796 protein-coding genes, 17 tRNA genes, 1 other RNA gene and 11 pseudogenes (3 of these 825 running past the window's edge) are annotated in these 913,930 nt (G+C 65.6%); 408 read left to right on the forward strand and 417 right to left on the reverse strand.

The annotated features are described in order from the left end of the window. Positions 1-85 carry the 3' portion of a translesion DNA synthesis-associated protein ImuA gene (imuA, locus tag E1956_RS08315; RefSeq protein WP_134748172.1) on the forward strand. 785 nt of this gene lie to the left of the window's left edge, so only the last 85 of its 870 coding nucleotides appear in the window; its start codon lies off the left edge, out of view; the stop codon is at positions 83-85. Then, positions 1-1,613 carry the 3' portion of a Y-family DNA polymerase gene (locus E1956_RS08320; protein ID WP_418789252.1) on the forward strand. The gene continues 31 nt to the left of window position 1, outside the view, so only the last 1,613 of its 1,644 coding nucleotides appear in the window; its start codon lies beyond the left edge, outside the window; the stop codon is at positions 1,611-1,613. Before imuA ends, E1956_RS08320 begins: the two co-directional genes overlap by 116 nt. A 90-nt stretch (positions 1,614-1,703) precedes the next feature. Next, entirely contained in the window at positions 1,704-5,375 is a 3,672-nt protein-coding gene (locus E1956_RS08325; protein WP_418789253.1) for an error-prone DNA polymerase, read from the forward strand. A gap of 67 nt (positions 5,376-5,442) precedes the next feature. Here the strand turns inward: E1956_RS08325 and E1956_RS08330 are convergent, their stop codons facing one another. Next, complete coding sequence (locus E1956_RS08330) at positions 5,443-6,360, reverse strand: dTDP-4-dehydrorhamnose reductase family protein (RefSeq protein WP_134748174.1); 918 nt, start codon at positions 6,358-6,360, stop codon at positions 5,443-5,445. Positions 6,361-6,373: 13 nt separating this feature from the next. After that, a complete protein-coding gene (locus E1956_RS08335) occupies positions 6,374-6,580 on the reverse strand; it encodes a heavy-metal-associated domain-containing protein (RefSeq protein WP_134748175.1) in 207 nt (68 codons plus the stop codon). Between the two features lie 154 nt (positions 6,581-6,734). Here E1956_RS08335 and cueR point away from each other — a divergent pair, with 154 nt between their 5' ends. The 3 genes from cueR (at position 6,735) to E1956_RS08350 (ending at position 8,179) form a co-directional block, all read left to right on the forward strand. Next, the gene (gene cueR, locus E1956_RS08340) at positions 6,735-7,151 is read left to right on the forward strand and encodes a Cu(I)-responsive transcriptional regulator (RefSeq protein ID WP_134748176.1); all 417 of its coding nucleotides are present in this window, start codon (positions 6,735-6,737) and stop codon (positions 7,149-7,151) included. A 337-nt stretch (positions 7,152-7,488) separates the two neighbouring features. Continuing rightward, positions 7,489-7,635 (forward strand): DUF3563 family protein, encoded by a 147-nt coding sequence (locus tag E1956_RS08345; protein WP_084688587.1) that lies wholly within the window; start codon positions 7,489-7,491, stop codon positions 7,633-7,635. A 238-nt stretch (positions 7,636-7,873) separates the two neighbouring features. Beyond that, positions 7,874-8,179 carry a hypothetical protein gene (locus E1956_RS08350; RefSeq protein ID WP_232071057.1) on the forward strand — a complete coding sequence of 102 codons (306 nt, stop codon included), beginning with the start codon at positions 7,874-7,876 and terminating at the stop codon, positions 8,177-8,179. A gap of 129 nt (positions 8,180-8,308) precedes the next feature. On the opposite strand, the gene E1956_RS08355 is transcribed toward E1956_RS08350, so the two are convergent. After that, the gene (locus tag E1956_RS08355) at positions 8,309-9,154 is read right to left on the reverse strand and encodes a 23S rRNA (adenine(2030)-N(6))-methyltransferase RlmJ (protein ID WP_134748178.1); all 846 of its coding nucleotides are present in this window, start codon (positions 9,152-9,154) and stop codon (positions 8,309-8,311) included. 356 nt (positions 9,155-9,510) lie between these two features. After that, positions 9,511-10,482, reverse strand: coding sequence for a potassium channel beta subunit family protein (locus E1956_RS08360; RefSeq protein WP_134748179.1), 972 nt, complete (start codon positions 10,480-10,482; stop codon positions 9,511-9,513). A gap of 319 nt (positions 10,483-10,801) precedes the next feature. Between E1956_RS08360 and E1956_RS08365 the strand changes: the two genes are divergently transcribed. Then, positions 10,802-11,605, forward strand: coding sequence for a 3-hydroxybutyrate dehydrogenase (locus E1956_RS08365; RefSeq protein ID WP_134748180.1), 804 nt, complete (start codon positions 10,802-10,804; stop codon positions 11,603-11,605). Positions 11,606-11,620: 15 nt separating this feature from the next. Further along, complete coding sequence (locus E1956_RS08370; RefSeq protein WP_134748181.1) at positions 11,621-12,916, forward strand: DUF3734 domain-containing protein; 1,296 nt, start codon at positions 11,621-11,623, stop codon at positions 12,914-12,916. Between the two features lie 171 nt (positions 12,917-13,087). Here the strand turns inward: E1956_RS08370 and E1956_RS08375 are convergent, their stop codons facing one another. Beyond that, positions 13,088-14,287 (reverse strand): amino acid aminotransferase, encoded by a 1,200-nt coding sequence (locus tag E1956_RS08375; protein ID WP_134748182.1) that lies wholly within the window; start codon positions 14,285-14,287, stop codon positions 13,088-13,090. Between the two features lie 373 nt (positions 14,288-14,660). On the opposite strand from E1956_RS08375, the gene uvrB reads away from it, so the two are divergent. The 6 genes from uvrB to E1956_RS08405 all read left to right on the forward strand — a co-directional run bounded on the left by uvrB (position 14,661) and on the right by E1956_RS08405 (position 21,028). Beyond that, positions 14,661-16,742 carry an excinuclease ABC subunit UvrB gene (gene uvrB, locus E1956_RS08380; RefSeq protein WP_134748183.1) on the forward strand — a complete coding sequence of 694 codons (2,082 nt, stop codon included), beginning with the start codon at positions 14,661-14,663 and terminating at the stop codon, positions 16,740-16,742. A gap of 363 nt (positions 16,743-17,105) precedes the next feature. Next, positions 17,106-17,654: an iron transporter gene (locus E1956_RS08385; RefSeq protein WP_134748184.1), complete on the forward strand. Its 549-nt coding sequence runs from the start codon at positions 17,106-17,108 to the stop codon at positions 17,652-17,654. A gap of 43 nt (positions 17,655-17,697) precedes the next feature. Then, positions 17,698-18,051 (forward strand): cupredoxin domain-containing protein, encoded by a 354-nt coding sequence (locus E1956_RS08390; RefSeq protein ID WP_028222206.1) that lies wholly within the window; start codon positions 17,698-17,700, stop codon positions 18,049-18,051. A 114-nt stretch (positions 18,052-18,165) separates the two neighbouring features. Then, positions 18,166-19,011 carry an FTR1 family iron permease gene (locus E1956_RS08395; RefSeq protein WP_134748185.1) on the forward strand — a complete coding sequence of 282 codons (846 nt, stop codon included), beginning with the start codon at positions 18,166-18,168 and terminating at the stop codon, positions 19,009-19,011. Further along, positions 19,008-20,447 carry a 4Fe-4S binding protein gene (locus E1956_RS08400; protein ID WP_134748186.1) on the forward strand — a complete coding sequence of 480 codons (1,440 nt, stop codon included), beginning with the start codon at positions 19,008-19,010 and terminating at the stop codon, positions 20,445-20,447. The genes E1956_RS08395 and E1956_RS08400 overlap by 4 nt, the downstream gene beginning before the upstream one ends. A 173-nt stretch (positions 20,448-20,620) precedes the next feature. Then, complete coding sequence (locus E1956_RS08405; protein WP_028222209.1) at positions 20,621-21,028, forward strand: GlcG/HbpS family heme-binding protein; 408 nt, start codon at positions 20,621-20,623, stop codon at positions 21,026-21,028. A 299-nt stretch (positions 21,029-21,327) separates the two neighbouring features. On the opposite strand, the gene hemP is transcribed toward E1956_RS08405, so the two are convergent. The 4 genes from hemP to E1956_RS08425 form a co-directional block, all read right to left on the reverse strand. Beyond that, positions 21,328-21,609: a hemin uptake protein HemP gene (gene hemP / locus E1956_RS08410; RefSeq protein ID WP_134748187.1), complete on the reverse strand. Its 282-nt coding sequence runs from the start codon at positions 21,607-21,609 to the stop codon at positions 21,328-21,330. A gap of 168 nt (positions 21,610-21,777) precedes the next feature. Continuing rightward, positions 21,778-22,263 carry an SRPBCC family protein gene (locus E1956_RS08415; protein WP_134748188.1) on the reverse strand — a complete coding sequence of 162 codons (486 nt, stop codon included), beginning with the start codon at positions 22,261-22,263 and terminating at the stop codon, positions 21,778-21,780. Between the two features lie 38 nt (positions 22,264-22,301). After that, positions 22,302-22,700 carry an OsmC family protein gene (locus tag E1956_RS08420; protein WP_134748189.1) on the reverse strand — a complete coding sequence of 133 codons (399 nt, stop codon included), beginning with the start codon at positions 22,698-22,700 and terminating at the stop codon, positions 22,302-22,304. Positions 22,701-22,948: 248 nt separating this feature from the next. Continuing rightward, a complete protein-coding gene (locus E1956_RS08425; protein ID WP_134748190.1) occupies positions 22,949-23,830 on the reverse strand; it encodes a pirin family protein in 882 nt (293 codons plus the stop codon). 121 nt (positions 23,831-23,951) lie between these two features. On the opposite strand from E1956_RS08425, the gene E1956_RS08430 reads away from it, so the two are divergent. Beyond that, positions 23,952-24,992, forward strand: coding sequence for a LysR family transcriptional regulator (locus E1956_RS08430; protein ID WP_134748191.1), 1,041 nt, complete (start codon positions 23,952-23,954; stop codon positions 24,990-24,992). A 442-nt stretch (positions 24,993-25,434) separates the two neighbouring features. Here the strand turns inward: E1956_RS08430 and E1956_RS08435 are convergent, their stop codons facing one another. From E1956_RS08435 to E1956_RS08475, 9 genes are all read right to left on the reverse strand, one after another. Next, a complete protein-coding gene (locus tag E1956_RS08435; RefSeq protein ID WP_134748192.1) occupies positions 25,435-25,854 on the reverse strand; it encodes an ExbD/TolR family protein in 420 nt (139 codons plus the stop codon). An 18-nt stretch (positions 25,855-25,872) separates the two neighbouring features. Further along, positions 25,873-26,598, reverse strand: a complete 726-nt coding sequence (locus E1956_RS08440) for a MotA/TolQ/ExbB proton channel family protein (protein ID WP_134748193.1) — start codon at positions 26,596-26,598, stop codon at positions 25,873-25,875. Between the two features lie 99 nt (positions 26,599-26,697). Then, a complete protein-coding gene (locus tag E1956_RS08445) occupies positions 26,698-27,444 on the reverse strand; it encodes an energy transducer TonB (RefSeq protein WP_134748194.1) in 747 nt (248 codons plus the stop codon). A gap of 276 nt (positions 27,445-27,720) precedes the next feature. Then, on the reverse strand, positions 27,721-27,972 hold the full coding sequence (locus E1956_RS08450; RefSeq protein WP_028222217.1) for a (2Fe-2S)-binding protein: 252 nt from the start codon (positions 27,970-27,972) through the stop codon (positions 27,721-27,723). A gap of 292 nt (positions 27,973-28,264) precedes the next feature. After that, entirely contained in the window at positions 28,265-29,137 is an 873-nt protein-coding gene (gene murI, locus E1956_RS08455) for a glutamate racemase (RefSeq protein ID WP_232071059.1), read from the reverse strand. Between the two features lie 134 nt (positions 29,138-29,271). Further along, positions 29,272-29,751: a bacterioferritin gene (bfr, locus tag E1956_RS08460; protein WP_134748195.1), complete on the reverse strand. Its 480-nt coding sequence runs from the start codon at positions 29,749-29,751 to the stop codon at positions 29,272-29,274. A 295-nt stretch (positions 29,752-30,046) separates the two neighbouring features. Further along, the gene (locus E1956_RS08465) at positions 30,047-31,570 is read right to left on the reverse strand and encodes a fumarate hydratase (protein ID WP_129562364.1); all 1,524 of its coding nucleotides are present in this window, start codon (positions 31,568-31,570) and stop codon (positions 30,047-30,049) included. A 55-nt stretch (positions 31,571-31,625) separates the two neighbouring features. Then, positions 31,626-32,243, reverse strand: coding sequence for a TIGR00645 family protein (locus E1956_RS08470; protein WP_134748196.1), 618 nt, complete (start codon positions 32,241-32,243; stop codon positions 31,626-31,628). 205 nt (positions 32,244-32,448) lie between these two features. Beyond that, complete coding sequence (locus E1956_RS08475) at positions 32,449-33,354, reverse strand: DMT family transporter (protein ID WP_134748197.1); 906 nt, start codon at positions 33,352-33,354, stop codon at positions 32,449-32,451. A 394-nt stretch (positions 33,355-33,748) separates the two neighbouring features. Here E1956_RS08475 and acs point away from each other — a divergent pair. The 3 genes and pseudogenes from acs (at position 33,749) to E1956_RS08490 (ending at position 38,246) form a co-directional block, all read left to right on the forward strand. Further along, a pseudogene (gene acs, locus E1956_RS08480) lies at positions 33,749-35,729 on the forward strand (acetate--CoA ligase). Positions 35,730-35,865: 136 nt separating this feature from the next. Next, on the forward strand, positions 35,866-36,231 hold the full coding sequence (locus tag E1956_RS08485; RefSeq protein WP_134748198.1) for a DUF4212 domain-containing protein: 366 nt from the start codon (positions 35,866-35,868) through the stop codon (positions 36,229-36,231). After that, positions 36,228-38,246: a sodium:solute symporter family protein gene (locus tag E1956_RS08490; protein ID WP_134748199.1), complete on the forward strand. Its 2,019-nt coding sequence runs from the start codon at positions 36,228-36,230 to the stop codon at positions 38,244-38,246. The genes E1956_RS08485 and E1956_RS08490 overlap by 4 nt, the downstream gene beginning before the upstream one ends. A gap of 162 nt (positions 38,247-38,408) precedes the next feature. Here E1956_RS08490 and E1956_RS08495 read toward each other — a convergent pair whose 3' ends face one another. Further along, positions 38,409-38,735 carry an FxLYD domain-containing protein gene (locus E1956_RS08495; protein ID WP_134748200.1) on the reverse strand — a complete coding sequence of 109 codons (327 nt, stop codon included), beginning with the start codon at positions 38,733-38,735 and terminating at the stop codon, positions 38,409-38,411. A gap of 335 nt (positions 38,736-39,070) precedes the next feature. Here E1956_RS08495 and E1956_RS08500 point away from each other — a divergent pair, with 335 nt between their 5' ends. Together E1956_RS08500 and E1956_RS08505 are read left to right on the forward strand one after the other, a co-directional pair. Beyond that, positions 39,071-39,253 (forward strand): type II toxin-antitoxin system HicA family toxin, encoded by a 183-nt coding sequence (locus tag E1956_RS08500; RefSeq protein WP_134750460.1) that lies wholly within the window; start codon positions 39,071-39,073, stop codon positions 39,251-39,253. Between the two features lie 73 nt (positions 39,254-39,326). Then, positions 39,327-39,728, forward strand: a complete 402-nt coding sequence (locus E1956_RS08505) for a type II toxin-antitoxin system HicB family antitoxin (protein ID WP_134748201.1) — start codon at positions 39,327-39,329, stop codon at positions 39,726-39,728. 174 nt (positions 39,729-39,902) lie between these two features. On the opposite strand, the gene E1956_RS08510 is transcribed toward E1956_RS08505, so the two are convergent. Next, positions 39,903-39,993: transfer RNA gene (locus E1956_RS08510), tRNA-Ser, on the reverse strand. A gap of 317 nt (positions 39,994-40,310) precedes the next feature. Between E1956_RS08510 and E1956_RS08515 the strand changes: the two are divergent. The 3 genes and pseudogenes from E1956_RS08515 to E1956_RS08525 form a co-directional block, all read left to right on the forward strand. Next, positions 40,311-40,514, forward strand: a pseudogene (locus E1956_RS08515) (porin); the annotation flags it as partial. Between the two features lie 80 nt (positions 40,515-40,594). Continuing rightward, positions 40,595-41,729, forward strand: a protein-coding gene (locus E1956_RS08520; RefSeq protein ID WP_134746994.1) for an IS3 family transposase whose coding sequence is annotated in 2 segments (ribosomal slippage) — positions 40,595-40,854 and positions 40,853-41,729 — 1,137 coding nt in all. Because the reading frame shifts where the segments join, the coding sequence is not laid out codon by codon here. A gap of 52 nt (positions 41,730-41,781) precedes the next feature. Then, positions 41,782-42,783: pseudogene (locus E1956_RS08525) on the forward strand (porin); the annotation flags it as partial. Between the two features lie 89 nt (positions 42,784-42,872). Here E1956_RS08525 and E1956_RS08530 read toward each other — a convergent pair. Further along, positions 42,873-43,289, reverse strand: coding sequence for an HIT family protein (locus tag E1956_RS08530; protein WP_028223084.1), 417 nt, complete (start codon positions 43,287-43,289; stop codon positions 42,873-42,875). A gap of 453 nt (positions 43,290-43,742) precedes the next feature. Here E1956_RS08530 and cfa point away from each other — a divergent pair, with 453 nt between their 5' ends. Continuing rightward, complete coding sequence (gene cfa, locus E1956_RS08535; RefSeq protein ID WP_134748204.1) at positions 43,743-44,909, forward strand: cyclopropane fatty acyl phospholipid synthase; 1,167 nt, start codon at positions 43,743-43,745, stop codon at positions 44,907-44,909. A 112-nt stretch (positions 44,910-45,021) separates the two neighbouring features. Here the strand turns inward: cfa and crcB are convergent, their stop codons facing one another. The 5 genes from crcB to E1956_RS08560 form a co-directional block, all read right to left on the reverse strand. Beyond that, positions 45,022-45,402 (reverse strand): fluoride efflux transporter CrcB, encoded by a 381-nt coding sequence (crcB, locus tag E1956_RS08540; protein ID WP_134748205.1) that lies wholly within the window; start codon positions 45,400-45,402, stop codon positions 45,022-45,024. 188 nt (positions 45,403-45,590) lie between these two features. Further along, the gene (locus E1956_RS08545) at positions 45,591-46,376 is read right to left on the reverse strand and encodes an SDR family oxidoreductase (RefSeq protein ID WP_134748206.1); all 786 of its coding nucleotides are present in this window, start codon (positions 46,374-46,376) and stop codon (positions 45,591-45,593) included. 125 nt (positions 46,377-46,501) lie between these two features. Next, positions 46,502-47,980, reverse strand: a complete 1,479-nt coding sequence (gene styD, locus E1956_RS08550) for a phenylacetaldehyde dehydrogenase StyD (RefSeq protein ID WP_134748207.1) — start codon at positions 47,978-47,980, stop codon at positions 46,502-46,504. A gap of 33 nt (positions 47,981-48,013) precedes the next feature. Next, on the reverse strand, positions 48,014-49,060 hold the full coding sequence (locus E1956_RS08555; RefSeq protein ID WP_134748208.1) for a hypothetical protein: 1,047 nt from the start codon (positions 49,058-49,060) through the stop codon (positions 48,014-48,016). A gap of 31 nt (positions 49,061-49,091) precedes the next feature. Continuing rightward, on the reverse strand, positions 49,092-51,077 hold the full coding sequence (locus tag E1956_RS08560) for a primary-amine oxidase (protein ID WP_134748209.1): 1,986 nt from the start codon (positions 51,075-51,077) through the stop codon (positions 49,092-49,094). Positions 51,078-51,313: 236 nt separating this feature from the next. Between E1956_RS08560 and E1956_RS08565 the strand changes: the two genes are divergently transcribed. From E1956_RS08565 to E1956_RS08605, 9 genes and pseudogenes are all read left to right on the forward strand, one after another. Beyond that, the gene (locus E1956_RS08565; RefSeq protein WP_134748210.1) at positions 51,314-52,315 is read left to right on the forward strand and encodes an AraC family transcriptional regulator; all 1,002 of its coding nucleotides are present in this window, start codon (positions 51,314-51,316) and stop codon (positions 52,313-52,315) included. 352 nt (positions 52,316-52,667) lie between these two features. Next, a complete protein-coding gene (locus E1956_RS08570; RefSeq protein WP_134748211.1) occupies positions 52,668-54,137 on the forward strand; it encodes an APC family permease in 1,470 nt (489 codons plus the stop codon). A gap of 245 nt (positions 54,138-54,382) precedes the next feature. Continuing rightward, on the forward strand, positions 54,383-55,606 hold the full coding sequence (locus E1956_RS08575; protein ID WP_134748212.1) for a porin: 1,224 nt from the start codon (positions 54,383-54,385) through the stop codon (positions 55,604-55,606). Between the two features lie 1,003 nt (positions 55,607-56,609). Continuing rightward, a complete protein-coding gene (locus E1956_RS08580) occupies positions 56,610-57,353 on the forward strand; it encodes a (Fe-S)-binding protein (protein ID WP_134748213.1) in 744 nt (247 codons plus the stop codon). Further along, complete coding sequence (locus E1956_RS08585) at positions 57,350-58,801, forward strand: lactate utilization protein B (RefSeq protein WP_134748214.1); 1,452 nt, start codon at positions 57,350-57,352, stop codon at positions 58,799-58,801. Before E1956_RS08580 ends, E1956_RS08585 begins: the two co-directional genes overlap by 4 nt. Continuing rightward, entirely contained in the window at positions 58,788-59,375 is a 588-nt protein-coding gene (locus E1956_RS08590) for a LutC/YkgG family protein (protein ID WP_134748215.1), read from the forward strand. The genes E1956_RS08585 and E1956_RS08590 overlap by 14 nt, the downstream gene beginning before the upstream one ends. A 19-nt stretch (positions 59,376-59,394) precedes the next feature. Beyond that, entirely contained in the window at positions 59,395-61,710 is a 2,316-nt protein-coding gene (locus E1956_RS08595) for a cation:proton antiporter (protein WP_134748216.1), read from the forward strand. Continuing rightward, on the forward strand, positions 61,707-62,531 hold the full coding sequence (locus E1956_RS08600) for a bestrophin-like domain (protein WP_134748217.1): 825 nt from the start codon (positions 61,707-61,709) through the stop codon (positions 62,529-62,531). Before E1956_RS08595 ends, E1956_RS08600 begins: the two co-directional genes overlap by 4 nt. Before the next feature lie 116 nt (positions 62,532-62,647). Then, a pseudogene (locus tag E1956_RS08605) lies at positions 62,648-62,881 on the forward strand (hypothetical protein); the annotation flags it as partial. Positions 62,882-63,200: 319 nt separating this feature from the next. On the opposite strand, the gene E1956_RS08610 reads toward E1956_RS08605, so the two are convergent. After that, complete coding sequence (locus tag E1956_RS08610; protein WP_134748218.1) at positions 63,201-64,736, reverse strand: NYN domain-containing protein; 1,536 nt, start codon at positions 64,734-64,736, stop codon at positions 63,201-63,203. Positions 64,737-65,057: 321 nt separating this feature from the next. Here E1956_RS08610 and E1956_RS08615 point away from each other — a divergent pair, with 321 nt between their 5' ends. Together E1956_RS08615 and E1956_RS08620 are read left to right on the forward strand one after the other, a co-directional pair. Beyond that, positions 65,058-66,344 (forward strand): alkaline phosphatase family protein, encoded by a 1,287-nt coding sequence (locus E1956_RS08615; RefSeq protein WP_134748219.1) that lies wholly within the window; start codon positions 65,058-65,060, stop codon positions 66,342-66,344. 115 nt (positions 66,345-66,459) lie between these two features. After that, the gene (locus E1956_RS08620; RefSeq protein ID WP_134750462.1) at positions 66,460-67,698 is read left to right on the forward strand and encodes a cytochrome-c peroxidase; all 1,239 of its coding nucleotides are present in this window, start codon (positions 66,460-66,462) and stop codon (positions 67,696-67,698) included. Positions 67,699-67,708: 10 nt separating this feature from the next. Here the strand turns inward: E1956_RS08620 and E1956_RS08625 are convergent, their stop codons facing one another. Continuing rightward, positions 67,709-68,602, reverse strand: a complete 894-nt coding sequence (locus tag E1956_RS08625) for an IclR family transcriptional regulator (protein WP_134748220.1) — start codon at positions 68,600-68,602, stop codon at positions 67,709-67,711. 134 nt (positions 68,603-68,736) lie between these two features. Between E1956_RS08625 and E1956_RS08630 the strand changes: the two genes are divergently transcribed. The 3 genes from E1956_RS08630 to E1956_RS08640 all read left to right on the forward strand — a co-directional run bounded on the left by E1956_RS08630 (position 68,737) and on the right by E1956_RS08640 (position 74,203). Continuing rightward, positions 68,737-71,166: a cytochrome P450/oxidoreductase gene (locus tag E1956_RS08630; RefSeq protein ID WP_134748221.1), complete on the forward strand. Its 2,430-nt coding sequence runs from the start codon at positions 68,737-68,739 to the stop codon at positions 71,164-71,166. A gap of 267 nt (positions 71,167-71,433) precedes the next feature. Next, positions 71,434-72,954: a class I adenylate-forming enzyme family protein gene (locus E1956_RS08635; protein ID WP_167760028.1), complete on the forward strand. Its 1,521-nt coding sequence runs from the start codon at positions 71,434-71,436 to the stop codon at positions 72,952-72,954. A 91-nt stretch (positions 72,955-73,045) separates the two neighbouring features. Next, positions 73,046-74,203, forward strand: a complete 1,158-nt coding sequence (locus E1956_RS08640) for an acyl-CoA dehydrogenase family protein (protein WP_134748222.1) — start codon at positions 73,046-73,048, stop codon at positions 74,201-74,203. A gap of 77 nt (positions 74,204-74,280) precedes the next feature. Here the strand turns inward: E1956_RS08640 and E1956_RS08645 are convergent, their stop codons facing one another. After that, on the reverse strand, positions 74,281-75,183 hold the full coding sequence (locus E1956_RS08645) for a LysR substrate-binding domain-containing protein (protein ID WP_028221765.1): 903 nt from the start codon (positions 75,181-75,183) through the stop codon (positions 74,281-74,283). A gap of 354 nt (positions 75,184-75,537) precedes the next feature. Between E1956_RS08645 and E1956_RS08650 the strand changes: the two genes are divergently transcribed. The 10 genes from E1956_RS08650 (at position 75,538) to E1956_RS08695 (ending at position 86,311) form a co-directional block, all read left to right on the forward strand. Further along, positions 75,538-76,443, forward strand: coding sequence for an SDR family NAD(P)-dependent oxidoreductase (locus E1956_RS08650; RefSeq protein WP_134750466.1), 906 nt, complete (start codon positions 75,538-75,540; stop codon positions 76,441-76,443). Continuing rightward, positions 76,443-77,753: an acetyl-CoA hydrolase/transferase family protein gene (locus tag E1956_RS08655; RefSeq protein ID WP_134748223.1), complete on the forward strand. Its 1,311-nt coding sequence runs from the start codon at positions 76,443-76,445 to the stop codon at positions 77,751-77,753. The genes E1956_RS08650 and E1956_RS08655 overlap by 1 nt, the downstream gene beginning before the upstream one ends. 60 nt (positions 77,754-77,813) lie before the next feature. After that, on the forward strand, positions 77,814-79,013 hold the full coding sequence (locus E1956_RS08660; RefSeq protein ID WP_134748224.1) for an acetyl-CoA C-acetyltransferase: 1,200 nt from the start codon (positions 77,814-77,816) through the stop codon (positions 79,011-79,013). Positions 79,014-79,115: 102 nt separating this feature from the next. Next, entirely contained in the window at positions 79,116-80,294 is a 1,179-nt protein-coding gene (locus E1956_RS08665; RefSeq protein WP_134748225.1) for a phenylacetate--CoA ligase family protein, read from the forward strand. Beyond that, a complete protein-coding gene (locus tag E1956_RS08670) occupies positions 80,291-81,427 on the forward strand; it encodes a lipoate--protein ligase family protein (protein WP_134748226.1) in 1,137 nt (378 codons plus the stop codon). Before E1956_RS08665 ends, E1956_RS08670 begins: the two co-directional genes overlap by 4 nt. Beyond that, positions 81,424-82,215, forward strand: coding sequence for an enoyl-CoA hydratase/isomerase family protein (locus E1956_RS08675; RefSeq protein WP_134748227.1), 792 nt, complete (start codon positions 81,424-81,426; stop codon positions 82,213-82,215). The genes E1956_RS08670 and E1956_RS08675 overlap by 4 nt, the downstream gene beginning before the upstream one ends. A 43-nt stretch (positions 82,216-82,258) precedes the next feature. Continuing rightward, positions 82,259-83,128 carry a MaoC/PaaZ C-terminal domain-containing protein gene (locus E1956_RS08680; RefSeq protein WP_134748228.1) on the forward strand — a complete coding sequence of 290 codons (870 nt, stop codon included), beginning with the start codon at positions 82,259-82,261 and terminating at the stop codon, positions 83,126-83,128. Between the two features lie 64 nt (positions 83,129-83,192). Further along, positions 83,193-83,981, forward strand: a complete 789-nt coding sequence (locus tag E1956_RS08685) for a citryl-CoA lyase (protein ID WP_134748229.1) — start codon at positions 83,193-83,195, stop codon at positions 83,979-83,981. Between the two features lie 31 nt (positions 83,982-84,012). Next, on the forward strand, positions 84,013-84,873 hold the full coding sequence (locus E1956_RS08690) for an HTD2 family dehydratase (RefSeq protein ID WP_134748230.1): 861 nt from the start codon (positions 84,013-84,015) through the stop codon (positions 84,871-84,873). A gap of 46 nt (positions 84,874-84,919) precedes the next feature. Beyond that, complete coding sequence (locus tag E1956_RS08695; RefSeq protein WP_134748231.1) at positions 84,920-86,311, forward strand: MmgE/PrpD family protein; 1,392 nt, start codon at positions 84,920-84,922, stop codon at positions 86,309-86,311. Positions 86,312-86,322: 11 nt separating this feature from the next. On the opposite strand, the gene E1956_RS08700 is transcribed toward E1956_RS08695, so the two are convergent. The 3 genes from E1956_RS08700 to E1956_RS08710 form a co-directional block, all read right to left on the reverse strand. Beyond that, positions 86,323-87,327 (reverse strand): ferritin-like domain-containing protein, encoded by a 1,005-nt coding sequence (locus E1956_RS08700; protein ID WP_134748232.1) that lies wholly within the window; start codon positions 87,325-87,327, stop codon positions 86,323-86,325. Positions 87,328-87,410: 83 nt separating this feature from the next. Then, complete coding sequence (locus E1956_RS08705) at positions 87,411-88,517, reverse strand: zinc ribbon domain-containing protein (RefSeq protein ID WP_134748233.1); 1,107 nt, start codon at positions 88,515-88,517, stop codon at positions 87,411-87,413. 371 nt (positions 88,518-88,888) lie between these two features. Next, positions 88,889-89,506 (reverse strand): LysE/ArgO family amino acid transporter, encoded by a 618-nt coding sequence (locus E1956_RS08710; protein WP_134748234.1) that lies wholly within the window; start codon positions 89,504-89,506, stop codon positions 88,889-88,891. A 172-nt stretch (positions 89,507-89,678) separates the two neighbouring features. On the opposite strand from E1956_RS08710, the gene E1956_RS08715 reads away from it, so the two are divergent. Then, positions 89,679-90,587 (forward strand): LysR family transcriptional regulator ArgP, encoded by a 909-nt coding sequence (locus tag E1956_RS08715; protein WP_134748235.1) that lies wholly within the window; start codon positions 89,679-89,681, stop codon positions 90,585-90,587. Between the two features lie 778 nt (positions 90,588-91,365). After that, positions 91,366-91,839 carry a DUF3331 domain-containing protein gene (locus E1956_RS08720; RefSeq protein ID WP_134748236.1) on the forward strand — a complete coding sequence of 158 codons (474 nt, stop codon included), beginning with the start codon at positions 91,366-91,368 and terminating at the stop codon, positions 91,837-91,839. Here E1956_RS08720 and E1956_RS46070 read toward each other — a convergent pair whose 3' ends face one another. The 3 genes from E1956_RS46070 to E1956_RS08730 all read right to left on the reverse strand — a co-directional run bounded on the left by E1956_RS46070 (position 91,840) and on the right by E1956_RS08730 (position 94,424). Continuing rightward, positions 91,840-92,001: a hypothetical protein gene (locus tag E1956_RS46070; RefSeq protein ID WP_167759987.1), complete on the reverse strand. Its 162-nt coding sequence runs from the start codon at positions 91,999-92,001 to the stop codon at positions 91,840-91,842. It abuts the gene before it with no gap. Positions 92,002-92,175: 174 nt separating this feature from the next. After that, positions 92,176-93,444, reverse strand: a complete 1,269-nt coding sequence (locus tag E1956_RS08725; RefSeq protein ID WP_134748237.1) for an MFS transporter — start codon at positions 93,442-93,444, stop codon at positions 92,176-92,178. Beyond that, entirely contained in the window at positions 93,441-94,424 is a 984-nt protein-coding gene (locus E1956_RS08730) for a PRC-barrel domain-containing protein (protein ID WP_134748238.1), read from the reverse strand. Before E1956_RS08730 ends, E1956_RS08725 begins: the two co-directional genes overlap by 4 nt. A 585-nt stretch (positions 94,425-95,009) precedes the next feature. Here E1956_RS08730 and E1956_RS08735 point away from each other — a divergent pair. Continuing rightward, positions 95,010-96,395 carry an NCS2 family permease gene (locus E1956_RS08735; RefSeq protein ID WP_418789254.1) on the forward strand — a complete coding sequence of 462 codons (1,386 nt, stop codon included), beginning with the start codon at positions 95,010-95,012 and terminating at the stop codon, positions 96,393-96,395. 152 nt (positions 96,396-96,547) lie between these two features. Here the strand turns inward: E1956_RS08735 and E1956_RS08740 are convergent, their stop codons facing one another. After that, positions 96,548-96,937: a hypothetical protein gene (locus tag E1956_RS08740; RefSeq protein WP_134748240.1), complete on the reverse strand. Its 390-nt coding sequence runs from the start codon at positions 96,935-96,937 to the stop codon at positions 96,548-96,550. Between the two features lie 124 nt (positions 96,938-97,061). On the opposite strand from E1956_RS08740, the gene E1956_RS08745 reads away from it, so the two are divergent. From E1956_RS08745 to E1956_RS08755, 3 genes are all read left to right on the forward strand, one after another. Then, the gene (locus E1956_RS08745; RefSeq protein WP_134748241.1) at positions 97,062-97,628 is read left to right on the forward strand and encodes an ArsR/SmtB family transcription factor; all 567 of its coding nucleotides are present in this window, start codon (positions 97,062-97,064) and stop codon (positions 97,626-97,628) included. Continuing rightward, complete coding sequence (locus tag E1956_RS08750) at positions 97,574-97,966, forward strand: SRPBCC family protein (RefSeq protein ID WP_134750468.1); 393 nt, start codon at positions 97,574-97,576, stop codon at positions 97,964-97,966. Before E1956_RS08745 ends, E1956_RS08750 begins: the two co-directional genes overlap by 55 nt. 65 nt (positions 97,967-98,031) lie before the next feature. Then, positions 98,032-98,796 (forward strand): DUF899 domain-containing protein, encoded by a 765-nt coding sequence (locus E1956_RS08755; protein ID WP_167759988.1) that lies wholly within the window; start codon positions 98,032-98,034, stop codon positions 98,794-98,796. A 53-nt stretch (positions 98,797-98,849) separates the two neighbouring features. Here the strand turns inward: E1956_RS08755 and E1956_RS08760 are convergent, their stop codons facing one another. Then, entirely contained in the window at positions 98,850-99,032 is a 183-nt protein-coding gene (locus tag E1956_RS08760; protein ID WP_028221745.1) for a hypothetical protein, read from the reverse strand. A gap of 162 nt (positions 99,033-99,194) precedes the next feature. After that, the gene (locus E1956_RS08765; RefSeq protein ID WP_134748242.1) at positions 99,195-100,100 is read right to left on the reverse strand and encodes an NAD-dependent epimerase/dehydratase family protein; all 906 of its coding nucleotides are present in this window, start codon (positions 100,098-100,100) and stop codon (positions 99,195-99,197) included. Between the two features lie 113 nt (positions 100,101-100,213). Here E1956_RS08765 and E1956_RS08770 point away from each other — a divergent pair, with 113 nt between their 5' ends. The 4 genes from E1956_RS08770 (at position 100,214) to E1956_RS08785 (ending at position 104,646) form a co-directional block, all read left to right on the forward strand. Further along, positions 100,214-101,176, forward strand: coding sequence for a LysR substrate-binding domain-containing protein (locus E1956_RS08770; protein ID WP_134748243.1), 963 nt, complete (start codon positions 100,214-100,216; stop codon positions 101,174-101,176). A gap of 137 nt (positions 101,177-101,313) precedes the next feature. Further along, positions 101,314-102,849: a histidine ammonia-lyase gene (gene hutH, locus E1956_RS08775; RefSeq protein ID WP_167759989.1), complete on the forward strand. Its 1,536-nt coding sequence runs from the start codon at positions 101,314-101,316 to the stop codon at positions 102,847-102,849. A gap of 70 nt (positions 102,850-102,919) precedes the next feature. Continuing rightward, positions 102,920-103,615 (forward strand): histidine utilization repressor, encoded by a 696-nt coding sequence (hutC, locus tag E1956_RS08780; RefSeq protein ID WP_134748245.1) that lies wholly within the window; start codon positions 102,920-102,922, stop codon positions 103,613-103,615. Between the two features lie 374 nt (positions 103,616-103,989). Further along, positions 103,990-104,646, forward strand: coding sequence for a hypothetical protein (locus E1956_RS08785; protein WP_134748246.1), 657 nt, complete (start codon positions 103,990-103,992; stop codon positions 104,644-104,646). 115 nt (positions 104,647-104,761) lie between these two features. Here E1956_RS08785 and E1956_RS08790 read toward each other — a convergent pair whose 3' ends face one another. Further along, positions 104,762-105,631: a LysR substrate-binding domain-containing protein gene (locus E1956_RS08790; protein WP_134748247.1), complete on the reverse strand. Its 870-nt coding sequence runs from the start codon at positions 105,629-105,631 to the stop codon at positions 104,762-104,764. Positions 105,632-105,799: 168 nt separating this feature from the next. Between E1956_RS08790 and E1956_RS08795 the strand changes: the two genes are divergently transcribed. The 3 genes from E1956_RS08795 (at position 105,800) to E1956_RS08805 (ending at position 110,466) form a co-directional block, all read left to right on the forward strand. Further along, positions 105,800-107,050, forward strand: coding sequence for an aspartate aminotransferase type Ic (locus E1956_RS08795; protein ID WP_134748248.1), 1,251 nt, complete (start codon positions 105,800-105,802; stop codon positions 107,048-107,050). A 126-nt stretch (positions 107,051-107,176) separates the two neighbouring features. After that, complete coding sequence (locus E1956_RS08800; RefSeq protein ID WP_134748249.1) at positions 107,177-108,370, forward strand: helix-turn-helix transcriptional regulator; 1,194 nt, start codon at positions 107,177-107,179, stop codon at positions 108,368-108,370. Between the two features lie 113 nt (positions 108,371-108,483). Beyond that, positions 108,484-110,466, forward strand: a complete 1,983-nt coding sequence (locus E1956_RS08805; RefSeq protein WP_134748250.1) for a DUF3857 domain-containing transglutaminase family protein — start codon at positions 108,484-108,486, stop codon at positions 110,464-110,466. Positions 110,467-110,520: 54 nt separating this feature from the next. Here E1956_RS08805 and E1956_RS08810 read toward each other — a convergent pair whose 3' ends face one another. From E1956_RS08810 to glgC, 5 genes are all read right to left on the reverse strand, one after another. Beyond that, complete coding sequence (locus tag E1956_RS08810) at positions 110,521-111,774, reverse strand: branched-chain amino acid ABC transporter substrate-binding protein (RefSeq protein WP_134748251.1); 1,254 nt, start codon at positions 111,772-111,774, stop codon at positions 110,521-110,523. Positions 111,775-111,907: 133 nt separating this feature from the next. Further along, on the reverse strand, positions 111,908-112,369 hold the full coding sequence (locus E1956_RS08815) for a hypothetical protein (protein ID WP_134748252.1): 462 nt from the start codon (positions 112,367-112,369) through the stop codon (positions 111,908-111,910). Between the two features lie 138 nt (positions 112,370-112,507). Beyond that, the gene (gene pdxY / locus E1956_RS08820; protein ID WP_134748253.1) at positions 112,508-113,383 is read right to left on the reverse strand and encodes a pyridoxal kinase PdxY; all 876 of its coding nucleotides are present in this window, start codon (positions 113,381-113,383) and stop codon (positions 112,508-112,510) included. Between the two features lie 193 nt (positions 113,384-113,576). After that, positions 113,577-115,070 (reverse strand): glycogen synthase GlgA, encoded by a 1,494-nt coding sequence (gene glgA, locus E1956_RS08825; RefSeq protein ID WP_134748254.1) that lies wholly within the window; start codon positions 115,068-115,070, stop codon positions 113,577-113,579. A 53-nt stretch (positions 115,071-115,123) separates the two neighbouring features. Next, a complete protein-coding gene (gene glgC, locus E1956_RS08830; RefSeq protein ID WP_134748255.1) occupies positions 115,124-116,395 on the reverse strand; it encodes a glucose-1-phosphate adenylyltransferase in 1,272 nt (423 codons plus the stop codon). A gap of 452 nt (positions 116,396-116,847) precedes the next feature. On the opposite strand from glgC, the gene E1956_RS08835 reads away from it, so the two are divergent. The 5 genes and pseudogenes from E1956_RS08835 to E1956_RS08855 all read left to right on the forward strand — a co-directional run bounded on the left by E1956_RS08835 (position 116,848) and on the right by E1956_RS08855 (position 121,998). After that, positions 116,848-117,954 (forward strand): alpha/beta fold hydrolase, encoded by a 1,107-nt coding sequence (locus E1956_RS08835; protein WP_134748256.1) that lies wholly within the window; start codon positions 116,848-116,850, stop codon positions 117,952-117,954. 118 nt (positions 117,955-118,072) lie between these two features. Continuing rightward, complete coding sequence (locus E1956_RS08840) at positions 118,073-119,104, forward strand: ParA family protein (RefSeq protein ID WP_134748257.1); 1,032 nt, start codon at positions 118,073-118,075, stop codon at positions 119,102-119,104. Positions 119,105-119,110: 6 nt separating this feature from the next. Continuing rightward, on the forward strand, positions 119,111-119,839 hold the full coding sequence (locus tag E1956_RS08845) for a hypothetical protein (RefSeq protein ID WP_134748258.1): 729 nt from the start codon (positions 119,111-119,113) through the stop codon (positions 119,837-119,839). A 179-nt stretch (positions 119,840-120,018) separates the two neighbouring features. Then, positions 120,019-120,274, forward strand: a pseudogene (locus tag E1956_RS08850) (alpha/beta fold hydrolase); the annotation flags it as partial. A 698-nt stretch (positions 120,275-120,972) separates the two neighbouring features. Further along, positions 120,973-121,998, forward strand: coding sequence for a VirK/YbjX family protein (locus E1956_RS08855; protein ID WP_134748259.1), 1,026 nt, complete (start codon positions 120,973-120,975; stop codon positions 121,996-121,998). An 86-nt stretch (positions 121,999-122,084) separates the two neighbouring features. Here the strand turns inward: E1956_RS08855 and E1956_RS08860 are convergent, their stop codons facing one another. Further along, positions 122,085-123,077, reverse strand: a complete 993-nt coding sequence (locus E1956_RS08860; RefSeq protein WP_134748260.1) for an LLM class flavin-dependent oxidoreductase — start codon at positions 123,075-123,077, stop codon at positions 122,085-122,087. A gap of 782 nt (positions 123,078-123,859) precedes the next feature. On the opposite strand from E1956_RS08860, the gene hpnI reads away from it, so the two are divergent. From hpnI to E1956_RS08890, 6 genes are all read left to right on the forward strand, one after another. Then, the gene (hpnI, locus tag E1956_RS08865; protein WP_134748261.1) at positions 123,860-125,170 is read left to right on the forward strand and encodes a bacteriohopanetetrol glucosamine biosynthesis glycosyltransferase HpnI; all 1,311 of its coding nucleotides are present in this window, start codon (positions 123,860-123,862) and stop codon (positions 125,168-125,170) included. Positions 125,171-125,319: 149 nt separating this feature from the next. Then, complete coding sequence (gene hpnJ, locus E1956_RS08870; RefSeq protein WP_134748262.1) at positions 125,320-126,741, forward strand: hopanoid biosynthesis associated radical SAM protein HpnJ; 1,422 nt, start codon at positions 125,320-125,322, stop codon at positions 126,739-126,741. Further along, positions 126,738-127,724: a hopanoid biosynthesis-associated protein HpnK gene (gene hpnK, locus E1956_RS08875; protein ID WP_232071061.1), complete on the forward strand. Its 987-nt coding sequence runs from the start codon at positions 126,738-126,740 to the stop codon at positions 127,722-127,724. Before hpnJ ends, hpnK begins: the two co-directional genes overlap by 4 nt. Beyond that, complete coding sequence (locus E1956_RS08880) at positions 127,718-128,824, forward strand: lysylphosphatidylglycerol synthase domain-containing protein (protein WP_134748263.1); 1,107 nt, start codon at positions 127,718-127,720, stop codon at positions 128,822-128,824. Before hpnK ends, E1956_RS08880 begins: the two co-directional genes overlap by 7 nt. 118 nt (positions 128,825-128,942) lie before the next feature. Further along, positions 128,943-129,524, forward strand: coding sequence for a hypothetical protein (locus E1956_RS08885; RefSeq protein ID WP_134748264.1), 582 nt, complete (start codon positions 128,943-128,945; stop codon positions 129,522-129,524). 146 nt (positions 129,525-129,670) lie between these two features. Beyond that, positions 129,671-130,735 (forward strand): patatin-like phospholipase family protein, encoded by a 1,065-nt coding sequence (locus E1956_RS08890; RefSeq protein ID WP_134750474.1) that lies wholly within the window; start codon positions 129,671-129,673, stop codon positions 130,733-130,735. A gap of 39 nt (positions 130,736-130,774) precedes the next feature. Here the strand turns inward: E1956_RS08890 and E1956_RS08895 are convergent, their stop codons facing one another. From E1956_RS08895 to E1956_RS08905, 3 genes are all read right to left on the reverse strand, one after another. Then, positions 130,775-131,113, reverse strand: coding sequence for a type II toxin-antitoxin system PemK/MazF family toxin (locus E1956_RS08895; RefSeq protein WP_134748265.1), 339 nt, complete (start codon positions 131,111-131,113; stop codon positions 130,775-130,777). Between the two features lie 6 nt (positions 131,114-131,119). Beyond that, a complete protein-coding gene (locus tag E1956_RS08900; protein WP_134748266.1) occupies positions 131,120-131,407 on the reverse strand; it encodes an AbrB/MazE/SpoVT family DNA-binding domain-containing protein in 288 nt (95 codons plus the stop codon). Between the two features lie 143 nt (positions 131,408-131,550). Continuing rightward, on the reverse strand, positions 131,551-132,165 hold the full coding sequence (locus E1956_RS08905) for a histidine phosphatase family protein (protein ID WP_134748267.1): 615 nt from the start codon (positions 132,163-132,165) through the stop codon (positions 131,551-131,553). A 281-nt stretch (positions 132,166-132,446) separates the two neighbouring features. Here E1956_RS08905 and E1956_RS08910 point away from each other — a divergent pair, with 281 nt between their 5' ends. The 14 genes from E1956_RS08910 (at position 132,447) to E1956_RS08975 (ending at position 147,393) form a co-directional block, all read left to right on the forward strand. Beyond that, positions 132,447-132,668 carry a CbtB domain-containing protein gene (locus E1956_RS08910; protein WP_134748268.1) on the forward strand — a complete coding sequence of 74 codons (222 nt, stop codon included), beginning with the start codon at positions 132,447-132,449 and terminating at the stop codon, positions 132,666-132,668. A gap of 12 nt (positions 132,669-132,680) precedes the next feature. Next, positions 132,681-133,433 (forward strand): CbtA family protein, encoded by a 753-nt coding sequence (locus E1956_RS08915; RefSeq protein WP_134748269.1) that lies wholly within the window; start codon positions 132,681-132,683, stop codon positions 133,431-133,433. 295 nt (positions 133,434-133,728) lie between these two features. Further along, positions 133,729-134,418 carry an ABC transporter permease gene (locus E1956_RS08920; protein WP_134748270.1) on the forward strand — a complete coding sequence of 230 codons (690 nt, stop codon included), beginning with the start codon at positions 133,729-133,731 and terminating at the stop codon, positions 134,416-134,418. A 19-nt stretch (positions 134,419-134,437) separates the two neighbouring features. After that, positions 134,438-135,151: an ABC transporter permease gene (locus E1956_RS08925; protein ID WP_134748271.1), complete on the forward strand. Its 714-nt coding sequence runs from the start codon at positions 134,438-134,440 to the stop codon at positions 135,149-135,151. Between the two features lie 28 nt (positions 135,152-135,179). Then, positions 135,180-135,992 (forward strand): ABC transporter ATP-binding protein, encoded by an 813-nt coding sequence (locus E1956_RS08930; RefSeq protein ID WP_134750476.1) that lies wholly within the window; start codon positions 135,180-135,182, stop codon positions 135,990-135,992. Between the two features lie 75 nt (positions 135,993-136,067). Beyond that, positions 136,068-137,048, forward strand: coding sequence for a GlxA family transcriptional regulator (locus E1956_RS08935; protein WP_084688067.1), 981 nt, complete (start codon positions 136,068-136,070; stop codon positions 137,046-137,048). Between the two features lie 267 nt (positions 137,049-137,315). Further along, a complete protein-coding gene (locus E1956_RS08940; protein ID WP_134748272.1) occupies positions 137,316-138,533 on the forward strand; it encodes an aspartate aminotransferase family protein in 1,218 nt (405 codons plus the stop codon). 35 nt (positions 138,534-138,568) lie between these two features. Continuing rightward, positions 138,569-139,669 (forward strand): arginine/ornithine succinyltransferase subunit alpha, encoded by a 1,101-nt coding sequence (gene aruF / locus E1956_RS08945; protein WP_134748273.1) that lies wholly within the window; start codon positions 138,569-138,571, stop codon positions 139,667-139,669. Beyond that, the gene (astA, locus tag E1956_RS08950; RefSeq protein ID WP_134748274.1) at positions 139,666-140,700 is read left to right on the forward strand and encodes an arginine N-succinyltransferase; all 1,035 of its coding nucleotides are present in this window, start codon (positions 139,666-139,668) and stop codon (positions 140,698-140,700) included. The genes aruF and astA overlap by 4 nt, the downstream gene beginning before the upstream one ends. Before the next feature lie 40 nt (positions 140,701-140,740). Then, positions 140,741-142,204, forward strand: coding sequence for a succinylglutamate-semialdehyde dehydrogenase (gene astD / locus E1956_RS08955; protein WP_134748275.1), 1,464 nt, complete (start codon positions 140,741-140,743; stop codon positions 142,202-142,204). 9 nt (positions 142,205-142,213) lie between these two features. Next, positions 142,214-143,590, forward strand: a complete 1,377-nt coding sequence (gene astB / locus E1956_RS08960; protein WP_134748276.1) for an N-succinylarginine dihydrolase — start codon at positions 142,214-142,216, stop codon at positions 143,588-143,590. A 34-nt stretch (positions 143,591-143,624) separates the two neighbouring features. Continuing rightward, on the forward strand, positions 143,625-144,668 hold the full coding sequence (gene astE, locus E1956_RS08965; protein ID WP_134750477.1) for a succinylglutamate desuccinylase: 1,044 nt from the start codon (positions 143,625-143,627) through the stop codon (positions 144,666-144,668). A 244-nt stretch (positions 144,669-144,912) separates the two neighbouring features. Continuing rightward, complete coding sequence (locus E1956_RS08970; protein WP_134748277.1) at positions 144,913-145,707, forward strand: ABC transporter substrate-binding protein; 795 nt, start codon at positions 144,913-144,915, stop codon at positions 145,705-145,707. 294 nt (positions 145,708-146,001) lie between these two features. Next, entirely contained in the window at positions 146,002-147,393 is a 1,392-nt protein-coding gene (locus E1956_RS08975; RefSeq protein WP_134748278.1) for an EAL and HDOD domain-containing protein, read from the forward strand. A gap of 117 nt (positions 147,394-147,510) precedes the next feature. Here the strand turns inward: E1956_RS08975 and E1956_RS08980 are convergent, their stop codons facing one another. Then, positions 147,511-148,953, reverse strand: coding sequence for an HDOD domain-containing protein (locus tag E1956_RS08980; RefSeq protein ID WP_134750479.1), 1,443 nt, complete (start codon positions 148,951-148,953; stop codon positions 147,511-147,513). 48 nt (positions 148,954-149,001) lie between these two features. Next, entirely contained in the window at positions 149,002-150,999 is a 1,998-nt protein-coding gene (locus E1956_RS08985) for a putative bifunctional diguanylate cyclase/phosphodiesterase (protein ID WP_134748279.1), read from the reverse strand. A gap of 342 nt (positions 151,000-151,341) precedes the next feature. On the opposite strand from E1956_RS08985, the gene E1956_RS08990 reads away from it, so the two are divergent. From E1956_RS08990 to E1956_RS09025, 8 genes and pseudogenes are all read left to right on the forward strand, one after another. Next, entirely contained in the window at positions 151,342-152,709 is a 1,368-nt protein-coding gene (locus E1956_RS08990; RefSeq protein WP_134748280.1) for an EAL and HDOD domain-containing protein, read from the forward strand. A gap of 205 nt (positions 152,710-152,914) precedes the next feature. Next, complete coding sequence (locus tag E1956_RS08995) at positions 152,915-153,478, forward strand: peroxiredoxin (protein ID WP_028219122.1); 564 nt, start codon at positions 152,915-152,917, stop codon at positions 153,476-153,478. 185 nt (positions 153,479-153,663) lie between these two features. After that, complete coding sequence (locus tag E1956_RS09000) at positions 153,664-154,131, forward strand: hypothetical protein (RefSeq protein WP_134748281.1); 468 nt, start codon at positions 153,664-153,666, stop codon at positions 154,129-154,131. A gap of 219 nt (positions 154,132-154,350) precedes the next feature. Continuing rightward, positions 154,351-155,943, forward strand: coding sequence for a methyltransferase domain-containing protein (locus tag E1956_RS09005; RefSeq protein ID WP_134748282.1), 1,593 nt, complete (start codon positions 154,351-154,353; stop codon positions 155,941-155,943). Between the two features lie 41 nt (positions 155,944-155,984). Beyond that, positions 155,985-156,497, forward strand: a pseudogene (locus tag E1956_RS47675) (hypothetical protein); the annotation flags it as partial. Between the two features lie 337 nt (positions 156,498-156,834). After that, on the forward strand, positions 156,835-157,086 hold the full coding sequence (locus E1956_RS09015; RefSeq protein ID WP_133193775.1) for a hypothetical protein: 252 nt from the start codon (positions 156,835-156,837) through the stop codon (positions 157,084-157,086). Positions 157,087-157,130: 44 nt separating this feature from the next. Then, complete coding sequence (locus tag E1956_RS09020; RefSeq protein WP_134748283.1) at positions 157,131-157,610, forward strand: helix-turn-helix domain-containing protein; 480 nt, start codon at positions 157,131-157,133, stop codon at positions 157,608-157,610. Positions 157,611-157,709: 99 nt separating this feature from the next. Then, the gene (locus E1956_RS09025; RefSeq protein WP_134748284.1) at positions 157,710-158,117 is read left to right on the forward strand and encodes a hypothetical protein; all 408 of its coding nucleotides are present in this window, start codon (positions 157,710-157,712) and stop codon (positions 158,115-158,117) included. A gap of 134 nt (positions 158,118-158,251) precedes the next feature. On the opposite strand, the gene E1956_RS09030 is transcribed toward E1956_RS09025, so the two are convergent. The 4 genes from E1956_RS09030 to E1956_RS09045 form a co-directional block, all read right to left on the reverse strand. Further along, complete coding sequence (locus E1956_RS09030) at positions 158,252-161,560, reverse strand: efflux RND transporter permease subunit (protein WP_134748285.1); 3,309 nt, start codon at positions 161,558-161,560, stop codon at positions 158,252-158,254. Positions 161,561-161,564: 4 nt separating this feature from the next. Next, complete coding sequence (locus E1956_RS09035) at positions 161,565-164,702, reverse strand: MdtB/MuxB family multidrug efflux RND transporter permease subunit (protein ID WP_134748286.1); 3,138 nt, start codon at positions 164,700-164,702, stop codon at positions 161,565-161,567. A gap of 5 nt (positions 164,703-164,707) precedes the next feature. Further along, positions 164,708-166,081 (reverse strand): MdtA/MuxA family multidrug efflux RND transporter periplasmic adaptor subunit, encoded by a 1,374-nt coding sequence (locus tag E1956_RS09040; RefSeq protein WP_134748287.1) that lies wholly within the window; start codon positions 166,079-166,081, stop codon positions 164,708-164,710. A gap of 855 nt (positions 166,082-166,936) precedes the next feature. Further along, a complete protein-coding gene (locus tag E1956_RS09045; protein ID WP_134748288.1) occupies positions 166,937-168,169 on the reverse strand; it encodes a glycosyltransferase in 1,233 nt (410 codons plus the stop codon). Positions 168,170-168,269: 100 nt separating this feature from the next. Between E1956_RS09045 and E1956_RS09050 the strand changes: the two genes are divergently transcribed. Continuing rightward, entirely contained in the window at positions 168,270-168,908 is a 639-nt protein-coding gene (locus E1956_RS09050; protein WP_134748289.1) for a TetR/AcrR family transcriptional regulator, read from the forward strand. 52 nt (positions 168,909-168,960) lie between these two features. On the opposite strand, the gene E1956_RS09055 is transcribed toward E1956_RS09050, so the two are convergent. Further along, entirely contained in the window at positions 168,961-170,163 is a 1,203-nt protein-coding gene (locus E1956_RS09055; RefSeq protein ID WP_134748290.1) for an ammonium transporter, read from the reverse strand. A gap of 434 nt (positions 170,164-170,597) precedes the next feature. On the opposite strand from E1956_RS09055, the gene E1956_RS09060 reads away from it, so the two are divergent. Continuing rightward, a complete protein-coding gene (locus tag E1956_RS09060) occupies positions 170,598-172,382 on the forward strand; it encodes a sensor histidine kinase (RefSeq protein WP_134748291.1) in 1,785 nt (594 codons plus the stop codon). A gap of 112 nt (positions 172,383-172,494) precedes the next feature. Here E1956_RS09060 and E1956_RS09065 read toward each other — a convergent pair whose 3' ends face one another. Further along, positions 172,495-172,818 (reverse strand): hypothetical protein, encoded by a 324-nt coding sequence (locus E1956_RS09065; RefSeq protein WP_134748292.1) that lies wholly within the window; start codon positions 172,816-172,818, stop codon positions 172,495-172,497. Between the two features lie 183 nt (positions 172,819-173,001). Continuing rightward, complete coding sequence (locus tag E1956_RS09070; RefSeq protein WP_134748293.1) at positions 173,002-173,583, reverse strand: DJ-1/PfpI family protein; 582 nt, start codon at positions 173,581-173,583, stop codon at positions 173,002-173,004. Positions 173,584-173,646: 63 nt separating this feature from the next. Here E1956_RS09070 and E1956_RS09075 point away from each other — a divergent pair, with 63 nt between their 5' ends. The 7 genes from E1956_RS09075 (at position 173,647) to E1956_RS09105 (ending at position 181,332) form a co-directional block, all read left to right on the forward strand. Beyond that, complete coding sequence (locus E1956_RS09075; RefSeq protein WP_134748294.1) at positions 173,647-174,195, forward strand: GNAT family N-acetyltransferase; 549 nt, start codon at positions 173,647-173,649, stop codon at positions 174,193-174,195. A 2-nt stretch (positions 174,196-174,197) separates the two neighbouring features. Further along, a complete protein-coding gene (locus tag E1956_RS09080) occupies positions 174,198-174,710 on the forward strand; it encodes a hypothetical protein (protein ID WP_167759990.1) in 513 nt (170 codons plus the stop codon). Positions 174,711-174,803: 93 nt separating this feature from the next. Next, a complete protein-coding gene (locus E1956_RS09085) occupies positions 174,804-175,271 on the forward strand; it encodes an Rrf2 family transcriptional regulator (RefSeq protein WP_134748296.1) in 468 nt (155 codons plus the stop codon). A gap of 119 nt (positions 175,272-175,390) precedes the next feature. Then, on the forward strand, positions 175,391-176,035 hold the full coding sequence (locus E1956_RS09090; RefSeq protein ID WP_134748297.1) for an NAD(P)-dependent oxidoreductase: 645 nt from the start codon (positions 175,391-175,393) through the stop codon (positions 176,033-176,035). A gap of 294 nt (positions 176,036-176,329) precedes the next feature. Beyond that, a complete protein-coding gene (locus E1956_RS09095; protein ID WP_232071401.1) occupies positions 176,330-178,813 on the forward strand; it encodes a mechanosensitive ion channel family protein in 2,484 nt (827 codons plus the stop codon). A 145-nt stretch (positions 178,814-178,958) separates the two neighbouring features. Further along, positions 178,959-179,954, forward strand: coding sequence for an acrylyl-CoA reductase family protein (locus tag E1956_RS09100; RefSeq protein WP_232071064.1), 996 nt, complete (start codon positions 178,959-178,961; stop codon positions 179,952-179,954). 130 nt (positions 179,955-180,084) lie between these two features. Then, positions 180,085-181,332, forward strand: a complete 1,248-nt coding sequence (locus E1956_RS09105; protein WP_134748300.1) for an acyl-CoA dehydrogenase family protein — start codon at positions 180,085-180,087, stop codon at positions 181,330-181,332. Positions 181,333-181,425: 93 nt separating this feature from the next. Here the strand turns inward: E1956_RS09105 and E1956_RS09110 are convergent, their stop codons facing one another. Next, a complete protein-coding gene (locus tag E1956_RS09110; protein ID WP_134748301.1) occupies positions 181,426-182,640 on the reverse strand; it encodes a CaiB/BaiF CoA transferase family protein in 1,215 nt (404 codons plus the stop codon). Between the two features lie 192 nt (positions 182,641-182,832). On the opposite strand from E1956_RS09110, the gene E1956_RS09115 reads away from it, so the two are divergent. The 4 genes from E1956_RS09115 to E1956_RS09130 all read left to right on the forward strand — a co-directional run bounded on the left by E1956_RS09115 (position 182,833) and on the right by E1956_RS09130 (position 187,671). After that, positions 182,833-183,795, forward strand: coding sequence for an IclR family transcriptional regulator (locus tag E1956_RS09115; RefSeq protein WP_134748302.1), 963 nt, complete (start codon positions 182,833-182,835; stop codon positions 183,793-183,795). A 64-nt stretch (positions 183,796-183,859) separates the two neighbouring features. Next, complete coding sequence (locus E1956_RS09120; RefSeq protein ID WP_134750481.1) at positions 183,860-185,050, forward strand: acyl-CoA dehydrogenase family protein; 1,191 nt, start codon at positions 183,860-183,862, stop codon at positions 185,048-185,050. Positions 185,051-185,107: 57 nt separating this feature from the next. Beyond that, complete coding sequence (locus E1956_RS09125) at positions 185,108-186,205, forward strand: NAD(P)H-dependent flavin oxidoreductase (RefSeq protein WP_134748303.1); 1,098 nt, start codon at positions 185,108-185,110, stop codon at positions 186,203-186,205. A 68-nt stretch (positions 186,206-186,273) separates the two neighbouring features. Continuing rightward, positions 186,274-187,671 carry an MFS transporter gene (locus E1956_RS09130; RefSeq protein WP_167759991.1) on the forward strand — a complete coding sequence of 466 codons (1,398 nt, stop codon included), beginning with the start codon at positions 186,274-186,276 and terminating at the stop codon, positions 187,669-187,671. 88 nt (positions 187,672-187,759) lie between these two features. Here the strand turns inward: E1956_RS09130 and E1956_RS09135 are convergent, their stop codons facing one another. Further along, positions 187,760-188,383, reverse strand: coding sequence for a cysteine dioxygenase family protein (locus tag E1956_RS09135; protein WP_418789213.1), 624 nt, complete (start codon positions 188,381-188,383; stop codon positions 187,760-187,762). A 131-nt stretch (positions 188,384-188,514) separates the two neighbouring features. On the opposite strand from E1956_RS09135, the gene E1956_RS09140 reads away from it, so the two are divergent. Then, positions 188,515-188,973, forward strand: coding sequence for an Lrp/AsnC family transcriptional regulator (locus E1956_RS09140; protein WP_134748305.1), 459 nt, complete (start codon positions 188,515-188,517; stop codon positions 188,971-188,973). A gap of 115 nt (positions 188,974-189,088) precedes the next feature. Further along, positions 189,089-189,292 carry a hypothetical protein gene (locus tag E1956_RS09145; RefSeq protein ID WP_134748306.1) on the forward strand — a complete coding sequence of 68 codons (204 nt, stop codon included), beginning with the start codon at positions 189,089-189,091 and terminating at the stop codon, positions 189,290-189,292. Positions 189,293-189,384: 92 nt separating this feature from the next. Here E1956_RS09145 and E1956_RS09150 read toward each other — a convergent pair whose 3' ends face one another. Next, positions 189,385-192,051: an FUSC family protein gene (locus E1956_RS09150; RefSeq protein WP_134748307.1), complete on the reverse strand. Its 2,667-nt coding sequence runs from the start codon at positions 192,049-192,051 to the stop codon at positions 189,385-189,387. A gap of 115 nt (positions 192,052-192,166) precedes the next feature. Next, positions 192,167-192,820: a VC0807 family protein gene (locus tag E1956_RS09155; protein WP_134748308.1), complete on the reverse strand. Its 654-nt coding sequence runs from the start codon at positions 192,818-192,820 to the stop codon at positions 192,167-192,169. A gap of 268 nt (positions 192,821-193,088) precedes the next feature. Between E1956_RS09155 and arfB the strand changes: the two genes are divergently transcribed. Continuing rightward, entirely contained in the window at positions 193,089-193,493 is a 405-nt protein-coding gene (gene arfB, locus E1956_RS09160; protein WP_134748309.1) for an alternative ribosome rescue aminoacyl-tRNA hydrolase ArfB, read from the forward strand. Positions 193,494-193,688: 195 nt separating this feature from the next. On the opposite strand, the gene E1956_RS09165 is transcribed toward arfB, so the two are convergent. The 4 genes from E1956_RS09165 to E1956_RS09180 all read right to left on the reverse strand — a co-directional run bounded on the left by E1956_RS09165 (position 193,689) and on the right by E1956_RS09180 (position 197,058). Then, positions 193,689-194,981, reverse strand: a complete 1,293-nt coding sequence (locus tag E1956_RS09165) for an EAL domain-containing protein (protein ID WP_134748310.1) — start codon at positions 194,979-194,981, stop codon at positions 193,689-193,691. A 367-nt stretch (positions 194,982-195,348) separates the two neighbouring features. Further along, complete coding sequence (locus tag E1956_RS09170; protein WP_133193810.1) at positions 195,349-195,609, reverse strand: DNA-binding protein; 261 nt, start codon at positions 195,607-195,609, stop codon at positions 195,349-195,351. A gap of 299 nt (positions 195,610-195,908) precedes the next feature. Then, the gene (locus E1956_RS09175; protein ID WP_134748311.1) at positions 195,909-196,157 is read right to left on the reverse strand and encodes a hypothetical protein; all 249 of its coding nucleotides are present in this window, start codon (positions 196,155-196,157) and stop codon (positions 195,909-195,911) included. Positions 196,158-196,359: 202 nt separating this feature from the next. Then, a complete protein-coding gene (locus E1956_RS09180) occupies positions 196,360-197,058 on the reverse strand; it encodes a YdcF family protein (protein ID WP_134748312.1) in 699 nt (232 codons plus the stop codon). A 254-nt stretch (positions 197,059-197,312) separates the two neighbouring features. Between E1956_RS09180 and E1956_RS09185 the strand changes: the two genes are divergently transcribed. Further along, the gene (locus tag E1956_RS09185; RefSeq protein ID WP_134748313.1) at positions 197,313-197,636 is read left to right on the forward strand and encodes a hypothetical protein; all 324 of its coding nucleotides are present in this window, start codon (positions 197,313-197,315) and stop codon (positions 197,634-197,636) included. Between the two features lie 214 nt (positions 197,637-197,850). On the opposite strand, the gene E1956_RS09190 is transcribed toward E1956_RS09185, so the two are convergent. Then, positions 197,851-198,168 (reverse strand): hypothetical protein, encoded by a 318-nt coding sequence (locus E1956_RS09190; RefSeq protein ID WP_134748314.1) that lies wholly within the window; start codon positions 198,166-198,168, stop codon positions 197,851-197,853. Positions 198,169-198,541: 373 nt separating this feature from the next. Continuing rightward, positions 198,542-198,937, reverse strand: a pseudogene (locus E1956_RS09195) (transposase); the annotation flags it as partial. Positions 198,938-199,375: 438 nt separating this feature from the next. On the opposite strand from E1956_RS09195, the gene E1956_RS09200 reads away from it, so the two are divergent. From E1956_RS09200 to truB, 9 genes are all read left to right on the forward strand, one after another. Further along, the gene (locus E1956_RS09200) at positions 199,376-200,293 is read left to right on the forward strand and encodes a LysR family transcriptional regulator (RefSeq protein ID WP_134748315.1); all 918 of its coding nucleotides are present in this window, start codon (positions 199,376-199,378) and stop codon (positions 200,291-200,293) included. A gap of 110 nt (positions 200,294-200,403) precedes the next feature. Next, the gene (locus tag E1956_RS09205) at positions 200,404-201,642 is read left to right on the forward strand and encodes a pyridoxal phosphate-dependent aminotransferase (RefSeq protein ID WP_134748316.1); all 1,239 of its coding nucleotides are present in this window, start codon (positions 200,404-200,406) and stop codon (positions 201,640-201,642) included. Positions 201,643-202,002: 360 nt separating this feature from the next. Then, positions 202,003-203,010, forward strand: coding sequence for an SMC-Scp complex subunit ScpB (gene scpB, locus E1956_RS09210; protein ID WP_134748317.1), 1,008 nt, complete (start codon positions 202,003-202,005; stop codon positions 203,008-203,010). 74 nt (positions 203,011-203,084) lie between these two features. After that, positions 203,085-204,899: a 23S rRNA pseudouridine(2605) synthase RluB gene (rluB, locus tag E1956_RS09215; protein WP_134748318.1), complete on the forward strand. Its 1,815-nt coding sequence runs from the start codon at positions 203,085-203,087 to the stop codon at positions 204,897-204,899. Between the two features lie 443 nt (positions 204,900-205,342). Further along, entirely contained in the window at positions 205,343-205,801 is a 459-nt protein-coding gene (gene rimP, locus E1956_RS09220) for a ribosome maturation factor RimP (protein ID WP_028216619.1), read from the forward strand. Further along, positions 205,798-207,273: a transcription termination factor NusA gene (nusA, locus tag E1956_RS09225; protein ID WP_028216620.1), complete on the forward strand. Its 1,476-nt coding sequence runs from the start codon at positions 205,798-205,800 to the stop codon at positions 207,271-207,273. Before rimP ends, nusA begins: the two co-directional genes overlap by 4 nt. Positions 207,274-207,437: 164 nt before the next feature. Then, positions 207,438-210,398: a translation initiation factor IF-2 gene (infB, locus tag E1956_RS09230; protein WP_134748319.1), complete on the forward strand. Its 2,961-nt coding sequence runs from the start codon at positions 207,438-207,440 to the stop codon at positions 210,396-210,398. Between the two features lie 172 nt (positions 210,399-210,570). Then, a complete protein-coding gene (gene rbfA / locus E1956_RS09235; RefSeq protein WP_028216622.1) occupies positions 210,571-210,960 on the forward strand; it encodes a 30S ribosome-binding factor RbfA in 390 nt (129 codons plus the stop codon). A 76-nt stretch (positions 210,961-211,036) separates the two neighbouring features. Next, complete coding sequence (gene truB / locus E1956_RS09240; protein ID WP_134748320.1) at positions 211,037-211,996, forward strand: tRNA pseudouridine(55) synthase TruB; 960 nt, start codon at positions 211,037-211,039, stop codon at positions 211,994-211,996. Between the two features lie 146 nt (positions 211,997-212,142). On the opposite strand, the gene E1956_RS09245 is transcribed toward truB, so the two are convergent. From E1956_RS09245 to E1956_RS09260, 4 genes are all read right to left on the reverse strand, one after another. Further along, positions 212,143-213,708 carry a DHA2 family efflux MFS transporter permease subunit gene (locus E1956_RS09245; RefSeq protein WP_134748321.1) on the reverse strand — a complete coding sequence of 522 codons (1,566 nt, stop codon included), beginning with the start codon at positions 213,706-213,708 and terminating at the stop codon, positions 212,143-212,145. A 40-nt stretch (positions 213,709-213,748) separates the two neighbouring features. Next, a complete protein-coding gene (locus E1956_RS09250) occupies positions 213,749-214,990 on the reverse strand; it encodes an EmrA/EmrK family multidrug efflux transporter periplasmic adaptor subunit (RefSeq protein WP_134748322.1) in 1,242 nt (413 codons plus the stop codon). 47 nt (positions 214,991-215,037) lie between these two features. Beyond that, the gene (locus E1956_RS09255) at positions 215,038-216,627 is read right to left on the reverse strand and encodes an efflux transporter outer membrane subunit (RefSeq protein ID WP_134748323.1); all 1,590 of its coding nucleotides are present in this window, start codon (positions 216,625-216,627) and stop codon (positions 215,038-215,040) included. 89 nt (positions 216,628-216,716) lie between these two features. After that, positions 216,717-217,232: a MarR family winged helix-turn-helix transcriptional regulator gene (locus E1956_RS09260; protein WP_134748324.1), complete on the reverse strand. Its 516-nt coding sequence runs from the start codon at positions 217,230-217,232 to the stop codon at positions 216,717-216,719. A gap of 417 nt (positions 217,233-217,649) precedes the next feature. Here E1956_RS09260 and typA point away from each other — a divergent pair, with 417 nt between their 5' ends. The 6 genes from typA (at position 217,650) to E1956_RS09290 (ending at position 227,460) form a co-directional block, all read left to right on the forward strand. Continuing rightward, positions 217,650-219,476, forward strand: coding sequence for a translational GTPase TypA (typA, locus tag E1956_RS09265; RefSeq protein WP_134748325.1), 1,827 nt, complete (start codon positions 217,650-217,652; stop codon positions 219,474-219,476). A 336-nt stretch (positions 219,477-219,812) separates the two neighbouring features. After that, positions 219,813-222,677, forward strand: coding sequence for a 2-oxoglutarate dehydrogenase E1 component (locus tag E1956_RS09270; protein ID WP_134748326.1), 2,865 nt, complete (start codon positions 219,813-219,815; stop codon positions 222,675-222,677). Between the two features lie 124 nt (positions 222,678-222,801). Further along, on the forward strand, positions 222,802-224,070 hold the full coding sequence (odhB, locus tag E1956_RS09275) for a 2-oxoglutarate dehydrogenase complex dihydrolipoyllysine-residue succinyltransferase (RefSeq protein WP_134748327.1): 1,269 nt from the start codon (positions 222,802-222,804) through the stop codon (positions 224,068-224,070). 125 nt (positions 224,071-224,195) lie between these two features. Further along, positions 224,196-225,626, forward strand: coding sequence for a dihydrolipoyl dehydrogenase (gene lpdA / locus E1956_RS09280; RefSeq protein ID WP_134748328.1), 1,431 nt, complete (start codon positions 224,196-224,198; stop codon positions 225,624-225,626). 111 nt (positions 225,627-225,737) lie between these two features. Further along, a complete protein-coding gene (gene zapE, locus E1956_RS09285) occupies positions 225,738-226,835 on the forward strand; it encodes a cell division protein ZapE (RefSeq protein WP_134748329.1) in 1,098 nt (365 codons plus the stop codon). Between the two features lie 163 nt (positions 226,836-226,998). After that, positions 226,999-227,460 (forward strand): transposase, encoded by a 462-nt coding sequence (locus E1956_RS09290; RefSeq protein ID WP_028216717.1) that lies wholly within the window; start codon positions 226,999-227,001, stop codon positions 227,458-227,460. A 95-nt stretch (positions 227,461-227,555) separates the two neighbouring features. Here the strand turns inward: E1956_RS09290 and E1956_RS09295 are convergent, their stop codons facing one another. The 4 genes from E1956_RS09295 to E1956_RS09310 form a co-directional block, all read right to left on the reverse strand. After that, positions 227,556-228,041 (reverse strand): DUF2147 domain-containing protein, encoded by a 486-nt coding sequence (locus tag E1956_RS09295; RefSeq protein ID WP_134748330.1) that lies wholly within the window; start codon positions 228,039-228,041, stop codon positions 227,556-227,558. A gap of 263 nt (positions 228,042-228,304) precedes the next feature. Beyond that, positions 228,305-230,020 carry a ShlB/FhaC/HecB family hemolysin secretion/activation protein gene (locus E1956_RS09300; RefSeq protein ID WP_134748331.1) on the reverse strand — a complete coding sequence of 572 codons (1,716 nt, stop codon included), beginning with the start codon at positions 230,018-230,020 and terminating at the stop codon, positions 228,305-228,307. A gap of 234 nt (positions 230,021-230,254) precedes the next feature. Further along, the gene (locus tag E1956_RS09305; protein ID WP_134748332.1) at positions 230,255-231,808 is read right to left on the reverse strand and encodes a collagen-like triple helix repeat-containing protein; all 1,554 of its coding nucleotides are present in this window, start codon (positions 231,806-231,808) and stop codon (positions 230,255-230,257) included. Positions 231,809-231,876: 68 nt separating this feature from the next. Further along, positions 231,877-233,544 carry a collagen-like triple helix repeat-containing protein gene (locus E1956_RS09310; protein WP_134748333.1) on the reverse strand — a complete coding sequence of 556 codons (1,668 nt, stop codon included), beginning with the start codon at positions 233,542-233,544 and terminating at the stop codon, positions 231,877-231,879. A gap of 688 nt (positions 233,545-234,232) precedes the next feature. Between E1956_RS09310 and E1956_RS09315 the strand changes: the two genes are divergently transcribed. The 14 genes from E1956_RS09315 (at position 234,233) to E1956_RS09380 (ending at position 248,648) form a co-directional block, all read left to right on the forward strand. After that, positions 234,233-234,433, forward strand: coding sequence for a Flp family type IVb pilin (locus tag E1956_RS09315; protein WP_134748334.1), 201 nt, complete (start codon positions 234,233-234,235; stop codon positions 234,431-234,433). 100 nt (positions 234,434-234,533) lie between these two features. Next, on the forward strand, positions 234,534-235,037 hold the full coding sequence (locus E1956_RS09320) for an A24 family peptidase (protein WP_134748335.1): 504 nt from the start codon (positions 234,534-234,536) through the stop codon (positions 235,035-235,037). After that, complete coding sequence (locus tag E1956_RS09325) at positions 235,034-235,534, forward strand: TadE/TadG family type IV pilus assembly protein (protein ID WP_232071066.1); 501 nt, start codon at positions 235,034-235,036, stop codon at positions 235,532-235,534. The genes E1956_RS09320 and E1956_RS09325 overlap by 4 nt, the downstream gene beginning before the upstream one ends. A 94-nt stretch (positions 235,535-235,628) precedes the next feature. Then, positions 235,629-236,570 carry a Flp pilus assembly protein CpaB gene (gene cpaB / locus E1956_RS09330; RefSeq protein ID WP_134748336.1) on the forward strand — a complete coding sequence of 314 codons (942 nt, stop codon included), beginning with the start codon at positions 235,629-235,631 and terminating at the stop codon, positions 236,568-236,570. A gap of 77 nt (positions 236,571-236,647) precedes the next feature. After that, entirely contained in the window at positions 236,648-238,111 is a 1,464-nt protein-coding gene (locus E1956_RS09335) for a type II and III secretion system protein family protein (RefSeq protein WP_134748337.1), read from the forward strand. Positions 238,112-238,195: 84 nt separating this feature from the next. Next, entirely contained in the window at positions 238,196-239,473 is a 1,278-nt protein-coding gene (locus E1956_RS09340; RefSeq protein WP_134748338.1) for a P-loop NTPase family protein, read from the forward strand. A gap of 3 nt (positions 239,474-239,476) precedes the next feature. Next, the gene (locus tag E1956_RS09345; RefSeq protein WP_134748339.1) at positions 239,477-240,817 is read left to right on the forward strand and encodes a CpaF family protein; all 1,341 of its coding nucleotides are present in this window, start codon (positions 239,477-239,479) and stop codon (positions 240,815-240,817) included. Then, positions 240,810-241,859, forward strand: coding sequence for a type II secretion system F family protein (locus tag E1956_RS09350; protein ID WP_134748340.1), 1,050 nt, complete (start codon positions 240,810-240,812; stop codon positions 241,857-241,859). The genes E1956_RS09345 and E1956_RS09350 overlap by 8 nt, the downstream gene beginning before the upstream one ends. Beyond that, positions 241,856-243,046, forward strand: coding sequence for a type II secretion system F family protein (locus tag E1956_RS09355; protein WP_232071068.1), 1,191 nt, complete (start codon positions 241,856-241,858; stop codon positions 243,044-243,046). The genes E1956_RS09350 and E1956_RS09355 overlap by 4 nt, the downstream gene beginning before the upstream one ends. Positions 243,047-243,078: 32 nt before the next feature. Further along, positions 243,079-243,999 carry a tetratricopeptide repeat protein gene (locus E1956_RS09360; RefSeq protein ID WP_232071070.1) on the forward strand — a complete coding sequence of 307 codons (921 nt, stop codon included), beginning with the start codon at positions 243,079-243,081 and terminating at the stop codon, positions 243,997-243,999. Between the two features lie 52 nt (positions 244,000-244,051). After that, positions 244,052-244,462: a DUF3613 domain-containing protein gene (locus E1956_RS09365; RefSeq protein ID WP_232071072.1), complete on the forward strand. Its 411-nt coding sequence runs from the start codon at positions 244,052-244,054 to the stop codon at positions 244,460-244,462. Between the two features lies 1 nt (position 244,463). After that, positions 244,464-246,392, forward strand: coding sequence for a TadG family pilus assembly protein (locus E1956_RS09370; RefSeq protein ID WP_134748341.1), 1,929 nt, complete (start codon positions 244,464-244,466; stop codon positions 246,390-246,392). 11 nt (positions 246,393-246,403) lie between these two features. Beyond that, positions 246,404-247,792 carry a sigma 54-interacting transcriptional regulator gene (locus E1956_RS09375; RefSeq protein ID WP_134748342.1) on the forward strand — a complete coding sequence of 463 codons (1,389 nt, stop codon included), beginning with the start codon at positions 246,404-246,406 and terminating at the stop codon, positions 247,790-247,792. Positions 247,793-247,847: 55 nt separating this feature from the next. Next, on the forward strand, positions 247,848-248,648 hold the full coding sequence (locus E1956_RS09380; protein ID WP_134748343.1) for a DUF2968 domain-containing protein: 801 nt from the start codon (positions 247,848-247,850) through the stop codon (positions 248,646-248,648). A gap of 145 nt (positions 248,649-248,793) precedes the next feature. On the opposite strand, the gene E1956_RS46075 is transcribed toward E1956_RS09380, so the two are convergent. Next, positions 248,794-248,970 carry a hypothetical protein gene (locus E1956_RS46075; RefSeq protein WP_167759946.1) on the reverse strand — a complete coding sequence of 59 codons (177 nt, stop codon included), beginning with the start codon at positions 248,968-248,970 and terminating at the stop codon, positions 248,794-248,796. 174 nt (positions 248,971-249,144) lie between these two features. Further along, positions 249,145-249,624: an RNA chaperone Hfq gene (hfq, locus tag E1956_RS09385; RefSeq protein WP_134748344.1), complete on the reverse strand. Its 480-nt coding sequence runs from the start codon at positions 249,622-249,624 to the stop codon at positions 249,145-249,147. 684 nt (positions 249,625-250,308) lie between these two features. Here hfq (E1956_RS09385) and E1956_RS46080 point away from each other — a divergent pair. The 4 genes from E1956_RS46080 to E1956_RS09400 are packed head-to-tail and all read left to right on the forward strand — an operon-like array spanning position 250,309 to position 253,653. After that, complete coding sequence (locus E1956_RS46080) at positions 250,309-250,464, forward strand: hypothetical protein (RefSeq protein ID WP_167759992.1); 156 nt, start codon at positions 250,309-250,311, stop codon at positions 250,462-250,464. Positions 250,465-250,513: 49 nt separating this feature from the next. Then, positions 250,514-251,065 (forward strand): sigma-70 family RNA polymerase sigma factor, encoded by a 552-nt coding sequence (locus E1956_RS09390; RefSeq protein WP_028216721.1) that lies wholly within the window; start codon positions 250,514-250,516, stop codon positions 251,063-251,065. Beyond that, the gene (locus E1956_RS09395) at positions 251,062-252,021 is read left to right on the forward strand and encodes an anti-sigma factor family protein (RefSeq protein WP_232071074.1); all 960 of its coding nucleotides are present in this window, start codon (positions 251,062-251,064) and stop codon (positions 252,019-252,021) included. Before E1956_RS09390 ends, E1956_RS09395 begins: the two co-directional genes overlap by 4 nt. A 6-nt stretch (positions 252,022-252,027) precedes the next feature. Next, a complete protein-coding gene (locus E1956_RS09400) occupies positions 252,028-253,653 on the forward strand; it encodes an FAD-binding oxidoreductase (RefSeq protein ID WP_232071076.1) in 1,626 nt (541 codons plus the stop codon). 495 nt (positions 253,654-254,148) lie between these two features. Here E1956_RS09400 and E1956_RS09405 read toward each other — a convergent pair whose 3' ends face one another. From E1956_RS09405 to E1956_RS09415, 3 genes are all read right to left on the reverse strand, one after another. After that, positions 254,149-255,972, reverse strand: a complete 1,824-nt coding sequence (locus tag E1956_RS09405) for an AMP-binding protein (protein WP_134748345.1) — start codon at positions 255,970-255,972, stop codon at positions 254,149-254,151. A gap of 302 nt (positions 255,973-256,274) precedes the next feature. Next, positions 256,275-257,489 (reverse strand): MFS transporter, encoded by a 1,215-nt coding sequence (locus E1956_RS09410; RefSeq protein ID WP_134748346.1) that lies wholly within the window; start codon positions 257,487-257,489, stop codon positions 256,275-256,277. Between the two features lie 414 nt (positions 257,490-257,903). Next, positions 257,904-259,313 carry a glycosyltransferase family 9 protein gene (locus tag E1956_RS09415; RefSeq protein WP_134748347.1) on the reverse strand — a complete coding sequence of 470 codons (1,410 nt, stop codon included), beginning with the start codon at positions 259,311-259,313 and terminating at the stop codon, positions 257,904-257,906. Between the two features lie 343 nt (positions 259,314-259,656). Between E1956_RS09415 and E1956_RS09420 the strand changes: the two genes are divergently transcribed. Then, entirely contained in the window at positions 259,657-260,430 is a 774-nt protein-coding gene (locus E1956_RS09420) for an SDR family oxidoreductase (protein ID WP_134748348.1), read from the forward strand. Positions 260,431-260,628: 198 nt separating this feature from the next. Further along, positions 260,629-262,320, forward strand: coding sequence for a long-chain fatty acid--CoA ligase (locus E1956_RS09425; RefSeq protein WP_134748349.1), 1,692 nt, complete (start codon positions 260,629-260,631; stop codon positions 262,318-262,320). Positions 262,321-262,395: 75 nt separating this feature from the next. Here the strand turns inward: E1956_RS09425 and E1956_RS09430 are convergent, their stop codons facing one another. Continuing rightward, positions 262,396-262,779, reverse strand: a complete 384-nt coding sequence (locus tag E1956_RS09430; RefSeq protein ID WP_197732780.1) for a hypothetical protein — start codon at positions 262,777-262,779, stop codon at positions 262,396-262,398. A gap of 241 nt (positions 262,780-263,020) precedes the next feature. Between E1956_RS09430 and E1956_RS09435 the strand changes: the two genes are divergently transcribed. The 8 genes from E1956_RS09435 to oxlT all read left to right on the forward strand — a co-directional run bounded on the left by E1956_RS09435 (position 263,021) and on the right by oxlT (position 272,676). Further along, the gene (locus E1956_RS09435) at positions 263,021-263,740 is read left to right on the forward strand and encodes a GntR family transcriptional regulator (protein WP_134748350.1); all 720 of its coding nucleotides are present in this window, start codon (positions 263,021-263,023) and stop codon (positions 263,738-263,740) included. 355 nt (positions 263,741-264,095) lie between these two features. Then, positions 264,096-265,841 carry an oxalyl-CoA decarboxylase gene (gene oxc / locus E1956_RS09440; protein ID WP_134748351.1) on the forward strand — a complete coding sequence of 582 codons (1,746 nt, stop codon included), beginning with the start codon at positions 264,096-264,098 and terminating at the stop codon, positions 265,839-265,841. A gap of 32 nt (positions 265,842-265,873) precedes the next feature. Continuing rightward, entirely contained in the window at positions 265,874-267,124 is a 1,251-nt protein-coding gene (gene frc, locus E1956_RS09445; protein ID WP_134748352.1) for a formyl-CoA transferase, read from the forward strand. Between the two features lie 96 nt (positions 267,125-267,220). Beyond that, positions 267,221-267,667, forward strand: coding sequence for a PAS domain-containing protein (locus E1956_RS09450; RefSeq protein ID WP_134748353.1), 447 nt, complete (start codon positions 267,221-267,223; stop codon positions 267,665-267,667). 71 nt (positions 267,668-267,738) lie between these two features. Next, the gene (locus tag E1956_RS09455; RefSeq protein WP_134748354.1) at positions 267,739-268,011 is read left to right on the forward strand and encodes a hypothetical protein; all 273 of its coding nucleotides are present in this window, start codon (positions 267,739-267,741) and stop codon (positions 268,009-268,011) included. A gap of 241 nt (positions 268,012-268,252) precedes the next feature. After that, positions 268,253-269,842: a Re/Si-specific NAD(P)(+) transhydrogenase subunit alpha gene (locus tag E1956_RS09460; protein ID WP_134748355.1), complete on the forward strand. Its 1,590-nt coding sequence runs from the start codon at positions 268,253-268,255 to the stop codon at positions 269,840-269,842. Between the two features lie 13 nt (positions 269,843-269,855). After that, positions 269,856-271,250: an NAD(P)(+) transhydrogenase (Re/Si-specific) subunit beta gene (locus E1956_RS09465; protein ID WP_134748356.1), complete on the forward strand. Its 1,395-nt coding sequence runs from the start codon at positions 269,856-269,858 to the stop codon at positions 271,248-271,250. A 100-nt stretch (positions 271,251-271,350) separates the two neighbouring features. Further along, positions 271,351-272,676 (forward strand): oxalate/formate MFS antiporter, encoded by a 1,326-nt coding sequence (gene oxlT / locus E1956_RS09470; RefSeq protein WP_232071078.1) that lies wholly within the window; start codon positions 271,351-271,353, stop codon positions 272,674-272,676. Between the two features lie 19 nt (positions 272,677-272,695). Here oxlT and E1956_RS09475 read toward each other — a convergent pair whose 3' ends face one another. From E1956_RS09475 to E1956_RS09485, 3 genes are all read right to left on the reverse strand, one after another. Further along, positions 272,696-272,953, reverse strand: coding sequence for a hypothetical protein (locus E1956_RS09475; RefSeq protein WP_134748357.1), 258 nt, complete (start codon positions 272,951-272,953; stop codon positions 272,696-272,698). A 185-nt stretch (positions 272,954-273,138) separates the two neighbouring features. After that, positions 273,139-273,225: transfer RNA gene (locus E1956_RS09480), tRNA-Leu, on the reverse strand. A 187-nt stretch (positions 273,226-273,412) separates the two neighbouring features. After that, positions 273,413-273,499, reverse strand: a tRNA-Leu gene (locus E1956_RS09485). A gap of 398 nt (positions 273,500-273,897) precedes the next feature. On the opposite strand from E1956_RS09485, the gene rnr reads away from it, so the two are divergent. The 3 genes from rnr (at position 273,898) to rpiA (ending at position 278,298) form a co-directional block, all read left to right on the forward strand. Continuing rightward, complete coding sequence (gene rnr / locus E1956_RS09490; RefSeq protein WP_134748358.1) at positions 273,898-276,396, forward strand: ribonuclease R; 2,499 nt, start codon at positions 273,898-273,900, stop codon at positions 276,394-276,396. A 246-nt stretch (positions 276,397-276,642) separates the two neighbouring features. Further along, entirely contained in the window at positions 276,643-277,386 is a 744-nt protein-coding gene (rlmB, locus tag E1956_RS09495) for a 23S rRNA (guanosine(2251)-2'-O)-methyltransferase RlmB (protein ID WP_134748359.1), read from the forward strand. Between the two features lie 216 nt (positions 277,387-277,602). After that, a complete protein-coding gene (gene rpiA / locus E1956_RS09500) occupies positions 277,603-278,298 on the forward strand; it encodes a ribose-5-phosphate isomerase RpiA (RefSeq protein WP_134748360.1) in 696 nt (231 codons plus the stop codon). Between the two features lie 289 nt (positions 278,299-278,587). On the opposite strand, the gene E1956_RS09505 is transcribed toward rpiA, so the two are convergent. After that, positions 278,588-279,322, reverse strand: coding sequence for a Crp/Fnr family transcriptional regulator (locus E1956_RS09505; RefSeq protein ID WP_028216738.1), 735 nt, complete (start codon positions 279,320-279,322; stop codon positions 278,588-278,590). Between the two features lie 792 nt (positions 279,323-280,114). Between E1956_RS09505 and E1956_RS09510 the strand changes: the two genes are divergently transcribed. From E1956_RS09510 to E1956_RS09520, 3 genes are all read left to right on the forward strand, one after another. Continuing rightward, positions 280,115-281,725 (forward strand): mannose-1-phosphate guanylyltransferase/mannose-6-phosphate isomerase, encoded by a 1,611-nt coding sequence (locus E1956_RS09510; RefSeq protein ID WP_134748361.1) that lies wholly within the window; start codon positions 280,115-280,117, stop codon positions 281,723-281,725. A gap of 349 nt (positions 281,726-282,074) precedes the next feature. Continuing rightward, entirely contained in the window at positions 282,075-282,794 is a 720-nt protein-coding gene (locus E1956_RS09515) for a FadR/GntR family transcriptional regulator (protein WP_134748362.1), read from the forward strand. Positions 282,795-283,017: 223 nt separating this feature from the next. Next, positions 283,018-284,028, forward strand: coding sequence for a Gfo/Idh/MocA family protein (locus tag E1956_RS09520; RefSeq protein WP_134748363.1), 1,011 nt, complete (start codon positions 283,018-283,020; stop codon positions 284,026-284,028). Between the two features lie 74 nt (positions 284,029-284,102). Here E1956_RS09520 and E1956_RS09525 read toward each other — a convergent pair whose 3' ends face one another. The 11 genes from E1956_RS09525 to E1956_RS09575 all read right to left on the reverse strand — a co-directional run bounded on the left by E1956_RS09525 (position 284,103) and on the right by E1956_RS09575 (position 292,476). After that, on the reverse strand, positions 284,103-284,819 hold the full coding sequence (locus E1956_RS09525) for a hypothetical protein (protein ID WP_134748364.1): 717 nt from the start codon (positions 284,817-284,819) through the stop codon (positions 284,103-284,105). After that, a complete protein-coding gene (locus tag E1956_RS09530; protein WP_134748365.1) occupies positions 284,816-285,430 on the reverse strand; it encodes a hypothetical protein in 615 nt (204 codons plus the stop codon). Before E1956_RS09530 ends, E1956_RS09525 begins: the two co-directional genes overlap by 4 nt. After that, positions 285,427-285,975 carry a PAAR domain-containing protein gene (locus E1956_RS09535; RefSeq protein WP_134748366.1) on the reverse strand — a complete coding sequence of 183 codons (549 nt, stop codon included), beginning with the start codon at positions 285,973-285,975 and terminating at the stop codon, positions 285,427-285,429. Before E1956_RS09535 ends, E1956_RS09530 begins: the two co-directional genes overlap by 4 nt. 567 nt (positions 285,976-286,542) lie before the next feature. Continuing rightward, positions 286,543-287,202, reverse strand: a complete 660-nt coding sequence (locus E1956_RS09540; protein ID WP_028216743.1) for an amino acid ABC transporter permease — start codon at positions 287,200-287,202, stop codon at positions 286,543-286,545. A gap of 162 nt (positions 287,203-287,364) precedes the next feature. Then, a complete protein-coding gene (locus tag E1956_RS09545) occupies positions 287,365-288,162 on the reverse strand; it encodes a transporter substrate-binding domain-containing protein (RefSeq protein ID WP_134748367.1) in 798 nt (265 codons plus the stop codon). A 126-nt stretch (positions 288,163-288,288) separates the two neighbouring features. Further along, positions 288,289-289,323, reverse strand: a complete 1,035-nt coding sequence (locus tag E1956_RS09550) for a quinone-dependent dihydroorotate dehydrogenase (RefSeq protein WP_134748368.1) — start codon at positions 289,321-289,323, stop codon at positions 288,289-288,291. A gap of 142 nt (positions 289,324-289,465) precedes the next feature. After that, positions 289,466-290,233, reverse strand: coding sequence for an arginyltransferase (locus E1956_RS09555; RefSeq protein ID WP_134748369.1), 768 nt, complete (start codon positions 290,231-290,233; stop codon positions 289,466-289,468). Positions 290,234-290,414: 181 nt separating this feature from the next. Continuing rightward, on the reverse strand, positions 290,415-291,179 hold the full coding sequence (gene aat, locus E1956_RS09560; protein WP_134748370.1) for a leucyl/phenylalanyl-tRNA--protein transferase: 765 nt from the start codon (positions 291,177-291,179) through the stop codon (positions 290,415-290,417). A 13-nt stretch (positions 291,180-291,192) separates the two neighbouring features. Beyond that, complete coding sequence (locus E1956_RS09565) at positions 291,193-291,738, reverse strand: NUDIX hydrolase (protein ID WP_028216747.1); 546 nt, start codon at positions 291,736-291,738, stop codon at positions 291,193-291,195. A gap of 247 nt (positions 291,739-291,985) precedes the next feature. Continuing rightward, the gene (locus tag E1956_RS09570) at positions 291,986-292,270 is read right to left on the reverse strand and encodes a hypothetical protein (protein WP_134748371.1); all 285 of its coding nucleotides are present in this window, start codon (positions 292,268-292,270) and stop codon (positions 291,986-291,988) included. Positions 292,271-292,399: 129 nt separating this feature from the next. Further along, positions 292,400-292,476: transfer RNA gene (locus E1956_RS09575), tRNA-Met, on the reverse strand. Between the two features lie 226 nt (positions 292,477-292,702). Here E1956_RS09575 and E1956_RS09580 point away from each other — a divergent pair. Together E1956_RS09580 and E1956_RS09585 are read left to right on the forward strand one after the other, a co-directional pair. Then, a complete protein-coding gene (locus E1956_RS09580; protein ID WP_134748372.1) occupies positions 292,703-293,200 on the forward strand; it encodes a heme-degrading domain-containing protein in 498 nt (165 codons plus the stop codon). 4 nt (positions 293,201-293,204) lie between these two features. Next, positions 293,205-293,543, forward strand: a complete 339-nt coding sequence (locus tag E1956_RS09585) for a DMT family transporter (RefSeq protein ID WP_134748373.1) — start codon at positions 293,205-293,207, stop codon at positions 293,541-293,543. Positions 293,544-293,588: 45 nt separating this feature from the next. Here E1956_RS09585 and E1956_RS09590 read toward each other — a convergent pair whose 3' ends face one another. Next, positions 293,589-293,801: a hypothetical protein gene (locus E1956_RS09590; protein ID WP_134748374.1), complete on the reverse strand. Its 213-nt coding sequence runs from the start codon at positions 293,799-293,801 to the stop codon at positions 293,589-293,591. Between the two features lie 239 nt (positions 293,802-294,040). Between E1956_RS09590 and E1956_RS09595 the strand changes: the two genes are divergently transcribed. From E1956_RS09595 to E1956_RS09605, 3 genes are all read left to right on the forward strand, one after another. Next, a complete protein-coding gene (locus E1956_RS09595) occupies positions 294,041-294,325 on the forward strand; it encodes a DUF1488 family protein (RefSeq protein ID WP_134748375.1) in 285 nt (94 codons plus the stop codon). Between the two features lie 59 nt (positions 294,326-294,384). Continuing rightward, positions 294,385-295,155: a TetR/AcrR family transcriptional regulator gene (locus tag E1956_RS09600; RefSeq protein ID WP_134748376.1), complete on the forward strand. Its 771-nt coding sequence runs from the start codon at positions 294,385-294,387 to the stop codon at positions 295,153-295,155. Positions 295,156-295,258: 103 nt separating this feature from the next. Continuing rightward, the gene (locus E1956_RS09605) at positions 295,259-296,416 is read left to right on the forward strand and encodes an enoyl-CoA hydratase/isomerase family protein (RefSeq protein WP_134748377.1); all 1,158 of its coding nucleotides are present in this window, start codon (positions 295,259-295,261) and stop codon (positions 296,414-296,416) included. Positions 296,417-296,475: 59 nt separating this feature from the next. Here E1956_RS09605 and E1956_RS09610 read toward each other — a convergent pair whose 3' ends face one another. Beyond that, positions 296,476-296,901: a hypothetical protein gene (locus E1956_RS09610; protein WP_028216753.1), complete on the reverse strand. Its 426-nt coding sequence runs from the start codon at positions 296,899-296,901 to the stop codon at positions 296,476-296,478. 379 nt (positions 296,902-297,280) lie between these two features. Here E1956_RS09610 and ssuD point away from each other — a divergent pair, with 379 nt between their 5' ends. The 5 genes from ssuD to E1956_RS09635 all read left to right on the forward strand — a co-directional run bounded on the left by ssuD (position 297,281) and on the right by E1956_RS09635 (position 301,014). Further along, a complete protein-coding gene (gene ssuD, locus E1956_RS09615; RefSeq protein ID WP_134748378.1) occupies positions 297,281-298,438 on the forward strand; it encodes an FMNH2-dependent alkanesulfonate monooxygenase in 1,158 nt (385 codons plus the stop codon). Between the two features lie 95 nt (positions 298,439-298,533). Further along, positions 298,534-299,391 (forward strand): aliphatic sulfonate ABC transporter permease SsuC, encoded by an 858-nt coding sequence (gene ssuC, locus E1956_RS09620; protein WP_134748379.1) that lies wholly within the window; start codon positions 298,534-298,536, stop codon positions 299,389-299,391. Further along, positions 299,388-300,380 (forward strand): ATP-binding cassette domain-containing protein, encoded by a 993-nt coding sequence (locus E1956_RS09625; RefSeq protein WP_134748380.1) that lies wholly within the window; start codon positions 299,388-299,390, stop codon positions 300,378-300,380. Before ssuC ends, E1956_RS09625 begins: the two co-directional genes overlap by 4 nt. A 60-nt stretch (positions 300,381-300,440) precedes the next feature. Beyond that, positions 300,441-300,656 carry a TOBE domain-containing protein gene (locus E1956_RS09630; RefSeq protein ID WP_028216757.1) on the forward strand — a complete coding sequence of 72 codons (216 nt, stop codon included), beginning with the start codon at positions 300,441-300,443 and terminating at the stop codon, positions 300,654-300,656. A 109-nt stretch (positions 300,657-300,765) separates the two neighbouring features. Continuing rightward, positions 300,766-301,014, forward strand: a complete 249-nt coding sequence (locus tag E1956_RS09635; RefSeq protein ID WP_134748381.1) for a DUF6566 family protein — start codon at positions 300,766-300,768, stop codon at positions 301,012-301,014. 58 nt (positions 301,015-301,072) lie between these two features. On the opposite strand, the gene E1956_RS09640 is transcribed toward E1956_RS09635, so the two are convergent. After that, the gene (locus E1956_RS09640; RefSeq protein ID WP_134748382.1) at positions 301,073-301,444 is read right to left on the reverse strand and encodes a DUF805 domain-containing protein; all 372 of its coding nucleotides are present in this window, start codon (positions 301,442-301,444) and stop codon (positions 301,073-301,075) included. Positions 301,445-301,745: 301 nt separating this feature from the next. Between E1956_RS09640 and E1956_RS09645 the strand changes: the two genes are divergently transcribed. After that, positions 301,746-302,438: an SOS response-associated peptidase gene (locus E1956_RS09645; RefSeq protein WP_134748383.1), complete on the forward strand. Its 693-nt coding sequence runs from the start codon at positions 301,746-301,748 to the stop codon at positions 302,436-302,438. A 181-nt stretch (positions 302,439-302,619) separates the two neighbouring features. Continuing rightward, positions 302,620-302,844 carry a hypothetical protein gene (locus E1956_RS09650; protein ID WP_134748384.1) on the forward strand — a complete coding sequence of 75 codons (225 nt, stop codon included), beginning with the start codon at positions 302,620-302,622 and terminating at the stop codon, positions 302,842-302,844. A gap of 281 nt (positions 302,845-303,125) precedes the next feature. Here E1956_RS09650 and E1956_RS09655 read toward each other — a convergent pair. Continuing rightward, a tRNA-His gene (locus E1956_RS09655) sits at positions 303,126-303,201 on the reverse strand. Between the two features lie 97 nt (positions 303,202-303,298). Continuing rightward, complete coding sequence (gene dusA / locus E1956_RS09660) at positions 303,299-304,324, reverse strand: tRNA dihydrouridine(20/20a) synthase DusA (RefSeq protein WP_134748385.1); 1,026 nt, start codon at positions 304,322-304,324, stop codon at positions 303,299-303,301. A 440-nt stretch (positions 304,325-304,764) separates the two neighbouring features. On the opposite strand from dusA, the gene E1956_RS09665 reads away from it, so the two are divergent. After that, positions 304,765-305,040 carry a hypothetical protein gene (locus E1956_RS09665; RefSeq protein ID WP_134748387.1) on the forward strand — a complete coding sequence of 92 codons (276 nt, stop codon included), beginning with the start codon at positions 304,765-304,767 and terminating at the stop codon, positions 305,038-305,040. 123 nt (positions 305,041-305,163) lie between these two features. On the opposite strand, the gene E1956_RS09670 is transcribed toward E1956_RS09665, so the two are convergent. After that, a complete protein-coding gene (locus E1956_RS09670) occupies positions 305,164-305,406 on the reverse strand; it encodes a hypothetical protein (protein ID WP_134748389.1) in 243 nt (80 codons plus the stop codon). 197 nt (positions 305,407-305,603) lie between these two features. Here E1956_RS09670 and E1956_RS09675 point away from each other — a divergent pair, with 197 nt between their 5' ends. The 4 genes from E1956_RS09675 to E1956_RS09690 all read left to right on the forward strand — a co-directional run bounded on the left by E1956_RS09675 (position 305,604) and on the right by E1956_RS09690 (position 309,017). Next, positions 305,604-305,933, forward strand: a complete 330-nt coding sequence (locus E1956_RS09675) for an RcnB family protein (protein WP_134748391.1) — start codon at positions 305,604-305,606, stop codon at positions 305,931-305,933. A 293-nt stretch (positions 305,934-306,226) separates the two neighbouring features. Beyond that, positions 306,227-307,279, forward strand: a complete 1,053-nt coding sequence (locus tag E1956_RS09680) for an NADP(H)-dependent aldo-keto reductase (protein ID WP_134748393.1) — start codon at positions 306,227-306,229, stop codon at positions 307,277-307,279. 132 nt (positions 307,280-307,411) lie between these two features. Next, positions 307,412-308,482 (forward strand): permease, encoded by a 1,071-nt coding sequence (locus tag E1956_RS09685; protein ID WP_134748395.1) that lies wholly within the window; start codon positions 307,412-307,414, stop codon positions 308,480-308,482. A gap of 112 nt (positions 308,483-308,594) precedes the next feature. After that, a complete protein-coding gene (locus E1956_RS09690) occupies positions 308,595-309,017 on the forward strand; it encodes a hypothetical protein (RefSeq protein WP_028216767.1) in 423 nt (140 codons plus the stop codon). Positions 309,018-309,142: 125 nt separating this feature from the next. On the opposite strand, the gene E1956_RS09695 is transcribed toward E1956_RS09690, so the two are convergent. Together E1956_RS09695 and nodI are read right to left on the reverse strand one after the other, a co-directional pair. Then, complete coding sequence (locus E1956_RS09695; RefSeq protein WP_028216768.1) at positions 309,143-309,979, reverse strand: ABC transporter permease; 837 nt, start codon at positions 309,977-309,979, stop codon at positions 309,143-309,145. Positions 309,980-310,040: 61 nt separating this feature from the next. Next, positions 310,041-310,967 (reverse strand): nodulation factor ABC transporter ATP-binding protein NodI, encoded by a 927-nt coding sequence (nodI, locus tag E1956_RS09700; protein ID WP_256377747.1) that lies wholly within the window; start codon positions 310,965-310,967, stop codon positions 310,041-310,043. Between the two features lie 274 nt (positions 310,968-311,241). On the opposite strand from nodI, the gene E1956_RS09705 reads away from it, so the two are divergent. Next, positions 311,242-311,712, forward strand: a complete 471-nt coding sequence (locus E1956_RS09705) for a universal stress protein (RefSeq protein WP_028216770.1) — start codon at positions 311,242-311,244, stop codon at positions 311,710-311,712. Positions 311,713-311,830: 118 nt separating this feature from the next. Here the strand turns inward: E1956_RS09705 and E1956_RS09710 are convergent, their stop codons facing one another. From E1956_RS09710 to lexA, 3 genes are all read right to left on the reverse strand, one after another. After that, positions 311,831-312,547: a DUF2939 domain-containing protein gene (locus tag E1956_RS09710; RefSeq protein ID WP_134748397.1), complete on the reverse strand. Its 717-nt coding sequence runs from the start codon at positions 312,545-312,547 to the stop codon at positions 311,831-311,833. Positions 312,548-312,676: 129 nt separating this feature from the next. Next, positions 312,677-313,051, reverse strand: coding sequence for a hypothetical protein (locus E1956_RS09715; RefSeq protein ID WP_134748399.1), 375 nt, complete (start codon positions 313,049-313,051; stop codon positions 312,677-312,679). Positions 313,052-313,072: 21 nt separating this feature from the next. Beyond that, positions 313,073-313,723, reverse strand: a complete 651-nt coding sequence (gene lexA, locus E1956_RS09720; protein WP_028216772.1) for a transcriptional repressor LexA — start codon at positions 313,721-313,723, stop codon at positions 313,073-313,075. A 294-nt stretch (positions 313,724-314,017) separates the two neighbouring features. Here lexA and E1956_RS09725 point away from each other — a divergent pair, with 294 nt between their 5' ends. From E1956_RS09725 to E1956_RS09750, 6 genes are all read left to right on the forward strand, one after another. Continuing rightward, entirely contained in the window at positions 314,018-315,061 is a 1,044-nt protein-coding gene (locus tag E1956_RS09725; protein ID WP_134748401.1) for a sulfate ABC transporter substrate-binding protein, read from the forward strand. Positions 315,062-315,216: 155 nt separating this feature from the next. After that, entirely contained in the window at positions 315,217-316,116 is a 900-nt protein-coding gene (gene cysT, locus E1956_RS09730; protein ID WP_134748403.1) for a sulfate ABC transporter permease subunit CysT, read from the forward strand. Further along, positions 316,113-317,099 carry a sulfate ABC transporter permease subunit CysW gene (cysW, locus tag E1956_RS09735; RefSeq protein WP_134748405.1) on the forward strand — a complete coding sequence of 329 codons (987 nt, stop codon included), beginning with the start codon at positions 316,113-316,115 and terminating at the stop codon, positions 317,097-317,099. The genes cysT and cysW overlap by 4 nt, the downstream gene beginning before the upstream one ends. A 2-nt stretch (positions 317,100-317,101) precedes the next feature. Next, positions 317,102-318,157 (forward strand): sulfate/molybdate ABC transporter ATP-binding protein, encoded by a 1,056-nt coding sequence (locus E1956_RS09740; RefSeq protein WP_134748407.1) that lies wholly within the window; start codon positions 317,102-317,104, stop codon positions 318,155-318,157. Between the two features lie 61 nt (positions 318,158-318,218). Further along, positions 318,219-319,145, forward strand: coding sequence for a CysB family HTH-type transcriptional regulator (locus E1956_RS09745; RefSeq protein WP_028216777.1), 927 nt, complete (start codon positions 318,219-318,221; stop codon positions 319,143-319,145). Positions 319,146-319,303: 158 nt separating this feature from the next. Then, entirely contained in the window at positions 319,304-320,335 is a 1,032-nt protein-coding gene (locus tag E1956_RS09750; RefSeq protein WP_134748409.1) for an asparaginase, read from the forward strand. Positions 320,336-320,478: 143 nt separating this feature from the next. Here the strand turns inward: E1956_RS09750 and lysM are convergent, their stop codons facing one another. From lysM to gcl, 4 genes are all read right to left on the reverse strand, one after another. Further along, positions 320,479-320,979 carry a peptidoglycan-binding protein LysM gene (lysM, locus tag E1956_RS09755; protein ID WP_028216779.1) on the reverse strand — a complete coding sequence of 167 codons (501 nt, stop codon included), beginning with the start codon at positions 320,977-320,979 and terminating at the stop codon, positions 320,479-320,481. 570 nt (positions 320,980-321,549) lie between these two features. Further along, on the reverse strand, positions 321,550-322,449 hold the full coding sequence (locus E1956_RS09760; protein WP_256377772.1) for a 2-hydroxy-3-oxopropionate reductase: 900 nt from the start codon (positions 322,447-322,449) through the stop codon (positions 321,550-321,552). Positions 322,450-322,571: 122 nt separating this feature from the next. Then, positions 322,572-323,369: a hydroxypyruvate isomerase gene (gene hyi, locus E1956_RS09765; protein WP_134748413.1), complete on the reverse strand. Its 798-nt coding sequence runs from the start codon at positions 323,367-323,369 to the stop codon at positions 322,572-322,574. 119 nt (positions 323,370-323,488) lie between these two features. Then, positions 323,489-325,273: a glyoxylate carboligase gene (gene gcl / locus E1956_RS09770; RefSeq protein WP_134748415.1), complete on the reverse strand. Its 1,785-nt coding sequence runs from the start codon at positions 325,271-325,273 to the stop codon at positions 323,489-323,491. A gap of 239 nt (positions 325,274-325,512) precedes the next feature. Between gcl and E1956_RS09775 the strand changes: the two genes are divergently transcribed. The 8 genes from E1956_RS09775 to E1956_RS09810 all read left to right on the forward strand — a co-directional run bounded on the left by E1956_RS09775 (position 325,513) and on the right by E1956_RS09810 (position 331,753). Continuing rightward, complete coding sequence (locus E1956_RS09775) at positions 325,513-326,424, forward strand: LysR family transcriptional regulator (protein ID WP_028216783.1); 912 nt, start codon at positions 325,513-325,515, stop codon at positions 326,422-326,424. Between the two features lie 302 nt (positions 326,425-326,726). Beyond that, a complete protein-coding gene (locus E1956_RS09780; RefSeq protein WP_134748417.1) occupies positions 326,727-327,542 on the forward strand; it encodes an RNA polymerase sigma factor in 816 nt (271 codons plus the stop codon). After that, a complete protein-coding gene (locus tag E1956_RS09785; RefSeq protein WP_134748419.1) occupies positions 327,532-328,476 on the forward strand; it encodes an anti-sigma factor family protein in 945 nt (314 codons plus the stop codon). The genes E1956_RS09780 and E1956_RS09785 overlap by 11 nt, the downstream gene beginning before the upstream one ends. Before the next feature lie 216 nt (positions 328,477-328,692). Further along, positions 328,693-329,064, forward strand: coding sequence for a 30S ribosomal protein S6 (gene rpsF, locus E1956_RS09790; RefSeq protein ID WP_028224726.1), 372 nt, complete (start codon positions 328,693-328,695; stop codon positions 329,062-329,064). A 46-nt stretch (positions 329,065-329,110) separates the two neighbouring features. After that, the gene (gene priB / locus E1956_RS09795; RefSeq protein ID WP_028216786.1) at positions 329,111-329,410 is read left to right on the forward strand and encodes a primosomal replication protein N; all 300 of its coding nucleotides are present in this window, start codon (positions 329,111-329,113) and stop codon (positions 329,408-329,410) included. A 2-nt stretch (positions 329,411-329,412) separates the two neighbouring features. After that, the gene (gene rpsR, locus E1956_RS09800; RefSeq protein ID WP_028216787.1) at positions 329,413-329,688 is read left to right on the forward strand and encodes a 30S ribosomal protein S18; all 276 of its coding nucleotides are present in this window, start codon (positions 329,413-329,415) and stop codon (positions 329,686-329,688) included. Positions 329,689-329,715: 27 nt separating this feature from the next. Continuing rightward, entirely contained in the window at positions 329,716-330,168 is a 453-nt protein-coding gene (rplI, locus tag E1956_RS09805; RefSeq protein WP_134748421.1) for a 50S ribosomal protein L9, read from the forward strand. 202 nt (positions 330,169-330,370) lie between these two features. Then, positions 330,371-331,753: a replicative DNA helicase gene (locus E1956_RS09810; RefSeq protein WP_134748423.1), complete on the forward strand. Its 1,383-nt coding sequence runs from the start codon at positions 330,371-330,373 to the stop codon at positions 331,751-331,753. A gap of 236 nt (positions 331,754-331,989) precedes the next feature. Here E1956_RS09810 and E1956_RS09815 read toward each other — a convergent pair whose 3' ends face one another. Next, positions 331,990-332,355 (reverse strand): DUF1493 family protein, encoded by a 366-nt coding sequence (locus E1956_RS09815; RefSeq protein ID WP_134748426.1) that lies wholly within the window; start codon positions 332,353-332,355, stop codon positions 331,990-331,992. A 471-nt stretch (positions 332,356-332,826) separates the two neighbouring features. Between E1956_RS09815 and E1956_RS09820 the strand changes: the two genes are divergently transcribed. Beyond that, a complete protein-coding gene (locus E1956_RS09820; RefSeq protein ID WP_134748428.1) occupies positions 332,827-333,453 on the forward strand; it encodes a DUF47 domain-containing protein in 627 nt (208 codons plus the stop codon). Positions 333,454-333,463: 10 nt separating this feature from the next. After that, a complete protein-coding gene (locus E1956_RS09825; RefSeq protein ID WP_134748430.1) occupies positions 333,464-334,474 on the forward strand; it encodes an inorganic phosphate transporter in 1,011 nt (336 codons plus the stop codon). 78 nt (positions 334,475-334,552) lie between these two features. Here E1956_RS09825 and E1956_RS09830 read toward each other — a convergent pair whose 3' ends face one another. The 13 genes from E1956_RS09830 to E1956_RS09895 form a co-directional block, all read right to left on the reverse strand. Beyond that, complete coding sequence (locus E1956_RS09830) at positions 334,553-335,359, reverse strand: SDR family oxidoreductase (RefSeq protein WP_134748432.1); 807 nt, start codon at positions 335,357-335,359, stop codon at positions 334,553-334,555. A 163-nt stretch (positions 335,360-335,522) separates the two neighbouring features. Further along, positions 335,523-336,692, reverse strand: a complete 1,170-nt coding sequence (locus E1956_RS09835; protein ID WP_134748434.1) for a C40 family peptidase — start codon at positions 336,690-336,692, stop codon at positions 335,523-335,525. Positions 336,693-336,947: 255 nt separating this feature from the next. Continuing rightward, on the reverse strand, positions 336,948-338,798 hold the full coding sequence (locus tag E1956_RS09840; protein ID WP_134748436.1) for a PhoH family protein: 1,851 nt from the start codon (positions 338,796-338,798) through the stop codon (positions 336,948-336,950). A gap of 115 nt (positions 338,799-338,913) precedes the next feature. Further along, positions 338,914-339,111, reverse strand: a complete 198-nt coding sequence (locus E1956_RS09850) for a hypothetical protein (protein WP_134748438.1) — start codon at positions 339,109-339,111, stop codon at positions 338,914-338,916. Positions 339,112-339,201: 90 nt separating this feature from the next. Continuing rightward, positions 339,202-339,663, reverse strand: coding sequence for a peroxiredoxin (locus E1956_RS09855; RefSeq protein WP_134750500.1), 462 nt, complete (start codon positions 339,661-339,663; stop codon positions 339,202-339,204). Positions 339,664-339,775: 112 nt separating this feature from the next. Next, positions 339,776-340,672 (reverse strand): polysaccharide deacetylase family protein, encoded by an 897-nt coding sequence (locus E1956_RS09860; protein ID WP_134748440.1) that lies wholly within the window; start codon positions 340,670-340,672, stop codon positions 339,776-339,778. Positions 340,673-340,691: 19 nt separating this feature from the next. Beyond that, a complete protein-coding gene (locus tag E1956_RS09865) occupies positions 340,692-341,756 on the reverse strand; it encodes a bifunctional UDP-4-keto-pentose/UDP-xylose synthase (RefSeq protein WP_134748442.1) in 1,065 nt (354 codons plus the stop codon). Beyond that, on the reverse strand, positions 341,753-342,697 hold the full coding sequence (locus E1956_RS09870; RefSeq protein WP_134748444.1) for a formyltransferase: 945 nt from the start codon (positions 342,695-342,697) through the stop codon (positions 341,753-341,755). The genes E1956_RS09865 and E1956_RS09870 overlap by 4 nt, the downstream gene beginning before the upstream one ends. After that, positions 342,694-343,788 (reverse strand): glycosyltransferase, encoded by a 1,095-nt coding sequence (locus E1956_RS09875; protein WP_232071080.1) that lies wholly within the window; start codon positions 343,786-343,788, stop codon positions 342,694-342,696. The genes E1956_RS09870 and E1956_RS09875 overlap by 4 nt, the downstream gene beginning before the upstream one ends. A gap of 123 nt (positions 343,789-343,911) precedes the next feature. Then, positions 343,912-345,087 (reverse strand): DegT/DnrJ/EryC1/StrS family aminotransferase, encoded by a 1,176-nt coding sequence (locus E1956_RS09880; protein ID WP_134748446.1) that lies wholly within the window; start codon positions 345,085-345,087, stop codon positions 343,912-343,914. A 114-nt stretch (positions 345,088-345,201) separates the two neighbouring features. Beyond that, positions 345,202-345,573, reverse strand: coding sequence for an SMR family transporter (locus E1956_RS09885; RefSeq protein ID WP_028219199.1), 372 nt, complete (start codon positions 345,571-345,573; stop codon positions 345,202-345,204). Between the two features lie 413 nt (positions 345,574-345,986). After that, on the reverse strand, positions 345,987-347,678 hold the full coding sequence (locus E1956_RS09890; RefSeq protein WP_134748448.1) for a glycosyltransferase family 39 protein: 1,692 nt from the start codon (positions 347,676-347,678) through the stop codon (positions 345,987-345,989). A 206-nt stretch (positions 347,679-347,884) separates the two neighbouring features. Continuing rightward, complete coding sequence (locus E1956_RS09895) at positions 347,885-348,259, reverse strand: Mth938-like domain-containing protein (protein ID WP_134748450.1); 375 nt, start codon at positions 348,257-348,259, stop codon at positions 347,885-347,887. Between the two features lie 559 nt (positions 348,260-348,818). Between E1956_RS09895 and E1956_RS09900 the strand changes: the two genes are divergently transcribed. The 6 genes from E1956_RS09900 to E1956_RS09925 all read left to right on the forward strand — a co-directional run bounded on the left by E1956_RS09900 (position 348,819) and on the right by E1956_RS09925 (position 355,290). Further along, positions 348,819-350,057, forward strand: coding sequence for a pyridoxal phosphate-dependent aminotransferase (locus E1956_RS09900; protein WP_167759993.1), 1,239 nt, complete (start codon positions 348,819-348,821; stop codon positions 350,055-350,057). 98 nt (positions 350,058-350,155) lie between these two features. Continuing rightward, a complete protein-coding gene (locus E1956_RS09905; protein WP_134748454.1) occupies positions 350,156-351,487 on the forward strand; it encodes a homoserine dehydrogenase in 1,332 nt (443 codons plus the stop codon). A gap of 16 nt (positions 351,488-351,503) precedes the next feature. Continuing rightward, complete coding sequence (gene thrC, locus E1956_RS09910; RefSeq protein ID WP_134748456.1) at positions 351,504-352,955, forward strand: threonine synthase; 1,452 nt, start codon at positions 351,504-351,506, stop codon at positions 352,953-352,955. Between the two features lie 294 nt (positions 352,956-353,249). Further along, positions 353,250-354,506, forward strand: a complete 1,257-nt coding sequence (locus E1956_RS09915; RefSeq protein ID WP_134750501.1) for a molybdopterin molybdotransferase MoeA — start codon at positions 353,250-353,252, stop codon at positions 354,504-354,506. A gap of 10 nt (positions 354,507-354,516) precedes the next feature. Continuing rightward, positions 354,517-354,774 (forward strand): molybdopterin converting factor subunit 1, encoded by a 258-nt coding sequence (moaD, locus tag E1956_RS09920; RefSeq protein ID WP_028219193.1) that lies wholly within the window; start codon positions 354,517-354,519, stop codon positions 354,772-354,774. 36 nt (positions 354,775-354,810) lie between these two features. Beyond that, on the forward strand, positions 354,811-355,290 hold the full coding sequence (locus tag E1956_RS09925; protein ID WP_134748458.1) for a molybdenum cofactor biosynthesis protein MoaE: 480 nt from the start codon (positions 354,811-354,813) through the stop codon (positions 355,288-355,290). A 169-nt stretch (positions 355,291-355,459) separates the two neighbouring features. Here the strand turns inward: E1956_RS09925 and E1956_RS09930 are convergent, their stop codons facing one another. Continuing rightward, a complete protein-coding gene (locus E1956_RS09930; protein ID WP_134748460.1) occupies positions 355,460-356,020 on the reverse strand; it encodes a group III truncated hemoglobin in 561 nt (186 codons plus the stop codon). 196 nt (positions 356,021-356,216) lie between these two features. On the opposite strand from E1956_RS09930, the gene E1956_RS09935 reads away from it, so the two are divergent. After that, positions 356,217-356,717 (forward strand): Rrf2 family transcriptional regulator, encoded by a 501-nt coding sequence (locus E1956_RS09935; protein ID WP_134748462.1) that lies wholly within the window; start codon positions 356,217-356,219, stop codon positions 356,715-356,717. 259 nt (positions 356,718-356,976) lie between these two features. Continuing rightward, a complete protein-coding gene (gene clpB, locus E1956_RS09940; protein ID WP_134748464.1) occupies positions 356,977-359,574 on the forward strand; it encodes an ATP-dependent chaperone ClpB in 2,598 nt (865 codons plus the stop codon). Between the two features lie 141 nt (positions 359,575-359,715). Here clpB and E1956_RS09945 read toward each other — a convergent pair whose 3' ends face one another. Then, on the reverse strand, positions 359,716-360,339 hold the full coding sequence (locus E1956_RS09945; RefSeq protein WP_134748466.1) for a GIY-YIG nuclease family protein: 624 nt from the start codon (positions 360,337-360,339) through the stop codon (positions 359,716-359,718). A gap of 250 nt (positions 360,340-360,589) precedes the next feature. Here E1956_RS09945 and E1956_RS09950 point away from each other — a divergent pair, with 250 nt between their 5' ends. Both E1956_RS09950 and E1956_RS09955 read left to right on the forward strand, forming a co-directional pair. Continuing rightward, positions 360,590-360,898 carry a type II toxin-antitoxin system RelB/DinJ family antitoxin gene (locus E1956_RS09950; RefSeq protein ID WP_134748468.1) on the forward strand — a complete coding sequence of 103 codons (309 nt, stop codon included), beginning with the start codon at positions 360,590-360,592 and terminating at the stop codon, positions 360,896-360,898. Continuing rightward, positions 360,895-361,134: a type II toxin-antitoxin system RelE/ParE family toxin gene (locus E1956_RS09955; RefSeq protein ID WP_232071082.1), complete on the forward strand. Its 240-nt coding sequence runs from the start codon at positions 360,895-360,897 to the stop codon at positions 361,132-361,134. Before E1956_RS09950 ends, E1956_RS09955 begins: the two co-directional genes overlap by 4 nt. Positions 361,135-361,295: 161 nt before the next feature. Here the strand turns inward: E1956_RS09955 and E1956_RS09960 are convergent, their stop codons facing one another. The 3 genes from E1956_RS09960 to E1956_RS09970 form a co-directional block, all read right to left on the reverse strand. Next, complete coding sequence (locus E1956_RS09960; protein WP_028219188.1) at positions 361,296-361,736, reverse strand: YidB family protein; 441 nt, start codon at positions 361,734-361,736, stop codon at positions 361,296-361,298. Positions 361,737-361,941: 205 nt separating this feature from the next. After that, a complete protein-coding gene (locus E1956_RS09965) occupies positions 361,942-362,544 on the reverse strand; it encodes a ComEA family DNA-binding protein (protein WP_134748470.1) in 603 nt (200 codons plus the stop codon). Between the two features lie 268 nt (positions 362,545-362,812). After that, the gene (locus tag E1956_RS09970; protein ID WP_134748472.1) at positions 362,813-364,825 is read right to left on the reverse strand and encodes a sigma-54-dependent Fis family transcriptional regulator; all 2,013 of its coding nucleotides are present in this window, start codon (positions 364,823-364,825) and stop codon (positions 362,813-362,815) included. 464 nt (positions 364,826-365,289) lie between these two features. Between E1956_RS09970 and E1956_RS09975 the strand changes: the two genes are divergently transcribed. The 5 genes from E1956_RS09975 (at position 365,290) to lipA (ending at position 370,655) form a co-directional block, all read left to right on the forward strand. Further along, a complete protein-coding gene (locus E1956_RS09975; RefSeq protein WP_134748474.1) occupies positions 365,290-366,360 on the forward strand; it encodes an ATP-NAD kinase family protein in 1,071 nt (356 codons plus the stop codon). A 109-nt stretch (positions 366,361-366,469) separates the two neighbouring features. Continuing rightward, the gene (locus tag E1956_RS09980) at positions 366,470-367,447 is read left to right on the forward strand and encodes a thiamine pyrophosphate-dependent dehydrogenase E1 component subunit alpha (RefSeq protein WP_134748476.1); all 978 of its coding nucleotides are present in this window, start codon (positions 366,470-366,472) and stop codon (positions 367,445-367,447) included. A gap of 46 nt (positions 367,448-367,493) precedes the next feature. Continuing rightward, positions 367,494-368,498 carry an alpha-ketoacid dehydrogenase subunit beta gene (locus E1956_RS09985; RefSeq protein WP_134748478.1) on the forward strand — a complete coding sequence of 335 codons (1,005 nt, stop codon included), beginning with the start codon at positions 367,494-367,496 and terminating at the stop codon, positions 368,496-368,498. Positions 368,499-368,502: 4 nt separating this feature from the next. Next, on the forward strand, positions 368,503-369,624 hold the full coding sequence (locus E1956_RS09990) for an acetoin dehydrogenase dihydrolipoyllysine-residue acetyltransferase subunit (protein ID WP_134748480.1): 1,122 nt from the start codon (positions 368,503-368,505) through the stop codon (positions 369,622-369,624). A 2-nt stretch (positions 369,625-369,626) separates the two neighbouring features. Beyond that, positions 369,627-370,655 (forward strand): lipoyl synthase, encoded by a 1,029-nt coding sequence (gene lipA / locus E1956_RS09995; protein ID WP_134748482.1) that lies wholly within the window; start codon positions 369,627-369,629, stop codon positions 370,653-370,655. Positions 370,656-370,725: 70 nt separating this feature from the next. Here lipA and E1956_RS10000 read toward each other — a convergent pair whose 3' ends face one another. From E1956_RS10000 to trxA, 8 genes and pseudogenes are all read right to left on the reverse strand, one after another. After that, the gene (locus E1956_RS10000; protein ID WP_232071084.1) at positions 370,726-372,093 is read right to left on the reverse strand and encodes an MATE family efflux transporter; all 1,368 of its coding nucleotides are present in this window, start codon (positions 372,091-372,093) and stop codon (positions 370,726-370,728) included. Positions 372,094-372,100: 7 nt separating this feature from the next. Then, positions 372,101-373,855, reverse strand: coding sequence for an ArnT family glycosyltransferase (locus E1956_RS10005; protein ID WP_134748486.1), 1,755 nt, complete (start codon positions 373,853-373,855; stop codon positions 372,101-372,103). A gap of 358 nt (positions 373,856-374,213) precedes the next feature. After that, positions 374,214-374,477, reverse strand: coding sequence for a type B 50S ribosomal protein L31 (locus tag E1956_RS10010; RefSeq protein WP_028219179.1), 264 nt, complete (start codon positions 374,475-374,477; stop codon positions 374,214-374,216). Positions 374,478-374,632: 155 nt separating this feature from the next. Further along, a complete protein-coding gene (locus E1956_RS10015) occupies positions 374,633-375,478 on the reverse strand; it encodes a M90 family metallopeptidase (RefSeq protein ID WP_134748488.1) in 846 nt (281 codons plus the stop codon). Between the two features lie 77 nt (positions 375,479-375,555). Further along, positions 375,556-377,112 carry an MFS transporter gene (locus E1956_RS10020; protein ID WP_134748490.1) on the reverse strand — a complete coding sequence of 519 codons (1,557 nt, stop codon included), beginning with the start codon at positions 377,110-377,112 and terminating at the stop codon, positions 375,556-375,558. A 170-nt stretch (positions 377,113-377,282) separates the two neighbouring features. Then, positions 377,283-377,765: pseudogene (locus E1956_RS10025) on the reverse strand (MerR family transcriptional regulator); the annotation flags it as partial. 212 nt (positions 377,766-377,977) lie between these two features. After that, positions 377,978-379,240, reverse strand: coding sequence for a transcription termination factor Rho (gene rho, locus E1956_RS10030; RefSeq protein ID WP_134748494.1), 1,263 nt, complete (start codon positions 379,238-379,240; stop codon positions 377,978-377,980). 292 nt (positions 379,241-379,532) lie between these two features. Further along, positions 379,533-379,859, reverse strand: a complete 327-nt coding sequence (gene trxA / locus E1956_RS10035) for a thioredoxin TrxA (RefSeq protein ID WP_027818380.1) — start codon at positions 379,857-379,859, stop codon at positions 379,533-379,535. A 514-nt stretch (positions 379,860-380,373) separates the two neighbouring features. On the opposite strand from trxA, the gene ffs reads away from it, so the two are divergent. The 5 genes from ffs to E1956_RS10060 all read left to right on the forward strand — a co-directional run bounded on the left by ffs (position 380,374) and on the right by E1956_RS10060 (position 385,841). Then, an RNA gene (ffs, locus tag E1956_RS10040) (signal recognition particle sRNA small type) lies at positions 380,374-380,472 on the forward strand. A gap of 297 nt (positions 380,473-380,769) precedes the next feature. Continuing rightward, a complete protein-coding gene (locus tag E1956_RS10045; RefSeq protein WP_134748496.1) occupies positions 380,770-383,274 on the forward strand; it encodes a DNA polymerase III subunit gamma/tau in 2,505 nt (834 codons plus the stop codon). 81 nt (positions 383,275-383,355) lie between these two features. Beyond that, positions 383,356-383,682 (forward strand): YbaB/EbfC family nucleoid-associated protein, encoded by a 327-nt coding sequence (locus tag E1956_RS10050; protein ID WP_028204938.1) that lies wholly within the window; start codon positions 383,356-383,358, stop codon positions 383,680-383,682. A gap of 200 nt (positions 383,683-383,882) precedes the next feature. Further along, the gene (gene recR, locus E1956_RS10055) at positions 383,883-384,479 is read left to right on the forward strand and encodes a recombination mediator RecR (protein WP_134748498.1); all 597 of its coding nucleotides are present in this window, start codon (positions 383,883-383,885) and stop codon (positions 384,477-384,479) included. Between the two features lie 102 nt (positions 384,480-384,581). Next, positions 384,582-385,841 carry a CaiB/BaiF CoA transferase family protein gene (locus tag E1956_RS10060; protein WP_134748500.1) on the forward strand — a complete coding sequence of 420 codons (1,260 nt, stop codon included), beginning with the start codon at positions 384,582-384,584 and terminating at the stop codon, positions 385,839-385,841. Positions 385,842-385,936: 95 nt separating this feature from the next. Here E1956_RS10060 and E1956_RS10065 read toward each other — a convergent pair whose 3' ends face one another. Then, positions 385,937-386,908 carry an NADPH:quinone oxidoreductase family protein gene (locus E1956_RS10065; protein WP_134748501.1) on the reverse strand — a complete coding sequence of 324 codons (972 nt, stop codon included), beginning with the start codon at positions 386,906-386,908 and terminating at the stop codon, positions 385,937-385,939. A 334-nt stretch (positions 386,909-387,242) separates the two neighbouring features. Here E1956_RS10065 and surE point away from each other — a divergent pair, with 334 nt between their 5' ends. The 5 genes from surE to E1956_RS10090 are packed head-to-tail and all read left to right on the forward strand — an operon-like array spanning position 387,243 to position 391,934. Further along, entirely contained in the window at positions 387,243-388,004 is a 762-nt protein-coding gene (gene surE / locus E1956_RS10070) for a 5'/3'-nucleotidase SurE (protein ID WP_134748503.1), read from the forward strand. Next, positions 388,001-389,131, forward strand: coding sequence for a protein-L-isoaspartate(D-aspartate) O-methyltransferase (locus E1956_RS10075; protein ID WP_134748505.1), 1,131 nt, complete (start codon positions 388,001-388,003; stop codon positions 389,129-389,131). Before surE ends, E1956_RS10075 begins: the two co-directional genes overlap by 4 nt. Positions 389,132-389,136: 5 nt before the next feature. Continuing rightward, entirely contained in the window at positions 389,137-390,033 is an 897-nt protein-coding gene (locus E1956_RS10080; protein ID WP_134748507.1) for a peptidoglycan DD-metalloendopeptidase family protein, read from the forward strand. 12 nt (positions 390,034-390,045) lie between these two features. Then, positions 390,046-391,122: an RNA polymerase sigma factor RpoS gene (gene rpoS / locus E1956_RS10085; protein ID WP_134748509.1), complete on the forward strand. Its 1,077-nt coding sequence runs from the start codon at positions 390,046-390,048 to the stop codon at positions 391,120-391,122. A gap of 32 nt (positions 391,123-391,154) precedes the next feature. Next, positions 391,155-391,934, forward strand: a complete 780-nt coding sequence (locus E1956_RS10090; RefSeq protein ID WP_134748511.1) for a 3'-5' exonuclease — start codon at positions 391,155-391,157, stop codon at positions 391,932-391,934. 48 nt (positions 391,935-391,982) lie between these two features. Here the strand turns inward: E1956_RS10090 and E1956_RS10095 are convergent, their stop codons facing one another. The 3 genes from E1956_RS10095 to E1956_RS10105 all read right to left on the reverse strand — a co-directional run bounded on the left by E1956_RS10095 (position 391,983) and on the right by E1956_RS10105 (position 393,702). Further along, complete coding sequence (locus E1956_RS10095; RefSeq protein ID WP_134748513.1) at positions 391,983-392,909, reverse strand: endonuclease/exonuclease/phosphatase family protein; 927 nt, start codon at positions 392,907-392,909, stop codon at positions 391,983-391,985. Between the two features lie 81 nt (positions 392,910-392,990). Continuing rightward, on the reverse strand, positions 392,991-393,338 hold the full coding sequence (locus E1956_RS10100) for a hypothetical protein (RefSeq protein WP_134748515.1): 348 nt from the start codon (positions 393,336-393,338) through the stop codon (positions 392,991-392,993). Between the two features lie 157 nt (positions 393,339-393,495). Continuing rightward, positions 393,496-393,702, reverse strand: a complete 207-nt coding sequence (locus tag E1956_RS10105) for a hypothetical protein (RefSeq protein WP_134748517.1) — start codon at positions 393,700-393,702, stop codon at positions 393,496-393,498. Between the two features lie 383 nt (positions 393,703-394,085). Between E1956_RS10105 and rlmD the strand changes: the two genes are divergently transcribed. Next, positions 394,086-395,441 (forward strand): 23S rRNA (uracil(1939)-C(5))-methyltransferase RlmD, encoded by a 1,356-nt coding sequence (rlmD, locus tag E1956_RS10110; RefSeq protein ID WP_134750502.1) that lies wholly within the window; start codon positions 394,086-394,088, stop codon positions 395,439-395,441. Positions 395,442-395,558: 117 nt separating this feature from the next. On the opposite strand, the gene E1956_RS10115 is transcribed toward rlmD, so the two are convergent. Beyond that, positions 395,559-396,398, reverse strand: coding sequence for an outer membrane protein assembly factor BamD (locus E1956_RS10115; RefSeq protein ID WP_335929915.1), 840 nt, complete (start codon positions 396,396-396,398; stop codon positions 395,559-395,561). A gap of 98 nt (positions 396,399-396,496) precedes the next feature. On the opposite strand from E1956_RS10115, the gene E1956_RS10120 reads away from it, so the two are divergent. From E1956_RS10120 to phaR, 6 genes are all read left to right on the forward strand, one after another. Then, complete coding sequence (locus E1956_RS10120) at positions 396,497-397,753, forward strand: RluA family pseudouridine synthase (RefSeq protein WP_134748521.1); 1,257 nt, start codon at positions 396,497-396,499, stop codon at positions 397,751-397,753. After that, positions 397,750-398,631: a peptidoglycan editing factor PgeF gene (gene pgeF / locus E1956_RS10125; RefSeq protein WP_134748523.1), complete on the forward strand. Its 882-nt coding sequence runs from the start codon at positions 397,750-397,752 to the stop codon at positions 398,629-398,631. Before E1956_RS10120 ends, pgeF begins: the two co-directional genes overlap by 4 nt. A 417-nt stretch (positions 398,632-399,048) precedes the next feature. After that, positions 399,049-400,986 carry a class I poly(R)-hydroxyalkanoic acid synthase gene (gene phaC / locus E1956_RS10130; protein ID WP_197732782.1) on the forward strand — a complete coding sequence of 646 codons (1,938 nt, stop codon included), beginning with the start codon at positions 399,049-399,051 and terminating at the stop codon, positions 400,984-400,986. A gap of 118 nt (positions 400,987-401,104) precedes the next feature. Then, a complete protein-coding gene (locus E1956_RS10135) occupies positions 401,105-402,286 on the forward strand; it encodes an acetyl-CoA C-acetyltransferase (protein WP_134748527.1) in 1,182 nt (393 codons plus the stop codon). Between the two features lie 214 nt (positions 402,287-402,500). Beyond that, entirely contained in the window at positions 402,501-403,241 is a 741-nt protein-coding gene (locus tag E1956_RS10140) for a 3-ketoacyl-ACP reductase (protein ID WP_134748529.1), read from the forward strand. A 156-nt stretch (positions 403,242-403,397) separates the two neighbouring features. After that, positions 403,398-404,009: a polyhydroxyalkanoate synthesis repressor PhaR gene (gene phaR, locus E1956_RS10145; RefSeq protein ID WP_232071086.1), complete on the forward strand. Its 612-nt coding sequence runs from the start codon at positions 403,398-403,400 to the stop codon at positions 404,007-404,009. 30 nt (positions 404,010-404,039) lie between these two features. Here the strand turns inward: phaR and E1956_RS10150 are convergent, their stop codons facing one another. Further along, positions 404,040-404,324 carry a helix-turn-helix domain-containing protein gene (locus tag E1956_RS10150; RefSeq protein ID WP_028216452.1) on the reverse strand — a complete coding sequence of 95 codons (285 nt, stop codon included), beginning with the start codon at positions 404,322-404,324 and terminating at the stop codon, positions 404,040-404,042. Then, positions 404,317-404,631: a hypothetical protein gene (locus tag E1956_RS10155; protein WP_028216451.1), complete on the reverse strand. Its 315-nt coding sequence runs from the start codon at positions 404,629-404,631 to the stop codon at positions 404,317-404,319. Before E1956_RS10155 ends, E1956_RS10150 begins: the two co-directional genes overlap by 8 nt. A gap of 270 nt (positions 404,632-404,901) precedes the next feature. On the opposite strand from E1956_RS10155, the gene rimO reads away from it, so the two are divergent. From rimO to E1956_RS10175, 4 genes are all read left to right on the forward strand, one after another. Beyond that, the gene (gene rimO / locus E1956_RS10160; protein WP_197732783.1) at positions 404,902-406,239 is read left to right on the forward strand and encodes a 30S ribosomal protein S12 methylthiotransferase RimO; all 1,338 of its coding nucleotides are present in this window, start codon (positions 404,902-404,904) and stop codon (positions 406,237-406,239) included. A gap of 5 nt (positions 406,240-406,244) precedes the next feature. Beyond that, the gene (locus E1956_RS10165) at positions 406,245-407,186 is read left to right on the forward strand and encodes a sugar kinase (protein ID WP_134748533.1); all 942 of its coding nucleotides are present in this window, start codon (positions 406,245-406,247) and stop codon (positions 407,184-407,186) included. Positions 407,187-407,191: 5 nt separating this feature from the next. Further along, positions 407,192-407,794: a hypothetical protein gene (locus tag E1956_RS10170; protein ID WP_134748535.1), complete on the forward strand. Its 603-nt coding sequence runs from the start codon at positions 407,192-407,194 to the stop codon at positions 407,792-407,794. Between the two features lie 206 nt (positions 407,795-408,000). Continuing rightward, entirely contained in the window at positions 408,001-409,215 is a 1,215-nt protein-coding gene (locus E1956_RS10175) for a cystathionine beta-lyase (protein WP_134748537.1), read from the forward strand. Between the two features lie 103 nt (positions 409,216-409,318). Here E1956_RS10175 and serB read toward each other — a convergent pair whose 3' ends face one another. After that, positions 409,319-410,158, reverse strand: a complete 840-nt coding sequence (serB, locus tag E1956_RS10180; protein WP_134748539.1) for a phosphoserine phosphatase SerB — start codon at positions 410,156-410,158, stop codon at positions 409,319-409,321. A 309-nt stretch (positions 410,159-410,467) separates the two neighbouring features. Here serB and ligD point away from each other — a divergent pair, with 309 nt between their 5' ends. Together ligD and E1956_RS10190 are read left to right on the forward strand one after the other, a co-directional pair. Then, a complete protein-coding gene (gene ligD, locus E1956_RS10185) occupies positions 410,468-411,544 on the forward strand; it encodes a non-homologous end-joining DNA ligase (RefSeq protein WP_418789215.1) in 1,077 nt (358 codons plus the stop codon). A gap of 243 nt (positions 411,545-411,787) precedes the next feature. After that, positions 411,788-412,345: a DUF6013 family protein gene (locus E1956_RS10190; RefSeq protein WP_232071088.1), complete on the forward strand. Its 558-nt coding sequence runs from the start codon at positions 411,788-411,790 to the stop codon at positions 412,343-412,345. A gap of 147 nt (positions 412,346-412,492) precedes the next feature. On the opposite strand, the gene E1956_RS10195 is transcribed toward E1956_RS10190, so the two are convergent. Further along, complete coding sequence (locus E1956_RS10195) at positions 412,493-413,317, reverse strand: ABC transporter permease (RefSeq protein ID WP_134748543.1); 825 nt, start codon at positions 413,315-413,317, stop codon at positions 412,493-412,495. Next, on the reverse strand, positions 413,314-414,066 hold the full coding sequence (locus E1956_RS10200; protein WP_134748545.1) for an ABC transporter ATP-binding protein: 753 nt from the start codon (positions 414,064-414,066) through the stop codon (positions 413,314-413,316). The genes E1956_RS10195 and E1956_RS10200 overlap by 4 nt, the downstream gene beginning before the upstream one ends. 128 nt (positions 414,067-414,194) lie before the next feature. Between E1956_RS10200 and E1956_RS10205 the strand changes: the two genes are divergently transcribed. Then, positions 414,195-416,705, forward strand: coding sequence for an AsmA family protein (locus tag E1956_RS10205; RefSeq protein WP_134748546.1), 2,511 nt, complete (start codon positions 414,195-414,197; stop codon positions 416,703-416,705). Positions 416,706-416,837: 132 nt separating this feature from the next. Here E1956_RS10205 and E1956_RS10210 read toward each other — a convergent pair whose 3' ends face one another. Further along, positions 416,838-417,341 (reverse strand): hypothetical protein, encoded by a 504-nt coding sequence (locus E1956_RS10210; RefSeq protein WP_134748548.1) that lies wholly within the window; start codon positions 417,339-417,341, stop codon positions 416,838-416,840. Positions 417,342-417,785: 444 nt separating this feature from the next. On the opposite strand from E1956_RS10210, the gene E1956_RS10215 reads away from it, so the two are divergent. The 3 genes from E1956_RS10215 (at position 417,786) to E1956_RS10225 (ending at position 422,331) form a co-directional block, all read left to right on the forward strand. After that, positions 417,786-419,510 (forward strand): sensor histidine kinase, encoded by a 1,725-nt coding sequence (locus E1956_RS10215; protein ID WP_134748550.1) that lies wholly within the window; start codon positions 417,786-417,788, stop codon positions 419,508-419,510. A 42-nt stretch (positions 419,511-419,552) separates the two neighbouring features. Beyond that, positions 419,553-420,149 (forward strand): response regulator, encoded by a 597-nt coding sequence (locus E1956_RS10220; RefSeq protein ID WP_134748552.1) that lies wholly within the window; start codon positions 419,553-419,555, stop codon positions 420,147-420,149. A gap of 187 nt (positions 420,150-420,336) precedes the next feature. Further along, positions 420,337-422,331 carry a hybrid sensor histidine kinase/response regulator gene (locus tag E1956_RS10225; protein ID WP_134750504.1) on the forward strand — a complete coding sequence of 665 codons (1,995 nt, stop codon included), beginning with the start codon at positions 420,337-420,339 and terminating at the stop codon, positions 422,329-422,331. A 170-nt stretch (positions 422,332-422,501) separates the two neighbouring features. Here E1956_RS10225 and mscL read toward each other — a convergent pair whose 3' ends face one another. The 4 genes from mscL to mfd all read right to left on the reverse strand — a co-directional run bounded on the left by mscL (position 422,502) and on the right by mfd (position 429,195). Then, complete coding sequence (mscL, locus tag E1956_RS10230) at positions 422,502-422,951, reverse strand: large conductance mechanosensitive channel protein MscL (RefSeq protein ID WP_134748554.1); 450 nt, start codon at positions 422,949-422,951, stop codon at positions 422,502-422,504. 204 nt (positions 422,952-423,155) lie between these two features. Next, a complete protein-coding gene (locus E1956_RS10235) occupies positions 423,156-424,190 on the reverse strand; it encodes a threonine/serine dehydratase (RefSeq protein ID WP_134748556.1) in 1,035 nt (344 codons plus the stop codon). A 64-nt stretch (positions 424,191-424,254) separates the two neighbouring features. After that, the gene (argE, locus tag E1956_RS10240) at positions 424,255-425,496 is read right to left on the reverse strand and encodes an acetylornithine deacetylase (RefSeq protein ID WP_134748558.1); all 1,242 of its coding nucleotides are present in this window, start codon (positions 425,494-425,496) and stop codon (positions 424,255-424,257) included. A 219-nt stretch (positions 425,497-425,715) separates the two neighbouring features. After that, positions 425,716-429,195: a transcription-repair coupling factor gene (gene mfd, locus E1956_RS10245; RefSeq protein WP_134748560.1), complete on the reverse strand. Its 3,480-nt coding sequence runs from the start codon at positions 429,193-429,195 to the stop codon at positions 425,716-425,718. Between the two features lie 343 nt (positions 429,196-429,538). Here mfd and ispD point away from each other — a divergent pair, with 343 nt between their 5' ends. The 3 genes from ispD to E1956_RS10260 all read left to right on the forward strand — a co-directional run bounded on the left by ispD (position 429,539) and on the right by E1956_RS10260 (position 432,198). Next, complete coding sequence (gene ispD, locus E1956_RS10250; protein ID WP_134748562.1) at positions 429,539-430,258, forward strand: 2-C-methyl-D-erythritol 4-phosphate cytidylyltransferase; 720 nt, start codon at positions 429,539-429,541, stop codon at positions 430,256-430,258. A gap of 81 nt (positions 430,259-430,339) precedes the next feature. After that, the gene (gene ispF / locus E1956_RS10255) at positions 430,340-430,819 is read left to right on the forward strand and encodes a 2-C-methyl-D-erythritol 2,4-cyclodiphosphate synthase (RefSeq protein WP_134748564.1); all 480 of its coding nucleotides are present in this window, start codon (positions 430,340-430,342) and stop codon (positions 430,817-430,819) included. Between the two features lie 230 nt (positions 430,820-431,049). Further along, entirely contained in the window at positions 431,050-432,198 is a 1,149-nt protein-coding gene (locus E1956_RS10260; RefSeq protein ID WP_134748567.1) for an acyltransferase family protein, read from the forward strand. 71 nt (positions 432,199-432,269) lie between these two features. Here the strand turns inward: E1956_RS10260 and E1956_RS10265 are convergent, their stop codons facing one another. The 3 genes from E1956_RS10265 to ompR form a co-directional block, all read right to left on the reverse strand. After that, the gene (locus tag E1956_RS10265; RefSeq protein WP_134748569.1) at positions 432,270-432,818 is read right to left on the reverse strand and encodes a peroxiredoxin; all 549 of its coding nucleotides are present in this window, start codon (positions 432,816-432,818) and stop codon (positions 432,270-432,272) included. Positions 432,819-433,010: 192 nt separating this feature from the next. Beyond that, complete coding sequence (locus E1956_RS10270) at positions 433,011-434,360, reverse strand: ATP-binding protein (RefSeq protein ID WP_028216430.1); 1,350 nt, start codon at positions 434,358-434,360, stop codon at positions 433,011-433,013. 53 nt (positions 434,361-434,413) lie between these two features. Next, on the reverse strand, positions 434,414-435,148 hold the full coding sequence (ompR, locus tag E1956_RS10275; RefSeq protein WP_027814652.1) for an osmolarity response regulator transcription factor OmpR: 735 nt from the start codon (positions 435,146-435,148) through the stop codon (positions 434,414-434,416). 263 nt (positions 435,149-435,411) lie between these two features. Between ompR and E1956_RS10280 the strand changes: the two genes are divergently transcribed. From E1956_RS10280 to E1956_RS10290, 3 genes are all read left to right on the forward strand, one after another. After that, complete coding sequence (locus E1956_RS10280) at positions 435,412-435,729, forward strand: hypothetical protein (RefSeq protein ID WP_232071092.1); 318 nt, start codon at positions 435,412-435,414, stop codon at positions 435,727-435,729. 287 nt (positions 435,730-436,016) lie between these two features. Beyond that, complete coding sequence (locus tag E1956_RS10285) at positions 436,017-437,429, forward strand: DUF1800 domain-containing protein (RefSeq protein WP_232071407.1); 1,413 nt, start codon at positions 436,017-436,019, stop codon at positions 437,427-437,429. A 117-nt stretch (positions 437,430-437,546) separates the two neighbouring features. After that, positions 437,547-438,788, forward strand: coding sequence for a DUF1501 domain-containing protein (locus tag E1956_RS10290; RefSeq protein WP_134748575.1), 1,242 nt, complete (start codon positions 437,547-437,549; stop codon positions 438,786-438,788). A 58-nt stretch (positions 438,789-438,846) separates the two neighbouring features. Here E1956_RS10290 and E1956_RS10295 read toward each other — a convergent pair whose 3' ends face one another. Continuing rightward, positions 438,847-439,689, reverse strand: coding sequence for a squalene/phytoene synthase family protein (locus tag E1956_RS10295; protein ID WP_134748577.1), 843 nt, complete (start codon positions 439,687-439,689; stop codon positions 438,847-438,849). Positions 439,690-440,018: 329 nt separating this feature from the next. Here E1956_RS10295 and E1956_RS10300 point away from each other — a divergent pair. Next, positions 440,019-440,105: transfer RNA gene (locus tag E1956_RS10300), tRNA-Leu, on the forward strand. 105 nt (positions 440,106-440,210) lie between these two features. Here the strand turns inward: E1956_RS10300 and E1956_RS10305 are convergent. Both E1956_RS10305 and E1956_RS10310 read right to left on the reverse strand, forming a co-directional pair. Next, positions 440,211-440,657, reverse strand: coding sequence for a MarR family winged helix-turn-helix transcriptional regulator (locus tag E1956_RS10305; RefSeq protein ID WP_028216422.1), 447 nt, complete (start codon positions 440,655-440,657; stop codon positions 440,211-440,213). Between the two features lie 198 nt (positions 440,658-440,855). Next, complete coding sequence (locus tag E1956_RS10310; protein WP_134748579.1) at positions 440,856-442,013, reverse strand: glycerate kinase; 1,158 nt, start codon at positions 442,011-442,013, stop codon at positions 440,856-440,858. Positions 442,014-442,494: 481 nt separating this feature from the next. On the opposite strand from E1956_RS10310, the gene tig reads away from it, so the two are divergent. The 8 genes from tig to E1956_RS10350 all read left to right on the forward strand — a co-directional run bounded on the left by tig (position 442,495) and on the right by E1956_RS10350 (position 451,785). Beyond that, entirely contained in the window at positions 442,495-443,841 is a 1,347-nt protein-coding gene (gene tig / locus E1956_RS10315) for a trigger factor (RefSeq protein WP_134748582.1), read from the forward strand. Positions 443,842-444,010: 169 nt separating this feature from the next. Beyond that, positions 444,011-444,664, forward strand: a complete 654-nt coding sequence (clpP, locus tag E1956_RS10320; RefSeq protein ID WP_028216419.1) for an ATP-dependent Clp endopeptidase proteolytic subunit ClpP — start codon at positions 444,011-444,013, stop codon at positions 444,662-444,664. A 256-nt stretch (positions 444,665-444,920) separates the two neighbouring features. After that, entirely contained in the window at positions 444,921-446,192 is a 1,272-nt protein-coding gene (gene clpX, locus E1956_RS10325) for an ATP-dependent Clp protease ATP-binding subunit ClpX (RefSeq protein ID WP_028216418.1), read from the forward strand. Positions 446,193-446,384: 192 nt separating this feature from the next. Continuing rightward, entirely contained in the window at positions 446,385-448,811 is a 2,427-nt protein-coding gene (gene lon, locus E1956_RS10330) for an endopeptidase La (protein WP_134748584.1), read from the forward strand. Between the two features lie 363 nt (positions 448,812-449,174). Next, entirely contained in the window at positions 449,175-449,447 is a 273-nt protein-coding gene (locus E1956_RS10335; protein ID WP_028216416.1) for an HU family DNA-binding protein, read from the forward strand. Between the two features lie 79 nt (positions 449,448-449,526). After that, positions 449,527-449,602: transfer RNA gene (locus E1956_RS10340), tRNA-Val, on the forward strand. A 63-nt stretch (positions 449,603-449,665) separates the two neighbouring features. Further along, positions 449,666-449,742 (forward strand) — tRNA-Asp (locus E1956_RS10345). 102 nt (positions 449,743-449,844) lie between these two features. After that, entirely contained in the window at positions 449,845-451,785 is a 1,941-nt protein-coding gene (locus E1956_RS10350) for a SurA N-terminal domain-containing protein (protein WP_134748585.1), read from the forward strand. Positions 451,786-451,901: 116 nt separating this feature from the next. Here E1956_RS10350 and E1956_RS10355 read toward each other — a convergent pair whose 3' ends face one another. Together E1956_RS10355 and E1956_RS10360 are read right to left on the reverse strand one after the other, a co-directional pair. Continuing rightward, a complete protein-coding gene (locus E1956_RS10355) occupies positions 451,902-452,249 on the reverse strand; it encodes a hypothetical protein (RefSeq protein WP_134748587.1) in 348 nt (115 codons plus the stop codon). A gap of 159 nt (positions 452,250-452,408) precedes the next feature. Then, positions 452,409-453,164 carry an arylesterase gene (locus tag E1956_RS10360; RefSeq protein WP_232071094.1) on the reverse strand — a complete coding sequence of 252 codons (756 nt, stop codon included), beginning with the start codon at positions 453,162-453,164 and terminating at the stop codon, positions 452,409-452,411. Between the two features lie 6 nt (positions 453,165-453,170). Between E1956_RS10360 and E1956_RS10365 the strand changes: the two genes are divergently transcribed. Next, positions 453,171-453,962 (forward strand): ABC transporter ATP-binding protein, encoded by a 792-nt coding sequence (locus E1956_RS10365; protein WP_418789216.1) that lies wholly within the window; start codon positions 453,171-453,173, stop codon positions 453,960-453,962. 85 nt (positions 453,963-454,047) lie between these two features. Here the strand turns inward: E1956_RS10365 and pgi are convergent, their stop codons facing one another. The 3 genes from pgi to E1956_RS10380 all read right to left on the reverse strand — a co-directional run bounded on the left by pgi (position 454,048) and on the right by E1956_RS10380 (position 459,012). Next, positions 454,048-455,667: a glucose-6-phosphate isomerase gene (gene pgi / locus E1956_RS10370; RefSeq protein WP_134748591.1), complete on the reverse strand. Its 1,620-nt coding sequence runs from the start codon at positions 455,665-455,667 to the stop codon at positions 454,048-454,050. 213 nt (positions 455,668-455,880) lie between these two features. Then, a complete protein-coding gene (locus E1956_RS10375; protein ID WP_134748593.1) occupies positions 455,881-457,545 on the reverse strand; it encodes an NAD(P)H-hydrate dehydratase in 1,665 nt (554 codons plus the stop codon). 171 nt (positions 457,546-457,716) lie between these two features. After that, positions 457,717-459,012, reverse strand: a complete 1,296-nt coding sequence (locus tag E1956_RS10380; protein WP_134748595.1) for an FAD-dependent oxidoreductase — start codon at positions 459,010-459,012, stop codon at positions 457,717-457,719. Between the two features lie 521 nt (positions 459,013-459,533). Between E1956_RS10380 and purL the strand changes: the two genes are divergently transcribed. Next, positions 459,534-463,610, forward strand: a complete 4,077-nt coding sequence (gene purL, locus E1956_RS10385; protein WP_134748597.1) for a phosphoribosylformylglycinamidine synthase — start codon at positions 459,534-459,536, stop codon at positions 463,608-463,610. A 224-nt stretch (positions 463,611-463,834) separates the two neighbouring features. Further along, positions 463,835-464,959: a Fic family protein gene (locus E1956_RS10390; RefSeq protein ID WP_134748599.1), complete on the forward strand. Its 1,125-nt coding sequence runs from the start codon at positions 463,835-463,837 to the stop codon at positions 464,957-464,959. Between the two features lie 119 nt (positions 464,960-465,078). Here the strand turns inward: E1956_RS10390 and E1956_RS10395 are convergent, their stop codons facing one another. From E1956_RS10395 to E1956_RS10415, 5 genes are all read right to left on the reverse strand, one after another. Then, positions 465,079-465,858, reverse strand: a complete 780-nt coding sequence (locus E1956_RS10395) for a peptidylprolyl isomerase (RefSeq protein ID WP_028216406.1) — start codon at positions 465,856-465,858, stop codon at positions 465,079-465,081. Positions 465,859-465,895: 37 nt separating this feature from the next. Continuing rightward, positions 465,896-466,207 carry a BolA family protein gene (locus tag E1956_RS10400; protein WP_134748601.1) on the reverse strand — a complete coding sequence of 104 codons (312 nt, stop codon included), beginning with the start codon at positions 466,205-466,207 and terminating at the stop codon, positions 465,896-465,898. Further along, positions 466,204-466,737, reverse strand: a complete 534-nt coding sequence (locus E1956_RS10405; protein WP_134748603.1) for a septation protein A — start codon at positions 466,735-466,737, stop codon at positions 466,204-466,206. The genes E1956_RS10400 and E1956_RS10405 overlap by 4 nt, the downstream gene beginning before the upstream one ends. Positions 466,738-466,837: 100 nt before the next feature. Continuing rightward, a complete protein-coding gene (msrB, locus tag E1956_RS10410) occupies positions 466,838-467,257 on the reverse strand; it encodes a peptide-methionine (R)-S-oxide reductase MsrB (protein WP_134748605.1) in 420 nt (139 codons plus the stop codon). A 59-nt stretch (positions 467,258-467,316) separates the two neighbouring features. Then, a complete protein-coding gene (locus tag E1956_RS10415) occupies positions 467,317-468,915 on the reverse strand; it encodes a protein adenylyltransferase SelO (protein ID WP_134748607.1) in 1,599 nt (532 codons plus the stop codon). 176 nt (positions 468,916-469,091) lie between these two features. Between E1956_RS10415 and E1956_RS10420 the strand changes: the two genes are divergently transcribed. The 9 genes from E1956_RS10420 (at position 469,092) to E1956_RS10460 (ending at position 479,270) form a co-directional block, all read left to right on the forward strand. After that, a complete protein-coding gene (locus E1956_RS10420) occupies positions 469,092-470,834 on the forward strand; it encodes a 3-(methylthio)propionyl-CoA ligase (protein ID WP_134748609.1) in 1,743 nt (580 codons plus the stop codon). A 245-nt stretch (positions 470,835-471,079) separates the two neighbouring features. Next, the gene (locus tag E1956_RS10425) at positions 471,080-473,161 is read left to right on the forward strand and encodes a 3-hydroxyacyl-CoA dehydrogenase NAD-binding domain-containing protein (RefSeq protein ID WP_134748611.1); all 2,082 of its coding nucleotides are present in this window, start codon (positions 471,080-471,082) and stop codon (positions 473,159-473,161) included. A 24-nt stretch (positions 473,162-473,185) separates the two neighbouring features. Then, positions 473,186-473,821, forward strand: coding sequence for a bifunctional nicotinamidase/pyrazinamidase (gene pncA, locus E1956_RS10430; RefSeq protein WP_134748613.1), 636 nt, complete (start codon positions 473,186-473,188; stop codon positions 473,819-473,821). Positions 473,822-473,916: 95 nt separating this feature from the next. Continuing rightward, positions 473,917-475,095 (forward strand): acetyl-CoA C-acyltransferase, encoded by a 1,179-nt coding sequence (locus tag E1956_RS10435; protein ID WP_134748615.1) that lies wholly within the window; start codon positions 473,917-473,919, stop codon positions 475,093-475,095. 229 nt (positions 475,096-475,324) lie between these two features. Further along, a complete protein-coding gene (locus E1956_RS10440; RefSeq protein WP_134748617.1) occupies positions 475,325-475,627 on the forward strand; it encodes a Dabb family protein in 303 nt (100 codons plus the stop codon). 17 nt (positions 475,628-475,644) lie between these two features. Further along, the gene (locus E1956_RS10445; RefSeq protein ID WP_043283672.1) at positions 475,645-476,142 is read left to right on the forward strand and encodes a PaaI family thioesterase; all 498 of its coding nucleotides are present in this window, start codon (positions 475,645-475,647) and stop codon (positions 476,140-476,142) included. Between the two features lie 130 nt (positions 476,143-476,272). Then, entirely contained in the window at positions 476,273-477,271 is a 999-nt protein-coding gene (locus tag E1956_RS10450) for an NADP-dependent oxidoreductase (RefSeq protein WP_134750507.1), read from the forward strand. An 85-nt stretch (positions 477,272-477,356) separates the two neighbouring features. Further along, the gene (locus tag E1956_RS10455) at positions 477,357-478,238 is read left to right on the forward strand and encodes an SDR family oxidoreductase (protein ID WP_134748618.1); all 882 of its coding nucleotides are present in this window, start codon (positions 477,357-477,359) and stop codon (positions 478,236-478,238) included. 69 nt (positions 478,239-478,307) lie between these two features. After that, positions 478,308-479,270 carry an alpha/beta hydrolase gene (locus E1956_RS10460; RefSeq protein ID WP_134748620.1) on the forward strand — a complete coding sequence of 321 codons (963 nt, stop codon included), beginning with the start codon at positions 478,308-478,310 and terminating at the stop codon, positions 479,268-479,270. 43 nt (positions 479,271-479,313) lie between these two features. On the opposite strand, the gene E1956_RS10465 is transcribed toward E1956_RS10460, so the two are convergent. Together E1956_RS10465 and ygfZ are read right to left on the reverse strand one after the other, a co-directional pair. Beyond that, the gene (locus E1956_RS10465) at positions 479,314-480,165 is read right to left on the reverse strand and encodes an NRDE family protein (protein WP_134748622.1); all 852 of its coding nucleotides are present in this window, start codon (positions 480,163-480,165) and stop codon (positions 479,314-479,316) included. A gap of 144 nt (positions 480,166-480,309) precedes the next feature. Next, positions 480,310-481,332: a CAF17-like 4Fe-4S cluster assembly/insertion protein YgfZ gene (gene ygfZ, locus E1956_RS10470; RefSeq protein ID WP_134748624.1), complete on the reverse strand. Its 1,023-nt coding sequence runs from the start codon at positions 481,330-481,332 to the stop codon at positions 480,310-480,312. A 78-nt stretch (positions 481,333-481,410) separates the two neighbouring features. On the opposite strand from ygfZ, the gene mltG reads away from it, so the two are divergent. The 9 genes from mltG (at position 481,411) to E1956_RS10520 (ending at position 491,034) form a co-directional block, all read left to right on the forward strand. Then, positions 481,411-482,421, forward strand: a complete 1,011-nt coding sequence (gene mltG / locus E1956_RS10475; RefSeq protein WP_134748627.1) for an endolytic transglycosylase MltG — start codon at positions 481,411-481,413, stop codon at positions 482,419-482,421. After that, the gene (gene tmk, locus E1956_RS10480) at positions 482,422-483,042 is read left to right on the forward strand and encodes a dTMP kinase (RefSeq protein WP_134748629.1); all 621 of its coding nucleotides are present in this window, start codon (positions 482,422-482,424) and stop codon (positions 483,040-483,042) included. It abuts the gene before it with no gap. Positions 483,043-483,129: 87 nt separating this feature from the next. Beyond that, a complete protein-coding gene (locus E1956_RS10485; protein ID WP_134748631.1) occupies positions 483,130-484,173 on the forward strand; it encodes a DNA polymerase III subunit delta' in 1,044 nt (347 codons plus the stop codon). A 176-nt stretch (positions 484,174-484,349) separates the two neighbouring features. After that, complete coding sequence (locus E1956_RS10490; protein ID WP_134748633.1) at positions 484,350-485,135, forward strand: TatD family hydrolase; 786 nt, start codon at positions 484,350-484,352, stop codon at positions 485,133-485,135. Positions 485,136-485,210: 75 nt separating this feature from the next. Beyond that, on the forward strand, positions 485,211-485,924 hold the full coding sequence (locus E1956_RS10495; protein ID WP_134748635.1) for an ankyrin repeat domain-containing protein: 714 nt from the start codon (positions 485,211-485,213) through the stop codon (positions 485,922-485,924). 159 nt (positions 485,925-486,083) lie between these two features. Continuing rightward, positions 486,084-486,440 (forward strand): Rap1a/Tai family immunity protein, encoded by a 357-nt coding sequence (locus tag E1956_RS10500; RefSeq protein WP_028216386.1) that lies wholly within the window; start codon positions 486,084-486,086, stop codon positions 486,438-486,440. 561 nt (positions 486,441-487,001) lie between these two features. Then, complete coding sequence (otsA, locus tag E1956_RS10510; RefSeq protein WP_134748637.1) at positions 487,002-488,408, forward strand: alpha,alpha-trehalose-phosphate synthase (UDP-forming); 1,407 nt, start codon at positions 487,002-487,004, stop codon at positions 488,406-488,408. A 127-nt stretch (positions 488,409-488,535) separates the two neighbouring features. After that, on the forward strand, positions 488,536-489,708 hold the full coding sequence (locus tag E1956_RS10515) for an AAA family ATPase (protein ID WP_134748639.1): 1,173 nt from the start codon (positions 488,536-488,538) through the stop codon (positions 489,706-489,708). A gap of 258 nt (positions 489,709-489,966) precedes the next feature. Beyond that, on the forward strand, positions 489,967-491,034 hold the full coding sequence (locus tag E1956_RS10520; RefSeq protein WP_134748641.1) for a glycosyltransferase family 4 protein: 1,068 nt from the start codon (positions 489,967-489,969) through the stop codon (positions 491,032-491,034). 94 nt (positions 491,035-491,128) lie between these two features. On the opposite strand, the gene E1956_RS10525 is transcribed toward E1956_RS10520, so the two are convergent. The 3 genes from E1956_RS10525 to E1956_RS10535 form a co-directional block, all read right to left on the reverse strand. Then, positions 491,129-491,719 (reverse strand): BPSL1445 family SYLF domain-containing lipoprotein, encoded by a 591-nt coding sequence (locus tag E1956_RS10525; protein WP_134748643.1) that lies wholly within the window; start codon positions 491,717-491,719, stop codon positions 491,129-491,131. Positions 491,720-491,857: 138 nt separating this feature from the next. Then, positions 491,858-492,304, reverse strand: a complete 447-nt coding sequence (locus tag E1956_RS10530) for a hypothetical protein (protein WP_134748645.1) — start codon at positions 492,302-492,304, stop codon at positions 491,858-491,860. Positions 492,305-492,613: 309 nt separating this feature from the next. Then, complete coding sequence (locus tag E1956_RS10535; protein ID WP_134748647.1) at positions 492,614-492,946, reverse strand: PsiF family protein; 333 nt, start codon at positions 492,944-492,946, stop codon at positions 492,614-492,616. A 231-nt stretch (positions 492,947-493,177) separates the two neighbouring features. On the opposite strand from E1956_RS10535, the gene E1956_RS10540 reads away from it, so the two are divergent. Further along, the gene (locus E1956_RS10540) at positions 493,178-493,474 is read left to right on the forward strand and encodes a YciI-like protein (protein WP_134748650.1); all 297 of its coding nucleotides are present in this window, start codon (positions 493,178-493,180) and stop codon (positions 493,472-493,474) included. A gap of 142 nt (positions 493,475-493,616) precedes the next feature. Here E1956_RS10540 and E1956_RS10545 read toward each other — a convergent pair whose 3' ends face one another. Continuing rightward, a complete protein-coding gene (locus E1956_RS10545) occupies positions 493,617-494,267 on the reverse strand; it encodes a phosphoribosyltransferase (protein ID WP_134748652.1) in 651 nt (216 codons plus the stop codon). Positions 494,268-494,497: 230 nt separating this feature from the next. Between E1956_RS10545 and E1956_RS10550 the strand changes: the two genes are divergently transcribed. After that, positions 494,498-494,755, forward strand: a complete 258-nt coding sequence (locus tag E1956_RS10550) for a hypothetical protein (protein ID WP_134748654.1) — start codon at positions 494,498-494,500, stop codon at positions 494,753-494,755. Between the two features lie 12 nt (positions 494,756-494,767). On the opposite strand, the gene E1956_RS10555 is transcribed toward E1956_RS10550, so the two are convergent. Continuing rightward, a complete protein-coding gene (locus E1956_RS10555; RefSeq protein WP_134748656.1) occupies positions 494,768-495,625 on the reverse strand; it encodes a LysR substrate-binding domain-containing protein in 858 nt (285 codons plus the stop codon). A 172-nt stretch (positions 495,626-495,797) separates the two neighbouring features. Between E1956_RS10555 and E1956_RS10560 the strand changes: the two genes are divergently transcribed. Then, positions 495,798-496,970 (forward strand): 2-aminoethylphosphonate--pyruvate transaminase, encoded by a 1,173-nt coding sequence (locus E1956_RS10560; RefSeq protein ID WP_134748658.1) that lies wholly within the window; start codon positions 495,798-495,800, stop codon positions 496,968-496,970. A gap of 110 nt (positions 496,971-497,080) precedes the next feature. Next, on the forward strand, positions 497,081-497,884 hold the full coding sequence (gene phnX, locus E1956_RS10565) for a phosphonoacetaldehyde hydrolase (protein ID WP_028216372.1): 804 nt from the start codon (positions 497,081-497,083) through the stop codon (positions 497,882-497,884). A 125-nt stretch (positions 497,885-498,009) separates the two neighbouring features. Here phnX and E1956_RS10570 read toward each other — a convergent pair whose 3' ends face one another. Continuing rightward, complete coding sequence (locus E1956_RS10570) at positions 498,010-499,116, reverse strand: asparaginase (RefSeq protein WP_134748660.1); 1,107 nt, start codon at positions 499,114-499,116, stop codon at positions 498,010-498,012. Between the two features lie 311 nt (positions 499,117-499,427). Here E1956_RS10570 and E1956_RS10575 point away from each other — a divergent pair, with 311 nt between their 5' ends. Beyond that, positions 499,428-499,745, forward strand: a complete 318-nt coding sequence (locus tag E1956_RS10575; RefSeq protein ID WP_134748662.1) for a YnfA family protein — start codon at positions 499,428-499,430, stop codon at positions 499,743-499,745. A 14-nt stretch (positions 499,746-499,759) separates the two neighbouring features. Here E1956_RS10575 and E1956_RS10580 read toward each other — a convergent pair whose 3' ends face one another. The 9 genes from E1956_RS10580 to E1956_RS10620 all read right to left on the reverse strand — a co-directional run bounded on the left by E1956_RS10580 (position 499,760) and on the right by E1956_RS10620 (position 509,222). Beyond that, the gene (locus tag E1956_RS10580; RefSeq protein ID WP_134748664.1) at positions 499,760-500,203 is read right to left on the reverse strand and encodes a thioesterase family protein; all 444 of its coding nucleotides are present in this window, start codon (positions 500,201-500,203) and stop codon (positions 499,760-499,762) included. Between the two features lie 205 nt (positions 500,204-500,408). Then, positions 500,409-502,403, reverse strand: coding sequence for a DUF5107 domain-containing protein (locus E1956_RS10585; protein WP_134748666.1), 1,995 nt, complete (start codon positions 502,401-502,403; stop codon positions 500,409-500,411). Positions 502,404-502,501: 98 nt separating this feature from the next. Continuing rightward, positions 502,502-502,810, reverse strand: coding sequence for a hypothetical protein (locus tag E1956_RS10590; RefSeq protein ID WP_028216367.1), 309 nt, complete (start codon positions 502,808-502,810; stop codon positions 502,502-502,504). A gap of 117 nt (positions 502,811-502,927) precedes the next feature. Then, the gene (locus E1956_RS10595; protein WP_134750509.1) at positions 502,928-503,359 is read right to left on the reverse strand and encodes a hypothetical protein; all 432 of its coding nucleotides are present in this window, start codon (positions 503,357-503,359) and stop codon (positions 502,928-502,930) included. A gap of 224 nt (positions 503,360-503,583) precedes the next feature. Further along, positions 503,584-505,302: a site-specific integrase gene (locus E1956_RS10600; protein WP_134750511.1), complete on the reverse strand. Its 1,719-nt coding sequence runs from the start codon at positions 505,300-505,302 to the stop codon at positions 503,584-503,586. Between the two features lie 129 nt (positions 505,303-505,431). Then, the gene (locus tag E1956_RS10605; RefSeq protein WP_134748668.1) at positions 505,432-506,415 is read right to left on the reverse strand and encodes an NAD(P)H-dependent flavin oxidoreductase; all 984 of its coding nucleotides are present in this window, start codon (positions 506,413-506,415) and stop codon (positions 505,432-505,434) included. A 136-nt stretch (positions 506,416-506,551) separates the two neighbouring features. Continuing rightward, a complete protein-coding gene (locus E1956_RS10610) occupies positions 506,552-507,181 on the reverse strand; it encodes a 2-hydroxychromene-2-carboxylate isomerase (RefSeq protein WP_134748670.1) in 630 nt (209 codons plus the stop codon). Positions 507,182-507,244: 63 nt separating this feature from the next. Next, the gene (locus E1956_RS10615) at positions 507,245-507,973 is read right to left on the reverse strand and encodes an SDR family oxidoreductase (protein ID WP_134750513.1); all 729 of its coding nucleotides are present in this window, start codon (positions 507,971-507,973) and stop codon (positions 507,245-507,247) included. A gap of 67 nt (positions 507,974-508,040) precedes the next feature. After that, positions 508,041-509,222 (reverse strand): acetyl-CoA C-acyltransferase, encoded by a 1,182-nt coding sequence (locus tag E1956_RS10620; RefSeq protein WP_134748672.1) that lies wholly within the window; start codon positions 509,220-509,222, stop codon positions 508,041-508,043. 260 nt (positions 509,223-509,482) lie between these two features. Between E1956_RS10620 and E1956_RS10625 the strand changes: the two genes are divergently transcribed. Further along, positions 509,483-511,039: a class I adenylate-forming enzyme family protein gene (locus E1956_RS10625; protein ID WP_134748674.1), complete on the forward strand. Its 1,557-nt coding sequence runs from the start codon at positions 509,483-509,485 to the stop codon at positions 511,037-511,039. Between the two features lie 216 nt (positions 511,040-511,255). Further along, positions 511,256-512,125, forward strand: coding sequence for an IclR family transcriptional regulator (locus tag E1956_RS10630; RefSeq protein ID WP_134748676.1), 870 nt, complete (start codon positions 511,256-511,258; stop codon positions 512,123-512,125). Between the two features lie 39 nt (positions 512,126-512,164). On the opposite strand, the gene E1956_RS10635 is transcribed toward E1956_RS10630, so the two are convergent. Both E1956_RS10635 and E1956_RS10640 read right to left on the reverse strand, forming a co-directional pair. Beyond that, complete coding sequence (locus E1956_RS10635; RefSeq protein ID WP_197732784.1) at positions 512,165-512,887, reverse strand: hypothetical protein; 723 nt, start codon at positions 512,885-512,887, stop codon at positions 512,165-512,167. 56 nt (positions 512,888-512,943) lie between these two features. Beyond that, positions 512,944-513,744 carry an SDR family NAD(P)-dependent oxidoreductase gene (locus tag E1956_RS10640; protein WP_134748678.1) on the reverse strand — a complete coding sequence of 267 codons (801 nt, stop codon included), beginning with the start codon at positions 513,742-513,744 and terminating at the stop codon, positions 512,944-512,946. Between the two features lie 119 nt (positions 513,745-513,863). Between E1956_RS10640 and E1956_RS10645 the strand changes: the two genes are divergently transcribed. Beyond that, on the forward strand, positions 513,864-514,811 hold the full coding sequence (locus tag E1956_RS10645) for a GlxA family transcriptional regulator (RefSeq protein WP_134748680.1): 948 nt from the start codon (positions 513,864-513,866) through the stop codon (positions 514,809-514,811). Positions 514,812-514,906: 95 nt separating this feature from the next. Here the strand turns inward: E1956_RS10645 and E1956_RS10650 are convergent, their stop codons facing one another. The 3 genes from E1956_RS10650 to E1956_RS10660 are packed head-to-tail and all read right to left on the reverse strand — an operon-like array spanning position 514,907 to position 516,966. Further along, positions 514,907-515,521: a hypothetical protein gene (locus tag E1956_RS10650; RefSeq protein WP_134748682.1), complete on the reverse strand. Its 615-nt coding sequence runs from the start codon at positions 515,519-515,521 to the stop codon at positions 514,907-514,909. A gap of 57 nt (positions 515,522-515,578) precedes the next feature. Then, positions 515,579-516,370, reverse strand: coding sequence for a molybdopterin-dependent oxidoreductase (locus tag E1956_RS10655; RefSeq protein ID WP_134748684.1), 792 nt, complete (start codon positions 516,368-516,370; stop codon positions 515,579-515,581). A gap of 2 nt (positions 516,371-516,372) precedes the next feature. Next, on the reverse strand, positions 516,373-516,966 hold the full coding sequence (locus E1956_RS10660; RefSeq protein WP_134748686.1) for a cytochrome b/b6 domain-containing protein: 594 nt from the start codon (positions 516,964-516,966) through the stop codon (positions 516,373-516,375). Positions 516,967-517,130: 164 nt separating this feature from the next. Between E1956_RS10660 and E1956_RS10665 the strand changes: the two genes are divergently transcribed. From E1956_RS10665 to E1956_RS10690, 6 genes are all read left to right on the forward strand, one after another. Then, positions 517,131-518,645, forward strand: a complete 1,515-nt coding sequence (locus E1956_RS10665; RefSeq protein WP_134748688.1) for an HD domain-containing phosphohydrolase — start codon at positions 517,131-517,133, stop codon at positions 518,643-518,645. Positions 518,646-518,797: 152 nt separating this feature from the next. Next, positions 518,798-519,919 carry an alkene reductase gene (locus E1956_RS10670; RefSeq protein WP_134748690.1) on the forward strand — a complete coding sequence of 374 codons (1,122 nt, stop codon included), beginning with the start codon at positions 518,798-518,800 and terminating at the stop codon, positions 519,917-519,919. A 37-nt stretch (positions 519,920-519,956) separates the two neighbouring features. Next, positions 519,957-520,922: a D-2-hydroxyacid dehydrogenase family protein gene (locus E1956_RS10675; protein WP_134748692.1), complete on the forward strand. Its 966-nt coding sequence runs from the start codon at positions 519,957-519,959 to the stop codon at positions 520,920-520,922. 48 nt (positions 520,923-520,970) lie between these two features. Further along, positions 520,971-521,855, forward strand: coding sequence for a LysR substrate-binding domain-containing protein (locus E1956_RS10680; RefSeq protein ID WP_134748694.1), 885 nt, complete (start codon positions 520,971-520,973; stop codon positions 521,853-521,855). Between the two features lie 126 nt (positions 521,856-521,981). Next, complete coding sequence (locus E1956_RS10685; protein WP_232071096.1) at positions 521,982-523,301, forward strand: MFS transporter; 1,320 nt, start codon at positions 521,982-521,984, stop codon at positions 523,299-523,301. Positions 523,302-523,327: 26 nt separating this feature from the next. Further along, positions 523,328-524,080, forward strand: a complete 753-nt coding sequence (locus tag E1956_RS10690) for a maleate cis-trans isomerase family protein (RefSeq protein ID WP_134748698.1) — start codon at positions 523,328-523,330, stop codon at positions 524,078-524,080. Positions 524,081-524,123: 43 nt separating this feature from the next. On the opposite strand, the gene E1956_RS10695 is transcribed toward E1956_RS10690, so the two are convergent. After that, positions 524,124-525,557, reverse strand: a complete 1,434-nt coding sequence (locus E1956_RS10695; protein WP_134748700.1) for an aminotransferase-like domain-containing protein — start codon at positions 525,555-525,557, stop codon at positions 524,124-524,126. Positions 525,558-525,653: 96 nt separating this feature from the next. Between E1956_RS10695 and E1956_RS10700 the strand changes: the two genes are divergently transcribed. Together E1956_RS10700 and E1956_RS10705 are read left to right on the forward strand one after the other, a co-directional pair. Further along, the gene (locus E1956_RS10700; RefSeq protein WP_232071098.1) at positions 525,654-526,955 is read left to right on the forward strand and encodes a pyridoxal phosphate-dependent aminotransferase; all 1,302 of its coding nucleotides are present in this window, start codon (positions 525,654-525,656) and stop codon (positions 526,953-526,955) included. A gap of 10 nt (positions 526,956-526,965) precedes the next feature. Beyond that, the gene (locus E1956_RS10705; protein WP_134748702.1) at positions 526,966-527,841 is read left to right on the forward strand and encodes a PhzF family phenazine biosynthesis protein; all 876 of its coding nucleotides are present in this window, start codon (positions 526,966-526,968) and stop codon (positions 527,839-527,841) included. Positions 527,842-527,884: 43 nt separating this feature from the next. On the opposite strand, the gene E1956_RS10710 is transcribed toward E1956_RS10705, so the two are convergent. From E1956_RS10710 to E1956_RS47530, 4 genes are all read right to left on the reverse strand, one after another. Then, a complete protein-coding gene (locus E1956_RS10710; RefSeq protein WP_472802076.1) occupies positions 527,885-528,217 on the reverse strand; it encodes a DUF1493 family protein in 333 nt (110 codons plus the stop codon). Continuing rightward, positions 528,217-528,345: an STM2901 family protein gene (locus E1956_RS47955; RefSeq protein ID WP_472802077.1), complete on the reverse strand. Its 129-nt coding sequence runs from the start codon at positions 528,343-528,345 to the stop codon at positions 528,217-528,219. Before E1956_RS47955 ends, E1956_RS10710 begins: the two co-directional genes overlap by 1 nt. A gap of 303 nt (positions 528,346-528,648) precedes the next feature. Then, a complete protein-coding gene (locus tag E1956_RS10715) occupies positions 528,649-529,125 on the reverse strand; it encodes a Fur family transcriptional regulator (RefSeq protein ID WP_134748706.1) in 477 nt (158 codons plus the stop codon). Between the two features lie 357 nt (positions 529,126-529,482). Further along, positions 529,483-530,022 (reverse strand): DUF6515 family protein, encoded by a 540-nt coding sequence (locus E1956_RS47530; protein ID WP_335929949.1) that lies wholly within the window; start codon positions 530,020-530,022, stop codon positions 529,483-529,485. On the opposite strand from E1956_RS47530, the gene E1956_RS46085 reads away from it, so the two are divergent. Then, on the forward strand, positions 529,930-530,130 hold the full coding sequence (locus tag E1956_RS46085; protein WP_167759947.1) for a hypothetical protein: 201 nt from the start codon (positions 529,930-529,932) through the stop codon (positions 530,128-530,130). The two genes, E1956_RS47530 and E1956_RS46085, sit on opposite strands and share 93 nt — an antisense overlap. On the opposite strand, the gene E1956_RS10730 is transcribed toward E1956_RS46085, so the two are convergent. After that, a complete protein-coding gene (locus tag E1956_RS10730) occupies positions 530,112-531,017 on the reverse strand; it encodes a DUF2092 domain-containing protein (RefSeq protein WP_167759995.1) in 906 nt (301 codons plus the stop codon). The two genes, E1956_RS46085 and E1956_RS10730, sit on opposite strands and share 19 nt — an antisense overlap. A 372-nt stretch (positions 531,018-531,389) precedes the next feature. On the opposite strand from E1956_RS10730, the gene E1956_RS10735 reads away from it, so the two are divergent. Together E1956_RS10735 and E1956_RS10740 are read left to right on the forward strand one after the other, a co-directional pair. Beyond that, the gene (locus E1956_RS10735) at positions 531,390-532,592 is read left to right on the forward strand and encodes a CaiB/BaiF CoA transferase family protein (protein ID WP_134748710.1); all 1,203 of its coding nucleotides are present in this window, start codon (positions 531,390-531,392) and stop codon (positions 532,590-532,592) included. 2 nt (positions 532,593-532,594) lie between these two features. After that, entirely contained in the window at positions 532,595-533,482 is an 888-nt protein-coding gene (locus tag E1956_RS10740; protein WP_134748712.1) for a citryl-CoA lyase, read from the forward strand. Positions 533,483-533,533: 51 nt separating this feature from the next. On the opposite strand, the gene E1956_RS10745 is transcribed toward E1956_RS10740, so the two are convergent. Beyond that, positions 533,534-534,289 (reverse strand): IclR family transcriptional regulator, encoded by a 756-nt coding sequence (locus E1956_RS10745; RefSeq protein WP_134748714.1) that lies wholly within the window; start codon positions 534,287-534,289, stop codon positions 533,534-533,536. Positions 534,290-534,548: 259 nt separating this feature from the next. Here E1956_RS10745 and E1956_RS10750 point away from each other — a divergent pair, with 259 nt between their 5' ends. Then, complete coding sequence (locus E1956_RS10750; protein WP_134748716.1) at positions 534,549-535,982, forward strand: cytochrome c peroxidase; 1,434 nt, start codon at positions 534,549-534,551, stop codon at positions 535,980-535,982. A gap of 67 nt (positions 535,983-536,049) precedes the next feature. Here the strand turns inward: E1956_RS10750 and E1956_RS10755 are convergent, their stop codons facing one another. The 19 genes from E1956_RS10755 to E1956_RS10845 all read right to left on the reverse strand — a co-directional run bounded on the left by E1956_RS10755 (position 536,050) and on the right by E1956_RS10845 (position 562,324). Then, positions 536,050-537,072 (reverse strand): LacI family DNA-binding transcriptional regulator, encoded by a 1,023-nt coding sequence (locus tag E1956_RS10755; protein ID WP_134748718.1) that lies wholly within the window; start codon positions 537,070-537,072, stop codon positions 536,050-536,052. Between the two features lie 96 nt (positions 537,073-537,168). Next, positions 537,169-538,272, reverse strand: coding sequence for an ABC transporter ATP-binding protein (locus tag E1956_RS10760; RefSeq protein ID WP_134748720.1), 1,104 nt, complete (start codon positions 538,270-538,272; stop codon positions 537,169-537,171). Between the two features lie 13 nt (positions 538,273-538,285). Further along, positions 538,286-539,218 (reverse strand): carbohydrate ABC transporter permease, encoded by a 933-nt coding sequence (locus tag E1956_RS10765; protein ID WP_134748723.1) that lies wholly within the window; start codon positions 539,216-539,218, stop codon positions 538,286-538,288. Then, positions 539,215-540,171, reverse strand: coding sequence for a carbohydrate ABC transporter permease (locus E1956_RS10770; RefSeq protein WP_134748725.1), 957 nt, complete (start codon positions 540,169-540,171; stop codon positions 539,215-539,217). Before E1956_RS10770 ends, E1956_RS10765 begins: the two co-directional genes overlap by 4 nt. A gap of 7 nt (positions 540,172-540,178) precedes the next feature. Continuing rightward, the gene (locus tag E1956_RS10775; RefSeq protein WP_134748727.1) at positions 540,179-541,420 is read right to left on the reverse strand and encodes an ABC transporter substrate-binding protein; all 1,242 of its coding nucleotides are present in this window, start codon (positions 541,418-541,420) and stop codon (positions 540,179-540,181) included. 80 nt (positions 541,421-541,500) lie between these two features. Further along, entirely contained in the window at positions 541,501-542,913 is a 1,413-nt protein-coding gene (locus E1956_RS10780; RefSeq protein ID WP_134748729.1) for a GH1 family beta-glucosidase, read from the reverse strand. 269 nt (positions 542,914-543,182) lie between these two features. Further along, on the reverse strand, positions 543,183-544,859 hold the full coding sequence (locus E1956_RS10785) for a SulP family inorganic anion transporter (protein ID WP_134748732.1): 1,677 nt from the start codon (positions 544,857-544,859) through the stop codon (positions 543,183-543,185). 219 nt (positions 544,860-545,078) lie between these two features. Continuing rightward, positions 545,079-546,809: a SpoVR family protein gene (locus tag E1956_RS10790; RefSeq protein WP_134748734.1), complete on the reverse strand. Its 1,731-nt coding sequence runs from the start codon at positions 546,807-546,809 to the stop codon at positions 545,079-545,081. Continuing rightward, positions 546,806-548,074 (reverse strand): YeaH/YhbH family protein, encoded by a 1,269-nt coding sequence (locus E1956_RS10795; RefSeq protein ID WP_028216314.1) that lies wholly within the window; start codon positions 548,072-548,074, stop codon positions 546,806-546,808. The genes E1956_RS10790 and E1956_RS10795 overlap by 4 nt, the downstream gene beginning before the upstream one ends. 158 nt (positions 548,075-548,232) lie before the next feature. Further along, positions 548,233-550,155 (reverse strand): PrkA family serine protein kinase, encoded by a 1,923-nt coding sequence (locus tag E1956_RS10800; protein WP_028216313.1) that lies wholly within the window; start codon positions 550,153-550,155, stop codon positions 548,233-548,235. Positions 550,156-550,908: 753 nt separating this feature from the next. Further along, on the reverse strand, positions 550,909-551,670 hold the full coding sequence (locus E1956_RS10805) for a 2-keto-4-pentenoate hydratase (protein ID WP_134748736.1): 762 nt from the start codon (positions 551,668-551,670) through the stop codon (positions 550,909-550,911). A 401-nt stretch (positions 551,671-552,071) separates the two neighbouring features. Further along, positions 552,072-553,907: a methyl-accepting chemotaxis protein gene (locus E1956_RS10810; protein ID WP_134748738.1), complete on the reverse strand. Its 1,836-nt coding sequence runs from the start codon at positions 553,905-553,907 to the stop codon at positions 552,072-552,074. 209 nt (positions 553,908-554,116) lie between these two features. Continuing rightward, positions 554,117-555,025, reverse strand: coding sequence for a ribokinase (gene rbsK / locus E1956_RS10815; RefSeq protein WP_256377773.1), 909 nt, complete (start codon positions 555,023-555,025; stop codon positions 554,117-554,119). A gap of 165 nt (positions 555,026-555,190) precedes the next feature. After that, positions 555,191-556,234: a LacI family DNA-binding transcriptional regulator gene (locus E1956_RS10820; RefSeq protein WP_134748740.1), complete on the reverse strand. Its 1,044-nt coding sequence runs from the start codon at positions 556,232-556,234 to the stop codon at positions 555,191-555,193. Positions 556,235-556,483: 249 nt separating this feature from the next. Beyond that, a complete protein-coding gene (locus E1956_RS10825; protein ID WP_134748742.1) occupies positions 556,484-557,551 on the reverse strand; it encodes an ABC transporter permease in 1,068 nt (355 codons plus the stop codon). After that, positions 557,548-559,305 carry a sugar ABC transporter ATP-binding protein gene (locus E1956_RS10830; RefSeq protein ID WP_134748744.1) on the reverse strand — a complete coding sequence of 586 codons (1,758 nt, stop codon included), beginning with the start codon at positions 559,303-559,305 and terminating at the stop codon, positions 557,548-557,550. Before E1956_RS10830 ends, E1956_RS10825 begins: the two co-directional genes overlap by 4 nt. Before the next feature lie 253 nt (positions 559,306-559,558). After that, positions 559,559-560,539 (reverse strand): sugar ABC transporter substrate-binding protein, encoded by a 981-nt coding sequence (locus tag E1956_RS10835; protein ID WP_134748746.1) that lies wholly within the window; start codon positions 560,537-560,539, stop codon positions 559,559-559,561. Positions 560,540-560,696: 157 nt separating this feature from the next. Next, positions 560,697-561,674, reverse strand: coding sequence for a magnesium/cobalt transporter CorA (gene corA, locus E1956_RS10840; protein ID WP_134748748.1), 978 nt, complete (start codon positions 561,672-561,674; stop codon positions 560,697-560,699). 185 nt (positions 561,675-561,859) lie between these two features. Next, entirely contained in the window at positions 561,860-562,324 is a 465-nt protein-coding gene (locus E1956_RS10845; RefSeq protein WP_134748750.1) for a hypothetical protein, read from the reverse strand. A 257-nt stretch (positions 562,325-562,581) separates the two neighbouring features. On the opposite strand from E1956_RS10845, the pseudogene cydX reads away from it, so the two are divergent. Both cydX and E1956_RS10855 read left to right on the forward strand, forming a co-directional pair. Further along, positions 562,582-562,659, forward strand: a pseudogene (gene cydX / locus E1956_RS10850) (cytochrome bd-I oxidase subunit CydX); the annotation flags it as partial. A gap of 131 nt (positions 562,660-562,790) precedes the next feature. After that, the gene (locus E1956_RS10855; RefSeq protein WP_134748752.1) at positions 562,791-563,381 is read left to right on the forward strand and encodes a P-loop nucleotide/nucleoside kinase family protein; all 591 of its coding nucleotides are present in this window, start codon (positions 562,791-562,793) and stop codon (positions 563,379-563,381) included. A gap of 63 nt (positions 563,382-563,444) precedes the next feature. Here E1956_RS10855 and E1956_RS10860 read toward each other — a convergent pair whose 3' ends face one another. Both E1956_RS10860 and E1956_RS10865 read right to left on the reverse strand, forming a co-directional pair. After that, positions 563,445-564,551: a saccharopine dehydrogenase family protein gene (locus E1956_RS10860; protein ID WP_134748754.1), complete on the reverse strand. Its 1,107-nt coding sequence runs from the start codon at positions 564,549-564,551 to the stop codon at positions 563,445-563,447. A gap of 209 nt (positions 564,552-564,760) precedes the next feature. Beyond that, positions 564,761-565,225: an Lrp/AsnC family transcriptional regulator gene (locus E1956_RS10865; protein ID WP_028216302.1), complete on the reverse strand. Its 465-nt coding sequence runs from the start codon at positions 565,223-565,225 to the stop codon at positions 564,761-564,763. Between the two features lie 276 nt (positions 565,226-565,501). On the opposite strand from E1956_RS10865, the gene E1956_RS10870 reads away from it, so the two are divergent. Both E1956_RS10870 and E1956_RS10875 read left to right on the forward strand, forming a co-directional pair. Further along, positions 565,502-566,065 (forward strand): Spy/CpxP family protein refolding chaperone, encoded by a 564-nt coding sequence (locus E1956_RS10870; RefSeq protein WP_134748756.1) that lies wholly within the window; start codon positions 565,502-565,504, stop codon positions 566,063-566,065. A 303-nt stretch (positions 566,066-566,368) separates the two neighbouring features. Continuing rightward, positions 566,369-566,803, forward strand: a complete 435-nt coding sequence (locus E1956_RS10875) for a PGDYG domain-containing protein (protein WP_134748758.1) — start codon at positions 566,369-566,371, stop codon at positions 566,801-566,803. Positions 566,804-566,846: 43 nt separating this feature from the next. Here E1956_RS10875 and E1956_RS10880 read toward each other — a convergent pair whose 3' ends face one another. The 8 genes from E1956_RS10880 to E1956_RS10915 form a co-directional block, all read right to left on the reverse strand. Next, on the reverse strand, positions 566,847-567,212 hold the full coding sequence (locus E1956_RS10880) for a DUF3022 domain-containing protein (RefSeq protein WP_028216299.1): 366 nt from the start codon (positions 567,210-567,212) through the stop codon (positions 566,847-566,849). A 74-nt stretch (positions 567,213-567,286) separates the two neighbouring features. After that, the gene (locus E1956_RS10885; RefSeq protein WP_134748760.1) at positions 567,287-568,105 is read right to left on the reverse strand and encodes a YhfC family intramembrane metalloprotease; all 819 of its coding nucleotides are present in this window, start codon (positions 568,103-568,105) and stop codon (positions 567,287-567,289) included. Between the two features lie 185 nt (positions 568,106-568,290). Further along, on the reverse strand, positions 568,291-569,430 hold the full coding sequence (locus E1956_RS10890) for a substrate-binding domain-containing protein (RefSeq protein WP_134748762.1): 1,140 nt from the start codon (positions 569,428-569,430) through the stop codon (positions 568,291-568,293). Beyond that, positions 569,427-570,392 carry a 2-hydroxyacid dehydrogenase gene (locus tag E1956_RS10895; protein WP_134748764.1) on the reverse strand — a complete coding sequence of 322 codons (966 nt, stop codon included), beginning with the start codon at positions 570,390-570,392 and terminating at the stop codon, positions 569,427-569,429. The genes E1956_RS10890 and E1956_RS10895 overlap by 4 nt, the downstream gene beginning before the upstream one ends. A gap of 97 nt (positions 570,393-570,489) precedes the next feature. After that, on the reverse strand, positions 570,490-571,773 hold the full coding sequence (locus tag E1956_RS10900) for an MFS transporter (RefSeq protein WP_134748766.1): 1,284 nt from the start codon (positions 571,771-571,773) through the stop codon (positions 570,490-570,492). Between the two features lie 135 nt (positions 571,774-571,908). Continuing rightward, complete coding sequence (locus E1956_RS10905) at positions 571,909-572,886, reverse strand: sugar kinase (RefSeq protein WP_134748768.1); 978 nt, start codon at positions 572,884-572,886, stop codon at positions 571,909-571,911. An 82-nt stretch (positions 572,887-572,968) separates the two neighbouring features. Continuing rightward, entirely contained in the window at positions 572,969-573,757 is a 789-nt protein-coding gene (locus E1956_RS10910; RefSeq protein WP_134748770.1) for a TIM barrel protein, read from the reverse strand. A 231-nt stretch (positions 573,758-573,988) separates the two neighbouring features. Next, positions 573,989-574,984 carry a LysR family transcriptional regulator gene (locus E1956_RS10915; protein WP_134748772.1) on the reverse strand — a complete coding sequence of 332 codons (996 nt, stop codon included), beginning with the start codon at positions 574,982-574,984 and terminating at the stop codon, positions 573,989-573,991. 117 nt (positions 574,985-575,101) lie between these two features. Here E1956_RS10915 and E1956_RS10920 point away from each other — a divergent pair, with 117 nt between their 5' ends. The 4 genes from E1956_RS10920 (at position 575,102) to E1956_RS10935 (ending at position 580,422) form a co-directional block, all read left to right on the forward strand. Continuing rightward, entirely contained in the window at positions 575,102-576,172 is a 1,071-nt protein-coding gene (locus tag E1956_RS10920) for a YeiH family protein (RefSeq protein WP_134748773.1), read from the forward strand. A 288-nt stretch (positions 576,173-576,460) separates the two neighbouring features. Then, entirely contained in the window at positions 576,461-577,195 is a 735-nt protein-coding gene (locus E1956_RS10925; protein WP_134748775.1) for a glutathione S-transferase, read from the forward strand. 40 nt (positions 577,196-577,235) lie between these two features. Beyond that, positions 577,236-578,984 (forward strand): ClcB-like voltage-gated chloride channel protein, encoded by a 1,749-nt coding sequence (locus E1956_RS10930; RefSeq protein ID WP_134748777.1) that lies wholly within the window; start codon positions 577,236-577,238, stop codon positions 578,982-578,984. Between the two features lie 94 nt (positions 578,985-579,078). After that, on the forward strand, positions 579,079-580,422 hold the full coding sequence (locus E1956_RS10935; protein ID WP_134748779.1) for a C45 family autoproteolytic acyltransferase/hydolase: 1,344 nt from the start codon (positions 579,079-579,081) through the stop codon (positions 580,420-580,422). Here E1956_RS10935 and E1956_RS10940 read toward each other — a convergent pair. Together E1956_RS10940 and E1956_RS10945 are read right to left on the reverse strand one after the other, a co-directional pair. Further along, positions 580,419-580,814 (reverse strand): type II toxin-antitoxin system VapC family toxin, encoded by a 396-nt coding sequence (locus E1956_RS10940; protein WP_134748781.1) that lies wholly within the window; start codon positions 580,812-580,814, stop codon positions 580,419-580,421. The two genes, E1956_RS10935 and E1956_RS10940, sit on opposite strands and share 4 nt — an antisense overlap. Further along, a complete protein-coding gene (locus E1956_RS10945; protein ID WP_134748783.1) occupies positions 580,811-581,077 on the reverse strand; it encodes an AbrB/MazE/SpoVT family DNA-binding domain-containing protein in 267 nt (88 codons plus the stop codon). The genes E1956_RS10940 and E1956_RS10945 overlap by 4 nt, the downstream gene beginning before the upstream one ends. Before the next feature lie 350 nt (positions 581,078-581,427). Here E1956_RS10945 and E1956_RS10950 point away from each other — a divergent pair, with 350 nt between their 5' ends. Together E1956_RS10950 and E1956_RS10955 are read left to right on the forward strand one after the other, a co-directional pair. Continuing rightward, the gene (locus tag E1956_RS10950) at positions 581,428-581,697 is read left to right on the forward strand and encodes a hypothetical protein (protein ID WP_134748785.1); all 270 of its coding nucleotides are present in this window, start codon (positions 581,428-581,430) and stop codon (positions 581,695-581,697) included. Positions 581,698-581,968: 271 nt separating this feature from the next. Further along, on the forward strand, positions 581,969-582,199 hold the full coding sequence (locus tag E1956_RS10955; protein WP_134748787.1) for a DUF2795 domain-containing protein: 231 nt from the start codon (positions 581,969-581,971) through the stop codon (positions 582,197-582,199). A 19-nt stretch (positions 582,200-582,218) separates the two neighbouring features. Here E1956_RS10955 and E1956_RS10960 read toward each other — a convergent pair whose 3' ends face one another. Beyond that, positions 582,219-582,851 (reverse strand): TetR/AcrR family transcriptional regulator, encoded by a 633-nt coding sequence (locus E1956_RS10960; protein ID WP_134748789.1) that lies wholly within the window; start codon positions 582,849-582,851, stop codon positions 582,219-582,221. Positions 582,852-583,264: 413 nt separating this feature from the next. On the opposite strand from E1956_RS10960, the gene E1956_RS10965 reads away from it, so the two are divergent. From E1956_RS10965 to E1956_RS10980, 4 genes are all read left to right on the forward strand, one after another. Beyond that, positions 583,265-584,386, forward strand: coding sequence for an efflux RND transporter periplasmic adaptor subunit (locus E1956_RS10965; protein ID WP_134748791.1), 1,122 nt, complete (start codon positions 583,265-583,267; stop codon positions 584,384-584,386). Next, positions 584,383-587,529: an efflux RND transporter permease subunit gene (locus E1956_RS10970; protein WP_134748793.1), complete on the forward strand. Its 3,147-nt coding sequence runs from the start codon at positions 584,383-584,385 to the stop codon at positions 587,527-587,529. The genes E1956_RS10965 and E1956_RS10970 overlap by 4 nt, the downstream gene beginning before the upstream one ends. Positions 587,530-587,543: 14 nt before the next feature. Beyond that, positions 587,544-589,091, forward strand: a complete 1,548-nt coding sequence (locus tag E1956_RS10975) for an efflux transporter outer membrane subunit (RefSeq protein ID WP_134750521.1) — start codon at positions 587,544-587,546, stop codon at positions 589,089-589,091. 308 nt (positions 589,092-589,399) lie between these two features. Next, positions 589,400-589,819 carry a YfiM family lipoprotein gene (locus E1956_RS10980; protein WP_134748795.1) on the forward strand — a complete coding sequence of 140 codons (420 nt, stop codon included), beginning with the start codon at positions 589,400-589,402 and terminating at the stop codon, positions 589,817-589,819. Positions 589,820-590,310: 491 nt separating this feature from the next. On the opposite strand, the gene E1956_RS10985 is transcribed toward E1956_RS10980, so the two are convergent. The 10 genes from E1956_RS10985 to E1956_RS11030 form a co-directional block, all read right to left on the reverse strand. Further along, positions 590,311-591,900, reverse strand: coding sequence for a T6SS phospholipase effector Tle1-like catalytic domain-containing protein (locus E1956_RS10985; protein ID WP_134748797.1), 1,590 nt, complete (start codon positions 591,898-591,900; stop codon positions 590,311-590,313). A gap of 2 nt (positions 591,901-591,902) precedes the next feature. Next, positions 591,903-592,427, reverse strand: a complete 525-nt coding sequence (locus tag E1956_RS10990; protein WP_134748799.1) for a DUF3304 domain-containing protein — start codon at positions 592,425-592,427, stop codon at positions 591,903-591,905. A 105-nt stretch (positions 592,428-592,532) separates the two neighbouring features. Further along, entirely contained in the window at positions 592,533-593,480 is a 948-nt protein-coding gene (locus tag E1956_RS10995; RefSeq protein ID WP_232071103.1) for a T6SS phospholipase effector Tle1-like catalytic domain-containing protein, read from the reverse strand. 2 nt (positions 593,481-593,482) lie between these two features. Then, the gene (locus E1956_RS47680; protein ID WP_134748801.1) at positions 593,483-593,983 is read right to left on the reverse strand and encodes a DUF3304 domain-containing protein; all 501 of its coding nucleotides are present in this window, start codon (positions 593,981-593,983) and stop codon (positions 593,483-593,485) included. A 2-nt stretch (positions 593,984-593,985) separates the two neighbouring features. Beyond that, complete coding sequence (locus E1956_RS11005; protein WP_134748804.1) at positions 593,986-594,459, reverse strand: DUF3304 domain-containing protein; 474 nt, start codon at positions 594,457-594,459, stop codon at positions 593,986-593,988. A 91-nt stretch (positions 594,460-594,550) separates the two neighbouring features. Next, entirely contained in the window at positions 594,551-595,090 is a 540-nt protein-coding gene (locus E1956_RS11010) for a DUF3304 domain-containing protein (RefSeq protein ID WP_134748806.1), read from the reverse strand. Beyond that, on the reverse strand, positions 595,060-596,475 hold the full coding sequence (locus E1956_RS11015) for a DUF4123 domain-containing protein (protein WP_134748809.1): 1,416 nt from the start codon (positions 596,473-596,475) through the stop codon (positions 595,060-595,062). Before E1956_RS11015 ends, E1956_RS11010 begins: the two co-directional genes overlap by 31 nt. Then, complete coding sequence (locus E1956_RS11020; RefSeq protein ID WP_134748811.1) at positions 596,475-598,805, reverse strand: type VI secretion system Vgr family protein; 2,331 nt, start codon at positions 598,803-598,805, stop codon at positions 596,475-596,477. Before E1956_RS11020 ends, E1956_RS11015 begins: the two co-directional genes overlap by 1 nt. A gap of 637 nt (positions 598,806-599,442) precedes the next feature. After that, positions 599,443-601,944, reverse strand: coding sequence for a penicillin-binding protein 1A (locus E1956_RS11025; protein WP_134748812.1), 2,502 nt, complete (start codon positions 601,942-601,944; stop codon positions 599,443-599,445). Between the two features lie 204 nt (positions 601,945-602,148). Next, on the reverse strand, positions 602,149-602,445 hold the full coding sequence (locus E1956_RS11030) for a hypothetical protein (protein ID WP_134748814.1): 297 nt from the start codon (positions 602,443-602,445) through the stop codon (positions 602,149-602,151). Positions 602,446-602,584: 139 nt separating this feature from the next. Here E1956_RS11030 and E1956_RS11035 point away from each other — a divergent pair, with 139 nt between their 5' ends. The 4 genes from E1956_RS11035 (at position 602,585) to E1956_RS11050 (ending at position 607,165) form a co-directional block, all read left to right on the forward strand. After that, positions 602,585-603,226, forward strand: coding sequence for a plasmid mobilization protein (locus E1956_RS11035; protein ID WP_134748816.1), 642 nt, complete (start codon positions 602,585-602,587; stop codon positions 603,224-603,226). A 354-nt stretch (positions 603,227-603,580) separates the two neighbouring features. Next, entirely contained in the window at positions 603,581-604,261 is a 681-nt protein-coding gene (locus E1956_RS11040) for a PspA/IM30 family protein (protein ID WP_028216281.1), read from the forward strand. A 111-nt stretch (positions 604,262-604,372) separates the two neighbouring features. Further along, a complete protein-coding gene (locus E1956_RS11045) occupies positions 604,373-605,545 on the forward strand; it encodes a tetratricopeptide repeat protein (RefSeq protein ID WP_134748818.1) in 1,173 nt (390 codons plus the stop codon). 114 nt (positions 605,546-605,659) lie between these two features. Continuing rightward, positions 605,660-607,165 (forward strand): flavin-containing monooxygenase, encoded by a 1,506-nt coding sequence (locus E1956_RS11050; protein WP_134748820.1) that lies wholly within the window; start codon positions 605,660-605,662, stop codon positions 607,163-607,165. Positions 607,166-607,186: 21 nt separating this feature from the next. Here the strand turns inward: E1956_RS11050 and E1956_RS11055 are convergent, their stop codons facing one another. Beyond that, the gene (locus E1956_RS11055) at positions 607,187-608,023 is read right to left on the reverse strand and encodes a class I SAM-dependent methyltransferase (RefSeq protein WP_232071105.1); all 837 of its coding nucleotides are present in this window, start codon (positions 608,021-608,023) and stop codon (positions 607,187-607,189) included. Positions 608,024-608,092: 69 nt separating this feature from the next. Beyond that, positions 608,093-608,221, reverse strand: coding sequence for a hypothetical protein (locus tag E1956_RS47370; RefSeq protein ID WP_256377750.1), 129 nt, complete (start codon positions 608,219-608,221; stop codon positions 608,093-608,095). A gap of 290 nt (positions 608,222-608,511) precedes the next feature. Between E1956_RS47370 and E1956_RS11060 the strand changes: the two genes are divergently transcribed. Continuing rightward, a complete protein-coding gene (locus E1956_RS11060) occupies positions 608,512-609,930 on the forward strand; it encodes a methyl-accepting chemotaxis protein (protein WP_232071107.1) in 1,419 nt (472 codons plus the stop codon). Between the two features lie 91 nt (positions 609,931-610,021). Here E1956_RS11060 and E1956_RS11065 read toward each other — a convergent pair whose 3' ends face one another. From E1956_RS11065 to E1956_RS11080, 4 genes are all read right to left on the reverse strand, one after another. Further along, positions 610,022-610,840, reverse strand: coding sequence for an ABC transporter permease subunit (locus E1956_RS11065; protein WP_134748822.1), 819 nt, complete (start codon positions 610,838-610,840; stop codon positions 610,022-610,024). Continuing rightward, on the reverse strand, positions 610,837-611,772 hold the full coding sequence (locus E1956_RS11070; protein ID WP_134748824.1) for an ABC transporter permease subunit: 936 nt from the start codon (positions 611,770-611,772) through the stop codon (positions 610,837-610,839). Before E1956_RS11070 ends, E1956_RS11065 begins: the two co-directional genes overlap by 4 nt. Next, positions 611,769-612,929: an ABC transporter ATP-binding protein gene (locus E1956_RS11075; protein ID WP_134748826.1), complete on the reverse strand. Its 1,161-nt coding sequence runs from the start codon at positions 612,927-612,929 to the stop codon at positions 611,769-611,771. The genes E1956_RS11070 and E1956_RS11075 overlap by 4 nt, the downstream gene beginning before the upstream one ends. 157 nt (positions 612,930-613,086) lie before the next feature. After that, positions 613,087-614,187, reverse strand: a complete 1,101-nt coding sequence (locus E1956_RS11080) for a polyamine ABC transporter substrate-binding protein (protein WP_134748828.1) — start codon at positions 614,185-614,187, stop codon at positions 613,087-613,089. A gap of 501 nt (positions 614,188-614,688) precedes the next feature. On the opposite strand from E1956_RS11080, the gene E1956_RS11085 reads away from it, so the two are divergent. After that, a complete protein-coding gene (locus E1956_RS11085; RefSeq protein WP_134748830.1) occupies positions 614,689-614,892 on the forward strand; it encodes a DUF1289 domain-containing protein in 204 nt (67 codons plus the stop codon). A gap of 130 nt (positions 614,893-615,022) precedes the next feature. Here the strand turns inward: E1956_RS11085 and E1956_RS11090 are convergent, their stop codons facing one another. The 3 genes from E1956_RS11090 to E1956_RS11100 all read right to left on the reverse strand — a co-directional run bounded on the left by E1956_RS11090 (position 615,023) and on the right by E1956_RS11100 (position 618,546). After that, entirely contained in the window at positions 615,023-615,667 is a 645-nt protein-coding gene (locus E1956_RS11090; protein ID WP_134748832.1) for an OmpW/AlkL family protein, read from the reverse strand. 84 nt (positions 615,668-615,751) lie between these two features. Next, entirely contained in the window at positions 615,752-616,942 is a 1,191-nt protein-coding gene (locus E1956_RS11095; protein WP_134748834.1) for an NAD(P)H-dependent flavin oxidoreductase, read from the reverse strand. A 170-nt stretch (positions 616,943-617,112) separates the two neighbouring features. After that, positions 617,113-618,546, reverse strand: a complete 1,434-nt coding sequence (locus tag E1956_RS11100; protein ID WP_134748836.1) for an aldehyde dehydrogenase family protein — start codon at positions 618,544-618,546, stop codon at positions 617,113-617,115. Positions 618,547-618,737: 191 nt separating this feature from the next. Between E1956_RS11100 and E1956_RS11105 the strand changes: the two genes are divergently transcribed. Then, positions 618,738-619,490 (forward strand): uracil-DNA glycosylase, encoded by a 753-nt coding sequence (locus E1956_RS11105; protein ID WP_167759997.1) that lies wholly within the window; start codon positions 618,738-618,740, stop codon positions 619,488-619,490. A gap of 142 nt (positions 619,491-619,632) precedes the next feature. On the opposite strand, the gene E1956_RS11110 is transcribed toward E1956_RS11105, so the two are convergent. Next, positions 619,633-621,225 carry an ABC-F family ATPase gene (locus tag E1956_RS11110; RefSeq protein ID WP_129561949.1) on the reverse strand — a complete coding sequence of 531 codons (1,593 nt, stop codon included), beginning with the start codon at positions 621,223-621,225 and terminating at the stop codon, positions 619,633-619,635. Between the two features lie 241 nt (positions 621,226-621,466). Continuing rightward, positions 621,467-622,369 (reverse strand): NAD(P)-dependent oxidoreductase, encoded by a 903-nt coding sequence (locus E1956_RS11115; RefSeq protein ID WP_134748838.1) that lies wholly within the window; start codon positions 622,367-622,369, stop codon positions 621,467-621,469. A gap of 231 nt (positions 622,370-622,600) precedes the next feature. Here E1956_RS11115 and E1956_RS11120 point away from each other — a divergent pair, with 231 nt between their 5' ends. Next, positions 622,601-622,810, forward strand: coding sequence for a dodecin (locus tag E1956_RS11120; RefSeq protein ID WP_028216265.1), 210 nt, complete (start codon positions 622,601-622,603; stop codon positions 622,808-622,810). Positions 622,811-623,014: 204 nt separating this feature from the next. Here E1956_RS11120 and E1956_RS11125 read toward each other — a convergent pair whose 3' ends face one another. From E1956_RS11125 to E1956_RS47685, 5 genes and pseudogenes are all read right to left on the reverse strand, one after another. Continuing rightward, the gene (locus tag E1956_RS11125) at positions 623,015-624,100 is read right to left on the reverse strand and encodes a BMP family ABC transporter substrate-binding protein (protein WP_134748840.1); all 1,086 of its coding nucleotides are present in this window, start codon (positions 624,098-624,100) and stop codon (positions 623,015-623,017) included. Positions 624,101-624,234: 134 nt separating this feature from the next. Next, positions 624,235-625,164, reverse strand: a complete 930-nt coding sequence (locus E1956_RS11130) for an ABC transporter permease (RefSeq protein ID WP_028216263.1) — start codon at positions 625,162-625,164, stop codon at positions 624,235-624,237. Positions 625,165-625,236: 72 nt separating this feature from the next. Further along, positions 625,237-626,343 (reverse strand): ABC transporter permease, encoded by a 1,107-nt coding sequence (locus E1956_RS11135; RefSeq protein WP_134748842.1) that lies wholly within the window; start codon positions 626,341-626,343, stop codon positions 625,237-625,239. A gap of 154 nt (positions 626,344-626,497) precedes the next feature. Next, positions 626,498-627,622, reverse strand: a complete 1,125-nt coding sequence (locus tag E1956_RS11140) for an ABC transporter ATP-binding protein (protein WP_418789257.1) — start codon at positions 627,620-627,622, stop codon at positions 626,498-626,500. Then, a pseudogene (locus E1956_RS47685) lies at positions 627,617-628,156 on the reverse strand (ATP-binding cassette domain-containing protein); the annotation flags it as partial. The pseudogene E1956_RS47685 and the gene E1956_RS11140, both read right to left, overlap by 6 nt. A gap of 279 nt (positions 628,157-628,435) precedes the next feature. On the opposite strand from E1956_RS47685, the gene E1956_RS11145 reads away from it, so the two are divergent. Beyond that, positions 628,436-629,368, forward strand: a complete 933-nt coding sequence (locus E1956_RS11145; RefSeq protein ID WP_028216261.1) for a LysR substrate-binding domain-containing protein — start codon at positions 628,436-628,438, stop codon at positions 629,366-629,368. 121 nt (positions 629,369-629,489) lie between these two features. Here the strand turns inward: E1956_RS11145 and E1956_RS11150 are convergent, their stop codons facing one another. After that, positions 629,490-630,887: an 8-oxoguanine deaminase gene (locus E1956_RS11150; RefSeq protein ID WP_134748846.1), complete on the reverse strand. Its 1,398-nt coding sequence runs from the start codon at positions 630,885-630,887 to the stop codon at positions 629,490-629,492. Positions 630,888-631,503: 616 nt separating this feature from the next. On the opposite strand from E1956_RS11150, the gene uraH reads away from it, so the two are divergent. Both uraH and E1956_RS11160 read left to right on the forward strand, forming a co-directional pair. Continuing rightward, positions 631,504-631,857, forward strand: a complete 354-nt coding sequence (uraH, locus tag E1956_RS11155; protein ID WP_134748848.1) for a hydroxyisourate hydrolase — start codon at positions 631,504-631,506, stop codon at positions 631,855-631,857. A 206-nt stretch (positions 631,858-632,063) separates the two neighbouring features. Next, positions 632,064-633,257, forward strand: coding sequence for a urate hydroxylase PuuD (locus E1956_RS11160; protein WP_134748850.1), 1,194 nt, complete (start codon positions 632,064-632,066; stop codon positions 633,255-633,257). Positions 633,258-633,364: 107 nt separating this feature from the next. Here E1956_RS11160 and E1956_RS11170 read toward each other — a convergent pair whose 3' ends face one another. The 4 genes from E1956_RS11170 to E1956_RS11185 form a co-directional block, all read right to left on the reverse strand. Next, entirely contained in the window at positions 633,365-635,251 is a 1,887-nt protein-coding gene (locus E1956_RS11170) for a TolC family outer membrane protein (RefSeq protein WP_197732785.1), read from the reverse strand. After that, positions 635,248-637,362, reverse strand: a complete 2,115-nt coding sequence (locus E1956_RS11175) for a peptidase domain-containing ABC transporter (protein WP_134748852.1) — start codon at positions 637,360-637,362, stop codon at positions 635,248-635,250. Before E1956_RS11175 ends, E1956_RS11170 begins: the two co-directional genes overlap by 4 nt. 1 nt (position 637,363) lies before the next feature. Next, complete coding sequence (locus tag E1956_RS11180; protein WP_134748854.1) at positions 637,364-638,584, reverse strand: HlyD family secretion protein; 1,221 nt, start codon at positions 638,582-638,584, stop codon at positions 637,364-637,366. Positions 638,585-638,693: 109 nt separating this feature from the next. After that, a complete protein-coding gene (locus E1956_RS11185) occupies positions 638,694-639,398 on the reverse strand; it encodes a hypothetical protein (RefSeq protein ID WP_232071110.1) in 705 nt (234 codons plus the stop codon). An 852-nt stretch (positions 639,399-640,250) separates the two neighbouring features. On the opposite strand from E1956_RS11185, the gene E1956_RS11190 reads away from it, so the two are divergent. Next, positions 640,251-645,431: an ESPR-type extended signal peptide-containing protein gene (locus tag E1956_RS11190; RefSeq protein WP_134748856.1), complete on the forward strand. Its 5,181-nt coding sequence runs from the start codon at positions 640,251-640,253 to the stop codon at positions 645,429-645,431. A 122-nt stretch (positions 645,432-645,553) separates the two neighbouring features. On the opposite strand, the gene E1956_RS11195 is transcribed toward E1956_RS11190, so the two are convergent. The 12 genes from E1956_RS11195 to E1956_RS11250 all read right to left on the reverse strand — a co-directional run bounded on the left by E1956_RS11195 (position 645,554) and on the right by E1956_RS11250 (position 658,076). After that, positions 645,554-646,090 (reverse strand): ureidoglycolate lyase, encoded by a 537-nt coding sequence (locus E1956_RS11195; RefSeq protein WP_134748858.1) that lies wholly within the window; start codon positions 646,088-646,090, stop codon positions 645,554-645,556. 19 nt (positions 646,091-646,109) lie between these two features. Beyond that, positions 646,110-647,120, reverse strand: coding sequence for an allantoicase (gene alc / locus E1956_RS11200; protein ID WP_134748860.1), 1,011 nt, complete (start codon positions 647,118-647,120; stop codon positions 646,110-646,112). 79 nt (positions 647,121-647,199) lie between these two features. Further along, complete coding sequence (uraD, locus tag E1956_RS11205; protein ID WP_134748862.1) at positions 647,200-647,721, reverse strand: 2-oxo-4-hydroxy-4-carboxy-5-ureidoimidazoline decarboxylase; 522 nt, start codon at positions 647,719-647,721, stop codon at positions 647,200-647,202. Further along, the gene (gene puuE, locus E1956_RS11210) at positions 647,718-648,677 is read right to left on the reverse strand and encodes an allantoinase PuuE (RefSeq protein WP_134748864.1); all 960 of its coding nucleotides are present in this window, start codon (positions 648,675-648,677) and stop codon (positions 647,718-647,720) included. Before puuE ends, uraD begins: the two co-directional genes overlap by 4 nt. A 255-nt stretch (positions 648,678-648,932) precedes the next feature. Further along, positions 648,933-649,721, reverse strand: coding sequence for an aspartate/glutamate racemase family protein (locus E1956_RS11215; protein ID WP_134748866.1), 789 nt, complete (start codon positions 649,719-649,721; stop codon positions 648,933-648,935). A gap of 45 nt (positions 649,722-649,766) precedes the next feature. Continuing rightward, on the reverse strand, positions 649,767-651,281 hold the full coding sequence (locus E1956_RS11220; protein ID WP_134748868.1) for an NCS1 family nucleobase:cation symporter-1: 1,515 nt from the start codon (positions 651,279-651,281) through the stop codon (positions 649,767-649,769). Between the two features lie 415 nt (positions 651,282-651,696). Then, on the reverse strand, positions 651,697-652,419 hold the full coding sequence (locus E1956_RS11225) for a GntR family transcriptional regulator (protein ID WP_134748870.1): 723 nt from the start codon (positions 652,417-652,419) through the stop codon (positions 651,697-651,699). A 315-nt stretch (positions 652,420-652,734) separates the two neighbouring features. Continuing rightward, positions 652,735-653,661 carry a muramoyltetrapeptide carboxypeptidase gene (gene ldcA, locus E1956_RS11230; RefSeq protein ID WP_134748872.1) on the reverse strand — a complete coding sequence of 309 codons (927 nt, stop codon included), beginning with the start codon at positions 653,659-653,661 and terminating at the stop codon, positions 652,735-652,737. 93 nt (positions 653,662-653,754) lie between these two features. After that, positions 653,755-654,309, reverse strand: coding sequence for a tRNA adenosine(34) deaminase TadA (gene tadA / locus E1956_RS11235; RefSeq protein WP_232071417.1), 555 nt, complete (start codon positions 654,307-654,309; stop codon positions 653,755-653,757). A gap of 95 nt (positions 654,310-654,404) precedes the next feature. After that, a complete protein-coding gene (locus E1956_RS11240; RefSeq protein ID WP_134748874.1) occupies positions 654,405-654,806 on the reverse strand; it encodes a DnaJ family domain-containing protein in 402 nt (133 codons plus the stop codon). Positions 654,807-655,380: 574 nt separating this feature from the next. Continuing rightward, positions 655,381-656,577: an amino acid aminotransferase gene (locus tag E1956_RS11245; RefSeq protein WP_134748876.1), complete on the reverse strand. Its 1,197-nt coding sequence runs from the start codon at positions 656,575-656,577 to the stop codon at positions 655,381-655,383. Between the two features lie 83 nt (positions 656,578-656,660). Next, positions 656,661-658,076 (reverse strand): amino acid permease, encoded by a 1,416-nt coding sequence (locus tag E1956_RS11250; RefSeq protein ID WP_134748878.1) that lies wholly within the window; start codon positions 658,074-658,076, stop codon positions 656,661-656,663. 254 nt (positions 658,077-658,330) lie between these two features. Between E1956_RS11250 and E1956_RS11255 the strand changes: the two genes are divergently transcribed. From E1956_RS11255 to E1956_RS11270, 4 genes are all read left to right on the forward strand, one after another. Then, positions 658,331-658,804, forward strand: a complete 474-nt coding sequence (locus E1956_RS11255; RefSeq protein WP_134748880.1) for an Lrp/AsnC family transcriptional regulator — start codon at positions 658,331-658,333, stop codon at positions 658,802-658,804. 315 nt (positions 658,805-659,119) lie between these two features. Continuing rightward, positions 659,120-659,860: an ATP-binding cassette domain-containing protein gene (locus E1956_RS11260; RefSeq protein WP_134748882.1), complete on the forward strand. Its 741-nt coding sequence runs from the start codon at positions 659,120-659,122 to the stop codon at positions 659,858-659,860. Positions 659,861-659,995: 135 nt separating this feature from the next. After that, a complete protein-coding gene (locus tag E1956_RS11265; RefSeq protein WP_134748884.1) occupies positions 659,996-660,991 on the forward strand; it encodes an ABC transporter permease in 996 nt (331 codons plus the stop codon). Positions 660,992-661,006: 15 nt separating this feature from the next. After that, entirely contained in the window at positions 661,007-661,999 is a 993-nt protein-coding gene (locus tag E1956_RS11270) for a sugar-binding protein (protein ID WP_167759998.1), read from the forward strand. 200 nt (positions 662,000-662,199) lie between these two features. On the opposite strand, the gene E1956_RS11275 is transcribed toward E1956_RS11270, so the two are convergent. Beyond that, positions 662,200-662,550: a HipA domain-containing protein gene (locus tag E1956_RS11275; RefSeq protein WP_335929950.1), complete on the reverse strand. Its 351-nt coding sequence runs from the start codon at positions 662,548-662,550 to the stop codon at positions 662,200-662,202. A 104-nt stretch (positions 662,551-662,654) separates the two neighbouring features. Here E1956_RS11275 and E1956_RS11280 point away from each other — a divergent pair, with 104 nt between their 5' ends. Together E1956_RS11280 and E1956_RS11285 are read left to right on the forward strand one after the other, a co-directional pair. Then, on the forward strand, positions 662,655-663,695 hold the full coding sequence (locus tag E1956_RS11280; protein WP_232071114.1) for a TIGR02677 family protein: 1,041 nt from the start codon (positions 662,655-662,657) through the stop codon (positions 663,693-663,695). Between the two features lie 70 nt (positions 663,696-663,765). Next, positions 663,766-664,191 carry a helix-turn-helix transcriptional regulator gene (locus E1956_RS11285; RefSeq protein ID WP_134748888.1) on the forward strand — a complete coding sequence of 142 codons (426 nt, stop codon included), beginning with the start codon at positions 663,766-663,768 and terminating at the stop codon, positions 664,189-664,191. Here the strand turns inward: E1956_RS11285 and E1956_RS46815 are convergent. Beyond that, positions 664,108-664,334 (reverse strand): annotated as a pseudogene (locus E1956_RS46815) (hypothetical protein); the annotation flags it as partial. The gene E1956_RS11285 and the pseudogene E1956_RS46815 sit on opposite strands and share 84 nt — an antisense overlap. 566 nt (positions 664,335-664,900) lie before the next feature. Between E1956_RS46815 and E1956_RS11290 the strand changes: the two are divergent. Continuing rightward, positions 664,901-666,280, forward strand: a complete 1,380-nt coding sequence (locus tag E1956_RS11290; protein WP_134748890.1) for an MATE family efflux transporter — start codon at positions 664,901-664,903, stop codon at positions 666,278-666,280. A gap of 3 nt (positions 666,281-666,283) precedes the next feature. On the opposite strand, the gene E1956_RS11295 is transcribed toward E1956_RS11290, so the two are convergent. The 4 genes from E1956_RS11295 to guaB all read right to left on the reverse strand — a co-directional run bounded on the left by E1956_RS11295 (position 666,284) and on the right by guaB (position 670,788). Then, positions 666,284-666,490 (reverse strand): hypothetical protein, encoded by a 207-nt coding sequence (locus E1956_RS11295; RefSeq protein WP_134748892.1) that lies wholly within the window; start codon positions 666,488-666,490, stop codon positions 666,284-666,286. A gap of 379 nt (positions 666,491-666,869) precedes the next feature. Next, complete coding sequence (gene guaA, locus E1956_RS11300) at positions 666,870-668,453, reverse strand: glutamine-hydrolyzing GMP synthase (RefSeq protein ID WP_134748894.1); 1,584 nt, start codon at positions 668,451-668,453, stop codon at positions 666,870-666,872. Between the two features lie 181 nt (positions 668,454-668,634). Next, positions 668,635-669,321, reverse strand: a complete 687-nt coding sequence (locus tag E1956_RS11305; RefSeq protein WP_134748896.1) for a hypothetical protein — start codon at positions 669,319-669,321, stop codon at positions 668,635-668,637. Between the two features lie 6 nt (positions 669,322-669,327). Then, positions 669,328-670,788, reverse strand: coding sequence for an IMP dehydrogenase (gene guaB, locus E1956_RS11310; protein WP_134748898.1), 1,461 nt, complete (start codon positions 670,786-670,788; stop codon positions 669,328-669,330). Between the two features lie 280 nt (positions 670,789-671,068). Between guaB and E1956_RS11315 the strand changes: the two genes are divergently transcribed. Next, entirely contained in the window at positions 671,069-672,115 is a 1,047-nt protein-coding gene (locus tag E1956_RS11315) for a DMT family transporter (protein WP_134750537.1), read from the forward strand. Between the two features lie 99 nt (positions 672,116-672,214). Here E1956_RS11315 and E1956_RS11320 read toward each other — a convergent pair whose 3' ends face one another. Together E1956_RS11320 and E1956_RS11325 are read right to left on the reverse strand one after the other, a co-directional pair. Continuing rightward, on the reverse strand, positions 672,215-672,547 hold the full coding sequence (locus tag E1956_RS11320; protein ID WP_134748900.1) for an RnfH family protein: 333 nt from the start codon (positions 672,545-672,547) through the stop codon (positions 672,215-672,217). Beyond that, entirely contained in the window at positions 672,544-672,987 is a 444-nt protein-coding gene (locus E1956_RS11325) for a type II toxin-antitoxin system RatA family toxin (RefSeq protein ID WP_028219509.1), read from the reverse strand. Before E1956_RS11325 ends, E1956_RS11320 begins: the two co-directional genes overlap by 4 nt. A gap of 102 nt (positions 672,988-673,089) precedes the next feature. On the opposite strand from E1956_RS11325, the gene smpB reads away from it, so the two are divergent. Next, on the forward strand, positions 673,090-673,536 hold the full coding sequence (gene smpB / locus E1956_RS11330) for an SsrA-binding protein SmpB (RefSeq protein WP_134748902.1): 447 nt from the start codon (positions 673,090-673,092) through the stop codon (positions 673,534-673,536). 123 nt (positions 673,537-673,659) lie between these two features. Here the strand turns inward: smpB and E1956_RS11335 are convergent, their stop codons facing one another. The 3 genes from E1956_RS11335 to ppsA all read right to left on the reverse strand — a co-directional run bounded on the left by E1956_RS11335 (position 673,660) and on the right by ppsA (position 677,749). Beyond that, on the reverse strand, positions 673,660-674,616 hold the full coding sequence (locus E1956_RS11335) for an SPFH domain-containing protein (protein ID WP_134748904.1): 957 nt from the start codon (positions 674,614-674,616) through the stop codon (positions 673,660-673,662). Between the two features lie 90 nt (positions 674,617-674,706). Continuing rightward, positions 674,707-675,132, reverse strand: a complete 426-nt coding sequence (locus E1956_RS11340) for an NfeD family protein (protein WP_197732839.1) — start codon at positions 675,130-675,132, stop codon at positions 674,707-674,709. A 214-nt stretch (positions 675,133-675,346) separates the two neighbouring features. Beyond that, positions 675,347-677,749 carry a phosphoenolpyruvate synthase gene (gene ppsA, locus E1956_RS11345; RefSeq protein ID WP_134748908.1) on the reverse strand — a complete coding sequence of 801 codons (2,403 nt, stop codon included), beginning with the start codon at positions 677,747-677,749 and terminating at the stop codon, positions 675,347-675,349. A gap of 413 nt (positions 677,750-678,162) precedes the next feature. On the opposite strand from ppsA, the gene ppsR reads away from it, so the two are divergent. Continuing rightward, the gene (gene ppsR, locus E1956_RS11350; protein WP_028219505.1) at positions 678,163-678,978 is read left to right on the forward strand and encodes a posphoenolpyruvate synthetase regulatory kinase/phosphorylase PpsR; all 816 of its coding nucleotides are present in this window, start codon (positions 678,163-678,165) and stop codon (positions 678,976-678,978) included. An 87-nt stretch (positions 678,979-679,065) separates the two neighbouring features. Here ppsR and E1956_RS11355 read toward each other — a convergent pair whose 3' ends face one another. The 16 genes from E1956_RS11355 to rpsB all read right to left on the reverse strand — a co-directional run bounded on the left by E1956_RS11355 (position 679,066) and on the right by rpsB (position 695,390). Continuing rightward, the gene (locus E1956_RS11355) at positions 679,066-679,851 is read right to left on the reverse strand and encodes a TrmH family RNA methyltransferase (protein ID WP_134748910.1); all 786 of its coding nucleotides are present in this window, start codon (positions 679,849-679,851) and stop codon (positions 679,066-679,068) included. A gap of 94 nt (positions 679,852-679,945) precedes the next feature. After that, positions 679,946-680,749 (reverse strand): ribonuclease HII, encoded by an 804-nt coding sequence (gene rnhB, locus E1956_RS11360; protein ID WP_134748912.1) that lies wholly within the window; start codon positions 680,747-680,749, stop codon positions 679,946-679,948. After that, entirely contained in the window at positions 680,746-681,915 is a 1,170-nt protein-coding gene (lpxB, locus tag E1956_RS11365; RefSeq protein ID WP_134748914.1) for a lipid-A-disaccharide synthase, read from the reverse strand. The genes rnhB and lpxB overlap by 4 nt, the downstream gene beginning before the upstream one ends. A gap of 3 nt (positions 681,916-681,918) precedes the next feature. After that, positions 681,919-682,707: an acyl-ACP--UDP-N-acetylglucosamine O-acyltransferase gene (gene lpxA, locus E1956_RS11370; RefSeq protein WP_134748916.1), complete on the reverse strand. Its 789-nt coding sequence runs from the start codon at positions 682,705-682,707 to the stop codon at positions 681,919-681,921. Between the two features lie 81 nt (positions 682,708-682,788). Next, complete coding sequence (gene fabZ, locus E1956_RS11375) at positions 682,789-683,253, reverse strand: 3-hydroxyacyl-ACP dehydratase FabZ (RefSeq protein WP_134748918.1); 465 nt, start codon at positions 683,251-683,253, stop codon at positions 682,789-682,791. A 188-nt stretch (positions 683,254-683,441) separates the two neighbouring features. Beyond that, the gene (lpxD, locus tag E1956_RS11380; RefSeq protein ID WP_134748920.1) at positions 683,442-684,512 is read right to left on the reverse strand and encodes a UDP-3-O-(3-hydroxymyristoyl)glucosamine N-acyltransferase; all 1,071 of its coding nucleotides are present in this window, start codon (positions 684,510-684,512) and stop codon (positions 683,442-683,444) included. An 18-nt stretch (positions 684,513-684,530) separates the two neighbouring features. Continuing rightward, positions 684,531-685,076, reverse strand: coding sequence for an OmpH/Skp family outer membrane protein (locus tag E1956_RS11385; protein WP_134748922.1), 546 nt, complete (start codon positions 685,074-685,076; stop codon positions 684,531-684,533). Between the two features lie 44 nt (positions 685,077-685,120). After that, positions 685,121-687,430: an outer membrane protein assembly factor BamA gene (bamA, locus tag E1956_RS11390; protein ID WP_134748924.1), complete on the reverse strand. Its 2,310-nt coding sequence runs from the start codon at positions 687,428-687,430 to the stop codon at positions 685,121-685,123. Between the two features lie 67 nt (positions 687,431-687,497). Then, a complete protein-coding gene (gene rseP / locus E1956_RS11395) occupies positions 687,498-688,919 on the reverse strand; it encodes an RIP metalloprotease RseP (protein ID WP_134748926.1) in 1,422 nt (473 codons plus the stop codon). A gap of 132 nt (positions 688,920-689,051) precedes the next feature. Continuing rightward, positions 689,052-690,233, reverse strand: coding sequence for a 1-deoxy-D-xylulose-5-phosphate reductoisomerase (locus E1956_RS11400; RefSeq protein ID WP_134748928.1), 1,182 nt, complete (start codon positions 690,231-690,233; stop codon positions 689,052-689,054). Positions 690,234-690,259: 26 nt separating this feature from the next. Continuing rightward, the gene (locus E1956_RS11405; RefSeq protein WP_028219495.1) at positions 690,260-691,069 is read right to left on the reverse strand and encodes a phosphatidate cytidylyltransferase; all 810 of its coding nucleotides are present in this window, start codon (positions 691,067-691,069) and stop codon (positions 690,260-690,262) included. Beyond that, positions 691,063-691,845 carry a polyprenyl diphosphate synthase gene (uppS, locus tag E1956_RS11410; RefSeq protein ID WP_028219494.1) on the reverse strand — a complete coding sequence of 261 codons (783 nt, stop codon included), beginning with the start codon at positions 691,843-691,845 and terminating at the stop codon, positions 691,063-691,065. Before uppS ends, E1956_RS11405 begins: the two co-directional genes overlap by 7 nt. A gap of 73 nt (positions 691,846-691,918) precedes the next feature. Continuing rightward, complete coding sequence (gene frr / locus E1956_RS11415; protein WP_028219493.1) at positions 691,919-692,479, reverse strand: ribosome recycling factor; 561 nt, start codon at positions 692,477-692,479, stop codon at positions 691,919-691,921. A 93-nt stretch (positions 692,480-692,572) separates the two neighbouring features. Beyond that, the gene (gene pyrH / locus E1956_RS11420; protein WP_028219492.1) at positions 692,573-693,289 is read right to left on the reverse strand and encodes a UMP kinase; all 717 of its coding nucleotides are present in this window, start codon (positions 693,287-693,289) and stop codon (positions 692,573-692,575) included. Between the two features lie 251 nt (positions 693,290-693,540). Continuing rightward, positions 693,541-694,422: a translation elongation factor Ts gene (gene tsf / locus E1956_RS11425; protein ID WP_134750539.1), complete on the reverse strand. Its 882-nt coding sequence runs from the start codon at positions 694,420-694,422 to the stop codon at positions 693,541-693,543. Positions 694,423-694,634: 212 nt separating this feature from the next. Continuing rightward, on the reverse strand, positions 694,635-695,390 hold the full coding sequence (gene rpsB, locus E1956_RS11430) for a 30S ribosomal protein S2 (RefSeq protein WP_112172807.1): 756 nt from the start codon (positions 695,388-695,390) through the stop codon (positions 694,635-694,637). A gap of 377 nt (positions 695,391-695,767) precedes the next feature. Here rpsB and map point away from each other — a divergent pair, with 377 nt between their 5' ends. The 3 genes from map to E1956_RS11445 all read left to right on the forward strand — a co-directional run bounded on the left by map (position 695,768) and on the right by E1956_RS11445 (position 701,652). After that, entirely contained in the window at positions 695,768-696,589 is an 822-nt protein-coding gene (map, locus tag E1956_RS11435) for a type I methionyl aminopeptidase (RefSeq protein ID WP_134748930.1), read from the forward strand. A gap of 244 nt (positions 696,590-696,833) precedes the next feature. Further along, entirely contained in the window at positions 696,834-699,413 is a 2,580-nt protein-coding gene (locus tag E1956_RS11440) for a [protein-PII] uridylyltransferase (RefSeq protein WP_134748932.1), read from the forward strand. A gap of 25 nt (positions 699,414-699,438) precedes the next feature. After that, on the forward strand, positions 699,439-701,652 hold the full coding sequence (locus tag E1956_RS11445; RefSeq protein ID WP_134748934.1) for a pseudouridine synthase: 2,214 nt from the start codon (positions 699,439-699,441) through the stop codon (positions 701,650-701,652). A 102-nt stretch (positions 701,653-701,754) separates the two neighbouring features. Here E1956_RS11445 and def read toward each other — a convergent pair whose 3' ends face one another. The 5 genes from def to E1956_RS11470 form a co-directional block, all read right to left on the reverse strand. Beyond that, positions 701,755-702,288 (reverse strand): peptide deformylase, encoded by a 534-nt coding sequence (gene def, locus E1956_RS11450; protein ID WP_134748936.1) that lies wholly within the window; start codon positions 702,286-702,288, stop codon positions 701,755-701,757. Then, positions 702,285-704,345 carry an NAD-dependent DNA ligase LigA gene (gene ligA, locus E1956_RS11455; protein ID WP_134748938.1) on the reverse strand — a complete coding sequence of 687 codons (2,061 nt, stop codon included), beginning with the start codon at positions 704,343-704,345 and terminating at the stop codon, positions 702,285-702,287. The genes def and ligA overlap by 4 nt, the downstream gene beginning before the upstream one ends. Before the next feature lie 322 nt (positions 704,346-704,667). Then, the gene (locus tag E1956_RS11460) at positions 704,668-705,969 is read right to left on the reverse strand and encodes a cell division protein ZipA C-terminal FtsZ-binding domain-containing protein (RefSeq protein WP_134748940.1); all 1,302 of its coding nucleotides are present in this window, start codon (positions 705,967-705,969) and stop codon (positions 704,668-704,670) included. Between the two features lie 178 nt (positions 705,970-706,147). Continuing rightward, positions 706,148-709,666: a chromosome segregation protein SMC gene (gene smc / locus E1956_RS11465; protein WP_134748942.1), complete on the reverse strand. Its 3,519-nt coding sequence runs from the start codon at positions 709,664-709,666 to the stop codon at positions 706,148-706,150. A 204-nt stretch (positions 709,667-709,870) separates the two neighbouring features. Beyond that, a complete protein-coding gene (locus E1956_RS11470) occupies positions 709,871-710,953 on the reverse strand; it encodes a DMT family transporter (protein ID WP_134748944.1) in 1,083 nt (360 codons plus the stop codon). A gap of 387 nt (positions 710,954-711,340) precedes the next feature. Here E1956_RS11470 and dapC point away from each other — a divergent pair, with 387 nt between their 5' ends. The 6 genes from dapC (at position 711,341) to cls (ending at position 717,864) form a co-directional block, all read left to right on the forward strand. After that, positions 711,341-712,630 (forward strand): succinyldiaminopimelate transaminase, encoded by a 1,290-nt coding sequence (dapC, locus tag E1956_RS11475; protein ID WP_134748946.1) that lies wholly within the window; start codon positions 711,341-711,343, stop codon positions 712,628-712,630. 72 nt (positions 712,631-712,702) lie between these two features. Next, positions 712,703-713,530 (forward strand): 2,3,4,5-tetrahydropyridine-2,6-dicarboxylate N-succinyltransferase, encoded by an 828-nt coding sequence (gene dapD / locus E1956_RS11480; RefSeq protein ID WP_028219481.1) that lies wholly within the window; start codon positions 712,703-712,705, stop codon positions 713,528-713,530. Further along, the gene (locus E1956_RS11485) at positions 713,530-713,898 is read left to right on the forward strand and encodes an ArsC family reductase (protein ID WP_028219480.1); all 369 of its coding nucleotides are present in this window, start codon (positions 713,530-713,532) and stop codon (positions 713,896-713,898) included. Before dapD ends, E1956_RS11485 begins: the two co-directional genes overlap by 1 nt. 180 nt (positions 713,899-714,078) lie before the next feature. Continuing rightward, complete coding sequence (gene dapE / locus E1956_RS11490) at positions 714,079-715,218, forward strand: succinyl-diaminopimelate desuccinylase (RefSeq protein WP_134748948.1); 1,140 nt, start codon at positions 714,079-714,081, stop codon at positions 715,216-715,218. 41 nt (positions 715,219-715,259) lie between these two features. Beyond that, positions 715,260-716,156 (forward strand): 50S ribosomal protein L3 N(5)-glutamine methyltransferase, encoded by an 897-nt coding sequence (gene prmB, locus E1956_RS11495; RefSeq protein WP_134748950.1) that lies wholly within the window; start codon positions 715,260-715,262, stop codon positions 716,154-716,156. A gap of 244 nt (positions 716,157-716,400) precedes the next feature. Continuing rightward, positions 716,401-717,864, forward strand: a complete 1,464-nt coding sequence (gene cls / locus E1956_RS11500) for a cardiolipin synthase (RefSeq protein WP_134748952.1) — start codon at positions 716,401-716,403, stop codon at positions 717,862-717,864. A gap of 18 nt (positions 717,865-717,882) precedes the next feature. Here cls and E1956_RS11505 read toward each other — a convergent pair whose 3' ends face one another. Next, a complete protein-coding gene (locus E1956_RS11505) occupies positions 717,883-718,365 on the reverse strand; it encodes a glutathione peroxidase (protein ID WP_134748954.1) in 483 nt (160 codons plus the stop codon). Between the two features lie 166 nt (positions 718,366-718,531). On the opposite strand from E1956_RS11505, the gene E1956_RS11510 reads away from it, so the two are divergent. Continuing rightward, a complete protein-coding gene (locus tag E1956_RS11510) occupies positions 718,532-720,472 on the forward strand; it encodes an ATP-binding cassette domain-containing protein (RefSeq protein WP_134748956.1) in 1,941 nt (646 codons plus the stop codon). 55 nt (positions 720,473-720,527) lie between these two features. Then, entirely contained in the window at positions 720,528-721,715 is a 1,188-nt protein-coding gene (locus E1956_RS11515) for a CaiB/BaiF CoA transferase family protein (RefSeq protein WP_232071118.1), read from the forward strand. Between the two features lie 99 nt (positions 721,716-721,814). Here E1956_RS11515 and E1956_RS11520 read toward each other — a convergent pair whose 3' ends face one another. The 3 genes from E1956_RS11520 to alr all read right to left on the reverse strand — a co-directional run bounded on the left by E1956_RS11520 (position 721,815) and on the right by alr (position 724,732). Continuing rightward, positions 721,815-722,078, reverse strand: a complete 264-nt coding sequence (locus tag E1956_RS11520) for a DUF2866 domain-containing protein (protein WP_232071120.1) — start codon at positions 722,076-722,078, stop codon at positions 721,815-721,817. A 133-nt stretch (positions 722,079-722,211) separates the two neighbouring features. Next, a complete protein-coding gene (gene radA / locus E1956_RS11525; RefSeq protein WP_028219473.1) occupies positions 722,212-723,588 on the reverse strand; it encodes a DNA repair protein RadA in 1,377 nt (458 codons plus the stop codon). A 73-nt stretch (positions 723,589-723,661) separates the two neighbouring features. After that, the gene (alr, locus tag E1956_RS11530; protein WP_134748960.1) at positions 723,662-724,732 is read right to left on the reverse strand and encodes an alanine racemase; all 1,071 of its coding nucleotides are present in this window, start codon (positions 724,730-724,732) and stop codon (positions 723,662-723,664) included. A gap of 218 nt (positions 724,733-724,950) precedes the next feature. On the opposite strand from alr, the gene lplT (E1956_RS11535) reads away from it, so the two are divergent. After that, positions 724,951-726,261, forward strand: coding sequence for a lysophospholipid transporter LplT (lplT, locus tag E1956_RS11535; protein WP_134748963.1), 1,311 nt, complete (start codon positions 724,951-724,953; stop codon positions 726,259-726,261). Positions 726,262-726,429: 168 nt separating this feature from the next. After that, on the forward strand, positions 726,430-727,236 hold the full coding sequence (gene thiD, locus E1956_RS11540) for a bifunctional hydroxymethylpyrimidine kinase/phosphomethylpyrimidine kinase (RefSeq protein ID WP_134748965.1): 807 nt from the start codon (positions 726,430-726,432) through the stop codon (positions 727,234-727,236). A 13-nt stretch (positions 727,237-727,249) separates the two neighbouring features. On the opposite strand, the gene E1956_RS11545 is transcribed toward thiD, so the two are convergent. The 4 genes from E1956_RS11545 to tsaB are packed head-to-tail and all read right to left on the reverse strand — an operon-like array spanning position 727,250 to position 730,746. Further along, positions 727,250-728,410, reverse strand: coding sequence for a DUF1853 family protein (locus E1956_RS11545; RefSeq protein ID WP_134748967.1), 1,161 nt, complete (start codon positions 728,408-728,410; stop codon positions 727,250-727,252). Then, the gene (locus E1956_RS11550) at positions 728,407-729,450 is read right to left on the reverse strand and encodes a uracil-DNA glycosylase (protein WP_134748969.1); all 1,044 of its coding nucleotides are present in this window, start codon (positions 729,448-729,450) and stop codon (positions 728,407-728,409) included. Before E1956_RS11550 ends, E1956_RS11545 begins: the two co-directional genes overlap by 4 nt. Beyond that, complete coding sequence (rimI, locus tag E1956_RS11555; RefSeq protein ID WP_134748971.1) at positions 729,437-729,931, reverse strand: ribosomal protein S18-alanine N-acetyltransferase; 495 nt, start codon at positions 729,929-729,931, stop codon at positions 729,437-729,439. Before rimI ends, E1956_RS11550 begins: the two co-directional genes overlap by 14 nt. Further along, positions 729,928-730,746: a tRNA (adenosine(37)-N6)-threonylcarbamoyltransferase complex dimerization subunit type 1 TsaB gene (tsaB, locus tag E1956_RS11560; protein WP_134748973.1), complete on the reverse strand. Its 819-nt coding sequence runs from the start codon at positions 730,744-730,746 to the stop codon at positions 729,928-729,930. Before tsaB ends, rimI begins: the two co-directional genes overlap by 4 nt. A gap of 163 nt (positions 730,747-730,909) precedes the next feature. Here tsaB and E1956_RS11565 point away from each other — a divergent pair, with 163 nt between their 5' ends. From E1956_RS11565 to aceA, 3 genes are all read left to right on the forward strand, one after another. Next, on the forward strand, positions 730,910-731,179 hold the full coding sequence (locus E1956_RS11565) for an acyl-CoA-binding protein (protein ID WP_134748975.1): 270 nt from the start codon (positions 730,910-730,912) through the stop codon (positions 731,177-731,179). Positions 731,180-731,714: 535 nt separating this feature from the next. After that, entirely contained in the window at positions 731,715-733,454 is a 1,740-nt protein-coding gene (locus tag E1956_RS11570) for a DEAD/DEAH box helicase (RefSeq protein ID WP_134748977.1), read from the forward strand. Between the two features lie 430 nt (positions 733,455-733,884). Continuing rightward, positions 733,885-735,192 (forward strand): isocitrate lyase, encoded by a 1,308-nt coding sequence (aceA, locus tag E1956_RS11575; RefSeq protein ID WP_134748979.1) that lies wholly within the window; start codon positions 733,885-733,887, stop codon positions 735,190-735,192. Positions 735,193-735,471: 279 nt separating this feature from the next. Here aceA and E1956_RS11580 read toward each other — a convergent pair whose 3' ends face one another. Together E1956_RS11580 and E1956_RS11585 are read right to left on the reverse strand one after the other, a co-directional pair. Continuing rightward, positions 735,472-735,906, reverse strand: coding sequence for a universal stress protein (locus E1956_RS11580; protein ID WP_028219463.1), 435 nt, complete (start codon positions 735,904-735,906; stop codon positions 735,472-735,474). A 223-nt stretch (positions 735,907-736,129) separates the two neighbouring features. Further along, entirely contained in the window at positions 736,130-737,041 is a 912-nt protein-coding gene (locus tag E1956_RS11585) for a LysR family transcriptional regulator (protein WP_028219462.1), read from the reverse strand. A gap of 168 nt (positions 737,042-737,209) precedes the next feature. On the opposite strand from E1956_RS11585, the gene E1956_RS11590 reads away from it, so the two are divergent. Both E1956_RS11590 and aceB read left to right on the forward strand, forming a co-directional pair. After that, positions 737,210-737,989 (forward strand): haloacid dehalogenase type II, encoded by a 780-nt coding sequence (locus E1956_RS11590; RefSeq protein WP_134748981.1) that lies wholly within the window; start codon positions 737,210-737,212, stop codon positions 737,987-737,989. A gap of 58 nt (positions 737,990-738,047) precedes the next feature. Continuing rightward, positions 738,048-739,640: a malate synthase A gene (gene aceB / locus E1956_RS11595; protein ID WP_134748983.1), complete on the forward strand. Its 1,593-nt coding sequence runs from the start codon at positions 738,048-738,050 to the stop codon at positions 739,638-739,640. 112 nt (positions 739,641-739,752) lie between these two features. On the opposite strand, the gene E1956_RS11600 is transcribed toward aceB, so the two are convergent. Further along, positions 739,753-740,154 (reverse strand): gamma-glutamylcyclotransferase family protein, encoded by a 402-nt coding sequence (locus tag E1956_RS11600; protein ID WP_134748985.1) that lies wholly within the window; start codon positions 740,152-740,154, stop codon positions 739,753-739,755. Positions 740,155-740,285: 131 nt separating this feature from the next. Between E1956_RS11600 and E1956_RS11605 the strand changes: the two genes are divergently transcribed. Beyond that, positions 740,286-741,197, forward strand: coding sequence for an AraC family transcriptional regulator (locus tag E1956_RS11605; protein ID WP_134748987.1), 912 nt, complete (start codon positions 740,286-740,288; stop codon positions 741,195-741,197). 66 nt (positions 741,198-741,263) lie between these two features. On the opposite strand, the gene E1956_RS11610 is transcribed toward E1956_RS11605, so the two are convergent. The 9 genes from E1956_RS11610 to gltX form a co-directional block, all read right to left on the reverse strand. Beyond that, entirely contained in the window at positions 741,264-741,728 is a 465-nt protein-coding gene (locus tag E1956_RS11610) for a GNAT family N-acetyltransferase (protein WP_028219457.1), read from the reverse strand. Between the two features lie 157 nt (positions 741,729-741,885). Then, positions 741,886-741,962, reverse strand: a tRNA-Asp gene (locus E1956_RS11615). A gap of 86 nt (positions 741,963-742,048) precedes the next feature. Further along, positions 742,049-742,124, reverse strand: a tRNA-Glu gene (locus tag E1956_RS11620). Between the two features lie 56 nt (positions 742,125-742,180). Further along, positions 742,181-742,257: transfer RNA gene (locus tag E1956_RS11625), tRNA-Asp, on the reverse strand. A gap of 86 nt (positions 742,258-742,343) precedes the next feature. Continuing rightward, positions 742,344-742,419, reverse strand: a tRNA-Glu gene (locus E1956_RS11630). 68 nt (positions 742,420-742,487) lie between these two features. Beyond that, positions 742,488-742,564: transfer RNA gene (locus E1956_RS11635), tRNA-Asp, on the reverse strand. An 86-nt stretch (positions 742,565-742,650) separates the two neighbouring features. Beyond that, positions 742,651-742,726, reverse strand: a tRNA-Glu gene (locus tag E1956_RS11640). Positions 742,727-742,781: 55 nt separating this feature from the next. Further along, a tRNA-Ala gene (locus E1956_RS11645) sits at positions 742,782-742,857 on the reverse strand. A gap of 252 nt (positions 742,858-743,109) precedes the next feature. Further along, a complete protein-coding gene (gltX, locus tag E1956_RS11650) occupies positions 743,110-744,531 on the reverse strand; it encodes a glutamate--tRNA ligase (protein ID WP_134748989.1) in 1,422 nt (473 codons plus the stop codon). Between the two features lie 653 nt (positions 744,532-745,184). On the opposite strand from gltX, the gene E1956_RS11655 reads away from it, so the two are divergent. Beyond that, positions 745,185-746,108 carry a patatin-like phospholipase family protein gene (locus tag E1956_RS11655; protein ID WP_232071419.1) on the forward strand — a complete coding sequence of 308 codons (924 nt, stop codon included), beginning with the start codon at positions 745,185-745,187 and terminating at the stop codon, positions 746,106-746,108. 85 nt (positions 746,109-746,193) lie between these two features. Here E1956_RS11655 and E1956_RS11660 read toward each other — a convergent pair whose 3' ends face one another. From E1956_RS11660 to E1956_RS11680, 5 genes are all read right to left on the reverse strand, one after another. Beyond that, entirely contained in the window at positions 746,194-746,886 is a 693-nt protein-coding gene (locus E1956_RS11660) for a C40 family peptidase (RefSeq protein ID WP_134748993.1), read from the reverse strand. Positions 746,887-747,046: 160 nt separating this feature from the next. Then, positions 747,047-748,681: an ABC transporter ATP-binding protein gene (locus E1956_RS11665; protein ID WP_197732786.1), complete on the reverse strand. Its 1,635-nt coding sequence runs from the start codon at positions 748,679-748,681 to the stop codon at positions 747,047-747,049. Then, positions 748,678-749,784, reverse strand: coding sequence for an ABC transporter permease (locus E1956_RS11670; RefSeq protein WP_134748995.1), 1,107 nt, complete (start codon positions 749,782-749,784; stop codon positions 748,678-748,680). Before E1956_RS11670 ends, E1956_RS11665 begins: the two co-directional genes overlap by 4 nt. 1 nt (position 749,785) lies before the next feature. Then, positions 749,786-750,823 carry a microcin C ABC transporter permease YejB gene (locus E1956_RS11675; RefSeq protein WP_134748997.1) on the reverse strand — a complete coding sequence of 346 codons (1,038 nt, stop codon included), beginning with the start codon at positions 750,821-750,823 and terminating at the stop codon, positions 749,786-749,788. A gap of 34 nt (positions 750,824-750,857) precedes the next feature. Beyond that, positions 750,858-752,804: an extracellular solute-binding protein gene (locus E1956_RS11680; RefSeq protein WP_134748999.1), complete on the reverse strand. Its 1,947-nt coding sequence runs from the start codon at positions 752,802-752,804 to the stop codon at positions 750,858-750,860. 109 nt (positions 752,805-752,913) lie between these two features. Between E1956_RS11680 and fabI the strand changes: the two genes are divergently transcribed. Then, positions 752,914-753,705 carry an enoyl-ACP reductase FabI gene (gene fabI, locus E1956_RS11685; RefSeq protein WP_134749001.1) on the forward strand — a complete coding sequence of 264 codons (792 nt, stop codon included), beginning with the start codon at positions 752,914-752,916 and terminating at the stop codon, positions 753,703-753,705. 137 nt (positions 753,706-753,842) lie between these two features. Here the strand turns inward: fabI and E1956_RS11690 are convergent, their stop codons facing one another. The 7 genes from E1956_RS11690 to cysS all read right to left on the reverse strand — a co-directional run bounded on the left by E1956_RS11690 (position 753,843) and on the right by cysS (position 761,695). Continuing rightward, a complete protein-coding gene (locus E1956_RS11690; protein WP_134749003.1) occupies positions 753,843-754,193 on the reverse strand; it encodes a hypothetical protein in 351 nt (116 codons plus the stop codon). Positions 754,194-754,661: 468 nt separating this feature from the next. Continuing rightward, positions 754,662-754,755: transfer RNA gene (locus tag E1956_RS11695), tRNA-Ser, on the reverse strand. Positions 754,756-754,891: 136 nt separating this feature from the next. Continuing rightward, positions 754,892-756,142, reverse strand: coding sequence for an aspartate kinase (locus E1956_RS11700; protein WP_028216947.1), 1,251 nt, complete (start codon positions 756,140-756,142; stop codon positions 754,892-754,894). A 510-nt stretch (positions 756,143-756,652) separates the two neighbouring features. Further along, the gene (tilS, locus tag E1956_RS11705) at positions 756,653-758,101 is read right to left on the reverse strand and encodes a tRNA lysidine(34) synthetase TilS (protein ID WP_134749005.1); all 1,449 of its coding nucleotides are present in this window, start codon (positions 758,099-758,101) and stop codon (positions 756,653-756,655) included. A gap of 48 nt (positions 758,102-758,149) precedes the next feature. After that, a complete protein-coding gene (locus E1956_RS11710) occupies positions 758,150-759,121 on the reverse strand; it encodes an acetyl-CoA carboxylase carboxyltransferase subunit alpha (RefSeq protein WP_028216945.1) in 972 nt (323 codons plus the stop codon). Between the two features lie 190 nt (positions 759,122-759,311). Beyond that, positions 759,312-760,250, reverse strand: a complete 939-nt coding sequence (locus E1956_RS11715) for a DNA-3-methyladenine glycosylase family protein (RefSeq protein WP_134749007.1) — start codon at positions 760,248-760,250, stop codon at positions 759,312-759,314. A 47-nt stretch (positions 760,251-760,297) separates the two neighbouring features. Further along, a complete protein-coding gene (cysS, locus tag E1956_RS11720; protein WP_134749009.1) occupies positions 760,298-761,695 on the reverse strand; it encodes a cysteine--tRNA ligase in 1,398 nt (465 codons plus the stop codon). A gap of 315 nt (positions 761,696-762,010) precedes the next feature. On the opposite strand from cysS, the gene E1956_RS11725 reads away from it, so the two are divergent. The 5 genes from E1956_RS11725 to E1956_RS11745 all read left to right on the forward strand — a co-directional run bounded on the left by E1956_RS11725 (position 762,011) and on the right by E1956_RS11745 (position 766,009). Further along, positions 762,011-762,721 (forward strand): tetratricopeptide repeat protein, encoded by a 711-nt coding sequence (locus E1956_RS11725; RefSeq protein WP_134749011.1) that lies wholly within the window; start codon positions 762,011-762,013, stop codon positions 762,719-762,721. 82 nt (positions 762,722-762,803) lie between these two features. Continuing rightward, positions 762,804-763,385 (forward strand): peptidylprolyl isomerase, encoded by a 582-nt coding sequence (locus E1956_RS11730; protein WP_134749013.1) that lies wholly within the window; start codon positions 762,804-762,806, stop codon positions 763,383-763,385. 140 nt (positions 763,386-763,525) lie between these two features. Then, positions 763,526-764,020 carry a peptidylprolyl isomerase gene (locus E1956_RS11735; protein ID WP_134749015.1) on the forward strand — a complete coding sequence of 165 codons (495 nt, stop codon included), beginning with the start codon at positions 763,526-763,528 and terminating at the stop codon, positions 764,018-764,020. A 24-nt stretch (positions 764,021-764,044) separates the two neighbouring features. Then, entirely contained in the window at positions 764,045-764,842 is a 798-nt protein-coding gene (locus E1956_RS11740; RefSeq protein WP_134749017.1) for a UDP-2,3-diacylglucosamine diphosphatase, read from the forward strand. Positions 764,843-765,067: 225 nt separating this feature from the next. After that, positions 765,068-766,009 carry a DUF3800 domain-containing protein gene (locus E1956_RS11745; protein WP_134749019.1) on the forward strand — a complete coding sequence of 314 codons (942 nt, stop codon included), beginning with the start codon at positions 765,068-765,070 and terminating at the stop codon, positions 766,007-766,009. 81 nt (positions 766,010-766,090) lie between these two features. On the opposite strand, the gene cysE is transcribed toward E1956_RS11745, so the two are convergent. Both cysE and E1956_RS11755 read right to left on the reverse strand, forming a co-directional pair. Next, positions 766,091-766,912: a serine O-acetyltransferase gene (gene cysE / locus E1956_RS11750; RefSeq protein WP_134749021.1), complete on the reverse strand. Its 822-nt coding sequence runs from the start codon at positions 766,910-766,912 to the stop codon at positions 766,091-766,093. A gap of 255 nt (positions 766,913-767,167) precedes the next feature. Next, on the reverse strand, positions 767,168-767,953 hold the full coding sequence (locus E1956_RS11755) for an RNA methyltransferase (protein ID WP_134750545.1): 786 nt from the start codon (positions 767,951-767,953) through the stop codon (positions 767,168-767,170). 560 nt (positions 767,954-768,513) lie between these two features. On the opposite strand from E1956_RS11755, the gene E1956_RS11760 reads away from it, so the two are divergent. From E1956_RS11760 to E1956_RS11775, 4 genes are all read left to right on the forward strand, one after another. Beyond that, complete coding sequence (locus E1956_RS11760; RefSeq protein ID WP_134749023.1) at positions 768,514-769,314, forward strand: inositol monophosphatase family protein; 801 nt, start codon at positions 768,514-768,516, stop codon at positions 769,312-769,314. 311 nt (positions 769,315-769,625) lie between these two features. Next, positions 769,626-770,924 carry a lysophospholipid transporter LplT gene (gene lplT, locus E1956_RS11765; RefSeq protein ID WP_134749025.1) on the forward strand — a complete coding sequence of 433 codons (1,299 nt, stop codon included), beginning with the start codon at positions 769,626-769,628 and terminating at the stop codon, positions 770,922-770,924. A 122-nt stretch (positions 770,925-771,046) separates the two neighbouring features. Further along, positions 771,047-773,746, forward strand: coding sequence for a DNA mismatch repair protein MutS (gene mutS, locus E1956_RS11770; RefSeq protein ID WP_134749027.1), 2,700 nt, complete (start codon positions 771,047-771,049; stop codon positions 773,744-773,746). A gap of 166 nt (positions 773,747-773,912) precedes the next feature. Then, positions 773,913-775,166, forward strand: coding sequence for a hypothetical protein (locus tag E1956_RS11775; RefSeq protein WP_232071122.1), 1,254 nt, complete (start codon positions 773,913-773,915; stop codon positions 775,164-775,166). A 218-nt stretch (positions 775,167-775,384) separates the two neighbouring features. Here E1956_RS11775 and E1956_RS11780 read toward each other — a convergent pair whose 3' ends face one another. Further along, positions 775,385-775,930 (reverse strand): FKBP-type peptidyl-prolyl cis-trans isomerase, encoded by a 546-nt coding sequence (locus E1956_RS11780; RefSeq protein WP_028216934.1) that lies wholly within the window; start codon positions 775,928-775,930, stop codon positions 775,385-775,387. Positions 775,931-775,962: 32 nt separating this feature from the next. Here E1956_RS11780 and E1956_RS11785 point away from each other — a divergent pair, with 32 nt between their 5' ends. Both E1956_RS11785 and E1956_RS46820 read left to right on the forward strand, forming a co-directional pair. After that, positions 775,963-777,207, forward strand: a complete 1,245-nt coding sequence (locus E1956_RS11785; RefSeq protein WP_134749029.1) for a cupin domain-containing protein — start codon at positions 775,963-775,965, stop codon at positions 777,205-777,207. 233 nt (positions 777,208-777,440) lie between these two features. Next, the gene (locus E1956_RS46820) at positions 777,441-777,722 is read left to right on the forward strand and encodes a hypothetical protein (protein WP_167759999.1); all 282 of its coding nucleotides are present in this window, start codon (positions 777,441-777,443) and stop codon (positions 777,720-777,722) included. A gap of 276 nt (positions 777,723-777,998) precedes the next feature. Here the strand turns inward: E1956_RS46820 and E1956_RS11800 are convergent, their stop codons facing one another. The 3 genes from E1956_RS11800 to E1956_RS11810 form a co-directional block, all read right to left on the reverse strand. Then, positions 777,999-780,200 (reverse strand): ATP-dependent DNA helicase, encoded by a 2,202-nt coding sequence (locus tag E1956_RS11800; protein WP_472802078.1) that lies wholly within the window; start codon positions 780,198-780,200, stop codon positions 777,999-778,001. 153 nt (positions 780,201-780,353) lie between these two features. After that, positions 780,354-780,587: a DUF465 domain-containing protein gene (locus E1956_RS11805; protein ID WP_133195236.1), complete on the reverse strand. Its 234-nt coding sequence runs from the start codon at positions 780,585-780,587 to the stop codon at positions 780,354-780,356. A gap of 82 nt (positions 780,588-780,669) precedes the next feature. After that, complete coding sequence (locus E1956_RS11810) at positions 780,670-781,584, reverse strand: colicin transporter (RefSeq protein WP_418789258.1); 915 nt, start codon at positions 781,582-781,584, stop codon at positions 780,670-780,672. A gap of 214 nt (positions 781,585-781,798) precedes the next feature. Here E1956_RS11810 and E1956_RS11815 point away from each other — a divergent pair, with 214 nt between their 5' ends. Then, a complete protein-coding gene (locus tag E1956_RS11815; protein ID WP_134749035.1) occupies positions 781,799-784,138 on the forward strand; it encodes a Tex family protein in 2,340 nt (779 codons plus the stop codon). A 108-nt stretch (positions 784,139-784,246) separates the two neighbouring features. On the opposite strand, the gene E1956_RS11820 is transcribed toward E1956_RS11815, so the two are convergent. The 17 genes from E1956_RS11820 to ndk all read right to left on the reverse strand — a co-directional run bounded on the left by E1956_RS11820 (position 784,247) and on the right by ndk (position 803,915). After that, the gene (locus E1956_RS11820) at positions 784,247-786,133 is read right to left on the reverse strand and encodes a potassium transporter Kup (protein WP_134749037.1); all 1,887 of its coding nucleotides are present in this window, start codon (positions 786,131-786,133) and stop codon (positions 784,247-784,249) included. Positions 786,134-786,441: 308 nt separating this feature from the next. Further along, positions 786,442-787,014: a phosphoribosyltransferase gene (locus tag E1956_RS11825; protein ID WP_134749039.1), complete on the reverse strand. Its 573-nt coding sequence runs from the start codon at positions 787,012-787,014 to the stop codon at positions 786,442-786,444. A gap of 23 nt (positions 787,015-787,037) precedes the next feature. Further along, positions 787,038-788,384 (reverse strand): adenylosuccinate synthase, encoded by a 1,347-nt coding sequence (locus E1956_RS11830; RefSeq protein WP_134749041.1) that lies wholly within the window; start codon positions 788,382-788,384, stop codon positions 787,038-787,040. A gap of 143 nt (positions 788,385-788,527) precedes the next feature. Further along, positions 788,528-789,679 carry an ATP phosphoribosyltransferase regulatory subunit gene (locus E1956_RS11835; RefSeq protein ID WP_134749043.1) on the reverse strand — a complete coding sequence of 384 codons (1,152 nt, stop codon included), beginning with the start codon at positions 789,677-789,679 and terminating at the stop codon, positions 788,528-788,530. 135 nt (positions 789,680-789,814) lie between these two features. Beyond that, entirely contained in the window at positions 789,815-790,006 is a 192-nt protein-coding gene (locus E1956_RS11840) for a DUF2065 domain-containing protein (protein WP_028216923.1), read from the reverse strand. 47 nt (positions 790,007-790,053) lie between these two features. Then, a complete protein-coding gene (hflC, locus tag E1956_RS11845) occupies positions 790,054-790,962 on the reverse strand; it encodes a protease modulator HflC (RefSeq protein WP_134749045.1) in 909 nt (302 codons plus the stop codon). A gap of 12 nt (positions 790,963-790,974) precedes the next feature. Continuing rightward, positions 790,975-792,438, reverse strand: coding sequence for an FtsH protease activity modulator HflK (gene hflK / locus E1956_RS11850; RefSeq protein WP_134749047.1), 1,464 nt, complete (start codon positions 792,436-792,438; stop codon positions 790,975-790,977). A gap of 108 nt (positions 792,439-792,546) precedes the next feature. Beyond that, on the reverse strand, positions 792,547-793,719 hold the full coding sequence (hflX, locus tag E1956_RS11855; RefSeq protein ID WP_028216920.1) for a GTPase HflX: 1,173 nt from the start codon (positions 793,717-793,719) through the stop codon (positions 792,547-792,549). A 74-nt stretch (positions 793,720-793,793) separates the two neighbouring features. Then, positions 793,794-794,030 carry an RNA chaperone Hfq gene (gene hfq, locus E1956_RS11860; protein ID WP_028210028.1) on the reverse strand — a complete coding sequence of 79 codons (237 nt, stop codon included), beginning with the start codon at positions 794,028-794,030 and terminating at the stop codon, positions 793,794-793,796. A 163-nt stretch (positions 794,031-794,193) separates the two neighbouring features. Next, entirely contained in the window at positions 794,194-795,531 is a 1,338-nt protein-coding gene (der, locus tag E1956_RS11865; protein WP_134750550.1) for a ribosome biogenesis GTPase Der, read from the reverse strand. Positions 795,532-795,999: 468 nt separating this feature from the next. Further along, positions 796,000-797,145: an outer membrane protein assembly factor BamB gene (bamB, locus tag E1956_RS11870; protein WP_134749051.1), complete on the reverse strand. Its 1,146-nt coding sequence runs from the start codon at positions 797,143-797,145 to the stop codon at positions 796,000-796,002. Positions 797,146-797,211: 66 nt separating this feature from the next. Continuing rightward, entirely contained in the window at positions 797,212-797,841 is a 630-nt protein-coding gene (locus tag E1956_RS11875) for a YfgM family protein (RefSeq protein ID WP_134749053.1), read from the reverse strand. A gap of 143 nt (positions 797,842-797,984) precedes the next feature. Next, on the reverse strand, positions 797,985-799,322 hold the full coding sequence (gene hisS / locus E1956_RS11880; protein WP_134749055.1) for a histidine--tRNA ligase: 1,338 nt from the start codon (positions 799,320-799,322) through the stop codon (positions 797,985-797,987). Between the two features lie 70 nt (positions 799,323-799,392). Then, the gene (gene ispG / locus E1956_RS11885; RefSeq protein WP_134750552.1) at positions 799,393-800,700 is read right to left on the reverse strand and encodes a flavodoxin-dependent (E)-4-hydroxy-3-methylbut-2-enyl-diphosphate synthase; all 1,308 of its coding nucleotides are present in this window, start codon (positions 800,698-800,700) and stop codon (positions 799,393-799,395) included. Between the two features lie 112 nt (positions 800,701-800,812). Next, on the reverse strand, positions 800,813-801,958 hold the full coding sequence (locus E1956_RS11890; RefSeq protein WP_134749057.1) for a helix-turn-helix domain-containing protein: 1,146 nt from the start codon (positions 801,956-801,958) through the stop codon (positions 800,813-800,815). Between the two features lie 248 nt (positions 801,959-802,206). Further along, positions 802,207-803,361, reverse strand: coding sequence for a dual-specificity RNA methyltransferase RlmN (gene rlmN / locus E1956_RS11895; RefSeq protein ID WP_134749059.1), 1,155 nt, complete (start codon positions 803,359-803,361; stop codon positions 802,207-802,209). Positions 803,362-803,489: 128 nt separating this feature from the next. After that, on the reverse strand, positions 803,490-803,915 hold the full coding sequence (gene ndk / locus E1956_RS11900) for a nucleoside-diphosphate kinase (RefSeq protein ID WP_028216912.1): 426 nt from the start codon (positions 803,913-803,915) through the stop codon (positions 803,490-803,492). Between the two features lie 293 nt (positions 803,916-804,208). Here ndk and E1956_RS11905 point away from each other — a divergent pair, with 293 nt between their 5' ends. After that, positions 804,209-804,907 carry a Bax inhibitor-1 family protein gene (locus tag E1956_RS11905; RefSeq protein ID WP_134749061.1) on the forward strand — a complete coding sequence of 233 codons (699 nt, stop codon included), beginning with the start codon at positions 804,209-804,211 and terminating at the stop codon, positions 804,905-804,907. 117 nt (positions 804,908-805,024) lie between these two features. Here E1956_RS11905 and E1956_RS11910 read toward each other — a convergent pair whose 3' ends face one another. The 10 genes from E1956_RS11910 to E1956_RS11955 form a co-directional block, all read right to left on the reverse strand. Then, the gene (locus E1956_RS11910; RefSeq protein WP_134749063.1) at positions 805,025-805,798 is read right to left on the reverse strand and encodes an MBL fold metallo-hydrolase; all 774 of its coding nucleotides are present in this window, start codon (positions 805,796-805,798) and stop codon (positions 805,025-805,027) included. Between the two features lie 7 nt (positions 805,799-805,805). Further along, the gene (gene bamC, locus E1956_RS11915) at positions 805,806-806,945 is read right to left on the reverse strand and encodes an outer membrane protein assembly factor BamC (RefSeq protein WP_134749065.1); all 1,140 of its coding nucleotides are present in this window, start codon (positions 806,943-806,945) and stop codon (positions 805,806-805,808) included. Positions 806,946-807,085: 140 nt separating this feature from the next. Then, positions 807,086-807,991: a 4-hydroxy-tetrahydrodipicolinate synthase gene (gene dapA / locus E1956_RS11920; RefSeq protein WP_134749067.1), complete on the reverse strand. Its 906-nt coding sequence runs from the start codon at positions 807,989-807,991 to the stop codon at positions 807,086-807,088. A gap of 44 nt (positions 807,992-808,035) precedes the next feature. Further along, complete coding sequence (locus E1956_RS11925; RefSeq protein WP_232071127.1) at positions 808,036-808,761, reverse strand: class I SAM-dependent methyltransferase; 726 nt, start codon at positions 808,759-808,761, stop codon at positions 808,036-808,038. Between the two features lie 12 nt (positions 808,762-808,773). Continuing rightward, positions 808,774-809,976, reverse strand: a complete 1,203-nt coding sequence (locus E1956_RS11930) for a tryptophan--tRNA ligase (RefSeq protein WP_028216907.1) — start codon at positions 809,974-809,976, stop codon at positions 808,774-808,776. Between the two features lie 4 nt (positions 809,977-809,980). Further along, a complete protein-coding gene (locus E1956_RS11935; RefSeq protein ID WP_134749069.1) occupies positions 809,981-810,646 on the reverse strand; it encodes a site-2 protease family protein in 666 nt (221 codons plus the stop codon). Between the two features lie 78 nt (positions 810,647-810,724). Continuing rightward, entirely contained in the window at positions 810,725-811,360 is a 636-nt protein-coding gene (locus tag E1956_RS11940; RefSeq protein ID WP_134749071.1) for an L-threonylcarbamoyladenylate synthase, read from the reverse strand. Positions 811,361-811,524: 164 nt separating this feature from the next. Continuing rightward, positions 811,525-812,355: a 3',5'-nucleoside bisphosphate phosphatase gene (locus E1956_RS11945; protein WP_134749073.1), complete on the reverse strand. Its 831-nt coding sequence runs from the start codon at positions 812,353-812,355 to the stop codon at positions 811,525-811,527. 103 nt (positions 812,356-812,458) lie between these two features. Next, positions 812,459-813,367: an alpha/beta fold hydrolase gene (locus E1956_RS11950; RefSeq protein ID WP_134749075.1), complete on the reverse strand. Its 909-nt coding sequence runs from the start codon at positions 813,365-813,367 to the stop codon at positions 812,459-812,461. 69 nt (positions 813,368-813,436) lie between these two features. Continuing rightward, entirely contained in the window at positions 813,437-814,381 is a 945-nt protein-coding gene (locus E1956_RS11955) for a ferritin-like domain-containing protein (protein WP_134749077.1), read from the reverse strand. A 215-nt stretch (positions 814,382-814,596) separates the two neighbouring features. Between E1956_RS11955 and E1956_RS11960 the strand changes: the two genes are divergently transcribed. From E1956_RS11960 to E1956_RS11970, 3 genes are all read left to right on the forward strand, one after another. Further along, positions 814,597-815,121, forward strand: coding sequence for a gamma carbonic anhydrase family protein (locus E1956_RS11960; protein ID WP_028216901.1), 525 nt, complete (start codon positions 814,597-814,599; stop codon positions 815,119-815,121). 66 nt (positions 815,122-815,187) lie between these two features. After that, on the forward strand, positions 815,188-816,150 hold the full coding sequence (gene hslO / locus E1956_RS11965; RefSeq protein ID WP_134750555.1) for an Hsp33 family molecular chaperone HslO: 963 nt from the start codon (positions 815,188-815,190) through the stop codon (positions 816,148-816,150). Between the two features lie 109 nt (positions 816,151-816,259). Then, positions 816,260-816,670, forward strand: coding sequence for a hypothetical protein (locus tag E1956_RS11970; RefSeq protein ID WP_418789218.1), 411 nt, complete (start codon positions 816,260-816,262; stop codon positions 816,668-816,670). A gap of 126 nt (positions 816,671-816,796) precedes the next feature. On the opposite strand, the gene ftsB is transcribed toward E1956_RS11970, so the two are convergent. The 9 genes from ftsB to E1956_RS12015 all read right to left on the reverse strand — a co-directional run bounded on the left by ftsB (position 816,797) and on the right by E1956_RS12015 (position 828,149). After that, positions 816,797-817,222 carry a cell division protein FtsB gene (gene ftsB, locus E1956_RS11975; RefSeq protein ID WP_134749079.1) on the reverse strand — a complete coding sequence of 142 codons (426 nt, stop codon included), beginning with the start codon at positions 817,220-817,222 and terminating at the stop codon, positions 816,797-816,799. Between the two features lie 101 nt (positions 817,223-817,323). Further along, the gene (eno, locus tag E1956_RS11980) at positions 817,324-818,607 is read right to left on the reverse strand and encodes a phosphopyruvate hydratase (RefSeq protein ID WP_028204155.1); all 1,284 of its coding nucleotides are present in this window, start codon (positions 818,605-818,607) and stop codon (positions 817,324-817,326) included. Between the two features lie 338 nt (positions 818,608-818,945). After that, on the reverse strand, positions 818,946-819,800 hold the full coding sequence (kdsA, locus tag E1956_RS11985) for a 3-deoxy-8-phosphooctulonate synthase (RefSeq protein WP_134749081.1): 855 nt from the start codon (positions 819,798-819,800) through the stop codon (positions 818,946-818,948). Further along, a complete protein-coding gene (locus E1956_RS11990; protein WP_134749083.1) occupies positions 819,797-821,458 on the reverse strand; it encodes a CTP synthase in 1,662 nt (553 codons plus the stop codon). Before E1956_RS11990 ends, kdsA begins: the two co-directional genes overlap by 4 nt. Positions 821,459-821,623: 165 nt before the next feature. Next, positions 821,624-822,427 (reverse strand): alpha/beta fold hydrolase, encoded by an 804-nt coding sequence (locus E1956_RS11995; protein WP_134749084.1) that lies wholly within the window; start codon positions 822,425-822,427, stop codon positions 821,624-821,626. 189 nt (positions 822,428-822,616) lie between these two features. Continuing rightward, the gene (locus E1956_RS12000) at positions 822,617-825,184 is read right to left on the reverse strand and encodes a DNA internalization-related competence protein ComEC/Rec2 (protein WP_134749086.1); all 2,568 of its coding nucleotides are present in this window, start codon (positions 825,182-825,184) and stop codon (positions 822,617-822,619) included. 109 nt (positions 825,185-825,293) lie between these two features. Then, entirely contained in the window at positions 825,294-826,082 is a 789-nt protein-coding gene (locus E1956_RS12005) for a TatD family hydrolase (protein ID WP_134749088.1), read from the reverse strand. An 89-nt stretch (positions 826,083-826,171) separates the two neighbouring features. Further along, positions 826,172-826,903, reverse strand: coding sequence for a lipoprotein-releasing ABC transporter ATP-binding protein LolD (gene lolD / locus E1956_RS12010; protein ID WP_134749090.1), 732 nt, complete (start codon positions 826,901-826,903; stop codon positions 826,172-826,174). Then, the gene (locus tag E1956_RS12015) at positions 826,896-828,149 is read right to left on the reverse strand and encodes a lipoprotein-releasing ABC transporter permease subunit (RefSeq protein WP_134749092.1); all 1,254 of its coding nucleotides are present in this window, start codon (positions 828,147-828,149) and stop codon (positions 826,896-826,898) included. The genes lolD and E1956_RS12015 overlap by 8 nt, the downstream gene beginning before the upstream one ends. Before the next feature lie 354 nt (positions 828,150-828,503). On the opposite strand from E1956_RS12015, the gene E1956_RS12020 reads away from it, so the two are divergent. The 5 genes from E1956_RS12020 (at position 828,504) to E1956_RS12040 (ending at position 835,549) form a co-directional block, all read left to right on the forward strand. Further along, positions 828,504-829,718 carry a regulator gene (locus E1956_RS12020; RefSeq protein WP_197732788.1) on the forward strand — a complete coding sequence of 405 codons (1,215 nt, stop codon included), beginning with the start codon at positions 828,504-828,506 and terminating at the stop codon, positions 829,716-829,718. A gap of 31 nt (positions 829,719-829,749) precedes the next feature. After that, on the forward strand, positions 829,750-831,456 hold the full coding sequence (gene recJ / locus E1956_RS12025) for a single-stranded-DNA-specific exonuclease RecJ (protein WP_134749096.1): 1,707 nt from the start codon (positions 829,750-829,752) through the stop codon (positions 831,454-831,456). 192 nt (positions 831,457-831,648) lie between these two features. Then, positions 831,649-832,677 carry a peptide chain release factor 2 gene (prfB, locus tag E1956_RS12030; protein ID WP_134749098.1) on the forward strand — a complete coding sequence of 343 codons (1,029 nt, stop codon included), beginning with the start codon at positions 831,649-831,651 and terminating at the stop codon, positions 832,675-832,677. A gap of 216 nt (positions 832,678-832,893) precedes the next feature. Next, positions 832,894-834,429, forward strand: a complete 1,536-nt coding sequence (gene lysS / locus E1956_RS12035) for a lysine--tRNA ligase (RefSeq protein WP_134749100.1) — start codon at positions 832,894-832,896, stop codon at positions 834,427-834,429. A 376-nt stretch (positions 834,430-834,805) separates the two neighbouring features. Further along, positions 834,806-835,549, forward strand: coding sequence for a glycine zipper 2TM domain-containing protein (locus tag E1956_RS12040; protein WP_134749102.1), 744 nt, complete (start codon positions 834,806-834,808; stop codon positions 835,547-835,549). Positions 835,550-835,731: 182 nt separating this feature from the next. Here E1956_RS12040 and iscX read toward each other — a convergent pair whose 3' ends face one another. From iscX to E1956_RS12100, 12 genes are all read right to left on the reverse strand, one after another. Next, the gene (iscX, locus tag E1956_RS12045; RefSeq protein WP_134749104.1) at positions 835,732-835,929 is read right to left on the reverse strand and encodes a Fe-S cluster assembly protein IscX; all 198 of its coding nucleotides are present in this window, start codon (positions 835,927-835,929) and stop codon (positions 835,732-835,734) included. 26 nt (positions 835,930-835,955) lie between these two features. Beyond that, positions 835,956-836,297 (reverse strand): ISC system 2Fe-2S type ferredoxin, encoded by a 342-nt coding sequence (gene fdx / locus E1956_RS12050; RefSeq protein ID WP_134749106.1) that lies wholly within the window; start codon positions 836,295-836,297, stop codon positions 835,956-835,958. Between the two features lie 191 nt (positions 836,298-836,488). Beyond that, the gene (gene hscA / locus E1956_RS12055; protein WP_134749108.1) at positions 836,489-838,360 is read right to left on the reverse strand and encodes a Fe-S protein assembly chaperone HscA; all 1,872 of its coding nucleotides are present in this window, start codon (positions 838,358-838,360) and stop codon (positions 836,489-836,491) included. A 141-nt stretch (positions 838,361-838,501) separates the two neighbouring features. Beyond that, positions 838,502-839,038: a Fe-S protein assembly co-chaperone HscB gene (hscB, locus tag E1956_RS12060; protein ID WP_134749109.1), complete on the reverse strand. Its 537-nt coding sequence runs from the start codon at positions 839,036-839,038 to the stop codon at positions 838,502-838,504. A 118-nt stretch (positions 839,039-839,156) separates the two neighbouring features. After that, complete coding sequence (gene iscA, locus E1956_RS12065; RefSeq protein WP_134749111.1) at positions 839,157-839,480, reverse strand: iron-sulfur cluster assembly protein IscA; 324 nt, start codon at positions 839,478-839,480, stop codon at positions 839,157-839,159. Between the two features lie 23 nt (positions 839,481-839,503). Beyond that, positions 839,504-839,908, reverse strand: coding sequence for a Fe-S cluster assembly scaffold IscU (iscU, locus tag E1956_RS12070; RefSeq protein WP_134749113.1), 405 nt, complete (start codon positions 839,906-839,908; stop codon positions 839,504-839,506). 91 nt (positions 839,909-839,999) lie between these two features. Next, positions 840,000-841,223 (reverse strand): IscS subfamily cysteine desulfurase, encoded by a 1,224-nt coding sequence (locus E1956_RS12075; protein WP_134749115.1) that lies wholly within the window; start codon positions 841,221-841,223, stop codon positions 840,000-840,002. Between the two features lie 77 nt (positions 841,224-841,300). After that, complete coding sequence (iscR, locus tag E1956_RS12080; RefSeq protein ID WP_134749117.1) at positions 841,301-841,834, reverse strand: Fe-S cluster assembly transcriptional regulator IscR; 534 nt, start codon at positions 841,832-841,834, stop codon at positions 841,301-841,303. Positions 841,835-841,988: 154 nt separating this feature from the next. Further along, complete coding sequence (locus E1956_RS12085; RefSeq protein ID WP_134749119.1) at positions 841,989-842,471, reverse strand: low molecular weight protein-tyrosine-phosphatase; 483 nt, start codon at positions 842,469-842,471, stop codon at positions 841,989-841,991. Positions 842,472-842,589: 118 nt separating this feature from the next. Then, a complete protein-coding gene (locus E1956_RS12090; RefSeq protein ID WP_134749121.1) occupies positions 842,590-842,829 on the reverse strand; it encodes a hypothetical protein in 240 nt (79 codons plus the stop codon). A gap of 159 nt (positions 842,830-842,988) precedes the next feature. Continuing rightward, positions 842,989-844,425, reverse strand: coding sequence for a lactate utilization protein B (locus E1956_RS12095; RefSeq protein ID WP_134749123.1), 1,437 nt, complete (start codon positions 844,423-844,425; stop codon positions 842,989-842,991). A gap of 137 nt (positions 844,426-844,562) precedes the next feature. Beyond that, complete coding sequence (locus E1956_RS12100) at positions 844,563-845,285, reverse strand: (Fe-S)-binding protein (RefSeq protein ID WP_028216873.1); 723 nt, start codon at positions 845,283-845,285, stop codon at positions 844,563-844,565. Positions 845,286-845,520: 235 nt separating this feature from the next. Here E1956_RS12100 and E1956_RS12105 point away from each other — a divergent pair, with 235 nt between their 5' ends. Next, complete coding sequence (locus tag E1956_RS12105; RefSeq protein ID WP_028216872.1) at positions 845,521-846,321, forward strand: IclR family transcriptional regulator; 801 nt, start codon at positions 845,521-845,523, stop codon at positions 846,319-846,321. Positions 846,322-846,407: 86 nt separating this feature from the next. Here E1956_RS12105 and E1956_RS12110 read toward each other — a convergent pair whose 3' ends face one another. The 3 genes from E1956_RS12110 to pbpG form a co-directional block, all read right to left on the reverse strand. Further along, positions 846,408-846,932 carry a helix-turn-helix transcriptional regulator gene (locus tag E1956_RS12110; protein ID WP_134749125.1) on the reverse strand — a complete coding sequence of 175 codons (525 nt, stop codon included), beginning with the start codon at positions 846,930-846,932 and terminating at the stop codon, positions 846,408-846,410. Between the two features lie 3 nt (positions 846,933-846,935). Next, on the reverse strand, positions 846,936-847,223 hold the full coding sequence (locus E1956_RS12115; protein WP_134749127.1) for a hypothetical protein: 288 nt from the start codon (positions 847,221-847,223) through the stop codon (positions 846,936-846,938). A 267-nt stretch (positions 847,224-847,490) separates the two neighbouring features. Continuing rightward, entirely contained in the window at positions 847,491-848,672 is a 1,182-nt protein-coding gene (gene pbpG / locus E1956_RS12120) for a D-alanyl-D-alanine endopeptidase (RefSeq protein WP_134749129.1), read from the reverse strand. 739 nt (positions 848,673-849,411) lie between these two features. Between pbpG and E1956_RS12125 the strand changes: the two genes are divergently transcribed. Continuing rightward, the gene (locus E1956_RS12125; RefSeq protein ID WP_028216869.1) at positions 849,412-849,987 is read left to right on the forward strand and encodes a phasin family protein; all 576 of its coding nucleotides are present in this window, start codon (positions 849,412-849,414) and stop codon (positions 849,985-849,987) included. A 217-nt stretch (positions 849,988-850,204) separates the two neighbouring features. Here the strand turns inward: E1956_RS12125 and lpdA (E1956_RS12130) are convergent, their stop codons facing one another. From lpdA (E1956_RS12130) to aceE, 3 genes are all read right to left on the reverse strand, one after another. Continuing rightward, the gene (gene lpdA, locus E1956_RS12130) at positions 850,205-851,968 is read right to left on the reverse strand and encodes a dihydrolipoyl dehydrogenase (protein WP_134749131.1); all 1,764 of its coding nucleotides are present in this window, start codon (positions 851,966-851,968) and stop codon (positions 850,205-850,207) included. An 87-nt stretch (positions 851,969-852,055) separates the two neighbouring features. Then, entirely contained in the window at positions 852,056-853,723 is a 1,668-nt protein-coding gene (gene aceF / locus E1956_RS12135; protein ID WP_134749133.1) for a dihydrolipoyllysine-residue acetyltransferase, read from the reverse strand. Between the two features lie 80 nt (positions 853,724-853,803). Continuing rightward, a complete protein-coding gene (gene aceE / locus E1956_RS12140) occupies positions 853,804-856,500 on the reverse strand; it encodes a pyruvate dehydrogenase (acetyl-transferring), homodimeric type (RefSeq protein ID WP_134749135.1) in 2,697 nt (898 codons plus the stop codon). Positions 856,501-856,796: 296 nt separating this feature from the next. Here aceE and fixL point away from each other — a divergent pair, with 296 nt between their 5' ends. From fixL to E1956_RS12160, 4 genes are all read left to right on the forward strand, one after another. Then, positions 856,797-859,313 carry an oxygen sensor histidine kinase FixL gene (gene fixL / locus E1956_RS12145; protein WP_134749137.1) on the forward strand — a complete coding sequence of 839 codons (2,517 nt, stop codon included), beginning with the start codon at positions 856,797-856,799 and terminating at the stop codon, positions 859,311-859,313. Continuing rightward, complete coding sequence (fixJ, locus tag E1956_RS12150; protein ID WP_028216864.1) at positions 859,310-859,963, forward strand: oxygen response regulator transcription factor FixJ; 654 nt, start codon at positions 859,310-859,312, stop codon at positions 859,961-859,963. The genes fixL and fixJ overlap by 4 nt, the downstream gene beginning before the upstream one ends. Before the next feature lie 288 nt (positions 859,964-860,251). After that, positions 860,252-861,106: a bifunctional methylenetetrahydrofolate dehydrogenase/methenyltetrahydrofolate cyclohydrolase FolD gene (gene folD / locus E1956_RS12155; RefSeq protein ID WP_134749139.1), complete on the forward strand. Its 855-nt coding sequence runs from the start codon at positions 860,252-860,254 to the stop codon at positions 861,104-861,106. A gap of 288 nt (positions 861,107-861,394) precedes the next feature. Beyond that, positions 861,395-863,494, forward strand: a complete 2,100-nt coding sequence (locus E1956_RS12160) for a M3 family metallopeptidase (protein ID WP_134749141.1) — start codon at positions 861,395-861,397, stop codon at positions 863,492-863,494. 92 nt (positions 863,495-863,586) lie between these two features. On the opposite strand, the gene E1956_RS12165 is transcribed toward E1956_RS12160, so the two are convergent. Continuing rightward, on the reverse strand, positions 863,587-864,873 hold the full coding sequence (locus E1956_RS12165; protein ID WP_134749143.1) for an amidohydrolase family protein: 1,287 nt from the start codon (positions 864,871-864,873) through the stop codon (positions 863,587-863,589). Between the two features lie 172 nt (positions 864,874-865,045). Then, on the reverse strand, positions 865,046-866,176 hold the full coding sequence (gene dinB, locus E1956_RS12170; protein WP_232071423.1) for a DNA polymerase IV: 1,131 nt from the start codon (positions 866,174-866,176) through the stop codon (positions 865,046-865,048). Between the two features lie 191 nt (positions 866,177-866,367). Between dinB and E1956_RS12175 the strand changes: the two genes are divergently transcribed. The 13 genes from E1956_RS12175 (at position 866,368) to E1956_RS12230 (ending at position 875,366) form a co-directional block, all read left to right on the forward strand. Continuing rightward, entirely contained in the window at positions 866,368-867,063 is a 696-nt protein-coding gene (locus E1956_RS12175; protein ID WP_134749147.1) for an aspartate/glutamate racemase family protein, read from the forward strand. Positions 867,064-867,334: 271 nt separating this feature from the next. Further along, the gene (locus tag E1956_RS12180) at positions 867,335-868,645 is read left to right on the forward strand and encodes a tyrosine-type recombinase/integrase (protein ID WP_167760003.1); all 1,311 of its coding nucleotides are present in this window, start codon (positions 867,335-867,337) and stop codon (positions 868,643-868,645) included. Between the two features lie 274 nt (positions 868,646-868,919). After that, entirely contained in the window at positions 868,920-869,153 is a 234-nt protein-coding gene (locus E1956_RS12185) for a helix-turn-helix domain-containing protein (RefSeq protein WP_134749151.1), read from the forward strand. 139 nt (positions 869,154-869,292) lie between these two features. Beyond that, the gene (locus E1956_RS12190; RefSeq protein WP_134749153.1) at positions 869,293-869,775 is read left to right on the forward strand and encodes a hypothetical protein; all 483 of its coding nucleotides are present in this window, start codon (positions 869,293-869,295) and stop codon (positions 869,773-869,775) included. Then, complete coding sequence (locus tag E1956_RS12195; protein ID WP_134749155.1) at positions 869,772-871,025, forward strand: hypothetical protein; 1,254 nt, start codon at positions 869,772-869,774, stop codon at positions 871,023-871,025. The genes E1956_RS12190 and E1956_RS12195 overlap by 4 nt, the downstream gene beginning before the upstream one ends. Before the next feature lie 22 nt (positions 871,026-871,047). Beyond that, on the forward strand, positions 871,048-871,299 hold the full coding sequence (locus tag E1956_RS12200) for a hypothetical protein (protein WP_134749157.1): 252 nt from the start codon (positions 871,048-871,050) through the stop codon (positions 871,297-871,299). Positions 871,300-871,475: 176 nt separating this feature from the next. Then, on the forward strand, positions 871,476-871,958 hold the full coding sequence (locus tag E1956_RS12205; protein ID WP_167760005.1) for a phage terminase small subunit P27 family: 483 nt from the start codon (positions 871,476-871,478) through the stop codon (positions 871,956-871,958). A 15-nt stretch (positions 871,959-871,973) separates the two neighbouring features. After that, positions 871,974-872,243, forward strand: a complete 270-nt coding sequence (locus E1956_RS12210; protein WP_134749161.1) for a hypothetical protein — start codon at positions 871,974-871,976, stop codon at positions 872,241-872,243. A gap of 13 nt (positions 872,244-872,256) precedes the next feature. Continuing rightward, entirely contained in the window at positions 872,257-872,994 is a 738-nt protein-coding gene (locus E1956_RS12215; RefSeq protein ID WP_134749163.1) for an HK97 family phage prohead protease, read from the forward strand. A 9-nt stretch (positions 872,995-873,003) separates the two neighbouring features. Beyond that, on the forward strand, positions 873,004-874,173 hold the full coding sequence (locus tag E1956_RS12220) for a phage major capsid protein (protein WP_134749165.1): 1,170 nt from the start codon (positions 873,004-873,006) through the stop codon (positions 874,171-874,173). Between the two features lie 147 nt (positions 874,174-874,320). Continuing rightward, complete coding sequence (locus E1956_RS46100) at positions 874,321-874,482, forward strand: hypothetical protein (RefSeq protein WP_167760006.1); 162 nt, start codon at positions 874,321-874,323, stop codon at positions 874,480-874,482. Between the two features lie 30 nt (positions 874,483-874,512). After that, complete coding sequence (locus E1956_RS12225; protein ID WP_134749167.1) at positions 874,513-874,938, forward strand: hypothetical protein; 426 nt, start codon at positions 874,513-874,515, stop codon at positions 874,936-874,938. A gap of 221 nt (positions 874,939-875,159) precedes the next feature. Further along, the gene (locus E1956_RS12230) at positions 875,160-875,366 is read left to right on the forward strand and encodes a hypothetical protein (RefSeq protein ID WP_134749169.1); all 207 of its coding nucleotides are present in this window, start codon (positions 875,160-875,162) and stop codon (positions 875,364-875,366) included. 4 nt (positions 875,367-875,370) lie between these two features. On the opposite strand, the gene E1956_RS12235 is transcribed toward E1956_RS12230, so the two are convergent. From E1956_RS12235 to E1956_RS12245, 3 genes are all read right to left on the reverse strand, one after another. Beyond that, positions 875,371-875,928, reverse strand: coding sequence for a hypothetical protein (locus tag E1956_RS12235; RefSeq protein ID WP_134749171.1), 558 nt, complete (start codon positions 875,926-875,928; stop codon positions 875,371-875,373). Between the two features lie 271 nt (positions 875,929-876,199). Next, positions 876,200-876,276 (reverse strand) — tRNA-Met (locus E1956_RS12240). Between the two features lie 182 nt (positions 876,277-876,458). Continuing rightward, positions 876,459-877,004 (reverse strand): PadR family transcriptional regulator, encoded by a 546-nt coding sequence (locus tag E1956_RS12245; RefSeq protein WP_134749173.1) that lies wholly within the window; start codon positions 877,002-877,004, stop codon positions 876,459-876,461. 262 nt (positions 877,005-877,266) lie between these two features. Here E1956_RS12245 and E1956_RS12250 point away from each other — a divergent pair, with 262 nt between their 5' ends. Next, a complete protein-coding gene (locus E1956_RS12250) occupies positions 877,267-878,253 on the forward strand; it encodes an NAD(P)H-dependent flavin oxidoreductase (RefSeq protein ID WP_134749175.1) in 987 nt (328 codons plus the stop codon). Between the two features lie 119 nt (positions 878,254-878,372). On the opposite strand, the gene E1956_RS12255 is transcribed toward E1956_RS12250, so the two are convergent. After that, entirely contained in the window at positions 878,373-879,002 is a 630-nt protein-coding gene (locus E1956_RS12255) for a 2-hydroxychromene-2-carboxylate isomerase (protein WP_134749177.1), read from the reverse strand. Between the two features lie 79 nt (positions 879,003-879,081). Here E1956_RS12255 and E1956_RS12260 point away from each other — a divergent pair, with 79 nt between their 5' ends. Both E1956_RS12260 and xth read left to right on the forward strand, forming a co-directional pair. Beyond that, a complete protein-coding gene (locus E1956_RS12260) occupies positions 879,082-879,810 on the forward strand; it encodes an SDR family oxidoreductase (protein ID WP_134749179.1) in 729 nt (242 codons plus the stop codon). Positions 879,811-879,899: 89 nt separating this feature from the next. Further along, complete coding sequence (gene xth, locus E1956_RS12265; RefSeq protein ID WP_028216853.1) at positions 879,900-880,685, forward strand: exodeoxyribonuclease III; 786 nt, start codon at positions 879,900-879,902, stop codon at positions 880,683-880,685. Positions 880,686-880,740: 55 nt separating this feature from the next. On the opposite strand, the gene E1956_RS12270 is transcribed toward xth, so the two are convergent. The 4 genes from E1956_RS12270 to glnA all read right to left on the reverse strand — a co-directional run bounded on the left by E1956_RS12270 (position 880,741) and on the right by glnA (position 887,315). Next, on the reverse strand, positions 880,741-882,822 hold the full coding sequence (locus E1956_RS12270) for a prolyl oligopeptidase family serine peptidase (protein WP_134749181.1): 2,082 nt from the start codon (positions 882,820-882,822) through the stop codon (positions 880,741-880,743). 130 nt (positions 882,823-882,952) lie between these two features. Next, the gene (gene ntrC / locus E1956_RS12275; RefSeq protein ID WP_134749183.1) at positions 882,953-884,533 is read right to left on the reverse strand and encodes a nitrogen regulation protein NR(I); all 1,581 of its coding nucleotides are present in this window, start codon (positions 884,531-884,533) and stop codon (positions 882,953-882,955) included. A gap of 47 nt (positions 884,534-884,580) precedes the next feature. Further along, positions 884,581-885,723 (reverse strand): nitrogen regulation protein NR(II), encoded by a 1,143-nt coding sequence (gene glnL / locus E1956_RS12280; protein WP_134750559.1) that lies wholly within the window; start codon positions 885,721-885,723, stop codon positions 884,581-884,583. Between the two features lie 176 nt (positions 885,724-885,899). Continuing rightward, a complete protein-coding gene (glnA, locus tag E1956_RS12285; protein ID WP_028216849.1) occupies positions 885,900-887,315 on the reverse strand; it encodes a type I glutamate--ammonia ligase in 1,416 nt (471 codons plus the stop codon). 507 nt (positions 887,316-887,822) lie between these two features. On the opposite strand from glnA, the gene E1956_RS12290 reads away from it, so the two are divergent. Continuing rightward, positions 887,823-888,287 carry a rhodanese-like domain-containing protein gene (locus tag E1956_RS12290; RefSeq protein ID WP_134749185.1) on the forward strand — a complete coding sequence of 155 codons (465 nt, stop codon included), beginning with the start codon at positions 887,823-887,825 and terminating at the stop codon, positions 888,285-888,287. Positions 888,288-888,473: 186 nt separating this feature from the next. Here the strand turns inward: E1956_RS12290 and E1956_RS12295 are convergent, their stop codons facing one another. The 5 genes from E1956_RS12295 to hrpA form a co-directional block, all read right to left on the reverse strand. Beyond that, positions 888,474-889,310, reverse strand: coding sequence for a competence/damage-inducible protein A (locus E1956_RS12295; RefSeq protein WP_134749187.1), 837 nt, complete (start codon positions 889,308-889,310; stop codon positions 888,474-888,476). 42 nt (positions 889,311-889,352) lie between these two features. Continuing rightward, on the reverse strand, positions 889,353-890,186 hold the full coding sequence (locus E1956_RS12300) for an EI24 domain-containing protein (protein WP_134749189.1): 834 nt from the start codon (positions 890,184-890,186) through the stop codon (positions 889,353-889,355). A 182-nt stretch (positions 890,187-890,368) separates the two neighbouring features. Then, a complete protein-coding gene (locus tag E1956_RS12305; RefSeq protein WP_134749191.1) occupies positions 890,369-891,397 on the reverse strand; it encodes a sterol desaturase family protein in 1,029 nt (342 codons plus the stop codon). Positions 891,398-891,442: 45 nt separating this feature from the next. Continuing rightward, on the reverse strand, positions 891,443-892,474 hold the full coding sequence (locus E1956_RS12310) for a YVTN family beta-propeller repeat protein (protein WP_134749193.1): 1,032 nt from the start codon (positions 892,472-892,474) through the stop codon (positions 891,443-891,445). Positions 892,475-892,684: 210 nt separating this feature from the next. Further along, the gene (gene hrpA, locus E1956_RS12315; RefSeq protein WP_232071132.1) at positions 892,685-897,532 is read right to left on the reverse strand and encodes an ATP-dependent RNA helicase HrpA; all 4,848 of its coding nucleotides are present in this window, start codon (positions 897,530-897,532) and stop codon (positions 892,685-892,687) included. Between the two features lie 23 nt (positions 897,533-897,555). Here hrpA and argA point away from each other — a divergent pair, with 23 nt between their 5' ends. The 3 genes from argA (at position 897,556) to proP (ending at position 901,414) form a co-directional block, all read left to right on the forward strand. Further along, a complete protein-coding gene (argA, locus tag E1956_RS12325) occupies positions 897,556-898,956 on the forward strand; it encodes an amino-acid N-acetyltransferase (protein WP_134749195.1) in 1,401 nt (466 codons plus the stop codon). A 70-nt stretch (positions 898,957-899,026) separates the two neighbouring features. Beyond that, on the forward strand, positions 899,027-899,302 hold the full coding sequence (locus E1956_RS12330) for an oxidative damage protection protein (RefSeq protein WP_027793465.1): 276 nt from the start codon (positions 899,027-899,029) through the stop codon (positions 899,300-899,302). Positions 899,303-899,944: 642 nt separating this feature from the next. Continuing rightward, positions 899,945-901,414: a glycine betaine/L-proline transporter ProP gene (gene proP, locus E1956_RS12335; RefSeq protein WP_134749197.1), complete on the forward strand. Its 1,470-nt coding sequence runs from the start codon at positions 899,945-899,947 to the stop codon at positions 901,412-901,414. 133 nt (positions 901,415-901,547) lie between these two features. Here proP and E1956_RS12340 read toward each other — a convergent pair whose 3' ends face one another. From E1956_RS12340 to E1956_RS12360, 5 genes are all read right to left on the reverse strand, one after another. After that, positions 901,548-902,027, reverse strand: a complete 480-nt coding sequence (locus E1956_RS12340) for a metallophosphoesterase family protein (RefSeq protein WP_134749199.1) — start codon at positions 902,025-902,027, stop codon at positions 901,548-901,550. Between the two features lie 155 nt (positions 902,028-902,182). After that, a complete protein-coding gene (locus E1956_RS47535; RefSeq protein ID WP_134749201.1) occupies positions 902,183-902,782 on the reverse strand; it encodes a cupin domain-containing protein in 600 nt (199 codons plus the stop codon). Then, entirely contained in the window at positions 902,779-904,281 is a 1,503-nt protein-coding gene (locus E1956_RS12350) for a mercuric reductase (RefSeq protein ID WP_134749203.1), read from the reverse strand. Before E1956_RS12350 ends, E1956_RS47535 begins: the two co-directional genes overlap by 4 nt. A gap of 313 nt (positions 904,282-904,594) precedes the next feature. Next, on the reverse strand, positions 904,595-904,804 hold the full coding sequence (locus tag E1956_RS12355; RefSeq protein ID WP_134750574.1) for a hypothetical protein: 210 nt from the start codon (positions 904,802-904,804) through the stop codon (positions 904,595-904,597). Between the two features lie 194 nt (positions 904,805-904,998). Further along, on the reverse strand, positions 904,999-905,613 hold the full coding sequence (locus E1956_RS12360; RefSeq protein WP_134749205.1) for a glutathione S-transferase family protein: 615 nt from the start codon (positions 905,611-905,613) through the stop codon (positions 904,999-905,001). Positions 905,614-906,165: 552 nt separating this feature from the next. On the opposite strand from E1956_RS12360, the gene E1956_RS12365 reads away from it, so the two are divergent. The 12 genes from E1956_RS12365 to E1956_RS12415 form a co-directional block, all read left to right on the forward strand. After that, the gene (locus E1956_RS12365; RefSeq protein WP_134749207.1) at positions 906,166-906,414 is read left to right on the forward strand and encodes a hypothetical protein; all 249 of its coding nucleotides are present in this window, start codon (positions 906,166-906,168) and stop codon (positions 906,412-906,414) included. A gap of 423 nt (positions 906,415-906,837) precedes the next feature. Then, the gene (locus tag E1956_RS12370; RefSeq protein ID WP_134749209.1) at positions 906,838-907,110 is read left to right on the forward strand and encodes a hypothetical protein; all 273 of its coding nucleotides are present in this window, start codon (positions 906,838-906,840) and stop codon (positions 907,108-907,110) included. Between the two features lie 1,092 nt (positions 907,111-908,202). After that, complete coding sequence (locus E1956_RS12375) at positions 908,203-909,216, forward strand: hypothetical protein (protein ID WP_134749211.1); 1,014 nt, start codon at positions 908,203-908,205, stop codon at positions 909,214-909,216. A gap of 11 nt (positions 909,217-909,227) precedes the next feature. Then, complete coding sequence (locus E1956_RS12380) at positions 909,228-910,100, forward strand: hypothetical protein (protein WP_134749213.1); 873 nt, start codon at positions 909,228-909,230, stop codon at positions 910,098-910,100. 105 nt (positions 910,101-910,205) lie between these two features. After that, positions 910,206-910,463 carry a helix-turn-helix transcriptional regulator gene (locus E1956_RS12385; RefSeq protein WP_134749215.1) on the forward strand — a complete coding sequence of 86 codons (258 nt, stop codon included), beginning with the start codon at positions 910,206-910,208 and terminating at the stop codon, positions 910,461-910,463. Positions 910,464-910,566: 103 nt separating this feature from the next. Further along, positions 910,567-910,815, forward strand: coding sequence for a helix-turn-helix domain-containing protein (locus tag E1956_RS12390; RefSeq protein WP_134749217.1), 249 nt, complete (start codon positions 910,567-910,569; stop codon positions 910,813-910,815). Further along, on the forward strand, positions 910,812-910,988 hold the full coding sequence (locus E1956_RS46105) for a hypothetical protein (protein WP_167760007.1): 177 nt from the start codon (positions 910,812-910,814) through the stop codon (positions 910,986-910,988). Before E1956_RS12390 ends, E1956_RS46105 begins: the two co-directional genes overlap by 4 nt. A 287-nt stretch (positions 910,989-911,275) precedes the next feature. Continuing rightward, complete coding sequence (locus E1956_RS12395; protein WP_134749219.1) at positions 911,276-911,692, forward strand: hypothetical protein; 417 nt, start codon at positions 911,276-911,278, stop codon at positions 911,690-911,692. Next, complete coding sequence (locus tag E1956_RS12400; protein WP_134749221.1) at positions 911,685-912,161, forward strand: hypothetical protein; 477 nt, start codon at positions 911,685-911,687, stop codon at positions 912,159-912,161. Before E1956_RS12395 ends, E1956_RS12400 begins: the two co-directional genes overlap by 8 nt. Then, a complete protein-coding gene (locus E1956_RS12405) occupies positions 912,154-912,420 on the forward strand; it encodes a hypothetical protein (protein WP_134749223.1) in 267 nt (88 codons plus the stop codon). The genes E1956_RS12400 and E1956_RS12405 overlap by 8 nt, the downstream gene beginning before the upstream one ends. Continuing rightward, positions 912,413-912,703 (forward strand): hypothetical protein, encoded by a 291-nt coding sequence (locus tag E1956_RS12410; protein WP_134749225.1) that lies wholly within the window; start codon positions 912,413-912,415, stop codon positions 912,701-912,703. Before E1956_RS12405 ends, E1956_RS12410 begins: the two co-directional genes overlap by 8 nt. A gap of 90 nt (positions 912,704-912,793) precedes the next feature. Next, on the forward strand, positions 912,794-913,930 hold the beginning of the coding sequence (locus E1956_RS12415; RefSeq protein WP_232071136.1) for a DUF3631 domain-containing protein. Its footprint extends 1,548 nt past the window's final position; only the first 1,137 of its 2,685 coding nucleotides appear in the window; it begins with the start codon at positions 912,794-912,796; its stop codon lies beyond the right edge, outside the window.

Here is a 913,930-nt window from a genome sequence, read left to right on the forward strand (position 1 = left end):
AGGCCGTGAGGCCACTCGTGCCGCTCACGTCACTCATGGCGCCAACGTCGCCGGTGTCGGCGTCCCTGCCGGCCAGTCGACCTGATGAGGCCGCGGGACAGGACGCGCGCTGCTTCGCGCTCGCCGATCACGCGCGCATCCTGATCGCCGATCTCGATGCGTTCCGTCTCGGCGTGCAGCCGGGCAGCACGCGCGCCCATGCGCTTGCGCTCGCGCCGGGGCTCGCGTTGCTCGAGCCCGACCCGGCGCGCGAGACGCGCGCGTTCGAGGCGCTCGCGCTCGCGCTGCTCGCCTACACGCCGAAGGTGTCGCTCGCGCAGTCGCATACGCTCCTGCTCGAGGTCGGTTCCGGGTTGCGTCTTTTCGGCGGCGTGCGCGCGCTGCTCGCCAAGGTGGCGGCCACGGTAGCCAGTTGCGGCCACGCCGCGCGCATCGCCTGCGCGCCCACGGCCTGGGGCGCGTGGACGCTCGCGCAGGCGCGCGCGAGCGCCGGGGCGCACGCGGCGCGCCGCTTTCGCGTGCTCAAGGAAGCCACGCTCGCGCGCGCGCTCGACGCGCTGCCGGTCGCGCTCGCGCCGTTCGCCGCGCAGCACGAGCAGGCGCTCACGCAAATCGGCTGCGCGACGCTCGGCGATTTGCGGCGGCTCCCGCGCGACGGCATCGTGCGCCGTTTCGGCGACGGCGTGCTCGCCTGGCTCGCGCAAGCGCGCGGCGAGGCGCCCGATCCGCGCGCCTGGTTCGCCGCGCCGCCGTCGTTTCACGCGTCGCTCGAATTGCAGGCGCGCGTGGAGAGCGCCGAGGCGCTGCTGTTCGCCGCGCGCCGTCTCGTGATGCAACTGGCCGGCTGGCTTGCCGCCCAGCACGGCGCGCTGAGCGGCTTCGAGCTGCGTCTCGAGCACGAGCTGGCGTCGCGCCACGCGCCGCGCACGTCGAGCCTCGCGCTCTCGTGGGCCGCGCCTTCGCGCGATGCCGAGCATCTGCTGTGGCTGTTGCGCGAGAAGCTCAATCAGACCGAGCTGGCCGCGCCCGTGATCGGCCTCGCGCTCGTCGCCGATCAGGTGAGCGCCTACGCGCCGCCCACGGACACGCTTTTTCCCACGCCCGAGGCGTCGGACGCGTCGCTCGCGCAGCTCTTCGAGCGCATCGGCGCGCGCATCGGCGAGCAGAACGTGCTGCAGCTATTCGTCGAGGACGATCACCGGCCCGAGCAGGCGATGTCGGCGCGCACGTATCGAGCGGGCGCGCGCCGGACGGCCGCGCGCAAGCCGCGCACGTCGCACGATTCGCGCAAGGCGAACGGTTCCTCCGATGCGCAGCAAGAAGCCGCGCCCGTGCAGACGGCCTTCGATCTGCCCGAGGTGCCGCTGCCGTCGCAGCCGCGCCCGGCATGGCTGCTCGAAAAGCCGCTCAAGCTGATGGTGCGCAACGACCGGCCGGTTTATCGGCGCCCGCTCAAGACGCTCACGCGCACCGAGCGCATCGAGGCGGGATGGTGGGACGGCGAGGGCGTCGGGCGCGACTACTATGTCGCCGCCGACGACCAGGGGCGCATGTTCTGGCTGTACCGCGAGCGCATTGGCGGGCAGTGGTATTTGCAAGGACTTTTCGGCTAACGCCGCTTCATCTTCAGCATCATGTCGAACAGCGGGACAGGCGCATCGTTGCCTGCGCAACCTTCTTCGCCGGGTTCGGGGTCCGGGCATCTGCCTGGGAATTTGCCTGCGCATTTGCCCGCGCATTTGCCCGATTACGCGGAGCTGCACTGCCTGACCAACTTCACGTTCCTGCGCGGCGCGTCGCGTCCGAGCGAGCTGGTCGAGCAGGCGATCCGTCACGGCTACCGCGCGCTCGCCATCACCGACGAATGCTCGTTCGCCGGCGTCGTGCGCGCGTATAGCGCGCTCAACGAATACGACGAGGCACGCAAGAAGGCGCACGACGAAGCCGTGCGTGAGGCACGCGCGCTGGGCGCGAAGCACGGCGCGTATCTGGACAAAGCGCTGGAAAAAGCGCCGGGTAAAGCGCCGGGTAAAGCGCCGGGTAAAGCGCGGGCCGAAGCACAGGCCGAAGCCGCCGTGGCGGCGCTCGGTCCGTTCGTGCCATCGTTGCATCTGCTGATCGGCAGCGAGCTGAATCTCGTCGATGAAAACGGCGCGCCGTTCTGCACGCTCGTGGCGATTGCGATGAACCGCGAGGGCTACGGCAATCTGTGCGAGCTGATCACGCTCGCGCGCTCGCGCGCGGATAAAGGCCAATATCGCGTGCGTCCGTCCGACTTCACCGATCCCGAGCCGGACTTCACGCATCTGTTGCACTTGCGCGATTGCGTGCTGCTGCTCGTGCCGCAGCGCGCGGCCACGCTCGCGCAGACGCTGCGCGCCGCGCACTGGCTCGCGGGCTTCGCAGCCGAGCGTGCATGGCTTGCGCTCGAGCTCTGGCAAACGGGCGGCGACGACACGCAGATCGAAGTGCTGCGCCACGTCTCGCAGGAAAGCGGTCTGCCGCTCGTCGCGGCGGGCGGCGTGCTGATGCATGCGCGCTCGCGCAAGCCGCTGCAGGACACGCTGAGCGCGGTGCGGATCGGCAAGCCGCTCGCCTCGTGCGGCCGCGCGCTGGAGCCGAATGCGGAGCGTCATTTGCGCTCGCGCGTGCGGCTCGGCGCGCTGTATCCGCGCGATGCGCTCGATGCCACGCTCGAGGTCGCGCGTCGCTGCACGTTTTGCCTGAGCGAGCTGGCCTACGAGTATCCCGAGGAACTCGTGCCCACGGGCGAGACGCCCACTTCGTGGCTCGAAACGCTCGTGATGAAAGGCGCCGCCGAGCGCTGGCCCGACGGCCTGAACGAGAAGCGCAGCAATCAGATCGAAGAAGAGCTCAGGCTGATTGGCGAGCTGAAGTACGAAAAGTATTTCCTGACCGTGCACGACATCGTCCGCTTTGCACGCTCGCAGAACATTCTGTGTCAGGGGCGCGGCTCGGCGGCGAACTCGGTGGTCTGCTACTGCCTCGGGATCACGGAGATCGATCCGGTGCGCATGAACATGCTCGTCGCGCGCTTTCTGTCCCGCGCGCGCAACGAGCCGCCCGATATTGATGTCGACTTCGAGCACCAGCGGCGCGAGGAGGTCATCCAGTACATCTACCGCAAATACGGCACGCGCCGCGCCGCGCTGGCCGCGACGCTCATCACGTATCGCTCGCGCAGCGCGCTGCGCGACGTGGGCAAGGCGCTGGGTCTCGACAACGCGCTCGTCGAAAAGCTCTCGGGCGCGCATCAGTGGTGGGACGGGCCGGATTCGATCGCGAATCATCTGGCGGAAGCGGGCTTTTCGCCCGACTCGCACGTCACGCAGCAACTGATCCGCCTCACGCGCGAGCTGCGCGGCTTTCCGCGTCATCTCTCGCAGCACGTGGGCGGCTTCGTGATCGCGCGCGACAAGCTCTCGCGCCTCGTGCCCATCGAAAACGCGGCGATGAAGGACCGCTACGTGATCGAATGGGACAAGGACGATATCGACGCGCTGCGTCTTCTGAAGGTGGACGTGCTCGCGCTCGGCATGCTTTCGGCGATCCGGCGCTCGCTCGAATTCGTCGCGTTGAGGCGCGGGCTGCCGGCGTATCGCGTGCAGGACATTCCGTCCGAGGATCGGGCAGTCTACGAGATGTGCTGTCACGCGGACACGGTCGGCGTGTTCCAGATCGAGTCGCGTGCGCAGCAGAGCATGTTGCCGCGTCTGCGTCCGCGCGAGTATTACGACCTCGTGATCCAGGTGGCGATCGTGCGGCCCGGGCCGATCCAGGGCGACATGGTGCATCCGTATCTGAAGCGCAGGCATGGCGAGGAGACGGTCGAGTACGCGAAGGAGGCGTTGCGCCCGGTGCTCGAGCGCACGCTGGGCGTGCCGATCTTCCAGGAGCAGGTGATGCACCTCGCGATGGTCGCCGCCGATTACACCGGCGAGGAAGCCGACAAGCTGCGCCGCGCGATGGCCGCGTGGCGGCGCGACGGCGATCTGCGGCCCTATCAGGACGACCTCAAGCGCCGGATGTTGAACAAGGGCTATACGGAGGAGTTCGCGAACCGCATCTGCAAGCAGATCGAGGGTTTCGGCGACTACGGCTTTCCGGAGAGCCATGCGGCGAGCTTTGCGCTGCTCGTCTACACGAGTTCGTGGCTCAAGCGCTACGAGCCGGCCGCGTTTCTGGCAGGACTGCTGAATAGTCAGCCGCTCGGGTTCTATTCGCCGTCGCAGCTCGTGCAGGATGCGAAGCGGCACGGCGTGAAGGTGCGCGCGCCCGATATCGCGCTGAGCGACTGGGCGTCCGTGCTGGAGGTGCGCGACCGGCCGGGCGTGCGGCTCGATGCCGGTGGCGCGCCCGAGCGTTGCGCCGAGGTGGCGCATTACCGCGCGCTCTTGAGGGCCGCCGCGTTCGCACTCGCGCGGGAGCGCAGCGGCGCGATGGACGGCGGAGCCGGGCGTGGGGGCCGGCGTGGGGACGGGCGTGGGGACGGGCGTGGGGGCGGGCGCGGCACAGAGCATGGCGATGGGCATGACGATCGGCGCGGACGCGATGGCGGGCGAAAGCGGCCTCGCCCATTCATGCACGGCCTCAAGCGCATCGTGCGCGCGGCGCTCGAACTCGCGCCCCGGCATTACGGACGCCGAGGCCCGGCGGTGCGCCTGGGCTTCAGCCTCATCAAGGGGTTTTCGGAGGCCGCCGCGCAGCGTGTGATGGCCGCGCGTGCGCAGGCGCCGTTCGTCGACGTCGACGATCTCGCGCGCCGTGCCGCGCTCACGCGCCGCGAGCTGGAGGCGCTCGCGGCGGCCAATGCGCTCGCGAGCATCGCCGGGCACCGGCGCGAGGCGTGGTGGGCCGTGACCGCGCAGCACGCGGTGCCCGCGCTATTGCGCGACGCGCCCGTGGCCGAGGCGCGGCTCGAATTGCCGCGCGCTTCGGAGGGCGCGGAGATCGTCGCCGATTACGCGAGCCTGCGTCTCACGCTCAACCGCCATCCGCTCGAACTGCTGCGGCCGGGGCTGGCGAAGCAGCGCTTTCGCAGCGCGGCGCAACTGACGCAATGCCGTCACGGCATGCTCGCGCGCGTGTGCGGCATCGTCACGGTGCGGCAGCGGCCCGGCACGGCGAAGGGCACGATCTTCGTCTCGCTAGAGGACGAGACCGGGTCGATCAACGTGATCGTGCACGCGGCGCTCGTGGAGTCGCAGCGCAAGGAGTTGCTCGGAGCGTCGCTGCTGGCGGTGGCGGGCGTCGTGCAGCGCGAGGGCGAGGTCGTGCATCTGGTCGCGCATCGGCTCGAGGATCACAGCCGGCTGCTCGGGCGGCTCGCGACCGAGAGCCGCGATTTTCATTGAAGCGGGGTGCGGGGCGGTGGGCACCGCCGTCATGCCGCGCACCCGGCGGTTGCTGCTTGCCTGACCCTTACGGCGCCGCGCTGTCGCGCGCGAACGCGTCGAGCACCGCGAGAATGCCCGCGTCGAAGGGCGTGCGCCGGCCGATCCCCAGCGCTTCGAGCCGCCCCGAGTCGAGATGGCAATCGCGCGGACGCGGCGTCGCGTCCGCGGGCGCCGTCTGCGCGACGAGTTGCGCCTCGATACCGAGCGCGCGCGCAATGCGCTGCGCGATGTCGTACTTGGTCATCGGCTCGTCGCCGGACCACTGCGCGATGCCGCGCACCGCGTTGCCGTCCGCGCAGCGCGTGAGCAGCTCGCGAATCACGAACGCGACGTCGGGCGTGAAGGTGGGGTAGCGCGTCGCCCAGGCGTCCATGACCGCGGGTGCGGCGGCCGCCTGCGCCGAAGCGCGGATCGCCGGCACGAGACTCGTCACCGCTGACTCCTGCCAGTCGACGATCGGCCCATACAGCAGCGGCAGGCGCAGCACGAGCGCGTCGTCGGTGGTGTCGAGCAGTGCGCGCTCGCCTTCGAGCTTGCTGCGGCCATAGGCGTTGAGCGGGTTCGGCGCGGCATCGGGCAGATAGGGCGGATGCGTGCCGTCGAACACATAGTCGGTGGAGATCGACAGCACCCACGCGCCGCGCGCCTTCGCCGCGGCGGCGACGCTGCGCACGGCATCGACATTGAGCGCGCGCGCCGCGGCCGGATCGTGCTCGCACACGTCGGGGCGGCGCTCGGCGGCGGCGATCACGATGGCGTCGGGCGCCTCGCTGGCAACGAATGCCTCGACCGCGCGCGCGTCGCGTATGTCTAGCGCCACTTGCCCGGCGGCCACACGGCTAAATCCGGTGGGCACCACCTGCCAGCCCGTCTCGACCGCAAGCTCGCGCCCGAGCGCGCGCCCGAGCAGCCCGGATGCACCTGCTACGACAACCTTGAACATGGCGCGCCTCGCGTCAGGCGCTGGCCGTGCCCGTGACGGTATAGCCCGCCTCGTCGATGGCGGCCTTGAGCACATCGGCGCTCTGCCGGGACTCGACGCTCACGCGGCCCGCGGCCAGATCGATCTCGACCTTCGCGGCGGCATCGTGCTCGTGGATCGCGCGCGTGACGGCGCCGACGCAGTGCTGGCAGCTCATGCCTTCGACGTTGAACTGGATCATGGTGGTTTCCTTTTTAAAGAGAACGAACGGAACGAATAAGGAGCAGATGAGGCCGTCGCCGGATTATGCCAGTGGGCATGCGGCGAGGGCGCTGGACCTTCCCATCATGGGAAGGTGTAGCATCGAAGAATCGAATGTAACGCAGGAGAGCAGCATGAATATCGGCGATGCGGCGCGCGAATCGGGCGTCACGGCGAAAATGATCCGCTACTACGAGAGCGTCGGCCTGCTTGCGCCTAAGGGGCGCACCGAGTCGGGCTACCGCATCTACGGCATGGAGGAGGTGCACGCGCTGCGCTTTATCCGTCAGGCGCGGCGCCTGGGCTTTCTCGTCGACGATATCCGGCGCCTGCTCGCGCTCTGGCACGACCGCTCGCGCGCCAGTGCCGAAGTCAAGGCCATTGCGCTCGAGCACGTGGCGGAACTCGACCAGCGCATTGCCGAGCTTACGCAGATGCGCGACACGCTCGGTCATCTGGCGGCCCACTGCCACGGCGACGAGCGGCCGGACTGCCCGATCATCGAGCGCCTCGCCGACCCGCAGCCGCTTGCCCACGACGCCCAAGCCTGAGCTTGAGCCCGCCGGCGATGCGAAGCCCGCGCGGAGCGAGGCAGGGCGGTGCAACCCGCGCTGGCAAATTGTCGCAACTTTTGCGAAGAGACGCACAATCCTGGTGCATTGTGACGCACGATATACGCAGGTTTGCAGAGGTTTCAGCGAAATATTCCAACAAATCATGATGTTGCCTGAAGCATCGACGATGCACCATTCCAGAATGGAATGCACACTATTCGATCAATTCACTAGCAAAGTTGGGTGCAACCGTTATAATGCGGGTTATCCCTTACGAGGGTAATCCCTGATGCAAATCCACCGGGGATACATCTGATCCTTGGAGAACATCATCATGTTTGCATACCTTCTTGAAAAGCTGAGCAACTGGTTCGAAACTGCAGAGCGTCGCCGCCGCGAAGCGTATCTCGCGACGTCGGCAGACCTCGTGCAACTCGAACAGCGTATCCGCACGATCGAATCGAACGGCTACTCGCGATAAGCAGTCCGCAGACCTCTGCACTGCCCCAAGCCCCGCATCTGGCGGGGCTTTGTCATTTCTGGGCCGGTTTTGAGCTGCCGCGATGCGCACGCCATGCAGTCTGAACCTTGCCATCGCGGTAAGGTAAAGTCTTTTTTGCGACAAGCCGATATAAGACTGGAGTCGCATTCATCGGGGGCCGTTCATGAAGTCAGATCGCTTATTCCGCCGCGCGGGTTCCGGATGGAGGCGTCACGCGGTGTTGGCTGGCAGCGTCATGGCGCTGGCGCTGGCGAGCGCTGGCGCGCACGCGTCCGGGCAGCCATTGATTCTGGATACGCAGCGAGGCATCAGCGATGGACAGTCAGGCACGGTGCTGCAAAACGCACCGCTTTCGCCCGAACCGATGGTGCAGATGAAGTCGTTGCCCACGCTGAACGGAACGGGCACGGACGGCTCGCAGGTGCCGATCATCGTCGAGCCGTATGTGCAAGTGCCCGGTGGGGGTGGACGGCCGCCGAGGCCGTCGCCGCAACCGCTGCAACATTCCGCGCCGCCGCAGTAATTGCGGCACCTGCGCGCCGCGGCCACGCTCGAGCCGGCGCCGTCAGGGCGGCGCGGTTAATGTGGCGCCGATAAGGTGGCGCTCATAAGGTGGCGCGGTTAAGGCCGCATTGCGCGGCCGCCGCGCGCTTCAGTCGCCGCGCGATTCGATCTTGAACTGCGCGCCCTCGCCCTGGCCGAGCGTCTTGACGAGCCAGGGCATGACTTCCTTGAGGGTGGCCGCGAGCGTGTAGGGCGGATTCAGGATGAACATGCCGCTGCCATACAGGCCGAAGCCGTCTTCCGGCGGCCGGCTGACCGAGAGCGTGACGTGCAGCCAGTTCTTTTCCTGGAGGCGCTTCAACTGCTCGGGAAAGCGCTGCGACTCGGGCCGCGTGACCTGCGGATACCAGACTGCGTACGTGCCGGTGGCGAAGCGCTCGAGACCGTCCTGCACGCACGCGATGGTGCGTGAGTAGTCGCGCTTGTCTTCGAACGAAGGGTCGATCAGCACGAGCGCGCGGCGCGGCGGCGGGGGCAGGAGCGCCTTGACGCCGTCGAAGCCGTCGCCCGCATAGATCATCACGCGGCGGCCCGCATCGCGAAAACGGTGGCGCAGCACGTCGATCTCCGTGCTGTGCAGTTCAAAGAGCCGCATGCGGTCCTGCTCGCGCATCAGCCGCCAGGCGAGATAGGGCGAGCCGGGATAGAAGCGCAGCTCGCCGTCGGGATTGAGCGCCGCGACTTCGTCGACGTACTCGGCGAGCATCGCCGGCAGGTCGGTGCGCCCCCACAGCTTGCCGATGCCGGTGTCGAACTCGGCGTTCTTCGTGGCGTAGCCTTCGCGCAGCGCGTAGGCGCCCGCGCCCGCATGGGTGTCGATGTACCAGTACGCCTTGTCCTTCTTGCCGAGGTAGTTCAGCAGTTGCACGGTGACGGCGTGCTTGAGGACATCGGCGTGATTGCCGGCGTGAAAGGCGTGACGGTAGCTCAGCATGATGGGGCGGACGCGAGGTCGGTGGCGATCGAAAATGCGGACAATGCGCGCAAGCGGGTATGAACGGTTACGAGCATGCCGCGCGATTGCAGATGATACGAAAACGGCGGCGCACCGAACCATTCGCGCGCCGCGTGCGAATCGCGCGGACGGCCCGATAAAGCATGCGGCGCGCCGGCGAGGCCGCGTATTGTACAGCGCCCCGGCGCCTGGGCTTCGCGCTCCGGTGCGGTTGGGCGTGATCCCGCGTGATTGAGCGCGAGTCGACACGCTCAAGTGCGCTTCGATGCGACCGGGCACGACCGCGCGAGCTTGCCGGCAGCGCCGCCCGGCCCGCGCCGTGCGTCTCAGTGCGCTCAGTCGTAGTTCTCGCCGACGATCGCCTCGATCTGCTCCTTCACCTCCGGCGTGATTTTTTCCGCCACGTCGCGCGCCACCATGTTTTCGCCGATCTGCTCGACGCGCGACGCGCCGGTGATCACCGTGCTCACATGCGGATTCTTGAGAATCCACGCGAGCGCGAGCTGGCCCACCGTGCAGTCCAACTCCTTCGCGAACTCTGCTAGCTTGCCGACGATCGCGTTCTTGTCCGCATCGGTGACTTCCTTGCGCAGCCAGTCGTAGCCCTGCAATTGGGCGCGGCTGTCGGATGGCACGCCGCCGCGGTATTTGCCCGTGAGCAGCCCCGAGGCGAGCGGGCTCCAGGTCGTGAGGCCGAGGCCGATGTCCTCGTAGAGCCGCCGGTATTCGTCTTCCACACGGCGGCGGTGGAACAGGTTGTACTGCGGCTGCTCCATCACGGGCTTGTGCAGATGATGGCGCTCCGCGATTTCCCACGCGGCGCGAATTTCGTCGGCGCTCCACTCCGAGGTGCCCCAATAGAGCGCCTTGCCGCGCGAGATTATGTCGCTCATCGCCCAGACGGTTTCCTCGACAGGCGTGTTCGGATCGGGGCGATGGCAGAACACCAGGTCGACGTAGTCGAGCTGCAGCCGCTTGAGCGAGCCGTCGATGGCGTTCATGAGGTATTTGCGGTTGAGCGTGTGATACTGGTTGGGCGCCTCGTTCAAGCCCCAGAAGAACTTGGTGGACACCACATAGCTCACGCGCGGCCAGGCCAGCTCCTTGAGCGCCTGGCCCATGATTTCTTCCGACTTGCCGCCCGCATAGGCTTCCGCGTTGTCGAAGAAGTTGACGCCCGCGTCGCGCGCCGCGGCGAGCGATTCGCGCGCGAGATTGCGATCGACCTGATTGCCATAGGTGACCCACGAGCCGATGGACAGTTCGCTGACTTGCAGGCCCGAGCGGCCCAGTCGCCGATAATTCATGAACGCCTCCTTGTAGAGCGGCCAAACTTAGCATGATCCGCGCGCGTGCGCCGAGCACTTGCGGCGCCGTACAAGCGGTTGTACAGCGGGTCGTACCGCGCGCGCCGATGCGCTGCGGCAATGGCGTGACAGCAGCCTGGAATCTGCGCGCCGCAGTGCCCGGCTCGATGTCCGTGGCGCGCGGCTTCATGCACAATAGCGCGGTTGGCCGCGGCGCAACATCCGGCCGAATGGCGTAGGCGAAGTCCTAAGCCATTTGACAGGTTTGACGGCGCCTGCGCGTCGAGGTCTCATTCCGTCTACTACCTGGAGGTGCTCGATGTCGTCTCTCACTCTGAATACGAAGCTCGATGGCAAGGTCGCAGTCGTTACCGGCGCGGCCAGCGGCATCGGCAAGCAGATCGCGCTCACGCTCGCGCAGGCGGGCGCGGCAGTCGCCATCGCCGACCTCAACCAGAGCGGCGCCGACGCCGTGGCCGAGGAGATCAAGGGCGCGGGCGGCAGGGCCATCGGCGTGGCCATGGACGTCACCAGCGAAGAGGCCGTGAATCAGGGCATCGACCGCGTGGCGGCCGAGCTCGGCCCGGTCGACATCCTCATCTCGAACGCCGGCATCCAGATCGTCAATCCGATCGAAAACTACGCGTTCTCCGACTGGAAGAAGATGCAGGCCATTCACGTGGACGGCGCTTTCCTCACCACCAAGGCGGTCCTCAAGCACATGTACAAGGACGATCGCGGCGGCGTCGTGATCTACATGGGCTCGGTGCACTCGCACGAGGCTTCGCCGCTGAAGTCGGCGTATGTCGCGGCCAAGCATGCGCTGCTCGGTCTCGCGCGCGTGCTCGCGAAGGAAGGCGGCAAGCACAACGTGCGCTCGCACGTGGTCTGCCCGGGCTTCGTGCGCACGCCGCTGGTGGAAAAGCAGATTCCCGAGCAGGCTAAGGAGTTGGGCATCTCGGAAGAGGAAGTGGTCAAGAAGGTGATGCTGGGCGGCACCGTCGACGGCATTTTCACGACGGTCGAAGACGTGGCGCAGACGGTGCTGTTCCTCTCCGCCTTCCCGAGCGCGGCCTTTACCGGCCAGTCGTTCGTGGTCAGCCACGGCTGGTTCATGCAATAACGCGGAGGGCCGGCCATGGCGCAACGCAAGAAGGGGCGGGTGGAGTCGAGCGCAGTCGGCGAAGAGGCCGGCGCGCGCACCGGAGCCGGGTTGCCGTCCGGCGGGGTGCAACCCGACAAGCAGCCGTTTGTCTCGAACTGCGCAAGCGAGTCCGCGCAGTGGGAGACCGTCGCGCTCACGCTGCAGGGCGGCGGCGCGCTGGGCGCCTACCAGGCGGGCGTCTACGAAGGCCTCTTCGAGGCCGGCATCGCGCCCAACTGGATCGCGGGCATCTCAATCGGCGCGCTCAATACGGCGCTGATCGCGGGCAATGCGCCCGAGCATCGCGTGGCGCGCCTGCGCGAGTTCTGGGAGACGATCTGCCAGCCAGCTTATTCGCCGCCGTTGCCGGCCTTCATCGAGCACGCGCTGTTCAACTCGGGCGAGGCCATCCGCAAAACCTTCACGGCAATACAGGCGGCGAGCGCGGTGGTCGAAGGGCAGCGGGGTTTCTTCGTGCCGCGCGTCCCGCCGCCGTTGCCGCAGGGCTCCGGTCACCCGGAAAGGGCGAGCTACTACGACACGAAGCCGCTCAAGGCCACGCTCGAGCGCTTGTGCGACTTCGATCGCATCAATTCGGGCGAGATCCGCGTGTCGCTAGGCGCCGTGAACGTGGCGAACGGCAACTTCGCGTACTTCGACAACACCACCACGAAGCTGCGGCCCGAGCATTTCATCGCGTCGGGCGCGTTGCCGCCCGGTTTCGCGGCGGTGGAGATCGATGGCGAGTACTACTGGGACGGCGGTTTGATGTCGAATACGCCGCTCTACGAGGTGATCCAGACCTCGCCGCGGCGCGACACGCTCGCGTTCCAGGTGGATCTCTGGAGCGCGCGCGGGCCGGTGCCCGACAACATCGCCGACGTCCAGGGCCGCGTGAAGGACATCCAGTATTCGAGCCGCACGCGTCTCGTCACCGACGTGCTGCAGCGCTCGCAGCGTTACCGGCACGTGTTGCGCGAGGTGCTGGACCGCGTGGCGCCCGAGCATCGCGAAGACAAGTGGGTCAAGCTGGCGGACGAGCTTTCATGCTCGAAGAAGTACAACGTGATCCATCTGATCTACCGTCAGAAGGAGTACGAGGGCCAGTTCAAGGACTACCAGTTCGGCATCTCGACGATGCGCGAGCACTGGGCGAGCGGTCTGCAGGACATTCGCGCATCGCTCGCGCAGCCGGGCTGGCTCGACAAGCCCGATAACGACTCCGGCTTCGTCACGCACGATATCCATCGCGACAGCCGCGGCCACGACAACGGCGAGCGCGGCGAGTAGGGGTGGGGGCTGCACGGCGCGCGCCGCAACCGGTGCGCGGCTAAAGCGCCGTGCCTGAAAACAAAAAGCGTCCGTTCTTTCGAACGGACGCTTTTTTTCGCGCTGTTTTCCGTTGCAGGAACGCGCGCCGTCTTGAGGCAGCGCGCTCCGCTAACGAAGAACGAAGGCGAATTACTTCAGCACTTGCGCCACGGCAGTGGCCACGGCGTCGAGGTTGCGCGTGTTCAGCGCGGCCACGCAGATGCGGCCCGTGCTCACGGCATAGATGCCGAACTCTTCGCGCAGGCGATCGACTTGCGCCGCGGTCAGGCCCGAGTACGAGAACATGCCGCGCTGCACGTTGATGAAGTTGAAGTCGCGGTCCACGCCGGCTGCCGTGAGGCGCTCGACGAGGCCCGTGCGCATCGCGCGGATGCGGTTGCGCATTTCGCCGAGCTCGGCTTCCCACATCGCGCGCAGTTCGGCCGAGCCGAGCACCGCTGCGACCACCGAGCCGCCGTGCGTCGGCGGGTTCGAGTAGTTCGTGCGGATCACGCGCTTGAGTTGCGAGAGCACGCGCGCCGACTCTTCCTTGCTGTTGGTGATGATCGACAGCGCGCCCACGCGCTCGCCGTACAGCGAGAACGACTTCGAGAACGACGACGAAACGAACACGTTGAGTTCCGAAGCAGCGAACAGACGCACGACTTCGCCGTCTTCGGCGATGCCGTCGCCGAAGCCCTGGTAGGCGATGTCGAGGAACGGCACGAGGTTGCGCGCCTTCACGGCCTCGATCACCTGCTTCCACTGGTCGATCGTGAGGTCCACGCCGGTCGGGTTGTGGCAGCACGCGTGCAGGACGACGACGGTGCCCGCGGCGTAGCTGTTGAGCGCGCTCAGCATGCCTTCGAAGTTCACGCCGTTGGTCTGCGCGTCGTAGTACGGGTAGGCGATCACTTCGAAGCCTGCGCTTTCGAAGAGGGCGCGGTGGTTTTCCCAGCTCGGGTCGCTGATCGCGACCTTGGCAGCCGGGTCCACGCGCTTGAGGAAGTCGGCGCCGATCTTCAGCGCGCCCGTGCCGCCCAGCGCCTGCGCCGTGACGACGCGGCCCGCTGCGATCAGCGGCGAGTCGTCGCCGAGCAGCAGCTTCTGCACGGCGGCGTCATAGGCGGCGAGGCCTTCGATGGGCAGATAGCCGCGCGGCAGACCGGCTTCCACGCGGGCCTTTTCCGCCTCGCGCACTGCGCGCAGCAGCGGAATCTTGCCTTCTTCGTTGGTGTACACGCCCACGCCGAGGTTCACCTTCGTCGCGCGCGCATCGGCGTTATAGGCTTCGTTCAGACCCAGGATCGGGTCGCGGGGGGCGAGTTCGACAGCGGAAAAGAGGGACATGATGGTTCGGCAATAGTGAAGGAAGAAGCTCGTTGGGCCGCGTGCTGCGGTGTTTCTGGTTGCTTCTGGTGCGCGCCGTTCCTGGTCGGAAGGCGCCGGGCAGCCGGCCACGCAACTCGCTATTGTAACGAATCCTCAGGCCAGTTTTTCGCCGACTGCGACACCAGCGGGGCCATTTTTACGGCACGAACGGACGATTCCGGGGGGAAGGCCATACGGCGTGCGTCGTTCGCGCGGCGCGTGGGCCCTTGCAGCGGCGGCCGTCACGCCCCATCTACGGCAAAAGCCCACTGCGGCTCGCCCAGGCTTGCCCGGTCTCGCCAATCGGCAAGACGCTAGAATAGTTGTTTGCTCCGCGCACAGGATGTCACCCATGTCCGACCACACCGTCGCCGACGCGCCCGCGCTCGACGAGTCGAAGTTCGTCCAGTACGACGGCTCGCCATTCCAGCTCTACCAGCCGTACCTGCCGGCCGGCGACCAGCCGACCGCCATCGAAACGCTCATCGAGGGCGTGGAGGACGGTCTCTCGTTTCAGACCCTGCTGGGCGTGACGGGCTCGGGCAAGACCTACACGATGGCCAACACCATCGCGCGGCTGGGCCGCCCGGCCATCGTATTCGCGCCGAACAAGACGCTCGCCGCGCAGCTTTACGCGGAATTCCGCGAGTTCTTTCCGCGCAATGCGGTCGAGTACTTCGTCTCGTACTACGACTACTACCAGCCGGAAGCGTACGTGCCGCAGCGCGATCTCTTCATCGAGAAGGATTCGTCGATCAACGAGCACATCGAGCAGATGCGGCTGTCGGCCACCAAGAGCCTGATGGAGCGCCGCGACGTGGTGATCGTCGCGACCGTCTCGGCGATCTACGGTATCGGCAATCCGTCCGAGTACCACCAGATGATCCTGACGCTGCGGCAGGGCGACCGCATCGGGCAGCGCGACGTCATCGCGCGCCTGATCGCGATGCAGTACACGCGCAACGAGCAGGATTTCCAGCGCGGCACCTTCCGCGTGCGCGGTGACACCATCGACATCTTCCCGGCCGAGCACGCCGAAATGGCCGTGCGCCTCGAGCTCTTCGATGACGAAATCGAGACGCTGCAGCTGTTCGATCCGCTCACGGGCCGCGTGCGCCAGAAGATTCCGCGCTTCACGGTCTATCCGTCGTCGCACTATGTGACGCCGCGCGAGACCGTGCTGCGCGCCGTCGAGACGATCAAGTCCGAATTGCGCGAGCGCCTCGAGTTCTTCCACACCGAGGGCAAGCTCGTCGAAGCGCAGCGCCTCGAGCAGCGCACGCGCTTCGACCTGGAAATGCTCCAGGAACTGGGCTTCTGCAAGGGCATCGAGAACTACTCGCGGCACTTCTCGGGCGCGCTGCCCGGCGAGCCGCCGCCCACGCTCGTCGATTACCTGCCCACCGACGCCATGATGTTCCTCGACGAATCGCACGTGCTGATCGGCCAGCTCAACGGCATGTACAACGGCGACCGCGCGCGCAAGGAAAACCTCGTCGACTACGGCTTCCGTCTGCCTTCCGCGCTCGATAACCGGCCGCTCAAGTTCAACGAGTTCGAGCGCAAGATGCGCCAGGTAGTGTTCGTCTCGGCTACGCCCGCCGACTACGAGAAAAAGGTCACGGGCCAGATCGCCGAGCAGGTGGTGCGCCCCACGGGCCTGGTCGACCCGGTGATCGAGGTCCGTCCGGCCGCCACCCAGGTCGACGACGTGCTCGGCGAGATCAACGAGCGCGTGGCCGTGGGCGAGCGCGTGCTGGTGACCACGCTCACCAAGCGCATGGCCGAGCAGCTCACCGAGTTCCTCGCCGATCACGGCGTGAAGGTGCGCTATCTGCATAGCGACATCGATACGGTCGAGCGCGTGGAGATCATCCGCGACCTGCGTCTTGGCACCTTCGACGTGCTCGTGGGCATCAACCTGCTGCGCGAGGGCCTCGACATTCCCGAGGTGTCGCTCGTGGCGATCCTCGACGCCGACAAGGAGGGTTTCCTGCGCGCCGAGCGCTCGCTGATTCAGACGATCGGCCGCGCGGCGCGCAACGTGAACGGCAAGGCGATTCTCTACGGCGACCGCATCACCGACTCGATGCGCCGCGCGATTGACGAAACCGAGCGCCGCCGGGCCAAGCAAATGGCGTTCAACGAGGAGCACGGCATCGTGCCGCGCGGCGTGGTCAAGCGCATCAAGGACATCATCGACGGCGTCTACAACGTGGACGATGCGCGCGCCGTGTTGCGCGAGGAGCAGGAGCGCGCGAAGTTCGAGGACATGAATGAAAAGCAGATCGCGAAGGAGATCAAGAAGCTCGAGAAGCAGATGATGGACTACGCGAAGAACCTCGAATTCGAGAAGGCCGCGCAGACGCGCGACCAGCTCGCGGTGCTGCGCCGGCGCGTGTTCGGGGCCAACGTGGACGACCATCCGGCCTGAGGGCGGGCGCGCGGCTCGTGTACGGTGCGGGCGCGGCGAATGTGAAAGGGCGTGCGGTTGGGGTTCAACCGCACGCCCTTTTTTGTTGGCGCATCTCGCCGCACGCAGGACGCAGACGCTCATTTGATCAGCTTTCGTTTCAGCGTCCACTGAATAAAAATTCGAGGCTCTGCGTAAGCAAACGTCAGGAAGGGCGAGGTAACACCCTCTCTGGCGTGGGGTTTTCCTTACACTCCAGTTTGTTCCCCTACAGCATCGGTGTTAAACTCCGCCATTATTGAGAATTGTTCGCATTAGCGTTATCGCGCTCATATGCCGGACCGTTCGACTGTCTTACCCCTCATAAGAACATCAGGAGTTTCGATGCGGATCCAGTCTCTCATGCGCGGCGCTATCGCCGTGGCAGCCGCGAGCGCGGCGTTCGCGGCCCAGGCCGCCGAATACCCGATCGGCAAGCAGCAAATCCAGGGCGGCATGGAAATCGGCGCGGTCTATCTGCAGCCGATCACGATGGAGCCGGAAGGCATGATGCGCAAGGCGTCGGATTCCGATATCCACCTGGAGTCGGACATCCACGCGGTCAAGAACAACCCGACGGGCTTCGCCGAAGGCGACTGGATGCCGTATCTGCAGGTCCGCTACGAGCTGACCAAGCCGGGTTCGAGCTACGTGCAAAAGGGCGACCTGATGCCGATGGTGGCCAACGACGGCCCGCACTACGGCGACAACGTCAAGCTGGCCGGCCCGGGCAAGTACCACCTGAAGCTGATCGTCGATGCGCCGATGCAGACGGGCCATATGGCGTTCGGCCGTCACGTCGACAAGGAAACGGGCGTGGGTCCGTGGTTCAAGCCCATCACGCTCGAATACGACTTCCCGTTCGCGGGCATCGGCAAGAAGGGCGGCTACTGAACGTAGCGGCTAATCGCAGGACACGAGGGAGCAGGTAAGACCGATGACTGGAATCCGGAAGTTTGCGGCGCTCGCGCTCAGCGCGTCTTTTGCAGCGTCGCTCGCGGGCGTGGCCAACGTGGCGCGCGCCGACGATCTGCCGACGTTCAAGCTGGAAATGGCCGACGGCAAGCTCAATCCCGCGCGCATCGAGGTGCCGGCGGGCAAGCGCATCAAGATCGAGGTGCGCAACACGGGCAAGGGCGCGGCCGAGTTTGAGAGCGTCCAGTTGCGCAAGGAGAAGGTGCTGGCGCCGGGCGCGGACTCGTTCGTCGTGATCGCGCCGCTGGATCCGGGCGAGTACAAGTTCTTCGACGATTTCCATCAGCAGGCGCAGGGCGTGATTGTTGCCAAATGAGCGTTGCCAACGGAGTGTCGGCAGATGAGCGTTGCCGCACAGGCATGACGCGCGGCGCTCGTGGCGAAGCAGGGAACGTGGCCGGCGCGTGAGCCGGCGGCAGGAGGTGTGTCTATGGGTCAGGTTTTGTTCATCGTCTGGCGGGAGAGCGTCGAGGCGCTGCTCGTCGTCGGCATTCTGTATGCGTGGCTGAAGAACGGCGACGCCGATGCAAGGCGCGGTCTGCCGTATCTGTGGGCCGGCGTGGGTGCCGGCGTGCTGGCGGCCGTCGCGCTGGGCGCGGCGCTCGTGGGCTTCACGGAAGTGCTCTCCGGCGACGCGCAGGACTACTTCCAGACCGCCATGGTGCTGGTCGCGTGCGTGCTGATCGTGCAGATGGTGCTGTGGATGAAGCAGCACGGGCGCACGCTCAAGCGCGAGATGGAGCAGTCGCTCGAGCAGACCACGCGCGACGCGAACTGGTGGGGCATCACGGTGCTCGTGGCGCTCGCCATCGCGCGCGAGGGCAGCGAGACGGTGATTTTCCTGTACGGCCTCGGTTTCGGCCAGTCGGGTCACGTGGACGCGAGCCAGTACCTGGCCGTGCTGCTGGGCCTCGGCCTAGCGTTCCTCACGTTCTACCTGCTGCAGCTGGGCGGCAAGGTGTTCTCGTGGCGCCAGTTCTTCCGCGTCACCGAGATCATGCTGCTGTTCCTCGGCGCGGGCCTGTTCCAGACCGGCGTCGACAAGCTCATCGACAAGGAAGTCCTGCCGACCCTCGTCGACCAGGTGTGGAACTCGTCGGCACTCCTCGACGATTCGAGCACCTTTGGCTCGCTCGTCGCGACGCTCACGGGCTACCGCGCCCATCCGGCGCTCATGAACCTGATCGCCTATGCGGCGTACTGGCTCGTGGTGTGGTGGCTCGCGCGCCGCGTGAGCGGCCGCGCCGCCGCCGTGACCAAAAGGAAGGCAGCATGAGTTGCGCTTCGGGCCAGGCACGGGCCCCACGCGCGCAGCGGCAGGGCTGGCTCGCCCAGGCGGGCCAATGGATGCAGCGGCACGGCGCGGCCATTCGCGCCGTGCAGTGGGTCGTCGTGGCGGTCTATGCGTTCCTGATCCTCGTGCCCGCGGTCATGCCGCTGCCCGACGACACGGCGCATCTGTGGAACAACCTCACGCTCGCGGCGCAGTTCGTGTTCTGGGGCATCTGGTGGCCGTTCGTGCTCCTTTCGATGGTGCTGCTCGGACGCGTGTGGTGCGGCGTGCTCTGCCCCGAAGGCGCGCTCAGCGAATTCGCGAGCAAGTTCGGGCGCGGCTGGGCCATCCCGCGCTGGATGCGCTGGGGCGGCTGGCCGTTCGTGGCGTTCGGCCTCACCACCATCTACGGACAGATGGTGAGCGTTTATCAGTACCCGAAGGCGGTGTTGCTGGTGCTGGGCGGCTCGACGCTCGGCGCGATGGTGATCGGCTTTCTGTACGGGCGCGAAAAGCGCGTCTGGTGCAAGTATCTGTGCCCCGTGAACGGGGTTTTTTCGCTTCTGGCGCGTCTCGCGCCGTTCCACTTCAAAGTCGACGAAGACGCGTGGCGCAACTCGTACACGCACGGCGAGCACGGCGGCCAACGCGTGATTCCCGTGAACTGCGCGCCGCTCGTGCCGCTGCGCAACATGAAGGGTGCGGCGTCTTGCCACATGTGCGGGCGCTGCAGTGGCCATCGCGACGCGATCACGCTCACGTGGCGCTCGCCTTCGGAAGAAGTGGTCGAGCTCGGCGACAAGCAGGCGAGCGGCTGGGACACCGCGCTCATTCTCTACGGACTGCTCGGCATCGCGATCGGCGCGTTCCACTGGACCGGCTCGCCGTGGTTCATCGACCTCAAGCAGTCGATCGCGGGCTGGCTCATCGACCAGGACATCACCTGGCCGCTCGAGACCAATGCGCCGTGGTTCCTGCTCACGCACTATCCGGCCCAAAACGACGTGTTTTCCTGGCTCGACGGCACCATGATCGTCGGCTACATCGTCGCGACGGGGCTCGTCTACGGCACCTCGCTGTTCGCGCTGCTCGCGCTTTCGAGCGCGCTGCTGGGGCGCATCGGACGCTTCGAGATGCGCCGGCTCCATCACTTCGCCCAGTCGCTGATTCCGCTCGCGGGCGCGGGCGTGTTCCTCGGCCTCTCGGCCACGACGCTCTCGCTGCTGCGCGCCGAGCACGTGCCGCTCGACTGGGCCGCGGACGTGCGCATCGCCATCCTCGTGATCACCAACGTCTGGAGCGCGTGGCTCGCGTGGCGTGTCACGGGCCGCTACAGCACGCGCTTCTTGCAGCGCGCGCTCGCGCTGGCGGGCTTTTGCGCGGCGCTCGCCGTGGTCGACAGCGCCTGGTGGCTCATGTTCTGGGGCTGGGCGCATTGAGCGTGCGGTGTTTGAAGCACATGCTGGAAACCGCGCGCAGCGGCCTCTGATTTGTCAATACCGAATGGCGGGTATACGCAAAGGGGGAGCGCAAAGGCCCGAGCGTGAGTGTTAATCTGAAATAACCGGGTCGGCAGGAGCGCCACCCGGTTTTTGACTTTTCGGAGAGACGTATGCGAACGCGAGCAGTACTGACCGACGAAGACGTGACGAAAGTGGCCGATGCGGCCATCGCGCACGCCCGTGCGAACGAATGGAATGTGACGATCGCGATCGTCGACGACGGCGGGCATCTACTGTATCTGCGCCGCCTCGACGGCGCGCCGGCCATCAGCAGTGAGGTGGCGCCGGGCAAGGCCCGTACGGCCGCGCTGGGACGCCGCGAAAGCCGCGTCTACGAAGAGGTGATCCGCCAGGGCCGCACGGCGTTCCTGAGCGTGCCGCTCACGGCCATGCTCGAAGGTGGCGTGCCGATCGTCGTGAACGGCGATGTCGTTGGCGCGGTGGGTGTCTCGGGCGTGAAGTCCGATCAGGACGCGGCCATTGCCCAGGCGGGCATCAAGGCGCTCAACCTCGACTAGGCGTTGGCGCTCACGGCACGCATCGGCGCGAACCGGCGCGCCGTGACGCGTGCGGTGGCAGGCAGCAAAAGCAAAAAGCCGCAGACGGTGCCGCGGCTTTTTGCTGTTTGCTTCGTCCGTCGGGCGCTACGCCTGGCGCGACGATGTTCAACGTGAGAACAAAAAAGTGGCCTGGCTGGCTGTGACGGCTGCTTGAAGGAATGTGTGCACGAAGGGGTCTAGACTCGCGTGCAAACCGTCGTTGCTGGCTACTGCCCAACGCCTCTTTGGGAGGCGGTCCCCACAATACCCGGTACGACCTACTTGGTCAGAATCAGCTTGCCGAGCCGCGTCGCACGCAGCTGGTAAGTCTCCCCGTTGTGGACGATGCTCACGTGGCTGCGGCCTTGCAGCAGCGCCGTGCTGTCGAGCGTGCGTTCGCTGGCTGCTTGCGCGCCGCTCGCTGTGCCACCCGTGGTGCCGGCCGGGCTGACGCCCTTGCGCGTGACGGCGGGCGCGACGGGTTTCGACGGATGCGAGCCGGTCAACGCGGAGCCGGTGTGGCGCAAGCTGAGTGTCGGTGAGCGGTTGAAATCGGTCATGAGCGTGACGGGGTTGGATCTCGATTCGATGGGTTGATATTAAATGATAATCGTTCCCATTTGCAATTACTCGAAATTCATCGAAATCGAATAGCGATAGCCTGACCCAAAAGCGACGACGCCCGGCATCGAGCCGGGCGCACGAGAGGAGAAGCCGCTCGAAGCGGCTTAGTGCAACGGCGCTTCGGGCTCGCCCGGACCTTGCACGTACTGGCGGATGAGCCGCACGGTGTCGATATCCGACTCGCGATACGCCGACTTCACGATCTCCGAAGTCTGACGGTCGTCTTCGGTATCGGCGGTTGGCAGCGTGGTGCGGTACTCGAAGCGCAGGAACAGCTGAAGCTCGTCGGGCTGCTCGATTGTCATCGTGAGCGAGCCGCCCACGTACTCGGCGGTCGCCATGATGTCGTAGCGCACGTTCTCGTTCGGCGTGAGCGTGACGCGGTCGCGCACCGTGGCGTGGCCGTAGTGCAGCTCGCGCTCGAGCGTGTTGCCCTCGCGCGAGAGGATCGTGCAGTCGTCGAGACCGATTACGAAAAGCTGCGGCTGCTCCGCCCGCAGCACGAGGCCTTCCCAAAGCTGCTCGCGCGTCATGGGCAGGACGAGCGGGTTCAGCGGGTCGTTGATCTGGATGAGATGTTCGAAATTCAAGGCGGCGCCTTCCTGTGTCTGTTTCCGTCCGCCGCCGCTCACGCGGCGACGAGCCCCGAGCGGATCGTGATCGCGTTCGTCAAGACCTTATGGACCGGGCAGGCGTTGGCGATCTGCAGCAGGCGTTCGCGCTGCTCGTCCGAGAGCGCGCCTTCGAGCACGATCTGGCGATCGATCGTCGTGCCTGCATTGCCGGTTTCCATCGAAAGCTTCACGCGCACGCCATCGAGCGGCCACTCCTTGCGCTGGGCATACATCTTCAGCGTGATCGACGTACAGGCGCCAAGGCTCGAGAGCAGCAGCGAATAGGGCGCGGGGCCAGTGTCGCCGCCTCCAAGGCTGGCCGGTTCGTCGGCCAACCAGGTGTGGGTGCCGTCGTCGAACTGGACCTGGTAGTTGGTCGAGCCAATATGTGCGGTGACTGCGGTTGCGGCCATGCGCTCCTCGCGGGCGGAACGGTTGAAAGGGAACACGCCGCGGCCGGTCGGGCCGGCCGGTTGGGCTGGCCCATTGGGCTGGCCCATCGGGCCGCGGCATGCAAAGCCTTATTGTGACGGAAAGCGGGTAAAGCTGTGGAGCTGTGGACGGTGCGCGCCAGGCCCACGCAGCTAGCCTGTGCGTCGGTGCGGCGAAGGCGCGCCACCGGCGCCACGCGCTTCAGTGCGCGCGGCGCATTCAAGCGAACTCAGTGCGTGATGCGCCCCATGCGCCCGGCCTGATAGTCGAGCACGGCCTCGCGAATCTCCTGCTCGGTGTTCATCACGAACGGGCCGTAGCGCACGACCGGCTCGTTCAGCGGCACGCCGCCGATCAGCAGGACTTCGACGGGCTCAGTCGCGTCGGCGGGCGCGGAAATCGTGACGGTGTCGCCATCGCCCGCGAACGCCACCATCTGCTGCGCAGCGATGGCCTCGTCATTCGCGCCATATTGCGCCGTGCCGGCAAGGCCGTAGGCGAACACATTCCAGTTGGCGGGCACCGTCTGCTCCACGCGTGCGCCGGGTGCCAGCGTGAAATGCAGGTAGAGGATGGGCGTGCGCGTCTCGATGGCCGCCTTCACGCCGAGCGACTCGCCCGCGATCACCTTGACCGTGGCCTTGCCGTCGGCCGAGCGCCCCTGCGGGATGCGCGTGTGCGAGATCTCCTGATAGCGCGGCGCGATCATCTTGTCGCGCGCGGGCAGGTTCACCCACAGTTGCAGGCCGTGCACGCGGCCGCCCGTGCGCGCGAATTCGGGGTCGGGCATCTCGCTGTGGACCACGCCGGCGCCGGCCGTCATCCACTGCACGTCGCCGGGGCCGAGCGTGCCGGAGTGGCCTGCCGAGTCCTTGTGGCCGAAGCGGCCCTCGAGCGCATAGGTGACCGTCTCGAAGCCGCGGTGCGGATGGTCGGGCGCGCCCATGGCCGCGCCGGGCGCGTAATCGACGGGCCCCATCTCGTCGAGCAGCAGGAACGGGTCGAAATCCATCAGCTGGCGTGTGGGGAAGGGGCGGTGGACGATGAATCCACCGCCTTCGGTGGTGCGAACCGCGGGAAAAACGTGGGCGATCGAACGGACGGCCGACATGGATATCACCTCAAAAAATGGGAATTACACGATCTGCGAAACAAAACGCTATTATAGGTAGCCGATTTGGCCTGTTTGACCGCCTGATCGCAATGGATTGTCCCATCGCTGGAACGACGACATGAAAATCGATTCGCACAACCTGAACGACCTGATGTACTTCTCGCAGGTGGTGGAGCACGGAGGATTCTCGGCGGCCGAACGCGTGCTCGGCATTTCGAAGTCGCGGCTCTCGCGGCGGGTGAGCGAGCTGGAGGCGTCGCTGGGCGTGCGCCTGTTGCAGCGCTCCACGCGCAAGCTCGCGCTCACCGAGGCCGGCGAGCTCTTCTACCAGCATTGCCGCGCGATGCTCTCGGAGGCCCAGGCCGCGGTGAATGTCGTTCAGTCCTTGCGTTCGTCGCCGCGAGGCACGGTGCGCGTGAGCGTGCCGGTCACGCTTTCGCAGACCATCTTTGCGCAGATCATTCCCGAATTCATGCATCGCTTCCCCGAGGTGCGGGTGGTGGTGCGCGTGACGAACCGCGTGATCGACCTGTTCGAGGATTCGGTCGATATCGCCTTGCGCGTGCGCTCGGAGCCGCCGGAGAACGCCAACATCGTGGTGCGGCCGCTGTGGCGCACCGAGCAGATGCTGGTGGGCGCGCCGAGCCTGCTCGCGCAGAATGCGCCACCGCTCACGCCCGAAGATCTCGAGCGCTTCGAGACGCTCGACACCCCCACGAGCGACGGGCGTCACGTGTTCCATCTGATCGCGCCGGACGGCCAGCATCACGCGCACGAGCACGAGCCGCGCCTGATCACCGCCGACCTCACGATGATTCGCGAGGCCGCGCTGCAGGGCCTCGGCATCGCCGCGCTGCCGGAGATGATGTATGGCGCCGCGCTGCGCTCGGGCAAGCTCTCGCCGGTGATGCCGGGCTGGACGCTGCCGGTGCCGCAGCTCTACGCGGTGTTCCTCTCGCGCCAGGGCATGGTTCCGGCGGTGCGCGCGTTCGTCGACTACCTGGTCGAGGTGCTCGATGCGGACAAGAGCTTGCAGCAGGAATGCCCGCTCAGGAGCGATGTCGTGGCGCTGATGGGCGAGGGCGGCGGGAAAGCTGCGCCAGGTGCCGAGAGCGGCTTGCCGCAAACGCAGAGCGTGCGCAACATCGAAACGGCTTGAAGCGCGCGCGACGCATCACAGGTAAAAGCTTTGCGAACGTGTACGGGCGTGCGCTTGTATGAAACTTGAGCCCATGCACATCGCGCGCAACACGCCATTTGCATTTAGGCATTTAAGCGTCGTCGGCAATCGTTACTTTCAATGGCCGAAGTATTGAACGTGTGCAGCGAGAGGAATATATTGAAGTCCTTCTCGCCAAGCACCGGTCTTGAGCGGGAATTGATGGCCGCTATCATAGTGGGCCTTCAGGGCTGAAAGCGCGGTCCGTGTAGAACACGGCGAGTCGCATGTGCCGACGTGAACCGAGCGATTGTCGGGGAGTGTCGCCACCGCCCGAATGCGCTGCGTGCGCTCGAAAAAAGGCCCTCATCTGACGATGAGGGCCTTTTACTTGGTACTTCGAAAAGCGTCGGACCGCTAACGCACGCTCAGTGACGTGCGCTCAATGACGGGCCGGATCGGTGACGAAGCCGAGCTTCGTGAGGCCGCCGCTCTGCGCCGCGGACATCACCTGTGCAACCTTCTCGTAGGCGACCTTGCGGTCCGCGTTCAGATGCAACTCGGGCTGCGGTTGCTGCTGCGCCGCTGCGGCAATCTTCGTCTTGAGCGCGTCGTCGTTGACGGCCGTGCCGTCCCACAGCACCGTGCCGTCCGCTTCGATCGCGATGTTGATCTGCGCGGGCTTGGTGTCTTCCTTCTGGCTGCTCGCATGCGGCAGATCGACCTTCACGGCGTGACGGATCACGGGAATCGTCACCATGAAGACGATCAGGAGAACCAACATGACGTCGACGAGCGGCGTCATGTTGATCTCGTTCATGAGGCCATCGTCGTCGTCGCTGGCAAAGGGGCTCATCGCCATGTTGCTTGCCTCCGCTCGTTAATGGTTGCGTGCGGCGACGCGCAGATTGCCGTTCTTCGCCGTCGACGAGATATGCGCGCCCGTCACGAAGAACGCATGCAGACCGTGCGCAAAGCGGTTGAGCTTTGTGACGACCGCCTTGTTGCCGCGCGTGAGCGCGTTGTAGCCGAGCACCGCCGGAATCGCGACGAAGAGGCCGAACGCCGTCATGATCAGCGCCTCGCCCACCGGACCCGCAACGGCGTCGATCGAGGTCTGGCCCGTCGCGCCAATGGTAAGCAGTGCGTGATAGATGCCCCACACCGTGCCGAACAGACCGACGAACGGCGCTGTGCTGCCGATCGAGGCGAGGATCGCGAGGCCTGACTGCATCTTCGCGACGGAGTCGTCCATGGTGTCTTTCAGGCAGCGCGTGACCCAGTCCGACACGTCCATGCGGTCGTGCAGATGCGGCTGCGTCTGGTGATGATGGTCGGCGGCTTCCTGGCCCGAGAGGGCGAGGGCGAGGAACGGGTTGTCCTCACGCGTGCCGCTGCCGAGCTTCTTCACGCCGTCGGCGAAGTCGTCCGAATGCCAGAACGCGGTCTCGGCGTTCTTCGTGAGACGCTTCAGGCGCGCGACGTTCCAGCCCTTCGCGACGATCACGCACCACGACAGCACCGACATGATCAACAGCGCGAGCGCGATGCCGCGCGTCACGAAATCCCCTTGCGCCCAGACGTGGGCAATACCGTAGTTCTGCATGGTTTTTCCTTTATTTCAATTCGTCTTAACTGTGCAATTCTCTGGTCAGTTCTCAGGCTGCCGCATCGCGTGCGCGCGGCAGCCGCAAGCCGGCAAGACTCAATCCTGCAGGCCGAAATCGAACGGCTGGGTGTAGGCCGCGCGCACGGGCTGGCCGTCTTCCATGTACGGCTTGCACGCGCTGCTGCGCATGGCGGCGAGTGCGGCGTCATCGAGGCGGCTGAAACCGCTGCTCTTCTTGAGCTCGATGTTTTCGAGCTTGCCGGTGAGCCCCACCACGAAGTGCACGTAGGCGACGCCGGTCTCGCCGCGGCGCCTCGAGAGCATCGGGTAGTCGGGCTGAACGATGTTGCAGTCGAGATGCGAGACGTTCTTCGGCGCGCTGAGCGCCATCGTCGGCTTGCCCTGCGCGGGAGCGGCGGCTTGCGCCGGCGCCGCAGTGGGCGGCGTGGGTGCGGGCGGCGCCGGTTCGGCGGGCGCGGGTGCCTCGGCCACCTGCTGCGAGGGCGCTTCGGCCACCGGCAGCGGTGTGGGCGTTGGCTTCGGTTTGGGCTGAACCTTGGGTTTTTCGCGGCTCACGTGCGGCACCGGCTTGGGCGGCGGCGTGGGTATCGACTGGATTGCCGCCGGCGCGGCCACCGGCTCCGGCTGGAGCAGCTCGGCCGTGATCGTGCGGGATTCGAGCGCAACGGGCGTCGCGACGTTGCGTTGAGTCAGGACGACGGCAATGAGCGTGACGTGCAGCGCGATGACGATCGCGACCGCGGTCACGGCGCGGCGATGCGTGCCTGACGTAAGAAAAGCGGGAAGCACTGGCGCGTTGGCGGTGATTTGGGAAGCCTGCATGTTAGCGTGGCCGTCCGAAAGACGACGGCGCGCTGGCAGGGCAACGCGTCGCGACGGGCGGCTTTATTTGCGAAAGATCAACAGCGAGATGCACACGGTGGTCACGAATCCGATCAGCAATTCCATCCCGGCAAACTCCTCTTGAGAAGGAAACGGGGGACTAGCTGGCTGGTCGTGAAACTGGCTTGCTGTCGGCAGTAAAGCGCCCGGGCGTAAAAGCGTGCGAGCGGTGCAGCTAAGGCGCGCGCCGCAATGGGCGAGGCGCGCCTTGGGTTCTCAGGCGGCCTTGCGCTCGTAGAACGTGAGGGGCACGGCCTGCGGCACGGCGACCGGGTGCGCATGGTGCACGCCGCAGCGGGTTGCGCAGGCGCCGCTTTGCGCCATCACTTCGCGAACGGATTCCTCGCACTTGCCGCAGCAGGTCGCGACGCCGAGTTCGAACTGCAGCTCGTCGAAAGAGTCCATGCCCTCCGCGATGGAGGCACGGATCGTCCGGTCGGAGACGGACTTGCAAACGCAGACAATCATGATGGACCGCAATAGATAGGGTTAATGCGAATTATTATCATTATGTTTGTCGACTTTGGCAAGCGTGCCGATGGATTTTTTGTAACAAAACCGGACCCTTAGCAGGGATTTTGCTGTGGATCAAAGCGGGCGGGGGATCCCGTGTGGTGGGGATAAAGCAGGGCCGGAAGGCAGAGTCCCGGCGGGCGCGGGAAGGGGGCGTTTGGGGCGGGATGCTGGGCGGCGAGCGGGAAACGGGGGCCGAATGAGGCCCGGGTCGCCGCTGGCGGAGCGGCCGTTGTGCGCTAGCGACTCAGGCGGCGTCGGCTTCGAGTTCTCGTGTGCGTCGCGAGGGAATGCTCACGCATTCGACTTGCGCGTCGATGCCAAGCAGCGCCGCCGCGAGCGTGCGCAAGTGGGCGCCGTCGCTCGTCGAGCAGAAGCGCGCCGACGCGCCCTCGGCCATGCGGCCGTCGCCAGGGCTGGCCGGTTGGGCGCGCAGGCCATGCTGATCGAGCACGCGTTCGAGCTGGCGCGCGATCGCCACGCTCGTATCCACGAGCGTCATGCGCTCGCCCACGATCGAGCGGATGGCCGTATCGAGAAAGGGGTAGTGCGTGCAGCCGAGCACGAGGGTGTCCGCGCCGGCGTCGAGCATCGGCTCCACATAGCCGCGCAGCAGCTCGACGAGCGCCGGCGAGCTTACGTCGCAGCGCTCGACCGCCTCCACGAGGCCGTGGCCCGGCTGGCACAGCACGCGCAAGTCCGCGGCGTGACGCTCGACCAGCGCCTGAAAGCGCGCGCTGCGCAGCGTCACCTGGGTGGCGAGCACGCCGGCCACGCGCGACTTCGAGATCAATGCGGCGGGCTTGATGCCGGGCTCCACGCCCACGAGCGGGATGGAGAGCCGCTCGCGCACGAGCGCGATGGACTGCGCGGTGGCGGTGTTGCAGGCCACGACCAGCGCCTTGGCGCCCTGCGCGACGAGCCATTCGCCGATGGCGAGCGTGCGGTCGGCGATGAAGTCGTCATCGCGCTGGCCGTAGGGCGCATAACGCGAGTCCGCCACATAGACGATCTGCTCGGCGGGCAAATGCGCGCGCACGGCGCGTAGCACCGAGAGGCCGCCGAGCCCCGAATCGAAGATGCCGATGGGCGCGGCGCAGGAGGAGGCCGTTGCGTTCAAGTGAGTCTGAATAGGGGGTGATAGCGGCGAGGGCCGCAAGCGCGGTCAAGCGCACCGCGAGCGCACGCGTTTTCAGGGGACGCACCCGCATTCGCTGCGGCGGCCGGTGCGTCCTGGCGCGTGCGCCGGCGCGATCAGGATTCTACCGAACCCATCGCCGATTGCTGGTAGTTCTGGATGCCGACCTTGTCGATGAGGTCGATCTGGGTTTCGAGCCAGTCGATGTGCTCTTCAGTGTCGTCGAGGATCTTCACGAAAATCTCGCGCGAGATGAAGTCGCGCACGGACTCGCAATAGACGATGGCTTCCTTGCAGGTGGACTGCGAAATCTGCTCGAGCTTCAGATCGCATTCGAGGACTTCCTTGGTTTCTTCGCCGATCAGCAGCTTGTGCAGGTCTTGCAGATTGGGCAGGCCGTCGAGCATGAAGATGCGCTCGATAAGCCAGTCGGCGTGCTTCATTTCGCCAATCGACTCGTCGTACTCGTGCTTGCCGAGCTTCTCGAGGCCCCAGTGCTTGTACATGCGGGCATGCAGGAAATACTGATTGATGGCGGTCAGTTCGTTCTTGAGCTGTGCGTTCAGGTATTCGATGACTTTTTTATCGCCTTGCATGATTTTTTTTCCTTCCCTGATGGGACAGTAGTTCGAAGACTGGTTTCAAACAATAAACGCTCGATCAGCAAAAGCCAAGACCGAATCTGCATTGAAATCCGGTTTGAATCAGGCATTTGTGCCGTCCTGCGAATTAATCTCAGTCCGTTTCGCGTTACTCAAGCATTACTCGAGCGCTATTCAAGCGCTACCCGAGCATTACTCAAGGGCTATTCAAAAAAAACCGGGGCGCTGGGCCCCGGTCTTTACATTGGCTGGATCGACAACTCGCCGATCAACAGGCATCCGTTGCGCATCAGGCCGTCGCGACCGGAATCTTGCCGATCTTCGCCTGCCATTCGGCGGGGCCGGTCTTGTGGACCGAGGTGCCCGACGAATCCACCGCGACCGTCACCGGCATGTCCTGCACGTCGAACTCGTAGATGGCTTCCATGCCGAGGTCTTCGAACGCGAGGACCTTCGAGCCGCGGATCGCCTTCGAGACGAGGTAGGCCGCGCCGCCCACTGCCATCAGGTAAGCCGCCTTGTGCTTCTTAATTGCCTCGATGGCGACCGGGCCGCGCTCGGCCTTGCCGACCATCGAGATGAGGCCGGTTTGCGAGAGCATCAGCTCCGTGAATTTGTCCATGCGCGTGGCCGTGGTGGGGCCTGCCGGGCCGACCACTTCGTCGCGCACCGGATCGACCGGGCCAACGTAGTAGATCACGCGGTTCTTGAAGTCCACGGGCAGCTTTTCGCCCTTGGCGAGCATGTCGGCGATGCGCTTGTGCGCGGCGTCGCGGCCCGTGAGCATCTTGCCCGAGAGCAGCAGCGTCTGGCCCGGCTTCCACGAAGCGACTTCTTCCGGCGTGAGCGTGTTCAGGTCGACGCGCTTGCTGGTTTCCGTGTTCGGCTCCCAGTTGACCTTCGGCCATGCGTCGAGCGAGGGCGCTTCGAGCTTCGCCGGGCCCGAGCCGTCGAGCACGAAGTGCGCGTGGCGCGTGGCCGCGCAGTTCGGGATCATCGCGACGGGCTTCGAAGCCGCGTGCGTGGCCGTGGCCATGATCTTCACGTCGAGCACCGTGGCGAGACCGCCCAGACCCTGTGCGCCGATGCCGAGCGCGTTGACCTTCTCGTGCAGTTCGACGCGCAGCTCTTCGACCCAGTCTTTCGGACCGCGCTTGATGATGTCCTGGATGTCGATGGACTCCATCAGCGATTCCTTCGCCATCAGCATCGCCTTCTCAGCGGTGCCGCCGATGCCGATGCCGAGCATGCCCGGCGGGCACCAGCCCGCGCCCATCGTCGGCACCGTCTTGAGCACCCAGTCGACGATCGAGTCGGACGGGTTGAGCATCACGAACTTCGACTTGTTCTCGGAGCCGCCGCCCTTGGCCGCCACCTGAACGTCCACCTTGTCGCCCGGCACGATCTCGTAGTGGATCACGGCCGGCGTGTTGTCCTTCGTGTTCTTGCGGCCGCCTTCGGGCGGGTTCACGATCGAGGCGCGCAGCACGTTGTCCGGGTTCAGATACCCGCGGCGCACGCCTTCGTTGATCATGTCAGTGACGCCCATCGTGGCGCCGTCCCAGCGCACGTCCATGCCGACCTTCACGAAGATCGTGACGATGCCGGTGTCCTGGCAGATCGGGCGCTTGCCTTCCGCGCACATGCGGCTGTTCGTGAGGATCTGCGCGATCGCGTCCTTCGCGGCCGGGCTCTCTTCGAGCTCGTACGCGCGGCCGAGCGCCTCGATGTAGTCCTGCGGATGGTAGTAGCTGATGTATTGCAGCGAATCCGCAATGCTCTGGATCAGGTCTTCCTGTTTGATGACGGTCATGGCTAGCTTCTGTGGGGACAGGGGTGTTTTAAATCGTGTGGGCGGCGCGCCGCTTTTATTCCGACGTTGCCGTGTCGCGCACGGCGGCGCTTGTCGGCACCGGATGGCGCGCGGCAAGGTCGTGGTAGTGCTCGGGGTGCGTATGCGTGGTGAGGCGGTCGATCCACGCCATCACCAGCGCGGAGAGCAGGAAGGCAACGTGAATGGCCACTTGCCAGATCACCGTGCGCTCGGAAACCGCGTCGGGATTGATGAAGGTTTTGAGCAGATGAATCGACGAAATGCTGATGAGCGCCATCGCGAGCTTCACCTTGAGCACGCCGGCGTTCACGTGATCGAGCCATTCGGGCTCGTCGGGGTGGCCTTCTAGTCCCATGCGCGAGACGAAGGTTTCATAGCCGCCCACGATCACCATGATGAGCAGGTTCGAGATCATCACCACGTCGATCAGGCCGAGCACGGCGAGCATGATGCTGGTCTCGTCGAGCGACATGGCGTGGGTGACGAGGTGCCAGACTTCCTTCACGAACAGCACGCAGTAGACGGTCTGCCCGACGATCAGCCCCAGATAGAGCGGCACCTGGAGCCAGCGGCTCATGAAGATGATGCTGGGCAGCAAGCGCATGCGGCGAGGGCGAGCGGCGGACGGCGGCTGGGGACGTGCAGCGGACATGGGCGTTTCACGAGTGACGGAAATCGGGCGCGGACCTGGGCACGGGCGGCATGGTGCGCGGAAGGGTCTGTTCGAGCCTCGTGGCGAGTCTCGAGCCCCGGTCGCGCTGCGCACGCCGCCTGGCCGCGAGGGCCGGGCGGGCGCTATTGTAACGCGTCGGCGCGCCGCTTCGCCGCGACGCCGACAGGTTGGAATTACAAAATAATTACGACGCCACGGGCGGCAGCCGCCTGGTCTTCAGGCTCGCGAGGGCGATGCCGCCGACCACGCAGGCAAGCGCGATGCCGTGCGCGGGCGTGGGCCGCTCGCCGAGGAAGGCGATGCCGTACAGCGCGGCGGCCACCGGCAGCACGGCCGTGAAGACCCCTGCGATGCTGCCCGGCACGTGGCGGATGCCCATCATCCAGAGGCAGAACGAGAACACGCTGGCCGAGAGCCCATACCAGAGCACGAGCGCCCAGACGCTTGCGGGCACGCTCGCATAGTCAGGCGACTGCACGAACGCCAGCGCGCCCGGCAACCCAACCGGCAGCATCAGCAGAAAGCCGAACAGGTGGGTGTATGCACAGATTTCGAGCGGTGCGAGCGTTTGCGTGAGCCGGCGCGAGAGGATCACATAGAACGATTCGCAGCACACCGCGCCCAGCACCATCAGGTTGCCCACGAACGACCCCGGATCCGCCTGTCCGCCATCGACATGCGCAAGATTGATGACGGCGATGCCCACGATGGCGAGCGCGATCGACACGAACGCTCGCGCGTCAGGCCGCTCGCGCAGGAACAGCCACGAGAACAGCGCAACCACGGCTGGGATCGTGCTCGTGATGACGCCCGCTGCGACGGCGCTCGTGCGATGCACGCCGCCGAGCATCAGCAGCGTAAACCCGAATGTACCGAAGAGGGCCTGAAGGAACAGATTGATCCATTCGCCGCGCTTTACGCGCCGCATGCGCGAGACGCGCAGCAGCGGCCAGAGCACGGCGAGGGCGATGACGAAGCGCAGCAGCGCAAACAGCGGAACGGGTAAAAACGCAACGATCGTTTTGCCGATGCCGACATTGCTGCCCACCAGCAGCATGGCGGCGACGAGGAAAAGGGAATAGCGGTTCAAGCTGGAATCCGGACACACAGATCAGTTAGCATTCTAAATGGTCGCTTAACTGACTGTCATCGCGTGGCGGTTTGCATACGGAATTGGCACGCTCGTTCGAAGACACGCCATGCGCGAAGTTGTGCGCCGCGTAAGTAGCGGGTAAGTTGCTACGCTTAATCTTGCGCGTGCGGGTCTGCGCGCGACCCCATACGATTGCGACTTCATGCAACTAGTTGCAACGCGAGGCGGGCCAGCCGGCCCGGCCGCAGGAATGAAAAATGCCGCATTCGCGCCGGGGCATCGGAACACCGAGGGCCAGGGCGTGGCGGCGCAAGGAGACGGCGCGCGCAGGGATCGAAGATCCTGTGCACGTCCACGAGTTTGACGTTTCATCTTCACCAAGGGGTTGTCGATGTCTGCGATTGAATCGGTTCTTCACGAAAACCGCGTGTTTGCGCCTTCCGCGCAAACGGTGGCGGACGCCACGGTGTCCGGCATGGACGCCTACAGGGCGCTCTGCGCCGAAGCCGAACGCGATTACGAAGGTTTCTGGGCGCGCCTTGCGCGCGAAACGCTGACGTGGCAAAAGCCCTTCACGAAGGTGCTCGACGAGTCGAAGGCGCCGTTCTACACCTGGTTCGAGGACGGCGAGCTCAATGCCTCGTACAACAGCCTCGACCGTCATGTGGAAGCGGGCAACGGCGAGCGCGTCGCGATCATCTTCGAAGCCGACGACGGCACCGTCACGAACATCACCTATAAGGACCTGCTCTCGCGCGTCTCGCGCTTCGCCAACGCGCTCAAGAAGCGCGGCGTGAAGAAGGGCGACCGCGTGGTCATCTACATGCCGATGTCGGTCGAAGGCGTGGTGGCGATGCAGGCCTGCGCGCGCATTGGCGCGACGCACTCGGTGGTGTTCGGCGGCTTCTCGTCGAAGTCGCTCAACGAGCGCATGGTGGACGTGGGCGCCGTCGCGCTCATCACCGCCGACGAGCAGATGCGCGGCGGCAAGGCGCTGCCGCTGAAGAACATCGCCGACGAAGCCATCGCCATGGGTGGCTGCGAGGCGGTGAAGAGCGTGATCGTCTACCAGCGCACGGGCGGCAAGACCGGCTGGACCGAAGGCCGAGATCACTGGATGCACGAAGTCTCGGCCGCCGAGAGCGACACCTGCGCGCCGGTACCAGTGGGCGCGGAACACCCGCTCTTCATCCTCTATACGTCGGGCTCGACGGGCAAGCCCAAGGGCGTGCAGCACAGCACGGGCGGCTACCTGCTGTGGGCCGCGCAGACCATGAAGTGGACCTTCGACTGGAAGCCCACCGACGTGTTCTGGTGCACGGCCGACATCGGCTGGGTCACAGGCCATAGCTATATCGCCTATGGGCCGCTCACGACCGGCGCGACGCAGGTGATGTTCGAGGGCATTCCCACGTACCCGAACGCGGGCCGTTTCTGGGAGATGATCCAGAAGCACAAGGTCACGGTGTTCTACACGGCCCCCACGGCCATCCGCTCGCTGATCAAGTCCGCGGAAGCCGATGCGAAGGTCCATCCGAAGAGCTACGACCTTTCCTCGCTGCGCATCCTCGGCACGGTGGGCGAGCCGATCAATCCCGAAGCGTGGATCTGGTACTACGAGAACGTGGGCGGCAAGCGCTGCCCGATCGTCGACACGGTGGCAGACCGAAACCGGCGGCCACATGATCACGCCGCTGCCGGGCGCGACGCCGCTCGTGCCGGGTTCGTGCACGCTGCCGCTGCCGGGCATCATGGCGGCGATCGTCGACGAAACCGGCGAGGACGTGCCCAACGGGCAGGGCGGCATTCTCGTCGTGAAGCGCCCGTGGCCCGCGATGATCCGCAACGTCTGGGGCCAACCCGAGCGCTACAAGTCGGGCTACTTCCCCGAGGAACTCGGCGGCAAGCTGTATCTGGCCGGCGACGGCAGCGTGCGCGACAAGGACACGGGCAACTTCACGATCATGGGCCGCATCGACGATGTCCTGAACGTCTCGGGCCACCGCCTGGGCACGATGGAGATCGAGTCGGCGCTGGTGGCGAACCCGCTCGTGGCCGAAGCCGCCGTGGTGGGCCGCCCCGACGACACCACCGGCGAAGCCGTGGTGGCGTTCGTGGTGCTCAAGGCGACGCGTCCGCAGGGCGAGGATGCCGTGAAGCTCGCCGCGGAACTGCGCGCGTGGGTGGGCAAGGAGATCGGTCCGATCGCCAAGCCCAAGGACATCCGCTTCGGCGAGAACCTGCCGAAGACGCGCTCGGGCAAGATCATGCGCCGCTTGCTGCGCTCGCTCGCGAAGGGCGAGGCGATCACGCAGGACACTTCCACGCTGGAGAACCCGGCGATTCTGGATCAGCTCGGCGAGTCGCTTTGATCGCTGCTTGATGGTTGTTTGATGGCCGGAGTGGGTGCTTCAACACCGACCCTGGCCACCGCGCGCCTCACCCCGGCCCCATGCAAGGCCGGATGTTCCCAATTGCCGGCCATGCGCGTTTTTGCTAAACAGGCGCATGGCCGCGCCACACCCCACACCCCAGAACAACCCCAATCCCTTGCCTGAGCCGCCCGCGGTGAGCGAGGCGATGGCGCTCGCGCATCGGCGCTACTGGCGCTTCAACGTCGCGCTGATCGCCGTGCTCATGAGCCTTGGCTTCGCCGTTTCGTTCATCGTGCCGCTGTTCGCGCGCGCGCTCGACGGCGTGCGTTTCGCCGGCTTCAGCCTGCCGTTCTATATCGGCGCACAAGGGGCGATCCTCATCTATATCGGGCTCGTGGTCGTCTACATCGTGCTGATGCAGCGCGCCGACCGCGAACTGCAAGCCGCGCGCGAAGCCGAAACGGCCATTCGCGACGCCAGCCAGGCACCGCAACGATGAAGCTCGCGCACCGGCTGATCCGCTCCTACGCGCTCTATACGCTCGGCTTTCTTGCCTTCGTTTTCGTGATGTGGCGCATCGAGCTCGCCACCGGCCCCGGCATGTGGATCGGCTACGTGTTCCTGTTCGTGCCGATCGCCGTCTATGCCGTGATCGGGCTGCTCTCGCGCACCTCGGACCTCGTCGAATACTACGTCGCGGGACGCCGCGTGCCCTCGTTCTTCAACGGCATGGCGACGGCCGCCGACTGGCTCTCGGCGGCCTCGTTCATCGGCCTCGCGGGCTCGCTCTACGCGAGCGGCTACGACGGCCTGGCCTATCTGATGGGCTGGACGGGTGGCTACTGCCTCGTCGCGTTCCTGCTCGCGCCCTACGTGCGCAAGCTCGCGCGCTACACCATCGCGGATTTTCTGGGCACGCGCTTCTCGAGCAACCTCGTGCGCGCGCTCGCCGTGCTGGCGACGATCATCTGCTCGTTCGTCTATCTCGTCGCGCAGATCCAGGGCGTGGGGCTGATCGCGGTGCGCTTTATCGGCGTGGATTTCGCCATCGGCATCTTTTGCGGGCTGGCCGGCATCCTCGTGTGCTCTTTTTTGGGCGGGATGCGGGCGGTCACATGGACCCAGGTCGCGCAATACATCATCCTGATCGCGGCGATGCTGATTCCGGTTTCGTTGATCGCGCATCGAAATGGCCTCGGCTGGCTGCCGCAGCTCGATTACGGCAAGGTGATGCAGCGCGTGGAGACGCTCGAGCGCGACGTGCGCGACACCAGCGCGGAGGCGAACGTGCGCGACGAGTACGCGCGCCGCGCGGCGCTCTGGCAAGCGCGGCTGGACGCGCTGCCGCAGTCGTATATCGAGGAGCAGACGCGCCTCGTCCTGGCGCTCGCGGACATGCGCCGCCACAACGGCCCGCTGCGCGACATCGATTCGCTCGAGCACGAGATCGCGCATTTCCCGCGCGACCCCGAAGCCGCACGCGTGGCATGGACGCAGCAGCGCGACGACCTGCTCGCGCGCGCCGCGCCGCCCGTGCCGATGCACGAACCGTTTCCCGCCGATAACGACGAAGCGCGGCGCATCCACGAGCGCAATTTTCTTTCGCTGCTGCTGTGCCTCTCGCTTGGCACGGCGAGCCTGCCGCATATCCTCACGCGCTACAACACGACGACGACGGTGGCGTCGGCGCGGCGCTCGGTGGGGTGGACGCTGTTCTTTGTCGCGTTGTTCTATTTGACGGTGCCGGTGCTCGCGGTGCTCATCAAGTTCGAGATCCTTTCGCACCTGGTGGGGCAGCACTTTGCCGATCTGCCGCATTGGGTGATGCAGTGGCGGCGCATGGAGCCGACCATGATCGGCGTAGCCGATATCAACAGCGACGGCATCGTGCACTGGAGCGATATCCAGATGCAGCCCGACATGGTGGTGCTCGCGGCGCCCGAGATCGCCGGGCTGCCGTATGTGATGTCGGGGCTCGTGGCCTCGGGCGCGCTCGCGGCGGCGCTTTCCACGGCGGACGGGCTGCTGCTCACGATCTCGAACGTGCTCTCGCACGACGTGTACTACCACATGGTGGACCCGAATGCGTCGAGCCAGCGGCGCGTGACCATGTCGAAGATTCTGCTGCTGGGCGTGGCGCTGTTTGCTTCGTGGGTGGCTTCGCTGAACGCGGGGAATATTTTATTTCTGGTGGGCGCGGCGTTTTCTCTGGCGGCGTCGAGTCTGTTTCCGGTGCTCGTGCTGGGCGTGTTCTGGAAGCGGACGACACGCCTTGGCGCGGTGGCGGGGATGGTGGCGGGGCTGGGCGTGTGCGTGTATTACATCGTATCGACGTATCCGTTCTTTACGCAGCTCACGGGATTTGCAGGCGCGCGCTGGTTTGGCATCGAGCCGATCAGCTCGGGCGTGTTCGGCGTGCCGGCGGGGTTTCTGGCGACGATCGTTGTTAGCCTGGTCGACCGGAAGCCGGATGAGTATTCGGTCGCGCTGGTGGATTATATTCGGCATCCTTAGTAAAGGTGCAGTCTTGGCGGGAGGTGCGGCGTAACGTGCGCTCAGGTCTGTATCGTCAATGGCAGGCGTTTCGCCACTGTGGCCGATCGGTGAGGGTGAGGGGAGATTGAGCGGTGCAGCGGCGGCACGGACAACGGCCGCCGCACGTGCGAGGCGATACTGCTACGAGGCGGTGACGGAGGCGACCGCAGCGCGGTTGTACGGTTGTGTGGTTGGCGCGCGGAATTTCCACTGTTGTCCCGGCTCGATGCCCGTGGCAGTCGCCGATGTGGTGCCAACGATCGCGCCGCTCGCATCGAGCAGGTTGATCGCGATCGTGGCGGTCTGGATCCTGGTTGTGGTCGTGTTGGTGGCCGTGCCGGTCACATAGCCATTGCCGCCGCCCCCATAGACGGTGGCACCCAGGTCGCTGATCTGCAACGCGTCGCCGGCATGCGCTGCCGCCGCCGCGATAGTCAGGATAGCTCCGAGTATGAGTTTCTTCATCATGTAGACCCCTCTCGATAGTTGTGGGTCGTGATATTGAAGCGCAGCGGCGTGGGATGTGGCTTGAGATGTATCAAGGTAAAGGGAAAGGGGCTTTAGGTCGCAGGTTGGTGGGGGGGATTTTCGGGAGCACCGGTGTTCGTCGGCCGGACTTGGGAGAACGGCACAACGTCGGCATGTTGATCTGGATGAGCCCGAACGTGATGGCTCGACGCGCTGTACGACGCTGGATACTGTATAAAAACACAGTATTTCAGTATTGTGCGTACACACGAACCCACATCGAATTTGGTGGCCGTGTGATTTTGTGTAAAAATACACACGAGTGCGTCGGTAATATGAACTCATCCAGGCTAATCCGGATGCTGGAGGGAGATGGTTGGCAACAGGTACGGGTTACCGGCAGCCATCATCACTTTAAGCACCCCGAAAAGGCAGGCCTCGTGACGGTGCCGCACCCGAAGAAGGATCTTCCTGTCGGAACGGTCATGAGCATCCTCAAAGCCGCAGGCCTTAGGTGACTGGCTGCGCGCCGGCCCTTAGTCGCGGAACGCGTGAAAAGCGGAAACGCTCAACTTTACAAGGAAGGGCAACATGGAATTTCCCGTCGCAGTTCATAAGGACGATGGGAGCGTCTATGGAGTGACTGTCCCGGACATCCCGGGTGTGCATTCCTGGGGCGACACCATCGATGATGCAATTAGAAACGCCAAAGAAGCGATTGCCGGTCACGTTTCTACGTTGGTTGAACTTGGTGAAGACGTTGGCTTCGCGTGTTCGACCATTGAAGAACTGGCGGCAAATCCAGAATACGCGGGTGCAATCTGGGCATTGGTTGAGGTCGACTTGAGCAGGCTGGACAACAAGCCGGAAAGGATCAACATTAGCCTTCCTCGGTTCGTTTTGCGCAAGATCGACTCCTACGTCGAGAAGCGGCACGAAACACGGAGTGGGTTTCTCGCGCGCGCGGCTTTAGAGGCACTTGCGCATGAATAGCCTGTACGAGTTGGCTGAAGCGATTGTCGATTGAGAAGGCTCGCTATCCATCCGGGCCTTTGTTTTTTCGACGCCGAGAGAACTCACGCTCGTTAAAGCGGGAATGGATCGCCTACGGGCGATTCAATCGCCCAAATGAAAAAGGCTTCCTTGCGGGAAGCCTTTTATATCCTTTGGCGGAGAGAGGGGGATTCGAACCCCCGATAGGCTATTAACCTATACACGCTTTCCAGGCGTGCGACTTAAACCGCTCATCCATCTCTCCGGCGGGAGGCGAATTATAGCAGACTCTTGACGGTATGGGAGAGGGCGCCAAGAGTCCGTCTCCAGATCGCCCATGTGGTCAACTGCCGCACGCGCTTCCGGGCCACCGTAACCGCGCGTCGCGCCGGGTCATCCACCCCCGGATCCGTCCCATCCGCCCCCTGCAAAGCATCGAAGAATTGCTTCGTTCACCGCTCGGCGGGCGTTCCGTATCGTTGCCGCCTGATCTTGCCGATTGGCTCCCAGCAAGCCGCAATCGCAAGGCAGCCCCACATCGGCAACCGATAACCCAAAACACAAACGCTACGGAACCCGCACATGAAACGCCTCTCTCCTCGCGCCAGCGCTTTCGCCATCGCCAGCATCCTCCTCGCAACGGCGTCAGCCACCGCCCACGCACAGGGCAGCGTGACGCTCTACGGCATCGTCGATGCCGGCATCGCCGTGGTTCACAACGCGCAGGGCGCAAACGGCCAGAACCAGAGCACGCTCGTGAAGTTCAGCAGCGGCAACAGAGGTGGCTTCGAGAATTCAGACAGTTCGTTGAGTGGAAAAGCTGGGGCGTGAGTCGGCCATAATGGTCGGCAACAAGGAACCAGAAGATGACGAAACGAAACCGACGGACTCACTCACCGGCGTTCAAGGCAAAGGTGGCCCTGGCGGCGCTCAAGGGCGACAAGACGCTGGCAGAGTTGGCCCAGCAATTTGATGTCCATCCGAACCAGATCACGGACTGGAAGAAGCAACTGCAGGAGCGGGTTGCCGATGTGTTCGAAGTGGGCAGCGCGGCGCCGTCGGCGCCGCCAGTCGACGTGAAGGTGCTGCACGCGAAGATCGGGCAATTGACGTTGGAGAATGATTTTTAGAAAGCGCGCTCAGCAAGGCGGGACTGCTGGGCGTAAGGCGATGATCGATCGTGATCACGCTCTGCCGGTGACACAGCAGGCCAAGCTGGTAGGCATCAGCCGGTCGAGTGCCTATTACCAATCGCGCGGGGTCAGCGAAGCGGATCTGAAATTGATGCGCCGGATTGACGAGCTTCACCTCGAGCATCCATTTGCAGGGGCACGAATGCTGGTACGGCTGCTGCGTCGCGAAGGCATCAAGGTCGGGCGCAGACACGTCAGCACCTTGATGAAGCGCATGGGCGTCGAGGCGTTGTATCGCAAGCCAAACACGAGCCGCAAGCATGCAGCCCACAGGATCTGGCCGTACCTGCTGCGCCACCGGAAGATCGACCGGGCCAATCAGGTCTGGGCGCTCGATACGAGCTATATCCCGATGGCGCGCGGCTTCGTATATCTGACGGCCGTGGTGGACTGGGCGAGCCGTCGGGTGCTGGCACACCGGGTGGCGATCACGCTGGAGAGCTGCCATGCCGTCGAGGCGCTGGAGGAAGCGTTTGCGAAATACGGCCTGCCTGAGATCGTCAACACGGATCAAGGCAGCCAGTTCACCGCAACCGAATTCACCGACGCGGTGCTCAGCCGGAACGTTCTTCTGTCCATGGATGGCAAGGGCGCATGGCGTGACAACGTGTTTGTTGAACGGGTGTGGCGCAGCGTCAAATATGAAGAGGTCTATCTGAAAGCCTACGACTCGGTCAGCCACGCCCGCCGCTCAATCGGCAACTACCTGAACTGGTATAACCAGAATCGGCCTCATTCCAGGCTGGCCGATCAGACACCGGATGAAGCATACTTCGCCACGCTGCCAGCGATAAAATCGGCAGCTTGATTGCCTCAGCAATTCCACTTAAAAACTTGCTGATCCTGTCCGAACGAACGAGGCCACCTCTAACCTCTCGGGCAGCCGCTGGGGCCTGCGCGGCACCGAGGATCTCGGCAGCGGTCTCGCGGCCATCTTCCAGCTCGAAAACGGCTTCAACGTGGGGACGGGCGTAGCGGGGCAGGGCCAGCGAGAGTTCGGACGCAAGGCGATCGTGGGGCTCGCGAGCAACACGTGGGGCACGCTCACGCTGGGCCGTCAGTACGATCCGCTCGTCGATCTCGTGCAGCCGCTCACGCAAGATGGTCCGTTCGGCGGCATATTCGGCACGCCCGGCGACCTCGACAACTACGACAACAGCCTGCGCGTAAGCAACTCGGTCAAGTACACGAGCCCGGTCTTCGCGGGCCTGCAGTTCGAGGCGCTCTACGGTCTCGGCGGCGTGGCAGGCGCGAGCGGCAGCGGACAGACCTACAGCTTCGGCGCGGCGTATGCGAACGGCCCGCTCGCGCTCGCGGCGGGCTATTTCTTCGCCAACGGCGGCAATACGGTGACGAACGGCGTGCGCACCTGGACGAGCAGCTCGGACAGCCTCTTCAACACGGTGATCAACCAGGGCTTCGCAAGCGCGAATTCCATTCAGATCGTGCGCGCCGGCGGCAGCTATGCGATTGGCGCGCTGAGCTTCGGTCTCGCGTACTCGAACACGCAGTACGGCAGCGATAGCTTTTCAACCTTCCATCAGACCGCGAAGTTCAACAACGGCTCGGCCTTCGTGAACTATCAGGTCACCTCCGCGTTGCGTGCGGGCGTGGGCTACAACTACACGTCGCTCACGGGGCCTGCCTCGGCGCACTACAACCAGGTAGACGTGGGCGGCGACTACGCGCTCTCGAAGCGCACGGAGCTTTATGCGCTGGCCGGCTGGCAGCAGGCCAGCGGCCACACGCTCAATGCGAAGGGCGCTGCCGTGGATGCGCAGGCGTCGATCGGCGACTTCGGCGTGAATTCGGGCACGGATACGCAGGCGCTTGCCGTGGTCGGCATCCGTCACAAGTTCTGAGCGGACGGCGCGCGCGTTCGGGCCGCGCGCGCCACGCGGGGCAAATGCGTCGCCACGTGCGTGCCCCGAGCCGTGACTTGCCGCGCGGCTTACAGCGCCGCGCGGATGCGCTGCGCGGTCGCTTCGAGCTCGGCCTTGTCGGCCATGTCGCGCGCGTGCATGCGCAGCTCTTCGCCCTTGCGGCGCGGGATGAGGTGGAAATGCACGTGCGGCACGGTCTGGCCCGCCGCTGCGCCGTTGAATTGCGCGATCATCAGGCCGTCGGGTGCGAGCGCCTTGCGCACGGCCGCGGCCACTTTCTGCACCATCGCCATCGCAGCGGACACCGCTTCGGGCGAGAGCTCGTAAATCTCTTCGGCCGGCTCCTTCGGCAGCACCAGCACGTGGCCTACGGATTGCGGCATCACGTCCATGATCGCCACCGCCGCGTCGTTCTCGCACAGCTTGATGGAGGGGATCTCGCCGCGCAGCAGTTTCGCGAAGATGTTGTTGTCGTCGTAAGCCATGGGTTCCTCGGTAGTGTCTCGGGCGCGGCGTTTGCTCGCCACGCGGATAAAACAGGCGCCGCCCCGCACGGCGCGCCCAACCCTTGCGGCCCAGCCTGCGCGGCCCGCGCGTCTTGTGTTGCGGTGCGCAACGCCGATTATCGCCCACGCCGGGGCGGCTGTCGGGCTTCCTGCAGATTTTTTGAAGTGGGTGCATCATAAGGTTTCTCGCAGCGAGCGCGACGACGAATGTCTTGATAGCAACCTCTTGCATCGGACCGGGGTAAGGAGCTCTGCACGAGACTGGAGGCAACGCTTTGCATGGGACCGGAGTCAGTGCCGAGGCACGCACCGCGGTCGACAGTTGAAGCATCCCATCTCCGGTCGAGCGCCAAAGCGCCAGCTCCGATCGACCGCGATGCATGGGGCCGGAATCAGTGCCGAAGCACTCACTCCGGCCGACACGGAGCACCTATGGCAACGCCTCATCTCGAAGCAACCCAACCCGCCCGCGAAGCCACCGGTTCAGGAGCGTGGCGGTTCGTAACACAGCTACTAGAGCGTGCCGATGTGAAGCTCAACGGCACCCGGCCGTGGGACATGCGCATACACGATTCGCAGGCGCTGGAGCGCGTAGTCGCACTGGGTAATCTGGGTCTCGGCGAGGCCTATATGGACGACCAGTGGGACTGCGAGCAGCTCGACGAATTCTTCGCCCATGTGTTGCGTGCGCATCTGGACGAGCAGATCGATCCCGCCCGGCTCGTCTTTCACGCGCTCAAGGCGCGCCTCATGAACCGCCAGACCATGCGCCGCGCGTGGAAGGTAGGGCAGCAGCACTACGATATCGGCAACGCTTTCTACGAGGCCATGCTCGACAAGCGCATGACCTACACCTGTGGCTACTGGTCGGGCGGCGCGAAGACGCTGGACGAAGCGCAGGAAGCCAAGCTCGACCTGATCTGCAAGAAGCTTGGCCTGAAGCCTGGCATGCGTCTGCTCGATATCGGCTGCGGCTGGGGCAGTCTCATGAAGTTCGCCGCGCAACATTACGGCGTGTCCTGCGTGGGCGTCACGATCTCGAAGGAGCAGGCCGCGTTGGGCGCCGGGCGTTGCGAAGGCCTGCCCGTGGAGTTCCGTCTCCAGGACTATCGCCTGCTCGACGAGCAGTTCGACCGCATCGCGAGCGTGGGCATGTTCGAGCACGTCGGGCCCAAGAACTACCGCACCTATATGGAAGTGGCGCATCGCTGCCTCGCCGACGAAGGCATCTTCGTGCTGCACACGATCGGCAAGAACCGCCGCGACACGACGCCCGACCCGTGGGTCGACAAGTACATCTTCCCCAACGGCGAGCTGCCTACCATCGGCCAGATCGCGGACGCTTCGGGCGGGCTTTTCGTCGTCGAGGACCTGCACAACTTCGGCGCTGACTACGACCGCACGCTGATGGCGTGGCACGCGAACTTCGAGGCCGCGTGGCCGCGTTTCGAGGCCGAGATGGGTCACCGTTTCTACCGCATGTGGCGCTACTATCTGCTGTCATGCGCCGGCGCGTTCCGCGCGCGCGACATCCAGTTGTGGCAATACGTGCTGACGAAGAACGGATTGGTCGGCGGCTATCGCCGTCCGCACGCATGATCGCTGCAAGCGCCACGATGCCCTGAAACCGGGCCGATCCGTCAAAAACAAAGGCCGCGTGCGCGAAGCGCCGCGGCCTTTCTCTTGTGCGCTTGCACCATGCGGTGCGGCTTCAGCGCATCACGGCGGCGACCGTCGCGATGCCGAGTATCGTCATCAGCAAGGACGAGCACACGTGAATGGCAATCTCGCCCGCGGCCCAGCCGAAGCGGCCGTTCTGCAGATGCGCGACGACTTCGGCGGAGAAGGTCGAGAACGTGGAGAGCCCGCCCATGCAGCCGGTGATGACGAACAGTCGCCACTGCGGCGAGACGTCGGGCAGTCGCGCGAACGCGGCGAGCGCCACGCCGATGATGTAGCCCGCGATGATGTTGGACGCGAGCGTGCCGAGCGGCAGAGTGGGGAAGATGGCGTTCAGGCGCAGGCCAAGCACCCAGCGCAGCAGCGAGCCGAGTGCGCCGCCAATGCCGACGGCGAGAATCGAGAGATACATGGTGTGGAGTCGTTGTAGGCGCAATGAAAGGCGATGCCGCATGGTGAGGCGTTGCCTGCCATTGCGTCCCGCTTTCGACCCCGGAGTTTAGCACCGCGGCGTGTGCCGGCTGGCGCGCCCGCGAGGTGCCGCTCGCACAAGGCGCACACGGCACGCATGCGGCCCGCGCCACAAGCGTGCCGCCGGCTTCAGGCGAGGCCGCCGTTGGCGCGCAGGGTCTGGCCGTCCACCCAGCCGCTATCCGGGCCCGCGAGGAACGAGACCACTGCGGCGATGTCGTCGGGCTCGCCGAGCCGCTCGAGCGGCGGCATGCTCGCGAAATGGCGGATCTGTTCTTCGGTTTTGCCTTCGAGGAAGAGGGCCGTGGCCACCGGCCCTGGCGCGACGGCGTTGACCGTGATGCCGCGTCCGCGCAATTCCTTCGCGAAGACGCGCGTGAGCGCCTCGACCGCGTTCTTGGTGGCGTTGTACAGGCCGTAGCCAGGCAGGTTCAGCGCGAGCGCCGTGGTCGAGAAGTTGATGACGCGCCCGCCATTGGCGAGCTTTGCCGCGGCCTCGCGCATCGTATTGAGCGTGCCGCGCACGTTGATGTCGAACATCTCGTCGTAGAGCGCATCGGTCGATTCGGCGATCGTCGTCACCTTCATGACGCCGGCATTGTTGACGAGCACGGCGGGCTGGCCGAGCTGAGCCGCCGTGGTCTCGAACAGGTGGCGCACCTCGTCGGCTTTGGCGATGTTGGCCTTCACGGCGATCGCGCGGCCACCCGCGGCGACGATCTGCGCGACGAGCGCTTCGGCCTCGCGCGCGCTCGCGGCGTAGTTGACGGCGACAGGGTGGCCGTCGCGCGCGAGCCTCAGCGCCACGGCGGCGCCGATGCCGCGCGAGGCGCCCGTGACGATGGCGACGCCGCGCGCGGCGTTTGCCGTGCTGTTTGCTGCGTTGTGTTCTGCGTGGTGGGTAGCGGTGTTCATGATCGAGCTCCTTTCGTTCGGGGTCGGGCATTGGGTGAAGCGGGAACGGAGTCGATCATGAAGGAATTCGGGCGCCCGATCATTGCCTGGCGCCTGGTTTCATTATTCCATTTCGATTAACAATGTCAGTACGCGATGCAGACCGACTTCGTCTCGGTGTACGCATCGATAATGGCGCGGCCGTGCTCGCGGCCGATGCCCGAGGCTTTGAAGCCGCCGAACGGCAGCGCGGGGTCCACCATGTTGTGCGTGTTGACCCAGACCGTGCCGACCTGCACGGCGTCCACCACGCGCAGTGCGCGGTCGAGCTGGTTGGTCCATACGCTCGCGCCAAGGCCGTACTCGGACGCGTTCGCGGCGGCAATGGCCTCATCGACGTCGTCATAGGGCATCACCACGAGCACCGGGCCGAAGACTTCTTCGCGCACCACGGTGAGCGGTTTGTTCTCGGCATTCGCGATCACGGTGGGCTCGACGAAGTAGCCCGCGCGGTTGCCGTCGCCGCCGCCCGCCACGATCTCGCCACCTTCCGCGCGGCCTTGCGCGATCATGCCGGCCACCTTGGCGCGATGGCGCGCGGAGACGAGCGGACCCATCTGCGTGGCCGCGTCGAAGCCGGAGCCGAGCACGGTGTTGCGCGCGACCTGGGCGATGCCTTCGACGATCTCGTCAAAGCGCGCGCGCGGCACATAGAGACGCGATCCGGCAGTGCAGACCTGGCCGTGGTTGAAGAAAATCGCGCCCGCCGCGCCTTCGATGGCGCGTTGCGGGTCGCAGTCGTCGAGCACGATCACGGGGCTCTTGCCGCCCAGCTCGAGCGAGACGCGCTTGAGATCGTTCGCGCACTGCTTGCCGATGATGCGGCCCACTTCGGTGGAGCCGGTGAAGGTGACTTTGTCCACGCCCGCATGACGCACGAGCGCTGCGCCAGCGGTTTCGCCCTGGCCGGTGACGACGTTGAACACGCCCGGCGGAAAGCCCGCTTCGTGCGCGAGCTCGGCCAGGCGAATGGCGGTGAGCGGCGTTTCCTCGGCGGGCTTGAGCACGACGGTGCAGCCGCAGGCGAGCGCGGGCGCGATCTTCCACACCGCCATCAGCAGCGGAAAATTCCACGGCACGATGGCGGCGACCACGCCCGCGGGCACGCGCCGCGTGGAGGCGTTGTAGCGCACGCCGGGCGGGAAGGCGAGCGAGAGGTCGAGCGTGCTGCCTTCGATCTTGGTGGCCCAGCCCGCCATATAGCGCAGCCATTGCACGCTGCCGCCCACTTCGAGCATCTTCGAGAAGCCGAGCAGCTTGCCCTGATTGAGGGTTTCGAGCGCGGCGAGCTCGTCGCCGTTGCGCTCGACGAGATCGGCGAGTTTCAGGAGCAGGCGCTCGCGCTCGGCGGGCGGCATGCGGCGCCACGTGTCGGCCTCGAAGGCGCGGCGCGCGGCGGTGACGGCTGCGTCGATGTCGGCGTCGCCGGCGTCCGGCACCTGGGCGATCTCGGTGCCCGTGGCGGGGTTGAATACGGCGAAGGTGCGGCCGTTGCCGCTGGCGCAAAAGCGGCCGTCGACGAACATCTGCGTGCGGATCGTGTGCGTAAAGTCCTGGCGGTCCATGTCGTTTCCTCGGTTCGGTCCTGTGCGTGGGTGTCAGCGAATGTCGATCCCGCCGCCCGATGCGAGGGCGGGCGATGCGGGACGGGATGTGTAGCGGGATGCGTAGTACTGCGTGGAATGCGGTTGATGCTGTATGGGCGTGTGCTTTGAGCGGCGTGCTGCGAGTGCGCATGCACACATGAAGTTAAGCGCAGCGCCCGCGAAAAAGAGCGCAGGGAAGCCCTGGCCGAAGCCCCACGACGTCGTGGCCAGCGCGGCGCCCGCAAGCATGCCCATGTGGTGCGCGACGCCGGGACAGCCGGCTTGCGTCGCGCGGCCGATGCGCAAAAGCGTGGGCAGCGTGAGCGCGTCGAGCACGGCAAACGCGGGCGCGGCGAATACCACCCAGGGCGCGAGCGCATCGAGGGTGAGCGCGGCAAGCAACGCGCCGCGCAGCGCGAAGAGCGCAAGCAATGCGTAACGATGATCGATGCGTTCCGCAAGCAGGCCGAAGCCAACCACCGCGCAGAGCGACACGGCCAGCTGCGCGAACGAGAAAGGCCCAGCGCCGCACACGGCGAAAAACTGGAAGCGCGCGAGCACGCCGCTCGAAAGCCCCGCGAGCATCGCGGGTGCGAGCAGGGAGACGCTGGCGGGCAGCGCGCCAATGAAACCTTGACGCGTGCGTTGAATCGGAGTCCTGCCGATCTGCCGGGGTGGCACTGAAGACTCCGTACGCGGAGCGTTCAGGTACGGCCTGACCGTTGCGAGCAGGGCGAGACCTGCCAACGCGAGCACGGCCGGCATGGCGCCGGTTGTCGATCCCACGCGTGCCTGTGCCGCGGCTGCCGTCATCGCCGCCATGGTGAGGATGAGCGAGGCGGCCACCGGCACGGTGGCCCGCGAGACGAAGCGGCGCGCGAGCGCCGCAGGCAGCAACGCCATCGCAGCAAGCGCAACCGCGCTTCCCGCGAATGCGGCGGTCGTCGCGTCGATCCGCATCGCACCCAGCATGACGCCCGCCGCGAGCGCCGCGGCGGCGCCGGTCACCGCACACCAGACGCAGGCGGCGGCAAGGGTATTGCGGGCTTTGGGCATCATGGCAAGGCGCGCGCGGGGCATCATCGCGGGCTTACTGCTTGCCGTGGCAGCACGAAGGCGCCGTGCCTGCATCGGGCGCACCGTCCTGCACGCTGTGCGGATCGCGCCCGCCCGGGAGGTCCATCGCCGGATTGCCGTAGAAGAAGTTGTTCGGCTTGAGCATGAAGCCGGCGTACTCCACGGGCATTACCGGGAAGTCCTCGGGCTTGCACACATGCGTGTGCCCGAAGCTGTGCCACAGCACGATGTCCTCGTTCTCGACGTTGCGGTTCGCCTCGATATAGCGCGGCAGGCCGTCGCCGCCCGCGTGCTGGTTCGGATAATCGCCGCTCGCGTAGCGCTGCGTCGTGTCGTAAGGCGTGACCCACACGTGGCGCGTCGCGAAGCCGCCGCGCTGGCGCACCTTCGAATGCGGATCGGCGAGCATCAGCGGCGAGTCGTTGATGATGAGCTTGTAGCCGGGATTCGCGCCCACGCGGTTCTTCACGTTCGGATTCACGACCTTCCAGAAGCGGCCGGTCTGGCCGTTCGCGTTGCGCGCCGCTTCCTGCTCGGTCTTGAGCACGCGCTTCGTGGTGTCGAAGACGTTGCCGTACGGATTCTCCGCGCCCATCGGACGCGGCACGAACTCGTGCTCGGTCACGGAGTTCTTCTCGCCGTCCACCATCATGTGCAGGCGCGCATTGAAGAAGTGCTGGTGCGTCGGGCCGCCGAGATTTTCGGTGACCATGCCGCCCCACGGGTAGGCGTCGCCATCGGCGACCGCCGAGGTCTGGACGATGCCCGTGAGCTTGCACTCGAGCTGGATCGTGCCGTCCTGATAGAAGTACCAGTAGAAGCCGTAGTCGTAGTTGCCCACCGTCGCGAAGAACGAGATCACGAGACGGCGCGAGCGGCGCATCTCGAACACGCCGGTGCGGAATTCATAGTGCTTCCAGAGCGTGCCGTAGTCTTCTTCGTGCAGGCACACCGCGTTCTTCATCGTGAAGCCGTTACCGAAATCGTCGGCGGACGGGATATCGAAATAGCGGATCGTGCCGAGACAATCGCAGCCGAGCTCGAGCTGGTTCGCAAGCTTGCCGAGACCATACTCGCCCGCGTCGAACGCGCTCTTCCAGTAGTGATTCGTGGTGGGGTCGGAGTAGGGCACGCACATCTCCGTCACGCTCGCGCGGTAGACGATGGGGCGCGGCGCGCTCTTGCCGTCGTCCCACGTGATCTGGTGCAGCACGAGGCCTTCGCGCGGCGTGAAGCCCACGCGGAATGTCCAGTTCTGCCAGGCAACCTGCCAGCCATCGATCGTGAAGCTCGGCCCTTCGGGCTGGCTGATGGACAGCGGCTTGACCGTGTCGCGCGGCTTGCCGATGCTCGGCGTGTCGTAGTTATGCTTGGCGCGCGGAATCGGAATGATGCGGCCGTCGTCCACGAGCTCGATCACCTTGTGCTCGAGCAGATCCACCACGGCCACCACGCCTTCGATCGGATGCGCGTAGCCGTTGTCGGTCAGGTTCTCGCGGTAGTAGCTCACGCAGCGCACGAGGCGGCGGCCGCCTTCGTTGGGACGGTCGAACGCGCCCGCCGAGAACGGGTCGACCTGCACGCGCTCGAGATCGTCTTCGCTGAGGCCGCGCTTCTTGACGGCCTCGCGCCACGCGGGATCGGCCTTCACGATGCGCTCGGCGTTCATGAAGTCCTCGATCATCACGGGCGGCTGGCCGAACGGCGCGCTGTGCAGCGCGAGCGCCTTGCGCGATTCCACTTTCTTTTCGCGCAGATCGACGACCAGTTCGAGCGTCTGGTTGCGCGTGCGATCGATGACGATCGTGAAGGCGCGGCGCGAATAGTAGTCGCCGGGTTGGTACGCGACGACTTCGGCCTTGGGCGGCTCGTGCAACTCGGTGACGGGAAAGCGCGCGTGTTCGTCGAGCTGTTCGGCGGCCTTCGCGATGTCACAGGCGAGCTGCATTTCGGTGAGGCTCAGCGGATCGAGCGGATGCGAGTTCGGATTCGTGTTCATAAGCGTTTCGTAAGGATGACGTTGGACCGCAACAGCGCATGCAGGGCGGCAGGCCGGCCTCGTTTTTAGGGGCACAGCGCGTGGCCGCAATGGCGATGTCGTGACGTCATCGTAGAAACGCCATATTTTTTTCGCGCTTGCAAAATGCGCCAAAGGGACGATAGAGTGCGCCAGAGACAGAGCGAATGAATCTGGGTGCGAACGCAATTGCGCGCCGCCGGAGAATGGAGCGAGACATGAAAAAAGTGCCTGTCAGCAACGGTTTTCCGATGATTCGCGGCGCGGTGATGGGCCCGATCGTGCGCGCGCTCGATGCAGCCGGCGCGGACTGCGATGCGTTGCTGGCCGAGTTTGGCCTGACCCGCAGACAACTTTCGGATCCTTATGAAATCCTGCCGCTCGGGCGCTACGTGGGCGCCTTCGAGCGCGCGGCGCAGGCGCTCGACGAGCCGTGGCTGGGCCTGCGCCTCGGCAACGAATTGCAGCTCACGGAGCTCGGGCCCGCGGGGCTCGTGTTCATGTCGTCGCCCACGCTGGGCTCGGCAATCCGCAAATTCACGGACGCGCTCGTCTCATGGCAGAGCGGCACGCTCGTCGATCTGGTGCGCGATAACGCGTGGCCGATGTGGAGCTATCGCATCGCGCATGCGGACATCTGGCCACGCCGGCAGGACGCCGAATACAGCGTGAGCGCGATGTGCCACATGATTCGCCTCGTGCGCGGCGCGACGTGGACGCCGGTCGAGATCCATTTCGAGCACGCGGCACCCGCGGATCTCAAGCCCTATTTGCGGATATTCCGCGTGCCGGTGCGCTTCCAGCAGCCGGCGAGCGGCGTGGTGATCCATCCGCACGATCTCGACGCGCCCCTCAAGAGCGCCGACACGCAGCTCGCGCGCATGATGGAACGCCACGCCACCGACCTCATTTCGCGCGATGCGATGCCCTACGATCTCGTCGATCAGGTGCGCGATCTGGTGACGCGCCGGCTCGCGCGCGAAAAGCTCGTGGTGGCCGATATCGCGCGCGATCTCGGGCTGTCGAACCGCTCGCTGCAACGCCATCTGACCGAGGCGGGGACGTCGGTGCGCGAGATTATTCGCGAGGAACGCCAGCGCAGCGTGGCGGTGTTGCGCGAGCAGGAGGGCATGACCAACGCGGCCGTCGCGCGCGCGGTGGGCTACGCGGATGCCACCGTGCTGTGGCGTGCGACGCGTAATTGGGGCCGGTCGGGATAGACCCGGTCGGGATAGACGCCGTCCAGTTAGCTTGTGGATGTAAGTATTTTGATAGCGTGTAGAAAGCATGTAGGCTGAAGAAAGTCTCCATCAATTTATTCGCCATCCGAATCGATTTTTCGTGCTACCCCCGGCCACCAAGGCGTTAAGTAAAAACCCGCAGGGACGTTGGCGCAATTTATCGAGAATTTGGCGCGGTCAGCCAGGTCGCCATAATTTTTAGCTGCCTACCATGCGCTCCTGTCGAGTCTCGCAATCGAGTGCGCGAGATTCGTTACCAAGAGCGCCAGGGGCACGCGGTCCTTCATCGTGTCGCATGGCGCGACCCCAATAGATACCAGCAGAGGCAACGATGAACGAATCGCAAATACCCGTCGCGCCAGCCGGACTCGTCGGCGGCGTCGAGGCAGACGATGCCGCCGTGCCGCAGCGCAGCCTGCTCGGCCTGTGGCAGATCGTGTTTCTCGTGATCTCCGCGGCCGCGCCGCTCACCGGCATGCTTGGCGCGGTGCCGCCCGCCATCAGCCTCGGCAACGGCGCCGGCATTCCAGGCGCCTTCGTGATCGCGGGCGTCGTGCTGCTCGTGTTCAGCGTCGGCTTCGCTTCGATGAGCCGGCATATCGTGCGCGCCGGCGCGTTCTACGCGTACATCACGGCGGGCTTCGGCCGGCCGCTTGGCATGGCGGGCGCGCTCGTCGCGCTGCTCTCGTACACCTGCATCCAGATCGCGCTGTATGGCCTGTTCGGTTTCTTCTGCACCGTCGTGCTCGGGCCGCTCTTGCATAGCACGATGCCGTGGTACGTGTATGCGCTCGCATGCATCGCCATCGTGCAGGTGACGGGTCTGCGCGGCATCGACCTGAACAGCCGCCTGCTCGGCGTGCTGATGAGCCTCGAGATGGGCATCCTGCTCGTGCTCTCGATCGCCATCGTGATTCATCACGGCGGCCCGGACGGCCTCACGCTCGCGCCGTTCGCACCGAAGCACGTGTTCAGCGGCCACATGGGCATTGCCGTGATGTTCGCGCTCGCGTCGTTCATCGGCTTCGAAGCCACGGCGATCTACGGCAAGGAGTGCCGCAATCCGAAGGTCACGGTGCCGCGCGCGACCTATGTGTCGGTCACGCTGATCCTCGTGTTCTTCGCGTTCGTCACGTGGGCCATCGTCTGCGCCTATGGCCTGAAGGACGTGGCCGAGGTGGCCACCAAGCAGCCGGGCGACTTCTGGTTCATCCAGTCGACGAAGTACCTGGGCGGCGCCATGACCACGACGATGAGCTTCCTGCTCCTCTCCAGCATTTTCGCGAGCCTGCTCTCGTTTCACAACACGATCGTGCGCTACATTCACGCGCTCTCGGTCGAAGGCATCCTGCCCGCGAAGCTCGACCGTCTGCATGTGAAGTACGGTTCGCCGTATCTCGCGAGCTATCTGCAGACGCTCACGGTGGCGGTGCCGGTGGGGCTCTTCGCGCTCGCGGGCGCCGACCCGTTCAACATCGTGTTCAGTTGCACGTCGGCGCTCGGCACCATCGGCATCGTGATGCTGCAGGCCGTGACGAGCTTCTCGGTGGCCGCTTACTTCCGTGCCACGAAAAAGGACACGCGGGTCTGGCACGCGCTCGTCGCACCGGTGCTGGGCGGGCTGGGCCTCTTGTGGATCGGCTTCGTGCTGATCGGCAACCTGGACGCGCTCTCCGGCTCCGATAGCCCGATCGTGCGCGCGTTCCCGTGGATCGTGCTCGCCGTCGCGCTCGTCGGCATCGCATTGGGCTTCATGTTCCGGCGCCACCGGCCCGACGTCTACAAGCGCTTCGGCCAGTAACGCGCGGCGCAGCCGGGCGGAGCAGGCCCGGCATCTCGCGCTGCGTTAGCCGGGCCGCCGTACTCCAGGCGCAGTTCTCCAGGCAGTCCCCACGCATTTCCCAGGCAGTCAAACCGCACGCGGTGCGCGCATTCGAGCCGCGCGCCGCGGCCTGGTCGCGCTCGCCCGTATTGACCCGGCCACGCCAGGCCGCGCCGGGTCACATCGCGTGCGCGATCGCTCACTTCTAGACAAAAGACATCGACATGGCAAACACACTCGTCACGCGCACGGCGCTGGCGCTGGCTTCGTGCGCCCTCGCCACCTTCGCGCAAGGGGCGTACGCCCAGTCCTCGGTCACGCTCTTCGGCACGGTGGACGCCGGCCTCGTCTATTCGACGAACCAGCAGACCACGCAGGCGGACGGCCGCACCGATGGGCATTCGAACTGGCAACTGGGCGGCGGCAATCTCGTGCCTTCGCGCTGGGGCCTGACCGGCAGCGAGGACATCGGCGGGGGCACCACGGTGAACTTCACGCTGGAGAACAGCATCTTTACGCAGAATGGCGCGCTGCTGCAGGGCGGTACGCTCTTCAACCGCAACGCGTGGGTGGGCGTGGCGAACGCGAACTACGGCACGCTCACGCTCGGCCGCCAGTACGACCCGTTCTCCGACAACATGGGCGCTTATGCGTCGAGCAACAACTGGGCGACGCTCTACGGCTCGCACTTCGGCGACGTCGACAACCTCAACGAAGCGTTCAACTTCAACAATTCGATCAAGTACGTGAGCCCGAGCTTTGGCGGCCTCACGGTGGGTGGCCTGTTCAGCCTTGGCGGCGTGGCGGGCAACTTCTCGGAGAATCGCGGCTGGTCGCTCGCGGCGAATTACACGCATGGGCCGCTTTCGCTCTCGGCGGGTTATCTGCAACTGCGCAATCCGCTTCAGGCGGCGCTGGGCGGGGAGAGCGGCTATATCGGCGATTTCAGCTGCAGCAACGCAGATGCTTCGTATTGCGAACTACAGAATGCGCAGAAGATCGACATCTACGGCGCGGGCGGTTCGTATGCGATCGACACGGTGACGATTGCGTTGAGCTATACGCATACGCGGCTTTCGCAGAGTCTGTATTTTGCGAGCACGGCGCAGCCGCAGGGTGCGGATATCTCGTTCGATATTGCCGAGCTCAATACGACTTGGCAGTTCTCGCCGGCGTTGCAATTTGGCTTTGCGTATATCTTTAATGACGCGCGTCCCGATCAGGGCTCGTCTACGCGTATCCATCAGATCAACCTGGGGGCTGTGTATAACCTCTCTAAGCGGACGGCGTTGTATGCCGTTGCGATCGGGCAGAAGTCGTCGGGCGCCGGGCTTGGGGTCGATGCCGCCGGCGGTGGCACGCAGAACCTCGCGCAGATTCCTAATCTTGTGAACTCGGATACGGATAAGCAGTTGGCGATTGTCGCCGGCATTCGGCATAACTTTTGAGTGAGTGTTTTGAAGTTGTGATTCGGGGGTTTTGGTGGAGCGCTTCGCGTGTTGGCCTTAACTTGGTTTCGCGGCGGCCCGCGGGCGTTGCCCCTGTGCGGGGCGGCACCTACTTTTCTTTGCAGCCGCAAAGAAAAGTAGGCAAAAGAAAGCGGCTCACACCGCCAGTGTGACGCCGTCCCCCAATGCCCTGTATAGCGGAGTGGCTCCGGGGCATCCGTCACCTCGCACATTCCGCGTTAGTGACAAGGGGCTCATCCTTCCCGCCGCGCGCTAAGCGCGGGCGGATGGGTATGCAAGGAAAACCGGGCGGGCAGGCGAATGCGCTGGGGTGCCGCCCGGTAAGTGCGCGAAGGTGCGGGCCGGTAAATGCGCGGGAGTGCTGATCGGTAGACGCGTTGGGGTTCTGCCGGTAAATGCGTTGGGGTGCTGACTAGTGAATGCACAGGCTTGCTGGCTGGCGAATGCGTGGGCGAGCGCCGATCGAATACGATGGAGTCCTACGAAAACGTGTAAATTCCACTGGTTTTGGCTATGCCCCACGGCGCGCGCAGCGCCGCCGGATGGATGAGTCCTTAGTCACTCCGGTTGACGGCGAGTGGTGACAGACGCTCCGGAGCCGCTCCGATATAAGGCGAGTGGTGGACTGCGTCACACTGGCGGTGTGAGCGGCTTTCTTTTGCCTACTTTTCTTTGCCGCGGCAAAGAAAAGTAGGTGCCGCCCCGCACAGGGGCAACGCCTGCGGCCCGCCGCGAAAACAAGTTAAGGCCAACGGCCCTGAGAACCACAAAAAAGCACATCTCAAAGACGCTTTAACGGGGGGAGGGGGCGCGCCCGCCACCGGACATTGAGCAAACGTCGGCACGACCACCTCGCTGCAGCGCAGTAAATCAGCAGACCCGGCCCGCGTGAAGCAGCAAGGGCGCCCCATCCCACCTGGCGCGCTTGCCGCGCCAATCAGCGCTAGAATGTTCCGGTCCACTTTCTCGCGCGAGCCCTGGCATGAAAGTCGCCCTTTTTGTTCCGTGCTTCATCGACGCGTTCTATCCCGAGGTCGGGATCGCCACGCTCGAATTGCTTGAGCGCCTCGGCTGCGAGGTCGACTATCCGCTCGATCAGACCTGCTGCGGCCAGCCCATGGCCAACAGCGGCGCACGGGCCGAAGCAGCCGGCGCGGAGCGGGTATTCGCGCGCGCCTTCGAAGGCTACGACTTTATCGTCGGCCCCTCGGCAAGCTGCGTGAACCACGTGCGCGACCATTTCACCGCCATCGAGCAGACCGAAGCCGTCCGCCACGTGCGCGCCCATACCTTCGAGCTCGTGGAGTTCCTGCACGACGTGCTGCGCGTGCGCGAATTTCCATGGGCCGAGTTTCCCTGGCGCGTGGGCCTGCACAACAGCTGCAGCGCGCTGCGCCATCTCCATGAGGCCTCGATTTCCGAGGTGCCAGGCAAGCCCTTTTCGAAGCCACTCGCGTTGCTGCAAGGCGTGAAGGGCATCGAATTCGTGCAGCCCAAGCGCCCCGACGAATGCTGCGGCTTCGGCGGCACGTTCGCGGTGACCGAAGAAGCGGTTTCCGTGCGCATGGGGCAGGACAAAGTCGTCGACCATGTCAGCGCAGGCGCGCAATACATCGTCTCGGGCGACATGTCGTGCCTCATGCATCAGCAGGGCTGCGCGGAGCGCATGCAGTCCGATGTGCGCTTCATCCATATTGCCCAGGTGCTCAACGGAGCGCGAGAATGAGTACGCCAAAGTCACCCGACGATCGCCCGAAGCGGGTCGAGCATGCAAAGCTCGCGGGCGCTTTTCTTTCGCATCCCGAGCATGTCGATTTCCACGACAAACGGCTCTGGGACCTGCGCATGAAGCGCGATGCGCAGGTGCATGCGATTGCCGAATGGGAGACGCTGCGCGAGCTCGCGTCGGCCATCAAGGCGCACACGCTCTCGCATCTGTCCGAGTATCTCGACCAGTTCTCGCGCGCCGCCGAGGCGAACGGCGTGCAGGTGCACTGGGCCGATACGGCGGGCGAGCACAACGAGACGGTCGCGCGCATCCTGAGCGAGCGCGGCATCACGGCGCTCGTGAAGAGCAAGTCGATGCTCACCGACGAGTGCGAGATGCGCGCATACCTCGAGCAGCACGGCATCGCGGTGATGGAAACCGACCTCGGCGAGCGCATCCAGCAACTCGACCGGCAGCCGCCGAGCCATATCGTCGTGCCCGCGGTGCACAAGCTGCGCGACGACGTGGCCGAAGTGTTCGGCCGCACGATAGGCACTGACCCGTCCAACAACGACATCCACTATCTCGCCGAGCGCCAGCGCATGAATACGCGCCCGTGGTTCGTGCGCGAGAAGACGGCGGGCATGACGGGTTGCAACTTCGCGGTGGCCGAGACCGGCACGGTGGTGGTCTGCACCAATGAAGGCAACGCGGATCTCTCGGCCAACGTGCCGCCCGTGCACATCGTCTCGATGGGCATCGAGAAGCTGATTCCGCGCATCTCCGATCTGGGCGTGTTCATCCGCATGCTCTCGCGCAGCGCGCTGGGCTCGCCGATCACGCAATACACCTCGCATTTCCGCGCCCCGCGCGAGGGCGCCGAGATGCACTTCATCCTCGTCGACAACGGCCGCAGCGCGCGGCTCGCGATGCCGGACTTCTGGTACTCGCTCAAGTGCATCCGCTGCGGCGCGTGCATGAATACCTGCCCGGTCTACCGGCGCAGCGGCGGCCTCTCGTACGGCAGCACCTATGCGGGGCCGATCGGCGCCATCATGAACCCGACCTTCGACTTGAAGCGCTTCAGCGCCTTGCCGTTCGCGTCCACGCTCAACGGCAGCTGCACGAACGTGTGCCCCGTGAAGATCAACATTCACGAGCAGATCTATCAGTGGCGCGAGGTGATCGCCGCGCAGCACGAAGTGCCGTTCGTGAAGCAGGAGGTGCTCAAGATGGCGGGGCGGCTGCTCGGGAGTCCGAAGATGTATCGGGCGGCCGTGGCATCGCTCGACGGCGCGCTGCGGCGCCTGCCCAATTTCGTGCTCTACAACCCGCTCAATATCTGGGGGCGGCAGCGTACGCTGCCGCCCGTGCCGTCCACGACCTTTCATGCGTGGTACCGCAAGAACCGTAAAGCCGGCAAAGGTGGCAAAGGCAGCAAGGGAGGCGGCGATGGCGAGTCGTGAAGCGTTTCTCGCACGCGTGCGTGCCGCGCAGCCCGCAGCCGAGGCGCTGCCCGAGGTGCCCCTGTTCGACACGCCGCCCGGCGACTTGCGTGCGCGCTTTGGCGCCGCGCTTGCGCTGATGGGCGGGAAAGAGGGGCTCGCCGATTCGGGCGAGGCCGTGCTCGCGCTGATACGCGAGCGCTTCGGCGCGCAGGTCTCGATCGCGTCGGCGGCGCCCGAGGTGCAGGGCACGCGTGCGCTCGACGCGGCCACGCCGCCCGTGTCGCTCGAAGACGTGGAGGTGGGCGTCGTGCGGGCGCGCTTCGGCGTGGCCGAGACGGGCTCGGTGTGGCTTTCCGAGCGCGAGTACGTGGTGAATGCGCTGGGCTATCTCGTGCAGCATCTCTACGTGCTGCTCGATCCCGGCGAACTTGTGGCGGGTCTTCAGGATGCCTACCGGCGCGACGATTTTCGGGGCGCGCGCTACGCGGCGCTGGTGACGGGGCCCTCCGCGACGGCCGATATCGAGGGCGTGCTCATACAGGGCGCGCAAGGGGTGAGATCGCTGACCGTGGTCTGGATGGCGGCGCGCTGAAATCGTCACGCGGATAACAATGATCATCCACGTTCTACTCCTGAGCGGCTTTTTGCTGGCGAGCATCGCCGTGGTGCAGGCCGTGAGCCTGCGCTTCGCGCTGTCCGAATCGGTGCTGCTGGCTGCGTGGGGCTTCGCGCTGGGCGGCATCTATCTCATGGGTGGCGAGGCCTGGCCGCAATTGGCCACGAGCGTCTTCACGCCGGCGCTCGCGCCGCGCTTGCCGCCCGAAGCCTATTTGTGGATCTTCCTGCCGCTCTTGCTGTTTCAGGCCGCGTTGAGCGTGAACGTGCGCGAAATGCTCGGTGATGCCGCGCCCATTCTGCTGCTTGCCGTGGTGGCTGTCTTCGTTGCCACGGCGATGGTGGGGGGCGCAATCGGCCTGACCGGCCTTGGCCCGCTCACCGATGGCCTGCTGCTGGGCGCGATGATCGCGACCACGGACCCGTCCGCCGTGCTCGCCGTGTTCCGCGAAGTGGGCGCGCCCGAGCGTCTCGTGCGCCTCGTGGAAGGCGAGAGTCTGCTCAACGACGCGGCCGCCATCGCCATTGCAACCGTGCTGATCGCGGCCATCACCGGCGATAGCGCCGCCGCAACGGGCAGCGCCGCGCTGCGCACGCTCGCCGTCGAATTGCTCGGCGGCCTCGCCGTGGGCGCGCTGGCCGGGCGCGCGTTCGCGTATCTGCTGCCGGCGCTCGGCGGCGAGGGCAAGGCCGAGATCTCGCTGAGCTTTGCGCTGCCGTATCCGCTCTATCTGTTCGCCGATCAAATGCTGCATGTCTCCGGGGTGGTTTCGGTGGTGGCGGCGGGGCTCGTCATCAGCGGGCTTGGACGCACGCGGCTTTCGCCCGTGAACTGGCAGCACCTGCAGTTGATCTGGGAGCAGGTGGCGGCTATGGCGGGCGCCGCCATCTTCTTGCTCGCGGCCATGCAGATTCCGGCCACGCTGCGCGATGCGCACTGGCTCGATCTCATCGCGCTCGCAGTCGTGGTGGTGACGGCGCTGGTGGCGCGCCTCGTCGTGGCGTTCGGCATGCTGCCGCTCTTGAGCCGCCTGAAGCTCACCGAGCCCGTGAGTGCCGCGTACAAGCTCGTGATCGCATGGGGCGGGCTGCGCGGCGCGGTTACGCTCGTGCTCGCGCTCGGCCTCGCGCACAACGAGGCGCTGCCCGAGACCACGCGCCGCTTCGTTGCCATCCTCGCCACCGGCTTCGTGCTCGTGAGCCTGATCGTGAACGGCTCGTCGCTGAAGCTGCTCATCAAGCGGCTCAAGCTCGACCTGCTTTCGCCGCAGGAAGAGGCACTGCAGCAGCAGGCGGTGCGGCTGTCGTCGTTGGCCGTGTCCGAGCAGGTGCATCTGGCGGCGCGCACCTTCCGCATACCCGAGGCGATCGCCGACGATGCCTGCAACAGCTTCCGGCACAGCATCGACCTGAGCGCGACGGCCTTCGATATCGAGGCGGCGCTCACCGAGCGCGAGCGCCTTGCCATCGGGCTCGCCACGCTCGCGAGCAAGGAGCGCGACCTGATTCCCCGCTACGGCAGCGGCATCATCACGATCCGCAATCTCGACGCGATGATGCGCAACACCGACGCGATGATCGAGGCGGCGCGCGAAAGCGGGCGCATCGGCTATCAGCGCGCGGCGGCAAAGATACTCGCCGAGACGCCGGGGCTGCGCATCGCGCGCTTCGTGGCGCGCTGGCTGCATATCAACCAGCCGTACGCGGATGCGCTCGCCGATCAGTTCGAACTCCTGATGTGTCGCCGCGTGGTGTTGCACGAGCTGCTGGTGTTCGCCGATGCGAGTCTCACGCCGCTCCTGGGTGAGCGGCTCGCCAGATTGCTCAGCACGATACTCAAGAGTCGCATCGAGAAGGCCGAGCGCGGGCTGGACAACGTGCGGCGCTGCTTTGGCGGGAACAGCGCGGACGTGCTCGAGCGCCGCATGATGCTGCTCTACGCGCTGCGCGAGGGACGCGCGCGCGTGGTGGCGATGTACGAGGATCGCTCGATTTCGAAGGAGATCTACGATTCGATCCGCCGCGAGCTGGACGCGGCATGGAAGCGGGCGGTGCCGCGCGCGCATCCGGACTTGCTGTTAGGCAAAGTTGCGGATGCGCACGCGGTGGATGCCGGCGAGCCGGACGTATTCGCTGAGACTGGCGCGGGCGCAAAAACCAACGCACACGTCAACGCCCGGACAAACGCACAAGCAGCGCCAACGCCCGAATTGCACGGCGCGGCTGCGCCGGTCTCTGCGGCAGCACGCGGCGACACTCCCGATACCGCCGAAAGCGCCCCAAACGACGCGCAGCGAGGCGCTGTGCCATGACCGAAATCGAGAGCGCACTGCTCGTGTTCGTGCTGCTGCTGGGCGGCACGGGGCTCGGCGTGCTGCTCAAGCCGTTGCTGCCCGAAGAGCATCGCAAGCATGAAACGGTGCAGCTCGTGCAGTTGGTGCTCGGCATGCTCGTGACGTTCGCGGCGCTGGTGCTGAGCTTGCTGATCGCGTCCGCGAAGACGAACTACGACACGGCCACCGACGACATGCGCGCCTACTCGGCAGATCTGATTCAGCTCGATGATCGCCTGCGCGACTACGGTCCCGACGCCGCCGCCGCGCGCGCCGCCCTGCGCAGCTACACCGCGGCGGCTGTTGCCTCCACGTGGCCGCAAGAGACCCCGCCGCCCGGCGACTACTATCCGCGCGTACAACCCGCGACCGACGGCGAGATCGAAAGCGTGACGCTCGGCGGGCTGCTCAACACGGTCGGCCAGCAGATCAGCCGCTTCGAGCCGCACGACCGCTATCAGGCTGCGGTCGCGGCGCGCCTGACCGATCTGTTCGGACGCGTGCGCGATGCGCGCTGGCGCCTGATCGAAGAGGCGCACGCCACCATCTCGCGCCCTTTCTTCGTGATGCTCACGTTGTGGCTCGTGCTGATCTTCCTGAGCTTCGGCCTGATCGCGCCGCATAACGCGCTCGCCCTGGTGATGATCGTGCTGGGCGCGGTGTCGATTTCGTCGACGGTGTATGTGATCGTCGATTTCGACACGCCGTTTACGGGGGAGATCGTGATCCCGAGCGAATCCATGCGCGACGCGCTCGCTCATATGAACCGTCCGCTCGTGCCGCAGGTGCAGCAGCCGTGACGAGCAGGCTGCCGCGGGCGCCATCGCGTGGCTTTGCATCCCGCCCTCACATCGTGTCGGTTCGAGCTATGCGCTAGACTCGCTCTTCGATTCGAGCATGGAAAAGGAGGTGCCCGATGCTGCGCAAGACCCTCAATGCGTCGCGGCTGCAGGAGGAAGTGAAGCGCCGGATCCACCGGCTGCAAGAAGTCGTGGACGACGGCGTGAAGATCGGCGTGCCGCGTCCGCAACTGCAGACTCCCGATCGCACGGGCTGCAACTGGACGATGCAAAATTTCGGCAACGCGGCGGGGTTCGAGGCGAGCATCGCCGGCGTGCTCGCGCAGGTGCAGGCGGAATACAGCCTCGCGGCATCTGGCGAAGAGGAGAGCGAGGCGCCGCGCGCTTCAGTTGACGATCCGTTCGGCGGCACGCATGCGCCGGCGAGCGTCGATCCGTTTGCTGGACCCAAGCCCGCGCCGGCAGCGAATCCGTTTGGCGAGGGGAGACCGTCCGACGCCTCGAAGGCGGGCGGCGATCCGTTCGGCACGGTTTCGTCTGCGAAGGAAGGCACCACTGAACCGGCACCGCGCAAGCGCCCGGCGAACCCGTTCGGCGACGACTGACGCCGCCTCACGTGCCGCTTTTGAAGCCATAGCTCAGGCTACCTGCTACCTGAGCTCGCGGCGTTCAGCTTTCCTCGGCCGCCTTGCGCGGGCGGCGTGCACGCGCCGTTGTCTTCTTCGGCGCTTTTGCTTTCTTCTTGGCGGGCTCGCGGTCCGCGTCGGCTTCGGGCGCGGGCTGCTCCGTCACCTCGCGCGGCTCCGCATGGGCCTCCTGCGCCGCCGGCTGGGCGGCCTTCTTGCGCGCGGTGCTCTTGCGCGATGCGGTCTTGCGTGCGCGCCGCGGCGCCGCGGGCGCTTCGGCTGCTTCGGGGGCATCAGGCGCTTGATGCGCCTCCGCCGGCGTCTCGACGGCCGTGCTTTCGTGCGCGCCGCGCGGCGGCTGGCCGAAGAGCGGCATGTCGTCTGCGTGGCGCGCGTCGTCGTGCCCGTGCGCGTGTTCACGCGCGCGCTCGCGTGCATGCGCGCCATGTGATCGCGTCTCGGCGGCCTCGGTGAAGAGGTCGCCGTTCGACATCGCAGCGCTGGCTTCGGACTCGCGCGTCTGTTCGAATTCGAACGACACATGCGCCTCGGCCGTTTCCTGCATCTCGCGCACGTCGCTCGTTTCGCGTGCCTGCTCGTGCCCATTGTCGCCCGCCGCCGCCGCGCCGCGCCCACCGCGCCGGCCTTTGCGTCGCGAGCGCGACTCGTCCGCACGCGGCGCCGGGGCTTCTTCCGCCGGGCTCGCGCTCGCCGTGCTCGCCGGCTGGCTCGTGCGCGTCACGTAGGTGCCCGACTTCTCGTCGCGGCCCACTTCGAGCAGGCCGCGCGCCTGCGCTTCGTCTAGCAGGTTGCCGAATGCGCGGAAGCCGTAGCGCGCCTCGTTGAAATCGGGGCGGCGCCGCTTGATGGCGCTCTTGAGCACCGAGGCCCAGATCTTGCCGCTGTCGCCGCGTTCGTAGCCGAGCGCGTCGAGCGTCTCGACCACTAGCGTGATCGCCTTGGACTTGCGTTCCTCGCCACGATCCTCGGCGCTCTCGGCGGCGCCTTCGGCCGCGTTGCGCCGCTCGTCGCCGGCCTGGCGCTTCGCGTTCGCGCCGCCTTCGCCGCGGGCCCTGGCGCGCTCCTTTTGCTCGCGCGCGAGCTCGCGCACGAGGTCGTCATAGAAGATGAACTCGTCGCAGTTCGCGACGAGCAGGTCCGAGGTCGAATGCTTGACGCCCACGCCGATCACCTTCTTGGCGTTCTCGCGCAGCTTCGAGACGAGCGGCGAGAAGTCGGAGTCGCCGCTCACGATCACGAAGGTGTCCACGTGCGACTTCGTATAGCAGAGATCGAGCGCGTCCACGACGAGGCGGATATCGGCGGAATTCTTGCCCGACTGGCGCACGTGCGGAATCTCGATGAGCTCGAAGCTCGCTTCGTGCATCGACGCCTTGAAGCCCTTGTACCGGTCCCAGTCGCAATAGGCCTTCTTCACGACAATGCTGCCCTTGAGCAAGAGCCGCTCGAGCACGGGCTTGATATCGAAGCGGTCGATCTTCGCGTCGCGCACGCCGAGCGCAACGTTCTCGAAGTCGCAGAACACCGCCATGCTGACGTTTTCCTGGGGGGAGGCCATGTGATTCGTTCGTTCCATCTACAGTTCGAACGCACATGATAGCCCCTCGCCGTGACACCGGCGGAAAACCCAGGCCGCCGCCATGCATCCGCACATAACGGCGCTCACATGCCGTCCATCTCTGGAGGGTGCTGGTCAGGCCAGGCGGTTGTGTGTGCGCACATAGTTCATTTGGACGATGCAGGTGTTTTAACGGGAGATCAGCATCGTTTTTCACGCGTTCGTCACATACGCTGCCTAATCTTCGCGGCTCCAAACCACGTGCATGCAGCGCGTACTCACAAAGAATCCCACAACAACTCCACAAAACAGAGGACATCCATGGCTTTGCGTTTCCGGGGTAAGCTCTGGGCGCTTTACGCGTCCGTCTTTGCTGCGCTTTTCGCGGTGCTCTTCGTGAGCGCCTGCGGTTCTTCTTCGACGCCGGCCGCGACCGGCCAGCAGCAAATCCGCCACGTATTCGTCATTACGCTCGAAAACGAGAACTACGCGAGCACCTTCGGCTCCAGCTCGAAGGCGCCGTATCTGGCCCAGACCCTGGCTTCGCAGGGGGCAGTCGTGCAGAACTACTACGGCACGGGCCACGTGAGCCTCGACAACTACATCGCCATGGTGAGCGGCCAGGCGCCCACGCCGCAAACCGATAACGACTGCACGGATTATGAGGACTACAACCTGACCGGGATGACCTCCGATGGGCAGGCGATCGGCACGGGCTGCGTGTTCCCGGCGAGCATCAAGACGCTGCCCGACCAGCTGAAAGCGGCGGGGTACACGTGGAAGGGCTACGCGGAGGACATGGGCAACGACCCGGCGCGTGAAGCCGCCACCTGCGGCCACCCGGCCCTGAACACCGCGGACCAGACCCAGCGTGCCGAAGCGCCGAGCGCCGCCGTGCCGGAGGGCGACCAGTACGCGACGCGCCACAATCCGTTCATGTATTTCCACTCGATCATCGACTCGTCCGACTGCGGGACGAACGTGGTGAACCTGAACCGGTTGCAGAACGACCTGCAATTGATCTCGACCACGGCCAACTTCAACTTCATCACGCCGAACCTGTGCGACGACGGCCACGACTCGCCGTGCGTGAACGGCCAGCCGGGCGGCCTCACGAGCGCCAACGCGTTCCTGGAAAAGTGGGTGCCCATTATTACGGCCTCGCCCGCGTTCAAGCAGGACGGACTCCTGATCATCAACTTCGACGAGAGCAGCTACGCGAGCCAGACGCTGAACACGAGCACGAAACCGGCCACGCTGACGCTGACCTATGCGGGCGGCACCTGCTGCAGCGAACAACCGGGGCCGAACCTCGCGGCGTTCCCGCAGTCGCAGGCGTACGGCACGGTGCCGGCCACCGCGATTCCGGGTCTGCCGGCGGCGCTCGGCAACATCTCGCTCGTCCTGGCGAAGTCGAACTACGGCGGCGACCAGACGGGTGCCGTGATGATCTCGAAGTTCATCAAGCCGGGCACGGTCTCGACGGTGCCGTACAACCACTACTCGATGCTCAAGAGCATCGAGGACATCTTCGGCCTCAGCCATCTCGGCTATGCGGGACAGACGGGGCTCGTGGGCTTCGGCAACGACATCTTCACGAACCTGTAAGGCTATGACCGTCCGTAGTTTCGTGACCGGGGCCGCGACCCGGACGGCGCGCCGCGTCGTCAAGGCCGCGCGCTCCGTACCGGCTAGCGCCGCCGTGGCGGCGCTAGCGGCCGGCATGGCCATCGTGGCAGCGAGCGCACCGGAGATGGCCGAGGCGCAGGCCACGCGCATCCCCGCTCCAGCGGCGGCCCCGCAGGCCGCGGCAAAGCCCGTCTTCAGCGACACGGCTGCGCTCGGCAAGCTGCTGTTCTACGATCCGTCGCTCTCGGCTTCGGGGCGCATGTCGTGCGCGAGCTGTCATAGCCCCGCGCATGCCTACGGGCCGCCGAATGGCCTCGCCGCGCAGCTCGGCGGCGCCGATCTGCGCTCGCAGGGCACGCGCGCCGTGCCGACGCTGCGCTACGTGCTCGACCGCACGCCCATCTGGACGCATGTGCAGGCGGCCAGCCTCGGCGAACGCTTCGAGGACGACAACTCGCCCGCGGGCGGTTTTGGCTGGGACGGGCGCTTTAACCGCCTGCGCGACCAGGCCACGTTTCCGCTCTTCAATCCCGGCGAGATGGCGAACGGCGATGCCGCTTCGGTCGTCGCGAAGCTCGCGCGCGCACCGTACGCGGCACGCTTCAAGCAGGTCTTCGGCGAGACGGTATTCGACTCGCCGCAAGTGGCGTTGCGCGAGGCAATGACGGCAATCGAGCGTTACGAGCTCGAAGAGCCCGACTTCCACCCGTACACGAGCAAGTTCGATTATTACCTCGACGGCAAGGCGCAACTCAGCGCGAGCGAGCGGCGCGGCAAGAAGCTCTTCGACGATCCGAACGGCGGCAATTGCGCGTCCTGCCATATCGACCAGCCCGGCGCGAACGGTGCGCATCCGCTCTTCACCGATTTCCAGTTCGAGGCGCTCGGCGTGCCGCGCAATCCCGAACTGCGGGTCAATCGCGATCCGGCGTACTACGACGAGGGGCTATGCGGGCCGTTGCGCCACGACCTCGCCAAGGACCAGACGATGTGCGGCCTCTTCAAGACGCCCACGCTGCGCAACGTGGCGACGCGCCAGGTGTTCTTTCACAACGGCCGCTTTCATACGCTGCGCGACGCGCTGCGCTTCTACGTCGAACGCGATACGAACCCGGAGAAGTGGTATCCGCGCGACGCCCACGGCCAGGTCGTGAAGTTCGACGACTTGCCGCCGGCCCTGCGCCGCAACGTCGACACCATCGATGCGCCGCTGACCAGCAAGCGCGGCGACAAGCCCGTCTGGAACGCACGCGACATCGACGATGTGATCGCCTTCCTGAAGACGCTCGACGACGGCTACCAGCCCGGCGCGCAACCGCCGCACGGGCCGTGATCGCGATGTTTCACGCCGCCCGTGTGACCGGCGGCGCGTAGCCGAGCAGGGCGCTCGCGGCCGCCGCTTCGCGGCGCAGCGCGTCGGCCACGGGGCCCTCGGGCGACGCGTCGAAGCCGCCCGTCGCGCCGAGCGCCGTGAGCACGGCGCAGAGCCGGCCCGTGTGATCGAACATCGGTGCGGACACCGCGCTGATGCCCTTGAGGTTCGTGTCCTTCACGCTCGCGCAGCGGTGTGATTCCACTTCGGCTTGCACCGCGCGGCGCAATCTTTCGACTGGGACGGGGGCGTGTGTTTCGTTATCCGTACGATCCCGCGCTTCATCCGGTTCGAGCAGGGCGCGCAGCGCCGGCGCCGCAAGCCTGAATTCTTCCTGCGCCAGCGCGAGCACGCGCGAGTCGTCGAGCAGCCCGAGAAAGACGCGGCCCGTGGACGACCACAGCAGCGACATCACCGACCCCACGCGCACGTTCACCGTGACCGGCAGACCCGGCTCCTCGAAGCGCACGATCGTGGGCCCCATATTGCCCATCACAGCGACGAACGAGGTCACCTCCAGCGCCTCGCGCAACCGCACGAGCGCGGGCTCGGCCGCACGCACGGGATCGGCCTGGCGCATGGCGGCCACACCGATCATCATGGCTTCGGCGCCGAGCAGATACTGCTGCGTTGCGCTGTCCTGAGCGACGAGTCCTTCCTCGATGAGGCTCACCAGATAGCGGTGCACCTTGGCGGGACTCTCGCCCACGTAGCCCGCGAGACCCGAGAGGCTCGCGCGCCCGCCCAGGCGCGCGAGGCCCTTGAGCACGGCCATGCCGGTCTGCGCGGACTGCACGCGCTGGCGGCGCTCGCGCGTCGCTGCGCCGGCGGGCGCGGGTGTGGCGGATGCGGCTTTTTTAATCATTCAGCGATCCTGGTGACGCCGCCCCGCCATGCGCGTGACGGCATGCGTGGAGGTTAACCCCTATCTTTGCGTTACGCAATGCGTACTAGAGTTACGCAAAACGATATCGGCGCAACATTGCAGGAGGCAGCACCATGAGCGAGACACCTGGCGATACCGCTGCGCAGCCCCCGGATTCCCGGCCCCAAAATGCGGCGGCAGGGCGTTGCCCCGTTCTCCACGAGGCTCACGCGGTTGTGGACGCTGCCGCGCGCTGCCCGGTGAGCGCGAACGCGGCGGCCTTCGACCCGTTCAGCGACGGCTACCAGCAGGACCCGCCCGACTACGTGCGCTGGGCGCGCGAGCAGGAGCCCGTGTTCTACAGCCCGCAACTCGGCTACTGGGTGGTCACGCGCTACGACGACATCAAGGCGATTTTCCGCGACAACCTCACGTTCTCGCCCTCCATCGCGCTCGAAAAGATCACGCCTACCGGGCCCGAGGCCAATGCTGTGCTCGAGTCGTACGGCTACGCCATGAACCGCACGCTCGTGAACGAAGACGAGCCCGCGCACATGCCACGCCGCCGCGTGCTGATGGAGCCGTTCACGCCCGAGCATCTGAAGCGCCACGAACCGATGGTGCGGCGCCTCACGCGCGACTACGTCGACCGTTTCATCGATTCGGGCCGCGCCGATCTCGTCGACGAAATCCTCTGGGAGGTGCCGCTCACGGTAGCGCTGCATTTTCTCGGTGTGCCCGAGGAAGACATGGACATGCTGCGCCGCTACTCGATCGCGCACACGGTCAACACCTGGGGCCGCCCGCGCCCCGAAGAGCAGGTGGCGGTGGCGCATGCGGTGGGCAATTTCTGGCAATTCGCGGGCAAGGTGCTCGAGAAGATGCGCCAGAATCCCGAGGGCTCCGGCTGGATGCAATACGGCATCCGCAAGCAGCAGGCGCATCCCGAAGTCGTCACGGACTCCTATCTGCATTCGATGATGATGGCGGGCATCGTGGCGGCGCACGAGACCACGGCGAACGCCACGGCGAACGCGATGAAGCTGCTGCTGCAGCATCCACGCGTGTGGCGCGAGCTCTGCGAAGACCCGAGCCTGATACCGAACGCCGTGGAGGAGTGCCTGCGCCACAATGGCTCGATCGCGGCGTGGCGGCGTTTGGCGACGAAGGACGTGCAGATCGGCGGCATCGACATTCCGGCGGGCTCGAAGCTCCTGATCGTGACGTCGTCGGCGAATCACGACGAGCAGCATTTCGCCGACGCCGACCTGTTCGATATCCGGCGCGAGAACGCGAGCGACCACGTCACGTTCGGCTATGGCGCGCACCAGTGCATGGGCAAGAACCTCGCGCGCATGGAGATGCAGATCTTCCTCGAGGAATTTACGCGCCGCCTGCCGCATATGCGTCTGGCCGATCAGCAATTCACCTATGTGCCCAATACGTCGTTTCGGGGTCCGGAGCATCTTTGGGTGGAATGGGACCCCGCGCAGAACCCCGAGCGCACGAATCGTGCGTTGCTGGGCGCGCGTTCGCCAGTGCGCATCGGCGAGCCTTCATCGCATGCGCTGAGCCGCCCGGTGGTGGTCGAGCGTGTGGAAACCGTGGCGGAGGGCATCGTGCGGCTGCGTCTGGCCGCGCCCGAGGGCGCGACGCTGCCGCGCTGGGCGCCCGGCGCGCATATCGACGTGGAATGCGGCGCGGAGTTCGGCACAGCCGCCGACGAGTTGGGCAATTGCGGCCATGACGCGCTGTCACGCCAGTACTCGCTGTGCGGCGACCCCGCCGACACGGGCGCGTTCGAAATCGCGGTGCTGCGCGAAACGCAGAGCCGCGGCGGCTCCGCGTGGATTCACGACGCGCTGCGTGAGGGCATGCGCCTGAGGATCCGCGGGCCGCGCAATCATTTCCGGCTCGACGAGACGCGCGAGGCGGGGCACCGGGCCATTTTCATCGCGGGCGGCATCGGCATTACGCCAATCAGCGCGATGGCGCGCCGCGCGCGCGAACTCGGCATCGACTATTTGTTGCACTACAGCGGCCGCTCGCGCCGGACCATGGCGTTCGTCGACGAATTGGCACAGCTGCATGGCGAACGGCTGCATCTCTACGCCTCCGATGAAGGCACGCGTAACGACTTCGGCGCGCTGCGCGTGGACGAGCACACGCGCGTTTATGCCTGTGGCCCGGCGCGCATGCTCGACGCGCTCGAGGCCGCGAGCGCCGCGTGGCCGGCAGATACCTTGCGCATGGAGCACTTCGCCGCGAGCGCCGGCAAGCTCGATCCGGCGAACGAGCACGCCTTCGAGGTCGAACTCAAGGATTCGGGCGTCGTGCTCGAGGTGGGCGCGGACCAGACCGTGCTCGACGCGCTGCGCCGCGCGAATATCGACGTGCAGAGCGACTGCGAGGAAGGCCTGTGCGGCTCGTGCGAAGTGCGCGTGCTGGCGGGCGAGGTCGATCATCGCGATGTCGTGCTCACGCGCGCCGAGCGCGACGCGCAGACCCGCATGATGACCTGCTGCTCCCGCGCACGCGGCAAACGGCTGATACTCGAGCTTTAGAGCATGAGCGTACCGGGGCCCGAACACGAATATTACGTTTTGCTGACGATTTCGCGGCTGCTGGCAGGCGTCGCAAGCGGGAGTAGCAGGCAGGACTAACATCGGGGCTATTGCCGACTTCCGGCCAGACGAATGCCGGCTTCTTTGAAAACGAATTGTTGGCTGCGCGCCGCTCCACCACACTGAGAACTGTCGCGAGGCGGCGCGTGCACACGTGCCGTGAGAGAACCGAAAGAGCAAAGACAGGAGGCGAAGGTGGTGACAGGCGTGGCGCGGGCGGCGCGCAAGATCAGCGACATCGCGCGGCACTGGGCGCAGGCGGCGCCCGAGGCCACGGCGATACGCGAAGAGGGCCGCGAGACCGGCTTCGGCCAGCTCTGGCGCAACGTGGAGGCCGCGCAGCGCTTTTTGCGCGCGCAGGGCGTGGGCACGGGCGACCGCGTGATGGTCGTGGCCGAGAACTGCTCGGCCGTGATCACCCTGCTGTTCGCGCTTTCGGAGATCGGCGCGTGGCCGGCCATCGTCAACGCGCGGCTCTCGGAGCGCGAGATCGAGGCGATCCGCGCGCATTGCGGGCCGCGTCTGATGCTCTTCACGCATGCGGCTTCGCCCGACGCGCTGCGTCACGGCGTGCGCCAGCGCGCGAAAGAAATCGCGCCAGAGGGGCTCGGCCCGCTGATGATGGCGGACCCCGACCCGCAAGCCGTGAGCGAGCCCGAAGCGCTGGCCCACGAAGTGGCGCTCCTCATCTACACCTCGGGCACGACGGGCCAGCCCAAGGGCGTGATGGCCACGCATCGCGGGCTGCTGCATTTCGCGCACGTGTCCGCCACTTCGCGCGACATGACGCCCGCCGACTGCGCCTACGCAGTCATGCCGATGTCGCACATCTTCGGCCTCGCCACGCTGCTGCTCGCCACCTTCGAAGCGGGCGCGAGCCTGTATCTGGCCACGCGCTTCTCGGCCGAAGAGGTGGTGAAGGCGTTGAGCGCTTCGGAAATCTCCATCCTGCAGGGCGTGCCCACGATGTTCACGCGCATCGTCGCGTGGGCGCGCGAGCATGGCGGCGCGGTGCAGGCGCCGCGCCTGCGCTATCTCTACACCGGCGGCGGCCCGCTCGATCCCACGCTCAAGCAGCAAGTGGAAGCGCTCTTCGGCATGCCGCTGCATCACGGCTACGGCATGACCGAGTACGCGGGCTCGCTCTTTATCACGCGCATGGACCGGCCGCGCAAGGACACGTCCTCGGGCGAGATCGTCGAAGGTGCGGAGCTGCGCATCGTGGGCCCCGACGGCCGCGAAGTCGCGCAGGGCGAGGCGGGCGAGCTATGGGTGCGCGGGCCGGGCGTCATGCATGGCTACTATCGCGAGCCCGCGCTCACGGCCGAAGCGATCGACGCCGATGGCTGGCTCAAGACCGGCGACCTGGGACGGCTCGAAGCCGATGGCGCGCTCTTTATCGTCGGGCGCTCGAAGGACCTCATCATCCGCTCGGGCTTCAACGTCTACCCGATCGAAGTGGAGTCGGTCATCAACACGTGGGAGGCCGTGCGCCTTTCAGCTGTGGTGGGCCGCACCGACGCCGAAGGCAACGAGGAAGTCGTGGCCTTCGTGGAGCCCAAAGAGGGCGCGACGCTCGATATCGAGGCGTTGCAGCGTTATATCGGCGAGCGGCTTTCGCCCTACAAGCGCCCCGTGCAGATCGTGCCCATCGACATGATTCCCACCACCGCGAGCGGCAAGCTGCAAAAGCAGCCGCTGCGCGAGCTGGCTGCGCGCCGCCGCTAGCGCGTCGTTCCAATTCGAAGCGGCGCGCTTTTGTCCGGTGCTTTGGACGGAGCAACGCGCCGCCGCACTCAACTCATAAGGAATGCAAATAATGATTCGCGACCAGGAAACGATGAACGTGCTGCTCGATAACGTCGCGCGCTTCGTGCGCGAGCGCCTCGTGCCGAACGAGGAGCGCGTGGCGGAAACCGACGAGATCCCCGCCGACATCGTGAACGACATGAAATCGATGGGCCTGTTCGGCCTCACGATTCCGGAGGCCTACGGCGGCCTCGACCTGACGATGGAAGAAGAAGTGCTCGTGATGTTCGAGCTCGGCAAGACCTCGCCCGCGTTTCGCTCGATCATCGGCACGACGGTGGGGATCGGCTCGCAGGGCATCGTGATCGACGGCACCGAGGAGCAAAAGTCAACGTGGCTGCCGAAGCTCGCAACCGGCGAGGTCATCGCGAGCTTCGCGCTCACGGAGCCGGGCTCGGGCTCCGACGCGGCCTCGCTCAAGACGCGCGCCGAGCGCCACGGCGACCACTATGTCGTGAACGGCACCAAGCGCTTCATCACGAATGCGCCACAGGCGGGCATGTTCACGCTGATGGCGCGCACCAATCCCGACGAACCGCGCGCGGGTGGCATCACGGCCTTCATCGTCGATGCGAAGACGCCCGGCATCAGCTTCGGCAAGCGTGACCGCAAGATGGGCCAGAAGGGCGCGCATACCTGCGACGTGATCTTCGAGGACGCGAAGGTGCCGGCCGAAAATATTATCGGCGGCAAGGAGGGCGTGGGCTTCAAGACCGCGATGAAGGTGCTCGACAAGGGCCGCATTCATATCGCCGCGATCTGCGTGGCCGTGGCGCAGCGTATGCTCGACGACGCCTTGCGCTATGCAATGGAGCGCGAGCAATTCGGCCAGCCGATCGGCGAATTCCAGCTCGTGCAGGCCATGCTCGCGGACAGCCAGGCCGAGCTCTATGCCGCGCGCTGCATGGTGCTCGACGCGGCGCGCCGCCGCGACGAAGGCAAGAGCGTGAGCACCGAGGCCGCATGCGCGAAGCTCTTCGCCTCGGAGATGTGCGGCCGCGTGGCCGATCGCGCGGTGCAGATTTTCGGCGGTGCGGGCTATATGGCCGACTATGGCATCGAGCGCTTCTATCGCGACGTGCGCCTGTTCCGCATCTACGAAGGCACGAGCCAGATTCAGCAGATCGTCATCGCGCGCAACATGATGCGCGACGCGCAGGCGCTTTGATTTGTGAGGCGGCGGCATCGGGGCCGCCGCCGCGCCTTTGCGCAATCAGCCCCGAAATCGCGGGCAAAACGGGACATTCATTCGAGCCGCCCGATGCCGTCGGCCACCAGCAGGTCGACGAGCTTGCGCGCGAAAAGGGGCAGCGCCTCGCGCTCGGCCACGCAGATCTGCAGCTTGCGCACGGCCCACTCGTTGGTGAACGGCACGATCTTGAGCGCCATGGTCTGCGCGTGGCGGCGCGCGGTGCCCTCGGGCAGCACGCCAATGCCGATGTTCGCTTCGATCATGCGGCACGCAGCCTCGAAGTTGCTGACCTGAATGCGCCAGCGAATGGTGCGCTGCAAGTCCGATGAGGCGCGCTTGAGAAAGGCGTAGATTGCGCTGTCGTCGGGCGGGCCCACGAAGTCATAGTCGAGCGTCTGGGCGAAGTCGATCTCGCTCGCCTGCGCGAGCGGGTGCGAGAGCGCGGTCGCGAGCACGAGACGGTCGCGCCGGTAGGGCATCACTTCGAGCCCCTCGGTACGCACATCGCCGGCCACGATGCCGATGTCGATGGTGCCGTCCTGCACGGCGCGCACGATGTCGGGGCTCAGCCGCTCGTGGATATCCACGTACACGTCCGGATGATTGATGAGGTAGGTGCGCAGCACGGCGGGCAGAAACTCGCTCATGGCCGTGGTGTTCGCGAACACGCGCACATGGCCCTTCACGCCCTGCGAGTACTCCTGCAGATCACCGCGCAATTGCTCCAGTTGCTTGAGCACGCGCCGCGCATGCGCGAGCAGTGTCTCGCCGGGCGCCGTGAGCGTCACGCCCTGGCTCGTGCGCGAGAGCAGTTTTACGCCGACTTGCTCTTCGAGATTCTTGATGCGCGTGCTGGCCGCCGGCAGCGAAAGATGCGCGCGTTCCGCGCCGCGCGTGAGGCTGCTGGCCTCCGCCACGTGCGTGAAGAGCTTCAGGTCGACAAGATCGAAATGCATGGTTTCGCCCAGTAGTGCCTTGGTGCTTGGGTGACCGCGGGGCCGGCGCTGCCACTGTCGACGTTCGTTCGAACGAGATTGTGCGAGCAGGACGCAAGCGGCAAGACTCCGCGGATCTTGCGCATTATTGCGTCGCAGCGCAACACGCGCCATTAGCGGAATTACGGGTTAATCCTGGACGAATCGGGCATTCGGCATATCCAAATTGTGCCCGCGCACGCGTTGCGTCAAGCTGCAAGCACGACAAACGGCGCGGCAAATCCGCAAGACGGTGCGCGCCGGAAAAGCAGATTCATTTGAACGGATGCCCGTGCGACGCGGGACGGAGGAGCACGAACGATGACGACGCAACGGATGCTGGAAGGCAAGGTAGTGGTGGTGACGGGCTCGGGCGGCGGCATTGGCCGCGACATCGCGTTGGCGATGGCGCGCCAGGGCGCCAAGGTCGTGGTCAACGACGTGGGCGCGTCGCTCTCGGGCGAGGGCCACAACGACGGCCCCGCGCAGGCCGTGGTCAACGAGATCAAGGCGTTCGACGGGCAGGCCACGGCAAACACGGACAGCGTGGCCGATGCGGCGGGCGCCGCACATATCGTACAAAACGCGCTCGACGTATTCGGCCGCGTCGACTGCGTGGTGAACAACGCGGGCATTTTGCGCGACCGCTTCTTCCACAAGATGAGCGAGGAGGAGTTCGACTCGGTCGTGAAGGTCCACCTGTACGGCTCTTACTACGTGTCGCGCGCCGCCGCCGACCACTTCAAGGACCAGCGCAGCGGCGCCTTCGTGCACATGACCTCGACCTCGGGCCTGATCGGCAATCTCGCGCAGGCCAACTACAGCGCGGCGAAGCTGGGCATTGCGGGGCTCTCGAAGTCCATCGCGCTCGATCTGCAGAAGTTCGGGGTGCGATCGAACTGTATCGCTCCGTTCGCGTGGAGCCGTATGATCAACTCGATCAAGATCGATTCGCCGGAGCAGGAAGCGCGCGTCGAAAAAATCAAGCAGATGACGCCCGCGAAGATTGCACCGCTCGCAGTGTTCCTCGCAAGCGAGCAGGCCGCCGACGTCACGGGGCAGATCTTTGCCGTGCGCAACAACGAGATCTTCCTGATGAGCCAGCCGCGCCCCGTGCGCTCCGTGCATCGCGGCGAGGGCTGGACGCCTGAAACGATCGCTCAGCACGCCATGCCGGCGCTGCGCGGCTCGTTCCATGCGCTCGACGTCTCCGCCGACGTCTTCAGCTGGGACCCGGTCTGATGTCGCGTGCCGCGCGTGTCGTTGAGGCTGATGCGCTCGATTTCACGCAATACGTGCGCTCCGGCGACCTCGTTGCGTGGGGGCAATGCGGCGCGGAGCCCTGCACGCTCACGGCGCGGCTGATGGCGCAGCGCAAGGCCATCGCCGCGCAAGGCGGCCAGGGTCGAGCCAGTGGGCGCTTTCGCGTGTTCATTGGCGCGTCGTGGTCCGAGACGCTCGAACCGGAACACGCGGACGTCGTGGACTTTCTCGCCTATGGCGCGGCGGGCACGAATCGTAGGCTCGAACGCGCGGGTGTCCTCGATATTCTCCCGTGCCACTACTCGCAGTTCCGCGAGGCCTTCACGCGCGGGCCGAACCGCGTGGACGTGCTGCTGCTGCAAGTCGCGCCCGCCGATGAGTCGGGCCGCTACAGCCTCTCGATCGCGCACGAGTATCTCGTGCCGCTCATTGAAACCGCGCGCGTCGTGATTGCCGAAGTGAACGCGGCGGCGCCGTGGACTTACGGCGAGCGCATGCTGCGCGCCGAAGACTTCGACGTGCTCGTGCACACCGAGCGCATGCCGCTCGAAGCGCCGGCGGCACAGGCCGGTGCAGTCGAAGCGCGCATCGCGGCGCACGTGGCGGGCCTCGTCGAGGATGGCTCGACGCTGCAGTTCGGGCTTGGCGTACTGCCCGAAGCGATTGCGCAGCGCCTCGACGACCGGCGCGATCTGGGTGTGCATACGGGCACCATCGGCGACGCGATCGCTGGCCTCGTGGAAGCGGGCGTGGTGACCAACGCGCGCAAGACGCGCGATGCGGGCGTGAGCATCGCGGGCACGATGATGGGCACGCGCCGTGTCTACGGCTTCGCGCATCGCAACGCCCAGGTGCAGTTCTGCTCCACGGCCTATACGCACGACATCGACGTGCTCGGCAGCATCGACCGGTTCGTCGCGATCAACTCCGCACTCGAAGTCGATCTGACCGGCCAGGTGAACGCGGAAGTGGCGGCGGGGCGCTACGTGGGCGCCGTGGGCGGTGCGCTCGATTTCATGCGCGGCGCGGCGCGCTCGCGCGGCGGCATGGCCATCGTTGCGCTCGCTTCGAGCACGCGTCACGGCAGCCGCATTGTCGCGCGCTTGGCCGGGCCGGTGAGCACACCGCGCGGCGATGCGGCCGTGATCGTGACCGAGCACGGCGTGGCTGACCTGCGTGGGCTGACGCTGGCGCAGCGCGTCGAGCGGATGCTGGCGATTGCGCCGCCCGAATGCCGCGAGGCGTTGGCGGCCGGGCATCACGCGCAGCGCGACACGCTAGCGGCCTGAACGAGCCAGCGTGAATGATCGATACAGAACGCTAATCGAACGAATACAGAGGATAACGAAATGAGAAGAGCAGCCATTGTTGCGCCGGTACGCACGCCGGTGGGCACCTTCGGCGGCAGTCTGCGCACCGTTGCGGTCGAGACGCTGGCCGCCACGGTGCTGCGCGAGACGATCGCGCGCAGCGGCATCGACGCGGCGCGCATCGAAGACGTCGTGTTCGCGCAGTCGTACGCCAATAGCGAGACGCCTTGCATCGGTCGCTGGGCTGCGCTCGAGGCGGGGTTGCCCGTGCAGGTGCCGGGCATGCAGCTCGATCGCCGCTGCGGCGGCGGCCTGCAAGCCGTGGTGACCGCGGCGATGATGGTGCAAAGCGGCGCCGCCGACGTGGTGGTAGCGGGCGGCGTGGAGAGCATGAGCAACATCGAGTACTACACCACGGACATGCGCTGGGGGGCACGCTCGGGCTCGGTGCGCATGCACGACCGGCTCGAGCGCGGCCGCGAGCGCTCGCAGCCCGAGGCGCGCTTCGGCTACATCTCGGGGATGATCGAAACGGCCGAGAACCTCGCGAAGGAATACGGGATCACGCGCGAAGAGGCGGACGCCTTTGCGGTGCGCAGCCACCAGCGCGCGGCGGCGGCGTGGGAGTCGGGCCGCTTCGCCGAGGAGGTGGTGCGGGTTTCGGTGCCGCAGCGCAAGGGCGAGCCCGTGCTGTTCGCGCACGACGAAGGCGTGCGCGCCGACGCGAGCGAGGCATCGCTCGCGAAGCTCAAGCCGCTCATCAAGGGCGGCACGGTGACGGCGGGCAATGCGAGCCAGCAGAACGACGCGGCGGCGGCGTGCCTGATCGTCGCCGAAGACCAGCTCGACAAGCTCGGCCTCACGCCGCTCGGCTATCTCACGGGCTGGGCCGCGGCGGGCTGCGAGCCCGCGACCATGGGCATCGGCCCCGTGCCCGCCGTGCACAAGCTCCTGCAGAAGACCGGTCTCACGTTCGACCAGCTCGATCTCGTCGAGCTGAACGAGGCGTTCGCATGCCAGGTGCTCGCGGTCCTCAAGGGCTGGGGCTGGCACGACGAGTCGCGCCTGAACGTGAACGGCTCGGGCATTTCGCTCGGCCATCCGATCGGTGCGACGGGCGTGCGCATGCTCACGACGCTGCTCTACGAGCTGCAGCGCCGCAAGGGCCGCTATGGCCTCGAAACGATGTGCGTGGGCGGCGGGCAGGGCATCGCGGCCATCTTCGAGCGCGCGGCGTAAGGCTGGCCGCATCAAGGGCGTCGCGCGCCAGTGTGCGAGCGCGGCGCATCGAACCTGAGGTCGGCGGCATCGCACCGCCGCTGCCTCTACCATGGAGGAGACATGCGCGATCCGCTCGATTCGCTCAATCTGCAACTCGAACGCCTGCACGCACATCCGTTCTACGCGGGACGGTTGCCGCGCAGTGTGGCAAGCGCGGCCGAATTCGCCGAACGCGTGCCGCTGATGTCGCGTGCGCAGCTCGTGGCTGAGATGGGCAAGCCGGGCTACGGTGCGTTCGCACCGCCTGTGCCGCCCGTGCGCGTGCATCTGACGCCCATGGGCGCGGCGCTCGTGCCCATCCTGCACAGCGCCGCCGATCTGCGCGCCATTGAGACGGCATGCGGCCAGCATCTCGACGCCTGCGGCATCGGCCCGGGCGACGTCTGCATGGTCACGTTCGGCTATCACCTGTTCGTGGCCGGGCTCTTCTACCAGAGCCAGATGGAGGCGCGTGGCGTCGCCTGCATCCCGCATGGCCCCGGCGAAACGGAACGTGCCGCGCAAGTGGCGCGCCAGTGCGGCGTGACGGTGCTCGCGGGCAATCCCACGCACGCGCTCAAGCTGATCGAGGCCGGGTGTCCCGTGCCGCGCGTGTTTTTCGCGGGCGGCGAGCCCTTTAGCGGCAACGAGGCGCTCTATACGCGCGTGCGGGCCGCCATGCCTGGCACGCTGCTCATCGACAGTTATTCGTTATCCGAATGTCTGCCGGTGGCGCGCACGTTCCCGGGTGGCGCAGGCGTGCATGTTTTCGACGAACTGCTCCATGCCGAAGTGATCGACCCCGACACGCTCGCGCCGCTGCCCGACGGCGAGCGCGGCGAGCTCGTGCTCACGCATCTGAAGAAGGAGCTGCAGCCGCTCGTGCGCTACCGCACCGGCGACCTCACCGTGCTCGAGCGCACGGCGAGCGTGCATGGCCGCACGGTGTCGCTGCCGCGCGTGGTGTTCGGGCGCGTCGATTCGATGGTGAAGATCAAGGGCGTGAAGGTTTATCCGTCCGAGATCAAGAGCGTATTGCTCGGCATTGCGGGTGCCACGGGAGCCTACCGTCTCGTGGTGGGCGCCAAGGCGCACGGCGGCGACCATCTCACCCTGCTCGTCGAGGGGGCGCCCGCCGAGCTGGACGCGATTGCCGAGCGCTTCAAGCGCCAGACGCTGATTCACGCCGACGCGATCGAGGTCGTCGCGAAGCTCGAAGGAACCGCGCTGGTGCAGGACCAAAGGAGAGAGAAAACATGAACAACGCAAAAGTAGCTCCGGCGCCATGGCGCTACGTCGTGGGCGACCACAACTACGCGGATTTTTCGACTTCGGTTTCGCCCGCTGTCGAGCGCGCGGTGGCCGAGGGTCTCGCGCCACCCACCGTACTCCTGAACGTCTTCAACGGTGACAGCATCACCGTGGGCGTGAACGAGGATCCGAACCAGGTGCTCGACCTGCCGTTCTGCCGCAGCAACAACGTGCTTGCACGGCGGCGCGTGAGCAGCGGCGGGGCCATCTATGCGGGCAGCGGCTCGGCCTTTCTCGCGCTGTATCTGCCGGTCGACCTGCCGGGCGTGCCGGACACGGCTGCGGCTGCCTTTCCGGCCATCCTCGGGCACGTGGCAGACGCGCTGCGCGAGGTGTTCGGGCTCGCCGCGTCGTACCGGCCGCTCAACGATGTCGAGATCGACGGCCGCAAGCTGGTGGCGACCTCGATGAAGATCGAGAGCGGCGTGCTCACGTTCCGCATCCTGCTGAACGTCAAGGCGATCGACACCGCTATCGCGGCGCGTGCCATGCCGATGGCGCCAGAGAAAGTGAAGGACAAGAAGCTCAAGGACCTCGGCTCGCGCTACACGTATCTGGAGCAAGAGCTGGGCCGCACGGTGAGCGAGGCGGAACTGCGCGCGTGGGTTCAGGCGTGCGTGCGCCGGGCATTCGGCGACGTCGCGCTCGCAGCAGGCGAGCTGGGCGAAGCGGAGCACGCCTACGCCCAGCAATATACGAGCGAGCTCGTCGACGATGCCTGGTTCCACGAAAAGAGCGAAGCAACGCGCTATGGGCCCATCGAGCAGGCCGGCGATCGCGTCGTGCGGGGCCGCGAGAAAGCGCCCGCCGGGCTGATCTGGCTGAGCCTGCTGGTGCGCGGCGGGGTGGTGCAGCGCGCGATCGTGAACGGCGACTGGCATCCGCGCCCGCTGCGCTCGGTGGCCTGGCTCGAAGAGGGCTTCGCGGGACTGGCGGCCACGCGCGAAGCGTGCGGCGCGCATGTCGAAGCGTTCCTCGCCCGCGCGGACGTGGAGTTCGCGGGCGTCGAGTCCGTGCATCTGCTCACGGCACTCGACAAGGCGCTCGCCGAGCTCACGCACGCGCAGGGAGCGGCCGCATGAGCGGCTCGACACTGCTCGTCGATATCGAGGACGGCATCGCCACGCTGTGCTTCAACCGCCCCGAAGCGAAGAACGCGATGAACGTGGCCATGCGTGCGGAGCTTCACGACGCGGTCGTGCGCATCCGCGCCGAGCGCAGCGTGCGCGCCGTGGTGCTGCGTGGCGCGGGCAGCGACTTCTGCTCGGGAGGCGACGTGCGCGGCATGAACGTGACGAGTGCCCAGGCCGGGCGCGAGCGCATCGACGATCTGCATGGCTGGGTGAGCATGCTGATCGACCTCGACCGCCCCGTGATCGCCGCGGTGGATGGCGTGTGCTACGGCGCGGGCTTCAGCTTCGCGCTCGCCGCCGATTTCGTGATCGCCAGCACGCGCGCGCGCTTTTGCATGCCGTTCATGAAGGTGGGGCTCGTGCCCGATTGCGGCGCGTTCTATACGCTGCCGCGCGTGGTTGGCCTTGCGTGTGCGAAGGATCTCGTGTTCACGGCGCGCGAGGTAGGCGCAGTAGAAGCGAAGGCGATGGGCGCCGTGCTCGAGATCGTCGAACCGGACCGGCTGCACGCGCGCGCGGCCCAGCTCGCGGCGAGCCTTGCCGCCGCGTCGCCGGTTGCGTTCGGCGTGGCCAAGCGCGCGTTGAATCAGTCGCTCGGCAGCGACTTGCGCACGATGCTGGAAATCGAGGCCGCGGCGCAGGGCATCGCATTCACGACCGAATACCACCAGGAGGCCGTGAGGCGCTTTCGCGAGAAGGCGGAGCCGCTCTTCAAGTGGCCCGCGCGCGAAACTTGAGCACCCGCTTCGCACTCCATAGTTCTTTATCTTCAGCACAGCTATGACAATCGATTACCACACCTTGCGCAACTGGCCGTTCGAGGGCGTCGAACAGACCTACACGGAGCGCGACGCGATGTTCTATAGCCTCGCGGTGGGCTATGGCGCGGATCCCGTAGACCCCGACGACCTCGCTTTCGTCTACGAGAAGGAGCTGCGCGTGGCGCCGACCTTCGCGGTGGTGCTCGGCTTTCCTGGCTTCTGGGCACGAGACCCGAAGAGCGGCATCGACTGGGTGCGGCTGCTGCACGGCGAGCAGGGCATCGAGATTCACAAGCCGCTGCCGCCCGCGGCTACGGTGATCGGCCGCTCGCGCATCACGCGCGTGGTCGACAAGGGCGAAGGCAAGGGCGCGCTGCTCGAAATTCAGCGTAGCATTACCGACAAGGCCACGGGCGAGCTTTACGCCACGCTCACGCAACTCACGTTTTGCCGCGGCGACGGCGGCTTCAGCGCGCACGGTGGCCCGAGCGACGAGGCGCCTGCCGCGCCGCCCGCAGTGCCCGAACGCGCGCCCGACCACGTCTGCACGCTGCCGACGCGGCCGGAGACGGCGCTGCTGTACCGCCTGTGCGGCGACGACAACGCGCTGCACGCCGACCCGCAGGTCGCGCGCGCGGCCGGCTTCGAGCGGCCCATCCTGCACGGCCTCGCCACCTGGGCGGTGGCCGCGCATGCGGTGCTCAAGACGCTGTGCGCGAGCGACCCGGCGCGGCTCGCGCGCTTTCACGCGCGCTTCACCGCGCCGGTCTATCCGGGCGAGACCATCCGCACGGAGATCTGGCGCGACGGCAACGCCGTGAGCTTGCGCGCGCGCGTGGTCGAGCGTGACGTCGTGGTCCTCAACAACGGCACCGCGACGCTGCGCTGAATCGCGCGCCCAGGATGACCGAAACCTCACCGCAATCGCATACACACACGAAGGAACCGCAGTCATGGCCCGTCAACCGAAACCGCTGGTGCGCTCCGATATTGCGTACAGCACGCCCGATCGCATCGTCGTGCGCGGCAAGAGCCTGCCCGACGAAGTGCTCGGCCACATGAATCTGGGCGACTTCGCGTATCTGCAGCTCACGGGCAAGGCCGCCACGCCGCAGCAATCCGCGATGTTCAATGCGATCGTCATCACGCTCGTCGAGCATGGCATGACGCCCAGCGCGATCGCCGCGCGCATGACCTACGCGGGCGCGCCCGAGTCGTTGCAGGCGGCCGTGGCGGCGGGGCTGTGCGGGCTCGGCTCGGTGTTCGTCGGCAGCATGGAAGGCGCGTGCCGTATGCTCTCCGAAGCATTGCCCTATGGCTCGCGCTGCGACGACCTCGAAAAGCTCGCGGTGGACACGGTGGCCGCATGGCGCGCACGCGGCACGCCGATCCCTGGCCTCGGCCATCCGTTGCACAAGCCCATCGACCCGCGCACGCCGCGGCTGTTCGAACTGGCCGCGCAAAACGGATTGTCGGGCGACTATGTGAAGCTCATGCAATTGATCGGCGCCGAGGCCGAACGCGTCTCGGGCAAGCCGCTGCCGATCAACGCCACGGGCGCGATCGGCGCGATCTGCTGCGAGTTCGGCTTTCCGTGGCGCATCGTGCGCGGCTTCGGCGTGATGGCGCGCGCGATCGGGCTGGTCGGACATCTGCTCGAGGAAGGCGAGCGGCCCATGTCGTTCGAACTGTGGCAACGTGTGGAGGACGAGGCGTCGGCGCATCTGCGCGGCGAGGCCTGATCCCGATCCATTGCCGCAACGGAGGATTGCAGTGTCCCAATCAGAACCGGAAGTCCCGCAAGCGTTGCCGCTCGAGGCGTGGCTCGACAAGACCGAAACGCTCAGCGACGAGATCACGTCGTTCCCGCTGCGCGCGCTCGCGGCGACGCTCGACCGCGACGCGCCCGGCAACATCGTGCCGCCGCTGTGGCACTGGCTCTATTTCCTGCCGGTGGCGCCGCTCGCGCAAGTGGGCCCGGATGGCCACCCGAAGCGCGGCGGCTTCCTGCCGCCCGTCGCGCTGCCGCGCCGCATGTGGGCGGGCGGCCGCCTCACGTTCCACGCGCCGCTGCGCGCGGGCGAGACGGTGCAGCGCACCTCGACGATCGCGAGCATCGAGGACAAGACCGGGCGCAGCGGCCGGCTCGTGTTCGTGACGGTGCAGCATCGCTACGAATCGGCGGGGGCGCTGTGCATCGAGGAAGAGCACGACATCGTCTATCGCGACGTCCCGCAGCCCGGCGCGAGTGCGCCGAAGCCCATCGTGGCGCCGCTGGGGCAGACGTGGTCGCGCACGCTCGTGGGTGACCCCGTCCTGCTGTTCCGCTATTCCGCGCTCACCTTCAACGGCCATCGCATTCACTACGATTTCCCGTACGTCACGAAGGAAGAGGGCTATCCGGGGCTCATCGTGCACGGGCCGCTGATTGCGACGCTGCTGCTCGATCTCGTGCATCGCGAGCGCCCGGACGCGAGCGTCGCTTCGTTCGCGTTTCGCGCGGTGCGTCCCACCTTCGGCGGCAACGCGTTCACGCTATGCGGCAGGCCAGCCGACGATGGCCGCTCGGTCGAGCTGTGGGCCAAGGACCACGAAGGCTATCTGACGATGCAGGCCACCGCGACGTTCTACTGAGTCTGATCACCCCGCGCATTTCGATTACGTTCCCATGAATCCAGTCATGACTGACCACCCCAGCCGCACGCTAGCTGCCTTTGCCGCCACGCTCGAGTTCGGCGCCATTCCCGCGCCGGTCGTCGAGCGTGCCGTCAATCTCTATGTGGACTGGCTCGGCTCCGCGCTCGGCGGCAGCGGCGCGCGCCCGGTCGAGACCATTGCGCGCTTCGCGCGCGCGGCGCGCGGCGCGCAGAGTCCTCAGGACGCGTGCGACGTCGTGATCGACCGCAGCCGCAGCACGCCGTATTTCGCGGCGATGACGAACGCCGCCGCTTCGCACTACGTCGAACAGGACGACGTGCACAACGGCTCTGTGTTCCATCCCGCGACCGTGGTGTTCCCGGTCACGCTGGCGCTCGCGCAGGCGCTCGGTGCTTCGGGGCGCGAGTTCATCGCGGCCTCGGTGGCGGGCTACGAAGTGGGCATTCGCGTCGGTGAATTCATGGGACGTTCGCACTACAAAGTATTCCATACGACCGGCACGGTCGGCGCGATTGCGGCGGCCGCGGCGGCGGGGCGCCTCTTGAAGCTCACGCCCGGGCAGATGCTCGACGCGTTCGGCTCGGCGGGCACGCAGGCGAGCGGCCTGTGGGAGTTCCTGCGCGACGCGGCCGATTCCAAGCAACTGCACACGGCCATGGCCGCCGCCAACGGGCTAATGGCGGCCCAGCTGGCCGCCGATGGCTTTCGCGGCGCGCAGCGCATTCTCGAAGGCGCGCAGGGCATGGCCGCGGGCATGTCGAGCGACGCGGACCCGGCGAAGCTCGTCGACCGTCTCGGCGAGCGCTGGGCGACGGTGGAGACCTCGTTCAAGTATCACGCGGCCTGCCGCCATACACATCCGGCTGCCGACGCCTTGCTCGCCGCGATGGCTGGGCACCGCCTCGCGCCCGACGATATCGCCGCGGTGACCGCGCACGTGCACCAGGGCGCCATCGACGTGCTGGGCAGCGTGACGGTGCCCAGCACGGTCCATCAGGCGAAGTTCAACATGGGCACGGTGCTGGGTTTGTGCGCGTATCGCGGCTATGCGGGCGTGAACGAATTCGAGCACGGCTACCGCGAAGCTGAGATTGCCGCGTTCCGCGAGCGTGTGACGATGGCGCTTGATGATGAGGTGGACCGCGCGTATCCGGCGCGCTGGATCGGCAAGGTGAGCGTGACCACACGTGACGGCCGCACGCTGCACGCGCGCGTGGACGAGCCGAAGGGCGACCCCGGCAACACGCTCTCGCGCGAAGAGCTGACGACGAAGTTCGTGCGCCTTGCGGCTTTCTCGCAAGCGGCGAGCGAAGCAGAGGCGCGCGCATTGCTGGACGACGCGTGGCGCATTGTAGACGCCGAGCGCGTGGGTGCGCTCTTCGAAGCGAGCGCTGTTGCCAATGCAGGCGCTTGAAGGCGGATGCGTCAGCTTGACTGCGTCGAGGGCTTCTTGCGCATGAAGCGCAGCGCGAAGCGCACGAGCTTGGGCATGGTCTCCGGGCGCAGCAGGCGCGTGTCGTAGCCCGCGAAGCGCCGGTCGTTTTCCGAGAGGCACAGGCGCATGAGCTCCGGCACGCTGATGTCCACGTCGGAGACCGACTGCGCGCCGTTCACCGTGAAGTTGTTGTCCTGCTGTTGCGCGTTGCCATCGGCGTCCATCGAACGCGCGAGGCCCATGCGCTCCCAGCCCAGAAACATCCACACGCGCACCACTTTCAGCTCGAACAGCATGCGCTGCCACCACGAGAGCCGCGCGCGGTGCCAGGCCACCCAGTTCGCGAACAGCAGGATATGGCGACACTCTTCCTGCATCACGGGCTCGAACGTGTCGATGAGCTCGGGCGGAAACAGACCCGAGCGCTTCGCGACTTCGAAGAGCCCGAATGCGAAGAAGCTGTCCACGCATTCGCTGTAGCCTGTCACGAGATAGGCCCACTCGGCGTCCTTGGGATACACATAGGGCGGCTCGCTCGCGAGCGCGATGCCGTAGGCCTCGACCATCCGCGAAAGCACTTCCTTATGGCGGTTTTCTTCCCAGGCGTTGAGCGCGAGCGCGGCGCGCATGTCCGGGTCGTCGACCGTCGCGGCGTAGGCCGCCATGCGCAGGCGCGCCTTGCCTTCGGTCTGCACCGCGATGTCCCAGATCGGCAGCTCGACGATGCGCTTGAGCGCTTCGGGCGCGAGTCTCGGCCATTCGAGCACGGAAGGCCGGTAGGGGTTGAAGGTCTCGCGGAACATGCGGCAGGTCTCGCTGCGGTGCGCGTCGGAGCCTGGCGTGAGCGGGCCGCTTTCGCGGCTCACCCAGTGGCGCGTATTGTGTTCGGCGGCGTCGAGCGTCGCGTGGTCGGGGCGCTCACTGGGCAGTTGCGGCGCATTGAAATCGGGGATCAGCTGCGCCGTATCGAAGGTGTCGAGTACCTGATCGTTCATCTGAAAGTATCTCCAGACAAGGCTTATAGCGGTGGTCCTGTTCTATGGTTGCTGCGGTGACTGCGTCGGGCGCAGCAATTTTGTCATCGATGCGCCGAATCTGCTGCCGGGCCGGCACGATCTGTGGCAACGCCTTCGTCATCGGCATGGGTCACATGCGTGCCGCATTGATTGCAAAACGGGAAGAAGGCGAAGTTGCGTGCGCCGCACGTGCAGACTTCGAAGAGCCGCAGCCCGCAGTGAATGCAGAACGACACCTGGTCGCCGCCCAGATGCCAGGGCTTGTCGCAAGACGGGCACAGCTTCTTCTGATAAGCGCTGATGGCCTTTTCGTAGGCCACGCCGCGTGCGCGCTCGCTCTGGCTCTGCTGCATTTCGGCGCGCTTGCGCTCGACGTAGCGCTGGAACGCGCGCAGCATGTAGAGCCCCGCGAACACCGTGAGCGCAATGCCCACGAGCACGCGCACATAGCCGCCGAAATCGGGCAGATACGGCACGAGCTCGACGAAGAACGCGCACAGCGCGAAGAGGCCGAAGCCATAGATGAAAGGCCAGTAACGGCTCTTGCGGTGGCGGATGAAAAGCCAGACGGCCACGAGCAGGATCGGCAGCGTGAGCGCGAGGCGCCAGCCGAACACCGTGAGCTCGTAGCGCCGCTGTGCGGCGGCGTAGCGCGCATCGGCCTCGGTCTGCAGGCGCGCGAGCTGGGTGTTCAGTTGCTCGCTGCGCGCATCGAGTGCGCGCTGCTGGTCGGCGAGCGCGTCGCGCTGGCGCTGCCAGTCGCTGGCGCTCGCCTGCAGCAAGTCGAGCTTGCGCGTGCGGGCGAGCAGTTCGATGTCGTTGCGGCTGTCGCCCGTTGCCGTGCGCGTGGCGAGCCAGTTGCGCAGGCTCTCCTGGGCTTCGCGATAGTCGGTGTTCGCACGGTCGTACGCGATGCGCAGCGTCTGCGCCTTGTCGTTGAGCGCGCCGCGCTGGCGCTCGAGATCGTGCGTTTGCGCCTCGAGCGGCGCAACGGCCGCGTTGTCGACGAATTGCTCGGCGCGCGGCGGTCCGCCCTGCGGCGCGAACATGAGGTCGCGGATCACGAGGCTGCCGAGCATGTCGAGGAACAACGCGAACACGATGGCGATGATCCACGAGGCAATCTGCAACAGGCGGGCGGGCCGCGAATAAGCCTGGCTGGTATTCATGGCGCAGTACGAGAGTGAAGGACCGATGCAGCCGGCATCAACATGCCGCGGCGATGCCACAGGGCGCGGATCGCATTGGGGGCATTGTAAAGGGCGCGGCGCTTCGGGCACGCCGTATGCGGCCAAGCGCCCCCCTTCGTCAGGCATGGGGCCGCGCGGCGCGGGTTTGGGGGGCCCGCCGCACGGCCAGGGACTCAGGGAATATTGGGGCGAGAAGAAGGCTCGAGTGGCCTTGAAGAGAGGGACAGACCGGCGCTTCGCGCTATGTGGCACGCGTGTAGCGGAGCGCCTTCGGGACCAGGCCGGCCAAAGATCGCTACACGAAGAGCACTGCAGGACGATGCGCCGCGTGCCTCACGCGGCGCCGCGCTTCAGCGCAACTGGGCGAACGCGATGAACAGCACCATGCCGCCGATCGCACCATCGAGCACGCGCCACGCAGCGGCGCGCCGGAACAGCGGGGCGAGCGCCCGCGCGCCGAAACCCAGGGCCACGAACCACACCGCGCTCACGCACATCGCGCCGATCGCAAACGCGAGCCGGCTGCCTTCTGGCTCGCGCGCGCCGGCCGTGCCGATCAGCAGGAACGTGTCGAGATAGACATGCGGATTGAGCCAGGTGAACGCGAGCGTCATCAGCATGATCGGCCAGGCGCGCTGCGCGGGGGTGTCCTGTGCGCTCGCCGTTTCGAGCACGGCGTGCGTGGGCTTGACCGCGCGCCGCAGCGCGCCGATGCCGAACCACACTAGCCACGCGAGCCCCACGTAGAGCACGAAATGCACGAAGGTGGGATAGCGCTCGACGAGCGCGGAGGCGCCGCCCACGCCCGCGCCGATCAGGATGAAATCGGAGAGCGTGCATAGCACGACGATCTTGCCCACATGCGAGCGCAGAATGCCCTGGCGCAGCACGAAGGCGTTCTGTGCGCCGATGGTGACGATCAGGGAGGCGCACAGTGCGGCGCCGTGCGAAAAAGCGAGCCAGTTCATGATGGTTGAGCGGTCGGTGGCTGAAATCGGGGTGCAAAGCGCAACATGCCGCAGTGAGCAAGCGGACGCGCGTTGCGGCAAGTGCCTCGACAGAGGAAGCAAACGGCGCTAGTCTGCCGCCGGAGCCCGATTAAGCAAAGCTCATTTTCTTAAACTGGATTAAGGAACGCTAATGCTCGACTACGCGCTGCTCGACGCGCTCGCTGCCGTCGTGAGACACGGCTCGTTCGACCGCGCGGCCGGCGCGCTCAACGTGACGCCTTCGGCCGTCTCGCAGCGCGTGAAGCTGCTGGAGGAACGCGTGGGCGCCGTGCTCGTGAAGCGCGGCCAGCCCTGCGTGGCCACCGCGGCGGGCGCGCTGCTGTGCCGCCACACCGAGCGCGTGCAGTTGCTCGAAGCGGAGCTGGGCGGCGGCATGCCCACGGTGGCGGGCGCGCTCGACGCGTCGCGCCCCACGCTGCGCGTCGCGGTCAACGACGACAGCGTGGGCACCTGGTTCATCGACGCCGTGGCGGGCTTCTGCGTCGAGCGCGGCATCCTGCTCGATCTCGTGATCGACGACCAGGACCATACCGCGCAGCGCATGCGCGACGGCAGCGTGCAGGGCGCTGTCACGACCCAGGCCGAGCCTGTGCAGGGCTGCCGATCGACGCGCCTTGGCCGCATGCGCTACCTAGCGGTGTGCTCGCCGGCGTTTTTCGAACGCTATTTCGCCGAGGGCGTGGGGCGCGAGGCGCTGCGCCGCGCACCGTGCGTGGAGTTCAATCCCAAGGATCAACTGCAAAAGCGCTTCGTGCGGCGTATCACGCGCGCGCAGGTGGACGCGCCGCTGCACTGGATTCCGCACGTCGCGGGTTTTCTGCGCTGCTGCGTGAGCGGGCTGGGGTGGGGCATGTGCCCCGAGCGGATGATTGCGCCACACCTCGCGCGCGGCGAGCTCGTCGAGCTCACGCCGGGGCGCGCACTCGACGTCGAGCTTTATTGGCAAAGCTGGCGTCTGTCGATCGGCTGGCTCGACGATTTTGGCGCGATGCTCAGGCGCCGCGCGGCCGAGTTTCTCGATCAAGGCAGAGGCGCCTGAAACGCGTGCTAGATGAAGCGGTATCGGCAAATCGGGCACGGGCTTGCATCGTATTCATGCCGTCATTAGGCATCAATTGAATGGCCGATTTCCAGCCGGGAATCGCCGTTGCTATTGCGCGTGTCGTGGCGATTTGGTGCATTCGAGTCGGCGTCATTTGCACATGACAAAACGGCTAAAGCACAATTCATTTTCGATTAATACCTCATGAAATAGAGGCGAGTCTCGAAATTCCGCCTTCCTGGGATGCGCATGCCGTGTGCGACAATTCTTCGCGCCCCGGATGACCCGTATGAAACGAAATCCCAATACGCATATGTCATCGAGATGTCATGCGTTTCATTGATCGGGGAGCAACGGCCAGGCTACACGGGCGTCGCCGCGAAACGGCCCGGGGGCGGACACAAAGCGTGCCGGGGCCGATCCGGGGTAATGAGACGCGCCGTCTCGCATGTCTTTGCATGACGCGCAATAGTATGACTAAGGCTCTGTTGATTGACGTGCCGGACCGCGTTTCCGGTTAATTTTTCCTGGCCGTAAATGTTAAAGATCAACAAACCGGCAAAAAAGTCGCACGCGCAAATGTAAAGAAACTAGTATTGCTGTCTTACAATTACGCCTGAAAGTCCGATGGCTTCATTTGCCGCGCATCGGGAATTATCGTGTGAATATTCAGTTTTTTCTGTGGCTTGCGAGAATCGCACGCTATAATCCCGACGTGGCAGAGTGCTTATTCGACCGGCATATTTGAATCGTTTCCACGTGCACGAGGTGCATTATGACGAAATTAGATACCGGCAGCGCATGGCAACAAACCATTGATCGCCTGTCCGCCGCCTCGGAGCCCTTCGGCCCGGACGGCGAGCCCGATGGCATCAGGAGTTGCAAACCGGTACCGATCACGCGCAGCGCTTCGGAGGCGGCCAACCGGCGCCGCGCCACCGTGCGTTCGTGGGATGCGCAAGGCATTACCTTGATCCGGCGTCATGATCCGGAAAGCATCACCGTCTGCTGGAGCGACGCCACTTATGGGCGTTACTCCGACCAGTTGTGGCGGGTTTGCACCGCGCGTCGCAGCGCGGTGTGCGCGTTGACCGGCGAGAAGATCCGCCGTGGCGACGCGGTGTTCCGCCCGAGCCCGAATCGCCGTCATCGCCCGGCCAACGCCGACGCCATGATCCTCGCGAGCAAGCTGGACGCCTTTCCCAGCGGCGTCGTGGCTGCACGTCTCGACGAGGCGCTTGCGGCGTAATTACGGCGTCACGGTGGCATAAACGCTGCGTTCAGGTAGAGGCGGCGGCTCCGCAGCCAGCAGAGCCTGCATCGAGTGTTCGATGCGGGCGGTTGCTTTTTTATCTTTTCCAGCAGCAATTCCGGCGTTTTCCTGGTTTGGCGCACCGCCCGAAGCCTTCATCCGGCGTCTCCTGCAAGCCATCCCAAGGTCTTGTTCCAGCGTCCGCTGGCCGTGCGAGGTCATGGCCGGCGTGCGTCATGGCGCTGCGCGTCTTTAATCCGGATATTCGATGCGCACGAGTGCGGCGCTGGCCGGCCCGCTCTCGGGCCTGCCGGCGCCACACTCGTGCCATCTTCATGCTGTCTTGTCGCCGACGGTCTCGTCCTCGAGCGCGTCGCGCGTCTCGGGCATGATGAGCCACACCATCAGCACCGCGGCCGCACCCGCCGAGGCGAGGCCGAGGAAGCTCACGGTATTGCCGAAATGGTCGGCGATGAAACCCGCGAGCGCGGTGGAGAGCGTGGCGCCAATCCCCGCCGATAGCCCGAACAGCCCGATGCAGAGGTTGTAGCGCCCCTTGCCGCCCGCCACGTCGGCGGCGATCAGCGGCAGCATCACGCCGAATACGGCGGCCGAGATGCCGTCGAGCATCTGCACCGGCACGAGCAGGTACGGGTTGCCGACCGCGGCGAACAGCAGCGCGCGCAGCGGCAGCGCGCTGAAGCCGAGGATCAGCACCGGCCGGCGGCCCCAGTGCTGCGCGGTGCGGCCCACCCACGGTGACATCAGCGCGACGATCGCTTGCGGCACGATGATGCAAGCCGCAATCACGAGCTGCACGTTGTCGCCCATGCCGGCCGTCACTTCGCCCGCCGCGAGGTTCAGCATCGCGGCGTTCGAGAGATGGAACAGGATCACGCAGGCCGCGAAGGTCAGCATGCGCTTGTCGCGCAGCAGGTCGAAAATGGTCTCGCGCGGCTCGTCGGCGAGCGCGGCCTTGCTGGCCTTGTCGGCCTTGGCGCTTTTCAGCGGCCTGGGCGCGTTCGCGTGCTTGTCGTACTCGATCATGGCAAGCGCGACGAGGGCGGGCAGCGCGAGCGCCGCCGTGAGCCAGAACACGGCGCGCGGCGAGACGTACTCGCCGCACAGGCCCATCAGGCCCGCCGCAACGGCGCTCCCGATCGAGGCCCAGCGCGCGTTGCGCCCGAGCCGGTCGCCCAGGTTCTGCCGGCCCACCAGTGCCAGTGCGAGCGCTGCCATGGCCGGCACGAGCATGCAGCTCGCGAAGCCGTGAAAGACCTCGGCGGCCATCACCGGCACGACGGTCGGGCTCGAGGCCAGCAGCACCGCCGAGATGATGATGGCGATGATGGCCCAGGCGGCGGCGGCTTTCTTGTTGCGCAGGGCGTCGACGGCCGCGCCGCCCGGCACCTGGCTCACCATTGCGCTGATCGTGCCTACCGAGAGGGCGAGGCCAATCTCGCCCTGGGTCCACTTGTGCGAGGCGAGATACGAGGCGATGAACGGGCCGAAGCCGGTCTGCACGTTTGCGACGAAAAAGTTCAGCCAGTCGAGCGCGCGCACGCTGCGCAGGTCGGGTGTGGGATGCGTGGTACCTGTCATTGGGCACCGCGCGCAGGAGCTGCAGGAGCTGCGGGAGCGGCCGGCCCCGCGGCGGCGGGACTGACGGCGCGTACCGGCTGATCGTTCGCATAGGCGGGCGAGGCGTCGATCTGCTGGTCGCTCATCTCGAGCTGGGCTTCGAGCGCATTGTTCTTCGTGACGAAGTGCAGGGCCGACCAGTCGGCCGCAATCGTGCGGCGCTTCTCCAGCGTCCCGCTCACGTCGAGCACGACCGCGAGCGGGTCGGCGCCGCCGCCGATCAGCACGTCGACGACGCGGCCCACCTTGGCGCCGTTGGCGCGCTCGACGTCGGCGTCGAGCAGCGGCAGGCGTGTCGGGCTCGCCTCGGAAGTGCCGGGCTGCGGCGCGCCCGCTTTGGGCCGGTCGGGGATCTGCAGTTGGGCGGGCGTGAGCGCGAGCGTGATGGCGGGCGTCTTCGCCTGCGTGTTGATGCGCACGGCGCTCCACGGGAAGTCGGCCTTGCGGTCGCCCACGCCCATGAAACCCTGCAGATTCACGACCACTTCCTGCGGCTTGCCGCCGGGGCCGGCCACCATATCCACGGCGCGGCCCACGACCTTGCCGTCCGGCTTCTGCACTTCACTGTCGAGCAGCGTGCGGAAGGTGCCGCGCTCGAGCGTGTGCGTCTGCACGAGCGGGGCGGGGGTGGGCGCAACGGGTGCGCTCGCGGGCACGGGCGGCGGCGGCACGGGCTTGGGGCGCCGGATGATGGTCAAGTGCGGTTTTTTGGGCGCCGGCTTCGGCTCAGGCGGCTGCGGCGCGCTGGCGGGTTCGGGCGCGGAGGCCGCCTCGGGTCCGCTCGCGAGATTCTCGGGCGCGCTGACGGCAACGGTCGCCTCGACGATGGGCGCGGGCGTCTGGTACGGGCGGAACAGGCTGCAGCCGGACAGCGCGACCAGAACGAGCAGGGCAAAGGCGTGCGGAAGGGAAATAACGGGACGTGGGAAACCGCCTGTCATCAACAGAAACTCCAGGAGCGGCCGGCGCAGGGCGCGCGGCGAGGGGAAAACCGGGTCGTGAGAGTTTAACCCGCATGGCGCCTTGTTCCGGCCCAAACGGCCGCTAATCCGCTGACAAAACCCTTGTCGCAGGGTCGATCGGGTGCATTCGGGGGGTATTCGGGGCGCATTCAGGGGCGAGGCGTGCCGCAGTGCGCTACCCGATTGGGGGCGGATCATGGTGCGCGTGCCGCCGTTTTGCCCTCGGCGGCGTGCGCAAGCCGGCTCCAGCGCACCGGGGTAAACGCGAGGCGTGGCCGTGCGACGCGCCCTGTGTACGGCGATATAAGCATCGCGGCATGACCTCAATGTGTTTCGCGCGATGGGAGCATAAGTCGTGTTCGCCTAACCTTCGACCCTGTAAAAAGATGTCAAAAAAATGAATGGGTATAGCGCGCCGGAAGGTGCGCCTGGCTGGCGTCGACACCCCTAGTCAATCCAATCCAGACGAGACGAACCTGATGGCGGATCCGCAACATGAGCGCGGACCGTTTCAGCAAGCTGATAAAGGAGGCACTCACCATGATCGAACCCCACGCACAGCCGATGGCCGATGTTGCCAATGCTGCGATCCGCGAGGGCAATGCCGTCGACGCCGTTGGCGCGAGCGGCTTTCTCGACCGTTATTTCGACATTTCCGCGCGCGGCAGCTCGGTGCGCCAGGAGGGCATCGCCGGCATCACCACCTTCCTTGCGATGGTGTATTCCGTGTTCGTCGTGCCGGGCATGCTCGGCAAGGCGGGCTTCGACACCAGCGCGGTGTTTGTCGCCGTGTGTCTTACCACGGCATTCGGCTCGCTGTTGATGGGCTTGTGGGCCCGCCTGCCGATCGCCATCGGCTGCGCGATCTCGCTCACCGCATTCACTGCATTCGGCCTCGTGCTCGGCAAGGGCCTCAAGCCTGAAGTCGCGCTCGGCGCCGTGTTCCTGATGGGCCTCGTGTTCACGGGCATCTCGGTCACCGGCGTGCGCTCGTGGATCCTGCGCAACCTGCCGCACGGCATCGCGCACGGCACCGGTATCGGCATCGGCCTGTTCCTGCTGCTGATCGCCGCCAATGACGTGGGTCTCGTGATCAAGAACCCGGGCGCTGGCCTGCCGGTCACGCTCGGCCACATCACGGCGCTGCCCGCGATCCTCTCGGTGGTCGGTCTTGCCGCGATCTTCGGCCTCGTGCGCCGCCGCGTGCCGGGCTCGATCCTGATCGTGATCGTCGCGATCTCGGCACTTGGCCTCGCCATCGATCCGGCCGTGACCTACCACGGTGTGTTCGCGTGGCCGTCGCTCTCGAGCCCGGGCCATGCCTCGCTGATCGGCGCAATGGACATCAAGGGCGCGCTCTCGCTCGCCGTGCTGCCGAGCGTTCTCGCCCTCGTGATGACCGCTGTGTTCGACGCCACCGGCACGATCCGCGCCGTGGCAGGCCAGGCCGGCCAGCTCGACGCCAACGGCCGCATCATCAACGGTGGCCGCGCCCTCACGGCCGACTCGCTCAGCTCGATCTTCTCGGGCTTCTTCGGCGGTGCGCCGGCAGCGGCGTACATCGAATCGGCGGTGGGTGTCTCGGCTGGTGCGAAGACGGGCATGACCGCCGCGATCGTGGGCCTGCTGTTCCTCGCGGTGATGTTCTTCGCGCCGCTCGCCGGCCTCGTGCCTTCCTACGCCACGGCGCCCGCGCTCATGTACGTGGGCCTGATGATGCTCTCGAGCGTCGCGCGCCTCGACATGGCCGACATGGTCGATGCAATGTCGGGCCTCGTCTGCGCCGTGTTCATCGTGCTGACCGCCAACATCGTCACGGGCATCATGCTGGGCTTTGCCACGCTCGTGATCGGCCGCGTGGTGAGCGGCGAGATCCGCAAGCTCAACGTCGGCACGGTGCTGATCGCCGCTGTGCTCGTGGCGTTCTACCTGGGCGGCTGGGCTATCTGATGCGCGACTAGCGCCCACATAGCCCGGTCATCGGCAAGACGGAGCCACGGCGGCCCGTCTTGCCGGCTTCACGGCCCGCGTCCGCTTTCTGGCGGCGCGGGCCGTGCGGCATTCTGGGGGGGCGATTGAGGGTCGCGATTGGGAGGCTGCGATTACTTCGGCAGCACACTGTTGCCGCGCGCGCTCCTCGGCTTGCGCGGCTTCGGCTCCACGCCCACGCGCGGGTCGCGCGCCAGCACGAGCGCGCTCAGGTGCTGCGCGGTGGCCTCGAATTCCGGATCTTCCTGCGTGACGTAAAGCCACTTGCCCAGCACGGGGTGCGGGCGCAGGGCCGGCATTTCTTCGATAAGCGCCGTGTGCCGGTCGCGCGACGTGCAGACCAGCAGTCCGTTGAAGGGTTTTTCGCGATCGGCGGCGACGAGGCACAGCAGGCCGTCCATATAGGCGGCGTCGCAACCGAACATCCGCTTGCACAGGTAGTCGGGCTCGCGCTCGAACGCGTCGAAGATCCAGAGCAGCGAGTTGCGGATTTTGGACGGCATGGCGTGATCGACTCGAGGTGAATGCGAAGGGCGGGCAGGCTCATTCTACGGGCTGCCCGGGAAGCCAAGGGCGAAGCCCGCGCGCAACCTTGACATCGACGGCTCGTGTCCTATGCTTAACCTCATGGTTAAGTATGAAGACGATACGCTGAACCGCACTTTTGCGGCGCTGGCGGACCCCACGCGGCGCGCGCTGCTGGCGCGCCTGGCCCTTCAGGACGAGCTTTCGGTGAGCGCGCTCGCGCAGCCGTTCGCGATGTCGCTGCCCGCGGTGATGAAGCACCTGGACGTGCTTGCCGAGGCGGGGCTCGTCACGCGCGCGAAGACCGGACGCACGGTGGCGTGCCGGCTCGCGGCGGGGCCGATGGAGGACGCGATGCAGTGGCTCGCGCACTACGAGCGCTTCTGGAGCGGTGCGCTCGATCGTCTGGCCGCTTTCGTGGAGGAAGACGCATGTCCACCCAACCCGACGCTGGCGCAGCCAGCAACTCAGTCAGCAACTCAGGCAGCCGCGCAGGCGACAGCGCAGACCACGGCGCAAGCCAGATCGAAGCCAAAACCGCAGACGCTCGCGCCAGCGCAGGACCCGCAAGCGGCGCAGCCCACGCCGGCCCCAGCCTCGTCCTCCGGCGCCGCATCAACGCGAGCGCCGCGAAGGTCTACGCGGCATGGACGCAAGCCGCGCAACTGATGCGCTGGATGCATCCGCTCGACACGATCTGCCTGCATGCCGAGGCCGACGTGCGCGTGGGCGGGCGCTTTCGCGTGATCATGCGCTCGCCCGACGGCGAAGAGCACGACGCGAGCGGCACCTATCTCGAAGTGGTGCCCGAGGCGAAGCTCGTGTTCACATGGGCGTGGCGCAGCACGCCCGAGCGCGAGTCGCGCGTGACGGTCGTGCTGCGCCCCGATGGCGCCACCACCGAGATCACGCTGCGCCACGAAGGCTTCTTCGACGAAGCCGCGCGCGACTCGCATCGTGAAGGGTGGGCGAGCGGGCTCGATCGTCTGGTTGAGCTGTTCGAATGACGGCGTTCGGCTGAAGCGGGATGGGTGCGCTAGCACCCACCCCGATCCACACACAGGAGGAGTCGATGATGGAGACGCACAAGATTGTTTCGGAGGACGAATGGTTTGCGGCGCGCAAGGCATTGCTCAGCGAGGAACGCGCCTTCACGCATGCACGCGACGCGCTCGTCGCGAAGCGTCAGGCGCTGCCGTGGGTGAAGGTGATGAAGACGTATATGTTCGATACGCCGCAAGGCACGCGCACGCTTGCAGAGCTGTTCGGGCCGCGCAGCCAGCTGCTGACTTATCACTTCATGCTCGGCCCCGACTGGGAGGAGGGCTGCCCGGGCTGCTCGTTCCTCTCCGACCACGTGGACGGCATGCTGCCGCACCTCGAGCATCACGACGTGACCTACGTGGCCGTCTCGCGCGCGCCGCTCGCGAAGCTCGAAGCCTTCAAGCGGCGTATGGGCTGGCATTTCCCGTGGGTTTCGTCGCATGGCAGCGACTTCAACTTCGACTATCGCGTTTCGTTCGGCGATGCGGATAAGGCGCGTGGCAAGGCGCTCTACAACTACGAAGAGCAGGACTATGTGAGCGACGAGCTGCCAGGCATCAGCGCGTTTTATCGCGACGAAGCGGGCAACGTCTATCACACGTATTCGGCGTATGCGCGCGGCGTGGAAATGGCTTTGGGCGCGTATGCGATGCTCGAATTCACGGCGAAGGGGCGCAACGAGAAGACGGATATGCGCGAATGGATGCGCCACCACGATCGGTATGAAGATAGTGCCGGGCGGGAAAGCGCCGGGCAATCGACGTGCTGCGCGCACGAGAGCAAAACGCAATAAAAGATGAGCGCCAGGGGGAATCGCGCTGCGTCCCGCGAAAGACAACAGTAAGGCTAGAGCGACATCTCGAATGCGGGGCGCAGCAGCACTTCGATGGCCATCACGATGAGGCCCATCGCTGCGGCGGCAAGCGTCAGCGTGCCATATTCGTCGTAGCGCGAGTCGTAGAGACACGCGACCACGAAGAGGATGGCGAGCAGATTGGTCAGCCAGTAGAAGTTCAGCGCGAGAGGCATCGGCGTACCGGGTTGCCGGTTCGGCAACGTGACGGCGGAGAGTGCAAACCGTCAGGATTTTATCGAACCGACCTTACGGATACGCAACAATAATGTGCTGTGGAGCACTTATTTTTGCGGCTTTTTTATGTGCGGCCGCAATGATCTGTCGCGCTGGCCGGCTCAAAGTTGTGCAGTCGGCATCTCGTCGCGAATCCAGTCCGTCACCGACGTGCGCCGCGGCTGCCAGCCCAGCAACCTGCGCGCGCGCTCGCCGCGCACGCGGCTATTCGAGCCGAGACCATAGGAAGCCATCTCGTAACCCCATTCCTTGATCGCGTCTTCGAGCGGCCAGTCCTGCGCTTCGCCAAGCCCCATCTTGCGCGCGAGCGCGGCCGTCATCTCGCGGAAGTTCGCCTCGCCGCTTTCGACGAAATAGAACGTGCCCGCAGGGGTTTTCTCGAGTGCGAGACGGTACAGCTCGGCCACATCGTCAACGTGGACGTTTGACCAGATGTTCAGCCCGCGCCCGACGTGTCGCATCACGCCGCTCTTCTGTGCCTGGCGAATGAGGCGCGGCAACTGCACGCTCGCCGCGCCCGGCACGGCGCCTACGCCGTAGATCAGCGTGTTGCAGAGCACGGCGCTCTTCACGCCACGCGCTTGCCCGGCCAGCACGAGGTTGTCGATGGCCACGCGCGGCGCCTTGTCGGGCGTCGGCTCGGGCAGGGCGTCTTCGTAGTAGATGCGATCGGTCGGCTCGCCGCCCGAGGCATCCCCGACGATGCTCGACCCGCTCGTGTGCAGGAGCGTCTTGCCCGAGCCTTCGAGCGCGTCAAGCAGCGCCTCCACCGCACCGCGATGGTCGCTGCTCGCGGCGTTGATCACGGCGTCGGAGTCTCGCGCTTCCCGCATCAACAGCGCACGGTCGTCGAGATCGCCTTGCACAGGCGCGATGCCGAGCGCTTCGAGCGCCGCGAGCTGCTCGGGCCGGCGCACGAGTCCGCGCACCTCATGACCCGCGCGCACGAGATGCGCAGCAATCGTCCCGCCGATAAAACCGCCTGCGCCCGTCACGAATACTTTCATTGAATCCTCTCTTGCGTGGATAAGTGGATGACTGCAATGGCAGGCAGTATCGCGGCGTTCGTGCTTTGCAAAAACCGTGTTAGTCTCAAATGAATCTTGACTGCGGATCAATAATGAAAACGTCGACCGACGAATTGCTCGTGTTCGTCACCGTGATCGATGCGGGGTCGATCACCGCTGCCGCCGAAAAACTCGAGCAGACCGTCTCCGGCGTGAGCCGCGCGCTCACGCGGCTCGAAAAGCAGCTCGGCGTGGCGCTGATCCTGCGCACGACGCGCCGCCTGCAATTGACCGAGGAGGGCGAGCTCTTTCTCGAACGCGCGCGCGCCATTCTCACGGCGATGGAGGATGCCGAGGAGGCCGTCTCACGTCATCGCGAGCAGCCTTCGGGGCGCTTGCGCGTCGATGCGGCCACGCCGTTCATGCTCCATTGCGTCGTGCCGCACATGGCGGCGTTCGCGGCGCGCTACCCGGACATTCAGCTCGAGCTCACGAGCAACGAACGCATCGTCGATTTGCTCGAGCAGCGCGTCGATATCGCCATTCGCATCGGCGCGCTGCAGGATTCCACGCTGCACGCGCGCTCGCTCGGCGTGAGCCGCCGCCGCGTGGTGGCGAGCCCGGCGTATCTGGCGGCGCACGGCACGCCGCGCACGCTCGCCCAACTGCGCGAGCATCGGCTGATCGGCTTCACGGCGCCCGTGCAGCTGAACCGCTGGCCGCTCAGGCCGGACGGCCACGCCACTCCGGCCACGGCCGTCGCCGCATCCGTGGCGGTCCAGGCGTCGCTGCTCGACGATGCCGCGCCCGAGGGGTTTGCGATCCATCCGGCGCTCGCGGCGTCGAGCGGCGAGACGATACGCCAGCTCGCGCTCGCCGATGCCGGCGTCGCCTGTCTTTCCGACTTCATGACCGCCGCCGACCGCGCGGCAGGCCGCCTCGTGACGCTGCTCGACGACGCGCTCATCGCCGAGCGCCAGCCGATCCACGCCGTCTACTACCGGAGCGCCGCACTCGCCGCGCGCGTGCAGTGCTTCCTCGCGTTTATCGGGGGCAGGCTCGAAGATCAGGCCTGACGGGCCTGCGAGCGCGCGTCTGATCGATGCGCGGTCGAACCTATGGATAGTCCCAGGGCGGCGGGATGCTCGCGGAGGTTGTCTATACAGGCGCGCCAGGCTAGACTCCCCGTCACTTGTATAGACAGGATTCGATCATGCTCCTCACGCCCGGCCATCTGACCCTGCCCCAACTGCGCCAGATCGCGCGCGCAACGGACAGCAGCAGCATCCAGCTCGAACTCGACCCGGCGAGCTTCGCCGCGATCGACGCGAGCGCGCGCACCGTGGCCGAGATCACGGCCAAGGGCGAGCCGGCTTACGGCATCAACACGGGCTTCGGCCGCCTCGCCAGCACTCACATTCCGATCGACCAGCTCGAGCTGCTGCAGCGCAACCTGGTGCTCTCGCACGCCGTGGGCGTGGGCGAGCCGATGTCGCGCCCGGTCGTGCGCCTCATGATGGCGCTGAAGCTCTCGAGCCTCGGCCGCGGCCACTCGGGCATCCGCCGCGAAGTGATGGACGCGCTCATCACGCTCTTCAACGCCGACGTGCTGCCGCTGATCCCCGTGAAGGGCTCGGTGGGCGCCTCGGGCGACCTCGCGCCGCTCGCGCACATGTCGGGCGTGTTGCTCGGCATTGGCGAAGTGTTCATCCGTGGCGAGCGCGCCAGCGCCGAAGCGGGTCTGGCCGCGGCCGGCCTCAAGCCGATCGCGCTGCAGGCCAAGGAAGGCCTCGCGCTCCTGAACGGCACGCAGGCTTCCGCAGCGCTCGCGCTCTACAACCTGTTCGCGATCGAAGACCTGTACCGCACGGCGCTCGTCTCCGGCGCGCTGTGCGTGGACGCGGCAGCCGGCTCGGTCAAGCCGTTCGACGCGCGCATCCATGAACTGCGCGGCCATCGCGGCCAGATCGAGGCGGCCTCGGCCTATCGCGATCTGCTCGAAGGTTCGTCGATCAACCTCTCGCACCGCGACTGCGGCAAGGTTCAGGACCCGTACTCGCTGCGCTGCCAGCCGCAGGTGATGGGCGCGTGCCTCGACCAGATGCGCCATGCGGCGCACGTGCTGCTGATCGAAGCCAACGCGGTCTCGGACAATCCGCTGATCTTCCCCGATACGAACGAAGTCATCTCGGGCGGCAACTTCCACGCGGAGCCGGTCGCGTTCGCGGCCGACAATCTCGCGCTGGCCGCCGCCGAAATCGGCGCGCTCGCCGAGCGCCGCATCGCACTCCTGATCGACGCGACGCTTTCGGGCCTGCCGCCTTTCCTCGTGAAGGACGGCGGCGTAAATTCGGGCTTCATGATTGCCCACGTGACGGCGGCGGCGCTGGCCTCGGAGAACAAGACACTCGCGCATCCGGCCTCGGTCGACTCGCTGCCGACTTCGGCGAACCAGGAAGACCACGTGTCGATGGCGACCTTCGCTGCGCGCAAGCTTGGTGACATCGCCGAGAACACGGCCAACATCCTCGCGATCGAGCTGCTCGCCGCGGCACAGGGCGTGGACCTGCGCGCGCCGCACGCGACCAGCCCGGCGCTGCAAAAAGTGATGGCGTCGGTGCGCAGCGAAGTCCCGCACTACGATCTGGACCGCTACTTCGCCCCCGATATCGCGGCCATGACGCAGCTCGTGCAGAAGGGCGCAATCGCGGCGCACAGCCCGTTCGCGTTCGAGTCGGAAGCGCACTGACGCAGACGATGACGATACGGCCGGGGGGCATGAAGCGCACGTCGAACCCCCTGGCCCATTCGAACAGGCGATGAACGCACCCGCATACCAGGGCATCAAGGACTTCATCCTCGCGCGCATCCACGCGGGCGAGTGGAGCGAGGGCGACCAGGTGCCTTCGGAGAACGAGCTCGCGCGCGAGTTCAAGGTCGCGCGCATGACGGTGAACCGCGCGCTGCGCGAGCTCACCGCCGAGCAGGTCCTCACGCGCGTGCAAGGGGCGGGCACCTTCGTCGCGCGTCCGAAGTACGAGTCCACGCTGGTGGCGATCCGCAGCATCTCCGACGAAGTGCTCGCGCGCGGGCATGGCTATCGCGCCGAGGTGCTGGAGATCGGTGAGCTGCCCGCCGACGAAGCGCTCGCCATCGAAATGGGGCTGCGCGCGAACGACAAGGTGTTCTACTCGCGCATGCTGCACTTCGAGAACGACGAGCCCGTTCAGCTCGAGGAACGCTGGGTCAATCCGGCCGTCGCGCCCGACTATGTGGAGCAGGACTTTACGTCCACCACGCCGAACCACTATCTGATGCGCGTCGCGCCGCTCCAGGCTGTGGAGTACCGCATCGAGGCGCTCTCGCCGGAGGCCGACACCCGCGCGCGGCTCAAGATGGCCGAGGTCGAGCCGTGCCTCGTGCTGCACCGGCGCACCCGTTCGAGCGGGCGCGTGGCATCGGTGGCGAACCTCTGGCATCCGGGCAGCCGGTATCGCTTCACGGGGCATTTTTAGGCGGGCGCTTGCAGTTCGCCTCCAGCCTGTTTGCCTTGCGCTTTCAGGTTCATTCGCGCCGCTTCATTCATGCATCTGCTCCGCGCAAGGGGCTTGCAGATGCCAGGCGCTCCGAAGCAATTGTCTGCCGCCAGGCTTTATCGTGTTCGCTCGCCTGAGCGCGCGGTGTGTTGTTGGCACGCGTCACTCAAACGTTGCGACCCTGCTTATTGGGCCGCGCGCAAGGCCCGCGTGCGCCTTCGTCCCGTCATTCAGCGGGTTTTCTCGCAGCTTCCTTACCACAGCGTGCCGCGCGGGTTGCGTCTTGCCTTGCGATGCGGCTAACCTTCAGGCATCGGCAAAGCACGCTTTGCCCAAGAGGGAGGATTCCGGCAATGGAAGATTCCGGCGCAACGCTCATGCCCGTGTGGCGCGCGAATCTCGCGCTGCTCACGCGTGAAGTGGGCGCGGTCACGCGGCTCGCGAGGATGATGACGTTTTCCGCGAGCCACATGAAGCTGATCGCTTCGGGGCAGCGCGATTTCAGCGCGGAGTTCGTGCGCGGCGTGGAGGCCGTCACGGGCTTGCCCGAAGGCTGGATGGACGAACCGCACGGCACGGGCGACGTGCCCCAGGAGGCGCGCGACGCGATCGCCGACGAAACGCCGCGAGGGCGCTTTCGCGGCACCGCGCATCCGGTGCGCAAGGCGCCGGTGCTGCGCACCGAGCCGATCTTCGGCCACGGCGCGGACGCCCGGCGCGCGCAGAGCGCGGCCGCGCAGGATGCGCAGCGGCGCATGGCCGGCACGCGCAAGCTTCTGGAGCTGGCCGCGCAGGATGTGCGCAAGCTCGAACGGCATCTGAGCATGCTGCCGGTTGAGCCGGAGGCGCTGCGTGCGCGCATCGAAGACGTGATTGCTCACGCGGAGCCTGACGAGCGCGTGCGTGCCGATCTCGAAGGTCGGCTCGAGCAGATCGAGAAGCATCGCGAGCTGCTGCTTCGCCACATCACGCGCCTTCACGCGCTGCTCACGCGATCCTCCGACGATTGATCCCGACTGATCCCGACGGCCTCCGGCGAACGGCGCACACGAATAACGTGTGGCCGCGCCGGCCGCAGCGTTGGATCGCTATGCCGCGAGCGTGCCGTGCTGGAGCGGCGGCGGCTCAGATCCGCAGTTCCGCAAGAATCTGCTCGGCGAGAAAGTCGCACGGCGGCCGGTTCGAGCGGGCGCTGCGCGCGAGCACCACTTCGAGCTCCGGCAATTCCGGCAGGCCGTGCTGCCGCCCCAGCGTGACGAAGGTCTCGGGCACCGCGCAGCGCGCGAGCGGCGCGACCGCGAGACCCGCCGCCACCATGCTGCACAGGCCCATCAGGCTCGGGCTTTCGTAAGACGTGCGATAGGCGATCTTCTCGCGCTCGAGCGCGGCAATCGCATTCGAGCGCGCGACGCTGCCCGCGCTGAAGAGCGCGATGGGCAGCGGCCGCTCGCGCCAGATCTCCCGGCCGATGGCCGCGCTCGCGCTGGCGGGCGGGCCGGCCCAGACCATCGGCTCGAAGCGGATGAATTCGCCGGCGAGGCCGCGCGTGCCCGTCACGCAGGCCAGATCGATCTCGTTGTCGCGCACGAGCGGCGCGAGCGCGCTGCTCGGCAGCCCGACCACCTGAATCTCCACTTTCGGCCAGTTCGCCGAGAACTTGCGCAGCACGGGCGGCAACAGCGACGAGGCATAGTCGTCGGGCATGCCGATCGACACGCGGCCCTTGACCTCGGGGTGCGCGAGCGAGGCCCAGGCCTCGTCGCGCAGGGCGAGCATGCGCCGCGCATAGGCGATCAGCGTGTGGCCGTCCGGCGTGGGCGTGACGTTGCGCGGCGCGCGAATGAACAGCGGCTTGCCGAGCGTGTCTTCCAGTGCGCGGATCTGCATGGAGAGCGCCGCCTGCGAGCGGTGCACGAGCGCGGCGCCGCGCACGAAGCTGCCGGCATCGGCCACGGCCACCACCATCGCAAGGACGTCGAAATCGAGGGTCTTCATGGGTCTTCGAAGCGCGGTATCAGAAAAACTGATCGAAACATTCAATATAACGCGTTTGTCTGAAGATGGCGACGCTCGTATGCTGGTTCGCACGATCCGTCTTGCGCTGCCCGTTCGCACCGCGTTGCGCACCTCTCTCACGCTTTCACGCCGGGAAAACACATGTCGATGAACACGCCTGTTGATTTGAACTACGAACGATTCCGCCAACTGCGGATGCGCCTCGACATGTCGCGTGGCAAGCCCGCGCCCGAGCAGCTCGACCTTTCGCAAGGACTCTTCGACGATGCGCTCGAGGCGGGATATCGCGCGCGCGATGGCTTCGATTGCCGCAACTACGGCCTCGCGTCGGGCTTGCCCGAGGCGCGCGAACTGGGTGCCGAGCTCCTCGGCGTGCCGGCGGCGCAGGTGATTGCGGGCGGCAATTCGAGCCTCGAGCTCATGCACGACGCGCTCGCGTTCGCGCTGCTCCACGGCGTGCCGGTGGGCGAGGGCCGCAGCGCGCCGTGGCGCGCGCAGGGCGAGATTGCGTTTCTGTGCCCGTCGCCGGGCTACGACCGGCACTTCGCGATCTGCGAGGCGCTGGGTGTGAGGATGATCGCGGTGCCCATGCGCGAGGACGGCCCCGACATGGACGCGGTAGAGGCGCTTGTGCGCGAAGACGCGTCGGTGAAGGGCATGTGGTGCATGCCGCTCTACAGCAATCCCACGGGCGCCATTTATTCTGACGAGGTGGTGCGCCGGCTCGCCGCCATGCCCGCCGCCGCGCCCGATTTTCGCCTCTTCTGGGACGACGCCTACCGCTTTCACCACCTCACCGACGAGCGCCACGCGACGCCCGACGTGTTCGCGGCCTGCGCGGCGGCGGGGCATGCCGAGCGCGTGCTCGTGTTCGCCTCGCTATCGAAGGTGACGTTCGCGGGTGGCGCGCTGGCCTGGCTTGCCGCCGCGCCGGGCAACGTGGCGTGGTGGCAGCGCTGCACCGCGGTGCGCTCGATCGGCCCGGACAAGCTCAACCAGTTGCGCCATGTGCGCTTCGTGCGCGATCGCGCGACGCTCGAACGGCTGATGGCGCGGCATCGCGCGCTGCTCGCGCCGAAGTTCGCCGCCGTGGACGCGGTGTTTCGCGCGCGTCTCTCGCACGTGCCGCAGGTGAGCTGGAACGTGCCGCGCGGCGGCTACTTCATCAGCCTCTACGTGCCGCCGGGCTACGCGCGGCGCACCGTCGAGCTCGCCGGCGAGGCCGGACTCGTGCTGACGCCCGCAGGCGCGGCGTTTCCCTATGGCGTGGATCAGCAGGACAGCCATCTGCGGATCGCGCCTTCGTTTCCCACGCTCGAAGAGGTGCGGCTCGCGGCTGAGGGGATTGCGGTGTCGCTGCTGCACGCGCTCGAAGAGCGCGGCGCACGCGCGGCTTGACCGGCGCGCGGCCCTGTTGCCACGAACGCCACGCAGGCCACGAAGGCGCGCTCGCGGGTGGGGCGGCACGCGCCGAAGCGATGTGCTACAACGAAAAGCGGGTTCCATCGTCCACGTGAGGTCGACGTGTCCGCTCTCGCCACCGGTCTGCAACGCGCCATAGCGCAACGCGCACGCGAGGGCGTGGCACGCCCGCCCGTCGTGCGCACGCTTGCGGCCGGCCCGGGCTGGCAGGCCGACGACGTCGTCTGCACGCTCGGTCCCGCCGACCGCCCCTATGAGGAGCGCCACGCGAGCGCGTGCCTCGCGATCGTCGCGGCCGGGTCGTTCGGCTACCGTTGCGGGGCGGGCGGCATGCAGGGAGGCCGCCTGCGCGGCGCCGCGCGTGGTCCCGAACTGATGACCCCCGGCGCGCTCATGCTGGGCGAGCCGGGCGCCTGCTTCGAGTGCGGCCACCGCCATGGCGCGGGCGACCGCTGCGTCTCGTTTCACTTCGATCCCGCCTGGCTCGACGAGCAGGCTGCCGCCGCGGGTCTCGCGCCCGGTGCGCGGCGCTGGAGCGCGCTGCGCGTGCCGCCGCTGCGCGCGCTCGCCCCCCTCGTGGCGCGCGCGTGCGCGAATGTCGAGGCGCTCGAGCGTGGCGCCAGCGTCCCCGCTGCGTGGGACGAGCTGGCGCTTGCGCTCGCGGTGGCGACCTTGCGCACGAGCGCATGCGGCAAGGACGTGCACGGATCGGCTCAAACGATGCAAGCGGCAAGCGCGGGCTCATCGGCGGCTGCGGCGGCACGCGTGGCGGCGACGCTGCGTCTGATCGAAGAGACGCCCGATGCGCCGCATACGCTGGCGAGTCTCGCGGCGGCGGCAGGCGTGAGCGAGTTCTACTTTCTGCGGACCTTTTCGGCGGTCGCGGGTGTGACGCCTCATCAATACTTGTTGCGTTCAAGGCTGCGCATTGCCGCGCTGCGCCTGCTCGCCGGGGAAGGCGAGGGCGACGGTGCGGGGGGCCGCAACGGGCAAGGTGTGGCGAAGATCGTCGATATTGCATTGGCGAGCGGTTTCAACGACCTGTCGAACTTCAACGCAGCCTTTCGCGCGGAATTCGGCGCGAGTCCGCGTGCGTGGCGCGACGCGGCGCGCGCACGCCAGCTCGCGGCGACCTCCTGGCCGCGTGCGGCGAACGCGACGGGGGCGACGAATGCGACGAATGCGACGAATGCGACGAATGCGACGAATGCGACGCGGGCGGCGAGTGCGATGAGTGCGCCGGATCCGGCACGCGCGGCCGGCGCAATAAACGCGGCGGCGACGCGGCGGACTTGAACGCGGCAAACGCAGCCCCGACCGACGCGAAAACACCGCGCACGATACGATGTCACTCATGCGTGCAACCCATGCAGGGTACGCAGAAAACAACGAGGGGAGTGGCGCGAAGCATGAAAGAACGCGTGAGGTGCGGCGCCAGGTGGGCGGGGACCGATGCGTTCGCACTTGCATTGGCATTTGCATTGACGTTGGCGTTCGCCGTCCCATGTGCGCACGCGCAGCCACCCGCCGCCGCACAGGCGGACTCCCGCGTGGGCACCGATGCTTCGGATCTCACCGACCTCGAGGATCTGCCGCCCGCCACGCTCGAGCGCGACATCCATGTGTTCGTCGTCCAGAAGGACGGCTCGGTGCAGGAGCACGACGACTCGACGATGCGCGCCAACACCACCGCGGGCGTCGACGCCGTGGCGCAGCGCTACGTCTGGTTCAATAAGGATATCGAAACGATCACGGCGCTTTCGGCGCAGACCGTCGACCCGGACGGCACGGTGCACGAGGTGCTCCCGAGCGCGATCCGCGACGTTCAGGAGCCGCGCTCGGCGGGCGCGCCGACCTTCGAGGACGGCGTGCTGCGCACGGTGATCTTCCCCGGCGTGCAGCCGGGCTCGCGCGTGCGCCTCGAGTGGGCGAAGCGCCGCGCGAAAGCACTGCAGGCGGGCACGTTCTCGTACTTCGCTGAGCCGCCGGGCGAGCCGGTCGAGCTCCAGCGACTCGTCTTCGATCTGCCCGCGGACCTGCCGCTCCATGTCGATGCGCGCGGCTACACGGTGCTTGCTCCGGTGACCGCGAACGGCCGCACCCGCTACGCCTTCGAATATCGCCATGGTCCTTACGCAACGCTGGAGCCGGGCGCCGTCGCGCGCGTGAACTGGGGCGCGCGCCTGATGGTCACGACCGTGCCCGACTACGCGGCCTTCGCGGCGCGCTACCGCGAGGCCGCCGCCGATCCCACGGCGACCGATCCGTCCATCGCGGCCTTCGCGCGCGCGCTCACGGCGGGGCTCACCGATCCACGCGAGAAGGCCGCGCGCATCTACGACTGGATGCGCCTGAATATCCGCTACGTGGCGCTCTTTCTGGGCGAGACCGCGGCGGCCCCGCACCACGCGGTGGACATCCTGCGCGTGCGCTATGGCGACTGCAAGGACCACGTCGCGCTCTTCACGGCGCTGCTCGCGGCGGTAGGCATTCGCGCCGAGGCGGCGCTGCTCAATCTGGGCCCCGTCTACACGCTGCCATCGGTGCCGGGCTATGGCGTGGAGGCGATCGACCACGTGATCGCGTGGCTGCCCGATCTGGGCCTCTTCGCCGATACCTCGTCGGGCGGCGTGGCGTTCGGCTATCTGCCGGCCGGGGTGATGGACCGCCCGGCGCTGCTCGTCGACGACGGCGTGCTCGTGCGCACGCCCGCCACGCAGCCGCGCGAGCGCGTGGCGCGCCTTGAAATCGACGTGGGGGCGAGTGGCGCTGCCGCGTACCGCTATCGCGTGGAGGACACGGGCGCGGGCGCCGAGCCCGAGCGCAATACGTTTCGCCGCGCGACGCATCAAGAGGCGCAGCAGATCGCTTTGCAGCGCCTGCGCCAGACCGGCCTCACGGGCACGGCACGGCTTTCGACGAGCGCGCTCGATGCCACGAGCGGGCCGTTCGCCGCCACGGTCAGCGGCACGCTCGAGCACGTCGTCTGGCCCGATGGCACGACGGCGTTGCCCGCGTTGAGCAGCTTCGCGGGCGGCATCGCCTCGCAGCTCGACGCGTGGCTCGCGGTGCCGCGGCGCACGCAGCCGTGGGCCTGCGTGGGCGGCGATTTCGAGGAGCTCGCGCAAATCGTGCTGCCCGCGTTCGCGCGCGTGACGGACCTGCCGCGCGACACCTCCGCGAGCGCGCTCGCGGACGGTGCGCAACTCGACTACGCGTCGCACTACGTGTTCGATCCGGCGTCGCGCACGGTGCAGATTACGCGCCGGCTCTCCGCGCAGTTTGGGCGGCAGATGTGTACGCCGGAGCAGTACGCGCACATGCGCGATGCGCTCGTGCGCATGCAGCGCGACACGCATGCCCAGATCGTCGTGCGTGCGAAGGGCGGGTGAAGCGCAAAAGGTGCGAGAGGAGCGGCGTGAGCGCAGCCGCGCTTCAGTCGCACTTCAGCCGCCGTGCGTCGTCACCGGCACCCAGGCGCCCTGCTTGACCTGATAAAGCGTCGAGGCGCCGTTCCTGAGCGCGCCGTGCTCGTCGAAGGCGATGCGGCCGGTCACCCCGCCGAAGGACAGTGTCCTGAGCGTGCCGCGCCAGGCATCGGGATTCGCCGACTTCGCCGCCATCATCGCGTGAATGGCGGCCCAGGCGGCGTCATAGCCAAACGGCGCGTAGGCGAGCACATCGGCGCCGAAGCGGCTCTTGAACCGTTGCTCGAAGCGCGGGCCATCGGGCAGTTGCGCGAGCGGCCGGCCGTACTCCCACGCGAGCGCGCCTTCGCCCGCCTGGCCCGCGAGCCGCACGAACTCGGGGATCGCCACGCCGCCGCCGCCCACGAATTGCGCGCTCATGCTGCGCGCCTTCAATTGCCTGACGAGCGCCGCGGCCTGGCGCGCGAGTCCGCCGAAATAGAGCAGGTCGGCGTCGGCGGCCTTGATATGCGCGAGCTGCGGGCCGAAGTCGACGACATCGCCGGAGTCGCCCGCCGCGAACTCGCGCGCGACCACGGTGCCGCCGTGCGCCTTCACGGTGCGCTCGAACACGTCGGCCTCGCCCTGGCCGAACGCGCTGCGGTCGTCGACGATGGCGATGCGCCGCGCCTTCATCACGTCGACGGCCCAGGCCCCCGCAATGCCCGCGTTCTGCGCGTCATTCGAGATCACCGTGAAGACGTTGGCGAAGCCCTGCGAGGTGATGATGGGATTGGTCGCGGCGGGGTCGATCATGGGGATGCCGGCGCTTTCGTAAATGCGCGAAGCCGGGATCGCGGTGCCCGAGTTGAAGTGGCCGACCACGGCGGCCACGTCCTGATTCGAGAGCTGTGCGGCGGCCTGCACGCCCAGGCGCGGGTCGGCGCGATCGTCGATGGAGACGAGCTCGAAGTGCGCCGTCTGATCGCCGATCTTCACGCCTTGCGCGTTGGCTTCGTCGAGCGCGAGTTGCACGCCGTTTTGCAGGTCGCGGCCATAGTCCGCGTAATCACCGCTCAGGGGCGCGACAAAGCCGATGCGCACGGTGAGCGGCCCGGCCGCGCCGGGCGCCGCTGCGCGCGCCGAGCCGCCGGGCGCTGCGGCAAGCACGCACGAGAGCGCGCCGAGCGTGATGGCGAGCAGGGCGGCGCGGCGCGCCGGCCGCGATGGCTGGTTTGGCGCGGGATGCGGCAGGTGGTGCGGCGAGCGGCGGGGCGTGTGGCGCGGTCTCATCTTGACTCCTTGTCGACCAGAGTTAGCGCTTTAGCTATCCCACGCAAAGCTCTGGGCTCGGGCGCGGCAGTGTTCTTGTACGTTGCGGCTCTATTGTGATGCCTGTGTTCTGCACGCCGTCGCGACCGCGCACTCAATGCGCCGATTGCATCGCAAGGAGCGTTTCGCGCAGGCGTGTGAGCGGCGCCATGGTGTCTTCGTTCGCCCAGCCTTCGAGGTCGTCGAGGGCGCGGTTGCAGCCGTCGAGCACGACGTCGAGATCGACGGGCACGCCATTGGCCAGCGCGAGGCGCACGATGGCCTCGAAGCGTTCGCAATCTTCATCGCCATAGGCGATATCGAGGTTATCGGCGATGGTCTGCGCGATGTCGCTGCGCTGGCGGTCTTCCTCGTCGACGAGGTCGATGATGCCGCGCGCCACTTCGGGCGCGTGGTAAAGCGCGATGTCGAGCCATTGCGCGGCGTCGAAATCGGCTTCATGGCTTTGCTCTTCGAAGTATTCGATCGCTTCCTGCTCGTGCGTTTCGCCGGCGTCGACGGCAAGGCACAGCTGCTCGAAATACTCTTCCTGTTCGCTACGGATAGGGTGGGACATCGGTCAATCTCTTCACTAACGGTGGGCCTCGCGCCCAGATGCTGAAATGCGCATCGCGCATGTGGCTCGCATTATAGGATGCGCGGCCACGCAGTCAGCTTTTGCAGTCAGCTCATGCAGTCGACCGAGGCCACGCACTCAGGCCATGTCGAAGGCCCAGGCGTCGAACCATTCGCGCGGGCGCGCGATCTGGTCCTGCGCCGCGACGATCTCCAGTTCGTAGCGCCCCGCGTCGTAGGTGGTCTTCACGACCGCGTTCACGGCGGCGAGCGTGTGCTCGAAGGCGGGGCGCAGCGCGTCGCCGTTCATCAGGCGCGCGACGAAGATGGCGCTCGTGATGTCGCCCACGCCCACGGGCTGGCGCGCGAAGTGATAGAGCGGACGCTGGCCGAGCCACGCCTCGCGCTCGCTCACGACGAGCATGTTGAAGGTGTCCGCCGGGCTGTTGCGGTCGAGCAGATGCTTCACGAGCACGAGCTTGGGCCCGCGCTGCAGCAGTTCGCGGCAGGCGTCGACGGCTTCTTCGGCGGTCTCGATCTCGCGGCCGACGAGCCGTTGCAGCTCGCTGTGATTCGGCATCAGCGCGTCGGCCACTTCGGGCATGTGCCGGACGAGAAACTCCTGGATGCCCGGCTCGACCTTGCAGCCGTTGCCGTTGTCGTTGACCGAGCCCATCACCGGGTCGCAGAAGTAGCGCGCCTGCGGGTTGGCGGCCTTCACGGCGCGCACGATGTCGATCACCGCTTGCGCCTGCTCGGGCGCGCCCAGGTAGCCCGAGAGCACCGCATCGCAGCGCGGCAGCACGCCGATCGCGCCGATGCCTTCGACGAGTTCCTCCATCTGCTCGGCGTCGATCGCGCTGCCGCTCCAGTGGCCGTACTGCGTGTGGTTCGAGAACTGCACAGTATTGAGCGGCCATACGTTCACGCCGAGGCGGCGCATGGGGAACACAGCGGCGCTGTTGCCCGCATGGCCGAACACCACGTGCGACTGGATGCTCAAGACGTTTTTCATGGGCGGTCAGTGGGGGGCGCGACAATTCGCGCGGTGCAGCAACGATAACCGAATTCTTTGCGCCCAGTCGATGGCCGCGTGTGCGCAGTGTTGCGTTCAGCCGTCGCGTTGTCTCGGCGGCCGTGGATCGTCGTGCGAAGTGCTGGCGCTATTGGGCGGCACGTGCCGGCCCGTACGCGCCGGATTGCACGCCTCAGGTCAGCTCGCGATAGAGCGCCATGTAGCGTTGCGCCGACGCGGCCCAGCCGAAGTCCTGCTGCATGCCATGCGCGCGCGTCTCTCGCCAGTCGTGGCCGCGTGCGTAAAGCGCGAAGGCGCGGCGGATCGCGGCCGCGAGCGCGTCGGGCTCGAAGCGCTCGAATACGAAGCCGGTGGCGAGCCCGTCGGCGAGATTCTCGAGCGAGGCGTCGACCACGGTGTCGGCGAGGCCGCCCACGCGGTGTACGAGCGGCAGCGCGCCATAGGCGAGCGCGTAGAGCTGCGTGAGCCCGCACGGCTCGAAGCGCGAGGGCACCACCATCACGTCGGCGCCCGCGACGATGGCGTGCGCGAGCGTCTCGTCGAAGCCGAGCTCGACGGCCACGGCATCGGGATGCTGCTGCGCCGCGCGCGCGAAGCCCTGTTCGAGGCTCGCATCGCCGGTGCCGAGCACGGCGAGCTGGCCGCCGCGCCCGACGATCTCGGGCAGCGCGCCGAGCAGCAGGTCGAGGCCCTTTTGCTCGGTGAGGCGGCTCACCACGCCGAACAGCGGCGCGTCGTGCCGCTGCGCGAGGCCCAGGCGCGCCTGCAGCGCCGTCTTGCAGCGCAGCTTGCCGCCCATGTGCGCGGCCGAGTAATGCGTGGCGATGGCATCGTCATGAGCCGGATTCCAGATCGCGTAGTCCACGCCGTTCAGGATGCCCACGAGATCGTGCGCACGGCCCTTGAGCAGCGCTTCGAGGCCGCAGCCCTGGGCGACGGTCTGGATCTCGCGTGCATAGGTCGGGCTCACCGTCGTGATTTTGTCGGCGAAATACAGGCCTGCTTTCAGAAACGAAAGCTGACCGTAGAACTCGACGCCGTGCATGTCGAAGAAGTCGGCGGGCAGGCCCAGCATGTCGAATTGCTGGGCCGGAAAGATGCCCTGATAGGCGAGGTTGTGAATCGTGAAGACGGAGCGCGTATGCAGGGCGGCGGAATGCGGGCCGGCAAGCGGGCCGGCATGGCCGCGCGCCCTCGCGGCGGCGCGCAGGTAGGCGCTCGCGAGGCCGGCATGCCAGTCGTGCGCGTGCACGATGCGCGGCGCCCAGTCGGGGTCGGCGTGTTCGGCGAGCTGTGCGGCCGCCCAGCCGAGCAGCGCGAAGCGCTGGGCGTTGTCGCCGTAGGGCACCTGCTCGGCGTCGAGGTAGGGGTTGCCTGGGCGCGCGTAGAGCGAGTCGGCGCGGATCATGTAGACGGGGAGGCCGTTGCCCGGCAGACGGCCCAGCTCGAGCGACGCCTCGGGCGCGCCGAAGCTGCGCGAGAGGCGCGCGATGGGCCGCAGGTCGGCGAGGCCCGCGGCCACGCTCGCGAAGCCCGGCAGCAGGACGCGCGCATCGGCGCCTTGCTCGATCAGCGCGACAGGCAGGGCGGCGGTGACGTCGGCAAGGCCGCCGGTCTTCAGCAGCGGATAGAGTTCGCTGGCTACATGCAGGACGCGGATCGTCATCGGTCTGGGGTCCTTTGCGCGCTCGCGCGGTTCTTCGGCTATTGCCCGGCGTTTCAGCTCCCGCGCCCGATCTTCTTCAGCATCTCGTCGGTCACCAGCACGATGCCGTTCTCGGTCCGGTAAAAGCGCTCGCCATCGAGCGCGGGATCTTCGCCGATCACGGTGCCGTCGGGGATCGTGCAGCCGCGGTCCACCACCACCCGGCGCAGCCGGCAGCTCGCGCCCACGGTCACCTCCGGCAACAAGACTGCCTCGGCAATGTTGCAGAACGACTTCACGACCACATTCGACGAGAGCACCGAGCGTGAAATCTGCGAGCCCGAGATCACGCTGCCGCCGCACACGATCAGGTTCGTGCCCGAGCCTTGCAGGCCGTTCAGGTCGCGCACGAACTTGGCGGGCGGCAGTTGCTCCTGGTAGGTCCAGATAGGCCAGTTGCGGTCGTAGAGATCGAGTGCGGGAATCGTCGAGGCGAGGTCGAGATTGGCGGACCAGTACGCGTCGATGGTGCCCACATCGCGCCAGTAGGGCTCGGCCTTCGGATCGGACGAGACGCACGACAGGCTGAACGGGTGCGCGATGGCATGGCCGTCGGTGACCACGCGCGGAATGATGTCCTTGCCGAAGTCGTGGTCGGTGGCGCTGCGCGAGATGTTCTCCTCGAGCTGCTTGAAGAGATAGGCCGTCTCGAACACGTAGATGCCCATGCTCGCCAGCGCGATGTCGGGGTGGCCCGGCATCGCGGGCGGGTCGTCGGGCTTCTCGACGAAGCCGGTCACGCGGCGCGACTCGTCCACGGCCATCACGCCGAAGGCGCGCGCATCCAGACGCGGCACCTCGATGCAGCCGACGGTGCAATCGGCGCCGCTCGCGGCGTGGTCGGCCACCATGCGCGTGTAATCCATCTTGTAGATGTGGTCGCCGGCCAGCACGATCACGTATTTCGGCGAGATCGAGCGGATGATGTCGAGATTCTGGTAGACGGCGTCGGCGGTGCCGCGATACCAGTGCGCGCCTTCCACGCGCTGCTGCGCGGGCCACAAGTCGACGAACTCGTTGAATTCGCCGCGCAGGAAGCCCCAGCCGCGCTGCATGTGGCGCAACAGCGAATGCGCCTTGTACTGCGTGACGACGGCGATGCGGCGGATGCCCGAATTCAGGCAGTTCGAGAGCGCGAAGTCGATGATGCGGTACTTGCCGCCGAAGTAGACCGCCGGCTTGACGCGCTTGTTGGTGAGCGGACCGAGACGGGTGCCGCGTCCGCCCGCGAGCACGATCGCGAGCGTGGTGCGCTGCAGATCGTTGAGGCTTGCCGGAGTTTCCATGATCGTCTCCTTGTTGTGCCCCCGGGGTGTCGCCAGGTCCGCGTCCGCCGGCTCGTGTGCCGGAGGGTGTCTGGTGGGCCGCCGAGGTCGGGCCGCACAGACGGAGCCGCCGAGGTCGCGCCTTGCAGGCCGGCCTGCAAGGCGTGCAGGCGGTCATGCCTGAGTGCCGTTTGCATGTCGCCTGGCCGCCGCCGGCCTCGCTTTTGTGACCGCGCAATGAATGTTCTAGCACCGAATGCCGCGTCGCGCGAATTCGCTGCACAAGGCGGCGGTGAGCGGCGCCTGCGCGAGAGCAGCAAGCTGCTTGCCCGGACGGTTCGCGGAGCATCGCGCGCATCGCATGTTGCTGCGCTGCCCGCATGCGGCGCGCATGGCGGATAGAATCGCTGACGTTTCGCACGTCGCGCAGGCTGGACCTTGAAGGAGCAAGCCCGCGTGAGGTCACGCCACTCATGACGACATCGCCCATGCCCTCGATACGCAAGCTTTCCACCATCGCCGCCTGTTGCGCCGCCGCATTCGCGCTTGCCGCCTGCGCCGCCGGGAGTGGGGCGAGCGCGCCGTCCAACGCCGGCGCGCCTGCCGCGTCTGCCGCAAGCAAGCCGTCCGACGGTCCCGCCTATGGTCCCGAGCTGCAGGGCTTCGAATACCCGCACCCGGTGCACGAGTTCACCTTCACGTCGCAAGGGCAGACGCTGCACATGGCCTATATGGATGTGCAGCCGCAGAAGCCCAACGGCCGCACGGCGGTCCTGCTGCACGGCAAGAACTTTTGCGCCGCCACTTGGGGCGAGACCATTACCCAGCTCGCCGATGCCGGCTATCGCGTGATCGCACCGGACCAGATCGGCTTCTGCAAATCGAGCAAGCCTGCCGCTTACCAGTTCAGCTTCCAGCAGCTCGCACGCAACACGCACGCATTGCTCGCGTCGCTGGGCGTCGAGCGCGCGACGATCATCGGCCATTCGACGGGCGGCATGCTCGGGGTGCGCTACGGCCTGATGTATCCGCGCGAGACGGAGCAGCTGGTGCTCGTGAACCCGATCGGGCTCGAGGACTGGAAAGCGAAGGGCGTGCCCTCGATCTCCGTCGACGACTGGTACGCGCGGGAACTGAAGACGAGCGCCGACGGGATACGCAACTATGAGCAGTCGACCTACTACGCGGGCCACTGGAGCGAGCGCTACGAGCCGTGGGTGCAGATGCTGGCCGGCATGTACCGGGGGCCGGGCAAGCAGCAGGTTGCGTGGGATTCGGCGCTGCTTTACGACATGATCTACACGCAACCGGTGGTTTACGAATTCGGCCAGTTGCGCATGCCGACGCTGTTGCTGATCGGTCAGAAGGACACCACCGCGATCGGGAAGGATCTCGCGTCCGCCGAGGTGCGCGCGAAGCTCGGCCATTATCCGGAGCTCGGCAAAGCGGCTGCGAAAGCGATTCCGCACGCCTCCCTGGTTGAGTTCCCGGACCTCGGCCATGCGCCGCAGATGCAGGACCCGCAGGCCTTTCATAAGGCGCTGCTGGACTGGCTGGCAGAGGCGCCGGGAAACCATTAACCATTGACAAAGAGTCTCTGTCACCCGCCCGTGGAGACGAAGACAGGAATGCGGTAGTATGCTATCGCTTATTTTGCTCCGCTTTATGCGTCGCAACGTTCCCAATCTAAGGTGAGCCGTGACTAAGATCGTTTCTCTCTACAACAACAAGGGTGGAGTTGCGAAAACCACGACCATCTTTAATCTCGCGGTATTTCTGTCGAGAGGAAAAAAGGTTCTGTTGGTTGATTGTGATCCGCAGTGCAATTGCACGGAATTATTTTTTTGTTCCGGTGATAATTTCGATGATCCGGATGTTCAACTTCCCGGCACTACTATCTACGAAGCATTGAAGCCGCGCTTCGATGGTGATACGGCGAGAATTGATGCCAGAAAGGTAGAGCTTGCGCAGTCGGCAATTTACAAACAACTCTTTCTTCTACGTGGAGATATAAACTTCTCACGTGCTGAGCAAAATTTTTCTGTTGCCATAGCTCAAGCTGTTACCGAGGCTGTTCACGAAAAGAATACTTACGCTGTTTTGACAAGGTTGTTCCGGGATCTTGCAAGTTTGCATGGATTTGACTATGTGCTTTGCGACGTTGGCCCGAGTGCGGGTTCTATAACGCGTATGGTCATACTAGCATGTGATGGCGTTTTTATTCCTACAACTCCTGATCGCTTTTCGTTTCAAGCGGTACAAGGCATGGGGTCAATAATAGGCGACTGGCTTACTCGGCATGATACTGTGGTTGCCTCTTTTGAACCATTCGGCCTAGACGCGTTTTTTCCAAAAACGGAGTTTTACGGAGCTATTTTAAATAATTACAAGATTCATCGTGCTGGGAAAAAGAAGGCTTCATACCAGAAGTGGGAGGAACGAGTGAAGGACGCACTTATCAATATGCTCGGAAACTCCAAGCTTAAGCGCTTCGAACCGGTTATTCCGGAGTTGCTATTGAATCCTTTCGTGGCGTCCATCCGCGATGTGGGTCCAATGGCACCTGTCGCGCAGCTTGTCGGGAAGGCGATCTTCGATATTGATCAGAAAGATACGGAGCTCGCCTCATCTGATGGTGACTACTATCGTGGCGCGGTATGGGGGGAATGGGTGAAGCGCAAAGATGAATATCAAGCGGAGATCGCAAAACTAGCAGCCATCATGATCTAGGATATCATGGCAAAACCGTATACCCTCGTCGCGTTATTGGACGTCTTAGCGTATCGTAATCATCTTAAGGCTGATCGCTCTTCGGGGAGTGAGGCATTCAAGGTAAAACTTGAATCGGCGCTTTCAGTCTTAAGCTCGATCAATGAGACGGAAATTGCATATCAGGCGATCAGTGACACAATTATCATTGCCGCCAACCCCTCGACTTCAATTTCGGATTTTATTGGCACTATTGCTGAGGTTCAGCGAGCCTTCCTGGAAAGTGGTCTTTTGATTCGAGGTGGGGTCGCGTTTGAGCAGCACTTTAAATCGGGAAATTTAACATACAGCCACGCTTTGGCAGTTGCATATGAGTTAGAGCAAAAACAAGCAATTTACCCGCGCGTCGTCGTAGATAAGGGTGTAATTGAGATGCTGCGCTCCGGGAGTCGATTTTCTGAGGCTGACATTCAGCGGTTACAGCATGAATGCATGATTTGTGTGCAAAATGGGGTTTATTTTATTAATTTTGCTGCAAATCACATTGATTGGTGTTATGAGAAGGCCAAATTGATATTTGAGGATGAGTATTTGACTCTAGAGGGGCGAGAAGCTGAGCTTGCAAAGCATCGCTGGTTGCAGGATTATTTGGTCATCGTTTCGGATCGCCGCCTTTCAAGTTATATGGGCGGAATCTCAGTGCTTACTCTCCTATCTCAGGACCCGCCAACTCAGGCAACTGAAATTGGTGAATAGCCTTTCGTTGAACGTCTGCCGGTGAGTGAAGGCGTCTGATTGGTCCGAGGTCGCAAGCGTCTTTCCTCGGAAATCCGCGAACAACCGTTTTATCGCCTCAGTTACCGGTATTTTCCGCTAAAACCCTTATGGAATAAGGACTTGGGTGACATCGGCGAAAATTTTCAGATGCACGTAGCTACACGCAGCCGGTGGTCCACGAATTCGGTCAGTTGCGCATGCCGACGCTGCTGATGATCGGTCAGAAGGACATCGCCGCGATCAGGAAGGATCTCGTGCCCGCCGAGGTGCGCGCGAAGCTCGGCCATTACCCGGAGCTTGGCCGCGCGGCCGCGAAGGCGATTCTGCACTCGACCCTGGTTGAATTCCCGGACTTTCGGCCATGCGGCGTAGATGCAGGACCCACAGGCGTTTCATGAGGCGCTGCTGGCCTAGCTGGCAGCGGCGCCGGCGAACCACTGAACGTTCGAACGGTTTTTTATCCCGCCACCGAAATTTCCATGGGAACCGCTTGTCGTCAGGCTGTAGACGGCCTTGTCGCCGTCGCTCGGACATTCCGGAGGCGGGCTCCGTTCGGAAACGGCCATTCGGTTCAGCGATGAGAGCGGTGTTCAACCTCGCGCTCACCGCTGGGCGTGCGACCGACAAGGCCGATAGCCGGCCAGTCCCGACCTATGATGAGACCCCATTTTAGAATACAAAACTTATGATGCTCGGTTTGCGCTAGGCGTCCGATAAAATATGCGGTAATATTTGGTTGCGTTTGAAATATTCCGTAATATTCAGGGCCCATCCATTCATCGCAGGAATGCTCGCAAGAGCTGTCCGAAGGGCGGGTGCATGACTCGCGCCTGATGGCGCTTGTCGAACGCCAGCGATCAGGCCCGCTGCAGTCGATAAGGAGTCCGATGCGTCTGCGCGGGCAGTTTGATGTGTCCATGCTGTGTCGACATACGCGTGCACTAGCGGTCCGGATTGAAGCGCTGTCGCGTTAGACGACCTGCCGTGCGCGCGACGTGACCGGGCACTTTCTTCAGGCCTTTCCCGAATTTTCTTCAAGTCAGCCTCCTTATGACACGTTCGCTGGCAGCGACTCGCGTACTGGTCGCGGCTGCCTGCGTGCCTGGACCTTCATGAAAGTGCAAAACCGATCGCGGCTATTGATGTCAATCTCTGAAGTTCGCCACCTGCTGTCCAGGTCGATCCCTGGGCGAACGCCCCATGACCTCTTCCGGCGGGCCCGCGTGCTGATGTACGCGCTGCTCAACCCGTTTGCAGCCCGCATCTGGTTGAAGGCACTGACAACGAACGCTCTGCTCGCGGATATTGCAGCCCGCAACCGGCGCTTTCTCGAACGTCCCTTTCATTGCTTTGCGCAGGCCGATATGCGTGCGCGCGAGCGTGCCGAGCTGCTGTGCGGTCATTTTCGGGTCTTGCGGGAGCTGTTTGGCGAAGATCTCGTGCGCAGGCTCTACCTGAAATCGGAGCACGTGACGTTGGCATCGAGTGGCAGGTATGCGCTCGTCGTGAGCGAGCCGGTACGCTGCTGGCGCGAAGGGTTGCTTACCGTCGCCTGGCGCGATGTGTTCGAGCGCGTCGATCTTGCGTGGGCAACCATCAGCTTCGAAAGGCATGCTCAATCAGGCAAGCGCAGTGCGCTGATCGGGGGCCTGCAAGGGCCCGCCGGCGCGGACCGGGAGCGTGTGCGCGAGGCCACGCGCGCATGCCATGGCCTACGACCGAAGGCCGCTGTGATGGAAGCCGTCAGTGAGCTCTGCAGGATGGCGAGGACGGACGCGCTCACTGGCGTGACGAAGAAGACGCACGTTTCCGCGGCAACGACGGTCCGGTTCGACGCGGACTATGACGGCTTCTGGCGTGAGCTGGGCGGGATTGAAGCCGACGGGCGGTTCGTGCTGCCGCTTCGCCCATATCACCGCGACATCAGCGAGGTGCCGTCAAAGCGGCGGGCTGAATTTCGCAGGCGGCAGACGCTGATTGCGGATTTGCAGGAGCAGCTCGATCGCGCAGTCAGCGAGGCGCTGAGCGCGGCTGTGAAGCTGCCTCATCCGGGTCACGCTCACGTGAAGGCCGGCGACCCTCTGCCGGAACTTGCTGCTGCGCTGGCAAGCAACTACTGTGACGCGGAACCTGCGTGACGGCCATGTCATGGCGTCATGAGGGGAGAGTGAAGGAGTCGCTGGCCAGGCGGCTCCTCTGCTGACGTCCAGGCACGCCAGCGGCTTCAGCGAGCGGCCATCTCCGCGCGCACTTCCGCAGCAATCTCGAACGAGCGCAGCCGCTTGGCATGATCGTAGATCTGCGCGGTGACGATGAGCTCGTCCGCGCCGGTTTGCTCGATCACCGAGGCAAGTCCCGCGCGCACCGTTTCCCGGTCGCCCACCACCGAGCACGCGAGTGAATGCGCGACGCCCGCAAGCTCGAATTCACTGGCCGCGATTTGCGCCACCGGCGGCGGCAACTGCCCCGGCGTGCCGCGCCGCAGATTCACGAACTGCTGCTGCACCGAGGTGAACAGCAGGCGCGCTTCGTCATCGGTTTCGGCGGCGAACACATTCACGCCCACCATCGCGTGGGGTTTCGCGAGCTTGGCCGATGGGCGGAACTGCGAGCGATAGACGCGCAGCGCGCTCAGCAAATGATCGGGCGCGAAGTGCGAGGCGAATGCGAAGGGCAGGCCCATCGCCGCGGCCAGCTGCGCGCCGAACAGGCTCGAGCCGAGGATATAGAGCGGCACGTGCAGCCCGGCGCCGGGCACCGCGCGCACGCGCTGGCCCTCGACGGGCTCGGCGAAGAGCCGCTGCAGCTCGGCCACATCGTCGGGGAAGGCATCGGCGCTTGCCTGCAGGTCGCGGCGCAGCGCGCGCGCCGTGGTCTGGTCCGTGCCCGGGGCGCGTCCGAGGCCCAGGTCGATGCGGCCCGGATAGAGCGCCTCGAGCGTGCCGAACTGCTCGGCGATCAACAGCGGTGCGTGGTTGGGCAGCATGATGCCGCCCGAGCCCACGCGGATCGTGCGCGTGCCGCCGGCCACATGGCCGATCACGACCGAGGTGGCGGCGCTGGCGATGCCCGTCATGTTGTGGTGCTCGGCGAGCCAGTAGCGGTGGTAGCCCCAGCGCTCGGCATGCTGCGCGAGGTCGAGCGTGTTGCGCAGCGCGGCGCCGGCGTTCGAGCCGGCAGGCACCGGCGAGAGATCGAGGACGGAAAAGGGAATCATGGGCGGGTGGCGTTCCGGAGTTCATGAGGCGCCGCCGCGCGAGCCAGGCCCCGGATACGCCGCGCGGGCGGCGGGGCGGCTGCAAGGCAGACGCAAGGTGCGGGCCATTGTGCCAAAGCGCTCCAGATCGTGCTGGAGGCCTCCGGTAATCCATGCGCCTCATGGGGTTTCAGGCGCGGCTCAAATGACGCTAATTGAATCGGAATAATTCCTGTTTATAAGCCTATTTACGTCAGCTCTACACAATCTCGATTCGATGTCGTTAACGAGGTGTTTCAATACGTTTACCAGATATTTTCGGATTCGAATGAGATTGGAAGCTTGACGTGAACGCCATGAAAGAATCGTTGCCTTTGCAAGTATGAGAAGCATTTTTGCGGGGGCCGTAGAAGCGGTGCGCGGACGTTGCTGCTACAATTTTCGCCTTTGAATCAGGGCCCAAGCAGTGCGATGTGGCCTTGTCTTCTGGCAGCACTCAATCGATTCCTCAGTTGATTTGCTTCGCATCAAAAAAAGTGTAGCCGACTGTTACGTTGATGGCGGCGAATATGTGGCGCGGCTACGATGCGCTTGTAATTTTTTGTGATATTTGGGGTAGGGCAAATGGTGGCAGGCGACATGCTTGAGCTGGCCGGCACGCGGTGCGGTTGCGCCGCGACGGCATTGCGGCACGTCGGCTCCGGTTTCGGGGCCGGTACGCGCGCAGGCTGCGTTTGGGCCGGCGCCAGCGCCTTCGGCCGCAACGGGCCGCGTTACCCCGGCGACATGCGAGGCATCGTGGCATGACGGTCCTGCTTGAATTCCTGTCTCCGTCGGCGTGGTGGCTCGTGATTGCGTTGTGCGGCGCGGTCACTTTTTACGCCATCAGCGCCGCATTGACCATGCCGCGCCTTGGCTCCGCCGCACAGGTGCGCGCGGCGGCGCGGCACGCCCGCGCCCGCACGCCGCTGCCGGTGAGCGTGCTCAAGCCGCTGTGCGGGGCGGAGCCGCGTCTCTACGAGAATCTCGCGACCTTCTGCGAGCAGCAGCACCCGCGCTATCAATTGATCTTCGGCGTGTCCTCGTCGAAGGATCCGGCCATTGCGGTCGTGCGCCGGCTGCAAGCCGCGTATCCGGGGCATGACATCGCGCTCGTGATCGACTCGCGCGTGTACGGTAGCAACCTGAAGGTGAGCAATCTCATCAACATGGCGGCGCATGCGCGCCACGACGTGTTGATCGTCGCCGACAGCGACATCGCCGTCGAGCCCGACTATCTCGAGATCGTCACCGCGCCGCTCGCCGACCCGCAAGTGGGCGTGGTGACCTGCCTCTACAGCGCGCGCAGCGTGGGCGGCTTCTGGCCGCGCGTGGGCGCGCTCTTCATCAACGAGTGGTTCGCGCCTTCGGTGCGCGTCGCGCATTCCACGGGCTCGCGCGCGTTCGGCTTCGGCGCGACGCTCGCGCTCTCGCGCAGCACGCTCGAGCGCATCGGCGGGTTCGAGTCGCTCAAGGATTGCCTCGCCGACGATTATCAGCTGGCCCGCTTTGCGCGCGATCATGGCCTCGCCACCGTGCTGGCTCCCGTGGTGGTCGCCACCGACGTGATCGAGCCGACGTTCCGCACGCTGTGGCTGCGCGAGACGCGCTGGCTGCGCACGATCCGCTCGGTCAATCCGGCGGGTTTCGCGTCGCTGTTTATTACGTTTACCTCGCCGTGGCTCGTGCTCGGCGCGCTCGCATACTGGCTGATGTCGGCCGGCGCGTTTGCCGCCGCGGCCGGTGCCGGGACGCGCCTCGCATTGGCCGTGCTCGGGACGAGCACGGTTGGCGGTATCATCGCGCGGTTGGTGCTGCATGCGCGCGGTAGTTCGAGCCTGCGGGAGTTCTGGCGCGATTTACCGCTGGTCCCGCTGCGCGACACGCTTTCGCTGCTGCAATGGCTGGCCGCCGCATTCGGCTCGCACGTCATCTGGCGCGGGGTGCGCGTAGCGGTTGCGAACCCCGATGCGCTGGCGCCGGCCGACATGGCCGGAATGCCGCGTGCCGGCGGCGAAGCGCGCGTGAGCGCCGCGCCGCGCCGGGCCACCGTCGAGGTATCGGAAGGCCGTTGATGTGGCCCATGCGTCAGACCGAAGCGCCCCGGGGCGTGAAACCCGGGCGCTAAATTAATATGTCGCGCGCGGCGCCGGCTCCAGCCGGTGCGCGCGCAATTGTTCATTCATGCCCCATTAATAAAAAGGGCTGCCGGAGCACTCATCTCATGAAAACGCTGTTTTTGCAGGCCCCGTCCTATGACGGCTTCGATGGTGGCGCAGGCTCGCGCTATCAGGCGAAGCGCGAGATCCGCTCGTTCTGGTATCCGACGTGGCTCGCGCAACCCGCGGCCCTCGTGCCGGGCAGCCGCGTGCTCGACGCGCCCGCTGACGGCATCGGCGTCGAAGAAACGCTCAAGATCGCGATGGACTATGACCTCGTGATCATCCACACGAGCACGCCGTCGTTCCCGACCGACGCGAACTTCGCCGAGGACCTGAAAAAGCGCAAGCCGTCGCTGATCGTCGGCATGGTCGGCGCAAAGGTGATGGTCGATCCGCACAACTCGCTCACGGCGACCGAAGCGATCGATTTCGTCTGCCGCGAAGAATTCGACTACACCTGCAAGGAAATCGCCGAAGGCAAGCCGTTCGCGGAGATCAAGGGTCTCTCGTGGCGCGCCAAGGACGGCTCGATCGAGCACAACCCGGCGCGCCCGATCCTCGAGAACATGGACGAGCTGCCGTTCGTCGCGCCCATCTACAAGCGCGACCTGAAGATCGACAACTACTTCATCGGTTATCTGAACTACCCGTACGTGTCGATCTATACGGGCCGCGGCTGCAAGTCGCGCTGCACCTTCTGCCTGTGGCCGCAGACGGTCAGCGGCCACCGCTACCGCACGCGCTCGGTCGAGAACGTGCTCGAGGAAGCGAAGTGGATCCGCGACAACATGCCGGAAGTCAAGGAACTGATGTTCGACGACGACACCTTCACCGACGACCTGCCGCGCGCCGAAGCGATCGCGCGCGGTCTCGGCAAGCTCGGCATGACGTGGTCCTGCAACGCGAAGGCGAACGTGCCGTACAAGACGCTCAAGGTCCTGAAGGAAAACGGCCTGCGCCTGCTGCTCGTGGGCTTCGAGTCCGGCGACGACCAGATCCTCGTGAACATCAAGAAGGGCGTGCGCACGGACTTCGCGCGCCGCTTCAGCGCGGACTGCAAGAAGCTCGGCATCAAGATCCACGGCACCTTCATTCTCGGCCTGCCTGGCGAGACGCAGGAAACCATCAAGAAGACGATCGAGTACGCGAAGGAAATCAATCCGCACACGATCCAGGTCTCGCTCGCCGCGCCTTATCCGGGCACGACGCTCTACAAGCAGGCCGTCGAAAACGGCTGGATGGAAGAGAACAAGACCATCAACCTCGTGAGCAAGGAAGGCGTACAGCTCGCGGCGATCGGTTATCCGAACCTGCCGCGCGAGGAGATCTATCACCACCTCGAGCAGTTCTATCGCCAGTTCTATTTCCGCCCGTCGAAGATCTGGGAAATCGTGCGCGAAATGCTCACGAGCTGGGACATGATGAAGCGCCGTCTGCGCGAAGGCGTGGAGTTCTTCCGCTTCCTGCGCGCCCACGAGGCATGATGGATGTGTCCGGCGTGGAGACGTCCGGCGTGGATACGCCACGCGCGGACGCCGCCGCCCATGCCGCGAACACCGGGCGAGACGGCAGCGGTGGCCGCGCGTTGATCTTCACGGCCGACGACTTCGGCTTGCACGAGCGGGTCAACGCGGCGGTCGAACGCGCGCATTGCGATGGCGTGCTCAACGCCGCGAGCCTGATGGTTGCAGCGCCTGCCGCCGCGGACGCGGTGGCGCGCGCGCGCCGCTTGCCGAACCTGCGCGTGGGCCTGCATCTCGTGCTCGCCGACGGCGCCGCAATGCTGCCGCGCACGCAGATTCCGGCGCTCGTCGACGCGGGCGGCCGCTTCGGCGACAACATGGTGCGCGACGGCGTGCGTTTCTTCTTCTTGCCGCACGTGCGCGCGCAGCTCGCCAAAGAGATCCGCGCGCAGTTCGAGGCGTTCGCGGCGACCGGGCTCGCGCTCGATCACGTGAACACGCACAAGCACTTCCATCTGCATCCCACCGTGCTTTCGCTGATCCTCTCGATCGGCCGCGATTACGGCTTGCGCGCGATGCGTCTGCCGCTGGAGGCGGGTGCGCCGTTCGCGCTCAAGCCCTGGCTCGCGCTCGTGCGCGCGCGTCTTGCGCGCGCGGGCGTTGCGTATAACGATTACGTCGTGGGCATTGCAAAGACGGGCGCGATGGACGAGGCGGTGCTGCTCGAAGCGCTTGCGCATTTGCCGCCGCAGGGTGTGGGCGAGATCTATTGCCACCCGGCCGAAGCGCCGGCGGCGGGCGAGGGGCCGATCACACCGTCGATGAGCACGTATCGCCATGCCGACGAACTCGGCGCGCTGATTTCGCCGCGCGTGGCCGAGGCCCTGAAGCACACCGGCGTGCGCCACGGCGGCTTCACCGATGTGTTTTTCGGTGACAAGGCCAGGGCCTCGACATCCGGCGACGCAAGCACGCTCGCGACCAAGGCGCAGGCAACATCATGAAGTGGCTTCAATGGCTGGGCCTGCCGGTCGGGATCGCAATCCTGATCGGGCTGGTCGTGCACGACGGCGCCAGCGACGTGGTGCGCGTGATCGGCACGGCGGGTCCGGTGCTCCTCTGGCTCGTGCCGTTCCACGCGCTGCCGCTGCTGCTCGATGCGCACGCGTGGCGCCTCTTGCTCGACAAGCGCGCGCCGCTCAGTTTCCTCTGGTGGATCGCGACCGTGCGCGAGGCCGTCAACCGCCTGCTGCCCTCGGTGGGCGTGGGCGGGGAGATCGTCGGCGTGCGGCTGGCGCGCTGGAAGCTGCGCGGCGCAGGCGACGCGAGCCAGGTCACGGCCTCGGTGATCGTCGAGGTGTTCGTGACGATCGCCGTGCAATACGCTTTCTCGGCGCTCGGCGTCGTGCTGATCGTGGCGGCGACGGGCGACGGCGGCTCGCTGCGCACCCTCATCACCATCGTGCTCGCGCTGCTCCTGACAGCGCCGCTGCCCGTGCTGGCGGTCTTCCTGTTGCGCCGTGGCGGGGTGTTCCATGCGATCGAGCGCTGGGCCGCGCGCCTGCTCGGCACCGGCAATTCGCTCATGATGGGCATCGACGGCCAGCAGCTCGATGCCGATCTCGACCGGCTCATGTCGCGCACCGGTCTCATGTTCCGCGCGTTCTTCTGGCAGCTCGGCGGCTATATGCTCGGCGCCTTCGAGACGTGGTGGGCGCTCGCGCTGCTCGGCCATCCGGTCACGGTGGGCGAGGCGCTCGCGATCGAGGCCATCACCCAGGCCGTGCGCCACGCAGCCTTCATGGTGCCGGCGGGCCTGGGGGTCCAGGAAGTCGCCGTGGTGCTGCTCGCGCAGTTGTTCGGCGTGAGCCAGGACGTGGCGTTCTCGCTCGCGCTCGTCAAGCGCATGCGCGAGGTGGTGTTCGGTGTGCTTGCGCTGCTTTCCTGGCAGGCCGCCGAGATCGTGCGCACGCGCCGCTCGCTGCGCGACGGCGAGCGTCACGCCGCTGCCGGTGAAGCGCGGCCCGCCGTAGCTGCCGCGCCCGCGCGTCCAGGACGGGAGTCGCATTCCAGGCATGCGGAACGCCACGACCAGCCCCATTGACGGTACATTGTGGGTTGTAAGCGCACGCTGAGCCAAGGGGTGAGCGTGCGCGGGACGCGCCGCATCAGCGATAGCGTTGATGACGCCTGGCGAGGTCCAGCCACAGTCCAGCTTTGACATGCCGCTCACATTTTCATCCACGCGCTCGCTTGCCGTGGCGTGCGCCGCACTGGCGGCGCTCACGCTCTCGGGCTGCGATGACCGCCAGATCGACTCCATGCTCGACGCCCTTCGGCAGACGTTCAAGGCCTTCTTCGATTCGGTGAAACCCGACGTGCTGCTGCTCAAGGGCCTGACGCCCGGTGTTTCGACGCTCGAGCAGGTGCGCGAGCAAATGGGCAAGCCCGAGACCGAGCGTGTGTTCGAGGACGGCTCGCGGCGGCTCGAATATCCGCGCGGCCCGCAGGGGCTCAAGACCTACATGGTCGACATCGGCCCGGATGGGCGGCTCGTGGCCATCACCCAGGTGCTTACCGCGGAGAATTTCGCGAAGGTGTACATCGGCGAGAGCCAGGACGACGTGCGGCGCCTGCTTGGCAAGCCCGGCCAGGTGGCCGTGTACCTGCTCAAGAAGGAGACGGTGTGGAGCTGGAAGTGGTTCGAGGGCGGCGTTACCCAGGAGGCGTATTTCAACGTGCACTTCGGACCGGACGGCCGGGTCACGACGACCTCGCGTTCCGACGTGATTCGCGGGCATTGATGAGCGTTTGATCCGCGTTGTTAGTGGGCTTTGCTGGGCGCGAACGGCGTGAGTGAATACGGGCAGGTGTTGCGCAACGGACATAGGGCATTGAATTTGCTGGGCAAACTATTGGAAATAACCGGCGGACGCGGGAGGTGCGCATGGTGATGCATCGTCGGCGGCCGCCGCGTGTGGGGCTCGTGCTGGGCGGCGGGGCTGCGCGCGGCTGGGCCCATATTGGCGCGATACGCGCACTCGAGGAGGCGGGCATCAAGCCCGACGTGGTGTGCGGCACCTCGATCGGCGCGCTGGTGGGCGCCGTCTACGCGAATGGCGATCTCGACTGGCTCGAGGACTGGGTCGGCAAGCTCACCTGGCAGACGGTGGTGCGCCTGCTCGACTTGCGCTTTTCCGGCGGCCTCCTGGGCGGACGCAAGGTGATCGACCTGTTCGCGAAGCAGTTCAACGGGCGCGTGATCGACGAGCTGGCGATGCCGTTTACGGCCGTGGCCACCGAGCTCGATACGGGTCGCGAGGTCTGGCTGCGCGAGGGCGGCGTGGTGGACGCGGTGCGCGCCTCCATCGCGATCCCTGGCCTCTTCACGCCGATCTGGCATGACGGCGTGTGGCTCGTCGACGGCGGGCTCAGCAACCCGGTGCCGGTCTCGGCGGCGCGGGCGATGCGCGCCGATACGGTGATCGCCATCGACCTCAATCACGACATCCTCAATGGCCGCGACCTGGGCGGCACGATCGATACCGTGCCGCGCGAAACGCCGGTCGAAGCGGCCGTCGCGGCGGCGCAGGCTGCGAATGGCGCGGAGCCGGAATTGCCGCTCGAAGCGCAATCAGACGCGCAAGCCGGCTCGCTGCCGGGCGCGGACCCCGCGCAACCGGCGCCACTGCTGCGTCGCAATGGCAAGCCCTTTCCGCAATGGCTTCAGCCTTCGGGGCCGGGCGCGTTGGGCGGGGCGGATGTGCGCGTCGCGCCGCCGCCCAGTGCGCGCGTGCCATCGCTGCTCAGCTCGATTGCCCAGAGCATCGACATCATGCAGGTGCGCATCACGCGCAGCCGGCTGGCGGGCGAGCCCGCCGACGTGCTGATCCAGCCGCGCCTGGGCGGCATGGGGATCTTCGACTTTCATCGCGCCGCGCCGGCCATTGCGGAAGGGCGCGCAGCGGTGCAGTACATGCTGCCCGCGATCAAGGCGCAGTTGGGAATCGATTAGGGCGCGCCGCCGCGTGCCGTGGCGAACGGCGCCCTTCGATCAAAGATTGAGAATCCCGGCGATGGCAAATTTCGCCGCGCTCAGTTCGTCTTGCGTCGCGCGCTCGCCCCTGTGGCGCCAGACTCTCCCCGTCAACGAAAGCGTGGTGATCTGGTCCGCCATGGCGACACAGGGTTTGCTGAGACCGCTGATCGGGATTTCCGATTCCCAGCCGTGAATCGTGCTGGTGATCGGCAGCCCGATGAAGCGGCTCGTGAGTTCGTTGAATTCGGCGTCTGTGATGACGAGGGCCGGGCGAAAGCCGTTCTGCTCATTGCCCACGCTCGGACCGACATTCAGCCAAACAATATCGCCTGCGTCTGGTGTTCCGTTCTTCATGCGTCTTTACCAAAGGTCAAAACGCGCTGGGTCATCGGGCCCGCCGAATTCGAAGCCCTGCGGTGCGCCAAAGTCGACGAGCGGCTGCTGCTCGAGCCTGCTCTCGTGCAACTGACGCAAATAGCGCTCGCGCGAGAAGCGCCGTATGGCGGAATGAGCGCGGACCGTTAGCACGCCGTCTTCGACTTCCACTTCGATCTCCTGTCCTTCGGTGAGCGCCAGCCTGGCTGCGGCGCTCGCCGGGATACGTACCGCAAGGCTGTTTCCCCAACGCTTGAGGGTCTGAATGGCCATTGTCCTTCTCCTTGGGTGAGCCGCCAGTCTGCCAAACGGCGTATCAACGCGTAGATACATTCAAAGATTACTCATCGGCCAGGCTTGTGTCAACGCGTTGATACGCGATCTCGATGCCGTTGCCACCGTCGCCCGCCATTGCCTCACGGTAGTGCCGCCATCCAGACCCATCCTTGCGCCGAGCGCCTCAGCGCCGTGACGGCGAGCGGCGCGATCTCCAGATGCCTGAACGACGCCGAAGGCGCGCTGAGCGCGCGCAGGATCGCCGCGCGGATCACCGGCGCGTGCGTGAAGGCCACGATGGTTGTCTCCGCTTCGGGAAGGGCGTCGAGCCACGCCGCGACGCGTGAGCGCACGTCGTCGAACGACTCGCCGCCACCGGGCGGCCTGAAGGCCGGATCGCGCGTCCAGGCGGCGAGCGCTTCAGGCGCCTCGTGTGCGACGTCCGTGAGGCGCCGGCCTTGCCACGCGCCGTAGGCGGCGTCCGCGAGCGCATCGGTGCGCCCAGCGGTGAAGCCGGCCGCCTGCGCGCTTGCGCAGGCGATGGCGGCGGGGCTCATCAGCGCGTGCGGCGCGTCCCCATTGGCGCCAACGAGGCGCGCCTGCCAGCGCACTCGCCAGGCTTCGATAGCCTCGACGGCGCGTGCATCGAGCGTTTCTGTTTCGTCGTTGTCCCCGCCTGGTGCGCGAGGAAACGTCCCCGAGCGCAGCGCGGCATTGGCCGCGTGGCATACCAGCCAGACTGTCGTTCCTGGCATCGGCGTGTTCTCCCATTTATCGTTTGATTACATCCCGCTTGTGCCGAGCTTGCATTCGGCCCGCGCAAGGCCGGCCCAGCGCGTAGAATACGGGCTCGCCCTACACACGGAAGCCGGTGCAAGTCCGGCACGGTCGCGCCACTGTAACCGCGCGCCTTCGAAACGTCGAAAGCCGACGTCTCGAAGCCACGGAAGCCAGACCCGCGTGTCATGCATTGGGGCACATCCGGAGCCATTCCATCCCACGACTAACGGGGCGCGTAACCCCAGGAGAAGTCATCATGTCCGAAGCCGCATTCCATCCGGCGCAGCCGCCGGTTGCCACGCCCACCCCGATCCCGCTGCGCGAGATCCTGCCCTGGGCCATCTTCGGCGGCCTCATGCTGCTGCTCGCGCTGTACTTCGTCGGCGCCGAACAGGGCGCGACGTCGATCTTTCCGGGCATGTACGTCCACGAGTTCGTTCACGACGGCCGCCATCTGCTTGGCTTTCCGTGCCACTGACCGGGAGCTGACATGGTAGGCAAACTGTTGGTACGCGGGATGCTCGCAGGCATCGCCGCGGGACTCCTCACGTTCTCGTTCGCGAAACTCGTGGGCGAGCCGCAGGTCGATCAGGCCATTTCCTTCGAAGAAAAGCTCGACGCCGCCAAAGGCGAGGCGCCCGATCCCGAGATCGTGAGCCGCAAGACTCAGGCGAGCTACGGCCTCTTCACAGGCGTGATGGTCTACAGCGCTTCGGTCGGCGGGCTCTTTGCGCTCGTCTTCGCCTATGCGTACGGCCGCGCGGGTCGCATGTCGCCGCGCGCGCTTTGCGCCTGGCTCGCGCTCGCGGCGTTCGTCGCGATCTACATCGTGCCGAACATCAAATATCCGGCGAACCCGCCCTCGGTCGGCGATCCGGAGACGATTGGCGCTCGCACCGGGCTGTTCTTCGTGATGATTGCGATCTCTATCGCCATGTCGGTGTTCTCGCTGAAGGTCCGAGCGGCGCTCGTGGCGCGCCATGGCGCCTGGAATGCGTCGATTGCGGCGCTCGTGCTCTTCGTCGTGGTGATCGGCGCGATCCAGCTCGTCATGCCGACGATCAACGAGGTGCCCGCCGCATTCCCGGCCGTGCTGCTGTGGAAGTTCCGCACCGTCTCGATCGGCATGCAGGCGATTCTCTGGAGCACGATCGGATTGCTCTTTGGCGCGCTGGCCGAAAAGCTGCTCGGTGCGAACGTTCATGCTGGCAGCGCGCGAGGCGCGCGCTCGCGCCCCGCATAGGCGCTGACCGGGCCGCAGGGAAGGCCCCGCGCCTTCTATCGAAAAAGCGACCCGAAACTTGTGAAAACGCCCCGCTTGCCGGGGCGTTGTCTTTTCGGCTTTCAAATTCATCGCGCCCTTGGCGGCGCGGGCCAAAACGCCGGCCAGGCGTAGAAGCACGCGGATGTTGCGTTGCAGCATCCGCGGCCTGCGCGTTTGAGCAATCTATTCTGCGCTGCGACCATCCGCGCACATCTTCCAAACAGCGCCCGCGGCAACGCCCGCGGCGTCGACAAACATCTTCACGGAGACGCGCGTGATCCTCTACGGCTTTGGCCCGGTGCTGCTCGCCGGCACGATCCAGACGATCGAACTTTCGCTGCTCTCGCTCGGCGTGGCCGTGCTGCTCGGCCTCGTGGGGGCGGCGGCGAAGCTCTCGTTCAACCGTCCGCTCGCGGCCTGCGCGACGGCCTACACCACGCTGATCCGCTCGGTGCCCGACCTGGTCCTGATGCTGCTGCTCTTCTACAGCATCCAGATCGGCGTGAACGAGGCCACCGACGCGCTCGGCATGGCGCAGATCGACATCGACCCGTTCGTCGCGGGCGTCCTCACGCTCGGCTTCATCTACGGCGCGTACTTCACGGAGACGTTCCGCGGCGCGTTCCTCTCGGTGCCGCGCGGCCAGCTCGAAGCGGGCTACGCCTACGGCATGAGCGGCGCACGCGTGTTCGCCCGCATCCTGTTTCCGCAGATGATGCGCTTCGCGCTGCCCGGCATCGGCAACAACTGGCAGGTGCTCGTGAAGGCGACGGCGCTGGTCTCGATTATCGGTCTTGCCGATGTCGTGAAGGCCGCGCAGGACGCGGGCCGCAGCACCTTCAACCTGTTCTTCTTCCTCGTGGTCGCGGCGCTCATCTATCTCGCGATCACCACCATTTCCAACTTCGCGCTGATCTGGCTCGAACGCCGCTATTCCGCGGGCGTGCGCCACGCGCAACTGTGAGTCTGCGGAGCCCGAACCGATGAACGAAATCATCCAGCAATTCGGCCGCGCGTTCCTCTACTGGGACGGCGAGCATGTGTCCGGCCTCGCGATGACGCTCTGGCTGCTCGTGATCTCCGTGGCGTTCGGCTTCGTGTGCGCGGTGCCGCTCGCGGTCGCGCGCGTGTCGAGCCGGCGCTGGCTCTCGATGCCGGTGCGCTTCTACACCTACGTGTTCCGCGGCACGCCGCTCTACGTGCAGTTGCTGCTGATCTACACGGGCGTGTACAGTCTCGCCTTCATTCGCGCCGAGCCGCTGCTCGACGCGTTTTTCCGCAGCGGCCTGAACTGCGCGATCCTTGCGTTCGCGCTCAACACCTGCGCTTACACGACGGAGATTTTCGCGGGCGCGATTCGCTCGACCTCGCACGGCGAAGTGGAAGCGGCGCGCGCCTATGGCATGAGCCCGTTCACGATGTACTGGCGCGTGGTCCTGCCTTCGGCGCTGCGCCGCGCGCTGCCGCTGTACAGTAACGAAGTGATCCTGATGCTGCACGCGACGACGGTAGCCTTCACCGCGACGGTGCCCGACATCCTCAAGGTCGCGCGCGACGCCAACTCGGCCACGTACCGCTCGTTCGAGTCGTTCGGCCTCGCGGCGCTGATCTACTGTGCGGTATCGTTCGTGCTGGTGGCTGCGTTCCGCCGCGCGGAGAAGCGCTGGCTCGGCCACCTTGCCGTGCGTACGCGATAATTTTTGGGAGACCATCTTGGCTCAGACGATGCAAACGACCCCGCGTGCGACGCAAACCCCGGCGCAATCCTCCGATAGCAAGCTGATTGCGCGTGACATCCACAAGCGCTACGGCGACAACGAAGTGCTCAAGGGCGTCTCGCTCGACGCGAAGAAGGGCGACGTGATCAGCATCATCGGCGCGAGCGGCTCGGGCAAGAGCACGTTCCTGCGCTGCATCAATTTCCTCGAGAAGCCGAACGCGGGCGAGATCGTGGTGGACGGCGAGGCCGTGCGTACGAAGGCGGGCCGCAACGGCGACCTCGAGGTGGCCGACCACAAGCAGCTCCAGCGCATCCGCACCAAGCTCGCGATGGTGTTCCAGCACTTCAATCTCTGGTCGCACATGAATGTGATCGAGAACGTGATCGAGGCGCCGATTCACGTGCTCGGCGTGCCGCGCAAGGAAGCCGAGGAGCGCGCGCGCGCGTATCTGGAGAAGGTCGGTCTCGCGCCGCGCGTGGAGAAGCAATATCCCTCGCATCTCTCGGGCGGCCAGCAGCAACGCGTGGCGATTGCGCGCGCGCTCGCGATGAACCCCGACGTGATGCTGTTCGACGAGCCCACCTCCGCGCTCGACCCCGAGCTCGTGGGCGAAGTGCTCAAGGTGATGCAGAAGCTCGCCGAGGAAGGCCGCACGATGATCGTCGTCACCCACGAAATGGGCTTCGCGCGCAACGTCTCCAATCATGTGATGTTCCTGCATCAGGGCCGCACCGAGGAGCAGGGCGCGCCCGCCGACGTCCTCGGCAATCCAAACAGCGAGCGGCTGCGCCAGTTCCTCTCGGGCAGCCTCAAGTAAGCGGGGCGCCAGAAAGTGTCACCTGCGGTGTCCCGCACTACTCAGGTCGCGATCGTCGCGTTGCCGCCGGTCTCGATGTCGGGCGTGGGCCCCATCGTCGACGCGCTCAATCTCGCCAACGAGATCGACGGCCGCGCGCTCTACCGCTGGCAGATGTGTTCGTGGAACGGCCGGCCCGTGCCGCTCTCGGGCGGCGCGCAATGGCCCGCCGACTGCGCGTTCGGCGACGCGCTCTCGTGCGACTGGCTCATCGTCGTGACCGAGCGCTATCAGCAGTTCGCCGACTACCGCCTGTTTCTCGCGAGCCTCGCGCGCGTGGGGCAGCGCACGCCGCTCGTGACTGGCATCCACCATGGCATCTGGTGGCTCGCGATGGCGGGCCAACTCCAGGGCTATCGCGTCGCCGTGAACTGGGAGACTTATCAGCAGTTCTCCGAGCAGTTCGAGCGCACCATCGTCACGCAGCACATCTATGAGATCGACCGCGACCGCGCGACCTGCTCGGGCGGCCAGGCCACGCTCGATTTCATGCTCGCGATGATCGGCCGTGAGCATGGTCCGGAGCTGGTGGACCGCATCGCCGACGCACTGGGCGCCAGCACGCTCAGGAGCGGCGACGAGCGCCAGCGCATTCCGTTCGTGACCGCGCCCGGCGAGCGCCATCCGCGCCTGAACGACGCGCTCATGCTGATGGAAGCGAATATCGAAGATCCGCTCACGACCGACGAGATCGCCGGCCACGTGGGCGTTTCGCGCCGGCAGCTCGAGCGGCTGTTCCGGCAGTACCTGAACGCGATGCCGTCGAAGTACTACCTGGGCCTGCGCCTCGCGAAGGCGCGCTCGCAGTTGCAGCGCACCAGCAAGTCGGTGGTGCAGATCAGCCTCGCGTGCGGGTTTTCATCGGCGGCGCACTTTTCCAACGCTTATCGCGAGCGCTTCGGCGTGACGCCGCGCGAGGACCGCCGCAACTGGATCGAGCGCCAGCACGGCGGCGCGGCAGGCGCGGTGCAGGAGCCGCGCGCGGGCGCGCTCGTGGAGCCACCGGAGCGCGACTGAGTCCGGCTGAGCGCTGATTGTGCGCTGAATGAGCGCTGAATGAGCGCGGCCGCCGGTGGCGGCTCGCGCCTGCTTATGCCTGCTTGTACCGGCTTTTGTCTGATCGCACCCGCATTCAGGTTCCGACGAAAAAACACGTCGCGGTTACGCAAGACGATTGCCGCACGGTTGCCTACACTGTTTCCGTTAGTGCTGAAAAGGGCGCTGCGCCGCAACCGACGCGCCGCCCGAAGCCAGAACCCCAATTTGAGCCCAAGAGGATTCGCCATGAACGACCAGACTGTGAGCCGCAAGACCTTCGACGAAGTGATGGTGCCGTGCTTTTCGCCCGCGCCGTTCGTCCCCGACCGTGGCGAGGGCTCGCGCGTATGGGACACCGAGGGCCGCGACTATATCGACTTCGCGTGCGGCATCGCCGTGACCTCGCTCGGCCACGCCAATCCCGAGCTGCTGCGCGTGCTGCACGAGCAGGGCGGCAAGCTCTGGCACATCGGCAACGGCTACACCAATGAGCCGGTGCTGCGCCTCGCGCGCAAGCTCGAAGCGCTCACGTTCGCCGAGCGCGCGTTCTTCGCGAATTCGGGTGCCGAGGCCAACGAGGCCGCGCTCAAGCTCGCGCGCCGCGTCGCGTTCGAGCGCCATGGCGAGCAGAAGACCGAGATCATCTCGTTCACGCAGTCGTTCCATGGCCGCACCTTCTTCACGGTGAGCGTGGGCGGCCAGCCGAAGTATTCGGAAGGCTTCGGCCCGGTGCCCGCCGGCATCGTGCACCTCCCGTACAACGACATCGAGGCGGCGAAGCGCGCGATCGGTGCGCAGACCTGCGCCGTGATCGTCGAGCCCGTGCAGGGCGAGGGCGGCGTGATTCCCGCCGATCCGGCCTTCCTGCAAGCGCTGCGCGAGGCCTGCGACGCGCACAACGCGCTGTTGATTTTCGACGAAGTGCAAACGGGCGTGGGCCGCACCGGCACCTTCTACGCCTACGAAGACACGGGTGTGACGCCGGACATCCTCACCACGGCCAAGGCGCTCGGCAACGGCTTTCCGATTGGCGCGATGCTCACGACCGAAGCGATCGCGGCGCACTTCAAGGTGGGCGTGCACGGCACGACCTACGGCGGCAACCCGCTGGGCGCGGCGATCGCCGACAAGGTGGTCGAGCTCGTGAGCGACCCGGCACTGCTGGCCGGCGTGCGCGCGCGCGGCGAGGCGATCCGCGCGAAGCTCGCGCATCTGAACGAGCGCTTCGACGTGTTCACGGAAGTGCGCGGCAAGGGCCTCCTGATCGGCGCCGAGCTGAACGCACGCTTTGCCGGCCGCGCGAAGGACTTCAACGCGGCGGCCGCGAACCGGGGCGTGATGATGCTGATCGCCGGCCCCGATGTGCTGCGCTTCGCACCGTCGCTCATCATTCCCGAAGCGGACCTGAACGAGGGCTTCGCGCGCCTCGAGAAGGCCTTCGAAGATGTGATCGGCGCGCGCTGAAATCGCGGCGCGCCCCACTCGACACAGGACCGACGATGCTATTCGTTCGCCCCGCAAGGCTCTCCGATCTCGATGCGATCGCCCACATGGCCCGCACCGCGCAGCCCGTGCTGCACTCGCTGCCGCACGACCGCGCGGCGCTGGAAGCGCGCATCGCGCTTTCCGAGGACTCGTTTCGCGCCCAGGTGGATTTCCCCGGCGAGGAGTTCTATCTCTTCGTGCTCGAAGACTCGGCGACGGGCAAGCTCGTCGGCACCTCGAGCGTCGTGGCGGCCGCGGGCTACTCGGAGCCGTTCTACGCGTTTCGCAACGACGCACTGATTCACGCCTCGCGCGAGCTGCACGTGAACCGCAAGATTCACGCGCTCACCATGTCGCACGAGCTCACGGGCAAGAGCCGGCTCGCGGGCTTCTACATCGACCCGTCGCTGCGCGGCGACGCGGCCGCGCATCTGATGTCGCGCGCCCGCATGATGTACGTGGCGATGAACCGGCGCCGCTTCACGCCCGAGGTGTTCTCGCTCCTGCTCGGCGTGACCGACGACGCGGGCGTCTCGCCGTTCTGGGAAGCGGTGGGGCGCAAGTTCTTCGGCCGCGATTTCAAGGACATCGAAATGGTGTCGGGCGGCCGCAGCCGCACCTTCATCGCCGAGGTGATGCCTGCGTATCCGCTTTATGTTCCGCTGCTGCCCGAGTCCGCGCAGCGCGTGCTGGGCGAGCCTGACCCGAGCGCGTTGCTCGCCTACGAGATTCATCTGGAAGAGGGCTTCGAGACGGACCGCTACGTCGATATCTTCGACGCGGGCCCCGTGATGACCGCGCAGGTGGATCGCACGTCGTCGGTCTCGGGCAATGAGACGCGCACGGTGCGCGAGAGCGCAAGCGCGGCGCAGGGCGCGAAGTATCTCGTCGCGAGCCAGCATGGCGGCGAGTTCCGCTGTGCACTGGCGACGCTGCCTGAGGCGGTTGAAGCCGCGAGTGCCGCGCGCCATGGCGTACACGTGCCGGCCTCGGCGCCGCTCGACGCGGCCACGCGCGCGGCGCTCAATGTGCAGGATGGCGAAGCGGTGCGCTGCGCACCGCTGTATCGGGACACGCCGCAAAACGAGGACGAATCGATGGGAGAAGCGCAATGATCGTGGTACGCGTCGTGCAGACGGGCGATGTGGACGCGCTCGTCGCGCTCGCCCAGGAAACCGGCCCCGGCCTCACTACCTTCAAGCCCGACCGCGAGGCACTGGCGGCGCGCATCGAGCGCACGCGCCGCACGCTCGCGGGCGAGGCCTCGCAGGGCGAGGCGGGCTACTTCTTCGTGATGGAAGACACCGCGACCGGCGACGTGGCCGGCGTGTGCGGCATCGAAACCGCCGTGGGCCTGCAGCAGCCGTTCTACAACTATCGCGTGAGCACGGTCGTGCACGCGAGCCAGGACCTCGGCATCTGGACGCGCATGCGCGCGCTGAACATCTCGCACGACCTCACGGGCTATGCCGAGGTGTGCTCGCTGTTCCTCTCGCCGCGCTATCGCACGGGCGGCATGGGCGGCCTGCTCTCGCGCTCGCGCTTCATGTTCATCGCGCAGTTCCGCGAGCGCTTTCCGGAGCGCATCTGCGCCGAATTGCGCGGGCATTTCGATGAGGAAGGCACGTCGCCGTTCTGGCGCGCCGTCGGTTCGCACTTCTATCAAATCGACTTCAACGCGGCCGACTACCTGAGCTCGCACGGCCGCAAGGCGTTTCTCGCCGAGCTGATGCCGCGCTTTCCGGTGTACGTCGAGCTGCTGCCCGAGGATGCGCAGGCCTGCGTGGGCCTCACGCACGCCGACACGGTGCCGGCGCGGCGCATGCTCGAAGCCGAAGGGCTGCGCTACGAGAATCACGTCGACATCTTCGACGCGGGCCCCGTGCTCGAATGCCATACCTCCGACTTGCGCACGGCGCGCGAGAGCGTGGTGGTGCCCGTGCGGATCGGTACGCAGGTGGCGCAAGAGGGCGTGCGCTCGCTCGTGTCGAACACGTCGCTGACCGACTTCCGCGTGGGCTTCGCCCCGGGCGTCGTGCACGATGGCGTGTTCACGCTGAGCGCGCAGGAAGCGGCGGCGCTGAACGTCGCAGAGGGCGAGCCGGTGCGCGTGCTGGGCGCGGCGCACAAGCCGCGGCAAGGTTAAGGGCGGGGCCGATAAGCCACGCAGAAAGACAAGGATGACCATGAACGAGCTTTTCATCGATGGGCAATGGTGCGCGGCTAGCGGCCCCGCATTCGCTTCGCACAATCCGGGCACGGGCGAGACCGTGTGGAGCGGCAACGCCGCGAGCGCCGAGGATGTGGACCGCGCTGTGAGCGCGGCGCGCCGCGCCTTCGTCGAGTGGTCGCAGACGCCGTTCGAGGCACGCTGCGAGATCGTCAAGCGCTTCGCGGCGCTCGTCACCGAGCGCAAGGAGCCACTCGCGCAGGCGATCGGCCGCGAGACCGGCAAGCCGCTCTGGGAAGCGCGCACCGAGGCCGCCTCGATGGCCGCCAAGGTGGCGATCTCGATCACGGCCTATGGCGAGCGCACCGGCGAGAAGCGCAGCGAAATGGCCGACGGCACGGCCGTGCTGCGCCATCGCCCGCACGGCGTGGTGGCCGTGTTCGGGCCGTACAACTTCCCGGGCCATCTGCCCAACGGCCACATCGTGCCGGCGCTGATCGCGGGTAACGCGGTCGTGTTCAAGCCTTCGGAGCTGGCGCCGGACGTTGCGCGCGCAACGGTCGAGATCTGGCGCGAGGCGGGGCTGCCCGCGGGCGTGCTCAATCTCGTGCAGGGCGAGCGCGACACGGGCATTGCGCTCGCGAACCATCGCCAGATCGACGGGCTGTTCTTCACGGGCAGCTCGGATACCGGCACGCTGCTGCATCGCCAGTTCGGCGGCCGCCCCGAGATCGTGCTCGCGCTGGAGATGGGCGGCAATAACCCGCTCGTCGTGGCGCCTGTGGAAGATATCGACGCCGCCGTGCATCACGCGATCCAGTCGGCGTTTCTCTCGGCGGGGCAGCGCTGCACTTGCGCGCGCCGCATCCTCGTGCCGGCCGGCGCGTTCGGCGACCGCTTCATCGAGCGCTTCGTCGAAGTGTCCTCGCGCATCGCGGTGGGCGAATACAATGCCGAGCCGCAGCCGTTCATGGGCGCCGTGATCTCGGCGCGCGCGGCGGCAAAGCTGATTCAGGCGCAGGCCCAACTGCTCGAACGCGGCGCGAAGGCGCTCTTGCGCATGGAGCAGCGCGACCCCGCGCTCGGCTTCGTGACGCCGGGCATCCTCGACGTGACGAACGTGGCCGACCTGCCCGACGAGGAGCACTTCGGGCCGCTCGCGCAAATCATCCGCTACGCCGGTTTCGATGACGCCATCGCGCAGGCCAACAACACGGCCTATGGCCTCTCGGCGGGCCTGCTCGCCGACGATGCCGCGCTCTGGCAGCGCTTCTCGCGCGAGATCCGCGCGGGCATCGTGAACTGGAACCGGCCCACCAACGGCGCGTCGAGCGGCGCGCCCTTCGGCGGCCCGGGCCGCTCGGGCAACCACCGTCCGAGCGCGTTCTACGCCGCCGACTACTGCGCCTGGCCGATGGCCTCGGTCGAGAGCGCACAGCTGACCATGCCCGCGAGCGTCTCGCCGGGCCTTCAATTCTGAGGATCGACGATGACTAACCATGCAACGGCTTCCGCAGCGGCGCTCGCGGGCACCCTGGAAGCCAACTTCGACGGACTCGTCGGCCCCACGCACAATTACGCCGGGCTCTCGTTCGGCAACGTCGCCTCGCAGAACAACGAGAAGTCGGTCGCGAACCCGCGCGCCGCCGCGCAACAGGGCTTGCGCAAGATGAAGCGCCTTGCCGACCTGGGCTTCGCGCAGGGCGTGCTGCCGCCGCAGGAGCGCCCCTCGATGCGCCTGTTGCGCGAGCTGGGCTTCACGGGCAAGGACGCCGACGCCATCGCGCGCGCCGCGAAGGACGCACCCGAGCTGCTCGCGGCCGCGAGCTCCGCCTCGGCGATGTGGACCGCCAACGCGGCCACCGTGAGCCCCTCGGCCGACACGCCCGAGCGCCGCGTGCACTTCACGCCCGCGAACCTGTGCAGCAAGCTGCATCGCGCGATCGAGCACGAGTACACGCGCCGCACGCTCGGCACGATCTTCGCGGACCCGTCGCACTTCGTGGTGCACGACGCGCTGCCCGGCACGCCCGCGCTCGGCGACGAAGGCGCAGCGAATCACACGCGTTTTTGCGCCCAATACGGCGATCGCGGCGTGGAGTTCTTCGTCTATGGCCGTAGCGAGTACCGTCGCGGGCCGGAGCCCAAGCGCTTCCCGGCGCGCCAGACCTTCGAGGCGAGCCGCGCGATCGCACATCGCCATGGCCTGACCGACGACATGACGGTGTTCGCGCAGCAGAGCCCCGAGGTGATCGACGCCGGCGTGTTCCATAACGACGTGATCGCCGTGGGCAACCGCAGCACGCTGTTTTGCCACGAGCGCGCATTCGTCGACCAGAACAAGGTCTACGACGAGCTGCGCGGGAAGCTCGAGGCGCACCGCGCGCCGTTCGACGTGATCGAAGTGCCCGACGCCCAGGTGAGCGTGGCGGACGCGGTCTCGTCGTATCTGTTCAACAGCCAGCTCCTGAGCCGCGCCGACGGCAAGCAGATTCTCGTCGTGCCGCAGGAATGCCGCGAGAATCCGCGCGTGGCGAACTATCTCGACGAGCTGGCCGCGAAGAGCGGCCCCATCGACGAGGTGCTCGTGTTCGACTTGCGCGAGAGCATGAAGAACGGCGGCGGCCCCGCGTGCCTGCGCTTGCGCGTGGTGCTGAGCGAGGCCGAGCGCGCGGCGGTGGCGCCGGGCGTGTGGATGAACGATGCGCTGTTCGGGCGCCTCGACGCGTGGATCGCGAAGCACTATCGCGACCGCCTTGCGCCGCAGGACCTCACCGATCCGGCGCTGCTGGTGGAGTCGCGCACGGCGCTCGACGAGCTCACGCAGATCCTCGGCCTGGGGTCGCTCTATGACTTCCAGCGCTGAGCCGGCCGGGTCCTTGCACGCGGCAGGGGCGGCCATGCCCGAATGCCTCGCCGATTTTCTCGCCACGACGCTGAAAGGCCAGCGGCCCACCAGCGAGGCGCAAGCGCAAGGCAGTTGTGCGTACGGCGCGGTGCGCTGGCAGTGGCTAGACGAAGGCGTGCTGCAACTCGAGCCCGAGTACACCGGTGGCGCACGGTCCGAGACGCTCAAGAGCGTGCTGCTCTCCGCAGGCGTGCACGGCGACGAGACCGCGCCCATCGAGCTGCTTTCGCAGATGGTGGCCGATCTCGCGGCGGGGCGCCTCGCGCTCGCATGCCGCTTGCTGGTCGTGCTCGGCAACGTGGCGGCGATGCGCGCCGCCACGCGCTACGAAGACGACGACCTCAACCGTCTGTTCGGCGGCCGCCACGCGCGCGTGCCGCAAAGCCGCGAGGCGCCGCGCGCCGTCGTGCTCGAAACGGCGGCGCAGCGTTTCTTCGCCGATGCGCCTGTGCTGCCCGGCGCGCGCTGGCACCTCGACATGCACACGGCGATCCGCGCCTCGGCGTTCGAGCAGTTCGCGCTGCTGCCTTATACAGGCGACGCGCCTTCGCGCGCGATGTTCGACTGGCTCGCCGACGCGCGCATCGCCGCCGTCCTGATCCATACGGAGAAGGGCGCCACGTACTCGTCGTTCACCGCCGATGCGTGCGGCGCGCTCGCGTGCACGCTCGAGCTCGGCAAGGTGCAGCCGTTCGGGCAGAACGATCTCGCGCGTTTTGCGCCGGCCGACGCGGCGGTGCGCAGGCTCGTTTCGGGCGCGCAGGCCGCTGAGGACGAACCGATGCCGCGCGTCTTCACGGTGATCGGCCAGATTACGAAGCAAAGCGATGCCTTCGCGCTGCACGTAGCCGCCGACGTGCCGAACTTCACGCCGTTCGCGCGTGGCACGGTGCTGGCTGAGGACGGCACGTATCGCTACGTCGTCGCACACGACGAAGAGCGCATCGTGTTTCCGAATCCCACCGTGAAGCCGGGCTTGCGTGCGGGTTTGCTCGTGGTCGATACGACCGCCGAGACGCTCGCCTCGCTGAGCTGAATTGCCTGAACCGCGCGCGGCCCGCGAAGCTCGCACCGAGCCGCGCGTGCCGCGCGAAAACCCCCGCCAGGATGCGTTTTCCGGCCGCTTGTGCCGGGCGCGGTACAATCGCGGCCTCGCGGTTGCTGCGGCGCGTCATAGACGATGCGCCCGTTTGAACCGCCACTTTGGCGCAGCGATCCTGCACCGAAGCGCGCCATAGGACCTCTGAAGCGCGCTGTAATTCGACTGAACTGAGACACTGATGAACATGAACTGGAACAAGCTGGCCACTTTCACGCTCTGCGCGGCCTTCACGCTGGCCACGGGCGCGGCCCACGCCGCCGATATCAAGGAAATCCGCTTCGGCGTCGAGGCGTCGTACGCGCCGTTCGAATCGAAGTCGCCGACGGGCGAGCTGCAGGGCTTCGACATCGACGTCGGCAACGCGGTCTGCGCGAAGCTCAAGGCGAAGTGCGTGTGGGTGGAGAACTCGTTCGACGGCCTGATTCCGGCGCTGCAAGCGCGCAAGTTCAACGCCATCAACTCGGACATGACGATCACGGATCAGCGCCGCCAGGCCATCGATTTCACCGATCCGATCTACGCGATTCCCAACCAGATGATCGCGAAGAAGGGCAGCCCGCTGCTGCCCACGCCCGAGTCGCTCAAGGGCAAGCACGTGGGCGTGCTCCAGGGCACGATTCAGGAGACCTACGCGAAGGCCAAGTGGGCGCCCGTGGGCGTCGACGTCGTGCCGTATCAGACCCAGGACCAGATCTACGCCGACCTCGCCTCGGGCCGTCTCGACGCTGCCTTCCAGGACGCCGAGGCTGCATCGAAGGGCTTCCTGAACAAGCCGCAGGGCGCGGGCTTCGCGTTCGCGGGTCCGCAGGTCGTCGACGCGAAGCTGCTCGGCGAGGGCGTGGGCTACGGCGTGCGCAAGAACGACGCGGCGCTCAAGGCCGCGCTCAACGGCGCGCTCAAGGAACTCAAGGCCGACGGCACGATCGACAAGATCGCCGCGAAGTACTTCGACGTGAAGGTCGTGCTCAAGTAAGCGCGCAAACGCGCACATGCGTGAGCGGCGGGCGGAGTCCCGCCGCGAATGCCGGCGAGGGCGTTGCCCCGCCGGCATTTTTTATGTGCGCCGCGCGCAGGCTTCATATGCTCGACGCATCGGCCAGGATAAAATCGATCGGCAAAGAAAGCGCCTTGGCGGCCGCACTGGCCGTGTGAACGGCGAGCAACAAGAAGCAAGAACAAGCAAGAAAGCAATAACAAGCAAGAACGAGCCACACGAGAGACCATACGATCCGCGCCCGCGCAAAGCGAGGCGCTTTGCGGGGGACCCATGAGCTTCAATGCCGCAGACCGGCCGCGTGTGTCCGGCGTCGAAGGCAGCCATCGGATAGCCGAATCTTCGACCGAACCGCCGGCCAATCCCTATCAGGTTTATTTTGCGCGTGTGCCGCTGCTCGATCGCGACGGCATGCTCTGCGCGTTCGAGACGCTGCCGCGCGTCGTGTTGCGCGAAGGCTTCGAGCAACATGTTGAGACCGATGTCGGCGAAGCATCGTCGAGTGACGCCGCGGCGCAGAGCGGGGCGCTGAACCAGGCGCTGATCGAAGCGTTCGCCGCGCCCACGCTGCGCGCGGCGTTGACTGGCCATCCAGCGTGGCTCGACCTGACGCGCGAGCTCTTGTTCGACGACCTGCTACTGCGGGTGCCCGCCGATCGCGTGATCCTCGAGCTGCCGCCCGGCATCGGCGCCGATCCCGACGTGATCGCGCGGCTCGTCAAGCTGCACGGCAAGCGCTATCGCTTCGCGCTCGACCACGTCACGAAAGCCGATGAGTCGTTCGCGAAGCTGCTGCCCTATGTGGACGCCGTCAAGCTCGATCCGCGCGGCATCGCGCCTGCGCTGCTGCCGAAGTTCGCAAGCGTGCTCAAGGCGGCGGGCAAGATTCTCGTGGCGCTGAACATCGAGACGCCCGCCGAACACGAGCGCGCTCACGCGCTGGGCTTCGACCGCTTCCAGGGCTACTACTTCGCGAAGCCGCAGGGCGGGGCGCGCCGTGCGAGCGCGCCGCGCCAGGCGTTGCTGAGCTTGCTGCAGCTACTGGCCTCGGAGCCCAGCGTGATGCAGCTCGAAGCGGAGTTGAAGCTCAATCCCGTGCTCGTGATGCATCTGATGCGGCTCGCGAATTCGAGCAGCTTCGGTCTCGGGCGCAAGGTGAGCACGCTGCGCGAGGCGATCAACGCGACGGGCACGAATCGCATCACGCGCTGGACGCAGCTCCTGCTGTACGCGGACGGCCGCAAGATCTCGCTCGAAGACGATCCGCTGCTGCAGCTCGCGGCCACGCGCGCGCGGTTCATGGAGCTTGCCGCGGCGGTGCTGCCCGAAGCCGGGCCTGCGGAGGAAGATGCGGCGTTTCTGGTCGGCGTGTTCTCGTTCGTCGACGCCGTGTTCGGCGGCCAACTCGACCAGACGCTCGAAATGCTCAGGCTAGCCAAGCCGATCCGTGCGGCCATCGCGCGCCGCGAAGGCGTGCTGGGCCGCCTGCTTGGCGTGAGCGAGGCGCTGGAGCACGCCGACTGGGCGGCCGTGGAGGCGGCGTGCGCCACGCTCGCGCCGCTCGATGCGGGGGCGCTGGCGGCGCTTGCGCTCGCGGCCGCGGAGTGGGCCGGCACGGCCGACCGCAACGCCGAAGCCGAGGGGTTGGAGCGCATCGAGGACTGAGGTTCTGGCGGAATGGGCCTGAGCAGGCGAGCGAGGCCACACACTGGCGGCGCTGGGGGTACAGGCGTGACCCGAGTGACCCTGGCGACCGATGGGACTTGCAGTGACTGAAGACGCTTACGCCTTCACGGGACTCGCGACGAAGAACCGCGCCAGCTCGTGCGCGAGCTCGTTCAGCGCGCTCATTTCCTTCTGCAGGATGCGGCGCGGCTCCTGGCTCAGCAACCAGTCGCCGTAGAGCAGCGCCACGGGCGGCTCGCCAGGGTGGGCCACCGGCAGCAGCACGAATGCGCGCGCGTCGTCGAGGCGTGCGCGGTACCAGGCCGGCAGACGCGCGAGCATTTTCGGGTCGCGCGCGTTTTCGATGAAGATGCCCACCGAGTTTGCAATCGCGAGATGGAACACGTCGGGCTGGAACGCCGCGCTGAACGCGAGCTTCTCCAGATTGTCTTCCACCTGGGGGCCGAACCCGCGCTGCGCCTCGAACATGTTCGCGCCGCGCCGCACGAACACGAGCGTGCGCGCGAAGCCGAGGCCGGCCAGCACGGTCTCGGTAGCGAGCGTGAGCGCCGTGGAGAGCGGGCTCCCGGCGGGTAGCGCCCGCAGGTCTTCCACGCCCGCGGCAATGCGCGCCTCGGGGTCGAGCGCTTCGCGCGCGATGGCGTCGGCGTTCGCGCGCAGCTCGACGATCTCGCGCATCACACCGTCGTCGGCTTCTTCGTTGGCGAGCGCGAGGCTCATCTGCACGAGCGCTTCCGGATCGGTGGAGAGCGCGCGCCCGTAATAATGCGCGAGATCCGAAATGTGCTCTTCGCGCGCTTCGTCGGTCAGGCTCGTGGTGGTGAGCACGCGCGCCACCTCGGTCGAATAGTTCGTGATCGCGCGCAGCCATTGCACCTGGCGCGACTCGCTGCCCGCCGGATCGTATTCACCCATGCCTTCGCGGATCGTTTCGGGCAGGCGCCAGCGCGAGGCCGCGTCCTGGCCGATTTCGGTGAAGGTTACGCCGAGCACGTCGATGCAGGCATCGTCTTCGTTCGTGCCTTGCTCGCATTCTCGGCGGATCTGCTCCCACTCGGGCTCGAGGTAGAACACCACGAGCAGCTTGCCCACCTGGCGCATCAGCGTGCAGACCACGGCCTCTTCGCCCGCGCGCAGGTCGCCGCGCTCGGTCAGCTTGCGCGCGACGCAGCCCGAGAGCATCGTGCGGTTCAGTTCGAGCTTGGCGTCGATGCGACGCGGCGCGCTGTGATGAAAGTGGTCGACGATCTTCAGGCCCACCACGAGATGGCCGACCGCGTCCATGCCGAGCACCATCAGCGCGCGCGTGACGGTCGTGATGTTGCCGCCGAAGGCCATGTACATGGCGGAGTTGGCGAGCCGCAGCACCTTCTGCGTGAGCGCGAAGTCCGAGAGCACGACCTTCACGAGCGCGGTGAAGTCGTAGTCGTCGTTGGTCATGGCGGCGACGGTCGTGCGCAGCGATTGCGACAGCATGGGGAAGTCGCCGCGCTCGTTCATACGAGCCCAGAGCCGGTCGAGCAGGACTGCCTTTACCATCTGAACCATGTCAATTTCGCTAATGCCCTGCGTGTATCGGTGCCGTGTTCAATGCACGCCGTGGACGTGCAAGGTGCGCGACTCGAAACGCTGCGAGAGCTCCTCCGAAGGCAGAGCCTTGCAGACGAGCCATCCCTGAATGTGATCGCAGCCCATCTTCGTGAGCAGCTCGCGCTGCGCCTCGGTCTCGACGCCTTCGGCGACGAGCTCGAGCTCGAGCGTGCGCGCGAGGCCCACCACGGCGTTGACGATCGCCTGATCGTTGCGCGAGGTGAGCAGGTTCACGACGAAGCTGCGGTCGATCTTCAGTTTCGAAAGCGGAAAGCGCTGCAGATACGCGAGGCTCGAATACCCGGTGCCGAAGTCGTCCACGGCAAAGCGGATGCCGAGCCCCGTGAGCTCCTCGAGCAGCGTGACCGCGTGCTGCGGGTCGTGCATCAGCACGCTTTCGGTGATCTCGAAGACGAGCCGGCGCGGATCGATCCCGGTGAGCCGGATCGCTTCTTCGACGCTTTCCTTGAAACGCGGATTGCGGAACTGCTGCGGCGAGACGTTGACGGCGACGTACTGCAGGGCAATGCCTTGCTCGTCCCATTGGGTCAGCTGCATGCAGGCCGCCCGCAAAACCCAGTTGCCGAGATAATTAATCAGGCCGACGGATTCCGCAAGCGGGATAAATGTTGATGGCGGCACGAGCCCATGCAAGGGATGTTGCCAGCGGATCAACGCTTCGACCCCGACCACGCCGCGCGTCGCGCTGCTCGTGATGGGCTGGAAGTGCAGCGAGAATTCGCCGTTGCGCACGCCGTCGTGCAGGTCCGATTCGAGCTTCAGGCGCTGGGCGTCGGTCGGATCGTCATCGGGCACGTGCAGCATCAAAGTGTTGCCGCCCGCGGCCTTGGCCTGTTGCAGCGCCTGGTCGGCGCGGCGGATGAGCGGCGTGCTTTCGGGCTGCGCATCGCTTTCGCCGCAGTCCGGGCGCTGCTCGGGATGGAACGCGATGCCGATGCTCGCCGCGAGGTGCACGGGCTGGTCGCGGAACGAATAGGGCTGCAGGATCGACGTGAGCAGGCGCCGCGCGAGCGCTTCGGCGGCGCCACGCACGTCGATGGGCGCGCCGCCGCGTGGCGGCACGCCTTGCGACGATCCATGCGACGTGGATGGCGGCGTGATCAGAATGGCGAACTCGTCGCTGCCGGTGCGCGCGATCAACTCGCCCGGACGGGTGAGGTGCGTGAGGCGGCGCGCGGTTTCGCGCAGCAACTCGTCGCCGGCATCGTAGCCGAGCGCGCGGTTCACGCGCTGATAGTCGTCGAGATCGAGCAGCAGCAGGGCGATGGGCGTGCCGTGCCGGTCGGCTTCGGCCTGCGCGCGTTCGAGCGCCGGCTCGAGCGCCGCCTGGTTTGGCAGGCCCGTGAGCGGATCGTGATGGAGCGCATGCGTGAGGCGCCCCTGCACGCGCTGCCAGTCCGAGACGTCGAAGCCGGCCACGGCGAAGCCGTCCACGCCGGACCAGGTGCTCGACTGCACGCGCAGCTCGACGGCGAGCGGGTAGGTGAGCGCCTTCACGAGATCGATCGTGTCCTTTTCGACTACGCCGCTCTCCTGCGCGCGCGCGAAGAGCGCGTCGAGGCGCGCGAGATCGTCGGGCGCCACGAGGTCGTGCAGTGTCGCGCCAAGCAGGAACTCGCGGTGATAGCCGGCAAAGCGCAGGCTCGCATCGGAGACGTAGAGAAAGCGCAGGTTGCGATCGACATGCACGAGGAAATCCACGGCGGCCGCCGTCTGCTCGAAGGCGCGCGAGCGCGCGTCGGCCCCGGTGGCTTCGCTGCTGGATGGGCGGCCCATGCCCCCGGTGGCCGCGCGCGCGGGCACGGTCTGTGCCTCCGGCAAAGGCGACGAGGGCGGCGCACCGTCCGCACAGGCGAGCGGGACGCCGGGATGGGCGTCGCGCCGCTCGCCTGTGCGCCCGGCGCGTGGCCGCAGGCGGTCCAGGACCGTGCGGAGCCAGCCCGGGAGGGGCGCGGTAATCCTGTTCGCTTCCATGTGTGTCGCTGGCAACCTGTGTACTAGTCGGCGTGTCGAGTCGGGCGCGCGGCTTGCATGCAAAGCGTGGCAGGGCCGCGCGCCGGGTTGCGGCAGCGGCGAAACGCGCTGCTGCTTGACGCGCCCATCAGACCGAGATATCGACCTCATACGCGAAATCTTTAGCGGCGCGGCAAAAAAACGGGCCAGGCGCCCGGGCAGCCGAACAAGGCGATGCCGGCGCGCGCAGATTCGGTTAAAGTGGCGCCGGCCGCGCGTGGGCTCTGCATCCGAACTGCATTGCCCCGACGAGATCCCAGAACGCGTCATCCAGACCGAACCCATCCGCTCGAATCTTCTGCCATGTCCGATTCATCGTCACCGTCCGCGCCGCCTGTGCGCGCGGCAACGCGAGACGCCAGCGGTGCCGGTGCACACCCGCAAGCGCAATCCGATCAGCCTGTCGCGCACAGTGCGCACGTTGGCTCCCAGCCGTTTGTCTACCTGGGGCGGCAGCCTATCCTCGACCGCAGCGGCGCGCTCAACGCGTACGAACTGCTGTTTCGGGGCAGCGCGCATAACCGCGCCGATGTGACCGACGACGCGCTCGCCACCGCCCACGTGATCACGCGCACCATGGGTCAGCTCGGCGTGCCTGCCGTGCTGGGGCGTCACCACGGCTACGTGAACATGAGCCGCGAGCTGCTCTTCGACGACATCGTGCATCTGTTGCCGCCGGGCCGTTTCGTGCTCGAGGTGCTCGAGCACGTGCACCTCGACATGGCGGTGCTCGAGCGCCTGGCGCAGCTGCGCCGCGACGGCTACCGCATCGCCTTCGACGACGTGAGCGCGCTCACCGACAACCTGCTTCGCGCGCTGCCCTATGCCGACATCGTCAAGGTCGATCTGCTGCAGGCCGAGCGCGCCGCGCTGCCCGCGCTTGTCGAGGCCATCGCAGCCGAGGGCAAGACGCTGATCGCCGAAAAGGTCGAGACGAGCGAGGACTTCGACTACGCCCGCGGCCTGGGCTTCGATCTGTTCCAGGGCTACTTCTTCGCGCGCCCGCAAATGTTGCACGCGCCACAAGTGCGCGCCTCGCGGCTTGCACTCGTGCGCCTGCTCGCGCTGGTGGCGAGCGACGTCGGCGTGGCCGAGCTCGAGCGCGAGCTGCGCAGCCATCCGGGCGTGATCGTGCAGCTGCTGCGGCTCGTCAATTCGAGCGCCTATGCGCCGGGGCGGCCGATCTCGTCGCTGCGCGAGGCCGTGCTCGCGGCCGGCACGCGCCAGATCGCGCGCTGGGCGCAGCTGTTGCTCTACGCGAGCGGCCGCGATCTGCCGTGGGCCAGCGACCCGCTCGTGCAGCTCGCGGGCACGCGCTCGCATTTCATGGAGCTGGCCGCGCGCAGCCTGGCGCCCAACGACGCCGTGTTCGCCGACGCCGCCTTCATGACGGGCATTTTCTCGCTAGTGCATGTGCTGGTGGGCTCGACGCCCGCGCACACGCTGGAGAAGCTCGGCCTCGCGCGCGAGATCAGCGAGGCCGTGGACGGCCAGCGTGGCGAGCTCGGCATGCTGCTGCGCGTGGCACAGGCCTGCGAGCGCGGCGACGACCGGCTTGCCGAGGCGCTCGTGAGCGAGGCGGGCGGGCGTTTCGCGGTGCTCACGCCGGCACTCCTCGGCGAGCTCAATCTGTGGGCGAGCGCCTGGTTTTCGGCGTATGCCGATGGCTGAAAGGCACGTGTCAGTCGTACGTCTTCGTGCTGCCCCGCGGTGCTCGTTCTGCGTGCGCAGGCGGAGTGTGGTCCAATAGGGCCGTTGCCGGACGCGGCGGGACCGCGCCGCAGACCGTCGTGCCATGCCTCGCCGCTCGCGCATCGAGCCGCCGCGCTGGCCCGGTTGCCGGTGACGCATTCGAGGTCATACGAGGACATCCGACATGAAACCGAGGTATTACGCGGCGGGGGCCGCGGCGCTCGTGTGCGCCGGACTTGCGTTCTTCGCCCTGAGCGCGCAGGCGACGCTCAAGCCGGGCGACCCCGCGCCCGATTTCACGACGCAGGCGTCGCTGGGCGGCAAAACCTATACCTACTCGCTCGCCGCAGAGCTCAAGAAGGGGCCGGTGGTGCTGTACTTCTACCCGGCGGCGTTCACCAAGGGCTGCACGATCGAGGCGCATGATTTTGCCGAGGCCGTCGACCAGTACAAGCAGTACGGCGCGACCGTGATCGGCGTATCGCACGACAACATCGACACCCTCACGAAGTTCTCGGTGAGCGAGTGCCGCAGCAAGTTCCCCGTTGCCGCCGACGAGGATTCGAAGATCATCAAGGCCTACGACGCGTCGATGCCGATGCACGACGCCATGGCTAATCGCGTTTCGTATGTGATCGCGCCGGACGGCAAGATCATCTACGAATACACGAGCCTCTCGCCCGACAAGCACGTGGAGAACACGCTGCGCGCCGTGAAGGAGTGGGCCGCGCAGCATCCGCAACAGTAAAACGCGACGCCTGCGGCGCGTAGCACGTCGCGTGCCGCGCGCCGCGGGACGTGAGTGGCGCTTGCGATGCGGCAAACGTGGGCCGCTTCGGCGGGGCCGCGCCTGTTGCGTGCTGGTATCGTGCAGCTTTTCCCGTTCCCGGTGGTCACCCGCGGCCTATGAGCCACTGCGGGGCCCGTCTTCGTATGCCTATCCTCGTTCTCTTCATCGTATTCGCCGCGCTCGTCTACGGCGCGGTCTGGTCGTTTCAGGCGTTGGCCGCGCGCTTTGGCACGGACGTGGCCATCGGCGTGGCCGCCGTGGTCGTGGCTGCGCTTGCCACGCTGCTTGCGAACTGGCTGCAGCGCCGCCGCGAAGTGGCGCCGAACTTGCGCGGCGAGGGCGACTGGACCCATCGCGTGGCGGGCGCGTGGGGCGAGGCGCGGCTCGCGGCCGGCAAGCGGCTGTGTGAAGTCAAACTGGGCGAGACGCGCGGCGCGTATATCTTCGCGGACCTGAAAGGCGCGCAACCCGGCGAGGACGCGAGCGGCTGGCACGTCGCCCTCAGCGTGGCCGATGCGGGCAAGCCGCTTTGGCAGTTGCCCATGCCCAACGAGCGCGAGGCGAAGCGCTGGGCGCGTATTTTTACGCTGGCGATCGGGCAGAAACTTTGAGGTCCAATTGTCGGGGCGGGCGGAGCCGTTCGCGCGCGAATGGCGCATTGGGCTTTCATGCTCGTCGCGCAGTCAGTTGCGCTCAAACAAGCTTTTCTCAATGAGATGAGCGGATGCGTCCTGGACCGCCTGGTGAGCGTTCGGCGCGAGGAATCGCGCTGGCATACTCGGCGATTTAGCTGAGTCTTCCCGGCGCTGCTCCAGAGCGATCGGCCCATCGTGGCACTCCGCGACCGGATCCCGAGCGAGCCGGGCACCACGGAGCATTTCGAGATGGAGCAGCACGCCACCCCGGTACGCCTCTTCGAGCGCGTACGCATCGTTACGATACAACCCGCGGGCTATGCCCATACCGCCGCGTTCCGCGAATACGCGTCCGGCCTGCGGGAGGCCTTTGCGGCGCTGGGCTCGCAGGTCGACGCCGTGGACAATCAATTGCTCGTGGGCGAGGGCGTGAACTTCGTGTTCGGCGGACATCTGCTCAACCCTGGCACCGCGCTGCCCGGCAATTGCATCATCGTGAATCTGGAGCAGATGAGGGCGGGCTGGCCCGCGCAATTTCCTCACTACATCGAGTTGTTGCGTCGTCACGTCGTGCTGGATTACTCGCCGTCCAATATAGAGCGTATCCGCGAGCTGACCGGCAATCCCCACGTCTATCGGCTCAAACCGGGCTATGTCCCGAATCTCACCTGCATCGAGTCCGCCGCACAGCAGGATGTAGACGTGCTCTTTTATGGCTGGATCAACGAACGACGCAGCAAGATTCTGGATGCACTGCGTGAAGCCGGCCTCGTGGTTCAGCACCTGGTGGGTGTCTACGGCGCCGAGCGCGACCAGTGGATTGCGCGCAGCAAGATCCTGCTCAATGTCCACTTTTACGAGGACAAGATTCACGAGGTTATCCGTACCTCGTTTTTGCTCGCCAACCGCAAGGCCGTGGTGAGCGAGTGCGAGCCCGAAACCGAAATCGACGACGACCTGCGCGATGCGCTCGTGGCGGTGCCGTATGCCGAGATCGTGCAAACCTGTATCGCGCTCGCCAGGGACGATGCGGGGCGTCGCGAGGTGGAGCAGCGCGGCTTCGAAATTTTCGCCCGCCGCGATCAGGCCGCGATCCTTGCGGCGGTGCTCGCGCAGCTTTCGCGGCCGTTGCCTCGTCGCATCAATCTGGGCAGCGGCAAGGCCTACGACCCGGAGCGCCTGAATATCGACATCGACCCGAAATGGCAGCCCGATATCCTCGGTGATCTCGCTCACGCCGCAGGCTTGAAGCGGATCTTCTTCAGCCCCAAATACGGCCTGACGCGGCTCGAAGCGGGCCAGTTCGACGAGATCGCGACGATGGACGTGCTCGAGCACGTGCCGGATCTGGTGACGTTCATGACGCGTTGCCTCGAACTGCTGCGCGTGGGTGGGGCGATGCGCATCGGCGTGCCTTATGACCTCTCGTACGGCGCGTGGCAAGACCCGACGCACGTGCGTGCATTCAACGAACGCAGCTGGCTCTATTACACGGAGTGGCACTGGTACACGGGCTGGACTCACGCGCGCTTCGACCTCGCGCAGCTGAAGATGACGCTGAGCCCGGTCGGCCAGGCGCTCAAGGCGCACGGCATGCCCGACGAAGAGATTTTCCGCACGCCACGCGCCGTCGACGACATGCAGGTGGTGCTCGTCAAACGGATGCTGACGGAGCCGGAGGCAGAGCGTGCGCTGGCTTGGCTGCGCGGCGCCTTGCGCACAGCGCAGTCCGCGGGCGACGGGCGTGAGCGCGAGCGCGCCGGCGAGGGAGCGCCGCTGCTTCAATGATGCCTCGTGCGGGATAATCGCGCGGCACCGACCGAACGGAGATGAAACTGAAACGCGCAAACTATTACCTTGTCGTTCTGGCCGCCGCGGCCTGTGCCGCGCTGCTCAGCGCCTGCGACCAGCAGAAAGTCGCCGACGCCGTGAATGCGGTCAAGCCGGATTCGATGGCGTTCGGCGGGCTGAAAATCGGTGTCTCGACGGTCGAGGACGTGCGGCGTCAGGCAGGCAAGCCGGAGATGGTGTGGGAGGACGACGACGGCGCGCAGCGCCTCGAATACCCGCGCGGGCCGAACGGCTTGACGACGTGGATGCTCGACTTCGACGCGGACGGCAAGCTGGTTGCGATGACCCAGGCGCTGACGGCGCAGAATATTGCGCAAGTGGTGCCGGGCATGCCGCAGGACGAGGTCCGCCGTCTGCTCGGCAAGCCGGCGACGATCGCGAAGTATGCGCTGAGCCACGAGGAAGTATGGAGCTGGCACTGGGCCGAAGGCGGCGTGGCCGGCGACGGCATGTTCAACGCCCATTTATACCCGCGCGGGCCGAACGGCTTGACGACGTGGATGCTCGACTTCGACGCGGACGGCAAGCTGGTTGCGATGACCCAGGCGCTGACGGCGCAGAATATTGCGCAAGTGGTGCCGGGCATGCCGCAGGACGAGGTCCGCCGTCTGCTCGGCAAGCCGGCGACGATCGCGAAGTATGCGCTGAGCCACGAGGAAGTATGGAGCTGGCACTGGGCCGAAGGCGGCGTGGCCGGCGACGGCATGTTCAACGCCCATTTCTCGCCGGATGGGCTCGTGGTGCGCACTTCGCGCTCGGATGCACCCGGGCACGAGCAGCATTGACGAGGCGTCCGTTGCAGTCCGCGCGCGGGCAAGGAGGGTGGAGATGAAACGTATCGCGCTATTGTGGAATGTCGTGAAGGGCGATCTGCGCGTGCTGTGGTTCGCGCTGCGTCAGCCCGGACGGCCGGGATGGTTGATGCCCGCGACGGCGCTCGTCGCGCTCTATGCACTCGCGCCGTTCAATATCGCGCTGCCGTTGGTGGGCGTGGTTGACGACGGCATTCTCGTGCCGCTCGTGTTGCATCTGCTGGTGCGCTGTTTGCCGATGGATTTGAGGCGGGCAGGGCGGGTTTGATCGCGCGAGGCGCGGCGGCCGGTGTAGGCTTTGCGGAGGTCGTCATGCAACTCTACGAGATTGGCCAGGCAGTGGCTAAACGGCGCGCGGAACTCGATCTCACGCAGGCACAACTGGCGAGGCTCGCCGGTCTGTCGCGGCTTACCGTCAAACGGCTCGAGTCGGGCCAAGTCAAGGACCTGGGCATCAACAAGCTGATTCCGCTACTCAGCGTGCTCGGTCTCGAACTCGCTGCCACGCCGAGGCCGGAGCAACGGGGCCTCTATAAGGCTGCGGTAAGTGCGAACGTCAGCTATAGAGGTCATCTCAATGAGCGTTTGCTGGCCAATGCATTCGCAACCGGTCGGATTCCCGAAGGATACGAATCGCAAATCTCAATCATCCTTGACGAGGTGCCGGTACCCGTCGTGGTGAAGGCGGTAGAGGAGGCTTCGCGGAACTCGGGCACGCCATTGAGGCAGATCTGGACGAACCTCGCGACGTGGTCGAAGGAACTTCATCTATATCGGGATGTATGGGTATGACCATACCTTCATCTCTGCTGGGTGCTCCATGGCAAAGTCTCTGTCAGCATGCGCTGGGGCTCGTCGATGAGATCCGCTCCACAGCCGTCCAGGCGCAACATGCGAAATGATCTGCAGCGCGCAGCGTATTGGATCGCATTCATCGTCGAACACTGCCAGTTTCCGAATCGCGATGCGCTCGCGGCGCAATTCGAGAATGCTGAAATCGGTGAGCTTTGCGACTGCGGGTGCAACAGTTTCGCGCTATCAATGCCTGCGCGTGGCAGCGTGCCTGAAATATCGACGCGCGGACACGGCTACGGCCTTGTCTTTGAAGCCGACTTTCGGGACCTTGGCGAACCCAACGGGTCACGATCGCTTGAAATTCTATTGTTCACTAATGACTCGGGGCATTTGAGCTACGTAGAGATCGACTACTGTGGAAACGGACTACCCATCCCGGAGCGTATGAACCTCGAGTCGGCGCCCTATCATGTTTTCCATGGCGAAACGCTGATCCGCGCTTAGATCACAGGCGTGTCCCGTCAATGCGCGTTCGTTCCGGCATGCCGATACATTTACGATGACCGATCGAGAGGACATCGTAAAAAAAAGCGGCTGAGGAACTGTTTCAGCCGCCACGCTAGCGTTGCACCCGATCGTTACTCCAGCACCCGCGGCGGCGGCGCCGCGCGGCCGCGCTTCTCATCCCACCACACGCGCAGCCGGTCCATATACAGATACACCACCGGCGTCGTATAGAGCGTGAGCGCCTGGCTCACGATCAGCCCGCCCACGATCGAGATGCCGAGCGGCGCGCGCAGCTCCGCGCCTTCGCCGCGCCCGAACGCGAGCGGCAGCGCGCCCAGCAGCGCCGCACAGGTCGTCATCATGATCGGCCGAAAGCGCAGCAAGCACGCCTGGTAGATCGCATCGCGCGAGTTCAACCCCTGGCGTGACGCGTCGATCGCGAAGTCCACCATCATGATCGCGTTCTTCTTCACGATGCCGATCAGCAGGATCACGCCGATCAGCGCGATGATGCTGAACTCGGTCTTGAAGAGCAGCAGCGCGAGCAGTGCGCCCACGCCTGCCGAAGGCAGCGTCGAGAGGATCGTGAGCGGATGGATGTAGCTCTCATAGAGGATGCCCAGCACGATATACACGGCCGCGAGCGCCGCGAGAATCAGCAGCGGCTGGTTGTCGAGCGATTGCTGGAACGCCTGCGCGGTGCCCTGGAAGCTGCCGTGGATGGTCTGCGGCATGCCGCTCTCGGCCATCGTGTCGTAAATGACCTGGGTGGCGTCCGAGAGCGACTTGCCCGGCGGCAGGTTGAACGAGATCGTCGAGGCCACGAACTGGCTCTGGTGGTTCACCGAGAGCGGCGTCGTGCCCGGCCCGAACGAGGCGATCGCCGAGAGCGGGATCATCGTTTCCTTCGCCGTCGAGACAGCCGCGCCCGAGGACGCGCTCGACTTGCCGCTCGCCGCGATCGAATTGATCGCGAGATTGCGCGCGGAGTCGGCGGCGATGGCCGCGGCGCTCGAGGCCGACGTTGCTCCCGTGCCGCCGGTCGAGGCGCTCGACGTGGAAGGCCCGGTGACCGTGCCCGCGGTCGCGTTGGTGCTCTGCGCGCCGCTGGCCGTGCCGCCCGACGTGCTCACCCAGATCTGGTTGAGCATCTCCGGGCTTTGCCAGTATTGCGGCGCGACTTCCATCACCACGTGGTACTGGTTCAGCGGGTTGTAGATGGTCGAGACCTGGCGCTGGCCGAACGCGTCGTAGAGCGTGTTGTCGATCTGCGAAGGCGTGATGTTCAGGCGCGCCGCGCTCGCGCGGTCGATCGTGATCATCGACTCGAGGCCGCCTTGCTGCTGGTCCGAGTTCACGTCGGCGAGCTCGGGGCGCGCCTGCAGCGCCTCGGTGAGCTTCGGCCCCCACTTGTAGAGATCGGCGGTGTTGTCGGCGAGCAGCGTGAACTGATACTGCGCGTTCGACTGCCGCCCGCCCACGCGGATGTCCTGCACGGCCTGCAGGAAGGTGCGCGCGCCCGCCACGTGCGAGAGCGGCCCGCGCAGCTGCGCGATCACCTCGTCGGCGGAAAGCTTGCGCTCGCTCTTGGGCTTGAGCGAGACGAACATGAAGCCCGAGTTGGTCGCGCGTCCGCCCGTGAAGCCCACCACCTGATCGACGGCCGGATTCTCGCCGACGATTTTCATCATCTCGGCAAACTTCACCTTCATCGCCTGGAAAGAGGTGGACTGGTCGGCCTGGATGCCGCCCACGAGCCGCCCCGTATCCTGCTGCGGAAAGAAGCCCTTGGGGATGACCACGTAAAGCACGACGTTCAGCGCGATGGTGGCGACGAGCGTCAGGAGCACCAGCCGCGGATGCGCGAGCGCCCAACCGAGCGTGTGCTCGTAGCCGCGATGCAGGTGCGTGAAGCCGCGCTCGAGCCACTGGCCGAAGCGGCCTTCCTTTTTCTTCTCCTGCGGCTGCTCGAGCAGGCGCGAGCACATCATCGGCGTGAGCGTGAGCGAGACCACGAGCGACACGGCGATCGCTAGCGAGAGCGTAAGCGCGAACTCGCGAAACAGGCGCCCGACGATGCCGCCCATCAGCAAAATGGGCAGGAACACGGCCACCAGCGAGACGCTGATCGAGAGCACCGTGAAACCCACCTCGCGCGCGCCGAGCAGCGCGGCCTTCATGCGCGGCACGCCGTTCTCGATGTGGCGCGAGATGTTCTCGAGCACGACGATGGCGTCGTCCACCACGAAGCCCGTCGCGATGGTGAGCGCCATCAGCGAGAGGTTGTCGAGCGAGAAGCCCATCAGGTACATGGCCGCGAAGGTGCCGATGATCGAGATCGGCACGGCCACGCTCGGGATCAGCGTCGCGCGCCAGTTGCGCAGGAACAGGAACACCACCATCACGACAAGCGCCACGGCGATCATGAGCGTGTGCTCGGTGTCCTTGAGCGAGGCGCGGATCGTGACCGAGCGGTCCGAGGCGGGAATCACGTCGACGCTGGCGGGCAGCGAGGCCTTCAACTGCGGCAGCATCGCGATCACGCGGTCCACCGTCTCGATGATGTTCGCGCCGGGCTGGCGGTAGATGATCACGAGCACCGAGTGCTTGCCGTTGGTGAGGCCCAGGTTGCGCAGGTCTTCGACCGAATCGACGACTTCGCTCACGTCGGAGAGCTTCACGCCCGCGCCGTTGCGATAGGCGATGACGAGGTCCTTGTACTGGCTCGCCTTGCTCGCCTGATCGTTGGTGTAGAGCTGGAAGCGCTGCGGGCCGAACTCGATGTCGCCCTTGGGGCTGTTCGCGTTCGCCGAGGCGAGCGCCGCGCGCACGTCTTCGAGGCCGATGCCGTAGTGAAAGAGCGCGTGCGGCTCCAGCTCCACGCGCACGGCCGGGTTGGCGGAGCCGTTCACGTCGACTTCGCCCACGCCGTCCACCTGCGAGAGCGACTGCTGCAGCACCGTGGCCGCCGAGTCGTAGAGCTGGCCCGCGCTGAGCGTGGGCGAGGTGAGCGCGAGAATCAGGATCGGCGCGTCGGCGGGATTGACCTTGTGGTAGGTCGGGTTCTGCCTGAGGCTCGTCGGCAGGTCGGCGCGCGCGGCGTTGATGGCGGCTTGCACGTCGCGCGCGGCGCCGTCGATGTCGCGGTTCAGGCCGAACTGCAGCGTGATGCGCGTGCTGCCCACCGAGCTTTGCGAGGTCATCTCGGTCACGTCGGCGATCGAGCCCAGGTGCCGCTCCAGCGGGCTCGCCACGCTGGTGGCCACGGTTTCGGGGCTCGCGCCGGGCAGCGTCGCCTGCACGGAGATGGTGGGGAAGTCCACTTGCGGCAGCGGCGCGACGGGCAGCTTCGCGAACGCGAAGAGGCCCGCGAGCGCGATGCCGATCGCGAGCAGCGTGGTGGCGACGGGGCGGTTGATGAACGGGCGCGAGAGATTCATCGCGTCAGTGCTCCGTCGACGAAGGCGCAGATGATGAGGGCGCGCCGGGGTGCGAGCCGCCGCCGAAGCGCTGGCGCATGCGCCCGGCGATGCGGTCGAACGCGAGGTAGATCACGGGCGTGGTGAAGAGCGTGAGCGCCTGGCTCACGATCAGGCCACCGGCGATCGCGATGCCAAGCGGGCGCCGCAGCTCCGAGCCCGCGCCGGTGCCCAGCATGAGCGGCAAGGCGCCCAGCAGCGCAGCCATCGTCGTCATCATGATCGGGCGGAAGCGCAGCAGGCACGCCTGATAGATCGCCTCGCGCGGCGCCTTGCCTTCGTTGCGCTCGGCGTCGAGCGCGAAGTCGATCATCATGATCGCGTTCTTCTTCACGATGCCGATCAAGAGCACGATACCGATGATGCCGATGATGTCGAGGTCGTGCCCGGTCATGATCAGCGCGAGCAGCGCGCCGATCCCGGCGGACGGCAGCGTCGAAAGTATCGTGATCGGATGCACGAAGCTCTCGTAGAGCACGCCCAGCACGATATACATCGTCACGATGGCCGCGAGGATCAGGAACAGCTCGTTCGAGAGCGACGCCTGGAACGCGAGCGCCGCGCCCTGGAAGCGCGTCTGGAACGAGCCCGGCAGGCCGACGTCCTTCTCGGCCTGCTGGATCGCCTTGACCGCCGCGCCCAGCGACGCGCCGGGGGCCAGGTTGAACGAGATGGTCGTGGCCGGGAACTGCGAGAGGTGCGTGACGAGTAGCGGCGCGGGTCGTTCGTGAAACTTGGCGATGGCCGAGAGCGGCACCTGGCCCGTGGTCGAGGTCGAGGAGGGCAGATAGATGCCGTTGAGCGAATCCGTGTAGTGCTGCATGACCGGATCGGCTTCGAGAATCACGCGGTACTGGTTCGACTGCGTGAAAATCGTCGAGATGATGCGCTGGCCGAACGCGTCGTAGAGCGCGTTATCCACGGTCGCCGGCGTGATGCCGTAGCGCGCGGCGCTCGCGCGGTCGATCTCGATGAACACCGACTGGCCCTGGTCCTGCAGGTCGGTTGCGACATCGGCGAGTTCGGGAACCTGCTCGAGACGGTGCACGAGCTTGGGCACCCAGGTCGTGAAGTCCTGGATATTGGGCGTCGTGAGCATGAACTGGTATTGCGTCGGGCTCACGGTCGAGTCGATCGTGAGGTCCTGCACCGGCTGCATGTAGAGCGTCGCGCCCGAGATGTGCGAGACCGACTGCTGCAAGTCGCGGATGATCTGGCTCGCCGTCTCGCTGCGGTCGTCGCGCGGCTTCAGGTTGATGAGCATGCGGCCGCTGTTCAGCGTGATATTGGTGCCGTCCACGCCGATGAACGAGGTGAGGCTATCCACGTTCTCGTTCTTGAGGATCTCGGTGGCGAGCGCCTGCTGGCGCTCGGCCATCGACGCGTACGAGACCGATTGCGGCGCCTGCGTGATCGCCTGGATCACGCCGGTGTCCTGCACGGGGAAGAAGCCCTTGGGCACGATCACGTAGAGCGCGCCTGTGAGCACGAAGGTGATGGCGAACACGATCATCGTGAGGCGCTGGCGCGCGAGCACCCATTCGAGCGCGACGCCGTAACGGCCGATGATGTAATCGAAGAAGCCATGCACGCGCGCCTCGAACCGGTGGCTCTCGGGCGGCGGCGTGTGGCGCAGCATCTTCGCGCACATCATCGGCACGAGCGTGAGCGAGACCACGGCCGAGATCACGATGGTCACGGCGAGCGTGATCGCGAACTCGTGAAAGAGCCGGCCCACCACGTCGCCCATGAAGAGCAGCGGAATCAGCACAGCGATCAGCGAAACCGTCAGCGAGATGATCGTGAAGCCGATCTGTTTCGAGCCCTTGAGCGCGGCTTCGAGCGGCGATTCGCCGTCCTCCACATAGCGCGCGATGTTCTCGATCATGACGATGGCGTCGTCCACCACGAAGCCGGTCGCGATCGTGAGCGCCATCAGCGAGAGGTTGTCGAGCGAGAAGCCGCACAGGTACATGACCGCGAGCGTGCCGATCAGCGAGAGCGGCACGGAAAGGCTCGGAATGATGGTGGCGTAGATGTTGGCGAGGAACAGGTACATCACCAGCACCACCAGCACGACCGACATCAGCAGCTCGAACTGCACGTCGCGCACCGAGGCGCGGATCGTGGTGGTGCGGTCGGTGACGATCTGCACGTCGAGCGAGGCGGGCAGCGCTTCCTGCAATTGCGGTAGCAGCGCCTTGACGCTGTCCACCACCTGGATCACGTTCGCGCCGGGCTGGCGCTGCACGTTCAGGATGATCGCAGGCGTGTTGTTGACCCACGCGCCGAGCTTGGTGTTCTCGGCGCCCTGCACGATGTTCGCCACGTCCGTGAGCATGACCGGGCGGCCATTGCGATAGGCGATCACGGCGTCCTTGTAGGCGTCGGCGTCGGTGAGCTGATCGTTCGCGTTGATCGTGTAGGCGCGCGTCGGGCCGTCGAAGTTGCCCTTCGGCGTGTTGACGTTCAGGTTCGAGATGCTTGTGCGCAGGTCGTCGAGATTCAGGCCGTAGGCCGCGAGCGCGCGCGGGTTCGCCTGGATGCGCACGGCCGGGCGCTGGCCGCCCGTGAGGCTCACGAGGCCCACGCCCGCGACCTGCGAGATCTTCTGTGCGAGACGCGTGTCGGCAAGGTCCTGGACCTGGGTGAGCGGCAGCGTCTTCGAGGTGATCGCGAGCGTCAGGATCGGCGCGTCGGCCGGGTTGACCTTCGCGTAGATCGGCGGCGCGGGCAGGTCGGAAGGCAGCAGGTTGCCGGCCGCGTTGATGGCCGCCTGCACTTCCTGCTCGGCCACGTCGAGCGGCAGATCTAGGCTGAACTGCAGCGTGATGACCGAGGCGCCCGCCGAGCTTTGCGACGACATCTGGTTGAGCGACGGCATCTGCCCGAACTGGCGCTCGAGCGGCGCCGTGACCGAGGACGTCATCACGTCCGGGCTCGCGCCCGGATAGAAGGTCTGCACCTGGATGGTCGGGTAATCGACTTCGGGCAGCGCGGAAAGCGGCAGGAAACGCAGCGCGACGAGGCCGACCAGCATGATCGCCGCCATGAGCAGCGCCGTGCCGACCGGACGCAGAATAAAGACGCGGGATGGATTCATGCGGCTTACTGGCCCTCAGCGCCGGAGGCCTTGCGGTGATGGCCGTGGTGCGCCCCCGAGGCGCCCGATGCCGCGCCGGCCCACGATGCACCCTTTGCACCGGACGCATGTTTGGGCCGCTCGGCGGGAATCGTGATCTTCGAGCCTTCGCGCAGGCGGTCCGAGCCGTCGATCACGACGCGCTCGCCCACGGCGAGGCCCGAGGCGATGCTGGTGCGCTCGGCATCGACCGGGCCGACCTTCACGAGCCGCACGGTCACGGTGTTGTCGGGCTTGATCACATAGACATACGCGCCTTGCGAGCCGTTGAGCACGGCCGAGGTGGGCACGATCACCGCGTCGTGGATCGTGTCGACGAGCAGGCGCGCATTGACGAACTGATTCGGGAACAGCGACTGGTCGTCGTTGGCGAAGCTCGCGCGCAGCTTCACGGTGCCGGTCGTGGTGTCGATCTGGTTGTCGATGGTCTGCAGGAAGCCGCTTTCCAGCAGCGTGGTGTTGCTGCGGTCGTAGGCCGAGACCGACATCTTCGTGCCCGCGCGCAACGGCTTCATGATGCTCGGCAGATTGTCTTCGGAGGTCGTGAAGATCACGCTGATCGGCTGCAGCTGCGTGAGCACGACGATGCCGTTGGTGTCGCCTGGCGTGACGTAGTTGCCGGCATCGACCTGACGCAGGCCCACGCGCCCCGACACCGGCGCCGTGATGCGCGCATAGGTGAGGTCGAGCTTGTAGGTGTCGATGTTGGCCTGATCCGACTTGACGGTGCCCTCGTACTGCTTCACGAGCGAGGCCTGCGTGTCCACCTGCTGGCTCGCGATCGAGTCCTGCGCGAGCAGCGTCTGGTAGCGCTTGAGGTCGAGGCGGGCGGTGGCGAGCAGCGCCTGATCGCGCGCGAGCTGGCCTTCGGCGTTGGCGAGCGAGATCTGATAGGGGCGCGGGTCGATCTGGGCGAGCACGTCGCCCTTCTTCACCATCTGGCCTTCCTCGAAGTTCACGCTCTGCAGCGTGCCGGAAAGTTGCGTGCGCACCGTGACGTCGGCGAGCGGCGTGACCGTGCCGAGCGCCGTGATGACGATGGGCATGTCGCCGGATCTGGCGGTCGCCGCGCTGACCGGCTGCGGCATGTTCGCCATCGCGCCGGGGCCGCCATGGCGCGCGCGGCCGCCGCTCGCGGCGGCGGGGCCGGCAGCACCGCTGGGGTCCTTGCTCCAGGGCTGCCAGCGCAGCAGCGCGATGGCAGCGACGATCAGCACGATGGCAAGCGCGATCAGCTTGCCGCGGCCCTTGCGTGGCGCCGGGCCGCCCGAAGGGGGCCGGGAGGATGCAGGGGGGGTATCTCGACGAGGGGAATCCGGGCGCTGTTCTTCTTTATCCATCGGTCAGGTCGGTAACAAAATCGGTGACGTGCTTGTCGGTTGAGCGGATTGGTCGGGTGCGCGAGCGGTCGGCGAGGGGCGATGTGCGCGGCCTCCCTCAGCCACATCCGCTCACGTATGACGCGATGCTACGCGAGACGCGCGCAAGGTTGATGTCAGGTGCCTGTTGGGCGCTGGCTGGCGGGCCGTTCGCGGCCATTGACGCGTGACGGGACGAGCGACCCGCCCGGACTAACGGCGCGGGCTACCGGCACAGGTTGCCGGCGCGTTGCCGCGCCGATGCCTTGCACGTCGCGCGCTCGCCGCGCAAAGGCGCCTGCGGCGGCCGGCGCAAGGCTAACCGATGTCAGGCCGGGAGCCAATCAGCCAAAAAGCATGATGCTACGTCGATGCCTCCGTTACAGTCCAGCCCAGTATCTTTCGAGACGTTACGGCGGTTACAGCTCGTGCCATCGGGTGCAGGAACGAGTGAAGGGATGTCGGAAAAATCGCGGAACACGGAGGCGGTAGAGGCAGGCGGAGAAATGTTTGATGGCTCGCGTATTCTGGCGAGATTTTGCTTGACTTAGTCAGCGGCTGGATAAAAAATTCAACTTGCTTTCGACCAAAACGGAGAACCCCGCCAATCTCGCGGGGTTTTTAAGTGTTCCGGAGTATGCAATTCGCATAAATCCGGCGTTGATCCAGTGGTCGAATACCGTCTCTCAGGTTCTAGCACGGCCCTCGGAATGGCTAGAACTTTTCAAAGCGTCACGTTCACACGTGGCGCTTTTTTTTCGCCAACGAAAAACGGCATGGCGTGATCTCGGCCAAGGCGAGGGCCATGCGTGGCGCTTCTATGTCGCTGTGTTCGAACTAGCGCGCGATGAGCCGCTCGACCTCGCTTACCGCAGTCGCCAAACCATCTTCCCCAGCCATGCGGCTGCCCAGCGCGGCCGCTCGCGCCTTGACGTCGCCGCGCTCCGCGTAAGCAATCGCCTGTTTCAACGCCGCGGCGCGCAGGCGCCTGCCGTCGACGGCGGGCGGCGCCACGCCCAGCGCGGCGAGACGGTGCGCCCAGAAAAACTGGTCGCCCGCGAACGGCACGGCTACGGAAGGCACACCGGCCCGGCAAGCCGAGTGGGTCGTGCCCGAGCCGCTGTGATGAACGACTGCGCTTACGCGCGCGAAGAGCCAGTCGTGCGGTGTCTCGCCGATCACGCAAAAATTTTTCGGCAGCAGCGCGGTATTCACGCCGCTCCAACCAGGATAGAAGAGCACGCGGCGTCCGTCGGCGGCCTCGGTCAGCGCCGTCACGAGGCCTGTGCGGTCGAACCCGGCCATGCTGCCGAAGCCGATGTAGAGCGGCGGTTCACCCGCAGCCAGAAAGCGGGCGAGGTGGGCGGGCGGCGTCCAGTCGCCCGATGGCGCTCGCCATTGCCCGCAGACCGTCGCATTCGCGGGCCAGTCACGCGGACGCGGCAGCAGACTCGGCGAGACGCCGTAGAGCATGGGATGGTCGGTCCATACGCCGCCGCGCGGCTCGAGGCCACAGACCCGCGCACGCGCCGCGTTGGTCGCGCGCCGGAACGCGCGCCACAGCAGGCCGTTCACCAGCCGATGGCTAACAGGGTTGAGCCAGCGTGGCACCTTGCCCGGCGGCAGGAACGGCGACGCGAACCTGCCCGTGGGCGTGAGCGGGATCAGGCCCGCTCCAAGCACCGGAACGCGCCGGTATTCGGCCACCGAGAGCCCGACGAACGCGGCCAGCCCCGAGACGATGATGGCGTCGCAGCCGGCCGAGGCGTCGGCCGTCTCCTGCATCCACGCGTGCGTGCTGGCGTTCGCGATCGACGCGAGCGCCTTCGCCGTGGCATTAAAGCGCGCTTTGCCGCTCACCACGGAGCCGAGCGTTGCGCCGGGCATGAGCGCCGCGCGGATGTCGCCGGAAAGCGCCGATGCGGGGACACCGAGCGCCACGGCCGAGCCGAGTGTGGCGCGGTCGGCGAGCAGATGCGTTTCGTGCCCGGTCTCCATGAGGACCCGGCAGAGCGCGGCGAGCGGGCGGGTATCGCCTTCGGTTCCATAGGTGACGACGGTGAGCTTCATCGGATGATCTTCGTGCGCATGGCGCCGGTCGTGTCGAAATCAGATAATGTGCACGACGTATAATAATGCACAATGTGCAAATTACTCAAAGAGCAGGATCATGGAAGCTTCGCAGGAGAACGAGGGGCGGCGCGCGCGCAAGCGTCAGCAGATGCTGGCGCATCTGAGCACGGCGGCGGCGGCGCTATTCGAGGCCGCCGGCTACGACGCGGTGACGATGGAGCAGATCGCCGACCGGGCCGATGTCGCGCGGCGCACGCTTTACAACCATTTCGCCACCAAGGAGGCAGTGCTCGCGTATTGGCTCGAAGCGGAACTGGCGCGCGACCTCGCGCATCTGGAGCGCGAAGTGGCGCGGCGCCGGAGTTTTGTTGCGCGGGTGAATTGCGTGCTCGATGCGTCGGCGCAATGGTGCGAGCGCCATCCGGCGTATCTGATGGCGTACCTGCGCCATCGTTTCTCGACCATCGGCGGTGGGGAAGGCGAAACGCCTGAGGGGGGCGGCGACATCGTTGCGATGTGGCGTCAGCTCATCGCCGCGGGGCAGCGGGATGGCGAGCTGAGCAAGGGGGGCGATCCTGCGCAACTAGCCGTCTGGTTCCATCACCTTTATCTGGCCGCGCTGCTGCGCTGGCTGAGCACGCCGGGCGTCGTGCTGCGCAAGGAGTTTCGGGCGATCGTGCGGCTCTTCGTGGACGGAGCCCGCGCGCGTGGGCCGAAGGCGGGCGCGGCCGATTGAGAGGAGGCGGGCGGCGCGCCATGCTTCGACGCCGCCCGCGCCCCCCGAAACCTCAGGACACCGCTTCGCGCTCCGGCGTCGCGGTGATCTTGTGGATCGACAGGTCGGCGCCGTTGTATTCGTCCTCCTGATCGATGCGCAAGCCCACGGTGGCGCGCAGCGCGCCATAGACCACGAAGCCGCCGAGCGAGGCGATCACGATGCCGGCGATGGTTCCGACAATCTGGGCGCCGAGCGAGATGCCACCGGCTCCGCCCAGCGCGTGCGCGCCGAAGATGCCGGCCGCGATGCCGCCCCACGCGCCGCACAGGCCGTGCAGCGGCCACACGCCGAGCACGTCGTCGATGCGCCAGCGGTTCTGCACGCAGGTGAACATGTAGACGAACAGCACGCCGGCCACCGCGCCCGTCGCCAGCGCGCCGAGCGGATGCATGACGTCCGAGCCCGCGCACACGGCCACGAGCCCCGCGAGCGGTCCGTTGTAGGTGAAGCCCGGGTCGTTGCGGCCCGCGAGCCAGGCGGCGAGCGTGCCGCCCACCATCGCCATCAGCGAGTTCACGGCGACGAGGCCGCTGATCTTGTCGATGGTCTGCGCGCTCATCACGTTAAAGCCGAACCAGCCCACCGCGAGCACCCAGGCGCCGAGCGCGAGAAACGGGATGTTCGACGGCGGATGAGCGGCCACGCGCCCATCGCGCGAATAGCGTCCGTGGCGCGGGCCGAGCAGCAGCACGGCGGGCAGCGCGACCCAGCCGCCGAACGCGTGCACGACCACCGAGCCGGCGAAGTCATGAAACGGCACGCCGAACACATGCGTGATCGCATCCTGGAAGTGCAGGCGGTTGTTCCACACCATGCCTTCGAAGAACGGATAGATGAAGCCGACGATCACGAAGGTCGCGAACAGCTGAGGATTGAACTTCGAGCGCTCCGCGATGCCGCCCGAGACGATGGCCGGAATCGCCGCCGCGAAGGTGAGCAGGAAGAAGAAGCGCACGAGCTGGTAGCCGTTGTGCTCGGCAAGCACGTCGGCAGGCGAGAAAAACTGCACGCCGTAGGCGAGGGTGTAGCCGATGAAGAAGTACGCGATCGTCGAGACCGAGAAGTCGACGAGGATCTTCACGAGTGCGTTGACCTGATTCTTCTTGCGCACGGTGCCGAGTTCGAGAAACGCGAACCCTGCGTGCATGGCGAGCACCATGGCGGCGCCCAGCAGCAGAAACAGCGTGTCGGTACCGGTCTTGAGATTGTCCATCCTTGTGTCCTGCCCTTTGCCCAACATGAGCGCATAAATGGGCGCACATCTGAGCAAGATGCGGGCCAGCTTCGCGCCAAAGTGGTGAGCGACACTGCGCGGCAGGCCTTTTCACGGTGCGTGCGTGCACCGGAGCGGCTAGATCATGCGCCGAGGTTGCGCGCACGAAAGCTGTGCGCACGCTGCGGGTGCAGGCAGGCCTGGCACAATTGCAGTGCCAACGCGCCAAAGTGGTGAAGTAGCGCGCCAGATCGGGGCAAGTTATTCTATTTTCCTTTCTCTTTCGGCGACTTGTCGGCGATTCGAAATGGTGGGGCGAGCGCTGCCGATGCCGGGCTCGAGAATGCAGCACTTAGGCAGCACGTGGGGCGCAAACGCCGACATAATGGTCGAACTATTTCCTCAGTCGTCCGGACGCCCCGAACTACCACTCAATGCGCCTCACCACCAAAGGGCTGCTGCTGATCGCGATCCCAGCCGTCTTCGAATTGACGCTGCTGTCGGCCATCGTGAAGGCCGAAGCCGACGCGGAAAGCGCCGAGTTCTGGGGCCAGCACAGCCAGGCCGTGCTCGCGCAGGCGGGCCGTGTACTCGAGCCGGTGCTGGTCGAGTCGGTGCAGCTGCGCGGCGCGGTGGCCGCCGGCAATGCGCAGTTTTCGACGCCGGTCGATTTGTGGATGGATGTCGACCGCCGCATCGACCGGCTCGCGGAGCTCGTCGCCGACAATCCGTCCCAGGTCGAGCGCGCCGTGCAGATCCGCCAGGCGGTGCAAAGCTATCGCCAGTGGTCGGATCGCATTCAGGATCTGCTGCACTCGGGGCGCCGAGCCGAGCTCGTCGAGCGCTTTCGCGCCTCCACGGACTTCGATGTGCTCGACCGCGTGCGCACCCAGGTCACCGCGTTCCAGACCGAGGAGCGGCGCCTCGACGTGATGCGCGTGACGGCCGCCGAGCAGGCCCGCGCCCAGCAGGAGTCCCTCATGATGATTGCGGTGATCGGCTCGATCATGCTGGTGGCGCTGGCCGTCTGGCTCTTCACGCGCGGCGTGCGCGGGCGGCTCGATGCGCTTTCCGACAATGCGGGGCGGCTCGCGGGCAACGAGCCGCTCGCGCCGCTCGCGACCGGCAACGACGAGATCGCCGAGCTCGATCTCACGCTGCATCAGATCAGCCAGCGGCTAGTCGAGGCGGAGCGGTTGCGGCTTGGCTTTCAGGCCGACCTCGCGCGGCGCGCCGAGCAGCTCGCGCGCATCAACGAGAATCTGCGCCAGCAGACCCAGGAAAACGAGATGTTCATTCACAGCGTATCGCACGATTTGCGCGCGCCGCTCGTGAACCTCCAGGGCTTTTCGCGCGAGCTCAACCACGCCTGCGACGACTTGCGCGAGCGCGTGGAGCGCTCGCCGCTTCATCCCGAAGCGCGCGCACGCATCGAGCGGATCATCAACGAGGACATTGGCGAGGCGTTGCGCTATCTGCAGACGGCGGTGCTGCGTGCCTCGCATATCATCGATGCGCTGTTGCGGCTCGCACGCGTGGGGCGCGTGGAGTATCGGCGGCAGCGCGTCAACGTGCGCGAGCTGGTGCAGCGCGTGGTCGACGCCATGCATGCGTCGGTGCGCGCGCGCAACGCTCAGGTGAGCGTGCGCGAGCTGCCGCCGGTGTGGGGCGACCCGACCGCGCTCGAACAGGTTTTCGCGAATCTGATCGGCAATGCGCTGAACTACCTCGATCCCTCGCGCGAGGGGCGCATCGAGATCGGCACGGCGAGCGCGCCGCCGGGGGTGGAAACGCTGCAGATTTTTTACGTGCGCGACAACGGTCTGGGCATTCCCGAGGTGGCCCAGCCGCGCTTGTTTCAGGCGTTCCAGCGCATGCACGGCAATGTCGCGCCCGGCGAGGGCATCGGGCTCGCGCTGGTGCGCCGCATGGTCGAGCGGCACGGCGGGCGCATCTGGGTGGAATCGGTCGAAGGCGAGGGCACGACGTTCTATCTTTCGCTGCCCGACGCGCTGGCCGTCGTGCCGCCGGCGCCAGGCGTGGCCGCGGCGCTCGTGACCGCGCACGAGCGCTCGCGCGAGCGGTACGGCGACGGCACGGCCGACGATTCCGCAGGTGGCGGCGTGACGTTGTCGACGGAGACGGCCGGCAATGGCGTGCCGGGCGGCGCGGTCGTGGCCGGCGCTCCGGATGCGGGCCGGCCAGGGGCGCGTCGATAAGCCATACAGCGGGCCACGCAGCGGGCCATTCAGGAAGCCGCGCAGGAAACCGCGCAGGAATCCGGTTTGGGTTCGACAGGCACGCGGCTGACCGCTGGGGTGGCCAGCCGGATCAGCAGGCGAAAATGCGACGCGGCTTGAGCAGGCTGCGGCCGCGGATCGACCACAGGCAGCCCGCGACGGCCAGCGCGAGCACGACGGCCAGCGCCGCGTGAGGATTCAGATGCCCGATGGGCAAGCTGCCCGGCGAGACGAGGGTGCGCTCGAGCATGAACAGGGCGCTCCATAGCGCGATGGCCGCCTGAATCAGCATGCGCGTGCCGCGTGCATGGCGCGCACGTTCGGCCGTGGTCGCGCGCCGGCCCGTGCGCTTGCAAAAGAACGCGATTGCCATCAAGGCAATTGCGAGAAGAACAACCCAATCCGTCAGATCCATCGCCGCACATTCCTGCAATCAAAACGATATTGTCGGAAGTACGGCGAGGGGCTGACATCGGAGTGGTCTTAATCTTCGCGCAATTAGGTTAAAGATTGTCAGGCGCGGCCAGCATAGCCCGAGGGGCGATGCTGGCGGATGAGGCGCGCCGTCCGCGCACGGCGGCGGCGCGTGGCAGAGGCTTCAGGGCTCGATGCGGGTGCCGAGCAATGCGAGGAATTGCCGCAGCCATTCGGGATGCGCGGGCCAGGCCGGCGCGGTGACGAACGGCGCATCGGTCACGGCGCTGTCGATGGCGATATCGGCATATTCGCCGCCGGCGAGCCGCACTTCGGGCGCGCATGCCGGGTAGGCCGAAATGCGCTTGCCGCGGATCACCTCGGCGGCGGCGAGCAACTGCGCCGCGTGGCAGATCGCGGCGACCGGCTTGTTCGCGTGCGCGAAGTGCTGCACGAGCTCGATCACCTTCGGGTTCAGGCGCAGATACTCGGGCGCGCGGCCGCCCGCAATGGCGAGCGCGTCGTAGTCCCTGGGATCGATCTCGTCGAAGCTCGCGTTCAGTGCGAACTGATGGCCCGGTTTTTCGGTATAGGTCTGGTCGCCCTCGAAGTCGTGGATCGCGGTCTTCACGCGCTCGCCGGCCTTCTTGCCGGGGCAGACGGCGTCGACCTTGTGGCCCACGGCCTGCAGCGCCTGAAATGGCACCATCGTTTCATAGTCTTCGGCAAAATCGCCCGTGAGGAAGAGGATCTTCTTGACTGCCATCGCCTGGCTCCTGTGGTGGTGGGACGGTGGAACGCAACGGGTGCCCACGCAGTCTACTCCAGCATGCTTGACGATTTGACGAAGGCCGGCACGGCCGATCCGGACACCCAGCGCGCGCGTGACGCCGTGCTCTGGCGCGCGTACGTGGCGCAGCAAGACGCGGCGCCGCTTGCCGCGCTGTTTCGCGACGCCATCCTGACGCTCGCGGCGCCGCACTATGACGCCGTGCAGCGCGCGGCCTGGGCCTCGGCGGCCGACGACCTTGATTCGTTCGACGCCCGCCTCGCGCGTGGCGTGACGTTCGTTGCCTGGCAGGCGGGCCAGCCGGTCGCGTTCGGGCAGCTCTTTCCCTGCGATCACGTGGAGATGCTCTACGTCGCGCCGGCCTGGACGCGGCGGGGTCTCGCATCCGCGCTCATCGCGCGCTTCGAGGCGCTCGCGCGCGAAGCCGGCGCCAGCACGCTCGACACCGACGCCAGCGCGCTGGCGCGCCCCGTGTTCGAGCGTGCGGGCTTTTCGCTGGTCGTAGAAGAGATCGTGCGGCGCGGCAGCGTATCATTGCCGCGCTTTCATCTTTGCAAGCCGCTCGTTGCGGCATCTTTTTCAGGATGACTATGTCTTTGAAGGTTTCAAAACGGTTGGGCATCGTGCCGGTTCTGCTGTGCGTGGCGCTCGTCGCCGGCTGTGACAAGCAGAACGCGACGGTGTCCGATCTGAGCAAGAAGTCAGCCGATGCCGCGCAGCAGGCTGCTCAGCTCGCTGCGAGCCAGGCCGCTGCGCAGGCGGCGCAGACGCTGGACAAGGCCGCGAGCTACGTGAACCAGCAGCTCGACACCGCGCAGCGCAAGCTCGATCAGGCCGCTTCACAGACGCAAGCGCAGGTGCAGCCGCAGCCGCAAGGCGAGGGCGCCAGCGCGTCGATTGCCGAGGGCGCGAGCGCCTCGGCCGACGCGCTCGCCTCGCAGGCGCGCGGGCAGTGGCAAGCAGCGGCGAGCGCGGCCCACGCGATGCTCGGCAACGCGGCGGCGGCCACCGGTACGGGCCTGTCGATGGCGGGCAGTTCGCTGCAGCGCTGGGCCTCGAGCGGCGCGGCGGCGGCCGGCCCGGCTTCGGGCGGCAGCCAATGACCGGCGCCGCGAAGGCTCATGGTTGACGGGCGGAATTAATGTAATTATGATGGTTACACTTTATCTCGCTGTGATTCCCGCGGCCGGTGTGTTGTGAATACGAGTAGCCGTTTTGCGTTTGCGGTCCATGTGCTCGCGCTGCTGGCGTTGCAGGAGGGCGTGCCGCTGTCCTCGGAGATCATCGCAGGCAGCGTGAACACGAATCCCGCACTGATCCGGCGGCTCTTGACGATGCTCGCCAATGCGGGACTCACGGCTTCGCAGCTTGGCGCGGGCGGCGGGGCGCTGCTGGCGCGCGAGCCGCGCACGATCGCGCTGCTGGACATCTACCGTGCGGTGGACGATGCGCAACTGTTCGCCATGCATCGCGAAGAGCCCAATCCGGACTGCATGGTGGGGCGGCAGATCCAGGAGACGCTGCGCGGCGTCATCAGCGATGCGCAGCGCGCCATGGAGGCGTCGCTGGCCACGCGTACGCTTGCCGACGTCGTCGAGGACATGCAGCGCAATGAACGCAAGCTCGAACGCGCGCGTGTCGCGAAGGCGCCGCGACGGGCGTGAGAGCGACAAAGTCTGCGCGCCAGGCGCAGACCCATATCCTGACGGGGCGTTGCCCCGTTTTTTGGGCCCTCAAATGTAACTAATATGGTTACATAAATATTTCGTACAGGAGTCTGGAAATGAGCAAGTCACTGAAGATCGCCTTGTTTGGTGCAACCGGCATGATCGGCTCGCGCATTGCCGCGGAAGCGGCTCGGCGCGGCCATCAGGTGAGCGCGCTGGTGCGCCAGCCCGAGCGCGTCGCCGCGGCGCCGAATGTCCATGCCGCGAAGGCCGATCTGCTCGACGCCGCGAACGTGGCGGCGGCGGTGCGGGGCCACGACGTGGTCGCGAGCGCCTATGCGCCGCCCGCGAACCGGCTCGACGACCTCCAGAAGGCAACCCACGCGCTCATCGAAGGCACGCGGGCTGCGGGCCTCAAGCGCCTCGTGGTGGTGGGCGGCGCGGGCTCGCTCGAAGTCGCGCCGGGCGTGCAGCTCGTCGATACCGCGGGCTTCCCCGATGCCTATAAGCCGATCGCGCTGGCGCATCGCGTCGCGTTCGACGAGTACCGCAAGGTGACGGATCTGGACTGGACCTTCTTCGCGCCGGCCGCGCTGATCGCGCCGGGCGAGCGCACCGGTACGTTCCGTACGGGTGCAAACACGTTGATCGCCGACGCCAATGGCGAAAGCCGTATCTCCGCCGAGGACTACGCCGTTGCGTTCGTCGACGAACTGGAGCAGGGCCGCTTCATCCGCGAGATTGCGACCGTGGCGTACTGAAGGGCGCAATGGCTCGATCTGCAGGGCAATCGGCGGCTCTACGGCGCGCTTGCTCAACCGCATTGAGTGGAAGGGCGCGGGCCGGGGCGCTCGCAGTGGACGCTTGCATTCTGTTACGCACCCGTGACGCGTGCGTATGCCGACTGCGGCTACACTGAAGCGTCCTGATTGAGCCCCTTCGTCATGATTTCACGCTCCGGACGGGACGATGCGGGGGAGCAACCTGCCGCATCGCTTGCGTCACCCGCAAGGGATTGCGGGCCATATTCGCGCGCCGCTGGCACCGCGCACCGCCTGTATTGGCTGTTGCGTCACGCCTATGCACTATGCGTGTGGCTCACGCTTTGCCTCACCGCGGGCCTGCCCGTGAAAGCACTGGCCGCTGGCCCATCGGCCGCCCCTGTGCTGCCCGCGCTGCAAAGCCTCATCACGGGCGCGCCCGCGTCGGCCTCGGGCGCCTCCGCGGCGCAGGCGGCTTCCGCTCCCTCGCCGGCGAGCCAGGCCGAGTTCACGCGTTCGCTCGACAGCGTGATCGCTACGCTCGATAACGATCGCCAGCGCAATGCGCTTCTCTCCCAGCTCAAGAAGCTGCGCAACGCCTCGCAGAACGTCGCGCCCGCGCCGGCCTCCGGCGCCGCCACGGCCACTTCGGGCCTGCTCGGCGCCATCGCATCGGGACTCGCCTCGGTCGAGTCGGACGCGCGCCGCGGACGCAGCCCGCTGCAGTACTGGGCCGGCCGCTTCAGCGCGGCGGGTGTGGAGCTCTATGCGCTCGCGTCGGGCGGCGAGGGCGAGAGTCCGAGGCGCATCGTTTTCGACATGGTCGCGATGCTGGTGGGCTGGGGCGCGTGCGCCGCCGTGCTGCGCTGGCTCGAACGGCGGCTCCTGCGGCGCTTGTCGATGGCGACGGGTCTGCGGCCTAATCCCACCACGCTCGAGCTGGTGTTCTTCGCATTGCACCGCGTGGCGCCATGGATCGTCGCCTTCGTTGGCGCGCTCGTGGTCGAGCGCTCGATGCCCCAGGCGCTCGGGCGCACGGTGGGCCTCGTCATCGCCTATGCGATGGTCGCGGGTGCGGTGTTCTCGGCGATCTGCCTGATCATGTTCTCGCTGTTCGGCGCGGGGCACCGGCGTGTCGCCGTGCATGTGCTGATCCGCGATTCGCGCCGTTTGCTCTTTGCGATCGGCGTGCTCGCCGCGCTCGGCGACGCCGCCACCAACTACGAAGTCGCGCATCAACTCGGCGTGAGCCTGGCGGCGCTCGTCTCGACCTTCGCGAACATGACCGCCGCCGTGCTCACGGCCGTGTTCGCGATCGCGTTCCGGCGCCCCGTCGCGCACCTCATCCGCAACCGCAGCTATACGCTGCGCCACGATCACAAGGCGCTGACCGAGATCTTCGATGTGCTCGCCTCGCTCTGGCAGTTGCCGATGCTGCTGCTGGCCGCCGCGTCGATCGTCGCGACGCTTGGCGGCTTGAGCAGCAACGAGAACGTGCTGCAGATCTCGGTCGTCACGGCGCTGCTGCTCGTGCTCGCGTTCTTCCTCTCGGCGGTGATCATGCGCATCACGCGGCCGAACCCCGCGCGGGTGCGGCGCCGCTCGCCGTACCTGCGCCGCCTGTTGCGCTTCGTGGGCACGCTGCTCGTGCTGTTCGTGTGGCTCGCGTTCTTCGAGTCGTGCGCGCGTCTCTGGGATATTTCGCTCGCGGCGATCATCGAGGCGAGCGTGGCCGCGCGCGGTATCGCGCACGCGATCTTCGCGATCCTCGCGACGGTGTTCCTCGCGTGGCTCGTGTGGATCGTGCTCGACACCGCCATCCTCGAGGCGCTCAATCCGAGCGGGCCGCGCACGAAGGGCCGCGCGCCCAGCACGCGCGCGCGCACCATGTTGCCGCTCGTGCGCAATGCGCTGCTCGTGACGATCCTCACGATCGCGGGCATCGTCACCGCCGCGAATCTCGGCATCAACGTGACGCCGCTGCTGGCCGGCGCGGGCGTGATCGGTCTGGCGATCGGCTTTGGCGCGCAGTCGCTCGTGACCGACCTCATCACGGGGCTCTTCATCATCATCGAGGAGACGATCTCGGTGGGCGACTGGATCGATCTCGACAACGGCCATGCCGGCACGGTCGAGCATCTGTCGATTCGCACGGTGCGTCTGCGCGACGGGCAGGGCGCGATCCACGCGATTCCGTTCTCGCAGATCAAGATCGTGAAGAACCTCTCGCGCGATTTCGCGTTCGCGGTGTTCGAGGTGCGCGTGCCGTTCTCGGTCGATCTCGACACGGTCACGCGCATCATCCGCGAGACGGGTGCCGAGCTCATCGCCGATTTCCGTTACCGGCGCGAGATCCTCGGTCCCGTGGAGGTATGGGGACTCGATCGCTTCGACCCGAACTGGATGGTCGTGAAAGGGCAAATCAAGACGCGTCCGCTGCAGCAGTGGAGCGTGGCGCGCGCGTTCAACGCACGCTTGAAGCGCCATATGGACGAGGCCGGTATCCAGATACCGGTGCCGCAGATGCAGGTGCATATGTCCTCGCGCAGCGGTGCCGACGAGCGCTTCGACGAGCCGCGCGCGCAAGACGCGGAGCATATGGACCATGGGGGCCACGCGGGTCACGATCCCGCGGCGGCTCACGACGTGAGCGCGCATGCGCAGACGGTGGCACGCGGCGTGACACGCGACGCCTCGCACGAACCGCGTCCGGCGCCGCCACCCACGGCGGGCCCCGAGGGCGCGCCGCCGCAAATTCCCGCTGCCGGGCGGACCTGAGCGCGTTTCGCACGCGCTGCGCGCCGCCGTGCGGTGCGGATTCGGGGCACATTTCGCAGAGCGAAACAGGTTCGCCATTCTGTTCGGCGCGGCGTGCCCCTATGCGAACATGACCGGCAAACATTCACTTGCCGGAGGCGAGAGCGTGACTTCATCGATACGCGCGATTCAGGTGGCCGAGTCGGAGGGGCGCGCACGCGGCGCGCTCGTGCAGATCGCCACTGCCGAACGCGATACCGTCGCCGCTGGCGGTGTTGCTATCCGCACCGTGCACAGCGGCATCAACTACAAGGATGCACTCGCGGTCACCGGGCGCGCGCCGATCATGCGGCGCTTGCCTTGCGTCGCGGGGATCGAGGCGTTCGGCATTGTCGAAGCGAGCGCCGACGCACGCTTTCGCCCTGGCGACGCGGTGATGGTGCACGGCTTCGGCATCGGCGTCGAGTACGACGGCGGCTTTGCCGAGCGCGTATGCGTGCCGGCGGACTGGGTCATGCCGATACCGGCTGGGCTCGCGCTCTTCGACGCGGCGGCCATAGGCGTCGCGGGCTACACCGCTGCGCTCGCCATTCACCGGATGGAGCACAACGGCCTCACGCCCGGCGCGGGCCCCGTGGTCGTGACGGGGGCGACGGGCGGCGTCGCGAGCCTCGGCATCGCGATGCTGGTCGCCGCGGGCTATGAGGTCGTCGCGATCACGGGCAAGGACGATGCGGCGGCGTGGCTGCGCAGCCTCGGCGCGGCGAGCGTGCTGCCGCGCAGCGCCGTCGAGGCGCCGGGCAAGCCGCTGCGCCATGCGCGCTGGGCCGGTGCGCTCGACTCGGTGGGCGGCGAGACGCTCGCGTGGCTCGCCTCCACGATGTGCGAAGGCGCGCCCATCGCGGCATTCGGCAACGCGGGCGGCCATGCCTTCGGCGGCAGCGTGCTGCCGTTCATCCTGCGCGGCGTGCAACTGATCGGCATCAACGCGAATAGCCCGATGCCGCTGCGCGAGACCGTATGGGCCCGCATCGCGGGCGGCCTGCGCCCACGCGGGCTCGACGCCATCGCCCGCGTGATCCGTCTGGACGACGTCCTCGAGGTCTGCGAGCGCCAGGTGCGCGGCGAGACGCGCGGGCGCTCGATCATCGGTTTTCACTGAGCGGCTTTCACTGAGCCGCCGTGCGTGACCGGCCGTGCCTGAACCGCGAGTTGGGGCACGCCGTCGCGATACGGCGTAGCGACACGCCCACCGTCTTTCCCGCCGCCGTTCAAAACCAAGGAGACACCCCATGACCCGCCTGTTCAGCGAGCGCTTCCTGCACGCCCTCGAGCCCGACGAACTTCGGTTGCTCGAGACGACACGGCGTCTTTGCCGCGAGCGCATCGGACCGGATGCCGACGCCGTCGCGCGCGAGGACACGTTCGCCGCCGGGACGTTTCGCCTGCTCGTCGAGCATCGCATCGTCGCCACCGCCTTTCCGCGCCGCTTCGGCGGCAGCGAGGCGCGTCAGCGCTTGCGCATCCGCCTCGTCGAGGAGCTCGGCCGCGTGTGCAGCGCGGCGGCCTCGCTGGTGACGGGCGCCGATCTGTCGTGCCGCGCGATCGTCGCGGGCGCGTCCGAGGCCGTGCAGGACCAGTTGCTCCCCGCGCTGTGCGAGGGCCGCCTGCAGGCGGCCTTCGCGCTCACGGAGCCGGGGGCAGGCTCGGACGTGCGCAATCTCGCGACGGTGGCCGTGCGTGCGGGCGAGGGCTATCGCGTGAGCGGGCGCAAGAAGTTCATCACGCGCGCGAACGTGGCCGACTGGTTCGTCGTGGTCGCGCGTTGCCGCGATGAGCAGGCGCCGGCAGGCGCCAGCCCCGACGACCCGTTCGTCGCGCTGCTGATCCCGCGCGACACGCCGGGACTCACCGCCGGTCCCGCCGTCGACAAGCTCGGCTGGTTCGGCGTGCCGATCGCGGAGCTCGCGTTCGACGGCGTGGCCGTGGACGCGCGCTGGCGCCTGGGCGCCGAAGGCGAGGGCTTCGCGCTGGCGCAGGACGCGCTCGTGCGCGCGCGCCTGGGCCACGCATCGATGGCGCTGGGCCGCGCGATGGGCGCGGTGGAGATTGCCGCCGCGTACTGCTGCGAGCGCGACGTATTCGGCAAGCCGCTCGGCGCGCATCAGGGCGTGCAGTGGATGCTCGCCGACGCCATCACGCAGATCGAGGCATCGCGTGCGCTCGTGGACGCCGCGGCAGCCAGCTACGACCGCGGCGACGCCGACGCCGCCGTGCAGGCCTCGATGGCCAAGATGCACGCGACCGATCTCGGCATGAAGGTGTGCACGGATGCGCTGCAACTGACCGGCGGGCGAGGGTATCTAAAGGCGTTCCCGCTCGAGCGCTTCTTCAGGGATGCGAAATTGAATCAGATCGGCGAGGGTTCGAGCGAGGTGCATCGCACGGTGATCGGCCGCGACGCCGTGCGCCGCGCGGGCGAGGCGTCGCTCGAGCGCCACCCGTGCCTGCCTGCGGGCAAGCTCACGACCGACTTCTGAGCGAAGCGCCTATCACCGCGACGTTCGTCAGGACGGCGTGTGTCGCGGTGAAGGCGATTAGGGCCTGTGTTAGCGTGAGCAGGCCCTGGCCGCTTAAATCACCTGCTCGCTGCGCAACTGGGCGAGCGTTTGCGCATCGAGTCCCAGTGCGCCATACACCTCCTCGTTGTGCTCGCCGAGCGCCGGTCCGCTGCGCGGCGCCGGCACCGTGCGGCCCTTCACGCGCGGCACGATGCACGGCGCGGGCACCGTGCCCAGCTCCGGATCGGGCAGCCGGATGATCGCCTCGCGTGCGATGAAATGCGGGTCGGAGGCGATGTCGTCGATGGTGTAGATCTTCGTGTGCGGCACGCCCGCTTCGGTGAGGCGGGCGCTGAGCAGTCCGAATGGCAGCGCGGCGAACGCGCCCTGCAGCAGCGTGTCGAGCGCCGCAGCATGGGCGACGCGGCTGACGTTGTCGGCGAAGCGCGGATCGTCGGGCACGCCGCCGAGCTCGAGGGCCGCGCACAGCCGCCGGAAGATCGGCTGCGTTGACGCCACCAGCGAGAACGCCACGCCGTCCGCGCTGCGGTACATGTTCGAGGGCGCGGTATAGGTCGCACGATTGCCATGGTGGCCGCGCACGAGCCCCAACTGCTCGCGCTCGACGGCAAGCGGCTCGAGCATGCGAAAGAGCGCCTCGGTCGCGGAAAGGTCGATCTCGACGCCGCTTGCCTCCGGGTCCGAGCGCATGCGCACCATTTCCGCGGCGATCGCGAACGCGGCGAACAGGCCCGCCACCGTGTCGCCGAGCGGAAAGTTCATGTGCAGCGGCGTGCCCTCGGCTTCGCCGGTGAGCTGCGTGAGACCGCTCATCGCCTCGAAGATGCGCGCGAAGCCGCCGCGCTGGCGGTATGGCCCGGTCTGGCCGAAGCCGGTCAGGCGCAGCACCACGAGACGCGGATTGGCCGCGTGCAGCGTCTCCACGTCGAGCCCCCACTCCTCCAGCTTGCCCGCGCGGAAGTTCTCGACGAGCACATCGGCATCCTGAACGAGCCGCAGGAACAGCGCGCGCCCGGCGGCCTTGCGCACGTCGAGCGTGATGCCGCGCTTGCCGCGGTTCGTCACTTTCCAATATAGGGCCATGTCGTCCTTGACGGGCTGCAGCTTGCGTAGCGCGTCGCTGCCGTCGGGCAGCTCGATCTTCGTGACGTCTGCGCCGAGATCGGCGCAGAGCGCCGCGCCGAAGGGGCCGGCGACCACGGTCGAAAGATCGAGAATGCGCACGCCGGCTAGCGGGCCGCGCGGCGGCGAGGGTTGCGTGACCATCGTGTCTCCTGAAGTCCGTTTGGGAATCCGTAGTTCCAGACACACTAGGCGAGAGGGCCGCGCCAGTTCAACTGGCATACCGCAGAGCGAAACACTATGCTGATTTTCTTGACCATCTAAAGGCCTTTCTCGACTATGGGATCGTCATCTTCAAGGCCCGCTGCAAAGCGGCCCGCCACGCGCAAAGCCACTATGCAAACCGAGCCGTCAACCGCTACCGCAAGCCGCGCCGCGCGCCCGGGCACTCCGGCGGCGCAGGGCGAGAAGCCCGCGAATGCGCGCTCACGAGCGCAGGCCACCGCGCAGGTGCCGACGGCGGGGCAGCGCGTGGGGGAGCCGCTCTTGCCCGTGCCGCCCGACGCCGAATCGACCGACCGCCAGTTCGCGATCAACCTCGCGCGCGGCCTGCAGGTGCTGCGCGCATTCACCCCCGCCGAGCCGATGCTCGGCAACCGCGAGCTCGCGGACCGCACGGGTTTGCCCAAGGCCACCATTTCGCGGCTCACCTACACGCTGACCCTGCTCGGCTACCTGAACCGCAGCGAAAAGTATCAGCGTTACCGGCTGGGCGCGGGCGTGCTCACGCTCGGCTACCCGATGCTCGCGGCCATGCAGGTGCGCCAGATTGCGCGCCCGTATATGGAGAAGCTCGCGCGCGAGACGCGCTGCACCGTGAATCTGGGCATGCGCGACCGGCTCAATGTGGTCTACGTGGATACCTGTCGCCCCGGCCGCGACAACAATGCGCAACCCGACATTGGCAGCACGCGGCCGCTGCTCGCGACCTCGATCGGGCGCGCGCTGCTCATCGCCGAGAGCGCGAAGGAGCGCGCGGCGGTGCTCAACCGGCTGCGCCTGAGCGACCCTGAGCGCTACGCACTTGACCGGGACATCTGGGAGGCCGACCGCGCCGCCTTCGCCGAGCGTGGCTTTACCTTGAGTCGCGGCGACTGGCTGCGCGATATCCATGCGATCGCCGTGCCGGTGCGCCAGCCGCCCGACGAGGAGCGCATCGCGCTGAACTGCACCGTGGTGAGCCGCCGTCTTGCCGACGACTGGCTCGAGCGCACGGTCGCGCCGCTGCTGCTCGAAGCCGCACTGCGCATCGAGCGCGCTTGCGGCGTGACCGACGCGAGCGCGGCCGGCATCGGGTAACCCCCGTCCCAGCGTGCAGCGCACAAAACAGCAGTATGACTAAATGCATCAACAAGGAGACACGATGATTCGCGACGCCGCACGGCTCAATCACCTGCTGACGCAGCTCTACCGCTTCGTGCAGGACGAGTGCATCCCGCTCGAAGCCGAGATCGACCGCACCGATGTGCTGCCCGAGTCCATCGTCGCGCGCATGCGCGAACTGGGTCTGTTCGGCCACAGCATTCCCGAAGCGCACGGCGGCTCGGGCCTCACGACCGAGGAGCTGGCGTGCGTGAACATGGTGGTCTCGCAGGCCGCGCCCACGTTCCGCGCGCGCTTTGGCGGCAACACCGGCATCGGGTCCGAGGCGTTGATCGCAGACGGCACCGAGGAGCAGAAGCGCCGCTATCTGCCGCGGCTCGCGAGCGGCGAGATCACGGGCTGTTTCGGCCTCACCGAGCCAGGCGCGGGCTCGGACGCCACCGCGCTCGCCACCACGGCGCGCCGCGAGGGCGACTCTTACGTGCTCGACGGCAGCAAGTGCTACATCACCAATGCGCCGATCGCCGATCTCTTCACGGTATTTGCGCGCACCGATCCCGACGACCCCGGCGCGAGCGGTATCTCGGCCTTTCTGATCGAGCGCGGGACGCCCGGTCTCACGACTTCGCCCGCGTACCGGATGATGGGGCAGCGCGGCTCGCCGGTGGGCGAGATTCATCTGGAAGGCTGCCGCGTGCATGCCTCGGCGCTGCTGGGCGGCGAGCCCGGACGCGGCTTTCGCAGCGCGATGAAGGCGCTCAACAAACAGCGCATCAACCTGGCCGGCTTGTGCGTGGGTCCGGCCATTCGCCTGCTCGACGAGATGCTTGCGCGTGCGAAGTCGCGCGAGCAGTTCGGCAAGCCCATCGCCGATTTCCAGCTCGTGCAGCAGATGCTCGCGCAGAGCAACACGGAGATCCACGCGGCGCGCGCGCTGGTGCTGGAGACCGCGCGTGCGCGCGATCGCGGCGAGGACGTGACGATGACGGCCTCGATGTGCAAGCTGTTTGCCTCCGAGATGTGCGGGCGGGTAGCTGATCGCGCGGTGCAGGTTTACGGCGGTGGAGGTTTTATCGCCGATAACCCGGTCGAGCGGCTCTATCGCGACGTGCGCCTGTTCCGGCTCTACGAAGGCACCACGCAGATTCATGAGCTCAACATCGCGAAGCTCACGCTGCGTGCGCCGCTGCATGATGCGCGCCACCACCTGTTGCACCAGGGTGCAGAGTGAGCGGGTGCATATCGCACGCCGTTCACAACCCATAGTTAAGGACTCCGGAGACACCTCATGGCCCGCCTGGGACCCACCGCCATCTGCCGCGAGCTCGGCGTCCGCTATCCGATCTTCGGCTTCTCGCATTCGCCCGACGTGATCGTCGCGCTGGCCGAAGCGGGCGGCTTCGGCGTGCTGGGCCTCGCGCGCGAGATGCCGCAGGACATCGCGCCCCTCATCGCCGAGGTCGAGCGGCGGCTCGCCGGCAAGCCGTACGGCATCGATCTCATGCTGCCAGCGGGCGTGCCGAAGCAGGCTGACATCGCGAGCGTGCGCGCGCAGCTGCCTGATGCCCACGTCGAATTCGTAGCGGGATTGCGTTCGCGCTTCGGTCTCGATGCACCCACGCGGCCCGGCTTCTTCACGACCCAGGTGCGCAGCGAGGCGCTGTTCGAGGCGCAGATCGAAGCCGTGCTCGCTTCCGGCGCGCGCGCGGTTGCGACCGCGATCGGCATACGGCCCGAGCTGATCGCCCGGGCGCGCGCGGCGGGCAAGTACACGATCTCGCTCGTGGGCTCGCCGCGCCATGCGCACAAGGCGCTCGCGCTCGGCGTCGATGCATTGGTCGCACAAGGCGCCGATGCCGGCGGCCACACGGGGCCGATCGGCACATTCTCGCTGGTGCCGCAGATCGTTGCCGCGGCGGCGGGGCGGCCCGTGCTCGCCGCGGGCGGGATCGGCACCGGCGCGCAGGTCGCGGCGTCGCTCGCGATGGGCGCGCAAGGCGCATGGCTTGGGACGCTCTGGCTCGCGGCCGCCGAGAACCACACGCCACCCGCGTTGCTGAGCCGCCTGATCGATGCGCATAGCGAGGACACGCTCATCACGCGCGCGCACAGCGGCAAGCCGTGCCGCGTCGTGCGCAGCGCGTGGATCGACGCATGGCAGCAAGCGGGCGCACCTGAGCCCCTGCCGATGCCCCTGCAGCAGGCGCTCACGGGCGCCGACTTCAGCGCGATGCACGAGTACGACCGCGCGGACCTGATCTACGAGGCGGCGGGGCAGAGCGTGTTTGCGATCGACGCGCCGACCACGGTCGCCGCGCAGATGGCAACGCTCGTTGCGCAGGCCGACGCCGCGCTTGGGGCGCTGGAGGCGATGCTGCCCGCTTGATGCGAAAGCGCGGCCTGCGCGATCGAAGAAGTCAGCAGACCAAAACAAAGCGACACGGAGACGACACAATGAGTGCAAGAGGTTCGACCCGCGCGTGGCTGATCGTAGCCATGCTGTTCCTGTTCATGGTGATCAATTTCGCCGACAAGGCCGTGTTCGGTCTCGCGGCCGTGCCGATCATGCACGACCTGAACCTGAGCCCACGCGAGTTCGGGCTCGTTGGCAGCAGCTTCTTCCTGCTGTTCTCGCTTTCGGGCATTGGCTTTGGATTCGTCGCCAACCGCGTGCAGAGCAAATGGCTGCTCGCGCTGCTCGCCGTGATCTGGAGCGCCGTGCAGTTCCCGCTCATGACGGCGAGCGTGACGCTGCCGGTGCTGATCGTGTCGCGCGTGCTGCTTGGCCTCGGAGAGGGGCCCGCATTTCCGCTGGCGCAGCACGCGTGCTTCAAATGGTTCGACAATGCGCACCGCAACGTGCCGAACACCATCGTGCAGCAGGGCGCGAGCGCAGGCCTGATGCTGGCCGGGCCGATCCTCTCGTACATCATCGTGCGCTACGACTGGCACATGGCGTTCTTCGCGCTCGGGATTGTCGGCGTGGTGTGGACGGCGCTGTGGCTCGTGATCGGGCGCGACGGTCCGGTGGGCGCCGCTAAGCCGGCTCGCGCGGGTCATGCGGCTGATACGGCCCACGGGGCCCATCAGGCGCCGGGTTCGGAGCAAGACAACGCGGGCGAGACGATCGCTTATCGTCACCTGCTGCTCAACCGCACGTTCATGGGCGTGCTGTTCATTTACTTCGTCGAGTACGCAGTGGTATCGCTCGCGTTCACGTGGTTTCCGGTCTATTTGCGGCTCGGCCTGGGCTACACGCCCATCGTTACTGGCTGGCTTTTCTCGGCCATCGTCGGCTCGTTCATCCCGGTCTCGCTGCTGCTCGCGTGGGTCTCGCAGCGTTTGATCCGCAAGGGCGTCAGCTCGCGCCTCGCGCGCGGCGCGCTGGTGAGCGGTTTCGCGATGGCGGGAGGCGCGTTGTTCATCGCGATCTCGAGCGGCCTCGATCCGGTGCTCAAGGTTGCGTGCCTCGCGCTGGGTGGCGCGGCGAGTCAACTGGTGTTTTCATTCGGACCGCTGATGATCAGCGATATCGTCACGGTCAGGCAACGCGGGGCGCTGCTCGGTATCAACAGCTCGATCGGCACGCTCGCGGGGCTGATCGCGCCGGCCTTGATGGGCGGCATCGTACAGGCGAATCTCGGCAATCCCGCGCTCGGCTACGAGCACGGTTTTCTCGTGGTGGGCGCGTTGCTGCTCGTGAGCGGGGCGCTTGGGCTCGTGCTGCTGAACCCTGAGCAGTCGCGCCAGCGGATCCTCGACGCGGCACGGCGCACGCGCACGCAGCCGCTGGTTGGCGAGGGCCAGCAGCAACGCGCCGTGGGGCCGTCGATGGATCTGGGCCAGCGCTAGGCGCATCAGGCACGCGTACCGGCGTGCCCGTTCGCGAGAGCGGGCCGCCTGCGCGGGCTTTGAGGGTTTCGGTCTTGAGCGGGGCTCGTCAAACCGCGAGTGCCACGATGTCGTTCACGTGGGTCGCCATCTGCTCGCCCGCTACGCCATAGACGTGCAGCGAAACGCAACTCGCGGCGCTGTCATTGGAAAGCCGATGAATGTTCGCGCGGCCGCTCGCGCCGAAGGAGATGGCGCCCGGCGCGCGTGGGTGTGAGCGCACCGTGTCCGCGCCGCTGCGCGCCTCGTCCCAGCGATAAAGCGTTTCGGTCAGCGTGCCTTCGAGCACCGCGTAGCCGCACCACGTCTGATGCGCGTGGATCGGGCTTGCGTGGCCCGGCTGCCAGACCAGCGAGGCGATGGCATAGCGCCCATGCGGATCGGCCGCGATCAGGTGGCGCCGGTACTTCTCGGCGCTGCCCTCGCGCTGCGCGGCCGTGACGAGGTCGGGGTCGGCCAGCGCCTGGGCCAGCGCGGCGCGCACGCCTTTCGCAAAAGTGGCGTGGCGTGCAGGATCGGCGGGCGTCTCCGGGGCGCCCGGTCGGCGGCCTGCGTCGAATGCCGCGTCAAGCGCGCCGCACAGGCGCGCAACGGCGGCGGCGTGCCGAACGGCGGCGCTGGCCGCGCTGACGGCGCTCGCGGCCTCAAGCATGAAAAATTCGGGAGCGTTCATCGGGGGCCTCATCTGTTGTCGTCCTTCTTACAGATAGAGTTATAGCGTCCGACGCCTAGAAAGAGTTTCCATTCTTTTTCCCCATTGCGGCGTAAGATAGAAGAAATTTCTATGCTACGGGGAGGCCGGGAATGGATATCATCGACCGAAAGCTGGTGGAGCTGTTGCAGCAGGACGCAACCATGCCGGTGGCGGAACTCGCGCAGCGCGTGAATCTTTCGCAGACGCCGTGCTGGAAGCGTGTGCAGCGGCTCAAGGAAACCGGCGTGATCCGGGCCCAGGTGGCGCTCTGCGATCCTAAGAAGCTCGGCGTGGGCACGACGGTGTTCGTCGCCGTGCGCACCAACCAGCATACCGAGGCGTGGGCGCAAGCCTTTACGCGCGCGGTGCAGGAGGTTCCCGAGATCGTCGAGGCGTATCGCATGAGCGGCGAGACCGACTATTTGCTGCGCGTGGTGGTCTCGGACATCGACGACTACGACCGCGTCTACAAGCAGTTGATACGCGCCGTGGCGCTTTTCGACGTGAGCTCCAGCTTTGCGATGGAGCAGATCAAATATTCGACGGCGCTGCCGGTGCGCGGCGTCTGAACGCCTGCCGGCGTCGGCCAACGGCGGCGCATCGTATTTGCCTGCAAGCCGTCTGCAAGGCGCGGCGGCGTAGAATGCCCGTTTCTTTTTTCATCTCCGAGGCAGGGCACGATACATGAACGATACGCGCAAGAAGAACTCCACCTTTGGCGTTGGCGTGATGATTGTGGTGGTGGTCGTCATCGTGATCGGCATCGTGCTTTTCAACGCGCTGCGCAGCAAGCGCGAGTACGACGAGACCATGGGCGCACAGGCCACGAGCGCGGCTGCGAGCGCAGTCGCGTCGCCGGCGGCCAGCGCAGCAAGCGCCGCGCAATGATGCGCGCGCCGGCGCGGTGAGCGCCGGCGTGGCCCGATGCGGCGCCGGCGTGGCCCGATGCGGCGCCGACCGGGGCTGCCGCCGCGGCACCTTTATTCTTCGGGAAGCCGGATCACGCTCGCGTCCTTGCGCAGGACCCAGGACGCCGTAAGCATCTGCTTGCAGTGATGCGCCAGCAGCTTCACGTCCTGCGCGAATTCGCTGGCGGGGCCCAGCGTGCGCTCGGTCTCCACCACCATCGTGTCGAGCTCGCGCACCATGCGCCTCGTGATCTCGGTTTGATTCTCGGGTACCGGCGTGCCCGCTTCGGCGGCGACGAGGTTCTCGCGCACGCAGTAGAGCGCGTGTTCCAGCGCATCGAGCTTGACGCCCGGTGCGGCATTCGCCGTGTCGCGCAAGAGCGGCGCAGTGGCCGTGATCTGCGAGGCCAGCACGTGGCCGCGCACGAGCAGGTCGTTGAGCTCGGGCACGAACTTCTGCGCCGACTTCGGCTCGAGCATCATGCGCTGGAACGCCTGGCCGAGATTGGCGAAGGCGATGTGCACGTTCTTGCGCGCGAGCCGGTAGCGGAAGTCGCGCGCGAGCGCGGGCACGGCGGCGCCTGCCGACGTCGACGGCGCGGAGCCCGGCTGCGCAGTCGCCTGAGCGGAGGGCTTCGTGCCGCCCGCCGATGCCGCTGGCTGGCCGGGCGCGGGTGACGGTTGCGTTTCGGCTTCGAGTGCGACGGCGGCTGGCTCGCCGGCTGCCTGCGCGGCTTGCGCCAGTTCGCGAGGTGTGCCGTTGGCCGCCGCGTCCGCGACCGGCAACTCCGTGACCGGCGTGTCTGTGACCGTCGCGTCCGCAACCGGCACGTCCGAAACCGGCACGTCCGCAACCGGCACCTTCGCAACCAGCACGTCTGCTACAGGCGCATCGGCAACCGGCACCTGGGCAACCCTTAGTTCCGCCACCGGCGCGCCGCTCGACGCCGTCGCGAACGCCGGCACGCGTGCGGCCGCCTCGCTCGGCATCGCCCCCGCAAAAGCCGGCTGCGCGCTGCGCGTGCGCCCGCTCCACCACCAGCTCGCTTCCAGATAGCTGCGCGTCGCGGCGATCATGTCGTTCACGAGCTTGCCCATCAACCGGTATTCCCAGTAGGGGAACAGATGGCTCGCGCCAATGGCGATCATGCAGCCGATGACGGTGTCGATCGCGCGCTCGCCGATGATGCGCATGCTGCCCGGCGCGAGCAGATGGAACATCAGCAGCACATAGGCCGAGGTGAACACCACGCTCGCCGTGTAGTTGAAGAGCAGCAGGCTGTAGCTCATGACCATCGCCGCGAACATCGAGACGAGCAGCACCAGCGGTTGCTTCACGAGCAGGATCAGCGCGATGCTCGCCACGCAGCCGATCAGCGTGCCGACGATACGCTGCGCGTTGCGCTGGCGCGTGAGCGAGTAGCCGGGCTTGAGGATGATGATGCTCGTCATCACGATCCAGTAGGCGTTCGTGAGCGGCAACAGGCGCCCGAGCCAGAAGCCCACGGCCACGGCGATCGTCACGCGCAGCGCGTGGCGAAAGCTCGGTGAAGCCATCGTGAGATTCGAGAAGATCTGCAGGAAGGGCACGCGCCGGCTCGTCACGAAGCGCGTGAGCGCTTCGTCGATGCGCAGCTCCGTCTCGGTGGTGGGCACGTCGTTCGCGAGGTCGCGGCGCATGCGGTCGATCAGGCGCGTCGCGCTCCAGATGCGCCGGAACGAGGCCGAGATCGCCGCATAGGCCTCGGGGTCCTTCGCGGGCAGGTCGCGCTTCTTGAGCAGCTCGAGCTCGTACTCGATCGCGCGCAGCTCCGCCTTCACGTTGACGCTCGCGCGCGGCGCCTCGTTTTGCAGCACGGCGAGGCCGATGTCCTCGAGATCGGCGGCGGCCTTGCGGATCAGGTCACGATAGAACGCCAGCAGATCGGAGCCGCCGAAGGTGTTGCGCACGAGCGGGTAGTCGGTATGCGCACCCACGAACAGCTCGTGCAGATCGACGGTATTGATGAACAGGTTGAAGTGCATCGCGCGGCGCGCATCGATCTGCCCGCGCTTGAGCTTGGGCAGATTGCGCAGGACGATATCGCGCGCGGCGTCCTGGCGCTCGACCGCCGCGATCTGCTTGGCGACGAGGTTGCGGTAGCACTCGTCGAGATCGTTGTCGAGGTCGAAGAACTGCGCGCGCGCGAGCAGATAATCGGCGCACGCGAACACGCTTTCGGCGATCGCCTGCTGCTCGATGCGATCGACCATCAGCCGGCTCACGAGCGTGGACCAGCCCGTGTACCAGAGCCCGCCCAGCAGGATCCACAGCGCATTGACGAGCGCCTGGTGCGGCGTGAAATGGTCCTCGAGCGTCATCACCATCATGAACAGCGTGGCGAAGCTGATCTGCGGCCAGCGGTTGCCGTAGACGACGATCAGCGAGAGCGCGAAGGTGAGCGGCACGACGGCGGCCCAGAGCGCGACCGGGCTGAAGGTGGCGAGGCCCGTTGCGTAAGCGGCAAGAAAACCGATCACGCTGCATGCGAGCATCTCGTTGCGCTTGTACTTCAGCGGGCCCGGCATGTCGACCACGCACGCGCCGAGCGCGCCGGTCGAGATCGTGAAGCCGAGATCGCTCTTGTCGAAGACGAACAGGCACAGGATGGCGGGGAGCGAGATGCCCACCGCGATGCGCAGGCCGCCGTAGAAGTACTGGCTATAGAGGAATTTCCTGATTTCTACGGAGTAGCGCATCGACTGCCGGTGGTGTTCGGGTGCGGACGGTGCGCCGCGGACTGTGGCGGTGAGTTTAAATGATTTCGGGCGCGATCTGACCGTCTCTGTATTCCGGCGTCGCCCGTGCGCGGCGTCAGTCTGCGCCCAGCGTGGAGGCGTCGCCGAGCAGGCCGCGCGTGCCCTGGATACGGCGCATGCGCGTGCGATACCAGAAGGTCCACGCGAGCAGCGCACCGAGCGCGCTGTAGCCAATGATCGGCGAGACGATCAGAAAGCGCTCGACGGGCCAGGTGGCCGCGAGGTAGCTGCGCACGGCGCCATCGGCGATGAGCCCGGCGCCCCAGACGAGGGTGAGCAGGCGCATGGCCGCGACGAAGCCGCGGTTCTCGGTCCACAGCAGTTCGAGCCGCGCGACGCCCTCGCGCGTTTCGCGTGCGACCGTGGCGCGCGTGAGGTAGAACACGAGCGGGCGTTTGGCCAGCAGCGAGAACAGGAACGCCGCACCGATCGCGCCCGAAGCGAAGCATTCGCGCATCAGCAGCATGCGCGTGCTGCCGCCGAACGCCATGGCGGCGAGCGAGAGGACGATGCCGAGCAGAATGATGGCCGAGAGCGCATCGATGCGCCGAAAGCGCACGAGCTCGATGATGCTCCAGGCAAGCGGCGGAATGGCCGAGGCAATGAGGCCGCCGACTTCGCCCCAGTGGGGCTGGGCGAGCCGGTACGCGATCCACGGCAGCAACAGGTTGACCGCAAGCTCGGCGACGAAGGCTGGACGCAGCTTCATGGGCGATGCGCTCCAGAAAGGGATGAAAAAGGGTTGAGCCCCGGGTCGGCCATCCACAAACGACCCTCTTGTGACTGATGATACGCGCCCACGCATATCGTGTGCCCGAGCGCGTGTGGCTGGCTGCGCGTCCATGGGGGTGGGCGGCGGTGTGCCTTGCCGTATCTTGCTTTGTCTTGCGCTGCATGCCGAGCGCCGCTGGCCGCCATATGCGACACTGCGAGGCTTGGCCCTGCCGGGCCGCCTTGCCGTTGTGTTCCCGCCCGCCATGACTGCCCGTTTGCCCGTTCCGCTGCACGAAGTCGAGCTCGTTGCCGTTCGCGCTCAGGGCGCGGGCGGCCAGAACGTCAACAAGGTGTCGAGCGCGATCCACTTGCGCTTCGACATCCGCGCGTCGTCGCTGCCCGAGGTGCTCAAGATGCGCTTGCTCGCGCTCGCCGATCGGCGCGTCACGCACGAGGGCGTCGTCGTCATCAAATCCCAGGAATACCGCACGCAGGAGCAGAATCGCGCCGCCGCGCTCGCGCGCCTGGAGGCGCTCATCGACAGTGTGAGCGTGACGAGAAAGGCACGCGTGGCCACGCGTCCGACGCGCGCGTCGAAGCTGCGGCGCCTCGACAGCAAGGCCCGTAACGGCGAGGTGAAAGCCGGGCGCCGCCGCGTGGACGAATGATGCGGCGGATGGCGTTGCGACGCGCGCCGCGAGCCCGGTATACGAAACGCAACACGAACTGCGACACGTCCGCTAAACGAACCACAAGACGAGCCGCAGCACGAACCGCAACACGAACCGCAATACGTCCGCTATACGAGCTGCAGCACGAACCGCAGCACGAGCCGCGCGGCCGCGCGCGCCCAACTGCATCGGCTAGCTCGGCGGCGCCTCGCGCAACGCCAGCGCCGGCGGGAAATCCGCGCACAGCACATGCGTTGCGCCCGCGTAGTCGAGCGCGATGGCGGCGGTGTAGCACAGCGCGCCGTCATGAAGCGAGTAGTGCGGCCCCATCACGGTCACGCGGCCGGGCGCGGCGAGCGCGCGCCGGAAGTATTCGCGACGCGACCAGTTGCTGTTCGTGTCCGGGTAGAACGGCGCGAGCCGCTCCGGCGGCCCGATGCCCGGCGCCGCGATCGATGGCGCACGCTGTTCGCCCTGATCGTTCGCCGCGAAGACGCGCAGCGCATTGGCGCTCTCGAAAATCGCCGCCGCAGCGGCTTCGAGCGTGCCGCCCGAGGTCAGCACGCGCGCGCCGCGCAGCATGACGCGCGTCACCTCGCCAAGATCGACCTGCTCGTGCAGCCCCCTGCGGCGCCGATAGTCGGTGAAGCGCCGCCACATCGTTTGCGCGAGCGCGGGCGCGTCGGCGCTGGCCGCGCGCACCGAGGCATGCGGCTGGCCGAACCAGAAGCCCTGCACGAGATCGACGTCCGCCTCCATCAGCACCATCAGCTCGCTTTCGGTCTCGACACCCTCGGCGAGCACCATCGCGCCCGCATGGTGGAGGATCGAGACGAGATTGGCGATGAACGCGATCTGGCTCTCGTCGTTGGCCGCACGCCGCACGAGCGAGCGGTCGAGCTTGACGATGTCGGGGCGGTAGCGCCAGACGCGGTCGAAGTTCGAAAAACCCGCGCCGAAGTCGTCGAGCGCCACGAGGAAATCGCGCCCGCCAGGCGGTGGGCGGGCCCCGAGGAACGAGGCGGGCTCGTCGCCGGCGCGCTGCTCGAGCACTTCGATCACCACGCGCGCGTGCGGGAAGGCGAAGTGGCGGCACAGGCCGTCGATGGCGGCTTGCGTTGGCCAGTCTCCGGGTGTGGGGCGCGGCAGCGAGTTGAGGAAGAGCCAGCCCGAAGCGACCCCTTGCGCGGTGAAGTTGGCGAGATGCAGGCAACGCGCGAGCTCGTCGAGCTCGCGGGCGGCCTCGGGCGTCGCGCGCGCGAACAGCGTGGCGGGACCGACGCCGCCGGGCGCGGCGTCGGCGTCGGCGTTGGTGTCGGCGACGCGCAGCAGCGCCTCATAGCCAACCACGCGCTGATGCGTGATCGAGAGCACCGGCTGGAACGCGCTTTCGAGCAGCGTCCCGCGCCAGCGCGCCCGAAAGCCGCCGTCATGCGGTTCCAGATGCGTGAGCAGCGTGGCGAGCGATGCCTGCGTGTTCGACATGGCGCTTGTGGCGCACCTCGTGGCGCGTGATTGAAGTCGCGGGCCGGTTGCAGCCGGTCAGCCGAAAGCGGATTTGACTGCGCTCGCGCGCGCAAGGACTGGCACGCAGACGAACGGCAGTCGATGACGCGCCGGCTCAGGGAAAAGGCGGTCTGGGCAGTACGCTTTACCGCCAGTGTAAGGAGTATCGGCAAATTATGCCCGCCAGGTGGCGGGCAGCTCGGCCGCGCGAGAAGGGCGGCCGGCGGTCTTGCGGCGGGCTCGATGCTGCGGCTCGAGGACCGCGTGGGCACCGCTCAGGTGCCCCTTCAGATGCGGCTCCGGGCAGGGGCGCTCTATGAGCCGCTGATGTGTCCGTCAAGTGGCGTTAGTGAGCCGTATGGGGCACGTCGAGGATCAGGATGATGGTCCAGTCGGCGTCGCCTTCGTGGTGATACTGGCGCTCGGCGACGATGAACGGCTGCTGCTTGCCTTGCGGCCCGAGGAACAGCACGTCGCCTTCCATCGGCAGGCATTCGATAGGGGGCAGCGCGAGAACGTCGTCGCCGCTCTTGCCGCGGGGCATCAGCTTTTCAATCTTGCGGGATGCCGCTTCGGTCCATTCGATGTCGAGCTGGATGTTGCTCATGGATGTTTCTCCGCGCGCGTCGCGCACAAACGGGTGGTGAATTCGGGGTGCGCGACTTTAGCATACCGCGCGCGAGGCGACTTGCAGGCATGCTCGGCAGCCGAGGCAAGAAAAAAGCCGATACCGGGGACCGGCATCGGCTCGTTCGGCATGGCGCAGTGCGGACTCGCGGCAATATGCGCCAGCAATATGGCACCTGATCGGCACCCCAGCGTTGCGCAGGCTCAGCGCGGACGGCAATGAGCGCGGCGACAAGCGGAAGCGCGCTGCGCCCGCCTCGCACGGCCGATGCGCAAACCTTACTCCGCGGCCTTGGCAGGTGCCTTGTGATGCGAATGGCCTTCCTTCTTGTGATGCTTCATCGGCATCTTCTCTGCCGGCGCCTGGGCGGCGGCTTCCTGGCGCGACTGCAGATCTTGAGCACGCTGCTCGACGTCGGCGGCCCGGGCCGGATCGGTGCTCATCGTGATGCCATTTTCCGTTTGCGCATAGGCAGCGCCCGTCAGGGCGGAGAGCGAAATCAGGACTGCGAGGGACACTTTTTTCATGACTACCTCCGAAGGGGCGGTTTATGGACCCAGCCGGTGCCTGCCAAGCAGGATTGGCATGCCATTTTAACGATCAAATACTCGTTCCAGATGACATCGCATAAGGCATGCGCATGCCTGTTACATATATTTACATATCCTCGTGGATCTTGTCGCGCATTGGTCATCGCGCGTCCGTTACGTGTCCGTTTAGCCACGCAAGCTAGAACCAGCCGAGCATGCGGTACACATAAAATTGCGCAATCCCAATCAATTCATGCAACGCGGTCTCCGCATTGCGCAGATTGGCGAGGCGCGGCCAGATGCCCATGCTTACGCTGCGCACATCGGACACGGCCGGCACCGGATTCATCCGGAAGCGGTGGAAGTCCAGCATCGCGCGTGGCATGTGATAGGCCGAGGTTACGACGAAGAGCGTGTCTGCGCGCTGGGCGTGCACGATCGGCGCAACATTGCGTGCGTTTTCCCAGGTCGTGAGGCTGCGGTTCTCGAGCACGAGGTCATGCCTGGCTACGCCGGCGCGCAACAGCCATGGCGCGTAGGTATCGGCTTCGCTGGCAGCGTGATGCTGTGGGTTGCCGCCGCTCACGATCACCGTGCAGGTTCCGCCGGCCGCGAGGCACTTTGCCTGCAGTGCCGCGGCCAGCGCGATGCGGGCGTACACGTCGTGCTTGGGCACGAGCGTGCCGTCGGCGCGTGTGTCCGTGCCGCCGCCGAGCATGACGATCGCCGTGCGCGGACCGAACGCCGAAGCCGGCATCGTCGCCGGATCGTACGGAGTGCGATAGTTCTCGGGCTGTGCCAGATCGACCAGCGGTTTGGCGAACCATCCCGATCCGAGCAGCCAGAAAAGGACGACGGCGGCTATCGCGATCGGCCGACGGGCGCCATGCCACAGCATGAACAGCGCAAAAAATAGCGCAAATAATCCGAATAGAATCAATTTGAATGAGGTAACGTATTGTTTTCGGGATGATGCGTGTCGGACACCGGTGCGCCGCACGCTCGGGGGCCCGAATAACCTGCAGTCCTTGCCACGGCGCAAGGAAACGGCAGGGCGCCTGGCCGCGCATCGTGCAGCCGTCGCAGCCCTCGCCGGCATTGCGCCGCAGCAGGCGGGATGGCAGCAGGACTGCATTTTAAGAAAGAAGTGAGATGACCACGTATTCCAACGAAGCAGTACTCGAAGCGTTGCGGCGGGTGCAGTATCGGCAGGTCCCGTGGGCGCGACGCCCACAAGTCTTTCAATATCTGCGCGACCTGGGGTTCATGGACACCGTCAGGCAGCGCACCGTTGCTCCCGCCCCTGGCTTTCATGCACCGGTCGATATCGCCGTGCTGACCGATCGCGGGCGCGCCGAATTCGCGCGCCTCGCCCGCGACGAACGCTCCCTGAACTGGACTGCGCAACGCATGGCCGACTATGTGGCCGACGCCGTCGTGCAGTCGTCCGACGAAGCTGGTCAATCCGGGTTATAGCCGCGCCAAAAAAAAGCCCGTATCGGAAGATACGGGCTTACCGGAATTACTGCTGCCACGCTGTGCTTGATGGCAAAAGAGTAGACAGGCTTCCGGCGCGGTGGTTCCCATCATCGACACGACGATGTTGGCGTTGTGTTCGCCATCCAACGCTTTTCCGCTTTCTTTCCCTCTTCGTTTTGCCGCTGCTTCGTGCCGCTGCCCGGCCACCCGCTTATCGGTTACGTTGGGCGTCCTGCCGGTCCTGGCGCGGCGGCGCGCTGCGACGCGCGTTATCGGCGATGTCGCTGCGCAGGTCGCCACGCGGCACCGGTTGCGCGGCGCCTTTGGTACGGCGGTCGTCGACGAGTCCCCACGGATGCTTGCCGGTATGCGCCGCGGATAGCTGCGGCGTGCCGGGGCGCGGGGGCTGGGCGTCGGCGTCGGGTGTCAGCAAGGACGCGAGCGGGGCCGAAAGCGTGAGGAGTGCGAGCAGTGCGAGGGCGGAGAGCGAAACCATGAAGCCCCGGTTGAACAGAGTCATGGTTTTCATGGCAGCCTCCCGTCAGAACGGGTAGTTGACGTTAGTAGACATGGCTCTAAGCTAATAGCCGCCGCGAAAGCGCGCTGTAAATATTGGTAAATAGATGTTTCGTACGCACCGATCCGGATGCGCCATGGGTCCGCGCATCGGTCCGGCCAGACCCGAACCCGGGCGGCCACGAAGGGGCAATGTTGTTGAGTCCGGTGGCGATCACGCAAGGCGTTTCGCGAGCCGCGTGAGGCACAGACGATGATGTCCGGCAGACTGGGCCGGTATGGGCGTGTCGCGCGGCATGCGCCGCGGAACTCGGGCGCCGGGCGCGTGAAGCGCCCGGCGGGAAAGGACAAAAGACGAAAGGTACAGGTCGCGTGCCGGGGGCTCAGGCCATCTTGACGGGCGCGCGCCACGACTCGGGATTGGTCCAGAAGGCGCCGCGCAGGCGGTCGCGGCTCGGCGGCGCCGGCGGTTTCGTGGCCGTTGCGCCAATGCGTCCGCGCAGCGAAATTTCGCGGCCGCTCGTGCCCAGGCGCTTCACGATCTCGGCGAGCGTGCCGTCGGCCTGCCACTCGTCGAAGCGGCGGCGGCAGGTAGGCGGCGAGGGGTAGCGGCCCGGCAGCTTGGACCAGCCTTCACCGGTCGAGAGCACCCACAGCACTGCATTGACCACGGCGCGCGCTTCGACGCGGGGCCGCCCACGTCGTTCGCTCCGTGCGGGTTCCGCACAGAACAACGCCTCGACCAGCGCCCATTCGTTGTCTCTCAAATCGTCGAACAGCATCATGTTTCACCTCAGCGAAGCTATCTCCGGTGCGCTGCCCCGCGCTGCGCACTCTTCATGTACTTCCGGCCGGCTGGCGGAGTACCAGGCGGAATCGGTTTGGACGGGCCAGTCTCGAAAAGCCGTGGACCGTCCGGCGATCCTGTACGTGCCTTAATGCGAGAAGCGTGCCAGCTCGCACACTTTCGTCTCGAAGCCGCGTGGCATCAAGCCCGCGCGGGTGCTTGCCAGGGCCGTATGAGACTCGAAAATGCATCGCCGGGAAATCGGGACAATCACCAATCTTGTGCATGCAGGCCCGCTGGGCGTGCGTTTGCGCCGTATTGCTGCATTGCGGCGAAACAATCGCGGGCAACCACGACTGGACATGGGTGGCTGTAACATGCTTGTCGTATGTCATAAAATTGCATGAAACCGAAGAATTCATGAGGCAAGCGGATGAATGTGACGTTGCGGCAGTTGCGGGTGTTCATCGAAGTGGCGCGCCTGCAAAGCTTCAGCCGGGCGGGCGATGAAATCGGACTCACGCAGTCCGCGGTGAGCCGTTGCGTGCGCGAACTGGAGGCCGAGATGGGCGTGAAGCTCGTCGACCGCACCACGCGCGAGGTCCAGCTGACCGATGTCGGCGCCAACCTGATCGCGAGCATTCCACGCCTGATTAGCGATCTCGACGACGCGCTGCGCGAGATCCGCGAGATTGGCGAGCAGCGGCGCGGCCGCGTCGTCGTGGCGGCGAGTCCGACCGTTGCGTGCCGGCTGATGCCCGAGGTCGTGGCCGCCTGCGGGCAGCAGTTCCCCTATGTGACGCTCGGCCTGCGCGACGACGTGCAGAGCGACGTGCTGCGCAAGGTGCGTTCGGGCGAAGTGGATTTCGGGGTGGTCATCGGGCCGTTTGCGGCGGAGGATCTCGAAACCGAGCTGCTGACCACCGATTCCTTCTGCGTGGTCGTGCGCAGCGACCATGCACTCGCGCGCGAGGAGCAGGTCTCGTGGAAGGCGCTCGACGGTGAGGCGCTCGTGTTGCTCGACCACGCCTCGGGCAGCCGCCCGTTGATCGACGCCGTGCTGAAAGAGCAGGGCGTGCAGGCGCGCGTGGTGCAGGAGCTGGGGCATCCGGCCACGGCTTTCGGCCTCGTGGAGGCCGGGGTGGGGGTGAGCGTGTTGCCGCGGTTCGCGCTGCCGGTGCCGGCGGGCTCGTCGCTGCTCGCTCGCGCGCTCGTGCCGCGCGCCGAACGCACCGTCGAGCTCGTGCGCCGACGCGACCGCTCGCTCTCGCCCGCGGCCGAGGCCGTGTGGGCGCTGATCCGCCAACTGGACGCCGGTCCCGAGGAGATGCGCAGCGCATGGCGGGCGTGAACGATGCGGCGCGCAGGCCCCTCGGCCGGGCCTTCGCCACGCGGCCTCGCGCGCTACACTGTTGACCTTTCGCAAACGCGAATGCCCTGCCGACCTTTCCGGAAGCCCCGATGCGCGATCTCGATCTGTCTTCGCCCGCTACTCGTTCGCTCGATTTCACGCTCGCCGCATCGGGTGCGGCCGCCCCGGCCGCGGCGCGCGACGCGGTGAGGGCGCTGCGCTCGTCGCAGATCCGCGAGGTGGCGAACGCGGGCTTCGATGTCGCCGACGTCCTGCCGTTCTGGTTCGGCGAATCCGATCGCGTCACGCCGGCGTTCATCCGCGAAGCCGCCGCTGAGGCGCTCATGCGCGGGGAGACGTTCTATACGCAGAATCTCGGCATTACGCCGCTGCGCGAGGCGCTCGCGAGATACGTGGGCGACTTGCACGGCGCGACGCCGATGGAGAACGTCGCGGTCACGAGCGCCGGCGTGAACGCGCTGATGCTCGCCGCGCAACTTGTCGTTGGCGCGGGCGACCGGGCGGTTGCGGTGACGCCGCTCTGGCCGAATCTCGTCGAGATTCCGAAGATCCTCGGCGCGACGGTCGAGACGGTCTCGCTCGACTACGGCGAGCGGGGCTGGGCGCTCGATCTGGACCGACTCCTGAACGCGCTCACGCCCGACACGAAGCTGCTCTTGCTCAACTCGCCGAACAACCCGACCGGCTGGGTGATGACGCGCGACGAGCAGCGCACCGTTCTGGAGCATTGCCGCCGTCACGGGATCTGGATCGTCGCCGATGAAGTCTACGAGCGGCTCTACTACGGTGATGCCGGCGAGCGGACGGCGCCGTCGTTTCTCGATCTGGCGTCGCGCGAAGAGCGCTTGATTTGCGTCAATTCATTCTCGAAAGCGTGGCTCATGACGGGCTGGCGCCTCGGCTGGATCGTCGCGCCGCGCGTGCTCATGGACGACCTCGGCAAACTGGTCGAATACAACACGTCGTGCGCGCCTGCATTCGTGCAGCAGGCGGGCGTCGTCGCGCTCGAGAAGGGCGAGGCGTTCACGCGATCACTCGTGGCCGACCTGCGCGCCTCGCGCGATCACCTCGCGGCGGCGCTCGCGACCTTGCCGGGCGTCGACGTGAAAGTGCCGCACGGCGCGATGTACCTGTTTTTCAAGCTGGCAGGGGCGGAGCAGAGCCTGGAATTGTGCAAGGCGCTGGTGCGCGACGTGGGCCTCGGGCTCGCCCCGGGCAGCGCATTCGGCCCGCAAGGCGAGGGCTTCGTGCGCTGGTGCTACGCCTGCGATCCGGGCCGCCTCGACGCCGGCGTCGAGCGCCTGTCGCGCTATCTCGCGAGCCGCTGAGCGGGTTCGATGGCGCGGCGGGACGTTTGCATTACGGTGCGCGCCATGCAGGGAGCATCGGCGGGCCTCGCGGCGAATTCCGGCAGACAAAAGCGAGCCTTGCGCCGTCTTTACGCCCCCGGCGTTTTTGCGTAAGATGGCGTTCAGTCACGCGATTCCCTGCGGGAATTTCGCTGCTCCGTCCGGCTGGGTCTGGCACTTTGCCTGTTTCTGTGTTGTATAACGGCCCCCCGGTGCGTGCTCCCATCAATATGACCGATCAGAATCGGGCGAGCGCGTCTCCAGTTCCACATCGTCTTTCGTCTGTCTGATCCGGTTCCTTGAACCTGATTTACCTTACTTAGGGTCTGACCTGGCTGCATGAATACCCAAGAGGCGAAAATCGTCCTCGAGACTGCATTGATCTGCACGCAGGAGCCGTTGAAAATCGGCGATCTGCGCAAACTGTTTGCCGACGACATTTCGGCCGACACAGTCCGCAACCTGCTCGAAGACCTGCGGCACGAATGGTCCGGGCGCGGCGTGGAACTGGTGGGCCTCGCGTCGGGCTGGCGCTTTCAGAGCAAGCCGGCCATGCGCACCTACCTCGACCGCCTGCATCCCGAGAAGCCGCCGCGCTATTCGCGCGCCGTGCTCGAAACGCTCGCGATCATCGCGTACCGGCAGCCGGTCACGCGCGGCGATATCGAAGAGATTCGCGGGGTGACGGTGAACACGCAGGTCGTCAAGCAGCTCGAGGACCGCAACTGGATCGAAGTGATTGGCCACCGGGATGTGCCGGGCCGGCCGGCGCTTTACGCAACGACGCGTCAGTTCCTGGACGACCTCGGCCTGAAGTCGCTCGAAGAGCTGCCGCCGCTCGACGACCCGTCGAGCCAGCTGGGCGAGCAATTGCTGGCGCAGCACGCGATCGAATTCCCCGAGAGCGAGGTGGCGCAACTGGTCGCCGCCGGCATGCCGGACAGCGGCGAAGCGCCTGCACCGATCTCGGCCGATGCGGAGATCGGGCAAGAGGCGCCTGCGCCTGTGCCGGGCATGGCCGATGCGGCCGCGCAGGATGGGGCGCACGCCGATGCATTGGCGCCGGCGCATGACGCAATCAGCGCCGCTGCGGACGCGAGCAGCGATGCGACGAGCGAAGCGGCCAGCGACGTGACCGATGACGCCGCAAGCGACGCAGCAAGCGGCGAGGCAGCGGCCCCGCACGCGGACCGTCACGACGAAGTCCGCAGCGATGCGCAAGAAACGACGGCGCCCGCCTGGCATACCGCCGGTGCGCCTGAAGAAGCACACCCGAGCCGCAGCGACGCGGCGCAGGACGACCCCGTCTCGACGACGGACGACGAAGCCGCTCCACGCGGCGTCTGACGCAACAAACACTTTTGACGCGCCTTGGGCAATCCATTGCGAGCGGGCGCGCAACCTGACATTTCGAGGTTGTTTTGACTGATATCCACGACACCGATTCGACCGATGCGTCCGAATCCGCGCGTCGCACGTCTTCGGCGCGCGACGACGACACGCGCGCCGACCAGGGCGACGTCGCTGGCCAGCCGCAAGGCGAAGCCGGGGGCGAGGACCGTCCCCGCCGCGGTCTGCGCCGCGGTCCGCGCAGCCTGATCGCGCGCCGCCGCGCGGGCGCGAAGTCCAAGACCGGCGAAGGCGCCGCTGCGGCTGAGTCCGCGCCGGACGCCGCTGCGCCGGACGTGACTGAGACGCCGCCGGAGAGCGTCGCCGCCGCGCCGGCGCGCGCGCCGCGCAAGGACGCCGGCGCGAAGAAGGGCCGCCGCGAGCCGGCCGCTGCGGGGCAGGAAAAGCCCGCGCAAGCCGGCAAGCAGGGCAGGGGTGCCGCCGCCGGCAAGGGCGTCAAGGGCGGCAAGGGCCGCGCCGACACGCCCGCTGCCGCGACCGAAAACAACCAGGACGATCTGTTCCTGTACGTGACGTCGCCGGCCTTCGACGCCGATAACGGCACGGGCAGCGGCGTACGTGCGCCGATGCTGCGCCGTGGCCGCGTCCAGCAGGAGAAGCGCGTGCTGAGCCCGGACGACGATGCGCCGAAGCTGCACAAGGTGCTGGCCGACGCCGGCATGGGCTCGCGCCGCGACATGGAAGAGCTGATCATTGCGGGGCGTGTGTCGGTGAACGGCGAGCCTGCGCACATTGGCCAGCGCATCCTGCCGACCGACCAGGTCCGCATCAACGGCAAGCCGATCCGACGCAAGCTGCCGAACAAGCCGCCGCGTGTGCTGCTGTACCACAAGCCGACCGGCGAAATCGTGAGCCACGCGGACCCTGAAGGCCGCCCGTCGGTGTTCGACCGCCTGCCGTCGATGAAGACGGCGAAGTGGCTGGCCGTGGGCCGTCTCGACTTCAACACCGAAGGTCTCTTGATGCTGACGACCTCGGGTGACCTCGCGAACCGGTTCATGCACCCGCGCTACAGCGTGGAGCGCGAATACGCGGTGCGCGTGGTGGGCGAGCTCACCGAAGGCAATCGCCAGAAGCTGCTCAAGGGCGTCGAGCTCGACGACGGTCCGGCGAACTTCCTGCGCATCCGCGACGGCGGCGGCGAGGGCACGAATCACTGGTACCACGTCGCGCTGGCTGAAGGCCGCAACCGCGAAGTGCGCCGCATGTTCGAAGCGGTCGGCCTGATGGTGAGCCGCCTGATCCGCACGCGCCACGGCCCGATCGCGTTGCCCAAGGGCCTCAAGCGCGGCCGCTGGGAAGAGCTCGAGGACAACCAGGTGCGCAGCCTGATGGCGGCGGTCGGCCTGAAGGCGCCGGCCGAGGAGAAGGGTGGCCGCGGCAAGGAGCAGGAGCGCCGTCAGCCCGATCCGATGCAAACCTCGATGGGCTTCATCAACCGTGAGCCGGTGCTCAGTTCGCACGGTGCAATGGGCCAGGCGCGCCAGCCCCGTCAGGGGCAAGGCCAGGGCCGGCGCGGCACGGCACAGGGCGGCTTCGGCAGCTCGCTGGGCAATTTCGGCGGTGGCGGTGGTTTTGGTGGCGGCGCGGGCGGCAATCGCAGCAATCGCGGCAACCCCCGCAGCGGCACGCGTGAAGTCGACGGCAACCGCGCACCCAGCGCAGGTCCCAGCGCGGGCAAGCGTGCGGGCGGCAACGCGAACGGCAATCGCCGTGGGCCGGGCAGCAATGCCAACGCCGGCGCCAACCCGAACGGCAACCGTGGGCCGGGCGGCAACCGCACCGGCCAGCGCGGCACGCCACGCAACCGTACGCGCGGGCACTGAGAAGCCGCTCGCTGCTTTCCGGTGCAAACGGGTTTGCGCTGGAAAGCAGCATTGAAAATGCATAAATGTGCGCGAATGGGCCTAAACGCGCCGCACAATGCCGGGATTTCCCCCAGCACGCGGGGTTCGGCGCCAGCAGCGGTTTGCGTTAAAGCCAAAAAAAAGCTACAATCTCGGAGTCGCTGGGCGTGCGGCTTTTATTTGCGCCCCAGGTGCGACCACCTGGCTAAGTGAGAAGATGGGCGTTTCGCCCATTTTTTTTTGGTCCGCCCGATTGAGTGTTGCAGGTCAGTCTTGCAAAAACACCGTCGGCGCCGGACCCGGCCTGGATGGCCGTCATCGTGGGGCAAAGTGCAAGAGCGCGCGCTCACCTGGCGCGCGGCCCGCGAATCCTGAATCACGGAAGTTGCCGGCTCGCTGCGCGAACATCTGGAGCAGGCATTGTGCAACTGACGGAACTGATTGAAACCACGGTCACCGGGCTCGGTTACGAGCTGGTCGACCTCGAGCGCACCGGGCGCGGCATGCTGACCATCTACATCGATCAGCCCGCGGGTATCGCGATCGAGGACTGCGAGAAGGTCACGCGTCAGCTGCAGCACGTTCTGACGGTCGAGAACATCGACTACGAGCGCCTCGAAGTCTCGTCGCCCGGCCTCGACCGTCCGCTGAAGAAACTGGCGGACTTCGAACGCTTCGCGGGCTGCGAAGCGGTCATCACGTTGAAAAAGCCATTGGACGGACGGAAATCGTACCGCGGCATCGTGCATGCCCCGGAAGGCGAGACCATCGGTCTGGAATTCGAAGGGAAGGCGGGGCCTGCGATGCTCGATTTCACGCTCGCGGACATCGACAAAGCCCGCCTGATCCCCAAAGTTGACTTTAGGAGCCGCAAACAATGAGTCGCGAAGTGTTGATGCTGGTGGATGCGCTGGCACGCGAGAAGAATGTCGACAAGGACGTGGTGTTTGCCGCCCTTGAAGCGGCGCTTGCGTCAGCCTCCAAGAAACTCTTCGACGAAGATGCGGATATCCGCGTGCATATCGACCGCGACAGCGGCGAGCACGAAACGTATCGCCGTTGGCGCGTCGTGCCGGACGAGGCGGGCCTGCAGGAGCCGGACCAGGAAATCCTGCTGTTCGAAGCGCGCGAGCAAAAGCCGGACGCCGAGATCGACCAGTTCATCGAGCAGCCGGTGCCTTCGGTCGAGTTCGGCCGTATCGGCGCGCAGGCCGCCAAGCAGGTCATCCTGCAGAAGGTGCGCGACGCCGAGCGCGAGCAGATCCTGAACGACTTCCTCGAGCGCGGCGAAAGCATCATGACCGGCACGGTCAAGCGCATGGACAAGGGCAACTTCATCGTCGAGTCGGGCCGTGTCGAAGCGCTGCTGCGCCGCGACCAGCTGATTCCGAAGGAAAACCTGCGCGTGGGCGACCGCGTGCGTGCCTGGATCGGCAAGGTCGACCGCACCGCGCGCGGCCCGCAGATCGAGCTCTCGCGCACGGCGCCCGAGTTCCTGATGAAGCTCTTCGAGATGGAAGTGCCGGAAATCGAGCAAGGCCTTCTCGAGATCAAGGCCGCGGCGCGCGATCCGGGCGTGCGCGCCAAGATCGGCGTGGTGGCTTACGACAAGCGCATCGACCCGATCGGCACCTGCGTCGGCATCCGCGGCTCGCGCGTGCAGGCCGTGCGTAACGAGCTTGGTGGCGAAAACGTCGACATCGTGCTATGGTCGGAAGATCCCGCCCAGTTCGTGATCGGCGCGCTCGCGCCGGCTGCCGTGCAGTCGATCGTCGTCGACGAAGAAAAGCACGCGATGGACGTCGTGGTCGACGAGAGCGAGCTTGCGGTCGCCATCGGCCGCAGCGGCCAGAACGTGCGTCTTGCCAGCGAGCTGACCGGCTGGCAGATCAACATCATGACGCCGGACGAATCCGCGCAGAAGCAGAACCAGGAGCGCACGGTGCTGCGCGACCTGTTCATGGCGCGTCTCGATGTGGACGAGGAAGTCGCCGACATCTTGATCGACGAGGGCTTCACGAGCCTCGAAGAGATCGCCTACGTGCCGCTCAACGAAATGCTGGAAATCGAGGCGTTCGACGAGGACACCGTGCACGAGCTGCGCAACCGCGCACGCGACGCGTTGCTCACGCAGGCCATCGCGAACGAAGAGAAGGTGGAAAGCGCCGCGCTGGATCTGAAGAGCCTCGACGGCATGGACCCGGACCTGCTGGCGAAGCTGGCGCAACACGAGGTTCACACCCGCGACGAGCTCGCCGAGCTGGCCGTGGACGAGCTCACCGAAATGACGGGAATGGAAGAGGACGCCGCCAAGGCGTTGATCATGAAAGCGCGCGAGCACTGGTTCCAGTGACCTGGCAACAGGCATGGAACCCGGGCGCGACGAGCAGGAAGCGACCATGACCCACTGAACTTATCGCGGCCGCCCCGCTAGCCGGCAACACAGGCGCGGGGCACACGGTGCCGCATGAAACGATGTCAACCGCAAGGAATCGGTCCTTGCATTAAGAGGAATGAATGGCGAGTAACAACGTAGCCCAATTTGCCGCGGAACTGAAAATGCCGGCTGGCGTGCTGCTGGAGCAGCTGCAGGCGGCGGGCGTCACGAAAGCGAGCGAAGCCGACTCCTTGTCTGAAACGGACAAGGCGCGTCTGCTCGACCACTTGCGCAAGTCTCACGGCTCGACTGATGCAGACAAGCGCAAGATCACGCTGACGAAACGGCATACATCGGAAATCAAGCAATCCGATTCGACGGGTAAGGCTCGCACCATTCAGGTCGAGGTGCGCAAGAAGCGCACCTTCGTCCGCCGCGACGAGTCCGCCGAGCAGGCGGACGCATCGAATCATGCCGCCGACGCAGCCGCTGCCGCCGAAGAGGCGGAGCTGCAGCGCCGCGAAGAGGAAGCGCGCCGCGAGGCCGAGTTGCTCGAGCGTCAGGCTCAGGAGCTCCAGGAGCGCCAGGAGCGTCTCGCGCTTGAAGAAGCCGAGCGCCGTGCGCGCGAAGAGGCCGCCGAGGCCGAACGCCGCCGCGCCGAGGAAGAAGCCTCGCAGAAAAAGGCCGCAGCCGACGCCGCCGCGCGTGAGTTGGCCGCGCAGGCCGTAGCTGCGCAACGCAACGCTGAGAGCGAAGCGACGAAGGAAGTGAAGCAACAACAAGACCAGCAGGACGAGCAGCGCGCCGCAGCCGTGCGCGCCGCACAGCGCGAAGCGGCCCAGAAGGCCGAGGCTGCCGCGCGCGAGGCCGCCGAGAAGGCGCAGAAGGAACAGGAAGAGATCGCTCGCCGCCGCGCGGCGGCGGAAGCCGAAGCGCGCGCGATCCGCGAAATGATGAACACGCCGCGCAAGGCGCAGGTGAAGGCACCCGAGCCGCCCAAGCCGGTCGAGCCGCCCAAGCCCGCCGAAGCGAAGGGCACGCTGCATAAGCCGGCGCGTCCGGAAGGCGCGGCGGCACGTCCGGCAGCCGGCGGCGCGGGCGCGAAGAAGCCCGCCACCACGGCAGCGCCCTCGACGAGCGCACCGGGTGCCGGCGCGGGCGATCGCAACAAGAAGCCGGGCGCAGGCAAGGGCGGCTGGCAGGACGACGCAGCGAAGCGCCGCGGGATCAAGACGCGCGGCGACTCGTCGGGCGGCGTTGACCGCGGCTGGCGCGGCGGCCCGAAGGGCCGTGGCCGTCACCAGGACAACAGCTCGACGTTCCAGGCGCCGACCGAGCCGATCGTGCGTGAAGTGCACGTGCCGGAAACCATCACGGTGGCCGACCTCGCGCACAAGATGTCCGTGAAGGCCTCGGAAGTCATCAAGGTGATGATGAAGATGGGCCAGATGGTCACCATCAACCAGATGCTCGACCAGGAAACGGCGATGATCATCGTCGAGGAGCTCGGCCACCGTGCGGTTGCCGCGAAGCTCGACGATCCGGAAGCGCTGCTGGTCGAAGGCCAGTCCACGTCGACGGACGCCGAGCAACTGCCGCGTCCGCCGGTCGTCACGGTCATGGGTCACGTCGACCACGGCAAGACCTCGCTGCTCGACTACATCCGCCGCGCCAAGGTCGCAGCGGGCGAAGCGGGCGGCATTACGCAGCACATCGGCGCTTACCACGTCGAAACGCCGCGTGGCGTCATCACGTTCCTCGACACGCCGGGTCACGAGGCCTTCACGGCCATGCGTGCACGCGGTGCGAAGGCTACCGACATCGTCATTCTGGTGGTCGCGGCCGACGACGGCGTGATGCCGCAGACGAAGGAAGCGATCTCGCACGCGAAGGCTGCGGGCGTGCCGCTCGTCGTGGCGATCAACAAGATCGACAAGCCCGATGCGAACCCCGAGCGCGTGAAGCAGGAGCTCGTTGCTGAAGGCGTCGTGCCGGAAGAGTACGGTGGCGATTCGCCGTTCGTGCCGGTGTCGGCCAAGACCGGCGCAGGCATCGACGATCTGCTCGAAAACGTGCTGCTGCAAGCCGAAGTGCTGGAACTGACGGCACCGGTCGAAGCCCCGGCCAAGGGTCTCGTGATCGAAGCGAAGCTCGACAAGGGTAAGGGTCCGGTTGCGACCATTCTCGTGCAGTCGGGCACGCTCAACCGCGGCGACGTGGTGCTCGCAGGCACGGCCTATGGCCGCGTGCGCGCGATGCTCGACGAAACCGGCAAGCCCACGAAGGAAGCGGGTCCGTCGATTCCGGTCGAGATCCAGGGTCTCTCGGAAGTGCCGGGCGCCGGCGAAGAAGTCATCGTCCTGCCGGACGAGCGCAAGGCGCGCGAAATCGCGCTGTTCCGTCAAGGCAAGTTCCGCGACGTCAAGCTCGCGAAGCAGCAGGCCGCGAAGCTCGAAAACATGCTCGAGCAGATGGGCGAAGGCGAAGTGCAGAACCTGCCGCTTATCGTCAAGGCCGACGTGCAGGGCTCGCAGGAAGCGCTGGTTCACGCGCTCCTCAAGCTCTCGACGAGCGAAGTGCGCGTGCAGATCGTGCACGCCGCGGTGGGTGGCATCAGCGAAAGCGACGTCAACCTCGCGACGGCTTCGAAGGCGGTCATCATCGGCTTCAACACGCGTGCCGATGCACTGGCGCGCAAGCTGGCCGAGACCAACGGCGTGGACATCCGCTACTACAACATCATCTATGACGCAGTGGATGAGGTGAAGGCGGCGATGTCGGGCATGCTGGCGCCGGAAAAGCGCGAAGTCATCACCGGCATGGTCGAAGTGCGCCAGGTCTTCAAGGTGCCGAAGGTCGGCTCGGTGGCCGGCTGTATGGTCACGGACGGTATCGTCAAGCGTTCGTCGTCGGTGCGCGTGCTGCGCAACAACGTGGTCATCCACACCGGCGAGCTCGATTCGCTCAAGCGCTTCAAGGACGACGTCAAGGAAGTCAAGCAAGGCTTCGAGTGCGGTATGTCGATCAAGAACTTCAACGACATCGTCGAAGGCGACCAGTTCGAAGTGTTCGAGATCACCGAAGTCGCGCGTACGCTGTAATACAGCGGCGCACGCGGGCGGGTTTCAGACCGCTCGCGAGCTTAGCCGATAACGGGCGGGGCAGGCGCTGGCCAGCCCCGCCCGTTTTGTTTTTGCGCGGCGGTTCGTTCCTCGATGAACGAAATGGACGAATCGCCGCCTGAATGCCTCGTAGAAAAGAGGTGGAACCATCATGCCGAAAAAACGTACTTCCCCGAATCGCAACGCGCAGATCGCCGACCAGATCCAGCGCGATCTGTCCGAGTTGATGCGCGAAGTGAAAGATCCGCGCATCGGTCTCGTCACGATCCAGAGCGTGGAGCTCACGCCCGACTACGCGCACGCGAAGGTCTACTTCACGACCCTCACGGGAGACCCGAAGACCACCCAGGAAGCGCTCAATCACGCCGCGGGCCATCTGCACAATCTGCTGTTCAAGCGCCTGCACATCCACACCGTGCCGACGCTGCATTTCCACTACGACCAGTCGATCGAAAAGGGTGTTGAGATGTCGCGTCTCATCGACGAGGCGAACGCGACGCGTGCCAAGGACGACGACCAGGACGATCCGCAGGACGCCTGAGCCGCCACGCCAAACCGGCGCACGCGCAAGTTTCGTGCTGCACGCCGCCAGGCGCTGCGCGCGTCCGAACTCTGATATGACTGCTCCTTCCAAGACTCCTCAAGGCGCGCCCCGACCAAAGGTGCCGCGCCGCCTGCTCGACGGCGTGCTGCTGCTGGACAAGCCGCTTGGCTTATCCAGCAACGACGCGCTGATCCGCGCGAAACGCCTCTTTCGCGTGAAGAAGGCGGGCCATACCGGCACGCTCGATCCGCTCGCGACGGGCCTCTTGCCGCTGTGCTTCGGCGAGGCGACCAAGTTCTCGCAGGACTTGCTCGACGCCGACAAGACCTATGAGGCGACCCTGCGCCTCGGCATCCGCACCGCGACGGGCGACGCCGAAGGCGAAGCCATCGAGACGCGCGAAGTGCGTTGCGACGAAGCCGTCGTGCGCGAGGCGATGGCGAAGTTCGTCGGCGAGATCGTGCAGGTGCCGCCGATGTATTCGGCGCTCAAGCGCGACGGCAAGCCGCTCTACGAATACGCACGCGCGGGCCAGACGGTCGAGCGCGAAGGGCGCCAGGTGACGATCCTCGCACTGGAGATGATTGCTTGCGCGTTGCCCGACGTGACGTTTCGCGTCACCTGCAGCAAGGGCACCTATGTGCGGACGCTGGCCGAGGACATCGGCGAGGCGCTCGGCTGCGGCGCGCATCTCGTGATGCTGCGGCGCACGGGCGTGGGCGCGCTCACGCTCGAGCACGCCGTGACGCTGGACGCGCTCACGGCCGCCGACGAGCCTGCGCGTGACGCATGGCTGCAGCCCGTGGACGCGCTGCTTTCCACGTTTCCCGCCGTGACGCTGAACGTCGAGGCGGCGCGCCGGTTTACGCATGGCCAGCGCCTGCCGCTCAATGAGCTCGCGCTCGATCGCACGGCATGCGAAGCGGCCGATCGCGTGCGCGTCTATGGAGAAGAAGGGCGCTTGCTCGGCGTGGCGAAGGCGGGCAATGGCGTGCTCGCGCCGGAGCGGCTGGTGGTGAGCGGCTCGGCTTGATTCGCGTTGCGCGCCTCGCAAGAGATTACGCGCTAGAGACGAAAAAAATGGCACGCCGGTGTTGAACCGGACGTGCCATTTTTATTGGTGTGGCTTGAGCGAGGGGATGCGCTATTGCACGCGCAATAGCGTCAACGCAGCCTCACTCAATGCGCCGCCGAAGCCGCCGCGCCCGCGTCGGCGCTGCTCGTGCGCTCGGGGCGCGTGATCCAGATCAGCCCGATCAGCACGATAAAGATCGCCGAGGAAATCCAGAACAGGTCGTTCACACCAAGCTGCGCCGCCTGCTGCGTGACCATGCGGTCGAACATGCCATGCGCCTGCGAGGGATCGAGCCCGGTCGCGTTCTGCATCTGCTGCATCGACTGATTGAAGATCGGGTTGGTCGGCGTGGCTTGCTCGGTGAGGCGCGCGTGGTGGAACGTCGTGCGATGGTCCCACGCCGTCTCGAAGATCGAGGTGCCGATGCCGCCGCACATGATCCGCACGAAGTTCGACAGACCCGAAGCCGCCGGAATGCGGTTGCCCGGCAGGCCCGAAAGCGTGATCGAGACGAGCGGGATGAACAGGCCCGCCATGCCGATCCCCTGGATCAAGGTGGGCACCGTGAGCGCCCAGGTATCCACGCCGGTCGTGTACTGCGAACGCATCCAGAAGCACAGCGCGAACACCACGAACGCCGCCGTCGCGATATAGCGCGGGTCGGTGCGCGGCAGGATGCGGCCCGTGATCGGCGAGAGCATGATCGCGAAGAAGCCCACCGGCGCCATCACGATGCCCGCGTCGGTCGCGGTGTAGCCGAGCGTGGTTTGCAGCCACAACGGCAGCAGCACGAGATTGCCGAAGTAGAGGCCGTAGCCCACCGAGAGCGCGATCGTCGCGCCCGTGAAGTTGCGCCGCGCGAACAGCGACAGGTCGACCACCGGGTGATCGGCGGTCAGCTCCCAGATCACGAAGAACGCGAACGCAATGACTGCCGTGAGCGCGAGCACGACGATGGTGGTGGAGGCGAACCAGTCGAGGTCCTTGCCTTTGTCGAGCATGATCTGCAGCGAGCCGACCCAGACGATCAGGAGACCCAGGCCCACGCCGTCGATGGGCGCCTTCTTGATGGCCGAATCGCGGTTGCGGAAGATCGTCCACGTGGCGAGCGCGGCCACGATGCCCACGGGGATGTTCACATAGAAGATCCACGGCCACGAGATGTTGTCCGAGATCCAGCCGCCGAGAATGGGGCCCGCCACCGGCGCGATCAGCGTGGTCATCGACCACATCGAGAGCGCGATGGGCGCCTTCGCGCGCGGATAGCTCGCGAGCAGCAGCGTTTGCGAGAGCGGGATCATCGGGCCCGCGACGGCGCCCTGCAGCACGCGCGAGGCGAGCAGGAAGGGCAGCGTGGGCGCGAGGCCGCACAGCCACGACGAGATCACGAACAGGATGATCGACGCCATGAACAGGCGCACCTGGCCGACGCGCTCGGTGAGCCAGCCCGTGAGCGGCACGGAGATCGCGTTGGCGACCGCGAACGAGGTGATGACCCACGTGCCCTGATCGGAGGCGACGCCGAGGTCGCCCGAGATCGACGGGATCGACACGTTCGCGATCGAGGTGTCCAGCACGTTCATGAACACCGCGAGCGACACCGCGATGGTGCCGATCACGAGTTGCGCGCCTTGCAACGGCGGATGGACTACGGGTTGTTGTGCTGCCATTGAGTGCTTCGTGGTTGACTTCCGGGTGGCGCGCGCGGGCTTACATCAGCTTGGCTGCGGGTTTCGCCGCGCCGGCACCGGTGGCGGCCGACGAAACCTGCGCCTTGGCCGCATTCTGGCCTGCGTTTTCCACGATGATGCGGGCGATTTCCGCATCGGCTTCGTCGCCGTACTTCGCGAACACGTCAGTCTGGTAAACCGTGTTCGGCGCGTTGCCGAGCTGGCTGCCCGTATCGTTCTTGATGTTCACGTCCACTTGCATCGAGAGGCCGATGCGCAGCGGATGCTTCTCCAGCTCTTGCGGATCGAGCGAGATGCGCACTGGCAGGCGCTGCACCACCTTGATCCAGTTACCCGTGGCGTTCTGCGCGGGCAACAGCGAGAAGGCCGAGCCCGTGCCCGCCGAGAAGCCCACCACCTTGCCGTGAAAGACCACCGACGAGCCGTACACGTCCGCCGTCATCTCGACCGGCTGGCCGATGCTCATGTGCTTGAGCTGCACTTCCTTGAAGTTGGCGTCCACCCACACGGCGTTCAGCGGCACCACCGACATGAGCGGCGTGCCCGGCGAGACGCGCTGGCCCACCTGCACCGAGCGCTTGGCCACATAGCCGGTCACCGGCGCGGGCAGCGTGTTGCGCGCGTTGGCGAGATAGGCGTCGCGCACCTTGGCCGCGGCGGCCATCACGTTCGGGTGATTGGCGATGGTGGTGTTCGCGGTGAGCGCGCGGTTCGCGGCGAGCTGCTGCTGCGCGGCTTCGAGCGCGGCATCGGCGCTCTTCACGGCGTCGCGGGCGTGCGAGATTTCTTCCTGCGAGACGGCGCCCGTCTGCGCGACCTCCATGCGGCGCCGCAGGTCGTCCTGGGCGCGCGAGAGGTCGGACTGACGTTGGGCGACTTGCGCCTGGTACTGGCTGTCGTCGGCGAAGAGGCCGCGCACCTGGCGCACCGTCTGGCCGAGATTCGCCTCGGCCTGTTGCAGCGCGATGCGCGAGTCGGCGGGGTCGAGCAAGACGAGCGGGTCGCCGATCTTCACGGTCTGCGTGTCGTCGGCGTTCACGGCGATCACCGTGCCGGTCACCTGCGGCGTGATCTGCACGACGTTGCCGTTCACGTAGGCGTCGTCGGTGCTCTCGGTGAAGCGCGCGACGAGGAAGTAGTAGAGGCCGTAGGCAATGGCTGCAATCACGATCACGAGCACAAGCAGCGTCATCATGCGCTTGCGCTTGCCGTTGGTCGCGTTCGGCTGCGGATTGGCCGCCGGTTGCTGGGGGGTGCTCATGGAAGGATCTCCGGGTTCGTGCGTGCTGTTCGTTCGAGTGTTGGTGTTCAGTTCGCGGCCGTGGCGGCGCTCGCGGACGAGGCCGCCGACGGCGCGGGCGGCACGGTCCACGGCGCGTCGCGCCACGGGCCGCCGTTCACGTCGCTCTGGCCCTTCGAGTCGCTGCCGATCTCGACCGGCGGTGCGAGAGCTGCGTCGTGCGCGTCGAAGCCGCCGCCGAGCGCCGTGATGAGCGCCATCTGCTGGTCGCGGCGCTGCATCTTGAGGTTCGAGACGGTTTGTTCCGCGGCGAGACGGTTCTGGTCGGCGTTGAGCACCTGGAGCTGTTCCGAGAGCCCCGCCTTGTAGCGGATCACAGCGAGCTGGTACGCCTTGGTCGAGGCGTCGAGCGCGCGCTGGGCGTCCACGAGCTGCTGGTCCGCCGAGCGGATCGACGAGACCTGCGTGGCCACTTCCTGGAACGCGTTGATGAGCGTCTGGTTGTAGTTCGCCACATCGAGGTCGAAGTCGGCATAGCGGCCCTTCAACTGCGCGCGCAGCGCGCCCGCGTCGAAGATCGGCAGATGCACGGCCGGGCCGAAGTTCATCTGGCGGCTCGAGAAGGTGAGGAATTTGCCCCAGCCGAATGCATCGAGGCCGGCGGCGGCCGCAAGGTTCACGTCCGGATAGAACTCGGCCTTGGCTTCCTTCACGTCGTGCATCGCGGCCTCGACCTGCCAGCGCGCGGCGACGATATCCGGGCGGCGCGCCACGAGGTCGGCGGGCAGGTTGCCGGGCAGGGCCACCTTGGCGACCGGGTTGAGCACCGGCTGCGCGATCTGCAGGCCGCGGTCCGGGCCCTTGCCGAGCAGCGCGCCCAGCTGATAGCGCACGCTCTGGATCTGCCCGTCGAGCTGCGTGAGGTTGGCCTGGCTCGTCGCGATGTTGCCGTTCGCGGTCTGGCGCTCGACATTGGTGTCGAGGCCCGCCACCACGCGGCCGTCGGTGATCGTGCCGATGGTCTTGCGGTTGTCGATCTCGCGTGCGGCGATGTCGCGCAGCGCGTAGAGCTGGGCGAGCTGGTTGTAGGTGCGCGCGACCGATGAGGCGAGCGTGATGCGCGCCTGCTGCATGTCGGCCTGGGCGGCGCGCTGCTGTGAGACGGCCTGGGCGAGGCGCTGGCGGTTCTTGCCCCAAAGGTCCAGATCCCACGAAGCGCTCGCGAGGACGTTGTTCTCGCTATACCAGCTGCCGCCGTAAGGCGGCGGGAAGATGGTGTTTTCCGTGTAGATCTCGCGGGTCCACGAATAGCTCGCGTTGGCCTTCGGGTAGAGCCCCGCTTTCGACGTCTCGATATACGACGACGCCTTGGCGATACGCGCCTGCGCCTGTGCGATGGTGGGGCTGCCCTCGAGCGCCTCGTCGATCAGCTTGGGCAACTGCGGGTCGCCGAACTGCTGCGCCCAGTCGAGCGTCGGCCATTGGCCGCCCTCGGCCGGAATGCTCTGCGAGGTCTCGAACTGTTGCGGTTGCGCGATGGTCTTGTCGCTCTTGACGCCGAAGTAGTTCGCGCAGCCCGCGAGCGCGAGCGCCGCCACCGCGGCGGCGACGGCTCCCCGGCAGGAGAGCGCTGGCGCAAACTGGGTTTGAGGTTTCATTGCTCGTCTCATGGCGTGAGAAGGTGAGGTAATACTGGACGTTGCAGCTATTTTTGTTTGCAGCGATCTCGAATTTGCTTGCCGCGTCATCAATTGGCCGGCGGGTTTTGCCCCGCACCCGTGCCCGAATTCTGGATAGCTTCGCAGCTATTGGAGAGAACGCGCCGCAACATGCTCTTCAGGAAGCCGATCTCCTCGGGCGTGAGGCCCTGGAAGAGCTGATCCGTCACGCTCGTGAAGATCGCCGGCATGCGCGCGGCGATGGCCTCGCCCTCGGGCGTGAGCGCAAGGCGCACGGCGCGGCGGTCCTCGGAGCTGCGCACGCGCTTGAGGAGGCCGCGTTTTTCGAGCCGGTCGACGAGGCGCGTCACCGCGCTCGCGTCGATGCCGTACTCGCGCGCGAGCTCCGCCGCGAGCACGCACTTGCCGCTCGCCACCATGAACAGCACGCTGGCTTGCTGGCTCGTCACGCCGAGCTCGGCGACGGTGCGCTGGGTGATCAGGTTCGACATCGTCGATCTCACCCGCGAAATGAGGTAGCCCGCGCTTTCGCCGAAGTCGTAATCGCGGACTTCAGGAGGCACTGTGGGAGTCGGATCCGTCATGTTTCTGCTGCGACTGCAATGATTGACCAGGCAGCAATTATAGGGTCGGTTAGTTGACGCGGCAAGGGTTTATTGTGGAGAGGCGAAGAAACCTTTGCCGGGTAAGGTCTTAATTAGGCCCGGATGCGCGTGAGAAAATCGCCCCCGGCGGGGCGCCCAGCCACAAGCGGCTGGGCGAGTCCAGGAGGAAGGCTGCGACCAGGGCGCCCACTTGAGCCCTTTCACGCGCCCTGGGTATGAGCACGATCAATTCATCCTCACGTGCTATAATTTCAGGTTCCCAAAAGTGCGTCATCGCAGCGATGCTGAACTGGTCCGCCGGCAGAAACTCCCGGACGGATCGAGGCGGCGGCCGCGTGTCCGAGCCGGGCCTGCCAGCAGGGCATGCGCGGCGCACTCAACTGTACCCAGGTTCCTATGTCCCGCGCCCTTCGCAACATCGCCATCATTGCCCACGTCGACCACGGCAAGACCACGCTCGTCGACCAACTGCTGCGCCAGTCCGGCACCTTCCGCGACAACCAGCAGATCGCCGAACGCGTCATGGACTCGAACGACATCGAAAAAGAGCGCGGGATCACGATTCTCGCGAAGAACTGCGCGGTCGAGTACGAAGGCACCCACATCAACATCGTCGACACCCCGGGCCACGCCGACTTCGGCGGCGAAGTGGAACGCGTGCTCTCGATGGTCGACTCGGTGCTGCTGCTCGTCGACGCCGTGGAAGGCCCGATGCCGCAAACGCGCTTCGTCACGAAGAAGGCGCTCGCGCTCGGCCTGAAGCCGATCGTCGTCGTCAACAAGATCGACCGCCCGGGTGCGCGTATCGACTGGGTCATCAACCAGACCTTCGATCTGTTCGACAAGCTCGGCGCGACCGAAGAGCAGCTCGACTTCCCGGTCGTCTACGCCTCGGGCCTGAACGGCTACGCGTCGCTCTCCGCCGATGCGCGCGAAGGCGACATGCGCCCGCTGTTCGAAGCGATCCTCGAACACGTGCCGGTGCGCGACGCCGACCCGGAAGGTCCGCTCCAGCTGCAGATCACGTCGCTCGACTACTCGACCTACGTTGGCCGTATCGGCGTGGGCCGCATCAAGCGCGGCCGCATCAAGCCGGGTCAGCCGGTCGCGCTGCGCTTCGGTCCGGAAGGCGACGTGATGAACCGCAAGATCAACCAGGTGCTGTCGTTCAGCGGCCTCGAGCGCGTGCAGGTCGAATCGGCCGAAGCCGGCGACATCGTGCTGATCAACGGCATTGAAGACATCGGCATCGGCGCCACGATCTGCGCGGTCGACACCCCCGAAGCGCTGCCGATGATCACGGTGGACGAGCCGACGCTCACGATGAACTTCCTCGTGAACTCCTCGCCGCTCGCGGGCAAGGAAGGCAAGTTCGTGACGAGCCGCCAGATCCGCGACCGTCTCACGAAGGAACTGAACCACAACGTCGCGCTGCGCGTGAAGGACACCGGCGACGAAACCACGTTCGAAGTGTCGGGCCGTGGCGAGCTGCACCTCACGATCCTGATCGAAAACATGCGCCGCGAAGGCTACGAGCTGGCCGTGTCGCGTCCGCGCGTGGTGCTGCACGAAGTCGACGGCGTGAAGCAGGAGCCGTACGAAATGCTGACCGTGGACGTCGAAGACAGCCACCAGGGCGGCGTGATGGAAGAGCTGGGCCGCCGCAAGGGCGAAATGCTCGACATGGCTTCGGACAGCCGCGGCCGCACGCGTCTGGAGTACCGCATTCCGGCGCGTGGCCTGATCGGCTTCCAGGGCGAGTTCATGACGCTCACGCGCGGCACGGGCCTCATGAGCCACGTGTTCGACGCCTACGGCCCGATCAAGGAAGGCACGCTCGGCGAGCGCCGCAACGGCGTGCTGATCTCGCAGGACGACGGCGCCGCCGTCGCCTACGCGCTGTGGAAGCTGCAGGACCGCGGCCGCATGTTCGTGAAGCCGGGCGACGCGCTCTATGAAGGCATGATCATCGGCATTCACAGCCGCGACAACGACCTCGTCGTGAACCCGATCAAGGGCAAGCAGCTCACCAACGTGCGCGCCTCGGGCACCGACGAAGCCGTGCGCCTCGTGCCGCCGATCCAGATGTCGCTCGAGTACGCAGTGGAATTCATCGACGACGACGAGCTCGTGGAAGTCACGCCGCAGTCGATCCGCCTGCGCAAGCGCCATCTGAAAGAGCACGAGCGTCGCCGCGCGAGCCGCGAAGGCGCTGCCGAGTAAGCGCAGTCATTGATTTTTTGCGCACTGCAATGCAAGTAAGGAGCCAGGAAAGCCGCCTCTATGTGGGCGGCTTTTTTGCATCCGGCGGCAATTGCGTTGCAGTGCAAGAAGAGTGCGTTGCAAACGCCGCAAAGGCCCGTCTGCAAAGGGTTTGCGTGTGCGCTTGTGCCACATTGCAATCTATGGGGAGTATCACTTCTGTGATATCCTCCGCGGATGCATGATTTAGGTCCTTCCAAGCAGACTTGATTCGCAATCCGCTAAACGGTCAGGCCGTGGCGCGGAAGGTTGAGTAACCCGCTATTTCTCGAGAAACTCGAAGAAAGGTGAGCGTAAATGTCGGAAACGATGAAGCAGTTTCAGCTGAACTCCTACCTGTTCGGCGGCAATGCTCCGTATGTCGAAGAGCAATACGAAGCATATCTTGATAACCCTGCGTCCGTACCGGACACCTGGCGTGAATACTTCGACGCACTGCAAAACGTGCCGTCGTCGAGCGGCACGACCGACAACGACATCGCCCATGGGCCGATCGTCGAGTCGTTTGCCCAGCGCGCCAAGGCCAATGCGTTCATCCCGCGCGGCGGTGGCGAAGATCTCGCCACGGCGCGCAAGCAAGTTTACGTTCAGTCCCTGATTGGTGCTTATCGATTCCTTGGCTCGCAATGGGCCAATCTCGATCCGCTCAAGCGCCGCGAACGTCCGAACATCCCCGAGCTCGAGCCCGCGTTCTACGACTTCACCGAAGCCGACATGGACGAGACGTTCAGCGCCACGAACCTGTATTTCGGTTTCGAGCGCGCGTCGCTGCGCGAGATCGTCAAGGCGCTGCGCGACACGTACTGCGGCACGATCGGCGCCGAGTACATGTACATCAGCGATCCTGAGCAAAAGCGCTGGTGGAAGGAGCGTCTCGAGTCGATTCGCTCGACGCCGAACTTCTCGAACGACAAGAAGAAGCACATCCTGCAGCGCCTGACGGCCGCCGAAGGTCTCGAGCGCTTCCTGCACACCAAGTACGTCGGCCAGAAGCGCTTCTCGCTCGAAGGCGGCGAGTCCTTCATCGCCGCGATGGACGAAGTCGTTCGTCACGCGGGCGCGAAGGGCGTGCAGGAAATCATCATCGGCATGGCCCACCGTGGCCGCCTGAATGTGCTCGTGAACACGCTCGGCAAGATGCCGTCGGACCTGTTTGCCGAATTCGAAGGCAAGCACGTGGACGACCTGCCGGCCGGCGATGTGAAGTACCACAAGGGCTTCTCGTCGGACGTGGCGACCGAAGGCGGTCCGGTCCACCTCTCGCTCGCGTTCAACCCGTCGCACCTCGAAATCGTCAACCCGGTGGTCGAGGGTTCGGCGAAGGCCCGTATGGACCGCCGCGGCGACGACAACGGCCTGCAAGTGCTGCCGGTGCAGATTCACGGCGACGCGGCCTTCGCTGGCCAGGGTGTCGTGATGGAAACGCTGAACCTCGCGCAAACGCGTGGTTACGGCACGCACGGCACGCTGCACGTCGTCATCAACAACCAGATCGGCTTCACGACCTCGGACCCGCGCGACGCACGCTCGACGCTGTACTGTACCGACGTCGTCAAGATGATCGAGGCGCCCGTTCTGCACGTGAACGGCGACGATCCGGAAGCGGTCGTGCTGGCGATCCAGCTCGCGGTTGAATTCCGCATGCAGTTCCACAAGGATGTCGTGGTCGACATCATCTGCTTCCGCAAGCTCGGCCACAACGAGCAGGACACCCCGGCGGTGACGCAGCCGCTGATGTACAAGACCATCGCGAAGCACCCGGGCACCCGTGCGCTGTACGCCGAGAAGCTCGTGCAGCAGGGCGTGATCACGGCTGAAGACGGCGACAACTACGTCAAGGCCTACCGCGCCGCGATGGACGAAGGCCACCACACGGTCGACCCCGTGCTCTCGAACTACAAGAGCAAGTACGCGGTGGACTGGGTGCCGTTCCTGAACCGCAAGTGGACCGACGCCGCCGACACGGCCGTGCCGCTCGCCGAGCTCAAGCGTCTGGCCGAGCGCATCACCACGATCCCCGAGAACTTCAAGGTTCACCCGCTGGTCGAGCGCGTCATTAACGACCGCCGCGCGATGGGCAAGGGCGAAGCGAAGCTCGACTGGGGCATGGGCGAGCACCTCGCGTTCGCGTCGCTGGTCGCCTCGGGCTACTCGGTCCGTCTGACGGGCCAGGACTCGGGCCGCGGCACGTTCACGCACCGTCACGCCGTTCTGCACGACCAGAACCGCGAGCGCTGGAACGACGGCACCTACATCCCGCTGCAGAACATCGGCGAGAACCAGGCGCAGTTCACGGTGATCGACTCGGTGCTCTCCGAAGAAGCGGTGCTCGGCTTCGAGTACGGCTATTCGACGGCTGAGCCGAACACGCTCGTCGCGTGGGAAGGCCAGTTCGGCGACTTCGTGAACGGCGCGCAGGTCGTGATCGACCAGTTCATCTCGTCGGGCGAAGTGAAGTGGGGCCGTGTTTCGGGTCTCACGATGCTGCTGCCGCACGGCTATGAAGGCCAGGGTCCGGAGCACTCGTCGGCGCGTATCGAGCGTTTCCTGCAACTGTGCGCCGAGCACAACATGCAGGTCGTTCAGCCGACCACGCCGGCACAGATCTTCCACGTGCTGCGCCGCCAGATGATCCGCCTGTTCCGCAAGCCGCTCATCATCTTCACGCCGAAGTCGCTGCTGCGCCACAAGGAAGCTGTGTCGGATCTGTCCGAACTCGCGAAGGGCACGTTCCAGCCGGTCATCGGTGAAGTGGACGACGCCATCGACGCGAAGAAGGTCAAGCGCGTGGTCGCCTGCTCGGGCCGCGTGTACTACGACCTCGTCGCGCATCGCCGCGAATCGAAGTCGAACGACGTCGCGATCATCCGTATCGAACAGCTCTATCCGTTCGCGCACAAGCAGTTCGAAGCGGAAATGAAGAAGTACGACAACGCGACCGAAGTGGTCTGGGTGCAGGACGAGCCGCAGAATCAGGGCCCGTGGTTCTACATCGAGCACCATCTGAAGGAAGGCATGAAGGAAGGACAGAAGCTCGCCTACAGCGGCCGTCCCGCTTCCGCCTCGCCGGCCGTCGGCTACTACGCGAAGCACTACGAGCAGCAGAAGTCGCTGATCGAAGGTGCGTTCGGCCGCCTGAAGGGCGCGCAACTCGCGAAGTAAGCACACATAGAGCGAATCGAACCGGGAAAGCGCGACTCATGGATCACGCGCTTTCCCGCGCTCACGTGCGCGACCCGGTTCGTCATATGGGGAAAGTCCCCGGACAAGTATTCAGGAAAATCACATGGCTATCGTAGAAGTCAAGGTCCCTCAGTTTTCGGAGTCGGTGTCGGAAGGCACGATGCTGCAGTGGAAGAAGAAGCCGGGCGAAGCAGTTGCCCAGGACGAAGTCGTCATCGAGATCGAAACCGATAAGGTCGTGCTCGAAGTGCCCGCGCCGGCTGCCGGCGTGCTGGCCGAGATCCTCGTGGGCGACGGCGCAACCGTCACGAGCGAACAGCTGATCGCGAAGATCGACACGGAAGCCAAGGCTGGCGCCGTTGCCGCTCCCGCCGCTGCTGCCGCACCGGCTGCAGCCGCAGCTCCTGCAGCCGCACCGGCCGCTGCCGCATCGACGGGCAGCAGCACGGTCGCATCGCCCGCCGCTTCGAAGCTGATGGCGGAGCAAGGCCTGTCGGGCGGCGACGTCGCCGGCACGGGCCGCGACGGCCGCATCACGAAGCAGGACGTGCTCGGCGCCGGCGCACCGAAGGCCGCTCCCGCCGCCGCACCGGCTGCGAAGCCGGCCGCCGCCGCGAAGCCCTCGCTGCCGCAAGTCAACGCACCGGCATCGGCTGCCAACTGGCTCAACAACCGTCCGGAACAGCGCGTGCCGATGTCGCGCCTGCGTGCGCGTATCGCCGAGCGTCTGCTCGAGTCGCAGCAAACCAACGCCATCCTCACGACGTTCAACGAAGTGAACATGGCGCCGGTCATGGACCTGCGCAACAAGTACAAGGACAAGTTCGAGAAGGAACACGGCGTGAAGCTCGGCTTCATGTCGTTCTTCGTGAAGGCTGCGGTTCACGCCCTCAAGAAGTTCCCGCTCGTCAACGCGTCGATCGACGGCAACGACATCGTCTATCACGGCTACTTCGACATCGGTATCGCTGTCGGCTCGCCGCGCGGTCTGGTGGTGCCCATCCTGCGCAACGCAGACCAGATGAGCCTCGCCGACATCGAGAAGAAGATCGCCGAATTCGGCCAGAAGGCCAAGGACGGCAAGCTGTCGATCGAGGAAATGACGGGCGGCACGTTCTCGATCTCGAACGGCGGTGTGTTCGGCTCGATGCTCTCGACCCCGATCATCAACCCGCCGCAGTCGGCGATCCTCGGCGTGCACGCGACGAAGGAACGCGCGGTGGTCGAGAACGGCCAGATCGTGATCCGTCCGATGAACTACCTCGCGATGTCGTATGACCACCGCATCATCGACGGCCGCGAAGCCGTCCTGTCGCTGGTCGCGATGAAGGACGCGCTGGAAGATCCGGCTCGCCTGCTGCTCGACCTGTAATTCGCGTTGTAGCGCGAGCCGGGGCTCACGTCCTGCTCGCGCATCCAGTCTCACACTGAGCGTCGCGCGCGCGGATTCCGGAAGCCGGACTCCGCGCGTGGCGCTCACGTATCGAAAGGATGACCATGTCCAAAGAATTTGACGTCGTCGTGATCGGCGCCGGCCCTGGCGGCTATATCGCGGCGATCCGCGCCGCGCAGCTCGGCAAGTCGGTTGCCTGTATCGAAAAATGGAAGAACCCGGCCGGCACGCTGAAGCTCGGCGGCACCTGCCTGAACGTGGGCTGCATTCCGTCGAAGGCGCTGCTCGCCTCGTCGGAAGAGTTCGAAAGCGCGCAGCATCACCTGGCCGACCACGGCATCAACGTCGGCGACGTGTCGATCGACATCGCCAAGATGCTCGCCCGCAAGGACGGGATCGTCGAGAAGATGACCAAGGGCATCGAGTTCCTGTTCCGCAAGAACAAGATCACCTGGCTCAAGGGTCACGGCAAGTTCACGGGCAAGACCGACGCGGGCGTGCAGATCGAAGTGAGCGGCGAGGGCGAGACCGAAGTCGTCACGGCGAAGAACGTCATCATCGCAACGGGTTCGAAGGCTCGCCATCTGCCGGGCATGCCGGTCGACAACAAGATCATCGCCGACAACGAAGGCGCGCTCACGTTCGACGCGGTGCCGAAGAAGCTGGCTGTGATCGGCGCAGGCGTGATCGGCCTGGAGCTCGGCTCGGTGTGGCGCCGTCTTGGTGCCGAAGTCACGATCCTCGAAGCGCTGCCGGAATTCCTCGGCGCCGCTGACCAGTCGCTCGCGAAGGAAGCTGCAAAGCTCTTCAAGAAGCAGGGTCTCGACATTCACGTTGGCGTGAAGGTCGGCGAAGTGAAGGCGACGGACAAGAACGTCACGATCAACTACACGGACAAGGACGGCAACGCGCAAGTGCTCGAAGCCGACCGCCTGATCGTGTCGGTTGGCCGCGTGCCGAACACCGACAACCTCGGTCTCGAAGCCATTGGCCTGAAGGCCAACGAGCGCGGCTTCATCGACGTGGACGACCACTGCGCAACGGCGGTGCCGAACGTCTACGCGATCGGCGACGTGGTGCGCGGCCCGATGCTCGCGCACAAGGCCGAAGACGAAGGCGTGCTGGTGGCCGAGATCATCGACGGCCAGAAGCCGCACATCGACTACAACTGCATTCCGTGGGTGATCTACACCGAGCCGGAAATCGCATGGGTCGGCAAGACGGAGCAGCAGCTGAAGGCTGAAGGCCGTGACATCAAGACGGGCCAGTTCCCGTTCATGGCCAACGGCCGCGCGCTCGGCATCAACAAGGCCGACGGCTTCGTGAAGATGATCGCCGATGCCAAGACCGACGAACTGCTCGGCGTGCACATCATCTCGGCGAACGCATCGGACCTGATCGCGGAAGCCGTGGTGGCGATGGAATTCAAGGCTGCTGCCGAAGACATCGGCCGCATCTGCCATCCGCACCCGTCGCTGTCCGAAGTCATGCGCGAAGCGGCGCTCGCCACCGACAAGCGCGCGCTCAACATGTAATGCATCAGGGCAGGGCGGCCGTCTTCTGATGGCCGTTTTGCCTCGCAGCACCTTGGTACAGAGGCGGGTGGGCTTTTGCCCTCCCGCCTTTACTCGTTTGTGGTCCACGAAATGAACGTCACCGAATACTACGAAAACGAACTGCAGAAGCGAGGGTACAAACCCGACGCGGCCCAGCGTGCCGCCATCGACCGGCTGCAGCGGTGTTACGACGAATGGGCCGCATACAAGTCGCGTCGCTCGAATGCGTTCTGGAAGCTCATCAACCACCCGGACCTGCCGCGCGGCATCTATATGTGGGGCGGCGTAGGCCGCGGCAAGAGCTTCCTGATGGACAGCTTCTATGCGGTCGTGCCCCTGCAGCGCAAGACGCGTCTGCACTTTCACGAATTCATGCGCGAGGTGCACCGCGAGCTCGAAGAGCTCAAGGGCCAGGCCGACCCGCTCGACGAACTCGCGCGGCGCATCGCGAAGCGCTATCGCCTGATCTGCTTCGACGAATTCCACGTCTCCGACATCGCCGACGCGATGATTCTTTATCGTCTTTTGGATGGCCTGTTCAAGAACGGCGTGCAGTTCGTGATGACGTCCAACTACGATCCCGATTTGCTGTACCCCGATGGCCTGCATCGCGACCGCATGCTGCCCGCCATCGAGCTCATCAAGGAAAAGTTGGATGTCCTGAACGTCGACGCGGGCATCGACTATCGCCAGCGCACGCTCGCGCAGGTGGAGGTCTATCACACGCCGCTCGGCGCGGCCGCGGACAAGGCGCTGCGCCACTCGTTCGCGCAGCTCGCCGCGGTGCCCGACGAAAGCCCGTTGCTGCGGATCGAAAAGCGCGAGCTCAAGGCCCTGCGCAAGGCCGATGGCGTCGTGTGGTTCGACTTCGCCACGCTGTGCGGCGGCCCGCGCTCGCAGAACGACTATCTCGAGCTCGCGAGCCGTTTTCACGCGGTGATCCTCTCGGACGTGCCGCAGATGACGCCGCGCATGCAGTCCGAAGCGCGCCGCTTCACCTGGCTCATCGACGTTTTTTACGACCACAAGGTGAAGCTGCTCATGTCGGCGGCGGTGCCGCCGGACCAGCTTTACGTCGAAGGCCCGATGGCCAATGAATTCACGCGCACCGTTTCGCGCATCGTCGAGATGCAGTCGAAGGAATATCTCGAAACGCCGCGCCGCATCGTGGATACGTCGCTGACTTAAACGCACAGGCCTCCGGAGCCGGGTATCCGGGGCGCAAAACGCCGTCACGGCGTCGCAAAACCAGGCGCGAATCCGCTTTTTCAAGATTCGGACTCGTCTGATAGGGGCCGCAGGGTCAAGTCGATATCTTTAGTCAGGACAGGTTCTGACAAAGGAGTAGACCATGACCCCCCATCGCGATATTACCGAGGAAGAGTGGCAGCGCGTGATGCCGCTGCTGCCGGAATTGCGTCCGCGCTCGGAAATGCGCGGCCGTCCACTCGCCAACACCCGCTCGGTGCTCAACGGCGTCCTGTGGGTCATGTATAGCGGCGCCACGTGGTCGGCCATGCCGCGCCGTTACCCGTCCTATCAAACCTGCCACCGGCGCTTCAAAGCCTGGCATGACGAAGGGGTTCTCAAGCGCGTGATGGCCGAGCTCTTCGGCGAAGAAGGCGTCGCGCTGTGCGACACCATCGAAACGCGCATGCGCAAGCACCTGAGCCGTGCCGAAAAGGCCGCTGCGCGCGTTCAGGAAGGCGTGCCGGGCGTGCCGTCCGCGCCGCGCAATTCGCCGTTCAGCCCGGCCACGCCCGGTGTGCCGCAGCCGTTCAGCTATCGCTCGGTATACCGGCACACCGCTTGACGGGGCGAGCGCCCCGAGCGCGTGATGCGCACACTAGACGCCTGCCGAGGCCGCCTTGTTGCAAGGCGGCCTTCGCTTTTTCAGGCGGGCGTGAATTACTGCTGACGTACCCAGGTTTGCGAACGGCCGAGCAGCGAAATGCCCAGATAGCCGCGCACCACCAGTTTCTGGCCACCCTCTTCGGTGTGCATCTTGCAGCGATAGATTTTGCCGTTCTCGGGGTCGAGAATGTGGCCGTCGTCCCATTCGTTGCCGGCCTGCTTCATGCCGTCGATGATCGTCATGCCCAGAATCAGCTGGTCCTTGCGTGAGTCCGTGCATGCGGTGCAGCGGCGGTCGGGGTTGTCGTTCGGCCCGAGGCCCTTGATGACCTTGCCGCTGAGGCCGCCGCTGCCGTCCTCGCTGATTTGCACGAGTGCCTTGGGCTGCCCGGTGTGATCGTCCACCGTTTGCCAGACGCCGACGGGCGAGTTCGACTGCGCATGCGCGGCGAGCACGCTGCCGAGCAGGATGCCAGCCAGCGCGAATTGTCGCGCCGCGCGGGCGGCCAAGGAGGGGGTACGGCGGTTGAATTGCAACATGTGTCTTCCTCCACTGATGTTTATCGCTATGTGTGCGTCTAACCGCCGCGGGCCACCGTGCGTGGCTTCGATTGGCGGCGAACCGCGCGGCGCATTCGTTCGCGGCGAAGGCGCGCAGCGGTCAGGGCAGGATACGCGAAAGCGCTGCGCGCGTTTGCGAGGAGAAACTCTAGTCGGCACGCACGAGCGCACTGTGCACGCGCCGTGCCTGGCCGGGCGATGCGTGCCCTCATTGCGTTCGGCCATGCCGCCCGGCCAGGCGCTCAGTTGAGCTGATACGAGAACGTCGCGTTCACGCGTGGGCTGCGCGACGCACTTTCGACGGGCGCATCGCCGAGCGCCTTCGCCACGGAGAGATCGAGACTGTAGTACTTGCCGTCGGTGATCCGGAAGCCCAGCGAAGCCGACGAAAGCCGCGAAGGCGAGGGCGTTCCCGCATGCAGGTAGACGCGGGCCATGTCGAACGAGACATAGGGCGTGATCGTCTGCAACCACACCTTTCCCAGCTTGAACGGATGGTTCAGCTCGAGCGCGAAGGCCCAGCCCGAATCGCCCGACGCCTCGCCCGGCTCATATCCCGCCGCGAAGCGTTGCGCGCCGAAGGCGATCTGCTCGGAGGTCGGCAGCGTGTTCGGGCTGTATTGCCCCGTTGCGGCGACGGCGGTGCCAAAACCCATCGGCCAGTCGTTGGTCTGCGAGTACGAGGCGTCGGTGCGCACGAAGTTCAGCGACACGGGGTTCTGCAGCGCGAGACCGGGAATGTTCGTGTCCGCCGACTTCGACGCCCCGAGAATATCGAAGGCCTTCGCCACCGCGACGCTCGCCTTGCGCACCTGGCCCGGCTGCACGTCAGTGTAGTCGGCTTGCAGTTGCAGCACGCGCACCTGCGAGCTCAGGCCGTATTGCAGACCGTTGATGGTGTTGTGGTAGCGGTCCTCATCGTGCGCCGCATAGGCGCTCACCGTGCCGACGACGCTGCGCGTATTGCTGAGCAGCAGCGGATACGAGAGCGAGCCCGTGAGCTTGTCGCTGATGACGGTGCGCTCCACGTAGCTGGGCAGACCGGGGTTATCGACGGGGTTGCCGCGGTAATGCGAGGCGTCGAGCTTCGCCGTCAGGCCATCGCTCGCGATGGGCACGGCCGCATGCGCGGCGAGGTAGGTGACGTTGTCTCGCCCCTTGGGCAGCAGCGCCGAAAAGCTCAACTGCTCGCCGAACGGCGTGAGCCCGTTTTCGGTGAGCGTGAGGAGGCCCTGCACGCCCGGGTGATTGAAGTCGATGCCGGTGCTCACGTCATACGGCTTTTGCGTGGCATCGAGTTCGAGCGTGGTGGCGCCGTCGGTGGTCGTGGGTGGCGGCACGTTCGCCTTGACCTTGAGCCCAGGCAGCATGCCGAGCACGTTGATGTAGCGCTGGAACGTGGCCGTGCGCAGTGGCCGGTCCTCGACGATGTGCGCCGCGACCGCGCGCATCTTGCCCTCGAGCGCGCCGGGCTTGCCCGTGATCTTCACGTCTTTCACATAGCCTTCGACGACCGTGATGCGCACCACGCCGCCCGCGAAATCCTGTGCCGGCACGAATGCGAACGACAGCGCATAGCCGCGGTCCTGATAGAGCTTCGTCACGCCATTGGCCGTTTCGATGAGCTGGCCGATCGTGATGTCGTGATTCGCGAGGGGCGCAAAACGCTTCGCGACTTCGTCGAATGGAATCGATTTCACGCCCTCCACCTTGAAGGTGGCCGGCGTGATATGCGTGGCGAGCAGCTGCTGCAGGGCAGGCGTTTGCTGCTGCACTTGCACGGTCACGCTGGGCGCCTTCTGTGGCGCGTTGATTTGCGGCAAAGCGTCGAGCGGATTGCCTCCCTGTAAATTTCCGCCCGACGCCGGCCGGTTCTGCTGTGCTACTGCCACCCCCGTCAAGCCGGCGCTCGCCATGACGCCTAACGCGGCGAGCACGGCCCATCCTGCGACTTTCATTGGACTACCCTCGACTTGTCGGACGACGCGCGCCGGGTGCCTGAACGCCCCCGGCGCGGCCGTCTCTTCGTGCCGCCTTTTCGGCGGTCTTTGCGTGGCTCCCTGATTGCCCGCGTATTATTCCTGGTACTCCGTACTACCTGATCTGATATTGCCAGGCTTCGCGCAGCGCGGCGTTCCTCTCCAAACACCGCACTGCGCATTGCCCATCTTGCACGACGATAGTTGCGCGTGCTACGGCAGCTTGTGCAGCACGCCGCTCAGTAATCCCCCCGATGTACTTGTGCCACCGGAGCTGCTTGAAGAACCCGTCGCGCCGAGCCCACCCGTGAGTGTGCCGACAAGGGCTGTCACCGGGCTGAGCAGGCCGCCCGCACCCGTGCCGCTACCGCTGCCGCTGCCCGCGAGCGCGGCGAGCGGACCCGCCGCGGCCGCCGTGCCCGAGCCGCCGCTGCCTGCCGCGCTGCCCGCCGAGCCGGCAGCGGAGGTGACGGTGGAGCTCACGCTCGAAAGCAGTCCGCCCGCCACCGGCAGGCTGCCAAGGCCGCTCGTGAGCGCGCCTGCGCCACCCGCACCACCGGTGCCATTCGTGGCGCCGGCTGCCGCGCCCGTGACCGCGGCGAGCGGCGTGCCACCGAGGCCGAGGCTCGCGACCGACGCGTTGAGCGGGCCGAGCGGGCCGCCTGCCGCTGCGCCGCTCGGCGGCCCGTTGGCGACGAGCACGCCGTTGCCGCCCACGAGGCCCGTGATGAGGCCAGGGATCGGCGCTGCGCCATTCGGACCGTTCGGGTTGACCAGGCCTCCCGCGTTGGTGACCGTGTTGCCGACAGCGCTGACCAGCGTGCCGGCATCCGCACCGAGCGGGCCAAGCGCCCCGTTCGCCTGCGAGCCGGCGGCGGTCGACGCGACCTTCGTGCCGGCCGTTTGCACGGCGCCGCCCACCTGCGCGAGCAGGCCCGAGACCGGCACGCCAAGGCCGGTCGAGGTGCCCACTTGCTGGGTGATGAGGCCGGCCGTGGTGACGATCGGCGTGATGGTCGTGCTGATCGGTTGCGTGGCCTGTTGCACCGGAGCCGACGAGAGCACGTTGCCGAGCGTATTGCCCGTGCTGTTCACGGCGTTGGCCGTCGTGTCGAGCACGGTGGCGACGGGCGTCGTCACAGGGACGAGCGGCGCGAGCGGCCCGCTGCCGAGTCCGCTGACCGTGGTCGCGGCGCCCTGGACCACGCCGCTCGATGCGCTCACGACGTTGCCGAGTCCGGCCGCGGTCGTGCCGACCGGGTTGGGCGTCGAGCCGGTCTGGCCGACGCCGCTCGAGACGGCATTGGCGAGCGCGGCGGCGACCGTGCCGGTGCTCGACACGGTGTCACCGAGGCCCTGGCTGACCTGTGGGCTCGTGCCCGGGACCGTGGTCGAACCGACCGCGTTGCCGAGATCGTTTGCCGATTTGGCCACCGAGCTGACCACGCCGCTCGTGCCGCTCGACGCGCTGGTGCTGCCGTTTCCGCTGCTGCTGCTCGAGCCGCTGCCGCCCGTGCCGGCGGTCGTGCCCGAGCCTCCGGAGTCGCCACTGGTGCCGCCGGTGCCGGTCGTGCCTGTCGTGCCGGTTGCACCCGACGAAGCTGAGGGTGGCGTGTAGCTGCTGCCGCCGCAGGCGGCGACGCTGCAGGCCACGGCGGCGGCGAGCGCCGTGAGGCGCAGGGTGCGCACGAGGGCGACGGCGCGGTCGCTGCCGCGGTTGGTTTCGCGGTGGGTGTAATGCGCGGTGGAGCTGGAACGGCTGGACATGACGCTGTCTCCTGAACTTGAACTGAAAGCGCGCTGGAACGCGGTGCCGAACGGGTTTGCGGGACGGATTACTTCTTGCCGCCGAGCAGGCCGCCGACGAGTGACGTGAGCCCCGCGAGCGGGCTCGTTGCGCTGCTGCCGGAGTTGCCGCCCGTCAGGGAACTGAGCGAGAGCCCCGGCGCTGCGCTGGCGGTGTTGCTGGCGGCCGGTGCGCTGGACGTGGTAGCGGGCTTGGTGCCGGCGCTGAGCGTTGCGCCCGCGACCACACTGCCGCCCGTGTTGGCCGTGCTGGTCGCGGCGCTGTTGAGCGCACCGGTGACGGTGTTGACGGTGCCGGCGACGAGCCCCGTGACCGGTGCAAGCGGGCTGCTGCTGCCGCCCGTGGCCGAGGTGAGCGCGCTGGTCGCCGTGCCGAGGGCGCCGGTGACGGGCGCGAGCGGATTGCTGCCGCCCGTGTTCGCGCCGACGCCCGCACCGATGCCGACCGTTGCTCCGCCGCCGGCTGCGCCACCGGTCACGCTGCTCAAGATCCCCGTGACCGGCGCGAGCGGATTGCCGCCCAGCGGATTGCCGCCCAGCGGATTGGTGCTGCTGCTGGTCTTGCCGCCCGTCAGCAAGTTGCCGGCGGTGGCGACGGTCTTGCCCGTATCGGCGACGAGGCTCCCCACGCCCGCCGTGACGGGATTCGCGCCGCCCGTTTGCGAGACCAGCGCGCCGCCTTTCTGGATGCCGCCGCCGAGCGTCTGCAGCAGGCCCGTGGCCGGTGCGCCTGCGCCCGTCGTGCTGCCCACCGTCTGCGTGGTGGAGGCGAGCATCGAGGTGATCGGCGTGATGGTGGAGCTCAGTTGCTGCGTGACTTGTTGCACCGGGCCTTGCGTGAGGGCGCCCGTGAGCGTGTTGCCCGCGCCTGTGACGGCGCTGCCCAGCGTGCCCACCGCGCCGCCCACGGGCGTGGTGATGGCGGCGAGCGGCGCAAGCGGGCCGCTGCCGAGACTCGTGACGAGCTGGCCCGTGCTGGTGACGGCCTTGCCTGTGTCGCTCACGACGCCGCCCGTGCTCGCGAGCGTGGTGCCGACCGGATTGCTGCTCGCGCCGAGCTGACCGAGCCCTTGGGAAACGCCGTTGCCGAGCGTGGAGACCGCGCCGCCGACGTTCTGGACGATGCCGCCTGCGGCCTGGGTGGTTTGCGGGCTCACGCCGGGCAGCGTCTGCGTAGCGATCGTGCTGCCGATGCCCGAAACGGTGGCGCCGGCGGCGCCGACGACGTTGCCCGCGGCATGCGCGACAGCGCCCACGGCATTGGCCGAGACCGTCGTGCCGCTGTTGTTATTGTTGTTGTTGTTGTTGTTGTTGTTGTTGTTGTTGTTGTTGTTGTTGTTGTTGTTGTTGTTGTTGTTGTTGTTGTTGTTGTTCCCCGGCCCGTTTCCGTTGGTGCTGGTGGTCGTGTTGCCTGTGCCGCTGGTGTTGCCGTTCGCTGCGTCCGTGCTGCTGGCGCCGGTGGGGGTGCCACCGCCACTGCCGTTGCCGTTGTCCGCGGAGGTGGTGCCGCCACCCGAGCCGCCTCCAGTGCCGCCGCCATTCGCGCCGTCGCTAGTCTGCAATGCGCCGCCGCTGCCGCCCCCGGTACCGCTGCTGAGGGAGCCTGAGCCACCGCAGGCGGTCAGCGAGAGCAGCGTGGCGATGGTCGCAGCGATGGCCGTCAAGCGTGCTGCGTTCGCGATGCGCTGATTGTTCATGATTGCCCTCGGTTCGTATCGTGTGTTGTCTGTTTATTTGCCGATCCATCAGACCTGCGCTACCTGCACTGCAACTGACGTGCCAATGCAAACGCTCGCGCGAAAACAACAGCCAGCGCCTTGTGGAGGGTTTCGTCTAATCAAGACATATCAAGCGTTTGCGAGCGCTTTTGTCGAATGAATAGCGGGAGGGCGAAACGAGGCGTTACGCAATGCCGGGTGTTACGTCACGTAACGTGGAGAGCGCGGTGTTACGGGCGTTGGCGTAACAAGGCAGAAAAATCGTGGCGGCGGCACGAAGATAAAAAACCTCGCGCGTGCAGGGAAATGGGGTTGGCAGAGCAAACGTTAAACACTGTCAGATTATCGAGTCCTGACTAGTGAGGTAATGGTTTGCCCGGAGTAAACAGCAAAACGCATCTGCCGATAATGAAGTTACGAATTGGCGCTTGCATAACGATCGATTGCGTTACGTAGGGCGTTACGATATAAAAACCGCACAGACCAAAAAATATATACAGAGCCTTACGCAAGCATGAACGAGGGACCTGTTTGCGATTCGGCCAAAAAAAAGTTGGCGAACTGACATGGCAGTTCGTGGACCGGATGCATCGGCGCAATTCAAGAAGCGTTTATTACGAGTGCCGGTGTCAATCAGCGTAGCGTGCGAAAGAGAGAGAGGGCCGAAATGAACAAGTTGCTAAAGCAATTCGCGAAGTCGGAAGAGGGGGTCACGGCGCTGGAATATGGGCTCATCGCCGGGGTTATCGTCATCGCTGTGGCATCGACCGTTCCAGGCATTGGCACCTCGCTCACGACTTTGTTCACATCCATTTCGACAGAGTTAAAGCCTGCTGCAGCCGCGGCTGCGGCGAGCGCCGCCGGCTGATCGGCGTTTCGGGTAACGCTTAGCATCGCTAACTACTAGCTGTTCCAGCGCACGCTCGCCTGCGAGCCTGCGCCGGATAGTTGCGCGCGCACCGTTCTCGATGATTCCATTCTATTTATCCAGCCTCGTGTTTGGCGTGTGGGCTGTGGCCGTTGCCGTGTGCGACTGCCGCTCGCGCCGTGTGCCAAACCCACTCGTGGGCGCAGGGCTCGTCGCCGCACTGGTGGCGGCGTTGCTGCACTCGGGTCCGGCGCATCTCGGCATCGGGCAGGCGCTGGCCGCCGCCGCGGTGGGGCTCGCCGCGCTCATGCCGTTCTTCGTGCTCGGCATGATGGGCGCGGCCGACGTGAAGGTTTTCGCGGTGCTCGGCGCGTGGTGCGGGATGCACGCGCTCGTGGGTCTGTGGGTTGTCGCGAGCCTTGCGGCGTTCGTGCACGCGCTCGCCATGCTGATTACCCTGCGCACACGCGCGCATATGAGTGCGGCACGGCCCGCGCGGCTCGTGACCGTGGGGGCGCGGCGCGGCACGCCGTATGCCGCGTGCCTGAGCGTGCCCGCGCTCGTCTGGCTCGCGCTCAAACTGGCGTCCGGGTGGTCGAGATGATGGGCATAACGAATAAACAGGCAAACCTCACGCGGGCAGGGCGTGGCAAGCGCGCACAAGGCGGCATCGCGGCGGTCGAGTTCGCCATTGCGTTTCCGCTCTTCTTCGCGATCCTTTACGGGATCGTCATGTACAGCGTGATCTTTCTCGTGCAGCAAAGCCTGACTTCGGCCGCTGCGGAAGGCGCGCGTGCGGCGCTCGTCTATCAGAACGGGACCGATCCCGCTTCGGCGCTTGCGAGCCGTGCACAGGCGGCCTGCACGCGGGCGCTCGTCGTCGTGAGCTGGCTCACGCATGCGCCGCAATGCACGCCGGCGGTCAACACCGCGCCGGCCGGATGCACCGGGAACACGGCCATGGACTGCGTTCAGGTCACGCTCACCTACGCCTGGAGCAGCAATCCGCTGGTGCCTCCGCTGCCGCTCATGGGACTGCTCGCGCCGTCGTCGCTCGTTGGCCAGGCGACCGTGCAGATCGATCCGGAGAATCTCCTGTGAAACTTTCGGGGGTACGTGCGCCCGGTTCGTTCGCGGACTTTGCTGGCTTGAAACTTGCTGAACTCAATTCAGCTCGCATAGTGGACGACCGTTCATGGCCAATCTGACCAAAATCACCGCAGGGCTCCTGATTGCTGGCGCGCTCGTGCTCGGGTTGCTCGCGTGGACGCTTGCGCGCCGCCCGCCGCCGGTAGCCGTAGTGCCGGCGCCGTCTTCCACCCAGGCGCTCACGCCGGTCGTGGTGGCCACGCGTGCGCTAGCCGCGGGCCAGCCGATTCCGGCCGACGCGCTGCGGGTGCAGCCGCTGCCGATCCACCCGCAGGGTTCCGTGAGCGATAGCGCGCTGGTTGCGGGCCGCGTGCCGCTTGCCGATATCGCCGCCGACGCGCCCGTGCTCGACCAGCAGCTCTCGTCGAGCCTCGCCGCGAGTCTCGCGCCTGGCGAGCGCGCCGTGGCCGTGCGCGTCGATGAAACCAACGCGGTTGGCAATGCGCTGCACGCGGGCAACTACGTCGACGTGTTCTTCACGCTGCGCCGCGACGGCAACGGCGTGAATGGCGGCGAGATCGGCCGCACCCAGGCGCGTCTCCTGATTTCGAAGGCGCGCGTGCTGGTGTTCGGCGCGCAGCCCGAGGCGCAGGGCTATGCGGGCGGCCAGCGCACCAGCAACTTCGGCCGGCAGACCGTCACGCCACGCACGGCGGTGCTCGCCGTCCCGCTCGCCGAAGTCGATCAGCTCGCGCTCGCCCAAAGCCAGGGCCAACTGATGCTTGCGCTGCGCAACCCGACCGACGACGCTGAGGTGGATCCCGCCGCATTCGGCCCGCAGCCCGGCGTGCTCAAGGTGGTCTCGCGCACGGCGCCGGACAGCGCGACGCGCGCGGCGGCGGGCGTCGCGCTCGACCAGCTCGCGGGCAACGGCGTGCAGCGCGAGGCAGCGCCGGCGGGACCGGCCGCACCGCGCCGCGCCGGCGCGAGCGCGCACGGCGGACTCGAAGTGATACGGGGTGGGCGCACCGAAACGGTCGCCTGGTAACGATGCATGGGCGCGCGACGCTCAAGCCGCCAGCAGGTTGCGCGGACCTGGCCGCATACGAGAGAAGCAGGAACACAATGACGATAACGAGAGTCTTCGGCGTGGCGTTGGCTGCTGCATGCGCGAGCGGTCTTGCGCTCACCGCCTTGTCCGCATCGGCGGCGCCGCCCGCGCAGGGCAGCACGGCATACGCGAGCGAGCCGGCGGAAGGCGTGCCGTCGAGCATCGACATCGCCGTGGGCGAGCAGCGCACGCTGCCCGTCACGGGCGCGCTCACGCGCATCGCCGTGGGCGACCCCTCGGTGGCCGACGTGCTGGTGATCCGCGGCGACCGGCGCGGCGGGGTGCTGCTCGTCGGCAAGGGCGCGGGCACCACGAACGTGATGCTGTGGCAAGGCAGCGGCGCACCGCGCACGCTGACCGTCAACGTGACGACGAACGCGGCGCGCGCGCTGCTGGGCGCGGGCACGCCCGACGTGAAGGTGCTGGGCGACACCGCCATCATCAGCGGCCGCGCCGCGACGATGGAGCAGCACCAGCGTGCGGTGGCGGCGGCACAGGGCTCGGTCGGCAAGGGCGCGAAGGACAGCAAGGACGCGAACGTGCTCGACACCTCGAGCATCGCGACGCGCCCGGTCGTGCAGGTGGACGTGCGCGTGGTCGAGTTCAGCCGCAGCGTGCTCAAGCAGATCGGCTTCAACTTCTTTCATCAGAACAACGGCTTCGCGTTCGGCTCGTTCTCGCCCACCTCGTTCAACTCGGGGACCATCAACTCGCCGGGATCGGGATCGACGGGATCGATCGGGTCCTCGAATTCGACGACGTCGAGCACGGTGGGCACGGCGCTGCAGGCCGCCGCGCCGATCGCGTCCGCGTTCAACCTCGTGTTTGCTTCCGCCACGCACGGCCTGTTCGCCGACCTGAGCCTGATGGAGACGAACAACCTGGCGCGCGTGCTGGCCGAGCCCACGCTCGTCGCGCTCTCGGGCCAGAGCGCGAACTTCCTCGCGGGCGGCGAGATTCCGGTGCCGGTGCCGCAGGCGCTCGGCGCCACGGCGATCGAATACAAGCCCTACGGCATTGGGCTCTCGCTCACGCCCACGGTGCTCTCGCCACAGCGCATCGCGCTGAAGGTTGCGCCCGAGGCGAGCCAGCTCGACTTCGCGAACGCCGTGACGATCAGCGGCGTGTCCGTGCCTGCGATCACCACGCGCCGCGCCGAAACGACCGTCGAACTCGGCGATGGCGAGAGCTTCGTGATCGGCGGCCTGATCGATCGCGAGACGGCGTCGAACGTGAACAAGGTGCCAGTGCTGGGCGACCTGCCCATCATCGGCACGTTTTTCAAGCAGTTGAACTATCAGCAGAACGACAAGGAACTGGTGATCATCGTGACGCCGCACCTGGTGTCGCCGCTCGCGAAGGACGCGAAGCTGCCCGCGACGCCCGGCGAGCTGTCCGAGCAGCGCGACGCGCCCGTGTGGCGCTCGCTGCTTGGCGGCGCGGCGTCGCGCGATCCGGTGCCGGGATTTTCGCCATGATGCGGCGGGCTGCCGGCGTGTGCGGTGCGGGTGAGCCGCGCCCCCGGCGGCATTCGCTGCGCGAGCAGCACAAGGAGAGCACTCATGAACGCGAGAGCGCAGGTGTCGACTGAACGCACGGTGGCGGATTCGTTCGTCTTCGCCTCGGCGAATGACGCGCACGCGCGTTGGCTCGCGCACACGCTCGGCCCGGTGGGCAAGGTGGAAACCGTCGCGCTCGATCCCGCGTTCGTCGCGCAGCAGATTTCGCAGAATATGCCGTCGCTGCTGCTGGTCGATTTTTCCGGGAGCGGCCATGCGCAGGGCGGCGCCCGGCGCGGCGGTCATGCGCAAGGTAACGCCGCGAGTGCGGTGGCGGCCGCAGCGCACGCGGCGTTTCCGGGCCTGCAGATCATTGCGGTGGGCACGCTCGCCGAGCCGGAGAGCGCGATTTCGGCGCTGCGCGCAGGCGTGCGCGATTTCGTCGATGCGGGTGGAGACAGTGAGGATGCCTTACGTATCGTGCGCCAGGTGCTCGACAACCGCATGGAGCCCGTGAGCCGGCATGGCCGCCTCACGGTGCTGCTTGGCGCGCGTCCCGGCATGGGCGTCACGACACTCGCGGCCGGCCTCGGCGTGCTGCTCGCGCGCAAGGGCGCCGCGTTCAACCGGCACGCCGCGCTGCTCGATCTGGGACTGCCCGCGGGGGACGGCGCGCTGCTGCTGAACGCGGGCAACGGCTTCAGTTTCGTCGATGCGGTGCGCAACCTGCGCCGCTTCGATCAGACCTTCGTGCACACGGCGCTGGCGAGCCACGAGAGCGGACTCGCGCTCACCACGCTGCCTGCCGATCTCGGCGCGCTGCGCGAGATTTCGTATCAGTCGGCGGTGGCGCTGCTCACGCGCTTGCGGGCGTTCTTCGACCAGCAGGTCGTCGACCTCGGCGGCTTCTCGAACGCGGAGTTCGTCTTCGAGGTGGCGCATGCGGCGGATCAGGCCTGGCTCGTGTGCGACCAGAGCGTCGCGTCGATCGTCGCGGCGTCGCGCCAGCTCGAAATGCTGCGCGACGGCGGCATCGACGATACGAGCCTGCGTCTCGTGATCAACCAGTACGACGCGGGCATCGACCTGAGCGCGGCGCAGATCGCCGAGCGCCTCGGTCTCGCGCTCGCGGGCGTGCTGCCCGCCCGCCGCGTGGCGCTGTGCCAGGCCGCGAACCGCGGCCAGCTGCTCGTGCAGACCGCGCCGCGCGATCCCTACGTGCGTGCGCTCGATGCGCTCGCGGCGCAGCTCGACGGCATGCGCACGCCGGTCCCGAAGAAGTTCGACGCGCTGCGCCGCCCGCTGCGCGGCCTTTTCCAACACTCATCGAAGCGTTCGTAGATCATGGCAGATAACATCCAGTTTGCCGATGACGCGCCCTTGTTCGCGCAGAGCCAACAGTTCCAGGACATCAAAAACGCGGCGCACGAGCACCTGCTCACACGCATCGAGGAGCTGGGCGCCGAGTTTGGCCGCTGGTCGCGCCAGGCGATCAACCAGTTCGTCGATCTGGAAATGGACAGCTTCGTGCGGCTGCGCCACATTCCGATCAACGAGAGCGAAGTGCGCGCGATCGCCGGGGCGCTGACCAAGGAGCTCGCCGGCTTCGGTCCGATCGAGGACCTGCTCGCCGATCCGGCCGTCGAGGACATCCTCATCAACGGCTATAGCGACGTCTATGTGTCGCGCCACGGCATCCTTTCGAGGATCCCGGTGCGCTTTTCAGACAACGCGCATTTGCTGCGGATCGTGCGGCGCATTCTCGCGCCGATCGGGCGGCGTCTGGACGAATCGAATCCGATGGTCGATGCGCGCCTGCCCGACGGCGGGCGCATCAATGTCGTGATCGAGCCGCTCTCGCTCGCGGGGCCGATCGTTTCCATCCGCAAGTTCCGCAAAGACCCGCTGCGCCCCGACGATCTGCTCGGCAACGGCACCTTTGGCGCGGAGATCGGCGCGCTCTTCGAAGCGGCCGTGCAGGCGCGCTGCAACATTCTCGTCTCGGGCGGCACGAGCTCGGGCAAGACGTCGTTGTTGAACGCGCTCGCGTTTCATATTCCCGAGGTCGAGCGCGTGGTGACGATCGAAGATACCGCCGAGCTCTCGCTCAATCACCCGCACGTGGTGCGGCTCGAAAGCCGTCCCGGCGGCTTCGACGGCACGGGCGTGGTGACCATACGCGATCTGCTGCGCAATACGCTGCGCATGCGCCCGGACCGCATCATCGTGGGCGAAGTGCGCGGCGGCGAGGTGCTCGAAATGCTGCAGGCGATGAACACCGGTCACGACGGCTCGATGGCGACCGTGCACGCTTCGTCGCCGCGCGAGTGTCTGTACCGGCTCGAAATGCTCGCGGGCTTCGCGGGCTTTCAGGGCACCGAAAGCAGCCTGCGCCGGCAGATCGCCAACGCCGTCGACTTCATCGTGCAGATCGGGCGCCTGTCCAACGGCCGGCGCCGGATTCTTTCGGTAACCGAAGTAACGGGGCTCGCCGACAACATCATCGCCACCCAGGAGCTGTACCGCTACGAGCCGGTCATGAACGCGGACGGCGAAGAGATCGACCGCTGGGACTCGCTCGGCATCCATCCGCATTCGCCCAAGCTCGCGCGTTTCCGCCAGACGCTTGCGGCGTCGTCGAGTTTCGGCTTCGGGGGCGGCCGCGACGGGGGCTTTAATGTCTAGCGCGATCGTGCTCATTGCGGCGCTTGCGCTGCTGCTGGCCGCCGCCGGGCTGATGCTCTGGCAGCGGGCGCAGCAGCGCGCCTCGCGTGAGCACGTGACGCGTTTCGTCGACAGCCGCGTGGCCGCCGCGAGCCCCTCAGCGGGCGCGCCTGGCGTGCCGCGCGCGAGCAGCTCCGGTGCGCCAGGCGCCGCAGCAAAGCCCGATGCGATCCGCGCGGCCTATGTCGGCGGAAACGCCGCCACGCGCGGCGGCGCACTGCCGTCGCTAGCGGCCCAGCCGCAAGGCTGGAGAGGGCGCATCACGTTTGCTTTCCAGGGCATGCTGAGCCGCGCCGGCATTGTCGACGTGCGCAAGCCGCTGGCGTACCTCGGCTTCATCGCGATGGCGCTGTCGCTTTGGGCGCTCTTGCTGATCGGCGTGCCGGCCGCGCTTGCCGTGCTGGTGTTGGTGACGGTGCTGGCGGTCTTCGCGCTATCGCTGCGCATGCAGCGGCGGCGCGCGCGGCTCGTCGCGCAATTGCCGTCTTTTCTCGACGGCATCGTGCGTCTGATCGTGCTCGGCAACAGTGTGCCCGCGGCGTTTCAGGCCGCGCTGCTCACCACCGAGGCGCCGCTGCGCGAGTGTCTCGACCACGTCTCGCGCATGCTGCGCGCGGGCGTCGAGATCGACCGCGCGCTGAGTCAGGTCGCGCAGGTCTATCGCGCGCGCGAGCTCGAGCTCGTGGGCGCGGTGCTGCGCCTTTCGGTGCGCTATGGCGGCCGCGCCGACGTGATGCTCGAACGCATGGCGACGTTCATGCGCGATCTCGAGCAGGGGCAGCGCGAGCTGATCGCGATGTCGGCCGAGACGCGCCTGTCCGCCTGGGTGCTCGCGCTGCTGCCGCTCGGCATCGCCGGCTTTCTCATCGTGACCAACCCGCAGTATTTCGCGTCGATGTGGAACGACAGCTCGGGGCGCATGCTCGTGTACGGGGCGATCGGGCTGCAGCTCACGGGCGCCTGGCTGCTGCACCGGCTCACGCGGCTCAAGGGGGCGCTGTGAGCGCGCACAGCCTCGGCGTGCTGGCGCTGCTGCTCGGCGCGCTCGGCTTTGCGTTGCTCGCGGCGCTCGCGTGCGCACGGCTCGTGGCGGCGCAGAAGAGCGCGCGCGTCCTCGAGCAGGCCATGACGAACTACGGATCGCACGCGAGCCGGCAGGGCACGGCCGCAGCCGACGCGCGCGTGGCCGACGCACGCGTTGCAGCGGGCGGCGTGCCGGTGGGCGCATCGGTGGGTTCGTCGGTGGGGTTATCGATGGGCGCATCGGCCGGCGTGTCGCCGGGCGTGCAGGTCGGCCCGTCGGGCAGCCTGCGCGGCGGCGCGCCCGCCGCGTCCCGCAGCGCGCAGGGCGGGGCGGCCGCGCAGGGCAAGGGCGGCGCCGCGCCCGCCGACGCGCTCAAGGGTGCGCCACGGCGCTCCGGACTCCCTGGCATGCTCGACGCGCTCGGCGCGGCCGGCGTGCGCTGGCTCGACACGTCGGCGGGCAAGCTGATCGTCGCCGACGAAGACCGGCGTCTGCTCGATCAATGCGGCTATGTCGACGCGCGTGCGCGCGGCTTCTATTGCCTCATCCGCCTCGTGAGCGCGTCCGTCGTGGCGTTGCTGGCTGCGTGGTACGGGCTCGTACACGGCGTGCGGCCCGTGGCGCTCGCGGGCGGCGGCCTGTTGCTCGGCTTCTTCGTGCCGAAGCTCGTGGTGCGGCGCCGCGCCCAGGCACGGCTCGATGCCGTGGCCGAAGAGCTGCCGATGCTCGTCGACCTGCTGCGGTTGTTGCAGGGCGTCGGGCTCTCGCTCGATCAGAGCCTGCAGGTGATGATCAACGAATTCCGCCTCGTGCTGCCCGTGCTCGCGGGCGAGATGGAGATCGCGCAGCGCCAGTTCGTGGCGGGCCGTACGCGCGAGCAGTCGTTGCAGCGCATGGCGACGATCTACGAAAACGAGGACCTGCGCGCGGTGATCCGGCTGCTCGTGCAGGTGGACAAGCACGGCGGCGCCGTGCAGGAGCCGCTCAAGCAGTTCGGCGACCGGCTGCGCGAAGTGCGCCGCGCGACGCTGCGCGAGCGCATCGGCAAGCTCACGGTGAGGATGACCGGCGTGATGGTGGTGACCCTGCTGCCCGCGCTGCTGATCGTCACGGCGGGGCCCGGTGTCATCGCGGTGATGCGCACGCTTGCATCGATTCATCGTTGAGGCGAAGTGTGATCGACAAGCGTGATCGAGTCATGAATACGGCCAGAACCATCATGAAGAATTTCATCATTGACACCGCCGCGGCGCGCAGGCCGGCCGCGCGCCGCGCGCTGGCGGCCATCGCCTGCACGGGGCTCGCGGCGCTGGCCGCGTGCGGCACGCAGCAGGGCTACGGCGTGGGCCCCCAGGCGCAGGCCGAGCTGCAGATGCGCTCGGCCACCCACGATCCGGCGCCGGACACGCCCGGCATGTACCTCGGACTGATCGAGCGCATGCAGGCCGAGGGGCTCTATTACGCGTCGCTCGCGCACATCGACGCGTTCGAGCGCCAGTACGGCGCCACGCCCGATTCGATCCTGCTGCGCGCCGACGCACTGCGCGTGACGGGGCAGGCCAGCGCGAGCGCGACGGCATACACGCAGCTGCTCGACACGCCGCTTGCGGCGCGCGGCCATCGCGGGCTCGGCCTGCTCGCGGGGGCGGCGGGCGACTTCCACAAGGCGGCGCAAGAACTGGCGGAGGCCTCGCGGCTCGACCCGACCAATGCGGCCACGCTCTCCGACCTGGGCTACGCGCTGCTGCGCGACGGCGATGTGGCGGGCGCGCGCGTGCCGCTCCTCGAGGCGCTGGAGCTGGATTCGCACAACGCGAAGATCGTCGCGAATGCGGCGCTGCTGTTCGAGGCAAGCGGCAACGAGACCGATGCGCAAGCGCTGATGGCGCATCAGGGCTTGCCTGCGCCGACCCGCGCGGCGATCGCGCGCGACGCGCAGAAGGTGCGCGAAGTGCAGCGCGCGCGTCAGGTCGCGCAGCGGCGCGAATCGATCGAGCACGCCTCGCAGCAAGTGGCCCGGCGCGCGGCGGTGCCGGCACCGCGCGCGCTGGCGAGTGCGCAGGACGGCTGGCCCGGCGGCGACGTGCAGCCGCGCCTGGTGGATCGCTTCGCGCAATAAAGACATGCAGGACATGGCGGGCAAGGCACGTCAGCGCAACACGAGGAATACGATGAAAAACAATCAGCTCATGGATCGGGGCTCCGCCGCGTGTTTCGTCGCTTCGGCGGCTTTGCCGATGCGTTGCCGTCACGCCGCGGTCGTTGCTGCCGCGATTGTTTCGATGGCGCTCGCAGCGCCGGCCGCGCATGCGCAGGGTGCGGACGCGCAGGCCTCGGTCGCGACCGTTCCGGACAGCGAAATCGGCCACTCGACGCGAGCCTGGCTCGAGCTTCAGCGCAGCAACGCCGAGGCGGCTCCGCCGCTGCCGATGCTCGGCGCGGAGGCGGGCTACGCTTACCGGCGCTACATGAAGTCGTTCGACACGGAGATTCCGGCAAGCTTCGGCTCGACTGTTCAGACGGGCGGTGGGCAAGGTGGCGCAGGCGGCTCGGCTTCGCCGGGCAGCGGTGGCGCGTACTGAGATGGTGGCGCGCTCACGCCAGCGCTCCGGTAGCGATGCAGCTGCCGCTGCGGCCGCATCGTCGTGTCCGCGCTCGCATGCGCTCGGACGCGCGCGCCTGCGCGTGCGGGCCGGCATGCTCGCGCGGCGCCAGCGCGGCTCGCTCGCGCTGTTCGCGGTCATCGGGCTCGTGGCCGCGGTGGCGGCGCTGGGCGTGATCGACGTGGCGAATATCTATCTCGCCAAGCGCGAGCTGCAAAACGTTGCCGATCTCGCCGCGCTTGCCGCCGCGCAACAGATGGACGATCAATGCACGCAGCCACAAGCGACGGCGCTTGCCAACGCCGCGAGCAACGGCTTCGTGGTGAACGGCACGACGCGCACGCTCACCACGCAGTGCGGGCGCTGGGATTCAAACGGCACTGGCGGGATGACGTTCGTGCAAAACAACGCCACGCCGCCGCTGAACGGCGTGCAGGTCAACGCCACGAATTTCGTGCCGTACTTCTTTCTCGGCAAGGGCCAGGAGATCGCGGCCACCGGCACGGCCAAGGCGACGGTGATCGGGTCGTTCCAGCTCAGCACGTCGCTGGCCCAGGTGAATCTGCTCAACTGGATGCTTGGCGCGCTGCTGGGGGGCACGCAAGTGCAGCTCGACGCCGCGCAGTGGAACGGACTCCTGAATGCCAACGTGAAAGTGGCCGATCTCGCCGCCGTGGCGACCACGGCCGGCACGTACGAGGGCTTGCTCGCCACGCAGACCACAGTCACCGGTCTCGCCAAGATCCTGCTCAACGCCGTGGGCCAGGACGGCGCGCTCACGGCCGATGTCTCGGCGGCGCAAAGTGCATTGAGCGCGGTGGGCGAGCTGGTCCCGCAGGGGACGTTCAACCCGATCCAGGTGGCGGCGCTGTCCGGCACGCCCGCCTTGCTGCAACTCGGCGTGGCCAATGCCCAGTACGCGGCCGACGCGGAGGTCAACGTCCTGCAGATGCTGGTCGCCGGCGCGGAGATTGCCGCCGCGGGCAATGCACCGATCACGTTCAACCTGAACACGACCGGCATGGGCAGCAGCGTGCTGCCCGCGAGTGTCGCCCTCACGCTGCAGGTGATTTCGCCGCCCGCGATCGCCGTGGGCGAGCCGGGCTATAGCGCGGGGACGAATACGTGGCGCACGCTGGCGCAGACCGCGCAAATCCTGCTTGGCCTGAATGTCGGCACCCAGGCGGCGAGCACGCAATCCCAATATGGCCTTCTCGACATCAACGTGCAAATTCCGCTCTACATCGTTGCGGCGCAAGGGCAAGCGTGGCTGGAATCCGCACAGTGCGCGGCAAGCAAGGCGGCGAACACGCAGACGATCGGTGTGCAGAGCGGCCTGGCCAATATTTGCATTGGCACGCCGCTGGCCAAAGGCGTCACGGCGAACAGCGTCAGCGGCTTTAGCTGCAGTAGTACCAACGCACGCTGGAATGTGGCGAGCGTGTCGTTGCTGAACACGAATATCGCCACGGTCAGTGCGCCGTCGATCAGCGTGCCGGTTGTCAATCCGGCCAGCGCGACGCTGGCGTTCGACGGTAACGGGACACCGATCGATGGCAACTCCACCAATTCGAACGCGCTCGGCGCGGTGCTCGACAACACGTTTCAGTCGACTGTGACAACGATTGGACAGCTGACCGAGAGCAGCAACGGATTGCGGCTGTCGGTATTGCAGGGGCCAATTAACCAGTTGCTCGGGAGCGTCCTCGGATCTGTGTTTGGCCTGCTCGTCGATGGCATCGTCATGCCGGTCTTGATGCCGGTACTCGCTCCCACGCTGAGCACTTTGTTGAATAGTCTCGACGACACCGTCATCGGCCCCTTGCTCCAGCTCCTCGGCGTCCAGTTCGGCGTCGCGACCGTGAACGCGCAGCCGCTGACCTGCGGTGTTGCAACACTCGTCCAATAAGAAAACCAACGATGCGAACCACCACCCCCATCGAGGAACTCGACCTCTACGTCTGGGAAGGCAAAGCCGATATCGTCGAGCGCGTCGCGCGCTGCATGGCGAGCCTCGAGGTCGAGGTGATCCGCGCCGACGACACTGCCGTCTCGCCCCAGCGCATTGCGGCGCGCGCATCGATTGCGATCGTCAGCGTGAGCGTGATCGACACCGGCGCGCTCGTGCTGCGCGACTGGCAGGCCACCCACGGCATGCCCGTGATCTGGGTCGGCGCGGCGCCGCGCGACAACGACCCGGCCATGTATCCGGCCGAGTACTCGCACATCCTGCCGCTCGACTTCACCTGCGCCGAGCTGCGCGGGCTCGTCTCCAAGCTCGTCGTGCAACTGCGCGCGCATTCGGCCGAGACGGCGGGCGCCGACATGCTCGTGGCCGAGTCCGAGAGCATGCGCGCGCTGCTGAGGGAAGTCGATACGTTCGCCGACTGCGACACGAGCGTGCTCGTGCACGGCGAGACCGGGACCGGCAAGGAGCGCGTCGCCGAACTTTTACACCGCAAGCACAGCCGCTACGGCACGGGGCCGTTCGTCGCCGTGAACTGCGGCGCGATTCCGGACGGGCTGTTCGAGTCGCTCTTCTTCGGGCACGCGAAGGGCTCCTTCACGGGCGCGGCGCTCGCGCACAAGGGCTACTTCGAGCAGGCCGACGGCGGCACGCTCTTTCTCGACGAAATCGGCGACTTGCCGCTCTACCAGCAGGTGAAGCTCCTGCGCGTGCTGGAGGACGGCACAGTCACGCGCATTGGCTCGGCCACGCCGCTGAAAGTGGATTTTCGCCTCGTGGCGGCCACCAACCGCCAGTTGCCGGAACGGGTGAAGGAGGGCAACTTTCGCGCCGATCTCTACTACCGGCTTGCCGTGATCGAGCTGATCGTGCCATCGCTCGAAGAACGCGGCGCGGTGGACAAGATCGCGCTCTTCAAGGCCTTCGTCGCCTCGGTGGTGGGCTCGGAGCGGCTCGGCGCGCTGCCGGAGCTGCCTTACTGGCTGGCCGATTCGGTGGCCGCGATGCGCTTCCCGGGCAATGTGCGCGAGCTGCGCAACCTGGCCGAACGGGTTGGCGTGACGGTGCGGCAGATGGGCAACTGGGACGCGCCGCGCCTGCGCCGGCTGCTCGCCGGATCGGGCGGTGCGCAGCAGGCGGCGACGGAGCCTGCGGTGCCCGTCGTCGACCGCAGCAAGTGGGACATGGCCGAGCGCAACCGGCTGCTGGCGGCGCTCGAGGCAAACGCCTGGCGCCGCAAGGATACGGCCCAATACCTGGGCATCAGCCGCAAAGTGTTGTGGGAAAAGATCCGCAAATACCAAATTTTCGACGAGGAACCCGCGAGCGGTGAAAGTGAGTAATAATTGTGCGATTTTGTAAAATCGTACAAAAGAACAGTACAAAAACAGGGGCTTCATGAACGACAAGTGGAGAGTTCGGCAAGTCGCGGTGGCGGCGCTGATGCTGCTCGGGGGCATCCAGGCCGGTTGCGCGCAGTCGCTGGCTGATCAGGCACAAGCGCAGGCAAAAGCACAGGCCCAGGCGCAGGCAAAAGCGCAATCGGCGGCACAGACGACGGCCAACGTGGCCGCGAGCACGGTGGCGGAACAGGACCCGGCGGCTGCGTCCGTGCAGCCGCAGGCGGAATCCGCCGCGCAACCGTTGCCCGGCGCACCGGTCGCGCTCACGCCGGAGGAGGCGCAGCAGAACGCGGCGGGCAATGTGGCCGAACTGCAGCAGATGATCCGGGGCTCCGATCTCAACGAATTGCGCACGACCTACAACGGCACCTACGGCGCAAGCCTACTGTTCTACGGCAAGGAGATGACCTATTACGTGGCGCTGTTCCAGAACAAGACGTTCTGGCGCGTGATCAAGACCAGCGACGAAACGCGCGCCGAGGCGATCTACCGCGATTTCGCGCAGAAGACGCTGCAGTTGTCGGATGTCGAGATCCGCCGCACGCGCCTCGAAGCACAAAAGGCGTTCACGGCCCGCATGATTGCGCTCACGCAGGACCACGCGAATCGCCTGCAGGCCGACCTCACGATCGCCCGCCAGCAGCAGGCGCTCGTCGCGGATCAGCAGAAGCAGACGCGTGCTCAGGCGAATGCGCTCCAGGTCGAGAAGGCGGCGGCGCAGGATCAACTGCGCGCGGTCCAGCGCCAGGTGCAGGAGCTGCAGCGTCAGGTGGAAGGCGGCTTGCCGGTCCAGTAAGGCGCGCCGGGGCGCAGGCGCCGGGCCTCATCGATGGGGGCCGGTCCGGCGATCCGGCTTGCAGCGCGAAGCGGCAATGTCAAACGAAGGCGGGCGTCCATGACGCGCCGCCTTCGTTGTTTTTGGGCGGAAGGCTTTTGCGGCCTTAGTGCTTGCCGTGATGATGCTTGCCGTGGTCCTTCTCAGTCTCGTCGGCGGACTTGCGCTTCGTGGGCGGCGGGTCGATGGCGATCGGGTCGCTCGCCGGGAAAGTTTCTTCCAGCGCCTCGTCGAGCGCGTCGTCCTGCGAGGGCTGAGGGGACTTCGGTTTGGATGAGCTCATGGCGTTCTCCGGGGGCGAAGAGAGTCGCCTTCAGAATAACGCAAAGGGAAGAGTCTTGAGTGTCTGGCCGTGCGGCGCACGCGTTTTCCACGTTGCCGGCCAGAACGAGCACAGGCGCGTCGCGCGCGCCTGTGCTTCGTGAGATCAGCCGTTGCTGAAAAAAGCGCGCGCGGCTTAGGTGTTGTTCGAGCCTTCGCCGCCGTTGCCACCGTTGTTCACGGAGCCGTAGAGCCGGCGGCGGCGCGTGACGACCACCGGGCCGTCCTGGGCGGGACGCTCGGATGAACCGGGCGCCGACCACGATTCGCGCGGCTCGCGCTCTCTGGGCTCACGCGATTCGCGGGGCTCGCGCGGACCATGGCCACCGTGGTTGCCATAGTTGCCGTGCGGGCCGCGGCTCGTGTGTTCGCCGTGCGAGGGGCGCGGCGTGCGCGGGCCCGGACGCGTGCCGGTGTCGAGCTGGATCGTGGAGATGGCGCGTTTGTAGATGCCTTGCAGGCCGACAGGCGTGCGCAGCATCACCAGGTACTGATCGAACGACTCGATGCATCCGGTCAGGCGAATGCCGTTGACCAGATAGATTTCGACACGCTTGCGCTCTTTGCGCGCGGCGTTCATGAAGTCGTTTTGCGGGTGCGATTCTGCGGAAGGCATGGACGAATTTTGACCAGGCGGCTCAGTGCCGCAATTCAATTGGAAACGTTTGCTCGCCGGAATTCTACCTTGTGCCGGCGAAGCGCGCGTGCGTTGACATACTCTACTGTAGAACTATACCGGCTCGCGGCCGTCATCGCAGAATCAGGGAGCGTGCATGGCGCATGCCAGTCAAGATACATGAAAGCGGGCTCGAACAGCGATAGTTGGGTACGGCCGGTCAGGTACGGCGTGTCAGCTCGGTCGATTTGACGCAGGGGCAGCGCATACGTTCATAGCGTAGTGCAAAGCACGGTCGAATGCGTCGCGGATTTCGGTGTATTTGCGCGTGATCGCAACGGACCTTTCCAGCGCCTTACTGTCATTCAATTGTCCAGTTTCGCGCGGCCGGGTTCCGTGCGGCGACGCACGTGCGCGGGACAAGCTTCCGGCCGCGCGAAGCGGTGCGCCACTTGTTTCGTGCCGCCCCCAGAGCGGCCCCGCAAATAAAAATGGCACGACCGGCGTGCGCCAGGAATAAGCTCTCGCCGCGCTGCGTTTATCAACATGTCGACGCCCGCGGTTCACGATGAGCCGCACGCCACCTTCGCAATGCGCCGGCAGTTCGCTGTCCCTGGTAACCCGGCAAGACCGGGTCATGGCCTGGCCAATGGCTTGCCGGGTAACCTCAAACGGGAGATGACCATGAAACGGACTCGCATTGTGCTTGCCTGTCTTTTCTGTCTGACGATCGCGGCGGTTTCGGGTTCGCTGGCCGCGTGCAGCGGCATGAATTCGGGCAGCGGCGGCTCGTCGAGCAGTTCGGGTGGATCTTCGGGCGGTTCTTCGGGCGGCTATTGATTGTGCTAAACCTGCTCTATTGACCGCGCACCCCTGGCTGCCGCGCGCCATGCTGCGCCGTCCGTCCGCGGAGTTCGAAGCGCAAGTGGTCGCGCAACTCGCGCCCATGCGCCGCTACGCGCGTGCGCTCACGGGCGATGCCGCGTGGGCCGACGATCTCGTCCAGGACGCTGCCGAGCGCGCGCTCTCGCGCGCGTCGTCGTTCCGGCCCGATAGCAATCTGCGCGCCTGGCTGCTGACGATCCTGCGCCACATCTACATCGACCAGCTGCGCGGCCGGCGCGAGATTGCGGTGGACGACGAAAGCGCGCCGTGGCGCACGCTCGAAGCGCCGCACGGCGAGGTCGACGGCCTCGTGCTGCGTGACGTGCAGCGCGCGCTCTATCTGCTTCCCGCCGCGCAGCGCGAGGTGCTGCTGCTGGTATGCGTGGAGGAACTGAGTTATCAGGAGGCGTCCACGGTGCTCGGCGTGCCGGCGGGCACGGTGATGTCGCGTCTTTCGCGTGCGCGCGAGCATTTGCGCGTGCTGCTGGACACGGGGCCGGTGCAGGATCCGGCGCGGCGCGCTGCGCCGCTCAGGGTGGTGGGGACGACGCGATGAACGACGACGAATTCGAACGCGAACGCGAGCGCGCGAGCGCCCATCCCGCACCGCCTGCTTCGCCCGATGGTACGGCGCCGCCCGGCTCGACGCCACCCGCGGCAACCTCGGCGCCCTCGGCCGTTCCCGACGGCGACGCAGACGCCGATTTTGGCGCGCTGGGCGCCTATATCGACGACGAATTGCCGCCGGACGCACGCGCGGCGCTGCAGGCGCGGCTGGCGTCCGATGAGCGCGCCGCGCAGCGCGTCGCCGCCTGGCGCGCGCAGAAGGCCGCGTTGCAAACGCTTTGCCGCGCCGGCGACGAGGCGGGGCAGCCCGGTTACGTGGTGCTGAGGCGGCGCGATCCGTGGTGGCGCCGCGCGGGCCTCGCGGCGGCGTGGGCCGTCGCGGGCGCGGGCTTCACTGTGGCGGCGGGCACGCTGATGCCGCAATGGTTCCCGGATGCCACATGGGGCGGCGCCACGCGCGATGCCGCGGTCGCGGGACTCGCCCCCGCGTTTCTGGCGCGCGACGCGGAAAGCTTCGCGCGGCGTGCCGACGTGGCCTATGCCGTGTACTCGCCTGAAGTGCGCCATCCCGTGGAAGTGGGCGCCGCGGACGAAGCCCATCTCGTCGCGTGGCTCTCGAAGCGGCTCGGCAAGCCGCTCGCGATTCCGCCGCTCGGCGAATACGGCTATGCGCTCGTCGGCGGGCGGCTGTTGCCCGGCGCGGCCGGCCCGGCGGCGCAATTCATGTATCAAAACGGCGCCGGCGCTCGGCTCACGCTCTACGTGAGCACGTCCGGCCGCAGCCGCGACGCGGTGCATCTGCTGAGCGACGGCAGCCGCCGCACCTTCTACTGGAGCACCGACGGCATGGGCTATGCACTCTCCGGCCCGGCCACCGAGACGCGCCTGCGCTCGATCGCGTACGAAGTCTGCGGCGCGCTCGGCGGCACGCGGGCGCAATGGTGACGGACGATGACAGACGGTGACGGGCGCGCGATGGAACCCGAGAGAACGGATACGTCCCGCGTGCTGCCGCCCGGCTTGAGCGCGGCACGCTTCGCGCGTGCACTCGCCGCGTTCGAATCGATCGTGGGCGCGCCCAATGTCTGCCGTGGCGGCGCCGCGCTCGCACCGTATTTCGATCCGTTCGCGCCCGTCGAGGATGCGCGCATGTTCGCGCCCTCGGCGGCGCTCCTGCCGGCCAACGTCGATGAGATCCGCGCGATCCTGCGCGTGGCCAACGCGGCGCGCGTGCCGCTCTGGAGCGTCTCCACGGGCCGCAACTTCGCGTATGGCGGCGCGGCCCCGCGCCTCGCGGGCTCGGTCGTGCTGGACCTGCAGCGCCTGAACCGCGTGCTCGAGGTGGACGAGCGGCTCGCCTGGGCGCTCGTCGAGCCCGGCGTGAGCTACTTCGATCTCCACGCGCATTTGCGCGAGCGCGGCCTGAAGCTCTGGGTGGACCCGCCTGCGGCGGGCTGGGGCAGCGTGATCGGCAATACGCTCGAGCGCGGCTTCGGCACCACGGCCTACGGCGATCATGCGGCGACGCAGTGCGGCATGGAAATCGTGCTCGCCAATGGCGACATCGTGCGCACCGGCATGGGCGCGCTCACGACGGGTACGGCGTGGCAGCTCTACAAGCCGGGCTACGGCCCCGCATTCGACGCGCTCTTCACGCAATCGAACTACGGCATCGTCACGAAGATGGGGCTCTGGCTGATGCCCGCGCCGCCTGCTTACGTGATCGGCGAAATCCAGTTTGCGTACGAGGACGATCTGGGCGCGATCGTCGATACGCTGCGTGGCTTGCAACTGGGCGGCACGATCGCGCAGCACGCGGTGATCGAAGGCGCGATCCGCCGCGCGGCCGGCATCGCACCGCGCGCGCGCTGGTACGCGGGCGAGGGGCCGATGCCCGAGGCAGCCGTCGCGGCCATGCAGCGCGACCTCGATATCGGTCGCTGGAACCTCCATTACGCGCTCTACGGCGACCCCGATGTGATCGAGTTGCAGCGGCGCATCGTCGAGCGCGCGTTCGCGCAGGTGCCGCACGCGCGTGCGTTCGCGAAGCGCTATGCGGGCAGCGAAGAGCCGCAGGACGGCGGCGACCGCAACATGGCCGGCATTCCATCGATGAGCGCCTTTCGCATGCTCGACTGGCGCGGCGGCGAGGGCGCGCACGTGGACTTCTCGCCGCTGTGTCCCGCCGACGGGCGCGACGCGCTGCGCCAGTACGCGCTCGTGAAGGCGCGCGCGGCGGAATACGGCTTCGATTACTACGGCGGCTTCACGGCGGCGGGGCGCTGCCTGCATCATGTGTTCGCGGCGATCTTCGCGCGCGAGCGGCGCGACGACGCGGCCCGCGCAGGCGACCTGCTGCGCGCGCTGATGAGCGATGCGCGCGCGGCGGGCTACGGCGTCTACCGTTCGCATCTGCTCTACATGGATTACGCGGCGGCGCAGTACGATTTCAATGATGGCGCGCTGCTGCGGCTCGCGCAGACGGTGAAGGACGCGCTCGATCCGCAGGGCGTGCTCGCGCCGGGCAAGCAGGGTGTGTGGCCGGCGCCGTGGCGCACAATGCGCGGCTATACGTGAGGCTTGTGACGCTCGCGCATGCGTGCTTATGTGCATGCATGTGTGCGGCAAGCTCTGCAATGAGGATGAAGCGATGAAGCGGCGGACGTTTCTCTACGCGACGGGTGGGGCGCTAGCGGCGGCGGCATGCGCTGCGCACGCTGCCACACGTCCGCTCGATGCATTTGCGCTGCAAAGTCCGCAGCAACTGCCGACGTCAAGCCCGTTACGCGTGGCCGTCTACGATCCGGCGCTGGCACGGGGCCGCTCGCTGGCGCGCGCGGCGGCGCGCATGAGCGTGCCGGCATTCGCAGTCGGAGCCGATGTCGGCAGCGACATCGGCATACTGTGGCATGGACAGCTTGCACGTCGCTTCGAAACCGGCGCTGACACACCGGCCGTCGCGCACTGCGTGCTTTCTGCGTTACGCGCCTCCGACCGCTTCGTACTGGAACGTCTCGCCGCGCGGCACCGTTGCATCGTGCTCGACGTACCGCCGGACTTGAAGCGGCAGACTCAAGCCGCGCTCGCCTTGCTCATCCTGGCGATCTCTTCGTCGCGCAGCGTGCGCCGCAGGATCTTGCCGATATTGCTTTGCGGCAGCGTCTCGCGAAACTCCACGAGGCGCGGCACCTTGTAGCCCGTGAGCTGCTGGCGGCAAAACTGGATCAGCGCGTCCTCGGTGAGCGCCGGGTCGCGGCGCACGATGAACACCTTCACACGCTCGCCCTGCACGGGGTCGGGCACGCCGATGGCCGCCACCTCGCGCACGCCCGGATGCTGCGAGATCACGTCCTCGATTTCATTCGGGTAGACGTTGAAGCCCGAGACCAGAATCATGTCCTTCTTGCGGTCGATGAGGCGGATGTAGCCGCGCGCATCCATGACGCCGATGTCGCCGGTCGCCAGCCATCCGTCGTCCACGAAGACGCGCGCGGTCTCGTCGGGGCGCATCCAGTAGCCCTTCATCACCTGCGGGCCTTTCACGCACAGCTCGCCCGGCTCGTTCAGATTCGCCCACGTGCCGTCGTCGCGGCGAAAGCGCACCTGGGTGGAGGGCGCGGGCAGCCCGATCGATCCCTCGAAGTCTTGAAGATGTCCGATATCGACGGGATTCATCGCCACGATGGGCGAGCATTCGGTGAGCCCATAGCCCTCGACGATCGGCTTGCCGGTGACGGCCTTGAAGCGCTCGGCGATGGCCTTCTGCGTGGCCATGCCGCCACCCATCGCGAGCTTGAGCCCCGAAAAATCGCGCTGGCGGAATGCCTCGTTCTCGAGGAACGCGTTGTAGAGCGTGTTGACCGCGCTCATGCAGGTGAACGTTTCGTGACGCAGGATCTTCATGACGCGCGGCATGTCACGCGGATTCGCGATCAGGATGTTGCGCGCGCCGATCGACATGAAGATCAGCGCATTAATGGAGAGTGCATAGATGTGATAGAGCGGCAGCGGCGTGAGGATGGTCTCGGTCTTGTCCTCGAGTTGCCCCGCGATCCACCCTTTCGCCTGGATCACGTTCGCGAGGATCGTGCCGTGCGTGAGCATCGCGCCTTTGGCCACGCCCGTGGTGCCGCCCGTGTATTGCAGGAAGGCGAGATCGTCGAGTGTTGCGCCGAGGGGGGCGCGCGGCGCACGCGCGCCCTGCGAGAGCGCGTCGAGCAAACGCACCTCGCGCACGCTGGGCGGCAGCTGGTATGCGGGCACGAGCTTCTTCACATGGCGCAGCATGAAGTTGATGAAGCGGCCCTTGAGGTTGAAGCCCTCGCCCAGCAGGTCGCCCAGTTGCGTGACGACGACACGCTCGATGCGCGTGCCGGGCAGCGCGTCTTGCACCGTCTTCGCGAAGCTCTCGAACACCACGATGGTCTGCGCGCCGCTGTCCTTCAGTTGATGCGCGAGCTCGCGCGCCGTGTAGAGCGGGTTGACGTTCACGATGACCGCGCCGGCCTTGAGCGCGCCGAAGAGCGCGACCGGATACTGCAGCGTATTGGGCAGCATGATCGCGACGCGATCACCGGGCTTCACGCCCGCGCCCTGCAGCCAGGAGCCGAATGCGGTGGCCTTCTTTGCGAGCGTGTCGTAGGTCATCGGCGAGCCGGCGCTCACGTAGGCCACGCACTCGCGAAAGCGTGAGGTGCAGTCGTCGAAGAACTGGACCAGCGAGGCATATTGCGTGACGTCCACTGCGTGCGGGACGCCCGGCGGGTACGACGCATACCAGACGCCATCCGTGTCCGGGGCCACGGCGTCGGCGAGTGCTTGCGCAGGCGGTGGCGTGGCGGCTTGCGCTGGGGTGGGCGTCGTTTCGTGCCGCGGCTGTTGTGGCGTATCGCTCATTCTCGTTCTCCGGGCGTAGCGTGGTTTCTCGCCGTATCGCATGGCGCTGCCGGCGTGTGCGGCGCGCCTGGCTTACACGACGCATTCATGATGCACCGCGCCGGGAAAGAAGGGCAGACAGAGTTTCCCCGCAGCGCTGTGCGGTGCCCAGGCCCGCTTCGTGCGCTTGTGCGATTGCGCGGTGCGCCAAAAGAGAAGGCCGTGCGGGCGGCAGCCCGGCACGGCCTTTCTTTCGTGGTTCAGTGTCCTGCGTGAGTGCATGCGGGCGACACCGCGGCACCGCCCGAATGCTTGCCCGATGCTCAGGCGGTCACGTGCTTGGCGGTCTGTGTCATGTCGATGCCGCGCCGCTCGCGGCTGAACGGAATCAGCACGGCGATCACGACCGCGACCGTGCCCGCGACGATGGCCATCGCCATCCCGTAGTTCTGATTGTGCGTTTGCGCGAGCGAGGCCTGCAGCGTGGCGTTCACCGAAGCCAGCAGGTTGCCGAGCTGATAGACGAGACCCGGGAAGGTCGCGCGCACTTCGTCGGGCGAGATCTCGTTGAGGTGCACCGGGATCACGCCCCACGCGCCTTGCACGGAAATCTGCATGAGGAACGCGCCAAGCGCGAGCAGCACGGGACCCGACGAGAACGCCCAGAGCGGCAGCACCGGCAGCGCGATCAGCGCCGCGATGAAGATGGCCTTGCGTCGGCCGATCTTCTCGGAAAACGAGCCGAAGAACAGGCCGCCCACGATCGCGCCGAGATTGAGCGTGATGGTGATGAGCGACACCGTATGCGGATCGAAGTGGTGTTGCTCGCGCAGGAAGGTCGGATAGAGATCCTGCGTGCCGTGCGAGAAGAAGTTGAACGCCGTCATCAGCACGATCGCGTAAAGCGACAGGCTGAGATTGTGCTTGAGCGTGGTGAGCAGCGTCGGGCGCACACGCTTTTCCATCTCCTTGAAGGCCGGCGATTCGGGCACGTGAGCGCGCACATAGAGCACGAGCAGCGCGGGCAGCACGCCGATGAAGAACATGCCGCGCCAGCCGATGTACTGGTAGAGCACGCCGAACACGATCGAAGCGAGCAGATAGCCGCTCGGATAGCCCGCCTGCAAGAGGCCCGAGACGAAGCCGCGCGCCTTCGGCGGAATGGTCTCCATGGTGAGCGCGGAGCCGACGCCCCATTCGCCGCCCATCGCCACGCCAAACAGCGCGCGCAGGACGATGAAGGTCGTGAGATTGGGGGAGAAGCCGGTGAGCAGCTCGAGGAACGAATAGCACGCGATGTTGACCATCAGCGTGGGACGACGGCCGAACTTGTCGGCGAGCCGGCCGAAGATCAGCGCGCCGATTGGGCGCATGGCCAGCGTGATCGTAATGGCAAAGGCGACAGCGGGAATTTGGGTGTTGAATTCAGTGGCGATATCTTTCAGAACGAAAACCATTAGAAAGAAATCGAATGCGTCGAGCGTCCACCCCAAATACGCTGCGATCGTGACGTTTCTCTGTTCTCGCGTCCAGCTCATTTCATTGTTCTCCTCATAGGCACGCGCACTGCCTTGTCTCCCGGCGATGCGCGTGTGGCTTGCTCCGCCCCGCGCGACGAGCGTCGTACGAGTGTACGCCGGGCATTAAACATTTGCATGAAAGCCCGGCGCAACCCGGGCTAATCCCTGGAGCGTGGTTTTATCGGGTCTTATCGAATGAAAGGAATTTGTTTTAATAGTAATTAAAATGTAATTACTATTAATTGAGAATTGAATGTTCTTCGAATGAGGCACGCGCGCAGGCGCCGAGGCGTGCTCAATGCTGATTCGAACGGACGAGTCGGGAAGCGGGGGCAACGTCGCGGATGATCGTTTGCAATCCTGATTGCATTCGGGGACGTGCGCCGCAAGGATTCGCGGCGCTTCGGGCAGGGGAATGGCAGGGGCAGTCGTTCAGCGGTGCAACAGCCATTGGGCGGCGCGGGATACGACTGAGTCCCAGTCGCCCATGGCCGTCTGGCGCAGCACATGGGCATCGCGCATCCAGGGCGAGCGCGTGCCATTGGCGCCCCAGCGCCATTCGCCGGCCGGATTGACGAGCACGGCGGTGGGTTTGCCGCTCATGACGGCGAGATTGGCCACGCCCGAGTCGACGCTGATTGCGGCGTCCAGCTGCGCGATGCAGGCCGCGGTATCGGCGAACGTCGTGACGCCCGGCGCGTAGTGGCTGATGCTCCCGCGTGGCGAGCCGCCCAAGATTTCCGCAACGGGGTGATGGAGGCTGACGAAGTGAGCCCGGCTCGTGAGCTGCGGGTTCGTGGTGAGGCGCTCGAGCGCCTCGAGCGGCAAGCTGCGCAGGCCCGCCCAGCTGCGCTCCTTGCTGCGCATATCGCGGGCATGACGTTGCGAGCAATCCCAGAACACGCCAACCAGTGCCTTGCCCGGGTGCTGGGCGCGCAACGCGCTCGCCCAGCTTGTCGCGCGGCCGTGCTCGGCCTGCGGTGCGCGGATAAAGGCTTCGAAATAGGGCTCGGGGCGCAGCTGGTCGCAAGCGGCGAGCAATGGCAGGTGCAGCAGCGTCGCCTGCAGCGTCGGCGCGAAGGCCTGCACGGCGGGTAGCGTCTCGGCATCGATCGGCGAGCGCGGCGCCATCGGACGGCGAGCCGCCACGACTCGACAGTCCGGCAACGACGCCTCGATGACGCTGTGGATCGCCGCGTCGCAGAGCACCATGATCTCCGCGCCGGCGGCGCGCCAATGGCGGATGCTGCCGTACAGCATGAACTGGTCGCCATAGCCCATCTGGTGCGTGACCAGCACGCGCTCGCCGCGCAGGTCGCGCTGCCCGTCCCACATCGGCACCGCGCTATAGCGGTAGTTGCCGCTGTCGCTGACGTTGCGCCAGATCCAGTGCTGGAAGCCGCGTGCATCGCCTGTGCTCAGCAGCGCCTCGGCCAGCCATTTGTGCGCCCGCAGCTTGTCGGCGTCGTCGTCTTCAGCCGGGTTCTGCAAGGCACGTTCCAGCAACGCGATGGCGCCCGCCGTGTCGCCGCTCAGGTACAGGTCGCGGCCGAGCCTCGCCTGATAGAACAGCGGCGACCAGTCGAGCGGCGCGAAGTCGAGCCAGGTCTGCACCGCTTGCGCGTGCCGGCCGAGCAGGCGTAGCGCGCGGGCGCGCGCGTGCACGAAGCCGCGGTGGCGCGGGTCGAGCGCCAGGCCCTTTTCGGCCCACGGCAGCATTTGCTCGTCGCGCCTCACGCGCACGAGCGCTTCGCAAATCTTGAGAAGGGGGGCGGGGTCGGAAGGGCTGCGGGCGTGCGCGACGAAGGCCTTGAGGAGTTGCTGTTCCGGATCGTGGGACATCGGCAGGGCCTTAGAAGCTGTTTGTCGGATAAATCCTAGCGACGCCCGTCAAGGGCCGATATCGGAGGCTTCTTAAAATTGCGCCGATGCCGCGCGCCACGGGCACCGCGTTCGTCCCGCTGCATGGACGCACATTTTCGAACATAATGAACGACCGTGCTTTTCCTGATTCCCGTGACTGGACAGAGTCACTAGAATCGGTTTGATCCTCGCGGGTTCCACGATGCGGAATCTATGCGGGCCAGCAGTGCGATCAGGGCCAGTGCCGCTTGGCGGCCTGGCGCAATCGGCGGGCGTTGCCGCGCAGCGCACGCCCGCCGGCAGACATCAAGGAGACGCAAGCATGCAGGTCAGAGAATTGTTCGAACTGGGCGGGCAGGTGGCACTCATCACGGGCGGCTCGCGCGGGCTCGGGCTGCAGATGGCCGAGGCGCTCGGCGAAATGGGCTGCCGCGTCGTCATCACGGCGCGCAAGGCCGACGAACTGAAGGAGGCGCAGCAGCATCTGCAGGCGCGCGGCATCGAGGCCACGACGATCGTGAGCGACCTGCAGCGCCCCGAGGCCGTCAAGCCGCTCGTCGACGAGACGCTGGCGGCGTATGGCCAGATCGACATTCTCGTGAACAATGCGGGCGCGACCTGGGGGGCGCCGGCGGAGGACTATCCCGACGAGGCGTGGCACAAGGTCATGAACCTGAACGTCAACGCGCCGTTCTTTCTCGCGCGCGAGGTGGGCAAGCGCTGCATGATTCCCGCGCGGCGTGGCAAGATCATCAACATCGCGTCGATCGCGGGCCTGAAGGGCGCGCTCGGTCCCATGCAGACCATCGCGTACAACACGTCGAAGGCCGCGGCCATCAACTTCACGCGCGCGCTCGCCGCCGAATGGGGCAAGTACGGCATCAATGTGAATGCGATCTGCCCGGGCTTTTTCCCCTCGAAGATGTCGGCGGGGCTGCTCGACACGCTCGGTCAGACGGTGATCGAGCGCACGCCGCTGCAGCGCCTCGGTGACGAAAGCGATCTCAAGGGCGCCGCCGTGTTTCTCGCGAGTGCCGCGTCGCGCCATATCACCGGCCAGTATCTGGCGATCGACGGCGGCGCGAGCATCGTCTGACGCCGCATTCGACGATGTGCGTCACGCCCGATTCGTCATTGAGCCGCCGTCGAGTCGCGCCATCGCTTGAATCGTAGTCCGAAGCAGATCAATGGACGGTCATGCGGCGCCACGCTTGCGTGGCATGACCGATTGTCTGGATTGCAAGACCTGCGCGCCGCACGTACCGGCGCGCATCCCACGAGACGAATACCTGCCATGCCCACGTCCGACACCGCCGTACCGCGCAACCGCTCGCCATACTGGCCCTCGCAACTCTCGCCGCACCTGAGCATTCCGGCCACGAACCTGTTCTATAACGCCGAGGTTTCGGCCGCGCGTTACCCGGACAAGCCGTTCATCGTCTTCTACGACACGCCCGTCACCTTCGCGCAGTTCAAGGACGAGGCCGAGCGCGTGGCGGGCTATCTGCAGACGCAATGCGGCGTGAAGGCCGGCGATCGCGTGCTGCTCTATATGCAGAACAGCCCGCAATGGGTGATCGCGTACTACGGCATCCTGCGCGCGAATGCCGTGGTCGTGCCCGTCAACCCGATGAACCTCACCGACGAGCTCGAGCACTACGTGGAAGACAGCGGCGCGACCACGGCGTTCGTGGCGCAGGATCTGTATCCGCGCATTGCGCCGCTGGTGGGCGAGGGCGCGGGACCGGGGCTGCGGCATCTGCTTGTTGCCACCTACAGCGACTATTTGAAGAACGAGCCGTTTTCGCCGCCGCCCGAATTCGTCAGCGCGCCGCGCCACGTAGAAGGCCCGGGCGTTGCGCACTGGGCAGACGTGCTCGCGGCGCACTGCACGCCTGGCCCGCTCACCGCGGGGCCGGACGACCTCTGCGTGATGCCGTACACCTCGGGCACGACGGGCAAGCCGAAGGGCTGCATGCATACGCACCGCAGCGTGATGTGCACGGCCGTGGGCGGTTGCAACTGGTTCAGCAGCAATCAGGATGCCGTGCAGCTTTCCGTGCTGCCGCTCTTTCATGTGACCGGCATGCAGGGCGGCATGAACAGCCCGCTCTACAACGGCTCGACGGTGGTGATCCTGCCGCGCTGGGACCGCGACGCGGCGGCGCGCGCGATCGAGCATTACCGCATCAACGGCTGGCAGGCGATCGCGACGATGGTGGTCGACTTCATTTCGAATCCACGCATCGGCGAATACGACCTGTCGAGTCTCGCCTGGATGCGCGGCGGCGGCGCGACCATGCCCGATGCCGTGGTCAAGAAGCTGCGCGATCTCACGGGCCTCGAGTTCGTGGAGGGCTACGGCATGTCCGAGACGATGGCCGGCACGCACATCAATCCGCCGCAGCACCCGAAGGCGCAGTGCCTCGGCATTCCGGTCTTCGACGTCGATGCGCGCATCGTCGATCCGATCACGCTCGAAGAGGTGCCCGAGGGCGAGGCGGGCGAGCTGATCATGAGCGCGCCGCAGGTGATGCAGGGTTACTGGGGCAACCCCAAGGCCACCAGCGAGGCCTTCATCGAGCGCGACGGCAAGCGCTTTTTGCGCACCGGCGACCTCGTGCGGCGCGACGCGGACGGCTATTACTTCATGACCGACCGCCTGAAGCGCATGATCAATGCGTCGGGCTACAAGGTGTGGCCGGCCGAAGTCGAAGCGCTCATGTACCGGCATCCCGCGATCAAGGAAGTCTGCATCATCGGCACGCAGGATCCGAAGCGCGGCGAGACCGTGAAGGCTGTCGTGGTGCTCGATCCGAAGCAGGTCGGCAGCGTGAACGAAGACGACATCGTCGCGTGGGCGCGCGAGAACATGGCTGCTTACAAGGCCCCGCGCATCGTGCAGTTCGTCGAGACGCTGCCGAAGTCGGGCAGTGGCAAGATCCTCTGGCGCAAGCTGCAGGAAGAGGAGGCCGCCGAGCGCTAAAGCACGCCTTGAGCAGGCTTTAAGCGACACGCTTTAGTCGCGCCTTAACGCGCCGAACCTCCTCCCTCGCGAGCCTCAGGCGCCGGCCAGCGCCGGCAGACCCGGCTCGCTCCACTCCCATCCTCCGAGCGGCGCCCCTGCGGGCGCTGCCTTCGATTCCGCGTGCTGCGTGGCGCGGCCCGGAAACCATTCGCCGGGCGCCTGCGCATTCTTGCGCCCGAGAATCGCCTCGCAGAGAAAGTCGACGCTGTACGCCTTCAGCAGATGCGCATGGTGCGTTTCGATGTAGGCGGCAAGGCGCGCCGCTTCGCCCTGAATCGGCGCGAGCGCGTAAAGCGTGGGCGCGTCCCAGCGAAAGCGCAGTCCGAGCTCGGCGAAAGCGGAATTGAACGCGCTCAACTGGTGATGCAAGTGATGATCGTGCTCCGTGGCTCGCTGGCTGGCTGAAGAGTGGCTCATGGCTGCCTCCGTTCAAGTTCAGATGTCGTGAGGCAATCGTAGAAGCACGAATGAATAAACGATAGTTAAAGTTTTTTTCGATTTATATAAGGCATCGTGAATGAACGTGCGCCACGAGCCGTAACGGGGCAGGGGTACGCGTAAACCCGCTTGGTTACATCCTCTTCACTGATATATTGTATTGCACATATGGAATTCGCTTGAAGCCGCGGCTAAACACAACGTTGGAGACAAACCACCGATGTCTGCCGAAACCCAGTACGAAGCGAGGTTGTCCCCGCTGAGCTTGACGCTCGAACCCATCCACGCGACCGTCTCGCTGCGCGATCAGGCGTATGCGCGGCTCAAGCAGGCGATTGCGGAGACCGATATCTACCGCTCGCGCGATGAAATCCGGCTCGATGAGAAGGAGCTGACCGAAAAGCTCGGCGTGAGCCGTACACCGGTGCGCGAGGCGATGACGCTGCTGGAACAGGAAGGATTCCTGCGCACCGTGCCGCGGCGCGGTGTCTATATTCTGCGCAAGACCCGCAAGGAGATCGTCGAGATGATCTATATGTGGGCCGCGCTCGAGAGCATTGCTGCGAGGCTCGCGACGCAGCGCGCCTCGGATGAGGACATCGCGCGGCTGCGCCTCATGTTCGCGGATTTCGGCGAGGGCGCGCCCTCCGACCATATCGAGGAATACTCCGAAGCGAACATCACGTTCCACCAGGCACTGGTGGAACTGTCCAAGTCGCCGATCATCGTGGAGACCATCAAGAACATCTTCATGCATGTGCGTGCGATCCGGCGCATGACGATCGCGCAGAGCGATCGCGCGTCGAGATCCATCGTGGACCACATGCGGATCATCGAGGCGCTCGAGGCGCGCGACACCGAAAGAGTGGAGCGGCTCGTGCGTCAGCATTCGATCGATCTTGCGCTGTTCGTCGAGGCGAACTGCGACTTTCTCGATTGAGTACGGCGCGCGCAGCGCCGTACGCCGTTCATCTGGACATTCACGGGCATGAATTGAACGCCGCAGCCGCGGTGTGAACCCGTACGCTCCGCGTTTTCATCTGCATGCTTTTGTTAGCCAATATGTTTGGACTACGTAATAAATCGATGATGCGCACGCGTGCATTTCGATGCAGCGTTGCCCCTCGTGTTGTGTGCCGCATCAAAGCGAAGGCACAGACGTCCGCTCGCACAGGCGTTGCGCGTCGTCTTGCACCGCGGCACGAACCGGACGCGTAAAAAAAATCTTGACTAATACTGTGTGTGGAATATTGTATATCACGAGTAACCCAACGCCCCGCCAAAGAGGAGACGTCATGGCAGAAGCAGGCATCAACGACGCGCAGGAGAGCTCTGCGCAGGAAGCGCAATCGACGACCGACGGTTTTCACCTCGTCATCGACGCGCTCAAGCTCAACGACATCGACACGATTTACGGTCTGGTCGGCATTCCGATCACGGACCTCGCGCGTCTCGCCCAAGCCGAAGGGATGCGTTTCATCGGCTTCCGCCACGAGCAGAATGCGGGCAACGCCGCAGCCATCGCGGGCTACATGACGAAGAAGCCCGGTATTTGCCTGACGGTTTCGGCGCCCGGCTTCCTCAACGGCCTCACCGCGCTCGCGAACGCCACCACCAACTGCTTCCCGATGATCCTCATCAGCGGTTCGAGCGAGCGCGAGATCGTCGACCTGCAGCAGGGCGACTATGAGGAAATGGACCAGCTCAACGCGGCCAAGCCATATGCGAAGGCCGCTTACCGCGTGCTCCACGCCGAGGACATCGGCATCGGCATTGCGCGGGCAATCCGTGCGGCAGTCTCGGGCCGGCCCGGCGGCGTCTATCTCGACCTGCCGGCCAAGCTGCTCGCGCAGACCATCGACGCCGTGAAAGGCGAGCAATCGCTCGTGAAGGTCGTGGATGCGGCGCCGCGCCAGCTGCCCGCCCCCGACGCGGTCAAGCGTGCGCTCGATGTCCTCAGGACTGCAAAGCGCCCGCTGATCCTGCTCGGCAAGGGCGCGGCGTACGCCCAGGCCGACGCGCAGATTCGCGAGCTGGTGGAGAAGAGCGGTATTCCGTATCTGCCGATGTCGATGGCCAAGGGCCTGCTGCCCGACACGCACGAGCAGTCCGCCTCGGCGGCGCGCTCATTCGTGCTGGCGGAAGCGGATGCCGTCGTGCTGATCGGCGCGCGCCTGAACTGGCTTCTCTCGCACGGCAAGGGCAAGACGTGGGGCGCGCCCGCGCCCAAGCGCTTCGTGCAGATCGACATCGCGCCCACCGAGATCGACAGCAACGTGGCGATCGAAGCGCCCGTGATCGGCGATATCGGCTCGTGCGTCGAGGCGCTCGTCGCCGGCATGGGCGCCGACTTTCCGAAGCCCAGCGGCGAATGGCTCGATGCCGTCGCGGAGCGCAAGAGCAAGAACCTCGCGAAGATGGCCGCGACGCTCGAGAAGAACCCGTCGCCGATGAATTTCCACAGCGCACTGCGGGCGATTCGCGACGTGCTCAAGACGCGCCCCGATATCAACGTCGTGAACGAAGGCGCGAACACGCTCGACTACGCGCGCGCCGTCATCGATATGTATCAGCCGCGCAAGCGTTTCGATTCGGGTACGTGGGGGATCATGGGCATCGGCATGGGCTTTGCGATTGGCGCGGCGGTCACGAGCGGCACGCAGGTCGTGGCCATCGAAGGCGACAGCGCGTTCGGCTTCAGCGGCATGGAGCTCGAGACCATCTGCCGCTACAACCTGCCGGTCTGCACGATCGTCTTCAACAACAACGGCGTTTATCGCGGCACGGATGTGAACCCGAGCGGCAGCGCCGACGTCGCGCCCACCGTGTTCGTGAAGGGCGCACGCTACGACAAGATGATCGAGGCCTTTGGCGGCATCGGCCACCAGGCGAGCACTCCCGAAGAACTCACTGCGGCACTGCTTGAAGCGATCGCGTCGGGCAAGCCCACGCTGATCAACGCTGTGATCGACGAATCGGCCGGCACCGAGAGCGGCCGTCTCACGAATCTGAATCCGCAAAGCGCGGCCATGAAGAAATAAATCCGATCGGACATTAATCAGGAGTCAAGGCAATGAGCAAACCCCTCGACGGCATCAAGATCATCGATTTCACCCACGTCCAGGCCGGACCGGCCTGCACGCAAATGCTGGCGTGGTTCGGCGCGGACGTGATCAAGGTGGAGCGGCCGGGCGCCGGCGACGTGACGCGCTCGCAGTTGCGCGACATTCCCGAAGCGGACGCGCTCTACTTCACGATGCTCAACAGCAACAAGCGCTCGCTCACGCTCGACACCAAGAAGCCGGAAGGCAAGGAGGTGCTCGAGAAGCTGATCCGCGAGTCGGACGTCATGGTGGAAAACTTCGGCCCCGGCGCGCTCGATCGCATGGGCTTCACGTGGGAGCGCATCAAGGAGCTCAATCCGAAGATGATCGTGGCTTCGGTGAAAGGCTTCAGCGAAGGCCATCACTACGACGACCTCAAGGTCTATGAGAACGTCGCGCAGTGCGCGGGCGGCGCGGCCTCGACCACCGGCTTCTGGGACGGCCCGCCCACGGTCAGCGCGGCGGCGCTCGGCGACAGCAACACCGGCATGCATCTGGCCATCGGCATTCTCACGGCGCTGATCGGCCGCGACAAGACGGGCAAGGGCCAGAAGGTGGCCGTCTCGATGCAGGACAGCGTGATCAACCTGTGCCGCGTGAAGCTGCGCGACCAGCAACGCCTCGACCGCGTGGGCTATCTGGAGGAGTACCCGCAGTATCCGCACGGCAGCTTCAGCGATGTGGTGCCGCGCGGCGGCAACGCGGGCGGCGGTGGCCAGCCGGGCTGGGTGCTCAAGTGCAAGGGCTGGGAAAACGATCCGAACGCGTATATCTACTTCACGGTGCAGGGGCATGCATGGGAGCCGATCTGCCGTGCGATCGGCAAGCCCGAGTGGATCGACGATCCGAACTACAAGACGGCCCTGGCGCGCCAGCCGCATATTTTCGACATCTTCGCGACGATCGAGGCGTGGCTGGCCGACAAGACCAAGTTCGAGGCCGTCGATATCCTGCGCAAGTTCGACATCCCGTGCGCGCCGGTGCTCAGCATGAAGGAAATTGCCAATGACCCTTCGCTGCGCGCAAGCGGTACTATCGTCGAGGTCCCGCACAAGGAACGCGGTTCGTATCTCACCGTGGGCAGCCCGATCAAGTTCTCGGAGCTGAAGCCGGAAATCACGGGCTCGCCGCTGCTCGGCGAGCATACGGACGAAGTGCTCGCCGACCTTGGCTACACGCCGCAGCAGATCGCGGCGTTGCATGAGTCGCGCGCGGTCTGAGGCGCGGGACGCTCCGGCCGAAAAGCGCGGCGTGCGAGTGAGTGTCGCGCGCGCCGCGCTTTGCCGGCCCAACCCTTTCCCCACATTGCCCAAAACATGCCAACCGCCATCGATTTCGCACAGCTTGCCGATGCTATCGGCGACGCCATCGTCATCTCGGACGCCGCCGGCGACATCACTTACTGGAATCCCGCCGCCACCCGCATGTTCGGCTTTACGCGCGACGAGGCATTGGGCAAGACGCTCGATCTGATCATTCCCGAGCGGCTGCGCGGCCGCCACTGGGACGGCTATCACAAGACAATGGCGACGGGGCAGACGCGCTACGGCAACGACGTGCTGCGCGTGCCCGCCGTCGACAAGGATGGACGCGCGCTTTCCATTGCGTTCACCGTCGCGCTGCTGCATGGAGAACAGGGCGAGGTGACAGGCATCGTCGCCGTGATTCGCGACGAGACCGCGCGCTTCCAGGAGGAGCGCAATCTGCGCAAGCGCATTACCGAGCTCGAAGCGCAGGCCCAGGCACAGGTGCAGCAGTCCTGAGCCAGCGGGTTGGCCCGCAGTTGTCGCCAGATCGCTTGACGCCACTATCCAGGTCCGCACGGAGCGCATCGATGCATACAGAAAGACTCGGACATTACGAGGTCGAACTCTCGGCCCGGCAGTTCATCCACAACGGCGGCTGGGCGGCGTTTGCCGCGATCCACGCACGCGCGGACGAGCCGTCCGGCGAGCATGGTCCGCATGGCGAGGGCGCGGCCGTGTTCCCCGAGCAGCGCGTGGCCGACGAGACCGTCTTCGCCAGCGAGGCGGCCGCCATTGCGGGCGCCCGCAAGGCGGCGCTCGCCGTGCTCACGTATCTCGGGACAGTCAGCCCGCCTCGCTAGCGGTCCCACGAGGGCGCAACGAGGCGACGCGCGGCGCAGGGTGCGACGCGCGCGAGTGATTCCAGCATTTGGGCAATAACTACATTGCATGGGGCCGGAGTACGTGTTGAAGCACTAGCTCCGGCCGACACAGGAGACGTTTCATGACAGCATGGCCACGCCATCGGCGCGCCAGGGGCGTTTGCGCCCCGCCGATTCTTCGCGCACGCGATAGCGCGACATCCACGAGCGGAGGCTCGCCATGGCAATGATCATTGCAGTGCCGCGCGAAATCTTCGAAAACGAACGCCGTGTAGCGGCGACGCCGGAAAGCGTCGCACAACTGATCAAGCTCGGCTATGAGGTCGAGATCGAAGCCGGCGCCGGCCACCAGGCATCGTACGGCGATGAAGCGTATCGCGCGGCGGGCGCGTGCATCGTCGGCGACACGCTCGAACTCTGGGCCAACGCCGACATCGTGCTGAAGGTGCGTCCGCCGTCGATCGAGGAGGCGCAGCGCCTGAAGACCGGAGCGACACTCATCAGCTTCATCTGGCCCGCGCAAAGCGGTGCGCTGCTCGACGTGCTCGCCGCGCGCGGCGCGACAGTGCTCGCGATGGACTGCGTGCCGCGCATCTCGCGCGCGCAAAAGCTCGATGCGTTGAGCTCGATGGCGAACATGGCCGGCTATCGCGCCGTAATCGAGGCAGCTCAGCATTTCGGCCGCATCTTCACGGGCCAGATCACGGCCGCGGGCAAGATGCCGCCCGCGAAAGTGCTCGTGATCGGCGCGGGCGTGGCCGGTCTCGCGGCCATCGGGGCGGCGCGCGGGCTGGGTGCGATCGTGCGCGCGTTCGATACGCGGCCCGAGGTCGGGCAGCAGATCGAGAGCATGGGCGCCGAGTTCCTGAGCGTGGACGTGGAGGAAGAAGGCGGCGGTGGCGGCGGCTACGCGAAAGTGATGAGCGCGAAGTTCATCGAAGCGGAGATGGCGCTTTTCAGGGCCCAGGCGAGCGAGGTGGACATCATCGTGACGACGGCGCTGATCCCTGGCAAGCCCGCGCCGCGCCTGATCGATGCGGAGATGGTCGCGTGCATGCGCGCGGGCAGCGTGATCGTCGACATGGCCGCCGAGCAGGGCGGCAACTGCGAGCTCACGCGCGTGGGCGAGGTCGTGCATGCGCACGGCGTGACGGTGATCGGCTATACCGATCTGCCGAGCCGCATGGCGAACCAGTCGAGCCAGCTCTACGCGACGAACCTGCGTCATCTGCTGACCGATCTCACACCTCTTAAGGATGGCGAAATAACGATCGACATGGACGATGTCGTGCAGCGCGGCACGACGGTCATGGAGCGGGGCAAGTTGTGCTGGCCCGCGCCGCCGGTGCCGACGGCGGCGGCCGCACAGACCGCACCAGCCGCGCCTGCGGCGAAAGCCACGCAGCAGGCGCACGCTGCGGCAGGCGGCGCGAGCCCGGACGCTGCTGAAGCACGCGGACGCAGCGCGTGGCCGCTGGCCGCGCTCGTCGTGGCCGCCGCGTTGTTGCTCGCGCTCGGCGCCGTCGCACCGCCTGCGTTCGTGGCACATTTCACGGTGTTCGTGCTGGCCGTGTTCGTCGGCTATCAGGTCGTCTGGAATGTCACGCCCGCTTTGCATACGCCGCTCATGAGCGTGACCAATGCCATCAGCGGGATCATCGTGATCGGCGCGCTGCTGCATCCCAACGGCGCGGATACGGGCACGGTCGTGAGCGTGCTCGCGGGCGTCGCGCTACTGGTCGCGACGGTCAACATCGCGGGCGGATTCCTCGTGACCCAGCGCATGCTGAAGATGTTCCAACGGACTTAAGGAGACTGGCGTCATGCTCGGTGGAATCGGCAATATGGCGTGGCTCGGCTCGGCCACGCTCTTCATCCTCAGCCTGCGCGGGCTCAGTCATCCGGCGAGCGCCAGGCGGGGCAATCTCTTCGGCATCTGTGGGATGGCGATCGCGGTGCTTGCCACGCTGCTCGTCACGGGCGGCGCGGGGCTCGAGATCGCGCTGGGGGCGGCGCTGGTGGGCGGCGGCGTCGGCGCCGTGCTCGCACGGCGCGTGGAGATGACGCAAATGCCCCAGCTCGTGGCCGTGCTGCACAGCTTCGTCGGTCTTGCGGCAACGCTCATCGCCTTCGCCAACTTCCTCTCGCCCGCCGCGGCAACGAGCGCCATCGAGCGCGGGATCCACGACACGGAGATCTATGTCGGCGCGTTCATCGGCACCGTGACGTTCAGTGGCTCGATCGTCGCGTTCCTCAAGCTGCAGGGCACGGTGGGCGGCAAGCCGCTCGTGCTGCCCGGCCGGCACCTCATGAATGCCGTGGCGCTCGCGGTGTGCATCGCGCTCGGCTATGTCTTCGTGAGTGCGCCGCAGGGCCCGAATGCACTCGCTGCGCTCGTCGCGATGTGCGCGATTGCGGCGGTGCTGGGCGTGCATCTGGTGATGGCGATCGGCGGCGCGGACATGCCCGTGGTCGTGTCCATGCTCAACAGCTACTCGGGATGGGCCGCGGCGGCAACCGGCTTCATGCTCGACAACGACCTGCTGGTGACGACCGGCGCGCTCGTTGGCTCGAGCGGCGCGATTCTCAGCTACATCATGTGCCGCGCCATGAACCGCAGCTTCGTTTCGGTGATTCTCGGTGGCTTTGGCGCGGTGGCCAGCACGGCAAGCGCGGCGCCACAGGGCGAAGTGGTGGCGACCTCGGCGGAGGAGGTGGGAGCGCTGTTGCGCAACGCCGCCGAGGTCGTGATCGTGCCTGGCTACGGCATGGCCGTTGCGCAGGCGCAGAGCACCATCAGCGAGATCACGCGGCGGCTGCGTGCGCAGGGCGTGCGTGTGCGCTTTGGCATCCATCCGGTGGCGGGGCGCCTGCCGGGCCATATGAACGTGCTGCTCGCCGAGGCGAAGGTGCCCTACGACATCGTGCTCGAGATGGACGAAATCAACGAAGACTTCACGAACACCGATGTCGTGCTCGTGATCGGCGCGAACGATATCGTGAACCCCGGCGCGCAGGAGGATGCGGGCAGCCCGATCGCGGGCATGCCGGTGCTCGAGGTGTGGAAGGCGCGCACCGTGGTGGTCTCCAAGCGCAGCATGGCAACGGGCTACGCGGGCGTCGACAATCCGCTTTTCTATAAGGACAACACACGGATGCTGTTCGGCGATGCGAAGGGCAGCGTCGACGCGCTGCTCAGACAACTCGAATCGGCTTGATTAGAAGAAATGCAAGGCAAGCGGCGCGTGGCACGGCGAGGCCGGCCGCGCGCGAGGCCACCGGTGACGGCGGCGCATCAACGTACGGAGAGAGACAACCGTGGCACACACCGATCGCATCGACGCCCCATATACGGCGCGGCGGCACAACCGCTGGGTGCAGCTCGTGGCGGGCGTCGCCTGCATGGGGCTAGTCGCCAATCTGCAGTATGCGTGGACACTATTCGTAGTACCGATGGATTCGAAGCATCACTGGGGGCAGGCCGCGATTCAGCTCGCGTTCTCGCTGTTCATCGTGACGGAGACCTGGCTCGTCCCCGTGGAGGGCTGGCTCGTGGACCGCTTCGGGCCGCGCCCGGTCGTGATGGGCGGCGCATGCTGCGTGGCGCTGGGATGGATGCTCGACGCATGGGCGCCCGTGTTGCCGGTGCTCTACGTGGCGGCGGTGATCTCGGGTATCGGCGCGGGGTGCGTGTACGGCACCTGCGTGGGCACGGCGCTCAAATGGTTTCCCGACCGGCGCGGCCTCGCCGCGGGCATGACGGCCGCGGGCTTCGGCGCGGGCGCGGCGCTGACCGTCATTCCGATCGCGCGCATGATCCAGCATTCGGGCTATGAGACGGCCTTCGTGTTCTTCGGCCTGTTGCAGGGCGTGTGCATCATGGCGTTCGCACTGGTGATGGTCCGTCCGAAGCTGCCCGCGCATGCGGCCCGCGTGCAACGCGTCGTCGCCACGAAGACCGACTACACGACGCGCCAGATGGTCCGTGCACCGCTGTTCTGGGTGATGTATGCGATGTTCGTGTGCGTTGCCACGGGCGGCATCATCGCGACCGCGCAGATCGGGCCGATCGCCAAGTCGTATGGTTTCGCCTCGATGCCGGTGACGTTCATGAGCATGACGCTGCCGCTTCTGACGATGACGCTGTCGATCAACAATCTCTGCAACGGCTTCACGCGGCCGCTGTGCGGGCTCATTTCGGACCGCATTGGGCGTGAGAACACGATGTTCATGACCTTCCTCGGAGAAGGGCTCGCCTTGCTCGGCCTGCGCTACTTCGGCCACGACCCGTATCTCTTCATCCTGTTTTCGGGGCTCGTGTTCCTGTTCTACGGCGACATCTTCTCGAACTTCCCGGCGACCTGCGCGGATACCTTCGGTGCGCGCTATGCGGCGGGCAACGCCGGCACGCTCTATACGGCGAAGGGGACTGCCGCGCTGCTGGTGCCGATTGCCACGCTGCTGGCGCTCCACGGCGGCTGGAACATGGTGTTCGACTTCGCGGCCTGTATCGCGATGATGGCGGGGGTGTGCGCGAAAGTGGTATTGCAGCCGATGCGGCGGCGCTGGATTCTGCAGTCGGGCGCGCCCGCGAAGCGTACGGAGAGGGCGTTCGTTGGCGAGCCGCTGGGTTCCGGAGAATAGGGCGCGCGCCTTTGTACGATCAACCCAGTTTCGCCGATCTCGTGTGCGTCGCGCGTACGCGCGCGCGGCGCACACGCCGGGCGTGGGTGCGCGCCTGGACGCGGCGTGGATCGGTTTCGGGTGCTTCGATGGGTTCGTCTGCGGCGGACAACGCCGCATAGCGCCCATCGTTGCGGCCGCGCTCGATCCACTCGACTGGCAATCTGGTCGCGATCAACCATGTCGCCGCGGCGCCGAAGGCCACGGCGATGATCGCGACGCTAATGACGACGGACATCTCGTCTCCCTGTTATCGGCATGGTCCAGTGCAGGCGACGTGCATCAGGCACCGACCGTTTGCGATCAATGTATACCACTAAACATAGCGGGGTGCTTTTTGAGCGGGGGAGACGATGTGCGCGAAAAACAAAAAAGCCCGCAATGTGCGGGCTTTTTTGATGAAACTTTAGTCTTGAAGAAGCGTGGTGCCCAGGAGAGGACTCGAACCTCCACAGTGTTGCCACCGCCAGGACCTGAACCTGGTGCGTCTACCAATTCCGCCACCTGGGCACGTCTTCAAGCTAGACAGCGATTATAGCGTGTTTCCGGCTTCTGTCAACAGAAGTTTTCAACAAATCTTCACATCGCGAAAGATCTGCATCGACGTGCAGGCCCCGGTGAAACATGAAGCGCAGGGGAGGTGCCGTTCGCACGCCGAAAATGAAAAAGCCGGCATAAAGCCGGCTTTTTTGAATCTTGGTGCCCAAGAGAGGACTCGAACCTCCACAGTGTTGCCACCGCCAGGACCTGAACCTGGTGCGTCTACCAATTCCGCCACCTGGGCAAGGTGTCGCTTACTACTTGCTGCTGCGCTGTGTCGTGCAGCAGAGAACGAGATTCTAGCGTGTCTGTAGGGACTGTCAAGGCCCTTTTGAGAAAAAGTTTCGCGGCCGCCATCGGACCCGAGTTCGCTGCACGCGTCGCGCGCGCGGCGGCTCCGCAAGCCTGCATGCTGAATTGCCGGGTGCGGCGCGGGTGTTAGAATGCCTCGCAGCAGTAGAGACGGTATGGCGCAAGCGCTCGACGCGTCACTGCGCGTGGTGTGCCGCGCAGCGGTGCACCACGTCGCGCTGTCTGTGCCAGCCGCATGTTGCAGCACTCGAAGACCGGGGCGCGGCATGATTTCCCGTATCCGCGCACTATCCGAAGTCCCAAGTCACGAGAACAACCATCGACAAGCCCTTGAGCAAATATCCGTATCCGATTCCCAGCCGCGAAGAGATCCTCGGCGTGCTGCGGACCAGCGAATCGCCCTGTACCGCGAACGATATCGCCGAGGCGCTGGCCATCAAGCGCCAGGAGCGCGAAGGGTTCTTCAGGCGGCTCGCCGCGATGGAGCGCGACGCTCAGATCCGGCTCGACTCGCGCGGCCACTATCAGCTTGCGCATCCGTCGAACTTCGTTGCGGGCCGCGTCCAGGGCCATCGCGACGGCTACGGCTTCCTCGTGCGCGACGACGGCCAGGACGATCTGTTCCTGCCGCAAGGCGAGATGCAGAAGGTCATGCACAACGACCGCGTGCTCGCGCGCATCGTCGGCTACGACCGCCGCGGGCGTCCGGAAGGGCACATCGTGGAGGTCACGGACCGCGCGAACCGCAGCGTGATCGGCCGGCTCCTGAACGAAAACGGCGCGCTCATCGTCGCGCCCGAAGACAAGCGCATCGGCCACGACATCCTCATCACGCAGAACGCGAAGAAGGCCAAGGTCGGCCAGGTCGTGGTGGTCGAGCTCACCGACTTCCCGAGCCGCCACTCGCAGCCGGTCGGCCGCGTCATGGAAGTGCTCGGCGACATCGACGATCCCGGCATGGAGATCGAGATCGCCGTGCGCAAGTACGGCGTGCCGCACGAGTTCAGCAAGGCCGCGCTCGACGAGGCCGCGAAGCTGCCCGATGCCGTGCGTCCCGCCGATATCCGCTATCGCGTCGATCTGCGCGACGTGCCGCTCGTCACCATCGACGGTGAAGACGCGCGCGACTTCGACGACGCCGTCTACTGCGAGCCGATCAAGGTCGGGCGCGGCGACGGCTTCCGTCTGCTCGTAGCCATCGCGGACGTCTCGCACTACGTGCTGCCGGGCGGCCGGCTCGACGTGGACGCCATCGAGCGCAGCACCTCGGTGTACTTCCCGCGCCGCGTGATTCCGATGCTGCCCGAGAAGCTCTCGAACGGGCTGTGCTCGCTCAATCCGCACGTGGACCGCTGTGTGCTGGTCTGCGACATGGTCATCACCGCGCGCGGCGAGATCAAGGCGTATCAGTTCTATCCCGGCGTGATGCATTCGGCGGCGCGTCTCACGTATACCGAAGTCGCGGCGGTGCTCAAGAACACCAAGGGGCCGGAGGCGATGCGGCGCACCGCGCTGCTGCCGCATCTGCAGAACCTCTACAGTGTTTACAAGGCGCTGTTCGCGGCACGCCAGAAGCGTGGTGCGATCGACTTCGACACGACCGAGACCTACATCGTCTGCAACGCGCAGGGCAAGATCGAGCAGATCGTGCCGCGTCAGCGCAACGACGCGCACAAGCTGATCGAGGAGTGCATGCTCGCGGCCAACGTCTGCGCGGCCGACTTCATGAAGCGCAACAAGCATCCGGGCCTGTACCGGGTGCACGCGGGCCCGAGCGCGGAAAAGCTCGAGAACCTGCGCACCTTCCTGCGCGGCATGGGTCTCTCGCTCGGCGGCGGCGACACGCCCCACGCGAGCGATTACGCGGCGCTCATGGCGCACATCCGCGACCGGCCCGACGCCCAGATGCTGCAGACGATGCTGCTGCGCTCGATGCAGCAGGCCGTCTACAGCCCGGACAACATCGGCCACTTCGGTCTCGCGTACGAAGCCTATGCGCACTTCACGAGCCCGATCCGCCGCTATCCGGACCTGCTCACGCACCGTGCGATCTACGCGATCCTGCAAGGCAAGAAGTATCAGCCGGCGGCGCCCGAAGGCGTCGAGCTCAACACGGCACTCTCGCCGCGCGCCCGCGCGCTGCAGGCCGAAGACGAAGCGAAGCGCGGCAAGCGCGCCCGCGGCGCGAACACGGCAATCTGGGAAGAGCTGGGCCTGCACTGCTCGGCCAACGAGCGCCGCGCCGACGAAGCCTCGCGCGATGTCGAAGCCTGGCTCAAGTGCTATTTCATGCGCGACAAGCTCGGCGAGGAATATGGCGGGATGGTGAGCGGCGTGACGTCGTTCGGCATTTTCGTGCAGCTCGATTCGCTGTTCATCGAAGGCCTCGTGCATGTGACGGAACTGGGCTCGGACTATTTCCAGTACGACGAGATCAAGAACGAATTGCGCGGCGAGCGCACCGGCATCCGCTACCGTCTTTCGGACCGCGTGCGTGTGCAGGTGAGCCGCGTCGATCTCGACGCGCGCAAGATCGACTTCCGCCTCGTGCGCGACACGCCGGTCAAGCCCGCCATGAATCGCGGCCCGCAGGGCCAGCAGCAGGAGCGCGGTGCGCCGGACGGCGGTCCGCGCGTGCGCTCGATGCCGCCGGGTCAAGGCGGGCAAGGTAGCCAGGGCGGCGATGACGTGCGGCGCAAGAAGGCCGCACCCGCGCCGAGCGCTGCCGTGAAAGAAGCGCGCGCGGCGCGCAGCGCGGCCAAGACCGCGAAAAAGCGCGCGGCGTCGAAGGCGGCGGCCAAGAAGTCTTCGCCGCGCAAGAAGCGCTGAAGCCGTGCTGCGCGCGTGGGCGCGCAGCGTATGTAGCACCCATGCGCCGCGCCGCGAATGCCGCGCGGCGCATGTTCGTTTGACCAGACACGCCGTGTCTGCCGCCGAGGCGCCCATCGAGGTGGCCGCAGGCGCGGGCACGGCGTGACCCGGACCGCGCGTCGGCCGGCGGAATCACATTCGTTCGCGGCGAGAGGCGTCGTGCCTTGCGCGTCGCGAACCGTTCATCAGGGGTTGTATCAAGTCATGTCACGTCTCAAGGTTCTTTACGGCTTTCATGCGGTGACCGCACGTTTGCGGCACGACGCGTCCACGGTCGAGGATGTCTATTACGACACGACGCGGCGCGATCGCCGCATGCAGGATTTCCTGCACGCCGCGAAGGACGCGGGCGTGCGCATTATCGCCGCGGATGAGACGCGTCTGTGGGGTCTCGCGCGCACGGAGCGCCATCAGGGCGTGGTCGCGCGCGTGCACGATCTGCCGCTCGCCCAGAACCTGGCCGAACTGCTCGACGGCATTCAGGGCTCGCCGCTGTTGCTCGTGCTCGACGGCGTGACCGATCCGCACAACCTCGGTGCCTGTCTGCGCGTGGCCGATGCTGCCGGCGCGCACGCGGTGATCGCGCCGCGCGACCGCGCCGTGGGCCTGAACGCCACGGCTGCGAAGGTGGCGAGCGGCGCCGCCGACACGGTCCCGTACATCACCGTCACGAACCTGGCGCGCGCACTGCGCGAGTTGAAGGACGCGGGCGTGTGGGTGGTCGGCACGGCCGGCGACGCGAGAGTGAGCCTCTACGAGACGAAGCTCGACGGCCCCGTCGCGCTGGTGCTGGGCGCCGAAGGCGAGGGCATGCGCCGCCTCACGCGCGAAACCTGCGACGAGGTCATGCAGATTCCGATGGCGGGCACGGTCGAGAGCCTGAACGTTTCCGTGGCTTCGGGCGTGTGCCTGTTCGAGGCGGTGCGTCAACGCGCGGCCGCCCGCTGACGTATCCGTCCCAAGAGGTTTCTGCGCGAGGCGAGCCGGGCTGCAATGGGGATCGCGATCGCGAAAGCGCGCGTTGCACCGCGGCTCGAGGCGGCAAGACCTCCGTTATCGGAGCCCTGCGCGAAGCGCGGCGGGCGTAGTCGCGGCTGCGCCCGCCCGCAACTCCGGTAAACTATGCGTTTTCCGCGTTTTTCTCTCCTCGGGCAGTTCCCCATCATGACTCAAGACGAACTCAAGAAACTGGTCGGCCAGGCCGCCGCCGACTATGTCAACGCGCAGGTGCCGGAAGGCGCCGTGATTGGCGTCGGCACCGGCTCGACCGCGAACTGCTTCATCGACGCGCTCGCTGCCAGCAAGGGCCGCTACCGCGGCGCCGTGTCGAGCTCGGTCGCGACCACCGCGCGCCTCGAAGCGCACGGCTTCAAGATCTTCGACCTGAACGAGATCGAATCGCTGCCCGTGTACGTGGACGGCGCCGACGAGATCGACGCGTCGGGCGCGATGATCAAGGGCGGCGGCGGGGCGCTCACGCGCGAGAAGATCGTCGCCTCGGTGTCGGAGGTGTTCGTGTGCATCGCCGACGCGAGCAAGCGCGTCGAGGTGCTCGGCCAGTTCCCGCTGCCCATCGAAGTCGTGCCGATGGCGCGCACGGCCATCGGCCGCCGCGTGACGGCGCTCGGCGGCGTGCCGGTGCTGCGCGTGCAGAAGGACGGCTCGCCCTTCATCACCGACAACGGCAACGAGATTCTCGACGTGAAGGGCCTGCGCATCAGCGACCCGCGCACGCTCGAGGCGCACGTCAACGCATGGCCCGGTGTCGTGACCGTGGGCCTGTTCGCGGCACGCGGCGCCGACCTGTGCCTGCTGGGCGGCGAAGCGGGCGTCGAGCGCGTCGAATACCGCAAGGGCTAACCACGCGCGAGCGGCGGCGCACAAAGCCGTGCGATAACCCGCGCGTATGCCGTTGCGCGGGCCGCCGCTCGCTTTCGACTGGGTGCGAGGCGTTGTGCCGGGCACCAGTGGGCGGAAAGGTATCAAACGAACCTTTCCGTCGCACGCAAAAATCAATCAGTCATCCTGATTAGCTGGCCCTGTTACGACACGGGCCAACCGGCAAGGTGTGCCCAGACGGGCACGCCTTGCCAACACAGCCATCGAGACGAGTCAGTGCGCGTCTGCCGGGCCGCAGCCCGGTGCGCACTCATTCCACCGTTTCTGCCTGCTGAAGGCGCGGCAGCAGGCGGTCGAACTCGCGGCGCACGAGGCCGTAGCACTCGCAGGCGCGGGCTTCGAGGCCCTTGCGGTCGAGCACGCGGATGCGGCCGCGGCTGTGGTGGATCAGACCTTCGTCGTGCAGCTTGCCCGCCGCTTCGGTGATGCCTTCGCGGCGCACGCCGAGCATGTCGGCAATGAGCTGCTGCGTGACCGTCAGGTCGTTCGATGCCACGCGGTCCACCTCGATCAGCAGCCAGCGGCACAGCTGCTTGCTGAGCGAGTGATGGCGGTTGCAGGCAGCGGTCTGCGCCACTTGCGTGAGCAGTGCGTGCATGTAGAGCAGCATGAGGCGGCGCAGGAAATCCGAGCGCGCGAACTGCTGCCGCAGGCTCTGTGCGCTCATCCGATACGCGAAGCCCGAGCACTGCACCTGCACGCGATTGGGCATGGTTTCGCCGCCCGTGAGCACGGGCACGCCGGTCATGCCTTCGCGGCCGACCGCGGCAATTTCCACGGAGCTGCCGTCTTCCATCGTCGAAAGCATGGAGATGATCGCCGTCGTCGGAAAGTAGACGTGGTGAATGCGCTGGCCGGAATCGCAAAGCAGTTGTTCGGTGCGCAGATGGACGAGTTCGAGATGCGGTGCGAGTGCTTGCCACTCGTGCGACGGCAATGCGCCGAGCAGGTGGTTGCCGTGCAGGTCCGATTGAAGGGTCAACATGATTGGTCCTCGTGCGAAGCAGCTCTCGCCGCCCCTTGTCTTGTCATTCCGGCCGCCGAATCCTTTGTTGTATGCCGCTTCCCGTAGCGGCTATTGGTTCGTCGTGCCGGCCCCATAGTCCCGAGTGCGTTCGCGATATCGGTTGTATGCGTCACGCCTGTGTGGCGCCTCCCACTAAGCAGGGGGTGTGCCAGCGCGTCGCAAACCTTGTGCTTGCGCGGCTTTGCGGGCGTTACGCCCTGAGCGAGCCGGTGTAACGCCGGGTTTTTGTTTCAAATATGTACGATGCCTCACCGGCGCACAGCCGCCTGCCGAGCTTCCAAAAAATACACAAGTGATTGAATTGTTTGAGTTATTCGGGCTGATGGAGGGTGTGTTCGAAAATGACTCCATGCTGAAACATGCACACCCGGGGCGGATGGCCGAGCGGCCGGGACGTACGCGGAACCGTTCGAAATTGAATCAGCTCTGTTGCACCGCAGGCGATCTGCGCAGAAACGTTCGCTCGTGAAACATGACAGCGTTACGACACGTCACGTTACGCAGGGCGCCATCGACCAGCAGGCCAGGCGTTGCCCGCGCAACGGCCAGGCAAGCGCGACACGTGCATGCGCAAGCGCTGTTTCGTTCGCTCGCGCGCCGCCTGTGCGTTAGCGAGCAATCAGTGTGGGTATGCGTACAGAATCGCCCGCCGCGCTTTGCTCCAATGGAGTCCGAACACCGAGGGGGCGCGTGGGCCGCATGGCGCGCGCGTCCGTCGGGGACCAGACATCCGAACGGGGAGCTTCCTGCATGAACCAGGTCGTTACGCCGGCCGGCTTGATTGCCGCTGCCAATGAACCCGAAGTTGCGCTCGTCGTCCAGCCCGTGGTGCTGGCCGGCGGTTCGGGCACGCGGCTGTGGCCGCTCTCGCGAGAACACTGTCCGAAGCAGTTGATCGACTTGCTCGATGGCGAGTCGCTGCTCGAAGCCACCGTGCGCCGCCTCGACGGCGTCTATGCGCGCGGCGGTGTGCAGGTGCGCAAGGCGGCGCCGCTCGTGGTGAGCAGCGAAGAGCTGCGCCACATGACGGCCGACCGGCTCGGCCGCAGCGGCATGGCGGCGCGCGTCGTGTTCGAGCCGGTCGCGCGCAATACCGCGCCGGCGCTCACCGTTGCCGCGCTCGCCGCATGCGCGGCGCAGGCCGTGGAGAAAGCCGCGGCGAAAGCAGCGGAAACGGCAACGGCAAACGTAAAAGCGCCGGAAAACGACAGCGATCCGATTCTGGTCGTGATGCCCGCCGATCATCTGATCGCCGATCGTGCCGCGTTTGCCGCAGCGCTCGAAGACGCGGTGAGCTACGCGGCGCGCGGCGCGATCGTCACGCTCGGCGTGCCGCCGCAACGGGCGGAAACGGGCTACGGCTACATTGGCGCCGGCGCGACGCTCGGCGCAAGCGGGGCGCGCACCATCGAGCGCTTCGTCGAAAAGCCCGATGCCGAGGTCGCCGCCCGCTACGTCGCCTCGGGCGACTACTGGTGGAACAGCGGCATTTTCGTGGTGCGCGCCTCGGTGTGGCTCGCGGCCATCGCGCGCTGCCGGCCCGCCATCGCGGCACAGTGCGCACTGGCTTTCGAGAGGGCGTGCATCGACGCGGACGGCGCGGTCCATCTCGACGCGGCGGCGCTCGCCGCGTGCCCTTCCGATTCGATCGACTACGCGGTCATGGAGTCCGTGGGCGCCGACGCGCGTCTCGCGGGCGTGGTCGTGCCGCTCGTGGCGGGCTGGTCGGACGTCGGCGCGTGGGATGCGGTCTGGCAGGTCTCCGAGAAGGACGCGAGCGGCAACGTCGCGCGCGGGCGCGTGCTGTTCGAAGACTCGAGCGAAAGCTTCGCGCATTCGGATGGCCGGCTCGTCGCCTGCGTGGGCGTGCACAACGTGGTGGTGGTCGAGACGGCCGATGCCGTGCTGGTCGCGTCCAAGGACCGGGTGCAGAGCGTCAAGGCGATCGTCGGCAAGCTCAAGGCGCAGCGCGGCGAGGAGGCGCAGCATCATCGCCGCGTCGAGCGGCCGTGGGGCTGCTACGACTCGGTCGATCGCGGGGAGCGCTTCCAGGTCAAGCGCATCGTCGTGAAGCCGGGCGGGCGGCTCTCGTTGCAGATGCATCATCATCGCGCCGAGCACTGGGTGGTCGTGCGCGGCACGGCGCGCGTCACGCGCGGCGACGAAGTGTTCCTGATCTCGGAGAACGAGTCCACTTACATTCCGCTCGGCGTGAAGCACCGGCTCGAGAATCCGGGCAAGACGCCGCTCGAGATCATCGAGGTGCAGTCGGGCGGCTATCTCGGCGAAGACGACATCGTGCGCTTCGACGATCAGTACGGACGTGCGGGAGAGCACGCTGGCACCACCACGCCGCGTTGAGGCAAACTGCCCGGGCAGCACTGCATATGCACAGCAGGACGCCGCCCCATCATCGCCATACCGATGATGGGGCGGCCGTATGACAAAGCAGTAAGCGGACGATTCATACAGACTGCTTACGAATTGACAACGAAAAACTGTACATCACAAGATTCTGGAAAAGAAAGGGCTGATCGGGGAAAGGCTCGTACGAACTGGGCGTTTGTCGCGCGATTTTTGCGTCAGGAGATATCCTGGCTGGCGGATTATGCAATTCGCATGGCAACGTATGACTAGGTTCGACGAAGCACGAGTGCCCGCGCTGCAACCGTCAAACAGGGCGATCACGCCGCATCGGGGGAGAGGGGTCATGGAACTGGGGAACAAGGAACGCTCACTCGTGAGCAAGGTCATGGATGGCCTGATTTCGGGCATCGTCGAGGAACGTTACGGCGCGATCCTGCCGCCGCAGGACGTCCTGTCCAAGGAGTTCGACGTGAGCCGCACGGTCATGCGCGAAGCGCTGTCCATGTTGCTTGCGCGTCACATGCTCGACGTGCGGCCGAAGATCGGCACGCGCATCAGGCCTATGCGCGACTGGCGCATGATCGACGAAGACGTGGTGAGCTGGCGCTTTCGCGCGAAGCCGGACAAGACCTTCCTGCGCGACGTGATCGAGTTCCGTGCGCTGATCGAGCCGGCCGCGTGCGCGCTCGCGGCGGAGCGCGCGAGCGCGGCGGACCTGGCGGGCATGCGCGACGCCTTCGAGGCGCTGCGCCAGACGAGCCCCGGCGACGCCGGCTGCGAAGCGGCCGACACGCTCTTGCACACGCGCATTCTCGCGGCGAGCGGCAATCAGTTCTATCAGCAGATGGCGGCGATCATTCGCGGTGCGCTCACGCTCGTCAATCCCATCCTGAGCCAGCGCGAGGACGGCTGGCTCAATGTCGTCAACGCGCACGGCACCGTGGTCGACGCGATCGAGCGGCGCGCGCCCGAGGAAGCGCGTGCGGCCGCCGCGGCGATGATCGCGCTCACCGCCGACGAACTCCACCGCTCACTCGCATCCGAGGCCGTCGAGCCGCGCTAGCGCGCCTTGTCCGTTTCCTGCACGCGCCGCCCGTTGGTTTGATTTCGGGCGGCGCGTTGCTTTGCCTGCCAGGTTGCCTGCGAAGTTGCCTGCTCGCGTGCGAGCCAGTATCGTGCGAGTCTTTGCTTTGTCGCGCCCCGCGCGCTGACGAGGTGGAAGATGCAACACGCTGACTCGAACAGCGTGCAGCAATCGGCGATACAACGGCAATACGAGGCAAGGCATGAGCGACTCAGTAAAAGATAGCGGGACCAATCCAGCAACGATACGTTGGGGCATCGTGGGTGCGGGCCGCATCGCACGGCGCTTCGCGCAGGGCGTGGCGCACGTGCAAGGCGCGCGCGTGAGCGCGGTGTGGTCGCGCCGCGCGCCGCCGGCGCAGGCGCTTGCTCAGGAGTTCGGCGCCAGCGCGTGCCCGAGCTTCGAGGCGCTGCTGGCGAGTGGCATCGACGCCGTCTATATCGCGACGATGCAGGACAGCCACGCGCACTATGCCGTCGCTGCGCTGGAAGCCGGCTTGCCCGTGCTCTGCGAAAAGCCCGCGACCGTGAACGGCGCGCAGCTCGAGCGCGTGCTCGACGCCGCGCGCGGCGCGCAACGCCTCTTCATGGAGGCGATGAAGCCGCCGTTCTATCCGCTCTATCGCGCCTTGCGCGCGCATCTGCAAGCCGATCCCATTGGCCCGGTGGGGCTCGTGCGCGCGGGCTGCTCGGTCGCCAACGTGCCCGCCGATCATCCGTCGTTCTCGTTCGAGCATGCGGGCGGTGCGCTGCTCGACATCGGCGTGTACGAGATGTTTCTGGCCGTCGACTGGCTAGGCGCGCCGCGCGAGGTGCAGACTTTCGGACGCCTCGGCGCGACCGGTGTGGATACGTTTGCAAGCCTCAATTGCCAGCATGAAAACGGTATCGCGCAGCTCTTTTGCGGGCTCGATCTGCATGGCTTCGGCGACGCGCTGCTGGCGGGGCCGCTCGGCAACGTGACGATCCACGCGAACTGGTGGAACCCGGTGCGCGCGACGATCCGTTATGTCGACGGCCGCACGGTGGAACTCGACGAGCCCTTCGACGGCGGCGGGCTGAACTACGAGACCGCGCACTTTTGCGAGTTGCTGCGCGCGGGCGCTCTGGAAAGCCCGGTCATGCCGCACGAAACCTCGCGGCGCATGATTGCGATGGCCGACGCCGCGCGCGCGGCGCTCGGCTTGCGGTTTGACTGCGAGATGCGTGTGTAGAACCCGAACGTCTAAAGGCCCGTTGAGCTGGGCGTTCGTCAATGCGGATAGACTCTGATATAGCGAAGATCCGCTCAATGAACTTTCGGTAGCAATTTGCTTTCCCGTGAAAATGAGAACGGATTTTCAGGGCTGACGAAGTGAAGGCGGATTTCATTACCCGTCGGCATAAATTTCCCGCGCTCAAAGGTGAAATACGAAAGGACCAATCCGGTACGCGTACCTTGTGCTTCATCGACAAGATAGCTGTTCTTCGGAAAGGCAATTTGACCGTTAGCCGCTGCTAATACGGCTCGACATGATGAAAGCAGGCTCGGCAAATGGAGAAGCACGGATTTGCTGCTCAATGGGTCAACCAGAACGTATATTTGCTGGTGTCGATTAGCTTCGCCCGATCCGCTACCGTGTCCCTCCATACAGAGAAGGGGTGGACGGTTGCCTATCCTTTCTGTAACGAAAACATTGGCATCGTCGGGATAGATGTCGGTAGCGTGTTCATTTGGAAAAATTGTTGCTTGTGTAAAGCGATACTGCCGCTTATTGATTGATAGATGATTCGGCGCAACCTGAATTGTTACGGCTCGACCATCGATTGTCGATTGCAATTCGGTATAGACGCCATCATCCCCAGTGTTGGAATAGACACTCCCCATGTCCCGTTTGAGTGGGCTTTTGAAGACTACTCCGGGTTGATCCGTATAGAATGTGTCATAGCTTTTGTAAATGGTTTCTGCGTATGCGCAGCTCGATGCAATTGGAAATAAAATTGCGATATATTTAAAAATTCTCATCGATACGCCTTTCCGCCTGTGGCCTGTAGATAGTCTGGGTTGTGTGCCCAGAAAATTGTGCTTCCGTGTGCTGCGGTTGAAATCCATATTGAATCGTATCGACCGCGCTCGGCACCATCAACAATTTGCCCAGTCTTCTTGTTTATTACCCGCCAATGCACAATAGCATGCCGCGGCTTCTCTGGGACGTTGAAGATGTTATGGGTAGCGTCTCCCCATTTAAAGCCATCACGCACTTTGGGGTGCTGTGAATAATTTGTTTTGAAATCCAGTCCGTCCCACCAGAAAGCACTATTCGAGGGGTCTACACCATCATTGGCAATCGCTTTTCGTGCCCAATCAACCGCCAATCTCATCGCCGGACTTAACTCTATCTCTGATTCCCGCGTTCGCATCAGCCTGTTGAAACGTTCGTTAGAGCCGTCCCACGCATAGGCATAATTCGGATCCGCGCTACGCAATTCGGACACCGTTTTGTTATTCCATGCTCGACACCTGTTAGCTACTGCAAATGCGATACCGCCGATTTCCTGGGAGTCGTTCGCCGTCGATGCCTCGCCATATGCAATCGCCGCAAGCAGACGCACATTTCTGTCTATCGCGTTGCTCATCTAACGCTCCCCGTCCGCCACGCAATGAATGTTAGATCTGGATGCGTAGCCTTCGACACCATTGCCGTTTTGCCACTTGCAAGCAATTCGCTATTGAAAAGTGCAACACCATCACTGAACAGCGTATAGGTCATTCCGTCAATTGGAGCGCCGCTTATCGCGTCAAGCAGTTCGAAGTAATGTTCGAGTTCGTCATGCGTATCGTGATTTGCGCCAGTCATCGAGCGACTACTACCTGGTGCCTCTCCCATTTCGCGCGCCGTGAATTCATGCCAGGCGGTGTCTTGAGAGGCGATCATGACGGGCGGCGGATCACACGCGCAGATACAAATATCGCCTTCGAGCGCCTGGTGCTTGCCCATCATCGTTGCCGATCGATGCGGACCCCTCCGGCCGATTGCGCCAGTCGTATTGCAGACGGGGCACACTACCTTTGCGTCGATGAACGTCAGGGGTCGGCCGTGGTGGGTGCAACGTTCTATCCCTTCGATAACTACGCCGCCAGCAGTGGACTTGTCTCCCAGTCTTAGCAGATATCGCTTCATACCGTACCCCACCGAATTCGCCTTTGCCGCTTTGCCATTTCCATACCTCCAGGGAGTCGATGAAAGCAACCGGCCCGGTAGTGCAACCGGCTACGCTGCGGGCGTGAATTTCACCCGTTCAAGCGATGCTGGCGATGCGCCCGAAGGTGCGGTATAGGACACGTCCGAATAAGGGTATGAACTATTCATGGCGCATTGTGACGTGCATGCAGGTTGATATTCGATAATTTCTGTCTGATATGGTGAATAATTCTGATGCTCGGTTTCGCCAGCTCGAGCGGCTTGCGCCGGTTCCGCGCGCTTCGATCACGCGAGCGGTGCCTCAAACTTAAGGACGAAATACGCGCGGACGTGCGGGCACTCAACAAGACATCCACGCAGGCCCGCACGGGCGCATCGCGTGACGCGCGCGCCGAGGGCTACAACATCAAGGCGAGCGCGATCAAGCAATCATTCACGATTGAGCGTGCCACGCCGTCGAAACCAAAGGGGAGAAGGCTCGGCCCCGCGCAGCGAAGCATGGGGCCGCTTTGCCGCTCGTGCGCGCCTGCCGGCGCGAGATGACGCTCAATGCCGCGTGGGCAGCGCGAGGCGCTTTTCGTACCAGTGCTGGATCCACTCGAGCACCTGGCAGAGCACCCAGTACACGGCGGCGGCCGCGAGATAGAGCGGCAGCGGCTGGTACGTCGAAGCGATGATCTCCTGGGCGCTGCGCAGCAGCTCGGTCACGGTGATGACCGAGACGAGCGAGGTGTCTTTGATGAGGCTGATGAGACTGTTCGAGAGGCTCGGCACCGCAATGCGCAGCGCCTGCGGCGCGATCACGTAGCGCAGCGTCTGGCGCCGCGAAAGGCCGAGGCTATAGGCTGCGAGCCACTGGCCGCGGTGAATGCCGAGAATCGCGCCGCGCATGCTCTCGGAGAGATAGGCCGCCACGTTCGCGGAGAGCGCGATCACGCCGGCGGGTGTGGGGTCCAGCGAGATGCCGATGCTAGGCAATCCGTAGTAAATCACGAAGATCTGCACGAGCAGCGGCGTGCCGCGCATGAGGCTCACGTACACGCGCGCGATGAACACGAGCGCGCGGTTGGTGCTGATGCCCATGAGCGCGAGCACGGCGCCGCCGATCAGCCCGAAGATCATCGACAGGACTGCGAACTTGACTGTCAGCACCGCACCCTGCGCGAGCACCGGCAGCGACTGGATGATGAGCGTAGAGATGGGCATGGGAGGACGCGGGTGAGAAACGCTCGCTGGGCGAGCCGTAAAAACAAGGGGCGGTATCCTGCGATACCGCCCCGCGCCTGTTATGTCACGTGGCCGCCCCGATGCGCTGTGCGAGATGCGCCAGCGCGATTTGCACGGGAGTGGCCAGTGTGAGCTGCATCGTTACTTCGTGATCGGCTTCGTCACATCGATGCCGAACCACTTGTCCGAGATCTTCGTGAAGGTGCCGTCGGCTTCGAGTTGCGTCATGGCGTCGTCGATCGCCTTGGCGAACTTCGGATTACCCTTCTTGAACGGAATGGCCGACGGGTTGCCGTCGCCGACGATCGAGCCCGTGCGCAGCGGCAGCTGCGAGTTCTTCAGCAGGTAGGCGAGCATCAGGCGGTCGTTGAGCGCCGCGTCCAGACGCCCGGCCGCGAGGTCGCGCAGGTATTCCGGCGCACCGGGATAGGTCTTCACGTCGATGCCCGGCACCGACTTCGCCATGTCCATGTAGTTGGTGCCCAGACCCACGCCGAGCTTCTTGCCCTTCAGGTCGTCGAGCGACTTGAACTGGCGCGTGTCGTCCTTGCGCTGGATGAGCTGCGCGGCCGAGTACGTGTAAGCCGGCGAGAAGTCGAGCACGGCCTTGCGCTGGTCGGTGACGCCCACCTGGTTGACGATCACGTCGAACTTGCCCGCCTGCAGGCCGGCGATGATGCCGCTCCATTCGGTCGTGACGAATTCGGGCTTCAGGCCCATCTTCGCCGCCACGGCCTTCGCGATGTCGACGTCGTAGCCCACCAGATCGCCGTTGGGCGCCTTCGAGTTGAACGGCGGGAACGTGCCTTCGAGACCGATGCGCAGGGTGCCGCGCGCCTTCGCCTGGTCGAGCAGGTCTTCGGCGTGGGCGCTCGCTGCAACGAACGATGCGCCCACGAGTGCGAGCGCAAGGAGTTTTTTCAGCAAGGCGACTTTCATTGTTTTCCTCTTGTATTGCTGCGGTTTTGCGGCGAGCCCGGGATGCCCCTGGGGTGTTTCCCGAGCCTGCCTGCATCAGAGCCGGCGGCGCGTGCGATGCGCCGCACATGGCCTGAAACTATAGCTTCACGCGCGGCCCGAGGCCAGCGCCCGCGCACATTCCGCAACGAGCGCGGGGCCGCGGTAGATGAAGCCGGTGTAGAGCTGCACGAGCGAGGCGCCCGCGGCGATCTTCGCGCGCGCGTCGTCGCCCGAGAAGATGCCGCCCACGCCGATGATCGGCACCTGCTCGCCGAGCTCGGCGCGCAGCTTGCGGATCACCTCGTTCGAGGCGTCGAACACCGGGCGGCCCGAGAGACCGCCGGTTTCGTTCGCGTTGGGCAGACCCTCGACCGCGGCGCGCGAAAGCGTCGTGTTGGTCGCGATCACGCCTTCGATCTTGTGGCGCAGGAGCGTGTCGGCGATCTCCTTGATCTGCTCGTCGTCGAGATCCGGCGCGATCTTGAGCGCCAGCGGCACGAGCTTGCCGTGCAGGTCGGCGAGACGCTGCTGCTTGTCCTTGAGCGCGGCGAGCAGGGCGTCGAGCTCGCCCCCGCCTTGCAGCTGGCGCAGGTTCTTCGTGTTCGGCGAGGAGATGTTGATCGTCACGTAGCTCGCGAACGGATAGACGCGCTCGAGGCAGAACAGGTAGTCGTCGGCGGCGCGCTCGATCGGCGTGTCGGCGTTCTTGCCGATGTTCAGGCCGAGGATGCCGCGATAGCGCGCGGCCTGCACGTTCTTCACGAACTGCTCGACGCCCTGGTTGTTGAACCCCATCCGGTTGATGATGCCGCCGGCCTCGGGCAGGCGGAAGATGCGCGGCCGCGGGTTGCCCGGCTGCGGACGCGGCGTGACCGTGCCCACTTCGATGAAGCCGAAGCCTAGCGCGGCGAATCCGTCGATGGCGGCGCCTTCCTTGTCGAGGCCCGCGGCGAGGCCCACCGGATTGCGGAACGTGAGGCCCATGACGGTGCGCGGCGAGTCGGGCACGCGCGGCGCGAACAGGCTCGCCATGCCCGTGCGGCCCGCGGCGCCGATCATGCGCAGGGAGAGGTGGTGGGCATCTTCGGCGTCCATGCGAAAGAGCCGGTCGCGGACGAGCGGATAAAGGGTACTGAACACGGGAAAAAGGCGCGGGCGCCGGAAAATGAGAACCCGCTATTTTAGCGACAAAGTTCGCGGCACAGGCGGGGCGCCAGTTGCGCGCGCATGGGAAGGCCGCCGTGGTCCAGCTTGTGGGGCCGCGACCAAAGGGGGTGCCGGACTAGCTTTCGGAGTCGGCGAGCGCACGCCAGACGCCGTCGAACAGGCCTTCGAGCGGCTGAAAACGCGCCTTGTAGGCCATTTTCGGGCTTTCGCGTATCCAGTAGCCGAGATAGACGTAGGGCAGTTGCAGACTGCGCGCCTGCTCGATCTGCCAGAGGATGTTGTAGGTGCCGTAGCTCGTATGCGGCGTGTCGGGTTCGAAGAAGGTGTAGACCGAGGAGAGCCCGTCGCCAAGGATGTCGATCATGCTCACCATGCGCAGCGTGCCCGGCTCGTCGGGACGCTGCGGATCGGGCTCGCGAAATTCCACGAGGCGCGAGTTGATCCGGCTTTGCAGCAGGAACTGCTCGTACTGGTCGCGGCTGTCGCGGTCCATGCCGCCGCCCGCGTGCCGCGCCGACTGGTAGCGCATATAGAGCGCGTAATGCGCCTCGTCGTAATGGAGCGGCGCGACCGTCGCCACGAGCGCGCCGTGATGCTTCCAGGCGCGGCGCTGGGTGCGGTTCGGCGCGAAGCGCTCGACCGGCACGCGCACCGGCACGCAGGCGCGGCAGCCGTCGCAGTAGGGGCGGTAGGTGAAGACGCCCGAGCGGCGGAAGCCCGCCTTCACGAGATCGGTGTAGACGTCGGAGTTGATCAGATGGCTGGGCGTCGCCACTTGCGAACGCGCGATGCGCCCCTCCAGATAGCTGCAGGGATAGGGCGCCGTTGCATAGAATTGCAGCGCGGAAAGCGGTGAAAGCGGCAGCTCGTTTGGATGCGTCACGTTGGCAGCTCTCGTAGCAGTTCGGATCGTCGCGCAGCCCCGCCCATGGCGGATCTGGCGGATGCGACGTTTTCTCCTTGCATACTAACATCGACGCCAGGCGCGTATCTACCGAATTGCGCGTCGCGCAACGGGTGCCGCATCACGCGCCACAGTGGCCGCAATCGGTCGCCGGGGCCGGTCAGAGCGTCGGGACGGGGCTGTTGTCGGCGTGGCCCTGGCCGATCCAGTCGGCGAGCACCTGCTTGTCGAAGCGCCAGCCGATCGCATGCGCGCCCACGGTCGCGCGCACATGCGCGATGAACGCCTTGCGCGCGATCTCGCGCCCGCCGAGCGAGGCCAGATGCGCGGTGTTCTGCTGGCAGTCGATCAGCTCGACGCCGTTGCGGCGCAGATGCGCGACGAGCGCGGCGAGCGCGATCTTCGAGGCGTCGGTGACGGCGGCGAACATCGACTCGCCAAAAAACATCTTGCCGATCGAGACGCCGTAGAGGCCGCCCACGCGCTGGCCGTCGAGCCAGGTTTCGATGCTGTGCGCGTCGCCGATGCGATGCAGGGACGAATAGGCGTCGATCACGTCGGCGGTGATCCAGGTGCCGCGCTGGCCGTGGCGCGGCGCGTTCGCACAGGCGCGCATCACGGCGGCGAAATCGTTGTCGACGCGGATTTCCCAGGCGGGGTCGCGCAGTACGCGCTTGAGCGTTTTCCTGAGCGAGGGCGAAACCTTGAACTCGTCGGGACGCAGGATCATGCGCGGATCGGGGCTCCACCAGAGCACGGGCTGACCGTCCGAATACCACGGAAAAATGCCGTGCCGATAGGCGTCGACGAGGCGCGAGGGCAGCAGGTCGGCGCTTGCGGCAAGCAGGCCCGGCGCGCCGCTCGACGCGCCAAGGGCGCGCTCGACAGGCGGGAACGGAGCGTCGGGCGAAAGCCAGGGCACCATCGCCGGAAGCGGATCAGCCGTCGCGCAGGGAGCGCAGCACGTCGCCCGTGTGCAGGCCGTAGCTACCCGACTGGCGGTCGGCGAAGAAGCAGCGCAGGGTTTGGCCGACGGTCGGGAACGCGATGTCGTCCCACGGAATTTCGTGCTCCTCGAACAGGCGCACTTCGAGGCTCTCTTCGCCGGCTTCGATATCGAGGTCGAGCAGACGCGCGAGATAGAACAGATGCACCTGATGCACGCGCGGCACGTTCAGCAGCGAAAAGAGGTTCTGCACCTCGACACGCGCGCCGGCTTCCTCGAGCGTCTCGCGCGCGGCGGCTTCCGAAGTCGTCTCGCCCATCTCCATGAAGCCCGCGGGCAGCGTCCAGTAGCCGTAGCGCGGCTCGATCGCGCGGCGGCACAGCAGCACCTTGTCTTCCCAGACGGGAACGGTGCCGACCACGTTGCGCGGATTCTGGTAGTGGATGGTGCCGCAGTGCGAGCAGACGAAGCGTTCGCGATTGTCGCCGGGCGGGACGAGCAGGCTGACCGCCTGACCGCAAGTCGAGCAGAATTTCATGGGCACGATAGGGGGATGGGTGATGCGAGTGTATCACCGCAGCGCGGGGTGACGTGAACCGGCACAAATCCCCGGTATAGGGACGGTGTGCCCGCCGCTCACCGCGCTGCACGCCGCAAGATTCGCCGACGCCGGAAACAAAAAAGGGTTACACGCTGATGCGTTGTAACCCTTGATTGCGTTGGCGCTGGATGCCGCGTTGCCGGGGGCAGGATGTGAAACTGCTGCTGCCGGGCGCCGAGTCCGATCAGCACTCGCCTTTCTTGGCGTGTCCGGGCGGGCAGTGCCAGCCCTTGTCGTGGTGATGGTGGTGTCTTTCCCAGTCGTCGCGCTCCCAGTAGCGATGACCGTCCCAATAGCGGTCGCCGTGCCAGCCCGGCGTGATGACGATGGCAGCGGGCGGGGGTGGCGGCGCGACGATGACAGGGGTGCCCACGTTGATGCCGACATTGACATCGGTCGCGTGCGCGACGCTGGTCAGGCTGATGGCCAGGGCGGCGAGCGCCAACGGTGCGAGTGCGTGTTTCTTCATGGAAAAGCCCCCAAAAGTATGAACGCCTGCTCGAATCGATTTTTTTCGGGCAACAAAAAACCCGCTCAAAGGCGGGTTCATTGGTACGACGGATTTTTGCGGCTTGCGCCCAGAGACTGCATTGAGCGTTGGTTGCGGGGGCAGGATTTGAACCTGCGACCTTCGGGTTATGAGCCCGACGAGCTGCCAGACTGCTCCACCCCGCGTCCGTCAGAGAAAAAGATTATAGGGTAAATCCTGCGGCAGCGCAACAGGAATTAACGAATAGCCTTCTGGCCGATTGCAGAAGCATTGCGCAGCGCGCCGGCAAGGCTGCATCGAGGGTGTCCGCACAGGGCGCCAGGCTAGAATCGGGGCTCGGTCGCCGCGGTGGGCATCGCGTGCCGCCGGGTCGTTTCTTCCTTGCCCCTGACTCTGCCTCTTCAACCCTCCATGGACATCGCCCTCGATCTGCAATCGATAGCCGCGCAAGAACACGCGCTGGTGTTCCCCCGTTTCGACGCCGATCGCGCCTGGCAACTCGGCACGCTGCTGCGCGAGCTGGCCGTCGCGCGCTCGCACGCGATCGTCATCGACGTGCGCACATTCGGCCAGCCGCTGTTCTTTTGCGCGCTCGCCGGCACCACGCCCGAGAACGTCGAGTGGGCGCGCCGCAAGTCGCGCGTGGTCGAGCACTTTCGCCGCAGCTCGTACGCGATCGGCTTGCGCATGCAGCAGTCGGGCGCCACGCTCGCCGAGAAAAATGGCTTGCCTGTCGCCGATTTCGCCACGCATGGCGGCGCGTTTCCGTTGACTGTCGCGAGCGCGGGCGTGATTGGCTCGGTCACTGTCTCGGGTCTGCCGCAACGCCGCGATCACGAGCTCGTGGTCGAAGCGCTGTGCGCCCATCTCGATGCCGACTACAGCCAGCTCGCGCTCGCAAAGGCCTGACGCGATGCGCACATCGGCCTGGCTGTTCCTCCTCATCGCCATTGTCGCGGAAGTCGTCGCCACCTCCGCGCTGCGCGCCTCGGAAGGTTTTTCGCGGCTCGTGCCCTCGGCGGTCGTCGTCGTGGGTTACGGCATCGCGTTCTACTGCCTTTCGCTCACGCTCAAGAATCTGCCCGTGGGCGTCGTCTATGCCGTCTGGTCCGGCGTGGGCATCGTGCTCATCACGCTCGTCGCGATGGTGCTCTACAAGCAGGTGCCCGATCTGCCCGCCGTGCTCGGTCTCGGGCTCATCGTGGCGGGCGTGATCGTCCTGAATCTGTTTTCGAAGATGCAGGCGCACTGAGGCATTTGCCGATGCCGTCCGCTCGAGGCCGAAGCCGTCCCGGATTCAGCGCTCGGGCGGCACGATGCGGATGCCGCAGCCCGCAATGGTCTCGCGGCTTCGTCCGCCTTCGGGCGTGGCCGCGTCTTCCCACAAGCTGATCGCGCGCGCGACGTCGATGCCGTTTTCCTGTGCATAGGTGAACCAGAGGGTCGCGGCCTGCGGCTCGGGTATTTCGTGGTTTGCTTCGAAGTATTGGCCTGTCAGGTTCGATTCCATCGTTCTCCCGTGGTCCCGTACAAAACGGGCTTGCAATAGTGAAAGGGGCATGTGGCGCGTATTCGGCTCGCGCCGCTAACGCGTCAGTGTTGCAGCTTCCGTGCCCACACGTCCACCCGTCACGTTTTCTCCGATGCCAGCTATCGGCCCATCCGGGAGGCGCAGCGGGTAACATGGAGCGCGATCCCGCCGTCCGCCGGCGCGGGTTTTCATCTGCGGAATTTCGAACGGGGCTGGACATGAATATTCGTTTCCCTACCGAGGCGCCGTCCTGGCACGATTCGAATCTCACGGTCGTGTTTCCCGCGCTGGTGGACGGCGCGCGCGTGCCCTGCGCGATCTCCGTCGAGGCGCTCGAAGATCATTTCGGCGCGCTGTGCGCCGAACGCGAGGCGTGGATGCAGGCGTTCGACGCGGGACGCACGCGCATCGAAGCCGTGGCGCGCGCGCATCTCGAACTCAGCAACGGCACCCCCGTCCTGCTCAAGAGCGGCCATTTCCCGCCGGGCACTCAGCTTTCCTGACGACGCTGCGCGCGCCCGGCGCCTCGACTTTTTGCCGCGCCGGTTCGAGAATCGCGCCCATGAACACCACCGAACCCAACGACCGCAGCGCCGACGCGCTTCGCGTGGCACTACGCGCGCGCATACTTGATGCGGCGCGCCGCATCGTGACGCGGGACGGGCTTCATGCGCTTTCGATGCGCAAGCTGGCCGTTGCGATTGGCTATTCGCCCGCTGCGCTCTATTTGTATTTCGAAAGCCGCGACGCAATCGCCCGCGCGCTCGGACGCGACGGTTTTGCGCAATTGCTTGCGCACCTCGAGCCGTTGGGGGCGATCGCCGACCCGCGGGAGCGGCTGCATGCGCTTGCGCATGACTATGTCGCATTCGCACGCGCGCATCGGCAGGCATACCGGCTCATGTATGCGGAGGCGGGCGAGGGCGGCCAATCGGCGAAGCAAGCGGTGGGGCGTGCGGCAAGGCGGGAAACCGCCGCGTCTCCGGCGGCTGCGCTACAGGACGATGCGTTGTCATGCGAGGAAGCCGCTCGCGTCGCGGCGCTGTTCACCGATACGCTCGACGCGCTCGCAGCGGCGGGGCAGTTGCGTCAAGGCGCAGAGGGCGAATCCGCGCTGCTGGCCCGCGCGCTATGGGCGATGCTGCATGGCATGGTGGTTTTTTCGTTGATCGGGCCGGAGTTCGCGCCGGAGGCGTCGCTGGCGCCGATCGTCGACGCGGCGCTCGCCGGCTGGCTGGGCGCGCCCGTGGCCGAGCACGAGGGTGCGCAAGCGCAGCACGGCACGGCGCCGCTCGCGCCTGTGGCAAAGCAAACGCAGGAGGGCTTGTCGTGATAGCCTCGTCAGGCGCGTTTCGTGATGTGTGTCGTTGTGCGAGCATGGTGCGCGCTGGCGCCGGATGCGCCTTTTCATAGTGCTTTCATCCCGATCGATTGCCATGTCACAGGAAGCCACCGCAAGCGCCTTTGCCGCCGATGCCGGGCAGTACGTGCTCACGCAGGTCAAGAACCGTATCGGCTTCATCGAGCTCGATCGCCCGCAGGCGCTCAATGCGCTGTCCACGCCGATGATCCGCGCGATGCAGGCCGCGCTCGACGACTGGCGCAACGATCCCGAAGTGCTTGCCGTGGTCGTGCACACGCGTCATCCGCGCGCGTTCTGCGCGGGGGGTGACATCCGCTTTCTCTATGAGTCGTACCGCGCCGGCGATCAGGCGGCAATCGATACGTTCTTTACCGGGGAGTACCGCCTGAACCACGCGATCTTCAGCTATCCGAAGCCCTATATCGCGCTGATGGGGGGCGTCGTGATGGGCGGCGGCATGGGGATCTCGCAGGGCGCGCATCGCACGGGCGGCCTGCGCGTGGTGAGCAGCTCGACGCGCATGGCGATGCCCGAGACGCGCATCGGGCTCTTTCCCGATGTCGGCATGGGGTGGTTCCTCGCGCGCACGCCGGGTGCGCTCGGGCGCTATCTCGCCGTGACCGGCGACACGATCGATGCCGATAGCGCGCTATATGCAGGTCTCGCCGATGTGTTCATTGCCGAGTTCGCGCGGCCCGCGCTACTCGACGCATTGCTGAGCGAGTCGTTTGCTTCGGGCGCGGAGGTTGTCGAGCGAATTCGTCAGGTGGCCGCCGCCAGCGACGAGGTGCAGCGCGGCGCGCAACGCCCCGCACTGGCCGTTGCGCGCGCATGGATCGATCGGCATTTTTCGCGTCCTTCGGTGGCGTCGATTCTCGCGTCGCTACAGAGCGTGGAGCGCGACGCCCCGGATGCGCAACGCGATTGGGCCGAGCAGATCATTGGAGTGTTGCGCGAGCGCTCGCCGTTGTCGATGGCGGTCTCGCTCGAGGTCGTGTCGCTTGCGGAGGGCTCGATGGCCAGCGTGCTGCGCCGCGATCTCGATCTGACGCGCTCGAGCGTTGCGCAGGGCGATGTGATGGAAGGCATACGCGCGCGCATCATCGACAAGGACAATGATCCGCACTGGCGCTTCGCGTGTATCGAGGATGTGTCGCCCGCCGACGTCGAGGCGATGTTCAAGAGCCCGTGGGACATGACGGAGCATCCGCTGCGGGCGTTGCCGGACTAGCGTCGCGGCCGGGTGAGGTTGCGCGCGGCGCGCACCTTGCGCCGCGCATGCGGACCGGCTCAGTCTTCTTCGGTTTCGCTCATGAAGGCGCGCATGAACACGAGCGCGCCCCAGCCCCAGACCGCATTCGACGCGAAGCCCATGGCCACGCGCGGCAGCATGTTGCCGCTCGGCCAGATGCCGCGCAGCGGATCGATCACGAACAGCATGGCGGCCGTGAGCACGATGCCGCCGAACACGAACGCCTGCACCCACGGCGCGGGGCGCGACGGCGAGATGCGCAGCAGCCACGTCATCGGGATGGCCCACAAGGCGCTCCAGATCGCGTTGACGAGGAATTCGGGCAGGCCGACCGGCGCGAACGGCTCGGTGGAGAAGCCGGCGGCGTCGATCACTTGCGCTGCGTGAAGGAGCGCGAGCGTGGCCTCGCGAAAGAACAGCGAGGCCAGAAAGCCGGAGACGAACGGCAAAATCAGTTTTTGCATGAGGGCGCGAGGGTTGCGTGGCGCGGAGCGCGCATGCCCCAAAAAAGGCGTGAAAGCGCGGCCGGCCGGATTATTGTCGATGTGTGCGCCATTATATCGGCGCGCCGCGCCCGTGATTGCCCCTGCGTATGCTAAAGCGTCGCGTAAAGCACGAAAGTGGAAAACCTAAGCTCAAAAAAATCGTTCTAAACGCTTAGTGCCATCCCTAGACTGAATCCCCATGAAGACGGCGCCGCCGTCATGGCGCCGGCCTTGCCGCTCTCCCGGTCCTCGCAATCGCAATCGCATGCGCGATGTCCCGTGCGTCGCGTCTTGCGCGTTGCCGGCGCCGCGTCCCGAATTTTTCGTCTTACGTCTCGAACAAAAGCAGGAGCAACACATGAATGTGTTCTGGTTCATCCCGACCCATGGTGACAGCCGCTATCTGGGCACGGCCGAAGGCGCGCGCGCCGCTGACCTCGCGTACTTCCAGCAGGTGGCCGTCGCGGCCGATACGCTCGGTTACGAAGGCGTCCTGCTGCCGACGGGCCGTTCGTGCGAAGACGCATGGGTCGTGGCATCGAGCCTGATCGCCGCGACGCGGCGCCTGAAGTTCCTCGTCGCGATTCGTCCGGGGCTTTCGTCGCCGGGTCTTTCGGCACGCATGGCCGCGACTTTCGACCGTCTTTCGAATGGGCGCCTGCTCATCAACGTCGTGACGGGCGGCGACGCCGCCGAGCTCGAAGGCGATGGCGTGTTCGTCGACCACGATACGCGCTACGAAATCACCGACGAGTTCCTGCATATCTGGCGCAAGCTGCTGGCCGCCTCGCACACGAACGAGGCGATCGATTTCGAGGGCAAGCATCTGAGCTCGAAAGGCGGCAAGGCACTCTATCCGCCGGTGCAGGATCCGCACCCGCCGCTGTGGTTCGGCGGTTCGTCGCCGGCCGCGCACGAGATGGCGGGCGAGCACATCGATACCTATTTGACGTGGGGCGAGCCGCCTGAGGCCGTCGCGAAGAAGATCGCCGATATCCGCGCGCGGGCCGAGCGGCACGGCCGCAAGATCCGCTTCGGCATTCGCATGCATGTGATCGTGCGCGAGACCGAAGAGGAAGCGTGGGCCGCAGCCGAGCGCCTCATCAGCCGTCTCGACGACGACACCATTGCGCGTGCGCAGGCCGCGTTCGGCAAGATGGATTCGGAAGGCCAGCGCCGCATGGCCGCGCTGCACGGCGGCAAGCGCGGCACACGCAAGGAACTGGAGGTGTACCCGAACGTGTGGGCGGGCGTGGGCCTCGTGCGCGGCGGCGCGGGCACGGCGCTCGTCGGCAATCCGCAGCAGGTGGCCGAGCGCATGAAGGAGTACGCGCAGCTCGGTATCGAGACCTTCATTCTTTCTGGTTACCCTCATCTTGAGGAATCCTACCGTTTTGCCGAGCTGGTGTTCCCGCTGCTGCCGGGGCGCCAGGCGAAGACGGCTGGCGGTCCGGTCTCCGGGCCGTTCGGCGAAGTGGTCGGCAATCAGTATCTGCCGAAGGTGAGCCAGAGCTGACACGCAATTAGTCGGATTCAACCGGCCGGCGAACGCTAGCGCACACGAACGCGCTCTGTGCTCGCCCGGCACCAGGTGGTGAGGAGAACATACCGATGACTCAATCCGCTGTGACTGCCGCCGGCGCTGCCGGCACGGGTATCGCCCCGCGTAGCGGCAGGCCATTCGCTTTCTACGGACGCAAGGCCTTTCTGCGCCTCGCGCCCTGGCTCGTGCCGCTCGCGATCCTGGCCGCGTGGGAACTGGCCGCGCGAAGCGGTGCGCTTTCCACGCGCGTGCTGCCGGAGCCGCTCGCAGTCGTGAAGGCTGCATGGTCACTCATAGAATCGGGCGAGATGCTGCAGGACGTGCGCGTGAGCACATGGCGCGCGATCTCGGGCTTCGCGATCGGCGGCGGCATCGGCCTCGCGCTCGGACTGGCCACGGGTCTGTTCAAGCCCGTCGAGACCGCGCTCGACTCGACCATCCAGATGATCCGCAACATTCCCGCGCTCGCGATGATTCCGCTCGTGATCCTCTGGTTCGGCATCGAGGAGGAGGCGAAGGTGTTTCTCGTCGCGCTCGGCGTGTTTTTCCCGGTGTATGTGAATACATTTCACGGTATTCGCTCGGTGGACACGAACCTCATCGAAATGGCGCGCAGCTATGGCCTCAAGGGCTTTGCGCTCTATCGCGAAGTGATCCTGCCGGGGGCGCTGCCGTCGATCCTCGTGGGCGTGCGCTTCGCGCTCGGGCTGATGTGGGTGACGCTGATCGTCGCGGAAACGATTTCCGCGCAGTCGGGCATCGGCTACATGACGATGAACGCACGCGAGTTTCTTCAGACCGATGTGGTGGTGGTGGGCATTCTGCTCTATGCCGCGCTCGGCAAGCTCGCCGACTGGCTCGCCAAGGGGCTCGAGCGCGCCGCGCTGCGCTGGCACCCCGCGTATCAACAAGGGAGCGATGCATGAACGCAAGCACATTGGCCGCCCATTTTGGCGGCGTCGCGGGCCGCGATCTCGAAGCCGAGGTCGAATTGCCGCGCATTCAGGAACGCGAGGCGCATGAAGCCGACGCGCCGCGCGGCACGCGGCGCACACAGACCGGCCATGACGGGCAAGGCGCGGCGGCAAAGGTAACCACGGCGACGGCCCGCAGCGACGCCCGCGCATACGACCCCGCTGTCGAGTTGCGCGGCGTGGGCAAGCGTTACGGCGAGCGCGTCGTACTTGACGGCTTCGACCTCTCGATCGAGCGTGGCAGCTTCGTGGCGATCGTCGGGCGCAGCGGCTGCGGGAAATCCACGCTGCTGCGCCTCGTCGCCGGGCTCGAAGCACCCGATGCCGGCGAGCTGACGCGGCGCGACGAGCACGGGGCGCCGCTCGAGACGCGCATGATGTTTCAGGACGCGCGCCTTTTGCCCTGGAAGACGGTGCTCCAGAACGTGATGCTGGGGCTGGGGCGCGGCGCACGCGAGGACGCGCGCGCCGTGCTCGACGAAGTGGGGCTGCTCGCGCGCGCCGACGAGTGGCCGGCCCGGCTCTCGGGCGGCCAGCGCCAGCGCGTGGCGCTCGCGCGGGCGCTCGTGCACCGGCCGAGCCTGTTGCTGCTCGACGAGCCGCTCGGCGCGCTCGACGCGCTCACCCGCATCGAAATGCATGCACTGATCGAGCGTCTCTGGCGCGAGCATCGCTTTACCGCGCTGCTGGTCACCCATGACGTGCACGAGGCCGTCGCGCTGGGCGACCGCATCCTGCTGGTCGAGCAGGGCCGCATCGCGCTCGACCAGCGCGTGCCGCTGGAGCGCCCGCGCGCCCGCGCCGACGCCCGCTTTGCCGCGCTCGAAGAACGCGTGCTGCAGCGCGTGCTGGGCAGCGAGACGCCCGTAAGCGCACACGCGCCGCGCGCGCAGGAGACGCCTTACGGGCTGCATCCCGCCGATGTGCGCTGGGCGCTCTGAACGGCTTCTGAACCCCTTGTATTGCGTGATTTTTGTCTATTCATTTTGGGAGCTATTTCAATGAGCATTTCCGCCATCAACGTGCGCAACCAGTTCCGCGGCAAGGTCAGGGAGATCATCCGCGGGCCGGTGGTATCGGAAGTCGACGTCGACACGCCGTTCGGCGTGGTCACGTCGGTGATCACGACGCGCTCGATCGACGAACTCGAACTGAAGGTGGGCTCGGAAGTCGTCGCGCTCGTGAAGTCGACGGAGGTGTCGATCGCGCGCTTGTGAGCGGTCGCGAGCGGCCATGAGGGGTTTCGTTTGGGGGGCGGCGCCCGGCCCCCGGCACACGGCGTGGAAGTGCTAGCATGGACCGGCAAGCCACGACGGAGAGACGATCATGGAGCCGAAAGGCATCGACATGGGCGACTACGAAGAGCACTACAAGGACTACGACATCGAGGTCGCGGTCGAACAGGTGCTCACGGGCGTGAAGGCGCACTTTCGCGTGCTCAGGGCCGGCGCCGTGATAGCGGACTGGCAACTGGTCCATATCGACCGCCTCTGGTCGACCGAGCACGGCGCGGCCGAAGCGGGCTTCGAGGCGGCCCGCGCGTGGATAGACAGCGGCGCCGCGCAATCGCAATGAGGGTTCATCGGGCGGTCGGGTGATGCCGATGGCGTCGCAGGCATTGCGCCAGCGAAAATCAGGCGAGATTCGCACCGCTTTTACGCGGGTCCGGATAATGGCGCGTCTGGTTGAATTTATCGGGGCCGACGAATAGCAGCAGGACCATGCCGAGTTGACCGAGCGGCATGAGCGCAATCAGCCACCACCACCAGCCGCTTACGCCGATATCGTGCAGCCGGCGCACCATGGCGGCAATCGGAATCCAGAACGCCACGCAGACAATCACGATACCGAGAATCGCGGCCGGGAGCGTATCGCCGAACCCGCCTTCGGGCATGAAAGCGTTGAGCGCGGCAATGAAGAAAACAAACACGGCCATCGTGATGGCATATTCGCGGCGCGTGGCGCGGCCGGCGAGCGTGAAGCGTCGTTCGAGCCATTTTTCCATGGGTATCGATTTTTCCGTCGTCGAGCGAGGTTTAGGGATTATTGCGTTGCGGGAGGGGATTTTACGCAGAGGGGATGGCCGGGTGTCAGCGATTTTATCGAGTTTATTGATTTGGCATCCTGTGGATTATTCAATACGAATATATCGACGTGCCTGGTTCAGTGCGGCAGCCTAATAGCGTGGCTATGCGCAGAGCGAATGGCCCCTGGGATGGCGCGAAAGCTGCCGCCAATTGCGGTGCATTTGCGTGCATCGAGAACGTCGCGCGGCTAAGATGGATTTTCCTGTCAGGAGCCGCCCCATGTGCACGAACTACGCGGCTGCACGCCGCGATCGTCTTTTTCGGCATTTCGGTGTCGAGCCGCCGGATAGCCCGTGGCGCGACGAAATCTATAAGGACTACCCGGCGCCAATCATCCGCCGTGTCGATGGCGACCCGCGCGTGGATCTGGCGACATTCGGCATGGTGCCGCGCAAGCGTATTCCAGCAGGCGTGAGGCCGTTCGACACGATGAACGCGCGCTCTGAATCGCTGGGGGAGAAGCGTTCGTTCAGTGGCGCGTGGAAGCGGCTCCAGATGTGCCTTGTCCCGTGTGACGCGTTCTTCGAACCGTGTTACGAAACAGGGAAGGCGGTGCGCTGGCGGGTCGGCATGGCGTCGGGCGAGCCCTTTGCGATTGCCGGGTTATGGCGCGAGTGGGAGAAGGGGGGCGAGGGCGGCGGGCCGGAAGTTATGGCGCCCGCCGTTTCGTTCACGATGATCACGGTCGATGCCGCGCAGCATCCGTTGATGAATCGCTTCCACAAACCAGGCGACGAAAAGCGATCGGTCGTGATCGTACCGCCCGCGGAGTATGAGAATTGGCTGGCGTGCCAATCGACCGACGAAGCGCGCTCGTTCTTGTCGCTCTGCCCGGCTGAGTTGATGTCGGCAGCGGCGGATCCGGTTGTGCCGAAGGCTGGGGGCCGTGAGGGCGGGGCAGGTACGCAATAAGTTTGCTGATCACGCGTGCCTGGCCGAGGGAGTCGAGTCGTTATGGATTGCTCTGGAGTACTGGAGAATGCGCCGATCTGGTCCGAAAGATTCCAACGGCTGCCGGGAGCACGTTTACTTTTTCTTCAACACCCACGCGAATGCCCTAAAATTCATGGTCATGCTGCAGTAAGGAGCGAACATGGACAGGAAGAAGGCAGAGCACGTTCTTATCGAGGCCGATGAAGTCGCCGATCTGGTACTGGAGGGCTTCGATATGACGATTGGAACCGCAGAGGGGCGCGCACTCTACGATCGCGCATTTAACACGTACGTCCGAAGCGAGATTGGTGATTTGCCGATGGCGGAGCTCTACGACGCATTGAAGGGTTCCACGGAACCGGTTACTTCAATCGCCCAGTTGTAGCTCCATCGCTCGTCTGAGTTGCTCCGCCTGGCCCGGTAGGTGGGCCTCGCGAAATGCGTGGCGGCGCGCAAGACAGCGAATTTTTGAACAGAAGGCTCGCCATTCAGGCGGGCCTTTTTTGGGTCGTGTGACGTCGAGGCGCTGACATCAACGTAGATACATCAAGCTTGCGTCGGCTGGGCATATTCCCAGATCGGGATTTTCTTTAGCGTGAAAGCAAAAAAGGCACTGTGCAAATCACAGTGCCTTTCTCTAACCACTTGAACTACCGGGGAATTCTTTGGGGTGGCTGATGGGACTCGAACCCACGACAACAGGAATCACAATCCTGGACTCTACCAACTGAGCTACAGCCACCGCTGTTCCAACTATCCTCTTGCTGTCGCTGCTTTGTGAGCGGCGTCAATCAAGAAGCAAGATTATATACATGACAGATCGGGCTTGCCTAGCCCCTTTATTCAAATATTTCAGAAGAAAGCTCGGCCGGCGCTTCCATGGGGCCGCGCAGATGCGCACGCGCTTCTTCGAAGATCGCGAGGTCGCCCTTGGCGAGCTTGCGGTTGTCCGACAGCACGCGTCGCCAGCCGCGCGCACCGGCTTCGCCGCGATACAGCCCCAGTGCGTGACGCGTGATCGCGCCCAGGTAAGTGCCGCGCGCGATTTCGCTCGCGCAATATTCCAGCAGCTTCGCTTCGACTTCGTCGCGCGTGAGCGCCGCTTCGCTCGAGCCGTAGAAACGCGCATCGACGTCAGCCAGCACGTAGGGGTTGTGGTAAGCCTCGCGCCCGAGCATCACGCCGTCGACGTGCTCGAGGTGCTCAGCCACTTCGTCGAGCGTCTTGATACCGCCGTTGATGATGATCTCGAGCTGCGGGAAATCGCGCTTGAGCCGGTACGCGTAGTCGTACTTGAGCGGCGGGATCTCGCGGTTCTCCTTCGGGCTCAGGCCCTTCAGGATGGCGTTGCGCGCGTGCACGATGAAAACCGTGCAACCCGCATCCGCGATGGTGCCGACGAAATCGCGCACGAACGCGTAGTCCTCGACCGCATCCACGCCAATACGGTGCTTGACCGTCACCGGCACGGAGACCGCGTCGCGCATCGCCTTTACGCAATCGGCCACGAGCTGCGGTTCGTTCATCAGGCACGCGCCGAAAGCGCCGCGCTGGACGCGCTCGGACGGGCAGCCGCAATTCAGGTTGATCTCGTCGTAGCCCCATTGCTCGCCGAGCTTGGCCGAGCGGGCGAGGTCGGCCGGTTCGCTGCCGCCGAGCTGCAGCGCGACGGGCGCTTCGTCGGGCGTGAACGCGAGATGGCGCGGCACGTCGCCGTGGAGCAGGGCGCCCGTCGTCACCATCTCCGTATACAGCCACGTGTGCCGGGAGATGAAGCGGTGCAGCGAGCGACAGTGGCGATCGGTCCAGTCCATCATGGGTGCGACGGACACGCGGCGGGGACTGGCGATACGGTTGGCGGACATGGCGAATCGGTGCGCGAGAGGCGCGGCAAGCGTGGATCAACCTTCTATTTTATCGCAAGCCGCCACAACCGTTCTCTGCAATTTTGCACTGCGGCAATGCGGGTGAGGGCGCACGGCGATATGCGCAATGGCTTGCAGGAAGCGCTTCCAGCTGGCCTTACAGCGCGAAAGACCCTTTGGTCGTTATGTAATCTCGCCTTCGTGTGGTGCGTCGCGCAAAAGATTTTCGGACGTCCTTTTAGGGTCTGTTCGTCGCTCAGGCAAGCCAGGACTGGCAGACGCGATTGTTTCCGAGGCTGGAATAGTAAATTCGGATTATCGCGATTATTTTTCAATAGTAGGTGTATACACTGAGCCTCATTGACGCAGCTCGTGGGCAATGACCTCCCAGGCGCGGCGCCATGCCCGAACCGCAACTGAACCTGATCTTGGAGCCCACCATGAAGACCAAACTGATCGCAGCGCTGCTGGTCGCAGCTTCCGCTTCCATCGCCGCTCCGGCTTTCGCCAGCGGCTATGGCCCGGCACCGTTCTACCGTCCGGACGTTGGCGCACCGGCTTCGCAGCAAGGCCAGAGCGCGCAGACCGTCACCGCCGAGCGCGCCCAGCAGCAAGGCGTCGATTCGTCGTACGGCGGCGTGACGGGCGTGGCGACCCAGTCGGGCACGCGCACCGCGCAAACGCCGCGCGCACAGCAAGTGTTCTTCGGCCAGTAAGCTTTTCGCTGTCTGAAGCGCCGTCCGTCAATCGGGCGGCCCGAACGCCGGGTGTCCTCTGGACCCCGGCGTTTTGCTTTGTGGCGCTCGTCATGCCTGGACTGCTGAAGTTGCCGGTCGTGCTCAGGGCGCGGCGCGCACGCGCTGGTCGATGGCCTCGCGGATGCGATCGAAGGCGGCGTCGAACGCATTGTCCTGGGTCGGAAAGCGCCCGGCGGCTACGCCGTCGATCGGTACGCTGTCGTGCGTGTTGTCGGTGAGGCTGTGAATCGTCTGGGTCGAAACGAAGTAGCCGGCCGTATGGTCGCCGTCCACGCCGGCCGTCATGTCGAATCCCATGTAGTTGTAGCTGCGTCGATTTTCCATGCCGCTTTCTCCTCTGGCGTTCCTGCCGATTCTGGCACGACTGGCGCGCCCGGCGCCGCGCGCTGTGCATGGCCCGGCCGCGTTGGAATCAGCGGTCCCGTGCGCTGTACTAACATGACCTGCGGGGGTGCGCACCGCGCGTGCTGCGTCGCGCACCTGCAACGCCAGGCCGTTGCTGGCCAACCAGGAGGTGAACAATGAAGAAACGAGTGTTGCTTCTTGCCGCGCTGGCGCTTCCAGGCCTGCTCGCGTCGTCGTCTTCCTTCGCTCAGCAGCCGCCCCGTCCGGGGCCGAATGAGTATCACGGCGGCCCGCCGCCCGATCATCCGCCGCCCGACATGCCCGCACCGCAGTGGCACAAGGGCGATCGGGTCTCGCCCGAATTCCGCGATCGTCAGTATGTGGTCGAGGATTGGCGTGAATATCACCTGAAGGCGCCGCCGCGCGGCTATCACTGGGTCGGCGTGGGCGGTCAGTACTATCTGGTGCGCAATTCGAACTGGACCGTGGAGCGCGTCGGGCCGTAACACCGCCTGAGAAGGCGGCTTGCGCGCGGCCAATGACTTGACGGCCTGCGCCGCCGTGGCCTGAGTTTTCGCGCGCCGCGCAGCATGTCGATCGCAGGGCCGGGCCGGCTGAGCCGCGTCCGGCCTTTTTGCGTGCCGTCCCGGCAACCGTGCGGTAGCTGTGCTGCCACCACGCGTTGTCGAGCCCATGCGGGGCGCTCGCGCGCGCCGGCCAGATTTTCCGGCGCCTGAAAAAAATCGGCGGGCGTGATAGTTTCGCCGTTCCCTCCAACCCGACGATGGAAAACGCTTCGATGGAATACCGCACTCTCGGCGACACGGACGTCAAGGTGAGCCTGATCGGCCTCGGCACGATGACTTGGGGCGAGCAGAACACCGAGCGCGAAGCGCACGAGCAGATCGATTACGCGCTCGATCACGGCGTGACGCTCATCGATGCCGCGGAAATGTATCCGGTGCCGCCGCGCCCCGAAACGCAAGGGCAGACTGAACGCTTCATCGGCACGTGGCTCGCGCAGCATCGCGCCGCGCGCGGTCGCATCGTGCTCGCGACCAAGATGACGGGGCCGGCGCGTCAGCCGCACAATCCGCGTCATATCCGCGGCGAGGGCAATCAGTTCGACCGCAAGAACCTGACCGAGGCGCTCGAAGGCAGCCTCGAGCGCCTGCAGACCGATTACGTCGATCTCTATCAGTTGCACTGGCCCGATCGCAGCACGATGACCTTCGGCCGCAATGCTTATCCGTGGGTCGACGATGCCTATACGGTGCCGATCGAGGAGACGCTCGCCGTGCTGGCCGATTTCGTGAAGGCGGGCAAGGTGCGCCATATCGGCGTGTCGAACGAGACGCCCTGGGGCGTCGCGCAATTCCTGCGCGCTGCCGAAAAGCTCGGCCTGCCGCGCATCGTCAGCATCCAGAATCCGTATAGCCTCCTCAATCGCACCTTCGAAAGCGGGCTCTCCGAGTTCACGCATCACGACGGCATTGGCCTGCTGGCGTACTCGCCGCTCGCGTTCGGCTGGCTGTCGGGCAAGTACGAGGGCGGCGCGCGGCCCGAGGGCGCGCGCATCACGCTGTTCGAGCGCTTTCAGCGCTATAGCAAGCCGCAGGCGGTGGCGGCCACGTCGCGCTATGTGGCGCTCGCGAGGGAGCTGGGGCTAACGCCTGCGCAATTTGCGCTCGCGTTCGTCAACAGCCGGCCGTTCGTGACGAGCAACCTGATCGGCGCGACCTCTCTGGCGCAGTTGAAGGAGAATATCGGCAGCGTCGATGTCCGGCTTTCGCCCGAAGTGATCGCGCGGATCGACGCGCTGCACGAAGCGCAGCCCAATCCCGCGCCGTGAATTTGGCTTGATCAAGCGTTGCGCATGCTGGCATCATGCGGCGCGCGCCGTCCGGTCCACCGGCCGCGCGCCTTGCTTGACCCGCTCGACCCCAATTATCCGACCCGAGCCCCTTAGCGGAGTATCACAACAATGACGAGCGCACGCGACGCGCAACCATCCCAGTCGCCACCCTCCTGGGGCTGGCCCCTTTTTATTCTGCTGGCCGTTGCCGGTCTGTTCTATGTGAAGTGGTTCCCGTATTACCACCGCGCATTTACGGCCGAGGCAACGCACTCGATCGGCAAATCCATCCTGATGGGCGGTGCGGCGAGCGCGCCCGAGCCTTCCCTGAGCGCGGCGCTCGACTATGCCTTTGCCTACGGCAAGGCGATCTGGCAGGCGATGGTGCTGGGCCTGCTGCTCGGCTCGGGTGTGCAGGCGCTGTTGCCGGCGCAGTGGATTGCGCGCGTGCTCGGACGCCACGGTTTCGGCAGCGTGGCGGCGGGCGGCCTGCTCGCGGTGCCCGGCATGATGTGCACGTGCTGTGCGGCACCCGTGGTGGCGGGGCTGCGCGCGCGCAATGCGTCGCCGGGCGGGGCGATCGCCTTCTGGCTCGGCAACTCGGTCCTCAATCCCGCGACGCTCGTGTTCATGGGCTTCGTGCTGGGCTGGCAGTGGAGCGCGCTGCGCCTCGTGCTGGGTCTCCTGATGGTGTTCGGCCTCGGCTGGCTCGCGAACCGGCTGGTGACGCACGAGGAGGCGCTTGCCGCCGACGTGCGGCTCGCGATGTTCGCGCAGGAGCAGGCTGAAGCGGACAACGTATTCGCGCGCTGGCTGCGGCTGTTCGTGCGCATGGCGGTGCGCCTCGTGCCGGAATACATCGTGCTCGTGCTGCTGCTGGGCGCGGCGCGCGCGTGGCTGTTTCCCCACATCGGGCCCGAGGTCACGAGCAGTCTCGGCTGGATCGTCGCTTTCGCGGTGGCCGGCATGCTGTTCGTGATCCCAACCGCCGGCGAGGTGCCTATCATTCAGGCGATGCTCGCGCTCGGCATGGGCGTGGGGCCGGCCGGCGCGCTGCTGTTGACGCTGCCGCCCGTGAGCGTGCCGTCGTTCGCGATGCTGGCGGGCTCGTTCCGCATGCGTACGCTGGCGCTGGTGGGCGCGGTGGTCGTGGCGTTCGGCGTCGTGGCGGGGCTCGCGACGGTCGCGCTGGGGTTCTAGCGCCTGTCGTCAGCGTGAACGCGCCCTAAGATAAGGCTTATGCATTAACGGCGGAAGGTCGGCTCGCAGGCTGGCCGTCCGCACAGAAAAGGGCTCCGGCCCAGGAACCGCCATGGCAAAGCAAAAAACGAATCCGAAACTCGAACAGGCCCTGACGCGCGGCGATCTCGCCATCCGCCAGGCCAACTCCGCTCGCGCAACGGCAGTCTTGCGCGCGCTCGGCAAGATGATCGTCGAGGCGTCGGCGACCATCGGCGTCGAGGCGCACACGTCGATTCCCGACGGCGACCGCATCTACGATCCCGCAGACGGTCTCTGGCCGCAGCAGTTGCTGATCTCGCTCGACGGCCCCGTTGAGGACTCGGACCCGGAGGAGATCCGCACGATCCGCCTGCTCGCCCAGTCCCAGGGCACGCTGTTCCGCGTCGAATGGCACCGCGCCGACGGCAAGATCGGCCGCCAGGAGGGTGGACCGTTCGCCACCGTCGCGTTCATTTCGGACGTCGACATTCCGTGGGGCGACGACGAGGACTGAGCAGCTCTCGAACCGCGCATGAGGCCCGCCCGAGGCGCGGGAAGGGTGCGCGGATCTCAGGCGCGCCTGGCATGCAGATGTTCAGGTGCGCCTGGCGTCGCGCGATCGGCATGCTCCCAGGCGCTTTAGCGCATCATGCGCCGCCGGAACAGGATCGAGGCGACGCCGAAAGGCACCAGCACGTAGAGCACGAGCACGGCGAGATGCAGTCCCGCGTGCTCGATCGGACGCCCGAGCATGGCCGGGCGGATCAGCTCGACGGCATGCGCGAGCGGCAGCATCAGCGTGACGTGCTGCGCCGCCGCGGGCAATTGCGCGATCGGAAAGAACACGCCGGAGAGCAGCAGCATCGGCGTGAGCACGAGCGTCTGATAGAACATGAAGAAGTCGTAGGACGGCGCGAGCGCGGTGACGATCATCGCGCAACTCGCGAACGCGAGGCCCGCGAGTGCGATCACGGGCAGCGCGAGCAGCATCGACGGAAAGCTCGCGTAGCCGAGCAGCCCCGCCACGATCATGATGGCCGCGCCCGAGAGCACCGACTTGCTGGCGGCCCACACGACTTCACCGAGCACCACGTCGCCGAGCGAGAGCGGCGTGTGCATGATCGCTTCCCACGTGCGCTGCACGTGCATGCGCGAGAAACCCGAGTACATCGACTCGAAGCTCGCCGACATCATCACCGACGACGACACCGTGCCCGCCGCCAGAAACGCGATATACGAGACGCCATCGACGTGGCCGACCATCAGCCCGAGCCCGAAGCCGAGACCGAACAGATAGATCATCGGATCGGCGAGATTGCCGAACATCGATGCGATCGCAAGCTTGCGCCAGACGAGGTAATTGCGCCGCCACACGGCGATCCAGTGCGTTGCGTTCGACGGCATCGCCGCCCGCGGCTCGCGCAGGGGCGATGCGGCGGGGCGAGTGGGCGGCGGCGATTGAGTGCGTGTCTGCATGGTGGCTGTTCTTGGATGCGGTCGGGGTCGGTCCTGGCGCAGGTTCAGGGTTGCCGCATGGTTAGTCCTGCATCTCGCGGCCCGTGAGCCGCAAGAAGACGTCTTCGAGATTGGCGGGCCGGTGCAGATAGCGCAAATCCGCGCGATGGCGCAACAACGCATGCACGGGCGCGGCTTCGTCGACATAGCAGAAGAGCGTCTCGCCGCTGATCTCGGTACGCTTGGCGTGCGGCGCGAGCTCGTCGCGCAGCGCCACCGGGTCCGGGCCATAGACCTCGATCACGTCGCAGCCGATTTCCGATTCGATCAGCGCCTTCGGTGCGCCCTCGGCAATCTTGCGGCCTTCCTCGATCACGCAGACGCGATTGCAAAGTCGTTCGGCCTCCTCCATGAAATGCGTCGTGAGGAGGATCGTCTTGCCGCGCGCGAGCAGCGAGCGCAGCCGCTCCCAGATCAGATGGCGCGCCTGCGGGTCGAGCCCCGTGGTGGGTTCGTCCATCACCAGCACATCGGGGTCGTTGACGAGCGCGCGCGCCAGCGTCAGACGCCGGCGCATGCCGCCCGAGAGCTCGCCGACGCGCGCGTCGGCCTTGCTTTCGAGGCGCGCGAATTCGAGCAGCGGCGCCACGAGCGCGCGCGTCTCGCGCGCGGACAGCCCGAAGTAGCGGCCGAACACGAGCAGGTTCTCGCGCACGGTGAAGTCGGGGTCGAGATTGTCGAACTGAGGCACCACGCCCACGCGGGCGCGTGCATGACGCGCGCGTGCGGGCACGGGTTCGCCGCACAGGCTGATGCGTCCGGCGTCGGGCGAGACGATGCCGAGCAGCATGCGCAACGTGGTGGTCTTGCCCGCGCCGTTGGGGCCAAGCAGCCCGAAGCATTCGCCGGGAACGACGTCGAACGACAGGCCGTTCACGACCGCCCTGTCTCCATAGTGCTTGATCACCTGCTCGAATTCGATGGCGGGCATGTTTGAGCGGCTGTTCATGTAAGCGCGTGCGTGGTGCACGTTGTAAGGCGGCCTATTCTAGTGCATTGCCGGGCATGGGGTTGGCGGTACCACGCGCGCATCCGCGACGCGTGCAGTGCACCAATGCCCCGTCCATGTCTGTCGCGACAAGTATTGTTTTCGCGCAAACCCAGTACCCGTGCACCATGCGCGTGCAAGCATACCTGGCGTTTTCCAGCCCTTGCATGTCGAATTGCGGCGCACCATCATGCGATTGTGACCCGCGTTTCCAGCCGGGTAGGGAGAGATGATGATGGCGAGCTACAAGAAAATTCTGCTTTGCTATGACGGCTCGCGCGAAGGCCGCAAGGCGTTGCGTTGCGGAGCGGATCTGGCATTGGACCTGCATGCGGAGACGCATTTGCTGTCGGTGGTCGACATGCGCTCGACGATCGCTCAAAGCGCGGGCTTGCTCACGGATGTGGCGTGCGGGCGCTTCGAAGAAACGGCGCGCGAGATCTTGCAGGAAGGCGTGGATTGGCTGACCGAGCGCGGCGTGCGCGCGCAGGGCCACTTCGCGTTCGGGCATCCGATCGACGAGATTGCGAATCTCGCCAACGAGTTGCACGTCGATCTCGTGGTGGTGGGGCACCGCTGCCGCACCGGGCTGTCGCGCTGGTGGATGGGCGCAGGCAATACGCCGCTGCTCGACCGCGTGACGTGCAGCATACTCGTAGCCTGCTCTTCGGCGGCTGAGGAAAAACAGCAGCAGGCGGCGGCCTAACCGCGGCTGCTCTCTACGCATTGTGTGGACGCTTTTGAGGCGTCCACACAATGATCCCAAAGCGGCGGCCAACTGTCAGGATGGCTCGCCGCAGTCCTCCCGTTTCCCGCGCACTTCATCAATTCGACGCGTTTGCGCCGCTGTCGCCATCCGGCCAGTTCAACTCCACAGCCGTGAGCTTCCACGAAAACAGTCCATGACGCTGCAGGATGGCGGCATAGCGCTCGCTTTTGGCGTTGCGCTGCCACGTGACGGCAAACGTGTTCAGCCCGCGATACCCCGCTGAGGTTTCCGCCCGGGGCTGGTTTTGCTGCTGTTGTGGCTGTGTGCCCGAATTGCCGGGAGCGGGCGGCGTGGATTCGCCCGGTGCGGCCCCACCCGGCGTGGCCGCGCCCGCTTGCGACGATGGCGGCGCCTCGGACGGTTGCGCAGGCGCAGGCCGCTCGCCTGGCTTGCCAGTCGGCGGCATGCCGCTGAGCAGCGCGGCGACGCCGTCGGGTGTGACATACGCGTCCACGAGCGGGCCAATCAGCACGCTGCCGATAACCGCGCCAAAGAGCTGTAGCGGGTTGCTGGCGTGCGCGGCCTCGATGCGCCGTTGCAGCATCTCGCCGATCTGTTGCTTCAGGCTCACGCGTAGCGCCGGGTAATCGACGTATTCGTCCAGAGCGGCCGCGTCGCGTGCGTCGGCGGCTGCCTTGAGGTGATTCAGGGCGATGTACGGCGACGCATAGCCGTAGCCTGCAGCGGCCACGATCGCAACCGCCGCGACGGCGATTGCGACCGGTTTCTTCCAGCTCGCCGATTTGCGGGAATTCGTTTGGATGTCGGTCATTGAGTAGGGCAACCCTGAAATAGGCAAACAGGGTGTTGACCGCGCGCAATCAAAAACGATCCCTGGCGTATCGATTACCGAGCGACTACGGGGTCACTCCGGGGTCACTGCGGGGCGACTGCGGTGTGCTTACTTCGCCAGTGCGGAGGGCAGGTCGGCTTGCTGTTCCGCGATGCAGAGGTCGATGGCGCGGCACACCGCTTCCATCGTGCCCACCATGATGAGCCGCGACTGGCCGTGATAGACGCGCACCGGCGCGCGGCGGCCCGGCTGTTCCGCATTCAGCGTGCTGTTGAGCGAGACGCGTGCGAACGCCGGCTGCGCCGAAGGCAGCGCGGGGGCTTCCTCTTCGCGCTCGATGTCGTCGAACAGCGAACCATTGACCTGGCGGCCCAGCGCGGCCGCGGAGGCGCGCGCCTCACGCATTGCGCACGAGGCAATCCCGCGCAGATGACGCAGACGGCCGAATTGACGGAAGGGCAACAGGCGGGCAAGGCGTTCCATGACTCTCTCCAGGCGGAATTATCAGAATTCGGTGGGGCGGATCAGACCGACGGCAATGCCTTCGAGCGCGAAGTCCGCGCTGCCGACCGCGACGAAGATGTTCTCGTAGTCGGGGTTCTCGGCAATCAGCTCGATGCCGTTGGGCTGCCGCTTCAGGCGCTTCACGGTCACGTCGTCGCCGAGGCGCGCAACGATGATCTGGCCGTCTTTCGCTTCGCTCTTTTTCTGCACGGCGAGCAGGTCGCCGTCGAGGATGCCCGCGTCGCGCATGGACAGGCCGCGCACCTTCAGCAGGTAGTCGGGCCGGCTCGAGAAGAGCGCCGGGTCGCAGGTGTAGTTCTGCGAGATGTGTTCTTGCGCGAGGATCGGGCTGCCCGCCGCGACGCGGCCAACGAGCGGCAGCGAGAGCTGCATGATGCTCGCGTGCGGCAGCGTGAACTGGTGCGGCAGGTCGTCGGGGCCGGGCAGCAGGCGAATGCCGCGCGAAGCGCCCGCAGCCAGCTCGATCACGCCCTTGCGCGCCAGCGCCCGCAGGTGTTCCTCCGCCGAGTTGGCCGAGCTGAAGCCCAGTTCGGCGGCGATTTCAGCGCGCGTGGGCGGAAAGCCCGTGCGCTCGATCGCGCGGCGGATCAGATCGAAAACCTGCTGCTGTCGTGCGGTGAGTTTGGTCATGGCGCCACTGTATGTTTGAACAGGTAACTGTATTTTTATACAGTACTCGCCGCTTTTCAAGTGTTACTTGAGGTTTGTGATCGGGATGGCCCCGCAGCGGCGCTTTCCTGCGCTCAACCCGACGAAATCACAGACGAAAACACGCTCGAGCGCCCGATTCCTCCGTCCTTACCACTTTTACGTATTAAAGAATGAGAAAACATCATTTTTAATAATGTAAGCCAATCGCTAGACTGGCCTCCATCGATTGCTGCACGACAAACGAAAACGCACGACGACACGGAGAAAAAACAGATGAAACAAGGCACTACGGGGCGCGCATGGGTCAGGACGCTGGCGGCGAAACTGGTGATCGGCGTGGCGCCGCTGCTGGGCATGGCCGCGCTGGCGCCGGCCGCGCATGCGGACACGGCGCTGCTCAACGTCTCCTACGATCCGACGCGCGAGCTGTATCAGGACATCAATGCGGCCTTCAGCAAGGAGTGGAAGGCGAAGACGGGCGAGACGCTCACCATCAAGCAGTCGCACGGCGGCTCGGGCGCGCAGGCGCGCTCGGTGCTCGACGGGCTGCAGGCCGACGTCGTGACGCTCGCGCTCGCCTGGGACATCGACGCGCTTGCCAACAAAGGGCTGATCGAGAAGGACTGGCAAAAGCGCCTGCCCGACAACGCCTCGCCGTACACCTCGACCATCGTGTTTCTCGTGCGCAAGGGCAATCCGAAGCACATCAAGGACTGGGACGACCTCGTGAAGCCCGGCGTGTCGATCGTCACGCCCAATCCGAAGACCTCGGGCGGCGCGCGCTGGAACTACCTCGCGGCGTGGTCCTATGCGCTGCATCAGCCGGGCGGCAACGAGCAAAAGGCGAAGGAATTCGTCACGAAGCTCTACAAGAACGCGGGCGTGCTCGACTCGGGCGCGCGCGGCGCGACCACGAGCTTTGTGCAGCGTGACATCGGCGACGTGCTGATCGCCTGGGAAAACGAGGCATTCCTCTCGCTCAAGGAGTTCGGGCCGGAGAAGTTCGAGATCGTGGTGCCTTCGGCGAGCATCCTGGCGGAGCCGCCGGTTGCGGTGGTCGACAAGGTCGTGGACAAGCGCGGCACGCGCAAGGTGGCGCAGGCGTACCTGCAGTTCCTCTATAGCGAAGAGGGCCAGGAGATTGCCGCGAAGAACTTCTATCGTCCGCGCTCGGACAAGGTGCCCGCGGCGCTCACGGCGAAGTTTCCGAAGCTGAAGCTCTATACGGTCGACGACACCTTCGGCGGCTGGACCAACGCCCAGAAGACGCATTTCGCGGATGGCGGCGTGTTCGATTCGATTTATCAACCGCAGTAATCGGCTTCAACACGCGGCTGGAACAAGCGGCTGCGGTAAGCAACGGAACACACAACAACAAGGCGCGCCCGACGAGGCGCGCTTTTCGACGCAGGACGACCCATGTGCGGCACGCAACGAGGGCGCTCCGCGCAACCCATGTGAAGAGATAGAGCATGACGACGTTTCGATTACAGAGGCCAGGTGCGCTGCCGGGATTCGGCGTGACGCTCGGCATCACGGTGGCGTATCTGAGCCTCGTGGTGCTCATTCCGCTCGCGGCCACGTTCCTCAAGACCGCGACGCTCGACTGGGCGCAGTTCGTGCGCGCCGTGGCGTCGCCGCGCGTGATCGCCTCTTACCGCCTGACGTTTTTCTCCGCGCTCGGCGGCGCGCTCATCAACGCGGTGTTCGGATTCTTGCTCGCGTGGGTGCTGGTGCGCTATACGTTTCCCTTCAAGCGCGTGATCGACGCACTCGTCGATCTGCCGTTCGCACTGCCGACTTCCGTGGCCGGCATCTCGCTCGCCGCCGTGTATGCGGGCAACGGCTGGATCGGTCAGTATCTGCAGCCGCTCGGCATCAAGATCGCGTTCACGCCGCTCGGCGTGCTCGTGGCGCTCACGTTCATCGGCTTGCCGTTTGTCGTGCGCACGGTGCAGCCCGTGCTCGAGGAGTTCGAGCGCGAGCAGGAGGAAGCCGCCGCGTGCCTGGGCGCGTCGCGCTGGCTGACGTTTCGCCGCGTGGTGCTGCCGGCCGCGCTGCCCGCGCTGCTCACGGGCTTTGCGCTCGCGTTCGCGCGCGCGTTGGGCGAGTACGGTTCGGTCATCTTCATCGCCGGCAATGTGCCGATGAAATCGGAAATCACATCGCTGCTCATCATCACGAAGCTCGAGCAATACGATTACGCGGGCGCCACGGCGCTCGCCGTGGTGATGCTGTGCGTGTCGTTCGTCATGCTGCTGCTGATCAACACGCTGCAGTGGTATCTGCAGCGGCGCACGAGCCGCGGGGCGTCGTCGGCAGGCGCGCCGAACACGGCGAACGTGGCAGCCACCGCTGGAGGTGTGCAATGAGCACTGCAGTCCGTCAAAAGGGCGCACGCCGACCGAACGCGGGCCGTCCGGACCCCGTCACCGAAGCGCTGTGGGTGCGCTGGCTCCTCACCGGCGTCGCGCTCGCGTTTCTCGCACTGTTTCTCGTGGTGCCGCTCGTCGCGGTGTTCTGGCAGGCCTTGAGCAAGGGCATCGGCTTCTATTTCGAATCGCTCGCCGACCCCGACGCGCTCGCCGCGATCAAGCTCACGCTGATCACCGCCGCGATTGCCGTGCCGCTCAATCTCGCGTTTGGCCTCGCCGCGTCGTGGGCGATCGCCAAGTTCGAGTTCCGCGGCAAGGCGCTGCTCACGACCTTGATCGACCTGCCGTTTTCGGTTTCGCCCGTGATTTCGGGGCTCATCTACGTGCTGCTGTTCGGCGCGCAGGGCTGGCTCGGCCCCTGGCTCGCGGACCACGACGTGCAGATCATCTTCGCGGTGCCGGGCATCGTGCTCGCGACGATCTTCGTGACGTTCCCGTTCGTCGCGCGCGAGCTGATTCCGCTGATGCAGGCCCAGGGCAACGATGAGGAAGAAGCCGCGCACGTGCTCGGCGCCTCGGGCTGGCAGATGTTCCGGCGCGTGACGCTGCCGAATATCCGCTGGGGCCTGCTGTACGGCGTGATTCTCTGCAACGCGCGCGCGATGGGCGAATTTGGCGCGGTCTCGGTGGTGTCGGGCCACATTCGCGGCCAGACCGACACCATGCCGCTGCACGTCGAGATCCTCTACAACGAATACAACTTCGCGGCGGCGTTCGCCGTGGCCTCGCTGCTCGCGTTGCTCGCGCTCGTGACGCTGGGTCTCAAGCTGCTGGCCGAGCGCCACCTGTCCGCCGAATTGCGCGAATCGGGTGACGTGCCGGCCTTCGCGGGACCGCTGGGCACGCCGGCCACCGCCAACGGACAACAAGCACAGCACGCAGGCGTCCTGCGCCAACCGCTTCAACAGGGAGAGCTGTAAAGATGGGCATCATCGTTCGCAATCTGCAAAAGCGCTTCGGCGACTTCACGGCGCTCGACAATGTTTCGCTCGATTTTCCGGCTGGCGAGCTGGTCGCCTTGCTCGGGCCTTCCGGTTGTGGCAAGACCACGCTGCTGCGTGTGATCGCGGGTCTCGAATACGCCGATGAGGGCCAGGTTGTGCTTCAGGGGCAGGACGTGGGCACGGTGGGGGCGCGCGAGCGCCAGGTGGGCTTCGTGTTCCAGCATTACGCGCTGTTCCGCCATATGACCGTGTTCGAGAACGTGGCGTTCGGGTTGCGCGTGAAGCCGCGCAACGAGCGTCCCTCGGAAGCGCAGATCCGCGAAAAAGTGCACGAGCTGCTCAAGCTCGTGCAGCTCGACTGGCTCGCGCAGCGCTATCCGTCCGAGCTGTCTGGCGGCCAGCGCCAGCGTATTGCGCTCGCGCGCGCGCTGGCGGTGGAGCCGAAAGTGCTGCTGCTCGACGAGCCGTTCGGCGCGCTCGACGCCAAGGTGCGCAAGGAGTTGCGCAGCTGGCTGCGGCGCCTGCACGACGACCTGCACATCTCGACAATCTTCGTCACGCACGACCAGGAGGAGGCGCTCGAAGTGGCGGATCGCATCGTCGTGATGAATCATGGGCATGTGGAGCAGGTGGGCAGCCCGCAAGACGTGTACGATCATCCCCAGTCGGCGTTCGTCTACGAGTTCCTGGGCGCGGCGAACCGTTTGCGCGGCCGCGTCGATGTGCACGGCTTCGTGGCCGACGGCGCGGCGCAGCCGATTGCGGTGCAGGCCGGCTTCGAAGGCCCCGCGCTCGCCTACGTGCGGCCGCACGATCTCGTGCTGCACCGCGAGGCCGACGCGCATCGCGACGGTATCGTCGTGGACGTGCGCCGCGTGGTGACACTGGCCGGCGCCGTGCGCGTGGAGCTCGAAAGCCGCACGGGCGGTGCGCTCGAGGCGCAGCTCGACCGCGAGACGTGGCGCGCGCTGAGCCTTTCGGTCGGCGACGGCGTGACGGCGGTGCCGCGCGGGCTGCGCGTGTTTCCCGCCTGATTGGCCCAATGAGCGATCAACAAATAACGAATAATCGGTCGGCAGTTCCGGAGAGAAGAACATGAATTTTCAGCAGTTGCGTTTCGTGCGCGAAGCCGTGCGGCAGAACATGAACCTGACCGAAGTGGCCAACGTGCTCTATACGTCGCAGTCGGGCGTGTCGAAGCAGATCAAGGATCTGGAGGACGAGCTCGGCGTCGACATCTTCATTCGCCGCGGCAAGCGCCTCACGGGCCTCACGGAGCCGGGCAAGGCCGTGCATCAGCTGATCGAGCGCATGCTGCTCGACGCCGAGAACCTGCGCCGCGTGGCGCGCCAGTTCGCCGATCAGGACAGCGGCCACCTCGTCGTGGCCACGACGCACACGCAGGCGCGCTATGCGCTGCCCAAGGTCGTGCACCAGTTCCGCGAAGTGTTTCCGAAGGTGCATCTCGCGCTGCGCCAGGGCAATCCGCAGCAGATCGCGCAGATGATCATCAACGGCGAGGCCGATATCGGCATCTCGACCGAAGCGCTCGACCGTTTCCCCGATATCGTGACGTTCCCGTGCTATTCGTGGCATCACGTGGTGGTCGTGCCGAAGACGCACCCGCTCGTGGGCCGCGAGAACCTCACGCTCGAGGAGATCGCCGAGTATCCGATCATCACCTACGATCAGGATTTCACGGGCCGCTCGCATATCGACCAGGCGTTCGCGAAGGCGGGCACCGTGCCGGACGTAGTGCTGACCGCCATCGACGCGGACGTGATCAAGACCTACGTCGAGCTGGGCATGGGCGTGGGCGTGGTGGCCGCGATGGCCTACGACCCGAAGCGCGACAGCGAGCTCGTCGCGCTCGACACGCAACATCTGTTCGAGGCCAGCACGACGCGCGTGGGCCTGCGCAAGGGCGCCTTCCTGCGCCAGTACGCCTACAAGCTCATTGAAATGTTCGCGCCCCAGCTCACGGAGCAGCAGATCGCGAGCCAGTTGCGCGAGCCGGCCTGAGCGGCGCGGGCCTGGCCGGGGTTCGGACGCACTCGGACAGGGCTTGGGCCCGTTTCTGCGCGGACTCCGCCCTGATTCCGCGCGTGGCCTCTGGCCCGGTCTTTCGTCGGGCTTCTGTCTATGTCGGGGCGCCTGGCGGATCGCTTAAAATCGGCGCCATGAATACACCCACCCCATCCCAAACCGCGGCCGGCGCCCGGGCGCTGCCGCGCGTCGCCGTGCTTGCCACCGGCGGCACTATCGCGGGCTCCGCCCCCGACGCGGCCAATACCGCTGGGTATCAGGCCGGCGTGATCGGCGTGGCGCAGTTGCTCGCGGCCGTGCCGGGCCTCGACACGGTCGCGCAGATCCACGCCGAGCAGGTGGCGAGCGTCGACAGCAAGGACATGTCGTTCGCGCTCTGGAGCACGCTCGCGCAGCGCGTGAACGAGTTGCTCGCCAGCGACGACATCGACGCCGTCGTGATCACGCACGGCACCGATACGCTCGAAGAAACCGCGTACCTGCTGCATCTCGTGGTGAAGAGCCCCAAGCCCGTCATCTTGACCGCGGCCATGCGGCCCGCCTCGGCGCTTTCCGCCGACGGCCCGCTGAACCTGCTCAACGCGGTGACCCTGGCGGCAAGCGGCCAGGCGGCGGGGCAGGGCGTGCTGGTGGCGTTCAACAACCGCATCCATTGCGCGCGCGATGTCACCAAGATCAGCACCTATGCGGTGGACGCGTTCCAGTCGCCCGAGATTGGCGCGCTGGGCTGGGTGCAGGATGGGCGGGTGGAATTCCAGCGTCGCGCGCTGCGCCCCCATACCGTGGATGCGCCGTTCACGGCAGACACACAATGGCCGCACGTCGAGATCGTCACGAGCTATGCAGGCGTTTCGCGTATTGCTGTGGATGCGCTCGTGGCCGTGGGCGTGCGCGGCATCGTCGTGGCGGGCACCGGTAACGGCTCGATTCACGCCACGCTGCAGCAGGCGCTCGTTGAAGCGGCGGCCAAGGGCATTGCCGTGGTGCGTGCGTCGCGCGTGGGCTCGGGTCACGTGATGCACAACGGCGCGGCGAAGGACGATGCGCTCGGCTTCGTTTCGGCTGGCACGCTGAACCCCTATAAGGCGCGTGTGCTGCTGATGCTCGCGCTTGCGGCGGGCACGAACGAGAAGGCCGCGCTGCAGCGGGTGTTCGACACATACTGAGTTGTACTGAGCGTGCGGATCGCACGCGCGTTCAAGCGCCTCTGCGTCCACGCGAAAAGCAATGCAAACGGGCCTTGCGGATTGCTCCGCAAGGCCCGTTTCGCTTGCAGCCGCGCGCGATATTGCACGCGCTTGTGCAGGTGTTATTGCAGCGGCGGAATCACGAGCACCTGGCCCGGATAGATCTTGTCCGGGCTCTTGAGCATCGGCGTGTTCGCCTGGAAGATGACGTCGTTCTTCGCGCCGCTGCCGTAGTACTTCTCGGCGATCTTCCAGAGATTGTCGCCCGCGACCACGGTGTGGTGCTGCGCTTCCGGCGCCGGATTCGTCACCGTCATCTGGTCGTCGACCTTGTCGACGTTCTGGACATTGCCGGCGGCCACGAGGATCTTTTCCTTCGTGGCCTGATCGGCGGCATTGCCCGTCACCGTGACCGTGTGCGAGACGCCGTCATAGGTCACGCCGAGGTTGTCGGCATCGAGGCCCTGCGCGCGGATATAGGCGGCGATCGCATCGCCGGCCTTCTGGTTCAGTTCGGCGAGATTCGCGGCCGGCGCGGCTGCGGTTTCGGCCGCCTGGGCCGGTGCGGCCGCTGCGCCGAACAGCTTCTCGCCGGCTTCCTTGATGAAGTTGATAATGCCCATCGATCACACTCCTCACGTGCTGGGATTGGTTGCGTAGCCACGCATCGGGTCGCGTGTCCACCTTGCACCGTCTGCATGACAGACGAATGAAAGCATGATTCTAGAAACGCGGGCACGAAGACGTCCAGCGCCGCAGCGTTAAAGAGTGTGAAAAGAAGATGAACTCCGCGGCATGCATTGCGCGAGAGCAGGGGTGGGTGCGTTATGGAAGAAAGTGCTGATGTGCGCTGAGTGCGCGAAGGCTGGATAGGTGCCGCGATCCGACAGGCGGACACCCGGAGACAACGTCTGACCGACCAAGGCTTCCCCGTCGTCACCGAGTGCCGCTTTCGGACCCCACTGGCCGCCCTCAGCCCAGAGCGGCCCCGATTTGCTCCGCGGCGGTTGCCGCCACCACGAAGCGCCCCACTTGTGGCCGTCGCGCGCGTGCGCGCCAGCCTGAATTTTTGCGTGTACTACCGCTACAGAAGCGGTCTTTCGAGAAGCGTTGCGCGCGAAGCTTGCGCGCAACGCCTCGAGTCCATCACTGAGCCCAAACGTGAGCTCAGCAGGCGATCAAGCCGCCTTGAATTACGACTTCTTGCTTTCGGTGATTTCGAAATTCGCCATGATCTCGAGCGCGCGGATCATCGCCGAGTGGTCCCATGCCTTGCCACCGTTCGCGGCGCACACGCTGAAGAGCTGCTGCGCGCTGGCGGTGTGCGGCAGGGCGATGCCCAGCTTGCGTGCACCGTCGATCGCGAGGTTCAGATCCTTCTGGTGCAGCTCGATACGGAAGCCCGGGTCGAACGTGCGCTTGGTCATGCGCTCGCCGTGCACTTCGAGAATGCGCGACGAAGCGAAGCCACCCATCAGGGCACGGCGAACGCGCTCCGGATCGGCGCCCGAGCGTGCGGCGAACAGCAGCGCTTCAGCCACGGCTTCGATGTTCAGCGCGACGATGATCTGGTTCGCGACCTTGGTGGTTTGGCCCGCGCCGTTCTCGCCGATCAGCGAGATGTTCTTGCCCATCAGATCGAACAGCGGCTTGGCGATTTCGAACGACTTCTCCGGGCCGCCGACCATGATCGTGAGCGTCGCTTCGCGCGCGCCGACTTCGCCGCCCGAGACCGGTGCGTCGAGGTAGTCGCAGCCGAGCGCGTTGATCTGCTTGGCGAACTCTTGCGTTTCGATCGGCGAGATCGAGCTCATGTCGATCACGAGCTTGCCGGCCGAGAGGCCCTTCGCGACGCCGTCATCGGCGAACAGGACCTTCTGCACGTCGGGGGTGTCCGGCACCATCAGGATGACGATGTCCGAAGCCTGCGCCACGGCCGTCGAGTCGGCGACCACGGTGGTCAGCTTTTGCAGGTCTTCAGGCACCGGGAACTTGCCGTTCACGACGAGCGAGTGGCCGCCCTTGATCAGGTTGCGGGCCATGTGCGAGCCCATGATGCCGAGGCCGATAAAACCAATCTTTGCCATCTGAATGTCTCCGTTGAGTCGAATGCGGTTCGATGTGTGAGTCGACGCGACCCGGCGTGTGCGCCCGCTAAATCAAGCGAGTCGGGCGCATCACGCGAGCAGCAGTCAAGGCTGACGATGCGGGCTGATCAGGCGAGTTCCGCCGCGCGCCGCTGCGCGCTGCGCAGCCAGCCGAGACCTTCGACGGTCGTCGTGCGCGGCTTGTATTCGCAGCCGATGTAGCCCTCGTAGCCGAGCGTGTCGAGCAGATCGAACAGGAAGGGATAGTTGATTTCGCCGGTGCCCGGCTCATTGCGGCCCGGGTTGTCGGCGAGCTGGATGTGGGCGATCTTCGCGAAGTGCTTCTTGATCGTCGCGGCGAGCTCGCCTTCCATCCGTTGCATGTGATAGATGTCGTACTGCAGGAACAGGTTGTCCGAGCCCGTTTGCGCGATCACGTCCAGCGCTTCGGCCGAACGGTTCAGCGCAAAGCCCGAGATGTCGTACGAATTGCACGGCTCGACGAGCAGGCGGATGCCTTCGCGCTTGAGCTCGCCCGCGGCGTAGCTGAGGTTCTCGACGATGGTCGCGAGCGCCGTGTCGCGGTCGACGCCTGCCGTCGGAATACCCACGAGGCAGTTCAGCTGCGGCACGTTCAGCGCTTTGGCGTACTCGATCGCGCGGCCAACGCCTTCCTTGAACTCGCCCTTGCGGTCGGGCAGGCAGGCGATACCGCGCTCGCCACCTTCCCAGTTGCCGGCGGGCAGGTTGTGCAGCACGAGCTTGAGGTTGTGCGCGGCGAGGCGCTCGGCCAGTTCCGCGGCTTTGTACGGATACGGGAACAGGAATTCGACGGCATCGAAGCCCGCCTCGGCTGCCGCGGCAAAGCGGTCGAGGAACGGCACTTCGTTGAACAGCATGGTGAGATTCGCTGCGAATTTTGGCATGGTGCTGGGTCTCGCGGGTCGGTCAGTAAAAAGGAAATCAGGCAGGCGGCGCGCCGGTTCTGGGCGCGCCGCCTGCTTTGAGCACGCACGAGGGCGTGGCTCAGTTCAATGCGCGCTGCTTAGTCGAGGGCATTGAGGGCGCTGATGGCCGTCGGCGCATCCTCGTTCTTCTCGGCCAGTTCTTCGAACTCGTTGATCGCGTCGATCTCGGTGCCCATCGAAATGTTGGTCACACGCTCGAGAATCACTTCCACGACCACCGGCACGCTGAACTCCGCGGCCATCGCCTGCGCCTGCTTGAGCGCCGGCTCGATCTCTTCGGGCTTGAACACGCGCAGCGCCTTGCAGCCGAGACCTTCGACCACGGTCACGTGATCGACGCCATAGCCGTTCAGCTCAGGCGCGTTGATGTTCTCGAAGCCGAGCTGCACGCAGTAGTCCATGTCGAACGCGCGCTGTGCCTGGCGGATCAGGCCGAGGTACGAGTTGTTCACGAGCACGTGCACATAGGGCAGCTTGAACTGTGCGCCTGCTGCCAGTTCTTCGATCATGAACTGGAAGTCGTAGTCGCCCGAGAGCGCCACGATGGGGCGCGCCGGATCGGCTGCGCGCACACCGAGTGCTGCCGGAATCGTCCAGCCGAGCGGGCCTGCCTGACCGCAGTTGATCCAGTTGCGCGCCTTGTAGACGTGCAGGAACTGGGCGCCTGCGATTTGCGAGAGGCCGATCGTGCTCACGAAGCACGTATCGCGGCCGAACACCTTGTTCATCTCTTCGTACACGCGCTGCGGCTTGATCGGCGTGTTCTCGAAGTGCGTCTTGCGCAGCATCGTACGCTTGCGTTCCTGGCAGTCGGCTGCCCACGCGCTACGATCCTTGAGCTTGCCAGCGGCCTTCCATTCCTGCGCGACTTCGACGAACAGCTCGAGTGCAGCCTTGGCGTCCGACACGATGCCCAGATCCGGACCGAACACGCGGCCGATCTGCGTGGGCTCGATATCGACGTGCACGAACTTGCGGCCCTTCGTGTAGACCTCGACGCTGCCCGTGTGGCGGTTCGCCCAGCGGTTGCCGATGCCGAGCACGAAGTCCGAGGCGAGCATCGTCGCGTTGCCGTAGCGGTGCGAGGTTTGCAGGCCGACCATGCCCGCCATCAGCGGGTGATCGTCGGGGATGGCGCCCCACGACATCAGCGTCGGGATCACCGGCACGCCGACGATTTCGGCGAACTGCACGAGCAGGTCTTCAGCTGCAGCGTTGAGCACGCCGCCGCCCGAGACGATCAGCGGCTTCTCGCTTGCATTGAGCAACTCGAGCGCGGCTTCGATCTGCTTGCGCGTCGCGTGCGGCTTGTAGACAGGCAGCGGCTCATAGGTGTCGATGTCGAATTCGATTTCGGCGAGCTGCACGTCGATCGGCAGGTCGACCAGCACCGGACCCGGGCGGCCCGAGCGCATCAGGTGGAAGGCCTGCTGGAACACGCGCGGCACGAGCGCCGGCTCGCGCACGGTCACGGCCCACTTCGTGACGGGCTTGGCGATCGACTCGATGTCGACGGCCTGGAAGTCTTCCTTGTACAGACGCGCACGCGGAGCCTGGCCCGTGATCGCGAGGATAGGAATCGAGTCGGCGGAAGCGGAGTAGAGACCCGTGATCATGTCGGTGCCCGCGGGGCCCGAGGTGCCGATACACACGCCGATGTTGCCGGGGGCGGCACGCGTATAGCCTTCAGCCATGTGCGAGGCGCCTTCGACGTGGCGAGCGAGCACGTGGGTGATGCCGCCGGCCTTCTTGAGCGCCGAGTACAGCGGATTGATCGCGGCGCCGGGCACGCCGAAGGCGGTATCGATACCTTCTTTCTCGAGCACCAGCACGGCTGCGTCGATGGCTCTCATCTTGGCCATGAAAAGTCTCCTGAATATGGCAATTGGCTGAAATGGCTACGCATTGGATACAGCGTTTGATCGCACTGTAGGCTCGCATGAAAGGTTTGATAAGATGAGTCCGGGTCGTTTATTCCGAAACAAAAAGTATGGAATGCCGTGGGACGGCGCTTTCGGGCGCCGGAACCCGCGGACAGGCCGTGCGCCGGGGTTTCAGACCCGCGGCATGGCGTCGCAGTACGCGACACAGGAGACAGGCGATGGACCGCTTCAAACAGATCGAAACCTTCGTGCGCGTGGCCGACGCGGGCAGCCTCGCGGCGGCCGCGCTCGAGGAAGGCGTCTCGCCGGTCATACTCGGGCGTCGGATCGACGCGCTCGAAAAGCGCCTTGGCGTGAAACTGATGTACCGCTCGACCCGGCGGCTCGTGGTGAGCGAAGAGGGCGGCGCGTTTCTCGAGCGGTGCCGCGGCCTGCTGGCGGAATGGGATCAGGCCGAAAACGAGCTCTCGGCGGGGCGGCGTGTGGTGAACGGGCACTTGATCGTCTCGGCGCCCGCGGCTTTCGGGCGCAAGCACGTGGCGCCGCTCGCGCCCGCGTTTCTCGCCGACAAGCCCGAGCTGCAGGTCTCGTTCAACCTGACCGATCGCGTGGTCGACCTGGTGCGCGAGGGTTATGACCTGTCGATCCGCATCGGTGGCTCCGTCGACCCGAATTTCGTCGCCGTGAAGCTCGCCTCGAACCGGCGCGTGGTGTGCGGCACGCCCGAGTATTTTCGCAAGCACGGCAAGCCGAAGACGCTCGAAGACCTGCCCAGCCACAATTGCCTCGCGTTCAATCTGCAGGGCGGGCAGAACCGCGGCTGGTATTTCCGCCGCAACGGCAAGCTCGCGACCGTGCGCGTGGGCGGCACGCTCGACTGCAACGACGGCGAACTGCTGCACCGCTGGGTGACCGAGGGGCTCGGGCTCGGCTGGCGCTCGACGTGGGAGATCGACGCGCAGCTCGCGCGCGGCGAGCTCGAGACCGTGCTCGACGAGTACGCGCTGCCCGACTACGACATCCTCGCCGTCTATCCTCAGCAGCGCTACGTGCCGGCCAAGGTGCGCTATTTCATCGACTATCTGAAGGAGGTCTATGCGCGGCCGGGGTACTGGAGCGGTGTGGTGTGAGCTTGCCGCCGGCTTTTGTCCTGACCGTGCGCCTTGTGCACGGCGTGCGCGCTTGACTGTGGTGTCGGCGTTGGCTTCCGGCCCGCGCCATTTATTTTTCGTTTTCGTCCGCATTTCGCGGGAATAAACTGGCCGCTGCGCCAGTATTGCAGGTGCGGGACCGGTGTACGGGAGCCGTGTCGACGCCGGGCTGCGCGGGCGAATAATGGAGGCGGCGCGGCGACAGGCGCTTGCGGGTGCGGCGAAAGCCGCGCCGCGCACGGCGCAAAGCGCGCGCGAGCCGTGGGGCACGAGGGGACGACGTGGGCGAAACCGCGAACGGGCAGCACGGCCAGTACGCGCATGAGGCGCAGAGCAGCGCGCATGCCGAGGCCGAGCGCAGCCGCCGTTTTCAGGCGCTGGCGCTGCCGCATCTGGACGCCGCGTACAACCTGGCCCGCTGGCTCTCGCGCAATTCCGGCGACGCCGAGGACATCGTGCAGGAAGCGTTTCTGCGCGCGTTCCGCTTCTTCGACGCGTTTCGCGGCGAACAGGCGCGGCCCTGGCTGCTCGCGATCGTGCGGCGCGTCTGGTACGACGAATGGCGACGGCGCGCGGGCGCGGAAGAAGTGGCGCCGTTCGACGAGTTGCGCGACGACCAGCCGCCCGACGGCTGGGACACGGGCAGCGCCGACCCGGAAACGCTCGCGATCCGTGCCGAGGACACGCGGCGCGTGCAGGAGGCGCTGCAGCGCCTGCCGGTGGAGTATCGCGAGGTGCTGGTGCTGCGCGAGCTGGAGGAGCTGAATTATCGCGAGATCGCGACGGTCATCGACGTGCCGATGGGCACCGTGATGTCGCGGCTCGCGCGAGGCCGCAGACGCCTTGCCGCGCTGCTGGCGGCGCCGGGGCACGGCAATGCCGCGCCTTGCGGCACCGGCGCAGCAGGACAGATGCAGGGGCAGGCGAGCAGCACAGGCAGTAATAAGGATTACGGGGAAAGCAGCAAAGCGTGGAGACCATCCGGCCGGGGGCCCGACGGCCGGTTCCGTGAGGAGCCGGCCGTCGACGGCGGACCGCGCGGGCCCAGTGATCCGCTTGCGCGAGGCCCTGCTACGGAGGCGCCAGATGAACTGTGACGAAGCGCGCCCGCTGGTCGACGCGAGCATCGACCATGAACTTTCCGCCGCCGATGAATGGCGCGTGCGCGAGCATCTGGCTGGCTGCGCGCAGTGCCGACAGGAGGCCGCGAACGTGCAAGCCATTTCCCGTATGACGCGTGCGGCGCCCTACCATCGCGCGCCGGAAGGCCTGGCCGCGCGCATTGCGGCGGCTTTGCCACCCGTGCAGGTCCAGCCTGCGCAAGACGCCTCAAACACCCAATATGAAGCGCCAGGCGCCGCAACGGCGCCCCCGCGCGCACGCTCACGTGGGTTCCGCTGGCTATGGCCGCTGTCCGGCACTGGAGCCGGAGCGGCGGGCAGGGGCGGTGGCCATGGCCCCGCACGGGGCGGCGGGGCGGATGCGCTCGGCGTGCCCTCAGCCGGCCTTGCATGGCTCGCCGGCGCCGTGTTGATCCTCTGTGCCCTGAGCGTGGTGGCGGTCCTGCAACTGCGCAAACCTGCGGCCGATGGGGCGTTCGTCGACGAACTCGTGGCGAGCCACGTGCGTGCGCAGATCTCCGGGCGCGACATCGACGTGATTTCCACGGATCGCCACACGGTGAAGCCGTGGTTCAACGGCCGTATCGACTACGCGCCGCCTGTGGAGGATTTCGCCGCGCAAGGCTTCCCGCTCGTGGGCGGGCGCCTCGATTACGTGGGGCGCGAGCGCGTCGCGGTGCTGGTCTACCGCTTCCGCAAGCACGTCATCGACGTCTACGTTTTCCCGCCGGGCTCGACGGGGCCGATGGTGGATGCGGCCGCGCCGCGCGCGAGCGATGGCTATGCGCTCGCGCGCTGGCAGGCCGCCGGCATGACCTGGTGGGCCGTCACCGATGCGGGGCCGGATGCGCTTGACGGCCTGCACGCGGCGCTCGAGGCGCGGCTCGCGGGCGGCGGTAGCGGCGGCTAATACACAGCCGATCCCCAGGCCTGGCCCCGCACCGACGCGCGTCTGCGCAGCGAAATCGGCCGCCCGACACCGCGTGCGGCCGCGCAAGTCCTTGAAAATACGCCCGAAACCGTAATTCCGGTTGCACGAGCGGGGCGGATCGCGCTATACTCTTCGGCTTCTCACTTGCCGCACCGGTTCCGACGCCCGGGTGGCTTTAATCCACAAGGAGTGAACATGCGTCATTACGAAATCGTCTTCATCGTGCACCCCGATCAAAGCGAGCAAGTGCCCGCGATGATCGAGCGTTACAAGGGCACGATCACCTCGCACGGTGGCCAGATCCACCGTATCGAAGACTGGGGCCGTCGCCAACTGGCCTACATGATCGAGAAACTCGCGAAGGCTCACTACGTCTGCATGAACATCGAATGCGACCAGGCCACGCTCGACGAACTGGAACACGCGTTCAAGTTCAACGACGCCGTCCTGCGTCACCTCATCGTCAAGATGAAGAAGGCCGAAACCGGCCCGTCGCCGATGATGAAGGAAGTGCAGCGCGAAGAAGCCAAGAAGGCGGCTGCTCAGCCGACCGAAGCGCAGGCTTAATAGAACAAGCTATCAGGATTCAAGCTCAGTTGCGTAGACCAACCGCGTGAACAGGCTGCAACTCACGGCTAGCGTCGTCGAACGGGAACCGGTGCGGTACACCCCCGCCGGCGTTCCGATCGCCAGCGTCACGTTGCAGCACCGCACGGAGGTCGTCGAGGCCGGCATTGCCCGCTTCGTCGAGCTCACGATGCCCGCGGTGGCGGCCGGCAAGGCCTGCGGTCTCGTCGAAAGCTGCGAGATGGGCGTGGAAGCGCTCTTCACCGGCTTTCTGGCGAAGAAGCACCGCAACGCGCGAACCCTGGTGTTTCACATCACCGAAATGCAAGGCACAGGAAAGGACTAATCATGCCCCGCCCGACTGGTAAGAAATTCGACAAGCGTCGTCAACAGCAAAACCCGCTCTTCAAGCGCAAGAAGTTCTGCCGCTTCACGGCTGCAGGCGTCGATCAGATCGACTACAAGGACATCGAAACGCTGAAGGACTTCATCGGCGAAAACGGCAAGATCACGCCGGCTCGTCTGACGGGTACGAAGGCCCACTATCAGCGTCAGCTGGACACGGCTATCAAGCGCGCGCGTTTCCTCGCGCTGATGCCGTACACCGACCAGCACAAGGCCTAACAAGACGACGCGATAAGGAGCAATAGAATGCAGATCATTCTTCTGGAAAAAGTCGTCAACCTGGGCAACCTCGGCGACATCGTCAAGGTGAAGGACGGTTACGCACGTAACTTCCTGATCCCGAACAAGAAGGCACGCCGTGCAACGAAGGACGCAATCGCTGAATTCGAAGTTCGCCGCGCTGAACTCGAAAAGGCCGCCGCTGAAAAGCTGGTAGCTGCGCAAGCTGAAGGCGAGAAGCTGAACGGCCTGACCGTTCAGATCGGCCAGAAGGCTGGCGTGGACGGCCGTCTGTTCGGCTCGGTCACGAACGCCGACATCGCCGTTGCGCTCACGAAGCAAGGCTTCGCAGTGGAAAAGGCGCAAGTGCGTCTGCCGGAAGGCCCGCTGAAGATGGTGGGCGACCACCCGGTGCAGGTTTCGCTGCACACCGACGTCCTCGTCGACGTCACGGTGTCGGTGCTGGGCGAGCACGCCTAAGCACCCAGGCGGCCCAGCCTGGGCCGCTTGACCGCTGTCATTTCAAGGAAGGCAGGAGCCCCGCGGCTTCTGCCTTTTTTGTTGCGCGAGCGCCGCTGCGGTTTTGCTGCCTGCTTGCGGCGCCTTTGCCGCTGGTTTGCTGGCGTCCTGCTGCTGGTTTCCGCTTGTTCCAGGTAGCCGGCTTGTCCGATAATTGCCCTCCATGAACGCTCCGAAAGATCCCCAACTCGACTCGCTGAAGGTCCCGCCGCATTCGATCGAAGCCGAGCAATCGGTGCTCGGCGGCCTGCTGCTGGATAACGCCGCCTGGGACCGGATTGCCGACTTCCTCTCGCAAAGCGACTTCTACCGCTACGATCACCGCATCATCTTCGAGCATATCGGCCGTCTGATCGCGGCGACGCGCCCGGCGGACGTGGTGACCGTGTACGAAGCGCTCGGGACCTCGGGCAAAGCCGATGACGTGGGCGGCCTCGCGTACCTGAACGCGCTCGCGCAAAACACGCCGAGCGCCGCGAACATCCGCCGCTATGCGGAAATCGTGCGTGACCGCGCGGTGTTGCGCCGCCTCGTTTCTGTCGCCGACGAAATTTCCGCCGACGCTTTCAACCCGCAGGGCAAGGAAGTGCGGCAATTGCTCGACGAGGCCGAGTCGAAGGTCTTCTCGATTGCCGAGGACGGCGCGCGCGGCACTCAGGGCTTCCTCGAAATCGGGCCGCTGCTCACGCAGGTGGTCGAGCGCATCGACACGCTCTACCACACGGCCAATCCGAGCGACGTGACGGGCACGCCCACGGGCTTCATGGACCTCGACCGCATGACCTCGGGCATGCACGGCGGCGAGCTGATCATCGTGGCGGGGCGTCCTTCAATGGGCAAGACGGCGTTCTCGATGAACATCGGCGAATACGTGGCCGTGGAGTACGGCCTGCCGGTGGCGGTGTTCTCGATGGAAATGCCGGGCACGCAGCTCATCATGCGTATGCTCGGTTCGGTCGGCCGTCTCGATCAGCACCGCATGCGCACGGGCCGCCTGACCGACGAGGATTGGCCCAAGCTCACGCACGCCGTGCAGAAAATGAGCGAGGCGCAGATCTTCATCGACGAAACCGGCGGCCTGAACCCGATGGAACTGCGCTCGCGCGCGCGGCGTCTGTCGCGCCAGTGCGGCAAGCTCGGGCTCATCATCATCGATTACCTGCAGCTGATGAGCGGCTCGTCGTCGGGCGAAAACCGCGCGACCGAGATTTCGGAAATTTCGCGCTCGCTCAAGAGCCTCGCCAAGGAGCTCGACGTTCCGGTGATCGCGCTTTCGCAGCTCAATCGCGGCCTCGAGCAGCGTCCCAACAAGCGTCCGGTCATGTCCGACCTGCGTGAATCGGGCGCTATCGAACAGGATGCGGACGTCATTCTGTTCATCTACCGCGACGAAGTCTACAACCCGGACAGCCCGGACAAGGGCACGGCCGAAATCATCATCGGCAAGCAGCGTAACGGTCCGATTGGACCCGTTCGACTCACGTTCCACGGGCAATACACGAAATTCGACAATTTTGCCGGTGCGCAGAACTTCTACAGCGAGTAACTCAAACGTAGTTGGGATGCAGAGCATTTGCGCCAAAGTGGCGCAAATGCCGATTGCGCATGCTCAAGCGAGTGCGGCCAGCGGCTCTTGACGATACAACGTCGCCGTTTTGTGACCCAATCTCTCCGTACTTCGTACGGGCGTCTTCGAAGAATGGCCTTGGGTCTATCGGCTTCATGCCCTGCATACTTCTTGTGAACGAAAAAGCCTCGTAAGCGCGGCGTTTTGCTTGTGCCTTAACTCGGCCCACCGACCGCTTCGATTTCTTCGGTATTCCATTTCCCGCGCCGCATTGCCTCAGCCAGCATGCCCAGCGTGATCGGCACAAGTGGGGCGTCACGGAATTTCTTTGAGAACAACCCGACAACCGCGCGTATAACGTCTAGCGAGTCAGGGCCAAAGTATCGGGCATACGGAAAGCCATCCGGCGCCTCGATGTTGAACTTTTCCGCCCACTTGTCGATAAATTCAACGGCGTCCAAACCGGTAAGCCGTAAGTCCTCGATGCGTGATTCCGGCTTTAGCTCAAGGCGTCCAAATAGCGGGCGGCCCAGTTCTTCACGTGCGAAAGCTTCAAGTGCTTCCCAAATCTGGTCTGCCATATTAAAGATTCCGATCTTCAGTCTTCGCCAGGCGGTTGTACAAAACCGTATTCCACATGATCAAGATTTTGAAGGTGAAGTGCGGCAACAGAACAAGAGGGCAACCATCGCTGATCTAGAACAAATCCCTGCCAACGAAACCGGGCAGGTTGCCTATCCGCGCCTCAACATCGAAGTCCCGGCGCGGACGAAAGCGGATATCAACGCCTAAGCGATAGCGCCCCGCAAGCGGCTCGGTGATGAATGCAGGTCGTTAAGGCTGGCGCATAGATTGTGGAAAGAGATCAAGGGGACGGCGTATCCATCGCTTAAACGACACAGGGGAGAGGCTGTACTAAGTCGGGTGGGTAAGTGTCTGGCACAATGACACCTGTGTGACAAAGTGCAACTACGCAAGTTTATACATGGCGGCTGTTCATCGGACCGCCGGACGCCCATAACTGATTGATTTTAAATAGTTTTATTGACTATATGTTTGGTCGCTTTATGCCCACCGAGGGCAAGTTCTTCGAAATCTTCAACGCGCACGCGCAGTGCATCGTATCCGCAAGCCGTGAGCTCGAGCTCCTGATCGACAATCTGGCTGACGCGGAAATCCACAAGCAGAACGTGCAAGCCGCCGAAAAGGCCGCCGACAAGCTCACGCACGAAGCCATCGACCTGTTGCACAAGACCTTTATCACGCCGCTGGACCGCGACGAGATCCACAAGCTGATCACGACGATGGACGATTGCCTCGACCTCATGGAGGACGTCGCCACGGCCATCTCGCTCTACGACGTGCAGTCCGTGACCTCAGAGGCCAGCCAGCTCGCGCACGTGGTCACGGCCACGGCCGAGCGTGTGCAGGCGGCGGTCGCAATGCTCTCCGATATGAAGCAGGCGCGCGAGATCCTGAAGGCGTGCGAGGACATCGACCGCCTCGAATCGGACGCGGACCGCCTGCTGCGCGGCGCCATCTCCAAGCTCTTCCGCGAGGAAGACAACGTCAAGACGCTGATCAAGCTGAAGGCGATCTACGAGCTGCTCGAAACGATCACGGACAAGTGCGAGGATGTCGCGAACATCATCGAAGGCATCGTGCTAGAGAACGCCTGAGCGGACCACGATGCATTCGATACAACTCGCCCTCTGGGTGGTCGTCGGGCTGGTGGCCATCTCCCTCGTCTTCGACTTCATGAACGGCTTTCACGACGCGGCGAATTCCATCGCCACTGTCGTGTCCACGGGCGTGCTCAAGCCGCAGCAGGCCGTGGCGTTCGCCGCGATGTTCAACGTGATCGCCTATTTCGTCTTCCACCTGAAGGTGGCGCAGACGGTAGGCAAGGGCACCATCGACCCCGATATCGTCGACCACTATGTGGTGTTCGGCGCGCTCATGGGCGCGATCGGCTGGAACGTGCTCACGTGGTACTACGGCATTCCATCGAGCTCGTCGCACGCGCTGATCGGCGGTCTCGTGGGCGCGGCGCTCGCCAAGTCGGGCTGGCACTCGCTGAACTTCGACGGCCTCATGAAGACGGTCGCTTTCATCTTCATCTCGCCGCTGCTCGGCTTCGTCCTCGGCTCGTTCTTCATGCTCACGGTGTCGTGGCTCTACTTCCGCACCCCACCCAGCAAGGTGGACCGGCGCTTCCGGCGCCTGCAGCTGATCTCCGCGGGACTCTATAGCCTCGGTCACGGCGGCAACGATGCCCAAAAGACCATCGGCATCATCTGGATGCTGCTGATCGCGACGGGTTACGCGTCGGCCACGGCCGCCGCGCCGCCGATCTGGGTGATCGGCGGTTGCTATCTGTCGATGGGGATCGGTACGCTCTTCGGTGGCTGGCGGATCGTGCGCACCATGGGGCAGAAGATCACCAAGCTCAAGCCCGTGGGCGGCTTCTGCGCGGAGTCGGGCGGGGCGCTGACGCTCTTCACGGCTTCGGCGCTGGGCATTCCGGTGTCCACGACGCATACGATCACCGGCGCGATCGTGGGCGTGGGCGCGACGCAGAAGCTCAGCGCGGTGCGCTGGGGCGTCGCGGGCAACATCGTCTGGGCCTGGATTCTGACGATTCCGGCTTCGGCCATCCTTGCAGGGGCGGCCTGGTGGCTCGGTCACCGGTTCCTGTAAAGCAGGACACTTAAAAAAAACGGCGCCTTCGGGCGCCGTTTTTTTTGGCAACGTCGGGTGTGGGCCGCTGGCGGCGGCTCAGATAACAGGCGTCGTGCAGCCGTCCATCGGCACGATGGCGCCCGTTACATAGCTCGCGCGGCGGCTCGCCAGAAACAGGGCGACGTCTGCGATTTCCTCGGGCTTCGCGTAGCGCCCGAGCGGCACCCTGGCCTCGCTGCGCGCACGCGCGTCTTCGGCGCTGACGCCTTCGCGTTCCGCCTCCAGTTGCAAGGCATCCTCCACGCGTTCGGTGAGTGTCGAACCCGGGTTGATCGCGTTGATGCGGATGCCGTAGCGCGCGTGATAGTGCGCGAGCCCGACCGTCGCGAGCATGAGCGCCGCATTCGCCGCGCCGCCCGCGATATGGATGTCACTGGCGTACTTGCCGCCCATGCCGATGATGTTGACGATCGCGCCCGGCTCCGTGGCGGCGCCTGCCTTGATGCGCTCCACCATGCGGCGCAGCACTTCCTGCTGCGGATAGATGTACGGGAAGTACTTGGCTTCCATGGTCGCCTTGAACGCCTCGGCGTCGAGCAATTCCGGGTCGTAGCGGCGCGCGGCGCCCGCACTGTTGATGAGGATGTCGATGGCGCCGACAGCCGTCGTGACTTCCTCGACCACGTCGGCGGCGCTATGCGGCTCGTGCAGGTCGGCGCGCGTGAGATGGATGTGGAACCCTTCGCTCGCCAGTTGCTCGCGCGCACGCGCCAGATTGGCGGGGTCGCGCGAGACGATCGCGACCTTCGCGCCTTCCTTCGCGAACGCACGGGCGCAGGCCAGTCCGATTCCCTTGCTGCCGCCCGTGACCAGAACCACCTTGTTGCCGAGTCCGAGATCCATCGCTGCCTCGCTGCGCGAAAGTAAGAAAAACAGTCCCAAAACGATAGCAGACAGAGCGGGCGCGCGAAACCGTATCTGCCTTTCGATTGGCCTTTGGGCCAGGGGCTGGCGGGCGCGGGGCGCCGTGGCGGCGCCTATGGAAGGCGCGGCCCGGATGGTGCGCTCAGTTCGAGCCGTTGGCGAAACGGGCGATTGGATCGTCGCTGGATTGCGTGGGCGCGGGCGTGCTCCCGCTTGCGGTCGAGGCGCGCATGATCTGCACGGGTGCGCCTGAGGACGGTGCGGCAACGATGGGCGTCGATCCGGCCTGCGCGGCCTGCCGCTCTGCGGCACGCACGCCGGGAGGCGGCGGCTCGAAGGCATCGGCGGCGGCGTTGATCGCGTCGCGCGGCGCGGTTGCGGGTGCAACGGAAGCCGTTGGCGCAGCGGAAGGTGCGATCGCGCCGGCGTCACGAGCCTGCACCTGCGCCGCACTGAGTGCTGCTGGCGGCGGCTCGAACGCGTCGGCTGGCGGCGCAGGCGTCGCGCCCAAAGTGGGCGTGGCGCCCGCATAGGCGGCCTGAGGCGTCGACGTCAGGCGGTTCTGGTCCGTTGTGGCCATGCGCGGGGCAGGCGGCACCGAGGCGGCAGGCAGGGCTGCCACTGAGGCATTGGCCGGTGCGGCCGAAGCCGTCACTGGAGCCGCAACAGGAGCAATAGCAGGAGCCATTACGGGAGCCGCAGCCGCAACGGCCGGCGCACCCGTCGCGGGCGTGGAGGCTTCCCACGTCGGCGTATCGAACGGCGTGGTCGGCGCGCGCTTGGGCGGCGCCATGCGGCGAATGCCGTCGAAATGCTTCGCCCAGTACGGATTGGTCAGATAGTCGAGCCGCACGGTGCCGCCCGTCGACGGCGCATTGACGAAGCGCAGCTTGCCCACATAGATGCCCACGTGAGAGTGCGGCCGGCCGGTCGTATTGAAGAACACGAGGTCGCCTGCCGCGATCTCGTCGGGGTCGATAGTCTCGCCGCGCTGGCTCATGTCGAGGGTGGTGCGCGGCAGGTCCACCTGGGCCGCCCGTGCGAACACGTACTTCACAAGACCGCTGCAATCGAAGCCGCTATCGGGCGTATTACCGCCCCAACGGTATGGAATGCCCACGAGGCCCATTGCCTGAATGGAGATTTCCTCGCGTCCGATGCTGTGATCGACGAAATTGGGGAAGCCCGGCGGCCGCGTGCGCCACGCATCGGCGCTCGATCCCGAACCGCCGCTGCGCGAGGTCTTCTGCGGCGCGCTGGAACACGCCGCAAGCAAGACCACGATCAGTAAGGGAAGCCAGAGTCGCCGCATGAATTGCAGAAGGCAAACGTCGTACGTCCGCCATTGGGGAAAACCGGTAATGAGCGGATGGTAGCCCGCCGAACATGGCTTCGGCAAGAATTCTTCACAACTTACTTGAAGTCCGCGCGCGATCCGTTGCGGGCGTGGTACGTCGAAAGTCCGCGCGGAGCGTGAAAAAAGGACCGTATCCGGTTGCCCGGATACGGTCCTTGGGGGTGCGGCCGGCGCTTCGGAAAGCGCCGCAAACGCGGGGGCCGCGAGGCCTTAGAGAATGTCCGACGCGTAATCCGCGAGGCGCGAGCGCTCGCCGCGCGCAAGCGTCACGTGGCCGCTATGCGCCCAGCCCTTGAAGCGGTCCACCACATAGGTGAGGCCAGAGCTGCCTTCGGTCAGGTACGGCGTATCGATCTGCGCGATGTTGCCCAGGCACACGATCTTGGTGCCGGGACCCGCGCGCGTGACGAGCGTTTTCATCTGCTTCGGCGTGAGGTTCTGCGCCTCGTCGATGATCAGATACTTGTCCACGAACGTGCGGCCGCGCATGAAGTTCATGCTCTTGACCTTCAGGCGCGAGCGGATCAGTTCCTGGGTCGCGGCGCGGCCCCATTCGCCGGCGGCGTCGTCGGTCTTCTGGAGGACTTCGAGGTTATCGTCGAAGGCGCCCATCCACGGCTGCATCTTTTCCTCTTCGGTGCCGGGCAGGAAGCCGATGTCTTCGCCCACCGGCACCGTCGCGCGCGTCACGATGATCTCGTTGTAGCGTTTGTCGTCGAGCACCTGGGCGAGGCCTGCGGCGAGCGCCACGAGCGTTTTGCCCGTGCCGGCCTGGCCGAGCAGCGTGACGAAGTCGATCTCGGGATTCATGAGCAGGTTCAGCGCGAAGTTCTGCTCGCGGTTGCGCGCCGTGATGCCCCAGACGTTGTTCTTGTGGTGGCCGTAGTCGCGCAGCGTCTGCAGCAGCGCCGTCTTGCCGTTGAGCTCGCGCACGATCGCGTGGAAGGTCGGCTCGCCGTTCTGCGGCTCCAGATAGACGAACTCGTTGACGAGCATCGACGCGCACTCCGGACCCGTGACGCGGTAATACGTCGTGCCGGTCTTGGTGTCCTGCCAGGACTCCATGCCCTTGGCGTGCCTGGTCCAGAAGTCCTGCGACAGCGCGCGGATGCCCGAGTAGAGCAGGTCCTTGTCTTCGAGGACCTGGTCGTTGAAGTAGTCTTCGGCGGGCAGGCCGAGCGCGTGCGCCTTGATGCGCATGTTGATGTCTTTCGACACCAGCACGACGAGGCTGTCCGGCCGGTCACGCTGCAACGCGCGCACGACGCCGAGGATCTGGTTGTCGGCCTTGCCTTCGGGCAGCCCGTCGACCGGATCGATATGCGTGAGCGTGGTCTGGAAGTACAGCCGGCCGAGCGCCTCGCGGCTACCGAGGCGGTCGAGCGAGATGCCTTCCGAGATCGGCCCGGCGTTCGCCACGAGCCGATCGAGCGTGCGGCTCACCTGGCGCGCATTGCGCGCCACTTCCGACATGCCCTTCTTGTGGTTGTCGAGCTCTTCCAGCGTCATCATCGGCAGGAAGACGTCGTGCTCCTCGAAGCGGAACAGGCAGGTCGGATCGTGCATCAGCACGTTCGTATCGAGCACGAAGAGCTTCTGGACCTCGATGGTTTCCTCGGGGTGCACGCGTTTCTTCGTGCCGGCACGCGGGGCGGGTGCGGTTGCGCTATCCGCCGTTTTGGCCGAAGGCGACTTGCCGCCGCGCGCGACCGGTGCAGAGGGTGCGCCAGGCGCTTCGGTCTGCGGCTCGGCATGCGCCTGCACCGGCTGCAGGAGTGCAGTGGTTTGTTGCTTGCGTTTTCGCGCCGGTGCCGGCGCGACCGGTTCGAGCGCGGCCAGTTCGGCGCTGGCGGTGTACATGGGTACGGTGCGCAGCGTGGTTGACGCGTTGGCGGCGGGCGTCATCGGATCGGCGACGCTCTCCGCGCCAAATTCGGCGACATCGGCGGCGTCGTTCTCGCTCGCCGCTTTGCGCGTGCTGCGCGTCGTGCGCGCACGGGCCTTGTATTCATCGGGCGGCAGCAGGTTGCCGAGCTTGCTGGGGGGAGTAGGCAAAGGCATGGTGTCCCTCGAAAAATTCGGGTCGAGTGGTCGCGGTGTTAACCGTACGGTGCGCTTTCGGGCGGGGCGTGCGGGTGCCGGGTAGGCGCCCGCCGTGACCGCGCTGGGTGCGCGCTCAGGTCTGAAAATGCCGGTTCGCCTGTTTTTCGATCTGCTCCTTGACGTTGACGCGCACCGGGTCGCTAATCCGGCGCGACGTGGAGGGAGTAACTACAAACGAAAAAACCAACAAAAAAGCCGCCGCCCCGGGTGACGAGGCAAGCGGCTTGACTGCTTTAATGGCGCGTTGCCCCGGATGCGCTGGACCGGCCATCTTGTGACCGTTGTCGAGACCGCGCGGGTGTGGCAAATGCGACAAAAAAAGGGGTGGACAGGCACTCATTGCAGCCCAATATAACGCGCCTCACAGCGCTTGTACAGCCTCCAGGACCTCCTCGACATGGCCCGGCACCTTGAGCCCGCGCCACTCCTGGCGCAGTACGCCGTCGGCGTCGATGAGGAACGTGGAGCGCTCGATTCCCCGTACTTCTTTGCCATACATTTTCTTCATTTTGATGACGTTGAAGAGGGAGCAGAGCGCTTCGTCGCCATCCGATACCAAGGTAAACGGCAATTCGAGCTTGGCCTTGAAGTTCTCGTGCGAGCGCACGCTGTCGCGCGAGACGCCCACGATCGTGGCGCCCGCCTTCTTGAACTTCGCAAAGAGGTCGCGGAACTCCATGCCTTCGCGCGTGCAGCCAGGCGTGTTGTCCTTCGGGTAGAAGTACAGCACGACCTTCTTGCCCTTGAGGCTCGAGAGCGTGAAGTCGCCGCCGGTGGCAGGCGCGGTGAAATCGGGAACGGGTTGGTCGACTGCGATGGTCACGTCAGGCACGTGGCTCTCCTGTTGTTATGGGCTGCACGGCGGCGACGGTCAGGACTGGCGGCGCAGCGTGGTCTCGTGCGCGCGGCGCTCTCGCATCGCCTGGCAGCGGAATTCAGTCGGGCTGGACGATCAGCTCGCCCGAACGGCCAGCGATCTCGCCCCAGGTGACAGGGTACGATGGCAGCGAATCCGGGTCCAGCGTCGCATGGTAGTCGCCCATCGTGGCAAACGTATGGCCCTGCGCGCGCCAGCCCGCGAGCAGCTGCTCGAAGACCGGTGCGAGCTTCTGGCCTTCGAGCTCGGCGTGCAGCGTGAACACCTGATCGTGCGGATTGTGCTCGGTGCGCTTGAGCAGCCACGCGGCAACGTTATCGATGTCCACGCCATCCACGCCCAGCACTTCGTCGAGCGTGGGCAGCGTGGTGGGCATCTGCACGTGGTTCAGCGTGCGCCCGGCCACCACCGGGCGATAGGGCGAATGCCCGCGTCCGTCCGAGGCGTACTTCATGCCCCACGCGTCGATCTGCTCGAACGCGGCGTCGTTCATCTGCCAGCCCGCGGCGCCGTGCGTGACGGGCGGCGCGCCGAAGATCTGCGTGAAGCGCTCGTGGCTCTTCCTCATCTCGCGCGCGGTCCAGTCGGCCTCGCGGCTGCGCACGTTGTCCTGCCAGTAGACGTGATCCCACGTGTGAATGCCGCATTCGAAGCCGGCTTCGTGGATCGCGCGCATTTCGGCCGCCGCGCGCACGCCAATGTCGGGGCCGGGCAGCAGCACGCCGTACATCAGCTGTTTCACGCCGTAGTGCTCCACCACGGACGTGCGCGAGACCTTCTTGAGAAAGCCCGGGCGGAACACGCGACGCAGCGCCCAGCCCGTATGGTCCGGGCCGAGGCTGAAGAGGAAGGTCGCGCGCGCCTTGTAGCGGTCGAAGATGCGCGCGAGATTCGGCACGCCTTCGCGCGTGCCGCGCAGCGTGTCGACGTCGATTTTCAGGACGATGCGGGCCAAGTGGCGAGGTCCTTCGCGCTTATTGCTGCTCGACGAGGGCGCGCGCATCGGCCACGTGGCCGCGGTACGCTTCGAAGATCTTGCGCAGCGCTTCGTCGAAGGTCGACTTCGGCGCCCAGGCGAGCTCCTGCATCGTGTTCTCGATCTTCGGCACGCGGTTCTGCACGTCCTGATAGCCCGCACCGTAGTACGCGCCCGAAGACGTTTCGACGAGCTGGACCTTCTTGGCCATTTCGGCGTACTCGGGGAACTCGGCCGCGAGCGCCAGCATCTTGTGCGCGAGCTCGCGCACCGAGAAGTTGTTGGTCGGGTTGCCGATGTTGTAGATCTTGCCCGTGGCGACGCCGTCCTTGTTCTCGATGATCTTCATCAGCGCTTCGATGCCGTCGTCGATGTCGGTGAACGCGCGCTTTTGCGCGCCGCCATCGACGAGGCTGATGTTCTCGCCGCGCACGATGTGGCCGAGGAACTGCGTCACGACGCGCGACGAACCTTCCTTCGGCGTGTAGATCGAGTCGAGGCCCGGGCCGATCCAGTTGAACGGACGGAACAGCGTGAAGTTCAGGCCTTCCATGCCGTAGCCCCAGATCACGCGGTCCATGAGCTGCTTGGAGCACGCATAGATCCAGCGCGGCTTGTTGATCGGGCCGTAGGTCAGCGCCGAGGCGTCCGGGTCGAATTGCTCGTCCGAGCACATGCCGTAGACCTCGGAGGTCGACGGGAAGACGAGGTGCTTGCGGTACTTCACGGCCGAACGCACGATGGGCAGGTTCGCCTCGAAGTCGAGCTCGAACACGCGCAGCGGCTGCTGCACGTAGGTCGCGGGCGTGGCGATCGCCACCAGCGGCAGGATCACGTCGCACTTCTTGACGTGGTATTCCACCCACTCCTTGTTGATCGTGATGTCGCCTTCGAAGAAGTGCATCCGCTCATGCTTGACGAGGTCGCCGAGGCGGTCCGTCTGCATGTCCATCCCGAACACTTCCCAGTTCGTGGTTTCGAGGATGCGCTTGGAGAGGTGATGGCCGATAAAGCCATTGACACCCAGGATCAGAACTTTTTTGGCGTAGCCTTCGGTTTTCATGGACGGGGGACAGATGAAGTGAATTCGGAGAACGCGGCGGGGGTGATGACGGTCTCTTGACCGTTATGCGCATGCCGCAGCTCGTGGATCGCGATGGCGCGGCCGTCGCCGCAGACGGCGAAAAGCGCATTATCGCTTACGTGGAGTCCGGGGGGCAATCCGGCCAGTTTCGACAGATCCGTGCCGGGGCGCGCCAGGCGCGCGCGGGCGACCACGAAACGCTCGCCGCCGATCTCGGTGAACGCGCCGGGATAGGGCGGGGCGACCGCGCGGATCAGGTTGTAGACGTCCTGCGCGCTTTGGGTGAAATCGAGGCGGCCGTCTTCGGGCTTGCGCCCGCCGTAGTAGCTGCCGTGCGTGAGATCGTTCGGCAGATGCGGCGCCTCGCCCGCGATCAGCGCGGGCAGCACGCGCCAGAGCGTCTGCTCGGCGGCCACGGTCACCTTGTCGAAGACCATTGCGGCCGTGTCGTCGGGCAGGATCGGCACCGGCGTCTGCGCGATGATTGCGCCCGCATCGGGCTTGGCGGCCATCTCGTGCAGCGTCGCGCCGGTCTCGGTTTCGCCCTTGAGCACGGCCCAGTTCGTGGGCACGCGGCCGCGGTACTTCGGCAAAAGCGAGCCGTGCATGTTGTACGCGCCGCGGGCCGCGATCGCGAGCAGGTCCACCGGCAGCATATGGCGGTAGTAGAACGAGAAGATGAAGTCGGGCCGCGCGGCGGACACGGCCGCGCGCAGCTCGGCGCTCTTCGGATCGGCGGGGGTGATGACGTCGATGCCGTGCTCCTCGGCCACCGATTTCACGCTGCCGAACCAGATGTTCTCGGTCGGGCTGTCCTCGTGCGTGACGACGAGCGCCACGTCCACGCCGCGCGCGAGCAGCACCTGCAGGCAGCGCACGCCCACATTGTGATACGCGAAAACGACGGCACGCGGCTTCATGACTGGGCTCCTCGCTGTGTTCCCTGGCTGCCCTGGTTGCTCTGATTCGCGGCGCCCGAGACGTTGAGCGACGCCTGCACGCCTTGCACGATGTCCTGGCGCGGCACGCCGACCACTTCGCGGCCGTTGCGCTCCTCGAGGATCGTCTGCACGAGATAGCGCGGACGCGCGCGCACCTGCTGATAGATGCGGCCGATGTATTCGCCGAGCAGGCCGAGCGCGAAGATGATCACGCCGAGCAGGAAGAACGTGATGGCGAAGAGCGTAAACACGCCCTGCACTTCCGCGCCGATGATGAAGCGGCGAATCAGGAGCAGAACGAACAGCCCCGCCGAGCCGAGCGAGAGAATCACGCCGATGAACGAGAGCCACTGCAGCGGCACGACCGAGAAGCCGGTCACGAGGTCGAAGTTCAGGCGGATCAGGCTATAGAGCGAGTACTTCGATTCGCCCGCGAAGCGCTCTTCGTGCGCGACGTCGACCTCGACCGGGTTCTGCGCGAACGTGTAGGCGAGCGCCGGAATGAAGGTGTTGATCTCGCCGCAGCGGTTAATCGTGTCGATGATGTGGCGGCTGTAGGCGCGCAGCATGCAGCCCTGGTCCGTCATCTTGATGCGCGTGATGCGCTCGCGCAGACGGTTCATGGCGTGCGAGGCCTTGCGGCGCCACAGGCTGTCCTGGCGCTGCATGCGGATGGTGCCCACGTAGTCGTAGCCTTCGCGCATCTTCGCGACGAGCTTGCCGATTTCCTCGGGCGGGTTCTGCAGGTCGGCGTCGAGCGTGATGACGATCTCGCCGCGCGCCTGCTCGAAGCCCGCGAGGATCGCCATGTGCTGGCCGTAGTTGCCGTTGAGCAGGATCGCGCGCGTGGTGTCGGGGCGCGCGCGGAACTGCTCGGCGAGCATTGCGGCCGAGCGGTCGCGGCTGCCGTCGTTGATGAAGATGATTTCGTACGAGGTGCCGAGCTTGTCGAGCGCCGGGTACAGGCGCGCGAACAGCGCGGCGAGTCCCGCTTCCTCGTTGTAGACCGGAATGATGACCGAGACTTCCGGCGTTTCCGGGGTCAAGGTGCGTTGTTCCGCTTGGGTCATGAGTGCGTCTTTTCCGTTCTGGTAATGCGTGTAATTGGCGTCGATATTGCCGCTATCAAGCGGGTGCGCCCCCCTGGGCTGCCGCACCCGCTCATCGCCTGAATCGCCGTGTGAAACGGTGGATCAGGCCGCGGCGCCGACTGCGTACTGCTTGCAGATCTCGTCGACGGCGCGGCACACGCGGGCCACGTCGGCGACGCTCATCTGCGTGAAGAGCGGCAGCGTGACCGTGGTCGCGCCGAACCGCTCGGCGTGCGGGAACATGCCCGCACGGAAACCGCGCTCGCGATAGAGCGTGAAGAGGTGGATGGCCGGGTAGTGCACGCCCGAGCCGATGCCGCGCTCCTTGAGCTGCTCCATGAAGCCCGCGCGATCGAGCGTGAGCTTCTCGAGCGGCAGCGTGATCTGGAACATGTGCCAGTTGCTGTTGGTGAAGTCGGCCACCGGCAGGCCCACGCCGAGCTTCGCCGCGGCGCTGCCCTCGAAGCCCGTGAAGTAGGCATGCGCGAGCTTGCGGCGCTGCTCGGTGAAGCGCTCGATGTGCTTCAGCTGGCCGAGGCCCACGCGCGCCGCCACATCGGTGAGATTGTACTTGCCGCCGAGCACGTCGCAGTCCATGCCGTCGAAGCCCGTGCGCGTGATGCCCTGCAGGCGGTACTTGCGGGCGAGCTCGGCTTCATCCTCGTTGTTGAGCACGAGCGCGCCGCCTTCGATCGACGTGAGGTTCTTGTTGGCGTGGAAGCTGAACGAGACGATGTCGCCGATCGCGCCAATGCGCTTGCCGTTCCACGTCGAGCCGAACGCCTGCGCGGCGTCTTCGATCACGCGCAGCTTGTGCTGGCGGGCGATCGCGTAGAGGCGGTCCATGTCGACGGGCAGGCCCGCGAGGTAGACGGGGATGATCGCCTTTGTGCGCGGCGTGATGGCGGCCTCGAGCTTGTCGAGGTCGATGTTGCGCGTGACGGGGTCGATGTCGGCGAACACCGGCGTCGCGCCCACTTCGTAGATCACGTTGCTCGTGGAGACCCACGAGGCGGGCGTCGTGATGACCTCGTCGCCGGGGCCCACGCCCGCGATGCGCAGGCCGATCTCGAGCGTCGCGGTGCCCGAGTTGAAGGTGCGCACCGGGCGGCCGCCGCAGTATTCGGAGAGCGCGGCCTCGAACGCCTGGTTCTGCGGACCGGTCGTGATCCAACCCGAGCGCAGCACCTCGGCGACGCCAGCGATGGTTTCTTCGTCGATCTCGGGCTTGACGAACGGCAGGAACGAAACGGGGGACTGCGCGGAAGACTGGGTCATGAGTGCTTTGCTCGTGAGAACGTCAGAAAAGGTCAGAATTCGGCTGCGGTGCAAGGATGCCAGAGGTACGAAAACACGCTTCGATGCGTGCGCTGATGGGCGCCGCTGCGTCCCTCAGCTGCGCGCAAGCACGAACACGCCGATCAGAATGATGCCGATGCCAACGAGGCGCTGCACGCTCAAGACCTCGCCGAACAGATACCAGGCCGCGAACGCGTTGACCACGTAGCCGAGCGAGAGCATCGGGTAGGCGATCGAGACGTCCACGCGCGAGAGCCCCACGATCCACACGACCACGCTGAACACGTAGCAGGTGAGCCCGCCGATGATCGGCAGTTGCGTCGCGAGCTTCCAGCCGATGGGCAGGATGTTCGCACGGGTGAATTCGAAGTGTCCAACGGCATTGACACCGGCTTTCAGCAACAGTTGCGCGCAGGCATTCAGGCTGACGCCGGCGAGGATGCAGATGAGGGAAATCGGATTCATCGTGTCGGAGGGTGAATGGGGTGGCTAAAGTGAATTTGGGGTGGGATTGCTGCGTGCGCCTGGGCGCCCATGGGCGGGTGCTCGGCTGGTGGGCTCATTCCGGCTGGCAGGGCGGCGCCGGGTTTGTCCGCGGGTTGGGCGGCCCCGACCCGGTAGCGGTTCCCGACACACTCGCCGGGCCCGCGCAACGGGGATTCCATTGCGCCCTTGCAGCCGTCTGGCCGGCCGCGCCGTCGCTTGCCGCCTACGTCGGTCGCCGCCTACGTCGGTCGCCCACGCCGGTCGCCCACGAAGGCGGCCTTTGCAGCCGGTGCTGCCCGACCGGGCCAGCAGTCCGGCACGCCGTCTCGCACCATCGGCGCCCAGCATTATCGCTCATGTGCGGAACATGGCCGCCGTCAACCCGGGAAACGTCAGGATTGCGGCTTCTCGACGATCACGCGGCGCGAATCGCGCGCGATCACCTGCATCGGGAAACCCTGTGCAGCCAGCTCGTTGTAGCGATCGACCGGCAGCAGCGCGAGTGCGTAGCGCTCGTTCTTCCAGCGCTGCTCCCAATCCGCGATGGTCGGCACCCATTTTTGCGGCTCTTCGGAGATGCCGAAGGCCAGTTCGTCGGTGACCTGCACCATCGTCATCGTGTGGCGCACGTAGAAGGGCAGCGTGTGGTCGAGCACGCCCACCGAATAGAACGGCGTGTCGGGCGGCAGCTTGGCGATGGCCGCGCGCACCGCGGGGGCGAGCGGCGCGCCCGAGCTGAGCGTGCCAAACACGTCGTGCCCCGTGCCCGCGATGGTCGCGAGCAGCAGCCACGCGGTGCCGAGCGCCACGGCCGGCGCGCTCGCGCCCGTCTCGGGCGTGCGCTTCGCGCGGATGAGGCGCAGTCCGATCATGGTGACGACGAAGGCGACTGCGGCGGCGGCGAACACCCAGACCTGGAACTCGCGATAGAGCGCGTTGGGATTGCGCGCATCGCCGAGGCGCGTGAGCACGAAGGAGCCGGCCATCAGCGCGACGGCGAGCACGGCATAGCCCGTCAGATGGCGACTCCACTGCTTGCGCGTCATGAGAGGCAGATACAGGCCGATGATGAGCGCAAGCGGCGGCGCGATCGGCAGCGTGTACGAAAGCAGCTTCGAGTGCGACGCACTGAAGAACAGGAAGATGAACACGCTCCAGACGAGCATCATCGTGACCGGCGCGAAACCGTTGGGCTGGTTCGGCGCGCGCAGCGCGTGGCGCACGCTCTGGACGCTGACCGAGAGCCACGGCAGGAAGCCCACGAGCATCACGGGCACGAAGTAGTAGAACGGGCCGGGACGGTTCTGCGCGGGCGTGAGATAGCGCTGGAACTGCTGGACGATGAAGAAGAAGTTGAAGAATTCCGGATTGCGCTGTTGCACCAGCACGAACCACGGCGAGACGATCGCGAAGAACACGATCAGGCCGCTCACGAGGTACAGACGCTTCCAGATCGCCCAGTCGCGCGAGATCACCGTGTAGAGCACCAGCACGGCGCCCGGCAGGATCAGGCCGACCAGGCCCTTCGAGAGCACGGCGAGCGCCATCGCCGCCCAGCAGACCCACATCCACAGCCGCGCCGTGCGGGTAGGCAGGTTCGGGCGCTGGGCGAGCAGCAGGGCGCACAGCGTGAGCTCCATCCAGAACGACAGGGCCATGTCGAGCGTGTTGAAGTGGCCCATCAGGTTCCAGTACGGCGCGCAGGCGAGCACGAGCGCGGCGAAGAAGCCCGTGGCGGCGTTGAAGACGCGCGCGCCGGTGAAGCCGATCAGCAGCACGCCGGCGAAGCCCGTGAGGGCGGTATAGAGGCGCGCCTGCCATTCGCCAATGCCGAACCATGCGAACGTGAGCGCATTCATCCAGGTTTGCAGCGGCGGCTTCTCGAAATACTTGTAGCCGTTGTAGCGGGGGGTGATCCAGTCGCCGCTGGCGAGCATCTCGCGCGCCATTTCGGCGTAGCGGCCTTCGTCACTCGGCAGCAGATGGCGCCAGCCGAGCGGCACGAACCAGATCACGGCGAGAGCGACGATCAGGAGCAGGATCGCGCTGCGGTTGAGCGGCAGCCTCGAGGGCGTATCGTTCATGGGTTCCAGCCTGTTCTTGTTGATGTTGCGGTCGGTCAGGCGGCGCGCCGCCCGCGCCTCGCGGGACGCGCGCAACGCCTGCGCGGCGCGCAAGTGTACTACGGCCCGCCGGGCTTACCTGAAGGCAGGCTTAAGACACACCCCAGGTGCACCTCAGGTGCACTCCGGGCGCACCTCAGGCGCGCTTCAGGGGGACTTCGGGCGGATCAGTTTTCGATCAGGAGCGCGGCGGCCACGCGCCGGCCTTCGGCCATCAGGATGTTGTAGGTGCGGCAGGCGGCCTTGAAGTCCATCGCCTCGACGCCGATGCGCTTCGCGCTCAGTGCCGCGGTCAGGCGCGGATGGGGAAAGCGCAGTCGCTCGCCGCTGCCGAACACCACCACTTCGGGCTTCAGCGGCAGCAGCATTTCGAAAAGTTCGGGGGTCAAGGCGTCGTACGCGCTGACGGGCCACGGTACGACGGGCGAGTCGGGCATCACGAGGATGCTGCCGGTGTGGCGTTCGAGATTGATTTCGACGTAATCGGCGCCGTAAGCGGTGACGGTGTTCAGGGCGCCACTGGAGTCCTGGTGTAGTTTCAAAACTTCGGTTCCGGAAGGTCTCGGTTCGGGAGGCGCGGGAAGGCGCGGCGAGCTTGCCTGGCGTGTCCAGGCGGCCGGGCCGCGCGACCTTGCGCGCATCGAGTCGGTCTCGCAGCGGTTGCGCCCCAATTTTGCTGCGTCCGCGATGGGACGGGCCCGCGCGGCTTATTGCGCATTGCGGAAGTTGGCCAAAATCCGCTAAATTATAGCTTTTTAGCGGCTGCGACGACGGACCTCGCTCAAAGGTGCCCGAACGGGCACCAGCAGGTGCAACAAGCGTGCGCCCGCGCCGGACCCGGCCGTGCCCAACGTGCGCGCCTGCAGCATCCGCATTACGCCATCCGCCCGAGTCATCCATCGAAGGGCGAACGCAGTCACAAGCTGCAGGCAGGCTGCCAATCTGTGCAATCCGTGCAATGTGCGCAATCCGTGGGTATATGCCGTGCTGCCCCTGCACGGCTCGCGGCCCCGCGCGCCGTTCTACACCGATCAACCCCGTTGCAGCGCGTTTCAGGTTTTTAGACCGCTCTTAGACCCGCTTTTGGACCAACCGCCCGCCGTGAAACCGATCCTCAAATCCAACAAGCTGCAGAACGTTTGCTACGACATCCGCGGGCCGGTGCTCGAGCATGCCAAGCGCCTCGAAGAAGAAGGCCACCGCATCATCAAGCTGAACATCGGCAATCTCGCGCCGTTCGGTTTCGACGCGCCCGACGAAGTGATCCAGGACATGATCCTGAACCTGCCGGGCTCCTCGGGGTATTCGGACTCGAAGGGCGTGTTCGCCGCGCGCAAGGCGATCATGCATTACGCGCAGCAAAAGGGCGTCAAGGGCGTCGAGCTCGATGACATCTACATCGGCAACGGCGCGTCCGAGCTGATCGTGATGGCGATGCAGGCGCTCCTGAACGACGAGGACGAAGTGCTGCTCCCGGCGCCCGACTATCCGCTCTGGACGGCGGCGGTGAGCCTGTCGGGCGGCACGCCCGTGCACTACATCTGCGACGAGTCGAACGGCTGGATGCCGGATCTGGACGATATTCGCGCGAAGATCACGCCGAACACGCGCGCGCTCGTGGTCATCAACCCGAACAACCCCACGGGGGCGCTGTATTCGGACGAGCTGCTGCGCGGCCTCGTGGCCATCGCGCGCGAGCACGGGCTGATCATTTTCGCCGACGAGGTCTACGACAAGATCATCTACGACGGCAAGACCCACACGGCGCTCGGCTCGCTCTCCGAAGACGTCATCACGGTCACGCTCAACAGCCTTTCGAAGAGCTATCGCGCGTGTGGCTACCGCGCGGGCTGGATGTTCATCTCGGGCCTGACGGCCGAGAACCGCCGCCGCTCGAAGGACTACACCGAAGGCCTGGGCATTCTGGCCTCGATGCGCCTGTGCGCGAACGTGCCCGGCCAGTATGCGATCCAGACGGCGCTGGGCGGCTACCAGAGCATCAATGAGCTGATCCAGCCGGGCGGGCGCCTGTATCGCCAGCGCGAGCTTGCTTACAACATGCTCACGGCCATTCCCGGCGTGACCTGCGTGAAGCCCGAGGCCGCGCTCTACATGTTCCCGCGCCTCGACCCGAAGCTCTATCCGATTCAGGACGACCAGCAGTTCATCCTGGACCTGTTGCTCGCGGAGCGCGTCTTGCTGGTGCAGGGCACGGGCTTCAACTGGAAGCAGCCGGACCACTTCCGCGTGGTGTTCCTGCCGAACGTCGACGACCTGACCGATTCGATCAACCGCATCGCGCGCTTCCTCGACGGCTATCGCCAGAGGCACGGCACGTGAGCGGGCACTGAGGCACACGACATGCGCGCCGCCCGCATGATGTTCAGGCGCGGCGCAACCGCTTTTCCTTTTTACACACTTAGACGAACACACGCTGCATGGAACCGATCAAAGTAGGTCTCTTGGGCTTCGGCACGGTAGGCAGCGGCACCTTCACGGTACTGCGCCGCAACCAGGAAGAAATCAAACGCCGCGCGGGCCGCGGCATCGAGGTGGCGCGCATCGCCGTGCGCAACCCGGCCAAAGCCACAGCGGCGCTCGGCACCGCGGCCGGCAGCGTCGAATTGACGACCGACTTCAATGCGGTCGTCGACGACCCGTCGATTTCGATCGTCGCCGAAATGATCGGCGGCACGAGCGTCGCGAAGGACCTCGTGCTGCGCGCCATCGCCAACGGCAAGCACGTGGTCACCGCGAACAAGGCTCTGCTGGCGGTCCACGGCACCGAGATCTTCGAAGCGGCGCGCGCCAAGGGCGTGATGGTCGCGTTCGAGGCGGCGGTCGCGGGTGGCATTCCGATCATCAAGGCGCTGCGCGAAGGCCTCACGGCCAACCGCATCGAGTACATCGCCGGCATCATCAACGGCACCACGAACTACATCCTCTCGGAGATGCGCGAGCGCGGCCTCGACTTCGCGACCGCATTGAAGGGCGCGCAGGAGCTCGGCTACGCCGAAGCCGATCCGACCTTCGACATCGAAGGCGTGGACGCCGCGCACAAGGCCACGATCATGAGCGCGATCGCGTTCGGCGTGCCCGTGCAGTTCGACAAGGCCTATGTCGAGGGCATCAGCAAGCTCGACGCCATCGACATCAAGTACGCGGAAGAGCTCGGCTACCGGATCAAGCTGCTCGGCATCGCGCGCCGCACGGAGAAGGGCATCGAGCTGCGCACCCATCCGACGCTGATTCCGGCCAAGCGCCTGCTCGCCAACGTGGAAGGCGCGATGAACGCCGTGGTCGTGCACGGCGACGCCGTGGGCACGACGCTCTACTACGGCAAGGGCGCGGGCGCGGAGCCGACGGCCTCGGCCGTGGTGGCCGATCTCGTCGATGTCACGCGCCTGCACACGGCCGACCCCGAGCACCGTGTGCCGCACCTGGCGTTCCAGCCGGAGAGCCTCTCGAACACGCCGATCCTGCCGATCGACGAAGTCACGAGCGGCTACTACCTGCGCCTGCGCGTGGCCGACCAGACCGGCGTGATGGCCGACATCACGCGCATCCTCGCCGACGGCGGCATTTCGATCGACGCGCTGCTGCAAAAGGAGTCGGAGCAGATCGACGCGCAGGGCAAGGCGGAAACCGACATCATCCTGATCACGCACGAGACGGTGGAAAAGCGCGTCAACGCGGCGATCGCGCAGATCGAGAAGCTGGCGACCGTGAAGTCGTCGGTGACGAAGCTGCGCATGGAAGGACTGAACTAAGGGTTAGGGCAAGGTAATGAATTATGTATCCACGCGCGGCGCGGGCGCCGGCGAGCATCACTCGTTTTCCGACATTCTGCTGGGCGGCCTCGCGCGCGACGGCGGCCTGTATCTGCCGGCCGAGTATCCGCGCATCGCCGAGGAAGAGCTCGCGCGCTGGCGCGGCCTCTCGTACGCGGACCTCGCGTTCGAGATTCTCTCGAAGTTCAGCGACGACATTCCCGCCGAGGACCTGCGCGACCTGACGCGCCGCACCTACACGGCCGCCACGTATTGCAACGTGCGCCACGGCGAGGACGCGAGCAAGATCACGCCGCTCACCACGCTCGGCGAGGAAAACGGCGCGCAGCTCTCGCTGCTCGAGCTCTCGAACGGCCCGACGCTCGCGTTCAAGGACATGGCGATGCAGCTGCTCGGCAACCTGTTCGAGTACGCGCTCGCGAAGGCGGGGCAACAGCTGAACATCCTCGGCGCGACCTCGGGCGACACCGGCAGCGCCGCCGAATACGCGATGCGCGGCAAGAAGGGCGTGCGCGTGTTCATGCTCTCGCCGCACAAGAAGATGAGCGCGTTCCAGACGGCGCAGATGTTCAGCCTGCAGGACCCGAACATCTTCAACCTGGCCGTGGAAGGTGTGTTCGACGACTGCCAGGACATCGTCAAGGCCGTCTCGAACGATCACGCGTACAAGGCGCAGCAGAAGATCGGCACGGTCAACTCGATCAACTGGGCGCGCGTCGTGGCCCAGGTCGTCTACTACTTCGCGGGCTACTTCGCCGCGACGAAGAGCAACGACGAGCGCGTCTCGTTCACGGTGCCCTCGGGCAACTTCGGCAACGTCTGCGCAGGCCATATCGCCCGCATGATGGGCCTGCCGATCGAGAAGCTCGTGGTGGCGACGAACGAGAACGACGTGCTCGACGAGTTTTTCCGCACCGGCATCTATCGTGTGCGCGGCTCGGCCGAGACGTATCACACGACCAGCCCGAGCATGGACATCTCGAAGGCGTCCAATTTCGAGCGCTTCGTCTACGACCTGCTCGGCCGCGATCCGGCCCGCGTCACGCAACTGTTCCGCGACGTCGAGGAAAAGGGCGGGTTCGATCTCGCGGCAAGCGGCGACTTCGTGCGGGTGCAGCAGTTCGGCTTCGTTTCGGGCCGCAGCAGCCACGAGGACCGCATCGCCACGATCCGCGACGTCCATGCGCGCTACCAGACCATGATCGACACCCACACCGCCGACGGCGTGAAGGTCGCGCGCGAGCATCTGCAGCCGGGCGTGCCGATGATCGTGCTCGAAACCGCGCAGCCGGTGAAGTTCGGCGAGACGATCCGCGAAGCGCTCGACTGCGAGCCGGAGCGTCCAGCCGGGTTCGATGGCCTCGAGGCGCTGCCGCAGCGCTTCGAAGTGATGCCGGCGGATGCGCAGCACGTGAAGGACTACATCGCCGCTCATACGGGGCTTTGATGGCCCGCTTTGACGCCCTTTAGAGCGTTGCTTGAACCCCGGCCGCGGGCGTCGCCCGCCCGTGGCCGGGACGCTGCACCTGCGTGGCGCCGGGGTTCGGGCCGTCGCGCTCAGGTTGCGGCGAATGCAGGAGATAAGGCGCAGCGGCGCAATGCCGCGTCCCCGCCGCTACAATAACGACAGACCATCCCTGTCGAGCGCGCCGCACGCGGCGCCCAGTCAAGCCCACAATCCCCGCCCATGTCCACGCCACAATCCCCATCCTCCGCTGCTGCGCCCGCGCCGCGCGCGCCGATGCTGTCGACCGCCGACGCGCTCGCCACGCTGCTTGCCGCCGCGAAGCCGCTGACCGGCGCAGCCCACGCCAACGCGACCGAGACCCTTTCGACCTTCGATGCGCTCAATCGCGTGCTGGCGGTCGAGGTTGTCTCGCCGCTCGACGTGCCGCCAATGCACACGAGCGCGATGGACGGCTACGCGGTGCGCGTGGCCGATCTGACGCAAGGTAGCCGCCGGCTGCCGGTCTCGCAGCGCATTCCCGCCGGGCACGCGCCGCAGCCGCTCGCGGCGGGCACCGCGGCGCGCATCTTCACGGGCGCGACCGTGCCTCCGGGCGCCGACGCCGTGGTGATGCAGGAGCAGACCGAGACCGACGGCGGCGACGTGACGATCCTGCACACGCCGAAAGCGGGCGAGTGGATTACGGCACAGGGCGCCGACATCAAGAAGGGCTCGGTGATCCTGCCTGCGGGCACGCGGCTCTCGCCGGCGGCGCTCGGGCTGGCGGCGTCGGTGGGTTGCGCGACGCTCACGGTGACGCGGCGCGTCAAGGTGGCGGTGTTCTTCACCGGCGACGAGCTGACCATGCCGGGCGAGCCGCTCAAGCCGGGCGCGATCTACAACTCGAACCGCTTCACCTTGACGGGCCTCCTGCGCAATCTGGGCTGCGAGGTGACCGATTACGGCATCGTTCCGGATCGGCTCGACGTCACCCGTGCGACGCTGCGCGAGGCCGCCGCGAAACACGACCTGATCCTGACCTCGGGCGGTGTTTCCGTGGGCGAGGAGGATCACGTCAGACCAGCGGTGGAGGCGGAAGGGCGCATCAACATGTGGCAGATCGCGATGAAGCCGGGCAAGCCGCTCGCGTTCGGCGCGGTACGGCGGCCGCAAGACGGGGCGCAGACTGCCGCCGGCAAGGACGCCGACGAAGCGTTTTTCATCGGCCTGCCCGGCAATCCCGTCTCGAGCTTCGTCACGTTCCTGCTGTTCGTGCGGCCTTTCCTGCTGCGCCTTGCCGGCGCGGCGCACGTGAGCCCGCGCGCGCTCTCGCTGCGCGCCGACTTCACGCAGTCCAAGGCCGACCGCCGCAACGAATTCCTGCGCGCGCGCGTGAACCCGGCGGGCGGCCTCGAGCTGTTTGCGAACCAGAGCTCGGCGGTGCTGACATCGACCGTCTGGGGCGACGGCATCATCGACAACCCGCCGAATCATGCGATCAGCGCGGGCGAGACCGTGCGCTTCATTCCTTTCACCGAACTGTTGTATTGAGCGTCATCCGATGAAGATTCAGCTGAAGTTTTTTGCGAGCGTGCGTGAGGCGCTGGGCGTGGCCGACGAAACGGTCACACTGCCCGAGGGCATCGTCACGGTGGGCGACGTGCGCGGCTGGCTGCGCGCACGCGGCGGCGTCTGGGCGGAAACGCTGGCGGAGGGGCGCGCGCTGCGCATGGCCTGCAACCACGTCATGACCGATCCGGCCACGCGTATCACCGAGGGCTGCGAAGTGGCATTTTTCCCGCCCGTCACCGGCGGCTGACCCACCCATACGACCCAGACGACGAGGAGTGCGGTCATGCCAGTGCGTGTCCAGACCGAAGATTTCGACCTGACTACCGAGGTTGCGCATCTACGTGCGGACAACCCGGCGATCGGCGCGGTGGCGTGCTTCGTCGGGACGGTGCGCGACCTCAACGACGGCAGCGCGGTGGCGGGCATGGAGCTCGAGCACTATCCGGGCATGACGGAGAAGGCGCTGGAGGGCATCGTCACCGAGGCGCAGCGCCGCTGGCCCGGCATCGAAGTGCTGATCATCCACCGGGTGGGCAAGCTCGCGCCGCTCGACCAGATCGTGCTGGTCGCGACCACCTCGAAGCATCGCGGCGATGCGTTTGCCTCGTGCGAGTTCGTCATGGACTACCTGAAGTCCGAAGCGCCGTTCTGGAAGAAGGAAGAAACCGAGCACGGCGCGCGCTGGGTGGACGCGCGCGAGAGCGACGACGCGGCACTGGCGCGCTGGGGCGTGACGTCGACGAATGCGGCGAAGGAAACCTGAGCGCGCGGCCGGTCACAGGATAACTCTGGTATTGCCGAACGATGGCGGCGAATGGGCCGCCCGCCGCCGTTATTCCTGAGATACCGGAGCTATGGTTCGCGACCAGGACTATTAGTCGCTAAATATGCAACTAACAGCCTATCCGCTTAACGGGCACAAGGCTGGTGGTTCAGTGCGGACGGGCGGCTTCGTCCTCGTCCATCGAGCGTCCGATGAATTTGGCCGGAAACGGTTCGCCAGTTGGGCGGGTGGGCAGATCGTGGCCTTGGCCCGTGGGGCGCCGCCGTGGCGCAACCGAGTCCAGCAACGCCTGCTGCTCAGGCGGAATCGCGTAGTCCCAGCCGAAGCGGCTCAACTGCAGGCTTTGCGCGATGCGCAGCGCCGGCTCCATGAACTGCACCGCCGCTGCGGGCTCGTAACGCGCCTGAACCGTGTCGAGAAAGAGATAGAGCCAGTGGCTGAAATGTTTCGGCTCGACGCCCGGCACCGGATCGTGCGCCTGCTGCACATTGCCGCGATAAGTCTTCGTGCCGAGCACGAGACTCGACCAGAAACGGCACATCTTCGGCAGATGCTCGTCCCAACGGCCAGCCAGCACGCCGTCGAAAACCGGGCCGAGCAGGGCGTCCTCGCGCACGCGATCGTAGAACGCGTAGACCAGTTCGCGGATGTTGTCTTCGGTGGGGGCGGGGTGCCGCACGGGAGCGGCGCTGGCGTCGGGATGCGTCATGTCGGAAGCCTGGGCGATGCGCTGAGCCGCCAAGCGGCGGTTCAAAGGTCATGCGAACTACGGTGAAGTGCGCCGCAAACCACGGCGAAATGCGAGTCGAAGCGCCCATGATACCCAGGCGATCAAAAACTTGCATGCGGCTTGCATGTTATTGTATGGATTCCGGCGCCTGTGCGCCCACCCACCTGCTGGCACCATGAGACTGACCGATTACACCGACTATTCGCTGCGCGTGATGCTTTACCTCGCACTGCGCCGCGATGGGCTCTCGACGATCCAGGAGATCTCGGACGCCTACGGCATATCGAAGAATCATCTGATGAAAGTGGTGCAGCGTCTGGGCGAGTTGGGCTGGGTCGATACGATCCGCGGGCGCAACGGCGGCCTGCGGCTCGGGCCGAAGTCGCTCGAATTGACCGTCGGCATGGTGGTGCGGCAGACCGAGAGCGATTTCGCACTCGTCGGATGCTTCCCCGACGAGCACGGCGAGCGCCGAAGCTGCGTCATCGAGCCGCAATGCCGGCTCAAGCACGCGCTGGCGGCGGCGCGCGATGCGTTCCTCGCCGAGCTCGACCGGCACACCATCGGCGAGCTGGTGCAGCCCGCGGGTGAGCTGACCGGCCTGCTGGGCCTCGCGCCCATTACGTTCGTGCCGCGCGCGCGAGCCACCCGGCACGCGCCGTCGCGCGGGCACTGAAGCGCAGCGCGACCGGCGTTCGCTTGTTCCGTCGGCGCTCCCACGGTCTATTCTCATAGAACTATCCTGGTGCACCTGACCGGCCCGCCGTTTTGCGGCAGGCCGGGTGCGGTCGTGCGCCCCGATCGGTCCGTGCTGGCGGGCGGCCAATCCGGGCATCGAGCGCAATAATCGGAAAAAATGACGTGATCCCCGCTTGAAACCCGCGCAACACCCCTCAAATTTGGTGACAGTTAAGATATCGGAGGTCTCGTTTTAAATGAGAGTCGACAAACTCACCACCAAGTTCCAGGAAGCACTCGCCGACGCACAAAGCCTCGCCGTCGGCCACGACAATCAATACATCGAACCGGTCCATTTGCTGGCGGCGCTCGTCGCGCAGCAGGACGGCTCGGCGCGCTCGCTCATGTCGCGCGCGGGCGTGCAGGTTCAGGCGTTGCAGAACTCGCTGAACGACGCCATCAACCGCTTGCCGCAGGTGCAGGGCACCGACGGCAACGTCCAGGTGGGCCGCGAGCTCACCGGCCTGTTGAATCAGGCCGACAAGGAAGCGCAGAAGCTCAACGACACCTATATCGCGAGCGAGATGTTCCTGCTGGCGGTCGCCGACGACAAAGGCGACGCGGGCCAGATCGCGCGCAAGAACGGCCTCACGCGCAAGGCGCTCGAAGCGGCGATCGTCGCGGTGCGCGGCGGCGCTCAGGTCCATAGCCAGGACGCCGAGAGCCAGCGCGAAGCGCTCAAGAAGTACACCGTCGACCTGACCGAGCGCGCGCGCTCGGGCAAGCTCGACCCCGTGATCGGCCGTGACGACGAAATTCGCCGCTCGATCCAGATCCTGCAACGTCGCACCAAGAACAACCCGGTGCTGATCGGCGAGCCGGGCGTGGGCAAGACGGCCATCGTCGAAGGCCTCGCGCAGCGCATCGTCAACGGCGAAGTGCCGGAGACGCTCAAGGGCAAGCGCGTGTTGTCGCTCGACATGGCGGCGCTGCTCGCGGGCGCGAAGTATCGCGGCGAGTTCGAAGAGCGCCTGAAGGCCGTGCTGCATGACATCGCAAAGGACGAAGGCCAGACCATCGTCTTCATCGACGAAATTCACACGATGGTGGGCGCGGGCAAGGCCGAAGGCGCGATGGATGCGGGCAACATGCTCAAGCCGGCGCTCTCGCGCGGCGAGCTGCACTGCATTGGCGCGACCACGCTCGACGAATATCGCAAATACATCGAAAAGGATGCCGCGCTCGAGCGCCGCTTCCAGAAGGTGCTCGTAGATGAGCCGTCGGTCGAGGCGACTATCGCGATCCTGCGCGGCTTGCAGGAGAAGTACGAGCTGCACCACGGCGTGGAGATCACCGACCCGGCGATCGTTGCGGCGGCGGAGCTCTCGCATCGCTATATCACCGACCGCTTCTTGCCGGACAAGGCCATCGACCTGATCGACGAAGCCGCTTCGAAGATCAAGATGGAAATCGACTCGAAGCCCGAGGAGATGGACAAGCTCGACCGTCGCCTGATCCAGCTGAAGATCGAGCGCGAGGCCGTCAAGAAGGAGAAGGACGAAGCGTCGCAAAAGCGTCTGCAGCTGATCGAGGAAGAGATCGACCGCCTGAGCCTCGAATATAAGGACCTCGAAGAAATCTGGACCGCCGAGAAGGCCGCGGTGCAGGGCAGCGCGCAGATCAAGGAAGAGATCGACCGCGTGCGCGCCGAGATCACGAAGTTCCAGCGCGAAGGCAAGCTCGAGAAGGTTGCCGAGCTGCAGTACGGCAAGCTGCCGCAACTCGAAGCCCAGTTGAAGCAGGTCACGCAGGCCGAGGCGAACGAGCAGAACAATCCGTTGCGTCCGCGTTTGCTGCGCACGCAAGTGGGCGCCGAGGAAATCGCCGAAGTCGTGTCGCGTTCGACCGGCATTCCGGTCTCGCGCATGATGCAGGGCGAGCGCGAAAAGCTGCTGCTGATCGAAGACAAGCTGCACGAGCGCGTGATCGGCCAGGACGAGGCGATCACCGCGGTGGCCGACGCGATCCGCCGCTCGCGCGCCGGTCTCGCGGACCCGAACAAGCCTTACGGCTCGTTCCTGTTCCTCGGGCCGACGGGCGTGGGCAAGACCGAGCTCTGCAAGGCGCTTGCGGGCTTCCTGTTCGATTCGGAGGACCATCTCATCCGCATCGACATGAGCGAGTTCATGGAGAAGCACAGCGTCGCGCGTCTGATCGGTGCGCCGCCGGGCTACGTCGGTTACGAGGAAGGCGGTTATCTGACCGAGGCCGTGCGCCGCAAGCCGTATAGCGTGATCCTGCTCGACGAAGTCGAGAAGGCGCACCCGGACGTGTTCAACGTGCTGCTGCAAGTGCTCGACGACGGCCGCATGACCGATGGCCAGGGGCGCACCGTGGACTTCAAGAACACGGTGATCGTGATGACGTCGAACCTCGGTTCACACCTGATCCAGTCGATGGCGGGCGAGCCGCAGGAAGCGGTGAAGGAGGCCGTCTGGAACGAAGTGAAGCAGCAGTTCCGGCCTGAGTTCCTGAACCGGATCGACGAAGTCGTGGTGTTCCATGCGCTCGACCGCTCGAATATCGAGTCGATCGCGAAGATCCAGCTGCAACGCTTGCGCGAGCGTCTGGAGAAGCTCGACATGGAGCTGATGGTGTCGGACGAAGCGCTCGGCCAGATCGCCAAGGTGGGCTACGATCCGCTGTTCGGTGCCCGGCCGCTCAAGCGCGCGATCCAGCAGGAGATCGAGAATCCGGTCGCCAAGCTGATCCTCGCGGGCAAGTTCGGGCCGAAGGATGTGATTCCGGTCGACATCCACGACGGCAAGTTCGTGTTCGAACGCGTCGTGCACTGAAGCGCGATTCATGGGGCGAAGGCGCGTGCCGGAAGGTGCGCGCCGTAGCGGGAGCAGGAAGCGCAAATGAAAAGGGCAACGGAGTTTTCCGTTGCCCTTTTTCATATTTGTCATGCGCAGCAATCGCTGCCAGGCACTTCGTCATATTTCCTGGACGGCGTTTCCATATGTATCGTTGTAGATCGCACGAAGACTCGTGCCGTCATAGGTCCAATTGGGGCCCGGGGCCACGCTGTACTCCAGCGACAGGTCCTTGCGCGTAGCCGCAGTCAGAGACATTTCTTCGCCATCGAATCGCACCTTGCGGTTGCCCGTCACTGTAGCCACAGCATCGGTATGGACTGACCGAAGCTCAGCGCCGATTGGAATGCCCATTTCCTCGAAATTCAGGTTGGGTCGGCGTGATTTCAACCGGTCAGCCGCGCTCTTCGACTGCTCATCGACTGGCGACGGCTGGCTTTCCACTTCTTCCGTGGCCTCTTCCACATGCAACAGCCGGAGAATGGCAATGGCCTGGTCCGGATCAATCTGAAAGAACTCTCGTTTAGGGTTGACCCGGTCGGGAGCAAACGCGAGGTGTAATGCTCGTTCGACTTCTTCAGGATTTTGCACCTTGCAGGCAAATTCCAGTTTGAACGGCACAGGTACTCCCGTGGTGTAGAGCTGTCCAAGACGCGCATTCGCATCTTCCTGCGTAGTGCAACCAATCTTGACCAAACCCGGCATAGCCGGATTGGTCAGGACATAAACAACACTCAATGTCATGTTATTTTCTCTGAGCGGGTGGTTGGCCGTTATCTGATGTGTCAACGCCATCTTGCAAGCCGCGTCGCTACATCACATTAGTTAGTGGTGCTTGCGCATTGATGAATGATTCTAAAGTCGGGACCGGTACCCAATTGTTGATGATGGTCATTTCCGGGAGTTAAACAGGTTGGGATCTGCTGAAAATGAGCGCGCACGAGTGCATCTCAATTGAGATACAATGAGTTATTGTCCCGATGGAGGAGCGAACATGGCCGCGCAAACTTCGATGCTGCACATCCGGATCGATGATCAACTGAAAGCCGCTGCAGGCGAGAAGCTTGCAGCAATCGGCTTGACGGTCTCGGACGCGGTTCGGATCCTGCTTACCCGTGTCGTTCGGGAGGGGGGGCTGCCTGCGGGGCTCACCATGGATCAAGATGCCTATGACGATTGGTTCAGGGCCAAGGTCCAGGAGGCTCTTGACGATCCGCGCCCGAACGTGAGCAATGAGGATGTCAAGGCACATTTCGCGGCCCGTCGTGAGGCGCTACGCAAACGGGCTGGGACCAAGGCTTGAAGATCGAATGGAACCAGCATGCGCTGGACGATCGCGACGGCAATATGGAGTACGTCGGGCACGACAGCCCGGCTGTTGCCATCGAGTTGGACGATGAAATCGAGCGGCAGGTGGATGCGCTGATCGATTATCCCAGGATGGGCCGCCCCGGCCGGATGCCTGACACCCGCGAACTGGTGATTTCACGCACGCCGTATATTGCCGTTTATCAGATCGACGACCAGGAGCACCGGTAGAAATCTTGCGTATCCTGACCAACTGGCAGCAATGGCCATAAAGATCGCTTGATCGTCGGTTTCATTCCATGCTTTGAAAGCCGGAAAGCGCAAACGAAAAGGGCAACGGAGTTTTCCGTTGCCCTTTTTTCGCATGCACCGCGCGCGGAGCGCGCGCCACCTTACGCCTGCTTGTTGCCGCCGCCCAGCAGCGAAGCGAGGCCGCCGAGCGTGCCCAGCACGCTCTCGGAATTGATCTGGCCGCCGTTGGGCACTTCGCCGTTCGGCGTGCCGGCGTTGACGACGTGCGGCAGCACCTGCGCGAGCAGGCCGCTCACCTGATCGGGCTGCATGCCGACCTTCTGCGCGAGACCCGAAACCACGTCGGAGCCCAGCACATTGTGGAGTTGATCCGCCGAAACCGCCTGGTTCTCGCCGTTGCCAACCCACGATTGCACGACATCGCCGAGGCCGCCTTGCTGGAACTTCTGGATGAGGCCGTTCAGGCCACCCGGCTGGTTGTTGATGAATTCCATCGCGACAGCGAGGAGTTGGGCTTGGCCGCCGCCTTGTTGCTGCGACGAGGAACCAAGCAGGGAACCGAGGGTATCTAGCAGGCTCATGACAATCTCACTGGATGATGGCCGCGACAGGGGAAGCGGCCGGAAAATCGGATGGCGCACACGAGGCGCGCCGCGCAGGGTTGCCCGTGCAGTCCGGCGACGAGGCGGCCGAGGGCCGCACGCGCCGGAACGGGTCGAATCCGGGTGCCAGAATCAGGCGCCCGATTGGGGTGTTTGATTCGGGTGCCCGATTCCGGCACGTGAATCAGGCACCCGATGCAGCCGCGTCAGAAGCGGCCTGGTTTTTCTTCGACTTCTTGGACTTCTTCGCCTTGGTGTCCGAAGCGGCGCTCGGCGCTGCGGCGGCGGATCCCGCCTCAGGCGCGCTTGCCGCTGCGGCTGTCTTGTCCTTCTTGCTCTTGTGCTTCGACTTGCTCGCGCTCGCCCCCGACGCGGCCTGCGGCGCGGTCGTCGCGGCCGTAGTCGTGGCCGCAGGCGTCTGGGATGGCGCCATCGGGTTGGCGGTGGTGCCCGCGGCAGCGGGCGTGGCGCTCTTGCTGCTCTTCGACGACGCGGCGCTCTTGGCGGCAGGCGGCGCCGACGAGCCGTTGATCGTGAGGCCCGCGGCTTCGAGGTTCTGCACCGATTTCGGGCCGATGCCCTTGACGCGGCTCACGAGGTCGTCGGCATCCTTGAAGGGGCCATTCTTGCTGCGTTCGTCGATGATTGCCTTGGCATGGGCCGGGCCGATGCCCTTGACCGTTTCGAGCGCGGCTTCATCCGCGGTATTGACTTCGACGGCCGTCGCCAGCGCGGCGGACAGCGACAGACCCAGCGCGAGGAACAGCATCAGCAGCTTCTTGAGCATGGCAATCACTCCATTGAGGGCATTTCGGTTAGCCGGGAACGGACGACGCATCCAGTCGGTGGTGCTGCGCTTACAAGGATATGACAGTTGGCGTATCCGTGGACCGGAAGCGGTCGATTTATACCCACGCTTTCGTGGCAACACAATCACGCCGCACAATATTTAATACTTCTGTGCATTTCGATGGCGGCGGACGCAACCATGCAGCGCACGTCAGGTGCGCCTAAGGTGCGTTGCAGGTGCGTTGCAGGTGCGTTTCAGGCGCGTTTCAGGCGCGGTGGGGCCCGACGATGCCGAGTTTCGTAATGCGCCGATAAAGCGTCGCGCGCGACATGCCAAGCGCCGCGGCAGCGGCGTTGGGGCGCCAGCGATGTGCGGTGAGTGCGGCGACGATGCGTGCGCGTTCGTCGCCGCAATCGTAGGCAGGATCGCTGGCCATGGCGGCGCCCGAAGGTGCGCGAGCCAGGCCGGAGGCGCTGACGGCCGGATTTTGCGCTGCTAGTTGCGCCGCGAGATCGGCGCTCAAATGCCGCGCCTCGACGCGCACCGTATCGCACACCGCGCATGCGTAGCGCATGGCGTTGCGCAACTGGCGCAGGTTGCCGGGCCAGGCGAATGCGGCCAGCCGTGCAGCCAGAGCGGCGTCCAGCGTGAGCGGGCGGCCGGCCGCTTGGGCCTCTTCGGCAAACACGGTTTCGATCAGCGTTGCGACATCGCGGCGCTCGCGCAGCGGCGGCAAGATGAGCACGGCGCCGCAGAGCCGGTAGTAGAGGTCTTCGCGGAACGCGCCCGCACAGGCCATTTGCGCGAGGTCGCGGTGCGTCGCGCAGATCACGTCCAGGTCCACGCGCGTGGGTGTTTCGCCGCCGAGCGGCAGCACCTCGCCTTCGGCGAGCACGCGCAGGAGGCGCGTTTGCAGCGCGAGCGGCATGTCGCCGATCTCATCGAGAAACAGCGTTCCGCCGTCGGCCATGGCGATTTTGCCGCGCGCGCCATGGCGCCGCGCGCCCGTGAATGCGCCCGGTGCGTAGCCGAAGAGCTCGCTCTCGATCAGCGATTCGGGCAGCGCACCGCAGTTCACGGCCACGAATGGCCGGTTGCGCCGCGGCCCCGCGTCGTGGATCGCTCGCGCGAACACTTCCTTGCCCGCGCCCGTTTCGCCGAGCAGCAGAACCGGCAGATGCTTGCCTGCCACGCGCTGCGCGATGCGCGCGTTTTCGGCCACGCGCGCATCCGCGCTGCGCAGGAACGGGCCCAGCGCGCTGCGATCGTCGGTGTCGCCGGCACGCGCATCACGCAGCGGCGTCGCGCCGTGCACGGCGGGTGCCTGGCTGCGTGGCGCACCGGGGAACCCCGCGCGGCCGAGCGGCGCGCGAATGCGCGCGTAAAGCATGCTGCCGTTCGCACGCAGGCGCAGCGCCGCTATGGCTTCGATACGGCCGATATCGCGCAGCTGCACATGCGATGAATCGAAGATCTCGTCGATATGGCGCGGACCGTCGAGGCCCGGAATGCACTCGCGCGCGCGGCGGTTCGCGGCGGCCACGTTGCCGTTCTCGTCGAAGGCGATCAGCACTTCGGGCTGCGCCTCGACGTAGTTGCGGTTCTGGTGTCCGAAGAGTATCCAGCACGCGCCGGTGCGATGCAGGAAATAGCCGTCTTCGATGAGCGTCGCGCTCTGGCGCACGAGCTGGTTGACGATGCGCTGGCTGTCACGGTTGTCGGGCGACTGCACGGCAGAGGCATCGAGCACGCCTATCAGCTCGCCATCGGGCGCGAAGATGGGCGCGGCGCTGCACGTGAGCGTCGTGAACGCGGCGCGAAAGTGATCGGTCTTGTGCACCGTGATGGGCGCGAGGTCGGTGAGCACGCTCGCGATCCCGCACGTGCCTTCCTCGCTCTCCGACCAGCACGAGCCCATAAAGAGGCCCGCATGCTTGAAGTCGTTGCGGCGCTCGCGGTCGATGCGGTAGTCGATGGTGACGCCGTGCGCGTCGGTGAGCATCACGCAATAGTCGGCGTCGCGCACGGTCTCGTGCAGGCGCGTGAGGCATTGGCCCGAGGCGCGCAGGAAAGCCTCTTCGCGATCGCGGATCTCGCGCAACTCGGCCGCGCTCAGCACACGTGGGCCGATCACCGAGCCGGGATCGAGCTGATAGCGCTCGAACGAGCGCTGCCACGACAGGGCGAGGCGCGGCGAGTCGTTCGGCGCGGGCAGCCGGCCTTCGACGGCGCCGCGTACGCGTTCGGCGTGGCGAGTGGGCGCGAGTGCGTAGGGCATGGACGTTTCCAGACGAGGGGCGTCGGCGCTTGGGGCGTTCGGCGTGAGTCTTTTTGTAGCACATCTGTCGTGCGCGATCACACCGCAGCGCAGCATGCGAGACGGTTGAGACGATCGTCTCAGCGCGCTGCGAGACGCTCGTGAGACGTGGCACGAAGGCCGCACAGGCCCGCCGCGTGGGGCGTGGCGGGTCTTGATCGGGGGCGCGGAACTGGTGGTGTCTCAGCAACCGCGCGTGCAAGGCCGCCGCTGAGACGCCGTGCAGGTCATGAACGACCATGCGGGCGCGCCGCTCCGATCGACGCAAAGCCCGTAGATCAGGCGTTCTGCGGGCGCCTGGCTGCTATTCGAGTGCATTGGCACAGCGCTTGCAGAGAGTGACGGCAAGAGCGGTGCACGCATGCGCCGCCATCAGAACGAGTCCTCGCGATCCTTCTGGATCGCCAAGGTTGGAGACAACGCCCGTGACAACGCCCGTGACCGTAGGCGTAATCGCGAACCCCGCATCGGGACGCGACATCCGCCGTCTTACCACGCACGCCTCCGTCTTTCCGACCGCGGAAAAGGCCAACATGGTCGTGCGCTTGCTAGCGGGTCTCGGCGCGCTGGGCGTGGAGCGCGTCATCACGCTGCGCGATCGCACCGGCGTGGCCGCGCTCGTGCTGCGCGCGCTCGAAACCCATGCCGCCGTGGCACGCAACGAACGCTGGCCCGTAGTGGAGTTCGTCGATCTGCCGATCAGCGAGAGCGTGGCCGATACCCACGCGGGCGTCGCGCATATGGTCCGCGAGCAGGTCGCGCTGATCGCCGTGCTCGGCGGCGACGGCACGCATCGCGCAGTTGCTGCGCATTGCGGCGACACGCCGTTGCTCGCGCTGTCCACCGGCACCAACAACGCTTTTCCCGAGTTGCGCGAAGCCACGGTCGCGGGCCTCGCGGGCGCGCTCGTCGCGACTGGCGCGGTGCCGGCCGAAACGGCTCTCGTGCGCAATAAGCGTCTCGTCGCGCGCTGCGTCGAGGGACCGGATCGCGGACGCGAGGAGATCGCGCTGGTCGACATCTGCGTGTCGCGTCAGCCGTTCATCGGCGCCAGGGCCATCTCAGATAGTTCGGATATCGAATCGTTATTTCTGGCCTTTGCGCCGCCCGACGGCATCGGGCTCGCGTCGATTGGCGGCGCGTGGGCGCCAGTCGGGCGCGACGCCGCACACGGCCTGCACATGACGTTTGGGTCCACGCGAGGCGGGGAGGGCGAAGGCGTGCCGCTCATCGCGCCCATCGCGCCGGGGCGCATCGAGCGCCTGACGATGCGCACCTGCCAGCGCCTCGAAGTGGGCGTGGCGCTGCCGCTCGATGCCGATCACGGCACGCTCGCCTTCGACGGCGAGCGGGAGATCGAACCGGCGCGCGGTGACCGCTACGAAATCGCGCTCGACTGGGGCGGGCCGCTGACCGTCGATGTCGCGCGCACATTGCGCTATGCGGCCTCGCATCAGCTATTGCGCGAGGCGGCGTATGCCGTGTCGCCTCGATAAGCCTGCTTCGCTGAATGTTGTCCAACTTCCCTCGAGAAAGGAGCCATTTCACCAGGCAGTCGTATCCGGAGCAGCAGGCATCACCAGCGTCTATACACAGGAGACAACCATGTCTGTCACGTTGAACAAGGAGCAGTTGCTCGCGGCGTATCGCTCGATGCGCACGATCCGCGAGTTCGAGGAGCGCTTGCACGTCGAATTCGCGACCGGCGAGATTCCGGGCTTCGTGCATTTGTATGCGGGCGAGGAGGCATCCGCGGTCGGCACCATGAGCCATCTGAGCGACAACGATTACGTCGCCACTACGCACCGCGGCCACGGCCATTGCATTGCGAAGGGCGTGGACGTGCGAGAGATGATGGCCGAGATCTATGGCCGCGCCACGGGCTCGTGCCGCGGCAAGGGCGGCTCGATGCATATCGCCGATCTCGCGAAGGGGATGCTGGGCGCGAACGGCATCGTCGGCGCGGGCGGTCCGCTCACGTGCGGTGCGGCGCTCGCGGCCAAGCAAAAGAAGACCGGTGGCGTGGGCGTGTGCTTCTTCGGCGACGGCGCGTCGAACCAGGGCGTGATCTTCGAGTCGATGAATCTCGCCTCCGTGTGGCGCTTGCCAGTGATCTTCGTCGCCGAGAACAACGGCTACGCGGAAGCGACGTCGTCCACATGGTCGGTCGCGGCCGACAACATCGCCGACCGCGCCAACGGCTTCGGCATGCCGGGCGTGATCGTCGACGGTTTCGACTTCTTCGCCGTGTACGAAGCACTGGGCGAAGCGATTGCGCGCGCGCGCAACGGCGGCGGGCCGACGCTCGTGGAAATGAAGCTCTCGCGCTATTACGGCCACTTCGAAGGCGATGCGCAGACCTATCGCGCGCCTGGCGAGGTGCAGAAGCTGCGCGAAGAGAAGGATTGCCTCATGCGCTTCGAGGAGCGCGTGGTGCGCGCGGAGCTGGCGAGCACCGACGATTTGCGCAAGGTGGACGCCGAAGTGAAGGCGCTGATCGACGATGCGGTGGCGAAAGCGAAGGCCGCGCCGTTGCCCGCACCCGAGGCGCTGCTCACCGACGTGTACGTGTCGTATCCCTGAGCACGGCACGCTCAGGTCATCAGGATTCCAGATCAAGGAGACGGAAATGGCACGGAAAATCACCTATTCGCAGGCGATCAACGAAGCGCTCGCTCAGGAGATGGCGCGCGACGAGAGCGTGATCGTGATGGGCGAGGACAACGCGGGCGGCGCGGGCTCGCCCGGCGAGCAGGACGCCTGGGGCGGCGTGCTCGGCGTGACGAAGGGCCTCTATGGCAAGTTCCCGGGCCGCGTGCTCGATACGCCGCTCTCGGAGGGCGGCTTCATCGGCACGGCGGTGGGCGCGGCGGCGTGCGGTTTGCGGCCGGTGGCGGAGCTGATGTTCATCGACTTCATGGGCGTGTGCTTCGACCAGATCTTCAACCAGGCGGCGAAGTTCCGCTACATGTTCGGCGGCAAGGCGGTCACGCCGGTCGTGATCCGCACGATGTACGGCGCGGGCCTGCGCGCGGCGGCTCAGCACTCGCAGATGCTCACGTCGCTCTTCACGCATATCCCGGGCCTCAAGGTCGTGTGCCCGGCCACGCCTTACGACGCGAAGGGCCTCATGATCGAGGCGATCCGCGACAACGACCCTGTGATCTTCTGCGAACACAAGCTGCTCTACACGATGGAGGGCGACGTGCCCGAGGAGTCGTATTCGATTCCGTTCGGCGAGGCGAACATCGCGCGCGATGGCGATGACGTCACCCTCGTCACCTATGGGCGCATGGTCCATTACGCGCTCGAGGCGGCGCAGCAACTCGCGAAGGACGGTATCGAAGCCGATGTGATCGACCTGCGCACGACCTCGCCGCTCGACGAGGAAACCATTCTGGAGAGCGTGCGCCGCACGGGGCGCGTCGTGGTGGTGGACGAGGCGAATCCGCGTTGCTCGATGGCGACCGATATCGCGGCGCTCGTGGCGCAAAAGGCGTTTCGCGACCTCAAGGCGCCGGTCGGCATGGTGACCGCGCCGCATACGCCGGTGCCGTTCGCGGCCTCGCTCGAAGACCTTTACATCCCGTCGGCGCAGCAGATCGCCGATGCCGCGCGCGCAGCAAGGAGCTGAAGTCATGCCGATTCACATGATCACGATGCCCAAATGGGGCCTTTCGATGGAGCAGGGCCAGGTGAACGGCTGGCTCAAGTCGCTCGGCGAGAAGGTGTCCAAAGGGGAAGAATTGCTCGACGTCGAGTCCGACAAGATTGCGTCGGGCGTCGAGTGCGCATTTGAGGGCGTGCTGCGGCGGCAGATCGCGCAGGAGGGCGATACGCTGCCGGTTGGCGCGCTGCTCGGCGTGGTGGCGGCCGAAGAAGATTCGGATGCCGAAATAGACGAGGCGGTGGCCGAATTCCAGCGCGATTTCGTGCCTGCGAAAGCCGGCGATGCCGACGCCGGCCCGCAGCCCGAGAAGGCACAGATCGGCGGGCGCACGCTGCGCTATCTGAAGCTCGGCGAGTGCGATGGCACGCCCGTCGTGCTGGTCCACGGTTTCGGCGGCGATCTCAACAACTGGCTCTTCAATCATGCCGATCTCGCCGCCGGGCGCACCGTCTGGGCGCTCGATCTGCCGGGGCACGGCGAATCGGGCAAGGCCGTGGAGAGTGGGGCGCTCGATGAGCTCGCGCAGAGCGTGGTCGATTTTCTCGACGCGCAGCAGATCGAGCGCGCGCATCTGGTCGGACATTCGCTGGGCGGCGCGGTCTCGATGGCGGTGGCCGAGCGCGTGCCCGCGCGCGTCGCCTCGCTTGCGCTGATCGCGAGCGCGGGGCTCGGCGATGAAATCGACGGTGCGTATATCGAGGGCTTCGTCGCGGCCGCGAACCGCAACGCGCTCAAGCCGCATGTGACGAAGCTGTTCGCCGATCCCGCGCTCGTCACGCGCCAGCTCGTGGAAGACCTCGTGAAGTACAAGCGGCTCGAGGGAGTGCAGGACGCGCTCAGGAAGATCTCGGCACAGGCCTTCGAAGGCGGCGCGCAGCGGCGCGTGTTCCGCGACCGGCTTTCGACGCTGGCGCCGAAGGTGCTCGTGATCTGGGGCGAGTCCGACCAGATCATTCCGGTCAAGCATGCGCAAGCCTTGTCGCCAGCGGTGCGCGTCGAGGTGATTGCCGCCAAGGGGCACATGGTGCAGATGGAAGCCGCCGCCGAGGTCAATCGCCTGCTCAAGGCTTTCTTCGAGTCAGGAGGCTGAACATGGACGCCGTCACGGTTGAACCGGCGCCGCCGGAAGCACAAGCGCGGGCCACGCCGGGTGCGCCCGGCGATACGGCGCTCGGCCAGCACGGCCTGCGCAGCCGCGAGAAGCTCGCGCGCATTCCCGTGAAGATCGTGCCGGCGGACGAGGGCGCGGCGCTGCCCAAGCCGCCCTGGCTGCGTGCGCGTCCGCTCATGAGCACGACCGTTGCCGGGGTGGCTGCCGTGCTGCGCGAACACCGCTTGCATTCGGTGTGCGAGGAGGCGATGTGCCCGAACATCGGCGAGTGCTTCGCGCAGCGCACGGCCACGTTCATGATCATGGGCGGGTTGTGCACGCGCCGCTGTCCGTTCTGCGATGTTGCGCACGGACGGCCCGCGCCGCTCGACGAGGACGAGCCCGCTCACCTCGCAGCGGCGGTCGCGGCACTCGGCCTGCGCCATGTCGTGATCACCTCGGTCGATCGTGATGACCTGCGCGATGGCGGCGCGGCGCATTTCGCGCGCTGCATCGCCAGCGTGCGCGAGCGCGTGCCCGGCATCGGCGTGGAGGTGCTGACGCCGGACTTTCGCGGACGTATCGACCGCGCGCTCGACGCGCTCTCGGTGGCTTGGCCCGACGTGTTCAATCACAACGTGGAGACCGTGCCGTCGCTCTACCGGGCGGCGCGGCCGGGCGCCGACTATCGCGGCTCGCTCGCCTTGCTCGCGCGCGCAAAGGCCGCGCATGGGGCGCTCGTCACGAAATCGGGGTTGATGGTGGGGCTGGGCGAGACCGATGCGCAATTGCTCGAGACGATGCGCGATCTGCGCGAGCACGACGTGCAGGTGCTGACGATCGGGCAGTATCTCGCGCCGTCGCGCTATCACATGCCGGTGCGCCGCTACATGCATCCGGACGAGTTCGCGGCGCTGCGCGAGGCGGGGCTCGTCATGGGGTTCAGCGAAGTGGTGGCCGGGCCGCTCGTGCGCTCCTCGTATCACGCGGCGCAGACTGTGGAGGCTGCGGGGCATCACGAGCCCGCATGAAGGCATTGGTCGTTTTGCAACTAACTGCCAAAGCGTGCGGTCACCTCAAAGGCCGCACGGCGGCGGTTCTTCAGGCCTCTACGCGCAGATACCGCGTGCTGACGCGCGACAGATAGATCGCGAGGCCGGCGCCGGCAATCGCGAGGCTCGTCGCATTGGCGATCCAGAAGCCGCGCGCACCGGTCGCCCAGACGGGCAGGGTGCCGAAGACGTCGAAGCCGAGCGCATAGCCGCCGCCAAGGCCCACGCCCCAGAGCGCGATGGCGTAAATCACCGTGGGCACCACGGCAACCTTGTAGGCGCGCAGCGCGAATGCCGTGGTGACCTGCAGCGCATCGAACACGTGATAGAGCGTGACGATCGCCACGAGCGGCATCGCCGCCACGGCGACGGCCGGATCGGGCGTATAGCCCTTGATCAGGAGTGGCCGCAGCACGAACACAATCGCGCCGTAACAGCACGCGATCGCCACCGCGGTGATCACGCCGTGCCGCGCGAGCGTGCGCGCTTCGGCGGGGCGCGCGCCGCCCAGCGCCTGCGCCACCAGCGTCGAGGTCGCCACGCCGATCGAGAGTGGCGTCATATAGAGCACCGCGCCCACATTCCCGGCGATCTGGTGGCCCGCGAGCGTTGTCGTCCCGAGGCGTGCGATGAAGATGGCCATGAAGGTGTACGAGGTCACCTCGATGAGGTACGAGAGCCCCATCGGAATGCCGAGCTTGAGTAGCTCCGCCTGGCGCTTCCACTCGGGCCAGCAGAAGTGCTTGAAAATCTCGAACGGTGCGAACACGTCGACGCGCATGAACGCGATGGCGGCGCACAGGGCGAGCGCCCAGTTGATCGACGTGCTGGCGAGCGCGCAGCCCGGACCGCCCAGTGCGGGCACGCCGAGCCCGCCGAAGATGAGCCAGGTGTTCAGCGGCACCTTGATCGCGAGTGCCGCAACCTGCAGGAACATGACGAGGCGCGGCCGGCTCACGGCATTGGCGAGCGAGCTGTAGATGCGGAACGCGAGGCTCGCGGGCAGCCCGAACGAGAGCAGCCGCAGATAGGCGATAGTGCGCTCGTGCAGCGCCTCGGGCGCACGGGCGAGCGCGAGCAGCGGGCCGGGAAAATACAGGATCGTGAAGCCGATCACCATCAGCACGAGCGCGAGCCAGAAGGCCTGACGCACTTCGAGGCCGATCTCGATGTCCTTGCGTGCGCCGTAGAGCTGGGCCGCGACGGGCTGCAGCGCCGTGAGTATCCCGGTCAGGCCGATATAGACCGACACGTAGATCGAGGAGCCGAGCCCGAGCGCCGCGAGATCGAGCGCCGAATAGCGGCCGACCATCGCGGTGTCGATCACGCCGAACGCGATGATCGCGAGCTGGCCGACCAGCACCGGCCAGGCGAGCGCGGCGATGCGCCGGATGTCGCCGAGGAAAGTCGTCGTCACCGGAGCCTCAGTCTGGGCGCTTGCGCCAGACATGCTTTTTCAGCGGCGGTTGCGGGCGGTCGATGCGCACGTAGAGGCGGAAGCGTTCGTCGCGGTCGGCGGCGCGGCGGCCTTCCCAGACGAGCTTCCAGACGAAGTTCGACATCGAGCTCGGCTCGCCGTAGTCGTGCGTGTCCTGGCGCAGGATCACGTCGCAGTCGTCGTCGAACGAGAAGTGCATCTTGCCGAAGTACGCGAAGGTGGCGATCTGCGCGTCGCCGAGGCGCACGGGCGAGATGCACTGGTAATCGGCGGGCAGGTGCGCGGCGATTTGCTGTGCGACGTCCTTGTAGGTCCGGCTGTAGTTGACGACCGGCAGCCAGAGCGTCATCAGCAGCACCCACATGAGCGTGGTGCCGCCGCTCGAGAGCACGACGCTGCGCCAGAGCACCTTCGGGTGCCGTGCGATGCGCCACTGTGCGAGCACGATCCAGCACACGGTGACGGCCACCGCGCACACGAACGAGAGGATCTTGAATTGCGGCACGAAGCCGGGCGCGAGGCGCGCGAGATTGCGCGCGAGCGGCGCCGGGAAGCCGGTCATGCCCGCGAGCCAGACGAGCCAGACGAAGGTGCCCAGGATCGTGAAGCTCAGCACAGCGAACCAGTCGATCGCGTTGATCGCGCCGCGCTTGAGCGTGGGCAGCGCAAAGGTCGCGAGCACCGAGAGCGCGGGCAGCACGAGCATGAAGAGCAGGTTCGTCTCATGGCTCTGCACGACCACGAGGATCAAGAGCGGCACGATGACCGAAAGCGGAATCGCAATGTGCGGCGCGCGGCGCAGTCCCGCCCAGCTCACCCACGCCCAGATCGCGAGCGGCCAGGCCGGCCAGGTGAAGAGCGGCAGGTTCTTCGCCGCATAGCGCAGCACCGCGCCCGGCGGGCCCGCGAACGCATTGACGCTGGTGAGCGCCCACTGGTTGAGGAACCACACGGCATCGGTGGGATAGAGGTGCAGCGCGTAGAGCGGCCAGGAGAGCGCGACCACGAGCGCCACCGGCAGGCCGGCCACGAGCAGCCAGCGCGAGCGCGTCTCGGGCGCGACGGCGAGCATGACGAGCGTGCCGATGAGCAGTGCCCCCACCAGCACGGGCCCGCTCGAGAGCATCACGACACCGAGCGCGAGACCCCACCAGAGTGCGCCCTGGATCGGCTTGTCGATGGCGCGCACGAGGCCGTAGACGAGCATCGCGATACCGACGAACTGCATCAGTTGCGGCGTGGTTTCGTGGCCGCGCTCGGCAAGGCCGAAACAGGCGAGCAGAACGAGCAGGGCGCCGTCGCCGAGCGTGCGGCCGTAGTCGCGCGGCTCGGGCTCGCCGCCAAAGGCGTACTTGAACGGCTGCACTTCGGGACGCCGGCCGAGCAGATAGGCGCTGTACCAGACGAACGCGCAGGCAAAGCAGAACAGCACGCCGGTGGCGATGCGCGAGGCGTTGCTCGCATCCACCCAGGGGGCGAACAGGCGGATGCACAGGGCGCCGAGCCAGTAGCCGAGCGGGCCGTTCGCGGTCACGTATTTGCCGACGAGGTTTGGCAGCAGCCAGTCGTGCGTGGTGCCGCCCGCCATCGTCCACATCACGCCGAAGCCCGCTGCATCCTCGTTCTTCCACGGGTCGCGGCCGAACAGGCCGAACGAAGCGAAGACGATACAGAGGGTCAGCAGCAGCCAGCGCGGCAAGGCGCTGGTGGCGGAGGCGGTCAGGCGAATAGCAGGCTTCATGCAGTGCGAAGGAATTCGGGTAAGCGGACCGGGTCGCGGCCGTCGCCTCGGGCAGTGGCGCGAGGGTGGCTGCACGATCGTCGTGCGCCGCCGGTCGGGAGCATCCGGCATTCTAGCTGGCTGCGCCTGCGCGCGTCACGGCGCAGGCTGGATGCCAATGCAAGGAAACGGATGAAACAACGTTGTCAAAATCGGGCGAGGACGAGGTGTCGCTGGGCATGGCAGATGCAAATGCCTGGATCCGACGATTCCGGCCATCACGCGGACAACCTTTCAGGCAACAAAAAAGGGCAGCCTGGGCTGCCCTTTTCGTGCGGGACCGGCCGCGAAGCCGGTGCGCGAAGTTCGCTCCGAAAGCTTACTTCGTGGCCTTGCCCGTGGCGCGCGCGCCGAACTTCTTGTTGAACTTCTCGACACGGCCTGCCGTGTCCATGATCTTTTGCGTGCCCGTGTAGAACGGATGCGATTCCGACGAGACTTCGATCTTCGCGAGCGGGTAGGTCTTGCCGTTGAATTCGGCGGTTTCGCGCGTCTGGATCGTCGAACGGGTCACGAACTTGAAGTCGTTCGAAACGTCGATGAACAGGACTTCGCGGTAATTCGGGTGAATGCCTTCTTTCATGGTGGTTCCTCAAATCTGGCGGTAGCCAACCCGCGTGCCCCCAGCATGATGCCAGAAGGTCAATTCGGCGCGAGCCACTTGCCCAAGGTCGAAAAACGGCGATTATGCCAGAAAATCAGCCGGTTGGCGAATTTTTGACGGTTCGCGCGACAGGCTTACGCGCGGGGCTCGGCGAGCGCGTCCAGTGCGCCCACTCTGGCCGGATCCTGCCGGTAATAGCACGCGAGCAGCCGGTAGAGCTCGGGATATTCGGCCTCGAACGCCTTGGGCTTGACGAACAGCGCCTCGCTGCACACCGCGAAGAACTCCGACGGATGATCGGCGGCATAGGGATCGATCAGCGAATCGCGCTCGAAGCGCGCCCAGCGGCGCTCCGGCACGGCGTCCACCTTGTCGCAGAACTGGTCGTAGGCGTTGTCGAACACGTCGGCCCAGGCTTGCGCGTCGAGCGGCGCGTGCCAGCGGCGAAAGAGGGGCGGATGACCGTCGGCCTCACCGGTGAGCATATCGATCTTGTGGGCGAATTCGTGGATCACGACGTTGTAGGCGTCGCTGCCGTCGGTCATCTGCGCGTCTTCCCACGAGAGGATCACGGGGCCGCCTTCCCATGCTTCGCCGCTCGCGTCGTGCTCGACCTCGTGCACCACGCCGTCCTCGTCCTCGACGGTCTTGCGGATCACGAATTCGCCGGGGTAGACGGTCACGCCGACCCAGCCCTTGTAGAGATCGAGGGACAGGTTGAGCACCGGCAGCGATGCCTGCGCGGCGATCGCCACCGCGATCTGGTCGGTGAGCTCGAGCTCGTGCGCCGTGGAAAACTCCTTTTGCGCGAGAAAAAGACTCGTGAGCTCGCGCAGGCGCACGAGATCGGCGCCATCGAGGTGGGCGAGGAACGGCAGGCCGGCGAGCGTCGCTTGCCAGAGCGCGTCGTCGATCGCATGGGTGCGCAGCGCCTTTTCACGGCGGCGGGCGTCGAACCAGTGGGTCAGTTTCGAAAGCATCGCTCAGTTGCGTCTTCGGTTGCGGCGTCGGTTGCGTCTTCAGGTGCGTCGCCGGGTGCGTGCAGGTGCCGTTCGGCTCAGTCGATCTGCTTTTGCCACGCGGCGAAAATTCCACCGCACACGGCCACGCCGATCAGGAAATAGAACCCGTCGAGCGAGCTCAGAAAGCTCGCCTGCTGCGCGACCATGCGGCTCACCTGCACGAGCGCGAGCCCGTGCGCCTCGCCAGGCGAGCGGCCGAGCGCTTCGAAGGCATGCGTGAGCGTCGCGTACGTGTTCTGGAAAATCGGGTTGAGCGGGTTCACGAATTCGGCGAGCCGCGACTGGTGCAGCGCCAGACGGTGCTGCTCGACGATGATGATCGTTGCCGTCGCGAACGATATCGTCAACTGACGGACGACATTTTTCAAGCGGTATCCGTGCGTGAACTCCTCGATGGCGAAGATGCGGAAGGTGAGGTTCGCCACCGGCAGCACGATGAAGAGCAGCAGGAGGCCACGCAGCAGCAGCGGGAAAATGAGCCAGCTCTCGCTGGTGTCGGGCGTGAGGCGCGTCATCCAGAACGAGACGAACGCCGCGAGCACGAAGCCCGGCACGATGATCCACTTCTTGTGCGTGATGAACTTCGAGTAGCGGAAATAGAAGAACAGCGCCGAAGCGGAAATCAGCGAGGTGATGCCGGTGAGGCGCCCGGCATTTTCCACGGGATAGTTCAGGCCGCCTTCGAGAAAGCGCGAGACCAGGTAGCTGAGCGCCGTGCTCTGATAGTAATAGACCATGTAGAGCAGCAGCCCGACGCGAAACGGCTTTTCGCGCAGTGCGTGCAGGCGCATGAGCGGCTTCGGATGATGCCACTGCTGCCAGACGAACCACGCGAGCGCGGCCATGCCGGCCACGGTCAGCAAGATGATGCCGGGCGAGGTGCTGAACAGCTCGAAGCGCACCTGCTGCATGGCGATCTGCAGCGCACCTTGCGCGAGCGCGAAGATGATGTAGGGCCAGAAATGCGAATCGCCACGTTCCTCGGGCAGCACGTGGCCGGAGTTGGGGAGCGCGAGCAGGGCGAGCACCGCGTAGAGCACGCCTGCGGGCGCGGAAAACACGAAGAGGGCGCGCCAGTCGAAATGCGAGACGAGAAAGCCGCCCGCGAGCGGCGCGAGCGCGCTCGAGAGCACGATCAGGATCAGGAATGCGCGCGTCGCCACGGGGCGCTGCTGCGGCGTGAAGGAAATCTGGATCAGGATGCGGCAGGTGCCCATCATCGGGCCAATGAAATAGCCCTGAAAGCCGCGCGCGAAGGCGAGCTCGATCGACGATTCGCAGAGGGCCGCCGCCACCGCGCCCGCCGCATAGAGCAGCAGGCAGCCGCTCACGTAGCGCCGGTAGCCGATGCGCTCGACCCACCATTGCTGCTGCAGGATGCCGAGCACGGCGCACACGGCGTAAGCGCTGGACGCCCAGACGAGCTCGTCGGGCGAGGCGTTGATGCCGCCGGCGATGTAGCTCGTGAAGAACGAAAAGATGGCGTTGTCGTAGTAGTCGAGGCCGGTCGCGAGCGCGAGCACCCAGGGGAAAAAGTCTCCTCGCAGGCGCGTCGCGCTCAAGATCGGCTCGCGAGTGGGGGCGCTGCTCATTCCCGGCCGCTCCCTTGCTGGCGCGCATCCGCGCTTTCGCTGTCGTCGCCGGTCCCGGCGGGGCCGGGGTCGAGCGGGGTGGCGCTTTCATCGCCGCTGCGCTTGCCGCCTTTCGCGCCCGCGCGCGAGGACGCGTCCGCGCGGGATGGGCTCGTGCCTGCGGCCTTCGCCGCCTCCTTGCGCCGGCGCGTGGCGGCCAGGCGCTCGCCGATCAGCGCTTCCGATGGCACGCCGGCCAGGCGCTGCCGCAGATAGTCGAGATCGTCGGCGAGTTCGGTGCGCACCGTCTGCGCCTCTTTCAGCTCGCGGCGCACGGCGGAGATGCGCGCGTCGAGCGTGTCGATCTGTTGCGCGAGCGCGTCGGCGATCTGCTGCAGCGAGTCCTGCGAATAGCGCCGCCGGCCGTCGCCGACCGATTCGAGCGGGCGCTTGAGCATCTCGGTAATGCCGTGCAGCGAGAAGCCGAGCGCGCGCAGCCGCAGGATGCGGGCAAATTGCTCGAGGTCGTGTTCGTCGTAGAGGCGGTAGCGGCCTTCGCTGCGCGTGGGCGTGACGAGGCCGCGCTCCTCGTAGTATTTGAGCGTGCGCGGCGTGACGTTGAGCCGCTGGGCGGCGTCGCGCACTGTCAGCAGCGCACGGGTATCTCTCGACATCGGTGGACAGCCGCGTGGGAGCGGCGGTGGAGACAACGACCGGATTATAGTGCAACGTGAACGTTCACGTACAGGTTGTGCGCTTGTCCCGGCGCAAAGGGGCGGTGCCAGAAAGGCACGCCGGCATGGCGCGACGGCATGGCGCGAGAAATGACAAACGCCCGCGAGTGCGGGCGTTTGCGATACATCAAAGAGCAGAGGCGGGCGAGGCGTTAACCGCCGCGGCGCATCATATCGAAGAACTCGGAGTTGTTCTTCGTTTGACGGATCTTGTCGAGCAGGAATTCCATGGCCTCGACTTCGTCCATGTCGTGGATGAACTTGCGCAGCACCCAGATCTTCTGGAGGATGTCCGGCTTGATCAGCAGCTCTTCGCGGCGCGTGCCCGACTTGTTCAGGTTGATCGACGGGTAGACGCGCTTTTCCGCGAGACGGCGCTCGAGGTGCACTTCCATGTTGCCGGTGCCCTTGAACTCTTCGTAGATCACGTCGTCCATGCGGCTGCCGGTTTCGATCAGCGCCGTGCCGATGATGGTGAGCGAGCCGCCTTCTTCGATATTGCGCGCGGCGCCGAAGAAGCGCTTCGGACGCTGCAGCGCGTTGGCGTCCACACCGCCCGTGAGCACCTTGCCCGATGCGGGCACAACGGTGTTGTACGCACGTGCGAGACGCGTGATGGAGTCGAGCAGAATCACGACATCGTGTTTCATTTCGACGAGACGCTTGGCCTTTTCGATGACCATTTCGGCCACTTGCACGTGGCGCGCGGCCGGTTCGTCGAAGGTCGAAGCGATCACTTCGCCCGCCACCGAGCGCTGCATTTCGGTCACTTCTTCAGGGCGCTCGTCGATCAGCAGCACGAACAGGATCACGTCGGGATGGTTCTGCTTGATCGCGTGCGCGATGTGCTGAAGCATCACGGTCTTGCCCGACTTGGGCGAAGCGACCAGCAGGCCGCGCTGACCCTTGCCGATGGGCGCGATCATGTCGATGATGCGGCCCGTCACGTTCTCCTCACCGCGCATCTCGCGCTCGAGCAGCAGCACCTTGTTCGGGTGCAGCGGCGTGAGGTTCTCGAACATGATCTTGTGCTTCGAGGCCTCGGGCGCCTGGCCGTTGACCTTGTCGACCTTCACGAGCGCGAAGTAGCGCTCGCCGTCCTTCGGCGTACGCACTTCACCTTCGATCGTGTCGCCGGTGTGCAGGTTGAAGCGGCGGATCTGCGACGGGCTGATGTAAATATCGTCCGTGCTGGCGAGATACGAGGTTTCCGGCGAGCGCAGGAAGCCGAAGCCGTCCGGGAGCACTTCGAGCGTGCCGTCACCGAAGATCGTTTCGCCCGTCTTGGCGCGCTTTTTGAGAATCGCGAACATGAGTTCCTGCTTACGCAGGCGGTTCGCATTTTCGATCTCGAGGCCATTGGCCATCTCGATCAATTCGGACACGTGCTGAGACTTGAGCTCGGAAAGATGCATACGGAGAACCCGTCGGGGAGGATGCGACGAAAAGAAGTCTGGGGGAAAAGTAGCGAGCGGAACCGCTCAAGGACTTATATAAGGGCGCCGGGTAGACGCTTTATGAATTCTAGCATAACACACGCCGGAAGCCGCCAGTCGAGCCCGGCGGCAAGTTTCGGCATGTTTTTTCGGTGCGTGTTGTCGGTGGACAACACGCACCTTTGAGTCGCAGCCTGCTTGCTGTGCTTTACACAGCCCGATCCTGATTCGAAGCAGGGATCGGTTGGCGTGCAGGCCGGCGACGCGCGATTTACAGGTGGCTATCCAGGAACGCGGTGAGCTGCGACTTCGAAAGCGCGCCGACCTTCTGCGCCGCGACGGCGCCGTTCTTGAAGAGGATCAGCGTCGGGATGCCGCGCACGCCGAACTTCACCGGCGTCGACTGATGCTCGTCAACGTTGATCTTCGCGACCTGCAGGCGATCGCCATAGTCCTTCGCGACCTCGTCGAGAATCGGCGCGATCATTTTGCAGGGGCCGCACCATTCGGCCCAGAAGTCCAGCAGCACGGGCTTGTCGGATTTAACGACGTCCTGTTCGAACGATGCGTCGCTGATGTGCTTGATTTGTTCGCTCATTGTATGAATACCTCTTTCGGATCGAGGCTGACTGAATGAATTGCTCGCCACGATACACCAAAACTCAAAATATATCCGGGACCGCCCAAAGCCTTGCCAGGCGGCACCAGATCCAGCCGGCCAAGCTAGCCCGGCAACGGTCGACGCCAGTGTAGCCTAAATCCCTATGCGTTGCCGACGGTGATAGTACGCATACGGGCATCAGGGTTTCCCAATGTTTTTCATGAGAAACGCGCGCGTTTTTTGTGCCGGCGTTCCGGTTGCGCCGGGACCGCTTCCCAACCACCGCCAAACTATTGTCGACCGGCTTTGCCGCGGAACGGCGTGCGGCCGCACGCACTGCACGATGCTGATATTGTGGTGCGGCGCACGTTTGCAAGAGGGTGAGCGCGCTTCGCTCAGGGGCGCGCAGCCCATCCGATGCGCTCCTTGTGTACGCCGTTTGGGGACGCAATCGAAGACTTTTGCGATGCGGCATTCGCAATGCGGCGCAACCGATGTTAGAATGCTTCGTGACGGGCCTCCTCGCATGGAGGGGCGGTCAACCTGGTCAGGTCGGGAACGAAGCAGCCACAGCCGTTTTCCGCCAGTGCCGAGGGTCGGGCTCGTCACCTTCCGCTTTTTTCTTTCGCAGTTCCTCTTCTTCCCCTCGTAGTCCCTATCTCTCGCTGAGTGCGCCGCTGCTGCGTTGCCAACTCTCGCGTGCTGCGTGTTTGTCCCATTGCACCCGTTTGCGGCATTCGTCTTGGCTTTACGCGCATGCGGATCGCGTGCAAGGAAGCAGTGCGCAGGGGCTCGCGCGAAATGTTCCAAAGCGATACGGCGGCGACGGCCCGGCGCGCCCGTCAACAGGGCGCCCGACGCCTTTCGATTCATCGGAACGCGCGGGCGTTGCTGATACAATTTCCGGATGACCTATCAAGTTCTCGCACGCAAGTGGCGACCGAAGGATTTCGCTTCGCTCGTCGGACAGGAGCACGTGGTGCGCGCGCTCACGCATGCGCTCGACGGCGGGCGTCTCCATCACGCTTACCTCTTCACGGGCACGCGCGGCGTGGGCAAGACGACGCTCTCGCGCATCTTCGCCAAGGCGCTCAATTGTGAGACCGGCGTGACGTCCAAGCCGTGCGGCGTCTGTCGCGCGTGCCGGGAAATCGACGAAGGTCGCTTCGTCGACTATGTCGAGATGGACGCGGCGAGCAATCGTGGCGTCGACGAAATGGCCGCGCTGCTCGAGCGCGCGGTCTATGCGCCGGTGGATGCGCGCTTCAAGGTCTACATGATCGACGAAGTGCACATGCTCACGAACCACGCGTTCAACGCGATGCTCAAGACGCTGGAGGAGCCGCCGCCGCACGTCAAGTTCATCCTCGCGACCACCGATCCGCAAAAAATTCCGGTCACGGTGCTGTCGCGTTGCCTGCAGTTCAATTTGAAGCAGATGCCGGCCGCCAATATCGTCGAGCATCTCACGCATATTCTCGGCGAAGAGAAGGTCGAGTTCGAGCCGCAGGCGCTGCGCCTGCTCGCGCGCGCCGCGGACGGCTCGATGCGCGATGCGCTCTCGCTCACCGACCAGGCCATCGCCTATTCGGCCAATCAGGTGACGGAAGAGGCCGTGCGCGGGATGCTCGGCGCGCTCGACCAGAGCTACCTGATTCGCCTGATCGACGCGCTGGTCGCCGGTGACGGCGCGCAAGTGCTCGCCATCGCCGATGAAATGTCGCTGCGCAGCCTGTCGTTCTCGACTGCGCTGCAGGATCTCGCGAGCCTGTTCCATCGCGTGGCGTGGGCGCAGTTCGCGCCGGCGTCGGTGCTCGACGAATGGCCCGAGGCTGACGATCTGCGCCGCTTCGCCGATGTGCTGAGCGCGGAGCAGGTGCAGCTTTACTATCAGATCGCGACGCTCGGGCGCAGCGAGCTCGGTCTCGCGCCCGACGAGTACGCGGGCTTCACCATGACGCTGCTGCGCATGCTGGCGTTCGAGCCTTCGGAGAGCGCGGGCAGTGTCGGCAGCGCGCCGGCTTCGAAGCCGGCGGCAGCAGGTGCCGGCGTGCGTGCGGCCGCTCCGGCGGTCGCTTCGGCGGCGGCCGTTGCGCCCGCCGAGCGCGCTGTTGCGCGGCCGGTGGCCGCTGCGCCGCGCGTCGAACGCACGGAACGCACGGAACGCACGGAACAAACGCAGCCAGAAGCCACGAGCACACCGCCGCGCGCCGAGTTGGCGGAAGGCGCGCAGCAGGGCGTCGCTAACTCATCGCCGAGTGCCGATGCGCAAGCCGCATCCGCGAGCGTTGAAGCAACGGCGGAACCGGTGGCGCAAAGCGCTGGGCAAGCCGCGCGTGCAGCGCAAGCGCGCGTCGTGCCGCCTTGGGAAGACGAGACTGCCACTTCGGGCGACGACGCGAAGCCTGAAGCGCAGGCCACGGCGCAGGTTGCGCCGGCACCGGCTGCTGAGCCCGTTATTGAGACGCCAGCAGCACCACCTGCGCAATCCGTGACGCAAGAGACGCATGAGACGCCCGCCATGGAGGCGCCTTCGGCTCGCGCCACCGGCGCCGGCGGCGCGAGTGCGGCGCTCGACGTGCTGCGCAGCAAGGGCATGCGCGTGTCCACGGAACGTAGCCCGCGCGCAGCGGCCAGTGCGGCGTCGCCCGTGGCCACCGCGAAGCCCGCTGCGCCGCGCATGGAAGTGAAAGTGCCGACGCCCGATCCTGCGCGTCGAGCCGCCGCCGCGCAAGAAGCCCAGGCGCGCCGGCCTGCGCGAGAGTCGAACCCGCGGCAGGACGCATCGGGTGCGCCGCCGTGGGACGACATCCCGCCCGACGATTACGTGCCGCTCGGTGCCGACGACGCTTATTTCGCGTCCCCCGACGAAAGCTTCGCGCCTGCATACGAAGGCGAGTCCGCCGCGCCGCGCGCCGGTGCATCGTCGGCACAATCGGCTCCGTCCGCCGCCGTGGTCGACGTGAGCAAGCTGCCGCCGGGCATCCCGCTCGACGTCATCGGTTTCACGGGCGACTGGCCGGCGCTTGCCGCGACCCTGCCGCTCAAGGGCATCTCGTATCAGCTCGCCTTCAATAGCGAGTTGACCGGGCTCGACGGCGGCGTGCTCAAGCTCAGCGTGCCGGTGCCGCAGTACGCGGAGACCTCGCAGGTCGCCAAGCTCAAGGCCGCGCTGGCCGAAAGCCTCGGCAAGCCCGTGGAACTCGACGTCACGGTCGGCCCCGCGCGCCGTACGGCGGCGGCGCTCGACGCCGCCGCGCGCGCCGAGCGCCAGCGCGACGCTGAGCGCGAGATTGGCGCCGATCCTTTCGTGCAGCAACTGATTCGCGACTTCGGCGCGAGCATCGTGCCGGGCTCGATCCGGCCGATCGCGCCCGAGGCCGCGCAGGGCGGTAGCCAGACCGCCCATTGAATTGCGCCGCGCGGTGCTCCGGGCACAGCGGGTGCGATTGAATCACTTACGAATCACACATGATCCAGAAGGAGCAGTGAAATGTTGAAAGGTCAACTCGCCGGGCTCATGAAGCAAGCCCAGCAGATGCAGGAAAACATGAAGAAGATGCAGGAGCAGCTTGCCCAGATCGAAGTCGAGGGTCAGGCGGGCGCCGGTCTCGTCAAGGTGACGATGACGTGCCGCAACGACGTGCGCCGCGTGTCGATCGATCCGAGCCTGCTCGCCGACGACAAGGACATGCTCGAAGACCTCGTCGCCGCTGCGTTCAACGACGCCGTGCGCAAGGCCGAAGCCACGTCGCAGGAAAAGATGGGCGGCATGACCGCCGGCCTGCCGCTGCCGCCGGGCTTCAAGATGCCGTTCTAAGCGAGGCGCGCCGCGCGGCCCGATGGGCTGCGCGCAGCCTCGTGCGCGGCGGTCCCCCAGTTTCTGCGAGGCTGCCGCGCAGGGTTCCGATGTCAGGCGCACCTGAGCGCGCGCGGTATCTGCGCGCGTGTTTTACTCTATCTGGCCATGTTCGGCCGCGCGCTGTCACGCTCGACTATGCATTGCCACGCTGAATTCGCATGAAACAACCTTCCGCCCTGGCGGCGCTCGTCGAGGCGCTGCGTGTGTTGCCCGGCGTCGGGCCGAAGTCGGCGCAGCGCATGGCCTATCACCTCATGCAGCACGATCGCGACGGCGCAGAAAAGCTCGGCCGCGCGCTCCTGTTCGCGACCGACCACCTGAAGCATTGCGATAAGTGCAACACCTTCACCGAAGCTCAGGTCTGCGAAACATGTCTCGACGAAGAGCGCGATCCCACGCTGCTGTGCGTCGTGGAGACGCCCGCCGACCAGATCATGCTCGAGCAGACCATGACCTGGCGCGGGCTGTATTTCGTGCTGATGGGCCATCTGAGTCCGCTCGACGGCATCGGCCCGAAAGAGATTCATTTCGACCGCCTCGTGAAGCGCGCCTCGGACGGCGTCGTCAAGGAAGTCGTGCTCGCAACCAACTTCACGAATGAAGGCGAGGCCACCGCGCATTACCTCGGCCAGGCGCTCAAGGCACGCGGCCTCGCCGTCACGCGCCTCGCGCGCGGCGTGCCGGTGGGCGGCGAGCTCGAATACGTCGACGCGGGCACCATCGCGCGCGCGATGCTCGACCGGCGCTCGATGTAGCCCCAGCCCCGCGTAGCAAGGCGGCGAGCGCGTGGCCGCTCGAGATCGACATGCAAGACGTGCGCCTTGTCGCGCAGCTTCGAAGAACATGAAAGGAGACCCATGAACGCAGCCCCTTTCCCTGAATCCGGCACGACAACCGGGACGGCCGGCCCGCTCGCGGGCGTGAAGGTGCTCGAGCTCGGCACGCTGATTGCGGGCCCGTTCGCGGCACGCTTTCTCGGCGAGTTCGGCGCCGAGGTCATCAAGATCGAAGACCCCAAGGGCGGCGATCCGCTGCGCAAGTGGCGCAAGCTCTATCCCGAAGTGGGCGGCACCTCGCTCTGGTGGGCGGTGCAGGCGCGCAACAAGAAGTCGGTGACGGTCAATCTCAAGGCCGAAGAAGGCAAGGAGATCGTGCGGCGCCTCGCGAAAGAGGCCGACATCGTCATCGAGAATTTCCGGCCCGGCCTGCTCGAAAAGCTCGGGCTCGGCTACGACGTGCTCTCGAAGGAGAACCCCGGGCTCGTGATGGTGCGGCTCTCGGGGTATGGCCAGACCGGCCCGTATCGCGACCGTCCGGGCTTTGGCGCCATCGCCGAGTCGATGGGCGGCCTGCGCCACATCACCGGCTATCCCGAGCTGCCGCCACCGCGCATCGGCATCTCGATCGGCGACTCGATTGCGGCGCTGCATGGCGTGATCGGCGCGATGATGGCGCTCCATCATCGCAACATGAACGGCGGCAGCGGCCAGATCGTCGACGTCGCGCTCTACGAGGCCGTGTTCAACATGATGGAGAGCGTGGTGCCCGAGTACGGCGTCTACGGCATGGTGCGCGAGCGCACCGGCGCCTCGCTGCCGGGCATCGTGCCGTCGAACACGTATCCGTGCCGCGACGGCAGCATCGTGATCGGCGGCAACAGCGACCCGATCTTCAAGCGTCTCATGACGGCGATCGAGCGCGACGATCTCGCCAACGATCCCGGCCTCGCGCACAACGACGGCCGCGTGCCGCGCACCGCGGAGATCGACGGCGCCATCGCGACGTGGCTTTCCACGCGCACCATCGACGAGGCGCTCGACGTGCTGAACGCCGCCGACGTGCCCGTGGGCCGCATCTACACGGTGGCCGACATGTTCACCGATCCGCAGTTCGCCGCGCGCCAGATGATCCAGCAGTTCCGCTGGCAGAAGAAGGATGCACCGGCGGGTGAGGGCGTCGATATCGCGCTGCCCGCGGTCACGCCCAAGCTCTCGGCGACGCCCGGCGACACGCGCTGGCTCGGCCCCGAACTGGGCGAGCATACCGACGAAGTCTTGCAGTCGCTCGGTTACGATGCGGAGCGCATCGCACAGTTGCACGCGCAACAAATCGTCTAGCGGTGCGTGCATTGCTTTTAGCGGTGAAGGCGTAAAAAAGGCTCGCGCGCTGCGAGCCTTTTTCATGTCTACGAGCGGTCGATGCCGCGCGCCGCTCAGGGCTCGATCACGATCTTGCCCGTCACCTTGCGCGAGGCCATGTCCTTGAGCGCTTGCGCGGTGTCCGCAAGCTTGTAGCGCTTCGAGACATAGGGCTTGAGCTTGCCTTCGCCGATCCAGCCCATCATTTCAGCAAACGCCGCCGCGTTGTGCTGCGGCTCGCGGCGCGCGAAATCGCCCCAGAACACGCCGACAATGCTTGCGCCCTTGAGCAGCGTGAGATTGAGCGGCAGCTTCGGAATCTCGCCGTTGGCGAAGCCGACCACGAGATAGCGCCCGCGCCAGCCGATGCTGCGGAACGCCGGTTCGGCATAGACGCCGCCCACCGGATCGTAGATCACATCGGGGCCCTTGCCGTCGGTGAGCGCCTTGATGCGCTCGCGCAGGTCCTCGGTGCTGTAGTTGATCGTGGCGTCGGCGCCGAAGCGGCGGCAGACCTCGAGCTTCTCGTCGCTCGATGCAGCCGCAATCACGCGCGCGCCGAGCACCTTGCCGATCTCCACGGCCGCCAGGCCCACGCCGCCCGCCGCGCCGAGCACGAGCATCGTCTCGCCGGCACGCAGCGCGGCACGGTCGACCACGGCGTGGTGCGAGGTGCCGTAAGCGAGCGTGAAGGCGGCCGCGGTGGCGAAGTCGGCGCCTTCGGGCAGCGGCACGCATGCGCCGGCCTCGGCAATTGCCTGCTCCGCGAACCCGCCATTGCCCACATAGGCGACCACGCGCGTGCCGGGCTTGAGCTTCACGCCATCGCCGACGGCGCGCACGATGCCCGCGACTTCGGCGCCGGGCGTGAAGGGCAGCGGCGGCTTGACCTGATACTTGTTCTCGATGATCAGGACGTCAGGAAAATTGACCGCGGCCGCCTTCACGTCAATCACCACCTGGCCCGCGCCGGGCACGAGTTCGGGCAGATCTTCGAGGGTGAGCGTGTCAGGTGGGCCGTACTGGTTGCAGCGGATTGCGCGCATTGTGTCTCCTGTCTTCCTGGTTGGTCGGTCATGGGTTCGGCACAGCGTTACAGTGTACGGCAATCCGGCGATATACGAACGACCGTACGTTTATTTTTCGTGGATCGCGTGGATCGATTGCGCATCGGGCCAGCAGGGTGCGGCAAGCGTATGCAAAGGGTGCGAAAAGGAGGCTGGACACGCAACAAAAACGCTACGAAAAGCGTTGCGAAATGCGCGGTGCGGGAGATCCCCGGCACGCCCCGGAATGCGCCGCACATCGGCCCACGCGCAGCGGCGCGGCCCGCACCGGCCTGTCGTTCGCCTGCCTTCTTTCCTCGGTTACAATCGGCGGATGCGAATACTACTCAGCAACGACGACGGCTATCTCGCGCCCGGCCTTGCTGCGCTCTACGAAGCGCTCAAGCCGCTCGGCGAGGTCACGGTGATGGCGCCCGAGCAGAACTGCAGCGCCGCTTCGAACTCGCTCACGCTGTGGCGACCGCTCTCGGTGCTGCGCTCGGCGAGCACGGGCTTCTACTACGTCAACGGCACGCCCACCGATTCGGTGCATATCGCGCTGACGGGCATGCTAGAGGAGAAGCCCGATCTGGTAGTGTCCGGCATCAACAACGGCCAGAACATGGGCGAGGACACGCTCTATTCGGGCACGGTCGCCGCGGCCACCGAAGGCATCATGTTCGGCGTGCCGGCCATTGCGTTTTCGCTCGTCGACAAAGACTGGGTGCACCTCGACTCCGCTGCGCGCGTGGCGGCCGATATCGTTGCGCATTACCTCGCGCATCCGTTGCCGGGCAGCCCGCTGCTCAACGTCAACATTCCGAACCTGCCGTACGACGAGTTCGGCGAATGGCGCGTCACGCGCCTCGGCAAACGCCATCCCTCGCAGCCCGTGATCCGCGACACCAATCCGCGCGGCGAGCCGATCTACTGGATCGGCCCCTCCGGCAGCGCGCGCGACGCGAGCGAGGGCACGGACTTTCATGCGGTGTCGAACGGCCACGTGTCGATTACGCCGCTGCAACTCGACCTGACGCATACGCAGATGTTGCCAGCGACGCACGAGTGGGTGCGTCAGGGCGGCAGCGCTTCATGACGGGCGAGCGCACGAAGCGTTTCCCGCTCGGCCTCGCCGATCTCGTGCGCGAGCCGCGACGCCACGACGGCCAGGATCGTCACGACACGCGCCTCGGCGAGGCGCGTGCGCCGCTTGGGCGCGCGGGCCAGCCCGGTGCATCGAAGCGCACGCCCAACCCCGTAGCGAAAGCTGCGCCCGCGAAAAGTCCGGGCGTGAAAGGGACGGCGGGCGCGGCCGGCTCCACGGCATCGGGTACGCATGTCGCAGGCAAGGCGGGCGGTATGCAAGCCGCAAAAGCACCCGGCGCGCTGCACGCCGCGGCGGCGCCGCTGCGCAAGTCCGATGCGCGTCGCGGCGATCCGGCGCCGCGCTCCACCTCGTCTTTTTCCGCTGCTGCAAAGCCTGCGCCCAAGGGCGCCCAGGCGCGGGGCGCCGTCAATGCCCGCGTGGGCACGGCGCCGAGCTCGGGCGCGCCGGGCGTCGCGCTGAACGGCGCGCATGCACTGACTTCGGAACGGGTTCGCGAACGCATGGTCGAACGCCTGCGTGCAAACGGCATTGCCGATCCGCGCGTGCTCCAGGCGCTCGCGGGTGTGCCGCGCCACATGTTCGTCGATCCGGGCCTCGCGACCCAGGCCTACGAAGATGCGGCGTTGCCGATCGGTCATCACCAGACCATCTCGAAGCCTTCGGTCGTCGCCCGCATGCTCGAACTCGCGGGCGCGGGCCGCAACCTCGAGCGCGTGCTCGAAATCGGCACGGGCTGCGGCTACCAGGCCGCCGTGCTGAGCCGGATTGCACGCGACGTGTATTCGATTGAACGCATCAAGCCGTTATACGAGCGCGCGAAGACGAACCTGCGCCCGCTGCGCATCCCGAACATCCGTTTGCACTATGGCGACGGACGGCTCGGCTTGCCGTCGGCGGCGCCGTTCGACGCGATCGTGATCGCCGCCGCCGGCTTCGACGTCCCGCAGGCGCTGCTCGAGCAGCTCGCCATCGGCGGACGGCTCGTCGCGCCGGTCGCCGAGCAGGACGAAGCGACCCAGGTGCTCACGCTCGTCGAGCGCACGGGCCCTACGCAGTGGCGGGAGTCGCGGCTTGATCGCGTTTTCTTTGTCCCCTTAAAATCCGGAGTGATTTGAAACCGATGAGTATGTTGCGCGCGATGCAAAGAAAACGTTTGAATATCGACCTGACCGCAGCCCGTAACGGTGCCTCGGTCATCGCGCTCTGTCTGCTGACGGCCTGCGCGACGCGCCTCGACAACGCGCCTGTCGTGGACCGCACCGCGCCGCTCGCGAGCGCGGGCGCGCAGCCGCAGGTGCCGCTCGGGCCGCCGCCTCCGGGATACTACCGGGTGAAGCCGGGCGACACTCTCTATAGGATTGCGCTCGAAAACGGTCAGAATTTCCGCGATATCGCTGCGTGGAACAATCTCACCAACCCGAATCAGATCGAGGTGGATCAGTTGCTGCGCGTGGTGCCGCCGGGGGCGAGCAATGGCGTGAATCCGCCGGGTGTTGTCACCGCAGCGGTGCCGGTGCCGGGCGTGGCAGCGCCGGGCGCGCAGACCGCAGTGCCGCCGATGTACGGTTCGGGCGCGGGCGCGACGGCGGTGCCGCCGGTCGCAGCCGTGCCTCCGCAGGCGAGCGGCGGCGACATGGCCGCGGCGCCCGGCAGCCTTGCGCTTTCGTGGCCGGTGCGTGGCCCGGTGCTCAACAGCTTCGACGATTCGAAAAACAAGGGCATCAATATTGGCGGTGCGGCCGGTGATTCGGTCAAGGCCGCTGCTGATGGCCGGGTGGTTTATGCCGGAAATGGGCTGCGCGGTTACGGCAATCTCATTATCATCAAGCATGACGCCACGTTTTTGACAGCGTACGCACACAACCGGGCTTTGATGGTAAAAGAGGGAGATGCGGTCACGAAGGGTCAGAAAATCGCCGAGATGGGCAACACTGACTCGGATCGTGTGATGCTGCATTTCGAAGTACGCCGCCAGGGCAAGCCCGTCGACCCACTGAAGTACTTGCCGCCGCAATAATGCGAGCCGACCATGCCGAAATCGAAGCGCCGTCTGCAGCAGTCCGAGTCTGACAGTCAAGCCGCCCAGGTTTCGGTGGAGGACGGCGCTCGGCAGGGCGACGACGAAGAACTCGAGAACACACGCGAGTTCGACGAGCGCGAGTCCGCGTCCGAAGAGGGCGGCCGCGAAACCGAAGAAACCGCGGAAGCGCCGTCCGACGCGGACGACTTCCGCGCGATCTTGCAGGCCGAGCTCACGGCCGACACCATCCAGCATTATCTGAACCGGATCAGCGTGAAGCCGCTGCTCACGGTCGAGGAGGAGCAGCGCTATTCGCGGCTCGCCAAGGCCGGCGAGTTCGAGGCGCGGCAAGTCATGATCGAGCGCAATCTGCGGCTCGTCGTCAGCATTGCGAAGGGCTATCTGAACCGTGGCGTGCCGCTGCTCGACCTGATCGAAGAAGGCAACCTCGGCCTGATGCATGCGATCGAGAAGTTCGATCCCACGCGCGGTTTCCGCTTTTCGACCTATGCCACCTGGTGGATCCGCCAGAGCATCGAGCGCGCGATCATGAACCAGGCGCGCACGGTGCGCCTGCCGGTGCACGTGATCCGCGAGCTCAACCAGGTGCTGCGCGCCAAGCGCCATCTGGAGAAGAATTCGCTCAATGCCGACTCGGCCTCCGACCGGCGCGACGCGAGTATCGACGATATCGCCTACCTCACCGGCAAGACGACCGAGGAGGTCACCGACATCCTCGCGCTCAACGAGCACACCGCGTCGCTCGACGCGCCGCTCGACCTCGATCCGGCGAGCAGCCTGCTCGATCTCCTGTCGGACGACCAGAGCCAGTCGCCCGATGCCGAAGTGCAGCACCGCGAGCTCGAGACGCTCACGCGCGCGTGGCTCGGCCGGCTTTCGGACAAGCATCGCCATGTCATCGAACGGCGCTTCGGGTTGAACCATATCGAGCCCGCCACGCTCGAAGAGCTGGCCGACGAGATGGGCCTCACCCGCGAGCGCGTGCGGCAGATCCAGCAGGAAGCGCTGGTGCGCCTCAAGCGCTTTTTCGCTTCGAACGGCGTGCGCAAGGACGCCGTTCTCTAAAACCTCGCTGCTCTTCTTTGCAGTTCACCTGAATGACAGTTCCTGTACTCGTATTCGACATCGAGACGATTCCCGATGTCGACGGCATTCGCCGTCTCGAAGATCTGCCCGCCTCGCTGACCGACGCCGAAGTGGCCGAGCACGCGTTCGCTGCGCGCCGCGAGAAAACCGGCAGCGATTTCCTGCCGCATCACCTGCAGCGCGTGGCCGCGATTTCCTGCGTGTTCCGCGATGGCCAGGGTTTTCGCGTGCGTTCGCTCGGCACGCCCGAGGACGGCGAAGCGAAGCTGATCGACTCGTTCTACCGCACCATCGAGAAGTACACGCCGCAGCTGGTCTCGTGGAACGGCGGCGGCTTCGACCTGCCGGTGCTGCACTATCGGGCGCTGGTGCATGGCATTCGTGCCGTGCGCTACTGGGAGATGGGCGAAGAGGACCGCGACTTCAAGTGGAACAACTACATCAGCCGCTACCACTCGCGCCACACCGACCTGATGGATTTGCTCGCGATGTATCAGGCGCGCGCCAACGCGCCGCTCGACGCGCTCGCGAAGCTGTGCGGCTTTCCAGGCAAGCTCGGGATGGATGGCGGGCACGTGTGGACGGCGTTCCAGCAGGGCCGCATCGAGGAAATCCGCAACTACTGCGAAACCGACGTGGTCAACACGTATCTGCTCTATTGCCGCTTCCAGAAGATGCGCGGCGGCTTCACCGAACGCGAATACGACGATGAGATCGAGTTCGTGAAGCAGTCGCTCGCGGCCGAGCCGGCGTCGCACTGGAAGGAATATCTGGAAGCGTTCGGCAATTGAGCGTGCGGGCGGTGCGGCGGCTGCATGCGCGCCTGCGCACGCGTGGCCTCAGTCCAGCTCCAGCACGATCGGCTGATGATCGGAGGCCTGGGTGGCGCCGTCGATCTCGCAGCGCTTGAGCCGGCCGCGCAAGTCCTCAGTCACGAACACGAAGTCGCAGGCAAGCGGCCCGTCGGACCATTGCTCCGTATCGTAGACACCTGCCGTGGGCGGCGGCGTCGCGCCGGGATGCAGCGCCGTCCAGGCATCGATGAACGGGGGACTACCGGCGAGCGGCTCGAGCATCCGCGTGTAAGCCGCGCTGCCGAACGCGCTGTTGAAATCTCCGCAGGCGATTGCGCTCACCGGCCGCGCCGTTCGTGCGAATGGTCCTTCGGCATTTTCTGCAGGGGCCGGGTGCACCGCGTGGTCGGCGGCTTCCTGTTGCAGTTGCCGCAGCGCATCGACTTGGGCGAGCCGCTGACGCTCGGAATAGAACTCCAGATGCGTCACGAGCACGCGCAATGCACCACCCGACGGCGTCGCGCCGGACACGTCGAGCACCGCTTCGAGCGCAACGCGCTGCATCGACGGCGCTGCAGGATCGGCGGGCCAGGGCAGCAGATGACGGAACACCTGGGCAACGGGCAGACGTGTGGCGATGGCATTGCCGAACTGGCGGCGCGGCGCGCGTCCCATGGCCGGCCTGCCCGGCGCAGCGGCCGGAGCGCCTGGAGCGGCCTGATCGGCGCACACATCGGCACCCAGATCGGCCCCGATCCCCTCGATCACCGTGAAGCCGGGCAGCAGCGCGGCCAGCTCGGCGAACTGATCGTCGCCGGGGCCGCCCGGCAGTGCGCGAAAGCCCCGGGTGACCTCCTGCAGGCACAGGACGTCGAAGTCGGCGAGGCGGCGTGCTTCGCGTACGGTGCGCGCGAGGTCCACGACACCCGAGGCGTCGCGCCCCCACTGCACGTTCCAGCTGACGAGTCTCATGACGTGCTCCGGCTCACGCAATATTGGGCGGCGATGGCGCCGGACTCCGGAGTGGCACCGCAAGTGCGGGCCGCGAGCGGGTTATCGACGCATGACCGCGTAGTCGGATGAATGATAGGTCAGGGCCGGCCCGGCCGCGGCGCGCACCACCGCGAGGTCGCATTTCGCGCGCGTGGTCGCCGCGACGGCGCGCTGCCTGAAATACACGGCGAAAGGCACGTCGCCATATTTTCCGAGCGCATACTGGAAGCATTCGTTGCCGTTTTCACCCAGCACGCGGTCGGGTGGGCCGATGCGTTTCATGACGTCGTTTTGCGTCATGCCTCGGGTGACGGAGGAAATCGTCACGTCCGGCTCGGGCGTCGGCGACGAGCAGGCGCTCACGCCGAGGGCGGCTGCGACAAGCGTCGCGTAAAGCAGTTTGTTCATGTCGAATCTGAAGATCATGATGGGTGCGCTATCTGTACGTCCTCGGCGCGAAGCTTCCTATCGGACTCGTCCCAAATCCGCGTGCCTGGCAATCCGGAGCGTCCGCTGCGTTCGCAGCGCGACGCATGGTGGACCGGATGCCGTGCGGGCGTGCCGGTCAATCGAAGAAAAAGCGCACGGCGAGGTAGAGCAGGCCGATCATCAGCACAGGGCTGCCCAGCATGGCTGCGGCAACGAGGTACGCGTCGCGTTGCGCGGCGGCGCGGCGCGGCAGCGCTTCCAGCAAGGGCGCGAGCAAAAGAACCGCCGCGCAAAGCATGGCGAGAGAGATCGCAAAACCGTAAGCGGAGATGAGCGTGTCCATGATGTCGGGTCTCGGGCGCGGGCCTCATATGGCACGTCGCTGAAACCATCGTACGGACGGGGGCTCGCGTCGAATATCGGACGAGTTTGAAAGTGCCGGGCGCGCATCCCGCCGATTCGATTCGCCTGCGCCGCGACGCGCACGAGCGCCTGCGTAGTGGCCCGCACCACGGCACACGTAGGGGAGCCGACGCCGAATCGACTACAATCTCGCCTTCGCCTGAAAAATTCACCCCACTGTCTGTCAGGAACCCGCTGGTGTCCCAAGCTGCCCCCGACCCTCAAACCGAAACCGTCCACGCCGCATCCGCCGCCGCTGCGGCTACGCCCGCGCCCGCGAAGAAGCTCAGCAAGCGCGAGCGCCGCGCCGAGAAGCGCGCCGCCATGGAAGCCTCGGTTGCTCATGCCCCGATTCTGGAAATCGAGTCCCTCGACATGGAGGCGCGGGGCGTCGGCCGCACCGTCACCGAAACGGGCGAGCCCGGCAAAGTGATCTTCGTCGAGGGCGCGCTGCCGGGCGAGCGCGTCACTTATTTGAGCTACCGCAAGAAGCCGAGCTTCGAGCAGGCCCAGGTCGTGAACGTGCTGCGCGAGGCCGCAATCCGCACGCGGCCACAGTGCGCGTTTTTCGGCACCTGTGGCGGCTGCTCGATGCAGCATCTGGACGTGCGCGCCCAGATCGCCGTCAAGCAGCGCGTGCTCGAAGACAACCTCATGCATCTCTCGAAGGTGCGTGCCGAAACGATGTTCCGGCCGATCCACGGGCCGTCGTGGGGCTATCGCTATCGTGCGCGTCTGACCGTGCGCAATGTGCCGAAGAAGGGTGGCGTGCTGGTGGGCTTCCACGAGCGCAAGAGCAGCTATGTCGCCGACATGACGAGCTGCGAGGTCCTGCCGCCCGAGGTGTCGGCCATGCTCGTGCCGCTGCGCCGGCTGGTCGAGGCGCTGTCGATTTGCGAGCGCATGCCGCAGATCGAGCTCGCCGTCGGGGCGAGCGTCACGGCGCTCGTGTTGCGCATTCTCGAGCCGCTCACCGCCGCCGACGAAGACTTGCTGCGCGCCTTTGCCGATGAGCACAACGTGCAGTTCTGGCTGCAGCCGAAGGGCCCGGACACGGTGTTCCCGTTCTATCCGCTCGACAAGGCGCTCGACTACACGCTGCCCGAGTTCAATATCCGCATGCCGTTCAAGCCGACGGATTTCACTCAGGTCAATCATCAGATCAACCGCGTGCTCGTGGGCCGCGCGCTGCGCCTGCTCGCGCCCGAGCCGGGCGACCGCGTGCTCGACCTGTTCTGCGGCATCGGCAACTTCACGCTGCCGCTCGCGCGGCTCGCGCGCGAGGTGGTGGGCATCGAGGGCAGCGACACGCTGACGGCGCGTGCGCTCGAAAACGCGCGTGCCAACGGCGTGGACAGCCATACGTCGTTTGCGTGCCGCAACCTGTTCGAAGTCACCGCCGACGACATCCGCGCGCTCGGCCACTTCGACAAGTTCCTCGTCGATCCGCCGCGCGAGGGCGCGCTCGCGGTGTCGCAGGCGCTGGCCGAGATAGCCAAGAGCGGGGACGGTCCGTTGCCCAAACGCATCGTCTATGTGTCGTGCAGCCCGGCGACGCTCGCCCGCGACGCGGGCGTGCTCGTGAACGAAGCCGGCTACCGGCTCAAGGGCGCGGGCGTGGTCAACATGTTCCCGCACACCTCGCACGTGGAGTCGATCGCGCTGTTCGAGCGCGACTGAGCGAAGGCGGCGCGCCTCGCGCGCGCCGCGGTTCCGCTCGCCGCCGGATGCCCGACGGCGGTAAAAAAAACGCCACGGAGATCCGTGGCGTTTTTCTTTAACGGGCCGAAGCGGCGATCACCAGATCTGCCACCACGACTTGTTCTCCTTGCCGGGGCGTGCGTGGCCCGTGATGTACGGGCTGTCCGGGAAGGTGGCGGCGAGCACGCGGCGGGTATCGTCGGCCATCTGCGGCTGATTCAGCTTCTGATACGACAGAATCATGATGTGCAGGGCGTCTTCGATCGCCGGTGCGCTCTTGTAGTCCTGAATTGCCAGTTGCGCGCGGTTGATCGCGGCCACATAGGCGCCGCGACGGTAGTAGTAGTCGGCGGCGTGCACTTCGTGCGAGGCAAGCGCGTTCACGATATAGCGCATGCGCTGCGCTGCGTCGGGCGCGTACTTGCTTTGCGGATACTTGTCCACGACGACCTTGAACGCGTCATACGACTCGCGCAGCGACTTCGGATCGCGCTCGCTCATGTCCTGGCCCGAGAAGCGGCCGAACAGACCGAGGTCGTCGTTGAAGTGGATCATGCCCTTCAGGTAATACGCGTAGGCGATGTCCGGATGATCCGGGTGCAGCTGGATGAAGCGGTTGATCGCCGTGTCGGCGGCGTCATTCTCGTTATCCTTCCAGTTGCAGTAGGCGACGTTGATCTGCGCCTGCTGGGCAAAGTGGCCGAACGGGTCGCGGCCTTCGAGCTGCTCGAAGTATTTCGCGCACTTGCCCCAGTCGCCGCCGGAGAGCGCGTCCTGGGCCTCCGTATATAATTTGTTGTTGTTCCACGTTGCCGTTTCGTCGGTCTTTTCCGGCAGGCCGTGGCAGGCCGCAACCGCCGCAAGTGCGGCGCCGCAAGCGGCAATGCGAATAATGTTGCCAATCTTGCCGAGTGTCAGCGCTTGTGCCGCGCGCATTGCGTTTCGGGCCACTGCAATTTGGGCCAGTTTCGTAATCGTGTTCAAGGCTCGCATTTATCCAGTCCAGCTACAGGTCCACAGGTGACCCAGACTCAATGACCCGTTCAGTTATTCCGGGGGCCGGCGCTCCCGGCGCCCAAAACAGCATCAGCGATTATAGCCTGGGCGAAGTGCCCGATGACGCAGCCGCCAGTGATGCGCTCGATGACGACCTCATTGGCGAGGCGAGCGCCGCTGCGCCGCGCACGCGCCGCGCCCAGCAAGAGCAGGAAGCCCGTCGCGCCGAGGTGCCCGACGAGCTGGCCGGCGAGCGTCTCGACAAGGTGCTCGCCAAAGTCTTTCCCGAATTTTCGCGTAACCGCCTGCAAGGCTGGATCGAGGCGCAGCGCGTGCATGTCGACGGCAAGCCCGCCAAGGTGCGCCAGCCGGTGCCGCTTGGCGCCGTGATCGAGCTCGTGCCCGACCTGCTGCCCGAGCAGCTCGCGTTCACGCCCGAACCGGTGCCACTCGACGTCATCTACGAAGACGACGCCATCGTCGTCATCAACAAGCCTGCCGGGCTCGTCGTGCATCCGGCCGCCGGCAACTGGAGCGGCACGATCCTGAACGGGCTGCTGCATCGCTACGGCGAGGCGGCCGCGGGCCTGCCGCGCGCCGGCATCGTGCACCGGCTCGACAAGGAGACCTCCGGGCTGATGGTGGTCGCGCGCACGCTCGAGGCGCAGACCGATCTCGTGCGCCAGTTGCAGGCGCGCACGGTGAAGCGGCGCTATCTCGCGCTCGTCTGGGGCAACGTGCCCGATGACGGCACGATCGACGCGCCCATCGGCCGCGACCCGCGTGAGCGCACGCGCATGGCGGTCGTGAAGGGCGCCTCGGGCAAGCCCGCGCGCACCCATTTCCGGCGCGTCGACAAGACGCTTTGGCATAACCAGCCCGTGAGCGCGATTCATTGCGACCTGGAGACGGGGCGCACGCACCAGATTCGCGTTCATTGCGCGGCCATCGGCCATCCGCTGCTCGGCGACCCCGTCTACGGGCACGCGCGCGGCAAGCGCTCGGTTGCGGCGCTGCCCGACGGCTTCTCGCGTCAGGCGCTGCATGCCTGGCGCCTCGGCCTGATCCATCCGGTCACGGGCCGCGCGATGCAGTGGCGCGCCGAGGTTCCCGACGACATGGATGCGCTCATCGCCGCGCTCGGCTTCGGCCGCGAAGAAGAGGATGAGCACGGCTTCGACGACGAGGTCTTCGATAGCGCGTACTCGGACGAGGGCTACGTCATCGGCAGCGACGAAGACGACTACGACGAAGAAGACGACGAGGACGAAGGCGAAGAGGACCCGCGCGCATGACGACCTGCCCCGAACTGACTTCCACCGATTTGCTGCACCCGGACTGGACTGTGTCGCCGCGCGTGCGCGCGATCGTGACGACGCGCAATGGCGGCGTGAGCGCGCCGCCATTCGGCCGCTGGCAGGCGAAGGCGGCGCACCCGGCGCACGACGGCGGCGTGGAGCTGCCATGCGGCTTGAACCTCGGCCGGTCGTCCGGCGACGATCTCGAGCACGTCGAGGCCAATCGGGCGCGCTTGCTCGCCCATGCGGGCGTGCCCGCTGCGTGGCTGAAGCAGGTCCACGGGCCGGTGGTAGTGGACGCGGCCGTCGCGCTCGAGGCCGCGCGCGCGGGCACGCTGCTCGAAGCCGACGCGAGCGTGACGGACCAGCCCGGCATCGCCTGCACGGTGATGGTCGCCGACTGCATGCCCGTGCTGCTCTGCGACGGCGCCGGCCGGGCCGTTGGCGCCGCGCACGCGGGATGGCGCGGCCTCGCTGCCGGTGTCATCGAGAAAACCGCGCAGCGCGTGGCCGAACTGGCGGGCTGCGCCGCGAGCGAGTTGCACGCGTACCTCGGGCCGGCGATCGGCCCGCAGGCGTTCGAAGTGGGTGATGACGTGCGAGACGCGTTCATGGATCACGCGCAGATGGCCGGCGGCGCGCAACGCGACGCGCGGCTCGCCGACACGGCTGCCGCGTTCGTGCCGCGCCCCGAAGCGCCGGGCAAATATCTCGCCGACCTCGGCCAGCTTGCGCGCCTGCGTCTTGCCGAAATTGGCGTGAGGCATGTGAGCGGCGGGGAACTGTGCACGTTCACGGATCGCGAACGCTTCTACTCGTATCGCCGCGAACGCGTGACGGGGCGCATGGCCGCGCTGATCTGGCTCGCGCCCTGAGATTTCCGCTCGCGCCGTTTTGGCACTGCAAACGCTGATTTGACGGCGCGGTGCGCCGCGTTTTTGCTGCGCTGCAACGTCGGCGCGAAGCGCGGCGTTTCGCGCAGCGCGAATCGAATGGGCGATTTGCGCATTGCACTGCAAGCACCTGCGGGCATGGCACTTTTTCTAAAGCTGTCATGCGCCGCACATTGTGTCGGCCAATTTAAGAATGGCTTACATCGGGAAAACGATAATAAAAAAAATATCGCAGTGCGGCAAAATCGGGCACAAGCATTGACACGCTTTGCCGTGGGGAGCAAGAATGTCCCTCACCCACGGGACAGGACGCGACAAGGCACACGCCAGTAGAGTGCGCCGCGTGCGGACCACCTGCCTCTCAACCAGTCCTTCGGGACACATCGGTCAAAAGCAGGCATGACGGCATCTCAACGTTCCTCGACAACCCCGGGCGCGGGCGCTTCAACCGACGGTGCACAGTCTTTCGTTCCGAAATTCACACCGGACGCCGCTGGCATGCAACAGATGCTCGATACATGGACTCAGGCATGGCGCAACGCCATGAACGCCGCGCAACAATCGGGCGTGCAACCTTGGGGCCAGGCGGCGGGGCAACCCGGCGCGTTCTGGCCCGGCGCGGCAAACGGTGCCGCCAACGCTGCGTCCAATCCCGCTCAGGCAGCGTTCAGTGCGGCGATGAATCCCGCCGCGATGAGCTCGGCCTTCGGCGCATTGGAGGCGTTCAAGCTTCCTGCGGCCTCGATCGAGCCCGCGCGGCTGCAGCACCTGCAAGCCGATTATTCGCGCGAGGCACTCGATCTGTTGCGCGAGGCGTCCGTCGCTTCGCCCAAGGCACCCGAGCTCAAGGACCGCCGCTTCAGCGCGGACGCATGGAAGGCCACGCCGGCCTATGCGTTCACGGCGGCGTGGTACCTGCTCAACGCGCGTTATCTGCACGAAATGGTCGACGCCATCGAGACCGATGCGAAAACGCGCGAGCGCATCCGCTTTGCGGTCCAGCAATGGACGGCGGCTGCGTCGCCCAGCAATTTCCTGGCCCTCAATCCCGAGGCGCAGCACGCGTTGCTGGAGAGCCATGGCGAAAGCCTGCGCCAGGGCGTGATGAATCTGCTCGGCGACATGTCGCGCGGCAAGATCTCGCAAACCGACGAGTCGCGCTTCGTGGTGGGCCACAACCTCGCGACCACCGAAGGCTCGGTGGTGTTCGAGAACGCGCTGTTCCAGCTCATCCAGTACAAGCCGACCACGGCAACCGTGCGCGAGCGGCCGCTGCTGATCGTGCCGCCGTGCATCAACAAGTACTACATCCTCGACCTGCAGCCCGAGAATTCGCTCGTCGCGTACGCGCTGGAGCAAGGGCAGCAGGTGTTCCTCGTCTCCTGGCACAACGGCGACGCGTCGATTGCCCATAAGGGCTGGGACGACTACGTCGAGGAAGGCGTGCTGACCGCCATCGAGACGGTGCGCAGCATCAGTGAGCGCGAGCAGATCAACACGCTCGGCTTCTGCGTGGGCGGCACGCTGCTCGCTACGGCGCTGGCCGTCGCGGCCGCGCGCGGCGAGCATCCCGCTTCGTCGATGACGCTCCTCACGGCCATGCTCGACTTTTCCGACACGGGCGTGCTTGACGTGTTCGTCGACGAGGCCCACGTGCAGATGCGCGAGCAGACCATCGGCGGCAAGAACGGTGGGACGCCGGGCCTGATGCGCGGCGTCGAGTTCGCGAACACGTTCTCGTTCCTGCGCCCGAACGATCTGGTCTGGAACTACGTCGTCGACAATTACCTCAAGGGCCGCACGCCCGCGGCGTTCGATCTGCTCTACTGGAACAGCGACTCGACGAGCCTGCCGGGCCCGATGTATGCATGGTATCTGCGCAATACCTATCTCGAGAACAAGCTGCGCGAGCCGGGCGCGCTCACCGTGTGCGGCGAGGAAGTCGACCTCTCGCGCATCGACGTGCCCACCTTCATCTACGGCTCGCGCGAGGACCACATCGTGCCGTGGCGCACCGCCTATGCCTCGGTGCCGCTGCTCTCGGGGCCGCTCAAGTTCGTGCTGGGCGCGTCGGGGCATATCGCCGGCGTGATCAATCCGGCTTCGAAGAACAAGCGCAGCTACTGGAGTGTCGAAGCCGATGCGAAGCATCTGCCCGAGGAGGCCGACGACTGGTTCGCCGGAGCCGCGGAAAAGCCGGGCAGCTGGTGGCCGACCTGGGCCGAGTGGCTCGACCAGTTCGGCGGCAAGAAGGTGAAGCCGCGCGCGCAGGCGGGCTCGGCGGAGTTTCCCGAGATCGAACCCGCGCCAGGGCGCTACGTGCAGCAGCGCGAGTGAAGTGGATCGAATCGGTTTGAAGCGCACGCCGCGGATGGCGTGGCGATGCGTAGTGAAGGGTTTTTAACGTGACGGGAAGGGGAGTCTCGCAACTTCCCGCTGCCCGGAGGAACTGAAAATGACAGATATCGTGATCGTTTCGGCTGCGCGTACCGCGGTCGGCAAATTCGGCGGAACGCTTGCGAAGATTGCGGCGCCCGATCTGGGCGCGCTGGTCATCAAGGCTGCGCTGGAGCGTGCGGGCGTGAAGCCCGAGCAGGTGAGCGACGTGATCATGGGGCAGGTGCTGACCGCGGGTTCGGGCCAGAACGTTGCGCGCCAGGCGTCGATCAAGGCGGGGCTGCCCACGGCCGTGCCCGCGATGACGATCAACAAGGTCTGCGGCTCGGGCCTGAAGGCCGTGATGCTCGCGGCCAACGCGATCATTGCGGGCGACTCGGATATCGTCGTGGCCGGCGGCCAGGAGAACATGAGCGCGGCGCCGCATGTGCTGCCGGGCTCGCGCGACGGCTTCCGCATGGGCGATGCGAAGCTCATCGACAGCATGATCGTCGACGGCCTGTGGGACGTCTATAACCAGTACCACATGGGCGTGACAGCGGAGAACGTGGCGAAGGAATACGGCATCACGCGCGAAGAGCAGGACGCGTTTGCGGCGCTTTCGCAGAACAAGGCGGAAGCCGCGCAGAAGGCGGGCCGCTTCGACGCGGAAATCGTGCCGGTGGCGATTCCGCAGCGCAAGGGTGAGCCGCTCCTCTTCAACACCGACGAATTCGTGCGCCATGGCGTGACGGCGGAGTCGCTCGCGGGCCTGAAGCCGGCGTTCTCGAAGGAAGGCACGGTGACGGCGGCGAACGCCTCGGGCCTGAACGACGGCGCGGCGGCCGTGGTGGTGATGTCGGCGAAGAAGGCCGAGGCGCTGGGCCTCACGCCGCTCGCGCGCATCAAGGCCTACGCGGCCGGCGGCGTGGACCCGAAGGTGATGGGCATGGGCCCGGTGCCGGCGTCGAAGCGCTGTCTCGAGCGCGCGGGCTGGTCGACGAGCGACCTCGATCTCATGGAGATCAACGAGGCGTTCGCGGCGCAGGCGCTGGCCGTGAACAAGCAGATGGGCTGGGACACGTCGAAGATCAACGTGAACGGCGGCGCGATTGCAATCGGTCACCCGATTGGCGCATCGGGCTGCCGCATTCTGGTGACGCTGCTGCACGAGATGCAGCGCCGCGACGCGAAGCGCGGTCTCGCCTCGCTGTGCATCGGCGGCGGCATGGGCGTGGCGCTTGCGGTGGAGCGCGCCTGAGTAGTTAGAGACTGAGCGCCGGATGCTCGCTCAGACGGCGGATCGTACGCGGTCCGCGCGCGCGCGGGCAAACGAAGCCACTCGACCTGATCCGACCCGATGCGCCGCGTGTTCAGGCGGCGCATCGCGCTTGACGCTGTAACGAGAGCAACAGGCAGAGGTGAGGCCGGGGCCGTCGGTCGGCGCTCCGGAAAACGATAATGGAGTGTGGTTTATGTCACAACGCATTGCGTATGTAACGGGCGGTATGGGCGGCATCGGAACGGGAATCTGCCAGCGCCTCGAGAAGCAGGGCTTCAAGGTGGTTGCTGGCTGCGGCCCGAACTCGCCGCGCCGTGTCAAATGGCTCGAAGACCAGAAAGCACTGGGCTTCGACTTCGTCGCCTCGGAAGGCAACGTTGGCGACTGGGATTCGACCAAGCAGGCGTTCGACAAGGTCAAGGCCGAAGTCGGCGAGATCGACGTGCTCGTCAACAACGCGGGCATCACGCGCGACGTGGTGTTCCGCAAGATGACGCGCGAAGACTGGACCGCCGTGATCGACACCAACCTGACGAGCCTCTTCAACGTCACGAAGCAGGTGATCGACGGCATGGTCGAGCGTGGCTTTGGCCGCGTCATCAATATTTCGTCGGTGAACGGCCAGAAGGGCCAGTTCGGCCAAACGAACTACTCGACGGCCAAGGCCGGGATTCACGGCTTCACGATGGCGCTCGCGCAGGAAGTGGCCACCAAGGGCGTGACCGTTAACACCGTTTCGCCGGGCTACATCGGCACGGACATGGTGAAGTCGATTCGTCCCGACGTGCTGGAGAAGATCGTCGCGACCATTCCGGTGCGCCGCCTGGGCGCACCCGAGGAAATCGCCTCGATCGTCGCGTGGCTCGCCTCGGATGAGTCGGGCTTCTCAACCGGTGCTGACTTCTCGCTGAACGGCGGGTTGCACATGGGCTGATCCCGCGCGCCGCGACCATTACAGGGGCGCGCGGCAGTGCAGGGATCGACGGCGGCGGCGGGCTTGTTTGCACGCCGGGGCAGGCACCGCTTCCGGGATCGAAGACAGCGCGCGATGGCAACGGCCGTCGCGCGTTGGCGCTTACAAGGGCGACACATGACGACTACAAAGAAAACCGCCGAACGACTGATCAAAAAATATCCGAACCGTCGGCTCTACGACACGGAGACGAGCACCTACATCACGTTGACGGACGTGAAGCAACTCGTGCTCGATCAGGAGGAATTCAAGGTCATCGATGCAAAGAGCAACGAGGATCTGACGCGCAGCATCCTGCTGCAGATCATCCTGGAAGAGGAGAGCGGCGGCCTGCCGATGTTCTCGTCGTCGATGCTGTCGCAGATCATCCGTTTCTACGGCCATGCGATGCAGGGCATGATGGGCACCTACCTGGAAAAGAACATCCAGGCGTTCATCGACATTCAGAACAAGCTCGCGGATCAATCGAAGAACCTTTACGAAGGCAACGCGATGAACCCCGAAGTCTGGTCGCAGTTCATGAACATGCAGGCGCCGATGATGCAGGGCATGATGACCAGCTACATCGAGCAGTCGAAGAACATGTTCGTGCAGATGCAGGAGCAGATGCAGAACCAGGCCAAGAACATGTTCAGCAGCTTCCCGTTCAAGCCGGCGACGCCCGCGTCGCCGGTTGCACCCGCACAAGGCACGAACGAAAGCGGCACCGACGAGGAAGAGAAGAAGTAAGTCTGGGCTCCGGTGGAGCCCAGACAGCGCTCAGGCGGTCTTCAGATCGCGCAGCGCTTCCGGATGGAGCTCGGCGACGCGCAGCAGGGTCTGCGCGGCGCCGGTTGGCTGCCGGCGCCCCTGTTCCCAGTCCTGCAGCGTGCGCGTGGACACGCCAAGCAGTGCCGCAAAGGCACTCTGCGAGAGCCCGACCTTGGCGCGCGCGAGCGCGGCGGCGGTGGGCTCGACCCGCGTGGTGCGCGCCGCGCGCCCGCTCTTCATTTCACGGACCGACTTCAGCAGGTCCGCCTGAAACTGTTCCAATTCCTTATCCACGTTCCACCTCTTCGCGCAGCCGGTTGAGAAAGGCCGCCGGCAGGTTGTCGAATTTCGCCTTCGTGTAGACGATCAGCAGCCAGATGCAGCCGTCTCGCAGGACGTTGTAGTAGATGACGCGCGTGCCGCCCCGTTTGCCGAAGCCGAAGCGTCTCCAGCGCACTTTGCGCAAACCGCCCGTGCCCGGGATGACATCGCCGGCAAGCGGGTTGTCGGCAAGCCATGTGATGAACGCCTCGCGTTCGGAATCGCGCCAGACTTCGGCCGCATAGCGCTGGAACGTCTCGGTTTCGATGATCGTGAGCATGGAGCGCGTCGAGATAGATTATACGGCAATGCCGTATTTTTGTTGGAGAATGAATCGAAGAAGGTTGACCGAAGTCCATTCTTCTTCCGACCCTGACTCCACTCGATGCTAGCCAGCCATGGCGTGCCGTTCGATACGCCGAACGGGTAAAATGGCGGATTGGCTTGATCTCGCACGGCGCATTCTTTGCCCTGCGCCCCACATCCGGACGTACACGTGAAAAACCCTGTTGAATCAACGACCCCCCGCAATCCTGCTCCGCGCGTCGGGATGGTTTCCCTCGGCTGCCCGAAGGCCCTTGTCGACTCCGAGCAGATCCTTACCCAGCTGCGCGCCGAGGGCTACGAGATTTCGGGGTCGTATGAGGGTGCCGATCTGGTCGTGGTCAATACCTGTGGTTTCATCGACGAAGCCGTGCAGGAGAGCCTCGACGCCATCGGCGAGGCGCTCAACGAAAACGGCAAGGTGATCGTCACCGGGTGCCTTGGCGCGAAGGCCAGTGCGAGCGGCTCGAATCTCATCGAGGAAGTGCATCCGAAGGTGCTCGCCGTGACGGGCCCGCACGCCGTGGGCGAAGTCATGCAGGCGGTGCACAGCCATCTGCCCAAGCCGCATGATCCGTTCGTCGACCTCGTGCCGGCGGCGGGCGTGAAGCTGACGCCGCGCCACTACGCGTATCTCAAGATCTCCGAAGGCTGCAATCACCGCTGCACCTTCTGCATCATTCCGTCGATGCGCGGCGATCTCGTCTCGCGTCCGGTTGCCGAAGTCATGCTCGAAGCGGAAAACCTCTTCAAGTCGGGCGTGAAGGAGCTGCTCGTCATTTCGCAGGACACGAGCGCCTATGGCGTCGACGTGAAGTACCGCACCGGCTTCTGGAACGGCAAGCCCATCAAGACGCGCATGACCGACCTGGTCGCGGCGCTTGGCGAGCTGGCCGCGCAGTACGGCGCGTGGGTGCGTCTGCACTACGTGTACCCGTACCCGAGCGTGGACGAGGTCATTCCGCTCATGGCGCAGGGCCCGTTCAAGGGCCACGTGCTGCCGTACCTCGACGTGCCGTTCCAGCACGCGCACCCGGAGGTGCTCAAGCGCATGAAGCGTCCCGCGAACGCGGAGAAGGTGATGGAGCGCGTCAAGGCGTGGCGCGAGATGTGCCCGGACCTCACGATCCGCAGCACCTTCATCGCCGGCTTCCCCGGCGAGACCGAAGAGCAGTTCGAGACGCTGCTCGACTTCATCCGCGAAGCCGAGCTCGACCGCGTGGGCTGCTTCGCCTACTCGCCGGTCGAAGGCGCGAGCGCCAACGAGCTCGACGGCGCGCTGCCCGATGAAGTGCGTGAAGAGCGCCGCGCGCGCTTCATGGAAGTGGCCGAAGAAGTGTCGGCCAAGCGCATCCAGCGCAAGGTCGGCAAGACGCTCAAGGTGCTGATCGACGAGATCAACCCCGACGGCGGCATCGGCCGCACGGCGGCGGATGCGCCCGAGATCGACGGCGTGGTCTATGTCGCGCCCGCGACCAAGGCCTCGAAGCGCTACAAGGTTGGCGACTTCGTTTCGGTGAAGATCACTGGCGCCGACGGCCACGATCTCTGGGGCGAGGTCTGATCGGCATGACACAAGCGACGGCAGCGACGCCCGCCATCCTCGCCTATGGCGAGGCCATGATCGAATTCAATCAGGCCGAGAAGGACAAGCCTGCCTACCTGCAGGGCTTCGGCGGCGACACCTCGAATTTCGCCATCGCGGCGGCGCGCCAGGGGGCGCGCACGGGCTTCGTCTCGGCGGTGGGCGACGATCAGTTCGGGCGTCTGCTGCTCGACCTGTGGACGCGTGAAGGCGTCGATACCTCGACGGTGCGCGTCGACGCCAGCGCGCCGACCGGCGTGTACTTCGTCTCGCACGGCCCCAACGGCCACGCCTTCGATTATCTGCGCAAGGGCTCGGCGGCAAGCCGCTACGCGAGCGCCGATCTGCCGCTCGCCACGCTGGCTGCGGCGCGCGTCCTGCATCTATCGGGCATCAGCGTCGCGATCGGCGAAGCCGCCTGCGACGCGGCGTTCGCGGCGATCGAGCATGCGCGCGCGAATGGCGTGCAGGTGAGTTTCGATACGAACCTGCGCCTGAAGCTCTGGCCGCTCGCCCGCGCCCGCGCGGTCATGACCGAGGTGCTGCGCGCCACCGACATCTGCCTGCCCAGCTGGGACGACGTCGCGGTGCTGACCGGTCTCGACGATCGTGACGCGATTGTCGACCATCTGCTCTCGCTCGGGCCGCGCGTCGTTGCGCTCAAGCTCGGCAAGGAGGGCGCTTACGTGGCGACGCCGCACGAGCGCCGCCTCGTGCCGGGCCGCGTCGTGACGGCCGTCGACGCCACCGGCGCCGGCGACTGCTTTGGCGGTGCGTTCATCGCGCGCATCGTGGCCGGCGACGATCCGTTCGCGGCGGCGCATTATGCGAACGCGGCTGCGGCGCTTTCGACGCAAGGCTATGGCGCCGTCGCGCCGATTCCGCATCGGGAAGAGGTCGAGCGCATGCTCGCCGCGAAGGAATGAGCCCAATGCAAGTTTCGACATCGAAAGTCTCGGGCGTCGCGCGCAGCGGCCTCGCGTGGCTCGCGGCGGCGGCGATTGCGTTGCCGCTTGCAGCCTGTGCCGTAGGCGGCAATACGGTGACCGGCGCTGCGAATGCATCGGGTGCGCCTGCGCCCGTGCATTCGTCGCTCAAGCCGAATCCGGAATTCGCCGGGCTCCCGCAATACGTGGGCACACTTGGCAAGCGGCCGATCGTGATGCGGCTCGGCGCCAAGACCGACGATCCCGAAGACAAGTCGGGCGTGCACGGCGAATATCAGTTCACCGATACCGGCGAGGTGATCCTGATCGCCGGCGATCGCACCGGCTCGACGCTCGAGGCGGAGGAGTCGAACGACGGCACGCACATCACGGGTAACTGGGTCGGGACGTTCGCAGCCGACGGCGCGCTCTCGGGGGATCGCATGGAGGTCGACGACTCGAATCCGCAGCCGTTTGATCTGAAGCCGCTTGCGGCGGGGGCCTCGTCGCCTGCGGTGAGCGCTGCGCACGCTGCCGGCACGGCCACGCCTGCCGCACAAGGCGGTCATGCCGTGGGCGGCGTCGGCAATCTCGTGACCGGCGAGTAACGCGCGCGACCGACGGCGCGGCAGCGACAATGCGCGTCACCAGCACAAGACCGCACGCGTTGAGCCGCTACGGCGAGCCGTCCTGGCGCAGGTGTTAATCTTGCGCATGTGGCGCGTGCCGCGGCTCCTGTAGCGCGTCGTCTTCGGCGTCGCTCAGGCGCCCCGCGCCTCCTAACCCTCAGCGTTTATACCGCTTGCCTTCCGCCATGAAGAAAACCGAATCCAGCCGCGCGCTGCAGACGCGCATTGTTCATCCCGAAGAAGAGATCACGCCCGGCTTCGAATCGTTTGCCGCGCCCGTCACGCGCGCCTCGACCGTCGTGTTCCCCGACCTCAAGACGGTGCGCTCGCTCGACTGGCGCAACGACTCGCAATGGCGTTATGGATTGCACGCCACGCCCACGTCCGCGATGCTCACGCAGCGTCTCGCCGCCATCGAGGGCGGTGAGTATGCGCTCTTGCAGCCGTCGGGCCTCTCGGCCATCTCGAACGTGTATTTCGGTCTCCTGAGGGCCGGCGACGACGTGCTGATTCCCGATAACGTCTATTCGCCGAACCGCGATCATGGCGACTGGCTCGCGCGCGATTTCGGCCTGACCACGCGCTACTACGATCCGATGATCGGCGCGGGCATCGCGGAGCTGATCCGCCCCGAGACGAAGCTGATCTGGCTGGAAGCGCCGGGCTCGGTGACGATGGAGGTGCCCGACGTGCGCGCGATCACCGCCGCGGCGCGCGCGCGCAACGTCGTCACGGCGATCGACAACACCTGGTCGGCGGGTCTCGCGTTCAAGCCGTTCGAGCACGGCATCGACATCTCGGTGCAGGCGCTCACCAAATATCAGTCGGGCGGCAGCGATGTCCTCATGGGCGCGACGATCACCCAGGACCGTGAGCTGCACCTGAAGCTCAAGGCCGCGCGCATGCGGCTTGGCATCGGCGTCTCGTCGGACGACTGCTCGCTCGTCCTGCGCGCGCTGCCGAGCATGACGGCGCGCTTCCAGATGCACGATCGCACGGCGCTCGCGCTCGCGACCTGGCTGAAGACGCGTGGCGAAATCGCCGCGATGCTGCATCCGGCCTTCGCCGATTGTCCTGGCCACGAGTACTACAAGCGCGATTTCACCGGTGCAGGCGGGCTTTTCTCGGTGGTGTTCGACGAACGCTACAGCCCCGCGCAGATCGACACGTTCTGCGAATCGCTCGAGCTCTTCGCGCTCGGCTGGAGTTGGGGAGGGGCGCATAGCCTCGTGATGCCGTACGACATCGCGTCGATGCGCACGGCAGGGAGCTGGCCGCATCGCGGCACGCTGGTGCGCTTCTACATCGGCCTCGAGGACGAAGCCGATCTGCGCGCCGACCTCGAGCGCGCACTCGCGACGCTGGAAGGCGGCACATTGCAGCACGGCCCCCAAGAATAAAACGGCCGCGTCTGTCGTTGGCGACAGGCGCGGCCGTTGTCTTTTCGGTGTCATGCGTGCCGCTGGTGTGGCACGTTTCTCAGGCGGCTCTGAATCAGGCGGCTCAGAAGAGCCGCAGCAAGCCGTCGAGCCCCACGAAGTTGAACGCGACGCTGGCCGCCTCGCGCACCACGGGCTTCGCGCGGAACGCCACCGAAAGACCCGCCTCGGCCATCATCTTCAGATCATTCGAGCCGTCGCCCATGGCAATCGCGCGGCGCGGCTCGATACCGATTTGCGCGCAGGTCTCGACGAGCGTGCGCGCCTTCACATCCGCATTGACGATCTCGCCCACGACGCGGCCGGTCAGCTTGCCGTCCACGATTTCGAGCGTGTTCGCGCGCGTGAAGTCGAGTCCGAGGCGCGCCTTCAGCCGCTCGGTGAAGAACGTGAAACCGCCCGAAACGAGCAGCGTTTTCAGGCCCGCGGCCTTCGCGCCGGCCAGCATCTTCTCGGCGCCGGGCGAGAGCTGCAGGCGCTCTTCGTAGACGCGCTCGAGTGCGCTCGCGTCGAGGCCCTTGAGCAGCGCGACGCGGCGCGTGAGGCTTTCGTTGAAGTCCTTGATCTCGCCGCGCATCGATGCCTCGGTAATCGCGGCGACTTCGGCCTTCAGGCCGCAGAAGTCGGCGATTTCATCGATGCATTCGATCGTGATCAGCGTCGAGTCCATGTCCATGGCGACCAGCCCAAAGCTCGCGAGCGTGCGGCCCGGTTCGATGAACGCGTAGTCGAGCTGATGCGTTCCGCAATAGACCTCGAGGTCGGCGTGTTGCGCCGGCGCGGCGTCTTCGATGCGGATCGCGTGCGTGTCGATCGGCACGAGGCGGCTGCCACGCGCGAGCGCGAGCAGCGGCTTGTGGTGGACGGCTTGCAGCGGAGCAGGACTCTGGATGACGAGATTCATGACGTGAGCGGCGCTGAGGCTCCCGGGATGGCGCCCCGGAAACGGCGGAGGATCGGACGGGTGTCGAGAAAAAGGGTGCAAAGACCGGCATTCCGGCCGATGCACGCGGCGAAAGGCGAATTGTACCGTTTCGAGATGGGCTCGCGGCCCGCTTCAAAGCTTACGGAGACGAAAGCCGTCTTTTTAGGCACAATGAAAGCTCGTGCGGCGCCCGCCGGGGGGAGGCCGCCGCGTGCCGTCAACCGTACGTGTCGCGACTCGCGTCGCGCGATGCGTCGCAAGCGCTCGATGGGCGCAAGGGGAACCGGTATGCAGGACGCTCTCAAAGCCCAGACGGGCACCGCCCGAACACCGACCGGCGCGCGGGCCGAGGCAGTGGACACCGCGGCGCAAACTGCGCCCAGCGCGTCCGCACAGCGCGCGCCGCGCGCCGCAACTCCCCGGGCGCCTAAATCTCAACGGGCCTCTTCGGGCCGCCACGGCACCATCGGCGAAGTCGATGGCATACGCATCACCAGCGCGCGCCGCGTCATCGATGTGGCTAGCGGCACCCGCAAGCTCGATCTCGTGCGCTATTACGCGCGCGCCGCGCCCTGGCTGCTGCCGCAGCTGCGCGATCGTCCCGTTTCGCTCGTGCGCGCACCGCACGGCGTTGACGGCGAGGTCTTCTTTCAGCGCCACAGCGCGCGTTCGCCGATTCCCGAGGTCACGCAACACGAAGGTCTCGATCCCGGGCATCTGCCGCTCATCACCATCGACACGCGCGAAGCGCTCGTGCACGTCGTGCAGATGGACACGATCGAGCTGCACACCTGGAATGCTGTCGTCGCCGACATCGAAGTGCCCGACCGCGTCGTGTTCGATCTCGATCCCGATCCCGTGCTTGGCTGGGACCGCATGATCGAGGCGGCGCAGCTCACGCGCACGATGCTCGGCGAGCTCGGCCTCGAGTCGTTCTGCAAGACGAGCGGCGGCAAGGGGCTGCATATCGTCGTGCCGCTCGTGCCCGGCGCGAGCTGGGACGACGCCAAGGCGTTCGCGCGCGCGGTGGCGCAGCGCCTCGCTTCGGGCTGGCCCACGCAGTTCACGGCAACCATGGGCCCCGAGCATCGCAAGAAAAAGATCTTCGTCGATTATCTGCGCAACGTGCGCGGCGCCAGTACGGCAGTCGCCTATGGCGTGCGCGCGCGGCCCGGCATGGGGATCTCGGTGCCGATCGCGTGGGACGAGCTCGCCGATACGACGGGCGGCGCGCAATGGACGCTCGCGAATATCGACGCTCGATTGGCGCACGTCAAGCGCTCGGACCCGTGGGCGCGCTATGCGCGCGTGCGCCAGTCGATCAGCAGCGAGCTGACGCTGAGGCTGGAGGAGGGCGGCGCGTAGGCGCAGGCTTCGGCGCGCGCGGGGCGATGCGTTGCGCCGCGGCTGCGAGGGTGTGCCCGGAGACACGTTGCGCATTGCTAACAAAACGCGCGGCGTGGCAAGCCGGATAAAACCTGGTCGGGCCGACGTCATCGTCCGGCGCAAGCCTTCGCGCGGCGCGCTAGACTGACAGTAGAAGATCAGCCACGCGCTGCCCGCACCGCGTCTTTCGCGGCCGCGGCAGCTCCCGCCAGGAGGTGACGCATGCCTTGCAGCAGCTCCAGCCGCCCCCGCCGCACTCGCGCGGCGCTCGTTCATGTCGCCGTTGCCCTGTCTTGCGCGATCGCGCTGCCCGCGCTTGCCTCGACGCCCATCAACGTGACATCGAAGACCCCGACCGATGGCCCAATCCGTTACACGGTGAAGGTCACGTCGAAGCTCTACGGCGACTCTCAGGAAACCCGCACGCTGCGCTCGGGTGACACCGACGACTTCACCTGGCGCACCACGCCGCCAGGCGGCGCGGTGCCGACCGCGCAAAGCTGTCCGGACTACGGTTCGCTGCCGCTCGACGCGAACGGCGCGATGGTGCGTCAGACCCAGGTGCGGCTCGCGCCTATCGTCGCCAAGGACGGTACGGCGAACGTGCAGGTGAGCTTCCGGGCCCAGGCGCCGCGTACCGGCAAGTCGGCGGCCGGCGCGCAGTGCCCCGAGGTGGTCGCGCATAGCGAGGTGCTGCACTTCTCGATGCCGACCAACGGCACCGCCAAGACGCTCAAGCTCAGCGATGGCACGCAGTTGAGCATTTCGGCGCAACGCTAGCCGGCGAGCGCTACGCGCGGGCGGTGCTTCGCGAGCCGCGGGGCTCGCGCGCGTTACGACGGCTGGCTTGAAGACATGGGCGGCGTGCGCGCTGCTAGCACCGCCCATGGGTCAAGTACGCTGGACATCCTGGGCACGCCGGTCAGATCAGGCGCGCGCCTTGTTGCGCGCGTCCCGCTCGACGAGCCGCGCGGCCAGAAAGCAATGCTCGATCGAAAAGAGCCGCCGGTAGCTGAGCACCACGGCGCCCACGGTGCCGAGCGCCGACGATGCCGCGATCAGGAACATGATCACGATTTGATAGCGCACCGCCTGCAGCGGCGACTGTCCGGCCAGCACCTGGCCCGTCATCATGCCGGGCAGGCTCACCACACCCACCACGGCCATCTGGTTGAGCGTCGGGATCATGCCCGCGCGCACGGCTTCGCGCGCGCACGCCTGGGCCGCCTCCCAGCGCGTGGCGCCGAGCGCGAGGGCGCTCTCCACGCGATCGCGCCGCGCCGTGAGTTCCTGCATCATGCGCTCGACGCCGAGCGAGACGCCCGTGAGCGTATTGCCGAGAATCATGCCGAGGATCGGTATCGCGTATTGCGGCTCGTACCACGGCCGAATGCGGATCACGACGAACAGGCCCACCGCCGCGACGAGCCACGCGCTGATCCAGATCGACACGATGCTGTCCACGCGCTGGCCCGCGTAGGTGCGTGCGCCGCGCTGCGAGCCCGCAATGCCGGCGATGAGCGTCATCAGCGCCATCAGCGGCAGCACCGCGTACCAGCGGTTGAACGCGAACACCCAGCCGAGCACGTAGCCAATCGCGAGCAGCTGCACGACGGTGCGCACGGCGGCCCAGGCGAGCTTGCGCTCGAGGTCGAGCTTGAGCAGCACCGATACGGCGCCGTTGACGAACACCAGCAGCGCCGCGATGGCGACGTCGCCGATGCCGAGGTTCTGCAGCACGCCGGGGCTCATCGCAGCGCTCCCATGTCGGCTTGCGCGGAGGCGGGCGCCTCGAGCACGCCCGCGCGCATCGTGATGTGGCGCTCGCCCACGCGTTGCGCCTGCGCCGGATCGTGCGAGACCCAAACGGTGGCGCGCGCCGCGCGCTCGTGCTCGAACCATTGCGCGATCAGCGTCTCGACCGCGCGCGCCGATTCGGGATCGAGCGAGGCCGTGGGCTCGTCGAGCAGCAGCGCTTCCGGATCGAGCTGCAGCACGCGCACGAGCGCGACGATCTGCGCTTCGCCGCCGGAGAGCTCGTCGGTGGCGCGCGCGAGGAAACCGGGCCCTCGGCCCGCCGCGTCGAAGAGCGCCTGTGCGCGCGCGGCGTCGAAGGCAGCGTCGCGGTAGACCGCGAGCGAATAAGGGTAGCGCAGGTTGTCTTCCACGGTGCCGTCGATGAGCGCGGGCCGCTGCCGGAGATAGGCGATGTGGCGCCGGTAGCGCGGAATCTGCGCATGGGCGATCGCGTGGCCGTGCCAGTGCAGCACGCCGCCGTCGAGCGGATCGAGCAGCGCGAGCGCGCGCAGGAACACGCTCTTGCCCGAGCCGGACGGCCCCGTGAGCACGACGCGCTGACCCGCGTGCAGCGCGAAGTCGGTGGGGTGCAGCAAGACCTGGCCGCGCTGGGCGTCGCGGCGCGTGATGCGTTGGGCTTCGATGAGCGGCGCGATGGCTGTCGCGTCAACGCGGGAGCGGCTCAAATCGTTCTGATGAGTCATCGGAGAAAGGCAAACTAAGTAGGCCGCGGCAGGGCGCGCGACGTGATGCAGTGCATCGTGGACGCAACCGGGCACGCAGGCTGCTGCACTATCGTTGGCGAAACAACAATGCATAACATGGAGTGCGCATGACGTCACCGCAACCCAAGGCCCATGGCTTCGGCCGCCCGCTCGCCAAGATCTTCGCATGGCTGGTGGCGGTTGTCGTCGTGCTCGTCGCTGCGCTTGGCGTCTTCATTTACACCTTCGACTGGAATCGCGCCAGACCCTATGTCAACGAAAAGGTGACGGAAGCCATCGGGCGGCCGTTCGCCATCGTCGGCGACCTTAAGGTGGGCTGGCGCAGAGCGCCGAGCGAAACGGGCTGGCGCGCCTGGGTGCCCTGGCCGCGTTTTTCGGCCACGCAGATCGAAGTGGCGAATCCCGACTGGACGAAGACGCCGCACTTCGCCACGATCGACGAGGTCGATTTCGAAGTGGCCGTGCTGCCGCTCATCGCGCACGACATCGTGATTCCGGCGATCAATCTCATGAATCCGGCCATCGATATCGAGCGGCTTGCGGATGGGCGCAATAACTGGACCTTCAAGCTGGCTTCGTCTGGCGGCCCTTCCACGTGGAAGCTCGATCTGCACGACATCACGTTCTCCGATGGCAACATCGCCGTGGACGATCAGCAGACGAAAACCGACGTGAAAATCGCCGTGAGCCTGCTCGGCCACGGGATACCGATCGGCAAGGTGATGGAGCAGCAGGAGGCGGCGTCGCGCCAGGGCTCGGCACAGGTGATCGGGCGCGCGGGGGCGAACCGGCTCGCGCAGCAGGCGCAGAAGCAGCAGGCGTCGGAGGCGGCTGCGGCGAGTGCGGCCAGTGCGGCCAGTGCGGCCAGTGCGGCGAGCGGTGCCGGCAGCGCGTCCGGGGCGATGGCTGCGGCTTCCAGTGCGCCAGCCGCAAGCGGCGCTGCAGCCTCTCAGAGTGCCGGTGCGAAGCTGGCCACGAGCGGCGCGAGTGCGGCCAGTGCCGCGAGCGCAACAAGCGCGGCGAGCGCGCCATCCGCCGGCAAGCCGAATGAGCCGTTCTATGCCATCGGCTGGACGATCAAGGGCACGTATAACAAGACGCCGCTCTCGGGCGACGGCAAGTTCGGCGGCGTGCTCGCACTGCAGGATGCCAGCCGGCCATTCCCGATCCAGGCCGACGTGCGCGCCGGCGACATGCATATCGCGCTAGTCGGCACGCTCACGGACCCCACGCATCTCGCCGCCGTCGATCTGCGCCTCTGGCTGCAAGGCCAGAGCATGGCCCATCTCTACAAGCTGACCGGCGTGACGTTGCCCGAAACGCCGCCTTATGCAACCGATGGGCGCTTTGTCGGCCAGTTTCGTCGCGGCGCGAGCGTGTTCCGCTACGAGAATTTCACGGGCCGCGTGGGCGGCAGCGACCTGAACGGCACGCTCGTGTACGAGCAGCGCCAGCCCCGGCCGCTGCTCTCCGGCGAGCTCGTCTCGAACCTGCTGCAGTTCTCCGATCTGGCGCCGATCATCGGCGCGGATAGCAAGGCGAGCAAGGCCAGGCGCGGCGACACCGTCACGCAGCCGGCGGACCGCGTGATCCCTGTAGAGCCGTTCAAGACCGACCGCTGGAGCTCCATCGACGCCGACGTGAAGTTCACCGGCAAGCGCATCGTCAAGCAGGGCAGCCTGCCGATCCAGGACCTCTATACGCACGTGAGCCTGACCAACGGCGTGCTCGCCTTCGAGCCGCTGCAGTTCGGCGTGGCGGGCGGCACCTTTGCCACGCAGCTTTCGCTCGACGGCAGCGGCACGCCGCTCAAGGCACGCGGCACGGTTGCCGCGCGCCACCTGAAGCTCAAGCAACTGTTCCCGAACTTCAAGTCGATGCAGTCGGCGCTCGGCGAGGTCAACGGCGACGCCTCGCTTTCCGCTACGGGCAATTCGCCGGCGGCGCTCGCTGCCTCGTCCAATGGCGAAGTGAAGGCGCTGGTCACGCAGGGTACGGTCAGCCGCCTGCTGATGGAAGCGGCGGGCCTGAACGTCGCGAACGTGGTCTACGAAAAGCTGTTCGGCAATCGCGACGTGAACATCAACTGCGCGGCGGCCGATTTCGTCGCGACCAACGGCGTGCTCGATCCGCGCGTGTTCGCGCTCGATACCGACGACGCCGTGATTGACATCGATGGCCCCATCGATCTGCGTGACGAATCGATGGACATGAAAGTGCACCCGCATACGAAGGGCTTTCGGGTGTTCTCGCTGCGCTCGCCGCTCTACGTGAAGGGCACCTTCAAGAATCCGCACGTGGGTGTGGATGCCGCTGCGCTCGCACTGCGCGGCGGCGCCATGGTGGGGCTCGGGCTCATCAACCCGTTTGCGGCACTGATCCCGCTCATCGCGCCGAGCAACAACAAGCCGCTGCCTTGCGATCAGCTGTTTGCGCAGATTCGCCAGCGTCCGATGGCGCCACCGCCGGGCCAGAAGATGCGCGAAGCGCCGCTTCCTGGCAGTGGCGCGAAAGCGCCTTCGCCGTCCGCGTCACGCGGCGCGTCGCGCAACGCCGGCAATACGCCATCCGGCGCGGCTACGCAGCCCGGTCTGCAGAGTCTCTACAAGGGCAGTTGAGATTGCCCGCGCGCGCAACGCGCGTGGCTAGCACGCGAGGTAAAGCACGCGTGCCGCGAACCGCGGCGTATGGAAGGGCAGGCAGATGTAAAAACGCCCGGCGCTTGAGCGTCGGGCGTTTTTGAGTGGCGTTCAGCGCAACTGCTGGCGTGGTGCCGGATCGCCGGTGGTGTCCTGGCGGCGTGCCGCGTGCCGCGAACTGATGCCGGGCCGCGCCGCGCCGAACTCGGGCAGGATCCGCCCGCGCGCCCGGCTCGCGAACACGAGGAAGCCGAAACCGTCGGCCTCGTACCAGTAGCCGCCGTTCTCAAGCCCTTCGAGCGGCTGCTCGAGCGCATGCGCGATGGATTCGATGCAGCGTCTGCGCAATTCGCTCGTGCCGGGATAGGGCGGCTGCGCACCGCGAACACTGCATAACAGCACGTCGAGCCCAGGCAGCACGTGTGCATAGAGCACCGGCTCGTCCTGCGCACGCGCGCGCGCAATCTTCGTATCGAGTTGACCGAAAGGTTTGAAGTGGCTCAGTACGGCGAGAAAAGACTCGTCGCCATCCGCCTTGATGCGCTTACGCTTTTTCGGGAAGGACATAAAAATTCGCCTGAAAAAGGTGGATTGCAAAAAACGCAGCGTTCCCATGCGACCACTCCCGGACTGGTGCGCCGCACGTCGATCCTTTATAGCATACGGATTTGCCGGATTCACGAGAATTCAGGCACGTGGGGACCACGTCCAAAACCCTCACCGCGTCAGGCAAACGCCATGCCGGATCGCACGTCGCGCTCATGTAGGTATCCCGGCGCTCTTTCGCTTCTCTTTCACTTGTCTCCGGTCTCAATAATAGACCTGCACGCGCGTGCGGTGTGACGATTTCTCGGGAAAATGCCGGCTTTTCTCACTAGCGGGTGCGCATAGACACATACGTTGTAATCTCATAATTTCGCGCAGATAATGTTTCGGCTCAGGCGGGCGCGGCGATTTCACGCCGCGGGGGACCCGCCGCGCGCGGACCCGGACGGGGAGGTCCGCTCGCGCAGTTCGCTGCGCGAGGCGTCGCCGAGAGCGCCATCCAATCAAATCGACATGAAACTGTTCGCCAAGGGGCTTTTGCTGATCGCGATACCGAGCGCAATCGAGCTGGCGCTGCTCGGCGTCGTATTCGATACGCAAGGCGAGGCCGCCGAGGCCGCAAAGAGCGCCGAGAACAGCAAGCAGATCCTCTGGCAGGCTTCGAGCCTCGCCCATCCGTTGTTGCGGGAGGCCGCGCGCGTTCGCACGGCGATCGTGCTCGAAGACCCCGCGTTCATCGACCGCCGTGCCGTCTGGGCCGAATTCTCGGATCGTCTCTCGCTGCTCGCGCACATGGTGAGCGACAACCCTGCGCAGCTTGCGCGCGTGCAGCGCATCAACGACTATGCGCACGCGTGGCGCGCGCGCTGCGGCGAGGTGGCCGACGCCTTGCGCGCCGGCCGCATCAGCGGCTTCGCGCGAGCGGGCAGCGACGGTCTGCCGCCCGAAATCGGCGCGGTGCGCAGCGAGCTCGATGCGTTCGTCGCCGAGCAAACGCGTCTCGACGAAGCGCGCGGCGCCTCGCTGCGCGAGACCCGCGAGCGGCAGCAGGATGCGCTCATCGTCGCCGTGGTCGGGTCGATGCTGATCTGGGCCGCCACGGCGATCGTGTATGCGCGCAACGTGGGCCTGCGTCTGGCCGCGCTGAGCGCCAATGCGCAGCGGCTGAGCGAGGGGGTGGCGCTGGCGCGGCCGCTCGCCGGCGACGACGAAATCGCGGCGCTCGACGCCGTGCTCAATCAGACCAGCCGGCGCCTGCGCGAGGCCGAGCACGAACAGGCGGCGCTCAAGCTGCAACTGCAGGAGCGCGCCACGGATCTCGCCGCCGCCAACGACAATCTGCGCCAGGAGAGCCAGGACAACGAGATGTTCATCTACAGCGTCTCGCACGACCTGCGTTCGCCGCTCGTGAATCTGCAAGGTTTTTCGAAGGAGCTGCAGGTTTCGTGCGGCGATCTGCGCGAGCAGATCGATGCGGCGGATCTGCCCGCCGACGAGCACCGGCGTATGGTCGAGGTGCTCGACGGCGACGTCGACGAATCGTTGCAATTCCTGCGCCAGGCCGTGGCGCGCGCGGCGGCCATCATCGATGCGTTGTTGCGCATTTCGCGCGCCGGGCGGCTCGATTATCGCTGGCAGCGCGTGAATGTGGGCCGCGTGGTCGAGCGCGCGCTTGCGGGCCTCGCGGCGGGGCTCGTGCAGCAGGCGCGCATCGAGGTGCACGAGCTGCCGCCCGCGTGGGGCGACCCGGGGGCGCTAGAGCAAATCTTCAGCAATTTGATCGATAACGCATTGCGCCACCTCGATCCGGCGCGGCCCGGGCAGGTGGAGATCGGCGCGCTCGAGCCGGGCGAAGCGGCGGCACAGCCACCGGCATCGGCTTCGCCCCCCGGGCCTGGTGGCGGCCTGGCCCGCCCTGGCGGCGAGGCGGCTGACCGCACGGCGCCAGCCGTCATCGCCCATGTCCACGCACGTGATGCCTGGCGCATATCCGGCACACGCACGCGGACGTATTATGTGCGCGACAATGGCATTGGCATTCCGGCTGCGTATCAGCCGTTGCTGTTTCGCGCGTTCCAGCGCCTGCACGGAGGCGATTCGATCGGGCAGGGCACGGGGCTCGCGCTCGCCCGCCGTATCGTGGAGCGCCATGGCGGGCGCATCTGGGTCGAGTCGACGCAAGGCGCGGGTTCCACCTTCTTCGTCGCGCTGCCCGACGAACCGCTGCGCGCAGTATGAGGGCACACCATCGGATCGCATGAGGAAATGTCGGAGAGCGGCATGAGAGAACGAGAAGAAACGGCAGCAAAAGCGGGCGCAAAAACGGGGGAAAATGCGGGAGCACAGCCGAACCCATTCCCGTGCGGACTGAGCGCCGGCTTGCCGGCCGAGCCGGTGGATACGGGGCACCGTGTGAGCATCGTGCTGGTCGAAGACGACGACGGGCACGCCACGCTGGTCGAGCGCAACCTGCGGCGCTCGGGTGTGTCCAACGGCTTTTTGCGTTTTCGTGACGGCCAGGAGGCACTCGATTATTTTTTTGGTACGCCGGGCGCCGATACGCTTGCGGCGTCGAATTACCCGTCACGTGAAGAGCTGGCGAATTTCGTCGTCCTGCTCGATCTGCGCATGCCGCGCGTGGATGGCTTCGAGGTGCTGCGGCGGCTGAAGGCCGATCCGGTGACGGCCTCGGTGCCGGTGATCGTGCTCACGACGACCGACGATCCGCGCGAGATCGAGCGCTGCTACGAGCTGGGCTGCAATGTCTATATCACGAAGCCCGTCGAATATGACGCGTTCATCGAGGCGGTGCGGCGGCTCGGCTTTTTCCTTCAGGTCGTCAAGCTGCCGCCGGGGCATCGCTTTGTGCGTCCTTGACGGGCCCTCGCGCGTGCCTGCGCGTGCTCGTGCGCGCTTGTGCCTGCCCCGCGGCTTGCCGAGGACTTGAACGATCAGATACGGCTTTCGATTCAGGCATGACCACCATGACAATACTGATACTGGGCGTGCCCGCGGCGCGGCGCCAGTCACGAGGGATGCCAGACGCATGAACGGCATGAACGGCATGAATGAGGCGGCAACGATGTTGGCGGGCGCGCACGTGCTCGTTGTCGACGACGACGAAGGCATCCTGCGCCTCGCGCGCAAATCGCTCGTGCGGGCCGGCGCGCGCGTGGATACCTGCACGGGCGTTGGGGAGGCGCGCGCCGTGCTCGAGGCGCGCACGCCGGACGTGCTCGTGCTCGACTATCAGCTCGACGGCGCCGAAACCGGACTCGATTTTTTCCGCCGCCTGCGTGCCGAGGACGTGCGCGTGCCGGCCATTCTCGTCACCGGCTTCACCGACGAATCGCGCGTGATCGCCGCGTTGCGCGCGGGCGTCTCGGACGTGGTGCCGAAATCGGGCGATTACCTCGACTACCTGCCCGAAGCGGTGGCCCGTGTGCTCGCGCAGGTCGCGTTGCAGCGCGATTCGGACCAGGCGCTGCTCTTGCGCGATCGCGAAGAGCATTACCGCACGCTATCCGAAGCGCTGCCGCACCTCGTGTTCACCTGCGGCGCGGACGGCGAGTGCGATTTCCTTTCGAAGCAATGGTGCGAATACACGGGCCTCGACGCCGGCACGACGCATGGCCTCGCGTGGCTCGACGCCTTGCATCCGGACGACCGGGACGAGATTCGCGACACGTGGCTCAAGGCCGTGCGCACCAACAACGACGACTATCGCCACGAATTGCGCATTCGCCGTCACGATGGCGCGTATCGATGGTTCGATGTCCGAATCGTTGCGATGCGCGATCCGCGCGGCAGCGTCAACAAGTGGTTCGGCAGTTGTACCGACATCCACGCGCAACGCGAGTCGAACGAAGAGCGCGAGCTGCTGCTCGCCTCCGAGCAGGCGGCGCGTCAGGCAGCCGAAGAGGCCAATCGCGCGAAGGACCGCTTTCTGGCGATGCTCTCGCACGAACTGCGCACGCCGCTCACGCCGGTGCTGGCCGGCACGCGCCTGCTCGAGCAGATTCCCGGTTTGCCCGAGGCCGCGCGCGCGGGCGTGCTGATGATCCGCCGCAATATCGAGCTCGAGGCACGCCTGATCGACGATCTGCTGGATCTCACGCGCGTCGCGAACGGCAAGCTGAGCCTCACGCTCGACACGGTCGACGTGCACGAAGTGATCGACGCCGTGCTCGAGCTCTTTCACAGCGAAATGCAGATCAAGCAGCAGGATGTGCACGTCGAGCGCGAGGCGCAGCAGCACTATGTGCGCGGCGACCGCGCGCGCATGCAGCAGATGTTCTGGAATCTCGTGCGCAACGCGGCGAAGTTCACGCCGGACGGCGGCCACATCTTCGTGCGCACGCGCGACGAGCGCATGCATGTGGTGATCGAAGTGGAGGATACCGGCATCGGCATCGCGCCGGAGCAGATCGGCAAGCTCTTTCACGCCTTCGAGCAGGGCAGCCACAACATGACGCGCCAGTTCGGCGGCCTCGGACTCGGGCTCGCGGTGACGAAGGCGCTGACCGAGGCGCACGGCGGCACCGTGAGCGCGAAGAGCCCCGGCACGCATTGCGGCGCCACTTTCACGATCGTGCTGCCGACCGCCGCGCCTGGCTCGGGCGCCGCGCGCCCCGCGGACCACAGCGGGCCGCACCGCGCGGGCGCGCTCGAGATCCTGCTGATCGAGGACCACGAGGACACGGCCGAGGTCATGTCGCAACTGATCCGCGCGCTTGGCCACGAGGTGGCAGTGGCCATGAGCGTGGCCGGTGCGCTCGCGCTCACGGCCGCGCAACGCTTCGATCTGGTCGTGAGCGATATCGGCTTGCCGGACGGCTCGGGCATCGACTTCATCCGCGCGTTCCGCAAGGAGTCGGCGGCGCCGGCCATCGCACTCACCGGCTTCGGCACCGACGACGACGTGCGCCGCAGCATCGATGCCGGTTTCACGGCGCATCTCACGAAGCCCGTGAATTTCGAGCAGCTCGAGCGCCTGATCGAGGAGATGGTCACGCAGCGTGCGAGCGATATGTCGGACCCGGCGGCGCCGGCGGCTTGAGCGGCGCGCGATTGGCGCCTTGCGCGCCTCGCGTGCATCTGGGCGCAACGAGGCGCAACAGGACGAAAAAAACCCGCGTGGCCGAAACACGGCGACGCGGGTTTTTGTGTGGCTATCTTTACCGGCTGGCTATCTGGCGAGCGTTGATCCGTTGATCACGCAAGCGGCGCTCAGCGCGAATTGCTCTGCAGCGAATCGCGGATCTCGCGCAGCAGCAGCACGTCTTCGGGCGTGGGCGGCGGCTCGGCCGGCGCAGCAGCGGCATCCGGCTGGCGCAGCTTGTTCACGAATTTCACCATCAGGAAGATGATGAACGCGAGGATGACGAAGTTGATCACCGCCGTGATGAACGAGCCGTAGCCGAACACGGCCACGCCGGCGGTTTGCAGATCCTTGTACGAGTCGGGGTTGCCCTTGAAGGTGGCGGGAATGTGCCCGAGCCGCACGAACAGGTTCGAGAAGTCGAGGCCGCCCGTGGCGACGCCGATCACCGGCATGATGAGGTCCTTCACGACCGAGTTGACGATGGTCGAAAAGGCGCCGCCGATGATCACACCGACTGCGAGATCCATCACATTGCCTTTGACGGCGAATTCCTTGAACTCCTTGATGATGCTCATGAGCGGGCTCTCCTTGAACGGGGGCGGCACGGGCCAGGGGGGGCATAACGACGCAATGGCGCAATGATAGCGAACGCATTCGCAATGCGGTAGCGATTTGACACTGCATGACATTTGGCCGCTTGCCCGTTTTACGCGGCACGCGCTAGTGCATACGGCGTGCCCGGCGGGCGCTGGCGTCAATGCGCGAGTTGTCGGCCGGCGTTAGTGCTTTGGCACTGACTCCGGGCCCATGCATAGCTCGATCTGCTCGCTAAAGCGTCGCGGGTCCGTATTGGTCCCGCACAGCAGGACACCTACGCGCTTGCCCTGCAACGTGTCGCGCAGCGGCCCGTAGAGGCCCGCGGTGGCCGTTGCGCAGGCCGGCTCGACGGCCAGCTTCAGTTCGTCGAAGAGCAGGCGCATCGCCGCGCGCAGGGCGTCGTCCGAGACCGTGACGATGCGCTCGATATGACGGCGGCACAGCGTGTAGCTGTATTGCTCGGTATGCGGCGACATCAGCGAGTCGGCGATCGTCTGCATGTGAGTCATACGCACCGTATGGTTGGCCGCGAAGCTTCGGCTCATCGCGTCGGCGCCTTCGGGCTCCACGCCATAGACCTGCACGCGCGGATTGGCGAGGCGCAGCGCGGTGGCGACGCCCGCGGCGAGCCCGCCGCCGCCGATCGGCACGATCACGGCGTCGAGGTCGGGCGCCTGGGTCGCCCATTCGTAGCCGAGCGTCGCCGTGCCGAGCACCGTGCGATAGCCGTTGAACGGATGCACGAAATAGCGGCCTTCCTCGGCTTCGACGCGCCGCACGATCTCGAAGGCCTCGCGGCTGTCGCTGGCCCGCACGATCTCGGCGCCAAGCCGGCGGCACTGCTCGACGCGCGCCTCGCTCGCCGTGCGAAAGAGCACGACCTTCGCGCCGATGCCAAGGCGCCGGGCCGCGTACGCCACGGCGATCGCGTGATTGCCGCCCGAGACGCAGGTCACGCCCGCGCTGCGCTGCGCCGCATCGAGCGCGAGCAGGTGCGTGAACGCGCCGCGCACCTTGAAGCTGCCGCTCTCCTGCAGCAGTTCGAACTTGAAGTTGACGTGCGTGTTGCCGAGCGAGGGCAGGTCGTGACGATCGAACACCGGCGTGCGCAGCACCCACGGCGCAAGCGTGAAGTGCTGCGAGGCGATCTCGTCCAGCGTGGGTATGGCTTCGCCGTCTATCGTGCGATCGGTGGGCAGCGGCGTGGCGGTTGACATGGCGTTGGACCTGCGGCGCGGGACGTGATTATTGAGGATGACTATCCGGTTAGCCAGGCGCCCGCTACTGCGCCTGTGCGTCGACCGAAAGGCCGTGCACAAGCTTGCGCAGGAAACCTTCGCATGCCGCGAGCTGATCGAGCGAAACGAATTCGTTCGGCTTGTGCGCCTGCTCGATGTCGCCTGGCCCGCACACCACACTTGGAATGCCGGCGCGGGCGAACAGGCCCGCTTCCGTGCCGTATGCCACCTTGCGGCGCGACCGGTCGGACGTGAGCGCGCGCACGAGCTGGGTGATCGCCGCCTGCTCGCTGTCGTCGAGGCCCGGCGCCGCGGCGATCTTCATGAACTCGATTGCGCCGGCCGGGTTTTCGCGCTGCATCTTCGGCACGAGCGTCTCGCGCGCGTACTGCTCGATGCGCGCGAAGATCGTGTCGGGGTCGAGCGTGGGCAGGTTGCGGAATTCGAATGCGAAGCGGCATTCGGCCGGCACCGTATTGATGGCGTTGCCGCCTTCGATCGTGCTGGTTTGCGCGGTCGTGAACGGCACGTCGTAGAGCTCGTCGAACGGGCCCTTCGCGCGGAACTCGTCGGCCATGTCGCGGATGTAGCAGATCAGGCGCGCCGCGTACTCGATGGCGTTCAGCCCGCGCGGTGTGAGCGACGAATGGGCCGCGTGCCCGCGCACGCAGCATTGATACGCGTTGATGCCCTTGTGCGCCACGATCGGGCGCATGCTCGTGGGCTCGCCGACGATGCAGCCCTCGGGCTTCACGCCACGCTTCACGAGGTCTTCGATCATGAGCGGCGCGCCCACGCAGCCGACTTCCTCGTCGAACGACAGCGCGAGATGCAGGGGCTTCGCGAGCTTCGTCTGCTGGATCTCGGGCACGAGCGAGAGCGCCGCGCCGATAAAGCCCTTCATGTCGCAGGTGCCGCGACCGTAGAGCAGGCCGTCGCGGATCTCGGGCTTGAACGGGTCGCTGTCCCATTTCTGGCCGTCGACGGGCACCACGTCGGTGTGGCCCGAGAGCACGATGCCGCCGTCGGTCGAGCCGTCGTGCGCGGGCAGCGTGGCGAACAGGTTGGCCCATTTGCCGTCGTGGCCGTAGGTGAGCGTCGCTTCGATGCCGCGCGCGCGCAGGTCGTCGCGCACGGTCTCGATCAGCCCGAGATTCGGATGGCGGCTGACCGTGTCCATCGACACGAGGCGGGTGACCCAGGGGAGCGAGGCGGGAAGGGCGGCGGACGACGAAACTGCGGAGGGCGGTGTAGAAGACTGCGCTGATTCAGCGGCTATGGCCATGGTGGACTCCAGCTTGCTTGTCCATCCATATTACCCAAAAAGAATGGGCCAGGCCAAAGGCCCCGGCAGCAATAGCTCGTTGCGGATCGCGAACACGCGCACGGGCGCGCGCAAGCCTGCAATTACGTCGAATTCGCCGTCATGACGCGATGCAGCATCGCTCTCGCAGCGGCGCATGCGCAATATTTCCGCGCATGCGCCGGTGGTTTTTTCACGCGCTCAGCGTGCCGCCGCCCGTGCGGGCGCGCCCAGTGCGCGCAGCGTCTCCTTCACCGTCGCCACGCGCACCGCGAGGTCGGGGCTGCGCGTCTCGATGCGCAGCTTGTCCTGTCCCGCGAGCTTGACGTGCTTGTGCTTCTGCACCATTTCGATGATGCGCATGGCGTCCACAGGCGGATTCGGCACGAACTGCAGCCCGATCACGGCCTCGCCCGCGTCGATCTTGGTGATGCCGAGCGGCTTGGCCGCGAGGCGCAGGCGGTGCGTCTCGATGAGCGCGTGCGCCTGCGGCGGCATCTTGCCGAAGCGGTCGATGAGCTCCTCCTGGATGCCGTCGATCGAATCGTCGTGCTCGCAGTTCGCGAGGCGCTTGTAGAGCGACAGGCGCTCCTGCACGTCGCCGCAATAGTCGGCGGGCAGGATTGCGGGCGCGTGCAGGTTGATCTCCGTGGTCGCGGCGAGCGGCGCGGTCAGGTCCGGCTCGCGGCCGTCCTTGAGCGCCTTCACGGCGTCGTTGAGCATGTCGGTGTAGAGCTGGAAGCCGATCTCGTGGATCTCGCCCGACTGCTTGTCGCCGAGCACTTCGCCGGTGCCGCGGATCTCGAGGTCGTGCATCGCAAGATAGAAGCCCGCGCCCAGCTCCTCCATCTGCTGAATCGCTTCGAGACGGCGCTGCGCCTGTTTCGTGAGCCCCTGCGGATCGTGCACGAGCAAATACGCGTAAGCCTGGTGGTGCGAGCGCCCGACGCGGCCGCGCAGCTGGTGCAGCTGGGCGAGACCGAATTTATCGGAGCGATGCATGAGGATGGTGTTGGCGGTCGGCACGTCGATGCCGGTCTCGATGATGGTCGTGCACAGCAGCACGTTCGCGCGCTGTGCCACGAAATCGCGCATCACGGCTTCGAGCTCGCGCTCGTGCATCTGCCCGTGCGCGACGGCAATGCGCGCCTCGGGCACGAGCGCCTCGAGCATCGCGCGGCGGTTCTCGATGGTCTCGACTTCGTTGTGCAGGAAATAGACCTGGCCGCCGCGCTTGAGCTCGCGCAGCATGGCTTCGCGGATCACGCTGTCTTCCTCGCGGCGCACGAAGGTCTTGATGGCGAGGCGCTTTTGCGGCGCGGTCGCGATCACGGAGAAGTCGCGCAGGCCTTCGAGCGCCATGCCGAGCGTACGCGGGATCGGCGTGGCGGTGAGCGTGAGCACGTCCACCTCGGCGCGCAGTGCCTTCAACGCCTCCTTCTGGCGCACGCCGAAACGGTGCTCCTCGTCGATGATCACGAGCCCGAGGCGCTTGAACTGCACGTCGGAGGAAAGCAGCTTGTGCGTGCCGATCACGATATCGACGCTGCCTTCATTGATCTGCTGGATCGCCGTGCCCACTTCCTTCGCCGACTTGAAGCGCGAAAGCTCGGCAATGCGCACGGGCCAGTCGGCGAAGCGGTCGGTGAAGGTCTGCGTGTGCTGCTCCGCGAGCAGCGTGGTGGGCGAGAGGATCGCCACCTGCTTGCCGCCCATCACGGCGATGAACGCCGCGCGCAGCGCCACCTCGGTCTTGCCGAAGCCCACATCGCCGCACACGAGGCGGTCCATCGGCTTGCCGCTCGTCATGTCGCCGATCACGGCGGCGATGGCCGCCGCCTGGTCCGGCGTTTCCTCGAAGCCGAAGCTCTCCGCGAACTTCACGTAGTCGCGCGGTTCAAGCGCGAACGCGTGGCCCTCGCGCGCGGCGCGGCGCGCGTAGAGGTTCAAGAGCTCGGCGGCGGTGTCGCGGATCTGCTGCGCGGCCTTGCGGCGCGCCTTTTCCCACTGGCCGGAGCCGAGCGCGTGCAGCGGCGCGCTGTCCGGATCGGCGCCGCTATAACGCGAGATCACGTGCAACTGCGAGACCGGCACGTAGAGCTTGCTCGCGCTCGCATATTCGAGGTGCAGGAACTCGGTGTCGCCTTCGCCGAGGTCCATCGTCACGAGTCCGTGGTAGCGGCCGATGCCGTGCTGCGCGTGCACGACCGGGTCGCCCACCTTGAGCTCGGAGAGGTCGCGCACCATCGAATCGACGTTGCTCGCCTGCTCCTGGCGGCGGCGTCCCGCGCGGCGCGCGAGCGGGCCGTAGAGCTCGGTCTCGGTGATGATCGCGAGGCCTTCGCCGGGCAGCGCGAAGCCCGTCGAGAGCGGCGCCACGCCCAGCACGAAGCGCTCGTCGCCGGTGAGCCAGTCTTCGTAGCTGTCCGCGGACGTGGGGCGCAGATGGTTCTCGGCCAGCAGTTGCGCGATGGTCTCGCGGCGTCCCGCCGATTCCACCGCGAACAGCACGCGGTTCTTCGTGGTGTCGAGGTAGCCGCGCAGCGCGGCGAGCGGATCTTCGGCGTGGCGGTCGATCGCGAGGCCCGGCAGCGCGTTGGCCCAGCCCCCCGCGGTCGTGGCCGGCAGCGCGAGACGCGCGAAGGGCTTGGCGAGCGTGAAGAAGTCCTCGTCGGTCAGGAACAGGCGCTGCGGCTCCAGAATCGGCCGCTCGCGGTCATGCGCGAGGAAGTTGTAGCGCTGCTTCGTGTCGGCGGTGAAGCGGCGGATCGAGGTGTCCAGATCGCCCGAAAACACGAGTTGCGCGTTTTCCGGCAGATAGTGGAACAGCGTGGCCGTCTCTTCGAAGAAGAGCGGCAGGTAATACTCGATGCCCGCGGACGGCACGCCACTGCCGATGTCCTTGTAGATCGACGCGCGGCTCGGGTCGCCTTCGAACACCTCGCGCCAGCGGCTGCGAAACGCCGTGCGCGCGGCCTCGTCGAACGGAAACTCGCGGCCCGGCAAGAGCCGCACGTCCTTGACCGGATAAAGGCTGCGCTGGTTGTCGGGGTCGAAGGCGCGGATCGAATCGACTTGATCGTCGAAGAGGTCGATGCGGTACGGCAGCGGCGAGCCCATCGGGAACAGGTCGATCAGCGAGCCGCGCACGCAGTACTCGCCGGGCCGCATGACCTGGCTCACGTGCTCGTAGCCGGCCAGCGTGAGCTGCGACTTGAGCTTCGCTTCGTCGAGGCGCTGGCCCTGGGAGAAGGAGAACGTGTACGCCGCGAGGAACGAGGCGGGCGGCATGCGGTAGAGCGCCGTCGTGGCCGGGACGATGAGAATGTCGCAGCGGCCCTCGCCGAGATCGTGCAGCGTCGCGAGGCGCTCGGACACGAGGTCCTGGTGCGGCGAGAACGTGTCGTAAGGCAGCGTTTCCCAGTCGGGCAGGAGGCGTACGCGCGCTTCGGGCGCGAAGAACGGGATCTCCTGGGCGAGACGCTGGGCGTCCACGGCGCTCGCGCAGATCACGGCGAGCAGCGGAGCGCTCGCGCGCGAGGCCTCGCGGTAACGCGCGATCAGGAGCGCATCGGACGAGCCGTGCGTGCCGTCGAACGCGAAGCGCTGCCCCGGCTTGACGACGGCGACCGGGGACGGAGACGAAGACGGCGAAAGCGGGGATGCGGCGATATCGGACATAGGGGCAACAGGTTGGCGAGGCGCTGCGTATGCGGTTCGAGTGCGGTTCGTATGCGTTAGTCCCGGAACGCGTGCAGGGCAGGGAGCGTGCGGTCCGGATGTCGACAGCCATTCGTAAGGGTAAGGGCGCAAAAACACCATTCGGGACGTCGCGTCAGCGATTCCTGAACGGCGCCGATGCGTCTCAGGTGCCGGTGCGCCCGGCCTTGCGAAGGGCTGCCATCGTGCCCGCCATGCCCGCCGGCCAGCTCGGTTGCGGCGCTGGTTGCGGGCGTTGGGCGTACGGGTAAAGGACCTATTATAAAATCCGTCCTTTACTTTGACTCATGCGGCCAGCGATACCGTGACTTCACGCCTTTTTGCCCTGATCCCCTGCGCCGGCACCGGCAGCCGTTCGGGGTCGGCCATGCCCAAACAATATCGGACGGTTGCCGGACACGAACTCCTGCACTATACGCTTGCGGCATTCGACGCCTGCAGCGAATTTAGCCAGACGCTCGTTGTCATTTCTCCCGACGATAGCCATTTCGACGCGCGCCGCTTCGCCGGCCTGCGCTTTGCGGTGCGCCGCAACGGCGGGGCGTCGCGCCAGGCGTCGGTCTACAACGGACTCGTCGCGCTCGCGGACTTTGGCGCCAGCGACGACGACTGGGTGCTCGTGCACGACGCCGCGCGCCCGGGCATCACGCCCGCGCTGATCCGCACGCTCGTCGACGCGCTCAAGGACGACCCCGTGGGCGGCATCATGGCGCTGCCGGTAGCGGACACGCTCAAGCGCGTGGCGCCTCATCATGTGCCGGGCGGCCCGCGCATCGCCCGCACGGAATCGCGCGACGGCCTCTGGCAGGCTCAGACCCCGCAAATGTTTCGCATCGGCATGCTGCGCACGGCCATCGAGCGCGCGCAGCAAGAAGGCCACGATCTCACCGACGAAGCGAGCGCCATCGAATGGCTTGGCCATTCGCCGCGGCTCGTGCAGGGCAGCCTGCGCAATTTCAAGGTGACGTACCCCGAAGATTTCGCGCTCGCCGAAGCCATTCTCAGCCGCAACCCCGGAAACTGAGCGGGCGACTGAGTTGGCAACTGAGCCTCGGCGAGGCAGACCCACAAGCGCACTGCGCAACACGATACGGAAGACCCACACATGGACATCAGAATTGGACAAGGCTATGACGTGCACGCGCTCGTGCCAGGCCGCCCGCTCGTCATCGGCGGCGTGACGGTGCCCTACGAGCGCGGGCTGCTCGGCCACTCGGACGCCGACGTGCTGCTGCACGCCATCACCGACGCGCTGTTCGGCGCCGCCGCGCTCGGCGACATCGGCCGCCATTTCCCGGACACCGACAAACAGTTCTACGGCGCGAACAGCCGCGTGCTGCTGCGCGAATGCCTGCGCCGCGTGCAGGAGGCGGGCTTCTCGCTCGTGAACGTGGACAGCACGGTGATCGCGCAGGCGCCCAAGCTCGCGCCGCATATCGAAGCCATGCGCGCGTGCATCGCGGAAGATCTGCAATTGCCGCTCGATCGCGTGAACGTGAAGGCGAAGACCAACGAGAAGCTCGGCTATCTGGGCCGTGGCGAAGGCATCGAAGCGCAGGCGGCAGTGCTGCTCACGCGCGCGTGAAATTCGCGCGGTCTTCGGATCGCATCGCGTGGCACATCTAATTAAATGGCGTGCCGCAAATGGCGTGCCCGAAAAGTGTCGAACGCATCGCGCAGGCCGCGTGCCTGCTCCCGCATAAAAGGCGGTGATTGCACCTGCAATCACCGCCTTTGCTTTTCTTGTCGATTAATTTCCGTTTTTTTCGCCGCATACTAAATCGGTATTCAGGCGTACCGGAAGCGGAAAGGTTCATGACGGGACTCGAAAGACGCGTGAAAGGCCTCGACGGTCTCCGGGCACTGGCCGTGATGCTGGTGTTCCTCGCGCACAAGGCGCACGTCGAGGCGATCGACGCGGGCAAGATCGGCGTATGGCTGTTCTTCCTGATCAGCGGCTATCTCATCATCGGTGAGCTGCATCGCAACCGCCTGCGTGTCGAACAACGCACGGCGCGCCGCGATGCGGTGCTCTACGTGTTCTTCGTGAAGCGCACGCTGCGTATCTTCCCGGTCTACTATTTGCTGCTCATTGCGCTGACGATCGCGCATGCGTGCTTCTATCAACGCGATGTCGATTTGGGGCTCGCGTGGCATTACGTATTCCTCTCCAATTTCTGGATCGGCATCGTTCATGACGGATGGCCGGGCACGGTGTCGCATTTCTGGAGTCTCGCGGTCGAGCAGCAGTTCTATCTGATAGCGCCGTTTGCGCTGCTGTTCACGCGCGCGTCGCGGCATCTGGCGATTTGCATCGGCATGATTTTCGCCGCGGCGCTCGCGCATCTCGCGCTCTACGCGAGCGGAGCGATCGAGCCGCTTGTTTATGCGTTCTCGCCCTGGAATTTCGCCTTGCTCGCGCTAGGCGGCGTGCTGGCCATCGGCGGCGCACGCGTGCCTGAAGCGCCTGGAGACGGGCGGGTGCAAAGCGCCATCGGGTTCGTGCTCGCGTGCGCGAGTCTCGCGGCCCTCGCACTCGCGCGCGCCGATTGCGAGGCCTGCGAAGCGACGCAGCGCGCCATCCTGCCGGGCTTGCTCGATATCGGCCTCGCGCTGTCGCTTGGCGCCGTGTTCCTGTGGCTCGTGCGGCACCAGGACAGCCTGCTCGTGACCGCTCTCGAAGCGCGGCCGCTCGCGTATCTCGGCACGATCAGCTACGGCTTCTATCTTTTCCACAACTTGGTGCCGTCGCGCCTGGGCGAGGCGCCGGCGCTCTACACGAGCCTGCACGTGCCGCCGCTTGCGCAGGACTTGCTGCCGCTCGTCATGCAGTTCGCGCTTTCCGTACTGCTTGCGCATCTGTCCTGGCAGTTGCTGGAAAAGCGCGTGCTCGAGTGGAAGGAGCCGCTTGCCTCGGCGATCCGCAGCCGTTTGCCCGCGCGTGCCGCGGCAGGGCCGACCTGAGCGGATCTCACCGCGGCTTCACCGAGCGAACGTCACAGAGCAAACTTCACCGAGCGGACACTGCGCGGGACTCAGAACGTCGCGCCACCCAACTCGCGGTCGCTGGGGCAAAGCTCCCCGGTTTGCAGCCCGTCCAGCACGCGCAGGACTTCGCCGGCGCTGCGCCCGACGCTCAGGTTGTTCACCGAGACGTGCTGAATGACGTTATCGGGATCGACGACATACGTCGCCCGCAGCGCCACGCCCGCTTCCTTGTCGCGAATGCCGAGCTGGTCGATCAGCTCGCCTTTCACGTCGCCGAACGAGTAGTGGTTCAGCCGGTCGAGCGCCTTGTTCTCGCGCCGCCAGGCAAGCTTCACATATTCGTTGTCGCAACTGCCGCCCATCAGCACGGCCTCGCGATTTTCGAATTCCTTGTGCAATTGCGCGAACGCGGCAATCTCGGTCGGGCAGACGACCGTGAAATCCTTGGGATAGAAGTAGATCACCTTCCATTTGCCGGGAAAGCTCTGCTCGGTGATTTCCTGGAAGGCGGATTCGCCATTTTCTTCGGGCTGATTGAAGCCGGGCTTCGCGGCCGTGACGGTAAAGGCTTCGAGTTTGTCGCCGACGGTTTTCATGGCGTCGCTCCTTGAAGACGGGGCGCACGCGCGCCCCGTGCGCGCGCCGCATGGCCCGATTGCTTCCAGCAATTGTCGCAGGGGTGGACGGCGCGTGCTGCGAGCGTGCGCCGGTGCCGTGTCACAGGTCAGTATGCGCGTGAACAGGCCCCGGCAATGCAACGGCCGCAGAGCGGGGCGGCCAGGCGGGATTCAGGCGCCCTTGGCGAGCGGGAACTCGATGGTGACTTCGAGACCGGGGCCCGGGGCGCGATTGCGCAGGCGCAGCGCGCCGCGGTAGCGGCCCACGAGGCGCTGCACGATGGCCATGCCGAGGCCGGTGCCGTTGGCCTGGGTGCGGGCGCTGTCGACGCGATAGAAGGGCCGCGTGACGAGCGGGAGCTGGTCTTCGGGGATGCCGGGGCCCTCGTCGACCACCGAGAGCTCGACGCGCGAATGCGAGACGCGCGTTTCCAGCATGATGTGCGGAATGCCGTCGGCCTCGCTCAAGCCGTACTTGCGCGCATTCTCGATCAGATTGCCCACCACGCGGCGCATGTCGGTGTCGTCGGCCTCGATCACGGCCGTGGGCGCGAGGCGCGTGATGAGCCGCACGCCGTCTTCGGTCGCCATGCGCGCGGCCATTTCACCCGCGATGACCGAAAGATCGACGCGCTCGGGCATGCGCTGCACGGGCCGCGCGTAGTCGAGGAAGCGGCCGATGATCATGTCCATCTGCTCGATGTCGTCGATCATCGCGTCCTTGGTGGCCTGGTCGGACGGGCTCATCTCCGTTTCGAGCCGCAGCCGCGCGAGCGGGGTGCGCAGATCGTGCGAGATGCCGGCGAGCATCAGCGCCCGGTCGGCCTCCAGCTGCTCGAGGTCGCGCACCATCTGGTTGAACGAACGATTGGTCTCGGCGGCCACGCCCATGCCGCTTTCGGGCAGCTTCGCCGGCGATTGCCCCGAGCCCACCATGCGCGCGGACATGGCGAGGCGCGCGAACGGCCGGTTCACGAGGCTCGTGATGAACGCGGCCCCGAAGAGCGAGAGCGCGAGCGCGGAAATGCCCCAGCCGACCCACTGCAGGCCGGTGACGTTGTCGAGCTGGTCGCGGTCGAGCGCGACCCAATAATCATCGTCGTCGATCTTGAAGCTGATCCATACGCCCGGAATGCCGTTCACCGACTGCGCGATGACGGTGTCGTCGCCGAGGCGCCCGCGGATGTCGTGCTCGATCAGCCGATTGAGCGACTCGTCGGGCTGGAGCTTGTATTTGTCCGTGGCCTCGCGCGGATAGACGCGCACGCCCTCGTTGCTCTCGAGGTCCTGGAGCAGGGCGCGGCGCAGGTCGGGGTCGGAGTAGAGGAGCGCGGTGCGCGTGAGCTTGACGACGGCAACGAGCTGCAGCGCCACGCGTTGCGCGCGCGGCTCGCGCTCGATCACGCGAAAGCTCTGAAACCATGCCGCGAGACTGACCGCAATGAGCAGCGCGATCAAGAGGAAGGTCCGCCAGAACAGATCGCCAAACGCGAGCGTGAGCAAACGGCGGTCAATCCGCATGGACCCTTCCCGTTTCAACAGAGGCAGTGCAGACAACGAGACACCATCCAGTATCAGGCAGCGCCGTCGGGAATGAAGACGTAGCCGAGTCCCCAGACTGTCTGGATGAAGCGCGGGCTGCCCGGATCGGGCTCGATCAGCTTGCGCAGACGCGAGATCTGCACGTCGAGGCTGCGGTCGAACACTTCGTATTCACGGCCGCGCGCGAGCTCCATGAGCTTTTCGCGCGAGAGCGGCTGGCGCGGATGGCGCGCGAACACCTTGAGCACCGAGAATTCGCCGGTCGTGAGCGGAATTTCCTGGCCGGCCTTGGTGAGCGTGCGGGTGGCGAGGTTCAGCGCGAATTCGCCGAACTCGAACACTTCGGTGGTTTCCGAGGGCGCGCCCGGCAGCTCGGACGGCGCCTGGCGGCGCAGCACGGCATGAATGCGCGCGACCAGCTCGCGCGGGTTGAAGGGCTTCGGGAGGTAGTCGTCGGCACCCATTTCGAGACCGACGATGCGATCCACATCTTCGCCCTTCGCGGTGAGCATGATGATGGGCGTGCGATCGTTGCTGCCGCGCAGACGGCGGCAGATGGACAGGCCGTCCTCGCCTGGCAGCATCAGGTCGAGCACCAGCAGGTCGAAACGTTCGCGCACCCACAGCTTGTTCATGGCGGGCGCGTTTTCTGCCACGTAGACGTTGAAACCCTGCTCGCCGAGATAGCGGCGCAGCAGGTCCCGCAGTCGCGGGTCGTCGTCGACAACGAGAATTTTGGACGGGTTCTTGGTTTCCATGCCTGGCATCTTAGCGCGATTGAGATGGGGTGCGAGTTTGCAATAAATATAAGGTTACAGTCAGTTACAAAATTTACCCGTGCTGTGGCACGGCATCAAGCACTGACAGATAGACTTCTTTGCGTAAAGCGGCCATTCGGTAGATACTTCATTCGAAATTCGAACCAGTGCCCGTATCGAGCCGGGTCCGCACATGCATTCGAGGTAGCCGTTTGCCGCGTCAAGAAGGGAAAAAAACGATGGGAGGGGTCAGGCCTACGATGCGCCATACCATGACTGCACTGGCGTTGGCCAGCGGCATCGTGGTTGCATTGGAGGCTGCGCCGGCCCACGCCCAGACCCTTCCGGACGGCTCTCAGGCCTCTGCCACCTCGGCGAGGCGCCCAAACCAAAAGCAGTCGGCGCGCAAGATGCGCAACGATGTCGCCGCACGTGATGTGCCTGCACGCCCAGCTTCGGACATCACACAACGCACCGCGGTTCCCCCCGATCTCGACCAGCGCCGCCGCGACGGCCATATGACGCCCGACGAGCGCCGCCTGCTGCGCCAGCACATCGAAGACGCCGTGCGCGAACTCTACAAGCGCTGATCTTGCCGTCTGCCCGCGTGTCCATGAAGACCGCGCGGCACCTCGCTGAAAAATTCCGTAGCAATTGCGCCGTCAACAGAAGCATTGCGCGCACCGTTACTGCGTTACATTCGTCCACTGTGGGCGCGCGGGCCGAACTCGCGCGTTTGTGTCCCATGTCCGATACGCCCAACTCGCAACGAACCGGACCGGTCCAGCCGGCGCGCCGTGCGCATCGTCATGGCGCGGCCAGCACGCCGGCTGTCGGCGCGGATCCGGACGCGGCGCTGCTCGACGCCGACGACGCCATGCATCTGCTCATCCGCACCGGCTTCGCGCCGGCGCCTGCCGAAATCGGGCCCTACGTCGGGCTCACGCGTGCGGCGGCGGTCGAGCGCGTGCTGGCCACGACTCGTGTCGATGCCGTGACGCCATTGCCCGCATGGAGCGCAGAGATCCCGTTGACGCGCGCGCAGCGCAATGCCCTGACGCCCGAGGCGCGCCGCGCCGCGCAGCGCCAGCGCGGCCAGCACTACGACGAACTGCGTGCATGGTGGATGCGCGAAATCCTCATCACGCCGTCGCCGCTCACCGAGCGCATGACGCTCTTCTGGCACAACCATTTCGCAACGGGCGAGGACAAGGTCCCCGAGCCGCTGCTGATGGCCGAGCAGAACGCGCTCTTCAGGCGCAATGCGCTTGGCAGCTTTGCCACGCTGCTGCACGAAGTCGCGAAGGACCCGGCGATGCTGCTGTATCTGGACGGCGCCAGCAATCGCAAGGGCAAGCCCAACGAGAACTTCGCACGCGAAGTCATGGAGCTCTTCACGCTGGGCGAAGGACAGTACTCGCAGCAGGATGTCGCCGAGGCGGCGCGTGCGTACACGGGCTGGGGCGTCGATCCCGACACGTGGCGCTACGTCTGGCGCCCGGCCGAGCATGACGACGGCGTGAAGACGGTGCTGGGCAAGAGCGGCACGTTCGACGGCGACGCGATGCTGGACATCCTGTTGGGCGAGCCACAGACGGCGCGCTTCGTATCGGCGAAGCTATGGCGCGAGTTCGTCTCGGACACGCCGGACCCGGCGCAGCTCGATACGGTGGCCGCGCGCTTTCGCGCGAGCGGCTACGACATCAAGGCCGCGCTGGGCGCGCTGCTCGTCACGCCCGCGTTCTGGGACGAGCGCAATCGCGGCGTGCTGGTGAGTTCGCCCGTCGAATTCATTGCGGGCACCGTGCGCCGCTTCGAGGTGGGCTACGCGAGTACGGCGATGTTCGCGCACACGTCGGCCGCGCTCGGCGAGAATCTGTTCTATCCGCCAAATGTGAAGGGCTGGCCCGGCGGCGTCATGTGGATCAACAGCGCGACGTTGCTGGCGCGCAAGCAGTTCGTCGAGCAGCTGTTTCGGGCAACCGAGGCGACGCGCCCGCGCATGGCCAACTCGATGATGAAGACGGTTGAAATTGCCAGGGCGGGCGCGCCGGCAAGCGGCGCCATGAAGCCGCAGCCGCGCGCGATGCCTGGCGGCATGCGCTTCGATCTGGACGGCTGGCTCGGGCATTACGGACTGACGGCCGATACCGTGCCTGGTCTGTCGGCGCAGTTGCAGATGCAGCACGCCATCCTGCCGCTCGCGCCCGTCGACGCGATTGCGGCCGGCAGCAGTGCGGGAGCGTATCTCGAAGCACTCCTGATGGACCCCGTCTATCAGTTGAAGTGACCCAGTGGAAATGAGGCAACGAAGCCAGCGGTGAACGACTGACATGAACGCCAGCAACGACAATCGCAACGACAACAGCGGCACCGCCCGGCGCCGCGCAGACCCGCGAGGCATGGCATGAAGCGGCGCGACTTTCTGGCAGCGGCGGCCGCGATGACGGCTGCGGGCGCCGCATCGTGGCTGCCCGGGGCCGCGCAGGCGCAAGGCGGCGCTCCCGCGCAGCGCCCTGCGAGCGGGTACGACAACCTGCTGATCCTTATCGAACTGAAGGGCGGCAACGACGGATTGAACACCGTCGTGCCGTTCGCGGATCCGCTCTATTACAGCTATCGCGCGAACATCGGCGTGCGCCGCGGCGACGCGATCCCGCTCGACGAACGCACGGCGTTGCATCCTGCGCTCGCGCCGCTCATGCCAATGTGGCGCGAACACGAGCTCGCCATCGTGCAGGGCGTGAGCTACGCGCAGCCGAATCTCTCGCATTTCCGCTCGATCGAGATCTGGGACACGGCCTCGAATGCCGATCAATACCTGCGCGAGGGCTGGCTCACGCGCGCGTTCGCGGGCGCGCCGGTGCCGGGGACCTTCGCGGCCGACGGCCTCGTGCTCGGCAGCGCGGAGATGGGGCCGCTCGCGAATGGCGCGCGCGCCGTCGCGCTTGTCAACCCAGCGCAGTTCGCGCGCGCCTCGCGGCTCGTCACGCCGGTCTCGCTCAAGGAGCGCAATCCGGCGCTCGCCCATATCCTCGATGTCGAGAACGATATCGTCCATGCAGCCGACCAGTTGCGTCCGCGCCCCGGCCAGTACGTGTTGAAGACGGCGTTCCCGGCGGGCGCGTTCGGCACCTCGGTGAAAACCGCGATGCAGGCACTGGCTTCGGGCGAAACGGTGGCGGGCGTGCAAGGCGGGCCCGCGCCGGTGCTGGGGCAGGGCGTGGCGGCGATCCGGCTCACGCTCAACGGCTTCGACACGCATCAGAACCAGCCGCAGCGGCACGCGGACTTGTTGCGCCAGTTCGCGGCGGGCATGGTGGCCATGCGTTCGGCGCTCGTCGAGATGGGGCGCTGGGACCGCACGCTGATCGTCACCTATGCGGAGTTCGGGCGGCGCGTGCGCGAGAATCAGAGCCGCGGCACGGACCACGGCACGGCGTCCGCGCATTTCGTGGCCGGCGGCAGGGTCGCGGGCGGACTCTACGGCGAGGCGCCGAAACTCGCGCGCCTCGACGGCAACGGCAATTTGCCGGTGGCCGTCGACTTCAGGCAGATCTACGCGACGGTGCTTGGGAACTGGTGGGGGCTCGACGCGCAGGCGGTCCTGCAACATCGTTTCGAGCCGCTGCCATTGCTGCGCGTGTAAGCGCTGCGTCTGCGCATTAGCACCAACTGCGCCGGCAGCACCGGCGTGCATTTGGGCGTCACGCGCGGCGTGCGGCGCGCCAGGCAATCCAGAGCTTGCGGATCGGCGTGAGCACGATTTGCTGGTGCAGCACCTGGAAGCCTTCGCGTTCGACTTCGTCGAGCAGCGCAAGCTCGAGCGCAGCGAGTGCGCGCAAGGTGCGCTGATGGCGGCGCTGCGAAGCGGGAATCGCATCGAGCGCCGCGTTCACGGCCTCGCGTGCGCGCGCGGTCTGAAACTGCATGAGCTCCGTAAACTCATCGCTATAGCGGCGGTTGATCAGATCGGCGGCGGTGACGTTGTACCGCTGCAATTCGTCGATGGGGACATAGATGCGGCCATGACGCGCGTCGTTGCCGATCTCGGGCACGAGCTGCGCGAACATCAGCGCATTGCCGAGCGGCGCGGCCCACTGCGCGACGCCGTCGCGCGCTTCGCCCGCGCGTGCGCCCACCTGGGCCACGAGCGTCGCGAAGGTGCCGCCCACGCCGTCCATGTAGCGGCGCAAATTCGGCAGGTCGAGATAGCGCGCCTGCTCGAAGTCCATTTCGAAGCCGGCGAGCAACTGCTGAAGCAGCGGATAGATGCCCGCCGGGTCGTCGAGATGCTGAGCGAGCGCTTTCGTCACCGGATGCGTGGCGTTGCCGGTTGCCAGTGCGGCCAGTTCCTTCTGCCACCACGCGAGCTTGGTGCGGCCGACGGTGGGGTCGCTCGTCTCCTTGGCGGTCTCCTCGAGTTCGCGGCGCAGCGCGAAGAGGGCGGCGAGCACCGGTTGATGCGCGGCACTGGCCTGGCGCAGCGCGTAGTAGGTGCTCGATCCGGGCGGGGCCGCTTTTTGCAGGCAGTAATCGTCGAAATTCACGGCGTTTGGGGGGCGAGGAGAGGCGCGGATGAGTGGGCGCCCCAACGGGGCAAAGACGGGGCAAACGCAGCAACTGGCCGCGGAGCGGCGATTCTAGCACCGGCACGGGTTTGGCCTGGGCGGGCCGCCCAGGGCGGCCGGCGAGGCCGGGCGCGCATGCGCAGCCAAGGTGCAGACAAGCGCCGGGCAATCGGTTAGAATCTCGCGCTTGCGCTTTGCTGGTGGCTTATCCCGCCGTCCGGCGCGCAGCGCAGGTCTGTATCGCACGCGATGTATCCCACGTCACACGCTCACGTGAACTCGCAGCGGTCTCGCCAGGCAAAGTATTCGCGTGAGTGGCGAAATTGGTAGACGCACCAGGTTTAGGTCCTGACGCCCGCAAGGGTGTGCCGGTTCGAGTCCGGCCTCACGCACCAAAAGCAAAGGCCACATACCTTTCGGTATGTGGCCTTTTTTTCTGATGCCCTCGCGTTTGATCACCCCCGCACGGGCCATCTATTCCGTTTATCGCGCGTGCCGCGTCACGACTCTTCCTGGGCCGCCGCGATGACCTTCTCGAGCGCACGATTGAGCAACTCGCGCTCCTTGTCGTCGAGGCAGGCGAACAGGTCGACGTTCCACTTGCGCGCGATGGGCATGACCTTGCGATAGAGGGCGCGCCCGTCGGTTGTGAGCGAAACGAGTACGAGGCGTCCATCTTCCTCGCTGGCGTCGCGTTGCATGAGGCCGCGGCGCATCAACGCCTCCGCGGCGCGGCTGGCCTGGCTCTTGTCGAGATTCGCGTGGCGCGCGAGCTCCATCACTGAAAACGGGCCGAACGCACCGACGGCGGCAATGAGGCGCGCCTCCGGCAGCGTGATGCCGAGCTTGGCCTGGTAGCGCTCGCTCGCACCGCGTTCGGAAAGCTTGTTCAAGACATGGAGCCGATAGGTCAGATATTGTTCAAGTCCGGCTTTGCTTGCCTTCATGGTCGTCCTGGTCTGGTCGCGTGAGGTCGGCGCAATCATGCCGCGCCTACCATAATTGTTGCCTCAACCAGCGCCCGGGTCAACGCGCATGAACCCTCGTACGCCCACCTTGCGCGGGCGTACGAATCTATTAATCGCTTACTGCGGAGAAGGTTGACTGCGCACAAGCTAAAGTCAGACGATTTTGCGGACGCCGTGTTATGCGCCGCGCGATCCGTACTTCAAGCGCGTGAGTTGCTCCGCCTCGTTCGCGAGCAGCGTGGCGGCTTCGCGGATGGCCGTCTCGAGCGTGATCGGGCCGGGCGCGGGCGAGAAGCAGCCGTTGAAGTGCTCGGTGAGACGCGGCAGCGCAGCCGGGTCCACCGCGCCCGAAAGCAGCGTGGCCGGCACGCCGGCGGCCTGCGCATGGCGGCAGGCGATGAAGGGCGCTTTGCCGTGCAGCGTCTGCACGTCCGAGCGGCCCTCGCCGGTGATGAGCCAATGTGCGCCCACAAGCGCCGCGTCGAGGCCGATCGTGCGCGCAACGACTTCGGCGCCGGGCTCGAAGCTTGCGCCGAGCATGCGCAGCGCGAAGCCGAGGCCACCCGCTGCGCCCGCACCGGCTTCGTCGCGTGCGTGTCGGCCGAGCGCGGCTTCGAGCAGATCGGCGAAATGCGCGAGGGCGGCATCGATCGGGGCGACTTCTTCGGGCTTCACGCCTTTTTGCGGGCCGAACACGGCGGTCGCGCCGTGCCCGCCCGTGAGCGGATTGTCGACGTCCGACATGGCGACGAAGCTCGCTTCGGCCAGCCGCGCGTCGAGCCCCGAGACGTCGACGCGCGCCACGCTCGCGAGCGCCTGCGGCGTGGGCGCGAGCGCGTTGCCTTGCGCGTCGAAGAGTTGCAGGCCGAGACCTGCGAGCAGGCCCGCGCCGGCATCGTTCGTGCTGCTGCCGCCGAGCGCGACATAGAAGCGGCGCACGCCTTCGTCGAGCAGCGCGCGAATCGCTTCGCCCATGCCGCGCGTGCTGCGCGCGGCGACCGGCACGCCCATGCCCACCGGGTCCGTGATGCCGACGATCTCGGCGGTCTCGACGATCGCGCTGCCGTCATGCAGGAGACCGACGGTGGCGTCGCGCCGCGCGCCGGCTGCGCCTTCCACATGGATCACGCGGCGCTCGCCGCCCACGCTGAGCATCGCGTCGAGCGTGCCTTCGCCGCCATCGGCCATCGGGCAGATGCGGATATCGGCGTCGGCACGGGCGCGGCGGATGCCGTCGGCGATCGCGGCGGCGACCCCATCCGCGCTGAGCGAGCCTTTGAAAGAATCGGGAGCAATGACGACGACGGGTGCGTCAGCAAACGTCTGGTTAGGCATGGTGTCTCGACTGGAAGAGTTGTGTTGGCAGAGGCTGTGACCGGCGGGGCGTCCGGCGCGAGCGTTAGCTTACCAGTGCCCGGGGGCGTGCTGGATACCTCAGGCGAGATAGCACGCATCGCAGGCGTTTCGTGGCGCTTGAAATCGGGCCGATCTCGCGTCGGCTTGCGAGTCATCTTTGCGCTGGAACTGCAATTCCATTTGGGTGCGTCAATAGTTTGCTAAAATACTCGGCTCTTTTGACGGAACCGCACCGCAAACCGCCCGATTCGGCCCAATTTAGCCGATTTGCAGCGGGATGGGTCTCGCGGATCACGGAAAGGACGCCGCCCGTTCTGACACGATCAGACCGGCAGGCGGCGCCGACGAGGCACAAGCGAGACGCAAGCGATGCGGGTCACACCCTGTGCGGGCAGCCCCATCGGACTGCGGCAGCAAAGATTACTGATTACGCTCGAACAATTTTAGGACGATTGAAGCCATGGCTAACGTTGTTGAAAATCTCGGCAAGCTCGAACGCCGCGTGACGATTTCCCTGCCGAAGGACGGCGTGCAGAAAGAAGTCGATTCGCGCATCCGTCAACTCGCGAAGAACGTGCGCATGCCGGGTTTCCGCCCGGGCAAGGTGCCGCTCAAGATGGTCACGCAACAGTACTCGGGCCAGGTGGAAGCCGAGGTCCTGAGCGACAAGGTCGGCAAGGAATTCTTCGACATCAGCCGCGCCGAGAACCTGCGCGTCGCGGGCCAGCCGAGCTTCGCGCCGAAGGCCGACGCCGCTGAAGGCGACTACGCGTTCGACGCGACCTTCGAGGTCTATCCGGAAGTGACGCTCGGCGACGTCGGCAGCGCCGAAATCGAGCGCACGACCACGACCATCACCGAAGCCGAAATCGACCGCACGCTGGACATCCTGCGCAAGCAGCGCGTGCACTTCCACGCACGCGGCGAAGCGGGCGAGCACGGTGACGGCGGCGCCGACGTCGCAGCGAAGGAAGGCGATCGCGTGACGGTCGACTTCCTCGGCAAGATCGACGACGTCGCATTCCCGGGCGGCAGCGCTGAAGGCTTCGCGTTCGTGCTGGGCGAAGGCCGCATGCTGCCGGAATTCGAAAAGGCGGCGATCGGCCTGAAGAAGGGCGAGTCGCGCGAATTCGACCTCGCGTTCCCCGAGGACTATCACGGCAAGGAAGTCGCCGGCAAGACCGCCAAGTTCACGATCACGATGCAGCAGATCGAGTGGCCGCACCTGCCGGAAATCGACGGTGAATTCGCGAAGTCGCTCGGCATCGCCGACGGCGACCTCGTGAAGATGCGCGCCGAGATCAAGGACAACCTCGAGCGCGAAGCGAAGCGCCGCACCCAGGCCATCGTCAAGAACCAGGTCATGGACGCGCTCCTGAAGATCGCCGAGCTCGACGTGCCGAACGCGCTCGTCGAGCAGGACCAGCAGCGCCTCGTCGAAATGGCGCGTGCGGACCTCGCGCAGCGCGGCGTGCCCAACGCGAAGGACGCACCGATCCCGGCCGAAATGTTCAAGGAACAGGCAGAGCGCCGCGTGAAGCTCGGCCTCGTGCTGGCCGAGCTCGTGAAGGCGAACAACCTCGAAGCGAAGCCGGAGCAAATCCGCGCTGAAGTCGACGAATTCGCGAAAAGCTACGAAGACCCGAAGGAAGTCGTGCGCTGGTATTATTCGAACCAGCAGCGTCTCGCCGAAATGGAAGCCTACGTCGTCGAATCGAACGTCGTCGACTTCGTGCTCGGCAAGGCCAAGGTGACGGACAAGCTGGTGAGCTTCGAAGAACTGGCAAGCGCAACGGCGCAGGCTTAAATCTGCCCGCTACGGCGTGCCGGCTGTCGGAGCAACCGACGGCCAGCACGCCGTTTTTGTATCCGCAGAATTTGGCCACATTGCCCGTGTGGTTGATTTTTGCAGGGTCCGTCGCCATTGAGCATTATCAGGGTTACCAGAACAACTCTTCCAGACAAGGATGCACCGCATGACCATTCGCGCTCAATCGCTGGACACGTTGACCTCCCACGCCTCGCGCGACCTCGAACCGCAGGCGCTCGGGCTCGTGCCGATCGTCGTGGAGACGAGCGGCCGCGGCGAGCGTTCGTATGACATCTACTCGCGCCTGCTCAAGGAGCGTGTGGTGTTTCTGGTTGGCGAAGTGAACGACCAGACCGCGAATCTCGTCGTCGCCCAGCTGCTGTTCCTCGAAAGCGAGAATCCTGACAAGGACATCAGCCTGTACATCAACAGCCCGGGCGGCTCGGTCTCGGCCGGCATGGCGATCTACGACACGATGCAGTTCATCAAGCCTGACGTTTCGACCCTTTGCATGGGCCTCGCGGCCAGCATGGGTGCGTTCCTGCTCGCGTCGGGCGCGAAGGGCAAGCGCTTCGCGCTGCCGAACTCGCGCGTGATGATTCACCAGCCGCTCGGCGGCGCACGCGGCCAGGCGTCGGACATCGAAATCCAGGCGCGCGAAATCCTGTACCTGAAGGAGCGCCTGAACCAGTTGCTCGCCAACCATACGGGCCAGCCGGTCGAGCGCATCGCGCGCGACACCGACCGCGACAACTTCATGTCGGGCGACGACGCGCAGGCCTATGGCCTCGTCGATCAGGTGCTGCACAAGCGCCCCTGATCCGGCACGCGTTTTTGGCACCCTGTTTGCTAATTGATGGCGGCAACTGAAGGGGCCAACTGAAGGGCCGCTCGCCTCGTGTGCGATCCCCGTGAAATACGGGATAGTCACGGGCGCGCGGACCGTGTGAAATAATCGGCAAACGCGCTTCGCGGCCTGCGGCCAACGCCGTCACAGCAAGCGGTTCACGCGCCCCCCGGCCTCGCTGGGGGAAACGGCGTATCATGTAACAGAGTGTCCGGAGGCTCATTTATCCATGGCGGACAAGAAAGGTTCTAACAGCGAGAAGCTGTTGTATTGCTCGTTTTGCGGCAAAAGCCAGCATGAAGTCAAGAAACTGATTGCCGGCCCGTCGGTGTTCATCTGCGATGAATGTATCGACCTGTGCAACGAGATCATTCGCGACGAGGCCGCAGGCGCGGGCGTCGACGCGGCGCTGTCGCGCTCGGACCTGCCGAGCCCGCAGGAGATCCGCGACATCCTCGACCAGTACGTGATCGGGCAGGAACGCGCGAAGAAGATCCTCGCGGTAGCGGTGTACAACCACTACAAGCGTCTGAAGCATCTCGACAAGAAAGACGACGTCGAACTCTCCAAGAGCAACATTCTCCTGATCGGGCCCACGGGCTCGGGCAAGACGCTGCTCGCGCAGACGCTCGCGCGCCTTCTGAACGTCCCGTTCGTGATCGCGGACGCCACCACGCTGACCGAAGCCGGCTACGTGGGCGAGGACGTCGAGAACATCATTCAGAAGCTGCTGCAGAACTGCAACTACGAGGTCGACAAGGCCCAGCGCGGCATCGTCTATATCGACGAAATCGACAAGATCAGCCGCAAGTCGGACAACCCGTCGATCACGCGTGACGTCTCGGGCGAAGGCGTGCAGCAGGCGCTGCTCAAGCTCGTCGAGGGCACGATGGCCTCGGTGCCGCCGCAGGGCGGCCGCAAGCATCCGAACCAGGATTTCATCCAGGTCGACACGACCAACATCCTGTTCATTTGCGGCGGCGCGTTCGACGGCCTGGAAAAGGTCATTACCGACCGCACGGAAAAAACCGGCATCGGCTTTGGCGCGAGCGTGAAGAGCAAGCAGGAACGCGATACCGGCGAAGTGCTGCGCGAAACGGAACCGGAAGACCTGATCAAGTTCGGCCTGATTCCGGAACTGATTGGCCGTCTGCCCGTGGTCGCCACGCTCGGCAAGCTCGACGAAGCCGCGCTCATGAAGATTCTGGTCGAGCCGAAGAATGCGCTCGTCAAGCAGTATCACAAGCTCTTCAACATGGAGCGCGTGGAACTCGAGATCCGTCCGGCTGCGCTGCAGGCCGTCGCCCGCAAGGCGATCCGCCGCAAGACCGGCGCCCGGGGCCTGCGCTCGATCCTGGAACAGGCATTGCTCGACGTGATGTACGAGCTGCCGGCCATGAAGGGCGTGAGCAAGGTGATCATCGACGACAACGTGATCGACGGCGACGGCAAGCCGCTCTTGATCTACGAAGACGCTCCCAAGGTTGCAGGCTCGAACTGATGGTGGTGATCGGCTAAAGAGTTCCGGGGAAAAGCCGTTCATACAATGGGATGAACGGCTTTTTCGTTTAATCTTGTGGTCGATGGCGCACTTTTTTTGGAGTCACTGAACTTTTCCCACTTGCTCGAGGCTTGTAATCGACTTTTCTGGCCTCACTTACCGAACAATTGATTCCACTCATGGGGAAATGAAATGTCAGGAACCCAACTCCTCCCGCCGGAACGCACCACGCTCCCGCTGCTGCCGCTGCGAGACGTCGTAGTCTTCCCGCATATGGTGATTCCCCTTTTCGTGGGCCGGCCCAAATCGATCAAGGCCCTCGAAGCGGCAATGGAAGGCGGCAAGCACATCATGCTCGTCGCGCAAAAGACTGCCGCCAAGGATGAGCCGACCGAAAAAGACATGTACGAAGTGGGATGTATCGCCAACATCCTGCAAATGCTCAAGCTGCCCGACGGCACCGTGAAGGTGCTCGTGGAAGGCCTGCAGCGCGCGAAGACGCTTTCCATCGAAGAACAGGAAACGCAGTTCTCGTGCGAGGTCATGCCGCTCGAGCCCGATCACGCCGACAGCGCCGAAACCGAAGCGCTGCGCCGCGCGATCGTCTCGCAGTTCGACCAGTACGTGAAGCTCAACAAGAAGATCCCGCCGGAGATCCTGACCTCGCTGTCGGGCATCGACGAGGCCGGTCGTCTTGCTGACACCATCGCCGCGCATCTGCCACTCAAGCTCGACCAGAAGCAGCACATCCTCGAGATGTTCCCGGTCGTGGAGCGTCTGGAGCATCTGCTCGCGCAACTCGAAGCCGAAATCGACATTCTCCAGGTGGAGAAGCGCATTCGCGGCCGCGTGAAGCGCCAGATGGAAAAGAGCCAGCGCGAGTACTACCTGAACGAGCAGGTCAAGGCGATCCAGAAGGAACTGGGCGAAGGCGAAGAGGGTGCGGATCTCGAAGAACTCGAGAAGCGCATCACGGCCGCGCGCATGCCGAAGGAAGCCAAGAAGAAGGCCGACGCCGAGCTCAAGAAGCTCAAGCTGATGTCGCCGATGTCGGCGGAAGCCACTGTCGTGCGCAACTACATCGACACGCTGATCGGCCTGCCGTGGCGCAAGAAGAGCAAGGTCAACAACGACCTCTCGAACGCCGAAGCCGTGCTCGACGAAGACCACTTCGGTCTCGAGAAAGTGAAGGAACGTATTCTCGAGTATCTCGCGGTGCAACAGCGCGTGGACAAGGTCAAGGCGCCTATCCTCTGCCTCGTTGGGCCTCCGGGTGTGGGCAAGACCTCGCTCGGGCAGTCGATTGCGCGCGCAACGAATCGCAAGTTCGTGCGCATGGCGCTTGGCGGCGTGCGTGACGAGGCTGAGATCCGCGGCCACCGTCGTACGTACATCGGTTCGATGCCGGGCAAGATCCTGCAGAGCCTGACCAAGGTCGGCGTGCGCAATCCGCTCTTCCTGCTCGACGAAGTCGACAAGATGGGCATGGATTTCCGCGGAGATCCGTCGTCGGCGCTGCTCGAAGTGCTCGATCCGGAACAGAACCACACGTTCGCCGACCACTACATCGAAGTCGATTTCGACCTCTCCGATGTGATGTTCGTGGCCACGTCGAACTCGCTGAACATCCCGCCGCCGCTGCTCGACCGGATGGAAGTCATCCGCCTCTCGGGCTACACGGAAGACGAGAAGGTCAGCATCGCCCAGCGTTATCTCCTGCCGAAGCAGAAGAAGAACAACGGGTTGAAGCCTGGCGAGATCGAGGTGACCGAAGGCGCGATCCGCGACATCATTCGCTATTACACGCGTGAAGCCGGTGTGCGTTCGCTCGAGCGTGAAATCTCGAAGATCTGCCGCAAGGTCGTGAAGATGCTGCTGCTGAAGAAGGCCGACAAGGCCGTCACGGTGGACAGCGCCAACCTCGACACCTTCCTTGGCGTGCGCAAGTACGACTTCGGTCTGGCTGCGAAGGAAAACCAGATCGGCCAGGTCACGGGTCTCGCGTGGACGGAAGTCGGCGGCGATCTGCTCACGATCGAAGCCGCGGTCATGCCCGGCAAGGGCAACGTGATCCGCACGGGTTCGCTCGGCGACGTCATGAAGGAATCGGTCGAAGCGGCACGCTCGGTGGTGCGTTCGCGTTCGCGTCGTCTCGGCATCAAGGACGAAGCGTTCGAGAAGCAGGACATCCACATCCACGTGCCGGAAGGCGCGACGCCGAAAGACGGTCCGTCCGCAGGCGGTGCGATGACGACGGCGCTGGTGTCCGTGCTCACCGGCATTCCGGTGCGAGCCGATGTCGCGATGACGGGCGAGATCACGCTGCGCGGCGAAGTGCTGCCGATCGGCGGCTTGAAGGAAAAGCTGCTTGCGGCGCATCGCGGCGGCATCAAGCTCGTGCTGATCCCGGAAGAGAACGTGAAGGATCTCACCGAGATTCCGGACAACGTGAAGAACTCGATTGAGATCGTGCCGGTCCGCTGGATCGACAAGGTGCTCGAACTCGCGCTCGAGCGTGTGCCGCAACCGCTGCCGGAAGAAGAAGTGAAGGCCGACGACGCCAAGGCACCCGTTGCCGAGACGAAGGAAGCCGGCACGACCGAAGTCGTCAAGCATTGAGCTTCAGGTGGGCCGCGCTGATGGCGCGGCCTGCTGGAACGCTCGTCCCCGAAAAACCCGCGGCAACGTCCGCGGGTTTTTTTATTGTTGGGTGCAATTCTGCGCGGCGGCACGTCGCGCGCGCCCGTTAGATTCGTTGACGTTGCGCCAGGTGGGTTGCGTCCCGCGAGCGCGCGGATAACGGCCGTGGAAAGCATCGCCACATCGGGCCGAACCCCGCTTGACACGGTACTTTCGGCCTCGTTAAATGAGCGGGCTCTGGTTCCGGACCAGACTGGAGCGGTTTGTCAGTGATATTCCTTGCCGGCGCATGGCGGCTCATTGCGCCACCACGATTGCCCAAACACATTCTCGGGGACTGGAATGAACAAGACGGAATTGATCGATCACATCGCGCAGCAGGCCGACATCTCAAAATTAGCTGCGGGACGCGCACTCGATGCCGTGATCGGTGGTGTCAAAAATACGTTGAAGAAGGGCGGCTCGGTCACGCTGATCGGCTTCGGCACCTTCGCGGTCGGCAAGCGTACGGCGCGTACGGGGCGCAATCCGCGCACGGGCGCGGCGATCAAAATCAAGGCGGCAAAAGTTCCTAAATTCAGGCCTGGCAAAGCACTCAAAGATGCGCTAAACTAACGGGCTTGCTACTTGATGACTGCGCAGTGAAATGCTGCGGTCAGCGTAGTAGCAAAAAGCGCAGCAGAGTCATGAGGCTGGGTGCTTAGCTCAGTTGGTAGAGCGGCGCCCTTACAAGGCGTAGGTCGGGAGTTCGAGCCTCTCAGCACCCACCACAGCTTCAGATTCGCAACACGCGCATCCTGCGCGCGATAGTAGCGCACGCAGTCCATCAGCACGGAGCGGTAGTTCAGTTGGTTAGAATACCGGCCTGTCACGCCGGGGGTCGCGGGTTCGAGTCCCGTCCGCTCCGCCAGATCTATCAGCAAGAAGGCGAACTCCGGTTCGCCTTTTTTGTTGGCCGCTGTTGTAATATCGGGCGTTCTATTTTTCGGCGCCCTCCAACGCCTGGTCACGCATGCTCGACTTTTTCCGCAATCACAAACGACTGATGATGATGATGCTGATGCTGGTGATTCTGCCAGGTCTCGGCTTCGTCGGCATTCAAGGCTTCCGCGGTTTCTTTGACGAAAGCGCGAACGTTGCCAGCGTCAACGGTCACAAGATCACTCGCGTCGAATTCGACAATGCAGCGCGTCAGCAGATGGACCAGGCGCGGCAGATCATGGGCGCACGCTTCGACGCGACTCAGTTCGATACGCCGCAGCATCGCAAGGACATTCTCGACGGCCTCATCCAGCAGCGCGTGCTCGTGGACGAAGTCCAGCGCCTGCATCTGACCGCCTCGGATGACGCGGTGCGCCGCACGCTGCTGTCCGATCCGATCATCTCGTCGCTGAAGAACCCCGACGGTTCGATCGACCTCGACAAGTACAAGCAGTTGCTCGCCATGCAGGGCATGACGCCCGAGCAGTACGACGAGCGCGTGCGTTATAGCCTCGCGATGCAGCAGTTGCCGGCAGCGCTCGTGAATAGCGCGTTCACGCCGAAGGCGCTTGCGCAACAGCTCACGGAGCTGTCCGAGCAACAGCGCGAAGTGCAGGGGCTCGCGTTCCACGCGAGCGACTACGCGCCGAAGATCAATCCCACCGACGCGCAGCTGCAGTCGTACTACGACGCGCACAAGAACGACTTCGCCACGCCGGCCACGGCACAGATCCAGTATCTGGTGCTGTCGGCCGCAACGGTTGCGGCCTCGGTCAATCCGACGGATGCCGATCTCAAGAAGTACTACGACGACAATATCGCCCACTACAAGACGCAGGAAGAGGTACGGGCGAGCCACATCCTGATCACGGTCGCGAAGGACGCGAGCGCAGCCGATCGCGCCGCCGCCAAGCAGAAGGCGGAGCAGATTCTCGCGGAGGTCAAGGCGCATCCCGAACAGTTCGCGCAGATCGCCCAGAAGGACTCGCAGGATCCGGGCTCGGCCTCGAAGGGCGGTGACCTCGGCTACTTCGGCCCCGGCATGATCGCGGGCGGCCAGGCCTTCGACGACGCCGTCTTCAAGCTCAAGAAGGACGAGATCAGCGACGTGATTCAGTCGGACTTCGGCTACCACATCGTCAAATTGACGGACATCAAGCCGTCGGTCACGAAGTCCTTCGACGAAGTCAAAGGCCAGATCGCTAACGACGTGAAGACGCAGCAGGCGGCGAAGCTGCTCGCCGATGCGACGGACGGCTTTACCTCGACGGTCTACGAGCAGTCGAAGAGCCTCCAGCCGGCGGCCGACAAGTACAAGCTCGCGCTCCAGACGGCCACGGTCACGCCGAAGCCGAACCCCGCGCTGCCGCAGGACAGCCCGCTGAACAACCCGAAGCTCCTCGACGCGGTGTTCGCGAGCGACTCGGTGAACCAGCACAACAACACGCAGGCGATCGACGTCGGCAACAACACGCTGATTTCCGCGCACGTGACGAGCTTCCAGCCCGCCGCCGTGCCCGCGTTCGCCGCCGTCAAGGATGCCGTGCGCCAGAAGGTGGTTGCGGAGCAGGCCGGCGAGGCGGCGCGCAAGGACGGCGAAGCGAAGCTCGCGGCGCTGCAGAAGTCGAAAGCCACCGACGGCTTCTCGGCGGCGGTGAAGGTCACGCGCAACGACGCACAAGGACTGCCGCCCACTGCGCTTTCGGCGGTGTTCAAGGCCGACCCGCAGAAGTTGCCCGCCTATGTGGGCGTCGATCTCGGCGACCAGGGCTATGCGATCTATCGCGTGAACAGCGTGACCAACGGCCCGCCCGCCGACGGTCCGCGTCTGACCGCCGCCCAGCAGCAGCTCGCCGGCGTGAGCGGCCAGTCCGAGACGCAGGCTTATCTCGATGCGCTACGCGATCGCTCCAAGGTCAAGATGTATGGCTCCTTGGGTGCATCCAGCCAGTCTGACGGCGACGGGCAGTAAGCGTCGCAGCCCGCTTCACGCCACGGCGCGTGAGTGCAAAAAAGCCCCGCAAATGCGGGGCTTTTGTTTGGGCGTTCGCAGCGCGACTGAAGTGCTGCGCGCGCGTGCAATCGCAATCAGAGGCAGGCGCTGATATCGCCCGTGGCGTCGCTGCCCGCGCCACCGCCGGCACGGAAACCGACCCACGTCTTGGCGTTGGCGTTCCACGCCGGGCGCACCGTTGCGGCCGCACCGTTCGGCGGCTGCTGGCCGGGCACATAGACATCGACGGCCTGGTCGTTGGCGAGAACGCTCTGCTGGACGACTTGCTGCTGCGAGCGGTCGGCCCACTTCTTGGCGATGCATTGCGCGACGGCCGCAGGCGGTTGCTGGCTCGTGCCGACCGATTGCGCGCCGCTCGGCACAGGTTGATTGGCGCAGGCTGCAAGGGTGGCCGTAATGGCAATCAGAGGTAAAAATTTCACGTTTTCTCCCTTCAGTCAGGGTCAGTCGAGAATCAGACGAAAGCCGCTCGTCCGCTGCAAACATGTGGCCTGGCGCGCGACGCGCAACGCACGTGTCGGCGCTGTACACCCTACACCACGGTGTAAGGGCGTGCTCTGCAAGTGCGCGGGCCCTGCGTGTCAGCGCTGCGCGCCGCCGCCACCGAGCAGCGGCTTGAGCGTCGGCCACACGTTGTCGAGTAGCAAGGGCTGTGCCTGCTGGTTCGGATGCATCTGGTCGGACTGAAAGAGATTGGGTTTGTCGACGAGGCCCGCGAGCAGGAACGGCACTAGCGGCACGTTCAACTCCGTCGAAAGCTGGCCGTAGAGGCCATGGAACCTGCGGGTGTAGTCGGGGCCGTAATTGGGGGGCACGTACATGCCCACCAGCACCGGCTGCGCATGGCCCTTGCGGATCTCGGCGACGATCGCGCGCAGATTGCTTTCCGTCGCCGTGAGCGGAACGCCGCGCAGCGCGTCGTTCGCGCCGAGCTCGACGATCACGATCGAGGGCTTCATGCGCTGCATCACGAGCGGCAGGCGTGCGAGGCCGCCGCTCGTGGTGTCGCCGCTGATGCTCGCGTTTGCGACGCTATAATCGATCCGCTCGCTCGTGAGCCGCTGGCGCAGCAGGGCGACCCAGCCCGTGTCGCGCGGCAGGCCGTATTCGGCGGAGAGGCTGTCGCCGAGCACGGCGATCACGGGCTTCGCGGCGGCGGGCTGGACGGCAGGCGCGGTAGCTGCGAAGGCGTCGTGCGAGCCGCCGGGAACGGCGGTGCTGGCAGCGAGACCCAGCGCGGCTGTGGCCGTGAAAACGGCGAGGGTGTTGAGGGCGGCGCGGGCCGTGGCGGCCGGCGCGGCATGCCGCGCCCAGGCGGCGAATCTTTGCTTCATCATGTGCGAATGAATAGCGATCCAGTCATCGAAGTGCGTGGTCTGTGCAAGCGGGTCACCGACGCGAGCGGCGAGCTGACGATACTCGACGGCATCGACCTGACCGTGCACGCGGGCAGCAGCGTGGCGATCGTAGGCGCCTCGGGTTCGGGCAAGTCTACGCTCCTGGGCCTGCTGGCCGGGTTGGACAGCGCGAGCGCCGGCTCGGTTCGCCTGCTTGGCCATGAGCTTACCGGCATGGCCGAGGATCAGCGCGCGGCGCTGCGCAACGGCGCGGTGGGCTTCGTGTTCCAGTCGTTCCAGTTGATGCCGCATCTGACCGCGCTCGAGAACGTCGCGCTGCCGCTCGAGTTGCAGGGCGGTCTCACCACGCGCGAGGCTTTCGTGCGCGCCCGTGCGCTGCTGGAACGAGTCGGGCTCGGGCAGCGCACGGCCCATTATCCGAAGCTGCTGTCGGGCGGCGAGCAACAGCGCGTGGCGCTGGCGCGCGCCTTCGTCATGCACCCGGCCGTGCTGTTCGCGGACGAGCCCACCGGCAGCCTCGATGCCGCCACCGGTCATGCCGTCATCGACTTGATGTTCGAGCTCAATCGGGCAAACGCCGGTACAAACAGTGGTGCGAGCAGCGGTGCAAGCGGCGCGACGCTCGTGCTCGTCACGCACGACGTGGATCTCGCGCGCCGCTGCGACGCCATGGTGACGATCGAGGCCGGCCGCCGCGTGCCGAATGCGCCTCATGTCGACGGCCCGGAGGACGTGCGCGAAGCACCCGAGCGCGGCCGTATCGAAGCGGGCCGTTGACCCGGCGCCAAACGCTTTAGCGCCCCAAAACAAACAAGGCGTGCGCGGCTCTCACCGCGCACGCCTTTTTCATGCCATCAGCGCATCAACGCTTGAGCGCAGCGCGCGCCCGCGCGATCAGCGCGGCCGTCGACGAGTCGTGCGGCTTCACGTCGGCGCTCGCGGCCGTGAGGTCGGCTTCGACCACCTTGCCGAGAATCTTGCCGAGCTCCACGCCCCACTGATCGAACGGGTTGATGTTCCAGACCGAGGCCTGCACCAGCACCTTGTGCTCGTACAGCGCGATCAGTGCGCCGAGCGAGCGCGCCGTGAGCGCGTCGACGAGCAGCGTCGTGGTCGGGCGGTTGCCGGGGAAGACGAGGTGCGGCACGAGCTCGGGCTTGTCCGGGCCGGCCACCTTGCGCGCTTCCTCCTCGGTGCGGCCGAGCATCAGCGCCTCACTCTGCGCGAAGCAGTTGGCGAGCAGCTTCGGATGATGATCGCCGAGCGGATGCTCGGGCGTGAGCACGGCGATGAAGTCGATCGGCACGATCGTCGGGCCCTGATGCAGCATCTGGAAGAACGCATGCTGGCCGTTCGTGCCGGGCTCGCCCCAGGTGACCGCCGCAGTCGGGTAATCGACGAACTGGCCGTCGAGGCGCGCCGACTTGCCGTTGCTCTCCATCTCGAGCTGCTGGAGATAGGCGGGCAGGTAGTGCAGGGCTTCCGAGTACGGCGCAACCAGATAGCTCTGGGAGCCAAAGAAGTTGCGATACCAGATCCCGATCATGCCGAGCAGGACCGGCAGGTTCTTTTCGAGCGGCGCTTCGCGGAAGTGCTTGTCCATGTCATGGGCGCCCGCGAGCAGCTCGTCGAACTGCTGCGGCCCGATCGCGATCATGATCGAGAGCCCCACGGCCGACCACAGCGAGTAGCGGCCGCCCACCCAGTCCCACATTTCGAAGACGTTTTCTTTCGCGATGCCGAACTTCACGACCTCGGCGGGGTTCGCCGAAACGCCCACGAAGTGCTTCGCGAGCGCGCTCTCCGGGCAGCCGTGCTGGACGAACCAGTCGCGCATCGAGCGCGCGTTCGTCATGGTCTCGAGCGTCGTGAAGGTCTTCGAGACGATGATCGCGAGCGTTTCCTCCGGATCGATGTCCTCGATCACGCGCCAGAGATCGGCGCCGTCGACGTTCGACACGAAGTGCGAGTGGATCTCGGGCGTTTCGAGATGCTTGAGCGCGTGCACGACCATCTTCGGCCCGAGGTCCGAGCCGCCGATGCCGATGTTCACCACGTGGCGGATGCGCTTGCCCGTGTAGCCGGTCCATGCGCCGCTGCGCACGGCGTCGGCGAACTTCGCCATCTTGGCGCGCTCGGCGGCGATCTGCGCGTGGAACGGCGCGTCGGGCTCGGTTGCGCGCAGCGCGGTGTGCAGCGCGGCACGGCCTTCGGTCGGGTTGACGACTTCGCCCGCGAACATCGCATCGCGGCGCTTTTCGACGCCGGCCTCGCGCGCAAGCTGCACGAGGAGCTTCAGCGTGGCGTCGTTGATGCGGTTCTTCGAGAAGTCGGCTCCAAGGCCACCGCCCGTGTACGTGTAGCGTTCGGCGCGAGTCGGTGCGGGATCGTTGGCGGGTGCGAACCAGTCGCGCATCTTTTCGTTGCGGATCTGTTCGTAGTGCGTCTGTAGCGCGGACCAGGCAGGAAGCGGATTCGTCATGTTCGTCTAGCGCGGGAAAACGAAGGGAGGGCGGCGGACGGCGCAGGCCGGTGGGCCGACGCGCGCGTCACGCGCTGCGGGGATGCGCGCGCCGCCGGTGAGCGGCGTGCGAAAGATCAGTATAGCGGGGCCGTGTGTCACTGGGCAGCAGCGCGCGAATCGACGAGTGGGGCTAGCAAGCCGCGTGCCGCAAGGCCGCCGGCGAACCTTGCATCAATCTTTCAGTGCGTAGAACAGGCGGTTCATCAGGCGCCGGACCACCGGTGCGAGTTCGCCCGCGGCGAGGCCCACGGGGCCGTCGCCCTCGCTCACGAGCGTGTCGGCGGCGAGGCCGTGCAGGTAGACACCGGCCAGTGCCGCTTCCCAGGGCGGCAGGCGCTGCGCGAGCAGGGCGCCGATCAGGCCGCCGAGCACGTCCCCGGTGCCGCCGGTGGCCAGCGCCGCATTGCCGGTGGGATTGACGGCGACGCGGCCGTCGGGCGCGGCGATCACCGTGCCGCTGCCCTTGAGCACGGCGACCGCCGCGTAGCGTGTCGCGAGTGCGCGCGCCGCGGCCAGCCGGTCGCGCTGCACGGCCGCTGTATCCGCGTCGAGCAGGCGCGCGGCTTCGAGCGGATGGGGCGTGAGCACACATGGCGTGCCATGCGCGCTCAAGTGCTCGGCCACGCGCTTGGCGAGCAGCTCATCGCGGGCGACGAGGTTCAGGGCGTCCGCGTCGAGCAGCACCGCAACGTCGAGCTGCAGGATGCGATCGACGAGCTGCCGCGCGGACGCGCTCCCGCCCATGCCGCAGCCCGCCGCGACGGCGCTCATCGTCTCGAGGGCGAGCTTGCCGGCCGTGTGCAGCATCAGCTCAGGATGCGGCGCGTCGTAGGGCGGCGCGTCGCTGCCGAGGAAGCCCACGTGGACCTTGCCGGCGCCCGCGAGCAGTGCGGCGCGGGCGGCGAGGATCGGTGCGCCGCACATGCCGGTGTCGCCGCCCACCACGGCGAGCGTGCCGAAGCTGCCCTTATTGGTGGCGAAGTCGCGCGCGGGCAATGCCGCGGCGAACAGTGCCGGCGCGTTGAGGCGCGCGGATTGGGCAATCGTGTCTGCCACCGGAGGCGTTCCGGGGCCGGCGTCGATGCTGGCTGGCTCGATGGTTCTTGCGCCTGGCGCCACGTCGGGCGCAAGGCCCGCATCGAGGCCAATAGGCGCCACGCTCACCGCGCCGGCGTAATCGCGGCCCGCGCCGGTATAGAACCCCGGCTTCGCGGCGATGAAGGTGACGGTATGGGTCGCGCGCACGGCCGGGCCGCCACCGACGACGTTGCCCGTGTCGCTGTCGAGGCCGCTCGGTGCATCGAGCGCGAGCACGTGGCCGTGGCTGCGCGCGCGCGCCGACAGCCGCTGCGCGAGCACACCGAACTCCCCGTCGAGTGCGCGGGCGAGGCCGATGCCGAACAGGCCATCGACGAGCCATCCGTAGCCGTCGAACGACTCGGGCGGCGCAGTGGTGATCGGCACGCTCGCGGCGCGCGCCTCGGCGAGCGCCCAGCGCGCGTCGTCGGGCTTCACTTCGAGCGGCATGCAGACTTCGACGGCGATGCCCGCGCGCTTGAGCACGGTGGCGGCCACGAGCGCGTCGCCGCCATTGTTGCCGGGGCCTGCGGCGAACCAGACGGGCTTCGCGCTGACCGGCGACGGCGCATGCGCGATCTGCTCGCGCAGGAAATGGGCGGCGGCGGCGCCGGCTCGTGCCATCAGCGTGTGCTCGGGCAGCGCGGCCTGGGCCTCCGTTTCAGCTTCGCGTAGCTGCGCAACGGTCAGCAGTGGCACGGCGCGGTCGTGCGGATTGACGAGCGTCGGAAAGGGCAGGGTGAACGTGGCGTCTGTCATGGTGGCGAAGGCGACCGCAGGAGACGGCCGCGCGTGCGGGAATTCGACAATGCAACGATACCCGAGCGCCGCGCACCCGGGTGCTCGCAGACGCGCTGTCGCGCTCGCTGACAGAGTGTCAGCAGTGCTCGGACATCATGAAGCTGAAGGCAGAAAAGGCGCGAGCGCGCCTCAATCGCGCCCCGGCCAGAGCGCTTCGACGGTCTCGGCAGGCAGATCGGGCGGGGTGCCCGAGATCTGCGCGGCAATGAGGCGCGCAGAGCCGAGCGCGAGCGCCCAGCCGGCCGGCCCATGTCCCGCATTGACATAGAGCCGCGGGTGCCCCGCGCTGCCCACCGCGGGCATGCCGTCGGCGGAGAGCAGCTTCATGCCTTCCCAGGCGAGCGCCGCCGAAATGCGCGCGGCGCCTGGCGCCCAGTCGCGCGACGCCTCGCCGAGCAGCGCGAGGGCCTCTTCGGTGAGCGCCTCGGGCAGCGCCTCGTCGAGCTCCTTCATGCGCTGGAGCACCGCGCCGCCCGAAATGCGCAGCCGGTGGTTCGTGCGCGTGATCGCGATACGCCGTGCGGCATCGATCAGCGTCGTATGCGGCACGCATTCCTCGTGCGCGACAGGCGCGTTCAGTGTGTGCACGCGCACGGGATAGAACGGCAGCTTGAAACCGAGCGGCGCGAGCAGCTTCGGCGTCTGCGCGCCTGCCGCGACGACCACGGCATCGGCGGAAATCACTTCGACTTCGCGCTTGCGCGCCGCTTCCTCGGGGCGCGGCGCGAGCTCCACGGCCGCGCGCGTGTTCTCGAGGCGGATCGCCCTCACGGTGCGCCCGGTCTGGAATTGCACGCCGCCGAGCGTATCGAGCTCTTGCTTCAGCTGCTTGACGAAAAGTGGGCAGTTGGCCACGCGTGCGTGGTCGAAGCGCACAGCGCCCGCGAACGGCGGATCGGCGGGAATCGTGTGTTCGGCTGCCACGCACTCGTGCGGCGTGAGGACGTGATGAGGCGTCTCGAAATGGCGCAGCAATTCGAGCGCGGGTTGCGTGAGCGACCATTCGTCGCTGCCGCGCACGAGGTAGAGCAGGCCTTCGCGTTGCTCGTATTCGAGCTGGAAGCGGCCCTCGGCGTCCTCCAGCACGCTTTGCGCCGATTCGATCAACGGCCGCAAAAGCGTATAGCGCGCGGAGAAGGCTTCGGAGCCGTGCAGGGCCGAGAGGCGCTTCACGAAGGCGCGCGCCTGGCCGGTGAAGCCGGTCTTGCAGATCACCCCGCCCGACGACTGCCGGCCGTTGCGCAGAAAAGTGGGGCCGAACCAGACGTCGAGCGGCGTAGGCAGCACGACGCCGCTATGGCCGTAGCTCGCGCCTTGTGCAACGGTGGCGTGGCGTTCGACCACGCAGACGCGATGGCCCGCCGCGCGCAACTGATAGGCGGTGGCGACGCCGGCGATTCCGCCGCCAATGACGATGACATCCATGATGATTCGATCTGCAGGCAGGCGGCGCGCCGAGGAGCGAGGGCGCCCTGCCGAAGGAGGTGAGGCATGCGGCGCAGGCTGTCGCGCCGATCGGGTGAAACGCGCAATCATAGCAGCCAAACCCGGCCGCTCGCCATGTGCGTGGCACGCTTGTGTCGATGTCGGACAAGCGAGCAATCACGCCGCGCGAGCGACGCTTGCGAGACGCGCAATACCGGCCGGCCACCGCTACGCCAGCCCATCCTGAATCAAGAAAATATCGATGACGCCACGTCGATCGTCGTGACGCCATACGCCGATGTCGCAAAAAGACGCACGGGCGTGCCGCTTCAAGCGCGTTGCACCCGCCTCGAAGGGCGGCCGGAAGGGGGCTTCCGGGTTATAATCGCGGTCTCCTTACATCGCCCGGCGTCGGCCCGACGTCACCGCCTGCGTGCGACGCTTCGCCACCCCGCGAGATGCCCGTGCGAGGCGAAGGCGCGACGTAACTCCGACGCAACTTCGACGCAACGCCCCAGTCCATGGCCCACTTCTCGTGTTTCCCCGGTGCTTCGGCCCTCTCCGATTTCCGCCAGACCCGCCTGCTCGAAACGCTGCAGCGTATCGATGCCAATATCGTCGGCGTACACGGTCAGTTCCTGCACTTCGTCAATTCGGCCACGCCGCTCACCGCTGACGACAGCGCGAAGATCGAAGCGCTGATGCACTACGGCGCGCCGTTCGCGGCCCCGCAGGAGCGTGGCAGCGCGGTGACGTTCCTCGTCGTGCCGCGCTTTGGCACGGTGTCGCCGTGGGCGAGCAAGGCCACCGACATCGCGCATCATTGCGGTCTCGAGCAGGTGCGCCGCATCGAGCGTGGCGTCGAGTACACGGTGATCCTCAAGAGCGGCCTGCTGGGCGGCAAGAAGACCCTGTCGGACGAGGCGCACGCCGCTGTCGCGGCCGCGTTGCACGACCGCATGACCGAGAGCGTGGCGGCCTCGCGCGACACGGCGCTGCATCTGTTCGACGAGCTGCCGGCGCGGCCGATGCAGACCGTCGACGTGCTCGGCCACGGCCGCAAGGCGCTCGAGACGGCCAACGTCGAACTGGGCCTCGCGCTCGCCGACGACGAAATCGACTACCTCGTCGAGAACTTCACGAAGCTCGAACGCAATCCGACCGACGTCGAGCTCATGATGTTCGCGCAGGCCAACAGCGAGCACTGCCGCCACAAGATCTTCAACGCGAGCTGGACGATCGACGGCCAGGACCAGGACCTGTCGCTGTTCGCGATGATCCGCAACACCGAGAAGGTGAGCCCGCAGGGCACCATCGTCGCTTACTCGGACAACTCGTCGATCATGGAAGGCGCAGTCGCGGAACGCTGGTTCCCGCGCAAGAGCAACGCAGACGGTGCGCCGGGCGAGCAGTATGGCCGCCACACCGAGCTCACGCACACGCTGATGAAGGTGGAGACGCACAACCACCCGACCGCGATCTCGCCGTTCGCCGGCGCGGCAACGGGCTCGGGCGGCGAGATCCGCGACGAAGGCGCGACGGGCCGCGGCGCGCGTCCGAAGGCCGGTCTCACGGGCTTCACGGTCTCGAACCTCGACTTGCCCGAAGCGCGCGAAACGTGGGAAAACGCGCGCGACGCGGTCACGCCGCTCGCGCACCGCAATCCCGCCGATACAAGCGAGGCCTATGGCCGTCCGGACCGCATCGCGTCGCCGCTGCAGATCATGATCGACGGGCCGCTCGGCGGCGCCGCGTTCAACAACGAATTCGGCCGTCCGAACCTCGGCGGCTACTTCCGCACCTACGAGCAGAACGTCGCCGGCACCGTGCGCGGCTATCACAAGCCGATCATGATCGCGGGCGGCATCGGCAACATCAGCGCGACGCTCACGCACAAGCAGGATCTGCCCGCCGGCACGCTGCTGATCCAGATCGGCGGCCCCGGCATGCGCATCGGCATGGGCGGCGGTGCCGCCAGCTCGATGGCCACAGGCACGAACACCGCCGAGCTCGACTTCGACTCGGTGCAACGCGGCAACCCTGAAATCGAGCGCCGCGCGCAGGAAGTCATCAACTCGTGCTGGCAGCTCGGCGAGGCCAACCCGATCCTCTCGATCCACGACGTGGGCGCGGGCGGCCTCTCGAACGCGTTCCCCGAGCTCGTCGACGGCGCCGACAAGGGCGCGCGCTTCGAGCTGCGCAACGTGCAGCTCGAAGAGTCGGGCCTCTCGCCGCGCGAGATCTGGTCGAACGAGTCGCAGGAGCGTTACGTCCTCGCGATCCCGCCCGCCGCTCTGCCGATGTTCGAAGCGATCTGCGAGCGCGAGCGCTGCCCGTTCGCCGTGGTGGGCGTCGCGACCGCGGAGCGTGAACTGAAGCTGATCGACACCGACGAGCAGGCGCTCGCCGCGAACGGCGGCCACCAGCCCGTCGACATGCCGATGGACATCCTGCTCGGCAAGCCGCCGCGCATGCACCGCAACGTCGAGCACGCGAGCGTGCCGCTCACGCCGGTCGAAGTCACGGGCATCTCGCTCGACGAAGTCGCGAAGAGCGTGCTGCGCAACCCCACAGTGGGCAGCAAGTCCTTCCTCATCACCATCGGCGATCGCTCGGTGGGCGGCACGACGGTGCGCGACCAGATGGTCGGCCCGTGGCAGGTGCCGGTGGCCGACTGCGCGATCACCGCGCTCGACTACGCCGGCTACAAGGGCGAGGCGATGACGATGGCCGAGCGCACGCCGCTCGCCGTGATCGATGCGCCCGCGTCGGGCCGCATGGCCGTGGGCGAGGCGATCACCAACATCGCCAGCGCGCCGATTCTCTCGCTCGACAAGCTCAAGCTCTCGGCGAACTGGATGGCCGCATGCGGCGCGCCGGGCGAAGACGCCGCACTCTACGACACCGTGAAGGCGATCGGCATGGAGCTGTGCCCGGCGCTCGGCATCGGCATTCCGGTGGGCAAGGATTCGCTCTCGATGCGCACGAAGTGGAATGAAGCGGGCGTCGCGAAGGAAGTGGTCGCGCCGGTCTCGCTGATCATTTCCGCGTTCGCGCCGGTCGAGGACGTGCGCCGCCACGTGACGCCGCAACTGCGCCGCACCGACGAAGTGGGCGAAACGGTGCTGATCGCGATCGATCTGGGCCGCGGCAAGAACCGCATGGGCGGCAGCATCTTCGCGCAGGTCACGCAGCAGGTGGGCGACGCGGTGCCCGACGTGGACAGCGCCGAAGACCTCAAGCAGTTCTTCACGGCCGTCCAGCAACTCAACGCGAACGAGCAACTGCTCGCTTACCACGACCGTTCGGACGGCGGCCTGTGGGCGACGGTCTGCGAAATGGCGTTCGCGGGCCACACGGGCGTGTCGCTGAACGTCGACATGCTCACGCTCGACGGCGAGCACGAGTCCGATTACGGCGATGCCAAGGACTGGGCGAAGCAGACCAGTGGCCGCCGCGAAGACCGCACGCTGCGCGCGCTGTTCTCGGAAGAACTGGGCGCCGTGATCCAGGTGCCGGCGCAGCAGCGCGACGCCGTGTTCGCCGTGCTGCGCCAGCATGGCCTTTCGGCATGCTCGCATGTCGTCGGCGCGCTGAATAACCGCGACTCGATCGAGATCTATCGCGACGCCAAGCGCATCTATGAAGCGCCGCGCGCGGAACTGCAACGCGTGTGGAGCGAAGTGAGCTGGCGCATCGCGCGCCTGCGCGACAACCCCGCATGCGCCGACGCCGAATATGACGCGCTGCTCGACGCCGCCGATCCGGGCATGCAGCCGCATCTCACGTTCGACCCGGCCGAAGATGTGGCCGCGCCGTTCGTCGGCAAGGGCGCGCGTCCGCGCGTGGCGATCCTGCGCGAGCAGGGCGTGAACTCGCACCTCGAGACGGCCTACGCGTTCGATCGCGCCGGTTTCGACGCGCACGACGTGCACATGAGCGACCTGCTCGAAGGCCGCGCGACGCTCGCCGATTTCGCGGGCGCAGTGGCCTGCGGCGGCTTTTCGTACGGCGACGTGCTGGGCGCGGGCGAGGGCTGGGCCAAGACGATCCGCTTCAACGCGAAGCTCGCGGACATGTTCGCGGCATTCTTCGCGCGCGAAGACACGTTTGCGCTTGGCATCTGCAACGGCTGCCAGATGATGTCGAGCCTTGCCTCGATGATCCCGGGCGCGCAAGCCTGGCCGAAGTTCACGCGCAACAAGTCGGAGCAGTTCGAAGCGCGCTTCTCGCTCGTCGAAGTGCAGAGTTCGCCGTCGATCTTCTTCAACGGCATGGAAGGCTCGCGCATTCCGGTCGCGGTCGCGCACGGCGAAGGCTTTGCGGACTTTTCACAGCAAGGCGACATCTCGAAGGTGGCGGTAGCGATGCGCTACGTCGACCACCGCGGTCAGGCCACCGAAGGCTATCCGTTCAACCCGAACGGCTCGCCGCAGGGCATCACGTCGGTCACGACGCCCGATGGCCGCTTCACGGTGCTGATGCCGCACACCGAGCGCGTGCAGCGCACGGTGACGATGAGCTGGCATCCGGAAGGCTGGGGCGAGGCGAGCCCGTGGCTGCGTGCGTTCCAGAACGCGCGCAAGTGGCTGGGCTAAGCCGCGCTGCCGTTCGGCCGTCGCGCTGACGGCCCCGTCGGAGTCGAGAGACCCCGGCCATGCCCTGGATCTGGGTGTGGCCGGGGTTTTACGTTTTTGGCGGCAAGGGAGCGAACGCCCCGAAGTGCCGCCAGGACAGGCTTGCGGCGAATGAGGATCTTATTCGCCGCAAATTTTGCGGCGAATAACTTGTCGATGCGGCGAATACGGCTCATAATCGCCGCATGAATAGCGGCGATTACACCTACATCTGGCAAGCCGGCGATTGGCCGATCTGGCGCTACGACCTGGCGAAACTGGCCGAGCCCATGGCCGAGGCGAGCCGCGCCCAGGGATTGCTGATGGGGCGTCTGGCCGATGTCGGCATGAGGCTGCGCGATCAGGCCAGCCTTGCCGCCTTGACCGACGACGTGGTCAAGACCAGTGAGATCGAAGGCGAGCATCTGAACGTTGCCTCGGTACGGTCGTCCATTGCGCGTCGCCTGGGTGTGGACATCGGCGCGCTGGCACCCGTGGACCGCCACGTCGACGGCGTAGTGGAGATGGTGCTGGACGCCACCTCCCATAGCCGCTTGCCGGTCACGAAAGAGCGCTTGTTCGGCTGGCACGCGGCGTTGTTTCCGACCGGCTACGCGGGTCTCTCGCGCATCGACGTTGGCGCATGGCGCGACGATTCCCGCGGGCCGATGCAAGTCGTGTCCGGTCCGGTTGGTCGACAGTATGTGCATTTCGAGGCGCCGCCTGCGCAACGGCTCGACGCCGAGATGAGCGGCTTCCTCGACTGGATCAACGGCCCGCCGAAGGAGCCGCCGCTGATCCGGGCGGGCCTTGGGCATTTATGGTTTGTCGCGCTGCATCCGTTCGATGACGGCAATGGCCGGGTGGCCCGGGCCATCGGCGATTTGTTGCTGGCGCGTGCGGACGGCAGCCTGCAACGCTTCTACAGCTTGTCGGCCCAGATACAGCGGGAACGCAAGGCGTATTACGAGATCCTGGAGCGCACCCAGAAACAGTCGATGGACGTCACCGACTGGCTGGCCTGGTTCTTCGATGCGTTGCATCGTGCGGTCGATCAAGCGCAGTTCACGCTGGATACGGTGCTGGCCAAGGCGCGCTTCTGGCACCACTGGGCCACATCGCCGTTCAACGAGCGGCAAGCGAAGTTGGTCAACAAGTTGCTCGATGGTTTCGACGGCAAGCTCACCAGCGGCAAATGGGCGGCCATCGCCAAATGCTCCTCCGATACCGCGCTACGCGATATCAACGACCTGCTCGCGCGCGGCGTTTTGTGCAAGGCGGAAGGAGGCGGGCGCAGCACGAGCTACGAGTTGAATGCTTTGCCGAAGTAGCGGCGAACCGGAACGGCCTGGTCGCCAGCGCATCCCGTCCCGCCAGGCCAACAAAAAACCCCGCGCCTTCGCAGGTCGCGGGGTTTTTTGATCGCGGCAACGAAGCCGCGAATGCAGCCTTACTGAATCTTGGCCTTGTCGCGCAGTTGCTGCTCGAACGCGAGCAGCTTTTGCTGCTGCAGTTGCTGCACGATTTGCGGGCGCACCTGCTCGAGCGGCGGCGGTGCGATGTCGCGAATGTCGTCCACGCGGATGATGTGCCAACCGAACTGCGTATGCACCGGCGTATCGGTGATCTGGCCTTTCTGCAGGTGCGTTGCCGCATCGGCGAATTCCGGCACGTAGGCCTTCGGGTCCGACCAGTCGAGATCGCCGCCGTTCTTCGCCGAACCCGGGTCCTTCGAGTATTGCTTCGCGAGGTCTTCGAAGTTCGCGCCGGCCTTGATCTTCGCGATCAGGTCCTTCGCCTGCTGCTCGTTGTCCACGAGGATGTGATGCAGGTGGTATTCCTTGCCGCCCGCGCTTTGCGTGAGCTTGTCGTACATCGCCTTGACTTCGGCGTCGGTGGGCGGGTTGTTCTTGAGGAAATCCTGGATCCACGCATGCAGGACGACCTGCTGCTGCGCCATCGCCAGTTGCGCCTTCACGTCCGGACGGTTCGGAATGCCGAGGCGCGCCGCTTCCTGCATCAGCACCTGGCGATTGATGAGTTCCTCGCGCACGGCCTTTTCCAGGTCCGGCGTGTCTTGCTGGCCCTGGGCCACGACCTGTGCGATGAGCGCGTCGGCCTGCGACTTCGGAATCGGCGTGCCGTTCACGACGGCAACGTTCTGCGCAAAGGCGGGAGCCGCCGCACACGCAGCCAGCAACACCCAGAGACGGGTTTTCTTCAGGGTCATCGAAAAGTCCTAACGGGGCGAACTAAAAAAGTGGGGTTTAGCGGGGCAGCGCTGCCGCTTCTTCGGGCGTGAGCGCCGTGATCGCGAGCGCGTGAATCCCGCGCTGCATGGCTTCGGCCAGCGCATCATACACCATGCGATGCCTTGCCACGCGGGCTTTCCCCGCGAATGCGGCCGCAACGATCGTGACGTGATAGTGGCCGCCCGCCGAGGCGCCGGCATGGCCCGCATGCTGCGCACTGTCGTCGCGCACGACGATCGACGCGACGGGCGCGAGTGCCGCCGTGAGGCGCGTTTCGATCAGCGCCATGCGCTCGGCGGGGCTGGCATTCAGAAACACGTCGCTCATTCTTCTTCCTTCATGTGACGCGAGAGCCACAGGCTCTGGCCGAGGATGAACACCACGAGGATGCCCGTCGCGCCAAACAGCTTGAAGTCGACCCACGCATCGGTGGAGAAGTGGAACGCGACGAACAGATTGAGGATGCCGAGCAGCGCGAAGAACACCGACCAGACGAAGTTCAGCTGCGTCCAGATGCGCGGCGGCAGGCTGATCTGCTTGCCCATCATCGCTTCGATAAGGTTCTTGCCGAACGCCACCTGCGAGACCAGCAGCACGACCGAGAAGGCCCAGTAGAGCACCGTGGGCTTCCACTTGATGAAGGTCTCGTCGTGCAGCATGAGCGTGGCGCCGCCGAACACGACGACGATCCCGAGACTGAGCCACAGCATGGGGTCGACCTTGCGGTGGCGGAACGCCACCCACGCGATCTGCGCGAGCGTCGCGACGATCGCCACGGCTGTGGCCGTGTAGATGCCCCACAGCTTGAAGGCGACAAAGAACAGGATGATCGGGAACAGATCAAACAGAAATTTCATATCGGCCTGAAAGTTTACAAAAGGAGCCGCAAAAAGAGGGCGCGACGCTTTCAGTCCTGTGTCACGCCCCCTGCGGGACGCGAGCTTGCCTCGCCCGCGTTCACTTGGGCTCGAATTGTAGCGCAGCCGAATTGATGCAATACCGAAGGCCGGTCGGGGCCGGGCCGTCCTCGAACACGTGCCCGAGGTGCGCACCGCAATTTTTGCAGCGCACTTCGATGCGCAGCATCCCGTGCGAGCGGTCCGTACGCTCCTCGATCACTTCGCCATCGATCGGGCGGAAGTAGCTCGGCCAGCCGCAGCCGGCGTCGAATTTCGTATCCGACTCGAAGAGCGGCGTGCCGCAGCACACGCAGTCGTACACGCCGCGCTCGGTGTGGTCCCAGTACTTGCCCGTGAACGGGCGCTCGGTGGCCGCGTGGCGCGTGACCTGGTACTGCGTCGCGTCGAGCTGCTTGCGCCATTCGGCGTCGGGCTTCTGGCCGGGGTAGGCGTCGGAGTTGTGATCGTCCTGGCTCATGTCGGTTTCCTGTCGGGTCAAATGCGCGGTGGAAGACGCTGCCGTAGATGGGGGCGTGCTCACGAAGAGCAACTGACTTCGAGCGAGCTCGCCCAATCGGGCGGCAACGCTGCGTAGGCTTCGTGCTCGGGCTGCTCGTCGAACGGACGCGCGAGCACCTTTGCCAGCCGCTCGAGCTCGCTGAAATCTTTCTGCGCGGCGCGCTCGATGGCCGTTTGCGCGAGGTGATTGCGCAGCACGTATTTCGGGTTCACGCGATTCATCGCGACGGCGCGCGCGGCGTCGTCGCGCGTCTCGAGTGCGAGGCGCGCGCGATAGTCGAGGCTCCAGGCGTCGAACGCGGCGCGATCGAGGAACAGGTCGCGCACCGACGTGTCGCCTTGCGCGTCGTGCTTCGAGACGCGCGAGAGATGGCGGAACGTCAGCGTGAAGTCGGCGCGGTTCGAGTGCATGATTTCGAACAGACGATTCGCAAACGCGTCGTCGCCTTCGTGCGTTTGCTCGAGGCCGAGCTTCGCGCGCATGCGGGCTTCCAGCGCGGGCGCGAAGTGCCCCTTGAAGCGTTCGAGCACGCCTTGCGCATCGGCCACGCAGCGCTCGCCGCGCGCCTTTTCGTCGGCGATCTCGTAGTGCGCGCCAAACAGCGGCAACAGCGCCTGCGCGAGGCAGAACAGATTCCAGTACCCGATCTGCGGCTGCATGCGGTAGGCGTAGCGGCCCTGCGAATCGGAGTGGTTACAGATGTGATTCGCGTCGAACCCGTCGATGAAGCCGAACGGGCCATAGTCGATCGTGAGGCCGAGTATCGACATGTTGTCGGTGTTCATCACGCCATGGCAGAAGCCCACGGCCTGCCACTCGACCATCAGCGCCGCCGTGCTGCGCACCGCTTCGTCGAGCAGCCCGAGATACGGATCGTCGGCTTCGCGCAGATGCGGATAGAAGCGGCCGATCACGTGATCGGCGAGCGCGCGCAGCGCCTCCACGTTGTCGTGCGAATAGAAGTGCTCGAAGTGGCCAAAGCGCACGAAACTCGGCGACACGCGCGTGACGACCGCGGCGGTTTCGAGCTCTTCGCGGCGCACCAGCTGATCGGAGCCGATCACGGTCAGTGCGCGCGTGGTCGGAATGCCGAGGTGATGCATCGCCTCGGAGCACAGGAATTCGCGGATCGACGAGCGCAGCACCGCGCGGCCGTCGCCCATGCGCGAATAGGGCGTGCGCCCCGCGCCCTTGAGCTGGACCTCGAGGCGCTTGCCCGCGTGCTCGATCTCGCCGAGCATGAGCGCGCGGCCGTCGCCGAGCTGGCCCGCCCAGACGCCGAACTGGTGTCCCGAGTAGACGCTCGCATACGACATCGTCGAAGGCGATCGCTCGCGTGTGAAGTTGCCGCAGAAATACTCGGCGAATGCAGGATCGGACGGCGCCTCGCGATCGAGGCCGAGCAGCGCCGCCGTCTGCTCCGAGAAGCCCACCACGTATGGCGCGGGCAGCGGCGCGCCGGGCAGCCGTGTATGGAAGGTCGCGCCGAGCGCTGCGAACGTGTCGTCGCGGGGCACGCCGAGCGCGCGTTCGAAGTCGGCGAGCGGGCCGTTTGACGGCGCGCGCGGGGCGGTCGAGCCGCCGTTTGAGTCAGTTTGGCCTGGTGAAAACGACATGTTGAGCGCCTGTTGAATAGCCGATATTGTAAGTCCGCGCCCGCCGGCGTGCAGGACGCCGCCCGAACGCGTGTCGGACTTGCCTTTGCGGCCTCCTGCATGCCGCGCCGGGACCGGCAAGCATTGCGCCATCCCCATACAAAAAACTGGCATTCGAGTCGAGGAGACCGCTGACCATGACCGCGACCACCGCGCCGCTGTTGGGACAAATGATGGACGTGCCGCTCCTCGTGTCTTCGCTGATTGCGCACGCGGCGCGCCATCACGGCAACGCGCAGATCGTATCGCGGCGCATCGAAGGCGACGTGCATCGCTATACGTACCGCGAATGCGAAGTGCGTTCGAAGCAACTGGCGCAGGCGCTCATCGCGCTCGGCGTCGAACCGGGCGAGCGCATCGGCACGCTCGCGTGGAACGGCTACCGGCACCTCGAGGCGTACTTTGGCATAACCGGCTTCGGCGCCGTGTGTCATACCATCAATCCGCGCCTCTTTCCCGAGCAGATCGCCTGGATCGTCAATCACGCGGAAGATCGCTACGTCCTCTTCGACATCACGTTCGCCGCCCTCGTCGACGCGCTCGCGCCGCAGTGCCCGCAGGTGCGCGGCTGGATCGCGCTGTGCGACGAGGCCCACCTGCCGGCCATGCGCACGCCGGTGCTCTGCTACGAAACGCTGCTCGCGGCGCAAAACGGCGCGTTCGACTGGCCCTTGCTCGACGAGCGCAGCGCCTCGAATCTCTGCTACACGTCCGGCACCACGGGCAATCCGAAGGGCGCGCTCTATACGCACCGCTCGGCAGTCCTGCACGCCTATGGCGCATCGCTACCGGACGCGATGGGGCTTTCCGCGCGCGACGCCATGCTGCCGGTCGTGCCGATGTTCCATGTCAACGCGTGGGGCCTGCCGCACGCGGGGCCGCTCAACGGCACGAAGCTCGTGCTGCCCGGCAAGGACCTCGATGGCAAGTCGCTCTACGAGCTGATGGAAGCCGAGGGCGTGACCTGCTCGGCCGGTGTGCCGACGGTATGGCTCGGCCTGCTCGCCTACATGCGCGAGGCCGGCGTGAAATTCTCCACGCTCAAGCGCACGGTGATTGGTGGCTCGGCGTGCCCGCCGGCCATGCTGCGCACCTACGAGGATGACTACGGCGTGCAGGTGATCCACGCGTGGGGCATGACCGAGATGTCGCCGCTCGGCACACTCGCCAAGCTGAACTGGGAGCAGGCGCAGCGCCCGCCCGAGGCGCAACGCGCGCTGCTCGAAAAGCAGGGGCGCGTGATTTTCGGCGTCGACATGAAAATCGTCGGCGACGACGGGCACGAGTTGCCCTGGGACGGCGTGGCATTCGGCGATCTGCACGTGCGCGGGCCGTGGGTCATCGACCGCTATTTCAGACAGGAAAACGGCACGCCGCTCGTCGACGGCTGGTTCCCGACCGGCGACGTCGCGACCATCGACCCCGACGGCTTCCTGCATATCACCGACCGCAGCAAGGACGTGATCAAGTCAGGCGGCGAGTGGATCAGCTCGATCGAGCTCGAAAACATCGCGGTGGCGCATCCGGCCATCGCGGAGGCCGCGTGCATCGCCTGCGCGCATCCGCGCTGGACCGAGCGGCCGTTGATCGTCGCGGTGAAGAAGCCGGGGGCGCAGCTGACGCGCGAGGAGCTGCTGGCGTTCTTCGACGGCAAGGTGGTGAAGTGGTGGCTGCCCGACGACGCGGTATTCGTCGACGAGCTGCCGCACACGGCCACCGGCAAGCTGCAAAAGCTCAAGCTGCGCGAGCAGTTCCGCCATTACGTGTTGCCGAGCGCGCTGGAGGTGGGCGACAAGTGTCCGCTCGAGCCCCAGGCGTCGGGCGGCGGCGCGGCCGGTGAGGCCCTGGACGGCACGCAATCGGCCGACCTGCGCCGCTAGCGCCCAACACACTCGAACGCAGCGCAGCCCTCGGGCTGCGTTTTTTTCGCCTGTCTGTCCGATTTCCGCGCATTGGCCTGAGACTCAGTACAAACCCTGGCGTCTTGTGCGCAGCAAAAAATTGAACGAACGTTCTTTTTTCGGTATTCTGCGTGTAGACCGGGAATGCCGGACAATGAAGCGGCCGGAGCGTGTGCCTGATCCACGTGATGCACATCGCGGCCCGCAAGTACGGAGGCAGGCAAATGGCAGTGGATTACACGACTCGCGACGGCGTCGCCGTCATCACGCTCAACAATCCGCCCGTCAACGGGCTCGGGCATTCGACCCGCACCGGCATCGTCGAGGGTCTGGCGCGTGCCAACAGCGATCCGGCCGTCTCGGCGATCGTGATCACGGGCGCCGGCAAGGCCTTCTCGGGCGGCGCCGACATCACCGAATTCAATACGCCCAAGGCGACCCAGGAGCCCACGCTCCACACCGTCATCAAGGAAGTCGAGAAGAGCGCGAAGCCCGTCGTGGCCGCGATCCATAGCGTGGCGATGGGCGGCGGCCTCGAGCTCGCGCTCGGCGCGCACTACCGCATTGCCGCACCGGGCGCGCAGATCGCGCTGCCCGAAGTGAAGCTCGGGATTCTGCCTGGCGCGGGCGGCACGCAGCGCCTGCCGCGCGCCATCGGTCTCGAGGCCGCGCTCAACATGATCGTGAGTGGCGCACCGGTGCCTTCCGAAAAGCTCGCGAATGCGGGCCTGTTCGACGCGATGGCGCAAGGCGATCTGCTCGACGAGGCTGTCGCCTTCGCGCGCAAGGCCGCCGACAAGCAAGGGCCGCATCCGCTCGTGCGCAACCGCAAGATCGAGCATCCGAATGCCGAAGGCTTCCTGCAGTTCTCGCGCAACACGGTTGCGGCGATGTCGAAGAACTATCCGGCGCCGGTGAAGTGCGTGGACGCCATCGCCGCGGGCGTGAAGCAGGGCTTCGATAAAGGCCTCGTGTTCGAGCGCGAATGCTTCCTCGAACTCGTGCAGACGCCGGAAAGCCGCGCGCTGCGCCACGCGTTCTTCGGCGAGCGCGCCGCGAGCAAGATTCCCGACGTGCCGTCGAGCACGCCCACGCGCGAGATCCAGAAGGTGGCCGTGATTGGCGCGGGCACGATGGGCGGCGGCATCACCATGAATTTCCTCAACGCGGGCCTGCCGGTCACCTTGCTCGAAACGAAGCAGGAAGCGCTCGACCGCGGCATCGCGACGATCCGCAAGAACTACGAAGCCCAAGTCAAGAAGGGCAAGCTCACGGCCGAAAAGCTCGAAGCGCGCATGGCGCTGATCCGCCCGACGCTGTCCTATGACGACCTCAAGGAAGCCGACCTCATCATCGAGGCCGTGTTCGAAGAGCTCGGCGTGAAGGAGCAGGTGTTCAAGCGCCTCGACGAAGTTGCGAAGGCCGGCGCGATTCTCGCGTCGAACACCTCGACGCTCGACGTGGACAAGATCGCCGCGTTCACGAAGCGTCCGCAAGATGTGGTGGGTCTGCACTTCTTTAGTCCTGCCAACGTGATGAAGCTGCTCGAAGTCGTGCGCGGCAAGGACACGGCCAAGGACGTGCTCGCCACGGTCATGCAGGTCGCGAAGAAGATCCGCAAGACGGCCGTGGTCTCGGGCGTGTGCGACGGCTTCATCGGCAACCGCATGATCGAGCAGTACGTGCGCCAGGCGCTCTACATGCTCGAAGAAGGCGCGCTGCCGGCGCAAGTGGACCGCGCGATCGAGAAGTTCGGCTTCGCGATGGGCCCGTTCCGCATGAGCGACCTCGCGGGCAACGACATCGGCTGGGCGATCCGCAAGCGCCGCTACGAGGAAAAGCCGGACCTCAAATATTCGAAGGTCGCCGACCGCCTGTGCGAGCTGGGCCGCTTTGGCCAGAAGACGGGCGCGGGCTGGTACGACTACAAGGCGGGCGAGCGCAACGCGCTGCCCTCGAAGCTCGTGGACGACATGATCGTCGCGTACTCGAAGGAAGTGGGCGCCGGGCGCCGCAAGATCGGCGACGAGGAAATCGTCGAGCGCCTCGTGTATGCACTCGTGAACGAAGCCGCGAAGATCCTCGAAGAGGGCATTGCTTCGAAGGCGTCGGACGTCGACATGGTCTATCTCACGGGCTATGGGTTCCCGCTGTGGCGCGGCGGCCCGATGCTCTATGCGGACACCGTTGGCCTCTACAACGTGGCGCGCGCGATCCGCCGCTATGCGCAGCAGCCGAACGGCGACGCATGGCAGATCGCCTCGTCGCTTGCCGAACTGGCCGAGAAGGGCGGGTCGTTCAACTAAGCCATTGGGTGACGGACAAACATCATGAGAAGCGCTGAAGACGTGCTCCTGCTGATCGATCTGCAATACGACTTCATGCCGGGCGGGGCGCTTGCCGTCGCGCACGGCGACGAAGTCGTGCCGGTCGCGAACCGGCTCGCGCAGGCATTCCGGAACGTGGTGCTCACGCAGGACTGGCACCCGGCGGAGCACGTGTCGTTTGCGGGCAATCACGCGGGGCGCCAGCCGTTCGAGACGATCGCGCTGCCCTACGGCGAGCAAGTGCTGTGGCCGACGCATTGCGTGCAGGGCACCGAAGGCGCCGCGCTGCATCGCGATCTCGCCGTGCCGCATGCGCGCGCGGTCATCCGCAAGGGGCATCACGCAAACGTCGACAGCTATTCGGCGTTTCTCGAGGCCGACCGCACGACGCCCACCGGACTCGCGGGCTATCTGCGCGATCTCGGTGTGAAGCGCGTCTATTGCTGCGGACTCGCGACCGACTATTGCGTCGCGTGGTCCGCGCTCGATGCGCGCGCCGCCGGCTTCGAGACCGTGATGATCGAAGACGCCTCGCGCGCCATCGACCTGAACGGCTCGCTCGCCACGGCGTGGCAGCAGTTGAGCGTAGCCGGCGTGAAGCGCGCGCAAACGGCCGAGGTGCTGAGCTGCGCCGTCTGATGGACGTCCGAAGCCCATCCAATTTGCAGGATCAACACGTTCGCATGGGATCGCATCGGCATCTGAATGCTTGACGCGATCGACTGGAGACATACATGACTGATGCCGTAATCGTTTCGACCGCCCGCACGGGCCTCGCCAAATCGTGGAAAGGCTCGTTCAACATGACCCACGGCGCCACGCTTGGCGGCCACGTCACGAAGGCCGCCGTCGAGCGCGCGAAGATCGACCCCGCACGCGTCGAAGACGTGATCATGGGCTGCGCGAACCCCGAAGGCGCCACGGGCGGCAATATCGCGCGCCAGATCGCGCTGCGCGCGGGCCTGCCCGTCTCGGTGCCGGGCATGACCGTGAACCGTTTCTGTTCTTCCGGACTCCAGACGATTGCGCTCGCCGCGCAGCGCGTGATTGCGGGCGAGGGTGACGTGTTCGTGGCCGGTGGCGTGGAGTCCATCTCGTGCGTGCAGAACGAGATGAACCGCCACATGGCCTTCGAAGGCTGGCTCAACCAGCACAAGCCCGAGATCTACTGGAGCATGCTGCAAACGGCCGAGAACGTCGCCAAGCGCTACGAGATCTCGAAGGACCGCCAGGACGAGTACGGCGTGCAGTCGCAACTGCGCGCGGCTGCGGCGCAGGCCGCGGGCCTCTTCAACGACGAAATCGTGCCGATGACGGTGCTCGCCGGTGTCGCCGACAAGGCCTCGGGCCAGCTCATCACGAAGGAAGTGACGATCGCCGCCGACGAAGGCATTCGCGCCGACACGACGCTCGAAGGTGTCTCGAAGATCCGCACGGCGCTGCCGGGCGGCGTGATCACGGCCGGCAACGCGAGCCAGTTCTCGGACGGCGCGAGCGCCTGCGTGGTGATGAACGCGAAGGTCGCGGAGCGCGAAGGGCTGCAGCCGCTCGGCATCTTCCGCGGCTTCGCGGTGGCCGGTTGCGAGCCGGACGAGATGGGCATCGGTCCCGTGTTCGCGGTGCCCAAGCTGCTCAAGCAGGCCGGCCTCAAGGTCGAGGACATCGGCCTGTGGGAACTGAACGAAGCGTTCGCTGTGCAGGTGCTCTACTGCCGCGACAAGCTCGGCATTCCCGCCGACCGCCTCAACGTGAACGGCGGCGCGATCGCGGTTGGCCATCCGTATGGCGTCTCGGGCGCGCGCCTCACGGGCCACGCGCTCATCGAGGGCAAGCGCCGCGGCGCGAAGTTCGTCGTGGTGACGATGTGCATCGGCGGCGGACAGGGCGCGGCGGGGCTGTTCGAAATCGTTTGATCGCTGCAGGGCCGGTGCGGCGAGCGCTGCACGCCGCACCGGCCGCTCAGATTGCCTCGCGTGCCGCATGTGCTTCGCACATCGCACGCATCCCACTCACGAGCCTTCCGCCAGGCCTCGCACGGCTGAGGGCGCGCCCCTCGCGCAAATGACGAGGCAGGTATCATGACGGCACAATCGCGCCCATGCGGCGCGGCCTCCGTTCAAGACAGACTGAAAAGGTGACCCCGTGATTCGTCATATCGTGATGTGGAAATTCAAGGAATCGGCCGAGGGCGCGACGCGCGCCGAGAACGTCGCGAAGTTCAAGACGTTGCTCGAAGGCTGCCGCGATCTCGTGCCGGGCACCTTGCATCTCGAAGCCGGTCTCGCCGAGCCGGGCCTCGCATCGACGTTCGATATCGTGCTGGTCTCCGATTTCGCCGACAAAGCCGCGCTCGACGCGTATCAGGATCACCCCGATCACCAGATCGTGAAGGACTTCGCCAAGCGCGTGGTCGAGGTGCGCCAGTGCGTCGACTACGTGGTCTGAGGGATTCGAGCTTAACCATGACCGGTACCGCAGATACAACGCAAGACGGCGCGTCCAGCCAGCAGCCGACGATCGAAAGCCCGTTCGTCGATCATCTGGGCGCGCAGCTCGTGAGCGCGCGCGACGGCGCGAGCGAAGTGCTCCTGCCGCTCGCCGAGCGCCACATGAATACGTGGGACGTCGCGCACGGCGGCGTGACCATGACGCTCGCCGACATCGCGCTCGCGATGGCCGCGCGCAGCGTCGCCGCTGATGGCGTGGGCGTCGTCACCGTCGAAATGAAAGTGAACTTCATGCAGCCCGGCCGTGGCGAGCTGCGTGCCTACGGCCGCGTGCTGCACCGCTCGACCACGATGGCCTATTGCGAAGGCGAGATCCGCGACAGCGAGGGGCATTTCGTGGCGAAGGCGCTCGGCACCTTCAAATACATGCGCCGCCTCGCGGTGGGCCGCGACGTGACGCGCCAGCGTCTGCGCAGCGACCCCAACGCAAAACCGGGCCCGAGCGACGGCTGAGCGCCGTGCCCGACGCACGCAGGCCACATGCGTGTTTTGCTTTCGCATGCGGCTTGCGATTCCGTTTCATTCCCGCGCGGTGCGAACCGCGCATCACGACGCCACATCGAACGCCATGACCCAGACCAAGATGGTCCAGACCAATCGTCAGATCCTGCTCGCCTCGCGCCCCGAAGGCGCTGCCAGCGTCGATAACTTCCGTCTCGTTCAAACGCCGCTCGCGCCGCTCGCACAGGGCCAGGTGCGCGTGCGCAATCACTGGCTTTCGCTCGATCCGTACATGCGCGGACGCATGAACGACAGCAAGTCGTATGCGGCGCCGCAGCCGCTCGATACCGTGATGATCGGCGGCACGTCGGGCGAGGTGGTCGAGTCGCTCAACCCGAAATTCAAGGCCGGCGACAAGGTCGTGGGCATGGGCGGCTGGCAGGAGTACGCCACTTCGGACGGCAGCGACCTGCATGTCGTCGATACCACGCACGTGCCGCTTGCCGCGTATCTCGGGCCGGTGGGCATGCCGGGCGTCACGGCCTGGTACGGCCTGAACCGAATCATCGCGCCGAAGGCCGGCGAGACCGTCGTGGTGAGCGCGGCGAGTGGCGCCGTGGGCAGCGTCGTGGGCCAGCTGGCGAAAAGTGCGGGCTGCCGTGCCGTGGGCATCGCGGGTGGCGCCGACAAATGCCGCTACGTCGTGGAGGAGCTGGGCTTCGACGCCTGCGTCGACTACAAGGCGGGTAACCTCTATCAGGACCTCAAGGCCGCAACGCCAGATGGCGTGGACGGCTACTTCGAGAATGTGGGCGGTGACATCCTGAACGCCACGCTCGCGCGCATGAACGCCTTCGGCCGGATTGCGCTGTGCGGCATGATCGCGGGTTACGACGGCGAGCCGATTCCGCTCAAGCACCCGCAACTGCTGCTCACGCAGCGCCTGCTCGTACAGGGCTTTATCGTGAGCGAGCATATCGACGTGTGGCCGCAGGCGCTGTCCGAGCTTGGCGGACTCGTGGCGAAGAAGCAGTTGGCGTATCGCGAGAGCGTTGCGGAAGGCCTCGAAAACGCGCCTACCGCGTTCCTCGGCATGCTCAAGGGGCAGAACTTCGGCAAGCAGCTCGTCAAGCTCATCTGACGAAGGCAACGGGCCGGCCCTGAGCGCCGGCCTTTGCCAGTTTTTTATTGCCTGTGCAGTACTAACGAATAGATAAGGGAGCGCGATGTCGGATCCGTTTGAGTTCGAAGGCCGCGTGGCCGTCATTACCGGCGCGGCGAGCGGCTTCGGCCGTGCGTTCGCCCAGCAGGCCGCATCGCTCGGCATGAAGCTCGTGCTCGCCGATGTCGATGCCGCCTTGCTCGAGGAAACCGTCAAGGCGATGCGCGAGCAAGGCGCGCAGGCGATCGGCATGCGCACCGACGTGCGCGACCCGGCGCAGGTGGACGCGCTCGCGCAGGCCGCGCTCGACGCGTACGGCAAGGTTCATCTGCTCTTTAACAACGCCGGAGTGGGCAGCGGCGGCTTCGTGTGGGAAAGCAGCGCGAAGGACTGGGACTGGGTCTTCGGCGTGAACGTGATGGGTGTCGCGAACGGCGTGCGCAGCTTCACGCCGATCATGCTCAAGCAGGGCGAGCGCGCGCATATCGTCAACACGGCCTCGGTGGCGGGCCTGCTCGCGCCGCCCGCGATGGCCGTCTACAACGCTTCGAAGCACGCGGTGGTGGCGCTCACCGAGACGCTTTATCACGACCTCAAGAACGTCAGCGAGCAGGTCAGCTGCTCGCTCCTGTGCCCGGCGTTCGTGCCGACGGGCATCGCCAACGCCGAGCGCAGCCGCCCCGACGACTTGCGCAACGAGGCGCCGCCCACGCGCTCGCAGCAGGCCGCCGATCTGCAGTTGCAGCGCGCGGTGCGCTCGGGGCGTCTCACGGCCGACGACGTCGCGAAGACCACTTTCGACGCCGTGCGCGATGGACGCTTCTACATCCTCACGCATCCGGGCATACTCGCATCGGTAAAGCTGCGTCACGAAGACATCGAGACGCTGCGCAATCCCACCGATCCGCTCTCGCTCAAGCCCGAAGTGAAGAAGGCGCCGGCTTGATAGCACGCCAGCGCATGCTATCCGGCGTGCGCTACCCGGCGTTCGAGCGAGGCCTCATTCGAAAGACTCATGCCGCTCAACGCGAAGATCGCTCTCGTACTCGACATGGTGGCCCGCGCGGGCCGCACGCCTTACCACGAACTGACGCCGCAGGAAGCGCGCGCGTCGTATGAAAAGAGCGCGTCGGTGCTGGAGATCGCGGCCGCGCCGATGCACTCGGTCGAAGACCTGCAAGTGCCCACGCGCGACGGCGCGTCCGTTCGCGCGCGGCTCTACCTGCCGGTCGAGCCGCAATGGTCCGAACCGCTGCCTGCGCTCGTCTATTTCCATGGCGGTGGCTTCACCGTGGGCAGCGTCGACACGCACGACGCCTTGTGCCGCATGTTTGCGCGCGACGCGCGCTGCGCGGTGCTCTCGGTCGACTACCGACTCGCGCCCGAGCACAAGTTCCCGACTGCCGCGAACGACGCGTTCGACGCCTATGCGTGGCTGCACGCGCACGCGGCCGAATATGCGATCGACGAGACCCGGCTCGCAGTAGGCGGAGACAGCGCGGGCGGCACGCTCGCGACGGTGTGCGCGGTGCTCGCGCGCGACGCGGGCATACCGCCCGTGTTGCAGCTGCTGATCTATCCGGGCACGGGCGGGCATCAGCAAACGGAGTCGCACAAGCGTCTCGCGCAGGGGTATCTGCTCACGGCGCCCACCGTGCAATGGTTCTTCAATCACTATGTGCGCGATGTGTCCGATCGCGACGACTGGCGCTTCGCGCCGCTCGACGGCACGCGCGGCGCGCCCGATTTTCACGGCGTGGCGCCGGCGTGGATCGCGGTCGCGGAATTCGATCCGCTCGTCGACGAGGGCGAAGCCTATGCGCAGAAGCTGCGCGAGGCGGGCAACGCTGTCACGCTCGTGCGATTCGACGGCATGATCCACGAGTTCTTCAAGCTAGGTGGCTTCGTGGAGGATGCGCGGCGCGCACAGGCGCAAGCCGCGCAGGCGTTGCGCGCGGCGTTCGGCACGGGGGATTGATGAGACAGGTGGTTCGCGCTCGGCCCTCGATGAGGGTCGGTGATTAGCGCGCGCAGGTTCCAGGCGCGGCGCCGACCGTGAAGCACTCATGGCGCTCGAATGCGCCCGGCCGCGCGATGCGGTGCGAGCCGTCGTCGTCGCTGCGCTCGCGCGCTTCCACGTTCAACCGATCGCCATTCACGCGCACGCGCAGCGCCGTGGTGCCACGCGTGCCGTATTCGGGCGTCTCGATGAACGCCGCCGAAAGCGCGCGCTCACGCTCGAGCGGGATGCCGGTCGCGGGCAACTCGCTATCGGGCGCGACGCCCGGGTCGCGCATCAACGAGATCAATTGCTCGAGCGGGACGTCCGGGCCGTCCGACGTGAGCTGGGCGAGCCCCGCGCGCTTGCGCACGAGCTTCGGCCATGGGGTGTCGAGCACGGCATTGGAAATGCCGTGCGTGCCCTCGGGCAGCAGGGCAGGCACGCGATCGCCGCGATTGCAATACCAGGCGAGCTCGCGCCGCTTCCAGTCGCCGACGACCAGGTTGAAGCCGTTATACATCTCGCCGTCGCGCGCGACGTCCTCGAGATAGTCCAGCGGCGTATCGGGCCGTTTTTCGGCGCCGCCGGGACCGGTCAGCCAGCGCGAAACCAGCGTGCCGCGCGTGGGCGCGTCGGGGCGCATCTCATGCGGCGCACGATAGTTGGTGAGGGCCGCGAAGAGGCCGTCGCGTGTCATGCCAAGCCATGTCCCGCCACCCACGAGGTCGCGGCCCGCGAGCACGCCGGGCGCGTCTTTCCACCACTGCATGGGCTCGGCGGTGCGGCGCAGGAATTCGTCGCGGTTCGCGGCGAGCGTGAAGAGCGCGCCATCGGCGGCGTGCGGCCGCCAGTCGAAGACGATCAGGCACATGGCGCACGGCCTCCGTCAGCAATGGCAGACGCGGCATGGGAAGCGCGCAACGCCTTCGGCGCGGCAAGGCGCGCGAAGGACGATGCAGCGGTCCGCGCAAAGCGCGGCGCGGCCTGGGCCGCCCGGCAACCCGGCGCCAAGGCGTCAGACCTCGGCGGGCAGTGCGTACGGCAGCGGCAGGATGCGCAGTGCGGGGCCGTCGGCGGCACCCAGATGCACGCTGCCCGATTCGAGCGCCGCGAGCTTGATCTCCGCGAGCAGATCGACACCGCCTTCGGGCGCCGTAGCGGCGTTGACGATCATGCCGCAGGGCTGGCCCGGGTCGTCGGAGTGAAACAGCTCGGCACCCGGGCGTGCGGCGTCGAGCCCGGCCGCGACGCTCGCGAGCGCGGTGCGGCGCTTGATCGTGCCGCGATACTGGCTGCGCGCCACGATTTCCTGGCCCGGGTAGCAGCCCTTCTTGAAGTTCACGCCGCCGAGCACGTCGTAGTTGACCATCTGCGGGACGAATTGCTCGCTCACGGGCTGAGTGATGCGCGGCTCGCCCGCGCGGATGTCGAGCCAGTCCCAAACGGCAGGCGAGACGGGCTTGAGCGCGTCGCCGAGCGAGGCGAGCTTCGCCTCCACGGCGGCTTTCGGCCCGACCCACAGATAGCGCAGGCGGCCGTGCGCATCGGGCATGCGGATCAGCGTGCCGGCGGGATCGTCCACCTTCACGTGGACGCCATCGGGCAGCGCGTCGAACACGCGCGCGAGCGCGCCGCGCACGTCGCCCGCGAGGCCCACCACGAGCAGCTTGTCGCTGTCGTCGGTGAGCTTGGCCTTGGCGCGCAGCACGAACATCGAGAGGCGCTTTTGCACGCCCGCCTGCACGTCCTTCGAAATGAGCATGCGGATCGTGTCGCCGGTCTTCCACGTGAGGAACGAGGCGAGCAGACGCCCCTTGGGCGAGCAGTAACCTGCGAGGCGCGCGCCGGTGACGTCCAGATGCTGGATGTCGTTCGTGAGCTGGCTGTGCAGAAAGGTGGCTGCGTCGTCGCCATGGGCGTCGATCACGCCGAACTGAGGCAGGATCGCATAGCCGCCGCCTTTGAGAACGGCGTCGAAGTCTTCTGCGGCGGGCGCGGCGATGGAGGACAGGGTACTTGATGCGAGCGGGGAGTTCATGGATTCGGGGAACAGTCAATCCTGACTTTGGCGAGGGCAAGCAGTTATTATATGAGGTCCGCCTGAGTCACGTTACGCATGTCCCTCCTCAAGAAATGCCTTGTTGCCGGCGCCGGCCTCGTCGTGCTTGGCGCCGTCGCCGTGGGCGGTGTCTGGCACTGGGCGAGCTCGCCTGTGGCGCTCGCCGTTCCGCAACTCGATGTCACGATCAAGCCGCACAGCTCCGTGCGCAGCGTCACCGCGCAGTTGCGCCGTGGCGGCGTGCCCGTGCAGACCGATTTGTTCGTGCTGATGACGCGCGTGCTCGGCCTGCAGAGCCAGCTCAAGTCCGGCAACTACGAGTTCAAGGCCGGCATCACGCCCTATGAGGTGCTGCAGAAGATGGCGCTCGGCGACGTCAACGAGTCGGTCGCGACCATCATCGAAGGCTGGACCTTCAAGCGCATGCGCGACGAGCTCGACGCGAATCCGGCACTGCGCCACGACACCGCCGGTATGAGCGATGCCGAGCTGCTCGCGGCGATCGGCGCACCGGCCGCGCCGCAAGGCAGCGGCGAAGGGCTCTTCTTCCCGGACACCTACCTGTTCGACAAGGGCTCGAGCGATCTGGACGTCTATCGCCGCGCCTACAAGCTGATGCAGACGCGTTTGAACGAGGCATGGGCCGCGCGCGCACAGGGCTTGCCGCTGAAGTCGCCGTACGAGGCGCTCACGCTCGCCTCGCTGGTCGAGAAAGAGACCGGCAAGGCCGGCGACCGTCCGCTCGTGGCGGCCGTGTTCGCGAACCGGCTCAAGGCGGGCATGCCGCTGCAGACCGATCCCGCGGTGATCTACGGGCTCGGCGCGAGCTACACGGGGCGGTTGCACAAGAGCGATCTGCAGGCCAACACTATTTACAATACCTACCTGCATCCCGGGCTGCCGCCGACTCCCATCGCGCTGCCCGGCGCGGCCGCCCTGCAGGCGGCGCTCAATCCCGCCTCGACCGCCGCGCTGTACTTCGTGGCGCGCGGTGACGGCAGCAGCGTTTTTTCTGACAATCTCGTCGACCACAACAAGGCCGTCGACAAGTACATCCGGGGTAATTAAATGGCGCGGGGCCGATTCATCACGTTCGAGGGCATCGATGGCGCGGGCAAGACCACGCATCTGGCGTGGTTTCGCGAGCAGCTCGAGCAGAAGCTTTCCGCCGCGGGCCGTTCGGTGGTCATGACGCGGGAGCCCGGTGGCACGCCGCTCGGCGAGAAGCTGCGCGAGATCCTGCTGCACGAGCCGATGGACCTCGAAACCGAGGCGCTGCTGATGTTCGCCGCCCGCCGCGAGCATCTGGCCCGCGTGATCGAGCCGGCGCTCGCGCGCGGCGACTGGGTGCTCTCGGACCGTTTCACCGACGCCACCTTCGCCTACCAGGGCGGTGGCCGCGGCCTGCCGCGCGACAAGCTCGAAGCGCTCGAGCGCTGGGTCCAGGGCGGCTTCCAGCCCGATCTGACCGTGCTGTTCGACATTGCGCCCGATACCGCGAGCGAGCGCCGTGGCGCTGCGCGCGAGCCGGACCGCTTCGAGAGCGAGACGGACGCGTTCTTCACGCGCACGCGCGCCGAGTATCTGCGCCGCGCGGAAGAGGCGCCGTACCGCTTCGCGATCGTGGATTCGTCGCAAAGCATCGACGCGATTCGCAGGAAGCTCGAACAAGTGATCGCGGCGCTTTGATCGAAAAGCGTGATTTGCCGTTCTTATGGCACTCGATCGAATTCGCGTCAATTCTCCGAAATATCGCTTAATAGATTGATTTAAAACATGATCTACCCGTGGCAAACCGGCGACTGGGAGCGCCTTCAGCAATTGCGCAGCCACTGGCCGCATGCGCTGCTGCTGCACGGCCAGGCCGGCATCGGCAAGCTCCAGTTCGCGCAACATCTGGCGAAGGGGCTGCTGTGCGAGTCGCCGCAAGCCGACGGCCAGCCGTGCGGTGCGTGCCCAGCGTGCAACTGGTTCGCACAGGGCAACCATCCCGACTACCGCGCGGTGGTGCCCGAGGCGCTGGCCGGTCTCGTCGGCCCCGCCGGCGGCGACGACAAGGAAGACGCCAAAGCCGATAAGGGCGACGGCGACGAGGGCAAGAAGACGCGTGCGCCCAGCAAGGAGATCCGCATCGAGCAGGTGCGCGCGCTACTCGATTTCACGGGCGTGGGCTCGCATCGCGGCGGCCTGCGCGTGGTCGTGCTGTATCCGGCCGAGGCGCTCAACGTCGCTGCCGCGAACGCGCTCCTGAAGACGCTTGAAGAGCCGCCCTCAGGCGTCGTGTTCCTGCTCGTCTCGGCGCGCATCGACCGGCTCTTGCCCACCATCATCAGCCGTTGCCGCCAATGGCCGATGAGCACGCCCGCGCCCGAGGAGGCACAGGCGTGGCTGATGGCGCAGGGCGTGGCCGACCCGGCGGGCCTGCTCGCCGAAGCGGGCGGCGCGCCGCTCGCGGCCCTCGCGCTCTCGCAGGACGACAACCGCGCGCTGCGCGACTGGACGCTGGGCCAACTCGCAGCGGGCGCCGCGTGCGACGCCTTTGCCTGTGGCGAGACGCTGCAAAAACTGCCGGTGCCGCTCGTGCTCGGCTGGCTGCAGCGCTGGGTCTACGACCTGCTGGCAGAGCGCACGGCGGGCCGTCCGCGCTACTACCCGCAGTCGGCAACGGCCCTCGCGCGCTGCGCGGCGCATCTGGACGCACCGGCACTGGCGCGCTATCTGAAGGCCGTCACGCGCCAGCGAGCCGTGGAAAACCATCCGCTGAATGCGCGCCTCGTGTTCGAGGAGCTGTTTCTCGGCTATCGTGAAATGTTCGCCTGAGATCGGTGTCTGAGCGTGTCCGGCCTGCACCGCCGGGCCAATTGCCTTGTCTACCGGCGATGCCGCCCTCGATAAGCGCATTGCGGCCTCAGAGGCACCCGCCAGGCCGCCAGCTTTTTCGTTGATTTCGCGCAGTCAGCTTTACCTGTCACTCCATCGTCATCGCAGGACCGCTCATGTTTGTCGATTCGCATTGCCACATCAACTTCGAGGGCCTCGCCGACCGGCTGCCCGAGCTGCTCGAAAACATGCGCGCGCAGGCCGTCACGCATGCGTTGTGCGTCTCGGTCGACTTCGAGACGCTGCCCTCCGTGCTCGACATCGCGAGCCGTTACGAGAACGTCTATGCGTCGGTGGGCGTGCACCCCGATCACGAGGATGTCCAGGAGCCCACGGTCGCGGACCTCGTGGAGCTGGCGAAACATCCGAAGGTCGTGGCGATCGGCGAAACGGGGCTCGATTACTATCGCCTCGGCGAGCGCACGATCGAGGACATGGAGTGGCAGCGCGAGCGCTTCCGCGTGCATATCCGCGCCGCGCACGCCACGGGCAAGCCGCTCATCGTGCACACGCGCGCGGCCTCGGACGACACGCTGCGCATCATGGAGGAGGAGCGCGCGGGAGAGCCTGGCGGTGTGATGCACTGCTTCACGGAACCCTGGGCGATCGCCGAGCGCGCCCTCGCGCAGAACTTCTACATCTCGCTTTCGGGCATCGTCACGTTCAAGAGCGCGACGGAGGTTCAGGACGTCGCGCGTCGCGTGCCGCTCGAGCGATTGCTGATCGAAACGGATTCGCCGTACCTTGCGCCAGTGCCATATCGTGGCAAACCCAATGAACCTGCGTACGTTAGTCATGTCGGAAGATTCATTGCGCAGCAACGCGGATTGCCGGACGCCGAACTCGGCGCTGCCACCTCGCAGAATTTTTTCCGGCTCTTCAAGATTCCGGCCACGGCCTGAGTCGCGAACCGCACGCTGCCAACTTCGGCTTAGTATTTATTATCAATTAGATAGCGAATAACGTTAAGGCTTGACATGAACTCGAATCCGCTTACGTCCACCGTCCACGCTACGCAAGCCCCGCGCGCCGCAGGCGTGCGCCGCATCGCCGCCGCGCTTGCCATCGGCATGAGCGCCGCCTTCCTCGCGAGCGCGCCGGTCCACGCCGCGCCGATCGATTCGCTCGTGAAGGGCGTGAAATTCGATGACGACAAGGGCGTCGCCAAGGACATCGCCGACGGCATGGACCCGAACGCCACCGACAGCCAGGGCATGCCGCTGCTCGTGCTGGCCGCGCGCGAGAAGTCGGACAAGGTGGCAGCGGTGCTGCTCGACAATCCGAAGACCAACATCGCTGCCGAGGACAAGGCGGGCGAGAATGCGCTGATGCTGGCCTCGCTCAACGGCGACATGGAACTGGTGAAGCTGCTCATCACCAAGGGCGCCGAGGTGAACAAACAGGGCTGGACCCCGTTGCACTATGCCGCTGCGAATGGCCAGGATGACGTGGCGAAGCTGCTGATCGGCTATTCCGCCGACGTCAATGCGCTGTCGCCCAACGGCACGACGCCGCTCATGATGGCTGCGCGCGGCGACCACATGAGCACGGCGAATCTGCTGCTCGACCACGGCGCCAATCTCAACGCGAAGAACCAGATCGGCATGAACGCGCTCGATTTCGCCAAGCAGTACAAGGCACCGGACGCGATCAAGGATCTCTCGGCGCGCATGGGTCAAGCGGCGCATTAAGGCCACGCCGGGCCGCCCGGCGCCGCTCGCTGGCCCTTTCGCGAGGTGCCGCACGGCGCGCCCGCAAAAACAGTGCACAATACCGGGGTTGCCGCCGGCCGCCAGCGGGCGGCTCGCGGCGCGGCAAGCGCCGCCCCCAAACACGAATCAAGGAGAATCATGCTGCGGGCTCTGATCTGCGCCGGCGCGCTCGCTGTGCCGATTTCGGCTTTCGCCTTTACCGCTTCCGATCTGAACCGGCTGTGCTCGAAGACCGACGTGGCGTCGCGCAGCGCATGCGCCGCCTACATCGAAGGGGCCGCCGACGGCATTTTCAATACCATCGACGCAATCGGTGGCACGACCGGCCCGCGCGTCGGCCAATACTTCTGCCTGCCGGCGGACGCGCGCTCGGCGCAACTCACCGACGCCGTGCGCAAATACATCGCCGACAATCCGAATGTCGCCGGTTACAACGCCAGCACGGCGATCTCGCTCGGGCTCGGCAAAGCGTTTCCGTGCAAGACCAGCAACTGAGTCCGCGACTCAGCCAGCAACCGGGCCGGTAAGCAGCGCTTGGCCCGGCCGCCCGCCTGAAGGATCGCGCCGCCGCGCGGTCCAAACTGCACGTTTCCCTTCGCCACCCAGGCTGGCCGCATACATTCTTTAGCGCATTTTTACGCGCATTCACGTACCGTGACATCAGGCGCCGTTGCCTTGGGCAGCGCCGCATTTGCACGTCATCCATTAGCCCACACGCCGTGCTCACGGCGATGGCTGTGATCGTCATCTTCGGCTTGGGCGCCGTGCTCATGCATATCCCGAACGTGTGCCAGATTAGCGCCAGCCTGCTGGCCCCAGCGGGCTTGGCCGGTCTCGTGGCACGCTCCGTGCTGGGGAATCGAGTCGCCGCATGCCGCTCGCCCCGTTGCGTGTGCCCGTGAGCGCGCACGGGGCGCTGAGCCGGTTCGAGTAGCGCGTTCGCGTGCCGCCCAGCCATGCAAGCTCGCGAGCAAGCCTATAAATAAAAGCAAGCGGCGAAAAGAAACCGCAGAAAACAGCAGAGGAAGCGATGAAGCAAACAGGAGGAGCATCTCGATGGCCAGACTGATAGTCGTCTCGAACCGCGTGGCGACGCCCACGGAGACCAAGGGCTCCGCAGGGGGGCTCGCCGTCGGGGTGTTCGGCGCGCTCAAGGACGCGGGCGGCGTGTGGTTCGGCTGGAGCGGCGACGTCGTGAGCGAGACGGTCGCGAACGCGGGCCCGACGCTCGCCGAGGAGGGCCACGTCACGTTCGCGACGGCCGGGCTCACGAGGAAGGACTACGACCAGTATTACCGCGGTTTCTCGAATGCCACGCTGTGGCCGGTCTTTCACTACCGCAACGATCTCGCGCGCTACGAGCGCGACGAATACGCGGGCTACCGGCGCGTAAACGCGTGGCTCGCGCACAAGCTCATCAAGCTGATCCAGCCCGACGACATCATCTGGGTCCACGACTACCACCTGATCCCGTTCGCCGAGGCGCTGCGCTCGGAGGGCGTGCGCAACCGCATCGGCTTCTTTCTGCATATTCCGTTTCCCTCGCCGCAAGTCCTGCAGACGATTCCGCCGCACGAAGAGCTCGTGAAGTCGCTGTGCTGCTATGACCTGCTCGGCTTCCAGACGCGCAACGACCAGCAGGCGTTTCACGATTACATCGTGCGTGCCGCGCGCGGCACGGTGCGCGAGCATGGCGAGAACAAGGAGGAGGGCGAGGTCGAGGCATACGGGCGCAAGCTGCGCACGGGCGTCTATCGCATCGGCGTATTTCCCGACGAGATCGCCGAGCAGGCCGCGCGCTACGAGAGCCGCCAGCACGTGCTCGACCTCAAGCAGAGTCTCGAAGGCCGCAAGCTCATCATGAGCGTGGACCGCCTCGATTACTCGAAGGGACTCGTCGAGCGTTTTCATGCATTCGAGCAGTTGCTCGAGCATTCGCCCGAATGGCGCGGCAAGGTCACGCTCGTGCAGATCGCGCCGCCCACGCGCTCCGACGTGGCGAGCTACAAGGTCATCCGCGAGGAACTGGAGCGCGAGGCGGGGCGCATCAACGGCCGTTATTCAGGGCTCGACTACACGCCGATCCGCTACCTGAGCCAGCAATACGACCGCTGGAAGCTGATGTCGCTGTTTCGCGAGTCGCAGGTGGGCTATGTCACGCCGCTGCACGACGGTATGAATCTGGTCGCGAAGGAGTACGTGGCCGCGCAGAATCCCGAGGATCCCGGCGTGCTGGTGCTCTCGATCTTCGCGGGCGCCGCCGCCGAGCTCACTGGCGCGCTGCTCGTGAATCCGCACGACGCGGCCGGCATGTCGGAGGCGCTCGGCCGCGCGCTTTCGATGCCGCTCGAAGAGCGCAAGGCGCGCTTCCACACCAATATGGAGGCGCTGCGCCGCAACGATCTGGGCGTCTGGCGCGACCGTTTCCTCTCTGACCTCGCGGCCGTACCGCAGCCGCGCTGAGTGTTCGCGCGGCAGTCCCCGCCGGCCATTTCGCCGGCGACGCCGACCGGCGACAACGCGCGCCGCACCCGATTGCGTATCATCGGGCGCTGGCTCAACCCGCGCGCAGGCGCGCTTGCTACGACTCATGCTCTCCACCCTCGCCATCGCCAACTACCGCTCGCTGCGCGAGTTGATCGTGCCGCTCGGCCCGCTGAACGTCATCACGGGACCGAACGGCAGCGGCAAGTCCAATCTCTATCGGGCGCTGCGCCTGCTCGCGCTGACCGCGCGCGGCGGCGTGATTCCGTCGCTGGCGCGCGAGGGCGGCCTGCAATCGACGCTCTGGGCCGGCCCCGAGCGTTTCTCGCGCGCGGTCGCCACGGGCGAGTACGCGGTGCAGGGCACCGTGCGCAAAGACGCCGTAAGCCTGAAGCTCGGCTTCTCGGGCGAGACCTTCGGCTATGCGATCGACCTGGGCTTGCCGATGCCCGGTTCGTCGTATTTCTCACTCGACCCGGTCATCAAGCGCGAATGCATCTGGGGTGGGCCGGTCCTGCGTCCATCGGCCTTGCTCGTGGACCGCCAGGGGCCGATGATCCGCATCCGCGACGAAGACGCGGGGCGCGGCGAGTGGACCACGCTCGCACAGCCGGTCGCCAGCTTCGACAGCATGATGACGGAGTTCGCCGACCCGCGCAGCGCGCCGGAGATGATCGCGGTGCGCGAGCAGATCCGTTCGTGGCGTTTCTACGACCACTTCCGCACCGACGAGCACGCCCCCGCGCGCCAGGTGCAGATCGGCACCCATTCGCCGGTGCTCGCCGACGACGGCGCGAATCTTGCCGCCGCGCTGCAGACGATCCGCGAGATCGGCGATGGTGGAGCGCTCGACACGGCGATCGGCGATGCGTTTCCCGGCGCGCGCGTCGAAATCGTCAGCCACGAGGGGCGCTTCGAGGTGGCGTTGCGTCAGGAAGGGCTCCTGCGCTCATTGCGCGGCGCCGAGCTTTCGGACGGCACGCTGCGCTATCTGCTGCTCGCGGCGGCGTTGCTGAGCCCGCGGCCGCCGGCGCTGCTCGTGCTCGACGAACCGGAGACGAGCCTGCACCCGGACTTGCTGCCGTCGCTCGCGCGGCTCATCGCGCGCGCCTCGACGCACTCGCAGGTGCTGGTGGTCTCGCATGCGGCGCGGCTCGTCGCGGCGCTCGAGCGCGAGGCGGGCAGCCAGTCGATCGTGCTGGAGCGGCGCCTCGGCGCGACGGCGCTCGCCGACGAAGACGCGCTCGACGTTCCGGCGTGGAAGTGGCCTTCGCGCTGAGCACGGGGGGCCGATCCGGCCGCGCCCCGCAAGTTGTTTCCACCTGTAAGTCGATATAGCAATTGAAAGACTCGCAGCGCGTGCGCCGCACAGGGCGAATAATCGTCCTATGAGCCGCCTTCAGCCGCTCGATCGTCTCCTGCACGGGTCTGTCCCTTCAATGCCCGGCGGTGCGGTCGCGGTATCTGGCTTGCCTTACAATGGCCCGGACCGGCTTTCCCCGCGTGCCTCTCGCGCGGAACACGAAGGAGACACCCGATGAGAATTGCGCAGATCGCCCCGTTGACCGAATCGGTGCCGCCCAAGCTCTACGGCGGCACCGAGCGCGCCGTGTCGTACATCACCGAGGCGCTGGTCGATCTCGGGCACGACGTGACGCTGTTCGCAAGCGGCGATTCGCAAACGCGTGCGAAGCTCGAACCTGTGTGGCCACGCGCGTTGCGCCTCGACCCCGGCATTCGTGACCGGGTCGCGCCGCACATGCTGCTCATGGAGATGGTGCGCCGCCAGGCCGACCAGTTCGACGTGCTGCACTTCCATATGGACTACTACTCGTTTTCGGTGTTCAAGCGCCAGGAAACGCCGTTCGTGACCACGCTGCATGGCCGCCTCGACTTGCCGGAGCAGCAGCCGGTATTCGACACGTTCGACACGGCTCCCGTCATTTCGATCTCGAACTCGCAGCGCCAGCCGATGCCGCAGGCCAAATGGCTCAAGACCGTCTATCACGGCCTGCCCGAGACGCTCTATACGCCGCAGGCCGTCGAGCAGCGCTATCTGGCGTTTCTGGGCCGCATCTCGCCCGAGAAGCGCGTGGACACCGCGATCCGCATCGCCCAGCGCTGCGGCTTGCCGATCCGCATCGCGGCAAAGGTCGACGAGGCCGACCGCGAATATTTCGAGCGCGAGATCAAGCCGCTCTTCGCACTCCCGAATGTCGAGTTCGTCGGCGAGATCAACGACAGCCAGAAGGCCGAGTTTCTCTCCGGCGCGCATGCGCTGCTGTTTCCGATCGACTGGCCCGAGCCATTTGGACTCGTGATGATCGAGGCGATGGCCTGCGGCACGCCCGTAATCGCGTTCAATCGCGGCGCGGTGCCGGAAGTGGTGGATGAGGGCGTTTCAGGATTTATCGTCGAGGACGAGATTGGCGCCGTCGCGGCCGTGAACCGGCTTGCACGCGTGCCGCGCGCCGGTGTGCGGCGCCGCTTCGAAGAGCGATTCACGTCGCACCGCATGGCGCAGCAGTACATCGAGGCGTATCAGGCGGTGATACGCGCGAACCGCCGTGCGCGCTTCAAGGTGATCGACACGTCCGCGAGCTGAGCGGCTCTGGCGCCCGATGCGGCCCGGGTCAGCCGCCCGAGCCGTGGAGACTCGGGCGAACCGCGGCGCTCGCGCACGCGTGGGGGGTACAGCGTTACAGCTTCAGCTGGGTGATCTTGGTGGTGCCGAGCGAGAGATCGCCGATCAGGCCGCTGTTCGTGAGCACGAAGACTTCCACGGGCTTGACGGCCGTGGTGGTGTCGATCGAGCCATTCGCGCCGACCTTCACGATCGCGACCGAAGCGTCGCCGCCGACCGACCAGCCTTCCGAGGTCCGGAGCCGATCGAGCGCGTCCTGCGTCATGAAGAGGTAGACGACGGCCTTCGACTGCATGCCGAGGGTCGCGCCCACCGATGCGCCCGTCGTGCTGTAGTAACCGACCGTGCTGCCGCCGACACGCAGCGCGCCATCGCCATGTTCGCCGCCGATGCCGATGCCCGCCTGGATCACCTGCGGGAACACCAGCACGCCGCGCGCCTTGCCTACGAGCTCGCGCGAGCCCGGCACGGTCTGGAACAGGCGCGACAGCGTGCCGTCGACGGAGGCGTCGATCGACTGGCGGCGCGCGTCGTTGGTCTGGGCGGTGGGCGGCGGGTTGCTGCCGGTGGTGGAGCAGCCTGCCAATGCGGCGCTGGCGAGCGCGATGGCGACAGAAGTCTTCAGGACGAAACGGCGTGCTTGCATGTTGTTCTCCGCTCTGGGTTTCGAAATATCCGAAAGCCGTGCCGCCATGGCGCTTTGCCGATGACGGGATCAGCTTCGGCCGTTATATCACAGGCCCCTGATTTGCCTGTTCGAGACGGTGCAGTGAAAAGACGCGCGTCAGCGTTCCGGCACGGGCTTGGTGGCAGGGGGGCGGCGCAGCGCCCGCTTCACGCCGCCAAGGACGATGCCGATCGCGAGCAGCGTGAGCGCCGGCACGACCCAGTAGCCGACGAACGCATGCCATAGATAGCTCACGAGCGTCGCGCGGCGCATCGCATATTCGTCGAGCGCCGCCTGATGGGGCGCGGCGTTTTCTGCGAGCACGGCCGCGGGGCAGCCCAGTGCGCGAGCGCGCTCTGGCGTGCCCTGGCAGTGCAGCGGCGCACCGGCCGCACGTTCGGCGTCGGTGAAAGTCCAGCTCGTGAGCGCGCGCTGAAGATCGGCGCGGTTATAGGCCATCTCGTCCTGAGCCTCGCGCACCACGACGATCATCACCGGCACGAGCCAGAAAACGATCACCACCAGCCAGCGGCGAAACCAGCGGTTCTTGCGTTTCCACACCATCCGCGCCTCCGTACGATGCTCCCGGCATAGGCTTCAACGTTCGTGCGGTGGCCCGATGGCGTCTGCGTGATTGCGTGTCAGGGAAGGGGCGCCGCTGCAGCCATCATAGGAGAAAAATCGCGCGCAGGCGCAAGCCCGGAAGTGCGCAGGCGCACGTGCGGCACCGGAGTGCGCAAGCGCAGGCGCAAAGGCGGCCGCGCCATGAAAAAACGACGCGCCGCAGCATAGGCCGGGGCGCGTCGCGATGAAGCTAAAACCGCTTTGAAGCCGGGACCGGGCGCAAACGAGGCGCTCCGGTCGCGCGGTGCGTCAGCTCTTGGTCGAGAGGCACTGTTTCATGAATGCCTTGCGGTCGTCGCCCTTCTTGTCGCCGGCTTGCGTGTTGCAGGCCTTCATCCGCTCTTGCTGCGACATCGTCGGCGCCGGCACGCCGGCGGCCGAAAGACACTGCTTCATGAACGCCTTGCGGTCGTCGCCTTTCTTGTCGCCGGCCTGGGTGTTGCACGTCTTCATCTTCGACTGCTGGCTATTCGGGCTCATGGCGCCCGAAGCCGGCGCCGCGGGGGCGGCGGTCTGTGCGAACGCCGGCGCGGCCAGCGCGCTGCCCAGCACGATTGCAGCAATGACGGATTGAATCTTCATTGTTCACTCCCATGGGATATCGACATTGTTGTCGGTAGTCGCGCGAGCAGGCGCCATGTCCGGTCCATCTTTGCCCATCGCTGCAACCATTATGGCAAAGCCACCCTGAAAACGAACCGGCGGTGCCTTCGGTTGACGCGCGCTTCAGGCACAATGAAATGCGCTAATGCTGCGCCGCATGCGTTGCCGCGCAAACCACCGGCATGCTTTGCATGCCACGGGAGACAGACGATGCATTACCTCTTGATGTACGACCTCGCCGATGATTATCTGGAACGGCGCCCCGAGCACCGCGATGAGCACCTCGCGCTCGCGTGGGCGGCGGCCGGGCGCGGCGAACTGCTGCTCGCGGGCGCCATCGCCGACCCGGTGGACGGGGCGCTGCTGCTATTCCAGGGCGATAGCCCCGCGGTCGCGGAAGCGTTCGCGCGGGCCGATCCTTATGTGAAGTCGGGCCTCGTCAAGGCGTGGCGCGTGCGGCCCTGGCAGACGGTGGTCGGGGAGCACGCGGCGAATCCGGTGCGCTGATCCCTCGCGCGCGGTGCGCCCAGGGTGTCCTTGGTGCGGCAGTGCAGTCGTGTAGCCGAGTGTTGGATGGCTGCGCACGCAATATTCTCGGTCCCGGCATGCCCGGGACCCGCAGCGGCCGACCGGTGCCGCCTGCGGCGCCTCAATCGTCCGTTGCCGCGCGCTCGAGCAAATCGCGCACGGTTTCGTCGTCGACCTGGTCGAAGTCGAAATAGAACTGGCCCACGCTCATGAACGACACGGGCATCTGCACGCAGACGAGATCGTCGACGGCGCCCGCGAGCCGTGCACGCGCGCCGGCCGGCGCGACCGGCAGCGCCGCGATGATGCGCGCGGGCCCGAGCGAGGCGAGCGCACGCGCGGCGGCCTTGATCGAGGCGCCCGTGGCCATGCCGTCGTCGATCAGCAGCGTCACGCGTCCGGCCACGGGCACAGGCGCCCGCGTGCCGCGGTAGCGCGCCTCGCGCCGGCCCAGCTCGATGCGGGCGAGCGAGAGCGCGCTCTGCAATTGCGCCTCGCTCACGCCGGCTTCGCGGATCAGCGTTTCGTCGACATATTGCGCACCGTTCGAGGAGAGCGCGCCCATCGCGAGCTCCGGCTGCCAGGGCGTGCCGAGCTTGCACACGGGCAGCACGTCGAGTGGCGCGCGCAGCGCCTCGGCGACTTCGAACGCGACCGGCACGCCACCGCGCGGCAGCGCCAGCACGACGATATCGGGGCGCCCGGCAAAGGGCGCGAGTTGCGCGGCGAGCATCTGTCCCGCTTCGCGGCGATCGGTGAAGGGACGTTCCATGAGCGACTCCGGTCCCGTGCATGGCTGTGGTGGAACGATCCGTTCAGTGTGCCACGTGCTGCACTTGCGTGAACGGAAATCGCGGACAAAAAAGGCCGCTTGGGAATGACTGGCATTCAGGCGCATGCTTCGCAGCCACGCGCTCATTTGCATACGCCGATTTCTCGTTTGGCGCGGCACGCCGGCATGGTTACGATGGCCTCGAACCTTTCATCGACGAGGTCCATGCCATGTCCGATTCCGCCTGTTTTTCGCCCCGCGTTTCAGCCGTTTCCGCCGCCAATTTCGCGCCGCGGGTCGTCGAACCCGCGCAAGCCGATGCGCCCGACGGACGCGGGCTCGCGCTGGAGCTCACGCTGGTGCGGCCCGTGGACGGGATCGCGGGGCAGGCGCTGCGTATTCATCTGCGCCATGGCGCGCGCATGGAGCAGGCCGAGACGCTGCGCGATCTGCTGCACCAGGTGGGGGCGGACATCGTCGTGTCGTGAGCGTACTGGTGCTCAGTCGAGCGGCGTCGCGAACAGCGCGTCGAGCAGATTCGACGACGAAGGCTCGGCGAGCCGCACCAGCGTTTCCACCATGTGCACCTGGCAATCCACGAGCGGGATCGCGCGAATCCGCCGCGATTCGCCGAACTCCGCGCCCGCGATGACCCCCGCGCCCACGCCCTGCGCGATGGCGGTCTGCAGCCCCTCGCGGCCATCCACGTAGAGCACGGGCTCGACCTGCAGCCCTTTGCGCACCAGTTCCGCCTCGAGCATCTGCTGCGTGACCGATTGCGCCTCGCGGAAGATCATCGGCTCGCGCACGAGTTCCTCGTAGGTCATGCGGCGCTTTTTCGCCGCGGCGCTCTCGGCGGGCACGACCGCCACCAGCGGGTCCTCGCGCAGCACGCGCGAGTGCAGGCGGCTGTGCACCTGGTGCGCCGCCGTGATCGCGGCGTCCACCTCGCTCGCCAGCACGCGCCGCATGCACTCGGTGGCGTTCGCGATGGCGAGCTTCACGACCACGCCCGGATAGCGGCGCCGGAACGCGCCGATCAACTTGACGGCGAGGTCGGGCGCGTCGGCGACCAGTGCCAGCTCGCCCGATTCCAGCGCGCCGGCCGCTTCGAGCAGGCGTCGCGCGTCGCGCTCGCAACCCACCATCTGGCGCGTCACCGCGTAGAGCCGCCGCCCGAGGTCGGTGAGCTCGACGCCGCGCGGCGCGCGCTCGAACAGCTTCACGCCGAAGTCGGCTTCGAGCCGCCGCACATGGTCGGAGACGGCTGGCTGGGTGAGCGAGAGCGCCTGCGCGGCGCGCGAGAAGCCGCCGTGCTCGGCAACGGCGTGAAAGGCGCGCAATTGGGCGTATTGCATGGTAGTTGGCTTCCGGCTCGGGGATTCGTCCATCGCCGCTCGACCGGGTTCGATCGGGCAGAGCGGAGGGTATAAGTTCTATCGATATCAACATCGATTATATCGATTTTACCTATGTGCTGCGCTGCAGTAATGTGTCGACTTTCCTGCTGACTATCACTGGAGCAGTCGCATGACCATCCCCGCAGACCCGTACCTGCTGACCCCCGGCCCCCTGACCACGGCCGCTTCGACGAAAGCCGCGATGCTGCGCGACTGGGGCTCGTGGGACGCCGATTTCCGGGCAATGACGGCGCGTCTGCGCAGTGCGCTGCTGCAGATCGCCGGCTGCGACGCCAATGATGCAAACGGCGAATACGACTGCGTGCCGCTGCAGGGCAGCGGCAGCTACTGCGTCGAGGCGATGCTCGGCAGCTTCGTGCCGCGCGACGGCCACGTGCTCGTGCTCGCCAACGGCGCCTACGGCAAGCGCATTGCCACCACGCTGCGCTACCTGGGCCGCCGTCACACCGTACACGATACGGGCGACTACCTGCCGCCGCGCGCCGCCGACGTCGAGCGCCTGCTCGCCGCCCACGCCGACATCACGCACGTCGTCGTGGTGCATTGCGAAACGAGCTCCGGCATTCTCAATCCGATCGAAGAAATCGCCGCGGTCACGGCACGCCATGGCCGCCGCCTGCTGATCGACTCGATGAGCGCCTTCGGCGCCGTGCCGCTCGACATGCGCACGCTGCCGTGCGAGGCCTTCGTCTCGTCGGCGAACAAGTGCATCGAGGGCGTGCCGGGCTTCGGCTTCGTCGTGGCGAAAAAGGCGGCGCTCGCGGCCGCCAAGGGCAACAGCCACTCGCTCGCACTCGATCTGCACGATCAGTGGGACGTCATGAACCGCACCGGCCAGTGGCGCTTCACGCCGCCCACGCACGCCGTGGCCGCGTTTCTCGAAGCGCTGCGCCTGTATGAGGCCGAGGGCGGCCAACCGGGACGTCTCGCGCGTTACTCGCGCAATCGCGACGTCATGGTCGAAGGCATGCGCGCGCTCGGCTTCGAGCCGCTGCTGACCGAGGCATGGCGCTCGCCGATCATCGTCACGTTCTTTTCGCCCGCTCATCCGTCGTTCAGCTTCACGCGCTTTTACGAATTGATGAAAGAGCAGGGCTTCATCATCTATCCCGGCAAGCTCACCAGCGTCGAGAGCTTTCGCATTGGGTGCATCGGCGCGCTCGACGAGACGGTCATGCGGCGCGTCGTCGAGGCCTGCGGCGCGGCTTTGCGCACGCTTGGCGTGCCTGACGGCGCGCCCGAGCATGCGGCGCTCGACGCCCGCGAGGCGCTCGCGGCCTGAAGCCAGTATTGGCGCTGCGCGTTCCCGGACGCGTAGCCACCCTGACTCATCCAGACACACACGAAACATTTGCAGCGCATTTTCAAGCGCATCACCCAGGATTTACGAAAATGAAATATGTCAAGGCAGTGATCTTCGACTGGGCCGGCACGGTGGTCGACTATGGCTCGCGCGCACCGATGGGTGCATTCGTCGAGACTTTCGAGCAGTTCGGCGTGCCGATCACGATCGAAGAGGCACGCGGCCCGATGGGCATGGCCAAGCGGCCGCACATCGCGGCGCTGATGGCGCTGCCGCGCGTCGCCAAGGCCTGGGAAGAACGTCATGGCCACGCGCCCGGCGAGGCCGATATCGACGCGGTTTATGACGTGTTCGTGCCGAAGAACGTTGCCGTGGCCGCGCAATACAGCGACGTGATTCCGGGCGTCGCGGCCGTGACCTCGCAACTGCGCGCCGACGGCGTGCGCATTGGCTCGACCACGGGCTACACGCGCGAGATCATCGACCAGATCGTGCCGGGCGCGGCCAAGCAGGGCTTCACCGCGGACAGCATCGTGTGCACGGGCGACACGCCCGAAGGCCGCCCGTCGCCGTACATGATCTACCGGACGCTGCCGCAGCTCGGTGTGTGGCGCGCGCGCGAAGCGATCAAGGTGGACGACACCGAAGTGGGTATCGAAGAGGGTATCAACGGCGGCACCTGGACCGTGGGCGTGGCCGTCAGCGGCAACGCGTTCGGCCTCACCGAGGACGAAGTCCGCGCGCTCTCGCCGGAAGACTTCGCGCAGCGCCGCGAAGCCGCCGCGCAACGCCTGCGCGCCGCGGGCGCGCACTATGTGATCGACAGCGTCGCCGACCTGCTGCCCGTGGTCACGGAAATCGAGACGCGGCTCGCGCGCGGCGAGCGCCCCTGAGTTGCTCCGAGTTGTCCTGACCTGGCCTCTCGTCAGGTGCGAGCGTGATTCTGGCGGCTCGCCGCCGCCAGAATCGCCTCTTTATGGGCGATTGAACCCGATCTCGCCCGACCATGCCGCTCCGGTCACCACGTCGCGGCAAACGCCTTCTGCACCTGGGCGGGCGAAGTCATGCCGTTGGCGATCAGCAACTGCGTGAGTACACGCGCCTTCTGCGTATTCAGGTCGAGCGAGACGACGAAGCCGCTCGTGTCGTCGTTCACTTCGACGTTGCGGTTCACGAATCCCGACCCCACTCGCGTGGCGCGCACCACCACGATGCCTTGCTTCGCGGCGCGCTGCAGCGCCTCGAGCGCCGCTTTCGAGGTGTTGCCGTCGCCGACGCCCGCCAGCACGATGCCCTTGGCCTTGTTGGCGATGGCGTTGTCGATCTGCACGCCGTCCATGTTGGCGTGCGAATAAACGATCTCGACACGCGGCAACTGCTCGCCCGAGGGCAGTGCGTACTTGTGGCTGTCCGGCTGGAACGCCGGCGCGAGAAAGCGCACGCTTGCGGGATCGACGTAGCCGATCGGGCCGCTGTTGGGCGAAGCGAAGGTCTGCACGCTCGTCGTGTTCGTCTTGGTGGTCGCGCGCGCCGACTGGATCGTGTCGTTGAGCACCACCATCACGCCGCGCCCGCGCGCCGCCGGGCTCGCCGCCACTTCGACGGCTTCGTAGAGATTGCTCGGGCCGTCCGCGCTCGTGGCCGTCGATGGCCGCATCGAGCCCACCAGCACGACGGGTTTGTGGGTATGCAGCACGTTGTCGAGGAAGAAGGCCGTTTCCTCGAGCGTATCGGTGCCGTGCGTGATGACCACGGCGTCGGCTTCGTTGCGGTCGAAGATCTCCTGGATGCGCCGCGCGAGCGTAAACCAGACCTTGTCGTTCATGTCCTGAGAGCCGATTGACGCCACCTGCTCGGTGCTGAGGTGGGCGAGCTTTTCGATGCCGGGGACCGCTTGCACGAGTTGCTGCGCGCCCACGGCGCCCGCGTTGTAGGCATTGGCCGCGCGCGTGTCCGCCTGGCCCGCAATCGTGCCGCCGGTGGCGAGCACGGCCACGCGCGGCAGCGCGGCGGATGCGGTGGCGGTAGTGGCGTCATCGGCGGCCAGCGAGACGCCAGCGGGCAGGGCAGTGGCGGCAAGCACGAATGTGACGGCAAGGCATTTGGCGCGGACGGCGTTTCTCATGATTGCTTTCCTTGGCGGTTGATAATCATTTTTAAAATGAGCGCTGCGGAAAAAGATTATTCGCCGATTACGGATAAATTCAATGCCACTTCGAAAATATATTGATTTATATCGCATTGAATTTGAGCCTGAAATAGAAACGTGCGCGCGAATTGCTCAATAATTTGAAATTCAGAAAATATCGATTCCCGATCGGACAATAATCCGGACATCAGTCGGATTAGTGAATGGGCCGGCATAGGCCAGTTAACTATTTAGCGCGACCTGCGCTACCATGGCCCCCCTCGACGCCACCGCCGCATGTGCCATTCATGAAGACGTTTCTGCTTTTCGTCGCCACCGCGCTTGCCGAGATTGTCGGCTGCTACTTGCCATATCGCTGGCTGCGCGAGGGCGCGAGTGCGTGGCTGCTCGTGCCCGCCGCCCTATCGCTCGCGCTTTTCGCGTGGCTGCTCACGCTGCATCCGAGCGCGGCGGGGCGCACTTACGCCGCTTATGGCGGCGTATACGTCTGCGTGGCGATGCTGTGGCTGTGGGCCGTGGAAGCGATCCGGCCGAGCCCGTGGGATTGGGCCGGCATGACACTGGCGCTGGCCGGCATGGCGCTGATCGCGTTTCAGCCGCGCTGAAGACGCGCGGCGCGTCAGGCGACCGAGTTGACGTTCGGGAATTTCGCGCGGAATGCCGGTGGCATCGGCACGACTTTTTTCGCCTCGTAGTCGAAGAAAACAAACCCGGACTTTGCCATCGCGACGAGCGCGCCATCCGAGGGCCGCGTAATGCGGAAAATAATGTCGCCGCCGTATTTGTTGAAATCCATGATGCCCACTTCGAAGCACAACTGGTCGCGCGCGTAGGCTTCGGCGCGATAAGTGGTCGCAAGATCCGTGACGATGATGCTGATGTGGGCGTCCTTCATGTCTTCGACGCCGGCATCGAACAGGAAGCGCGCCCGCGCCTCCGAAATCATCGAGATCATCGAGTCGTTCGCGAGGTGGTTCGCCGAGTTGATGTCGGTGACGCGCACCGTGAGGTGCGTCGAATAGTAATACTGGTCTTCGGGAAATTGGAGCTCGATGCGGGCCATGGCGCGATGCGTTCAGTTGGAATCAGGGGCGGGGCGCCGGGCGGCTGGTCATTCGCAGCGTGTGCGCCGGCGCGCGCAAACCCCGATTTTATCGGTTTGCGGCGCCTGATTGCAGGGCGCCCGGCAGCGGGCAGATCGGCGGCCGATTTTGTGACCGCCCCGTGGCTCCGATTCGCGGCGGAATATGGCAAAGGCGAGCGCCGCCTTAGCCGGCTCGCGGTTCGCGCACCATGCGGAAATCGAGCCGGTATGGCAGCGGGGCCGCGGCGAGCGCCGCGCGTTCTTCTTCGGGGCTCAGCGTGTGCCCGAGACGCCGGCTTGCGCGTGTGATCTGGAGTGCAGACCAAATTTCGTCGAGTGCGGTTTCGCCTTCGCGAATGGTCGCAAAGTCGTAGTCGAGCCAATGCTCGGCAAGGTCGAGATTCCCATCGAGCAAAGCGAGCCGCGCGCGTATCAGCCGGATGCGCTCGTGGCGTTCGGCGTCCGGACCCAACCCGGAGAGGAAGCGCCTGAGCGCGGCGATCCGGTCGTGCCTCAGCAGCCAATCGGCGATTTCGGTGGCGAGCTGGGGCGGCGCATCGGGCGCATCCCATGCGCTCAGATAGCGCCGCTCGGCCGCCTGCACGTCGCCCTCGGACAAGGCGAGGTTGCGCAGCGAGAGCGCATTGGGCCGCAACGCGTGTGCACGCTCGAAAAAAGCACGGGCAGGCGCCGTGTGGCCGCGCTCGAGTGCGATGATGCCGAGCGCGAGCGCATGCAGCCAGGTCTCGCCATGCTGCGCCGACGAATCGAGCAACGCCTGCTGCCATAGGTCGCCCGCAACCCAGATCTCGGGAGGCGCCGCGAGCGACTCGGCAGAAAACTGGCCGGTCGCCGCAAGCTCAGCCCACAGACGCGCGACATCCGGCGGCGCGTCGAAATCGAGCCCCGACGCAACGGGCCGGCCAGTCAGGATTTCGTGCAGATGCCCCCAGACCGCACCGCGATGCAGCCGGCGCGACACTGGCATTGACGCGTAAGCCCGCATGCGCGCGTCGACTGCGCCCAGCGTCTGCGCCGGAATTTGCGCGTCGAGCGCGCTCCGGACCGCCGCGCAGGCGGCATGCCAGCACGGATCATGCGCGGCCGCGGCGTCGAGCGCGAACGGCATCCAGCACTCGGTCCATTCGAGCACGCCGCCGCCGGGCAGCATGAACTCCTGATCCTGCGTCGGCGCGATGCCGGCCTGGATCTCGACATACTCCGTGTCGCCGGGCCGCCCGAGCACTTCCATCCAGTGTCGTCCGCCGGCGCCGGTGCCGAAGAAAAACATCTTGCGTCCGCGCATTTCGGAGGTCGCGGTTTGCAGAATGCCGCGCCCTTCGTCGTCGAGCGCGGCGATCCAGAGCCGGTCCGCATCGGGCTTGCGGAAGAACACCGAGGTGGCGGCATTCCATCGCGCCGGATAGCTGGCGTCGAAGCCATGGGCATCCAGTGCGAACCGCTCGAGATGATTGTCCGGCAGCACGTGTTCGATGCCGTAATCGGCGGGCGCGAGCACGCGCATGCCGGGCCGATACGGAACTGCGGCGTTGGTCCACCAATAGCAGGCAATCTCCGTGGGATTGGGGTTGACGATGCGGCCGTGTACGTAAAGGCGGCTTTCGCCGTGCGGCAGGAAGAGGTCGACTTGCCAACTGGCCTCGCGCACTCGATCGAATTCATGGAGCCGCAGGACCGGGCCTTCGTCCGTTTCGACGACACCGCAGAAAACCGCTGCACACGTAAAAGGCGTATGCCCCGGAATCAAGCCATTCCATTCGATGCCGCCGGAAAACCACGCATTGAGCGCCGCCAGATTCGCGGGTTGAAACACCGGGTTGCGAAACAGGAGTTCCGCCCCGTTGCTCAGATCGATGAGCGAAGCGAGGCGCCCGCCAAGACCCGGGAGCACGGTGGCGCGCAACAAGCCATTGTCGAGCACGACTGCATCGAGATGGCCTGGTTGCAAGTGACGGTCGTAATCGTCCTGGACACGGTACGGGAGAATCGACGCATCGCCCCAGACGAACGCATGTTTGCGTTCGTCCGCGCTCAGATTGTTGGCGGGCGGCGCGGGATTCGCCGCCGTGGGCTGCTGCCAGCGGAAAATCGGCAACGGGTTGGCCGGACCCAGGCGGGAGACGGGCAGGGCAAGGCGCTCGGTGCGTATGTGTGTCATGGCAACCTTCCGGCTCCTGGGCAGTGGCCATCTCTCACGAGGGGGCGACGAGCGCCAGCCAGGCCGGAAGAGTCGCGCGGGAACGCATACGGGTTTCGCTAGACGCGGGGCAGATCGTCCATCGATTTTTCGACGCTGCCGTCCGGGACTTCCATGTCGATTCCGTCAACGCCGTTCGGGTGAGGAACCGTCTTGATCTTGGGGCCCAGGAATTTCATTCCGCCCAGCGTGAATACGGAATACACCACCGCGCCCAGGCGAATATCGTGCGCGACATCCGCGACTTCCGAGATCCTGGGCGGCGAGAGCCAGTCATGGGAATGAGGGTCAATTGGCGCCCAGCGCACGTGCGTCACCCGATCCGTTGACGCGCTGATACGCACCCCGTCGACAGCAAACGTAGCCATGGTCACCTCCTTCGACGCGAGATTAATATGCTAGTCCGTTCGACGGCGGCTGGAAAGCGGCGAGAACGCGATGCCGCCTCGGCCGCTCCATGGCAACGCAGAGGCGTATGCGCGCGCTCAGTGGTACGTCGTGGTCGAAGATTGCAGCTTCGTCAGCGTGCCGTCCTTGAAACGGAACCAGCCTTCCGGGCCTTGCATCACGACTTCATCGGGTTGCCAGTACACGCGCTTGACCGTCATGCGCACGTTCGCGCGTTTCACCACCGGCGGACGGCTGCGAAAGTCGTAGAGCACGGGGCCGTAAGCGGTCTGCACGAGCATGCGCGTGATGGTGCCGCCATCGTGGCCCACGTCGTCGAAGTGCTCGAGTGTCTTCGCGCCGAAGCGATCGAAGATTTGCTTGTCGAGCAGCGCCAGGAAATCGCGGTCGTCGCGCACGAATTGCAGGGTGCCAGCGGGTGTCGCGAGCGCGTCGGACACGCTGCTTTGCGCATGCGCGCACGTCACGAACGAAGTGGCCGCGAGCGCAGCGAGCAAAAGGCGTTTCAATTTCATGGTGCTTTCCAGATTGAGCCGCAACTCCGGGGGGCGGAGTGCGCTTGATAAACGGTGCTGCGGGGCATTCTCGCGAATTTTGGTCGATACGTCGAATGTGCCTTGCCGGCCGCGCGTGACTGGCCCGCCGATCTGGCCGAGCCTGACCGGCCGCACCTGACCGGCCGCACCTGACCGGCCGTACCTGGCTGGCCGCACCGAACTAGCCGTGCGGCAATTCACTTTGCTCTGCCAAAAGCCTCGCCGATCTGCCGCGCGCGCTTGACCTCGTCGCTGTGCAAGTAGATCGAAGTCGTGGACACGGAGGCGTGCCGCAGATTGTCCCGCACGGTGGTGAGCTCCGCGCCGCGACTCAGTGCGTGCGTCGCGTGCGTGTGGCGCATCCAGTGAGGGCTCGCGCGGCGCAGTTTTTGCGCAAGCGGCGCGTGGTCAGCCTCGATCACGCCGGCGGCCAGCTGAAAGAAGCGCCGCATCACCATCCAGAGGCGCACGCCGCTGATCGCCGCATCGCTGTCGGCGCGGGTGCCCACGTCAAGGCTGCCGATGACGGGCGTGGCCGGATTCCAGCGCACCGGCGTCACCGGCAGCTCGCGCCCGGCCAGGTAGCTTGCCAGCGCGTCCCACGCGAGCGGCGGCAGCGCGACGCGCGCCAGCTTCTTGCCCTTGCCCGTCACGCGCAGCCAGTGATCGCCGTGCGGATCCGTTTCGACGTGGCCCAGCGTCGCGCCGACCAGCTCGCTTGCGCGCAGCCCGGTCGCATATGCGAAGTCCAGCAGAAAGCGCAGGCGCCGTGCAGAGGGGGCCGACCAGCCGTACGACCATTCCAGGCCGTCCGCGATCGCGCGCACGAGCGCCCATTCGCCCTCGCTGAACGCATGCGAGGCATCGAGCGCCGATGCCGCGTTGCCGCCGCGCACCTTCACACCGGCGAACGGATTCGCGAGCACGTAGCGCTGCTCGATGAGCCAGCGGAACAGGGCGCCGAGGATCGACAGCGCATGCGCGACCGAGCGCGCCGAGAGGCTGCCGTTGAACGGCCGCCAGTCCGGCGAGGTGCGCGCTCGCACGGGACCGACCCAGCGGCTGTGCGGACTCGGGTGGCGCAGGAAGGCGCGATACGCAATTGCATCTTCCGTGGTGAGCGACGAGAGCGCGCGCCCGCGCCCGACAATCGCCCAGAGAAGGAGCCGCTCGGCTTCCTTGCGGTAAGTCCGCTGCGTGGCCGGCGACTCGTGCAGCGCGAGCCAGGTTTGCACGGCCTCGTAGTCGTTGGACGCATCGAGCGTGCAGGTGGCCTGCGGCGCGCGGAAGGTGCCGGCCGTGCCGTCAACCTCGTGCGGCAGCCTGATGGCTTCCCACGGCACGATCTCGCCGCGCTGGCCCGCGACTACGAGCGCGCGCGCCTTTTCCGTGAGCGCGGGCCAGGCGGCGAAGAACGCCTCAATGGCGCGCGCACTCGCCATGCCGAGTCCCGGCACGGCTTTCCACCACTGGCGCCGGCGCGGGATGCGCACGGTGAGGTCGGCCAGCGTCGTGATGCCGTGCGCGCGCAGCACACGCACCGCACGCGGCGTGAACCACTGCGCGATGTCGTCGGCGATCTGGGGCTCAGGAGGGCCCGCGGTGCGCAGGGTATCGATGGCCTGCGCGACGGCCTTCGCGTGGCGTTCGCGTTCCTCGGCGGGATGGTCGATCAGGGCAGCGAGATCGTCACGATGCGCCGCGCGCGCGATGCCCAGCAGCCTGCGCCGGATCGCGCCGAGCACGCCGCGCGCGGACTGGTTCTCGCCGAGCCTTGAAGGCAGGTAGCGAACGACCGCCTGGCGCACGGGCAGGCCGGCATACCAGGCGCGCAGCATCGCGAGTTCATCGGCATCGGGAAAGCCGGGTGGTTCGGTGCAGGGCGGAACGTGAGGGCGAGCGAGGCGCGTTTTCATGCCCACGAGTTTAAGTCATAAACACAGCCCTTATGATAAGAAAAGTTATCTTAATGGTGATGTCGGCATTCACACACTGAACGGGACGAAGCGTCAGCTTCGCTCGTTCAGTGTGTCAGGCAGAGGCTTTCAATGCTGAAGAGCAAGCATCGAGCTCAAGCGCTCCGATACCAGCTGCCTGGCTTCGCGCATGATCCGCTCGATCAGCTCCTTGACCGACGGAACGTCGTGAATCAGGCCGGCGACCATGCCGCAAGACCACGCGCCGGCATCCATGTCGCCGTTTTCCATGACGCGAGGGTAGACGCCACCGACTTCCTCAATGATGTCGGCGAACGTAATCGCACTACCCAGACGGCTTTCTTTCTCCAGCAGCCGCTCGACGCCGGCATTGGTCAGCACGCGCTCGGTGTTGCGCAGCGGCCGCATGACGAGGCGCGTGTCGAGCTCCGTCGCGGCGACGATCGCCTGTTTGACGTTGATATGAACGGGCGCTTCTTGCGTTGCCACGAACCGGGTGCCCATATTGATGCCGTCCGCCCCGAGCGCGAGCGCGGCGACCAGTGAGCGGCCGTTGCCCATTCCGCCCGAAGCGACGAACGGCACCTCGAGCGTTTCGGCCGCGCGCGGCAGCAGGATGAAGTTCGGAACGTCGTCCTCACCGGGATGGCCGCCGCACTCGAAGCCATCCACGCTGACGGCGTCACAGCCGATGCGCTCGGCTTTCAGCGCGTGGCGCACCGAGGTGCACTTGTGGATGACCTTGATGCCTGCCTCTCGAAGCGCGGGCAACCACTTTTCCGGATTATTGCCTGCGGTCTCGACAACCTTCACGCCACCTTCGATGATGGCGCGGACATAGCCGGGATAGTCGGGTGGATTGCGCGAAGGGAGAAAGGTCAGGTTCACGCCGAATGGCTTGTCCGTCATCGAGCGGCAGCGGCGAATTTCGGCTGCCAGTGCATCGGGCGTCGGCTGGGTCAGTGCGGTCAGGATACCCAGGCCGCCCGCGTTGGAGACGGCTGATGCCAGCTCGGCGAGTCCGACATAGTGCATCCCACCTTGGATGATCGGATACTCGATGCCAAAGAGCTCGGTGATTCTTGTTTTCATGGAAACAGTGGCCTCCCGAAAAGGGAAATAGAAGTCATGTCATGCGAAGCGTTCCGTTCACGTGTCAAGGCACTTGAACGGGGTGGAGTGGGGCGGACGTTTCGGAAACCTCGCTGCCGTTGGCTGAATCCTGTGGTTAACTTGCCTGGTTCAGCGCGGCGACCCGAGCGATCTCTTCCTCGACTTCGCGCAGTCTGTCTTTACCGAAGAAAATTTCGTCACCCACAAAAAACGTCGGTGAACCAAAGGCTCCGCGCTCGAAGGCGGCTTGCGTATTAGCCAACAACGCCGCTTTCACCTCGGGATCTTGCGTGCCTGCGTAGATTGCCTTGCCATCGAGGCCGGCTTCCCGCAGGGATTGCACGATGATCTCGGGATCTTCCATGTTGCGCTGTTGCTCCCACACGTGAGCATAGACTGCGTTCACGTATGGCATGAAGCATCCTTGACGCTGCGCCGCCATTGCGCCCCGCATGATTTGCAGGGTGTTGATCGGCCAAAAGGGATTCTGGCGATAACCATCGATGTTGTTTCTGGCGATGAACCGCTGAGTTTCCAGCCTCTCATAAGCCACTTTGTTCACGATGCCGGCAAACGCTTCAGCAGGGGAGCGATTACCGGTCAGCTTGAACAGACCGCCCAATAGAATGGGCACGTATTCGAACTCGACACCCGTGCGGGCGGCGATGGCCGGAATGACCTTATGGCAGAAGTACGCATTCGGGCTGCCAAAGTCGAACAGGAACTGGAGACGAGACGATGTCATGAGCTACTCGTAGGGAATGGTCGCAAGGCTTCGGTGGTTTGAAAACGGACTGTGCCGTCGTGATTACCACGCCTCCATCCACGGGCGCAGTTCTGTCTCGTGAGTCCAGGCATTGCGGGGCTGCATGTGAATCTGGTAGTAGGCCTCAGCAATGGAGTTGGGATTGACGATGCCGTCTTGTTCCTTGAGCGCGTAACGCTGCGGGAAGTTGCTCTGGATGAATTCGGTGTCGATGGCGCCATCGATGATTGGATGGGCAACATGAATGCCCTTGGGCCACAACTCGCGCGCCATGCTTTGCGCGAGCGCCCTGAGTCCGTGCTTGGCACCCGAGAACGCCGCATAGCCGGCGCGGCCGCGCAAGCTGGCCGTGGCGCCCGTGAAGATGATCGTGCCGCGTCCGCGCGGCAACATGGCCTTGGCGACTTCGCGGCCCATGAGAAATCCGCCGAAGCAGGCCATTTCCCACACCTTGAAGTACACGCGTGCGGTGGTTTCGGTGATGCTGAACTGGACGTTCGCGCCAATGTTGAAGACCGCAACCTCGATGGGGGCGATGTCGCGCTCGATTTGCTCGATGAGCGCCACCATTTCCTCCTCCTTGCGCGCGTCGGTGCCGAACGCGTACGCGTCGCCGCCGGCCGCCTTGATCTCTTCGACGACCGGTGCGAGTTTGTCCACCTGGCGGCGCGTCATGCACGCGATATACCCTTCGCGGGCGAACCGGCGCGCGATCGCGCTGCCCGTTGCATCGCCTGCACCAATGACCAGAATTGCTTTCTTGTCCGACATTTCATTCTCCGCGTGACAGGTAACGTTTGAGATGATGATCCTGATCGCCACATCGATGGCAGATCGCTCAGTAGATTTCGAACAGACCCGCGGCGCCCATGCCGCCGGCAATGCACATCGTGACGACGGCGTATTTCGCACGGCGACGGCGGCCTTCCAGCAGAACATGGCCGGCAAGGCGTGCGCCCGTCATGCCGAAGGGGTGGCCGACCGAGATCGCGCCGCCGTTAACGTTCAACTTCGCGGGCGCAATGCCGAGGCGCTGCTGGCAATAGAGCGCCTGCGACGCGAAGGCTTCGTTGAGCTCCCAAAGGTCGATGTCCTCGACCTTCAGACCGTGCTGCTTGAGCAGCTTGGGTACCGCGAAGACAGGGCCAATGCCCATTTCATCGGGCTCGCAAGCGGCCACCGCCATCCCCCGGAATACGCCGAGCGGCGAGAGGTTCGCGCGCTCCGCATCCTTCGCTTCCATCATCACGCAGGCCGATGAGCCGTCCGAAAGCTGCGAGGCGTTCCCGGCGGTCACGAACTTGTCGGGCCCATTCACCGGCTCCAGCTTCGCCAGAGCTTCCAGGGTGGTGTCCGGGCGATTGCACGTGTCGGCGCCGAGCGTGGCCGATCGATAGCGGATCTCGCCCGTCTCTTTGTCGCGGACCGCCATCGTCGTGGTAACCGGCACGATCTCGTCGTCGAACCGGCCGGCGCGTTGCGCCTCGGCCGTCTTGCGCTGGCTGTCGAACGAGAACTGGTCCTGAGCCTCACGGCTAATGCCATAGCGCGCGGCGACGGTGTCGCCCGTTTCGATCATCGTGACGTACAGGTCCGGCTTGTGCTCGACGATCCACGGATCGCGTTCACGCAGCCCGTTCTCCCGCGAGCGCAGGCCCGTGATGCTTTCGACGCCCCCGGCTACCACGGCCTGAACGCCATCGACCACGATGCGGCCCGCGGCTGCCGAAATGGCTTGCAGGCCCGAGGCGCAAAAGCGGCTCACGGTGACGCCGGCAATGGAGATGGGCAATCCGGCGCGAATGACCGTCTGGCGTGCGATGTTGCCGCCGGCAATGCCTTCGGGATAGCCGCAGCCAAGGATGACGTCGTCGATGACAGCCGGATCGATCCCCGATCGATCGACCGCCGCCCGCACCGCATGGGCAGCAAGGCTGGGGCCGGGCGTGGCGTTGAATTCGCCGCGATGGGACTTGCTCATCGGCGTGCGTGCAGTGGAAACAATGACGGCTTCTCGCATGGTGGGGTCGAATCCTGTGGTGATCTCGGCTTGAAAACTGCATTGCAGAATCTACAACTGCATATCAGTCTAGGCCGTGGGTTTATGTGGCGTCAATATTGGCGTAATCCCTAGTATTTTTGGCCTATGTAAAGCGATGGCAATCGATCATCATGGAAATATGTTCTGCAATGCAGTTTCATGAACCGCCATTCAGCCCGCGCCGATGACAGCAGAACGCGGGTCGAGCGATACCCGATACCCAATACGGAGACGTGTCCATGCAAGAAGCCAGGCAGTTGAGCGAGCAATACTCGCGCATCCATCAGATCATCGAGCCGTGGGTCAGCCAGCTTCCCGATGGCGTTGCCTTGCAGGACAAGCAGCGGCGCCTCACGTACCGCGAAGTCGATGCTTCAATCCGTCATGTGAGCGGGCGGCTCATCGCGTTGGGTATTCGCCCCGGTGATCGCGTCCTGGTCGTTGCGGAGAACTGTGTGGCCGCAGGCGTCCTCGTGATGGCGCTGAGTGCGGTCGACGCGTGGGCCGTGGTGGTCAATGCCCGTCTCTCGGCGCGAGAGATCGAAACGTTCCTCGATCATTCGGGCGCGCGGCGCGCGTTTTATACCCATACGGTTGGCAAGGATGCGGGTGAGCATGCTGCCCGTCATGGTGCGGTTGCGGAATCATGGCCGGGCATCGGCGAGGTGGCGATCGGCCCGCTCAATGAGGGGGCCGTCGCCGAGCCGGCCTGGGACGATCCACGCAAGCAGACGGCGGTCATGATCTACACATCAGGCACCTCCGGGCAGCCGAAGGCGGTGATGCTCAGTCACGCCAACATGCTGCACATCGCGCAGGTGATTCGCACGGTGCGCCGTCTTGGGCCGCAGGACAAGATCTATGGCGTGCTGCCGATGGCGCACATCATGGGACTGTCCGGCAACCTCGTGGCGGCGCTCGCGTGCGGAAGCACGTTGCTGCTCGAAGACCTGTTCTCACCGCAAGCGCTTGCCAACGCGATACTGGAGGAGCGTCTGACCATCCTGCTTGGGGTGCCCGTGATGTTTGCGAAGCTGCTTGACTGGTGTCGCAGCACGGGTACCGATATCAGCAAGCATAGTCTGCGCATCATCGGTGTTGCCGGCTCGCCGTTGACGCCCAAACTGAAAGAGGACGTGGAAAGGGCGTTTGGTATGGTGCTGCAAAACAACTACGGGCTATCCGAGATGGCCCCGACGGTGACGCAGACGGTGCTCTCCGAACCGCGGCGCGACTGCTCGGTCGGCAAGCCCGTGCCAGGCGTGGAGTTGCGCATCGTCGACGAGCATGGCAAAGACGTGGTGCCTGGCGAAGTGGGAGCGCTCTGGGTGCGCGGGCCGAACCTCATGTTGGGGTACTACCGCAACGAGGCGATGACGCGCGAGGCCATCAATGCCGAGGGCTGGTTCAATACCGCGGACCTCGGCCGGCAGGAGCCCGATGGCGGCGTTTTCATCATGGGCCGGAAAAAGGAGTTGATCATTCGTTCGGGCTTCAACGTGTACCCCACGGAAGTGGAGCAGGCTCTGAACAGCCACGCCTCGGTGGTTCAGTCTGCGGTTGTCGGCAGAGAGGTCGAAGGTAACGAAGAGGTCATCGCGTTCGTCGAAATGGCGCCCGGCGCGACGGTAACGGCCGATGAACTCAAAATCCATTTGCGGGCGCGGTTGTCGCCGTACAAAATCCCGGCCGAGATCCATTTCATGGCACAGCTTCCCGCGGCGCCCACGGGAAAGATTCTAAAAAATGCGCTCAAGGATCTGGCCATGAAATCGGCGGAAGCGCCGCGAGGCTGAACGCCGCTCTGGCAGTGTGCGAGGGAGTGGGCAAAAGCGGGGTGCCGCGATTTTGAGCCGCTGCATCCGGCCGTATGGTATTTTTCCGCCCCGGGAAGAGCGAGGCGGCTGCCGGCATTCAACGGGTGGCGGCTTCCTTCTGCTCTCCGGGAGCGTGGGCCGAGCGGACTGGCCAGTTGCTCTTGTATATTGGCTCAGTTCTTTCGGAAGAGTGATATGACTTCGAACACGCGGACCGCTTCCCTGGAGAAGCGCGCGAGCGACAGCCCGGTGTCCGACAACGACGCATTGACGGACGGCGACGGCGATCGGCACTTTGTGACCGCGCTGGCGAGAGGGCTGGACGTGCTCCGCTGCTTTCGCAGTGGTGACACGTTCCTCGCCAATCATGAAATTGCCGAGCGGTGCCAGTTGCCGCGATCGACCATCACCCGCTTGACGTATACGCTCACGAAGCTCGGCTATTTGTATGTAATGCCCGAAACCGGTAAATACCGCCTGGGTGCGGGCGCTATTGCGCTTGGCAGCGCGATGCTGGTCAAGCTCGATGTGCGGCAGATCGCCCGTCCGTTGATGCAGGACCTCGCGGCCGACGTGGGCTCGCTGGTGGCACTGGCAACACGCGACCGCATGGCGATGTTGCACCTCGAGTGCTGTCGCGCCAACTCCGTTGTGACGCTCAATATGGACGTGGGTACGCGCATCCCGCTCGCCACCACGTCGATGGGCCGCGCCTATCTGGCCGCGATCGAACCGGGCGAGCGCGCGGAGTTGCTGGAGCGGATCCGCTCTTTCGACGAGGGGGCGTGGCCGACCGTCAAGCGGGGCATCGACAAGGCGCTCGAGGAGTACGCGGAAACGGGATGTTGCTCGTCCGTGGACGAGTGGCTGAAGGGCGTGAGTGGCATCGGCATGTCCTTCAGGCCGGGCAGGGGCCTGCCCGTGATGGTCGTCAATGTCGGCGGGGCGACACAAGACCTTTCCGCCGAGCGTCTTTTTCAGGAAGTGCGTCCCAGGCTGATTCAGGTCGTCAATACTATTCGACTCGAATTGGGCCAGATAGACGAGCACGCCGGAACCCCATGAGCTCCGGCGACGCATGTGCTTCTCGTTGATGCGTGCGGCTTATTCGATCTGGAAATCGATACTGCGAATATCGATGGACACGAGCAGCGGCTCGTCGATCTTTTGCTGCGCGTCGTCGTAAGCGTAGACACGGCGCGACATCGGCACCATGATGCCGCGCACGTTGCGATAGTCCGACGCGTAGTTTGCGCCCCGTGCGCCGCCCATCACGTCCACCGTGTAGTCGTGGCGCCGCAACAAGCCATCTTCGCCGAAATACGAAATCTGCTCGCGTGCATGACTGGTAATCGATTCCGGGAACGTGACTTTCAGGCGCCGCCAGATTTCACCGTTCTCTTTCCACGCGGGTAGTTCTTCGGTACGGAAACCGGGCAGCGTGTAGAGAAACGGGATGGTCAGATAAGTCCAGAGGGCGTAGCCGGTAAAGTACAGCGCATGCAGGCGGTCCCACGGCGACTCCTGGGTCTGGCCTTCATACGCCGCGCGCGGCGCGTGGCGCTCCTCGACATTGCGGCCATCCAGCGAGCCGATCCGCACGACGTCCGGGGCGTAAGTGCCACGCCAGCCGCCGGCCGGCGACGCGATCGCCATCGACTGGTCCCGCAGGTTCGCCGCCAGCTCGATGCCCTTGAAAATATCGGGCAGGCCCTTCAGGTGCCAGATGGCGCCGCCGATGTCGAGTTCGGCCGAAACGGCGCCGAACTTCGTCCAGTTTTCGATCCCACCGTGCGCCCGCACGGCCTCTTCAAGTAGTGTGCTCATTCTGTGTGCCTCGCGTGAGTATCCGTTAGTTTTCCTGCGGATACGCATGGTTGCGGTCATTGCCCCGTCGTATAGCGCGACGCGGGAACGTTTGACGAGAGATGCGGGGCCATCGTCTGGCGCGCGGCTTCGAACGCTTCCCACTCCTCACCGGCATGCAGGGACGGAATCGTCACGAGCTCGCCGCGGTCGAAACCCGTCAAGGCCGCGTCCACCATGTCGCTGGCCGACATGACGATGCTCTCGGGCAGGTGCTCGATCGGGAGGCCGCCGGTCTGCCAGAAGTCAGTGGCGGTCGCACCGGGCAGCACGGCCTGCACCTGCACGCCCTTGCCGGCGAGTTCGTGGTGCAGCGACTGGCTGAAGGCGAGCACGAAGGCCTTGCTGCCGCCATACACGCCATTGAGCGTTTCTGGCGAGATGGCGACGACGGACGAAATGTTGATGACGGCCCCCTTGCCGCGCGCAACGAAGCCCGGAATGGCGGCATACGTGAGGCGGGTGAGTGCGGTGACGTTCAGGTCGATCAACTGCGTCATCGCATCGACGTTGCTGTCGAGCAGGGGCGTATGCGTGCCCACGCCCGCGTTGTTGACGAGCAGCGTGATGCTGGCGTCCTGCTTGAGCTTCGCTTCGACGGCGGCAAGCGCGGCGCGGTCGCCGAGATCCGCGTCCACGATTTCGACGCTCTGGCGCGTCTCGTTCGTGATGCGCTCGGCAAGGGCGAGCAGGCGGTCGCGGTTGCGCGCCACGAGAATCACGTCATAGCCGCGCCGTGCGAGCCGCTCGGCATAGATCGCGCCAATGCCCGACGATGCGCCCGTAATGAGGGCCGTACCTTTGTGTGCCTGATCCATGATGTCACTCCGTTTCGAACTGCGTTGATGTTTGGGTGAGTGCATTCTGGCTGCAAACCGGCATGACGGAAATGACGTAGATGTGTATGATTCAGGACATTGCCAGGCGAAGAACGGACATGCACAAAATCGGCTTTTTGATCAGCGACGGCTTTCAGATCATGGCGCTCGCGCCACAGGCCGTCTTCGAGTACGCGAACATGGTCGCGGGCGAGCCATTTTATGCGCTCGAAAATTATTCGGTCGACGGCGGCGAAGTGCGCTCGTCGCTGAGCCTGGCGGTAAGCACGCGGTCGCTGCGCGGCAAGATCGACGTGGATACGTGGGTGGTCGGAGGGGTGAACGATCCGCTTGCCTCGCCGGCACCCGAAAAGATCCTTGCCTTCCTGCGCGAAAAGGGGGCGCGCGCGCGGCGCATCGCCGGCATCTGCACCGGGGCGTTCGTGCTGGCGCAAGCGGGCTTGCTGTCCGGCCGGCGCGCCACGACGCATTGGGCGTTCGGGCGCGAAATGCAGAAGCGCTTTGCGGATATCCGCGTGGAGGAAGACCGGATCTATATCGTCGATGGCCCTATCTGGACCTCTGCCGGCATGACGGCGGGCCTCGATCTCGCGCTGGCGATGGTGGAGAAGGATCTGGGTGCGGACGCGGCGCGTTCGGTCGCGCATAAGCTGGTCATGCATCAGCGCCGCGCGGGCGGCCAGTCGCAGCATTCGGAAATGCTCGATCTCGCGCCGAAGTCCGATCGCATCCAGAATGCGCTGAACTACGCACGCCAGAACCTGGGCCGCGCGTTGACGGTGGAAGAACTGGCGGAGAGCGTTCATCTGAGCCCGCGCCAGTTCAGCCGCGTGTTCACGCTGGAGACGGGGCAATCTCCGGCCAAGGCTATCGAAGGGCTGCGCCTCGAGGCTGCGCGGCTGATGATCGAGCAGAGCCGCCATCCGCTCGAGGTCATCGCGAGAGAAACGGGCTTTCGCGACCGCCGCCATATGCGCGAAGCCTTCATGCGCGGGTTTGGCGTTCCGCCCCAGGCGGTCCGGCGCGAAGCGCGCATGGATGCGTGAATTCGGCAAAAAAGATCGGTCACCGCGAGGAAAAATCCCCGGAGCAACCGATAGAGGAGAAACCTGCTGATTGCTTTTGTCTGGCGATTCCGGACTTACATCGGCGGCGCCACGCCGTCCTTCTCGACCACGACCAGGTGACCGTCATAGCCGCCGTTTTTCTCCGGCGTGGCCACGACAAAGACCTTCTTGCCAGTCGTCAATTCGGCGCGCGTAGCCGGAATCAGCGTCACGACCGGAACATTGGTCGGCACGTTGATGGTGTTGCTGCCGCCCTTGTATGAAAGCTTGAGATCGCGTCCGCTAGTTCCTTGCACGACCGTATCCACGTTGGCGTTCGTCATCGTGCTGTTCGCGCCGAGATCCCACGCGTAGTGACCTTCGCCCGTGCCGCGCGCGGCTTCGGGGAAAACCAGCACTTCCTTCGCAGTCAGCTTGCCGTCAGGGCCCGGCATGGCCGCCGCGCCGACGTACGAGCCGGGCTTGATATCGCCAAGCTGGATGGCCTTCACCGCGTTCACGCCGGCCGACGGGTCCACGTCGATCGTCACGGTCTCGCCGCTGTGACGGTGGACCGTCAAGGTGTTGCCCGAAAGCGAGACGATCTCGCCGCGGATGCGCTCGGGCTTGTCGGCGGAGGATTGTGCGAGTGCGGCGCCCGCGAGTGTCAGCGCGGCAAAGGAAACGGCGAGTTTAAGTCGAATGGACATGAGTGCTCCAGTGAGTGAGTTGCGGTTAAAAAAATTCATTGGCACAGGGGGCAGGGCTCAGGAACCGCCGAACCAGTTGTAGCCCTGGTTCTCCCAATAGCCGCCTGGGAAAGCGTTGGTCACCGTGATGGCGACGATGTGTTTCGGGTTCTTGTATCCGAGCTTCGTCGGGATGCGCAGCTTCATCGGGAAGCCGTACTTCGCGGGCAGGACGCTGCCGTCATACGTCAGCGTGAGCTGCGTCTGGGGATGCAAGGCCGTCGGCATGTCGATGCTCGTCCAGTAGTTGTCCGCGCAGTGCAGCGCGACATACTTCGCGGTGGTATCGGCGCCGGCTCGCGCGAGGAAGTCGGCGAATCGCACGCCGCCCCATTTGCCGATCGCGCTCCATCCTTCGATGCAGATATGCCGCGTCACCTGGCTCTCCTGCGGCAGTGCATGCAGCTCGTCGAGTGTCCAGATGCGTTTGCCCTTGACGAGCCCGTTGAGTTCGAGACGATAACTCCGTGCATCCACGTCCGGCACCTGGTCGATGTCGTAGTACGCGTTGAAGGGGAACGGCCGCGTGATCATCGACTCGGGGTAGGTCGGCGCAAGCTTGCGCGGATCGAAGAGCAGGGCCTGTGCGTCGTCGTTGAACGACGACACGCGGCGCAGCATGCTGTTGACCGACTTGTCGTTCGTGAGATCGCAGCCTGATAGCAGCATCAGACCGCCCAGCGTCAAGATCCGTTTGCCGAACAAACGCCGCAGCGGCGACTGGAGTTCTTTTTGCGCGTCCTTGATGATGGATTGTGCATCGGGCTGGTACACCGGATCGGGTGTGTGATGACGTTTCGGAGTATTCATGATTACCGGCCTCGAATCATGGTGAGCAGGGCGCGCGGAACGAGTGCGACCATCACGACGTGCACCACGAAAAAGCCGACCAGCGCGCTCATGGCGACGAAATGGACGATGCGCGCGTTGTCGAAGCCGCCCATCAGCGTGCACAGGACCGGGAACTGCACGGGCTTCCAGATCGCGAGGCCCGAGAGCACGAGAAGCGCGATATCGGCGAGCACGGCAAGATAGGCGAACTTCTGCACGGCGTTGTACTGGCTGAGGTCGGCGTGACCGAGCCTGCCGCGCAGGGCCGCTACGAAGTCGGCAGCGAGCGCACGCACGCTGATCGGAAACAGTTTCTTGCGCAGCCGTCCGGTTGCGACGTTCAGCGCGAGGTAAGCGAGAAAGTTGGCGACCAGGATCCACATGAACGCGAAGTGCCAGAGCAGCGCGCCGCCCAGCCAGCCGCCGAGCGTGATGGAGGCCGGAAACTCGATGCTCTGGAAGACCGGCGACGCGTCGTACACTTGCCAGCCGCTCAGGCACATGACGATGACGGCGGCTGCATTGACCCAGTGGAAGATGCGCACCCAGGCGGGATGGATTGTCGGGTGATTCATGGCGACCCTTACATAAGATTCGCGCCGGGCGTCCAGGCGGGCGTTGGCGTGGGAAGAAGGATCGCAGCGCCGGCCTGGCGCCGGTATCGGATAAATGACCGACCCGGCCGCACCTGCCGCGCTATAGTCGCGAGCAATGAGGCTCGCCATGTTTCGGTGGATCCATGAACGGGAACGAAAACACACCGGCTGAACGCGCGCAGGTTCGCGCATACGACGCCATCAGGGCGCTCGCGTTTGTGGGCGACCTCAGCATGGGGCAGCCGACCGATCATTCGCTGCGCACGGCCTGGCTGGCCGCACAGCTTGCCCTCGCGGCAGGCGAGGGCGACGCGCTCGCCGCGACATCCGCGCAAGCCGCGCTGCTGCGGTGGTCGGGCTGCACGGCGAACGCAGCGGGCTTCGCCGATATGCTCGGCGACGACGTGGCCGGCCGCGAGGCGATGCTGGCGCAGCGGCAGGGCTGGGCGCAGCCGCTCGAACGGCAAGGCATGGAAGGTGAAATTAAGGGCGCGATTCGTCCGCTCGCGCAGATTCACTGCGAGGTCTCGGGCGAAGTCGCGCGAATCCTGCACCTGACGACAGAGACCGAAGCGGCGCTGCGCCATATCTTCGAAGCGTGGGATGGCAGCGGCATGCCCGACGGCCTCGCGGGCGCGGCAGTGCCGCGCGCGGTCTATGTGGTGTCGTTGGCTGGCGACCTGGACATCCTCAGCCGCGTCTACGGTTTGCCCCAGGCGCTCTCGCTGATCGCGGCTCAGGCCGGCACGCGCTACCCGGCGGATCTGGCCGCGCTCGTGGCCAGGCATGCGGCACACTGGCTGGAGGGACTGGCGACGCGGGAGCCCGCCGGGCTCGACGAGTCGATTCAGACGCCCCAGATGCTGGCAACCACTTCGACCGAACTGATTGCCGATGTCATCGACCTCAAGCTGCCGTGGATGACCGGCTACTCGCGCGCGGTCGCCCGCGCCGCGGCTGCCTGCAGTGCGCGGCTCGGCGCCGATGAAGCGAGCGAGGCACGCGTCTACGCCGCGGCGCTGATTCACGGCATCGGCCGTGCCGCGGTGCCGAATGTGATCTGGAATTCGCCGGGGCGCCTCTCCGCTGCCGAGTGGGAAAAGGTGCGTCTCGTGCCGTACTGGACCGCGCGTGCCGGCAAGCAAACCGGCTCGCTCGCACAGGCGGCGGAACTCGCTTCGTATGCGTACGAGCGGCTCGACGGTTCCGGCTATTTCCGCGGTGCAGGCGGGCAGGCGTTGTCGCCCGAGGCGCGCATGCTGAGTGCCGCGGTTGCGTTCGTCGCCCTCGGTGAGAAGCGGCCCTGGCGCGACGCGCTAACGCCCGGCGAAGTGACGCAACGGCTGCGCAGCGAGGCGAACGAAGGCCGCTTCGACGCCGAAGTCGTCGAAGCGCTGATCGATGCGCGCGATGCCCCGCCGCGCGCCACACACGCCACGCAGGCCACACGCACCCGGCAACAGACGCTCCGGCTCTCCGCGCGCGAGACCGACGTGCTCCGTGCAATCAGCCGCGGCGCCAGCAACAAGGAAGCGGCGCGTGCGCTCGACCTGAGCCCGAGCACGGTGCGCACGCACGTCGAAAGCGTGTTTCGGAAGCTCGAATGCTCGACGCGCGCGGCTGCGACGTTGAAGGCGTCGGCGCTCGGGCTGCTGTAGGCAGGCGCTGCTGGCCCGGTTAGATCCCTGGCACCGTATCCGGAAAAGACAATGTCGATTGACATTGACTTTGCGGGGCGATCACACCTAAACTCAATGTCGATCACCATTGTGATTGGGTGAGCCCGTCAATGTCATACGAAAGGAAAGTCATGCATCCGGAAAGCAACCAGCCCTTGCTCACGCCAATCCGTCTGGGCGACCTCGATCTGCGAAACCGCATCGTGATGGCGCCCCTCACGCGCATGCGCGCGGCCAACCCCGAGCTCGCGCCCAACCGTCTGCATGCCGAGTACTACGCGCAGCGCGCGTCGGCGGGGCTGATCATCAGCGAAGGGGTGTTCGTGAGTCCGCAGGCGGTGGGTTGGGCCGACGTGCCGGGTCTGTGGAGCGACGCCCAGGTGCGTGGCTGGCGAGTCGTGACAGACGCGGTTCACGAGGCCGGCGGGCGGATCGTTGCGCAGCTCTGGCATACGGGCTCGCTAGGACACCCCGATTTCCACGGCGGCAACGCGCCGCCCTCCGCCTCGGCTGTCAATCCGCTGCAGCAGAGCGTGACCACGCAAGGCAAGAAGGACACCGTGATTCCGCGCGCCATGGAGAAGGATGAGATTCGCAGGACAGTTGCGAATTTCGGTCATGCTGCGCGCCGCGCCATCGAGGCCGGTTTTGACGGCGTGCAGATTCAGGGCGGTTACCACTATCTCTTCAATCAGTTCATGAACGTGCGCACCAATCTGCGTACCGACGAATATGGTGGCTCAGTGGAAAATCGCGCGCGCTTGCTGTTCGAAGTGCTGGAAACGGTGGCCAATGCGGTTGGCGCTCATCGCGTTGGCGTGAAAACCGGTCCGGCGACATCGGAAACGGGCGCTTTCGTTTCCACGGACGAAACGCTTGCGACCGCCGAATACGTGATTGGCCGTCTCGACGAATTCGACCTCTCGCACTTGCTGCTGATGGGCGCGATGGCCGATCTCCGGGCGACACCGCTTGCTGCACTGGCCGGCGACGGCATGTTCCAGCATTTCCGCGAGCGCTATCGCGGCAAGATCATCGCGAACGTCGATATCGATCGCGCACGCGGCAACCGATTGATCGAGGCGGGTCTCGTGGATATGGTCGCGTTCGGTCGCCCCTTCATCGCCAATCCGGATCTGCCGGCCCGCTTCGCGAGCGTTGCGCCGCTAGCGGAGCTAGACTGGCCGAATGTGTATGGCGCGACGAGCGCCGGCTACACCGACTATCCGGCGCTGGCTGCCGCAACGGCATGAGGCAGGGTGCGCACACCACAAAAGGAGAGGCTGTGCCATGAACGATTCACTCCCGGTCAAGGTTGCGATTCTTGACGACTACCAGAACATCGCGCTGCGCGAGGCCGATTGGTCGCCGCTGGAAGCGCGTGCGGAGATTACCGTCTTCACGGACCACCTTTTCGAAGTCGACGAAATCGCCAAACGGCTCGAGCCCTTCGACGTGGTGTGCGTGATGCGCGAGCGAACCGAGCTGTCGCGCGAGCTGATCGAGAAACTGCCGAACCTGAAGCTGATCGCATCGACGGGACCCGCCAACGCCGCGATCGACGTCGAGGCGGCCGCGGAGCATGGCATTGAGGTCCGCCACACGGGCTACTCCTCGACGCCGACCATCGAATTCACGTGGGCGCTCATTCTCGCGATGGCACGCAATATCCCTCTGGAGAACGAATCGTTGCGAAGTGGCGGCTGGCAGGTGTCGCTCGGCACGGAGCTGGCCGGCAAGACGCTGGGCCTGCTGGGGCTAGGGCGGATCGGCTCTGCCGTGGGCGTGATCGGCCGTGCGTTCCGGATGAACGTCATTGCGTGGAGCGAGAACCTGACGCCGGAGCGTGCCCAGGAAAAGGGCGTGCAGCTGGTCGACAAGGAAACGCTCTTCACCACATCCGATTTCCTCTCGATCCACGTCCGCCTGAGCGAGCGCACGCACCACCTCGTTGGGGCTGCGGAGCTGGCGCAAATGAAGCCGACGAGCCGGCTCATCAACACGTCGCGCGGCCCGATCGTCGACGTAGCCGCGCTTGTCGATGCGCTGGAGGCCGGGCGGCTGGCCGGTGCTGCGGTCGATGTGTACGACCGCGAGCCGCTCGATGCCAACCATCCGTTCCGCACGCTGCCCAACGTGCTTGCGACGCCGCATATCGGCTATGTTGCGCGCGAGCTCTATCGCACGTTCTATGGCGACACTGTGCGCAATATCGTGGAGTGGCTCGACGCACGCCCATCCTCGGGGAAGGCTTGACGTGCAAGGCAGGTTCCCCGCTGGCGATCGCCGCGCGTGGAGTGCGTCTTGAAGCTCGATCCGTTGTCGCTGCGGCTCTTCATCGCCGTTATCGAGGACGGCACGATCGCCAGCGCCGCGGCGCGCGAACATATTGCCGCGGCGGCCGTGAGCAAGCGGCTAAGCGAGCTCGAGCAGATGCTCGGCACCCAGCTGCTCGTGAGAACCAACAAGGGCATCACGCCGACCGCGGCCGGCGTGAACCTTTCGGTGCTGGCGCGCGAAGTGCTTGACGGCTTGAACGATATCGTCGCACGCATGCGGGACTTTTCGGACGGCCGACGCGGCACGGTGCGCGTCTTCGCCAATATTTCGGCCATTGCCACCTTCGTGCCGCCGCTCGTCAAGTCCTTCAACGAGCGCTATCCGGAAGTGCATATCTCGCTTCAGGAGCACGACAGCCTGACGATTACCGAAGGCATCGCCAACAATCTGGCGGAGATCGGCATCTTCACCTATCTGCCGCACAGCGCCGATATCGAGGTGTATCCGTTTCGAACCGACGAACTCACGGTCATCGTGCCGGTAGGGCACGCGCTCGCCGATCGCGACGAAGTCACCTTCAGTGAGACACTCGATTACGAGCATGTCGTGCTGCGCGCCGGCACGCATCTGCGCTTTCAGATGCTCACGGCCGCAGGCCGGCATGGCAAATCGCTTCGCGCCAACGTCGAGGTGTCGTCCTACGATGCGTTGTGCCGCATGGTCGAAGTTGGCGTGGGCATTGGCATTCTGCCCGCCGGCAATGCCGCGATCTATCATCTCCCGGGAACCCGCACGCTGAAGCTCGCCGAGCCGTGGGCAACGCGCGAGCTCTTCATCTGCGTGCGGCGTGTGGATGCGCTATCTCCCGTCGCGCGTCTCCTCTTCGATCACCTTCGTTCGCATTCCTGATCGGTTTTCCAGACTGGATCCTGCCATCGCGGTTGACGATGGCAGGCTCGCCAATGACTGATATACACCGATTCAGCGCCTCACTACGATACGAGACATTCGATCGAGAAGCGAATGGAGGAGCAAGTGAAAACAGCGGAAGTCACAGGGCGGGTCGCAAACCAGCCCACCGAAGCGCCGGGCCAACTCTCGCGTACCGGACGCCTCGTCAACCTGGGCGGGAGCTGGGGTGCATGGCTATTCGATGCGCTCGATGCCACGATCTTTGGGTTCATCATCCTTTCCGTCGCGCACACGTTCTCTGCCACGCTGCGTGACGTCGTTTCTACGGTTGCCTGGTTTCTCCTCGCGACCGGCATCGGCGGATTCTTGCTCGGCAATGTCTCCGACAAGATCGGCCGCAAGCGCACGTTGCTGATCTCGGTCCTGACCTATGGCACGGGCACGCTGCTGTGCGGATTCGCGCATAGCCTGACCGAGCTGAATGTGTACCGGTTTGCCGTGGGGATCGGCGTGGGGGGCCTATGGTCGGCCGCAGTCGCACTCGTGAGCGAAATCTGGCCAGCATCGGGCCGGGCGAGAGCCATCTCGCTCCTGCAGACCGGCTGGTCCGGCGGCAGCCTGCTGGCCGCAATCTTCGCGTGGAGTTTTCTCAACGCGAACGATCCCGAATCGTGGCGCCGCCTCTTCATCCTTGCGTCGATTCCGGCTTATGCGATGGGCGCCATCATTCTCCTGTTCGTCAAGGAATCCCCGGTCTGGCTGGCCAACCGGGAATTTCTCCGGCAAAACGCGAAGAAGGCTTCGCTCACGCAGATCTTCGCGCCGCAATACCGGCGCACGACGCTCATCGCGCTGGTGATCTCCATCCTCGGCATGTTCGGCTACTGGATCATCACCACGTTCACGGCCACCTATCTTCAGAGTGTGCTGCATGTGCGCGTGGATGAAGCGCCGGTATTCCTCGTGTGGACGGGCATTGGCGCAACGCTGGGCTACCTCTACTACGGCGTTCTCGCCGAGCGTTACGGCAGGCGGCGCGCGTTCGCGGCCTTCTTTGTGGGTGTGGCGATCGCGGTGCCGTTGTTCGCCTATGGCGTGACGATGATCCCGCTGAGCCACGGCAAGCTCGCCATGACGGCGGCCAACATCCTCGTCATCGGGTTGCTCAGCGCCGCGCTGGGATTTTTCACAGGCTATTTCAGCGGATTCGGTGCGTGGTACGCGGAGTTGTTTCCGACCAGCGTGCGCTCGACGGCCGCCGGCTTCTGCTTCAACTTCGGCCGGGTGGGCGCGATTGCCGGCATCAAGCTGGTGCCCGCCCTGATGCCGTTCATAGGGTTCACAAAAACGTACTGCATCGCTTCTATCGCTTATGTGTGCGCCGCACTGCTCGTGTTTGCCCTCCGCGAGACGCGGGGTGTCGAACTGACGAGTGGCAATTGATGACTTCTGTAAAGGTGGATTTTGAAATGAAGCACTATCGGATTGGTCAAATCGTACCGAGCTCCAACACCACGATGGAGACGGAAATTCCCGAAATGCTGACGTCGCGCTACGGACTCTTCCCCGAGGAGCGCTTTACGTTCCACTCGGCGCGCATGCGGATGATGCACGTGACACCGGAGGAGCTGCGCAAGATGGACGTGGACAGCGACCGCTGCGCGCTCGAGCTCAGCGACGCGCGCTGCGATGTGCTGGCGTACGCCTGCCTCGTCGCCATCATGTGCCAGGGCGCCGGCTATCATCGGCAGTCCGAGGCACGTTTGAAGAAGGTGGTGGAGGGCAATGGCGCGCCAACCCCGATCGTGAGTTCCGCCGGCGCGCTGGTGGAGGGGATCAAGACGATGTGGTTCAAGCGAGTGGCGATCATTACGCCGTATATGAAGCCCCTGACGCAGCAAGTCATCGACTACATCGAGAGCGAAGGCATCGAGGTGACCGATTCCATCAGCCTCGAGGTCGCGGACAATCTCGAAGTGGGACGCCTCGATCCGGCGAACCTCGTTGCGCATGCGGATCGCCTCGATATCGGCAACGCGGACGCCGTCGTGCTGTCGGCATGCGTGCAAATGCCTTCGCTGCCCTCCATTCAGACGGTTGAGGATCGGCTCGGCAAGCCCGTTTTGTCGGCGTCCGTTGCCACGGTCTACCGGATCCTCAAGACGCTCGGGCTGAAGGCGCAGGTGCCGCAAGCGGGGTATCTGCTTTCCGGGCGATTCTGACGATTGCTTGGAACGGCGGGGCGGCTATGGAACACCCTCGCACTCAGCACGCGAGCAACGCCTGCGCGAGCCGCCCCAGGCGGCGCACACCGTCTTCGATTCGATCGTCCCAGACGTGCGCCGCGCTCAGCCGCAGGCAATTGCGAAAGCGCCGGCTCGCGGAAAAGACGTCGCCAGGCACAAAGCAAATGCCTTGCTCTAGCGCCTTGTCGAAGAGCGCGCGCGAATCGAAATGTTTCGGCAGTTCAAGCCACAGGAAGAAGCCGCCCGCAGGCCGGCTGACTTTCGTCTCAGCCGGGAAGCTTGCTTCGATCGCACGTGTCATGCGCGCGACGTTCTCCGCGAACATGCGGCGTATGCCGCGCAAGTGCGCTTCGTAGGCGCCGGTTTCCAGAAAATCCGCGATCGCCACCTGGGGCAGGACGGCACAGCAGAGGCTGAACGCGAGCTTGCGCTCCAGCACCGGTTTTGCATAGGCACCTGCCGCAATCCAGCCGACCCGGTATCCCGGCGCCAGGCTTTTCGAAAACGAGCTGCAATAAATCGTATTGGCGCCGCCGTCGAGCGCGATGAATGGCTTCGGCCGCTCGCGGCTAAAGTAGATATCGCCATAGACGTCATCTTCGATCAGCGGCACGGCATGTCGCGCGAGCAGGGCGAGGAGCGAGCGCTTGCCGGCCTCGGCCATGGTCGAGCCGAGCGGATTATTGAAACTCGAAGAAAGCACACAGGCTGCCACCGGCTCCCTTTCGAGCAGGCGCGCGAGTGCGTCGACATCGATGCCGTGCTGCGGATCGGTCGGCAGCTCGAATGCCTTCAGGCCGAGCACTTCGAGTGTATGCAGGAGTCCCATGTAAGTGGGCGATTCGATGGCAACCGTATCGCCCGGCCCGGCAACGGCGCCAAGCGCGAGCGTCAGCGCTTCGGTGCACCCGCCAGTGACGAGCACGTCGTCGGGCGATAGCGCATGCCCGAAACGCATTGCGCGCTTGGCGATTTCGCGGCGCAGACGCGGTTCGCCACGCGGCGGGCAATAGACGTTGTAGCGCGAGCCGTGTTGCCGGGCAGCACGCGCGAGTGCGGAGTCGAGCCGCGTCGATTGCAGCAGGTCCGCGTCGGGCACCGCACAGCCGAGCGGCACGAGCGCCGGGTTCGACGCATGCTCGATCAGCGCCGCGACCGCTCCGCTGATCGACACCGTCGAGGCTTTCGTGCTCGCGCGCGATGTCGAGGGCAACGCGAGCGCGCCGCTACGCGCTGCCGCGACGTAAAAGCCCGACTGCGGCCGCGCGACGAGGACGCCGCGGTCTTCGAGCATACGGAAGGCCTGCAGCACGGTGGAAACACTGATGCCGTGCTGCTCGCTGACCGTGCGCACGGAGGGCAGGCGCATGCCCGGCGCGAGCGCGCCGTTCTCGATCATGCCGAGGATGAGCTCGGCCAACTGCTCGTAACGGTGCAGGGTGGGCGTGTCCATGAGAGGGCTCGTTCGTGACGCAGGATGGTGACGATTATCGATGCGGTACGTGCCGCTCGCCAAGCGAGATTGTGTTGGTCCAATCAGTCGTAAATTGTGACTGTTACGGTCGGCCCGTTGATGCCAGGATGTGCATGTGCCAGCCACATCGACGCAACCGCCGAACGACTCGCAATGGACCGTCCAATGGAATATTCAGATCAGCTGCAACGCACAGGCACGACGGCGCTTCAGGCGAATGGCCAGGCGTGGCGCGGCCGGTTTCCTTATAACGAGATCATTTCACTGCTCGACGTCAATCGACCGTTCAACCTCGCGGAGAGCACGTCTCAAGACCTGACGGTTGGCGAGTTGCTCGATTTGGCCGGTCTCGACGGTATCCGCGATCTGAAGCTCGGCTATGGCACATCGGCCGGTTCGGTCGCGCTTCGCGAGGCCATTGCCGAGGCCTGCAACGTGCCAGCCGGGCACGTCATCACGACACAAGGCACCGCGCTCGGACTCTTTCTGCTCGCTTTTGAAGTCTGCCGTCCCGGCGACGAGGCCGTGCTCGTGACACCGTGCTTTCCGCCGAGCCGCGACTGCCTGCTCGGCGCTGGCGTGAGCGTCCGCGAGGTCCGGCTATCGTTCGAGCACCGCTATCGGCTCGATCTGGAACAGATCGACGCCAGCCTGTCGCCGAAGACGCGCCTCGTGAGTCTTGCTTCGCCACAAAATCCCAGTGGTGTTCAGACCTCTCGCGCAGACATTGAAAAGCTTCTTGCCTTGATGGAGCAGCGCTCGCCGCAAGCGCTGCTTTTCATCGACGAAACCTATCGCGAGGCCGCCTACGGCGAAAACGTCGTGGCAGAGAGCTTTGCGGGGCTCGACCCGCGTATCGTCACCGGCGCTTCGGTATCCAAGGCGCTCGGCGCACCGGGCCTGCGTACCGGCTGGCTCACGGTGGCCGACGCCGACCTGCGCTCGCGTCTGCTTGTCGCGAAGATGAACACCGTTATCTCGGGTTCCGTGCTCGACGAGACGCTTGCCACAGCGCTGTTGCGCAACAGGGGCAGCGTGCTCGCATCGCGCCGCCGGTTGCTGACCCGCGCCCTTGATGAACTGGCGCTCTGGTGCGAGAACGAACGCGATCGTGTCGAGTGGGTGCGGCCGGACGCCGGCGCACTGTGTTGCATACGCCTGCGTGCCGATGGGTTCGACGATGCTGCTGTCGCGCGCTTTTGGGATCTGCTCGCAAGCCATGACTTGCAGTTGGCCTCTGGAACCTGGTTTGGTGAAAGCGAACGGGTATTCCGGCTGGGCTTTGGCTATCTGCCACCTGAGCGTCTCGGCCCCGCATTGGCCGCGCTTTCGTCTACCCTGGACAGAACGGAGCACTGTACAGTCCTAAAATTATGAGGATGCCAAAATGAAGCGATCGTTGAAAGTTGTCGATGTCTTCACCCGCCAACCGCTGTTGGGCAATCCGGTTGCAGTGGTACTGGACGCTGAGGGTTTGGAAACCGACGCGATGCAAGCCATTGCGCGCTGGACGAACCTGTCCGAAACGACGTTTGTCCTTCCGCCCACGACAGCCGGGGCCGACTATCGCTTGCGGATCTTCACACCGCGTAGCGAGCTTCCCTTTGCTGGGCATCCAACGCTGGGGAGTGCCCATGCCATCCTGGAAGCTGAGCGTGTTTCGCCTCGCCAGCGCGGCCGATTGATCCAGGAATGCGGTACGGGTCTTGTTGAATTGACTGTGGAGGGGCAGGGCGCCGAACGTCAACTGACGTTCGGCCTGCCGCCTGCGAAGCTGGAGCCGCTGCACGCGGCGGATATTGCAGCCCTGGAACGCATCCTCGGGTGCAAGGTGGACAGCAAGACGGCGCCTGCCACCGTCAACGTTGGCCCCATCTGGACTATCGCGCAGTTGGGCGACGCCACCGCCGTCCTCGATCTGCGGCCGGATTTCGCGAGCCTGGCGCAATTCGAGCGCCGCCTCGGCGTCACGGGCCTGACCGTGTTTGGCGCTTATGAGCGGGGAGACGCGGCAATAGAAGTGCGTAGCTTCGCGCCGTCCTCCGGGGTGGAGGAGGATCCTGTCTGCGGCAGCGGTAATGGCAGCGTGGCGGTCTTTCAGTGGGAGCGAGGCTTGTTGCCGCCCGGCGGTACAGATTACGCGGCCGCGCAAGGGCGTTGTGTCGGTCGAGATGGACGAGTCAGGGTCAACGTGGATGCAGATGGCAAGGTACGCATTGGAGGTTCTTGCGTCACGTGCGTCGATGGGGCCCTGACGATCTAAGCTGGATGACCTGGCAGCCATGGAGTAAACGGCAGGCGGTGTGTTACCCGTTGTGCCTTGCTTCCAGCGCCTGTGAGTCCCATCGGCCTGACGCCACGGCATCGGCAAGCATCCCGACCGTAACAGGCACGCGGGTGAGCGCTTCGCGCCTTTTCCTGGACAGAAGGGTGATGAGCGACAGAATGATGCCGGACCCTTCGTTCACGAAATAGCGATCAAAGCTGAAGTCGCCAATATCGACCTTGAATGCGTCGAAGAACTTCTCCATGAACGCTTCGGCCTCGATACCGCTCACACCCAGGTCGTCCTCGAGCTTTGTGTCGGCGGTGATCGGCTTGCGCTTTGAGGCGCCGGTTGTCGCGCGAACAAAATCCACTAGTCGAGATAGCTGCGAGCCACACGCGAAGCGATCGATGTGCCTTTTGTAGTGCCCATTGGTTTGCGCCGTGTTGGCAGGAGCGGCCAACCGACGATGACCGCCGATAGTCCAACGAGATCGTCAATGCCGAGCTGAGCCGTGCCTCGGTCACGGCCTGGATGACCTTGAAGCGGTCCAGTTCGCGCATGCTTGCCGTGATCAACTCACGTCCGTTCATGGTTCGCCTCTGGTCGACGCCTCGCGTGAGCGTGCGCTTCAACTAGGGCAGGAATCGGACATTTCTAATGAGCCAGAACCGGACATTTCAAAAAAGCTGTAACATGTAAAACTTCGATAATTTGTGTTATGTTAAATTAGAAATTACGGTAGCTACCCTAGCCACCAGCCCAAACAACTCCCATCCAACCTGAGCCCACCCGCAGCCAGTTTCACTCCGCGCGCCGATCCACCCCGTGCAACGCCCCCGTACGCCGTACGGCCGAATCCAGCGACGCCTCGCATTGCGCACAGCGCCCGAAGATCACAAGGCTCGCGCTCGCGTAGCGAAATTCGCGCGCGGCGGCAATGGCCTCGTGCTGCGATTCGAGTGCGCTGTCGTCGATATCGCGAATCGTGCCGCAATCGCTGCAAACCAGATGCGAATGGCGTGTGCCGCGATTGAGTTCGTACACGACGCGCTGCTCGCCAATCCACGCGCTCGAGATCAGCCCGGCCTCCAGCAACTGCGCTAGTGCGCGGTAGACGCTCGCGAGGCTGCATTGCTCGGTCTCGGGTGGCACGCGCCGAAAGACCTGGTCGGCGGTCAGGTGCTCGTATGGAAATTCATGAAACAGCTGCAGAACCGCGACGCGACTCGAGGTCGGGCGCATGCGGGCACGTTTCAGATCGGCGTAAATCGCTTTCATTCCATCGGCACATTATTTCAGACTTAGCCGACAGTCTCGTCGCCGGGAGCTTAAGGCTTGCTTAAGTCCCTTCGACCTCCAAGCGATTAGGCAATGCCCTTGTCCATGCGGCCGCTGCATGCCACGGCGCAACGGCGCAACGGCAAAGACGCTAATGGTTCGCATTCGCAAGATACCGGCGCCCCGCCCCGCGCGCTTGTTTGCGTCGTCGAACATTCGGGTCAATCAACGCATGACAACGCCGCCAGGCGCCGATCGCGTCTGTCGCGTCCACCGCAAATTCGACGTCCCGGTCATCGGCAATGACCGGGACATGTCGCATGGAGCCGCTTTGCCCCTACGCGCCGGCTCGCACGACTATGGCGCCGGCACGACGACGTATTGCACCTGCGTGCCGATGTACTGGGGCTGATACCAGGTCGCGCCGCATTGCTCGTATGTCGTGCCGCCGACCACCACCGCGCTGCACGAAGGCGGCAGGGTCGCAACCATCGAGCCGACCACCGCCGCGGTCACGCCAACGGTGACGGCTGCCGCGACCGGATCGACGTACCACCCGCCGCCCCAATACGGCGGAGGTGGAGGCGGTGGAGGTGGCGGCCCGGGCGGATGTGGTCCAGGACCAGGCGGCGGTCCCGGTGGTGGCCCCGGCGGATGCGGCCCAGGACCAGGCGGCGGTCCCGGTGGTGGCCCCGGCGGATGCGGCCCAGGACCAGGCGGTGGTCCCGGTGGCGGCCCCGGCGGATGTGGCCCAGGACCGGGTGGTGGCCCTGGCGGATGCGGTCCCGGTCCAGGTGGTCCGCCATGAAACTGTTCACCGCCGCCATTGAAGCCAGGCCGCGTGAGCTGCCCGCCGCCGAAATTGCCGCCCATAGGATGAATGCTGGTGCGCGCCATGCCGCGGAACGCGAGCGCCGCGGGCGAAGCCAGCACCATCGATGCAACGAGGCTCGCGGCGATCGCCCGCTGTGCGTGATTCACCTTCCTCATTCCGCCTCCTCGTAAGGCGGACGATCCGCAGGCTTGAGCTCGATTTGTCGCGCGCCGGGCCGCGGATGAAACACGAATGTCGATGCCGGGAAGGCCACATTGAGCTTCCAGTGATACGTCACTTCATGGCGCGGACGCGTCGGCTGGGTCGTATCGGTGATGATCATCTTGCACGGCAGCGGTCGCCGCCCCGCCTCGATCCATAGCTCCCAGTCCGCGCCCGCCTGCCGGTAGGCGTAGTGTGTGCAGCTGCGCGTGTCGACCTTCTCCACGCCGAGCGTTTGCGCCGAGCTGATTGCAGCGTCGTCCGACTTGCCGTTGCCCCAATAGAACAGGTCGACGAGCGGCGCCTCGATGTGCCAGTTGGCGGCCAGATCGTGCACGAGCCCGTCGAGCGTGGGGGGCGCGTCGTGCCGCGCATAGTAGCCCTTCTTTTCATTGAAGATCGTGAAGCGATGACCGTCGTAGACGAGGCCGCGCACATTGCCATTGCCGGTGATGTCGGCGCGCATGCGATCGGGCCACTTCACCTTGAGCACGGCGTGACGCAGGAGCGCGGCGTTCTGGCCGTTGTCGAGCACGACGTCGGTGGAGGTGTCGGCGTCCACCTCGAAGCTACGCAGTGTGCGCAGATACTCGCCCATGGCGTCGAGCGCATCGGTTGCGCGCGCATCGACATCGGGTGTGCCACCCTCACCGCCTTGCCCGCCCTCGCCCGGCCCGATGCCGAGGTCATTGAGCGGCGACGGCACGTTCGACTGCGCGGGCACAGGCTCGCCTTGCGATTGCTGATGAGCGCAGCCTCCTAGCACGACAGCGCCCATGAGCGCCACGCAGGCCGAGGTGGCGAGCGTGGCCGGCAACGCTCGCGCAATGACTCCAGGGAAGACTTTTTTGTTCACATCGTCTCCTGACTGAAAGGTCGTCGGTTCCGGCCGCCGATTCGCGGCCTGCCGCATTGCCCTGCGCCCTCCCAGCGCAAGCTGGCAATGGTCAGCGAAGCATGGAGATGATATTGCTAATGCTTCGTACGATTGAGCTTACCAGTGGCTGGCCGGTCGTGACACGAATGCGCCACCCCGCGCGGCCGCGCCGATGCTTTCGTATGCAACGTGGTGACACCGTGGACGCGGGCACCTCGCGCTCCGTGAAATCCCTGGGCCGATGCTCGAGACGGCCCGCGCTATCATCCGCTCACGTTTTATAGAACGTCGTTCTGTCACACAGAACGACACGACTGCGATACCCTTTTCCCTTGCTCAGGAGGCGCCACAGTGAACCAGCTGCCTTTAGCCGGCGTGCGCGTTCTCGACTTGTCGAACGTGCTCGCGGGGCCATTCTGTGCGTATCAACTGGCCCTGCTAGGTGCCGACGTCACCAAGATCGAGCACCCGGAAGGCGGCGATCTCGCGCGCCGCCTCGGCGCCGACAAGGAGGCCGCCGCGCGCAACATGGGCGCCTCGTTCGTGGCGGTCAACGCGGGCAAGCGCTCGATCACGCTGAACCTGAAGGACACGCGCGGCAAGGCGATCTTCTTCGATCTCGTGAAAGACGCCGACGTGCTGATCGAGAACTTCCGCCCCGGCGTGATGGATCGCCTGGGCCTTGGATATGATCAGTTATCCGTAATGAATCCGCGTCTCGTCTATTGCGCGATCTCCGGCTTCGGCGATTCCGGCGAGCTCTCGCCGCGCCCTGCCTACGATCAGATCATCCAGGGCATGGCGGGCGTGATGAGCGTGACCGGCGACGCGGAAAGCGCGCCGCTGCGCGTAGGCTATCCAGTGTCGGACACGGTGGGCGGGCTCACCGCGGCGTTTGGAATTTGCGCGGCGCTTGTCGAGGCGCGCACGTCAGGGCGCGGGCGGCGCCTCGACGTTTCGATGCTCGAAGCCACGCTCGCGACGATGGGCTGGGTCGTCTCGAACTATCTGAACGCAGGTGTGGAGCCCACGCCCATGGGCAACGAGAATTTCACCGCGGCGCCCTCGGGCACGTTCAGGACCGGTGACGGTCTGCTGAACATCGCTGCAAACGAGACGCGCCAGTTCGAGAGCCTGTGCGAGGCGATCGGCCGCCCCGACCTGCCGCGCGACGCCCGCTTCGCCGCGCGCCATCTGCGCAAGCAATATCGCGCCGAACTGAAGGCCGAGATCGAGGCCGCGCTCGCGGGTGACAGCGCCGCGAACTGGGAGGCGCGTCTGCTCGAACGCGGCGTACCGGTGGGCCGCGTGCTCACGGTGCCACAGATTCTCGCGCATCCCCATCTGGCCGAGCGGCGCTTCGTGCGCGAGTTCGCTGCCGCAGAGGGCGAGGCCGCGCAGCGAGTGACGCGTGCGGGCCTGCGTCTCTCGGACGGCGACGCCGCGCCCGCCACACCCGCACCCACGCTCGGCGCGCACACGCGCGAAACGCTCGCGCAGCTCGGTTATGACGCCGCGCAGATCGACGCGCTGCATGCACAAGGAGTCATCTGACCATGTCCACGACGAACGACGCATCGGGCCAGCCCTCATCGTCACCCCCATCCGCCGCGCACAACGCCGATCTCGCCGCGCTATGCGCCGATTACTGGCGCACGTCGATCATCGACATTCATCCGGGGTCGATCGCCGTGCGCGGCTACCCGATCCAGGAGCTGATCGGCCGCGTGAGCTTCCCGCAGATGATCTGGCTGATGCTGCGCGGCGACCTGCCCGGTGAAGGCGAAGCGTCGCTGCTCGAAGCGGCGCTTGTTGCTTCGGTCGACCATGGGCCGCAGGCGCCGTCGATTGCGATTTCGCGCATGGCGACGAGCTGCGGGCTGCCGCTGAATGGCGCGATGGCGTCGGCGCTCAACGCGCTCGACGATGTGCACGGCGGCGCGGGCCAGCAGGCGGTCGAACTCTATGAGGCGATTGCCCGGCTCATCGACGCGGGCAGCGAGCTCGAGGAGGCCGTCGAAGCGGGCGTGGAAGCGTTCATCGCGACGCACGGAAAGTATCTGCCGGGCTTCGGGCATCGCTTCCACCCCGTCGATCCGCGTGCCGGGCGGCTGCTCGAACTCGTGGATGCCCGCGTCGCGGCCGGCATCATCGGTGGACGCTATGCGCAAATTGCGCGGGCCATCGAAGCACTGCTGAAAAAACGCAAGGACAAGCCGGTGCCGATGAACATAGACGGCGTCACCGCCGTGATCTACGCGGAACTGGGCTTCGCGCCCGAACTCGCGCGCGGCGTGTTCTGCCTGTCGCGTGCAGTGGGCATACTCGCGCATGCCTGGGAGCAACGCGGGCGTGGCGAGCGCAACAAAGGGCCGATGCCGCGGCAGATCCCATACGCATACACGGGACCCCGCGAGCGCCATCTAGAACCCGACGGCACCTGAAACTCCTGAAACCAGCCGCCCAAACGCACAAGCGGCCCGCGCGCGAAGCGCTCAAGCGCCTGCCTTTTCGGCGCGCACGCGGCGTGCGGCACGCAGCACGCGCGAGTCGCCGCCCAGCGCGTCGGTGGCGCGCGCGGCGCAGTCGAACAGTGCATCGAGATTCGCGTCGATGAACGCGCGATCGATGCGCGAGCTCGGCCCGGCGAGCGTGAGCACGCCGCGCAATGCGCCGTGCACGCCGAACACGGGCATCGACACCCCTGCGGTTTCGCGTTCGCGCTCGCCAATCGACACGCAGTAGAAGTCCCGCCGCGTTCGCTCGAACGCCTCGCCCGGCTCGCCGCTGAACGCGAGCAAGGCCCGCCCGCCTGAACCCGTCTCCAGCGGCAGCACGTCGCCCTCGCGCACGTGATGGCGCACCACGTGTTTCGAATCGACGCGATGCAGGCACACGCGCACCGCATTCTCACGCACGTAGAACGATACGCTCTCCCCGCTCGCTTCCATGAGCTCGCGCATGAGCGGCAACAGGATGTCGCCCAGATTGAGGCTGCGTTGATAGAGCGCGCCGAGCGCGAAGGTGGCGGGCCCGAGTTGATAGCGGCCGTCGTCGAGACGCACGAGCAGCCGATGCTGGATCAAGGCGCCGGCAAGGCGCAACAGCGTGCTCTTGTAAAGGCCGGTGCGGGCCGCGAGTTCGGCGAGCGTGAGAGCGCCGTCCTCGGGACGAAACGCGAACAGGATGGCGCAAGCGCGGTCGATGACAGCGACGCCTTCTTCCTTTTTGAGCGGACGATCCGCGGACATGACGATGAGTGCCAAGAGGGAAACGCAGCCGATTTTACGCGTTTCTCGCGTGAGCCACGATTGCTGTTCTGCGTTGTTCGGCCCCATCCGCTCGCCGGATGAAACGTCGTGTGGCTTGATATGCCGCAATGGCTAGCACGCCGGGTATCGGTAGCATCGCACGCTGATCCGGCTGCGTGCCCTCGCCTCTGCTGCCGCCATGTCCCTGGGCATGTACGGGCCGGATATCCGCTCAGGATTCCCAGGTTCCCTACAACTCATGCCCACAATGAAAAAGATCCTCGTCGGCCTGGGCGCGCTTGTCGCGGCCGGCTATCTCGGCCTCAGTGGCATCGCCTGGTATCACGACACGCTCTACGCCGAAAGCGCGGCCGCAAAGCCCGCAGCGTCGGCCGACGCCACGCGCGTTCGCGACATCCTCAATCGCAACGCGTGCTACTACTGCCATTCGGCAAAGGCCGTCTTGCCGCCCTACGCCGCGCTGCCCGGGATCCGGCAGCTCTCGGAGTTCGACATCGACAAGGGCCAGCGATATTTCCGTCTCGACCCGCTGTTGAGCGCGTTGCGCGACGGCACGCCGCCCCCGCAGGCCGATCTCGCCAAGCTCGAACGCGTGGTGACGAACGACACGATGCCGCCGATGCGCTTTCGCATGGTGCACTGGCGTACCGGCCTGAACCCGCACGACCAGCAGACGCTGCTCACGTGGATCTCGCACGAGCGCAAGCGCTGGTATGTCACGCCCGGCGTGGCGCCGGCCTTCGAGAACGATCCGTTGCAGCCGTTGCCGCACACGCTGCCCTCCGATCCGCGCAAGGTCGCGCTCGGCATGCAGCTGTTCCACGACCCGCGCCTGTCCGTCGACAACTCCATCTCGTGCGCGAGCTGCCACTCGCTCTCGACGGGCGGCGTGGACAACCGCAAGCGCTCGCTCGGCGTGCGCGGCCAGCTCGGCGGCGTGAATGCGCCCACGGTGTTCAACGCGGCGCTCAATCACATGCAGTTCTGGGACGGGCGCGCCGCCACGCTGCAGGATCAGGCGGGCGGGCCTCCGCTCAATCCGGTCGAAATGGCATCGACATCATGGGATCAGATCGTCGGCAAGCTCAACGCCGATCCTGCGTTCGCCGAGGCGTTCGTGAAGGTCTACCCCGATGGCCTGAGCGGCCCGAACATCACCGACGCCATTGCCGAGTTCGAGAAGACGCTGCTCACGCCGAGCCGCTTCGATGCCTGGCTGCGCGGCAACACCGAGGCGCTGAACAGCGAAGAAGTGCGTGGCTATCAGTTGTTCAAGTCGGTGGGCTGCGCGAGCTGTCACGTCGGCGCGAATCTGGGCGGGCAGTCGTTCGAGCGCATGGGCCGGGCCGGGGATTACTTCGCTGCGCGCGGCGATGCGCTGACCGACGCCGACAACGGGCGCGAGAACGTCACGCACGACACGCGTGATCGCCAATGGTTCAAGGTCCCGGGACTGCGCAACGTGGCGCTCACGGCGCCGTATTTCCACGACGGCAGCGTGACGGATCTGCGTGAGGCGGTGCGCAAGATGGCGCAGTATCAGCTCGGCACCACGCTTTCGGATGCGGATGTCGACGCGCTCACTGCCTTCCTCAACTCGCTCACCGGCACCTATAGGCCAACCTTGTCGCCCGCTTCAGCGCCCTCGCCTGCGCTCACCGCGCAGCCGTGATCCGGCGCAGGCGGTGGCGCGCGTCTAAACGCCACCGCCCTTGCACGCTGCATCGCTTCAGATCGCTTCAGGCAAGTCGTGCGGGGTTCGCCCGCGCGACCGACGCGCGCATTGACACGCTCACGTCGAAGTTGCGCTCGATGTCCCAGTGCGTGCCGTAACACTGGTTGATGAGCCAGCGCACGGCATTGCGCGTGAGTTCGGCGGTCGGAATATGGACCGAGGTGAGCGCGGGCGCCATGTAGGCTGCCGAATAATCGTCGTCGTAGCCGATCACGGAGACATCGTGCGGAACCGCGATGCCGGCCTGCTGCAGGCGCGCGAGCGCCGACATAGCCATCGTGTCGTTCGCGCAGAACAGACCCGTGAAGCGCCGCTTGGAGTCGAGCAACTCGCCTGCCGCCGCATAGCCGCCCTCAGGCGAAAAGTCCGACATGACGAGTGGCACCGCTTCGCGCGCGATGCTATGACGCTCAAGCTCGGCGAAAAAACCGTCGAGACGCGCGAGGTTGTCCGAAGAACTCGCCGGTCCGCCAATCGCGGCAATCTCGCGGTGGCCGTGCTCGACGAGCGTGCGCGCGGCCAGCTCGCCGCCGTGAAAGTGGTCGGCGCAGAACGACGCTTCGGGCAAGCCCTCGAACACGCGGTTCAGGAAGGCCATGCGCGGATGCAGGGCGTGCAGCATCTCGAGGTCTTCGTCGTGCAGGTCGTGGCTGATCACCACCACGCCGTCGCAATCGCGGCCAATCAGAAAGCGCACGGCCTCGACGGCCTGCTCGCGCGGCGAGGCCTCGCCGCAGCCCGTCGCCACCACCACATGGCGGCCTACCGCACGCAATTCGGTATCGGTCTCCTTGAGGATAGTGCCGTAGTAGGAACCAAAGAAAGTCGGCACGAAAATGCCGATGATGCCGAGCGATTGCGTCGCCATCGCGCGCCCGATCGACGAAGGCCGGAAGTGGAGTTGCTCGATGGCGGCCTGCACGCGCGCGGCGGCCTCGGCCGATACCGGCCCCTTGCCGGAGATCGCCCGGGAGGCCGTGGAAAGACCCACGCCAGCCAGCGTTGCCACGTCTTTCAGGGTTGCCACTTCGTGTTTGCCCCTCTGCTTTTGTCGTTGCGTTTTTAACCGCGCACGCCTGGCCGTCGGCCTGCTTTCATCTGATGAATGGGCGTTCGGCAGACATCAGAGCCGCAGGCTGCTGGCCTCGTCGAACAGCGACACCTGCCCGGCGTCGATCTCGAACGGCACGCGTGCCCCGTTCGCGAGCGGGCGCTTGTCCTGGTCGATCGAAGCGATCTGCGAGCCATGATAATCGAGCCAGAGGACTCGGTGGTTGCCCATCGGCTCGACCAGCGTGACCTGGCCTTGCAGCGCCTCGCCCCCCGAGACCGCGTGCGCCGCGCCAGCGGCCCGCACGTCCTCGGGGCGCACACCGAGCACGCACGGCTTCGCGAGGTCGGGCGCGCCCTTGAACGCATAGTGCGAGACGTCGACCGAAAGGCGCGGGCCGCGGAACCACAGCTTGCCTTCGTCGGCTTCGAGCACTCCGCGCAGCAGGGTCATCGGCGGCGTGCCGAGGAAGGTCGCAACGAACAGGTTCTCGGGCTGTGCATAGACTTGCGCGGGCGTGCCGAACTGCTGGATCACACCGCCCTTCATGACCGCCATGCGCGTGGCAAGCGTCATGGCCTCGACTTGATCATGCGTCACGTAGATCATCGTCGCGCCCAGTTGCTGATGCAGTTGCTTGAGTTCGCGGCGCAATTCCGTGCGCAGCTTGGCGTCGAGATTCGAGAGCGGCTCGTCGAACAGGAACACGTCGGCCTCGCGCACCAGCGCACGCCCGATCGCCACGCGCTGGCGCTGGCCGCCCGAGAGCTGTGCCGGCTTGCGCGAGAGCAGCGGGCCGAGCTGGAGCATCTCGGCGGCGCGCTGCACGCGGCGCTCGATCTCGGCTCGGGGCGTGCCATTGATGCGCAGTGCGAACGAGAGATTGCGCTCGACGTTCATCGTCGGATAGAGCGCGTACGACTGGAACACGAGCGCCACACCGCGGTCTTTCGGGTCGGCCCATGTCATGTCCTCGCCGGCGATCTCGATGCTGCCGTCGGCCACGTCGATGAGGCCCGCGATGCTGTGCAGCAAGGTGGATTTGCCGCAGCCCGAAGGACCGAGCAGCACGACGAATTCGCCCGCGCGCACGTCGAGGTCGAGATCGTCGATCACCGTGTTCACGCCAAGCTCGATGCGCAGGTTGCGCACCGCTACGTTTGCCGGATGCGTCATCGTCTGTCTCCTCTCACTTCACCGCGCCCGACGCGATGCCGCGCACGAACCAGCGGCCCGACACGAAATAGATCGCGAGCGGCACGAGCGAAGTGAGGATCGTCGCGGCCATGTTGACGTTATAGAGCCGCTCGCCCGTGGTGGTATTGATGATGTTGTTGAGCTGCACGGTCATCGGCAGATTCTTCGTGCCCGCGAAAACGAGCCCGAGGATGTAGTCGTTCCAGATGCCCGTGACCTGCATGATCAAGGCGACCACGACGATGGGCGCCGACATCGGCAACATAAGCTGCACGAAGATGCGCCAGAAGCCGCCGCCGTCGATGCGCGCCGCCTTGAAGAGCTCCTGCGGCAGCGCCGCATAGTAGTTGCGAAACAGCAGTGTCATGACCGGCATGCCGAAGATCGTATGGATGATCACGATGCCCGGCAATGAAGCGAACAGATGCACGGTGGCCAGCACGCGCACGAGCGGGTAGACCATCACCTGCACGGGAATGAACGCTCCCGCGAGCAGCACCGCGAACAACACGCCCGCGCCGCGCGGCCGCCAGAACGACAGCGCGTAGCCGTTCACTGCGCCCACTGCGATCGAGATGATCGTGCTCGGCACGACGATGCGCACCGAATTCCAGAAACCCACGCGTATGCCCGCGCATTCGAGGCCCGTGCACGCCGACGACCAGGCGTCCTGCCACGGCGCGAGCGTGAGATGACGCGGCAGCGCAAGCAGATGGCCCATGCGGATCTCGTCCATCGGCTTGACCGACGTGACGAGCATCACGTAGAGCGGCAGCAGGAAGAAGAGCGCCGCAATAATCAGGAATCCATACACACCAAGACGCGCGGGCGTGAAGTGGCGCCGCCGCCTGGGCGCTGGCTTGCGGCGTACTGCGCCCGTTGCACCCGCGCCGGCACCGGACGGATCGGCCAGCGGCGCGCTCATGTGCGCTCTCCCCTGCGCGCCGCCATGGCCGAAACGCGGCTGCGCGCATAAAGCACCGGCGCGAGGATGGCCAGCACGGTGGCGAGCAGCACGATCGAGGCTGCGGACGCGAGCCCGATGTTGGCGCGATTGAACAGGTAATCCATGATGAACTTGCCGGGCACTTCGCTCGCGGTGCCGGGACCGCCTTGCGTCATCGCGACCACGGCGTCGTAGAGCTTCACGACCATCACGAAGAGCAGCACGAACGCCGTGGACATCGAAGTCTTCAACATCGGCACGACGATGCTCGCATAGACGCGCCAGCGCGGAATGCCGTCGAGGCGCGCGGCCATCCAGATCTCCTCGTCGATCCCGCGCAGCCCCGCGAGCATCAACGCCATCACAAGGCCCGAGGCCTGCCACACCGTCGCGATCACGAGCGTATAGATCGCGAAGCGCTGCGAGACGATCCAGTCGAAGTGCGCGTGCGCGAAGCCCATGTGCCGGAGCACGGCCTGCACGCCCAGCTCGGGATTGAGGATCCATTGCCAGACGAGCCCGGTAGCGACGAACGACATCGCATACGGATAGAGGAAGATCGTGCGCAGCGCGCCCTCGGCCGCGACGCGCTGGTCGATGAAGATCGCCAGCAGCAGGCCGATCGCGAGACAGGCCGCGATGAAGCAGACGCCGTAGATCGCGAGGTTTTGCAGCGAGACGATCCAGCGGTCGTTCTCGAAGAGGCGCACATACTGCGTCGCGCCGGCGAAGGTGTTCGTCGGCAGCGAGCGCGAGTAGCTCATCGAGACACGCGCGGTCCACAGCATCGTGCCGAGATACGCGAACACGACCGTGACCGCCATAGGCAGCAGCGCGATCCATGCGGCGAGCGACCAACGCCGCGAGCGGCGACCCGCGTGCGCCTGGCGACGGGCTTGCCGCTTCGCGTGACCCAGCTTTGGCGCGTACATGGGCCGCCTAGCTCTTGATCGCGTTGGCGAACGCCTTTTGTGCATCATCGACCGGCTGGTTCTTGTTCCAGAAGTTCGTGATGACGTCCTGAAGCGCGCCTTGCACGTCAGGCGTAATCAGCATCTCCGGGTTCGGCAGCTGGCGCGACTTGTCCTTCATGATCGCCATGCCCTCCTTTGCGCAAACGTCGAAGCCCGAGGTATCCACGTCCTGGCGGATCGGTATCGAGCCCTTCTTCTCGCTGAAGGCGGCCTGCGCCTTCGGCGAGGTCATGACCGTGGCGAGCAGTTGCTGCGCTTTCACGGCTTGCGGATTGTCCGTCTTCGGAAACACGAACGCATCGCCCGCGACCATGTACGGCGAATTCGGAAAACCGGGGAAGCAACCGAAATCCTTGCCCGCCACCTGGTTCGCGTTGGAGAACTCGCCTTTGGCCCAGTCGCCCATGATCTGCATGCCCGCCTTGCCCGAAATCACCAGTGCCGTCGCGTCGTTCCAGTTGCGGCCAGGCGAGCCCGGATCGACGTAGTTGTGCAGACGCTTGAACGTCGTCAGCACGTTTTTGAACGCCGGCGAATTGACGGCATTCGCGTCGTGGTCGCGGTACACCTTCATGTAGAGATTGCGGTCCATGTCGGCAAAGATCGCGTCGAAGGTGATCTTCTCCTGCCACGGCTGGCCGCCGAGCGCGAGCGGGATCAGGCCCGCTGCCTTGAGCTTGTCGAGGTCGGCGAAGAGTTCGTTGAAGTTCTTCGGCTCGCTCGCGATGCCGGCTTTCGCAAATGCCGGCTTCGAATAGAAGAACCAGTCCTGCATGTGGATGTCCACGGGCGCCGCGTAGAAGTGCCCGTTCACCTTGATCTGGTTGAGCACCGATTCGGGCAGGATGCCGCTCCAGTTCTCTTTGGCCGCAACCGTATCGACATTATTCAGGAGTCCCTGGTCGATGAGGTCGTGAAACTGCTTGGACGTGTTGAATTGCGCCGCGGTGGGCGGATCGCCGCCGACGATGCGGTTGATCGCCGTGGCACGCGCCTGGTCCGCGCCGGCAATCGCGTTGTCGACCCACTGGCCGCCCGCCTGGTCGTAGGCTTGCGCGAATTGCTTGATGGCGGCCGATTCGCCGCCCGAGGTCCACCAGTGAATCACGGTGGCCTTGAGCGGCGCGTCCGCTGCGTGGGCCACGGCGGCGCCGGCCAGGGCCAGCGCCGCGACGATGCCGCGCAAGACAAGTGCGTGTTGCTTCATTGCGTCTCCGGTTTGTCTGCTGATCGATGAAGCCAAACTCGCGCACCGGTATGGACAGCGCCTCGTGCGCGTCATGCGCTTCAAGCGGCGCCGCGCGCGCCCCGCTCCGCGATGAAACGTGCAATCAGTTCCGCGCTGCGCTTGGGCGTGCGCTGTTGCGTGTCGTAGTCCACATGCACGACACCGAAACGCCGTTCGTAGCCAAACGCCCACTCGAAGTTGTCGAGCAGCGACCACACGAAATAGCCGCGCACGTCCACGCCCGCCTTGATCGCGGCATCCACGGCGGCCAGATGGCGCTTGAGGAACGAGATGCGCTGCACGTCGTCCACCCGTCCGTCACGCACGCGGTCGTCCGAGGCCATGCCGTTCTCGGTGATGTAGATGGGCGGCAGGTTTTCATACGTCCGATGAAAACCCACGAGCAAATCGCGCAAGCCGTCCGGATAGACCTCCCAGCCCATCTGCGTGCGCTCGACGCCGGCGGGCGGCACTTCGACGAAGCCGTGCGCGCCATCGCTTTTCACCTGGGTACGGAAATAGTAGTTGATGCCGAGGAAGTCGAGCGGCGCGGCAATCGTCTGCAGGTCGCCGTCCAGCACGAGCGGCTCCGTGCCGGGCCACAGCTCGAACAGTTCGGCCGGATACTCGCCCTTGAAGAGCGGGTCGAGAATCCAGGCGTTGTGCTGGACTTCGAAGCGGCGCGCGGCGGCGCGGTCGGCGGCCGAGTCCGAAGCGGGCGTGCCGCGACCGACGTTCGCGACAAGGCCCTTGGCCGAGTGTGGATCGTTCGCGCGCAGTGCCGCCACGGCAAGCCCGTGGCCGAGCAGCAGATGATGCATGGCCTGGGTCGCATAGCGCGCATTCGCGAGGCCCGGCGCATGGTGGCCGTTGCCGTAGCCGAGATACGCCGAGCACCACGGCTCGTTGAGCGTCATCCACGCGTCGACGAGGCCCGAGAATTCGCGGCTCATGAGATCGGCATAGTCGGCGAAACGATACGCGGTGTCGCGGTTGAGCCAGCCGCCGCGGTCTTCCAGATGCTGCGGCAAGTCCCAGTGATAGAGCGTCGCAAAGGTCTGGATGCCCTTCTCCTTCAGGCGCTCCAGCAGGCGCCTGTAGAAGCCGATGCCCTTCGCGTTGGGACGGCCCGACGCGTCCATCACGCGCGGCCAGGCGATCGAGAAGCGGTAGGCCTCGAAATTCAGCGTATCGAGCAGATCGAGGTCGCCTTCCCAGCGGTGGTAGTGATCGCAGGCCACGGCACCGGTGTCGCCCGCGAGCACCTTGCCGGGCGTGGCGCTGAAGGTATCCCAGATCGAAGGCAGCCGGCCGTCTTCGGCCACGGCGCCCTCGATCTGGTACGACGCGGTGGCCGCGCCCAGCAGGAAATCGCGCCGCCACAGCGTGGAATCGGGCGACGGTGTGAAGGCGTCGTCTTCGAGCGTGGCGGTCGGGGCGGCGTGTGGCGAAGCGGCTATATCGTGTGTCACGAAAGCTCCTGCGCAAGGACCGCGAGCCGGGCGTTGCTGCAACCCGCCGGCGGTGGAGTGGAAGCGCTTCCACAGCGCTTGAGGCGCACGATATCAGCCGCGAAATCTCGCAGGCAATCCGGGTTTGTCTGGAGGCATTGAAGTCGTTTCTGCGCAGTGCGCGAACTACTGAAGCTCCGCCGCAGGGCAGCCGTCAGGCGATTGGTAAGGCGCACGCGCGACGCGGCCGCAGCGGGGCCGCGCCCCACCGCGCGCCGGGTCAGGCCGCGTCACTCATCCGTGTGCACGTCGAGCTCGGGGTGCACGGCCGCAAGCGCCTCGTGCAGCGTCGTGTAGACGTTCTCCGCGCCCACCACGGGCGTGATGCCATGCCGATTCATGTCCGCGCGCAGGTATTGGTTGACGCGTCCGAAAATCACTTTGATACCGCGCGTGCGCAGCCACTCGCATAGTTCGTTGACCGAACGGCCCGCCGAGTAGTCGACATCGGTGATCGCGCCCGCATCGATCACGAGCGAGTGAACGGGTGTCGGCGCGCCGTCGATCATGGCTCGCACCTCATCGACGAAAAGATGGTCGTTGGCGTAGAAAAGGTCCGATCCGAAGCGGTAAACGATCAACCCGGGCGCGGTCACGAGCCCCGCGTGCGCGGGCACGGGCATCCAGCGGCCCTCCGCATTGGGCTCGAGCACCATCGTGTGTGGCCGGTAACTGTGACGCACGTGACGCAGCAACGAAAGCCCGATCGCAATGAGGATGCCGTTCTCCACGCCGATCACGACCACGGAGATCGCCGTGATCACGGCAAGGCGGAACTCGCCGCGGCTCTCGCGGCGAATGTCGATCAACTGGCCGATGTGCACGAGCCCGACGGCAATCGTGAACACGATGGCAGCCAGCACGCAGCGCGGCAGATATTGGAGCCAGCGGCTCAAGAACAGCAGCACGACCACGACGACACCCGCGAACACGAGCTGGGCGAACTGACTGCGCGCGCCGGCCTGATCGCCCATGGCGGTCTGCGTGGGGCTCCCGTTCACGACGAAGGCGCCGCTCAGCGCTGCCGCCGCGTTCGCCGCGGCGAGGCCCAGCAGATTCTGGTCTTCGTCAACACGCTCGCCGTAGCGCTCGGCGAAAGCGCGGCTCGTCGCGGCGCTCTGCGCGACAATGATGACGACGCACGAGGCCGCCACCTGCAGCATATCGATCATCTGAAACCAGCCGACGGCCGGAAACGCGATATGCGGCAGGCCCCCCTGCACCGGCCCGGTCACCGCGATGCCGTGGCCCGCGAAATCGAACATGGCGCTCGCGGCGATGCCGCCGACCACCGCGAGGAGCGGCACCGGCCAGCCCGGCCTCAAGCGCTTGAAGATGAGAATCGCCACCACCACGAATGCGGCAATGGCAAGCGTCTGCCAATGGATGGCGGAGAACTGCAGAACGATCTGCTTGATCTGCAGGACGGTGCGCCGCGAGGTGTACGGGATGCCGAGCATGTCACCGAGCATCGCCACCCCCACCTGCACGCCCACACCGGTGAGAAAACCCACCAGCACCGTGCGCGAGAGAAAGTCGGCGAGAAAGCCCAGCTTGAAGATGCGGGCGATCAGCAGCATGACCGCCGTGAGCAGCGCGGTCATGCCGGCCAGCGCGACGTATTCGGCGCTGGAAGGCGCCGCCATGGACGAGAGCTTGCTCGCGAAGATGGTGGCCGTGGCCGAATCCGCGGCCACCACGAGGTGGCGCGAAGCGCCAAAGAGTGCGAAGGCAATCAGCGGCAGAAAGCCGGTATAGATGCCGGTGACGGCCGGCATGCCCGCGATGCGCGCATAGCCGAGCAGCTGCGGGATGTTCATCGACGCGAGCAGCACACCGGCTTTCGCGTCGCGCAAGGCCCCGGCGCGGTTGAGCGGCCGCACGCCGCTGAACAGGTCAAACGCCATGACGGCGTCCTTTCGATCGTTGCATCCGCATAGGCTCCTGAGTAATCGATACGTTATACGTGGCGGGACAGCGTCGTATCTTAGCGCGGCATCGCGCATTCGTTCAGGGCCGCTTGCAATGCTGAAACCAAAGCGAAAGGCGTGCTGCGCGTCGACAAGAAAAAGGCCAGCGCGCAGGCTGGCCTTTCGTTGCACTGCCGACAGGCGAAAACGCGGGCGTTACACCCGCACGGGCGGTGGCACGTAGCGGCATTCGTAGCGCTTTCTGACCGTGCCGTTCTCGTCGACGCTTTCCAGATAGACGTCGAACTGCCAGAGCCGCGCCATGTGCCGCAGCACTTCGTCGGTGTCGCCCGAGAGGTGGCGGTTGTCGCTCATGAAGTGGCGCAGCGTGAGACTGCGATCGCCGCGCGTGTTCACCGACCACACCTGAATGTTCGGCTCGCGGTGATGCATGTCGTACTGCCGCGAGAGCGCCTGACGCACATACTGGTAGCCGCTTTCGTCATGAATGGCCGAGACTTCGAGCGCGTCGCGCATGTCGTCGTCGAGCACCGAGAACAGGCGCATTTCGCGGATCAGATGCGGCGACAAATACTGCGCCACGAAGCTCTCGTCCTTGAAGTTGCGCATCGCGTAGTGCAGCGCCTTGAGCCACGGACTGCCGGCCAGCTCGGGGAACCACTTGCGGTCTTCTTCCGTCGGGTTTTCGCAGATGCGGCGAATGTCGCTCATCATCGAAAAGCCCAGTGCGTACGGATTGATCCCGCTGTAGTAGTGCTTGGTGACGGGCGGCTGATAGACCACGTTGCTGTGCGAGTGCAGGAACTCCATCATGAAGCCGTCTTCGAGCTTGCCCTGCGCATACAGCGTGTTGAGCAGCGTGTAATGCCAGAAGGTGGCCCACCCCTCGTTCATCACCTGCGTTTGCCGCTGTGGATAGAAGTACTGACCGACCTTGCGCACGATACGAATGACTTCGCGCTCCCACGGCTCGAGCAGCGGCGAGTTCTTTTCGGCGAAGTACAGCAGGTTCTCCTGCGGCTCGGGAGGGAAGCGTTCGTCGATTTCCTCGGCGATGGGCTGCTGCGTCTTCGGCAACGTGCGCCACAGTTCGTTGACCTGCGACTGCAGGTACGCTGCGCGCTCGCGGCGCATCGCGGCCTCGCGTTCGAGCGAGAGCTTCTGCGGGCGCTTGTAGCGGTCCACGCCGTAGTTCATGAGCGCGTGGCAGGAGTCGAGCAACTCCTCCACGCGGTCCAGACCGAAGCGCTCCTCGCATTCGGCGATGTAATTCTTCGCGTAGACGAGGTAGTCGACAATCGCGTGCGCGTCCGTCCAGAGCTTGAACAGGTAGTTGCCCTTGAAGAACGAGTTGTGTCCGTACGCCGCGTGCGCGATGACGAGCGCCTGCATCGTCATCGTGTTCTCTTCCATCAGATACGCAATGCACGGATTCGAATTGATGACAATCTCATAGGCGAGACCCATCTGGCCCCGGCGATAGCTCTTCTCGGTGGAGAGAAAGTGCTTGCCGAACGACCAGTGGCGATAATTGACCGGCATGCCGACCGACGCATAAGCGTCCATCATCTGCTCGGCGCTGATCAACTCGAGCTGGATCGGATAGACGTCCAGTTCGTATTGCTCTGCAACATGCGAGATATGCGTGTCGTATTCTTCGATCAGCTCGAAGGTCCAGTCGGATGGGCACGGCAACGGCCGTTTGTCGGCTACGTTCATATGCAATTCCCTGGTTTCCGGAAGCCGGGGTTCAGGGAGGCCATGGTCGGGCTGCCCGTGCGCATCTGGGCGCGCAGGCTCGCCCGGGTGTCCCCCCCGTTTTGCGGCGGCCTCGTGATCGCCGTGCTGTCCTTTCCCGTGGCCGCCGGTCTTGCGGCGCTCCGGCTGATAGCCGCGCGCCTCATTGTGCAAGTGGCGTGTCGTCATGAAGTCTCCACCTGCTTCTCGAAAAGCTCCCGGAAGACCGGGTAGATATCCGCCGCGTTGTCCACCTTCTTCATGGCCAGATGCGGCTCGCTGAGCGCCAGTTGCGCATATTCGAGCCAGAGGTTCTGCTCCTCCGGCGTCACTTGAATATAGGCAAAATAACGCACCTGAGGCAGGATGTCATCCGCGAGAAGCTTGCGGCACTTCGGTGAATCGTCGGTCCAGTTGTCGCCGTCCGAGGCCTGGGCCCCGTAAATGTTCCAGTCGCTTGGCGAATAACGGTCCTCGATCACCTTCTTCATGAGCTCCAGCGCGCTCGACACGACCGTGCCGCCGCTTTCCGTCGAATGGAAGAAGGTGTCCTCGTCCACTTCCTCGGCGCGCGTGTGGTGGCGGATGAACACCACCTCGATCTTCTCGTAATTGCGCTTGAGGAACAGGTACAGCAGGATGAAGAAGCGCTTGGAAAGATCCTTGCGCTGCTCGTCCATGGACCCGGACACATCCATCAGACAAAACATCACGGCCTGGCTCGACGGCTGCGGCTGCTTTACGCGGTTCACGTAACGCAGGTCGAACGGGTCGATGAACGGGATGCGCCAGATGCGCCCGCGCAGATGGTGGATCTGCTCTTCGAGCTGCTTGATGTCTTCGCGCCGGTCGGACGGATCGGCCATCAGCGCCTCGAGCTGCTCTTCGAGGTCGTGCAGCTCGTTGACGAGCGGCGCGCCCAGCGCGATGCGCCGGCCCAGCGCGCTCCTGAGCGAGCGCACCACGTCGATGTTGTTGGGCGTGCCCTCGGCGGCCCAGCCCGCGCGGATGCTCTTCCACGTGGGAACGGCCATCAGATGGGTCTTGATGAGGCGCGGCAGCTCGAGGTCGTCGAAGAAGTACTGCATGAACTCTTCGCGGGAGAGCTCGAACACGAAGTCGTCCTGACCTTCGCCCTCGTTGCTCGCCTGGCTGCCGCCGCCACCCCCGCCGCCTTGCGGACGCGGAATGCGGTCGCCGCGAATGTAGTCCTCGTTGCCGGGGTGCACCATTTCGCGCCGGCCGCCGGGACCGTGCCGGAACGACGGCTCGGCAATGTCCTTGCGCGGGATGGTGATGCTCTGGTTGCTTTGGATGTCCTTGATGCTGCGGTCACGCACCGCTTCCGAGACGGCGTGACGAATATAGTTCTTCACACGGCGCAAAAAGCGCTCGCGATTGGCAATGCTCTTGTTCTTGCCGGCCAGCCTGCGGTCGATGATTTGATGAAGCACATCCAGTCTCCCGCTCACGTTTCGAATGGACGAGATGCGCAGTCTGGAATGCCACGTTCACTGACTCACGGCTACGTGGCCTGCGCCCCGCCGGTTTTCCTTTTTGCGCCGCCGCATGAAACCTGCGGCGGCGCAGCAGGAAGGTATTGCTTCTGCGCTCATGACGACTTGCGCACCCGCAGATACCAGTCGCAGAGCAACCGGACCTGCTTGGGCGTGTAGCCCTTCGCGACCATGCGATTGACGAAGTCTTCATGCTTGCGCTGTTCTTCCGCCGATCCCTTTGCATTGAACGAGATGACCGGCAAAAGTTCTTCCGTATTCGAGAACATTTTCTTCTCGATCACCACGCGCAGCTTCTCGTAGCTGATCCATGCCGGGTTCTTGCCGGCATTGGCCGCACGCGCGCGCAGCACGAAGTTCACGATCTCGTTGCGGAAGTCCTTCGGGTTGCTGATGCCCGCGGGCTTCTCGATCTTCTCGAGCTCCGCGTTCAGCGCCGCGCGGTCGAAGCTCTCGCCCGTGTCATGGTCGCGGAACTCCTGATCCTGAATCCAGAAGTCGGCGTACGTGACATAGCGATCGAAGATGTTCTGCCCGTATTCGGAATACGATTCGAGGTAAGCGGTCTGGATCTCCTTGCCGATGAACTCGGCATAACGCGACGCCAACACGTCCTTCACGAACGACAGATACTTCTGCTCGGTCTCGGGCGGGAACTGCTCGCGTTCGATCTGCTGCTCGAGCACGTACATGAGGTGCACGGGATTGGCGGCCACTTCAGTCGAATCGAAGTTGAACACGCGCGAGAGGATCTTGAACGCGAAGCGCGTGGAGACCCCGGCCATGCCCTCGTCCACCCCGGCGAAGTCGCGGTATTCCTGATACGACTTGGCCTTCGGATCGGTGTCCTTGAGATTCTCGCCGTCGTAGACCTGCATCTTCGAGAACAGGCTCGAGTTCTCCGGCTCCTGCAAGCGCGTGAGCACCGAGAACTGCGACATCATCTTGAGCGTGCCCGGTGCGCACACCGAATCGGCGAGGGACGAGTTGCGCAGGAGCTTCTCGTAGATCTTCATCTCTTCCGAATAGCGCAGGCAGTACGGCACCTTCACGACAAAAATACGGTCGAGCAAAGCCTCATTGTTGCGGTTATTGCGGAACGCCTTCCACTCCGACTCGTTCGAGTGCGCGAGGATGATGCCGTTGAACGGTATCGCGCCGAATCCTTCGGTGCCCTTGAAGTTGCCTTCCTGGGTGGCCGTGAGCAGCGGGTGCAGCACCTTGATCGGCGCCTTGAACATTTCGACGAATTCGAGCAAGCCCTGATTCGCGAGGCACAGGCCACCGGAATAGCTGTACGCGTCCGCGTCGTCCTGAGCGTATTGCTCGAGCTTGCGGATGTCGACCTTGCCGACCAGCGAGGAGATGTCCTGATTGTTCTCGTCGCCCGGCTCCGTCTTCGCAATGCCGATCTGCCGCAGGATCGACGGATAGCGGCGCACCACGCGGAACTTGCGGATGTCACCGTTGAATTCGTGCAGACGCTTGACCGCCCAAGGGCTCAGGATGCTCTTCAGATAGCGGCGAGGAATGCCGTACTGCTCTTCGAGGATAGGACCATCCTCGTCGTAGTCGAACAGACCGAGTGGCGACTCGTTCACGGGCGAGCCCTTGATCGAGTAAAGCGGCACGCGCTCCATGAGCTGCTTGAGCCGTTCCGCTATCGAAGACTTGCCGCCGCCTACCGGGCCCAGCAAATAGAGGATCTGCTTCTTCTCTTCGAGACCCTGCGCCGCGTGGCGGAAGTACGCGACGACTTGCTCGATCACGTCCTCCATGCCATAGAACTCGCGGAACGCGGGATAAACCTTGATCACCTTGTTCGCAAAGATGCGCGATAAGCGCGGATCGATGCGAGTGTCGATCTGTTCGGGTTCCCCGATTGCCGTCAGCATGCGTTCGCCAGCCGTGGCGTACGCACTGGGATCTTCTTTGCAGAGCGCGAGATACTCCTCGAGCGAGAACTCTTCTTCTCGCGTTTTTTCGAAGCGGGTCGCGAAGCTGCTGTAGATATCCATGCTACCTCCTCGCCGAGATCTGCGACCGATGTCGTGCGCGGCGCGCTATTCGGAAACGACATCGCTCGAATTCATCCTAAACCTTTTCGAATTTTTTTTCACACAAAAATCGCGCCTGATTGAAGGTTAAAAATCGAGCGCTTGGTGCCAGGCCGACTACGCCGTACAATCATTTTCCTCTCATGCAATTTTCAAGCCGTGCGCGCATGTCTTTGCGCCGTACATCGACGCTCGAGCAGCGACCTCGCAGCTAGCCCAGCCTGTTTCCTGCTTCTCCCAACCTGTTCGACGTCTCTGGTCGTTTCATCATAGAACGCATGGCCTCGCAAGCCGTGTACAGATCGCAACGCATGAGTTGTAACGCCATGTTTGTAACAGCGCATGCGCGGCGCTCGCGTGAATGCATCGACGATCTTTTTCTCGTTGTACACGTCGTCATGCACGCGTGTCGGTGAGTTGGCGCGCATACGCTCATGGGTCGACACCCGGCCGCGCTGTCCCTGTCGACAGTAGTGGCTTTCCGTTGGAACGAGTGGGTAGTGCGCGGAAGTTGCAAAAAGCATCGCCGTCCCCTTTCATCGTTTCAATTCGCGCCTGCGAATATGGCACACGTGACAGGTTGCGCCGACGATACGCTCACGTGCGCGTTCGCGCCAACGAAAACGGCCGTCACGCGCAATGCGTGACGGCCGTCGATCTCATGAAGCCCTAAGGTGGTGCGGCCCCTGCATGGAGGCCGCCGGGGCACGGAGCTCAGACGAACGCGATCTCGACCTCGCCTAACCCATCGATATGGCCGTGCAGCAGGCCCGCGCCCTCGATGCGGTGCGCCCCTACGTAGGAACCCGTGGTGATGGTCCACTCGGGCTCGATGGTGATTCCCATCGCGGCGCAATGATTGACGAACCAGACCAGCAGCTCGCGCGGGTCGCCTGCCGGATTGCCCGCCATTTCGGGCACGAGCGAGACGCCGTCGAAGGCGAGCTCGAGCTCGGGGGCGACGAAGTCGAGCGCGCGCGCGAGCGCTCCGTAGGGCTGCGCATGGCCGGTCACGAGCGCGCCGTTGTTCTGCGCGTCGGCGAGCTGCGCGAGCGGCGCGACGTTCGGCCATTCGGCGAAGCGGCTGTCGACGATTTCGATGGCGGGAAGAATTTGTCCGACGAGCGCGAGGACCTCGTCGCGCGCATAGGCGTCGGCGCGCGGCGCGATGGGCTCGGCGAAACGGAAGGCGATCTCGAGCTCGACGAGCACGCGGAAGAACGACTGGCGCTCGACGCGCGTGGGCGACGTGTGCACGTGCGTGGCCGCGATCGGGGCGCCGGAAACCGGGCCGCCGGGCGCGCGCGCGCCGATCTTCCAGCCGCCCGTAGGCGTGCCCAGCCCGGCAAGCACGGCCTGCTGGATGGCATAGGCCGTGGCCGCGTCGGGCGGCAGGCACTCGGGCGCCAGCGTCTCGATCATCTGATGGCGGCGGCGCGCCGCCACGAGGCGCTGCGCGAGATCGTCACGTGTCATGTCTGGGTCCTTTCCTTGCGTTCGTGCGCCGGCAGCGCAGGTCTCTCGCGTTCAGCCGGCCTGTTTGCGTCATGTCGCGCCACGGCAATGCCTGGACGGTGCGTGTTGCACTGCGTAGCGCCTCGCCCAGCCGCTCCGGCTACGCGGGAGCGCCCCGCTACGCCCGAACCTGCCACACGCTTGCGGTGCGTTGCGGTACGCATCGCCTTGCGCACCGAAGCGCAGCGCAGTGTACCGTGCGACCCCGTCCGCGCGCGTGACAAGTTTCACAATGTACCGTAACCGGCATCGCACCGCGCATGCATTGGCCTTGTGGCCAAAAATAACGCCGCTGCACCAGCGCGGCGCGGATGTGGCCATGGCGGCCCGCGCTTGGTGCACGAAGACGCCGCAATGTTGCGTCAGAAGGTTTCCCAGTCGTCGTTCGATCCCGCCGCCGAAGCGGCCACAGAAGCGCCCGCGGCGGTGACCGCCGAAGTCGGCACCGGTGCGATGCTGCCGGTGGCGCGAGCGGGCGCGCTCGCAGCCGGGCGGGTCGCGGCGAGCGCCGGTCTGCGCAGCGCAGGCGCCCCGGTGCGCACGGCGGATTTCGCGGCCGGGCGCGCGATGGGCTTCGCGCTGGCGGGCGGCATATTGGGCTCGATCACGCCCTGCGAACCCGCGTGCATTCCGGCTTGCACCGCCCCCGGCGCGTGGGAATCGTCGACGTTGAAAACGGCAACCGCGGCGCGCAGCCGGCTCGCCTGGTCTTCGAGCGACTGCGCCGCAGCGGCGGCCTCTTCCACGAGCGCCGCGTTTTGCTGCGTGACTTCGTCCATTTGCGTGACGGCGCGCGCCACCTGGTCGATGCCGCTCGACTGCTCCTGCGAAGCCGCCGCGATCTCGCCCATGATGTCGGTCACGCGCTGCACTGCGCCAATGATCTCCGCCATCGTGCGGCCCGCCTCGTCGACGAGCGCCGAGCCCGCGTGCACGCGCTCGACCGAGGTGTCGATGAGCCCCTTGATCTCCTTGGCCGCTGCCGACGAGCGCTGCGCGAGGCTGCGCACCTCGCCCGCCACGACCGCGAAGCCGCGCCCCTCCTCGCCCGCGCGGGCCGCTTCCACGGCCGCGTTGAGCGCGAGAATATTGGTCTGAAAGGCGATGCCTTCGATGATCGCGATGATGTCGGCGATCTTCGCCGAGCTCTCGTTGATCTCGCCCATCGTGCCGACCACCTCGCTCACGACCCGGCTGCCCTTGTTGGCGATGTCCGAGGCGCTGGCGGCCAGCGCGCTCGCCTGGCGGGCGTTTTCGGCGTTCTGCTTCACGGTGCCGGTCAGCTCCTCCATGCTGGACGCGGTTTCCTGCAGCGCCGAAGCCTGCTCTTCCGTGCGCGACGAGAGGTCGATGTTGCCGGCCGCGATCTGGCGTGTGGCCGTGGCGATCGCCTCGGTGCCCGTGCGCACCGAGCGCACCGTGTTGCCGAGGCTATGCTGCATGCGCGCGACGCCGCCGAGCAACTCGCCCATCTCGTCGCGCGTGCGCACGACGACGGGGCGGCGCAGATCGCCCGCCGCGATCGCGGAGAACGCGCCGAGCGCCTCGCGAAGCGGTTCCGAGATCGCGCGGCGCAGCGTGAGAAACGAAAACACCGCCGCGCCGATGCCGATCAAAAGCGCCACGACGGCCGCGATGCGCATTTCGCCGAATGCCGCCTCCGCGTCGTCGAAGCCTGACTGTGCGAGCGTGTCCTGCAGCTTGTCGAGCGCGAGATCGGCCTGCGAGAGGTCGCCGTAGGCGGCCTGCAGCGCGTTGGCGCCGCCAATCAGCTTGCCCTGGTCGCCGGCGGTGATGGCGGCGGAGAACTGGTCGGCGGCCTGCTGATATGCCGTGCGGCGCCCGGCGACGTCCTGCATGAGACGCTCTTCCTGCTCGTCGCGCGGCAGGCTCAGGTACTTCTTCCAGTAATCGTCGGAGACACCGCGCAGCATGCGCGCACGCGCGAGCGTGGCGGCCATATCGGGCGTGCCAATCTGGAACGCGGCGCGGTCAAGTGCGAGCCGCTCGCGCGCCGCATAAATCTCGGCCATGTTCACGGCATGGCTGCTCGGCATCTGATCAGTGTAGGTCTCGCGATATGCCTCGTTCGAGCGCGTCAGGCCGAACAGCCCCACCCCGCTGATGGCGACGATGAGCGCCGCCAGAAAACCCATCGTGAGGCCGATGCGCGCCTTGATGCTGATGCCCTTGTTCATGACTCTCCCGTGCTTGCCGTGAGACGGATTGCTCCGCCCCAAATTGCGGGCTGCTGCCCTGAATGGGTTTACGGCAAACGTTTGGGGGGCTTGAAATTATTATATGGTGTGAAGAATTGGAGAGATTTCTGACGAATAAATTACAACATGCGGATGAGACGCGGGCGTTTCGCCGGACGCGAAGACGCGCCGCGTCCGGGGAGCCAGCTTCAGCGCTCCATCTCTTCCAGCCGGGGAATCGACGGTTGCGCGCCCGCGCGCGTCACGGAGATCGACGCCGCGCGCAGCGCGAACTGAATCGCTTGCGCGGGCGCCTCGCCGGCGGCCAGCCGCGCGGCCAAAGCACCGATGAAGGTGTCGCCGGCCGCCGTCGTGTCGACCGCCGCCACCTTGGGCGCGGGCCAGTGCACGGGCGACGGCGTGCCCGCGGCCCCCTCGCTTAGCAGCGCGCAAACCCCTTGCGCACCGAGCGTCACCAGCACGTTGCGCGCCCCCGCGCAATGCAGCGCCAGAGCGGCGCGTGCGGCGTCCTCGGGCGTGTCGAGCGGCAGGCCCGTGAGCGTCGCGGCTTCGAGCTCGTTCGGAACGAGGTAATCGATGAGCGGCAGCCACTCGGCCGGCAGCGGGCCGGTGGCGGGCGCCGGATTGAGGATAGTGGTCTTGCCGAGCCGGCGCGCGGCGGCGAGCGCCGCATGCACGGCGTCGGGCGGCGTCTCGAGCTGGCAGACCACGACGTCGGCCGCCGCGAGCGACGCCTCGTGGCGCGCGAGCGTCGCCGGCGTCACTTCGCCATTGCTGCCCGCCACGATCACGATGGCGTTCTGGCTCGCATCGTCGACGACGATCAGCGCCACGCCGGTCGGCGCCTGCGGCGCGGTGTCGAGCGCACGGCAATCGATGCCTTCGGCTAGCAGCCCGGCGCGCAGCAACTCGCCGTTGGCGTCGGCGCCCACACAGCCGATCATGGCCACCCGCGCGCCAAGACGCGCCGCCGCGACCGCCTGGTTGCCGCCCTTGCCGCCCGCCACCTGCGCGAACGCGCTGCCTGCGAGCGTCTCGCCGGGGCGTGGCAGGCGCGGCGCGCGCACGACGAGATCCATGTTCAGGCTGCCGACCACCGCGACGCCGCCGCGCGCGGCGTTGGCACCGTGCCGGGCGAGATCTTGCGTACCGGCCTGCGCCGCCGTTTGCGTCACCGTGCGCGGGGTTTCGTCAATCGCCACTTCGTTTGCCTCCTGTGCAAGATCCAGTCGGCCGATTATGCACGCGCTCGTGCCCGCGCTTCAGGCCGCGAGCGTCGCCTGCTCGCGGGTGCCGCACCACGGCGCGGTGGATTCGCGCGGCAAGAGCTGCGGCGCCATCACGCGCCGCAGGACCGTCGAGTCAGTGCGCTCCTGCCCGGACGCGCCAATCCGCTCGATCAGCGTGAGCGCCGCCATCTCGCCGAGCGCGCGCACCGGCTGGCCGACCGTCGAGAGCGCGGGCCACGTGAACTGGCCGAGCTCGATGTCGTCGAAGCCGATGATCGAGCAGTCGGTGGGCACGCGCAGGCCGCGCTCGGCGGCCGCACGCAGCGCACCGATGCCCATCATGTCGTTGCCGGCGAAGATCGCGCTGGGGCGCACGGTGTCGAGCAGTTGCGCCGCGGCGCGGTAGCCGCCCGTGCCCGAGAAGTCGGCCTCGACGATCGCACCCGGCGCGATCTCGACGCCGCGCTCGGCCATCGCGCGCAAGAAGCCGTGCATGCGCATCGCGGCCACCGCCGTGCTGACCGGCCCCGTGATGCAGCCGATCCGCGAGTGCCCGAGCTCCAGCAAATGACGCGTCGCGAGCCATGCGCCGCGTTCGTGGTCGATCTGCACGAGATCGGCGTTCAGCCCCTCGATGTTGCGGTCCACCACGACGATCGGCTCGCGCGTCTCGCCGAGCGTAGCCGCGAGCACGGCGTCGTCGCCCGTCGACGCCACGATCAGCCCGTCGATGCGCTTTTCCTGCAGCACGCGCAGATAACTGCGCTGCTTGGCCGGATCGTCATCGGAATTGCAGAAGAACACGCAGTAGCCCTTCTGCGCGCAGCCGTCCTCGACGCCGCGCGCGAGCTCCGCGTAGTACGGATTCGTGCCGTTGGGCACCACGAGCCCGATCGTCGCCGTCGAGCGCGCCTTCAGCGAGCGCGCGACCGCCGACGGCACGTAGTTGAGGTCGCGAATCGCCTGCTCGACCTTGGCCCGCACGTCCGCCGATACCGGCCGCGAATTGTTCACCACATGCGACACCGTCGTGAAAGACACCCCTGCCACGGCGGCCACATCTTTGATCGTCGCCATCTTTGCTGTTGCTCCTGCTTCGTCCTGCGCGTTTTCTACCGCTGCCGCCGCGCGGCCGCGCCTCATTTTTGTTGTTCGAGGCGGCTTTTTGCACGGCGATTGCCCTCGGCGAGCGCGCCGGTTGCTTACCCGGCCGCGCTCTCGTCTTTTTCTTCTAACCCCTTCGTGCTGCTACTGCATTTGCTGCTTCACTGACTGCATTCACTACCCCAGACGGGGCCACCCCGAGCGGCCCCGTCCGGTGCCACGTCACTTGCCGGCGCGCTTGCCGCTGCGGTGGCTGCGATACGTGTCGAGCACCACCGCGACCACGATCACCGCGCCGGTGATGATGCGCTTGGTCGGCTCGTTCGCGCCGATCTGCGCGAGCCCCGCCGCGAGCACGGAAATGATCAACACGCCGAAAAACGTGCTGATGACCGAGCCGCGCCCGCCCATCAGGCTCGTGCCGCCGATCACCACGGCGGCGATTACCTGCAGTTCGAGGCCGACGCCCGCGTTCGGATCGGCGGCTTCGAGGCGCGAGATCTGGAACAGCGCGGCGAGCCCCGAGAGCGCGCCCATCAGCGCGAACACGACGATCTTGTACGGGCGCGGATCGACGCCCGCGAGCCGCACCGCCTCCTCGTTGGTGCCGATGCCGATCAGGTAGCGGCCGAACACCGTACGCGTGAGCACCCCTTGTGCAATGACCATGACCGCCACGGCGATCAGGAACGCGGGCGAGATGCCGAACGCGATCGGATTCGAGAGGAAGTCGAACGCATCGCCGATATAGGCCGTGCGCGAATTCGTCATCTGGTACGCGAGGCCGCGCGCGGCCTCCAGCACGCCGAGCGAGACGATGAACGACGGAATGCGCCAGCCCACCGTGATCGCGCCCGTGAGCGTACCCGTGGCCGCCGCGGCCAGCAGCCCGAGCAGCGCGGCGGGCAGCGCGCCGAGCCCCCACTTGAGCGCGGCCACGCTCACCACCGACGCCCCGAGCGCCAGCACCGAGCCCACCGAGAGATCGATGCCCGCGATGATCAGCACGAACGTCATGCCCACCGACATGACGACGAGATCGGGAATCTGGTTCGCGATCGTGCTGAACGTATCGTAAGTGAGGAAGTGCGAACTCAGCAGCGAGAACAGCACGATCATCGCGACCAGCGCGAGCGCGAGGCCCAGATAGTTCGAAAAGCCAAAGCGCGTGCCGACGGGCTTCGCACTCGCGGCCGTCGGCGCGGCGGCGTGCGGGGCATGGCCAGGCGTCGCGGGCTGTGCCGGCTCTGCGGGCTGCCCTGGTTGATCGCGCAACGGTCGATTCGTCATGAAGCGCTTCCTCCTCGCCCATCGGGTGGCGGCGATTGAACGCGGTCCCCAGGCCGCTGCGCGGGCGCGGCCGCTTTCAGCTCGGGCAGGTCGGCGGCATCGGCGAGCATCGCGTCTTCGGCGCGATAGCCCGCGAAGGCGGCGCCGAGCAAGGCGTCCTGGGTCCACTCCCCGCGCGCGAAGATCGCCGTCATCTTTCCGGCCGACATCACGCCAATGCGGTCGCAAATCAGCATCAGCTCGCGCAGGTCGCTCGAGACCACGACGAGCGCGCAGCCCTCGCGAGCGAGCGAGCCCATCAGCGCGTAGATGTCGAACTTCGCGCCCACGTCGATGCCGCGCGTGGGTTCGTCGAACAACAGCACGCGCACGCCATGCACAGCGCCGTTCGCGGCTTTGGCCGCCTGGGCGCCGGTGCTGCGCCGCGCGAGCCAGCGGCCGATCACGACCTTCTGCTGGTTGCCGCCCGACAGCTCGCCCACGCTCTGGCCGGGGCCGGACGTGCGAATGCGCAACGCGTCGATCTGCGCATCGGCCAGCGCGTTCTCGCGCGCGGCGTCCACCACGCCATAGCGGGCCACGGCGCCGACATTGCCGAGCGAGACGTTGGCGGCCACCGGTTGCGGCAGCAACAAGCCTTCGCCCTTGCGGTCCTCGGTGATGAGCGCGATGCCCTGGCGCACCGCATCCACCGGCGAATCGATGCGCACCGGCACGGGCGGCGCGCCCGGCGTGCTCGCGAGCGCGACCGTGCCGCGATCCTTCGCGTCGGCGCCGTAGATGAGGCGCATGAGCTCGGTGCGCCCCGCGCCGATCAGCCCCGACACGCCGAAGATCTCGCCCGCGCGCACCTCGAACGAGACATCGCGCACGACGTTCGCCCGGCCGATCCCGTCGACCTTCAGCAGCGGCGCGCCGATGCGCCGCTCGCCCAGCTCGATGCGCTCACCGAGCTCGCGCCCCACCATCAGCGCGACGATGCGCTCGGGCGTGAGATTGGCCATGGCATCGACGCGCACGAGCCGGCCGTCGCGCAGCACCGCCACGCGCTGCGCGATGCGCTCGAGCTCCTCGAGCCGGTGCGAGATGTAGACGAGCGCCACGCCGCGCGCCCTCAGCCGGGCGATCTGCTCGAACAGCAGCTCGACCTCGCGGCCCGTGAGCATCGCGGTGGGCTCGTCGAGGATCAGCACGCGCAGCGGCGCGGCGCCTTGCGACTCGTCGCCGATCAGGTTGCGCGCGATCTCCACGAGCTGCTGGTGGCCGATGCCGAGCTCGCCCACCGGCGTATCGGGGTCGATCGCCTCGAGCCCGACTTGCGCCATCGCGGCGCGGGCGTCCTCGCGCAAACGCGGGCGATCGATCCAGCCGGTCCAGCCGAGCGGCCCGAAGCGGCGCGGCAAGCGGTTCAGAAACAGGTTCTCGGCGACCGTTAGCGTGGGCAGCAGGTTGAGCTCCTGCATCACCATGCGCACGCCGAGCGCCTCCGCCTGGGTGCGGCTCGCCGGGGCATAGGGCTCGCCCATCAGCGTCATGCTGCCGGTGCTGGGCGTCGTGAGCCCGCCCACGATCTTCGAGAGCGTGCTCTTGCCCGCGCCGTTCTCGCCCGTGAGCGCAAGCACCTCCCCCGCGTGCAGCGCGAGGCTGACATCGGCGAGCACCGGCTGCTCGTAGGTCTTGCCGGCGCCCGTCACCGTCAGCACCACGCCTTGGGCGGATGCGGACGGCTGGGCGCCGGGGGCAATTGCTTCCATCACGATCCTGTTCTCGCGAGCCGCGCCGCCCGGATCCCGCAGCGGTAGCGCAGGCTCGTGCGGCGCCCGGCCGCCGATAAAGCGGCACACCACGGCGGCTCGCTTGCTGGCGCAGCCATTACGGTACGAATAACGGCGGCGCGGCGCTTTTCTTGAGCGCTTATTACACCAAACGGTGACACGAACAAGCGACCCGAAAAGCGCCCGTGCGATTAACGGACGTCAAACGATTCGGCGTGCATATTTTGCCGCCCTATTTCACGGAATCCTTCGTCACGAGCACAACCGGCGTCTCGACCACGCCCGAGAGCTCCGACTGCTTCTTGTGCCCCTTGAGCGCCTTGAGCGCCGTATCGATGCCGAAGACGGCCTGCTTCGCGGCGTACTGGTCGGCGGTGGCGAGCACGCGGCCGTCCTTGAGCATCGGCTTGATGGCGTCGATGTTGTCGTAGCCCACCACGTAGACCTTGCCCTGCTTGCCGGCCGCCCGCACCGCCGACACGGCGCCGATCGCCATGTTGTCGTTGCCGCACAGGAGCGCCTTCATGTCCGGATATTCATTGAGCATGGCCGAGGCGACCGCATTGCCCTTGTCGATTTCCCATTCGCCCGACTGCACCGAGTCGATCTTCGCGCCCACGGCCTGCATCGCGTCCTTGAAGCCCGCCGTGCGCTGCTGCGCGTTGGTGGTGGTCGAAACGCCTTCCACGATGCCCACCTGATCGCCCGCCTTGAGCTTCTTCGCCAGATACTCGCCGACGAGGCGCGCGCCCTTGGCGTTGTCGGGGCCGACGAACGGCACGTTCAGGTCCTTGGACTTGAGCACGTCGGGATCGAGCCGGTTGTCGATGTTCACGACGATGATGCCCGCATCCACGGCCTTCTTCACGACCGGCACGAGCGCCTTGGAGTCGGCGGGCGCGAGCACGATGGCGTCGACCTTGGAGACGATCATCTGCTCGACGATCTGGATTTGCGCGGCCGTGTCGGTCTCGTTCTTGATGCCGTTGGTCACGAGGTCGAACTCGGACGCGTTGTGCTTCTGGTAGTCCTTCGCGCCGGTCTCCATGGTGAGGAAGAACTCGTTGGCGAGCGACTTCATGACGAGCGCGACTTTCGGCTTGTGGCCGGCCGCCGACTGGGCGTGCGCGGCAAGCGGCATGGTGGCCGCGAAGGCGACAGTGGCAAGTGCGGCTGCGGCGCCAAGAACGCGCCGGCGAATGCGGGAGTTCATCGTTTGTGTCTCCGGTTGTCTGGCCCGGCCGGGCCGTATTTCTGGTTATGCGCAAACGTTTTCAGGCGCCCCATTCTCGGGGCGCGCAATCGGCAATGTCAATGGCGCCGGCCGCTGTGCGCCACGCTGCGGCGCAGCAGCCGCCACGGCATCGCGCTCAGAGCCACCCGCCGCGGCGGAACAGAACGATCAGCACGACGTCGATGATCGCCATCACGGCGAGGCAAACCTGGTAACCATACTTGAAATGCAGCTCGGGGATATTGGCGAAGTTCATCCCGTAGATACCCGCAATCATGGTCGGCACGGCGAACAGCGCGGCGAACGAGCCGAGCCGCTTGGTCACTTCGTTTTCGGCGAGCGAGATCATGCCGAGATTCACCTGGATTGCCGTCACGATCATTTCGCGGCGCGCATCGACGAGGTTGGACACGCGCACGAGATGGTCGTAGACATCGCGATAGTACGCCTGCATGCCAGCGCAGATCTGCGGAATGCGCCCGCCCACGAGCTTGCCCACGGCGTCGACGAGCGGCGTGATGTGATGCTCGAGGATCACGAGGCGCCGCTTGAGCGAATAGAGATCCTCGATGATGGCGCGCGACTGCGCGAGCGTGTGCTTCTCGAAGATGCGGTCTTCCAGGTCCTCGATCTCGCCGGAGAGTTTTTCGAGCACCGGCGCGTAACGGTCGACCACGCTGTCCATGAGCGCGTAAAGCACGAAGCCGGCGCCCTCCTTGAGCAGCTCCGGCTCGCGCTCGCAGCGCGCGCGCACGTCCTGGAAGCCCTGCTGCGCGCGGTGGCGCACCGAGAGCACGAAATTCGGGCCGGCGAACACGTTCACCTGGCCGGTGACGATCTCGCCCTCCTCGTCGAGCTCGATCGTATGGAACACCGCGAAGAGCGTGTCGCCGTATTCCTCGATCTTCGGGCGCTGCTTGCCGTTCATCACGTCTTCGATGGCGAGCGCATGCAGGTCGAATTCCTCTTGCATCGCGGCCATCTCGGCCGCGTCGGGGTCTTTGAGCGCGACCCAGACGAAGCATTCGGGTTTCTGGAGGTAGTCGCTGATGGCCTCGATGCCGATATCGGCCAATTTCTTGCCGCCCTGGTAGGCGGCGCAATTGATGAGCATGTGTCGTGTTCGTCCCGGCGGCGCGGCTGGGGAAAGTGCGCGCGCCGCCTGTCCTCAAGTTGATCGATCCGCCCAGTTTAGCGTTGCATCGATCTGCGAGGCAGGACGCGGGCGGCGCTTGCCGCCCGGAGCGCGCGTTGCGCGCGCCCACACGGGGTCTGCACGAGGGCCGGCCGGCGCCCCGCTTACTGCGCGACCCGACGGAGGGTGATGCGATGATCCTTGTCGAAAGTTACGCTCGCGCGGTTCGTGTAGCGCGGATCGACCATAAAGTGCAGCTCGACGACCGGATCGAACTGCGTCGTCACGCCGATGCGGTGGACGCCGGGCTTCAGGTAGAACGTGACGTGCTCGCCGTTCATGAGGTCGGTGACCGGCTCGCCGTCGATATAGACCGGCGCGTCGCGGAACTTGACGATGACATTGTTCGTGCGCTCGCGCCGCACGTCGACGGCGACGAGACCCTCTCCCGGCTGCGTGTAGCCCGGCTTGACGATGCGCTCGGCCGGCACCGCCTTGAAGGGCATGGGCGGCGCGCGTTCTTCGGCGCAGCCGCCCAAGGCCAGCGGCAGCGCCAGAGCGGCGGCCGCCACGAGTGCGGCGGCCAGCGCGGCCGAATCAAAGCTCACTTTGAACACGCGCGATGGCATGGGCGCGATCCCCTCGTCGGTTTTTTGACGCTTTCGTGGCGCCCGCAGCGCGTCGATCCCCGCCGCTGGCGGCGTCCCGTTCCGTGTGCGCCCATCATATACGCACGCAGCGCCCGGCTCGCGCGGGGCGCCGCACATTGCGCGCCGCAAGCCGTCACGGGCTGGAGCGGCGGGCCACGCCGCGCGCCGATGGTATAAGCTTCGAAAGCGGGCTCAATCCCGCTCAGTCATTGCGTCACGCGAGGAGAATGCAGGCGATGTGGTACTTCACGTGGATACTCGGCATCGGCGTGGCGCTCGGCTTTGGCATCATCAACGTGATGTGGCTCGACGCCAACGGCAAGCTCCTCGATGGTCAGGGCGCAGCGCCGTCGTCCGTTGACGATCAAGCCGCTCTCGCCAATCAAACTGATCAAGCCAGTCAAGCCGGCGGCGCCCAGGCGGACCCGGTCCAGGAACGCCGTTCGTGACGCGGCTGGTGTTCTTTTGCGGCCACGCCGGCACCGGCAAGACCTCGCTCGCCAAACGCCTGATCGGCCCGCTCGCCCGCGCAACGGGCGAGCCGTTCTGCCTGCTCGACAAGGACACGCTGTACGGGCGCACCGGCGCAGCGACACTCGCCGCACTCGGCCAGGATCCGCGCGACCGCGATAGTCCGCTATTTCTCCAGCATCTGCGGGACCCCGAATATCAGGGCATGCTCGACACCGCGCGTGAGAATCTCGCGCTCGGTGTGAGCGTGATTGCAGTCGGGCCGCTTTCGGGGGAGGTGCGCGAGCGGCGCCTGCTCGATCGCGCGTGGCTGGGCGTGGCGGCGGACGTGGGGCTCGCCGCCGTCTGGGTGCGCACCGACGAGGCAACGGCGCGCCAGCGCATCGTGGCGCGCGCCCACCCCGACGATGCCTACAAGCTCGCGCACTGGAACAGCTATCGCAAGCGACGCTTCGAGCCGCAGGGCGCGCAGCTCGACGACCTCATCGTGTTCGACACGAGCGCGCCGGGGCCTGCCGATTACGACGCCTTGCTGCAGCGCATCGTGCAGGCGTCCGCGGCCTGAGCGAAATGGGCTCGCGGCCGCGGCGGGCCTTTTGCGTGGCGCGCGTGGCGTGCGCCGCGTGCTTTAAGCGACGTGTGCCGTCGCCAGCGACTCGAGCGTCGCGCCTTCGTACACCTGACCGAAGCGGTTCGCGAGGAACTGCTCGAGCGACACCTGCTCCTGGCGCACGAAGCCCTTTTGCGGCAGCTTCTTCTCGCGGAACAGATCGAGCACCGCGCACATGGCGCCTGCCGTCGTGATCTCGATTGCGCTCATCGGCACGCCGCAGACCGTCTTCGCGAAGATCTTGCGCGTGAACACTTCCTGCACGAGCTGGCCATTGCGCGTGCCCGTCACGGTAATGAAGATCAGCACGACGTCCTGCTCCGTGGACGGAATCGCACGGCGCATGATCGACTTCAGCGTGTCGCGGTCGCCCGAGAGGCGCAGGTCTTCGAGCAGGAACTGCATGAGCGAGCGGTGGCCCGGATAGCGCACCGACTTGTAGTCGAGCGATTCGACGCGCCCCGAGAGCGTCTCGCACAGCGTGCCGAGACCGCCCGACGTGTTGAACGCCTCGTACTCCACGCCGTCGAGCGAGAAGTGCTCATGGCCTTCGAGCGGCTGCACCATCTGCGTGCGGCCTTCGTGGATTGCCTCGCACGGCTGGCAGTACTCGTTGATGAGGCCGTCCACGCTCCACGTGAGGTTGTACTTGAGCGCGTTGGTGGGGAATTGCGGCAGCGCGCCCACGCGCATTTTGACTTCGCGGATTTCGGTGAAGCGGCTCGCGAGCGCATGGGCAGCGAGGCCGATGAAGCCCGGTGCCAGCCCGCATTGCGGCATGAACGCGTGATCGGCGCCTTCGGCGAGCGCGCGGATCGCGTGGGTCGCGCGCACGTCCTCGGTCAGGTCGAAGTAGTGAACGCCCGCGCCCTTCGCCGCCGACGCGACGTTCACCGCGAGGTAATAAGGCAGTGCGTTGATCAGCACGTCGAAGCCTTCGAGCGCGCCGCGCAGTGCGGCCGCATCGCCGGAGTCGACACGCAGGGTGGGAATGCCCTGCGCCGCGAGTTTTTCGAGCGCGTGGGTATCGCGGTCGAGCGCCGTGACCTCGTAGTCCCCGGTTTCGCGCAGCATGTGTGCAATGGTGTGGCCAATCAGGCCGGCGCCTGCAATCGCGACTTTCATTCTGTATCTCCTTAGGGGGTTTTCTGTGGTTCTGGGCCATGCTGTTGCCCGGTGCACACAGTCTAAGGAGGGGTGAAATCAGATCCTAGACGCAAAATGATGCGCTTTGTCGGAGAGTTTCGTCATTTCGACGATAGTTTTCGTCATAACGACGAAAAGTCGTAAAAATGGTGTCAACGACAGCGCCAAAGCCAGTGCGTGCGGCCCCTTCAGCCCATCACCGTGCCGCGGTCGATCTTGCGTGCGAGGACGATCGACGTGGTCGTGCGCTCGACGCCCTGCATGCCGCCAATCTGGTCGAGCAGATCGTTGAGGCGATCGGGGGAATCGGCGCGCAGCCAGGCCACATAGTCGTACTCGCCGCTCACCGCGCAGAGCAACTGCACTTCGGGCATTTTGGACAAGCGCCGTTGCACTTCGGGGCCGTTGCGCGGCGCGATGATGAGTCCGACCCATGCCTGCAGGCTCGCGTCGAGCACGTCCTGGCCCAAGCGCACGCCGTAGCCCGCGATGACCTGGGAACGCTCGAGCCGCGCGATGCGCGCGAGCACCGTGGTACGCGCAACGCCTAGCTGGCGCGCGAGATTCGCCACGCTCTCGCGGGCGTTCTCTTGCAGCAGCGCAACGAGGCTGCGGTCGAGGTCGTCGAGTTGGTCGAGGCGCGGCGGTCTCATCGTGGGGCAGGCTCCCGTCATGTCGAATGGGTGAAGGCAATCGCTGGATATCGCGCCATTATCGCGCGCGGCGAGCCGCCGACGAACCCGCAAGCGAATGCATACGCGCCCTGCACGCTGTGTCTTTCAGCTTATTTCCGTGAGTTTCGTTTGTAAGCAGTTGTCGCGCAGCAGCCGCATTGGGGCGATAACGTGGTACACATATCGCCTGCAACCGATGGGTTCCGCGCCTACTCGCTACGTAACCTCTACGAATTGAAGATTCAAGGAGCAATAATGAAGAAAGCTTTCGTCATCCTTGCCGCGACACTCTCGATGAGCGGCGCTTTTGCGCAGACTGCCGCCTCGTCGGCTACGGCCGCGCCCGCGGCTGCCGCAGCGGCATCGAAGGTCGAAGCGCGCGCCGCGCAACATCAGCAGCGCGTGGAAGAGCGCATCACCTACCTGCACTCGGCGCTGAAGATCACGGCCGACCAGGAACCGCAATGGAAGGCGTTTGCCGACGTCATGCGCAGCAATGGCGAGACCATGGCAGGTCTGTACAAGCAGCGCATGGAAGGCGAAGCGCAGCGTAACGCGCTCGACGACATGAAGCAGTACGCACAAATCGCCCAGACGCACGCCGACGACATGCAGAAGCTCGTCACGGCCTTCGAGCCGCTCTACACCAGCTTCTCGCCGGAGCAGAAGAAGCTTGCCGACACCACCTTCCGCCACGGCCAGACCGAAGGCGGCAAGGCCGCTGGCCATCCGAAGCACAAGGGCAAGCCGCATGCGAAGGCGCCGGCCGCAGAAGCGGCAAGCGGTGCCGACGCTGCAAGCGCGCCGGCTGCCCAGTAAGCCGGGGCACTCAGTCAGCGCTTAAACAGCGTACGCAGCGTTGATGCGGCGCGCGAGCGGGCCATGCAGTCGGGCCGCTCGCGCGCCGCGCCGTTTTGGGATCCGGCTGGCGCCATCCCCGGGCCCAGTGAACCCGATTCGTGGTACGCTCGCGGACCTCTCGACGGCCGGGCATGCATGCCCGGCCGTCGTGCTTTATCTGGCCTATATTTCTGGCTATTCCCCGTATCGACGCCGCGTGAGGCGGGCACGGCCCGCGCTTCATCGGCGACATCCCAACGGAACAGGTCCGCTGCCGCCACCATGATCGAACTGACCCAACTCGACCTCGCCGCCGATCCCGCCGCGCAACGCGTGGTCAAGGACGAAACCGTCACCGTCGAATTCGCCGCGGCGAGCGGCGAACTGATGAGCCTCGAAGGCCCGAACCGCTATGCACCGGGCGACGCGATCATCACCGGCGCGACCGGCGAGCGCTGGGTCGTCTCGCGCGAGCGCTTCGACCCGAAGTATCGGCCGGCCGACGCCGCGCTCGCACACGGCGCGCCCGGCGCCTACCGCAACCTGCCAACGGTGGTGCTGGCCAGGCGCATCGACGAACCGTTCTCGATCGTGCGCTCGGCAGGCGGCGACCGCCTGACCGGCGCGGCCGGCGACTGGGTCATGCAATATGCGCCCGGCGACTACGGCGTGGTGAAGGCCGAGCGCTTTGCGAAGGTGTATCGGCGCGCCGATTGAGCCGTGTGCCTGCGCGCGCCATGTCGCGCGCTTCAGGCGAACTTCAGGCGAATTCCTCGTCGAGATCGAGCGTGACGTCGCGCGGGGTCTCCTCGCCCTTCGCGTGCTGTTCCTCGAGCGAGCCGATCGTGGCTTCCACATAGGCGTGCAGCACCGCGAAGCTGCGTCCACGCATGCGCGGCGGCAGCGCGCGATAGCGCGCCAGCGCCGCCGGCGCGATGGCGACCGTGAGCGTCATGCGGCGCGCGGCGCTGCCCATGCGCATCGCCACCCATTGCACGACGAGCAGCGGCGCGCCATTTTCGGCGGGCCGCTCGCTAAAGCGCGTCTGCTCGGGGAACAGATCGGCGATGACACGCGCAAGCTCGTCGATATCGCGGCTCGCGCATTCAAACAGATAATCTTCCATTGCTGGCCAGGAGAAATTGAGAAAACGTTGCAGGCGCAACGTAACAACGGAAAGGGAAAGCGTGGCGCGCAGCGTCAGGCCGTGCGCGCCACGCGTTTGCCCGGTGCACACGTTCTGAAAAGCACGACGGCCACAGCGAGTGCCACGACCGCGTAGAGCGCATCCACGACGACAAGCGGCACAAGCCGCGCCTGGAACATGGCGGCGGGCACGTCGATCAACGCGTGCAATGCGATCGCAATCGGCAGGATCGACTTGCGACCGGCCCGCACACCGCGCCACATCAGCACCGAAAGACCGATCTGGAACACGAACGCGGCAATGCGTTCGAGCGCGAACACGCCCGCCAACATCGGCGAGAGCGTGGCGAGTATCAGATGCACGCGCAGCACGGCATCCATCGTGAGATTGCTCAGATGGTCGTCGAGCTCGCCGCGGTTCGCGAGCACCGCGAAGACGATCCACTGCAACTGCACGAGCACGCCGACGAGCCACGCTTCCGCGCCGCCGTGGCCGATGCCGTACGCGAGCCCCGTGCTGTCGGCCGGCGCATTGGGCCCTCCGGCGAGCCGCGCCGCGCGCTGCGCGAGCAGGCGCATCGCGATGTAGCGCCCCACTTCTTCGCACACGCCCGCCGCGAGTGCGCCGTACAGCACGAACGTGAGCGGATTGGTGAGCAGTTGCGCCGTGACCGGATTGTCATGCAGGACGTAGCCATTGAGCGCGCGCTCGATGAGCGTCGCGAACAGGGCGAAGACGGCCACGCCCGTGACGGTGGCGCGCCAGTCGAATGCGAACGGTCTGCGCAGCCGGCGATAGAGCGAGATGGGCAAGACGGCAACGAAGAGCGTCGCGAGCGACAGGCAGACCAGCGTGACCGGTTCGACGTGCATGGGGTTCCTTGAGACATCCGACGCGCGAGACGCGCGCCGCAGCCCGAATCATCGCAGATATCGGGGCGCTCGCGCAGCCCCGGCGGCGCGGCGCTGCCCGGCCCACGCGGGCGGGACGGTCGCGGCACCGGGCCTCGCCGGTCGTATGCAAGCCGCCTGCCCCGCAAAGAACACGCCAGGCGGCGCTAGCCGAGCGTCGAGGCCCGCACGACCAGCTCGCCCGGAAAGGCCGCTGCGCGCGCGGCCAGCGCCGCGCCCTCGATGCGCTCGTGAAGGAACTCCACCGCCCGGTAGCCGATCTCGCGCGTCGGCTGGCGGATGGTGGTGATGCCGGCGAGCTCGGCCCATTCGGGATCGTCGATGGCGATCAGCGCCGCCTGCTGCTGCCACTGCGCGCCGAGTTTCGCCTTCAGATGCAGCGCGAGCCGCAGGGCGACCGGCGCATTCGCCGCGAAGAGCGCGCAGCGTGCGCCGCGGCGCGCGGCGTCGGCGATATGCGCATCGAGCGCGGCGAGCGCCGCATCGACGCTCGCATCGTCATGCAGATCGAGTACATGCGTGGCCGCGCGAACCTCCCGCGCGCCCTTCGCGGCGTGCTGCGCCGCGGCAGCCACCGCCCCGTCGACGGACGCGCGAAAAGCCACTTCGCGCTCGCGCCGCGAGCTCACGTGCTCGAAAGGCTGCACGACGAACACGAGGTCGTCGTAGCCGCGTTCCAGCAGATGCTGCACGCCGAGGCGCACGGCGGCCGCGTTGTCGAGCCCGACCATGTCGGCGTCGAGGCCGTCCACGGTACGGTCGACCAGCACCGCGGGAATCCCGCCGCTGCCCATCGGCTTGAGCATCGACTCGGGCACGCCGAGCGCGTTGACGATCACGCCTTCCACCCGATACGTGGTGAGCAGTTGCAGATAGCGCCGCTCCATGTCGATTTCGTTCGCCGCGTGGCAAATGAGCGGCATATAGCCGAGCGCGTGGCACGCAGCCTCCACGCCTTGCAGCACTTCGACGGAATACGGATTCGCGAGATCGGCGAGCAACAGGCCGAGCAGCCGGTTGCGCCCGCGCTTGAGGCCGCGCGCCATCTGGTTGGGCCGATAGTCGAGCCGTTCGATGGCGGCCTCGATGCGCGCACGCAGGTCCGGCGAGAGGACCGAAAGCTCGCCGTTCAGATAGCGCGAGATGCTGGTCTTGCCGGTGCCGGCCTCGCGGGCGACGTCGCTGATGGTCGCGCGGCGCGGCGGCGCGCCCGTGGCGGCACCCTCGCCGCCTGCTCCACCTTTGCCGCCCGCTTGCGGGGTCCTGGAGGCGCCGCCTGTGCTCATCGCGCGAGCACCTCGCGATTGACGATGTTGTTCCCGAGCGTGCCGGACAGCGCCGCCACGAGGTTCTCGGCGGCACAGCGCGCCATCGCGTGACGCGTCTCGTGCGTGGCCGAGCCGATGTGCGGCAGCGCGACGACGTTCGGCATGCGCAACAGCGGCGAGGCCGGATCGACGGGCTCCTTCTCGAACACGTCGAGGCCCGCGCCGTGGATCGTGCCCGCCTCGAGCGCGGCGATCAGCGCCTTTTCGTCGACGATCGCGCCGCGCGAGGCGTTGATGAGGATCGCGCTCTTCTTCATCTTTTGCAGTTCCGCGGCGCCGATCATGTGGCGCGTGGCGTCGCTGAGCGGCACCTGCAGGCACACGAAATCGGCGCTGGCGAGCAGTTCGTCGAGCTCGACGCGGCGCGCGCCGTACTCGCGCTCGGCCACCTCGTTCGCGCTGCGGTTCGTGTAGAGCACCTTCATGTTGAAGCCGAGCGCGGCGCGCCGCGCGACCGCGCCGCCGATGCGCCCGAGCCCGACGATGCCGAGCGTCTTGCCCTGCACGTCCACGCCGAACTGCGCCGGGCCGATGCTCGCCTTCCAGTGGCCCGCCTTGACCCAGTCGGCCAGCTCGACCACGCGGCGCGCGCTCGCGAGGATCAGCGAAAAGACCGTGTCGGCGGTGGACTCGGTCAGCACGTCGGGCGTGTGCGCGAGCACGATGCCGCGCTGCGTGAGATCGGGCACGTCGAACTGGTCGTAGCCCACCGAGATGGTCGAGAGCGCCTTGATGCGCGAGCCTTCGAGCATCGCCGGCGTAACCTTGACGCTCGCGCCGATCGCGCCGTCGGCGTCCTTGAGCGCGGCGGCGAACGCTTCGGTGTCGCTTGCGTCGACGAACGTCACGTCGAGATGCTCGCGCAGGTACTCGGTCACGTCCGCGGGCAAGGTCTTGTAGGCAACGATTTTCTGCTTCATGAGTGCGCTATATCCGTCTGTTTCAGTCAGTTACGTTCCGTGAATCTCGCGTGATGCGCTTCCCGCGCGACATTTTCCGCGCATGGCTTCGCGCGCATCACTTGCCATGAACCGGCGTCGCGTAGGCATGGGCGTCGTCGCGGCGCGGCTTCACCGCGAGCGTGAGGATCACCGAGGCCACCAGCGCCGCGCTCATGAACGCGTAGGATGCCGCGGGCGAGCCGGTCGCGCCGTTCAGGTAGCCGACCACGTAGGAGCCGACGAACGAGCCGAGCGCGCCCATGCTGTTGATCAGCGCCATCGCCCCGCCGGCCACGTTCTTCGGCAGCAGCTCCGGCACGATCGCGAAGAACGGGCCGTACGGCGCGTACATCGCGGCGCCCGCCACGACCAGCAGCGCGTACGAGGTCCAGAAGTGCGTCGAGCCGAGCGCATACGATCCGGCAAACGCGAGCGCGCCGATCAGCAGGAACGGCCACACGAACGCGCGGCGGTTGTTGAGCTTGTCCGAGGCCCACGAGGCGGCGAGCATCGCAATGGTAGCAGCGAGATACGGCAGCGCCGAGAGCCAGCCCGTCTCGACCATGCCGAGCGCCGAGCCGTTCTTCACGATCGACGGCAGCCACAGCACGAAGCCGTAGACGCCGATGCTCCAGCAGAAGTACTGCGCCGAGAGCAGCATCACGGCGGGCGTGCGGAACGCTTCGGCGTAGTTCTTCACCGGCTTGATGGCGGCCTGCTCGGCGCGCATCGCGGCGTCGAGCGCGCGCTTCTCGTCGTTCGAGAGCCAGCTCACCTGGGCCGGCTTGTCGCGCACGAGCAGCCACCAGCACACGGCCCACACCACGGCCGGCACGCCCTCGGCGATGAACATGTGACGCCAGCCGAACGAATGCACGAGATAGCCCGAGACCACCGACATCCACAGCACCGTGACCGGATTGCCGAGGATCAGGAAGGTGTTGGCGCGCGAGCGCTCGCTCTTCGTGAACCAGTTGCTGATGTAGATGAGCATCGCCGGCATCACCGCCGCTTCGACTACGCCGAGCACGAAGCGGATCGCCATCAGCGAGGGAATGTTCGTGACGACGCCCGTGAGCGCGGCGCATCCGCCCCACAGCACGAGGCTCACGAACACGAGCTTGCGCACGCTGCGGCGTTCGGCATAGACCGCGCCCGGCAGCTGGAAGAAGAAGTAGCCGAGGAAGAACAGCGCACCGATCAGCGACGAAAGCCCGGGGCTGATGCCCAGATCGCGATTGATGCCGGCCGCCGAGGCGAAGCCGTAGTTGGCGCGATCGAGATAGGCCAGGCTGTACGTGATGAACACGATCGGCATGATTGCCCACCAGCGGCGCGGTGCGAGCGAGGTTGAGGTCATCGGTGTCTCCAGTGTCGATTGCAGGGTGCGTTTTAGCGCTAGCTGCGATCCGATGCAAAGCTGTTCTCGTGGCGCCTTGCTTCGGTTCAAGCAAGGCTGCGGAAATCGCGGAGCGAACGGCTCCTCGTGCGCCGCTTATGCGGTGGCGCGCGCTTGCGTGGCGTCCTCGGCTTCAAGCGCATCGAGTTGCGCGCGCGTGGGCAGCCCTTCCGAATCGCCGATCACCTGCACGGCGAGCGCGCCGATACGGTTGCCGCGCGCCACGGCTTCGTGCAGCGTGCGCCCTTCGAGCAGCGCGCTCACCACGCCCACGGCGAAGCCGTCGCCGGCGCCCACCGTATCGACGACGTGCTCAACCGGCTGCGCCTTCACATGACCGCACTCGCCTGCTTGCGTCGCAAAATACGCGCCCTGTGCGCCGAGCTTGACGATCACGCCGCGCGCACCGCGCTCCAGATAGAAGCGCGCGATCGTGGCGGGGTCATCGGAGCCCGTGAGAATGCGGCCCTCGTTCACGCCGGGCAAGACCCAGTCGGCAAACCGCGCGAGCTCGTTGAGCGTGTGCACCATCTCGGCTTCGGAGCCCCACAGCGTCGGGCGCAGGTTCGGATCGAATGTGACCGTGCGCCCGGCCTCGCGCATCGCGCGGGCGAGCATGAACGCGAGCTCGCGCGAGGTGGCCGAGATCGCAGGCGCCACGCCGCTCAGGTGCAGGTGGCGAGCGCCCAGCACGTAGTCGCGCTTGAAGTCGTCGACCGACAGGTGGCTCGCGGCCGAGCCGCGCCGGAAATATTCGACGGTGGGGTCGCTGCCGTCGTCGTTTTTCGACTTGAGCTGGAAGCCCGTGGGATAGCGCGTATCGGTTTGCACGCAGCGAGCATCGATGCCTTCTTGCGCAAGCACGCTGCGCACGAACTGGCCGAACGAATCGGCGCCCACGCGGCTCATCCAGCCCACCTTGAAGCCAAGGCGCGCGAGGCCCGTCGCCACGTTGAGCTCGGCGCCAGCCGCGCGCTTCGTGAAGTGCGCGACCTCGGAGAGCGGGCCGGTGTCGATGGCCACGAACATCGCCATCGCTTCGCCGTAGGTGATGACATCGAGTGAGTGCGTCATGGAGTGCATTCCTGAAAAACAGCCATCGCGGCATTCCACGGCCCCATGGATAGAAACGCGCAGATGCCTATACTGAAATGCGTCAGGCAGTGCCGAGCCACGCCACGTAGCGCGCGGCGTCCTCGGTCACGCGCGCTTCGTCGAACGGAAATTCAATCCCGCGCGGCACGCCCGCCGGCAGGCGCGCGAGCGCGGCGCGGCACAGCGCATCGTCGGCGGCGGGCGCGCAGGCAAAGCGGCGCGCACCCACGCCCTCCACGGCCTTGCAGTGGATGTACTCGACATACGGCGCGAGCGCGGCGGCGGCCATCAGTGGCGCCTCGCCGGTCCAGTGCCAGTTGCCGATATCGAAGGTCATGCCGATCAGCTTGTCCTGCCCGGCGGCGCGCAGCGCGCGAAACAGGCCGATGAACTGCGCGAGCTTGCCGCCCTGCTCGAGCTGGCCGTTTTCGACGACCACGCGCAGCGTCTCATGGCCTTGCGCATCCGCCACGCCCGCTTCGTCAAGCACCGCCGCGAGGCGCGCGATCTGCGCGTCGCCAGCGTAGCCGCCCAGTTGCAGCTTCACGAAGCGCGCGCCGAGCGCACGGCCGCAGGCGATGGCGGCGCGCAGCGCGGCCTCGTCGAGCGCGCCGTCTTCGCCGTACAGCGTGTCGGGCGTCGACCACACGGGCCACAGGCCTTGGTGTGCCAGCACGGTGCCGAGCGCGCGCAGCGCCTCGGGCTGCGTATCGGCGTCGTCCATCAGCTCTCGCCGCACCTCGAACGCGCAGGCGCCCGCCGCTTTCGTCGCGCCGAACCACGCCGCATGCCCGTCACGCCGGATCGCTGCGGCGCCGAATGCGCTTGCCACTATTGCTACTTCCGCCATCGTCTTCTTTCCTGTTGCTTGTCGACCTGAGTTGGGGCTTCAGCCCTTACTCCGGTCCCATACGGGTTTTCGCGGTCCTGTTCCTGCGCCGTCGAATCTATGGATCGGTGTATTTGGAACCGGTTCCAAACCGGCGCCTAAAAAAAGCGCCTGCGCGCCCGGTTGATGGGCGGATAGTGCGCTGAGGCGGCGCATGGCGCCATTGTGGAAATCCCCTAACCCGCGTTGGGATCAGGGCGGGAACCTCGTGCCGATTGCGCCGCCATTCAGCCCCCCGCTCGCCGCTTCTTCCGGCGCGTCGAGCAGGCATAGCTCGAGAAAGCGCTGGGCGACGCGCGAGGCCGCACCCGCGTGCGGCACGATGATCGAGAAACGCCGCGCCAGCGGCTCCGGGCGGATGCGGATTTGCTGGAGCGCGTTGTCCTCGTGGCGCATCGACATGGCTGAGACGAAGCCGATGCCCATGCCGGCCCGCACCGCCTCCTTGACGCCTTCCACGCCGGCGATTTCCAGCGCGACACGCATCGGCACGCCGGCGCGCGCGAACGCGCGCTCGACCACCTGGCGCACGCCCGAGCCGTCCTCGCGCAGCACGAGCGGCAGATCCGCGAACGCGCTCAGCTCGCGGCGCAGCGGCGCCGCAGCGGCGCGTTCGCGCGCGGCCCCGGCATCCTCGCCGTCATCGGCCGCCTGGACGGCGAGCGCGTGGCCGCGCGGTGCGATCGCGACAATCTCGTCCTCGTGCCACGGGTGCACGGCGCAATCGGCGGGCAACTGCTCGCCCACCGGCCCTTCGATCAGCGCGATATCGAGCTCGCCGAGCATGGCGACCACGTCGGTCGTATTGCCGCTCGCCGTTTCGAGCTTCACCTCCGGATAGCGCCGATGAAACGCCGCTATCAGGTACGGCAACCGGTAGCTCGCGGGCGTCGTGCTCGCGCCGATGCGCAGCGTGCCGCGCTCGAGCCCGCGCAGCGCGTCGCGAAACGTGAGCGCGTCGCGCCAGGTGTCGCGCAGGCGCGCCGCGTAGGCCGCGAGCTGCTCGCCGGTGGGCGTGAGGCGCACGCCGCGCCCGTCGCGCAGATAGAGCGGCTCGCCGAACTCCTCCTGCAACAACCGCAACTGCCCCGACACTGCGGGCTGCGACAAATGCAGCGCGAGCGCCGCCCGGCTGATGTTCAGGTGCTCGGCAACGGCAGCGAAAGTTATCAGTTGTTCCGGGGTCATCGCATCCAACTATCGTGTTGACCTATATTTTACGTCGCAAATGACGATTTTTCATATCCTTATATCTAATTTAGGATTGGAACATTCGTCAGTCAGACAAATTGCTTGCCAATCACCATGTCCACACCGTCGACTTCTCTTGCTTCATCGTCCGCCGCATCCGCCACGCGCGGCCAGCTCAATGGCGTGCTGTTCGTCGCGCTGTTCGCCGCCGCCGTCACGCGCATCGCCGCGCTGCCCGCCATCGCCGGTCTCGGCCTGAGCCCCCTGATCGTCGGCATCGTCGCCGGGGCGATCTACGGCAACGCGCTGCGCGACGGCATGCCCGAAAGCTGGGCCGCCGGCATCAACTTCTCGGCGCGCAAGCTGCTGCGCATCGCCGTGGCGTTCTTCGGGCTGCGCGTGAGCCTCCAGGAAATCGCCCAGGTCGGCCTGCCGGGTCTCGTCGAATCGGTGGTGATCGTCGTGAGCACGCTCGCGATCGGCACCTGGGCCGGCATGAAGCTCATGAAGCTCGACCGCGACACGGCCATCCTCACCGCGGCCGGCAGCGCGATCTGCGGCGCCGCCGCCGTGCTCGCCTTCGAATCCACGCTGCAATCGAAGCCGCACAAGAGCGCCATGGCGGTGGGCAGCGTGGTGCTGTTCGGCACGCTCTCGATGTTCCTCTACCCGCTGCTCTATCGCGCCGGCTGGCTGCACCTCGACACGATGGGCGCCGGGCTCTTCTTCGGCGGCACGATCCACGAGGTCGCGCAGGTCGTGGGCGCGGCGAGCAACGTGAGCCCGGAGGCCACGCACATCGCCACCATCGTGAAGATGACCCGCGTGATGCTGCTCGTGCCGGTGCTGCTCGCGCTCGGCGTCTGGCTCAATCGCTCGGCGCGCGGCGCGGCCCAAGGCCAGCAGGGCGCACGCAAGCTGGCCGTGCCCTGGTTCGCGCTCGGCTTTCTCGCGCTCGTCGTGGTGAACTCGCTGCACGTGCTGCCGGATTCGGCCACCCAGACGCTGAACATGCTCGACACCTTTGCGCTCACCATGGCCATGACCGCGCTCGGCATCGAGACGCGCGTCTCGCAGATCCGCCAGGCCGGCCCGCGTGCGCTCACCACGGGCTTCATCGTCTACCTCTGGCTGATCGGCGGCGGCCTTGCGATCACCTGGGCCGTGGAGCGGCTGTTCGGATGATCCGGCGCCGCACGGCTTCGCCCCCCTTGAGAGACCGCGCACCGGCCCCGCCGGTCGCTTGCCCCGCCCTCGGCGGGGCTTTTTGCGTTTTGCGCTCTGGCAACAGCGCAAGGCAAAACCACGATGCGGCACGCGCACAACCGCTACGCCGCTACGTGCAATTGCGCGCGATACTGTCGTCCCATGCCGTCCGTCTCATGGGCGGCTGTCGTGGCAATCTCGCGGGCTTTGCACGCGACCGGAGTGTGGCGTTCACGCGCCCACTCGGGATCGACGGAGGGACGACCGATGGCATACGAACTCTATTACTGGGATGGCCTGCAGGGCCGCGGCGAATTCGTGCGGCTCGCGCTGGAGGAAGCGCGCGCGCCCTATGTCGACGTGGCGCGCGGCGCGAAAGAGGACGGCCAGGGCATGAGCGCGATGATGGCGGAGCTCGAGAGCGACGGCCCGTATCCGCCCTTTGCACCGCCGTTTCTGAAGGACGGCGACCTGATCGTGCCGCATGTCGCGAACATCCTGTTCTATCTCGGCCCGAAGCTGAAGCTCGCGCCGCACGACGAGGCGCTGCGCATCGTCGCGAACGGCTTGCAACTGACGATCGCCGACTTCGTGACCGAGGTGCACGACACGCATCACCCGATCGCGAGCAGCCTCTATTACGAGGACCAGAAGGAAGAAGCGAAGGCGCGCTCGAAGGACTTCCTCGCGCATCGCTTGCCGAAATTCATGGGCTACTTCGAGCGCGTGCTCACGCAGAATCCCGACGGGCCGCGGCACATGGTCGGCAAGACGCTCAGCTATGTGGACCTGTCGATGTTTCAGATCGTCGAGGGGCTGCGCTATGCGTTCCCGAAAGCGACAAAGCACCTGGCAGAGCACTACCCGCATGTGATCGCGCTGCACGACGCCGTGGCCGCGCGCCCGAACATCGCGGCGTATCTCGCCTCGGAGCGGCGGCTGCCGTTCAACGAGACCGGCATCTTCCGCCACTATCCGGAACTCGACCGCGCCGCGCGCTGAGCGCACGGCATCCCCTAACCAGAAAAACTGCCCACTCGCCGTGCTGTCATTCCTGCTGAAACTGCGCACCCGCGCCCGCGATCTCTTTCGCCTCTCCGATGCCCACACGATGCTGATCTGGTCGGTCATCGTGGGGATAGCCGGCGCGTTCGCGACCGTGCTGTTTCGCGAGGGCATCGCGCATCTGCAGATCCTCTTCGTGGGTCGCGAGGGCAGCTTCGTCGCGATGGCGCGCAGCCTCCCCTGGCACACGCGCATCTGGCTGCCGGCCGCGGGCGGCTTCGTGGCGGGCTGCTGCCTGCTGATCGCCAGGCGCAGCAGCGCGCCCGGCAACGGCGGCAAGCCGATGCACACCGACTACGTGGAGGCCGTGGCGATCGGCGACGGCGTGATGCCCGTCGGCAAGAGCATCTGGCGCAGCGTATCGTCGCTGTTCACCATTGCGAGCGGCGGCTCGATCGGCCGCGAAGGGTCGATGGTGCAGCTCGCCGCGCTCGCCGCCTCGCTGATCGGCCGCTGGGTCCACTTCGATCCGCAGCGCCTGCGCCTGCTCGTGGCCTGCGGCGCGGCGGCCGGTATCACCTCGGCCTATAACGCGCCGATCGCGGGCGCCTTTTTCGTGACCGAGATCGTGCTCGGTGCGATCGTGATGGAGAGCTTCGGGCCCATCGTCGTTTCGTCGGTGGTCGCGAACATCACGATGCGCGAATTCGCGGGCTACAAGCCGCCTTACGAAATGCCGGTGTTTCCGCCTGTCACGGGCGTCGAGGTACTGCTGTTCGTGGCGCTGGGCCTGTTGTGCGGCGCACTCGCGCCGCGCTTTCTCTCGCTGCTCGACGGTGCGAAGGCCGGCTTCGGGCGCCTGAAGCTGCCGCTGCCCGCGAAGCTCGCGCTGGGCGGCTTCGTCTGCGGCGTGATCTCGATCTGGGTGCCCGAGGTCTGGGGCAACGGCTATAGCGTCGTGAACTCGCTGCTGCATTCGCCGTGGACCTGGACCGCCCTCGCCATCGTGCTCGTGCTCAAGGTCGTGGCAACCGCCGCGACGGTGGGCTCGGGCGCCGTGGGCGGCGTCTTCACGCCGACGCTCTTCATGGGCGCCGTGATCGGCTGCCTGTTCGGCCAGGGCATGCATGCGCTGTGGCCGCACGGCACCTCCGCGCCGTTCGCGTATGCGATGGTCGGCATGGGCGCGTTCCTTGCGGGCGCGACCCAGGCGCCGCTCATGGCGATCCTGATGATCTTCGAAATGACGCTCAGCTATCAGGTGGTGCTGCCGCTGATGCTCTCGTGCGTCGTAGCGTATTTCGTCGCGCGCGCGACCGGCAAGAAGTCGATGTACGAGATCACGCTGCACCGCAACCGCGAGGAAGACGAGCGGCTGCGCCTGCGCGCCACGCAGATGCGCGAGCTGATCCGCCCCGCCGACACCGTGGTGAGCGCCAACGCGAGCGTGCAGGAGATGACACGCGTGTTCCTCGAATATCCGGTGAAGTATCTCTACGTGACCGACGACAACGGCCGGTTTCTCGGCGCAGTCGCGCTCGCCGACATTACGGACGATCTGCTGCAAAAGCACGACACCTCGAACAAGCACGCGTGCGACTACCTGAAGCCCTCGTTCGACGTGCTCACGCCCGACATGCCGCTCGCGGTGGCGCTGCAGCACTTCATGTCGTTCCAGGGCGAGCGCCTGCCCGTGATCGAGAGCGCGCAGCGTCCAACGCTTGCGGGCGTCGTCTACAAGACGTCGCTGCTCGACGCGTATCAGCGCATGACACCGGAGCGCTGACACGCGCGGCTTCGTCGAAAAGCGCACGCGGCGCCGTGGCAAAGCGCGGCGGATTTTCTACAATGAAAACCGGCACCGAGCCACCGGAGCGACGATGAGCGAGCCCTCTCTCGACGCTGTGCGCCGCGACCACGCGGGGTGGATCTTCGTGCACCTCGAAGGCGAACCGTACGAGCGCGGCGAGCAGCATGGCAGGCTGCTCGCCAACGAGATCCGCAGCGCGATCCGCACGGCGCGCTACCTCGCGAAATGGGACACGGGCGAGGAGTTCGACACCTTCGTCCATGCGGCGATCGCGCAATTCATGCCGCGCCTCGACGCCGAATTCGCCAGCGAGATCCAGGGCATCGCCGACGGCGCGAAGCTGCCGTTCGCCGAGCTGCTCGCATGGAACGGCTACATGGATCTGCTGCAAGGCTGGTGGCCGACCCACGCTGCAACGCATTTGCCACGCGAGGCCCTGCGCCTGTGGCGCGGGCGGCGCGGCCATCACTGCAGCGCCTTTATCGCGACGGGCAGCGCCACGCACGACGGCCGCATTGTCATGGCGCACAACTCGTGGGACCGCTACGCGGCCGGCGACGCCTTCAACGTGGTTTTCGACATCGTGCCAGGGTCCGGGCACCGCATCCTCATGCAAGGGCTGCCGGGCTGCATCTCGAGCCTCACCGACTTCTGGATCAACGCGGCCGGCCTGATGGTCACCGAGACGACGATCTCGAATTTCGTCGGCTACCGCGCAGGCGGCGCCCCCGAGTTCTACCGCTCGCGGCGTGCGACGCAATACGCGTCGAGCATCGGCGAATGGTGCGAGATGTTCGCGCTCGACAACAACGGCGGCTACGCGAACAGCTGGCTGCTCGGCGACGTGAAGACCGGCGAGATCGCGCGCTACGAACTGGGCCTGCAGCATGCGGGCTTCGAGAGCACGCGGGACGGCTTCCTGAGCGGCTTCAACGCGGCGAGCGACCTGAAGATCCGCAACCAGGAATGCGTGGGCGAAGGCGACGACTACACCGACGTGCGCCGCAACGGCGCGCGCCGTCTGCGCTTCATGCAGCTCGCCGAACTGCATCACGGCAAGATCGACGTCGAGCTCGCGAAAGCGATCATCGCCGACCATCACGACGTCTATCTCGAACGCGACGACAACCCGTGCTCGCGCACGATCTGCGGCCATCTGGAACTCGATGACGCGCGCTTTGCCGGCCCCGATCATGGGCCCTTCAATCCTTGGGGAGCGAACGACGGAAAAGTCGCGGACAGCGAAATGGCGCGCGATCTCGCGTTCTGGGCGCGCTGGGGCCACCCCTGCGGGCGGCCGTTCGACGCCCAGGCGTTCATGGCGCGTCATGCGCAGTGGAACTGGCTGAACGGCTATATGCGCGACCGCCCGTCGTGGCCGTGGACGCGCTTTGAGGCGCGGCGCTCGAGTTAGAGCAAGCGTGCGGCGTGCCCCTGCTTCGTTAGCAGAGACACCGCCTTCTTGTCGAAGGAAACAAAGGTTTCGGCACCGAGCCAGGTACCGTCATAGGCAATGACGCCATCAGCAAAATCCCCACCTGCATCGAGCAGGGCCAGGCCGGCCTCGGCGGCCGGCCGATTGACCACGACATTGCGTGTGTTCAATAGCGAGCGAAGCGCGTCCGCGACGTCTGCACGACCGGCATCGTATCGACTGCGCAGTACCCACACCAGCTCGCAAAGCGTTTGCAGGCTCACCGCGACCATATCGGCCGTTTCCAGCAGCTCGATGGCGCGTGTTGTTTGTGCTTCGTCATCGTCAACAATGGCGCGCAGCAGGACATTGGTATCAGCGGCAACTTTCATCGGTTACCCGCGCCGGCCGCCGCACCCGCTTCCGCTATCGCATTATTGATTTCCTCGATGCTTAGTCGGGTACCGTTCGTCTTGCCTTTGAGAATGCCGCGAAGATCCTGGAACGAACCTTTCGGTTGCGCTGCCCTCAACTCGGCCCGGCCATCAGGCAGTAAATTTAGCTCGATTTTCTCGCCGGGCTTGATGCCGAGGTGCTGCAAGACGTCTTTCCGGAACGTTACCTGGCCCCGCTCTGTGACAGTCAATGTACTCATCACCTTGCCTCCATCGATTACGGATATATTGTAATGCAAATATGCATTAACTCTATGAAACCAAGGCTGCTTAGCGAGCAAGATCAAAAAAGCACGCGCGTTCGAGACTAATCGACGCATTTGCTGCCATTATGGAACCACCGCTTGCGTGTACGCACCGGCGGACTGCGTCTCCTGTCTCGTCGGGGCGCCGTCCAGACCGCACACGCCGCGGCGTGCCGCGCTGCTCCCGGTTCAGCCGTGAGGCTCTGCCCCCGAACCGCGGCCGCCGTACCGCGCCGGTCAGCCTGACCGTCATGGCACGGCACTTGCTGCGACCCTCGGGCCGCATGAGGAAAGGAGGTCGAGCGATGAAAACCTCGACACTGATGACCACCGTGCTGTTGTCTGCCTCGTGCTTTGCCGCACCCGTGCGCACCCAGGACGCCCAGCTTGACCGCGCGAGTGCCCCCGTCTACGCGCCGTCCGTGCACTCGCCGATGGATGACGCCCCCGTGGCACCGCCCGCGCCCGATGTCGCCGCTCCCGCAACGGGCAACCAGCATTGGGAATATCTGGCGCTGCCGAAATCGCGCCGCCTTGACCAGACGCTGGTCCCCGAGCTGCATCAGCAAACCTAGACGTCGCTGCGCAGTTCCGCACGCGGTCCGTGCCTGCGCGATAGCGCGCCGTGGCGCGGATGCCTGCACACGCAGCGCGGCGCTGCTGGCTGCGCCCTTCGCGTGTGCCATTGGCCGCTTCAGGCCGGCGTGAGCGCACCCGGGCCGCGCACACCCATCGGCGCCGCGCGGCAAGGATTGTGTATGCTTGATCCGCGACGCCGTTCAGGCTGACGAGCCTTCCATCCAGCGCTCCCGCTCGTCCACTCCCACCGTGCAAAGGATCTTGCGCATGTCCGCCACACCCATCCCCGACGAGCCGATCGATCTCCAGTTCTCCGACGTGCTGCGCGAAGTGCGCTGGCCCGCGAACAAGGACGAGCTTGTGGAAGCCGCTCGCGGCGCCGGCGCGAGCAACGAGGTGCTGGCGATCCTCGACGGCCTGCCCGAACAGGACTATCGCGACGTGGCCTCGGTCACGCGCCTGATCGGCAGCAACTACGGTCCTGGCCTCGGTATCTGAACCGCGTTGCGCGCACGGGTCAGGCGTCGCGCCCGAACACGACGCGCGCAAAGAAGCGGCCGAGCACTTCTTCGACCACCGGCGGCGTGACGTGCTGCGGATCGGCCGCGGCGAGAAACTGCACACCATCGCACAAGCCGATCAGCCCGAGCACGAGGAGCTCCGGCGCGAGCGTGAGCGGTGTGCCCACGCGCGCCGAAAATTCCTCGATATAGGCGGCCAGTTGATCGCGCTTGTCCTTCATGAACGCGTTAAAGCGCGTGCGAAAGCGCGAGTCGCGCGCCGCGAGCAGCTTGGCCTCGACCCACAGCAAGAACGCCTTGTTGTCCTGCGGCATACGGCTGTAGTAGGTGAGCACGCGGGCTTCCATGTCTTCGCGCGATGTGTTCGCCGCGAAGATCGCGCGCAGGTCGGCTTGCACCGCTTCGTGATCGCGCCGCAGCAATTCCACCAGCAGCTCCGACTTGCCGCCGAAGTTCGAATAGAACGCCCCTCGGGTATAGCCCGCCGCCAGAGCGATGTCCTCCACGCTCGCGCCGACGAAACCCTTCCTCATGAACATGGCCTGCGCGGCGTCGAGCAGACGCTCACGCGTCTGGCCGCGGCTTTGCTCGCGGGTGAGTCGGGTGCGCTTGGCGGGCTGGCGCGTCATGGGATCAGGGGAAGCGGGCAGGCGTTGGGATAGCGCGATAGTAGCCTGAATCCCGCGTCGAATGTTTCCTCAGATTCAAATGTGTATTCAGATACAGCATTGCATTAGAATTCATCGAATCATCTGAGACTGGCCGCAGTGCGGGGCAAGCGACATCGAAGCGCGCCGCGCGCGGGCGGACTCAGCAAAGGCGCATAACAGGTCAACCCGGCCATCCCGGTCAATCCGGCAAGCATCAGCCAGCACGGCAAACGGTGCCTGTGCGCATGCATTCCAGGCATGTCGAGGTCCATGTGAATCGTTGCGGTCGCGGCGCATCGAGCAGGATGCGTAGTCAGTGCAGTGGGTTCGTCGAACCCGTCCAGTCCATCCCGTCCGTCCGGCAAGTGCCGCAGCGCGGCGTGGCGCGCCTCATGGGCCCGGTTGTCTCGTTGATCGCACTCTGCGCGCTCGCCGGCCTCGGCGCCTGTGGGAAGAAGCCGGAAGCGGCGCTCTCGCCGCGCCCCGTTGTTTCGATGATCGTCCATCCCGATGGCCACGGTGCGTCGGCCATCTGGCCCGGCACCGTGCAGGCACGCTATGCCACCCCGCTCTCGTTTCGCGTGAACGGCAAGATCGTCGAGCGCAGCGTGCGCCTTGGCGACACCGTCAAGCCTGGCCAGGTGCTCGCGCGCCTCGATCCGGCCGACTACGACAGGAATGCCGCGAGCGCGCAGGCGCAATACGATGCGGCACTGCATCGCTTTGCATTCGCGAAGCAGCAGCTCGATCGCGATAGCGCCCAGGCCCAGGCCAACCTCATCGCCCGCGCGCAGCTCGAGCAAACGCAGGATGCCTATGCTTCGGCCGTGGCGCAGCGCGACCAGGCACAGCAGCAGCTCGCGCTCGCCCAGGATCAGCGCCGCTACACCCAGCTCGTGGCCGATCACGCCGGCATCATCACCGCCGAGAACGCCGACACCGGCCAGAACGTGCAGTCCGGCCAGCCCGTCTACCAGCTCGCGTGGAGTGGCGATGTCGATGTCGTGAGCGACCTGCCCGAGAACGCCATCGGCGCCCTGCACACCGGCGACGCGGCACAGGTCACCCTGCCCGCGCTGCCGGGCCGCCACTTTGCGGCAAGCGTGCGCGAGCTGGCCGCGGCCGCCGACCCGCAAAGCCGCACCTGGCGCGTGAAGCTCACGCTCGAGCAGCCGGGCCCCGACGTGCGCCTCGGCATGACCGCGAACGTCGCGCTCACGGCCAACGCCGCCAACGCCGCCGGTGCCGCACAGGCGGACAGCGGAGCCTTCACGATCCCCGCCACCGCGCTCTTTCACGACGGCAACGCACCCGCGCTGTGGATCGTGCAAGGCGCGGACAACGTGCTGCAACTGCGCCGCGTGAGCGTCTCGCGCTACGACGCGCGCACGATCACGATCACGCAGGGCCTGAAGGACGGCGAGCGCATCGTCTTGCAAGGCGTGCACACGGTCACCGCGGGCGAGAAAGTGCACCCGATTGCGCCGCTGCATCCGGAGGATTTCGCGTCATGAGTCAGCTCGGCGGCCACGAGCCGGGCTCCGATCACGAAGAGGGGCGCTTCAATCTTTCGGCGTGGGCGCTGCGCCATCAAGCGCTCGTGACCTTCGTGATCGCGCTCGCCACGATCTTCGGCGCGCTTTCGTATACCCGCCTTTCGCAGTCCGAAGATCCGCCCTTCACGTTCCGCGTGATGGTGATCCAGACCTTCTGGCCCGGCGCCACCGCGCGCCAGGTCGAGGACGAAGTCACCAACCGCATCGGCCGCAAGCTTCAGGAAACGCCGTATATCGACTTCCTGCGCAGCTACTCGCGCCCCGGCGAATCGCTCGTGTTCTTCACGATGAAGGATTCCGCCCCCGCGGACGAGGTGCGCGAGACCTGGTACCAGGTTCGCAAGAAAGTGGGCGACATCGCGCCCAACCTGCCGCCCGGGGTGCAGGGCCCGTTCTTCAACGACGAATTCGGCGACGTCTACACGAACATCTACACGCTCGAAGGCGATGGCTTCTCGCCCGCGCAACTGCACGACTACGCCGACAACCTCCGCGAAGAGCTGTTGCGCGTGAAGGACGTCGGCAAGGTCGATTATTTCGGCGATCCGAACCAGCGCATCTACGTGGAGATTCCGAATGCGCAGCTCACGCGCCTCGGCATTTCTCCCACGCAGATCGGCCAGATCATCGGCGCGCAGAATAGCGTGGCCGCGGCAGGCACGCTCACCACCGCCGACGACCGCGTATTCGCGCGTCCGAGCGGCCAGTTCACCGATCTCAAGGCGCTTGCGGACACGCTCATCAACGTGAACGGGCGCAGCTTTCGCCTCGGCGACATCGCCACGATCCGGCGCGGCTACGACGATCCCCCCGCCACGCAAATGCGCTTCCAGGGCAAGGCCGTGCTCGGCATCGGCATCACGATGCAGTCCGGCGGCGACGTGATTCGTCTCGGCAAGGCGCTCGACCAACGCACCGACGAACTGCGCCGCGAGCTGCCCGCGGGCCTGAAGCTCGTGGAGGTATCGAGCATGCCCGACGCGGTCTCCCGTTCCGTCGACGACTTCGTCGAGGCGGTGGCCGAAGCCGTGGGCATCGTGCTCGTCGTGAGCCTCGTCTCGCTCGGCGTGCGCACCGGCATGGTGGTCGTGATCACGATTCCGATCGTGCTCGCCGTCACCTCGCTCGTGATGTATCTGTTCGACATCGGCCTGCACAAGGTCTCGCTCGGCACGCTCGTGCTCGCGTTGGGCCTGCTCGTGGACGACGCCATCATCTCCGTGGAAATGATGGCCGTGAAGCTCGCCCAGGGCTGGAACCGCACGCGCGCCGCCGCGTTCGCCTACACGAGCACGGCGTTCCCGATGCTCACCGGCACGCTCGTCACGGTCGCGGGCTTCCTGCCCATCGTGCTCGCGAAGTCGAGCACCGGCGAATACACGCGTTCGATCTTCCAGGTCTCGGCGATCGCGCTGATCGCCTCGTGGTTCGCCGCCGTCGTGCTGATTCCGCTGCTCGGCTACCGGCTGCTGCCCGAGCGCAAACCGGACGCCGGCGCGCAACCCGGCGACCATCACGAAGATGACATCTACGACACGCGCTTCTACCACCGCCTGCGCCGCTGGGTCGGCTGGTGCATCGAGCGCCATATCGTCGTGCTCGGCCTCACCGTCGCGCTGTTCGTCGTCGCGCTCGCGAGCTTCACGCTGATTCCCCAGCAGTTCTTCCCTAGCTCGGACCGCCCCGAACTGCTCGTGGACGTGCGCCTGCCCGAGGGCGGCTCGTTCGACGCCACGCTGCGCGAAACGCAGCGCCTCGAACAGGCGCTGAAGGGCCGGCCCGAGATCGACCACTCGATCGACTTCGTCGGCACGGGCGCGCCGCGCTTCTATCTGCCGCTCGATCAGCAATTGCAGCAGCCGAATTTCGCGCAGTTCGTCATCACGGCAAAGTCCGTGAAGGATCGCGAGAAGCTCGCGAGCTGGCTCGAAACGAAGTTGCGCAACGACTTCCCGGCGGTGCGCACGCGCCTTTCCCGCCTCGAAAACGGGCCGCCGGTGGGCTATCCCGTGCAGTTCCGCGTGAGCGGCGACGACATCGCGACCGTGCGCGGCATCGCCGATCGCGTGGCCGCCGCCATGCGCGCCGACCCGCGCACCGAGAACGTCAACTTCGACTGGGACGAGCCCGCCGAACGCTCGCTGCACTTCGAGATCGATCAGCAAAAGGCGCGCGCGCTCAACATCTCCTCGCAGGATGTCGCGAACTTCCTGCAGATGACCTACTCCGGCTACACCGTCACGCAGTACCGCGAGCGCGACAAGCTCATCAGCGTGGACCTGCGCTCGCCCGCGAGCGAACGCGTGGACCCGGCCCGCATGCTCTCGCTCGCGATGCCCACGCCGAACGGACCGGTGCCGCTCGGCACGATCGGGCACCTCGAGAACACGCTCGAATATGGCGTGATCTGGTCGCGCGACCGGCAGCCGACCATCACCGTGCAGGCTGACGTGCGCCAAGGCGCACAAGGCATCGACGTCACGCATGCGCTGCAAAAGCAGCTCGAGCCGATCAGCGCGGCGCTGCCCACCGGCTATCGCATCGCGGTGGGCGGCTCGGTCGAGGAAAGCGCGAAGGGCCAGGCGTCCATTTTCACGCAGCTGCCGGTGCTCGTGATCGCCGTGCTCACGCTGCTCATGATCCAGTTGCAAAGCCTCTCGCGCGTCATGATGGTCGTGCTCACCGCGCCGCTCGGCCTGATTGGCGTGGCCATCGCGCTGCTCATCTTCGGCGAGCCGTTCGGCTTCGTCGCGATGCTCGGCGTGATCGCCATGTTCGGCATCATCATGCGCAACTCGGTGATCCTCGTGGACCAGATCGAGAGCGACATCCGCGCCGGACACAAGCGCTTCGACGCCGTGGTCGGCGCAACGGTGCGGCGCTTCCGCCCGATCATGCTGACGGCCGCCGCCGCCGTGCTCGCGCTGATCCCACTGGTGCGCTCGAACTTCTTCGGGCCGATGGCGACCGCGCTGATGGGCGGCATCACGAGCGCGACCGTGCTCACGCTGTTCTTCCTGCCCGCGCTCTATGCCGCCGCGTTCCACGTGCGCAGCAGCGAAACCGACGCGCCCCGCCCCAACGCGGAGAACGCATCATGATCGATTCCGCGCCGATGAAGAAGACACGCCGTCCACACACCTCGACTCCAGCGAGTCCGCGCACGTGCGCGGCCGCGCTTTGCGCGTTCCTGGTGAGCGCCTGTGCATGGGGACCGGGCGGCGCACCGCCCGCGATGCCCGAGCCCGCGCACTATGGCGTAGAGGCGCAGCCGGCGCAGACCGTCGCCGCGCAAGGCGTCGCACAGCAGTTCGTGACGGGCGCGCAACCCGTGCCGCAATGGTGGACGCTCTACGGCTCGCCCGAGCTCGATGCGCTCGTCGACGAGGGCCTCGCGAAGAGCCCGAATCTCGCTTCCGCCGATCACAGCCTGCAGGCCGCGCGCGAGCAGTTGCGCGGCCAGGTCGGCAGCTCGCTGCTGCCGACCGTCGACGCGCTCGGCACGGCGCAGCGCCAGCGCGCGCCGGGCATCCCACAGCTCGGCATCGACAAGCTGCAGTACGACGTATTCGCGGGCCTCGTCGAGGTGCGCTACTCGTTCGACATTTTCGGCGCGTCGCGCTTGAACAACGCCGCACTCGCCGCGCGCGTGAACATCCAGGCGTTCCAGTACGAGGCGGCGCGCCGCGCGCTCGCGGCAAACATCGTCGCGAGCGCGCTGGGCGTGGCCACGCTGCACGCGCAGATCGACACGACCGAGCAGCTCGTCGCGCTTGCCAACGCGCAGGCCGACGACATGCAAAAGCGCTATGCGCTTGGCGCGGTCTCGCATACCGACCTGCTCAATGCGCAACAAAGCGCGGCTTCGATTGCGCTCAACCTGCCCGGGCTGCGCCAGCAACTCGCGGCGCAGCGCCACGCGCTCGCCGTGCTGCTCGGCCGCACGCCCGACGCCGCACCACCCGATCTCGACCTCGCGAGCCTCACCTTGCCCGCGCAGGTGCCTGTCGTCGTGCCGTCGGAGCTGCTCAAGTCGCGGCCCGACATCGAGGCCGCCGGCGCGGCGCTGATCGCCGCCTCCGCCGACGTGGGCGCCGCCACGGCGCAGATGTTCCCGAGCATCTCGCTCTCGGCGGGCCTCGGCCAGGCCGGCTTCAGCTGGCCCGTCGTGACCTCCGGCGTGGGCGCGCTATGGGCGATCGGCGCCACGCTCACGCAGCCGATCTTCCATGGCGGCGCACTCCTCGCCCAGCGCCGCGCGGCCCTGCAGTCGTATGACGCGGCGAACGCGTCGTACCAGCAGACCGTGCTCGCGGCGTTCCAGGACGTCGCCGACCGGCTCGCCGCGCTCGAGCACGACGCGCAGGCGCTCGATTCGGCCAGCACGTCGGCGCAAACCGCGCAAGGCGTCTATGAGGAGACGAATGCGCGCTACCAACTAGGCGCGGTGCCCTACTACGCCGTACGCCAGAGCGAGCAGCAATGGCGCAATGCGCGGCTCGACGAAGTCCGCTACCGCGGCGTACGGCTCTCGGATACGGCGGCGCTGTTACAGGCGATGGGACAGCCGCCGACGGGCGTGGATGCCCCGGCTGCGAACGCGCAAACGCGTGCTGCGAATGGCGCGAACGCCACAGCTGCGCCGGCACCGGCGCGAGACTAGAACACGCATTCAGACCCGATGCGCGCGAGCCAGAAATAGAACAACGCCCGCGCCGCGCGCACGCCATCCCGGTCTCTTCCCGCTGCCCCTTCTCTGGTCTCGATCGCCCATATCCGTCGGAAAGATCTGAGCCCTAATTTCAAGATATAGCTGTTACACTGCGTCGCAAATCGAGATAGCAAGCACGATTTAATTCGGATTACTACATAAATCACGCACGCGCTATCCGGAGACCGGTCGTTGCATGCTCGGGCTGCCCGTGCAGTCCAGACACGCAACGACGCACCACAATCTCGACGACATCGATCATGGCACTCGTATCGAATCGCGGCCTGAGTGCCGCAGTGCTCCTCGTGGCCAGCGCCGCCGCGCACGCGGACCTTCAATGCTCAGGCACGCGCGGCGGCTTCCGCTTCGAGTCGGATAGCTGGACCGGCACCGACAAGCTCGAGCACTTTGCCGTTTCCGCGCCGTTTGGCGCGTTCGGTGGCTGGCTCACGCGCGACACCGATCATCCCGTGGTCTACGGCACGCTGATCGGCACGATGCCGGGGCTCGCGCTGCAGGTGCTGGACGGCACCTGCCCGACCGGCGGCTTCTCTTACAAGGATCTCTTCGCCGATACGCTCGGCGCGCTCACGGGCGCCTGGCTCGCGCATTGGGCTCTTATCTACTCGCGCGAGCCGCACAGCCGAACAATCGGTTTGCAGTACGACGATACGTTCTGAAGTGCTCCGAAGTGCTCCGAAGTGCTCCGAAGTGCTTCAAAATGCTTCGGGGTGCTTCGGTGCTCGCAAGCCCTTGCGGATCAGTGAGTTAGCTTCGCTCTCCAGACGTTATCAACAGGGCCTTCAACAAAAACTGTGGATAACGGAGCATTGCGCCCGCGCCGGGCTTATCCCCACTTTTTGTTGAAAAGTCCGTGGATAACTCCCCCTCCACGGCCCTGAGCCCCACGCCACAAGGCTTTGCGGACCATGTGGGGAAAAATTGAGCATTCCCCACACACCGTCAAACATCGTTCCTCCACGTTTCCCGGATGCAGAACAAGCGCGGCAGCGCTTGCTTCCACGCTCGCGGATGAACCGGCCGATGTCGTGCCCGATCAGTTTCCAGGGTCCGCAGGCGACGTTGGCCTTAAAAATACGGTCGCACGCCATTCGATTGCTCATGCTTCATGGCCGGCACTCCCTATGGCTGTTCAGTATGAACCCGGGACTCATTGCTGCCATGGCGAATCTGGCACGCCCGCCTGCAACGACTGGCCGGGTGTGTATCCGCCCCCCGTTGCGCTCGCATCGACCTGTGATGTATCCAACACAGGCTGCTGCTTCTCAGCGGTCTGCACTTCGCCAGATGGATCGAGGATGAGCCGCCTTGTCAGGTACCTCCCACGCACAATCGGCACCGTGAATCCCGCACGCGAATCGTGGACGAAGGTATCGAAAAAGTGGATCAGGCTATGTGACAGTTTGGGGGGATTGAGCCATGCCTGGTAATAGGCTTCATCTTCGGGGGGAAGCGGCACCGGCTCGCCGGTCAGCTTGACCCGTTCCTTGTATTCGGTCGGGTCGCTTTTCGCCAGCGTTTGCATGTAGCTGCGCCAGTTCAGGTCGCTGGCCTGGGGATCGATGGACGACATCGATTGCCGCAGTCCAGCCAGTTCCGCTTTGGCTTGAGCATCGGCCTGTCCGTCTGCTGGCACCGCGCAGATTCCCTCGTAAACCTTGCATGGGTCCGTGTTGTAGCGCGCACTGAGCCAACCATAGTAGAGCCGCATGTGCGCAGCAATCTGTTCCTCCAACGTACCGCTGACATCGACCGCGCGCATGTACTCATCGAAGCCGTCCTTCACCGCCTGATCGTAACCGCACATGGCGCTGACATTGGCCCGAAGGTCAGCAGGCGGTGTGAAGGGCACGCCTGCCATCGCGGCTTCGAGGCGCATGCGGTTCAGCGGCAAGCGGGCGAGCATGTCGCTGCGACCCTGCTCGCCAGGGCGATATCCGCCGCCCACGTCCGAATGAACGCCTGGATAGACGATCTCGCGATGCTGGCTGCTGGTACTGCCGAGCGGGGTCAGCGCAAACGCCGTGCGGATTTCATCGGCGGCAATGAGATGCAGGCAGTTTTCGACCGCATCGGGGATCGCCATCTTCATGCCCGACAGGTTATGTGCGGGCACGCCAACCGACTCGACGGTATCGAAGATGCCAAGAAAGCGGAAATGGATCGGGGCCGCGTTGCCATCGAGCGCTGTCCGGCACGGCCAGTAGGGCTGGCCGTCGCGGTACTCGCACTTGTCGAGGATGCGATTGACAAACGCGCGTGCGAGTGCCGCCCCGCGCGAGAAGCCGAAAACGGCCACGTCGATGCGGATTACACGATGGTTGTCGTTTAGTGCAGTTCTAAATTGCTCTTCCGCCAAATTTAGGCGCGCGTCTGCGCCCGCACTAGTTCCTCCGCCCAACGCCTCGCTGTCGCGCACAGCGCGGATCCAGCCCGGATTACTCGCGTCCAGCGGCGTACCGACACCGGGATAATACAGTTTGACGATAAGCGGTCTATCGTCAATATGCCCATCGAACAGCCGCGAGACATTGGACCATTTCTTCTTTTCTGCATCGAGAGACCTGTTATTCCCCGTACCGTCGAAGAAAAAACTGAACCACGGCTGCTGCTCGCAAGTCGCGCATGCCCTGAATTCCTCCGCATACAGTTCGGTCATGGTCTTGTACGTCTGCTCAAACGTCTCATGACTGTCCGTGAACCAGTCTTGCATCAACTCGCTACTATTTTCGCCGCTCATTCTTATTCCCCCATATGACGCATCACGTGCTCACCAAAGAAAATTCGGTCACGTCGTGGGCTTCGCGGTCCGCTAACTGGCTCAGAGATAAACTCAACTTCCAACTGTTGTGTCGGGAAGAACCGCACGATCAGATAGTTATGTGACGTTCCCGATATTGGCTGTGAACCAGTTACGACGACATCCTTCGTATAGGTACGCTTCCTGGCGGGATCGTCGTCGTCCGTTTCTTCGTTCCAAGTGATGCGGAGACTCTCTCCTGGACCGGGTAACACAGCGCAACATTCAACTCCCCCCGTTCCTCCCTTATTAAAAGGTTTTGCCTCACCGCCGAGTCCCAACGGCTTACCCGTCGTGTCGTAGAACGAGTAGTCAACGTACTTGTCGGTGTAGTTCGCGGTATCGGGAGCCATCATGTACCCTCGTTGAGTTCCGATGGCACAACCTCCAATCACCACCAGCAGCGCGAGCGCTGCCATCGCCTTTTTCAGCCCTCCCATCTTTTGCTTCCCCCTGCCTTGCGCCATGCGTCCTCGTCCCGGTACATGATGACCAGCTGTTCATATCTCCCGAATCTCACTTCCAGCGGGCCCGAATGGTCACCCGGCGGCACCTCGCCCTCTACCGTCACCTCACACTCCTGTGGTGGCGCTGACATTGGCCCGAAGGTCAGCAGGCGGTGTGAAGGGCACGCCTGCCATCGCGGCTTCGAGGCGCATGCGGTTCAGCGGCAAGCGGGCGAGCATGTCGCTGCGACCCAGCTCGCCAGGGCGATATCCGCCGCCCACGTCCGAATGAACGCCTGGATAGACGATCTCGCGATGCTGGCTGCTGGTACTGCCGAGCGGGGTCAGCGCAAACGCCGTGCGGATTTCATCGGCGGCAATGAGATGCAGGCAGTTTTCGACCGCATCGGGGATCGCCATCTTCATGCCCGACAGGTTATGTGCGGGCACGCCAACCGACTCGACGGTATCGAAGATGCCAAGAAAGCGGAAATGGATCGGGGCCGCGTTGCCATCGAGCGCTGTCCGGCACGGCCAGTAGGGCTGGCCGTCGCGGTACTCGCACTTGTCGAGGATGCGATTGACAAACGCGCGTGCGAGTGCCGCCCCGCGCGAGAAGCCGAATACGGCTACGTCGATACGAATTACACGGTGATTCTTTTCAAGGGCCTTGCTCAGATCACCTTCTGCCAGTTCTAGCCGCGCATCGCTTCCCGCACCTGTTCCGCCTCCCAGTACTTCACTGTCACGTACTGAACCAATCCAGTTAGGATTGCTCGCGTCCAGCGGTGTGCCAACGCCCGGGTAGTATCGCTTAACAATTAGAGGTTCATCCAGAATATGCCCATCGAACAGCCGCGCGATGTTCGACCATTTCTTCTTTTCAGCATCGAGGAACCTGTTATTTCCCGTACCATCGAAGAAAAAGCTGAACCACGGCTGCTGCTCGCAGGTCGTACACGCACGGAACTCCTCGTCATACAATTCCGTCATGGTCTTGTACGTCTGCTCGAACATTTCATGACTATCCGTGAACCAGTCCTGCATCAGCGCTTGCCCGTTCTTATCGTCCATTTTTACTCCCCCATGTGACGCATCACGCTCCGACCGTAAAAAATCTGGTCGAGTCTCGGGCTTCGGCCGCCTCCCTTTGACTCTGACACAAACTCGACTTCTATCTGGTGCGCCGGAAAGAAACGCGTGATTACATAGTTATACGAATCTCCGGGAAGGGGCGGCGAGCCAATTACTACTACGTCGCGCGAATAGTGGAAGGTCCTGCTTTCACTGCGACCCGGCGTTTCCTCATCCCACTCCACCCGGACCGTCTGCCCCGGACCGGGTAGAAAGGCGCAGCACGCGCCCCCTCCTTGTCCGTTTTTGCTGAAGGGATTGGCACTACCGCCCAACCCCAGGTTCCGGCCTTTCGTGTCGTAGAACGTATATTCAACGTACATCTCGGTATAGTTGGCTGACAGTTCGCGAACCTGTACATATTCCCGTTGGGCCCACGCTGAACACCCGCTCAACGTGACCAGCAGCGTAAGCACGGCCACGGTCCTTTTCAGTCCATTCATCTTTATTCCCACATATAACGCATCACGCTCCGACCGTAAAAAAGCTGGTCGAGTCTCGGGCTTCGATCGACTTCTATCTGATGACCCGGAAAGAATTTTGTTATTACATAGTTGTACGAATCTTCTGGAAGGGGATGCGATCCAATTACTACTACGTCACGTGAATAGTGGAAGGCCTTGCTGTCATTGCGACCCGGCGCTTCCTCATCCCACGCTACACGCACGGTCTTTCCAGGGCCTGGCAGCGGAGCACAGTATTCAACCCCGCCCGTCCCACCCTTGCTGAAGGGAGTAGCACACCCACCCAGTCCTAAGTTCCTGCCATTTACGTCATAAAACGTGTAATCAACATACATTTCGGTATAGTTTGCTGTAACTGCCGTAGCGTTGACATTTTCTTGCTGACCCAACGCTGAACAGCCAGCAGTCATCGCAAGCAGCACAAGCGCCGCCATCGCTTTTTTCAGTCTTCTCATATTCGTTCCTTCTCTTCCGTCTGCTCGAACGTCTCATGACTGTCCGTGAATCAGTCTTCCGTCAACTCGCTACTATTCTCACTGCTCATTTTTATTCCCCCATGTGACGCATCACCTTCCGGCCGTAAAAAAGCTGATCGAGCCTCGGGCTCGGTGGTCCATTTCCTACGTCTTCGCTTGCTCTCGATACAAGTTCGACTTCTATCTGCTGGCTTGGAAAAAATCGAGTAATTAGATAGTTATACGAATCGCTTGATACGGGAGTCTGACCAATTACCACTACGTCACGTGTATAGTGACGCTTCTTGCTTTGGTCGAAGTCGGTGTCTTCCTCGCCCCACTCCACACGTATGGTCTGTCCGGGACCGGGTAATAATGCACAGCAAGAGCGTCCTCCCGCCCCCCCCTTGCTAAACGGCTTGGCATCCCCACTTAGCCCGACACTCTTGTCATTCGGGTCGTGAATCGCATAGTCAATGTACATCTCGGTGTAGTTGGCAGACCGCTCACTAACCTCAACATATCCCTGCTGCCCCAACGCCAGGCAGCCAGCAGTCGTCACCATCAGCGCGAGCGCTGCCACAGCCTTTTTCAGCCCCTTCAGTGTCTGCGTCTCCCGGCCCTGCGCCATGCGTCCTCATCCCGGTACATGGCAGCCGTCTGTCCGTATCTTTCAAATCTCAACTCCAGCAGACCAGACCCGTCATCCAGCGGCATGTCGCCTTTCACCGTCACCTCACGCTCACGAGGTGTCCGGTAGGTCGTTCCGCTCGGCAGCGCATCCAGGTCGTCCCAATGCAGCATCAGCCTTTCGCCCGGCAATGGCGACAGCACGGCATCCCGCTGCACCACCGCCCCGTCGTCAAATGCCGCACCGAGGAACTGTGGGTCCACATCCCGGTTTCCTGGCAGCTCGAAGCTCAGGCTCCGCAGGGGCTTGCCACTGGCATTCACGATCCGCACGCGCACGCCGATATGTCCGATTTTCTTCAGTGCCTCGTATTGCCTGTTCTGTTCTTCGCACCGTTTGCGCTCGACCTGCGCCTGCATGCGCTGTGGTGCGCTTTGTGCCAGATCGCGCCACACCCCCTTGCCCACACGCCGGAAAGCAGGTGCAAGCGGTTCGCCCTGCGCAACGGCATCAGCCAGCACCGCGCCAAGTTGCGGATGCCGGTCGTAGTCCACCTGATAGCGCAATCCGTAGGCCACGAATGTCGCCATATCCGCTGGTCGGCTCAACCCGTGTTCAAATGCACGTTGGACCAGCGGCACAATTTCCGCCATCTGGCGGTTGTGATGAGGCCCGGTGGCTGGAATCATCCGGGTCTGCCGAAGCCACGCATGGACCTGCGCGGGCATCGCTCCCCGCTGCAACGCCGCCACCACGTCAGCGGGAACCGGCAGCACCTCCCAGCCACGCGGCACTGGCAAACCTTCACCCGCGAGTTCGATCAGTTCGCCATGAACGTCCAGCATCCACCACGCATGGAGTGGGCCGAACATGTATTGCCGTGTAGCCTCGGGTTGCCGCTCATGGAGCACTTTCAGATGCGAGGGGTGATAAAAGAAAAACCAGGCGTCCTCGCCATCGGTCCCAAGGCGGGCATGCAGCAGTGTCTGCAAATGCTCCACCAGCGTATTGATATTGTGCGGCGTCCAGATCCACGTCACGCGCGAAGTATGGTTCCGTGCCCGCGACAGTAACTGCAGGAATATGTCCGTATCGGGATCGGCCTCCCACAGCCTGGTGTCCGTCAGCGGTTCGTCGCTGCGCAGGTCTGTCATCGCCAGCAGCACCGGACCTGTTGCCTCCAGCGTATCCAGCCCCGAGCCTGCATACAGCGATACGCCGCGCAGGTCGCCAGGGTACTGCCTTTCACGTGACGCAAGTCCGGCCTGGTCGAGCAGTGCATAAAGATGGACAGGCTGCCGAGCCTCATCCAGCTCACGATACTTCGCGCGAAAACGCTCCAGCATGGCCTTCTGGTAATCAAGGTCTTCGAGATAGTCGTCCATTACACGTCCATCCTTGCGAAGGGCACACCGGACTGGCTTGCACGCAGCGCACACTGCGTCGCCGCGGGCTGGGGCAGTTCCGGCAATTCGACCTGCATTTGGGTGGCACCCTGCTTCTGGATCGTGATGACTTTCAGGAACAGGTCATTGGGACCGCCGAGCGTAATGCTGCCGTCCTTCATCTGGATAAACGCGCCGCCCGATTCGAGCGTAAGTTCGGTCTTCGCAACGATGCGCGCTACGCCATTGACGCTCGCTATCGTCAGGTCCTGGTCCGCATCGAGCGACATCGGGCCTCCCTGCGCCTGTATCTCGACGGGGCCTTTAGCCGCAAAAGCCTTGAAACCGGCCTTCTGCACGAACAGCGAAATCTTCTCACCCGCCGCCACCGTCCAGCGTTTCAGCACGCTCCAGTCGGCGTTCTTCCCGGCCACCGTGTTGATGTTCTCCTGGGCCGCGAACTGGATACCCCCGCCCGCCACGATGGCCGCCGACGCGGGCGTGCCCGCGAGGAGCCCCGGCTTCTTCAGGCCGTCGAAGTCCTCCTTCATCTGCTGCTGCGCGTCGGTGTCGGCAGGTTCGGCCTTCGCGCTACTGGCGGACGCAGCCAGCGCCTTCGCGGTCGCCAGCGCACTTTCAAGCTGCGCGATGGTCTCCTGCATGTCCAGTTGCCTGCCGGTCGCGGCGGGGCGGTCGTATGCCGTCAGGAGCAGGCCCTTGCCTGCGCGGTTGACGCCCCAGCCCGAGGTCCGGACCTCATAGCCCTCACCCCGGTATTCGAGTTTCTGGTTCACCAGATAGCCGAGATTGAGCTGCGACTTGCCCGAGTGTTCCGTGCTGAGCTTGATGCCTTCCTGGCCCGCCCAGTCCTCCATGCGCAGCTTGTTGTTCTTCTGCGTGCGGATCATGTTGCGCGAGAGCCAGCGCCGGTCGTTCGTGATGAGGTCACGCGCCTGGCTGTGGTGGTGAAACCCGCAAATTTCCGGCTTGTCAGGGTCTCCATCCCGAAATTGGATTACTGCCTCGTCGTTGTCGAGCGCGACCATGTGCATGCCGGTATGCAGCTTGCCCGCGAAGGGCTTGGCCAGGCGCAGCGGCACGCTTTCGCCACCCTTCGGCCAGGTGCCGAAGTCAGCATCCAGGCGCACCACGTAGTAGCCGACAGAATTCAGGTAGCCATAGGTATATTTGTCCGGACTGCAAATCCGCGCGCTGAGTGTGCCCGAGATGCGAGCCCAGGTTGCCGGTTTGAACTGGAGCCGGAAACGCCGGTCAGCGGGAATCGCCCTGAAGCGATTCGTATAGGGCCGGTCACGCGCTCCGCTGTGCCTGACCTCGATCGCGACCTGGCCTTTGGGCGCATCAGGCAGGACAAGATCCGTCTCCAGCACACTTGCACACTGCAACGCCAGTACGTTACTCTCGCCTTCGTAGATGATCTGCCTTGCTAGGGCCGCCTCGTGGCGAAGTTGCGCCTCCCACTTCGCCCCGGCCTGGTCGAGGTGATGTGTGCCGTAAATATAGGGCTGACCATACGTGGTCGAATCCTGCGGGGCAAGGTTGGCGCTGTCCCGAAAACGTTCCCAAGCGCTTTCCGGGTTGTAGTCGGCCACGGTGTACGACTGTGGCACTGTCTCCGCGTGGGTCTTCAGCATCGTCACCGCTTCCACGCCGCCCGATTCGAGTCCCGCCGCCTCACGGTACGGCACAATGTGCTGAGGCTCGTCATAGAGATAGTGGTCAATGTCATCAGCGAACACGACCTGATCGCCGTACTCAGATTCCTCGATAAAAGAGTAGATGCCCTCTTTCTGCATCAGCATCTGGACATAGGCCAGATCGGTCATCTGATGCTGGAAGCGCCACGCATGCATCGGATACTTGCGGCGCAGCCGGAACGAGATCAGGTGATCTGGAATACCGTGCCGACGTAACACCGCCCGGATAATGTCGGGCGCCGATTGATGTTGATAGGTTTGGGTCGTCGTGACTGCCGCCAACCGTCCGAAGTGCGATTTGAGGACAAACTGGTGTTTCGTGAAATCGTGCGTCTTCTGGATGGCCGAGACGCGTTCGAGGTAGCCTGAAAACTTCTTCACGCTCCCGTCTTCCGCCGTGATGGTGAAAACGGCATCTAGATTCAGGTAATCCGCGCGAGGCAAATGCTCGGGATGCGTTGCCTCGATCATCACTGTGGTCGGTTCCCCCATCGCCTCGGTGGCCGTGAACGACACGACCGACAGTTCCGATGCGCTGGCCGTTCCCGGAACCTGCAGGCGATACGCCTGCCTGCCTGTGATGTTCTGATGCAGTGAATCAAACTCCGCCATGCCTTCAGTTCTCCTTTTCAAGACTGACGGATCGCGATGCGGGCCTCCGCCTGTTTGCACTCCCAGAAGACAAAAAAATAGAACATCTTTGGGTGCATGGGTGATACCGGAACCAGATGCTTGACGTGGCGCAAAGCCACCACAGCCAGCAAGTGACCTGTACCCTCTGGACAACGAAGCAACGATTATTGCCCCGTTGGCACGCACGCCTCAAGCTGCCTTATGCGCTCATGGAGGTCGTCAATCTGGCTAGCGGCAAGCGACGCACGCAACTCCGCCACGACGATATACCGGATCAGGTCGTCTCTCCGGCCCTGGTTCCAGGAAGGTCCGTGTGGAAAAGATTTGGCTCAGCGCGGAATCCGTCAGGCGAACATCCAAGTTGTTGAATGTAAGCAGAACAGGTGCTTATGGGCGTAGTGCGCGGCGGGGCGAACTTCTCCACAGTTTTTGTTGAAGGCCCTGTGGAAAAGCCCTGGGCAACTTACCCAAGTCCTTGACGCACAAGGAAAACGGCGCACCCAAACAAAACGCGGCACACCGTTGCCGGTGTGCCGCGTTCAAGTCTTCAATACGAGCGGGTCTGCGCAAGCAGGTCCAACCTGCCAGGCAACCCGAATCGTTCAACGAGCGTCCATCAAGGCTTGTTCGTCTCGAACAAATCCATGATCTGCTTGCGCTCGCTCGAGGAAACGCTCGGCGTCAGGCCGCCCGTCCCCATGCTGCCGGTCGCGCCGCTCGCGTCGCTAGCCGCCCCCGCCGGGTTGCCCGATTCCATGCCGATCGCCGAGACGAAGCCGGCGCCCGGCGTCGCATCGGAGTAGTACAGCTCGCCACCGATCGTCGTGAGTCCCTCCGGCATCTGCGGCTCTTCCTGCGGGATGCCGCGCAGCGCGCGGTTCATGTAATCCACCCAGATCGGCAACGCGAGCTGCGCACCGAACTCGCGGCTGCCGAGGCTCTTCGGCTGGTCATAGCCCATCCACGCCACGGCCACGAGGCTGCGCTGATAGCCGGCGAACCAGCCGTCGTGCGCGTCGTTGGTCGTACCGGTCTTGCCCTGCAGGTCGTCGCGGTGCAGGACGTTCGTGCCCGCGCCCGTGCCGGCCGTCGCCACCGAATGCAACAGGCTGTTCATCACGTACGCGTTGCGCGGCGAGAGCGTCTGTGGCGCATTCTGGCCCGCCACGAGCGGCTGGGCGCGCAGGATCGGCTGGCCGTGCGCGTCGTCGACTTCGGCGATCAGGTACGGGTTGATCCGGTAGCCGCCGTTCGCGAACACCGAGTACGCGCCCGCCGACTGCAGCGGCGTGACGAGGCCCGCGCCCAGCGCCATCGGCAGGTACGGCGGCGTTTTGTCCGCGTCGAAGCCGAAACGTTGCGTGACATAGTCCTGCGCGTACTTCGTGCCGATATACGAGAGGATGCGGATCGACACGAGGTTCTTCGACTTCTGCAGCGCGAGGCGCATCGTCATCGGGCCTTCGGGGAAGTCGTCGTCCTTCGGCTCCCACGCGTCGCCGCCCGGCGTGCTGGGCGGGAAGTACAGCGGCGCATCGTTGATCATGGTCGCCGGCCCGAGACCCTTCTCGAGCGATGCCGAGTAGATGAACGGCTTGAAGCTCGAGCCCGGCTGGCGCCACGCCTGCGTGACGTGGTTGAACTTGTTCTTGTTGAAGTCGAACCCGCCGATGAGCGCGCGGATCGCGCCGTCCTGCGGCGTGAGCGAAACGAGCGCGCCTTCGACCTGCGGCAACTGCGTGATCTGGTAGTCGCCCTTCGCGTCCGTCATCAGGCGCACGATCGAGCCCTGCCGGATGCGCAACGCGTTCGACGCGCGCGCCGAAAGACCGCCTGCGACGAAACGCAGGCCATCGCCCGTGACGGTGATCTGGGTGCCGTCGAGCAACTGCGCGGTGACCGACTTCGGACTCGCGTCGATGACCACGGCGGAGACGATGTCGCCGTTGTCGGGGTGATCGGTGAGCGCGTCGTCGATGGCCTGGTCGCGGTCGTCGCCCGCGGCGGGCAACTGCACGAAGCCTTCGGGGCCGCGATAGCCGTGTCGGCGCTCGTAGTCCATCACGCCCTTGCGCACTGCCGCGTAGGCCGCGTTCTGATCGGCGGAATCGATCGTCGTCGTGACCGTGAGGCCGCGCGTATAGGTCTCGTCCTTGTACTGCGAATACATCATCTGGCGGACCATTTCCGCGATGTACTCCGCATGCACGCTGTACTCGGTGCCCGCGGTGCGCGTATGCAGCGGCTCCTTGATCGCCTCGTCGTACTGCGCCTGGGTGATGTAGTTCAGATCCAGCATGCGCTTGAGGATGTACTCCTGACGGATCTTCGCGCGCTTCGGATTGACGATCGGGTTATAGGCGGACGGCGCCTTCGGCAGGCCCGCGAGCATCGCCGCTTCGGCGAGCGTGATGTCCTTCAGGTCCTTGCCAAAGTACACGCGCGCCGCCGCCGAGAAGCCATAGGCGCGCTGCCCCAGATAGATCTGGTTCATGTACAGCTCGAGGATCTGGTCTTTCGTGAGCGCGCGCTCGATCTTGTAGGCGAGCAGCATCTCGTAGATCTTGCGCGTATAGGTCTTCTCGCTCGAGAGGAAGAAGTTGCGCGCGACCTGCATCGTGATCGTGCTCGCGCCCTGCGACGCGCCGCCGTGCATCAGGTCGGCGACGCCCGCGCGCAGGATGCCGACGAAGTCCACGCCGCCGTGCTCGTAGAAGCGGTAGTCCTCGATCGCGAGCACCGCTTTCTTCTGCACGTCGGGGATGTCCTGGAAGCGCACGAGCTGGCGCCGCTCTTCACCGAACTCGCCGATCAGCACGTGGTCGGCGGTGTAGATGCGCAGCGGCACCTTGGGCTGATAGTTGGTGAGCGCATCGAGCGAGGGCAACTGCGGCCCCATCACGACGAGCGCATAGCCGACGATCAGCGCGCCCACCACGCAGAGCGTGGCAATCAGGCCGGCGAACCAGAGCATGAGCGACGCGAAAAACGAGCGGCGGCGCGGCTGCTCGTCGCGCGAGTCCTGACGGCGCTGCGGCTGGCGTCCATTGTTGAAGGAGGGTTCCCGATCGTCGTTCGGGTAGTGCGGCGTGGAAGGCGGTCGTTTGATGATAGGCATGACTGGAATGATTGGCGCGTGCGTGCTGCGCCCCCGGCTGCGCGCGGCTCGCGCGCATAGATCTCGATCCTGGCGTCATGGCGCCAATGCGGCGTGTGACGGCGCCGCATTCTTGAACGGAACGCGGCGCCCTGGCGTGACCGGCAACGCCCCCGTCCGGCCACGCGGCGCGCATGTTCGGCGCGCCGTCGCAAGGTTACTCTTTCAATACCCTTTCGCATGGGCGCCTCTGCGGGAAGCACCCGTGCGAAATGTAACAGCGCATTCTAAATAATTCGTGCGCGGGCGGTCGGGCTTTTTTTGTAAGAGTTTCTTGAGAACAGGTCTGCGACCCTCTTTTTTCTCCCAGGGTGACGGCACCTTGCGCCAACCTGCGCGTTCTCTGGAGAAAGTTGCGAAGCGAATCGGCACGCGGATCTGCGATGCACGGCGCTCTGGTTTGCGCGTGAAACATTGTTGCGCCACGGGCGAGCGATACGCACGCATCTTCGCGTTGCGCATCGCGCGTCTCGTCATATGATGGAAAAGTTACTGCACGCCCTGCTCGCCTTGCTCGCCGGCCAATACGAACGACGCCATTTGCCGCCGCACGCATGCGGGATCCGAGTTCACTCGAAGCCGATCCAACGGCCAGCCGACCATGAACAAGCCCAGCGAACGCATCGTCGTCTTTGTCACGCCCGCTCAAAAGCGTGCGATCTCCGCCTCGGCCGATGAACTCGGCATCAGCATCAGCGAACTGATGCGCCGCGCCGTGCTCGCCTTTAGCGCCACGAGCGACCAGGTGAAGGCGGCGAGCATCGTCGACCGGCTGAATGCGCCACGCGAGCCCGACGTGCTCGCGCAAGTGCTGCGCAAGGCGGCAAAGCCGCTGCGAGCCGGGCGCGCGGCGGGGCTGCGGCCGGCTGTTGCGCAGCCTGCGGCGGCAGACGCGCAAGTGGATGGCGAGGCGGCCGTGCCGCTTGCCTCCGGGACCATCGCGCCAGTGCCCACCGAAAGCGGCGACAACGCGGCCGCGCTGCCCGCGAGCGGCACCGGGCCGGACACACGCAGCCCCGTACACGAATTGGCCCAGGCCGTTGCGCGCCTGTCCGGCGAAGCGGCTCAGGCGGCGGAGGATACCGAAGCGCAAAGAGGCGCCGCACGCCCCGAGGACGCGCATCGCGAGGACGCCGAACCGCTGCAGCCGCGTGGCGGTACACCGTTCGCGCACGCCGCACGTGACGAGGAAGAAGACGCGCCCCGCAACGATCCCGCGCCCGATGCAGGCAAATTCGCCTGATGCCCGCGACCCGCGCCAGCCGCGCCGCGGCCGCATGGCCTTTAAGTCCCTTTTAAGAGACCCCGTGGTGTAATATCCGCGAGCGATGCGCCAGGGCCAGCGAATCGGCCCAATGTGTGGCGCAACGGTTAAAACGGTTAATTTAGCGGTGTAGGCCTGTTGCAATTGGCAAAAGCGCCCCGAATTTCGCGCAGCATGCGCGGCTCGCACAAAGCGGCGTAAGCTAAACGCGAGATTGCCGGGCGTGCCGATCGTGTCCGCCGCAACGCTTTGCGACGCCACGCGAACGCCGCACACGCGCATCGCGGCCCGCTGCACAACGGCGGGGCCGATCTTATTTCACCGGAGGAATTCATGTCGCTTTTCGACTCCATCTCTCGCACGGTCAAGGGTCTCTTGAACGACGCCGCCGACTCCGTGCAAGACCCGTCGCGCGACGCGCGCCAGATCGTGCGCGAACTCGACGACAGCATCGGTCGTGCAGAGAACTCGCTCGTCGAGATCCAGGCGCAGGTCGCGATGCAGCAAAGCAAGCGCGACGTGGCCGCGGACAAGGCGAAGAAGTATGAAGACGGCGCGAAGCGCGCGCTGCAATCGGGCGACGAAGCGCTCGCACGCGAAGCGCTCGGCGCCCAGGCCACGGCCGAAGCCGAACGCGACGCGCTCGCGGCCGAGCTCGGCAAGCTCGAACCCTCGGTCGATCAACTGAAGCAGCAGATCGACGACATGCGCTCACGCCGCAACGACCTCAACGCGCGCTCGAACATCCTGCAGGCGAAGCAGCAGATCGCCCAGGCGAAGGATGTGGCGGCCACGGCGCTCGGCGGTATCGGCGGCAAGAATCTTTCCGAGGACTTCCAGAAGCTCGAAGACAAGGTGAACCTGTCGAACGCGCGCTCGGACGCCCGCCTGAATTCGGCGGATACTTCAAGCGGCAAGGCGCTCGACGACAAGCTCGCCGCGCTGAACAAGGGCCCGTCGGTGGACGACCGCCTCGAAGCCCTGAAAAAGCAGCTCAATACGCCGGCACAGTAAGTGCGCAGGGCGTAACGGATGCGGCGCGGCCAGCGGGCTTCTGGCGCGCACCGCGCCGCATCCACGTTTCGTATGTCATGGAGACGGGCGACAAGCCGCCCGGCCGGCAACATGAAAAAGTTTCTAGTCGCATTGTTCGCAGCGCTTACGCTCGTGAGCGGCCTGGCGTTTGCCGTGCCGAGCGTCCAGCAAATCGAATCCGCGATGTCGCAAGGCGACTGGCAGCGCGCGGACGCGGGACTCACCCAGGTCCTGCAGGCCCACCCCGACAATGCCCGCGCGCATTACCTCTATGCGCAGGTGCTCAATCGCGAAGGCCGCTACGCCGACGCGCTCACGCAGGTCGAGCAGGCGAAGTCGCTCGATCCGCAGATCCGCTTCACGCAGCCGCAGCGTTTTGCGCAAGTCGAAGCGAAGATCCGCTCCGACGCGACGCGCGCAGGCACCGTCACGACGAACCGCACGAACAACCCCTTCGCACAGCAGACACAGTCGGCGGCACCGGCAGCGCTTGCCACCGCCGCCGTGCCGCAAAAGCACGGCCCTAGCTACGGCATGTGGATCGGCATCGCCGTCGTGCTGGTGGGCGTAGCGCTCGTGCTGCGCTGGACGGTGCGTCGCGCGAAGTCCACCGAAGACGCGAAGGCAGGAGACGACCGCCGCGACCAGCTCAAGCGCGCCACCGACCTGCTCAACGCGGTGCGCTCGCTCAAGCTCGACTTGAGGCTCTCGACGGCGCCCGGCCACGAAGCGCTCGAAAAGGAAGTGGAAGGCTTCGAGACGCAACTGCGCAGTGTGGTCGAAACGCTCTCGGGCAGTACGAACCCGGTGGCCCCGTATCAGATCGAGGATCTCGAGCGCCAGTTCGCAAGCCTCAAGGCCCGCGCCGAGGGCCGGCCCGATCCGAATGCGCAGGCGGCCGCCGCGCCGTCGTATGACGGCAGCGGCTCGGCGTACTCGCGCGAGGCGGACGCCGCGTTCGGGCATAACCCGCAATATCCGCCGCAGTACCCGCCGCAACAGCAGCCGCAGGTCATCGTGCAGCAAGGCGGCGGTGGCATGGGCGGCATGGGTGGTCTGCTCACCGGCGTGTTGCTCGGCGAAGCGCTCAACCGTGGCCGCGAGCGCGACGTGATCATCGACGACGAAAGCCGGCGCAATCCGCGTGACGGCGGCAACGGCGGCGGCGTGGACTTTGGCCAGGGCTCGAACGACTGGGACGATGGCTCGGGCGGCGGCGTCGATATGGGCAGCAACGACAGCTCGGACGACTGGAATACCTGAGCGCGTCCGCCGCGGCCACTCACTAGCCGCAGCCAGGCAACGACGGGCTCCCTCGCGGAGCCCGTTTTGCATCTTTCGCCTCATCCGCCACGCTGCGATTGCATCCATTCAGACATGACCTCACACGCGCCCCCCTCGCAGCAAGCGACACCCAACGCCAAGCCGCGTATCGCCATCGTCGGCAGCGGCTTTGCCGGCATCGGCATGGCGATCCGTCTGCGGCGCATGGGCATCGAGACGTTCACGATCTACGAAGCGGCCGAAAGCCTCGGCGGCACCTGGCGCGACAATGCCTATCCCGGCGCCGCCTGTGATATTCCTTCGCACCTCTACTCATTTTCGTTCGAGCAGAATCCCGACTGGACGCGCACCTATGCACCGCAGCGCGAGATTCTCGACTACCTGCGCCACTGCGCGTACAAGTACGATATCGAGCGCTACATCCACTATCGCTCGCGCGTGAGCGCCGCACGCTTCGACGCAACACGCAGCGTATGGCTCATCGATATCGAGCGCGACGGCGTCATGCATACGGTCGAGGCCGATTTGCTGATTGCCGCGAACGGCCCGCTCTCGCGCCCCGCCCTGCCCGCAGTCGCCGGGCTCGAGCGCTTCGAGGGCAAGCTCTTTCATTCGGCGCGCTGGGACCACGATTACGCGCTCGACGGCAAGCGCGTCGCCGTGATCGGAACCGGGGCAAGCGCGATCCAGTTCGTGCCGCAAATCCAGCCGCGCGTCGCGCAGCTCACAGTATTCCAGCGCACGGCGCCTTGGATCATGCCGCGCCGCGACCGCGCCATCGGCGCGCGCCGGCGCTGGGTGTATCGCCATGTGCCGCTCGCGCAGCGCCTCGCACGCGCGGCGATTTACTGGCAGCTCGAATCGCAAGCGTTGGGGTTCATCGTCGACCGGCGCCTGCTCAATGCGCCGATGAAGTTCGCGCGCAACTATCTCGCGCACAAGGTGAAGGATTCCGCGCTGCGCGCGAAGCTCGCGCCCGACTATGTGCTGGGCTGCAAGCGCGTGCTGCTGTCGAGCGACTATTTTCCGGCGCTGGCGCAGCCGAACGTCAATCTCGTGACCGAGCCGATTCGCGAGGTGGTCGCCGACGGCATCGTCACCTCGGACGGCGTGCATCGCCCATTCGATGCGATCGTTTGCGGCACCGGCTTCCAGGTGAACGACGTGGATGCGCCGTTTCGCGTGACGGGCATCAACGGCGCCGATCTCGGCGACGCATGGCGGCGCGACGGCCCCGAAGCCTATCTCGGCGCAAGCGTGGCGGGCTTTCCGAACTTCTTCATCATCATCGGGCCGAACACGGGCCTCGGGCACAACTCGATGATCTACATGATCGAGTCGCACATCCGCTATATCGCCGACTGCATCCGTACGCTGCAGCGCCGGCGCGCGCGCACGATGAGCGTACGGCCCGAGGCGCAGCAAGCCTTCAACACGAAGCTGCAGGCGCAGCTCGCGCGCACCGTCTGGACCTCGGGCTGCCACAGCTATTACCAGACCCGCAGCGGCAAGGTCACGTCGCTGTGGCCGGGTTTCACGTTCGCGTTTCGGCGACGCACGCGCCGCGTGCGCGAGCGCGACTACGAGTTCGGGCGCTAATCGCTTGCACGCTCCCGGACCTTAGCGGTGCTCCGGCTTGCCCGCATACACGCGCGTCTCGTAGGCAAAGTTCACGCGTCCGTCCCGCTGTGAGGCGTCGAAGAGCTTGCGCAGCGCCGCGAGCATCGGCTCATGACGCGCGTCGCCGGGCTTCGGGGCGTACGACGACGAAGCGAGGCGCCCGCGCAGCCCGTCGTAGTCGAGCAGCTGTGCGTTCGGAAACACGGTCTTCTGCTCGAAGCCGTCGCCGAACCAGTCGGCCATGGCGTCGTCGTCGGGATAAGTCTCGGCCACGCTCGCATAGTCGGTGCTGAATTCGCGCAACAGCGCTTCGTAACCCTCGAGAAACGCCGAGCCCTTCACGAGCCGGCTGTTCCAGAACAACACGATCTTGCCGCGCGGCTTGAGGATGCGCGCGAATTCGCGCCGTGCGCCGGCCTTCTCGAACCAGTGGAACGCCTGCGCCGCCGTCACGAGGTCGACGCTCGCGGTTTCGAGCGTCGTGGCCTCCGCAGTGCCGGCCACGCTGCGAAAGCCGGCATAGTCCGCGAGGTAACGGTCTGCCGCCTCGCGCATCGCCGCGTTCGGCTCGACGGCCACGACCGGGTGGCCCGCATCGAGAAAAAGCTTGCTGGAGATGCCGGTGCCCGCGCCGATGTCGGCCACGGTGGCGCCCGGCGCGACGCCGCATTCGACGTGCGCGAAGGTCGCCACTTCGCGCGGATAGGTCGGCCGGTACTTCACGTAGTCTGCGACCCGGTCAGTGAAGCGCCGGGTGGAATCGTCGATCATCGTCTGCCCTTGTGTCGTTGCCTGCGCACGGACCGCGTGGCCCCTGCGCAGCACGTCAAACCCCATGCAACGCGCTCCGTTGAGCGCGCCGCGCCCGTCCGCCGCTGCCCGGCTGCGCACCGCGCGGCCCCGCACTCAGGCGCCGCTCAAGAGCTTGAGCAACGCCCAGAGGAAGCGGCAGACCATCACAATCAGCTCCCAGAGCTGAATCAGCTGTTGCCAGAGCGCTGCGATCGCGCCCTCCTTCACTAATGCTTCGATCATCGTGCTCCCGCTGCGGGCGGCGCTGCACGCCAGACGGCATGCCACGGGGCGCCCGCTGCCGGCCCGTATTCCCCGATCATAGCCCCTTGCACCTCTCACGCGCTAAAGTCCCCGCGCGGCCTGCCGTAAACGCGTTGAAATCCCGACACTCGCGCGCTCGCTGCGCGACGACCGGGCGCGACACGTCACACAAGAAAAACAGACGGACAGCTTTGCATGGGACGGGACTAAGCGCTAAAGCGCCAAGTCCCGCCGACAGCTTTGCATGGGTCCGGATTAGGAGACACCTGATGACAGTCTTGCGCATGGGCTGGCGCGGCCACCGCCGCACCGGGAAATCGGCTTCGATCGTCGGCGATATCGCTGCGCACGCGGGCCGGCTAAGCATCGAAATCTGCGACGTGTCCGGCCACGTCGACGCCGTTGCCGAACGCGTGCAGCACCAGGCCGGCGTGTGCCACGCGCTGCGCGAGTCGGCGGCGCACACGCTCGCCGGCAATCATCAAATCGCCACGGCCGCGCGCGCCATGCGCGAACTGAGCGCGGGCACTACCGCCACCGTGCAAGCCTCGCAGCAAACCATCGAGGCGTCGCTCGACGATATCCACGGTCTCGTCGAGGGCGTAACCGTCATCGAAAGCCAGATCGGCGCGCTGAAGAGCGCGCTCGCGCACGTCTCGAAGGTCTCCGAAGAAATATCGCTGATCGCCCGGCAGACCCAGCTGCTGGCACTGAACGCCGCCATCGAAGCGGCGCGTGCCGGCGAGATGGGCAAGAGCTTTGCCGTCGTCGCCGCCGAGGTCAAGAACCTCTCGGCCAAGACCGCGCAGGCGACCGGGCAGATCGAGCAGACCCTCGCCCAGCTCACGCAGCAGACCGAACGGCTCTGCGCGGAAGGCGCCGCCAACACCGAGCGCGCGCATCGCGTGCGCGAGGGCACGCACACCATCGGCGAAGCGGTGCACAGCACCGGCGACGCCATCACGCAGCTCGATGCACACGCCGGCCAGATCGCGCAGCTCACGGGCGAGATCGAGGCGAAATGCGACGGCCTGGAAACGCAGGTGAGCCAAATGGCGAACGGCGTGGAAGATTCGAGCCGCAATTTCGCGCAGGCAAAAGACCAGCTCGGCAAGCTGCTCTCGGTCTCCGAAACGCTGATCGAGCTCTCGGCCGCCACCGGCGTTCAGACCGACGACACGCGCTTCATCGAGGCCGTGCAGCGCGCGGCGGCGCAGGTCGGCAAGCTGTTCGAGGCGGCGCTCGCGCGCGGCGAGATCGCCACGACGGACTTGTTCGACCAGACCTACGTCCCGGTGCCCGATACGAATCCGCAGCAGCACGTCACGCGCTTCGCCGCGTTCACCGACCGCGTGCTGCCCGCCATCATCGAGCCGCTGCTGGCCCTCGACGAGCGCGTAGCGTTCTGCGTCGCGATCGATCCGCGCGGCTACATTCCCACGCACAACCGCAAGTTCTCGCATCCGCAGGGCAGCGATCCGGTCTGGAACGCCGCGCACTGCCGCAATCGGCGTATCTTCAACGACCGCACCGGCGTGGCGGCAGGCTCGCATACGAAGCCGTTCCTGCTGCAGACTTACCGGCGCGACATGGGCGGCGGCCAGTTCGCGATGATGAAGGACGCCTCCGCGCCCATCGTCGTGAACGGGCGGCATTGGGGCGGCCTGCGCATGGGATATCGGCTTTGAGCTTTGCGTGCTGTCTGGCCGATAACGCAAAACGGCGCGTGAGCCGAAGCCCACGCGCCGCTTTCCACGGAATCGCTCGCTTGCGAGCGCGTCAGACCGCCATCGCCATGCGCTTGCGCTCGGCGCGCTGCATGAAGTAGTTGCCGACGATCACACCCGCCGTCACCACGAGGATGAAGAGCGTTGCGAGCGCATTCATCTCCGGATTCAGGCCAAGGCGCACGCGCGAGAACACCACGAGCGGCAGCGTCGTCGAGCCGGGGCCCGAGAGGAAGGCCGAAAGCACGAGGTCGTCGATCGAAAGCGTGAACGAGAGCAGCCAGCCCGCCGCGAGCGCCTGCGAGATCAGCGGCAGCGTGATCTGGAAGAACACCTTGAACGGCGTGGCCCCCAGGTCGAGCGCGGCCTCTTCCAGCGAAGGATTGAGCTCGCGCACGCGCGACTGCACGATGATGGCCACATAGGAAATGCACAGCATCACGTGGCCGATCCAGATCGTGAACACGCCGCGCCCCGCCGGCCAGCCGAACAGCTTGCCCATTTCCACGAACAGCAGCAGAAGCGAGATGCCCTGGATCACTTCGGGAATCACGAGCGGCGCGTTGATCATGCCGGTATAGAGCGTGAAGCCGCGAAAGCGCCCCATGCGCGCGAGCACGAAGCCCGCCCATGTGCCGATGATCACCGAGGCGAACGCCGTCATCAGCGCGATGCGCAGCGACAACCACGCAGCCGTGATGAGCTCGTCGTCGGTCGCGAGCGCCTGGTACCAGCGCGTCGAGAAACGCGTCCACACGGTCACGAGCTGCGAGTCGTTGAACGAGTAGACGATCAGGCTGAGGATCGGAATGTAGAGGAACGCGAAGCCGAGGCCGAGCGCGATGAACATCAAAACGCGATTCGGCTTCATTTGCCGCGGCCCTCCAGCTCTTTCGCCTGGAAGTGCTGGAACAGCGCCATCGGCACGAGCAGCAGCAGCACCATGGCGCAGGTGACGGCGGAGGCCATCGGCCAGTCGGCGTTGTCGAAGAACTCGTTCCACATGACGCGGCCGATCATCAGCGTGTTCGCGCCGCCGAGCAACTCGGGGATCACGTACTCGCCCACCGCCGGAATGAAGACCAGCAGGCAGCCCGCGATGATGCCGTTCTTCGAGAGCGGCAGCGTGATCTCCAGGAACGCGCGCCACGGCTTCGCGCCCAGGTCGTAGGCGGCTTCGAGCAGCGTGAGGTCCATCTTCACGAGGTGCGCGTAGAGCGGCATCACGAGAAACGGCAGATACGAATACACCATGCCGATATAGACTGCGGTGTTCGTATGATAGAGCTCGATGGGCGTATGGATGAGGCCCGTCGACATCAGGAAATTATTCAGCAGTCCGTTGTTCTTCAGAATGCCGATCCACGCGTAGACGCGGATCAGGAATGACGTCCAGAACGGCAGCATCACCGCCATCATGAGGATGTTGCGCGTGGACGGGTTCGAGCGCGCAATGTAGTACGCCATCGGATAGCCGATCAGCAGGCACAACAGCGTCGAGATGGCCGCGACCACCACCGAATTCACGTAGGTCGCGAAATACAGGCTGTCCTGGAACAGGAACGCGTAGTGCGAGAGATCGAGCGCGATGTGCCAGACGCCGTCCGTGAACGTCGTGAGCTCCGTGTACGGCGGAATCCCAAGCTGCTGGTCGGCGAAACTGATCTTCACGACCAGGATGAACGGCACGAGGAAGAACAGCAGCAGCCAGAAGAACGGACCGGCCACCACGGCCGTGCGGCCGGTCAGGTTGAAGCGCTGCGCCGGCCAGTTCAGGATGCGCTTGAAGGTCAGCGCACTCATGACGTCAGCACCACGCCAGCCGATGCGCTCCAGCGCACGTAGACCTCGTCTTCCCAGGTGGGCGAATCGATCTCGGAGAGCGCGAGGCTCGACATGTTCGCGATCACCGTCTTGCCCGAATCGAGCTTGACGTGATAGAGCGAGTAGCCACCCATGTACGCGATGTTCTTGACGACGCCCTTGCCCCAGTTGAAGGTCCCCTCGGGCGGCTTGCGCGTGAGCGCGATGCGCTCGGGGCGCACCGAGATCGTCACGGGCATGCCGAGCGGGCCGGAAATGCCGTGGCTCACATAGAGGCGCACGGGCAGGTCCGGCGATTCGACGAACACGTGATCGGGCTCGTCTTCCACCACGGTGCCCTCGAACAGGTTCGTCGAGCCGATGAACTCCGCCGAGAAGCGGCTGTTCGGAAATTCGTAGACTTCATTGGGCGCGCCGAGCTGCACGATCTGGCCTTCGCTCATGACGGCAAGGCGGTTGGCCATCGTCATCGCCTCTTCCTGGTCGTGCGTGACCATGATGCAGGTGACGCCCACCTTCTCGAGAATATTGACGAGCTCGATCTGCGTGCGCTGGCGAATCTGCTTGTCGAGCGCCGACATCGGCTCGTCGAGCAGCAGCAGCTTGGGGCGCTTGACGAGCGAACGCGCGAGCGCCACGCGCTGCTGCTGGCCGCCCGAGAGCTGATGCGGCTTGCGCTTGGCGAAACGCGACATCTGCACGAGTTCAAGCGCGTTGGCCACGCGGTCCTTGAGTTCGCCCTTCTTCACGCCTTCCTGGCGCAGCCCGAAGCCGACGTTGGACTCCACCGTCATATGCGGAAAGAGCGCATACGACTGGAACATCATGTTGACCGGGCGGCGGTACGGCGGCAGCGCCGCGAGATCTTCGCCGTCGATCAGGATCTTGCCCGAGGTGATCGTCTCCAGACCCGCGAGCATGCGCAGCAAGGTGGACTTGCCGCAGCCCGAGCTGCCAAGCAGCGCGAACAGTTCGCCCTTCTTGACGGACAGGTTGACACCCTTGACGGCCGTCGTTTCGCCGAACTTCTTGACGACGTCGACGACCTGCACGAAGTTGTCCACGGCCGGGTCTGCCGCGGTGAAGCCCGAAGGCAGCGCGCCGGAGGCTACCGGCACGCTCGTCTGGTCACTCATGATTCTCTCTGCCCTGCCTGGTTCTGCCTTGATGCTGGACGGGGTTGACGAACAAAGCCCCCGGCATCGTGCCGAGGGCTCGGGTAATACGATCACTGTGCGCTAACGGGGCGCCAGGCGCACGCGGAAGGCGGCCGGGAACTCACGCGCCGGCGCGTCAGCGGCCCGACTTGAACTCGGTCCACAGACGCGTCTGCAGACGCTGGATCTCAGGCGGCAGCGGCTTGAGCAGGAACAGCGTCTTCAGGACTTCCGGCGGCGGGTACACGGCCGGGTCGTTGGCGATGTCCTTGTTCACGTACTTGCGCGCTTCGGCGTTCGCACTCGGGTAGTAGACCGCATTCGTGATGGCCGCGTGAACCTGCGGCGTCTCGATGTAGTTGATCCACTCGAGCGCCGCTTCCTTGTGCTGCGCATCCTTCGGGATGGTCATCACGTCAAACCAGATCGGCGCGCCGCCCTTCGGAATGTAGTACTCGATCTTGAACGGCTTCTTCGCGTCGATGGCACGGTGCTTGGCGATCACGACGTCGCCCGACCAGCCGTAGGCGAAGCAGATGTCGCCGCCGACGAGGTCGTTGATGTAGCCCGACGAGTTGAATTGCGTGATGTACGGACGGATCTTCTTCATCATCGCGAGCGCCGCACGATAGTCGTCCGGGTTCGTCGAGAGCGGGTCCTTGCCGATGTAGTGCAGCGCGGCTGCAAACATCTGGTCCGGCGCGTCGAGCACGGACACGCCGCAGGCCTTCAGCTTCGAGATGTTCTCGGGCTTGAAGAGGATGTCCCAGTTGTCGAGCGGCACATTCTTGCCGAGGATCTGCTGCGCCTTCGTGACGTTATAGGCGAGACCAGTCGTGCCGTAGGCCCAGGGCACGGCGAACTTGTTGCCCGGATCCGCGCCGGCGACCAGCGCCATCAATTGCGGATCGAGATACTTGAGGTTGGGGATCTTCGACTTGTCGAGCGGCGCGAAGATGCCGGCGGCGATCTGCTTGCCCGCGTAGTTGCTGGTCGGCACGACGATGTCGTAGCCCGAATTGCCGGCGAGCAGCTTGGCCTGGAGCGTGTCGTCGCTGTCGTAGTTGTCGTACTTGACCTGAATGCCGGTCTGCTTCTGGAAGTTAGGAATCGTGTCCTTGGCGATGTAGTCGGACCAGTTGTACACGTTCAGTTGCGTATCCTTCGCCACCGACGTCAGCCACGGCGCCGCGCACAGCGCGAGTACAGCCAGCTTCGCCAAAACCCGTTTCTTCATCCCGTTCTCCGCTTGTTTGCCTGTCTTTAGCCTGGATCTGGCTGGGTGCGAGCCCGCTCGCGCCGGCCGTGCACCTGGCCTGTCTGCCGCGTCCGGCGCGGCTCTGCTGCATTTACCGAACCTACCATCAAACCTGCCATGCGACAAAAAAAGCGCGCCGGCGTGTCGCGCAAACGGAACAGGATCTGCCGCGCAGCGAGGACGGTCACCGTAGATGGCTATAGGGGACGGTAAATCGCGCGCAATTTTAGCCGTTTATCCAGCCCTGTCCACCAAAAAAACGGCCCGCACAACGGTCGCGCGACGCCGTTACTCGCCAGGCCGTGGGCCGGTCCGGTTGAATGAATTCGTAAGGCATGCACTACGCATTCGGTCCTGTCGTTGTCCCCTCAGCCAACCGGGCAAAGAAGACCGCGCCGGCGAATCGGTTAACATAGCGGGGTTTTCCGTACGGCCGGTGCGCATGTTTGTGTGCTGGCCATCCCGCCCCAAGACATATCGATGGCCTCCAATCTCCACGACCTCCCCGACAGCCCGTGCATCGGCGTGTGCTCGACGCTCTTCGACGAAATCTGCAAAGGCTGCGGCCGCACCGCGACGGAAGTCTCAAACTGGGTCTTTCTGACCGACGAGGAAAAGCGCGCCGTCTGGAAGCGTATCGAGCACGAAGGCACCGCCATGCGCTTTCAGAAGAACCGCGCGTAGCCTGACGCGTCTAGCCGGCCGCACCTGACCCGCCGTGGCAGGCCAGGCGAACAAGGCGAAAAAAAACGCCGGACGAGCCGGCGTTGCTTTCGTGTCGACGTTGCGCAGGGCTCACCTCGCGCGCCGGCCATCAGAACTTCATGCCAACACCCACGCCCACTACGAGCGGGTCGATATAGAGCGTGCCGAGCGACGAGCCATTGAGCGACGCGCCCGTGCGCATCCAGATCTTCTTGATGTCCGCGTTCACGAAAACGTTCTTCGCGACCTGATAATCGACGCCGAACTGCAGCGCCGGGCCGAAGCTATGGTTGTCGATCGACACGGACTGGTCGCCGACGTGCAGACCGTTGTTGTAGAACAGCGTGTAGTTGATGCCGGCGCCGACGTACGGCCGGAACACGCCCGCGTTGTTGAAGTGATACTGCAGCAGCAGCGTGGGCGGCAGCACGCCAACGCCACCCAGCGCACCGAGGCTCGACGTGATCTGGTTGCGCGAGGTGCCGAGAATGAGCTCAGCGCCGATGTTGTTCGTCACCATGTAGGTGAAGTCGAGCTCGGGAACGATCGCGTTGTTGACGTCCGCCTTGATCGCATTGAGGGTGCCGTTCGAGCCGACCTGCGGCGTGATGGCGATCGCTCGCAGACGCACGAGCCAGTCGCCCGCGTAAATGCCCGTTTCAGGTGTGCTGGCAGCGTGAGCGGCCGATGCGGCGAAAGCCGCACCGAGCGCGAGTGCGGCGGCCGCCGCGATGGTTTTGAATTGCCTCTTCATGATGGTTATCCCCGTTATCCCTGCGCTGATTCGCAAGTCCGTAGGAATTGTCAACGGGGGGCTCCATCGCGAATTTGATGGCCGTCAGGTCAGCGCAAATGCCGCCCGATGTGCGACAGCGGGTCGCGAAACTCCAGTCAAAAGCAGCTCCAACAGGTCCCTGACGCTGCGGATGGCGTTGCCAAATGGCAACGCTTCACGGCCACGAAAGAACAGGCCATTCGCCACGTCGCCGCGCAACGCCGCCGCAAGACGCGTATCGATGCAGAAATGGCCGAATTTTTCGATGCCGTCACGCAGACCACAGATCGACAGGCATTCGAGGCCGGTCGGACACGCGTTCTTGACGAGGCCGATCTTGTTGCGGATGCGCGACTCGTTGCGCAGATAACGGTCGAGCCACGGCGTCTTCACCGCACGCGCGGGCAGGCCGGTCACGCTCACGAACTCGACGATGTCCTCCGGTTTGGCGTCGACGAGCACGCGCTTGAAGTTCGGATGCGCATCGCCCTCCTCCGTCACGGCGAACGGCGTGCCCACCTGCACGCCGTTGGCGCCCGAATCGAGCCACTTGCGCACGGCCTCGTGGCTGTTGATGCCGCCCGCCACGATGAGCGGCACCTCGCGGCGCGTGATGCCCAGCGACGCATAGACGCCGTCGAGCTCATCGAAGATGCGATCGAACGCGAAGCGCTCATTGCCCATGTCGGCGATATCGGTCACGCCGAGATGACCGCCCGCGTGCGCGGGATGCTCGAGCACGACGGCGTCGGGCAGACGCCCTTTCTTCATCCACTTCTTGAGCACGAGCGAAACGCCGCGCGCATCGGAAAGGATCGGCACGAGCGCGATGTCCACGCCCTGGGTGAGGTCGGGCAGATCGAGCGGCAGGCCCGCGCCCATGACGATCGCATCGGCGCCATGCTCGCAGGCCGCGCGCACGTAGTCGGCATGGGCATTGACCGCCTTCATGACGTTCACGGCGATCATGCCTTTGCCCTGCGCGAGCTTGCGCGCAGCCTCGATCTCGCGGCCGAGCGCGACGAGATTCGCGCGCGCCAGCGTCTCGTGCCGCGGGTCGGCACGGCACAGCGCGATGAGGTCAGGGTGATGATGGCGCAGGTCGATGCTCGCGATGGTGCCAAGCGCGCCTTCGCGCGCGACGCTGCCCGCGAGCCGGTGCGCCGAGATGCCGACGCCCATGCCGCCTTGCACGATGGGCAGCAGTTGGCGGCCGCGGATGTCGAGCGGCGCGAAAGAATGTGTAGGAAACATGGAGACCCGCTTTGCGTTGTCGATGGCAAAGCGTCAATGGTCGCGCGCCGCCCACGAACGATATTGATAAATATCAATAAAAAATGCGGAGAACCGCAAAGATCTCCGCATTAATGACACAAATCAAAACGCCGCACCGAAACATTTGCAAGGCGCGAATCGGCTTCAGATCAAGGCTTCGGCACCTTGAACTGCATCGACTTGTACTCCAGGTACTCTTCGAGGCCGTATACGCCGTTCTCTCGGCCATGGCCCGACTGCTTGAAGCCGCCGAACGGCGCGGCCATGTTCCATGTGCCGCCGTTGATGTCGATCTGGCCCGTGCGGATGCGCCGCGCCACGCGTGCCGCGCGCTCGTCGCTGCCGGCCCAGACGGCGCCGCCCAGGCCGTAGGGCGAGTCGTTGGCGATCGCCACGGCGTCGTCCTCGTCCCTGGCCGTAAGGATCGTGAGCACCGGTCCGAAGATCTCTTCCTGCGCAATGGCGGCGTCGCGCGGCACGCGGCCGAACACGGTCGGCTTCACGAAGAAGCCCTTCGTCACGCCCTCTGGCAAGCCCGCGCCGCCCGTCACCAGTTCGGCGCCATCGGCAATGCCGCGCTCGATGTACTGCTGCACGCGCTCTTGCTGCACCTTCGAGGCGAGCGGCCCGAGCTTGGCCTTCTCGTCACGCGGATCGCCAACCGTGTAGGCTTCGACGGCCTCCTTCGCGAGTGCGCGCGCTTCTTCGTAGCGCGCTTCCGGCACGATCATGCGGGTGTGCGCCGAGCAGGTCTGCCCTGAGTTCAGGAAGCAGGCGCCCACGGTGCCCTTCACGGCCGCCGCGAAATCCGCGTCGTCGAGCACCACCGAGGCCGACTTGCCGCCCAGCTCCAGCGCCACGCGCTTGACCGTGGCCGAAGCCACCTCCGACACGCGCTTGCCCGCGCGCGTCGAGCCGGTGAACGAGACCATGTCGACGTCGCGATGACGCGCGAGCAATTCGCCGACCACCGGCCCATAGCCGGTCACGAGATTGAAGACGCCCGCGGGCAGGCCCGCCTCGTGAATGGCCTCGGCGAGCACGAACGCGTTGAGCGGCGCCACCTCGGACGGCTTGAGCACGACCGTGCAGCCCGCGGCGAGCGCGGCGGCCACCTTGAGCGTGATCTGATTGAGCGGATAGTTCCACGGCGTGATGGCCGCGACCACGCCCACCGGCTCGCGCACGACGAGCGAGTTGCCCACGCGCTCCTCGTACTGGAACTCGTTCGCGAGCTTCGCATAAGCGCCCCAGTTGTAGACGGGACCGCCCACCTGGATCGCGCGCGCGAGCTTGAGCGGCATGCCCACTTCGCCGGCGATCAACTGGGCGAGTTCGTCGGTGCGGGCCTTGAGGTTATCGGCGATTTTCTGGAGATACGCGCCGCGTTCCTGCGGGCTCGTTGCCGCCCATGTATCGAAAGCCGCGCGCGCGGCGGCGATGGCCGCTTCGGCATCGGCTTCGTTGCCTTCGGGGATGCGGCCCATGACGGCCTCGGTGCCCGAGTCAATCACGTCGATCGTGCCTTTGCCGTGCGGCGCGACCCATTGGCCGTTGATGTAGAACTGTTCGTAGTGGTTCATGGTGTCTCCGTGTTCGTTTGCGTTTGCCGCGCGATCTCCAGTCTGCGCGGCGGCAACTTTGCATTCTAGCGTGGTTGACGGTTACGTAAGCTGTTGCACGCGCGCGGCGCGTATCGAATGCCAGCCGGCATGCGATACGCAAATTGACGAGCTGATAGAGTCGTGAAAACGCTTCGCCGGACGTCGCTTCCATGACCGCCGCTCAAGACTTCGTTCAGCGCCTCGCACAGTGGCCTCGTATGGCCAATGTGTTCAACCCCTGGTCCGAAGCGGATGAGCGCGACGCGCCAGCAGTGGACGCGCCAGCGATTCGCCAGCAACAACTGGCCGCGTATCTCGAATGCCGCCAGGCAAGCGCCACGGTGATACTGATCGCGGAGGCGCTGAGCTACCGTGGCGGTCGCTTTACGGGCATCGCCATGACTTCCGAGCGGATTCTGCTGGGCAAAGACCCGGTGCTCAATGAGCGCGCCACGCGCTTGAATCTCAATCCCTTATGCGACTTGCGTCCCGGCCTGGCCATGCGCACCAGCAACCCCGGTAAGCTTGCCAGAGACACAGACCGCAAAGACGGGGTCTATGAACGAACGGCCTCGATCGTCTGGCGAACGATGCTTGACAACGGATTCGCGCCGATGGACTTCGCGCTGTGGAATGCGCTCCCGTTCCACCCGTTTATCGCGGGGAACACCCAGAGCAACAGAAGTCCCTCGAGTCAGGAATTGCTGGCGACGAAGCGCATCCTGGCCGACTTTATCAGCCTGTTCTCGCGGCCCGTGCACTTCGTCGCGTTAGGGAGAAAAGCCGAACGCGCTTTGGGAGATCACCTGCCAGCGCCAGTATGCGAGCAGCTCTGGCGTGCCCGGCACCCTGCGGCTCGAGGGCAAGTGAGTCCCACGAGGATGCTGGACGATGTTGTTCGAGAACTCACGCCGCTTCAGTAACAGCCCGTCCGTTACGCGCGACGAACCGGCAGCCAAAGTCGGAGTGCACGCGTGCAGACCGCAAAAGCAAAACGGGCGACGCATTCGCGCCGCCCGTTTCCATTTCACGCCCGGATCGCCGGAATGAATTGGCGATCGGACCTCAATGCAGCCCCTGGCTTGCGAGGAAGTCCTCGTAGTTGCCGCTGTAGTCGTTGATCTTGCCGTCGGTCTTCACTTCGATGATGCGGTTGGCGAGACCGTTCACGAACTCGCGGTCGTGCGACACGAAGATCAGCGTGCCTTCGAACTTTTCGAGCGCGATCTGCAGCGACTCAATCGATTCCATGTCCATGTGGTTGGTGGGCTCGTCCATGAGCAGCACGTTGTGGCGGCCGAGCATCAGCTTGCCCCAGATCATGCGGCCCTTCTCCCCGCCCGACAACACCTTGACCGACTTGCGGATGTCGTCGGCGTTAAAGAGCAGACGGCCCAGCGTGCCGCGCACGGATTGCTCGTCGTCGCCTTCCTGGCGGTACTGGTCGATCCAGTCCATCAGCGTGACGTCAGCCGGAAACTCTTCGTACGTGTCCTGCGGCATGTAACCGATGTTCGCGTTCTCGGCCCACTTCACCGAGCCGTTATCGACGGCCAGGTTGCCGAGCAGCGAGCGCAGCAGCGTGGTCTTGCCCGCGCCGTTCTCACCGATGATCGCAATACGCTCGCCCGGCTGCACGCTGATGCTGAGCTTGTTGAAGATGCGGCGTTCGTACGTCTTCGTGATCTCTTCCGCGACCACGACGATGTTGTGCAGCTTCTTCTCGAACTCGAAGCGGATGAACGGGTTCTGACGCGAAGAAGGCTTGAAGTCCTCGATCTTGATCTTGTCGATCATCTTCAGACGGCTGGTTGCCTGACGCGCCTTCGACTTGTTCGCAGAGAAGCGGCGCACGAAGTCCTGGAGATCGGCCACACGTTCCTTGGCCTTCTGGTTGGCCGCTTGCTGACGCTCGCGCGCCTGCGTCGACGCCAGCATGTAGTCGTCGTAGTTGCCCGGCCAGACCTTCAACGTGCCATAGTCCATGTCCGCCATGTGCGTGCAGACCTGGTTCAGGAAGTGTCGATCGTGGGAGATGATGATCATCGTCGAGTTGTACTCGTTCAGAACATCTTCCAGCCAGCGGATCGAGTTGATGTCGAGGTTGTTGGTCGGTTCGTCGAGCAGCAGAACATCGGGCTTCGAGAACAGCGCCTGCGCGAGCAGCACGCGCAGCTTCCAGCCCGGCGCCACGCCGCTCATCGGGCCGTTGTGGAATTCCGTGTCGATGCCGATGCCGAGCAGCAGTTCGCCCGCGCGCGCTTCGGCCGTGTAGCCGTCGTACTCGGCGAACTTCGCCTCGAGTTCGGCGGCGTGCATGTAGTCGTCGTCGGTCGCCTCGGGGTTCGCGTAGATCGCGTCGCGCTCGGTCATCGCGGCCCACATTTCCGTGTGGCCCATCATGACGACATCGAGCACGCGCACGTCTTCGTACGCGAACTGGTCCTGGCGCAGCTTGCCCAGACGCACGTTCGGCTCGAGGATCACGTTGCCGGCGCTCTGCTCGAGGTCGCCGCCCAGGATCTTCATGAACGTGGATTTGCCGCAACCGTTCGCGCCGATCAGGCCATAGCGGTTGCCCTCGCCGAATTTGACCGAGATGTTCTCGAACAAGGGCTTCGGCCCGAATTGCATGGTGATGTTGGCGGTAGAGAGCACAGCGCGTCCCGGAAAGTAGATCGACGAAAAACCTGTAATTTTAGCAGGTTATGCCAGTTCGCGCGCGGCTGCCAGCGCTCTGGTCTCGCGAGCGCGCTCGGGGAAATTACCGGAAATTCGTGGCAGATTCGTGCCGGCGGCGCGCAGGCTGCCTGATGCTGGTCTGGGGACCCCGACGGGTGCCCGGGGAGCCTGGAAACCCTGGTACCCGCTTTCCGCCCGGCTCCCCGGCCCAAGGCCCTCAACCGCGCCGCGGGATCTGCAGGACGTCGACGAAGCCCGAGAGGTCCGCCTCGGCCAGCCCCATCGCCGCGCCAAGGCGCAGGATTTGCTGCACGGCGCCCGCGACCGGCATGGGCGTGCCGGTCTGGCGCGCGGCGTCCGCGACCGTGTCAACGTCCTTCTGGAACGTTTTCAGCGCGCCGATCGGCGCAAGGCCCTCCTGCGTCATGCGCGGCACGAACGTGCGCAGCAGCGTGGAGTCGGCCCAGCCGCCCGCGAGCGCCTCGGGCAGCTTGGCGGCGTCGATGCCGCTGCGGCGCGCGAGGCCCACCGCCTCGGCGATTGCCGCGACCGTCGCCGTGACGATCGCCTGGTTGCACAGCTTCGTGGTCTGGCCCGCGCCGGGGCCGCCCATGTGCGTCACCCGCGCCGCGTAGGCGGCAAGGATCGGCGCAACGGCGTCGACGTCTTGCGCCGCCCCACCCGCCATGACCGCGAGCGAGCCCGCCTGCGCGCCCGCCACGCCGCCCGAGACCGGTGCATCGACCCAGCCCACGCCGAGCGCCGCCGCGCGCGCAGCCAGCTCGCGCGTCAGCTCGGGCGGAATGCTCGAGTGATCGACGATGCAGCGCACGCGCACGCTGCGCCCGTCCTCGCTCTCAACGCCGGCCAGCAAGCCGTGTTCGCCGAATACCACTTGCTCGACCGCGGCGCCGTCCGCGACGCACAGCAGCACCACGTCCGCGTGCTGGGCCAGCTGCGCCGGCGTGGCGGCAACCTGCGCACCGTCGGGAACCAGCGCCTCGGCCTTCTCGGGCGTACGGTTCCACACGCGCACTGCGTTACCCGCGCGCAACAGGTGGCGGATCATCGGCGCGCCCATCAAGCCCGGTCCGCAAAATCCCAGTTCCTGCTTCTGCATCTTCTTCGTCTCCTGCTTCGTGTCTCGCTACGTTCCGGCTCATTGCATTTCAAAATCCTCACCGCGCCGTCCGTTCGTGGCCGGCACGGCCGATGCGGCGCAATGGCGAGGCGCCATGATACCGGCACGACGTGCGCATCGGCGGCCTGGCGCTCGCCGGACCGTTGCCTATACTCGATTGACGCGTGAGCCGAACGCGCCGCCCGAAGCCCGCAAAAAGGAGACATTGTCATGAACGACCACGTCTACAAGCAGATCGAACTCACCGGCTCCTCCACCGTCTCGAGCGACGACGCAATACGTTGCGCCATCGCGCGCGCCTCGAAAACGCTGCGCCATCTGCACTGGTTCGAGGTCACCGAAACGCGCGGGATGATCGAGAACGACCAGATCACACGCTGGCAGGTGACGATCAAGGTCGGGCTGCGCATCGACGAATGAAGTACGGGCCGCGCGGGCCGGCTTCATGCCCCAAAAAGCGAGCGGCTGCGCGAGCCGTGAAGGCTACGCGCAGCCGCATGGTGCTGCAAGGAGCAGTCGACAAGCGCGGCCCAGGCGTAACGATTGCGCTTGCCTTGGGACGATTGCGCTTGCCCTGGAACGCTTGCGGCACGCCTTGCGCCGCAAGCGCGCCCCGCGCCGCGCTTACTTCGGCAGCGAGCCGTCCACACCCTCGACGTACCAGTTCAGGCGCTGCAATTCCGGATCGGTCAGCGTCTTGCCAGCCGGAATCTTGACCGCGCCCGTCTGATCCTTGATCGGGCCCGTGAAGACGTCCCACTTGCCGCTTGCGATTGCCTCGCGCTTCGCGGCGACGGCTTTCTGCGCGTCGGCGGACAGTTCGGCCGTGTTCACGTCGCCGAGATCGACGGCCTTCTGCGGAATGCCCCACCAGACCGGATCGTTCTTCCACTTGCCGTCCAGCACTTGCTGGATCGCGGCAACGTAGTAGACGCCCCAGTTCGCCTCCACCGAGCCCAGGTGCGCGTTCGGGCCGAACTTCTTCATGTTCGAATCCCAGCCGAATGCGTGAACGTGCTTCTCTTCGGCGGTGGCGAGCGTCGCGCTCGAGTCGGTGTTTTGCAGCAACACGTCGGCGCCCTGGCCGATCAGCGTCTCGGCCGCCTGCTTTTCCTTGCCCGGATCGAACCAGCTATTGATCCAGATGACCTTGGTATGCACCTTCGGATTCACCGAGCGCGCGCCGAGCGTGTAGGCGTTGATGTTGCGCACCACTTCGGGGATCGGCACCGAGGCGACGAAGCCGAGTGTATTGGTCTTGGTGGCATAGCCTGCCGCGACGCCCGCGAGATACGCGCCCTGATACATGCGCACGTCATAGGTGCCGAAGTTCGCGGCCTTCTTGTAGCCGGTCGCGTGCAGGAACACGGTATCGGGGAAGTCCTTCGCGACCTTCAGTTCGAAGTCCTGATAACCGAAGCTCGAGCCGAAGATGATCTTGTTGCCCTTGCTCGCGAGATCGCGGAACACGCGCTCGGAGTCTGCGGATTCGGGCACGTTCTCCACGCGCGTGATCTTGATCTTGTTGCCGAACTTCTGCTCGACCATTTTCGAGCCCTGATCGTGCGCGTAAGTCCAGCCGGCGTCGCCCGGATTGCCGAGATAGACGAACGCAACGCCCGGCGCGTCGGCGGCCTGAGCCTGCGGCGCGAGCGCCGCCGCGCCGCAGGTTGCGGCAACGGCGAATGCGGTCAGGATGGTTTTTCTCATCGTGGATCTCCTGTCGTGGATAGGGATACTGCGAACGTTCGAATCTTTTGCGGGGCGTCTGGGCCACCGAGGCGGCCGCGAGTTAGCCTTGCCTGAGCAGACCGACCTGCGTGGCCCGACCTGGGCGGCCCCACCTAGGCGGCCCCATAAAACGGTTTGCCGAGCGAGGCCGGCGCGTTCAGGCGGATCGTGTTCGGGTTACGGGAAATGAGCACGAGCACGACGATCGTCGCCACATAGGGGAGCATCGCGAGGAACTGCGTGGGCACCGGCACGCCCACGGCCTGTGCATAGAACTGCGCGCCCGTGACCGCGCCGAACAGCAGCGCGCCAATCAGGAGGCGCCCCGGCCGCCAGGTCGCGAACACGACGAGCGCGAGCGCGATCCAGCCGCGCCCCGCCGTGATCTGCTCCTGCCACAAATGCAGTTGGACGACCGAGTAGTAGCTGCCCGCGAGCCCCGCCATCGCGCCGCCGAACGCCGTCGCGCAATAGCGCACGCCGATCACCGGAAAGCCCACCGAATGCGCGACCTGCGGCGACTCGCCCACCGAGCGCAGCACGAGCCCCGCACGCGTGCGATAGAGGAACCAGCCGACCACGGCGAACATCAGGAATGCGAGGTAATCGACGGGCGTGAGGCTGAAGAACGCCGGTCCGACCACGGGCAGATGCGAGAGGCCCGGAATCGGCCAGGCGTCGATCGTCGCCGAGGTGGCCGCCGAGGTGTAGGGCTTGCCCACATACGCCGAAAGCCCGACGCCGAAGATCGTGAGCGACAGGCCCGTGGCGACCTGGTTGGCCTGCATCGTGAGCGTGAGGAAGCCGAACAGCAGCGCCATGACGATGCCCGCGCCCATGCCGGCCAGCAGCCCGAGCCAGGGGTTGCCGGTGATCGTGGTGAGCGCGTAGCCGGTCACGGCGCCCATCAGCATCATGCCTTCCACGCCGAGGTTGAGCACGCCCGATTTTTCCGTGACGAGCTCGCCCACGCCCGCGAACATCAGCGGGATGGCCGCGGTGACGGCGCTCGAGGCGAGCGAGCTGGCTTGCTGGATATCCATGTGGTGGAGCCTCTTTCGAATGCTTTTTCGTGGGTGCTTTTTTGTGGATGGGTCGATCGACGGATCAGCCGGTCAGCGTGCAGCCGCGACGGGATGCCGGCGGCGCACGCGGTAGTTCACGAACAGGTCCGCGCCGAGCAGGCAGAACAGCAGCAGGCCCTGGAATACACCCGAGAGTGCCTGGGGCAGTTGCAGCGAGGTCTGCACCGCCTCGCCGCCCAGATAGAGCAGCGCCATCAGCAGGCTCGCGAGCACGATCCCGACCGGATGCAGCCGCCCCACGAACGCGACGATGATGGCCGTGAAGCCGTAGCCGGGCGACCAGGTCGCCTGCAACTGGCCGATCGGGCCCGCGATCTCGCCCATGCCGGCAAGACCGGCGAGGCCGCCGGAGAGCAGCAGCGAAGTCCAGATCGTCTTCTTCTCCGAGAAGCCCGCGTAGCGCGCGGCGAGCGGCGCGAGGCCGCCCACGCTCATGCGATAGCCCGCGAAGCTGCGGCGCATGAAGAGCCAGACGAGCGGAATGGCCGCGAGCGTGAGGAAGATCGACGCGTTCAGACGCGTGCCGCGCAGCCAGTGGATGCGCCAGTCGCCGCCGAAGGTCGGATAGAGCGCGTCGCCGCTGAACATCTCCGAAAGCGGGAAGTTCATGCCGTTGGGGTCGCGCCACGGACCGCTCACGAGCCAGATCAGCAATTGCGTGGCGACGTAGGTGAGCATCAGGCTCGTCAGGATCTCGCTCGTGTTGAAGCGGCTCTTGAGCCAGGCGGGAATCGCCGCCCATGCCATGCCGCCCAGCACGCCCGCGAGCATCATGAGGAACAGGATCCACCAGCCGCTCGACTGATCGAAGTAGATGGCCACGCCGCTCGCCGCGATGCCGCCCAGCACCATCTGCCCTTCCGCGCCGATGTTCCAGACGTTGGCGCGGTAACCCGCGGCGAGACCCAGTGCGATCAGGCACAGCGGCGAGGCCTTGAGCAGCAGCTCGGACCAGCCGTTGATGCTGGAAAGCGGGTCGATGAAGAACGCGTGCATCGCCTGCACGGGATCGCGCCCGACGAGGCCGAAAATCACAAAGCCGATCGCGAGCGTGAGGAGTGCGGCAACCAGCGGCACGGCGATGCGAACCGTGCGGGAAGGCGTCGTGCGGGCTTCGAGGCGGTACGGAAAGATCATGGTGGCGATATCGGCAATCGGTCCGGTTGTCGTGGTTTCGGCTCGGGTGGAGAACCTTGGGGCGCGCCTGGCTCAGGTCCGCGTCACGGGCTTGTTACGCGCTCGTCAGGTTGACGTGGCGTACACAGTGCGCCTGGATCGCAGACCGGCAGCGTCACGCATGGGCGGGAGGCGCGGCCGGCTCCGCGGGCGGCGGTCCGCCGTCCGGGCGCCCGGCGTGTCCACCGCGATCGCCGAACAGGCCCGCCATCCAGCGGCCGATCTCCTCGGCATTGGTCTCGCCAGTGAGACGCGCGGGCGACAGGCGCCCGCCCGCAAGCACCGCGATGCGGTCGCAGATGTCGAAGAGCTCTTCGAGCTCTTCCGAAATCACGAGGATCGCCACGCCGCGCGCCGAGAGGTCGAGCAACTGCTGCCGGATGAACGCCGCCGCGCCTACATCCACGCCCCAGGTGGGCTGCGCGACCACCAGCACCTTCGGCGCCTGCAGGATCTCGCGGCCGACGATGTACTTCTGCAGATTGCCGCCCGAGAGGCTCTGGGCCAGCGCGTCGGGGCCGCCGCAGCGCACGTCGAAGGCGTCAATGCAGCGCTCGGCGAACGCGCGCATCGCGCCGGTCTTGAGCCAGCCCGAGCGCACCATGCCCTGGCGGTGCCCCGTGAGCAGCGCGTTTTCCGCGAGCGACATCGCGGGCACGGCGCCGCGCCCGAGCCGCTCCTCGGGCACGAAGGCGAAGCCCAGCCTGCGCCGCGCACCGGCGGAAAGGCGCGCGGCGGGCTTGCCGCAGATCGTCACGGTATCGGCGGCTGCGCCGTGGCGGCCCGCCCGGGACAGCAAGGCTTCGCGCGCCTCGCCCGAGAGCGCGGCGAGCAATTCCGCCTGGCCGTTGCCGGACACGCCGGCAATCCCGAGGATCTCGCCCGCGTGCACGGCAAACGTGACGTCGTCGAGCGAGGTGCCGAACGGGTCCTCACTCGGCATCGACAGATGCTTCACGTCGAGCAGCACGTCGCCCGGCGTATGCGCGCGGCGCGTATAGTCGGGCAGCTCGTGCCCCACCATCAGCCGCGCGAGCGAGGCATGCGTCTCCTCGCGCGGAATCACGTTGCCGGTCACCTTGCCCCCGCGCAGCACGGTGGCCGTGTCGCAGAGCTCCTGGATTTCATCGAGCTTGTGGCTGATATAGAGAATGCTGCAGCCTTCCGAGGCAAGCCGGCGCAAGGTGCCGAACAGCTTGCGCACGGCCTGCGGCGTGAGCACCGAGGTCGGCTCGTCCATGATCAGGAGGCGCGGGTTCTGCAGCAGGCAGCGCACGATCTCCACGCGCTGGCGCTCACCCACGGTGAGGCTGTGCACGTGGCGCTGGGGATCGACATCGAGCCCGTATTGCGCCGACACCTCGCGAATGCGCTGACCGAGCGCCTTGAGGTCGAACGCTTCGTCGAGCGAGAGCGCGATGTTCTCGCCCACGGTGAGCGTCTCGAACAGCGAGAAGTGCTGGAACACCATGCCGATGCCGAGCTTGCGCGCCGCAGCCGGGTTCGGGATCTCGACCGTCTCGCCTTCCCAGCGGATCTCGCCCGCGTCCGGGCGCACGGCGCCGTAGACGATCTTCATGAGCGTGCTCTTGCCGGCGCCGTTCTCGCCGAGCAGCGCGTGAATCTCGCCGGGCGCGACCGTTAGCGTGACGTTGTCGTTCGCGCGCACGGCGGGATATTGCTTCGTGATGCCCGCAAGCGCGAGCCGTGGGACGCGCGCGTCTGCGCCCCCCGCGTGTGGACTGCCGGCCAGACGTGAAGAAGAATCGCCCATGGAGGTTCCGCCGTAGTACGTTATGGCTATCTGTGTTTTGACGTGGTGCGGTGCCGCTCGATGCCGCGGCGAGCCCCCGTAAAGCCTCGCCGTTTGAAACGACAATACCCTGTTAGCCGTGCCAGCGTCGAGCCGCCAAAAATCCGCGTACCCCGCGCGGAATGGGCTCGACAGCGAGGCTTAGTGGAAAGCCTCCCTTGACGGCCTTTGCCGTTCATATTAAAAAACGTATACTCATAAAGCCCCTCGATCAGCCTAAACATATAATCCGGAGAATTCATGAGCCAGCAACGCGAGGCGATCGACACGTACCTTTTGCGCGTCTTGCACACCCTTTTGATGGAGCGCAGCGTCACGCGTGCCGCCGTCAAGCTCAATCAATCGCAACCTGCGATCAGCGCGGCGCTGAGGCGCCTGCGCGACATCACCGGCGACCCGCTCCTCGTGCGCGGCAAGTCCGGCATGGTGCCCACCGAATACGGCCTGCGCCTGCTCGAGCCCGTGCAGAATGCCCTGCGCGAGATCGAGCGCATTCGCTTCCAGCAGCACAATTTCGATCCGGCCACGTCCATCCGCTGCTACCGCATCGGCTGCCCGGACTACCTGAACGTGCTGTTCGTGCCCACCGTGGTCGAGCGTTTTCGCCAGGCCGCGCCCAATGCCACGCTCGAGTTTCATTCGCTTGGACCCTCGTTCGACTACGAGCTCGCGCTCGAGGAGGGCAAGCTCGACATCGTGATCGGCAACTGGCCCGAGCCGCCCGAGCAATTGCACCTCTCGAACCTGTTCGTCGACCAGATCGTCTGCCTGATGAGCAATACGCACCCGTTCGCCAAGCGCGGCGGGCTGACGCTCGACCAGTACCTCAATGCGCCGCACCTCGCGCCCACGCCCTACTCCGTGGGCCAGCGCGGCGCCATCGACGTGCACCTCGCGCGCGAGCGCCTCAAGCGCCACGTGGTCGTCACGCTGCCGTACTTCAACCTCGCGCCGTACGTGCTTATCAAGTCGGATCTGGTCTTCACCACGACGCGCCTGTTCGCCGACCATTACGCGCGCTTCCTGCCGCTCACGGTCGTGCCCGCGCCGCTCGATTTCCCGCCGATGCAGTACTACCAGTTGTGGCATGAGCGCTGTCATTACTCGGACGAAGTACGCTGGTTACGCAGCCTCGTCACCGAAGCGACGAAGACGCTGATCGACAAGCCCTGAACGGTGCGCGACGCGGCCGCGGCGAGATGACCGACCACCCTTGCGTCACGGCACTTTCAACGTAGTTCCACCACGGGCGGCCCGCACATGCGCGCCGCCCGCTTCATTGGCACCGCTGCCCTTACCTCGCCGACTGCACAAGCTGCCCAGCGAGCCGGTTATGCCGCTCGATCACGGGTCCAAGCTCGACGGTCTGCAGCACACCTTCCTTCACGACGATCCGCCCGCCGATCACCGAGAGCGCGACCTGCGACGGCGCGCAGAACACGAGCGCCGCCACCGGATCGTGCAACGCACCGGCAAACAGCGGCTGGCGCAGGTCGAAGGCGACGAAATCGGCGGCCATGCCCGGTGCGAGCGCGCCGATGTCGTCGCGGCCCAGCACCTGCGCGCCGCCCCGCGTGGCGATCTCGAGCGCCTCGCGTGCGGTCATCGCGTCGGGGCCAAAGCCCACGCGCGCGAGCAGCATCGCCTGACGTGCCTCGGCCACCATCTGCGCGCCGTCGTTCGAGGCGGAGCCGTCCACGCCAAGGCCCACCGGCACGCCCGCGAGCCGCATTTTCTTGACGGGCGCGATGCCCGAGGCCAGCCGCATGTTCGAGCACGGGCAATGCGCGACGCCGGTGCCGGTGCGCCCGAACAGACCGATGCCGTGCTCGTCGAGCTGCACGCAGTGGGCGTGCCAGACGTCGCGGCCCACCCAGCCCAGATCCTCGGCGTACTCGGCCGGCGTCATGCCGAACTTCTCGCGGCTATAGGCGATGTCGTTGACGTTCTCCGCGAGGTGCGTGTGCATGGACACGCCATAGTGGCGCGCGAGCGTCGCCGACTCGCGCATGAGGTCGCGGCTCACGGAGAACGGCGAGCACGGCGCCACCACGACGCGCAGCATCGCGTACCGGCCCTCGTCGTGATACGTCTCGATGAGGCGCTGGGTATCGGCGAGAATCGCGTCTTCGCTTTCGACCACGGAATCGGGCGGCAGGCCGCCGTCCTTCTGGCCGACGCTCATGCTGCCCCGGCTCGCGTGAAAGCGCATGCCGATCTGCTGGGCGGCGCGGATGCTGTCGTCGAGACGACTGCCGTTCGGGTAGATGTAAAGATGGTCGCTCGAGGTCGTGCAGCCCGAGAGCAGCAGCTCGGCCATGGCCGTGAGCGTCGAGACCTCGATCATCTCGGGCGTGAGGTTCGCCCAGACCTTGTAGAGATTCGTGAGCCAGCCGAACAGCTCGGCGTCCTGCGCGGCGGGCACGGCGCGCGTGAGGCTCTGGTACATGTGATGGTGGGTGTTGACGAGCCCCGGCGTGATGATATGGCCGCTCGCGTCGATCACCTCGTCGGCCGTGGCCGGCAGACTTTCCGTCGGCCCGACCGCGACGATGCGGTTGTCTTCGACAAAGATGCCGCCGCCGCGGATCTCGCGCCGCGCGTCGTCCATCGTCACCAGCATGTCGGCGTTCTTCACCAGCAAGGTCTTGCCGCGGCCTTGCGCGTTCGATGTGCGGTTGGTGGGTTCCATCGTGTCTGTTCGCTCCGTTGTCTTGCCGCGGTGCACGCCTCGCGCTGATTAGCACGCCGTACGCCGCGTTTGAGATACCGTGAATGTGAAGCAGACGCCCTCGCCGCACGCGCCGGTCAGCGGGAAACCCGGTGCCGACGCGTCCCGACTGTAGACGCCGCTGGCCCGGTTACCCAGCGCCTGGCGCCGTCTTCGGGACGCGCGGTCCACCTTCCGGCGAGCCGCGCATGAGCGTTACCTTCCATGGCCAAAAAAACGCTGACAATTCGCCCAGACGAGATACCCGAATTCACGAGATTCATATAAAGGTCGATTTTTGGCCGGTTTAGGATGCTGCCATGGGTGAAAACCCGAACTCCGAATGGCCCCGAAAGCCCCATGGAGCAAGGCTCGGAGCGTGAGACACATGCTGCCGGCATTATCTTTCCTATCGGTCGCGCGCTTATGACGCAATCGTTCTTAAAATGCGTGCACGGCGCTCGCTTCGATCCGCCGACGGGTATGTAGCCACAGCTGATGTGGAGCCTCGATCCGCCGCAAGAATCTTCGGATTCATCGGATCGGGCTTCCGCCGAATCCTCGCAATGACACCAGGAAAAGACAAGGAAAACTGCGAATGGGCAAGCTGACTACCCACGTGCTCGACACCGCGAACGGCCGTCCCGGCGCGGGCATCAAGGTCGAACTCTTTGCGCTCGACGGCGAGGCACGCCGTGCGCTGAAGACCGTTACGACCAACCACGACGGCCGCTGCGACGAACCGCTGCTCGAAGGCACGGCACTCGCCACGGGCGAATACGAACTGGTGTTCCACGCCGGCGACTACTTCGCCGCGCTCGGCGCCAACGTGCCGGAACCGCGCTTCGTCGACCGCGTCGTGCTGCGTTTCGGCATCGCCGACACCGGCGCGCACTACCACGTGCCGCTGCTCGTTTCGCCGTGGGCGTACAGCACCTATCGCGGTAGCTGAGCGGTCCTGCGAAATCCAGGAACGCATAACAGCATAGCAACGAGACTGGCGGCCAGCGCGCGCGAGCGACGCCCCGCTTTTGCGGCGCCACATTTTCTTATGGCGTTTGGCGCGAGGCCGGTTCCCCCGGGTCCTGCGCGCCGCCCCCCAGTCAGCGCGAGACGCATCGCCGTCCGCGCGCAACGAATCAGGAGTGGAGGAGTTTCATGGAAGGCTTTATTACCGACTGGCTGAACCTCGCATTGCGCTGGTTCCACGTCATCGCGGCCATCGCCTGGATTGGCGAGTCGTTCTACTTCGTCGCGCTCGACAACAGCCTCAAACCGCCTACGGACCCGAACCAGAAGCGTCGCGGCGTGTTCGGCGAACTGTGGCACGTGCACGGCGGCGGCTTCTACAACATGCAGAAGTACACCGTCGCGCCGCCCGAAATGCCGGACGACCTGCACTGGTCGAAGTGGCCCTCGTACACGACGTGGCTTTCGGGCGCGTCGCTGTTCACGGTGCTGTACCTGATGGCGCCGAACACGTACCTGATCGACAAGAACGTGCTCGACATGGGTCCCGTGGTTGCGGTCTTCTCGGCGCTCGGCTTCCTCGCCGCCGGCTGGATCGTCTACGACTCGCTGTGCCGCCTGCTCGGCACCAACGACAAGCTGCTCGGCGTGTGCGTCGGCATTTATGTCGTGATCGCGGCCTACCTCGCTTGCCACATCTTTTCGGGCCGCGCAGCGTACCTGATCATGGGTGCGATGCTGGCGACGATCATGTCGGCGAACGTGTTCTTCGTGATCATCCCCGGTCAGCGCAAGATGGTTGCAGCGATGCTCAAGGGTGAAACGCCGAACCCGATCTACGGCAAGCGCGGCAAGCAGCGTTCGGTGCACAACACCTACTTCACGCTGCCCGTCGTGTTCGCGATGCTGTCGAACCACTACGCCATGACCTATGCGCACGCCTACAACTGGGCCGTGCTCGTCGTGATCATGCTGGCCGGCGCGCTGATTCGCCAGTTCTTCGTGATGCGTCACCGTGGTCAGCAGCTGTGGTATCTGCCGATCGGCGGCGTGGTGCTGATGTTCGTCGCACTGGTCTGGACGCTGCCGCGCCCGGTCGTGCCGCAAGCCGAAGCCGCGAACGCCCCGACGCTCAAGATCTCGGACATCCAGCCGATCCTGACGCAGCGCTGCGCGACCTGCCACTCGGCACACCCGACGATGATGGGTGCAGCACCCGCCGGCGTGATGCTCGATACGCCCGATGAGATCTCGCAGAACGCCCAGCGTCTGTATCAGCAGGCCGTCACGCTGAAGGCCATGCCGCTCGGCAACGTCACGCACATGACCGACGACGAGCGTCAAAAGATTGCCGCGTGGTTCGAAGGCGGCGCGAAGCAGTAATCGTCGTCTAGTCGCGGTTCAAGCAGTCAAGCAGGACGAAAAAAGCCCGAAGCATAGCGCTTCGGGCTTTTTCCTTTGGGCGGCCAGGCAATAGAGGGGTGCGACGCTCAAGGAGCGAGTGGCACGTAACCGTTGCGCAGGGCTGGCGCCGCCGGTGCCATGTCCGATGCAGATAGCGCACGTGGTACACGTGGTGCTGGCGTGGCCGTTGTTGATGTCGCTGGCGCTGGCGCTGGCGCAGTCGCTGTTGGTGTTGGTGTTGTTGGTGCAGTCGCTGGCACTGTAGCTGGCGTTGGCGTTGGCGTTGGCGTTGGCGTTGGCGTTGGCGTTGGCGTTGGCGTTGGCGTTGGCGTTGGCGTTGGCGTTGGCGTTGGCGCGGCCATGATGGCACCACGCGGCGGCGGTGTCACCTCGCTTTTCGGCGCTGCGTATGCCTCGCTTCGCACCGACGGTCGCGCGAAAACAGGCAGACCAGGGCTGGTTTCCCGCACCACCGGTGCGTCAGCGCGCGGCGTCGCTGCTACGGCTTCGCTCGGGCCGCGGGCGATTTTCTCTACAGCATTTACGTCGCGGCGCGCCGACGCCTTGCCTGCATCAGCCTGACTACCCGTTACCGGCAGCGGCTGCGCTGGCGGCGCCGGCATTGCAGCCCTGCTCACCTGCCCGCGTTCTTGCCCCCCGCCTCCCGCAAAGAGCTGCGCATTGATGCGCCCGACTTCGTCGAGATCGAGCGTAGCGGTTTGCGACAGCAGCTTGAGCAAAGCGAGCACGGCGTCGTAGCGCGCGCGTATCAGGTCGCGCCGGCTCGCATAGAGCGTGTCGGTCGCGCGCAGCACATCGAGGCTCGTGCGGCTGCCCACGCCGAAGCCAATGCGCGTAGCGTCGAGCGCCGACTGCGCACGCTCCACGACCTGCTCCAGCGCATTCACGCGCGCCTCGCCCGAGCCCACGCGCAGCCACGCATCGCGCGCGCCGGCGCCCGAGTCGCGCACCGCCGCGTCGAGCTCATCGCGCGCCTTGTCTTCCAGCGCCGTCGCCTCGGCCACTCTCGCCGTGATCTCGCCGCCCGAGAAAATCGGAATCGTGACGGAGACCATGCCGGTCGTCGTCGTCGTGGGTCTCGAATAGCCGCCCGCCGCGCCGGCCGGCGTGTGGGTAACCTGCAGATCGACCGTCGGATAGCGTCCCGCGCGCGCCTTTTCGGTCTCGAACTTCGCGATCTGCAGCGCCACCTCGCCGATCTGCACCGTATAGCCGTGCGCTTGAGCCTGCGTGACCCACGGTTCGACGTCGGCAGGCTGCAACTTCGGTGCGCCGCCGGGCGGCAGCGGCGCGAGTGTCTCCACGCGCTTGCCGGCGAGACGTTCGAGCGCCGCGCGCGCAAGACGCGCTTGGCTCTGCGCATCGAGCAACTGCAGTTGCGCCTGCGCGCGGCTCGCTTCGCCGTCCTGCACGTCGATCAGCGTCGCCTCTCCGGCCGCCTTCGCGCGCATGACCAGCGCGAGATGCGCATCGAGCGCGCGCAAATAGTCGGTGGCCCGCGCCACTTCGTCGTCGGCGGCGAGCGCGTCGAAATACGCCTTCGCTGCCGCGAGGATCGTGTCCTGCATCACGCTGGCCGCCTCCAGGCGGCCGCGCGCCACCTCGTAGTCGGCCTGCCGGTACGCGGTCCAGCTTGCCCAGTTGAAGAGCGGTTGCGTCAGCCCGATCGTCCAGCCGCTCTGCCAGTAGTGCTGGGTCGGGAAGTCCTCGGTCACGATGCCGTTATAGGCGCGGCCCCAGCCGCCGGTGACATGAGGCAGGAGTCCCGCGCGCGCTTTCGGGACGGCCTGCGCGGCAGCGCGTGAAGCCGCGCGCGAGGCGGCGAGCGCCGGGTCGTGATCGAGCGCATCGTCGACCACGGAAAGCAGGTCCGCGGCGCGCGCCCCGCTCGCGAGCAGCAGGCAGGCAAGTGCGATCGCGCGCACGGAGCGCCGTGGACGAGCGCCGTTCATGCGATGCCCTCCATCGCGGCGCCGGCGTGCTCGCGCTCGACCCGCACGAACGCACCATCGACGAGCCGGTAGTGCTTCTCGAAGCCCTCGGCCATGGCAACGTCGTGCGTGATGACCACGACCGTGCGATCGAGTCGCTGGAGCAGCGCCGAAATACGCCGCACGGCAACCGGGTCGAGATTCGAGGTCGGCTCGTCGAGCAGCAACAACTCGCGCCGCTGATACAGCGCGCGGGCCAGCAACAATCGCTGCCGCTGCCCTGCGGAGACATTCGCCAGCGAATCGCTGATGATCGTGCGCGTACGCATTGGCAAGCGCATCACGTCATCGAGCAAGCCGACCTCGTCGAGCAGCGCGAGAATGCGTGCTTCGTCGGGATTGCCTTCGAACAGCGAAATGTTGTCGGCGATCGAGCCGTGCAGGATGATGTCGCCCTGCCGCATATGGACGGCGTGACGGCGGATCTCGTCGACGCTCAGATTCGGCCATCCAATCCCGTTGAGCGTGATCTCGCCTTGCTGCGGCACCTCCGAAGCGGCCAGCAATTTGAAGAGCGTGGACTTGCCCGCACCCGAGGGCCCTGTGATGACGATTTTGTCGCCGCGCGCGATATCGATGTTTGCCCCCGCGAGCACGGGCTGGTCGGAAACGCCATAAGCGAAGGTCACGTTGCGCACGCCGATGCGCTCGAATTCGCGCACCTCGACGGTCTTGTGCATATCGGCGAGCGCTGTATAGCGCTCCGGCTCGCAGGCGACGATATCGTCGACCCGCGCGACGGGCACGCTCAGCATGTAGTACGCAAAGCCCGTATTGATGGTGGCGGCGATCCGCTCGGAAAAGAGCGCCTTGTAGATCATGAACGAGTAGAAGGCGCCGACGGAGAGCACGCCGCCCAGCATCAGCTTTGCGGCGAACCAGGTGACGGCGAGCGTCTCCACGTGCATGAGCAGCTTGAGGACCGCGTCGCGCGTGGCCGAAAGCCGGCTGCTCTGGAACAGCGCCGAGGCATAGGTGCGAAAGAGCTCCATGTAACGCGCCACGCGGCGCGTCTCGCCTTGCGAGAGCTTGATGAGCGAGGCGCCGCGCACGGTCTCGAAGAGTGCATCGTCGCAGCGGGCCCCTTCCTGCAGAACGCGTGCGTGCGCGTCGCGCATCGACGCGAAGATCGCCCCTGAAACGATGATGTAGACCGCAAAGATCACCAGCACGACGACCGATAGTTTGGCGTTCTGAACGAACATCAACAGCATCGCGAGCAAGCCGACCGTCACGTCGATGCAGAACGACACGGCCTGACGCGAGCCGAAGACGTTGATCTCCTCCTGGGACTTGAAGCGCGTGAAGATGTCACCGACGTTGCGCTTCTCGAAGTACGCGATAGGCACGCGCAGCAGGTGCGCGAAGAGCCCCTCGGTGGAATTCACGCTGATGCGCGCGTACAGCAGCTCGACGAGCACGCCCTGCACGTACTGGCTGAGCGCGCCGACGAGGAAGATCGTCCCGAAGGTGAGCGCGAGCACGTTGAGCAGCTCGAGGTTGTCCGCGGCCACGACATGATCGAGCGCAAACGAGCCGAAATACGGCTGCGCGAGGATCGCAAACTGCGCCCCGAACGCGACAAAAAGAATCTTTCCGAACTGGCCCCGCAGTTGCGGGTTGAGCGCACGCAGGCGCGCAAGCGCTGCGGGCACACGCGAGCGCCGCTTGATCTGCGTGAGCGCCGGGGTTGGCGCGCATTCGATCAGATAGCCGGAAACGCAGGCGAGGAAGGTGTCCATCGCGATGCGCCGGCGTCCGACCGCTGGATCGAGCAAGGTGACATAGTTGCGTGTCGCGCGCTCGAACACCACGAAATGCGCACCGCCGAAATGGATGATCGAGCCGCGCTTGATTTCACCGACCTGCGACGCGTCGAAGCGGAACGCCTGGACTTCGAGCCCGAAATCGGTCGCCGTATCGTACAGGTCCATCAGCGAAAGACCGTTCGCGGAGATCGGCCGGTACGCCGAAAGCTCGCGCACCTCCGTGGCGCGCCCGAAATGCGTGAGCACCATGGCAAGACACGCGTAGCCGCACTCAGCGACTTCGTTCTGGTAGATCACCTGCATTTCAGCCTCGTACGATCTTGAACAGCGGCTCGAGCACCCATTCGGCGATGGTGCGCCGCTCGACAACGACACTCGCGGTCGCCTGCATGCCCGGCAGAATGTCGAAGCGCTGCGAGCCGTAGTGGAACGTGTGGCCGGGCAGCGTGACCCACGCGACGTACTCGTCGCCCTGGTCCGGCGGCGTGCCGCCGTTGCCGGCGGCCGCAGCCGCTTCCGGGCCGGTGGGCGCCGACGCTGCGGCGACCGTCGTGCGCGAAATCGAGTCGATACGCGCTTCGTATGAGCCGAAGCGCGCATAGGGAAACGCGTCGAACTTCAGGCGCACCGTCTGACCCTCGTGCACAAAACCGCGGCGGCGCGATGGAATGCGCAATTCGGCACGCAAGGGCTGCGCCGGATCCGTGACGATCACCATGGCGACGTCGCTGGGCTGGAGCGTGCTGCCCTGCACGAGTCGCGAGAACGTCACCGTGCCCGCCTTCGGTGCGGAAATCGTCGCGTCGCGGCGGTTTTGCTCGAAGCGGGCATCCGCTTCCTGAAGATCGCGCGCATGACTCGCTTCGAGTTCGTTGAGTTGCGCGGTGAGCGAGGTCTGGCTGTTCTGCAGGTCGGCGAGTGCCGCCACAGTCTGCTGCCGACGCGAGGACGCCTCCGCACGCGCGATCCGGCTCTGATGCAGATCCGCGCGCGCCTGCTCGACACGGTCGGCGGCGACATAGTCCGAAACGGATTCGAGACGTGCGAGCTTCTTTTGCGCCTCGCTTACGAGCAGGCTGTTCTGCGCGCCCTGCACGTCCAGCTCGGCAAGCTCGGCGCGACGGCTCGCTTCGTTCGAGCGTGCCGTGGCGAACTGGCTCGTGAGATCGATATGCCGCTGGGTATAGCGCGCGTCGGCGGCGCGCCGCTCTTCGTCGCGCACCTGGACATCGAATACGGATCGGCGCACGCCATCACCCGCGAGCGACAAATCGCGTTCGACGCGAAAAAGCGGCTGGCCGGCGCTCACCTGCTCGGGTGGCCGAACGTAGATCGACGAAATCAGTCCGCTCGCGCCTTGTATCTTGATTTCCGCAGGCGACACGATTTCGCAGCGCACGTCCTGCTTGAGTTCGACTTCATGCGTAAAGGCAAATGCAACACCAAGCACGACGATCGTCGATGCCGCATAGGCGATCCAGCGCCAGCGGATATCCCGAAACTCGGGAAGATAAATCGGTTCCACGTTGTTATAAGTCCCCGCGGCCGGTCATGCCGGCCGGTCGTGTATTCTCCGGCGCTACGCGCCGATTGGTCTGCTCGTGCGGCTATTTGTTAAAGCTTATTAAAGATTCCTAACGGCTAGCAGCGAAGTGATAAACCGATGGATGCCCGGCGTAGAGCCAATGCGGATAATTTTCCCGGCGCGCAATCTCGATATCATTGGCGAGACGTTGCGGCGCGGCGGCATCGGCAAGCGCGATGGGCTCGAACATCCTAACGCCGAAGCGCCCTGTCTCAAAGCTCAGATAAAACGGCAGCAGGAGCGCATCTACGGGCGTGCCGATCCTGAAGACGCCGTTGTGCACGCGCGCGGACCTGCCGCCGATCGTCACCCCTACGGTCTCCATCGGATATTTGGCCAGCGTATAGGGCGGGACGTCGGAAAACACCACCGCTACGCCGTCGCGACGCAGTGCGCGTATGACCCGCAAACCCAAACTGTTGCGGCTCTCGCGACCTTTTTCATCGTAGGTATAGAGGATGCGAAGCGAAGGAATTATCGCAGCGTCGTTGCCGTAAATGTCGCGTGGCACGCCGGACACGACCGCCATCGACTCGAGACCCAACACGCGGCGCACTTCGTCGACTACATAGATGTTCGCGTATTGCGATACGTAGTGAAATGGCGAGAGCACCACGACACGACCGGGTTCGCTGGCCTTGATCTGCTTGATCCGCGAGGCCAGTTGATGCGCGGCAGCTCGCAGATCGGGCCACGCGTCCCGGCGCAACGCACGCCCGGCATAAATACGTTCATCGAGCCACGCTTCGCGCACGTTTGCGCTCATGGTGCGCAACGCCTGTGCGCGCGCGAGGCCGATGTCGATGCGCCCGGTCTCGTAGCGCGACACGCCAGTCGCACGAAGCCGGCCGTCATAGGTCGCCCGAATCATCCAGCTGGCGAGTGCGATTCGCTCGACCGCCGCGAAAGGCAGGCATGCGAGTAACCTCCGGCGCAGCGCCAGCCGCCGACTCGCGAGTCGTGCGTAAAGACGTTTGAGGGATTGCGAAAGAGCGCCGGCGGTCATGTGCATGGCCCAACGAGGTCGGAACGAACCCAGGTCCGAAAAGCAGAAAGGGGGCGTCCCCCCTTTCGTTCAGCTCAGGTGATTAACGCGGAACCGGCGTCGGGTCCGGCTGCGGCTGATTCTTGGACTTGCAGCAACCGCCTGCGAGTTTGGCGTTGGCGAGCTGGCCGCGATCGATTTTTTCCATTTCTGGTTCTCCAGTGTGTAGGTGAAAACCACCCCGTTTTGGTGGCGCGGCTATCTTAACAGGCAGAATTAAATCCAATCCATTGTTGACATATTTTCATATTAATTTACAAAAATACACAATATTCTCAATTTAATTAGTTTTTCTATCTAAACAATAGGAATATTGATTTATCGCTGCAGTCAAGCCGTAAAAATAATCTGTATGCACCACGCACAAAAAGATTCGTCATCCGAAGCTTGTAACAGTTTCCAGACCGAATTAAGAATATTCGTATTCCTGACACCCATGCTCCACCCATAGAGTTGCGCCACGCATCGCCAAAACGTGGCTTTTTTTCGAGATCCAGACATTCGCGAGGATGTCAGAGGCGCATGCGCGGACTAAAAATCAACTCTAATATGGTTGCCTGAATGAATAAGACCTATCGCTCAGTCTGGAGCGAAACAGACCAAACTTGGGTAGCTGCGCCCGAAACCGCCACGGCACACCGCAAATCTTCGCGCCGGCTCGCCGTCCTCGCCACCGGGGCTGTTGGACTCGCAACAAGCCTCACATCGGGTGCTACCTTTGCCGCGACAGCGGGAACGCTGGGCCAAGGCGGTCTCGAGATTTGCTCGGGCGCAAAGGGGTATGCGTGGGGCTACAGCGGCGGCAGCGAGTCGCTCGACTGCTCGACCGACGGCAAGGGCACAAGCGACGGCCTCGCGTTCTCGCTGAACAACGCGGCGGATACGAAGGGCGGCTATGGGTTTGGCGCGTCGACGGCGCAGGTGGCCGGCTACACGAACGGCACGCTCAATATCCGTGGCGCGAGCGTCATGGTTTATGGCCCGACGACGTTCGACAGCGTCGTCACGATGAGCAACCAGAAGATCGTCCAACTCGCGCCGGGCAAGATTTCGGCGGACAGCACGGAGGCCGTCAACGGCTCGCAGCTCTATGCCATCGCTGCTGGCGTCGGCAACGCGGTGCAGTACGACTCGCCGGCACAGAACTCGGTCACCCTGGGCGGTAGCAATGCCAGCGCGCCGGTCGCGCTGCACAACGTGGCCAACGGCGCGCTGTCGCCTGCCAGCGCCGACGCCGTCAACGGCGCGCAGCTCTACGACACGAACGCGCACATCTCGAGCCTCGCTGGCGACGTCACCAACATCCAGGGTGACATTACCAACATCAACGGCAAGCTCGCCGATGCGGTGGTCTACGATACGTCGGCTCACGATGCGCTGACGCTCGGCGGCGTGAACGCCAGCAAGCCGGTCGCCCTCCACAATGTGGCCAACGGCGACGTTTCGGTTGCCAGCACCGATGCAGTCAACGGCGCGCAGCTCTACGACACCAACTCGCACATCTCGAACCTCGCGGGCGACGTCACCACCATCCAGGGTGATGTGACGAACATCCAGGGCGACATCACCGACATCAAGGGCAAGCTCGCCGATGCCGTGGTCTACGATTCGTCGGCGCACGATTCGCTGACGCTTGGTGGCTCGGGCGCCGATCCGGTCGCGCTCCACAACGTGGCCAACGGTGATGTTTCGGCTGCCAGCACCGATGCGGTCAACGGCGCGCAACTCTTCGACACCAACTCGCACATCTCGGATCTCGCCGGCGACGTCACCACCATCCAGGGCGACGTGACGAACATCCAGGGCGACATCACCGACATCAAGGGCAAGCTCGCCGATGCCGTGGTCTACGATTCGTCGGCGCACGATTCGCTGACGCTTGGTGGCTCGGGCGCCGATCCGGTCGCGCTCCACAACGTGGCCAACGGTGATGTTTCGGCTGCCAGCACCGATGCGGTCAACGGCGCGCAACTCTTCGACACCAACTCGCACATCTCGGATCTCGCCGGCGACGTCACCACCATTCAGGGCGACGTGACGAACATCCAGGGCGACATCACCGACATCAAGGGCAAGCTCGCCGATGCCGTGGTCTACGATTCGTCGGCGCACGATTCGCTGACGCTTGGTGGCTCGGGCGCCGATCCGGTCGCGCTCCACAACGTGGCCAACGGTGATGTTTCGGCTGCCAGCACCGATGCGGTCAACGGCGCGCAGCTCTTCGACACCAACTCGCATATCTCGGACCTCGCTGGCGACGTCACCACCATCCAGGGTGACGTGACGAACATCCAGGGCGACATCACCGACATCAAGGGCAAGCTCGCTGATGCCGTGATCTACGACTCGTCGGCGCATGATTCGGTGACGCTGGGCGGCTCGGGCGCCGATCCGGTCGCGCTCCACAACGTCGCCAACGGTGACGTTTCGGCTGCCAGCACCGATGCGGTCAACGGCGCGCAGCTCTTCGACACCAACTCGCATATCTCGGACCTCGCCGGCGACGTCACCACCATTCAGGGCGACGTGACGAACATCCAGGGCGACATCACCGACATCAAGGGCAAGCTCGCCGATGCCGTGGTCTACGACTCGTCGGCGCATGATTCGCTGACGCTTGGTGGCTCGGGGGCCGATCCGGTCGCACTGCATAACGTGGCCAACGGTGACGTCTCGGCTGCCAGCACCGATGCGGTCAACGGCGCGCAGCTCTTCGACACCAACTCGCATATCTCGGACCTCGCTGGCGACGTCACCACCATCCAGGGTGACGTGACGAACATCCAGGGCGACATCACCGACATCAAGGGCAAGCTCGCTGATGCCGTGATCTACGACTCGTCGGCGCATGATTCGGTGACGCTGGGCGGCTCGGGCGCCGATCCGGTCGCGCTCCATAACGTCGCCAACGGTGACGTTTCGGCTGCCAGCACCGACGCGGTCAACGGCTCGCAGCTCTTCGATACCAACTCGCACATCTCGGACCTCGCCGGCGACGTCACCACCATCCAGGGCGACATCACCAACATCAAGGGCACGCTCGCCGATGCGGTGATCTACGATTCGTCGGCGCACGATTCGCTGACGCTCGGCGGCTCAAAGGCCAGCGAACCGGTCGCACTGCATAACGTCGCCAACGGCGACGTTTCGTCTGCCAGCACCGACGCCGTCAACGGCTCGCAGCTCTATGACGCCCTCCAGCAGGTCGGCGGGTCGGCGCACTACGTCGGCATCAATAGCGAAGCGGGCGACAGCAACTACAACGGCGAAGGCGCAACGGGCGCTGCGGCGATCGCCGTCGGCGCGAAGGCGCTCGCAAGCGGCGACAACGCACTCGCCATCGGTACCGGCGCCACCGCATCGCAAAGCAACGCGATCGCACTCGGCGCGGGCTCCACGACGGCTGCCGCGGTCGGTACCGCAGGCGCAACGATTGCTGGCCAGGACTACACCTTCGAGGGCAGCAATCCGACGAGCACCGTCAGCATCGGCAGCGCCGGCAATGAACGCACGCTCACGAACCTCGCCGCAGGCCGCCTGAGCGAGTCGTCGACCGATGCCGTCAACGGCTCGCAGCTCTATGCGACCAATACCGCCGTCAACAACCTCGCACTGAAGACGGCTGACGCGGTGGTGTACGACGACCCGAGCATGAGCAGCCTCACGTTTGGCGGCACGGGCGGCACGAAGCTGATCAACGTGGCGGCGGGCGACATAGCGGATGGAAGCACGGATGCGGTCAATGGTGGGCAGCTGTACGGCATTACCCAGTCGTTCACGAATTCCATCACGCACATCAACAACACCCTGACCACGGCCGGCTGGGGCGCGCAGGCGACATCGACGGACCCGACCAGCTACCAGTATGGTGGCTTTAGCATGGACGCCAATGGCAAGGTGAGCAATCCTGCCGTCCTCTATGTGCCGAACACGATGGGCACGGCGAATTCGCAAATCGTCCTCGATCCGGGCGAGGGCAACAGCGCGTATATCGTCAGCAAAACCGACCGGAGATACTTGCCCAAGGGCACCGTCATCAGCAACGTGGCCGACGGTGTCCAGCAGACGGACGCCGCCAACGTCGGTCAGGTCTATTCGATCGTCAGTGCGGCGACCGGGGGCGGCGGCGGCGGAGTCCAGGCCATCCGGGAGCAGGTAACTGCGGCAAACGGCAGCTCCAATGTCAACTCCAGCGGCCTCACGCGCAGCTACACGACAGCGGCGTACTACTCGCAAGTCGCCGGTCTCGCCAATAACTCCGGCTCCCTGGGCCCCACCGACGCCGCGCGCGCGACCGGTGCCGGCGCCATCGCGATCGGCTCGAGCGCCTATACGCCCGTCACGAACGGCGTCGCGCTCGGCGTTCAGGCGTACACGAACGCACGGGATGCAGTGGCAATCGGCGCGGGCTCGGTGGCGAACCAGTCGAATACGGTCTCCGTGGGTAATGACGGCACGACCTCGTATGTCGCCTATGACGCAAACGGCCAGCCCTATCAGGTTCAGAACGCCGTCAACACGCGTCGCATCGTCAACCTGGCCGCAGGCCAGGGCGACACCGATGCGGTCAACGTGAGCCAGTTGCGCAGTGTGGCAGCGGCTCTCGGCGGCGGTGCCGGCATCAATTCGACCGGCGGATTCATCGCCCCGACCTACTCCGTGGGTGGCACGACCGTCAATACGGTTGGCGACGCAATCGCGAACCTCGACAACCGTGTGCAGAAGAACACGGCTGAGATCGCCTCACTGGTTGCGGACGCGACTACGAACGCGAACACGATCGTGTCGCAAGCGGCAGATAGCGCATCGAGCGCGGCATCGTCCACGACGCCTGTGGTCGCGGCATCGCGCTCGCTGCTGGGCGCGGCCAACACCGGCAGCAGCACCGTCGGCGCCACCGCGACCAGTTACGCCGCAACGAACGTTGGCGACTCCGCCACCAGCTCGACGGACGCCGATGCCGTGCATTACGACTCCGCGGACCACTCGAGTGTGACGCTGAGCAGCACGAGCGGCGGCACCGTCAGCTTGAGCGGTCTCAAGAACGGCAACCTTGCGGACGACAGCACGGATGCGGTGACCGGCCAGCAGCTCTACGCCACGAACCAGCAAGTCGCGAGCCTCAACCAGGCCCTGCAGAACATCAACACGGCCGGTTCGACGGCCACCTCGGTCAACTCGACGAGTGGTGTCGCAGCAGCCTCGGGCACGCAATCGGTTGCCGTCGGTGGCGGCGCGGTGGCAACGGGTGCGAATTCGACGGCGATCGGCGACAAGGCCAACGCGTCGGCGAACAACTCCGTGGCGATCGGCGCCAACTCGATCGCGAATCGCGACAACGCCGTGTCGGTCGGTGCTGAAGGTTCCGAGCGCCAGATCGTCAACGTTGCGGCGGGCACGTCGGGCACCGATGCGGTCAACCTGAACCAGTTGAACAACGCGATGACGCAGCAATCGAACGCGTTCAGCCAGCAGATCGGCAATCTGCAAAGCTCGATCAACACCGTTTCGAAGAACGCCTATGCGGGCGTGGCCGCAGCGATGGCCATGCCGAACCTCACGCCTTCGGGTCCGGGGCGCACAGTGGTCGCAGCAGGTGGCGGCTACTACATGGGCGGCAGTGCTGCGGCGATCGGCGTGACGTATCGTTCGCAGAACATGCACTGGCTCGTCAACGGTGGCGTTTCCGTCACGAGCACCGGTAACACGGCTGCTCGCGCTCAGGTCGGCTACGAGTTCTGATCGCCGTCAATCCGGCAACAGAGAGGCACTGCGCTCGCGCGCCTGCCTCGTAATATGCAAAAAAGCCACGAACGCAAGTTCGTGGCTTTTTTTTCGTTCGCGTACCTCGAAGCGTCAGCGCATCAGCGCGTTGCCGCCGCCATCGCCTCTTCGGTCAACCAGAACGACTCCGGCAAATCCTGCTCGTTGAGGTTCAAGCCCTCGCCGCCCCGATCGACGACGATAAAGTCGCTCACCTCGCCCAGCGCGATCAACGGGTGATGCCAGACGCCCTTGGCGTAGTTCACGCCTTGCCAGCCGTGCGAGACGAACGCGCGAATCTTCGTGACGTCCAGCTCGCCCGCCGGCGCCACGACGACGAGATACGGCTTGTCGTTCAGCGGCACGAACGCCTGGCTGCCCAGCGGATGCCGCTCGAGCATCTTGATCTCGAACGGCAGCACGCGCGGCTGACCACGAAAGAGATTGACGAGCGTGCGGCCGCTCTCTTCCGTGACGTCCACGTTCGCGAGATCGTGATAGCGGATCGTCGTGCCCAGATTGATCGGAATCTGCTTCGCGCCCGCGAGCTCGATCACGTCGCCGAACGGCGCGAACGCTTCTTTGGTCAGCGGCTCGATGGTGAGTGTCGTGCCCAGGGCCTGTGTCGTATCGCTCATGCTGTCTCCTTCACCGCGCTCAGGCGAGCGTGCCCCACAGACGCACGCGCGAGACGCCGCCGTCCGGGATGATGTTCAAACGCACGTGCGTGACCGGGCCCCGCGCCGCGAGCTCGCTCTCGTAATAGTGCTGCTTGTCCATTTGCAGCTTCTGCTCGCCGAGCAGTTCCGGCCAGAACATCGCCTGGGTCACGAGCGAGCTGTCCGTGCCGCCCACCACGCGCGCCGCCTGGAACGAGCAGCGGTCGGGATAGTTGCCCTTGAAGTGCGCCGTGTCGACTTCGATCTTCTTGATGATGCCCGGCTGCGCGAGTGCGATGATCGCCCAGTCGTTGCCCGGCTCGCGGCGGCGGCGCGTTTCCCAGCCGTCGCCCATGTTCACGCCGCGGCCCGGCATCAGGATGTTGGAGGCCAGACCGAAGTGCTGGTTGTTGGCCGCCACCAGATACGCGCCGTTTTCCATGGCCGCGAGGTCGAAGAGCTCCGTGCGGCTCGCACCCTGCCAGTCCATCTGCGGCTGGCCGTAGACGCGCAGACGTGCGATGCCGCCATCCGGATAGATATTCACGCGCAGGTGCGTGAAGGGCTTGTCGTTCGACACTTCCACGTAGTGGTGGCTGTTGCCGTTCAGCGAGGTCGACGGGACAATCTCCGTCCACTCGGTCGTGGCGCCCGGAGCGCCTTGTGCGACGTACGCGCCTTCAATCGACGCTGCCGGCGGATAGTTGCCGGTGAAGTGGCTCGTGTCGATGTCGAAGCCCTTGATGACGCCCGGGCGGGCGAGCTTCACGATGCACCAGTCGTAGCCGGTCGTGCGCTTGCGGCGCGTTTCCCAGCCGTCCATCCACTTGCCGTGGTCGTCGTACTTGCCCGGGATGAAGACGGCCGGCTCCGGATTGAGCATGCGCTCCATCGGGGCGAAGAAGTCGTCGCTCGTCTCGAGCGCCTGCGCGCCCAGGCGCGGGTCCGCGAGATTCACGTAGCGCCGCGTGAAGTCCGGTGCGTTGGGGTCGAGAGTCGGGAGTGCCATCTTTGTCTTCCTTCGTGTCTTTTCTATGGATCTAAAACAGCGCCGCGCCGCACGTAAAACGCGGGGCGCGGCGTCAATCTCATGCGTCGATCAGCTCGTCCAGCCTGAAGCGCGCGATGCGATAGATCTGGTCGAGGCTCGCGCGCATTTCGTCGGCGCGGGTGTTGTTCACGCGCGACTCGAAATTCGCGATGATGCCGTGGCGGTCGTAGCCGCGCACCGCCAGAATGAACGGAAAGCCGAACTTCTCGCGATACGCGCGGTTGAGCGCCTGCAGCTTGTCGAATTCTTCCTGCGTGCACAGGTTCAGGCCCGCGCCGCTCTGCTCGCGCGTGGACTCATCAGTCAGCTCGCCACGAACGGCAGCCTTGCCCGCGAGCTCCGGGTGAGCGTTGATGAGCGCAAGCTGCATCGTTTCGCCCGAGGTTTCCACGGCGCCCGACATCGTGCTGTGCAGCGCGTCGATGCTCGCGTAGGGACGCTGCTGCGCCGCCGCTTCCGCCACCCAGGGCGAGTGCTCGAAGATGCCAGAAAGCGCCGCCACGAAGGCGTCGGTCGAGGCGTTGTTCAACTGGTCGAGGGTGTAGTGCATTGCCTTCATGCGGCGGCCCCGCGGTGGTCGTTTTGCTGCGGTTGATAGGGATGGTGCTCGCGCCAGTGGCGCGCGATGTCGACACGGCGCGTAACCCACACACGGTCGTGCTGTTCGATGTGATCGAGGAAGCGCTGCAGTGCACGGATGCGCCCAGGGCGGCCGAGCAGGCGGCAGTGCATGCCGATCGACAGCATTTTCGGCGCTTCGTCGCCTTCCGCGTAGAGCACGTCGAACGCGTCGCGCAGGTAGGTGAAGAAGTGGTCCGCCGTGTTGAAGCCCTGCGGCGTCGCAAAGCGCATGTCGTTCGTGTCGAGCGTGTACGGCACGATCAGCTGCGGCGAGATCTTGCCGCCGGAGACTTCGACGTCCATCCAGAACGGCAGGTCGTCGCCGTAGTAGTCGGAGTCGTAGAGGAAGCCGCCGTGCTCCGCCACGAGGCGGTGCGTATTGGGGCTGTCGCGGCCCGTGTACCAGCCTAGCGGGCGCACGCCCGCCACGCGCTCGATCGCGTCCATGCCGAGCTTCATGTGCTCGGCTTCGAGTTCCGGCGTTGCATCCTGATAGTGGATCCAGCGATATCCGTGGCAGGCGATCTCGTGGCCGAGCTCGACGAACGCGCGCGCGACTTCGGGATTGCGCTCGATGGCCATGCCAACGCCGAACACGGTCAGCGGCAAGCCGCGCTTTTCGAATTCGCGCAGGATGCGCCACACGCCCACGCGCGAGCCGTATTCGTAGATCGACTCCATGCTCATGTGACGCGCCGGGTAAGCGGCCGCGCCGACGATCTCGGAGAGGAACTGCTCGGAGCCCGGGTCGCCGTGGAGCACGCAGTTCTCGCCGCCCTCTTCGTAGTTGAGCACGAACTGCACCGCGACGCGCGCCTTACCGGGCCAGTTTGCCTGCACGGGGTGCTGGCCATAACCGATCAGATCGCGGGGATATTGGGGATCGAGTGGCATGCTAATCGAATCTTTCGAATGGATAACGAAATGTGAAGACCGCGCGGGCGGCCCGCACCTGCCGAAACCGGCTGCACCGGCCGAAATCCTTGCGCCACAAGGCTTTGCATTGCGCCGAAAATGCCGTTTTCAGGATCGGCCCAGTGTAGCTAAATCGTTATGGCGCGCCCATACGCACCGACAGATAGTACGGGTCAAGCGACGTGTATGTGCCGGGCGCGCCCCGCCTGGCGCTGCGGGGCGCGCACTGCACGTTTACCCGTACCGCAACGGCCGTACCGGCGGCGGCGTTTCGCTAGCGCCCGCCGCATCCGTCGGACTAAAGCGTGCGAAGTCGCCATCGTAACGCTTCGTCAGCGGGCGCGCGAAGTCGCCCCGCTTGGCCGTCGCAAGGCGCAGCGCGACCAGCGCCTCCACCCATTTCACCGCCGCCGTCACGCCGTCCACCACCGGCACGCCGAGCGCGTCTTCCACCTGCGCGCACAGGCTCGTCATGCCCGCGCAGCCGAGCACGATCGCGTCGGCCCCGTCTTCTTCGAGGGCCCGGCGGCATTCCTCGACGATTGCCCGGCGCGCGGCCGAGCCCGGCTCGTCGAGCTCGAGCACGGCCACGTCGATTGCCCGAACGTTGCGGCAAAAGCGGCTCATGCCGTAGCGCTCGGCCAGATGCCAGGCCATCGCCTTCGTGCGCGAGAGCGTGGTCACGACCGAGAAGCCCGGCGCGAGCACGCTGGCCGCGTGCATGGCCGCTTCGGCAATGCCCACCACCGGCCCGCGCGCCAGCTCGCGCGCCGCGTACAGCCCCGGATCGCCAAAGCAGGCGATCACGTAGCCGTCGAAGCCCTCGCGCTCGCCCGCCTCCACTTCCGCGAGCAAACCGGGCGTCGCGAGCGCCTCGTCGTAGTAGCCCTCGATCGAGGGTGGTCCCATCGTCGGGCTCACGGCGACGACTTCCGTGCCGGCCGCAACCACGGCGCGCGCACACTGTCCCATCGCAGCCGTCATGCGCTGCGTGGTGTTCGGATTGATCAACTTGATACGCATGTCAGTTCTCTGCTCGTTTCTTTGCGGTTTCGTGGTGCTTGCTGGTTACGCCCGTGCCCGTGCACGTTCGCCCATCGTCAAGGCGCGATAGAACAGCGCGCCCAAGCCCGCGCCGATGAACCACGAGAAGTTCGCCGCGCCTTCAAGCGAGGGCAGCATCACGCAGAGGATCGCAATGACCGCGGCCGGCAGCAGCGCCGACACTGCACGCCAGTTCACGCCATTCGTGTACCAGTACGCACCCTTCGGCGAAACGGTGTAGAGGTCGTCGACGGCGAGACGCCCACGCTTCACGAGATAGAAGTCAATGATCAGGACACCATATAAAGGTCCGATGAAGGCACCGAGCACGTCGAGCGTGTAGTGAATCACGGCGGGATTGTTGAAGAGGTTCCACGGCGTGATGAAGATCGACGCCACGGCCGCGAGCATGCCGCCCGCGCGCCAGCTGATGAGGCGCGGCGCAACGTTCGAGAAGTCGAATGCCGGCGAAACGAAATTCGCAACGATATTGATGCCGATGGTCGCAATCGTGAACGTCAGCGCGCCGAGAATGACGGCCGTGGGATGATCGATGCGGCTCACCGTTTCCACCGGATCGGTAATCAGTTGTCCGAACACCGGCAGCGTGGCCGAGGTGGTGATCACCGTGACGATCGAGAACGCGAGGAAGTTGACGGGCAAGCCCCAGAAGTTGCCGCGATGCACGCTCCTGAGCGATTTTCCGTAGCGCGAGAAGTCGCCGAAATTGAGCATTGGTCCCGAGAAGTACGACACCACGAGCGAAACCGCGGTAATCATCACCGGAATCACTTCCGTGCCGTGATACTTCACGCCGCCGAGATTCAGGCCGATGTTGTGCCAGCCCGCGCGGTACACCATGTAGCCGGCGAGGATGAACATCACCGCATAGACGGCCGGGCCCGCGAAGTCGATGAACTTCTTGATGGTCTCCATGCCGTTCCAGAACACCAGTGCCTGCAGCACCCACAGCGTCATGAAGCCGGCCCAGCCCATGGCCGAGAGGCCCAGCATGCCGTGCTTGTGCACGTCTGCGTAAGGCATCAGTTGCGGCACGAACTTGAGCACGACGATCACGAGCGCGCTCGACGCAAGATAAGTTTGGATTCCATACCATGCCACTGCGATCAAGCCGCGAATGACGGCGGGAATATTCGCGCCGAGCACGCCGAAGGTGCCGCGGCACGCCACCGGATATGGCACGCCGTGGCGCTGGCTGGGCCGGGCGATGAGGTTGCAGAGCACGTTGACGAGCGAGATGCCGACGATCAGCACCAGCAGCACCTGCCAGCTCGTGAGGCCGAGCGCGAAGAGACTACCCGCGAACACATAGCCGCCGACGCTGTGCACGTCGGACATCCAGAACGCGAAGATGTTATAGGCACCCCACGTTTGCTCCTTGAGCGGGGCGAGGTCGTGGTTATAGAGGCGCTCGCTGTAGCCGGCCGGCAACCGCATGCCGTCTGCCGCTTCGCTGCTCTCGGATGAATCGAAAGTGGGCACTGCCGGACTGCCTGGTGACGCGCTGAACTGAGCCATGATCCGCTCCTTGGGATGGATACATCGACGGAAAAAAGACGCCTGAAACGCCTCGAAACTCGCGCTGCGCCGCATGCTGCGGCCGCCGCGATGTCTGCGGATGGCTCGGGACCGAGGTGCGAGCGCTTGCGCCCCACCCGGCGTCTGGCTCGACGCCCCTGGCACCGCGCCGGTCGCGCCTCACGCGCGCCCTGCTCGCTGTGCCGCCTGCCCCGCGCTCGCCATCGCGGCGAGCACTGCCAACATCGATTTTTCCCTGCGCGCGGCGGCCTGCATTGCGCCCCGCCGCGCGTGTCTCCAGTTCCATTCACCCGATGCGTCCGCCCTTCGCGCAAACGCCGCCGTCATGCTTCAGTATCCGTTTCCGCCCGGCTCCAAGCCCCTCAGCGCCGGCGGAACACTGCTTACCCCTTCCTCAACGCCCTGCCGTGGTTGCGGCGCGCGTGCCAAACACATCCTGCAGATCCACCGAGGCGCCCGCCGGACGGTCGAGCATCTTCAGTTCGACGCCCTGCAGGTGCCGCGTCATCAGCGCGGCGGCTTCCTGTGCCTGCCCGGCTTCCAGCGCCTCGATGATCGCCTCGTGGTCGTCGAACGAGCACGGGCTGCGCCCCGGCGACTCGTAGAGCGCGGAAATCAGCGTCGAGCGCGCCACGAGCCCATTCAGGCAATCGCACAGCACCGTGTTGCCGGTCAGTGCAGCCAGTTCGGTATGGAACTCGCCCGACAGGCGGATCCAAGCCGGATAGTCGCGCCCCTCGAACGCCCTGCGCTCGCGCCGGATGGTCTCGCCAATGCTCTTCAGCCTCCGGTTGCCGTGCTGTGCGCTGCAAATACGCTCCACCACTGCGAGCTCGATGATGCGGCGCATCTCGAACACCTCGTGCACCTCCTGGAGCGACGGGCTTGCGACGAACGCGCCACGGTTCGGCTCCAGATCGACAAGGTGATCGCTCGCGAGCAGCGAAAGCGCCTGGCGGATCGGCCCGCGCTTGACACTGAACACTTCACACAACTGCGCTTCCGTGAGCTTCGCGCCAGGCGGCAAACGATGTTCGAGGATCGCGGCGCGGATGCGCGCGGCGATGGTCTCGGGTTTCGTGCCGGTCGCGTCGGCTTCGGTATCGGCGTTTCGCATGTCTCTCACCTTGATGTTGGGTATCCTAGTTTGGACATAAATATTGTCAACAATTTTCTCGACAAACCTGGGGAAGATACTCAGACTCGCGTCGTATTCGCGCGCCCAATTTCCGTGAAACCCGCGTCAATACGGGGCATTGAGCACCATTCCTGTGAAGAGATAGCCCATAGCGGCCCATTTTTTGTCAACAATTTTGGAGCGACACGGTATCCAGAGCATTCGGCTAATTTCATTTTTCTTGGCTGTTAGTTGCATATTTTACGCTGGAAAAAAGCGCCCGAGGGCGCTCATGCGGTATCAGGATTTTCTCTGTCAGCCCAGATGCGGATAGTCGCTCAGGGCGAGCTCGAAGCCGTGAGCGTCGGCGCTCAGCTGCGCCTGCGCGCCGAACGGCAACGTGACCATGTTCTCGATGTGGCCGAACGGCAGGCCCGTGAAGACGGGAATCCCCACCACCGAGCGCACTTGCTCGACCATCGCGTTCAGGTCGTAACCGTTGTCGTAGTCGAACGGCTTGCCGCCGGAAAAGTCGCCAAGCACCAGCGCCTGCTGGCGCGCGAGGATACCCGACAGATGGAGCTGATACAGCATCCGCTCCACCCGGAACGGCTGCTCGTTGACATCCTCGACAAATAGGATCCCGCCCTCCACCGGCGGCATATAAGGCGTGCCGATGAGCGACGTGAGCACGGCAAGATTGCCGCCCCACAACATGCCGGAGACATTGGCATGCTGCACCTGCGGCGCCTTCACCTTGACCGTGAATTCGGGTTTCGTGAGCGCATCCCAGAAGTGATGCATCGTGAAGCCGTTCAATTCCGGCGCACCGAAATCGCTCACGAGCATCGGGCCGCCGAAGGTCTTGAGCCCCGCGCGCGCGTAGAGCGCCAGTTGAATCGCCGTGAAGTCGCTATGGCCGACGAATGCGATCGGCTCTCCGGCGAGGCGCTTTTGCAAGCCGTCATAGTCGAGGCCGTGCAGAATGCGCACGGCGCCGTAGCCGCCGCGCACCGCGAGCACGATATCGGGCAAGTCGCGCCCCGGATCGGCAAGGCGGTTCAGTTCAGCGGCGCGCTGGCCGTCGGTGCCGGCAAAACGCTGGAAGCGCCGCTCGGTCGACTCGACGCCCTCTACGCGGTGGCCCTCGGCGCGAAGCCGCGCAATCGCGCGGTGCACCGCCTCCGGATCATGCGGATAGCCCGACGGCGCAATCAGTTCGATGGTGCGATGCATGGTCATGGTCAACGGATTCTGTGGTCTGCGGCCGCGCCATGCACCTGCCAGGGCGTGGGCTCACGGCCGCCAGCAGCTATTATCCGTTGTTATCGATCGCTACCGGTCGTTATCGGCAACGCCGGGTTCCGCCGCGGCGGCGCGGCGCGCTTCACGGCTCGCGCGGCGGCGCTCCGCGAAGAATGCGCGCAGCGCGTCGCCACACTCGGTCTCGAGCACGCCGCCCAACACGCTCGTGTGGTGGTTGAGCTGGCCGTTCGAAAATGCGTCGACGACACTGCCGCACGCCCCGGTCTTCGGGTCGCGCGCGCCGTACACGACGCGCGAGATACGCGCGTGCATGATTGCGCCGGCACACATGAGGCACGGTTCCAGGGTCACATAGAGCTCGCAGCCGGGCAAGCGGTAGTTGCTCAAAGCCGTGCCCGCGGCGCGCAACGCGGCCATTTCGGCGTGCGCCGATGGATCGTGCGCACCAATCGGATGGTTGAAGCCGGTCGCGATCACCTCGTCGTCGCGCACCAGCACGGCGCCGACAGGCACTTCGCCGGCCGCGCGCGCCGCTTCGGCGGCCGCCAGCGCGAGGCGCATGAAATGGCGGTCGCGCTCGGTGACGGGCTCCGTCTGGGGTTCCGTGGGTTCGGCAGGTTCGATCGATGGGGTTTGCGGCGTGGCAGCGCCCCGCAGTGGCTCAGGTCGCTCGCCGATGCCTTTGTCGACCTCGCCCGCGGGCGTGCCGATCGGCACGCTCACGCGGCCCCCACCGCGACGCCCTGCTCGAGCGTCGCGCGTTCGGACAGGCGCTCGGCGATGCGGCGACGGTACTCGTGCGGCACGACCAGCGGGCCGCCGCGCAAGGACTCGAGCGCCATGCCGAGCGCCAGCATGCGGGCACGCAGCCAGCACTGCTCGGCCTTGTCGCTGACCTTGGCGAGTTCTTCCTCGAGATCGCGCAATGCGCGCAGCTGTTCGACCGCAGGCGGCACGAAGCCGGCATTCTTCAGAATGCGGTTCGCCACGCGCACCTCTTCGGGCACGAAGGGGTCGTCGTCGAGCGCCTGGGGCGCTCCAACGCCCGGCAAGTCGTCGAACTCGCCGCGCGCAGCGGCGGCGGCAATCCGTTGTTCGACGAGGGCATCAAGCAATTTCATCTGCAGTCCACTACGTTGCGGCTCACGCATTCTATCAGGGTAACACCTGGAAGACCCCACGCGTCTGACATGGTCGACGTCAGACTCCGACAGATTGACAAGCGTGAAATTTGATGCGTAGCGCATGCCGCGACGTGGCGCTGGAAAGCCGGAATCGTCTGATTGGAGTGCGTGCCGCAGCTGGCTTATCGTGGAGCCCGCTCCGATCTGCCCGCGTTCGAACGGCGGCCCGGCAGATCCCATCCGCTTTCAGGCTCGATTCAAGCTCAAACCAGATGAAACATGTTTCGATTTTCGGCGCGTCGCCGGCTTCCGGTGCTCGTGCCGGCACGCTTCGCCCGCTTTCGCGCCGGTGTCTCGCCGCGCGGCGCTTGCGGCTTGGGGCCGCCTGTATCCTGCTGACCGCCAGCCTTTCCGGTTGCGGCGTGTTCTGCTCCGCAGGGGGCGGCAGCGGCGGCGGTTTCGCCGGCGCTTGCGGAGTGGGAACGGGAATGAGATTCTGAGGCGCCATTGATGGCAGCCGCGCCGGTACCGGATGGCCTGGCCGGTACCGGCCTGAAACGGCCAGCGCCGCTTATCCCTTGAGAATCCGTCCCATTGCGTCGACCACGATGCTCACGTTCTTCTCGTTGAGCCCCGCGACGCACATGCGGCCCGAGCGCAGGATATACACCCCGAACTCCTCCTTCAGACGCTCGACCTGGTCCGCGCTCAAACCCGTGTACGTGAACATGCCGCGCTGCGTTACATAGCGCGAGAGCGTCTCGCCGCTGATGTGCGCGGCGAGCCCGTCGTGAATCGCCCGGCGCATACGCGTGATGCGCTCGCACATGGCCGCCAGCTCCGTCTCCCACGATGCCTTGAGCTCGGGGTTCGTGAGCACGCGCGTGACGATCTTCGCGCCGTGCGTCGGCGGATTGCTGTAGTTCGAGCGCACCGAGCCCGTAAGCTGCCCGAGCACACGGTCGGCCGCCGCGGCGTCTTCGCAAATCACATGCAGACCGCCGCAGCGCTCGCCATACAGCGAGAAGTTCTTCGAGAACGAGTTCGCCACCAGCGCCGGCACGCCGCGCCGGCCGAGCTCGCGCACCGCGAAGGCATCGGCGTCGAGGCCCGCGCCGAAGCCCTGATACGCTATGTCGACGAACGGCAGCAGATCGCGCTTTTGCAGCACGTCGATCAGCTGGGTCCATTGCGCCTCGTCCAGATCCACGCCGGTCGGGTTATGGCAGCACGCGTGCAGCAGGACCACGCTCTTCGCCGGCAGCGCGTCGATGGACGAGAGCATCGCCTCGAACTTCAGGCCGCCCGTGGCTTCGTCGCAGTACGGGTAGGTGTTCACCACGAAGCCCGCGCGCTCGAAGATGAAGCGATGGTTCTCCCACGTGGGATCGCTCACCCATACCTGGCTCTGCGGAAAATAGCGCTTGATGAAGTCGGCGCCCACCTTGAGCGCGCCCGAGCCGCCGAGCGTCTGTACCGTGGCGACGCGGTTCGCCGCGCGCGACGGGCACTGCGCACCGAACACGAGGGCCTGCACGGCGTCGCGATATTGGGCGAACCCGGCCATCGGCAGATACGGCTTCGGACCGGGTTCGGCCAGGATCGCCGCTTCGGCCGCGTGGACCGCCTGCATCACCGGCAGACGGCCATCGTCGTCGAAATAGATGCCAATGCTCAGATTGACCTTGTTCTGCCGCGGATCTTTCTGGAAGTTCTCGTTGAGCGAGAGGATCGGGTCGCCGGGATAGGCATCGATATGTTCGAACATGGCGTTTGCTTGACGGTTGCTTGCTGGTTATGAGCGGTTGCGAATGCTGGCCGGTCCCGTGGGATTCATCGTACGGCTGATGCTCAGCGCGTCTGGACGCTGCCTTGCAGCGCCGTCACCGCGCCGCGGCGCCAGAAGCGATACGCAACGGCGAGCACGACCAGCCACACCGGAATCAGGTAGACGGAGAGCCGCAGATCCGGAATCAGATACATTACAACGAGAATGCCCGCGAGGAACACCAGGCACAGGTAATTCGTGAGCGGATAGCCGAGGCTCTGAAAACGCGTCGTCTGGCCCGCGCGCGCCTTCTCGCTGCGGAACTTCAGGTGAATCAGGCTGATCATCGCCCAGTTGATGATCAGCGCGGACACCACGAGCCCCATCAGCAGCTCGAACGCCTTGCCCGGCATGAAGTAGTTGATGATCACGCAAGCCGCCGTCGCGACCGCCGTCACAGTCAGTGCCGCCAGCGGAATGCCGCGCCGGTTCACCTTGAGCAGCGCCTTGGGTGCGTTGCCCTGCTGCGCGAGGCCGTAGAGCATGCGGCTGTTGCAATAGACGCCGCTGTTATAGACGGAGAGCGCCGCCGTGAGCACCACGACGTTCAGCACGTTCGCGACGAGGTTGCTGTTCATCGCATGGAAGATCAGCACGAAGGGGCTGCCGCCCGACACGACCTTTTCCCACGGATAGAGCGAGAGCAGCACGCCCAGCGCGCCCACGTAGAAAATCAGGATGCGATAGATGACCTGATTGGTTGCGCGCGGGATCGTGTGCGAAGGGTCGTCGGCTTCCGCGGCGGTGATGCCGACGAGCTCGAGGCCACCGAACGAGAACATGACAACGGCCATCGACATCACGAGACCCGACATGCCATGCGGGAAGAAGCCACCGTGGCGCCAGAGGTTCGAGACGCCCGCTTCCGGCCCGGCCGAGCCCGAGAGCAGCAGCCAGCCGCCGAACGCGATCATGCCGACGATCGCCAGCACCTTGATGATCGCGAACCAGAATTCGAGCTCGCCGTAGGACTTGACGCTCGCGAGATTGACGCCGTTGATCACGACGAAGAAGACGAGCGCCGAAACCCAGGTCGGCAGCGCCGGCCACCAGTAGTGCATGTAGATGCCCACAGCCGAGAGCTCGGCCATGCTCACGAGCACGTAGAGCACCCAGTAGTTCCAGCCCGACAGGAAGCCTGCGAACGGACCGAAGTATTTGTCGGCGAAATAGCTGAACGAGCCAGCAACGGGCTCGTCGACGACCATCTCGCCCAGCTGCCGCATGATGAAGAACGCAACGATGCCCGCAATGGCGTAGCCGAGCAGCACCGAGGGGCCGGCCGTCTGGATCGTCTGTGCAATGCCGAGGAACAGTCCGGTGCCGATGGCGCCGCCCAGCGCGATCAGCTGGATATGGCGATTCTTGAGGCCGCGCTTCAGATGACCATTCTGGTCGCCATTCTGTGCACTTCGGCCACTTGTGTCGTTTGAAACCATGTCTCTTCCTGTCTCTTCTTTATCGATGCGTCCGCTCGGAGCCCGGGTGGACCTCCTGCGCGGCCGCGCGAAATAAAATTGCGCGCGCAACCTTCTGCGCTGGCGCGCTCCCAAGGCCGTCAGCGTTGACCGACAGCCCTGTCAGGTGCGCCAAGTGTATAGGCGGAGCGGAAAAATATGATTTCATCTGATACGCAGGCAAACCCTGATTGGTACAATTTCATTTCGCATTAGCCACATCCAGGGCAAGAAAAGTGCAAAACATCACCCTAGACCCTATCGACATGCGGCTCCTCGCTGCGCTTCAGGAGCACGGACGCGCCTCGAATCTCGAACTGGCCGCCGCCGTCAAGCTCTCGCCGGCGCAGACGCTGAGGCGCCATCGCCGGCTCGAGGAGCTGGGCATCATCAAGCGCTACGAGACGCGGCTCGACGCCCAGGCGCTGGGCTTCGGCGTGGTCGCTTTCATTCAGGTGACGATGGAGCGCGGGCACATGCGCGAGCTCGTCAAGTTCAAGGAGCTCGTCGCGAAGCTGCCGCAGGTGCAGGAGTGCTATTCCGTGACCGGCGATATCGACTACGTACTGAAGGTGGTGGCGCGCGATCTCAAGGCGCTGTCCGAATTCCTGCTCGACACGCTCATGCGCGCACCCGGCGTGAGCAGCGTGCATTCGATCGTTTGCCTCGATGAGCTCAAGGGCACGAGCGCCATGCCGCTGCAGGAATGAGCGGAGCGTGAGACAGAGACGCTGGGGATAATCCCGTGCGGACATGCAATTTTATCTCATTTGCATGGCCCGTATGAGGGATGATTGCGTTTGCGGGGCTGGAAAGCGGGAAGGAAGCCGTGGCACCACCAGCGCGAGCCCACGCGGCATCGGCTGGCCGCCGGCGAGCCAAACGCCCGAAATAGTCTTGCTAAAAGCCCCATCGTGCACTAGAAAGCAGGCAGTTAGTACGTCTTTCGGTCGCTAGCCGGTCGGCCAGAGTGACCGTCAGGACCGAAGCAATGGGCGGCTCCACCCGAGCGAGCGCGACAGTCCATGAGTCTTCTAGAGCTTAGAGGCGTTTCCAGGTACTTCGGCGCGATTCACGCGCTGAACGACGTGACGCTGAGCCTGGAACCGGGCCAGGTGGTCGGGCTCATGGGCGACAACGGGGCCGGAAAGTCGACGCTGGTGAAGGTGATCGCCGGCAACTTTCCGCCCACACACGGCGAAATCCTCATCGACGGCAAGCCGGTGCATTTCAGCAGACCTATCGACGCCCGCGCTCAGGGCATCGAAGTCGTCTACCAGGACCTCGCCCTCTGCGACAACCTCACCGCGGCCGCCAATGTCTTCCTCGGCCGCGAGCCGCGGATCGGCTTCGGACCCTTCCGGATCCTCGACCACGCAGCGATGTACCGGCGCGCCGGCGAGCTGTTCAAGGCGCTGAAATCCGAGACGCGCCCCCGCGATCTCGTCCGGCAGATGTCGGGAGGACAGCGCCAGGCCGTGGCGATCGCCCGCACGCGGCTTGCCGAGGCGCGGCTCGTCCTCATGGACGAACCCACCGCCGCGATCAGCGTGCGCCAGGTCGCCGAGGTGCTCGATCTCATCAAGCGTCTCTCCGAGCATGGCATCGCCGTCATTCTGATCAGCCACCGCATGCCGGACGTGTTCGCGGTCGCTCATCGCGTAGTGGTCATGCGGCGCGGGCGCAAAGTGGCGGACAAGAACACCGAAGCCTCTTCACCCGAGGAGGTCACCGGCCTGATTACCGGAGCCATCGCCGCGGCCTGAATCTGCCAGGCCCGGCGTTGGATGGGCTCGCGCCATGAGCCCGCAGTACGTGCCATTGCACCCGCGCCGGCCGAGCGCAAAGCATGGGACACAGGAGACCCGAAATTGAACGACGCGCCGCAAAGGCCCCCTCCAATGCCAACCTTGCGCGATCACCCACAGGACGAGAAGACCCACACTCGCTGGAGCGGGCTACGCGCGAGCCAGGTGTTCTGGGTCGTGCTGGCGACGATCGTCGGCTGCGTCGCGCTCTCGTTCGCGACCACGAGTTTTGCGACCTCGCTGAACCTCTTCAATGTGACGCGCAACTTCGCCTTCGTCGCCATCGTCGCGCTCGGCATGATGGCGGTGATCGTCACGGGCGGCATCGATATCTCAGTCGGCTCGACGATCGGCATCAGCGGCATCGTCCTCTCGGTGGTCATGAATGCCGGCTATCCGATCTGGGCCGGCATCGGCATGGGGCTATTGACCGCCGGACTCGTCGGCCTCGTGAACGGCGTGCTCATCGCTTACCTCGATATGCAGCCCTTCGTCGTAACGCTGGGCATGTTGAGCGTCGGACGCAGCCTCGCGCTCGTGATCTCCGGCAGCCGCACGATCTTCGATTTCGGCCCCGACGGCAGCAAGCTCCTCGCGCTCGGCGGCGGCGCGACCCTCGGCATCGCCAATCCCGTGTGGTTCCTGATTGTCCTCGCCGTGATCTTCTGGTTCGCGTTTCGCTGGACGCGCTGGGGGCGCTACGTGTTCGCCGTCGGCGGCAACCGCCATGCGGCGAACCTCACCGGAGTGCCGGTGCGGCGCATCATCTGCTCGGTCTATGTGCTCGGCGGCCTCATGGCGGGCGTCGCGGCCATCCTCGAAGTCGGCTGGCTCGGCGCCGTGACGACGGGCCTCGGCACCGGCGACGAATTGCGCGTGATCGCCGCGACCGTGATCGGCGGCACCAATCTCGCGGGCGGCATCGGCAGCGCGTTCGGCACCGTGGTGGGCGCCGCGCTCATCGAAGTGATCCGCAATAGCCTGATCCTGCTCGGCGTGGACTCGTTCTGGCAGGGCACCGTCGTAGGGGCATTCATCATCGTCGCCGTGCTTTTCAATCGGCTCGGCGGAGAGCGGCAAGGAGATTGAGAACAGGAGGAAACAATGAAGAAAACGTGGATGTGCATTGCTGCGGTCGGAGCACTGGCCATGCTGGCCTCCTCCGCCTTCGCAGCCGACAAGACCCTCGCGCTGGTCGTGAAGGGTCTCGACAACCCCTATTTCGATCTCATGCACCAGGGATGCGATCGGGCGAACAAGGATCTCAGGAACGAAGGCTACACCTGCTACTACACCGGCCCTGCTACGGCTGCCGACGAAAGCGCCGAAGTGCAGATCGTCGACGACCTGCTGACCAAGGGCGTCGCGGCCATCGCGATCTCGCCGTCGAACGCGCCGGCTATCGCCGAGGTGATCCGTCGCCGCAATACGAAGATTCCGATCATCACGGCGGATGCCGATCTGCTGCCGAAGGACCAGTCGCTGCGCAAGGCCTATGTCGGCACCGACAACTACGAACTGGGCTACAAGCTCGGTGAGCAATTGAAGCTGCTGATGCCCAAGGGCGGCAATATCTGTCTGGTGATGGGCAACCCCGCGGCTGAGAACATCAATCAGCGCGCTCAAGGCACGCGCGACGCGCTCTCCGGCAAGAAGGGCATCACGAAGCTCGCCGGCGAGAACAACTGGCATGAGATCAGCGCCTGCCCGCTCTATGTGAACGACGACGCCGCGAAGGCCAATCAGATGATGCAGGACACGCTGACTGCCAACGCCACGGGTCTTGACGCGTTCGTGCTCGAAGGTGGCTGGCCGCTCTTTGCGCCACAGGCCTATTCGCAGGTCGTCGCGCCGATCATGGACAAGATCCAGAGCGGCAAATTCGTGATTGTCTCGGCCGATACGCTAGGGCCGGAGCTGCAGGCGCTCAAGGAACACAAGGTCAATGTGCTCGTTGGCCAGCGGCCGGAGGAAATGGGCTATCAGGCGGCGATGGTGATGCGCGATCTGGCCGAAGGGAAGTCGGTGAAGCCGGTGATTCATACCGGGCTCGATACCTGCACGTGGAAGAATGCGGATACGTGCCTCAAGCATTGAGGGGGTGGGTGGGTGGGCGGGGCTGAGGCGTAGATGGATCGGCTCCGTTAGGCGTCTCACACATTGCCTTTAGCGCCAGAAACAAAACCCGCGCCGGCGCATAAGGCCGAACGCGGGTTTTCTCATTTCGCCTGCATGCTAGCGAACGGGGATTACTGCCACTCGATTGTCAACCAGACGGTTGAAATGCCGTCACAACCTCAATGCTCCCCAAGATCGTCGTGCTCGAAGGCACTTGCTATACGGGCGATCTCTGTGCGCCTGCAACCAACTACCTGAGCAACCGCCTGCCATGTCTGGGTCACATCGGCTACCTCCCGGATCGTGGCCCGAGCCTGTTTCAGCGACAAGCCGAAAAACGCCGCCGCATTTTCCAGGAGGCCGACCGAACACGTTCCCTCGTCAAGATCGATGTTGGTCGTCAAAATGCGTGCCTTGACATCGGTTGGCGTGGGATTGAGGTCATAGGCCGGTGACAATACCCAGCCATCGCGGCCGGCCCACAGGAAACCGTGGTTGCGCAGATGAGCCTTGTCAACTTGAAGCGGAATGCCTCGCTAACTCATAGCGTGCGCTACGGCAATGGCAACATACTGACTAAATGCTACGCTCGGTGATTTAGAGTCAGCAGAGTTGCCCGACCCAGGGAGGGGACATGCGAGAGGAAGAAGCGCTTCTGTTTCGCCACGTGAGTGCGGATCGGGGCATCCTGTACCGCCAGATCCTGGATGTTTTCGCCTCGGCACGGCGTCAGTTTCGGCTGCAGCTGCGGCCTGACGACGTCCTGGAGGAAGGAACATGGGGATCGCCCCCGCCTTCACTGGAAGATTTGAATCAGGCTCTCACCCAACTAACCACCTGGGGAAATCTTGAAACGCAGGCCGACATGAGTCGGGCTTCGAGCCTGAGCATGTTCTATCGGACGCGCCTCTTGTATCGGCTATCCAAAGGTGGAGAAGCGGTGGAAGCTTCTCTGGAGATGTTTCACCAGGCAATGAAACGCAAGGCTGAACTTCAGACCGTTGCCCTGGACGATATCGCGACAAGTTTGCAAGCATTGGTGCTGCTCGCAAAGGTTCCTGAACCCGACGTCGCAAAGGTACACGAGCTGCTGCGAGACCTGATGCAACGCTTCGAAGACCTGGCGGAGAACGCGCGAGGCTTCATGGCCAGCGTGACGCGCGGAATCGAACTGCGACACGCCGAGATGTCTACAGTCATCCGTTACAAGAAGAGTTTTATCGAATATATCGAACGCTTCATTGGTGATTTCGTTCGGCGCTCGGACTCGATCGGCAAGGCCGTGACGGAGCTTGAGCCAGCGATGAACGACCTGCTCTGGCGAGTCGCACAGCGAGAGGCGTTCGACGCAGCGCCCACCGAAGAAGGCCGTGCCGAGGCGGGCCCGCTTCGCTGGAGGTCATGGCGGGACAGGTGGAAAGGTCTTCGCGGATGGTTCCTTCAGACCGGCAACGAACCACCACAGGCTGAGCTTCTCAGAGGACGTGCCCGGTCAGCGATTCCTCAGTTGCTTGGGGCCATCAGCACCCTGAACGAGCGCCGCAGCGGGCGCAGTGACCGCTCTGCGGATTTTCGAATGCTTGCTCACTGGTTCGCCACTTGCGAAGACGATGGCGAGGCACATAGGCTACCCTTTCTTCAATACACTGCTCTACGCCCTAGTGAGTTTCCGTGATGGTCAATGAAAGCCACCATTACTTCGGGTAGCAGCAAGCCTGACAGCATAAACACTCATGGAGTGCGACATGGAGAATAACCCGTTACATAAAATCAGCGAAGACAGTAGAGCCCTGGAATCCCCACGGCCCATATCTACTCCCCTACCCGGATCAAACGCCTACGACGAACTCGCGCAATTTTCAAAGCGCAGCGTTCTGCCCTTTCGCCGTACCATTCGCCGGCAGGAACTGCATCAAATCGTGCCCTTGGCCGAAACAACGATCTACGAAATGGAGCGACGCGGCGAATTCCCGCGTCGCTTCAACCTGACGCCGCGCTGCATCGTATGGGACCTGGTCGAAGTGGAAGCGTGGATTGAGCAGCGCAAACAGGCCCCTCGCAGCGGCGTCTCGAAGCCGGATGTTCACCTACGAAAATCTCGCCCTGTTCGGATGGCTCGAGTAGGGAGTGAGGCCGGCCATTGTCCTAGTCGGGCGTTTGGCCCTCGATGAATATTCGGTATAGCTCCTCGATGCTGGCACCGGCAAGCGCTTTCCCCGGCCCAGATCGACACCATCCAGTGGCACGTGCGGCAGTCACGCAGCCGATGACGCTCGGCCAGCGCGAGGAACACACGCTTGGCCTTGATGCATCTTTTATAAACTCCTGCCAGGATCTGAAGGTTTATCTTTTGGCAAAAAAGATCACTCACAGTGATCTTTTCTCGACAAGAATAAACCATGCGCTGCCCATCGATCGTCGGCTGGTGCGACGATCCCATGGAAAACAAGCACTTGGGAACTTCTCCCCAAGTACGCAGGTCTGTATTAAGCGCCTGGCAATCCGGGCGTGATGTTTTGGCGCAGCGGCGGCATCCCGCCCAACCCTCCCATGACGTCAAACGACTGGCGCGATGCCCCTGGCAAGCGCGTCATGCACGAGACACCATGAACTTCCTCCTTTTCTCTGCTTCCCGGCAAGGCGTTGTCTGGCTGCATCTGCACCAGGCGATGTTTCCGCCGTCCGCTTCGCGGTCAGTCTCTCTGGCTCGCTAACGCACGCCTGTCTATCCGCGCGGTCGTCTCGGGCGGAGCGCTCACGCCATCGCTTGCGCGTGGGCGGCGACCTCTTTTTTCCTTCGAAGTTTTCAAAGAATTTCGATATGCAAGCCACGGTGAGCTGCGTCCCGACACGACGCGGCAATTATTCATCGGGGGGACCATGTCTCTATCCAATCACTGCAATACTCCGCAGGGCGCGAGGACGTCCCTGCTCAAGCAATTCACGTCGCTCGCGATTCCGACGATCCTGTCGGGCTGGGTCTACACGATCTACACGTTGATCGACGGGATTTTCATCGGCCGTTACGTCGGCCAACAAGCGTTGGCCGCGCTGAATCTGGTCGTGCCGCTGCTCTACATCCCTTATGCAGTCAGTGTGATGGTGGGCGTGGGCGGTGCCACGTTGATCGCCCGTCTGCTAGGCGAGCAGCGTGATGCCGAGGCGCGTCGCGCCTTCTCTCAGGTGCTGTGGGTGATGCTCGCCTCCGGTATCGCGATGAGCGCCGGCGTGCTGGTGTTCAAGCACGAGATCGCGGCCGCGCTGGGCGCGCGAGGGGCCATCACTAACGATGTCGTGGCCTATCTGTCGGGCTGGGCCTGGTTCATCGTGTTCGCCAACGGTCTCTACGCAATGGAGTTGTTTCTGCGCGTGGAAGGGGCGCACGCCGCGCGCTTTGGGTTGTATGCGATGTTTCTTGGCGCGCTTGCCAACGTGGCACTGGACTACTGGCTTATCGTGGTGCGCGGTATGGGGATGTACGGGGCATCACTCGCCACCGGCATCTCGATGATGGTCTCGAGCAGCGCCATGCTGGCCTATCACGTCTGGCTCGCGCACAAGGTCGTGCCTGCGTCCCGTGCGTTCGGTGGCGGCTCGTTGCATGTCTGGCGCGCGATGTACAACGGTGCGTCGGAATTTCTCGGCGCCATTGCGCCTGCGGTCACGGTGCTCGCCTTTAACCGCGTGATTCTGGCAAATTTCGGCGAACCGGGCCTCGCGGCGTACGCGATTCTGGAGTACATGACGCTCGGCGCGACGGTCACGATCGTCGCGCTCGTGCAAAGCATGCAACCGATGATCAGTTTCTATCGTGGCGCCCGCGATTTACGTGCGCTGCGCGAGTCGTTCCGGCTTGGCGTGATGGCCGTGATGGGGTTCTCGATGCTGGTGGCCGTTGCGATGGCGACGTTGGCGCGGCCGCTGACGTTCGCGTTTCTGCCGGCGGGCGGTGAAGCATGGTCGATTCTCGAGCATGCGGTGCTCTGGTGCGCACTCGCATTCCTGCCTGCAGCCGGCAATTTGATCGTGGCGGGCTTTCTGACGGCCGTAGAGGCCCCAGGCCCGTCCGCCGCCATCGCGATGTTGCGTAGCTGGGTGCTACTGCTCGGCACGCTGTGGTTGCTCAATGCGTGGCTCGGTGGCGCAGCCATCTGGTACACGTTGCTGATCACCGAGATGGTGACGTTGGCCATTAGCGTCTGGCTTTACTGGCGTAACGTTCGTAATGAGCGAGGGCTGGCGCCGCTCCCGGTGCCTTAAGCGTTAGCGGAGCTTCGTCCACACCTTCCGCGCGTTGCGCTGAATGGACCCGAAGCTCCGCACCACCTCGCGGTACAGATCGTCGCGCTCGTAGCCGATCAACTCACGGTCATCCAGTTGCAGGGCTAGCAGATGGCCGCTGCCGTAGGTCAGCCATGCGCCGGCAAAGCTTGCATCGCCGAACATCCGGAAGACGTTGAAAACTGACACGACAGTCACAAGCAGGCTTCGCGCGCCCCCCGTCCGCGTATGTCTGGACCGGATGGGCGGCGACGCAAGCAACGCCCCGTCAGGACCTGATGCAGGCCATGCCGGGCATTACCTCGACCCACCTGCCATTTCAAAAGAAAGGCGCAGGGATACCGTCAACGCCGCTGACGGTATCAGGAAGGGCTCTGCGCACAGCCCCCCCGTATACCGTCAGAAATACCGTGAAATCAGGCCCGCTGCGACTCGGCAGGAACAGATTGAATGAAAAAATCCCCATATATTTCAACAGGTTAGAAATCGACTCCGGCAATATATAACCGAGCACCGATTATTTACCAGTCGACACAACCAATTGATTTAAAAGAGGATTTTTTACCGCTTACTCCCACTCGATTGTCGCCGGCGGCTTCCCCGAAATGTCGTACACCACCCGATTGATCCCACGCACCTCATTGATAATGCGATTCGACACATGCCCAAGCAGCTCATGCGGCAGATGTGCCCAATGCGCGGTCATGAAGTCGAGCGTCTGAACCGCGCGCAGCGCAACCACATACTCATACGTGCGGCCATCCCCCATCACGCCCACGCTCTTCACGGGCAAAAACACCGCAAACGCCTGGCTCGTCAGCTCATACCACGACTTGCCGGTTTCCTTATCGATGGTATTGCGCAACGTCTCGATAAAAATCGCATCGGCACGACGCAGCAAATCCGCGAACTCGCGCTTCACCTCACCCAGAATCCGCACACCAAGACCCGGCCCCGGGAACGGATGGCGATACACCATCTCGTGCGGCAGACCCAGCTTCACGCCCAGTTCACGCACTTCGTCCTTGAACAGCTCGCGCAGCGGCTCGAGCAGCTTGAGATTGAGCGTCTCCGGCAGACCACCCACGTTGTGGTGGCTCTTGATCGTGTGCGCGCCCTTCTTGCCCTTGCCCGCCGACTCGATCACGTCCGGATAAATCGTGCCCTGTGCGAGCCACTTCGCGTCCGTGAGCTTGCCCGCTTCGGTCTGGAACACCTCGACGAACTCCGCGCCGATGATCTTGCGCTTCGCCTCAGGATCAGTCACGCCCGCCAGCTTCGACATGAACGCTTCGCTCGCATCGACGTGAACCACTTTCACGCCGAGGTTGTCCGCGAACATCGACATCACCTGCTCGGCTTCGTTCAGGCGCAGGAGGCCGTGATCGACGAACACGCAAGTCAGCTGGTCGCCAATCGCACGGTGCAGCAGCGCCGCCGCCACCGACGAATCCACGCCGCCCGAGAGGCCGAGAATGACGTGCTCGTTGCCGACCTGCTTGCGAATCGCTTCGACGGCTTCGTCGATGTAGTGGCCCATTTCCCAGTCGGCCTTCGCACCGCAGATACCCAGCACGAAGCGCTCGAGCATCGCGCGGCCCTGCACCGTGTGCGTGACTTCCGGGTGCCATTGCAGGCCGTAGAAGTGACGCGCCTCGTCGGCCATCGCCGCGATCGGGCACGACTCCGTCGATGCCATCAGCTTGAAGCCCGGCGGCATGTCGGTGACCTTGTCGCCGTGGCTCATCCAGACCTTGAGCATGCCGTGGCCTTCGCCCGTGCGGAAATCTTCGATGCCTTCGAGGAAGCTCGTGTGGTTGCGCGCGCGCACTTCGGCATAGCCGAATTCGCGCAGGTGGCCACCGTCCACCTTGCCGCCGAGCTGCTCGGCCATCGTCTGCATACCGTAGCAAATGCCGAGCACCGGCACGCCGAGTTCGAACACGGCTTGCGGAGCGCGCGGGGTGTCGGTTTCGGTGACGGAGTTCGGGCCGCCCGAGAGGATGACGCCCTTCGGCGCGAACTCGCGGATGAATGCGTCGTCGACGTCGTACGGATGGATTTCCGAGTAGACGTTGGCTTCGCGCACGCGGCGCGCGATCAGTTGGGTGACTTGCGAACCGAAGTCGAGAATCAGGATTTTGTCGTGCATGGCAGCGGACGAGACCTAAAAAAGAACGGATACAGAAAGCCGCGCGCCGGGTAAATCTGGCACGCGGCGTGAATTCATCGGAACTGTGGCGCCTAGCGGCACGGGCACCCAACAGCGAAACAAACTGCGAAGTCCGGGCGCATTGCGGCTGACGTTGCCTGTGCCGGGGCGACTCGCGCGATCAGCCACGCAACGGTGGCCGCGGCGCGTCGGCCGCTTCGTCTCGCGCTGCAAGGCGCGCATCTTCCGCTTGCGCAGTCGTGCGCGGCGCACTCGGCGTCACCACAGGCTGCATCGGGGCCGGCGTCACGGCCGGTGGCCGCACCACGGGCTCGGCGAGCGGCGCGCCCGCCTCGACAGGTCCGCCAGCAAATACCGGCTTGGCGTACACCACCGGCTCTTCACGCTTCGACTTGGCCACCGTGCGCGCTTCGCGCTCCTGCGCGGCGGCCTCGGCCGCCTGCGCCTTCTCGCGCCGCTTCACCGCGCCGGCGAGCCGTGTACCGCCCAGCCCGACGATGATGAGCCACGCGCCCACCGCGCCAGCCACCAACTGGCCGAAACCCGTGAGCCGCGGCGTATGCAGGCCGATCAGCCAGACCAACATCAGCACGCCGGCAATCCAGTTGACGTGCCCCATGGTGCGCCCAACCATGGCGGTCAGGCTACCGTCGATCGTCGCGCGCACCGCGATCCAGGCAAAACCGAGCAGCACCACGCCGAACGCCTGTCCGATGAGCGCCGGCTGCGGCTGCACCAGTTGCAACGCGTTGTAGAGCGAGCTCCAGGGCGTGAGCAGGAACAGCACGCCGAAACCCAGCAACATCAACGCATCGACAAACAGCACTATGCGCAGCAGCGGCTTCATCGCGGTTTAGTCCACGTGGTAGTTGGGCGCTTCCTTCGTGATCTGCACGTCGTGAACGTGCGACTCGTTCAGGCCGGCACCCGTGATCTGGACGAATTCCGCCTTGTCGTGCATCTCGTCGATCGTGCGGCAGCCGCAGTAACCCATCGAGGCACGCACGCCGCCGATCAGCTGGAACAGGATCGCGTTGACCGAACCCTTGTAGGAGACGCGGCCTTCGATGCCTTCCGGCACCAGCTTGTCGATGTTGGCCGAGTTGTCCTGGAAGTAGCGGTCCGCGGCGCCGTCCTTCATCGCGCCGACCGAGCCCATGCCACGGTACGACTTGTACTGGCGGCCCTGAAACAGGAACACGTCGCCCGGCGATTCTTCCGTGCCTGCGAACATGCTGCCCATCATCACGGCGTTCGCGCCCGCGGCCAGCGCCTTGGAGACGTCGCCCGAGTAGCGCACGCCGCCGTCGGAGATCAGCGGAACGCCCGTGCCCTTGAGCGCCTCAGCCACGTTCGAGACCGCCGTGATCTGCGGCACGCCCACACCCGCCACGATACGCGTCGTGCAGATCGAGCCCGGGCCGATGCCGACCTTCACGCCGTCTGCGCCGTATTCGACGAGCGCGCGCGCGGCGGCGGCCGTCGCGATGTTGCCGCCGATCACTTCGACGTGCGGGAAGTTCTTCTTGACCCACTGGACGCGCTCGAGCACGCCCTGGCTGTGGCCGTGCGCCGTGTCGACCACGATCACGTCCACGCCGGCCTGCACCAGCAACTCGACGCGCTCTTCGTTGTCCGGACCGACGCCGACGGCCGCGCCCGCGCGCAGCTTGCCGTGCTCGTCCTTACAGGCGGCCGGGTGTTCGGTCTGCTTGGTGATGTCCTTGACGGTCATGAGGCCGCGCAGCTCGAACGCGTCGTTCACGACCAGCACGCGCTCGAGGCGGTGGCTGTGCATGAGCGCCTTGGCTTCGGTGAGCGGCGTGCCTTCCTTGACGGTGACGAGGCGCTCGCGCGGCGTCATGATCGAGCGCACCGGCTCGTCCAGACGCGTTTCGAAGCGCAGGTCGCGGTTCGTGACGATACCGACGAGCTGTGCGCCTTCCACGACCGGGAAGCCCGAGATGCCATGCTGCTGCGAAAGCGCGATCACGTCCGCGACCTTCATCTGCGGCGGAATCGTAATCGGATCGCGCACCACGCCCGACTCGAAACGCTTCACCTTCGCCACTTCGCGCGCCTGCTCGGCCGGCGTGAGATTCTTGTGGATGATGCCGACGCCACCCTGCTGCGCCATCGCGATGGCGAGACGGCCTTCCGTGACGGTGTCCATCGCGGCCGAAACGAGCGGAATGTTCAGGGAGATATTGCGGGTCAACCGGGTCTTCAGGCTGGTGTCGCGCGGGAGAACGTCGGAAAAGGCGGGGACGAGGAGCACGTCATCGAACGTGAGTGCTTTCTGGATCAGACGCATGGCAAATCCTATAGGCGCAAAAGCAGATTATACGGGATAGCGCCCTGGAAATCATCAGTGCGTACAGTAGCTTAGCGCCGATTTCGGGATTTTTTGAGGTTCGGGATGGGGTGTGCGGCGGCATCGGAACGGCGTGTCAGACCCGATTTTCTGGCCGCCTGCCGGGCACCGCGAATCGTCCCGTGCAGGATTGAACAAGACGCGCGTGCAGCGCGCGGTTAAGCTGCCTCCCATCCTGTGCGGCCAGAACGGCCAGGTCGAAATTTCGGAGGCAAGGCAAATGCAGCGTGGTGTGTTGTACGGCGTGCTCGCCGGTGCGTTATGGGGAACCGTGTTCCTGGTGCCCCGCCAGTTACCGGAATTCTCGCCGCTGCTCCTCAGTGCCGGGCGCTACGTGATGTACGGCCTCGTCTCGTTCGCCGCGCTCCTGCCCATGCTGCGGCGCGTCTGGCCGCGTCTCACGCGCGCCGACCTCATCGCGCTCGTGAAGCTCGCTCTGGTGGGCAACCTCCTCTACTACCTCTTTCTCGCGAGCGCGATCCATCTCGTGGGCATCGCGCCCGCCTCGCTGATCGTCGGCGTCCTGCCGGTCACGGTCACGCTGCTCGGACGCAGCGACCACGGCGCCGTGGCGCTCTCGAAGCTGGTCTGGCCGCTCGCCATGATCGCCGCCGGCATCGTGTGCATCAATGTCGACGTCTTCACGGCCGGAGCCGGCAACCACGCAAGCACGCTCACGAAGATTGCCGGTCTTGGCTGCGCCGTCGGGGCGCTTGCCTGCTGGACGTGGTACGCCGTCGAAAATGCGCGCTACCTGCAGCGCAACGCGCATTTCGGCGGCAACGAGTGGTCGGTGCTGTGGGGCGTCGTCACGGGTGCGCTCGGCGGCCTGCTCTGGCTCGCGGTGCTCGCCATGCCTGCCGGAACGGTGCAGGAAAGCGTGAGCGGCGCGCGCTGGACCGCGTTCTGGCAATTGAACCTCGTGCTGGCCATTGGCGCGTCGTGGCTTGGCAACGGCCTCTGGAATGCGGCTTCAAAGCGCCTTCCGCTCACGCTCTCTGGCCAGATGATCGTCTTCGAGACGCTGTTCGCCCTGCTCTATGGCTTCATCTACGACCATCGCCTGCCGCGCATGCTGGAAGTCGCGGCAATCGTGCTGCTGGTGGCGGGCGTGAGCTGGTCGGTCCGCCAGCATTCGGGCGGCCCGGAAGACACCGCGCACGGCGACGGCATCGTGCCAGATGGCGATTTGCCCGGTATTGCGGGTGTCGGCAAGGCGGATGCCTCAGGCAAGAACGGCACGGAACGCCACCGCGCGGCGAACTGAGAGCGCTTGGGCGGGAACCGAGGGGCGCGACGCGCCCCATCGAACGGAACGGCCATCAACGCGGATTCACGCGGCCGTCAATGCCGCCTCAGCGCCGGCTCAGCGCGAATCCTTGTTCTGCCACTTGCGGCCCTCGATCGAGCCTTCCTTGCGGGTTTTGTCGACGCGGCGCTGGCGCGCAAGCTTGGGATCGACCACGAGCGGGCGGTATATCTCCACGCGGTCGTGATCGGCGAGCACGGCGTCGAGCGGCTTGAGCTTGCCGTAGATGCCCACCTTCAGTTTCGTCAGATCGATTTCGGGATGGCGCGCGAGGATGCCGCTCGCCTCGATGGCCTGCCCGAGCGTCGCGCCCGGCGCCAGTTCCACGCCGATAAGGGTCTGCGCGTCAGGCAGCGCGTAGCAAACGTCGATGGACAGTTTCTGGCTCATGGCTTGTTCTTGCCGTAACGCTGGTCGGCGCGCTTCACGAAGGTGTCGACGAACGTGTTCGCGATGTGGTGGAACACCGGGCCGATGATCTTCTCGAGAATGATGTTTGAAAACTCGTAGTGCAGCGAGAATTCGATCTTGCAGGCGTCCGCGCGCAGCGGCGTGAAGCGCCAGGCGCCCGTGAACTTCTTGAAAGGGCCGTCGGCGAACTCCATATCGATGCGCTCGGGCCGCTTGTGCCGGTTGCGCGTGGCGAAGTGCTGCTTGATGCCCTTGAAATTGATATCGATTTTCGCCTCCATTCCGTCCTCGTCCTTGCGGCGAACCTCGACGCCGCCGCACCACGGCAGGAAGTTGGGATAATCGTCGACATCGGTGACGAGGTCGAACATCTGCTCCGCCGAATGGCGAATCAACACGGTTTTCTGGACATCCGCCATAAATTGCGCAATGCGAGGCAAGGGTGAAGGCGCCACGGGCTTTTGGCTGCCCGCTTTGCTAAAATCGTAATTTTAAACGAGTTGGGCGTTTCCCATTTTCCTATGAGCATCATCGACAACAGAAAAGCCTTCTTCGATTACTTCATCGAAGAGCGCCACGAGGCGGGGCTCGTGCTCGAAGGATGGGAGGTCAAGGCTATGCGCGCCGGGCGGGCCAACATCAAGGAAGCGTACGTCATCATCAAGGATGGCGAGCTCTACCTGATCGGCACGCACATCAGCCCGCTGCCCGAAGCCTCGACGCACATCCACCCCGACCCCACGCGCACGCGCAAGCTGCTGCTGCACCGCGAGGAAATCGACAAGCTGATCGGCAAGGTCGAGCAGCGCGGCTTCACGCTCGTGCCGCTGAACTTCCACTACAAGGGCGGCCGCGTGAAGTGCGAGATCGGCCTCGCCAAGGGCAAGAAGCTGCACGACAAGCGCGAAACCGAGAAGCAGCGCGACTGGCAGCGCGAAAAGGCGCGCCTGATGCGCACGCCGACCTGAGCGCATCAGATCGATCCGTCGGGTCTTCGATCCGCGCGCTTCTGGCGCAAGAACCGTTGGCAAAAATGACAAAGGGCGGCCCGAGCCGCCCTTTTTTGTGACAGTTGCCGCCCCGCGCCCCGATCAAGCGCCCTTTGCCGTATCCCGGCTCAGCTGCGTCTCCTTCATGCCCGTGCGGTTCACGATGGTGAGCGCCGAGGCGATCATCGAGCTCAGGTCGCTCATGTTGCCGGGCACGATCAGCGTGTTGCCCTGCTTCGCGAGGTTGCCGAACGCGGTGACGTACTGTTCGGCCACCTTGAGGTTGACGGCATCCATGCCGCCCTGGGCCTGGATCGAGTTGCCGATCTTCTGGATCGCCTGCGCGTTTGCCTCAGCCACCGCCAGAATGGCCGCCGCCTGGCCTTGCGCCTGATTGATGGCCGCCTGCCGCTCGCCCTCCGACTTCTGGATCGCCGCCTCCCGCGCGCCGGCCGCGAGGTTGATCTGCTCCTGCTTGCGCCCTTCCGAGGCGGCGATCAGTGCGCGCTTCTCCCGTTCCGCCGTGATCTGCGCCTGCATGGCGTGCAGGATTTCCTTCGGCGGCGTGAGGTCCTTGATCTCGTAGCGCAGCACCTTCACGCCCCAGTTGGAGGCGGCTTCGTCGAGCGCCGAAACGACGCTGTGATTGATGAAATCGCGCTCCTCGAAGGTCTTGTCGAGCTCGAGCTTGCCGATCACCGAGCGCAGCGTGGTCTGCGAGAGCTGCGTGATGGCGAACACGAAGTTGCTCGAGCCGTACGACGCCTTCATCGGGTCCGTCACCTGGAAGTACAGCACGCCGTCCACCTGGAGCTGCGTGTTGTCGCGCGTGATACAGATCTGGCTCGGCACGTCGAGCGGGATTTCCTTGAGCACATGCTTGTAGGCCACGCGGTCGATGAACGGCAGCACGATCGTGAGGCCTGGCGTGAGCGTAGCGTGATAGCGGCCCAGCCGCTCGAGCACCCAGGCATGCTGCTGCGGCACGATCTTGACGGTCTTCGACACCAGCACGATGACGATCACGAGCAGGATCAACCCGACGATTGGCACTTGCATACGCTTCCCCCCTTCGCTTCGATTTGACTTCGGTTTCATTGCTCCGGCGCATGCCGGCATGGCCCGGCCAGGCGGCCACCGCCGGCCTCGTCAGGCCTGGCGCGTGCCTTCGTGCGCCCCGTGCGCACCCGCCGCCGCGCCGCCGGCGCGCTTCGCCGCGACGACGAGGCAACTGCCGCGCACCGCCTTGATTTCGTAGAGATGGGCGTCTTCGGGCTCGCCGGGCGCGAGCTCGACGTCCCATTCGGCGCCCCGGTACATCGTGCGTGCGCGCCCATCGCGCCATGCGGCCACCGAGAGCGTCGAACCGATATCGAGATTCACGCCCGGATCGGTCGACGCGTCGACCATGCGCCGGCGCCGCCCGAACCGCGAGCGCCGCAGCACGATCACGGCCACCAGCGCCACCAGCGCCGCCGCCACGAGTTGCAAGTCGAGCGGCGCCCCCAGCTCATACGCGAGCACGCCCGCGAGAAACCCGAGCGCGATCATCAGCAGATAGAACGTGCCGGTCATCAGCTCGGCCACGATCAGCACGCCCGCGCCGATCCACCAGAACACACCATGCGGACCCACGTCGACCTCCCAAAGTAAAACACCCCGGCTTGACCGGGGTGTTATAGCACGAAGCTGACACTGTTTTCCGCAGCGTGCGAAGGCGAGGTGTAAGCCCCCTCAACTTTCGCGCGCGGCGAGCGCATGTGGCGCTCAGTGTGGCATCAACGGACGCTCATGACTTCGCCTGTGCCTTGGCGAGCGCCTGCCACGTGTCGACGACCGTGTCGGGGTTCAGCGAGATCGACGCGATGCCCTCATCGGCCAGCCACTGGGCGAAGTCCGGATGATCGGACGGGCCCTGGCCGCAAATGCCGACGTACTTGTTCAGGCGGCGGCAGGTTTCGATCGCGCGCTTGAGCAGGAACTTGACGGCCGGGTCGCGTTCGTCGAAATCGGCGGCCAGCAGTTCCATGCCCGAATCCCGGTCGAGCCCGAGCGTGAGCTGCGTGAGGTCGTTCGAGCCGATCGAGAAGCCGTCGAAGTACTGCAGGAACTCTTCGGCGAGAATCGCGTTGGTCGGCACTTCGCACATCATGATGAGGCGCAGGCCGTTTTCGCCGCGCTTCAGGCCGTACTTCGCGAGCAGGCCAACCACGCGCTCCGCCTGCTTGAGCGTGCGCACGAACGGCACCATGATCTCGACGTTCGACAGGCCCATCTCTTCACGCACGCGCTTGAGCGCGAGGCACTCCATCTCGAACGCCTGGGCGAAGTCGTCGGCGATGTAGCGCGAGGCGCCGCGGAAGCCCAGCATCGGGTTTTCCTCGTCCGGCTCGTAGCGCGAGCCGCCGATCAGCTTCTTGTACTCGTTCGACTTGAAGTCCGACATACGCACGATGACGGGCTTCGGATAGAACGCCGCTGCGATCGTGGCGATGCCTTCCGTGAGCTTGTCGACGTAGAACGCACGCGGCGACGCATGGCCGCGCGCCACGCTCTCGACCGCCTTCTTCAGGTCCGCATCGACGTTCGGGTACTCGAGGATCGCCTTCGGGTGCACGCCGATGTTGTTGTTGATGATGAACTCGAGACGCGCGAGGCCCACGCCGGCGTTCGGCAGCTGCGAGAAGTCGAACGCGAGCTGCGGGTTGCCGACGTTCATCATGATCTTGACCGGAATCGCCGGCAGCTCGCCACGCTGGACTTCGCTGACTTCGGTTTCGAGCAGACCGTCATAGATGCGGCCTTCGTCGCCTTCCGCGCACGACACGGTCACGAGCGCGCCGTCCTTGAGCATGTCGGTGGCGTCGCCGCAGCCCACGACCGCCGGCACGCCCAGCTCACGCGCGATGATCGCCGCGTGGCAGGTACGGCCGCCACGGTTCGTGACGATGGCCGCAGCGCGCTTCATCACCGGCTCCCAGTTCGGGTCGGTCATGTCGGCGACGAGCACGTCGCCCGGCTGCACGCGTTCCATTTCGGACGGATCGTGAATCACCTTCACGCGGCCCGCACCGATCTTCTGGCCGATCGCGCGGCCCGTTGCGAGCACCTGCGACTGGCCCTTGAGCTTGAAGCGCTGCTCGGCCTTGCCCGCGGCCTGGCTCTTCACCGTCTCCGGACGCGCCTGGAGAATGAAGATCTTGCCGTCGAGGCCGTCCTTGCCCCACTCGATGTCCATCGGACGCTGGTAGTGCTGCTCGATGATGACGGCGTACTTCGCGAGCTCGATCACGTCTTCGTCGGTGATCGAGAAGCGGTTGCGCTGCTCATGCGAAACGTCGACCGTCTTCACGCGGCCCGGCTCGCCCGGCTGCGTGAATTCCATCTTGATGAGCTTCGAGCCGATCGAGCGGCGGATGATCGGTGCCTTGCCCTGCGCGAGCGTGGTCTTGAAGACGTAGAACTCGTCCGGATTCACGGCGCCCTGCACGACGGTCTCACCGAGGCCGTAGCTCGACGTGATGAAGACAGCGTCCTTGAAGCCCGATTCCGTATCCAGCGTGAACATCACGCCTGCGGCGCCGCGGTCCGAACGGACCATGCGCTGCACGCCCGCCGACAGCGCGACTTCGGCGTGGGTGAAGCCCTTGTGGACACGATAGGAAATGGCGCGGTCGTTGTAGAGCGACGCGAACACGTGCTTGAGACGATCGAGCACGTCTTCGATGCCGACCACGTTCAGGTAGCTTTCCTGCTGACCGGCGAACGAAGCGTCGGGGAGATCTTCCGCCGTCGCCGAGGAACGCACGGCGAACGACAGCTCCGAAGGCGAGCTTGCCTTCAGCGTCTCGAAACCCGCGCGGATGTCCGCTTCCAGCTGCGGCTGCAGCGGCGCATCGACGATCCATTGACGGATTTCCTTGCCCGCTTCGGCCAGCGCCTTGACGTCGTCGACGTCGAGCGTCTCCAGACGCGCGGCGATCCGCTCGGTCAGGTTGTTATGTTTCAGGAAGTCGCGGAAGGCGAGCGCGGTCGTCGCGAAGCCCGTGGGCACACGCACGCCTGCTTCAGCCAACTGGCTGATCATTTCGCCGAGCGAGGCGTTCTTGCCGCCCACGATCTCGACATCGGTCATCCGCAACTGCTCGAAAGGCACTACATACGCCTGATCCTTGGCAACGGTGTTAGTCATACAAGCCCCTAAGTGTGAAAAAAATTCACGATTGCGCAAGTGGGCTCGAACGCAGGCCGCCCATTGGAAGCGGACCTGCGCCTTGCGCAACCTGTTGGAGAAGCAATCGCCACCGCTTTGGGGGCCGGCATCCGGCGCGAGGAAAAGCACGAAGATGCACGCGATTACGCGAAATTATGCAAAATCGCTGCAAGTTGGCGCCAGATTGCGCCGCGTTGGGCTACGGTTTGGCGTGGTTGCACTGCAATTGCTTATCCAACAGGTTGCCGCTATTCTACCGTGCCGACTCTCGAAAATGTGTCTGTCGGCGAGAATCGCGCCTCGAAATCGTTCCACAACGCTCTCAGGGCGCCTCCCGGGCCCCTCGCCTGCCTGTCGGGCGGCCGCCCCGCTCACGTACCCAGCCTCAACCGATGCCGCCTACCGTATTCATCGTCTCCGACGGTACCGGGATCACTGCCGAAACGTTCGCGCATTCGATCCTCTCTCAGTTCGACCAAAAATTCCGCCTCGTGCGCGTGCCGTTCGTCGACTCGACGGACAAGGCCTACTCGACCGCCGAAAAAATCAACGAAGCCGCGGTGCAAGAAGGCCGCCGCCCCATCGTTTTCACGACGCTGGTGGACAGCAACTCGAACGAGATCGTCAAGCGCTCGAACGCGCTCGTGCTCGACATGTTCCAGACCTTCGTGGAGCCGCTCGAACAGGAGCTCGAGCTCAAGTCGAGCCACGCAATGGGCCGCGGCCACCAGAACGCCGACACCGACGAATACAAGAACCGGATCGAAGCGATCAATTTCTCGCTCGCGCACGACGACGGCCAGTCCAACCGCAATCTGAACGACGCCGACGTGATCCTCGTGGGCGTGTCGCGCAGCGGCAAGACGCCGACCAGCCTCTATCTGGCGATGCAATACGGCGTGAAGGCAGCGAACTATCCGCTGATCCCGGACGACTTCGAGCGCGGCAAGCTGCCTACCTCGCTGCTTCCGCATCGCGCGAAGATCTTCGGGCTCTCGATCGACCCACAGCGCCTCACGGAAATCCGCAACGAACGGCGCCCCGGCAGCAAGTACGCGGCGCTGGAAAACTGCCGCTACGAAGTGAACGAAGCCGAAGCCATGATGCGCCGCGAAGGCATCAAGTGGCTCTCGTCCACACACAAGTCGATCGAGGAGATCGCTACGACGATCTTGCAGGAAATCCGCCTCGATAAACCGGTGTACTAACGATTAGGACCGAAAGCGGTGGAAACGAAAAAGGCCTGCATTTGCAGGCCTTTTTGTTGCAACGATTCAAATGAATCCTGGTGATGCTCAGCGCGCGTGGCGCTGCTGACGGCATTGCTCGAAGAGGCAAACGGCCGCTGCCGCGGCCACGTTCAGCGACTCCATGCCACCCGGCTGCGGAATCGTCACGCGCCACGCCGCCGCGTCGCGCCATACCTGTGAGACGCCCGCCCCTTCGTTACCGAAAACCCACGCCACCTGCCCCGTGAGATCGCTCTCGTCGATGGCCTTCGCACCGTGCGAGTCGGTGATCACGACCGGCACGGCGAGCATGTCGATCAGCGCCTCGGGATCGACGTTTTCGAAGACCTGCAGCAGGAAGTGCGCACCCATCGCCGAGCGCAGCACCTTCGATGACCACACGTAGGCGGTTCCCGGCGTGCAGAAGACCTTGTCGACCCCTGCAGCCGCCGCGCTGCGCAGGATCGAGCCGACGTTGCCCGCGTCCTGCAAGCCGTCGAGCACGAGACAGGTCGATTCGACGCGCGCAGGCAGCTGCGTCTCGGGCATGTCCACGAGCAGCAGCATGCCCACGCCATGCACGACGTTCGAGAGCTGGCCGAACAGCGCATCGGGTAGCGTGATCACGCGGCGCTCGTCCACGCGCGCGACGATGGCCTGCGCCTCGGCATGCGCGAGCGCGCCTTCGGTCACGATGCAATATTCGGGCTGCGTGCCGCCTTCGAGCCACGCGCTCGCGAGGTGGAAACCTTCGAGCAAGGCCTGATGGCTGCGCCGCTGCTGATGCGTCGAGCCGGCCAGCGCCTTCAGACGCTTGTAGAGCGGGTTGTCGCGCGATGTAATGGCTTTCACGGGCGGGACTCGCGATCTGAAAGAGGATGAATGGAAAGGAAAACGGCGCCGCACGAGGCGGCGCCGGATTGCGCAGGCAGCGGCATCGCGGGGCTCAGGCTGGCGTGAAAGCGTCGTCCGGACGGGCGGCGCTGAGGGCCTTCGCCGCGCCCGGCAGCGCGATGCCATGCAGTGCATAGGCCTCGCGCACGGGCGCAAACGAGCGCCGATGATGCTCGCACGGGCCATGCGTCCGTAATGCAGCCATATGCTGCGCAGTGCCGTAGCCTGCGTGCGCGTCGAACCCATAGACGGGGAACGCCTCATGCAGCTCCAGCAGCATGCGGTCGCGCGTGACTTTCGCGATGATGGACGCCGCGGAAATACTGGGCACCAGCGCATCGCCGCCAATCACGGCCTCGCTGCGCACCGGCAGCACCGGGCAGCGGTTGCCGTCGATCTTGGCGAGCGTGGGCGTCACGCTCAGGCCTTCCACGGCACGCCGCATCGCCAGCATGGTCGCGTGCAGGATATTGAGCGAGTCGATCTCCTCGACACTCGCCGACGCCACGCACCACGCGAGCGCGCGCTCGACGATGAGCTCGTAGAGCGCTTCGCGCGCTTTCGCCGAAAGCGCCTTGGAGTCGTCGAGGCCGGCAATCGGTCGTGCCGGATCGAGGATCACGGCGGCGGCCGTCACCGGGCCCGCCAGCGGTCCGCGTCCGGCCTCGTCCACGCCGCAGATGATGTCGTCGGGCGACTCGAACAGCAAGCCCGCCTGCTCCGCCCACACCTGCCGCGCCGCGCGCTTTTCCGCCGCTTTCGAAGACGCTTTCGAGGGTGCCCTGGCCGCGGATTTCCCCGCGGCTTTCGACGCCGGCGCCTTCGCACGCACGCGCTTGATCGTACCCTCGGTCATGCCTGCCCCCGGCGCTTCTCCACGACCCGCGCGACCACTTCCGCCGCACGTTCCGCCGTGTTCTGGCGCAGCGCATGGTGCATCTGCGTGAACACTTCGGTCAGCGTGCGCCGGTTCGCCTCGTCGTGCAGCTGCGTGAGCGTCGCGTCCGCGAGCGCCTCGGGCGTCGCGAAGTGCTGGAGGATCTCGGGCACCACGAAACGGCCCGCGAGAATGTTCGGCAGGCCGACATAAGGCAGATAGCCCTGGCGGCGCATGATCTGTCCCGTGAGCCAGGGCACCTTGTACGAGATGACCATCGGCTTCTTGAGCAGCGCCGCCTCGAGCGTGACCGTGCCGCTCTTCACGAGGATCGCATCGGCGGCCGTCATCGCGAGCTGCGACTGACCGTCGATGATCGTGAGCGCGAGGCCCTGGTGCAGGTTCGCGAGCTCCTGCAACTGCGCGTGGATCGCCGGCGTCGCCGCAGGCATCACGAAGCGCAGGCCCGGCTCACGCTGCTGCATGATCTGCATCGCGTCGAAGAACGTCGGACCGATCAGGTTGATCTCGGAACGGCGGCTACCCGGCAGGACGGCAATCACCGGGCCGCTATCGGGCAAGCCGAGCGCGCGGCGCGCGCCGGGCACGTCCGGTTCGAGCGGGATGTCGTCGGCGAGCGGATGCCCCACGTAGGTCGCCGCGACGCCGGCTTTCTCGAGGATTGCCGGTTCGAACGGGAACACGCAGAGCATGTGATCCACGGCCTTCTGGATCTTCTTGATGCGCCCGCCGCGCCACGCCCAGATGGACGGGCACACGAAATGGACCGTGGGAATGCCCGCGTCGCGCAACGGGTGTTCGAGACCGAAGTTGAAATCGGGCGCGTCCACGCCGATGAAGACGTCGGGCGGATCAGCGAGCAGCTGATGCTTGAGTTCGCTGCGTATGCGCAGGATCTCGGGAATATGCTTGAGCGCCTCGACGTAGCCGCGCACCGTGAGCTTGTCCATCGGCCAGTGCGCGTCGAAACCGGTGGCCTGCATGCGCGGCCCGCCGATTCCATAGTACTGCGCAGTATCGGGCAGCCTGCCGACGAGCCCCTTGAGCAGCGACGCCGCGAGCAGGTCGCCGGACGGCTCGCCGGCGACCATCGCGAGGCGCAGCGGACGGGTTTGCAGCGCCATCGGTTAGCGGATGATGCCGCGTTGCGACTGCTCGACGAAATCGAGCAGCGCCTTCACGTGCGCGTCGCCGTCGCCACCCGCCTGTGCGAGCTCGGCGAGCTGCACCTTCGCCTCTTCGAGCGACAGGCCGTTCTTGTACAGCGCGCGGTAGGCCGCGCGCAGCGCCGAGATCGCGTCGGGCGAGAAGCCGCGGCGGCGCAGCCCCTCGACGTTGATGCCGTGCGGCACCGCCTTGTTGCCCGCGGCGATCACGAACGGCGGCACGTCCTGCACGAGCGCCGATGCGCCGCCCACCATCGAGTGCGCGCCGATGCGCACGAACTGGTGCACGCCCGTCATGCCGCCGACGATCGCATAGTCGTCCACGATCACGTGGCCCGCGAGCTGCGCGTTGCTCGACATGATCACGTTATCGCCGAGCCGGCAATCGTGTCCGATGTGCACGTACGACATGATCCAGTTGTCGTCGCCGACGATCGTGACGCCGGTGTCCTGCACCGTGCCCGTATGGATCGACGTGAACTCGCGGATGGTATTGCGGTTGCCGATCACGAGCTTCGTGGGCTCGCCCTTGTACTTCATGTCCTGCGGCCGGCCGCCGACGATCGCATAGTGGCCGATCGAATTGTCTTCGCCGATCGTCGTGTGGCCTTCCAGCACGCTGTGCGAGCCGATCTTCGTACGTGCACCGATGGTGACGTTGGCACCGATCACCGCATAGGGCCCGATCTCGGCCGATTCATCGACTTGCGCGCCGGACTCGACGATCGCAGTGGGATGGATCCTGCTCATTCGTCCTCGCTCTCCGATTCTGTTGCCGCGCCGCGGCGCCCTGCCAAAGCGAAGGCGCACAGCGGCACGCGGGGGCGCATCTTATTGCGCCGCGTCCATTTTCTTGACGGTGCACATGAGTTCCGCCTCGCAGGCGACGGAACCCTCCACTTCGGCCTGTGCCTTGAACTTCCAGATGCCGCGCATGTAGCGCTCGAACGTCACGTTCAGGATCAGCTGATCGCCGGGTTCGACCACGCGCTTGAAGCGCGCACCGTCGATGCCGACGAAGTAGTACAGCGTGTTCTCGAAGTCTTGCTCTTCTTCCGAAAACGTGAGCAGCGCGGCGGTCTGCGCGAGCGCTTCGAGGATCATCACGCCGGGCATGACCGGTCGTTGCGGGAAATGGCCCGTGAAAAAGGGCTCATTGACGGTCACGTTCTTCAACGCCTTGATGCTCTTGTGCGGTTCGAGCTCGATGACCCGGTCCACCATCAGGAACGGATAACGGTGCGGGAGCAGCGTGAGGATCTTGTGGATGTCGAAGTTGAGTTTTTCGATGTTCATGGTGTTTCTGCTCACGCAGGGATTGCGTGTGACTGACGAATGCGATGTCTGAAGTGCCCGGCATGCGAAAACCCGGCTTCCGCGGCACCCCTGCGGGCCGCGCTTCAGGCGCAGTATGCGCCACGCGCGGCACTTCGTGCATGCGTAGTGCCCCGAGGCGCGAGCCGGGTTCGCCGACCGGTTTTTTGTTATGCGCCGTCTTGCGGCTTCTGGGCGGCCTCGAGCGCCTTGATACGATCGCGCAGCTTGTCGATATTGCGTAGCAGCGCGGCGCTCTTGTTCCAGTCGGCGTGATCGACCGCCGGGAACGCGCTCGTGTAGATCCCGGCCTTGGGCAGCGACTTCGACACGCCGGACTTGGCCGTGACGATCACGTAGTCCCCGAGCGTGACGTGCCCCGCGATGCCCACCGCGCCGCCGATCATGCAATGGCGGCCGATCGTGGTGCTGCCTGCAATGCCCGCGCAGCCCGCGATCACGGTGTACGCGCCGACCTTGCAGTTGTGGCCGATCTGCACGAGGTTGTCGATCTTGACGCACTCTTCGATGATCGTGTCGGCCATGGCGCCACGGTCGATCGTCGTGTTCGCACCAATCTCGACATCCGGCCCGATCGAGACGCCGCCGACCTGCGGGATCTTCACCCAGCTGCCCGTGCGCGCGTCGCCCTCGCCCGTGAAATCGGGCGCGAAGCCGAAGCCGTCCGAGCCGATCACGGCGCCTGCGTGCACGATGACGCGCGCACCGATCTTGCAGCCGTGATAGACCGTCACGCCCGGATAGAAGTGCGCGCCCTCGTCCACCTGGGAGCCGCGGCCGATGAACACGTTGGCATCCAGCCGCACGTGCTCGCCGATCACGGCGCCTGCCTCCACCGTGACGTTCGGGCCGATCACCGCGCTCGCGGCGACCTTCGCGGACGCGTCGACATGCGCGCTCGGGTGCACGCCCGGCTGCACTTTCGGCGCGGCGAGGTCGATGAACGCCTGCGCGACGCGCGCGAAATAAGCATACGGATTGGGTGTGACGATGAAGTTGCGACCTGCGCGGGAGGCCAGCTTATCGAGATCCTCCTGGCTGATCAGGACCGCGCCTGCGCGCGTCGTCTCGACCTGCGACAGGTACTTCGGGTTGGCGAGGAACGCCAGCTGCTGCGGACCGGCCTGGTCGAGCGGGGCGAGCGAGCCGACACGTTGCGTCGGGTCGCCGATCACTTCGCCGCCGAACCGCCCGGCGATGTCCTCAAGCGTAAAAGCCATGCGCGTGCTGCTCCTGCCTTAATTGCTGCTGCCAGTGCCGCTCGACGCTGCGAGCGCCTTCAGGACCTGGTCGGTGATGTCGATGCGCGGGCTCACGTACACCGCTTCCTGCACGATCAGATCGTAGTGCTGCTGCTCGGCGATCTGCTTGATCACCTTGTTCGCACGGTCCAGCACCGCCGCGAGCTCTTCGTTGCGGCGCTGGTTCAGGTCTTCGCGAAACTCGCGCTGCTTGCGCTGGAAGTCGCTGTCGAGTTGCGACAGGTCGCGCTGCTTCTGCGCGCGGTCGCTCGGCGCCATGCTCGGGCCGTTCTTGTCGAGAGCATCCGACATGGCCTTCAGGCGCTGCGCCATGTCCTGCAGGTCCTTGTCGCGCTTGGCGAACTCGGCTTCGAGCTTGGTTTGCGCGGCCTTCGCGGGGGCGGATTCGCGCAGGATGCGGTCGGAGTTGACCGCCGCGATCTTCGCTTCCTGCGCATGGGCCACGCCCGTGCCGAAAGCGAGCATCGCCAGCGTTAGCGTCAAGGCCCCGATCGTCCGTCTGGAAAACAGTCCCGTTAGCAAAGTTATCCTCTCGTTTCTGTAAATACCTGTTCCTGCACGCCTCGTCAGAAGGCCGTACCGATCTGGAACTGGAACTTCTGGTACTGGTCGCCCTCATGTTTCACGACCGGGAAACCCAGGCTCAGCTTGAGCGGGCCGATCGGCGAAATCCACGCGAGACCCACACCGTACGCGTAGCGCAGGCCGTTCGCGCCCGTGCTGGTGTTGCCCTCGTCGCCCCAGACGTTACCACCATCGACGAACGTGAAGACGCGCAGTGTACGGTCATAGCCCGTGCCCGGCAGCGGGAACGTGAGCTCGATGTTGCCCACCACCATCTTCGAACCGCCGATCGGGTCGTTCGTCTTGGCGTCGCGCGGACCGAGCGAGCTCGGTTCATAGCCACGCACCGAGCCGATACCGCCCGCGTAGTAGTTCTTGAAGATCGGGTACGGCTTGCCGTCGAGGCCCTTGCCGTAGCCCGCCTGGAAGTTCATGCCCAGCACGAAGCCACGCGCGAACGAGTAATAGTACTGAGCCTGGACGTCGGTCTTGACGTACGGCGTCGAGCCGATGGGCGTGCCCCACTCGGCGTTCGTCTGCAAGAAGTAGCCGCGGCTCGGGATCAGCGCGCTGTCACGCGCATCGCGCGACCAGGCAGCCGTGAGCGGCACGTTGTTCGACACGCGGCCGAACTCGTTCACGTAGTCGATGTAGCTCTGCGGCGTGTACTGGTCGACGTCGAGGCGGTCCTGCTCGAATCCGATGCCGAAATAAACCGTATCGACTTCCGAAAACGGAATGCCGAACTTCAGGTCGCCACCCGCGGTGATGATCTTGAAGCTCGAATCGGTCGAGTAGTACAGCGGCTGGTACGTGCGGTAGTAGACGTCGGTAATGCGCTTGATGCCGTCCACCGTGAAGTACGGGTCCACCTGCGTGACGGCCAGCGTGCGGTACGACTTCGCGGTGTTGACGTTCACCGAAAGGCTCGTGCCCGAACCGAACACGTTGTCCTGCGAAACGCCCGCCGAGAGCACCACCTTGTCCGTCGACGAGAAGCCCGCGCCCAGCGTGATGGCGCCGGTCGGCTTTTCGGTGACCTTGACGTTGACGTCCACCTGGTCGGGCGTGCCTTCCACGGGCACCGTCGTCACGTCGACGTCGGTGAAGTAGCCCAGACGGTTGATGCGGTCCTTCGAGAGCGCGAGGCGGTTCGAATCGAACCACGAGCTTTCGAGCTGACGCATTTCGCGGCGCACGACTTCGTCGCGCGTACGCGTATTGCCGATCACGTTGATGCGGCGCACGTACACGCGGCGGCTCGGGTCGACCTGCAGCGTGAGATCGACCGTGTGATCGGCCTGGTTGATCTGCGGCAGCGCATTGACGGTCGCGAACGCGTAGCCGTATTCGCCGAGCTTGTCGACGATGGCCTTGGTCGTGGCCTGCAGCTTCTCGGCCGAGAAGCGATCACCCGGTTTGATCTTGATCAACTTGTTAAGCTCGGCCTCGCGGTCGAGCAGATTGCCGGCCAGATGGATGCCCGAGATCTTGTACGGCTCGCCCTCGTGGATCCCGATCGTCAGGTACATGTCCTTCTTGTCGGGCGAGATCGAGACCTGCGTCGAGTCGATGTTGAACTCGAGGTAGCCGTGATTCAGGTAGTACGAGCGCACGTTCTCGAGGTCGCCCGTGAGCTTTTCCTTCGAGTACAGGTCGTTCTTCGTGTACCACGAGAACCAGTTCGGCGTGGACAGCTGCATCTCGCCGAGGAGCGTGCTCGTGCTGTACGTCTTGTTGCCGATGAAGTTGATCTGACGGATCTTCGCGCTCGGGCCTTCGACCACCGAGAACAGCAGACCGACGCGATTGCGGTCGATCGGCGTGACGGTGGTCGTGACTTCGGCTGCGTAGAAGCCGCGCGTGAGGTACTGGCGCTTGAGCTCCTGCTCGGCCTTGTCGACGAGTGCCTTGTCGTAGTAGCGGCCTTGCGAGAGGCCGACTGCGCGCAGCGCCTTCGTGAGGTTGTCCTTGTCGAACTCGTGGATGCCCGCGAAATCGATCGTGCCGATCGCCGGGCGCTCCTGCACCTGCACGACGACCACGCCGCCTTCGGTGGCAATGCGCACGTCGTTGAAGAAGCCCGTCGCATACAATGCACGAATGGCTTCGGAGGCCTTGTCGTCGGTGAACGTATCGCCCTGCTTGATCGGCAGGTACGCGAACACCGTGCCGGGCTCGACGCGTTGCAGGCCTTCGATGCGGATGTCCTGTACCACGAAAGGCGTTGTCGCTGCGTGGGCGACGAGGCCGTGTGCGGCGATCGCCGCGGCCGCAACCGTTTTTGGAACCAAGCGATGAGGTCTAAACAACGTGCTTCCCCAGTGTGTATAGCTGCATCAGATCGGGCGGCCCGCCCTAGGACGCCGCCAGACATCTTTAAAAATGGATTAACCGAGCCAGATCGTTGAACAACGCGATCGCCGACAGCGCGACGATGCAGGCAAGTCCCGCGCGCTGCAGCACGAGCTGCCAGCGGTCCGAGACGGCTTTGCCCGTTACGGCTTCAACCGCATAATATAACAGATGCCCCCCGTCCAAAACCGGAATTGGGAGCAGGTTGAGCACCCCGAGGCTAATACTGACAAGGGCGAGGAACGACAGGAACGCGGACGGTCCGAGTCTTGCGCTCTTGCCCGCATAGTCAGCAATCGTCACAGGACCCGACAGATTCTTCAGCGATGCTTCGCCCGTGACCATGCGGCCGAACATACGCAGCGAGTAGAGCGCGATATCCCAGGTGCGCAACGCGCCCAGCTGTACGCTCTCGATCGGCCCGTAACGCACGTCCACCGTGGGCGCCTGCGCCGCGAGCGCCGCGCCGATTCGCCCCACATCTTCACCCGTTTCGGCGTCGCGTTGTGCGGCCGGTGTGACCGCGAGCGTCATCGTCTGCGGCTGGCCGGCCTGGCCGGGCGCCGCGCCTTGCGCAACGTTCTGCGCGCTGGCGTCGCGCACGATCTTCAAATGCACGGGCTTGCCCGCATGGGCCTTCACGTACGCGATGAAAGTGCTTGCGCTGTCAACGGGATGGCCATCGATCGCCACGAGGCGATCGCCCTTTGCGAGGCCCGCTTGCTGTGCTGCGCTATCCGCCTCCACGCCCGCGATCGTCAGCTTGCTGCCGCCGGCCTCGAGGCCGAGCTTCGACATGAAATCGTCGTCGAGATCCTTGCTGCTCAGGCGCGAGAGATCGAGGGGGAAGTCGTAGGTGCCGCCGCCGTCACGCGCGGCGAGCACCACGCGGTGTTGATCGAAAGCCGCCGACATCAGCTTCCAGCGCAGGTCCGCCCACGAGCGCACGCGCTCGGTATCGCTGCCGCTGGCGTTGCTCACGGAGACAATGGTTTCGCCGCCCTGGAAACCCGCCTGCGCGGCGGCCGTTTGCGCGGGCGGCGCGGCCACGATCGCACTCGGCTCGGTTACGCCGCTTCCGTACACCGCCGCAAAAAGCACGATGGCAAGGATAAAGTTGGCAACCGGCCCGGCAGCGACGATCGCAATGCGCTTGCCCACCGACTGCCGATTGAAGGCACGCGGCAAATCATCCGTGGGAATCTTGTCCGGCGACTCGCGCTCGTCGAGCATCTTGACGTAGCCGCCGAGCGGCAGCGCCGAGATCGTCCACTCGGTGCCGCTCTTTTTGTTGACCCATTGCACGAGCGGCCTGCCAAAGCCGATCGAGAACCGCAGAACCTTGACGCCGCACAAGCGCGCGACACTGTAGTGCCCATATTCGTGCACGACGACGAGTACGCCGATCGCCACGACAAAAGCCACCAATTCGGTGAGCAGATTCATATGCGCCTCCTCTGCTGGAAGCAGCGCACCAGTGCGGGGCCGGCCTCATGGGCGGGCCGGCGGGCCTGCGAGCAGGCCCTCATGACCGCTCGGGCGGCCTGAACGCGGTCCAGGCGCGGCCCGAGCGGGCCATCAAGCCGGCACCGGCAGGCTGTCGATGATCTTGAGCGCCGCGCGGCGCGCGGCTGCGTCGGCTTCGAGGACGACGTCGAGGCTCGCGGCGCTGCGATTGTCCAGCGCGTTGAGCACGGCATCGACCGTCTGCGCGATCGCCATGAAACCGATGCGGCGATTGAGAAACGCCTCCACCGCAATTTCGTTGGCCGCGTTGAGCGTGGCGCTCGCCACGCCGCCCTCGGCCAGCGCCTTCATTGCCAGCGCTAGACACGGGAAACGTGTGTAGTCCGGCTTCTCGAAATTGAGCGTCGCCACCTGAGCGAGGTCGAGTTGCGCGACGCCCGAATCCACGCGGTCCGGGAACGCCAGCGCATGCGCGATCGGCGTGCGCATGTCCGGGTTGCCCAGTTGCGCGAGCACCGACCCGTCCGCGTACGAGACCATCGAATGGATCACGCTCTGCGGATGAATCAGCACGTCGATGCGCTCGCCCGGCAGACCGAACAGGTAATGCGCTTCGATGACCTCGAGGCCCTTGTTCATCATCGTGGCCGAGTCGACCGAGATCTTGCGGCCCATCGACCAGTTCGGGTGCTTGCAGGCCTCGTCCGGCGTCACGTCGACGAGCGTGGACGGCTCGCGCGTGCGGAACGGGCCGCCCGACGCGGTCAGGATGATCTTCGTCACGCCACCATGCTGCGTGCCTTCGGACGGCAGGCACTGGAACACGGCGTTGTGCTCGCTGTCCACCGGCAGCAGCACCGCGCCGTTCTCGCGCGCGGCATCCATGAAGATGTCGCCCGACATCACGAGCGCTTCCTTGTTCGCGAGCAGGATGCGCTTGCCGGCCTGCGCCGCCGCCAGCGTGGGCACGAGGCCCGCCGCACCAACGATGGCCGCGACCACGGTGTCGCACGCGTCGCTCTTCGCGACCTCGGCGAGCGCCTGCGGCCCGTACGTCACGACGGTCTTCGAACCGGCCGCGCGCAGCTTGCGCTCGACCGCCGCGGCCGTCTCGGCGTCGCCGACCACAGCCACTTCGGGCGAGAAGCGCAGACATTGATCGACGAGCTTGTCGCCGTTGCGGTGCGCAGTGAGCGCGTAGACGGAGAAGCGTTGCGGATGACGCGCGACCACGTCAAGCGTGCTGTCTCCGATCGAGCCCGTGGACCCGAGCAAAGTGAGTCGTTTTTGCATTTCCATTGTCTCTAAGCCGAGCGCCCTTAACCAAGCAGCAGCATGGCAAGCGGCAGCACCGGCAGCAGCGCGTCGATGCGGTCGAGCACGCCACCGTGGCCTGGCAAAAGGCCGCTCGAATCTTTTACGCCAGCCTGGCGCTTGGTCATCGACTCGAACAGATCGCCGATCACGCTGAACGCGACCAGCACGGTAAGCACGAAGAGCGCGCGGACGAGACCCAGACGGGCCGCCAGCGCAGAATACAGGGTCGGCTCGAACGCGTGCAGCGCGAGCGCGGCGACCGACACCACCATCACGGCCGCCCAGCCGCCCACCGCGCCTTCCCAGGTCTTGCCGGGGCTGATCGCGGGCGCGAGCTTATGCTTTCCGAATGCCTTACCCGCAAAGTATGCGCCGATATCGGCCAGCCAGACGAGCAGCAGCAGTGAGAGCACGAACGCCACGCCCACCGTGCGCGCCGCGACGAGCGCGTGCCAGCAGGCACTGAAGATCACGAGCCCGGCCGCGAGCAGGAATGCGCGCCAGACACCCGCCGCGAGCGTGGGCTTGCGCACGAGCACGTAGGGGCCGGCCACGAGCCAGAAGATGCCGGCGGCCTGATACAGGGAGTGCGTCGACTCGAGCCGCGTGCTCGCAGCCACGGCCACGGCCGCAACCGCCGCATAGACGATCGAGCCCGCCGTGCCGGCCTTGAGCAGGCGCGCCCATTCCCATGCGGCGAACAGCACCACGAGGCCGATCAGCGCGCCAAAGGCGGCCACCGGCGCGAACAGCGTGACCGGCAGGAAGACGGCCAGCAGGACGATCGCCGTGATGACACGGGTCTTTAGCATGAAAGCGAGTCGGCGTTCTGGGATTGGTTTTCGAGCTGGGCGCTCGTGCGGCCAAAGCGGCGCTCACGTTCGGTGTAGGAGCCGATGGCGCGGTTGAGCGCATCGGCATTGAAGTCCGGCCAGAACGTGTCGGTGAAATAAAATTCTGCGTATGCGAGCTGCCAGAGCAAAAAATTGCTCACGCGCTGCTCGCCGCCCGTGCGGATGAAGAGATCCGGCTCCGGCGCGTAGCTCATGGCCAGATACTGGCCGATGGTGTCCTCGGTGACCGGCACCGGCTCGCCGGCGGCGGCCGCGGCCTCGACCAGCTTGCGGGTGGCCTGCATGATGTCCCAGCGGCCGCCGTAATTCGCGGCGATGGTCAGCGTGAGGCGGGTGTTGCGCGCGGTCTTGGTCTCGGCGCGGCGGATCAGGTCCTGGATGCGCTCGTTGAACATCGACAGGTCGCCGACCACGCGCAAGCGAATCCCGTTCGCATGCAGGCGCGCCACTTCGCGCTCGAGCGCCGTGACGAACAGGCGCATGAGAAACGAGACTTCGTCGGTCGGACGTCGCCAGTTCTCCGAACTGAACGCGAACAGCGTGAGGTATTCGACGCCACGCTCGACGCAGGCCTCGACGACCGAGCGCACGGCGTCCACGCCGCGCGTATGGCCTGCGACGCGCGGCAAGCGGCGTTGAGTTGCCCAACGGCCATTGCCGTCCATGATGATCGCGATGTGGCGCGGCACGGCCGCCACGTCGGGCACGCGAACGGTTGAGCTGGTATAGGTCATGGCCGTCAGACTAAAACTGCAGATACGGACAATAGGGAAAAGAAACCCTGGCGGAATTGAGAGCCTGACGGCCTCAAACCGTCATGATCTCTGCTTCCTTCGTCTGGACGAGCTTGTCGATCTCGGCCACGAAGCGGTCCGTCAACTTCTGGACGTCGTCGCCACCGCGGCGCTCGTCGTCTTCCGAAATTTCCTTGTCCTTCACGAGCTTCTTGAGCTGCTCGTTGGCGTCGCGACGCAGGTTGCGCACAGCCACCTTGGCCGTTTCGCCCTCGTTCTTGACGACCTTGGTGAGCTCCTTGCGGCGCTCTTCGGTCAGCGCGGGCATCGGCACGCGGATCAGATCGCCGTGCGTAGCCGGGTTCAGGCCGAGATCCGACTCGCGGATCGCCTTTTCGATGACCGGAACCATCTTCTTTTCCCACGCCTGAACGCCGATCGTGCGCGCGTCGACGAGCGTCATGTTCGCGACCTGCGAGATGGGCACGGGCGAGCCGTAGTAATCGACCTGAATGTGATCGAGTAGACCGGTGTGCGCGCGGCCCGTACGGATCTTCGCCAGGTCGCTCTTGAATGCGTCGATCGAACGCTGCATCTTCTGCTCAGCGCCCTTCTTGATGTCAGCCACAGCCATTTTGATACCTCCGAACCTTCATTACGGTACGGGCCCGCCAATGCGCTCAAGGGGCGGCGCGGCCCGCGTTCGTGTCTCGCGTGAGACGAGAGTTTACACGTGGACGAGCGTGCCTTCGTCTTCGCCTTGAATGATGCGCTTGAGCGCGCCCGGCTTGACGATCGAAAAAACCCGGATCGGCAACTTCTGGTCGCGGCACAGCGCGAAAGCCGTTGCGTCCATCACCTGCAGGTTGCGGCCGATGGCCTCGTCGAAGCTGATCGTCGAGTAGCGCGTGGCCGAAGCATCCTTCTTCGGGTCTGCCGAGTAGACGCCGTCGACCTTGGTGGCCTTGAGCACGACTTCCGCGCCCACTTCCGCGCCACGCAGCGCGGCGGCGGTGTCGGTGGTGAAGAACGGATTGCCCGTGCCTGCCGCGAAGATCACGACCTTGCCCTCTTCGAGCTGGCGAATCGCGCGCGGACGGATGTACGGCTCGACCACCTGGTCCATGCGCAGCGCCGACTGCACGCGCGCCTCGATCCCCGCGTGACGCATGGCGTCCTGCAGCGCGAGCGCGTTCATCATCGTGGCGAGCATGCCCATGTAGTCGGCGGTCGCACGGTCCATGCCGGCCGCGCCGCCCGCGACGCCGCGGAAAATATTGCCGCCGCCGATCACGACTGCGAGCTGAGTGCCCAGACGCACCACCTCGGCCACGTCTGCCACCATTCGTTCGATCGTGGCGCGGTTGATGCCGAAGGCATCATCGCCCATCAGGGCTTCGCCGGAAAGTTTGAGCAGGACGCGTTTATAGGCGGGTGTGGGCATGGAGGTATCCAGGATCGCGCGCAAAGGGCAATAACTTGAAACTGTAGGGGTGAAATACGGCTTGGGGCAAGCGCCGCCAGAATAGCGAAGATTTGCGCCACGGGGCGCGGCGGGAGTCCGCCGCGCAAGGCGCCGCTACATCGGGCGTCGCTATGCTGCCCACCGCGGCGGAAAAGCTCCGCCGCGGCTTGCTACGGTACTGCGGTGATGCTTTTACTGCGGTACGGCTTGCTTAAAGGCTTGCGCGGCCTTTATTGCTGCTTTGCAGCAGCGACTTGTGCGGCCACTTCGGCTGCGAAGTCGTCCTGACGCTTCTCGATGCCTTCGCCGACGACGAAGAGCGCGAACTTCTGCACCGAGCTGTTCGCTGCCTTGAGCATCTGCTCGATCGTCTGCTTGTCGTTCTTCACGAACGGCTGGTTCAGCAGCGAGACTTCCTTCAGGTACTTCTGGACCGAGCCTTCGACCATCTTCGCGACGATCTCAGCCGGCTTGCCCGATTCGGCAGCCTTTTGCTCGGCGATGCTGCGCTCCTTGGCGATCAGCTCGGCCGGCACGTCGTCCGACGACAGCGAGACCGGCTTCATCGCGGCGACGTGCATCGCGACGTCCTTGCCGACCTGCTCTTCAGCGCCCGTGTACTCGACCAGCACGCCGATGCGCGTGCCGTGCAGGTACGCAGCCAGCTTGTTGGCGGTTTCGAAGCGCGCGAAACGGCGGATCGAGACGTTTTCGCCGATCTTGCCAACCAGTGCGAGGCGCACTGCGTCGACCGTCGAGCCTTCCAGCGGCAGAGCCGACAGCGCAGCGACGTCAGCCGGGTTTTGCGTGGCGACCAGTTCGGCCACCGTGTTGGCGAACGCGAGGAAGTCGTCGTTCTTCGCGACGAAGTCGGTTTCGCAGTTCAGTTCGACCACGGCGCCAGCGTTGCCGCCGATGAACGAAGCGATCACGCCTTCAGCCGTGACGCGCGATGCAGCCTTGCTCGCCTTGTTGCCGAGCTTCACGCGCAGGAGTTCTTCAGCGCGTGCCAGGTCGCCGTCGGCTTCCGTCAGCGCCTTCTTGCATTCCATCATCGGCGCATCGGTCTTCGCGCGCAGTTCTGCCACCATGCTTGCGGTAATTGCCGCCATCATTCGCTCCTTGAATCTGTCTGGTACGCGCCAGCCGCATGGTTCGATGCGGCCAGCAGGAATTCGTTTCCGTAAATGCCGTGCTGAAACGCTTTTTTACAGCTGCTTCTACAGGACTACGGTGCCGCCAATATGACGCGGCTTCGAACGCCACGGCTTAAAAAAAAGGGGCCTATAGAAAGCCCCCTTTTCTTGCCGGACACGGGGGCAGCTTACGCCTCCGGGTTGACCTCGACGAACTCGTCGTCGCCGTCGTTGCCGCGCACAGCTGCAACCACTTCGTTCACCGAGTTTGCACGGCCTTCGAGGATCGCGTCAGCCACGCCTTGCGTGTAGAGCGCGACAGCCTTGCTGGCGTCGTCGTTGCCCGGGATCACGTAGTCGATGCCTTCCGGCGAGTGGTTCGTGTCGACCACGGCGATGACGGGGATGCCCAGCTTGTTGGCTTCCGTCACGGCAATCTTGTGATAGCCGACGTCGACCACGAAGATTGCGTCAGGAATGCCGCCCATGTCCTTCACGCCGCCGATCGACTTTTGCAGCTTGGCGATTTCGCGTTCGAACAGGAGCGCTTCCTTCTTGCTCATCTTCTCGAGCTCGCCCGCTTCCACGGCTGCTTCCATGTCCTTCAGGCGCTTGATCGAAACCTTCAGCGTCTTGAAGTTGGTCAGCATGCCGCCGAGCCAGCGTGCGTTCACGAACGGCATACCTGCGCGGTTTGCCTCTTCAGCGATCGTGTCACGCGATTGACGCTTCGTGCCCACGAACAGGATCGTGCCGCGGTTCGCTGCCAGTTGACGCACGTACTTCAGCGCGTCGTTGTACATCGGCAGCGTCTTTTCGAGGTTGATGATGTGAATCTTGTTGCGATGACCGAAGATGAACGGGGCCATCTTGGGGTTCCAGAAGCGCGTTTGGTGACCGAAGTGGACACCGGCTTCCAGCATTTGGCGCATGGTAACTGCCATGTTTCAATTCTCCGCTAGGGTTGGGTCTTAAGCCGGCTGCCGTATCGGTGCGCCGCCCTCTTTCAGGACTGGCGCGCCCGACACCCTGGGTGCGCCGGCTTGCGATTTCAACAATTTCTACAAACACTTGACGCCGATATTTTTTGCCCGCGGCGACAACAGGCATAATCGACTCCTGCACCCTTCTTTCGAAAGATACACCGAGCGACTTAGCCGAAGATTATAGCACGTAAAACTGACCGCACTCAAGCCAGCTATTACCCTCGGAAAGAGTGCGCCGGCGCGCGTCACCGCGCCGGCCACACGACTCAAAAGCCTGCGACCGTGTGGATAAGGTGCGATAATTTGATATTCGACTGCATTTTCGGGCGCACACCATGGCCATTTCGATCAAGAACGAACACGACATCGCGCAGATGCGCGTCGCCTGCCGGCTGGCGAGCGAGGTGCTCGACTACATTACGCCGTTCGTCGTAGCAGGCGTGACCACGGGCGAGCTCGACCGGCTTTGTCACGAATACATGACCAACGTGCAAGGCACGGTGCCCGCGCCGCTGAACTATCAGCCGCCCGGCTACCCGCCCTACCCGAAGGCCATCTGCACCTCGGTGAACGACGTGATCTGTCACGGTATTCCGGGCGACAAGGCGCTGAAGAACGGCGACACGCTCAATATCGACATCACCGTGATCAAGGAAGGCTATTTCGGCGACACGAGCCGCATGTTCATCGTCGGCGAAGGATCGATTCTCGCGAAGCGCCTCGTGCAGACCACCTATGAATGCATGTGGCTCGGCATCGACCAGATCCGCCCGGGCGGCCATCTGGGCGATATCGGCCATGCCATCCAGCGTTACGCCGAGTCGCAGGGCTACAGCGTCGTGCGCGAATATTGCGGTCACGGCATCGGCACGGTGTTCCACGACGAGCCGCAGGTGCTGCACTACGGCCGCCCCGGCACGGGCGTCGAGCTGCTGCCCGGCATGATCTTCACCGTCGAGCCGATGATCAACGCGGGCCGCCGCGAGATCCGCACCATGCCAGACCAGTGGACGGTCAAGACCAAGGACCGCAGCCTCTCGGCGCAATGGGAGCACACCGTGCTCGTGACCGAGACGGGCTATGAAGTGCTGACGGTTTCGGCGGGCACGCCGGCCAAGCCGGCGATCGTCGCGCAGATGGCGGGCACCGCGGCCTGATCGGGCAAGGCGCAGCGCGTCCCGCCGCGGCACGCTGCGCCAGCTTCGCGTCACGCGCTCACGCGGCAGAGCCGTTGCGATCAGGCACCAATCCGGCGGCGAGCAGGCAGAACCCAGGCACCACTCTAGTTCTAGTACCACCCAGGCACAAACCGGCATCATCGCGCGAGCGCACGGTCCGCCGCCCGGCAGTCCGCGCGCGCGGCCGGGCCTCCCTCCAACCGCGCCAACAGCATCGAAGCCCATGAGCGTTCCCGCCGTCGCCGCACCCGATACGTCGTCGCTGAAGTCCGACTACAAGGCCGCCAAGGCCGTGTTGCTCGAACGCTTCAAGAGCGCGTCCAACGTCGATTCGCTGATGCGGGCGCTGGCCCGCACCACCGATGACACCTTGCGCCGCGCCTGGAGCCTCTGCGAGCTGCCGGCCTCGCTCGCGCTCGTGGCCGTGGGCGGCTTCGGGCGCGGCGAGCTCGCGCCGTACTCCGACGTCGATATTCTCGTGCTGCTCCCCGACGACGAAGCACTCGCGCCACTGGAATCGCGCATCGAGCGCTTCATCGGCCTTGCGTGGGACCTCGGACTCGAGATCGGCAGCAGCGTGCGCAGCGTCTCGCAATGCCTCGAAGAGGCCGCCAACGACGTGACCGTGCGCACATCGCTACTCGAAGCGCGCCGCCTGACGGGCAGCCCGATGCTGTTCGGCGACTTCGCACAGCGCTACCGCGACGCCATGGACCCGCGCGCGTTCTTTCAGGCGAAAGTGCTGGAAATGCGCCAGCGCCATGCGCGCTTCCAGGACACGCCTTATGCGCTGGAGCCCAACGTCAAGGAAAGCCCCGGCGGCTTGCGCGACCTTCAGTTGATCCTCTGGGTCACGGAAGCCGCGGCTTTTGGTAGCAGCTGGAAAGAGCTCGATCAGCGCGGACTCATTACCGAGCGCGAGGCGCGCGAACTGCGCCGCAACGAGGCGTTCCTGAAGACGCTGCGCGCGCGCCTGCACGTGCTCGCCGGCCGCCGCCAGGACATCCTCGTGTTCGACCTGCAGACGAGCGTGGCCGAAAGCTTCGGCTACTCGGCCAGCGCGGCGCGGCGCGCGAGCGAGCAGCTCATGCGCCGCTACTACTGGGCCGCCAAGGCCGTCACGCAGCTTTCGACCATCCTGATCCAGAACATCGAGGCGCAGCTCTTCCCGAGCACGAGCGGCATCACACGCACCCTCTCGGATCACTTCGTCGAAAAACAGGGCATGATCGAGATCGTGACCGACGACGTGTTCGAGCGCGAACCGCATGCGATCCTCGAAGCGTTCCTGCTGTATGAGCAAGTGCCGGGTGTGAAGGGTCTCTCGGCGCGCACCATGCGCGCGCTGTACAACGCGCGCGAGAAGATGGATCAGCACTGGCGCCGCGACCCGGAAAACCGCCGTCTCTTCATGGCGATCCTCAAGGAGCCCGCGGGCATCACGCATGCCATGCGGCTCATGAACCAGACGAGCGTGCTGGGCCGCTATCTGCTGAACTTCCGGCGCATCGTCGGGCAGATGCAGCATGACCTCTATCACGTCTACACGGTCGATCAGCACATCCTGATGGTGCTGCGCAACATCCGCCGCTTCGCCGTGGCCGAGCACGCGCATGAGTACCCGTTCTGCAGCCAGATCATCGCCAATTTCGAGCGGCCCTGGGTGCTCTATGTGGCGGCGCTCTTTCACGACATCGCCAAGGGGCGCGGCGGCGACCACTCGCAACTCGGCATGGCCGACGCCCGGCGGTTTTGCCGCGAGCACGACATCACGGGCGAAGACGCCGACCTGATCGTGTGGCTCGTGCAGCAACACTTGACCATGAGCCAGGTCGCCCAGAAGCAGGACACGAGCGACCCCGAAGTGGTGAAGCGCTTTGCCGACCTGGTGGGCACGGAGCGGCGGCTTTCGGCGCTCTATCTGCTGACCGTCGCCGATATTCGCGGCACGAGCCCCAAGGTCTGGAACAACTGGAAAGGCAAGCTGCTCGAGGATCTCTATCGCTCGACGCTCGCCGTGCTCGGCGGCGCCGAGCCCGACGCGCATTCCGAGCTCAAGACGCGCCAGGAGCTGGCGCTTGCGCTGCTGCGCCTCGAAACGGTGCCGGAGCATGCGCACCGCGGGTTGTGGGACAAGCTCGACGTCGGCTATTTCCTGCGCCACGACGCCGCCGACATCGCGTGGCAAACGCGCGTGCTCTACCGCCACGTGGAGACGCCCTCGCCCGTCGTGCGTGCGCGGCCCTCGCCGGTTGGCGAGGCGCTGCAAGTGCTCGTCTACGCGAAGGACCGGCCGGACCTGTTCGCCACCATGTGCGCCTATTTCGACCGCAGCGGCCTGTCCGTGCTCGATGCGCGCGTGAGTACGACGCGCCACGGCTATGCGCTCGACAACTTTATCGTCGCTCACACCGAGGGCGACGTGCATTACCGCGATATCGCGAACCTGGTCGAGCAGGAACTCGCCCAGCGCCTCAGTGCGTCGGGCAATCCGCTGCCGGAGCCGTCCAAAGGGCGGCTCTCGCGCCTGTCGCGCACTTTCCCGGTCACGCCACGCGTCGACCTGCGGGCCGACGAGCGCGGCCAATACTACATCCTGTCCGTGTCGGCGAACGATCGGCCGGGCCTTCTTTATTCCATCGCGCGCGTGCTGGCCGAGCACCGCATCGGCGTCCAGGCGGCGCGGATCAATACGCTCGGCGAGCGCGTGGAGGACGTGTTTCTGCTCGACGGCTCGGGATTGTCCGACAACCGCCAGCAGATCCGCGTCGAAACCGAACTGCTGCGCGCGATAGCAGTGTGAATGCAACAGCGAAAGACGTAGAACCATGCGAGCCAAACTGACAGCCAAACATCCGCGCCCGACCACGCCCGAACGCGCCCCCGTCCGCCGCGGCAGCACGACCGCCCGCAAGCCGGTGCGGCCTGCTGAGACGCGGCCGGCTGAAGGGCGGCCCGCACAGGCGCGCCCGTCCACGGCGAAGCCGGGTGGGAAACCCACTTCCGGGAAACCGGCGACGGCGCGTGAGCGCGATGCGTCGGGCAGTCCCGCTCGCGCGCCGCGCGAAGGCGGCGGCTATGGCGACGAGCGTCGCAGCCGCGATTCGGGCGCCAGAGGCGACGCGCCGCGCGCCGGCAAATCGTGGGACCGCGAGGCGCGGCCGGCACGCCGCCCCGAAGGCGATGAGCGCGGCTTTGCGCGTGGCCGCGGCGAAGGCGATGAGCGCCGCTTCGCGCGCCGCCCAGAAGGCGATGACCGGCGACGTGGCCCGGGCGACCGCGCCGAGGGTGGAGAACGACGCCCCTTCCGTGCACGCGACGAAGGTGGCGAACGACGCTTCACGCCCCGCGGCGATGACGAGGGCCGCCGCCCCTTCCGCTCACGCGATGAAGGTGGCGAACGGCGCTTCGCGCCCCGTGGCGAGGGTGAAGAACGACGTCCCTTCCGCTCTCGCGACGAAGGCGGTGAACGACGCTTCACGCCCCGTGGCGACAACGAGGGCCAGCGTCCCTTCCGCTCACGCGATGAAGGCGGCGAACGACGCTTCACGCCCCGCGGCGATGACGAGGGCCGCCGCCCCTTCCGCTCACGCGATGAAGGTGGCGAACGCCGTCCTGCGCGCCGCAACGACGACGCAGGCCAGCGTCCCTTCCGCTCGCGCGACGAAGGCGGCGAGCGACGCTTCACGCCCCGCGGCGAGGGAGAAGAACGACGTCCCTTCCGCTCACGCGATGAAGGCGGCGAACGCCGCCCCGCGCGTCGCAGCGACGACGCAGGCCAGCGCCCCTTCCGCTCACGCGACGAAGGTGGCGAACGCCGATTCACGCCCCGCGGCGAGGGCGAAGAACGACGCCCCTTCCGCTCGCGCGACGAAGGTGGCGAGCGCCGCTTCACGCCCCGCGGCGATGACACAGGCCAGCGTCCCTTCCGCTCACGCGACGAAGGCGGCGAACGCCGCCCCGCGCGCCGCGACGACAACGACGACCGACGCCCCGGCCGCCCACGCGGCGAAAACCAGGAACGCCGCGCGCTCCCGGCCGAGCGCCGCGCACCGGGAGCCGCACCGCGTGGCGATCGCCCCGCGTTTCGCCGCGACGAAGGCTCCGACGAACGGCGCCCGCGCAACGACCGCGGCTTCGCGCGCCCGGTGAATTCCTCCGGGGACAACGCAGGCGAGCGACGCGGCGCGGAAGACACGCGTGCACGCAAACCCGGGCCGAAATCCTTCGCCAAGGACGCCGACCAGGCGCCGCAGCGCGCAACACGCGCGGAAGTCGACAGCGACAATGCGCTGCGCCTGTCCAAGCGCATGTCGGAGCTGGGCCTGTGCTCGCGCCGCGAGGCCGACGAATGGATCGAGAAAGGCTGGGTCTATGTGGACGGCGAAGTCGTCGACACGCTCGGCGCGAAAGTCACGCCGGAACAGCGCATCGAAGTCGACCCCGCCGCGCTCGCCGCGCAGGCGCGCCAGGTGACCATCCTGCTGCACAAGCCGGTGGGCTATGTCTCGGGTCAGGCCGAAGACGGCTATGAGCCGGCAGCCACGCTCATTACTGCCGACAATCACTGGGACGGCGACCACTCGGGCATCCGCTTTTCGGCGCAACACCTGCGGACGCTCGCGCCGGCGGGCCGCCTCGACATCGACTCGACGGGTTTGCTCGTCCTGACCCAGGACGGTCGCGTGGCGAAGCAGTTGATTGGCGAGAGCTCCGATATCGACAAGGAATACCTCGTGCGCGTCACCTACGACGATATCGAGACCGAAGTCGACCAGCACTTCCCGCCCGAGTTGCTGGCGAAGCTGCGCCACGGCCTCTCGCTCGACGACGTCCCGCTCAAGCCCGCGATGGTGAGCTGGCAGAACGGCGAGCAACTGCGTTTCGTGCTGCGCGAAGGCAAGAAGCGTCAGATCCGCCGCATGTGCGAACTGGTCGGGCTGAAGGTGGTGGGTCTGAAGCGCGTGCGCATGGGCCGCGTGCTGCTGGGCGCGCTGCCGCAAGGGCAATGGCGCTATCTGTCGGCGGACGAAGCCTTCTGAAGCCGCTGAAGCTCGCGCATCGCGGGCGGACGGCTGTAACAAAAAACGGGAGCCGTGTGGCTCCCGTTTTTCATGCGCGGAGGCTTTCGTACACGAGCGTTCTCAATCGTCGCTCTTCGGGTCGAGATCGGGGAACAGGATGTCGGTGAAGCCGAACTTCGAGAAGTCGGTAATCCGCATGGGGTACAGCTTGCCGATCAGATGGTCGCATTCGTGCTGGACCACGCGCGCGTGAAAACCTTCCGCCACACGCTCGATGGGATTACCGAACTGGTCGAAGCCTTCATAGCGGATCATCGAATAGCGGCTCACCGCGCCGCGCATGCCTGGCACCGAGAGGCAGCCTTCCCAGCCCTCTTCCATGTCGTGCGAGAGCGGATGGATGACCGGATTGATCAGCACCGTCCGCGGCACCGACGGCGCTTCCGGGTAGCGCTCGTTGTCTTCGAAGCCGAAGATCACGACCTGCAGGTCGACGCCGATCTGCGGAGCGGCGAGCCCCGCCCCATTCGCTGCGTGCATCGTGTCGAACATGTCGGCGATCAGTTCGTGCAGCTCGGGCGTATCGAAATGGTCGACCGGTCTGGCGATGCCGAGCAGGCGCGGATCGCCCATCCTGAGAATTTCGCGAATCATGTCGTGTGCCCCTCCAGGAGCTTGTGCAACCCTTCTTCGTCGAGCACCGGCACGCCGAGTTCCTCGGCTTTCGCGAGCTTGCTGCCCGCGTCGGCGCCCGCCACCACGTAGTCGGTCTTCTTCGACACCGAGCCAGCCACCTTCGCGCCGGCCGCTTCCAGCATCTCCTTCGCCTCTTCGCGCTTGAGCGTGGGCAGCGTGCCGGTGAGCACCACCGTCTTGCCCGCCAGCACGCCCACCGGCGCCTTCGGCGCGGGCGGACCGTCCGCCCATCTGACCTTGCCCGGTGCGCGCAGTTGCTCGATAACGGTGCGGTTATGTTCTTCCGCAAAGAACTGATGAATCGACTCGGCCACGATCGGGCCGACATCGTTCACTTCGAGCAGTTGTTCGATGGACGCGTCCATGATGGGGTCGAGCGAGCCGAAATGCTTCGCCAGATCCTTCGCCGTGGATTCGCCCACGTGGCGGATGCCGAGCGCGTAGATGAAACGCGCCAGCGTGGTGGATTTGGCCTTTTCGAGCGAATCGAGCAGATTCTGCGCCGACTTGTCCGCCATGCGCTCGAGCTCCGCCAGCGTGGAGAATCCGAGATTGAACAGGTCGGCCGGCGTGCGCACCAGATTCTGGTCGACGAGCTGGTCGATGATCTTTTCCCCCAGACCGTCGATGTCGAGCGCGCGGCGCTGGGCGAAGTGCCACAGCGCCTGCTTGCGCTGCGCCGGGCAGAAGAGGCCGCCCGTGCAACGGGCGATCGCTTCGTCGGGCAGGCGCTCGATGCTCGAGCCGCACACCGGACACTCGGTGGGCATCACGAACTCGCGGGCATCCGCGGGGCGGCGCTCGAGGAGCGCGCTCACGACCTCGGGGATCACGTCGCCGGCGCGGCGCACCACGACCGTGTCGCCGATGCGGATGTCCTTGCGGCGCACTTCGTCTTCGTTGTGCAGCGTGGCGTTCGTGACGGTCGCGCCGCCCACGAACACAGGCTCGAGCCGCGCGACCGGCGTGATGGCGCCGGTGCGGCCCACCTGCACGTCGATGGCGACGACCTTCGTAAGCGCTTCCTGCGCCGGAAATTTGTGGGCGAGCGCGAAGCGCGGCGCGCGTGAGACGAAGCCGAGCGTGTCCTGTTCCGTGCGGCGGTTGACCTTGTAGACCACGCCGTCGATGTCGTAAGGCAGCGCATCGCGCTTCTCACCCACGGCGCGGAAGAAGTCCAGTAGCCCCTGTGCGCCCTTCACGACCGCGCGCTCGCTGTTCACCGGCAAGCCCATTTGCGCGTACCAGTCGAGCAGCTCGCTGTGCGTGGCGGGCATGGGCTCGCCTTCGAGCACGCCGATCCCGTAAGCGAAGAACGACAAGGGCCGCTGCGCGGTGATCTTCGGATCGAGCTGGCGCAGGCTGCCTGCCGCCGCATTGCGCGGGTTCGCAAACTCCTTGTGGCCCGCTTCGCGCTGACGCTCGTTCATGCGGTCGAAGTCGCGGCGGAACATCAGCACTTCACCACGCACGTCGAGCACTTTCGGCACGTGGTTGCCTTTCAGGCGCAGCGGCAGCGAGCGGATGGTGCGCACGTTTTCCGTGACGTTCTCGCCGGTCGTGCCGTCGCCACGCGTGGAGGCCTGCACGAACACGCCGTCCACATAGCGCAGCGAGATGGCGAGGCCATCGAACTTCAGCTCGCATGCGTACTCGACCGGGTCGCCTTCGGGCTTGTCGAGCGCGTCGGCCACGCGCTTGTCGAACGCGACAATGTCTTCGTCCGCGAAGCCGTTGTTGAGCGAGAGCATCGGCACGTCGTGCAACACCGGCTCGAAACCGGCCGCCGCCTCGCCGCCCACGCGCTGAGTGGGCGAATCGGGCGAAACGAGCTCCGGGTTCCCGGCCTCGATGCCTTGCAGCTCTCGGAACAGCTTGTCGTATTCCGCGTCGGGCAGCTCCGGCTGGTCGAGCACGTAGTACGCGTGATTGGCGCGCTCGAGTTCGGCGCGCAACCACGCCGCGCGCTGCGCCGCAGTGGATTCTTCGGGAGGACGGGCGGGAGAACGGACCATGCTGGGGGCGGCTTCTTCTGAGTGGATGAGATTGTCAGATTATCTCAGGAAGCCACTTGCGTGGCATCGGCCGAGCGGCCAGCTTCGTGCGCCGCCGAACGGCGCCCGCGTACGTCCTGGCCGAACGGCCAACGCCAGCACGATCGTATTGACGCCGTGCCTGCCCGATGCGAACTTGATCGCACCGCAACATATCCGCCGCATCGAACGGCGCCCGGCACCCATGGCCGCACTGCCCGATCCGTTCGCGTTTGCACCACGCATAAAAAAAGCGCGGCGCCATGTTGGCGCCGCGCCTCGTGCGTTAGCTACGCTATTGCCCTTACTGGCTGAAGAGCCGCCGCGTCGCCGCCGAGCCTGCCGGAATGCCGGCCTGCTCGAGCTTCGCGTAGAGCGTCATGAGCTGCTTGTCGATGGACTGCAGCACCGACTCCGGCAACGGCCGGCGCTGGTCGTCCACCACGCGCCCGCCGATGCGCTCCGCGAGCGAGCGCGCGTAGTCGCACATCAGACGGAACGGCAGGATGTCTTCGTCGGCCACGGGCACGTCGAGGATCAGCGTGATCATCTGGCCGCCCTTGTAGGTGAGGTCGTCGCGCAGGAAGTTGGTGTCGCCGAACTGCAGCATGAACACCGGGCTCTGCTTAGCGTCGAGCTTCACGAAACGCGTGCCGTCGCGCGAGAGCAGCAAGCCGTCCTGGGCCGCCACCGCCTGCACGTAGTTCGCCGACCACGGCGCGCCGTCCGAGAGCACGTTGATCGACAACTGGGCATCGCACTGCGCCGCGAAGCCGTCGAGCTCGCGGGCCATCGCGACGGTTTCCGTCATATCGGGGAATTCCGGCAGGCCGTCGAGCGCATCCGCGAACTGCTGCACCCCCGCGACGAACTCGGAGAACTCGAGCTCGTTCAGCGGCCCGCTACGGTTCGCCAGTTGCGCGGCCGCGCGCAATTCTTCATAGCGCACGCCGTTTTGCAGCAGCTCCCAGCCATCGCCGCCTTCGGGCTTGCCTTCGATGTGCACCGGCTTGCTGCCGGCGCGGCGCAGACGCTGCGCAAGCGGAATCACACGCTCGCCGGGCTGCGGCCCGCCAAGCCGGATCGGCACGATGCAGTCGATGCGTCGATCGACGATGGCCGGCGGCGCGGAAGAGATCGTCGTGGCGGCAGGCAGCACCGGCTCGACGCGCTCGTGCTCGTCTGCGTCGCGCTTCTCTTCACGCTTTTCATCACGCTGCTCGCCGTGCTCCGTGGAAGACGCGGGCAGCTCGTTGCCCTCAGTCTCCTCAGTCTCCGCTTCCGGGAAACCGTTCGGCGAGGTGTTCTCGGCCTGAATATCCACCGGCGTGTCGGCCGGCGCGGCCGTGCCGAAGCCCGGCTCCACGCGCTCCTCGGCGGCGCTGGCGCCCGCGAGCGACGGCTCGCGCCTGGACGGCGCGCGGGCCGGCTCGATGAACGGGCTCTGCTCGTTCAGGTCATCGCGCAGCGGCGCCTCGGCCGCTTCCTCGGGCATCGGGCGCGGCATGCGCCGGCGCACCCTGGCGCTCTGCCAGGCGTTGTACACCACCACGCCCCCGACGACCACGGCACCCGCGCCGATCAACCCGAGAGTCAACTGATCCATGCATGCTCCATCTGCAATTCTTTTCCGGCGGCGCGCCTCGTCCTTCGAGGACGCGTGCACCGCGTGCGTGGCGACAGCGGCATTCGCGACAGCCGCCTTCTCGCAAAACGCAGGCGTTGCCGGTCGCGCGCCGCGCGCCGTTATTCAGACCCGCTGTTCGGGCCCGCAGTTCAGACCATCAGGCCGTATTCTGTGAGAAACCAGCGGCCGTTTCCATGTCGACCGCAACGATGCGCGAAACACCCTGCTCCTGCATCGTCACGCCAATCAACTGCTGCGCCATCTCCATCGCGATCTTGTTGTGCGAGATGAACAGGAACTGCGTCTTGTCCGACATCGCGCGCACCAGATTGGCGAAGCGCTCCGTGTTCGCGTCGTCGAGCGGCGCGTCCACTTCGTCGAGCAGACAGAACGGCGCCGGGTTCAACTGGAACATCGCGAACACCAGCGCCGTGGCGGTCAGCGCCTTCTCGCCGCCCGACAGCAGGTGAATCGTCGAGTTCTTCTTGCCCGGTGGCTGCGCCATCACCTGCACGCCGGCGTCCAGAATCTCGTCGCCGGTCATGATGAGCTTCGCCTGGCCACCGCCGAACAGGCGCGGGAACAGGTCGCCGAAATGCCGGTTCACCTCGTCGAAGGTGCCTTGCAGCAGCGTGCGCGTTTCCTGGTCGATCTTGCGGATCGCGTCTTCGAGCGTTTCGATCGCGCTCGTGAGGTCGGCGGACTGCGCGTCGAGGAAGGTCTTGCGCTCCTTCGCGGCGGCCAGTTCGTCGAGCGCGGCCATGTTGACTGGCCCGAGCGCCGCGATCGCGTTGTTGATGCGCGTGACTTCGCCCTGCAGATACGGTGGCTTGAGCTCGGGCGTGAGCTTCTCCTGCAGCGCGGCTTCGTCCACGCCCGCGGCCTGCAGTTGCTCGACGAACTGCTCGCCGTTCAGCCGCGCGGCCTGCTCCTTCAACTGCAATTCGGTGATGCGATCGCGCAGCGGTTGCAGCGCGCGCTCCGCGGTGAGGCGCGTCTCGTCGGCCGCGCGCAGCTTCGCGCTGAGGTCGTCGAGCTCGGCGCGCGCGGCGCGCAGCGCCTCTTCCTTCACCGCGCGAATCTCGAGTGCATCCTGCAGCCCCGTGTGCGCGGTCTGCTCGTTGATCGTTTCCAGTTCCGCGCGCGCGTCTTCGAGCGAGACGGCCACACGCTCGCTCTGGTCGTGCGCGACCTGGATATTGCGCTTGAGCTCCTCGATGCGGTTGGCCATGTTGCGCGCCGCGAAACGCGCATCGCCGGCCGCGCGCTCGAGATCGCGCGCTTCGTTGCGGGCGGCGCCCAATTCCTCGTCGAGTGCCTCGAACGCCAGTTGGTTGTCTTCGAAGCGCGCCTGCAATTCCGCGAGTTCGACGTCGTGGCGCTCGAAGTTCGCCTCCGATTCCGCGCGCAACGCGCGCTGCTCTTCGATCTGCGCGCGGATCTCTTCGAGCTCCTCGCGAATCTGCGTGCTGCGCGCCGTATAGCGCTCGTGCGCCTGGGTGAGCTTGAGCACCTCCATCTGCAGCGCATGCACGCGCTGCGTCGCACGCTCGGCCTGCTGGCGCACTTCGGTGAGCGCCTGGGCCGCCTGGGTGTGCGCCGCCTCTGCGCGTACGGCCGCGGCGCGCGCGTCGTCGGCGAGCAGCGCCTGGGCGCGCACCTGACGCGTGAGATTCTCGATTTCCTGCTGGCGCGCGAGCATGCCCGCCTGCTCCGAATCGGCGGCGTAGAGCTGCACGCCGACGCGCGTGACCGTGTGACCGGCCTTCACCACGAACGCACCGCCTTCCGGCAACTGCGCGCGCTTCGCAAGCGCTTCGGCCAGATCGGTAGCGACGAACGCCGTGCCGAGCCATTCGTTGAGCACCGCGCGCAAGCCCGCATCGTCGATGCGCACGAGCGAGAGCAGCGGCGTGAGCCCCGCGGGCGCGGCCGGCGCTTGCCCGGCCGGCGGCGGCGCGTAGAACGCGAGCTTGGCCGGCGGCGCGTCGGTCGCGAAGGCCTTTACCCAGTCGAGGTTCGACACTTCGAGCGCGGCCAGGCGCTCGCGCAGCACGGCTTCGAGAGCGGTTTCCCAGCCGGCTTCGACGTGCAGCTTCTTCCACAGTCGCGGCAGCGCGCCCAGTTCATGGCGCTCGAGCCATGGCTGGATCTTGCCTTCGGTCTGCACGTTCTCCTGCAGCTGCTTGAGCGCCGCGAGACGCGCTTCGAGCTGATGGATCTGCGCGCCTTCGGCCTGCACGCGCTCGTGCGCGGCGCGGCGCTCCGCATCGAGGCGCGGCACCGTGTCCTGCGCGTCGGCAAGACGTTCCTGCGCTTCGCGCAGGATCTCTTCCTGCTCGGCCAGTTGCATGCGCAACTCTTCGAGCTGCGCTTCGTCGGGCGCGTCGAGGCCGCCTTGCTCCGACTTCAGGCGCTCGTGGCGCTGCTGAAGCTGCTGCAGCATCTGGTCGGCGTTGCGCTGATGCGCGGCCTCGAGCTTGATCGCCTGTTCGGTGCGCGAGATACCCGCGCGCTCGTCATTGAGCTGAGCCTGCGCATCGCGCCAGCGGTTTTCGAGCGCGGGCAGCGCTTCCTGCTTCGCCGCCGCCTGCTCTTCGGCGATAGCCGCCTTTTCTTCGCCCATCGCGAGCTGCTCTTCGGCATCCGCGATGTCGTCCTGGGCCTTCTGCGCCTGCACCTGCCATTGCTCGCGCTGCGCCGTGAGCGCCGCGATCTGCGCCTGCACGCGATTGCGCGACTCGACGATGAACTTGATTTCCGCTTCGAGGCGGCTCACCTCGGCATTCGCCTCATAGAGCGCGCCTTGCGCGCCCTGCATCGCGTCGCTTGCCGCATAGTTCGCGACGCGCAGCGTTTCGAGCTGCGCCTCGACTTCGCGCAGTTGCGCGGTGTGCCGCTCGAGGTCGATCTGCGCCTGCTCGATCGCGCGTTGCTGGCGCTGCTGCTCGCTGGCCGCCTCGTTCTTGCGCAAGAGCCACAGGAGGCGCTGCTTTTCTTCGCCTTCGGCCTGCAGCTCACGGAACTTCGTCGCGACCACGGCCTGGCCTTCGAGCTTCTCGAGGTTTGTCGAGAGCTCGCGCACGATGTCCTCTACGCGCGTGAGGTTCTCGCGCGTGTCGTGCAAGCGGTTCTCCGTCTCGCGGCGGCGCTCCTTGTACTTCGAGACGCCCGCGGCCTCTTCGAGGAACACGCGCAGCTCTTCAGGCTTCGCCTCGATGATGCGCGCGATCATGCCCTGCCCGATGATCGCGTACGCGCGAGGCCCGAGGCCGGTGCCGAGGAAGATGTCCTGGATGTCGCGCCGGCGCGCCGGCAGATTGTTGATGTAGTAGCTTGAGGTGCCGTCGCGCGTGAGCACGCGCTTGACGGCGATCTCGGCATACTGGCCCCACTGGCCCGCGGCCCGCCCGTCGGCGTTGTCGAACACGAGTTCGACGCTCGCGCGGCTGCCCGGCTTGCGTGCGGTGGAGCCGTTGAAGATGACGTCCTGCATCGACTCGCCGCGCAGCTCCGACGCGCGGGATTCGCCGAGCACCCAGCGCACGGCGTCGATGATGTTCGATTTGCCACAGCCATTGGGCCCGACCACGCCGACGAGTTGGCCCGGGACCTGGAAATGCGTGGGATCGACGAAGGATTTGAAGCCAGCGAGTTTAATCGAAGTCAGACGCACGGCGATATCGCTGTTTGAATAGGAAGAGTGAACGGGACCGCCCGCGCCGCAGGCCACGTGCCGTCGACCTCATCGGGGGTCGCACGGCGCAGCGACGCGCCACATGGCGCACGCGCTTCGGGCATCTTGGGCAAGTCGGGCAGCCGCCACGGCTCGCCGCGCCAGGCGGCATGTGCGCGCCCGGCCGGCGAGGATCAGCGGCAATCATACCATCGTGCGCGCGCCATTTTGCCCGCTGCGCGCCGAAGCGCGGGGGCCGCCGGTGTCATTGGCGCCGCCGTCGCCGTTCCCGCTTTCATCGATGGGGCACGCTTGTGCATGGGCAATCGCGCTGGCGTCGGCGCTCGCGTGCCTTTCGTGCTTTTCGCACGTTTCATGCTCCGTGCGCTTGCCCGCGTCCTGCGCGCGGTGCACCCAGCTCGACAGCACCGAGGCCAGCACGATGCATGCGCCGCCCGCCCATTCGCGCGGCCCCGGCGTCTCGCCCGCGAGCAGCCACGACGAGAGCGCTGTCACCACGAGCTCGAACAGCATGATGATCGAGGCCCGGTTCGCCGGCACGCGCGCGAGACCGTACTGCACGAGCATGTTGTTCGAGCTGAGCAGCAGGCCGAGCACGAGTACGAGCAGCACGATGCGTGCGAGCGGCTCGCCGGCATGCAGCACCGGCATCGGCTCGAAATGCGACGCCAGCGCGCCGAAGATCGCCGCCCCGCCGAAAATCACGGCCGTGCGCATCTCCGGCTTCATCTGCGGCAGCACGCGGCTCGTCTTCACCACGAGCACATTGCTCATCGCGAAACCGATGCCGCCCGCGAGCCCCGCCCATTCGGCCAGGCTGGCCGGCAGCGGCAGGCCCAGCTTCGGCGACCACAGCATCAGCACGGCACCCGCGAGCGACAGCGCGGAAAGCGCGGCGCCCGACCACGTGAGGCGCTCGCGCAGGATGAAATGCGCGAAGATCGCCGTCCACGCCGGGGTGAGGTAGAAAAGCAGGAGCACGCGCATCACTTCGCCGTGGATCGCGCCCCACACGAAGCCGATGTTGGTCACGCCCGCCGCCAGGCCGAGCATCGGCAGCACCCAGTGCCAGCGCACCGTGGCGATCGAGCGGGGGCGCAGCAGCAGCACGAACAGGCACCCCGCGGCGCTGGTCGCCGCCCCGGCGGCTGTGCCGGTCAGGCCCAGGCCCGCCAGCGTGCGCAACGGATACCAGACCACGCCCCACACCGAAGCGCCGATCATGATGGCGAGCGTCGGCCACCCGGTCTTCAGGCCCGTGCTCATCGCCCTGTCCTCCTGCGCCGCGCCGATGCGCAGGCAGCGCGCACCGGCCTTTTTCCAGACTGCATACCTGTCCTTTTTTCCCGTTCCCGATTTCCCGCCTGTTGCGCCAGCTCGTGCGCCATGCAGCGCTTGAACCACTCGGCCGGCTCCAGCAAGCCCGGCGGATCCGCGCCCACCGCCACTTGCCTCGCCTGCGCGCTCATGCAAGCGCCCGCAGGCGCGGCAGCGCCAAGTTATAATTCACGCTTTCCAGCCGCAGCAGCCACACCCGACGCACGACAGGCGCTGCGCCGCCGCGATCCACGCCACCCATGCCGGATCGCACCGGCGGGCAGCCGCAAACCCCGGCCCTAACATGGCCACGTCGTCGCCGGAACCGAAGCGCCGATGCCGGCCATCGCGCCGCGCGCTGTCCATCCGTCTACCCGTCTTCGCTTTTCGCCCGCCAAGCCAGTGAATCCGCTACTCGACACTCTCCAGCCCTATCCCTTCGAAAAGCTGCGTGCGCTCTTCAAGGACGTCGCGCCGAATGCCAGCCTGCGCCCTATCAGCTTCGGGATCGGCGAGCCGAAACATCCGACGCCCGCGCTGATCCGCGACGCCATCGTCGCCTCGCTCGACGGCCTTTCGGCCTATCCGGCCACGGCCGGCAGCCCCGCGCTGCGCGAGGCGATCGCGAAATGGGTGACCGAGCGCTACAGCCTGCCCGCCGTCGATGCGGCCACGCAAGTGCTGCCCGTGTGTGGCTCGCGCGAGGCGCTCTTCGCACTCGCCCAGGCCGTCGTGGACCCCACGCCGGGCGCCAAAGACCCGGCAAAGCGGCCGATCGTACTCTGTCCGAATCCGTTCTACCAGATCTACGAAGGCGCCGCGCTGCTCGCGGGCGCCGAGCCGTACTTCGTGAACAGCGATCCGAAGCGCAACTTCGCCTGCGACTACTCGCAGGTGCCTGAAGACGTCTGGGCGCGCACGCAGCTGCTCTACGTATGCTCGCCGGGCAACCCCACCGGCGCCGTGCTCACGCTCGACGACTGGCGCGAGCTGTTCGCGCTGTCCGATCGCTACGGCTTCGTGATCGCCTCGGACGAGTGCTACTCGGAGATCTACTTCGACGAAGCGCATCCGCCGCTCGGCGGCCTGGAAGCCGCGCACCGGCTCGGCCGCGGCTTCGAGCGCCTGATCATGCTCTCGAGCCTCTCGAAGCGCTCGAACGCACCCGGCATGCGCTCGGGCTTCGTCGCCGGCGATGCGGCGCTGCTCAAGCAGTTCCTGCTCTATCGCACCTACCACGGCTCGGCCCTGTCCCCGGTCTGGCAGAGCGCCAGCATTGCCGCCTGGGGCGACGAGGCGCACGTGCGCGAGAACCGCGCGAAGTACGTGCAGAAGTTTTCGACGGTAACGCCGCTGCTCGCCGGCGTGCTCGACGTGAAGCTGCCCGACGCCGCGTTCTACCTCTGGGCCAATGTCGCGAATACTGGCCTTACGGATACCGCGTTCGCCCAGCGCCTCTACGCCGACTATAATGTTACGGTTCTGCCGGGCTCGTATCTCGCGCGCGAAGCGCATGGCGCGAATCCCGGCAAAGACTTCGTCCGCATGGCGCTCGTCGCCGACGTCGAGGAGTGCATCGAGGGCGCGCAGCGCATCGTCGACTTCTGCCGCTCGCTCAAGCAGTAAAGCCACTTCCGTCCGCGCGCCCGCTCCCGGGTGCGCGAGCCACCGCATTTGAACTCACACGAAACCATCACCATGTCGCAACAACTTCAGCAGATCATCGACACCGCCTGGGAAAACCGCGCCGACTTCTCGCCCAAGTCCGCGCCGAACGACGTGCGCGAAGCCGTCGCCCATGTGATCGCGGAACTCGACCGTGGCGCGCTGCGCTGCGCCGAGAAGAAGGACGGCGACTGGGTCGTCAACCAGTGGGTGAAGAAGGCCGTGCTGCTGTCGTTCCGCCTGGAAGACAACGTGCCGATGGCCGCCGGCGGCTACTCGCAGTTCTACGACAAGGTGCCCTCGAAGTTCGCCAACTACACGGCTGAAGACTTCGCCGCGGGTGGCTTCCGTGTCGTGCCGCCGGCCATCGCGCGCCGCGGCTCGTTCATCGCGAAGAACGTCGTGCTGATGCCGTCGTACACCAACATCGGCGCGTACGTCGACGAAGGCACGATGGTCGACACGTGGGCGACCGTTGGCTCGTGCGCACAGATCGGCAAGAACGTGCACCTCTCGGGCGGCGTGGGCATCGGCGGCGTGCTGGAGCCGCTGCAGGCCAACCCCGTCATCATCGAAGACAACTGCTTCATCGGCGCGCGCTCGGAAGTCGTGGAAGGCGTGATCGTCGAGGAAAACTCGGTCATCTCGATGGGCGTGTACCTCGGCCAGTCGACCAAGATCTATGACCGCGAAACCGGCGAGGTCTCGTACGGCCGCATCCCGGCGGGCTCGGTCGTCGTGGCCGGCAACCTGCCCTCGAAGGACGGCTCGCACAGCCTCTACTGCGCCGTGATCGTCAAGAAGGTCGACGCCAAGACGCGCGCCAAGGTCGGCCTGAACGAGCTGCTGCGAGGCGACTGATGGCGAAGGCCGCAAAGACCGTCGTCGTCTACGGCATTCCGAACTGCGACACCGTGAAGAAGGCCCGCGTGTGGCTCGAAGAGCACGGCGTCGAATTCGAGTTTCACGACTTCAAGAAGGCGGGCGTCTCGAATGCGCTGGTCCAGGACTGGCTCAAGGATGTGTCGCTGGACCAGCTCATCAACAAGCGCGGCACGACCTGGCGCGGGCTCTCCGACGTGCACAAGGCCGAAGCCGACACGACCGCCGGCGCGATCGCGCTGATGATCCACAAGCCGTCGATCATCAAGCGGCCCGTGCTCGCCGTGAACGGCCGCGTGAAGACGCTGGGTTTTTCCGCCGATCAGTACGAGACGCTGTTCGCCTGAACGCGGCGCGCTCAGATTGAGCGCCGCGTGCGCCCGATGAACGCGGCCGGCAAGCTTCAGCACGCTAACGGCACAGGTTTGCCGCGGCTTTGCCAAATCGGGCGCACACTGTTATCCCTTGCTGTTGCCGGCCCCTGTTCGATCAGCGGCGCCGGCATTTTTATTGAAAGTGGTCCATTCATGTCCGCCACCCTCGCCCTTACCGAAGCCCTGATCGCACGCGCGTCCGTGACGCCCGACGACCAGCACTGCCAGCGCATCATGACCGAACGCCTTGGCGCGCTCGGCTTCGCGTGCGAAACGATTGAATCCAACGGCGTGACCAACCTGTGGGCCGTCAAGCGCGGCACGGCGGGCACCGCGGGCCCGCTGCTCGCCTTCGCGGGCCACACCGACGTCGTGCCCACCGGCCCGCTCGAGCAATGGAGCTCGCCGCCGTTCGAGCCCGCGCACCGTGACGGCAAGCTCTGGGGCCGCGGCGCCGCCGACATGAAGACCTCGCTCGCCGCCTTCGTCGTGGCCAGCGAAGAGTTCGTGGCAGCGCATCCCCAGCATCGCGGCGCGATCGCCTTTCTCATCACGAGCGACGAAGAAGGCCCCGCCACCGACGGCACCGTCAAGGTCGTCGAGGCGCTGCAGGCGCGCGGCGAAAAGATGGATTACTGCATCGTGGGCGAGCCCACTTCCACGCACACGCTCGGCGACTGCGTGAAGAACGGCCGGCGCGGCTCGATGTCGGGCAAGCTCGTCGTGAAGGGCGTGCAGGGCCACATCGCGTATCCGCATCTCGCGAAGAATCCGGTGCATCTGCTCGCGCCGGCGCTGGCCGAGCTCGTCGCCGAAAGGTGGGACGACGGCAACGAATACTTCCCGCCCACCACCTGGCAGGTTTCCAACATCCATAGCGGCACCGGTGCATCCAATGTGATCCCCGGCCACGCCGACGTGATGTTCAACTTCCGCTTCTCGACGGCCAGCACGGTGGAAGGCCTGCAACAGCGCGTGCACGAAATCCTCGACAAGCACGGCCTCGAATACGATCTGCAGTGGAGCGTGAGCGGCCTGCCCTTCCTCACCCCGCGCGGCGCGCTCTCGAACGCGCTCGAGAAGGCGATCCTAGACGAGACCGGCGTGAGCGCGGAGCTCTCGACCACGGGCGGCACGTCCGATGGCCGCTTCATCGCGCGCATGTGCCCGCAGGTCGTCGAGTTCGGACCGCCCAACGGCAGCATCCACAAGATCGATGAGCACATCGAAGTGAAATTCATCGACCCGCTCAAGAACGTGTACCGCCGCGTGCTGGAACAATTGATTGCCTGAGCGGCGCCCGAGCCTGCTGGAATCCTGCTGGAGTACAAAACATGACCCATCCGCTAGCCACGACCTTCTCCACCGTTCGCGATTTGCTGCGCTACGGCGTCTCGCGCTTTTCGGCTGCGCAGCTCGCGTTCGGCCACGGCTCGTCCAACGCCTACGACGAAGCCGCGTACCTGATCCTGCACACGCTGCATCTGCCGCTCGATCTGCTCGATCCGTTTCTCGACGCGCGTCTCGCGCCCGAGGAGATCGACAAGGTGCTCGGCGTGATCGAACGCCGCGCGAACGAGCGCGTGCCTGCCGCCTACATCACGCAGGAAGCGTGGATGCACGGCCTGCGCTTTTACGTCGATGAGCGCGTGATCGTGCCGCGCTCGTTCATCGGCGAGCTGCTCGAGGACGGTCTGCAGCCTTATGTCGAAGACCCCGAGGAAGTCAGTGGCGTGCTCGAGCTGTGCACGGGCTCGGCGAGTCTCGCGATCCTCGCGGCGCACGCGTTCCCGAACGCCGACATCGACGCCGTCGACCTCTCGGCGCCCGCGCTCGAAGTCGCGGCGCGCAACGTGCACGAGCACGGCCTCGATGAACGCATCTCGCTCTTCGAAGGCGACCTGTATGCGCCGCTGCCCGAGCGCCGCTACGACGTGATCATCACGAATCCGCCGTACGTGAACGCCGAATCGATGCAGTCGCTGCCGCCCGAGTACCGCCACGAGCCGGAGATGGCGCTCGCGGGCGGCGCGGACGGCATGGACATCGTGCGCCGCATCATCGGCGAAGCGCGCAACTGGCTGACCGACGACGGCGTGCTCGTGGTCGAGATCGGCAACGAGCGTGCGCACGTGGAAGCCGCGTTCGGCGGTCTCGAGCTCGTCTGGCTCTCGACGAGCGCAGGCGACGACCAGGTGTTCCTGATCCAGGCCGCGGACCTGCCGGTCTAAGCCCGGCACCGGCCCGATCGAGTGCCGTAGCCGCCAGCGGCGCCTCGCGGGCGCTGCGTGGCGGCGCTCACCCGGGCACGCGCCCACGCCTGGCGCAAAGCGGGCCTGCCAGCCCATCCGCCGCCGCCCGACAGGCTTCGGTAAGATGGACGTTTCCCGGCTCACGCGGCATGGACGTCTGGCGGCTCGCACGATCCACGCTCTTGCCGCGCGCCGTACGCCTTCAGGAGCGTCCCGCGGCTTTATGCGATTCGACTGGTCAACCCTCGGCACCCTGCTCGCGATCATCCATCTGCTCGGCGTGATCGCGGCGGGCCACGCCATCCTCAACACACGCACCTCGCAAGGCGCGATCGCCTGGGCCGTCTCGCTCGCGACGATGCCCTACCTCACGCTGATCCCGTATCTGTTCCTCGGCCGCAGCAAGTTCGAGGGTTATGCCGACGCGCGGCGCCTGCGCAACGAAACACTGCGCACACGCGCACATGTGCCCGACTGGAGCCAGCCCGGCAGCGCGGCAGACGGGCTCGTCAATACGGGCGACTGGCCAGCCGACGAATTGAGCACGCGCGTGATCCGCACGTTCTCGCACCTGGGCGGCATGCCGCTCGTGCCGGGCAACACGGTGCGCACGCTCGTCAACGGCGAGGCCACGTTCTCCGCGATCTTCGACGCCATTGAAGAGGCGCGCCATTACGTGATCGTGCAGTTCTTCATCGTGCGCGCCGACGCGCTCGGCGACATGCTCAAGGAGATCCTGCTCGCCTGCGCGGCGCGCGGCGTGCGCGTGCTGTTCCTCTACGACAGCATCGGCAGCTTCGACCTGCCCGCGAGCTACGTGAACGACCTGCGCGCGGGCGGCATCGAAGTGCATCCGTTCTCGACGAAGCGCCGCTTCGTCAACCGTTTCCAGCTCAACTTCCGCAACCATCGAAAGATCGTGGTGGTGGATGGCGAACGCGCTTTCGTGGGCGGCCACAACGTGGGCGTCGAATATCTGGGCGCGAAGCCGCCACTGTCGCCGTGGCGCGACACCCACATCGAAGTGCGCGGTCCCGTGGTGGCGAACATCCAGTTCGCCTTCACCGAAGACTGGTACTGGGTCACCCAGGAGTTGCCCGGCTGCGTACCACCGGCGCTCAAGCCGCGCGACGGCGACGACATGCACTGCCTCGTGATGCCCACCGGCCCCGCCGATCGGCAGGAGACCTGCTCGCTTTTCTTCGTCGAGGCGATCAACGCTGCGAAAAAGCGCATCTGGATCACGACGCCCTACCTCGTGCCCGACGAGGCCGTGTTCTCGGCGCTGCGCCTCGCGGCCCTGCGCGGCGTGGACGTGCGCATCATGATCCCGAGCCGACGCGATCACCTGGTGGTATTCGCGGCGTCGACGCTCTACGCCTTCGACGCGGTGCGCGCGGGCATCCGCATCTTCCGCTACAAACCGGGCTTCCTGCACCAGAAGGTCGTGCTGATCGACGACACCGCCGCCGCCATCGGCAGCGCGAATCTGGACAACCGCTCGTTCCGCCTGAACTTCGAGATCATGGTGCTGACCGTGCACCGCGGCTTTGCGTCGGAAGTGGAGGCGATGCTGCTGCGCGACTTCGAGGACACCTTCGAGATCGACCGCAGCGAATACCGCAACGCGCGCGCGTGGCGCAAGATCGCGATGCATGTCGCGCGCCTCTTCGCACCGATTCTGTAGCGCGCCCGCAAGCGGCCGTTACAGCAGGGCTTCGATGTCCGCAGCGATGGCATCGGGCTTCGTGGCCGGCGCATAGCGCTTGACGACGTTGCCGTTGCGGTCGACGAGGAACTTCGTGAAGTTCCATTTGATCCGGCCGATGCCGAGCAGCCCCGGCGCCTCGCCCTTGAGCCACTTGTAGAGCGGATGCGCGTTGGTCCCGTTCACGTCGATCTTCTCGAACATCGGAAACGTGACGCCGAAGTTCTTCTCGCAAAACGCGCCGATCTGCACGGCGTCGCCCGGCTCCTGCTTGCCGAACTGATTGCACGGAAAACCGAGCACCGCGAGGCCGCGCGTGGCGTACTTCTGGTGCAGTTGCTGCAAGCCTGCGTACTGCGGCGTGAATCCGCATTCGCTCGCCGTATTGACGATCAGGATGATCTTGCCCGCATACTGCTCGAGGCTCACCGGCGTGCCACCGCCGAGCGGCTCGGCCGAAAACGAATAAACCGTCGACATCTGGCTCTCCCAACGAAAGCGCCAGTCTACGTGAGAAAGCCGGCCCGACACAGCCTGGCCGAATGGCCAAACGCTGGATTCCGCGCGTTAGCCGTCCGGCCGATGCCGGCGCAGCCGCCGAGCAGTCTAAAATAGCGCTTTACGTTTTATCCCTGCTGGCGCTCTCGTGATCCGCTTCAATCAATTCAGCCTCGCCCGTGGCACCAAGCCGCTTTTCGACCAGACCTCGTTCACCCTGAATCCCGGTGAAAAGGTCGGCCTCATCGGCGCCAACGGCGCGGGCAAGTCCACGCTCTTCGCCGTGCTGCGCGGCGAGCTGCATGCGGATGCCGGCGACTTTTCGATGCCGCCCTCGTGGCAAATCGCCCACGTCGCCCAGGAAACGCCGGCTGTGGAGCGGACCGCGCTCGAATACACGCTCGACGGCGACGCCGCGCTGCGCGAGATCGAGGCGCGCATCGCCTCGGCTTCGGCGGCCCACGACGGCGCGGCCGAGGCGGAGGCGCACGCAGCCTTCGCCGACGCCGACGGCTACACCGCCCCCGCGCGCGCCGAGGCGCTGCTGCTCGGCCTCGGCTTCACCATGGAGCAAACGCAGCAGCCCGTGGCGAGCTTTTCGGGCGGCTGGCGCATGCGCCTGAACCTCGCCCAGGCGCTGATGTGCCGTTCGGACCTGCTGCTGCTCGACGAACCCACGAATCACCTGGACCTCGACGCGATCGTCTGGCTCGAAGACTGGCTGCACCGCTATCCCGGCACGCTCATCGTGATCTCGCACGACCGCGAGTTCCTCGATTCGGTCTGCAACGTCACGCTCCATCTGGAGAACCAGCAGATCAAGCGCTACGGCGGCAACTACTCGCAGTTCGAGATCCTGCGCGCGCAACAACTCGCCCTCCAGCAAAGCGCCTACGAAAAGCAGCAGCGAACCGTCGCGCATCTGCAGAGCTTCATCGACCGCTTCAAGGCGAAGGCCACCAAGGCGCGCCAGGCGCAAAGCCGCGTCAAGGCACTGGAAAAGATGGAGCTGATCGCGCCAGCACATGCCAGCTCGCCGTTCACGTTCGAGTTTCGCGCGCCCGACTCCGCGCCCAACCCCATGCTCGTGATGGACGGCGTACGCTGCGGCTATCGCGCCGACGACGGCGTCGAGACGCCCATCGTCGAAGGAGTCTCGCTGTCGATTCAGAACGGACAGCGCATCGGCCTGCTCGGCGCGAACGGTCAGGGCAAGTCCACGCTCATCAAGACGCTCGCGGCCACGCTCGAGCCGCTCTCGGGCGAACTCCGCACCGGCAAGGGTCTGCAGATCGGCTATTTCGCACAGCATCAGCTGGAAACGCTGCGCCCCGACGACACCCCACTGCAGCATCTCGCGCGCCTCGCGCCCGATACGCGCGAGCAGGAGTTGCGCGACTTCCTGGGCGGCTTCAACTTTCCGGGCGAGATGGCCACGGCGCCCATCGCCCCCTTCTCGGGCGGCGAGAAGGCGCGCCTCGCGCTCGCGCTCATCATCTGGCAGAAGCCCAACCTGCTGCTGCTCGACGAGCCGACCAACCACCTCGACCTCGAAACGCGACACGCGCTCACCATGGCGCTCGCGCAGTTCGAAGGCACGCTGATCCTCGTCTCGCACGACCGGCATCTACTGCGCGCCACGACCGACCAGTTCATGCTGGTGGCGAAGCACCGCCTGCAACCGTTCGACGGCGATCTCGACGATTACCGCGACTGGCTGCTCCAGCACGCCGCCGAGCAGCGCGCGGCGCTCAAGAGCGCGGTGCCCGGCACGGCAAATGCGCTCGATGGCGACGCCGGCGTGAACCGCAAGGAGCAGCGTCGCCAGGAAGCCGAGACGCGCCAACGGCTCGCGCACCTGAAAAAGCCGCTGCAGGCGAAGATCGGCAAGATCGAAAAGGAAATGGATGCGCTCAATGCCGAAAAAGGCACGCTGGACAGCTTCGTCGCCGACCCCGCCAGCTACGAGCCGGCGCAAAAGACGCGGCTGACCGAAGCCATCCGCCGTCAGGCCGAAGTCCAGGGGCGCCTCGAAACGCTCGAAGCCGAATGGCTCGAAGCCCACGAGGAGCTCGAACAGATCGGCTGACGCCTTGCTGGCGGGCACGGCGCCCTTGCCAGCGTCATTCTCAGGAGCCAAACGAGTGTCGATACCCCCCGCACTGCAGGGCCTGCGCGTTCTCGATTTGACCCGGCTCCTGCCCGGGCCCGTGGCCACGCTGCGCCTCGCGGAAATGGGCGCCGATGTGCTGAAGATCGAACCGCCGGGCACCGGCGACGCGGCGCGCAACATGATGCAAAGCGCCGAAGACGAAATCGCGGGCCGCCCAGGCGCGTTCTACCGGCTCGTCAACCGCGGCAAGCGCGAGACGCGCCTCGACCTCAAGTCCGAAGGCGGCCGCGCCGTGCTGCTCGCGCTCGCACGCGACGCCGACGTGCTGGTGGAAAGCTTTCGCCCCGGCGTGATGGAGCGGCTCGGCCTCGGCTACGAAACATTGCGTGCGAACAATCCCAAGCTCGTCTACTGCGCGATCACGGGTTATGGCACGAAGGGGCCGTTCTCCGACCGGGCGGGCCACGACCTGAACTACATCGCTTATGCGGGCGTGCTCGACCAGATCGCCACGCGCGAGGGCGAACCCGTGCTGCCGAACTTCCAGATCGCCGACCTGCTCGGCGGCGCGCAGGCGGCGCTCACGCAGATCCTCGCCGCGCTCTGGCACGTGGCGCGCGGCGGCGAAGGCCGCTTCATCGACATCTCCATGGCGCACCAGGCGCATGCGCACAACGTGATGGCCCAGGTCGCGCTCGCCAACGACGACGCGGCGGCGCTCCAGCCCGGCGGTGGCCTGCTCAACGGCGGCGTACCCTGCTACAACCTGTACCGCACCCAGGACGAGCGCTGGCTCGCCGTCGGAGCGCTCGAACTCAAGTTCTGGCAGGCGTTGTGCACGGCCATCGGCCGCGAGGATTGGGCTCAGCGGCACTGGAGTCTCGGCCAGGCGCCTGGCGGGTCGGAAGCGGTAGCGCTCACGCGCGAGCTCGCCGCGCTCATCGCCAGCGAAACGCTGCAGACGTGGATCGACCGGCTCGAAGTGATCGACTGCTGCGTTTCGCCCGTCCTCACGCCCGGCGAGGCCGCCAACCACCCGCTTTTCAACCCCGAAGTCCTGCAGGCGCTGCTGGACGAGGCCGCCGCCCAGCGCGAAGCCGCGGCGCGCCGCGCAGCCGGTCAGGGCGGCGCTTTCCCCGCCACTGCGCCCGCCGCCGCGCCCGGCAGCAACCCGGCACAGGCCGGCCAGACGCCGTTCAACTATGGTCCTTGGGGTTGAGCGAACAGCGGGAAGACGAAAATGGGCGCCTGATGGCACTCCGAAACGGAGCTTCAAGCGCCCATTTTCTCGCTGGCGGGATGAGGTGAAGATGCCGGCCTAGCGGCGCGGCAGCGTCTGACGCGGTGCGCGCTCGTCGTCGTAGAGCACGTGCTTGCGGCCTTCCACATGATGCGCAATGGTGCTGCGCACCTGCGCCGCCGTGACGTTGCCGGCCACCACCTGACGCGAAATGCGGCCGTCGTTGTCGATCCACTCGACGATGCGGCAGCTGCTGCCCCAAGGCTGCAAGAGCGGCTCGGAGACCCGGCAGCCGCGCACGACGACCGAACTGCCGCCGATGGACGATTCAATCTGTTTCAAGTCGCTATCCTTTCCGCTGGATACGGAGTTGAACATCCGCGCAAGGATAGGGAAATCGCGAATCGAAAAGGTTACAGTACGTACCAGGGTTGTTACTAATCATTACGCGACAGACCGCGCCGCCGCGCCCGGCCTACTCCAGCTCGCGCACGCGGTCGATGGCCTCCTCGATCCGCTCCACGGCCAGCACGTTCAATCCTTCGATCGGCTGCTTCGGCGCATTGGCGCGGGGAATCAGCGCGCAGGTAAAACCGAGCTTGGCCGCTTCCTTCAGACGATCCTGGCCGCGCGGCGAGGGGCGGATCTCGCCGGCGAGCCCCACTTCGCCAAAAACGATCAGACCCTTAGGCAACGCCTTGTTACGCATCGATGAATGAATGGCGAGCAGCACGGCGAGGTCGGCGGCCGGCTCGGTGATCTTCACGCCGCCCACGGCGTTCAGAAACACGTCCTGATCGAAGCAGCCGATGCCGGCATGACGATGCAGCACCGCCAGCAGCAGCGCGAGGCGGTTCTGCTCCAGCCCGACCGCGAGGCGCCGCGGATTGGGCACCTGGGCCGTGTCGACGAGCGCCTGCACCTCCACGAGTAACGGCCGGGAGCCTTCTTGCGTCACCAGCACGCAGGAGCCCGGCACGCTTTGCTCGTGCTGCGAGAGAAACAGCGCCGACGGATTCGCCACGCCGCGCAGTCCGCGCTCGGTCATCGCGAACACGCCCAGCTCGTTGACCGCGCCGAAGCGGTTCTTGAACGCGCGCACGAGCCGGAACGACGAATGCGTGTCGCCCTCGAAGTACAGCACCGTATCGACGATGTGCTCCAGCACGCGCGGGCCCGCGAGGTTGCCCTCTTTCGTCACGTGACCGACCATGATGATCGCCGTGCCGGACTGCTTGGCGATGCGCGTGAGTTGCGCGGCGCACTCGCGCACCTGCGCGACGGAACCGGGCGCGGACGTGAGCGCCTCCGAGTAGATCGTCTGGATCGAGTCGATCACGGCAACATCGGGCTTTTCGGCCTCGATGGTCGCCTGGATCTTTTCGAGCTGGATTTCAGCGAGCAGTTGCAGCTCGCTCGCCTTCGAATCCGGATCGAGCAGGGCAAGCCGCTGCGCACGCAACGCAATCTGCGCCGCCGACTCTTCGCCGCTCACATAAAGCGCGCGCCGCTCGGCCGCGATCTGCGCGAGCGATTGCAGGAGCAGCGTGGACTTGCCGATACCGGGATCGCCGCCGATCAGCACCACGCCGCCCGCGACCAGCCCGCCGCCCAGCACACGGTCGAACTCGCCGACACCCGTGGTGAAGCGCGGCACGTCGGACGCTTCGATGTCGGCGAGCCGCCGCACCGGCGCGCTCTTCGCGAGCGCCTGAAAGCGGTGATTGCCCGCCGGCTCCGCGACGCTTTCCACCAGCGTGTTCCACGCCCCGCACGCGGGGCACTGCCCTTGCCACTTCGGCGCCTGTCCGCCGCATTCGCTACAGATATATAGCGTCTTTGCTTTCGCCATGCTCTTTGCCATGGTGCTTGTTTCTAGTTGTGCCCGCTGACGTCTGCTAACTACGTCTGCTAATTATGTCTGCTTATTCCGCCCGCACCGGCACGCGCGGCGCGACGGCGCACATCAGCTCGTAGCCGATCGTGCCGCACGCCTGCGCGACGTCGTCGATCGGCAGGTTCGCGCCCCACAGCTCGACGCGCGTGCCCACGCCCGCGCCCGGCACCGGCGTGAGGTCGACGGTGAGCATGTCCATGGAGACGCGCCCCACGACGCGCGTGCGCACGCCGTCGACGATCACGGGCGTGCCCTCGGGCGCCACGCGCGGATAGCCGTCCGCGTAGCCGCAAGCCACCACGCCGATACGCATCGGCTTGCGCGCCGTGAAGGTCGAGCCGTAGCCGACGCTCTGGCCCTCGGCGATCGTCTGCGTGCCGATCAGCTCGGAGGCGAGCGTCATGGCGGGCTGCAGGCCGGTGCCGTCGAGCGCCGAGGCCACGCCCGAAGGCGAGGCGCCATACAGAATGATGCCCGGGCGCACCCAGTCGAAGTGCGATTCGGGATGCCAGAGCGTGGCCGCCGAATTGGCGAGACTGCGCGCGCCCGCGATGCCCTGCGCGCCGCGCTCGAACGCGGCCATCTGCTCGCCGATCCCGCGCGGCGTGTCGGCGTCCGAAAAGTGCGTCATCAACGTGATCTGGCCAATGCCGGCACTGGCGCGCGTGCGCTCCCACGCCGCGCGGTACTTCTCCGGCGTGTAGCCGAGCCGGTTCATGCCGCTGTTCATCTTGAGCTGGATATTGACCGGCTTCGAAAGGCGCGCCATTTCGAGCATGCGCAACTGCTCGTCGCAATGGACGACGGTGGTGAGGCTGTAGCGGTCGATGACGTCGATGTCGGTCGGCCGGAAGAAGCCCTCGAGCAGCAGGATCGGCCCGGCCCAGCCGAGCTCGCGCAATTTCACGGCCTCCTCGAGGTCGAGCAGGCCGAAGCCGTCCGTAGCGCGCAGGCCGGGAAATGCGCGCGCAAGCCCGTGCCCGTAGGCGTTGGCTTTGACGACAGCCCAGATTTTCGACTGCGGCGCGTATTTGCGGACGACGGCGAGATTATTGGCGAGTGCGGCGGTATGGATCGTGGCAGAGAGGGGGCGAGGCATGGGATTTTTTCGCAAAGACGCTTTCGAATCAGGAGCTTACAGGGTGTTTTCAGCGCCCGGCAGGTCCGCCGGATGGGCGGTCAAGGAATGTGCTAGTCCGAATCCAGCTATTTTCGTGATATAAAGCCCTGCGCACAACCCATTTCGAACGTAATAAGCCCGGATGCCTCCCACCCGTCCGGGGCGGACGGACCGCAGCGAGGAAAGCATCGCATCAGATGAAAAAAGGCTTTTACACCATCATGGCCGCGCAGTTTTTTTCGTCGTTGGCCGACAATGCGCTCCTAATCGCTGCAATTGCACTGCTGAAAGACCTCCACGCCCCAAACTGGATGACGCCGCTGCTCAAGCTGTTCTTCGTCCTGTCCTATGTCGTTCTTGCCGCATTCGTCGGCGCCTTCGCAGATTCGCGCCCCAAAGGCCAGGTCATGTTCATTACGAACTCGATCAAGGTGGTGGGCTGCGCCGTTATGCTGGCCGGCACGCATCCGCTGTTCGCCTATGGGGTGGTGGGTTTCGGCGCGGCGGCCTATTCGCCGGCCAAATACGGGATTTTGACGGAACTGCTGCCGCCTGAACGCCTCGTCGCCGCCAATGGCTGGATCGAGGGCACCACGGTCGGCTCGATCATCCTCGGCACGGTGCTCGGCGGCGCGCTCATCAGCCCGCATATCGCCGCCCACGTCATCCGCCACACGCCCGCCTCGATCAACACCCCCGCCGAAGCCGCAATGCTCGTGATCATGGTCATCTACGTGATCGCCGCGCTCTTCAATCTGCGCATCCCCGACACCGGCGCGCGCTACCCGCGCCAGCAGCACGGGCCGATCCGCCTCATCACCGACTTCGCCGACTGTTTCAACATCCTCTGGCACGACAAGCTCGGCCAGATCTCGCTTGCGGTCACCACGCTGTTCTGGGGCGCGGGCGCGACGCTGCAATTCATCGTCCTCAAGTGGGCCGAAGTCTCGCTCGGCATGTCGCTCTCGGAAGGCGCGGTGCTGCAGGCCGTGGTGGCCGTGGGCGTCGCCGCCGGCGCGATGATCGCGGCCTCCCGCATCCCGCTGAAGAAGTCGCTCTCGGTACTGCCCGTGGGCATCATGATGGGCATCGCCGTCATGCTGATGGCGTTTTACACGCGCAATCTGTTTCCGCCGCACTGGGGGCTGCATATCGGCCACATGCGCATTCCCGGTTACCTCGTGTTCGCCTATATCTTCCTGATGGTGGTCGGTGGGCTCTCGGGCTTCTTCGTCGTGCCGATGAACGCGCTGCTCCAGCATCGCGGCCACGTCCTGCTCTCCGCCGGCCATTCGATCGCCGTGCAGAATTTCAACGAGAACCTCTCGGTGCTCGTGATGCTGTGCCTCTACGCCGTGCTCGTCTGGCTCGACGTGCCGGTGACCATCGTGATCGTGCTGTTCGGCACCTTCGTCTGCCTCATGATGTGGCTCGTGATGCGCCGCCACCAGGCCAATCAGCGCTCGTTCGACTCGGTCGCGCTGATCGGCGAAAATCATCGTCAATGAATGGCGAATGGTGATTGGCGGCGGCCCGGCAAGGCTTGCCGGGTGCATCCGTCAGGCGCGCGGCTCGAAGGCTCCGGCCGCAGCGGCTCTCCCCCGTAATCGACTCTTTCCAGCGCCTGCGCGGCGGTGGCCTGCCGGCCCGCAGCGCGGCGCATTTGCGACGCTGCCATGACCTCACCGATTTCCAACGTCCTCACGATCGCCGGCTCCGACTCGGGCGGTGGCGCAGGCATCCAGGCCGACCTCAAGGCCTTCTCCGCGCTCGGCGCCTATGGCGCGAGCGTCATCACCGCGCTCACTGCGCAGAACACGCGCGGCGTGAGCGCGATCCACGCGCCCGACGCGGGCTTCGTCACGGCGCAGCTCGACGCCGTGTTCGAGGACATCCGCATCGACGCGATCAAAATCGGCATGCTCGCCAACGCATCGATCGTGCGCGCCGTCGCCGATGCGTTGCGCCGCCACCAGCCGCCGCGCATCGTGCTCGACACGGTCATGATTTCGAAGAGCAATCACGCGCTGCTCGCGCCCGAGGCCGTGGCGGCGCTGCGTGAGGAATTGCTGCCGCTCGCCGGCGTCGTCACGCCGAACTTGCCCGAGGCCGCTGCCCTGCTTGGCGTGGCGCCGGCAGCAGACGAAGCCGCGATGGTCGAGCAAGGCGAGGCGCTGCGCGCGCTCGGCGCGCAAGCCGTGCTGATGAAGGGCGGCCACCTCGGCGGCGCCGATAGCCCCGACTGGCTGATCGAGGCCGGTGGCACGCTGCGTCTGGGCGGTGTGCGCGTGCCTGTGACGAACACGCATGGCACGGGCTGCACGCTCTCCTCGGCGATCGCCGCGCTGTGGCCGCAACAGGCGACGCTCGCGGATGCCGTCACGCAGGCGAAGGTGTATCTGACCGGTGCGCTCGAAGCGAGCGAGCGGCTCGACGTGGGCCACGGCGTTGGCCCGGTGCATCACTTCTGGCGCTGGTGGTGAGGCCCATGCGGCGTCACGGACGTGCGAACTCCCGTGCGCGCGCCGGCCAGTCGTCGGGGACGATGAAACCGCGCGAGCGCTCGACGTAGCCCCCTGCGCCATCGGCGACAAAGGCGGCGATCATCGCGGGCTCGTGGGGCCGCGTGAGGCTGGCGAATAGCGTCGCGGCCGTCACGGGCGCGGCCACGGCTGTCCGGGCCGCGAGGGTGTCCTCTTCCCCGCCGCGGCGCTCCCCGGGCGCGTGACTGCCCGCATCGCGGCCGTTCCCTTGTGGATCGCCTACCTGGCTGTTAATTGCAAACGCAGCTCGCTCGTCAAACTCCTCCGAGCGCGGTGGCTCAGGCCGGATGCGCCGTGGCGCAAGCCAGGCAAGCCGCGGCAGCGCGCTCCAGCCGTCCACGCCCTCGTGCTCCGCGAAATCGGCCCAGTCGGCGTGCGTGACCCACCAGCCGCGCCCATGCCTTGCGGCAAGTTCCGGCGGATCGCCCGGCGTCGCGCCCGCGCCCTTGCCCGCGCGATAGAAGAGCCACCCCTTCACGAACATCTGCGCGAGCCACGGTCCCTCATAGCCCAGCCACGCAAACTCTTCGCGCGCGCTCAAGCGCAGTTGATGATCCACCATATGCGCACGCTTCAGATCAAAGCGGTCGCGCAGGTTCGGCCCGACGAAATCGGCGAGACTTGGCGCCACGCCCTCCTCCAGGCCGGCGTGCAAATAGCACTTCACCGCGAGTTCCCAATGCAGACGTTGCGCGTCGCTCGTCTGCACAAGGAAATCGCACTCGCCAAGCGTGAGGCCGGCACGGCGCAGCGCGACGTTCGCCGCAACGAGCCGGGGCGCCGGCCCATGGGCGAGATACCAGCCGAGCAGCGCTTCGGCGTAACGGCCGAGGCGCGTGACGCGCGTCGCGTCCAGCGCGGCGTGCAGAGGTGCGGGATCGCGGTCGAGTTGCGTGAGCCAGGCGGCTGCGGCACAGGCCTCGTCGTCGCCAGCCCACGGGTTGGCAAGCGGCGCATCGGGTTGCGCGCGCAACAAATCGGCACTGAACAGCAGCCATGCGAGATCGCGCACGGCTGGATCGCCGAAGCGCTCGTAGAGCGCGTCGAATGGCGGCCGGCCGCAGCCTGCGGCGGACTGGCCGCTTGGGGCGTCGGCGGGCCGCCTCGTCCTCATCGCTCGCCGCCTCCGGCCGCGCGCCAGGTGTCGCGGGCAAGGCACAGGTCGGCCCAGGCCTTGGACTTGTCGTGCAGGCTGCGCAGCAAATACGCCGGGTGATACGAGACGATCACGGGCACGCCTTCGTACTCGTGCACGCGCCCGCGCAGCGAGGCAATGCTGCCCTCGGTCTTGAGCAGGCTTTGCGCGGCGAAGCGCCCGAGAGCGACGATGATCTTCGGCTTCACGAGCGCCACCTGGCGCTGCAGGTAAGGCTCGCAGCGCGCAACCTCGTCCGGCTCCGGATTGCGGTTGCCGGGCGGACGGCATTTGATGACGTTCGCGATATAGACGTTCTCGCCGCGTGCGAGCGACAGCGAGCGCAGCATGTTGTCGAGCAGCTTGCCCGCCTGGCCCACGAAGGGCTCGCCGAGACGGTCTTCGTTCTCACCCGGCGCCTCGCCGATCAGCATCCATTCCGCTGCGCGATCGCCCACGCCGAACACGGTGTTGGTGCGCTTTTCGCACAGGCGGCAGCGTGTGCACGATGCGACGCGCTCGGCGAGCGCATCCCAGTCGAGCGTCGCGACGTCGTCGCGCGGCGCGCGCGCAGGCGCCTGATCATGCGGCAGCGACGGCTCGGGCGCGGCATCGAACCAGGCGAAATCGTCTTCGGTCAGCGGCGGGGGTTCCTCCGGGCCGGCCTGCATGGGCTCGGCGGCGGCACGTGCTGACGGCGCCTGCGGCGCGGGCTTTTGCGCGAAGGCGTCCGGTTCGGCTGCTTGCGCTGCTACGCGCTGCGCAACGGGCGGCGGCACATCGGCCTGCCGCTGCGCGGGCGTGGCTGCTCGATCGGAAAAACTATCGCTGGCCGCGCTCCCGGATTGAGCCGCTGGTCGCGGCACCGCTGCCACTGAAGCCACCGATCCAGCCACCTCAGGCACCGCATCCGCGGCGCGCCCATCGTTCGGCACGGCGGCTTGTGCCGCCGGCATGCCCTTGCGCACCCAGCGCGGCGCGAGGCCGAGTTCCTCCAGCGCGATCTCATCGAGCGGCATCCGCGCCCTCCAGTGCAAAAGTGAAACGCATCACGATCGCGTCTTCACGCGTGTGATGGCGAGCCGGATAGTAATTCTTGCGCCGACCGATGGTGACGAAGCCGAACTGCTCGTAGAGCCGGATCGCCCGGTGATTCGACGGCCGCACCTCCAGCAACAGCCCTTCGAGTCGCTGTGCATGCGCGATGCGCACGCCTTCGCGCAGCAGCGCCAGGCCCGCGCCCGCGCCCTGCGCCTGCGGCGCGACGCACAGGTTCAGCAGATGCATCTCGTCGACGACCGGCATCAGCACGCAATAGCCGATCAGCGTCCCCGTCACATGGCGCATGCACAGGCCAAAGTAGCCGTTGCGCAGCGAGTCCTCGAAGTTGCCGCGCGACCACGGGAATTCGTAGGCGGATCTTTCGATGATCACGACCTCGTCGAGGTCGCTCTCGGTCATCTGCGAGAGGTAGCGGTCCGTCATCAACACGCCGCTCATCGTCCGCCCTCGCGGCTCGTGTGCGGTGCCGCGCCCTGCGCCGCCTTTGCGGCCATACGCTCGGCCGTGGTCTGCGCGACCTTGTTGCGCACGTATTCGGGCGCCGCCTCGTCGGCGCGCAGCGTGCGGCCCGCCCGGAACGCGCGCAGCGCGGCGTGGGCGAGCGGCAGCGCGTGCGGCAGGGCCTCGGCGTCGATGCTGCGCGCCATCGTCGAGGCGACGAGGCGCGCGCCGAACGCCGCCGCGGCGTTGCCCGCGAGCGTGAACGGCTCGTCGGGCGCGGCGATGGCCTCGGGCGCATCGAGCGATGCCGGCCGCAGCGTGCGCCAGTCGTGCGCGACCGCATCCCAGGCGTAGTCGGCCCAGTACGCTTCATCCATGCGCGCGTCGAGCGCCGCGAGCACGCGAGTCGCCGCCGGATCGCGCATGCGCGCGGCCTCGGCACAGACGAGCAGCGTGCTCACAGGGACCACCGGAATGTCGAGGCCAAACGCGAGACCCTGGGCGACTCCCGTGGCGGTGCGCAGGCCGGTGAAGGAGCCCGGGCCCGATCCAAAGGCGATCGCGTCACACTCGGCGAGCGTGAGCCCCGCCTCGGCCAGCAACTCGCCGATGGCGGGCAAGAGCCGGGTGCTCGAGACGGCGCCGGTCGCTTCGTGGCGTATCCAGACGCGCAACTCGGGCGGCGCCTCGAGAGCAGCGCCGGCGCCGCCGGCGGAACCGGCCGCGCCGCTGGCAGGCGCGGCGGCGCTAAGCAAGGCGACCGAGCAGAATTCGGTCGAGGTATCGAGGGCAAGCAGCACAGTTTCAGTCATGACCGCTATTGTAATGCGCCGCCTTCACGCAGTCGCCGGCCAGGCATGCCCCATGCACCGGTTCCATCGGCCCCACTAGAATGGAGCAATGGTTCCAGCCCCGTATCGAATGGCGCTGCTACCATCGCCGGGCTGTCCCGATCATCCAGTGGAGGAAAAAACAATGAGCGATGTGAACGCCCGATTCGACCAGGCCCAGCAAGACGTGCAAGCGTTGCCGGAGCGCCCGGGCAACCTGACGCTGCTGCGCCTGTACGCGCTCTTCAAGCAGGCGACTGAAGGCGATGTGCACGGCGACAAGCCGGGCTTCACCGACATCGTCGGCAAGTACAAGTACGAGGCCTGGGCCGCGCTGCAAGGCACCGCGCAGGACACCGCGAAGACGCAATACGTCGAGCTCGTCGAATCGCTCAAGAGCGGCGCCGCGAGCTAAAGCCGCCGGGAAGCCGGCCGGCCACGTCCGGCCGCTCGCAACGCGACGGGCCGGACCCGGACTGGCCACGCGGGGCCGGGCCATCCCGGGCCCACTGCATCCTCGCAGCGCACCGGTTGCGCGCTGATCGCGCCCCGAATATTCCGCGATCACGCCCTTTTCTCATTGCGCCTTTCCATCGCCCGGCCACATCTTTACGCTTGGTTGTCACAATCGCTGGCGCGCTGCAACAAAACGAGATACAATACGCGCTGCGTTGCGCTCCGGTCGCCTCTGCGATCAGCAAAACGCCACGTAGCGTTAAGCTCCAATCCAGTTTAGAACCTGTCCCCTCCTGCCGTGGCCCTGTTTTCGGGCCGTCAAGTATCAGGCTGGCGGTTGGCCAATCCCGGCTAAGCCGCACCCAAAACAGCTTCTAACGAAAATCCGCCCCAGTGTGCGGATTGCCCCCGTTTTTCGATTTGATTGCAAAATCCGACGACTTGGGTATGCCGATTGGCGCCGACGTTCTATTTCCTGTGTACCAAGGATTTTCATGACTTCGAGCAATACCCAAAGCCCCCTCGACGCGATTGCCAACGACGCCCTCGGTCTCGACGCCGCCGCCGCTTCCCCTGAAGCCGCCGTGCAAGCCGACGAGACCCCCACGGGTCCGACGTTCGCATCGCTCGGTCTGTCGCCGGAGATCGTCTCCGCGCTGACCGCGGCGGGTTACAAGGCCCCGACGCCCGTGCAGGAACGCGCCATTCCTGCCGCCATCGCCGGCCGCGACCTGCTGGTCTCCAGCCCGACCGGTTCGGGCAAGACCGCTGCCTTCATGCTGCCCGCGATCGAACGCTTCGCGCAGATGCAAAAGGCGCAAGCCGCTCAACCGCGCGAACCGCGCCCGCAAGGCCAGCAAGGCCAGGCCGACCGCCGCCAGCGCCGTCCGCAACCGGTCGCGCGCCCCGGCCTCCTCGTGCTCACGCCCACGCGCGAGCTCGCCATGCAGGTGACCACCGCCGCGTCGACGTACGGCCAGCATCTGCGCCGTCTGCGCACGGTCAGCATTCTGGGCGGCGTGGCCTACGGCCAGCAGCTCATGCTGCTCGCGAAGAACCCCGAGATTCTCGTGGCGACGCCGGGCCGTCTGCTCGATCACCTCGAGCGCGGCCGTATCGACCTGTCCGAGCTGAAGATGCTCGTGCTCGACGAAGCCGACCGCATGCTCGACATGGGCTTCATCGACGATATCGACACGATCGTGGCCGCCACGCCCGAGTCGCGTCAGACGATGCTGTTCTCGGCCACGCTCGACGGCAAGATCGCGTCGATCACGGGCCGCCTGCTGAAGGATCCCGAGCGCATCGAGATCGTGCGCAAGGTCGAAGCGAACTCGAACATCGCTCAGACCGTGCACTACGTCGACGACCGCGACCACAAGGATCGCCTGCTCGACCACCTGCTGCGCGATGAGAGCCTCGATCAGGCCGTCGTGTTCACGGCAACCAAGATGGACGCCGACCAGCTCGCGGGCAAGCTCGCCGACGCCGGCTTCGAATCCGCCGCGCTGCACGGCGACCTGCCGCAAGGCGCGCGCAATCGCACGATCCGTGCGCTGCGCGAGCGCCGCGTGCGCGTGCTCGTCGCGACTGACGTCGCGGCGCGCGGCATCGACATCCCGGGCATCACGCACGTCTTCAACTACGACCTGCCGAAGTTCGCGGAAGACTACGTGCACCGTATCGGCCGGACCGGCCGCGCGGGCCGTTCGGGCGTCGCGGTGAGCCTCGTGCATCACGCCGAGCAAGGCGCGCTCAAGCGCATCGAGCGCTTCGTGCGTGCACCGCTGCCCGTCAATGTGATCGAAGGCTTCGAGCCGCGCAAGGCGCCGCCCTCGAACCGTGGCTTTGGCGGTCGCGGCCGTCCGGGCGGCGGCAATGGCGGCGGCCGCCGCTTCGGCGGCAACGGTAACGGCAAGCCGGGTGGCTATGGCAACCGCGGCGGCAACGGCGGCGAGCGCAGCTTCGGCGACCGTCCGCAAGGCGAGCGCAGCTTTGGCGACCGCTCCAACGGCGATCGCAACGGCAATAGCTGGGGCAACCGTTCGGAAGGCTCGCGCGGCGGCTATGGCCAGCGTGAAGGCGGCTATGGCGCCTCGCGCGGCGAAGGCAACGGCAACGGCAACAGCCGCGGCGGCTACGGCCAGCCGCGCGGCGACGGCTATGGCCGTTCGCGTGAAGGCTACAGCGCGCGCCGCAACGACGGCCCGCGTGGCGCGCGTCGCGACAGCTAAGCGCGCTCCAACGGCGCAGGTGGAACATGGGTTCCACTTGCCGCCAGCGTCAAAATGAAAGACCGGTGCTTCGTCACCGGTCTTTTTTTGTCCGCAGTCAATATTTCATGATGTGAAAAATTTTTTTGCTTCGTAAAAAATCGTGCTGCGCGGCACAATGACCCCCATTGCAAGATGGAAAATTCCGTTTCTTATCGCGAAATGAATTCCATAAGCAATTGATTTTATTGGGTTAAAAACCCTAAAAATTCCCCACTTCCTGCCTGTTGCGGGGCGATCGATTTGCCTAGACTCTTATATAAGAGTTCGCGAAACGAAACGCCCCGGCGCAGTCCCCCAAGCGTCCCCTTCGCGAAGCTCAGTAGCTCGGCAGTTCCGTCTCAGCAGCTCACCTATCAGCGTATTTATCAGGTCAATGAAGGAGCACATCATGTCGACTCGTCAAGAGCAAGCACAGCAACTCCAACAGCAATGGGAAACGGATCCGCGCTGGAAGGGCGTCAAGCGCAACTACACGGCTGAAGACGTGGTGCGCCTGCGCGGTTCGATCCAGCCTGAGCACACGCTCGCGAAGAATGGCGCCGAAAAGCTCTGGAAAGGCGTGAACACGGAGCCCTTCATCAACGCGCTCGGCGCGCTCACGGGCAACCAGGCCATGCAGCAGGTGAAGGCCGGCCTCAAGGCCATCTATCTCTCGGGCTGGCAAGTCGCGGGCGACGCCAACCTCGCGGGCGAAATGTATCCCGACCAGTCGCTCTACCCGGCCAACTCGGTGCCGCAGGTGGTCAAGCGCATCAACAATACGCTCACGCGCGCCGACCAGATCCAGTGGTCCGAAGGCAAGAATCCGGGCGACGAAGGCTACACCGACTTCTTCCAGCCGATCGTGGCCGACGCGGAAGCGGGCTTCGGCGGCGTGCTGAACGCGTTCGAGCTGATGAAGGCGATGATCGAAGCGGGCGCCGCCGGCGTGCACTTCGAAGACCAGCTCGCTTCGGTGAAGAAGTGCGGCCACATGGGCGGCAAGGTGCTCGTGCCGACGCGCGAGAACATCGCCAAGCTGACGGCCGCGCGTCTGGCCGCCGACGTCTGCGGCGTGCCGACCGTGCTGCTCGCGCGCACCGACGCCGAAGCCGCCGACCTCGTCACCTCGGACATCGACGATAACGACAAGCCGTTCCTTACCGGCGAGCGCACCGTCGAAGGCTTCTTCCGCACGCGCAACGGTCTCGAGCAGTCGATCTCGCGCGGCCTCGCCTACGCGCCGTACGCCGACATGATCTGGTGCGAAACGGGCAAGCCGGATCTCGAGTTCGCGAAGCAGTTCGCGGAGGCGATCCACAAGGAGTTCCCGGGCAAGCTGCTCTCGTACAACTGCTCGCCGTCGTTCAACTGGAAGAAGAACCTCGACGACGCGACGATCGCGAAGTTCCAGCGCGAGCTGGGCGCGATGGGTTACAAGTTCCAGTTCATCACGCTGGCGGGCTTCCACTCGCTGAACTACTCGATGTTCAACCTCGCGCACGGCTATGCGCGCCAGAACATGAGCGCGTTTGTCGAGTTGCAACAGGCCGAGTTTGCCGCCGCCGAAAAGGGCTTCACGGCCGTGAAGCACCAGCGCGAGGTGGGCACGGGCTACTTCGACGCCGTGACGCAGACGGTCGAGCGCGAAGCGTCGACCACGGCGCTGCACGGTTCGACGGAAGACGAGCAGTTCTTCGACAAGAAAGTGGCGTAAGACCCCATGACGGGGGGCACGCCCCCCGCTTCTTTCTGGCGCCGGGCGCACGGCGCGGCGGCCGGCTCGCATGTCCTTGGCGGGGGCGTGCCGGACGCCGCCACCGCCGCACGAGCGCCAGTCGCCGCGCAACAGGTCCCGCAAGTGTGACCAGGCGCGACGAAGCAAGCCAAGGAAGGCGCATGGACATCGGCCGTGCATGTCCATGCGCCGACTGCGGCAGGCACGAGCACGAGCGCCGCAGGTGCAAATTGCAAGCAGCCGGCAAGCAGCCGCGCACTATCGATAAACGATCACCGGAATCTTCGTATGCGTGAGCACGCGCTGCGTCTCGCTGCCGATCAACAGGCTGCCCAGACCGCGCCGCCCGTGCGAAGCCATGAATATCACGTCGCAGCCGCAGTTTTCGGCGGCTTCGATAATGCCGAGGTACGGCGAAGGATGCACGCTGGTGCAGGTATCGCAGGTGACGCCCACGCTGTGCGCCGCCTCCTCCACTTCCTGTAGATGGATGCGCGCCTCGCGCTCGCTGCGGGACTGGAAGTCGCCGGGCAGCTCGATCACGACGTCGGCGTAAGGCGAGTACGGATATTGCGGCAGGCACGCGTAGGCCGTGACGCGGGCGCCCACGGTCCTCGCAAGATCGATCGCGCCGTCGATCGCCTTCTTGGACAGGTCGGTGCCGTCGGTCGGCACGAGGATGTGCTTGAACATGGCGCCCTCCGTGTTCGTCTGCGGCTCCGGTCGGCCTGGCTCACGCGCCATGGCCTCGCGCTGCGCACGAGGAAGCCCCGCGCCGGGAAGCCCTGAAATCGATTGTAGTGCGCGAATAAACGGCGCACGGCGCAGATGCGGGCATCTCCCCATATCGAAAACGCGGATGGATCTTCCCGCACGGGAGCGGCGAGAAGAAGCAAGAAGACCCTGCGCCAGGCATTCAGTCCTGGCCCCAGTAACCCGGCTGACCGTAGGTATGCTTGAGAAAGTCGAGAAAGAGCCGCACACGCAACGGCAAGTGCCGGCGCTGCGGAAAGACGGCATGAATGCCGATGGGCGGCGCCGCGTACGCGTCGAGCACGCTCGCGAGCCGGCCCGCCGCGATGTCCTCCCCGACTTCCCACCACGAGCGCCACGCGAGCCCATAGCCTTCGAGACACCATTCGTGGAGCACCGCGCCGTCCGAGCACTCCATCGTGCCGGAGACGCGGATCGACACCACCTTGTCGTCCTGCTGAAAGGTCCAGCCGCGCTGCTGGTTCGCGCTGCTCGCGCCGAGCGCGAGACAGTTGTGGCGCGCGAGATCGGCCAGCGTTTCGGGTGCGCCGCGCCGCGACAGGTACGCGGGCGACGCCACGCAGACGCGCCGGTTTTCGCCGAGCTTGAGCGAGACGAGCGACGAATCGGGCAGCTCGCCCAGCCGCACCGCGCAGTCGAAACCCTCGTTGACGAGGTCGACGAGCCGGTCCGAGAGGTCGAGCGTGGTCGTCACGTCGGGATGCGCCGACGTGAAATCGGGCACGAGCGGCGCCACGTGGCGCCTGCCGAAGCCCGCCGGCGCCGAGACGCGCAGGTGCCCGCTCGCCTTCACGCCGCCCGCGGAGACGCTGGCCTCCGCGTTCTGCATGTCGTGAATGATGCGCTGGCAGTCTTCGAGGAACGCCGAACCCTCGAACGTCAGCGTAATGCGCCGGGTGGTGCGCACGAAGAGCTTCACGCCGAGCCGCTCTTCGAGCGCGTCGATACGACGGCCGATGATCGCGGGCGCGACGCCCTCGGCCTGCGCAGCGGCGGAAAGACTGCCCTTCGCGGCGACGTTGGCGAAGGTCTCGATTTGTTTGAAGCGATCCATCGGAAAACGAAGAAAACAGAATTACAGAACGTGCTTGATGGCAAAGATCTGCCCGGTCACCAGATTAGGTTGGTAAAAGTAAAAGATCAAGTGATCATTCCCGTCTTTTTCAGTGCCAGGGCTCATGAATACAATTCATCCCGACCTCTGATGATGGAGTGCAAGGCTATGTCGGCCACAACGACACCCCGATTCCCCAAGGCTGTGATCTTCGACGCGTACGGCACGCTCTTCGACGTGCATTCGGTCGTCGCCGCAGCCGAGCAGATGTTCCCCGGCCATGGCGACGCGCTCTCGCAGCTCTGGCGCGCGAAGCAGATCGAATACACGCAGTTGCGCACGCTCTCGGACCCCGCCGGCGCGCGCTACCGCCCCTTCTGGGACGTCACGCTCGATGCGCTGCGCTATGCGGCGCGCCGCCTGAATCTGGCGCTCTCCGGCGCGGGCGAAAAGCGCCTGATGGACGAATACGCCTGCCTCTCGGCCTTCCCCGACGTGCTGCCCGTGCTGCGCCGCCTGCGCGAGCCGCGCGAGGACGGCACGCGCATGGGCCTCGCCATCCTCTCGAACGGCAATCCGCAGATGCTCGACATCGCGGTGAAGAGCGCCGGCATGAACGGCCTGTTCGACCACGTTCTCTCGGTCGATGCCGTGCGTGCCTACAAGCCGGCCGCCGCGGCCTATGCGCTCGGCACCGCCGCGTTCGACGCCGCGGCGCGCGAGCTCGTGTTCGTCTCGTCGAACGGCTGGGACGCCGCGGGCGCCGGCTGGTTCGGCTACACCACCTTCTGGATCAACCGCCAGCGACTGCCCGCCGAAGAACTCGGCGTGCCGCCGCAAGGCACCGGCGGCGGCATGGCAGAACTCGCCGCCTTTCTCGAAACCGCTGTGCCCGCAGAGCGAAGCCGCCCCGCGCCCCAGCCCGGGCGCGCGACGAAAACGTCCTGACCCGCACAGCCATTACAACCACCGCGTTAGAGTCTGACCGACCAAGGAGCAAGCAATCATGGCGAACACGTTGAACCTGCCGCAAGGCATGCAGATCACGGGCGAAATCCAGCCCGGCTTCGAAACGATCCTCACGCCCGAAGCGCTCGAACTCGTTGCGCAGCTGCACCGCGCATTCGAGCCGCGCCGGCAGGAACTGCTCAAGGCGCGCGCCGAGCGCACGAAGCGCCTCGACGCCGGCGAGCGTCCCGACTTCCTGGCTGAAACGAAGTCGATCCGCGAAGGCGACTGGAAGATCGCCCCGCTGCCGAAGGATCTCGAATGCCGCCGCGTCGAAATCACGGGTCCGGTCGAGCGCAAGATGATCATCAACGCGCTGAACTCCGGTGCGGACTCCTACATGACCGACTTCGAGGACTCGAACGCGCCGAGCTGGGACAACCAGATCACCGGCCAGATCAACCTCAAGGACGCCGTGCGCCGCACCATCTCGCTCGAGCAGAACGGCAAGACCTACAAGCTCAACGAGAAGATCGCCACCCTGATCGTGCGTCCGCGCGGCTGGCACCTCGACGAGAAGCACGTCACGGTCGACGGTCAGCGCGTCTCGGGCGGCATTTTCGACCTCGCGCTCTATCTGTTCCACAACGCGAAGGAACTGCTCGCGCGCGGCTCGGGCCCCTACTTCTATCTGCCGAAGATGGAGAGCCACCTCGAAGCGCGCCTGTGGAACGACATCTTCGTCGCGGCGCAGGAAAGCGTGGGCATCCCGCGCGGCACGATCCGCGCCACGGTGCTGATCGAAACGATCCTCGCCACGTTCGAGATGGACGAGATCCTCTACGAACTGCGCGAGCACAGCTCGGGCCTGAACGCCGGCCGCTGGGACTACATCTTCTCGGCGATCAAGAAGTTCAAGAACGACAAGGACTTCTGCCTCGCGGAGCGCTCGCAGATCACCATGACGGTGCCGTTCATGCGCGCCTACGCGCTCGAGCTGCTCAAGACCTGCCATCGCCGCAACGCGCCGGCCATCGGCGGCATGAGCGCGCTGATCCCGATCAAGAACGACCCCGCAGCGAACGACAAGGCCATGGGCGGCGTGCGTTCGGACAAGGCGCGCGATGCCGGTGACGGCTACGACGGCGGCTGGGTGGCCCACCCGGGCCTCGTGCCCATCGCGATGGAAGAGTTCGTGAAGGTGCTCGGCGACAAGCCGAACCAGCTCGGCAAGCAGCGCCCCGACGTCAACGTGACGAGCAAGGACCTGCTCGACTTCCGTCCCGAAGCGCCGATCACGGAAACGGGCCTGCGCAACAACATCAACGTGGGCATTCACTACCTGGGCTCGTGGCTCGCAGGCAATGGCTGCGTGCCGATCCACAACCTGATGGAAGACGCGGCGACTGCGGAAATCTCGCGCGCACAAGTGTGGCAGTGGATCCGCTCGCCCAAGGGCAAGCTCGACGACGGCCGCAAGGTCACGGCCGAGCTCGTGCGCGAACTGATCCCGCAGGAGCTCGACAAGGTGAAGGCCTCGGTCGGTGGCGACACGCAGCCGTACGAACGCGCTGGGCAGATCTTCGAAGAGATGTCGACGTCGGAGAACTTCGTCGACTTCCTGACGCTGCCGCTCTACGAAGAAATCTGATCGTTCGCGCTGCTTGACGGTTAGTCGATGAAAAAGGCCCGGCGGATGCAAGTCCGCCGGGCCTTCGTGCTTCTGCGCAGCGCGTTTGCGCGCGTGGTATCTCTGATGGCGTCTAGCGCCCGAGACGGTGCGCCACCCAATCGCCGCCGTGAATCTGCGGATGCCCCTTCACCGCATGATGCGCGACCGGATAGAACAGGCACTCGAGCTGCTCACCCGCCACTTCCACGCGCACCTTTTGCGCGGCGAACATCCCGTCGACGCCGGGATAAACCTGCTCGATTTCATCGAGCACGGCTACGAGCGCATCGTCGACCTCGTAGACTTCACCGATCACCGGCGCGGCCTTCGGATCGGCGATCATGCCCGGGTAGGTGCCGAAGTCGAACAGATGGCCCGCCACCGCCGTGCGGCCGACGAGGCGCGGCTGCCCGATCGCATTGCGCGCCGCGGCGAGATTGATGTCGTTGATCTCGCCCGCGCGCAGCGTGCCATAGATGAATACGTACTTCATTGCCTGTGTTCCTCGCTCCTGATTGCCTGTTGCCGCAGCATTATGCGCCCCCGCCGATGCATCTGGGCACACGCTCACTAAGGCACCGACTCACGCCTACAATGGTGCGGACAGAAACGCCCGGACCCGCCATGCCTTTCTCCTCGCTCGCCACCTCGCTTCCTGCCGAGCTCGCCGACATTCCGCCCGAATTCGCGCCGACGCCCGCGCACCCCCTCCTCGTGCGCTCCCGGCCCATGGCTGCCGGCGTGCGCATCGCGCGGCATACGCACGCGTGGGCGCAGCTCGCCTATGCGTCGCGCGGGGTCTTGCGCATGGCGACGCCGGGCACGACGTGGATGGTCCCGCCTTCGCGGGCGATCTGGGTGCCGCCGTTCATCACGCATGAGGTGGCGATCGTCGAGGATGCGTTTCTGCGCACGCTCTATGTCGACGCATCGGTGATCCCGCCCGGGCTCGACGCCTGCCGCGTGGTGGAAGTGTCGGGCCTGCTGCGGGAGGCGATCGCCGCGTTCGACGAACGCGCTATCGGCCCCGCGCGCGAGCGCCTGCTGGGCGCCATCGCGCTCGACGAAATCACGCGCTCGGCGCCGCTGCCGCTCTCCGTGCCGATGCCCGAGGAAAAGCGCTTGCGCTCGCTGTGCGAGGCGCTGCTCGCCGATCCGGCCGGTCCTGGTTCACTCGAATACTGGGCCGAGCACGTGGGCGCGAGCACGCGCACGATCGCGCGGCTATTCCGGCAGGAGCTCGGTGTGAGTTTTTCGCAGTGGCGCCAGCAGGCGATCCTCGCGCGGGCGATTCCGCTGCTGAACCAGGGCAAGCCCATGGCCATCGTGGCGCAAGAGCTCGGCTATCAGAGCCAGAGCGCGTTTTCGGCCATGTTCCGGCGCGCGTTTGGCGAGAGCCCGCGCGCCTTCATTGCGCGGGGAACGGGCGAGCGCGAATCCGATCCGCATGAGGAACGCGCATCGACCGAAGGGGCAACCGGCGCGCCGATTGCCGCGACGCCGACTGGATCTGGGACCGCGCGCCGAGACGCCTGAGCAGGCGCCCGATACGCCTGCTGGGCACCACGGCAGCGCTCAGGGCCGATGACGCGTGCGAGTGCGTCAAACCAGCCGCGTCATATGCCGGATCGAGCCAAGACGCGCGAGACGCGGCCCAGCCACCCGATAGCCCATGCGCAAATAGAGCCGCGCCGCGGGGTTGTCGACGAACACGCGCAACTGCAGCTCGCGCAGGCCACGCTCGCGCGCCCAGCGATGCGACATGTCGAGCAGGAAGGTTCCCGCGCCGTTGCCGCGATAGCCCTCGGCGATCTGCACGTCGCGGATGTGCAGCGAGTCGCCCTCTTGCGTCACGCGCAGCACGCCGATGGCCTCGCCATCGAGTTCGAGAATGAAATTCTCCGATTCCCGATAGCTGGCAAGAAAAAGGTCGCCGCGCCAGATCAGATGATGCCGCTGGTAGTAGCCCCCCATGTTCCGGCGCGTCAGCGACTCGGCGAACTCGAAGTCGGCCATGGTGGCGTGACGTAGCTGGAAGCGCGACGGGATGTCGTTCGGTGCGAACATGGCAAGCAACGTGGCGAAACGCCGAAATTCGAAAGTTCCGACAACGCTACGATAACGCGCCCGCTCAGGCAATGGCCGTTTGTCCGTATCCGGGGTGGATGGCGAGAGAGAGGAAGAAATAGAAAAAGCCCGCTGGAAATCCAGCGGGCTTTGATTCTGGCGGAGCGGACGGGACTCGAACCCGCGACCCCCGGCGTGACAGGCCGGTATTCTAACCGACTGAACTACCGCTCCAGTCCTGCTTTACTGCTACACCTGCGAGCGTCGGTTAGATCCCGCTGGCGGCTTCGCCATACTGCTTGTGGCGCCGCATTTTATTTTGGCGTCCCCTAGGGGATTCGAACCCCTGTACTCACCGTGAAAGGGTGATGTCCTAGGCCTCTAGACGAAGGGGACAACACAGGCTTGCGCCTTGAACTACATTCCACCCGATACCCTGGGCAGATCGAATCTGGCGGAGCGGACGGGACTCGAACCCGCGACCCCCGGCGTGACAGGCCGGTATTCTAACCGACTGAACTACCGCTCCAGTCCTGCGTTATTGCTTACACCTGCGAGCGTCGGTTAGATCCCGCTGGCGGCTTCGCCGTACTGCTTGTGGCGCCGCATTTTATTTGGCGTCCCCTAGGGGATTCGAACCCCTGTACTCACCGTGAAAGGGTGATGTCCTAGGCCTCTAGACGAAGGGGACAACACAGGCTTACGCCTATAACACTTCAACTAAAAAGCCCGCTCAACGTTTCTGAACGGGCTTCTATCTGGCGGAGCGGACGGGACTCGAACCCGCGACCCCCGGCGTGACAGGCCGGTATTCTAACCAACTGAACTACCGCTCCAGTTCGACATACACAGATGGGCGCTGGTTAATTCCCACCTGCTGCTTCGTCGACATCATTACGATCTGATCGACGACGCCTATGTCTGGCGTCCCCTAGGGGATTCGAACCCCTGTACTCACCGTGAAAGGGTGATGTCCTAGGCCTCTAGACGAAGGGGACATGATCTTTTCAGATAATGCCTTGCTACACTTTACCGCACACTACTTTGTTCTGTTGGTGGAGGTAAGCGGGATCGAACCGCTGACCTCTTGCATGCCATGCAAGCGCTCTCCCAGCTGAGCTATACCCCCCTTGCAGAACAGAAGCGAGATTTTAAACATCAATTTCGCTTTCGTCAAGAGCGTTTTGAATCTTTTTTTCATCGCTTCGACGTTTCTGCGAAACATCATTGCTCGATTCAACCGCTCTTTGCGTGAAACTTGCTGCTGTTTCGCGCTCCGTATTCAACGGAGCCCGAATACTACAAGAACTCTCGCCCTCGCGCTAGTGCCAGAGCGAAAAATTCTTCAAATATTTTTACGCGTGCTTCCCGGAGTCCCTTCTCAGGCACCCTTCGCGAGACCTTGCTCGATGCGGCTCACGACCGTATCGCGGCCGAACAGCGTGAGCACCGCGTCGATCGCCGGTGTGTGCGTCGTGCCCGCCACGAACAGGCGCACCGGCATCGCAAGCTGCGGCATCTTCAGCTTGTGCGCGCCCAGCGTCGTCTTGAAGGCGGCCGAGATGGCCTCCTTCGTCCACTCCGCGCCCTTGAGCGCGTTCGCGAGATCGGCGAGCGCCGGACGCACCGCGTCGGTCACGTGCTGCGCGAGCGCGTCCGCTTCGGGCTGCGGCTCGCGATAGAACATCATGGCGCTCTCGGCGATCTCCTTGATCGTCGTGGCGCGGTCCTTGAAGAGCGCCACCACGCCGTCGAGCGCCGGCCCCTTCGCGAGCGTCGCTTCGTCCACGCCCAGCGCCGCGAAGAACGGCTTCGAGAGTTCGGCGAGGCGCGCGTTGTCGACTTCCTTCAGGTAGTGGTTGTTGAGCCAATTGAGCTTGTTGTGGTCGTACTGCGCCGGCGACTTGCCCAGATGATCGAGGTCGAACCACTCGACGAACTGCTCGCGCGAGAACACTTCCGCGTCGCCGTGCGACCAGCCCAGACGCGCGAGGTAGTTCAGCACCGCTTCCGGCAGGTAGCCTGCGTCGCGGTAGCCCATCACGCTCATGGCGCCGTGACGCTTGCTCATCTTCTCGCCCTGCTCGTTGAGCACGGTCGGCAGGTGCCCGTAGACCGGCGGCTCGGCGCCCAGCGCGCGCAGGATGTTGATCTGGCGCGGCGTGTTGTTCACGTGGTCGTCGCCGCGAATCACGTGCGTGATCTTCATGTCGATGTCGTCGACCACGACGCAGAAGTTGTAGGTCGGCGTGCCGTCCGGGCGTGCGATCACGAGATCGTCGAGCTCCTCGTTCGAGATCTCCACGCGGCCCTTCACGGCGTCGTCCCATGCAACCACGCCCGTGAGCGGGTTACGGAAGCGCAGCACCGGCTGCACGCCTTCGGGCGGCGTCGGCAGCACCTTGCCCGGCTCGGGGCGCCACGTGCCGTCGTAGCGCGGCTTTTCGCCGGCCTCGCGCTGGCGCTCGCGCAACGCGTCGAGCTCCTCGGTCGACATGTAGCAGGGGTACACGAGGCCCTTGTCCTGCATCTCTTTGAGCACTTCGCGATACCGGTCCATGCGCTGCATCTGGTAGAACGGACCTTCGTCGAAATCGAGGCCGAGCCACTGCATGCCTTCGAGGATCGCGTCGACCGCTTCGGAGGTCGAGCGCTCGAGGTCGGTATCCTCGATCCGCAGCACGAAGACGCCCTTGTTGTGGCGCGCGAACGCCCACGGGTAGAGCGCGGAACGGATGTTGCCGAGGTGGATGAAGCCGGTCGGGCTCGGCGCAAAGCGGGTACGGACGGGGGTCGTGGTCATGGGCGAATACTCGAGGACGGTGCCGCCCGGCGACCGGCCGGCGCCGCGGCATCAACGATGCGCACGGCGCGGCAGGCGAATACGGTCGACGGCGGACGGCGAAGGTTCGCAGCATTTGCCTTGCGCCCTGGCGATGCCGGCTCGGGAGAAGCACGGCACAGCACGGCGCGGCAAGCGCAAAACGCGAACGGAAAACCGGGAAAATTAGAGACGGGATTATACCCGCCGCGCGCCGGTTCGGCCGCGCGCGGGCGTCGGCGCAAACGCGTGCGGTGCGCGCCGCATGGCGAGTCGTCGCCGTTGCGTCGTTGTTGCGTCGTCGTTGTGTTGGCGTTGCGTCGCTCTTGCGTTATCGATTCGTTGCCATTCCGTCGTGTCGATTCATCGCATTGAGCGTGACCGACACATCGCGTTACACGCACGAAGCGTGAACGCGCATGGCTTTGCCTTATCATGTCGGCGCGCTGGCGCCCTCGCCCGCGCCGCGCGCCCGCAGTCCCGGGTCGCAAGGATAAACGCGGTGCGCTCGCCACACGAGATTTGCCTTCGCACGCGCCGCCTGGAGAATGTGCTTGAAACCCAGTTCGAAGCCGGATCTGAATCCGGACTTGCAGCCCGACCAGCAGCAGGACCGCAATCCTTCGCCGCTTTCATTGAGCCGCCGCCATTTCTCGCTCGCGGCCGCCTCTACCGTCCTCGCCGCCTGCACGACCGCAGGCACGCAAACGGCCGACAACAAGGGCGCCACGACCGCCCCGCCGCCGCTCGCCAAAACGCCGCGCCCGATCCGTGTGGGCCTCGCGCTCGGCGGCGGCGCCGCGCGCGGATTCGCGCATATCGGCGTGATCAAGGGGCTCGAGGCGCGCAACATTCAGGTCGACCTGATCACGGGCACGAGCGCGGGTTCCGTGGTCGCGGCGCTCTACGCCTCGGGCATGAACGGCTTCGCGCTCAACAAGCTCGCGCTGACGATGGACGAAGCGTCGATCAGCGACTGGGCCATGCCGTTTCGCACCCGCGGCATTCTGCAAGGCGTGGCGCTGCAGAACTTCCTGAATACGACGCTGCGCGACCGGCCGATCGAAAAGATGGCCAGGCCGCTCGGCGTTGTCTCGACCGATCTGCACACCGGCCAGCCGATCCTGTTCCAGCGCGGCAACACGGGCATTGCCGTGCGTGCCTCGTGCAGCATTCCGTCGATCTTCGAGCCGGTGAAGATCGCGGGCCACGAGTACGTTGACGGCGGGCTCGTGAGCCCGGTGCCCGCCTCGTTCGCGCGCAAGATGGGCGCCGACTTCGTGATTGCCGTGGATATTTCGGCGCGCCCCGAAACGGCGCCCACGCAGAGCCAGTTCGACGTGCTGATGCAGACCTTCACGATCATGGGCCAGTCGATCAAGAACTACGAACTCGAAAAATACGCCGACATCGTGATCCGGCCGAACCTCAACGCGATGGCGAGCAGCGACTTCACGCAGCGCAACGCGGCGATACTCGCAGGCGAAGAAGCAGCGGCGAAGATCTTTCCCGAACTCGAGCGCAAGCTCGCCGCCGCGCACGGCGGCAGTCTGAGATGACCGAGGCGATGGCCCGAGCGGCCATCCCAATGCAAAAAGCCTGCTTCGATGAAGCAGGCTTTTTGTTGTGCCCGAAAGCTTGCGATTAGTTGCCGCTGTTGCCGTCGAACTGCGCGCTCACGCGCTGCTTGAGGTCTTGCGCCTGGTCCGGCGTAAACGACGTCTCGATCCGGCGCGCACCGGTGAAACGCTTTTCCCAGTAGCCGCTGTCCAGATCGTCGACGCGGATCGTGCTGCCGGTGGACGGCGAGTGCACGAACTTGTTGTCGCCGATATAGATGCCCACGTGCGAGAACGTACGGCGCATCGTGTTGAAGAACACGAGATCGCCGGGCTTGAGGTTGCTCATGCTGACCTTCTCGCCCACGCGGCTCATTTCCTCGGCGCGGCGCGGCAGGTTCATGCCGAGCGTGTCCTGGAAGACGTAGCGCACGAAGCCGCTGCAGTCGAGACCCGAGTCCGGCGTATTGCCGCCCCAGCGATAGCGCACTCCAATCATGTTGAGCGCGCCAACCACGACGTCGCCAGCCTTGCCAGCCATGCCGGAAAGAAATGACTTCGCACCGCCTTGGGCCGGAGCCTGTGCGGTGGTTTGGGTCGTGGTCTGAACTGCGGGGAGCGACTGCGGATTCGTCGAATTGCTCGGCGAAAATGAGACGTTCTGATTAAAACTGCTTGCTTCGTCGGCGAACGCGCCGGGAGCTGCAGCCATCAGTGCGCCGATGAACATCCCGGCGACGACGCGCGTGCAAGCCTGGGTCAAGGATCGGTGCTGCATGGGTCGGAATAAATTGCCCGTAAATCAGGGAGTTAGAAGAAAAGTTTGGACGATACTAGCCAGTAAGTATTTGTGTGTCAAAACAAATAGAAAAAAACAATTACGATGCATGCTCCATTGGTGAATTTCACCAAAAAAGCCCCTTAAGTTCCGCGATCGTTCATCGATCGAAGGCGGCTTTCAGCAACTTTCGCGTGTAAGGGTGCGTGGGGCCGCCGAAGATTTCTGTTACATCTCCCGTCTCGACAATCGCGCCGTTTTGCATGACCGCAACGCGGTGCGCCATCGCGCCGATGACCTCGAGGTCGTGGCTGATGAAGACGTAGCCCAGGTTGTACTTGCGTTGCAAATCCGTCAACAATCGCAACACCTGTTGCTGGATCGAGACGTCGAGCGCACTGGTGGGTTCGTCGAGCACAATCACGCGCGGTTCCAGCACGAGCGTGCGCGCAATGGCGATACGCTGGCGCTGGCCACCGGAAAACTCGTGCGGGTAGCGTTGCAGCACCGTGCGGTCGAGGCCCACTTCCCGCAACACGCTCACGATGCGCTTGCGGCGCTCTTCGCCGGAAAGATCGGGCCGGTGCAGCGCCAGCCCCTCCCCTACGATGCGCTCGATGGTTTGCCGAGGCGAAAGCGAACTGAACGGATCTTGAAAGACGACCTGCAGGTGCGAGCGCAGCCCGAGCTTGTCGCGGCCCTGATAGCTCGCGAGCGGACGGCCCTGGAACTCGATCGCGCCGCCCACGGTTCGTTGCAGGCCCAACATCGCCATCGCCAGCGTGGATTTCCCCGATCCGGACTCGCCGACGATGCCCAGCGTCTCCCCTTGACGCACCGAGACACTCGCGTCGTTCACCGCGCGAAAGCGGCCGCGCCGCCACCAGCCCTTGAAGCCGGGCAGCTTCGTCGCGAAATCGACGCTCACGTCTTTCGCTTCGAGCAGCACCGGCGCGATCGGCAGCACCGGCAGCACGTTGCGCTCGGGCCGGCTGGCGATCAGGCGCTGCGTGTAGGGATGCTCGGGCGCCTCGAAGATCTGCTCGACCGTTCCCGTCTCCACCAGCCGGCCCTTCTCCATCACCGCCACGCGCTGCGCGAAGCGGCGCACGAGATTCAGGTCGTGCGTGATGAGCAGCACCGACATGCCCCCGCCAGGCTTGTCCGCCTCCGCGCGCTGCAGCTCGCGCAAGAGCTCGACGATCTGCCCGCGGATGGTCACGTCGAGCGCCGTGGTGGGCTCGTCCGCCAGCAAGAGACGCGGGCGGCACGCGAGCGCCATCGCGATCATCACGCGCTGGCGCTGGCCGCCGGAAAGCTGATGCGGATAGCTAAAGAGACGCCGGCGCGGCTCCGGAATGCCGGTGCGCTCGAGCAGCCCCACGGCGCGCTCGTACGCCTCCTTCTTCGTCACCCCGTCGTGCAGCACGATGGTCTCCGCAATCTGCTCGCCGATCGTATAGAGCGGATTGAGGGCCGTCATCGGCTCCTGAAAGATCATCGCGATGTCGCTGCCGCGCAGGCCGCGCATCTCGCGCTCGCTCTTCGCGAGCAGATCCTCGCCGTCGAGGCGAATCGAACCCGAGATACGCGCATCGCTGAGCAGGCGCAGGATCGCGAGCGCCGTCACGGTCTTGCCCGAACCCGACTCGCCCACGAGCGCCACGCGCTCGCCGCGTCCAATGGCGAGCGCGATGTCGTCCACGGCGAGCGTCTCGCCGAAGCGCACGCTCAGATGCTCGATCGAGAGCAGCGGCCCGGCGTTCTTACCCACTTCCTGTGGCAGCGCGCTCACTGGTTGCCCCCCGCTTTCATCGCGTCGGAGATGCGCGTGTCGAGCGCGTTGCGCAGCGCGTCGCCCATGAACGTGAGCAGCAGCAGCGTGACGACGAGCACGCCGAACGTCGACATCGAGATCCACCAGGCGTCGAGGTTGGCCTTGCCTTGCGCGAGCAATTCGCCGAGGCTCGGCGTGGGCGGCGGCACGCCCAGGCCGAGAAAGTCGAGGCTCGTGAGCGCAAGGATCGAGCCGCTCATGCGAAACGGCAGAAAGGTGATGACGGGCGTGAGACTGTTGGGCAGCACATGGCGCCAGATGATCTGCCAATTCGAGAGACCCATCGCGCGCGCGGCGAGCACATAGTCCTGATTGCGGTTGCGCAGGAACTCGGCGCGCACGTAGTCCGAAAGACCGATCCAGCCGAACAGCGAGAGCAGCACGATCAGCAGGATGAAGCCCGGCTCGAAGATCGACGCGAAGATGATCAGCAGATAGAGCTCGGGCAGCGAACTCCAGATCTCGATCAGGCGCTGCCCGACGATGTCGATACGCCCGCCGAAGTAGCCCTGGATCGCGCCCGCCAGCACGCCGAGCAACGTGCCGATGGCGGTCAGCACGAGCGAGAACTCCACCGAGACACGAAAGCCGTACAAGAGCCGTGCGAACAGGTCGCGTCCGCTCGCATCGGTGCCGAGCCAGTTATCGCGCGACGGCGGCGCCGGGTTCGGCACCTTCGAAAAATAATTGAGCGTGTCGTAGTAGTACGGGTTCGGCGGATAGATCGCGAAGTTGCCGGGCGCGTCGAAACGATGGCGAATGTAGGGGTCGAGATAATCGGCGGGCGTCGGGAAATCGCCGCCGAACGCCGTCTCGGGATAGTCCTTGAAGAGCGGGAAATAGAGATGCCCGTCGTAGCGCACGACGAGCGGCTTGTCGTTGCACCAGAGCGGTCCGGCCAGGCTCGCCGCAAACGCGACTATGAAGATAATCAGGCTCCAGTAGCCGAGGCGCTGTTGCTTGAAGCGCAGCCACACCCGGCGCGCGGGTGTGGGCGACTTGAAGGCGCGCACGCTCTCGGTGCGCAGTTCGGGTTCGGCGCCGGCGCGGGCTCTGTTCAACTCAGCGCTCCAGTTGTTCGAATTGAATGCGGGGGTCGACCCACACGTAGCAGAGATCGGAGATGAGCTTGGTCAGGAGCCCGATCAGCGTGAAGAGATAGAGCGTCCCGAGCACGACGGGATAATCGCGCCGCACCACGGACTCATAGGACAGCAGGCCCAGGCCGTCGAGCGAGAACAGCGTCTCGATCAGCAGGCTGCCGGTGAAGAACGCGCCGATAAAGGCGGCCGGGAAGCCCACGACGAGCGGCAAGAGCGCATTGCGGAACACGTGCTTCCAGAGCACGGTGCGTTCGGACAGGCCCTTCGCGCGCGCGGTCAGCACGTACTGTCGGCGGATCTCTTCGAGAAAGGCATTCTTCGTCAGCATGGTCGTGACAGCGAAGCTGCCCACGACCGAAGCCGTGACCGGCAGCGTGATGTGCCACAGGTAGTCGAGGATCTTGCCGCCCAGCGAGAGCGTGCTCCAGTCGTCGGAGGTGAGATTGCGCAGCGGAAAGAGCTGCAGGAAGGTGCCGCCGCCGAACAGCACGAGCAGCAGCACGCCCAGCACGAAGCCCGGAATCGCATAGCCGATCAGCACGATGAGGCTCGTGACGAGATCGAAGCGCGAGCCGTTGCGCACCGCCTTGGCGATGCCCAACGGCACCGATATCAGATAGGTGAGAAAGAAGGTCCACAAGCCGATGCTGATCGACACCGGCAGCTTGGAGACGATCAGCGACCACACGCTCTGATGGTGGAAGTAGCTCTGCCCGAGATCGAAGCGCGCGAAGCGTCCGAGCATCAGGAAATAGCGCTGGAGCGGCGGCTTGTCGAAGCCATAGAGCTGCTTGAGTTGCGCGATCTGCTGCGCGTCCACGCCCGAATGCGCGCGCATGCCGAACGGCATGCCCTGCTCCGCGCCGCGCTTGAGTTCGCGCACCGCCTGCTCGACGGGACCGCCCGGCACGAACTGGATCACGGCGAAAGTCAGCGTGAGCACGCCGAGCAGCGTCGGGATCATCAGCAACAGGCGTTTGACGATGTAGCTCCACATGATTCTTTGCTTCCGTCAAGGATGGTCCGGTGTTTCAGTGCTGCGGCGGGTGTTCGCGACTGAGCCACCACGTCGAAGTGATCCAGTCGATCGCGCCATAGTACAGCGGCAGCTTCGCCGGATAAGCCAGCGTGTTCTTGTACGCCACGCGGTGCGTCGCGCTGTACCACTGCGGCACCACATAGTAGCCGTGCATCAGCACCCGGTCGAGCGCGTGCGTGGCGTCGAGCAGTTGCTCGCGCGTCTGCGCCAGCATGAGCGCCTTGAGGATCGCGTCCACGGCCGGCGACTTCAGGCCGATCAGGTTGCCCGAGCCCGGCTCGCCGGCGGCCTTGCTGCCGAACCGGTCTAGCTGCTCGGCGCCCGGCACCTGCACGTCGGGAAATTTGATCGTCGTGATGTCGAAGTCGAAGGCATCGAGACGCTTCTGGTACAGCGCGAAGTCCACCGAGCGATAGTTCACGCGGATGCCGAGCCGCGCCAGCGCCTGCGTGTACTGCGCCATGATCGGCGCCCATTGCGCGGAGGCGCTCGTGTCGTCGAGCACCTCGAAGACGAACGGCTCGCCCTGCGCGTTGCGCAGCGCGCCGTCGCGATAGGTCCAGCCGGCATCCGCGAGCAGCGCGCGTGCCTTGAGCAAGTTCGCGCGCAGCGAGCCGGGTGGCTGGGTGCTCGGCTGCACGGGCGGCGGCCCGAACACGGCCGGATCGAGCTGCTTGCGCCAAGGATCGAGCAGCGCAAGCTCGCCCGCCGAAGGCAAGCCCCTCGCCTGCAGATCCGTATTCACGAACCAGCTGTCGATGCGCTTGTACTGGCTGTAGAACAGCATGCGGTTGAGCCACTGGAAGTCGAGCGCGAGATCGAGCGCCTCGCGCACGCGCACGTCCTGAAACATCGGCTTGCGCAGGTTGATCACGTAGCCCTGCATACCGGTGCCGTTGTGCTGCGGAAATTCACGCTTGATCAGCTCGCCGCTATCGAAGCGCTTGCCCACGTCGCGACGCACCCAGTTGCGCGCCACGTATTCGACGAGCGCGTCGTACTCGCCCGCCTTGAACGCTTCGAGGCGCGCGACGTCGTCCGAGTAGAGCTTGTAGACGATGCGATCGAAGTTGTTGGTGCCCACGCGCACGGGCAGGTCCTTGCCCCAGTAGTTCGGATCGCGCTGGTATGAGATCGTGCGGCCGTTCGAGTAACGCTCGATCACGTACGGACCGCTGCCGATCGGCTCTTCGAATGCGAGCTGATCGAACGCGATGCGCGTGCCGTCGGCGCGCAGACCCCACTTGTGCGAGAACACCGGCATGCCGCCCACGATGAGCGGCAACTCGCGGTTGTTGGTGCGGAACTCGAAGCGGATGGTGGCCGGATCGACCACCACGGCACGCGTGATATCGCCGAAATAGGCCTGCATCGATGGCGCGGCCTGGCGGCTCTTGAGCGTGTCGAGCGAGAACTTGACGTCGGCCGCCGTGACCGGATCGCCATTCGAAAAGTGCGCGCGCGGATTCAAATGAAACGTGACGGACAAGCGATCGGGCGCGATGAGGATATCGTCGGCGAGCAAGCCGTACGCCGAGGCCACTTCGTCCATGCTGCCCGTCGTCAGGCTCTCGAAAATCATGCCGAGGCCCGGTGCCGCGTTGCCGCGCAGCGTGAACGGATTGAACTTGTCGAAACTCGTCAGCCGGTCGGGATTCGCGAGCACCAGCGTGCCACCCTTGGGCGCATCGGGGTTCACATAGTCGAAGTGCTTGAAGTCCTGCGGGTACTTCGGCTCGCCGTATTGCGCGATTGCGTAGACCGCATGCGCGGGCGGCATCGTCGCGAACACGAGGGCGAACGCAGCGCCCGCGACCGTCAGCAGACGCGCCGGCGCAATCCGCCAGACGCGCGCTTCCGGCCACCCTGCGGGCCACCAGCCAGGAACCGTTGCCCCACGCGCCGCGCGCGTTCTCCTGCCTCGCGTTCCTGTCGTCATAGAAAGGGATTTGTCCGGGGTGCCGTGTCAATTGTGAGAGAATTCTACCCAAACCGCGCGGCGCCGCCTTTAGCGGCGCGCGGTGCATTGAACCTGTTCAGGAGAATTCATGGGCTTCCTCGCTGGCAAACGCATCTTGTTGACCGGCCTGCTGTCGAACCGGTCGATCGCGTATGGCATTGCGCAAGCATGCAAGCGCGAAGGCGCGGAACTCGCGTTCACGTACGTCGGCGAGCGCTTCAAAGACCGCGTTACCGAATTCGCACAAGAATTCGGCAGCAATCTGGTGTTCCCCTGCGACGTGGCCGACGACGCACAGATCGACGCGCTGTTCGCCGATCTCAAGCAGCACTGGGACACGCTCGACGGCCTCGTGCACTCGATCGGCTTCGCGCCGCGCGAAGCGATCGCGGGCGACTTCCTCGACGGCATGACGCGCGAAAACTTCCGCATCGCGCATGACATTTCGGCCTACAGTTTCCCGGCGCTCGCCAAAGCCGCACAGCCGATGCTCTCCGCGAATGCGTCACTCGTCACCCTCACCTATCTCGGTGCGGAGCGCGCGATCCCGAACTACAACACGATGGGGCTTGCGAAGGCCTCGCTCGAGGCGAGCGTGCGTTACCTCGCGGTGTCGCTCGGCGCGAAAGGCGTGCGCGTGAACGGCATCTCGGCCGGCCCGATCAAGACGCTCGCGGCGAGCGGCATCAAGAGCTTCGGCAAGATCCTCGATTTCGTCGAGCACAACGCACCGCTGCAGCGTAACGTGACGATCGAGCAGGTCGGCAATACGGCCGCGTTCCTGCTCTCCGATCTGTCGGGCGGCGTGACGGCTGAAATCGTTCACGTCGATGGCGGCTTCAACGCCGTGGTCGGCGGCATGGCAGGTCTTGGCGAATAACTCACCGCCCGGCCCGCCTGCGCCTCGTTGCGCAGGCAACTGTAGCAAGCAAAAAGCCGCCCTCGGGCGGCTTTTTCTTTTGACCGTGTTCTGGTCTGCTCGCGCGCTTTGTCATTCCTGACGCGCGCGAGGCTGGCTTAGTGCCAGTGTCCCGGAGGAGGACCACCATGATCCCAATGGCCGCGGCCCGGGCCATAGCCATAGCCGCCGTGATGGCGATACCAGTCGTCACGGGCCCAGTAGCGGCGGCCGTCCCAATAGCGGTCGCCGTGCCAGCCGATCACGATAGCCGGCGGCGCAGCATAGACGGGCGCAGGCTGATAAACCACGGGCGGCGGCGGCGGCGCGTAGACCGGCGGCGGCGCGACATAAACCGGGGCAGGAATACCGATGTTGACACCGACGCTCACGCCAGCCATAGCCGCACTCGACGCAGCACCGATTGCCAAGCCCCCGACCAGCATTGCAATAACACGAGCGAACTTCATGGACTCACCTTTTGGGGTTGATGTTTTGTTGAAGCCAATATAGCGCAGGCTCCCCGGCCCGCGTATTTCAACATTGTAATAACTGATGCACAAAACCACGCTGCGTTCACCCGTGTAACGTCTGGTTACACCCGTGCCCAATTGGCAATAACGCCGGCGAGGATAGCACCGCTTGTATCGACGCGCGCCGTGCCCGTGCGCGCTGCGCAATCGGGATTCGGCCAGACTGCCGCTCGAATTCAGCTTCTAATAACGCACGAACGGATCAAGCGCTGACACGCCAATTCATCCACATCATTTAATTCGGAATGCAGACAAAATGTTCGAGCACGCAAAGAATCGCCCAGGTTCATGCAAAGCAAATCCGGCGATGCTGACAATGAGTTCATGCTGACACGTGCGCCAAAAACGGCGCCTGAAAAACAAAAACCCCGCAAGCCGAGACTTGCGGGGTTTCGCCGCCATTACTGGCGGAGACGGAGGGATTCGAACCCTCGATCCAGGTTTTGGCCCAGATGCTCCCTTAGCAGGGGAGTGCCTTCGACCTCTCGGCCACGTCTCCCGAAACCTTCGTTTGCGCCAGGGAGGCAGCGCAACGAAGCCAAGATAATAGCGGGTTAAAGCGTTCCGGTCAATTTTTAAGACGCACTTTTTGCAAACTTTTTCGTGCGTGCGTGCACTTGACCGGAATAGCCCGATCAGGCCTGCTCGAGTTCGAACGCCTTGTGCAACGCGCGGACCGCCAGCTCCATGTACTTCTCGTCGATCAGCACCGAGATCTTGATTTCGGAGGTCGAAATCATCTGGATGTTGATGCCCTCTTCCGAGAGCGTGCGGAACATCTTGCTCGCCACGCCAACGTGCGAGCGCATGCCCACGCCGACCACCGACACCTTCGAAACCTTCGCGTCGCCCAGCACCTTCTCGGCGCTCACGTGACCCTTCACCTGGTTCGTGAGGACGTCCATCGCACGCTGATAGTCGCCGCGCGGCACCGTGAACGTGAAGTCGGTCTTGCCGTCCACGCTCTGGTTCTGGATGATCATGTCGACGTCGATGTTCGCGTCCGCCACCGGGCCGAGGATCTGATACGCGATGCCCGGCTTGTCGGGCACGCCCATCACGATAATGCGGGCCTCGTCGCGCTGGAACGCGATACCCGAGATGACTGCTTTTTCCATGGTCTCGTCTTCTTCAAAGGTAATCAGGGTGCCCGACTTCATTTCCTCGTCGAGGTTCATCATCGGGTCGGTCAGGCTGGAGAGCACACGCGTCTTCACCTGATACTTGCCCGCGAATTCCACCGAGCGGATCTGCAGCACCTTCGAGCCAAGGCTGGCCATTTCCAGCATCTCTTCGAACGTGATGCGGTCGAGCCGGCGCGCGTCGTCCACCACGCGCGGGTCGGTCGTGTAGACGCCGTCCACGTCCGTGTAAATGAGGCATTCGTCCGCCTTCAGCGCGGCTGCCACTGCAACCGCCGAGGTGTCCGAGCCGCCGCGGCCGAGCGTGGTGATGTGGCCTTCCGGATCGATGCCCTGGAAGCCCGTGATCACGACCACCTTGCCTTCGTCGAGGTCGGCCAGCACGCGCTCGCCGTCGATGTCGTTGATGCGCGCCTTGGTGAAGGAGCTGTCGGTTTTGACCGGCACTTGCCAGCCGGTGTAGCTGATGGCGTCCACGCCGGCTTCCTGCAGCGCGATCGACAGCAGACCGACGCTCACCTGTTCGCCGGTCGACGCAATCATGTCGAGCTCGCGCGGGCTCGGCTGCGGCGAAATTTCTTTCGCGAGGCCGAGCAGACGATTGGTTTCGCCGGACATCGCCGAGGGCACGACGACCATCTTGTGGCCGGCCTTGTGCCATTTGGCGACGCGCTTGGCAACGTTCTTGATGCGCTCGACCGAGCCCATCGAGGTGCCGCCGTATTTGTGTACGATGAGTGCCATTGTCGTTCTGAACTGGAGATGTTACCGCGCTGGCGCGCCGAAGACGGCTCCGCCCGGTACTGTTCAGACCGCGCGAGGGGCTTGGCGCGTGCAGCACACGCGGAGTTTGCCCGGGCGGCCGCGAGGCAGCCGCATCGGCATCGTGTCGATACAGATACGGGCTCGCGCGCCCTGCCCGCAACCGCTACGACGTCCTTGCAATCGTCGGATACCGCTGGAAGGAGACATCGCGTCCTGGCACGGCGTGCGCCGCTTTTGACGGCGTCCGTGAACGCGAAAAAGCGGGCTGGACAAACAAGTTACCCTACCCGATCGACGTCAAAATTACAAGGTGAAATTGGGCTGCGGGGAGCGAAAAAGGCTTGTGCGGCAAGGATTTGCGCGGATTTGGCGCGCCCGTTGGGCACGACTTGGCAGGATTTGCAGGCGCACCGGCAATTTTTCGCGTGACGGCTGCCGCAGCCCGCCGCGTGTCGGGCGCACGCTGGCGGCACCGCCCTGCGCCTACACTCACGCGATCAGCAGATCTTCGCGCCACTCGATGCGGCGCCAAAGTGCCGCATGTGCTACGTCCGGTGCCTCGCTCGGCGCATCGATTGCGGAGCGGTTCACCCCAATCCGGGGCACGAACAGCAGCGTCTCGCCAACATAGAGCAGCGGCACATCTCTCTCCCATGCCGGCACACCGCGCGACTGGAACAGGTTCTTGAGCGTGCGGCTCAGGTCGGCGGCCTCGTCGCGCAGGCGCTCGCCCCCTTCTCTTTCACGCGCCACAAGCGGGCCGCCGCGCAAGACGGCTTCGGGGACAGCATCGGGATCGGTCGCGTCGGCGGGCGCGAAAATGTAGCTGCCACGCCATTGTGGCAGTCGCCAGACTTCCTCGCCGCGCCAGGTCATGGTGATGGGTTCGCGCCCGCTGTGCCCGCCCTCGCTGCCGGCATCGCTGAACGCTGCCTGTGTGCGTGGCGCCTCCCAGAAGACACTGCCGCGATAGCAGCGCAGCGTGCGCCCCGCGTGATCGACGCGCAGCGCGTGGCCCTCGCCCTCGCGCGCGATCTCGCGCAACTGGCGCAGCGCGTCGGCGAGTCGCGCCGTCGACGCGGCCGGCAAGCCCAGCGAGCGCATCCAGTAGCGCAGCAGATTGAGCGCGCGCGCGTCATCGAGTGCGACGAGCGCGGCGTGCGAAAGCGTGTCGGCATCACCATGGCCGGCCTCGCCCAAATCGATCCGCGCCAGGTCATCGAGCAGGCGCTGCGCAGAGGCCGCATGCGCGGCCGTGCGCGCCAGCGCATCGCGAAAGCCGGGAAAATGCGCGCCAAGCGCGGGCAGCACGTCGTGGCGCAATGCGTTGCGCGCGTAGCGCGTGTCTGCGTTCGATTCGTCCTCGATCCAGTGCAAAGGCTGCGCACGCGCATAGCGCTCTAGTTGCGCGCGCAACAAATGCAGCAAGGGCCGCACGCGCGGCACACCGCGCGCCAACTCGCGCGTCGGCGCCATCGCGGCCAGCCCTGCCAGGCCCGCTCCGCGCAGCAATTGCAGCAAGACCGTTTCGGCCTGATCGTCGGCGTGCTGGGCGAGCCACAGCGACTGCGCACCATGCGCGGCGCACATCGCGTCGAGCGCGCGGTAGCGCGCCTCGCGCGCCGCCGCTTCCACACCCGCCGCGTCGTCGGGCGCGAGCGTCACGCGCCGCGCATCGAACGCCACGCCATACGCGCGCGCCGTCGTCTCGCAATGCGCGAGCCATTTGTCGGCGTTCGGGCTCAGCCCGTGATGCACATGCAGCGCGACGAGCCGCGCGGGGCCCGCCATGCGCACCGCCGCGTCGAGCAGCACCGACGAGTCGAGGCCGCCGCTGAACGCGATGGCGATGCGCGTATCGCTTGCAAGCGTGGAAAGCACAACGCCGAGCGCATCGAGAACGATGCGCCCGGCGTCGGAATCGGGATGGTCGGTCACGGCATGACGGCGCCTTTCGCGCCGGCTCACGTCAGTGACGTCGCGCGCTTACGCGCCCGGCGTCGTTTCCTTGAACTTGCCGTATTCCATCAGGCGCTCGTAGCGGCGCGCCTTCAGGTCGGCGATGCTCATGCCCTGGAACTGGCGCAGCGAGTCCGAGAGCGCGCGGCGCAGGAGCGCGGCCATGCCCTTCGGATCGCGATGCGCGCCGCCGAGCGGCTCGTTCACGATCTTGTCGATGAGGCCCAGCGCCTTGAGGCGGTGCGCGGTGAGACCCAACGCTTCGGCGGCCTCGGGGGCCTTCGCGGCGCTCTTCCACAGGATCGACGCGCAGCCTTCCGGCGAGATGACCGAATAGGTCGAGAACTGCAGCATCATGACCGTGTCGGCCACGGCAATAGCGAGCGCGCCGCCCGAGCCGCCTTCGCCGATGATCGTCGTGATGATCGGCGTCTTGAGCTCGGCCATCACGTAGAGATTGCGGCCGATGGCTTCCGACTGGCCGCGCTCTTCCGCGCCGATGCCCGGGTAGGCGCCCGGCGTGTCGACGAAGGTGAAGATGGGCAGGCCGAATTTTTCGGCGAGGCGCATCAGGCGCTCGGCCTTGCGATAGCCTTCCGGACGCGGCATGCCGAAGTTGCGCGCGGCGCGCTCCTTCGTGTCGCGGCCCTTCTGCTGGCCGATCACCATGCAGGCCTGGCCGTTAAAGCGCGCGAGCCCGCCGACGATCGACAGGTCGTCCGCATACGAGCGGTCGCCATGCAGTTCGTGGAAATCGGTGAACAGCTCGTGCACGTAGTCGAGCGTGTACGGACGCTGCGGATGACGCGCGATCTGCGAAACCTGCCACGGGCTCAGGTTCGCGTAGAGGTCCTTCGTGAGCTGCTGGCTTTTCTTCGACAGCCGCTCGATCTCTTCCGAAATATCGACGGCCGAATCGTCCTGAACGAAGCGCAGTTCTTCGATCTTCGCTTCGAGTTCAGCGATCGGCTGCTCGAAATCCAGAAACGTGGTTTTCATGTGTTGGAATCCTTGCACTTTGCGGCAGCGCGTATTCTAACCGCGCCGGCCGTCGTCTTAATCGGCTCAGAACTATCGAATTCGGATGGCGATAGGAAAAATCTGGAGAGACTGGGGCAACCGCCTCGGCCCAAAATTGGGGTCAAGACCGCCGCGCGCGACTGGCGCGGCGGCTGGCAGGCGCCGCTTTTTACGACGGCTCGAGGCTGCGCCACATATACCAGGTCGCGACGGTTCGCCACGGCTCCCAGTTGGCGGCGACTTCACGGGCCTCGCTGCGCGTGACCGGCTCGCCGCTGAAATAATTGACGCTGATCGCCTGGATGAGCCCGAGGTCATCCAGCGGCAGGACATTGGGACGCGCGAGATTGAAGATCAGGAACATCTCGGCGGTCCAGCGGCCGATGCCGCGAATGGCCGTGAGCTCGGCGATCACGTCCTCGTCGTCCATGGTGGTCCACTTGCCCACGTGGAGCGCGCCGGAGACGAAGTGCTGCGCGAGATCGAGGATGTATTCCGTCTTGCGCTTCGAGAGACCGCACGCCGCCAGCTTCTCGTGTCCGAGCTTGAGGAACTGCTGCGGCACGAGCTTCGGGCACGCGGCCTCGACACGCTGCCACAGCGCCTGTGCCGCCGCGGTCGAAATCTGCTGGCCGACCACCGAACGCGCGAGCGTGACGAACGGGTCGTCGCTACTCATGAGATGCACGGGGCCGAACTTCGGGATGAGCTTCTTGAGGATGCGGTCGCGCTTGACGAGATCCGCGCAGGCCTTGTCCCAGTAATCAGGACGCACGACCTCCGGCTCGCCGCCGCGCGCGGCAGCCGACGGTGCGTGCATGCCGTCACCGGACACCGCGGCTTCGGGCGACGTACTCATCATCGGTACGGCGCCGTCGAGCGCACCATTGCCCTTCGCGTGCGCTTTGGCTGCGCCGTTAAGCGCGCGATGCTCCGTCTGTGCCTTCGCGCCGCGCTCTGTGGCCGCCTTCGCGCCCACCTTCTTTGCACCGTCGCCTTCCTGCTGCGCCTTCAGGGCGCCACTACGCGCGGCGCGCCTCTTGGCCTCGCCTGCCGCGCCCGTTAGCGACGCAGAACGCCTTGCCTGCGTCTTCGTGGCCGTTGCCATCCTGCCTCCTGCCTCGCGAATCGATCAGTGGAAACTGGACAGCCCGCTTACACGCGGCGCCACTCGGTCAACCCGCCCGGTTTGTCTTCGAGCGCGACACCGGCATCGAGCAGTTCGGCCCGGATCCGGTCCGCCTCCGCATACTGTTTTGCCTGCTTTGCGGCCGTGCGCGCGTCGATCTTCGCCTCGATCGCGGCCACATCGAGCGCATCCGCACCCTGCGCGCCCGCGGCCTGCTGCAGGAACGCGCGCGGCTCGCGCACGAGCACGCCGAGCACGCGGCCAAGACGCTGCAACTGGCGCGCCAGCACAGCGTCGCGCGTGCGGTTCACTTCCGTTGCCAGCTCGAACAGCACCGACATGGCAACCGGCGTATTGAAGTCGTCGTTCATCGCCGCCTGGAAACGCTGCGCATACGCCTCGCTCCAGTCGAGCTCGCCCGCATCCGGGCTCACATCCTTGAGCGCCGTGTACAGACGCGTGAGTGCGTTGCGCGCGTCGTCCAGATGCACGTCGCTGTAATTCAGCGGCGAGCGGTAATGCGCGCGCGCCATGAAAAAGCGCACCACTTCTGCGTCGTACTTCGCCAGCACTTCGCGGATCGTGAAGAAGTTGCCGAGCGACTTCGACATCTTCTCGTTGTCGATCTGCACGAACCCGTTGTGCATCCAGTAGTTGACGAACTTCTCGCCGGTCGCGCCCTCGCTTTGCGCAATCTCGTTCTCATGGTGCGGAAACTGCAGATCCTGGCCGCCGCCATGAATGTCGAAATGCTTGCCGAGCAGCGAGCAGCCCATCGCCGAACATTCGATGTGCCAGCCCGGACGGCCGCGTCCGAATTTCGAATCCCAGCTCGTGTCGGCCGGCTCTTCTGCTTTTGCCTGTTTCCACAACACGAAGTCAAGCGGATCCTGCTTGGCATCGTTCGCCGCCACACGTTCGCCCGCGCGCAGGTCCTCGATCGACTTGCCCGACAGCGCGCCGTAGTTCGCGAACTTGCGCACCGCGTAATTCACGTCGCCGTCCGTGCCCTGGTAGGCGTAGCCATTGCTTTCCAGCATGCCGATCATGTCGAGCATCTGCGGAATGTATTGCGTCGCGCGTGGCTCGAGATCGGGACGCTCGACGCCGAGCGCGTCCGCATCTTCGTGCAGCGCGTCGATGAAGCGATCGGTGAGCGCCTTGATCGTCTCGTTGTTCTCGACCGCGCGACGAATGATCTTGTCGTCGATGTCGGTGATGTTACGCACGTAAGTCACCTTGTAGCCGAGCGTGCGCAGCCAGCGCTGCACGACGTCGAACACCACCATCACACGCGCGTGGCCCACATGACAATAGTCGTACACGGTCATCCCGCAGACGTACATGCGTACGACGCCGGGCTCGATTGGCACGAAATTTTGCTTGTCACGCGCGAGCGTGTTGTAGATGCGCAGTGATTCCATAGAGACGATGGATACGTGGGTCGAAAGAAGTCCGCGACAGCGCCGACAGCAGCCCGCGGGTACAACGCACCGCGTTGCTCGAGGCTGCGTACAGTCGCGCTCAATCAGTCATCAGGGCGGAGACGACCACGAGTAGCGAAAGAAAGCCTGGCGTGCCACGAATGCCGTCCGGAAACAACGCCCCGGAGCAGACCGCAATGAGCCGCACGGGCAGTCGCCCGATATGCAGCAAAAAGCGGCGGCCAAAAGCGCGCGGCGAAAACGCACAGACCTTTTGTTAGAATGGCTCGGAGTATAACACCGCGACCTTCCCCTATGAAATCTTCCAGCGGCTGCGCGCCCCGCGCTGCGACCTTTGCGGCGGCGGCTCTCGCGAGCGTCGCGTTCGTCTTCGGCGGCGCGTTTGCCGCGCATGCGGCGCCGCCCGCCAACGCCGACGGCACGCCCGGCGCCGACACGGCGATCGCCCAGCACGACTGGGCAGCGGCGCTCACGGAGCTGGACGCGCGCATCAAGTCGAATCCGCGCGACGTGCAGGCAAAGTTCAAGCGCGCGACCATCCTCGCGCGACTGAACCGTGACGACGACGCGATCGAAGCCTTCACCGAACTCACGCAAGCGTACCCTGAGCTGCCCGAGCCCTATAACAATCTCGCGGCGCTCTACGCGAAGCATGGCCGCTACGAAGAAGCGCGCGTCGCGCTCGAGACGGCCACCAAGGCCAACCCGTCGTACAGCCTCGCGTGGGAGAACCTCGGCGATCTCTATCTGCGCATGGCCGACGCGTCGTACCGGCGCGCCAGCACCCTCGGCCACACGAGCGGCGCAACGCAGCAGCGCCTCGCCGACATCGAGAAGATCGTCAATCCGCCGGCCGCAGAGAAGAAGGCGCGCAGCACGGCCGCCGCCGCTGCGGCCGCATCGGCAACCAGCACGGCGCGCCCGATGCTCGACAATCCGGTGTATCAGTTCGGCGGCCCGACCGGGTCGCTCGCGACGCCGCCCTTCGTGGCGCCTTCGCAATAAGCCGCGGCGCGCTTGCCAGTCCGCTCTGGACACCACCGGCGGCGCGCAACGACCACGTTTTTCCCGTCACTCGAGGACACTCATGAAATGGTTGATGTTGGCGCTCGGCAGCGCCGCCCTGATCGCGAACGCGCCCGCCTTTGCGCAAACCGGCCAGCAGGCCGCGCATCCGCAGGTGCTCTTCAAGACCAGCGAGGGCGACATCCGCGTCGAGCTCTATCCTGAGAAGGCGCCCAAGTCCGTCGACAATTTCCTCCAGTACGTGAAGGCGGGCCAGTACAACGGCACGATCTTCCATCGCGTGATCCGCGGCTTCATGATTCAGGGCGGCGGCTATACGACGAGCTTCGTCGAGAAGCCCACGCGCGCGCCCATCGCGCTCGAAAGCAAAAACGGTCTGAAGAACCTCACCGGCACCCTCGCGATGGCACGCACGAGCGATCCGGACTCGGCCACGGCGCAATTCTTCATCAACACCGTCGACAACGCCGGCCTCGACTATCCGAACCCGGACGGCAATGGCTACGCGGTGTTCGGCAAGGTCACCCAGGGCATGGACGTCGTGAAGAAGATCGAAGCGGCGCCCACCACCACGCGCGGCCCGATGTCGGACGTGCCGCAAAAGGAAATCGTGATCCAGTCGGCCACCGTCGTCGGCAAGTAACACTGAAATCCACGCGTCGCAGAGCTGCCTCGCGTTTTCGTCAAGCGGCGTTGCAACGGTACACGCGAGCGGCACACGCGCCCCGCCTCGTACCGTTACGGCGCCGCCCTTTCCCCCAAGTCACTGACTAAGGATCCATCATGGTCGAACTGCACACGAACCACGGCGTCATCAAGCTCGAACTGAACGCCGAGAAGGCACCGAAGACGGTCGCCAACTTCCTCAACTACGTGAAGAACGGCCACTACGACGGTACGGTGTTCCACCGCGTCATCGACGGCTTCATGATCCAGGGCGGCGGCTTCGACGCCGGCATGAAGCAAAAGCCCACCGAGGCACCGATCGAAAACGAAGCGAACAACGGCCTGAAGAACGAGCGCGGCTCGATCGCCATGGCGCGCACCAACGATCCGCACTCGGCATCGGCGCAGTTCTTCATCAACGTCGCCGACAACGACTTCCTGAACCACTCGTCGCCGACGCCGCAAGGCTGGGGCTACGCCGTGTTCGGCAAGGTCGTCGAAGGCCTCGACGTGGTCGACAAGATCAAGTCGGTCAAGACGGGTTCGAAGGGCTTCCATCAGGACGTGCCGGTCGACGACGTCGTGATCGAGAAAGCGGTCGTCGTCGAATAAAGTCACAGGGCGCGTGCTTCATTCATGCTGCAGGAAAAGGCACTACGACACGCCGCTGCGGGCGTGCCCGGCGAGGGCAAGCGCCCGCACGCGGCGCGCCCGTTCTTCTTCATCTCCGACCTGCACCTGAGCGAAGCGATTCCGCGCACGGTTGCCGCGTTCGAGCACTTCATCAACGTGACGGCCGATCAGGCCGACTCGGTGTTCATCCTCGGCGACCTCTTCGAGTACTGGATCGGTGACGACATGCTCGCCGATCCATTCTTCGCGCGTATGACCGCGCTGATGCACACGCTCTCCGAGCGCGGCATCGCGCTCTACATCATGCACGGCAACCGCGACTTCCTGCTGGGCAAGCGCTTCATGAAAGCCGCGGGCGCCATCTGGCTGCCCGACCCCATCGCCATCACCGCGTTCGGCACGCGCATTGCGCTCGCCCACGGCGACGCGCTGTGCACCGACGACCGCGGCTATCAGTTCTTCCGCCGTTTCGCGCGCAACCGTCTCGCACAGCTGCTGTTTCTCGCGTGGCCGTTTCGCTGGCGCCGCAGGCTCGCCGAGCGCATGCGCAACAAGAGCGAGGCCGGCCGCGAGCGCCCCGCCTTGCCGAAATACGACGTCACCGCCAAGGGTGTTGCAGCGCTCTTCAGGCGCGCACGCGCGAACGCGATCATTCACGGCCACACGCATCGTCCCGCGCGCCATCAGGAACCCGGTGGCACGCGCTGGGTGCTGCCCGACTGGGAGCTCGATCATGGCAAGCCGCGCGGCGGGTATCTGCGCGTCGACGCCGAAGGATTCAGGATGCTGCCGCTCGATTGAGTGCGTAGCGGGCCGTGCAACGGTCGCAAAATTTGATCTCACAGAAGGCGAGATGGCGTTTTCGCCTGGATCTGGTTGACACCTGGCGCGAGGCTGCCTACGATCACCTACACGATCAGGCCACGCCTGATACGGTAGTCGAACGGGGCAACTCGGCGACAAATACGGTCTCTTGGCCGCCAAACAGCCGCTTCAAGCGGCTGTTTTCATTTGGAGGCAAAAACCGTGTCATACATCTGCTATCTCGACGAGGCCGGCTGCAGCGCATCGCTGCCCTCGGGGCGGACCGATATCCAGCCCGTCCTCGTGGTCGCCGGGCTGATCGTTCACGAAGACGCGGTGGCCGATATCACGCGTGAATTTCTCACGCTCAAGCGCCAATATTTTCCGGGGCTCTTCAAGTCGTGCCACTTGCTCGACGACGTCCGTGAAGAAGTCAAAGGCTCCGACCTGCGCAGCGCCATTCGCAAACGGGGCACGCGCGCAAGCGCGCAGCTACGCTTTATCGACGACACGCTGAAATTGCTCGAACACTTCGAATGCCGCATTCTGGCGACCATCTGGATCAAGGGGATTGCCGTGCCGTTCAAGGCACGGGAGACCTATACACGGTCGGTCCAGGACGCGTGCCAGGCGTTTCAGTCGTTTCTCGAGAGCAAACTGGCAACAGGGCTGGTGGTGGCCGACTTTCGAACCACGCAACTGAACGATCAGGTAGCACACTCGATCTTCACGCAGAAGTATCGCGCGCGCGGCGACCCGTTTGCGCGACTGCTGGAATTACCGACCTTCGGTGTCAGCAACAATCACGTCGGCCTGCAAGTCACCGATGTGCTGTGCAGCGCCCTGCTGTTCCCGATGGCGTCGTCGGTCTACTGCTTCGGACATGTGTCGGGCGTGCATGTGAGCGCAAAGGATCTTGTCGTCCGCAGACGCTACGCGAAACGGCTCAAGCGGCTACAGTTCAGAGCGGATGCACGCTGGAGCATTGCGGTACGCGACATGCACGCCAGACGTTCGTCCGCCAGCCTTTTCGCGGTGCCCCCGACGTGCCCGCCGGCACGCCGCCCAGTTCGATCGGCTGTTGGGTGCTGCGCAGCTCCGCCCGCATCGCGCGTGCAGATGCCTGAAAGGGTGGACGAACGGTGCGTGCAAGGCGCGCGATGACCCGGCCCATGCCCGCCCACGCATCGGCACGCCGAAATATCGCCAAACCCGCTCAGCGAGAATCGGGATCGAATCTGAACTTCAGACGTGTGCCGTAGTTTTCTCTTGCGTGCTTTCAGGCTCGCGCGGCGCCGCCCCGCCCTCCAGCCCCTCCGAGAGCCTGCGCAGTTCCGCGAGTGCCGCATCGGCGCCATGCAGCGCCTCGAGCCGCGCACCCAGCCGCTCGATCGCGGCGACGATCGCATCCACGCGCTGCGTCTGCGTGGCGGCATGATCGATCAGGCCATGGATGGCGAGCGAGACGGGATCGTCGGCATTCGGCGTGATGCCGTAGGCGCAGAAACCCTCGCGCGCCGACGAAGGCCGCGCTTGCTCCGGCGTGCTCTTCGCGGGCGCGATGATCCGCGCCGGATTGCCCACCGCGGTGCCGCCCGCCGGCACCGGCTTCACGACCACCGCGTTCGAGCCGATCTTCGCCTGCGCGCCCACCGTGAAACCGCCCAGCACCTTGGCACCCGCGCCCACGATCACCCCGGGGCCGAGCGTCGGATGGCGCTTCGCGCCGCGCGTGAGCGACGTGCCGCCGAGCGTCACGCCCTGGTAGATCGTGCAGTCGTCGCCGACCTCGGCGGTCTCGCCGATCACGACGCCCATGCCGTGATCGATGAACACGCGCCGCCCGATGGTCGCGCCGGGATGGATCTCGATGCCGGTCAAGAAGCGCGCGAGCTGCGAGACGTAGCGCGCAAGCCAGCGCCGCTTCGCGCGCCAGCAGGCGTGAGCGAAGCGATGGAGGACGAGCGCGTGCAAGCCTGGATAACAGGTCAAGACTTCCCAAGCACTGCGGGCGGCGGGATCGCGCTCGCGGATCGTGGCGATGTCTTCGCGAAGTCTCTTGAACATGGCTGTCACACGCTGGACGTGAGGTACATGGGGACAAACGGCCTTGCGTCGCATGGGGCGCGCGCGGCTCGTGCGGGGCCTTAGCAGCCACGCTGATTTGCTTGTGATCAGGAATCGATTGTAGGCGAAAGGCGCGCGCAAGCTCGGAAGCCCCCGCGGGCATCAAGGTCGGACGCGCCGCCACGGTCGCTCGAGCGCCGCGGGCCGCACGGGCGGCCCCCCATTGCGCGCCCCGCTACGGGCGTCGCTGCCGGCCTATTTCCCGCCTTCCTTGCCCTTGCGCATCAGGATGTGCTTGGCAATGCCGCGCACGATGTTGACCTCTTCGCGCTCGAGCCCCGAACGCGCGAAGAGCCGCCGCAGACGCGACATCAGCTTCTTCGGATTGGCGGGGTCCAGAAAATCGAGCGCGATCAGGGCGTTCTCCAGATGCACGTACATGCGCTCGATGTCGTCGCTCGTGGCGAGCGGCGTGGCCGCGACCGGACCGCCCGGCGGCGCCCCCGCGCCCGGCAGCGCCGTGCCGGGCGCGCCCTCGCCGAGGTAGGCGAGCCGCAACTCGTAGGCGAGCACCTGCACCGCCTGCGCGAGATTGAGGGAGCTATAAGCCGGATTCGCCGGGATATGGGCGAGCGCGCTGCAACGCTCGACGTCGTCGTTCGAGAGCCCTGTGCGTTCGTTGCCAAACACGAGTGCAATGTCACCGTGCGCGACCTGGCGGCAGGCGTCCTGAACCGCCTGGCGCGGCGCGCCCGGCGGCGGCCCGTATTCGCGCATGCGCGCCGTGAGCGCCAGCGACCATTGGGCGCCCACAAGGGCGTCGGCCAGCGTCGGCACGATGTGGGCCGCGGCGAGCACGTCGTCGGCGCCGCTCGCCATCGCGACGGCTTCCGGGTCGCAATGAACCTGCGGCACGCGTGGCGCGACCAGCACGAGCCGCGAAAAGCCCATCGTCTTCAACGCACGCGCCGCGGCGCCGACGTTGCCCGGGTGGCTCGGCTCGACGAGCACAAAGCGCGTTGACGTGAAACCGCCGCGCAGCGGTTCGTGGGCGTCGCCGGTGGACGACGCGGATGCCGCTGCGGCGGCAGGATGAGCGGATGGAACGTGTGAGTCGGGGTGCACCAAGGTCAATCTCTGAGGGCGGCGAATATAGAAATAACTATGTTAGCGCGCCTTGGCCGCCCGGCCTACCTGCCCCGCCGGGCGGCGCGGCCCGACGCCCCCCTTGCGGGCGTGAATCCGTCCAGCGCCCAGGCAAGCCACAGGCACCATCAGGGAACCATCGGGCGACCATCAGGCAGGGCTAACGGCGCAGCGGTATCCATGCCTATAGGAACAGGAAAAGGTATAGGAATGCCGATACTCAGGTAAAATACGAGATTCGCGCGTCCAATTCGCGAGCCGCTCTTGAGCGGCTCGCGATGCCCGGCCAGCAAGGCCGCCGCGCACCGTTCTTATCCAATTCGTCTCCGTTGGCGGGACAGGACCCGCAAGCCGGCCCCGGCTCGCGCCCTGTCCAATCGTTAGACGCTTTTATCTTCTGCACCACCGGCGCGCCGCATGCTCGGGCGAGCGCCGGACAACAAGGATCCAGGCTCATGCATCCCATGCTCAACATCGCTGTCAAGGCCGCGCGCCGCGCCGGACAGATCATCAACCGCGCGTCACTCGATCTCGACCTCGTCCAGGTCGCGAAGAAGCAGCACAACGATTTCGTCACGGAGGTCGACAAGGCGGCAGAAGCGGCCATCATCGACACGCTCAAGACCGCCTACCCCGATCACGCGATCCTCGCCGAAGAGTCCGGCCACTCGGAGAACGAATCGGAATACCAGTGGATCATCGATCCGCTCGACGGCACGACCAACTTCATCCACGGCTTCCAGTACTACTGCGTCTCGGTCGCGCTCGCGCACAAGGGCATCGTCACGCAGGCAGTGGTTTACGATCCCACGCGCAACGATCTCTTCACCGCCTCGCGCGGCCGCGGCGCGTTCCTGAACGACCGCCGCATCCGTGTGGGCCGCCGCGACCGTCTCGCCGACGGCCTGATCGGCACCGGTTTCCCGTTCCGCGAGAAGGACGGCCTCGAGAGCTACTGCGAGCTCTTCGCCGAGATGACCAACGCCTGCGCCGGCCTGCGCCGCCCGGGCGCCGCCGCGCTGGACCTCGCGAACGTCGCCGCGGGCCGCATGGATGGCTTCTTCGAACAGGGCCTCAACGCATGGGACGTGGCCGCGGGCGGCCTGCTCGTGACGGAAGCCGGCGGTCTGATCGGCAACTACACGGGCGATTCGGACTTCCTGCACGTGGGCGAAGTCGTTGCGGGCAACCCGAAGATCTATGCGCAAATGGTGCCTGTTCTCTCGAAGTACACGCGCGTGAAGAAGGAAGCCTGAAAGTCGGGCCGATAAGGCGTGCCGGGGCGCCATCGCGCGTCGCGAGGCGGGTGCACCTGTGGCAGCCGCTGCAACACCCGGCCGCGTATGCCACAATCGCCGGGAGCGCTGCCAGGCCGATGTCACAAGTTGGCATCACTGCAATGCAATGAGGGTCGCGGGGCGTCGCGCCCCGCCCGCCCCGACGAGTCAAGCGCAAGCGGCTTCGGCCGCTTTTTTGTTTCGCCCGCCAACTCGCTCCACGATGCGCCGCGCCAGCGAGGCCCTCGTCCTGATGGCCCGTTTCGGCTCCACAACGGATTCACTCCGCGATGAAGAAAGGCTTCTATACGATCATCGCCGCGCAGTTCGTTTCGTCGCTCGCCGACAACGCGCTCCTGATCGCGGCAATCGCGCTGCTCACGGTGATCTCGTCGCCGGCCTGGGTCACGCCGCTGCTGCAGATCTTTTTCACGATCTCCTACGTGCTGCTCGCGCCCTTCGTCGGCGCCTTCGCCGACGCATTGCAAAAGCGCCACGTGATGTTCGTCTCGAACGCGCTCAAGGCGTGCGGCTGCCTGTTGATGATCGCGGGCGTGCACCCGATGATCGCCTATGGCGTAGTCGGCTTCGGCGCCGCGGCCTACTCGCCCGCAAAGTACGGAATCCTCACTGAATTGCTGCCCGCCGAAAAGCTCGTCGCGGCGAACGCGTGGCTCGAGTCGGCCACGGTGCTCTCGACGATCGTCGGCACGATGATGGGCGGCGCGCTCATCTCCACCTACGCGGACCGCTTCGTCGCGCATCATCCGATGCCGCTGATCCACTCGGCCGCCGGCCTCGCGATGCTCGCGGTGATGCTCACCTACGCGCTCGCCGCGCTCGTCAACTTCGGCATTCCCGATACCGGCGCGCGCTACGAGAACCGGCTCAGGGAGCCGGGCCGCCTCGTGGGCGACTTCATTCATTGCTTTAACGTGCTGTGGGCCGACAAGCTCGCGCAGATCGCGCTGTGGGTCACGACGCTGATGTGGGGCGCCGCCGTCACGCTGCAGCTGCTCGTGCTCAAGTGGGCCGATGCGAATCTCGGCCTCTCGCTCTCGAAGGCGGCCGTGATGCAGGGCGTGACAGGGCTCGGCATCGCACTGGGCGCCGGTGCCGCCGCCGCTTGGGTGTCGCTGCGCGCCTCGCTGCGCGTGCTGCCGGTGGGCGTGTTGTGCGGCGTAGTGGCCGTGGCGATGGCGTTCTACAGCAAGGGGCTCTTTCCGGCGGGCGAAGGCGTGCGCTTCGGCGCGTTCGTGATGCCCTTCTACCTACTCTTTGCGTACCCGCTGATGGTCCTGCTCGGCACGCTCGCGGGCTTTTTCATCGTGCCGATGAACGCGCTGCTCCAGCATCGCGGCGCGACACTGCTCTCGGCGGGCCACTCGATCGCCGTGCAGAACTTCAATCAGAATCTCGCCGTGCTGCTGATGCTCGGCGCCTACGCGCTGCTGCTCACGGCGAAGGTGCCGGTGCAGTGGATCATCGTCGTGTTCGGCATTTTCGTCGCCGCGATGATCTGGCTCGCCATGCGGCGCAGTGCGGCAAACGCACGCACGATCGACATACAGGCGCTCGTCGACGAATAACCGGCGGCGGTTTGCGCACAACCGCGGCAAGCCCATGTGAGCGGTCTGGCCATCCGGCCAGGTTCACACGCTCTCGCCGCGGGTTAAACTCACGCCCTGAACCCCCTAGCAAGACACCGAGGATGGCTACACACACCGCCAGCGCCAGCGACACCGCGCAACACACCCCCATGATGCAGCAGTACCTGCGCATCAAGGCCGATCATCCGGGCACGCTCGTGTTCTACCGGATGGGCGACTTCTACGAGCTATTCTTCGAAGACGCGGAGAAAGCCGCGCGCCTGCTCGATCTGACGCTCACGCAGCGCGGCGCGTCGGCGGGCAATCCGATCAAGATGGCGGGCGTGCCGCATCACGCCGTCGAGCAATACCTCGCGAAACTCGTGAAGCTCGGCGAGTCGGTGGCGATCTGCGAACAGATCGGCGACCCGGCCACCTCGAAAGGACCGGTCGAGCGCAAGGTCATGCGCGTAGTCACGCCCGGCACGCTCACGGACGCCGCGCTGCTCTCCGACAAGAACGACGTCTACCTGATGGCGGTCTGCCCGGGCCACAACCGGCGCGGCGTGACCGTCAACGTCGGGCTCGCGTGGCTCAATCTGGCGAGCGGCGCGCTGCGCCTTGCGGAAGTCGCGCCGGAACAGGTCGCGGCAGCCTTCGAGCGCATTCGCCCGGCGGAAATCCTTGTGGCGGAAATGCCTGCGGAATCCTCGGGCTGGGCGCCGCCCACCGGCACCGGCGTGGGTTCGGGTGCCATGACGCGCGTGCCCGCGTGGCACTTCGACGTCGCCTCGGGCAAGCAACGCCTGTGCGACCAGCTCGACGTGGCCAGTCTCGACGGTTTCGGTGCCCAGGCGCTCACGAGCGCGTGCGGCGCCGCCGGCGCGTTGCTGCTGTACGCCGCGGCCACGCAGGGCCAGCAGTTGCGCCACGTGCGCAGCCTCAAGGTCGAAGCCGAATCCGAATATATCGGCCTCGATCCCGCCACGCGCCGCAATCTCGAACTCACGGAAACGCTGCGCGGCACAGAGTCACCCACGCTGTGCTCGCTGCTCGACACCTGCAGCACCGCCATGGGCAGCCGCCTGCTGCGTCACTGGCTCCACCATCCGCCGCGCGACGCGGGCATCGCGCAGATGCGCCAGCAGGCCATCGGCGCGCTGCTCGAGGCGCCGCCGCCCGCCAGCGTCGAGACGCTGCGCGGCGCGCTGCGCCAGATCGCCGACGTCGAGCGCATCACGGGGCGTCTCGCGCTGCTCTCGGCCCGCCCGCGCGATCTCTCGAGCCTGCGCGACACCTTTGCCACCCTGCCCGTGCTGCGCGAGCAGATTGCCGCGATGGGCGGCGCGTCGGCAACGCTGGCGCACATCGTCGAGGCGCTCGAGCCGCCCGTCGAATGCGCCGACCTGCTGCAACGCGCGGTCGCGCCCGAGCCGGCCGCCATGGTGCGCGACGGCGGCGTGATGGCGCGCGGCTACGACGCGGAGCTCGACGAGCTGCGCGACCTGTCGGAGAACTGCGGCCAGTTCCTGATCGACCTCGAGGCGCGCGAACGCACGCGCACCGGCATCGGCAATTTGCGGGTCGAGTACAACAAGGTGCACGGCTTCTATATCGAAGTCACGCGCGGCCAGACCGACAAGGTCCCCGACGACTATCGGCGCCGCCAGACGCTCAAGAACGCCGAGCGCTACATCACGCCCGAACTGAAGGCATTCGAGGACAAGGCACTCTCGGCACAGGAACGTGCGCTCGCGCGCGAGAAGGCGCTCTACGACGCGCTGCTTCAATCATTGTTGCCTTTTATCCCCGATTGCCAGCGCGTTGCGGCAGCGCTCGCCGAGCTCGATCTGCTCGCCGCCTTCGCGGAGCGTGCACGCGCGCTCGACTGGAATGCGCCGGAATTCTCGGCAGCGCCCGGCATCGAAATCGAACAGGGCCGCCACCCGGTCGTCGAGGCGCAGGTCGAGCAGTTCATCGCCAACGACTGCACGCTGACCGCCGAGCGCAAGCTGCTGCTCATCACCGGCCCGAACATGGGCGGTAAGTCGACGTTCATGCGCCAGAACGCGCTCATCGCGCTGCTCGCCTATGTGGGCAGCTATGTGCCGGCGAGACGCGCGCGCTTCGGCCCGATCGACCGCATCTTCACGCGCATCGGCGCCGCCGACGATCTCGCGGGCGGGCGCTCGACCTTCATGGTCGAAATGACCGAAGCCGCGGCCATCCTCAACGACGCCACGCCGCAAAGCCTCGTGCTGATGGATGAGATCGGGCGCGGTACGTCGACATTCGACGGCCTCGCGCTCGCATGGGCCATTGCACGGCATCTGCTCACGAGCAACGGCTGCCATACGTTGTTCGCAACGCACTACTTCGAGCTCACGCAGCTGCCCACCGAATTCGCGCAGGCGGCCAACGTGCACCTGTCGGCGGTCGAGCACGGACACGGCATCGTGTTCCTGCACGCCGTGAGCGAGGGCCCGGCCAATCAAAGCTACGGACTGCAGGTCGCGCAGCTTGCGGGCGTGCCCAACCCCGTGATCCGCGCAGCGCGCAAGCATCTCGTGTATCTGGAGCAACTCTCGGCCGGACAGCCCACGCCGCAGCTCGACTTGTTCGCCGCACCCGCGCCTTCGGAAGACGACGATTTCGACGCGCAACCGTACGTGGAAGACGCGCCGGCGGCTGCCGACCCGGGTGCCGCGCTCGTCGCAGAACGCCTGCGCGCGCTCGATCCGAACGAGCTGCGGCCACGCGATGCACTCGATCTGCTCTACGAACTGCATGAGCTGGCCACGGCGCCGGACGCCAAACGCTGAGCGTCGCCTCGCGACGCCACCCCGGCCATTCCCGCATGGCCGGGGTGTCTTTGCTTCGCGCTTTCTGAATCGACTGTGGCGGGCGACACGTCGCCCGCCAGCGGCAGCGCAATCGCTGCTGCGAAAACGCCGGCGCGGTGGGCTGCAACGCGCCCTCGTCTGCCTGATGATGTTCGGCCTGCCGTTCGCCGCAAAGGCCGAGGGCCCCTCGTCCCGTTATTCGTTCGCCGTCGTGGCAAACGTCGTCACCGAGCCCGGCGACGAAACTACGCTCCAGCGCCTAATCGACGCGATCGGCCGCGATCCGCAGATGTCGTTTGTCGTCTACGACGGCAATCTCAAAGGATCGCGCGAAACCTGCGCGGACCGCCTCTACGAACGGCGCCGCACTCTGCTCGACGCGTCGCGCGTGCCACTCGTCTTCGTGCCGGGGCAGCGCGACTGGGGCACTTGCGGCACGGCCGGCGCAGGCGGTTACGACCCAGTCGAGCGGCTCGACTTCCTGCGCCAGGACTTCTTCGCCGACGCCAATTCGCTCGGGCAATTTCCGCTCACGCTCACGCGCGAAAGCGAGGTCTCGCGGTTCAGGCCATATCGGGAGAATGCGCGCTGGCAGCTCGGCGATACCGTGTTCATCGCACTGAACGTACCCGACGGCAACAATCACTTTCTGAACGCCGGTGGCCGCAACGGAGAATTCGAGGACCGCGTAATCGCCGACGGCTTTTGGCTCGAGCACGCAGCCGAGTTCGCGCGCCGCCGCAATGCGCGCGCCATCGTCATCTTCATGCAGGGCAACGCGATGCCCGAGGATTACGAGCGACCCGACCGCTTCGCGTGGCTGCGTTTTCGCCGCACGCCCCGCGACGGTTATGCCGAGCTGCGGCGCAGCCTCGTGAAACTGGCGGAAACCTTCCGCGGCCCGGTGGTCCTCGTGCACCCGGACAACGTGAAGCTCACGCGTGGCTTCGCCATCGATCAACCCTTGCGCAACGACAAGGGAATCAGGATTGCTAACGTAACGCGTATCGAGTTTTCGCTGCGCGACCCGCTCACGCAGTGGCTGCAAATCGATGCGGACATGGCACGCCGCACGCCGCTGCGCGTGAGCGTGCACGACGTGCCGAGGCACCTGCCGCTCCTGCCGCCGCCACTGCCGCCCCTGCTGCCTGGAGGAAGCGGCGAACCGGTACTTCCTGCCATGCCTGAAGTATCGTCGATGCCCGACGTAACGGAGATTCCCGGCATGCAACAGGCGCCCGACGTGAACAACGCCAGCGGAACAAACCCGATGGGAGGGATGGCAGCGCCAGGCGGCGCGAGTACCGGAAAAGCGGCGCCCGCGTGGCCGGCACAAGGCTCGGGGCCACAGACTGGGTCCGGCGCGCCGCAAACGATTCTGCCGCCGACGCAGCCTTAGATGACGCCCCCGTGAATTGAACAGCAGGAACGACCCGTAGCGCGGCATAGCACGCGAACGGCACGCAATCGGCACGCGAACGGCGCGGTCAGACTACCCGGAAATGCACAACGAGCGGTGCAGCGTCGCGCCGCGAAGAGAAGAACAGCGCAGCGTTACGCAAGGGGGCGCGACGCAGGGCGAGACGCGCCGGCGTTTGCCGCCGGCGCGTTGCCCGATCAATGCAGGGTGGGTTTCGAAGCGGCTTCGTCGCCGTCGTCGTCATCGTCCTCGTCGACGACTTCGAGGCCATCCGCGCCATGCGCGTGCTCATGCTCGATTTCGTCTTCGGTGGCCTGACGCACTTCCTTGACGGTCAGCGCGAAACGCAGGGCCATGCCCGCGAGCGGGTGATTGCCGTCGAGCACGACCTTGTCTTCGGCAACGTCGGTGACGGTATAGATGAGCGTGTCGAGATCCTCGTCGCCTTCCTCAGGCGTGCCCTCGAACTGCATGCCGACTTCGAGGGGCTCCGGGAAGCGGTTACGCGGCTCGATCTTGACGAGCTCGGGATCGTACTCCCCGAAAGCGTCGGAAGGCTCAAGCTGGATCTGGGTCTCGAAGCCCGGCTCCTTGCCGTCCAGCACTTCCTCGATCTTGGGGAACGTGCCATCATAGCCGCCGTGCAGATAGACCATCGGCTCGTCGCTTTCCTCGATCAGATTGCCCTGCGCATCCGATAGCTTGTAAGCGACCGACACGACGGTGTCCTTTGCAATTTTCATTCGATCCTCCAGATTACAGACCTCATTATACGATGCCCAAGCGGTCCCCAGACCACCCGGAGGACGCCCGCATGCGGCGCGCCCCCTCCTCCCTGGCAAGTCCCGCGCCCGATACGCCCACGCCGCTGCTTGGCGGCCTGAGTCCGGCGCAGTTCATGAAGAAATACTGGCAGAAAAAGCCATTCTTGATCCGCCAGGCGATACCCGGCATCGAGGCGCCGCTCTCGCGCGACGAACTCTTCGCATTGGCTGACCAGGACGACGTCGAATCGCGGCTCATCACGCACTTTCGCAAGCGCTGGGCGCTCGAGCACGGCCCCTTCGCACCTGACGAACTGCCAACAACGAAAACGCGCCAATGGACGCTGCTCGTGCAAGGCGTTGACCTGCACGACGATCGTGCCCGCGCGCTGCTCGAACGCTTTCGCTTTGCGCCCGACGCCCGCCTCGACGACCTGATGATCTCGTACGCCTCCGACGGCGGCGGCGTGGGTCCGCATTTCGATTCGTACGACGTGTTCCTGCTACAGGTGCACGGCAAGCGGCGCTGGCGCATTGGCGCGCAGCGCGACCTGTCGTTGCAGGAAGGCTTGCCGCTGAAGGTCCTGGCGAACTTCGAACCCGAAGAGGAATGGGTGCTGGAGCCGGGCGACATGCTGTATCTGCCGCCGCACATTGCGCACGACGGCGTGGCCGAGGGCGAATGCATGACCTGCTCGATCGGCTTTCGTTCGCCTTCCACGACCGAGCTCACGAGCCAGTTTCTCTACTGGCTGGCCGAGCGTGGCGCAGATGGCACAGCCAGCTCGAACGCAGGCAACCCCACGCTCTACCGGGACCCGGACCAGCCCGCCGTGACGCATCCGGCCCAACTCCCTCCGGCACTTGTGGAGCGCGTCTCGGCTGTGCTTGCTAAAGTGCGGTGGAGCGATACGGATGTCTCCTCGTTCGTCGGCTCCTGGCTTTCAGAACCGAAATCGAATGTGGTATTCGACGCCCCCGAAAAGCCGCTGGACGAAGCGCGTTTTGTTGCGCGCGCCGCGAAAAATGGGATAACACTCGACCGCAGGACAATCCTGCTTTACGATGCGCGCTCGTATTACCTGAACGGGGAACAGTACTTGCTCAAGGAAGCGAAAAAATGGCTGCCATTATTGGCTGACAACCGCTTTCTGGATGGGAAACGCTTTGTAACACTCTCACACGATTCGTGTGTGACAGCGTTGCTACACGAGTGGTATCGTGCGGGCTGGATACGACTCGGGGTGCTTGCCTAAGCGCTTCGGACTGTTATACCGTACTAAAATATAGTGCTTGTATGAGAAAGACAACGTATTGTCCCCGGATTTGTCGACGGTCGATACGAAAGTGCCTATAATTTCCGCCCAGGCCGTAGGGAAGATTCACGCTCTTGCAGTGCATCTCCACCAGCGGCTCAGGTCGATGTTGGGGCACATTACCGGTATTATTTTGCGCTGTTGCTTACCTTTAACCATAAAAGGACGTGATCATGAAGAAATCCCTCCTCGTAGCATCCCTGCTGGCAGCTGTTGCACTGGCTGCGTGCAACAAGAGCAGCGACCAAGCTGCTGCGCCGGCTAGCGACGCTACCGCTGCTTCGGCACCGGCTGCTGCTGCTTCGGACGCAACGGCAGCTGCTTCGGGCGCTGCAGCTGCTGCGAGCGATGCTACGGCTGCTGCTTCGGATGCTGGCGCTGCCGCTTCGGGCGCTGCTGCTGCGTCGGATTCGGGCGCAGCTACGGCTGCTCCGGCTTCGGGCGCAAGCCAGTAAGCTGTGTTCGCGAGGTGCTCGCCTGGAGCTTCGGCTCCAGCGGACATCGAAGCGAATCGCCGGGCAGCCTGACGGCCTCGTCAGTTGCGCGGCGGGCAAACAAAAAAGCCACGAACTCACGTTCGTGGCTTTTTTGTTGGTCTTTTCCGCGGTCGAGAGCCATGCAGAAACGCCCGCAATACAACGCAAAACTCATGCGCAATGCATGTAACCGGCATTGCGCATATGCAAGCGGATATTACGTGACGCGCACAACGTAGCGCGCATCAAGCGCAGTTACGCAGTGCCCTGCTCGTTCTCTCCCGCGAAGAACTCCTGCACGACCTCGATCTCGCGCGTGCGTTTGAACGGCGGCAGGCTTTGCCAGATACGCCGGCCATAGGGTTTGTCGACGAGGCGCGTATCGCAGATCATCAACACGCCGCGATCCGTCTCGGCGCGAATCAGACGCCCTGCGCCCTGCTTGAGCGTGATCACCGCTTGCGGCAACTGATGAACCGCAAATGGACTCAAGCCCTTCTTCGTCAGAGCGTCCAGACGTGCGGCCAGCACCGGATCGTCGGGCGGCGCGAACGGCAGCTTGTCGATGACGACGAGCGAGAGCGCGTCGCCGCGCACGTCGACACCTTCCCAGAAGCTCTGGCTGCCCACGAGGATCGCATTGCCGTAGGCGCGAAAGCGCTCGAGCAACTCGGTCCGGCTTGCATCGCCCTGCACCAGCAGCGGCGTGTTCCAGCCGCGCGCCTCGATCGTGTCGCGCAGCCTTGTGGCGATTTTGTCGACGGCACGCAACGTCGTGCACAACATGAAAACGCCGCCCCCGGAAGCTTCGATGGCGGGCAACGCCGCATCGAACACCGCGTCGGTGAATTGCGGCGACGACGGCTGCGGCATATTACGCGGCACGTAGAGCAAGCCCTGCTGCGGGTAATCGAAGGGGCTCGGCAACGTCATCGAGCGGCGCGCGCTCAGGCCCATCTGCGCCGCATAGTGCGTGAAGTCGCCGCGCACGGAAAGCGTCGCCGACGTGAAGATCCACGTGCGCGGCACGCCCGCGCGCTGTTTCGCAAAAATGGGCGCCACGGAAAGCGGCGTCTCGTGCAACTGGACCGTGTGCGAAAACACTTCGACCCAGCGGACTTTTTCGTCGTCGGCGCCTGGCTCGGTCGCGGCATGGCCTTGCCCGTCGGACTGGCCGGCGTCTGCGGCAGCCCGTGCGTCGCGCGATGGCGCATCAGGCGACGCGCCCGGCACGGTCCACCCGGACAGCACGCCCTGGAGCTCGCGTGCGCGGCGCAGGCAGGTGCCCAGCGATTCGGCACGCTCGGCCTGGCCCGCAAGCGCAGTGGCGAGTGCGCCGAGCTCGGTCTGCAACGCGTCGAGCGAGTCGAACAGCGGATGATCCTCAGGCAACTGCGTGATCGACACGCGCAGCGAGTCTTCCTTGAACGCGAGCCGCACGTCGCGAGCCGCGCGCTCGAGCGCCGCGCCCAGCTTCACCCACTCCACCGCATCGCGTGCATGGCTCAGGCCTTCGGCAACGCAATCGCGCGCGAGCTCGAGAAACTGCGCAGTCGATAGCGTCTCGCCAAAGAACAGCGTGGCGGTTTCGGGCAACTGATGCGCTTCGTCGAAGATGATCGTGTTCGCGCTCGGCAACAACTCGGCCATGCCGGTATCGCGCAGCATGATGTCCGCGAAGAACAGATGGTGGTTCACGACGACGATATCGGCCTGCTGCGCTTCACGGCGCGCCTGCATGACGAAACAGTCCTTGTAGTGCGGACACTCCTGGCCGAGACAGTTGTCGCGCGTGGACGTCACCATCGACCACACCGCGGCCGTCTCCGGTACGCTCGCGAGCTCGGCCTTGTCGCCCGAGCGCGTGATCTTCGCGAAGCGGACGATCTCCTGCAGATACGCCGTTTCCTGGCGCGACGGCAAGCGGCCGTTGTCGGCGGTGCGCTGCAGATAGTAGTGACACAGATAGTTCGAGCGGCCCTTGAGCATGGCCACGCTCACAGGTACCGCAAGCGCGTCGCGCACGGTGGGAATGTCGCGGCCGAATAGCTGGTCCTGCAGGTGCTTGGTGCCCGTCGAGACGATCACCTTGCCGCCCCACAGCATGGCCGGGACGAGGTACGCGTAGGTCTTGCCGGTGCCCGTCCCCGCCTCGACGATCAGCGTGTTATCGCCCGATTCGGAGGCCGCGTGGGCAGCTTGTTCGGCAGTATCCTGCGCGGGCGCCGGGGCGCCGCGCTCGAGACGCCGCGCCGGGCGCGCCTGCGCCTCGAACATCGCCGGTTCGGGCAACGCCTGGGCGGCGGCTTCCATGGCCGCGGCCACGGCGCGCGCCATCTCGATCTGCGCGGCGCGCGGACGATAGCCGTCGATCTCCCGCGCCAACAGCCCGTTGGCGGCGAAGAGCTCTTCGAGTTCGGCACCGCGTTGCGCACTCAATGCTGGCGCGTTCGCCATTTGCGCAGTGCGTGCGTCACCATCCTGCGCGCCGCCTTCGCGCGCGGGACGGGATCGGGATACGGTCGTTGAATTCAAGGCAAGCGGTTCCTGCTCGGTCCTCTGAGCCCGGCGCGACTGCAGCCGCGCCCCGGCGCCTGCCAGGACCCGGAATCAGGCGTGCCCGTTCGAGGTCTTCGTTGAATCGGGTTCCAGCTGCAATTGCAGCAGGATGATGTTGTCTTTCAGCTTGAGCTTGCGCCTCTTCAGCTTCTGCAATTCGAAATCGTCGTAGTCCGACGTCTCGCACATCCTGTCGATCAGACGGTCGAGGTCTCCGTGTTCCGTTTCCAGTTGCAGAATACGGTCACGAAGGACCTCGCCCTTGACTTCACGATGCTCGCGCATGCTCGCCTCCTCGTCATGATCGGCGCCCGCCGTGCGAAAGGTCGCGCGCCTGAGGTTGCTGTCCGGCTGAAAAAGCGTGGTGCTACTGGCCCTGCGGTTTTTGCTGCTGCTGTTGCTGCTGCGCCTTCTCGGCCGCCTGCTTCTGACGTGCTTCCACGTCAGCCTTATGCTTGGCCGCCTCTTCCTGCTTCTGCTGGAAGCGCTCGGCCTTCTGGGCACGCTCCTGGGCCTTCTGCTGGCCCTCGCGGCGTGCCTCGTCCAGTTGCTTCTGATAATCCGATTGCTTCTTGTCGTACGCAGCCTGGTTGGCCGCGCGTTGCGACTGCGCCTGTTCGCCTTCGCGCTGCGCCTGCTGCAACGCGTGCTGGCGCTGCTTGTCCTCGTACGCCTGCGCGTTCGCCGCGCGTTGCGGCGCTTCGGCCTGGCGCTGCGCCTGATCGAGTGCGTGCTGGCGCTGCTTGTCTTCGTAAGCCTGCGCGCTTTGCGCCTCGTTCGCGGCGCGTTGCGGCGCGTCGGCCTCGTCCTTCGCGCGCTGCAGCGCTGTCTGCTCGTCGCGGCGGCGCGCATTGTCGGCGCGCTGCTCCTCGTCGAGTGCCAGCTGCTGATGGCGGATATCCGCCTGCACGACGCGCATCGCATCGCGCGCCTTGCCGAGACAGTGGTTCACGAAGAACGTATCGTAGCAATTGTGCTGCGCGACGGCGTACTGGTAGTTGTTCTCCGCAGTACGCCGATCAAGGACCTTCTGTCGCGCGGCAAAGTCATTGCCCGCGCCGGCATTCGGGGCCGTTGCGCCCGAAGCTGCGGCATCAGCACCGGCTACCACCCCGGACGCCGCCACCTCTTGCGCGAGGGCCGGAACGCTCGCCGTCGCCAGCAATGCGACGGCATAGACCGCCGCGCGGGCGGTGGTCCGCCACGCCGCGCCCTGGCGCGCAGTGGGCTGGACGGGTGTCAAACGGGATGGGATCAACGTCTTCTGAGGGCAACGGAACATGCCTGAAATTCTAACATCCCCCGAGTTGAGCGCCCCGCCATTTATGGCAAAATGCCCCGCTGCACCAGCCGGCGGGCGTTCGCTCGCTTGATGTCTCCCGCCCGGCTTTGGGACTGCACACCCGGGGGCGCACACCGGGACCGCAGCCCGGCACCGCAAACCGGGGCCGCTAACCCGGACCGCAAACCGATCCTCGCAGGAATATCCAGACTCTATGACGGAAACCGTAGCACTCAAGATCGTCCAGCGCATCGCCAGCGAACTGACCGTTCAACCGCGTCAGGTGGCGGCCGCCGTCCAGCTTCTCGACGAAGGAGCGACCGTTCCGTTCATCGCCCGTTATCGCAAGGAAGTCACGGGCAATCTCGACGATACGCAGCTGCGCACGCTCGAAGAGCGCCTGCTCTATCTGCGCGAGCTCGAAGACCGTCGCGCCGCGATCCTCTCGAGCATCGAAGAGCAAGGCAAGCTCACCGACGAGCTGCGCGCCGCCATCGAAGCGGCCGACAGCAAGCAGGTGCTCGAAGACCTCTATCTGCCGTACAAGCCCAAGCGCCGCACGCGCGCACAGATTGCGCGCGAAGCCGGCCTGCAGCCGCTCGCCGACGCCCTGCTCGCCAATCCGCTGCTCGATCCGCAGACGGAGGCCGCGCAATACGTCGACGCCGAAAAGGGTGTCGCCGACGTGAAGGCCGCGCTCGACGGCGCGCGTGACATCCTCTCGGAGCAATTCGGCGAAACGGCCGAGCTGCTCGGCAAGCTGCGCGACTGGCTGTTCAACCAGGGCGTGGTGATGTCGAGCGTGGTCGAGGGCAAGGAAAACGAGGAAGGCGAGAAGTTCCGCGACTACTACGAGTACTCGGAGACGATCAAGACCGTGCCGTCGCACCGCGCGCTCGCCCTGTTCCGCGGCCGCAACGCCGGCGTGCTGATGGTCAAGCTGGGCCTCGGCGGCGAGCTCGACGCACAAGTGCCGCATCCGGGCGAAGCGATGATCGCGCGCCACTTCGGCATCGCCAACCAGGGCCGGCCGGCCGACAAGTGGCTCTCCGACGTGTGCCGCTGGTGCTGGCGCGTGAAGGTGCAGCCGCACATCGAAAACGAGTTGCTCACGAACCTGCGCGAGCAGGCCGAGGCTGAAGCGATCCGCGTGTTCGCGCGCAATCTCAAGGATCTGCTGCTGGCGGCGCCCGCCGGCCCGAAGGCCGTGATCGGCCTCGATCCGGGCCTGCGCACCGGCGTGAAGGTTGCCGTGGTCGACCGCACCGGCAAAGTACTCGCCACCGACACGATCTACCCGCACGAGCCGCGCCGCGACTGGGACGGCTCGCTCGCGAAGCTCGCGCGCATCGCCGCGCAAACGCAGGCCGAACTCATCAGCATCGGCAACGGCACGGCTTCGCGCGAAACCGACAAGCTCGCGAGCGAGCTGATTTCGAAGCATCCCGAACTGAAGCTGCAGAAGATCGTGGTCTCCGAAGCCGGAGCCTCGGTTTATTCGGCATCCGAACTGGCGGCGAAGGAATTCCCCGAGCTCGACGTCTCGCTGCGCGGCGCGGTGTCGATCGCGCGGCGCCTGCAAGATCCGCTCGCCGAACTCGTGAAGATCGAGCCCAAGGCGATCGGCGTGGGCCAGTACCAGCACGACGTGAACCAGCGCGAGCTGGCGCGCTCGCTCGACGCGGTGGTCGAAGACTGCGTGAACGCCGTGGGCGTGGATGCGAACACGGCGTCGGTAGCGCTGCTCGCGCGCGTGTCGGGTCTGAACGCAACGCTCGCGCGCAATATCGTCGATTACCGCGACGCCAATGGCCCCTTCCCCTCGCGCGAGCAACTGAAGAAGGTGCCGCGTCTGGGCGACAAGACCTTCGAGCAGGCCGCCGGCTTTTTGCGCATCAACAGCGGCGTGAATCCGCTCGACCGCTCGTCGGTGCACCCGGAAGCCTATCCCGTCGTCGAGCGCATGCTCGCGAAGATCAAGCGCACCATCGGCGACGTGCTCGGCAATCGCGAGGCGCTCTCGGGCCTCGCGCCCACCGAGTTCGTCGACGAGCGCTTCGGTCTGCCGACTGTACGTGACATCCTCTCGGAGCTCGAGAAGCCGGGCCGCGACCCGCGTCCCGAGTTCAAGACCGCGACCTTCCGCGAAGGCGTCGAAAAGGTCTCCGACCTCGTGCCGGGCATGGTGCTCGAAGGCGTCGTGACCAATGTGGCGGCCTTCGGCGCGTTCATCGACATTGGCGTGCATCAGGACGGCCTTGTGCACGTCTCGGCGATGTCGACAAAGTTCATCAAGGACCCGCACGAAGTCGTGAAGGCCGGCCAGGTGGTGAAGGTGAAGGTGCTCGACGTCGACGTGAAGCGTCAGCGCATCGCGCTCACGATGCGCATGGACGACGATCCGGCGAGCGCGGCGCAGCGCAGCGGCGGCAATGCCGGCAGCGGCGGCAACCGCGATCAGCGCGGCGGCAATGCGAACCGCGGCGGCCAGCGCTCGCGCGACGCTGAGCCCGCCAATGCGATGGCGGCGGCGTTCGCGAAACTCAAGCGCTGACGCTCGAGCGCCGCGCGGCGCGGGGCCTGCAACAACCCCGCGCTCGCCAGGCTGCAGACAACAAAAAAGGCGCCGCGGCGCCTTTTTTGTTGTCAACGCAACGAAGCATCAAATCTCGATCTTCGTGCCCAGTTCGACCACGCGATTCGCGGGAATGCTGAAGAAGTCGGTCGGCTTCGCGGCGTTCTGATGCATCCACGCGAACACGCGCTCGCGGAAGATCGACATGCCCGGCAACTGCGTGGGCACCACCGTCTCGCGCGCGAGGAAGAACGACGTATCCATCATCTCGAACGTCATGCCCTCCTTGCGGCCGATCTCTTCGAGCACGGCCTTCACGTCCGGCGTCTCGTTGAAGCCATAGTCGGCCTTCGCGAGATACAAGCCGCCACCGATATCCTTCACCTGCACACGCTCCGAGTCGGCCACATAGGGAATGTCGCGAATCCGGAACGTGAGGAAAATCGTGCGCTCGTGCAGCACCTTGTTGTGCTTGAGGTTGTGCAGCAGGCTCACCGGCACGAGCGTGTCGCTGCCCGTGAGATAGATGGCCGTGCCCGACACGCGGTGCGGCGGATGCGCGAGCAACCCCTGCAGGAAAGGCATGAGCGGAATACCGTCGGCGGCGGTACGCTCCTTGACGATCATGCGCCCCTTGAACCACGTCATCAGCAGGAAGAACAGCAGCGCGCCGATACTGAGCGGCAGCCAGCCGCCCTCCTCGACCTTCAGCAGGTTGGCGCCGAAGAAGCCGACATCGACCACCATTAAGCACCCGATGATGAGCGACACGAGCCAGATGTTCCACTTCCACAGCTTCACCATTACGACGCTCGCGAGCATGGTAGTGATGACCATCGTCGCGGTCACGGCAATGCCGTATGCGGCGGCGAGATTATCCGAGCTCTTGAAGCCGACGACGATGCACAGAATGATGAGGAGCAGCATCCAGTTCACGACTGGCACGTAGATCTGGCCGATGGCGAGATCGGACGTATGCAGCACCTTCATGCGCGGCACATAGCCCAGCAGAATCGCCTGGCTCGTGAGCGAGTACGCGCCCGAGATCACGGCCTGCGACGCGATCACGGTCGCGACCGTCGACAGCACCACGAGCGGCAGCAGCGCCCAATCCGGCGCGAGCAGGAAGAACGGATTCTCGATCGCGCTGTGGTCCTGCATCAGGAGCGCGCCCTGGCCGAAGTAGTTGAGCACGAGCGAAGGCATCACGAGCCCGTACCACGCGTAGCGAATCGGCTTCGCGCCGAAGTGGCCCATGTCCGCGTAGAGCGCTTCCGCGCCGGTCAGCACCAGCACGACCGAGCCCAGCACCACATAGGCCTGCAGCACGTGCGCGCCCATGAACGTGACGGCGTAGTACGGATTGAGCGCGGCGATGACGCCCGGCGCCTGAACGATGCGCGACACGCCAAGCACGCCGATGGTCACGAACCAGAGCACCATGATCGGCCCGAACAGGCGACCCACGAGCGAGGTGCCGTGCCGCTGGATCCAGAACAGCGCGACGAGGATCACCATCGTGAACGGCAGCACGAGATGCGAGAGCTTGGGCGCGGCGATCTCGAGGCCTTCGACCGCCGACATCACCGAGATGGCCGGTGTGATCACCGCATCGCCGTAAAACATGCAGGCGCCGAAGATGCCCAGCGCGGTCAGCACGACGGCGGACTTGCTCTTGCGGTCGAACGAGCGCATGGCGAGCGCCATGAGCGCGAGCACGCCGCCTTCGCCGTTGTTGTCGGCGCGCATCACGAACAGCACGTACTTGACGCTGACGACGATGATGATCGCCCAGAACAACAGCGAGATGACACCGAGGATGGATGTTTCGTTGAGCGGAATGCCGTGTGCCGGGCTGAACGCTTCTTTGAGCGAATACAGCGGACTCGTGCCGATGTCGCCGAACACCACGCCGATGGCCGCTACTGCGAGTGTGGGGAGCGGCTGCTTTGCCACGTGCGTGCTAGTTGTCATATACGCGGAAATCCGTTCGAGGCGGAAAAAACGAGCGCTATTCTAAACCGGCTGCGTGAGAAACCCGAGTGATCGTTGTGACCCCGCGACGCCCCTCTTGTCCCGCGGGAGTTTAGCATGGCACCCTGCGGCGCCTGGCCGGCTGTGCGCCAAAGCTTGACACGCGGTGGCGGCAACGCCGCTGCAAGGCGGCGCGACAAGGCGCGCAGCATGCGGCACATAAAAAAACGGAGCCCGAAGGCTCCGTTCCTGATGGGGTCCGCTGGCAAGCGCACGCTGCCGGCGACACGGCGTTCTGCTGAGCGCCCTTACTTCTGCGGATCCTGCTGGGCCTGCTGAAGCCCGCGCTTGATCCATGCGCCAAGGTTGTGCGGACGCACCGTATCCCACTCCTCGAACGGCTGGTGGATCCACGGATTGGTCGGCAGATGCTGGACAAAGTAATCCGGCTTCACCTTCGAGCAGCCCTTGTACCAGAGCACCGCCGAGCGCACGCCGGTCACGGCCGGATAACGCACCTTCAGATGCTCCTGCACGCGCGCGAGCGTGACACCCGAATCGACGAGATCGTCGACGAGCAGCACGTTGCCCGCGAGCTCGCCGCGCGTCATCGTGATGTACTGCGCGATGTCGAGCTCGCCCTGCTCCGTGCCCGCCGCTTCGCGGTACGAGCTCGTCGCGAGGATCGCGAGCGGCAGGTCGTAGATGCGCGAGAGCTGGTCGCCCACGCGCAGGCCACCGCGCGCGAGACACAGGATCTGGTCGAACTTCCAGCGCGACTCGTGCACCGAGAGCGCAAGCAGTTCGATCAGCCGGTGATACTCATCCCAGCCGACCCACAGGTTCTTTTCGTCGTTGCGCGGGTCCATCATTTGAATCATTTTTGCTTCTACCTTCTTGCCACTTAGACCTTGAACGGATGACGCAGCAGGATCGTTTCGTCGCGATCCGGGCCGGTCGAAACCATGTCGATCGGCACGCCGGCGACTTCCTGCACGCGCGTGAGGTACGCCTGCGCGCTCTTGGGCAGCGCGTCGAACTGCGTGATGCCGATCGTGCTTTCCTTCCAGCCAGCGAACGTTTCGTAGACCGGCTCGCACGCAGCCACTTGCGAGGCGCCGCGCGGCAGGATGTCCACATCTTTGCCGGCGACCTTGTAGCCGACGCACAGCTTCACCTCGTCGAGGCCGTCGAGCACGTCGAGCTTGGTGATGCACAGGCCCGTCACACCGTTGATCTGGATCGAGCGGCGCAGCGCGGCGGCGTCGAGCCAGCCGGTGCGGCGCGGACGGCCCGTGACCGAGCCGAATTCCTTGCCGACCTTCGCGAGCGTGAGGCCCACTTCTTCCTGGCGGTCGGCGTTGTCGGCGTCATACAGCTCGCTCGGGAACGGGCCCGAACCGACGCGCGTGCAGTACGCCTTGGTGATGCCGAGCACGTAGTTGAGCTTTTGCGGACCCACGCCCGCGCCGGCCGAAGCCGCACCCGCGACGCAGTTGCTCGACGTGACGAACGGATAGGTGCCGTGGTCGATGTCGAGCAGCGTGCCTTGCGCGCCTTCGAACAGCAGGTTGCCGCCTTCGTTGTTCACGTCATAAAGACGACGCGAAACGTCCGTTACCATCGGCTTCAGACGCTCGGCGTACGAGAGCATCGTGTCGAGGGTCTGCTGGAAATCGACGGCTTGCGCGCCCAGGTACTGCGTGAGCACGAAGTTGTGATAGTCGAGGTTTTCGCGCAGACGCTCGGCGAAGACTTCCGGCTCGAACAGGTCCTGCACGCGCATGCCGCGGCGTGCCACCTTGTCTTCGTAGGCCGGGCCGATGCCGCGGCCGGTCGTGCCGATCTTCGCGGCGCCGCGCTTGGCTTCGCGCGCCTGGTCGATGGCGATGTGATACGGCAGGATGAGCGTGGTGGCTTCGGAGATGAACAGACGCTTCTGGACGTCGATGCCCGCTTCTTCGAGTTCGCCGATTTCCTTGAACAGGGCCTCGGGCGAGAGCACCACGCCGTTGCCGATGTAGCAGGCGGTGCCGGCGCGCATGATGCCCGACGGGATCAGCCGGAGAATGGTCTTCTTGCCGCCGATGATGAGTGTGTGACCGGCGTTGTGACCGCCCTGGAAACGCACCACGCCTTGCGCGTGGTCCGTCAGCCAGTCGACGATCTTGCCCTTGCCCTCATCGCCCCATTGGGTGCCCACGACGACGACATTGCGCCCCGGGGTTACATTCACTGCGCTGGCAGACATGGTGTTTCGTTAGCTGGTTAAAAACGTATTCTACCTGGGTTCGGCGGCAAGGCCGCCATTTTTTCCCAAAATTCCGGGAATTTCCTTTTGCGCTCAACGGCATGCGCGTTGCGGCGCCCTCACTGCGGCGCCCCGGCGCGGGCTCAGGCGCGCGCCTCGACCACCCATGCGCCGTCGCGCTCGACCAGCACGCGGTCGCACGCGAATTCGTCCATATCGTGCTCGTGGCCCGGCAGCGCCTGGATCACGACCTCGCCCGCATCGCGCAGCGCTGCGACAGCCGCGCGCAGCGATTCGTCGTGGCGCCACGGCGCGAGCACCGCGCTGCTGCGCGCCTCCACCGGGGAAATACGCGCCACTTCGCGCAGATCCATCGAAAAACCCGTCGCCGCGCGGGCGCGGCCATATGCCTCGCCCACCTTGTCGTAACGGCCGCCGCGCGCGACCGCGTTGGGCACGCCGTCCACGTACGCCGAGAACATCACGCCGCTGTGGTACGCGTAGCCGCCGAGATCGGCGAGGTCGAGCATCAGTTCCGCGCCCTCGATCTTGCTCATGAGGAATGCCAGGTCGTCGAGCGCGCGCGCGATGCCGGGCAGCGCCGGCAGGCGCTTGCGCGCCTCGTCGATCACGCTCGCGTCGCCATACAGCGACGGCAGCGCGCGCAAGGCGTCGCGCGACACAGGCTGCAGGTTCGCGGTGAGCTCAGCCAGATCCGGCACGTCCTTGCCAGCCAGCGCTTCATACAAAGCATCGCCGAGCGCGGCGGCTGCCGGATCGGCTTCGAAGATCGCCGCCAGCACACCCGCGTGCGAAAGGTCGAGACGCACCTTCGTGAGGCCCGCGAGGCGCAGCGCGTCGAGCATCAACTGCTGGATTTCGAGGTCGGCTTCGAGGCCCGCATGGCCGTAAATTTCCGCGCCGATCTGGATCTGCTCGCGCGTGGCGTGCAGGCCGCGCGGGCGCGTGTGCAGCACGTTGCCCGCATAGCACAGGCGCGTGACGCCCTGGCGGTTCAGCAGATGCGCGTCGATGCGCGCGACCTGCGGCGTCATGTCCGCGCGCAAGCCGAGCGTGCGGCCCGACAGCTGATCGACGAGCTTGAACGTGCGCAGGTTCAGATCGCGCCCACTGCCCACCAGCAGCGACTCGAGATACTCGAGCAGCGGCGGCATGACCATTTCGTAGCCATAGGCGCGGAAGCGGTCCAGCAGGCGGCGGCGCAACTCTTCGATTTTGCGCGCCTCGGAAGGCAGCACGTCGGCGATATTCTCGGGAAGTAACCAGGTCGACATCGGGTCAGTCCTACGACGATGAAAGGCCGCGCGGGCGCGTAACGCGCCAGCCGCAAGGACTCGAGCGCGCACACGCGCCTGCCGCGCGGGCCGGACGATAGAAACGGCGCACGCCTCGCGGCGCGCGCCTTGAATTCAGGTAGCGATCAGCAGCAGCACGAGGCCGAGCCCCATCACGATCAGCCCGCCGATCCGGATGTGATGCGGCGGCCGTTCTGCAATTCTACGAAATGTATCGCGCCACGCCGTCGGGAAAACGAACGGGAACATGCCCTCGATAATCAGCATCAGCGCGATCGCGAGCAACAGGGAGCCAGCTATGTCCATGCGAAGAAACGCGCCGCGCACACGCGCGGCGCCCGTGTCTCATTGATCTAGTGTTTGCGCGCTGCGGCGGGGGCGGCAGGAGCCGTCGGCGCCTCTCCGTTCGGACTGCGCATGAAGCGGAAGAAGTCGCTCGACGAATCGACCACGACCACATCGCCCGGCTTGAAGCTCTCGCGGTACGCCTGCATGCTCTGGTAGAAGCGATAGAAGTCCGGATCGCGGCCATACGCCTGCGCGGCAATCGCGGCGGCCTTGCCGTCACCATCGCCCTTGATGGCCTGTGCCTGGCTGTACGCATCGGCGATCACGCCCTGCTGCTTGCGCTCTGCCTCGTCCTTGATCTTCTGTGCCTCAGCGGCGCCCTTCGCGCGCTCGTCGGCGGCGGCCTGCTCGCGCGCGGCGCTCATGCGCTTGTAGACCACCTCGGCGAGTTCCGCCGGATAGTCGATGCGCGTGAACTCGATGTCGACCACGTCGATGCCGAGCGGCGCAGCGGCCGTCTTGAGCGTGTCGCGCGCGTTATTGGCGATCGCTTCCTGCTGCGCAAGCGCATCGCTCAGACCGACCTTCGAGAACGCGCCCGAAAGCGCATCGCGCGAGAGCGACGCGAGCCGGTCCGCGAGCGTCTGCGGGTCGCCCTTGGTGGCGGCGAAGAGCTTGAGCGGATCGGCAATGCGATAGCGCACGACCGGGTTCACGAGCAGCTCGGTCTTGTCCGACGTGGTGTAGCGGTCGGCATCGGGCGCATCGAACGCCTGAATGCGGGTGTCGATGAACGTCGCGGTCTGGAACGGCGGCGGCAGCTTCACGTGCAGGCCCGGGCCCGCGAGCGTCGCCTTGGCGCCACCCGAGGAGGACACCACCGCGACATGGCGCGGATCGACGACGAACACCGCCGACGAGGCCACGAGCACCACCACCACGAAGGCGACGACGAACGCAATGATCTTGTTCATGTCGGCGCTCCGTTATTGCACGTCGTCTTCGCGGCCGCGCGAGCGCAGCGCGTCGCGCGAACGGAAGGCATCGCTCGCCGCCTGGGCCGCGTCGCTCGCCGACGGTGCCGGCGCAGCACTCTGCTGCGGCTGCGCGTTTTGCTGTTGCGCGCCCTGCTGCTGGCTTTGCGGTTGTGCGTTTTGCTGCAGCTCGCCGTTCGCTGCGGGCGCGGCCGCGGCATTCGCATCCGGCGCGGCGCTAGCCGGCGCCGCGGCTGCCGCAGCACCCGACGCGCCCGCGGCCGCAGCCGCGCGCTGACGCGTCGCGTCGACGATCTTGTCGAGCGGCAGATAGATCACGTTGTTGCCCGACTTGCTGTCGACGAACACCTTCGTCGTATTCGAGTAGATGTGCTGCATGGTGTCCAGGTACATGCGCTCCCGAATGACGGCCGGCGCCTTCGCGTATTGGTCGTAGACGCTGTTAAAGCGCTGCGCATCCCCTTGCGCCTGCGCGACCACACGGTCGCTGTAGGCCTTCGCGTCGTCGATGAGACGCGCTGCTTCGGCTTGCGCGCTCGGCAGCGTCTGATCGGCGTAGGCCTCGGCGTCGCGCTTCGCGCGCTCGCTGTCCTGATGCGCCTTCGCTTCGTCGTCGAAGGCGGCCTGCACGCGATCGGGCGCGCTGACGCTCTGGATCGTCACGCCCACCACGCCGAGCCCCGTCTTGTAGAGGTCGAGCGCGTGCTGGATGGAGTCGGCGAGTTGCGCGCGGATCGGTTCGCGGTCCGCATAGAGGAGATCGTGGGTGCTGCGCGCGCCCACCACGGTGCGCACGGCCGCCTGCGCGGCCTGGCTCACGGCGAGGTCGGGATCGACGCTGTGGAACAGATAGTCGGTGGGCTGCTTGACCTGATACTGCACGGTGAAGCGCACGTCGAGAATATCGCCATCGTGCGTGATCACCGAGGCATCCTTCACATTCGACGGGCGCACGAGATTGTTGCGGCCGATCTCGACGCTGCGAATCTGGCCGACATTGACGATTTCCTGCGTCTGGAACGGGAACGGCAGACGCCAGTGCACGCCCTGGCCAACCGTGTGGCGATACTGGCCGAACTGCAGCACGACGCCGGCCTGGCCGTCCTGGACGACGAACACACCGCTGCCCACATAGATGGCGATGAGCACGCCGAGCACGATGCCCACGCCAATGCGCGCGCTGCGGCCGTTGTCCGGCCGCGGGCCAAGCCCGCCGCCGCCTTTGCCCTTCTTGCCGAAGAACGCGGACAGACGGCGATTGAAATCGCGCCACATTTCGTCGAGATCGGGTGGACCATCACCCTTGCCGCCGTCTTTGTTGCCGTTATTGCCCGACGGACGCCGCGCGTCGTCAGTGCGCTGGCCATTGCCCTCGCCGCGGCCCCAACGCGGGTCGTTCAGCGAGAAAATGGCGCGTGTGCGCTGCCAGCCAGTCCGCTTGTTGTAATCGTTCACCTGTGTTCGTTCACCAGAGTAGACAGCGGGTCATGTGCGTGGGGGCACCTCATCGGCGCACTTCGGGGCACGCCACGGGGAGCGCCTCGAGGCGCCTCCCGATAGCGTTCAGCGGCCCAGCTCGGGTTCCCTGCTGGGTTCGTGCGGCACCGCGTTCCAGTCGGCGGCGGGCAGGAGCTGCGACGCCTGGACGAGCGGCTCGGCAGTCGCGATTTCGGCGATGGCGGCGCGCAGCGCATCCAGTCCAACGCCCGTGCGCGCGCTCAAAAAGACGCGCGAAATATTACCATACTCGTCCCGCTCGACCGTCCCGCCGCGGGCCGCCAGTTCAGGCACGGCGTCGATCTTGTTGAACACCAGCACCTGACGGATGGTGTCCGCGCCGATCTCGTGCAACACCTCGTTCACCTGATCGATCTGGTCGAGCCGCACCGGGCTCGAGGCGTCCACCACGTGCAGCAACAAGTCGGCCTGCACGGTTTCCTGCAGCGTCGCGCGAAACGCCGCGACGAGCTGGTGAGGCAGTTCGCGGATGAAACCCACGGTGTCCGACAACACGATCTGGCCCACGTCGTCGCCGAGCCACAGGCGCCGCGAAGTGGTGTCGAGCGTCGCGAACAACTGGTCCGCGGCATAGGCCTGCGCCTTGGTCAGCGCATTGAAGAGCGTGGATTTGCCCGCGTTCGTGTAGCCGACGAGCGAGACCGACATCGTGCGCGTGCGCTCGCGCTGGCGCCGCTGCGTGCCGTGCTGGCGACGCAGCTTGGCGAGCTTGCCCTGCAGCATCTTGATGCGCTCGCCAATCAGGCGGCGGTCGGTTTCGAGCTGCGTTTCGCCGGGGCCGCGCAGGCCGATACCGCCTTTCTGGCGCTCGAGGTGAGTCCAGGCGCGCACGAGGCGCGTGGCGAGGTACTGAAGTTGCGCGAGCTCGACCTGCAGCTTGCCTTCGTGGCTGCGCGCGCGCTGCGCGAAAATGTCGAGAATGAGGCTCGTGCGGTCGATCACGCGGCGATCGAGCGCTCGCTCCAGATTACGTTGCTGGGCGGGCGAGAGCGCGTGATTGAAAATGACGATTTCGACGTCGTTCGCCTCACAGGCGAGACGCAGTTCCTCGGCCTTGCCGCTGCCGATGAACATGGCGGCGTCGGGGCTGGAACGCCGCCCGGTGAGCGTGACAGCGGGCGTAGCGCCCGCGCTCTTGGCGAGCAGGCTGAGTTCTTCGAGACTGGCTTCGAAATCGGTCTTGCCGAAGTCGATGCCGACGAGTGCGGCGTTGATCAAATTAGCAGATGTCAAAATGGAAGCGGCCGGATCGGGAGCGCCAGCCTGGCGCTCCGGACCGGCCGCGTCAAAGATCAGGACGCTTCCGCATCCGGGTGGAAGTTCACCGGACGGGCCGGGACCACCGTGGAAATGGCGTGCTTGTAAACCATTTGCGTAACCGTATTACGGAGCAACACGACGTACTGGTCGAACGATTCAATGTTCCCTTGAAGCTTGATGCCGTTGACCAGATAGATCGAAACAGGCACGTGCTCCTTGCGCAGCGCGTTCAGAAACGGGTCTTGTAACAGTTGCCCTTTGTTGCTCATAGCAAACTCCGTATTTTTTTGCAGGTTTAACTAAATTGGCGCCGAAGAAAAAGAAATCCGACGCCAATCGCTACACTATAGCTGATTCTCGTTCCACCGCGCCCCTCCCCACCGTCCGGCCAGGAAGGCCAACAGCGCGATTGCGCGCGGTAGCGAACGCAGCTCAGCTTTTCTCAGTGTAGGGATTCGTAGAGGAACGAAACTCTATGCGCAATGGAGTCCCGGTCAGCGAGAAAGTTTCACGGAAACGGTTCTCCAGGTAGCGCTTGTAGGTATCGGTCACCGCATCGAGCGCGTTACCGTGGATCACGATAATGGGTGGGTTCTGTCCCCCCTGGTGCGCATAGCGCAGCTTCGGACGCACCGGGCCGCGACGACGCGGCTGCTGGAACTCCACGGCATCGATGAGCGCGCGCGTGAGTTTCGGCGTGGGAAGCTTCGCCATGGCCGCGGCATACGCGTTGTCCACCGAGCGCATCAGCGGGCCGATGCCGAATTTTTCCGTCGCCGAAATGAAGCGCATTTCCGCGAAGTCGAGGAACTTCAGCTTGCGTTGCAGGTGGTGCTTGGTGCGCTCGCGCGCGTGGTCGTCCATGCCATCCCACTTGTTCACGCCCACCACGAGCGCGCGGCCCTGCTCCACCACGAAGCCCGCGATGTGCGCATCCTGGTCCGAGATTTCCTGGTGCGCGTCGAGCAGCAGAATGACCACGTTGGCGTCGGCGATCGACTGCAGCGTCTTCACCACCGAGAACTTCTCGATGGCCTCGAACACCTTGCCGCGGCGGCGCAGACCCGCCGTGTCGATCAAGGTGTACTTCTTGCCGTTGCGCTCGAAATCCACGTAGATGGAGTCGCGCGTGGTGCCCGGCATGTCGAACGCGATCACGCGGTCTTCGCCGATCAGCGTATTGACGAGCGTGGACTTGCCCACATTCGGGCGGCCGACGATCGCAATCTTGATGCCGTGCTTGCCGGCATCTTCTTCGCTTTCTTCCGGGCGATCTGCATAGGCCTGATCGAGCGCCTCGTTGATCATCTCGGTCACGCCGTCACCGTGCGCCGCGGAAATCGCGCGCGGGTCGCCGAGGCCGAGTTCGTAGAAGTCGGCGGCGACTGCGCTGTACTTCATCCCCTCGGCCTTGTTGACCACGAGGAAGATCGGCCGGCCAGTCTTGCGCAGGTAATCGGCGATGTGCTTGTCCTGCGGCGCGAGGCCATTGCGGCCATCGCAGATGAACACGACGATGTCGGCTTCCTCGACCGCCTGACGCGTCTGGCGCGCCATTTCATGCAGGATGCCGTCCTTGGCGATCGGTTCGAAGCCACCGGTGTCGACCACGAGATACGCGCGATCGCCCACGCGCCCTTCGCCATAGTGGCGGTCGCGGGTGAGACCGGGCAAATCGGCCACCAGCGCATCGCGCGAGCGCGTGAGCCGGTTGAAGAGCGTGGATTTCCCCACATTGGGGCGCCCGACGAGGGCGATTACGGGTTTCATCTGATCTTTTCTACAGTAAGGCGCGGCGCCGGAACGTCCGGCGCGCTGCGCGGCAAGCACCTGCGTTCATGCTCGCAGAAGCTGCAATAGTTGCAAATTATCACGAATTGGGTCGTGCGCCCGGTACTTGAGCCCATCGGGGCCCAGCACGCGTCGGACCAGCGCTCGGGGCGCGCTCGCCAGCCGAGCAGTCCAATGGATCGATTCTTTCTTCAGCCTGGTCGCCGGTCTGGGGCGATCCAGCCCGGAGCCATCCAGCGTCTCATAATGTGCGCGCGGCCGACATGCAGCGGCCAGCGGAGCGGCAACCCCGATGAGGCTCGGGGCCGCCCACAATCTTTTATAAATGGCGCCGGGACAGCCAAATGCAAGAGGTGCAAGCACCACACCAAATGCAAGAGGCCGCCGCCCGCGGGCGCGGCCCCTCGATGCGACGCCCGACGCCACGCGCCGGACGTTGTCATCCGATCAACGCGGACGCAGACCGTAGAGGTCGCCGTCCTTCGTCTGCACAACGAGCGTGTTGCCAGCCAGCACCGGTGCAGCGGTGATCGGGCTGCCGTCGGTCTTCACGCGCGAGACGAAGCTGCCGTCGTCGAGCGAGAGAAAATGCACGAAGCCCTGGTAATCGCCCACCACAACCGTGTGGCCGAGCACGGCCGGCACGCTCACATCGCGGTTCTTCAGCTTGTCGGTGCTCCAGGTCTGGTCGCCGGTCGAGACGCTGTACGCCTTCACGACCGACCAGTCGTCGCCACCCACCACCGTGGCCTCGTCCTGAGCGATCCCGCTCGTGCTCGAGAACGCCTTCTCCCACATTGCACGGCCCGAGTTGGCGTCGAAGCACCCCAGTTGGCCCTGGAACGTGACCGCGCACGTGGTGGCGCCGACGAGCGTGGGTGGACCGCTCACGTCGTTGATGCGCTCGACTTCGGTCACGCCCTTCGGATAGGACACCGGCGTTTCCCAGAACGCATCGCCGTTCTGCAGGTTGATCGCCGCGAATACGCCGCCCGGGAAGCCCGCGAGCACGGCCTGGTCGCCCGCGAACGTCATGCCCGCGGAGACGCGCAGGTTCAGCGGCACCGCACGGTTGCGATAGACCCACTTCTGCTCGCCGGTCTGCGAGTTGAACGCGACAATCTGGCCATCGATGGTGCGCACGATCACGAGACCGTTGCCGACCAGCGGCGGCGAGATGATCTCGCCCGGCGCCTTGGCTTGCCACGAGAGCTTGCCGCTGGCGTCGAGCACGTAGACATTGCCCTTCAGGCCGCCGACAGCCGTGAGCGTGCCGTCGCTGCCAACACCCGCCGAGATGTCGTCCTTGAGTTTCGTGCGCCAGACGTCTTTGCCGGTCTGCGCGTCGATCTTCGCGACCGAACCGTTCTCGCCCGCGGCATAAACAGCGTCGCCCACGGCGACCGGTGAGAACAGGTAACGACCCGCCTTGCCGACGCTCGACTTCCACACTTGCTGGACATCCAGCACCGGCTTGAACTCGGTCAGCGGCACCGGTACGCGACGCTCGTCTTTGGTGGACGAGCAAGCCGCCAGCGCGAGGACGGTCATCGCACAGGCGACAGGTACAACGGTTCGTTTCAGCAAATTCATCGGTGAACGAAGCATGAATGGAGTTGGTTTAGCTGTTTATATTCACGGGCGGGCAGCGCGGCTTGCTTAGCCGCCCAGCGCGTCGAGCTTGAACTGGATCAACTGGCGCTCGGAGGCATCGCTCTTGGGCAAGCTGTCGAGCGCGAGCTTGTAGGCCGTGCGCGCATCGTCGCTTTTGCCCGCTGCCGCAAGCAGGTCGCCGCGACCATCCGCGACGATGCCCTTGAACGGGCCCGAATCCGGTTGCGGAATCAGCGCGAGGCCCTTATCGTAGGCCTTTTCGTCGAGCAGCACGGAGGCAAGACGGATCTTCGCGATCTGGCGGAATTCCTCGTCCTTCGCGTGATCGGCCGCCCATTGCAACTGCGCCTTCGCGCCCGCGGTGTCACCCGCCATGTAGAGCGCCTTGGCCACGCCCAGCGCGGTCATCTGCGCATACGCGGTGCGGCCGAAGCGGTCTTCCATGTCAGTCGCAATGCGCGTGAGCAGCGCTTTGTCGTCGCCGGCCGACGCCTGCTGCACCTGGTCGTACAGCACCGCGGCCTCCGCGGCCTGACGGCGTTGCCAGAAGTTCCAGCCGTTCCACGCAGCGAGCGCGAGCAGAACGATCAGCACGATCCACGTAGTGATGTTGCCCCACTGCGCCCACCATGCCTTGAAACTCTCGATCGATTCCTGTTCGTCGTGATAACTCATCGCGTAGCGATTCCTTGTTTATTCTGAAGCCCGCTGCCGCACGCGCCACGTACACCTTTCGTGGCACGCCGCGGACAGCGGTCAAATGCGTAGATCGCGCGTCGATGACGGTTGACTACTCACCGCGACCTGTAACGACCCTATCAGTCGTCGCCGTCTTCGGCGGATGCAACCATCGCATTGATTAGATATTCGGTCAAGTCTTCGAGTGCTACCGTCTGTTGCTCGCTGCGAGCGGCTTCGGCGCCACCGCGCAGTGCCTTCACACCCGCCACGCCCTTGGCCACTTCGTCTTCGCCAAGCACCACGGCGAACGCCGCGCCGCTGGCATCCGCGCGCTTCATCTGCGACTTGAAGCTCGCGGGCTGACCGTCGGCGCTGCAGTGGAGGATGACGTCGAGACCGGTGTCGCGCAGACGCTCGGCCACGATGAACGCCTGCTCGCGCGCCGCGTCGCCCTGATGCACAACGTAGACGTCGCAACCTTCGTCTTCCGGCACGAGGTCCTCTTCCTTGAGCAACTCCAGAATGCGCTCGACGCCCATGGCCCAGCCGCAAGCCGCCGTGGGCTTGCCGCCAAGCTGCTCGATCAGCGGATCGTAACGGCCGCCGGCCGCCACCGTCCCCTGCGCGCCGAGCTTGTCGGTGACCCACTCGAACACGGTCAGATTGTAGTAATCGAGCCCGCGCACGAGACGCGGGTTGATCTTGAACGGAATGTTGTTCGCCTTGAGCAGGCGCTGCAGCCCTTCGAAGTGCGCAAGCGACGCCTCGCCGAGGAAGTCGATCAGCTTCGGCGCGTTGTTCGCGATTTCCTGCAACGCGGGGTTCTTCGTGTCGAGCACGCGCAGCGGGTTCGTATACAGGCGGCGCTTGCCGTCTTCGTCGAGCAGGTCGACGTGCTGCTCGAGATACTTGATGAGCTCGACGCGATGCGCGGCACGCTCTTCGGCGAGACCCAGCGAGTTGATTTCAAGCTTGATGCCGGTCAGGCCGAGGTCGTCCCAGAGACGCTGGCACATCAGGATGATTTCCGCGTCCGCATCGGGGCCCGCGAAGCCGAGCGCTTCCACGCCGACCTGATGGAACTGGCGATAGCGGCCGCGCTGCGGACGCTCGTGACGGAACATCGGACCGATGTACCACAGGCGCTTCGGGCCGTCGTAGAGCATGTTGTGCTCGATCGACGCGCGCACGACAGCCGCCGTGTTCTCCGGGCGCATCGTGAGGTTTTCGCCGTTGAGCGCGTCGGTGAAGCTGTACATCTCTTTTTCGACGATGTCGGTCACTTCGCCGATGCCGCGCGTGAAGAGCTGCGTATGCTCGACGATCGGCGTGCGGATGTTCTGGTATCCGTACGAACGGAGCATGGACTTCACGGTAGTTTCGAAGAAGTCCCACAGCCCTGCGTCCTGCGGCAGGATGTCGTTCATGCCCTTCACGCCGGTCAGCTTTTCGGGCTTTCTTTTCTGTTCAGTCATTGCGTTGCGAGTGTGCTTGCGAATGGCGATGTTGGGTTGTGCCTGGAAACGGTGCTCGGTAGCGCGGCGCTCAGACCGGCGCTTCCGCCTTGCCGTACTTGCGCGCGACGTAGTCGCTCACGATTTGCTGGAACTCTTCGGCGATGTGCTCGCCGCGCAGCGTCTTGACCTTCTCGCCGTCGACGAAGACCGGCGCTGCGGGATTCTCGCCCGAGCCCGGCAGGCTGATGCCGATGTTCGCGTGCTTGGACTCGCCCGGGCCGTTCACGATGCAGCCCATCACGGCCACGTTCATCGTCTCGACGCCGGGGTATTCGTCACGCCACACGGGCATTTGCGCGCGCAGATAGTTCTGGATCCGCGAAGCGAGCTCCTGGAACAGCGTGCTGGTCGTGCGGCCGCAACCCGGGCACGCGATGACCATCGGCGTGAACGAGCGCAGGCCCATGGTTTGCAAAATTTCCTGTCCGACCACGACTTCGCCAGTGCGCGGGGCACCCGGCTCCGGCGTGAGCGAAATCCGGATGGTGTCGCCAATGCCCTGCTGGAGCAGCACCGAGAGCGCCGCCGTCGATGCGACGATGCCCTTCGAGCCCATGCCCGCCTCGGTCAAGCCGAGATGCAGGGCGAAATCGCAACGCCGGGCGAGTTCCCGGTAGACGGCGATCAGGTCCTGCACGCCGCTGACCTTGCACGACAGAATGATCTTGTCGCGGCCGAGGCCGAGTTCGACGGCGCGTTCGGCCGAGCCGATGGCCGACTGAATCAGCGCTTCGTACATCACGCTCTGCGCTTCCCACGGCTCCTTACGCGCCGCGTTCTCGTCCATCATGCGGGCGAGCAGATCCTGGTCGAGGCTGCCCCAGTTCACGCCAATGCGCACCGGCTTGTCGTACTTGACGGCGGCTTCGATCATCTGCGCGTACTGCGTGTCGCGCTTGGCGCCCTGCCCGACGTTGCCCGGGTTGATGCGGTACTTCGAGAGCGCCTCGGCGCACGCCGGATAGTCGCGCAGCAACAGGTGGCCGTTGTAGTGGAAGTCGCCGACGAGCGGCACCGTCACGCCCATGCGGTCGAGCTGCTCGCGCACGTGCGGCACGGCGGCGGCCGCTTCCGGCGTGTTCACCGTGATACGCACGAGCTCCGAGCCGGCCTGCGCCAGTTCCTTGATCTGGATTGCGGTACCGATCGCGTCTGCGGTATCGGTATTGGTCATCGACTGCACGCGCACCGGCGCGTCGCCGCCGATCGTCACCAGCTGGCCGCCCCAGCGCACATGCACGGCGTGCGACTTGCGGCGCGGCGCGTGGCCGCCGAGGACCGGCTCGCTGGAGCAGATCTGGCTGTTGCTGGACGGGGATTGCGTTTCGCTTTGCATCGAAGAGCCCATTTACACCTCGCGCGCGCCGCGACTATCGACTTGCGGACAGCGCGCGAATTGAAAAAGCATCGCGGCCCACTTGCTGGCCGCAATGCACGTCATGTCTTGATCAGGGCAGCACGAAGCGCGCGACATTGCCACGCGCCGACGCATACTTCGATGCGTCGACCGGCTGACCATCGATGGTCATCGACTCGATGCCGGCCTTGTTGCCCACCGTGATCCTGAGCGGCTCGACACCGGCGACCTCACGCCCATCATTGGCGTGGACCAGTCCGGAGAAGAGCTCCTTGCCATCTTTCTGGCGCACGCTGACCCAGGAGTCCTGCGTCACGCGTATCGCGAACGTCGAAGTGCCGGTCGCTGCCGGCACCGACGCCGCTTGTTCCGTTGCCGCGGTTGCCACCCCCGCGACCGCTGCGGCGCTGGCCGTAGCCGCGCTCGCGGCAGGCGCCGCGCTTGCCGGCGCAACCTGGGCCGCCTGCGGCGCACTCGCCGTAGCCTGCGGCGCACTCGCCGCGCCCTGAACGGCAGAGGCTTCGTCGCTGACCTGGCCATTGACCTGGCCGCTAGCCTGAGCGTTCGAGGCCGCGCCGGCCTCGTCCGTGCCCTGCCCGGTCGCTGCGCCCGTTGCCGTGCCCTCGGCCACCGTCGCTGAAGACGCGCCCGATTCACTGCTTGCGCTGCTGGTCGTGCCGCTCGCCATCGACTTCAGGCGCGCGAACCACGCCGACGATTCGCCGCTGTTCGTATGCCACATCGAAATGCCGATCACCGCGACGACGACGAACGCCACGCCCCACAGCCACGACGCACGGCGTCGCGGCGTGCGTACCCCGCCGCCCAGCGAAAGCGAGACGCGCCCGCGCGGCAGGTCCGCGCCCGACGACGCCGGCATTGACAGATCCGGCTGCGGCACGCCGCGCTCGCGGCGCAGCGCCTGGGTGAGCGGCGCGGGATCGGCGCCGAGCAGCTTCGCATAGGCCCGCACCACGCCGAGTGCAAACGTGGCATCCGGCAGATGACTGATGTCGCCCGCCTCGAGTTCGCGCAGCTTCGAAACCGACACTTTCAGGCGCGCCGAGACGTCCTCGACCGACCAGTTTTTCGCCTGGCGCAGCTGGGCGAGGCGCGCGCCCACCGCGGCGAGCGTGTCAGGCACGGCCTGCACCGGCGATGGCGAGCCGTCGGATCCCGAACGGCCTGCGTTGGTCTCTGTTCCGTCTGTCCCGAAAGGGTGCTGCGGCTCGCTCATCCCAAAGTCCTTGCGTCGATTCTTTTCTATCCCGGAACCGGCGGGCGCGCTGCGCCCGGCCCCGATTCGCAGACCGTTTATAACAAAATGCGCAGCTACTGTGCCGCTTCCGATCGCTTCTGCAACGTTTCTTGTCAAACTCGCCAGCAATACTGCGTCATTCCCCGCGCAGCTGCTGCGCACTGCCTTTCGCGCCCCGTTTCTACCGTGTTATCGCCCTTTTTCGCCTTGAACCGGGTCCACTGCGTTCAGTGCTGAACCGGATGGACGTCGATCACCTTGCGGGCGGTGCGCTCGGCAAGGCGCGTGCGGTCCTTCACCTCGCCTGCGAGCTGGCCGCAGGCCGCGTCGATGTCGTCGCCGCGCGTCTTGCGCACGGTCGTGACGACGCCCGCATCCATCAGGATCTGTGCGAAGCGCTTGATCTGATCCGATTTCGAACGCAGCAGCCCCGACTCGGGGAACGGATTGAACGGAATCAGGTTGAATTTGCACGGCACGTCACGCGTGACTGCGAGCAACTGGCGTGCGTGCTCTTCCGTGTCGTTGACGCCGTCGAGCATGCAGTACTCGAAGGTGATGAAGTCGCGCGGCGCAACCTGCAGATAGCGCTGGCAGGCGGCCATCAGCTCGCGCAGCGGGTACTTGCGGTTCAGCGGCACGAGTTCGTCGCGCAAGGCGTCGTTGGGCGCATGCAGCGACACCGCGAGCGCGACCGGGAGGTCGGCGCCGAGGCGGTCCATCATGGGCACGACACCCGAGGTCGAGAGCGTGACGCGCCGGCGCGACAGGCCGTAGGCGTTGTCGTCGAGCATCAGGCGCATCGCGGGCACGACCGCGTCGTAGTTCAGGAGCGGCTCGCCCATGCCCATCATCACGACGTTGGTGACGACGCGCTCGCCCTTGCCCTCGCCGCCGGTCGCGCGGCCACCGGCCTCGCCAAGGAGCGACGCGCGCAGGGCGAACTCCGCCATGCGCAGCTGGCCGATGATTTCGGCGGTGGTGAGATTGCGTGAAAAACCTTGCTTGCCGGTCGAGCAGAACCGGCAATTGACCGCGCATCCCGCCTGAGACGACACGCACAGGGTGCCGCGCGTTTCTTCGGGGATGAACACGGTCTCGACCGCGTTGCCGTTGCCGACATCCACGAGCCATTTGCGCGTGCCGTCGGAGGAAACGTTGTCGGAAATGATTTCGGGCATGCCGATCGTGGCGCGCCCTTTCAGCTTCTCGCGCAGCGATTTGGCCAGATCCGTCATGCCGTCGAAGTCGGCGGCATTGTATTGATGAATCCAGCGCTGAAGCTGTTTGGCGCGAAACGGCTTCTCGCCCAGGCTCTCGCAATATGCGACGAGCCCTTGGGCGTCGAAATCGAGAAGGTTGACGGTGGAACTGCTCGTCATGTCGAATCCTGCCATTTCAGTGCGAGAGCGCGTTCACCGCCGGATTCGAGGAAACCCGGCACCGGACAGTGAACGTGATCGCCGTTCGCGACCCTATGCTACCTTGAACTGCCGCTTGCTCTCGCTGATTAGCGCGAGTAAACGTTGACTTCCGGGAAGAAGAACGCGATTTCGACGCGAGCCGTTTCAACGGCGTCCGAGCCGTGAACCGCGTTGGCGTCGATGCTGTCCGCGAAGTCGGCGCGGATCGTGCCCTTCTCGGCCTTCTTCGGGTCCGTCGCGCCCATCAGGTCGCGGTTCTTCAGGATGGCGTTCTCGCCTTCCAGAACTTGAATCTGCACCGGGCCCGAGATCATGAACTCGACGAGGTCCTTGAAGAACGGACGCTCTGCGTGAACAGCATAGAACTTCTCGGCGTCGGCGCGCGAGAGGTGAACCATGCGCGAAGCAACGATCTTCAGGCCAGCGTTTTCGAAGCGGCTGTAGATCTGGCCGATCACGTTCTTTGCCACTGCGTCCGGCTTGATAATCGACAGGGTGCGTTCGAGCGCCATAAAAACTCCAGAAAATTAAGAGGTTACAGATTCAAATGAATCCGCAATTGTAGCATGTTCCCATGTATGATTGCGATTGAACCCCGTTAGGCCGACAGACTCGGCCTCGCCGGCGCAAAAGCCGCGCCGCCGGGCTTTTCAGTACCAATTAAGCATGGGAGGCTACGCTCTCAAACGTAGCGAAACTGTGTGGCGTCCCGTTGAAACTCCGGGACACCGCGCATATCTTAAGAGGGAGCGGATCGCGCACGTGACGCGCACCGCCTGCCACGCGTCTCACGCAAGGAGAAAGCATGAACGAGTACCCCTACAACTTCGGCCGCGGCGGCAGCGTCGCCTCCGCCGAGACTCGCAACCGCGTACTGCGCAACACCTACTGGCTGCTCGCGCTGTCGATGGTGCCGACGGTGCTCGGCGCGTGGGTGGGCGTCACCACGGGCTTCTCGCTGTTTGCCGCCACCAGCCCCACGATGAGCCTGCTCGCGTTCTTCGCGATCGCCTTCGGCTTCATCTTCGCCATCGAGCGCACCAAGAACAGCTCGCTCGGCGTGTTCGTGCTGCTGGGCTTCACGTTCTTCATGGGCCTGATGCTCTCGCGGCTGCTGGCGTTCATTCTCGGCTTCTCGAACGGCGCGTCGCTGATCATGCTCGCGTTCGGCGGCACCGGCATCATCTTCGCCACCATGGCGACCATCGCCACCGTCAGCAAGCGCGACTTCTCGGGGCTCGGCAAGTGGCTGTTCATGGGCGTGATCGTGATCCTGCTCGCAGGCATCGCGAACATGTTCCTGCACCTGCCCGCGCTGATGCTCACGGTGTCCGTGCTGGCCATCGCGATCTTCTCGGCCTATATGCTGTTCGACGTCCAGCGCGTCGTGAACGGCGGCGAGACCAACTACATCACGGCTACGCTCGCGATCTACCTGGATCTCTACAACGTGTTCACGAACCTGCTCGCGATCCTCGGCATTTTCGGCGGTAATCGCAACTGAACTCGGCAGGGCCGGACCTGTTCCGGCCGTCGCCCACAAGCAAAAAGCCCATGACTCGCGTCATGGGCTTTTTTTCGTCCGTGCGCCGCCGGCCACGGACCTTAGACATGGAGCAGGCTAGAGAGCGAGCCAGTCGAAGCCTTCGCCTTGCGTGGCGACCCCGATTTCCGTGGCCGAGTTGCCGAGCACGGCCGCCATGGCTGCGCGCGCGAGTTCCGGCGTGTTGTTTTGCTGGCTCAGGTGCGCTGCGACCAGATGCCGCAGCTTCGAGCGATCGAGCGCCGCGAGAATGCCGCCCGCCGCCTCGTTGTTCAAGTGGCCGTGCGAGCCGCCAATGCGCGCCTTGAGCGACGCCGGATAACGGCTCGCCGCCAGCATCTCGAGGTCGTGATTGCATTCGAGCACGAGCGCGTCGCAGCCGCTCAGCACGGCGTTGATGTGCGGCGTCGACTCGCCGACGTCGGTCAGCACGCCAAGCCGGCTCGCGCCATCGCTGAAAACGAATTGCAGCGGCTCGCGCGCATCGTGCGGCACGGTGTAAGGCAGCACGCCGAGCGCGCCGATTTCGGCCACCTCATCGCCCCAGAGCACGTTGAGTTCGACGCCCGCGTCGTCGGCGCCTACGGCCTGTGCCGTGCCCCAGCTCATGTAGAGCGGAATCGACCAGCGGCGCGCCAGCGTCAGCGCGCTGCCGATATGGTCGCTGTGTTCGTGGGTGATGAGAATCGCGCTGAGCGTGTCGGCGGCAAGGCCCATCCGGGCGAGCCGCCGCTCGACTTCTTTCGCGGAAAATCCGCAGTCCAGCAGCACGCGCGTGGGCGTCGCGCCGCCGCCTGCTTCCACGACCAGTGCATTGCCCTCGCTGCCGCTGCCGAGGCTCGCAAAGCGCACGGCGCGTTTAATTCAACTGGGCGTGCAGCGCGGTCACGATGCGCTGCGCGTCCGACGAGGTATCCACCTGGCCGTTCGGGTTGAGCACCGCCACCTGGGTCGAGTTGCCGCTCGAGCGCACCGAAATCATGATCTCCGGACCCTGATCCTTCGCAGCCTTCTTCGGGTTGTAGAACAGCTTGCCGAGCAGCCCGTCGCCCTTCAGTTCCTGCATGGAATCGGCGTAGCGCACGTAGTAGATGCCCTTCTCGCGGTCGCGGTTATCGACCGTGAAATTGGTGCGGTCGAGCGCGAGACCCACACGCAGCCATGCCGTGTCGAACGCCTCGGGCAGATCGAGCGTCGTGCCGTCGGTGCCGGCCACGACCTTGGCCGCGGAGGACGACGGACGCGCGTCGGTCAGCAGTTGCTTGGCCTGCGCGTCGGTCAGGCCGAACTTCTGCATGACCTTGTCGAGGAACGCGGCCTCGAGGGCAGGATCGCGCGGGCGCTCAACCCATTTCGACGCGGTCTTGTCCTGGCCGGTCAGCACTTCTTCCATCGCGCTGTGCGTGATCGAAATGTCGGTCTGGCCGTCCGCGCCGCGCGTGACCAGCGTACGGAATTTGTCGCGCGTGCCCGACGAGTACGCAAAGTCGACCACGCGGCCGATCGTGCGGCGGAACCAGTCGTCCGGAATATTGGCGCGGTTCTCCGCCCAGTCCGTGCTCATGATGCCCGTGGACGGCGAATCGGTCGTGAGCGTGAAGCCGTTGTCGGTCCAGAATTCCTGCAGTTGCGGCCAGACGTCGTCGGGCGAGCGGCCGTCGATCACGAGCCAGCGGCGGTCGCCGTCGCGCTCGATATGCATGCCGAGCGGATCCTGCGCATTCGGCACGCCGAGCGTGGCGTTGCCCGCGCTCGTGACGGTGCGCTGCGCGGCGCCGCCCAGCGTCACCGTGGCCGGCGGCGCGATGTACTTCTGGTCGGTCGGCACCGACGACAGATCCTGCGGCACAGCCAGTGCCGGCGCGCTTGCCGTGTCCTTGTAGTTGACGCGATCCGACGCGAACATGTCGTTCAGCGACTCACAACCTGCGAGCGAGCCGAGTGCGAGCGCCAGCACCGCCATGCGGGTTGCGTGGAGGGAAAGAACGGGATGTTTCATGTGGACCTTCGTAATACGGGAACGCTAAGCCTCAATCTGCCAGGATATCTGTCGTCGATTGTGTCGTCGATTTGGGCGCTTGGCTCGTGGCGGCGTCAGTTGAAAATACGGCGCTTTCGGCTGGATCGGGCTTGCGCCGATCAGCCGATCAGGCCAGCCTCGCGCAGCGCCGTGCGCACCACATCGTGGTAGCGCGCGTCGAGCGGCGTGAGCGGCAGACGGATGCCGCCCTCGATGCGGCCGAGTTCCTGCAGTGCCCACTTCACCGGAATCGGGTTCGATTCGATGAACAGATTCTTGTGCAGCGACAACAGCCTCAGGTGGATCGCGCGCGCGGTCTTCGCGTCGCCTTCCAGCGCGGCGCGGCACAGCTCGCTCATCTGGCGCGGCGCGACGTTCGCGGTCACCGAGATATTGCCGTGGCCGCCCAGCAGCATCAGCGCGATCGCGGTGGGATCGTCGCCGCTGAAGATCTTGAAGCCTTCCGGCGCGTGCTTGATCAGGTGCGCGGCGCGGTCGATATTGCCCGTGGCTTCCTTCACGCCGACGATGCCCGGCACCTGCGCGAGGCGCAGGATCGTCTCGTTCGACATGTCCGCGACCGTGCGGCCCGGCACGTTGTACAGCAGGACCGGCAGGTCCACCGCTTCCGCGATCGTCGCGAAATGGCGGTACATGCCTTCCTGGGTCGGCTTGTTGTAATAGGGCACGACCTGGAGCGACGCCTGCGCGCCGACACTCTTCGCGTGCTTCGTGAGCTCGATGGCCTCGGCCGTGGAATTGCCGCCGGCACCGGCGATGATCGGCATACGGCCCGCGGCGTGCTCGACCGCCGTCTTGACCATCAGGATGTGCTCTTCGACATCCAGCGTAGCGGACTCGCCGCTCGTGCCGACGACGACGATTGCATCCGTCCCCTCTTCCACGTGCCAGTCGATCAGTTTGCGGAATGCCGGCAGATCGAGGCTGCCGTCTTCGTGCATGGGGGTGACGATCGCGGGAATGCTGCCGCGCAACGTAATGCCGTGCTGGGTGCCGTTAGCCATGAAACTTCAAAAGAATGAGTACGTTAAACCGCGATTGTAGCGGATTAGCTGGTCAGATCGTAACGCACCAGGGGTAGTACCTGAGTCGCCGCGTTGTTACTGGTTGTTTCGACCGTATCCGCGCCGTTCTGACGGGCAAAATTTTCCGCCGATGGAGTTTGCGCCGGGCGCATCTCGCGCACGGCGCAGATGCGCTGGACGAAGGCCTCCCGGGGTTGCCGGAGAAATCCGTCCTGGTAGGCGATCACGCGCAGCGCAGGCGCACAGACCGCCAGCAACTCGCCCGGCGCCAGCAGGAATGCCGGGTTCGAAGGTTTGCCGACCGTCTCGTTGCCCTGCGCAAAGGTTTCGTAGATCAGCACGCCGCCCGGCGCCAACGCGTCGACGAGACGCGGCATGAGCGGACGATACAGATAGTTTGTGACGACAATGCCCGCGAAACGCGCATCGTCCGGGAGCGGCCAGGGCGCGCCTTCGAGGTCGCACTCGAGCGTGGCGATGCCGGCCACGTCGCGCATCGTCGCGAGCGCGGCGGCATCGCGGTCGAGCGCCGCGACCGGGTGGCCGTGGGCCGCAAACCAGCGCGCATGACGCCCCGCGCCCGAGGCGAGGTCGAGCACCGTGCCACCCGGTGCGATCAGGTGCGCCCACTGGCGCACCCAGCCGGACGGCTCGGACAGCCCCGCATGGGTCGGACCCTGGTGGGCCAGGCCGCCATGGGCCGGCCCCGCGGGCGCTAGCGGCGCACCGCCGCCGGACGTGGGCGTCATCGCGAGCCTGCCTTAGCTGTACGAGAGGCCCATCGCCTCACGCACGTCGCGCATGGTCTCGTTGGCGAACTTGCGCGCCTTGTCGCAACCATCGGCCACGATCGCGCGCAACAGCGACGGATCGTCCATGTACTTCTGCGCGCGCTCGAGCATTGGCTGCTGCTCGCGCAGGATGCCTTCGATCACCGGCTGCTTGCACTCGAGACAGCCGATGCCGGCCGTCCGGCAACCCTTCTGCACCCACTCGTGCGTCGCCTCGTCCGTGTAGACCTGATGGAGCTGCCACACCGGGCACTTGTCCGGATCGCCCGGGTCGGTGCGGCGCACGCGTGCCGGGTCGGTCGGCATGGTGCGGACCTTTTTCGTGATCGACTCGGCGTCCTCGCGCAGGCCGATCGTGTTGCCGTAGGACTTCGACATCTTCTGGCCGTCGAGGCCCGGCATGCGCGAGGCCTCGGTCAGCAGCACCTGCGGCTCCGGCAGGATGATCTTGCGCGAGCCTTCGAGATAGCCGAACAGGCGCTCGCGGTCGCTCATCGACAGGCTCTGCGACTCCGAGAGCATGGCTCGCGCCTGTTCGAGCGCCTCTTCATTGCCTTCCTGCTGATACGCGACGCGCAGCTCGTGATAGAGCTTCGAGCGCTTGCCGCCGAGTTTCTTCGCGGCGTCGTTGGCCTTCTCTTCGAAGCCAGGCTCGCGGCCGTACATGTAGTTGAAGCGCCGCGCCATTTCGCGCGCCATCTCGACGTGCGGCACCTGGTCCTCGCCCACCGGCACGAGCGAGGCGCGGTACAGCAGGATGTCGGCGGCCATGAGCACGGGATAGCCGAGGAAGCCGTAAGTGCCGAGATCCTTGTCGCGCAGCTTCTCGATCTGCTCCTTGTAGGTGGGCACGCGCTCGAGCCAGGACAGCGGCGTGCTCATGCCGAGCAGCAGCGCGAGCTCGGCGTGCTCGGGCACGCGGCTCTGGATGAACAGCGTCGACTGGTTCGGGTCGATGCCGGAAGCCAGCCAGTCGATCAGCACGTCCCACACGTTCTTCTCGATCACCTCAGGCGTTTCGTAGTGCGTCGTGAGCGCGTGCCAGTCGACCACGCAGAAGAAGCACGGGTACTCGGACTGAAGCCGCACCCAGTTTTTCAGCACACCGTGATAGTGGCCGAGGTGCAGCGACCCGGTGGGCCGCATGCCGGAGAAGATACGGTCTGGGAACATGATGTTATGAAAAGAGCGATACAAGGGGAGTAAGGATAGCCGTCACCGCGTCGTAGCCGAGAGACACGAGCGGGCGCAGCCAGAAGCGCGTAAAGACGCCGCTCACGAGGAGCGCCATCACGATGATGAAACCATAGGGCTCGAGGCGCGAGAGCGCAATGCTCGCGCGCGTGGGCAAGAGCGCCGCGAGCACGCGGCCGCCGTCGAGCGGCGGCAGCGGAAACAGGTTCAGCACGCCGAGCACCAGATTCACGCCGATGCCGGCGGCGGCCATGCGCGTGAAAAACGGCTCCTGAACGCCGAGCACCGCCAGCGCCACGCCGAACACGCCCCACAGGAGCGACTGTACGAAGTTGCAGGCCGGTCCCGCCGCGGCGACCCACAGCGTGCCCCAGCGCGGATTGCGCAGGTTGCCGAACGAAATCGGCACCGGCTTGGCATAGCCGAACACGAAGGCGCCGCTCGTCAGGAAATAGAGAATGAGCGGCATCGCGATCGTGCCGACCGGATCGATGTGCCGCATCGGGTTCAGCGACACGCGGCCCAGCACATAGGCCGTATTGTCGCCGAGCAGGCGCGCGACGTATCCGTGGGCGGCTTCATGCAGCGTGATCGCGAAGATCACGGGCAAGGCGTAGACGACGAGCGTCTGAATGATGTTGTCTTCCATGGCGCCGTATTGTAACAACGCGCTGTCAATGCGGAACCGATACGCCGGCGCAAGCGAGAACTGGGCCCATCGCGCGCATCAGGCCGGCTCCTCGAGCCCGAACGGCGTCAGGTCGCCCAGCCCCGCGCGCACGAGCACCGGCTCCTCGCCCGTGAGGTCGATGACGCTCGACGACTCGCGCGGACACGCCCCGCCGTCGATCACGAGATCGAGCTGCTTCTCGAGGCGCTCGCGGATTTCGTCGGGGTCGTTCAGCGCCTCGGTGTCGGGCGGCAGGATCAGCGTCGAGGCGAGTAGCGGCTCGCCCAGCTCCTCGAGAATCGCCAGCGGAATCGCGTGACCCGGCACGCGCAGCCCGATGGTCTTGCGCGAGGGATGCGAGAGCCGCCGCGGCACTTCTTTCGTCGCTTCCAGCACGAACACGTAGGGGCCCGGCGTCACCGACTTGATGAGCCGGTACTGGCGGTTGTCCACCATCGCAAAATTCGCGAGCTCGGAGAGATCGCGCACCATCAGCGAGAGCAGCGCCTTGTCGTTGAGGCCGCGGATGCGCCGCAGACGCTCGGCGGCCTGCTTGTCGTCGATGCGCGCGGCGAGCGCGTAGCTCGAATCGGTGGGCAGCGCGATCACGCCGCCATCGCGGATGATCTCCACGGCCTGCTTGACGAGGCGCGGCTGCGGATTTTCTGGGTGAAGCCGAAAAAACTGTGACATGGCAGTAATCAGCTGACGAAGGCAAGGCGGAACGTGAAGCGCGACGCGAAATTCCGGTGCAAGCGCGCGCGCAGCGAGACGAACAGGACAACACGGAAAACGTAGTGCGGCGGGCCGCGCAGAGGCTCAGGAACGGCGGCTGCGGGCCACGCGGCGGGCGCGGCCTACAGCCATCGCTCCCAGACAGGCTTGAGACTGGAAGGCAGCGGCGGCAGCGAGCCCGGCATGATCGTATCCGGGCCGGGTGCGTGAAAATCCGAGCCGCGCGACGCCTCGAAGCCGAAGCGGCGGGCGACGGCGGCGTATTCGCCGTACTGGTCGGGCGTATGGCTGCCCGTGACGACTTCAATGGCCTTGCCGCCCAGATCGATGAACTCGCCAAAGAAGGTGTCGAATTCGAGCGGCGTGTAGTGGTAGCGGCCGGGATGCGCGACCACGGCCTCGCCGCCCGCGGCCTTGATCCAGGCGACGGCGTCCGCCAGTTTGGCCCAGCGGTGCGAGATGTAGCCGGGCTTGCCTTCGCCCAGCCAGCGCGTGAACGCGTCTTGAGTGTTCTGGGCACGCCCCGATTCCACGAGAAAGCGCGCGAAATGCGTGCGCGAAATCAGGTCGGGATTCGAGACGTACTGGAGCGCGCCTTCATAGGCGTTCGGGATGCCGAGCGTCTCCAGCCGTTCGCCGATCGCCTCGGCACGCGCGGCGCGGCCGTTGCGCGTGCGCGCGAGCCCGTCGACCAGCGCCTTGCAGTCGGGATCGACGTGCAGACCGACGATGTGCACCGTGCGCGACGCCCACGTGACCGAAATCTCGACGCCAGTGAGATAGCGCATGCCGAGCGCCTCGGCTGCGGCCCGCGCCTCGTGCTGGCCGCCCAGCTCGTCGTGATCGGTGAGCGCCCACAGCGTCACGCCGCCTGCCTTCGCCAGCTGCGCAACGGCAGCCGGGGCCATCTGGCCGTCGGAGACAGTGGAGTGACAATGGAGATCGGCGTTCATCGCAGGCTTAAAAAGAATAACAGCCCATTTTACTGCAATGCGACGAAAGCGTCGCAGGCGTCCGGCCCGCCTTCGTGTGCCCCGGCGCACGCGGGCGGGAATCCTAGCCGGCGCAGAACGCCTCGACGAGGTGTGCGACGGCTTCGGGCTGATCGTGGTGAACCATGTGGCCCGCTTCGTCGATGAAGCGCTCGCGCCAGTCGGGAAACGCCTCGAAGCGCTTCTTGAACTCGCCGATCGGCACCTTGCCCGCGATGCGCGCGAGTGTTTCCGACTGCCTCGCTTCGACATGGAGCACCTTCGCCCGCACGCACGCCCAGACCGCCATGATCTCTTCGAGGCGATACAGCACCGGGTTGACCATCTTGTGCGCGGGGTCGCCGAGCAGGACATAGCCGCCCTCGCCTTGCTGGCCGCCCGTGCCATCCACGGGCTTCGACCAGTGCTGGGCGAGAAAGCGCGCACGCGCAGGCGCGAGGCGCGGATTCGTCTTCACGAGCCGCGCGGCCACGTCGTCGAGCGTCGCGTAGGGGCGCAATTGCGGCGGCTCACGCATTTCGTCGAGCCATTGCCGCACGCGGCCCGGCGCCTGCGCGGGCACGGACGCCGGCATGCCGAAGCCTTCCAGATCGACCACGCGCCGCACGCGCTCGGGCCGCACGCCGGCATAGAAGCACACGATGTTCGCGCCGAGACTGTGCCCGACGAGGTCCACCTCACCCTGAGGCGCGTAGTGCTCGAGCAGCGCGTCCAGGTCGGCGACGTAATCGTGGAACCAGTAGCTGCCCCCGCCCCGCTGCGCCGCCGGCCAGTCGGACAGGCCGAAACCGCGCATATCCGGCGCGATGACCTGCCAGTTGCCGCCGAGCGCATCGACGACGAACTGGAACGAGGCGGCCACGTCCATCCAGCCATGCAGCATGAAGAGCATGGGCGCATCTTCGGCGCCCCAGCGACGCACGTGCAGGCGGACGCCGTTCACGTCGACGAATTCGGATCGGGAAAGATTCATTGCGCTCGCACAAAAACGAATGGTCGTTCGATTATATCGACACGTTCTGACAGATGGGCTAGAGCCCCTTCACTTTTCTTCAGCGCCTCGACGGGCGGCGGATTCGCTGGCCGCGGCGGCGTCCTGCGCCGCGAGGGTGTCGAGCTCGGCCTGATCAAAGCCCGCCGAGCGGCGCGCCTCGAAATTGAACGGTCCGCGCATGCGTGGCGCGTTGTACTGCTCGGCGAGCGCGAGCCATGCGGCGTGAGGATCGAGACCGCGCGCCTCGCATAAATAGCGGAACCAGTGATTGCCGATGCGCACGTGCCCGACCTCGTCGCGCAGGATGATGTCGAGGATCGCGGCGGATTCGTCGTCGCCGGCCTGCTTCAGGCGTGCACGGATGGGCGGCGAGGCGTCGAGGCCGCGCGCCTCCAGCACGCGCGGCACGAGCGCCATGCGCGCGAGCACGTCGTCGCTGGTGCGCTCGCACATCTCCCAGAGGCCGTTGTGCGCCGGGAAATCTCCGTAGGCTTGGCCGTAGTCGGCGAGCCGCTGACGCAGCAGCGAGAAGTGATACGCCTCCTCTGCCGCGACCCGGAGCCAGTCGGCGTAGAAAGCGTCCGGCAGATTCGCGAAGCGCCACACGGCGTCGAGCGCGAGATTAATCGCGTTGAACTCGATATGCGCCAGCGCATGCAGCAACACCACGCGCCCTTGCGGCGTGCTCATGCTGCGGCGCTGCAGGCTGCGTGGCTCGACCAGCTCGGGGCGCGCCGGGCGGCCGGGGAGCTCGCCGTGCGCGACGAGCGTGCTTGAGGCGTCCCAGTGCGTCATGCCTTGGGACGCGGCCTCCTGCGCCTCGGCATGGAGCGCGCGCACGGCTTCGGCCTTGGCAAGCGGATCGCGCTCGCGCAGGGCGTCGAGGGCGGCGGCGCGCCAATGGGTGCGGGCCGGAGTGCAAGGCGCGCGGTGGGCAGCATCGGCGGGATGCCGCGGCGTGGAGGCGGCGGCTTCGGAAAACACGGAACTCATCGCAAAACGGACAAAAATCGGCAAGAAACTCAGGAATACGTGCGTCGGCGGGCGCCGCAAGCGCTGTCTGGCATGCCAACCCGCGCGTTTGCGGAGGCAGGACGAGCGTACGCACGCAACCGTTTACAATACGCGATTCACCCGGCCTGCGCCGCCTGCGCTCCTGAGCGCGCCCGCAGCCCGCCCCACAGCAAGATAAAAGGAGACGTAACACCGTGGCCATCTACAAGCTTGGCGAAGCAGCGCCCACCATTCACGAGAGCGTATTTGTCGCGGACAACGCCACCGTCATCGGCAAGGTCGAACTGGCCGAGGATTCGAGCGTCTGGTTCGGCGCAACCCTGCGCGGCGACAACGAGCCGATCAAGGTCGGCCCGCGCAGCAACGTTCAGGAAGGCGCGGTCCTGCACACCGACCCCGGCTACCCGCTCACGCTCGAAGCGAACGTGACGATCGGGCACCAGGCCATGCTGCATGGCTGCACGGTCAAGGAAGGCGCGCTCATCGGCATTCAGGCCGTGGTCTTGAATGGTGCGGTAATCGGCCGCAACTGTCTGGTTGGTGCGGGCGCCGTTGTCACGGAAGGCAAGGTGTTCCCCGACAACTCTCTCATTCTCGGCGCGCCGGCCAAAGTGGTGCGTGAGCTCACCGAGGCCGACATTGCCGGCCTCAAGCGCAACGCGGACGTCTACGCGCAGCGCCGGGAGTATTTCAAGGCGCAACTCGTGCGCATCGGCTAAAGGCTGCCCGCCTCGCCGCTGCAGTCTACGGGACGTGCCGCAAGGATCGAAATGAAGGAAAAGATTGTGAACGACCAGTTGCAGAAATTCATGTTCAGCGCGGCGCCCGTGCGCGGCGAGATCGTCTCGTTGCGCAACACGTGGCAAGAGGTGCTGACGCGCCGCCAGTACCCGACGCCCGTGCGCACCGTGCTCGGCGAAATGATGGCGGCGTGCGCCCTGCTCTCGGCGAACCTGAAGTTCGACGGCACGCTGATCATGCAGATTCTCGGCGACGGCCCGGTGCGGATGCTGGTCGTGCAGTGCAGCTCGGACCTCTCGATGCGCGCCACCGCGCGCCTCGCGGACGGCGTCGAAGCCGAGAACGTGGCCGCGCTCGCCGAAGGCGCCACGCTCGCCGATCTCATCAACGTGAGCGGTCACGGCCGTTGTGTGATCACGCTCGACCCAGCCAACAAGCAGCCCGGCCAGCAGCCGTACCAGGGCATCGTGCCGCTGAATGGCGAGGACGGCCCGCTCAAGTCCGTCGCGGAAGTCCTCGAGCACTACATGCATCATTCCGAGCAGCTCGACACGCGTCTGTGGCTGGGCGCGAACGACGACCGAGCGGTCGGCATGCTGCTGCAGAAGCTGCCCGGCGATGGCGGCATTGTGCCGCACCCCCACGAGCTCGATACCGACACGTGGGAACGCGTCTGCACGCTCGGCGGCACGCTCACGCGCGAAGAACTGCTCGAACAGGAACCCGAGACGCTATTCCGACGCCTCTTCTGGCAGGAGAACGTGAATCACTTCGAGCCCGTGACCACGCGCTTCCTGTGCAGCTGCTCGCGCGAGAAAGTGGGCGCGATGCTCAAGATGCTGGGCCGCGAAGAAGTCGACGGGGTGATCGAGGAGCGCGGCCACGTCGAAATTCACTGCGACTATTGCAACCAGCGCTACGAGTTCGATCCCGTGGATGTGGCGCAACTTTTCGCCACGCCGGGGCTCTCAGAAGCTGTATCGCCTGCTGCGGACCAGCGCCACTGACCGAGATCGGCCGGCCGGCGCGGCGGCGCACGGCCGCAACCATGAGCCGAATCTCGGACCCGCTCATCATCGCGCGTTGCTTAGGCGTCCGACAGATGGAGGTAAAGCAATGAAAACGAAGAAGTCCTTCGCATGGCGGTCGCGCGCACGGGGATTGCGGCACGCCAAGGCGCTGCTCGCGATGACCGCGCTCGGCGCTGGGGTCGCGCTCATGAGCGGCTGCACGCTGGATCCTCCAGGACCTTCGCCGATTTACAGCCGCCTGCCCGCCAACCAGGCGGACGCGCTGCAAAGCGCGCCGGTGCTCACACCCGATGAGCGCGCCCGCTACGACGCGATCGACCGTCAGGCGCTCACCGAGTCGGACCGCGCAGCCACTGCCGAAGCCGCCGCACAAGCCTGGGCGCGCGCCTATACACCGCCCGTCACCGTCTACGGCAGTTACTACAGCGGCGGATGGGGAGGCGGCTGGGGCACGGGCATCGGCTATGGCTACCCCGGCTGGGGTTGGGGCTGGTAGGCGCATAGTCGCTCGAGCGAACCCCGTACCCCGTTGTCGGGCACAAAATAAAAGCGCGGCTTCCGTTTGTCGGAAGCCGCGCTTTTGTCCCTCGAAGGCGAGACCGGATCGGCCCGAACGGGTCGTTCAACCCGCCTTCTTCTTCGTGTCCTTGCTGTGCCCGTGGTGCTTCTCCGGCACGCGCGATACCGGGTTCGGCACCACCCTGACCGGCGCCGCCGACATCTCGCCGCGCGTGGAGACGTTCGACGAGCCGGTCGGTGTCGAAGGCAGGGGCTGGTTCGGCGAGACGAACTGCACGAACACCTCGCCGTCCTTGACCATGCCCATCTCGTAGCGCGCGCGCTCCTCGACGGCCGCAGTGCCGTTCTGGAGATCCTGCACTTCGCCCTCGATGCGTTCGTTGCGCAGTTTCTCGTCGTCGTTCTGCTTCTGCTGCTGGGCGAGTTGCTCGCGCAGTTCATGCACGCGCAACCAGCCGCCATGCCCCCACCAGAGCGGATACTGGATCAGCACGAGCAGGAGAATCAGGACGACAGTGACGAGCCGCATGTAAGGTGCCGGATAAATACACGCCGCCCTGCGCTTGACGCAGGGCGGCGGGGAAGGATTACGAGAAGGGACAGCAAGGCTGCTGCCGGGTTCGGGTCCGCTTAACGGAGGTTATAGAACGCCGACTTGCCCGGATAGCTGGCGATATCACCGAGATCTTCCTCGATGCGCAGCAGCTGGTTGTACTTCGAGATGCGGTCGCTGCGCGAGAGCGAGCCGGTCTTGATCTGACCAGCGTTCAGGCCCACGGCGATGTCGGCGATCGTCGAGTCTTCGGTTTCGCCCGAGCGGTGCGAGATCACGGCCGTGTAGCCGGCGCGCTTGGCCATCTCGATGGCTGCGAAGGTTTCCGTCAGCGTGCCGATCTGGTTGATCTTGATGAGGATCGAGTTGGCGATGCCCTTCTCGATGCCTTCCTTCAGGATGCGCGTGTTGGTGACGAAGAGGTCGTCGCCCACGAGCTGAACCTTCTTGCCGAGCTTGTCGGTGAGCAGCTTCCAGCCGGCCCAGTCCGACTCGTGCATGCCGTCTTCGATCGAGACGATCGGGAACTTGTCGGCGAGCGTCGCGAGGTAGTCGGCGAATTCGGCCGACGACAGTTGCAGGCCTTCGCCCGCGAGCTGGTACTTGCCGTCGTGGTAGAACTCGCTCGCTGCGCAGTCGAGCGCGAGCAGCACGTCTTCACCAGCGCGATAGCCGGCCTTCTCGATCGCTTGCAGGATGGTCGAGAGGCATTCGTCGTTGCTGCCGAAGTTCGGCGCGAAGCCGCCTTCGTCGCCCACTGCCGTGCTCATGCCGCGATCCGAGAGGATCTTCTTGAGCGCGTGGAACACTTCCGCGCCGCAACGCAGCGCTTCACGGAAGGTCGGCTGGCTCACCGGCACGATCATGAATTCTTGAATGTCGAGGCTGTTGTTCGCGTGCGCGCCGCCGTTGACGATGTTCATCATCGGGACCGGCAGCTGCATCGCGCCCGAGCCGCCGAAGTAGCGGTACAGCGGCAGGCCGGCTTCTTCAGCAGCCGCCTTCGCGACGGCCATCGAGACGGCCAGCATCGCGTTCGCGCCGAGACGCGACTTGTTGTCGGTGCCGTCGAGCTCGAGCAGGGTCTTGTCGAGGAAGGCCTGCTCCGAAGCGTCGAGGCCCATGATCGCCTCGGAAATTTCGGTGTTGATGTGCTCGACCGCCTTCAGCACGCCCTTGCCGTTGTAGCGGCCGGTTTCGCCGTCGCGCAGCTCGATCGCTTCGCGCGAGCCCGTCGACGCGCCCGACGGCACTGCCGCGCGGCCCATCGTGCCCGACTCGAGCAGCACGTCGCATTCGACGGTGGGATTGCCGCGCGAATCCAGGATCTCGCGACCGATGATATCTACGATTGCACTCATGGTTTCCTCAGGAAATGACAGTAATTCTTGCGCGACCGGCGGCGCCTGCTGCATTGGCCCACGAGGCACAGTTTCTATGCTCGTTCCGGGCACACCGTCACATGGGACAGGCGGCGCGGTCGTCAGGTTCAACTTGCCGCGGTGCGCCGGCTACACAAACGTCTTAGCCCTTGCGCCGCCACGCTGCCTTGCACATCATGCGCGGCGCGTCTGGCCGTTGCCCGCACAGCATGGCGTCCTCGTGTGACACCCGCTGCGTGGCCGGCCTTGCGCCGCGTTGCTCCTCCACTGCGCCGCTCATGTAATCGAAGCGGCGCACACTGCTTGCGACTTGGAGATCAGTTGAAATCGTTCTCGAGGAACGGCGCCCGCTTGACCGCCTGGTCGAGCGTGACGAGCGTTTCGAGCAGGTCGGCCATACGGTTCAGCGGCACGGCATTGGGGCCGTCCGACTTCGCCTCGGCGGGATTCGGGTGGGTCTCCATGAACAGACCCGCCACGCCCGTGGCCACGGCCGCGCGCGCGAGCACCGGCACGAATTCGCGCTGGCCGCCCGAGCTCGTGCCCTGGCCGCCCGGCAACTGCACCGAGTGCGTGACGTCCATCACGACCGGCGCGTTCGTCTCGCGCATGATCGCGAGCGAGCGCATGTCCGAGACGAGGTTGTTATAGCCGAACGAGACGCCGCGCTCGCACGCCATGAAGCGGTCTTCGGAAAGACCCGCCTCACGCGCCGCGTCGCGCGCCTTGTCGATCACATTCTTCATGTCGTGCGGCGCGAGGAACTGGCCTTTCTTGATGTTGACCGGCTTGCCCGAGCGCGCGCACGCGTGGATGAAGTCGGTCTGGCGGCACAGGAACGCGGGCGTCTGCAGGACGTCCACGACCGATGCGACCGGCCCCACTTCCTCTTCCGTGTGCACGTCGGTCAGCACGGGCAGGCCGAGCTGACGCTTCACTTCGGAGAGGATGCGCAGGCCTTCGTCCATCCCGAGACCGCGGAACGACTTGCCGCTCGAACGATTGGCCTTGTCGAACGACGACTTGTAGATGAACGGAATGCCGAGCTTCGCGGTAATTTCCTTGAGGCGCCCGGCCGTGTCGATCGTCATCTGCTCCGATTCGACCACGCAGGTGCCCGCGATCAGGAAGAACGGCTGGGTGAGGCCTACCTCGAAACCGCACAAATTCATGCTTTCTCCTCAGCGTGCGCCTGCTGGTGCGCAACCGCCGCTTCGACATAGGCCTTGAACAGCGGATGGCCGTCACGCGGCGTGGACGTGAATTCCGGGTGGAACTGGACGCCGACGAACCACGGGTGCATATCGCGCGGCAGCTCCATCATTTCCGGAAGATCTTCCGACGGCGTACGGGCGCTGATGATAAGCCCGTTCGCCTCGAGCTTGGGCACGTAGCCGTTATTGACTTCATAACGGTGACGGTGACGCTCGTTCACATCCTTGCCATAGATTTCCGCCGCCATCGTGCCGGGCTTGATCGGGCAGCGCTGCGAACCGAGGCGCATGGTGCCGCCGAGGTCGGAGTCTTCGGTGCGCTTCTCGACCTTGCCTTCGCGGTCGGCCCATTCGGTGATGAGCGCGACGACGCGGTCCGGCGTGTCCGGATCGAATTCCGTGCTGTTCGCGTGCTTCAGGCCCACCACGTCGCGCGCGAATTCGATCACGGCGAGCTGCATGCCGAGGCAGATGCCGAGATACGGCACCTTCGCTTCGCGGGCGTATTGAATCGCCTTGATCTTGCCTTCGGTGCCGCGACGGCCGAAACCACCCGGCACGAGAATCGCGTCGAGATGCTTGAGGCTCTCCACGCCCTCTTCGTCGATCTGCTCGGAGTCGATGTACTCGATGTTCACCTTCGTCGAGGTCTTGATCGACGCATGGCGCAGCGCTTCGATGAGCGACTTGTACGACTCGGTCAGATCGACATACTTGCCGACCATGCCGATCGTGACTTCGTGCTGCGGGTTCTCGAGCTTCTCGACCATCTCCGACCACATGGAGAGGTTGGCGGGCTTCGCCGAGAGCTTCAGCTCGTCGCAGACGATCGAATCGAGGCCCTGGTCGTGCAGCATCTGCGGGATCTTGTAGATGCTGTCCGCATCCCACACCGAGATCACGGCGTCTTCGGGCACGTTCGAGAACATCGAGATCTTTGCGCGCTCGTCGTCGGGAATGCGACGATCGGCGCGGCACAGCAGCACGTTCGGATAGATACCGATTTCGCGCAGCTTCTGCACGCTGTGCTGCGTGGGCTTGGTCTTGAGTTCGCCCGCCGTGGCGATGAACGGCACGAGCGTGAGGTGCACGAAGCACGCGCTGTTGCGGCCGAGGCGCAGGCTCATCTGGCGCGCGGCCTCGAGGAACGGCAGCGATTCGATGTCGCCCACCGTGCCGCCCACTTCGACGATCGCGACATCGGGCTCGCCGCACGTGGCCGAAGCCGCGCCGCGTTCGATGAATGCCTGGATCTCGTTCGTGATGTGCGGGATGACCTGCACGGTCTTGCCCAGATAGTCGCCGCGGCGTTCCTTGCGGATCACCGATTCGTAGATCTGGCCCGTGGTGAAGTTGTTGGCCTTGCGCATCTTCGTGCTGATGAAGCGCTCATAGTGGCCGAGGTCGAGGTCGGTTTCCGCTCCGTCTTCCGTCACGAACACTTCGCCGTGCTGAAACGGGCTCATCGTGCCGGGGTCGACGTTGATGTAGGGATCGAGCTTGAGGAGGGTGACTTTCAGACCGCGCGATTCGAGGATCGCGGCGAGGGAGGCGGCGGCAATACCCTTGCCAAGGGACGAAACTACGCCGCCGGTGACGAAAACATATTTGGTCATCGCTGAATGCTCGCGGGAAAAACGGATTATACCGTAAAGCAAGGGCTAACCCTGAATTTTGCGCGAGCTCTTTGTCAGGTGGCGCGCGCCGCGGGGCATCCGTGCGGGAGTGATTGCGCCCCCTGGACATGCCCCTCCAGGCGAGCCGCGGCGAAGCCAGTTGGCTCAGCCGCCGCTCTCCATCGCGTAGAGCATGCGCTGCACCGCGCGCGCCGTCTCGATCGGCCGCTCCATCGGGTAGAGATGACTGCCCTCGATCCATTCGAGCCGCTCGCCGGCGAGGCGCTGCGTGGCCGCCAGCCCGACCTCGCGCACCTCCTTCGACTGCGTCCCGCCGATGAAGCTGACCGGCACCGGCGAGCCGTGTGCGAGCCGCGTGCCGAAGGTATGCGGCAAGGTCCGGTAGATCAGGTACTCGGTGCGGCGGTCGAAGGCCAGCGTGCGCGTGCCGTCGGACGAGGTCTGAGGAATGCCGAAGTCGATATAGTCGGACAGCACGCGCTCGTCCCAGCGGGCGAACGCGGGCTTCGAATAGAAGTGGCGCCAGGCCTCGTCACGGTTCGCCCAGCTCGTGCGGCGCGTGCGCGTGGCGGCGGCGGGCGTGAGGCGCTCGTCGAGCCCGGTCCATTGCGAGACTTTGAGCATGCCGCTGCGCCAGCCCGCGATCACCGGCGAATCGAGCATCACCACGCCCCTCACCCACTGCGGCTTCCTCAGCGCCGCCATGAGTGAGAGATAGCCGCCGAGCGAATGGCCGACCAGCCAGACCGGATTGTCATAACGGCGCCCGATATCCTCGATCAGCTGATCGACGAGGTGCGGCCAGTCGCGCGTGACGGGATAACGCGCGTCGTGGCCGATGCGCTCGATATAGCGCAGCTCGCAGGTGTCGCCCAGCTCGGCGAAAAGCGTGCGATAAGTCGATGCCGGAAAGCCGTTCGCGTGTGAAAAGTGAATGACGTTCTTCAATGCCCTGTTGTCTCCGGTCCTCGGTCCTGTTCACGGCCGTTTGGCATCTATCGCACCTGCGCGCCCGGCCATCCGCTCAAATTGCTGCATTTGCTGTTCTTGTAGTACCGGATGCGCGTCGCCTCATCGGGCAACCCGCGGCGCCGGAAAGCCCGAGCATCGATCGTTCCGCCCTGCCCTGCCGGCGCTTCACTCACCCACCTCCATCCAGTAGCGCCGCTGCGTATCGCGAAAGCGCTCGACGGCGAGCATGCCGGGCGCCGCTTCGACACGGGCCGCGCCGTCCGCGTCGCTGCGCGCTATCACGATATGGCGCGATGCGTAGCGCGCGAACACGCCTGGGTGCGGATGGTGAAACCGGTTCAAATAGCCTACCTGAAATATGGCGACGAGCGGCCAGACAGAATCGAGGAACGGTTCAGTCGACGATGTCTTGCTGCCGTGATGCGGCACGACCAGCACCTGGGCCTGCAGACGGCCGGCGTCGCGCGCGACGAGCGTGCGCTCGGCGGGCGCCTCGATATCGGCGGCAAGAAGCGCGGAGACGGCGCCTCCCGCCGTGTCGCGCCCAGGCGCCGTGGAAACGCGCAACACGCAGCAATGCGTATTGGGTTTGCCGGAGAGCGGCCCGGCGTCTGGCCAGAGCACCTCGAACGCAACGCCGTCCCATTGCCAGCGCTGCCCGGCGGCGCATTGCACGAGATCGGCGCCTGCGTGGCGCGCGCTCGCCCACAGCGGATGGCCGGGCAGGATGCCCGCCACGAACTGGCGCACGGGCACGGCATCGAGCACAGCCTGCGCGCCGCCCGAATGATCGGAGTCGTCGTGGCTCACCATGAGCGCGTCTAGCCGCATCACGCCGTGCGCCTGCAGATAAGGGACGACGATGCGCTCGCCCGCGTGCGTGGATTCCGGTCCCGGGCCGGCATCGAAGAGGAGCGTATGCCGGGCGGTTTCGACGAGCACCGACGTGCCCTGCCCGATGTCCAGCGCCGTCAGGCGGAACGCACCGGGCGGCGGCCCGTTGGGCGCGGGCACGAGCAGCGGCAGCCAGGTGAACGGCGCGAGCCAGCGCAGCGGCCAGCCACGCGGCGCGAGACACCAGGCGACGCCGACCGCCGCGCAGCCCAGCGCCCAGTAGCCGGGCTGCGGCAGGCGCAGCACGGCCCATGGCCAGCCCTCGAGCATGGCGAGCGCGGCGGCGAGCGCCTCGATCAACGTGTGCGCCGCACGCAGCGCGAAGGCATCGAGCGGCGCGGGCAGCATGACACCCGCCAGCACGGTGGGCGTGACGAACACGCTCACCCACGGAATCGCAAAAGCGTTCGCCAGCGGACCGATCAGCGGGATCTGCATGAACCAGTACGCGGTGAGCGGCGCAAGCGCGAGCGTGACCGCCCACTGGACGCGTGCGCCGTCCCTCATCCTGGCCCAGAAGCGCCGCGCGGCTCGACGCCAGCGTTCATAGCTGAAGGCTGCGGAAAAGCGCGCATAGAGGCGTGGTGAGCGACTCGCGCCGCGCGGTTCCGCTTCCCTCTCGCGCATCGGATCGGCTTCATCCGGCGAAAGCTCGATATCGCCGACCTGCTGCACGCGTGGCGCCCCGCTCGCCGCAAAAAGAATCGCGGCGACGGCGCCGAACGAGAGCCAGAAGCCCGCCGCCGTGACCGCCCATGGGTCGCGCAGCAGGACCAGCCCGAGCGCCCACGCGAGCACATGGCCGCGCACCAGCTCGCGCGAGCGCCATAGCGCCGCGGCCGTGACCGCGAGCATCCACAGCGCACGCTGCACGGGCACGTTGAATCCGGCCAGCGCGGCGTAGGCCGCCGCCGCGCAGAGCGCGCCGGCAACCGCGATTTTCTGTGCAGGCACGACAAGCGGCGCCTCGACCCCGCGCCAGCGTGCGCGCCGCCAGAGCGCACCCGTGGCCCAGCCGGCCAGGCCGGCGACGAACGTCAGATGCAGTCCCGAAATCGCCACGAGATGACTCGTGCCCGTATTGCGCAGCAGCCGCCAGTCGGCGTCGCTGACGGCGTCCTGCGCGCCGGTTGCCAGCGCCACGACAATGCCGCGATGCGGCGCCTCGGCAAGCACCGCGTCGATGCGTGCGCGCACCGCTGCACGCGCGCGTTCGATCCAGACGCCAATGCCTTGCGCATCCGCTGCCAGCCGTCGCGCGCGTTCCGGATTGTTGACGTAGCCCGTCGCGCGCACGCCGCGCGACAGCAATGTGGTTTCCAGGTCGCGCAGGCCGAAGTTGCCCTCGCCGTGCGGGCGCTTCAGACGCACGGCCAAGTGCCAGCGAGCGCCGGGCTCGATACTCGGCAGCGGCGCGTCGCGCGCAACCCACGTGAGCTGGATCAGTTGCGGCAGCCTCGAACCGGGCGCGCGCGCCGACCAGGTTTCCACGACGAACAGGAAACTCGCCTTGCTTGCGTCGCGTGCGAGCACGCGGCTGATATGCCCGGTCACGTCGATGTCGCGAGCCTGCCAGGCGGCAGGCAAAGCAACGGCCAGCAGCCTTTCCGCGCGCACAGCGGCATAGCCAAAACCCACGCAAGCCGACGCCACGCCAATAGCAGTCCAGGCGGCCAGCTTGCGCACGCCACGTGGCGCGTTGTGCAGCATCCACGCCGCGCCCAGCGCGGCAACGACCGCCAGTACTACCAATGCGAGCCACATGAGCCGCCCAGGCAATGCCGCCTGGCGTTGCAGCGCGATCACCCCGAGCGCAAATCCGCACCACACTGTCCGCATCGCGCCTCCTTCGTGACAAGGTGGCGCGCAAGCGCGAACCGCATACCGTTGCGACCACAACCGTATGCCACCGCTTTATCGCGCGAACCGCGCGTCACCCTCGAAGGAATTATGCAGACGAAAGCGCGAGCCGGGGCAGCGCCGCCGCGGCGTTGGCCGTTGTGCCAAGGGCAAGCTCCTCGGGCGTCAAGCCGCGCAACGCAGCGAGCTCGGCGCCGATGCGCGGCACCTGATCCGGCGTGTTGCGCGCCCGATAGAGCCAGGACGGCGCGATGTCGGGCGCATCGGTTTCCATGACGATCGCCTCGAGCGGCAATTGCGCCGCGAGGCGCCGGATCTGCAAGGCCCGCTCGAAGGTCACGTTGCCGCCGAAGCCCAGATGCATGCCTTGCTCGATGTACGCATTCGCCTGCTGGAAACTGCCGTTGAAGGCATGGGCGATGCCGCGGCGCACGCCGTTGCGGCGCAGCCCCTTGAGCACCTGATCCTGCGACTTGCGCACGTGGCAGATCGCGGGCAGGTCGAATTCGCGGGCAAGACGCAGCTGGGCGTCATAGAAGTGCTGCTGGCGCGCGTCGTCCAGATCCGGCACGAAGAAGTCGAGGCCGATCTCGCCGATACCCACGAAGCGCGGGTCGCCGAGACTCGCCTCGATCTCGGCGCGCAGCACGTCGAGATCCTCGTCACGTGCTTGCGGCGTATACAGCGGATGAATCCCGAGCGCGTAGACCGCGCCAGGTGTGCGATGCGCGAGCGCGCGCACGGTCGCGAAGTTCTCGCGCGCGACGGCGGGAATCACGATGCGCGTGACGCCCGAGGCGCGCGCCGCCGACGCCACCGCGTCGCGATCGGCGTCGAACTCACTGGCATCGAGATGGCAATGCGTATCGATCCACATGGAAAGCGCGCTCCCGCCGCGCATGGGCACTTTCTGCGCCAGCTCCGTGCGGCCCGCCACAGGCGAGCCGCATCAAGCCGCGTTGTCGATCACACCGGGACGACCGGCTCCACATGCAGCATGCCGTCGCGCAGCCGTACGATGCGGTCGCAGCGCGCCGCGAGCTCAGGGTCATGCGTGACGATCACGAAACTGGTCTGGAACTGGTCGGACAATTCGAGCATCAGGTTGAACACCGTGTCCGCCGTGCTGCCGTCGAGATTGCCGGTCGGCTCGTCTGCCAGCACGCAGGCGGGCCGCGTGACCAGCGCGCGGGCGACCGCCACGCGCTGGCGCTCGCCGCCCGAGAGCTCGCCGGGCCGATGCCGTGCGCGATGGTCGAGGCCCACCCGTGCGAGCATCTCCATCGCCTCGCGGCGCGCATCGTCCTGTGTCATGCGGCGGATGCGAAGCGGCATCGCCACGTTGTCGAGCGCCGAAAACTCGGGCAGCAGATGGTGGAACTGATAGACGAAGCCCAGCGCGCGGTTGCGCAAGTCGTTGCGCTCGCGCTCGGAAAGCTCGGTGAACGGCTTGCCGAGCAGCTTGACGTTGCCGGTGCCTGGCTCGTCGAGTCCGCCCAGCACGTGCAACAGCGTGCTCTTGCCCGAGCCCGACGCACCCACGATCGCCAGCTTCTCTCCGCGCTTCACGGAGATCTCAGTGTCGTGCAGGACGTTGACCGAGAGCTGGCCCTGGCCGAACACCTTCGAAATGCCGTGCGCTTCGAGCACGTACGGATAGTCGCCCGCCGCGGCGAGGATCGATTGACGGTCATTCATAACGCAGCGCCTCCGCCGGACGAACCTTGGCCGCGCGCCAGCTGGGATAGAGCGTCGCCAGCGCGGAAAGCACGAACGCAATCGAGCCGATGCGGATCACGTCGGAGGCGACGAGTTCCGAAGGCAGCTCGCTGATGAAATAGACGGACGGCGGCAGGAATTGCACGCCGAGGAGGTGCTCGATCATCGGCACGCTCCACGGAATGCTCCACGCGATGAGACAGCCGAGTGCGATGCCGATGGCGGTGCCCGCGAAACCAATCGTCACGCCCTGCACGAAGAAAATCTTCATGATCGAGCCGGGCTGCGCGCCGAGCGTGCGCAGGATCGCGATATCGGCCTGCTTGTTGGTGACGGTCATCACGAGCGACGAGACCAGGTTGAACGCCGCCACTGCGATGATGAGCGTGAGGATGATGAACATCATGCGCTTTTCGATCTGCACCGCCGAGAACCAGGTCTTGTTCTGCTGTGTCCAGTCGCGGATATAGAGGTCACCAGAAAGCGTATGCACGAGCTGGCGCGCCACCGCGGGCGCGCGCTGCATGTCCTTCAGGCGCAGGCGCACGCCGCTCGGCGCGGGCAGCCGGTAGAGCACTTCGGCGTCGTGGATGTTGATCAGCGCAAGCGAGCTGTCGTACTCGTAATGCCCCGACTCGAACACGCCGGCCACCGTGAACTGCTTCAGGCGCGGCAGCATGCCCGCGGGCGTGATGCTGCCCTCGGGCGCCACGAGCGTGACCTTGTCGCCCACCGTCACGCCGAGGCTCACCGCAAGGTCCGCACCGAGCACGATGTTGAAGCTGCCCGGCGTGAGGTCGTTCATGCTGCCGGCCTTCATCTCCTTGTCGATGTCGGACACCTGTGGCTCTTCGGACGGTTCGACGCCGCGCAGCGCGACGCCGCTCAGGCTGTCGCCGCGCGTGAGCAGCGCCTGGGCGTCCACATAAGGCGCGGCGCCGATCACCTCGCGGTTCGTCTTCGCCTCTTTCGCGGTGAGCTGCCAGTCGGGCATCGAGCCCGTTGGCGAAAAGATCTCGATATGCGCGAGCACGGAAAGCATGCGGTCACGCACGTCGCGCTGGAAGCCGTTCATCACCGAGAGCACGACGATGAGCGCCGCCACGCCGAGCGCGATGCCCGACATCGAAATGAGCGCGATGAACGAGATGAACCCGTTGCCAGTTGTGCGCTTGCCGGCGCGGGTGTAGCGCCAGCCTATCTGCCATTCGTAGGGAAGTTTCAAGCGAATCCTTTAATGCGTCTTCGTTGCGCGTGCGGCGCGCCGGCCCGCAAGCCGGATTACAGTGCCAAAGCGTTTCGGCGATCAACCGCGAAGTTTGCCACACTAGCGGCACCTCACGGACTTTGCGCCTCCTCGGCCCGCCACGCTCGCGGCCCCGGCTCCTTCCGTTGGATGCGGATTACACGCCCGGGTGCCCGGATTGTTGCCGATAAGTCGCTGATTTCTATGGCGCTCTTGTCAAATTCTTGCGAATTTGCTGCGCAGGGGCGCCCGCAGCCAACCCTTTGCCGTAACGCACGCCGGGGCCCGCGCATGGCTCGTGCCGCACCCAGGCGTCACCTGGGCCGAAGTACAATGCGCACCATCATGCCTGTCGATCGTCTCCATCTCCTCGTACCGTTTGCGCTGCCGTCCGCGGCGGCGGCCTCAACCGCCCTCGCCGGACTCGAGTATCCGGCACTCTCGAAACTGGTCGCGCGAGCGAGCCTTGGCGAACAGACGATCGGCGAGGATTTCCAGCGCACCTTGCCGCACGAACGCTGGGTTGCGCGCGCGTTCGGAGCGGCCGCGCCGCAGGCGACGGCCAGCACCGCCGGCGCACCCGGCACAAGCGGTGCAGCCGACGACGAAGCCCCGCTCGCGCCGTGGATGCTGCTCGCCGACGGCGGCACGCCCGGCGACGCCACCTGGGCCTGCGTCCAGCCCGTGCACGTGCGCATCGCGCACGACCATCTGGTGCTGATCGACCCCGCCTCGCTCGAACTCGCCGACGCCGATGCCGCGGCGCTCTACGCCGTTGCGCGGCCCCTCATCGAAGAGCTGGGCGTGCGCATCGAAGCGCCCACGCCCCAGCGCTGGTACCTGTCGAGCGAGCAGTTCGGCACGCTCGCGGGCGCCTCGCCGCTGCGCGCGAGCGGGCGCAACATCGAAATCTGGCTGCCGCACGAAGCGCAGTCGGGCCAGCGCTCGCGCGCATGGATGAAGGTGCAGAACGAGGTGCAGATGGCCTGGTTCGAGCATCCTGTCAACGAAGCGCGCGAGGCGCGCGGCCTGCCCGCCGTCAACTCGATCTGGTTCCACGCGCAAGGCGCGCTGCGCCCGGTCAAGCGGGCCTTCTCGCGCGTGCGCTCGGACGCGGCGGCCACGCGCGGGCTCGCGCTCGCCTCCGGCGCCGAGCTGGGCGCGGCGCCCGAGACGTTCCGCGCGCTTGCCGCATCGGCTGGCACACCGACGAGCGCGTCGCACGGCATTGCACCGAACAACGCACGGAACAGCACGCCCGACGGCACAGGAAGCGCAGGCACGCACGCAAACGGCGCCACGCTCGTCGAAATCGACCCGTTCTCCGCCGCCTATATCCAGCAGGACTGGGGCCGCTGGAACGCGGCGTTTGCGCAGCTCGAGCGCGACTGGTTCGCGCCCGCGCTCGCCGCCCTCGAGGCCCGCGAGCTGGCCGAGCTCGGCCTCACGCTGTGCGGCGACACCGGCTCGGTCACGCTCACCGCCACGCGCGGCGACCTGCGCAAATTCTGGCGACGCCGCGAGTTCGCGTCGCTCATCATCGACTAATGTCCAACGTTTCTTCCACGGCCTCTCACGCATGACCCGAATCGTCACCCGCGCCTGCTCCCCCGCCGATACCGAAGCCCTGATCCGTCACGGCCTGCATCCGGTCCTCGCGCGGCTCTATGCCTCACGCGGCGTGTGCCAGCCCGACGAGATCGAGACCGGCCTGAACCGCCTGATACCGCCCGCCGGCATGAAAGGGCTCGACGACGCTGCGATGCTGCTCGCCGACGCGCTCGAAGCGGACTGCCGCATGCTCGTGGTCGCCGACTATGACTGCGACGGCGCCACCGCTTGCGCCGTGGCCGTGCGCGGCCTGCGCATGCTCGGTGCGCAGATCGACTACCTGGTGCCGAACCGCTTCGAGTACGGCTACGGCCTCACACCCGAGATCGTTGCACTCGCTGCACAACGCAAGGGCGGTCAGCCCGACCTGCTGATCACCGTCGACAACGGCATCGCCAGCGTCGAGGGCGTGGAGGCCGCCAACGCGCTCGGCATCGAAGTGCTCGTGACCGACCACCATCTGCCCGGCGACACGCTGCCCGACGCGCGCGCCATCGTCAATCCGAACCAGCCGGGCTGCGAGTTCGAGAGCAAGTGCATCGCGGGCGTGGGCGTCATGTTCTATACGCTGCTCGCCTTGCGCGCCGAGTTGCGCACGCGCGGCTGGTTCGACGACGCGCGCCCCGAGCCGCGCCTCGACGGCCTGCTCGATCTGGTCGCGCTCGGCACCGTCGCCGACGTCGTGAAGCTCGATTGCAACAACCGCGTGCTCGTCGCGCAGGGCCTGCAGCGCATCCGCAACGGCCGCATGCAGCCCGGCATCGCCGCGCTGTTCCGCGCCGCGGGCCGCGACGCGAAGAGCGCCTCGGGCTTCGATCTGGGCTTCGCGCTCGGGCCGCGCCTGAATGCGGCGGGCCGCCTCTCGGACATGTCGCTCGGCATCGAATGCCTGACCACCGACGATGTGGGCCGCGCATGGGAGCTCGCCCAGCAACTCGACACCATGAACCGCGAGCGCCGCGAAATCGAAGCGGGCATGCAGCAGCAGGCGCTCGCCGATCTCGCCAACGTCGATCCGCAGGACAACGCCACGCTCACGCTCTTCAATCCGGGCTGGCACCAGGGCGTGATCGGCATCGTCGCGGGGCGGCTCAAGGAGAAGTTCCACCGCCCCTCCTTCACGTTCGCGCCCGCCGACGACAACGGCGAGCTCGTGAAGGGCTCGGGCCGCTCGATCCCCGGTTTCCATCTGCGCGACGCGATCGATCTGATCAGCAAGCGCGAGCCTGGTCTCATCCACAAGTTCGGCGGGCACGCCATGGCCGCCGGCATGACGCTCGCCGCCGCCGACGTGCCGCGCTTTGCCGCCGCGTTCGAGCAAGTGGGCCGCGAGTGGCTCTCCGCCGAGGCGCTCGCGCGCACGGTGGAGACCGACGGCGAGCTCGAAGACGCCTGGTTCACGCCCGATTTCGTCGAAATGCTCGACGCGGCCGTGTGGGGACAGGGCTTTCCGGCGCCCGTGTTCTCGGGCGAATTCGAGGTGGCCTCGCAGGCGCTCGTGAAGGACAAGCATCTGAAGCTGCAACTGCTGCGCGGGCGCCAGCGCTTCAACGCGATCTGGTTCAACCACACCGAGTCGCTGCCGCAGCATACGACCGTCGCCTACCGGCTCGTGCGCGACACGTGGAACGGCGTCTCGCGCGTGCAGCTCGTCGTGGAGCACGCGGCACCCTGAGCGGCACACGGTGCTACACCAGGGACACGCCCGGCGCGACGGCACCGCCCGCCGCGCCCTTGACGCAGGTCCAATCGGCTATAATTCAATGTTTTACACGCCGGATCACGACACAAATGGAAGCGGAACGTCTCAACGCGATCGAAGCCCTTTTGGCGGACCTGCGCACGCGCGCGGGCGAGCTACGGGGGTATCTTTGACTACGACGTAAAAGCCCGACGGCTCGTCGAAGTCAACAGCGAACTCGAAGACCCCAACGTCTGGAACGACTCGAAGCACGCCCAGGGTCTCGGCAAGGAAAAGAAGCTGCTCGAGGGCGTGGTACACGTGCTCGACGGCATCGAGAACGACACGCGCGACACCCAGGATCTCTTCGAGATGGCCCGCGAGGAAGGCGATGAGGACACGCTCGTCTCCATCGAAGCCGATGCCCAAGCGATCGAAGCGCGCGTCGCCGACGTCGAGTTCCGCCGCATGTTCGCGAACCCGGCCGACCCGAACAACGCCTTCATCGACATTCAGGCGGGCGCGGGCGGCACCGAGGCCTGCGACTGGGCCTCGATGCTGCTGCGCCAGTACGTGCGCTACTGCGAGCGCAAGGGCTTCAAGACCGAAGTGCTCGAAGAGTCCGAAGGCGACGTCGCCGGCATCAAGAGCGCGACCATCAAGGTCGAAGGCGAATACGCCTACGGCTTCCTGCGCACCGAAACCGGCATTCACCGCCTCGTGCGCAAGTCGCCGTTCGATTCGTCGGGCGGGCGTCACACGTCGTTCTCGTCGGTGTTCGTGTACCCGGAAATCGACGATTCGTTCGAGATCGAAGTCAATCCGGCCGATCTGCGCATCGACACGTACCGCGCTTCGGGCGCGGGCGGTCAGCACATCAACAAGACCGACTCCGCCGTGCGTATCACGCACATGCCGTCGGGCATCGTCGTGCAGTGCCAGAACGACCGCTCGCAGCACCGCAACCGTGCCGAAGCCATGGCGATGCTGAAGTCGCGCCTGTACGAAGCCGAGATGCGCAAGCGCCAGTCGGAGCAGGACAAGCTCGAAGCGGGCAAGTCGGACGTGGGCTGGGGTCACCAGATCCGCTCCTACGTGCTCGACAACAGCCGCATCAAGGATCTGCGCACCAACGTCGAAATCAGCAACACCAAGGCCGTGCTCGACGGCGATCTCGACGCCTTCATCAGCGCAAGCCTGAAACAGGGCGTGTAAGCCCGGGCGCGCCGCAGGGCGCCGCCCTCTCCCGCCGCGCCGCCGCCCGTCTGGAAACGTCAGACTGCGGCGCGCGCCACGGGAACCGAAGTCCGCACGTTGCGCCACACGGGACCCGACATGGCCCGATGGGCGCTGCGGCCCGCGAGGCAACCACGCCCGGGCCCAAACTGAAACATCCGCCGAAACACCGCGAATCCAATCATCCGAGCCACCATGACCGAACCGACCCAGCCGAACGCGGCCAGCGCCGCGCCCGAAGTCGACGACAACCAGATCATCGCCGAGCGCCGCGAAAAGCTGCGCGCGCTGCGCGAAACGGGCGTCGCCTATCCGAACGACTTCCGCCCCACCCACCACGCCGCCGACCTGCAGCACGACTACGCCGACACCGACAAGGACGCGCTCGAATCGCAGGCGCTCGAAGTTTCGGTCGCCGGCCGCATGATGCTCAAGCGCGTGATGGGCAAGGCGAGCTTCGCGACGGTGCGCGACGGCTCGGGCCAGATCCAGTTCTTCATCACGCCCGCCGACGTGGGCGAGACCACTTACGACGCGTTCAAGAAGTGGGACCTGGGCGACATCGTCGCGGCCAGGGGCGTGCTGTTCCGCACCAACAAGGGCGAGCTCTCGGTGCGCTGCACGGAACTGCGCCTGCTTTCGAAGTCGCTGCGTCCGCTGCCGGACAAGTTCCACGGTCTCTCGGACCAGGAAATGCGCTATCGCCAGCGCTACGTCGACCTGATCGTCACGCCCGAAACGCGCGAGACTTTCGTCGCACGCACCAAGGCGATCTCGTCGGTGCGCCGCTTCATGGCCGACGCCGGCTTCATGGAAGTCGAAACGCCGATGCTGCACCCGATCCCGGGCGGCGCGGCGGCGAAGCCCTTCGTCACGCACCACAATGCGCTCGACATGCAGATGTTCATGCGCATCGCGCCCGAGCTCTATCTGAAGCGCCTCGTCGTGGGCGGCTTCGAGCGCGTGTTCGAAATCAACCGGAATTTCCGTAACGAAGGCGTCTCGCCGCGTCACAATCCGGAATTCACGATGATGGAGTTCTACGCCGCGTACACGGACTACACGTGGCTCATGGACTTCACGGAACAGTTGATCCGCCAGGCCGCCGTGGACGCGCGCGGCAACGCCGTGCTCACGTACCAGGGCCGCGAGCTCGATCTCTCGAAGCCGTTCCATCGCCTGACGATCACCCAGGCGATCCAGAAGTACGCGCCGCAGTACACCAACGAGCAGCTCGCCGACGCCGCCTTCCTGCGCGCCGAGCTCAAGAAGTTCGGCGTGGACGCGAACCAGCCGGCGTTCCTGAACGCGGGCGTGGGATCGCTGCAGCTCGCCCTCTTCGAAGAGACCGCCGAGTCGCAACTGTGGGAGCCGACTTTCATCATCGACTACCCGGTCGAGGTTTCGCCGCTCGCGCGCGCCTCCGACACGGCGCCGGGCATTACCGAGCGCTTCGAGCTCTTCATCACGGGCCGCGAAATCGCCAACGGCTTCTCGGAGCTCAACGATCCGGAAGACCAGGCCGCGCGCTTCAAGAAGCAGGTCGAGCAGAAGGACGCCGGCGACGAGGAAGCGATGTTCTACGACGCCGACTACATCCGCGCGCTCGAGTACGGCATGCCTCCGACCGGCGGCTGCGGGATCGGCATCGACCGCCTTATCATGCTGCTCACGGACAGCGCAAGCATCCGCGACGTCATTCTCTTCCCGCATCTGCGCCGCGAAGACTAAGCATCGATAGGCCACGGCGCGCCTGATTCAATACAGACGCGCCGAACGGGGCGCATGCGGTTCACGCCGCATGCGCCCCGTTTGCTTTTCTGCGCACGTTTGCCGTTGCGCTCGCACGCCTGCTTGTCAGCCGTCGTTCAGCTCGCCATTCAGCCGTTTGTAACCAGCGGTAAAAGCGGCCGGTCCGCTTCCTGGGCATGCCAGATGCGCGATGCCTGAAACCCGCGTCGCACAGGGCTACGCGGCAGCCGCATTTGTTCCATCCCTTTTTCGATATGCGCACACGCAAGCAGGGTTACAAATTGAAACGCCCGGGCTGCGGAATTGGCTCAAACTCATCCAAACAAAGCCAACTCTGCTGAAGACGGAGCCTGTCATGAACAATCCCGATCCGAAACCGACCACACCGAACCGCCGTATTCATCCGCTCGTCGCAACTGCCGCGGCGGGTGTCATCGTCGCGAGCCTCGCAGCCACGGCGGCCATCACCGGCGTCTTCCCCAAGGCCTCGAGCACGACCGAGCAGAACGCACAAAGCCAGACCGGCCAGACCACGGTGATGGCTTCGGCGCCGGTGGTCGACTCGACCCGGCCCGCGACCAGCGCGCAAATCGCACAAAACAGCGCGCCAATCGCGGTACCGAACAACGAACCAGCGGATGAGCCCGCGCAACCGCAGCCTGCGCCGGCTGCCCAGCAACAGGGCACGGCACCGGCCGCCCCACCGCCTCAGTACGGCCAGCAGCCGCAGCAATACGCTCAGGAAGCACCGCCGCAACAGGCGGTGTGCGCCTCCTGCGGCGTCGTCGAGGGTATTTCCGAGACGCGCCAGGAAGGCCACGGCACCGGCATTGGCGCAGTGGGCGGCGCAGTGGTGGGCGGCGTGGTCGGCAATCAGTTCGGCAGCGGCAATGGCCGCACGGCCATGACGCTGCTGGGTGCGCTGGGTGGCGGCCTCGGCGGCAACGCGGTGGAAAAACATCTGCGCAGCACCACGAACTACTCGGTGCGCGTGCGCATGGACAACGGCAAGATGCGCTACTTCACATATCACCAGGCGCCGCCGTTCCAGCAAGGCCAGCGCGTGCGCGTCGAAAACGGCACGCTTGCCGCGGCCTGACGATGCTTGACTGCTGGCGCGTCACTGCGTGCGCCGGCCGCTAACGCGCGCGGCCCATCAACGAAAAAGGCGATCCGCCCCAAGAAACGCAAAAGGCGATCCACCCCAAGGGCGAATCGCCTTTTCTCATTGCGACCGGCGGCGCACCAAAGCCACCGGCAACTGAGCCCGCAAACGCGGAATCAATACTCCGAGTCTTCGATCCAGGCCGCCTGGATGGCCTCGAGAATCTTCTCGTTCGAGCGAGCCGGATCGTCGTCGAAACCTTCGAGCTCGGTGATCCAGCGATGCAGATCGGTGAAGCGCACGTACTGCGGGTCGATCTCCGGATGCGTATCCGTCAACGCCATTGCGATATCCTGCGTATCGGTCCATTTCATGGCAGCGCGCTCCTCTCTCCGATGGATTAGTGGTTTTCCTTGGCGTGGTTGATCGAGTAACGCGGAATCTCGACCACCAGGTCATCTTCGGCGGGCACGAGGGCCTGGCACGACAGCCGCGAAGTCGGCTCCAGACCCCAGGCCTTGTCGAGCAGGTCGTCTTCGGTTTCTTCCGACGGCTCGAGCGCGTTGAACCCTTCACGCACGATCACGTGACAGGTCGTGCACGCGCACGACTTCTCGCACGCATGCTCGATCTCGATGCCGTGCTCCAGCAGCGCATCGCACACACTCACACCCGGCTTGGCGTCGATGACCGCGCCCTCCGGACACAGTTCGACATGGGGCAGCACCACGATTTGAGGCATTGTGATTTCCGTATCCAATAACTTCTGTATCGGGCGCGACCTGTCTGCCGACGGTGTCATCGCCCATTCTACTGACGTCGCGCGCCTGGCTGCATCGGGAAAGCACGCACGCGTAGCGTGCTTTCCGGTGCATTTGCCGGCGCGCGTTCAAACGTCCATAACGTTCATTGACCGCGCACAGAAGCGCGCATTTAGCCGATCTCGTCGAGCTTCTTGCCCGCGAGCGCGCGCTTGATGCCCTTGTCCATGCGCCGTGCGGCGAACTCGTCGGTGCCCTCGGCGAGCGCCTTGGTTGCCGCTTCGATCGCGTCGGTGTCCTCGCCCTGCACGATTTGCACGAGCGCAGCGATCAGCGCATCGAGTTGCGCGCGCTCCTCGGCGTTCAGCAGCTCGCCATCGGCGGCCAGTGCGGAATTCGTTGCTTCGACGACGCGCTGTGCCTCGACCTGCGCCTCGCGCAACGCGCGTGCGCGCATGTCGATGTCGGCCGTCTTGAAGCTGTCTTCGAGCATCTTCGCGATGTCGTCGTCGGCGAGGCCGTAGGACGGCTTCACCACCACCGACGCCTCCACGCCCGAGATCTGCTCGCGCGCGAATACGGACAGGAGGCCATCGGCGTCCACCTGGTAGGTCACGCGGATGCGCGCCGCGCCCGCCGCCATCGGCGGAATGCCGCGCAGCTCGAAGCGCGCGAGCGAGCGGCAGTCGGAGACGAGTTCGCGCTCGCCCTGCACCACGTGGATCGCCATCGCGGTCTGACCGTCCTTGAAGGTCGTGAAGTCCTGCGCGCGCGCGACCGGAATGGTCGAGTTGCGCGGAATGATCTTCTCGACGAGGCCGCCCATCGTCTCCACGCCGAGCGAGAGCGGGATCACGTCGAGCAGCAGCCAGTCGTCCTCGCCGCCGCGGTTGCCGGCGAGCAGGTCGGCCTGGATCGCCGCGCCGAGCGCGACGACCTGATCCGGGTCCAGATTCGTGAGCGGCGGCTGGCCGAAGAACTGCTCGACGGCGCGCCGGATCACCGGCATGCGCGTCGCGCCGCCCACCAGCACCACGCCCTTCACGTCCTTCGCGGCCACCTTGGCGTCGCGCAGCGCCTTCTTCGTGGGCGTGAGCGTGCGCTGCACGAGTGCCTGCGTGAGCGCCTCGAAGCGCGGCTCGTCGATCGTCAGCGCGATCTGCTTGCCGTTCGAAAGCGCGACCTCGATGCGCGCCTCGGGCGCCGCCGAGAGCGCTTCCTTCGCATCGCGCACGCGGTCGAGCAAGAGACGGACGTCTTCGGGCGCGAGCGTGGCGCGCTCGATGCCGGACTGCTCGAGCGCCCACGCAAAGAGGGCGTGATCGAAATCGTCGCCGCCGAGCGCGGAATCGCCGCCCGCCGCGAGCACTTCGAATACGCCCTTCGTGAGCTTGAGAATCGACAGGTCGAAGGTGCCGCCGCCGAGGTCGTAGACCGCGTAGAGCCCTTCGGCGCCATTGTCGAGGCCGTAGGCGATGGCCGCCGCGGTTGGCTCGTTGAGCAGGCGCAGCACGTTCAGGCCCGCAAGGCGCGCGGCGTCCTTGGTCGCCTGGCGCTGCGCCTCGTCGAAGTACGCCGGCACCGTGATGACCGCGCCGACGAGATCGTCGCCGAGCGTGTCTTCGGCGCGCTGGCGCAGCGTCGCGAGGATTTCCGCCGAGACTTCGACGGGGCTCTTCACGCCGTCGATGGTCTGGATCTGCACCATGCCCGGCGCATCGACGAATTCGTACGGCGCATTGGCCGCGCCTTCCACCTCGGCCTTGCCGCGGCCCATGAAGCGCTTGACCGAGACGATCGTGTTGCGCGGGTCGGTGGCCGCTTCGGACTTGGCCGTGCGGCCGATGCGACGGCCGCCGTTCGCGAGATAGCGCACGACCGACGGGAGCAGCACGTGGCCGTCTTCATCGGGCAGCACGTCGGGCACGCCGCTGCGCACCGCGGCGACCAGCGAGTTCGTCGTGCCGAGGTCGATGCCGACGGCGAGCCGCCGCTGGTGCGGCGCCGGCGCCATGCCGGGTTCGGAGATTTGCAGTAATGCCATCTGTGTGATCTGTTGCGGGCCGCCTCACGTCGTCGATCGATGCGTATCGATGCGTATCGATGAGTAGGCAACCCTGTCCTGTATCCGTGTTCTACGCTCTTTTTTGCCGCACGCCCAGCGGGCGCGCCTGGCCGGGCAGCCCTAGCCTTCCAGCCGCTCGATCTGCGCGTCGACTTCGGCCGCCACGCGCTCGACGAACATCAACTGGCGCACCGCTTCCGCCGCCGGCTGGTTCGAGCCGCTGTCGAGCAGCGCGCCCAGCTTCGCGAGGCGCACACGCTCGTCGTCGCGCAATTCGGCGAGCAGCGCATCGAGCGCATCGACGTTCTTCGCGCCCACCGCATCCTCGATCGCCTCGCGCCACTCCATCTGCTGCATCAGGAACGCCGGCTCCATGGCCGTGTTGTTCTCCGCGCCGACGTCGATGCCGCGCAAATGCAGCAGGTACGTCGCGCGCTTGAGCGGGTCGCGCAGCGTCTGGTACGCCTCGTTCGCGCGCGTGGCCCACTGCATCGCCACGCGTTTTTGCGCCTCGCCGGCCGCGGCGAAGCGGTCGGGGTGCACCTGCGCCTGCACGGTGCGGTACGCGTGGTCGAGCACGCCGGCTTCGAGCGCGAACTGCTCGGGCAGGCCGAACAGCACGAAATGGCTATCGGAGAGCGAGGAAAGCGAGGCCATCGGAATGAATGTTCGGGTGGGGCTGTCGTCAGGATCGGGCGCGCTGCTGTCGCGCGGTGCGCCGCATCAAAAAATCAAAAAGGCGGCACAGGCCGCCTTTTCAGTGCAACGCGCGGGCTCAAACGCGGAAGGACTCGCCGCAACCGCACTCGTCCTTCACGTTCGGGTTGTTGAACCTGAAGCCCTCGTTCAGGCCTTCGCGCACGAAGTCGAGCTCCGTGCCGTCGATATACGAGAGGCTCTTCGGGTCCACGATGACCTTCACGCCGTGGCTCTCGAACACGTTGTCCTCGGGCGCGAGCTCGTCGACATATTCGAGCTTGTAGGCGAGGCCCGAGCAGCCCGTCGTACGCACGCCAAGGCGCAAGCCCACGCCCTTGCCGCGACGGACCAGGTACTTCTGCACGTGCTGTGCCGCTTTTTCTGTCAACGTGATTGCCATAACGTTCTCGCCCTGACCAGTCCTTAAGCCGCGTCGGCCTTTGCTTCCGTCGTGTGACGCTGACGGTAATCGGCCACCGCTGCCTTGATCGCGTCTTCCGCGAGAATCGAGCAGTGGATCTTCACCGGCGGCAGCGCCAGTTCTTCAGCGATATGCGTGTTCTTGATGTCGAGTGCCTGATCGAGCGTCTTGCCCTTCACCCACTCGGTCACGAGCGAGCTCGAAGCAATCGCCGAGCCGCAACCATAGGTCTTGAACTTTGCGTCTTCGATGACACCGTCCGCGCCCACGCGGATCTGCAGCTTCATGACGTCGCCGCATGCGGGCGCGCCAACCATGCCAGTGCCGACCGCGTCGTCATCCTTCGCGAACGAGCCGACGTTGCGCGGGTTTTCGTAGTGGTCCAGAACCTTGTCGCTATATGCCATGATCACACTCCTTCAATTCATGTTTGCCGCGCTGCATCTGTTTTGCGCTGCGGCCGGTTCGATTTACGCTGCCGACTGAAATCGGTACGCCTTAGTGCGCCGCCCACTGGATGGTCGACAGGTCGATGCCGTCCTGGTGCATTTCCCACAGCGGCGAGAGCTCGCGCAGCTTGGCGATCTTCGTCTGCAGCAGGTTGATCACGTAGTCGACGTCCTGTTCGGTCGTGAAGCGGCCCACCGTGAAGCGGATCGAGCTGTGCGCCAGCTCGTCGTTGCGGCCGAGCGCGCGCAGCACGTACGACGGCTCCAGCGACGCCGAGGTGCACGCCGAGCCCGACGACACGGCCACGTCCTTGACCGCCATGATCAGCGACTCGCCTTCGACGAAGTTGAAGCTGATATTCAGGTTGTGCGGGACACGCTTTTCCATGTCGCCGTTCACGTAGGTCTCTTCGATCACCGAGAGGCCCTTGAGCAGACGGTCGCGCAGCATGCGCACGCGCTCGTTTTCCGTCGCCATTTCTTCGCGCGCGATGCGGAACGCCTCGCCCATGCCGACGATCTGGTGCGTGGCGAGCGTGCCCGAGCGCATGCCGCGCTCATGGCCGCCACCGTGCATCTGCGCTTCGATGCGCACGCGCGGCTTGCGGCGCACGTACAGCGCGCCGATGCCCTTCGGGCCGTAGGTCTTGTGCGCCGAGAACGACATCAGGTCGACCTTGAGCTTTTGCAGGTCGATGGGCGCCTTGCCCGTCGATTGCGCGGCGTCGACGTGGAAAATGATGCCCTTTTCGCGGCAGATCTCGCCGATCGCCTCGATGTCCTGGATCACGCCAATCTCGTTGTTCACGTGCATGACCGAAACGAGGATCGTGTCCGGGCGAATCGCTGCCTTGAGCGCTTCGAGGTCGATCAGGCCGTCTTCCTTCACGTCCAGATAGGTGACTTCGTAGCCTTCACGCTCGAGCTCGCGGCAGGTGTCGAGCACGGCCTTGTGCTCGGTCTTCACCGTGATGAGGTGCTTGCCCTTGCTCTTGTAGAAGTGCGCGGCACCCTTGATCGCGAGGTTGTCCGATTCGGTTGCACCGGAGGTCCAGATGATTTCGCGCGGGTCGGCGTTCACGAGCGCCGCGACGTTCTCGCGTGCTTCCTCGACGGCACGCTCCGCGTCCCAGCCGTAGGCGTGGCTGCGCGACGCCGGATTGCCGAACTGCTCGCGCAGATACGGAATCATCTTGTCCACCACGCGCGGGTCGACAGGCGTCGTCGCGCTGTAGTCCATATAAATGGGCAGGTGGGGAATGTCGTTATTCATCTATCGCTCCGGGGGATTCTGTCTGCTGCTCTGTGTATTGCGCTGGCCGTAGTCGGGATCGAGAACCAGGTTCAGGATCAGGAACCGGCCATGTTGAATATGGAATTCGGCCCGAGCGGCACCGTGCGCACCGGCTCCATCGCCGGCGCCTCGGCGCGGCGGTCGCGCAGGACGGTGGGCGCGGCGCCTTCGCGGGCGCGCTGCTTGTCCACCAGGTCCTTCAGCGAAACCGAATCGAGGTACTCGACCATCTTCTGGTTCAGCGTCGACCAGAGCTCGTGCGTCATGCAATGGCCGTCGTGCTGCTTGGTGCCTTCGCAGGCGCCCTTGCCGCCGCACTGGGTCGCGTCGAGCGGCTCGTCCACGGCGATGATGATGTCCGCCACGGTGACGTCCTCCGCGCGGCGCGCGAGGTTATACCCGCCGCCCGGCCCACGGACCGATTCGACGATTTCATGACGGCGCAGCTTGCCGAACAACTGTTCCAGGTACGACAGCGAAATATGCTGGCGCTGGCTGATACCCGCAAGCGTCACCGGGCCCTGCTCCTGGCGCAGGGCCAGGTCGATCATCGCCGTAACGGCGAAACGGCCTTTGGTGGTGAGTCTCATGATGTAGGGGAACCGCTATTCTCGACAATTTTCGTCAAGTATAAATACATGACTAGTTTAGTCAAGTATCCGTGCCGCCATCCGGGTTATTAGGCGCATGACGAAAAGGGAAAACGGCGCGAAACCTGCAAGAGGCTGCGCCGCAACGTTCATCTCAGTCCGCCAGCCGCGGACGCAGTGCCGACAGCAAACCCGAACAGGCCGCTTCGCACTGGTCAAGCACCGCCTCGAACCCGGCGTCGCCACCAAAATAGGGGTCGGTCACCACGCGCTCCTGCGCATGCGGTGCAAATTCCATCAGCAGACGAATCTTGTCGCGCCCAGCAGAAGGCGCCACCTGCTGGAGCGCCGTCACATTGGCGTCGTCCATCGCAACGATCAAATCGAACGTGCCGAAGTCTTCCGCCGCGATCTGACGAGCGCGCAGCGGCGCCAGATCGTAGCCGCGCTTCGCCGCGGCGCGCTGGGCGCGTTCGTCGGGCGCCTCGCCGATATGCCAGTCGCCGGTGCCCGCCGAATCGACCGACACGTGCGTGCTCAAGCCCGCCTCGTCGACAAGACGCCGCATCACGGCTTCAGCCGTCGGCGAGCGGCAGATGTTGCCAAGACAAACGAAGCAGACGGAAACCTTTTTCATCGTGTCGGGTGTGAGACGGGAAGCGGCTTCAGGCGTGCCGCCCGGCGCAAACGGAGCGTCGATTATACAAAGTGTCGGCGATGTACGCTGGGCGTATCCCGCGTCATCACCGGTACGTTTAGATCGCGCTCGTCTGCGGCGGCAACGGCGCCACGCTGCGCATCGCCTTGACGGGCGCCTTCACGTCGCCCGCATCGCCAACCAGACCATACGACACGGTGCGCGCCAACTCGGCGCTCACTTGATCGGCTGCCAGCGGGAACTGCTGCTCGGCGGTATGCCAGGCGTGAGCCCACGCAATCACCGCAAGCGGCACGATCAGCGCCAGCGGCCAATACACCACTATTTTCTTTCTCATGATGCGACTCTCTCTCGACTATGGGGCGACATGTGCGATCGCACTATCGCCAGTCGAAATGATATAGATGATCGCAATCAGGAAAAACCCGGCAAAGACGAACACACTGTTGTCGCAGATTAAACAGTGCACGGTCTGTTGTTGACGAGAGCCAAGTCGTCACGGCTTCCGCGTGCGCCCCGTCGCGTCCAGATGCGTGTGCCGCGCGGCGTACAGCTCGCGAAACGTACGGCCGACCGGAGCTGGCATGTCGCGCCCATCGGTCCAGCCGCGCGCGAACGGCAGTTTGCGAATGAGCTGCGACTGGCCGCCCATGCGCTCCAGCACACGCACGCCGAGCTTCGTGAGCAGCGCATACGCGCCCGGATGCAGCGCGAACCACCCCCACACCGCCAGCGCCGCGCGCTCGCGCCATGGGCGCAGGCGCCGCTCGGTCTGCTTCTCGCGCAGTTTGCGCAACAGGTCCGAAAGCGGGATGCCCACCGGGCAGACGCTGTTGCACTCGCCGCAGAGCGTGGCGGCCTGCGGCAGGTCGAGCGCCTTGTCGATGCCGACGTAACTGGGCGTGAGCACCGACCCCATCGGCCCCGGATAGACCCATCCGTATGCGTGCCCGCCCACCTTCTGATAGACGGGACAATGGTTCATGCACGCGCCGCAGCGTATGCAGCGCAGCATCTCCTGGAACTCGCCGCCGATCAGGCCGGTGCGCCCGCCATCGACGAGCACGACGTACATATGCTCGGGGCCGTCCTGATCCTGCGCGCCGCGGGGGCCCGTGAGCACGGAAAAGTAGTTCGAGGTGGCCTGCCCCGTAGCCGAGCGCGGCAGCAGGCGCATTGCGGTGGCGAGGTCCTCGAGCGTCGGCAAGACCTTTTCGATGCCGGTGACCGCCACGTGCACGCGCGGCATCACGGTGCACATGCCCTCGTTGCCCTCGTTCGTCACGAGCACGACCGAGCCCGTCTCCGCGACGAGGAAATTGCCCCCCGTCACGCCCATGTCCGCCGACAGGAAGTGCGGCCGCAGGACCTCGCGCGCCTCGCGCGTCATGTCGGGGATTTCGGTCAGGCGCGGCTTGTGGTGCGTCTTCGCGAACAGATCGGCGATCTCGTCCTTGTCCTTGTGGACGACGGGCGCAATGATGTGGCTCGGCGGCTCGTTATTGTTGATCTGCAGGATGTATTCGCCGAGATCCGTCTCGATGGATTGCACGCCCATTCCGGCAAGCACGGTGTTGAGCTGCATCTCCTCGGAGACCATCGACTTCGTCTTGATGACCTTGCGCACCTCATGCTTGCGCGCGATCTCGGCGACGAGCTTCGCCGCGTCGCGCGCCGTCTCGGCGAACAGGACCGTCACGCCGCGCCGCGTAGCCTCGGCCTCGAATTGCTCGATCCAGACGTCGAGATTCTCCAGCGCGCGATTGCGCCGCTCCTTGAGCGCGGCGCGCGTGGCCGGAAAATCGATCGCCGTGATCGCCTCCGCGCGAGCGAAAACGAACTTGGTCGAGAGCTTCTTGAGGTTTTGCTGAAGACGCTGATCGGCCAGCTTCTGGCCAGCGCGCGCCTTGAATTGCATCGATTGAACTTGCATGGCGTGGAATCGGGGCGAGTGTGCTTTCGTGTGCGATCGGATTCAGGCGAATTGCTGTGGCGTCATGGCCTGGACGCTTCGCGCGGTGAACAAAGCGCAGCCAACTGGCCGCAACCAGACGGCGATGGCGCGGCGCCTCAGACGTCGCCGGCCAGCACCTGGGCGACATGCAGCACGCGGGTGCTGGAATCGCCGGTCCGGCGCAGACGCCCTTCGATGTTCAGCATGCAGCCGAGGTCGCCGAGCACCACGGCGCCCGCCCCGCTTGCCTGCACGTTCATGCATTTTTCGTCGGCGATCGCCGTGGAGATCGCGCCGTACTTGACCGCAAAGGTGCCGCCAAAGCCGCAGCAGTGCTCGCAATCCTTCATCTCCTGCACGGCCACGCCACGCTGCGCGAGCAGCGCACGGGGCTGCGCCTTCACACCCAGCTCGCGCAATCCCGCGCAGGAGTCGTGATAGGTCACCGGCCCGCGGAATTCGCCCTCGGGCAGCGTGACTTTCGCGACATTCACGAGGAAGTCCGTCAGTTCGTAGACGCGCTCGCGCAGCCGCCCGTAGCGCGCCATCAGTTCCGGGTCGTCGCGAAAGAGATCGCCGTAATGCACGCGGATCATGCCGCCACATGAGCCCGAAGGCACCACCACGTAGTCGAATTGCTCGAATTCGCGCAGCGTCTTTTCCGCCAGGTCGCGCGCGAGCGCCCGTTCGCCCGAGTTATAGGCCGGTTGGCCGCAGCAGGTTTGCGCAGGCGGCACGTCCACCTCATAGCCGGCCTCCTCGAGCAACTTGAGCGCCGAAAAGCCGATTTCGGGACGCATCGTGTCGATGAGGCAAGTGACGAACAAACCGACTCGCATGGGAACTCCTCGTGAAAACCGTCCCCGATTATCCGACGTTTCGCCGCCGCCACCAACGCCGGACTGCGCCAGGATGGACTGTCGACCGCGTTGGACAGGCCTGCTGGCACGGCCGCCACGCCGGGGCGCCATCCCGTCAGCCGCTGTCTTTTTTCACCATACGAGATACAATGGACGCTTCCGCGTCGCGTTTCCAATACGCGCCAAACGATTCTGCCCCCGGAATTTGCCCCCCATGACCGACACCAATCCGGATCCGAAGACCTCGATTCAGGTGATCGAGCGCATGATGCGCCTCCTCGACGCGCTCGCTGCGCACACCGATCCGGTCAGCCTGAAGGATCTCGCGCAACGCACCGAACTCCATCCGTCCACCGCACACCGCATTCTTAACGACATGGTGAGCTGCCGGCTCGTCGACCGCTCGGACCCCGGTACATACCGGCTCGGCATGCGGCTGCTGGAACTCGGCAATCTCGTGAAGGCGCGCCTCTCGGTGCGCGACGCCGCGCTCACGCCCATGCGCGAGCTGCATCGCCTCACGGGTCAGACCGTGAACCTCTCCGTGCGCCAGGGCGATGAGATCGTCTATATCGAGCGCGCCTACTCGGAGCGCTCCGGCATGCAAGTGGTGCGGGCAATCGGCGGCCGCGCGCCGCTGCACCTCACCTCGGTCGGCAAGCTCTTTCTTGCCGCCGACGAAGCGAATCGCGTGCGCGCCTACGCCACCCGCACGGGCCTTTCGGGTCACACGCGCAACAGCATCACCGACCTTGGCCGGCTGGAGCGCGAACTCGCGCACGTGCGCCAGCAATCCTGCGCACGCGATAACGAGGAGCTGGAACTAGGCGTGCGCTGCATTGCAGCGGGCATCTACGACGATACCGGCAAGCTCGTGGCCGGGCTTTCACTCTCCGCGCCCGCCGACCGCCTTCAGGACTCGTGGCTTGGACAACTGAGCAAGACAGCGCTCACGATTTCAGAATCGCTCGGCTATCACCCGGAGCCCGCCGAAGGCAACGTGCAGACCGCCTGAGGCCCACGGTTGCGCGAACCGGCTTCGCACCGAAGCCGAAGTCCCTGAAGCGCCGGCAGGTCCGGCGCTTCTCTTCTTCATGCTCCTCACTCGACAAGCTCGGCAAGCTGGCGCTTGATGCCCGTGTCGATTTCGCGCGCCTCCTTCACCAGGTTGACCTGCTTCGCGGTAAACGCCGTCTCCAGCAGCGCGACGTCGATGCTGTAGCCCTGGCGGCCGCTCAACCACGCGAGGATGTCGCCGAGATGCCAGAGCGACGGATTGCCTTCGTGCACCGGCGGCGGGAAATCTACCGTGTGCGCGAGCATCAACTTGCGCATGTTCTGACGTGACATGCCTGTCATGTCGGCAACATCGGTCAAGCCGACCAGATCCGGCGCGGCCTCCACCAGATGCGCCCCTGGCGCCGCCTGCTTCACGTTCTGCAACGCCGAGTAGATGGCCGACCACGCGCTCTCGCTCTCGCGTGCGAATGCCAGCGCGACGCGGCCAGGCTGCCCTACGCCGATCGTGGCGTCGTCGCAGCCCGCTTGCGCCAGCCGCTCCACGAGGTCGTCGTGATCGCAATCTTCCGGCGCGAGCTGATACTTGAGCGTGAATACATAGTTCATGAGTTACTCCTGCTGTTTGGCACTCGGTCGCCCGGGCGGCGCGTTCGCGCGCTGCACCGTGCAGTTGTCGACCACACGCCTCAACAAATGCGCATGGTTGCCGGCGTTGCGCGGCGTGCTCCAGATGCTCGTGATGCAGAATTCTCCGCACCGGCAATCTGCCTGGTTGTACGGGCAGTACATCCTGCCCCACGCATGGCCATTGCCTTTACCTGGCTGAACTAACCAACCTCTGGATTCGGCATAGGCCAGCGCAGCCTCGACCTCTTTCTTGGGATGCGATCGTCTCATCGGCAAACTCAGTGTAGGGGCCGCCGCCGAAGTTGTCAATTGACAACCGACAAACTTGCGGCAGCCAAATCGCGCTATCCGGCCGGACAGCACGTCTCGAACCACTGAAATTCTGCTGACGAAACCGATCGTCCAACAGCTAGCCTCATGGCGTAGGAAACGCCCACGCCGGCCCGAAAAGCAAACGCCCCACAATTGCGGGGCGTTTGTACTAGCGAAGCCGAAGCGGCTTGCTTGACTTGATACCGGGCTAGGTATCGGGCCCGGTCAGGTGCCCGGGCCGCCCGCGTCCGCGCTCGTGATGCGCGGCTGCTGGTCGGCGCCGCCGTTGTCGAGCCACGTGCGCACGCGGGTCGCATCGGCGAAACGCGAATACTTGCCGCTCGAATCGAGCAGCACCATGATCACCGGACGGCCGTGGACCGTCGTCTGCATCACGAGGCACTCGCCCGCTTCGTTGATGAAGCCGGTCTTCTGCAGGCCGATGTCCCACGACGGATTGCGGATCAGCGCGTTCGTGCTGTTGTAGGCGAGATTGCGCTTGCCCGTGAACACGTCGTAGCTGCGATCGGTCGAGAACTGGCGGATCATCGGATACTGATAGGCCGCGTTCACCATCTTCACGAGGTCACGCGCGGTCGAGACGTTGTGGCTGGAGAGCCCCGTGGAATTCTCGAAGTGCGTGTCGGTCATGCCAAGCTGCTTCGCCTTGGCGTTCATGGCCGCGATGAACGCAGGACGGCCACCCGGGTAGTAACGCGAAAGCGCCGCTGCCGCGCGGTTTTCCGACGCCATCAGCGCGATATGCAGCATGTCTTCGCGCGAGAGCACCGAGCCCACCGAGAGGCGCGAACCGGTGTTCTTCTCGTAGTCGCGGTCTTCGTCGGTGACTTCGATCTGCTCGGTGAGCGGCGCCTTCGAATCGAGCACGACCATCGCGGTCATCAGCTTCGAGATCGAGGCGATCGGCACGACGGCATGCGAATTCTTGTCGAAGAGCGGTTCCAGCGAGTTCTGGTCCACCACGTAGGCTACACCCGAGCGCAGCATCAGCGAATCGGGCGTTTCATGCAGGCCGAACGCCTGGCCCACGGTCGGCTGACGCGGCTCGAACGCGACACGGCGCACCGCAGTGTGGTGGCGGCCGTTCATCGTGTAGCTGACGCGGCGTTTCTTGACCGTCGGGCGCGCATCGTCCGTCGCGGCGACGGTGCGGGTCGCACCCGCTTTTTTGGCGACCTTCGCAGGCGCCTGCGCGCCGGTCGCGGCCTTTTTGGTCGTCTTCTTGGCCTTGGCCGTATTGGCCGCAGCGGTGTTCTGCGACGCAGCAAAAGCGCCCTCAGGCACTACGAGCGTTGCGCTGATGACCACGGAGACAGCGACCGACAGTGCGGTACTGACAACCGATGAGGGCACCAGTTTGAACGACAGGAGCTTGTCGGATTTCATTGGTGTTCTGGATGAAGCGGCGGGATCGTTCGCCAAGTGTAGTAAAACCACGAAAAATTCGCAAATTGAAGCACTTATGGCTACTCGTTAAACCGAAGTCTGGCTTTCAATTGAGCTGACCAATGCGCTTCGCACATTCGATGGAGAGAGACAATCGCCTGGGTGGCCCCACCCTGCTGCGCCTTGCGCCGGCACTCTTTGTAGATTGCCTACGCATTGACGGCGCGCACCATGCAGAACTTGATGTGGGGGAAATACCGAGGACGATTCTCTGACGCCGGTGCCGCCGAACCACGCGACGCGCATTCGACAGCAATGGACCTTTAACGTTCCATGACGAAATTTGGTGGACGCGCTCAGCGCAATCTCGCACCGGACTTCAACGAATCGTACGACGCACGCCACATCCGGCGCGCATCGTCAGACTGAATCTTGCCAGATCGAGCGCATACACGCTTGACCTCGTCAGGGAAAGCCGCGTAGCAAGTAGGATGCAGACACTATGCCGCAGCCCGGCGAGACGCCAGAGCACACGTCCATGCCGGACGCATAAGTAGTTGTTTAATAATACTTTCATGTAATTGTGCGTCGCACCAAAAGTTCTTGACTTTCGTTTTTGGCGACCTAAAATCGAGATCAATGTTGCGACGCACCAAAGCGCCGTGCAGATCACTCCGAGTCTTGCCACTTACTCCAGGCGACCCGCGAACGAGGCCGCCAAACATCCAGGAGCGTAAACATGAGTCTGCTGACCCCTGAGCAATTCGCCGCTGCCCAGAAAGCCAACCTCGAAACGCTGTTCGGTCTGACCGGCAAGGCGCTCGAAGGCGTGGAAAAGCTCGTCGAATTGAACCTTCAGGCCGTTCGCTCGAATCTGGCGGAATCGCAGGAACAGGCGCAACGCGCGCTGTCGGCAAAGGACGCTCAAGAGTTCTTCGCCCTGCAATCGAGCTTCGCTCAACCGCTGGCCGAAAAGCTGCTCTCGTACGGCCGCCACGTCTATGAAATCGCCTCGGCTACGCAAGCCGAGTTCGCCAAGGTTGCAGAAGCGCACTACGAAGAGCAAAACCGCAAGGTCCAGTCGCTCGTCGACAACGTCGCCAAGAACGCGCCGGCCGGTTCGGAAACCGCGGTCGCCGTGATCAAGTCGGCTATCAACGCTGCGAACACGACCTACGAAACGGTCCACAAGGCCACCAAGCAAGCCGTCGAAATCGCCGAAAGCAACTTCAACGCCGCCACCGCCGCGGCCAGCAAGGCTGCCGCGCAAGCTTCGCGTTCGGCTGCCGCCGCCACCGCCAAGAAGCCGGCCTGAGCGTCGCGTATCGACCTGTGGCGCGCTGAAAGGCGTGCCCAGTGCCGGACCTGACGCTCCGGTCCGGCTGTCGCTTGCCCGGTCGCTGGAGGCCGGGAATTTTTTTCGCTCCAGCGCCTCTCGCAGCCCATCCCGGCGACCCACGGCATCGCGACCGCCCAAATGAAAACGGCGCACTCCTCGCGGAGTGCGCCGTTTCTTCATGCGCGCGGCAAACTTACTTCTTCTTTTGCGGCGGCAGGTCCGTGCAGACGCCTTCATACAGCTCGGCGGCCATGCCCACCGACTCGCCCAGCGTCGGGTGCGGGTGGATGGTCTTGCCGATGTCGGTCGCATCCGCGCCCATTTCCACGGCGAGGCAGACTTCGCTGATGAGGTCGCCCGCGTTCAGACCGACGATACCGCCGCCGATCACGCGATGCGTCTCTTCGTCAAAGATCAGCTTGGTGAAGCCCTCGTCACGGCCATTGGCGATCGCGCGGCCCGAAGCGGCCCACGGGAACACCGCCTTGCCGTACTTGATGCCTTCGGCCTTGCACTGCTCTTCGGTCTTGCCGGCCCACGCCACTTCCGGATCGGTGTAGGCCACCGACGGAATCTGCAGCGCGTCGAAGTACGCCTTCTCGCCGTGCGCCGCTTCGGCCGCCACGTGGCCTTCATGCACGGCCTTGTGCGCGAGCATCGGCTGACCGACGATGTCGCCGATCGCGAAGATGTGCGGCACGTTGGTGCGCATCTGCTTGTCGACGTCGATGAAGCCGCGATCCGTCACCGCGACGCCGGCCTTGTCCGCGCCGATCTTCTTGCCGTTGGGCGAGCGGCCCACGGCGACCAGTACGAGGTCGTAGCGCTGCGCTTCGGCCGGCGCCTTCTCGCCTTCGAACGTGACGTAGATGCCGTCGTCCTTCGCCTCGGCCTTCGTCGTCTTGGTCTTGAGCATGACGTTCGCGAAGCGCTTCGCGTTGTACTTCTCCCAGACCTTCACGAGATCGCGGTCGGCGCCGGCCATCAGGCCGTCGAGCATTTCCACGACATCGATCTGCGCGCCGAGCGTCGCGTAGACCGTCGCCATTTCCAGGCCGATAATGCCGCCGCCGATCACCAGCATCTTCTGCGGGATCTGACGCAGCTCCAGCGCGCCGGTCGAATCGACCACGCGCGGATCTTCCGGAATGAACGGCAGCTTCACAGCCTGCGAACCCGCGGCAATGATCGCCTGCTTGAACTTGATGACCTTCTTGCCGCCCTCGCCCGCCACTTCCATGTGGTACGGATCGAGGAACGTGCCCACGCCGGTCACGACTTCAACCTTGCGCGCCTTCGCCATGCCGGCGAGGCCGCCGGTGAGCTTCTTGACCACGCCCGACTTGAAGTCGCGCAACTTGTCCAGATCGATCTGCGGCTTGCCGAACGTGATGCCGTGTGAGCCGAGCGCTTCGGCTTCGTCGATCACGAGCGCCGTGTGCAGCAGCGCCTTCGACGGAATGCAGCCGACGTTCAGGCACACGCCGCCGAGCGTCGAATAACGCTCGACCAGCACGGTCTTCATGCCGAGGTCGGCGGAGCGGAACGCCGCCGAATAGCCGCCGGGGCCGGCGCCGAGCACGAGCATGTCGCATTCGACGTCGGCGCTGCCGCCAAAGCTGCCGGCTTGCGGCGCAGGTGCGGCGGCCTTCGGCGCTTCAGCAGCCTTGGGCGCTTCAGCCTTCGGTGCTTCGGCCTTCGGTGCGGGTGCCGCACCTTCGGACGCCTCGACCAGCGCGATCACCGTGCCTTGCGACGCCTTGTCGCCCGCCTTGATCTTCACTTCCTTGACGGTGCCCGCGACATCGCTGGGCACTTCCATCGTGGCCTTGTCCGACTCGAGCGAGAGCAGCGTCTGCTCTTTCTCGATGACGTCGCCGGCCTTGATGTTGACTTCGATGACGTCGATGTCCTTGAAGTCGCCGATATCCGGCACTTTCACTTCGACGAGACTCATGGTGTCCCCTTATGGAACGACCGGCCGCGCCCACCGCGACGCGCACCTGTTGGTGCGGCGCCGCGGCGCGAGCCGGTCGAAGCGGTTTTACAGAATCACGCGGCGGAAATCGCCGAGGATCGAAGCGAGGTACGCGTTAAAGCGGGCGGCAGCGGCACCGTCGATCACGCGGTGGTCGTACGAGAGCGACAGCGGCAGCGTGAGGCGCGGCACGAACTGCTTGCCGTCCCACACCGGCTTCATGGCGCTCTTCGACAGGCCCAGGATCGCCACTTCGGGCGCGTTGATGATCGGCGTGAAGTGCGTGCCGCCGATGCCGCCGAGCGACGAGATCGAGAAGCAGCCGCCTTGCATCTGGTCAGGCTTGAGCTTGCCTTCGCGCGCGAGCTTCGAGAGGTCGGCCATTTCCTTCGCGATATCGACAAGACCCTTCTTGTCCGCGTCGCGGATCACCGGAACGACGAGGCCGTTCGGCGTGTCGGCGGCAAAACCGATGTGGTAGTACTGCTTGAAGACGAGATTGTCGCCGTCGAGGCTCGCGTTGAACGCCGGGAACTTCTTCAGCGCCGCGACGCAGGCCTTGATGACGAACGCGAGCATCGTGAACTTCACGCCCGACTTCTCGTTTTCCTTGTTCAGCTGCACGCGCAGCGCTTCGAGGTCGGTGATGTCCGCTTCGTCGTTGTTCGTGACGTGCGGAATCATGACCCAGTTGCGGTGCAGGTTCGCGCCGGAAATCTTCTTGATGCGCGAAAGCGGCTGCGTATCGATCGGGCCGAACTTCGTGAAGTCGACCTTCGGCCACGGCAGCAGGTTCAGGCCCGCGCCGCCGCCAGCAGGTGCCGCGGCAGCAGCCGGGGCTGCCAGCGCGCCCGTCATCACGCCCTTCACGAACGCGGTGACGTCGTCCTGGGTGATGCGGCCCTTCGGACCCGTGCCCGTGACGCGGCCGACGTCCACGCCCAGATCGCGCGCGAACTTGCGCACGGACGGCGATGCGTGGCTCGGACGGCGCGAGCCGCCTTCGCCTGCCGGGATGATCGGCGCCTGCGCGAGCGCCGACGGTGCGGCGGGGGCGGGCTTGGCCGGCGCGGCCTGAGGCGCATCCGACGGCTGTTCGACCGGGGCCTTCTGTGCGGGTGCGGCGGCCGCAGCCGAAGCGCCTTCCGCTTCGACGATGACGATCTCCGTGCCTTCCGACACGTTGTCGCCCACCTTCACTTTGATTTCCTTGACGACGCCGGCCACCGGGCTCGGCACGTCCATGGTCGCCTTGTCCGATTCGAGCGTGACGAGCGACTGCTCCTTCTCGACGCGGTCGCCGACCTTCACGCCAATCTCGATGACCGGAACATCCTTGTAGTCGCCGATGTCGGGGACCTTGACGCTTTGCACGCCACCGCTTGCGGCGGGCGCGGCCGCTGCAGCAGGCGCGGCGGCGGCCGGCGCAGCAGCGGGTGCGGGAGCCGCAGCAGGTGCCGCGGCAGGCGCAGCGGCCGGGGCCGCAGCAGCACCCGCGCCGTCCAGCACGAGGACGAGCGTGCCTTCCGACACGTTGTCGCCCACCTTGACCTTCACTTCCTTGACCGTGCCCGACGCGGGGCTCGGCACGTCCATCGTCGCCTTATCCGATTCCAGCGTGATGAGCGATTGCTCTTTTTCGACGGTATCGCCCGCCTTCACCAGCACCTCGATCACAGGAATGTCCGTGTAATCGCCGATGTCCGGCACTTTGACTTCGATCGCTTGACTCATTGTTAGTGTCTCCGGGGCCGCATAAGACGCGCCTCCCCGCTTCGGGGAGGCGCTCATGCCATGCACAGGGGGATGATGCGTTAGACGGTCATCGGGTTGGGTTTGGACGGGTCGAGCTTGTACTTCGCGATGGCGTCTGCCACCACCTTGCGCTCGATCTTGCCTTCGTCCGCGAGCGCGTTGAGCGCCGCGACCGTCGTCCAGTAACGATCGACTTCGAAGAAGTGACGCAGGTTTTCACGCGTGTCCGAACGGCCGAAACCATCGGTGCCGAGCACCACGAACTTGCGCGGAACGAGGCCGCGGATCTGGTCGACGAGTGCGCGCACATAGTCGGTCGATGCAATGACCGGACCTTCCGTGCCCTTGAGCAGCTTCTCGACGTGCGACTCGCGACGCGGCTCGCTCGGGTGCAGCAGGTTCCAGCGCTCGACTTCGTGGCCTTCGCGGGCCAGTTCCGTGAAGCTCGGCACGCTCCAGAGGTCGGCTTCGACGCCCCAGTCGTTCTTCAGCAGGTCGGCGGCGGCGATCACTTCGTTGAAGATCGTGCCTGCGCCCATCAGTTGAACGCGCGGGCCCTTGGCCTTCGCGTCGCCCTTGCGGAACGCGTACATGCCCTTGAGGATGTCGGCTGCCACGTGCTCGCCCTGCGGGATCGCCGGATGCTCGTAGTTCTCGTTCATCACGGTGATGTAATAGAACACGTCTTCCTGCTCCTGCACCATGCGGCGCAGGCCGTCCTGCATGATCACGGCCAGTTCGTAGCCGAAGGTCGGGTCATAGGTGACGCAGTTCGGCACCGAAGCGGCCCACAGGAGCGAGTGGCCGTCTTCGTGCTGCAGGCCTTCGCCGTTGAGCGTCGTGCGGCCCGCGGTGCCGCCGAGCAGGAAGCCGCGCGAGCGCATGTCGCCTGCCGCCCACACGAGGTCGCCGATACGCTGGAGGCCGAACATCGAGTAGAAGATGTAGAACGGCACCATGATCTCGCCGTGCGTCGAGTACGACGTCGCGGCCGCGATCCAGTCGCACATGCCGCCGGCTTCGTTGATGCCTTCCTGGAGTATCTGGCCAGTCTGCGATTCCTTGTAGAACATCAGCTGGTCGGAGTCTTCCGGCACGTACTTCTGGCCTTCCTGGTTCCAGATACCGATCTGGCGGAACAGGCCTTCCATGCCGAAGGTACGCGACTCGTCCGGCACGATCGGCACGACGCGCTTGCCGAGCGCCTTGTCCTTGAGCAGGATGTTCAGGATCCGCACGAACGCCATCGTCGTGGAGATCTCGCGGCCTTCGCCCGTGCCCTTCAGGAGCGGGTCGAACGCTTCGAGCGCCGGCACCGGCAGCGACTCGGCCTTCTGGCGGCGAGCCGGCAGGTAGCCGCCGAGGTCCATGCGCTTCTGGCGCATGTACTCGAGCTCCTTCGAGCCTTCCTCGAACTTCAGATACGGCACGTCGACGATCTGCTCGTCCGTGATCGGCAGGCGGAACTGGTCGCGGAACTTCTTGAGCTGATCCACCTGCATCTTCTTCTGCTGGTGGGTGATGTTCATGGCCTGGCCGGCCTCGCCCATGCCGTAGCCCTTGATCGTCTTCGCGAGAATCAGGGTCGGCTGGCCCTTCGCATGCTGGGCCTGATGGAATGCCGCGTAGATCTTGTGCGGGTCGTGGCCGCCGCGGTTCAGGTTCCAGATGTCGTCGTCGGACCAGTCGGCAACCAGCGCCTTCAGTTCAGGCGTGTTGAAGAAGTGCTCGCGCACGAACGCGCCCGACTCCGACTTGTAGGTCTGGTACTCGCCGTCGACCACTTCCATCATGCGGCGCATCAGCGCGCCCGACTTGTCGCGTGCGAACAGCGCATCCCAGCGGCTGCCCCAGATGACCTTGATGACGTTCCAGCCAGCACCGCGGAACTCGCTTTCGAGTTCCTGGATGATCTTGCCGTTGCCGCGCACCGGGCCGTCCAGACGCTGCAGGTTGCAGTTGATGACGAACACGAGGTTGTCCAGGTGCTCGCGGCCGGCCATGCCGATCGCGCCGAGCGATTCCGGCTCGTCCGTCTCGCCGTCACCGAGGAAGGCCCAGACCTTGCGGCCCTCGGTCTTCGCGATGCCGCGCGCCTGCATGTACTTCATGAAGCGCGCCTGGTAGATCGCCATGATCGGGCCGAGGCCCATCGAGACGGTCGGGAACTGCCAGAAGTCCGGCATCAGCCACGGGTGCGGATACGACGAGATGCCCTGCCCGCCCACTTCCTGGCGGAAGTTGTCGAGCTGGTTATCCGAGAGGCGGCCAAGCAGGAACGCGCGCGAGTAGACGCCCGGCGACGAGTGACCCTGCACGAACACGAGGTCGCCGCCATGCTCGGGCGACGGTGCGTGCCAGAAGTGGTTGTAGCCGACGTCGTAGAGCGTAGCGGCCGAAGCGAACGAGGCGATGTGGCCGCCCACGTTGGTGTGCTTGCCCGCGCGCAGGACCATCGCCATGGCGTTCCAGCGCGTGTACGAGCGAATGCGGTGCTCGATGTCCTGGTCGCCGGGGTTCTTGGCCTGGTTGGCGACAGGAATCGTGTTGATGTACGGCGTGTTCGCCGAGAACGGCAGATGCTCGCCATGCACGCGGGCGAACTCGATCTGCTTCTCGATCAAATAGTGTGCGCGATCGGGGCCGACCGTCGAGATGACGCCGTCCAGCGCCTCGAGCCATTCGGCGGTTTCCTGAGGATCTTCGTCCTTCTCGGCGGCAACGTATTTCAGGACTTCGTCGGGTACAGCGGACATACTCGTCTCCTGGATGTAGGGGAACGCTGTTGATCGGACCATGCGGACGGCGACCCTTGCGACGTGACCGGGCCGACCGCAGCAGCTTTGCGGGCGATTGTAATGACCGCCTCTTGCTTCACGCAAGGAATTTTTCGAATCGCGAGATGGATTTTTATAATGTGAAAAATTGCTGCAGTGCACGCTTAATCGTTCGAGCCCTTGTGCCGATATCGGCCAGTTTGCACCCGTTTATCGGCGATTTACCGCTTTTTTCACGGCGTTCCCGACTCTTTCGCTGAGCTACAATCCTTGCCATGTTGACCGAACGGCTTTTCACACGCTCGGCGCGACCGCCCGGCTCGCCCGGCGAGTCCTCGCCGTCCCGCTGGCACCACGGACCCTGGTGGTCGAATTCCTATTTGCTGACGCCGCTCCTGTCGATCCTCGTCTTCCTGATCGTCATGAGCCTGATCTTGTGGAGCCTGAACCGCCGCGAGCAGCAGCAGCAGGAAGACACGCTCTATCGCAACGTGGCCTGGGCGCAGCAGCAGATCCGCCTGTCCATGACCGGCGCGCAGGAGCAATTGCAGGCGCTCGCGCGCGACCTCATTGCAGGCCACGCCGACCCGCAGTACTTCCAGACGTCCACCACGGACATCATGCAGGGTCATCCCGAGATCCTCTATCTGAACTGGTATACGAGCCAGCAGGAGCCCCGCTGGCCCAACACGGCCATGCCGGTCTTCGGCCAGCGCCTTGCCAAGCCCAACGACGCGCAGATGGACGAGGCCGTGAAGGCCGCCTTCGCCGAAGCGCGCTCGACGCGCCGCCAGGTCTACTCACCGCTCATCTACGACGACGTCGGCAACGGCTACATCACCTTGCAGACGCCGGTGTACCGCGACCGCGATTTCCTCGGCACGATCGCGGCCGTGTTCTCGGTCGAAGGGATCCTGAAGCACGATATCCCGCCCGAGCTGTCCGCCAAGTACAAGATCTCGATTCTCGACGCCAACAACCGCGAGCTCGCCACCACCTCGACGCGCCCGCGCCTGCCGCACGACGTCTACTACGACCTGCCGCTCGATCCGCCCGGCCAGGGCGTCTCCGTGCGCGTGTACTCGTTCCCGCAGATGACCAACTTCACGAACAATACGCTCGTGTGGCTAGTCGCGGGTTTATCTTGCTTCGTGCTGTGGAGCCTGTGGAGTCTGTGGAAGCATACGCGCCAGCGCTTTGAGGCTCAGCAGGCCTTGTACGCGGAAGCGTTCTTCAGGCGCGCGATGGAGAATTCGGTGCTGATCGGCATGCGCGTGCTCGACATGCACGGCCGCATCACGCACGTGAACCCGGCGTTCTGCCGCATGACCGGCTGGGACGAAAGCGATCTGGTGGGCAAGCACGCGCCGTTCCCCTACTGGCCGCGCGACGCCTACCCCGAAATGCAGCGCCAGCTCGACATGACGCTGCGCGGCAAGGCGCCTTCGTCGGGCTTCGAGTTGCGCGTGCGCCGCAAGGACGGCTCGCAGTTCCACGCGCGCCTCTATGTCTCGCCGCTCATCGACAGCTCGGGCCGCCAGACCGGCTGGATGTCGTCGATGACCGACATCACGGAACCCAAGCGCGCGCGCGAAGAGCTCGCCGCCGCGCACGAGCGCTTCACCACGGTGCTCGAGAGCCTCGACGCCGCCGTCTCGGTGCTCGCCGCCGACGAAGCCGAGCTGCTGTTTGCCAACCGCTACTACCGCCATCTGTTCGGCATCCGTCCGGACGGCCATCTGGAACTGGCCGGCGGCGGCGGCTTCGATTCGGCGGCCGCATCGTCGGATTCGATCGACATGGTGGACGCCTACGCCGGCCTGCCCGCCACCGCGCTCACCGAGAGCGCCGCCGACGCGCAGGAAGTCTACGTCGAGAGCATCCAGAAGTGGTTCGAGGTGCGGCGCCAGTACATCCAGTGGGTGGACGGCCACCTCGCGCAGATGCAGATCGCGACCGACATCACCACGCGCAAGCAGGCTCAGGAACTGGCCCGCCAGCAGGACGAGAAGCTGCAGTTCACGAGCCGCCTCATGACGATGGGCGAAATGGCCTCGTCGCTCGCGCACGAGCTGAATCAGCCGCTCGCCGCGATCAACAACTACGCCTCGGGCACCGTCGCGCTCGTGAAATCGGGGCGCGCCGCGCCCGACAACCTGTTGCCCGTGCTCGAAAAGACCGCGCAGCAGGCGGTGCGCGCGGGCATGATCATCAAGCGCATCCGCGAGTTCGTGAAGCGCAGCGAGCCCAAGCGCCAGGCCACGCGCGTGGCCGACATCGTCGCCGACGCCGTGGGCCTCGCCGAGATCGAGGCGCGCAAGCGCCGCATCCGCATCGTGACCGACATGCGCTCGCGCATGCCCGTGATCTACGTCGATCCGGTGCTGATCGAGCAGGTGCTCGTCAACCTGTTGAAGAACGGCGCCGAAGCCATGGCCGACGCGCGCCCGAATCTGGTCGATCCCGTGATCCGCGTGATCGTGAAGCGCGAAGGCGGCAACGTCTGCATCAGCGTGGTGGACCAGGGCCCGGGCGTGGACGAAGCCACCGCCGAGCGACTCTTCGAACCTTTCTACAGCACCAAGTCCGATGGTATGGGCATGGGGCTGAACATTTGCCGCTCGATTATCGAATCGCATCGCGGGCGCCTCTGGGTGGTCAACAACGTCGAAGCGGACGGCCATATCAGCGGTGCCACGTTCCATTGCAGTCTGCCCATCGGCGAATCGGATCATCCCTCGCGCGACGGATCCGACGAACCGACTCCACAAACCGTTACGGGAGAGCCATGAACAGCCCAGTCACCACTCAGGAAACCGTCTTTGTTGTCGACGACGATGAGGCCGTAAGAGATTCCCTGCGCTGGCTGCTTGAAGCGAATGGCTACCGCGTGCAGTGCTTCACGAGCGCGGAAGAATTCCTCGAGGGATACCAGCCGGCCCAGCAGGCCGGACAGATCGCCTGCCTGATTCTGGACGTGCGCATGCAGGGCATGAGCGGACTCGAGCTGCAGGAGCGCCTGATCGCCGACAACGCCTCGCTGCCGATCATCTTCGTGACCGGCCACGGCGACGTGCCGATGGCCGTCTCGACCATGAAGAAGGGCGCGATGGACTTCATCGAAAAGCCATTCGACGAAGCCGAACTGCGCAAGCTCGTCGAGCGCATGCTCGACAAGGCCCGCAGCGAAAGCACCAACGTGCAGCAGCAGCGCGCCGCCGCCGAGCGACTCGGCAAGCTCACGGCGCGCGAGCATCAGGTGCTCGAGCGCATCATCGCGGGCCGCCTGAACAAGCAGATCGCCGACGACCTGGGCATCAGCATCAAGACCGTGGAAGCGCACCGCGCGAACATCATGGAAAAGCTGAACGTGAACACGGTCGCCGACCTGCTGCGTCTCGCGCTCTCCAACAAGCCGCAACAGGCGCAGCAACCGCAGTAAGGCTGCCGGCCGGCGCGGGCCGGCACGAAAAGGGAACGGCGCACCCGGCGCATGGCCGTATCGGCGCATGGGCGCGGCGCCTTCCCTACCACATTCCCACCGTTTCTTCCTGCCTCGTCCGGCCGGCGTATCGCCTGGCCGCGACAGTTCGCGCGCGCCGCACGGGTATAATGTCGGCCTTCGCAGCCGGCGCCCGCTTCAACCGATAGTCCCGACGCACGAGCGACGGCCTGCCCGCCGCGCTCCGGCATGCATCTCCGCATTGCCCACTCTCGAACTCGACCGACCATGACAGCCACCCTCATCGACGGCCTCGCCCTCTCCAAGAAACTGCGCGCCGACGTCGCCACGCGCGCCGCCGCCCTCACCGCCCGCGGCCATCAGCCCGGCCTCGCGGTCGTGCTGGTCGGCGACAATCCGGCGAGCGAAGTCTATGTGCGCAACAAGGTGAAAGCCTGCGAAGACAACGGCCTCTATTCGTCGTATGACCGCTATGCCGAGTCGCTCTCCGAAGCCGACCTGCTCAAGCGCATCGACGAACTGAACCGCGATCCGAAGATTCACGGCATCCTCGTGCAGTTGCCGCTGCCGAAGCACATCGACAGCCACAAGGTGATCGAGGCCATCGCGCCGGAAAAGGACGTCGATGGCTTTCACGTGGCCAACGCCGGCGCGCTCATGACGGGCCGCCCGCTGTTCCGCCCCTGCACGCCCTATGGCGTGATGAAGATGTTCGAGGAATACAAGATTCCGCTCGAGGGCGCCAGCGCCGTCGTGATCGGCCGCTCGAACATCGTCGGCAAGCCGATGGCGCTCCTGCTGCTCGAAAAGGGCGCCACGGTCACGATCTGCCATAGCAAGACGCGCGACATCGCGAAGCTCACGCGCGAGGCGGACATCGTGGTGGCCGCCGTGGGCAAGCGCAACGTGCTGACCGCCGACATGATCAAGCCCGGCGCGACCGTGATCGACGTGGGCATGAATCGCGACGACAACGGCAAGCTGTGCGGCGACGTCGATTTCGCGGGCCTGAAGGACGTGGCCGGCTTCATCACGCCGGTGCCGGGCGGCGTGGGCCCGATGACCATCACGATGCTGCTCGTCAACACGATCGAGGCGGCGGAGCGCGCGGCCGGTATCTGAGCGCGAGGCAAGCCAGGCCGGCACAATCCGGCACACTCGCGAAGCCGTCGCAAAGCGGCCCGGCGCCAGGCGCGCAGGCCGCTTTTTTTCGTGCGCGCATAGGCGACGCGCACCCCGCCACGCCGCGATTGCGCCGCCGCGGCCGGACTTCTGTTAATTTGCTCGGATGCACCGGTTGGAAAGTGCGCACCGCGCCCCAATAACTGGCATATCGGGGTGCGCGCAGGTGCGTGGCGCCCCGGCTCACCTCACAGCGAATCAACCGCGACAGAAGGAACAGGACGCATCATGGCAACTACTCCCTCCGACAATCCGCTGCTCGATTTCACCGGCCTGCCGCGCTTCGGCGAGATCCGTCCCGAACACGTGACGCCCGCGCTCGACGTGCTGCTCGCGAACGCGAACGCCGCCGTCGATCGCGCGGCCCAGCCGATGACGCCCTCGCAGTGGAGCGACGTGGTCGAACCGCTCGAGCGCGCCAGCGAGCCGCTTTCGCGCGCCTGGGGCGTGATCGGCCACCTGAACGCCGTCGCCGACACGCCGGAGCTGCGCGCCGTCTACGGCGAGAACCTGCCGCGCGTGACCGAGTTCTGGTCGAGCGTCGGCCAGAATCTCGCGCTCTACGAGAAGTACAAGGCCATCACGAACCACAACTCGTTCGAGCTGCTCTCGGGCGAGCGCAAGAAGATTCTCGACAACGCACTGCGCGACTTCCGCCTCTCCGGCGCGGAGCTGCCCGAAGACCAGAAGCCGCGTTTCGCCGAACTGCAGGAGCGCCAGGCCGCGCTCTCGAAGGCGTTCTCGGACCACGTGCTCGACGCCACCAACGCCTACGCGTTCTACGCCACGAACGAAACCGAGCTCGCGGGCCTGCCTGCCGACGTGGTCGCCGCCGCGCGCGAAGCCGCCGAGCGCGAGAACAAGGAAGGCTGGAAGTTCACGCTGCACTTCCCTTCGTATTTCCCGGTGCTGCAATACTCGGAAAATCGCGCGATGCGCGAAACGATGTATCGCGCCTACGTCACGCGCGCATCGGAGCTCGGGCCCGAATACGGCGGCGGCAAGCCCGACTGGGACAACACAGCGATCGTCGACGACGAGCTCAAGCTGCGCGCCGAAGAAGCGCTGATGCTCGGCTACAACAACTTCGCCGAAGTCTCGCTCACGCCGAAGATGGCCGAGTCGCCCGCCCAGGTCATGAGCTTCCTCGAAGACCTGGCCACGCGCGCGCGTCCGTACGCCGAAAAGGACTGGCAGGAACTGCGTGAATTCGCCGCCAGCGAGCTCGGCCTCACGCAGATCGAGCCGTGGGACATGGCCTTCGCGGCGGAGCGCCTGCGCCAGAAGCGCTACTCGTTCTCGGAGAACGAGGTCAAGCAATACTTCCCCGAAGACTTCGTGCTCAAGGGCCTCTTCAAGGTCACCGAGACGCTGTTCGGCGTGCGCATCCGCGACGATAACGCCGCCGTCTGGCATCCGGACGTGCGCTTTTTCCGCGTCGAGAACGCGGACGGCACGCTGGTCGCCCAGTTCTATCTCGACCTCTACGCACGCGAAGGCAAACGCGGCGGCGCATGGATGGACGACGCGCGCTCGCGCCGCAAGCTCGACGGCAGCAACGTGCAGACGCCGGTCGCCTATCTCACCTGCAACTTCTCGGCGCCGGTGGGCGGCCGTCCCGCGTGCTTCACGCACGATGAAGTCATCACGCTCTTCCACGAGTTCGGCCACGGCCTGCATCACATGCTCACGCGGGTGGACGAGCTCTCGGTCTCGGGCATCAACGGCGTAGAGTGGGACGCGGTCGAGCTGCCCTCGCAGTTCATGGAGAACTTCTGCTGGGAGTGGGACGTCCTCACCGAGATGACCTCGCACGTCGAGACGGCCAAGCCGCTGCCGCGCGAACTGTTCGACAAGATGCTCGCCGCGAAGAATTTCCAGAGCGGCCTCGGCACGCTGCGCCAGATCGTGTTCTCGATGTTCGACATGGCGCTGCACGTGGACTTCGACGCCTCGAAGGGCAAGACCGTGAACGAGCTCGCACGCGAGATCAACGCGCGCTATCACGTCATTCCGCAAGCGCCGTTCTCGCGCTGGCCGAATACGTTCAGCCACATCTTCGCGGGCGGCTACGCGGCGGGCTACTACAGCTACAAGTGGGCCGAAGTGCTGTCCGCCGACGCTTACGCGGCGTTCGAAGAGGCTGCACAGGCCGCGAAGTCGAGCGTGCTCGACGCGGCCACGGGCACGCGCTATCGCCAGGAGATTCTGGAAGTGGGCGGCAGCCGTCCGGCGATGGACTCGTTCAAGGCGTTCCGCGGGCGCGAGCCGAGCATCGATGCACTGCTGCGCCATAACGGCATGGAGCAGCCGCCGGCGCAACACTAAGCGCGTTAGCCACTGCTGCGCCAAGGCACGAAAACCGCGCACGGGAACCTGTCCCGTGCGCGGTTTTTATCGCCTGTCATTGAGTGAGGCGCCTAGCGGTTCAGCTTGAAATCGACGCTCCCGGGCCGTCCTTCGAGCGCAAGCGATGCGCGCTGCGCAGGTTGGCGGCTCACCACCCTGCCCCGGCTCACCACGGCGAGACGCGCCGCGCGCAGACGGATGGCCTCGATGGCATCGCGCGCGTCGAGCACCACGAGATTCGCCGCGCTGCCCGGCGCAATGCCATAGCCTTCGAGGCCGAGAATCTTCGCGGGATTGACCGTGACCGCATCGAAGCATGCGCGCGACGCCTCCACGCCCGTCATCTGCGCGACGTGCAGCCCCATCTGCGCGACTTCGAGCATGTCGCCCGAGCCGAAGCTGTACCACGGGTCCATCACGCAGTCGTGGCCGAACGCGACGTTGATGCCGGCCGCCATCAGCTCGGGCACGCGCGTCATGCCGCGCCGCTTGGGATAGGTATCGGAGCGGCCCTGCAGCGTGATGTTGATGAGCGGATTCGCGATCGCCGCCACGCCCGACTCGCGCATCAGCGGGATCAGCTTGCTCACGTAGTAGTTGTCCATCGAGTGCATCGACGTGAGATGCGAGCCCGTCACGCGGCCATGCAAGCCGAGGCGATGCGTTTGCGCGGCAAGCGTTTCGATGTGGCGCGAGAGCGGATCGTCGGACTCGTCGCAATGCATGTCGACGCGCAGGCCCTTTTCCGCCGCGAATTCGCAGAGCAGACGCACCGACTCCGCGCCGTCGGCCATGGTGCGCTCGAAGTGCGGGATGCCGCCGACCACGTCCACGCCCATGGCGATGGCGCGCTTGAGATTGTCGAACGCGCCGGGGCTGCGCAAGAGGCCATCCTGCGGAAAGGCCACGAGTTGCAGATCGAGATACGGCGCCACGCGGCGCTTTACTTCGAGCAAGGCCTCGACAGCGAGCAAACGCGCGTCGCACACATCGACATGTGAGCGGATCGCCAGCAGCCCGCGCGCGACGGCCCAGTCGCAGTACTGCAGCGCGCGCTCGACGAGCGCCTCCTGCGTGAGATGCGGCTTGAGCTCGCCCCACAACGCGATGCCCTCCAGCAGCGTGCCCGATGCATTCACGCGCGGCAGGCCCCAGGACAGCGTCGCGTCCATGTGAAAGTGAGCGTCGACGAAAGGCGCGCTGACGAGCGCACCGGCCGCGTCGATTTCCTCGCGCGCCTGCGCCGCGAGATGCGGCTCGACGGCGGCAATGCGCCCCGCCTCGATGCCGATATCGACCGTGGGATGCCCGGCAGGATGCGCATGTGCGAGCACGGCGCGGCGAATGATCAGGTCCATGAATGGCTCCTCGATGGCGTCTTCTTCTCTCGCGAATTGACGTTGCGCGTCTTTGCATCGCGCTGCGATTCCGCCTTGATTCTATCGGCGCCTGAAATGGCCTGCCAACACGAAGCCGCCCGCGACGTGCAAGCGGCGAGCGAACGCGCCTCGCAGACGCATCGCGCGCGCGTCACGCCCCGGCTTCGCGGTCGTCGTCTTCGGGATCGTCGTCGAATAGCGCGAACTGGCCGCGCAGCGCGGGATTGTCCTCCTCGAGCCGCACGCCCGCGCCCAGCAGCCGCACACCGAGCTTGCGCCGCGCGAGCCCCTTTTCGAGCAGCGCGAGCAGCGTGGGCAGATCGGTGGCATCGGCCACGCACTCGACCGTCGTGCGCTGAAAATTCGCGAAGCGGATCTTCACGAAGAGCTTGCGCACGGCGTGCGCGCAGCCGGCGCGCTCGATGCGCGCGTCGAGCTGCACGGCAAGGCGCTTGAGCTCCTCGCTGCACGCTTCGAGCGTGAGCAGATCGCTCACGTAAGTCGTCTCGACGCTCACCGACTTGCGCTCCTGATCCGCGCGCACGGGCCGCTCGTCAAGGCCGCGCGCGAGCTCGTAGAGCCGCTTGCCGAACACGCCGAAATGCCGGTGCAAATCGAACAACGACCACGTGCGCAACTGCGCGCAGGTCGACAGCCCGAGGCTCTCCAGCTTCGCCGCCGTGACCTTGCCGACGCCGTGAATCTTGCGCACGGGCAGCGCCGCGACGAATGCGTCGACCTCGTGCGGACGCACGACGAAGAGCCCATCGGGCTTGTTCCAGTCCGAAGCGATCTTGGCGACGAACTTGTTGGGCGCGACGCCCGCCGACACCGTGACGCCCACGGTCTCGCGCACGCGCTCGCGAATCTCGTTCGCGATCAGCGTGGCACTGCCCTTGCAGCGCGTGGTGCGCGAGACGTCGAGATAGGCCTCGTCGAGCGAGAGCGGCTCCACGTCCGCCGTGTAGTCGCGATAGATCGCCATGATCTGCCGCGAGGCGATGCGGTACTTCTCCATCGCCGTGGGCAGGATCAGCAGCTCGGGGCATTTGCGCATGGCAAGCGCCGACGACATCGCCGAATGCACGCCAAAGCGGCGCGCCTCGTAATTGCAGGTCGCAATCACGCCGCGCTGGTCGGGCCGCCCGCCCACCGCGATCGGACGCCCGCGCAGCGTGGGGTCGTCGCGCATTTCGACCGATGCGTAAAAGCAGTCGCAATCGCAATGGATGATCTTGCGAGCGAAGCCGGCAGTCACCGGTGTTTGAGGCTCGGGCGACACCGGCGGCGAGAGATCGGATGAAGGCGTGTTCAAAGTACTGATACTGTACAAAAACACAGTGCCATTTTCAAGAAAACTGTCCGCGGCGGCCCGCCTTGCCGTACTGCGTGACTCGGGCGGGACCGTACCTGTACAGCGGCGCTGGCATGCCTATACTCGTCCGATCAATTCAATGATGGGCGGGACGCGCGATGAAGACGATCGGTGTGATTGGCGGGATGAGCTGGGAGTCGTCGGCAGAGTACTACCGGCTGCTGAACCGCTACGCGAAGGCGCGGCTCGGCGGCCATCACAATGCGCGCAGCCTGATGACGACGGTCGATTTCGCCGAGGTGGAAGCCTTGCAGCGCGCGGGCGACTGGGACGCGCTCGGCGTGCAGATGGCGCAGGCGGCCGCGCAACTGGAGCGAGGCGGCGCCGATCTCGCGCTACTGGCGACGAACACGATGCATCGCGTATGCGCGTCGATCGAGGCGGCCATTTCGATTCCGTTTTTGCATATCGCCGATCCGACCGGCGCGGCGTTGCGCGCCGCGGGCGTGACGCGCGTGGGCCTGCTCGGCACGCGCTACACCATGGAGCAGGACTTCTACGTGGGCCGGTTGCGCGAGGTGCACGGCATCGAGGCGCTCGTGCCTGACGAGCGCGAGCGGATGGACGTGCATCGGATCATCTACGACGAGCTCTGCCATGGCATCGTCGAAGCAGAATCGCGTGGCACTTATCAACGTGTGATCGAAGCGCTCGCGGCACGCGGCGCGCAAGCGGTGATACTCGGCTGCACGGAAATCACGCTGCTGATCAGCTCGAAGGATTCGGCGTTGCCGGTGTACGACACGACGGCACTGCATGCGCAGGCGGCCGTGGATTGGGCGCTGGAGGGTTGATGCGATAAAGCCTTTCCTTTGCGAGCAGGCACGCGCAAAGGAAAAAGCCCGCATGACTTTCGTCATGCGGGCTTCGAGAATCCTGCTTGGTTGCGGGGGTAGGATTTGAACCTACGACCTTCGGGTTATGAGCCCGATTCTGCTTGTTCACCCATGCCTCCGGTCGGCCACGCCTGTTTAAAAATCAAAGACTTAGAGCTATAGTGGGTTCCTGTTGGCTATGGCGGTTTCTTGCCGCCAGCGCCCAAATTACCGCCCAAACGGAGCCACTATGTCGAAAAACAAGGTCACCATCAGCCGCGAGTTCCTGCGCACCCTTGCCGCGAACGGCAAGTTTCAGGAATATGCCGACGCCGCGCTCACCGGCTTCAAGGTGCGCGTCACGCCAGCCGGAACCGTGCAGTTCACCGTGCGTTACTACAAACCGGACGGCAAAGCAGGCCGCAAGGCCATCGGCACGTACCCGGCCATGCAGGCGACCGAGGCGCGCGAAGCCGCCCGTGCCGAACTGGCCGAAACGCCGCTCAAGCGCGACACCCCCGCCGTGGTCGAGGAAAAGAAGCGCCGCCGCGCTGAAAGCGTGCGCCGCACGGTCGGGTGCCCCACCGTGCGCCAGTTCTGCGACGGCGATTACCGGGCTTACCTCGAAGCCAACGAAATCAGCACGGCCAACGCCGACCTCGTGCTGGCCTCCTTTCCCGAAATGCTCGACCGCCCGATTGACGAAATCACGCCCTGGCTGCTCGAAGGCTGGAAGTCGCGCGTAGCGAAAACCGGCGTGAAGCCCAAAACCATCGCGAACAAGCTGCACGCGATTCAGGGGATGTTGCGCGTGGCGATGAAGGCCGGGCACATCTTTGACAACCCGGCCAAGGAAGTGCCGCGCAACGGCAAGGCCGACGTCATCGTGCGTTACCTGAGCGCCGACGAACGCGAGCGCCTGTATGCGGCAATGGAGGCCCGCGAGGAAGCGAACCGGGATGCGCGCCAGCGCACCATCGCGCATCGCCGTATGCGAAAGCAGACGCCCCCGCCTTCGCTGCGCAATGTGCGCTACACCGACCACGTGCAACCGTTCGTCGTGACCGCGCTCAATACCGGGATGCGGCTTGGCGAACTGTTCGCCCTGCAATGGGGGGACGTGGACTTCGAGCACAAGTCGATCCACGTGCGCCGCGCCGTAACGAAAGACGACGAGCGCCGCGACATTCCGATCACCGACGAACTGCTCGAATGCCTCACGGCATGGAAGCCGCTCGCGCACAAGCTGTTCGTGTTCGGCAACCCGGAAACGGACGCGCCGCTTACGGACGTTTCAAGCGCATGGGAGGGGCTACTGGCAGCAGCGGAAATCACGGCGTTTCGCTTTCACGACTGCCGCCATGACTACGCCAGCAAACTCGTCGCGGCGGGCGTGGACCTGAACCGCGTGCGTGCCCTGCTCGGGCATAGCGATCTGAAAACCGTGTTGCGCTACGCGCACCTCGCGCCCGACCACCTGCACGACGCGATCAACACGGCGTTCAACGCGCCGCGTAAAGCCGCGAAAAAGCGTGCGCCGAGCAAGACCGCAGCAGCGTGAGACCACCGCGTTTCACCAAGCCCCGCCGCCCCTCGAAGCGCCTGCCACCCGGCAGGCGTTTTTGCATCTGCGCCAGAAATATTTTTTACGTGCTGGTGTTTTCCCCGACTGAATCGCGCCACGCTATGTCCGCTATAGATGCGTTTCTAGGGCCGCTGTTAACCACTGTTGGCAATGGCGCTTCGTGGCGGTTCGGCAGCTTGCAATGCGTATGTCGCCCACCTAGATTCGTTCGTGTTCAACCGTGTTTTACAAAAAACCACCGGAGGAAATCATGGGCGAAGTTCAGGTGCAGCACGCGCCGAGCGGCGGTGCAATGACCGTCAACGAATTCTGCAAGCTGATGCACATCAGTCGCGCGATGCTGACCAAGCTGCGCCAGCGTGGTGAAGGCCCCGAGATCATGTTCGTGGGCCGCAAGGTGTTGATCACGCACCGCGCCGCCGAACAGTGGGCGCGCGAACTGGAAACGAAGTCCAAGGCGGCAAGCACCGCCGAAGCCGCGTGACGTAACACCCTACGCCCGCGTTCGTCGGGCGATCACAAAATCTCTGCCGCGTATCGAGGACGTTTGTGGGTCGGGCCGAAAGGCTCGACCTGTGATCGTTTGCGCCTGCCTTGCGAACGCAACGAAACGGAGATAACCGATGGACAGGAAAAAAGAAGGCCGCCATGAAGGGGCGGCCAACGATGACGACAAAACCTTACGTGTGAGCAGCGACGATCGTAGTCCGAACGATCCGCTGACGCAAGCGTCGGCGCTCGACGTGCTCACGCGGTTGTGCGATGCGGGCGTGCAGTTGACCGTTGACCCGCCCGGAATCTACTACTACGGCCACACGTTTTCACTCACCCCGAGCGAAGCGCTCGACTACGTGCGCGACCCTGATGCCGTAGTTGCAGGGATTCATGGCGTGAGCGTTGAAACCCTGAACGCGTGGCGGGACGCTGGCGGCATGTACCGGTGCCACGCGACCACGCGCCAGGGCAAGCGGTGCCTCCGTGCGGTTGCTGGCGAGAGCGATTGTGTTTATGACGCGGAGGCAGACCCGGCGAAGTGGATCGAATTCGAACGGCACGGCTACTGCTGCACGCAGCACGGCGGCGAGCGCAAGGGAGGCCGGTCATGAGCGGCGTCGCCATCAAGTTCGCGATGGAATGCGAAAGCTTTCCCGATTGCCCTGCCATGAGTGCGGAAGAGAAGTGGTATCTCGCTCGCGTCTGCTTCGCGGCGGGCAAAGCCGACGACCTTGTGCGCAAGTCGATAACGGAACTGGCGACGCTCGCACACGTCAACGTCGACTCGGCGCAAGGCTATACGCGTGACTTCATCGCGTGGGGCGTATTGAAATTTACCGGCGACTATTGCGGCAAGACAAAGCGCATTCCGATCTACAAAGTCACCCCCGAGTGGGCATCCGGTGCCGCCCTCATTGCGCCGTCGCGCGCTGCAACAGAAAAGGTGAACAAGGCGAAGCGCAGGACGAAGTCTAATACCCCGCACGGTGTCGCCTATTCGCCCGGTGAAATACCCGACACGAAGGTGGCGATTAAGACGGCGAAATACCCTACACCGTGTGGCGGAAATACCCTACACGGTGTGGCCTCAATACCCGACACGGTGTCGGGTATTAACGCGCCCCTCTATATAAGGGGTTTACAAGATAACCAACAAGGTAACGACAAGGAGAGCGACAAGGAGGCCGTCGCTCGCGTGAATGGTCACGACGCGCCGCAGCCCCTCGCCGGGGAGGCGTCGCATGTTGCTGCGCAACCCGCGACCGCCGTCGCCTGTCCGGTTCCCGGCGCGCTTCCAGATGGCAAAGCGACACCGGTCGCATTCGGCGCAGCCGAAGGCGATGCCCGAGCGGCAGCGGCTACGGCCTCCGATGATCACAATCCATCCGGCACCGTCGCCGCTGCACGCGTTTTCCAGCGTGCGGCGGTTACGGCCTCAACTTCACAACCGACGCATGAGATACCTACGCGCGCGAACGGGAAGTGGCCGTATGAAATGGCGAAGATCGCAAAGCGGCTCACCGACGAGGATCGCGCCGATCCGAGGTGCATCGCGTTTGCAAGACGGCTCGTCGAGCACAACGGCGGCGGCTTGCCAAGCACGCCATTCGATCAACGCATCGTTGCAGAACGTCTGCCGGTGCTTGCACGTGCCGATGTGACCGATGCCGAATTCGATCGGGCGGTGGCGAGAGCGGTAAAGCACTACGGCTCGCCCACGTGGCTCGGCGTCATGAGATACCTGCGCGACGGCATTGGTGAGCGCGAATACACCACCACACCGCAGAAGGCCAAAGCCCCTTTTGATCGGCCCGCCACTTCGGCGGGCACCTATGTCCCCGGCAATACAACCCGGCATTGAACGCACAGCCAAGGAGGCAGCAATGGACACCGAGATCGAAACACTGGCGAACGAGGCTGCACGCTGGCTCGCGGCTGCAAGACGCAGCTTCGACCGTGAGACGTTTCAGGAGGTCATGCGAGCCGAGGCGAACGGCGCGCGGCTGGTGTGTGTGGCAGACGGCACCGGCTGCGTGAGCGTCGCCCTGATGGACGGCGTGCATGTGATCGCCGCGCTCTTTGAGATCGATGCCGATGGTCACCGTGTCGTGCGTTCGCTGCGCGCCATGCAATGACCTCTTGCCTCGCCTCGCCGTGTTGCATACGCTTCGGGAAGCGAAACGTTTGTTGCGAGGCGAGGCGAGGCGAAGGCGGGCGGCGGGGGCGGATCGAATGTTCAAACCCGATTCCCGAAGCACCCCCCGCCCTGCTTTTTTTTCAAGACGGCAATTCGGCAACAGGGGGTCAAACCATGTCCCGGCAACGCAAACCGACCGCGCTGCACGTGATCGACGGCACGTACCGCGCCGATCGCGCGCCGCGCAAGACCATGAAGCCGAGCGAGACGATGCCGAGTGCGCCCGCACATGTGCAACGTGATCCGCTGGCCTATACCGAGTGGCGACGGCTGGCGAAAGTGTTCGCAGGCATGGGCGTCATCACGCCGCTCGACCGTGGGGCGCTCGCGATCGTGTGCATGTTGTGGGCGCGCGTCGTACAGGCCGACAACGTGCTGGCGAAGATGGCGGCGCGCGATCCGAATACGCACGGTCTGATCGTCATGACGACGAACGGCAACGCCATCCAGAACCCACTCGTGGGCACCGCAAACCGCGCGATGTTGATGTACCTGCGCGCGTGCCGCGAGTTCGGCATGACGCCTGCCGCACGCGCAGGGATCGAAATGGCCCCGGACGTGCCCGCATCGGGCAAGCCGTCGAACGGCTACTTCTAACGCAGGAGCCTTGCCATGACCGATGACGTGTCTACCTATCGCGATCTGCTCGATACGAGCGCCGCAGTGATCCGGGCCGTGTACATGATGCTCGACGAGGAAACGCAGGCCATCGCGGAAGCCGCGCTCATGGATCACCACCGCCTCGCGATCATTGCGGACGCAACGGGCTTCCTGCTCGTGCTGCTCGACGAAACGAACGGACTGCCCGTGCAGACGCTGGCGAGTGTGAATGCCGTGACCGGCAAAGAGACGCTGTACGGCCTCACGCGCGCGTCGCATTGAATGGGGGGGTGTGATGGACGACTCGAAATTCGATGACCTGCCCGTGCATGGCGCGGTGCTGGTGAATGAGGTGAAGTTCGACGTGCGAAAGAGCGGATCGTTTTCCGGCTACGCGAGCGTGTTCGGCAACGTGGACTCGACCGGCGATATCGTCGATCGCGGCGCATGGGCCGAAAGCCTCGGCGTGAAGAAGTCGGTGCCGCTGCTGTTCAACCACCGTGTCGACAACCTGATCGGGCGTGCGCTCGATCTGCGCGAGGACGATGTGGGCCTGCACTTCGCAGGGCGGCTCACCGAAGGCGTGCAGCTTGCCGACGACACCTACAAGCACCTCAAGGCCGGTGCGCTCGATGGCGTGAGCGTGGGCTATCGCATTCAACCCGGGGGCGCGACGCTCGATGGCGAAATCCGTCACATCAGGCGCGCGTCCCTGCTCGAAATTTCCGTGGTCGTTGCGCCCGCAAACACTTTGGCGCGCGTCGATCCGGCATCGCTGAAGGAAGCGAAAAGCGAACGCGAGATCGAGGCCATCCTGCGGGATGCAGGCTGGTCGAAGGGTCTCGCGTGTCAACTGATCAGCGCCGTGAAGGGGCTACGCGTGGAACCGGGGGAGCCGGTCACGTCCGTCTTGCAGAGGGATTCTGTGGACGCCTCGGCACTACTGGCGGCGATCCGGCAACCGGCAGCAGTGGGCAAGCACGAAGCGCAATGGCCGTATCGAGGCGGCGCGGAACCCCACTGGTGTTTCTAGGGAAAAATCATGGACCTCATGGAAGGAATCAAGGCCGCACTGGCCGAACGCGATCAGCGCGTTGATAGCGCGCTCGCGAAGAACGCCGACGACATGACGAAGCTGATGGAGAAGGTGAGCGGTTTTGACGTGAACCTGATCGACCTCGGCCAGAAGATGGCAAGTTTCGATCCCAGCGAACGCGCGGGTCGTCGTCGTGGCAACCGCTCGCTCGGATCGGTTGCGGCGCAGGAACTGCTCGACGGCTACAAGAGCGGTAACGGCCCCGCAAGCGTGAAGGCGTTCTTCGACGTTGAAACCAAGGCGGTGCTCTCGTCGATTGGCGATGCGGCGGCGGGCTATCCGGTGCCACCGGATCAGCAGCTTGTCGCGCCGATCGTCCTGCCGTATTTCTGGACCGCGCTCGCGTCGGTGCCGACCACCAGCAACGTGATTCAGGTGGTGCGCGCAACCTTCACGAACGCCGCCGACGAGGTGGACGAAGGTGCGCTCAAGCCCGAAAGCACGAACGAGTTCGAACCGGAGAACGTGCCGGTTTCGACGATCGCGACGTGGAAGCAGGCAAGCCTTCAGGTGCTCGACGATGTGGCCGCGTTGCAGGGCTTCATCGACACCGAACTGCGCGATGGCGTGAACCAGAGCACCGACCGCGCGGTGCTCTCGGGTGCGGGTGGTGCGAACCGCATCAAGGGTCTCATGAAGGCGGGCACGCAGCAGGACGGCGCATCGGACGGCAACCTGCTCGACACCGTGCTCGGTGTGGTCGCCTCGCTGCAAGCCAAGGGTGCAACGCGCGTCGTGGTCGGCCTGAACCCGCTCGATATCATCGGCATGGCGATCATGAAGTCGGTGGATGGCTCGTACCTGCTGAACCCGCTCTCGCCGCTGACCGGTGTGCTCGGTGCGCAGTTCGTGCCGAGTGCCGCGATCCCTCGCGGGCAATACTGCGCGGTCGCCACGCCGCAGGGTGCTTACGTGGCGCTGCGGCAGGGTATGTCGGTGGCCGTGTCGCGCGAGGACCGCGACAACTTCGTGAAGAACATGGTCACGATTCTGGCCGAGCACCGGCTGGCGCTCGCGATCCCGCGCCCCGACCTCGTGCTGTACGGCACGCTCGTCCCGGCTGCTGATGGCGGTGCCGCTGCGAAGGCAGCAGCCGCTCACAAGGCAACGAAGTAAGGGCTGCGGTGCCCTGGATGCTCATGCCGGGGCGCACAACCGGGCCGCTGCCTCCCGGGCAGGTATGGCAGCAGCTTATGCAGTGGGTGTTAGCCCCCGCGAGGATTCCAGGCTCTTTGCGGGGGCTTCTTTCGTCGGGAGGCAGTCATGCACAAGCCGAAGATTTCCAAGCCCCGCACTTCGACGGTCAAGCGTGTAGCGAGCATCAAGAGCGCGCCGACGATCAAACGCACATCAACGATCAAGCACAGGTCAAAGCGCAAGCGCCCATCGAAGGCCAAGGGCACACCGAGCATCTGGACCATCTAACGCACACCGCTTTCGTCGGGAGAGCCAACCATGTCATTCACGCCGTGCCTCGTATGGGTCACCCCGGGCGTTCGTCAGCAACTGATCGAATACGCGAGCCTGCAAAACGAAATGGTCGAGCGCATTGGCGGCGATCTGGTTTGCGAGGCCCTGCGTGCGCGCAACGCGCCGCCCGCGACGTGGGTGCCCCCGTCCACCGAGCCACCTGCCTTCGATTACCCCGACGATGATGAACTGCCCGAAGTCGCGCCAGCCGACCGGACCCGTACCGTGGCTGAACAGTTCCTGCTCGATCTGCTCGCGGGCGGCAGGCGCTCAGGCAGCGAGGTGAGGACGCAGGCGGGCGGCGCGGGTATTCCGTGGCACGCGGTCAACGTTGCCGCGCAGCGCCTTGGTGTGCACAAGCGCAAGGGCGACGGCTACAACGGGGCGTGGTGGTGGACGCTGCCCGGGTAGCGCGGGTCAAAAGGCTGGCGGCTTGAACCGCTGCACCCTCGCAAACCATTCGTTCTCAACGAAATGGGAAAAAGTCGTTTTTGCCCAGGCCGCGCGCCTCGGGACATACCCGAGGTTTTCCTTCCGCCTGCACACCCGGTATTCCCGACGCCATACCGGCCCCTCGACGGCCAGTGCGTGCTGCGCTACCTTCGCGCCTTTCGTTTCCCACGGAGCGCGCCATGCCACGCAAAGCACCGCAGAACATCTCCCCAAACTTGGGGGCACATACCCGTCGTTTCTCGGTCACGTTGAGCGGCCCGCTGCTCGCGCAGGTGCTGGCCGCTGCGCGCCGTTCAGGTGCCAGCGTGCAGGACCTGATGCGCCTCGGCATGGGGGAACTGCTCGACCGGCACGACGAACGCGTGCGGGCGGCGAGCGAGGCGTAGGCAGCTACTTCCCGGGTTCGAACTGCTTCGTTGCCTGCGCGGCGGCGTTGGCCACGTCGAGCAGCTTCTTGTGGTAGTCCGCCGCGAAGGCTTCCATATCTGCGGGATAGCGCGTGTTGGGATGCTTGCCTGACCACTCGGGATAGAGAAACGTGGCGTAGTAGTAGAGCGCGGCGGCGAGAGCAGCATCGAAGCTCGGGTAATTCGCCACGTTGCCACCGAGATCGATGTGCGCCGCGAGCTTGTCGCGGTAGTCCTTCATCTCGGCGTGGTACGCGTCCCACTCGTCGGCGGTCTTTCCCACGGCTGTATAAAGGCCGGTGCGGAAGGCGTCGTGCTGGTTGTCAGGCACAACCTTGGTCCAGTGTGTGTCGTCCCTCCGGCTTCCGAAAATCTTGCACCACTCGATCAGGCCGTAGTCGAGCGACGCGCCCATCGTGATACGCCAGAAGTCGACCTTCGTATCCGGCACCGCCTCGTGCAGCACACGCTTTAGCGTAACGAGCCGGACGAAGGACCAGATGGTTTGGATGTGCAGTTCGACGGGTTCCGGCAGCGGCATGGCTGGCCTCCGTTGGGAAACGGACAGCGGGGCCGCAAATCGGGCCGTGGTGCCGCTGGCCGGGTCAGGTGCGTGGGTCAGGAAGGGTAGCGTGTGCAAAGCCGTCAGCGACCCGGAAACGACGAAAGCCCGCTAAGAAGCGGGCCGATGCCGGTTGCTATGGGCGCTGCTTTTGGCCGTTTTTCGCGGCCAGCGCCCACATAGCGCCCAAATTCGAAGAAAAATCTTGCTCCCGAAAATGGGCTAAATCGCGGAAAGCCTTACTGGGCTTTGGTTGCGGGGGTAGGATTTGAACCTACGACCTTCGGGTTATGAGCCCGACGAGCTGCCAGACTGCTCCACCCCGCGTCCGTCAGAGAAAATAATTATAGGGGTATGCAGTCGTCACGTCAACTCTTTTTCCAAACATTCGGTCTGCGCACTGGCTTGTCTACATCGGCAGCGTTCAAGCTCGCCTCACGCCAGCAATACATGCCAAGGCCAATCAATTCGGAATCCGAACATAATCGTGCGGCAACGCTTCTCACGTCCTACGCATCGCCGCGATTCAAAAGCGGACGAAGTTCTTCGGCCCATTCGAGCCACGATTCCTGCGTCTGTATCCCGGCCTTGAGAATCGCATACTGCAATTGCTGGCCGCGCGTAAGCGCCGGCGCGCCGAAATCGCGCTGCTCGATCGCGCGATAAGTCTCGAGGCGCTCACGCGCATCATCGATGAGCCGAGGCAGTTCCTCGTCCAGTCCAAGCGGACCGATTACGGCGTCGGCGCGCAACTTCAGCAAGAACACGTTGCGATCGTCCACGCCCAGTTGCGTTTCGCGCACCCAGCGCTCGACCTCCTCGCGCCCCGTCGGCAGCACGCGATAGACCTTCTTGCGCGTGGCGGCCGCGTCTGCCACGCCCTCCTCGACGACCGCGACCCAACCAGCCGACACCATGCGGCCAAGCTCGCGGTAGATCTGCTGGTGCGTGACCTGCCAGAAATAGCCGATCGCCCGGTCGAAGCGCCGGGCGAGGTCATAGCCGGAGGACGGCTTTTCCAGCAGGGCAATGAGGATGGCGTGCGGTGTCGACATGGGGCGATTCTAAACCACGCCCCTGCGATGCCGCCCCGGTTTATCGCCTGCTGAGCGCCAATCGATCCGACACTGAATACGGGCACTATGCAACTAGTTGCATAGTGCCCGTCAGTTTGTTATGTTTGACCCTGCCGGCTCGCAAGCGCGGGCGCGCAACGCGAACCACATCGCAGCGCCCACGCCGGGCCGCCGCCTTTCATCAGCTTTGCATGGGATGGGACCCACCGCCACGCCAGGTCCCATCGACAAGGAGATACGCATGGCCCTGCCCGCCGTCCTGCGACGCGGCCTCTCGATTCCCGTCGTCGGCTCGCCGCTTTTCATCATTTCGAATCCCAATCTCGTGATCGCGCAGTGCAAGGCGGGCGTGGTCGGCTCCTTCCCCGCGCTGAACGCGCGCCCCGAGCACGTGCTGGGCGAGTGGCTCGACCGCATCACGACCGAGCTCGCCGAATACAACGCGAAGCACCCCGAGCAGCCCGCCGCGCCGTTCGCGGTCAACCAGATCGTCCATAAGTCGAACGACCGCCTGCAGCACGATCTGGGCGTGTGCGCGGAGTACAAGGTGCCCATCGTGATCACGTCGCTGGGCGCGCGCGAGGACGTGAACCAGGCCATTCACGCGTGGGGCGGCATCGTCCTGCACGATGTGATCAACAACACGTTTGCGAAAAAGGCCATCGAGAAAGGCGCGGACGGCCTGATCGCCGTCGCGGCCGGCGCCGGTGGCCATGCGGGCACGCTCTCGCCGTTCGCGCTCATCCACGAGATTCGCGAATGGTTCGACGGCCCGCTGCTGCTCTCGGGCGCGATCGGCAACGGCAACGCGATTCTCGCGGCGCAGGCTGCGGGCGCGGACCTCGCGTATGTCGGCTCGGCCTTCATCGCCACCCATGAAGCCAATGCGATCGATGCCTACAAGCAGATGATCGTCGAGAGCGGCGCGAGCGATATCGTCTATTCGAATCTCTTCACCGGCGTGCACGGCAACTATCTGCGTTCGAGCATCGTGGCGAGCGGCCTGGATCCCGAAGCGCTGCCGCAATCCGACCCGTCGGCGATGAACTTCGGCTCGACGCGCGTGAAGCCGTGGAAGGACATCTGGGGTGCGGGCCAGGGCATCGGCGCGGTCAAGGACGTCCTGCCCGCGGCGGATCTGATCGCGCGCCTGAAGCGCGAGTATGAAGCGGCGCGCGAACGCCTCGGCGTGGTGAGCGCGAGCACCGAGGCAACGGCCGCAGCCTGAGCCGCGACGCAGGCAAACCCAGGCAAACACTCGGGGAACGCATGGCATACACCGGCGTTCCCCGCACTTGCGCGCAATGCGCACGCGCCGAGCGCGTGAAGCACCGCGCGCCCCTCCGTTCAAGCCGACGTTTTCACGCGCGCAATCTCCTCTTCGACGTCGCGCAAGCGGTCCTTGCCGAAGAACATCTCCTCACCAACGAAAAAAGTCGGCGCACCAAACGCGCCGCGTTCGAACGCGGCCTGAGTGTTCGCGAGCAACGTGCCCTTGACGTCTGCATCGCCGAGCGCCGCTTCAAAGCGTGCCGCGTCGAACCCGTCCGCCTCGAGCGTCGCGCGCAATACCTGCGGGTCGTCGAGCTTCAAGCCATCCTCCCACATGTGCGCGAACATGCGGTCGACGTAGCGCTCGAACAGCCCCTCGACACCCTCGCGTTGCGCGGCGACGGCGCCGCGCATGAGCTGCAGCGTGTTCACGGGAAAATGCGGATTCATGCGATACGCCGTGAGTCCATGCGTGTCGACGAAGCGCTGCAGCTCCAGCATCATGTACTTGCGCTTGTTCTCGATGTGCGCGGTGGTCTCGGCCGGCGAGCGGTTGCCGGTCAGCTTGAAGAGTCCGCCGAGCAGGATCGGCACATACTCGAAACGCACGCCCTGGCGCGCCTCGATGGCCGGAATCACCTTGTGGCTCAGGTAAGCGTTAGGACTGCCAAAGTCGAAAAGAAACTGCACTTTCACTGTGCTCATCGTTGCTCCTCCATTTGTGCGTGAAATGCTTTGACGCATATTCCCCCATGCAGCCTGACATGACAAGGAGACAAACATCATGACCCAAAAGAAAGCCGTGCTCGTGATCGGTGCAGGCGACGCCACCGGCGGTGCAATCGCGCGTCGCTTCGCGCGCGAGGGCTACATCGCGTGCGTGACGCGCCGCCATGCCGACAAGCTCGCGCCGCTCGTCGCGCAAATCGAGGCTGAAGGCGGGGTGGCACACGCGTTCGGCTCGGACGCGCGCAAGGAAGAAGACATGGTCGCGCTATTCGCCGAAATCGAGGCGAACATCGCACCCGTCGAGGCCGCGATCTTCAATATCGGTGCGAACGTGCGCTTCGACGTCACCGAAACCACGGCGCGCGTCTATCAGAAGGTCTGGGAAATGGCCTGTTTCGCGGGCTTCCTGATGGGACGCGAAGCGGCCAAAGTCATGCTGCCGCGCGCACGCGGCTCGATCTTCTTCACGGGCGCGACCGCGAGCTTGCGCGGGCGTGCGGGCTTTTCCGCTTTTGCGGGCGCCAAGCACGCGCTGCGCGCGCTCGCGCAATCGATGGCGCGCGAGCTTGGGCCGCAGGGCATTCATGTCGCGCAAATCATCGTCGACGGCGCGATCGATACGGAATTCATCCGCGAGAATTTCCCGGAGCGCTACAAGCTCAAGGAGCGCGACGGCATCCTGAATCCCGAGCACATCGCCGATGCGTACTGGACGCTGCACCAACAACCGAGGGATGCGTGGACGCACGAAATGGATCTGCGGCCGTGGATTGAGGAATGGTAAGCCGATGAGCTGTGCAGCGCAGCAGCGGCCCGGCTTGCTTCTTCGAGCGCTATGATTCGGTATTTGGCCGATCCACAGTTCACCCATCCATGAAAATCGCCACCTGGAACGTCAACTCCCTGAAGGTCCGTCTGCAGCACGTCATCGACTGGCTCGGGCAGAGCAACGCCGACGTGCTCTGCCTTCAGGAACTCAAGCTCACCGACGACAAGTTCCCGCGCGCCGAACTCGAAGCACAAGGCTATCGCAGCTGGTTCACGGGCCAGAAGACCTATAACGGCGTGGCCATCCTCGTGCGCGACGGCCTCGCCGTCGACGAGGCCACAGTCGTGCGCAACATCCCCGGCTTCGAGGACCCGCAGCAGCGCGTCATTGCCGTCACGGTGGAAGGCGTGCGCATCGTCAGTGCGTACTTCCCCAACGGCCAGGCGCCCGGCTCCGAGAAGTTCGCCTACAAGCTGAACTGGCTGAACGCGCTGCACGACTGGCTCATCGTGGAGATGCAGCAGCATCCGAAACTCGCGCTGCTCGGCGATTACAACATTGCGCCGGAAGACCGCGACGTGCACGATCCCAAAGCCTGGGAGGGCCAGAACCTCGTCTCGCCCGAAGAGCGCGCGCAGTTTCAGCGCCTCATCGCGCTCGGCTTCGTCGATGCGTACCGCCAATTCGAGCAGCCCGAAAAGATGTTCTCGTGGTGGGACTATCGCATGTTCGCATTCCGCCGCAATGCGGGGCTGCGCATCGACCACATCCTGCTCTCGCCCACGCTCGCGCCTTCGCTCGTGTCGAGCGAGATCGACAAGGTGCCGCGCAAGTGGGAACAGCCGTCTGACCACACGCCGGTCGTGGCCGATCTGACGATTGCGGGCTAAGCGTCGATCGCACGCGGGCATACGTTCACTCGAACGAGCGCAGCCCGCGCGCCGCTCACCACGTTCCGGCGAGCGTGGTCCACAAAAAGCGGAACACGAGCGCATCGTATTGCGCGCGCTCGAGCGAGTCGCTGCCCGGCCCGTGACCGCCTTCGGTGTTCTCCAGATACCAGACGTTCGCGTGCCCCTGCTCCTGCATGCGCGCGACCATCTTGCGCGCATGCGCGGGATGGACGCGGTCGTCGCTGGTCGAGGTCGTGAAGAGCACCGGCGGATACGCAACGTCGGCCTTCACGCGCTGATACGGCGAGTATTCGGCAAGCGCACGCCCTTCTTCGGTGTCCTCAGGATCGCCGTATTCGTCCATCCATGACGCCCCCGCATGCAAGAGCGGATAGCGCTGCATGTCGAGCAGCGGCACTTCGCACACCACCGCGCCGAACAGCTCGGGCCGCTGCACCATGCACGCACCAACCAGCAGGCCGCCGTTGCTGCCACCCTTGATGCCCAGTTGCGCCGCGCTCGTATAGCCCTCGGCCACCAACTGCTGCGACACCGCGATGAAGTCGTCGAACGAGCGCTGCCGATGCTCGCGCTGCGCATCCACGTGCCAGGCCGTGCCATACTCGCCGCCGCCGCGAATATGGGCGATGGCGACGATGCCGCCCTGCTCCAACCAGCCAATGCCGGAGCCGACGAGATACTGCGGCGTGAGCGCGATTGCGAAACCGCCATAGCCCGTCAACAGGCACGGCAGCGGCTTGCGCGTGTCGCCCTCGAGCGCGGCGCGCGGGCCGACCACGGTGAACGGCACCATCGTGCCGTCCGCGGAGCGCGCATGCGAGCGGATCACGGCGAGCGGCGTGGCGTCGAATTGCGTGGGCCAGCGGTCTAGCAGTTCCCAGCTCTGCAGGTCCTGCTGCGCGAGATCGGCGAGCCAGTATTCGGGCGGCAGCAGATAGTCGTCCACGTCGACGAAGACTTCGTCATTGAGCGTGTCTTCGATGGGCGACACGTCCACCTGCGAGCTCGCGCGCGCCGGGAACAGACGCGACTGCCATGTCCACGCGCCGTCCTGCTGCTGCGGCTGCCACAGCATCGTGCGGCTTTGCACGTCGTCGAGCCACGAAACGATCAAGACGTTTTGCGTATTGGTCCAGTCGCACGCCGACGTGACCGGCGTGGGCGTGAAGAGTGGCGTGACGTTGCGCTCACCCGCGAGAAATGCGTCCTCGCGGATCGCGAGCAGCGAGCCGCCCGCCCAGGTTGTTTCGCCGAGCGTCCAGTCGAGTCGCGGCTCGAGCAGCAGCCAGCCGTGCCACGCGCCCACTGCCACGTGCGAGGGCACGTCATAGAGTTGCCACTGGCTGCGCTCATCGAGACGATAGGTAAAGGAATCGAAGAAGTCGACGCTGCGCACCACGTCATGGCGCTTCTCGACAGGGTCGTAATCGCCCTCCACGCTAATGTCGTCGAACTCGCCGCGGAACACCACGGGCGCGTCGGCGAGCCGCGTGCCGCGCGTCCAGCGGCGCACCTCGCGCGGGTAGCCCGAGCGCGTGAGCGTCTTCTTGCCGTGATCCCAGCCGACATACGCGGTATCGCGGTCGATCCACGAGATGATGTGCTTGCCTTCCTTCTCGATGGCGAAGCCGCCATCGACGAACACGCGCCTGGCGAGATCGAATTCGCGCACGACGACGGCGTCGGCGCCGCCGTCCGAAAGCTGGATCAGCGCCCGATCGCCATCGGGATAGAGGATGTCGATGCCCGCGCAAACCCAGGGCATGCGTTCAGCCGCGCCGAGCGCGTCGAAGTCGATCAGCGTCTCCCATTGCGGCTTGCGCGCGCGCCAATCGGCCCACTTCGTGCGGCGCCAGAGGCCCTTGGGATTCTCCTCGTCCTCCCAGAGGTCGTAGGCCCACTCCTGCCAGCGGCTCGGGATCACGGGCCGCTCGCGCGGCAGATAGGCCTGTGCGAGGCGCTTCTCCAGCGCCCCGAAGCGCGCGCCGCCCTGCCACGCGCTGCGCGTGCGCGCGTTCTGCTCTTCGACCCAAGCCATGGCGGCGGACTCGTCGAGCGATTCGAGGGAGAGGAACGGATCGGCCTCGGCGGGCCAGGGAGAAGTCACGGGCATATTCGATCGTCGACGGGAAAACAGCGTCGATTATGCCCCAGCGCGCGGCCAGGCTCCTTGTGCCTGAATACGGCCGTGCGTGGCGGCGCAAACCGGCCGCCGCGCACGATTCATGCCGCGCTCAGTGCGCTCATTCGAGGTTGAGCTCCTGGATCTTGCGCGTGATGGTGTTGCGGCCGATACCGAGCCGCTCGGCGGCCTCGACCTTGCGCCCGCGCGTAAAGTCGAGCGCTTCGCGAATCACGGCGGCTTCGAAACGGCGCGAGAGCTCGTCCATGACGCCTGCGGTGTTTTCGCGCAACAGACGCGCAACTTCAGTACGCAGGCCGCTTTCCCACACGCTCGCGGGTAGCACGGCCCCACCGGTGGCGCCAGGGAAAGTGCCCGCCAGCGCGCCGGGTGCGCCAACGCTCGCGGCCGCGACGCCCGCGCCCGTCACACTCCCCGCCACCGCCACGCCGCCACCGTTCACGAGCGGCGCGCCCACCGAGCCCGCGCCGGCGAGCGCGGCTTCGCTCAAAGCCACCGCCTGGGCGCCCTCGGTTGCCGCGGCATGCGCAGGCACGAGATCGGGCGGCAGATCCTTGATCTCGATGGTCTGCGCGGGCGCCATCACCGTGAGCCAGTTCGCGAGGTTTTCGAGCTGGCGCACGTTGCCGGGGAACGGCAGCGCCGACATATAAACAAGCGCCTCGTCGGACACGCGCTTGGGCTCGACGCCCAGCTCGCGCGCGCTCTTTTGCAGAAAGTGGCGCGTGAGCAGCGGAATGTCCTCGCTGCGTTCGCGCAGCGCCGGCAAGCGCAGGCGAATCACGTTCAGACGGTGATACAAGTCCTCGCGGAACAAGCCCTGGCGCACACGCGTTTCCAGGTTCTGGTGCGTGGCCGCGATCACCCGCACGTTGGCACGCAGCGGATTGTGGCCGCCCACGCGATAAAACTGCCCATCGGAGAGCACGCGCAAGAGGCGCGTCTGCAAGTCGAACGGCATGTCGCCGATTTCGTCGAGGAACAGCGTGCCGTTCTCGGCTTGCTCGAAGCGGCCCTGGCGCATTGCCTGGGCGCCCGTGAACGCGCCGCGCTCGTGGCCAAACAGTTCGGACTCCAGAAGATCCTTCGGGATGGCCGCGGTGTTCAGCGCAATGAACGGGCCGTTCGCGCGTGGGCTATGCCGGTGCAAGGCGCGCGCGACAAGCTCCTTTCCGGTGCCCGACTCGCCGGTGATGAGCACGGTGGCCGCCGAATGCGAGAGGCGGCCGATGGCGCGAAACATGTCCTGCATCGCGGGGGCCTGGCCCAGCATCTCGGGCGCCTCGGCGGGCCGCTCGTCCCACTGCTGCTCGCCGCGCATGCTCTCGTCCACGGCGCGGCGGATCAGCTCGACGGCCTTGTCCACGTCGAAGGGCTTGGCGAGATATTCGAACGCGCCGCCCTGGAACGCGGCCACCGCGCTATCGAGGTCGGAGAACGCGGTCATGATGATGACGGGCAAGCCCGGCACGCGCTCGCGCACGGTCTGCAGCAATTCGAGGCCCGAGCCGCCCGGCATGCGAATGTCGGAGACGAGCACCTGCGGGCTGTCGTGATCGAGCGCGCTCGCGGCGTCGCGCACGTTCGAGAAGCTGCGGGTCGCAAAATTCTCGCGCGCAAGGGCTTTTTCAAGCACCCAGCGTATCGATTGGTCGTCGTCTACTATCCAGATCGGCTTCATAAGGTCGGTCAGAAGTCCTGGTGGCGTGCGTTGGTGGTAGCGGTAGATCAGTAGTCAAGCGGCAGCAGGATCTGAAATTCCGTGTGGCCCGGCCGGCTTTCCACTTCGATCAGTCCGTCGTGCTGCTGGACGAACGTCTGCGCGAGCGTGAGGCCGAGACCGCTGCCATCCTCGCGTCCGGAGACGAGCGGATAGAAGATGCGGTCGCGGATGTCCTCGGGAATGCCGGGTCCGTTGTCGATGATATGCAAGTCCAGTGCCAGCTTGCACAGGCGTTTGGAAATCGTGATCTTGCGTGCGATGCGCGTGCGCAGCTCGATGCGCGCGTCGCCTTGCGAAATGCGTTCGCGCAGCGCCTGCGCCGCATTGCGCACGATGTTCAGCAGTGCCTGGATCAGCTGCTCCTTGTCGCCGCGCAGGTCGGGCACGCTCACGTCGTAGTCGCGCTCGATCGTGAGGCCGCGCGGAAACTCGGCAAGAATCACCGCGCGCACGCGCTCGCACACTTCGTGAATGTTCACGTCGCCGACGATATGCGGATGCCGGTGCGGCTCGAGCAGCCGGTCGACGAGCGTCTGCAGCCGGTCCGACTCCTTGATGATCACCTGCGTGTACTCGCGCAGCTCGCCGCGCTCGAGCGTGCCGAGCTCGAATTCGAGCAGCTGCGCGGCGCCGCGGATCCCGCCGAGCGGATTCTTGATCTCGTGCGCGAGATTGCGGATCAGATGCTTGTTGACGGTCGCGAGGTCGTGAATGCGCTCCTCGCGATCGCTCTTGATGTGCCGCTCGTTCTCGAACAACTCGAGCAGCACGTAGTCGGGCGCGCTTTCGAGGAACCCGACGATCGCGTGCACGTGCAGCGGCTCGCGGCCCGGGCGCTCTAGCGTGGCGTCGAGACGCGTCGCATGAAAGCGGTGCGCCGCGATCGACGCGATCGTTTCGAGCAGCTCGTCCGCGTTGGAAAAAAGATCGGACCACGCCATCTGCGCGAGTTGGCGCCGCGAGAGATCGAGCATCGCTTCGGCCGAGGGGTTCGCGAACGCCACGCGCAAGGTGCGCTTCTCGAGCACGAGCACGACGGTGGGCAGCGCTTCGAAGCCGGGCAACAGACCCGACTCCACGAGCGTTCCCTCGTCCGAGAGCGGCTCCGCGTGGCCCTTCCTTGCCTTGATCAGATTCTTGAGCACCATGTTGCGGACGGGCTGGTTCAATCCATGTTGGTAAAAGACAGCGACGCGGCAATCAGGCCAACTTCGAACCCACGGACCAACGAAAAAGGGACGGCGCTGCCGTCCCTTTGCGACCGTTTCGCCGAAGTCGGAGAAGGTGCTACGCCTGCTTGCGGCCGGCGTAGCGCCATCGTCGATTACAGCGAGTAGTACAGCTCGAACTCGACCGGGTGCGTGGTCATACGCACGCGCTGGAGCTCGCCTTCCTTCAGGTCGAGGTAGGCGTCGATCATCGAATCCGTGAACACGCCACCGCGCGTCAGGAACTCGCGATCCTTGTCGAGCGCTTCCAGTGCCTGGTCGAGGCCCGCGCAAACGGTCGGGATCTTTGCATCCTCTTCCGGCGGCAGGTCGTACAGGTTCTTGTCGGCGGCTTCGCCCGGGTGGATCTTGTTCTGCACGCCGTCCAGACCGGCCATCATCAGTGCCGAGAAGCACAGGTACGGGTTGGCCAGCGGATCCGGGAAGCGCGTTTCGATACGGCGGCCCTTCGGATTCGAGACGTGCGGAATACGGATCGACGCCGAGCGGTTGCGTGCCGAGTAAGCGAGCTTGACCGGTGCTTCGAAGTGCGGAACCAGACGCTTGTACGAGTTCGTGCCCGGGTTCGTGATGGCGTTGAGCGCGCGAGCGTGCTTGATGATGCCGCCGATGTAGAACAGCGCGAACTCGGACAGGCCTGCGTAGCCGTTACCCGCGAACAGGTTCTGGCCGTCCTTCCAGATCGACTGGTGAACGTGCATGCCCGAACCGTTGTCGCCAACGATCGGCTTCGGCATGAACGTCGCCGTCTTGCCGTAGGTGTGCGCCACGTTGTGGACGATGTACTTCAGTTGCTGCGTCCAGTCTGCGCGCTGAACCAGCGTCGAGAACTTGGTGCCGATTTCGTTCTGGCCTTGACCTGCCACTTCGTGGTGGTGCACTTCGACCGGAATGCCGATCTGCTCGAGCAGCAGACACATTTCCGAGCGGATGTCCTGGAACGTGTCGACCGGCGCGACCGGGAAGTAGCCGCCCTTCGTGCCCGGACGGTGGCCCGTGTTGCCGCCTTCGAATTCCTTGCCCGACGACCACGGCGCTTCTTCCGAGCCGATCTTGACGAAGCAGCCCGACTGGTCCGTGTTCCACTGGACCGAGTCGAAAATGAAGAACTCGGGTTCCGGACCGAAGAAGGCCGTGTCGCCAAGGCCCGTGCTCTTCAGGTACGCTTCGGCGCGCTTGGCGAGCGAGCGCGGGTCGCGCTCGTAGCCCTTGCCGTCAGCCGGCTCGACCACGTCGCAGGTCAGCACGAGCGTGGGCTCTTCGTAGAACGGGTCGATGAACGCAGTGTTCGCGTCCGGAACGAGCAGCATGTCCGAGGCTTCGATGCCCTTCCAGCCGGCGATCGACGAACCGTCAAACGCATGGCCCGACTCGAACTTGTCTTCGTCGAATGCCGACAGCGGCACCGAGACGTGCTGTTCCTTGCCACGCGTATCGGTGAAGCGGAAGTCGACAAACTTGACGTCTTCGTCCCTGACGAGCTGCATGACGTCGGCCACGGATTTACTCATAACCTATTCTCCTGATTAACGATTTCGGCGATTGTTGCCGCCGTGCCAATTCTTCTGATCCAAGCTGACCGCTCTGGCACGCCTCGAGCAGGCCGGCTGTGAATCGATCGAGACATATAAAGCAGCTTCCGTGCCAAGTCTGCGCCACCCTGGCGCAAACCCAATCTGGGCGCGCACCTGAACTAAAACGACGCGCGCCGCAAATGTGCCGGCTCCACAAACGAGCCGCCTTCCCGCACCATTTCCGTGCACTCCCGAATTTGGCGCGTGAAACTGACTCCATTATGGTGCATAAAAACCTGATTGCACCATTTCGATGCAAACCCGGCTGGGCGACGCTTTGCACGCACCTCGCACGCACCCGGCTGGCGTACGCGGGGTGTCTAGATTAGCGCACCACCGCCCCGTCGAGGCTCTTTTATGCGGCATGGACGCCCCCTTCCCGCACTCATGCAGCGCGCTAGAATGATCTTTTGGTTCAACACGAGAAACAGGAGATCTGCTGTCATGAGTACGCTCGAACAGTTGTACGCCCAAGCCGACAAGCGCCGCGTCGAGAACCAGTTGCCCTATGCGGGCGCGGTCTCGCCCGCCGAGGCGTTCGAGCTTCTGCAACTCGACGCGCGCGTGAAGCTCGTCGATGTGCGCACGCGTGCCGAGCTCGATTGGGTCGGCCGCCCCGTGGTCGGTGACGGCCAGTATGCCCATGTCGAGTGGACGCGCTACCCGGGCGGCGTACCCAACGCCGAATTCATCGCCCAGCTCAAAAACGTTGCCGATCCTGAAGCGCCCGTGCTGTTCCTCTGCCGCAGCGCCGCGCGCTCGAAGCTCGCGGCCATCGAGGCCGCCAAGGCCGGCTACAAGCAGGCGTACGACCTGCTCGAAGGCTTCGAGGGCGACAAGAACAGCGAAGGACATCGCAAGACGGTCACGGGCTGGTGCTTCCGCGGCCTACCCTGGTTGGGCGCCTGACGCGAAAGCTACGCGCCTCGCCCGGATCGACTGAATCGATTGCGGCCACGGTCCGCAGGCGCTAGCCCGGCGGACCACTTTGATCGCCGCATATGACACGGCGATGATCGCGCGGCGCAGCCGGGACACGCGGCAAGCTCCGGCAGCGCCCGTTCCGGGTCAACCCGCCGCCGGGCGCTGCCAGCGTTATCGGGCCGGCGCGGCGTTGCCGGCTTTAGCCGGCTCGGGCGGCTCCACGATATCGCCGCCCAGCAGATGCACGCCTTCGCGCAGCTTCACGAACGCTGAAGCCACCGCCTCCGGCTCCCCCTTCACGCCCAGATCGATATGCCGGCGCGCATAAATGCCGCCGCGCTCCGCATCGCCCACGCTCGGCAGGCTGAACACGCGCACGCCCGGAAAATCGCGCTCGATGCGCTCCATGAGCGGCGTGAGCGTCGACTCCGGCAGCTCGAACACGAGCAGCGACTTCTCCGCATGCGGCGTCTGATGATGCAGATGCGCGTACTTCGTATCGAGCACCCATTCGATCATCGGCCAGGCCATCACTGGAAAGCCCGGCACGAAATGGTGATCGCGAATCGAAAAGCCCGGGATCTTGTTATAGCCGTTCGGGATGATCTCGCAGCCTTGCGGGAACGTGCCCATCTGGAAGCGGTGCTGGTTCTCGGGCGCATTGAAGTCGACCGGATCGGCGCCTGTGTGCATGTCGCGGATGCGCTCGCTGATCAGCGTCCTCGCATCGGGGTGCAGCTCAAGCGGCACGCCCAGCGCGGCCGCGGCGCACTGGCGCGTGTGGTCGTCCGGCGTCGCGCCGATGCCGCCCGTGGAAAATACGATGTCGCCCGAAGCAAACGAGCGCGCGAGCGTCGCGGTGATGCGCGCCGGGTCGTCGCCGACGTATTCCGCCCAATCGAGCGCGAGGCCGCGCGCGCCGAGCAGTTCGATGACCTTCGGCAGATGCTTGTCGGTGCGGCGGCCCGAGAGAATCTCGTCGCCGATGATGATGACGCCAAATGCCATGAGTTGCCTCGTCGTAATCGCAGGAATGGAATGGGGTGAACTTCAGTGCACGATGGTCACGTCATGCCCTGTCGGGCGCGCCTCTTCCGCGCGCAGACGCTGGAGCGCGCGCAGGCAGTAGTGGCCGAACCAGAGGGCCGTGAACACCAGAATGAACGCATAGATCCAGATGGTCGCCACGGCGACGAACGGGAAAAACAGCAGCAGCCACGCGGAGGCAATCCAGACCGCCGTGGGCAATGAGCTGAGCAGGCCGCTCGCCACGCCGATCGCGAGCAGCGGCAGCCGGTACCGCCGCACGAGCTCGCGCCGCTCCTCGGCGGTGGCGTGCAGCGCGAGCGCGTCATAGGTCATCACGCGATAGGTCAGCCAACCCCACAGCAGCGGCGGCACGAGCGCGAAGAACGGCGGGAAGAACCAGAGCGGCAGCGAGACGCACAGCAGTGCGATGCACACCACCGTGGTCCAGAGCGAATGAAACAGGCTGCCGTACCAGCTACCGCCGTGCCGCGCCTCGAGCGTGGTGTACTGCCGGGCCGTGAGATGGCGAATCACGCGCGGCATCGAGATCGCGACGATCAGCAGCAACACGGTAATGACGATGAGCGGAACCGACAGGACAATCACCACGAACGGCCCGATCATGTTGCGCAGCGTGCCGTAGCCGAGCAGGTCGAACAGGTGATAGAGGTACGCGGTGGCCCACCAGTGCTCGAGCGCGGGACGCAGCGCATCGATGAGCGGTTGCCAGAACGCATAGAGCAAGCCGCCCCACACCGCCGCCGCCACGAGGAACGGCACGAAGGTCAGGAACAGCATGGAGGGGTGGAGTGCGCCGGCAAGCGCGCGTCCGAATGAGCGCAGCAGATCGTTCATGCGAGGGGGAAATGTGCGGTAAGACGAGGAAGCATCGCGAGGCCCACGGGTTCGGTGCGTCAAATCGACAGCATAAACCACGGCGCGGCGGGCCGGCCAATGACTAGAGGCGTGAGAAGCACGGGACGCGCACGAAGCTCACGTCCCGGCGGGAAAGCGCAAGAGCAGGCAGGAACTTCGGATCAGGCAGCGCTGGCGTCGTCGCGGGTTTCGCTTTTTGCGCGCCGTTGCGCCGAAAGTCGGCGCGCGATGCGCCGGAACGCGAGCCCGTGCTGGGCCCAGAAACCTTCGCCATAACGCGCGCCTTCGAGCTGGTCGCGAATGCCGGTAGGCTCGATCTCGCGATTGAACGACGCGCTGCCGAACATCATGTCCCACCAGGGAAACAGCACGCCGAAATTGCAGCCATAGGTCGTGCCCTCGTGGCCATAGCCGATCGCGTGATGGCGCCGATGAAAGCGCGGGCTCACGACGAGGCGCTCGCCGAGCCAGCCGAAGTGCACGCGGATATTGGCGTGCTGGACGTTCTGCACGAAATCCGTGAGGGCGACGAGCACGACGAACTGCGCGGGCGGCACGCCGATCACGAGCGCGATGGCGGCGAACATGCAGGACTGTCCCAGCACGTCGAGAAGATGATTGCGGTTATCGCACCAGAACGACATCTTGCGCTGGCTATGATGGACCGCATGCAGCTCCCACCACGGGCCGAAGCGGTGCGAGAGCCGGTGATACCAGTAGCCGAAGAAGTCGAGCACGACCAGATAGATCGCGAACGTGACGAGCGGCACAGTCGTCACGCCGGGCCAGAGATTGTCGATGTCGACACTCATCACGCCGTGCAGGCGCAGCCAGCCCTGGGCGCGGTCGAACACCGGCTGCAGCGCGAAAAAGAACAGCAGATTGAAGATGCCGAGCCGCGTGATCCAGGTGTAGAGCGCGTCCACGCCCACACCCTTGCGGCCGCGCCATTTTTCCACCGGCATGAGCGCTTCGAGCGGACGCAGGATCGCGTACATGGCCGCGATCTCCAGCACGCCGACGATCACCCAATAGAGCGCGTCGAACGTATCCTCATCCACGTCCATGAAGCCGGCGTAAAAAAGCAGCGGCTGCAGAACATTCACATAGACGAGCGTCTGGAGCCACGACACGAGGTCGTCGGCGCCGGACGCGGCCCAATGTGCGCAGGAACTCAGAAAGGCAAGCATGTGCGGCGGAAATCCGTCGACGAGGCGCGCGCGAGCGTGAGTGCCTCAGGCACCGTTGGGCGACATGACCGGCGCGCGGTCGTAGAAGTAGATGCCATGCGGCGAGCGGCCCACGGGAATCGTCTTCACGAGCTTCTTCGTCTGCATGTCGATCAGGCCCACGCGTTTGGCGAAGCGGAACGTAACCCACAGGTAGCGCTTGTCGGCGGTCAGCTCCATGTCGTCGGGCCCGGGCAGCAGGCCGTTGATCTCGCCCACCTTCTCGAGCGACTCTTCGTCGATGATGCTGATGACGTTCGAGACGCGGCTCGACACCAGCACATGGCGGCCGTCCACCAGCGAGCGGAAGTTGTGCGCCGCCTTGCCCACCTGGATCGTCTTGATGACCTTCTGGTTGCGCCAGTCCACCACCGCGACGTAGTCGGCGCCCGTCATGCCGACGAGCAGGTATTTGTCGCCGGGCGTGAGCCACAGGCCCGCGGGCGCCGCGCCCACTTTCATCTTCCAGAGCACGCGCTGGGTGGGCAGGTCCACCGCCGCGATCTCGCCCGACACCTGCAGCGAGACGAACACGGTGTTGCTGTCCTTCGTGAACGCGAGGTGGCTCGGCATGGCCGAGAGCGGCAGGCGTTTGGCAATGGTGAAATTGCCGGCGCCGCCATAGTGATAGATGTCGAGACGGTCAAGACGCAGGCCCGTGGTCACGAACCACTTGTTGTCGGGCGAGAAGCCGAGCTGATACGGGTCTTCGATATTCTCGATCCAGCGCTGCGGCTTGCCGGTTTTCGGGTCGACGAACAGCAGGTTGTTCGACACCGAATTCGCGACGATCAGCGAGCTGTTGTCGGGCGTCGGGAACAGGTGATGGGGCTCCTTGCCGGTGGGCACGGTGCCAACCACTTCGTGGGTCTTGTCGTCGATGAGGCTCAGCGTGGCTTCGCCCGAGTTCAGCACGATGATGTTGTTCGCGTGCGCGGCGGTGACGGGAATACCGGCCAGCGCGGCGCAGGCCAGCGCAGCGCTGGCAGCCTTCACAACGAGGCGGCCCGCGGCGCGGCGGAATGTTTGATTACGCATGGGGGGGTCGTTTCCGGACAGATTCGTGATTGTAGAACGTCTACCTTCCTGCAAGGTTGACGTAGGGCCGATGAAATGCGACCGGGTGCCGCGCCTGGTCCCCGTTTTGCCCTGTTTTGTCCGCTCCTGCGCCGCTTTTCGAACTTTTGCGATCGTCCGGGACCCGTCTTGCCGGACGGCCCGCGAAGTGTCACGGGCCGTCGCGAGTCTTCAGCGCTGCATCGACTCCCAAACCTTGTGGAGCCGCTTGACCGACACCGGCATGGGCGTGCGCAGCTCCTGCGCGAACAGCGAGATGCGCAGCTCCTCGAGCAGCCAGCGGAACTCGGACAAGCGCGGATCGTACACGCCGCCGCGCTGCGAAAGCGCGCGCTGATACTGCTGCGCGAGCGGCAGGAGCTCGGCCGCCTGACGCGCGTCGCGGGTCGGATCGGCGCGCAGCTTGTCGATGCGCAACGCCACGCCCTTGAGATAGCGCGGGAAATGCACGAGCTGCGCGTACGGCGTCTCCAGAATGAAGCGCTTGCCGATGAGCGCATCGACCTGCGCCTGCATGTCCGCCGCCGGCGCGCCGAAGGCCTTCGCCTGCACGAGCTTCTTCGTCACCGAAGCGTATTCGGCGAGGATCTGCCCGACGAGGCGCGCGATCTCCTGCGCGAGCAGCGAGAGACGTCCGCGGCCTTCGTCCTTGCGCGCGTGGAAGCTCGCTTCGTCGTCGGGCAGCGGGTCCTGCAGGCAGGCGCGGTCGAGCGCGAGCTCGATCAACTGGTCGCGCAATTCTTCCTGCGTGGCCCGCGCCATGAACTGCATCGCCATCTCGCGCAGGCCCGGCAGGTTCTTCTCCATATAGCGGATCGGCTCGCGCAGCTGCAGCGCAAACAGACGTCGCAAGCCAGCGCGATGGATGCGCGCAGCCTCTTCGGGCGAATCGAACACTTCCACGTCGCAATGCGCGCCGCGGTCGACCAGCGCCGGATAGCCGAACAGCGTCTGGCCGCCCCGGCGGATCTCCAGCAGCTCGGGCAGCTTGCCAAAGTTCCAGGTCGTGAGGTTCTCGTAGAGCGCGGTGGCCGGCGCGGCGTCGGTGGACGCGGGCGTTTGTGGCGCGTTGCCTGGCTTCGACCCGCTCTTCGCCGCGCTCGCCGGTGCGTCGGCAGCACCCTGCGCTACGTTTTGCACCGGGGTGCGCGGCTCCCCTGCCCCACGCGCTTCGAGCGCCGCCAGCGCGGTCGCACTCGCGAGCTTCTGGAACTGCTGCTGCGCCTGCGCGCCCAGCTCGCTGCGCAGTTGCGCGAGATTGCGGCCCATCGCGAGCTGGCGACCGTGCTCGTCGATCACCTTGAAGTTCATGAAAAGATGCGCCGGCAGCAATTCGAGCTTGAAGTCGGACGACTTCAAGGCGATCTGCTTTTGCTCGCGCACGTCCGCGATGAGCGCCTCCACGAGGCCGCCCGCGCCGAAGCGCTCACTGCCCACGCGCTCGGCGAAGCCCGCCGAGTACTCGGGCAATGGCACGCAATGGCGGCGCAGCTTCTGCGGCAGCGACTTCAGCAACAGATGCGCCTTCTCCTTGATCATGCCCGGCACGAGCCATTCGCAGCGGCGCGCGTCGACCTGATTGAGCGCGTAGAGCGGCACCGCAAGCGTCACGCCATCGCGCGGCGAGCCCGGCTCGAAGTGATAGGTGAGCGCCATCGCCACGCCCGACATCGTCATGCGCTTCGGGAACAGCTCGGTCGTCACGCCGGCGGCTTCGTGGCGCATCAGGTCGTCGCGCGAGAGATAGAGCAGGCGCAGCTTGTCTTCGGGCTGACCGCTCTTTTTCACCTCGTCGCGATACCAGCGCTCGAACGACGCGCCCGAATAGATGCCCTCGGGAATCGCCTGATCGTAGAACGCGAAGATCAGCTCGTCGTCGACGAGCACGTCCTGGCGGCGCGACTTGTGCTCGAGCTGCTCGATGTCGGCGAGCAGCTTGCGGTTGTGCGCGAAGAACGCGAGCTTCGTGTCGAACTCGCCCTCCACGAGCGCGCCGCGAATGAAGAGCTCCCTTGCGCGCGCTGGGTCCTGCTTGCCGAACGCCACGCGCCTGCGCTGATAGACCGGCAGGCCATACAGCACGCCGCGCTCGAACGCGCTCACCTGCGCCGCGCGCTTTTCCCAGTGCGGCTCGGAAAGCGACTTGCGCAGCAGATGCGCGCCCACCTTCTCGAGCCACTCGGGCTCGATCTTCGCGATGCAGCGCGCGTACAGCCGGCTCGTCTCCACGAGCTCGGCGGCCACGACCCAGCGCCCCGCCTTTTTCACGAGCGCCGAGCCCGGCCACAGATGGAACTTGATGCCACGCGCGCCGAGATAGTGCGGCTCATCGTCGGCTTTCAGGCCGATATTGCCGAGCAACCCCGTGAGCAGCGCGTGATGGATCTGCTCGTAGGTCGCATCCGCTTCGTTGATGCGCCAGCCGTGCTCGCGCACCACCGTGAGCAGTTGCGAGTGGACGTCGCGCCATTCGCGCAGCCGCAGATGCGAGAGGAAGTTCGCGCGGCATGAATCCACGAGCTGCTTGTTCGACTTCTTGTGCGCGACGGCGTCCTCGAACCAGGCCCAGATCTTGAGCCACTGGAGGAATTCGGAGCGCTCGTCGGCAAAGCGGCGATGCGCCTGGTCGGCTTGCTCCTGCGCCTCGATCGGCCGGTCGCGCGGGTCCTGCACCGAAAGCGCGCTCGCGATGATCAGCACTTCGCGCATGGCCTGCTCGTCGCGTGCGCCGAGAATCATGCGACCCACGCGCGGGTCGAGCGGCAGGCGCGCGAGCTCGCGGCCCAGCGGCGTGAGCGCGTTGTCGTCGTCGACGGCGCCCAGTTCATTGAGCAGCTGATAGCCGTCCGCGATCGCGCGGCCCGGCGGCGGCTCGATGAACGGAAACGTCTCGATCGCCGTGAGATGCAGCGATTTCATGCGCAAGATCACCGCCGCGAGCGACGAACGCAAAATTTCCGGATCGGAAAATTTCGGCCGTCCAAGGAAATCCTGCTCCTCATAGAGGCGGATACAGATGCCGTCCGCGACGCGGCCGCACCGGCCCGCGCGCTGGTTCGCGGCGGCCTGCGAAATCGACTCGACCTGCAGCTGCTCGACCTTGTTGCGGTACGAGTAGCGCTTCACGCGCGCGAGGCCCGTATCGACGACGTAGCGGATGCCCGGCACCGTGAGCGAGGTTTCCGCCACATTGGTGGCCAGCACGATGCGGCGCGCGTTCGACGGCTTGAACACGCGCTCCTGCTCCTGCGCGGAGAGCCGCGCGAACAGCGGCAGGATCTCGGTGTGCGGCGGGTGGTGCTTGCGCAGCGCCTCGGCGGCATCGCGGATCTCGCGCTCGCCGGGCAGGAACACGAGCACGTCGCCGGAGCCTTCGCGGCACAGTTCGTCGACGGCGTCGACGATGGCTTCCATCAAATCGCGGTCGGTATCGCGCTGCGATTTACCGCCTTTCTCGTTGCGCTCGCGCCCCGTCGTGCCCTGCGCGGCCTTCACCGCCGGGCTGTCCTCCTGCACCGGCCGATAGCGCACCTCGACCGGGTACAGCCGCCCGCTCACCTCGATCACGGGCGCGGGCTTTTCCTCGCTGCCGAAATGGCGCGCGAAGCGATCGGCGTCGATGGTCGCCGAGGTGACGATCAGCTTCAAATCGGGCCGGCGCGGCAAGATCTCTTTCAGATAGCCAAGCAGGAAGTCGATGTTCAGGCTGCGCTCGTGCGCCTCGTCGATGATGATCGTGTCGTAGGCCTTGAGCAGCGGATCGGTCTGCGTCTCGGCGAGCAGGATGCCGTCGGTCATGAGCTTGACCGACGCGCCCGGCGCGAGATTGTCCGTGAAGCGCACCTTGTAGCCGACCACTTCGCCGAACGGCGTGCCGAGCTCTTCGGCAATGCGGCGGCCCGTGGCCGACGCCGCGATCCGGCGAGGCTGCGTATGGCCGATGAGGCCCGTGCCGCCCGCGCCGCGTCCGCGCCCGAGCGAGAGCGCGATCTTCGGCAATTGCGTGGTCTTGCCCGAGCCGGTCTCGCCGCTCACGATCACGACCTGATTTTCGGCGATGGCGCGCGCGATCTCCTCGCGGCGGCCCGAAACCGGCAGCGCTTCGGGGAACGTGATCGGCGGAATGGGATTCGGCGCGATCGGGGCGCGTGGCTCGCGTGGCGCGCGCGGTTCGCGGGGTTGACGCTCGGCGCGCGGCGCGCGCTCGCCTTCGTTGGCGGGGCGCGATGCGCTTTCGGATTTGGGCTTGCCGGGCTGCGGCTGCTTCGGCTCGCGCGCTTGATCGGGCTGCTTTGGTTGCTTCGGCTGCTGCGCGCGCGGCGGTGGATTGCGCGGCGTTTGCGCCTGCGCCTGCGCATCGCGCGGCTCACCGCGCTGCGCCGTGCGTTGATCGTTGCGCGACGCGCCCGGCTGCGAGCCTGTGCGCTGCGGCTGCGGTTCGCGGCGCGCCTCGCCCGTTCGCCCTGCGCCCTGAGATTCTGCACGCGCAGGCCGCTGCGCTGCCGGCGTGTTTTCGCTACGCTGCGGTGCATGCGATTCAGTGCGCGGCCGCGTTTGCGCTTGCATGGGTGCCTGCGCTGTCGCCTCCGGCGTCTGCGGCTGCACAGATGCCTGCGTTCTTGTCTGCGGTATTTGTGGAGCCTGTGCCTGACCTTGCGGTCGCGCTTGCGTCTGCTGCGGCGTCTGCGCAGCCGCATGCGTGCCTGGGCGTGTTTCGCGCGGCGCCGCCGGCTTCATCGCGGCTGGCTCCTGCCCCTGCGCATGCGCCGTCTGCGCGCTCTTTTGCTCGACGTCCTGGCTAAGTTTTTCGCCGGCCGCCTGCGCGCTCTTCTGCGCTTTCTGCTGATTGCTCGCCCCGCCGCTCACGAGTGCGGCAAGCCGATCGGCCGACGCCAGCGTCTGCCCGTCGCCATACTTTTGCGACGCGCGCTTTTCCTGCGCGCCGCCATGCGCCGCGTCTTTCCCTGCTGGGGTGTTGCTGCCCTGCGCCGAGGCAGGTCTTTTGGGTACATTCGACATGGGGGCGCATTATAATCCCGGGCATGAATTCCCAAACCGACCTCGTCCCCGCCTCCGCGAGCGCGCCGGCCTCCGCCGCCGCGGATTCCGCATCAGAGCAAGCTGCCCAGCAAGCCGCGCAGCACGCGCAGTTCGTCGACTGGATGCGATCGGTCGCGCCCTACATTCATGCATTTCAGGGCAAGACATTCGTCGTCGGCTTCGGCGGCGAAGTGGTGCACCAGAATCTGCTCAACGCGCTCGTCGCCGACATCGCGCTCTTGCAGGCCATGGGCATCCAGATCGTGCTCGTGCACGGCTCGCGCCCGCAGGTCGAAGAGCAGATGAGCCTGCACGGCGTGGAGTCCGAGTTCTCGCACGGCATGCGCATCACCAATGCCCGCGCGCTGGAGTCGGCGAAAGAAGCCGCTGGCGAAGTGCGACTCGACATCGAAGCCGCCATCAGCCAGGGTCTGCCGAACACGCCGATGGCACACGCGCACATCAGCGTGGTCTCGGGCAATTTCGTGACGGCGCGGCCGGTCGGCATTCTCGACGGCGTCGACTTCCAGCACACGGGCGTCGTGCGCAAGATCGACGCCGATTCGATCCGCCATTCGCTCGCGAGCCGCAAGCTCGTGCTGCTCTCGCCGCTCGGCTTCTCGCCCACCGGCGAGGCGTTCAATCTGTCGATGGAAGACGTCGCCTCGGCGGCCGCCATCGCGCTTCGCGCCGACAAGATCGTTTTCCTCACGGAAACGCAGGGCCTGATCGACGAGGAAGGCGAGCTGATCCGCGAAATGTCGCTCGACGACGCCTACAAACTGCAGGAAAGCGGCACCGTGCTCGGCGACGCGGGCTTCTATCTGAAGCACTCCATTCGCGCCTGCCGCGGCGGCGTGGGCCGTGCGCACATCATTCCCTACGTGCTCGACGGCGGCTTGCTGCTCGAACTGTTCCTGCACGATGGCGTGGGCACCATGATCTCGTATGAGAACCTGGAGAGCCTGCGCGAAGCCACGCCGGACGACGTCGGCGGCATTCTCACGCTGATCGAGCCGCTCGAAAGCGACGGCACGCTCGTGCGCCGCGGGCGTCACCAGATCGAGCGCGACATCGACCATTTCTCGGTGATCGAGCACGATGGCGTGCTGTTTGGCTGCGCCGCGCTCTACGCGTATTCGCAGGAGCGCATCGGCGAAATGGCGTGCCTCACGGTCTCGCCCGAGGCGCAAGGCTCCGGCGACGGCGAGCGGCTCCTGCGCCGCATCGAGCAGCGCGCGCGAGCGCGTGGCCTCACACGCATTTTCGTGCTCACCACGCGCACGGAGCACTGGTTCCTGAAGCGCGGCTTCGTGAAGGCCACGGTCGACGACCTGCCCGAAGACCGCCGCCGCCTCTATAACTGGCAGCGCAAGTCGCTCGTGCTGATGAAACAGCTATGAAAGCGCCGTCCCCGTCTGGGGACGAAGCGCGACGCGCCGCCCACACCTACGACTACAGGAGAAGCACAGCATGGCCCGTATGATCCAATGCGCCAAGCTCGGCAAGGAAGCCGAGGGACTCGACTTTCCGCCGCTGCCGGGCGAACTCGGCAAACGCATCTACGAAAACGTCTCGAAAGAGGCATGGCAGGCGTGGCTCAAGCAGCAGACCATGCTCATCAACGAGAACCGGCTGAACATGGCCGACCCGCGCGCGCGCCAGTACCTGATGAAGCAGACGGAGAAGTTCTTCTTCGGCGAAGGCGCCGATCAGGCGTCGGGCTACGTGCCGCCGACCGAAGGCTGAAAGGCCTGCGCCGCGCGCCGGGACCCATTCCCGGCGGCCGTCTCCACGGCGGCACTCGATGCGGCCAGACGAAGCGAAAAAACCGCGCCTCCGGGCGCGTTTTTTTATGCGCTTCATGCGTTTTCCGGGTCCATCCAAGGGTGCGTCAACAGCGCCGGTCAGATCGCGCAATCCCCCGCCACACGGGGCTTCGCGGGCTCCCCGGGAACCCCCGCCGGACGGTCGGTTTGCGCGATCTTACGTTATCGTGCTATCATAACGCTTCGTTCAACAGGCATTAGCCATCAATTGCAATCGGGCCGGCACCCAAAACCGCCTACTTCCTGATTGCTTTCATACAAAAAGAACGCTCCGCCACGCGGACCGTCTTTTTCGTTCAGCGGCGCTTCACCGGGCACCCTCGTGCCGGTCCAGCGTCCTCATGCGCCCTGCCCCCCGGCCACGCAGGCGCGACGCATACGCACAATTCGATTGAGTGTCGTTTCGCGACACTTCAGCATGCCACTCGTGCGCCGCCTGCCTCGCAGACGGACCGGGCGCCCTCCCTTTGCGGCGTTCGCGCGCGAAATGTCGCCGCTATCGCGAAACGGCACTCTCCGGCAACCGTGGCGAGCTTTTGCAGGCTCGTCGCTGTCATTGGAGATGCATACCTTGACCGCTTCCACTTCCGGCTCATCGGCGAGCTCGACCGACCTGACGCTCGACGACATTACGATCGTCGACAAAAGCCTCCTCAAACGCGCCGTCGGCGCCATGGCGCTTGGCAACGCCATGGAATGGTTCGACTTCGGCGTCTACAGCTACATCGCCGTCACGCTCGGCCAGGTGTTCTTCCCGTCGAGCAGCCCCTCGGCGCAGCTCATCGCCACCTTCGGCACGTTCGCCGCGGCCTTTCTCGTGCGCCCGATCGGCGGCATGGTGTTCGGGCCGCTCGGCGACCGCATCGGCCGCCAGCGCGTGCTCGCGATGACCATGATCATGATGGCCTGCGGCACCTTCGCAATCGGCCTGATTCCGTCGTACCACTCGATCGGCATTGCCGCGCCCGTGCTGCTGCTCGTGGCGCGCCTGATCCAGGGCTTCTCGACGGGCGGCGAGTATGGCGGTGCCGCGACCTTCATCGCCGAGTTCGCCACCGACAAGCGCCGCGGCTTCATGGGCAGCTTCCTCGAGTTCGGCACGCTGATCGGCTACGTGCTCGGCGCGGGCACCGTTGCCGTGCTGACCGCCGTGCTCTCGCACCAGCAGCTGCTCGACTGGGGCTGGCGCATTCCGTTCATGATCGCGGGCCCGCTCGGCCTCGTGGGTCTTTACATCCGCACGAAGCTCGAAGAAACGCCTGCCTTCAAGCGCGAAGCCGAGCTGCGCGAAGCCGAAGAGCATGCGCGTCCGAAGCTCACGCTGAAGTCGCTCGTCACGGAGCATCTGCGCCCCTTCCTGCTGTGCGTGGGCCTCGTGCTGATCTTCAACGTGACCGACTACATGGCGCTCTCGTATCTGCCGAGCTACCTCTCGGCGACGCTGCACTTCAACGAAACGCACGGCCTCTTCCTCGTGCTGATCGTGATGGTGCTGATGATGCCGATGACGCTCGGTTTCGGCCGCCTCTCGGACGCCATCGGCCGCAAGCCGGTGATGCTCGCGGGCTGCGTGGGCCTGATCGTGCTGTCGATTCCCTCGCTCACGCTGATCCAGACGGGCGAGCTCCTGCCGGTGTTCTTCGGCCTCCTGATTCTCGGCGCGCTGCTGTCGTGCTTTACGGGCGTGATGCCCTCCGCGCTGCCGGCGCTGTTCCCTACCGCAATCCGCTATGGCGCGCTCGCGATTGGCTTTAACGTGTCGGTGTCGCTGTTCGGCGGCACGACGCCGCTAGTCGCCGCCTGGCTCGTCGAGCACACGCAGAACCTCATGATGCCCGCGTACTACCTGATGGGCGCCGCGGTGATCGGCATCATCTCGGTCGTGGCGCTGCACGAGACAGCGCGCAAGCCGTTGCCGGGCTCCGCGCCGTGCGTCGGCACCAAGGCCGAGGCGCATGCGGTGCTGCGCGGCGTGCGCGTCGCCCGCGAAATCGACGAGGATTACGCCGCGCACGGTGCGGTGCGGGTGTGACGCAGGCGTAGCGCAGTTGCGCTCCGCTATGCATTGAGGATTTCGTATCGGAAATCATCGAAGGCCAGCCCTGTGCTGGCCTTTTTTGCGTCTCGCGCGCGGCGGCGCCGATGCGCGCGACGCGCTCAGTCGATCAGTCGATCAGTCGCGTGTGCTCGACGTGCAGCGCGCCGTTGTTTCCGATCGTCAACATCGCGGCGGAAATCGGCAATTTGAAGCGACGCGGTCCGGCACTGCCCGGATTGACGTAGTGCACGCCATCACGGATTTCAAGCGCCGGCTTATGCGAATGCCCGCTGACCACGACGGCGATGCCCTGCGCTGCCGGATCGCCACTCAGGTCGGGCAATTCGTGAACGACGGCTATCGCGATGCCGCCGATTTCGACGACGGTTTGCATCGGCAGCGCCTCGGCCCATGCGCCGTGGTCGTTGTTGCCACGCACTGCCGTCAGCGGCGCGATCTGGGCGAGCCGGTCGAGCACGCCTGGCTCGCAAATATCGCCCGCATGGACGATCGCATCGCATCCCGCCAGGAAGCTCAGCAACTCGGGCCGCACGAGACTGTGCGTATCGGAAACCAGCGCGACGCGCAGCGGATGTTGACGTGACATGGGACGGCGTTTCGTAACGGAAAAAAGTTGCGGCGCGGGAGACGATTGAGCGCGCGTGGTCTGCGCGGTTCGCGGCTCAGCCGATACGGGTGATTATCGTCGACGTGCCGTGCGTCTCGTCTCCGAAAGGAAAATTCCGTCGTCGCGATGCTGGCTCACTCGCGCTCGTCAGCGCCCGCACCAAAATACACGGCGAGCCACACCGTGGGCGCCGCCGTGTCGGTCCACGCCACACGGTGCCGGCAGTGTGCAGGAATATGTACGTAGTCGCCGGGGCGCATCCGGTGGCGCGCGCCACCTTGCGCCTCGAATTCCAGCTCCGCCGCGCCCGCGAGCAAAACCACCCACTCGTCGCGCGGATCGTCGTACCAGAACCCTTCCGGACTCGCCTGCCCCGTCGAGACGATCCGTTCGATCAGCACGCCGGCTCGCGCGATGAGCCGCTCGAAACGCTCGTCGCGCGCGCCGGCTTCGATGCCCGCGTAGAGGTTGCCGACCGATGCGTTGCCCAATGCGCTGCTCGATGTGTTGCCCGACGCGCTGCTCGATGCGTTGCTTGATGCGTTGTCCGACGCGCTGCTCGATGCGTTGCTTGATGCGTTGCCCGACGCGCTGCTTGATGCGTTACTTGATGCGCTGCCCGACGCGTTCCTTGATGCGCTGCTCGATGCACCGCCCGATGCGTTACTTGAAGCGTTGTCCGAACGGTTGCCAGCACGGTCGCCGGCCTGCGCGTGTCCGCCGGACGCGCTCATGCGAGCGGCCTCAGTCCGTCGAGCAAGGTCGGCACCAGTTCGCTCACTGTCGGGTGAATGTGCATCGCGTATTGGAGCGTCGTGTACGGCGCATCCGCGGTCATCGTGTCGATGAACGTGTGGATCGCCTCGTCGCCTTCTATGCCAAAAATCGTCGCCCCAAGAATGCGCCGCGTTTGTGCATCGACCAGCGCCTTCATGAATCCATCCGTCTCGCCGCGCTCGCGCGCGCGGCCAACTCGCGACATCGGCATCGTCGCGATCAGCGCAGGCCGCCCGCCCGCGCGCACCTCGCGCTCGCTCAATCCCACACGCGCAAGCGGCGGATCCACGAAGACGGCATAGGCCGGAATGCGCGCGTCGGCACTGCGCGACACGCCGTCGAGCAAATTCGCCGCGACGATCTGGTAATCGTCGTACGAGGTATGCGTGAATGCCCCGCGCCCGTTCACGTCGCCAATGGCCCACACCCCTGGCTCGCGCGTGCGCAGTTCTCCGTCGACGGGGATGAGGCCGTGCTTGTCGCGCTCGATGCCTGCCGCGTCAAGCCCGAGATCGTCGGTATTCGGAATGCGGCCTGTGGCGAACAGCAGATGCGAGACGTCGAGCGCTTCGTGGTCGAGTTCGATGCGTATGCCGTCCGGGTGCACCAAGCCCGCCTGCGCGCTTGTGCCAACCACACCGCCAGCCATGCCGCCGGCGCCGCTCGCGCCGAGCGGCGCCACGCTGCGCGGCGCGTTGCCGAAGCGAAACTCCACGCCTTCGCGCGCCAGCACGTCCTGAACGGCCTGCGCGACGTCGTCGTCTTCGCGCGCCAGGATGCGCCCCCCACGCACGAGCACCGTCACGCGGCTGCCGAAACGTCGAAACACCTGCGCAAATTCCAGCGCCACGTAGCTGCCGCCGACAATCGCCAGATGCGCCGGCAATGTCTCCAAAGCGAGCATCGTCGAGTTGGTTTCGTATCGGATACGGTCGAGCCCCTGCAGATCGGAAACAGCCGCGCGCGTGCCGGTATTGATGAAAATTTCGGGCGCTTCGAGAAGCATCGTCTCGCCGCTCGCCAACGCCACACTGACCGTATGCGCACCGGTAAAGCGTGCATGGCCCTGCAGCACCGTAACGTTGGGCGCATTGCGCAGCCAGCGCTCGACGCCATCGCGCGACGCACCAATGATGCGGTCCTTGCGCGCCTTCACGAACGCGAGATCGACGCTCACATCGGCTCCTTGCGCGGCGTTTTCCGCGCCGTTTTCCGCGCCGCCTTGCGCGGCGTTGCCGATACGCACGCCGAAATCCGCCGCGTGGCGCGCCACATGCGCGGCGCGTGCACAGGCCACATAGGCCTTGGTCGGCGTGCAACCGACATTCACGCAAGTGCCACCGAACGCCGCGCGCTCGATCACCGCCGTCTTGCGCCCGCTGGCGCCGAGCCGCACCGCGAGCGGCGGACCGCTCTGCCCCGTGCCAATCACGATCGCATCGAAACGCTGTGCCATGCCGACCTCCTTCTTGCGAAACGGCGTGCCGCTCGCATGCGCGCGTTACGTTCGCGCCATCTTACGCCGGCAACCCTTGCGCCGCGCGTGAGCGCGCGCGGTCCCGCCGTGCATCGGCAAGCCGGCGCGGCAAACCGGTCAAAGCATCGGCATTTCCAATCGGAAAACGAGAAAAAAAAGCCGCCCCGGATCATGAGGCGGCTCACAAGGTGACGTCACAACAGCAAACGGGCGAAGCCGCTGCGCGTCGGGGGGAGAATCGTGAAAGCGCTACGCTATCTGTGACCTCTCGGTCGCTCGCAAGAAAATGGGATCAGTGGACGCGTTCAGCCGGCGCAGCACAGTCATGGCTTGCGCACCAGAGTTCGCGCGAACGCTGCAGCGCCGCACGTGCACCGCGCGTCGCCACCATCAGTCCGATCTGGCCCATATTGAAGTCGAGCGACACCATCAGCTGCATCAGGTCCACCATCGGCAGAACCAGGGCTGGCTGATACAACTGTCGTTCGATAAAAGATTTCATGACGGCTCTCGCTTGAACCGCCGCGTCGCTCTGACGCAGCGGTATTTCCATGAGAGCCATTTTAGGAATGTAGCGTCTGCCGATAAATGGCCCGGACGCGAAGTCACTTGTTGCTAAACGCGAACAATCGGGCACACAGCAGCGCCAACTACGGGACAGAACGATCAGCGGGCCCGCGCGCGCGGGCCCGTGGCTCACTCGAGCGGCGTTGCGACGAACTCCGGCAACGCTTCGGCGCGGGCCGAGTGCGCGGCGAGCGCCGGATAACGCGCGGGGTCCGCAACGCCCGGCAAGATGTGCTGCGTGAAGCGCCAGGCCACCGCCGCCGTGATGTCGGCCTGCGTGATCCGCCCCGCGCAGAGCCACCCCGCACGGCCGACCAGCAGTTGGTCGAGCACCGCATACGCCGCGTGCATCTGCGCATTGACGCGCTCGAACCACGGTTCGTGCTGACGCTCCTCGGGCCGCAACTGGCGCTCGTACACCTGCTGCACCGTCTTCTCCATGGCCGCCAGCGCGAACCCATTCACGCGCAGCGCGAAGGTGCGCTCCTGCGATTCTTCGGGCATCAGACGCCGCGCCGCCGGCACCTTGCGGTCGAGGTAGTCGAGGATCAGCGTGGAATCGATCAGCAGCGTGCCGTCGTCGTCGATGAAGGTCGGGGCCTTCACGACCGGGTTGATCTGCGCGAACTCGTCATAGTGCCGGAACACCGACACACTGCGGTGCTCGAACGGCATCCCGAGCACGTGCAACGAAATTGCGACGCGGCGCACATACGGGGAATCCATCATGCCAATCAACTGCATTGCTTCACCTCGTACAAGAAAAGGGGACCGGACAACCGATAGTGCAGCATCGGCGAATGCATTTCAAGATTAGCGACGGAGTCCTTGCGATCGACCGTTCTCGACTTGCGACCACCTCGTTCGCTCCAGAAAAACAGTGTCCGAATATATGAATCGGAGCGCGTGTCGTCTGAAAAAATGCACGACAGAATCGTGAAATCTGATCGATATCAAACATTAATATGGGGCCAAACTCGCCGTGTCGATGTGCCACGCAAGATTTATTTTGTCCGGCGCTACATTCGTTAGCTGACGTCACACGTGACGCGACGCGCCATTGTTGCGGCGCAGCGTTCCCGACTTTCGCGATCCGTCACCATGCGCCCTCTCGCACAGCCGCGCCGCGTAAGGCTCAAGCTGTCGCAGGTCGCAACGCAAGGATGCCGAAGTATTACTCGCCCTGCATTTCAAGGGGTTTTCGTGCGCCGCATGTGCTGCACTGCATCGCCGGGAAACTCCTGGATTCGTACGCCGAAAGGCTGAGATAGTCTGACTGCACTAGGAGACGAAATCATGAGACAAGCATTCAATGTTGGCGTTGTCATCGTCCTCGCACTACTCCTCGGGAACCGGGTCATGACACGCGTGCAGGCGCACGAGGGCAGCTCGGTCACCTGCACGAAGGGTTCGGAACTCGTCCGGCTGGAGGCGCTGGCGCGCGGATTCACCGCCATCGGCGCACGCAGCCAGGGTGAGAACTTCCTCTCGTCCTGCCTCGTCTCCGGCCAGGCACAGGTCGGCGATATCGTCGCCCACGACTAACGCACCCGAACCGTCCCGGACACCCCGCGCACGGGGCGCGCCGCGAACGGCAGGCGCAAGCTCGCGCGGTACTGCCGCGCGGCGTGCACACAGGCTCGGCACGTTCTGTGACATAGGCACACGTGGCTGATGCCCTGGCTGCACAATCCCAGTGCGCGCTTTGGTGGCTGCGCTAGCGCGCGTCGAGGCATGTCCGCAAGCGATCCTTGATTCCGGTCTGCACGCGCCACAAGGCGCTCCCCAGCGGGTTGTGCCACCCACCTTCACGGTCGGACGCTACTTTCACGGCGCCCTCGTCCGCCCCCGCTGCACGCGTCGATAAACCCCACACTTCAATCGGCAAAGGACGTTAACTAACGTTTCCTTCGAGTTGCCAATGCACGTGTTTGGCGGCGACAATGGTGCGCGATCAGGGGGAATTTTATGAAAGGCAGCATCGTGTTGCTTGGCCTCAGCATGTTGGCGGCATGTACGTCGGTGACCGGTGTGAATTCGAGACAGGATGGGCATCTTTCGGTAACGAGCCGGGCGCGCTGGGACATTGTCTCGTGGAACCGCATACGCAGCGCCGGCTTCAAGGAAGCACAGGCGTATTGCGGCAAGCAGCATAAGGAGATGCACGCGGTCGAAGTGCACAGCGAAGGCCTGCGCGGCGTCACCACGCAAACAGTAGAGGTAATCTTCGACTGCATCTGATTCAACTTCCTCTACGCCGGACAGCCCCACCCATCAAGCACTTCGCCGGTCAGCACGGTTTTTTCCACACAAGCATTGCGTGATCGCAATAGTTTGTTGTCGTTCCCCCTGATACTCAATTCGCATGCAGCAGATACACTGATAGGTAACGTTTTGTTACGGCATGTATCATGCTCACAGCCTTTTACATTGTGTCGCCCTTGGCGATTGCCGCGCTGTTCGGCTTTGCGCGGCTCGTCAATCCGCGTACCGGCCAGATCGGCAGCCGCTGAGCGCACCGCCAGGCCCGGCGTGGCGCGCCGCGTGATGCCGCCCAACTGACGCCCCGCGTCGTGCGTGTGTGCGCACACGGGTAGACGCCTGGGCTCACCGGCTCGTCGCCCCCTTCCCTGTGCAGACTCGCTCCGTCGCCGTACGCGCGAGTGAACGCGCCACAGATAACACCCGAATCTCGCCAGCAAGCAGCAACAAAAAACCCGCGAAGCTTGACGCTATCGCGGGTTTCAGGATTCCAGCGCAACGCGCTGGAACGATTCTTGGTGCGGCGACCGGACTCGAAAAAATCCCGCTATTTCATACCCAGTGGGCGTCGAGGCTTTTCTAGCCTCAAACATACCCCCAAAAATACCCCCTATCCTCGCAGGCTGCCCCACTTATCCACAGCTTGACGCCACTTTTCTTTCGCGATGAAAGAATGTGCAGTGTCAGAGCGTTTTCGCCAGTCGGAATGGCTAGCCTGTACAAAAAAACAGTAACCCGATCTACAATCATCGGCAACCGTTGCCAAGCTTTGGCAACCGGCAGATCAAACCGCGCCTAGGCTGATCCCCGAAACCCCGGCGCCCTTACCGGGCCGGCGCGGTTCCTTATAAGGGATTGCGCTAAGGGGCGCGGATGCAATCTCCGTTTTCCGAAGGAGTGGACCGGGTATCAGTCTGGAGCCTGGCTTGCCACCTCGCTGGTCAAAATCCCATAGAAACATTGCCGACTGCAGGCACCCTCGACAGGTTGCGGCAGATATGCACCATCGTTCTACGGCAGGGAGGCATAGAGTGGGCGTCAGTGCATCCGGACCGGCCGCCGATTTTCCGCTTGAACGGTGCTGATGCAATGGCTCTCGTGGCGCAGATGGCATCTCGTCCGGAGGCGGTGACGGATTGGCCGGCGGCGCGCGAGAAGCTAACTCTTATCGATGTGCGCAGCGACGACTGGGAGCGGTATGAACAGTCACAGGCTGACGGTGCGATGCAAAACGCCGCGAGCTTGCCGATCGTCACGCAGGGCGCGGCTCCAACGAGCGCGGCTGCAGAGGCAGTGATGTTTGGCCTCGCTGCGAATAAGGGTGCGCAAATGGGCATCAAAGACCTGCTCGCCGAACAGGATCCTGAGTTCATCAATCTTCCGGATCTGTTGGAGCAAATGATGTCCGAAGGTGACTCCTCCGAAGAGGATGCCGCCATGCTACTGGACACCCTGATAGAGAGGGCATCCCGAAAAGGCTGTGCTGTTCCTCGCTGGTATCAACTGCATCCGCACGGATGGGAAGCCGCGACGGACGATACCGCTGGGCGATTCCTGTCTGACATTGCTGCCTTCGGGTATCCGCTTCGCGACCTCGCCCTTGAGCTTGAAGACGGGGTGCTAATCCGCACGGCGCCGGATGATAGTGACTTCGGTTTTCTTCGTTCGGATATCTATGATTTCCTGGACGGCCAAGGTCTGAAGTTGAACCGTGAGGCTCACGTTCCGGTCGCAACGAAGCCAGATGTGCCCCGAGCCGATGAGGCTGGAATTACGCAAAAAGGTGCTCAACCAAGCAGCGAAATCGAGCTCAGCGAAGGAAATGCCGCAACGCCCGAGGCGCAATCAAAGGAATCTATTAGCAATAAGGAGCGCGCATCCCTTCAGAAGCAAATCGCTTTGCTCGCGTTAGTCCTGTCCGAAAAGTCTGGCAAATACAAGCGCGGTGACAAGCCGAACGCAAGTCAGATTGCAAATGCTGTCGAGGATATGCTTGATGCCTTAACGGACGTTAATCGCACCGGGCTAAGCAAAACCAATATTCGCAATTGCATTGCCGCAGGTCTCGAGTTACTGAGGGCGTAAGAGACCAGGCCATGCTCAAACTTCACAAGCTAAAAAGGTGGTTTACCGTCGACGAGGTAGCCAAGCGCCTAACGATTACGCTCGGGGAACCTGTAGAGCCGACTGACGTACTTCGGTTGATGGCCGATCGCCATCTCGCGGTATTTTGGTTTCTGCAGGATAGGTACGGAATGGAAGTCGCCCCGGTAACGTGGATTCGTCAGGCGGGCGATCCAGTCTATGACCTTGCGGCGGCGTTGCACGGCGATAAAGCCAAGCTTGCTTCCAAATGGTATGAGGAGGACGTTTGTAGCCAGTCAGACTATGCTCAACCACTCGAGGGGCTGTATCGCATCGAAGATGATTTCTGTGGAGCTTCGGCCGATTGGATCACGTCGTTAGGAACGGGCCAGGGGGGCGACAAAATAACGCTGAATGGGACGCTGCTCATCGACGTCGACGGCCGATTGTGGCGATTACTTGATAGATTTGACAGCAAACTCCTTGAGAAGGACGGGGCTGCTAGGGTGGCCTACAACCATCATTCGAACTTCTACCCTGCGACTGATCGCCCTTGGCCAGATCAAATAGTGGTGTCCAGAGCCGAGCTTGAGCGCTTCGAAAGCCAGTTCGCGGACGAAGATGAGTCCACGAGAGCCGCCGGCGAACAAACTTTGCTCACGGACCGCGAACGCTTCTCGTATCAGAAACAGATCGCCGTTCTGGCTTTGGCACTTGCCGAAAAGTCGAATCGATATTCGAAGGGGGGCGCGCCGAACTCATCGCAGATCGCCGCAGCTGCCGCCGAGATTCTAGATGCTCTTCCAGAGGTCAATCGCCACGGCACGAGCTCGACGTCTATAAGGGCAAGCATTGCGGCCGGGATCGATCTACTTACGCGGTGACCGAATTGCCAGTTGGCAACGACTTTTGCCAGTTGGCAAACATGTCGCTCGTCGTGACAATAATGCGAAGCCATGTGTTCAACAACCTTTTACGAGGTTTAGCCCATGGCTACCAAGTCAGCAACCGCGCAACCGATCGGTGGCGCGTCTCTCCCCGCACCTGAAGCGTTGCCGGCCGACGGCTTCTCCCGTTGGAACAATCTCCGTGATCTCGTGCCGTTCAGCCGCGAGACCCTGCGCAAGCGTGAGAAGGAAGGCAAGTTCCCGCGCCGAATCCATTTGACACAACGCTGTGCCGCATGGCCGAACCGCGAACTCCACAAGTGGTTTGCGGATCCGCTTGGCTACCGCGCGGAGGCCTGATCATGCGGACGACCCACAGCAATGAAAAGGGCCGTGGCGCTGGCACGCTCACGACCCCGACGACCCATCGCAATGATAGCGCGTCGCTGACGGGAGGTGCGCAATGAGCCGCAACTCCGCAGCCGCCCAGCGCGCACGTCTGCTCGCCGCCCTGGAACGCGGCCCCGTCGACACGCAGCACGCGTCCCGCAAGCTTGACATCATTCACCCGCCGCGCCGCGTATTCGAGCTGCGCCAGCTTGGTCACGATATCCAGACTGGTTGGTGCTGGCGCACGACCGAAGCCGGTGAGCGCCACCGCGTGGGCATCTACAGCCTCGCGGTCGCCAGGAAGAAGCGGAGGGCCGCATGAGCGCGTTGTTCATCCACATCGAGCCCGCGGACGATCCCAACTTCGTCTGGCTTCGCACGTCAGCCAGCCCCGGCCCCGAACGCAAGCCGGCGCTGCTCGTCGCTCGCATCGAACTCAACGTCGTGATGCTGATGCTGCTCGACGCTGCACAGACGGGCGCTGGGACATGCTGAACTTTGCCGATACTTGTAAACCTTTGGCAACGCGCTATACTCCAAGTGTGTTTGAGACAACAGACACCCGGATTGGCGTCCGGAAAGATTCCGTGGCGGACAACCGCCACAGCGCGGTTTTTTTTCGTCCGTACACTTTGCCCCTTCTTCAATGGTCGGGCCTTAGTGAGGGTGCGCTTGCGCACGCCGGTTCCCACGGACGCCGGTACGCCAACCTTGCTTTGTGCCCGGCCACCCCGATTGGCGTCGGCGGCCGGGTTCGTCAACCTGTCCGTGGAGGCCGCACCATGCTGCGCCATATTCCCGCTCGTCACGAGCAAACGCAGTCTCTCTCCAATATCGTCCGTGATGCCTTGCGCGCCGCGGCCCTCGCTCCCGATACCGCCAGTGCGCTCGATGTTGCCGGCGCGGCGCTCTGCGATATCGCGCAGTTCGCACGCGATCAGCAGCTGCCATCCACCGAGCGGGCAGACGATCACCCGCTTCGCACTTTCGGTTGCGTCGCCGACGATACGTTGGGCGTGCTCGAGCGCGCCGCCTGCATCTTCGATTCGATCGAACGGCTCACCCGAGACGGTGATGAGACCATCAACGAGCTCGCGCTCATCGGGCGCACTTTCGTCGCGCAACAAGCCAAGGAGTTGGACGGAGCAACGGTCAGCTTCGGCCGCTACATTTCGACGACGGAGGTCTGTCATGCATAACGACGCCAAGCACTTCGCAGAAAAAGCACCGCAACTCGAAACCGAGAAGCGGGAGGCGGACTTTTCCGCATATGTTGACGAGGCAATCCGCCAAGCGCTGCGCGATCAACCCGCCGACCTTCCCAATAACTCAACTGTCATCTACCACCGCTCATTCCCGATCGGATCGGCGCTTGCTGACATCTTCACGCACCGTACCGCGCGTGATGACATTGGGCTCGGGCCGTCGATCGCTCACCTGATCGAGAAGTTAGCCGGCCTTTCTGTTCCAGACGAGACGCCAGAGCAGCAGGCGCGGCGCGCGCTTCTCTGCGGCTTTTGCTGGGAGATTGCTGGGCTTTTGAAATTGGGCGCGAACGGCGGGTTTCAGTTCAACGTCCACGACGAAGGTCTGATGCTCATGAATGGCGTTCGCAAGGGCAGAGCGTCTGACGCCAGGATCGTTCGTGGGGAGGCGCGTCATGACTGAGCCTACTTCCTTCCGGTTCACGATCACAGGCATTGGCCGGGACACTACGCATTGGCGGTCACTTGTCCTTCTGCAGGGTGCAGACGGTTCGTCTCAATACGTGCCGCTTGCCGAATTGCTGGAGCGAGCCGAACAGATCAGCGGTCTTGATTGGCTGCAATCCGAAATTCAGGAGCAACGCGTCAGATTGTGCGAGGCCGATGCCGAGATCTGGGCACGCTGGATAGCCGATCTGCACAGGGAGGCTTGTCATGCGTAACCAGTTGAAGTGGCTTGGCGACTCGCTGATCGGCAGCGATCTTCCGGCGCTCGTCACACTGCAGCGCGCGGACGGCGCTATGCAGGCGATTCCCCTGCGCGACGCACTTGCCGTAGCCGTCGAGATCGACACCTATGGTCTGAAACGCATCGTGACCGCGCTGGAATACGGCTTCGCCTGTGGCGAACTGGCCGGCGACGACATGTCACTGTGGGCGCGCGATCGGATACGTGTGCTGGCTATCCTGGAATCACGATCCGTGATCAATCAAGTGGCGGCCTGACCATGAGTGCCGAACAACTCCCGAGTCTTATCGGATCACCTAAGGACTGCTTACCGCCTAATGGCGAGGAAAATCAGAATGAGGAAGGCCATGAACGCGGTGACTGACGATGTAAGCCGTATCGAGCAGGCGCTAGCGTGCATCCCGGCAGACCTGAAGCGCGACGACTGGGCGCGCATCGGCGCTGCACTCAAGCACGAACTGGGCGACGCGGGCTTCGATCTGTTCGACTCGTGGAGTCAGCACGGCGAGAGCTATAACGCCGCTGCCGTGCGCAGCACGTGGCGCTCTTTGTCGGCAAGCGGCGGAGTCACGATCAATACGCTGTTTTTCAAGGCGATCGAACACGGATTCGATTCGCGTAGTGGAGCATCGACGGTCGATACCGCCGAGCTCGAGCGCCGCCGTGCCGAACGTGATCGCCGAGTGACCGAGGAAGCACGCGATCGCGAAATGCGAGCCATCAGTGCAGCAGGCCTTGCGGAGACGGTGTGGCGAGCGGCTACGGCGGTCGGCGCCGACCATCCCTACCTGACGCGCAAGGGTGTCGACCCCGTGGAAACGTTGCGCGAAATCGACATCGACAAGCTGGCGGCGTTGATCGGGTATCAGCCGAAGCGGGGCGACGATCCGTTGACGGGCCGCATCCTGATTGCGCCAGTGAAGGTCGGCGCCAAGCTGTCCAGCATCGAGATGATCGACGGCGACGGACGCAAGTCCGCGCTGGCGGGCGGCGTGAAGGCCGGGGGCTACTGGACCGCGCAGGTGATGCCAGAAGCGCTCGACGTCTTGCTGATCGCTGAGGGCGTAGCCACGGCGCTATCCGCCAGTCAGTGCAGCGGACATCCCTCCGTTGCCGCGTTGTCGGTGGGCCAGCTGGAGGCCACGGCGCGCGCGATGCGCGAGTGTTATCCGGATGCTGCGCTGGTGCTGCTCGCCGACCTCACGAAAGACACTGGTGAGCCGGATGATCGGGCGACGAAAGCCGCTCAGGCCGTGGGCGGCAAGCTGGCCGTGCCTGATTTTGGTGCTGACCGCGAGCCAGCGCAAACCGACTTCAACGACATGCACGCGGTGCGCGGAGTTAACGCCGTGAAGGCGGCTATCGACGCGGTGCTGGCGGCCGTGCCTCCTGTTTCGGGTCAACACGCAAGCAGCGAATCGACCACCGATGCAAACGCCCCCACGGAGACCGACGACGAAGCCATAGCGCGGCTGGCGGTGCTC

Source organism: Paraburkholderia pallida (assembly GCF_004524855.1).
GTDB classification, from domain to species: domain Bacteria; phylum Pseudomonadota; class Gammaproteobacteria; order Burkholderiales; family Burkholderiaceae; genus Paraburkholderia; species Paraburkholderia oxyphila.

What these genes read in the sequence shown, in the direction of transcription:
- E1956_RS11715 (WP_134749007.1), bottom strand. Translation starts at nt 760,250, where the DNA reads ATGGCAACGGCCACGAAGACGCAGGCAAGGCGTTCTGCGTCGCTAACG.
- E1956_RS11660 (WP_134748993.1), bottom strand. Translation starts at nt 746,886, where the DNA reads ATGCAGCACCGATCCTTGACCCAGGCTTGCACGCGCGTCGTCGCCGGG.
- E1956_RS10585 (WP_134748666.1), bottom strand. Translation starts at nt 502,403, where the DNA reads ATGACACACATACGCACCGAGCGCCTTGCCCTGCCCGTCTCCCGCCTG.
- E1956_RS12105 (WP_028216872.1), top strand. Translation starts at nt 845,521, where the DNA reads ATGACCGACACCAATCCGGATCCGAAGACCTCGATTCAGGTGATCGAG.
- E1956_RS10955 (WP_134748787.1), top strand. Translation starts at nt 581,969, where the DNA reads ATGTCCGCCACACCCATCCCCGACGAGCCGATCGATCTCCAGTTCTCC.
- E1956_RS09525 (WP_134748364.1), bottom strand. Translation starts at nt 284,819, where the DNA reads ATGAGAATTTTTAAATATATCGCAATTTTATTTCCAATTGCATCGAGC.
- E1956_RS09015 (WP_133193775.1), top strand. Translation starts at nt 156,835, where the DNA reads ATGAAACGTATCGCGCTATTGTGGAATGTCGTGAAGGGCGATCTGCGC.
- mltG (WP_134748627.1), top strand. Translation starts at nt 481,411, where the DNA reads ATGTCCCTCCTCAAGAAATGCCTTGTTGCCGGCGCCGGCCTCGTCGTG.
- E1956_RS10920 (WP_134748773.1), top strand. Translation starts at nt 575,102, where the DNA reads ATGTCCACACCGTCGACTTCTCTTGCTTCATCGTCCGCCGCATCCGCC.
- E1956_RS10810 (WP_134748738.1), bottom strand. Translation starts at nt 553,907, where the DNA reads ATGAACAAGGGCATCAGCATCAAGGCGCGCATCGGCCTCACGATGGGT.
- E1956_RS08500 (WP_134750460.1), top strand. Translation starts at nt 39,071, where the DNA reads ATGAACTCATCCAGGCTAATCCGGATGCTGGAGGGAGATGGTTGGCAA.
- E1956_RS09180 (WP_134748312.1), bottom strand. Translation starts at nt 197,058, where the DNA reads ATGCTGTGGCATGGCGCCCGTCGGCCGATCGCGATAGCCGCCGTCGTC.
- E1956_RS09510 (WP_134748361.1), top strand. Translation starts at nt 280,115, where the DNA reads ATGAACCAGGTCGTTACGCCGGCCGGCTTGATTGCCGCTGCCAATGAA.
- map (WP_134748930.1), top strand. Translation starts at nt 695,768, where the DNA reads ATGGCCATTTCGATCAAGAACGAACACGACATCGCGCAGATGCGCGTC.
- E1956_RS11835 (WP_134749043.1), bottom strand. Translation starts at nt 789,679, where the DNA reads ATGTCGACCTGGTTACTTCCCGAGAATATCGCCGACGTGCTGCCTTCC.
- E1956_RS09105 (WP_134748300.1), top strand. Translation starts at nt 180,085, where the DNA reads ATGACCCGCCTGTTCAGCGAGCGCTTCCTGCACGCCCTCGAGCCCGAC.
- E1956_RS08570 (WP_134748211.1), top strand. Translation starts at nt 52,668, where the DNA reads ATGAACGAATCGCAAATACCCGTCGCGCCAGCCGGACTCGTCGGCGGC.
- E1956_RS12225 (WP_134749167.1), top strand. Translation starts at nt 874,513, where the DNA reads ATGTCATTCACGCCGTGCCTCGTATGGGTCACCCCGGGCGTTCGTCAG.
- E1956_RS09155 (WP_134748308.1), bottom strand. Translation starts at nt 192,820, where the DNA reads ATGAAGCTGCGTCCAGCCTTCGTCGCCGAGCTTGCGGTCAACCTGTTG.
- E1956_RS10015 (WP_134748488.1), bottom strand. Translation starts at nt 375,478, where the DNA reads ATGCTTTCGAAACTGACCCACTGGTTCGACGCCCGCCGCCGTGAAAAG.
- E1956_RS09305 (WP_134748332.1), bottom strand. Translation starts at nt 231,808, where the DNA reads ATGTCCAGCCGTTCCAGCTCCACCGCGCATTACACCCACCGCGAAACC.
- E1956_RS12360 (WP_134749205.1), bottom strand. Translation starts at nt 905,613, where the DNA reads ATGCAGTTGATTGGCATGATGGATTCCCCGTATGTGCGCCGCGTCGCA.
- E1956_RS08685 (WP_134748229.1), top strand. Translation starts at nt 83,193, where the DNA reads ATGGCCCGTCAACCGAAACCGCTGGTGCGCTCCGATATTGCGTACAGC.
- E1956_RS08375 (WP_134748182.1), bottom strand. Translation starts at nt 14,287, where the DNA reads ATGTCCCTCTTTTCCGCTGTCGAACTCGCCCCCCGCGACCCGATCCTG.
- E1956_RS09365 (WP_232071072.1), top strand. Translation starts at nt 244,052, where the DNA reads ATGAAAAACAATCAGCTCATGGATCGGGGCTCCGCCGCGTGTTTCGTC.
- alr (WP_134748960.1), bottom strand. Translation starts at nt 724,732, where the DNA reads ATGCCTCGCCCCCTCTCTGCCACGATCCATACCGCCGCACTCGCCAAT.
- lpxB (WP_134748914.1), bottom strand. Translation starts at nt 681,915, where the DNA reads ATGGCGCTGCAAACCCGTCCGCTGCGCCTCGCGATGGTCGCCGGCGAG.
- E1956_RS11775 (WP_232071122.1), top strand. Translation starts at nt 773,913, where the DNA reads ATGATGTTCGGCCTGCCGTTCGCCGCAAAGGCCGAGGGCCCCTCGTCC.
- E1956_RS11035 (WP_134748816.1), top strand. Translation starts at nt 602,585, where the DNA reads ATGAACAAGCCCAGCGAACGCATCGTCGTCTTTGTCACGCCCGCTCAA.
- E1956_RS09075 (WP_134748294.1), top strand. Translation starts at nt 173,647, where the DNA reads ATGCTTGACGATTTGACGAAGGCCGGCACGGCCGATCCGGACACCCAG.
- E1956_RS10335 (WP_028216416.1), top strand. Translation starts at nt 449,175, where the DNA reads ATGAACAAGACGGAATTGATCGATCACATCGCGCAGCAGGCCGACATC.
- E1956_RS10465 (WP_134748622.1), bottom strand. Translation starts at nt 480,165, where the DNA reads ATGTGCCTGATCGTCTTCGACTGGCGGCCGCACGCCGCCGATGGCGCG.
- E1956_RS09190 (WP_134748314.1), bottom strand. Translation starts at nt 198,168, where the DNA reads ATGAAAACCATGACTCTGTTCAACCGGGGCTTCATGGTTTCGCTCTCC.
- E1956_RS10825 (WP_134748742.1), bottom strand. Translation starts at nt 557,551, where the DNA reads ATGACGAATCGACCGTTGCGCGATCAACCAGGGCAGCCCGCAGAGCCG.
- styD (WP_134748207.1), bottom strand. Translation starts at nt 47,980, where the DNA reads ATGGACCGCCAGGACTTTACGCACACGATCCGCACGCAGATGTTCGTC.
- E1956_RS09465 (WP_134748356.1), top strand. Translation starts at nt 269,856, where the DNA reads ATGCTCGGTGGAATCGGCAATATGGCGTGGCTCGGCTCGGCCACGCTC.
- E1956_RS10870 (WP_134748756.1), top strand. Translation starts at nt 565,502, where the DNA reads ATGAAGAAAGCTTTCGTCATCCTTGCCGCGACACTCTCGATGAGCGGC.
- pbpG (WP_134749129.1), bottom strand. Translation starts at nt 848,672, where the DNA reads ATGAAATCCGACAAGCTCCTGTCGTTCAAACTGGTGCCCTCATCGGTT.
- E1956_RS10490 (WP_134748633.1), top strand. Translation starts at nt 484,350, where the DNA reads ATGTTTGTCGATTCGCATTGCCACATCAACTTCGAGGGCCTCGCCGAC.
- lpxA (WP_134748916.1), bottom strand. Translation starts at nt 682,707, where the DNA reads ATGAGCAGGATCCATCCCACTGCGATCGTCGAGTCCGGCGCGCAAGTC.
- E1956_RS10635 (WP_197732784.1), bottom strand. Translation starts at nt 512,887, where the DNA reads ATGAGCACACTACTTGAAGAGGCCGTGCGGGCGCACGGTGGGATCGAA.
- E1956_RS08815 (WP_134748252.1), bottom strand. Translation starts at nt 112,369, where the DNA reads ATGTCCCACCCTATCCGTAGCGAACAGGAAGAGTATTTCGAGCAGCTG.
- E1956_RS09680 (WP_134748393.1), top strand. Translation starts at nt 306,227, where the DNA reads ATGGAATACCGCACTCTCGGCGACACGGACGTCAAGGTGAGCCTGATC.
- E1956_RS10945 (WP_134748783.1), bottom strand. Translation starts at nt 581,077, where the DNA reads ATGAGTACATTGACTGTCACAGAGCGGGGCCAGGTAACGTTCCGGAAA.
- E1956_RS10495 (WP_134748635.1), top strand. Translation starts at nt 485,211, where the DNA reads ATGAACTCGAATCCGCTTACGTCCACCGTCCACGCTACGCAAGCCCCG.
- E1956_RS09455 (WP_134748354.1), top strand. Translation starts at nt 267,739, where the DNA reads ATGCATACAGAAAGACTCGGACATTACGAGGTCGAACTCTCGGCCCGG.
- E1956_RS10140 (WP_134748529.1), top strand. Translation starts at nt 402,501, where the DNA reads ATGTCACAACGCATTGCGTATGTAACGGGCGGTATGGGCGGCATCGGA.
- E1956_RS11090 (WP_134748832.1), bottom strand. Translation starts at nt 615,667, where the DNA reads ATGAAGAGGCAATTCAAAACCATCGCGGCGGCCGCCGCACTCGCGCTC.
- E1956_RS08420 (WP_134748189.1), bottom strand. Translation starts at nt 22,700, where the DNA reads ATGGCCGCAACCGCAGTCACCGCACATATTGGCTCGACCAACTACCAG.
- E1956_RS11580 (WP_028219463.1), bottom strand. Translation starts at nt 735,906, where the DNA reads ATGTTCAAGCACATCCTCGTGCCGACCGACGGCACCGACCTGTCCAAG.
- E1956_RS09870 (WP_134748444.1), bottom strand. Translation starts at nt 342,697, where the DNA reads ATGAAGCCGCGTGCCGTCGTTTTCGCGTATCACAATGTGGGCGTGCGC.
- infB (WP_134748319.1), top strand. Translation starts at nt 207,438, where the DNA reads ATGGCGAGTAACAACGTAGCCCAATTTGCCGCGGAACTGAAAATGCCG.
- E1956_RS10765 (WP_134748723.1), bottom strand. Translation starts at nt 539,218, where the DNA reads ATGAGCGCGCCGCTGGCCGATCCGTCCGGTGCCGGCGCGGGTGCAACG.
- E1956_RS10080 (WP_134748507.1), top strand. Translation starts at nt 389,137, where the DNA reads ATGAGTATGTTGCGCGCGATGCAAAGAAAACGTTTGAATATCGACCTG.
- iscA (WP_134749111.1), bottom strand. Translation starts at nt 839,480, where the DNA reads ATGGCAATCACGTTGACAGAAAAAGCGGCACAGCACGTGCAGAAGTAC.
- E1956_RS09810 (WP_134748423.1), top strand. Translation starts at nt 330,371, where the DNA reads ATGAACGCTCCGAAAGATCCCCAACTCGACTCGCTGAAGGTCCCGCCG.
- E1956_RS11265 (WP_134748884.1), top strand. Translation starts at nt 659,996, where the DNA reads ATGCCAACCTTGCGCGATCACCCACAGGACGAGAAGACCCACACTCGC.
- E1956_RS10200 (WP_134748545.1), bottom strand. Translation starts at nt 414,066, where the DNA reads ATGACTCATCAGAACGATTTGAGCCGCTCCCGCGTTGACGCGACAGCC.
- E1956_RS08610 (WP_134748218.1), bottom strand. Translation starts at nt 64,736, where the DNA reads ATGGCCTCCCCCCAGGAAAACGTCAGCATGGCGGTGTTCTGCGACTTC.
- E1956_RS10965 (WP_134748791.1), top strand. Translation starts at nt 583,265, where the DNA reads ATGGGCCCGGTTGTCTCGTTGATCGCACTCTGCGCGCTCGCCGGCCTC.
- E1956_RS10605 (WP_134748668.1), bottom strand. Translation starts at nt 506,415, where the DNA reads ATGAAAACAAGAATCACCGAGCTCTTTGGCATCGAGTATCCGATCATC.
- thiD (WP_134748965.1), top strand. Translation starts at nt 726,430, where the DNA reads ATGACCTCACCGATTTCCAACGTCCTCACGATCGCCGGCTCCGACTCG.
- E1956_RS10830 (WP_134748744.1), bottom strand. Translation starts at nt 559,305, where the DNA reads ATGGAAGCAATTGCCCCCGGCGCCCAGCCGTCCGCATCCGCCCAAGGC.
- lexA (WP_028216772.1), bottom strand. Translation starts at nt 313,723, where the DNA reads ATGACCAAACTCACCGCACGACAGCAGCAGGTTTTCGATCTGATCCGC.
- E1956_RS11305 (WP_134748896.1), bottom strand. Translation starts at nt 669,321, where the DNA reads ATGAAGCCGCTGCTGCGCATAGTGCTGTTTGTCGATGCGTTGATGTTG.
- E1956_RS09360 (WP_232071070.1), top strand. Translation starts at nt 243,079, where the DNA reads ATGAATACGGCCAGAACCATCATGAAGAATTTCATCATTGACACCGCC.
- fabI (WP_134749001.1), top strand. Translation starts at nt 752,914, where the DNA reads ATGGGCTTCCTCGCTGGCAAACGCATCTTGTTGACCGGCCTGCTGTCG.
- aat (WP_134748370.1), bottom strand. Translation starts at nt 291,179, where the DNA reads ATGGTGCCCTGGCTTTCGCCCGACGCTCCGTTCCCGCCTGTCGAGCGC.
- E1956_RS10690 (WP_134748698.1), top strand. Translation starts at nt 523,328, where the DNA reads ATGAAGCACTATCGGATTGGTCAAATCGTACCGAGCTCCAACACCACG.
- E1956_RS10900 (WP_134748766.1), bottom strand. Translation starts at nt 571,773, where the DNA reads ATGACCTCAACCTCGCTCGCACCGCGCCGCTGGTGGGCAATCATGCCG.
- E1956_RS09145 (WP_134748306.1), top strand. Translation starts at nt 189,089, where the DNA reads ATGAACGATACGCGCAAGAAGAACTCCACCTTTGGCGTTGGCGTGATG.
- E1956_RS11470 (WP_134748944.1), bottom strand. Translation starts at nt 710,953, where the DNA reads ATGAGCACGGGCCTGAAGACCGGGTGGCCGACGCTCGCCATCATGATC.
- E1956_RS09120 (WP_134750481.1), top strand. Translation starts at nt 183,860, where the DNA reads ATGATTCGCGACGCCGCACGGCTCAATCACCTGCTGACGCAGCTCTAC.
- hrpA (WP_232071132.1), bottom strand. Translation starts at nt 897,532, where the DNA reads ATGTCGAATGTACCCAAAAGACCTGCCTCGGCGCAGGGCAGCAACACC.
- E1956_RS10835 (WP_134748746.1), bottom strand. Translation starts at nt 560,539, where the DNA reads ATGAACTCCCGCATTCGCCGGCGCGTTCTTGGCGCCGCAGCCGCACTT.
- E1956_RS08940 (WP_134748272.1), top strand. Translation starts at nt 137,316, where the DNA reads ATGAACGACCAGACTGTGAGCCGCAAGACCTTCGACGAAGTGATGGTG.
- E1956_RS10455 (WP_134748618.1), top strand. Translation starts at nt 477,357, where the DNA reads ATGTCGGATCCGTTTGAGTTCGAAGGCCGCGTGGCCGTCATTACCGGC.
- E1956_RS08655 (WP_134748223.1), top strand. Translation starts at nt 76,443, where the DNA reads ATGTCGCGTGCCGCGCGTGTCGTTGAGGCTGATGCGCTCGATTTCACG.
- E1956_RS09820 (WP_134748428.1), top strand. Translation starts at nt 332,827, where the DNA reads ATGTTTGGTCGCTTTATGCCCACCGAGGGCAAGTTCTTCGAAATCTTC.
- E1956_RS11240 (WP_134748874.1), bottom strand. Translation starts at nt 654,806, where the DNA reads ATGAAATTGCTTGATGCCCTCGTCGAACAACGGATTGCCGCCGCCGCT.
- E1956_RS11130 (WP_028216263.1), bottom strand. Translation starts at nt 625,164, where the DNA reads ATGGATATCCAGCAAGCCAGCTCGCTCGCCTCGAGCGCCGTCACCGCG.
- E1956_RS10580 (WP_134748664.1), bottom strand. Translation starts at nt 500,203, where the DNA reads ATGGCCCGCATCGAGCTCCAATTTCCCGAAGACCAGTATTACTATTCG.
- ygfZ (WP_134748624.1), bottom strand. Translation starts at nt 481,332, where the DNA reads ATGAACTCCCCGCTCGCATCAAGTACCCTGTCCTCCATCGCCGCGCCC.
- E1956_RS10135 (WP_134748527.1), top strand. Translation starts at nt 401,105, where the DNA reads ATGACAGATATCGTGATCGTTTCGGCTGCGCGTACCGCGGTCGGCAAA.
- E1956_RS12405 (WP_134749223.1), top strand. Translation starts at nt 912,154, where the DNA reads ATGACTGAGCCTACTTCCTTCCGGTTCACGATCACAGGCATTGGCCGG.
- hemP (WP_134748187.1), bottom strand. Translation starts at nt 21,609, where the DNA reads ATGACCGATTTCAACCGCTCACCGACACTCAGCTTGCGCCACACCGGC.
- E1956_RS09815 (WP_134748426.1), bottom strand. Translation starts at nt 332,355, where the DNA reads ATGGCAGACCAGATTTGGGAAGCACTTGAAGCTTTCGCACGTGAAGAA.
- E1956_RS11590 (WP_134748981.1), top strand. Translation starts at nt 737,210, where the DNA reads ATGTCGGCCACAACGACACCCCGATTCCCCAAGGCTGTGATCTTCGAC.
- E1956_RS10630 (WP_134748676.1), top strand. Translation starts at nt 511,256, where the DNA reads ATGACTTCGAACACGCGGACCGCTTCCCTGGAGAAGCGCGCGAGCGAC.
- rbfA (WP_028216622.1), top strand. Translation starts at nt 210,571, where the DNA reads ATGCCGAAAAAACGTACTTCCCCGAATCGCAACGCGCAGATCGCCGAC.
- E1956_RS12400 (WP_134749221.1), top strand. Translation starts at nt 911,685, where the DNA reads ATGCATAACGACGCCAAGCACTTCGCAGAAAAAGCACCGCAACTCGAA.
- E1956_RS10820 (WP_134748740.1), bottom strand. Translation starts at nt 556,234, where the DNA reads ATGGCGACGATCAAAGATGTGGCCGCCGTGGCAGGGGTGTCTTTCACG.
- E1956_RS10895 (WP_134748764.1), bottom strand. Translation starts at nt 570,392, where the DNA reads ATGAAGCAGAAAATCGTTGCCTACAAGACCTTGCCCGCGGACGTGACC.
- E1956_RS08735 (WP_418789254.1), top strand. Translation starts at nt 95,010, where the DNA reads ATGGCCGATGTTGCCAATGCTGCGATCCGCGAGGGCAATGCCGTCGAC.
- E1956_RS12370 (WP_134749209.1), top strand. Translation starts at nt 906,838, where the DNA reads ATGAAAGGCAGCATCGTGTTGCTTGGCCTCAGCATGTTGGCGGCATGT.
- ntrC (WP_134749183.1), bottom strand. Translation starts at nt 884,533, where the DNA reads ATGAAGCCGATCTGGATAGTAGACGACGACCAATCGATACGCTGGGTG.
- E1956_RS12260 (WP_134749179.1), top strand. Translation starts at nt 879,082, where the DNA reads ATGACCCAAAAGAAAGCCGTGCTCGTGATCGGTGCAGGCGACGCCACC.
- E1956_RS11505 (WP_134748954.1), bottom strand. Translation starts at nt 718,365, where the DNA reads ATGTCGACGGTTTATTCGTTTTCGGCCGAGCCGCTCGGCGGTGGCACG.
- E1956_RS10910 (WP_134748770.1), bottom strand. Translation starts at nt 573,757, where the DNA reads ATGGCGGAAGTAGCAATAGTGGCAAGCGCATTCGGCGCCGCAGCGATC.
- pyrH (WP_028219492.1), bottom strand. Translation starts at nt 693,289, where the DNA reads ATGCCCACACCCGCCTATAAACGCGTCCTGCTCAAACTTTCCGGCGAA.
- E1956_RS12175 (WP_134749147.1), top strand. Translation starts at nt 866,368, where the DNA reads ATGAAGACGATCGGTGTGATTGGCGGGATGAGCTGGGAGTCGTCGGCA.
- nodI (WP_256377747.1), bottom strand. Translation starts at nt 310,967, where the DNA reads ATGAACAGCCGCTCAAACATGCCCGCCATCGAATTCGAGCAGGTGATC.
- E1956_RS11460 (WP_134748940.1), bottom strand. Translation starts at nt 705,969, where the DNA reads ATGGATCAGTTGACTCTCGGGTTGATCGGCGCGGGTGCCGTGGTCGTC.
- E1956_RS09430 (WP_197732780.1), bottom strand. Translation starts at nt 262,779, where the DNA reads ATGAGCCACTCTTCAGCCAGCCAGCGAGCCACGGAGCACGATCATCAC.
- E1956_RS12115 (WP_134749127.1), bottom strand. Translation starts at nt 847,223, where the DNA reads ATGAGACGATCGCATCCCAAGAAAGAGGTCGAGGCTGCGCTGGCCTAT.
- E1956_RS08600 (WP_134748217.1), top strand. Translation starts at nt 61,707, where the DNA reads ATGACCGAAATCGAGAGCGCACTGCTCGTGTTCGTGCTGCTGCTGGGC.
- E1956_RS11485 (WP_028219480.1), top strand. Translation starts at nt 713,530, where the DNA reads ATGGCGAAGGCCGCAAAGACCGTCGTCGTCTACGGCATTCCGAACTGC.
- E1956_RS08555 (WP_134748208.1), bottom strand. Translation starts at nt 49,060, where the DNA reads ATGATGCCCAAAGCCCGCAATACCCTTGCCGCCGCCTGCGTCTGGTGT.
- E1956_RS10450 (WP_134750507.1), top strand. Translation starts at nt 476,273, where the DNA reads ATGGTCCAGACCAATCGTCAGATCCTGCTCGCCTCGCGCCCCGAAGGC.
- phaC (WP_197732782.1), top strand. Translation starts at nt 399,049, where the DNA reads ATGACGGCATCTCAACGTTCCTCGACAACCCCGGGCGCGGGCGCTTCA.
- E1956_RS08680 (WP_134748228.1), top strand. Translation starts at nt 82,259, where the DNA reads ATGACAATCGATTACCACACCTTGCGCAACTGGCCGTTCGAGGGCGTC.
- E1956_RS11215 (WP_134748866.1), bottom strand. Translation starts at nt 649,721, where the DNA reads ATGCGTATCAAGTTGATCAATCCGAACACCACGCAGCGCATGACGGCT.
- E1956_RS10925 (WP_134748775.1), top strand. Translation starts at nt 576,461, where the DNA reads ATGGCATACGAACTCTATTACTGGGATGGCCTGCAGGGCCGCGGCGAA.
- E1956_RS10265 (WP_134748569.1), bottom strand. Translation starts at nt 432,818, where the DNA reads ATGAAAACCGTCGGCGACAAACTCGAAGCCTTTACCGTCACGGCCGCG.
- E1956_RS08925 (WP_134748271.1), top strand. Translation starts at nt 134,438, where the DNA reads ATGAACGAAATCATCCAGCAATTCGGCCGCGCGTTCCTCTACTGGGAC.
- E1956_RS08670 (WP_134748226.1), top strand. Translation starts at nt 80,291, where the DNA reads ATGAACAACGCAAAAGTAGCTCCGGCGCCATGGCGCTACGTCGTGGGC.
- cfa (WP_134748204.1), top strand. Translation starts at nt 43,743, where the DNA reads ATGGCAACGCCTCATCTCGAAGCAACCCAACCCGCCCGCGAAGCCACC.
- E1956_RS10500 (WP_028216386.1), top strand. Translation starts at nt 486,084, where the DNA reads ATGCTGCGGGCTCTGATCTGCGCCGGCGCGCTCGCTGTGCCGATTTCG.
- E1956_RS12185 (WP_134749151.1), top strand. Translation starts at nt 868,920, where the DNA reads ATGGGCGAAGTTCAGGTGCAGCACGCGCCGAGCGGCGGTGCAATGACC.
- E1956_RS12250 (WP_134749175.1), top strand. Translation starts at nt 877,267, where the DNA reads ATGGCCCTGCCCGCCGTCCTGCGACGCGGCCTCTCGATTCCCGTCGTC.
- E1956_RS10610 (WP_134748670.1), bottom strand. Translation starts at nt 507,181, where the DNA reads ATGACATCGTCTCGTCTCCAGTTCCTGTTCGACTTTGGCAGCCCGAAT.
- folD (WP_134749139.1), top strand. Translation starts at nt 860,252, where the DNA reads ATGACAGCCACCCTCATCGACGGCCTCGCCCTCTCCAAGAAACTGCGC.
- E1956_RS09045 (WP_134748288.1), bottom strand. Translation starts at nt 168,169, where the DNA reads ATGAAGCTCACCGTCGTCACCTATGGAACCGAAGGCGATACCCGCCCG.
- E1956_RS10190 (WP_232071088.1), top strand. Translation starts at nt 411,788, where the DNA reads ATGCCTTGCAGCAGCTCCAGCCGCCCCCGCCGCACTCGCGCGGCGCTC.
- pncA (WP_134748613.1), top strand. Translation starts at nt 473,186, where the DNA reads ATGAGAAGCGCTGAAGACGTGCTCCTGCTGATCGATCTGCAATACGAC.
- E1956_RS12365 (WP_134749207.1), top strand. Translation starts at nt 906,166, where the DNA reads ATGAGACAAGCATTCAATGTTGGCGTTGTCATCGTCCTCGCACTACTC.
- lysS (WP_134749100.1), top strand. Translation starts at nt 832,894, where the DNA reads ATGACCGAACCGACCCAGCCGAACGCGGCCAGCGCCGCGCCCGAAGTC.
- E1956_RS10890 (WP_134748762.1), bottom strand. Translation starts at nt 569,430, where the DNA reads ATGAGCACAGGCGGCGCCTCCAGGACCCCGCAAGCGGGCGGCAAAGGT.
- hpnK (WP_232071061.1), top strand. Translation starts at nt 126,738, where the DNA reads ATGATGGATGTGTCCGGCGTGGAGACGTCCGGCGTGGATACGCCACGC.
- E1956_RS11725 (WP_134749011.1), top strand. Translation starts at nt 762,011, where the DNA reads ATGAAATCTTCCAGCGGCTGCGCGCCCCGCGCTGCGACCTTTGCGGCG.
- E1956_RS09170 (WP_133193810.1), bottom strand. Translation starts at nt 195,609, where the DNA reads ATGAGCAACATCCAGCTCGACATCGAATGGACCGAAGCGGCATCCCGC.
- E1956_RS10615 (WP_134750513.1), bottom strand. Translation starts at nt 507,973, where the DNA reads ATGTCGGACAAGAAAGCAATTCTGGTCATTGGTGCAGGCGATGCAACG.
- E1956_RS11135 (WP_134748842.1), bottom strand. Translation starts at nt 626,343, where the DNA reads ATGATCTTTCCGTACCGCCTCGAAGCCCGCACGACGCCTTCCCGCACG.
- E1956_RS10845 (WP_134748750.1), bottom strand. Translation starts at nt 562,324, where the DNA reads ATGCCATCGCGCGTGTTCAAAGTGAGCTTTGATTCGGCCGCGCTGGCC.
- E1956_RS12005 (WP_134749088.1), bottom strand. Translation starts at nt 826,082, where the DNA reads ATGTGGATCGATACGCATTGCCATCTCGATGCCAGTGAGTTCGACGCC.
- E1956_RS11825 (WP_134749039.1), bottom strand. Translation starts at nt 787,014, where the DNA reads ATGATTCAAATGATGGACCCGCGCAACGACGAAAAGAACCTGTGGGTC.
- ompR (WP_027814652.1), bottom strand. Translation starts at nt 435,148, where the DNA reads ATGCCAGGCATGGAAACCAAGAACCCGTCCAAAATTCTCGTTGTCGAC.
- E1956_RS12245 (WP_134749173.1), bottom strand. Translation starts at nt 877,004, where the DNA reads ATGTCGACACCGCACGCCATCCTCATTGCCCTGCTGGAAAAGCCGTCC.
- E1956_RS09740 (WP_134748407.1), top strand. Translation starts at nt 317,102, where the DNA reads ATGGGCATCATCGTTCGCAATCTGCAAAAGCGCTTCGGCGACTTCACG.
- E1956_RS09695 (WP_028216768.1), bottom strand. Translation starts at nt 309,979, where the DNA reads ATGCAGACACGCACTCAATCGCCGCCGCCCACTCGCCCCGCCGCATCG.
- ppsR (WP_028219505.1), top strand. Translation starts at nt 678,163, where the DNA reads ATGCCGCCTACCGTATTCATCGTCTCCGACGGTACCGGGATCACTGCC.
- E1956_RS10575 (WP_134748662.1), top strand. Translation starts at nt 499,428, where the DNA reads ATGAAGACGTTTCTGCTTTTCGTCGCCACCGCGCTTGCCGAGATTGTC.
- E1956_RS09250 (WP_134748322.1), bottom strand. Translation starts at nt 214,990, where the DNA reads ATGAGCACCCCCCAGCAACCGGCGGCCAATCCGCAGCCGAACGCGACC.
- hyi (WP_134748413.1), bottom strand. Translation starts at nt 323,369, where the DNA reads ATGCCAAAATTCGCAGCGAATCTCACCATGCTGTTCAACGAAGTGCCG.
- E1956_RS09320 (WP_134748335.1), top strand. Translation starts at nt 234,534, where the DNA reads ATGATTCCATTCTATTTATCCAGCCTCGTGTTTGGCGTGTGGGCTGTG.
- E1956_RS12110 (WP_134749125.1), bottom strand. Translation starts at nt 846,932, where the DNA reads ATGAACTATGTATTCACGCTCAAGTATCAGCTCGCGCCGGAAGATTGC.
- E1956_RS11820 (WP_134749037.1), bottom strand. Translation starts at nt 786,133, where the DNA reads ATGACAACTAGCACGCACGTGGCAAAGCAGCCGCTCCCCACACTCGCA.
- E1956_RS12205 (WP_167760005.1), top strand. Translation starts at nt 871,476, where the DNA reads ATGTCCCGGCAACGCAAACCGACCGCGCTGCACGTGATCGACGGCACG.
- E1956_RS09750 (WP_134748409.1), top strand. Translation starts at nt 319,304, where the DNA reads ATGAATACACCCACCCCATCCCAAACCGCGGCCGGCGCCCGGGCGCTG.
- pgi (WP_134748591.1), bottom strand. Translation starts at nt 455,667, where the DNA reads ATGACGAATCCGCTTCCTGCCTGGTCCGCGCTACAGACGCACTACGAA.
- pdxY (WP_134748253.1), bottom strand. Translation starts at nt 113,383, where the DNA reads ATGAAAAACGTCTTGAGCATCCAGTCGCACGTGGTGTTCGGCCATGCG.
- E1956_RS09880 (WP_134748446.1), bottom strand. Translation starts at nt 345,087, where the DNA reads ATGACCCAGTCTTCCGCGCAGTCCCCCGTTTCGTTCCTGCCGTTCGTC.
- E1956_RS08495 (WP_134748200.1), bottom strand. Translation starts at nt 38,735, where the DNA reads ATGATGAAGAAACTCATACTCGGAGCTATCCTGACTATCGCGGCGGCG.
- recJ (WP_134749096.1), top strand. Translation starts at nt 829,750, where the DNA reads ATGACCCGAATCGTCACCCGCGCCTGCTCCCCCGCCGATACCGAAGCC.
- E1956_RS11055 (WP_232071105.1), bottom strand. Translation starts at nt 608,023, where the DNA reads ATGGGGTTTGACGTGCTGCGCAGGGGCCACGCGGTCCGTGCGCAGGCA.
- E1956_RS10435 (WP_134748615.1), top strand. Translation starts at nt 473,917, where the DNA reads ATGACTGATGCCGTAATCGTTTCGACCGCCCGCACGGGCCTCGCCAAA.
- dusA (WP_134748385.1), bottom strand. Translation starts at nt 304,324, where the DNA reads ATGTCCGCCAACCGTATCGCCAGTCCCCGCCGCGTGTCCGTCGCACCC.
- E1956_RS09030 (WP_134748285.1), bottom strand. Translation starts at nt 161,560, where the DNA reads ATGAATCTCTCGCGCCCGTTCATCAACCGCCCCGTCGCCACCACGCTG.
- E1956_RS10045 (WP_134748496.1), top strand. Translation starts at nt 380,770, where the DNA reads ATGACCTATCAAGTTCTCGCACGCAAGTGGCGACCGAAGGATTTCGCT.
- rnhB (WP_134748912.1), bottom strand. Translation starts at nt 680,749, where the DNA reads ATGACCGAGGGTACGATCAAGCGCGTGCGTGCGAAGGCGCCGGCGTCG.
- E1956_RS11245 (WP_134748876.1), bottom strand. Translation starts at nt 656,577, where the DNA reads ATGTTCGAACATATCGATGCCTATCCCGGCGACCCGATCCTCTCGCTC.
- E1956_RS09905 (WP_134748454.1), top strand. Translation starts at nt 350,156, where the DNA reads ATGGAACCGATCAAAGTAGGTCTCTTGGGCTTCGGCACGGTAGGCAGC.
- E1956_RS09050 (WP_134748289.1), top strand. Translation starts at nt 168,270, where the DNA reads ATGGAAGCTTCGCAGGAGAACGAGGGGCGGCGCGCGCGCAAGCGTCAG.
- E1956_RS46070 (WP_167759987.1), bottom strand. Translation starts at nt 92,001, where the DNA reads ATGAAGGCTTCGGGCGGTGCGCCAAACCAGGAAAACGCCGGAATTGCT.
- rseP (WP_134748926.1), bottom strand. Translation starts at nt 688,919, where the DNA reads ATGAATCTGCTCACCGAATTGGTGGCTTTTGTCGTGGCGATCGGCGTA.
- E1956_RS08770 (WP_134748243.1), top strand. Translation starts at nt 100,214, where the DNA reads ATGAAAACGTCGACCGACGAATTGCTCGTGTTCGTCACCGTGATCGAT.
- E1956_RS09395 (WP_232071074.1), top strand. Translation starts at nt 251,062, where the DNA reads ATGAACGACGACGAATTCGAACGCGAACGCGAGCGCGCGAGCGCCCAT.
- E1956_RS10445 (WP_043283672.1), top strand. Translation starts at nt 475,645, where the DNA reads ATGACCGGTACCGCAGATACAACGCAAGACGGCGCGTCCAGCCAGCAG.
- hpnI (WP_134748261.1), top strand. Translation starts at nt 123,860, where the DNA reads ATGACGGTCCTGCTTGAATTCCTGTCTCCGTCGGCGTGGTGGCTCGTG.
- E1956_RS08625 (WP_134748220.1), bottom strand. Translation starts at nt 68,602, where the DNA reads ATGATTAAAAAAGCCGCATCCGCCACACCCGCGCCCGCCGGCGCAGCG.
- E1956_RS08675 (WP_134748227.1), top strand. Translation starts at nt 81,424, where the DNA reads ATGAGCGGCTCGACACTGCTCGTCGATATCGAGGACGGCATCGCCACG.
- E1956_RS10570 (WP_134748660.1), bottom strand. Translation starts at nt 499,116, where the DNA reads ATGAGAAACGCCGTCCGCGCCAAATGCCTTGCCGTCACATTCGTGCTT.
- E1956_RS11020 (WP_134748811.1), bottom strand. Translation starts at nt 598,805, where the DNA reads ATGGCGGAGTTTGATTCACTGCATCAGAACATCACAGGCAGGCAGGCG.
- E1956_RS09420 (WP_134748348.1), top strand. Translation starts at nt 259,657, where the DNA reads ATGCAGGTCAGAGAATTGTTCGAACTGGGCGGGCAGGTGGCACTCATC.
- E1956_RS09580 (WP_134748372.1), top strand. Translation starts at nt 292,703, where the DNA reads ATGGACATCGCCCTCGATCTGCAATCGATAGCCGCGCAAGAACACGCG.
- E1956_RS12395 (WP_134749219.1), top strand. Translation starts at nt 911,276, where the DNA reads ATGCTGCGCCATATTCCCGCTCGTCACGAGCAAACGCAGTCTCTCTCC.
- fdx (WP_134749106.1), bottom strand. Translation starts at nt 836,297, where the DNA reads ATGCCTCAAATCGTGGTGCTGCCCCATGTCGAACTGTGTCCGGAGGGC.
- E1956_RS10020 (WP_134748490.1), bottom strand. Translation starts at nt 377,112, where the DNA reads ATGAGCAGCGCCCCCACTCGCGAGCCGATCTTGAGCGCGACGCGCCTG.
- surE (WP_134748503.1), top strand. Translation starts at nt 387,243, where the DNA reads ATGCGAATACTACTCAGCAACGACGACGGCTATCTCGCGCCCGGCCTT.
- E1956_RS10220 (WP_134748552.1), top strand. Translation starts at nt 419,553, where the DNA reads ATGAGAGAACGAGAAGAAACGGCAGCAAAAGCGGGCGCAAAAACGGGG.
- aruF (WP_134748273.1), top strand. Translation starts at nt 138,569, where the DNA reads ATGCTATTCGTTCGCCCCGCAAGGCTCTCCGATCTCGATGCGATCGCC.
- E1956_RS09425 (WP_134748349.1), top strand. Translation starts at nt 260,629, where the DNA reads ATGCCCACGTCCGACACCGCCGTACCGCGCAACCGCTCGCCATACTGG.
- E1956_RS10980 (WP_134748795.1), top strand. Translation starts at nt 589,400, where the DNA reads ATGGCACTCGTATCGAATCGCGGCCTGAGTGCCGCAGTGCTCCTCGTG.
- E1956_RS10095 (WP_134748513.1), bottom strand. Translation starts at nt 392,909, where the DNA reads ATGAGACTCGTCAGCTGGAACGTGCAGTGGGGGCGCGACGCCTCGGGT.
- E1956_RS11710 (WP_028216945.1), bottom strand. Translation starts at nt 759,121, where the DNA reads ATGAAAACCACGTTTCTGGATTTCGAGCAGCCGATCGCTGAACTCGAA.
- E1956_RS09150 (WP_134748307.1), bottom strand. Translation starts at nt 192,051, where the DNA reads ATGCGCTACTCCGTAGAAATCAGGAAATTCCTCTATAGCCAGTACTTC.
- E1956_RS11805 (WP_133195236.1), bottom strand. Translation starts at nt 780,587, where the DNA reads ATGCGCGAGCATCGTGAAGTCAAGGGCGAGGTCCTTCGTGACCGTATT.
- E1956_RS08435 (WP_134748192.1), bottom strand. Translation starts at nt 25,854, where the DNA reads ATGGCGATGAGCCCCTTTGCCAGCGACGACGACGATGGCCTCATGAAC.
- E1956_RS10665 (WP_134748688.1), top strand. Translation starts at nt 517,131, where the DNA reads ATGAACGGGAACGAAAACACACCGGCTGAACGCGCGCAGGTTCGCGCA.
- rpiA (WP_134748360.1), top strand. Translation starts at nt 277,603, where the DNA reads ATGACTCAAGACGAACTCAAGAAACTGGTCGGCCAGGCCGCCGCCGAC.
- E1956_RS10650 (WP_134748682.1), bottom strand. Translation starts at nt 515,521, where the DNA reads ATGTCCATTCGACTTAAACTCGCCGTTTCCTTTGCCGCGCTGACACTC.
- E1956_RS09665 (WP_134748387.1), top strand. Translation starts at nt 304,765, where the DNA reads ATGAAGACCAAACTGATCGCAGCGCTGCTGGTCGCAGCTTCCGCTTCC.
- E1956_RS09675 (WP_134748391.1), top strand. Translation starts at nt 305,604, where the DNA reads ATGAAGAAACGAGTGTTGCTTCTTGCCGCGCTGGCGCTTCCAGGCCTG.
- E1956_RS09025 (WP_134748284.1), top strand. Translation starts at nt 157,710, where the DNA reads ATGCGAAATGATCTGCAGCGCGCAGCGTATTGGATCGCATTCATCGTC.
- E1956_RS09605 (WP_134748377.1), top strand. Translation starts at nt 295,259, where the DNA reads ATGTCACAGGAAGCCACCGCAAGCGCCTTTGCCGCCGATGCCGGGCAG.
- E1956_RS12305 (WP_134749191.1), bottom strand. Translation starts at nt 891,397, where the DNA reads ATGCTTGCCTTTCTGAGTTCCTGCGCACATTGGGCCGCGTCCGGCGCC.
- E1956_RS08645 (WP_028221765.1), bottom strand. Translation starts at nt 75,183, where the DNA reads ATGCATTTCGATCTTGTCGACCTGAAGCTCTTCACGCACGTGGCGGAG.
- E1956_RS11700 (WP_028216947.1), bottom strand. Translation starts at nt 756,142, where the DNA reads ATGGCACTCATCGTACACAAATACGGCGGCACCTCGATGGGCTCGGTC.
- E1956_RS10270 (WP_028216430.1), bottom strand. Translation starts at nt 434,360, where the DNA reads ATGCGGATTGACCGCCGTTTGCTCACGCTCGCGTTTGGCGATCTGTTC.
- E1956_RS09345 (WP_134748339.1), top strand. Translation starts at nt 239,477, where the DNA reads ATGGCAGATAACATCCAGTTTGCCGATGACGCGCCCTTGTTCGCGCAG.
- uvrB (WP_134748183.1), top strand. Translation starts at nt 14,661, where the DNA reads ATGTCCGACCACACCGTCGCCGACGCGCCCGCGCTCGACGAGTCGAAG.
- E1956_RS10460 (WP_134748620.1), top strand. Translation starts at nt 478,308, where the DNA reads ATGCCGCTCAACGCGAAGATCGCTCTCGTACTCGACATGGTGGCCCGC.
- E1956_RS11600 (WP_134748985.1), bottom strand. Translation starts at nt 740,154, where the DNA reads ATGAAGTACGTATTCATCTATGGCACGCTGCGCGCGGGCGAGATCAAC.
- puuE (WP_134748864.1), bottom strand. Translation starts at nt 648,677, where the DNA reads ATGCCACTCGATCCCCAATATCCCCGCGATCTGATCGGTTATGGCCAG.
- rpsF (WP_028224726.1), top strand. Translation starts at nt 328,693, where the DNA reads ATGCGTCATTACGAAATCGTCTTCATCGTGCACCCCGATCAAAGCGAG.
- thrC (WP_134748456.1), top strand. Translation starts at nt 351,504, where the DNA reads ATGAATTATGTATCCACGCGCGGCGCGGGCGCCGGCGAGCATCACTCG.
- E1956_RS11325 (WP_028219509.1), bottom strand. Translation starts at nt 672,987, where the DNA reads ATGGCGGATGTCCAGAAAACCGTGTTGATTCGCCATTCGGCGGAGCAG.
- E1956_RS10990 (WP_134748799.1), bottom strand. Translation starts at nt 592,427, where the DNA reads ATGGCGCAAGGCAGGGGGAAGCAAAAGATGGGAGGGCTGAAAAAGGCG.
- E1956_RS12385 (WP_134749215.1), top strand. Translation starts at nt 910,206, where the DNA reads ATGGCTACCAAGTCAGCAACCGCGCAACCGATCGGTGGCGCGTCTCTC.
- E1956_RS12020 (WP_197732788.1), top strand. Translation starts at nt 828,504, where the DNA reads ATGCGCACCATCATGCCTGTCGATCGTCTCCATCTCCTCGTACCGTTT.
- E1956_RS08805 (WP_134748250.1), top strand. Translation starts at nt 108,484, where the DNA reads ATGAAAGAACGCGTGAGGTGCGGCGCCAGGTGGGCGGGGACCGATGCG.
- E1956_RS08915 (WP_134748269.1), top strand. Translation starts at nt 132,681, where the DNA reads ATGGTAGGCAAACTGTTGGTACGCGGGATGCTCGCAGGCATCGCCGCG.
- tig (WP_134748582.1), top strand. Translation starts at nt 442,495, where the DNA reads ATGGCTAACGTTGTTGAAAATCTCGGCAAGCTCGAACGCCGCGTGACG.
- ssuC (WP_134748379.1), top strand. Translation starts at nt 298,534, where the DNA reads ATGACTCAATCCGCTGTGACTGCCGCCGGCGCTGCCGGCACGGGTATC.
- E1956_RS08400 (WP_134748186.1), top strand. Translation starts at nt 19,008, where the DNA reads ATGAGTTGCGCTTCGGGCCAGGCACGGGCCCCACGCGCGCAGCGGCAG.
- E1956_RS11810 (WP_418789258.1), bottom strand. Translation starts at nt 781,584, where the DNA reads ATGTTCCGTTGCCCTCAGAAGACGTTGATCCCATCCCGTTTGACACCC.
- E1956_RS09375 (WP_134748342.1), top strand. Translation starts at nt 246,404, where the DNA reads ATGCGAACCACCACCCCCATCGAGGAACTCGACCTCTACGTCTGGGAA.
- bamC (WP_134749065.1), bottom strand. Translation starts at nt 806,945, where the DNA reads ATGAAACATCCCGTTCTTTCCCTCCACGCAACCCGCATGGCGGTGCTG.
- E1956_RS12300 (WP_134749189.1), bottom strand. Translation starts at nt 890,186, where the DNA reads ATGAACGATCTGCTGCGCTCATTCGGACGCGCGCTTGCCGGCGCACTC.
- E1956_RS08345 (WP_084688587.1), top strand. Translation starts at nt 7,489, where the DNA reads ATGTTTGCATACCTTCTTGAAAAGCTGAGCAACTGGTTCGAAACTGCA.
- E1956_RS08580 (WP_134748213.1), top strand. Translation starts at nt 56,610, where the DNA reads ATGAAAGTCGCCCTTTTTGTTCCGTGCTTCATCGACGCGTTCTATCCC.
- E1956_RS11940 (WP_134749071.1), bottom strand. Translation starts at nt 811,360, where the DNA reads ATGTCACAGTTTTTTCGGCTTCACCCAGAAAATCCGCAGCCGCGCCTC.
- E1956_RS12180 (WP_167760003.1), top strand. Translation starts at nt 867,335, where the DNA reads ATGTCGAAAAACAAGGTCACCATCAGCCGCGAGTTCCTGCGCACCCTT.
- E1956_RS08885 (WP_134748264.1), top strand. Translation starts at nt 128,943, where the DNA reads ATGCCGCTCACATTTTCATCCACGCGCTCGCTTGCCGTGGCGTGCGCC.
- phnX (WP_028216372.1), top strand. Translation starts at nt 497,081, where the DNA reads ATGAAATATGTCAAGGCAGTGATCTTCGACTGGGCCGGCACGGTGGTC.
- E1956_RS10205 (WP_134748546.1), top strand. Translation starts at nt 414,195, where the DNA reads ATGACGTCACCGCAACCCAAGGCCCATGGCTTCGGCCGCCCGCTCGCC.
- E1956_RS10285 (WP_232071407.1), top strand. Translation starts at nt 436,017, where the DNA reads ATGCATCTGCTCATCCGCACCGGCTTCGCGCCGGCGCCTGCCGAAATC.
- E1956_RS09935 (WP_134748462.1), top strand. Translation starts at nt 356,217, where the DNA reads ATGAGACTGACCGATTACACCGACTATTCGCTGCGCGTGATGCTTTAC.
- E1956_RS11225 (WP_134748870.1), bottom strand. Translation starts at nt 652,419, where the DNA reads ATGCGAAACGCCGATACCGAAGCCGACGCGACCGGCACGAAACCCGAG.
- E1956_RS46820 (WP_167759999.1), top strand. Translation starts at nt 777,441, where the DNA reads ATGAAGAAATCCCTCCTCGTAGCATCCCTGCTGGCAGCTGTTGCACTG.
- E1956_RS08330 (WP_134748174.1), bottom strand. Translation starts at nt 6,360, where the DNA reads ATGTTCAAGGTTGTCGTAGCAGGTGCATCCGGGCTGCTCGGGCGCGCG.
- E1956_RS08365 (WP_134748180.1), top strand. Translation starts at nt 10,802, where the DNA reads ATGTCGTCTCTCACTCTGAATACGAAGCTCGATGGCAAGGTCGCAGTC.
- E1956_RS11875 (WP_134749053.1), bottom strand. Translation starts at nt 797,841, where the DNA reads ATGAGTTATCACGACGAACAGGAATCGATCGAGAGTTTCAAGGCATGG.
- E1956_RS47370 (WP_256377750.1), bottom strand. Translation starts at nt 608,221, where the DNA reads ATGATCGAAGCATTAGTGAAGGAGGGCGCGATCGCAGCGCTCTGGCAA.
- smpB (WP_134748902.1), top strand. Translation starts at nt 673,090, where the DNA reads ATGAGCATCATCGACAACAGAAAAGCCTTCTTCGATTACTTCATCGAA.
- E1956_RS10555 (WP_134748656.1), bottom strand. Translation starts at nt 495,625, where the DNA reads ATGCAATACGCCCAATTGCGCGCCTTTCACGCCGTTGCCGAGCACGGC.
- cpaB (WP_134748336.1), top strand. Translation starts at nt 235,629, where the DNA reads ATGGCCAATCTGACCAAAATCACCGCAGGGCTCCTGATTGCTGGCGCG.
- lolD (WP_134749090.1), bottom strand. Translation starts at nt 826,903, where the DNA reads ATGAATGACCGTCAATCGATCCTCGCCGCGGCGGGCGACTATCCGTAC.
- E1956_RS09775 (WP_028216783.1), top strand. Translation starts at nt 325,513, where the DNA reads ATGGACCGCTTCAAACAGATCGAAACCTTCGTGCGCGTGGCCGACGCG.
- ldcA (WP_134748872.1), bottom strand. Translation starts at nt 653,661, where the DNA reads ATGACCATGCATCGCACCATCGAACTGATTGCGCCGTCGGGCTATCCG.
- E1956_RS12295 (WP_134749187.1), bottom strand. Translation starts at nt 889,310, where the DNA reads ATGGCATTTGGCGTCATCATCATCGGCGACGAGATTCTCTCGGGCCGC.
- lplT (WP_134749025.1), top strand. Translation starts at nt 769,626, where the DNA reads ATGAAGAAAGGCTTCTATACGATCATCGCCGCGCAGTTCGTTTCGTCG.
- E1956_RS11030 (WP_134748814.1), bottom strand. Translation starts at nt 602,445, where the DNA reads ATGCGCAACGCGAAGATGCGTGCGTATCGCTCGCCCGTGGCGCAACAA.
- E1956_RS09060 (WP_134748291.1), top strand. Translation starts at nt 170,598, where the DNA reads ATGCGCCTCACCACCAAAGGGCTGCTGCTGATCGCGATCCCAGCCGTC.
- E1956_RS10865 (WP_028216302.1), bottom strand. Translation starts at nt 565,225, where the DNA reads ATGAGACCGCCGCGCCTCGACCAACTCGACGACCTCGACCGCAGCCTC.
- radA (WP_028219473.1), bottom strand. Translation starts at nt 723,588, where the DNA reads ATGGCGAAAGCAAAGACGCTATATATCTGTAGCGAATGCGGCGGACAG.
- mutS (WP_134749027.1), top strand. Translation starts at nt 771,047, where the DNA reads ATGGCTACACACACCGCCAGCGCCAGCGACACCGCGCAACACACCCCC.
- E1956_RS09245 (WP_134748321.1), bottom strand. Translation starts at nt 213,708, where the DNA reads ATGGCAGCACAACAACCCGTAGTCCATCCGCCGTTGCAAGGCGCGCAA.
- E1956_RS10705 (WP_134748702.1), top strand. Translation starts at nt 526,966, where the DNA reads ATGAAGCGATCGTTGAAAGTTGTCGATGTCTTCACCCGCCAACCGCTG.
- E1956_RS11190 (WP_134748856.1), top strand. Translation starts at nt 640,251, where the DNA reads ATGAATAAGACCTATCGCTCAGTCTGGAGCGAAACAGACCAAACTTGG.
- astA (WP_134748274.1), top strand. Translation starts at nt 139,666, where the DNA reads ATGATCGTGGTACGCGTCGTGCAGACGGGCGATGTGGACGCGCTCGTC.
- E1956_RS10540 (WP_134748650.1), top strand. Translation starts at nt 493,178, where the DNA reads ATGCATTACCTCTTGATGTACGACCTCGCCGATGATTATCTGGAACGG.
- E1956_RS09965 (WP_134748470.1), bottom strand. Translation starts at nt 362,544, where the DNA reads ATGCTCAAGAAGCTGCTGATGCTGTTCCTCGCGCTGGGTCTGTCGCTG.
- rpoS (WP_134748509.1), top strand. Translation starts at nt 390,046, where the DNA reads ATGCCGAAATCGAAGCGCCGTCTGCAGCAGTCCGAGTCTGACAGTCAA.
- E1956_RS11050 (WP_134748820.1), top strand. Translation starts at nt 605,660, where the DNA reads ATGACCTCACACGCGCCCCCCTCGCAGCAAGCGACACCCAACGCCAAG.
- trxA (WP_027818380.1), bottom strand. Translation starts at nt 379,859, where the DNA reads ATGAGCGAACAAATCAAGCACATCAGCGACGCATCGTTCGAACAGGAC.
- E1956_RS11800 (WP_472802078.1), bottom strand. Translation starts at nt 780,200, where the DNA reads ATGGCGAACGCGCCAGCATTGAGTGCGCAACGCGGTGCCGAACTCGAA.
- guaB (WP_134748898.1), bottom strand. Translation starts at nt 670,788, where the DNA reads ATGCGTCTGATCCAGAAAGCACTCACGTTCGATGACGTGCTCCTCGTC.
- E1956_RS11780 (WP_028216934.1), bottom strand. Translation starts at nt 775,930, where the DNA reads ATGAAAATTGCAAAGGACACCGTCGTGTCGGTCGCTTACAAGCTATCG.
- E1956_RS10195 (WP_134748543.1), bottom strand. Translation starts at nt 413,317, where the DNA reads ATGAGCCCCGGCGTGCTGCAGAACCTCGGCATCGGCGACGTCGCCATC.
- E1956_RS11730 (WP_134749013.1), top strand. Translation starts at nt 762,804, where the DNA reads ATGAAATGGTTGATGTTGGCGCTCGGCAGCGCCGCCCTGATCGCGAAC.
- E1956_RS10360 (WP_232071094.1), bottom strand. Translation starts at nt 453,164, where the DNA reads ATGATGAAGCAAAGATTCGCCGCCTGGGCGCGGCATGCCGCGCCGGCC.
- E1956_RS09565 (WP_028216747.1), bottom strand. Translation starts at nt 291,738, where the DNA reads ATGAAATTCTGCTCGACTTGCGGTCAGGCGGTCAGCCTGCTCGTCCCG.
- lpdA (WP_134749131.1), bottom strand. Translation starts at nt 851,968, where the DNA reads ATGAGTCTCGTCGAAGTGAAAGTGCCGGATATCGGCGACTTCAAGGAC.
- pgeF (WP_134748523.1), top strand. Translation starts at nt 397,750, where the DNA reads ATGACGACCTGCCCCGAACTGACTTCCACCGATTTGCTGCACCCGGAC.
- E1956_RS11735 (WP_134749015.1), top strand. Translation starts at nt 763,526, where the DNA reads ATGGTCGAACTGCACACGAACCACGGCGTCATCAAGCTCGAACTGAAC.
- E1956_RS08650 (WP_134750466.1), top strand. Translation starts at nt 75,538, where the DNA reads ATGCTGGAAGGCAAGGTAGTGGTGGTGACGGGCTCGGGCGGCGGCATT.
- E1956_RS09370 (WP_134748341.1), top strand. Translation starts at nt 244,464, where the DNA reads ATGGTGGCGCGCTCACGCCAGCGCTCCGGTAGCGATGCAGCTGCCGCT.
- E1956_RS10995 (WP_232071103.1), bottom strand. Translation starts at nt 593,480, where the DNA reads ATGGACGATAAGAACGGGCAAGCGCTGATGCAGGACTGGTTCACGGAT.
- E1956_RS10985 (WP_134748797.1), bottom strand. Translation starts at nt 591,900, where the DNA reads ATGAGCGGCGAAAATAGTAGCGAGTTGATGCAAGACTGGTTCACGGAC.
- E1956_RS08910 (WP_134748268.1), top strand. Translation starts at nt 132,447, where the DNA reads ATGTCCGAAGCCGCATTCCATCCGGCGCAGCCGCCGGTTGCCACGCCC.
- E1956_RS08845 (WP_134748258.1), top strand. Translation starts at nt 119,111, where the DNA reads ATGGCAAAACCGTATACCCTCGTCGCGTTATTGGACGTCTTAGCGTAT.
- E1956_RS09645 (WP_134748383.1), top strand. Translation starts at nt 301,746, where the DNA reads ATGTGCACGAACTACGCGGCTGCACGCCGCGATCGTCTTTTTCGGCAT.
- E1956_RS09310 (WP_134748333.1), bottom strand. Translation starts at nt 233,544, where the DNA reads ATGAACAATCAGCGCATCGCGAACGCAGCACGCTTGACGGCCATCGCT.
- E1956_RS10165 (WP_134748533.1), top strand. Translation starts at nt 406,245, where the DNA reads ATGACACAAGCGACGGCAGCGACGCCCGCCATCCTCGCCTATGGCGAG.
- E1956_RS10620 (WP_134748672.1), bottom strand. Translation starts at nt 509,222, where the DNA reads ATGCGAGAAGCCGTCATTGTTTCCACTGCACGCACGCCGATGAGCAAG.
- hfq (WP_028210028.1), bottom strand. Translation starts at nt 794,030, where the DNA reads ATGAGCAACAAAGGGCAACTGTTACAAGACCCGTTTCTGAACGCGCTG.
- E1956_RS12290 (WP_134749185.1), top strand. Translation starts at nt 887,823, where the DNA reads ATGAGTACGCTCGAACAGTTGTACGCCCAAGCCGACAAGCGCCGCGTC.
- E1956_RS09530 (WP_134748365.1), bottom strand. Translation starts at nt 285,430, where the DNA reads ATGAGCAACGCGATAGACAGAAATGTGCGTCTGCTTGCGGCGATTGCA.
- E1956_RS11445 (WP_134748934.1), top strand. Translation starts at nt 699,439, where the DNA reads ATGCGAGCCAAACTGACAGCCAAACATCCGCGCCCGACCACGCCCGAA.
- E1956_RS11785 (WP_134749029.1), top strand. Translation starts at nt 775,963, where the DNA reads ATGCCCAAGCGGTCCCCAGACCACCCGGAGGACGCCCGCATGCGGCGC.
- E1956_RS08905 (WP_134748267.1), bottom strand. Translation starts at nt 132,165, where the DNA reads ATGCCAGGAACGACAGTCTGGCTGGTATGCCACGCGGCCAATGCCGCG.
- E1956_RS09535 (WP_134748366.1), bottom strand. Translation starts at nt 285,975, where the DNA reads ATGAAGCGATATCTGCTAAGACTGGGAGACAAGTCCACTGCTGGCGGC.
- E1956_RS08935 (WP_084688067.1), top strand. Translation starts at nt 136,068, where the DNA reads ATGTCGGGCGTGGGCCCCATCGTCGACGCGCTCAATCTCGCCAACGAG.
- E1956_RS10715 (WP_134748706.1), bottom strand. Translation starts at nt 529,125, where the DNA reads ATGAAAGCGATTTACGCCGATCTGAAACGTGCCCGCATGCGCCCGACC.
- E1956_RS10155 (WP_028216451.1), bottom strand. Translation starts at nt 404,631, where the DNA reads ATGCTCACGATCATCGAAACCGAGACGTTCCAGCGCTATGCGGCCGAA.
- E1956_RS10525 (WP_134748643.1), bottom strand. Translation starts at nt 491,719, where the DNA reads ATGCAAGCACGCCGTTTCGTCCTGAAGACTTCTGTCGCCATCGCGCTC.
- moaD (WP_028219193.1), top strand. Translation starts at nt 354,517, where the DNA reads ATGAAGATTCAGCTGAAGTTTTTTGCGAGCGTGCGTGAGGCGCTGGGC.
- E1956_RS09840 (WP_134748436.1), bottom strand. Translation starts at nt 338,798, where the DNA reads ATGCCTTTGCCTACTCCCCCCAGCAAGCTCGGCAACCTGCTGCCGCCC.
- E1956_RS11955 (WP_134749077.1), bottom strand. Translation starts at nt 814,381, where the DNA reads ATGAGTTCCGTGTTTTCCGAAGCCGCCGCCTCCACGCCGCGGCATCCC.
- lpxD (WP_134748920.1), bottom strand. Translation starts at nt 684,512, where the DNA reads ATGGCTTTTACGCTTGAGGACATCGCCGGGCGGTTCGGCGGCGAAGTG.
- E1956_RS09930 (WP_134748460.1), bottom strand. Translation starts at nt 356,020, where the DNA reads ATGACGCATCCCGACGCCAGCGCCGCTCCCGTGCGGCACCCCGCCCCC.
- E1956_RS09635 (WP_134748381.1), top strand. Translation starts at nt 300,766, where the DNA reads ATGGAGCCGAAAGGCATCGACATGGGCGACTACGAAGAGCACTACAAG.
- E1956_RS10560 (WP_134748658.1), top strand. Translation starts at nt 495,798, where the DNA reads ATGACCATCCCCGCAGACCCGTACCTGCTGACCCCCGGCCCCCTGACC.
- E1956_RS10115 (WP_335929915.1), bottom strand. Translation starts at nt 396,398, where the DNA reads ATGCGCGCGGCACAAGCGCTGACACTCGGCAAGATTGGCAACATTATT.
- E1956_RS09950 (WP_134748468.1), top strand. Translation starts at nt 360,590, where the DNA reads ATGGCCGCGCAAACTTCGATGCTGCACATCCGGATCGATGATCAACTG.
- E1956_RS11285 (WP_134748888.1), top strand. Translation starts at nt 663,766, where the DNA reads ATGGAGAATAACCCGTTACATAAAATCAGCGAAGACAGTAGAGCCCTG.
- E1956_RS09065 (WP_134748292.1), bottom strand. Translation starts at nt 172,818, where the DNA reads ATGGATCTGACGGATTGGGTTGTTCTTCTCGCAATTGCCTTGATGGCA.
- E1956_RS10290 (WP_134748575.1), top strand. Translation starts at nt 437,547, where the DNA reads ATGAAGCGGCGCGACTTTCTGGCAGCGGCGGCCGCGATGACGGCTGCG.
- glnA (WP_028216849.1), bottom strand. Translation starts at nt 887,315, where the DNA reads ATGAGTAAATCCGTGGCCGACGTCATGCAGCTCGTCAGGGACGAAGAC.
- E1956_RS10310 (WP_134748579.1), bottom strand. Translation starts at nt 442,013, where the DNA reads ATGCCTAACCAGACGTTTGCTGACGCACCCGTCGTCGTCATTGCTCCC.
- hpnJ (WP_134748262.1), top strand. Translation starts at nt 125,320, where the DNA reads ATGAAAACGCTGTTTTTGCAGGCCCCGTCCTATGACGGCTTCGATGGT.
- E1956_RS08430 (WP_134748191.1), top strand. Translation starts at nt 23,952, where the DNA reads ATGAAAATCGATTCGCACAACCTGAACGACCTGATGTACTTCTCGCAG.
- cls (WP_134748952.1), top strand. Translation starts at nt 716,401, where the DNA reads ATGCGATTCGACTGGTCAACCCTCGGCACCCTGCTCGCGATCATCCAT.
- E1956_RS08740 (WP_134748240.1), bottom strand. Translation starts at nt 96,937, where the DNA reads ATGCCGTCCAAAATCCGCAACTCGCTGCTCTGGATCTTCGACGCGTTC.
- E1956_RS10875 (WP_134748758.1), top strand. Translation starts at nt 566,369, where the DNA reads ATGATCGAACTGACCCAACTCGACCTCGCCGCCGATCCCGCCGCGCAA.
- corA (WP_134748748.1), bottom strand. Translation starts at nt 561,674, where the DNA reads ATGCTCATCAATTGCGCCGCCTACCAGGGCGGCAAGAAATTGGCCGAT.
- E1956_RS11320 (WP_134748900.1), bottom strand. Translation starts at nt 672,547, where the DNA reads ATGAGCCAGAAACTGTCCATCGACGTTTGCTACGCGCTGCCTGACGCG.
- E1956_RS11675 (WP_134748997.1), bottom strand. Translation starts at nt 750,823, where the DNA reads ATGTGGAGCTACATCGTCAAACGCCTGTTGCTGATGATCCCGACGCTG.
- tsaB (WP_134748973.1), bottom strand. Translation starts at nt 730,746, where the DNA reads ATGACTGAAACTGTGCTGCTTGCCCTCGATACCTCGACCGAATTCTGC.
- E1956_RS08980 (WP_134750479.1), bottom strand. Translation starts at nt 148,953, where the DNA reads ATGGTAAAGGCAGTCCTGCTCGACCGGCTCTGGGCTCGTATGAACGAG.
- E1956_RS10520 (WP_134748641.1), top strand. Translation starts at nt 489,967, where the DNA reads ATGAGAATTGCGCAGATCGCCCCGTTGACCGAATCGGTGCCGCCCAAG.
- iscU (WP_134749113.1), bottom strand. Translation starts at nt 839,908, where the DNA reads ATGGCATATAGCGACAAGGTTCTGGACCACTACGAAAACCCGCGCAAC.
- E1956_RS08390 (WP_028222206.1), top strand. Translation starts at nt 17,698, where the DNA reads ATGACTGGAATCCGGAAGTTTGCGGCGCTCGCGCTCAGCGCGTCTTTT.
- E1956_RS11015 (WP_134748809.1), bottom strand. Translation starts at nt 596,475, where the DNA reads ATGGACGACTATCTCGAAGACCTTGATTACCAGAAGGCCATGCTGGAG.
- E1956_RS12190 (WP_134749153.1), top strand. Translation starts at nt 869,293, where the DNA reads ATGGACAGGAAAAAAGAAGGCCGCCATGAAGGGGCGGCCAACGATGAC.
- serB (WP_134748539.1), bottom strand. Translation starts at nt 410,158, where the DNA reads ATGAATCTCGTCATCCAGAGTCCTGCTCCGCTGCAAGCCGTCCACCAC.
- cysT (WP_134748403.1), top strand. Translation starts at nt 315,217, where the DNA reads ATGACGACGTTTCGATTACAGAGGCCAGGTGCGCTGCCGGGATTCGGC.
- E1956_RS12215 (WP_134749163.1), top strand. Translation starts at nt 872,257, where the DNA reads ATGGACGACTCGAAATTCGATGACCTGCCCGTGCATGGCGCGGTGCTG.
- E1956_RS11815 (WP_134749035.1), top strand. Translation starts at nt 781,799, where the DNA reads ATGACGGAAACCGTAGCACTCAAGATCGTCCAGCGCATCGCCAGCGAA.
- E1956_RS09540 (WP_028216743.1), bottom strand. Translation starts at nt 287,202, where the DNA reads ATGCCCATCTCTACGCTCATCATCCAGTCGCTGCCGGTGCTCGCGCAG.
- E1956_RS11890 (WP_134749057.1), bottom strand. Translation starts at nt 801,958, where the DNA reads ATGAGCGAGCCGCAGCACCCTTTCGGGACAGACGGAACAGAGACCAAC.
- E1956_RS09745 (WP_028216777.1), top strand. Translation starts at nt 318,219, where the DNA reads ATGAATTTTCAGCAGTTGCGTTTCGTGCGCGAAGCCGTGCGGCAGAAC.
- E1956_RS11105 (WP_167759997.1), top strand. Translation starts at nt 618,738, where the DNA reads ATGACCGCCGCTCAAGACTTCGTTCAGCGCCTCGCACAGTGGCCTCGT.
- E1956_RS09300 (WP_134748331.1), bottom strand. Translation starts at nt 230,020, where the DNA reads ATGAAAGTCGCAGGATGGGCCGTGCTCGCCGCGTTAGGCGTCATGGCG.
- E1956_RS09260 (WP_134748324.1), bottom strand. Translation starts at nt 217,232, where the DNA reads ATGACGGATCCGACTCCCACAGTGCCTCCTGAAGTCCGCGATTACGAC.
- E1956_RS09585 (WP_134748373.1), top strand. Translation starts at nt 293,205, where the DNA reads ATGCGCACATCGGCCTGGCTGTTCCTCCTCATCGCCATTGTCGCGGAA.
- E1956_RS09450 (WP_134748353.1), top strand. Translation starts at nt 267,221, where the DNA reads ATGCCAACCGCCATCGATTTCGCACAGCTTGCCGATGCTATCGGCGAC.
- uraH (WP_134748848.1), top strand. Translation starts at nt 631,504, where the DNA reads ATGGGCAAGCTGACTACCCACGTGCTCGACACCGCGAACGGCCGTCCC.
- E1956_RS08545 (WP_134748206.1), bottom strand. Translation starts at nt 46,376, where the DNA reads ATGAACACCGCTACCCACCACGCAGAACACAACGCAGCAAACAGCACG.
- E1956_RS11045 (WP_134748818.1), top strand. Translation starts at nt 604,373, where the DNA reads ATGAAAAAGTTTCTAGTCGCATTGTTCGCAGCGCTTACGCTCGTGAGC.
- E1956_RS09135 (WP_418789213.1), bottom strand. Translation starts at nt 188,383, where the DNA reads ATGAACGCTCCCGAATTTTTCATGCTTGAGGCCGCGAGCGCCGTCAGC.
- E1956_RS11570 (WP_134748977.1), top strand. Translation starts at nt 731,715, where the DNA reads ATGACTTCGAGCAATACCCAAAGCCCCCTCGACGCGATTGCCAACGAC.
- E1956_RS10760 (WP_134748720.1), bottom strand. Translation starts at nt 538,272, where the DNA reads ATGACGCATCCGGCAAACGTAGCGGTGCGCAACCTGCGCATCGAGCTT.
- E1956_RS08465 (WP_129562364.1), bottom strand. Translation starts at nt 31,570, where the DNA reads ATGACCGTCATCAAACAGGAAGACCTGATCCAGAGCATTGCGGATTCG.
- gltX (WP_134748989.1), bottom strand. Translation starts at nt 744,531, where the DNA reads ATGACCACGACCCCCGTCCGTACCCGCTTTGCGCCGAGCCCGACCGGC.
- E1956_RS09115 (WP_134748302.1), top strand. Translation starts at nt 182,833, where the DNA reads ATGCAAACCGAGCCGTCAACCGCTACCGCAAGCCGCGCCGCGCGCCCG.
- E1956_RS11930 (WP_028216907.1), bottom strand. Translation starts at nt 809,976, where the DNA reads ATGTTCCCAGACCGTATCTTCTCCGGCATGCGGCCCACCGGGTCGCTG.
- E1956_RS10950 (WP_134748785.1), top strand. Translation starts at nt 581,428, where the DNA reads ATGAAAACCTCGACACTGATGACCACCGTGCTGTTGTCTGCCTCGTGC.
- rplI (WP_134748421.1), top strand. Translation starts at nt 329,716, where the DNA reads ATGCAGATCATTCTTCTGGAAAAAGTCGTCAACCTGGGCAACCTCGGC.
- hutC (WP_134748245.1), top strand. Translation starts at nt 102,920, where the DNA reads ATGAACGCACCCGCATACCAGGGCATCAAGGACTTCATCCTCGCGCGC.
- E1956_RS12200 (WP_134749157.1), top strand. Translation starts at nt 871,048, where the DNA reads ATGGACACCGAGATCGAAACACTGGCGAACGAGGCTGCACGCTGGCTC.
- E1956_RS09125 (WP_134748303.1), top strand. Translation starts at nt 185,108, where the DNA reads ATGGCCCGCCTGGGACCCACCGCCATCTGCCGCGAGCTCGGCGTCCGC.
- aceB (WP_134748983.1), top strand. Translation starts at nt 738,048, where the DNA reads ATGGCGAACACGTTGAACCTGCCGCAAGGCATGCAGATCACGGGCGAA.
- rpsR (WP_028216787.1), top strand. Translation starts at nt 329,413, where the DNA reads ATGCCCCGCCCGACTGGTAAGAAATTCGACAAGCGTCGTCAACAGCAA.
- E1956_RS10935 (WP_134748779.1), top strand. Translation starts at nt 579,079, where the DNA reads ATGAGCGAGCCCTCTCTCGACGCTGTGCGCCGCGACCACGCGGGGTGG.
- E1956_RS11550 (WP_134748969.1), bottom strand. Translation starts at nt 729,450, where the DNA reads ATGCCGCTCGATGAGATCGCGCTGGAGGAACTCGGCCTCGCGCCGCGC.
- E1956_RS09890 (WP_134748448.1), bottom strand. Translation starts at nt 347,678, where the DNA reads ATGAACGATACGCCCTCGAGGCTGCCGCTCAACCGCAGCGCGATCCTG.
- E1956_RS12310 (WP_134749193.1), bottom strand. Translation starts at nt 892,474, where the DNA reads ATGCGTAATCAAACATTCCGCCGCGCCGCGGGCCGCCTCGTTGTGAAG.
- E1956_RS09390 (WP_028216721.1), top strand. Translation starts at nt 250,514, where the DNA reads ATGCTGCGCCGTCCGTCCGCGGAGTTCGAAGCGCAAGTGGTCGCGCAA.
- E1956_RS08985 (WP_134748279.1), bottom strand. Translation starts at nt 150,999, where the DNA reads ATGGAAGCGAACAGGATTACCGCGCCCCTCCCGGGCTGGCTCCGCACG.
- dapE (WP_134748948.1), top strand. Translation starts at nt 714,079, where the DNA reads ATGTCCGCCACCCTCGCCCTTACCGAAGCCCTGATCGCACGCGCGTCC.
- E1956_RS09505 (WP_028216738.1), bottom strand. Translation starts at nt 279,322, where the DNA reads ATGTTGACCCTTCAATCGGACCTGCACGGCAACCACCTGCTCGGCGCA.
- E1956_RS10905 (WP_134748768.1), bottom strand. Translation starts at nt 572,886, where the DNA reads ATGACGCACTCACTCGATGTCATCACCTACGGCGAAGCGATGGCGATG.
- E1956_RS11040 (WP_028216281.1), top strand. Translation starts at nt 603,581, where the DNA reads ATGTCGCTTTTCGACTCCATCTCTCGCACGGTCAAGGGTCTCTTGAAC.
- E1956_RS09650 (WP_134748384.1), top strand. Translation starts at nt 302,620, where the DNA reads ATGGACAGGAAGAAGGCAGAGCACGTTCTTATCGAGGCCGATGAAGTC.
- bfr (WP_134748195.1), bottom strand. Translation starts at nt 29,751, where the DNA reads ATGCAAGGCGATAAAAAAGTCATCGAATACCTGAACGCACAGCTCAAG.
- E1956_RS11270 (WP_167759998.1), top strand. Translation starts at nt 661,007, where the DNA reads ATGAAGAAAACGTGGATGTGCATTGCTGCGGTCGGAGCACTGGCCATG.
- E1956_RS09690 (WP_028216767.1), top strand. Translation starts at nt 308,595, where the DNA reads ATGGCAAAGCAAAAAACGAATCCGAAACTCGAACAGGCCCTGACGCGC.
- E1956_RS10770 (WP_134748725.1), bottom strand. Translation starts at nt 540,171, where the DNA reads ATGTACGCGCCAAAGCTGGGTCACGCGAAGCGGCAAGCCCGTCGCCAG.
- hutH (WP_167759989.1), top strand. Translation starts at nt 101,314, where the DNA reads ATGCTCCTCACGCCCGGCCATCTGACCCTGCCCCAACTGCGCCAGATC.
- crcB (WP_134748205.1), bottom strand. Translation starts at nt 45,402, where the DNA reads ATGTATCTCTCGATTCTCGCCGTCGGCATTGGCGGCGCACTCGGCTCG.
- E1956_RS10075 (WP_134748505.1), top strand. Translation starts at nt 388,001, where the DNA reads ATGACGGGCGAGCGCACGAAGCGTTTCCCGCTCGGCCTCGCCGATCTC.
- recR (WP_134748498.1), top strand. Translation starts at nt 383,883, where the DNA reads ATGAAACAACCTTCCGCCCTGGCGGCGCTCGTCGAGGCGCTGCGTGTG.
- E1956_RS09035 (WP_134748286.1), bottom strand. Translation starts at nt 164,702, where the DNA reads ATGAATCCATCCCGCGTCTTTATTCTGCGTCCGGTCGGCACGGCGCTG.
- E1956_RS10380 (WP_134748595.1), bottom strand. Translation starts at nt 459,012, where the DNA reads ATGGATGTCATCGTCATTGGCGGCGGAATCGCCGGCGTCGCCACCGCC.
- E1956_RS10485 (WP_134748631.1), top strand. Translation starts at nt 483,130, where the DNA reads ATGATCTACCCGTGGCAAACCGGCGACTGGGAGCGCCTTCAGCAATTG.
- uraD (WP_134748862.1), bottom strand. Translation starts at nt 647,721, where the DNA reads ATGAAGGCAATGCACTACACCCTCGACCAGTTGAACAACGCCTCGACC.
- E1956_RS09460 (WP_134748355.1), top strand. Translation starts at nt 268,253, where the DNA reads ATGGCAATGATCATTGCAGTGCCGCGCGAAATCTTCGAAAACGAACGC.
- E1956_RS09405 (WP_134748345.1), bottom strand. Translation starts at nt 255,972, where the DNA reads ATGAGCGATACGCCACAACAGCCGCGGCACGAAACGACGCCCACCCCA.
- E1956_RS08715 (WP_134748235.1), top strand. Translation starts at nt 89,679, where the DNA reads ATGCTCGACTACGCGCTGCTCGACGCGCTCGCTGCCGTCGTGAGACAC.
- E1956_RS08975 (WP_134748278.1), top strand. Translation starts at nt 146,002, where the DNA reads ATGAGCTTCAATGCCGCAGACCGGCCGCGTGTGTCCGGCGTCGAAGGC.
- clpP (WP_028216419.1), top strand. Translation starts at nt 444,011, where the DNA reads ATGACCATTCGCGCTCAATCGCTGGACACGTTGACCTCCCACGCCTCG.
- E1956_RS10010 (WP_028219179.1), bottom strand. Translation starts at nt 374,477, where the DNA reads ATGAAAGAAGGCATTCACCCGAATTACCGCGAAGTCCTGTTCATCGAC.
- E1956_RS10210 (WP_134748548.1), bottom strand. Translation starts at nt 417,341, where the DNA reads ATGGGAACGCTGCGTTTTTTGCAATCCACCTTTTTCAGGCGAATTTTT.
- lysM (WP_028216779.1), bottom strand. Translation starts at nt 320,979, where the DNA reads ATGGGCATTATCAACTTCATCAAGGAAGCCGGCGAGAAGCTGTTCGGC.
- truB (WP_134748320.1), top strand. Translation starts at nt 211,037, where the DNA reads ATGACTGCTCCTTCCAAGACTCCTCAAGGCGCGCCCCGACCAAAGGTG.
- E1956_RS09165 (WP_134748310.1), bottom strand. Translation starts at nt 194,981, where the DNA reads ATGTCGAACACGCAGGCATCGCTCGCCACGCTGCTCACGCATCTGGAA.
- E1956_RS11605 (WP_134748987.1), top strand. Translation starts at nt 740,286, where the DNA reads ATGCCTTTCTCCTCGCTCGCCACCTCGCTTCCTGCCGAGCTCGCCGAC.
- E1956_RS08720 (WP_134748236.1), top strand. Translation starts at nt 91,366, where the DNA reads ATGACGAAATTAGATACCGGCAGCGCATGGCAACAAACCATTGATCGC.
- hfq (WP_134748344.1), bottom strand. Translation starts at nt 249,624, where the DNA reads ATGCCTTCCGCAGAATCGCACCCGCAAAACGACTTCATGAACGCCGCG.
- hisS (WP_134749055.1), bottom strand. Translation starts at nt 799,322, where the DNA reads ATGACTGAACAGAAAAGAAAGCCCGAAAAGCTGACCGGCGTGAAGGGC.
- E1956_RS10975 (WP_134750521.1), top strand. Translation starts at nt 587,544, where the DNA reads ATGAAGAAGACACGCCGTCCACACACCTCGACTCCAGCGAGTCCGCGC.
- E1956_RS12090 (WP_134749121.1), bottom strand. Translation starts at nt 842,829, where the DNA reads ATGAGAAAGAAAATAGTGGTGTATTGGCCGCTGGCGCTGATCGTGCCG.
- E1956_RS10655 (WP_134748684.1), bottom strand. Translation starts at nt 516,370, where the DNA reads ATGAATACTCCGAAACGTCATCACACACCCGATCCGGTGTACCAGCCC.
- zapE (WP_134748329.1), top strand. Translation starts at nt 225,738, where the DNA reads ATGAACGTCACCGAATACTACGAAAACGAACTGCAGAAGCGAGGGTAC.
- E1956_RS08785 (WP_134748246.1), top strand. Translation starts at nt 103,990, where the DNA reads ATGGAAGATTCCGGCGCAACGCTCATGCCCGTGTGGCGCGCGAATCTC.
- E1956_RS11680 (WP_134748999.1), bottom strand. Translation starts at nt 752,804, where the DNA reads ATGACGACAGGAACGCGAGGCAGGAGAACGCGCGCGGCGCGTGGGGCA.
- bamB (WP_134749051.1), bottom strand. Translation starts at nt 797,145, where the DNA reads ATGAATTTGCTGAAACGAACCGTTGTACCTGTCGCCTGTGCGATGACC.
- E1956_RS12220 (WP_134749165.1), top strand. Translation starts at nt 873,004, where the DNA reads ATGGACCTCATGGAAGGAATCAAGGCCGCACTGGCCGAACGCGATCAG.
- lipA (WP_134748482.1), top strand. Translation starts at nt 369,627, where the DNA reads ATGGACGCCGTCACGGTTGAACCGGCGCCGCCGGAAGCACAAGCGCGG.
- E1956_RS08385 (WP_134748184.1), top strand. Translation starts at nt 17,106, where the DNA reads ATGCGGATCCAGTCTCTCATGCGCGGCGCTATCGCCGTGGCAGCCGCG.
- E1956_RS11315 (WP_134750537.1), top strand. Translation starts at nt 671,069, where the DNA reads ATGCAGCGTGGTGTGTTGTACGGCGTGCTCGCCGGTGCGTTATGGGGA.
- E1956_RS11075 (WP_134748826.1), bottom strand. Translation starts at nt 612,929, where the DNA reads ATGAGTGACCAGACGAGCGTGCCGGTAGCCTCCGGCGCGCTGCCTTCG.
- E1956_RS10970 (WP_134748793.1), top strand. Translation starts at nt 584,383, where the DNA reads ATGAGTCAGCTCGGCGGCCACGAGCCGGGCTCCGATCACGAAGAGGGG.
- E1956_RS12380 (WP_134749213.1), top strand. Translation starts at nt 909,228, where the DNA reads ATGCTCAAACTTCACAAGCTAAAAAGGTGGTTTACCGTCGACGAGGTA.
- E1956_RS08335 (WP_134748175.1), bottom strand. Translation starts at nt 6,580, where the DNA reads ATGATCCAGTTCAACGTCGAAGGCATGAGCTGCCAGCACTGCGTCGGC.
- glnL (WP_134750559.1), bottom strand. Translation starts at nt 885,723, where the DNA reads ATGGTGCTCAAGAATCTGATCAAGGCAAGGAAGGGCCACGCGGAGCCG.
- E1956_RS10350 (WP_134748585.1), top strand. Translation starts at nt 449,845, where the DNA reads ATGCTCGACTTTTTCCGCAATCACAAACGACTGATGATGATGATGCTG.
- E1956_RS11100 (WP_134748836.1), bottom strand. Translation starts at nt 618,546, where the DNA reads ATGAACCACTACGAACAGTTCTACATCAACGGCCAATGGGTCGCGCCG.
- dapA (WP_134749067.1), bottom strand. Translation starts at nt 807,991, where the DNA reads ATGGCTAACGGCACCCAGCACGGCATTACGTTGCGCGGCAGCATTCCC.
- ligD (WP_418789215.1), top strand. Translation starts at nt 410,468, where the DNA reads ATGCAGGACGCTCTCAAAGCCCAGACGGGCACCGCCCGAACACCGACC.
- E1956_RS10860 (WP_134748754.1), bottom strand. Translation starts at nt 564,551, where the DNA reads ATGAAAGTCGCGATTGCAGGCGCCGGCCTGATTGGCCACACCATTGCA.
- tsf (WP_134750539.1), bottom strand. Translation starts at nt 694,422, where the DNA reads ATGGCGGCAATTACCGCAAGCATGGTGGCAGAACTGCGCGCGAAGACC.
- E1956_RS10800 (WP_028216313.1), bottom strand. Translation starts at nt 550,155, where the DNA reads ATGGATATCTACAGCAGCTTCGCGACCCGCTTCGAAAAAACGCGAGAA.
- E1956_RS09710 (WP_134748397.1), bottom strand. Translation starts at nt 312,547, where the DNA reads ATGACCGACATCCAAACGAATTCCCGCAAATCGGCGAGCTGGAAGAAA.
- E1956_RS09990 (WP_134748480.1), top strand. Translation starts at nt 368,503, where the DNA reads ATGCCGATTCACATGATCACGATGCCCAAATGGGGCCTTTCGATGGAG.
- E1956_RS09970 (WP_134748472.1), bottom strand. Translation starts at nt 364,825, where the DNA reads ATGCCCTACGCACTCGCGCCCACTCGCCACGCCGAACGCGTACGCGGC.
- E1956_RS10745 (WP_134748714.1), bottom strand. Translation starts at nt 534,289, where the DNA reads ATGTCCGCGGATCGTCCGCTCAAAAAGGAAGAAGGCGTCGCTGTCATC.
- E1956_RS11170 (WP_197732785.1), bottom strand. Translation starts at nt 635,251, where the DNA reads ATGAACGGCGCTCGTCCACGGCGCTCCGTGCGCGCGATCGCACTTGCC.
- der (WP_134750550.1), bottom strand. Translation starts at nt 795,531, where the DNA reads ATGAAACCCGTAATCGCCCTCGTCGGGCGCCCCAATGTGGGGAAATCC.
- E1956_RS10175 (WP_134748537.1), top strand. Translation starts at nt 408,001, where the DNA reads ATGAAGAAAACCGAATCCAGCCGCGCGCTGCAGACGCGCATTGTTCAT.
- E1956_RS09980 (WP_134748476.1), top strand. Translation starts at nt 366,470, where the DNA reads ATGTCTGTCACGTTGAACAAGGAGCAGTTGCTCGCGGCGTATCGCTCG.
- E1956_RS10050 (WP_028204938.1), top strand. Translation starts at nt 383,356, where the DNA reads ATGTTGAAAGGTCAACTCGCCGGGCTCATGAAGCAAGCCCAGCAGATG.
- E1956_RS10675 (WP_134748692.1), top strand. Translation starts at nt 519,957, where the DNA reads ATGAACGATTCACTCCCGGTCAAGGTTGCGATTCTTGACGACTACCAG.
- E1956_RS10215 (WP_134748550.1), top strand. Translation starts at nt 417,786, where the DNA reads ATGAAACTGTTCGCCAAGGGGCTTTTGCTGATCGCGATACCGAGCGCA.
- E1956_RS08360 (WP_134748179.1), bottom strand. Translation starts at nt 10,482, where the DNA reads ATGAATTATCGGCGACTGGGCCGCTCGGGCCTGCAAGTCAGCGAACTG.
- rho (WP_134748494.1), bottom strand. Translation starts at nt 379,240, where the DNA reads ATGCATCTTTCCGAGCTCAAGTCTCAGCACGTGTCCGAATTGATCGAG.
- E1956_RS09785 (WP_134748419.1), top strand. Translation starts at nt 327,532, where the DNA reads ATGAACTGTGACGAAGCGCGCCCGCTGGTCGACGCGAGCATCGACCAT.
- E1956_RS08530 (WP_028223084.1), bottom strand. Translation starts at nt 43,289, where the DNA reads ATGGCTTACGACGACAACAACATCTTCGCGAAACTGCTGCGCGGCGAG.
- E1956_RS11690 (WP_134749003.1), bottom strand. Translation starts at nt 754,193, where the DNA reads ATGAAGTTCGCTCGTGTTATTGCAATGCTGGTCGGGGGCTTGGCAATC.
- E1956_RS08425 (WP_134748190.1), bottom strand. Translation starts at nt 23,830, where the DNA reads ATGTCGGCCGTCCGTTCGATCGCCCACGTTTTTCCCGCGGTTCGCACC.
- E1956_RS08765 (WP_134748242.1), bottom strand. Translation starts at nt 100,100, where the DNA reads ATGAAAGTATTCGTGACGGGCGCAGGCGGTTTTATCGGCGGGACGATT.
- cysS (WP_134749009.1), bottom strand. Translation starts at nt 761,695, where the DNA reads ATGGAATCACTGCGCATCTACAACACGCTCGCGCGTGACAAGCAAAAT.
- hscA (WP_134749108.1), bottom strand. Translation starts at nt 838,360, where the DNA reads ATGGCATTACTGCAAATCTCCGAACCCGGCATGGCGCCGGCGCCGCAC.
- ssuD (WP_134748378.1), top strand. Translation starts at nt 297,281, where the DNA reads ATGAATGTGTTCTGGTTCATCCCGACCCATGGTGACAGCCGCTATCTG.
- E1956_RS10885 (WP_134748760.1), bottom strand. Translation starts at nt 568,105, where the DNA reads ATGCACGTCGAACCGGTCACGCTGGTCTGCCTGTCGCTCGCGACGCTC.
- E1956_RS09380 (WP_134748343.1), top strand. Translation starts at nt 247,848, where the DNA reads ATGAACGACAAGTGGAGAGTTCGGCAAGTCGCGGTGGCGGCGCTGATG.
- E1956_RS09715 (WP_134748399.1), bottom strand. Translation starts at nt 313,051, where the DNA reads ATGGAACGCCTTGCCCGCCTGTTGCCCTTCCGTCAATTCGGCCGTCTG.
- E1956_RS11290 (WP_134748890.1), top strand. Translation starts at nt 664,901, where the DNA reads ATGTCTCTATCCAATCACTGCAATACTCCGCAGGGCGCGAGGACGTCC.
- E1956_RS09835 (WP_134748434.1), bottom strand. Translation starts at nt 336,692, where the DNA reads ATGCGGCGACTCTGGCTTCCCTTACTGATCGTGGTCTTGCTTGCGGCG.
- iscR (WP_134749117.1), bottom strand. Translation starts at nt 841,834, where the DNA reads ATGAGACTCACCACCAAAGGCCGTTTCGCCGTTACGGCGATGATCGAC.
- E1956_RS09865 (WP_134748442.1), bottom strand. Translation starts at nt 341,756, where the DNA reads ATGAAAACCGAAGGCTACGCCAAAAAAGTTCTGATCCTGGGTGTCAAT.
- astE (WP_134750477.1), top strand. Translation starts at nt 143,625, where the DNA reads ATGCCCGAATGCCTCGCCGATTTTCTCGCCACGACGCTGAAAGGCCAG.
- astD (WP_134748275.1), top strand. Translation starts at nt 140,741, where the DNA reads ATGAACGAGCTTTTCATCGATGGGCAATGGTGCGCGGCTAGCGGCCCC.
- alc (WP_134748860.1), bottom strand. Translation starts at nt 647,120, where the DNA reads ATGGCACTCCCGACTCTCGACCCCAACGCACCGGACTTCACGCGGCGC.
- E1956_RS08790 (WP_134748247.1), bottom strand. Translation starts at nt 105,631, where the DNA reads ATGAAGACCCTCGATTTCGACGTCCTTGCGATGGTGGTGGCCGTGGCC.
- E1956_RS08660 (WP_134748224.1), top strand. Translation starts at nt 77,814, where the DNA reads ATGAGAAGAGCAGCCATTGTTGCGCCGGTACGCACGCCGGTGGGCACC.
- E1956_RS10260 (WP_134748567.1), top strand. Translation starts at nt 431,050, where the DNA reads ATGACGGGACTCGAAAGACGCGTGAAAGGCCTCGACGGTCTCCGGGCA.
- E1956_RS10090 (WP_134748511.1), top strand. Translation starts at nt 391,155, where the DNA reads ATGACAGTTCCTGTACTCGTATTCGACATCGAGACGATTCCCGATGTC.
- E1956_RS08575 (WP_134748212.1), top strand. Translation starts at nt 54,383, where the DNA reads ATGGCAAACACACTCGTCACGCGCACGGCGCTGGCGCTGGCTTCGTGC.
- E1956_RS10225 (WP_134750504.1), top strand. Translation starts at nt 420,337, where the DNA reads ATGAATGAGGCGGCAACGATGTTGGCGGGCGCGCACGTGCTCGTTGTC.
- E1956_RS11840 (WP_028216923.1), bottom strand. Translation starts at nt 790,006, where the DNA reads ATGGACATAGCTGGCTCCCTGTTGCTCGCGATCGCGCTGATGCTGATT.
- E1956_RS11340 (WP_197732839.1), bottom strand. Translation starts at nt 675,132, where the DNA reads ATGACCGGCACGTTCTATCTGCTGATGATCGCGCTCGGGTTTCTCGCG.
- scpB (WP_134748317.1), top strand. Translation starts at nt 202,003, where the DNA reads ATGAATACCCAAGAGGCGAAAATCGTCCTCGAGACTGCATTGATCTGC.
- E1956_RS11005 (WP_134748804.1), bottom strand. Translation starts at nt 594,459, where the DNA reads ATGAGAAGACTGAAAAAAGCGATGGCGGCGCTTGTGCTGCTTGCGATG.
- E1956_RS09070 (WP_134748293.1), bottom strand. Translation starts at nt 173,583, where the DNA reads ATGGCAGTCAAGAAGATCCTCTTCCTCACGGGCGATTTTGCCGAAGAC.
- ispF (WP_134748564.1), top strand. Translation starts at nt 430,340, where the DNA reads ATGGACATCAGAATTGGACAAGGCTATGACGTGCACGCGCTCGTGCCA.
- E1956_RS09270 (WP_134748326.1), top strand. Translation starts at nt 219,813, where the DNA reads ATGTCGGAAACGATGAAGCAGTTTCAGCTGAACTCCTACCTGTTCGGC.
- E1956_RS08405 (WP_028222209.1), top strand. Translation starts at nt 20,621, where the DNA reads ATGCGAACGCGAGCAGTACTGACCGACGAAGACGTGACGAAAGTGGCC.
- aceF (WP_134749133.1), bottom strand. Translation starts at nt 853,723, where the DNA reads ATGAGTCAAGCGATCGAAGTCAAAGTGCCGGACATCGGCGATTACACG.
- E1956_RS12355 (WP_134750574.1), bottom strand. Translation starts at nt 904,804, where the DNA reads ATGAAATCTTTTATCGAACGACAGTTGTATCAGCCAGCCCTGGTTCTG.
- E1956_RS11610 (WP_028219457.1), bottom strand. Translation starts at nt 741,728, where the DNA reads ATGTTCGCACCGAACGACATCCCGTCGCGCTTCCAGCTACGTCACGCC.
- E1956_RS09130 (WP_167759991.1), top strand. Translation starts at nt 186,274, where the DNA reads ATGAGTGCAAGAGGTTCGACCCGCGCGTGGCTGATCGTAGCCATGCTG.
- E1956_RS11260 (WP_134748882.1), top strand. Translation starts at nt 659,120, where the DNA reads ATGAGTCTTCTAGAGCTTAGAGGCGTTTCCAGGTACTTCGGCGCGATT.
- E1956_RS09625 (WP_134748380.1), top strand. Translation starts at nt 299,388, where the DNA reads ATGAACGCAAGCACATTGGCCGCCCATTTTGGCGGCGTCGCGGGCCGC.
- E1956_RS08855 (WP_134748259.1), top strand. Translation starts at nt 120,973, where the DNA reads ATGAAAGTGCAAAACCGATCGCGGCTATTGATGTCAATCTCTGAAGTT.
- E1956_RS10425 (WP_134748611.1), top strand. Translation starts at nt 471,080, where the DNA reads ATGGCAGTGGATTACACGACTCGCGACGGCGTCGCCGTCATCACGCTC.
- E1956_RS46100 (WP_167760006.1), top strand. Translation starts at nt 874,321, where the DNA reads ATGCACAAGCCGAAGATTTCCAAGCCCCGCACTTCGACGGTCAAGCGT.
- ndk (WP_028216912.1), bottom strand. Translation starts at nt 803,915, where the DNA reads ATGGCGCTCGAACGCACCCTGTCGATTATCAAGCCGGACGCAGTGGCA.
- E1956_RS11585 (WP_028219462.1), bottom strand. Translation starts at nt 737,041, where the DNA reads ATGGATCGCTTCAAACAAATCGAGACCTTCGCCAACGTCGCCGCGAAG.
- rlmD (WP_134750502.1), top strand. Translation starts at nt 394,086, where the DNA reads ATGGAAGCCTCGGTTGCTCATGCCCCGATTCTGGAAATCGAGTCCCTC.
- E1956_RS08835 (WP_134748256.1), top strand. Translation starts at nt 116,848, where the DNA reads ATGACGACATCGCCCATGCCCTCGATACGCAAGCTTTCCACCATCGCC.
- E1956_RS08355 (WP_134748178.1), bottom strand. Translation starts at nt 9,154, where the DNA reads ATGCTGAGCTACCGTCACGCCTTTCACGCCGGCAATCACGCCGATGTC.
- E1956_RS10280 (WP_232071092.1), top strand. Translation starts at nt 435,412, where the DNA reads ATGACTGCACTGGCGTTGGCCAGCGGCATCGTGGTTGCATTGGAGGCT.
- hflC (WP_134749045.1), bottom strand. Translation starts at nt 790,962, where the DNA reads ATGAACAAGATCATTGCGTTCGTCGTCGCCTTCGTGGTGGTGGTGCTC.
- E1956_RS12195 (WP_134749155.1), top strand. Translation starts at nt 869,772, where the DNA reads ATGAGCGGCGTCGCCATCAAGTTCGCGATGGAATGCGAAAGCTTTCCC.
- E1956_RS09475 (WP_134748357.1), bottom strand. Translation starts at nt 272,953, where the DNA reads ATGTCCGTCGTCATTAGCGTCGCGATCATCGCCGTGGCCTTCGGCGCC.
- cueR (WP_134748176.1), top strand. Translation starts at nt 6,735, where the DNA reads ATGAATATCGGCGATGCGGCGCGCGAATCGGGCGTCACGGCGAAAATG.
- E1956_RS08900 (WP_134748266.1), bottom strand. Translation starts at nt 131,407, where the DNA reads ATGGCCATTCAGACCCTCAAGCGTTGGGGAAACAGCCTTGCGGTACGT.
- E1956_RS10420 (WP_134748609.1), top strand. Translation starts at nt 469,092, where the DNA reads ATGACCGCGACCACCGCGCCGCTGTTGGGACAAATGATGGACGTGCCG.
- E1956_RS09040 (WP_134748287.1), bottom strand. Translation starts at nt 166,081, where the DNA reads ATGGATAAAGAAGAACAGCGCCCGGATTCCCCTCGTCGAGATACCCCC.
- E1956_RS08640 (WP_134748222.1), top strand. Translation starts at nt 73,046, where the DNA reads ATGATTCGCGACCAGGAAACGATGAACGTGCTGCTCGATAACGTCGCG.
- ftsB (WP_134749079.1), bottom strand. Translation starts at nt 817,222, where the DNA reads ATGCGGCTCGTCACTGTCGTCCTGATTCTCCTGCTCGTGCTGATCCAG.
- E1956_RS11280 (WP_232071114.1), top strand. Translation starts at nt 662,655, where the DNA reads ATGCGAGAGGAAGAAGCGCTTCTGTTTCGCCACGTGAGTGCGGATCGG.
- E1956_RS11335 (WP_134748904.1), bottom strand. Translation starts at nt 674,616, where the DNA reads ATGCAAGTGCCAATCGTCGGGTTGATCCTGCTCGTGATCGTCATCGTG.
- E1956_RS11970 (WP_418789218.1), top strand. Translation starts at nt 816,260, where the DNA reads ATGAAAACGAAGAAGTCCTTCGCATGGCGGTCGCGCGCACGGGGATTG.
- E1956_RS12040 (WP_134749102.1), top strand. Translation starts at nt 834,806, where the DNA reads ATGAACAATCCCGATCCGAAACCGACCACACCGAACCGCCGTATTCAT.
- ligA (WP_134748938.1), bottom strand. Translation starts at nt 704,345, where the DNA reads ATGGTCCGTTCTCCCGCCCGTCCTCCCGAAGAATCCACTGCGGCGCAG.
- E1956_RS09020 (WP_134748283.1), top strand. Translation starts at nt 157,131, where the DNA reads ATGCAACTCTACGAGATTGGCCAGGCAGTGGCTAAACGGCGCGCGGAA.
- E1956_RS09340 (WP_134748338.1), top strand. Translation starts at nt 238,196, where the DNA reads ATGAACGCGAGAGCGCAGGTGTCGACTGAACGCACGGTGGCGGATTCG.
- msrB (WP_134748605.1), bottom strand. Translation starts at nt 467,257, where the DNA reads ATGAGCCAGGACGATCACAACTCCGACGCCTACCCCGGCCAGAAGCCC.
- E1956_RS09850 (WP_134748438.1), bottom strand. Translation starts at nt 339,111, where the DNA reads ATGGCCGGTCCAGCGCATCCGGGGCAACGCGCCATTAAAGCAGTCAAG.
- E1956_RS09140 (WP_134748305.1), top strand. Translation starts at nt 188,515, where the DNA reads ATGGATATCATCGACCGAAAGCTGGTGGAGCTGTTGCAGCAGGACGCA.
- E1956_RS08505 (WP_134748201.1), top strand. Translation starts at nt 39,327, where the DNA reads ATGGAATTTCCCGTCGCAGTTCATAAGGACGATGGGAGCGTCTATGGA.
- E1956_RS12390 (WP_134749217.1), top strand. Translation starts at nt 910,567, where the DNA reads ATGAGCCGCAACTCCGCAGCCGCCCAGCGCGCACGTCTGCTCGCCGCC.
- E1956_RS09590 (WP_134748374.1), bottom strand. Translation starts at nt 293,801, where the DNA reads ATGGAATCGAACCTGACAGGCCAATACTTCGAAGCAAACCACGAAATA.
- E1956_RS10790 (WP_134748734.1), bottom strand. Translation starts at nt 546,809, where the DNA reads ATGACGACACGCCACTTGCACAATGAGGCGCGCGGCTATCAGCCGGAG.
- E1956_RS08930 (WP_134750476.1), top strand. Translation starts at nt 135,180, where the DNA reads ATGCAAACGACCCCGCGTGCGACGCAAACCCCGGCGCAATCCTCCGAT.
- E1956_RS08710 (WP_134748234.1), bottom strand. Translation starts at nt 89,506, where the DNA reads ATGAACTGGCTCGCTTTTTCGCACGGCGCCGCACTGTGCGCCTCCCTG.
- E1956_RS10400 (WP_134748601.1), bottom strand. Translation starts at nt 466,207, where the DNA reads ATGAGCGACGTGTTTCTGAATGCCAGCCCCGCCGAGCGCATGGCGCTG.
- E1956_RS10645 (WP_134748680.1), top strand. Translation starts at nt 513,864, where the DNA reads ATGCACAAAATCGGCTTTTTGATCAGCGACGGCTTTCAGATCATGGCG.
- E1956_RS11145 (WP_028216261.1), top strand. Translation starts at nt 628,436, where the DNA reads ATGAGCCAGCAACGCGAGGCGATCGACACGTACCTTTTGCGCGTCTTG.
- prmB (WP_134748950.1), top strand. Translation starts at nt 715,260, where the DNA reads ATGACCCATCCGCTAGCCACGACCTTCTCCACCGTTCGCGATTTGCTG.
- E1956_RS10375 (WP_134748593.1), bottom strand. Translation starts at nt 457,545, where the DNA reads ATGACAGACGCCACGTTCACCCTGCCCTTTCCGACGCTCGTCAATCCG.
- E1956_RS09985 (WP_134748478.1), top strand. Translation starts at nt 367,494, where the DNA reads ATGGCACGGAAAATCACCTATTCGCAGGCGATCAACGAAGCGCTCGCT.
- E1956_RS11195 (WP_134748858.1), bottom strand. Translation starts at nt 646,090, where the DNA reads ATGAGCGATACGACACAGGCCCTGGGCACGACACTCACCATCGAGCCG.
- E1956_RS10120 (WP_134748521.1), top strand. Translation starts at nt 396,497, where the DNA reads ATGACCCGTTCAGTTATTCCGGGGGCCGGCGCTCCCGGCGCCCAAAAC.
- E1956_RS08810 (WP_134748251.1), bottom strand. Translation starts at nt 111,774, where the DNA reads ATGAGACCGCGCCACACGCCCCGCCGCTCGCCGCACCACCTGCCGCAT.
- E1956_RS09410 (WP_134748346.1), bottom strand. Translation starts at nt 257,489, where the DNA reads ATGAGCTGGACGCGAGAACAGAGAAACGTCACGATCGCAGCGTATTTG.
- E1956_RS08450 (WP_028222217.1), bottom strand. Translation starts at nt 27,972, where the DNA reads ATGATTGTCTGCGTTTGCAAGTCCGTCTCCGACCGGACGATCCGTGCC.
- E1956_RS09960 (WP_028219188.1), bottom strand. Translation starts at nt 361,736, where the DNA reads ATGAGCCTGCTAGATACCCTCGGTTCCCTGCTTGGTTCCTCGTCGCAG.
- nusA (WP_028216620.1), top strand. Translation starts at nt 205,798, where the DNA reads ATGAGTCGCGAAGTGTTGATGCTGGTGGATGCGCTGGCACGCGAGAAG.
- E1956_RS10415 (WP_134748607.1), bottom strand. Translation starts at nt 468,915, where the DNA reads ATGTCGTTTTCACCAGGCCAAACTGACTCAAACGGCGGCTCGACCGCC.
- E1956_RS10550 (WP_134748654.1), top strand. Translation starts at nt 494,498, where the DNA reads ATGTCCGATTCCGCCTGTTTTTCGCCCCGCGTTTCAGCCGTTTCCGCC.
- otsA (WP_134748637.1), top strand. Translation starts at nt 487,002, where the DNA reads ATGGCCAGACTGATAGTCGTCTCGAACCGCGTGGCGACGCCCACGGAG.
- E1956_RS10365 (WP_418789216.1), top strand. Translation starts at nt 453,171, where the DNA reads ATGAATAGCGATCCAGTCATCGAAGTGCGTGGTCTGTGCAAGCGGGTC.
- E1956_RS12340 (WP_134749199.1), bottom strand. Translation starts at nt 902,027, where the DNA reads ATGTCACGTCAACATCCGCTGCGCGTCGCGCTGGTTTCCGATACGCAC.
- uppS (WP_028219494.1), bottom strand. Translation starts at nt 691,845, where the DNA reads ATGACCTATACCAGCTCAACCGTTCGCGTGCCCGACGTGGCGGCCGTG.
- cysW (WP_134748405.1), top strand. Translation starts at nt 316,113, where the DNA reads ATGAGCACTGCAGTCCGTCAAAAGGGCGCACGCCGACCGAACGCGGGC.
- astB (WP_134748276.1), top strand. Translation starts at nt 142,214, where the DNA reads ATGACTAACCATGCAACGGCTTCCGCAGCGGCGCTCGCGGGCACCCTG.
- E1956_RS11925 (WP_232071127.1), bottom strand. Translation starts at nt 808,761, where the DNA reads ATGACGCCCACGTCCGGCGGCGGTGCGCCGCTAGCGCCCGCGGGGCCG.
- E1956_RS09315 (WP_134748334.1), top strand. Translation starts at nt 234,233, where the DNA reads ATGAACAAGTTGCTAAAGCAATTCGCGAAGTCGGAAGAGGGGGTCACG.
- odhB (WP_134748327.1), top strand. Translation starts at nt 222,802, where the DNA reads ATGGCTATCGTAGAAGTCAAGGTCCCTCAGTTTTCGGAGTCGGTGTCG.
- E1956_RS08730 (WP_134748238.1), bottom strand. Translation starts at nt 94,424, where the DNA reads ATGACAGGCGGTTTCCCACGTCCCGTTATTTCCCTTCCGCACGCCTTT.
- E1956_RS10695 (WP_134748700.1), bottom strand. Translation starts at nt 525,557, where the DNA reads ATGGACACGCCCACCCTGCACCGTTACGAGCAGTTGGCCGAGCTCATC.
- glgC (WP_134748255.1), bottom strand. Translation starts at nt 116,395, where the DNA reads ATGGAAACTCCGGCAAGCCTCAACGATCTGCAGCGCACCACGCTCGCG.
- E1956_RS11760 (WP_134749023.1), top strand. Translation starts at nt 768,514, where the DNA reads ATGCATCCCATGCTCAACATCGCTGTCAAGGCCGCGCGCCGCGCCGGA.
- E1956_RS12255 (WP_134749177.1), bottom strand. Translation starts at nt 879,002, where the DNA reads ATGAGCACAGTGAAAGTGCAGTTTCTTTTCGACTTTGGCAGTCCTAAC.
- E1956_RS10390 (WP_134748599.1), top strand. Translation starts at nt 463,835, where the DNA reads ATGAATAGCGGCGATTACACCTACATCTGGCAAGCCGGCGATTGGCCG.
- E1956_RS08485 (WP_134748198.1), top strand. Translation starts at nt 35,866, where the DNA reads ATGGCCGCGCCACACCCCACACCCCAGAACAACCCCAATCCCTTGCCT.
- E1956_RS11070 (WP_134748824.1), bottom strand. Translation starts at nt 611,772, where the DNA reads ATGAGTGCGCTGACCTTCAAGCGCATCCTGAACTGGCCGGCGCAGCGC.
- E1956_RS09515 (WP_134748362.1), top strand. Translation starts at nt 282,075, where the DNA reads ATGGAACTGGGGAACAAGGAACGCTCACTCGTGAGCAAGGTCATGGAT.
- E1956_RS10060 (WP_134748500.1), top strand. Translation starts at nt 384,582, where the DNA reads ATGAACGCAGCCCCTTTCCCTGAATCCGGCACGACAACCGGGACGGCC.
- E1956_RS46085 (WP_167759947.1), top strand. Translation starts at nt 529,930, where the DNA reads ATGAAACTGTTCACCGCCGCCATTGAAGCCAGGCCGCGTGAGCTGCCC.
- frc (WP_134748352.1), top strand. Translation starts at nt 265,874, where the DNA reads ATGAGCAAACCCCTCGACGGCATCAAGATCATCGATTTCACCCACGTC.
- E1956_RS10775 (WP_134748727.1), bottom strand. Translation starts at nt 541,420, where the DNA reads ATGAAGCAACACGCACTTGTCTTGCGCGGCATCGTCGCGGCGCTGGCC.
- xth (WP_028216853.1), top strand. Translation starts at nt 879,900, where the DNA reads ATGAAAATCGCCACCTGGAACGTCAACTCCCTGAAGGTCCGTCTGCAG.
- E1956_RS09640 (WP_134748382.1), bottom strand. Translation starts at nt 301,444, where the DNA reads ATGGAAAAATGGCTCGAACGACGCTTCACGCTCGCCGGCCGCGCCACG.
- E1956_RS47680 (WP_134748801.1), bottom strand. Translation starts at nt 593,983, where the DNA reads ATGAATGGACTGAAAAGGACCGTGGCCGTGCTTACGCTGCTGGTCACG.
- aceE (WP_134749135.1), bottom strand. Translation starts at nt 856,500, where the DNA reads ATGTCCGCTGTACCCGACGAAGTCCTGAAATACGTTGCCGCCGAGAAG.
- E1956_RS08395 (WP_134748185.1), top strand. Translation starts at nt 18,166, where the DNA reads ATGGGTCAGGTTTTGTTCATCGTCTGGCGGGAGAGCGTCGAGGCGCTG.
- E1956_RS10535 (WP_134748647.1), bottom strand. Translation starts at nt 492,946, where the DNA reads ATGAAGATTCAATCCGTCATTGCTGCAATCGTGCTGGGCAGCGCGCTG.
- mfd (WP_134748560.1), bottom strand. Translation starts at nt 429,195, where the DNA reads ATGTCCGATATCGCCGCATCCCCGCTTTCGCCGTCTTCGTCTCCGTCC.
- E1956_RS09255 (WP_134748323.1), bottom strand. Translation starts at nt 216,627, where the DNA reads ATGAAACCTCAAACCCAGTTTGCGCCAGCGCTCTCCTGCCGGGGAGCC.
- E1956_RS12085 (WP_134749119.1), bottom strand. Translation starts at nt 842,471, where the DNA reads ATGAAAAAGGTTTCCGTCTGCTTCGTTTGTCTTGGCAACATCTGCCGC.
- E1956_RS08745 (WP_134748241.1), top strand. Translation starts at nt 97,062, where the DNA reads ATGGTTAAGTATGAAGACGATACGCTGAACCGCACTTTTGCGGCGCTG.
- E1956_RS10305 (WP_028216422.1), bottom strand. Translation starts at nt 440,657, where the DNA reads ATGAAGGCAAGCAAAGCCGGACTTGAACAATATCTGACCTATCGGCTC.
- E1956_RS12165 (WP_134749143.1), bottom strand. Translation starts at nt 864,873, where the DNA reads ATGGACCTGATCATTCGCCGCGCCGTGCTCGCACATGCGCATCCTGCC.
- E1956_RS12095 (WP_134749123.1), bottom strand. Translation starts at nt 844,425, where the DNA reads ATGCAAGTTCAATCGATGCAATTCAAGGCGCGCGCTGGCCAGAAGCTG.
- E1956_RS08725 (WP_134748237.1), bottom strand. Translation starts at nt 93,444, where the DNA reads ATGACAGGTACCACGCATCCCACACCCGACCTGCGCAGCGTGCGCGCG.
- arfB (WP_134748309.1), top strand. Translation starts at nt 193,089, where the DNA reads ATGACTGCCCGTTTGCCCGTTCCGCTGCACGAAGTCGAGCTCGTTGCC.
- rimI (WP_134748971.1), bottom strand. Translation starts at nt 729,931, where the DNA reads ATGAGCGGCGTGTTGATGACGGACCGCTACCTCTCGCAGATGACCGAG.
- E1956_RS09925 (WP_134748458.1), top strand. Translation starts at nt 354,811, where the DNA reads ATGCCAGTGCGTGTCCAGACCGAAGATTTCGACCTGACTACCGAGGTT.
- clpB (WP_134748464.1), top strand. Translation starts at nt 356,977, where the DNA reads ATGAGAGTCGACAAACTCACCACCAAGTTCCAGGAAGCACTCGCCGAC.
- E1956_RS46080 (WP_167759992.1), top strand. Translation starts at nt 250,309, where the DNA reads ATGAAACGGACTCGCATTGTGCTTGCCTGTCTTTTCTGTCTGACGATC.
- E1956_RS08860 (WP_134748260.1), bottom strand. Translation starts at nt 123,077, where the DNA reads ATGATTCCCTTTTCCGTCCTCGATCTCTCGCCGGTGCCTGCCGGCTCG.
- fixJ (WP_028216864.1), top strand. Translation starts at nt 859,310, where the DNA reads ATGAACAGCCCAGTCACCACTCAGGAAACCGTCTTTGTTGTCGACGAC.
- E1956_RS10660 (WP_134748686.1), bottom strand. Translation starts at nt 516,966, where the DNA reads ATGAATCACCCGACAATCCATCCCGCCTGGGTGCGCATCTTCCACTGG.
- E1956_RS08370 (WP_134748181.1), top strand. Translation starts at nt 11,621, where the DNA reads ATGGCGCAACGCAAGAAGGGGCGGGTGGAGTCGAGCGCAGTCGGCGAA.
- fabZ (WP_134748918.1), bottom strand. Translation starts at nt 683,253, where the DNA reads ATGAACATCGAAAAACTCAACTTCGACATCCACAAGATCCTCACGCTG.
- E1956_RS09830 (WP_134748432.1), bottom strand. Translation starts at nt 335,359, where the DNA reads ATGGATCTCGGACTCGGCAACAAGGTGGTTCTGGTCACGGGCGGCAGC.
- E1956_RS09090 (WP_134748297.1), top strand. Translation starts at nt 175,391, where the DNA reads ATGAGCAAGTCACTGAAGATCGCCTTGTTTGGTGCAACCGGCATGATC.
- E1956_RS11990 (WP_134749083.1), bottom strand. Translation starts at nt 821,458, where the DNA reads ATGACCAAATATGTTTTCGTCACCGGCGGCGTAGTTTCGTCCCTTGGC.
- E1956_RS11010 (WP_134748806.1), bottom strand. Translation starts at nt 595,090, where the DNA reads ATGGCGCAGGGCCGGGAGACGCAGACACTGAAGGGGCTGAAAAAGGCT.
- E1956_RS11175 (WP_134748852.1), bottom strand. Translation starts at nt 637,362, where the DNA reads ATGCAGGTGATCTACCAGAACGAAGTCGCTGAGTGCGGCTACGCGTGT.
- E1956_RS09200 (WP_134748315.1), top strand. Translation starts at nt 199,376, where the DNA reads ATGAATGTGACGTTGCGGCAGTTGCGGGTGTTCATCGAAGTGGCGCGC.
- E1956_RS10625 (WP_134748674.1), top strand. Translation starts at nt 509,483, where the DNA reads ATGCAAGAAGCCAGGCAGTTGAGCGAGCAATACTCGCGCATCCATCAG.
- E1956_RS08490 (WP_134748199.1), top strand. Translation starts at nt 36,228, where the DNA reads ATGAAGCTCGCGCACCGGCTGATCCGCTCCTACGCGCTCTATACGCTC.
- E1956_RS09400 (WP_232071076.1), top strand. Translation starts at nt 252,028, where the DNA reads ATGACAGACGGTGACGGGCGCGCGATGGAACCCGAGAGAACGGATACG.
- aceA (WP_134748979.1), top strand. Translation starts at nt 733,885, where the DNA reads ATGTCGACTCGTCAAGAGCAAGCACAGCAACTCCAACAGCAATGGGAA.
- tmk (WP_134748629.1), top strand. Translation starts at nt 482,422, where the DNA reads ATGGCGCGGGGCCGATTCATCACGTTCGAGGGCATCGATGGCGCGGGC.
- ispG (WP_134750552.1), bottom strand. Translation starts at nt 800,700, where the DNA reads ATGCAAAGCGAAACGCAATCCCCGTCCAGCAACAGCCAGATCTGCTCC.
- E1956_RS09685 (WP_134748395.1), top strand. Translation starts at nt 307,412, where the DNA reads ATGACGAGCGCACGCGACGCGCAACCATCCCAGTCGCCACCCTCCTGG.
- E1956_RS08470 (WP_134748196.1), bottom strand. Translation starts at nt 32,243, where the DNA reads ATGTCCGCTGCACGTCCCCAGCCGCCGTCCGCCGCTCGCCCTCGCCGC.
- E1956_RS11095 (WP_134748834.1), bottom strand. Translation starts at nt 616,942, where the DNA reads ATGTTTCCTACACATTCTTTCGCGCCGCTCGACATCCGCGGCCGCCAA.
- E1956_RS11945 (WP_134749073.1), bottom strand. Translation starts at nt 812,355, where the DNA reads ATGAACGCCGATCTCCATTGTCACTCCACTGTCTCCGACGGCCAGATG.
- E1956_RS10960 (WP_134748789.1), bottom strand. Translation starts at nt 582,851, where the DNA reads ATGACGCGCCAGCCCGCCAAGCGCACCCGACTCACCCGCGAGCAAAGC.
- E1956_RS08630 (WP_134748221.1), top strand. Translation starts at nt 68,737, where the DNA reads ATGAGCGAGACACCTGGCGATACCGCTGCGCAGCCCCCGGATTCCCGG.
- E1956_RS09415 (WP_134748347.1), bottom strand. Translation starts at nt 259,313, where the DNA reads ATGTCCCACGATCCGGAACAGCAACTCCTCAAGGCCTTCGTCGCGCAC.
- E1956_RS11080 (WP_134748828.1), bottom strand. Translation starts at nt 614,187, where the DNA reads ATGAAGAAACGGGTTTTGGCGAAGCTGGCTGTACTCGCGCTGTGCGCG.
- E1956_RS09945 (WP_134748466.1), bottom strand. Translation starts at nt 360,339, where the DNA reads ATGACATTGAGTGTTGTTTATGTCCTGACCAATCCGGCTATGCCGGGT.
- E1956_RS08760 (WP_028221745.1), bottom strand. Translation starts at nt 99,032, where the DNA reads ATGCCTCTCGCGCTGAACTTCTACTGGCTGACCAATCTGCTCGCCATC.
- E1956_RS09520 (WP_134748363.1), top strand. Translation starts at nt 283,018, where the DNA reads ATGAGCGACTCAGTAAAAGATAGCGGGACCAATCCAGCAACGATACGT.
- E1956_RS09610 (WP_028216753.1), bottom strand. Translation starts at nt 296,901, where the DNA reads ATGCAAAAACTGATTTTGCCGTTCGTCTCCGGCTTTCTGGCCTCGCTG.
- E1956_RS11025 (WP_134748812.1), bottom strand. Translation starts at nt 601,944, where the DNA reads ATGCCTATCATCAAACGACCGCCTTCCACGCCGCACTACCCGAACGAC.
- E1956_RS08995 (WP_028219122.1), top strand. Translation starts at nt 152,915, where the DNA reads ATGAAACCGAGGTATTACGCGGCGGGGGCCGCGGCGCTCGTGTGCGCC.
- E1956_RS08445 (WP_134748194.1), bottom strand. Translation starts at nt 27,444, where the DNA reads ATGCAGGCTTCCCAAATCACCGCCAACGCGCCAGTGCTTCCCGCTTTT.
- E1956_RS08895 (WP_134748265.1), bottom strand. Translation starts at nt 131,113, where the DNA reads ATGAAGAACGGAACACCAGACGCAGGCGATATTGTTTGGCTGAATGTC.
- E1956_RS09325 (WP_232071066.1), top strand. Translation starts at nt 235,034, where the DNA reads ATGATGGGCATAACGAATAAACAGGCAAACCTCACGCGGGCAGGGCGT.
- purL (WP_134748597.1), top strand. Translation starts at nt 459,534, where the DNA reads ATGGCCCACTTCTCGTGTTTCCCCGGTGCTTCGGCCCTCTCCGATTTC.
- rlmN (WP_134749059.1), bottom strand. Translation starts at nt 803,361, where the DNA reads ATGACGAGCAGTTCCACCGTCAACCTTCTCGATTTCGACGCCCAAGGG.
- E1956_RS11120 (WP_028216265.1), top strand. Translation starts at nt 622,601, where the DNA reads ATGAACGACCACGTCTACAAGCAGATCGAACTCACCGGCTCCTCCACC.
- E1956_RS11545 (WP_134748967.1), bottom strand. Translation starts at nt 728,410, where the DNA reads ATGAGGACGAGGCGGCCCGCCGACGCCCCAAGCGGCCAGTCCGCCGCA.
- E1956_RS09595 (WP_134748375.1), top strand. Translation starts at nt 294,041, where the DNA reads ATGAATATTCGTTTCCCTACCGAGGCGCCGTCCTGGCACGATTCGAAT.
- E1956_RS10600 (WP_134750511.1), bottom strand. Translation starts at nt 505,302, where the DNA reads ATGAAAACGCGCCTCGCTCGCCCTCACGTTCCGCCCTGCACCGAACCA.
- def (WP_134748936.1), bottom strand. Translation starts at nt 702,288, where the DNA reads ATGATTCGCGAAATTCTCAGGATGGGCGATCCGCGCCTGCTCGGCATC.
- E1956_RS09350 (WP_134748340.1), top strand. Translation starts at nt 240,810, where the DNA reads ATGTCTAGCGCGATCGTGCTCATTGCGGCGCTTGCGCTGCTGCTGGCC.
- E1956_RS11565 (WP_134748975.1), top strand. Translation starts at nt 730,910, where the DNA reads ATGAGCGATGTGAACGCCCGATTCGACCAGGCCCAGCAAGACGTGCAA.
- gcl (WP_134748415.1), bottom strand. Translation starts at nt 325,273, where the DNA reads ATGGCCAAGATGAGAGCCATCGACGCAGCCGTGCTGGTGCTCGAGAAA.
- E1956_RS09670 (WP_134748389.1), bottom strand. Translation starts at nt 305,406, where the DNA reads ATGGAAAATCGACGCAGCTACAACTACATGGGATTCGACATGACGGCC.
- E1956_RS11220 (WP_134748868.1), bottom strand. Translation starts at nt 651,281, where the DNA reads ATGGCTCAGTTCAGCGCGTCACCAGGCAGTCCGGCAGTGCCCACTTTC.
- E1956_RS08700 (WP_134748232.1), bottom strand. Translation starts at nt 87,327, where the DNA reads ATGAACGATCAGGTACTCGACACCTTCGATACGGCGCAGCTGATCCCC.
- glgA (WP_134748254.1), bottom strand. Translation starts at nt 115,070, where the DNA reads ATGACGATCCGCGTCCTGCATGTAGCCAGCGAACTCTATCCGCTGCTG.
- E1956_RS10640 (WP_134748678.1), bottom strand. Translation starts at nt 513,744, where the DNA reads ATGGATCAGGCACACAAAGGTACGGCCCTCATTACGGGCGCATCGTCG.
- E1956_RS12350 (WP_134749203.1), bottom strand. Translation starts at nt 904,281, where the DNA reads ATGGCACAGCGTTTCGATGCGATCGTGATTGGCACGGGGCAGAGCGGT.
- E1956_RS10880 (WP_028216299.1), bottom strand. Translation starts at nt 567,212, where the DNA reads ATGGAAGATTATCTGTTTGAATGCGCGAGCCGCGATATCGACGAGCTT.
- E1956_RS09110 (WP_134748301.1), bottom strand. Translation starts at nt 182,640, where the DNA reads ATGGTCACGCAACCCTCGCCGCCGCGCGGCCCGCTAGCCGGCGTGCGC.
- rpsB (WP_112172807.1), bottom strand. Translation starts at nt 695,390, where the DNA reads ATGGCAGTTACCATGCGCCAAATGCTGGAAGCCGGTGTCCACTTCGGT.
- iscX (WP_134749104.1), bottom strand. Translation starts at nt 835,929, where the DNA reads ATGAAATGGACCGATACGCAGGATATCGCAATGGCGTTGACGGATACG.
- E1956_RS10590 (WP_028216367.1), bottom strand. Translation starts at nt 502,810, where the DNA reads ATGGCTACGTTTGCTGTCGACGGGGTGCGTATCAGCGCGTCAACGGAT.
- typA (WP_134748325.1), top strand. Translation starts at nt 217,650, where the DNA reads ATGTCCCGCGCCCTTCGCAACATCGCCATCATTGCCCACGTCGACCAC.
- E1956_RS08590 (WP_134748215.1), top strand. Translation starts at nt 58,788, where the DNA reads ATGGCGAGTCGTGAAGCGTTTCTCGCACGCGTGCGTGCCGCGCAGCCC.
- E1956_RS08440 (WP_134748193.1), bottom strand. Translation starts at nt 26,598, where the DNA reads ATGCAGAACTACGGTATTGCCCACGTCTGGGCGCAAGGGGATTTCGTG.
- E1956_RS11905 (WP_134749061.1), top strand. Translation starts at nt 804,209, where the DNA reads ATGAACGAGTACCCCTACAACTTCGGCCGCGGCGGCAGCGTCGCCTCC.
- E1956_RS09600 (WP_134748376.1), top strand. Translation starts at nt 294,385, where the DNA reads ATGAACACCACCGAACCCAACGACCGCAGCGCCGACGCGCTTCGCGTG.
- clpX (WP_028216418.1), top strand. Translation starts at nt 444,921, where the DNA reads ATGGCGGACAAGAAAGGTTCTAACAGCGAGAAGCTGTTGTATTGCTCG.
- E1956_RS08585 (WP_134748214.1), top strand. Translation starts at nt 57,350, where the DNA reads ATGAGTACGCCAAAGTCACCCGACGATCGCCCGAAGCGGGTCGAGCAT.
- E1956_RS12330 (WP_027793465.1), top strand. Translation starts at nt 899,027, where the DNA reads ATGGCCCGTATGATCCAATGCGCCAAGCTCGGCAAGGAAGCCGAGGGA.
- E1956_RS10100 (WP_134748515.1), bottom strand. Translation starts at nt 393,338, where the DNA reads ATGAACAAACTGCTTTACGCGACGCTTGTCGCAGCCGCCCTCGGCGTG.
- lplT (WP_134748963.1), top strand. Translation starts at nt 724,951, where the DNA reads ATGAAAAAAGGCTTTTACACCATCATGGCCGCGCAGTTTTTTTCGTCG.
- rlmB (WP_134748359.1), top strand. Translation starts at nt 276,643, where the DNA reads ATGTCACGTCTCAAGGTTCTTTACGGCTTTCATGCGGTGACCGCACGT.
- E1956_RS08560 (WP_134748209.1), bottom strand. Translation starts at nt 51,077, where the DNA reads ATGAACACGAATCCGAACTCGCATCCGCTCGATCCGCTGAGCCTCACC.
- E1956_RS11740 (WP_134749017.1), top strand. Translation starts at nt 764,045, where the DNA reads ATGCTGCAGGAAAAGGCACTACGACACGCCGCTGCGGGCGTGCCCGGC.
- hscB (WP_134749109.1), bottom strand. Translation starts at nt 839,038, where the DNA reads ATGGCCTCGCTTTCCTCGCTCTCCGATAGCCATTTCGTGCTGTTCGGC.
- E1956_RS08755 (WP_167759988.1), top strand. Translation starts at nt 98,032, where the DNA reads ATGATGGAGACGCACAAGATTGTTTCGGAGGACGAATGGTTTGCGGCG.
- E1956_RS08695 (WP_134748231.1), top strand. Translation starts at nt 84,920, where the DNA reads ATGACTGACCACCCCAGCCGCACGCTAGCTGCCTTTGCCGCCACGCTC.
- E1956_RS10065 (WP_134748501.1), bottom strand. Translation starts at nt 386,908, where the DNA reads ATGCGCGCAATCCGCTGCAACCAGTACGGCCCACCTGACACGCTCACC.
- dapD (WP_028219481.1), top strand. Translation starts at nt 712,703, where the DNA reads ATGTCGCAACAACTTCAGCAGATCATCGACACCGCCTGGGAAAACCGC.
- E1956_RS09875 (WP_232071080.1), bottom strand. Translation starts at nt 343,788, where the DNA reads ATGACCCAAGCGGAACAACGCACCTTGACCCCGGAAACGCCGGAAGTC.
- E1956_RS10750 (WP_134748716.1), top strand. Translation starts at nt 534,549, where the DNA reads ATGCCCACAATGAAAAAGATCCTCGTCGGCCTGGGCGCGCTTGTCGCG.
- rimO (WP_197732783.1), top strand. Translation starts at nt 404,902, where the DNA reads ATGGTTTCCCTCGGCTGCCCGAAGGCCCTTGTCGACTCCGAGCAGATC.
- E1956_RS12100 (WP_028216873.1), bottom strand. Translation starts at nt 845,285, where the DNA reads ATGCGAGTCGGTTTGTTCGTCACTTGCCTCATCGACACGATGCGTCCC.
- phaR (WP_232071086.1), top strand. Translation starts at nt 403,398, where the DNA reads ATGACGACTACAAAGAAAACCGCCGAACGACTGATCAAAAAATATCCG.
- E1956_RS11935 (WP_134749069.1), bottom strand. Translation starts at nt 810,646, where the DNA reads ATGGAAGACAACATCATTCAGACGCTCGTCGTCTACGCCTTGCCCGTG.
- fixL (WP_134749137.1), top strand. Translation starts at nt 856,797, where the DNA reads ATGTTGACCGAACGGCTTTTCACACGCTCGGCGCGACCGCCCGGCTCG.
- kdsA (WP_134749081.1), bottom strand. Translation starts at nt 819,800, where the DNA reads ATGAATTTGTGCGGTTTCGAGGTAGGCCTCACCCAGCCGTTCTTCCTG.
- E1956_RS08705 (WP_134748233.1), bottom strand. Translation starts at nt 88,517, where the DNA reads ATGAATACCAGCCAGGCTTATTCGCGGCCCGCCCGCCTGTTGCAGATT.
- E1956_RS08795 (WP_134748248.1), top strand. Translation starts at nt 105,800, where the DNA reads ATGAACACGCCTGTTGATTTGAACTACGAACGATTCCGCCAACTGCGG.
- E1956_RS12270 (WP_134749181.1), bottom strand. Translation starts at nt 882,822, where the DNA reads ATGCCCGTGACTTCTCCCTGGCCCGCCGAGGCCGATCCGTTCCTCTCC.
- E1956_RS10915 (WP_134748772.1), bottom strand. Translation starts at nt 574,984, where the DNA reads ATGACCCCGGAACAACTGATAACTTTCGCTGCCGTTGCCGAGCACCTG.
- E1956_RS09915 (WP_134750501.1), top strand. Translation starts at nt 353,250, where the DNA reads ATGCTGTCGACCGCCGACGCGCTCGCCACGCTGCTTGCCGCCGCGAAG.
- E1956_RS10940 (WP_134748781.1), bottom strand. Translation starts at nt 580,814, where the DNA reads ATGAAAGTTGCCGCTGATACCAATGTCCTGCTGCGCGCCATTGTTGAC.
- E1956_RS09080 (WP_167759990.1), top strand. Translation starts at nt 174,198, where the DNA reads ATGTCTTTGAAGGTTTCAAAACGGTTGGGCATCGTGCCGGTTCTGCTG.
- E1956_RS09570 (WP_134748371.1), bottom strand. Translation starts at nt 292,270, where the DNA reads ATGAAGAAACACGCACTCGCACCGTTGGCGCTCGCCGCCCTGGCCATC.
- E1956_RS10670 (WP_134748690.1), top strand. Translation starts at nt 518,798, where the DNA reads ATGCATCCGGAAAGCAACCAGCCCTTGCTCACGCCAATCCGTCTGGGC.
- E1956_RS11085 (WP_134748830.1), top strand. Translation starts at nt 614,689, where the DNA reads ATGGCCTCCAATCTCCACGACCTCCCCGACAGCCCGTGCATCGGCGTG.
- E1956_RS08620 (WP_134750462.1), top strand. Translation starts at nt 66,460, where the DNA reads ATGGCCATCGTGGCAGCGAGCGCACCGGAGATGGCCGAGGCGCAGGCC.
- guaA (WP_134748894.1), bottom strand. Translation starts at nt 668,453, where the DNA reads ATGCACGACAAAATCCTGATTCTCGACTTCGGTTCGCAAGTCACCCAA.
- E1956_RS10005 (WP_134748486.1), bottom strand. Translation starts at nt 373,855, where the DNA reads ATGAAGCCTGCTATTCGCCTGACCGCCTCCGCCACCAGCGCCTTGCCG.
- E1956_RS09885 (WP_028219199.1), bottom strand. Translation starts at nt 345,573, where the DNA reads ATGAATCCGATTTCCCTCATCTGCATCCTCGCCGGCGTCAGCCTGAAT.
- E1956_RS09435 (WP_134748350.1), top strand. Translation starts at nt 263,021, where the DNA reads ATGTCTGCCGAAACCCAGTACGAAGCGAGGTTGTCCCCGCTGAGCTTG.
- E1956_RS11250 (WP_134748878.1), bottom strand. Translation starts at nt 658,076, where the DNA reads ATGGTTTCAAACGACACAAGTGGCCGAAGTGCACAGAATGGCGACCAG.
- E1956_RS10740 (WP_134748712.1), top strand. Translation starts at nt 532,595, where the DNA reads ATGTCCACGACGAACGACGCATCGGGCCAGCCCTCATCGTCACCCCCA.
- E1956_RS09055 (WP_134748290.1), bottom strand. Translation starts at nt 170,163, where the DNA reads ATGGACAATCTCAAGACCGGTACCGACACGCTGTTTCTGCTGCTGGGC.
- E1956_RS10170 (WP_134748535.1), top strand. Translation starts at nt 407,192, where the DNA reads ATGCAAGTTTCGACATCGAAAGTCTCGGGCGTCGCGCGCAGCGGCCTC.
- E1956_RS10395 (WP_028216406.1), bottom strand. Translation starts at nt 465,858, where the DNA reads ATGACCCTGAAGAAAACCCGTCTCTGGGTGTTGCTGGCTGCGTGTGCG.
- mscL (WP_134748554.1), bottom strand. Translation starts at nt 422,951, where the DNA reads ATGAGCATCATCAAGGAGTTCAAGGAATTCGCCGTCAAAGGCAATGTG.
- proP (WP_134749197.1), top strand. Translation starts at nt 899,945, where the DNA reads ATGCATACCTTGACCGCTTCCACTTCCGGCTCATCGGCGAGCTCGACC.
- E1956_RS09000 (WP_134748281.1), top strand. Translation starts at nt 153,664, where the DNA reads ATGCCTATCCTCGTTCTCTTCATCGTATTCGCCGCGCTCGTCTACGGC.
- ppsA (WP_134748908.1), bottom strand. Translation starts at nt 677,749, where the DNA reads ATGACTAACACCGTTGCCAAGGATCAGGCGTATGTAGTGCCTTTCGAG.
- lon (WP_134748584.1), top strand. Translation starts at nt 446,385, where the DNA reads ATGTCAGGAACCCAACTCCTCCCGCCGGAACGCACCACGCTCCCGCTG.
- E1956_RS10405 (WP_134748603.1), bottom strand. Translation starts at nt 466,737, where the DNA reads ATGAAATTTCTGTTTGATCTGTTCCCGATCATCCTGTTCTTTGTCGCC.
- E1956_RS11950 (WP_134749075.1), bottom strand. Translation starts at nt 813,367, where the DNA reads ATGAATCTTTCCCGATCCGAATTCGTCGACGTGAACGGCGTCCGCCTG.
- E1956_RS12000 (WP_134749086.1), bottom strand. Translation starts at nt 825,184, where the DNA reads ATGCGGACAGTGTGGTGCGGATTTGCGCTCGGGGTGATCGCGCTGCAA.
- E1956_RS11125 (WP_134748840.1), bottom strand. Translation starts at nt 624,100, where the DNA reads ATGAGAAAAACCATCCTGACCGCATTCGCCGTTGCCGCAACCTGCGGC.
- E1956_RS46075 (WP_167759946.1), bottom strand. Translation starts at nt 248,970, where the DNA reads ATGAGCTCATCCAAACCGAAGTCCCCTCAGCCCTCGCAGGACGACGCG.
- E1956_RS11060 (WP_232071107.1), top strand. Translation starts at nt 608,512, where the DNA reads ATGACAGTCTTGCGCATGGGCTGGCGCGGCCACCGCCGCACCGGGAAA.
- E1956_RS09725 (WP_134748401.1), top strand. Translation starts at nt 314,018, where the DNA reads ATGAAACAAGGCACTACGGGGCGCGCATGGGTCAGGACGCTGGCGGCG.
- E1956_RS46105 (WP_167760007.1), top strand. Translation starts at nt 910,812, where the DNA reads ATGAGCGCGTTGTTCATCCACATCGAGCCCGCGGACGATCCCAACTTC.
- E1956_RS11065 (WP_134748822.1), bottom strand. Translation starts at nt 610,840, where the DNA reads ATGAAGCCGAATCGCGTTTTGATGTTCATCGCGCTCGGCCTCGGCTTC.
- E1956_RS47535 (WP_134749201.1), bottom strand. Translation starts at nt 902,782, where the DNA reads ATGAGCGCGTCCGGCGGACACGCGCAGGCCGGCGACCGTGCTGGCAAC.
- cysE (WP_134749021.1), bottom strand. Translation starts at nt 766,912, where the DNA reads ATGTTCAAGAGACTTCGCGAAGACATCGCCACGATCCGCGAGCGCGAT.
- E1956_RS08595 (WP_134748216.1), top strand. Translation starts at nt 59,395, where the DNA reads ATGATCATCCACGTTCTACTCCTGAGCGGCTTTTTGCTGGCGAGCATC.
- E1956_RS08970 (WP_134748277.1), top strand. Translation starts at nt 144,913, where the DNA reads ATGAACATGAACTGGAACAAGCTGGCCACTTTCACGCTCTGCGCGGCC.
- E1956_RS12160 (WP_134749141.1), top strand. Translation starts at nt 861,395, where the DNA reads ATGGCAACTACTCCCTCCGACAATCCGCTGCTCGATTTCACCGGCCTG.
- E1956_RS09295 (WP_134748330.1), bottom strand. Translation starts at nt 228,041, where the DNA reads ATGTTGCAATTCAACCGCCGTACCCCCTCCTTGGCCGCCCGCGCGGCG.
- E1956_RS47530 (WP_335929949.1), bottom strand. Translation starts at nt 530,022, where the DNA reads ATGGCGCGCACCAGCATTCATCCTATGGGCGGCAATTTCGGCGGCGGG.
- E1956_RS10785 (WP_134748732.1), bottom strand. Translation starts at nt 544,859, where the DNA reads ATGGCGTTTGACCTGTTCAGCGGCGTGCGGCCGCTCAACCGCGCCGGG.
- E1956_RS12125 (WP_028216869.1), top strand. Translation starts at nt 849,412, where the DNA reads ATGAGTCTGCTGACCCCTGAGCAATTCGCCGCTGCCCAGAAAGCCAAC.
- E1956_RS11440 (WP_134748932.1), top strand. Translation starts at nt 696,834, where the DNA reads ATGAGCGTTCCCGCCGTCGCCGCACCCGATACGTCGTCGCTGAAGTCC.
- E1956_RS09630 (WP_028216757.1), top strand. Translation starts at nt 300,441, where the DNA reads ATGAGCATTTCCGCCATCAACGTGCGCAACCAGTTCCGCGGCAAGGTC.
- E1956_RS09335 (WP_134748337.1), top strand. Translation starts at nt 236,648, where the DNA reads ATGACGATAACGAGAGTCTTCGGCGTGGCGTTGGCTGCTGCATGCGCG.
- E1956_RS12235 (WP_134749171.1), bottom strand. Translation starts at nt 875,928, where the DNA reads ATGCCGCTGCCGGAACCCGTCGAACTGCACATCCAAACCATCTGGTCC.
- E1956_RS12230 (WP_134749169.1), top strand. Translation starts at nt 875,160, where the DNA reads ATGCCACGCAAAGCACCGCAGAACATCTCCCCAAACTTGGGGGCACAT.
- E1956_RS09545 (WP_134748367.1), bottom strand. Translation starts at nt 288,162, where the DNA reads ATGAAAGTCGCCTTGCTGAAAAAACTCCTTGCGCTCGCACTCGTGGGC.
- E1956_RS11400 (WP_134748928.1), bottom strand. Translation starts at nt 690,233, where the DNA reads ATGCAAAAACGACTCACTTTGCTCGGGTCCACGGGCTCGATCGGAGAC.
- eno (WP_028204155.1), bottom strand. Translation starts at nt 818,607, where the DNA reads ATGAGTGCAATCGTAGATATCATCGGTCGCGAGATCCTGGATTCGCGC.
- E1956_RS12210 (WP_134749161.1), top strand. Translation starts at nt 871,974, where the DNA reads ATGACCGATGACGTGTCTACCTATCGCGATCTGCTCGATACGAGCGCC.
- E1956_RS10105 (WP_134748517.1), bottom strand. Translation starts at nt 393,702, where the DNA reads ATGGACACGCTCATCTCCGCTTACGGTTTTGCGATCTCTCTCGCCATG.
- E1956_RS10805 (WP_134748736.1), bottom strand. Translation starts at nt 551,670, where the DNA reads ATGACACGTGACGATCTCGCGCAGCGCCTCGTGGCGGCGCGCCGCCGC.
- E1956_RS11150 (WP_134748846.1), bottom strand. Translation starts at nt 630,887, where the DNA reads ATGGAACCCACCAACCGCACATCGAACGCGCAAGGCCGCGGCAAGACC.
- frr (WP_028219493.1), bottom strand. Translation starts at nt 692,479, where the DNA reads ATGGCTGTGGCTGACATCAAGAAGGGCGCTGAGCAGAAGATGCAGCGT.
- E1956_RS08565 (WP_134748210.1), top strand. Translation starts at nt 51,314, where the DNA reads ATGAAAAAAGTGCCTGTCAGCAACGGTTTTCCGATGATTCGCGGCGCG.
- E1956_RS10515 (WP_134748639.1), top strand. Translation starts at nt 488,536, where the DNA reads ATGCTCTCCACCCTCGCCATCGCCAACTACCGCTCGCTGCGCGAGTTG.
- E1956_RS09290 (WP_028216717.1), top strand. Translation starts at nt 226,999, where the DNA reads ATGACCCCCCATCGCGATATTACCGAGGAAGAGTGGCAGCGCGTGATG.
- argA (WP_134749195.1), top strand. Translation starts at nt 897,556, where the DNA reads ATGAATTCCCAAACCGACCTCGTCCCCGCCTCCGCGAGCGCGCCGGCC.
- E1956_RS11160 (WP_134748850.1), top strand. Translation starts at nt 632,064, where the DNA reads ATGGAAGGCTTTATTACCGACTGGCTGAACCTCGCATTGCGCTGGTTC.
- E1956_RS11115 (WP_134748838.1), bottom strand. Translation starts at nt 622,369, where the DNA reads ATGCAGAAGCAGGAACTGGGATTTTGCGGACCGGGCTTGATGGGCGCG.
- E1956_RS08665 (WP_134748225.1), top strand. Translation starts at nt 79,116, where the DNA reads ATGCGCGATCCGCTCGATTCGCTCAATCTGCAACTCGAACGCCTGCAC.
- argE (WP_134748558.1), bottom strand. Translation starts at nt 425,496, where the DNA reads ATGGCCATAGCCGCTGAATCAGCGCAGTCTTCTACACCGCCCTCCGCA.
- E1956_RS09175 (WP_134748311.1), bottom strand. Translation starts at nt 196,157, where the DNA reads ATGAAAAAAGTGTCCCTCGCAGTCCTGATTTCGCTCTCCGCCCTGACG.
- oxc (WP_134748351.1), top strand. Translation starts at nt 264,096, where the DNA reads ATGGCAGAAGCAGGCATCAACGACGCGCAGGAGAGCTCTGCGCAGGAA.
- E1956_RS12410 (WP_134749225.1), top strand. Translation starts at nt 912,413, where the DNA reads ATGCGTAACCAGTTGAAGTGGCTTGGCGACTCGCTGATCGGCAGCGAT.
- lpdA (WP_134748328.1), top strand. Translation starts at nt 224,196, where the DNA reads ATGTCCAAAGAATTTGACGTCGTCGTGATCGGCGCCGGCCCTGGCGGC.
- E1956_RS11405 (WP_028219495.1), bottom strand. Translation starts at nt 691,069, where the DNA reads ATGCTAAAGACCCGTGTCATCACGGCGATCGTCCTGCTGGCCGTCTTC.
- E1956_RS09825 (WP_134748430.1), top strand. Translation starts at nt 333,464, where the DNA reads ATGCATTCGATACAACTCGCCCTCTGGGTGGTCGTCGGGCTGGTGGCC.
- E1956_RS09185 (WP_134748313.1), top strand. Translation starts at nt 197,313, where the DNA reads ATGACCACGTATTCCAACGAAGCAGTACTCGAAGCGTTGCGGCGGGTG.
- E1956_RS09705 (WP_028216770.1), top strand. Translation starts at nt 311,242, where the DNA reads ATGGCGAGCTACAAGAAAATTCTGCTTTGCTATGACGGCTCGCGCGAA.
- E1956_RS08615 (WP_134748219.1), top strand. Translation starts at nt 65,058, where the DNA reads ATGGCTTTGCGTTTCCGGGGTAAGCTCTGGGCGCTTTACGCGTCCGTC.
- E1956_RS12075 (WP_134749115.1), bottom strand. Translation starts at nt 841,223, where the DNA reads ATGAATAACGACATTCCCCACCTGCCCATTTATATGGACTACAGCGCG.
- E1956_RS10235 (WP_134748556.1), bottom strand. Translation starts at nt 424,190, where the DNA reads ATGTCAACCGCCACGCCGCTGCCCACCGATCGCACGATAGACGGCGAA.
- E1956_RS11140 (WP_418789257.1), bottom strand. Translation starts at nt 627,622, where the DNA reads ATGGACGAGCCGACCTCGGTGCTCACGCCGCAGGCCGTGCGCAAGCTG.
- E1956_RS10545 (WP_134748652.1), bottom strand. Translation starts at nt 494,267, where the DNA reads ATGGAACGTCCCTTCACCGATCGCCGCGAAGCGGGACAGATGCTCGCC.
- E1956_RS10530 (WP_134748645.1), bottom strand. Translation starts at nt 492,304, where the DNA reads ATGGTGTGGAAACGCAAGAACCGCTGGTTTCGCCGCTGGCTGGTGGTG.
- E1956_RS11830 (WP_134749041.1), bottom strand. Translation starts at nt 788,384, where the DNA reads ATGTCTGCCAGCGCAGTGAATGTAACCCCGGGGCGCAATGTCGTCGTC.
- E1956_RS09205 (WP_134748316.1), top strand. Translation starts at nt 200,404, where the DNA reads ATGCGCGATCTCGATCTGTCTTCGCCCGCTACTCGTTCGCTCGATTTC.
- dapC (WP_134748946.1), top strand. Translation starts at nt 711,341, where the DNA reads ATGCCGGCCATCGCGCCGCGCGCTGTCCATCCGTCTACCCGTCTTCGC.
- E1956_RS08990 (WP_134748280.1), top strand. Translation starts at nt 151,342, where the DNA reads ATGTCCGATTCATCGTCACCGTCCGCGCCGCCTGTGCGCGCGGCAACG.